This is a genomic window from Bacillus cereus group sp. MYBKT14-1, from assembly GCF_051915185.1.
Taxonomy (GTDB): domain Bacteria; phylum Bacillota; class Bacilli; order Bacillales; family Bacillaceae_G; genus Bacillus_A; species Bacillus_A cereus.
On record NZ_JBQAEF010000002.1, the window covers coordinates 1 to 675,067 of the forward strand.

Sequence of the window (675,067 nt, forward strand, 5' to 3'; positions counted from 1 at the left end):
CCGTTCAAATAACGTAGAACGATTTGTATTTTTTCATCAGCTGTAAATTTAGCCATAGAAAAACTGCACCTCCAATTGTTAGACTGTGTCTAACAATTGGGGTGCAGTTCATAATGGTGCTCTTTTTTATTTTTTGTAACAACTTACACTCATCTTACATACATTATCTTGAATCCTTACTTGTTAAACCATTTAATTGTTCATGACTCACAAACATCAACAATATATAAATGGTGTACTGATTCATAGAAGAGTACTATATAATGGTGCTCTTCTTTATTTTTTTATAACGATTTATACTCATCTTACATACATTATCTTGAATCCTTACTTGTTAAACCATTTAATTGTTCATGACTCACAAACATTAACAATATATGAATGGTGTACTGATTCATAAAAGAGTACCCTATAATGAACTGCACCTCCAATTGTTAGACTGTGTCTAACAATTGGAGGTGCAGTTTTTCTATGGCTAAATTTACAGCTGATGAAAAAATACAAATCGTTCTACGTTATTTGAACGGAAATGAAAGTTATCGAGAAATGGGTAGATCGCTCGGTATAAGTGACACAATCATTTTGAATTGGGTAAACCAATATAAACAGAATGATCTGGAAGCTTTTCTAAAACGATGTACAAATTACACACAACAATTTAAACTAGACGTACTAAACTTTATGATTGAAAACGGTATGTCCTTATTTGAGACGGCAGCTATCTTTAATATTCCTGCCCCTTCAACGATTTCTGTTTGGAAAAAACAGCTCGAAACACAAGGAATTGATGCCTGCAGTGACCCCTGTCAAGTAGACAGGATTTAAAAAGCGCAACTAAGTAACCTGAGTTCTATATTTATATGGACTCAGATTATTTAATTTCTTTTGAAATCTTTGATGCCTAATTGATTCATCAATCTTTGTATGCGCTTATGCTTCAAATGAAGGTTATAGGTGACTTTCAGTCACACTTGCACTCCTCTATATCCATAAATCCCTCTTAGTTTTTTATGACACTTCAATATCTTTTTCTTGGTTTTAGCGTCCTCTAGTTGTTTTTCAGAAGGCACTAAGTGCCGCTTTGTCCGCTTATATACCCACTTCTAGTTACACCAGCGATGGCACATAATAGGCTAATCGTATACCCCTTTTCTAACATCTCAAGTATAGCTTCAAACTTTCTCGTTTTGGATATAGCTTACATACCTCCTTTTACATCCCTAAGAGCTTTTTTAACATTTCATTCTCGGCTTCTAATCGTTTAATCTTAGCTTCTGGATCTTTTGGTTTTGTTCTTCCTATACCTGGCCCTTTCGCTTTTCCACGTTTTTCTTCTAGTCCTTTGATACCTTCAGCTTCAAAGTATTTCACCCAACGACTTACAACCGAGTGATGAATACCTAATTCTTTCGCAATGTTTTTATAGCTCATGCCTTCTTTTAAGTATAAATCTATAGCTTTTTTCTTAAATTCTACATCGTAAGTGACTCTAATTTTCCCCATAAAAAAATCCCCTCCATAGTAAACAGGTTAATGCGCTTTCTTTTTCCTGTCTACTATAAGGGGATCATATCAAGATCTCGTCCTCTTTTTGTTTTAGATATGCTCACCATGATCAATATAAGTATCGCCGTATTCGTATGCCGGCGCAGGTGGTCTACCGTGATCAAAATCGGCCACATTAGAAATATAATCTGGTCTTTGTGGTGCAGGTGGTCTACCATGATCAGCTTGTGATGTAAAAGATTCTGTAAAACTTCCAATAGTTAAAACAGCAGCAAAACTAAAAAATCCCATTAGTAATTTTTTCATTTTAACGCACTTCCCTTCTGAAGTAATTCTTTAGCATCATAAGATATATTAAAATATTGGCTTGCTTTCTCATGATTCCCTTCTTGATAAAGTTTTTTCGCTAAAATTCCAGAGTACACTTCAATAAAACTAAAATGAACAAAATCCCAATAATTCTTTTTAACAACCCCCTCCATATATGGTTAATATATCCAAGTATACTATGTTGTTATATGTTTGTGTATAAAATTCGGAATTTTTGTAAAAAAAGAGTGTTTAATGCGGAAAAATAAAAGAAATAGCGTTTATGTTGATTGCTTTAGTGGTAATCATTGTAATAGGATTTGATATTAGGAATCTAGATGATCAAAAAGACATTCTCATGTTTGTTATCTATACTATTCCTATAATGCTATTACTGCTGTATGCGAAAAAATTTAAATACATTAAACCAAATTTGTTTTTAACCTTAATTTTTTTAACTTTAGGATTATGGAGTTTATTAACATTCTATGTATTACATGATTTAGTAATATTGATATCAATAATTTTAGGAATGGGGATTACATTGTTAGTTATTTTTTTCTACAGAATAGCAAAAAATAGTTAAGTAACCTGTATTCTTAAATATAGTTAAAAAAAGAGCTCTTTCATGACTTGAAGAGTTCTTTTTAATATCAATAATATACACTGAATATTCAGTATATATTATATCAAGTTTTTAAAAATTTATATATCTAAAGGCGTGTTAAAATAAATGGAAATAATAAACATTGTCACTCTAAGAGGAGGTTGTTGTATGGAGGTTCAGGCACAAACAAATGAACAAATCATGCAAATGCTGAATGAATGGTACATTGAAATTCGCGCTAGACGCTTAAGAAATGCACATCTATTAAAAACTGAAATTGATAAAAAAATAAAAAATATGGAAGAAGATCAAAACTTACTTTTATACTACTCTCTATTAGATTTTCGTCATCAATATTTAGTTGATAGTTTAAGTATTGGAAAAGATAGTTTCAACAAAATCGAATCTTTTAATATTCCAACAGATGATTCTCTTATATACTACTATTACTTTTTTAAGGCGATGCATTCGACGATAGTCGGAAATTACAACTTAGCTAAAATTTACTATGATAAGGCTGAAATAAAACTAAGAGAAATACCAGATCAGTTAGAGCATGCGGAGTTTTATTTCAAACTCGCTACATTTAACTGTCACCATCAGCAGTATATACCTGCATTTCAACAAGTGTCCAAAGCAGAAGAAATCTTCTCTAAATATAACGGATACGAACTAAATATAGGATATTGCAATAACGTATCTGGTCTTATCTGTACACATTTAAATGAATTTGAAACAGCCGAGGAATTTTTTATGTCTGCAATGAATATATTTCAAAAACAAAAAGAAGAACAGGCTATCTTATATGTGCGTCACAATTTAGGGTTTATGTACGCAAACCAAAAGCTATCAGACTTAGCTATTCGTCACCTTTCAGAAGTCATTAAAGAATTACCAAATGATTATAAGGCTATATTGATTGCAGCATGTGAACATGAAAAAATTGGGGAAAAAGAAAAAGCATTAGAGTTGTTTGAGAAAGGCTTGAAAATTAGTACAGATCTGAAAAATGAAGAATATGAACATCACTTTAAAATTTCACAAGCAATAGCAAAAGGTGTATGTGCGGAAGAATTAGAAAAAATTGTATTAGCAGGTAATGTATATTTTGAACGAGAAAATATATATGAGTATGTAAAGGAATATAATGAAAAATTAGCACTAACATTCTATCGGGAAAATAATCATGTGAAGTCAAGTGAGTATTTTTATTTATGTTCTATAATGAAAGGAAAAAATCATTTAGGGGGGCAATAAAATGAAAAAAACAATTCTTTATTCGTTAGGAATATTAACTGCTTTTACCTTAATCTTAGGAAATGCAAATACCCCAAAAGAAACACAAGTATCCTCTGAAGAAGTTGTACAATACTCGCACGGTCATACAGGTGGTTAATTTAATTAGTTTAAAATATATACAAAAAGTGCCTACTCATGATAGAGTAGGCCTCTTTTACTTCACATAAACATAGGCTTCATTTGCAGTTACATAGTATGTTGTGCCTTTACTGTTGTGTACTTTGTATTGTGGTGAACCATTAACAGATACTTTAGCATCAATTGTAAATCCAAGTCCCTCATCTACAGTTCCTGCTACATCTTTATCAGACCAGGAAGCAGAATCATAGAAACGAAGATCATCCACTTTAGAAACAACACGTTTTCCTACTACAGAACTTGAAGTAGTAGTTTGTTCCCCTTGATATTTAATATAAGATGAGTTGTTATAAATCCATTGGTTACCGCCAAGATTTAACCAATCACCTTGTTTTCCCCATACTTGATATGATTCCCCTTTATTTAATTGACGGATAGTACCATGATTTGTTGAAGGTCCACTTCTTAGGTTTACGTTAAACCCATCAATGTAAGCTACTCCTGTTGCGCCTACAACGTTTTGAGATGGTTCTTGTGGTTTTGGTTTAACTGTAACTGTTGCGCCTTCATACGCCTTTTGTACGTCCGCTCTGAATTGTGATTCTGATACACCATGACTGCGAAGATAATTAATCGGATCTTCATGGTCAGTTCCGCCTAATTTGTAAGTAATATCTTTATGTGTCCATAAACCATTGCTTGGATGAATCCCTCTATCTTTTAAAATCTTAGCTAATAGTTTTACATAACGTTCGTAAGAAGATTTAAATTTATCTGGGTTGCTAGTTTCAGAAAGTTCTACGTGAACAAATCTTTTATTTGCAGCTGGTCCAGCACCATAAGCAACATATTTAGTATCAGCAATTTGGACTGTTTCGTTCCAATCTACAGCATAATGTACAAATGCATTTCTCCATGTTCTAGCTTCATAATTTCGAATGTTAATTGCTGGTGCTTCTGGTGTTGCAGTACTATGTGCAACAACGCCCTCATAAGCGCCCAAACCGTAGCGATATGCTTGTTTCGGTAAGTCTTGGATAATTAGTACTCTATCGGCAAATGAAGCCGTAGCAAACGAAAATAAGAGTAATAGAGTCATAAATAATGAGCTGAATAGTTTACTTGGTTTTTTCATTGTGTATTTTCCCCTTTTTGCCAAACAAAAAGAGCACCGTCTTTTGACAATGCTCTCCTTATGTAAGGCGTGTATTTTTTATTTGGTATTATGTTTTTCTTTTCGTGCATCACTTCTTTGGATTTTTGCTTGAATTTCGGATGCTACACTTTCTAATAACCATGCGGGAATCCATTTTTCCCAGCCAATTCGTGCACAGTTTGCTGCGAAACTATTAAAGATGTGGTAACTCAATCCACCGACTACCATGAAGAAAAAGAAATCAGGTAGTTTAAGAGCAATATCAAATAAATGTGCAAGTGCTGGTAATGATAAAAGCACCACGGTTCTCGTGATGCCCTCAATTCCATATTGTGATGAGTATGTTCCATCTAGCTTTGAAGCTTTACTACCCGTAATCCAGTCGAGCATGATAATCCAGCAATAGATCGATATCCAAATTAAGTTCGCTTTACCGTATAACAAATTAATTATTGTTCCTAATCCACCACCTATAGCACCACCTACTTTAAATTGAGTACTTGTAATAACATCGCTTATATTCAGTGCCTTGATGAGTTCGTGAATTCGTTCCAAGTTCTCACCTCCCTTCAAATTTTGACCAAAATAAAAAAGCCTACTGTTGTACGCTTAGAATTTACGTATTTAGTCTCTTCCAAGAATGCTCTAATGGTTCTTGACGAGGGTAGTTCACTTCTTGTTTTGAATCATTTTGGATAATCGATTTATCTCTGAAAATATATCCATTTCTGTTTACTGTTTTTCTATTTCCGGTTTGAATGATATTGTCGATTATTGTGCCCTTTCTCTGTAATGCTGACCTGTTCATCTTTTGTAAGTCTGAATCAAAAATAGAAGCTTTAAAAATATTAATTTTAATCACCTCATTCTATGCGAAATGCTAATGGAGCAGGTAATGATCCATAACTACTTTTTGCGTTTACATATTTAAACTTTTGTACCTTTTCGTTCACTTCCACCTCCAAGATATCTCCACTTACAATCCCTATATCGGCAGTAGAGTATATACCGCCAAGTTTTCCCCTAACTCCATAGTCCTTATGAGAAATGTAAAAAGGTAACATAATGAAATTATTATCAATATTGGGGTTTCTTAGAATAGGTATAGAGAGCCATATACTTCGATATGCAGCTACCTTTTGTGTCCAATTACTATTTTTAGGCCTACTAAAAGTTAGCCCTGTATTTGATTCGCTGGCACTAGAAAAGGCGCTTGAATACCAAGTTAATGCTCTTGTATAGGGTTCGTGTAACTCTTCAAGCATTAAATCTTCTAAAACACCGACATAGGATACTACTGGGTAACTACTTAGGCTACTTGGTGGAATTGTACAAATAATAATTTTTTCTTTATCAATGAATGTATATAATTCTATTGTAAGTAAAGGATCAACCTGTGGTCCGTCTCCAGCAGAAACACCAGAGTAACTACGGCGGCCGTTATACCAAGATACAGGGTATTGATAATCTTCGCTAATCCCTCTGCCTTTCGAACTATCATATCCAGTGCAAAATCTGAAAAATGAATCTGAATATAAAGTTTTCCTTATATCATAGTTAGACTTATCGGAACGATTTTCTACATCCCTCCCATCATATGGACTAAATTCTATGAAGATGTTTTTTTTACCGTCATTTCCGTCGGAGTACATCATGTAGATATCTTTTTCATTTTCTTTGTTAGCGTTTAACTGTTTCCACCCAACGCGCAACATTTCGTTAATAACAAGGTCGAATATATCTTTTTTTAATGGTGTGGATCTCTTGAATATATGTTCTGTCATAAAAGACACTCCTTTATTGTAAACTTACTGCTTTAATGATTATTGTAAATAAAGTTGGTTCATTTCCTTTGTTTTCAATAAAAACATGAGCAGCGCTTGTTGTATCTTTATCTTCGCAAGGGATTGCTAATATATCGTAAGTTTTCTTCTCTTGATTACTCTTATATATCTGTAGTCCATTTTGTTTCTTATCAAAAATTGAAATAATAGATTCAACATCTTTGTCGTTTGTTACATGAATAGTTCGAATATCAAATTTGTTGTATTCCATATTCATTGAAAGGTATTGAGTTTGTCCGTTTTGTACGAGTATTTGTTCAGATTTTTCGATAAGTACGGGCGATGAACTATCACCTACAGTTCCTTTGTAACGATTGATTTTCATTTCAGTACCCATGTAAACACCTCAATCATGTAGCAATTTAATGTTAAATAAAATAGGTTCAAACCCAATGTAGTTTAAATCTTTAGTTACCAGTACCCAAAACTCCCTAGAACTATTTGCGCTTAATGTATTTATTGAAATTTGTTTTACCCAAGCTAAGTTATCTAACGAAATATTTGCCCACGTATATCCCACCTTTTCCATGTATTGCTCAATAGAAATTTTGAGATTATGAACAGCTACAGAATTTTCATTTTGGACCATCATTTTAATGATTCTTTTTCCCTCAATCATATTTCCTAAATTAGTTGGATCAGTATCGTTTAATTCTTTAGAGTCCATTATGATTTTTAAAGGAGAACCCATATTATAGATGTCACCGCCATAAAATAAGGCTTTCTTTTCTGCTATAAGGCTATTTTGTTCATCGTAAACTTCAATGGTTCCTTGGAACTCTAAAGATGGTAGGTTTATATCTATACCGGTATTTAATTTGCCCACTTGATTAATAGATATTGTAGTGTCATTTTCATCTCTTAAAATTACCCTGTTATTTGGGAACAGTTGTCTTAACTTTAATTTGTGGCCACTCGTGATAATGATACGATCAATATCTAGCGGCTTGTATGGATCTGCGACACCTTTCTTTAATACAACACCGATTTTAGTCGCTTCTAATTTGTCGCTATCTGCATAATCAAAGGTAGCATCTACCTTGCTATAAAAGTCCCATTGTTCACCAGTAGAAGTAGCAAGCCATTCCCTGTGTTCTTTAGAACTATTAATAGAATGAGATTCAAGAAATTCTATTTTATTATCAGCGTTTTGATATATAATCAATCCGCCCTTATCCCCTTCAACATCGGGAGTATAATCAGCAATGACTTGTATCGCTATATCTCCTTGCGGTTTGTTGATTAGTAACATTACATCTTTATCTGCTGTATGATTCAATCTTATAAAGCCTTTTCTTACAGCAATACTAAAAGATTCGGACGGTGATATAATCCATTCCGGGTTTATGGAATCGAAATCCTCTATAAATATTTTCCCTGCTTCTTTTTTATATAAAGAGACTTTTCTCATAAAATCAATTAAGTATCCAGAACTATCAATATCAAAAGCGTTAAACCTATGGAATGATATATTGTTGTTTTCGATTTTAATAATACACTCACGGATTGCTTGTTCCGTGAATTGCTTTTCATATTTTAAAACATAATTTTCATCTGCTTTGCTATTTAAAGAGAAGTAATCTTTATTTCCGTCTATCGATATAGAAACTTGTCCAGGAAGATTAGAAACTTCCGCAATAACACGTAGCTGTTTACCAAAAAACTTGAATCGTATATATTGGCCATTTGTAATACCGGAGTAAAATCGGTCAGAGCTACTTAGGTCAAAATCTGTATCAAATAGTGAGAAATTTTGAGAATTACAGTCATATCTTCTCCACCCCAGTTCGGGTGTCTTTAACACTTGGCCAATGGTAGCCATTTCATCACCTTCTATCTTGTTTTCTTCCAATTAGAATTTGTCCACCAAGAAGAACGGCTATGACATAACCATAGTTTCGGTTTTTCTTTTTGAACTTTTCTATTTTCATCAACTTCAATGATTTCAGTAGGGTAAATATTATTAACAATAAAATCATCAAATTGTATGCACTCGGTATCAATGAATTTATTAATAATAAACAGTTCACTTTCGATGATTTCAGTATCAATTCCCAGAACTTTCTCCGCTGGTTCAAATTCCGCCACTGAACTTTCTATGCAAGTATCCCTGTTAAATCGCTCGAATTCTTCTATATCAGTTGCTACACTTACATCTCTATCAAATGTATCTAGTTCTAGTATTAAAGACTGCTTTGCAGGTGTGTCAGCTGCATCATAATCATTAGCGATTTGTGAATCTAATTCTAATACAGGTCTTTTAATATCTATTATTCCGGACACATCCGTAATGATATTTGGGGTGCAACGCTCCATATCAATGCTATCAACAATTTCAGAAGTTATAGTAACTTTGGAACGATCCATTATATCGGACAACACCGTCGTTGCTTGTAACTCACGTTTAACCCTTGCAAATAAATCATAATCGGGTAAATAAACAGGTAATCCCATACCTTCAAATAAATCCATTTCTTCATTTTTGGCTTCTAATTCGATAACACTTCTTTCTGCTGTAGAGGATTCTCCCTCTATAACATCAATTTGTTTGTTTTCTCGTGTACTCAATTCATCTGTTGTAATGTATGAAAGAATATTTTGTGATTTCCTATTAAACTCCCGTGATTCAATGGAATCTGCTATTACTTCTGGTACTACTTTGTGAGCATTAGTTCCATTGTCTAATATGGTATGGATCAGTTCTTTTTCACGAGTAGCATTATCAAATCCAATGATGTTTTCTGCGATAAGATCCCGAGTTAAAACAAAATCACCTGCAGTATTGACAACATCAATAGCAAGTTCACGGCCCTTATTATCCATCGATTCCAATACTTCGATAGAATTCCCAGTTAATTCATTTGTAACTCGAATTGATTGTGTTTCATCTTCAATTTCACTTTCGTGACATGAGTGAATTTTATTTGCCTGTTCATATCGTGCAGAGGATGCTATTACTTCATTTTGTGTTCTTTTTGAATCTTCTATATCAAAGGTTTCTAGTTCCAAAGATAAGTTTTTTCGTATAAATGTTTCGTCTGTTGGGACCGCTGCTATTATTTCTATATGTTCTCTTTCAGCTAATTCGAATGATATTGAACCTCCATCAACTTGAATAATATTTCTATCTGCAGTATCAAATTTTGTATAATCTGCTTTTAATTCTCTTTGGATTCTTGCAAATAAATCATAATCAGGTAAATAAACAGGTATTCCTAGATCGTTAAATAAATCATATTCTTCATAAGAAGCAACCACTTCATGAATACATCTATCCGCCATTTCTAAAGGATGTGTTGTTACTGCAGTTAACTCTTTAATTACAATCTCACCTGTGCCATTCTCAAATATATTAGACTGCAGTTCTTTTTCTTTTCGTTCTGCCAATATACTTTCGTAGAATTTTTCTCCATACAATACACGAGCTACTTTCACCCATTCGGGAAGTTCTTCTACTTCTGTAGCAAACTCACGAATTTTCTTATGAAGCAGCTCTTCTTCTATGACTTCATTCATTTCATATTCGTCTGTAGTTCTAGACATAATAGATTCATTTACGATTGTGATTTCATGCATATCAAATGGTTTATCTGCAAGTTCTTCTTTCACATGGCCCATATCAAAAATACGGCTGCGTTGCTGCGCTGACTCATCATCTGTAATATCTATTGCAAAGCATCTTGATTGTGTGAGGTTTTCCATTTCAGAAATATCTATATTAACGTTACGATCTATATGGAAAGCGTTTAATGTTGTAATGCTTGCATCAATTTCAATAATGTCCCTGGAAGCCCGGCTAATCACATCAGATAAAACACCTTTAATTCTGTTTACTTTTGTTGCGAATACACCTGCATTATCCTCTTTAACAGCCTTAAACCTTGAATTAGGCGGCATACTTACAGGAAACTCATGCACGTTTTCACCAAAAGGATTAGCAATTGAAATAGAAACACAATAAGTCTTTTCATAAGAAAGACTTGGACTAACAGAAACTATATGATTCTTTTCATTTATAAATAAAGAAGGGGCAGCAATCGAATAATTTTTCTCGTTCATCTTTTGCCTTCCCCCTTTCTTGTTTAAATATCTTCTTTATAGATTGCTAGGCCAATTGGATTGAAAGGCGAAAACTTACTTGTGAATGGAGAAACTGCTGTTGTTGGCAATGTGTAACGATATAATTGCGCCATTTGATAATTAGCTAGAATTTCACCGCCAGGGTATTCCTTAAAAGTTACAGTTTTATCTTCCGCATTATAATCGTAATCCGTTTTAGGAACTTCCTTACAATCCATGAATAGGTTCAATGTATTTTCTTTTGGTTTGTGCTCTAAATGGAATATCTTTTTAGTTCCATCGCCTTTACCAATTACTTCATCTGTTACAGTTTTTTCAATTTCAAGCTCATCTGCTTGTTGAATATTTTTTGGATGTACTGCGTATACATCGTCAAGTTTCCCTACATATCCATCATTAGGATGTACGATATAAATTTGTGATAAATGGTATTTACCGCTATACATAGAAGGATTAAATCTCCCTTGGCCACTATCGATATCGGCATTATGAGTTATAAAGGCAAGGTAATGCTGCTGATACATAGATCCAGTTAATGATTGAGACAAAACAGGCGTAAGATTTCCACCAGATGTATTTTCGCCATAATCCATATTTGCATTACCAATTTTCTTTGTAGAATTGCTGAATTCTTCCCCAGAACGGCAGCCACCCATAATAATTAAATTCTTTTGCGGTTTATTATCAAATGTATACATTCTTCCGATGTACAATGGAACAAATAATGCTCGTACAGGGCTTGGTGTTGGATCAATTCGCATAAACATTACAACACGATCTTTATGAGCGTTACCGTACATGTATACAACGGAATCACGTTTCCAGTCCTTTGTGAATCTTTGCTCCGGTGTCAAACTTAGTACTGTATAGGGAGAAGCGTTCACAAAATTGATAGATGTAAAAATTTCAGCCAGGACACTATTTGTGCTCTGTACGGTAAATTGCGTCTTAGCAGGTAGTATTTCTGTTACATCGCTACCGTTACTAGATTCTAGCAAACGTGTACCTGCAATCTTTATATTGTCTGCACTTGCAGGAGCAACTTTGAAAATAATTGTATCCCCTGTGAACGTATAGTTGTTTGCATCTAAAATTGTCCCGTTTTTGTATACTGCAAAACGGCTTTCATCAAAATCTGGGTATGGTAATTTAAAAGCTGTTTTTGTACCATTACCATTTCCTAAATCTGCATCTTGATCACTCATTTTCACTTCCTTCTCAATAAAGTATCGAGTATAAGTGAAGAAAATAATATCATTCGTTGGTTCATAGGCATCGTTAGCTAAACGATATTCCCCCGTAACTCTAGCTCCTTTTGCTACTGGTGTATTAAATTTAATTAATCCTGTTCTACCATCCACTGTATAAGTGTTTTTTTCTTGATAGATACTATTTATATAAACAGATAGGGAACTAGCAATGATTGGAGAAGTAGGAATAATGAAGTTTGTTTTCTTACCATCTCCTACTCCAAAATCCCCTAATCTTGATTCAGTGGCTACATATCTGGAATCTGCGAAATCAGAGTCTGCAGTATCGTATGCAACTGCAAAACCAAATCTTCTACGCTCCAAATCACTTCCAGTGGATTCGAATAATCGCACATCTATGAATTTGCTGGTTTCTCTTCGGATACGGAAAAATAGATCACGTTTCCATCCGTTATCTACAAATAACTTTTCTAATTCGGTAGGTAAGGTTTGTAAATTTACAATTTTATCGAACCACATTTATATTCATCCCCTATATTGTTTTCTCGAAAATACCTAATCCTGCTGGACGATATGCAGTAGCTGGCATCTTTGTAATTGGTGAAATTGCATCCACGGTAAAGAATCTGTAGATGTCGTGTGTATCTGGACATGTATTTTTTCTAACTTTTAATTTATCTCCATTTAGCAAACCTAACGGGGAGAGAAGTACAACGTACGGCATATAACCACGTACCCCTTCATCTGGATGTACAATATAAGCCCTAGATGTATGAACTCTACCACTATATAAAGATGGATTGAATTGATACTTATATTCGTCATTATCGTGGCTTTGCCATGCTGTAGGATATTGGCCACCATTAGCACCTTTCCGATCTGGCGGCATAATATTACTTGGTATATTCCACGCAATATAATGTGCTTGGTATCTTGCACCAAAACGGGAACGTTTAATAATTACATTATCAATGCCATTACCTGGCGACTTAGGATATTTCTTTGTGCGTGGCATATAGTTCGATACGTCCCTAAATAGCGTTTTACTTTCAAAATTAAAGCTGTGAGAAGAACTTTCTCCACCTTCATCGTAAGCAGTTCCAGCCCAAAGAGCATCTGCTATGGCGTCGTCATTTCCATAGCTTTCTAAGCGTCCCATGTATACTGGGGTTACAGGGACAGTATTATTTTCAAATGCTGGCGTTTTATCTGCTTGTATTAGTAGGACAACTCTATTTTTATCAACTTGTCCTGTAATACGAACTAAAGAATCTGGCCACCAATTTGTATCAGCATCTATATTTAGCAATTTAGGGTTTCTCAAAGTAGATTTAACCCAAGGAGACATCATTAAATCAGGCTTATCTGTATATTCATAAACGGTATATGTATAAGGTCTTCCGTTGTTTATTTCTGTTTTTTCTGTAGCTATCACTTCGGCCAATTCTACATCTAGAATGGATTGGAACTCTTTCTTGTCTTCTGCTCCCATAATAATTACACTATCCTCTTGATAGCTTGGAAGTTTTTCAATCATATATAAATACATACATGAACGATCTTTATATTGTGGGTTGTTTTCTAAGTATGTTTTAAATGCAGTTTTACCATCAGGCTTAGAAAAATCAATGTCTAATTGAGACTTTGCGGTCCACTTCCAAGCTTGAACAATTCCGTATAAACCACCATCGTTGTTTTTTAAAATTACATGCTTTGCAGCCCAATAATTATGAACAGGATCGTCTGATTTCGTAGCTTTATAAATAACCTTGTAAAAGCTGCTTACTTTCTTCCATCCATTTTCAATCATGGTGTTTATTAACTCCATATGGAATTCTGCTTCTGATACTATTTTTTCAATATATGCCATAGGTTTCACGCTCCTAATCTCTTAATAGTTGATAATTCAGTTTTACTACTTTGGATGTTCCGGTTATATTGTGGTATTCGAACTTTAATACAGCGTTAGCCGGAATAGGTCTAATAATAGAAAAATTGAATCCTTCTGGTACGTCTTTTACATAAACATTTTTAAATATTTGTTTTCCATCGATAAATAGATTCCAATAATCACGATCACTATAACTTGATGCAGCTATAGAAAATGCAATTAACTCTGTATCGAACGGTAGTGAGAATTCATCTTTTTTTACTGCATCATCTATTCCAATTCTTCTACCTTCTATATACGGTTCCGTTTTTGTAGGGAAATAAGGAGCGTCAAATCTACCGCCCGCCATATATGTAACAGCAAAACTCATGATATCCCTCCTTTATGATAAAAAATGCAATTCAAACCATACTGTTTTATCAAGGATTCCTTGGTTTTTAAATGAAAATTGAACCGTACTACCTGCTGCTAAAGGCTTATAAACCATAAAGGGCATGCCTTCGGGAATATCCTTGGTATATATGTTTTTACACATAGTTTTACCGTTTACAGTTAAGCTCCATTTATCATCTAATTCATATATAGATGCACTTACACTTATTGCATAAAGCTCCATATCTGCAGGTACAGTATATGTAGTTTCATTTGTTTGGAATGAAAAAGAATCCATAATGAATCCAGGTATGAATGGTTCTGTTTTAGTTGGATGAAAAGGCGGATCTAATCGACCGCCAGCTAAATAGGTTGTTTCAAACAAGAGTAATCACCCTTTTTCGTGTATTAAAAAATTCCCGTGCATCATTACGATACATCGGGAATTGGTAAATCAGACAGTATACCGCTGCCTTTATCCAGTAGACGCGGTTGTACACGCTGTAATTGTTTTTGCGCATTGTATATTAATTGAATTTCCATCTTCTTTCCTGTTATCTTGTGGGATAATATAACCTTGTCTAACATCCCTTGGTTATTAAAATCTAGATCGTAATGAAGATATTTATCTCCGTCAACTTGGGATAAACGAGCACCATCACGAATAAGTGTATAGCCTTCTGTCATACCTTCTTTAAATACATCGTTCGGGTCATTTCCAGGCATTGGTTTACCGCCGTTATATATTTGCCTGTCGATCAACCCTTTCATTAGATACATAATCGGATCATATAAATTCTTTTGCATTATCATAAGATCACCCCTAATTTACCCTTGTGACAGCCCAACTTTTCGCTGGACGTTTGATATAATACCCAGTTGATTCATCTATATTTACTCGTTTAAATGTTAAATCGGGTAAAGAACCATAATCGTATAAAATATTGTTTTGTGTATCTAATACTTGTATCCGTCCGGTAAGCCATTTTAAAGGAGTCCGTACCCCTTCGAAAACAATCATGTTTGCACCGTATTCGAGTGGTATATCAACGTATGTAGGATTATTACGTATAAAGTAATTTTCCTCTATTAACTTATCATTGCAATAAATATTTAATAAGTCACCATCTTCATAATCATAGTCCCAAAGTTTTAATCGTAATGTATCTACATTTACTGTAATACCAGTTATATCTGTATATGGAGCAGGTTCATACCCATAGTTAACAGTTAAATCTAAAGTTTGATAGAATCCATCATCTGCAGAAATCATTGTATTAATACCTTTGACAAAGTAATTCCACTGTTGACCAGAATCTCTATTGTAAACTGAAATAACATCGAATAATTGAATCCTTGGATCCCCAACAACTGCAACCGTTAACGTTCTGAACTTCTGGATTGCTTTTAAATGATATGCTGCAGCAACTGCTCTTCTTGCAAAGAACGTTGTCGCCCAAGGAACCTCCACCATTTCCTCCCGTAAATCACCTTGCGATACGTTTTTTAATAGAAACGAATTAAGAAATCCGTTTGCGTAATCTCCGCATTTAACAACAATACTGTTACTTATGTCCTGGTCAGTTAGCTGCATATCTAAAGAGATAAGATTTTCCCCTTCTCTAAAACTAAATTTTGCAGGTTCGTTAATTGCATAGTCCGGCATCTTCATAAATGTGCAACTTCCATCCGGTTCATGTTTTATATAATGGAATGTTGTATCTATAATATCGCGTACAATTTCATCCCACTTTTGAAATCTTTTACCGGTTGCTCCCTCAACAATCCAACTTTGATTGGTACCAGGAATGTTTACTCTGCTACCATGTAATGTAACTCCGGCTTTTTCAAAGAAGAATCTTACCACATCATAAACGTTACCGGTTGGTGCTACGATCTCATCTGATCCTGGTGTTGGGATAACGGATTTGTGTAAAACCTTTTTATATGATGTTGTGCAGGTGACGGATATTGTCCCACTTTCGGCATTTACCTTCACATCAGATACAAAACCATGTATATACGGTAAAGCTTCTTCACCGTATCCGATAGACACCTTAAATTCAGTCTGCGGATATAGCTGGTTTGTATTTGTTACTTCACTGTTATAAAACCATTCTTGAATAGAAGAGAACTTACCATACCAGTTGTCAGGAGCCATTTGACCGTATTCATTCGCAAAAGTAATAGTAAATGTACTAGCAAACTGATCTGCGTTCTCCTGTACTTCTAGTCCCATTACACGATGTTGTATTTGGACGTAAGTAGAAGAGTCTCTTTTTTTCATATAAACAATTAAATTAGGGGAGTTATTCCCTACCTGGAAATAGCTCCCCAACATTCTAATTAAAGAAATAGATCCTTCCCTCACATTCCATCAACTCCTACTCCTGCTTGTGACATAGATATTAATTTACATTTTGCTATAACTAAAGCTCCTTTTCTTATTGCATCTACTTCATTTGGTGGAATTATACCCCCGTAGGTACCATAATCCCCAGTAATAATATGAGGGCGATATATTTCCTTCATGAAATCACGCCAATAACTAATATCGTTGAATAAAACATTGAATTCTACTTCGCATCCTTTATTCCCGTTACTTTGGAAACGGGGATAACCATGCATAATATTATAGTTTTTTAATCCGTCTAATGATTTAGGCATTTTTGTTTGCTCAATCATTGCAATTGTAGGTATAGGTCCGTATGCATGATAATAAACATCACGCAAATAGGCTACGTCAGAAGAACCGTAACCGATTGTTGTAAATTCAATTGTTTGTGGCCCTGCACCAACAAAAACTTCTCTTGCTTCCCAGGCATAAGCACCTCTTGCTCTAAATTTTTCAATACCATTTACCCGAACAATAAAGTGTTTATCCGGTAACATACCATCAGAACCAATAGGAACTTGGGACATAAAAGAAAAGTTATATGTCCCAGGCCATGAAAAATTAATAGTATATTTAATTGTACTTACTAATTCTGTAGCATCCCATAAGAGGTGATATGAACCAGCTCTTCTATGCAATGTTTTTAATATACTCATACATTTCGCACCGCCATTCCCATTAGATCGTCAGCAACTACGTTTTGTAGCAGCTTTCTCATTTTTACAAAGTCGTCTGCAGATTGTAGTTTTTCAACAGAGACTTTAAATGTAGCATTTTGAATTGTTACGCCATTATCCGTTTTCTTTTCGACGTGGGTTTGTCCAGCAAATGGATGTGCAGTTTTACCGATTAGATCAGCAGAACGTGCGCCCATTTGTCCAATTTGATTAGATACATCGGTTACTAGTTTCATTGGTTTAGGTGGAACAACAGCTTTATTTAATAGTTCAGAAGCTTTGTCTACGGCAGGAATCATTTTTTCCATCCCTACACCAAGACCTTCTGTAATATAACCCCCGTATTCCATCATTAACCGAGATGGGCTTCGGATACCAAAGAACTTTAATACGGCTTTAGGTATTCCCGAAACAACTCCTTTAGCTTTTTTTATAAGCCAATCTGCCATGCCGGACATACCTTCACCAATACCTGCGATAATATCTTTTCCCCAACTAACTGCATCTTTTGCTACATTTTTTACTATAGAACCAACTTTACTGAATACATCCTTTACAGTATCTACAACCCCTGTAAATGCACCAGTGATTGCTTTCTTTATAGTTTTAAAATTACTAACAATAAATTCTTTTATACCGCCAACAACATCGGTTATTGTGTTATATAATTTGTTGAAATTAGTAATTACAAACCCAACAAATTCACGAACTGCATTAATGATTGTAAATTTTATAAAATTCCAAGCCGATTGAATCACATTTTTAATTGTGTTCATAACGCTAGAAATTGTATCTTTAATAGATTCCCAAGAAGATTTCACAAAATCTTTTAAGAACTTTAATACTGTAGTAAAGGTTGATTTAATTGCGTCCCAGGCTTTCTTTACAATTTCCTTAATCGTATTAAAAACACTGGATATTGTATTTTTCATTTTTTCGAATTCGGTTTTTACGTACTGCTTTATTATTGCTAAAGCCATAGAGAAAATTCTTTTAACAGCATTCCATCCAGTAGTAAAAATTTTCTTCCATGTGTTAACTGCCTTTTGGGCACTATTCTTAATGAATTTCCATGTGCCATCTACAATTTTTTTCAATCCATCTAATGCAAATTTGAAGATGAATTTAATAGCATTCCAACCGAATTCGATTATATTTTTCAACAAGTTAAAATACCATTTAACTATTTTGACATAGCCATCCCAAGCTTTTGTAAATATTTTACCTATGAATGACATTGCAGAACTGAATACCTTTTTCGTACCTTCCCAGAATCCAGAGAAGAACTTACCTAAACCATTCCATGCCTTTTTCGCACCTTTTACAGTTGCGTTCCAAGCCTTAGAGCAGACATCACCAATCCATTTAACAGCTTTTTTGGTGTATTTAACGATGTCATCCCAGTTTTTGTAAATCAGATATACTAATCCTACAATTGCTAGTATGGCAATCGTCCAGGGATTCATCAGTAAGGTCATCATGGATCTGCCCAACAGCGCTAGAGCTTTCCCGATTCCACCAAACATACCGATAAGTTTAGGGCCGACTTTAAGAATACCTGTAAATAATAATGGTACTTTAGTAAGTATTGGTACTAGGAATCTTAATGAACCAACAAATGCACCAACTCCACTTGTCATAAAGCCCATCATGGCGACTAATGGACCTAATACAGCGACCATACCTAAAATTGCTACAACACCAATTTGAATTGGCTTAGGCATAGAACTAAATGCTTTTGCAGCAACTTCTACCGCTTTAATAATTGGAGGAAGTGCAACTTCTGCAATATCTAAAATAGCTTGTCCTAATGGTTCTAAAGATGCCATTGTAGTACGCATTAACTTTTGCCAACGAACACCAAAAGCTTCTTGCTGCGTCTTCTGCATTTTTCCCATTGTGCCCTCGACATCGCCTAACGCTCCATTTGCATTATTAAGACCTAAGACAGCTTGAGCACCCATGTCTTCCCACTTTGTCAATTGTGTTATCGTAAAGGCTTTTTATCCTCTACTTCTTACAGTTCATTTCCTGTAAGTTCGGCATACGTTTTCACTAATAGGGGTCACCATATCAAAAAAAGAAAATTGTTTGTAGATTTTTGACATGTTGCTAAAATTAAAGTAGATCAAGTCGAAAAAAGCACTGATTTGAGTGTTTAAAATATCTTTAGATATTTACTTAACATCTTTAGAGGTGGAACATAATCCCCCATAATAGATGCCACAAGCTCGGCTATAATTCTCTCCTTTTGTTTATCTATTTCATCCTTAATTCTATCCATCTCATTTTGAACTAAATTAGGATTTGTTTGAGTACCAAAATCAGGAACTTGAAGCGGTTCATTAAACATTTGTTTATAATGAATATCTCCTGCAACCAGGTATTTTTCTTTAAAAGATTTGTCAGGATCTTCTTGCTTCATAACAAAAATCTCTATCTTGATATCAATCCAACTGAGATCAAAATCTAATATAACTCTGGGGTGGGTTTTTATTGGTAAGTCCTCAGGCAAACTCACTTTCTCTCTCAAATATGCTTCACAGAATTCTTCCGCTTTACCCAATATTTCTCTTTTAATTTTTTCTATATCTAATTGATCTTGTAACTCCTTAAATTTTTCTTTTAGCTCCTCAATCGCAGCAACATATTGCTGGCCTTGTTCAGTTATTACCTCTTTTCCTAATTGCTTAGCATCTTCAGTAAAACTTTGTAATACCTTGTCTACCTGGCCAGCGTCTAACGATTTAGCTCCATCTTTTACTGCATTCTGAATACCATCAACAGCACTTTTTACTTCTCCTGATATGCTATCTACTGGATCTTTAAATACGTCATCTAGACCATCTAAAATACCACCCATTGTGATTACACACTCCTTTGTTTTGCTTCTCTTTCTTTATAGTTAGCTCCAGAATGAGTAAATATACAACTCTAATAGAATGATCGATTATGACAACATGAATAGAACTAATTATTGATAGTTATAATTAATAAAATCGATTTAAAAGTTTTATTAATAAGACCTTTTTTTGTAAGGTCAGTTAATGGTAAATGGAACGGAGTGAGTATTAAGAAACACCTTTAAATATGTCCAATTTGTGTCTAAACGTACAATTTTCTTTTTTTGATATGGTTACCCCTAATAAGTGTCGCGGTCTCGTGGAAGGATTATATCTTTTCACCTTCTATGCTCTGCCCCTGGCTATACTTTGTATATCCTTCGGTTCAAATTAGGATTCGCACCCTCTTTGCTTTATACCGCGATTTTATTTCGGCACAATTTATAATCTACCGAATACAGCAACACCAAGTTGGTTTGCTTTTACTTTATCGTCCATCTTACCTAAATCACCTAAGACGGCATTAAACACATCTGCAGAAGTTCCTTTACCTTTGTTGAAGTTATCCCAGACTTTTTGTGTTTGGGGTGACATTTCAGCAAAGGCATCAGATACACCTTTAGAACCATCCTGTACCCGAATACCGAACTCTTTTACAAGGTCGTTAATGTAATCGAGATTATAACTACCATCACGAGTACCGTTTGCCATAATCGTAAACATCTCGTTAGCAGAGAAGCCGGCTTGTTTGTACAATGGTGCATATTCGGCCACATTATCAAACATTTCATTTGAATAGTTCAAACCTTCTTGTCCACCAGCAGCAAATAAATCAAATGCTTCTTTGGAAGAAATACCAAACTGATTCATTAACTGCCCTGCACCACGAGTTACTTCATTGATATCAGAATCAAATGTTTTACCCAATGTCATAGCACTTTTTGTAGCTTCTTCTAATTCTTCGTGAGGAACGTCTTTCATATTCTGATACACTTTTATAAGAGACTGATCCACTTCTTCAATACTTTGGCCAAATCCATCTTTCCAAGTTTCTTTTGCGATTTTACCAAGGTTTTCAGCACCTTTTTCAGTAAGACCTAAAGAAGATTGGATGTTTCTTTGAGAAGTATCGAAATCAGAAGCCACTTTTACAGCGGCAGCACCGATACCAGCTAAAGGTAAGGAAACGCCCGTTGTCATGTTTGTACCAACATCTTTCATTTTGTTACCTACATGACTAATTGATTCCCCTGCTTTTTGGAATTTATCATGCATTCCATTTGCAGTCTTTTGTACTCGATCTTCAAACTGTTGTAAATCTTTATAAGCGCCTTCTGCTTTAATACCAATCGTTCCGAACAGTTGGAACATTTCAGCTAACATTTACGCACCCCCTTTCACGGGGCCGATAACCATTTTATTCTGCATCTTCATCGTCTTCGTCTTCTTGGAAGTGGGCCATGATCTGCTCAACATGCGCTTCACATTCTTCTTTCGTCCATACTTCACCCATTTCATAAGATGATTCTTTATCGTCCTGGGTGTCAGTTAGTCCAAAAGCTTGAAGATAATCATTAAAAGTAGTACCTTCTTCAAGTTGACGAGTTTGAAAGCCAATGAACGCCATCTTCTTCCACTCATTTAGTTCTTCTTGCTGCTCTTCTCGTGCAATTAGAGAAAACAGGTCCATTAAACGCGAATACGGTATAGATAAGACATATTCATCTGTCCATCCATACCGCTTTTGGATCTTGTCGAAAGCACGTAACATGTTTTGTTCGGCTTCTTCTAAATATTCATCTGAATTTTCATTTACGCTTGAATCGGAGCTGCTGCTGGAATTACTGCTGATTGGCTCCATTTCTCGCTCTGAACTTTCACGAGTCCCTTGACCTGGTTGAAAAAAGTCATTAAGTCTTCACTTTCTAATAGGCCCTGTATAACAGCAACCATTGCTTCCGGAGGGAACTGTCTAAATTCTTCTGCTTTCACTTTTAATAAACTAGCAAAGAACTCTGTAAAATCATCTTCGCAAGCAGGGATCATCGTTAGAACACGGAAAGCAAATTCTAATCCTTTTTGTTGTTGCTTCTCTTTAAGTGCAGATAATTGCGCTTGTTTTTCTTCTTCTGGAAGAGATTCAGCAGCTTTAGTTAGTTCATCCATTTCTTGCTTATCCTTACCGAAGCCAGCAAAGTTAGCCATTGCACTGCGTCCAACCTTTGAGATAATTTTTGCAAATCGCCAAACGTCCGTTACATTTAATCGGCGCATTGCTACTTTTTCGCCTAGGATTGTAATTTCTGTACCGGTATTCATCATTTTTTCTAAAATAGAAGCCATTTTGTTCTCTCCTTTTAGCATTTAGCTCATTTTATGTAATAGAAAACCGACTACCATTTATGCGGTAGCCGGTGCTTTTTGTACTGTTGCTTTCTTTTTCTTTGGTAAATAGATTTCGTATGGTGGTGTAGTTGGTGCAGATTCACTGTAATGACCGATAAATTTACATTTCAAACCAACCGTTCCTTTACCGTCTTTTAGATCCACCTCAATAGAAGAAACAACCATTGCATTACGAATTACGAATATAACAGGTAATTCACTACCCGAAATCATACCAATGAGTGCAATATCATGATAGTTTGAATCAGGAATATCATTTGAAGGTTTCATAATATCGTAATCAGTTTCAGTTGTACTATCTACCGTCATCCCAGGTAAAGCTAACTGGAGGTTTTCTTTTGTAAACTCCACTAATGTAAGTTCTACATGCGGTTCATCTTTTAATAACCACTTACCACGCACCATTTTACCTAACACACCATCAATATCTGCATCATAATACTCACGATCAAAACCCACTTTAGTTCCGCCTGTAGTCGCTCCTACAAGTTCACCTAATTCTTTTACACTTTTAAACCCTTTGTACATGACACCAGGACCGATAACAAAATTATCAGTAGTCCCTTCACGAACACCATTAATTAATTTCCAACTCATTTGTCCTACCCCCTAATACAAGTCCGTTCGCATGGTTCGGACAAGAAATTTTACATTTATATGAATGATAGATGGGTCTTCATCTGGTACAGGGATACTACCTGCACGATGTATAGAAAGTATCCCATCATCTTTTAAACCGACTTCTCTATCTAGTAACTTCTCAATACGTGTAGCAATTGCATTTGCCTTATCATAATCCCCGTTATCACAATACACATCAAAATTAAGAATCATTCGGTCTATAATTTCAACGTCATCCGGATTATTTGCTTCAATTCTTATAACTGCATAAGGCATGTTCATATCATCTTGTGCGGTTTGGAATGTAAGAGCAGGGCCTTTGTCCTCGCCTTCACCATATTCTGATAGATTAGCTTTTATTATTTCATCGTTCTCTACAAGCATTCTAATAGCTGCAATAGCGTTAGACATGTATTACCCTCCCATCATTCTTTTAAGTTCTCTACGTTCTTTTTCAAACGCTTTTAATAGGAATGGACGGGCTTCCATATGACTTGTACCAGTTTCAAGCCATATTGCTTTTTTCAAATCGCTCCCTACTGCACCCAACACCTCTGATTGTGACCGTTTAACATTGTATTTAATCGAATTTAGCAAGTCACCGGTACGAACAGCAGGAGCTTCACCTGGTTTAGAAGCAGTATATTTACGACTCGTATGAGGTATTTTATATTGCTTACCGCTACGGCTACCTGTGAGGTTCTTCTTAACTTGATTTTGCAAATGAATAGATGCTGCTGTGACTTTTTCAACACACATAGCGTTAATATGCGTCTTTACTTGCTCCATATTGCTTGAGTACTCAATTTCTACTGAATTCGCCATATAGAATCATACCTTTTCGCAATAAATTTCAATGTGATGATTCATAAATGCAGGATTACGCGGCTCTCCTTTTACTTCAAATGTATAATCAACGCCCACATCTTCATTTTTGAAATGAATAAGATCATTGGGTTTAATTATGTAAGAAGCAGGTGCATATATCTTAAAGGTCGTATCAAAATTTTGTTTATCACGCTTAAATCTCTCATTATCAGCAGCAGAATTAGTAGTTACACGGCAAATCATCTTCTCATAAACGTCCACTGGTACTTCCGCATAGTTACCAGCGGATTGTTTCTTTTTCATTTTTCGTTTTACTACTACCTCATGAATATATAAATCATCCATTCCACCATCATCGAAATACATTTCGTTCATGTGGCCATCACCGGCTTAACTCTTGCTCTAAAGCCTTTTAAACCATTGAGTATCTTATTGTTTGTAACTGGTTCATCTAGCGTTTCTGGGCTAATCTGGTACGAATAATCTCCTATACTCTCCGATGTCTTCATACCTTTTCTTTGTATGTTAGCACGAACTACTGCAGAAACAACCAAATCAATAATACATTTCTTCATAAGTACCTGCAGATCATCATAATCTTGTATCTTATATTCGAATTCATATAACTGATTTTCAGATAAACCATAAACAATACGCCCATTTACAGTAATAGAATCGGTCATATCTTGTTTCGAACTAACATGAGTTACTTTTGCTATAGATTCAGCAGGAAAAGAAAGCCAGGCTAATTTACTTGTTTGGATAATTTCTTTCATTGGATTCTCCGGCTTAACTCTTAAATACTTCATAGCAATAACCGCATAGTAATCTATTAGTTCTTGAATTACTGTATCAGGCATCTTCTGTACATTTACGCGGTCTTTAATGTCCTGCATGGTAATATTCATTATGTTTCTTTCTCCTTCTTATCGACTTCTTTTACAAGTTCAAAATGTCCAGTACTTACAAGGTAATCAGCTTTTTCATTTGCAACTGTTTCTTCTTGGCCATTCTTAAACTTTTGTCCATAAGCGGTGTAAGTACCACCGTATCGCAGCGTAACTACTTTCATAATTAACACCCCTTTCACGAATGTAAACTATTACATGAAAGTTTACATTCGTATTGTTGGTTTTATTGGTTACATCTCGTTTTCCATTAAAAACAAGAAAATATTAAAAAAGTATACATTCAAAACCCCAATAACAAAGGGTTTATTTCCATAAAAAATACGCCTGGATATTAAGCTCCAAACGTATCCGGAATATTTGTTAGGATTGCTACTGCATCCATTTCTTGAATTACAGCATCGTCATCAAAGTGAATTACATAGAATCGTTTATCTTCCATGATTGCACTTTCACCCTCGGTTGTTTTACGGACACGAGTCTCGTATGTATTAACCGCAATAAAGTTTCGTGGATCAGCAAGCATGATTACATCATCGGTTAAAGATGGAACAGTAACAATGCCATATCCCATTGGTTTATTAACTTGGTCACCAGCTCCAAGTAATGCAGCATCACCAGCGCCTGTAGAACGGTTTGTTAAATACTCAATCCATTTCTCTCTACGGTTCGGTGACATAATCCAACGTAGATTGCTATTTTTATATTTATTTGGCATTGCACCAGATAAAGCAAAAATAGAACCTTTACCAAATCCATTCGCTGCTACCGCTTCGCCTGTACCAGTTACTAATTTAGCGTGGTCAACAATATGAGATTCTGACGATTTTTTAATTTTCTTTAACCAACCATCATTGATCGATAAGAACGGATCAGAAGATTCAGTGTCTCCATTCCAATGCAAGTCCTCTAAATCAATACCTAATTGAGTTGACATAAGAGTCATTACAGTATCCTCGAAACCTTCACCTTCAATGTTTTCACGAAGAGTTTCTTCTGTAATTTCCCAAGGTAAGCGCATAGCCTTTGTATGGTACTCAATTTTAGAAGTCTTAACACCAGCACGGTATTCATCATCTTTGTTTTCTGTTTTCTTACGCAGAATACGTCCGCCAATTGCAATTTTGTCTAACTCACCTTGCTTCGCTTTACGCATTTCTTTTCGGTGTAACTGCGAGAATGGTGTTGAATCAAATGCCATTCGGAAGAATTCCTTGCTCTGCTCGGGATTTAGTAATCCGCTAGAAAGGGAACCTGTTGAAATAGTTTTTTCGATTTTTGATAAACGTTTCATTAAATCTTGATTGTTCATTGTGCTCATATTAATAATTCCTCCTTATATTACAAGTTAAGATTTGCGAATACAGATTTTTTAATTGGTTGTTTTCCTGGTGTGAACTCTTCATCTGGATCTAAACCTTTACGGATAGAAGCAGCATTTTCGATATTTTCAAGCCGCTTTGTAATTGGTTCTAATGCTTTTTGAATAACTGCTGCAGCTTTTTCTTCCTCTGTTTGCTCTTCTGGCGTCGGTTCTACCTCTTCACCATTCACCTGTTTTTCAATCTTTTCTAACTTAGTAGCTAGTGGTTCTACTGCTTGTTTAACAATTTCTGCAATATCTTCTGCTTTCATTTCATCTTCCTCCTGTGGTGAAGCAGCTTCTTTTATTTCAGTAATTAAAGCTAATGCTTCATCTAATTTTGTATGATTCTTTTGGGATAATACTTTCCCCGCTTTTTTAATACTTTCTAAAACGATGCTTTCTGCTTGTACACTGCCTTCTGATTTCGCAATGGTATAACCACCTTTAATAGAAGAAAGTATGTCCTTCATATCATCAAGAGCAGCCGTCATTCGGTCGATATCGGGGTTACTTTCCCAAATCTCCCAATAGAACACATCTTCGAACAAATTAAAAACGGCACGTAAATCGCGGTTCTGTCTTTCGTCTAAAAAACGATCTTTTACTTCTCCTTTTTTAATATCGTGTTTTTCACCTTTGAAGAAACCGACCATTTTACGAATAATACCTTTCTCTTCATGAGTAAGATCATCTGCTTTCGTGATTTCTACACGTTCACCAAATCCACCCATTGAAAAGCCAGTTACATCACCCTTTTTAATTTCTTCCCAGGTGTCTGTATCATCAACACGAACAGTCATAAGCCATGTTCCTGCTTTTACTTCTTGTTCGCCTACTGTCATATCACTTTTAGCAATCCAGTTTTCAACAACCGTCCCTTTACCAGCAATTTCATCATGTTGTTTATCGATGTGTTGGTAATTTTCCATAAAGGTATATGCAGCCTTTTCAATTTCCTCTGCGGTCATTGTGTCCCCGTGTGAATCCTCTACATCCGGTTCGTATACCACGCCTGTAACCAGCTGCTTCTCTTCCTCTGTTTTAAGGATTGGAACTTGCTTTGATATATTTGGTTGTTTATCAGTTGCACTCTTCATAATGGCGAATTGACGACCATTTGCACCTTTTGTAACCAATGAAATATAACTAATCTCGGCGTTTTTTAGTTCGTATGCCATTGTTTTACCTCCTTCCCTATAAATATTGGGGTTCCACTGTCAAAACGCATGCAGCCAATTTAAAGCCGTATACGTTTTGACGATGAAACCCCAATCAAATAGGTGTATTTTATTACTCTTCTGAAATCATTGTGCAGCGACAATGCGGATGAGCCGGCGGACACATCTTTCCATTACTAAATAGATCATCAATATCTACCGTTTCCCCATGTAAACCACCACATTCTTTACAAACACGCTCATCATTTCCTGTAAGCCATGTTTTCTTGTTTCTATTTGCGCCCTTATAAGCAATTAAATTGCCGTAATTCATTGCATATGTAGTTTCTGTACGTGCAATCATCATTGCTCTGTAGTTACTTGCTTCTGACATTACATCTGCAATAGAAACACTTAATGCATCGACCCCCATTCCCTCACTAAGATTCTTTAACATTGTTTCTCTTAATCTATCTTTAGTAGTTTCATGGATTCCCTTTGCTAATTCAAAAGCGTAAGTAGCTACCCATTTTGCAGCAACGTCACCAATTGGATCTAATACCATCCAGGGTAAACCGTTAGAAGCTATAGTACTCTGTACAAACTCTGTTACATCATCCTGTAGTGTGTCCGTGACTTCATCGACAAACATTTGTCGTTCCTCATCCCAATCAACACTATCCAGAAATTCATCAACTTCTGCTTCTGTAATTACAAAATCAATCTCTTCATCTGCTTTATTAATACGAATTACGGGAAGCAGGTTTAAAAGCCGTTTTCCCTGCTCAGAAAAAAATCAGCTACCTTCTTTTGCATAGCTTTCTCTATTTCTTCATGCTTTTCCCTAAATGCATTAATAGCAATTAAGTTATCTTGCTCATTATCTGCAGCTTTTGCAATTGGTTCTATTTGAGAAACGGATGGACCACCTTCAAAGAATGTATCTCCATCTGCTACAGGTTCGTAACCTACTACTTTACGAGATTCATTCCTTGTTAATATACGTTTCTCATAACCATCTGCCGCATATTGCATATCAGCTTCACGATCATCTGTATCAATTTCGTTTAATTTGAAATACCAATCTAATCCACCGAGTATTTCAGAAAATACACGAAATAATTGATAGTTTAATCGATGTTCTAATATTCCTTGTCCAGGCTCAATAATAGAACGCTTGTACATCTCGTTCATTTCTTTAGCGGTTGTTTGTCCTAATGAGCCTGTCATAGCCCAGCCGATACGATAAGGCGGCACACGATGAGCCACACATATCTCCATTGCGCTATCCTGCTTATATAAACGAAAACTGCCTTCTTTTACATCTGGACTAACTTTTTCTAATCTAGCTTTTGCCCCTGGCGGTACGGGGACAACGGCCAATTTATGATGTTCTCCTTTTGTTTCTGCAGAGAAAAATGCTTTTAGTTCATTTTCCGTTCCATCATCTATTTCATCAACACCCTCAAGAAATAGCAAAGCATCCGGAATTGTCTTTCCTGTAAAGAAGTTAATATTGTAATCTCTCACCGCTTGAGAACCTACTATTGAGCCGATAGAACTAACATAATTAGGTATCCCATAATAAGAAGAACGCGAACCGAATTTACGAATAACAATTACTTCTCCAGCTTTTTCTGTTCCGCTTTCTGCAACATCCTCTGCATTTATCGCCCTACCATCAGCAAGACAGAAATCATCGGGATAATTGAACTTTTTAAACCATCGTTCTTTGTTATTTACAATTTGAGCAAATCGGACTTTATCCTTATGAGCACGAACCGTATGCGCCGGAATATGGTACAGTTCCGATGGTTCGTTTTTTTGATTCCGAACAACTTCGATAATCCCCCAGCCAACAGTTTCATAATCATCCCATACAGCTCTAAGAATTTCTGAGCTCGTCATTTCTGGATTACAATTCCGCATAAATTCTTTTAACCTTTTATATTGCTTCTGATTCGCTTCTTTCACTTCTTCAAAAGGAGCAAAATCGAAACCAACACCTGCAATATCATCGACTTTTGCGCTAATACAAGCAGAATGGATTGGATTACTTTCCTTTATTTCCAACAGCACCGACATATCATAAGGTGGTTTAACCAACCCTTTATCGCCATATATTTGCGCGAATGGATCTACAGTCATTTGCTTACTGTTGTCTTCCCTATTTTTTGGGTCATCTACTGCTTTATTAATACCAAATACTTTTACATTCTTAATGGTTTTCTTGTTGCTCATACCGTTTGTGTGTCCTCCTTTCTTCTATTAATAGAGATCAAAAGAAATAGCCGAACAATAAATGTCCGACTACACTCTTTTAACCTTACCGCCCATAACTACTTTCGGTTTATAGAAGGCTAGAACTATAGCATCTGCTCTATCGGGTGATTGCAATCCGCGTTTCTTCATTTCTTCTTTTCGCTCTAATGCAATCTTACCTCTACTTGTTATTCTGTATTTACGGCTAGAAAATTGAGAAATCATTTTTTCATCATTTGGAATCTCCATTGTAGGTTCTTCACCCTGTATAAATGCTTTCATATTCTCTTCAAGTAAATCTCTTACAACGGCCCAACCTTCTGTACCTGCATTATCATAATGCTCATCATCAAGCGGCTTCCCGTTATTCACAACCGGATATACTTTGAATGGTAATCGTTCAGATTTAATAACTTCTTTCAATCTGTCCGTAACACCACCACCAACACCACTATCATCGACTTTTATATCCACTCTTTTTAACTGCTTGTACTTTGCCATGTATTCCTTAGCTAATTTCAATACATGACCAGCAGTTTCCATAGTATCTTGTTTATAGTGGTTTAATAATTTAAAGACTTTATTTCCTATCCTTGGAACAATTACAGTTTCATCATCACCAAATCGCGCAACGTCAACACCTAAGTCAAGTGTTTCACCAGTTGGCTCCACTTTACAAGATGCTGCTTGCTCTACAATTTCTAACGGGATAAATGCATCTGCTTCTGCTTTAGGAAATTCACCAAGTACACGTACACGCCAAACATCTGAACCCTCACCATATTTCTTTTTCAATACTTCTATATTGTCTTTACTGGTTCGAGGGCTATCTAAGCTAGAGACTTTATGTATTTTATATAAATCTCTGTCACGATTATGAGAATCATAAAATACACCGCTTGTTCTTGTTGGGTTTCCGCATAAAAACAATTTATTTTCTGCGCCAGATAAAGTACCAAGTATAGCTTCCATAATAGGATCTGCTATACCAGAAGCTTCATCACATACAAATAACATATAGTCTTCGTGAAAACCTTGCATATTCTCCGGCTTTGTTGCCGTTCTAGCAGTAGCAAACCAACGTTCTTCACTACCAATCATGTATACTCGTGTTTTAGTCCATTTAAGTAGATTTTTAACTGCACTACCTTCTAACCACTTCGCTATTTCGGCCCAAAGTACAGTAAATAACTGTTCCTTTGTAGGAGCTGTACAAATAACTTTTGGATTCGGCCTACAGCAGAGGAACCAGATAACAACAACTGACTCAAGACCTGTTTTACCTACACCTTGGCCAGAACGCACTGAAACCTTTGGGCTTTGTGCCAAATCCATAAGAACTTTTCTCTGCCATTCATCCGGATAAAAATTCAGCATATCCTCGGCAAACGCAACCGGATCATCCCAATAAACATCGATAATCTCCATAAATTCACTAAAAGCCGTATTATCCATTAGCTTCAGCTTCCTTTTGTTTACGTCTGCGCTCCGCTATCTTCATAAGTGACTCTTTCCAGTCTTCAGTATTCTGATTAGTGTCACCATCAACTTTAATAGAAGCAATTTCTTTCTTGAGTTTCTCAATGCGTAGCTTTTGTTCCTCTGTATTAGCTAACCTATCATACTTTTCAATTAGAGTTACTAACGTTGACATAGCTTTCGATTGAGCATTTAAGAAACTAGCTTGCTTATCCCAGGCGAATTGAATTTCCCATTCTTCCTCGAATCCGCTTTCGGTAAGCTTTTTCTTTCGCAGTTCCTTTGTCATGTCCTCTTTATCCCTAACAAACATGATACGTTGAGCATGAATGATTTGAGTGTACTGCAGCATAATACTATCCCAAATGATTGATAATGAATCATTGTTAACTGCTTCTTTTAATTCTTCTTTCAGATCATATATTTCTTGCGGTAAATACTTTCTATATAAACCATGAGTAGCTGCATTACCATTACGTAGTGGAGCAGCGCCACCAGAATTACCAACAGCATTTTTATTACCCTTTTTGGCTCCACCACGATTGTTTACAGCGTTCTTATTACCCTTGGGTGCTCCTGGTTTCTTTTTGGAGTACTCCGTATCTTTCTTTGGAGTACTCCGTTCATTTTTATGGAGTACTCCATTTAATTTGTCTATCCATCCATCTTTGGATTTCCATCCGCCAACCGTTTTTTCACTTACAGTTTTTTCGGATGTAGACAACAATTCGGCAATTTTACGATTCGTAATATCACCATTATGTTCTTTAAATATTTCATACGCTTTGTTACGGTCTGGACTTCGTTGTCTGGCCATAATTACATAACACCTGCCCCCTTATCCAATTGTTTGCACTTCCTTTTCTAAACACTCAATGCATATATGAGCATTATCCGTATTTGCTTCACGGAGATATGTTTTATTAAAATGAGTAATAGTTAATGGCATTTTTAATGTCCACATGCACGGCTCATTACAAACAGAGCATGTAGGAACGTTTATAGTTTCTTCCTCCATTTACACCACCTCACGCTAATTGCTTTACAAAATAAAAAAGCAGCGTAATCGCTACTTTAAATTTTTCGTATTTTTTTCTTCTTCATTTATGTATCTATATAAAGTTGCCCTTGAAACATTGAACATCTTACAGACATCAACTTTAGGTAACCCTTGTTCAACCATTTTTAGCATACCCTCTATCTGTTCCGGAGTATGAGCACGTTTGCGACCACCTTGTTTTCCTCGTTCTTTTGCAGCAGCTACACCACTAACAACACGTTCATTAATAACCTCGCGTTCCATTTCAGCCATTGCACCAAATATATGAAATAAAAACCTTCCCATTGTTGTAGATGTATCAATACCATCTTTAATAGAAACAAAGTGAATTTCCTTATCATTAAATTCTTGCAATAAATTAACTAACTGGTGCATGGTTCTTCCTAAACGATCTAACTTGTAAACAACCAATGTATCACCTTTACGAAGTTTGCCAAGTAATAATTGAAGCTCTTTTCTGTCCTTTTTCGCTCCACTTTCTTTTTCTGTAACTATTTCTTCACAACCATAACGGTTTAATTCATCCAATTGCATATCTAAATTTTGTTTTTTAGTAGAAACCCTAGCATATCCGAATATCATGCACCATCATCCCTTGTTATTTGATATAAAAAGTGTATCAAATTCCTGTATCAAAATCAATTATTAATTGAGACATGGTTTTGAGACATTTGTTATACCATTTTTATAGGTTTTAAGGCCCATATATTCAGTGTCTCATAATGTTTTGTTTTTGAGACACTAGTTTTCGGACAAACGCAGTTGCAATCCACTTAAAATACCATTAATTAGTTCAGTTTCTTTTTCATTGGATTGAGTTAGCAATTTATCGATAACTTTCTGATCAGAATAAGCTAACAAAAATGAAGATATATAAGCTAATGCATTTACATATTCTGTAGCATCTTTACTACCATTATTTGCATGAGCAGTATATTGTACATTTGACAATACCATCACCCCTTACAATATTTGGGTTGTGTTGAGTTTGTTTCGTTTAATTGGGAGCATTCAAACCATACTCTAAATCTCTCATTATCTAAAATCCACGTATTGCCGACCTTTTTGGATTCAATAGCACCTGCTGCACATAGATTCTTTATATGACCAGGAGAAAGGCCGCTAATAAGATGAGCATCATTAACACCAATAACATTATCTAGCGCTGCATATGGTTTCAAATTAACATCTTCCCATTTAACACCATACATCCCTATACCCATTTCATTCATTTTTGTTTTATCTGTCATTCTCTCTAAATGATCCAATACAATAATATTAATTAATTCCCATGTAACTGCATCAGATAAAACTCGTGTCTTTAACTCTGCTGTTAAATCATTTAATAATTCTAATTCCATATGTATCACCTCATAATAAATGCAACACGTTTGCGCTTATCTTTCCTTAACAACAAACAAGACACCACCCAGATCACGGCAGCGCCTGCTCTAATTGCTATACACATGTTTGTTCTAAAAATAAAACATCCCTAATGGACACATCATAAGATTAGTAACCGTATTTTCTGTTCGTTAATTATTATGTTTATAGGCCTAGATTGTGCACATCTATATTCAGTGAGCGCATACCCTATTACATGAATACTACTTTAGGAGTGATTATATTATGAATCCTTTACCGATGAGGATTGTTGTAGCTCCAGCTTCTGCTTGGCAACATTTACCTCAATATCCTTCATATGGTCAATATGGTATGCAACCTGGGCACATTCCCTTTACTCCTACAATTCCGCCTTCTCCCGTAATATACCAATATCATTATAATTTCCCATCATTGTATTTCCAAGAGTTTCACGGTACATTTAACATCTAATATTGTTGTCAATTCATGTTATACCTAAAACAGTATTTAAATACGTTTAATGTGTAATTTCTATATAACAAAGAAAAAAGCAACCGTTACGGATGCTCTGATATCAATTATTTATTTGTATTTTAATTAAGGTAAATGAAGTTTTACCCTTCTTCCAATCACCTAATATTGCTGCACCAATCTTTTTATGCATTATTAAGTAACTGGAAGAAGAGCAAAAGCTCTCCTTAATAACGGTATCATTCAATCGTTACCATCTGCTGGTTTCGGATTTTATGCGCCATCATTACGAACCGTTTAGAATTAAAAAAACAACATAATGAGTTGTGTTTCCCGCCACTTCCCACAATACAAATATAACACGTTAATTACAAAATAACCGGCACATTTCCTGCCAAAAAGCGGTCACGACTCTGCCAACTTTTTCATAGTTCAAATTTTCCCACTGCATCTGTTAATTCCACTGATACACCGAATATACTTTTTTTCATTTCTGTCATTTTCTTTTTTATAATCCACTGTGGATAATTCAATTCTTCTAGAATATTTCTAAAATAAGTTGGATTTAGCTTTAACACATCAGGATTTCTTCCAGTATTCCTTTTATATCTAATTATTACTTCTAATAGTTCTTCATTTAACATGAATCACAATTACCTCCCACTTACATTTTATATTTATGTATATACACCATTCAATTCCTTGATACTACCACTTACCCATATCTTATATTGTGTGTAACTAATCCCTTCGCCGAATTACTTGATATCATTGACTTGATTAAACTTTTCCTTTTGAGTTACACAGTATAAAATTTATGAGTAACTGTATAGGGATACCACCGACATTTTAAAAACACACTAAGCAAAAAACTAGCCCGCACAAGAGAGGCTAGTTAACGTAAAATTCGTTATTGGTAGATAGTCTGTTTGTAAAAATAACTTTTTTATAGATAGTACAAATATTTAAGAGGAAATAAGGAAATTGACTTTCAGTGGATTTCAGAAGAGAAAGAGATGGAGGATTTACCTCGTTTTAAACATGTCTATCTAAATCACAGCAACAGTTATGTTTCTTCTTTGGAGCTGTTAGTTTGAAGAAAACATCAGGATTAATTTGACCATTTAGAACATTTCGATTATCACCCCAAGAGTGAAGTATACAACTTCCGGGACCTGCAATGATTTGATTGTAATCACCCATATAGCATCCGGAAGGTATTGGATCAGGGTTAGCAATCGTAATCGGCACTGGAGAAAATTCAGTACTTACCATCCTCTCTTCACTTAAACCATCAAAAAGAGAGAAGCTTTTCATAAATATTGCGAATGTTCCATCACCCACTCCACTGACTCTACCACGACGGTCATTAAAACGATTATACTGAATATGAGCTCCTTGACAATTGGCTGCTACTGATGGAAAAAACGAAAAGGTTAAACTTTTATGAGTAGAGATATTCACTTCATTCCATGTATTTCCTTCATCAGTGCTATATGCTAAAAGGACATCAATAAAACGCGTATTCCCAATAACTCTACCAGCATTCCATACAACATATAAAGTGCCATCTGGTCCAATAGCAGCTTGTGGGAATTCATTCGTACGAATCAGTCTTGTATTATCAACACGTATTGTTGGACGATTATCTCCAGCACAATTTGATATTTCATTTGCTGCTGCAAAGAAAGGTGTTGAAACTGGCACGTTGATCGGAAACGTATTGCCACCGTCAGTTGATTTAAGCATTCGAATCGTCCTGTTAGAATTATTTAAATTATTTCGAGGCTCCAATATTTGTTCATAAAAGACATAGATGACACCTCGATTATCTACGACTACAAAAGACCCACTGACAAAAGTATTGGGTGCCGGAGGAACAATAACTTGGTCTGTAATGATAGGTGTTAAGTTGACTCCTGTTGTATATTTTGAAAAGCGAATACTTCTTGGGTTAACAGTAAAATCAGTCCACGTAATATACAGTGCTTCATTCCCTGGATTATCAGCATCAGGTCCTACTGCAATCCATTCTTTATCTTGAGAGGCGGTATTAGGATTTGGATTTTGACCTCGTCCAACAACTTGAGGCAGATTCATTGTGATAGTTCCAGTAGGATTAACGGTTCCAGTTGAAACACTAATTACACCTTGCAGAGTTCCTGCTACAACTTCTCTCCCAACTTGACCATAATAGAAAACACCATTTCTATCTACAGCTATTACAGGATCACCGTCATTGAATCCTCCTGGATTTACAGGTACAGGACCACCATCAGTCCAGGTATCACCTAAATTATTAGAGAAAGCAAATCCTGAAAAGCTATGAGTCCCTGGTATCTCTGGCGGGGGTGTAGTGTTATTAGTATCATTAAATCCATAGAGTATAAAATCATTAAAACGCGCTAAGCTTGTTTCACTTTGAGTTATGCGTGGAAAATTAGCTACATCATTGGCTGGGTTATTAACTTGCCTCTCTATTTCTTTACGATTGCAACAACAGTCATCATGTTTCTTATGATCATCTTTCTTATTGTTGTTATGATCGGAACAACAATTTACATTTATTTCAATAGAATGATCATCGAATTCATTTTTGTAATACTTGTAGTATTTATCATCATCACACCTATCTTTGTAATACTTATCTTTATAGTGTTTATCTTTGTAGTATTTATCTTTGTAGTATTTATTATAGTCTTCCATATTTTAGCTCCTTTTCAATGTTATAATAAATACTATTAAGATTTTTATAGTATTGCTTGTATGATTATCCAATATTTCCTACAAAACTTTCAAAATGTATACGGTATTCAAGAAAGATTTACATAACCTATCATCCTATCATTGTCAGTAGCAATAAAAAGTGGGTTCTTACTCTCAGAAGAACTCCCTTTTTTTCTGTTTTATAACTCTATTCACCTTTAAATATATATTCCTATCCTGGCATGGTTTTTAGGGTTCGCGTTTGTTACTGCATTCACCGAAAACTGTATAAATTTTTTATACCATTAACGTGTTTTTTCAGAAACGCTGGCGATACCCTAGATTTAAAAGAGAAAATGCAAAGATTAGATTTTAAACCTAGTCATTGCTTTATCCATTGCATCTTGGTTTACACCTATATAACGTAAGGTGACCTTCTCTGACGAGTGGTTGAATATCTCCATGAGTAATGCTATGTTTTTCGTTTGCATGTACATATGGTACCCGTATGTCTTTCTCAGCGTATGCGTTCCTACTTCATCTAATCCAAACTCTCCCGCTGCACCACTTAATATCTTATATGCCATACTGCGACCTATTGGACGATTCCTACCTTGTCTACTTTGCAATGGGTACTCGTTATCTTCTCTTTCTTCAATAAACCATTTAAGTTCTCTTTTCAATGCTGCTGTAATTTGTATTCGTTTCTGTTTCCCTGTTTTCATTTCCCTCATTGATATATGACTACCTTTGACATCCCCGACCTTCAGTTTCAAAATATCTGAGATTCTAAGACCTGTATTAATGCCCATAATGAAGAGAATGTAATTACGTAAGCTCTTTTCCTTAAAATACTCTTTAAGCTGCTGTATTTGCTCCGGATCACGTATTGGTTGAACGAAATTCATTATTCATTACCTCCCGTTTCTTCTGTCTCGTAAACTTCTAATCCAAGTGCAAAAGCAAGTTTATAAAACGCCTTGGACTTCCAACGTCGATAAGTGCGCTCTGACATACCTATTTCGTTATAAACCATGTAATCACATACGTCCTCTTCTTCTAAATAGCGTTTATAAATAATCTCTCTCTGAATGCTTCCTGCACGTCCATTTCCTAATCGATTTAGAAATTGGTCAATACGTAATGATATTCTTTCAAGCCATTCTTCTCGTTTGCTTTGTTGAATATTTGCTATAGCAACATCTTCTAACGGTTTACCAACTGCATGTGTAGGGCCATGCTCACGCATTACATAAGAAGGAGTGACCTTCATTTCTTTACGCATCATCCCGAATTGTCTATGTATACGTACACTTTCCAACACACCTTCTAATTCCTCTTGTGTCGCTGTTCTATCAATTTTTGGTAAGAAAGATAATTGTTTAGTCATGAACAACCACTCCTTTTTATTTTTGAATTATTTTTGTCTGATTGCTCCACGTCTTCGTTCATAACAAGGTCTATGCATCCCCATTAAATCTTCAATTTCACGAGTGCTAAATTTCTCTTTTCGTTTTTTCTTTTTTGCTTGATTCGATTTCTTTTTCCATTCACGTAACTGGTCCTTTAACCCTTTCATTTCCTCATCTCCCTTTTCAAAATAAAAAGGACACCTATTCCTAAAACAGCTCAAATTGCTGCTTTAATGAATTGGTGTCCTCTAGTTTTCTAGCCGGACTATATTTTGTTTGCTTTACTTTAAAAGGATTATTTTGTTTAAATTCTCATATACACTTTTTAAATTCCTTAACATTGGAAATAGCTATATAATGAAAAAGACTACATTTTAGGAGTGCTCTAAATGTCCGATATAATTAAACTCTGTATTGTATTAATCGTTACCCTATTTTTAACATTTTCCATAATAGCGGAGTTTCAAAAGCCTCAAAAAGATATGTTTTGGTTCTCGATTGAAGTAATGTTTCTCCTTGCAGGTTTTTTGATACTAAAAGACTATATCGTCAAGCATATAACATAATCCGATGAATAAAACTCAATATTCCGTCGATACTATATACACCCCATTTCGAACCATGTTCCATTACCTGAGCAGTTAGCTTTTGCTAGCTGCTCTTTTATTGAATAAATTTCTAAAACATGTTAGACAATATAGATACACCACGGTTGAATACGAATGACCATTACGTTCTTCTTATTCACTATGCAGTTAGCTTTTGCTAACTGCTTTTTATTGCGTTCCAACTCTTGCTTCTTAAAGAATTCTTTAACCGCGTTTTCTCAATAAGTGCACATTATCCATCCCCCTTGAATAAATCTATAAACCTTGTCCATACTATAAATACACTTGAGTTCTGAACTTCCTTCTTAACGTTTTTTCAGAGAGCAGTTAGCTTTTGCTAGCTGCTCTTTTAATTACACATTTTTGTCTTAACACTCATATAATATTGAGAATTAAAAAATCATCTCATGTATAAAGGGAAAGTATTCTTTTTCATTATTTCACCCCTCTTTAAATAACACTGTTTGAATAAGGTTTTTAAAGAGGGAATATATTTAAAAATGTTGGTTACAATGTAAACAGGTTCGTGAATAGCCAATTTTACTAATACCCACTCTATGTCTATTACCTTGGGCCGAGCAATTAGCAAAAGCTAATTGCTCTTTTATATTGAGTTAATAATAAAATTTAGGTCTTATTCCTTTTCTACATCATATACTTTTAACCTAATCATCCAGCTCAAAGTGTTACCTCCTATCTTAAAGAGCACTGATGCATGGTGCTCTTTTTAGTTTCCTTATTTCTACAAAATGAAATTTTTATTAAGCTTTCCCCGCATAACATTTTCAATTTTGTTTATACTATAACTGTAACTTTTAAGTTACAAAGCATTGTGGTGATGCTCTTGTTGGACAACAAAGCAGTTAGCTTTTGCTAGCTGCTCTTTATTTGTAAAAAGGCACACAATTAACTGAATTCACATATAATATTCTGAGTTCCTTTCTTTATAAAATAGTCATTATAAAACCGGTCTCGTCACGAGGGCACTTTACTAAGTGCCCTTTTATATTCCAACTTAATACAATATGAAGTTTTTATTTGGTTTTCTTTCCTGCATAACATTTTTAAATCTGTTTATACTATATCTGTAACTTGTGGTTACAATTTGCGTATTCATGTGGAATAGTATTTACAGCAGGCAGTTAGCTACTTCAGCTAGCTGCTTTGTTGTGCAAAATAGCGTTTTTATGAAAAAGCTTGCTTGATTCTTGCATCAATAAAATTCCGATCATTATCCCATCTATAAGCTTCATAGCATTTAATTTCTTCTAATAAATACTCTAATTCCTCAACTCGACCAATCACCTTATCAAGCAATTGCATCATATCTAATTCATTCGTTATATCTTCTTGAAGTGCTTTCCATTTACTTCTTTGGCGCAAATGAATATTCCATGCTTGCTGCGGAGTGAATCCCATGCCCATTAATCCCTTCACATTCTCCGGTATTTCGAATTTACAACTAACATTAGTTTCTTGCGGGATTTCTACACTACATTTGCTTTCGATATTGAAATTAAACTCAACACCCTTTACTTCCGCCACTTTCATCGGCTTGCCATCTTTCTCAAAGAAAAAAATAGCATTTTTAATATCTGTAAGTGTATGATCCAGATTGTTTTATCCTTTCAAATAACAATTTTATCTAAATCCATTCACTAATCTTATACTTCCGCATACAATAATAGTGCCTTTCTATTTAATGTGAGTTCGACACTGTCGTTATAATGAGGTATAAGGAGCGCTCTCAATTAGCGCTCTTTAATTTTAAAATCTTTTCACATTTAAACTGGACAAGCATATATTATTGTATCTTCTCTTTTCTTTCATAGAATTTTACATTTGTTGAGACAACATCCCTCTTCGGGTGTTGTCTTTTTTCTTATGCATCAAATAAAGATTTTGTTTTCATCCGCACATCTCTAAAGAGCAGACATACAATATCTTGGGTGTTCTTTTTCAATATTAGTTTTGGTCATAGAGCACTTTTAAAAGTGCTCTTTTAATTTATTTAGATGTGTCACGTTTTACATACAATAAACATAAAATGCAATGAGCACACAAGACATAGTTTTTATATAATCGTGTACATTTTTTGTACGCAATTTTTTAATTAAATAAGAATTTTATTTAACTTTTATTCATTTTTTTGTTTATTTTGAATACATTACTATTAAATCAAGCAATGCAAAGGTTTCTCTAACCCAGTTCCCTTGTATTCCTTGAACGCCTTGTACACAGGACCTGTTATAACTAACAGGTTCTTTAATTTTTGTCATTATACAATAACTATTTTATTATGTTTCCTAACTTACAGTAATGTCCTTGAAAAACATTCATATATATTTATCGAATGCACTTTGAAATCCCTACAGTATCAAATACTTTTAAGAATTGACTGACCAATACTATTCGGCTAAATTTTACAAACTTATTAAAAATAATATAGATACACAAAAAAGCTACGTTTTATATGAGATAAAAAATTATCTTACACAAAGGAGTTTGATTATTTGTGAATTACCAAAATGATAACAACTCTAACATTCACAAACCTTGCACTTGTCCATCCCCCACGGCTAACAGTTTAAATGTTGTTCAAACTACCCCAACAATAGTTTCTGTAAATTCTGCGATTCCACTAGATACCGTGGTAAATTCTAATGGTACAGCAATCTCATTCACACCACCAACAACTGTTTTACTTGAAGGTGGAAGAACCTATTTGGCAATCTATGAAGTGCAAGTTATTATTCAACCAGGAGGTAATTCGGCAGGTATCACTATGTATCTGAATAATAATCCAATCATTGGCTCAGGTACTTCTCTTGGATATACTGCAGGATTCACTTCTGTATCAGCACCCGCAATTTTCACTACACCTTCAGGTATAACAAGTACTCTTACTGTTAATGTAGGACCATATTCTAATACATTAAATACGTTGGGCTTAACTCTTGCTGTTGTCGCATTAACATAATAAAATCTAATACTCTCTAAAATGATTTTCTTTGTCCTTTAACTGGGGTTTTTGAGTTAGCCTCTTGGAAATCAACATAAATACATATAGAAAAAGAACATTATTTGGATCGATAGTACTAGGTGACTCGGATGGCACAATTGCTGAGTCACCTATTTTCCTATAATAAAATAACACTTTTATGAAAATTTTATTGTCTAATTCCTCACTTGTCCATTTCGCTTTTCTCTATCCCTGCATTTACTATTAGTAATACTAACTATTCAGAGGTGAAAATATAATGGACGAGTTTCTATCTTCTGCTGCAATAAATCCTAATTTAGTTGGACCTACTTTACCACCTGTTCCACCATTGACACTACCTACTGGGCCTACTGGACCGTCTGGGTCTACTGGGCCTACTGGGCCTACTGGATCCACTGGACCGACTGGGCCGACTGGGTCTACTGGACCGACTGGGCCGACTGGGCCGACTGGGCCGACTGGGCCGACTGGGCCGACTGGGCCGACTGGGCCGACTGGAACACTTTCAGTAGCTTACGGAACTTTTTGGCAAACGGAATTCATTACAGTCCCTTTCGAATCCCCTTTTTCTTTTAATCAGGCTGACCCTATGGTAGGGGGAATTTCTCTGTTAAATCCAACCACAATTAATATCACACAAGCTGGAGATTATCGGATTTCTTTCATTTCCTCGATTAACTTGACTGTAGCCCTTTCATTCCCTTATTCGCCTACCATTTCTATATTATTAAATAACAGTCTGATTCCAAATTTCAAAGCTACTTTCGGTCTTTTAATACGAGATTCAGAGGATGTAGATTGCGCTCAACTCATTGGGGACACTATTTTATCAGTCCCAGCCAATTCAACACTTCAACTTATTAATAATAGCTTTCTAGGCGACACAGACATTCTTACATGCGATAATGGAATAAATGCTTTGGAATTAAACATTATCAAATTAAACTAGTGCAAGTACTCCTTTAAAACTAAGTGCTATTATGGCATCTAGTTTTCAGTTTCTAATGAAATTTTTGTACAAAGAATACACACAAAATCAAAAATAAATTCATAAAATATTTTATATTCTTTTCTTTTAAGAATGAATAGTCTTTACAGAGCACTTCCCGGAGTGCTCTTACATTTACATATCAAATAACGTTTTTAATTAATTACAAGAGCGGATTTTCTTATTTTGTACAAGCACTCTATTCTTTTTTTAATAAAATATAGAGATATCTCAAAGAAAGGAGAGCGACATAAGTATGGCTGATTATTTTTATAAAGATGGTAAAAAGTATTATAAAAAACAATCGTATACTCACCATCAAAAAGATAACTGTTTTATCGAAACCCATACAATAACTGGTTCGAATACAGCTTTAAATTTCAACGTACCGGCTAACACTACAAGAACTGCTTTTGAAGATTCCACCAATAACCACAATAAAACATTACTTGATTTTCGCATCCCTGGTACTTCTCAACCAATTGAAGTAACTATCCGAACAAGAAGTTCTCGTCTGCCGATTACTGTAACAATAGTTGCAGGTGAAACCAGGGTATTCCAAGTAGAGGATTTCCATAGCCTCACTCTCACAAATAATACTAATATCAATAGCAACATTTCTATATTTATTCAAAAAACATTTTGTATCTGCTGCAATAATCAAAATGATTCTCGTAACAAGTATTATAAAGAACAATCAAATTCTCACTATCAAAAAAATAACTGTTTTATCGAGACTCATACCGTAGCTGGTTCAGAAACTACACCAACCGAAAATGCACCTTTAACTATTATCGTACCCCCTGACACTTCAAGAAGAGTTTTTGAAGATTTCACTAATAATCACAATAAAACATTACTTCAAATATCTGTACCCGGAGATGCCTTCCCTATCGAAGTAACTATTCAAACAAGAAAATCTTCCACACCAATTATCGCGACTCTTGCTACAAATGAAACAAGAGTATTTCAAGTAGAAGATTTTCAAAGCCTTACTCTCACAAATAATACCGAATTCATTAATTTCATTGAAGTATTGATCAAAAAGACCTTTTGTATCTGCTGCAATGATAGGAATGATTCGTGCGATGAATATTATCGTGATTACGAATGTGAATGTTAGATTGACTCCCCAAAAGAATCCTTATAAAGGGTTCTTTTTCTTTTACCTTAGTATCATCTAATCATTCACATTTGTTCAACATTTCATCTCTTAACAAAATTCCGATTTAATTAATATCCTACAAAATAATACTTTCATTAAAAAATCATTTATATTTCATTTTACGAATAATCTTTTTTATATCGTACATACTATCTGCAAGCCGATTTCCCAAGGCTGTACTCTTTCCAAACGGAGCTCTCTCCTCCGTACCACTTGAGAACAGGCGGGTAACTTAATTAGTTGCCTGCCGTTTTTACGTATAACCGTAAAACTTCTTGTCCATACTTTTTAGAGAAAACATCTTATGCCATTTGGAGCAACCTCCAGCACATGATATTTGTACGGCCGTTCCTATAAAGGAGCGGTCTTATTTTATCTTTGCTTGCCCCTTTTCTATTCAAATAACGCTTTGGTTTAGTTTTCTTCTACAGGTTACATTGCTCCTAATTGAACTGACATAACTACATAATGTTGTTCATTACATTTTTTACAAAAGCCATGATAATGTTCATCATTAACGTTCCCTTTTGCACGTACCTCTGTACGGTTAAAAGAATCACAATGTTTGCAATACCACTTCACTATTATTGTTTCAATCACTTAAATCTCCCCTTTTTAATAAAATTCAAATTTGATTAAAGTAACTGTGTTTTTCGTTCTTCCATACGAATTACTTTTCCACTTTGATATACAAATGATTGTTCACCAAATCCACCTTGGGGTGGTTCTATTAGTTGGACCTGACCATTTTTAACAACATATATTCCGTTTATTTTCAAATCTATTTCAGCTGTCATTTCTTCAAGTTTTTCTTTAATAATTCCCACTAAGACCACTCCCGTATGTTATGATTATTTTGTCGAAGCAAGTCGGGAGCAATCTCGACTTTTTTATTTGCTTATAAATACTGCACAACATTCTCTGGAATAAATGATTGTTCTAATGATAAATAAAGTCGTATTGAAATCGGTTCTTTATTATCTCTCGCAGACTTGCAAAGCTCCTCCGCTTCTTCCCAATCGAACTGCTTATCTTCCACTCGCTTAAATCTCCAAATTCCAATTGTATATTCCTCAAATAATTCATACTGATCATTTGGCGCTGTTGTTGGTTTTAATTCGTCAGTAGCTCTTACTTGCTTTGGTACTTGAACAACTACATCCGTAAAACGAACTTTAGAATTTAATCGATGAATGTGTGCTTTCTCAGTATCGAATGCTACTACAGGCTCAACATCAAATATTGTTAACTGCTTTGGCATTACAATTCTCCTAAGCTTCTTTTTTATATTTAGCTAATACTTGTTCTAAACGTTTACGTTCACCCTCTAAATCCGTTTCATCATGCCTTACAGACTGAGATTGCACTTCTGTATCTTGTGTATGTAACCAATCAGGAACAATTTCTTTTCGAGCATTACTTCTCCCACCACGTGACTGGTATTTCTTACGGAATTGAGTTTGTGCAGCTTCAACATCAGTAATACTCTTATACCCCTTAGCATGCCAATCTCTTAAAATACCTTGTACATAAGACATATTAGGTGCATTCTTTTCTAGAGCTATTTTCATTGCTTTAATAACAAGCTGTGCATTCAAATCTTCAATCCACGCATTAATCCCTTCAGCCACAAATGGTTTAAGAACTCCAAAGTTTTGCTCATAAAATGCTATTGGATTTTCTTCTGCAACTTTTTTATCTCTTGAGCAGCTTGCTGCTTCTTCTTTTGTTTTTGTTTCTTCTTTTTCTTTTGTTTCTGTTTTTGTTTCTTCTTTTTCCTTCATAGGGTCTTCGAAGCCCCTTATAAGCCACTCAAAACGAGCTTGGAAGTATTCCTTAATACGAGGAATTTTAAAATCTTGCTGCTTCTCTAGCTCTAAGCAATTCTCATAAAAATCAATTAAGAAATCCTCATCCTTAATATTCTGGATTTCTTTCAATACACACTTTTCAATATTCATATTGGTAATAGCATTAAATTTAAGCCAATTAAGTAGCATGATCTCTTTTGTCTTTTTGTTATAGTTGATTTTTCCATACTCCGCAAAACGCCCTAACAGCTTCTCAACCGTTTCACGGTTATATCCTGTATCCATTTCTATCACTCGTAGTGGAAGCTCATAGATACCACTCTGAGAAGTTTTGCTATTAGTCATTAAGTATAAGTAGAAGTATTTCTCCTCCGGTGTAAGATCTAAAACGAAAGCATCTTGCCAATATGAAACTTGAACAGGTCTATAAACTGCCATATTATTCATCCTCCATTGTTTTACTTGATTTGCTTTGATATACTTAATCCAATTCTATTTTTAGAAAGACTCTCTATAAGAGTCTAAAATCTATCACTCTGCCAAGTGATAGATTTTTTATTTCCTTCGACTAACTACTGATGCATTGATTCCCTGCCCTTGAAGGTTTTTAACAACTACACGATAACTCTTTGATACATCGTGATCCTTTTTTTCATTACGAAGGCTCTTGAATTCTTTTGCGCATCTATTTAATTCTTTCTCCCAATGATTTGCTTCATCTAATGAACCAGCATTGAACATGTTATGAATACATGTCACCATGCAGTTATGTAACTCATTTGCAAAAGCAAAATCACCTGGTAGAACTAAGTCGAACAGACGATTACATTCTGCTTTCATAATTTGCTCCCCATTTTTAATAATTTGATACTGTACGCATCGTTATGACCAGAATGTAATGTATATTAAGCGGTTAGAGTTAACAAATCTTTCTGGTCATAACGACAAGCACAACAGCTTGTCGCACTAAATTGTTATATGCTATAATTTATCTACTGTCATGATTGGCTATCGCAGGCTACGCGGTGGCCTTTCCTTTTTTCTTTTTGTTTTTCAAAACAAATGCTGCTTCTATAATTCGAATTCTTATCTCCATTAATTTCTTCTCTTGTTTTAGGTCCCTAGCTTTCATATAGTCTCCACAAACTGCTGCAATTCGAATATCACCATATAAATTGGCTTCCTTACGAATTAGCGTTTTATATTGATTTAAAGTTGGACTTGCATAATCAATTGTCATAACTTAAACCTCCCCAATAAAATAATTAAATTAAGCTTTTATATACTTCCTAGCTCGTAATGATACTTTCCAGTACTTAAAGACTTCTTTCATTGAAATACCATATTGATCACATAGGACCGCTACGAGGCTCATCATTGAACCTGTAGCATCCAGGATTTCATGCATTACTTTTTTCAAATCCTCTTTCTCACTTTCAGACCAAGTTTGTGAAGGTTTAAACCAACATACCGTATCGAGTTGTTCCAAAGCTTCATTTGTTTCTTGATTGACCATGTACCTCATACTTGTAGGATGAAGCTCTATATGCTCTCCATTGAAGAACGGGATACTTACATCCCCTGTTGCTTCACTCCACATTTTAAAAAACAACTGCGGATCATTAATTCCTTCAGTAATGCATTTTCGTAAATCTTCTGGTAAGCGTCGTTGTTCAGTTTCATATTTTGCTAGTGACTCACGACTCACGGGGATTTCTAAGGAGAGTTTTTCTTGGGTGATTCCCTTTCGTTTGCGTGCCATAGCAACTTCTTTTCCTATGGACATCGTTTACTTCCCCCATTCGTACCTAAAGCAATATTTATTTGTGACAACTTACTATGGTAATTTACTATTAGACGGATTCTTTAAATGGATTGTAATAATCTGTATTGTTTTCTACCCAGTCAGTATGATTTTCCATCCACTTAAAAAGAAGGTGTGTAGGAATAAGGACCCCTGCTTCACGACATACTGGAAAATCAGAACGGTTTAATAACTCAGATGCTTTTGTACGTTTGATATGTAACAGTTCCATTAATTCCGTAATAGTTAAAAATGGTGGTAGTTCTTTCATTGGTTGAAGATGTTCGGTTGCTTTTTGTACTTCTTCTCGGATAATTCTGCGGAATGATTCAATGTCGAAGTTGATCATAAATATCACCTCTTTACGTAATTTTTTGTTCCTTTAAGGAACAATGTCCCCCAAAAAAAATTGTCCAATCAAAATTCAAACTTCCACCTATTTTTTTAGCTATTTCTACGGAAGGTGTTTTTGTTCCATTTTCAATATGAGTGTAATAACTTCTAGATATTTTGCATTTATTTGCAATATCTTCATGTGTGTAGCCTTTTACATATCTAAACTCTTTTAACCAATCTCTCAATATTATTACCTCCTTATTTCTTAAAAGAACATCTTAATAAGATTATAAGTTACTTTAAGGAACATTTCAATACATAAGTTACCGAAAGGAACAATTAATTAAGTTACTATTAGTAACACAAAAATTCGTTTATAATTAAAAGTAAGATTTAAATATAATGGTGGTGACTACTTTGAATACCTTTGGTACAAAACTTAAGTGTTTACGAGAAGAAAAAAAGAAAGAAAATGCTGAATGGACACAAACATATGTAGCTAATCAACTAGGTGTTGCTCGTACTACATATACTGCATATGAAAATGACACCAAACAACCACCTATGGAGACTGTATTGAAGATAGCCAATCTTTTTTCAGTTTCTACTGATTTTTTATTAGGCAGAGTATCTAATTGTAAGCAAACTAAATCATCTGACGTAGATACCATAATAGACGATCCAGAACTAGGTCTCTGGTTCAAAGATATTAAAGAAGCCTCTCCTGAGAAACGTGAGGAGTTAAAACGTTTTTGGAAATTCATAATGAATAATGAAAAAAATATGTAATAACAAGATACAGATATTATTTAGATGAGAGTGGTGAATATTTTGGAAGTTATTATTCCTTTTACAAGTTATAACAATGATGAAAAAGCAGTTGAGTTAGTAGACTATCTGAAAAACAAGTCAGATATTTTAGGCCTAAATGAGGCGACTTTATATTATAAATTCCCAGCGCTTAGAGAATTTGACGAAGAGTTGTTACATCCGGATTTTTTAATTGTAAGTCCCAATCATGGCATTATTATCATTCAAAAAGATGACATAACCTCACGTTTAGCAACTGAAGATTTTTTTGATGAAATATACGAAAAAACAGATTCTGTTTACAGCATACTGTTATCAAAACTTATAAAAATTTCAAATTTAAGAAAAAAAAGGACTAGAAATGAATTAAAAATTCCAATTTATACAATTGTTTATTTACCAAATTATACTGATACAATTTCTGAAGTAGATGAAGACAATAATTTTTGGACAAATAATCTTAATAAAATAGATCAAATTATATCATCACTTCCTACAATAGCAATTTCTCCTGCAGAGATTGGAGATATATTTTCTGTAATTGATGGAACAAGAGGAATGCCTAGACCAAATAAGAGGGAAATAAAGAAAGAAGATGAAGAAACTAAAGGAGGTATACTCAGTAATCTCGAGTTACAAATAGCGAAATTTGACAAACAACAAAAAGTTGCAGCTTTAACTATTGTAGATGGCCCCCAAAGGATAAGAGGAATGGCTGGATCAGGTAAAACAGTTGTTTTGGCTATGAAAGCTGCACTAATTCACATTGAAAATCCTGAAGCAAAAATTTTATATACTTTCTATACTAAAAGTTTATACGATCAAGTCAAACAATTAATTACGCGTTTCTATCGTATGAGTGAAGACCATGACCCTGATTGGGACAAAATTCATATTCAACACGCTTGGGGTGGAAAAAATCTTCCTGGTGTTTATTATAACGCCTGTATATCTAATAATACTAATCCACTCCCTTTGACAGATGCAAATGTACAAGCTGCTAAATTCAAAATGAAACCTTTTGAATTTGTGTGTTATGATCTATTATCTAGAACAAAGGCAAACCTTAAACCTGCATATGATTATTTACTTTTAGATGAAGGGCAAGATTTCCCTAGAACATTTTACTGGCTTTGCCGTAAACTAGTTAAAAATGACAGGCTAATTTGGGCATATGATGAATTACAAAACATTTTAAACATAGAAATACAGGAAACAATGCAATTATTTAATAATGAGTTTGGAGATGAAGGTATAAATTTAGAAGAACTAGCACAACATCACCCTCATCAAAATAACGATATTGTTCTACATAAAAGTTATCGAAATCCTAGAGAAATTCTTTTAATCTCACATGCCTTAGGATTTGGTGTCTATAACGATAAAATGGTGCAACGTTTAGAAGACAAAGATCATTGGATAGATTTAGGATATGACGTACAACTTGGTAATTGTCAGGAAGGCGAACAAACCATAATTCACCGCCCTGAACAGAATAGTCCTTCAATTATATCTAATCACTACAAAATGAATGAAATTATTACTACTTATGTTGCTGACAACTTTAATGAAGAAGTAGAATGGGTAACTAAATCCATTATTAATGATATTCAAAAAGACAAATTACTCCCAGAAGACGTAATGGTTATTTGTTTAGATGATAGAAATGCTCGAAGGTATTTTTCTATGCTAAGCAGTATCTTAGCTAAAGAAAATATTTATGTGAACAATGTTTTAGAATCTTACGGAGGAGATACTTTTATTCTCCCTAATAAAACCACCTTAACATCTGTATATAGAGCGAAAGGTAATGAAGCTGCAATGGTATATATTATAGGAGCAGATTCACTTATAAATGGTCGTTATGATATTGTTTCACGTAATAAAATATTTACAGCTTTTACAAGAGCCAAAGCTTGGATAAAATTCTCAGGCGTAGGTAAACATTTTGATTACATTATCAATGAAATTAATGTAGCTAAAGAAAAATTCCCTAATTTAGAATTTACTTATCCTGGTTCTGAAGAAATTAAAACGTTAAGGCGTGAATTAGCTAAAGAAAATGAGAAAAAAAATCGTGATCTTGCTGCCTTAATGGATACACTAGATGGAGGTGGTTTTGATCGAGAAACCGCTCTAAAACTACTACAAGGTGAAAATGAAAAATGAGTATAAATATCTCTAAAATATTTATAGGTTATGAAGAGGGAAAGAAGCTATTCAACATGACAAATATAGCGTTTCAAGAAGAACTATCCAAAGCATATTCTTTAAAAAAATCAGACTTATCCTCTACTTTTATTAAAGAATCATACAAGGGTACCGATTACAGAGAACTCTATAAAGTTGCAAGAGATAATCTAGATTACAACCTTCTCTTAGAGGATGGATCATTAATCCAACTCGGATACGCTAGTAACAAGCAAGAACAAATAGTAGATTTAAGATATGCATATTATGAATCACCTTCAGAAGTAGCTACTTATCAAGAGTTTTTAAAAGAAATGGGATTGAATCCTACGCAGATTGAAGAGTGCGGCTCTTCTTTCCTAGATGACTATCATCAATATATTAGTGAAGGAACATTAAAAAACCACGTAACTAATGTACGCTATGATTTTAGTATGACCCAATACGAAGAACTTGTTCATCCAGTCTCACATATCCATATTGGGCAAAATAACGAAATTAGAATACCGGTATCATTTATTATGACACCTAGTAATTTTATTGCATTTATATTAAGACACATATATTGGGAAAAATGGGTACAGGCTATACAATATGATGATAATTTTAAAAATCATTATTTAAAATCCTATAAGACTGAACCTAAATTAGCCACCGAATTACACACTATGGAAGAAAAATTCGATTTACATTTTTCTTGTAGCTAGTCAGATATAACAAAACACACGCTTGTGGCGTGTGTTTTGTTGCATTGCTAATAACATCAGTTACCTCTAACATTTACAGCAATTTTAAAATGTACTTATTCTGGTAAATACTCTTTATATTTTTGTTTTAAATAATTTAAACCTTGTTCATTACTTGTAACATTTAATTCAAGTTTCTTTTTCAGATGTTGATATTGACCTTTTGCTTCCTGGATCACTTGATTCCATTCCTTTACCCATACTTCTAGATTAACGGCACTTGATTCATATAGTAATCCCGGAGCTCTCCCCTGCTGATTTACTTTCTTCTTAGTAAAGGAATCAAACTTGGTCCCTAATAATATCAATTTCCATTTTGTTTTATTTTTATCAAAATGCTTGTTCTCTTCAATTGCATAAGCATACCTTTCTATTTGGCTTAATTCTTTTTCTGAAATTATACATGAAGGTCTTTTTAATTCTATTACTAAATTCTCATAATACCCAGGTTCACCTATAGGATATTGTCTTGCCAGTCCAATATCCGGGATATCATCTAACCCTTTGATCTTAGAAAAATCAATTTCTTCTATCAGGTCACTTCTACCTAGATGCTTAATATGTTGTTTTAGTACATTTTTTAAACTTATATCATCATAACTATATGTAAAATGTTCACCGAACAACCACAATTCATTCAACAAAATTTTATGTAACTGACTTCTCTCTTTAACTCTTTTTTGATAATTTTCACCAAATAGAATTTCTTCCAAGCCATGTAAGAAAGAGATTCTATTTGTTATTAAATTAGTTGTGTTAATAATTGATTCTAAACTAGTTTTTTCTAAAATATTAGCCAATTCATCTTGTTGTTCAACCGATAAATTTAGTACTTCAGATAAAATTGTTCTTAGACTTGAAGGGTTAGTCTCCAATGCTTCCCTAAGTAGTCTATATGTAATTTGCTTAGAGTTCTTATTTATTCTACTAAATTCAGGTAATACTTCATTTATCTTGTATGCAAATATATCAAAGACTTGCCTTGTAGCTTTTTCAACCTCATTTATAGCTTGACCCTGGTATGGATAAATTTTCTCCTTCTTTATTTTTTTTATTTCTTCAGATGCCTCTTCTGCTAATTTCCCTCTGTAAATTTCTTTTAACTGTTTGATAGATGATTCTTTTAACAAAAGAAAAGTTTCATCAAGTTCTCTGACACTTAATCTATCTTCTTCATGTAGTTTATCCAATATTTTACTAGAAAGATATGCTGTATGCGGAAAGACACCGGCACGTATGGTTGAAGGTTCTTCATCATAGGTATTTCCGTCCTCACCACAAAAGTAAAGGTTTTTAGAATTGCCGTTTTTCCATTCTATAACTCTTAAGTTACCTTTAACTATTCCCCCCTCTTCAGTTATTTCACAGATTTGATAATCATTTGTATTTTCAATAATATCTTCAGGATCAATCTTATAATTATCAATGATAATTTCAATATCCTTGTAGGCTAACAAGTAAGGTGCAAACGTTTGTGATAGCTCTTTATAAATTCCATATGAATCTGGTAATCCCTTATTACATTCATTGGTCAATTCTGTTATTTTAACGCTCACGCCTGTATTACTACCGAACGACTCAACAGACTCTGAAAGACTAAATATCTTTAGTTGATCTAAATCGCCATTAATATTAAATTCTAAATAGCGATTTCCCTTTTTAGATATACTTCTCCATTCTACTTTCTCCCCTAACACAAAAGCCCTATATCTCCCCTCCCCCTGCTTTCCGTGATATTTCCTTCCTTGAGGACTAAATCTCAATTTTGCTTTTTCAGATCCACCTAAATTTCCGAACGAAGTTTTTACATGGGAATCATTAATTCCCTGTCCATCATCAATTATAATAATAGACTCCATCCCCCCTAAATCATTTTTTTCTATAATTAATTCAACTTTTTTAGCATCTGCATCAAGAGAATTCCATATTAACTCCTCTAAAGCTTTGATTGGTTTAGTATTTAAAAGTTTAGCAAGATGGTCATTAGTTACTTCAACTTTTAGCATTTCAATTCCCATAAAATCAGCCCCCAAAATTGTTAAGTTATTTATTACTGTATTTTCCCTATTACACAGGTTTCTCTTACTAATAACAATAAATGATAAGTTTGATTATTCTCATACTCGGTTATATATCAATTAAACCCACTATCTATTAGCGGCCTCCATAATAAATCTTTATATAACCTTTATTTGGAACTTCTCTATAATTGTGAAATGACTTTTGTGCTCCTTTCTTTCTCCTCGGATACCCAATTTCCCCCAATATTTCTTCTATCCGTAATTCATGATGTGTGTATTTTTCGTTATTCATTTGGGCAAGTTGTACCTTCTTTTTAAGAGCTTGTAATTCTCTTTGCAATTCAGCTATTTCTGTAATTTGCTCGATCAATTTTTTACACTTTATCACAATTTCTTCTGACACTCTTACAATATTTTTTATTATTTTGTTTTTCTTTACTTTGTATAACTTTTTAACCATTACAACTGATTTTGAATTTAATCCCTCCGGTTGATCGACAAAGACGGTATTTATTTCATATTTTTCTCTAATCCGTATTTGATCCCTTTCAGGTTTCCCCTTGTTAACTCTTGCCATTTTTTCTCTATCTTGTGTATTAAATATATCTTCATCAGTTGCCTTTCTTAACTGAGCAAATAATAAAGTATCTGACTTTTCTTCTAAACAAAGAGCTGGTACTATCTTTTGACTTGAAATTTTAATTAAACAAATAGATCCTTTCATTACGTTTCCTTTCTCCTTTGTAAAAACCTAAGTTAATACATTATTTAATTTTATTTTTTATATTGAAATGTTCCATAATTTGTTTTTGTTTTATGCTTGTTTTCATTTCCACACTCTCTCAACCTACTTTACCATATATTTCATTCATCTATTACCGTATTCTAACATTTAATTTCTGACAAGTTGTTAAGTTACAAATCATTTATCTTAATTCTCTGATTTTTATCATAAAATATAAATGCTAATCCCCTTCCAAACATCTCTTTTTTATTATATTATAATAACAAGAACATGCGTTCTCATTTAATTTGAATGGAGTGAATTATTTTGTTTCAATCACAACCCTATTACACTACACAACTCGAAGACTATATCCAGCAATTGTACCAATCCCTATCTATTTTTGTTCCTGAACAGATTGATATGATTGAGATCGCGAAAAAATTAAGGATTTGGCTTTATTTCGCTCCATTTGGAAGTCATGCTATTAAAAGAAATGGAATTGCTAGCTTAATAATTGATAGTCGAAAAACAGAACGCGAGCATTGGGAAGATTTTTCTCATGAACTTTGCCATATACTTTTACACTCTGGCAACCAACTATCTATGCCTAAAATGTTTTTAAACTATCAAGAAGCTAAAGCAAATAATTTTGCACTACAGTTTTGTATTCCAACTTTTATGCTAAGAAGACTCCCTGTTACCCATTTAGAAACCTTATTTATTGCTGAAACGTTTAACGTCACACTTGAGTTCGCTAAAAAAAGGCTTCTGCACTATAAAAATCAATTACTCGCTAGTAAACTTCATCACACAATCTCCCAACATGCCACAACAATTCAGTAGCTATAAGGAGGGTTTTACTTATGAAAGGATACTTTCACAAACGTGGAGAAAAATGGGCATTTACAATAGACATTGGTATAGATTCAATGTCAGGAAAAAGAAAACAAAAAAGTAAAAGTGGATTTAGAACTAAAAAAGAAGCTCAACATGCCGCTGCTACAATGATTACCGAGATTGAGAAAGGAATATATTTTGATGACAAACAATTAACTGTTTTAGATGTATGGGAAAAGCTAAAGCCTCTTCGTAAAGCTGAATTAAAAATTACATCTTATGAAAAAGACATGAGCTTAGTTAGGCTCTATATCCTTCCCCCATTTGGTTATAAAAAAATTAAAAGTATTAAGCCCGTAATGATTCAAAGCTACTATGCTGAACTTAAGGAAAAAGGATTATCAAATGGTACAATCAGCAATATCCACCGTTGCCTAAGATGTATTTTCAAACACGCTGTAGAATGGGAAATCATACATGATAATATAATGAATAAGGTTAAAAAACCACGTGAAGAGCAAGGTGAGATGAAGACATGGTCCAGCGAAGAATGTAATCGATTCCTCCAGTATCTAAAAGAAAAAAATATTAAGTACCATATGTTCTTCTTACTTGCAATCTATACAGGTATGAGACGCGGAGAATTACTTGCACTAACATGGAAAGATATTGACTTTAATAATAAACGTATCCTGGTTAATAAATCGCTTGTAAAAACAGAAAAAGGACTTTTTAAAGCTGCTACAAAAACTAAGTCTTCAAATAGAAACATTAGTATCTCTTCTTTTGTTATAGGGAAGTTACAATCCTACTATTCCTTTAAAAAGAAAGAATTTTTCCGCTGGGGTATACACTTGGATGAAGAGGCCTATATTTTCACCGGCAATACGATACATTCGCCCTTACATATAGATGCCCCCCATCGCTTTTTAAATGATCACTATACAAAAGCTGGTGTTCCTCGAATTCGTATACACGACTTACGACATACTCACGCTACACTCATGCTTCAGGCTGGAGAACACCCTAAAATCGTACAAGATCGCTTAGGGCATTCTTCTATTCAAATGACTTTAGACAAGTATAGTCATATCACACAGAACATGCAGCAACAAGCAGCGGAAAACTTCGAGAGCATAATAAAATCTAATGAAAACACCTGATAACAAATGAAAAGATTTAATGTGAGCAAAATGTGAGCATCGAGGAAAACCAACACTTATAAACCTTGATATAATAAGGTTTTCCATACTATATCGTTGAATCTTGGGAAAAGAATGAGCAGTTTTAGGGTTGTTTATTTGATAAAATATAAAAAACACAAAAGTGCCAAACCCCTTATACCACAAGGGTTTTGGCACTTTTTAATATCTAAAACAAATTTTATTGAAATAATTATTTTTATAGATTTTCATACTTTTTTATATAGTACGTGAACATATACAGTACAAAAATACACCTTTGTATACACATTTTTAGAAACATCTTACGTTTATCAAACAATAACCAAAAGACGTACCTGCAACCTCATCATATAAATAATAGATATTAAAAAGAGGACACTATAAGCGCCCTCTTCCTTAGGTTTTAAATATGTTCTCCATGATCCATAAACACTTCAATTGCTTCGTTTTGTGGTATGTCTTTTGCATTAGTAAGACCAAAAGTAAAAACAGCGGATAACATCATCATTAATAAGATTGCTTTTTTCATTTTAGCGCCCTTCTTTCTATGCTCTTTTTGTCTGCATCTAAAGCGATGTGCAAATACTTGCTTGCTTTTCTATGATTTTCTGAACCATAGAATATTTCACCTAAAAGAGAAGCATATTCTTTTACCCAATCATATAATTCTTCTTTTTCAAAATACGAAATACCTTCTATAACCACATTTTCTAATTCTTCTTGCGGTACATAGTTATGTACTGCTTTTAAAATTCGGAAATGATGACGATAACATAAGTCGCTAATCTTATAGCCATTCTCAATATATTCATTAGCGATATGACTATAACCTAACTTAAAATGTTCTCTTGCTAAAAGAAACATAGTTTTAGCGTTATTTTCTAATGAATCCTCTAAGTGTTTAATTGCTAACTCTGGCATGTTTTGACTTGCGTATAAAAGTCCTAAATTATGCTTAACTCGTTTAATAAGAAGTTCATCATTAGATTTTTGGAAGGTACCTAGTGCTGAAAGTAAATATTCCTCTGCACTTTCGAATTCATTTAGTCGAATGTGTGCCATTCCTAAAGTATTTAAGCATGCTGCAGTTTTTAATTCATACCCTGGACTAATTGAAAATACTTCATTCGCCTTTGTAGCAAATTGAACTGCTAGGATCGGTTTTAATACGTGATAGTAATGGACTGCAAGCCAATAATTAAATTCAGCTTTTTCAATTTCATCATGCATGTACTCTAAAAACGTTTCAGCTTTTTCAAATTGCATTCTTGCTTCACTATGGTTTGCTTTATTAATAGCGTAAATTGCTTTAAATAAATGATGATAGTACTCTAAAAATGTTTCTGTAGACTCTGGTAAAGGCTCGATTTTGTCCAGAATATCTTTTGTACTATCCATATCCCGAATTAGCAGTTTATACCGTGCATTCAATAAAGCGTAGTAGACTAATATTGTTTGGTCTTCCTTAATATTATTGATTTTATTTGCAATATCTTCTTTTATTTTCTGAGACTGTAATACACGTTGTGAAATCATAGCTTGATACCAGTCGTTTAATAATTTTGTGATTTCTTCTTTAGAAATAATGTCAACACTCATCTACTTCTACCCCCTTTTGTTAAATGTTATCATGACATGCTTGTTTGCATAAATAAGTTTTTGAATATTCTAACTTGAAAAAATTATTTTTGAATATTCATGTTAACAAAATGGTCCCTTTTCAAACCCCAAAAAAGAACACACGCTTGTTTGTAGTGGAGTTAAAAAAACAAAAGTGAGGTATTACATCATGGAATATAACGGCTTTCCTGTAGTACGTGGAAGAGGTATGGTCAAATGGAATCCGTTTGCTTCAATACCGGAGCAATACGAGGAAATACATAGAATGTTTGAGGAACAATATAAAGTACCTAAACCTTTTTTAACACAAGATACTATGGAACGAATAGAAAGAGCGTTAATGCAATCTTTTCACGAGGAAGAAGAAATACATATCTCATACTATCGTGATGGAATGATGCAAGACATGTACATAAATGTATTACATATTGAACCGATGACGAAAACTATATATTGTACAGATGCTTTTGGTTTGAATACTAAGTTTAAGTTTGATGAATTGGTGAATATAAATTAAAAGAAGCCGCCCGACAGGACTGAAGTGCACCCCAATTGTTAGACACAGCCTAACAATTGGGGTGCACTTCACATATATAGGTGGCTTTTGTACGACAAAAAAAGAGCTCTGCTATACAGCAGAGCAAAAGAAAAATATATAACCCTATAAAAATAATACAAATTATTGATACTTTCAAAAGACGAAATTTAAATTTCCATCACAATAATACCTATGTTTAAGTATGAAACATTCTACCTTCCCTATAGCTATGAATATTCTTATTTTAGAATTCCATAGTATCCAAATAGCTCTTTGAGAAATACCTCAATACCGAACTTCTTCAAAGAATCTTTTCTTTATTCAAAGAGAAGTTCTAAAACTTTTTTCTTATCTTTGTCTCTTCCATAATGAATCAACCTATGACAGTTCGGACATATACTAACTATATTTCCAACAACATCTAAACTATTTTCAAAATCATGTTGCATTCTTAACGGTATTAGATGATGGGCCTCCATATAATTTTTTCGGCTGGCTTCCGATACAAATGTTTCATGTGTGTCATCTATTTCACATTTAAATTCTGCCTGTTTAATAGCTTGTTTAGCTTTTTTCGGATCACGAGGCCATACTTCCCTACCAGATTCCATTTTAGTTTTTTTCGATTTTCCGATTTCTCTTCTTCTGCAATCTTTACTTTACTAAAATCCGAATCAATATTAGTAAATCCTTGTGGTGTATGGTTCAATTTGTAGCCAAAGAAAGCTGCGAATTCGATTGCTTTAATGTTTACAGGTTTTAGGTCCTTAATAAAATAGATGTATTCCCAAGTTTCATCATTATCGTTTGTTTTCTAAATTTTTCTAGCCACATCTGGGTTATGAGTCTTAGCAAAAATTGTCCCGAAAAACTTAAATTCCCCTTTAGAATATGCTAAAATCCCGTCACCCTCTTTTAACTTTTCCCATCTATCAACATTTGAAGAACCAGGAGTTGCTCCCCACATACATACATTCTCATGTAATTCATTATCTTTAAGTTTAGTTACTGTATCGGCATCTAAATCTGCTAAACATGTAGAAATAGGATATGTTTTTTCAATAGTAGCTTCCAAATTTTTTATAGCACTATCATTACTTGCAGTAAAAAGATATAACATATTTAATTCCACCTTTTTTAAATTTCATTATATTTCTTTTTAGAATCTCGAGATTTCTCTACTGGATATTTTTTATTATTTTTTCTATTTTGTTTATAATAATCTCTTCTAAGTCAATATCCAATTGATCTGCCAACTCATCTTTCATGTCTTCTTTTTTTGTTTCTACAGCTTCCTCACTGCTTTTCCACTGAAAATTCTCCAACAACTCACTCGCCTCTAAAGAAAGAGAAATAGCTAAATCTTTAGGATTGTGGAACTGCTTCCAGTTCCTATCATCCCGAAATTTTAGGACTTTCTCTAAAATAGTTTGATTCATTTTTTGAATCCCCCAGTTACTTTTCATTGGTAAACTCTTCTATTTATCAGGTAAACTATCATAAAAACGTTCAATGGCCGCTACTAAAACTAAATCTTCTAAATGAGCAGTTTTAGGGTTGTTTATTTTTAAAAACATCAAAAATGCCAAATCCCTTATATCACAAAGGATTTGGCATTTTTAAGTATCTAGAACACACGCTAAATTTAAGGAGAAATTAACAGACATGAGTCCGGTATAATGCCGTGTCCACACCCAAGGATCGGTTACATAAAATAACGTATCTAACATGGGAAGTCTATTGGTCTTTTCCCCTTATAGTAACACTCTCTTCTACTAAGACCTTTTCTTTCTAGGGCCTACAATTAATTTAATCGCTGTTCTTTCTTCATTATTGATAGAAATCTCTTGAAATGCTGGTACGAAGGCTAAGTCAATACCACTTGGAGCGACGAACCCTCTTGCAATCGCAATTGCTTTAATCGCTTGATTTATAGCTCCAGCCCCAATCGCTTGAATTTCCACATTACCACTTGTTCTTAGTACACCCGCTATTGCACCCGCGACTGAATTTGGGCTTGATTTTGAAGATACCTTTAATATATTTTCCATGTAAGTTGCTCCCTCTATTATTTAATCTCTCTTTCGTTACAATTTTAAATATTTTAGCGTATCTTTAATTACTATTCACACCAAAAACAAACGATGCTTCATATGTACATTATTCTATATTTTCTGACTTCTTCCTGCTCAGCTACGCAAATAAAAAAATAAACTGAATAACCTAATATACATACAGTTAAATGCCATAACTTCACCAAATGATAACATCCATACAGCGAAAGATAATATTGCTGTTTTGTCAGACTAAATAAATATAGTAAATTGAAATTTTAATGAGTGGGGGTTTAATTCATCCCCCACCTAACTTCTTTGCTTTCGCTGAATTTTGAGATGGGAGTCTTACTGCTCGGAAAATAGCGGGATAAACGTTTCCTCGTTACTTCAATCTATTTAGAAATTCCATTTATTTTTCTATCAAATTATGAACCTTATCATCTTCAAAAGGTGTTACAGGTAATACCCAAATACTACATTTCATCATTTGACCACTTTATATTCCACATCTATCTCCTTTTATAGTACAAGCATACACGCCAATTATGATTCATCTTCATAAACTACTATGTTGTTTAAATTTATTAAGAATAGGAGGTAATATATTGGGTTCATACTATCATTCTTCAAACTCGTATAAAAAATGCTCATGCAAATCTTCTTCCAATTCAAATAAAAAATGTTCATGTGACCATTCACATAAACGCAGCTGTCCTGCATACGGAACTTTTTGACAAACTGAATTTATAACTGTTCCTTTTGGCGATCCTTTTCCATTTAATCACGTTGGACCTTTAGCAGGAGGCGTTTCCTTATTAAATCCTACTACTATACACTTTAGACAATTTGGTGATTATAGAGTTTCGTTCATTTCCAGTATTAATACTACTTTAAATCCTGTATTTCCACATATCCCAGTCATAACTATATTTTTAAATAACAATCCACTTGCTAATAGTCAAGGTGACTTCGCTATTCAAATGAATACTTCATCAAATAACGAATGTCTTCAACTCGTTGGCGAAACGATTGTTACAGTGCCTGCTAATTCAACTCTTCAACTTAGAAATAATAGTGGTTTTAATCATCAAAGTATTGTAACTTGTGACAATGGTATAAATTCAGTTGAATTAACAGTTACAAAACTAAGCTAAAATTATTTCTTCACATTCAGATGCTATTTCATCATCTTTTTTTATTGAATAATAGTTTTCTTCAACTTTTATTATCTTTCATCACGCAAAAAAAGTGCAGAATTCTTTCTAACACAAGATTTCTGCACTTTTATATTATGCTTATTTATTCTTCCTTATTTCTCTACATAAACCGACTTAACAATCGTACGATTATATGGTTTTCCTTCTTTATTCATCCCTTTTATATCCATCGTAACGTTATATACTCCCGGTTGTTTTATATCTTTCAAAGCACCTGTAAATGTATTCGTATTAACATTTTGTAATTCATTAAATTCAGAGACTAGCTTACCTTCTTTATTAACGACTCTTACTGTTATGGAAAGATCCCCTTTCATTTCAGGTGCTACAGGTGATTTTTTCAGTTTATACTCAGGTTTATTTACTTTAACTTTTGTAGGCATTTGAAGAACAAATGGCGCGCCATTATTGTAATCGCTTACAACTAAATATGCATCTTTCGACTGCTTCGCCATCATTTTGATTTTCCATTCGCCTACTTCCAATTTATCAAACTTAAATGTTCTAATTGTCGCCCCATTAAAGAAAGATTCGCCTTCACTAGTAGTTATAGCGCTATCTTTATTTGCATAGATTTTTCCTTTTGGAGATACCATTTGTACTTCAACATCAGAAGAAGCAGTTAGTACAGAAACTATTCCTTCAGCCTTTTTATCAACAGAAATACTTTGCTCTATCCACTGATTTTGTGGTAATTCGCCTCCTAAAATATTTTGATTTGAAGTTGTATTTAATTGTTCTAGATTTTCATTTGAACTAGTGCTGGATGCTACTAAAGCTGGTAATCCCACATTTGTCGTACGTAAATATGGTTCAATTCGTGCAAAAACAGCTGATCCTTTTCTTATATTGTCATGATCAAATCTGGAATCTGTAAATAAATGTGTACCGTACGATAGCTTGGCACTCCATTCATTTACTAGTCCATCATTTGAACCGTACGATGATAAATACAACCCACCCATAGATAATGCAGAAAATGTTGGCCCCCAGCTAGTTCCAGTAGCCGTATAGTAACGGTTTAATTTAGCTGCTGGGTTGTTATCTATTATTGAACGAAACTTTGCCATTTCACCTATTTGTAACGAGTACGTACCATCATCTTTTTGACCTAATATAGAAGCAAGCCACCCTGCCCACCAACTATATGACAAATCTGCTAAATTTGAGCCGTGATGCGGTGTAGCAAGTGTAATAACATTTCCAACAAATCGATTCGCACCATATTCAACTAATGCGGCTTGTGTATCAATACCACCTTTACTATGCGCTACAATATTAACTTTTTTACCGAAATGATTATATATTTCTTCCAGTTTTTGTGCTAACAATTTTCCGTTATCCCACTGACTAGCCGAACCTTTCCCCGCAGCATCATACAATTGTATAAACACTGTTTGATAGCCTGCTTTTAAAGCATAATCATACATATCATTTATATCATGATATACTGTCTTTCCATACCAACTATCAGCATTACCATTTCTTCCTTGTACAAAGAGAATTGGCGGTTTATTCTCATCATAATTAGCAGGTTTTTGGCCTAAAAACCATTCTCCAGGTGTGAATACTTCTGTATCAGGAAACCCCTTTCCAAGCTCTTTTACAACTTCTGCCTGTACATTTGTGCTAATCGTTGGAGCCATGATAAAAAATACAATTAGTAAGGCCACACATCTTCTCATCAGTCGCATATTACTCCCCCTATTTTTTTGAAAGAAGGTGTTCTTTATAATATTTTATATTTTCCCTTCCTTAATAATAGCTAATCTTTTATTTTAAAAAGATGTTAGCCCTATTTTTAGAAGGTTACTAGTTGTATACCCTCTTTCTTAACTCTCGTTATTCTCTTTGTTTCTACCTCTTCCTTTTGATAGAATACGACAAAAAAGTTTCTCAATAATTGTTTACTTAGCTACATCCAGATATTTTTTAAATCAATATTGTTTATATAAAGCATACAAATCTTGAAAAAATTTTAGTAAAAAAACATTTTATTACTAGTTAGTTATTTAAAAATATAATAAAGATCTGTACTTTTTTTTCATTAAATACAAACTAATTTTAAAGGAGCTTATATTATAAGACTTTCCTACGATTAAAAATTAAACTGAAATTTCAGAAAAAACAATCACATTTTCAGAAACATATATTATGATAATTTCCGCGCACTTGAATTAACTTTTTAGAAGTACTAACCTATCGGTGAGCAGAAGAAAATTCTGTAAAAAGAAAGGAGAATACTTTATGATGACCAATTTACAAAAGGAGTTTTTTAAACGCTTAAAAATTCCTGCAAAAGAAATAACATTTGATGATTTAGATGAAATTCTCTTAAAAATGGGAATGATTCTCCCCTATGAAAATCTTGATATTATGGCTGGTACTATTAAAAATATCTCAAAAGATAACTTAATAGAAAAGTTACTTATTCAAAAACGAGGTGGACTTTGTTATGAATTAAACTCCTTATTGTATTATTTTTTAATTGATTGTGGGTTTCAAGTATACAAAGTAGCCGGTACTGTTTATGATCTGTACGATAATAAATGGAAACCCGATGATGGTCATGTCATTATCATATTAAGTCATGAGGGTAAAGATTATGTTGTGGATGCAGGTTTTGCATCTCATCTCCCTTTACATCCAGTCCCTTTTAACGGAGAAGTCATCTCCTCTCAAACAGGAGAATATCGAATTCGTAAGCGAAATACTCGAAAAGGTACGCATATTTTAGAAATGAGAAAAGGAGCTAACGGAGAATCTACAAGTTTCTTACAATCTGAACCTTCAAATGAATGGAAAATAGGCTATGCTTTCACTGTAGATCCAATAGATGAGAAAAAAGTGAATAACATTCAAAAAGTGATTGTAGAGCATAAAGAATCTCCTTTTAATAAAGGGGCTATCACTTGTAAATTAACTACTTATGGTCACATATCATTAACAAATAAAAATTATACAGAAACCTTTAAAGGCACTAAAAATAAACGACCAATAGAATCTAAAGATTATGCTCGCATTCTTCGTGAATCTTTTGGAATAACGCAAGAGAAATATGTAGGAAAAACACTAGAAAGAGGTTAGTTGACTACAAGTATTTCATAATAAAGCAGATTCTATATTTAGAATCTGCTTTATTTTATATTTTGTTATAAATTAATTTAATTTTGTTGTTACCCTTTAATTTTCAATTATATATTCATCATCATATTTATCGTATTGTAACCCTTTCCCTATCTTTGATTCTGTAACTTGATCTCTTAAAAACGGTGCAGCATCCATTTTGCTAGTTGCAATTTCAATTCCATATTTTTTCGTTAAATAAGCTAACTCTAGTAAAAACCACTCTCTTCGCAATGTAACTGGAATATCAAATGTTTTTCTTTTCATATATAATAGCACCTCTTTTATTTTCATAACTTAAAAACATCACTGGATGCACTTATTAAAACTACCTTTCACCGCTAACATCCAATGAAACATTATAGTATATGCATGTCCATTTCAAACGTGCTATCACAAATATGATATTTAAGTTTACATAATTATATTATGTAATAGTAGAAAAGGAAGGCATGTCCCTTCCCCTTCTACTATAGAGATTTAAATTAAGAACATCTTGGTACACCTAAAGCTAAAAATAAACCTGCTACTCCCGCAGTAATCGGTACTTTTAACGTAATAACATCGTCTACCTTCGTTACTAAAAAGTAAGCATTACCTTCTTGTAATATACAAGTTACCAACAATTGAAATTCCATTCAAATCTCCTCCTTTCAATCGATATACTATAATTTATGAAATCTCTTTCAAAACGTAATAGGAAATATATCTATTTTTCCTTATATACAAAATAAATGTTTATAAGTCTAGTAAAAATATTAACTTTCTAAATTTATATAAAACGTGTAATATCCAATAAGTTCCTATATAATCAATAAGAAGAATCTTACAAATTGAGGTATGAAAATGACGATTTTAAGTAATATTGGTGCAGCTTTATTTTTTATTGCTTTTATTCTTTTAATCTTATGTATTATTTCATTCTTTAAGAAAAATGGAAAAGCAAAACAATATGGACGTCCTACCGTTATTCTTTTTATGATTTCTATTATATTAATAACGGCCAGTACAACAAAATCGGAACACCCCGTCGTCGAGTTTTTTTCTACTTTAAGTTTCATTCTATTTATATTCTTCCTTGTTCTAGCAATCTTATCTGTTATTAAGAAAACAGGTGTAGCGAAAAAACAATTTATTATTACAGCCGTATTATTTGTCATTTTTGTTGCGCTATCAGGTATTTCAGATTCTTCTTCTGAAAAAACGACAGCAACTAGTACAAAAATTGCTTCTAACAATGAAGAACAGAAAGATAGCGAAAAGAAAAAAGAGGCGGACGAAAAAACTCAAAAGCAAGAAGATGAGAAGCGTCTAGCCGATGAACAAGCTCGTAAGCAAGAGGATGAAAAACGCCAGGCTGATGAACAAGCTCGTAAACAACAAGAGGAACAAAAACGTCAGGCTGGTGAACAAGCCCGTAAGCAACAAGAAGAGCAAAAACGTCAGGCTGATGAACAAGCTCGTAAGCAACAAGAAGAGCAAAAAGCACAGCAAGCTCAAACACAACCTGCTTCAGGAAATACTAGTAGTGCATATTACAAAAATTGTGCCGCAGTTAGAGCTGCCGGGAAAGCTCCTCTATATAAAGGACAACCAGGTTATGACTCACATCTTGATCGTGATGGCGATGGAGTTGCATGTGAAAAATAGTAGTAAAAAAGAAGCTTCTAGTAAGCTTCTTTTTTATTATCAGAAACTATTATGACGAATTCCCTCTCCCTCTTCCTTTTATAAAACTCATTTGATTATCCTTAAAATTGACACATTATAAGTGATTTCAATCACCACATTGTTTTTCATTTATTGCTATTCTTAATTTAGATATTACATTCAAACTTTATGGAGGCATTCATATGGAACATACATTTACTGAAACTTCTATTGTCGGTGAGATTGTTACACAATTTCCAAAAGCTAGTAATCTTTTTAAATCATATAGAATAGACTTTTGTTGTGGTGGTAATAAACCACTTATTGATGCAATTGATGAAAGAAATTTATCAGCAACAGAAGTACTTACAGAATTAAATACGCTTTATCATAATACGAAACGATTAAATGAATCTGAAATTGATTGGAAAAATGCTTCTTATCGTGAATTGATTGATTATGTTATAAATAAGCATCATCGCTATTTAAATGAAGAATTACCACAGTTAAGTCCGTATGTGACGAAAGTATTACGCGTCCACGGAGCAAGTCAGCCTCACTTAGCTCAAATTCATAAGCTATTTCACGAATTAAAGATGGAATTAGAACAGCATTTAATTAAAGAAGAAACAGAAGATTTCCCATTAATTTTAGAATTTGAACAAAATCCAATTGACGAAAACTATGTGAAATTACGTAAAATAGTAGATGAGTTGGAAAATGAACATAACCACGCAGGCAACATTATTAAAGAACTTCGTAAAGTTACAAATGACTTTACTCCTCCAGAAGGAGCTTGCGGTACTTATCGACTTGTTTACCAACGTCTTGAAGCGCTAGAGTCTGATTTATTTGAGCACATTCATTTAGAAAATAATATTTTATTTCCACGTGCCATTACGAGAGCATAAATAAAGAGCAGGACATGAGTATACATACTTATGTCCTGCTCTTTCATTTGGTAAAGACTATACACATCCCTCTCGAATAAATCCGAATTTTAACAATTTGTGAATCATTATAAAAATGTGATAAACATCACATCTCTTCCTTTTTTGATTTTCTATAATAAAAACATAATCCTTTGTTCAACATTTCACAGAAAAAGGGGAAACGAAAATGAAAAAACGTTTAGTTATGATCGGAAATGGTATGGCTGGCATACGCTGTATGGAAGAAATATTAAAACATGATAGTGATTCATATGAGATTACTATTTTTGGAGATGAACCTCATCCAAACTACAACCGTATTATGCTCTCTCATGTTTTACAAGGCAAAACAAATATGCAAGATATCATTATGAATGAATACAGTTGGTATGAAGAAAACGAAATAACTTTGTATACAAATGAAAAAGTTCAAAGTATTAACCGAGAAGAAAAAATTATTATTACAGAAAAGAATCGTACTCTTACATATGACAAACTCATTATCGCAACAGGTTCTAGTGCTTTTATTTTGCCTGTAGAAGGTTCCACTCTCCCTGGTGTAACAGGATTTCGAACAATTGAAGATACACAATTTATGATTGATACCGCTAATGAAAAGAAAAAGGCTGTTGTCATTGGTGGTGGGTTACTTGGTTTAGAAGCCGCAAGAGGTCTTATTGACTTAGGGATGGACGTACATGTTGTTCATTTAATGCCAAACTTAATGGAGCAACAACTAGATACGAAAGCAGCTTCTCTTCTGCGCGAAGATTTAGAAGCGCAAGGCATGAAATTTCTAATGGAAAAGAAAACTGTAAAAATTCTTGGTACAGACCATGTTGAGGGCATTCAATTTGAAGATGGTGAAGTTGTAGATTGTGATTTAATCGTAATGGCTGTCGGAATACGCCCAAATACGCAAATAGCAAAAGATGCTGGTTTAATTGTAAATCGCGGTATTGTAGTCAATGACTATATGCTAACAAATGATGAGTCCATTTATGCAGTTGGAGAATGTGCAGAGCATGACGGTATCGCATATGGACTTGTTGCTCCTCTTTATGAACAAGGTGCGATACTAGCAAAACATATAACAAATTTACAAACTGATGGATATTCGGGCAGTATCGTCGGTACGCAATTAAAAGTTGCAGGTTGTGATTTATTCTCTGCTGGTCAAATTTATGAAGATGATCAAACGAAAGCAATATCAATCTTTGATGAATGTAAACGTTCCTATAAAAAAGTATTAATTCGTGATAATAAAGTCGTCGGTATCGTTTTATATGGTGACACAGCTGACGGTACACGTCTCTTTAGCATGTTAAAGAAGGAAGAAGATATACAAGAATATACACCAGCTTCCCTTCTTCACAAAGCTGGTGAAGAAAGTGAATTTGACGTTGCTACAATGAGTGCGGATGACACGATTTGTGGATGTAATGGTGTTACGAAAGGTTCAATCGTTCACGCCATTTTAGAACAAGAGTTAACGACTTTTGAAGAAGTTAAAGGCTGTACGAAAGCCGCAGGTTCTTGTGGTAAATGTCGTCCACTTGTGGAACAAGTTTTATCTCATACACTTGGAGATGCTTTTGATGCCTCAGCGCAATCTGCCGGTATGTGTGGATGTACACCTTTATCCCGTGATGAAGTCGTAGCAGCCATTCACGAGAAAGGCTTAAAATCTCCAAAAGAAGTACGAAATGTTCTTGGTTTTGCACATGAAGACGGCTGTTCGAAATGCCGCCCTGCTTTAAACTACTATTTACGTATGGCGATTCCAGAAGAATATGAAGATGATAAATCGTCCCGTTTCGTTAATGAAAGAATGAATGGTAACATCCAGCACGATGGTACATTCTCTGTTATTCCACGTATGTACGGAGGCGTTACAACAGCTGATGATTTAATGAAAATTGCTGAAGTTGCGAAAAAGTACGATGTTCCTCTTGTGAAAATTACAGGTGCAAGCCGAATCGGCTTATATGGTGTTAAGAAACAAGATTTACCTAACATATGGGCTGACTTACATATGACTTCGGGATATGCATATTCAAAATCGCTTCGTAATGTAAAATCATGTGTTGGTTCTCGCTTCTGCCGTTTCGGTACGAAAGATTCATTAGGACTTGGTATGCTCCTTGAACAATCATTAGAAATGGTAGATACACCTCATAAAATGAAGATGGGTGTAACGGGCTGTCCGCGTAACTGTGCGGAAGTACTGACGAAAGATTTTGGCGTTGTTTGTGTCGAAAATGGATACCAACTTTATATTGGCGGAAATGGTGGTACAGAAGTACGTGAAGCTGATTTTGTAATGATTGTCCCTACTGAAGATGATGTCCTTCGCATCGCTGCAGCTTACATGCAATATTATCGTGAAACTGGTATTTACGGAGAGCGTACCGCCTACTGGACAGAACGTTTAGGCTTCGATCACATAAAAGAAATACTACAAGATGCAAGTATGGTTACTACGTTAAATGAACGTTTCCAAACAGCTCGTAGAACATATACGGAAGCATGGGGACAAGCACTAGAAACGAAATCATTAAAAGCGATGTATGAAGTAGAAACTGTGAAATAAGGAGCTGTGATCTAAATGATACACACGAAAGAAAAAATAAAAGTTATGCGTGCGGAAGATCTTGCTATTCAAATCGGTAAAGAAGTGCAAATGAAAGGTATGTCTATCGCCCTATTCCGCCTTTCAAATGGCGATATTCGAGCTGTAGAAAATCGTTGTCCTCATAAAAACGGACCGTTAGCAGAAGGGATTGTGTCTGGAGAATTCGTCTTTTGTCCACTGCATGATTGGAAAATCTCACTACTAACAGGTGAAGTTCAAAAACCTGATGACGGCTGTATTCAAACATACGAAGTAGAAGTTATTGACGGTGACATTTATTTATACATGTAATTTTCGAAAGGAAGCCTCCTCTGGCTTCCTTTTAAATAAAAATTGATGAGGTGCAATTATGAACGGATATGTATATTTAGTTGGTGCAGGGCCAGGTGATGAAGGGCTTATTACAAAAAAAGCGATAGAGTGTTTAAAACATGCAGATATTGTTTTATATGACCGTTTACTAAACCCTTTCTTTCTTAGCTATACAAAACAAACATGTGAACTTATGTATTGCGGAAAAATGCCAAAGAATCATATTATGCGACAAGAAATAATTAACGCACACCTTCTTCAATTTGCGAAAGAGGGCAAAATTGTTGTCCGATTAAAAGGCGGAGATCCATCTATTTTTGGCCGTGTTGGTGAAGAAGCAGAAACTTTAGCAGCAGCAAATATTCCATATGAAATTGTACCAGGCATTACATCTAGCATCGCCGCTAGTAGCTATGCAGGTATTCCCCTCACCCACCGTGACTACAGTAATAGTGTCACTTTATTAACCGGACATGCAAAAAGTCCCTTAACCGATCATGGAAAATATAATTCATCTCACAATAGCGACACGATTGCCTACTACATGGGTATAAAAAACTTACCTACAATTTGTGAAAACTTACTACAAGCAGGAAAAAAAGAAGATACGCCAGTAGCAGTCATTGAATGGGGTACAACTGGTAAACAGCGCGTTGTCACAGGGACACTGTCTACCATTGTTTCTATTGTCAAAAACGAAAATATTTCTAATCCTTCTATGACAATTGTTGGTGATGTTGTTACTTTGCGGAATCAAATCTCTTGGAAAGAACGTAAACCATTGCACGGCAAGAAAGTTTTATTTGCAGCTGCAACAAATAAAAAAAGCGCAATAAAGCAAAAGTTACAAGAGTCCGGTGCAGAAATATATCAAATTCCAACTTTCAAAAAGAAAGAATACACAGTAACCTCTGAACAAATCAATAAGATTTTTAACGTTGATCGTCTTGTATTTTGTTCCGCTGACAGTGTAGACATCTTAATGCAATCATGCAGTAAATATCATAAAGATATTCGTTCCTTACAGGCAGAACTTCAGTATATGAACCTTTCTATTCAAGAAAAGCTCATGCAATATGGATTGTTCAGTAAACCTGCGCAATTTTCTTCGAATTCAACGATTTATTTAGGACGAAACATTAACCGAATTGCTGTTATTCAAGAAAAAATTGGTGCTGGTTCCTATATGATGACTCATGAGTACACAATTGATCATCGCTTCGATGAAATTCATTCACGTATTCTTTCTGAATTCTCATGGGATAGCATTGTATTTGAAGGTCGTGCTTCTATTGATACGTTTCTAGCAGAAATAAAACGCCTTGGCTTTATCAATATTCTTACTCTCCCATTCTCGTATACCGACGTTCCAACTTTACACTATGCAAATAAAGTTGGGTTTCATAACGTAGATCATCAATTACAAGAAACTCTTATGAAGAAAGACATGGTGAGACAATGAAAGGAATTGTATATGTTGGACATGGAAGCCGGCTACAAGAAGGTAATGAACAATTCATTCAATTTATTCAATCTGTTATGAAAGAGCGAAACGAAAGAATTCAAAAAATAGCTTTTCTAGAACTAACGACACCTACTATTTCGGATGCAGTTACAGAAACGATAATAGAGGGAGTAACTGAAATAATGATTGTACCTGTTTTATTATTTGCAGCAGCTCACTATAAACGTGATATTCCTTTTGAAATAGAGCAACTACAAAAGAAATATCCACAAATAACATTTTCAGTTGTACCTCCTTTTAGTACACATCCACATATGGTGGAACTTGTAGTGAAAAGAATACGTGAAACTATGCCAATGCAAGGTAGTAGTGTTTTACTCGTAGGGAGAGGTAGTAGTGATTTTCAGCCAATACATGAGTTACAACAAATCGGAGCAGCTGTCGAACAAAAACTCAGTCTACCAGTATCATGCTCCTTTTTAACGAAAGGAACGCCCTCTTTTACTGCTGAGCTAAAGACTATAACATCAACTGCATCCCATGTATATGTCATGCCCTACCTTCTCTTTACCGGATTATTGCTTCAAAAAATTAAGTTGTATACAAAAAAATACGATCACGTGACGACTTGTAATTGCCTACAGTTTGATACATATATGAAATTAACATTGTTAGAACGAATGGAGGAATGCATATATGTATAACATGTACCCCCTTATGTTTAATCTGCAAAATAAAGTGGTCGTTATCATTGGTGGAGGTAAAATTGCATATCGAAAAGCGTCTGGATTAAAAGATACAGGCGCTTTCGTCACCGTTATTAGCCCCGAGATTTGCGAGGAAATGAAAGAACTTCCTTATATTACTTGGAAGCAAAAAACTTTTAGTAATGATGATATTAAAGATGCTCATCTAATTTATGCAGCTACAAATCAACATGCTGTAAATATGATGGTCAAACAGGCCGCTCATGATTTCCAGTGGGTTAACGTTGTAAGTGATGGTACAGCATCATCGTTTCACACACCTGGCGTTATACGAAATGATGAATATGTTGTCACTATTTCGACTTCAGGTAAGGACCCATCGTTTACGAAGCGTATGAAACAGGAATTAACTTCTGTCCTTCCTAAACTTATAAAAAGACTTTCTCGTACTCATAAAATGTAATCTATCACTTAGCTAAAATAGGAATTAACTGTGAACAAACGTTTTTTAGAGGCGTTTGTTCTTTTTGCTTTAGTTTCGTTTTTTAGGATCAGACAAACAATTGGACAAGAATCTGTGAAGAAAAATAACGGCAACAATTACGGACAAAAAAGCAGTTGCTTGAGAGCAACTGCTTCAATACAGGTTTTATATTGGATATTCATTCAACCAAATTAGCGCTTGTTCATAATCATCAAAAAATCTCACAGATTCTTTCGTATTAGATTGTTGTAAATAATCCATTATCTCCCCCTCTTCAAGGAGAAATGCAATTGCCTTACTGTTATTCAAAATGATTTCATTGAAGAACTTCTCTTTCCATACTTTTTGAACAGAAAAATGATTTGGCGTGTATCCTTTTCTATCCACCAACAATTTGTATTTCCGCCCTTCAGAAATGAATTGCTGACAAACCTGCTCAAAACCATTAAACCATTCATACACATCATCTGTTTTTATATTGCCAACTAGATGGGTAACAATTATATCTCCTGAAACTGTTGTGCTGATATTCTGTTTACTCAACTTGGAATCCCCCTTAGTTACAATTTTGCGGAAAAACCGCATAAAATCAATAAAGAAAAATTTCTTACTTGACACTCCCACCCCACCGCTATCAAACTAAGCTCATGTAACGTCAATTATAAGCGAAATTGTGTCTTTTTTCGCTAAGCTACTTGATTATCAGACATGGTACAATTGTAAACGATACCCAATATATCATAGACTGTTTTCTTCTCATATCTATGGGATTTCCGCCATCATTTACCGCCTCAAATCTATTCGTTTTAACACGTATATTCAAAACAAAATATATGACAAATAAATAACGACAGTTACTGTAATAATGCTGAAAAGTGTTGAAAATAAAACGATTTGTGCATGTAATTCAGGCTCTATTTGATATTCCATAGCAATGGTTGATGTATTTCTTGAAGTAGGAAAAGAACTTGCAATAAATAATGATTGTGCAACAATACCATCGATGTTTAGTATGTATATTACGGCAAGTGCTAATAATGGTCCCATCAGTAACCTTCCAATTAAAGCCCATGTTATGACTCGATGGAAAAAATTAAGCTTAATGTTGGATAATTGTGCCCCTAGCAATATGAGTGCTATTGCAACAAAACCATTCGCAAGCTGACTAAGAGGAATAAAGATAGAATTAGGTATTTGAATTGTAAAAGATTGAAAGAAAACCCCTAATACGAGTGCATGAAATACAGGCAGTCTTAGAAATGATTGAATAATACCTCCGATTGTTTTTGTTGCTGATAGTAAGTTATATATCCCATATGAATAAGTTAAAAGATTCTGGAAAATAACAATGAAAATTTGAATGGAAACCCCCACTGGATTGTGACTGAAAATCAATTGACTTACTGGTAACCCATAATTACCGGAATTCATTAACGAAATGCTATTTTTTAGAGCTGCACTTTCTCCTTTTTCTAACTTTAATATTTTTGAAATGAAATGACTTACTATGATCAGACTCAGACTATAAAGCATTAAATAGTATATTATCTGGAGCAACAAACCTGTTTCTATACGAATATCATATATATTCACAAATACAGCCGCTGGCATTAAGCAATAAGTAATAAGTGTAGATAGCTGCTTTAAGTTAAATTGGAACTTTCTTTGTAAGATTGCACCAATTAGCATCAATATTAATATCGGTAATATTACGTCTAATATAATAAATACAAACATTTAAAACCTCATTCTAAATATATTTTAGTTGGATTAAACGCTTTACTAAATGTGGACACATTTCATTCATCGGAAAACACCCTTAGTTCTCAATAATCAGAAAACTGAAATCGATAATATGAAAATGCTCATCAAAAATTCTTATTTCATTTCCCTCCCCTCTCTTTTCTTTAACATATCAAATATAACTCATAAAGAAAATTATGGATTATTTATACAAATTCATAATTTTATCTTATTGAACTAAACTGTATTCTTTAGTGTAGTACTTTTTTCACAATATCCGTTAGCCTTACCAAAAAATTTGGCCCTAAAAAAATCTGATACTGCAGTTACTATGCGAAGAATACTTACATCAATCCCATACTTGTCGCTTAAACCACCTAACACACCTGATACTTGTTTATCTTGAGTGGACTTATATTTTTTTCATCTAAACATCCCGATTCAATTAAATATTTGCATTCTAAAAATGAGTTCGATCTTTAGAATAGATTTAAGATTTCCTTCACTAATCTACCCTTTAAATGAATAACTTTTGACTTCTATATTTTAAAATAAAATTCCATAAGCCTTCTGTTTTTCATTTTAAAAACACATTCTTATAGAAAACAAGCGTTTATTGAGATATCAATAAAAACATGTTGAAGCCTATTACTAAAAGAACCATCCCAATATACTTTGGGATGGTTCTTTTTCCTTATTAATGATTCTTTAACATCACTAACAATTTCTCTTGGCTATACATCCATACTGTAATGATTAAACAAGCAAGTGCGACTTCTGATAGCGCCATAAATCCAATTGCATAATGACCTGTTAATTGGAATAGTAATGTTAAAATTAGCGGTGGGAAGAATCCTCCTAGTCCACCTAAAGCTGATACGAGACCATTTACAATACCAGCTTGTTCTGAGAAATACATTGGAACGAGTTTGAAGATTGTACCATTACCAATCCCTGCACAAAATGCTACTAGTAAGCAACCAAATGTATACACGTTCATACTTGGCATAAACGATAAAATAATACCTGAAAGTGTTAAACCGATAAATACGAAGATTAATATTTTAAATGGATTAAACTTATCACCGAGCCAACCACCAATCGGGCGCATAATTGTTGCGAGTACGATGAATCCGGCTGTCCGCATACCTGCATCTACTTTCTCTAATCCGAAGTGAGATACTAGAAAGTTTGGTAAGTATACTGTAAATGCGACAAATGATCCGAATGTTAAAAAGTAAAAGATACATAAAAACCAAAGTTTCTCATTTTTATATACACCTTTTATTTGTTCCATTAGTGGTGTATTCACTTTTTTCTCCTTACGATCACCTAATAAAAAGTTCATAAGTGCAAACGCTGCAAGTAAAACTAAATAACATTGTACTGTCGTTCTCCAGCCAACTGAAGTTGCAATGACAGGTGCTAAAAACGAAGTAATTGCTGTTCCGGCGTTACCGACACCGTAAATACCATTTACAAAACCGTGACTCTCTTTCGGAAAGTATTTTGGTAAAGAAGTTACTCCTACAGAGAATACAGCACCACCGATTCCTACAAATAATCCACCAATAATTAAATCCATCATAGAATTGGCAACACTAATATAAAAAACAGGAAATAATAATAGAATAAAACTAATAAAGAATAATTTTCTTGCTCCGAAACGATTCGTCCAATAACCAATTGGAATACGAAGAATAGAGCCTAAAATAACAGGTACTGCTGTGACCATAGAAATTTGTCCCGCAGTTAATGGAATATCCGCTTTAATATAAGGCATTAATGATGATAAAATGACCCATACCATAAAACCGATAATTAGATTAGAAGTTTGTAAACTTAATTGAAAATTAGGACTTTTCATCCTGTTCCCTCCTATGTATGCATAGTTAAATTCATTCTCTCCAGCCCAATCACGTCCTAACATGATTAGGCTGAAAAGAATCAACCACCACTTACTGGCGGAATCATTGCTACGACATCACCAATTTGGATGATGTCATCCTCATTTGCGTATTCTTCATTTATCGCGACCATAATCTCGTTTGAAATTGCTATGTTGTATTTCTTAGTGAGGACTTCCTTTAATTCCGCAACCGTAATATTTTCATAGTCTATATGCAAAGCCGGTTTACTTGCTCCTTCTTGCAAATGTGCAAATAATAGTACTTCAATCATATTCTCATCTCCTTTCCAGGCTGGCCATTACCATATGCTGTTTTCTCTAACTGATCACCTATCCATGACTCACCATCTTCCCAAAACTCTTTCTTCCAAATTGGAACAATTTGTTTAATACGCTCCATAATATATTCGTTCGCCTCATAGGCAGCTTTCCGGTGTGGTGTAGAAACAGCAACGACAACAGCAAGATCAGAAATTTGTAATGTACCAATGCGATGTGTAATAGCGACATATATCCCCGGCCAATTCTCTCCTACTTCAGTGCCAATTCTCTCAAGCTGTTTCTCCGCCATTGTCTTATAAGCTACATACTCTAAACAAAGTGTACGTCGACCTTTCGTAAATTCTCTAACAGTACCAATAAAAGTAGTAACCGCACCACACTCACGACGAATTACTTTGTTTGTAACTTCTTCAATTGAAATAGGTGTATCAATTACTTCATAATACGTATGTGTCATTTTGCACCTCTTATCTTTATATAAGTTAGCAACCTATTTTTCTATTACTTGTATGATCGAAGCGGCTCTTCCCACGGCCACTCACTTCCGTTGTTTGATTCTAATAACAGTACCGAAACAGTAATTCCAGCTTTAAATCCTCTCGTTCCCCCTGGCAAAACGATAAATGCATTCGCTTCTGCAAGTGAAGAAATTGCGCTAGATTTATCTAAACCAACTGGTGTAACTTGTAATTGCCCATCTACAATTTCCACTTTCCCTCTTACAAAACGAGTAAATGGGTTTGCTTTCGGAAAGTCTTTTTGTAAAATTGCCTCTGCACGATATATGTGCGAATCTTCCCTATGCAAGTATTTTCCAATCACTGGTCTAACATATAATTCACAACCGACATAACAAGCAGAAGGATTACCAGATAGACCAAATAGTAATTTTCCTTCTACCTCAGCTACAGTTGTCACACTTCCTGGTCGCATCGCTATTTTGTCAAAAAGTACATTAGCTCGTAATCTCTCATAGATGGCAGGTAAATAGTCATAGTCTCCTACTGAAACACCACCAGTTGTAATTAATATATCAACTTCTTTTATCGCCTTTTTTACAGTGTTATAACACGTCTCAAAATCGTCAGCGAATTGTCCATAATACCGTACAACTCCGCCTGCTCGTTCAATTTGCGCAGCTATCATATAGGAGTTACTATTTCGAATCTTCCCTGTCTTTAATTGTTCATGTACTTCAAGCAGTTCACTTCCTGTCGTTACAATTCCAATAACCGGCTGTTTTACAACGCGTACGGTACTATAACCAAACGTAGCAAGAAGTGCTGCTACTCCAGGATTAATAACAGTCCCTTTTTTCACCAGAATGCTATTTTGTTTTACATCTTCTCCTTTAAAAGAAATGTTATCCCCAGCAACAAAGGAGCGTTTCAATTTCATATAAGTCTTTTCGTTTTCTTCAAATCCTTCCGTTAGCTCTAACATAACTACTGTATTACACCCCGCAGGAATTGCCGCACCTGTCATAATACGGACAGCTTGAAATGCTTTCACATCTTCTGTAAAAACAAAACCTGCTCCAATTTCACCAATCACTTCAAACAGAATGGGATTACTGCTACTTGCTTCTTTCGTATCTTCTGCTCGAATCGCAAACCCGTCGTACGGAGAGCGATCAAAATGCGGGACATCATGATCTGCAATAACATCTTTTCCAAGCGTTCTACCGTAGCTTTCTATAAGAGAAACCTCTTCTATTTCACCCTGATAAGCATATTCCATTACTCGTGCAACTGCTTCTGCCACTGGAATTGGATTACGTTTTAATAACATTCTTTTTCACCTCGTTTTTGGAAAGTGAAACTCACTTTCTATTCAGCCTATATATTTTGCGTATAATCGTTTTGCTATTTTCACGTCATTTGTTCCATGAATAAATGCCCTACCGTCTGTAAATAAAACGAAACGATATTCATCAATTAGAAATGATAGCAAGTACGGCGTTTTTTGGACATGTACACTTTTATGTAATCGTTTTTCAATTTCCTCTAAATGAAGAACACGTTTTATCCCTAGACGGATTTGAACCGTATTCCGTCCACATAGCACTTCCGTTTTCATCTGTGCATCAAATGTTAAACTTGGATACGTTCGTGATTTCCCACAAGATGGACATGTATTTTTCTTCTGCCTATTCACTTTCAATGAGAGATACTGATTGTTCCAAATATCAAATGATAACATTGTTCCTCGCAGCGCCTCGAAATCACCCACCAATATTTTCATTGCTTCTGTCACTTGGTGAGCAACGACCATTTGTACAGCTGGCTGAATAATCCCCGCTGTATCACATGTTGCACCGCCCATAGGATGATCCATTAAGCAGCGAAAACATGGTGTTTTTCCTGGAAGAATTGTGTACGTTACACCATAACTTCCAATGCATCCACCATATATCCAAGGTATATTTTCTTTTTGTGAAATATCATTTATAAGTAGACGCGTATCAAAGTTGTCAGTCGCATCCAATATGAGATCCACTTCTTTCGTTAACTCTTCCATTTCTTGCATTGTGACGTCCGTTACAACTGGTACAATTTCCACATCAGAATTAATCTTTCTTACATGTTCTGCCGCTGCAATTGCTTTCGGTTTACACTGGTGTGCATCTTCTTCTGTATATAACTGTTGCCGTTGTAAATTACTCCATTCAACGTAGTCACGATCAGCAATTGTCAATTTCCCAATTCCCATTCTAACAAGAGCCTCTGCATTTGCAGCTCCTAGTGCACCCGCACCGATTAGGAGCACATGCTTTTCTCTTATTTTTCTTTGTCCCATTTCACCAATTCCAGAAAACAACACTTGTCTTGAATAACGCTCTTGCATAAGAAATCCTCCTTTCACTATCCACCAATGTAAGACATTTCAACTTTTGGACGTTTACTTGCACTCTCAACCGTTCTTTCATCTGAATATCGATCTGTTCTATATCGCCATGTATGTTGTAAAATTTTTAATAGTGAGGCATCAGAAATATTTTCTCGAAGAAGCGTTCGCAAATCCGTTCCTTTTTCTCCAAATAGGCACGTAAAAAACTTACCATCTGCCGAAATACGTGCTCTCGTACAAGAAGAACAAAATGACTCAGAAACAGAAGTAATAAATCCCACTTCTGCATTACTCCCTACATATCGATACAATTTCGCAACCTCTCCAAAGTAACGAGGCTGAGCGGGCTCAATTGGATATACACGATTAATTTTCTCTATTAATTGTTCCTTCGTAACGACTTGCTCAAAGTTCCATCCGTTCGTACTGCCTACATCCATAAACTCAATGAAACGTAACTGTATTTCTTGTTCTTTAAAATAACGAACCATAGGAAGAATTTGACTATCATTCATCCCTTTTTTTACGACCATATTTACCTTTACTTCTAATCCAGCTTCCTTCGCTGCTTCAATTCCTTTCAGTACAGGTTTCGTACTTACATTTCTTCCATTAATTTTTTGGAAGACATGATCCTCTGTTGCATCTAAACTAATATTCACACGCTTTAATCCTGCTTCTTTTAGCGCCTTAGCTTGTTTTGCTAAATGAATTCCGTTTGTTGTGAGTCCAATATCTTGTAAGCCTTCTAGATTTGTAAGTCTTGCAATTAACGTCGATAAGTCTTTACGCAATAAAGGTTCACCGCCAGTAAGCCTAATTTTATTAACTCCCATACTTATAAATAATCTCGCTAACCTTTCTATTTCATCGAACGTTAATAAAAGCTCTTCCTTTAAAAAAGCGTAATCAGGTCCGAACACTTCAGCAGGCATACAGTATGTACACCTAAAATTACAACGATCAATAACTGAAATACGTAAATCTTGAAGTGGCCGCTTTAAAGAATCTTTTATGTTCTCGTGCATCTCTATCCCTTCTTTTCTGCTGCAATCCTTAGTAAGCTTTCATTTTTTTATTTGCCTTTATTATAAAAAAGAAGCTACATATTCAATGTGACTTTTCTCACATCACTTTCCCCATTCAAAAACTTTTCACAAATCCGTTCGTATTTTGTTCACATCTTCAGGCCATACTCTTTACGGTCATTGAAATTTTACATTATTTTTAAAATAGCTCTTGCATTTTCATCATATTTACACTCAAAATAGGAAATGTATTGCTTATAAGAAGAAAGGTGATTGCTGTGGCAAACAGTATGACATTATCTCAAGATTTAAAAGAATTACTTGCATCTGTTGAATATAAAATGCAAATTAAAAAAGGTAGTTTTATTTTTCAGGAAGGTATGGAGGCAACCGAACTCTATATCATCCACTCAGGAAAAGTACAAATTAGTAAACTTAGTGCTGACGGACAAGAACTAACACTTCGAATTTGTTCGGCATACGACATTATTGGAGAATTAACATTGTTCACGGATAATGCGAAGTATTTATTAAATTCAAAATGCCTTGAAGATGTTGAAGTAGGCGTTATAAAGCGTGAAGCGTTAGAAAAAGAATTACTCCAAAAACCAGCTCTTGTATTTGAATTTATGAAATGGATTAGTGAACATTTAAGAAGAATGCAAACGAAGTTCCGAGATTTAGTATTACATGGCAAAAAAGGTGCCCTATATTCTACCCTCATACGAATGACAAATAGTTATGGTGTTTTAAAGGAAAATGGGATTCTCATCGATTTACCATTAACGAATCAAGAACTTGCTAATTTCTGTGCAACTTCACGTGAAAGTGTAAATCGAATGTTAAATGAATTAAAAAAGCAAGGTACAATTTCTATTCATAAAGGAAAGATTACAATACACGATTTACAATTTTTAAAATGTGAAATTGCTTGTGAAGATTGTTCTGCTTCTGTTTGTAGTATTGATTAGCGTCTTATTTAGATACTTATACCTACAAAGAAAGCCGAGGTCTCCAATTAGATCTCGGCTTTCTTTATAAATTACGAAACATATAAAACTAAATTATTTTTTCAGCTCATTAGGAATACGTCTTCTGTAAATTACATAGCTACGGCTTATATACTTAATCGGGGCACTAAATACGTGTACCAGTCTAGTAAATGGCCATACTGCGAAAAGCCCCATTCCCGCAAGAATATGAATTTTAAACCATACTGGTACTTCCATCATATATTCAACTTTCGGTTGGAAAATAAAGAGACTTCGGAACCAAGGGCCAATTGTTGTACGATAATCAAATCCTTTTGAATCGATATTTAAAAATGTTGAAGAAAGTCCTGCTAGCATTACGATAAGTAATAAAATAAGCGCAATATAATCTCCCTTTGTACTCGTTGCAATGATACGTTTTACAGTTAAGCGGCGGTACGTTAATATAATTAAACCGATGATAGAAGCAACACCTGCCGGAAGCCCAAAACTAATTGCTACTACATGATACATATGCTCAGAAATACCTATTGAACGGTATACAGCTTCTGGAATTAAAATCCCCATAACATGACCGCCAATTACGAACATAATCCCAAAGTGAAATAATAGACTTCCGATTCGGAGCATTTTCTTTTCTAATAGTTCACTAGATTTTGATGTCCATCCAAATTGATCATAGTTGTATCTAAAAATATGTCCACCGATAAAGATTGCAAAAATGCTATAGGGAAACAATACCCATAGAAATTGATCCATCATTTTGACAACTCTCCTTTCTAATTTGTCTGTACACCCCATGTATCGATAGCGAGTAAAACAGCCGCAAGAATTGGTTCATACATACTGTCTGCTTCTTTTAATTGAACTTGTAACGCTTGTATGTTTTCCTTGTATTTACTCATAATTGGTTCACTGTCTTGCTCATTTGCATTTGCAAAAAACTCAAGCAATAGCGGTAAATAATCAGGTAATTCTTTATCTGTTACTTCAAAACCTGATTTTTTATAATGCTGCTTTAACTCTAGTAATTCAATCCCTCTTTCTCTTTGTTCACCAGTGTTCATATACGTTAAATACATATTCGTCTTTTTACCAAAATCAAATGTATATACGTAACCATCAATGAGTTGATCGTTCGTTTTATTTAGCGCTTGTTTTATAAATGCTGTAAGTGAAGCTTTAACATCGTCCTGTTCAATCGCTTCCATCTCTTCTTGTAATTCAGTTAAAGTTTCTCTCCACCCGATTTCTGGGTAGGAGAGAAGAAATGAAGAACATGAAAAAGCAGTTTGTAAACTTTGTTTCATATTTTTCCGCCCCCATTATTTAAGAAATTGTCATACAAGAGCCTGGACCACCTGCGAATGATAAACCACAGCTTCCTTGTTCACTATATAAATCTGCAACTTGTTCTCTGTGAGATGTCGGGATAACAAAACGATCTTTATATTTTGCGATAGCAAGAAGACGATACATATCTTCTACATCCTGTTTCGTTAAGCCAAGTTCTTTTAGTACAGCTTCATTTGGTTCTTTATTAATTTGCATTGCTCTCATATGCGTTCGCATAACAGCCATTTTTTTCAATGTAAGACGAATATGTGATTCATCTCCTGCAGTGAGTAAATTCGCTAAATATTGAATTGGAATACGCATATTATCAATAGCAGGGAAAATCTCTTCTGCTTGCCAGTTACTACCTTTTCCCTCCACCATATTCATAATTGGGCTAAGCGGCGGGATATACCAAACCATTGGCATTGTACGATACTCTGGGTGAAGAGGTAGAGCAATTTTCCAATCAATAATCATTTTATAGATTGGTGACTCTTGTGCCGCTTTAATCCATTCTTCAGGAATGCCTTGTTTTTTCGCTTCAGCTGCCACTTCTGGATCATTTGGATCTAGGAAAACAGTAAGCTGAGATTCATATAAATCTTTTTCGTCTTCAACAGACGCTGCTTCTTTTACTTTATCAGCGTCATATAGCATTACCCCAATATATCTGATACGTCCTACACATGTTTCCGAACAAATTGTTGGCATACCAGCCTCAATACGTGGGAAACACATTGTACATTTTTCAGCTTTATTCGTTTGCCAGTTAAAATACACTTTTTTATATGGACAAGATGATACGCAGAATCTCCAAGCACGACATGCATTTTGATCCACAAGTACAATCCCGTCTTCTTCACGTTTATACATTGCACCAGATGGACAAGATGATACGCACGATGGATTCATACAATGTTCGCATATGCGTGGTAAATACATCATAAAGACGTTTTCAAAATCTGTTTTAATTTCTTCTTCCATTTTCTTTACGTTCGGATCTTGTAATCCTGTTATATGTCCGCCTGCTAAATCGTCCTCCCAGTTTGGACCCCATTCAATTTTGTCGATAAATTCGCCTGTAATTGCTGATTTCGGACGAGCAACTGGTTGATGCTTACGCTGTGGGCTATTTGTTAATGTTTCATAATCATAATTCCAAGGTTCAAAGTAATCATCAATTGTTGGTTGATCTGGATTGTGGAAAATGTTCATAAGACGTTTCATTTTCGAACCAGATTTCAGCTGAATTTCACCATTTTTCAATTCCCAGCCGCCTTTATATTTATCCTGATCTTCCCATTGTTTCGGATAACCAATTCCAGGTTTTGTTTCTACGTTATTAAAGTACATATATTCAGCACCTGGACGATTTGTCCAGGTGTTTTTGCACGTTACGCTACAAGTATGGCAGCCGATGCATTTATCTAGGTTCATTACCATTCCGACTTGTGCTTTAATCTTCAAGCCAATCTACCTCCTTCAGTTTGCGAATTACAACGTTTAAATCGCGCTGGTTCCCAGTCGGACCATAATAGTTAAATCCATAGCTTAATTGGCCATATCCACCAATCATATGTGTTGGTTTAACATGAATACGGGTTGGACTATTATGCGTTCCCCCACGGGTGCTTGTTAATTTCGTACCAGGCACGTTAATGTGACGATCTTGCGCATGGTGCATAAATGCCATTCCTCTCGGTATACGATGCGTTACAACAGCACGCGCTACAACAACACCGTTACGATTAAAGCACTCAATCCAATCATTATCTGCAACACCCGCTTCAGCAGCGTCCTCTTTATTCATCCAAACAGTTGGACCACCTCTAAATAGCGTTAACATCGGTAATGAATCGAAGTACATACTATGAATCGACCACTTATTATGCGGTGTTAAATAGTTTAGTGTAATCTCTTTCCCTTCTACTTCAGGGCGTGACTTACGGAACGGTTTATGTTGCAGAATTGGTTTAAATGTTGCCATCGTTTCACCAAATTCTTTCATCATGTCATGGTCTAAGTAGAAAGATTGTCGACCAGTTATCGTTCTCCAAGGGATAAGACGTTCCACATTTGTTGTAAACGGTGAGTAACGGCGTCCACCTTTTTCAGAACCTGTAAAGGCTGGAGAAGTAATTACTGTTTTTGGCTGCGCTGTAATTTGTTCAAATGTGAAGCATTCTTCTTCACGTTCTTCTGCTAAATCACGTAATTTTAGATCTGTTTGTTTTTCAAGTGCTTCCCATGCTTTTACTGCCATATGACCGTTTGTTGTAGAAGATAGTGTTAATACCGCTTCAGCAGCATTGATTGCTTCTTTGATGTCTGGGCAACCTTTCGCGATAGAATCCGTTCGAACAACTCCTAATTTGCTCTTTAATTGCTCATATTCTTTTTCCGCAGACCAAGAGATCCCTTTCGTACCAATCGGTTGTTTTCCGGCATTTGGTCCAAGCGCAGTCATTTTGTCATAAATCGTTTTATAATCTCTTTCGACAACATGAATTTGTGGCATCGTTTTACCCGGGATTGGTTCACATTCACCTTTACTCCAATCTTTAATCTTGCCAAGTGGTTGCGCTAATTCTTGCGGTGTATCATGAAGAAGTGGTGTTGCAACAACTTCTTTCATTGGTTCAAGATCAATTTTCTTCGCTAAATCTGACACAGCTTTAGAAAGTGAAGTGAAAATATCCCAGTCAGAGCGTGCTTCCCACGGTGAACCGATTGCTGGATTAAAAGGATGCACAAATGGATGCATATCTGTACTACTTAAATCATGTTTTTCGTACCAAGTTGAAGCTGGTAAGACGATATCAGAATACAGTGCTGTTCCAGCCATACGGAAATCTAAATTAATGAGTAAATCAAGCTTCCCTTCTGGTGCTTCTTCATGCCACTTAATTTCTTCTGGTCGTAATGAATCACTATCGTCATTCATTAATCCGTTTGTTGTACCTAGTAAATGTTTTAAGAAATATTCGTGCCCTTTACCGGAACTTGAAATTAAGTTCGCACGCCATACGAATAAGTTGCGCGGGAAGTTATTTTTGTTATCTGGATCTTCAATCGCAAATTTCAGTTCTTTTTCTTTTAATTTTTGTGCAACATATTTTCCGATTTCTTCTTGCGTTGTTGCCCCAGCAGCAACAGCTTCTTTATATAATTCAATTCCATTTTTCTCGAATGTTGGATAAGAAGGTAACCAGCCGAGTCGTGCTGCTAATACATTGTAATCACCGTGATGTTGATAACGTGAGTTACCTTCAATTGGTGATGCTAAATGTCCAACAGGTGTATCTTCATAGCGCCATTGATCTGTTACGAAATAGAAGAAAGATGTACCATTTTGTAATTTTGGTGGCCCTTGCCAATCTTTTGCCATCGCGATTGTTTGCCATCCTTCTGCAGGTCGTAACTTTTCTTGGCCAACATAATGCGCCCATCCCCCGCCATTTACTCCTTGTGCCCCAACGAGAAGAACAAGATTTAAAACTGCGCGATAAATCGTATCAGAATTAAACCAATGGTTAATACCAGCTCCGACAATAATCATTGAGCGACCGTTCGTATCAACAGCATTTTTTGCGAACTCACGAGCGATTTGAATAATAAGCTCACGTTTTACTCCTGTCATTTTCTCTTGCCATGCAGGTGTAAACGGTACATCATCATTGAAGTCTTTCGGCTCTTGTCCGCCAAGCCCTCGGTTCACACCATAATTTGCTAACGTTAAGTCGTATACAGTTGTAACAAACACTTCGCCTTCTTCTGTCATAACCTTTTTCACTGGAATTGTACGTTCTAGTACTTTGTTTCCATCATCAGAGAAGTACGGAATTTGTACAGTTCCAATCGATTCTTCCATTCCAAGTAAAGAAAGACGTGGATCAATCTTTTCACCTGTTTCTTCATCTTCTAAACGCAAGTTCCATTTCTTTTCGTTATCCCAACGTGAGCCCATTGTGCCATGAGGTGTTGCAAAATCATTCGTGTTCTCGTTCCAAAGAACAGGTTTCCATTCTCCTAACTTCGTTTCGCGTCCAATATCAGCAGCGTTTAAGAAACGATCAGCAACGAATTGATCTCCTTTTTGTTTCAATGTGACAAAGAAAGGAAAATCAGTATATTGCTTCGCATACTTTGTGAAATATTCCACTTGATTATCTACGTAAAATTCTTGTAAGATCACATGCCCCATTGCCATCGCAAGTGCACCATCTGTACCTTGTTTCACACTAATCCAATCATCTGCAAACTTTGTAGATTCAGCGAAGTCAGGACTGACAGAAACGACTTTCGTTCCTTTATATCGAACCTCTGCTAAAAAGTGAGCATCTGGTGTTCTCGTCATCGGTACATTTGAACCCCATGTCATAATGTAACCAGAGTTATACCAGTCACTACTTTCTGGTACATCTGTTTGATCGCCCCAAATTTGCGGAGAAGCTGGTGGTAAATCTGCGTACCAATCATAGAAACTAAGCATTGGTCCACCCATAAGTTGCATAAAGCGGCTGCCTGCAGCATGACTTAACATCGACATAGCTGGAATTGGTGAAAAACCAACATTTCGGTCTGGACCGTATTTCATTACTGTATATAATAATGAAGCTGAAACGAGTTGTAACACTTCATCCCAATTCACACGAATGAATCCCCCTTTACCACGTGCCTGCTTATACTTTCGTGCTTTTTCAGGGTTTTCCACAATGCTTTTCCAAGCATCTAATGGTGACTCATTATTTTGTAATTCCTCTTGCCACATACTCCATAGAACACCACGTACATACGGATATTTCACACGAAGTGGACTATAAATGTACCAAGAAAAACTTGCTCCACGTGGGCATCCTCGCGGTTCAAAATCTGGCATATCAGGACCTGTCGTTGGATAGTTAAGCTCTTGCCCTTCCCACGTCACAATTCCATCTTTCACATATATATTCCAGCTACATGAACCAGTACAGTTCACGCCGTGTGTAGAACGAATTACTTTATCATGCTGCCAACGCTTTCTGTACACATTTTCCCATTCGCGATCTTCATATGTTTCTTGTGTATGATTATCGTTATAACGATCTATTGGTGAAAAATATTTTAAACGTCTCATTAGTGCTGAAGTTTTTTTCTTCATACTGTTCACTCCTTTAATACGTCTCTCTTACATACCCTTACTATAAGAGAGGTTGTAAAATACAGATGTGACATTTCGCACAGTTCAAGAGATTGTCAAAAATTCAGTAGAAAATAAGTTTGTGAGAAAATCTTGTGTTCCGTTGTGAAGATTATGGTTAATCTTAATTATTAGGAGAATGGTATTTTGAGGTATGGACTATTTTGCAAAAGAAAAAGAGTTTTGATATTATTTCAAAACTGCCATAAGGAAAAGAGTATAAATTGTATGTAAAAATATTTTTCCCAATGTTATTATTTTATATCGAGTCTTATTTTACATAAAACTACAAATCATTATTTACTGTATTGCCCTTAGTTACGGAAACAATTATACTAGATGTAATCGAAATAAATAATCTGAATATTCTCAGAATTTAAGGTAGAAGTTTTACTATCTACATATAGAATTAGAAATATGTCCACTAAATTGATTAGAAAACGATAATAACATTAGGAGGATTACGATGCCCCAGCTTGATTCATTACATCCCACTGTAGAAAAAATAATCAATAATATTGAAAAAATAATGGTCGGAAAACGAAAAGAAACAATCTTAGCTTTGACAGCTCTCTTAGCTGAAGGTCATGTGCTATTAGAAGATGTTCCTGGTGTCGGGAAAACAATGCTAGTACGTGCTCTTTCTAAATCCATTGATGCTGATTATAAGCGAATTCAATTTACACCTGATTTATTGCCGTCAGATGTAACAGGAGTTTCTATTTATAATCCGAAAGAGCTCCAATTTGAGTTCAAGCCTGGACCAATTATGGGGAATTTTGTACTTGCTGATGAAATTAATCGTACATCTCCAAAGACACAATCTGCTTTACTTGAATGTATGGAAGAAGGCAATATTACAATAGATGGCATTACAAGACCTTTACCAAAACCGTTCTTTGTCATGGCTACACAAAATCCGGTCGAATATGAAGGAACATATTCTCTACCAGAAGCTCAGCTCGATCGTTTCTTATTGAAACTAAAAATGGGATATCCTACACCAGAGGAAGAATTTGAAATTTTAAACCGGATGGAAAAAACAAATCCACTCTCTCAATTACAGACCACTACTACAATAGAAGAATTAATTTATTTACAACAAAGCGTACGGGTAGTAAGTATGGACAAAGCAATTAAGCATTACATTGTAAAGCTTGTTAATCAGACTCGTACGTACAGTTCTATACAGTTAGGTGCAAGTCCACGTGGCTCGATTGCTTTAATGAAAGCTTCACAAGCTTATGCATTTATCCATGGCAGGAATTATGTTATTCCAGACGATGTTAAATTTTTAGCTCCTTACGTTTTAGCACATAGACTCATTCTAAAAATGGAAGCAAAATTTGAAGGAATAACTGGCGAACAAGTTATCGCAAAAATCGTTGCACGAACTACCGTGCCTACTCAAAGGACGATGAATCCTTGATGAAACGAATGCTGCGAGCGCTATATCACGTTATGAAGTTATTGCTACTCCCTTTATGTCTAGTCTTAACATTTGTGTACGCTATGCTTCAAGGAGGGTTTGTCAGTTGGTTTTTGTTTTACAGCATAATTCCCATTGCTCTTTATTCGCTACTACTCCCCTTCTACGCTTTACGGGACGCTGAAGTAAAGCGAATAACAAACCAAAATGGATATGTAGTAGGAGAACAATTTGTAAGCACGATTACAATAAAAAGAAAATTTCCTTTTCCCTTACTTTATTTAGTTATAGAAGATGAACTGCCACCACAATTTATAAGTTGTAAACAAACAAAGATGAATAAGGTAGTACTCTTCCCAGGATTGAAACGAAATATTTCGTTTCAATATGTTATTGACACAATCCCTAGAGGCGAGCACACTTTTTCAAGCGTTCGTGTCAAAACTGGCGATTTATTCGGCATGATAGAGAAAGAAGTAACTTTTTCAGTTCCAGATACATTTTTAGTCTATCCCCAGTATGTAGATATAGCATATCGACAATTGGAAAATCATTTCGAACAAGGAGCGCTTTCAGCAAATATAAATTCAGCAAAAGACTCTACAATCTCTGTCGGTGTCAGAGACTATAAACCTGGTGATCGCTTTTCATGGATTGATTGGAAAGCAACTGCACGAACAAACAATATTATGACAAAAGAGTTTGAACAACAGCGCAGCCATAATGTCATGATATTCATAGACAGAACCGAGTCTCCTCTATTCGAATCAGTCGTCACATTTACTGCCTCTATCGTAAGGGCTGTCTTGAAACAAAATTCACCAGCATCATTCGTGTCTATCGGAAAAGAACAAACTATTTTCCCTTTAGACAATGGAGATACGCAGTTACAACAAATCCTTTGTCATTTAGCAAAAGTGCAAGCAGACAGTGTATTCCCGCTCTCCCAGAGTGTAGACATGGAACTAAGAAAAATTTATGAGCCCGTCACGGTTATACTCGTGACCAGTAATCTTTCTCCCGATATTCAAAAGGCGGCTGATTGTGCTGCTATAAGAAATAGAAAATGTATGGTTTTTGTCGTGAAAGAAAAAGCGAATCAACTTTCACACCGAGAAATCAGTATAATAGAAACTCTAAAAAAACGACAAATATTTGTAAACACGGTTTATGAAAACCGGTATACAAACGTGTTTTTTGAGGTGAGCAAATGATAACATTACAAACAAAATACAAGTGGGATACGAACAGATTCTTTATGCATGCATGTGTATTTCTTCTTTTACTAGAATGGCTAAGACCCCTTATAGGTATTACAAATGTAGGTAGATTAGATATTTTCGTAACATTTATAGGAATTTGCTTCGCTCTCTCTTTTTTTCAAACGAGGTGGCAGATTCCAATAAAAATTGTCACAGTCCTATTTATCATTCATTCCCTATATTATAAAAATGCTTTTATAAATCCATCTTGGCTAACAACATTCTTTTCTGATATGTCTCGAAATTCCTCCCTATTTTTCCAAGGGAATTTACTAGATATTTCTCCAGTTTTTCCGACGGTTTTATTTTTTCTCTCATTTTGGTTTTTGAGTTCTTTCACTTCATTTTGGATTATTCATAAAAAACGTGGGTTTCTATTTCTTGTATTGACTATTATTTATATCGCAACTTTTCATAACTTACATTTATACAATGCAAACTACGCTATTATTCGAACTGTTGTCATCGGATTTTTTATGCTTAGTCTTCTTCAAGTAGAACGAATAAAAGAGCGTGAACACTTACAAAATTATGCTAGGGAAATCTCAAAATTACTTAGACCACTTACAATATTTATTGTGTTATTAGCAACCATCGCATACTTTGCTCCAAAATTTGGCCCTCAATGGCCAAACCCAATGGATTTTTTAAAATTCAACACATCTGAAGCAAGTAAAGAACAAAAAGTTTCTACAATTGGGTATGGTTTAGATGACTCGCGATTAGGTGGTCCTTTTAAGGCGGATCCTACAATTGTTTTCACAGCACGAACGCAAAACAAACACTATTGGAGAGTAGAAACAAAAGATTTCTATACAGGAAAAGGCTGGGAAATTTCTGAAAATCCGAAAAAGATTTCTTTTAAAAATAAAAACGACGTCGTAAGCTGGTACGAACAAAATACAAAAACGGAAACGACTGAGGCAACAATTACCATGCAAAAAAGTTACCCTCACCTTACCTATCCAGCAGGATTAGTATCAGTTGAGGCTTCTTCTGATGTATCATACAGTGTTGACCCGTTTTCAGAAAAAATTTATACAATGAATGAAGACTCTTCTACTACTTTACATTCGTATAAAGTAACATATGAGATCCCTGAGTTTTCCATAGAAAACTTGAAAGCTGTAAAAACAAATGAAGGTCAAGAAACAAACCCTTATTTTATGACAAAGTACACACAACTTCCCGAGTCATTACCACAGCGCGTAAAAGACTTGGCTGTCAATCTTACAAATGATAAAGACAACCGATATGATAAAGTATTAGCTATTGAAAATTACTTCACAGACAACTCTTTTACATACGAATCAACGAATGTCTTATTCCCTGCCAAAAGCCAAGATTATGTAGATCAATTCCTTTTCGATACAAAAAGCGGCTACTGTAATAATTTTTCGACGTCTATGATTGTACTACTTCGTTCTGCAGGGATTCCTGCTCGCTGGGTAAAAGGCTATACAGAAGGAACTCTTGACAATACACTTGCCTCTGCAGAAGGTGAGGATATTTATACAATCACGAACGATAACGCACACTCTTGGGTCGAAGTATATTTCCCAGGATACGGATGGATTCCATTCGAACCGACAAAAGGATTTACTAATCCCTATAATTTTATAAATAATACGCCTGCTCCTATTTCACAAAATAGCGAAGCAAATAATTCTAATAACGAGCAAATACAACAACGAAATAATGAAGCAAAACTTAAAAGTTTAATAGAAAATACAGAAGAAGCTTCTACTAAAAAGGTCACAAATTCTAAAACTAGTTTTTCTTGGTGGTACGTATTCCTCTCTACGATACTAATTAGTATTATAGGATACATTCTCTTCACCACTAGAATGAAATGGATGACATTTCTTATTATTCATTTCTATAAATACCGAAAAAATGATGCTGTTTATCAAAAAGCTTACGGTGCACTTTTAAAACAATTTGCGAGAATTGGCATACCACGGAGTGAAAGTCAAACATTCCGAGAATACGCTCTCCATATCGATACACTTTACAACTCGGCCGATATGCAACAACTTACTGCCAGTTATGAGAACGCTATGTATAAACAGGAGCAGGCTGCAGAAGAATGGAAGAAATCTGTACACTTATGGGAAGTGCTTATGAAAAAAGCAGCTTCTCTACCTAAATCAGATGGCTTTGATACAGTTATTTAATCTTGAAAATGTGAGTTTATTAAAAAACGTCTCAAAGAACTACATTGTTCTTTGAGACGTTTTTTAATAAAGTGAAACTCCTAATTATTCACCAAGCACCTTCTCAATCTCAACTTCTAAATCTACCGGCTTCGTCTGCGGCGCAAAACGCCCTACTACTTTCCCGTCTTTTCCGATTAAAAACTTCGTAAAATTCCATTTCACTGCTTTCATACCGAGTAAACCTGGTGCTTGTTCTGTCATGTATGTATATAAAGGATGAGCCTTATCACCTTTCACATCCACCTTTGCAAACATCGGGAAGTTTACACCGTAGTTTAATTCACAAAAACTAGTAATGTCCGCTTCTGTACCTGGTTCTTGTCCCCCGAATTGGTTACAAGGAAATCCGAGTATTTCGAGTCCTTGGTCTTTATATTTATCATATACCTCTTGTAATCCTTTATATTGTGGTGTGAAACCACATTTGCTAGCTACATTGACAATAAGAAGTGCTTTTCCTTTGTAATCTTTTAACGATTTTTCTTCACCTGTAATTGTTTTAGCTGAAAAATCATAAACTGTCATTGTCTTTGCCCCTCTCTTCACTATCATTCTATGTTTATACTATACTACATTCGTGAATATACAGCTCTTATTACGTACTTATAAGTTATAATGATAGCGCTTTATTTCTGTTCGAAAATTCGACACAAACTACTAGACTTTTATGATGGAAAGTTTTACAATTGAAATGTGAACAAAATGTGACAGTTTATATTCCATTATAAAAGAAAAGGATGGTGTTCATTATGAAAACTGCACAACATGAAACGATTTCAAATCGCGAGTTTTATTTCGTACTATATATGATGTTATTGTATGTTACTGGCTGGGTAATCGATGTAAATGGTTTATTCTTAAGCTCCTACTTTAATTTAGCAGGAGAGATTATGCTTCCATTAGTAGGCGGGATTGTTGGACTGTTCATTATGTCTATTAATAAACAACAAACGAAATAATAATATTACAAAAAGGCAGAAGACGAGCTTCGTTTTCTGCCTTTTTTCTATTTTAGCGTATAATAAAAACATGCAGTATATAAGGAGTGGTAACTATGAAAAAAGTAGAGCAATTATCTTCTCACCTATATCTTATTGATGATTTCGATTTACAGCATAATGAACGAACAGGTACGTACGTTTTATTAGGTGACGATATTACTTTAATTGAAACTTGTGCAGCCCCTTCTCTTCCGTATATTTTAGACGGCTTACAACAATTACATATTGATTTAAACGATGTTAAAAACATTATCGTTACACATGTGCATTTAGATCACGCTGGCGCAGCTGGTTTAATGATGGAAAAGTGCCCAAATGCTACGTTATATGTGCATTCTCGTGGTGCTCGTCATATGATTGATCCAACAAAACTCATTTTAGGTGCAAAAGCTGTCTACAAAGAAGATTTTGATAAACTCTTTGATCCAATTCTTCCAATTGAAGAAGAACGTGTTCATATTGTACAACATGGTGATACGTTAAAAATTGCAAAAGACCGCATCCTTACATTTTATGATACACCAGGACATGCGAAGCACCATATTAGCATTCACGATTCATTAACAAACGGGATTTTTACTGGCGATACAATTGGAATTTATTATAGAGAACTCGCAGACCTTGGTGTAGAACTATATCTACCATCAACGTCCCCTTCACAATTTCAACCAGATGCGATGATTGCTTCTAAAAATCACATTCAAAGTATGGATGTAGATACTATTTATTTCGGGCATTATGGTGCATCATCCAATGTTACAGAAGTATATAACCAACTGGAATATTGGTTACCTATTTTCGTTCATACTGGTAAGGAAGTCTTTGAAAAGTATAATGATTTCGATGAAGCGACTAAAGCTTTACAAACTTTGTTAATGGATAAAATCTCTTCTCATCTTACAAAGTTAAACGTTCCATCAGATCATTCCGTTTATAATATTTTACATCTAGATATAGAAATTAGCGCAATGGGCATTATTGATTATTTCACGAAGCAAAAAAAAGCAAACTCCACTATTAACTAACAGTAAAAGAAGAGATATACAACAGTAGTTATTGTATATCTCTTCTTTTTTTGAATATATTTTGAGTAAAGGATGGTGGAATATAATGCAAAAATTGATGCTATACCTCTGCTTCACATTATTTATCGTCTTATTATTATTTGTAGGAGTAAAAATTCAATTTTATTTAGATACAGATGCACAAGTGAACTTTAACGTTTATCCAAGATTATTCTACTTTACACTCTTCCCTCTTATAGTTGGCATTTTATTACGATTCCTTCAATCTATTAATCGCGAAACGCGTAAACAAAACTGGAGCTTTCAACCGGATAAATTTATTGCTATTACAGTGCCTACACTATTCATTTCCTTTTCCCCAGCACTACTCTTTTCACCACTTGCCGAATACCTACCTTATTTAGTTAATATTATTCTAATAAATACAACTTTTGTTACGATTATTAGTTTAATAGCTGGTTATTCCCTTTTAGATTGTTTTATACAAAAGGATCATGCAACGATGAAAAAATATAATTGAATACTTTATTTAATCGTGCAAGTCAAGGATTGTACTGCCTTGGCTTGTTTTTAGAATACTTATATTCCTGTATAATACAGTTATCGAATGAAATTCGGAGGAATGATACAATGTTTTTTCAATTTTTTCTACTAGCAGTCATTATGTCTTTTATTAGTGGTCGACTAATTGGTACAAAACTAAATCTTGTCAAACAAGCAAGTGCAGCCACTTTAGGTGTTTCACTTACATCAGCTCTGTATTGGTTTTTATATTTACGCTATCAAGATGAATCTGTTGTCGGTGTTGATAGATATTTTTGGCTAGGAAGCTCATTAATTGTATCGATGCTATGTTACCTAGTTTTTGAATTATTTGATCCTATTAGGCGTGGCGAAATGGATGACGTAGTAACGGAAAGCCGAAATCCTATTTCAAAATTCTTCGCTAAAATTGGTAGACAAAAAAGATATATGCGTGTCTCTTCTATTGCAATAAAACACGGAATGGGTAAATATTTAGCTTTAAAGCGCTCGCCAGAAGCAGATCGTAAGCTCGCCACTTCCCTTCGAAATACACTAGAAGAATGCGGCGGTGTATTCATTAAATTCGGACAAGTTTTATCAACTCGCTCTGATTTATTACCACCTGCTTTTATTCACGAGTTATCAAACCTTCAGGAAAATGTAACGCGTTTATCACAAAAACAAGTTGAAGAAATATTGAAAAAGGAACTACATATACCAAAAGATGAAATTTTCAGCTCCTTTGAAATGGAACCGTTAGCTGCCGCCTCTATTGGCCAAGTACATAAAGCGAAGTTGAAAGAAAACGACCAGGATGTCGTCGTTAAACTACTACGTCCTAATATTTCTGAGACAATTAAACGTGACTTAGATATTTTAATTCACTTTTCTTTATGGATTTCCAACAAATCAACTTGGGCTAAAAATATCGGATTTCTTGATTTAGCACATGGCTTCTCTATCGCAATGAAAGAAGAAATTGATTTCAAAATTGAGGCTCGTAACTTCGAACAAGTGTCTGATTCACTAAAAAATAGCGAAACGAAAGTAAAAATACCGAAAGTATATCAAGAATACAGCAATTCAAAAATACTTGTGCTTGAATTTTTAGATGGAGTAAGCGTTAAAAGTGGGTCAGCATTATTAAATGAATTACAAATTGATACGAAAAAAGTACAACGGCAACTCTTTGATTGTATTTTAGAGCAAATTTTCTTTAAAGGTATTTTCCATGCAGACCCTCATCCAGGTAATGTGTATATTCTTCGTGATGGCACTCCTGCATTACTTGATTTCGGTTCTGTTGGACGATTAGGAACACTACAACAAGATGCATTCAAGCGACTACTTATCGGCTTTGAGCGCAAAAATTCATATGTCTTGCTTGATGGATTGCTTCAATTAGTTGAAAAGAAACCAAATGTTGATAAAGAAGGATTAGAACAATCTATCAGTCAATTATTAATCCAAAGTACGTATGGTTCTACAAATGGTTCTGAAGAATTCATTCAGGGGCTATTTCAAATAATCGCTGAGTTTGAATTAGCATTTTATCCAATGGTTGCAGGGGCTTTCCGCTCTCTAATTACGCTAGAAGGAACGATGTTGCAACTAAATCCTGAATTCAATTTAATGGACGAAGCGAAGCGCTTTGCGAAAGATCATGCAGCTAGCTTCATGCCGGTTAACAATTATTCTAGTTTAAAAGAAGCTGCAACAAACGAATTACTCGCTATGTTACCTGCCATGCGACGCATTCCTAGAAAACTAGATGATTTAAGTTCAAAACTAGAAAACGGAGAATTATCCATAAAGGTCGGCTTTTTCTCTGACGAAACAAATGCATCGTTCATTACTACTTTTATCTCACAATTCCTCATTGCATTTATTGGAACTGCATTTGGTGGGATTTCGGTAGGCGTATTGCATTTAGCAAACAATGCGGAAGAGCCAAATGATCAATTTTTAAGTGTCGTTGGTTACGGTGGTTTATTTATAAGTGCGATATTACTTGTAAGAGTAGCTATTCATGCGGTAAGGAAATTTAAGTAATAATAAAATGAGTATGAAATCACGTAGATTTTATACTCGTTTTTTATTGTGAAAATATTCAATATGCACTAGGAAATTTATGTTAAACTAAAGAAAATCGTGCACTATGTCAAAATACATTTCAATCAAGGGAGAATTATTATGTATAGATTTTTTGGATTCTCGTGTCTAATGTTTCTCGCAAGCATATTTTCTTTCTTTATTCTAAGAGGGCCTAATGCAAATTTAACTTTAATTATTTCGATACTAGATATTCTCTCATTACTCGGCATTATTTTTGCGATAGCATCAAAAAATTGGTTATTCGGAATAGTTGGTACTGCATTAAATGGTGTAATACTAGTATTGGTATATTTCTTATTGCTAGCAAAAGGAATAGGTGGTTAATATATTTCCATTTCAATAAGAAAAGCTCAGAGCTTAGGCTATGAGCTTTTCTACTTATCTCACCTTTTCATCTACATACTCCATAAACTGCTCCGCTTTAATAAATCTTTCTTTGTACGCCTCAGGCACTTCTTCTACCGTTATCCCTCCACTCGATTTCGTTTTTACTAATACGGTTTGATGTGACATTAATGCCTCCATATATTGTTCATACTCTTCAGGAGTTAGTACTTCTTTACTAGATTTATGGCCATTTAATTTATCAAAATACGGATGAAGCTCCATTACTACCTTTTTCAATTCCTCTTTTTTAGCTGGTGATAATTGATCATAATCTATATTACCGTTCGAATCTCCGTACACAAGCTTTGCATTAGTTAATTTTTTCAGTTCTTTTGTAAACTCTTCATATTCCTTCGAACCCATTTCATCTTTCGCTTCTGATAATTTTGCATTAAAACGCATGTACGCCTCTAATGTCATCGTACCGGCATGTTTTTTTAAATTCTCGAAAGATCCGTATATACCATCCGCCATAATAGATTGATACGCAAAACCAGTCGTCGGAATTAAAAAAGCCGCTGCAAGCACTCCGGCAATCAGGCGTTTCTTCACCTTACTTCCCCCGCGATTCATTTTGATTTGAACAATTACTTTTTCTTTTAACTCCGGCGGGGCAACAATTCCCTTCGCTTCTTCTCGTATAGATTCTCTAACTCTACAATCTAAACTCATTTCACATTCCCTACCTCTCCTAAAAAAATTTCTTCTACTTGCTCTTTTTGACGTAGTTTCTTTAATGCCGCATGAATTCTAGATTTCACAGTACCAATTGGAATATGTAATATTTGTGCTACTTCTTCTTGTGAATAATCGTGTAAGTATCTTAAGATAATAACTTGTTTCAATTTATACGGTAATTTATGAATAAGTTCAATTAGTTTTTTGTTTGATATTTTACTTACAACATCGTTAGAAAAATCAATTTGCACTGGCTTTCTTTGCTCTTCTGCTTTTTTTATAATTCTTAGTCGCATCCACCTCTTTCTTCTATAAGAATGAATTTGTTTAATCGCAAGCCCAATTAACCAAGGGCGAAATGGCTTCCCGCTATCATATTTACGAAGCGATTCATATAGCTGTATGTATACTTCCTGAACGACATCATCTACATCCGTTTTATCTTCAATTAAAAAATGTGCTGTTTTATATACTTCTTGAATCGTTACATCATACAATTCGCTATACGCTTCTTTATTGCCTGATAAAGTTAATTGAATTAAATGTGCGTAATCTATTTCACCCTTCATATTCCAGCCCTCCTTTGTCTTACACTATATATTGGCAGGTAATTCATATTTCGTTCGATTTTTCCGAAAAAGTTTTTTATATAAATTAATATAATGATCCACTGAGTTCATAAGCTTCACTTATAACCACACATAACTATTATATAATTTTCCAATTTCTGATAAAGATTTAAAATAATTTATATAGTCAAATTTAGGAGGACATATAATGAAAGCTATCGTTGTAACGTCGTTCGGTGGTCCTGAAGTGATGAAATATACAGATTTTGATATACCGGCTATTTCAGAAGATCAAGTTTTAATTCGCGTAGTTGCTACTAGTGTAAATTTCGCTGATATTAAATCACGTTATGGTAAAAAAGGAAATAAAGCACTACCTTTTATTCCAGGTATAGATGCCACTGGTATTGTAGAACGTGTCGGTTCTCATGTGAAAAATATTCACCCTGGACAACGTGTCATTGCTTTTCCTCAAAATGGATCTTACGCAGAATACGTTGTTGCAAATGAAAATCTTACTTTCGTATTACCCCATGAAGTTGACTTTCAAACTGCAGCCGCTTGTCCAATCGTATCTTTTACAAGCTATAATTTACTCGCAAATGTTGCAAGGCTTCAACAAGGTGAATCTGTACTCATTCATGCAGCTGCTGGCGGAATTGGCACTACTGCTATTCAACTTGCTAAACTATTAGAGGCTGGAACAGTTATAGGCACTGTCGGAAGTGAAGCAAAAAAAGAAATTGCTTTAGATGCTGGAGCTGATTATGTAATTTGTCATCAAACTGAAGATTTTGTAGAGAAAGTCAATGAACTGACAAACGGAGAAGGAGTGAATATTATTTTGGACTCTATTTCTGGAACTGTTTCTGAAAGAAGTTTAAACTGCCTTGCTTTTTACGGTCGCCTCGTTCATTTCGGTAATGCTAGCGGTGAAATTGGTAACTTTCAAACGAAAGATTTACATGCAAGTTGCCGCTCTATACTCGGTTTTAGCTTTGGAACCACACGAAAAAAGCGTCCTGAACTGCTCCAAGAAACTGCAAATGAAGTTTTCCGTTATTTGCGTGACGGACGTTTACAAATTAAGGCTACGAAATCTTTTCCACTTCAAGATGCAGGGAAAGCACATGAATGGGTCGAAAGTAGAAAAAGTACAGGAAAAGTAATACTAACTGTTCAGTCCTCTTCCTGAAATGAATACTGGAAACAGAGGTGGCATTCATGGGATCACGAATTATGCATGTTATTATCGCTAACGGTATTGCTGAGAAACTATCTATTCACGATAAGACTTCTTTCTTACTTGGAGCTGTAGCCCCTGATGCTGTTCATTCAAAAAAAGAAAAAGGAACCTCACATTTTTATGCCGGTACAACGAAGAACTATACGAGAAGAATAGATTATGATTCATTTTTTCATAAATATGAATCACATATAGATTCCCCATTTATTTTAGGCTATTATACCCATCTCATTGCCGATGATAATTGGCTAAGTGGATTTTTTCTACCTTGGCTAAAAAATAGAATAGAGAATGACGAAACTATCGCACCCCTGTACTATAACGATTTTAAATTGTTAAATGCAAAGTTGCTTCATCATTACGATCAAGAACAACAGCTTTTCTCTCTTCTCAATCAAGAGGCCCACATTGTGGATATTGAAGAGGTTTCTAAAGAAAACGTTTTAGCTTTTCGAAAGTATCTTTTTGGAGATATGTTGTATCCAAAGCAACATTTGCATGAAGACTTACAGGTATTTACGTTTGACCAAATCGTTGGCTATATTGAGACAGCGATTGAAAAAGGAGTATTTTTTATTAAACAACTCTCTAATGAAAAATCCACTTCAAAAATTTAATCCCCCTCAAATATATTTGAGGGGGATTTTCACATAGCAATATTATTATTGGTTCTTCTCCATAACCGCAAAATAATTCCCTTCGCTATCAGCAAAGTTAAACACTTTACCAGAAGGCATAGTTACCATTTCTCCAACAGTAACATTTTTGTTTGTTAAATCTGTATATAATTGATCAAGATTTTCTGAGAAGAACATTAAGGACGGTGTACCAAGATTCAATTCTGGGCTCATTTTAGAAATAACTTCTTTATTATGTAATATAATGCTCGTTTCTGCACCGCTTTTCGGAGCGATTTCAATCCATCTCATTCCTTGCTTATTATCTTCCTCTGCAACTACATGAAACCCTACCTTTTCCGTCCAAAAATTTACTGCCTCATCTTGATTATTTACATATAACATAATTTGTCCTACTTTATGGATCATTACATTTCCCCCTAATGGTTTTTATATTCTATGTAGCTTTCTACAAATACTATCGTTATTCCTTTTGAGTTGGTATGTACTTCTTTGCAAAATTTATCGACTGACTCATCCCATCCAGTTCATCAAAATAATCATTTCTTTCAATCATGTTATATCCGTCGAATCCAATTTTATCTAATACTTTGAAGAATATATCGAAATCTACTTCACCATTCCCTGCTGCGACTTCAATATACTTACTTGAACGATCACTTTTCACTTCTTTACAATCTTTAATATGAGTTTGTACTATATAATCTTTTAGTAGTAACAAACCTTCTCCCGGATTTTCATTTACATCACTTATTAAATTTGCTGGGTCAAAGTTAACAGCTAGTCCTTTCGAGTTTGCAGTTTCTAAAAATCGTTTTAATACTATTGCTTTTTCAGATCCCGTCTCAATGGCGAAGAATCCTCCAAATCTGAACGCTAAGTCCCCTATTTCATTACAAACACGTAGCATTTTATCATAGTAGGCACTTTTTTCATCATCTGGAACTTTTCCAATATGAGCTGTTATGATCTTTGCCCCAAGCCCCAAACCTCTGTCAGTAATATATTTAAACTGATCTATTGCACTCTCAGCTTCTATTCCCATAATTCCATTTTCTCCAAAACTAATTGCTAATGATGGAATCTTTATTCCATTAAAAGATAAGCTTTTCTTTAAAGCATTCCATTCTACCATTGAGATATTAGCTAAGTTAAAGTTTTTATTCATAGCATATAATTGAATATATTCTAAATCCCATTCCCTTGCTTTTTGTATTCCTTCGTTTACTTCAATATGTTTCGTATTTAAAAACATTCCTAATTTCCTATCCATATGTGTACCTTCTTTTTATTATTTCGTGTCAGTTTAATATTCGACTTTTTTCATATTATTTCCTCGTATAAACCAAATAAATAAACTACCCTTTTTTCGATACTCCCAGTAGAAGCATATATATGATAGGCACATTAAAAACACTAATACAATTCCCATTATCGCTTGTTTACAAACAAAAAAGACGTAACTACAAATAGTTACGCCTTCCCTATCATTTATCTAGGCTTTTTCTTCCCAGTAAATGCTGGTTTCTTTTTCTTTGGTGCTTTCGGTTTCGTTTCTACAAATGATCCCTTGAACATTTCTTGCTTCGTAAATACGATGCCTAGTTTTTTCGCAAATTGTAGTAATTTACGCTCTTCTTGTGGTGTTACAAGAGACACGACAGTTCCTTCTTTACCCATACGTCCAGTACGTCCTGAGCGGTGAATATATTGGTCTACTGTGTCTGGTAACTCTAAATGAATTACGTGTGTTAAATCGTCAATATCGATACCGCGTGCTGCAATATCAGTAGCAAGTAGAATTTCTACTTTCCCTCCGCGGAAAGCACGCATTGTCGCTTCACGCTCTTGTTTACTTGCTTCTGCATGAAGAGCTGCTGCTTTCATTTTACGGAATTTCAATTTCTCAGTAATTTCATCTAAACGGAATGGGTCGTTTAAAAACGCAACTGCTTTTACATCGCCCATATGCATAATTCTTCTTACGTAATCATTTTTTTCGCGTCGCTCACAAATGATATACGTATGCTCAACTAAGCTTTTTGATTCTGCACGTGTTACACGTACTAATTGTGGTTCCACTGCTAAATCACGTGCCGCATCTTCTGCCGCTTTTGTCATTGTCGCCGAGAAGAATACTAATTGACGATCGCGCATCGTTGATTTAATTACATCTTGCACTGCGCCCATCATTTTTTGCTTTACAATTTGATCAAACTCATCAAATACAATTGTTTTTACTTCATGCATTTTTAGCTTTTTCATACGAATTAATTCTAAAATACGGCCTGGTGAACCGACAATTACTCTTGGGTGTTTCTTTAATTTTTCAACTTGGCGCTTAATATCTGCACCACCAATTAAAGATGCACCTGAAATTTCAGTTCCTGCTGTAAACTTTTGAACCTCTTCATGAATTTGCATTACAAGTTCACGTGTTGGCGCTAAAACAACAACTTGTGGCTGTTTTACTTCAGGATTAATTTTATGTAAAAGGGGTAATAAGTACGCTAATGTTTTTCCTGTTCCAGTTGGAGATTCAGCTATAACGTCTTGTCCTTCTAAAATAGTTGGAATCGCTTGTTTTTGAATTTCAGTTAACTCTTTAAAACCAGCCTTCTCCCAAGCTTGTTGTAAAAATGGTTGCATATCTTTTATCATTTGTTTTTCTCCTTTATCTCTATTTTTGAAGAAAATGCTGTATTGTTCGCACCGTTTCTATCATGTGTGAAATAACAGCTATTAAATCATCAACATGGTCTTCTGTAATCGCTTTTTGAAATAGAACCTCTACCTTATTATGATATGAAATCGCTTGCTTATTATATTCGTATGAAACTTTCTGCATAATCATTCTTTCTTTTCCCCATATAGAACGCATTAATGTTTCAATTTCTTCACATTTTACTTCTGGTTGTTCTAACGGGAATGAAAATGCTAGCTTCATCTCACAACCTGGTGTAAACTGAGGCACTTCTAGTATTTCACCAGACAAGTTCTTTGCATCCACAGATAATGAAAATGTTGCTTCTACTAATGGTTCAAACGGTTCTGTTAATTGAAATGAGATATGATATATACGACTTAATGAAGCAAGATCCATCATATCTTTTCGATCTGTTACAAGAATATCTCCATGTAGATCAAAATCATACACAGCACCTTCTACGATTACTTTTAAATTGTCAAAAGCAGTTGGATCAAACATAATTTCCTCCAAAAAACAGGCGCCTTTCGATGGAAAGGCGCCACTTGATGTATATATAGTTTACAGATAAACGAGATGAATTACAACCTTTTAGAATAAACCTACTGCTTTTCCATCTTCATTTACATCCATTTGAAGTGCTGCTGGCTGTTTTGGAAGACCTGGCATTGTTAACATTGTACCTGTTAACGCAACGATAAAGCCTGCACCGATCGATGGTTTTAGCTCACGAATTGTAACGATAAAGTCAGATGGACGACCTAATTTTGTTGCATCGTCAGAAAGAGAGTATTGTGTTTTCGCCATACAAACTGGTAGATTACTCCAACCTTCTCCTTCATATTGAGCTAATTGCTTACGTGCTTTCGGAGCAAATTCAATATCTTTTGCGCCATATACTTTTTGAGCAATTGTACGAATTTTTTCTTCTAATGGTAATTCTAATTCATAAAGTGGTGCGTAGTTGTTTTCACCTTTTTCGATTTCTTTTAGTACTTTTTCAGCAAGGTCAACTCCGCCTTGGCCACCTTTCTCCCAAACTTCTGTTAAGGATACTGCATAGCCACGCTCATTACACCACTCTTGTAAGTATGTAACTTCTGCATCTGTATCTGTAATGAATTTATTAATTGCAATTACGAAAGGCACACCGAAGCTTTGAATTGTTTCAACATGCTTCTGTAAGTTTTCCATACCTTTTGCTAATGCATCTACATTTTCTTCTTTTAATTGATCTTTTGCAACGCCGCCATGCATTTTAAGCGCACGAATCGTCGCAACAATAACAACTGCTTCTGGTTTAATGCCAGCTGCACGAGCTTTAATATCTAAAAACTTCTCAGCGCCTAAATCAGCACCGAATCCAGCTTCTGTAATAACATAATCACCTAATTTTGCTGCCATTGTCGTAGCGATAACACTGTTACAACCGTGAGCAATATTCGCAAATGGTCCGCCATGAATAATAGCTGGTGTATTTTCTAACGTTTGTACTAAGTTCGGTTTTAATGCGTCTTTTAATAATAGTGTCAAAGCACCTTCTACACCTAAGTCTTTAACCGTTACAGGTTGATTTGCAAAGTTATAAGCAACTACGATGCGAGATAGACGCGCTTTTAAGTCTTGAATATCTGTTGCAAGGCAGAACACGGCCATAATTTCAGATGCTACTGTAATGTCAAAACCGTCTTCACGTGGTACACCTTGTACAGGTCCACCAAGACCAATTACTACGTTACGAAGGGCACGATCATTTAAGTCAACACAGCGTTTCCAAACGATTTTACGTGTATCAATTCCAAGTGTGTTTCCTTGTTGGATATGATTATCAATAAACGCTGCTAATGCGTTATTGGCAGTTGTGATCGCATGGATATCTCCAGTAAAGTGAAGGTTAATGTCTTCCATTGGTACGACTTGTGAAAAACCGCCACCTGCTGCTCCGCCTTTTAATCCCATCGTTGGTCCAAGAGATGGTTCGCGAAGTGCAATTACTGTTTTCTTACCAATTTTGTTAAAAGCTTGACCTAAACCAACTGTTACTGTTGATTTACCTTCTCCAGCTGGAGTTGGGTTAATCGCTGTTACTAAAACAACTTTACCGTCTTCCTCATCTTGTAAGCGCTTAAAAATATCAAGAGATAACTTACCTTTATAATGCCCGTATGGCTCTAATTCATCTTCTAAAATATTTAAATCAGCTGCAATTTCTTGAATCTTCTTCATACTCGCTTCTTGTGCGATTTCAATATCGGATTTCACTGTTGTAGTAGTTGTCATATACCCTAGTCCCCCTTTAATTGGTTCTGATGATATTGTATCAGTTTTTTGTATTTTCTGCACTTATTTACCTCCTAAAAATTCTTTCATTTCTTTATACGTTTTTTAACATAAATACCCATAAGAATGTTAACGATTGTTGTAACTCTGTAGGTAGTTGACCTAACATCTTCTCATTTACTCCGCGCTTATATACGCCGATGCCATCTACAACTTTAAAACCTTGTTCTTTCGCTAACTGTTCAAATTCCCAAGGCATCATCGTATTACAAACAACGTCTTTTCCATACAAGCGAGGATAACTGTTCTCTCGTGGCTTTGCTGTCGGTCCTAAAATTGCAATACATGCATATCCATCTTTCTTTAACACACGCTTTATTTCATTTAACGCTCGTAATGGCTCTTCCGTCCATTCTAAAGAATTAATTGCCATAATTGATTCAAATTGCTCATTTTCAAATGGTAATGCAGAAAGATCTCCTTTTATAAAAGATAAATTCGGTCCTTCTCCGCGCTCCTTACCTTTTTGAATCATCACTTCCGATAAATCTACTCCCACTGCTTTATAGCCTGCGCGACTTAATTTATATGTACCGTACCCATCACCACAACCAACATCGAGCACTTGTGCTTCTTTCTTCACGTATTGTTCAAAAAACGGAATAATTGTACTTCTGCTACCACTGTCCCACATCTCTTGACTATTTTGATTCCAAAACTCTGCGCTACTATCCCATTTCTTTTCTGCTGATTCATGCCAATTAAATTTCGTCATACATTCCCCTACCTTCACGCTTTATCACTCATTTCATTCTACATCATTTTCCAAAATTCCTGTTTTATCTTCATAAGGAGATATACATGCTAATGAAGGAATCTTTATTCTCCAATTTTTGCTTTACTTGGGTTTAACTCATACTCATGTTCTTCTCTTTATGAAAGATACTATAGGTACACCCAATTGAAAGAGAGGGATGTACATGCGAAGAAAGAGAAATCATCATTTTAAAAGTGGTGAAAAAAACGAAGAGTATGCAGCTGAAATATCACCAGCTGGCATTCCAATTAGACATAAGCGTAAAGAAATTGCAAATGAGATAGAAGGTACAAATACCGGTGCAATGGTAGGCTATGTCGCTTTATTTCTTTCGTTATTCTCCATTGCTTTTTATCCAGTTACGCTCGGCTCCCTAGCAATTTTAGTTGGCCTATTAGCTGTCAATTTCGGAGCAAGAACACTTGGATATACAGCCATTGGTTTTGGTAGTTTTTCTGTTTTATTCACTTTATTTTATCCGCTTGCTTTGTCAGCGTTTTAAAAAAACACACCAAGTCATACTTGGTGTGTTCATTCATGATACAACATAATATGGCCGCATCCACAACAATGTTTCGCTGTAATTTCTTGAAACACTGGATAATTTTCTTCATCTCGATGCTCAATAAATACTTTTTCAAATCGATACATGTTTGGTGCATATGCCCAATCTTGTTTCGTACGTGCATATAACGTTGAGGAAAAAAACTCCTCACCGCCGCAAACGATACATGTGTTCTTCATCGCTATCCCTCCTATGCTTGTCTTACTTCATCTATATGAACATAAGCATAAAAAAAAGACCTTCTATTACTAGAAAGTCTTCTCTGAAACAAAAAGAAATGTACCAAACATTCCTACTCCGCTATATTCTTTTGAAACACCAGCTTCTGTTTTAAATGTTTGCTTTACAGTCATAAAGAATACACCATTTCGTGCATCTGTACTTTCAAATTGTAGTTTTTCTTTTTTACCATCTACATTTTGCGTGCATTCAAAACTACTCTCATTACAATTCAACGCATACTTATCCTGTACATACACTTTAAAATCCGATTCTTTCGGACAAGTTATAAGTAATATTGCCACGAGAATAATACTTATAATACCCACAATTGTATAATATTTCTTCATTTGTACTCCTTTCAAATGACAAGAAAACTTGACTTCATACGCCAAGTTTTCTTAGTCAACAACCCATTGCCACTCTTGTTCTTTCTTATCAAAAATGAGCCAACCTGTTTCTGTTGCTTCCTCTTTCAATTCATCGATATTATCTAACACCTCATCCGTACTTTCATACGAACCAACTACATATACCGGAATTTCAAGACCTCTTCTTGACTCAATCTTCCCTGCTAGATCTATGTAAAGACCATCTTCCATGAGTGGAATCAGTCCCATAATCAATTCTTTTGAAATCGCTGGGAAAATTTTTGATTTTTGGAAGAAAGAAAAACGTTTCTTACCGAAAGCACCGAGTTTATACGGAATGACTTTACTTAACATTCCTACAAAATCAGCAATTCTACGATAATACACTTTGTTGTACCATCCGTCATCATGTGAAAAATAAACAAATCTATTTTTCAACAGCGGAAAGAATGTTCTTGCAAGTGGTTCTTTTTTGTGAGCCAAATATAATAATTCTGCAATTTCTTTCGGCTCTAATTCATCTAAATCGCTTGCATCATCAAAATCTACCCAACAAAATTCATCAAATTCATCAATCTCTGCTTGAATTAACTTATGTATATTTTCTTCCTCAACATATTCAAATAAAGTATGATAATGAAAATCCGTCCATTCAAAGTTGTGCTTCAAAAGCAACACTTGATGAAGCGGTGAAGGGATGTTACTCGCAAACTCTTTAAACGTAATTCCTGATGTAATAAAACAATGACCTCGACGATTACCATTAATATATATCATATTCTTTACTTGGTCAGATCCTCCAGACAAAGCACCTAGCCACCTTCGTTTTATATGTTTCAATTCTATAGCATATTTTAACATGAAAAATTTTAGAAACATAGAAAAAACTTCAAAAACTATTTACAATTTCATGTGTTTTATTACATAGTGATTACAAGAAAAAACGCCTGCTCATAAGCAGGCGTTTTTAAAGGATTTCATCAGGGTTTTGAGGATGATGATTTCCCTCTTTCTTTTCTTCTTTTTGGAACATCGATTGAATTTTATCAATTGTTTGTGGAGCTAATTCAATCATTTTTTCTGCTAAATGTGTCGCATTTTGTAGATGCAGAATATTTACTCCATCTTTATTCACCACAAGAAATGCTACTGGTGTAATCGAAACACCACCCGCGCTACCGCCACCAAATGCAGGGTTACCGTTCGCTCTTTGTCCATCATTCGTTTGGAAATCAGAACCTCCTGCTCCAAAACCGAACGCTACTTTAGAAACAGTTAACACCACACCACCGTCAGCCGTTTGAACAGGCTCTCCAACAATCGTATTTACATCGACCATTTCTTTTAAATTTTCCATTGCTGCTTTCATTAACCCTTGAATTGGATGATCCACCGTTCATAACCTCCTTTGTCATATCTTTCCTAGTTTTTCCGAAAGTTTGTGAACTAAACATAAAATTTTATATTGATTTCAAAAAACTTAAGTTGTAATATTTAGAAAAATAAAAAAAGAGGTCGATTCGTTATGATGCGAAAATTAACAAAGAAAGATCATGAACAAGTATTCGCTTACCTAAAAGAAGAAGCAGCCCTTAACTTGTTTATTATTGGAGATATTGAAGCTTTCAGTTATGACACAGATTTTCAAGAACTATGGGGCGTATTTAAAGAGAATGGAACATTAAAATCAATTCTACTCCGATTCCACGATTCATTTATACCCTATAGTAAAGAAGAATTTATTACCACTGATTATGAGGCACTTCTTTCCACATATAAGCCGCTTAAACTCTCTGGTAAGTCAACTATTGTAGAAAATTTTGAAACTGCTCCAAGTCTACAATTAGGCGTCAAAAATGAAATGTATTTTTGTGAATGTCTAAATGACAACAACTTACCTAGCACACCAATTCATGAAACAATTAAACTTGCCTCACTAGATGATGTAGAGCGAATTATGCAATTGCGAGGTAACATTGCTGAATTTCCAGTTGTTAATGAATCAGAGAAAATATTAAGACAAGCTCTCAAAACAAATACAGGACGCACATATTATATTGAAAAAGACGGTGCTATCATCGCATCCGCCTCTACTTCCGCTGAAAATTCATTATCCGCTATGGTAGTTGGTGTATGTACACACCCGAATTATCGCGGAAATGGTTACGCTTCACTCATATTACAAAAAATGATCCAAGACTTTACGAAAGAAGGCCGAACACTTTGTTTATTTTATAACAATCCAGCTGCTGGACGAATTTATAAACGACTAGGATTTAAAGACATTGGAATGTGGACGATGTATCGATAATAAGGGGACTCTATAAGCGGAAATAGTTGTAACCTAGCAGTAAAAGCAGATTATACAAAAACTTTACACCGTTATTATGAAAATGGAAAAACTACTTGCGGAGCAATACTCTAACTAAAACATGTTATGTATTCAAACTAAATTCAGACAGATTAACGGCCCCAATTATTGCATTTACTCCAGTAATCGGGGCGTTTATCCTCAAATTCTTTCCACTATATTTATGAAACATTTATTCCACTTATATCGCTATTATCATTACGTGCAAATGCTCTCCTTAACATTACTGCTTCTTATTATACTGTGCTTTAAAATCAATATATTCCTGTTTCGCATCTTGGTTATTGCCTTGGTGACTATCAAAAGATGTATGTATTTGTGATATGTATTTTACTAACTTGCCTTCATCATTTCTTTTCTTATAATTTATTACAATACTTACTTCCAATATCTGCTTTGAACCATTTTTAGAATCAATATGCAATGCGATTGATCCACCACCATATTCATCATATTGTATTTTCAACTTATCATTAATAATATTTTGAAACTCTGATTCAGTTAGTGTATATCCAACAGTACTAGGCTGACCAAACTTTTTTATATCACCTCCTGGCTTCATCTTTAGTTTCCCTATCCCTTTTAAACGATCTACAATTAAGTTCACGTATGAAACATCCAGACTTGAATCCGTACTTTGTACCTGTCCATTCTCATAACTAATATTTGTACTATAATTAACTTCTTCTTTATAATTTTTATTATCTACTTCCGAGGTAATTTCTTGTATTGTATTTCCATATAAACTTTTATCTTTCGTATTATATATGCCTTTCGAAGTTTGATAGATTGTTTTACTGTGCTCTCCATCTTCCTTTTGCTCATATGTACTATATATACCTCTTTGTTTCACATACGCATATCCATCATCACTAGCGGACATTACCTTTTTCATGTCACCTTCATCCAAAGCTTTGACAAATGGCTCATACTCTATCTTCGTCTCCCCAAAACCACATCCACTTAATAAACTTGATACTATTAACAGAACTATCATCATCCTAGCTTTCTTCTTTAACTTCATACTGACACCCCGTTGATTTCTCTAGGCATTTTTAGGTTCATTACATTCCCATTTTGATAGTAATATAGTTCACCTTTACTTACCGGTATTTATTAACTCATACAGATTATGTTGAAGATACTTTAATTTTTAATAGCATCGATTTTTATACAATCCTTAATTGTTTATATATTCCGTTCGAATTTTCAGAAAGCAAGACTTATTTTATTTCTTTGGCTTGCTTTTTTTCCTTTTCTTCATAAAGCTTTAGTCTTTTCTGACGTTCCCTTTCATGTTCCTCCCATGAAATATAAAATGATGGAAATTTAAATCTACAATAGGCTAATAATTGGAACTCTGCTGCGCCTACGGCTACCGCGTACATGATTAAAGTTCCTCCCGCATACAATCCAAAAATCTTCAGTGTATAATCATTATGCACATAAATTAAAATGAGAAGAGTTAACACATAAATTACAGCACACTTAATTGCAATCCTCTTTGTTTTACTAAAAAATGAAGGGGATTCTTCTCCCGTATTAAATGCCCCTTTACTTGCCTGTCTAAAAGTATCAATAGTCGCTAAAATATGTAATATGACTGCACCTAAAAATAATAACCCAACATACATTAATGTAATTTGATCAATTGAATAATTTGACATTCCCGGGATTATCAACATTGTAAATGTAATAGTACCTAGCTGAAACGCATATAACAGTACCACAAGTGTTTGTAGTTTCTGAAATTTAAATGGCATCTTAGGAAACAGATAAATAATTAAAAAAATTACTTGAAGACTATAAAGCACTAACTCAAGGCTAACAATTATTTTATCAAAGAGAGTCGGGTAATAACTCCAACCAAACCTTATTAACCCTCCAATAAGAAAAAACATTATTAATGAAATAAAAAACATCGTTCCAAACATAAACCCTGTAGCCCAATCGGGGCTTAAGCGATTGTTGCAAGTACTTTTAAATTCATTTAAATCTTCTTCTTTTATATTCCACACCCTGACATTTCACCTTCTATACAGTTTAAATAATTTTCATTCACTAAAATTCTATTACATTCTTAATATTTTTAAGTACATAGATTTTTGTACAACTAAATCCAGATAATCTTTTAGGTATATCATTACCATATTAATTACCATAATCATCTAACCAGAATGCCTTTTGATGGTTCAAGTAGTGTTCTTTTTCCTCAAAAGTTCCAAATATTCTTCTTTCGATTAAGTATAACCGTTTTCATGTCACCTTCATCCAATGCCTTTATTAGACTCTCATACTCTATTTTGATTTACCAGAACTATACGCGCTCAGTAAAACATAACTGTTATCACAATAACTATTTTTTACTACCCCTTTACTCATATCTTCACAACATTTATCGTTCTCAAAATTCAATTAAAATATATTATTTTTGATTTATATACTCTTTTTCATAATTTACATATTCTTTTTTGGAACTTTGATTATTATCTTCCCTGGTATGATAATATGTTGAAATCTCTTGATTGCATTTTATAAGCTTATCTTCTTTTTTTTCTTCATAATTTACCGATATTGTTATTTGTGTTATTCTCATTTGATTTTCTTTTGTATCATTAGGCGTATTAAACTCAATCATCAATATTGCAGAATCAAATTTATCATATTTTAAATTTAACTTATCATTCATTATGCTTTTAAACTGTAATTCAGTTAAATCATAGCTTATTATGCTCGGTTCACTAGATCTTTTTTTATCTTCACTCGGTTTCAATTTACTAAGTTCATTTAATCCTCTAAACATTAATTTTACATATGAAACATTCATAGCTTGATCCTGGGCTACTGAACGGGATTTTTCATTTTTTAAATTTGTACTATAGACCGTTTCTTTTTTGTAATTTTGATTACTACCAACGTTTTTATCATTTTTTATATCAGTAACAACCTTTTGAGTTGTTTTCCCATATAAGTCGTCTTCTTTCACATTATATACTCCATGGGTTGTTTGATATATTATCCTGCTATGTTCACCATCTTCTTTTTCTTCATAAGTACTTTCGCTAGTCTCTTCTTTCACATATGCATATCCATCATCACTCGCAGACATAACCGTTTTCATATCCCCTTCATCCAATGCCTTTACTAATCTCTCATACTCTATTTTTGTTTCCCCGAAACTGCACGCACTTAGTAAAAACGTTACTGTCATTACAATAACTATTTTTTTAACTAACCTTTTACTCATGCCATAATTACACCTTTCCCCTTATTTTATACATTACTTATTATTCAAATATTGTTTTTCATACTCCTCATATCGGGTTTTAGAAGCTTTATCGTTATCTTCTTTACTATTTAAATAGATTGCTATTTTTTGATCATGCCTTATTAATCGGCCTTCTTTATTCTTTTTTTCATATCCCATTGTGATGCTTATTGTAGTGAATTCCATTGGATTTTCTTTTGAATCTTTCGCCGAACTAAATTCCATTAATAATATTGCTTCATCAAATTTATCGTAGTCCGCCTTTAACTTATCATTAATTATTTCTTGAAATTCCGATTCGGTTAAGTAATATGTTACCTTGGATGACTCACTAAATCTTTTTTTATCTTTTTTGGGTCTTAAACTATCTATTCCCTTTAATCTATTAAATATAAATCGAACATTCGAAACATCCAAATTTTGATCTGGACTTTTTGATTGATTATCTTCATATTTAATACTAGTTCTATATACAATCTCTTCTTTTTTTTGCTCACTATTTAATGAACTAGCAATTTCTTGCAAAGTTGTTCCATAGAACTTTTTTTCTTTAATATTGTATACTCCTCCTGTTGTTTGATATACAACGCTAATGCGATTATCATTTTCCGCCCAAAACGTGCTATCCCTAACCTCTTCTTTCACATAAGCATACCCATCATCACTCGCAGACATAACCGTCTTCATATCACCTTCATCCAATGCCTTTACTAATCTCTCATACTCTATATTCGTCTCCCCAAAACCACATCCACTTAATAAATTTGCTATTATTGACAGAACTATCATCATCTTGGCTTTCTTCTTTAACTTCATACTGACACCCCGTTGATTTCTCTAGACATTTTTAAGTTCATTATGTTCCTTTTTGGAAAGTAATACATCTCACCTTTACTTACTGATATTTACTTACTCGTACAGATTATATTGAAGATGCTTTAATTTTTAATAGCATTGATTTATATACAATCCTCAATTGCTTATATATTCTATTCGAATTTTCAGAAACCAAAACTTATTTTATTTCTTTCGCTTTCTTTTCCTCCCTCTCTTTATAACGCTTTAAGAATTCCTGACGTTCCCTTTCATGCTCCTCCCACGAAATATAAAATGATGGAAATTTAAATCTACAATAGGCTAATAATTGGAACTCTGCTGCACCTATGGCTACTGTGTACATTACAAGGGTTCCTGCCATATACCCCACTAAAACCCCTGTTTCATAATTATTATGAAAATAAATTAAAATAAGAAGGGTTAGTACATATATCGTAATACCAATCATTGTATTGTTTTTTATTTTACTAAAAAATGAAGTTGCTCTTTCATCCATACTAAATGCTCCACTCTCTGCTTGTTTAAAGGTATCAATCGTTGTCACCAGATGAACAAAAACTGCTCCTAGGAATAATAAACCCACATACAATAATGTAATTTGATCAATTGAATAATTTGAAATTTCTGGAAGTGTAAATAATGTGAATCCTATAGTTCCTAGCTGAAATGCAAATAATAATATCACAAATGCTTGCAACTTTTGATATTTGAAACGAGCTTTTGGAATTAGATATAGAATGAAAAAGATTACTTGCAAACCATATAACACTAATTCAATACTAACAATTATTTTGTCAAAGAGAGTTGGATAGTAACCCCAGCCAATCTTAATTAATGCTACCAAAATAAAAAGCATGAATAATGAACTATAAACTATTCCTCCAAACATAAACACCATAGAATCTTCTGGGCTTAAGCGATTTCTACATGTTATTTTAAATTCATCTAAATCTTTTTCTTTTATATTCCACATATAATTACACCATCTTTTCTAAAATCATGTAATAACTCTATTTTTGTAGACAAACTGAGAGTAAATAAATGTTTTTGGTATTTCATATTAAACTAACCTTTTTTACTTTTTTTAACAAACACAAAATACAGCGATAGCATTAGTATTAAGCCTATTCCACAAACCAATACACCTCCATATTCTTTCTGGTATAAAAAAATAAACATAATCCGACAATAATAGGTGCTATTACACTTTCAAATAAACCTTTTTCTTTTTTTACAGCTTTAGAATCTTTATTCAAGATATTACATTCCTCCCTTTACTAGTTAATTTATGAATAATGTATTCATTCTATCTTCAATATAAGTTTACGAGTATCATTTATAACTTTCTTTTCAGTTTTTATTTCGCTTTTGTTCTTTCTCTCTTATTCTTTTTCTATTTGCTATAAATTCTTGGCGTTCCTTTTCATGTTGTTCCCACGTAATATTAAATGATGGAAATTTAAAGCGACAATACACCAATAGGACGAATTCTGCTGATACTACAGCGAATATATATAATATTATTGTTTGTGTCACATAAATTGCCATTTCATCAAATGTATAATTAAGGTTTAAAAAAATTAATACAAGTAGAACTATTACACCGATCGTTATTCCAATCAATAAATATAATTTCGTGTTAGTAAAAAATGAGACAGCCGGTCCTTCTAATTTATATCCTCCATGCTTTGCTTTTCTAAAAACATCGATCGTTGCTACAATGTGGGTACAGATTGCTCCTAATAGTATTAAACCGATATAAACCAATGTTTTATTGTCACATGGAAAATCATATATTCCTTCAACAACCATAACTATGAAAGGTAATGTCGCTAACTGAAAAGCATAAAATACAGTTACGATTGTTTGTAGTTTCTGTAATTTAAAAGCAATCTTTTTAGACATGAATAATATTAAAAAAACGAACTCCAAAACATACAACTTAACCTCAGTTTGTACAACTATCTTTTCAAAAGGAGTTAGAGAAATCTTATCACCGTTCAGCAAAACACCTAAAAACATGATGAGCATTGGTATAGAAGTATATACAAAAACTCCCCCATAAAAGATTCTTATATAATCCGGACTTAATCGGTTTTTATTTGTAATTTGAAAAAAACCTAAATCTTCTTCCTTTATTTTAAGCATTCATCTTTCCCCATTTCGACGCAAAACTTATTTTATTTCTTTAGTTTTCTTTTTTTCCTTCTCTTCATAAAGCTTTAGTCTTTTCTGACGCTCTCTTTCATGTTCCTCCCACGAAATATAAAATGATGGAAATTTAAATCTGCAATAGGCTAATAATTGGAACTCTGCTGCACCTATGGCTACCGCGTACATTACAAGAGTTCCTGCTATATACCCTACTAATATCTCTGTTTCATAATCATTATGAAAATAAATTAAAATAAGAAGGATTAGTGCATATACCGTAACACCAATCATTACGTTGTTTTTTGTTTTACTAAAAAATGAAGCTGCCCTTTCATCCATACTAAATGCTCCACTCTCTGCTTGTTTAAAGGTATCAATTGTGGTCACCAGATGAACAAAAACTGCTCCTAGAAACAATAAACCCACATACAATAATGTAATTTGATCAATCGAATAATTTGAAATTGCTGGAAGTATAAACAATGTGAATCCTATAGTTCCCAGCTGAAATGTACATAATAATATCACAAGCGCTTGCAACTTTTGACATTTAAAACGAACTTTTGGAAATAGATATAGAATTAAAAAGATTACTTGCAAGGTATATAAAACTAATTCAATACAAACAATTATTTTGTCAAAGAGATTTGGATAATAACCCCAGCCAAATTTAACTAATGCTCCAAAAATAAAAAGCATGAATAATGAACTATAAACAGTTGCGCCAAGTATAAACACCATGGAGCGTTCTGGACTTAAACGATTTCTACATGTTATTTTAAATTCATCTAAATCTTTTTCTTTTATATTCCACATTCAGTTTTTCACCTTCTATACAGTTTAAATAATTTTCATTCACTAAATTCCCATTACATTCGTAACTTTTTTAAGTATCTTCATCTTTTGTATAACTAAATTTAGATAATCTTGTATGTATATCATCACTACATTAATTGCCGTACATAATCCGAATGCTTTTGATAGTACAAATAGCCTTCTTTCTCCTCAAAAGCTCTAAATATTCTTCTCTCTTTCACTTAACCATATCCCTCATACTCTATTTTTGTTTCTCTGAAATTGCACTCACTTAGTAAAAACGTTACTGTTATCACAATTGTATCTTCAGAAAGTTGATAACCTCCCATCGACAATATGCTAGGAGGTTATTACAGTTATTTAAAATTTGATTTTTATTTTAATGGATTCGATTTTTGCAAATAATAATGTTATTTAATTTGAGAGAAGCGAATACTAAAAACATACTGCTTAATAACTCGTAATTAAGTCTTTCCCCTCATATCTAGGGTCTTTCTCAACTTTACCATCTTTTGTTTTGATGACTTTTAGTCTACCTAACCACTCTGCTCCGTTATATGTCTCTTCACTTACCCATACATTATGCTTTTTACCATCTACCTCAACTACTAATGTGGGGTGTGTAAACATGAATTCCTTCTCTACATGCCTACCTACAATTTCTGCATTTAATGATGTACCTTCTTCAACTAATTTACTATTTTGATACCCTTCGATAATAGGTAATCCAATAAATACAAAAAATATCAGTCCAAATACGATTACTTTCTTCTTTGTACTCCATTTATTCTTTTCTTTCAATTCTTTCTGTCTCGCTTCTCTTTCTTCGCGTTCATCCAAACTCTCATTTAAAGCATCTTCCCATGCCTTAATTTCCGCTTCGATTTCTGCTTCAGCTCTTGCTAGTTTTTGTAATTGTTCATCGGTTGCTACCATCTCATATGAGTTATCTCCAACCAAACGAATTTCAGTACCATTTTCTTTTACTTTTCGCAAGTCTTTTTCTGTACAATTAAACTCTCGAATGATTTCCCCTTGTGTGTTTACCAATCTAACGTAAATGTTTTTTTCTCCTTCTTCTTAAACATCTGCACTCCCCCTTATTTGTTTCCTATCATAGATAACCCTATTGCAATTAAGAGAAAGAAAACGATAATAAGGAAAGTCTTCCCTTTGCTTACTTGTGTTGTAGAACCTTCCAAGACAGCCCATATAAAAATTGGGAATTCACATAATCTTGCTTCGCTTTCCTCTTTAACTTCATACTGTCACCAGTTACTCTAGGCATTTTTAGTTTCATTACGTTCCCTTATTGTTTCTATCATAAATCCTAAAGCATCCTCAGGACTCCAACGATGTTTACATATCATCTAGAATTTATCTGAATCTTCTTTTACATTCCGCATTCAAGTGTCCCACCTTTAACTACATTCATTTAAATCATGTAGATTAAATATAAAAACCTTCTCATTTTAATGAAAAGAGAAGGTTTTCTTGCTGTTATACATTCATGCCATATTCAAAACTTTCCCTCTTGAAATAACGTATTATAGTTAATCTTTTTAATTTTATTTTCACTATTAATTTAGGCATTTTTACTTTTCTTAAAAAACACCACATATGCAAATAATGACGAGATTAAGAGAAATACACCTGCCCCTATACCCTCATATATTTTAAAATAAACAGCAGCAATTATCACAAATATTGACATTATTATTATTAGAATCATTGTATATTTCACTATAAATTCTAACGCTTTATAGATAGATACTATTGTCCTTTCAAAAAAACTTTTCTCTGTTTCCGAAATATTCCGATTTTTATCCAAAATAACACCTTTCCCTCTTTCCAAATTGACTTTCGAATAAATTTTCCCTTTCAAAATAAGAACAAAGCGAACTGCAGAACGTAACTACTCCCCATACAGATTGACCCAACTGAAAAATCTCATGTCGAACTATTCAATCAATTGCATATAGATTTTAGAATAAAAAAACCTCCTCATTCTAACGAGAAGAGAAGGTTTTATTTATGTTATTTCCCCAAACCCTATTCAAAACTATCTCTTTTATGATATTTCATGATGTTTCCATATGTTAAAAGTCACAAGCTTAAAATATTATTCTTCATTAAATACAGCAATCTTCACTTCAACATACTGTAAAGACTCATCACCGCTAAACACATGATAAATTGGCGAGGCTAAATTCAGGTTATTATCCTCCATATACTGAAGCATTTCACCATATACCTGCTCTGTTAATTTTTCATAATCTCCCGTATATCGTTTCATGAGCATCTCATCAACATAATAATAGCTCCTAAATTGAAGTGTTTCTGATGTTGGAATTTTATCTTCATTTACTGGCATGAATAATTCAACGTACATATTTTCATCAGATGGTATATTTTTCAAAGCATAAAACATCGGACCTTTTACTGTTAAATTCGCTGTTGCAATTTCTGACATAAAATGTTCAATTGCTTCTTCCATATCTTCGTAATGAAAATAGTACTCTTTCGAAACAACATTTGTATATGCAATACTTTGTCCTTCAATTATCATTTTATTGTTTCACCTACTTCTATAATAGGAGCATAAATATCTAGCCACATGTCACCGTATACGTCTAAACATACGTGATAAAAACCGTTATCTAATTTAATATGATGCTGTTCTGCAAACTCATGTATTAAATTATAAGCCTCCTCAATATCACCATCTTCATCAGTAAATCGAACACTTAATGCCTCTTCAATAATTAATCCATCAACGTATTCATATGCAGAATTCTCTCCTAATTTAACACGCTCATTTACTGGAACAGAATACGTATATTCACCGTACTCTGGTTCATTTTCCAATGGCTGATATTTAAAAAGAACGGGACCTACTGCATATATTCCATTATGAACAACTTGATTTCTCAGTGCGATAGCAGGTAATAACCAATCTTCTTTTTTTACAATTTGAGTAATACTAATTAAATTTAAAAGTGATAATGCTTTATATTGAATTTTCATAATAACTACTCCTTTTACTATACTTTCTCTTGGCTATATTTTTTATGTTTCTTCAAATGTCACTTACGCTCTCCTTCATATTCCTTCCACATTATAGTAAATGACGAACATTTAAATCTACTATACTCATTTCCTTTACGCCTTACGTTTTGATTTACCTTTTTTATTTTTCTTTTGATATCTTGGAGACTCTCTTTTATGTTGCTCCCACGATATGTTAAATGAAGGGAATTTAAATCTGCAATACGCTAATAGCTGAAATTCAGCTGCACCGATGGCTATCGTATACATTAAAACAGTACCTACCACATACATAACTAAAAAATCAATCGTATAATCATGTTGAAAACACAACAAAATAAGAAGTATTAATACGTATATTGTAGCTCCCTTTATCACATTTCCTTTTGTTTTAGTAAAAAACGAACTGGACCTTTCATCGCTACTAAACGCTCCTTCACTTGCCTGTTTAAATGTATCAATCGTTGACACAATATGAACAATAACTGCCCCTAAAAATAATAGCCCTGTATATATCCTACCATTTGAATTATCAGCCATTTCAGAAACAATCGAAACTGCAAATAATATTGTTCCGAGTTGAAACGCATAAAGTAATATGACTAGTGTTTGTAATTTTTGAAGTTTAAAACACGCTTTCGGAAATAGAAATATAATTAAAAATATAATTTGAATACTAAATAACACAATTTCGGTCTTAACAATTGTTCTATCAAAAAAATTGTTATAGTAATCCAAACCTCCTACAAGAATAACAAACATAAATATCGAAATATAAAATATTGTTCCAAGCATAAATCCCACAGCACTTTCAGGGCTTAAACGTTGTCTACATGTCATTCTAAATTTATCTAATTCTTCCTCTTTTATATTCCACATCATCCTATATGCACCTCTCGTGTAGTCTAATTACCAAAATACAGTTTTAAGTTTTTCTGTTACCTTTCCAGTTACATTTTTAATTCCTTTTTTAGTAATATCAATGATATTGTCCTTACCACCAAGTGCTTTCCATTTGTAATTCAGTCCCGCCGTAGCAACCACTGCAACACCAGCCCCAACCACAGTACCAAGCGGCGGAAGGAAAAACGATCCTGCTACAGCACCAGCTGCCATCGCTCCAGCATTTGCTCCAATATCTACAGCTGAATCTGTTGCTATATCTACTACATCTTTTAACTGCCAACCATCTTTTCTATCATCTACACCTTGCTTAGCGTCTACAACATTACCTCCAACTGACACAACCGCTCCAAAAATACCTGCTCCTTTCAATATCCCCCCTGCTTTACCCAGGCCTTTAAACGATTCTTTCCATTTCATAGGGTTAATATCCTTTAAGCCGTCTGCCCAAGCGGCTTTAAATGAACTCAGTCCTTTTTTCCCAATCGCGGTAGGCAATCCTTGGTTCACCCGATCCATCCGAAAATCTGCGTAATTTTGAAACTCTGGTAATTTATAAATATTTCTGCGTGCCTTTTTTATTTGTTCCTTTGTTGTTTTCAAACCCTCGAATTTAAATTCTAATTTATCCTTTAAATATTTGAATAAAACGTCATCTTTATTATCCATTTTAAGTATTCTTTCTGCTAAAACCATATCTTCTTTCTTAAGAGTCGATAATGTATATGCCCCTTTACCTTTTCGGCCTTTAGGATCAAAAAGGACTTCCAAACCCAATTTCTTTGTAACATAATGCATACGTATGTAGGCATTTAAAGTAGCCTTAGCTCCCTTGTTCCCAATATCAAACTTAGTCATGCCATCTGCCAATCCCTTAATGATATTTCCAATTGATGTGTCAGCTAATAACTTCCCTATTGAAGCGATAGACAAATTCCCATTATTCACTTTTATTTGTTTCATTCCCTCATCTATCTTACGCATTAATTCATCAAACTCTTGCAGGTCACTTTGCTTACTATTATAAGTCTCTAATTTTTCTAATGTATCACTGATTTCTTTTTGGCTTTTTACAGCGCCTTCAGTGATGCTTGATGATGATGGATATTGAATTGCGACGATGTCACTAATCGTACCTACTGTTTTTTTCGCCTCTTCATTAGAGTGGCTAAATCCCTCACTATATCCATTAACTTTTTTCTTTACATCATCCAAATAACTTCCATGAATTTTTGCATCTGCATCACTGTCAACCTCATTGTTAAACTCCTCTATTGCTTTTTGAAATTGACTTTTTAACATTTCCGTTGTAACTGTAAATCCAGTGATAACAGCTCCATGAACTGTAGATAAATGATTCTTAATAGTATCAGCAGCTTTCCCTTGAAAAGAGTTAATTTGTGTAAAGTCCTCTATTTTTTGCTGCAATGTTTCCAAATGTTGATTTAACTCTTCAGCACTTGAATTAAACCGCTCTTGCAGTTCTTTTACTTCTTGTAACTCTATGATTTTGCTCATATTTTCCCCCTCCTATCCCTTTACATAGCACGGTGAGCTGAACTGTCTTTCAAATCTTTTCCAAGCTTTTCATCTTGCTGAACCATTTCTTGTCCTGTTTGCTGAATTCTACTAATATCCTTTTGTAGTATTTGTTCATATTGCTGCACTTTTTTTGATAACTTTTCAATCGCTTCACAATATTTTTTCAGTTTACTTAAATTCGTACGATGTAACTGCATACCATTAAATTTAGTCTTACCTAAATCACTAGCACCACTTTTCAAATCACTTACTTTCGCATCAAATACCCCTTTATTTAATTTAATTTCCCCCATTTATCATTTCCCCGCCTTCTGTACTTCTACTTGAATACTAGCGTCAACCATTGAAACACTTCTACTTAAAGAAAGAATACTAGACTCACATGTAGCGATTTCTCTTTCAAGCCGCCGTATAGCTTGATCAATGTCTTCTTGCACTCTCCCTAGTTCTCCGATAAACTTCCCTAAATTCGAAATGACTTGTTGTTCATACGTTTCTTTAAAAGTAGTTGCTCTTTGCCCTTTCCAACTACTCTCGTTTATTTCTAAAGACTTAAACTGCTCTTGATTTTGTTTAATTGCTTCAAGATTATTTACAAATTTCCCCTTAGCAGTTATTAGCCTTCGTAGTTTCATTTGTAATTCAGCCAATTGCCCTTGTTGATGACTTATACTACTTAATAAACCAGATTTTTGACTATTTAATTCCTCTATCTCCATGCAAATCCCCCCTTAAATAGTTGGCACTTTAATTCTAGTAGCAAAACGATTTTCAACAAAATACCCTTCAAATGGGTTTAACTTTGTACTACTTAAATCTTTATTAGATACATCGAAGACCATTTGGCCTGATGATTTTCTAAGTAAAATAACATGAGATTGCGTTTTTATTGTTTTTGAAACTAAGTCGTATCGACTGTCAATTGAATCGACATCACAGCCAATTATGAAGTGGATGCCCATAAATGCACCATTTGTTATTAATTCCGCTAAACTATATATATCGCTTTCTTCTAAATTACTTAAAATATCATTTACATCTGCAATTACGATTACAATCGGCTTAAATTTCTTAATAAATTCTGCCGGGTTCACTGTTTCACTTGATGCTTCCTGCTCCTCTTTAAACGCCGCTTCTCTCGATTTATAAGCGTTTGTAACTTGTTTAATCGTTTTCTCAATTCCTGTTTTTTCAGCTACATATAAAGCAGCGCTCTCTCTATAGTTTGAGAAATTTCGTGTTCTTGTATCAATTAAACCTAGGTCAAAGTGTCCACTGTCTGCTAACTGTTGAAGGAATTGATGAACTACATTTTCAACTTCATCTTTCTTAATTCCCCCTACAACAATATTAGACGCTTCCGTTAAATCTAATTCGAGAGGCGTAACGTTTTCTGTCTCTACACCAAATGTTAGTTTGCCTGCTTCAATAATTTTTCTTGTTTCTGGCCATGCAATAAATTCCTTGTATTCCAGAACTTCAGGTACCATAGGAATTGCTTTCGGTCTTTCTCCATCCCAGAAGGAATCCATCTCTTTTCCTTCAGCTTGTATATTTTCAATTCGAGTAAGGACATCTTCTCCATTTGTCGGTAAAGCTGTTTGGAAGATTGTTGGTTCGTCAATTTTAACTAAACCACGGCCTGCTAATTCTTCAATTTTTAACTCTGTTCTTCCTACAATAGCTCTAGATTCTGCCTCATCTATCATATATAGAGCAATTTGTAGTTTAATATTTGTATTTACTTGTACTCTCAATGCATTTTGACGTGTAGCCGTAAGCATTAAATGAATTCCTACCGCTGCCCCTTCACGTACAATTTGTGCAACAATGCGTTCAAAGTCTTCGACAAATCCAGCTTCTCTAACAGCATCATAGTTATCTAACGTAATTAATATTGTTGGTAATACTTCTTTACTAGCTCTCTCATACATTTCAAGACTCGCAACGCCATATTTACTTAGCAATTGCTTTCTATCTTTTAATAGGTCTTCTATGCGACGAAGAAATTTCTCGCATTTTTCAACTTGATCTAATGTAATGAGGTCTGCCACATGCGGTAATGATTTTAATGGCATTAAACCGTTCGTTCCGAAGTCTAATAAATACACATGCAAATGCTCCGGACTATGCTGACGAGCTACATCCATAATGACTGATTGTAAGAATGTTGATTTTCCGTAGCCTGGACTTGAGAAGACCGCTACGTGTCCGTCTTTACTAATATCTAGTGTTAATGGTGTTTGTGATTGTAATTCAGGCTGATCTAGTAGACCAACTGTTGCTTGTAATGGTTTCTTTTCTTTCGTCCATGCTTCTTTGAACTGAATAGCATGAAAGTCTTGTAAATATACGCTTTCTGGAAGTGGTGGTAACCACGGTCTTGCTAACGCTTCAATTTCATTTATTTCTGCGTAATCGTGAATGTAGTCAATAACAGCATCCAGTTCAGATGGTACGCTTATTACTTCTTTACTGCTACCAAGGCCACTTAAATCTTCACTTAATATTTCATATTGTCCTAGATCATTTATTGCATAGATTGTTGCGTCTAAATGTTCTTTATCCTCTTTGTTTTCTACATAGTCTGCTCCGCTCCAGGCTGATTGGAATAGTTCATAAATTTCATTATTCCCAACTTGTAAGTAAGCACGTCCTGGTAATGTAATTTCAGCAGCATCTGGTGTTTTTAAAATTTCATTACTATCTGACGTATTTTGAACTTTTAATGCTAATTTGAATTTCGAGTTACTCCAAATTTGATCATCTACAACACCACTCGGTTTTTGCGTAGCTAATATTAAATGGATTCCGAGCGAACGACCGATACGCGCTGTTGAAACTAACTCTTTCATAAATTCTGGTTGTTCTGACTTCAGTTCCGCGAATTCATCACTAATTAAAAATAGATGCGGCATCGGCTCACTTACTAAGCCTTCTTTATACAGTTTTTGATACTGATTAATATGGTTTACATCATTTTCACCAAATAATCGTTGTCTTTTCTGTAATTCAGCTTTAATTGATGCGAGCGCTCTCATACTTTGTGCTCCATCTAAGTTCGTAATTGTTCCTAATAAATGCGGTAAGTTTTTGAATAAATTCGCCATTCCGCCGCCTTTATAGTCAATTAGTAAAAAGGCTACTTCGTACGGGTGGAAATTGACTGCTAGAGATAAAATATACGATTGTATAATTTCCGATTTACCTGAACCTGTTGTACCTGCTATTAATCCGTGTGGTCCGTGTGCTTTTTCGTGTAAGTTTAAGTTTACGATATCTTCTTTACCACGTAATCCAAGTGGTACAGCTAAAGATTTATGCGCTGCATTTTTCTCCCAACGACTTGTGATATTCAGTTCTTTTACTTTTTCAACGCCGTACATTTCTAAAAATGTTACGCTTTCTGGAATACTATTTTTTAAGTTTTGCAAATGATTTAATGGTGCTAATGCCCGTGAAATATCTTCTAAATTGAATCCTTTTGGCACATGATTTAGTTTAAATTGACGGTTAACAAGTTCTCCTTGCTCTAAGATGATGTTCCCTTGTTTTGCATCTCTTATATCTATTACCGTTTTCACATGCTCCGGTAAACTTTGCATAACATCTTGTACAAATACAAGTGATACACCTAATTGACTCGGATCATCATTAAAGAATTCCATAACAACATGGTCTAATATTAGTTTTTCATCTGTAATGAGAACGACATAGTGCGGTGCAAAGTACATTTTTTCATTAGTAGAACTTTTTTCATCTAGTTTTAATTTTCGTTCTTTCAATATTTGATACAAACTATTTAACACTTGATCACGGCTACGATCATGGTATACAAATCCACGTACATTTATATCGCGAACACTTCCATGAGGTAACCAGCGCATCCAATCCCATTTTTCTTTTTCTTCTTCCGGAAAAATAGTAATAAACTGCAAGTCATAATAACTATGGAATAAAGCCGTTTGTGCAACTAATAATTGTAATTGCTCTAACACTAAAGAGCGTTGACCAATATAACCGACTGGTCCATTCATTAAATCTGTTACAACTGGTACATCTTCCAACGATAGATAACGCTGTCTTAGTTCACGTGCTATATCAATTAATTCATCTTTCGTTTGACTAAATTCTTCTTCATTAAATTGAATTTCAAAACTCGTATTAGCTTGTCCTGTTCCAACGCTAAATGTTAAGAAATCATGATGTAACATTGTTTTTTCATAAATTCGAGGATTTACTTGAACTGCCATATTACGTATTACTTCTACATTTGGATTGTGATAATGTAATGCGTGACGCTGTTTTTCACTTTCTGCATGTAAATCTTTCGTTTTTTGTTTTATATACTCTCTATAGCTTTTATCTCGTTCAACAATATCGACTTTATATTGCTTTAAATTTTTTATATACGATGTGACAGAAACAATGATTGTTACTAATGTCATCGCAATCGATGCGATAATAAACATTCCATATTTCATGAAAATAGCAAGTAATACGGTTACGACAATCATTACAAGTGAAGGTGCAATGATTCTTGCTAAATGCTCCGTTGGTTTTGATGGCATACTTGAAGGCTTTGCAATTGTCATTTTCTCTTCTGGTTCACGGTAAATAATACGTGGTGAACGATGATAGTCTGGATAACCACTTTGATAATTCGTTTCTGATTCTACTAAAATAGGTAACGCAGATTTCACTTTATCTTCTGAAGAAAGTACTTGAATGTCTTCACTACCAATCTCCAATAAAATACCATCAAAATATAATACGTCTCCTGATTCCAACATAACGCTATCTTTTAACTTCGTATAATTATGAAATACATCCCCGCCATACACGTTCACTTTAAAAGAATCGTACAACGTTTCGCGAGATAGCATTAAATCTACACTAGTCCCGGTAATAGAAATATCATCGTAATCGTTTTGACTCACTGTAAGAGAATGTTTCGTTCCAATATCAAACACTTTAGTTGTGCCAACAATAGATATAAAGATTTTCAAGCTCACATCTCTTGTTTTCCCAATCTCAATTTCCTTATTGAATTCTATTAATTGATCCTGTACCATCCAAGCATTTACTTCATTATTCCACTTTAACTCTACTTCTTGTTCTAAACTTGGATTCGTAATATCATTTGTCCACTCTTTTCCAATCGACACTATTGATTGCTCATTTGGATGTAATGTGCACTTATATATTTTGTCTCCATAAGTCAATACTAATAGTTGCTCCATCCGTGTTCACTGCTCCTTTTCAACTGTCTCATCAAGTGCTTACTCTTTTTTCTCCGTGTCCGACAAATTTTTATCGCTTGATGAATTGCCATATTTCTTTTTATATTCATCTAATTGTTGCTCATATGTTTTTAACTTTTGATCACGTTCTTCCCCTGATAAATCTGGATTATTTTTCAGTGATTCAATTTGTTTAACAAGGCCGTACATAATAAGCTGAGGATCATCAAGTGTCTTAGCTAAATCTAATGATTTATCAAAATTACCTTTTCCGTTATACATCCAATACAGCAAATACTTTTCATCACTTTTCAAACTAATGTTTTTCATAATCGATTTCTTTTGAGCTTCACCTAGTTTTTCAGCTGTAATGTATGCAAATGCTAACTCATATTTAGATGCAATCGGTAATGATTCAAACTCCTCTTCATTCAATTGCGTAATGACTTTGTCATAATCAGTTGCTATGAAACTTGCATTTGCTTCTAACAATTTATTTTGATAAGGAAATTTTATAAAAGTGAAATATATTAAAGGAGCAGCTAAAATAACTGTCGCCGCTATGAAGGAAAAAGCTAAGTATTTAAATGATTTATAGCTTTTTTTAGGTACTAACTGCATATTTTTTTCTGTTTTTGTTTGTTCCTTCTCAAAGCTGTCATCAAGAAACTGCAGTAATGCATCTAAGCTTTCCATTTGAGCAACGGTCTGTTCAAATGTTGTTTCTTTTGCATCTTTTAGTAACCCAGCATACAAATCATCAAAGTTATGTTTTTGGGAGAATAAAGCAATAATTAGACACTTATATTGTGTTAAAAATTGCTCTTCTAATAATGGGGTTGGCGGAACAATATCTCGAATTCCTCTATGTATAATACTTGGTATTAAATTAGCATTAAAAACTATATTGTCTGGATGTAAAAAGAACGTGATTCGTTTATTTAAATATTTACGAAACTGCGCAACATTCCGAAGTAGTCTTAATTTCTCATTTCTTCCAAAACGGCTAAGATCGTCCCACTTATATAATTTTTTATCTACTTGATATAGAAACGTAAACATATCATCCGTTTCTTCTATTGTTAATGGTACAAATTCAGATGATTCGCCCGTAATTATATCGAATTGACGGAAGTCTTTTATACGTGTTTGAGATTTGGTCATCTCCAATTTCCAATTTTCTTTTTCTATTTGAAATTGATAGTTCATTGCATCAATTTGAATTATTTTTTCCGTCATGTTTATCCTCTTCTCCTTTTCTTTATAACCCGTAATAACTTATTTTCAAATAACTAAAAGTAAAAAATATTCTTTATAAAACTTGCAAAATATCTCCATCTGTTATTTGGTGATCAATTAAACGATCATTATCTGTTAAAACAATTGACTTATTTTTCACTTTAATTACAAAATGTGAACCTTCATGATTATCAATCTTTAGCGTATCTAATAAGTTTTTTAATAAATATTTAATAGATTGATGATTCGGAATACGCAAATCATATGTATTTCCATTCCATTTACTAAAATCTACTGTCACATTGATATGTGTTTGTATTGCCATCACTTTACCTCCAACTTTTACGAAGAACCGTATAAATACCGATGCAAATAAGTAGAATGCCGCCGCCAAATAATAATATTATTGTTATACTAATTGGCTCTTCATTCATTGTTTCATTACTCGCTACTTCATCTGCACTTTTTCTGACAATGTATTCACTGCTAAACAAACTATTTTTCGTATCTTTAACACTATTATTCTCTTTTGGTTTTGTAAAAAGAGAATCTCGCAAAGCTTCCATATCTTTTTGTTCTTTCTTTTTCTTTTTCTCAATTTCTTCTTCTATATCTTTGTTAAATAACTCAATCGATGCTTTATCTAATTCTGTTTCCTTATGTTCCTTTTTATTTTTTTCTTGGTCGCTTTCTTCAAGTCGATCCACTTTAAACTTAATCTTCCCATCATCACCAAGATAACTGTCAGCCGCGCTCCTTATCGGTAGCGCGACAAACAGTAAAAGGATAGAGAGAAATGATAACTTAGCCACTATGCTCCATTGTTTGATCATTTACTTCTTTTTCCTCCCATTTCTTATGCCATACAAATAGATTACTAACCAATCCAATAATGGCAATTACAAACAATACGACAAAAATAACTTTCCCAGTATCTTTACCACTAATAAAATCATTTAGAAAACTTTCTATATACTGAAGCGGTGAGAATTGACGTATCTTTCCGACAGAGGACATTTGATCTACTTTACTTCCAACTGCCTCAGTTAAAAATAGGTACATGCTTAAAAATACTAATAGTATAAACATACCTACCATTTTTATTTGTCGTAATAAGTAGGTTGAGACCAATACAAACGCCATCATAATAAATGTGATGAACGCAATCCATAGTAAACTTTGATCCTGACCGAACTTTAAAAGACGCCCAGAAATGATACCTATACTAATCCCTTCCACAATTGATATACCGAAAGCTACTACTGTAGTTGGTACATTCATATCAATTAATGAGAATTTCTCTTCAAAATGATCTGATTGCATTCGTTTCTTTTCTTGATTCGCAATTGCGTATGCTGTAAATAATGCAACAATGAAACAAGTTAATACAATTAAGTAAGGTGTAAAAGCATTACCTGCTACAATTACTCCATCATTTTGCTTTTGAACTGGACTAGCTAAAAAGTCATATAGCATTTCATTTTGACGATCTCCAATACGGCTATTCGCTAAAATTTTCGTAAAGTTTTTGGAGAATGATTTATCATCTTCCATTTTCTTCGTAAAGTCGTTTAATAATAAATCAGCTTTTGAAACAATTGTCGTTCCGCTGTCTTGAATTTCTTTTGCTTGTCCATTGATTTGATCAAATGTTTTATATACATCGTCTGAAGTTGCTAAACTATGTTTCGAACTTTCGACCAATGACTGACTTTGCATCATTAATGATTTAATACCAGAATCTAACGATAAAACAGCTGTTTGCTCACCAGCATGATTTGTTGTTAATACTTGCTGCTCTTCAACTAGTTTTAAGCTATTCTCACGCCATTTCGCTAAACCTTTTAAATACTCTCCTAAATTTTCATTCATACTAGTTGCTTGTTGCGTCGTTCCATTTAATTTCTCCGCTAGTAGCATAGAATTTTGATCCGCACTAGTAATAGATTGTTGATAAGAGTTTATTTTTTGTTTTAAACCTGACATATCTTGCTTTATTTCTGTAGTAATACTTGATGAAACAAGATTTGAAATTAAATCAATTAAGCTTTGTTTATTTAATACGTAGTACAAAGATTGGTCCGTCGCAATTGCATCTAAACTTCCCTCTTCTAACTTAGGACCTACATCTTTCGTTCTTAAATCAATCCCATAATACATTTCGTAAAGGCTCATTAAACCTTGATAACTTTCGACTGTATCTACTGCTTCTTTTATTAATAAACTAGATATATTTTTTGTTAATACTTCTGCTTTTTGATGTACAACTTGATTCGTTGTACTTTCAATAGTTTTTGAATTGCTACCGTTATCTGTCCCAGTGTCTGGCTTCTCTCCTGTGTCAGGTTTTCCTCCCGTGTCTGGATTTCCTCCTGTATCAGGTTTCCCTCCTGTGTCTGGATTTCCTCCTGTGTCTGGATTTCCTCCTGTATCAGGTTTTCCTCCTGTGTCTGGATTTCCTCCTGTATCAGGTTTTCCTCCTGTATCAGGTTTTCCTCCTGTGTCTGGATTTCCTCCTGTATCAGGTTTTCCTCCTGTATCAGGTTTTCCTCCTGTATCAGGTTTTCCTCCTGTATCAGGTTTTCCTCCTGTATCAGGTTTTCCTCCTGTATCAGGTTTTCCTCCCGTATCAGGTTTTCCTCCTGTGTCTGGATTCCCTCCCGTATCAGGTTTTCCTCCTGTGTCTGGATTCCCTCCCGTATCAGGTTTTCCTCCTGCATCAGGATTTACACTGTCACCATTATTACTCTGTTCTGTTTTTTGAATAATAGGCGTTTTAGCATTGTGTACTAACGGCATTATGCCATACTGTGATTTATGAACCACATTTTCCACCTTGCTATTTTCAGTTTGTGTTCCTTTATCCTCTTTATTAGGTTCTTCTTTTTCAGGACTAGTTTCTTTTTTATGAGTCCCGCTCAATTCCCACTGCCATGTTACAGGAGAGAAAACATCTATATTGATGTTTGGATCTTTTAACTTCACATCCAAGCTAATCTTTATATCCCCTTCATTACGAGGAGCTATTGTAATTTCTCCTGCTTCGCTTTGAAGAAAGTCACTTGTACGATCCACATCATCAATATGTAAGAATCCTGTACTTCCATCTAGTTTAAATTCTTCTGGAATCTTTATCTTCAAAATTTGCGGAGATTCCATTTTAATTACTTTCGCAGTATCACTAAATGTAATTCCCTCTGTATAAAGTCTATCCTTTACTTCTTTAATTGCGTTTCCTAAAGATATTTTATTTACAGGATCATAATAAAAATTATTTTCTTTATTATATTTTTGTGTAAATTGAATTACATTTTGCAGTTGTAATTTCGTTGTATCTGGCAAATCACTTTGACCGATTTCTTCCATGTTTAAACTAGGTAATTTCGCAATTAAATTCTCGATTTGTTTCTTTATTCGAGCATCTGGTTGTTTCATTAATGTATTTATGAAGATTTCTTGCTTTCCATCATTCGACATTGATTGCTTTAACTTCTTAATTACCGTCTCTTGAATATCACTTTCTAACTTCCCTGCAAGTTCTGTATCATATTCAGACACTTGTTTTTTTACATCTGCTAAATATTTTTGAATCGCTGCAGCATCAGTTAAAATATTCGGTTCTTTCTCTGAAAACGTAAATTGATTTGAAATAATTTTATTAGCGGATTCCAATGCACTTAATTGCTTTAAAGCATCGCCTGTATTCATATCATTCATATATTGATTGAATTGATTTGTGAAATTATTCGCTAACAAATTGTTATCAGTTTGCATTTTTTGAAAGTTATTAAAACCATCTAAGTACGTACTGTTTGATTTATTCCCTTCATCTAACGCTTGACCGAAACCTTTTAAAACATCCTGAAATCCTTTGAAACTATTAACAGAAACACCTGTATAATCTTGTACTGTTTTAAATTGATTTGTGTAATTTGCTAACGGACTATGTATATCTTTTTTATACATAGTTGTTTGAACGTTTCCTTTTTCAATTATTTTACCTATATTATCTTGTGCACCTTGTAGCTTACCGATAATACTCGCAAAATAAACGTCGATTATTTGCTTATTGAAATCTTCTAAAATAACAGAAGCTGTATTTTCTGCCTCAGCTTTCAAATCCTTATTCCCAGTTGCATTTACTTTGTAGTTTAAAGTTAATTTCTCCGGAATCTCTGAATCAATCGCAACTGCTTTCCTAGAAAAATCATTTGGAATAACAATCATCATATTGTAATTATTATTTTTCAATCCATTTTCTGCTACCCCGCGACTAACTACGTACCATTCTTGTTTCGTATTTTTATTTACATTTTTAACAAATTGATCTCCAAACGCTATTTTATTGCCCTCAAATACAGTGCCCTGATCTTCATTTACCAACGCAACTGTCATTTTTGGTGTAGTATTCTCATTAGCTTTCTTAACATTTTGATTTAATGCTAAATAGGAGACCCCTGTTGATAGTACAAGAGCTAAAATAATAAACAACAAGATGCTCCATTTGAAATTTTTCACTACTTATCACTCCTGCGACTGCGAGTCTATCTAATGAAAGACTTCGTATCTTACTCTAGTTTTAAAGTAATTTAGCCATACAACGTATGGTTGCATGGCTAAATTATATATTTCTTTTTATCTGTCTTATTGTAGACCGAAATTACGAGAAAGATCTTCGTCATGTCTAGCAACAGCTTCTGCAGTTTTATTAAGCTGCATATTGATTTCTTGTAATAGCTGTGCGAAGTTTTGTACTTTTGGCTTTAATTGATTGAACTGTTGGTCAAAACCTTCGAAAGCACGACCTTCCCATTCTCCTCTTAATTCATTTTGTAAGTTTTGTAGTTGACGTAAAATGTCCTCAATTTGATTTGCACCTTGTCCATATCGAGTCGCTTTCGATTTAAGCTCCTCTGGTGACATACGAATTTGTCCTGCCATTATTAAATCCCCCTTAAAATTAAAAAATAGTAAAATTAACCAATAATCAATTCTACAAATTGATTATATCAATAATTTAAAAATTTCTAAACAAAAAAATGATATTTTTCCAAAATTTATCTTTTACTATAATAACGATATATTGTATAATACTAATTTATCTGTTTTTAAGCATACTCTATAAATCTACTAAAAAATAAAGGAAAACCATCTATTTTATATATTTATAAGGACTTATTCACTTTAAATTTCAGCGATAAAGTAGCCACTAAATCATTATTTTCTCCCATTGAGACTATAATACTCACTTCAAAGTCATAATTACCTGCCTTTCAACAAACCCAAACTCTTCGTACATCTCTTTTGCAAAATTCCCAGCAAATACATTCAACCGAATTTCTGAATACTTCTCCTTTAATTCCTTAATACCAGCTTCCATCAGTTCTCGCGATAATCCTCTCCCGCGATATTCTGGGAAAACGTACAATTCATATATAAATCCAAGTTTTTCACGAGAAAAATAGTCTGTATTTTCCCCTATTAATATCCATCCCATTACTTTATTTTCTTCTTTAATAATTAAATAGTATGCTCCTTTTTCTACAATCGGCTTTGTAATCTCAATTGCTTTCTCGGTACTTAATTGACAATTCCCTCTCGTCCCTTCAAAAAGCGATTGAGCCGCATATTTTAATATTTCATTGGTCTCTTCTTGATTCGCCTTAATTATCATTTTTCACAACTCCCCTTGAATAATAGGCATTACTATCGCTTGTTCAAGATTCTCCGCTTCCATAACAATTGCCGTTAATCCGTGTTCTGTACTTGTTTCATGGAGCTCTCCCTTTTCCCAAAACACAGCTTGTCCCGCCTCTATCTTTATCTTTTCTTTATTTACTCCACATACATATCCTGTCCCGTCCACAATAAGAAGCAGTTGAGATACAACTGCTTCTTGATAAAGTGAAACTTTAATCAGTGGGGGTTTTATTCATCCCCCACTGATTATTAGTTGAACCAATCGGGCTTTTACGGGCATTTGATCCCCCACCTAGCTTGTTTGCTTTCGCTGAATTTTGAGGCAGGGTTCTTACTGCCCGTTAATGCGGGATAACCGATGATTCCATTCTCGTGTAAATGCATAGCACCGATATGTATATTTCCTTGATGGTTTAATATTTTTGACATGATGAAATTAGATTGAAATACTGATAGGTGTTTTCCTACTTTTTCACTAAAATCAAAAATTTTTATTACTAGTCCTCCTTATACGTATAAAACCATCCTTACTGTCTGCATCATATGTCCTTCAAAGTCTTCTTCAAATTGCTCTAATTCCGCAAAACCTTTCGCTTCATAAAAGCGTTTTCCTTTTTCATTTGCTGCTTCTACATGTATGTACAATTTCCGTATCCCATTTAATGCTTTAATTCCTTTTTGTAATAAAGCACTTCCGATCCCTTTTCCTTGCTGATCTGGTAACAAATAAATCGCACCTAATTCCGCTTCATTTTGTAGTCTAACAGGTGAAAAGTTCGCAAACCCTATTACTTCTCCTTCTTCTTCCGCAACGAATAAATGCGTATTTTTAAGACGATATTTCATTTTTTCATCAGAATATGCCTCGTCTAAAAAACTGTCTTGAATTTCTCTTGGAATAATGCCTTCATATGTATCATGCCAAGCTATTTTTGCTACTGATTGTACAGCATGAATATCTTCTTGCTTCATTTCTCTAATTATATATGTCATCTCGATGTCTCCATTCTCTTTAAATTATATTCTGCTAATATACTAGAAGAAATGGCAGAACCATTTTCATAATTCACCTTAATTAATTTTAATTTCTCAATTGAAGCTGTTACAAAATCAAATTTCTCATAAATATATTTCATTACACTTAAAAACTGCTTTGTCTGTAATCTATTTGCAATTGTACAATGCGGTACCCATTTTCCCGGTACGTAATATGAATTTGGGTTGTCATGAAAAGTTTTAAAATAATCATGATAAGAATGATGAAGTTTTAACAATTCATTGGTAACAGTCGGCGCTAGAAAGACCGTTCCATTAGTAGGAAAAATTCCAACAGAAGGAAAAGTTACTACATCCATATTTTCTTGAATAGCTATAAACTCCTCTAGTTTCTCCGTATACAAATGAACATCTAACTCATTATAATCAGCTAACGTAATATGAGGTTCTACTCCAGCTAGTTGATTTGTTCCGATTACATTTGTTAATTCATTTTGCAGTTCTGTAATTTTATGAGTAAACACACGATCAAATGTAGCAATAATAGCGTACAATCTTTCTCACCCCTTCGTTACACATAGCGCTTCCCATTCTTCACGAATCATGCCCATTCGAATAGAATCATAGTATGTTCCGTTATAATAACGACACTTTCGCATTCTACCTTCTAAGCTCATTCCTATTTTCTCCGCTACTTTCATCATTCGTTCATTACCAGACCAAGTCGTGAGCCCTACTCTACCAATTTCCATCTTTTCAAATAATAAATCTCGATATAACGTTAACGCTTCTGTACCGTAGCCACCATTCCAGTAAGTTGGATTATAAATAACAATTCCCATCTCCAACCAACGCGTCGGTTTATGCTCCCAATAAAATCCGACCGTCCCTATAATTTGACCGTTATTTTCTATAATTAAATTTGACAGTGGTTCTTCTTGCAAACGAGTTTGCATCTTCTCTTTATAGGAAGAGTATTCTTGCATTGAGAACGGGAAATATGGCGCATCCCATTTCTTCCATTCTGGGCTTTCTTCTTTAAATATGATATTCCATAATGTTTTTATATCCGATTCTTCTATTGTACGAATTGTAACTTTCTTCCCCTTTAATACAACGTTTTGCATAATTCCCTCCTGCATTCCTCTTTATTTCATATATAATTATAATATTTTTTCAGAAAAATCAAAACTAATATCATTTATTATATTGTATAATTTTGTTATTAGATACCAATTATTGATTTAGAAAGCTGGTGATTCAGTGAAGAATCGATTTAGTATTGCTTTATTTCTCACTATTGTTACGACAAATATTATTCTACATTTCTTCTTACCATCAAATATTGTTACGAAATGGGACTTTAATGGAACGCCTACATCAACAATGGATAAAAGCACTTTTGTAATCGTAAATATAATTATATGTTCCTTCTTATTCTTTGTATTTTTAGCTTTATCTAAAGCAGCGAGTAACCAGAAATTTCTCCATTGGATCGGTAACACAATGTTACTATTCTTATTTTTTGTCGATATTGTCATCGCCCTCATCGCTCTTGGCTTTTCACTTCCTCTTGATCATTTCATATTTTTAGCATTAGGGCTTTTATTTATATTAATAGGTTATTTCAGTTCCAAAATTGATACGACTAAATCAACCGTTTCATTAGAATGGAATGATAAGCACCTTGAAAAAAGAGCTTCAAATATTAGTAGTATTTCAATGATGTTAGCAGGTATTTTTTTAGCGATACTTCCTTTTATCGTTTCTGCTCCCTATAGAGGTTATGCTATACTAGCAATTCTTTTAGGAATGACGTTTATCATTCTGCCGAGTACGATTTATTTACTTATTAAAGACAGCAAGCAATCTACTCCTTTAAAAAAATAGGAGGTTATATCCCTCCTATTTCAGCTTAATGCTTTATTTTTCACTTTTTCTATCTCAACTAAAATCCCTTTCTCTATCCAACCCTCTACGCCATCTTTTTTAATTAAATCATATCCTGAACAGCTACCATCAATGAGAGAAACGATATCTCCCTTCCTAACGCTTATTTGCGCACAAGAAATATCGGTTTTCACTGTATATTCACTTGACTCAAGTTGTTTCATATATTCATTTTTTACAGTGAGTAAATTATTCGTTTCCTTTTGTTTACATACGGTGTAGTCTTGCATCTTCTCGATAGGCTCTATGTAATAATACGGATATGTCACTCCGCCCTGCATTTCTGAATTCGCATTAAAATCCGCTATTACTTCATACTCTGGAAAATAGTCTACATATGTATAAAAAAACGTATCGCCCGTTTGTTTCCTCTGAATAATAAATGCATTTAATTGTCCTGCTTCTTTAATTGCATTTCCTCCATCAATTGCAATAATTTTTTTCTCCTTATCAATAACTGGATTGTTAGACGGTGCTTCTTCAGAATAGTTCACGACAGGCCAATGACCAACTATTACATACTTATTTGCTTTATGTGATTTATTAAAAAACTGTGGCATTGCTATCGCATTTTTGCGCTCTGTTTCTTTCCAATCTACTCTATCTTCTAGACCGGCATGCACAAAAATATAATCTTCTGTTTCAATCGCTGTTGGCAACTCTGTTAGCCAATATAGTTCTTGTGAAAATTCACTTAACAATGCTTCTTTCACTTCACGAATTGAAGTGCCCTCATGAACTGAAAAACCTAATTGCTCTAGCCATTCATTAAAAATCGAGTGCTTTCTCATACATAAATAATTAATAAGATCAGGATTTTCATTTAGAAGAGCATCAACTAAAACTTCACAATTCCCTTCAACAACGTGAACCTTTGAATTGTTCTTTACAAGATTCATAACGTAGTTTACTACGCCTACGCTATCTCGTCCTTTCTCGCAAAGATCTCCATTAATAATTAAATAATCTTCATCTTTAAAGTTAACTTTATGTAGTGCTTCTTTTAAAAGATTTAATTCTCCATGAATATCAGATATGACGATAACTCTAGCATCATTAGGGATTGATAGTTTCTTTATTTTTTTCAAGTATAAGCGCTCCAATCATTCTCTTTATTAAATTAAAACAATTCGACAAAATACACTATATAACCTTTTCAAATACATATACCATAACTTACAACCTATTTACGGTTTAATAATAACTTAAAAAATAAGAAGAAGCTGTTCCCAAATTTTGCGGGACAACTTCTTCTTATTTTTTATAATTCTTTATGAAAAGAATAACTCACCTTATCATACCCTTCTCTTTCATAAAAACGATGAGCATCAATTCTTGAAAATGCTGACGTGAGGACGATAGACTCACATTCGTTTTCCTTTCCCCAGTTCTCTATATACGAAAGTAATACTTTCCCATGTCTTTTTGAACGATGTGCTTCTGCTGTTACAAGGTCATATACGAAAACGTGTTTCTTATTATAAAAGTTCGTACAAATTGCTACACCTGCAAGGCTAACAACTTCATCATCCTCATTACGCAGCGAAAATAGTTTATAATTTTCTTCTTTCATATTTCGAAATAAAGAGCTTGTTTCCTCTTTTGAAAGTTTCGTTCTTAATTGCTGTAAAACAGGTAATACTTCATGTAATTGCTCTTCTGTTACTACTTCTTTAACATTCATTTTTAACTCTCCCTTAACTATTTAAATAATTTTCTAAATGTTATATCATTATTATAGAAAGAAACTGCCCTTTACTTAAGTGGCAGTTTAAGTGTTTTTTATAAGGCCAGTTTTAAAGGAGAGTTTTATATGGATTTTACTATCCCATTGCAATTACAAAATAACACACCTATTTACTTGCAAATTTACGAATATATAAAAGCTGAAATTATACAAGGGACTATTTCTGTTGGCACACGTCTACCCTCACACAGAAATTTAGCATCACAACTTAATATTAGCCGCATTACTGTTGAATCAGCTTATCAACAGTTATTAGCTGAAGGTTATGCAGAAAGTAAACCGAAACGTGGTATTTTTGTAGCAAATTTCGATATTGACGTTATCCCAAATAAAAAACGAAATGCAGCAAAGAAGACGAACAATTTGATAGAAGAAAAATTTGAATATGATTGTAGCCAAGGGCTTATTGATCAAAATGCATTTCCGATTACAAATTGGAAACGAGCATTACAAGAATCCATACTTACATACGAAAATGCACTATTTGCCAAAGAAGATCCTCAAGGTGAATTCGCTCTTCGAGAGCATATATCAACATATTTATATCATTCTCGCGGTGTACATTCTTCACCTGATCAAATTGTGATTGGCGCCGGAACACAGCCACTTCTCTGGCTACTACTTCAACTGCTTGGCCCTACAAAAGAATACGGCATTGAAAACCCTGGATTTCACCGTATACACGCAATTATTAAAAGCTGTGATAGACAAATTCATCCCATACCATTGGATGAAAAAGGGATTGATATTTCTAGTTTATACAATACAAATTCCAATGTCGCATACGTTACACCATCACACCAATTTCCACTCGGGATTATTATGCCTTTATCTAGAAGATTAGAATTGTTAAAGTGGGCTAATGATTGCAATGGATACATTATTGAAGATGACTATGACGGAGAGTTTCGCTACGCTGGTAAGCCAATTCCTTCTTTACAAAGTCTTGATTCAAATGAACGCGTTATTTATATGGGGACTTTCTCAAAATCTTTTTTACCTTCTTTACGAATGGGATATGTTGTTTTACCACCACACCTTTTAAAGATATATCAAGAACTGCATGGAATTTTCAAACAAACAGTCGCTACAATACAACAACTTGCTTTTGCTAACTTTATACAAAACAAGAATTGGGAACGTCACCTTAATCGGAGTCGTACACTATATAAAAGAAAACATCATGCGTTAGTAAAATCCATTACGAAAGAAATGGGGGCTAATGTTCAAATTCTTGGCGAACAGTCCGGACTTCATATTGTTTTATGTGTAAATAACAGTATGAATGAAAATGAACTGATTGAATCCGCTAAAAAACAAAGCGTTAAATTATACCCACTTTCTCCATATGATTTCGTGAATGATTTACGTAAGGAATCATACGTATTACTCGGCTTTGGTAGTATTCCGGAAAATAAAATTGAAACGTTGGCTATATTATTGAAAGACGCTTGGTTCCCTAGTTGCAAGGAAACTTGTTAACAGTGGGTTTAACTTGTAACATGTTAACAATTCAACAAAATAAAAAAGAAGGCTGTTCCAAAATAACTTTTTGGACAGCCTTCTTCTAGTTATTCACCTGACCTAGCTTTCCTTCCCGGACGTTTCACACCAGTCGTTTCTGTTGAATAGGAAGCTTCAATTATAGCCGTTGGATCTACAGAGAGAACGAGATCTTTCATTTTCGGATAAATGAATCGGTTTGTAATGCAATAAATGATTCTCTTATGCTCCCCTAAAAAACCACCTTCTCCATGTAGATACGTAACAGATAGTTGCAATTCTTTCATAAGTAAATCGCCTATTTCTTTATTCTTACCAGAAATAATCATAACGCTCTTACCTTGATTAATACCGTCTAGTATAAAATCAATCATCTTCGTAACAATATAGAAAATTGCTAACGAGAACATCGCTTGTTCGATTGAAAATAAAATAGCAACAAAAATGAAAATAACTGCATTTACTGCAAGTAAAAATGTACTAATCGGTACATTAAAGTGTTTATTCATCCAAACTGCTAACATTTCCGAACCGTCAATCGCTCCACCCATTTTAACAACAATCCCAACACCAATTCCAAACAGTACTCCACCATAAAGTACAATTAATAACTCAGAAGTCGTAATTGCTGGAAATGGTTTTAAATAAATTAATCCGAGTGTTGTAACTACATTCGCATAAGATGTACGGATAAAAAATTTCTTTCCCATTACTTTTGCAGTAAATAATAAAATTGGGATATTAATTCCTAAGAACACACCATAAAGCGGCAATCCTGCGACTTTATTTGCCATAATAGCAATAGCCGTTACCCCGCCATCTACTAATCCATTAGGTGCTAAAATAAGCTCTAATGAACCTGCTACTATAATTGAGCCAATTGTTAATAATACGTATTCAAATACTTTCTTCATTCATTACCCCCAAAACTTATATATTTTCTTAGTATTATTTTAACGTAATTTTACTACTAATTCAAAGGTATCAATTTATATACAGAAAAGTTTCTCCTTTATCGCTATTTTTATGTAACACATGTAACACGTAATACTAAAAACACACTTACAAATTAAAAGTAAGTGTGTTTTTAACATCTATTTAATCTTTACGTACGGCTTCATTTTTAATTTAAATATTTCCTCAACTGCCCTTTGATATCCACCAGCATTTCTAAGCGATTCTCCCACTTTACGACTATTTTCCTTAAACGTCACATCATCCATTACTTTCTTTACAGTCTCACGTAACAATTCAGAAGTTAACTCGTTACGATTAAGTGTTATGCCTGCCCCTACTTCAGTCAATCGTTTTGCAACGAATGGCTGATCTCCTGTTACCGGAATTACAACTAATGGAACACCGTAATATAACGCTTCACTCGAACTATTCATACCACCATGTGTCACGAATACATCAGCATGCTGTAAAACTTCTAATTGCGGGACATAATTATACAATTTAAAGTTTTTCGGGATATTTTTAAATTGACTTATATTTATCTTCTTGCCAACGACTAATACGACTGTCGCATCTACATCTTTAAACGCTTCAAAACATTTTTCATACAAAGCAGGTTGTTCATTAAAAACTGTTCCCATAGAAATGAAAATCACTTTTTCATTTTTTAAATCTTCGGTAGGAAAACTCCCCACTTCTTTTCGAGTAGCAATTGATGGACCTACAAATTTATACGATTCATCAAATACATCTGAACGCGGCTGATATTCTTTTGAAGTATATACAATCGTAATATCACCAGGATGGTTCATAATATCATACATACTATTACATTTCATTCCATACTGCTTATTCCATCTTTCCATTCCCGCTAAACAAGATTGATATAATGGATCCATTTCATCTACTTGTCTCGATTCTTGCCCATCATGAAAATTAATGTACTGATTAACAGCAAACGTTGTACAGGATGAAACGCTTGGTAATTGTAACATATTCGCTATAATACGTCCTACTGGAAAATGATTATCATATATTAAATAATCATATTTTTCCTCTTTTGTTTCTTCTACAATTTGAGTAACAATACGCTCTGATGCTTCAATCATATGAGATAGCATCGTCAAAGGGCTCCCACCTTCATTTACTCGTTCCATAATATTAATTTGAGAGAGAAAATTCTCAAACACTCGGAATTCCGCACCTGTTGCTTCAACCTTCTTTCTATAATCTTCAATACAATAAGAAACAACTGTTTCCCCTCGCTGAATTAACTCACTTACAACAGCTAAAGTCGGATTAATATGACCTTCCCCAGGAAAATTTATTACGAGTACATTTGCCATAACATTCTCTCCTATCCAATTAATATAATAAAATTAACAATTAATTATATTAATTAATTTAAGTCTATTATAAATGAATGCATTCTACTTCTTCATGCTTTTCTCTTCATTTTATTATTGAGAAATATTTTCTATAGTCTACATTATTGTGATTCACAATCTTATAAATGAATGCTTAATTTTACTTTTACTCTTCATAGATTTAAAGATACGAGTCTTACATTCAAGTATTACCACTATTATTTTTAGACAATTCATACAAAAATAGAGAAATATAATATTTTTAATGAGTTTTCACTATAAATGTAAGTATGCTGTCTATCTTTTTATCTTTATCCTCATAACACATCATCTGTTATATAATGAATTTATGGAATTTACAGAAAAAGGAGTCTTTTCATGTTACAACAACTATTCAATTCACCTATTCTATCCGTTCAAGCCTTGCACCCAGGTTATGAAGATCATGCAAGTGATGTTTTTCTCGTTCAAACAGAAGATACAGAAGTTATCGTTCGTGCTTCTAAAATGAATGAAGAACCAAATAATGATTTTTGGTGGGGATGTAAAAATCTATTTGGAATTGATCCAAGGAACGTCCATCATTTAGAAACTGTACATACATTGCTGCAAGAACATACGAATCTTCCTATCCCAACAATATTAGAAAAACATGTTTTAAATAGCCGTGAATTTGTGGTGGTCGAAAAGTTAGTAGGTAACACAGTTCAATCTTTTATCGAGCAACCAGATTCTATTTTATTCAGCCTAGGAAAAGGACTTGCAGAAATACATAAATTTAAAGCCGATTTCATAGGAAATCCGTCAGGCACGTTCCAAGTTCCACTAGATGAATTCCAATCACATATTTTAAACGTGAGTAAAGAGCTTGTGAATATGTTTTATTCCGATGATGAAAGCATAAAAAATGCATTCCCTACCTTTGAATCACAACTTTCTTCCCTGTCCGTACCAAAGGAATCTACACTCGTCTTAATTGATATGGATCCTACTCAATTTTTATCTGACGGTACAACTATTACGGGTTTAGTAGATAGTGAAGCTTACGCTGTTGCTCCGCGAGAACTTGATTTTATCGGACTAGAATATGTACTTACCGAAAAAGAAGCACATGCCTTTAAAAGTGGTTACGAAACAATTATGTCTATTCCTCACTTAGAAGAATATAGACAGCCTTATCGTTATTTATACCGACTGTTATCTGTGCAAGGTAATGTGGAGTTAAAGAAATGGTTAAGTCACCCATCCTATTTTTAAATACGAATGAGAGGGAGTATACAATGGATATTCAGAAAAAGCGTTCTGTAACAGAAAGTGAAATACAGCAAATGAAGGATTTGGCTTATATTTGTGGGCAACAAGACAATCTTGATTACTCTTCAGATTTACATATCAACTTTTTAAAAAATCGAAATGAAGATTATATAAACGATTTTCTTCTTTATAACGGTACTCAATTAATTGGCGCTTTAAATATGTATGATTTCGAAAGACCAACAAAGCTTGAACTAATAGGCTTTGTACATCCTCATTTTAGAAAACAACGTTTCGGAACTATCCTTTTACAAACTGCAATGAAAGAAATACAAAATAGAGAGACAGATGAAGCTCTTCTTATTATTAATGGGGATTCTATTTCTGGGAATGAATTTGTAAAACATATGAAGTTACCATATTTATATAGTGAATATAGTATGGAGTGCAAAACAAACGAAATTCAAAAAACAACAGATAATAATATACAGCTTACTCTTGCAACTTCAGAATCACTTCTTGATCTTATTAAAATTTCTAGTAAAGCTTTTGGTGATTCAGTAGAAAATACGACTGCATGGTTACAAAAAATGATGAATTCATCTTCCCATCAAGTTTACAGTGCCCTTATTGCTGAAAAAGTGATAGGAACAATTACAGTTTCTAAACAAGAGCAATCTACTACACTATCAGGATTCGCCGTTCATCCTTCTTATCAAGGTAAAGGATACGGAAAAGATATTCTTTGTAATATAGTACATACCCTTATTCCAGAAGGAGTTTCAACAATTGAATTAGACGTCGAAACGAAAAATATCCACGCTTTAAAACTATATACACAATGTGGTTTTGAAATTAAAACGAGGCATGACTATTATAATTTAATGAATTTTTAGGTGAATACATATGTTAAAAAAACAATTTATTCTAATTATGATATTTTAGCAGACATCTATAATAAACATTGGGGACATTTTGTTGAATCCTCCTATCCAGCCTCGTTTTACAAGATGCTCTTCCCTACTCTCGTATATTAGATCTTTGTTGCGGGACTGGTCATCTCTGCCGGTGATAGTTTAATTTAGTTGAACTAAAAAGTGTGTTTCGCAAAGTTTACTCCGTATTACATAACGAGGGTATATTCGCATTTGATATGAATAAAAAAAATAAAAAAAACTGAATCGAAATGATTCAGTTTTTTCTTAATATATTTACAACTGCAGTTGTTTCGTCATTTTCTTTATAGACACGCGGAATTCTTCTATCTAGCATACATGTAACTTCATAGTTTATTGTACCTAACATATCCGCTATTTCTTCTACTGCGATATTTTCTTCACCTTGTTTACCGTAGAATACTACTTCGTCTCCTACTTGTACTGGCATCGCTTTTGAAACATCCAACATTAACTGATCCATACAAACACGGCCAATAACAGGTACTCGAACCCCGTTAATTAACGCATAGCCTTTATTAGATAATTGACGATTATAACCATCAGCATAACCAATTGGTACAGTCGCAATCCATTCTTCACCAGTTGTTACATACGTATTCCCATAACTTACACCACGATTCTTCTTCGCATGTTTAATATGAGCTACTTTTGATTTTAACGACAACGCAGGCTGTAAAGAAACGACTGAATGATCCACTTCTTTTGACGGATACATACCGTACACTCCTATTCCAACGCGTACCATATTTTGAAATGTGTTACTTAATTCCATTGATCCCGCACTATTTGAACTATGAATATATGGTATTTGAATTCCTAATTCTTTCGCTGTATTAACAGCTTTTTCAAATAAACTTGTTTGCATATTCGTATATGATTTATCGATTTCATCTGCCGTAGAGTAATGCGTAAATATCCCTACTACCTCTACATACTCCATACGGTTTAATTCTTCTAAAAATGGTTTAACTTCTTCTTCTTGTAAACCGATACGACTCATTCCTGTATCAATTTTCACTTGAATTTGTACTTTCTTTTGAAGACGGTTTGCAATTTCATTTATACCATGTAAATCTTCTACTCTATAAACAGTCATCATAACGTCATATTGAATTACATCTTCTACAGCCGCTACTGGTGTGTATCCTAAAATTAAAATCGGCACAGTAATTCCTGCTTCTCTTAATTCTATTGCTTCATCTACAAATGCAACTGCAAGTTGATGTATTCCTGCTTCAATTGCAGCTTTGGCAACTTCAACTGCCCCATGGCCATACCCATTCGCTTTTACAGCAGCCATCATCTTAATTTCTTCATCATTTACATGTTTTTTAAATTCTTTTACATTATGTTTTACAGCATTTAAGTCAATTTCTACAATTGTATCTCTTCCATATTTCAAACTCATTGGTCTAACTCCTAACTCAATAATTGCATTCCATTCTATTTCACGTTTCATATGACCTTTTACAATATAATACTTTTCATTATGCTAGTCAAACTACTAGAATTTTCGGAATTTTGAGTATGATATAATATCCTCAAGAAACTATTATATACGGAGACGAGGAGAATTACAATGTTTGTTCAATCTGCATTGCATCAACTAAAAGTTGCTATTGATACTTCTATTGATATGCTTAACCAATATAGTGAAAACGATTTAAAAATACAACCGATTCACTCAAAACGATCATTATTTGAAATGTGTGCACATCTTTCTCTTATTTGTCATGCTGATTTACTCATTTTAAATGGTATTCCAGAAAAAGAATTACATACCTTTTATATAGAACGTACCCCCGTAACAGTTGCTCACATGCAACAAACGATGATTGAAGGTTACAACCTTCTCTCTAAAACATTTCTTTCCTACTCCCAAATAGAATTAGCAGAAGTTATGACTGCCTATTGGGGTATTTCTTATTCGCGCTTTGAATGGTTACTTGAAATCGTTGCACACTTTTATCATCATCGTGGACAAATTCATATTTTATTATGCGAGCATATGAAAGATCCTCGCATTCCTTTATTTGAGTGATTTTCCACTCATTCATTAATTATAAATAGAGAAGCTACAAAACCAATAAAAAGTATCATTCCTAATTTTCCCTCCTAATTGACCTACAAGAGAAACTAAGGACGGAACGGATATAGCAATACCTATTACAAAACAGACACTCATCATTACAAGTAGAGATAGATACGAAACAAAGCCCATTGAACTTAGACTAAAAATAGCAATCAACAATCCTCCTTGAAGAACTTTCCTTACTTCAAACCTCTTTGTTAAACGACCTGCAAGTGGTGACAGCAACATACCAAACAGCCCTGTTAAGCGAAAATAAAGGATTTGTTCTGCAGTTAAATTGTAAGTAGGAGAGCTCAAATAATTCCCTAAAACAGTATACATATTAACAAAAGCCATTAATAAAACAGGATTTTTCACACTGACTAACTATTAGTTTTAAATAATGCGCAACTTCTTTAAGGCATAAGAAATTCCGCCTTCACTCGCCTTCGTTGTAACGAAATCAGCCCTTCTCTTCAACTCCTCTCCACCATTTCCCATCGCAACTCCTAATCCTACATACTGCAACATCTCAATATCATTTCCACCATCGCCAAAAGCAATGGCTTCTAATTTACTAATGTTTAAATGTTCCAATACTTTTTGAATTGCAGTTAGCTTCGATACTTTACTATCTTCCAATACATTTATAACGTAACCATGAAAACGCTCAAACGTAAGTGCTGGATATCTTTCAATGAATTTTTGAGCTTCTGTATCATCAGCATACAGACATATGCAATACATCTCATCTGATAAGTTTCTAACTTTGTCAGGATACTGCTCTAAATTTAAGGTTTCATTTAACGCTCGCATGACACGTTCATCTTTGGAAGCAATATTATTCATTGCAAATTCTTCTGTAAAGTAAGAAACACTGTGACCATGTAATTCAGCAAAATTTGAAATATCATGAACAATTTCGCTTGAAAGTACTGATTTATGTATAACTTCTTTCCCACATTTTATATGTGCACCATTTGCTGAAATAAACGTATTTATACCTAGTTCCTTAAATTGTGAGCATAAACTATATGGTCTTCCAGTTGTAACAACTACGTGAATTCCTTTATCTATTAATCTTTGTACCGCTTCTTTTGTACTTTCGTGCATGCTTCTATCAATCTCACTTAATAACGTACCGTCAACATCGAAAAATACAACTTTGTACATAAGTCTTTACATCCCGTCCAAATGATTCGTATCATTAATGAAATGCACCGTTTTTTGTTCACCCTCAATTTCAATTAAACTTATTCCCGTATCTCCCATTTTGAAATAGTAGTCCATTGAAATTGGCATTTTGAAAAATGCACGTAATAGACTATTAATTACGCCTCCATGGGCAACAATTGCAATTCGGTCATATGTATTCTCTGTCAAGATTTTAGAAAAGATTCCTTCTATTCTCATTCGAAACTCAATAAACGATTCCCCGTTTTCAAAACGATCATGAAGAAACTTTGGCTCTGGATATTTCTTTGCTTCTTCAAATGATAAGCCTGCTTGCACTCCATTATTAAACTCCATTAATTCCTCTTCTAATTGAATTGGACAACCAATTGCTTCTGCTAATGTTTCACCCGTTTCACGAGCGCGTTTTAATGTGCTTGCCCAAATGAAATCTGGTGCAAAATCTTTTTTCACTTTCTGTACAAGTCTTTGTACTTGTTGTCTCCCTTTGTCAGTTAACTCAAAATCAGCTCGACCTTCATGCACATGTAAAATATCAGCTTCTGATTCTCCGTGGCGTATTAGTAGTATTTGCATGTTTCTCTCTCCCTTTATTTAACATTCATAAAATTCCATTATATCACATTTTAAGATTCCAAAATAAAAAAGGAACGGTCTCCCGTCCCTCATCCATTCACTTTTTCCGCATCATTCCAATAATATTTACTAAACGCTTCTGTTAACACATCAATTGTGTTATATAATTCATCTAACGTATTATCAACACCACCAACTTCAATTAACATCGCATTTTTCGATAAATCTTGGTTATAAACGCCATTTCCATCTTTTTTATACTTTGGAAAAATCCCTCTACTTAATCCGTAATAGTTTTCATCTAAATAACTATTGATCGCTCTTGCAATTTTTTCATTTTCAGCACGGCCTTCATTTTCCATCCCAATTATAAAATATAATCTTGCATACGATTTTCCGTTAATTACTTTTGTTGTTACTTTCTTACGCTGATCGTCACGGTGTATATCAATCGGAAACGCAATTTTATTATTTTGTGCTAATGCTTCTTTTACATATTCATGAGACGCTTTATATGACTGATACCATACCCACTTTTTACTCGCTAATAAATCACCCATATTCGTTTTATCATGAACTACCGGAATTCCTTGTCCTTCAAGTTGCTCTTTCATACGTTTCCCTAGTAAAGACACATTTACATCTGGGCTAGATGGATCAGTTGCCCCTGGTAATAATGGAAAGAAGGATTCCCAGCTATGTGTATGATAAATATATACTGCACTTTCACCTTTTTTCGCTCCGTTCTTTTTCTGAACCGGATTATTCTTTTCCGCTTCTGTAACTTTATCTTTTGCTATTTCCCGTTCTTTCGTTACTTCTTCAATCGGTACACTAGATTCATTTGGGATATTTGTCAAGTTTGTCCCTTCCCCAGCTACGATAATATTAGAATAATACTTTGACATACCAGGTACTTCTTTACCGACGAATGTTCTTAAATCTTTAATTTTCAAATCTGTCGCGATAGAGAACATTAAATTCCCAACTGACTCTCTTTTATTCTTCTTAAAATAATCAAATCCGTAATAGCGATTCTCACTTTCTATCATTTGAACAAAACCTTGCATCGATACTTTTCCAAACCATTGATTTGCATAAGTCGATTTCATTGTATGTAAAAATGACGTCAAAATCGACGCTATCATAATTACTATTAGCGCATATAAAAGGAGTAACGAAATCAGCTTCTTCCCATGTATTCGAGTTGCATAATTTTTCACTGCATCACCTTCTTTATACATGGATATGTACAAGCTTTTCAGAATATACGCACAAAAAAAGAGAAATGGTATACCATTTCTCTTCCTCACTTTTATTGTTCTTTTCCTGTATCATTTGAAGGTAGTTTCTTCGCTTGTTTTTCTTTAAATATTTCTCCAATTGCCCCAAGAGTACCAAGTGTTTCAATTGCATTAGACGGAATAAAGACTTTATTTGCTGGTCCTTTTGCAACTTCAGCTAATGACTCAAATGATTTGTAAGCAAGTATACGCTCATCCAAATTCGCTTCACGAAGCAATTCAATACGATTTTGTTCTGCTTTTGCAATTTCTTCAATTGCTCGTGCTTCCCCTTGTGCTTCTAATTCTTTTGCTTCTTTTATACCTTCAGCTTCGCGAATACGTGCTTCTTTATCCCCTTCAGCCATCAAGATTTTACTTTGCTTTTCTCCTTCAGCGCGAAGGACTTTATCTTGTTTTGCTGCTTCAGCTTCTAAAATAATCGCACGTTTATTACGCTCAGCCTTCATTTGTTTTTCCATTGATGCTTGCACATCTTTTGGCGGGTTAATATCAACAACTTCGACACGTTCAATACGTACGCCCCATTTTTCTGTTGCTTCATCAAGCGCTAAGCGGATTTCTGTTGAAATTTTTTCACGACCAGATAACGTTTCATCCAGTTCCATTTTACCGATGATTTGACGCATCGTTGCTGAAGTAATATTACGAACACCATATTCATAGTTTGAAATACCATATGTCGCAAGTTCTGGTTCAACAATTTGATAGAAAATAATTGTATCAATTTCTACTTGAACATTATCTTTCGTAATTACCTTTTGCGGTGGTACATTCGTTTGTTGAATGCGTAAGTCATGATATACACGAACACGATCTACAATTGGTATTAAAATATTTAACCCTGGGTGCATTATACGTTGAAACTTACCAAATCTTTCAACAACCCCAACTTTTTGCTGAGGAATAATTTTAATTGTTAATGCGATAAATGTAACTACAATTAGTGCGAATATAATCGTTAACGTTAATGCTACCATATTTATTCACTCTCCTTTTTCACTTGTAATATAGTACTATGCCTCTTTATAACAACGACTTTTTCTCCAGCATCAATTGAAGAATCTGCAATAGCTGTCCAAGTATCTCCATCCACCTTCACAATACCATTCGCTTCATTTGTAATCGCTTGCATAACAATCCCTCTTTTACCAACAAGCATATCTACTGTATCAGTAAAACCTTTTGCTTCTCGAAAGTTTTTTGAAATTCTTTTCGTAAAGAATGTCAAAGTTAAACTTACAATTGCACCAACAGTAACTTGTAACAGTAGTGCATCAGGAGCAAACAAAGCAATAAGACCTCCGACAACAGCTCCAATTCCAAGCCAAAGCATGTAAAACGTAATCGACAACATTTCCGCGATAAATAAAATACCAGCTATTATAAACCAAATTACCCAAGCAGCCATATGCAACCCTCACTTTCTTTCTCATTTTCTATATGTATATGAAGAAAAGAATGGTTTATCCGCCCTTTCTTACACTTGGGCGTTTGCTACAAGCTATTGTACATATTCACTGTTACAATGATCATTAATATAATACTATATCAATATATTCTTCATTATACATGAAAATCCCTTTCAAAAAGTGACAAAAAATTAAATTCTTTAAAAATTTTAATTTTTAAATTACAATTATTACAATTACTAAATACTATTTTTTATAGAGGTGATATTCTTATTGAGAAACCTGTCACTAATCTACTATTTAGGTTCCAAAATATGCATTACTCTCGCTGACATCGTATATGTAATGATTATTACAACTCATATTTATATAGCAACTAAATCAGCTACTATTACTGCTCTTTTTCCATTATTACAAGTTATCACAAATCTAATTGCTAACATCTCTGCACCACTTATGATAAATCGTTTTCCATCTTATACGCTGTTATATACGCTCCAATGGTTGAAAACAGTCTTTTTACTATTATTAATGATTTTGTTCCCGGTCTTATCCACAAACATTATAACTCTATTAACTTTTATTTTTGTCATTTCATTATGTAGCGGGTGGAGTGCTCCATTATTATACGGTATTCTTCCGCGCCTTACACCGAAAGAAAAATTAGTAAAAGTAAATAGTATCTTTTCCTTTTCAACACAAATTGTGCAAGCCGTTGCTTATTCATTTACGAGTATTGTCGTTCTTCTCATTGGCGCTACTTCTACACTCATGATTAATAACATTTTAATGATTTTCGGATGCATTGCATTACATTTTTCATTACGTTCCATACATACTGAAAGAATAGCAGATTCCCCCTCTTCCAAAAGTACTGTTTTATTGGAAGGGTGGAAACTCCTATTTCAAAATCCTTCCCTCCGTACCGTTACATATATGGACTTAATTGAAACTTTCGCAGGGACAATATGGATTGGTGCTATTACGATGGCATACGTTACGACTATCCTTCATAAAGGCGAAGAATGGTGGGGATATATTAATACAAGTTATTATGTTGGCACGTTAATTGGTGGTCTATTAGCATGGAAAATGAGTTCCTATATTCAAAACAATTTAATACGATCTATGTCGATTGGCTCTCTTATATTTAGCATTCTTACATTTTTATATGGTATGACAAGCAGCGGATTTATTGCGCTTTTTCTATGTGTTCTAATGGGACCATGTTATCAAATTAGAGATATTTCCCAAACGACTGTTTTACAATCAAGTGTCGCCCCTGCTTTATTATCAAAAATGTATACCGCACATGGCGCACTTCTTTCAACAGCCTCTGGACTATCTATGCTTAGCGTTGGCATTATTACTGATATGTTCGGTGTTCGTACAATTTATATCATCGCTTCTATTCTTATTCTATGTTCCGCTTGTTTATCTTTTAGTTTATTAAAATATCATAAGACAGAGCAGAACGATATTTCACTTTAATCACTAAAACAAAAAGGACAGGGATTCCTGTCCTCTTTGTTTATTCTATTCATGATAAGTTGGGGATTTTTCTATGCTTTGTCGCTTGTTCAAAAGCATAAGCTAATTTAATTAATATCCCTTCACTAAAGGCAGTGCTTGCAATGGTAATTCCAAAAGGTCTCCCGCTTTCCATATACCCTGCTGGTATTGCTATAGACGGATAACCCGCTTTCGCACATATAGTAGAACCTATATAGGAAGGAAACAGTATCGCATCAAGATTATATTTTTCCAATGCAAAATCAATGCCTTGTTCTTGAGAAAAATATATATCTTCTAATCTCGCATTTAAATACTCTGGATTTCGTAACGTATTAGGAAAATCTTTTCTTCCCTCTAACTTAGTTTGTCCATATTTTAAAGCTCTTTCTGCTATGTTTTTATTAAACTCCATTAACTCCGAAATAGAATGTACCGGGATAGTAGAAGGTAATTTAGTAAGATAGTTATCTAAACTATGCTTCAGCTCATAAAGCGGAACTCCCCAGCTCCATTCTCTATGAAAAGAAGGAATATCAATATTTTCTACTACTGTCGCTCCTTCATTACGTAATACTTGGATCGTTTCCTTAAACAAGATTTCATCATACTCACCATTTTCGTAATAATCTTTTGGTGCATCGTTAAACACACCAATCTTCGCTCCATTTAAACCATTTGCATCAAGGTAAGATGTATAATTCCGATATGCCCTACCGTCACTTTTGTGAGTAACTACATCTTTCTCATCCACTCCAGTTAAACTCCCTAGCAAAATAGTAGCATCGGTTACCGTTCTAGCAAATGGTCCAGCTGTATCTTGCGAATAAGTAAATGGAATAATTCCTCTACGACTAATTAAACCGACAGTCGGTTTAATACCTACTACAGAATTTTGAACAGCGGGGCTCAAAATAGAAGCATCGGTTTCTGTCCCAACAGATACTACTGTAAAGTTAGCAGCAACTGCTATCGCAGATCCTGTACTAGATCCGCCAACAAACATATGGTCCTTGCCCGTTCCATATGGATTGATTGTTTGACCACCTCTTGCACTATATCCAGCCCACATTTCAAAAGACATTGCATTTGCTAATTCTGTCATATTCGTTTTTCCTATTATCACTGCCCCTGCTTCTCGCAGTTTAGTAACGAGAAATGCATCTTCACTGCTTATATTTTGTTCTAGAGCTATTGTACCTGCACTTGTATGCATGAAGTCATTCGTTTCAATATTATCCTTAAGCAAAACAGGTATTCCATGCAATGGTCCCCTTACGCCGTTTGTCTTTCTTTCATAATCTAACGCTTCTGCAATAAAAATAGCATCTGGATTGATTTCTAAAATTGAATTGATTTTCGGCCCGTCTTGATCATACTTTGCGATTCTATAGAGATAATACATCACTAGCTCTTTTGAAGTTAGCTTTCCAGATTCCATTTCATTTTGAATATCTTGAATTGTTAATTCCTTTTTTAAGATTGAATTAAACTGAATTTCCATTTATATTCTCCCTTATATGAACTTTTTTAACATATACCCCTTACTTTTTCAATTTTTCATCTCAACACATCCTAAATTAATATCCCTTTAAAGAAATTCAATATCCTTATTTAAACACCTTTAATTTCCCGAAAAATAAAAAAAAGTCTGAAACGGATTAACCTTCGCTTCAGACTCTTACATTACTGTGCGTATACTTCATCTAATAAATGTAAAAACTCACCTTGTTTCCCAGCTAATTCAGGGCATTTTGCAATATCAACCCATTCATAGCAAAATACTAATCCTTTATCTTCCTCACCAGCACTTACAATATGTTCCCAAGTATCCTTTACATCTGTTAGTAAAGTTACATGAAAAAAGTGGCGTTTTTCATACTCCTGCTTTTCTTTCATATGTATAATGTAATCTGCTAAAAACCGCTCTATGCATAAATGACGCAATCCGGATTCTTCCTGTACTTCACGCAATATAGCAGCTTCTAACGTTTCACCTTCATCAACCGTCCCCCCTGGCACTTGAATACCAGCTTCATGTATATCACGATGTTTAAAAACAAGTAATTGCATAACCCCCTCTTTTTCTCTTGTAATATATGCATGTACTTTTTTCTTATATAACATCGTCATTGTACATCTCTCCCCTCAATTGTTCACTCTGTTACTTCTTCAAGCGTCAGTTGATTATCATACAAATATGTAGCTTGTGGATTTCCCACATACCTTACGTGCCATGGTTCATACCGATAGCCCGTAATCGTTTCTTTCGCTTTTGTGTATCGAACCACAAAACCAAATTTATGGGCATTTTCAGAAAGCCACTGACCTTCTTTCGTTTCCCCAAAAACTGTCTCTAACTGAAATTTAGCAGATTGAGACGTAATATCCATAGCTAGTCCAGTTTGATGCTCACTTGTGCCAGGAACCGCGCTAGACATTGCTGTTTTTGCTTCCCCGTCTTGTTTTTTATACATCGTATTTAATGCTTTTTGTCGATCAAAAGATCTAAATCCAGAAACTGCAAAAAGAAAAATACGCTCGTTGTCAGCCTGCTGAAACATATCCTCAAGCGCCCTCGCTGCCTCTTTTCTCATCTTTTTCTTTTCTTGATCACCTTCACTAGAGTAGCGCACTTTCGGAATAACTAAATCTGGCGGTCTATACCCATCTGGTAAACGCCTACTTTTATTTACAAGTACAAGCATTGAATTCGGATTATTAATTACCGCAATATCCCCATCCATATTAGCAATCGTTTCTTTCGCTTTCGGAAATATGCTATTTACACTTACTTCCCGCGCCTGCTTATCCTTATACATTTTATAATTGATTCCTGCTACTCCAATAATAATTATTGCAGCTACAATACCAAGTAGTGCCCATCTTTTTTTCATATAACGACCTCTTATTTTAATAATTTGGCCATTTCATACTCATCGATGCCCTTTCCATCGATAATAAGAGCAGCTTTTTTGACACCTTCTTTCTCAAATCCAGCTTTTTTATATAGTGCCTGAGCTCTTGTATTGTGGGCCATTACTGTTAATTCTAAACGCCATACATCATGTAATTTTGCCCACTTCTCAACCTCTTTAAACAATCTCGTCCCAATACCTCGCCCGTTATACTCTTGCAAAATACCAATTACAATGGTTGCCACATGCCTCTTTCTTTGAATGTTATTTCCATTCACTAATATAAAACCTACTATCCTCTCATCTTCAACTGCTACAAATATTGTTGCATATTCATTTTCTATAAAGCGATGGATCATTTTTTCTTGTTGCTCAGCTGTAGTTTTTCTTTCTCCTGGTTCATATAACATAAACTTCGTTTCTTCATCTAATTGCTTACTTAATTGCAAAAATGATGATGTATCTTCTATTTCGATCTCCCTAATCACTTCAATCACCCTACCAGTTTCATAATAAAAAGTTTTCCTTATAAAAAGATTTTCTCTACTTTCCTGAAAATCCCTTTGTAAATCTCCTACTATAAATTGACAAATTTCGATATTACTATAACAACGACAAATTATGTCTATTCTGTGACATCTCATCATTACAAAGAAAAAACGCAAGCATTACACTTACGTTTTTCCAAGATTGAAGTGAGCTAATAATTATCGATAGATGTCCTGGCTAATTCACGTTTCACTTTATCCATTCACTTTTTCTGCCTGCCAAAAATATTCACCAAATGCTTTAGCAAGTGCATCAATTGATCGATTCAATTCTTCCTCCGTATTATCTACACCGCCAACTTCTATTAATATCGCTTGTCCTGATAGGTCTTGATTATAGATTCCATTTCCTGTCTGGAACCCTTTTTGAATGACCCCACGGCTCACTCCTGGATATTTCTTATTAATCGCCTCATGTAAAGCTGTCGCTAATTGTAAGTTTTTTTCATAGTTTTTATTTCCTTTTCCTACTACAAATGCAAGCTTTGCATATGATTTATCTCCAATTGTTTTTGTCGTTACATTCTTTCGGGCACTATCACGATGCAAATCAAAAAAGTATTGAAGATCTTTATTTCCAGCCATAGCTTGCTGCACAATTTCTCGTGACATTTTATACGAACTATTACTGTTTAAACCTTTACTTATTAACTTTTGACCAACATCACTCTTATCGTTAGTAGCTCCAATCCCTTCACCTTCTAGTTGTTCACGGAAACGATCTCCTAATATAGAAATATTCGACACAGAACTCGTTGCTTTATTCGGATTCGGGTCATTCGTTAAGTTAAGTAAAGGTAAATAAGATTCCCAGCTATGTGTATGATAAATAAACGCAACTTGTCTCTTCCCAGTCGTTTGGGACGGCTGTTTTTTCTCTTTATTCGTATCTTGTTTAGGTGCTTGTCCAGTTCCACTAGTCCGTTCCTTCACTACTTCTTCAAGAGGAACACTCGACTCTATCGGTAAGTTAGAATAATTTGTACCCTCACCCGCAATAACAATTTCTGTATCGTACTTACCAAATCCCGGGAGCTCTTTCCCGACAAAACTGCGTACATCATTAAAGCGAATATTTGTAGCCATAGAAAAGAGAAAAGAAGAAATTGAAAAATCTTGATTCAAATTTCGATACTCCTGTGTAAAATAATGATTCTCTTTTCCAAGTACATACATGTAACCATTCATCGATAACTCATTTAACCAATTATATAAATACGTTGACTTTGTCTCTTTCATAGAGGTTACCATCAGACTAATAAGAAAAAAAGTCGCTAGCACTGTAGTAATAACAAATAAAACTAACTTACGCATATTTGTAAACTTCATAAAAAAAAAGCCCCGATTCATACTATCACCTCTCTATTTCAAGTTATGTACAAGCCCTAGAGAATAGACCGTTAAAATTTCGGCTATATTGTTAATGAGGTGAAATGAATTGAAGCTATTAATAGGAATATTACCAATCGCTCTATCATTCATTTTTTATTTGTCCGCTAAGCAACCAAAAATCTCTATTGTGCTACATATTTCTGCGTACTTGGCACTATATGTACTTGGTACAATTATTTCCATTAATATATACGATGTTTTAATACAAGATTTAGTTTTCATGACGAGCATTCATGGAATTTTACTGAATCCATTTTTCCTTATTGCAGGAGCGTATATAGGAACATACACTTTGTACCTACTTTTTTCTCACATTATTATGAAAATAAAAAATGGAGCGTAACGAAATGCAACCACCATTTATCTGTCATACATGCAAAAAAAGAATTGTGAGAAAGAAAGACCTTATTACAGCCACATGGTACTTCCGCTTTTATTTATTTCACAGTGATTGTTTTAAACGACAGCAAGTGTTTATCTCACGATTTCTCCCTGTGAATACACTTTTCAATTTCTTTCTTATTATATATGGACTTATTTTTGGCAGTATTCTTATGATTACAGAACCATCTATTATTTGGCTGACTTTCTTTTTTCCCATTTTTTATCGGTTTCTTTCTTATTATTATGTTGAACGTTTTTTCTCTACATAACGCGCAGACTGACCTCTCGGAATACTTAAACATTCCCACTCATTTTCTTTTAACATCTTCCCAATGTAAATAATCTGACCAATATGCAATGCATAATGAGAAATTTGCCTTTCAATTGCTTGCATGACAGTATGTACTTCACCGCGAATGTATACCGTCTTCAATAAGTGTTCCGGCGTTAAAGTATTCATCGTATTAAAAACATATTTCCATCCTTCTTGCCAAGCTATAAGGGCTTCTTCTTTTGAATGATAGCATCCTTCAAATTCACCATCTCGATTACGATCTGTTTTTTCACCATCAGACGTTAAAAAATCCGTCCATCTAGAACGCATATTACCGTGCAGATGCTTAATAATAATCGCTATACTATTTGTTTCTTCATGAGAAGACCATTGTATTTGTTCATATGATAATTGAGAAAGTGCCAGTTCTCCTTGTTTCTTTATTGCTTTAAAGTTCGAAATCGCACATTGTAAATATTCTCGTCCGATATCCATATTAGTTCCTACCTTCACCCTAGCTAATTTTCGTTCCATTTGGCAATTCCATATTAGGCTGAAGCAACACAACATCATCAGCTTCAGGAACGCCGCCAAGCACAAGCACTTCTGATTTGAATCCAGCTACACGCTTTGGTGGAAAGTTTACAACAGCAACGATTTGTTGACCGATTAACTCTTCTGGCCTATACCTTTTCGTAATTTGAGCACTTGACTGCTTTATCCCGATTTCTCCAAAATCTATTGCTAGTTTAATCGCTGGTACTCTCGCTTCTTTAAATTCCTCTGCATGTATTACAGTTCCAATTCTCAAATCCAAATTTAAAAAATCTTCAAAATTAGCCATTTATCATTCCTCCCAAGTTATTACTTAGACAAAATACAAAAATCCCCTTCAAAAAAAGAAAGGTGCCTAAGCACCTTTCTTTTGTAATTCACTTGGTTCATTTGATTTATAGAAGAAGAAACCGAGAATCCCGCCAATACATGATGGAATTAACCATCCGATTCCTTCGTTATATAACGGTAACATTTGTAGTACATTAGAAATCGCGTCAATTTTAATTTTCGCACTTTCTAAACCGTTAAAGAAACTAATTAACAATGCACCTAAAATAGCTCCAATATAAATTGTATTACGCTTCCCAATCCACTTATGGAAATACGAAAGTACGATTAATACAATTGCAACTGGATAAATGATCATTAACACAGGTAATGTTACTGCGATTAATTGTGTTAAACCTAGGTTAGATACAATTAAACTAAATACACATACCATTGTTACAATCGTTTTATGCGAAAATTTCGGGAATAAGTTTGTAAAGAAACCTGCACACGCAGATGTTAACCCAACAGAAGTTGTTAAACAAGCGAGTATAATAACAAGCCCTAATAAAATTTTACCACTCGTCCCATATAGCTCATTTACAACATTCGTTAAAATAAGGCCACCGTTTTCTGAGATACCAAGCGATGTACTTGTTGAACCAAGATAAGCAAGTGATAAATAAATTAACGTTAAACCAAGTACAGCAATAATACCTGATACTACTGTTATTTTTGCAATTTGACTACTCTCTTTTATCCCTTTAGAGCGGATAACTTGTACAACGACAATTCCGAATATGAGCGCGCTAATTGCATCCATCGTTAAATATCCTTGAATAAATCCACCAAAGAAAGCATTTTCTTTGTAAGCAGCTAGCGGCGCAGCTGGCTCTCCAATTGGATCAATAATTGCCTTTCCGACAATAACAGCAACAATTAATACTAATAATGGTGTAAGAAACTTTCCGAACCAATCCACTAATTTAGATGGATTTAATGATAAATACCACGTTATTCCGAAGAAAACTATCGTGAAAAGAAATAGCATGTACCACTCTGAAACCATTGCCTCTGATAAAAACGGCTTCATACCCATTTCAAACGAAACAGCTCCAGTACGAGGAATCGCGAAAAATGGTCCAATTGCTAAATAACTAATCAATGGGAAAATAAACGCAAATATAGGGTGGACTCTAGAAGATAGCGCTTTCAAGTCCCCCTCTACAAACGCGACAGCTGTTACAGCTAGTAGGGGTAATCCGACTCCCGTTACAAGGAATCCTATTGTAGCAATCCAAACATTCTCTCCTGCTTGTTGACCTAAAACTGGCGGAAAAATTAAATTTCCTGCTCCTAAAAATAATGCAAATAGCATTAAACCAATTGCTACCGTATCACCTGGCCTTAAACGTCCCTTCATGCTCTTCATTTGCATAGCACTTTTTCATTGTTTATCTCTATATTTTACAATATGCTATGCATCCTCCTCTCTGCTCAAGATGATAAAATATGCCCCTTACAAAGCAGTGTCTTTCTCCATAATTTCTCCATTCCCCTTATTTTTACTCTAATCATTAATACAATTATTATTTTGAATTTTGATTTTTTTGAATTTTTAAATCATTAGAGTGTTATTACGTGGAGTGTAGATGTCAGACCTCTTTGTTTTTATCACACATATAGTAACATATTTAGTTGCAAAATAAAAACATATTTTCAAATTGATTTTTTTGAAAATCGAAATTATCTACATTTTTTATTCTCTTACACAAATATTGTTACAATCTCACCTATTATTCGATTGTTATTTTCAAATAACTTTATACACGTAACATACAAAAGCCATCTAATATATAATTAGATGGCTTTTGTATGTTACTCTATCGTTTCAACTTCACGTGGATTTTTCATCTCTTCCACATACACAACTCTAAATCCGTGATCTTCTAAATCTTTCAATAATGTCTCTAATTCACCGTCGTTAAACTCTTCTCCTAATGTAAACATAATTCTACGAACTAATAAGGCATCATTATCAAAAGTCATCAAACTTTGAATACCAGTGTATTTCTTTAAAACTGTCGATAATTTTTGGATTGCTCCATTATAGTCTTGCGTTCCAATCATGACAGAGTATTTACTAGAGTGAACGCCCCATGCATCCTCTAATAACTCAAAAACTTTTTTATGCGTTAAAATTCCAAGGAAAACCCCTTTTTCATCAACTACTGATAAATAAGGCAATTTTTTTATTGTAAAAAATACTTTAAAGAAAGATGAATCTTCTCTCACAAATCCTTCTTTATCGTTTAATAATTGTATTACACTCTCATCAAGTGATCCTTTATATTCTAAAATATCTACTTTATATATATTCCCTAAAAATTTCTCTTTTTTTTCATCTAAAACTGGTACACAGCGATACCCCGTTTTATTTAAATGCTCTAACGCTTCCCCAATCGTAATCGAACTTGAGCACAGTAAAACTTCCCTTTTCGGCACGTAATTCCCTTTAATCCTCATAAAAAGCCTCCTTATGTTAAAATACTTTCTGTGCCATAACTATATTATATTTTCAGAAAAAAATAAATAATTTATTTTATTTTTCTGAAAATTATTCATTTTCTTGTCATAATTTATTCATGAATCCTTCACTTGTATATTTTTGCTATCAAATCTTCTCTCTGAATTACTAAATGAAAAATATATTGTAACTTCTTTCAAAAAAAGCTAAAATAAGAATAAGAATTTTCTGAATATTCTAAGAGTAGGTGGTTATATGTCCTTATTACGCTCACATATATGTAAATTTATAATTGGTGTTATTGTTATTTTTGCCATAAGTCCTATTCCAGCTCTTTTTATTACACACAATTACTCTTATCAAAATGGATTTATTAGCATTTTTCAAAACTTCGCACAGCTTTCTTCTATATCAATTCCAAAGGTTGATTGGATGCATGAATCTATCTTTTTCTCAGCAAACCAAATGATACATACTTCTAATCATTCAACACCATTATTCCCTTACATATGGGAAATATATTTTATATCGATTGTTCGTTTTACTTTTACCCTTGCGATCGGATTTTTCATAAGTTTGGGTATCGGCCATTTATTTTTCAAAGTACCTAACTCGTTTAAAAAGTTTACTACTGTATTGAAATGGATACCTTACTCTTTTTGCACTGTAGTATTACAATGTTCAGTCTTATTACTACTTCTATACATCGCACAATTTATAAACCTTCCTTACTACTCATCATTTATCATCGTATGTAGTACTTCCATGATTATCGTTATGCAAGCAGTAAAAAAATGGATTCCTTTCTTAAAAAACACAAATGAATATGAAATAAAACATGATTCTTTTCTTGTAGACACATTGTTTTTAGCGCTTACTTCAAATCATAAATCAATTTTAGGTTCCATTATTCTTTCATTCGTTTTTATGGAATGCGTTTTTCATGCAAATGGCCTGTTACAATTTATCGTTCAATTTGGCGGAAATTCACCCATAATTGTTACAATCGGCTTATTACTACTCTATATCCCATATAGCATACTTTCTTTCCTTCAAACACTATGGACCACAAACTACTCCAAGCAACAGTCATACACTTTAACGAGAAGTGTTCCAAAACCTTAATTTAAAATAACCCTCTATAATCTAAAAGTAGGGGGTTATTCCTTTTGTATAGCGGACAAAATAACAGCAAATTCAAAAACTATTACAGAAACATACCAATATTTACCCTTTTCCTTTGACTATTCTTTTCATTTGGATTTATTATAAAAGTATAACATAATTGCAGGAGGTGACATCTTTATTCCAAACCTTGGAATGGAGAACACGCTTGGACATATTAAATATTTTTCTCATCTTTGTACTTATTCTTATTTCTGGCTTTTTCGTTGCATCAGAATTCGCTGTTGTAAAAGTACGAAAAAGTCGAATTGACCAACTTGCAAATGAAGGTAATAAACAAGCTTTAGCTGCAAGAAGCGTCCTATCTAATTTAGATGTTTATTTATCAGCTTGTCAGCTCGGAATTACAATCACTTCTTTAGGGCTTGGTTGGCTTGGTGAACCGACTGTGGAACATATACTACGACCGCTCTTTGAAAAAATTAATATTACTGGAACAATGGCTAACACTTTATCTTTTGTTATTGCTTTTAGTGTTATTACATTTTTCCACGTTGTATTAGGTGAATTAGTTCCAAAGTCTTTCGCAATTCAAAAAGCAGAAGCAATCACACTCAAATTTGCAAGACCGCTTATTTTATTTGATAAAATTATGTATCCATTCATTTGGCTACTCAATAGTACAGCTATATTTTTCACAAAACTACTCGGATTAGAACCTGCGAAGGAAAGTGAACTTGCTCATTCTGAAGAGGAATTGCGACTCATTTTAGGTGAAAGTTTTAAAAGCGGTGAAATAAACCAAACCGAATATAAATATGTAAATAACATTTTTGAATTTGATGATCGAGTTGCGAAAGAAATTATGGTTCCTCGTACCGAAATGATTTGCTTGTCTACTGAAAATACGTTAGAAGAAAATATGGATATCGTCGCTACTGAAAAATATACACGCTATCCAATCATTGAAAAAGATAAAGATGATATCATCGGGATGATCAATACGAAAGAAGTATTCCATGATCAAACGAAAGGTATTTATAAACCACTTGAATCTTATATACATCCTGTTCTAACTGTATTTGAAACAGTTCCAATTCGTAAAACGTTAGTCCACCTTCAAAAAAATCGCGTTCAGATGGCAATCGTTATGGATGAATATGGTGGTACTGCCGGACTTTTAACGATGGAAGATATTCTTGAAGAAATCATTGGAGAAATTCAAGATGAATTCGATGCTGATGAATCACCTATGATTGAAAAGCGTACACCTAAGCTTACTGTTTTAGATGGAAAAGTGCTTATTTCTGAAGTAAATGATATGTTTGGCCTACATATTGATGATAGTGATTTAGATACAATCGGAGGATGGCTTCTCTCTCAAGCAGTTGACTTAAATATTGAAGCTGGCTATTCCATTGAATATGCTGGTTTTCAATTTAAAGTATTAGAACTTGATGGACATCAAGTCAAAAAAGTTGCTGTACATAAACTAGATATTAAAAAGGAGCTATAAAGTGACTGTTTTATTAACAATTTGTATCATTGCCTGTTTCGTTGTTTCATTTCTCGCCTTTATTTATCCAATTATCCCTGGCATACTAGCTGTTTGGGCTGGATATTTGATTTACCATTTCGGTATAAATGGAAGCGAATTAACAACTTCTTTTTGGATTATTCAAGTCATTTTCACTCTTTTCATTTTCGTTGCTGATTTTATTGCAAATGGATATTTCTTAAAAAAATACGGTAGTTCTAAATGGGGCGAACGTGTCGGAATGATTTCTATCATTGTCGGCTCGTTCTTCTTCCCGCCATTCGGACTTATTATCATACCGTTTTTATCAGTATTTATAACAGAACTAGTACATAAAAAAGCGCCAAAAGATGCCTTTCTAGTTGGAGTCGCTACTGTAGTTGGTTTTTTAAGCAGTACAGTAGCGAAAGCAATTCTCCAAATCATTATGATTATCATCTTCTTGTGTTATATCATCTTTTAACCATCCCGACTTCGGGATGGTTTTTTAATATGCAATACCTACTCGACTATTTTCATATATGTTTTTCTTACATAGATCCCATGCAAAGTGTGCTGTATCACCCACTGTAATTTTTGATCCACCTTCTGGCAATATATCTTTTTCAGTTCGATATACCTCTGTCGCCTCACCATCTATTAAATGTGTCGGACAAACAACTGTCCAACATAAATCATTACTATTACTTAGTACTTTATATGCAGCCAAATGATCTTCCGCTGCCGTTGTCGTTTTCCTTTTTGATTCCGGTGATTGAAAACGATATAAATTTAGATCTGTTCTTGCTTGTAAAATACCAGCTGTTCCTATTGTTATGATTCTACGAATCCCTTCTTCTTCCATTTTCTTTATAATTTGTGGCATACTCTTCGCTAATGTTCCATTTTGATCCGTTCCAAGTGCACTAATTACTATATCGCTTCCTTCTATCGCTTTCTTTATATCATTTTCGTTCAATACATTCCCTTCTATCACTCTTAACCTTTCATGTTGTATTTCTATTCTATTTAAATCACGCGCTAATGCAGTCACTTCAGCTGAATCCTTTAATGCTAAATTAATTATGTTTGAACCTACTCGTCCTGTTGCTCCCAATATACATACTTTCATTTGTTTTCCCCCTCTTTCATTCTCTTTCTATTTTTCAATAATCTCAGTCAATTTACAACAAAAAGCTTCCTCATATATAAGAGGAAGCTTTATTATTACTTTATTTCTTTTCTTTAGAATCAGTAGACTTCTCGGTTCCGCTTGTTTCTTTATCCTTTTTGTCCTCTTGTTGTGTTGTTGTGTCGTCTTCTTTCTTCTTGTCCTCACCTTTACTACAACCTACCATTAATAAAGAACTTGCAAGTGCCATAGCAGTTAATGATTTAACCCATTTGTTCATTTGCGTTTCCTCCTTGTGATAGAATATGTACAACCTCATATTACTCTCTATTTTTAAAGGAGAGATTGAAAAACAGTAAATATACGGTAAATTTTTGTAAATTTTCCGATAACAAAACCTAATTTTAATTTATATATTTCATTTCCAATCGATACACAATAAAACTAGTTTTTTTCTCTCAATGGACGTAAAAAAACTAAGGCGCATACCATTTCGCCTTAGTTTCTCATGCAAACTTTTCATTTTCATATAGATGTGTAATCTTATATTCCTTCTTCATAACATATTGCCACACACTATAAGCGTAACGGTTCATTTTCAAGAAACAATTTTCCAAAAATGAGCGAAACTCTGGATTAGCAACTTCCACTGCAACTTGAGCAAACTTTAACGCTAACCGTTTTAAATACGAAATATAACAAGTTGCAATATAAATATCTCCTGTATATTTACTATCGGTTTCCTTTTCCATTTCATGAAAATGAAATGCAATCGGTTCACAAGTTATATGCTGTACATTCTCTCCTTCTTGAAAATTCACTTGTTCATTATAAGCTTGCAACATATATGGTAAGTGATGCTGTAATAGCTCCTTTAATTCTCCGTCTCTTACTTCTCCTGTATACTCCCCAACCTTATTTATAAGCATATAACTATACCTCATTAATTCTTTCATACAATCCATGAAAGTGCCTCCCTTCTTTTTGTCTATATGCTATAAATATGATGCTATAACATTTGCTATTCTTGCTAAAAACCAATCCCATTTACTTATTTTCTCAAAATCTTCTTCCGAAAATCTTTTTGATTTATGAAAGTCTTCTTTTAATCGGTTCCATACGTCCGCTGTTACTCCCTTATCATAGATAATACAATTAGACTCCGTATTTAAATAAAAACTTCTATTATCAAAGTTTGCGGTACCAATATCAACAATTTCCCCATCAATGATTGTTACTTTCCCATGAAAAAAACCATTCTGATATTGATAAATCTCCGCTCCAGCATGTAACATATCTTTCAAATATGGATAGGCAGCTTGTTTTAACAATACGGCATCACTTTTAAATGGCACGAGAATTTTTACATTAACACCACGATTTAATGCAGCTTTTAACTCTTTCACCATTTCTTTACTTGGTACAAAATATGGTGTAGCGATAATTAAAGACTTTTTAGACTTTTTTAAAAGTGCCCCATACTTTTCCCATAAGCCTTTTCCATTTGAAAATAAATATTGATATTTCACATTCCCTAATGTAGGTATACTTTCATGTATAGGCATTTTTTCTCCTGTATCTTCTTTCCAATCTTCGGCGAACTTTCTTTCCATATCCGCTGCACCCTCACCATGGATGCGCACGTGATAATCACGCCATGGCCCAAACTTTGGATTTTGTCCAAGGTACTCCTTTCCGATATTAAAGCCACCGACGTATGATACCTTTCCATCTATCGTAACAATACGTCTATGATTCCGTTGATGCAAAGAATAGAACAAATTTTTCAGCTTCGGTTTTTTACTAAATGTAAACTTCACACCGTTTTCCTTTAATCGGCTAATTACCTTTTTCTTCAGCTTATATCCACCTATCCGATCGACTGACAATTTCACTTCTACTCCGCTAGATGCTTTTTTCTCTAATAACTGTAAAAACTCTTGGCTTATTTCATCTTTTCCTACAATATAAAAATGGATATATATATACTTTTCTGCATCGTTTATATCCTCAAATAATTTTCTATATAACTCTTCACCGTTCGTATATAATTGAAATTCACCTAATCGAACTTGTCCTAATTCATATTCACTAGCCATTTCCTTCCCCATTTCCACATCGATGTTCATCCAAATGAATACACCTATTAAACAAAGGGTTATAGCGAAAAAGTGCTTCATGGATAAATTCCTTTCTCCACTTACTGTTATTTCTATATCTTCCCTTTTTTATTACATTATCATTCAAGAAAATATGTCATTGCATGATATATGTCCATATCAAACAATAGCTCATTTGCATATTGTATGTTGTATCTTAAAATAAAAGGAGGAAATAACAATGGGCTTCGCACATGGTAATGGATTTGCGCTATTAGTCGTATTATTTATCCTCTTAATCATCGTCGGTGCTGCTTGCTTCTGCTAAGTAGCTACTGTCATATGATATGTGGATGAAAAAACTATAAAAGCGGACACCTATTTTTAGGTGTCCGCTTTTCATTTTAAAACCATTTCCGACTGCTATAGTAACTTAAATAGCTAAATATTCATCTCAAAAGGTTAACAATGTGGCTACTTTCTTACTCTCTGCCTTACGTATATGACGCTGTTCTGCACGTAACACAGCAATACGATGTAATTCTTTCTCTTCTTCTGTTTCAGGGATAACACGCGGTACTGGAACTGGATTATTTTCCTTACTAAGTGCCACAAAAGTAACGAATGACGTTGCCGCTATACGCTTCTCACCTGAAATTAAATCTTCAGCTACTACCTTCACAAACACTTCCATCGAAGTTCTTCCCGTCCAAATTACGAAAGATTCATAACTAACACAATCTGAAGAACGAACAGGATGTAAGAAATCGACCCAGTCCATAGATGCTGTGACACATTCCTTTCTCGAATGTCTGGATGCTGAAATAGAAGCAACCATATCCATCTCCGCTAATATCTTCCCACCAAATAGCGTGTTATGATCATTTAAATCTGTTGGGAATACTCGGCTCGTTTTGAACACCCTTGACTCATTGGCTGTTTTCCCCTTTACTTCTGTCATTGTTATCACCCCTTTAATGATTTATCCCTAATATTTCAATAATCACTATACTAAATGAACTACACGTTTAATATTAACAACATTCAGAACTTTTAGTCCACAAAAAAGAACCGATTTTATCAATCGGCTCCTCTAAATACATATTGTTCTTTCGGCTGTTCAACTTTATTCCATTTTGTTACTTCTAATACAGGAATATTCGCATGAAACGGCTGATAAAACTCAGTAGTTATCTCTCCTTCTACTTGAATCCAGTCATCATTTTTCCACTCTACGCCTTCTGGCTTTTTCACTAACATACCATACACACCAGAATCTGCTACGCAATGTATAATACCGAAACGGAATAAGAAGTATTGTTCTTTTTTAGAAGAATCATCCCTAAAAACAAACCCTTTAAAAGATAATTTTTTCCCAGTAAACTCGCCAGGATAATTATAAATTGTTTCCATACCCTTTAGGAAGTCTTCATCTTTCAAATTAATATTGTCTTTCGTAACAAACTCTTTCTTCCCTTTTTCCATTACACCACGGTATCCTTCTTTCCCGTAATAAATGCTCGTATCAGGTCTTAGAAATTGTCTTGTCATAAATGGATCCTTACTTTCTGCTTGTGCAACAGGAAAGTGAAATCCTTTCGCTTTAACAATATCCGAATCTAACGTCGCAATTGGGAAAAATAACCCTGAGATAATTGGAAAACAAAATAATGAGTATGAAAATGCTTTTTTCCACCATGTATTCTCATCTTTTGAATGATCATGCCCGCAATGGCTATGGTCACAACTACAATCATTTTTCTCTTTTTCCTTTTGGTGCTCTTTTTGGAAAACGACGATAATTTGTACAATCGTTAAGAAACCTAAAATAATTGCCGCTGTTGTTGATAAATAGGCATACTTCATATTGATATACTTCGTAATGTTACCGGAAATATGAAGCTGCGCAATTAATATTGTAAAACCTAATAATATATATGCTCGAAACATAACCTACCACCCCATCGCATAAATGAGTAGTGAGCTTGCATAAACAACAAGAGTAACTGTAACTATAACAACAATTACAAATTTAGTTTTAAATGTCGCAAGCATCATAAACATATTTTTAATATCCACCATCGGTCCGTAAACGAGGAACGCGACAAGTGAAGCTGTTGAAAACGTACTTTGGAACGAAGAAGCGATAAATGCATCTGCCTCTGAACAAAGTGATAATATATAAGCAAGTCCCATCATAACAGCTGATGAAGAAAACGGACCTTGTCCAATAGCAAGAAGTGTTGAAGTTTGTACAAACGTTTGTACCGCTGCTGCAATTAACGCACCTAGTACTAAATATTTTCCCATTGAGAAGAATTCCTCAACAGCGTGTGTACATACATCCCACATTTTTTTACGCAGTGGACGCTTATTATTCACTTCTGGGAAGTGATCATCTCTTAATTGATGTTCTTTAAACATAAAGGATAATATAATTCCAACGATAATGGCTACGATAATCGCTACAATAGAACGATACCATACCATGTGCATACTACTCCCAAAGGCAACATAAGTAGCAAATAATACAACTGGATTAATAATAGGTCCAGTTAACATAAATGCAATCCCTGCGTATGGTGGAACGCCTTTTCCAATTAATCGTCTTACAATCGGAACAATTCCACATTCACAACCTGGAAACAACATGCCTAAAAAAGTAGCTAATAAAACAGACAGAAATCGGTTCTTCGGCATCCATTTTGCCACCATATCTTCTGTCACGAACATTTGAATGAATCCTGAAATAAATACACCAATGAGCACGAAAGGAAGTGCTTCGATCAATATGGAGATAAAAATTGTATTCATTTGCAGGAATGCTTTCGGTAATTGAAACAATTCCATGATGTATTTCCTCCAACTTTTCATTAACAATATGTAATTTTAACCCCATTTCATTAATTGAACAAGGTTTATATGGCATACATACCCTTTATATACATTACATTGTACAAGTTATATTCTATTCAAAATTTGAGATTTCATAGCAAAAAAGCTGCTCTAGCGTAGTTATATAACTATGCTAGAGCAGCTTTCTTATCGTTAAAAGTAACGTTTCTTCCAAAAAACAAAAGCTAACGTGAAAGATAGTGTTACACATATGATGAGTACAATTACAAAACCGTGTGCTTCCCCTTCAAACGGAACCTTTACGTTCATTCCAAAGAAACTAGAAACCATAGTCGGTAAAGATAAAATGATGGTAATTGACGTTAACAGTTTCATAACACTATTTAAATTATTTGATATAACGGAGCTAAAAGTATTCATCATTCCACTTAAAATGTGACTATATATTTCCGCCATTTCAATAGCCTGTTTATTTTCAATTAATACATCTTCTAATAAATCTTGATCGTCTTCATACATTTTTAAAAATGTACTATTACGCATTAACTTTTGAATTACAATTTTATTAGCCTTTAATGACGTTGTAAAGTATACTAAACTTTTCTCAAGGCCTAACAATGTGAAAATCTCTTTATTTTTCATTGACTGATTTAATTGATGCTCTAAATCAATTGTTTTTCGATTTATTTGCTTTAAGTATCTTAAATAATAAGTAGAAATCGTATATAAGAGCTGAAGTGCAAAGCGCGTCTTCTTAAACGTATAAAATTCTTTAATACGTTGATTAATAAAACGTTCAAAAATTGGATTCTCTTCTAAGCAGATTGTAACAAAACAATCCGGCATCACAATCATACCTATTGGAATCGTGTCATAAATCGAATTTCCTTCTTCGTCATGTCTAACTGTCGGAATATCCACGATAATTAAAGTATTATTGTCTTCCTTTTCAATACGAGAGCGTTCTTCATCATCCAAAGGGTCTTTAATGAAATCTAAGTCTACATTTAAAGTTTGTACTAGATATTGAATTTCTTCTTCTGTTGGATGAAGTACATTAATCCAGCACCCCTTTTGCATTTCCTCAATCTCTTGTAGTTTTCCGTTTCGGTCTGTTAAATATATATTTAACATACTATCACCCCGATTCTTTTTACATGTAGGAATCTACCTCTCTTAAATCACAGTTTTTAAACCGCCATTCTCAGCATATGAAACATACGTTTAAATTTCAATAGAAAAATTATTTTGAAAACGTTTTTATAGGAAAAATATTATAAAGTGAAACTTTAATCAGTAGGTGGCTTTATCCCCCGCTGATTATTAGCCCTCACAAATCGGGCTTTTACGGGTAGCCCGCCCCCCAACCAAACTTCTTTTCTTTCGCTGTATTTTGAGGTGAGGGTCTCAATGCCCGTTAAAGCGGGCTAAACATAGAAAAAGACAGAGTGCTCTCTGCCTTAAAAGCTTATGTTGCCTTTATAACATATTTAGAAAGCATCCACAAGTTAAACCCGACTGAAATCGTATAGCCCGCGTATGTTGAAATGATAAAACTTACATAATCGAAATACGGAAGCAATACAATATTTAAAACTATCTTTACAATAATTCCAATCACTAGTCCTAGCACCGTCTTCTGCTGTTGATTGATTCCTTGTAGCATAGCAGCCGTTACTGTAAAAAGAGAAAATAGTATGCAAGCAGGAGCATAATACTGTAAAATGATTCTCCCCATCTCTGGATCATTTCCAGCACCGAATAAAAGAGTATATACAGGTTTGGCTAACACCATCATTCCAATTGCCGCCGGTACCGTAATCGCTACTACTAATACATTTGTTCTCGTAAAATGTTTGTACAATAGCTTCGTATTTCCTGCTGTGTAAGCTTTCGTCATCTCTGGTACGAGAGACATACTAAAAGCTGTCGCAACGGATACCGGGATAAGCACAACCATTTGAACAAGACCAATTATCGCATTAATTTTTTCCGCTTCTCCTTGCATATATCCTATTTGTATAAGTAGTTTATTAATTGTAAATGTATCAATCGTCTGATACAACGGAATTGCTAAGCCCACCACAACAAAAGGAATAGAATATGTAAAGAGCTCCTTATACAATGAGAAAAAAGATTTCGTTGTTTGTGGTATACTTTCCATCTCTTTTTTCTTTAAGTGCCTTCTCCTTCTTATATAATACGCACTTAAAGCAGTTAATCCACCTACAGCTCCCATAAATGCACCGAACGTTGAAATACCAACCGCTAGCGAAACAGAAGCTTTTAAAACATATAAAACAACAAAGCTTCCTATTAAAATGGTTAAAACCCGAAAAAATTGCTCTACAACTACACTTAATGCAGAAGGCCCCATCGATTGGAATCCTTGAAAGAAGCCCCTTAATAAACTCATTACTGGCACAAGTATTAACGCAAAACTTACAATTCGAATATTAGTAGTAACCGCTCCTACACTATTCCCCGTTTGATCATTCCCATCGATGACAAGTTTAGCTAAATGCGGAGCTAGCATATATAACGTAAAACACGAAATGACTCCCATTATAAACATAAACACGATTCCACTTTTCAACACTCTCTTAACCGTATGATAATCATTCAGTTGATCATATTTTGATACCATCTTTGAAACAGCTAGCGGTAATCCCATTGTTGCTATACTGAGCATGATGGTATAAGGACGATATGCATATGTGTATAGAACGTAACCACTCGTACCGACCATCGCTGTAAATGGTATAACATATATAAACCCTAACATTTTTGATATCATCGTTGCCATCGTTAAAAATATCGTTCCACGTATAAACGGTGACCCTTTCATCACATTCCTCCGCTACGCTTTATTATTACACATTATGGACAACTCCTTTTCTTTAGAACCGAAACAAACAAAAAAAGCCAATGAAAAATCATTGACTTTAACGCGCTGCTTTTTTCTTTTTGAAATATTTTAAACCAAAGTATAGAGCAATAAAAAGAACAGCTCCTATAATTATGTAATGTGTGTAATCAGATGCATACTCTTTAATTTGTCGCCAATTCCCACCAAGTTTTTCACCTAAGTATATAAATAGAATTGACCATGGAATGATCGCTACAACCGTATAAAGTGTAAATAGTTTTAATGGCATCTTAGCTAGTCCTGCTGGAATAGAGATCGCATGACGTACTACTGGGATAAAGCGCGCAGAAAATATTACGCCTGCTCCATAACGCTTAAACCAACCTTCCGCTATGTCTAAATGATGTTTATTAATAAGTAGATATTTCCCATATTTCTCTACAACCGGACGCCCTCCGTAGTATCCAAGCCAGTATAAAAAGATTTGCGCTAAAGTACCACCAATCGTTCCGGCGATAACTGCACCCACAAAACTAATTTTACCATTCGCTACTAAAAAGCCAGCATACGAAAGTACAATTTCACTCGGGATTACTTCAATCATTAAAGCAAGAGCTACTCCAAAGTAACCTAAGCTTGCAAAAAATTGCAATAACTGATCTATTATGTTTGCTAACATGTTCTTTTTTATCTCCTTTTTTCTTCACATACCATCCCATTATTACATAAAGGCTGCAATCTGCCAATATCTTCATTTTAACAATATGTACAATTCAAGCAGGATTAATCTATTAATTTCTCTTTCTGCGGGTCTTTCATGTAGGCAAACATCTCTTTAATTTGGCCTTCTGTATTTCTAGCAATTGATAAATTAGGCAATTCATTTTCATCAAAAAACTCCACCTCTTCTGTTTCAATGCTAGTTTTCTTTTCTCCACCAATAATCTCGCATCCAATGAAAATCTTATATACATGCGTCGCCGATGGAGAGGGTTGATGTTTTTCTTTATCAAATATAGCTAGTAACTTAAAATGATCTACCTCATAACCAGTCTCTTCGAAAACCTCTTTTGCTACAACTTCGGTTGGCGTATAACCGACATCAGCCCATCCACCTGGCAATGCCCATTTCCCATCGCTTTTTTCTTTCACAAATAATAACTTTTCATTTTGAAAAACAACCGCTCTTATATCAACTTTAGGTGTTTGATAGCCTGTCTCACTTGCAAATAATTTCTCTACGACTTCCCAATCTGTTTTCGTGTAATGTGACATCATTGAAATAGAAATATCTCGTAATTGCTGGAAACGCTCAATATCATACACATCCTTAGAATACGTTAAACCCGCTTGAGCTATAGATTGTATTTGTTTTACCCAATCAATCCATTTAATCGTCATATATCCGCATCCCCATTCTCTATCAAATATATTACTTCATTTTTATTGATACATCTTTATTATACAAAAAAAAGAGATTGATAACGTTTCAATCTCTTTCAAAATTAATCTAATTCATGTAAGTGGTCTTGTATATACTTTCTTCTTTTATTTATATATTCATAAATCATATCAGCCTCTTGATCAAATGTTTCTAATTTTTCTTTCATGTATGGATCTTGTAGTAAATATGGGCGAATCAATTCACACAACCCTTCTACTTTCGGCCTCATAAACGAAACTGTGAATTGATTTTCTAATATTTCTTCTAAAATACTTCGATACTGCTTTCTAAATGCAGGTATGTCTAGCAATCTTGCACTTAACGTATTATACCCTTGAATGCGAATATATTCATGATTAAGTGGTCTCCCTTGTACATCTCGCCCCCAAGTCGCATCATAATCCCACGGTATAACTTCAAATAAATTTGTTTCATCGTTATGATATAGTGCATAGTTATGAACGAAACCATCAAAGTTTTGCGTAAAAATAACTCCTGCTAACCATCGTAAATATTTATCTACATGTAGAAACTTCCCAATCTCTTTTTCATAGGCTTCCCTCGTCAAAGTATTCGCTTGAAATACAAATTCACTCAGTTGTTCTTCACTATTTTTATTCGAATATTTAAATTCATAACCCGCAAAGAGCTCTGTCTTAACATCTTTATCCCGTTCACTCATCAATGAAAAATTCGCATCATCATCTATCGCATAATAAATAGAACCACTCGGTAATCCTCTATTTTTCAAAAAATTTTCATCAACCGATTCTAACTGTAAATACACACCTTGAATTTGACCATTAATTTTTATAAATACATGTTGTGATTTTGGCGAAAGTACACCAATATCATGAAAAAAATCTAAAGATAATTTATTTCGTATGAGAGACGGATCCATAAACTCCGAATTCAAATGAAACTCTTTCGCACCTTGAAATTTTTTAGGCTTATAAAACATAACATGATAAGACTTTTTCTCAAATTCGCGAATATGAGCTCCTCGGTATACGATATCAATATCATACTTCTTTTTTCCATAAGTTAATTTTGCTGGCACTGGACTATCTGACCAAATGTCCTTTTTCAATTCCACTAAGTACATTGGATGAACAAAAAAATCATATGAAGGCAGCATGTTTTCTCATCCCTTCTCAGTTCTCTTCATTCAATGTATGCGCCTTGTCTTGTCCATACATCCGCAATCATCTATTTATATAAAATTACACTCTTGTCCTGTTCAGAAAGATGCCTACATACATATCATGTTAAGGAAAAAGAATACCTTTTCACTTTAATACATGATAAGGAGGATTTCTATGAAACGTGATATTAGAAAAGCTGTTGAAGAAATCAAAAGTGCTGGGATGGAGGATTTCTTACACCAAGATCCAAGTACTTTTGAATGCGATGATGATTGCTCTTCAAAAGTTGAATGTAGCGATGATTGTAATTGCCCAAGAACAAGATGTACTCGTGTGAAACATTGTACATTTGTTACAAAATGTACTCATGTAAAAAAATGGACATTTGTTACGAAATGTACTCGCGTACGCGTTCAAAAATGGACGTTTGTTACGAAAGTAACACGTAGAAAAGAATGCGTTTTAGTTACAAAACGTACGCGTAGAAAACATTGTACATTCGTTACAAAATGTGTGCGCTTTGAAAAGAAATTTTACTGGACTAAACGATGTTACTGTAAAAAATGCGAGTTCTTCCCTAACGGACACGGTGGCTCTTGCGATGATTCATGTGATCATGGTAAAGACTGTCACGATAGCGGACACAAATGGAATAATTGCAAAGGCGGCGGACATAAATTCCCATCTTGCAAAAATAAGAAATTCGATCATTTCTGGTATAAAAAACGTAACTGCTAGTTTTTACACCACCAAAAAAAGGCCGTTTTGCGGCCTTTTTTACATTTATTGAAAGTGACTTATATCTGCAAATTGCTTCACTTTACCATTACCCTCTTCAAATTCTATTATGCTCAAACTGGCACCATGCATAAATGGATCATCCCACACATTTTCTATTTCAATTCCCGCGAAATGCCCCACAAGTAATTTTGCTGCTGCTGCATGAGAAACAATCAATATGTTTTGTCCTTTATGCTTCTCTAAAAGAAGCTGCATCCCTTCAATTACTCTTTCATAAACGGCCTCAAAATTTTCGCCTGATGTTGACTGAAAAAGATGTGGCTCATTCCAAAATAGATGTACTTCTTCTGGAAATTGCTTTTCTATATCCGCAATTGTTTGTCCTTCCCATATACCCATGTTGATTTCATAGAAATGCTCATCCGCTATAATAGGTATATCACGTTCCCCCTTTATTAACTCTGCCGTATGAAGTGTTCTTTCGCTCGGACTACTATAGATCGCATGGATTGGTAAATCTTTCATTCGATTCCCTAATTGTTTCGCCTGAACTATACCATTTTCAGTTAAAGCAGAATTTTTCCGTCCCTGCATTCGCTTCGCTACATTCCACTCTGTTTCACCATGCCTTGTTACATATATAGTTGTTTTCATTTCTTACTCCCCCTCACCATGTTGGTCGTATTTCCCACGGTTCAACTCTCCCTACAATCCACTCCGCTCGTTTACTTTCAATCCCTTTTATAACTCCATCAGCTATCTCTTCATGCGTAAGCCATCTTCCATATGTATCTTCTAAAATAAAACCTAAAATAATTCTATGATACATACATCGCGTACTCCCTATTTTTTGTGCAGGCATACGTGATGCTTTACTACCTAAAATATGAAATAAACTATATGTTTTAGACGACAAATCTAGTTCTTTACAAATATTTGATAGTGTATGCTTTACACTTGTGTGTACCCATGCAACAACTAATGTGATCGGACCATTTTTCTTAATTGTACTTTTAATAGCTAGCTTTACATCTTCATCATTATGATAATCTAACGAAAGGCATGTAATATTTTCTGGTGCAGAACTCATCCGCTTAACATTTTCTAATTTCACTTCATCTCGCCCGATAATAGAAACATAAAATCCTTTCTCACAAAACCACATAGAAACTTTCTTTAGCATTCCTGTTCCACCAATTACAAGTGCATGCAAATGCTATCCCTCCCTAATAAAATGTCATATGAGGTTTCTCATCTCTATAATAATTTAAACGGTCTTGCAGTGTCCCTGAGTGAAACTCAAATTTATGACCGTCAGGATCAACAAAGTATATAGATTCGCAATCTCTGACATCACGTTCTCTTCCTTTTAAAATATGAACATCATTTTCTTCTAATCGCTGTATTAGACATTTAAAGTCTTCTTGTTCAACAGAAAATGCAATGTGCGTATAAGATTGATGAATCTCATTTCTCGAAATATGCGTCTCTTCATTAAGCGCTATCCATACTCCACATATGTTAAAATAAGCCAATTTTCTTCCTTTAACTAATAATTCTCCTTCTAATACCTTTTCATAAAACATAATAGAGTTTTCTAAATTAGATACCGAAAAACAAATATGATTGATTCCCCTTAACAACTATAATTCCTCCTTATACAAATAAAAGATGAGCGAAAATTCACTCATCTTTTATTATACTATTTTTTTGTAATATATGCCCATTTATAACTGAAGTCCCCGCCAAACGTATGGTTAGCAATACCTTTTACAAACGGCTTCTCTAAATAAGCTGTACTTTGTTGGTAAGTAGGAGAAATTGCTGCGTCTTGACCAATTAAGATTTTTTCAGCTTCCGCAAGTGCATTCCAGCGTGCTTTATCATCTTTTAATAGCTCTCCTTTTGATTTCGCTACTAAATCATCATACTTCGGATTAGAATAATCCATTTCATTAAATGAGCTTCCAGTAACAAACATATCAATATAAGTCATTGGATCCGGATAATCAGGGCTCCATGCAGATAATGAGAATTCGTATTGGAATTTCTTTTCTAAATCTAGCTTCTGCTTGTATGGTTGCTGTTTCAAATTTACTTTAATACCAGGCAAGTTTTTCTCTAGTTCTTCCTTAATAAAGTCGCCTACTTTTTTACGGCTACCGTTATCATCGTTTAGTAATTCAACCGTAATTGTATCTTGACCAAGCTCTTTCTTCGCTTCTTCCCATAATTTTTTTGCTTTCTCTGCATTATCTTTACTATCACGGAAGTTTTTATTTACAGAGCGGAAATCTTTTCCATCCGGACCTGTCGTGAATTTTTCAGGTACTAAGAAATATGCTGGCAATGAACCGTCATTTAAAATGACATCAGCAATTCCTTTTTTATCGTATGCTAAATCAATCGCTTCACGTACTTTTTGGTTTTTAAATGTTGCATTTTTTTGGTTAAAACGCAAGAAATATATGCGTGGATCTAACTTCGTTTTAAATTCATCTGGCTTATTCTTTTTATATTTATCAACAAATTCAGAAGTTAAAATAACTCGATCTGCTTGATCACTATCATATAAATTTACTCCCGTGCTTGTTTCCTTCACAATACTTACATTAATTTCGTCTAATTTTACAGTATCTTTATCCCAATAATTAGGATTTTTCTTCAACTGATAATTTTGTTCATGTTTCCATTGACTCATTGTAAATGGTCCATTATATAATAATTTATCTGCTTCTAATCCGTATTTATCTCCTTGCTCTTTCACATATTTTTCATTTAATGGGAAAAATGTAGGGAACGACGTAAGCTCAAGAAAATAAGGTGCTGGTTGCTCTAATTCTACTACCAACGTTTTATCATCCTTCGCTTTAACACCCAATTGATCTGCTGGTAATTCACCTTTATTTACTTTCTGTGCATTTTTCACATCAAATAAAATGAATGCATATTCTGCCGCTAATGCTTTATCTAATGTACGTTGCCATGCATATACAAAATCTTGTGCTCGAACTGGATCACCATTTGACCATTTCGCATCACGTAATTCAAATGTATATGTCTTTTTATCTTCACTAATCTTCACATCTTTTGCCATACCTGGTGTTGGTTTATTATCTTTATCTAGACGATATAAACCTTCCATTGCATTTACAAATACACGGAAAGATACAGAATCTGTTGATTTAGATGTATCCATTGAAGGAATTTCAGCTGTTTCTAGCAAATTTAAAACTTGTTTATCGGCCATTCCCTTATTCGATTCTTTCTTCGTTGTCGAAGCCTTCTCACCATTCCCACATCCTGCAACCAATACACTCGTCGTTAACGCAAGTGCAGCAATTGTTGTTGTCTTTCTCTTCATTCTTCCTTCCCCCAATCTATATGTATAAGTTAAATCCTATATAATATATTTCATTATACAAAAGATTCTGATTATTTTAAATATTTATTTTAACAAACATAGAAAAAAGCGATCGGAAATTTCTTTCCAGCCGCTTTCTTGAATAGCATTTACTTGTAATCCATCCTCTATATCAAATGGATTTTGAACTTTAAATATTTCTTCCATCAGCTTCAAAAACTCTTCTTCAGTTTTAGATTCACCATTAATCATAAGTGAGTATGGTTCCACTTCACCTAATTTATAATCGACAACAAATTGAATCTTCACCTTTTGTCTTGGCATTCCGGTGTTATATCCTTGGAATTCTACTAATTCTAACCCTTCCGTTCCACGATAATATATCCAACCTGAATTTTGAAAATAATTTTCGAAAGATTCACCTATTGAAAAGAAAGGATATTCATAAAGCGAGCTTGTACGAACCTTTTGAATAACGTCTCGATCAGTCGGAAAAAAGAAATGGCTAAAAAATATGCTAGCAACTGCTAAAATAGTAACAATTGTCGCTCCCATTTTGCTCGTTCCGCCGCTATCATTGATTAGATAGTTTTCAACTGATTTATCTTTTATTTCTCTTGCTTTTATTCGGTATATACGTCTTTCCGCAAATTGATAGTATAATCCATTTGCAAAAATCCCCATTCCAAACAGAATAAAAATGAGTAATAAAAACGTAAGAGGCACCATATTAATGATTGGCAACGCTACATTAAATCCCATATAATACGAAAACGCATCACACGCTACTAATAACAACATAAATAAAGCAGCTGGTACATAATACTTACGATATCCTAGCCAGCCTATATTGAAGACAGCAGCCCAACCATTCCAGCTCCACCTAGCAATCCGCTTATTCTCAAGATCCCATTTCCTTTTGTAATACGGATATTGTCTCCCTACATATACTTCCAGTTCTTTATCTATTAACGAGCTACCTTCCTCTTGTTCATTATCCAAGTTTCGCTGACAACTTGCACAATTTAACTGTTCCTCCTCGCAAGGTTGCCCACAATTTATACATTTCAAAACAATCCCTCTTCCCATCCATACGTCATTTCAAAATACCTTCGTGTTTTAATAACCACTCTTTCCTCCATAAACCACCAGCATATCCAACAAGCTTTCCACTCTTTCCTATTACACGGTGACATGGAACAATTATTGAAATTGGATTCCGACTATTTGCCCCTCCTATTGCCCGTACAGCTTTTATATTTCCAACTTTCTCTGCAATATCTAAATATGAAGCACTTACGCCGTATGGAATAGTATAAAGTGCATCCCATACATTTTTTTGAAATGCTGTTCCCTCCGCAGACAGCGGGACCGTAAACTCTTTTCTTTTCCCTTTAAAATATTCATCTAACTCATTTATACATTGTTCTATCATTTCATTTTTATTTTCTTCTTGTCGTTCATCAACAAATATAACAGACGTAATTCCTTCTTGATTCGCTGTAATTTCAAGCAAACCTACTTCGCTTTCATAATAAGCCTGGTACATATGCCATCCTCCAATTCAGTTCATATTAGTCATTGTAACACGAATATACAAAATTTTTCGTATAAGCGTTTTATTAGAGAAACAAAAAAGAGAATGGTAAAATATAAGAAAATTCAATCAAGGAGGCTATTTGATGAATTCCAAGCTTTTTTCACCTTATACAATTAAGAACGTTACACTAAAAAATCGTATCGTTATGTCGCCTATGTGTATGTATTCATCGGGGAATGAGGATGGCCGCGTTACGAATTTTCATCTCATTCATTATGGAACTCGCGCTGCTGGCCAAGTAGGTTTAGTTATGGTTGAAGCAACTGCGGTGTTAGCTGAAGGACGAATTTCTAACAAAGACTTAGGTATTTGGGATGACAACCTAATTGAAGGCTTACATAAAACGACTACTTTTATACATGATAACGGCGCAAAAGCTGCCATTCAACTCGCTCACGCCGGAAGAAAAGCAGAATTAGAAACAGATGCGTTAGCTCCTTCAGCCATTCCATTTAATGAAACAATGAAAATGCCAATAGAAATGAGCAAACACCAAATTAAAAATACTGTATTAGCTTTTCAGCAAGCTGCAGTACGATCAAAACAAGCTGGATTTGATGTTATTGAAATACATGGCGCTCACGGTTACCTTATCAATGAATTCCTATCACCACTTACTAATAAACGGACGGATGAATACGGCGGCTCACCTGAAAACCGCTATCGTTTCTTACGCGAAATCATTGACTCGATAAATGAAGTTTGGAACGGACCGTTATTTGTCCGTATTTCAGCAAATGATTATCATCCTGAAGGGTTAACAGTTCAAGATTATGTTCAGTATACAAAATGGATGAAAGAACAGGGAATAGATTTAATCGATTGTAGTTCTGGTGCAGTTGTACCAGCACATATTGATGTGTATCCTGGTTACCAAGTACAATACGCCAAACATATTAAAGAGCATGCTAACATTGCAACTGGTGCAGTTGGATTAATTACGACTGGAGTACAAGCAGAGCAAATTTTAAACAATAACGAAGCAGATTTAATTTTTATCGGACGTGAGTTACTTCGCAATCCGTACTTCCCGAGAATAGCGGCAAATGAACTTGGCTTTGAATTGCAAGAACCTCACCAATATAAGCGAGCACCAGGAAAAATTCATACGAATAAATAAAACCGAGAAGTCATTCTTCTCGGTTTTATTTATTCTATCGTTGTAATTTCATTTGAATTATAAGTATGGATACCCGATTCTTCTCGCAGCGCGGTTATATACATCCCTTTCGCCACATCTTTAGCTGAAATTGGTTTATATTTTTTGAAAGCCCCTTTAAAGATAAACGGAATAATACGAGATAATTTTTCAGCCATTCGTTCGCCGAAACGAAATTCTTGTCGATTTCCTACTAATAATGATGGTCTAAAAATGTGAATACCACCGATCACTAACTTTTGCAATTCTTCTTCCATTTTTCCTTTCACTTGTGAATAAAAGAAAAATGATTTAGGATTCGCTCCCATTGAGGACACGACAAGGAAATTTTGTACCCCTTGTTTTTCAGCTAAACACGCAGCTCGTAACGTATATTCATAATCTACTTTTTTAAAATTTGCTTTTGTTTTTGCTTTTTTTATTGTTGTTCCTAAGCAACTAAAAACATCATCCACAGCAAAGAACTCTTTATATTCCTCTAATACCGAAAAATCAACTTGTTTCTGCTGTAACTTCTCATGTTGCAATTGCATTGGCTCTCTTACAAAAATAGTAACCGAATCGTAGTAATCTGATTCAAGTAATAGACGCGTTATCTCTTGTCCAACTAAACCACTTGCACCAAGTATTAACGCTGTTCGCTTATTCATATATGCATATACCTCTTATTTTACTTTTCTCTCCTTCAGTAAAATACAACCTTTAGGAGTTTCCTGCTCTTATTTTACCACAAGTAAAACACTATGCGTACGCATAGTGCTTTACTCACTCTTTTTTCTCATCTCTCTCTTGTAATTTCGTTATTGTTGTAGCGTCCCCTAAATTACTTATTAATCTTCTTAAAAAAATTAATACGAAAGATAATGGCAATACTACCGCTAATATTAATAAAATAGCTTCCATTAAGTAACCCAAGCACTCATCCCCCTCTTTACCTCCTTTTCAATATATGAAAACAGCGTTGTCACATATGCATGCATTTGCAAAAATAATACACCTATATTTGACAACTTTATAACAAAAACAAATCGTAATGATTATTATTTATTGCAACTTTATTAAAGATGTATTATACTAAGTTCGCAAACTAAAACGTAATTATTCCGTTTTGTATTAAAATGATATTTTTCTTCTATAATTGGGGAAAATATATCCGTAAAAAAGAAAAGAGGAGAACTTCATGCCTAAAAGATTGACTATATTTTCATTCTTACTTATTTTTACCTTAATTTTCGCTGGCTGCTCAAATAAAAAAGAAAGTAATGCCAAGAAAGATGGAAAGCTAACAGTTTATACAACGATTTTCCCACTTGCTGATTTCGCAAAGAAAATTGGTGGCGACTATGTAAATGTTGAAGCAATTTACCCACCTGGTGCAGATTCACATACATTTGAACCAAGTCAAAAACAAACAGTACAAGTTGCAAAAGCCGATTTATTTGTTTATAACGGCGCTGAATTAGAACCATTTGCTGAAAAAATGGAAAAAACATTACAAAAAGAAAATGTTAAAATTGTAAATGCATCTAAAGGTATTGAGCTTCGTGCTTCTACTGAAGAAGAGCATCATGATCATGGAGATGGCCATAAAGAAGATGAACATCATCATGATAAAGACCCGCATGTTTGGTTAGATCCTACTCTAGCAATGAAACAGGCAGAAAAAATTAAAAATGCACTTGTAGAATTACAACCTGAACATAAACAAGAATTCGAAAAAAACTTTGCAGCACTTCAAACTAAATTTACTGATTTAGACGATGGATTTAAGGCAGCTGTAGCGAACGCAAAAACGAAAGAAATTTTAGTTTCTCATGCTGCCTATGGTTACTGGGAACAACGATACGGCCTAAAACAAATTCCTATCGCTGGAATTTCAGCTTCTGATGAACCATCTCAAAAGCAGCTTGCTGACATTACAAAAACAGTAAAAGAACATAATCTAAAATATATTTTATTTGAAACATTCTCGACTCCAAAAGTAGCTTCTGTAATTCAAAAAGAAACAGGTACAAAAGTTTTACGCTTAAATCACTTAGCTACTATTTCTGAAGATGATGCAAAAAATAATAAAGATTACTTCACTTTAATGGAAGAAAACGTAAATACATTGAAAGAAGCAACAAACTAATCCATTATATTTTCTAGGCAGCTGAATCTGTTATTCAGCTGCCTTTTTATGTATTTATCCTTGACTTGACCAAAATAACAAGTAAAATTATCCATATTAGCTTGAAAGCTATATTAATTTAGAAGGTGAGTTGGAATTATGAATCTTCACATTTGTGAAGTAACAGCAAAAAATTGGCGTTCAGTAGTTGCTTTAGACGTCGCAAAAGATCAGCAACAATTTATTGAAAGTAACGCGTTTTCTTTAGCAGAATCATTATATGAAGGAAACGGAACGTCAGTAGGTTTATATGATGGCGAAACACTTGTAGGATACGCAATGTATGGATGGTATTCAGTAAAACATAAAAGTGTATGGCTCGATCGCTTTATGATTGACCAACAATATCAAGGAAAAGGATACGCAAAACGTTTCCTTCGCTTACTCATTCAATTCTTACAAGAAAAATTTGAATGTAAAATAATTTACTTAAGTTTACATCCAGACAACAAACTTGCAATGGGACTGTATGAATCATTTGGTTTCCGCTTAAATGGGGATATTGATGATGAAGGTCCAGTTGTAGGTGTTGTAATGGAGTTACTAATAGACGAAAATACAAGCCTGTGAAAACAGGCTTTTTATTATACAGTTATCAATTTTTAGTTTCTTTCCCTTATTTAATTCTGTTTTACAATCTAATAGAGTGCTCATAAAAAATAAGCCTACAATTTACGCAGACTTATTTCACACACTCCTCGAAATGTTCTTGGAACCACTCTTTATTAATATCTCTTCCGATAAAAACTACTTCACTTACTCGCTCTTCTCCCTCTTGCCACTCTCTATCGTACGAAGCAGCAAATAACGTATGTACACCTTGGAAAACGATACGTTTATCTACTCCATCTATCGATAAAATTCCTTTGTAACGATATAAATATTCCCCTAGCTCTTGAACGACAGCTGACATCCACTCATTAAGCTTTTGTAAATCCAGCGGACGTTCTTCACGTAATACAAATGATTTCACACCTTCTAAGTGGTTATGTTCTTTATGAGGGTAAATTTGCAACTTATCTTTCGTTTTAAACGTTTGGATTTGTAATAAAGATGGTATATCTACCTCACAGTTAGTCGCCTCAATTAACTTTGCAGTCGGGTTAATTCCTTGAATTTCATGCAAGAGATTTTCTTTCTCATTCTCTTCAATTAAATCTAATTTATTTACTAAAACGACATCAGCAAACGCAATTTGCTCTTTTGCTTCTAATCCTTTTTCAAAATGTTTATGTATATGATAACTATCTACTACCGTTACAACACCGTTAATTTGGTAAGCAGATTGAATGACTGGATCTAAAAAGAATGTTTGAATAATCGGGCCTGGATTTGCAAGGCCAGTCGTTTCAATTACTAAACCATCAAAATCCATTTTCCCTTCCGCTTTTACGTCCAGTAACTGTTTTAAAGCAACGAGTAAATCTTCACGTACAGTACAGCATAAACAGCCATTTGTCATTTCCATAATTTCTTCTTCCACATTCATAATCAACTGATTATCAATGCCAATTTGCCCTATTTCATTTACAATCACCGCTAATTTCTTACCGTGATTTTCTGATAAAATACGATTTAATAATGTCGTTTTCCCAGATCCAAGAAAACCAGTTAATATTGTTACTGGAATCATTTCGTACATCTCCTTCTAGCTATATGTTTCTACATTATAACATATAGAGAAAATCGTTTTTGTAGCAAAACATATTTATTGTTTGTACGCCCCTCTAACTATATAATAATATGTAGTAAGAAAGCCTTTTCAAAATAATAATCATTCATCAAGGGGGTACTTATAATGGAGCGAGTTCAAATGGCTGAAACGCTAGAATTTTCTCGTATTATTCAAGGATTTTGGCGTTTAGCAGAATGGAATATGACAAAACAAGAATTACTTTCTTTCATTGAAGATTGTATGGATATGGGAATTACTACTTTTGATCACGCTGATATTTACGGCGGATATACGTGTGAAGGGTTATTTGGCGAAGCTTTACAATTAAAGCCTTCCTTACGAGAAAACATGCAAATTATTACAAAGTGTGGAATCGCTCCCCCATCACCGAAATTTCCAGAACGATATGTTGCTCACTACAATACTAGTACAGAGCATATTATGCAAAGTGTAGAAGCATCACTTAACAACTTACATACAGATTATATTGACGTATTACTTATTCATCGTCCCGACCCTTTTATGGATCCAAATGAAGTGGCAAAAGCCTTTTCACAATTAAAACAAGAAGGAAAAGTTCGTCACTTCGGTGTATCTAACTTCTTACCTTCACAATTTAATATGTTAAGTTCGTACTTAGATTTTCCACTTATTACGAACCAAATTGAAGTTTCTGCATTGCAGCTTGAGCATTTTGAAAAAGGAACAATTGACTTATGCCAAGAAAAACGAATCAATCCAATGATTTGGTCACCTCTTGCTGGTGGTGAGATCTTTACTGGTCAATCAGAACGTGCTGTACGTGTACGCGAAACTGTGCAAAAAGTTGCTACTGAGCTAGGTGTTTCTAATATCGATACGGTTATGTATGCTTGGTTACTTGCTCATCCAGCTAATATGATGCCAATCGTTGGCTCAGGTAAATTAGATCGCGTAAAAACAGCTGCTCTTGCTACAAACGTTAACTTAGATCGTCAACAATGGTTTACAATTTTCGAAAGCTCTAATGGGCATCCTGTACCATAATGCATAAAAAGAAGAGCTGTTTTCTTACAGCTCTTCTTTTTCATATGTATTTCTAGTCATGGCAAATACACACATATCCCTTAATCCGTTTCCATCTACCGCAACACTCGCACTTTCTAACGTACCTTCTAACTTAAAGCCTAATTTCTCAGGTATCGCTCTACTCTTCTTATTTAAAGAATCACAACGAATTTCTACACGGTTTGCTTTCAATTCAGAAAAAGCGTAATCCGTTATACCTTTCGCAGCCTCTACCATATAGCCTTTTCCGCTAAACCTTGTATCAATCCAATATCCGATTTCAAATTGAGGTATATCCCAATTAATACGATGTAATCCGGCTGAAGCAATAAATTCACCTGTTTCTTTCGAAAATACTAGTAATCTTAAATCCTCACGTTGCAAAAATTGAATATGTGATTTTCTAATACTTTCTTCTATTTCTTGCTCTGTTTGCTCTTTTTGTGCAAACACCATCCAAGGTTTCAGTTCTTGTATTGAAGCCTGAATTGCATCATATACAACTTTACCATCTCCTGGTTTCGGCATTCGAATAAAAAGCCTGTCAGTATAAAATTCAGAAGGAAAATCGAATAATAACGGATTCACTGTAAACACTCCCCATAATTCTTTTATATATAATAATATCCATCTCAATTTATATAGTAAAGAATTTTCTGAATTAAAAACCTTTTACTCATTCACTTCCGCCGCTACACGAATTCCAGATTCAATCGCACCTTGAATCCATCCGTGATATAGCGTTGTATGATCTCCAGCGAAGAATATTCTCCCCTCTGGTTTGACAATCGCTGGTTGCAGCTCAGATTCTTGACCTGCTTGAAAAAGTGCAAATCCTCCAAGCGCATACGGATCCAATGTCCAGCTTTTTGATATTCCAGATATAAACTCATCATACACTTGACCACCTAATATTGTTGCTAAGTTGTGTAATGCGTAATAAATACGATCACCTTTCGATAAACCATCCCATAACAATGCGTCATAAGACCATGTATAGCTACCTAACATCATAGCCGGTCCTTTCTCACCAATTCCATAACTTGGATAATAGGCATAACGAATTGGCAAATCTGTTATAATTCTGCCACCTAATTGTCCTTGTTCTTCCCAAAATCGGCTTTTAAATTGAATTCCTATTTTCGTCGCAGGCATATAATGTAATTCACGAATTGCTTTCCATTTTTCATGAGATATAGAATCAAACGGATCTACTTCTACAAAACGCATTGTCGAAAACGGAATGGTAACAATAACTAAATCTCCTGTAATACTGCTATATTCAAAAGTTTCCTCGTTCCGATAGAAAGCTGTCACACCATTATCGTGTTGATGTAACTTCATTAATTTTTGATTATATATAATATTTTCTTCTAATTGCGGTAAAAATGACTTTGGTAATCTATCATTCCCGCCCACAATTTCACAAAATCCGCTCTCCTCTTGCATAATGTATAGAAAGCGTAAAGTCTCTACAAACGACCGTTCTAAAAAACCTTCTAGATCTAATAGAACACCGATCATCTCAATTGTTACTGGCGAAAAGTAAGTATTATACTGATAAGGATGATACTTCAAAAATTGTCCTGTGGAATATCTCCCAAAATCCTTTACTACAACGTCCCAATTTTTTTCTGGGTTCTTTTTTATAAAATTTATAATGGGCTGTACCGCTAACAATAATAATTCCTCTGACGTTTTTCCAACTTCATTCATTTCCACAGGATATCTTAGAATACTTGGATCTTTTTCATATTGTTTTAACGTCGTTTTCCGTCCATTTACGTATATAATATCCGTCTCATTCCTATTAATAAAAGGTCTCACCTGTAGCCCAAATTTTCTTATATATGTCATCGTTAATGTATGCGAATATGGAATCCTCATTGCTCCAACATCTAAATATAATCCGGTATCTTCCATTCTAACCGTTTCTATACGGCCACCTACCCGGTTATTTGCTTCAAAAATTTTCACATCATGTCCTGCAGCCTTTAATAAAGAAGCTGAAACTAACCCAGCCATACCAGCTCCCACTACAATAATTTGTTTTGGGCTTATCGTCTTCTTCAATCCTTTATCTATAACTTTTAACGCTTCATCCATTTCAGTGTTATACATTATATCTTTCTGCACAATTCCACCCCTTACTTCATCAAATGGACGTTAGTGGTTTAATGCATTTTATTCATACATCCCCATAAACATAACATCATTGCAATTTGAATATTCACTAAAAGTACATAAGAGACAGATCTCACATTTCTTTATACTTCGTATAATATAGCAACTGCAAAGAAGGAGTGGTTAAAAATGAAACATACTTATGACTACCATGCTACAAAAAAACATTTAGAATTAAAGAAACAAAACTTATGTAAAAAACTTAACAATATGACACTATCTGAAAAAGAACGTGAACAACTAAAACGTGAAATTGACAACTATGAATATATTTTAAATCTAGTCGAAATGAATCATTATGAACGCGGATTTTCTCGTTAAAAGCGGAAATAAGATTATCCGCTTTTCATTTTGAGCATTTCACTACGCATTTTTCATAAGTAAATATATAATAGGATGTACATTAAGATTGAGAGGTATATTCTATGATCAAGTTAAGTGTATTAGACCAATCACCTATTTCAGATGGTAGCACAGCAGCCCAAGCTTTTTCACATACAGTTACGCTTGCACAAGAAGTTGAAAAACTCGGATTCACACGTTTTTGGGTATCCGAACATCATAATTCCGTAAGCTTAGCTGGTTCAAGTCCAGAAATACTTATTTCTCATATTGCCGCGAAAACGGACCGTATTAGAGTCGGTTCAGGTGGTGTTATGTTACCGCATTATAGCCCATATAAAGTCGCTGAGAATTTCCGTGTTCTAGAAGCACTGTATCCGAACCGCATCGATCTCGGTGTTGGTAGAGCTCCTGGTGGTATGCCAATAGCAACTCGCGCACTTCAAGAAGGGAAAATGGTCTCACTTGATCAATATCCAGAACAAATTGCAGATGTTGCAATGTACTTACATGATCAAGTACCAGAAAACCATCACTATGCAAACTTAAAAGCCACTCCAGTTATCCCAACGTCTCCTGAAATGTGGATGCTCGGTTCTAGCGGAGAGAGCGCTAAAATTGCTGCAAACAACGGAGCTTCTTTCGCATTTGCGCAATTTATTAATGGCTTCGGAGGCCCTGAAGTTATGAGGGCTTACCAAGAACAATATCAGCCTTCATTTTTAGGAGATAAGCCTAATTCAATCGTTGCCATTTTTGTTATATGCGGAGAAACAAATGAAGAAGCGGAAAAAATTGCTTCTAGTTTAGATTTATCAATCTTATTATTAGAGCAAGGAAAACGAACTACTGGTACACCTTCTATTGAAACTGCTCAAAATTATTCATACAGCGCTTATGATTTATTCCGTATAAAAGAAAATCGTCAACGTATGATTGTTGGTGATCCGTCTTCTGTAAAAGAAAAAATAATAAACTTAAGCAAAGCATACAATACTGACGAATTTATGATTGTCACGATTACTCATCAATTTGAACATAAATTAAAGTCTTATCGCTTATTAGCAAATGCTTTTAATTTATAATTCTAAAAAGAGATGCATCACATATGATGCATCTCTTTTTCTTACTACTTATTGTTTTCATTTCCTATATATTCAATAGCTTCTTTTAATAGCTCTTCAAAGTTAATAGGATAATCATGATCTAAGTCAGGCACAACTTTATACTTATGTTCTATATTCTTCTCTCTTAATAGTTGTACAAATTGCTGCGTGGATTCGAAACAATCTTCATCTTGATCCCCGCATACTATATATCCTTTTATATGTTTATCCTGCAGCACTCTTAGCAACTCATCCCATTCTTCAATCTCGGGAAGCCATGGTGCCATAAAAACAAAACCATCAACCTCTATATCTTTTTGCAAAATCGTATATAAAGCTACTCTTGCCCCTGCAGAAAAACCACCAATGATTACATTTTCTACTGTATGGTTTTCTATAAACTTATTGTAATGCCCTTTTAATTCTTCTTTCCCTCTCTCTATATCATCCCAAACAAATCCATCTAAAAACTGAATTTGTGAAGACTGTGGTAAAGCTAACGTGTAATCTTGTTTCAAAACTGATTTCCAATATGGCTCTACTATTTGAATATTTTCTTGGTCACCGTGCAATGTAAGTAGTAGATTTCCTTCTTTCTTGCTGTATATATATTTCACATCTGGTCTTTCCTTTTTATGTGCTAATTCTTCTCTTTCTTTACATAATTGCACCATTGTATGAAATTCTTCAAATTTATGTAGTGATTTTAAATCTTCGTCGGAAATTAAATACTCATTTCCATACCAGAATCCCTTTTCTATAATGGCCTCTCTCATTAAATGTAATGCTTCTTTTTCAAGTCCCGATGCACTTGCGAGTGCATACTTAAAATTATATATTTGCGCCTCATTCCCTATTACACCTGTAGCGTTTTCCATTATATAATTGTACGCTTCAAAACTTCCTTTATTTGCATAACAACGTAACGTTTCATTTAATAATTGAATGTAAGTCATGCTATTTTTCATGTACCAATTCCCCCGAAACCTTTTATAATATTTTTTGCGAATCTTTATACCACTTTGTATAACCCACGCTAACAATACCTTATTCTCAAAAAGATGCTTAATAGTTACTCTTCCCTGTCCAATACATTTAGTATAAATAATAATAGACTGAAAAATCAATATTTTAAAAAACAAAAAAAGACAACAATATATGTATTGTTGTTTTCATTACATCTACCCGCTCTTTTGTTTTTTTCTATCTGGTTTACTTGAAACTAAATAATGTTTTTCTGAAATATATAAGTCTCTTTTTAAGCTACGATTTAAGTAAGGTCCTAGCTTCATTCCGCATATGAGGCGATCTTCGCTACCTTCAACAATTGGGAACATTTCTTTTTCTGTTACGTATTGATCTACTGCTTTTTGTACGACATCAATTTCTTTCACTAGGCTTAAATTTTCTGCTGTATGTTCAAATACCTCAAGCGTTTCCTTCGTTATGAGAAAATCATTTGTTGGAAATGCAGGTAAATACGGTTTTAACAAATCATAATTTACTGTATAATCTTCATTTACTAATACTGTATAAACGATATTAGCATTCGTTTCTAAAAACTGAGCCATCGCTTGTTCTAATTCATCTTTCGTAATTTCCCGCTCTTCTTTTCCAGTTCTGAAAAAGCGAAACATCGCATCGCCTCCTTTTTACTATATTATAGCATAAAAGAAAACTGAAAAATCATAAAAAAACCCATTGAAATAATTTTTCAATGGGTTTCTATTATATTTATCGTTATTTTAAGAATGCACTTAGCATCCATACATGCTGTTCTAATGTTGTATGAATTGCTAACAGCATGTCAGCTGATGTTTCATCACCAGCTTCACCTGCAACTTCCATACCTTCTTTTAATTCTTGAATAAGTGCAGAATAATCATTCACTAATGTTTGCACCATTTCTTCTGCAGATTCTTTGCTTGTCCCTTCGCTGACACTAGATGTTGCGAGATATTCTTTCATTGTCGCTAATGGTTTACCTTCTAAAGCTAAAATACGTTCTGCTAACTCATCAATATACGTTCCAGCCTCATTATAAAACTCTTCAAATTTCTCATGTAATGTAAAGAAGTGTGGCCCTGTCACATACCAGTGATAATTATGTAGTTTAACATATAACACATTCCAGTTTGCTACCTGCTTGTTTAATACTTCAACAACATTTGTTTTCGTACTCATACAATCACTCCTCTTATCATTTTGTAATGTTTATCTTTTAATAACCTAATTACATTTTACCATACATTCCCTTTCCTTTCGAACAATTGGCTTATATGTAACAAAGTTTTAACACCTTTAATGCTTCCCTAATATCATTAAATTCATGTATTTTTTCAAACACTTCATACGTCTAATTGTCCAAGCTCATACATATGCATAATAGTACATCAAGCTCATCATAGTAGAAAGAGGGATAACATGGACAATCAACAATGGCAAGTAGCAAAGAAAGTAGCCGCTACTTATATCGGAACTGTCGTTGGAGCTGGATTTGCTACTGGACGAGAAATTGTTGAATTTTTCACAGTGAATGGATTATACGGGACAATTGGCATATGTGTAAGTGGATTTTTTTTTATTTGGCTTGGCACAAAGATGATGTTACTTTCATCACAAATCGGGGCATTTTCAGCGCAAGAATTTAACAAATATTTATTTGGGGATGTATTTGGGAATGTTGTAAACACATTATTATTACTCGTTTTATTCGGCGTAACGAGCGTTATGTTATCAGGGGCTGGTGCAGTATTTGAAGAGCAACTTCGCTTACCAAGACAACTCGGTATTCTTATTACAGTTATCGCTTGTCTCATTATAAGTAGCCGCGGATTACAAGGTGTTTTTGAAGTAAATACACTTGTCGTACCTATTATGATGATTTTTATTATCGGACTTGCTATTACAACCTTTTTTCACGGTACACCTTCCATTAATAACACTATTCCTGCAGAGAGCTGGAATATGAAATGGATTACTAGCCCTATTACATATGTCGCCTTAAATCTTTCTCTCGCCCAAAGTGTTCTCGTCCCATTAGCCAGTGAAGTAAAAGATCGAAAAGCCATTTTTTGGGGTGGGATTTTAGGTGGTGCTGGACTTTCTTTAATTTTATTATGCAGCCATTTAGCAATCTTATCAGTCGATCAATTTTATCAATATAACATCCCAATGGCTGAAGTCATAAGAAGATTTAATGCAACTTTTCACTTCTTCTTTGTTCTCATTATTTTCGGTGAAGTTTTCACAACTTTAGTTGGTAATGTGTTCGGTATGACAAAACAGATGCAATCTATTACTGGGTGGAAAAATCACAATATTATTTTCTTCATTTTACTAATTAGTTATTGCTTTAGTTACATCGGTTACAGTGACTTACTTCACATTCTATATCCTATCATTGGATGGGTAAGTATTGTTATACTTCCAATCATTGCGTTTAAACAACTTCAAAAAACATAAAAAAGCATCCATGTTATTGGATGCTTTTTTATGTTCATTCACAATCATCACATACTTCCCAGTACGGCCCCATTTCTAATGCTAAATATGGCTTTAACTGCAACCGAATCATTCGACTAGGCATGCGCTCTAAAACAAATTGAATACCTTCTTCATCTTCGTCTAATTCAACTTTTGAAATCGCAATTCTTTGCATAGTCGTAATGGGAATTCCATCTTTATATAAAGTGATTTTCACCTCATCGTATTCATTAAAATATAATTCGACACTCATTTGATTTTTCAGTATTTCATCAACAATTTTAAATGTATTATTTTGTTCTTGGATTATATATTTCCATCCGCCTCTATCTTCTTTCGGAGCTGTTTGAAATAATGTCTCCAAATCCTCGTATAGCATAAGATAACCCCTCTCTTACTAAAAAACGATGAGTATTTTATATACCCTTTATCTCTATCACTATCCATAGCTATTGTACCATATATCACCGTTCTTACCGTATTCATTTGCTTTATACATACTTATAAAATAACTAATTCTATCTCCATTATTATGTATATTACCTCATTACTCCATACACTCTTACAAGTTCAAATAACGTCAGACTTTAATCCATGCAAATATTGTCTACTCTCTGCTTTTATTAGCTCACAGCATTCACACTTTTATATATAGTAAGACTACCACAAATAAAAAAGGAGAGTGACTTATACCACTCCCCTTAAAAGAACTTCCCTATAGCTGCTAAAACTAATACGATTATTAAAATTGCAAATAATAATGAGACAATGAAACTAAAAATAGGTAACGCTTTCTTTTCATTCTTCTTAAATAGTAACTTTAAACTAAGAAAAATATTTACTGGTACAAGTATAAAATAAAAATATTTAACAATTTGCACCGAGCTATTCGAAAGTGTTTTTAATATAAACACTTCAATTAGAAAAACAATAAAAAATGAAATACTTAGCCAAAATGAGACGTAACTAAGCCAAGAATGTCTTTTTGTCCCCCAGTATACTCCCATAATACACTCCTTTTATTTGTATTCTATACGTTAATAATTATACACAAAGCTAACAAATACCTCTATTTTTCGACAAATATTATACGAAATACCATTTTAAACGTCATAAAGGAAGTTTACATCTCCATTTGATTTTACACAATAAAACAGACTCCCCTCTATTGGCATAATGCTACTAGAGGTAGTCTATTCTCTATTAGACTTTAAATCTGTCAATTAGTCCTTGCAACTCTTCAGCCATTTGAGATAACGTGCCTGCTGCAGATCCAATTTCCTCCATCGAAGCTAGCTGTTCTTCAGCTGAAGCCGCAACATTTTGTGTGCTTGTCGCATTATTTTGTGCTGTCATTGCAATTTGTCCTACCGAAATAGATACTTCATTTGCCCCTTTTGACATTCCATTAGCCGTTTCAACCATCGTCTTAATTTGATTAGCTATTTCATTTGTAGATTGTAAGATTTCAGCAAAGTTTTGCTTCGTTTCATTTGCGATAACAAGTCCAGATTGAACTTCCTCATTTACATGATTCATAGATTTGACTGTCTTACCCATATCATCTTGTATTTCACATATTAATTTACTAATTTCACTAGAAGATACGCTAGACTGCTCTGCCAATTTACGCACTTCATCTGCAACAATTGCGAAACCTCTTCCATGCTCACCGGCTCTTGCGGCTTCAATCGCCGCATTTAGAGCTAGAAGGTTTGTTTGATCTGCAATATTTTGAATTACTTCTAAAATATCACCAATTTGTTTTGATTTATTATTTAGTAATTGTATAACTGCATCTGATTGTGAAACCGATTCTGCAATAGACTGCATCTGGTTTACTGTTCTTCCTACTAGTTTCCCACCATCTTCTGCTTTTTCACGAGTATGTGCAGAAGCCGTATTAATAGATGATGAACTATTTGCTACATGTTGAATTCCTTCCGTTACATCAAACAGTAACATAGCGCCATTTTCTACGCTTGTTGTTTGCGTCGTTGCCCCACTTGATATTTCATCCATTGCGATTGTGATTTGCTCAGTCGCTTCACTTGCTTGCCTTACACTTGCAGTTAGCTCTTCTGATGCCGCTGCAACATGCCCAGCTGAATCGTTAATTCTTCCAATTAACGTCCGTAACGAATTCGTCATCTCATTAAAGCCTTTAGCAAGTTGGCCGATTTCATCATTAGAATGAATTTCAATTGTTTGCGTTAAATCCCCTTCGCTTATTTCTTTAGAGGTAACAACTAATCTCTTTAAAGGCTTCGTAATTGAAAGTGTCACAAAATAAATAAGTGCCCCGCCTACTACTAATGAGATAAGCATAACAATTAACATATTATAAAATACAGGTTGAGCAGCTTCAATTACTTCAGTTGCGTACATCGTCCCACCAATTTTCCAACCTGTTTTTACGTTTGTAGCAAATACCATATTCTTTTCACTACCACCATAAGAATATGTAAAAGCACCATGATTATCTTCATAAATTTTCTTTGCCCAAGAATCAGCTGCTTTATCCCCTGATTTTTCTTGTGGATGAGCAATGATTTTTTGCTTTCCATCTAAAATGAAGGCATATCCTTTTTTACCAATATTGATTAACTTTGTTGTTTTTAATAAATTGTCTAAACTTAAATCTAGCGCAACAACCCCATTTTTATCTTCTGTTTGTTTCGCAATCGTTACGACAATATGTCCATTTCCTTTTGCCTTATATGGCTCGCTAACAACAATACCACCTTGTTTTGCCACTGCATCTTTATACCAAGGTCGTGTTGTTGGATCATAATCTGCTGCCATTTGTATATTTGGTTCCTGTACAAATTTCTTATCATTACTGGCAACATACACTTGTTCAACATCTATATTCAAATTGATATACTGAGATAATGTCTTTCTTAGCTCATCCTGATTATCCCCTTGATACATATTCGCTTGAATTACTCGTGCAAAGTTATTCACATCGTTAAATTTTGCTTCAATCATTTGATTGATTAAATTATCTAATATTTTTATATTATCGTTAGCACTACTCGTAATTTGTGATTCAAAATTCTTTTTAGCAGTTTGATAAGACATGCCCCCGATTATAGAAACGGCTGCAATTAAAATTACAAAGAATGAAATTAATAGCTTTTTTGCTACTTTCATATCACGAAACAAATTTAATAGTTTACCCATTATGAACCTCCTAATTTTAAAATTCAAAAGTTAAATTGAGTTAATTATGAATATTTCCCATTCCTTAATTATTATTTTCATAACCTATTATGGTGAATACTTTGTAAAGTTTAAACAATTAATTTCTCTTTGTCTATATATACGAATAATATTATTATAAAATTTACAAATAGAAAAAACCAAAGGGGCCCCTTTGGTTTTTACATTTTTTTATGTTGTTTAGAAATTTTCTTCCATTTATCACGCTCTGCTCTGGCAAGGATTGCATCTTGTTTCCTCATAAAATACGCCAGTTCTCTTTGTAATTTTTTATAGCTTTTCAAACGATCTATCGTAATAAGTCCGTTTTCAATTGCACTATACACCGCGCATCCTGGTTCATTCTCATGCTTACAATCACGGAAACGACATGTTGTCGTAAGTTCTTCAATATCAGAGAATGCTGTTTGAATCGCTTCGCTTCCTTCCCAAAGTTGCAATTCCCTCATGCCAGGCGTATCAATCACGAGAGCGCCACTAGGCAATTGGAATAATTCTCGATGCGTTGTCGTATGCCTCCCCCTACTATCCTCTTCACGTATATCTCCCGTTTTTGCTACATCAATTCCTATTAGAGCATTTAACAAAGTTGACTTTCCTACCCCTGATGATCCAACTAAAGCAATTGTTTTCCCTGAAGAAACGAATTGTTTCAACGAATCTATACCTGTATGCTCTAAACTATCAACAACGAAAATAGGAACACCAATTGCTATAGCTTCCGTTTCTACAATTTTCTCTTCCACATCATTACATATACTACTCTTTGTTAAAACAATAACTGGCATAGCGCCACTTTCATACGCTAATAATAAATAACGTTCCATCCTTCTAACATTAAAATCATGATTAAGTGCATTCACTAAAAATAAATAATCTACATTTGCTGCTATAATCTGTTCTTCTGTTCTTGTTCCAGCCTCTTGTCTTGAGAAAGAGCTTCTTCGCTGGAAAATACGATGAATAATCGCTTTCTTTTCATCTTCTATTTTCTTTATATACACCCAATCACCAACTGCTGGATAATCGCCTTTCGTAACTGCTTCATGCCGAAACTTCCCAGACAGTTCTGCCATATACTCACCATCATTACAAATAATTCGATATATATGCTTATGCTCGAGTAAAATTCGTCCTACTTCAAAGTTCTCAACAGCTTGTTCCTCAAAAAAAGAATCCCAGCCGAACGATTCTAAAATATTTTGATTCAAATTGATATCCTCCCTAGTGTAAGCTAAGCGGAAGGATCGTGCGCTCACTTATATAGTCTCGCCCTTTCCATCCACCTTTGTATTTGGTTTATTATTCATATAAGTTATTTTCGCCATAATACATCACCCCGTTCTTCTTTTAATTACTCTCATTATATGGAATTCTCCTATAAAAAGCTACATTATTTAACATAATTTTCAAACAACTTTCTTTTGAACATTCTAATTTGTCCTCGGTGACTAATTTCATCTTCTAGCACATGATACCAAAGATAGTGCTGGTTATATATTACACCGTTAGGCCACTTTCTTTCTGACATGAGCCACTCATCACTTTGTTCACTTAAATACTTCAGAGATTCTTCTCGAACACTTTGTAGAAGTTGTACATAATACTGTACTTCATGACCACGGATCGCTCTACCCGCTTCCCCTAAATACAGTGCATCTTCCCATATTTCTAATTCTTCTTTTGTAAAGTCACGATTTTGAAATGAAATAAGCTGATGAACTTTTTCAATAGCTGCTATATGCTTTAATAAGGCACCAATTGAATTTCCGCTGCTCTGCATAATTAAGTCTAATTGCTCAACTGATAAATTTTTTACTTCGCCTAATGTTACAGCTCTCGTATGCTCAAGCATGCTTACTAATTCCCCTATATTTTTTGTATAACCATCTACACTTCTTATTCGATAATCTATCTTCATATCACGCACCCCTTTCTGCATTCATATTATTGTAAAAATGATTCATATAATAGACTGAAACCTTTCGAAATTTTCTGTTATAATTAAATTGAATACAAAATATACCCAAACAAACTTTCTCAATATGCTTATATGAAATATTAAAAGGAATCAATATAAAATAATCGAATCTTATTCACTAAAAGGAGTGGATTCGATGGAAATGTATCAATGGCTAACTGCTATACTCGTTGGTGGCATTACCGGCTTCGTTTCCCATCTAATCAATAACCAAGGTAAGTTATTGCTTCCACGCCGTTTGAAAACATTTTTTCATTTTGGATTTTTAACTGACATTTTTACTGGTAGCCTAGCCGCACTTCTTGGGCTCGTTTTATTCGATGTCACCGCAATAAAAGAAATTATAAAAGTATCCATTGTAACTGCTATTTCCGGTCAAACTTTCTTACTACATCAAGCTCTTGGTGGCGAACAGGCTAAAAATACGCAAATTGGGAAAGCTGATGAGAAGATTCAAGAAATTGACAAATTATTGCGACGTTAGTGTATACTTTCTTTTAAAATTATTGTTATAATGAGAAATAAATATTTTCTATTGCGTCGTTTGTCAGGAGAAAGGGTGTTTCGTATGACAAAAAAGAAAATAGAAGATTTCTTAACAAACTCCGAAAAAGAGGAACTGCTAGAAAACTATAAATGTTTACGAGAAGCCCGCACAAAAAGCGAAGCTAACTATTTTGGTGAAGCAGTAAACCATCTATTAAATAAAGCAAAACAACGAATTATTAAAGATGCAGGTATACATGATGAAAATGCTGCAACTGTTCAATCAAAGAGAAAAGCACTGTTTTAGCTACATTAGCTAAAACAGTGCTTTTTATTTAGAATTTTTTTTCTTTCCATGCTATATTCTCTCTGCCTTTATCTTTCCATTTTTACAGTTTCAAAAGTCATCTAGACCTAAAGATCAACCTAATAATATTAGCCCACGCAAACCATTTTAATAATAGATAAAATAATTGAACTAGTAATGCTACAAACTAAATAAGTTTATTAAATCGCTTCTTTTAAATCTGAATGCGGATTTGGTCCGTATTGATTGTCATTTTCTTCACTTTCAATGATAAAAAATACAAGTAAAACAACGCTACCAAACGGTACAAAATTTAATAGTTGCCACCATCCCGTTTTCCCAATATCATGTAATCGTCGTGCACCAACCGAAAAACTTGGTATAATCATTACTAACATAAATAGCAACGCAATAATAGCAACTAACACCTCTGAAAATGATGATAAAAATAACAGTAGCCAAAAAATTACGATATTGGATAAACTAAAAATCCAGTACTCTTTTCGCGTAGCTCTACCACTAAAATTCCCATAATTCTTTAGAGCTTTCAAATACCATTGCATTTAAACCTCTCCCTTTTATCCCCAATAAAATTAAAATATGTAATTATTAACAGATAAGTAGAAATATAACACAACATTTATGTAAAATCCATATCCCCATCTAAATTGCCCTCTATTTAAATAGTTTTTTCCTTCGGCATTTTTCACATTACTTTCACATCTATTTCACAAATATAAGTAGTCCGATATGCTAAACTAAGTATATCCTTTTCCAAGGAACTATATGCCGATATATAAATCCCTATCTTTATAGGGATTTTTATTTTTTGATTCCTCATAACTTTGTTACAATCCATTTCTTCTACTATTTCTATACTTTTAGTAACTACTTTAATTAAAAGCACATTCATGTATTCACACTCTTATTAATTCTGATTTGCGAAATATTTATACAAGCTTTATGATGCAATTCCTGTTTCACTACTTTCAGTAAGTTTTTCACTTTTTCTAAACAAAAATAAAGCTCCTATATATAGTAAAGCAGTAAAACTACCTATAAGTATAAAATTGTGAGATACTGCAAATAACATTCCTGCTATTGCCGCACCAATCATTTGACCAATATACATAGAAGCATTTGCAAGCGCGGCTCCTGTTCCTCTTGCTGCACTAGATATGTTTTGTAAGTGCCTCATCATTAATACAAACAAAATTCCTGTCCAAAAAAACAAAGCAAAGAACGATAACTCCACCAATACAATGTTCTTTACATGTGGAAGTAATACATATAGCACTGCTGTAAATATAATTCCACCATAGAAAGAAAGGTTATAACCAATTTTATTTACGATTCTAGGACCAAAAATATTACCAGTTAAATTTCCTAACCCTAATACGAGCATAGCTGTACCTACTTCATGAACTTGTAAGCCAAATTGAATGGAAAGCCATACACCAAAAAATGAAAATGCAGCAAAATTTCCGGTTTGAAAAACAAAGTATGCAAAATAAGAAAGTGAAACCTTTGAATCTGTAAGTAATTGTTTATAACGCTGTAAAATCGCTTTTTTATTTCCACCTATATGAACCGACTGGATTTCTGGTAATACAACATAAATAAGAATGACAAGTAGTGCTGATAATATACCAATGAAATAGAATGGGATTGTATAATGTATCGTTGCTAAATAAGCTCCCAGTGGCAGCCCTAAAATTTGAGAGATTGATAACCCTGCTGTTGCAACCCCAATTGCTTTCACAATTTGCTTCTTCTCTATAAGGAGCGGAATAGATGCCCACACTTGTGGAGATACAAAAGCTGCACTTACACCTGCTAAAAATCTAAATGTTAGCATCCATAAAAAACTCGGTGCAATTCCACACAAAAACGTACTTACTGCAAAAAAACTCATACCTAGTACCATCACTTTTTTTCTGTTTAATCCATCTGATATAGGACCAGCAATAAGCGCAAATCCAGCATACCCTAAAGCATACGAACTCACCATCCATCCTGACAACTCAGTTGAAACATGATACACCTGTTGCAATGTCGGCAACAGTGGTGAAATTAAGAAAGTATCTGTACCGATCATAAACATTATCATAAAAAATACAGCTAGTACTCTGTTCATTTAGACCTTCTCCTTATATAAACAGAGGGTACTCTCCCTCTGTTTAACTAATCTTCTAAAATAGATTGGATTTCTTTCATGACTCTTTCATTCAATGCAACGTCTACCGCTTTCACACTTTCTCTTACCTGCTCTGCCCGCTTTCCACCAGGTATAACAGTATCAATTCCTTCTTTATTTAATAACCATGCTAACGCTAAATGAGACACTTCAATATCATTTTCTTTAGCTAGCCCTTTTAACTTATTCACTTTCTTAAAATTACTCTTATATGTATTTTCTTCAAATAGATTTACATTTTGACGCCAATCGACTTCATTTAATTTGAAATCTTCTGTATATTTTCCGCCTAATATTCCAAAAGCAAGAGGCCCATATGGAATAAATGAAATACCCGCTTCTATACAATACGGCAACAGTTCTTCCTCAGCTGTACGTTCTAACATATTGTATGGAGATTGTACAACATCTATATGACCATGTTGATTCGCCTCTTTTAATTGTTCTATGTTTACGTTCGATATTCCAATTGAACGAATTTTCCCTTCTTCTTTTAAATGAGTAAGCTCTCCGATTGAATCTATGTAACTTGTTTCAGGATTTGTAAAGTGTAAATAATATAAATCAATATATTCAGTCTGTAATCTTCTTAAGCTATTTTCCACAGCATTCCTTAAATAACTTGGTTCATTGTTAATATAAGTTTCTCCATTTAACAACGGTTGAATTCCACCTTTTGTAGCAAGTATAAACTCATGACGTTTTCCCTTTAATACTTCTCCTACTAATTCCTCTGATCTACCAAAACCATATGAATCTGCTGTATCAAAAAATGTAATCCCTTGCTGAATAGCTTCTTCTACTAATCGCTTTCCTTCTTCTTCATTCACATCAGCATATAAATTATGTCCCCCTACTGCATTTGTACCTAAACCCAACTTTGAAATATTTAATCCTGCCTTTTGCAATTTTGTATACTTCATTTTTTCTCCCCCTATATTTCTATTGTTCGAATATATTCGAACAATAGAAATATACCACTTTATATGTTATAGTGCAAATATCTTAACTTATACAAGTAGGTGAAATATGCGTACACTCTATCATCCAAATCGAGAAGAAATTCAATTTTCTTCTGTCTTATATGCACTTAGCGATCAAATTCGTTTACAAATTGTAAATATGTTACTAGAGAAAAGTGAACAATCTTGTGGTGCTTTAAACATCCCTATTGCGAAATCAACTTTATCTCACCATTTCAAAGTTTTACGTGAGTCAGGTGTTATGTACACGCGCCTTGAAGGAACACAACGTTTCATTTCAATTCGTGAAGAAGATTTAAATGCTAGATTCCCAGGTTTATTACAAGTTGTATTACATGCGACAGAGCCATATTAAAAAAACATCTCATATTCATATGAGATGTTTTTTTAATATGGCTATTCTTTTAATAAATCTAATAATCCATTCCCTTCGGATGTACGTTCATACCCTAAAGGTACAGTTCTTTTAATAAGTTGTGCATATATTTCCGGCTCTGATAACTTTCGACCGTATTCTTTCTCACACTGTTTAATGAGCAAGGCAAGCGCTCCAGCAACATGCGGCGTCGCCATGGAAGTTCCACTTAACACTGCATATTTCCCATCTGGATACGTAGATAATATTTCATCACCTGGCGCTACTAAATCAATTTCTTGATTTGAATTACTAAAACATGTGATTTTCCGTTCTAAATTGACAGCGCCGACTTCAATTACTTCCGAGTAAGCACCTGGGTAATCTAGTTCCTCTGTATTATCATTACAATCTCCATTATTCCCAGCAGCACATACGACGAGAACATCCTGCTTTACCGCATTTTGAATTGCTTCATGTAATTCTGGAACATCTTGCGGACCACCAAGTGACATTGAAATAATTCTCACTTTCTCTTGATTCGGCCCTCTCCAATTTACAGCATAATGAATTGCCTCAATAATTTGCTCGTAACTTCCAGAACCATCTCCCGCTAAAACTTTTAATACTAACATTTTAGCAAGTGGTGCAACTCCTAATACACCGACACCATTTTCAGTTGCTGCAATCGTCCCCGCGACATGAGTACCATGTCCGTTATTATCAAGATACACATTTGGATCAGCTTCATAATCTTTTGTGAAATTTCTTCCGCCGATAATACGATCTTTTAAATCTATATGATTAGTATCACACCCTGTATCTAATACGGCAACGACTACATCTTGCCCCTTCACACTCTTTCCCCATACTTGCGGAGCGTGAATCAGTTGTACACCTGGTGGAATTTCATTTACTTGTTCTACAACCTTATTTACGGTAAATGGAATCAATTGTATACCTTTTTGTTTATTCACTGTACTACTCATCGTAATCCCTCCTGAAAATGTATTATTTTCATTTCAGACCACTTTTGAATACGTGTAAATGTAACATTCGTTTTATTCTTTTTGTTTTCCTTCTTTTCAAATATTTCTCAACATCATTTACTAACTCTATACTACTTTTGTATTTCCCCTATGATTTATAGGAAATAACAGCCTGGGTCATTCAACTAATAACCAAAATAAAAGGACCAATTAATGGTCCTCTTACAGTCTTTTAAAAGAATGATATGTAATTTGAAAAATAATATAAATTAAGACTAAACCTCACTCTTGTTTAAAAACTTTTCTATTTCTTTTACTAAATATTCCGCTCCCTCTATCCCAACAGTAATATTTCCATTTGCTAATGATATGTTCTGCTCTGAAACATCACCTGTGATTTGGCAAGCATTGTAAGGTTGATATTTTTGTAAAATGATTTTATCTGCTTCTACAAAAATTTCAAGCGGTGATTTGATTTGTATTCCCAATACATCGCGTAATTCTTTAGGGATAACAATTCGTCCTAATTCGTCTACTTTTCGAATAACTCCTGTTGCTTTCATATTTCTCCCCCCTTTCTCTCTATTAATTTTTTTCACCTCGCTTTTTCCATTTTATCACTTTTTGGCAATACTTGCCTCTTTTTAGAAAATTTTGTACTCGAGTTAAAAAAACACATTTAATGCATACGTAATCTCTCTTTCAATTGTTTTACATAACGGGATCTTATAAGTAAGAAGTATACAACTTGAATACCTATGAAAATACTTAATACAACTGTATTTTCTTTAAACAATGAGTACTCAAACATTTGCCCTAACGCCGTTAAGGCTACTGCCCCATGTAATGTTGCAACACCAATTGGAACGAAGAATAAAAGCGCCAATCGAATTGTAACTACCTTCGATAATTCCCTACTCGTCAATCCAACTTTTCGAATCATTTCGAACAAGCGAACATCATCCTCCAAATCGGAGAATAAACGGAAGTAAAGGAAACTTCCTGCGCAAACGAAAAATACTATACCAATAAAGAAACCTACAAATAAAATCGGTCCTGCAATTTGTAAACTTTGGTTTCGTTCGTACTCTTCCGCACTAAACGTTGACTGTTCTTGATACGGTTTAATTTGATGAGTAAGCTCTTTACCAATTTCAATCTCATCTTTCGTTCTTTCAGTTTTATACATATAATCTTTTGTCTCTATAAATCCATCTTGTAATGAATCATATTGATTATTAGAGATTACATAAACATTTCCTCTTAATATTTTCCCCAATGAAGATGAAGTAACTTTTTTCACCTTTAAACTTTCATTCATATTGGGTAAAGTAATTTCTTTTCTTTCTTTCATCGCTGGCCCTGGTATATCAGCTGACAAAAATACAACCTCTTTATTTGCTACAGTATTAAATGGTTCTCCTGTTAACTTTGCATATTCCTTATAATCTGATTCTTTTATAAAAGTGGCGCTTCTTAACGACTGTTCCTCCGTTTTCTTTGTCGAAATATTAGTTTTTGAAGCTGCTATATTATGTTTCTTTAATCCTTTGTCAATCATTTGTATATGTTGTGATTCGTTACTATTCCCTTGCTTAGAATGGTAATGAAACGCAATTGGTCTCTCCATTATCCCTTTCGTCATGGATGCGAAGCCGACTAATGTCCCTATTGCGGAAAATGCTACAGTAGAAATAATGGTTACAATAAAGAACATTCTTGCGTTATCTCTCATGCGATACGCTAAATCTGATAACGTAATAATATTAGTCTGTGTCCAATAGAAACGTTTACTTTTTTTACATAATCGAATAATAAAGACACTCAGCTGCTTGTACAACAAATACGTCCCAATAATAACTACCGTTGTAACAGGAATCATCATAATAAATACCATTGCGCCATGCGATAGAAGAGCTCCTACATAGCCAGCACTAAGCAATACTACTGCTAATATTGAAGAAATGATTGATGCTTTCGGTTCCGGTTTCGCCTCTGCTGATCCTCTAAACAACTTCATAATCTTATTTTTACGAATCATTCCTGCACTAAACAATGATATGATCATAAATAAAATAAAAAACATAATACCCGTTACAACAATTGCTTTCATCGGTATGTAATAGGATAAGGAGATATCTAGTTTCAATATCATCGGAGCGACAAATAGTAATACCCCTGAAAATAACATACCTGAAAGAATACCAAAAATAATTGCCCCTATTCCAATCATAATATTTTCAAAAAAGATAAGACGCTTTAATTGATATTTCGTCATACCTAGCATCATTAAAATTCCTAGTTCACGCTTTCTCGTTTTTAAAAACATTCCCATCGAATATAAAATAAAGAAGAATGTAAATAAGTAAATAATAGACTGTGCAAAAGACATACTTACGAATACGTACTGACCCAATTCTCCTGCACTTAATGCCGGATGAAACGCAAAAAATGAATACACAAAAAAGGCCATAATAGCAAATGCACTACTCAAAAAATAGGCTGAGTATGTCCGTCTATTTCGCGTTACATTCCGATATGCGAGTTCTCTAATGTTCATATTACTTCTCCGCCCTTCTTTCTACTAACTATGTTTTTATATTAGTAAAGTACGGAAATACCTTCCATCGATTCAAATGACAAAAACCTTACAGTTTTGAAAGGTTTAAAAAAATTGCTTATACGTAGTACTTTATTTATAATGACTACATTCATATTCATACACACATCCTATTGTATATTCGTTAGTTTTGCGAAATAATAAAGGATAGAAGTATGTACCATTATACATATAAACTTATTTACCGCTTTAATATGAATAGGAGGAAAACATAATGACATTACAAGAACAGATTATGAAAGCATTACATGTTCAGCCTGTAATTGATCCAAAAGTTGAAATTCGTAAACGAGTTGATTTCTTAAAGGATTATGTAAAGAAAACAGGCGCAAAAGGATTTGTACTTGGTATTAGCGGCGGCCAAGACTCTACATTAGCAGGACGCTTAGCACAACTTGCAGTTGAAGAAATTCGTAACGAAGGTGGTAAAGTAACGTTTATCGCCGTGCGTCTTCCTTATAAAGTACAAAAAGATGAAGATGATGCACAATTAGCATTACAATTCATTCAAGCAGATCAATCTGTTGCATTTGATATTGCTTCAACTGTTGATGCTTTTTCAAATCAATATGAAAACTTATTGGGTGAGTCATTAACAGATTTCAATAAAGGTAACGTGAAAGCACGTATCCGTATGGTTACTCAATATGCAATTGGTGGACAAAAAGGGTTACTTGTTATCGGAACAGATCACGCTGCAGAAGCTGTAACAGGGTTCTTTACAAAATTCGGAGATGGTGGTGCAGATTTATTACCATTAACGGGATTAACGAAGCGCCAAGGACGTGCATTATTACAAGAGTTAGGTGCAGACGAGCGACTTTACTTAAAAATGCCAACAGCTGATTTATTAGATGAAAAACCAGGTCAAGCTGACGAAACAGAGTTAGGTATTACTTATGATCAATTAGATGATTATTTAGAAGGTAAAGCAGTTCCAGCTGACGTTGCAGAGAAAATTGAAAAACGTTACACAGTGAGTGAGCATAAAAGACAAGTACCAGCGTCAATGTTTGATGATTGGTGGAAATAAATAAAACATAAAAAAGAAGCTAATCTTCATTTAGCTTCTTTTTTATATGTTAACGATATACCCCTACTCTTTTCTCCAATAAATCTTGCAAGCAATCTTCATGTTGTTTACAAAATAACGGTGGCATGTCGTCTAACGGGAAAAACTTCAAATCCAACGTTTCATCACCATCTACTTTTTTGTCACCTCCAACTATTGAGAATGAAAAGAACATCACAATTGACTGGGCCTTGTCTCCATTTGGATATGATTGAAAATATTTTGTATACACTCCAATAAGCTCATTTATTTCTACATCATACCCGGTTTCTTCTTTTATTTCCCGGATTGCAGTTTCCGCAGCTGATTCTCCTATCTCCATTGCACCACCTGGAAATCCCCAAGCGTTAAAGTCTCCTCTTTTTTGCAGTAATACTTCTCCATCTTTATTAAATACACAACCACCGGCAAAGTTTAAGAAAACATAATCATGTCCTACTTTTTCACGTAATTCTTTTATATAATTCGCCATTCTCTTTCCCCTTTTCATACTTCTTCTATCGCTATTTTTTATCTTTTTCAAGCAATTCAATGATTCGATCTAGCTTCTGGTTCATATTAATCACGTGGTGTTTCTTTGCAACGCTGCTTTGTAATACTCTTCTAATAAACAAAGTAAATGATATGAAAAACAAAACGATAAGTCCGATTACTAAACAAGTATATATCAATGTGAAAATATTACTTTCGAACAAGTTCATTCAGCATTCACATCCTCTCCTTTTTATTTTATCACATAATTCCCAATATTTTAAAGTGATCAACAAATATAAAAAGAGCATCTTTTACAGATGCTCTTTCTCATTGCTTAATACGTAAATGTAATTGTCGCCAATGAATAACCAGCCAATGCACTATAAGGCGCTACTTGATAAGACACACGCTTTGCACCTTTTGGCCAATTTATTTCATTTAATACTTTCTTTATATCTTGCATCGTCCCATCCATGGACTGCTTATATCGTACTTCTACTTTTTCTGGTTTGGCTGCAAACTGTTGCTGCAACTTTTGCTTAAATTCATTATAATTTTCTGCTCCGTATTCTGCAGATAAGTATTGTAAATTTGTTTCTTTTAACATCTGCTCATATACGACAGTCTTTGAGCTACCAGCTTTTATTTTATTTGTTAATTCACCAAAATAACTTGTAGTTGCCGCTGGATATTTGCTACGATCCCATTCATGATCTTTACTTAACTGTTCGTCAGACATATTAAAATATGAGTAAGTTACACGCCCTGCTTTATCTGGTACTGGATCATCAAATGTAGTATCTAGGTGATACCATTTGTTTTCAATGTTCACTAAATTCCACGCGTGAGCTTGTCCATTTCCTGTGCCTGTTACAATATGATTTTGAATACCTGCCTCTTTTAACAACTCATACGTTAATAATGTATATCCTTGGCAAACGGCAGAACGATTCGCTAATGCTTCATATGCTGTATACGCTTGATAAGACGTATCATAAGACACATGCTTAACAACGTAATCGTGAATAGCTTTTACTTTCTCATGCTCATCCATCCCTGGTTTTACAATTGATCCAACAATTGATTTCGCCTGAGCTTTTACATATTGAGTTTGTTCTTTTGATTCACGGTATTTTACTTGCAGTGTAAACGTATAGTCCCCTGGCATTCCTTTAATAGAATATCTAGTAGACGCTACATTATATTTTACATACTCATCAGCATCTACAATTTTATTAAACTCACCATACAATTGATCCATAATATTTCTAGCATTTCTATCTTTTGTTTTATATGTGATTGTAATATTTTCTTCTCGATTATCAATCTGTTTTTTTAATTCTTTTCTGAAATCATCTAATAACTTTACATCTGATTGCGCTGTCACTGTAGTCGGATTTGTAGCTGCATAAGATACAGATGATGCTTGTAAGCCTCCCATTACTATAGTTGAACAAAGTGCGGCAGCTGTCACATACTTACTTGTCTTTCCCATCTTGTCACTCCTTATATTCTATAACTATACGAAAAGGTATCGTATAGTTTCAGAGTATACAATACTTTTTCGTATAGGTCATATGAGATTATGCATATTAACTAATTCACATAAAAAGGTTGTTCTTTTTAAAAGAACAACCTTTTTTCATTAGCATGTTTGTAATACACAGCATGTATTTTCAAAACGTTGATTTTTCAAATCTTCATTACTAATACAGAAATATAGCATCCCTAATTCTCCCCAAACCATATTACAATTTTTATGATCTGAATCAATTTGGAATAAAAGAGTCATTTGCTGCGGGTCTACTCCCATATATTCTCCTGTCTCATATAACACTTCTTCTTGTACAGAGAATGGCTCACCAAACATTTGATGGTTATCGTAGTTATCTGGAATTAGCTCTTCAAGTAATTGCAAGAAACGATCTGAATCAGCCTCATCTTCAATGAAAAGTTCTGGTAATTTGTATGTCAGTTCAAAAGTAATTGCACACTGGTTATATTTCGCTTGTATTTCATTTTCTCTTCGTAATTGCTCTACAGGAACATCATAATAAAGTACACGCCCAGCTTCTGTTATATTCACATTTTCTTCAAAATAATTTTCAATGCAAAAGAAATACAGCATGCCCGTCTTAGGAAGATTGTGATCCATACCAACGTTTTGTAAATCACTTAAGTTAAATTGCGCGATAAATTGTAGTGGATTTCCTTTATGCTTTGGATATTCAAATAAAGCTGGTAGATCAGGAACTCCTCCCATTTTCGAACTACCTATCGCAACAGTTCCCTGCTGCTTTGGCACAACTTTTATACAAGGAAATACAGTATTAATAAGTTCTTCTTTCAAGTGTGTTAGTTCATATTTATCAATTAATACTTCAATTTTTTTATTCATAAATTCTCCTTACATTTACATACTTATTTATATCATAGTACAAAGATTATACTTCATTCTTTACAAAATCAACAAGCCTCCCAAAAACGGGCTTATCCTTCGTACGCGAACAAGTTTAAAAAAGCATACTATACATTGTTCCTACAAACACGATAATTCTTTAGTTCTTCCAGTACATTTTCCCCTCGTTCATTTTTAAATATAAGGAGGCATTCCACATGGGTTACGGATATAGTTGCTGTGGTTACGGATACGGTGGCGGCGGTTGTGGTTACGGAGGTTTCGCTTTATTAATTGTTTTATTTATCCTTCTAATCATCATCGGAGCTAGCTGTTGGGGCGGCTTTGTAGGCTGCTAGTAAACTAAAAACTATTGTAAAAAAGCACGTACAATACGTGCTTTTTTGCCATTTCTAAATCTTTCATTCGAAAGGAAGTATGTTTAATGAAGATTGATGGTGTTTTTGAAGGAGGCGGTGTGCGCGGTATTGCGCATGTCGGGGCAATTTGCGCGTTAGCCGAAAAAGGTTATGAATGGGAACGTGTAGCTGGTACATCGGCTGGTTCGATTATTGCAGCGCTCCTAGCGGCAGGATATTCTTGTTCAGAGTTAAAAACGATTATAACTGATATTGATTATAATAAATTTACGAAAAGAACTTTTATTGATAGAATTCCTTTTATCGGCAAGGGACTCAGTGCATGGACTACTCTAGGTATATACTCTAATGTATTTATAGAAGAATGGATTGAAGAATTACTTCGAAAAAAAGGTGTTCATTTATTTACTGATTTACCGGATCTAAACAAACTCAAAATCATCGCCTCTGATATTAGTAATGGTAAAATGGTTGTCTTTCCTGACGACTTACCAAACTACGGATTTTTAAATTATCGCTTCTCTATCGCTAAAGCGGTAAGAATGAGTAGTACAATCCCCTTCTTCTTTGAACCGGTAAAATGGAGAACTCCAAAATGGAAACAGCCTTGTTATATGGTTGATGGAGGAATTCTAAGTAATTATCCAATTTGGATCTTCGATTCACCTACCGCTCCTCGCTGGCCGACTTTCGGATTTCATTTTGTAAAAGATGAGATTCAAGCTGATCCTGCTCACTATAACGAGCCTATTTCCATGTTCAAAGGACTATTTAAAACAATGATGCAAGCTCATGATTTACGTCATTTAGATAAGGAATCAAAAGCAAGAACCATTACAATTCCAACAGGAACGATTACAAGTACTAATTTTGAACTGACAAAGGAAGAAAAAGAATGGCTTTACAATTCTGGTTATAACTCTGCTAATAAATTTTTACAAGCTTGGAACTTTAGGCAATATATCGATGAATATAGAAAAGGAAATCAAGACCGAAAGACAAATCGATTTTTTCGTCAACTTGACTCATAATATTATTACTTTGCGTATAAATACGAGAACGTTTAACAACTTAATAATAAATAAGCCTAGTAATTTCTTATATTACTAGACTTATTTATTATTATATAATCTCGTACATTGTTTAAGGATACGTTAACCCTTCGGCTTCCTCTGCAGTAATAACTATGTAACGATTTCCCGTTCTTAATCCTAACAGTTCTGCTTTTTCAATCGCTTCTTGCTTCGTCTCTGCATAAGCAGCTAAATATTTTTCTCCATTGATCATTTGGCAAATTACATATTGTTTCATTACTTTCTCCTCTTACTTTTTCATTAGTTGTGCAAGTTTTTTTATACCTATTTCAATTTCTTCTAACGTTGCGTATGAATACGATAGGCGCAAAAATTGATTTGCACTTCTATCATATAAAGTACCTGGGTTTAATAAAACCTTTTCTTGCAGAGCTTTATCAAATAAACTGCGATATGAAATGGGTACTTTTATATGTACCCATATATAAAATCCCCCTGTTGGTTCATGCCAAGTTGCTATTTCACGAAGATATTTATCTAACATTAGTAACATAAAATCTCTTCGTTTTTTCAATTCACTTCTTACAAAGCGCAAATGCTCATCATATAGACCATTTGTAAACCACTCTGCTGCAATTTGCTGGGATATAGTGCTTGAACCATAATCTGTTTGCATTTTTATGTCTGACAATCTTTGAATTACTGGCTCAGGTCCAACAATCCATCCAATTCTTAATCCTGGACTAATTACTTTGGACATGCTTCCAATATGTAGTACGATTCCATTTTTATCATAGGCTTTTAAAGGTTTCGAACAAGGTGCATCAAACCATAAGTCTTGATACACTGCGTCCTCTATAATAGGTAATCCAATTTCATTACATATTTCTATCACTTCTATTCGTTTCTTCGCATTCATACTAAAGTTCGTTGGATTATGAAAAGACGGGATTGTATATAAAATAGATGCATTAAATTGCTTCTTATATTTTGTAATATATGATGTATTTAAACCGTTCTCATCCATTGGTATTCCAATGAAACGCATTCCTGCGGATTGAAAAACATTAAGCGAGTATAAATAGGATGGTTTTTCTAATAAGATGGATGCCCCTTTTGGAAGAAGCCCCATAGAGATAAGTTGCAACGCTTGAATTGCTCCTGAAACAATTAATATAGAGTCAGGAGATACACATATACCATGCCCCTTTAAGTATTCGGAAATCTTTTCCCTTAAATAAAAATTTCCTTTCGGCTCTTCATACCCAAGCTTCACATTTGACTTTAAAAGCTTATTCATAATTTCTTTCATCTTTTTCTCAGGTAAGAGACTCAGCGCGAGCTCACCTGTTCCTAATCGAATTACATGTGGATAAAATTCAGCTTGATTAATCTCCTGAATAGCTGGGAGATTCGGATAATGAAGTCCTGTTTCTACATAAGACTGCCAATTAGGCGGGGGTGCGTAAGTTGAAGCATTCTCATTATTATTTACAACAATTGTTCCTTTCCTGCCATTCCCTTCAATGTATCCCTTTGCAACTAGTTCATCAAAAGCCATTACAATTGTGCTTCGATTCACACCAAATGTATGTGCCAAATCTCTTTGTGAAGGTAATTTCGTTCCAACGGTCCATTCTCCATTAACGATCCTTTCTTTTATATACGTTTCTATTTGTTTATAAAGAGGAGTCGCTAGAGACATATTCGGTTTCCAAACGAATCTTTCCATTATATCACCTTATATTCTTTTTGGTTGGTAACCTCCCCCAACCATATGGATGGATACAAATTTTCATTTCTTCTATACAATATACACTATCATAATGAATTAAAATAGGAGGTAATATGATGAGTGAAGCAATTATTCATGGTATCATTCTTGCATTTGGACTTATCATTCCATTAGGTGTACAAAATGTTTTTGTCTTTAACCAAGGTGCGAGCCAACCAAACATTTGGAGGGCAGCCCCCGTAATATTAACTGCCTCTATATGTGATACGTTACTCATATTGATTGCAGTGCAAGGTGTCTCCCTTGTACTCCTTACTTTTTCTTGGCTAACTAACTCGTTATATATAGTTGGATTTTTCTTTCTCCTATATATGGGCATTGTTATTTGGAGAAGTAACCCTTCCAACGATGTAAAACAAGAAAAAAGTATGCCCTTAAAAAAGCAAATCCTTTTCGCAGCATCCGTTTCGTTATTAAATCCACATGCTATTTTAGACACAATCGGTGTAATTGGAACAAATTCTATTCAATACATAGGAAGTGAAAAATGGGCTTTCACACTTGCAACTATTATCGTTTCTTGGATTTGGTTTATAAGCTTAGCGTTAGCGGGGAAATTTCTAAAAAGACTAGACTCAACCGGAAAGACAATTTTATTATTAAATAAATTTTCTGGTCTCATCATATGGGGTGTCGCGCTTTATATGTTAAAACAAGTTATTTATTCTTAATGAACGAAAGAGAATTGCATGTTACTCAAAACATCATGCAATTCTCTTACAAATTATGAAGTAGGCTCTGGTTTCTGTTTTACCGTCTTTGCATCCTTTGCTGGTTTAATCCAAATGATTGCTATGACAGCACCAATGGCAGCGAAAATACTTGTCAAATAAAACACTTCATGGTCCGCCCCTTTCATGAAAAAAGAATATAAAGGTGGTCCAGCTGCTACACCGATAAATCGCATTGAACTATAAAATGACGTAACCGTTCCCCTTTGCTCCTTTTCAATTCCTTGTGTAATGAGGGCATCTAAACATGGGAGTGCCATACCAATCCCTATCCCCATAATAACGAGACAAAGAAGTAGTAAATAAATCCCTTTTATAAATAAAGGAATGATGACTGATGCAGCTGCCATTAAAAAACCAATATAAATACACTTCTTCATAACATTTTGATTATCTCCAATTTTTTTACCGGCCATATAGGAACTAAGTGACAGTACAAGTAACGGGATAGCAAGCACACACCCTTTCCATATACCATGAATGTCATACTTTGATTCCAGTATAGTCGACAAATAAAAGAGAATTCCGAATAAAATAAGCATAATAATTGCACCTAATACAAAAATGGCAATTAACCATCTTCCTTTTTCTCGAAACGTAGACAGAATAGATTTTATAAACTCTTTAAGTGGTGGTACTTCTCCTTCTTGTTTCTTTGCCTTTACTAGAACAAGTAACAAAACAATTGATACGACACATAAAACTGGAATCGCCCAAAATGGTAAGAACCATACAATGGCAGCAAGAGCAGATCCTAAAATAGGGCTCAGCACTTTTCCAAATGTATTGGATGTCTCAATGATTCCCAAACCTGTACTAACTTGTTTTTCATCTTTGTATAAATCACCAACACACGGTATAACAACCGGCATTGCACCAGCAGCACCAATACCTTGAATCGCTCTACCGATTAGTATCCAAATGTAGGGATTATCAACTTTCCATGATACCCAACCAGTTATCGCTCCTCCTATAGCCGCAATCAGCAAACTCGGAACCATTACCATCTTTCGTCCCCATCTATCTGATAAATAACCAGCAATCGGTATAAGTAAAATGGCTACGATAGAGTAAATTGTAATAATCATGGATACTTGAAACGATGAAATATGTAATTTCTTTTCAATTGTCGGCAAGATTGGAATGAGCATTGAATTCCCTAATGTCATGACAAGTGGAACTGATGCAAGCGCAATTAAACAACAGTTTTCTTTTTTTAACATGTTGATTTCGGAACCTTTCATCATATATTTCTTACCATATAATAGCCCTGCTGGAACATAATTTTCATTCCACCAGGGCTATTACATCTTTAATACTTCCCATTCACAACAAAAGAAATTGGGTAAAATATAGTATTACTTCTATTCTTTGAATTCTGTTCACTATATATCCATACCAATTAATTGAAAAAAAAAGAAAGGAAGAATCCTTCCTTTCTCCTATAACCTTATGCATTTAGCGAGTATATCCGCCACCAAGCTGTTGTTCTGCCATCGCTACTAGGCGTTTTGTGATTTCACCGCCTACAGAACCGTTTGCACGTGAAGAAGTATCAGCTCCAAGTTGTACACCGAACTCTTGTGCAATTTCATACTTCATTTGATCTAAAGCTGCTTGTGCTCCATGTGATGCTAATTGATTAGAATTACGATTTCTAGCCATTACCAATCACCTCCTTATTTATATATAAATTGTGTTAAATTCAAATTAAAATACATGGAAATTTTTGGTTATTTTTTACCATAAAAAAAGAGCCTCTAAACGAGACTCTCACATCATTTCACATTACGAAGTTACTACTTCTAATTTTCTATTTATTAATACTTTCATTTCTTCTTTTAATATCTCTTTTGAATTATGTCCAAACCATTCTAAGGAAGCAAAAAGATCCGTATTTCTCACTTCCTGAATAATCTCATCATAATTTACAATACCTTCAAATAACGGAACCATACCTATACGACTTCCTGCTGCAGCATATACATTATTAGGTTCAAACACATGCAAATAATCCGCTGAAGATATATTCTTAAAATGGTAATGTAGTGTCCACGGCTTTAATCGATGGAAACTGTCTATTGGATCTGCGCCAGACTCCCATATATGAAGAAAATCAAGATTTATTTTTAAATTCGGATGGTTTACTTCTTCTAATAACTCTATAGTAGAAGGCAATGTGTCCGTTAGTGTATTGGGATGTGTTTCTAACAGCACATACATATTGTTCTGAGCAAACACATCACAAATCTTACGTATTCGCTTCACATACTCTTTTCTCTCTTGTTCCGAGAAGTCCTTGCTCCCTTTTTGCCCAGCAAACGTGCGAATTTTATTCGTATTAAACCAATTAGCTAGTACTACAAGTTGTTCACTTTTCTCTATCGTTTTTTCAAAATCTGCTGATAATGATATATCTAAGTAATCACTTATCATCGTAATTTCTAAGTTTTTATCCTTTAGAAAATTCAATTCTCGTTCTGTCGTTTCACGTTCTTGCATGTACAAATTTTGTGCATGCGTCCCCCATAATTCAATTCCTTCAAAACCGTTTTCATATGCAAATTGAACAATATCAGTAAATGAAATTAATTGATGACGAAATGAAATGGTACATAGCGAATATTTCATAGTATTAAACTCCCCTATCTTAAATTCAGTTAGCTTATTAAAGAGTTGCGACAGATTGATTTGTTTTCATACCTTTCCATGATAGAAACTGTCTCTCTAATTCCTTCTTAATTTGCAGTTCAATCGCATTCATTTCATCCAGTTTTTCAATAATCGATACTAGCATACCTTTATTATTCGTCATTGCCATTTTAATTGCACGATACTGTACATTTGTAAATCCTTGTACAATATCCTCTACCCGATCACACCAATAATCAAATTCTTGCTCCGAATATTGCAACGTTTCACGGAAGTATGCAAAGGCATGCTCATAACTATATTTACGAATTGCAAGTACTGGTATTTGTTTTACTGCTGCTACAAGTCCAGAAAGCGCATATCCTTCTTCCTCATTTGCCATTTTTACAATTAAATTTTTCAGTTCCATAGTCAGTTCATTGTCGTTCTTTTTGAATGTTTCTGTGAAATAACTAGCTACTGTTTCTTGCGTTGGCTCCCCAATTCCTTCTATATCAATGAAATAACCTCCACCAAATGGGTTATCTTGAATAGAGTGAAGTACTTTTTCTCTTTCCATATTTCCTTCCCAACGAAAATCAGGATCTAGCATGAACCACTCTTCTTCTTTCTCTGTTTTTGATATCATTAAATAATGTGGAAACGGTTTTTGATGAAATTTATTTTCCCTCTCTGGTAATAGAGACATATCAACCATTACAATGACATAACGATTTTCCGGCTTGTTTTCTACTAATTCTAAAAACGTTTCTACATTGCTATCTTTATCTTTTGCATGATCATACCATTCGTTTACTTTAATACCGTACAATTTTTCAAACCAAAGTAAATAATGATCATGGTTAATGTTTTCAGAGTGATATGAAATAATTCCTCCTTGTGTTATATCAAAATCTCCATCCCATAGTCCAAAATAAAATGGACGAAAATCAATGTCGCTACGCCTTTTTATAATTTCACAAAAACAACTCACTAAACAGTGCACTTTAATTGAAGTCATACTCTCATCCACTTTCCTAAAGGTTAGTTATTCACATTTACTTCCTGTAACGGCTCTAACTCTTCCATAAAATCAAGCAAAGATCCTACAGTAAGAAATGCCTTTGGGTCTACCTCATCCTCTGGAACGCATAGCTTTACATCCATTTCTATGTATACAATAAGCTGTAACATCATGACCGAATCTATATATAAATCTTGATTTAAGCGCATCGTTTCTTCTAAATGCGTTACATTTTTCAGTTCCATTTTTTCTATCATAATTTTTAACACGGCAGTCTTTAACGCTTCCCGTCTCATTTTGTAACCTCTCCCATCTCTAGTAACTTTCTACTTACTTTTCCAGTTTTATTTTTAGGAATTTCATTTACACTTTCAATTTCATGCGGAACTTTATAAGAAGGTAAGTGCTGAATACACCATTCTCTTATTTTCACTGGATCAACATGAGAGATCACTTTCGCTTTAACTATTTCGCCCATCACAGGATGTTTCCCCCGATATACAATTGCCTCTTGCACACCTTCCAATCGAAGCATCGTTTCTTCTACCTCTATAGGAAAGACTTTTAATCCTGAGACATTAATTACATCGTCCATACGCCCCATAAAATGAATGCCACGCTCAGATTTATACCCTAAATCCTTCGTGAAAATTTCCTTATCATTCATTTTCACGACGATTTCTTCCGGTGCATTTTCATCTGAACCTATGCTTATACTTGCATGAGGTAGAGGGTTTCCTAAATCTAAATGGCTTTTCATATCATGACATATACTAATACAACCTGCTTCAGAACAACCGTATTGCTGCATCATATATGTTGTCATTTTTTTTAGTTTATAAAATAGTGCTTCTGGCAAAGGCGATCCTGATGTCATAATTTTATGAAACTGGAACGTTCCTAATGGAAAACTCCCCATAATGTGTAACATAAGTGGTACTGCATATATAATATGTTTTTCTGTATTGCGAACTATATTTAATGCGAATTTAGGATTTTTGTTCGTAATGATTACAGGCTTGCTCCCCCTCGTAATTGCTGATAACGTACCACATATTAGTCCGTATGAATGTGAAACAGGAGCCATAACGATTGGCACTTCATCTACTTCACAGTTTAAAGCTTCATTATAGGCAGTAATTTCTGTATCAACTTCCGTCCATGCTCTACGAATCAGTTTCGGTTCTCCCGTAGTTCCCGAACTATATTGCAATAAAGAAGGCTCTTCTAGTAAAAAGTTCCCTACTTCTAATTTTGTAAAATCGCCATATTCTCCATATAAAATCCCTACACAATTGGCACGCTTTGCCATTTCAATAGCCGTTTCTTTTGGCGTATCTTCATGTATAAGTAATACTGATGATTTCTTTTCTTTTAAGAAAAACACAAGCGTAATAATATCGAATGGATCTTTCAGACAAAGTGCAAATCTATTTCCTTCTGCTTTTTGAAATTGTTCCATTTCCTCATAAACTTGTAATCTCAATTCAAAATCACTTTTGCTATACTCTTGTTTATTAACGATTAGCATAATTTCCCCCTGTAACAGCTGATTTTTGTTTCATAAGTTGTCTTACTCTATACAATGGATTTGGAACTTCATGAACAAGCGATTCCACATCCATATATAATCGACGTTTCGTTAATTGTTCAGCATAGAATGTAGGTGCATATAATTGAATATTTTCAAATCTACCTTTCAAATGTGGATATATTCTTAAATGATTTTCAATTTCTTCAACAACCATCATCCAAAAATGTTCTTCTTTCAATCCATACTCATCCGCAAGTACGAATGCTAATTCTCCTAAATTAAACAGAAATAGTGCATCTAACACCATCTCTTGCAAACATTCAATGCGATCCATTTCAAAGAAATCATTCATTTTTCCATTCGCATATGTTTTATGCATTTTAGTAAAGTCGGGACATTTGTCAACTTCTTTCAAATATGGACGATAAAACTCAAGCCCTTCATGAAAATCCTTTAACGCAATACGAACAGGCACCCCTTCTTTATGGACTAGAATCATATTTTGTCCATGTGATTCCAGTGCGATGCCATGCTCTACAACAAGATGTATAACTGGTATTATCGCTTTTTGAATAAGTAATTGTAGCCAATCCTTCATTCCATATTTATTCAACCACGCATCAATAATTGGTGTACCATCTTTCTCTTTAGCGTATAAACCATTAAAAGGAATTGCATCCTCTTGTGCATCTAAATACTTGTGAACGCTTTCGCGCCAAATACATCCTAATGAACCATATATAGCTTTCTTATTCGTGTCATACGTTACACTTGAAAACTCACTTAACAAGATTAAACGTGCTTCATCGATTAAATAGGCGTCATTACTTACAACATCATTTAACCAATTTGATATTACTGGTGCACTTACAACAGAGTATGGTTTCAGCGTACGAAGTGTTGAAGTGTTGAGTAAATTCATCGATAATTTAACGTACGGTTTCTTTGGACTCGTAATATTTCTTAACGTTCTCATTGACTGTTGCGCGCAATAATCGTCCTCTGATGTTCCTAAATAAATAATAAATTTACCCTGTATATGATCCGCATAATTTGAAATGATGAAATTCTCCCACTGCCATGGGTGAACAGGTATAAACACGTACTGTTTTGGATTACATCCCTTATTACGAATTCGTTCCATAAACTCTTCTAATTTACGATCGCCAATCTCCTCTTTTAAAATGTTGTTATACATCACTTCATTCTCATAACCTACAGTCGCATAATTCTTATGTGCTGCAATCCATATGAGTTTTATTGGCTGCATAAATTCATAACCATATTGAAAATTGTCACGATATTGAAATCCAACACGTGCTTTATAACTAGGATGATATGGATGGCCATCTATTAATTGGCTTTCAAACTCATCGTAAGATTTTTGAGTATATTCTCTCTTATTATTTCTTTCATATTGTGCAATCGTGTCTTTAAATATTGTTTGTTCTAATTCGTGCATAAAAGAATCTAATTTAGCTTGTTCTACACTAGTAACCCGAAAAACTTCTTCTAGAAATTGCGAGACAGACTGTATTTCTTGCTGTTCATCTTGGACTCTTACTATTAATGAGTCTAATGAAATACGTCCAAATGTCATCCGTTCCCTGCCATAGCATTTGTACGTGACACTTTTGTCTTCTTCATCAAGTCCTTGTATTATAAAAAGAATTTGTTCTTCTTTTTCTATGCGAACCGGTGTAATAATCCCCTCATAAATTAACGATTCTACTAATTGACGTAGCACTCTTCTTCGTACTGAAATGTAATCTTCTGATTCGAGCGCCTTCAATACTTTCGTATGATACATGTCCACTCTCATAAAACCCTCCACCTTATGACAAAATACCATTATTTGTATTACGTGAAATTTTAACGCTATTTATGAACGAACAGCCACTTCTCTAACGAGCGGATTATGTACTTGCACATAAATTGCTTGCTCTAATGGATTACTTAACTCATCGACATCGAAAAATCTCGTTAGTAAATTTGCTTTACACGCTAACTTATCTTCGTCCAATAATTCTCTTAAAAATGTTGAAGGTTCCCGGTTATACGGAAGGAATGATTCAAGTACAGACCTTAATTCCGAGAGAAGAATTTCCTCCTTAATTAATCCTGCTGTGCCAAAACCATTAATGAGGCCAAACATATGATTGAAAATTAAGTAGTAACGAAATCTCTCATCCACAATATAGTCGTCATATAAATTTCCAGTACGTTCTCCAATACCAGCTAATTCATTATTAAGCTTTTCTTTCATTGAATTACAGAAATAAAATCCTTGATTATCACGGAAATAATATTTGACCGGATAACCATCTTTTAGCTGAACAACGCTATTTTGCTGATGAGCTTCTAATGCAACACCATACTGTAAATACATCCATACCATTGGCTTTAAAGAAATATTCATATATCGTCTAAACCACTCTAAGCTTACTTCTTCACAGCTTTTACTTTCTAAATCTGCTAGGCGATGAATAATATTCGATAACCGCGTATGCTCCCCAGGTATAGCGTCTTGAACTAGCCCAGCAATTAATGTTGCGTCGTTTGCATGTTCACTATAAAAAGGATTCTCACGAATAATCACTTCAAATCCAGATTCTTGTGTTCCATAATTTAATGTAATAAAGGCTGGATCACAAATAAAATCAAATCCTGGAAATCTTTCTCGTACTTCACCAATAGCCGTATTTAACATTTCCTTCCCTTCAAGACCACTCTCAAGTTCTTTCAGTTTATTAATACGCATTGAATTCGTTACTTTCACCGGAAATGAAAACTTAAGCATATACTTCGAATTGGGATGATATAGCGTCCTTAGTGATGATGTTGCCATATAATACTTACCTACAGGACCAATATACTCAAGCAATTCTTGAACTATCCAATCTTGTACGTAAGCTTGATGCAAGAGCCATTCTGCCTGAAGCGGATGAATTGGAATTAATGCATATTGATCTTCCTTACAGTACTTCGTTATAAATTCTTTACTAACCATCTCATCATTACTTAATTCTTCTTTTATAATCATTGTTGTAGAATCTGATAATAATGATTTTTCATTTACTATACTTTTATGTGCCCGAAAATAATGAAGCTGACATTCTCCTTTTAATTCTGGAGAATACATTGCACTTTTCCAATCCAATATCCCCTGTCTACTCTTTGGTGTAGGATGAGTTAAATGCCCAAATAATAAAGACTGCTCCGCTTCTATAAAAGTTGTATGGAAACCGTATAATGCGGATGTATCTTCTATTCTCTCCTTTGTAAATTCCTCAATATTTTGACAACTACGAATGACTCGAAGCATAAGTTCCGCAGGATTCGTTCCTTCTCCGTAGTTGATAGACATCTCTTTTATTAAAAATGTAATAACTGTAACATAATCTGCTGTAATAACAGAATTACTATCTCCAATTTGATAATAAAATTGTTCTCCAAACAAATGGCGATCTGTTGATGATTTATATATAACTTCTCCATACAAAGTAACGTTCTGTGCCGATAGCCGACAACATAAATATGTGGGGACTGTATCTCTATTCAACGTATTACTGAAGATACTCTTCATTCTTTCATCCTCTGTAATCCATTCTCCACTCCCTGTTTCTCTTAAATAACAGTTTAAAAAGCTTTGTAATGTTGCATGTTCTGCGATTTGTTTCGCATGCTGCATACTGGTCCTCCTCTTTATATTAAAGCTATCGAAATTTTATATAATAAACGATAATTGAATGTCGTTATCAATTATGATTCTAATTGATAATGATATTCAATTCAAGAGTATATTTCAGAATTTTTTTATCTGATTTAATTTTTCTTGTTTTCTCTCTTTTCTTTAATCTAGTTAAAAATACACGAAAAAAATACTCATTTTCAAACTACATACTTACTATTTTTCATTAGTAATCTATCCAAAATGGTTAAACAAAAGAGGTATACCTTAATTGGTATACCTCTTTCAAACATAAAGTTTACATAATAATATTATTTAAGCAAATCTATATAACTGTTTGTATAACAAATTCAAATCTCTCCAACAATACGCTGTTTCTTCTACCCTTACTCTCTCTAAAAATTTTGTATCAATTTTTTCTGGGTTAAATTTTTCATAAAACTTTTTAGAAGGATTATTCGTAACAACCCAAACTAAAAGTGATTGCATATCATTCTTTACACATTCTGATAGTAACGCTTGAAATAACTTTTGTCCTATTTTCATTCCTTGATACTCTTGTAAAAGGTAGATTGCATATAATTCTCCATCACAATTATATGTATCAGTTCTTTCTATCCCCCCATCGATGAATCCAACTATTTCTCCATTTAAATTCTCTGCTACAAATCTAAATTGATGATTACCTTCTTTTTGAAAAATATCTTCCCATTGTTTTTCTCGTTTCTCATATGCTATATTATCTAGAATTTCGTCAGCAAATATCCCTTTATACGTTGTTTTCCAACTATCAACATGCACCTTTGCTATACCTTGTATATCATCCTTTATTGCTCTTCTAATATGTATTCCCATCATTTCTCCCTCCTTGTTACTCATCATTATATCAATTTCATTCCTTAAGAATCCAAATAAAAAAGAGTGAATTCATTCACTCTTTTTTATCACAATTATCTACTTTCCACTTCAACTGAAACTACTCGATCTATCTCTTTCAGGGAACTATATAACTCTGTTGTATATAAATCTTCTGGAGCTAAAATAACCATCTCTAGTTGCTGAAATGCTCCACTATCTATATCTTTAATTTTCACGCGTTTCACATGCATGCCTAAATTTTTAATTTGCTTAAATATACCATCTAACTCATGATGCTCTTTAACAGTAATTTTTATAGATAAATCCTTTTGTCTTAATGAATACGGTCCTGCAATTTTCACAAGTTGCGGAAGTACATTAATCGCTAAAATAATTAAAACCATCGCAACTGTCGCTTGTAAATAAAATCCCGCACCAATTGCGATCCCTAAAGCTGAAGCAGCCCACACCATAGAAGCTGTTGTTAATCCAGAAATAACGTCATTACTTCTTCGTAAAATGACACCCGCGCCAAGAAAACCAATTCCACTAACAATTTGAGCGGCCAGTCGCATCGGATCCATATTTGTATGTCCTGGAACAGAATATACATGTACAGATTCAATTGAAACCATCGTAATTAAACAACTTGCTACAGAAATAACCATACTTGTTTTCACACCAAGTGGTTTATTCTTTAGCTGCCTATCTATCCCGATGAATAATCCTAAAAAGAGTGCTAAACCTAATTTGAGTAAAAATTCATATGACATATTCCCATTCTCCTTACTTTACAATGTTTCCCTTAGAATAACTCACTATAACTCTTTTATGATATCAATTCCAGTCTTTTCTATTCATTTAACGTAAAAAACCGAAAAAACATTTATAACGATGTTTCTCCGGCTTTTTATTACACTTTAGATTCCTCTTTATTTCTGATCTTTAATCTTAATTTCTGCATCTTTGTAGAATGCTAATTTACTGTCATTATACTCTTTTGTAAATTTGTTAAACTGCTCTTTCGACTTTTGTGCTTCCACATTTAATTCATTAACAGTTTTAACTTTTTCACCGATTTCTTTTAATTTCGTTTCTTTTACTTTTAATTTTTCATACAGTTCTTTTTCAGTCGCTAACACTTTCGTGTAATTTTCATTCATCTTTTGGAATGCATCATAACGATTCTTATACGACTCTTCTACTGCTTTTGCTTGTTTTTGTAACTTCTTATCTTCAATCTTCTCTATATTACTTTGAACAGACTTCGTTTCCTTCTGTGCTTTTTCTAGCATTTCTTTCTCACTTTTCAATACTTTTTCACGATCGTCTACATTTGCAGTAGCTTGCTCTATTTTCTTCACAACTGCTTCATTATGTTCTTTACCTTCTTGCAAAATTTGAGCATATAATTCTTGCCCTTGTTTCTCTAATTGCTCTAATTTTTTTGCTTCATCCACTAAAGATTTTTCTTGTGTTGCTGCTGTTTCAAAAGCTGTATATAGATTTTCTTCTGGCTTTTCACCGAAACAACCTGTTAAAAGTCCTACTGATAATGCTCCAACTACTGCTACTTTTCCATACTTCAACGTTCATTCCTCCATTACATACGGTTATCATGCCAGAAGTTCACTGGGAAGTGACTCTCTTCATGATAAGCTTCAAACTCATAACCTTTTTCTTTTAGTCCCTTTAAAATTGCTGGCACAGCAGCAACTGATTGCGGGTGAATATCATGCATTAAAATTACTTCTTGTGGTTTTGTTGCGTTTGTTAATACGTTTTGAGCAATTTGTGCTGCAGCTGCATCAACTGGCATTTTATTGTATCTCCAATCTAATGAATCAATTGTCCAATCCCATACTTTAAATCCGCCTTCTACCACTTTATTTCGAAGACCTTCATTCAATCCAGGCATCGAACCATATGGAGGACGTGTTAATTTAGGTGATTTCCCAATAATATTAGCGATTAAACCTTGATCTTCTTTCATCTCATTTACATACTCGCCATTTTTATATAACTTTGCGAAATTATGTGTCATACTATGCATGCCTACATAATGACCCTCAGCATTTTCACGTTTCACTAAATCAGGAAATTCTTTTACATTCGCTCCAATTAAAAAGAACGTCGCCTTCGCATCATGTTGTTTTAGCGTATTTAATAATTCAGCCGTATATTTCCCTGGTCCATCGTCAAATGTAAGATAAGCAACTTTTCTTTCTTTTCCATTAAAACGACTTGGTGCCGTTTTATTCATTTCAACTTTCGGCTGTTCACTTGCAAGCTGCACTACATTTTCTTGTTTCGCAACAGCTTTTGCTGGTGAAGTAATTGATTGAAACATGTAATACCCAATAGCTACTGCGGCAATCGCTATTAAAACGACTACTATTTGTTTAATTTTTAAAGCTTTTTCCATTCTATCGAATTCCTCTCCCTATTAATCTTATATATAAATCGCCCAATATAATTATACATCTATTTATTTTTATTTCACCATATAAATAGATTTTATTTGTATTATAATGGGAGTTTTATCAAAATTGTTGTTCCTATTCCTTCTTTGCTTGTAACACTAAGCGCACCGCCATGAAGCTCCACCATTTTTTTAACGATAGCTAAACCAATACCTGCACCTGCAGCATGATTATTAATTTGGTAAAATGATTGCTCAATATATGGTAAATGTTCTTTAGCAATTCCAATCCCTTCGTCTCTTACCTTAATCACTGCTTGTTCTTCTATTTTAGTCGCTTCAATGTGTATTGTACTTTTTTTATGTGAATACTTAATTGCATTTTGAACAATATTCAAGAAAACTTGCTTTAGCCTATTTCGATCTCCCATCAATTCAATTCGGTCTATAGTAGTAATAAATTGAATTTCCTTCTCTTCCGATTTAGGAGTTAATTGCCAAATCGTCTCCTCTAGTATATCGTACAATTGCACCTTTTGTTTATATAAATTAAAATGATTTGATTGTAATCTTGAAAAATCTAACAATTCTTCTACTAAATGAATCAACCTATCTGTCTCACCTGAAATAATGCCCATACCTTGCTTTATTTCTTCTTCTGTTAAATGATCTACTGTTTTTAACGTCTCACTCCAACCTTTAATTCCTGTTAAAGGCGTTCGTATTTCGTGCGAAATAGAAGCAATGAATTCATTTTTCATCTGCTCAGCCTTATCTATTTTATAGGCCATATAATTTAAACTATGTGCCAAGTCACCTAATTCTCCAGGATAATCTTCTTTAATTTTTTGCTTTAATGTGCCTTCTGCAATTTGTGAAGAGGCTTGAATAATGGATTCAATTGGCTCAACAAATGAATTTGCCAAACGTCTACTAATTAAGAAGACGACTCCCGAAATAACAATACCTACAGAAATAGTAAACGTAATAATTTCAATAATCTTTTTATTTACATTTGTTAAAACAGTCGTATATTTTAAAACACCAATAGTTTGTCCTTGATGTATAAGTGGGCTTAGCACCTCTAGTTGTTTTTTATTACCTTTCTTAGTAACTTGATTATACATTTCACCTTCTAATAATGATTGTGGAATATTGACTTTACCTTCTATCTTTTCACCACTTGAAGATTGTATAACCGAGCCGTGACGATCAATTAACTGTAATTCTGTTCCTTCTAATTGAAAGCTACTAATTATGTCACCACTATATTCTTGTAACCGAATAAAGTATAGTGAATTGTATTCTGAAAAAAAACGTGTACTCGTTTTCGCATGAGACTCTATATATTGCACAATACCATTATAATAGTATCGATAAATTGAGACTGAAAATACAACTTCAAATAATACAAGCATAAGTGTAATGACCGTCATAAAATATAAAGTCACTTTCCGTTTCATCTTATACTTTCCTTCCACACATATCCTTTTCCCCACACCGTAAGAATAAATTCAGGTTCTGATGGATTACATTCTATCTTTTGACGTAACCGTCTCATATTTACATCTACCACTTTCGTCTCACCTACATAATTGGTTCCCCAAATCATATTTAAAATTTCATCACGCGAAACTGGCTTTGAAGCCTGATTCATTAAATACTGTAATATCATATACTCTGTAGGTGTTAAATCGACTAATTGTCCATCTTTATACAATCTTTCTTCTATAATATTTAACGAAAATGGACCTGACGTAACAATATTCGTTTTTTCTTCATGTACTTCTATTCTTCTTAATAAAGACTGTATACGTGCAGTTAATACTACTGGACTAAACGGTTTTGCAATATAATCATCTGCACCTATTCCTAGTCCTTGCACCTTATCTTCATCTTGTACACGTGCGGTTAACATAATAATACCCATTTTTTTATTTTCTTTCCTGATAGCCTTACAAACTTCTAAACCATTAATCCCCGGTAACATTACATCCAGCAGTGCTATATCAACAGTTTGTTCACTCAAAATTTGTAACGCTTCTTCTCCAGTAGTAGCTTCTATTACATAAAATCCAGCACGTTTTAAATTCAAAACAATAAAGCTACGGATTGTTAATTCATCTTCTAAAACTAAAATTTTTGACATAATTCTCACCTCCTACTCTTGTTGATAATCCGCTAGCGGTTTTATATATGCTTTCACTTTTTCAAATTTTGATTGCTTCGGTACTGCATATACGTGAGAAGCCGTTTTAATTGCTGCGCTGTAGCCTTTTATATTGAACCATTCTTTCCGCTTAAAAATATGAACTTCAAGCCATATTTCATTTGTTCTTGTATCCAAAAACTTTTGAGAATTTGATTCTTTTTGCTGATCTGGTATTGTAATTTTCCCTATTAACTCTTTAGGGATTTTCACATAATACCCTTTTTCTATATCTATATATCGTTCTTCAATTGGTTTAATTCCAGATTCACTCCACTGTATGTAACGTTCGAAAAGCGGACTATCACCATGTGATTTATCTTCCCAACCTTTTGGGCGTACAGTACGAACAAATTCAATAATGCCGTCTTCATTAACATCTTTACTTTCTACAACATATTCATTAAATAAATCTTCTTTCCCATCTATAGGTAATACTTCATAATGATCCTGATCAAATTTTGCTACATAAGTTATACCTGAATGAGCCCCTGTTCCCGCATCGATTACAACTGCCTTTAATGATTTAGAAATACGACCCATTTGTATTCTTTGAATACTATTTATATACGGATCAAATGTAACCTCTGACAATACCTTAAACTTTTCCATGAACTGAACCTTCAACTGTTCATCTTTCATATGCGAAACAAGGCTTATGTCTTTAAAACCATTTTTGTTTAAATCATCTATAAATAACTTTGTATACTTCTGTCTATAAAATTCCTTTATATCGTCACTCTCATCGGAAAAAACATACATTGTGTTTTCTAATAAATCACGATTGGTAGTTATTCCTATCAATAGTTCCCTTTCCCCACTCCCTGTGAAATCTCCTACCTCAACAATATCTACTTCTTCCCCATCAAATGTATAGGTTGACTTCATATTCCATCCATTATTTTTCTTCTCATATACGGCTAAATATATATGATAATCTTCATTAGGTATTTTATATACGATGACAGCTTCTTTTTTATTATCTCGCTCGAAATTCATTGACCATGTCGTCTGTTTATCTCTATTAGACATTGGAGTAAGTAAGCGATAATTAACAGGTAAATCTTTATCAATTTGTTCCTTTAATTCATTAATCCATTTTTCATTTGTAGGAGCTTCCATTAGACTTGTTGGAGCTTCAGACATTTTACATCCAGTCAATATAAAGATAATTCCCATCATGCTTAACCATTTCTGCATATGATATCTTTCCTTACCACAAATTTTGAATATGTCCTTTTACTTTTTTACCTATCCATTATACTCATACATATGAGTATAATTTTTCTAAACTAAAAAATCGTTACAGAAAAGTTACAAATACATTCCAAAAAAAAAGATTGGCAAAAGCCAATCTTTTTTTATTATTCATTTCGGACTGATTTTGGCGTTACACCTAAATGATCATTTAATTTTTTTGAAATATCTTTTACATTTTTTTCATTTGGAATGTAATAATAAATACCACCGATACGTTTATCTGTGCCTTCTATTTGCAATTTTTCCATTTCCAAATTAGATCCTGCCATATTTTTTGTAATGGCAAGCATATCGTCAAATGTTAAGTTCGTTTTCATATTTTTATCAACCGCATCTAGTAAAGAGCCCATTTTGCTAATTGATTGAACAGACATCGCTTTTTTGGCAATTGCTTCTATTACAAGTTGCTGTCTCTGTCCACGCATTGCGTCACTATCAATTTTACGCGTTCTTGCAAGTGCAAGTGCTTGTTCTCCATTTAAATGTTGGTAACCTTTTTCTAAATGGATCATACCAGCTTGGTCTTTACTATCTTGTTCAGTGAAAGTAACTGGTACATCAATATCAATACCACCAATTGAATCGACAATTTGTACGAATGATTCAAAGTTAAACTTCACATAATAATCAACAGGGACATTTAAGAATCTTTCCACCGTATCGCGTGTGCTTTCTACGCCACCAAATACGTGAGCATGAGTAATTTTATCTAATTTTTTTCTAGTTGGAATATAAACACGTGAATCACGTGGAATACTTACTAGCTTAACAGACTTATCATCTTTATTAATTGTTGCTAATAAAAGTGCATCTGTTCGAACTGCTTCGCCATATTGGCTTTTTCTCATTTCACTTCCATCTACACCCATGATTAATATTGAAATATTATCCTTTAAAGGTTCAACTTCTTTATCACGCTTTGATGACTTTTCAATTTTCGCATACGCATCATTTACAACAGCTTTTGCTTTATTATATATAAACGAACCATATCCTACTCCTCCAAAAATAAGTAGGAAAAATGGAATTAATATGAACCATTTTATTGACTTTCTTTTAGAACGCTTTTTATTACTTCTCGTATTTTGTTCTAATTCAGAGCTCATACCCATTCGCCTCTCTTTCTCTTTACCAAGTATAATGTAAGTCTATTTATCTTCATATTGAATTTCCTTTCATTAACCTTACAATTTTGTAAGGTTACTACTAAAACCCAATATGTATTCCATTTCACATTATACTCTCGTACTTATTTTTGGCAAGTCACTATTTACCAATTTCAAAAATTTAGCACTTCGCAACATGCAAATTTATAAATTCATTAACTCTTTCATTTTAAATTAGGATATCTTTTTCCAGATAAACGATATGAATAAAGAGTCCAGCTAATGATAAAACCTCTATGAATACAGTATATTTCACGTTATTATTTCTCAAACGGCGTATACATGCTTTTCTTCCCCTGATTATCAATAAAAGCCGACTTTGCTTTTATTTTCGTTTTTTCTACTTCCATGTCTTCATTTGAGAAGTTCACAATGATTTTAATATTTTTTCCATAAGAAACAGATTGTACTAGCTTATCTTCTGACAAATACGCAAAATTCGTCATCTCTTCTTTTACTGCTTTTTCATGAACTTCATTCCAAACTTTTAGATGCTCTGTAATTTCTTTTTTATGCTTATTCCACTCTACTTCATCTAAATGGTACAACGGAGGAACATTATACAATAATTCAGACAGCATTCGATTTCCAACTTCATCTTTTACCTTTAAACTTCCCCATTCCCAATGGTGCGTTGTAATAACGGAATCATTGTATACTAATTTATATAATGGTATCGAATATACTGGGTTTAAATACACTTGTTTATATTCTTCTTTCAATGGTACTTGTTTTGCATATTTTTCGGGAACATTTTGATTTGGTGACCAATATCCACCGACATAATACGGACTTGTTTTATTTTTCCGCATATCTTCATCGTCCCATTTAATAACAGGTGTTTCAATTCCGTGTGCAAATGCAATCGTACTACTAGCAAAATCATTTCCACCTTCAGAACCAACGACCATACCCTTTTCTTGCGCAATGTAGTCCATTCGTTTTAAACGTGCTTTTAAATCTTGCTCTTGTGTCGTTATATGTTTCGCTGAATAGTCATCGTAAATTTCACCTGTCGCATCACAATCAATAAACCATGAATTATATTTAGGACCATTTTGTAATATATCATTCATGCGTTCCTTTACACTAGGCAGCGATAAAGTCGGGTTTAACTTGCGACCTCTGCCTAAAAAGCCTTGCACCTTTTCTCCGTTTTTCTTCGTTACAGTAGCCTCTTCATATAATGATGGGTCATTAAAGGATGCTGTGTTCCAATTTTTATCACTTTTTTCGTGAATGGAATGATATGAATCATACGGACCAACTAAATACCCCATTTCCTTCGCTTTTGTCACGAAATTAGGTTGCATAAATCCTTGTTCCCAGTTCGGCAGACCAATCCACGCTTTTTCTATTCCTACCTCTTTCATTTCCTTTAGTATGTCCGTTCCATCTGCATTACCCCATTTACTTACCTCTTCAACCGCATCACCAAGTAGCGACTTTAATAAATGCTTATTTAAGCTATACAATTCTGTGTTCGTTAAGTGACCTACACCTTTCTTTAATAGCACACTAGCTTCCTGATCAACGTTTTGAAAAATATCCTCTTTATAAAATTCCTTCATGGATAATACTTCGTTTATATAACGTAAAATAACATTTTTTTGATACTTATCAATGAAATCTTGTTTACTTACTTGATCTAATACATTCAGTTCCCCAGGCTCTGAACTATTCTTTTGAATAAGTTCTTTTATATGACTAAACAGCGGGCTATTTATTTGCTCCCTTAGTTTTGGCCAATTTATATTATTTTCTGATAGACCATTTTGATTCCAAAAATAAAAATGCGCCGCTCCATATAACTTTTCGATTTCTTTATTTTTTCTAGCCTTTTCTTGTAATGTTTTAAATTCACCTTTTCGAACAATATCATCCTTATACAGTTTAGCAATGCTTACCGCATCATTATTTGTCACATATAATTGAAATCCATATGTTTTATTTTTATTTATGCTCGGAAATTCATGTGTAAAATCAAATCCTATTTTCGGATCCGAATGAAACTTCAATTCATTATTAAACATATTGTTTGCAATATATACAATTGAATATTTCGAACCATTTAATGCGAAAAACTTCATAGAAAATGATTCAGCAAATGAATATGCATCATCCTTTAAAAACTTCTTCCAATTCTCATCATTGCTCGGAATTTGCTTACCCTCCCATAACGGAAGTGTATAATTTTCAGCTTCTACTTTCGGCCATGTAAAGCTTTCTGCACCAGTCGATTCCACTTCAATGTTTAAGTGGTCTTTTTTCTTTTCTACTTTTATTTTCACTTTTTGATCTGGATATTCCCACGATGTACGATCCTTTTCTTTTTTTACATTCGATACCTTCATTTTCGGTAGGGGTTGTGATGCCTGTTCCTTTACCCCCTCATGTTCTACAGTTAATGTGAATGTTTCTGGATTTACATCATAAGTAAAATCTTTATACGTCGATTTCTTTATTTTAGACTCTTGTACAGCATTACTACCTTTTACGTCACAACCGACTAAAGTCGAAAATGGCATAGTTGTTAGAAGACATATCGCTATCATTTTTTTCATCCTCTGCACCTCCACCAATGAATATACAGGTGGTTTGTTACAGGAATGTGGCAAAAAATAATAGAGCTAGCATTTTGCTAGCTCTATTTAGAGTATTAAAAGTTGATATGAACAACTATAATTCGCTTAGAAGATATGTAATACAGTAACTGCATTTTTTCTCAACAATTATGAAACTAAACAAATTAAAATTTTAACAAGCATTCTTCAACTGAAAAAATAAGTGTATACAATGTATCCTAAAAGTAGTACTAAAATGATTATTCCTGTACCTTTCCAATTCATACCGCCTGTTATATCAACTGGACTACCCGTTTCCGCTCTATTGAGTCCGTCACGTAAAGAACCCATAGGATTACTTTTTAATTCACTTTGTCTCATACGCTCTCTTTTTTCTTCTGGTGACTCTTTATTCATTTAATCACCTCCAAAATGAATGCACTCTTTACTTACATTATTCAAAATCAACATTTGTTTTATATTTTTTTCCGAAAAAACCTAATTTAAAATAGGTTTGCAACGTAAAGAAAGCTAGCCATGCCAGCTTTCTTTACGATCCAATATGCTCTTCCTTATTTACAATAATACCTTTATGGTCGATTTCAAGCTCACATACTTTCATATCTGTAAATACTCTCGCTAATTGCTCAGCGATTTCTTGACGTTTCTCATATGGCGTTAATATAAAAATAGATGGTCCCGCACCGCTAAGTGCTGTACCGTACGCACCAAATTCTTTTGCGCATTTACGAATAGATGGTAATAACGGTACGAGTTCTAAACGATATGGCTCGTGAAAATGGTCTCTCTCCATCATTTCACCTACAACTTCCCACCGCTTTTGACATAATGCAGCTACTAATACGTTACTTATCGCACTAGCTTTAACTGCCTCATGAAACGGAAACATCTTTGGTAATACAGATCGACTTTCATCTGTATTTAATTCTTCATTCGGAATAAGAGAAATTACCCCTAACTCCTTGCTCTCAATTCTTACGACGGAAATATCCTTTCCATCAAGTGCTCCGATTACAGTTCCACCTAATATAGAAGCAGCAACATTATCAGGATGTCCTTCAAAATTTGTAGCAATTTGAACTTTTTGATCAGCAGTTAAGTTCAAATTGCCTAGTTGATTCGCAAGTTCTATCCCAGCTACAATCGCTGATGCACTACTTCCTAGCCCTCTTGTTAATGGGATATTACTAGTAACTTCTATTATATGGGGTGATATAGAAGGACAGACTTTACATGCCGTGCTAACGATTAAATTTTTATCGTCTGTCGGAATTGATTCTTCAAAGGAATGGATTACTTGCCATTTATCAGCTTTTTCTTTAACCACCACATCTAAATACAATGACAAAGCTATTCCAACTGAATCAAATCCAGGACCAACATTTGCCGTACTAGCAGGGACACGAACACTTAATGGTATCACGACATAATCACCCCTTTAATATGATCTTTAATCTGTTCTATATCATTTGACAAACTTGCGATGTCTAGTTGATTTGAAGAAATAGCGATATCAGGATCCTTCAAACCATTTCCAGTTAATACTGCAACAACTGTTTCTCCCTTTTTGATTTTTCCAGATTTAACATGTTTAATTACGCCAGCTAATGAAGCATTTGATCCCGGTTCAGCGAAAACTCCTTCAGTTTTTGCCAATAACCTATACGCATGTAAAATTTCTTCATCTGATACCATATCTATTTCACCACAAGACTGCTCGGCAGCCTCTACTGCATACGACCAACTTGCTGGGTTACCAATGCGAATTGCTGTTGCAATTGTTTCAGGCTCTTCAATTACATGCCCTTTTACAATTGCCGCTGCTCCTTCTGCTTCAAAGCCATGAATTCTTGGCTTCTTATAACCTTTTTCTTTCTCATATTCACAGAAGCCTTTCCAATATGCTGTAATATTCCCTGCGTTCCCAACAGGGATAGCTAGAACATCTGGTGCATTTTGCAATTGGTCACAAATTTCAAATGCTGCCGTTTTTTGTCCTTCAATTCGATAAGGATTCACTGAATTTACTAATGTAATCGGCTCTTCTGCAGCAATATTTCTTACAGCCTTAAGTGCATCATCGAAATTCCCTTCTATTGAAATAATTTCAGCTCCATAAGCGACCGCTTGCGCTAATTTTCCATGCGCAATCTTTCCTTCAGGGATTACGATTATACATTTCATCCCAAGACGTGCCGCATATGCTGCAGCTGATGCTGATGTATTACCTGTTGATGCACAAATGATTGCTTCTGAACCTTCTTCTTTCGCCTTAGCAACTGCCATCACCATACCACGATCTTTAAAAGAACCTGTCGGATTCGCTCCTTCGTACTTACCATATAGCTGAATCCCTAATTGCTTTGATATATTTAATAACGGAATAAGAGGTGTATTTCCTTCCATTAAACTGACATCAGGTGTGTTTTCATTCACCGGTAAATAAGAAGCATATTGTTTCAATAGTCCTTTATACATATTGTTTTTCCTCCTCAATAATGTAGTAACTGTTTATTTCACTTGCGACAGCTTCTATCGCTCCTAAAACTCGTTCGAATTGATACTTGGAAGTTCGATGTGTCACAACAACAACTTCTGCCAGTTCACGGTTTAAAGGTAATTGAATAACTTCTTTTAAACTTACAGAGTAATTAACGAAACATTCTGTTATTTTTTGCAACATCCCAGGCTCATCTCGTAATGAAATACGCAAGAAATATTTCGAAACTACTTCTTCATCACCTTGTAATTCATAAGGAACTGGTTCTTTTAACGCACTTTTATTTTTCGGCACTTGATTCATATTTTTAACGATGGAAATAATATCACTTACTACAGCAGAACCAGTTGGCAACTTTCCAGCTCCAGGTCCGTAAAACATTACTTCTCCTACCGCTTGACCGTGAACATATACTGCATTAAATTCATTATTCACATTTGATAATGGATGCTGGCTCGGTAAAAGCGTCGGTTCTACACTTAAATGAATGGCTGATCCTTGTTTTTCTGCTTTCCCAATTAACTTCATAGTAAATCCTAACTTTTCAGCCATTTGTAAATCTTCTTTTTCGACATTTCGAATCCCTCTTACTTGCACATCATCTAATGAAACATTCATCGAAAAACCTAAGTTTGCAAGAATTGCTACCTTTCTCGCCGCATCTAGTCCATCTACATCTGCTGTCGGATCCGATTCTGCAAAACCTAATTTTTGCGCTTCCTGTAAAGCCTCTTCATAAGACCATCTATTTTGACTCATTTTTGTTAACATATAATTTGTTGTACCATTTACAATTCCCATTATTTTTTCAATTTGATCTGATGCTAGCCCGTCAGTTAGTCCTCTTAACACTGGAATACCGCCTGCTACGCTCGCTTCATAACATAAATCACAATCATTATTGTTCGCCAGTTGAAGAAGCTCTGCACCGTATACAGCCATTAAATCTTTATTTGCTGTCACGACATGTTTCTTATTTCGTAAAGCCTTAACAATATGCTGCTTCGCTTCTTCAATTCCGCCCATTACCTCTACTACAATATCAATATTCGAATCATTTAGAACTTCATCTGCATGACTTGTTACTGCAATCCCGTCAATACAAACATCGCGTTCTTTTTCCAAATCACGTACAACGACTGTTTTCACTTTCACTTCGTATCCTGTATCAAGAGCGATTTTTTTATAATGTTCTTTCAAAATATGAACAACACCACTTCCGACCGTACCTAAACCTAATACCCCAACATTTATAACGTTATTCATCTTCTAATCTCCTCCTACAATTTTATTATTTATCTCTATCAATCACCTTGCTCTGCTTTTTAATCATGCAGGTGGTGGTTATTTCCGTACGTACAAATCGTTCCATGTTACTGCACCTCCTTTCAAAGTAAAAAAACACACCCATCCCTAGGAAAGGGACGAATGTGTTTTCGTGGTTCCACCCTTGTTCCAATCTAGACGTATTTCTCCCTAGATTGCTCAAGTTCAGATAACGGCTGATACCGTCAATAATTACTAGATTACTCGTTCACTATTGAAGTTCAAAGGTGGTAAAATCATTTCTCGTGTTAGGAAGCTCACACCCTTGACTTCCCTCTCTGTAAACCGTAAAAATGATTTCGTGTCCTTATCATTACTTTTTCGTTCATGTTTATTTGTTAACTCATTATACTCGCATAAAAAACAAAATCAATACTATTTTTTAATTATTTTAAATTTTCAATCTCTAAATCCGTAAAAAAACACACTCATCCCTAGGAAAGGGACGAATGTGTTTTCGTGGTTCCACCCTTGTTCCAATCTAGACGTATTTCTCCCTAGATTGCTCAAGTTCAGATAACGGCTGATACCGTCAATAATTACTAGATTACTCGTTCACTATTGAAGTTCAAAGGTGGTAAAATCATTTCTCGTGTTAGGAAGCTCACACCCTTGACTTCCCTCTCTGTAAACCGTAAAAATGATTTCGTGTCCTTATCATTACTTTTTCGTTCATGTCTATTTGTTAACTTATTATAGTTATCAACTTTTTAAAAAGCAAGCCTATTTTTACTAACTATTTTCAAGAATTTTTTTTATTATATTTCACAATAGCATTATGCAACTGCCACTCAATTTACCTATTTTGTCATTTCTCCAGTTTATAAATCAACGGTTCATATATAAAGTGAAACTTTAATCAGTGGGGATTTTGTTCATCCCCACTGATTATTAGCCTTCACCAATCGGGCTTTTACGGGCAGTTGATCCCCACCTGACTTCTTTGTTTTCGCTGAATTTTGAGGTAGGGGTCTTACCGCCCGTTAATGCGGGATAAATCCCCCATTCTAAAACCCGTACACATCCGCTCTACAAAGCTATATCAATAAAATTTTTAATACAATCTTTTTGTATAACTTTCTTCTAAAGAACGTGCAACATCTTCTTCTGAAGTATTCACTTTCGCATGCTCCAGCAACATTTTTGCTGCTGATGGTAACTCTTTTTTATTTAACCAAGATTCTGGATCCCACATCTTAGAACGAATAAACGCTTTTGCACAATGAATATAACACTCTTCTATTTCAACAACAATTCCAAGCAACGGATTGCGTCCATTCGCCTGCATTTCTTTCAAAATTTCTTCGTCGTTTGTAATATACGCTCGGCCATTTATTCTGAGTGTCTCCCCAAGACCTGGAATAAAAAAGATTAGTCCTACACGTGGATTTGAAATAATATTCAAAATGGAGTCTATACGACGATTTCCTGGTCTTTCTGGAATGATAATAATATTATTATTGAGTACGTATACAAATCCAGGTGCATCTCCTCGCGGCGAGGCGTCACACTCCCCCAACTGATTTCCAGTGGATAATACTAGAAAAGGAGATTTAGAAAGAAAATCTATGCAATGGTGGTCTAATGATGAAATGACTTTTTTCAACGCTCGCTCACTTGGTTGCCCCAATATTTTCCGTAACTCTTCCTCTGTTGAAATAATTGATTTTATTTCCGTACGCTCTATCCCCACTTATAACCACTCCTTTTTCTTTATTTTTCCAAAATTCAATACAAATATTGTATAATAAAATTTGAGGAAAGGGGAATTAAAATGACAGAGTGGTTAACAATATTTGATCCTGAAAGAAATACACTTGGGAAGAAATTACGTGATGAAGTGCATCGTGACGGCGATTGGCACGAAACATTTCATTGCTGGTTTGTAGAAAAAGATACTGAAGATATGTTTTTATATTTCCAATTACGCTCTAAAAATAAAAAAGAAGCTCCATGTATATGGGATATTACTTCAGCTGGACATATTATGCATGATGAAGATGTACAAATTGGTGGTCTTCGTGAAATTGAGGAAGAATTAGGGCTTTCCTTTCAAACTAATGATTTAACATACAAGGGAATCTTTAAAATAGATTATGAAATTTCAAATCTTACTGATCGCGAGTTTTGTCATATGTATTTTCACAACGTCATCAATCCACTTCCATTCGCACCAGGTGAAGAAGTAGACGATGTGATGAAAGTACATGCAACTTCTTTTCTACAACTATTAAAAGGAGAGATTTCATCTTTAACGACTATTTCAGTCTTAAACAATACACCGATTACGATAACATTTGAAGATATTTATCCGTATGATCTTGCATACTATGAATTTGTTATAGAGCAAGGAAAAGAATTATTAAAAAATAATAGTTTATAAATAAAATAGGACTCCTAGCATAATATTGCGTAGAGTCCTATTTTTTATTATTGTTCAAGGATTTTTAATCTACTCTCTACTTGTATAAATAAACGAATGATTAATAACAGCATAACCACTATAATCGCTATTATTGTATGTGGATATCTAAACAGTATACTAATAACACTTCCAATTAACATCATGATAAATCCGTTTTGCTTCATCACTTCTGCACTATACCTGTTACCCGCATCCCATAATTCCTTATTTTTCATAGATCGTTTCGTACGATAACCATATGCCGCATTAATATCGGTCGGTGGATTTTTTTGAAGAATAATTGCCGCAAGTATAAAAATAATACCAATCAATATGCTTATTCCTATGTTTACTAGTGCATCAATCAATTATATCCCCCCTAACTTACACTTTCATTATACGACATAACCCTTATTTTCCTAATTTATAACACATTCACTTTCTTTCTTTTGATGTCTGGAACATACTTGGAAGTGTTACAAAACGTGCCCCTTTCGTTTTTAACTGCGGAATGATTTTGTCTAGTGCATCAACAGATCCTTGTAAATGCCCACCTGGAGTAGAATGCTGCAGTATGACACTACCTGGAAATGAATTCCCTAACACATTATTTGTAATCGTATCGGCACTTACACCTTTCCAATCAACTGTATCAACACTCCACTGTACAATCATAAAATTTTGCTCAGTTGCCCAATTCAATTGATTTTCAAGTATTTCACCATACGGTGGACGTATAAATTTAGGCGCATAGCCGGCTAAACGTTTTAATATTTCTTCCGTTTTTATAATTTGATTACGGTACTCAGCGTCATTTACTTTCGCTAAATTCGGATGACTGTACGTATGATTACCAATTACATGCCCTTCATTTGCAATACGCTTTACTACATTCGGAAATTTTTCTGCGTTTTCACCAAGTAAGAAAAAAGTAGCTTTTACATTATGTTGTTTTAACTTATCTAATATTTTTGGCGTGAATTCTGAATCTGGTCCATCATCAAATGTAAGAGCTACTTCCGCTTTATTATACGGTCCTGAAAATGCGTACGCATATTTTTCAACCCATGTAAATGGTGTCCACGATCCACGATCATCTGCTTTCATTTGTACTTCATAGCTTTGAGGGATATATGCGTATGGCAATGCGCTTATATAATCTCCATAATAAAATGAGTTATATGGCATATAAGCATACGAAACATCTCGTTCTAGTCCCCATTGATATGGAGCAAACATTTCTGGCGAATAAAAATAATACATGATAAAAAACCTCCCTAAATTTTCATATGTGATTCATCTGCACTTTGTTAGAGAAATTGTTATTCATAAACAAAAATAAGACTGTCCTTAATTAGGACAGTCTTACTGCTTACTATTATTAATAAATCGATGTACTATCTTTTGGCAAAGCTTTCACATGTTTTAAATAGTTCGTCACTTTATCATCATCATCTTGCGGATATTGATATTCATATTTGTTAGCGATTTCGTTCGCCACTTCCCTAAATAAATTACCCATAACAAAGAATGACTCCCATATGTTTTCATATTCTGCATTAGAAAATGTTCTTTTAAATTGCACCCACATATCTTTTTCAATATATTGCTCGAAATGCTTTCCAAACTTCCCTGTATTAACTGTAAAGTCTGTTTTCATACCAATATGCCATTCTAGCATTACGATGAACATATCTCGCACTGGTCCTTCAAGCATTCCTTTTGCATAAGAAAGTTCCTCTCGCCATAACCCTTTTGCGATATTCGTACTACACCACCAAAATTCATTACAACAATCCAAAAACTCTTTTTCTGTAGGCTTTTTTATTAAGTAATCCTTATCGCTTGCTGGCGGGAATTCTTCCAGACAATTATCTTTATCAAGAAGCAGTTTACTTAAACTATCTTGTCCAACGAACTTTTTTATTAACTCAACTGGAACTAGCGTTAAATCAATCCGATTCCCATCCATGAACTGCATTAAATATGGAAACTTCCCGTCTTCATCTGGTGGAACTAACGACATTTCTTCTGGCATTTGTACAATCATTATTTCTCCAAATCTATGAATCCAATTATGATTAGACGTAAAAGATTGTATATCATTTACAACATACTTAATATCATAGTCTTGAAAACAATCTCTTTTCACATTTGGATTTACACGCGATCCATTCATGATGACAGCTCGAATTCTTTCATCCTCTATTGCTGTATTTATAATTAAATCTAACATTTCTTTTTCAGTTCTCATCTACTTATAGCCTCCAATTTTTTAATATACAATATAGTGTTATGTATATTGGAGGTCCACGAGCTAGTCTCGTTATACACGATACACGTTATAATTTTTGAAACTTCTTTTTCATTCCTTTTCCCTCCTTACATCACTCTTTTACAACTGCCATTCCTTTCAATTTACCAATGCTTTCTACCATTCACTTTTAATTATACCGAAAATTCTGCCTTGAATACAAAAAATAAAGAAGGGACATCTACCCCTTATAGAATAGATATCCCTTCTTTTAAAGTTAAATTTAATTCCTATGGATTAGTAGACCAAAGCCCAGCAGATTTAATAAATGTACGTTTATTTAATTTCAGCTGCGCTACGATGAATTCTGCAATATCTTCTGCTTGCATTACTTTATCAGGGTTTCCATCAGTTAATCCTAAATCTACAGCCATATCAGTTGCTACTGTACTTGGAGTTAAAGCTGTTACACGAATGTTATGTTTGCGAACTTCCATCGCTAACGATTCTGTTAAGCCAAGGACACCAAATTTAGAAGCACTATATGCACTTGTTACAGGTGCGCCTTTTTGTCCTGCTGTAGATGAAATGTTAATGATATCACCAGATTGTTGTTCAATCATGCTCGGTAAAGCTGCACGAGTTGCATAGTATACACCCATTAAGTTTACTTGAATGATTTTTTCCCAATCAGCAACGTCTAGTTCTAAAAACTTACCGAATTTAGAAATACCAGCGTTATTAATTAAAATATCGATAGATCCTAAACCATTTTTTAACGTTTCAATCGCAGTTGTTACTTCTTCGTATGAAGAAACATCAGCAGTTGCAATAACAGCTTTTACACCTTCTGCTTCTACTTCTTTCGCTACAGCTTTTAAGTTTTCTTCTGAACGAGCTAATAAGCCTACATTTACGCCTTCTTTCGCTAATGCGATTGCTACAGCGCGACCAATCCCTCTACCTGCTCCTGTAATTAAAGCATTTTTACCTTGTAATAATTCTGCCAAGTATAACACTCCTTAATCATCTCAGTTATGTATTATATTAAAATTGTATCTATGTTTATGTAAAAAGGCAATGATGCACTTTCATGTGCGTAGGTTACTTGTAGGTAACTATAGAAAGGTTTTATTTATAAGTTTCATTTTTTTACCATTATTCATGTAAAATAAAAACAAATCCAGCATAGGGGAGTGTATGAGTATGAAAAGAAAAAAATGGTTCTTGTTACTAACTGCAGTCGGACTATGTATCATATTGTTTGCACTGTACTTTATATTTGGTAACCCACTAAATTATAAAGTAATAGAAAAAGATACTAGCCATTATCTCCATACTAAAAAAGGTTATAAGCAAAAAGAAATACAAAACATAATCGGAAAATATACTCCCCTTTATAATATTGGCTATTATGCAACAGTAGTATATAAAGACGAACCATATTTCACCTACTCTTATACATACGATGATAATAAAAAAATAATACAAGACAACGGTATTTTAGGAAGACACACTGAGTCATTTGAACATCTTAATTTAAACTGGTCGTTGTTTGACCAGTTAGTAGATGGTATTCATACAAACTTGCAAGGAAGAGATTTAAGAGAAAAGAAAGATTATTCTATACGACACGTTCAATTCATTGATATAGATGACGATAAAAACGGTGCGGAAGCATACGTTGACTTTAAGAAAGATAAAGAATCCGATTACTCATATCGTATGAATAGCGAAGGAAAAGCTTATCAATATAATTGCAGTAACGGTAAATGCATTTTTAAAGAGAAATAGTGTTAGAAGGAGAACCTTCTAACACTATTTCTCTTCATGATTCGGCATACGCACTATAAATTCAGTACCTTTTCCTTCCTCACTCTCCACTTTTATCTCTCCTTGATGAAGGTCGAGTACTTTCTTTACAATAGCTAAACCTAAGCCACTTCCCCCATAGGCACGATTTCGTGAAGAATCCGCTTTATAAAAACGCTCAAAAATATGTTGTTTCTGTTCTTCTGATATACCAATTCCTGAATCACGGATACGCACTTCCACTACTGTCTCATGTTCCTTTAACTGAATAGTAATCGTACCACCGCTTGGAGTAAATTTAATACTATTATGAATTAAATTAATCCACACTTGACTCATACTTTCTTGGTCAGCAATAACATATACTTTTTCTAAATCTAGTTCTAACTCAATTTCTTTTTCAGCCCAGAGTGGTTCACTATTTAACACAATTTGCTTTAATTGTTGATCTAATCGATAGCTCACTCTTTCTGGTGTATACTCTTCTGATTCTAAAAGAGTTAGCTTTAGTAAATTTTGACTTAGTTTAGATAATCTCGTTGTTTCAGTTTCAATAATGGTAAGATAATGCTTTCTTTTTTCCTTAGAAAGATTATCGTCTTGTAGTGCTCTAGCAAATCCTTTTATAGAAGTTAACGGTGACTGTATTTCATGAGAAACATTCGATACAAACTCTTGTCTCATTTTCTCCATCGTATTCAGTTCATCTGTCATATCATTTATACTTTTTACGAGCACGCCAATTTCACCATCATACTTTTCTTCATTTCGTATTTTTACGGAGAAGTCTCCTTTTGCAATTTTTTGTATCGGTTCAATAATAGTCCAAATCATCGCCTCTCGTTTTGGTCTCATTAATATTCCAATCAATGTCCAAATAAGAATAATAAAGACAAAACCGACCATATCACTAATTAGAAAGGCAACAAACGGCGATACGTTTACGTCAAAAGCATTCAATATACTAGTTGCTACATAAAATGCGATAGACCAAATGATAGTAAGAAAAGAAAAGAGCGCTAATACCGCCCCAAATACTTTCAGCATCTTCAACTTACTCATTCGTTTTCTTTTTCTCATTTACTTACCTCTAAGCGATACCCTAATCCTCTTATTGTTTTAATACTAAATTTCGACTGCTCTTCTTGAAACTTCTCACGTAACCGATTAATATGAACGTCTAGTGTACGTTCATTTCCTTCAAAATCATATCCCCATATTTCTTCAATTAATTGCTCTCTCGAACAAGTTCTTCCCGATTTAGACCCTAAAGTAAAGAGCAGCTCAAATTCTTTTAACGGTAACGTAACCGTTTGTTCTCCAGATGTAACTTCGAATGTTTTACGATTTAATAATACATCTCCAACTTGAATCGATTGCGAAACAGTAATTTGGTAACGTTTCAATAATGCCTTTACTCTCACTACTAGTTCTATAGGATCAAATGGTTTTACAAGATAATCATCTGTCCCAAGGTGAAATCCTTTTACTTTTTGTGATGTTTCCCCTTTGGCAGTTAGCATCAGAACCGGGATATCATAGTATTTTCTTAATTCAAAACATACATCAAATCCATCCATATTTGGCATCATGATATCAAGAATAACCATATCGACTTTTACGTCATCCATTTTCTGAAGTGCATCTACTCCATCAATTGCCTCATATGTTTGAAAACCTTCTCGTTCTAAAAATACAGAAACGAGTTCTCTAATGTGTGGATCGTCGTCTACTATTAAAATTTTAGGTATCAAAGGAACCATTTCCTTTCTACTTAGCATCTAATATATTTTTTAAAAATGAATCATCAGTGGAGTAAAATCCCACTGATGATTCATTTTATAATGCACCCTCTTTAATTTTCAATTGCTGCGTTGCAAACTCACGATACATATCATGCGTCTGTAATAATTCATCATGCGTACCACTACCTGTAAGATTCCCTTTTTCAATAAAGATAATTTTATCTGCATCTACAACAGTAGAAAGTCTATGTGCAATCACTAATGTTGTTCTGCCTTTCATTAAGTTATTTAATGCTTTTTGAACGACAGACTCAGATTTACTATCTAAGCTTGAAGTTGCCTCATCGAGCATAAGAATTTGCGGATTTCGAAGTAACGCTCGGGCAATAGCAATTCGCTGTCTTTGTCCCCCAGAAAGCTTCACACCGCGTTCTCCAACTTCTGTTGCATAACCGTTTGGTAAGTCATGAATAAACGCATCAACATATGCCATTGCAGCTACTTTTTCAATTTCTTCATCCGTTACTTCGCCCTCGACACCATAACAAATATTATCACGAATCGTTCCATCAATTAACGGACTATCTTGTGATACGTAACCGATTTGACGTCGCCATGACTCTAATGAATAACTCGTAATTGATTCTTCCCCTAATTTAATGGCGCCACTAGTTGGCTCATAAAAACGTTCCAATAATGAGAATAACGTTGTTTTCCCACTACCACTTGGTCCTACAATTGCTGTCACTTTTCCAGATTCAATTGTGAAATCAATATTTTTCAAAACTTGCTCTTCTTCGTTATACTCAAAATGTACATTTTCAAGAACAATCGGTTGCTTAGCATTTGTCACTTTCACACCAGTTTCATGATCTTCTACTTCATATTCTAAAATCGTACTAATTCTTTCCGTCGCACCAATTGCCTTTTGGAATTGTGTAAAGAACATAGATAATTGACTCATCGGCATTACAATTTGAACTAAATACAAAATAAACGCTACAAGTTCACCAGTTGTTAATGCACCGCTAGAAACTCGCATCCCGCCATATCCTACGATAATAACAAGTAGTGCCATTAAAACAAACGACATAACTGGCGAAATTAATGCTTGCACTTTTCCTTCTTTCAAACCAAATTGTAATAACTTTTGTATACCTGTATTACCCGTTTCATATTCTCTTTTTTCTGTATTTGAAGATTTCACTAAACGAATTTCTGATAACACTTGCGTTAACACACTTGTAAAAGATGCCGTTTCATCTTGAAGCGCTTTTGAAATCTTATACATTTTTCGTCCAAGTGGAACTAAAATTAACACAGACAACGGAATAACCGTTAAAAGTAACGCAGTCATTTTCCAATCTAAAACAAATAATACAATTAACGATCCAACAATTGAAATACCGCCTGTTAATAAGTTTGACAAATGCTCAGAAATTAACGTTTTCACTACACCTGTATCATTCGTCATACGGCTAATTGTATCACCTGTTCTATTTTGATCGTAATAAGATACCGGCAAGATAAGTACCTTTTTCCACAAACGTTCTCTTAGTCCCGCTACAATCTTCTGCCCAATATAATTTAGTAAATATATAGACAACCCTGCCGCAATAGTTTGCATTACAAAGAAAGCAACTAATCCAACAATTTGTCCTGCACTAATTGAAGAAAGCGAAAAATTATCTACTAATCCTTTTGTAAGCATAGGAATAAATAAACTCGCTCCCGTAGAAAGCAAACTCATTAATAACGCAAAAACTAAAATTCCTTTCGGAGGATTTGTATCTTGAATAAGGCGTAAAAACTGCCTCCAACTCCCTTTTTTCTTCATTTCATTTCTAACTTCCATTCCTGTTCATCTCCTCGTGGTAAACCAAACTGTTCTTTCTAAAATTAGAATACGATACAAATGTAAACTGAATGTAAACACACTTTTTCTATTTTTACAAAATATACATAAAAACTCATCTTTACAACAGATATAAATATCTGATATTATTACCTGGTACTTAATATTATTCTATGTAAATTATAGATAAATAATTTACAACACGATATAAATCTCCAGTTAGTGAAAGGAGTATCCTTTTTGCAAACAAATATACATTCTGAAAAGGAAACAATTATTTTTATTCATGGATTAGTTGGCAATCGTCGCGCCTTCAAAAAGGAGCAAAAACGTTTTTCTTCCTCCTACAACATTATAACTTATGACTTATTAGGTCACGGTGATGATAAAGGAAAAGCAATCGACTTTTCATTACAGCGCCTCGTAGATCAATTATTAAACTTATATGAGCAAGAAGATATTAAAAAAGCACATATTTGTGCGCTAAGTTACGGCTGTTACATCTCTACAATTTTTGCACAAATGCATCCAGAAAAAGTATTAAGTATTTGTCATATTGGAGGACATTACAATAACCCTTCTCGTTTATATAATGTATTTCAAAATTTTTGGGAGAAGCGAGGAGATGAATACTCTAAATGGCTCTCTCAATACGCAAATACTATTTTTCCAAGCGGTATACTAAAAGCAAATCCGTTCGCAGTCATTTCAAGAAATATTTACTACCGTTTCGGATTACAATTACATTCATCCATAATTGCCCAGTCATTACGACATAGGTTAGAATTCGATTTAAAATCTAAATTAAAATCACTTCCTCACCCTATACTATGGGTAATGGGAGAGCATGATCATCTCTATAAATCTTGTCTATTTGATTTGAAATCTATTTTGCCTAACGTTCTATATAAGGAAATACCGTTAGCGGGACATGCAGCGAACTTATTTCGCCCTAACTATTTCCATGACTTATATGATCGATTTTTAAATGGAAAGTTAAAATAAAAACTATTAAACTTCCAATTTATTTAACTATAAAAAGGCTTCCCAAGTTTCCTTGGAAAGCCTTTTCTCTATACGAAAAGTATATAAAACTACTTTTTCTTAGTATGCTTTTGTGTAACCTAATAGGTGCTTGCTCCAGTAAGAGTTACTTACAGAACTAATACGTACACCAGTTGCATCTGTTTCTGCACTAATGAACTGACCGTTTCCTAAGTAAACACCCATGTGAGAAGGACCTGATTTATAAGTATTTTGGAAGTATACTAAATCACCTGGTTGTGGATTGCTAGTTTTTGTTTTAGAGCTCCAGTATCCAGCAACTGTTTGACGAGCTCCTTTATGACCAGTTTGATTTAATACGTAGTGAATGAATCCACTGCAGTCAAAACCAGCAGGTGTTGTACCAGCAGTTCTGTATGGTGAACCATTTAAAGATCTAGCGAATCCAGCGATTGAAGATGTATCTCCACCTGTTGTTGGTTTTTGTACGTCTTTACCTGGTTGTTGAACGTTATTTGTAACATTATTGTTATTTGTAACGTTGTTTACTCCGCCTTTTACAAACTTAACGAAGTCTGCACTTACGTAACCTGTGCGGCCGTTATGGTTAATTTTGTACCAACCATTTTCAGCACCAGTAACGTTTAATACTTTACCATTTGTTACTCCACCGATTACAGCGTTGTATGTAGCTGGGCCTGTACGTACTTTTAAAGCACCAGTGTTAACAACATAAGAACCACCAGTTTGAACTGTTGTAGTATTGTTGTTTGTAGTTGGTTGTTGTGTTTCGTTAGATACAGCAGAACCACCTTTTGTTACGAAGTCTTTGCTTACGTATCCAGTTCCACCATTGAAGTTGATTTTAAACCAATCTTGTACTTCACCTACAACTTGTAATGTTTTACCTTTGTTTACAGAACCTAATACTGTATGAGATGTACTTGGGCCTGTACGTACGTTAAGTGAAGAAACGTTTACTGTGTAAGTACCTGTTCCTTGTTGAACAGTCGTTCCTGTTTTGCCACCAGTTGTTACGAAGTCACCACTTACATAACCTGTTTGACCATTTACGTTTACTTTGAACCAACCATTTTCTTGTCCAACTACTTGTAGCACTTGGCCTGATTTTACTTTAGAAATAACGTTATGTCCTGTACCAGCACCTGAACGAACATTTAATACATCAGCAGTTACTGTGTATTTTAATTCAGAAGTTGTTTCTACAGTTTTTGTTTCAGTTACAGTCGTTTGAGTTTGAGTTTGAGTTTGTCCATTAATTTCTTTTAGCGCTTCATTTGAAACTTGTGCATGAGCAGAATCCATTCCTGGAACTGCAACGCCAGCTACAGAAGCTGCTGCTAAACCTGCAATTACTTTTTTCATAAGTTGTCTTTACTTCCTTTCCCTACTATCCTCTTAAAAAAAACTAAAACTTTAATACTTTACAATATTATCAAAGTAAAATATTCATCCAGTTCCATTTTTTAGCAAGAGTTTTATTTTTCACACGTAGTTCATTTTAAATGAACAAAGTGAAATCCGTGTGAACTTCATGTGAACTTTATCATTAAACACAGTGTTTTTGCAATGGTTTTTTCAAATTTCTTATATATCGCATAAAAATTCGACATTCCATTTAATATTTTAATATAAAATATCCCTTTTCTATCTATTATAAAAAATTCTATTAACCTAATACAAACTCAAGTATGTATTTCCTTATAAAGCTCCTTACATAAAGTATACTTTCATCATGACAAAAATCACTCTATTTATCAATAGTATAATATTTTTAGAAAACTAAATTTCTATACTATCTACAATTTTGAAATAATTTGACGAATTGTAAGATTTATTTCACAAAAGCCATTTCTCCTTTAAAGAAAACACACACTATATCAACTGTTCTCTTTTTCTTATAATGGAATTTATAGGATATTTATAGTATTATATACATATCTTAATAAACAAGAATTTTAGCGAATTGATTAAAGTTTCATTCCCTTATAAAATGAAACTTTAATCAGGAAGGGTTTTATACATCCTCCGCTAATTATTAACCCTCACCACTCGGGCTGCCCATTAATGCGGAGTTTTATTGGAATAAAAAGAGGAGGCATATTTGTGAGAAATATAATAGATGATCCAATACAAAAAAACATAGAGCTATACTATGCTTTTATTCAATTCGTTTCAATGATAACATTACAAAAAGTATCAGCTATTGAAACACGTAAAAACGAATTAAAAAATCAGATGAAAAATGCCGGACAAAAAAACCCTTATTACGTATAAAAAAAGGTGAACAGGTTATATTCCTGTTCACCTTTTTAAATTATTTATAAATTTTCACACGGTCCTCTAGCGGTTGGAATTCTTTTTCACCAGCATGTACTACCGGTTTACCAAATGGCATTTGCGCAATAAGTTTCCAATTCTCTGGAACATCCCACTCTTTTCTCACTTCTTCATCAATTAGCGGATTGTAATGCTGTAACGTAGCACCAAACCCTTCAATTTCTAAAGCTGTCCAAATTGCAAATTGTAACATTCCTGATGATTGCTGAGACCAAGTTGGGAAATTATCTTTATATAATGCAAAGTTAGCTTGAAGGCTTTCCACTACTTCACTGTCTTCAAAATATAAAACCGTTCCATAACCACTTTTAAATGCATTCATTTTTTCTTCAGTAGGTGCAAAGTTATTTTCAGGTACAATTTTTCGTAACGTTTCTTTCGTAATATCCCATAATTTATCATGTTGTTCTCCTAATAAAACAACAACGCGAGCACTTTGAGAATTAAAAGCTGAAGGTGTATGTTTTACAGCATGATAAATCACTTCTTGAATTTTCTCATCAGAAACTACTTGCTCTTTACTAATTGCATAAATAGATCTTCTGTCTTCAATTGCTGAGTAAAAATCTTTTGCCATCATAATTCCCTCCAATTTTCAATTGAGGCTATTTCATATGTATATATCATATTACGCCCCTCAAACTTATTATTAATAAGCTTATAACTTTATAATATCACAGCAACAAATAAACTCAAATGTTAACACTTGTATTTAGACTCTTTTTCCTTTTTAAAATGAAAATAAAAAGACTGCTCGTTGTTATCTAAAATTAGTAACAACGAACAGTCTTACTTATGTAGCGATCTAGATTCGTATTTTACTTACTTAATTAACTAATCCAAATGCATACGACATTAACTTATTCGTCTCTGTAAAACGTTTTGTTTTACTTGATGTCCCCATGACCACTGTAATAATTCGATTATCACCTTGCTTTGCAGTCCCCGTAAAACAGTATCCTGCACTATCTGTAAATCCAGTCTTTAGTCCGTCCATTCCTTCTATATATAAACTTTTATTATTTTTATTTAACATGTCGTTTGTGCTTATAACATTAATATTATTAAATGCTAGCTGACTTTGACGTAAGTGAGTCACTTCTAATATTTCCGGATAATCTTTTATAAGATGATACGCCAATTGTGCTACATCACCAGCCGTCATTTTTGTTTCACTTCCATCTGGCTCTTGTAATCCAGACGCATTTGCAAATTTAGCATGTTCCGACATTTTTAACTGTTTCGCTTTTGCATCCATAAGCTGAACGAAATCTTTCTCCGATTTTGCCATATGTTCTGCTAAAGCCACAGCCGAATTATTAGCTGACTCAATCATTAATGCATGATATAAATCTTTAACAGTTAATGTGTCATTAACTTGTACTGGGATTCTCGCTCCTTCTGTTTGTGCCGCCTTCGCACTCATTTTTACTGGATCTTCCCAGCGAACTTTCCCGTTATGTATACTCTCTAGTAAGAGATACGCTGTCATCATCTTAGACATACTAGCCGGTGCAAAAGCTTCATTTTCATTATATTGATAAATAATATCTCCATCACTCGCATCGATAATCATAGCTGCTTTTGCGTTAATTTCTGGTGGGATGTACTTTGGCGGGACTACTTTTTCAGTAAATCCTGCTTTAGGTAGTTCTGCCACTTGCAAAGGTTGTCCCTCTACATTCGCTATGCTCTTTTGATTTCCTTGGAATAAGAACCAACATATCCCTAAAATAATAACTAATAGGACTGTCATCCTTCCCCATTTTAACCGATTCATTTCAAAACTCCTTTAGCAAACCTTTTATACACTCACATTTAACCTTAACAACAATTCCTTTATATAGTCAAGGTAAAAGGTATATTTATTCATATACAGCAATGATTATTTTAATTTATTTATGTTAAACTTACAATATTAAAACGTAAGAATATTTAATAATAAAATCTCGTAAATAAAGCGAAACTTTAATCAGCCCTCCCAATCGGGCTACCCGTCAAATAGCGAGATAAACTATTTAATAGAAGGGATTCATACAAATGCTACTTCCAAAAACATTAAAATACGGAGACACAGTTGGGATCTACTCCCCTTCTTCACCAGTAACCTACACTTCTCCAAAAAGATTTGAACGAGCAAAATCTTACTTACAACAGAAAGGGTTTCATATATTAGAAGGTTCATTAACAGGTCGATATGATTTTTATCGTTCTGGTAGTATACAAGAGCGTGCTGAGGAGCTAAATGTCTTAATAAGAAATCCTAATATTTCTTGTATTATGTCAACAATTGGTGGGATGAATTCAAATTCAATATTACCTTATATTGATTATGATGCTTTTCTAAAGAACCCTAAAATAATGATTGGGTATTCAGATGCAACTGCTTTATTACTAGCAATTTACGCCAAAACAGGAATCCCTACATTTTATGGACCAGCTCTCGTCCCTTCCTTTGGCGAATTTGAACCTTTTGTTGATTGCACATACAAATATTTTGCTGAAACTTTACTACATGATCATTCTCTTCCTTATCATATAAAACAACCATTATTTTGGTCAGATGAATTTATTAATTGGGAAGAAAAGACGAAGGAGAAAGAACTTCGACCAAACGATTGGATTTCAGTAATTGATGGAAAAGCTACTGGGCGTATTATTGGCGGGAATTTAAACACGATACAAGGAATTTGGGGTAGCCCCTATATGCCACATATTCAAGAAGGCGACATTCTCTTCATTGAGGACAGTTCAAAAGATGCAGCTACTATTGAAAGAAGCTTTTCATTACTTAAAATTAACGGTGTATTCGATAAAATTTCAGGTATCATTCTTGGAAAACATGAGCAATTTGATGATTGTGGTACAAATCGAAAACCTTTTGAAATACTATTAGAAGTACTTCAAAATCAAAGAATTCCTTTTCTAGCTGACTTCGATTGTTGTCATACACATCCAATGATTACCATGCCTATCGGTGTTCAAGTAGAGTTGGATGCAACAAATAAAACGATACATATTGTAGAACCTTGGAATAAATGAATGCATAGCTTCTATTGTTTTACAATAAAAGCCATGATACTATATAATTTGGAATGTGAAAGATTAAACAAAATATGTTCCAATATCTAACACTAGAAAAATTAGGTATAAATATATATTTATATGCAAAAGAGAGTGAATAAATGAAACCAACTATTAAAAATTACGTATTTTTACATGTAGCTTTTTTGATATATTCTATCATTATGGTTTACATGAAATGGGCAGCTAAATTCCCCATTGCTTCCATCTCATTTTTTGTTGCTTATTTCGGATTAGTTATACTTTTATTCGGATATGCAATTTTATGGCAACAAGTAATTAAACATTTCGAAATTTCAAAAGCATATTCACATCGCGGGATTATTATACTGTGGTCAATGCTTTGGTCAGTATTTCTATTTGGAGATACGATTCAGTGGAATCATTTACTTGGTGCAGCTATTATTATTGTCGGAATTGTGGTGGTGACAAAAGATGAATAGTTATATGTTATTATTTATTTTCGGGATAATTTTAGCTAATTACTCACAAATATTATTAAAAAAAGCTACTTTGCAACAATACGATTCTAGAATAAAAGAATATGTGAATCCTTATGTTATTATCGGCTACTCTTTATTTGTAATTAACGCCGGATTAAATGTTATCGCCATGAAGGGTATGGCATTAAAACAAGCATCAGCATTAGAATCCTTAAGTTATATCATCATATTAATTTTCGGTTGGTATTTCCTAGGAGAAAAAATAACGAAACGTAAACTCATCGGCAACATTATTATTATCGTTGGTGTAATCGTTTATTGTATCCAATAGTAAAAAGCTCCGTTTATCACAAACGGAGCTTTTTACTATTGACCTAAATTTTGCACTTTATCTTTCAAATCTCGAACTTGATCTACCGTCTGCATAAGCTCAGAGTTTTTAAATTGCTCTACATCCACTTTTCCTTCTTCTATCTTTGTCATCGCCGTATCAATTAACGTATTTAACTTTTCGTTATATCCGACGATTTGTTGATGAATATCCTTTGCTACATCAGGTGGCGTTAATTCATTGAATGCGGGTATATCTTGTTTAATTTCACTAAGCTTCGTTTCTAATTCTTTTCGAGCCTCGCTATCATTAACGGCCTTTTCTGCTAATGCTGGTGCATCATTTGCAAATGCACTTATTTCATTTACATAATCTGTCGCCTTTTGAGCATAATCTATGGAGTTCTTTCCTTCCTCCACTATTGAACATCCCATTAAACCAATTGAAACTATAAATACTAATAAAATTGATTTTATTTTCATTTTAGACTCCCTTCGTCTTTATCATTGTCTGTAATTTTCTCTATACATAACTTCTAGCTAAATTGTTTATAACCTTTTTCAAATAGCTATTTATCCTCTTACATGCCCTATTATCGTTACAACATCTATTTCTATATGTACGCTTATAATATCTTCAATTATATCCATATATCCTTGTCCTATAGCTGTTCCATAGTGTAATGTAAGCCCCTTCTTTTCATACACTGACTTTGGCACTGAAAAAATAAATCTCCTCAAGTTTCTTTCATCAGCTGGTTCCATTATTAAAACAATCCCATCCTCATCAAACATATACGCTCGCCCTCCAACTTTACATTCACTATGGCTCAGTATTGCCTTGGTCAGCAAAATTTAAAACACAATAAGTTAAGATACTCTCTGCTCTATCATAAAGTGAAACTTTAATTAGCCCTCACCAGTCGAATCTTTATCGGCAAATAGCGGGATAAAGTGAAAGTTTAATCAGTGAGGATTTTGTTCATCCCCCACTGGCTATCAGCCCGATTCCCACCTAACTTCTTTACTTCCGCTGAATTTTGAGGTAGGGTCTTACTGCCCGGCAAATAGCGAGATAAAAATAAAAAACATTCATTCTTTTTTGTTAAGAATGAATGCTTTTTAAAAAATCAATTTCTAACTCTAGCATCTTTTTTTGACGAGGTTTTACTTTCCTTACGGGAATTCCAGCGTAAATATACCAATCATCTAAACTCTCTTTTACCATACTCATCGCGCCGACTGCCGTACCTTCTCCTACAATTACATTTGGAAAAATAATAGAATCGGCACCAATAATCACATGTTTTTTTAAAATAACTTTTTCTGCTTTCACATTCCTATATTGATTCGGGACGGTTGGCCCCATTAATGTATTTCCACTGAAATCATCAAGTACTGCATATACGATTGTTTTAGCTGAGATGTTTGCAAAATCATGCATTTCAATCCCAACTTCCCCTCCATATAACGCTGTATACGCTGATATGTGCGAATAACTTCCAATTGTGATTTTACCACTTAAAATGCAAAAATCATCAATTCTTACATGATTGCCAACTGATATAGCACTTGGATTATATATACTTGCTTTTTTACTAACCAATACATTTTTCCCAACAGATAAAAATCCAACTTTCTTTAGTTCTTCTTGACTATAAAAACTATTCATCTACCGACACCACCTTCTGCTCTAAACAAATTACAATTTGCTCTACTAGTTCTTTCGTCATTCCTTCCCATAAAGGTAAACTTACGATTCGTCTTGCTATTTTATTCGTCTTTGTTAAATCTGTAGACTTATAGTTTTTAAAAAGAACTTGTTGGTGGCAAGATGGTGAAAAATATAATCTAGCTTCTATTTTCTGTTTTTTCAGTTCTTCTATTACTTGTATGTTGCGAACTTCTTCTGGACAAATGATAGGCATAAATTGGTGAATAACCGCTTCTGTCTTTTGGACTTTCCACCCTTTTTTCATTAACCCAGTATTTTGTAACAACTGTTTATACCATTCAGAAATACGGCTGCGTTCTTTTAATTTTTGATCCCACTTTTTTATAGTCGCTATCCCAATAGCTGCTGCGTATTCAGACATTTTACAATTAAACCCCATCATCGTACATTCACGATTTTTATCAAATCCGAAATTCCCCATTCTTTTAATACGTTGTATATCTTCTTCGTTTTTACTATATATGAGCCCTCCTTCACCAATTCCGAACGGCTTTGTTGCATGAAAGCTATATACGATCATTCCACTAAAATCTTGACCGTAATGCATCCCTCCATTCATTAAACCAAATCCCGGCGCCGCATCTACGACAACCGGAATCCCCTTCTTCTCTAATTCTTCATATTTTTCTAAGTTCATCCATGATCCAAAAGTGGCGTACGGGACAACAATCGCAACCTCTTCTTTTAATTCTTCTATCTTATCCAAAAGTACGGTTTTATCCATATACCAATCATCTATTGAAATATCAATAAAGTAAGGTTCCAGTCCACACCAAATAGCGGCTAAGGCAGTCGCAGGGAATGTAAAACTAGGCATGAGAGCATACTTTCCCTTTCTTCTTTTCTTTAGTTGAATAGCCGCCATTAACCCTAACGTTGCGTTTGCTACTGTTGTAACAGCTCCCCTGTTTTGAAAAAATGACGACATAATTGTTTCCTCAAAACGTTGATTTATAGGTCCATAATTCGTATATATGTGAGATGTATCAATTTCCTTCAATTCGTCCAAATACTCACTTACAGGTACAGTTGAAGCACGTAAAAAAGGAATATTCTCCATATCTATCTATTCCTTCCTATCATTTTCGGACAATATAGAGCATATCTGTTTCAGATAATCCAAATTTCCTAGCACTTTTCATTCCTTGTTTTTCCGCTATGTTATATAATTCTACCTTAAATCCTGCATTCATTAATCGTTGAATAAATCCCGATTGATTGTAAATTCTCACATGATCTTCTTGACCAAAAGCTAATTTCCTCAATTGTGGTGTTACAATTAATTCATTCTCTATAATAAAATCTACATTCATTACGATCGGTACTTGAATAATTCCCCATCCATTTGGCTTTAACACTCTATATAACTCTCGCATTGCTTTGTCATCATCAGGAACGTGTTCTAACACATGGCTACATAATATTACATCAAAAGTATTACTATCATATGTAATCCTTGTAACATCAATTTCCTTCATTAATGGATCCTTTGGTTCTAAGTCACCACATACATACGTAATATTTTTATACTCGTTAAACCAATCTCTTAACTTCGCTTCAGGTGCAATATGAAGCATTGTATAGTTTCTATTTAACAAGTCCGTTTCCGTTTCAATGTACGCACGATACAATCTTTCACGATCCATCGAATTGCAAACTGGACATATCCCTGTATCTTTATTCCACATCTCAAATTTATATTTCGGAAAATCATAATGCGCTGGCCAAGGTGAAAATTTTTCAAATTGTTGATTGCAATATTGACAATAACAAGATTCTTTCTCAAACATATGAGCAACTAACTTGTTTAACCCTTTTTTTATCTTTTCATTATAAATTTGATCTAGTTCGCCATTTCTTACTGCATCCTTAACTATAAATCCCGCATTTTCTAAACAATAAGATAAACTCTCTTTATACTCACTTTCGGAGCTTAAAAATCCACTATTATATGCATCTATAATTAATTCAATCCACTCTTCAATTGTCATTAAAATAAAATGCATTTGTTTTTGATTTTGTCCACTATGTTGTCTAAAATAACTAAGAGGTTCATGTATATAAACTACTTTTCCTTTCCTCATCATATCTAGCCAAGTTGCAATATCGTTAATAGCAGAATACGCCTTTCCTTTAAAATACCCAAACTTCCCGTCAAACAATTCCCGATTAAACAAAACAGTTGTCGGCTCACCAACTACATTTTTCAAATTTTTCAACATATAATTCCCTAATTCTTTTCCTTCAAAAAGCGTAGTTTCTTTCGCGATTTTCATATTTAATATTGAAGGTGGTAATATCTCTCCATTCTCATCAATCAGTTCACGATATGACGTCACAAATGAAATATTTTCTAACGTCAAAAAGTATTTCATCATTCTCTCGATCTTTTCATGATGAAATAAATCATCATCTAATAAAAAGTTTATATAGTCCCCATTCGCAAGTTCTACACACTTATTAAAGTTTTCGGCAACTAACGGCGTTTCATTTTTAACATATGTAATACACTCATATTCACGTAAATACGGTTGAATCATAGCATTGACTTCATTATTTGTACTGTCGTCAGAAATAACAATTTCAATATTTTCATATGTTTGATTTAGAGCGCTGTTGAGTGCCAATTCCAAGTAATAAGGTCTATTGTACGCAGGAATAAGTATGCTTACTTTCGGTAAAGGAGAATTATTATTTATATGTTGTTTTTTCTTTTCTATGTTTATTTTCTTTTCTTTAATTTTTTGATAATAGTCTAATGTATATAATATCGATGATGGAACTATCCTTCTTGCGTAATCTAGAAAATTAGTTATCGCTTTGTCTAACTCTTTTTCGGTGGATAAGAAACCATATTGTTCTCCTGCTATAATACTATGTGAAAAATCTTCTAATCCATCCATCATTTTATTAGATTCATTTAACTGTTGATCTGGATGTAATCGAAAGTAACTAAGTGTCTCTGCTATATATACTGCTTTTCCTTTACTTAATAAAAATAACCATGAAGCTATATCTACGTTACATAAATACCGCCTCTTATCAAAAATCCCATATGGTTCTTGTAAATCATTTTTACGAAATAAAACTGTTGTCGGTTCTCCAATATAATTTTTTTGATCCACAATTACCTTATTTCCTAATTCTGTTCCCTCTATAATGGTATCCTCTTCAAATAAACGGACAGTCGAATAAATATGTCGCAGTTCTTTCCCTTTATCATCAATGACTTGACGATGAGATGTTACAAGCTTAATTTCATTATCTAAATCATTGAAAAAATACTTCATCATTTTTTCAATTTTATTCACATGAAATACATCATCATCCATTAAAAAATTTATATACTCACCGTTCGCTTCATTAAATAACATTAACGCATTTTCAAATTGTCCGAGAGTTGACCTATTTTTTATATAAATAATATTTGAATGATCACATAAGTATTTTTGTAACAATTTTTCTGTTTCATCATTCGTGCTGTCATCTCCAACTATAATTTCTATATTAGGGTACGTTTGTTCTAACACACTACATAACGCCTTTTCAAAGTAACTAGGACGATTATACGTAGGAATTAATACACTTACCAACGGAAGTTGCTCTACCATTTCTTCAGTTCTTTCAATACGAGTTCTCATTTTAACTCTCTCACCTCTTCGCATATTATTTATATACGCGACACAAAAATCACATTACTTTAACTGTATGGAGCCTATATACTTTTATGCAAACAGGAAACAAAATATCATACTTTTCGTTCCTGAATAAACATATTTAATAATGCGGACATTTTATTTGCACCTTTTTTATTCATATGATCACTATCATAAAAATCATCGTCACAAAATAATGGCGAATCAAATAGATCTATAATTTGAAAAGAATATTGAGTTTGAAAATCATTTATAACTTTATAAAAATCTTCTTTTAATTTCTTACTACTACAATTGAAATAATGCGAAGTAACAGGGAACACAACAATTAATGGCTTTATATCGTTTTTTAACAGTAATTCTAAATATTTCTTAAAAATCATTTTATTTTCAACTAAAGTATGAGGATACGCCAATTTAGCATGTGAAGCTGCTCTTATTTTCCCGTGTTCTTCAAAAGGAATATGAAGAGAAGTAGTATTCCATTCAGCATTTATCCAAGGCAGCGTCAATGATTCATCTTTTAGTTCGTCTAATAAAATATATTCAAAATGCAAATTAAAAATAGAAAGAAGTGGTTTCGGAGTATTTAGATGTGAGAATCCATCAGTGGGTAGAGGAGAATGAACTACAGTATGATGACCATCTTGAAACAATGGATAATATACTTTGTGAATTCTATATGATTCAGATGATAACGACATATCAAAGTAAAACGAGAAATAGGCTATTCCTATTAAACAATATTGAAATGAATGATTGTTTGATAAAAGTTGTGACGCTATTAAATAATCATAGTATAGATCTTGCGATGGAAGTGTTAATTTTATTGACTTTTTTGAGAGAAGCTCCGTACTTATGCCACAATGTGGATAAGACAAACCGGTAGCAAACAATTCATACGTCGGATCACTCTTTGTTTTTTTCATAGAAATGTATAAAGACATAAGATCTGGATTTATTTGATAGATAGAAATTAATTTATCCTTCCATTCATACATGTATTTTGTTAAATTAATAATTTTTGAACTTTGCACGCCCCTATTTATCAAGTCATTTGTAAGTTTTTCTGCGTCCCCTCTCCAAATGACTATATATTGAAAAGAACTTTCTATACGAACAACATCTGAAACGTCTACAACATGAACTATTGTTTTACATTTATTTTTGTCTAACGTATTTCGAATCCTCTCCCCTGATAACTCATCACTTAAAACAATGATTTTATATTGCTCCTTCATGTACATCCCCTCCATTATATGTATAATATGAAATTCATTTTTAATTCGTAACAATCATATACACCTGCAATCTAACAAAAAAAATAGCTCCACCATTAGGCGTAGCTATTTTTACAATTATTGCTTATTCAAATCATATTCCTTTATCTAACTCATAAAGTTTACGATACTTTTCATTTTCTTTCAGAAGTTGTTTATGACTACCTTGCATGACAATTTGGCCACGATCAAGGAATATAACTTCGTCTACATGTTCTATTCCTACAAGATGGTGCGTAATCCAAATAACCGTCTTTTCTTCCGTTGCAGAAAACATTGTTTCGATTAAAGACAATTCTGTTTTTGGATCTAAACCGATAGTCGGTTCATCAAGTACAATAATTGGTGTTTCTTGCATAAGAGTTCTAGCAAAAGCAACCCTTTGTCTTTCCCCACCAGAAAACCGCTTTCCCATTTCATGCATTTTTGTTTGTAATCCGTCTGGAAGAGAAGTAACATGTGAAGCTAATTGTGCTTTCTCTAAAGCTTTCCATATCTCTTCATCCGTCGCCTCCGGTTTGCCAATTCGTACATTATTTCCAATTGTCGTATCAAACAAATGCGGCTTTTGATTTAATACAGAAATATATTTAGATAAAAGATTCGTATGAGCTCGTTCACCATTCAATACAACTTGGCCATTTACTGGGCTTAACGCCCCTGTTAACAATTTTAGTAAAGTAGATTTCCCTGTCCCACTTCTCCCTAAAATAGCAATTTTCTTCCCTGCTTTTATTTGTAATGATACATCTTTTAATACAATCTCATTACTATCTGGATAACTATACGATACGTGATTCAGTTCAATATCTACATGTTTTGGTTCAATATAATCTTTCTCTTCATGCAAATCCGTTTCATCATGTAAAACACTATCACTTTCTACGCCATTAAGACGATGGGTAGATTCTACGTACGACGGTATTCGATCGATGGCATCTGCAATAGGAATAAGCGCGTTTGTTACAGATAAAGTCATTAATACGAAAGCTGCGATAACTGTAGGAGCAATTTGTTCACTTGCCGCTTCATTCCCAGTCCATATGATCATCGAAATAACTACAATACCTACTACTAATTGAATGATACTGTCCCGAATATGATACCAGCGTTTCACTCTCTTTTCGATTTTTAACAACTGATCATTTTGTTTTACATACTCATTAATAAATTCATCTTTACGACCACTTGCTTGCCAATCAGATAATCCAAAAACAGCATCTGTCAGTTGTTGATACAAACGGTTTCTTCCTTGCTTTAAAGTAACATGATGTTTCTTCATCAAAAGTAATGATACAAACGGAAGAAGAAAAACGATAATAGCCAACATACAACCTACAATAAGTGCAAAAACAAAATCAAATGCACCGATAACAAGTACGAAGATACTATAAACAACTAGCGCTAATATGCTAGGAAATATTGTACGTAAATATAGGTTTTGCAAATGCTCTATATCTTCGGATAACACTCCTAACATATCACCCGTTTGAAATCGAGAACGGAAAAATAACGCCTGTGGTTCTACTATTCTATATAGCCTCGTTCTCATTTTTTCTAATATACGTAGTACGACATCATGTCCGACTAGGCGCTCTATATAATGAAATACAGCTTGCCCTATACTAAACGCTCTTGTTGCAACAATAGGAACATATACAGCCATTACATTTTCTGGTCTAAGAGCAGATTTTGAGATCAAATAACCTGAAATAAAAAGTAACATCGCTCCTGAACTAACTCCAAGAAGACCAAGGAAAATAGTTAAAGTCATTCTACCTTTATTTTGTTTTATATAAGGTTTAACCCAGTTACTCATTTCTCTCCCCTCTCTTCCCTATGAAAATGTAATGTCTCATTCTCTAAAAGTTCTTCATACGTCCCACTTTCTTTCATTTCCCCTTTATTTAGAATAAGAATATGGTCCATTTGTTTCATCCAATGTAGACGGTGAGTTGCTAAAAATACTAACTTTCCATTAAATAGACGTAACATCGCTTGCTTTATTTCAAATTCGGTTTCAATATCAAGATGTGCCGTAGGCTCATCTAATAAAATGATTGGTTTTTTACTTAAAAGCGCACGCGCCATAGCAACACGCTGTTCTTGTCCGCCACTTAGCATACGTCCACCTTCTCCAATTCTTTCGTGTATCCCATTTGGAAGTGATGTAACGAGTGAACGAAGGCCGACTTCATTAATAACTCTTTCAACTTCTTCATCTGTTGCATTTGTTTCATAAAAACGAATGTTATCCTTTAATGAAAGCGGAAAAATATAAGGTTGCTGCGGAATATAAGCAATATTTTTTTGCCAATCTTCACGAGTAGATCCATCAACTTCTACACCATTTACTAACATCTTTCCACTCGAAGGAGATAAAAAACCTGCTAATACGTCGATTAACGTCGATTTCCCTGCACCACTTTCACCAATAACACCAATAGCACCGTTACCTTCCCAAGTAAAATTAATTCCTTCTAATATAGCCTTTTCAGATTCAGTATTATTAACTTTGATATCTTGTAATTTCAAGCTACTAGAGGCATTCCATACTATATCTTCATTTAAATCTTTCTTTTGTATTCCTTTTTGTTGTTGCAAAATCTCTTCTATTTGCTCCATCGCAATTTGTCCATCTAATGTCGCATGATAATTTGCTCCCACTTGTTTAATCGGCAGAAAATATTCCGGAGCTAAAATCAAAATTGTAAGGGCTGGTAATAGTATAATCGTTCCATCTATTAAACGTATCCCTAATCCAACTGCCACAAACGCAATTGATAAACTCGTAAAGAAATCTAATGCAAAAGAAGAAAGAAAAGCAACTCGCAAAGTACGCATCGTTGCTTTTCTATATCTTTTACTTACTTTTTCAATCTTTCCTTCGTGCTGTTCACTTTTCCCTAAATACTTTAATGTTTCTAAACCTTTTAACGTATCTACAAAATGATTCGAAAGTACACGATATATCTCATACTGACTATCTGCCATTTTTTGCGCTGCTAATCCGAGAAGAATCATAAATATGATCACGATAGGAATCGTTACAACTAAAATGATTCCAGACTCAATATCTAGCGTAAAAACATATAGTACAATTAGACCTGGAACGATACTACTTCTAATCATTTTAGGAATCGTTAATTCAATATATGTTTTAAATTTCTCAATCCCCTCAATTGATAAGGTAACCAGATGACCAGTTCCAACAGTTTGAACATACCTTGGACCTAATGTGAAATATGCCTCTATCAATTGTTTTCTTAGTAACGACCCTGTTTTTTCAGCAAAACGTTCCACTAATATTTGTGATGTTCGAACTACTATGTTACGCGCTGCAAACGCGATACCAAAATAAACAACTTCACTTAATATTGTTTGTACTGTCTCTCCATGAAATAAAAACGTAATAGCTCGTGCTAAAAAGATTGTTTGCGCAATAATACTAAAAGCTTCTAAAATACTAATAATCGTTAACGCTACATATAAAATACGGCTACCGGGATAAGACGGAAGTCCTCTTTTTCTTTTCATTAGTACTCCAAATCGTTGTCTGACTTAACAGGTTGTCTAAATACATAATAACTCCATATTTGACTTCCGATAACGAAAGGCAAAATAGCAATCGCAAAGTAAGTCATAAGTTTTAATGCATAAGCTCCTGATGCTGCGTTGTAAATTGTCAAATCATTCATTGCTCCTAAAGAGCTAATCATAACACGTGGGAACATACCGATAAATACACTCGCACTTAGTAAAATGATCGTTAAACTCGTCATAAAGAAAGCCCAACCATCTCTTCTTCTTTTATTTAATAAAGTGGACACTAATAGTGCTACAAAAGCTCCGATTGGTACCATAATCCATTCTGTTCCATGAGCAGTGAAAATGTCGGTTTTCCATAACCCCACACCAGCAAAAACAAGAAGTGTAATTAATGAAAATGGTGCAATTTTTATTGCAGCAATTCGTGCACGTTCTCTCAATTTACCAGTTGTACGTATCGTAAGAAATTGTAATCCGTGAACAATACATAGTAGGAGAAACATTACTCCTCCAAGTAACGCAAATGGATGAAGTAATTGCAAGAATCCACCTACAACATTTTTACTCTCATCAATAGGTACACCTACCATAAAGTTTGCAATCGCAACTCCCCAAAGGATAGGAGGTAACATACTTCCAATAAACATCCCCCAATCCCATGCACTCTTCCATTTATGATTATCTATTTTCGCACGAAATTTAAAGGAAACACCTCTTAAAATTAAAGCAAGAAGCATAAATACAAATGGAATATAAAAACCACTAAATAAAGTTGCATACCAGTGCGGAAATGCCGCAAACATGGCTCCACCAGCACAAACAAGCCATACTTCATTCGCGTGCCAGAACGGTCCTATTGTATTTAAGTAAACTCGTTTTTCAAAATCATTCTTTCCTAAAAACCTCGAAACCATTCCTACACCAAAATCGAAACCTTCCAGTACAAAGAATCCAACAAACAAGATTGCAATAACTAAAAACCACAACTCATTAAGAGATAACATACTCTTCCTCCTTATCAAATGGATCATGGCTTTGATAATCCTTTTTCGTTTTCTTATTCGTGTGGCCCTTAATGGTACGAACGAATAAGTACACACAAATTCCACCCATAATTAAATACATTGATGTGAATGAAATAAGTGAGAATAATACTTCACCGAATGTTACATTTGGTGATACAGCATCTTCTGTTTTCATTACACCAAATACTACCCAAGGTTGACGACCCATTTCAGTCATAATCCACCCTACTGTATTACCGATGAACGGAAGAGAAATTGCATACACCATTAATTTTAAATACCACGTTTTTTCAGCTAAACGATCTTTTCTTGATAAGAACCATCCGTAAGCTCCTAGAAGAAGCATGAATGTTCCACTCATTACCATCGCTCTAAAACTCCAAAACATTGTATGCACTGGAGGAATATAATCTCCAGGTCCATATTTTTCCTCATATTGTTTTTGAATTTGATTCATCCCTTCAACTTGACCGCTAAACTTATCATACGATAATAGACTTAGCATATAAGGGATTTGAATTTCAAACGAATTTTCTTTCTTCTCTGTATCAATTTTCGAAAATACTGTAAATGGTGCTGGATCCTCACTTGTATTCCATAGCGCTTCAGCTGCCGCCATCTTCATTGGATGTGTCTTAATTAATTGTTGCGCTTGTGCATGACCAAAGAATAATACAAGCGCCGTTGTAATTGTTCCAACAATGATAGAAATTTGGAAAGATTTTTTAAATACTACAGTTTCTTGTCCTTTTGTAATTTTCCATGCACTTACACCAGCAATAAAGAATGCACCTGTTGCAATTGCCGCTGTAATTGTATGCGGGAATTGTACCCATAGTTGTGGGTTTTGAATAATGGCTAAGAAATCATTCATTTGCGCACGACCATCAGCTGCCATTTCATACCCGACAGGTGACTGCATAAATGCACTTGCAGTTAAAATCCAGAATGCTGATAACATCGTTCCAATTGAAAGGAGCCAAATACACATTAAGTGAATTCGCTTCGGTAATTTGTCCTCACCGAATACCCATAAACCTAGGAATGTAGACTCAATGAAAAATGCCAGTAATCCTTCAATTGCAAGCGAGGGACCAAATACATCACCTACAAAACGTGAATACGTTGACCAGTTCATACCAAACTGAAATTCTTGTAAAATACCTGTTACTACACCTACTGCAAAGTTAATAAGGAATAATTGCGTCCAAAACTTTGCCATCTTCTTATATACCTCTTGCCCTTTTACCACATACAACGTTTGCATGATTGCAATAATAAAAGCTAAACCAATTGACAGCGGAACAAAAAAGTAATGGAAAATCGTTGTTGATGCGAACTGTATTCGTGCCAATTCGAGCGTTTCCATACTAAAATCACTTCCTTCATAGTTTTTATAATAAAAGTTAATTGAGCAATCTTATCAAACTCAATTATTAAGAAATACGAAAAGACAAAAACATTTTGTATGTATTGTCGAAAAATATGAAGTTTCAGTTTTTCAAACTATTGTAATGCTATTTTTTACCTTTTCACTATTTCTGTAGTGTTTTATTCGTTAATCGAATTGTATAATATACCTGCATAGTAAATTCAGGTTATTTTTGACGTATTATTGACATCATTTTGTCTGAAATATGTCTTTTGTCATTTTTTTGAATCAGATTTTTCTCATTAGCAAAATGTGTTTTTTCAATATACTTCTTACTTTTATATCTATAAAACAATCGTTTTTTCTTCATACGCTTGACTTTTACTCGGAAAAATGTCCTCGAAAGCACCCACGATAAATGCTTATTTTTTGTCAAGAGAAAAATGTATTTTCAAAATTCAAACTCGAAATAATGTTATTCAAAAATAGAAAACAACTTCCCTCTTCCTCGACTAAAAGTTCATTTTTTTGTCATTTTTCCAGAACAAATAAAAAAACTGAGAGTCGATTAAACTCTCAGTTTTTTTATTTATTTTGCTGTATGTTTTCTAACGGCTGGTAAAATTTCAGTAGCAATTAATTCAATATTTTTCACAATTTTATCAAATGGTACACCGCCAAAATCAATTTGTGCCATAAAGCGTTGTTGGCCAAACAATTCATATTGGTAAAGCATTTTCTCAATGATTTGTTGTGGGCTACCAACCATTAAAGCATCACGGTAATCTATTGCATTTGTAAATTGCTGTTTCGGATACCCATCACCGCGCAGTGTAAGCATACCAGCATTAATGTGAGGGTAATATTCACTAAGTGCATCTTGTGAATTTTTTGCCGTATAAAATAAACTCGTTGTCGCAACTGGTAAACTAGCTGGATCAAATCCGCTTTGCTGAGCAGCCTCGCGGTAAGCATCTACTGACACTTTAAAGTTAATTGCTGGACCACCAAGTGTTGTTATCATCATTGGCACACCTGCACGTCCTGCTTTAATTGCACTAGCTGGTGGACCTCCAACTGCACGCCAAATTGGTAAGTTATTATTTTTTGCTCTTGGAATCACCGATGCATGTGCGAGTGGTGCTCTAAACTGTCCATTCCATGTTACATGTTCCTCGTTATTAATTTTTAATAAAAGATCCATCTTCTCTTCGAATAATTCTTCATAATCATTCACGTCATAACCAAGTAAACTATATCCTCCAATACGAGATCCACGACCAGCCACAATTTCTGCACGTCCATTAGAAATCAAGTCAATTGTAGCAAAATCCTCATATACTCGTACCGGATCAGATGTACTTATTATCGTTGCTGAACTTGCAATTTTTATATTTTTCGTAGCTTGTGCAATAGCTCCTAAAATAACTGTATGAGCTTGTGTTGTAAAATGTGTTTGATGACTTTCACCGACAGCAAACACATCAAGTCCTGCCTCATCTGCTAACTTAGCTGTTTCAATTAGTTCGTGAATTCTTTTCTCTGGCGTAATTTTGTCCCCATTATGTGGATTTAAAACATGATCACCAATTGAATATAATCCAAACTCAATTCCTTTTCTTGTATCTATACGGTATTTTTCCATAGTTACTCTCCCCTTTAATAAAGTAGTATTAGTTTTTTTCTAAAAACGTTGGTAAGTCAAGTTTATCTCCGTATTACCTACACCATCACTTGATTAGTCAATTGATGGTGTAAAAAAAATTACTCTTGCGGTAATTCTTTTTTTTCACTATGCTTATGAACTTTCGTCATCAGCTCATATAATATTTTCTGCTCTTCTTCATTTAATACATCATCAAAAAACGAAGATTGAAATGCAAGTTGCTCTGGCAATGCTCTCTCTAAAGCCGCTTCTCCTTGCTCTGTAAGACTAATTGTTTTCGTTTTCCAATCTTGTTTTCGTACAATATATCCTTCTTTTTCAAGACGAGTTAACATTCGAGAAATGCCACCTTGTGTAACAGTTACCTTTTCAGCTAACTCCATTTGTGTTAGTGGTTGATACGTACGTATTTGCAAAAGCACATCAAATTGAGCTGTCGTTAAATCAAAACGTTTTAAAAACTCATTTGACAATTGATTACTTTGGTTCGTAAATCGTATTAAACGTAACCATATTAATGATCCTATCGTATTATCACGCATGTTTGATCACTTCCTATCGTGAATCTCACTATCACTTTACCACTCAAGTGATAGTAATGCAAGAGAAAATCACATTTTTTATATAACTCAACTTACTTTTACTTAACTAAAGGCATCACTCGTGTAGTATTAGGTCTACTTGCCATTCTCTACATCTTCATAAAAAAAGGATTAAGCTCCAACGCCAATCCTTATCATGCATTTATTTTTTGTTTTCAAAACAGTATGTTTGAAATTCACACCATCTAATCTATTATTTTCTTTTATCGTAGCGTAAATTCATTTAAGCATACCGTCTTCATGTAAAACCTGTATAAGTTTGCATAAAAAACCCTTGTTTACACCAATTGGGCTTTTACAGGATATATCATTTAAGTTCTACCTTTACTTCCTCTTTAGACATAACATCAGGTCTATAAATTAATTCAAGATTAGAATCACCTTTTTTCGCTTCAAACGTTATGGCTCCTGTTATCTTACCGTTTGGATCTACATCTTTAATTTTAAAAACGTTTTTATTACTAGTTGAAAATGTATGGTCCACGATACTTCCATCTCCTCTTTCAAGGTAAAAATCTAATGGATTAATTCTAACTTTTTGATTACCAATATTCTCTACTGTAACATGAACAATAACAAACTCATTACCTTTTTCCAGCTTATCATATTCTGCCACTTGTGCTATTTGTACTTTATGGACTGTTAATTTTTGATTTCTAATTTGAGTAGTTTTTTCAACATTATATTCTCTTGTATCTTCATTCTTCGTATTTTCTTTTTTGGCACTACTTTGCTCTTCCTTCTTATTATTTGATACAGTTTTAGCTACTTCTTTCTTCTCATCACATGCCGATAAACTGAAAGCTAACGTCCCTGCTAAAGTGACTGTTGCGATTTTTTTAAACATAAATTCCCTTCCCCCAATGTAAAAATGATAAAAATCCCCAAAAACTATATATTATACTAACAGATAAATGAACAGCATATTGTCGTTATGTGTCGAATGTAATAAGGCTATGTATAAGTATGAAGTCTTACTTTGCTTCATCTCTCAACTGTTCGACATATGATAAAATTTTAACAATAAGACATCCACCTTACTTACGAACTCTTTATTCCCATAACTATGTGTATCATAAATTTTTAAATAAGAAAAAATTAAAATAAAATGATAAAATTAAACAAATCACTAATGTAAAGGTGGGCAGAACATGCATATTTCTAAACAATTTATAAAACCATTCCCTGAATATGAAGACATATTTTATGATGATTTGGAACAACATAAAAAGCACTTTTTACCCATTTGTTCTATAAACTTACAATGTATTGAACCGGAATTGGACGAATGGGTACATATTGTGTCAGCAAAAGAAATCCATGATGGTTGCGTGGGTGATTTCACCAAACCATTTCACACAAATTTTACGAAAGCAGATACATTAGGATTCGATGTCATTAATGGAAAATATAAATTTGAAGCGGATTGGAATTATTTCGAAATCGAACAAAATAATTCTGACATAATAGAACAAGCCTATGAGAGTAATAAAAGAGATTATCAAATCCGTAAAGAGTATTTTCAACGTAATCAAAAAATTTATCCTTATTCTAGCTTAGGAAAAGAAATAACATCTGTAGAAGTATTAGAACAAGAGTTTGTTGAAAAACAAACAAATGGCTGGGGATTAAATTATCCTGTGGTAAATGGTATCCTAGATGATGTTCGTTTTATGACAGAAGAAGGTGAAGAATTATTAGAAGACTGCGATAACGAAGACGAAATTTTTGACTTTACGAATCTTCTATATGTACCAAAAGATGAATATGGACATCCCTTTACATATGTTGGATTTGTTACAGGATATTATTTTCAAGCTTATGGTGCCGATCGTATTTACTTATTCTTTAATAAAGAATTAAGAACAGCAGTAATTTGTTTTGAATATACATAAGATAATTAAGAAAAGTCCATTTTGAACATTATTACTTGAATCAAAATGGATTTTTTATAAATAATTTATTTCTATTTCAATTCCGCATCTACTGTGAAATGTGTAAAACCTCATATAATGTAATATCCTCTATCTCTTCAATTTCAGGCTTTACTTCATAAAATTCAAACTGACTATATCCCCACTTATCTGGGTTATACACTATTACATTCCCTTTACAATTTTCTGTATTCTGGACATTCTTATTAAAAAAGTTAAATTGAGTTTCAATCAATGAATTCTTTTGAGAAATACTCCCCACGTATTCAACAACATACTTACATTTCTTAAAATCATCACTTAGATTAACAACTAATGGAGCACCTATATGTATTTGTTGCCAACCAAACGATTGTAAAATATTATCGTAATACCCTTCAAAGATAAATTTATTCATCCCTTCATGCCCATTCCAAATATATAAAGGTGCATAGCAGTTATAAAAATTCCCGTCTTTCTCCGTTTCCGTAATTAAATAAGCTTTAAAATTTAGTGCTTGGAAACCATCAGTTTTATAACCATTATCCTTTACCCTTTTCTTAATAATTTCCATGTCATAATCCTTTGGCAAAATGACCTTATATTGCATTCCAATCATGTTTATCACTCGCTTTCAATCTTATATACATTATGATAAATCGATAAGTAGCTAACGTAAAATAGGTATAAATTATGTTTGGTATCATTTATAATGATAGTGCATAAGGGGCTGAGATATATGGAAATAAATGATCTTATTATATTCAAAACTGTAGCCAGTGAGGGTTCTATTAGTAAAGCTGCTAAAGAGTTAGGTTATGTTCAACCGAACGTAACTGAAAGAATCAAAAAATTAGAACAAGAATTAGAAACACCCTTACTACATAGAGATAACAAAGGCGTTTCCTTATTACCTTCTGGTGACATTTTATTAGATTACACGAATCAAATATTAACTCTATTAGAAGAAGCGAAAGATAAAATTCAAACAAGTGGGTCTTCTTATATAATCGCGACGTCACAATCGATTTTGACTAATTATTTAAGTAAGCGTATTAAAGAAAATTTCATGAATTATCAAATATATGTAGAAAATAGTAGTCATTTGCCAAAATTACTGCAGCAACAAAAAGTTGATATGGTCATCACTTATGAGGATGATTCTGGTGCAGGTTTTAAAAAAGTATTTACTACTTCAATTTCTATAGGCTTACTAAAAGATCAAGAAAAATGTATCATTGACTATTCAAAGGAACTCTTCTTCGTTAGCAATGACAAAAAGTGCCCTTTTAGAAATAAGACGATACAATTTCTAAAAGAAAATAATTTATCTCAGCGTCAACTTCAACAATTAGATTCTTATTCGCTTATGGAAGAGTTTATTCAGGACGGAAAAGGGATAGCCTTTTTGCCGATTAAAAATGATAAATTGGTACCAATTGAAGATGTTCCAGTTGAGAAATTAGCTGTTCATTTTTTTACAAATCAAAACTCTTTCAAACAAATCCCTGATGAACTATTCGGTTAATAAAAAATCCCTCCTTTATGAATCTAAAAGAGGGATTTTCATATTCTATACAATTGATTTTTCACACATTTTGCTCCACTTCTGCACTTTTCTCCTTCTTATTCCGCTTCATATTCTTCAGTCCCTTAACCGTGCCAACTAATCCTTTCGGGAAAACTAGCAATACGATAATGTACAATAAACCAAGAATAATCGTCCATCGTTCAAAGATCGGATACTCTGTAGCTAGTTCTGATAAATAATATTTTAGAGATTCAATAATTCCAGCTCCTGCAATTGCTCCAATTAACGTTCCAACCCCACCAATCATCGTCATCAATAATGCATTTAATGTCATTTCAATTGAAAATACAGTCGTATTAACAAAACGCAATGTGATAACAAATAAACCACCGCTAATCGCAGCTACTACTCCTGCAACAATGCTAGCAATAATTTTATAATGAAGCACTTTATATCCTAGTGCTTCAACACGTTGCTCATTTTGGGAAATTGCCTTTAATACTTTTCCAATAGAAGATTTGGTGAAAAGACGTAACAGAACAAAAATGATAAGTAAACATATAAGTGTTACATAATAAAACGTAAAACGATCACGGAATACGTCTGGTACACCAAATGTAAAACCATCTCCTCCGTGAGTAAGCCCACGCCATTTTTCAGCAAGTACAAAAAATAACTGTGAAATAGCAAGTGTTAACATTGCATAAAAATGACTTTTCAATCGTAAAGAAAGCAAACCAATTATATAACTAACGATTGCTGAAACGATAATTGCAGCTACTATTCCAATTAAAAAGTTCGTTATTGATACGCCTTGTCGATCAAATAAAAGCGCTACCCCATATGCTCCTATCCCAAAGAACATACAATGACCGAACGATACAATTCCTGTATACCCAAGTAATACATCAAAACTCATTGCAAAAATAGCAAAGATGAAGATTTGAGTGAACAAAATTAACAGGCTCCGTGAATCATTTACGAACGGAAATACACTTAAACAAATGAGCATACATACTCCGAAGTATACTTTAATTCGGTCCGATGTGTTGTTCACCATTTCACCCCTTTTCACCAACAAGTCCAGTTGGCTTCACTATTAAGAAAAATAGTAACATTAACATATTAATTGCAAGTGATAAATCTGGTATAAAATACGCTGTAAAAGCACCAGCTAATCCGACAATTAAAGAAGCAATAGCTGAACCTTGAACGCTTCCTAATCCACCGATAATTACTACTATAAAAGCTAAAATTGCATACTGCATGCCCATCTCGGCGAAAATAACGCCCGAATACGGTGCTAATAAGAATCCTCCCAAAGCTGCCATCCCTGCCCCTAATAAAAAGACGAAAGAAAATATCGCTTTTACATTAATACCAAGCGCTTGAACCATTTCTTTATCCATTACACCTGCACGGATCATAAGACCTATCTTCGTCTTTTTGAGTAATAGTAGTAGTGCAATGTAAATAATTATCCCAATCAAAATAACAAATAGACGATATTTAATTAATATAATACCTCCGAATGTAAAACTTCCTTGTAACCATAACGGTAATTTTGCACTAATAGGGTTTGGCCCCCAAAATATTTTAATACACTCACTAAGAACGAGCATTCCTCCAAGCGTAACGAGCAGCTGTCGAACATGATTTCCATATACCGGCCTAATAAGAAACCTTTCTAAAATAAATCCTAGGAACATTCCCATGGCTACTGCTCCAACTAAAGCTAATATATAACTTCCTGTCACATTAAATAACCAAACACCTGTAAATGCTCCCCATGCAAATAAACCACCGTGTGCAAAGTTTAAAACGCTCATTAAACCGAAAATAAGTGAAAGACCTGATGCTAACAAAAAAATGAGCATCCCTGTTGAAATCCCATTTACAAATAAATTGATTAACACATCCATCCTTTTCACCTCGGATTCATGTTAAGAGATTCCTAAATATTTATGACACATTTCCTTATCCTTTTTTAATTCATTCATAAAACCGTTATGAACAATTCGTCCGTTATCCATAATGTAAAAATAATCGCCAATTTGACTGGCCATCATAAAATTTTGCTCAACAAGTAAAACTGTTGTTTTCTCTTTCATCTTCAAAATAGCTACCATTAATTTCTCCACCATTATCGGGGATAGCCCTTTGCTCGGTTCATCAATAAGTAATAATCCATCACTATTAATAAACGCTCTTGAAATAGCCAACATTTGCTTTTGCCCTCCGCTCAAGAGCCCACTTTTCTTATTCCAAAACTGCTTTAAATCCGGAAATAGTTCCAGCATCCACTCTATTTTCCCTTCTACTTCCTCACCTTTTCCCCTAGCAAGAGCGAAAGTTTCTTCTACTGTCAAATCATGAAAAATACCTTGATTTTCTGGTACATACCCTATTCCTTTCCTTGAAATTAAATGTGTAGGTAATCCACTCACTTTTGCACTATCATAATAAATTTCACCATCTGCAATGCGGTGAAACCCCATCACTGAACGTAATGTCGTTGTTTTCCCTGCCCCATTTCTACCAAACAGTACAGTAATCGTCCCTTTCTCAACAGCAAGAGATACTCCTTGCAAAATATGAAACTGATCTAAATACGTTTCTATATTATTCACTTGTAATAGTGCCACTATATAATCCCCCTAAATAAGCACTTTGTACACGCTCATCTTTCATAATTTCTTCTGGCAATCCTTCAGCCAATAACTCTCCATGAAATAAAACGATAAGATGATCTGACAAACCTAGTATCATATCCATTTTGTGTTCGATAAGTACAATTGTGCTCTCTGGATGTTTCTTAATATTTTCAATCACTTGTAATATAGCAGGGACTTCCTCAACCGAAATACCTGCCGTCGGCTCATCAAGTAATAACACATCCGTTTTTAAAGCTAATAACATCGCAAGTTCTAGCTTCCTTTTCTCTCCATGTGCCAAATCTTTCGCTAATACGTTCTCTTTTTCATGAAGTAATACTGTTTTTAAGAAACGTCTCGCCTCTCCAACTTGTTGCTTTAATTTTACTGAACTCGGGAAAAAACTATAGTAATCTTGTACGAATGATTGAACACTTAAACGGACATTTTCAAGTACCGTTAATTCTGGGAATATGTTTGTAAGCTGAAAAGAGCGACCGATTCCTAAGCGTGTTCGATCTGAAATCGATAGTTTTGTAATATCTTGCCCTTTAAAATACACTTCACCTGTTGTGGGTGAAATCTGTCCACTTAGTAAATTAAATAACGTTGTCTTCCCCGCACCATTTGGCCCAATAATAGAAATGAGCTTTCCTTTTTGGACAGTTAAATTTACATCTTTAATAACTTGATGTTCACCAAAAGATACACTAAGATTTTTCGTCTCTAGCAAATGTGTCACGAAATCCCTCCCTTTAAAGCCGTGAGTATGAAAGAAATATGTATAAAGAGGGTCCCCCCTCTTTATACAAAAACAACAGAAAATTCAGTCTATTTATTTTGAACTGGTGGTTCTGTTTCTTTCATCGTTAATTCTCGCTCTAACACTGGCACCGGATAATCAACACCGTCTTGCTTTTTCAATGTGATAGAATACAGTGTCTGCATCGCTTGGTGGTCCTTCTCTCTAAACTTCATCTTTCCTTTCGGTGTATCAAATTCCATTCCTTCCATTTTCTTAATCAAGGTATCTACATCTGTATCACCTTTTGTTTTCTTTAAGGCTTCTACAATAGAAATTGCTGCTGACATTCCTCCTGCTGTAAACAAATCTGGCACTGCACCATTAAAACGTTTTTTATGCTCTTCAACTAGCCAATCATTCACTTTATTTTTTGGAAGTGTGTGATAATATACAGAAAAACCTTGCATACCTACTAATGCATCCATTGTTTTTAATGCTGGTATATCTGGCGCACCTGTAGAAATTTTAATACCTTGCGCTTCCACATTCATATCTTTCAACTGTTTCCAAGGTGAATTTGCCCCTGCCCAAACGATAAATAAATAATCTGGTTTTGAACTAATGATATTTTGAATATTCGCTGTAAAATCTGTTGAATTTGTATCCGCGTATTGCTCATTCACAATGTTCGCACCTAATTTTTTCGCACCCGCTTTAAATGCAGCAATCCCTTCACGACCAAAAGCATTATCTGGGGCAAATGTTGCAATCTTTACATCTTTTTTCGCAATTGCTGCTGCTCCTGCAATCGCATCTTGTGAGGAACTTCTTCCAGTTCTAAAAATATATTTATTCCAGTTCTTCCCGGTAATACTATCCGCAACTGCCGGTTCTACAACCATAATCTTTTCATATTCTTCAGCCAGTGGTAAAACCGCTAACGTATCACTTGAACTAGACGATCCAACTAAAAAATCAACTTTCTCTTCTTCTAATAACTTCGTAGCTTTTTTAACTGCTACATCCGCTTTCGTTTCTGTATCTTCTACAACAAACTTAATCTTTTTCCCATCTACTTTCCCAGTTCCACCAGTTGCATAATCTAACCCTAATTCAAATCCGTTCACTGTTTGTTTTCCATACGATTCTAGCGGTCCTGTTAAAGAAGCAAGGACTCCTACCTTAATCGTTTTTTCATCCTCTGTACTTGTTTTCTTTCCTGAACAAGCTGCCGTTATTAATAACGAACCTAAAACACAACCAGTAAACATTGTTTTTAGCCACTTACGTTTTTTCATCGACATTGTGATCCTCCCCATACTTTACTTTCTGATAGAATCAAACACGCCAAAATCCCCTGTCCGTAATCATGACTAACTAATTCGATAGATAATGGAAAACTCTTGTAGTACCCTCTACATTCGGCACAAATATATAATCACCTTCCTATGTAATGGAAACGGACATACAATCAATATATATTCTGCAATCCAATTGAAAATACTGTTTCATTTCAGTAATGACCATACAAAAAGACTAACTTATTTTTAAGTTAGTCTTTTCCCCTTAATTAGAGTTAAGTTCTACTTTCTCTAACCCTTCAGCCAATTGTTTCTTATCTAGTCCTTCTCCTATTACTACTAAGTTTGTCGGGAAACCGAAGTCTTGTTCTAATAAAGTTGGTACTCCGAACGAATATTGGAATAGGTGAGGGTATTTATCTCCATGGAATTTCACAAAACCTTTCACTCGATAAATACTATCTGGTAAATTCGAAAGCCATTCATATAATTTGTCTTGATCAATCGGTTTCGTAAATTGATATGTCATTGTTTGTATATGTAAATGCTGTTTGACATGTAGTGTCTCGTGTTCCTCATCATTTGGAAATTCTGCTTCTTCTATATCTTTTAAAGATATATTACAATACTTTGTCTTATACATTTTCGCATGATCATTTATTGCCTTTACTTCTTCAAATACTGTATTCTTATCTTCATCTGTTAGTAAATCTGCTTTATTAACAAGAATGTGACTACCAAATTTCAGTTGCTCATGCAATAGCTGTTGTACATTTGCACTTAATATACTTCGATTTAACCACCTTACTGCATCTAAAACGACTACAATTGATTTCACTTCCAGAAAAGGAGCTAAAATTGGCGAGACACACGCGTCTAACACTTCAATTGGATGCGCAACACCTGTCGTTTCTATATAAATTACATCTGGTCTTTCTTGTTGGTATAACGAATGTAATTGTATTTCAAGCTCTTCTTTTAACGTACAACAAATACATCCTTTAAGAAGTTCTCTTAAAACATTCTCTTTTCCAATAATATCTGTATCTACTGAGTATTCACCAATTTCATTCATTAATACTGCAACTTTTCTATTCTTCTTTTTCTCTGCTAACAATAAATTTTGTAATAATGTTGATTTTCCACTACCTAAAAAACCACCTAATATATGAATCTCCACTTTATTCATTCAACCGACCATCCATTTCTTTACTTCAAATGTATTCAAAGCGTAATAATTACGATTTATATTTATCATTTTATTAAAAGAATGACCATTTGTAAATATAAGAGATTCACTGTTCATTTACTTCATATGCAACTCTAACTCCAGACTCAATTGCCCCTTGCATCCATCCATGTGTTAATGTCGTATGCTCTCCTGCAAAATGTACTTTTCCAGATGGTGGTGTAATATACGGAAATAACTCGAGCTCTTGGCCTGGTTCGAAAGCTGTAAATGCACCGCAAGAATACGGATTTTTACTCCAGCTAAAAGATGTTCCAGTGACAAACTCACTATAGACGATGTCACCGTATATTTCCGCTAAATTTTTTAATGCGTACCGAATACGATCTCTTTGCGGGAGACTATCCCATGTTAACGCCTCATCTGCCCACGTATAACTTGCTATAACGATAGCTGGTCCTGGAGTATGAATGCCATAACTCGGATAGTATGTAAACCGTATCGGTAAATCAGTAATAGATTTACCGCCACACTGTCCCGCTTTCTCCCAAAATCTACTTTTAAACTCTATTGCAATTTTAGTTGCAGCAATATAATTTAATTCACGAATTGCTCTTTTTTTAAAATAAGAGAATAAATAGTATGGCTGAACTTCTACAAATCTTAACGCTGAAAATGGAATTGTAATAATAGCAAAATCACTTGTTATTGTAAATTGCTCTAACGTTTGTTCATGATTTCCTTGTAACATTACTTTATTATCTTCTTGTATAATTTTATCAACCTTATACGGCATTAAAATATGTTCCCTTAATTGTGGTAAGAATGCATTCGATAACTTATCCATTCCACCAGTTATTTCATAATATTTCGTTGTTGAAGTAAAGAAAATCATTTCACGTAATACTTCAATTAAGGACATTCCCATATAAGCTTCCATATCAAGAAGTACCCCAATCATATCTATCGCACCATCTGAATAATACTCCATTAAAAATGAACCAAGCGAATACGTTTTATACTTTTTTTCAACGATAAGCCAGTTTTTATCAGGATCCTTCTTAATGTAATTTAGTATTGGTTCTAATACTTCAATCATTAGCTCTTCTGCCGTTTTTCCTCTTTCTTTATCCAAAACCGGATATTCAAGTACACTTGGATCATTTTCAAACACATTCAATCTCGTTTGAATGTTATTCGTATAAATGATATCTGCAAAAGTTTTATTTATAAAAAGGTTTAAAGGTAGTTTAAATTTATGAATATACGCTAAGGTTAACTTATGGGTGTCAGGGATTCTCATCGGTCCCGCATTAAAATATAAACCCACACTAAATGGTTCCCGAATCGTATACACTCTGCCACCTATTCTGTTATTTGCTTCTATAATCGTTACTTCGTGCCCAGCCTCTTTTAATAAAGAACCTGCAACTAATCCAGAAATCCCTGCACCTGCAATCGTAATCCGTTTTGGGTTATTCTTTTTAACAAGCCCTGCATGAATAATATGAAGCATTTCTTCCATTGCTAATGGATTCCCCATGCCATTTCCCCTTTTACAAAGGATTTTACTGAATTATATTCGGTTCACTGAATTCCTATGTTTTGTTCGCGGATTTGCACGGATACATTTTCAAATACTTGAATATCTTTTATAAAATGTAATAAACTAGATATGACTCTATAGAAGTAAGACGTATTATCTTACATAATAAAATCAATGAAATTGCGAGGAATTTTGAAATGAAAAAAGGTATTAACCGTGTTGTATTAGTAGGAACAGGAGCAGTTGGATGTAGTTATGCTTACTGCATGATTAACCAGGCTGTAGCTGAAGAATTTGTTTTAGTCGATGTAAATGAGGCAAAAGCTGAAGGGGAAGCAATGGACTTAAGTCATGCTGTTCCATTCGCACCAGCTCCAACTAGAGTATGGAAAGGCAGCTACGAAGATTGTAAAGATGCTGACCTTGTAGTTATTACAGCTGGATTACCACAAAAACCAGGCGAAACACGTTTAGATTTAGTTGAGAAAAACGCTAAAATCTTCAAACAAATCGTTCGCAGTATTATGGATAGCGGATTTGATGGCATCTTCTTAATCGCAACAAACCCTGTAGATATTTTAACTTACGTAACTTGGAAAGAATCTGGTTTACCGAAAGAACGTGTAATCGGTTCTGGTACAACGCTTGATTCTGCTCGTTTCCGCTATATGTTAGGTGAGTACTTCGATATTGGTCCACACAACATTCACGCTTATATTATCGGAGAACACGGCGATACTGAACTTCCAGTTTGGAGCCATGTTTCCGTTGGTATCCAAAAACTACAAACACTGCTTGAAAAAGACAACACGTATAATCAAGAAGATTTAGACAAAATTTTCATAAACGTCCGTGATGCAGCTTACCATATTATTGAGCGTAAAGGCGCAACTTATTATGGTATCGGTATGTCACTTCTACGTGTTACAAAAGCAATTTTAAACGACGAAAATAGTGTATTAACTGTATCAGCTTACTTAGAAGGTCAATACGGTCAAAAAGATGTTTATATCGGGGTACCTGCTGTTTTAAATCGCGGCGGTGTTCGTGAAATTTTAGAGGTTGAATTAAGTGAAGATGAAGAATTAAAATTCGACCACTCTGTTCAAGTATTGAAAGAAACAATGGCTCCGGTTCTTTAATTAAGATAAAAAGCAATCCAATTTATTTTGGATTGCTTTTTATTTTCATTATCTCCTATGACTTTTTAGTGATTTTCTATCATTTCTTATTTTTTAGTCGCATCCTCATTATTTATATCAAGTACATCTAATAAAAAGATAAAGATTGGTATCCCGATAATAAGCCCCCATATTCCAAGGAAATGCTCTGAGAAGATAAGAATCATAAATGTGTAGAATATTGGTAAATTTGTTTTTGCAGACATAAACTTCGGATTTAAAAAATAACTTTCAAGAGCATGGATTACTGTTATGAATACGAGTATGTATACTACGTACATAACTCCGCCTACGTTGTAAGCAATGATACAAAGTGGAAACAAAGAAATAATCACACCTGCAACAGGAATCAACCCTAGTAAGAAAATCATAACAGCTAATACAAGTAGCTGTGGAAATCCTAAAACGATTAATGCAATGACAGTAAGAATACAATTTACAACGGCAATTAAAAACTGAGCCTCAATTACTTTGCCAAACGATCTTGCAAATCTTTCACCAAAATATGCAATTTCTTCATAAAAGATTTTTAACTTACTATCTTTAAACTTTGATGTAAATGTAATAATACGCTCTTTTTCTAATAAGAAAAATAAGCTTAAAATTAGAGATAATAATATTTGTAAACTTACCTTCCCTATATTTGCTATTGATTGATATATGACGTCTACACCTTGTTCTATATATTTTGATACTTCCATCCCATTAATTGTCGAAAGTGCATATTTAACGATTTCATTATCAGGTGGATTTTGAAAAAACAGTTTAAATTGATAAATTAATTGTGAAATTTGTATCGTCAGCACAGGTAAATATTTATATAATGTTGTGCCTATAAAGGAAACTAGTATTATATATAAACATGCAATAACAATTTTCCGGTTTACTTTCAATTTTCTTGAAATAAAACGTTGAAATCGATCCATTAAAAACGTCAGTATAAACGTAATTAATATTAAATTAATCATACTTTTTAATGCGTATAATACAAGCGCTACTATTATTAAAACGAGAAACCGTTGAAACCCTCTACTTCGAAAAAAACTCTTTACTTCATTCATTAAGAATTAACCTCCCCCTTCAATGGATGGAAATTGAATATATTACATTTTATGAACTCCTATAGACAATCTTTCTTACTAATTGAGAAGAATCCTTTTTTTCTTTTCATATTGTTAGATTCGTTTAACTGGAATCCACCAACATAATTTCGGTGGCAGTTATTTTTCATATAATCTTTTATAAACTAGGTGATTTTCTATTTTTGGACTGCTGTTCATACGCATATCCAATATTGAAAAGCTCTTTTTCACCAAACTGTTTCCCTACAAACACTACACCGATTGGTTCTCCATTTTTATCATATCCAGCAGGAACCGCTAATTCCGGATAACCAGCTACAGCTGATAGAAGGACTTCATCGTTATTAATCATAACTAGAGCATCCAAACCTTTTTCTACTAAATACCTATCTAGCTCTTTTCTTGCATTTTCTTGACTCGTTTGCACTACGTTTTCAAACTCTTCTTTCGTTATAGCAGATTTTTCAGACCCTTCAATTAATGTTTGTCCGTATTTTATTCGTCTTTTACTATCCTTTTTATTAAACGCTATAATCTCTTCTAACGATTTTACCGGTACATTCTTTTGCTGTGAAAGATAGTCGTTTACATTATGCTTGAACTCATATTCTAATGTTTGCAAATTATCTACACCCTCAGCACTTAACTGGATATTATCAGTTAATATCGCACCTGCATCTTGAAGGTCTTTTCTAATTTTTTCTACTACTACTTTTCTATTTTCATCTTGTTGGTCTACAGAAAAAAGAAGCCCTATCTTTTTCCCTTTTAATCCATCTATTGATAAATCCTTTGTATAATCAATTCTTTCTTTATCTTTCATTTTTTCTGTCATAACATCTTTTTCGTCATAACCTATCATTGCATTAAATAACGTTGCTACATCTTTTACTGTTCTTGCCATAGGTCCTGCTGTATCAAGAGTTTCAGCTAATGGAATAATTCCTGTTCTACTTACCATACCTAAAGATGGACGTAACCCAACTACTGATTGCTGCGCCGCTGGTGCAACAATCGATCCCGTCGTTTCTGTTCCAATTGCAAGCGGCGCAAAATCTGCTGCAACTACTGTAGCAGATCCTGAACTTGATCCTGAAGTATCGAATGTAATCGGACCGTACGGGTTTAAATTTTGTCCTTTCTTCCCGCTATACCCGCTTGGCATTGTAAAAGATAAATAGTTCGCCCACTCAGACATATTCGCTTTTCCTAAAACAAATGCTCCTTCTTCTTTCAACTGCTTCACAATTGTTGCGTCTTGATCTGCAATCCAATCTTTTAATACATAAGTTCCTGCACTAGTCGGCATCACTTTTTCCGTCTGTACATTATCTTTTACAACGACAGGAATACCATATAAATTCGAATTTTTGTTTCTACCCCGCTCTTGATCTAACTTTCTTGCTTCTTCCATCGCATTAGGATTTATCTCTGTAACAGAATTTAATGTTATTCCATTTTGATCATGTTCTTGTATTCTAAAGAGATAAATACTCGTTAATTCTTCATATGACAACTTTCCATCATCAATCATTTTTTGAAGCTCATCTACAGTCGCATTTACGACTTCTCTTTCTTTTATCTTTACATTTCCTATATTGATTCCTTTAAGCTGATTATGTATCGGTTGTAGCACTCTTTCTTTATCATATACAATACGCTCAGGTTCCTTTGGAAAATAATTTTTATACACGTAATATCCGCCGGCACACGCTAATAAGACAATGCCTCCAGTGATAGACAGCGTTACCTTTACCCATTTCTTCATGTTGCTTCCTCCACTCTATAAGATGCTTAGCTATACAAAAAAGAGAGTTACCTTTTACTTAACTCTCTCCAATCAAAATGCTAAATGAAAAAATGAAAGATTTCAATCTAATTACTTCTTTTTTTGCATTTGCTTTGCTAACATTTCTTTCACTTGATTATACGTTAACCCTGAATTTTTATTTAAACGCTTTACTTCCTCAACATCAGTACCTACCACTGTATATTTTTTCTCATCATTCATTTTTCTAATTCCCTTCTCACCGTATTATTTCTTATATTTCTTCCCTAAATGCGCATAAATTAACACCACTACAAAAAAGGAAGCTGTTTTTAAGCACAGCTTCCTTCTCGTTACATATTGTATTTCTTAATAAAACTTCACTACATCTTCAGTAGGCAAGAACGTTCTTTCTGCTGGTTGTTCGTTTGATTCACCAAATGGCATTTGACCTACTAAGCTCCACTCTGCCGGAATGTTCCAAGTTTCTTTCACTTCAGCATCTACGATTGGGTTGTAATGTTGTAATGACGCCCCAATTCCTTCAGCAGATAATAGCATCCACACAGTATGTTGTAACATCGCATTTCCTTGATGAGACCAGAATGGGAACTGATCTTTGTATAATGGGGCATTTTCTTGCATTTTTTCTACAGTTGCTTGATCTTCAAAGAATAGAACTGTTCCTACACCTGCATGGAAGCCTTTTAGTCTTTCTACAGTCGCTTCAAAGTTTTCTGCTGGTACGCGTGCTCTTAGTGTTTCTTTAACGATATCCCAAAACTTTTCATGCTCTCCATCCATTAATACAACCATACGACCACTTTGCATATTGAAAGATGTTGGTGCGTGTAAAGCTGTTTTTAACACTTCTTCAATTCTTTCTTTCGTAATTGCATCGTTTTTTGTTACTTTACGAATTGAACGGCGGTTCACGATTGCTTCTTTTAAGTTTGTTGTAGTTGCTGACATTTTAATTCCTCCAAATGTTTGTTTTATAATTTATTTTGTTATTTCATAACAAGCGAATTAGCAATATCCATCGGTATTACATTGCATACCTTCAAATGAATTTGTTTTATCCTTTTCAATTTCTTTATCAATGACCCTTTCTAGTGTTTCTTTACTAGCAAGCCCTTGAATGACTTCATCTCCAATCATGACAGTTGGAACAGCCATAATATTCGCTTCATCATATGCGTGTTGAATTGCTTCTTGATGCTTTTCTTTATATTTACGAGTTACTAAAGCATCTTTAAATTCCGCCTCAGGAAGTCCTACTTCTACCGCTAATTTTGTTAACACATCAATATCTTCAATGTTTTGCTCTTCTTGGAAAAATGCTGTGAATACGCGGTGATGATACTCATTACCTAGTCCACGTTCTTTCGCAAATTGACATCCTTCAAAAGCTAAATGTGTATATGGATGTGGTGAAACACGTGGCAAGCGCATATCAATTCCAAACTTCTTCGCTGTCGGAAGAATGAAAGCATCCCATGAACCTAATTTTTCTGGTTCATTCCATGGATCTATTTTTGAATATGGACTTGGACGTAATTCAAATGGCATCCATTCAATCTCTACATCTTTCTCTTTCGCTACCTCATCTAATGGACCTTTTGCTAAAAAACAAAACGGACATATAAAATCTGAGTATACTTTCATTTTTACAGTCATAACTTTTACACCTTACCTTATCGTTGTAATCAAATCAGTTACATTAATGATAAAAAAATATAAATATTATTTAAGCATTCATTTTTTCTTGCAAAGTTTCAAACAACTGCCCCATCGTAATATTTCTCAAAACTTCTTCCATCGCGGATTGTGCTTGAATTAAAATAATTTCTAACACCGCTTGAATATTCGCCCCAATTGGACAATCTGGATTCGGTTGCTCGTGAATATGAAATAGCTTGTCTTCTTCGACTACGTTCACTGCATGATACACATCTAACAATGTGATTTCATGTAAATCCTTTAGTAATCCCGCGCCACCCGGTCCACGATTTACGTAAACAAAGCCAGCTTGTTTCAAGTACGACATGATTTTACGAATGACTACTGGATTTGTATTGACACTCTCAGCCATATAGTCTGAAGTACAAAGTGAAGATGGATTGTTTTTCAAAATAGATAAAATATGAACAGCTATGGAAAAGCGGCTACTAATTTTCATCGTAATCACCACCTCGATGTAATCATTATAGTTACAACTAAAAAATAAGTCAATCCTTTTCATAGATTTTTTATAAGCAAATTAAAAAGTGCCCCATTATGATATATGAGACACCCCTTTTTATTCTGCAAATAGCGCTTGAAATTCTTCAATAAATAGCTGTACAGCGATTGAAGAATCCTTTAATGAAGGAACAGCTAAAGCAATTTCTCTCCATACTTGCGGCTCCAATTCTCTCGTTTGCACATTCTGTGGTAAATTCGTTAAAGATAATTCAGCTAATATTGCAATGCCTAATCCTTCTTGAATCATATTTAAAGCTGTAGTAACGGTAGAAATTACATACTCAGCCCGAAGTGGTACGTTGGCTTGTTTAAACATATCAATGATGGGTGGTTCGTATCCGCCCTTACATAATATGATCGGTTCATTCTCCAAATCACGAATTGTAATAGAGTCCTTCTTACAAAGAGGATGATCCTCTCTTAAGATAGCAACCATTTTTCCCTTCGTTAACGGGACAATCTCCATCTCTTTATTAGGCAAAATAACAATTCCTATATCAACAACCCTCGATATTAACCAATCTTCAACTTCTTTAATTGTTCCTTCACAAAGAACGACCTCTAAGCTCGGATACTTCTCCTTAAAATGGTTTATCATTTTCGGTAAGAAATGTGCAGAAGCACTCGGAAAACTCCCAATTCGAATCGTCCCCACTTCGTGTCCTTTCTCCATCGCAACTTCTTGTTCAATCTTCTCTACACCGTTCAAAATCTCTCTAATATGTACAAGAATTCTGTTTCCTACATCCGTAACGAGTAATCCTTGTCGTTTATCACGTATAAGAATCGTAACTCCTAACTCTGACTCAATACTTGAAATTGCATGACTTACAGCTGGCTGCGTCATATTTAACACCCTGGCAGCCTTCGTAAAACTACCTAACTCAATAGTTTTTATTAATACTTGCAGTTGTGTAATAGTCATAACTAATCACTTATACTCCTTATAAAAAAGATTCATTTTATTTATTACATTCGATATCATATCATAGTGAAATGAATAACAACAAGGAGGTCTTACCGTGACACAGCTTTCTCGAACTAAGACGGCCATAATCCTTACCTTTCTCGTTTTCATGTGGGGAATCAATTGGCCTTTATCTAAGTTTGCCCTGCATTATACACCACCCGTTTTATTTGCAGGCGTTCGAACTTTAATTGGAGGATTCATTTTACTCCTTTTCGCTCTACCCAAATATAAAGAATTACATTTAAAAGAAACGTGGCATTTATACGTTATTTCTTCTTTACTTAACATCATTATATTTTACGGGTTACAAACTGTTGGTCTTCAATATATGCCTGCTGGGTTATTTTCCGCCATTGTATTTCTACAACCAGTTTTACTCGGTATTTTCTCGTGGATATGGCTTGAAGAATCAATGTACGGCTTGAAAATTTTCGGGCTTGTTCTCGGATTTATTGGTGTAGGTGTTATTAGCTCAAGCAGTTTAACAGGACATATTTCTGTTATTGGAATCCTTCTCGCGTTAGGATGCGCTATTGGCTGGGCACTTGGCACAGTATTCATTAAGAAGACTGGTCACCGTGTGAATGCCATTTGGATGGTAACAATTCAGCTTCTTATCGGTGGTCTTTGTTTAATCGGATTTGGCTCAGAATTTGAAAGTTGGTCTAGTATTGCTTGGAGTATGCCATTTGTTAGTGTACTACTCTTTATTTCATTCTTTGTTATTGCAATGGGGTGGCTTGCATACTTCACACTCGTTGGAGCTGGTGAAGCGAGTAAAGTAGGGGCTTATACATTCCTTATTCCCCTTATCGCTATTATTGTAAGTTCAATCTTCTTACATGAAGCCATTACAATGAGCTTATTTATTGGCCTATTATTTATTGTTGTGAGCATTTGTTTTGTAAATATAAAGCCGAAAACACTTGCTGTAAGGCAGCAGGTTGAAGTGAAATAAATATGAGAAAGAGCCTACTATTTGTAGGCTCTTTTTTATATCTTATTTTTTACGACGCACTACAAAAACACACGCACCTACCGAAGATACAATTGCCAAAATAGATAAAACAATTGCTATCAACTGCATATTACTAGTACCTTCATTCTTTTCTACATTAGATACTTCACCATGTTCTCCTGTTAATGACGTACCTTTTGCAATTGTAGTAAGTGAATGCGGTTTTTCAGCTTTCTCATCGCCTGTCCATTCAACAATTTCTCCGTCTTTATATTGTTGATATGCATCCCAAGCTATTTTTTGTTCTTTATCCGGATTTTTAGCGACGAAAGTAAATCGCTGGAACTGACCGGGTAAAATCCCTTCTCCTATTGCTTCCCATACTACAGTTTTCACTTTTCCGGCATTATCTTTCTGCTCTTCCATTTTCCACCCTGGCACTGGTTCATACTGTTGGAATTCCACACCAGACGGTATTTTCAGTGTAACTTTTGTTGTTGCTATATTCTTTTCAACTGGTACTTTTATCGTGTAAATCTCCCAAGAACCGATGTCAGAAGTTGCTGGCTTCACAGTAACGTGCGCACTAACAGGTAACGAAAACATTCCCATTGTAATTGCTGTTGCGATCATTGTTGTTCCTAATTTTTTTATACGTTCCATTTTCAATTAGCTCCTTTTTATCTATACCTACTCTTTATCCCGCTATTCGCCGGGTAGCCCAATTGATGAGGGCTGCTTAAAGTTTCACTTTATCTGCCACCTACAATAAATTTATAATCCGTATCGAAGCTATCAAGCGATTTCGTTAATCCATGTACTTGTATATTCCAGTTTCCTGTCATGTTAATATACATACCTTCTGCTTCATATTCTCCCGGTGAAACTGCCGAAACTTTAAATGATCCTTTTCCCATATTCATATCTAACGATTGAGTCGTTAATATAATTTGTTCCATATCAGTAACGGGTTGTCCGTTCTCATCCTTTAAAGTAATATGGAATATATTTTGTCCTACTCTATTAGGACTTACATTTAGCGTCATTTCATATCCATTATCTAATTGTTTACTCTCTGTAAAAGGTCCAGTAGGAGGCATCGGTGGTGTTTGTACGTTTGTCATAAAAGCTACGATGACGAAAATGATAATTCCAATGATAAACTCTACTTTCACCGTAGCACCTAATCCTTGCTCCGCTCTCATTTTCCCTTTCACATAATGAATAATTCCCAATATCCCCATGAAAACGAATAAAAGTATCTTTGCTAGTAAAGCTAATCCATACTTCGTATCAAATAACGAGTGGATTGTTGGAATAAAAAATGTACTGTTAAAAAGACCTGTTATTAAAATCACAATGACAGCGCATGTTGCCCACGGTGAAAAACGCTTAATCATATCCCAATACATATTCCATTTGTTATCCTCTTTACGTAACAGAAGAATAATAGACGATAAACCACCAATCCATAATGAAGCTGCGAATAAATGTAAAAAATCCATAACAACAGCAATATCTTTAAACTTTAAACCATATGCGTGACTATTAAATGCTTTCATAACAAGTATTCCAATAAACAGCACTATTGGAATACTCCATACTTTAAAAGACGATAGCTTCTCACGCCTCATCGCAAAATACGTAACGATTATAAGCGAACTAATGAGAACCATTTGAGTAATCCAAACATAACTAAAAACAGAAAGCTGTAACGTTTCTTTTAATAGTAAAGGATTGAATGCTTCTAGCCATGAAACATCAGCATTTATTTTCGCTTGCAGTGGTAGATTGAATAACAAGCTAGTAAATATCCCTAATAAGGAAATCCATATTATGTTCTTACTCCTTAATCGAACCGAGGTTGCATTCCCTTTATACATAATAAGATTAAAGAATAGCACTCCTATAAATAGTGAGAAACTTGTATATAAAATTCCACGTTCCATGATCATATCAATTTGCGGAACATATCCCATCTCTTCTACTTGTATATCATCTGCTCCAGCTTCCGCTAATCCAATACGGAATGGAATAACTCCTTGAATGGGATGTCCATCAGCTGAAATAGCTTTCCACTGAATAGAGTAGAGACCATTTTTAAGATTCTCTTTCAATCCAGCTTCTAATAGCTTTTTATTTTTTTTATCAATATGAGCATCTTTTAAATCGACCCTTTTACCTGATGTATCTCTCACGTACAATGTATTAAAACTTGAGATTTGTATGTCCTCATCGAACTCGATTTTCACAACAGACGGTGCTTTCTTCAATGTTTCATTTTCAGTAGGGTTTGATTTCACAACGTATGCATGAGCAGATGCACTTTTCGGTATCAATATGATAAGCACACATGCAATTAATAACAATGTCCCTAACCTTTTCATTACTTTCACACTCATTTCACTTCTTTCTTCCTCATTGCTCTATTTTCATTACTTTAACTTCCAAAGTTTGATTCTTGGGCAAAATATTAACCTGATTAAATATAAATTTCTATAAAGTATAACTCTTTATTTCTCTTCCACCTCTAAACTTCCAATATAATAGTAACTATTATGATAGATACAACTTACATTTTTAAAGCCGATTGTTATTATATCATAAAATATATTTATATAAGTTATCAAAGAAGAAAAGTTATCGTGAATCATTTGTGAAGAAAATGTGAAATACATAAATAAAAAGGTATTACGTTATTACGTAACACCTTTAAAAAAATATCCCTCTTCTATTTCTCTTCCGGATAATCACAATACTCGATAATCGTTCCTTCTGTATCCGCTGGGTTAAGATAAATTAACCTTCTACCGTGCTTATTAATGCGCAGTGTATGCTCTAACGTTCGAATTCCTTGTTCTTTCAATTCCTCTAAAGCTACATCTAAATCATCTACTCGATACGCAACGTGATGAACACCTTTACCTTTTTGTTTAATAAAACGGGCAATTGGAGATGTCGTATTATTCGTCGGTGCAAGTAATTCAATTCTATCTCCATCCACTTCAAGAATGGCTACTTCACTTTCTACACCTGTTGCCTCACTTACGTAACGATCTATTAATTCTCCTGATAGAACCTGTTCATAAAAACGTATCGTACTATCTATATCTCGAACTGCGATGCCGATATGATCAATTGTTTTTTTCATTTTATTTCCCCTACTACTTTATTTTTTCTATCCTTATCAATAGTAACAAAAAAAGTTATAGAAACAAGTTCTATAACTTTTTTATTTAACCTATTTTCTTATTCGCACTAGCTGGTTGAACTTGATTTTTTGCTTTTACAACGCTAATGCCATATCCGATAAATCCACCGATAATTGCTGGGAAGATCCAGCCTAATCCTACTTCCTGCATCGGAAGGAATTTAGTGAACACTTGGCTTACTACTTCAATGTTAACTCCAGCTGCACTTAATCCATCGAATAAGCTGATGATAAATGTTACGATTAAGCTCACTTGATAAACTTCAGCTCTTCCTTTGAATAATGAATGGAAGAATGTTAAGAAAATCAATACGATTGCTAGTGGATAAATTGCTGTTAATACTGGAACAGAAACTGCGATTAACTGTGTTAATCCTACATTTGCAACAATTGCACTAAATACACATAGCGTGATTGCAATTGCTTTGTAAGGAACATTTGGGAATAACTTATGGAAGAATGAAGAACATGCTGATACAAGTCCCACACTAGTTGTTAAACAAGCTACTGTAATCATTAATCCTAATAATACTCCGCCATATGATCCGAAATAGTAGTTAGAAACTTTCGCTAATACTTCTCCGCCGTTCTCTAAATGTCCAAGCTTTGCAACACTTGAAGCACCCATATAAGAAAGTGCTGTATAGATAATTGCTAAAATAGATGCTGCAATAATTGTCGCTTTTGCACAAACGACCATAATTTGTGTTTTCGTTTTCGCACCTTTTTCTTTAATAGCATTGATAATGATAATCCCGAATACGAATGATGCAAGCGTATCCATCGTTAAGTATCCTTCTTGGAATCCTTTAAAGAATGCATGTGATGTATAAGCTTCCACTGGTGCTTGCATATCTCCAATCGGATGTATAAAAGCAACGATTACTAAAATACCGATGAAAGTCAACTTAATTGGTGTTAAGATTTTTCCAACAATATCGACAATTTTCGCGGGATTTAGCGAAAAAAAACAAGTGATACTAAAGAATATAATTGTGAAAAGAATTAAAGGTGTAGAACCTACTCCTTCTGGCATAAACGGTTTAAGGCCAATTTCATAAGAAACATTTCCTGTTCTCGGTATTGCAAATAACGGACCAATCGCTAAGTATAAAACTGTTGTAAACACAATCCCAAACACTGGGTGAGCACGACTAGCTAACGACTGCAAATCATCTTTACCTGAAAAACCAAATGCTAGCACACCTAGTAATGGTAATCCAACACCAGTTACTAAAAATCCAGCGTTAGCAATCCATACATTCTCTCCTGCTGATTGACCAAGCATCGCTGGGAAAATTAAATTTCCCGCTCCAAAAAATAGTGCAAATAACATTAATCCAATAACTACTATGAACGAAAACGGTACTTTATTCGCCATAATATAACCCCCATTCAAGTTTCCTTATCTCATTTTCCAATTTTAACTAATTGAATTTTCTGAATATTTAATTTAATTATCAACTATTCTTGAACTCATTATAATTTGCTATATAATATTTTGCAATACTATTTTCGAACTTTTCTTTTATTTTATAAATATACATTTTTTAACATGAAAAATAGACTAAAAAACCAACATGGTCATCCATGTTGGTTTTTCCATTTACTATCATGAATTAAAATTTTGCTGCTACTTTTTTAACGTTTTCTAGACCTTCTTCAACAATTTGTTGTGAACGATCTGGATATTGATTGTGTCCTTCAATTACAACTGTCTCTGGATTTGTAATTCCCCAGAATCCAAGTACCGTTGTTACGTAATTAACTGCCATTTCCATAGGAGCCATTTGCTCTGAAGAGTAATCTGAACCACGAGCACCTAACACAACTACTTTTTTACCACCAACTAAACCTTCTGGGCCATTTGCTGTATATTTAAACGTTTTTCCAGCTTGAGATAAGTATGAAATATATGTGATTAATGGCGCTGGTACTGTAAAGTTCCATAATGGGAATGCAAATACAACCTTATCAGCTTCTAAAAACTGATTTAAATATTGATCTACTGTAGCAACTGCCTTCTCTTCTTCAGCAGTTAACTCCATGCCTTGGCTACGTTTATATCCACCTGAAATCGCGATATTTCCGTAATAAGGAAGATCTAATGCAAATAAATCTAATTCCGTAATTTCTGTATTTGGATTTGCTTCTTTATAAGTACTTACAAATGTTTCATACATTTTTGAACTAACTGCTTGCTCCGCTGGACGATCGTTTGCTTTTACAAATAATACTTTTGACATTGTTTTATTCTCCTCTACTTTTGTATTTTCTTCTTTTTTACCAAATAACGAGCTAAATAATCCCATTTTTTTCACCTAAACTTTCTTATCATATTCATTATTCATCATCACAAAAATTCTTATTCTAATAAAAAGTTCCAATAGATACCTTAAGTAAAGATACAAAAAACTTTTTGTTATTTAATTACCTTATGTAAGTGATTGTAATATAGTCACTTACTTTAGTCAAGTAACTTTTAATAAAAAAATAAATCTCAAATTAAAAACATTTACTAAAATACAATTGAACACCAAATACGACTTTATTACTTGTATAATAAAATTAGAGAGGAAAATTCATATTTAGAAAGGATTTATTCATGAGCACTATAGAAAAGATTCAAACTTTTATTATTCTTTTTGCTGTTACATGCGGCATCGTACTCGGACAATTTAATTTCATACATATGTATTCAGACAAATTTATTGTTCCCTTCTTATTTTTCATGCTATATGGATTATTCCTCAGCATCCCATTAAAAGAAATAAAAAACGGATTTCACAATTTAAAATTTGCTGGAACAAGTCTTACTATTAACTTCTTATGGACACCTTTACTCGCTTGGGGGTTAGGAGCACTATTTCTTTCCGATCATCCAGCACTTTGGGTTGGATTTATAATGTTAATGGTTACTCCATGTACAGATTGGTACTTAATCTTTACTGAAATAGCGAAAGGTAATGTAGCACTTTCTACTGCAATTTTACCTGTAAATTTAATTTTGCAAGTACTGCTCCTTCCCATTTATTTATTTTTATTTGCTGGTGTCATGAAAACTGTAGCGATTTCTGTTTTAGTAGAAAGTATTGTTATCGTAATCGCCTTACCATTTATACTTGCACACGCTACAAAGTTCATTATGAATAAAATGAAAAAAGCTGAAACTCTCGAGAATAAACTCATTCCGTTTTTCAGCTCTGCTCAAATTGTATTTTTAAGTTTAGCAATAGTAGCGATGTTTGCATCACAAGGTAAATATTTACTGCAAAATATGAATGTCGTTTTATTATTACTCGTTCCTGTTCTATTGTTCTTCATCATTAATTTCTTACTAGGACAATTTATCGGGCGCATCATGCATTTATCTTACAAAGATACAGTAAGTCTAAGCTTAACAACGTTAGCAAGAAACTCACCTGTTGCACTCGCTATCGCTGTAACAGCTTTTCCAGACGAGCCTCTTATCGCACTTGCACTCGTTATTGGACCATTGATTGAGTTACCGGTACTAGCTTGTGTGTCACAAGTTTTGTTGCTTATTAAGAAAAAACGGCAATATGCATAATAAAAAACGTCCCATTTTGGGACGTTTTTTATTATGGAAAGATTACATACAACACTTACTTCTTATTTATCAATACAAATGAAATTACCGAAACTACAAACGTAATAATACCAATTATAAATTGATCGGCTCTAAAAATTTTATATGTTATAGAGAATTAACTTTTCGTTACATTAACAGATCCTTTCTAATTAAAAATGATAGGAAACGTAAATATAACGAAAGCTGCCCAAAGTCCGTATATTGGCAAATACTTCGTAACGGCATCTTGGATAGCTTTTGGTCCTGATTTATTTTGCAAGAAACGCATATAGGAAAACATAATCCAAATTAAATTTGCCCAGACCAGTATGTTTACACCTAAAACAGCAAGTCTATTAGGTGTAATCCCGTAAGAAGAAAGTCTGAATACTATGGCTGACAATGCGACAGTGTCAATAATAAGCGCCAGAACAATTAAGGAAAAATTTATATAATCTGAAATGTTCTTTTTCTCGTCCGAGTCACTCTCAACGATAGAAAATATAGTAACAGCCAATACGCCAAGCAGTATTCCGTTGAAGGCCATTAGGAAATTGCGATCCAAGAATGGATTTTTCCCGATCCAAATTACCGTTATAAGATAGATAAGCAACGTGATCAGGACGAGAGGACTAAAAATTTTAGATATGTATGGTGTAATATTTTTAGCAAGCTTAAGATTCATTGATACTAAGTATGCAGTCACAATAGCGAGAGCCGCTGCTCCAAATAAAACAACATTACTAAAATAGAATTCTCCTATATCTAAGTCAACAAAGCTAAATAAACGCATGGTGAATACCGCAAGTATCATTCCGCTCACTGCCATGCTCCCGTAGAGAAGACAATATTCTAAATTAAATTTAATATAGGCTAATCTTGTACTGCCTTTTGAATATTCATTTCCTGTAAATGCAAGCCCTACTAAGACCCATAAAAATATAGGAAGATGTAAATACGCAAGTATGGTACTGTCTTTATAATTTACTGGCAGCGTATTAAGATAATACCCGGAAATTAGGAACAACGCTGCAAGGGAATAAATAATACTTTTTTTCGGAGTATTATTGTAAACAAAATAAGCAGCAATAAAGGGAATTACACCAAAAGCCAAGTTAATTGGAGCAATTGCTTCCTGCTCAACAAAGTGGAAAATGATCCTGGTGCTTATGCCGGCCAGAATAGCTAAAAGGCCCATGAATAAGAAACCTTTTTGAAACAAAGATGTTTTTTCTTTATTTACTTTCTCCTTGAAATGCAACCTTTCATACCAAGCACCTAGAACTTGAGAATCAGGGTTTTGGTCCCATGCTTGTGAGAATGCTTTTTTAAAAGCTTTCGGATCTTTTCTATACATCTTCTCCAACTCATGGGGGTTATCCATATTTTTAACAATCAAATTGTTAATGTTCATAGTTATACCTCCTCTAATTTTAAAAATAAGGTTGTTACCTTTTAACAAAAGCACCTCACTCATTTATTATGATTTTGATTTTAATACAAATTTTATCGTTTTACAATAAAAAATTATTATTTAAAGGATTTTTTTTATCGTTAAATTTTATATAAAAGAAAAACAAAAGAGCATGACAGTTTTATGTCATGCTCTTTTAACAAATTAATTCTCAAATACAAAATTAATCTTATTATCTTTCCACTCTAATTTCGCATCAAACGTTTTCTCGCCCTTTTTAAAGCCTTTAATTAAATCAGTCTTTTCACCTTTTAAGAGCTTTGTCATATTCTTTTGCGAAATTGTTTTACTTAATATCTTCTTTGAAATGGTGAAATCACATTGCGTTGTATTATAGTTAGAACAACCGTAAAACGTTGACTTATCAATTACATCGCCATCACATTTTTTACAGCTACCAACCTTTTTACCCGTTGTAAATTTCGATCCTTTTCGTTCAATCGATTCAACATGTAGTCCAGTGAAATCCCACTTCTCAGACATTTCCACTGCATCTTCAATAATTTTAGCTGATAGCTTTTTCGTCTGTTCCATAAATGTAGCTGGTGAAGCTGTACCTTCACCAATTTCCGCAAGACGTTGTTCCCATTTCGCAGTCATTTCTGGTGAAGCTAGTATTTTATCACCAATTGCGGTAATTAATACTTTTCCTTTATCAGTCGCATACACTTGGTTTTTCTTTACATCTATATACTTACGGTCTTTCAGCATCGTAATAATACCTGCGCGAGTCGCTTCCGTACCTAAACCTTCTGTTTTCTTTAATACTTTCTCCAGCTCTTCATTCTCTAAATACTTACCAGCTGTTTTCATTAACGTAATAAGTTGTCCTTCTGTATAGCGCTTCGGTGGCTGTGTTTTTCCTTCTTTCACTTTCACCTTTACAACTTTTCCTTCTTCGCCTTCAGCTACAATTGGAAGAATGGTTTCGTCATCTTTATCGTCTTGGAAAATAACTTTACGCCAACCTTCTTGAATTTGCTGTTTTCCTTTTGAAATGAATTCAGCACGTTCATCTACAAGCGTTACAATCGTTGTATAGTCAAAGATTGCAACTTCATAATGAGCTGCAATAAGCCTTCTTACGATCATATCGTATATTTTCTTTTCATCACCTGATAGTCTGCTTGGGTTTGTAACTTGCTCTGTCGGAATAATTGCGTAGTGATCTGTTACTTTCTTTTCATTTACATAACGCTTGTTATTCATAATGGATTCAACCGGAGCCGGTAATAAGCCTTTATATTCATCAAACTGACTTAACTTCTGTAAAATATCAGGGAACGTCGCTGCTTCTCCTTGTGTAACATAGTTAGAATCTGAACGTGGATAAGAAACAATCCCTTTTTGATAGAGTGCTTGCGTTATATCAAGCGTCTTTTTCGGTGAAAACTTAAAGGCTTTATTTGCCGTTGCTTGCAGTGATGATAAGTTAAATAAAAGTGGCGGCTGAAACTCTTTACGCTCCGTTTTCATTTCCTTCACAACAGCCGGTTTTCCTTGGCAAAATGCCGCAATTTTATTCGCCATATCAGGGTCTTTTAAGCGGGATTCATTATCCTTTTCCCATTTTCCGTCATATTTCTTTCCTTCTATATTAAAGGTTGCAAACACTTCCCAGAAAGGCTCTGACTTAAAGTTTTCAATTTCTTTCTCTCGCTTTACAATCAATGCTAACGTTGGTGTCTGGACACGACCAGCAGAAAATACATCATTCATTCCTTTTTTCTTTAGCAAAATACTAAAGACACGTGATGCATTCATACCAACAACCCAGTCAGCACAAGATCTTGTGTATGCTTCGTAATACGTATTAATTGTATCTGATTCATCAAGTAGATTTTTAAACCCTTGGTAAATAGCTTGCTTCGTTAAAGACGAAATCCATAGACGCTTCATCGGCTTTTGCACGTTACAAAGATTAATAATATTTCGTACGATCAGTTCCCCTTCACGCCCAGCATCGCCTGCGTGAATAATTTCTGTTACCTGTGGATTATGTAACAGCTGTTTCACAACGTTAAACTGTTTATACTTCGACTTTGTTACTTCAAATTGAAAACGCTCTGGAATCATCGGTAACGTATTAAGTGACCATTTTTTCCACTCTGCGTGATAATGCTCTGGATTACATAACTGCGTCAAATGACCAATTGCCCATGTACAGTACGCTCCATTTGGAAATAACTCATTCGCTTCTACCTCTAAATATCCATCTTTCCGGCGATATTTAAACTGTGAAACAAGAGCCAACCCTTGATCTGGTTTCTCGGCAATAATTAATTTCATTTTATAACTCCCTATCTGTATTCCAGTGTTACTTTCATTGTCTATATGTTTAGAAGCGATGATAAAACAACAATCTTATTTATCATTCGCGGTTTGTCTCGCAAATGGGAGACCTATAATATTATACGCTTATTCTTTATGGCTTCACAATAGAAACTCATAATATAACAATTTCTTTCACATGCTTATAATTAAAAAAGACGCCCTAAAAAATCAAGCGTTCCTTTGCTTACATCTATGAAATTGTGCAGATAATATGCAAATATTAATAAGCATAAGTACCCTCCATATAAACATATGATGAAATGAACGATAGGACAAGGAGGTATCATAATGTTTGCTTATACGTTAACTACCTTAACACTTTGCTGTACTTCGATTCTTATTACATCCTATATTTCTAAACGTAAGGGTACCCTAATGGAGTATATGGTATTTATTATGTCTTTTAGTATGAGTATCGGTTTAAGTATTGTTTTTTACTTAGGCATTCTCTTTAAGGAGGAATTACTATATTCTACTTTGCTTGCTATTTCAATTAGTGGTTTTATCGGCTTTTTAATCGGTCTACGTTTTCACCTATATACCGCTTTAGAAGGAATGTTCTCTGGATTAATGGCAAGTATGATGGGAGCAATGATTACAGAAATGTTAAACGCTCAACAAGCTCATAGTATATTGTTCATTAGCCTTTTACTTACTATAACGATTACTATGTCCTGTGTGATTCAATTATTATCGGAGAACTTTTCTACTTTTATCCAACAGCGTTTTTTGTCATTACTTTCAATTAGTGTAGTAATTATCGTTGCCGTATTCGCGACATTCCCAGATCATACTCCCTCACCTACATCCGGGCATGATCAACACATACATTAGTACTTGCAACAAAAATGAATAAGCAGCTATCCATAGGATAACTGCTTAATATTACTCTGGCTTATTAGGAATGTTTCGGTTTGGAACATAATCCGATTTGTAATCTGTATATTTTACTTCTGTTACCATCCCAGCTGAAGCATGGTGTAAATCATGACAGTGGAACATCCAATCGCCCGGATTATCTGCTACAAAGGCTACTTCATATTCTTCTCCCGGTTTTAAGTTCAATGTATCTTTCACAATTGGAGAACCTTCTATCGGTTTTCCATCTTTACTCAATAACTGGAAGAAGTGACCATGTAAATGCATTGGATGATCGTCCATTTTAGAACCATTTACTAATTTTACTTTTACTAAATCACCCTTTTTTACTTGAATTGGGTCAATATCTGGAAATACCTTTCCGTTAATTGTATATACCATTTCATTTCCATTCATTTGCGTATTTAAGTCCATATTATATGTGGCAGTATACTGCTGATTTAACGTGAAACTACCTAATTTTTTAGCACCATATTTCGTCATATCTAATTTCGGTAATTTTTCTTTTTCATCTGCTTTATCTTTCATCTCTTTGCTGCCATCATATTCAATAACAGCTTTCATTCCTTTTGCACCTTTATTTTCTGAATGGTCTTCAACATACCATTTCCCCGAATTGTTAGCAGTAAATTCAATATCATAACGTTCACCCGGTGCGATTGAAATTACTTTATCCTTTATAACTTTTGGATCGTTTATTGGTTGACCATCTGTCGCAATTACTTTTATATCATGGCCATGAACATGTATATCATGTGATAGATAACCAGCATTGACGAGTCTAAGACGAACGTTATCTCCCTTATTCACTTTTAATGGCGCTACTAAATCACCGCTTTTTCCATTGATTGTGAATAAATCGTACATACTCATATCATGACCTTCCATCTTCATATTTCCATGGTCCATTCCTGCCATATTGCCAGAGTCTTTTTGATCACTGCCCATGTCCATACCAGAATGAGCCATGCCGTTCTTATCATCATTCTTTTCCTCATTTTCATTACCTTTAGATTTATTACCTATTTGCCCTTTTGTCATTTCTTTTAACTGCTTATTCATTTCTTCTTTATCTGTAACCCATTCATCCAACATTAATGTGTAATCTTTATCATATTTTTCCTTTGTATCTTCTACAATGAGCGCTCCATACAAACCTCTATCTAATTGATTTACAGAATCTTGATGCGAGTGATACCAGTACGTTCCTGGTACGTTCGCTTCAAATTCGTAAGTGAAACTTTTTCCTGGTTCAACTGCATCTTGTGTCACACCTGGAATTCCATCCATGTTATTTGGGACAGGATATCCATGCCAATGAATAGATACTGGTGCAGATAATTCATTTTTTAATGTCACTTTCACCTTTTCACCTTTTTTCACCCGAATTTCTGGACCAGGAGATGAGCCATTAAATGTCCAGACTGGAACAACAACACCGTTACTTAATTTTTGCTTTTCTTCTTTCGCTATTAAAGTAACTTCTGGTCCTTTTTCAACCTTCAATGGTGTTATAGCTGTTTCAGTCTGTAGTGTTTTTTTATCATTCATATTTTTATGATTATTTGTTGTATTTGTCGTCACAGAACAGGCAGCAATTAAAAATATTGCAGAGACTGTAATGACTGCTAATACAAATCGCTTCATGGAAAATCCCCCCTTTTTCTTTTTCAAAATCATTATAGAAGTTGATTTTCAAGAAAATAAGGAGATGTAATTAGATCTTACGTAAGCTAATTGGAAGATTACTAAAAGCGGAGACATTACAAGAGGCGAATATTTTAGAAATACAAAATATTTTCCTTGTAGCGACTATATTAGCCGTTCTCGTATTTGTTTTGACGTTATTTCTTAAGAAACAATAACACTGCTATTATTAAATAAGAAAAATGTAGCTAAAATGCTCTTCACAAAAGAACTTACATTTTTGTATAATAAGAACTAATGTTCCTTACAAGAAGACAATAGACTCAAATTACACAAATATATCAAATAGAAGAGGATTGATATACGATGAAAATTGATAGACCAAAAATTTCACCAGAGTTATCTTCAAAGAATTTTCAAGATATTTTTTATGAAGAAGATCCAACATTAGAAGTGTGTGAAATTATAGACTCCACTTTCGAAAATGAATGTGTAGATAGAGTGCGATTGTATGATGCAGTGATAAAGAATTGTAAATTCACTAATACAGACTTTAGCAATATTGATATTACAGATGTTTGTTTTGAAAACTGTGATTTATCAAATGTTAATTTAAGCAATTCTTCTGTTCACAGAGTCGAATTTAAAAATAGTAAATTAATCGGAGTAAATTTCACAGAATCTAGCTTAGGAAATGTTAAATTTGAGAATTCAATTTTGAATTTAGCAGCATTTGGAAATTCTAAACTAGAAAAAATTATATTTAATGAAACTTCATTAAATAATGCAGATTTTTTTGACTGTAAACTTAAAAAAGTTGAATTCCAATTATGTAGTCTTGATGAAGCTAATTTTGATCAGACATCACTGAAGGGGATAGATATTAGTTCTTCTACCTTTGATACACTTACAGTTTCAGTGAACGATTTAAGAGGATGTAAAGTATCAACATATCAAGCTGTTCAGTTTGCTACTTTATTAGGATTAATAATTAAAGATTAGTATTTCGAAGAAAAGAACCCTATCCCGAATCATGGATTTTTTAATTGTCCACGATTCGAGATAAAGTTCAAATAAATTAGTGATGACTCTTTTATTATTTAACTACAGCTTGGTTTCCTTTTACATGTTCATTATTTACACTCATAAATTCTTCAATTTCTTCAACTTCTCTAATGATATCTTTTGACAAGTTTTCATACCCGTCTTTCGTTACAAGAATGTCATCTTCAATACGAATTCCAATTGATTCTCCTTCAATATAAAGACCAGGTTCAATTGTTATAACCATACCTTCTTCTAACATTCTATCTTTATATGTTCCTACATCATGTGTATCTAAACCAAGGAAATGGCTGACACCATGATAATAGTATTTTGATAACTCTTCATCTTCTTGAATTAAACCAATTGCTTTACACTCTTCTGCCAGTACCTTTTTTGTATGCTCATTTAATGCAGCGAACTTTAATCCTGGCTTAATAAGCGCTGTTGTTTCTTTTAATGCTTTTAATACAATATTATAAATTTGTTTTTGACGACTAGAGAATGTTCCATTTGCCGGGAATGTATAACTAATATCAGCGTTATAGTAGTCTTTTTGAGCACCTAAATCTAGTAATACTAAGTCACCATTTTGAATTTGTGCATCATTATCTTCATAATGAAGAACTGTAGCATTTTTCCCACTCGCCAAAATTGTATTGAACGCATGGTGCTTAATGCCAGATGATTTCAGTGTAAAATCAAATTGAGCTTCTAATTCATACTCCATCATGCCTGCTTTTGCATTTTTTAACACATTGTAAATACCATCTTTCGTTACAGCAATCGCTTCTTTAATAATTTCAATTTCTTCCTCTGTTTTAAACACTCGTAATTCACAAATGTTCGGATATACATTACCAATTGTTACGTGTGGGTATTTTTCTCTTACATGTTTAGCAAATGCTAATGTTTTTGTCTCCGTACCATTCCAATCACGACGTTCTATATCTAAATATAGATGCTTCGCATTTTCTGTAAAAAGTATATTTGACATTGTCTTTTCAAAGCTATCTAAATATACAACTTTCTTTATACCTGAAATTCCCTCTGCTTCTTCGCTAGAAACTGTCTTCCCAACCCATTTTTCCATTACTGGATCTGATTTTTCAATGAAAAGTGTCTCTTCTACACTATTCCCAAACTTTTTCAGCATAAAAATAACATTTGGTTCATCGATTCCCGTTAAGTAGTAAAAATTACGATTCGGTACAAATTTATAATGTGCATCAGCTGACATATGCGGTGCTTGTCCCGCAAATAAAACCGTAATAGATCCCTCTGGTAATGTGTTTGCTAATCGTTCTCTATTTTGAGAAAAAAATGTTGATTTCATAATAATCCCCCTAGTGTTCTATGTATGCTTGTGAAACTAATCATCAATACAATTCATTCTATTATTGTTATAATTTTTCGTCAATTTTTAACTAAATTTTAGATATTATTGACACAAACAACTAAATAAGTTACAATAACTATAAATTAGTAAGTTACTAATTTAATTTAAAACAAGAGGTGAACAAAATGCAAAACATTTTATTCCGTATTAATGAATTATCAAAAAAAGAAAGAACATCTGGATTAACAGTTGATGAAAAACAAGAACAACAAATGTTGCGTCAAAACTATACACAAACATTTCGTGGAAGCTTAGATTCCATTTTATTAAACACAAAAATTGTTGATCAAAATGGTCTTAACGTTACACCAGCCGCATTACAAGATGCTCAAATACGTTTAAAATTAAGCAAATGAGTTCCACGCTAAAGAATTTTAATAAAACATAAACAGAGCTGGATTTCCTATATAGAAATTCCAGCTCTGTTTATTGTCTTTTCTAATTTAGTAAACGAGCGATACATCGCAATTCTCCACGACACAATCATCGCAAATGCAAGTAAGAAAAACATTCCGCTTAACTCTGCCAAATCAATCGATTGGCTTAAATATGACTTTAATGCCACGCGTACAGCTAATAAGCCTACTAAAATAAATATGAATGCTTTTGACGGTTTCATAAATATATGTTCGCCTTTTATTTCGAACTTAGTTGTTTTAATAAGAAAAATAGAGAAAATAAGCCCTATACTAATTGCCTCGACTATTTCTAACGATGTTAATCGAAACTCTGGTAAAAAGTACATCATTGCGCCTGTACTCATAAAAATTGGCGGCAATATAATTTTCTTTTTCGTTACCGGCTTTTTCGCTGCTTTAAAACGTAGAAACATTACCCCAACAGCCATACAAACTGCTACGACACTTGATAAAAGTGCTATCATACTTTCCACTCCTATCTATTTAAATGACTTTTTTAACAAAATCATAAACCAATAAGTAACTACATGCCACATTATAGAATTTCTTCATTATATTCCTCCTGCTGTAAACTTTCCATATTCGCTGCAATCATTTTACGCAAAGTTTATGAACGGAATATGAACAAAAAAGCCATTCTGCAATTAATAATTGCAAAATGGCTTTTTAACTTATTTTAAATCGTCAATTGTGAAAGCACCTGGAAGTAATTGCTCAACAGTCACTTCTTTTTCATCACCTTTTACATTCGTTAGTAATACAGGCATTTTCGGATCACAGAATTCAGCAATTACTTGTCTACACGCACCACATGGTGAAATAGGTCCATCAGTTTCTCCTGTAATAACTAAATAACTAAAATCGCGCTCCCCTTCTGATACCGCTTTAAATATTGCTGTTCTTTCTGCACAGTTACATAAACCATAAGAAGCATTTTCTATATTACAACCAGTATAGATTTTCCCTTCTTTCGTAACTAACGCTGCGCCAACAGGAAATTTAGAATACGGAATATACGCTTTCGATAACATCTTGTTTGCTTCTTCAATATATTTTTTCTTATCCATATTATTTCCCCCTCAAAGTAAATGAAATGATGATTAGTCAGTAATAACTGTATGAACTAATTTAGGAGCCACTGCTGTTTCAGCGATAGAGATGTTCTCATAAATTTTTGCTTTTACATCTTCTACATTTTCACGGTTTGCGTAGATTGTTACGAAAGGCTCGCCTTCTTTTACTGCATCGCCAACTTTTTTACGTAACATTAATCCTACTGCTAAATCGATTTCATCTTCCTTCGTTGCACGACCTGCACCAAGTAACATAGCTGCAATGCCAATCTCATCTGCAACAATGTTAGAAATAACACCTGAAGTTTTTGCAGGTACATCAATTACATACTTCGCTTGTGGCATTTTTTCTGGATTGTCTACAATTGAGCTATCTCCGCCTTGATTGCTTAAGAACTCTTTAAACTTCTCAGTTGCTTTTCCGTTCTTCATCACTTCAATTAGCATTTCACGAGCTTCTTCTAACGTATTTGCTTTTTTCGCAAGTACGACCATTTGACTTCCTAATACGAGTACTAATTCTGTTAAATCTTCTGGACCTTCACCTTTTAACGTATCAATCGCTTCTTTCACTTCTAGAGCATTACCAATCGCAAATCCAAGAGGTTGTGACATATCTGAAATAACTGCCATTGTTTGACGTCCTACGTTATTTCCGATACGTACCATTGCATGTGCTAATTCTTTTGCATCTTCTTCTGTTTTCATAAATGCACCAGCACCTGTTTTTACATCAAGTACGATTGCGTCAGCACCAGCTGCAATTTTTTTACTCATAATTGAACTTGCGATTAAAGGAATTGAGTTAACAGTTCCTGTTACGTCGCGTAATGCATAAATCTTTTTATCTGCAGGTGTTAAGTTTCCTGTTTGTCCAATAACAGCTACTTTGTCACGGTTTACAATATCAATGAATTGTTCTTTCGTAATTTCAACGTGGAATCCTTCTACCGCTTCTAATTTATCAATTGTTCCGCCTGTATGTCCTAAACCACGACCAGACATTTTTGCTACTGGTACATCTAAAGCAGCTACTAACGGTCCTAATACTAATGTTGTTGTATCACCAACACCGCCAGTTGAATGTTTGTCTACTTTAATTCCTTCAATTGCTGATAAGTCGATCGTTTCTCCAGACTCAACCATCGCCATCGTTAAATCTGCACGTTCGCGATCTGTCATATCTTTAAAGAAGATTGCCATTGCAAGCGCACTCACTTGATAATCAGGAATACTTCCGTCTGTATATCCATTAATAAAGAATTTGATTTCTTCAGTCGTTAATTCTTTGCCGTCACGTTTTTTTGCAATAATATCTACCATTCTCATTACAATCACCATTCCTTTTTATATTATATAAATCTATTAAAATAATAAGCCAACGATTGTTGCTGATAAGAAACTTACTAATGTTGCACCGAATAGTAATTTCAAACCAAATCTTGCGACTACATTCCCTTGCTTTTCATTTAAGCTCTTAACTGCCCCTGCAATAATCCCAATTGAAGAGAAGTTTGCAAATGAAACTAAGAATACAGAGATAATCGCTGTCGTTCTATCTGAGAAATTAAAGTTTCCTTGTGCTAAATCTGTCATAGCGACAAATTCATTTGATACTAATTTTGTTGCCATAATATTTCCGGCATTAACTGCTTCATGCCAAGGTACACCCATAATAAATGCAAATGGTGCAAATGCATAACCAAGAATTTCTTGGAATGAAATACCGATTACACCTTTAAATACTGCATTAATGAATGCGATAAGAGCAACGAAACCGACTAACATAGCTGCTACTGTAATCGCAACTTTAAATCCATCAATAATGTATTCCCCTAATACTTCAAAGAAGGTCTTCTTCTCTTCTTCTTGTACTTCTAACATATCTTCTTCCTCAGTAACTTCATATGGGTTAATGATAGAAGCAATGATGAAACCACCGAATAAGTTAAGCACTAAAGCGGTTACAACATATTGTGGTTTTAATAACACCATATATGATCCAACGATAGACATAGAAACTGTAGACATTGCTGATGCACATAATGTATACATTCTTTTCTCTGGCAATAACCCTAGTTGTTTCTTAACTGAAATAAATACTTCAGATTGTCCTAAAATCGCAGATGCAACAGCGTTATATGATTCTAGTTTCCCCATTCCATTTACTTTACTTAATGCTAGACCGATAGATTTCACAATAATAGGTAATACTTTAATATGTTGCAAAATACCTATTAAGGCTGATATAAATACGATTGGCATTAATACACTTAAAAAGAACGAAAACTCTTTTTGATTTACTAATCCACCAAATACGAAATTCACACCGTCAGCGGCATATTTTAATAGCTCTCCAAAACCATCTGCTATTCCGCTAATTAATATATTCCCTACACTTGTATTTAATAATAGAAACCCCAAAATGAATTGTAATATAACCATCGTTATGATTGGACGATATTTGACTTTCTTTCTATCATTACTAGCAAGCCAAGCGATACCTAAAATCAATACGAGGCCAAAAACACCGATTAAGTATTTCATAAGCCGTTTCCTCCCATTCGTATCCGCTTACATTTTTTCAATTATTAAAGCAATAGATATACTTTAAACGTATATCTATTGCTTTAATCTTTTATCGATTAGTAGTTATCTGTAGCACCTTTTGCATCATTTAATACGATTGCAACACTAGCACTTGCTCCAACGCGAGAAGCTCCAGCAGCTACCATTTTGTCTGCATCTTCACGTGTACGAACACCGCCAGATGCTTTTACACCAACGTTTGGTCCTACTGTTTTACGCATTAATGCGATATCTTCAGCAGTTGCTCCGCCAGTTGAGAATCCAGTTGAAGTTTTTACGAAATCAGCACCAGCTTTTACTGATAATTCACAAGCACGTACTTTCTCTTCATCTGTTAATAGGCAAGTTTCAATGATTACTTTTACAAGAGCTTTTCCTTTTGCTGCTTGTACTACTTCATAAATGTCTTTTTCAACAAGTTCGTTGTCGCCATCTTTCAAAGCGCCTACGTTGATTACCATATCAACTTCAGTTGCACCTTTTGCGATAGCATCTTTTGTTTCAAATGCTTTTGTTTCAGTAGTGCTTGCTCCTAATGGGAAACCGATTACAGTACAAACGTCTACATCATGTCCAGCTAGTTCATCAGCCGCTAATTTTACCCATGTTGGGTTAATACAAACAGAAGCGAATTTATATTTCTTTGCTTCTTCGATTACTTTCATAACATCTTCTTTAGTAGTATTAGCTTTTAAAATTGTATGGTCAATTAACTTTGCAATGTTCATTATCTTCACTCCTCATATCTTTTAACAACTTCATTCTAACTCTTAGTTGAACAAATGTAAATACACTTTTGAAATTTTGTTCATTCTTTTTTAAAAAGCATTTTCTTGTAGTAAATAAAGCGCATTCTAACAAAGAACAGTTCATATATAATCAAATTTTCTATGTTAACAATGGTAGTATGTATCTCCATATCCATAATTATTTTTAAAAAGGCAAATTGTGTTCAAAAAAGACTCCTATCATTCATACATAACAAAATAAAAGGAGTTCTCAATATGTTAATTTTGAGAACTCCTTTTATTTCTAACCTTTTTGATAATGTAACAGTTCTTTTGCTGTATGCTGATCGATAATTAATACATTTGCATACCCGCCACGTAACGCACCATCAATTGCTTTTATTTTTCTATTACCACCTGCAACTAAAATAGAGCGTTTCTTTAATTTCAGTTCCTCTAACTCAATTCCAATGGTACGCTTATTGATTTCTTCACTACTAATATTTCCGTCACCATCAAAGAAACGTGAACAAATGTCACCGACCGATTGTTTTTTGAGTAAATTTGTTTCATCCTTATCGAAATAACCTAATCGGAATAATAGCGCTTCGTCTCGCACTGTTCCTACAGTGAAAATTGCAATATTCGCTTGTTTTCCCATTTCGATAATGTGATGAATATGTCGATCCTGCTCCACTAATTCTTTTGTCACTGCATTATCAAATATAACCGGAAGAGGTAGATTTCTTGGCGTCGTTTGAAAAGCATCTGCAAATAAAGCTATCGTCTCATTCGCATATGTATTTACACTTGAATGACTAATACCACCTTTTAGCTGGACAACCTCTACCCCTTTTACATGTTGCGGTACGATTTTTCTAGCGATTTCATACATAGTCATGCCCCAGCTTACACCAACAATATCACCGTTTTTAACCGTCTTTTCCATATACTCAGCAGCATATTTACTTATATACTCTGTAATCGTTGCATATTCCGGCACTGGAGAAAATACCACATGTGCCTCTAACAAGTTGTACTTTTCTTTCAGTAAATTCCCGACGTTATCTAAATCAGCAAATGGATCAGCGATGCTAATTTGAACAAACCCTTTTTCTTTCGCGTACTTTAACAATCTAGAAATCGTCGGTCTTGAAATATTTAATTTATTAGCAATTTCTTGCTGACTATAATCTGATTGATAATATAATCTTGCAACTTCAACGCTTAATTGTTGTTTATCTTTTTCCATAGTAACTCATTACAAATCCCTTCCTGTATTTCCCTTTCGTTACAAGCATTATACAGCTTTATGCAAAAAAATTCGACTACCGAATTTTATCTAACTGAACTTCTATTCCACTTATTATATACAATGAAACCTTATTGTGTAGATTTACAAACCCAATATAGAAACACTTAAAACATATAAATCGGTTTATATGTAATTCTTTATTGCTTTTCCTGTAGTAACGATAACAAAGCCGTTCAATAAGAAACATGAAACATCGTCTAAAAGCTATTCAAATACCCCTCATAAACAAAAGATACTGTTCATAAGGGGTATGTATTCAATTTAAGTTTATAAAAATCGGATGGAAACACTGCAAGTTCTCACTTATTTAGAATAAGAGAAAAGATGATGTTTTATTTGTTCAATAAAATAATGATGGTGTATATTATCGTTAGATACGCGACTTGCCATAATAGCTCCCTCCATTGAAGATGCAAGAAAAGAAGCGAGCGATATAATATCTATATCTTCTTTAAGTTCTTGTTTCTCTATTCCTTCTTTTATGAGAGAAGCCATTAACATTACTGTATCATCATAACCTTTTGCTGCTGCTTTTTGTAATTCTGGAAATACTCCAGTACTTTCAATTGCGCTATTAAGTAATGGACAGCCTCCAGCAATAGGAGGATTATTAGCTGCATCTTGATATACAAGGAAAATTGCAAGGATTTTATCGATTGCTGTCTTTTTATTTTCCATTGCTTTATGAAAATGACTCCACATAATCTCACCACTTTTGTCATAGGCAGCAAGGACAATTTCTTCTTTACTTTTGAATCTACGATAAATAGATCCTTTAGGTAGTTCAGTAGCTGTCATTATATCCTGTATGGATGTGCGAGTTATCCCATTAGTATTAAATAAATATAAAGATGTTTCAATAATTTTTTCTTTAATCTTATCAACTTTAGTCATACTTTGTAATCCTCCTAATAAAAACGAGCTTAATATTCCAGGTGATATTTACCATCTATTTTCTTGAATTTTTTTGTAAGTATAAATAAGTTTGGAACAAAAATATATTATCCATCCCTATATTATGTGAACCTCAAACAATACAGTTTGAAAAGAGGTAATCAAATTGTATTATCTATATCATTCAAATAAATTTTCTGTCAAAATTAACATGTCCAATTATTTAATTCAGTCCTGTTATACAACTAATTTCACCTACAATTGTAGAAGGTGTAAAAATATATAGTTAATTTTAACGTATAGACTATGATTATTATATATAATTTTTATTAATATGTTTAGCTAAAGTGTTTGAACTACTCCCACTTTCACTTCGTATATTAGGATATCTCCCGCAGTCCTTGCAGTTAAAAGCCTTATCACTTCATTCTATAAAAAGCTAATTGTCAAAAATTAATGAGTACTGAAATTTGCTTGTAAATAAGCAACTGAGATATAAATATATTTGTTATTTACCATTTTTATTTTATTAATAATTTATAAAAGGGGTTTAAAAAACTAGAAACTTATAGTATCATTAGTTTCCGAACCGAACGGTCCGGTTCGGTATTAAATAAATATATTTTAGAAGGAGAACCTAATGCAGCAAGAAAAATCAAAGATTCTAAGTAACTTAATTATGGAGGTAATAAAGTGAACTTTATAAAAATGAATAAAAAAGAAATTATTATGCTAATAGTTTATACAATGTTTGCACTACTCCAAATTGGCTTGTTCATATTATTTGGCCTATCACTTTTAACTAACAGTAATTTAGTTGAATCAGAATTTGCTCTTAGTGCCATCGGTTTGACTGTACCTGCTATTGTAGGAATAATTTTCTTTAGGAAAGAAATTATTGAAAGTTTTACTTATTTTAAAGAGAAAACAATTTTGAAAATAGTAAGCATTCCTATGGTGGTTTTACTTATGGTAATTGTGGAAAATTCTATTATGCATTTTCTAAACATAGGTCAGCCAGAGAACCAAGAACAGGTCCTTACAAGGGGCGCAGAGGTGCCTATTATATTCACATTACTTCTATTTGGGATTATAGGGCCAATAATTGAAGAAATCATATTTCGTCATATATTAGTGAATCGTTTTTCGGAATATGTTGGTACTGCTATTGCATCCATCGTTTCGATTATAATTTTTGCAGGTCTTCATTCAAATCAACTTTCGGATCTTGCTATATATTTACCTGGTACGGTGATGCTTACTGCGGCTTATCTTATTTCTAATAGATCCCTTGCATATGTTATAGCGATACATATGTTAAACAATTTTATTCCTTTTATTTAATTGCATATGTCATAACAAGACATATGTAATTGAAGGTTTTGATGCAAAAATACTCTATGTTTCTATCGAGTATTTTTGGTACCAGAACCACTTTTTCTAAAGCATAAGAAATCTTATCAAAACTACAACTTATTAGGAGAGTATCGGTTATGATTGTAACAACAACGTCTGGAATTCAAGGTAAAGAAATTATTGAGTATATTGATATTGTAAATGGTGAAGCTATTATGGGTGCAAACATTGTCCGCGATTTATTCGCTTCAGTTCGTGATGTTGTCGGTGGCCGTGCTGGTGCTTATGAAAGTAAGCTAAAAGACGCTCGTGATATTGCAATGGACGAAATGAAAGAACTTGCAAAACAAAAAGGTGCGAACGCTATCGTTGGTATTGACGTAGATTACGAAGTTGTACGTGATGGAATGTTAATGGTTGCTGTCAGTGGTACAGCTGTACGTATATAAGTAAATAAAAAAACGGTTCCTCCCTTGGAATTTATACTTTGAGGAGGGGCCTGGTTCTGTTGCAGATTTTAAAGAATAAAAAGAGATGTTGATAAAGCATTATACGTCGAAAAAACACAGTTTGAGTGTAAACTGTGTTTTTTTATATAGAAGCCTCATCCCATCACTATCAAGCTAAAATTTTGTGTTAACTTGTAAAAAATGTACATTTTTTACTTTGGGGTAATTTTGAATCCTTAAGCTTATGGGCATGTGCTGGTACCCTCTAATACTGTACAAATTTTTTATAAATGGTTGTAAGGTTCTACGTTTTTGACCATTCTGTACAACGATAACTTTGGTTTATTGATTTCACCTGTAATCTGGTAGCCTATCCTCTGATACAATTTAATGGCAAGTTGGTTCTCTTTCTTTACCGTCAGAGAGCATTTGGCAAAGCCTTGCAGCGAAGCTTGTTCCTCAGCAAACTCAATTAATCTGGTACCTATCCCTAGTCCTCGACTTTCGGGCAGTAAGGCAATTGTTCCGATGTGAAACTCGTCATCTTCTCCCTCCTTCAAGGTAAACATGGAATAAAGCATTTTGATATTCAGAATGTTATAAACAACAAAACCCAGCTTCCGGAACGAAAGCAGCTGTTTAAAAGTGGGCCAGGCAAGACGATTTAAAACGGGTATGGGATAGCAAGTAATCATCCCTAAAGTTTTCCCGTCCATTTGAGCTTCATAGGCGTATTGATGACTAAAACGGTTGTTCTCCTGCCGCCATAGCTTACAAAATGTCCAATCGACTGTGTTCTTCTCCTCAGATCCTGCAAGTGGAAACGCCATGTATTCCAATGCCATTACATTTAGCTGGGCGCCGACCATGGATTGATGAACAGCCTTTACAATAGAGATTTTATTCATTATCCTATTGCTCCTTTTCACTTTCTATATTATTAATATTAATTATCATGGATTTGAATCAGTTCACTTCCCTCTCAATTCATCCTTAGCTTTGAAACCATAATAAAATGTATTTAAAACAAGCTCTGCAGCAGATTTTTTAGCCACATTTCCTTCATGTACCTGTTCCCAGGTATGGAAAAGCAGAGCATAAAGCGTATTCAAAATCCATTCACTGCTAACTGTTTGCTGAAAGTAACCTCTTTGTTGTAGCAATTCAATAACGCGTCTTAAGGGTTCCCTCAGCTTCTCTTCTGCTTCACCTAATTCTTTGTTGTTAAATACAGATGCATCATGACCTAGAAAATAGATTTTGTCACCTAAAGGGATTAACGCTTCAATGAGTTCCGGGATATAGTTTTCGCTTCTTTCCTCATCCAGTGGAATCTGGTTTACAGTATCACTTACCAGTTGTATAGCCCGATGGCCCAAGAACAGCATCAATTTCTCCCTGCTTTCGACGTAGCGATGGAGTGTAGCAATTCCAATTCCCGCATATTCCGCAATTTCATTCATCGAAGCAGTAGGATTTTCAACAAGCAATATAGTAGCTGAATCAAGAATTGCATTAAATCTCGCTTCCTTCAACGCTGACAAGTCTTTCTTCATCGTCAATCTCTCCCTTTTTCTGTATAAAGTCGTCATTTTTGATAGATAAATATATCATTTGATATTATAATAAACAATCTCAAATAAAGTGTCCAGCTGCTGAATGTAGCTTTTCAAAAAGAATTATATTCCTGAAACTGATAGTACTTTGAATGTTTCATTTTTAGCATTTCATTATTTAGATAACGATGAAGAAATTAAATTCTTTAATGTAATAAATACAAGAGCCAAAGGAAATGGTACGAGTTACTTTCTGCATAAAGTTATCGGTTTATTTTAAAATTCACTTCTGGGTATTTGGTTATCAGCCTTTTAAGGGTTGAGCCGTCATCCTTCTGTTTTACATACTGGTCAAAAAATGCCAGGCTGAATTCGTTAATAATACGATGAACTTCCTTTGGATTTTCACCTGGGCTCTGCAACAGAGGTGAGAACAAATGTAAATCGGTAAAGCTTGTATGATCCGTATGAGGAATGACTATTGACATACCACCGCCAGCTAACCCACGTCCGTATCGCTCCCTCACTTCAAAGGGATCTGCTTCATCAGGCTCTTCTGCATTCATGAGCAGAAATGGTTTTCCAATGCCACTTTCAGGCAAGATTTCACCATACAATGTACCATCCATATTGATAGCTGCTTTGACACGAGAATCTTTTGCAAGTATTTGTGCTGCGGTAGCTCCACCGTAAGAGTGGCCAAACATTCCAATTCGCGAGGTATCCAGTCTTCCTGTAAAGAAACCGGTCTCATCGTTTTCGTTAAGTTTCTCTATCTGATTAAGGACAAAGCTGACATCTTCCTCCCATAATTTTATGTGACTATCTCCTTCATCAGTTAAATTGATGGGCTGTACGTAAGCAGTTCGACCACCTGGAAAGACGGTAGCTGCAGCATCAAAGGTATGATCGATACTTAGAACAATATATCCTTGACTAGCCAACTCCTCAACTTGAAACGTGTTTTGATTACGAAAACCATTAAAACCATGAGAGAAGAGTAATATGGGATAGTGATTCTCTGAGTCTGAGAGTTGTAAATCCATAAACGAATGAGACTTTACCAATTCCATGTGGCTGAATGCAAATGCAGGAATAGACAATGTTTTTTCCAATCCCTTGGAGAGCTCATTTATGTTACGAATATAAGGTTCTGGATCCCCCTTGCTTTTTTCAGCTGCAGGATACCAAATTTGCACCATCAGTTCGCGCCGATCGTTTGGGTTTTTTGAATATGGTTCATTTCTCTGATGATCAACCCAATGATATAGCTTCGTACCGACCCTATGTGGACCAGTTGGTTCTTCAAATGAAAATACTGGCATAAGTAAGGGTAGCGCAACTGCTACAGACAAATAGATACATAGTAACGAAGTCTTAACTATGAATATACCCGAACTTCTAAAGCCCTTTTTCCGCCCAGCTAATAAATAGCATAAAATTAAGATAACTGGGGATACATATGCCGGAATCATCTGCCACCTAAAACCTTCTGCCAATAACTGAACTGTAACCATTACAACGGCAATCAAAGTAGCTAATTTAGACCACTTTTTCGTTTCTCTGCCTATTAACAGTATCCAACTCAATAGACTAAAATTCACTACTATCAAAACAACTTCCCAGAAATTCATTGGCCTATCTCCTTTGCATGCATTTTACTTCTAATTAAAGAGGTAGTTTTCAGCCTAAGCAAAAGCAGATGAAACACCTATATAGTTGCACCAATTATGCTTAGTAACCGTTTCATCCACTCTACTCCTTTATTCAAATTAAAAACTTAAAATGCCCAGCTACCTTTACGAAAAATTGGTTCTACAGTTCCATCTGGTAGAATACCGTCAATGTCCATCTCACTGCTGCCAATCATAAAGTCCTCATGTGTTACTGAAATATTTGCCCCTAACGTTTCAAGCTGATCGTTTTCTAAATCTCTTCCACCCTCTAAGCAAGTTGGATAAGCTTTACCAATCGCTAAATGGTTCGATGCATTTTCATCAAACAATGTATTAAAATATAAAATTCCCGATGCTGAAATTGGTGATTCATGTGGTACAAGTGCTACTTCACCTAAATAGCAAGAGCCTTCATCCACATTAATAAGCTCTTGTAATAAATCATGTCCTACCTGTGCTTCAGCTTTAACAATTTTTCCTTCTTCAAATGTCAGTTTAAAGCCATCGATAATATTCCCTTGATAAACTAATGGTTTTGTATTGCTTACATAGCCATTTACACCTTGTTTCATCGGTAACGTATAAACCTCTTCTGTCGGCATATTAGCCATAAAGATAGTATCATCAGGAGTTTTACCACCTCCAGTAACCCATTTATGCTGTGGTGCTAATGCAATTGTTAAATCAGTACCTGGCGCTGTATAGTGAAGCTTCATATATTTTTTATCGTTCAGTAGGATCGCACGAGATTCTAAATTTGTTACATGTTCACGCCATTTTTCAATAGCACTGCCGTCACCAATACGAACAGCTTTAAAAATAGCCTCCCATAATGCTGGTACTTGATCCTCAGTTGCTAAACCTGGGAACACCTTCGATGCCCACTTTGGTGAAGGAACTGCTACCATCGACCAAGCTATTGAATCCTTCATTACGGCGTTGCGATTGTTTCTCAGAGCAGCTCCTGCTACCTTTTGATAGGTAGCTAGACGATCAGATGAAATACCTGTAAATTTATCAGGATCTGTAGCATCTATCATTAATAGTGCTCCTTTACATTCGATCAGCTCATCATTCATTTTGACTATCCACTCTGGGAAGCGATTAAATTCTTCATCTGAGGCATAATCAAAGTAAGCACGTTCCATTTCTTCATCCGAAAAATTAACATGAACACGCCCTGCCCCAGCCTTATAAGCCTCTTTCACAACTATACGGGCGAAATCCAATGCATCCACTGATGTATTGACTAATAAGTATTGCCCTGGTTGAATATTGACACCGATTTTCACCGTAAGTTCTGCATATGCTTGTAATTTTTCTTCAAAAGTCATATTATTTACCTCGCTTTTATTAAATTGGTTTTGAATTCCCCTCACTAACTTACTTTCATACCATACTTTCTGAACAGGTTTTCTCAGAATTTCCATTTTCTATTTTTTACATTTTTTTATCAGGACATGATAACAACTAATGGATTTTTTCTACTACTCATATATTTAATTTCTAAACTTTGATTCAATTAATATTGATTTGTTTTTCAAAAAATCTAATCGAAGGGTATCAAACACTACATAAAGTTATAGAGTTCTTTATTGTGAAAACTCACTCAGTTCTTCCCAATCTTTTCAATGCTGCTGTACCTAAAGACTTACCATCAATGGGGCGTTTAACATTCTCAATCACTCCTTTATCTTTACAAAAGCATTTTTGATAGATAAACATATCATTTGACATAAGATTAAATCATTTTAAATGAATTATCAAGCTATAAAATTTAATTTTAAAAAAATTCGGTAAAAAACCATATAAAAATAGATTCTATCAAAGGGAGCGATAACGAGAAGATTTTTATACACACATGGATAAAACACATGACAAACTTATATATAATTGCAAGTTCAACTCTCACAAAAAACAGGATAAAAAAATAAACAGCAGAACTAGTCCACTGTTTACTTCGCCACGCCTTCATGTAATTTTTCTGTATAATCCTTTACATCTTTCCAGCTATCTTTCGCTGTATGTAAATCTTCTTTTATAAACGTAAACTCTTCCGGACTAATTCCTTTTACGTTTTGTAGTAAATTATTATATTTTGCACCTACTGTATACCATTGATTTGATATGTTTTGTAGTGCTGTAATTGCTGCATCAATTGTTTCTGTCATGTTTGTTGTTTTATTTTTTACATCAGTCAAAATTAAGACTTCTGCTTGCGCTCCTGAAATTCTATCTTTTAAATTAGCGATTTCTCTTTCTGCATTTGCGATATCTTTTTTCGCAACCGCGATCATTGGCCCGCCAGCAAGACATGTTATTAGCGCTACGCAAAGTACGCCACCAGCAATGACCATATCATTACTCTTTTTAATTGAATCGTTATATGTATTTATTTGTTGCTCTAAAGCTGGAATACCAGCATTCGTACTTGCCAATATCGCTGTTAACTGATTTGTATCCTCTTTGAAACTATTTGTATCTTTCGCCATTCTATCGCGAAAAGCTTTCAAATTCCCTAATAATCCATCTACCTCATTTTGATTCTTTACAATATCCGCATACAACTTTTCTAAATCCGCTTTTAATTTTCCGCTATCCTTTTGATCAATCGCTATTAACATGTCATTATAATACGATTGAAAAGTATTATTGTAATTAATAATATTTTGATCCGTTTTCATAATTTGAGGCTTCATATTATTTAACCAATATGCTGCATTAACTTTGGCATCTCTTTGATGCTGAATCATATTCCCTTTAAATTCACTATTAATCGAACTTATTTTACTTAAATCCGTCTCTTGTTGATTTTGAATTAATTTTGCATATGAATCCATTGCAAATATACTTGATGTTGTTTGTGCCATTACTTCTTGGAATCCAGCTGGTCCAAGAGAATAGTTTTTCACATTTTCTTGTAGCACCTTTACATTTTGTTCTGCTGCAAAAGGATGTAAAGGAAATGCGTTACTCGTTGCCACCCCAGCAATCATTACCGCTAAAAGACATTTTTTATAAAATCGTTTCTGCATATTTTTCACCTATTCTCTTTATAAGGATATCAAAAGCTCCTGCTCACAACTGAACAGGAGCTTCAAATCATTCATCAACACTTAACGCTCTAACGATTCGTATTCGATTATGCTTTTTTCGTATCTACTACTTTAATATCTTCAGCATAAATCTTTTCTGCATAGTCTTTAATGTTTTTCCAGCTATCTTTCGCAATGTTTAAATCTTCTTTAATGAAAACTAGGTCGTTTGGACTAATAGAATCTACATTTTGAAGTAAAGAATTGTATTTTGATCCCATTGTGTACCATTGGTTTGAAATATTTTGTAACGCTGTAATTGCAGTATCAATTGTATTTGTTAAATACTCTGTTTGTGTTTTAATGTTCGTTAATCCTGCTACTTCTAATTGCGCAGTTGTAACTTGTCCTGTTATCTTTTGAATTTCTGCTTGTGCATTATCAAGCTCTTTCTTCGCTAATACGATTCCAGCTGTACCACCGCCTACAGCTGCTGCACCACCTGCAATTAATGCTACTCCTAGCGGTGTTCCTGCGCCCGTAGCAATAACTACTGCACCACCGATAATTGCAATTGGTCCTAGAGCTGTCGCAACAGATGAACCGATAATAATTGCATTATATTTACTAATTGCTTCATTGTACGTTGTAATTTGATTTTGCAGAAGCGGAATCCCTGCATCTTGACTAGCTAATATAGATGTAATTTGATTTGCATCACCCTTGAAGTTTTGCGTATCCGAAGTCATTTTATTTCGGAATTTCTTCAAGTCTTCTACTAACTGATCCACTTGTGCTTTATTTTCATTAATACTACTTGATAATCTAGTTAAGCCTTTCGTAAGAGTCGCTTTATCCTTTGCATCAACTGCAGCAACTAAAGTATCATAATAGTTTTGGAATTTCGTATTGTAGTTAATGATGTTTTGATTCGTTGAAATAAGCTGTGGCTTTAATACATCTAACCATTGCTTCGCATTTCCTCTAGCTGTATCTTGATGCTGAATCACCTTTCCTTTTAAAGCTGCATCAACAGTCGATACATTTCCAAAGTTAACATTACCTTGTTTAATAATTGTTAAAGCATACAGATCCATTACTAAAGCATTTGAACCTGTTCTTTCCATTGCATCTTTCAAGCCTTCTGGTCCTAATGAATATTCTTCATAGTCATTATAAGCTTTTGCTACCGCATGAACTGGAGCTTGTTTCACTGTACTTTCAGCTGCATACGTATGAGCCGGCATAATATTTCCTGCTGCAAATACTGCCATCAGTGCTGATAGAGCCATTACTTTATAAGGTTTTTTTGTCATTTTTCTTCTCTCCCTATATCGCTAATTATTTTTCTGTTTAATGTACTTCAACGTTTGTAACGTAATCTTCAAATTGATTTGTTTGCTTATTCATTTCATCACTTACTTTTTTAATTTGATTGAAATGTTTTTGAAGTAAACTACTGTCTGTATACGTGCCTTCTTCAACATTCGTTTGAATTTGGATCATATTATTATTTAAAACTTTCCAATCCGTTAATAACGTTTCTAAAGTTGTAATTTGACGATCAATTAATTCTGTAAAGCTATTTACTTGATCTTCAACGAATGTAATTTGAGTCGCCTCTGCTTCAGTTTGTGATAACTTTTGAATAAGTGGTAATAACTCTTTTTGCTTTTGTTGAATGCGAAGAGCTGCTTCTCTCGTTTGACTATCTGCAGCATTTACAATTTCATTACTTAAAGTACCGATAGAAACAAAATCAATTGTTTTCGTTTGTGCAGTTTGATTTGTGATTGTAAATACTTGTTTACCGATATTAATAGAACCTTTAATGATTTCTTGAGGTCTATTCAAAATAGTAGTTAGTTCAGCTTGAATTTCTCCTTGAATTCTTTTAATATCTTCTCTTAATTTCACAATATCTCCACTTGATCCTTGTAGTGTTTTTATTGCTTCATCGGCTTTAATTGATAAGTTGTTACTATCTTTGTCTAATACTGTTTTAAATCGATTTAACTCTAATAAATCTTGCTCCATACTCTCTTGGATGCTCTGTACTTGCAATTGTAATTTTCCATATGCACTCATAAAATCTGCTTTTGCTTGCTGATCTTCATTTACGTTTCCTGCTAGTTCATAGAGCTTACTATAATAGCTATTAAATCTAGTGCTGTATCTCATCATCTCTTGATTTAAGTCAATTAGCTTCGGATTATATTCATCAATCCACTCTCGTACATTCGCCTTTGCAAACTTTTGATGATTCGTTAAGCTACTCATCGCATTTACCTTAATGTCTGGCTGTTGCAAAATAATTAATCCGTATGCTTGAATAAGCGGTGATTGTGATCCTAACATTCTAATTGAATTGGATAATGTATTTGGAGCAATTACATTTTGCGCATATACTGTTTTCACTTCCGTTTGCCCCTCCTTAGCGTAAGCGCTTACAGGAATGAAGCAACTCGTAGATACTGCTGTAACCAATAACCCTGTAATTAAAGTCTTTTTCACTTTAACTCCTCCTATGTATTAGCAACTATTACTATCGCATTTTATTATTCTATTTTCTTGCCCATAATTTGAGATGGTTAAAATAGAGAACGTTCTCACCGTGATCTATGTATGAACCATCTCTCCCAACTGTTATTGCTACAGTACTTACTTATTGTTGTAAAACTTTTCGTATGTGTTTAGTATGAATAATATTGTATAAATTTTCTATTTCATCGAAATTCCCACATTCACACAGTGAATATATTACATAAAAATATTATTCATTTTAAACTAAACAACATACGTAAATATGAAATTTCGTTTTGTTTTCATATAAGTTTTGTACTGTAAGGTCATTTAAACACAGCTGTTTATATAACGTAAAGAAGTATTTTCATTCCCTTTATTTTCAAGCTTTCATGTCCTTATTTCAAAATATAATCCGATTCACTTTATCGATTGAAATATCTACATATCACAACAGAAAACACTACTTGCAAACAACCGGCAAAATTATATTGATATAATTTTTAACCCCGTATGCAATTATGCATAGCATATACACAAAAAGGATAGCTTCATTTTCATGAAACTATCCTTAAAAAATCTTCTTATTTTTTCAAATGATATGGAACTGTCGTAATAACAACATTTCTTTTATAAAGTAAATACGCACGTATGAGTAAACTGGATTGATTATGAAGAATGTTATGCCAACCTTTTTTCGGAATAAACTGTGGTATAACGACCGTAACGCGGTAATTCGATTCACTTGCCTTATATTGCACTGTATCAATGAACTTCGTTAGCGGCTGAATAATACTTCTATAATGAGAATGTAATGTAACAAGCCTTACTTCAGGTTGCCACTTCTTCCATTTCTCTTCAAATTTCTTTTCTTCTTCTCTGTCAAAAGCAACATATACAGCGATAACTTGATCTGCCGAAAGAGACTTCGCATAGTTCAATGAATTTTCTACTACATGCGTCATACCTGCTACAGGAACGACAATTACATTCCCCTCAATTGGAATAAGAGGCTCGCAAGTTTTTAAACTTAATTGATCACCCACTGCATCATAATGCTTCTTAATTCGATGGAATAAGAAGATAATAACTGGTAAGAAAATAAGAATCGACCAAACTTGTGCAAATTTAGTTAAAAAGAACATGCTCATTACGATAAAACTAATAACTGCACCAATTAAATTAACCGTTAATCTTAAAGCCCACCCTTCAGGCTTTTCGCGAAGCCATTTTAATACCATTCCTGTTTGAGAAAGTGTAAATGGAATAAATACACCTACTGCATATAACGGAATTAAATGTTCTGTTTGTCCTTGGAAAGCTACAATTAAAATAATCGAAGCAACTCCAAGTATAATAATACCGTTTGAGTAACCTAGACGGTCTCCTCTAATCGTAAACATTCTCGGTATGAATTTATCTTTTGCAAGGTTAACCGCTAATAAAGGAAATGCAGAATAACCTGTATTAGCAGCAAGAATTAATATTAAAGCTGTTGTACCTTGTATGAAATAGTACATGAAATTACGTCCAAATGTTTGTTCAGCAATTTGAGAAACAACTGTTACTTCTTTACTCGGCGTCACTCCGTAATAATAAGCTAAAAATACAATTCCTGAAAATAACACAGCAAGTAATGCACCCATTGCAAGCAATGTTTTTGCAGCATTGTTTGGCGCAGGATCTTTAAAGTTCGGAATTGCGTTTGAAATTGCTTCAACACCTGTTAAAGCAGAACTACCTGATGCAAATGCTCTTAACAGTAAAAACAAACTAATACCCGCAACCGGCGTTCCGATCGGCGTGTGTAAAGTTGGTGAAACGTGACCAGTCAAAATATTATATATGCCTACACCAATTAATATAAATAGGGCTAAAACAAATAAATAAACAGGATATGCTAAAACAGAAGCTGATTCCGTTACTCCTCTTAAATTTAAGATCGTAATAAATATAACAAATATAATCGCAATGATTACATTATGTGCATGTAAACTAGGAAAAGCAGATGTTAGCGCATCTGTACCTGCAGATACACTTACCGCAACAGTTAAAATATAGTCGACTAATAAAGATCCTCCAGCAATTAAGCCTGGATTCATCCCTAAATTTTCTTTTGATACAACATACGCTCCCCCGCGATGCGGATAAGCAAAAATAATTTGACGATAAGATAAAATAAGGGCTGTCAATAATACTAATACCCCAACAGCGATCGGAATGGAATACCAATAAGCGATCGCTCCCACACCTGCTAAAGCAATTAAAATTTGTTCTGGACCGTAAGCAACTGATGACAATGCGTCAGAAGATAAAATAGCTAAAGCTTTCGTTTTATTAAGCTTTTGTTCTCCAAGCTCTGTTGATTTTAACGGTCTTCCAATTAAAAATCTTTTAATAGATGAAACCAATGCTGTCCACTCTCCAATAATTTTGTACGAACTTTTCTGCTTGTTACAGCCAGTAAACGATTTCTTCAGAAAACAAAAAATGTCTACAAGCCATAGCGAAATAGACTTGTAGACATTATTTTTTTTGTCGCACAAGCTCCACCTTCCTTCTCAATATAACGCTTACGAGGTTAGCTGTCGGATTCGGGCCTATGAGTAGCCCTACCTTTTTCAAGGATTCACCCCATCGGATTATGTACTAATCCGTAAAAACGGGTCCCCCGTACCATGCGGTTTCAGCGATTTAGAAAATTGAAACTGTGGATTATAATACTCCTTTATTTTCAAAAAGTAAACAAAAATTTTTAATAAGAAAAAAATTAAAATGATTGCGCATAATCCGCTGAGAAATATACATAATGAATATTAAAAATCCGCAAAGGAGACCCATATGTCTAAAGAAAAGAAGCCTATTTTTTCCGATTCATATTTAGATGCAGTAGCAAATGAAATTAATCAGTTATATGGTAAACGTGAACAGGAAATAAATTTGACAGATAGAACGAAAAGAAATAAATAATTTGTCATACAAAAAAATAAAAAAGATAGCAATACACTTATATATTGCTATCTTTTTTATTTTTTCATACATCTAATTCTATTACGGATTTGTTAAAGGTCATCTCTTCATACACCTTTAAATTTTGATATATAGATTCTAATAATGGTGCCGCTATAGAAAATTTCTCTGCTACATCCAGTAAATATCCTTGCAAGTGCTTCCCTTCAATAAACGAACCCTTTTCCATATCACGTTGCATTGATGACTTCATATCATACGAAATTTTATCAATCGTTTTCATATGTTCCTGGGCAATATTAGCCTTTACTGGAGCTCCTAATACTCTCATGATTTGTACAGATTCCTCAAACACATTACGGATAAAATCACGGCCGCCTTCACTTTCACGGATTGGTCCAATTGGTGCACGCATTAACGTTGTCACACCTGACATTACAGTAATAAATAAATATTTATGCCACATATCTTGCGTAATATTTTCACTTAAAACAAAACTAGATTTCGTACCTGAAAATGCTTTAGAAATATGCTTTACTCTCTCTGAATTTTGAGACTTAATTTCTCCAAACACAAGTCTGTTGGCAGCGCTGGTTTGTACAATTTCTCCTTGATCGTTTAACGTCGTCTCGATAAAGCATAAACCGCCAATTACTTTTTCTTCGCCGAATTCTTTTTGTAATAGCGATAAATGAGCGATACCATTTAACAATGGAATGATTACAGTATTTTCGCCAACAAACGGCTTCAAATCTTGAATTGCCTCGTTTAAGTGATACGCTTTTGTTGAAAATAAAATAACATCAAATGGAGAAGTTCGCTCTTCTTTCGTTATTAATTTCGGTCGGAAGGAAAAATCCCCGTTAACACTTCGGATTACAAGTCCTCTTTCCTCTAATTGTTTTTTCCGTTTACTACGAACAAGAAACGTGACATCTTCTCCCTTCTCGACTAATCTGCCACCAAAAAATCCTCCGACTCCACCAGCGCCTAATACTAAAATCCGCATACAGCATCCCCCTTTTCAAAATACAATTTTATAACTTTTAGTATACATAACATTATACATGTTCCCTGCTAAATAAGCTGAATTTTCACTCTCAATTGAGTATAAAAGAGTGGTTATTTTCAAATAAATTTGGGCATGTTGTTTCTATAGCATATATGGAAAGGACACAATGTAGATGGAGGCAATACAATCAATTGAGGAAAAAGGTGTAGCAACAGCTATATTTCAATTTATATTCCCGTTTTCGTTTAAAGCTGGATATGAACAAGAGATGTTCCCTTTCTTACAAAAAAACGATTTTCGTCCTTTTCGGCTCGATCATCTCGATGATGAAAATACATATTATGGGGAGTTTAAAGTTTCACATCAAAATATGGAAGCATACTATCTTTCATTTACAAATAAAATTCTCTTTCCTCACTCAGAGCATCAAAAGGGCTTGCAACGTTATTCAAAGGACCTTAACTTAACTGGACATTTAACAACAAACCTTATTTCAATTCCATTCAAGATACACTCTATTGATGTCACACTTTGTCCTTATGAACTTGGCTTCTTAACAATTCGAACAGAAGTAAACACTGCTCCAAACATGACTTTATCTGAAGCAATCGAATTCGCTGCTCGCTTCCGTGTACTTGAAACTAAAAATGATACAAATGAGACTATTTGTATTGAATGTAACGGAAAAAAGTATTCCCAAGTTGAAAAATTCATTTTTGGTTATGTATTTCATGGTGTAACTGATTTCTTTGAAAAGAAGAGATTAAGAAGTTCATACTTTCAAACCTTCCCTTTCTTCGAAGACCAAAGAATGTACGTCCAAACTTTATTGTCACTAAAAGAAGGTATGGAGCTTAATAAAGTGGATGTTTATCGTACTTCTAGTCTTTCCGGATTAACAAGTGATGGTAAGCCATATGTGAGCGCAAATAACCTTCCTTACATTCATGACTATTTAAAAAAACACGCTTACCAGAGATGGGCTCCAAATCGTTATTTCATAATGGAAGAACATATTTTTACATGTGTAACAAATGAAGGAGAACGCGAAATCGCTAAACTTGCTAGTCAAATGTACGGGGAATTTTATTACGCTTTATTATTAAACCTATTCCATAAAATTGTTTTATTAAAAATGGCGAACGCCTATGCTGAGCTAAATATTGAACAAGATACTAATGAAATAGAGAAATTAATTTATTCGATCAATTCGTTCACTGCTAATTATTTTTCTTTAGAATTAGTATCCCAATCACAGAGTGAAGATATTTTCTTCCGCTTAAGAAAACTTTTTAATATTGAGGTTCTATACTCGAACGCGAAACAAAATCTTGATAGTTTGTTTAAATATCAAGAAAATGTCGCCTCTAAAAAAGATAGCCTTTTATTATTAATTTTAACGCTCTACTCTGTAGTGGGCCAAATGTTAGGGTTTACTATGATTGACCTTTTAAGAAACACCGATTCAAACAAAATATCGTCACCTCTTGAATTTTTCGCTCTATTAATTGCGATTAGCGGCATTGTCATTTCACTTATTTTAGGAGCCCAAAGTTTATACCAATGGGGTCTACAACATAAACGAAGAAAAGCTTGGGTAAAACAAACGGTACTTTCTGCCGTTAAAGAGAAAGAAGATAAAAATTAAAAAAGATTATTTTCAAATTCTTAGCCCGCTGCAGTAAGTGAATTTTTATCAGCGATTTTCCCATTATATCGGCGCAACTCGAAATATATCAGCAATTTTTTTAATATATCGACTTACCGACAAAAACCGACAAATAACAGGACCGGATAATAAAAAAAGGGTGCTCCAAAATTAAACTTGGAGTACCCCTTTTATTATACGAATTCAGTTTACTTCCCTGCTTCGATTTGCTCTAATGCAGCAGCTACTTGCTCTTCCGTTAATTCATGCTGTATTACGTAGCGGTTACGTGGACTTACACGACATTCATGAGAACATGCACGTAAATATTTCGCTTCGTTTTCTTCAGAACATAAAATTTTCTTATTACATTCTGGATTTGAACAGTTTACATAGCGCTCACAAGGTTCACCTGTAAAGTGGTCTTTACCAACGATAACATGTTCTTTTTGGTTTACTGGTACAGCAATACGCTCATCGAACACGTAACATTGTCCATCCCAAAGCTCACCTTGTACCTCTGGGTCTTTTCCGTACGTTACAATTCCGCCGTGAAGCTGACTTACATCTTCATAGCCTTCACGAACTAACCAACCAGAAAACTTCTCACAACGAATTCCGCCTGTACAATAAGTTAAAATCTTTTTACCTTCAAGTACTTCTTTATTTTCACGAATCCAATCTGGTAATTCACGGAATGATTCGATATCAGGTTTAATCGCACCTTTGAAGTGACCTAAATCAAACTCATAATCATTTCGTGCATCAATGATAACTGTATCTTCTTGTTTCATTGCTTCATAAAAATCTTTTGGCTCTAAATACTTCCCAGTTATTTCGTGTGGGTTAATGTCATCTTCTAGACGAAGTGTAACTAACTCTGGACGAGGACGCACGTGCATTTTCTTGAATGCATGACCATCAGCTTCATCTATTTTAAATACGATACCGTCAAAACGTGGATCATTGTTCATTGCTTCCATGTATTTCTCTGTTTGTTCTACAGTTCCAGAACAAGTTCCGTTAATACCTTCTTTCGCCACAAGAATTCTTCCTTTTAATTCAAGTGAATTACAAAATTCTAAATGCTCTGCCGCGAATTCTTCTGGGTTTTCAATTGTTGTGTACATGTAATATAGTAATACTCTGTATGGTTTTGTAGTTGCCAATGTATTTCTACCACCTATCTAATTTTTAAAATCATGTATAAGTTAACGTTCATATCAAAACATATATAATAAGAAAATGAATCCCATTTTCTTTTCTTTATACTATTTTCTATCAGTTAACAAAAATAAAAAACAAGATTACACATCAAAACACTATGGTTATGTTGTAATCCCAATATATTATATATCATACAAATGCAATTCCATCAATTAATATGCTGGATTATCGGCTTTATGTTCACATAAATTTCAAAATTGACCCTTTAATTTATTATGTTTCCCCACGTCATCACACCATAAACTCCCAATTTATTTTACGTTATCACACCATCCATTGCATAAAGGCATATAATTTGCATTAAGGAAACTTTCGTGTTCAAATGAAATTATCACATAACATATCTAAATGTATTGAAATAATGAGTAAGAATAAATACAATAATTTCATCAAGTTAACATTTTAAAGGGGAAAACTACTATGAATAAAGATATAACAAAAGATGAACATCTCCCTTCTGAAAGTACAACCGTACAATCAGCTCACTTAGCTTTAAGTGGAGAAACAAAAGGCTGGAAAAGACTGTTACCATTTTTAGGACCCGCTTTTATAGCGTCCGTTGCTTATATTGATCCTGGCAACTTTGCTACAAATATCGCAGCTGGTTCACAATATGGATATTTACTATTATGGGTTATACTCGCTTCTAACTTAATGGCTGTATTAATCCAAACTTTATCAGCTAAATTAGGAATTGCTACAGGAAACAATTTACCCGAAATAGCTCGTGAAAACTTTCCAAAGCCTGTGTCTATCGGTTTATGGATACAAGGTGAACTAGTTATTATGGCTACAGATTTAGCGGAATTTATTGGAGCTGCATTAGGACTTTACTTACTATTTGGAATCCCGATGCTACCTGCCGCTTTAATTACAGCAGCCGGATCATTTATTATTCTTGAGTTTCAACGTAGAGGATTTCGTCCACTAGAAGCTATTATTACAGGAATGATTTTCATTGTAGTAATTGCTTTTGGGATTCAAGTTTTTTATGCAAAACCAGAATTAAGTCCCCTTCTTTCAGGACTATTTATTCCAAAATTCCAAGGTGTAGACAGTATATTACTTGCAGCAGGGATTTTAGGTGCGACAGTTATGCCGCATGCAATATACTTGCATTCTGCATTAACACAACGCCGCGTGGTCGGAACAAATGATGAACAAAAGAAAAAGATTTTTCGTTTCGAATTTATCGATATTATTATTGCAATGGTTATTGCTGGAGCAATTAATGCAAGTATGTTAATTGTTGCTGCTGCACTATTCTTTAAAAACGGCTTGCACGTTGAAGATTTAGATGTTGCTTACACTCAATTTACCAACTTAGTAGGTCCTATATCAGCTGCTTTGTTTGGAATTGGGCTCTTATCAGCAGGACTATCTAGCTCTTCTGTCGGTACAATGTCGGGTGATATTATTATGCAAGGTTTCATTCGCATGCATATTCCGTTATACTTACGCCGATTTATTACAATGATTCCACCATTAGTTATTATCGCTTTAGGTGTAAATCCAACTTACGCTCTAGTCATGAGCCAAGTCGTCTTATCATTCGGTATTGCATTTGCACTAGTGCCACTTATTATGTTTACAAGTAACAAAAAGATTATGGGTGCACTCGTTAACCACCGTATAACAACATTTATCGCTTGGATAATTGCAGCACTCGTTATCGTTTTAAATATCTTCTTACTGTATCAAACATTTGTAGGGTAATGAAAAAAGGGTATTCCAATTTTAATTTGGAGTACCCTTTTTGGATGAAATGATTTTCTTCTAGTTACCACTTGTGTATATCCCTCTTTCCGGCATCATGACACCATTTTCAGTTCGAAAGTAAAGTGGCAATCCTTCCGCAAAAAACATACTTACCTTGGACGGATCTTGCCTTTGATGATGAATATGTAAATGCGGCTCACTTGAACTTCCTGAGTTACCGACTTGAGCAAGAAATTCTCCTTCATTTACATGTTGTCCTTCTCTCACATTAATTGATCCTTTCTTTAAATGGGCAAGAATTAAAAATGTGCCCGTTTCATCTAGTCGTAAATAAATATGATTCCCAGCCATTGACTGAAAATTATCCGATCCCGGAACTAAATCTTGTTCATTATTATTAATTGATACAACCGTCCCAGAAGCTGGTGCCATTACTTTCGCTCCATATATTCCGTAATCCTCTAACTTACTACTTTTCACTTCAGCAGGTGGAATGAGAATATCATATGCCCACCTTTCATTTGGTTTTATAACGTGATAGTTCATTTCTAACCGATCACCACCCCAACCTATTAATGCTCGCTCATTCAAAGGAAAACGAACTACTGCTTTAGGACTCATCGATTGTATATCTGCTGGATAAGCAATTCTACCTATATTAGCAAACCAACCGACAGGCCAAGCTCCAATGATAGAAAACAGAATGATTAAAAATAGCGTTCTATCTATCCGCTTTCTAAAAATGCCTTTCCAAAAAAATATTATTACTGATCCTACCAAGAGGAAAACTGAAATAAAACTAAAAGCCTGTATACTCCACCAAACAAAAACTGATGTAACACCATTAGCTACATAAACTAAGATCCAACTTATAATTAAAAAAGAAACTATAATTACTAATAAAAATGCCTTCCACATGTCGCGTCCCTACTCTCATATCCTTTTTCTCAATGATACAAAGTAAAAATTACGACATATAAAAGAAATACTTACGACTTTCTTACTTTTTTATACTGCGGTAATTTCACAGTAAAAACTGTTTCTTTATCGTTACTACGTACAGTGATATCCCCTTGATGGAGATCGGCTATACTTTTTGAAATTGCAAGTCCTATTCCTTTCCCGCCCGTATGAGAACTACGTGATTTTCCACTACGATAAAATTTCTCAAAAACGTAAGGAAGGTCCTCTTTCGGAATGCATTGTCCAAAATTTTTAATTTCTACTTCAACATTCATTGTTTTATTGGAAATTTCAATTGCAATTTCCTTTCCATCTTTTCCATACATAATACTATTACCTATTACATTTTCAAATAGTCTCACTATAAGTGCTACATCAACTTCTACATGTAGCACTTCATCACCTTTAATATAAAAGCTCATATTAGCATCATCTAATTGTGGTACAAAGTCAATCATGATTTGTTCAATTAATGCTTTCATATCTACTTCATCTTTATGTAATTCAATCTCTCTATAATTTATTTGACAGTATTCTAATAAATCATCTATTTGATGTTTTAATTCATAACTTTTTCGCTTTAATATACTTACATACTGTTCACATTCCTCTCCATTCGAATGAAGTTTATTTCCTAACAGGTCCGCATAACCGATTAAAGATGTTACTGGCGTTCGTAAATCATGAGAAATATTACTAATCATTTCATTTTTCATTTCCTGTGATTTTTTTTCATTCTCGATAGACTCTTTTAAGCTTTTCGCCATTCTATTAACATTTGCCGCTAGTTCACCAATCTCGTCATTTTTCAAAATAGGTATATGTATTTCAAAATTACCGTCACTTATTTCCTTCAGGTTCTTGTTAATTTGAGACAACCTTTTCATCAGTGTTTTTGTCATACATGCAAAGTATGTTGTAGTAAAAATCAAAAAAACTATAAAATATAAAAATGAATATTTTTCCTCTAAAACATTAACCTGACTATATATATTTCCAACTAAAATTTGAAACACTATTATACTTACAGTCGCTAACAAGATGCTACATATGAATGCGATAAAAAACTTAGCTCTAATGCCTTGTAATGATTTAATCTTCAATTTTATATCCGACTCCCCAAACATTTTGTATAAACTTCGGTTCTTTTGGATTCTCTTCAATTTTATTTCTTAATCTTGCGATATGAACCATTACTGTATTATTACTTTCATAGGCTCTTTCGTTCCAAACGCTCTCATATATTTCTTCAATTGTGAACACACGATTCCTTGCAGCTGCCATTAAGTGTAAAATATCATATTCAGTTTTCGTAAGATTGATTCTTTCTCCATATAACATTACTGTTCTCGACACTTCATCTATTTCTAAACCTCTAATATTTATTTTCTTTTCCATTACTTGGGGAGCATTTTGATTGAAATATGTATACCTTCTTAATTGAGCTTTCACTCTTGCTATAAATTCAATTGTACTGAACGGCTTCACAATATAATCATCTGCCCCAGTACTAAATCCAATTACCTTATCTACATCCGATGATTTCGCGCTTAAAAACATAATTGGTAAACTATGTTTCTCTCTAATCCTTCTACAAAGTTCTATACCATCCATTTGAGGCATCATAATATCCAAAATAGCAAGTTGAATACTGTTATTATTTATTATTTCTAAAGCCTCTTCTCCGTTATGAGCACTAAAAACTTTAAAACCTTCTTGTTTTAAATTCACATTAATAAATTGAATAATATCTTTATCGTCATCTACAATTAATATCGAATTTTTTTCCATTTCCAAACCTCTTTTTTGAAATATATTCCACATCTAAGTTTATCATAAATCAAATCTACCCTTACACCTTGAATAATCTTTATTTTCAGATTAAATTATATAATAACAAATACATTCTATTTTCATGTGAAAAGGAGCGAAAATATGTTTCCTTTATTAAAAACTGAAAGACTCATTTTAAGAGAACTTACCGAAAAAGATGCACCACGTATACTACAATGCTTTTCTAATACTAATGTACTGCGCTATTATGGCCAAAAACCGTTACAAGATGTTGATCAAGTGAAACAAATCATTCATAACTTTAAGTTGAGCTACAATGCAAGAAGCGGTATAAAATGGGGAATCGAATTAAAAGACAAGAAAGAACTCATCGGTACCATTGGTTTTCACGATTGGTCTTCTGAGCATAAACGAGCCAATATAAGTTATGCCTTTTTGCCTGAACACTGGGGACAAGGATATGCGACTGAAGCTGTTTCTGAGGTTATATCATACGGTTTCCATACGATTCATTTAAAGCGGATCGGAGCAATTGTATTTCTTGAAAATGAAGCTTCCAATAAAGTACTATTAAAATTAGGCTTTGAAAAAGAAGGCGTTCTAAAAAATTATATGTATCAAGATGACATTCCCTATGATACGAATTTTTATTCTTTATTAAAATCGGTTTAGTAGAATACATGTGTAAAAAACTTGTTTCAGTACAACAGTTATAGGTAGCGAATTTTTAATGACGGATGCGAAGTACTATACATTATAAAACATTAAAAAAGGGCTGTGAGTAAGCTTTTACTCATAGCCCTTTTTTATGTTCTTTTTCTGTTTTCGCAATGCTTTTGGTACGTATACGCAGAAAGGCTCACTTTCCATATAATCCCCCGTCATTGCATATGCTCTAGAACGAGATCCCTCACAAACACCACACTTTCCCTTATACTTGTCAGGATTACGAAGATTTTGAAAAACAGGGGAGTTTCGATAGATTTCAGCTAGCGAATTTGTTCTAATATTCCCGGTTTTAATCGTCAATACCCCACTTGGATATGTTTCTCGGTATAAAGTTAAGAAATTAGGAATTTTTCATTACTCTAAAAATACGCTATTTAACTGAAGACTATTAAATTAAGTTTCTTAAAATTATATTTTTAAAGTCTTTCAACATCATTACCTCTTTTCTAAAACCATAAAGAACGTACTATCTGGTAGCGTAACAGCATTCCCAGACTCATCTGTAAACTCGATTTTCTCGCTAAGATGGTTTGTATATCCATCCTGCAAATAGTTCATAGCTTGAACGATATTTACTTTATCTCCAAAGATACCCTTTACGAAGTCCTTATAGTCGTTTGGCGTAAAAATTCCAAACTGCTCCTGCACTTCATGAACAAAGGAATCCTCACCCCAAGTATACGTATATAAGAACTCCATTGCATCATTAACAGGCATTTTGACTGTATTGTCTGCAAGTACCTCATACTGGATTATACGCCCCTTAAATTCTTGGACATACTGCTCTAAGAACTTCATTCCGCCTGCATCTTTAAAACGAATCACCCGCATTAACCTTTTATCTTCGGTCATGATGCCATCACGAATGATAATACGGCCTCCTGGCTTTAACACCTCATAAGCACTCTGCAGCCCCTTTTTAATTACTTCATGATTAAATTTCCTACCTTCATACTCGATATAAGAGAACAGCTCATGAAGGATAGAAGAATATACAATCGTATCAACCGATTCTTTTTCAAATGAGCTGCTTAAATTGATTGCATCCCCTTTAATGACGTTCCAAGAACGCCCCTCGTTCTGCTTCTTCTTTTTCAACGTATCAATCACGTTTTCGGAAATATCGATACCGTAGATTCGTTTATCCTCGGTCTCTTCTTCAATCATGTCTAGCATGACACCACCACCGGCTCCGACATCTACAATCGTATCTCCCTTTATATAATCAAGAATAATTCGTTTATCATCAGCCGAGCTATTCATATGCTCCAGATACACTTCTTCGTTATGGAATCTATCATATGCATCCTTTCGTAACCCGAAGAAATCAAACAGCAGCACATTTGCCCGAGCATGCATCATATCTATCTTTTCTGCCTCTACACAGAAGGTAATTAACGCCTCACCTACAGCAGAAAACCGAAACGACACATACGCAGTCTTCATATCTTCATCGACTTTAACCTGAAAAGAAACATGCGTTGTATTCGGTTTCTCGTTCTCACGGTACTCCCGTAGATACTTCTCAATAACTCGCTTACGATACACGTTGTCCTTTTTTTCGCCTTTGAAATCATAATGTAGCTGCTGCATCAATTTCTCGAAATGTATATGCTGAACTTTTCTAGTGCCTATCTCATTCTTTAACATAACAAAAACTGTCCAAATATCCTCAAAGCTAAGAGCATGCATAGAAGGTTCTACATACCACAAATCCTTATTAGATAGGAATGTTTGAACGTCACTCTTCTCGCTCCCCATAATTATATCTTTTTCAAATGCTGACTCCTTATGTTTTGGCGTGAGTCTATGTATACGAGAAGTAAATGGCTCCATATAACCATCAAACAGACCATCAATTGTAATCTTCACATCGTTCTTCACTTCACTCCACAAAGCTTTTGATACGCCCTCAATAATGCATTGGTTAAGATAGTATAGAATCTCCTTTAACCTAACGTCTCCGTATTCTTCTTTATATGTGTTAATTAAATCAACATGAGAGTCCAAACGAGCCTCCCCGCGTATATACTGCCCGATTAATCCATGTGTTCTAATTAAATCATGAATAAACAAATACTCAGTAGAGTTTAAGTTTGTCTCTACACGTTCAATAAACTGAATATCACTAAAGATATCAGCAGAACCCTCGTTATGTACCAATAGATTAATCCCTTTTTTCTTCCATTGCTCCCGCTGTTTTAAAGATCCTACCTTTGCAAGCTCACTATACGTTAGTACCTTTTCAATAATACGATATGCTTCTTCATCTAAAGACAGTCCATCCAACACTTGCAGCGTACGGTGTACATAGTACAACACCGCATCTGTTTTTAATGCACCAAGTACTTGTACATTCTCATAGTTTTGATGTATCTCCTCTGCCTCAATTAGATGCTTTAACCACGTAGGGATTGAAACAGAACTCCCTTCAATATATGTATTTAGAACTTCAATGCTTTTCAACTTATTTCCCCCCATATATAATCAATATCGGTAGTAAGATCTAGTACACCTTCTCCAAAAAGAGCATCACCTTATGTCCCTTCTCCTAAATACTACTACTTGCTTTTTACCATCTACATCTCTTTCGAATAAAAATGTATCAAACCCAGTCTTTTTATCGTGTAAAAGAGAGTTATAAATTCCGTTACTACCACGCCAAGGTTGTAACATATTTTTTGTTGATCTCTTATTTTAACTTCATTAGGAATTTCGGAAGATCACCTCTTAAATTGATAAACATATGTTGTGACAGAATCAACTGAAAATGGAAACGGCAAGCGGGTGCACTCCACTTACCGTTTTTTCATAGCTTAGTATGTATTTGAATTTCTTTTGCTTTCTCTTTTTCACCCTTCACGCGTACAATTAAATCATATGATCCGGATTTTGAAGCTTCAAAAGAAAGCAAACCTTCTTTTTGAGAAGTGATTTCTTCTTCATAAATAACCTTATCATCTTTTGTAACTTGTAATAAAATCGTACCTTCTTCAACAGCTGCTTCATAAGGGATTTCCACATTTCCTTTTTCAGCTTTAAGTGTTTGTACATCGTAATACCCTTGCAGAGAACCAATTTTTAAAGTCGTTTCGCCATTTTTTTGAACCTTTGTAACTTGTGTCGCTGTATTGCACGCGCTTAACAATACAACAAGAGTGAGAATCATAAATAAACGTAATGATTTCATAGAAATTCCCCTTTTTTTATAATACTCAAATAATTCCACACAAACACCTCTATCAAATCATCTTAATACCCCAAATTACCTTTTAAGTATACCAAGGACAAAATATATAACCTAATATTTTTTTATATAATTAAAAACAAACATAGTTACAGAAAGAAAATGCTTGTATGCTGATCTGTACTACATTCCCTTATTCCTTGTATGCTATATTTCTATTCTTCTCTTTACTTAAACAAACTGCTCAATATTATTTGTTGCAACTTCTTATGAATGTGTAACTACAATTTTGCACTTCTCTTCTTTATATGCTAGGAACACCACCAAAGGATTTCCCGGTCCTCTGTAAAAAAAACCTTACTTTTAAAAAGTAAGGTTTTTTGTATTTATTCATTAGCAATATAAGCATTCTTATAAGTATAAATACCACCAAATTGATGTTTTTCAATCCCTTTTACATAATCCTTTTGTACATACGCTGAGCCAATATGATAAAGCGGTGCCACAGCTGCATCTTCTAATAATACCTGCTCGGCTTCTCGCAACGCTTTCCATCGATTTTCCGTATCTAGTACAAAATCCGTTTTCGCTTTCTTTATTAATTCATCGTAACGAACATTAGAATAATTCATTTTATTATTCGGATTCCCTGTCGTAAATAACTCTAAATAACTAATTGGGTCTTTATAGTCAGGTCCCCAATTTGCCATAGTTATATCGTAATCACCTATTTGTTCTAACTGTAATTTTTGCTTAAATGGCTGTTGTTTAATTTGTATCGTTAACCCTTGCAAATTCTTCTCTAAATCACCTTTTATATATTCTGCCATACGTATTGCATTATCTTGTTCGAACGTTAAGAACTCTAGGTTTACTTGCTCTACTCCAAGTTCTTTTTTCGCTTCTTCCCAAACTTTTTTCGCAGTTTGTAAATCATATGAAGAAAGATCTCCGTTTTCTTTTCTAAAATCTTTACCAGTCACTTCATTTACATGACCAACTGGTACAAGCCCACTTGCAGGTTTTGCTCCGTTATTAATAAAGTGAGCAACGAAATCATCTTTATTTAACGCTAATGAAATAGATTGACGCACCTTTTTATTTGCTAACGCGTTATTTTTTTCATTAAAACGAAGCATAGCAATTCCAGGATCACTCGACATATGTAATTCCTTATTCCCTTTATATTTGTCTACAACTTGCGAATTAATAGGTACTCGATCTAAATCTCCAGCTTCATATAAATTTACAGCTGTCATTGTATCCTTTAGGATATGAAAGTTTATTTCATCTAATTTCACTTTCTTTCGATCCCAATATGTAGTATTTTTCTTTAATTGAAACTCTTGTTCATGCTTCCATTTTTCTAATACAAATGGACCGTTATATATGAGATTACTAGGTTCCAATGCATAATTGTTTCCTTGTTCGTTCAAAAATGATTCATGCTGTGGTAAGTATATAGGTAGTGCTAACAACTGTAAAAAATACGGAACTGGCTGTTCGAGTTCAACTTCTAACGTATAATTATTTATCGCTTTAACCCCAAGTGCATCAAGAGGCATTGTTCCCTTATTGATCTCTTTCGCATTTTTTACATAAAAGAGCATGGACGCATATTGAGAGGCTGTTTCAGGGTTAATTGCACGTTTCCAAGCAAATATAAAATCATTTGCTGTTACATTATCCCCATTTGACCATTTTGCATCTTTACGCAAGTCAAATGTATATTTCTTACCATCTTCACTTCTTTTAAACGATTTTGCTATGGCTGGAGTAGGCTGATCTTGATCGTTTAATACATATAACCCTTCAAATATATTCTGCATAATGTGTGCTGATGTACCATCCGTTGTTTTCGCAGTGTCCAGAGAAGGAATTTCTTCTGATACTGTTACATTTAACACTTGTTTTTTAACCTCTATGTCACTTTTATCCGCTTTATTATTACAAGCTGTTAATAATAAAGATGTAACAAGTGCCATTACCATTAAATGGCTCTTTTTTTGCTTCATGAGTTGTTCTCCTTAAATATAAAATATTATAAAGCGTAATATATTATAGCAGAAATACTAACAGAAAGATGCGACATTCTTTTGAATATTTATTCGTTCAAGAAAAAAAACTATCCTTTTAAAAGGATAGCTTTTTCAACTGCCACATAATTATCTATCTTTGCAGACCTCGTTTATAACGACGTGCTTCAAATATAATACGCTCTTCATCTAACGTTTTACATTCGCCATTCCAAACGACACGTTTTCCGTTAATAATTACATCGCTTATATCTTTTCCACTAGCAGCATATACAAGGTGTGATAACACTTCATCTGCTGGTTGTAAATGCGGCTTATTAGACGGGTCAATCGTAATAAAATCAGCACACTTACCAGCTTCTAGTAACCCGGTTTGTTTCATGCCGATTACTTCAGCAGCTCCTTTTGTCGCAAGTGTAAGAGCTGTTTCAACTGGTAAAGCTGTTGCATCTTGGTGAATACCTTTTTGTAATAAAGTCGCTATGCGCATTTCTTCAAACATGTCTAAATTATTGTTAGATGCAACACTATCTGTTGCAATTCCTACTTTTATACCTGCTTCTAGCATCGCTTTTACATTCGCTATACCAGAACCTAGTTTTAAATTACTATTTGGGTTATGTGCTACTCGAACATCATGTTCTGCTAAAAATGCACGCTCATCATCATTTAATACTACACCGTGTGCAATAACTGTTGGGCGTTTAAACAATCCGCAGCTCGCTGCATATTCTACTGGACGTTTTCCGTACTGTGCTTCAATATCACGTACTTCACGCTCTGTTTCAGAAAGGTGGATATGAACCATTGTTTGATTCTCTACTGCAATACGAGCACACTCTTCTAACAATTCTGTACTACATGTATATGGACTATGTGGTGCAACCATCGTAGTTAACATGCCACTTTCTTTATAATAACGCTTCACATATTTCTCAGCTTCTTCAATCGCTTTCTTTTCATCGTTTTTCGTTCCGAAGCTAAATAAAGTCCTTGAAACAGCAGCTCGCATCCCGCTCCTTGATACCGTTTCCATAATTGCGTCTTGATCTACTCCAATTGGATTAAACATGTCAGAGAATGATGTTGTACCACTTTTCACCATCTCAAGTAATCCTAATTCCGTACTAGCGACCGCAATTTGGGGAGTAAATTGACTTTCCAGTGGCCAAATTCTCGTCTCAAGCCATGGCTGTAATAACATATCATCTCCAATACCTCTTAGGAGACTCATTACAACGTGTGTATGTGTATTTACAAGCCCTGGTAAAACCCACTTTCCTTTCATGTCAATTACTTCATCTACTTCAAATTCATTAGCGAATTCTCCGCTCTTTACATCTATAATTTGATCATTTTCTACAATGATATATCCATTTTCTATCACTTCGTTTTGTTCATTCATCGTTACAATTGTAGCGTTTACATAAGTTGTTTTCAAAAGTATTTCCCCTTTCAACTCTATGAAGTTCCCTTTAATAAGTTACCACCATTATAGTAACTTATTAAAGATTAAGAGTCAAAAGATAATTTTAATTCTTTCGTTATTTTTCCCTTCAAAATGTTATATTGCTTTTCATTTGTATCTGCAAATGCTTCTTCCCGATTTGACTTTTCATCCATATAATTCAATTTCCCATTGAATTGAGTCTCTGTAAAATCAAATCTCTGCCCATCTATAAAGTTATAAAAGTGCCATACCTCTCTTACTTTTGTCTTTTTAATTTCTCCTCCGTATATGTCTTGAACGACAAGAGCTGTAACACCACATTGTCCCTTTGCTGGGTTTTCAATTGTCCACTTTGAACTCGTTTCAATCGACCACGATTTTATTAGTGCTTCATATATTCTTTTTTCCTTTACATCATCCATTCTAATCTTCCCCTACTATTAATAGTTTTACACATCATATTTCAAAAGAGGCAGTACACGCCCCTTAAAGACAGTTGATGGTGTCTCTCCTATTAACTGTGCTCCCATTTTCAAGTAATATCCTTTTGCATTCGGATCACTATCAATTGTAAAACTTTTTAATCCTAGTTCATTGGCTTTTTCTATTACATACTCCCAAAGCATTTTCCCGTAACCTTTTCCTTTGTAATCAGGATGAATGTACAAGAAATCGAGAGCTTTATCATTACGTAAAAATGAGAAAAAACCAATCTTCGCATTATCGTTTTCTAAAACATATAAAAAATTATTTTTTATGTATTCTTCTGTAATTGTTAAATCTTCCTTACAAGCAAGTATGAATTCTTCACTATAATCCCACGTTGCTTTTGATTGTAGTGCGAGTTCACTTAATTCATTTGCTTCACTTAATAACGCTTCTCTTATCTTCATGATTCTTTTTCCTCACCTTCGATATGTAAACTACTAAATTGATTCGGAAAGCACTTCAAAAAACCTTTTATTTTCATAAATTAGAGATTATTTTTATAAATCTTTATTATAACCAGTACAATTTTCAACAATTTTTTTAAAGAAAAAGAACGCCATCCCTAAAAGTTGGCGTTCTCTTTTTCTAAAATTTAATCTTCAAACCCACTCATTCATTTTACTATTTTGTACGATACAAACCTATACAGTTTCTACTACCGCTTCAAGCATTGTTCCATTTTTAGCATAGTTCGTATGCCAAGAAAAAGCTTTTTCTAAAATATGAGGAGTTTGTCCACCTCTTGTTTTTGCTTCTTCGTAATAAGCTCGTAGCTGTTCACGATACATTGGATGTGCGCAATTCTCAATAATAAGTTCCACTCTTTCTCTTGGCGCAAGTCCCCTTAAGTCGGCATACCCCTGTTCAGTGACGATAACATCTACATCATGTTCAGTATGGTCTACATGAGAAACGAAAGGAACAATACTTGAAATGTTACCACCTTTCGCAATCGATTTAGTAACAAAGATAGCTAAGCGTGCATTTCTTGCAAAATCACCAGACCCACCAATACCATTCATCATTTTTGTACCTAAAACGTGAGTAGAGTTAACATTTCCGTATATATCTAATTCTAATGCAGTATTAATTGAGATTAATCCAAGGCGACGAATGATTTCAGGATGATTGGAAATCTCTTGCGGACGCATCATTAATTTGTCACGATATTTTTCAAATTTAGAAAATACTTGTTGCATTTTCTCTTCAGAAAGCGTGATAGAACAACAAGAAGCAAAATTGACTTTTCCAGCATCCATAAGATCAAAAACTGCATCTTGTAAAACCTCGGAATATACTTCTAAATCTTCAAATTCTGAATCTAACATTCCATGCAATACGGCGTTAGCCACTGAACCAATTCCTGATTGTAACGGCGCTAAACGATTTGTTAATCGGCCTACTTTGACTTCTTCTCGAAGGAATTCTATTAAATGCTGTGCCATAATAACAGTTTCTTCATCCGGAGGAACAATTGTCGATGGCGAATCCAATTGATTCGTAAACACAATTCCCTTTACTTTTTCAGGATCAATTGGAATACCGATTGTTCCAATTCGGTCATCTGTTTTCACAAGCGGAATTGGAAGCCTCTCCCCTTGTTTACCTGGTTCATATAGATCATGTAGCCCCTCTAATTGCGCGGATTGAGCCATATTCATTTCAATAATAATAGACTTAGCATTTAAGGAAAACGCTAAGGAATTTCCAATTGAAGTGGTTGGAATAATCATTCCGTCCTCTGTAATCGCAACCGCTTCCAAAATAGCGAAATCTATATCCAGAACGTCAGCACGGAGTAACTCTGCTGTATGAGACAAGTGTTGATCCACAAATAAAAAGTCTCCGTTATTAATTCCTTTTCGCATAGTCGCGTCAGCTTGGAAAGGTAATCTTTTCCCTAAAATTCCTGCCTCAGCAAATAATTTGTCTACATCCGATCCTAAAGAAGCCCCAGTATAAACATTTACTTTAAAAGATTCATCATTCTTAACTCGGTTTACAAGCGCAAATGGGACTGCTTTTACATCACCTGCACGTGTAAACCCACTTAAGCCTAAAGTCATTCCACTTTGAATCCAGGAAGCTGCGTCTTCAGGTGTAACTACCCGATTTTTTAGACGTTGATCTCTGATTCTATCTAAATTGTTCTCCATATGTAATCCCTCTCTCATTGAATATTCATAATTATTTTACACATTAACACTATCAAAAAAGGGATTTTAGTATACAATGCCGAAAATTCAGACAGAACAGCAAATCTAGGTTCTAAAGCAGAAAAATTTAGAATCCTAGAAGTTTACGGAAATAACTAGCGTATGATTGACTAACTGGTACTCTCTCACCATTATCCATTGAAAGTAAAAAAGTAGAATGGGTATCAGGATAAATTGCTTTAATATGATTAACATTTACAATAAACGAACGGTGACATCTAATAAATGAATCTTTCGGAAGCAAGTATTCGAATTCTTGTAGAGAGTATTTATGTGTTCCTGATAACTCTTCTGAATTCACGTACGTCTTTTTATCTTTAGCCTCTAAATACATAACCTTTGAAAAAGGAACCGGAATCCAGCCGTCTGTTGTTTTTAAAGTAACGACTGACTTTCCATCCGTTAAAGCTGGATAAATTGCCGTTACGCACCCTTCAAGCTTTCCATTGTTTGAAAATGGTACAGCCATTCCATGATAAGGAATACCAAAAACATCCCGATTCATAAACTCAGAGGTTTTTTGATTCATCACCATCGCTTTATGAGCAATCGTTCCTTCCTTTATAGGATCCCCGACACTAATCTTTAAATCAATTCGTTTACTTGGCCGATAGTAAATATATTCTTTCGTATTCGAAACAGCAATTGAAATTTCATCTGAAAATAATTCCCCAACAACATCTAGTAATAAACCTAATGTTCTATCTTCCATTCTATTAACACCTCATTCACTATTATACTACTATTATGAACGAGCATCTGTTGCTTTATAAAAAGTTTGATTTTAAATTACTTTTAAAATTAGTTTTATTCACTATTACTTCGTTACTACAAAAAACCTCACTTCAGAAAAGTGAGGTTTCCTCTCATACAATATTTTTTTATTTTTTATTAAGTAAAGTGAATTTAAGAATTTATTGCCCCTATTTCTGTATAATAGATAATCCCAAACTACAAACAGTTTGGGATTATCTTTCTCATTTATTATGCGCATCTAACCACGAAATTAAATCTTTAAATACTTCATCCTTATTTACTTCATGAAACATTTCATGTCTACCATTTTCATATAAACGTAGTGTCACGTCTTTCACACCACATTTTTTATAGTTTTCATATACTTCTTTTACACCTTTCCCCATATCGCCAACAGGATCACGATCACCAGAGAATATATGTATTGGAAGATTCTTTGGCGTCTTCTTGTATTCTTCTAGTTTATTTACTTCTAATACACCAGAAAATAATTCTCGGTAAAAACTCGTCGTACAAATGAAACCACATAACGGATCCGCAATATATTTATCAACTTGATTATTATCTGAAGATAACCAATCAAAATTTGTACGATTAGGCTTAAAGTTCGAATTAAAGTTTCCGAATGATAAAAAGTTTAGCATCGGACTTTTCGTTTTTGCCCCACGCAATTTCATTTCGATTGTTGCTACTTTATGACCAATAGCTCCTAAAAGCCCTGGATTTCCACCTGTTCCTGAAATCAGAAATCCATCATATAATTCGCCTCTAAGTTGTACAGCACGTCTTGATAAAAAAGAACCCATACTATGTCCAAGTAAAAACAAAGGACTTGACTGCTCTTCTTTTATCTTTTCTGAAACAAAGATAACATCCGATACAACTTGATTCCACCCTATATTTGGTTCAAAATGACCATAGTCTTCTTCTTTTTTTACTGTTTTCCCATGTCCTTTATGATCATGCGCATAAACACCATACCCTGCTTCCAATAAAGCATCTACAAATTCTGTATACACCCCTGCATGCTCTGTCATGCCATGTGCAATTTGAATAATTCCTCTCGGATCTCCTTCTGGTAACCACTTACGCAAATAAATTTCCGATCCATCCAATGCCGTAACGAAACTTTCCTGTACATTCATTTCGTCAGCCCCCAACTCTATTATGTATAGCTTTAAGAAAATGAATATCCATTCACTTTTCTTATTTTATATTATATGTAATTGCTTTCATTATGACAAATGATGTATTTTTCAGACTTGCTTTTAAACTAATTTCTTGACGAATTCAAAATAAAATTATATAGTTACTTACATAAAGTAACTATATAATTTTTAGGAGGTTCCTACTATTATGATGCCATCATTATTTTTAGCACATGGTTCGCCTATGCTCGCTATTCAAGATACAGACTATACACGATTTTTAAAAACACTTGGAGAAACATATAAACCGAAAGCAATTGTTATTTTCACTGCTCATTGGGAAAGTGAAGTATTAACGATTTCCTCATCAGATAACGAGTATGAAACAATTTATGATTTTGGAGGTTTTCCCCCTGAGTTATACGAAATCAAATATCGTGCGAAAGGCTCTTCTCATATTGCATCTATTTTAGAAACAAAATTTAAGAACAAAGGTATTTCAGTCCATCATAATATGACGAGAGGTTTAGATCATGGTTCATGGACACTCCTGCACCGCATGTATCCAGAAGCAAATATTCCTGTCGTGCAAATATCAGTCAATCCATTCCTTTCTGCAAAAGAACAATTTGAAATTGGAGAAGCACTTAAAGGACTCGGACAAGAAGATATTTTAGTAATCGGGAGTGGCGTTACCGTTCATAATTTACGAGCACTGAAATGGAATCAAACTACACCTGAAAAATGGGCAATTGAATTTGATGATTGGATTATTAAACATATGCAGAATAACGATAAAGATGCATTGTTTAATTGGGAGAAAAATGCTCCTCATGCACAATTAGCAGTACCGAGAGCAGAACATTTTGTTCCTTTATTTATCGCTATGGGAAGTGGTGAAAATAGCGGTGAAGTCATTCACCGTAGTTACGAGCTTGGTACATTAAGTTATCTTTGTCTTCGATTTTAAAGAAAAGGATGAAGCACATGCTGCTTCATCCTTTTTCTTTTTCATTCACTTAGTTAACTAACTTCCAAATGTCGTTTCTCTGATACCTCTTCGTTCTTATTATGAAAATAAACCCAAATACACGCAATAAATAATAGTGAAGATGTAGAGAGGAAAACATATTGGAAACCTGCATGCGCTGCAATTTGTCCCCCGAGCACTGGACCAATCATATTTCCTAAAAACTGAAATGATTGATTATATCCAAATATTCGTCCCGTAACATGGGTTGGTGTATGTTGTTTTAGTAGAGTTTGTACGGAAGGTAATAATCCTGCTTGTGCGATACCTAATAAAAATCGAAGAATTAATAGTTGCCAAGCTGACGTTACAAATGCTTGCGGGATAAAAATAATTCCTGCAGCAAATAACGCTACAACTAACGTTTTTTGAGGACCGATATGATCTGATAATCTTCCTAGTCTTGGTGCTGCCAAAATAACTGCTAATCCTGTCGCTGACATAACTGCACCCGCAATTGTTTCAATATGTGCAGTATGAGGACCTACTAAATTTTTCACGTACAATGTAACAATTGGTTGAACTGACATATTAGCAAGTTGAATAATAAATGTTGTTACAAATAAACTAATAATTAAATGCTTCGCTGGGACCATCGTCCATACTTTTTTCGGCTGTGTTTTTTTTGCTTGAGCAGAGTGATTTTCTTCATGCAGGAAGAAAAAAACGATGAGAAAGGAAAGGAATAAAAAAGCTCCCGTAACAAGAAAGACATGACGCATTCCAATTAACTCAGACAAATAACCTCCAAGTAACGGGCCAAGTAACGAACCGCTCACACCACCAGTTGAAATTGTGGAAATCGCCCAACCTGAATGTTCTTTCGGAGTTTCTGCTGCAATAAATGTCATCGCTGTTGAAAGGAAACCAGATACTGCTCCCATTAAAAATCTTAGTGCGACTAGTTGATACACATCCGTTACAAACCCCATAAGCGTCATAATAATCGCCATACCGAGGCTAGCACGAATAAGCATCAATTTCCGTCCATGTATATCACCAAGCTTTCCCCATATTGGCGATACGATCGCACCCATTAAAAATGTTACACCAAATGCAAGTCCCGACCACTGTGCAATGCTTGAAGTGCCAGTTACTCCTAATTCCTCAATATAAAAAGATAAGAAAGGAATTACTAAACTCATACCGGCTGCAGTGGTAAAACAACCTAGCCAACAAATCATTAAATTCCGTTTCCAGCTGGCCATTTTCACACCTTCTTTCTTTAGATACCCATTCTACACCCTTTCTTGTAAAAAGTTTAGTAATTTGCTTTATATGCAAGATTTACTACAAAACCCGCTATTTTCCAGTAAAAATCACTACATCTCTACATCATTTTCATAATAAAACCAACTCCTCTATATGAAGTTGGTTACTTATTATCTATCGGTATTAAACGAGCATTACAATTTCTCTCGTAAAACTCAATGGGACCTGCTTGTCCAATAATCGCATATTCATATCCATCTTGCTTCATATTATATAAACAATGATGCAATAATTCTTTTCCTACACCTTTCACACGATTTTGTTTCGCTATGCCCATTGGACCAAACAAGCCTTTCTTTCCTCTCACTACATCGTAACAGGCGAAACCAACTATTACTTCCTCCTGCTGTGCAATATAGATAGGTAACTTTTCGTTATATGTCCGAAATCCATAATCAACCGACTGTAACCACCGTTCACCAAATTCATCCACTACAAATCGTGATAACTTATCAAAATCAGAAGGACTAACTCTTCTTACATGACAAAATAATGTATTATAAATAGATTTAAAACTATTTAAATCAACCGCTAAGTCTCTCGGTGCAGCTGTAATACGTAATATATCTTCTTGCATTTGTGTATGTATAAATCCACCAATATTTGTATCTACATGAAATAATGCATACATAACATGTCCTTCATTTACTACTACTTGCTGAAAGCGTTCCATACGTTTCTTCGCTATTTGTAAAATTTCTGTCGCCTTATAAGATAGTTTATATTGCCCTATTTTTTTATACTCTTGATTATGTAAATCGAATTGTTTTCGTAACGAAAGTTTTTCTAAAAAATCTGGACCGACTTTGTGAAACAAATACATAAATAACTCAGCGCAAACTCCTGTACCTTCTTTACACATACCTATAAACAGATGGACTGGGTGAATTATGTTATACTCACTCTCTTTTGCTGCAATCTCCAATATTTTATGCACACGTTTTGTAAATTGAAATTCCTCCATATGTGTTTCCATCCTCTACTAATTTACTAACAAACCATAACCATAAATAATTGAAACAATTACACCCACTACCAATATACCTGGAAGTAAATTTGCCACCTTGATTTTAATAATACTAAGCAAGTTCAATCCAATAGCAGATATCATAATGCCGCCCGTAGCCGTCATCTCCACTATAAATTGGTTCATTAATTCTTTCGGGACAAAACTATTAATTTGTGTTGCAAAAACTGCAATACCACCTTCATATAAAACAACTGGAATTGCCGAAAATACTACGCCAATTCCTAGAGTTGTCGTTAATATAATAGAAATAAATCCATCGATAATCGCCTTTGTAAATAAAATATCATGATTTCCGCGAATCCCACTGTCAAGTGCACCAAGTATCCCCATCGCGCCAATTGCAAAAATTAAAGTAGCTGTTACAAAACCTTCTGATATGCTACCTTTCCCTTTCGATCCAACTTTATTTTCTAGCCAATCCCCTAAATGTTTTAACTTTTCTTCTAATTGTAACCATTCTCCAATTACCGTACCAATCACTAAACTCAGTATGACAACAAGAAAGTTTTCACTTTTTAATGCCATTTGAAGCCCAAGCACAGTAACCGCTAAACCGATTGCGTGCATTATCGTCCCTTTCATACTTTCTGGAATCCTACTAAATAATTTACCAAGTAAAGTACCAAATATAATACAAATTCCATTTACAACTGCTCCTAATATAACCATTTCTCATTCTTCACCCTTCGAATTCTTTATTTCTATATTTTGGTTTATACATTGATTTACAGGTTATCTATATGTTAACTTAATATTGAGAATATTAACAAATGTTTTCCACTACATAACCCGCTATTTTTTGTAACTTTAATTACCTTTAATAGATTCAGTGTTAATTTAATTGCGGGATAATATTAAAAGGGAAGGTATATATGAAAACTTTACTAAAACGATTTTTGTTAATAGCCTTTTTCATTACACCGATTGTTTTATTAATCAATTACTCTTTTATTTCAAAAGCAAAAGACAAACCCGATTTGCAAAACAAATCTAGTAAAACCGCTTCAAAAAGCGAAAAGAAAATAGAAGACCAAGAAATCACACTCACCTTCTCTGGTGATACAATGTTTGATTGGCAATTACGTCCTATAATCGAAAAGAATGGGGCTGATTACCCATTCCAACATGTAAAAGAAGAAATAAAAAAAGCTGATATTTCTTTTGTGAATTTAGAGTCGGCATTTACAACGAAAGAAAAGAAAGCACCTGGGCAACTGTTTTGGATTAAAAGTGATCCATCTACACTACAAGCTATTAAAAACACTGGATATGACATCGTAAATATTGGGAATAACCACACACTTGATTATGGGCAAGATGGATTATTAGATACGATTTCTCACGTAGAAAAATTAAAGTTCCCTTACATTGGAGCCGGAAAAAATGCGAAAGATGCATATACAGCACGAGAAATGACCGTAAAAGGGAAAAAGTTTAAATTTCTTTCCTTCGTTCGATTTATGCCTGATTCTAATTGGGTAGCTGGTGAGAATAAACCTGGCGTTGCGAATGGCTATGATTTAAATCTTGTAACAAAAACAATTAAAGAACAAAAGAAAGATGCAGACTATTTAATCGTCTATATGCATTGGGGCGTTGAAAAATCAAATCGTCCGGTAGAATACCAAAAGCAATATGTACCTAAAATGGTTGAAGCAGGAGCTAACGCAATTGTCGGGAGCCATCCACATTGGTTACAAGGGTTTGAGTATTATAATAAAGTTCCTATCGCTTACTCATTAGGTAACTTTTTATTCCCGAGTTATGTGAATGGGAAAAGCGCTGAAACTGGCGTATTAACTTTAACTTTTAAAGGAAAGGATGTCCAAATGTCATTCAATCCTTATATCATTCGCAACAACCAAGTTTCCCCTGTAAATGAAGGAGAAAAGAAAAAAGCTCTTCAATATTTACAAACAATTTCAACTGATGTAGAAATTGATGATACAGGGAAAATAAAAAACAAACGAAACTAGACAGCTCAAGATCTATTTCTCTGTAATATACTTTACAGAATAGGTGATAAACATGCTGAAAGAGTTATTAGAAAATATAAACCTCTTAGAAAACATCTATAAAATGTCTATAGCAATCCTGCTTTTATGTTCCTTTTATTCTGTGAGACTATTTAAAAAAATAAAGCGAGAGAGAAATCTTACTCCTTTTGAATTTACAATGTATGTAATCATTCGTATTGCGATACTCTTTTGGTTAGCTAGCTTTATTCTTCTTGAATTTAATGAGTACCTAGTTTAACTATAAAAAAGATAGAACAAGCACTATATTCCCTCGCTTGTATCTATCTTTTTTATTTACATTCTAACTCTTTCCTTCTATTAAATAAGCAAATCAAACAAAACAGGGTTTTTATTAAGTTCCATAAATTGAATATTATTTTCTTTAAAGCGAGTAATTAATTGCTCATAATCTTCTTTATGTTTTAATTCTACGCCGACTAATGCTGGACCATTTTCTTTATTATGTTTCTTAATATACTCAAAGCGCGTAATGTCATCTTCTGGTCCTAATCCTTTATCAAGAAATTCTCTTAGCGCACCTGAACGCTGCGGAAATTCAATGATAAAGTAATGTTTCAGTCCTTCATAAATGAGCGAACGCTCTTTCATTTCTTGCATTCTATCAATATCATTATTTCCACCACTTAGCGTACATACAACTGTTTTACCTTTTATTTCATCTCTATATAAATCAAGCGCTGCAATAGAGAGTGCACCAGCCGGTTCAGCTACAATCGCATTTTTCTTATACAGTTCTAAAATCGTCGTACAAACTTTCCCCTCTGGTACTAAAATAATATCGTCAATTACATCTTTACAAGTTTCAAATGTTAACTTTCCTACTTTTTTAACAGCTGCCCCATCAACAAAGCTATCTATTTTCTCCAATGCTACATTTTCATTTTGAAGAAAAGCCTCTTTCATAGATGCAGCTCCCATTGGCTCTACACCAATAACCTTTGTAGTAGGACTAACACCTTTTACATATGTACCAACTCCTGATGCTAATCCACCACCACCGATTGCTGTAAAGATATAATCAACCGGTTTCTCCATATCATGCATAATTTCAACTGCCACTGTCCCTTGACCAGCAACTACATACGGATCATCAAACGGATGAACAAATGTCATTCTATTTTCTTCACAATAACACTGTGCTTCTTGGAAAGAGCTATCGAATGTATCACCAACTAATACAATCTCTGCGAAATCACCACCGAAAAATTGTACTTGTGATACTTTTTGTTTCGGTGTTGTTGTGGGCATAAATATTTTTGACGGAATCTTCAATAAATTACACGTATAAGCAACTCCTTGCGCATGATTACCAGCACTTGCACAAACAACACCGTTTTGTAACTTTTCTTTCGGTAAACTTTGAATCAAATTGTATGCACCACGAATTTTGAAAGAGCGAATTAATTGTAAGTCTTCTCGTTTTACATAAACGTCACAATCATATTTCTCAGATAAAACTGTATCACGTTGTAACGGTGTTTTAATAACGATATCTTTCATGCAATTATGGGCCATTAAGATATCTTCAATTTTCACTCTCTCCTTTACCTTTTGCACCATTATATATCATCCTTATCTCTTTTAAATTGGCTCAATCAAAATGTGGGATTTTCAGAACAGCCCCTGTATTCGCCGATGTTACCATTTGTGCATAACGTCCAAGCCAGCCAGTTTTCACTTTTGGTTCTGGTCGTTTCCATTCTTTTTTACGCTTATCTAATTCTTCATCACTCACTCTTACTTCTAGTAAGCGTTCTTCAACATCAATACATACAATATCCCCTTGTTCAAGAAGTGCAATCATCCCGCCCGCTGCTGCTTCTGGTGAAATATGTCCTACTGAAATTCCACGTGAAGCTCCAGAAAAACGTCCATCTGTTAATAATGCAACCTCAGCACCTAATCCCATTCCAGCAATTGCTGATGTTGGGGCTAACATTTCTGGCATACCAGGCCCACCTCTTGGTCCTTCATAACGAATGACAACTACATCTCCTTTTTTCACTTTCCCAAGCATAATGCCCGCAAGTGCCTCATCTTGTGAATTAAAAATAACGCAAGGCCCTTCAAAACGCTTTACCTCTGTTGCACCGCTTTTAATAACCGCTCCATCTTTAGCAAGATTTCCTTTTAATATACGTAAGCCCCCCTCTTCACTATGAGGGTTTTCGAGAGAGTGAATAACCTCCTTATCTTTAATCTCTGCCTCAGCGATATTTTCTCTTAATGTTTGCCCAGTAGCAGTTATTCGATCAAGATGAAGTACTCCTTCTTTCCGGCTCATCTCTTTCAAAATTGCACTAATCCCGCCCGCACGATCAATATCTTCCATATGCCAATTTGAGGCTGGACTTACTTTACATAAATGAGGTACACGTCTTGAAACTGCATCAATACGGTTCATATCATAATCTAGTCCTGCCTCTTGTGCGAGTGCTAGCGTATGTAATACTGTATTCGTTGATCCACCCATCGCCATATCAAGTGCAAAAGCATCGTCAATTGCTTCTTCTGTTACAATATCACGCGGCTTAATATCTCTTTCAATTAAAATTTTCAATTTCTCTGCTGCTTGTTTAATTAACTCTTCACGTCTTGGATCAATTGCTAAAATACTCCCGTTACCAGGAAGAGCTAAACCTAATACTTCACATAAACAATTCATAGAGTTCGCGGTAAACATACCCGAACAAGAGCCACAAGATGGACAGCCATGATCTTCAATATCTTTTAATTCTTCTTCTGAAATTTTCCCAGATTGATAAGCTCCTACTCCTTCAAAAACAGAACTCAGATCAACAACTTCTCCTTTAGATGTTTTTCCTGCTGCCATCGGGCCGCCTGAAACAAACACAGTCGGAATGTTAATACGTAGTGCAGCCATCATCATACCTGGTGTAATTTTGTCACAGTTTGGGATACAAATCATGCCGTCAAACCAGTGTGCATTTACAACCGTTTCTACTGAATCTGCAATTATTTCACGACTCGGAAGAGAATAACGCATACCGATATGTCCCATCGCAATACCATCGTCAACTCCAATTGTATTGAATTCGAATGGTACCATACCTGCCGCACGAACTGCCTCTTTTACAAGTTTCCCAAACTCGTTCAAGTGTTTATGTCCTGGAATAATTTCAATAAAAGAATTACAAATCGCTATGAAAGGTTTATCAAAATCTTCATCTTTCAAACCAGTTGCTTTTAATAAACTACGGTGCGGTGCTTTATCAAAACCTTTTTTAATCATGTCACTTCTCATCTTGTCAAATCCCCTCTTACATATTTTTCATTTATACTCTCTTACTCTATTTCTTTACTAATTCTTTCGGTGCATGAATCCAGCTCATCATTTCACGAAGCTCTGCTCCCACTTTTTCTAATTGATGATTTTGTTCTGCTTTTTTCATTGCGTTATACGTCGGACGCCCTGCTTGATTTTCTAAAATCCATTTCTTCGCAAATTCACCTTGCTGAATTTCTGTCAGAACACGCTTCATTTCCTTCTTCGTTTCATCTGTAACAATTCTCGATCCTGTTACATAATCTCCAAACTCTGCCGTATCTGAAATAGAATGGCGCATAGTCGTTAATCCACCTTCGTACATTAAGTCAACAATTAGCTTTAATTCATGCAAACATTCAAAGTATGCAATTTCAGGACGATATCCACCTTCCGTTAACGTTTCGAACCCGGCCTTCACAAGTGCAGTTACCCCGCCGCAAAGTACAGCTTGCTCACCGAATAAATCCGTTTCGGTTTCTTCTTGGAATGTCGTTTCAATTACCCCCGCACGTGTACACCCTACACCTTTTGCATACGCCAGTGCTACATGTAGCGCTGTTCCCGTCGCATCTTGATGCACTGCGACTAATGCTGGAACACCATTTCCTTCTTGAAATACACGGCGAACGAGATGACCTGGACTTTTTGGCGCGACCATCGCTACATCTACGTAACTTGGCGGATTAATTTGTCCGAAGTGAATGTTAAATCCATGTGAGAAAAGTAACATTTGTCCTTCACGGAGATTCTCTTCTACTTCTGATTTATATACATGTGCTTGCTGTTCATCTGGCAATAACATTTGTACAACTTGTGCGGTTCGAACCGCTTCTGAAACAGACATTACTTCAAACCCATCCGCTTTCGCTACTTCATACGACTTACCAGGACGAACACCAACTACAACCTCTACACCAGAATCACGTAAATTTTGTGCTTGCGCATGACCTTGTGATCCATAACCAACTACTGCAACAGTTTTTCCTTGTAATAACTCTACATTTGCATCTTTTTCATAATATGTTTTCATATTCCATACACTCCTTATAATTTATTTACTTGCAGAACATCAATTAATTTTTTCAACTGACTAACAAGTAATGTCGCTTCATTTTCAGTACAAACTGCTGTGAGTTTCATTTCAGAAACACCACTAGTATCTCTTTCTTTTAAATGTAAAGAAGAAATATAATAACCACGCCGAGCAAAAATCCCACTTATACGTAATAAGACGCTTGGCTCGTTATGAATAACGAGTGAAAAAGTATGACTCATTCTTCCCACCTCTTCATAATCATTTCGTTATTCCCTTTGTTTGGCGGAATCATCGGAAATACGTTTTCACCTTCTTCTACACAAAAATCAACTACGACAGGACCTTCATAAGCAAATGCTTCTAACATCACTTGTTTTGCCTCGGTTGAATTTGTTGCTCTTAATCCCTTTACTCCATAAGCTTCTGCTACTTTCACAAAATCTGGTGATCCAATTTTTGATTCTGATAAACGATTTTCATAAAACATTTCTTGCCATTGCCTTACCATCCCTAAAAATTTGTTATTTATGATAAATACTTTTACAGGGATGTTATTTTCAGCAATTGTTTGTAGTTCTTGAATGTTCATTTGAAAAGAAGCGTCACCTGCAATACAAATGACAAGTTCTTCTTTTTTAGCTAGCTGAGCACCAATTGCTGCTGGAAAACCAAACCCCATCGTTCCTAATCCTCCAGAGGTAAGGAACGTCCGAGGTTTTCTTGCTTTATAGAAGTGAGCAGCCCACATTTGATGCTGACCTACTTCTGTTGTGACAATCGCTTCACCATTCGTTAATTCACTTACTAAGTTGATCACATGCTGTGGTTTTAACTCAGATTCTTTTTGCTTATAAGAAAGTGGATATTCTTCTTTCCATGTCTTTACTTTCTGAAGCCATTCGTCTGTTTGTGTATAAATAGACATATGTAACAGCATGTGTAACGCTTTTTTTACATCACCAACAATCGGATGTTCTACAGTTACATTTTTATGAAACTCAGAAGAATCAATATCAATATGTACTTTTTTCGAGTTTGGAGAAAAAAGTTCTAATTTTCCTGTTACACGATCATCGAAGCGAACACCTAATGCAAGTAGTAAATCACATTCTGTTACCGCCATATTAGCAGCGTATGTCCCATGCATACCAAGCATCCCTAGAAACAATGAATCATCCGGTGGATATGCACCAAGTCCCATTAAAGTTGAAACGACTGGAATACGGTTCTCCCTTGCGAATTCGAAGAGTTCATCGGATCCACCTGAATGAATGACACCTCCTCCAATATAAAGAAGTGGACGCTTAGATTTTGAAATTGCTTTAGCCACCTCTCTAAGTTTCATGCTGTCTGGTACAAATTCTGGTTTGTACCCCGGAATATCAACTTCTTCATTAAAGAAACTGGTGACTTTTGCATTTTGAACATCTTTTGGAATATCAATTAATACTGGTCCCGGGCGCCCGCTTTTGGCGATGTAAAAAGCTTCTTGCACAATTCGTGATACATGATTCACATCACGAACCTGGTAATTATGCTTCGTAACAGGTACTGTAATTCCGACAACATCCGCTTCTTGAAATCCATCTTTACCAATTAAAGGCGTTGCAACTTGCCCGGTAATGACAACTAAAGGAATCGAATCCATATAAGCGTCTGCTAAGCCCGTAACTAAATTTGTCGCCCCTGGGCCAGAGGTAGCAAAGACTACCCCGACCTTTCCAGAAGCTCTCGCATATCCTTCAGCCGCATGAATGGCAGCTTGCTCATGACGAGTTAAAACATGTTTCAAACCACTTTCGTATAACGCATCGTATACTGGTAAAATCGCTCCGCCTGGATAGCCGAAAACGGTCGTTACACCCAATTTCTTCAAACATTGAATCACGTGCCCAGCGCCTGTCATTTCTTCATACTGTAACTTCTCATACGCTGTATACTGCTGCTTCATTTCCATTAACTCCTCTCCTTATTTATGCTAAGCTTTCCGTCAGCCCGGGAACACGTACTCCTCTTTCTCTCGTTAATTTTTTAAATTCTTCGGTCAATTGTTTCGTTACACTTCCTGGTTTCCCATCTCCAATTTCTCTGGAATCAACTTTTACAACTGGAATTAACTCCGCTGCTGTTCCTGTTAAAAATACTTCATCCGCTACATATACATCATGGCGAGTGAACGGTCTTTCCTCACACGGAATACTCAGTCGCTCACATAGCTCGATAACACTATTTCTCGTAATACCTTCTAATGCTCCTAAATAGGATGGCGGGGTTAAAACTTTTCCATCTTTCACAACGAAAACATTATCACCAGAACCTTCACAAACATATCCTTGTTGATTTAACATAAGAGCCTCTAACACTCCTGCTTGTGCTGCTTCAATTTTTACAAGTACGTTATTTAAATAATTCATTGACTTAATACGTGGATCTAACGCATCTGGCGTATTACGTCTTGATGCAACAGATACAACGCTTAGCCCATTATCATAAAATTCTTGTGGGAATAACTTTAATTGTTCTGCAACGATAATTACGCTCGGCTTCACACAACTTCTCGGATCGAGCCCTAAGTCACCTTTTCCTCTTGAGACAATTAAGCGAATGTAAGCATCAGTATATTCGTTTTTTTGGAGTGTATGTAAAACTGCTTCTTCCATTTCTTCTACCGTCATTGGAATTGTTAGTAAAATAGATTTCGCTGATTCATACAATCGTTTCACATGTTCTTTTAAACAAAATACATTTCCTCCGTAACTACGAATCCCTTCAAATACACCGTCTCCGTATAAAAAACCGTGATCATATACTGAAACAACTGCCTTTTCTTTTTCTACAAATTCCCCATTCATGTAAATGTACTGGTTTCCCATCTCACATCGCTCCTCTTTTTTTCTCTATTTTTTGCAATCTATTTCTACATCGATTGCTGAGATGAGTATTTTTAACAGAATATTCAGTATATAAACCTTAAAAATATACTCGTCTCAACAATCGATTACTTACATACTTGTAGCAATCCATTGCTGAGACGAGGGAATCGTGGTACCACTCAGCTTCCTTATACTTCTCACGAAATATAAGCTCTGCAAGTCCAATTAGACTTTTGTTTTTCTATCGGGAACAACCCCGCTACTTTTTACTAGTTTTCAAAAGTAGTGCTCCAAGGTGATTTTCAATGAGTGAATTGTTACCACCCTCACAGCCTCGGGGCAGCTCTCTGAAACAATCTTTATCATTTACTCTCCTCTTCTACGCATTCTCTTCTTCTATTTTTAAAAATAAAAACTCTCGCCTCAGCAATCAACTACTACAATTTAGTAGCTTTGATTGCTGAGGCGAGAGTTTCGCGTTACCACTCAGCTTCCTTATACTTCTCACGAAATATAAGCTTTGTAGGTCCAATCAGACCTCCGTCCTTTTACCGGAGACGATGCCGCCGCCCTCTACTCAGTTTCCCTTTCGCAAGCGATGCTCCGAGGTGATCTTCAATGATTCGATTGTTACTACCCTCACAGCCTTGGAGTAGCTCTCTGAAACGATCATAATCATCTACTTTCCTCTTCTTTGCATATACAACATATAAAGTTAGAAAATTCTTAATTAACTTTTATTTGTTACACGTATTATAGGACGTTGTTCTTTTCGTTGTCAATATGTTTTTTTCAAAAAAATCAAAATTCATTCTATTTATTTTTTCTCAAATCAAAATTGGAATGCATTACTTACATACACTCATATATTACTTAAGTATGTTTGCATTACTACATAAAGAAAAACTTATAAAGTTTATGAGGAGATGAGGAAACTATGTTAAAAGGGAAAGTAGCGTTAGTTACAGGAGCAAGCCGAGGAATTGGACGAGCGATCGCTAAACGTTTAGCAAATGACGGTGCATTGGTTGCTGTTCATTACGGTAGTCGAAAAGATGACGCTGAAGAAACTGTTCATGAAATTCGATCAGATGGTGGCCAAGCTTTTTCTATCGGCGCAAATCTAGAATCCTTACACGGTGTAGAAAACCTTTATAACGCTTTAGATACTGAATTACAAAAGCGCACTGGTGAAACACAATTTGATATTTTAATAAACAATGCTGGCATTGGTCCTGGTGCTTTTATTGAAGAAACGACTGAACAGTTTTTTGATAGAATGGTTTCAGTAAATGCAAAAGCTCCATTCTTTATCATTCAACTAGCACTACCACGTTTACGTGACAATAGCCGAATTATTAATATTTCATCCGCTGCCACCCGCATTTCTTTACCTGATTTTGTTGCATATAGTATGACGAAAGGCGCTATTAATACAATGACTTTTACGCTAGCAAAACAGCTTGGAGCACGAGGAATAACGGTGAATGCAATACTTCCAGGATTTATTAAAACAGATATGAATGCAGAACTCTTGAGCGACCCGATAATGAAGCAGTACGCTACTACTATTTCCGCTTTCAATCGCTTAGGTGAAGTAGAAGACATTGCCGATACTGCTGCATTCCTTGCTTCTCCAGACAGCCGCTGGGTTACTGGACAATTAATTGATGTGAGCGGAGGATCTTGTTTATAAAAAACATATATTTTCAAATCTTTTTTATTGCGCAATAAAACAATTTATATAATACTATATAAAACATATACATTTAGGAGGATTACAGCAATGTCCGAAAAAACATACGAACTCGCAACCTTCGCAGGCGGTTGCTTTTGGTGCATGGTAAAACCATTTGATGAACTTCCTGGTATTCATAAAGTACTTTCTGGCTATGCAGGAGGTCATGTAGAAAATCCAACATATGAACAAGTAAAAGCTGGAACATCTGGACATTTAGAAGTTGTTCAAATTACATTCGATCCTTCTATTTTTCCTTATCAGAAATTACTAGACTTATATTGGCCACAAATCGATCCAACTGACGATGGCGGACAATTTTTTGACCGTGGTCCATCTTATCGTACCGCTATTTTTTACCATAACGAAACACAAAAAGGGCTTGCTGAAAAATCAAAACAAGCTCTTGCAGAAAGCGGTATGTTTAAAGATCCAATCGTGACTGAAATTCGTCCTGCTGCACCTTTTTACGAAGCAGAGGAATACCATCAACATTTCTATAAAAAGAATCCAGAGAAATATGCTACTGAGCAAAAGGAATCTGGGCGTGAAGACTTTATAAAAGAAAATTGGCAAAAAAAATAATAAAAACGCATCGTGCTTTTTGAGTACGATGCGTTTTTATTTTTGATAAAAGTACCATACAATTAATAGAACAATTGCTGTTAGTGACCAAAGTACTATCTCGTTTTTCACTCTATTCTTTTTCTTAGTCATTTCATTCTCTCCTAATAACTATTAAACATATTCAATTTTTTCTTTGTTTAATTGTCCATCTTATATACGTGAATACATCCTTACAAATTCTAATAGCAAGACCACCAATAATTCCGATTGCAATGGAAATTACTAGCATCTGTCCAAAACTAAAAGAATTTGTGTACATTATGTAGAGAACGATACATATAAGTAAAACATCCGGTAAAGAAAGTAAAAACCTTTTAAGCATTCCTTTATCTCCTCTATACTTTTTAATTTATATCTTCTACTGTAATTTTGAAATAAAATTTGTTCAAAAATTCCATTTATACCCTCATTTTATGAAAAATAATAAGAATCCCTTTTCAAAAGAGATTCTTATTCAGCAGATTTAGGTTTAATTATTTTCTACATATCCTATTCCATAATTACTCCTAAAATAGAATAATATTACTAATGATTTATTGTAAATTGACTATTTGCCAGGCAACCGAATGTCGCGCCAGCTACCTACATCGCATTGGCCAAATTCATTATTACCTACCGCGATCACCGTGCCGTCTGATTTTAGTCCGACTGTATGTGCACAACCAGCCGCTATCGCTACAATATCTCTCCAATCACTTACGTTACATTGACCATACTCATTCCAACCCACTGCCACCACGGTACCGTTTGATTTTAGTCCGATTGTATGATTCGTACCAGCCGCTATTGCTACAATATCTCGCCAGCCACTTACATCACACTGGTTATGTTTATCATTCCCCACTGCTGTCACCGTACCGTCTCGTTTAAGACCAACAGTATGAAGATACCCAGCCTTGACCGATACAATACCTCGCCAGCTACTTACATTGCATTGACCATATCGATTATTCCCCACAGTCGTCAATGCGCCGTCCAATTTAAGACCGACTGTATGCCAGTCACCCGCTGTGACTGCCACAATACCTTGCCAACTGCTTACATTGCATTCTCCTTCTTTATTTCGGCCCACCGCTACTACCGTGCCATCCGATTTAAGGCCAACGGTACGACGCCACCCCGCCGCAACCTCTACAATATTATGCCAATCGTTTACATCACATTGTTCATGCTTATTCCAACCCACTGCTACCGCAGTACTGTCACATGTAAGACCGATTGTATGAGCATTACCCGTGTTCGTCGCCATATGAACATTGCCCACTGCGATTGCTTCAATATCGCGCCAATCACTTACATTACATTCCCCTTCTTTATTCCGGCCCACCGCTACTACCGTGCCATCCGATTTCAGGCCAACTGTATGACAACGCCCCGCCGCTATCATATCTTTGGGCCATCGCTTCACTTTTTCTTTCGATAAAAGGTAATCCATGTTTTACCTCCTTGCATATAAGCAACTGTATCATAATAGATATTTTTATCAAATTTCATTATAAATCTACATTTACAAAGAAAGCTTATTTTACTTCTTCAAAAAAACAAAAACCTCCAGTTTAAATACTAGAGGTTTTCTCGTTATTTTTTCAATCGCTCAATAAAATCATGTAATTTATCAAGTGACTTCATATTCTGATTGCAAGCTACACCATCTTTGCAAATGTAGTTTCCCTTTTTAACGAAAGTTCCTGGTACATCGCCTTTAATTTCAACTAAAAACATTCCTACTTCTTCATGTCCATGACATAACGAACAAATGCTTTTTTTATTTAAACTTTGGAACGTTCCTTGCAGACCAACAAATTTATTTTTATCATTTTTCGCTATAATAAATTTCCTGCTTGACCCCTTATCAATCCAGCTTAAATAAGATATTTCTTTCATATCCATTTCTTCCATATCAGGAAGTTTTAACTTTTTCGCTTTAGGAAATAATTTTTTTAATGTTTGTGCTGTAACTTCTTGAAACGGAATTACATACGGATTTATTTTCATTAAAAATGATTCTGCATCTTCTCTATTTTGAACTGTTAATACCGTATCAATTAACTCTTTCTGTTCATCCGTTAAATTCTCAAATACATGTATTATCTTTTCAATCGCAAGCGATTTTAACGCTTGAATTACACCTCTATCATTTGCCGTTGCATGCCCGTTTGCTAAAATATAAGCTTGTGATTTTATAAAATTATATTGATCACTTCTAATAAACGCTTCCATCTTTATCACTCCATACAAATTGTTGATCTAGTTTTATTGTATACAATGATTACGTTTTTTGATATGTAAAAGATAACTTAGAAACAAACATTACATATATCACTTATTCTCTACCGCTGCATTTTCTGACAAAAGAAGCCATCATCTGCTTTCCATTCCGCATATAATACGTCTTCAAATTTAGTAATTCCTTTTTGCTTTATTTGTTTATAAAGCCACCCTTCATCAAATCCTGCTTCCCTCAAATTATCCTTAACTACTTTCCCATCACTAATTAATGAAATTGGTAAGTATACAGGCTTATGTTTTAAACTTAAATCATTTATAGTAGGAGATTCGTATTTACTTTTTTTCAGAACGCTTATGTTTCCATTAGGTTCCAATATCATATATTCAACTTCTCGGATTGAAAATATATCTTTTTGTTGTCTTAACATTTGTTGTAATTGGTTAATATCCAAATGATTTGATTTTAATTGTTCTCTATCAATATGCCCATTACGAATGATAATAGAAGGGTATCCTTCAAAGAACTTTCTTGTCCTTCTAAATTTTTGTGTTATTGCTTCTATTGCGTAAATTAATATTACCCATACAAAAACAGCGTATAAAATAGACCATACTCTCACCTCAGGATCATATACAGTGTTTCCAACTAGTTCTCCGATTACAATCGCAGAAATAAAATCAAAAGGGGTTAGCTGTGATATTTGTGTTTTCCCTAATATTTTAGTAGCAATTAATAAAACAAAAAAACCAACAAAAAGTTCTATCGTTATTTGTCCAAGATGATTCATATGTGTTCACCTTTCTATAATATGAAATATAACGTTTTTATTCCTATTCACATTTCTATACAATACTATTGCGATTCATTTTTTCTATTATCATGCCCATTCACACGCTATATATCCAATACATACAAAGCAAAAAGAGTCTAGCTCAAAATAATATTTGAACTAGACTCTTTTATGCTCATTTAGAATACACAATCTTTTTAATCGTTTCCCCAGAAAGAAAATATTTTTCTGCAAGTTGATGAATAGCAATCCCACTTTTAAACGCTTCTTTAATTGCTTTATTTCTTTCATCTAGTTGTTTTCTTCCGCCAGATCGTGTACCCCATTTATAATGTTTCGTTTCTTGTTTCGGAATGTAAATTGTTTCACCTTGTATATACTTTTGAATTTCAGTAATTAAACTCTCTGGTAAAACAGCATTAGCTTTTACGTATTTCATTTCTGCTCGCCCCTTATTTTTTATGGTTCATTTCAATAAGGTGCAAAGCCAAATATAAAAAATGATACGAGCTCATATAGGCGATTGTATATTACTTGTCTACCTCACGCAAAGTATCGCCATTTCCATACTTGGCTTTGCATGAGACGTTGCAGTGTCTGGCAATTGAATTATAATCGCCATATAAACACCTCCTAATATACCTTTTGCATTTTATTATATGATAAATTCCTTCTCCTTGCATCCACACCCTTCTTAAAGCACGAAATTACTTAGTTTGATATAATACTTTTTAATTGAATTAAAAATCATTGTGAGGTTACATTATGAAGAAAAAAATTATCATTACAATCGTTACACTATTCTTTATTATCACGGCATTATTCGGAACATACAAATTGATGAACGCAAGAAGCTTTCAATTATTTGGAGATTTAACACAACGCGTAGAAACAAATGAAAAAGTGATTGCTTTAACTTTTGATGATGGCCCTACTAACAATGTAAAACAAATATTACCGCTACTAGATAAATACAACGCTAAAGCTACTTTCTTTTTAATTGGAAATGAATTAGAGCAAAATTTATCGTTAGGAGAAGCTATCGCGCAATCTGGGCACCAACTCGGAAACCATACATATTCTCATAATAGAATGGTTTTCAAAACACCTTCTTTTATTAAAGATGAAATAGAAAAAACGAATTCATTAATCCGCCAAACAGGATTTACAGACGAAATTGATTTTAGGCCCCCTAACGGTAAGAAGTTAATAGGGCTGCCATATTATTTAAATAAAAACAATATCGAAACAATCACATGGGATCTTGAGCCCGATACTTTTTATAAATCTGCGGCTGATAAAATTAAATACGTTAATAAAAATGTAAAACCAGGTTCTATCATTTTACTGCACTCTATGTATGATGAGTCAAATGAAAATTTACAAACGATTGAAGGTATTTTAGATTCTTTATCTAAGAAGGGCTATCAGTTCGTAACAGTAAATGAATTGCAAAAAAGAGCAAAATAAAAAGGTAGCGTATCTTTGTATGATACGCTACCTTTCTTTTTATATAATGCCAAGTACATTTAAGAATACGATAATAATCGCAATTGGTGCGATATAACGAAGTAAGAATAACCATAATACGAATAGTTTATAACCTTTATTTTTACTTACACCTAGCTCTTTCATTAATACATCTTTCTTCATTTTTAAAGGAACAAAGATAGAAACTAATAATACACCAAGTGGCATTAATACGTTACTTACTGCATAGTCCGCTAAATCAAAGACTGTCTTCCCGAAAATCTTCAGATCACTTAATATACCGAATGATAATGCTGATGGTACCCCAACAACGAAGATTAATAACCCTACGATTAAGGCCATTTTTTCACGTTTCCCTTTACCTTTTGATGTTAACGATGCAACACTAATTTCTAACATCGAAATTGCTGATGTAATCGTAGCGAAGAAGAATAGTAATAAGAAAACGATGAAGAATAATTTTCCGAATGCCATTTTACTGAAAATAGCTGGCAATACGATAAATAATAGTCCTGGTCCTTGAGATGGTTCCATCCCAAATGCGAACACAACTGGGAAAATTGCAAGTCCTGCAAGTAATGTAATAACAAGAGTTAAGGCTACGATAGAAAATGCTGAACGTGGTAAGCTTTCTTCTTTCGGTAAGTATGAGCTATACGTTACCATAACGGCTACCCCAACAGATAATGAGAAGAACGATTGCCCCATTGCGTATAAAATAACTTCTGATGTTACATGTGAGAAATCAGGTTGTAAGAAGAAACGAACGCCTTCTCCAGCACCATCTAACGTAAGTGCACGAACGATTAATACAAAGAATAAAACGAATAGTGCTGGCATGAAATATTTATTTACTTTTTCAACACCATTTTGTACACCTTTACTTACGATGAAAATAGTAATAAGGATGAATAATAGCTGTGATCCAACTGCTAAATATGGATTGGAAATGATTTCACCAAACGTAGCTTCGTATGCTCCATTTCCTTCCCATAGTCTACCTGTAATTGCATTCCATAAATATAATAAAATCCAGCCTCCTACAACACTGTAGAAAGAAAGTAATATGAAACATGTTACAATTCCTAATTTACCTAACCAAGGCCATAACGTTTTAGGAGCAATCTCTCTATATGCATCGACAGCCTCTTTTTGTGTACTTCTTCCAATAACAAATTCAGCTAATAATAGCGGTAAACCAATTAATAATGTGAAACCGATGAAAATTAGGAAGAACGCTCCGCCTCCTCCAATGCCGGCCATATATGGGAATTTCCAAATCGCCCCAAGACCAATTGCCGAACCTGCTGCAGCTAATACGAAACCTAATTTCGATGTCCATTGCTGTGAATTCATTTGTTAATCTCCTCTCTATCTCTTTTTCTTTGTTACAATTCGGTATTTATATTGTTCTATCAATACTCTTTTCTAATACGTTCACTTCCTCCCTAATAATAAAAAAACGCCCCTACGTAAATACGTAGGGACGACAAAATTATCGCGGTACCACCCTAGTTGTGAAGAACACTAAGAAACCACCTAAATAAAAACGCCCCTACGCAAAAACGTAGGGACGATAAAATATCGCGGTACCACCCTAGTTATGAGGCCACACCAAAGTTAGGACCTAAATAAAAAACGTCCCTACGTAAATACGTAGGGACGATAAATATCGCGGTACCACCCTAGTTGTGAAAAAATCTTCACCACTTTATTTGATAACGGTATAAACTACCGTCTTTCATTTCCTCAAAATATGAGATTTATGAAAGATGCTCCAGGACGAACTTCATGAATAATCTATATACTGATTCACACCAACCATCAGCTCTCTGAAATAGGGAGATATTCACTACTATACCCTTTCATTGCCCAAATATTATTTTCCGAATTGATTACTATCATTTTTATCACACATTAAAAATAGTGTCAACTTATATTTCGAATTTTTATGTATTACAATCTATTTAAAAATTCGAAATATAAGTTTTAGTTTAGAAAACAAGTAGCTTAGTACATAACGAATTCTAACAGGCAATAGAAAAAGAATTACGTATTATTGATACTTATTCAATAATACAAATCATCTAGAAACATAACCTGTCTCTCTGTATTCATTTTTTAAGAGTTTGATGGATACCAAGAAAATTTCGCATCACTATCCAGTGGTCTATTTTTCGTTTCTTCTTTAATTACACGAAACCATTCATTTAGAATTTGATTTTTGGGCAATTGAGCAGCAAGGCTATCTTCCCAAATTATATGTGAGAACCAGGCTTTCGTTTCCCATTCAAACTGCAATTGTGCGAACGAAATTATAGGGTGATCAGCTCCACGAAATTGCTCATTTACTGCATTTGAAACTTCTGGAGCTTGCGGTAACAACTCGTTCTGAATTCTATTTCTTATCGTCTCATTTTCTAGCTGATCCCAGAAATACAATTGCCCATTTATTTGATAAAAAATATCAAATGAAGCCTCACCTTTCTTCAAATTCAATAACACGAAGGCACGTTCCACATCATTGTCAGCCGCTTTTACAGCATTAACAATTATATTTTGTGCCATTGATACCCAGTAACTAGTCGCTTCCTCTACCGGTGATTCAACATACAATTCTTCACTTAATTCATGAAGAGTAGCTTCTTGCTCATTTACTTTTTCAACTTTTTTAAAAAACCTATTAAAAAACCCCATAACTTCCCCCTTATTACTATTTTCTATTTCACAAAATAAAAAATAGATTTTTCTTGCTCATCCACATTTACTCCTGGCGCGTATGTATGAACTTGTTGCAACACTTCTTCTATTAGCAACTCTAACTCCTGCACACTTTTTTCTGGATTCCCTATTAATGTGTCCGCCATACGTTCATATAATTTTTCAGGTTTAATAGTCATTCGTTCCACATTATTAGGCATCCATTTAAACGCTGGATGATGTACGTACATTTTATTCAAACCAAATAAAACACCGAATATGTTCCTTTGTACTTCGCAAATAACGTCATAAAGCATAAGCCAATCTTTCCGTTTTAAAAGCGCCTTTCGATTGTGCCAACGATTACTTAACCATAGATTTTCTGAAATCATCCGTTTTGCTAGTTCATCTGGATATGCCGCTACTTTTTCTTTTAATTCATTCACTTTCCCTTCTCCATACAAACTAACACCATCATGAATGGATGATACAATACATTGTTTTTCATAACTTATATCATATTGATCCACCACATCCGAAATCACTTTCTCTACTGTCTCTGTTAAAAAGTTACTAATCTCTAATTTAATTCCCTCTTTCGTTAAATACGTTTCCGACCATTCTTCTTCCTCATACGGATGATACGATAATATTTTCCCATCAATATGATAAATAGGGGTCCTACGATCCTCATCTTCCGGCGGTGTTGACCATAAAATATGTAATTCTATATCTGAATGTTCATCTTCAAGCTTTCTAGCTACTGAACCCGCTAAAATAATAGCTTCTACTTTCGGATTTTTCCTATAAATCTCTGACATCTCTATCGCTTTCTCTTTTAATCCCATTTCATTTCCCCCTAAAATTGCAGTAATCCCCTATATTTCATTTATCTATTTCGATATTACAGCTTGCATTACCTTTTCAAATTCCTACTTAATCATATTTCTATCCAATAGCGCTGAATAACTTCACCAGTACGAGAAGAAACTACTTCATTTTCTAACACACCTCCAACCTTTTGAATCGTTTTAGCAGAACCGATATTGGATTTATCGCAAGTTATTAATACTTTCTGCAATCCTAATTTTTGCGCTTCAGCTAATGCAAGTTGTAGTTGTTTCGTAGCGTAACCGTGGCGACGTTTATTCGGATGGACACTATATCCAATATGACCGCTTTCCCGTAATAATTCTGGATTTAATCTATGTCTAATATTCACAAAACCTATAAGTTCCCCTTTTTCAAAACTTAAAAACTGACTAGATGGCACTCGATTAGCTAGTAAATTTTCTCCTAGTTCTTGTTTACTCACTTTTTCAAACCATTCATCAAGAGAATCAAAGTTTTGTAAAGAACTACTTCCATGTGGTTGTTCCCCTGAGTGTAAAAACGCTTGTCTATACGCCGTAATATGCTCACTATATTCATGGATTGGTTTTAATAGTTTCATTGTTCTTCTCCCCCTCTTCATTCCATAAAACAAACACCTTAATAGCAGCTATTCACTATTAAGGTGTTTCTATCCTTTTTATTCAAATAACCCCATGCTTAAATAACGTTCACCTGTATCAGGCGCAATACATAAAACTTTTTTACCAATGCCTAGGCGTTTCGCTATCATGATTGCAGCGTAAACAGATGCTCCAGAAGATGGCCCAACTAATAATCCTTCTTGTCTAGCTAAGTTTCTCATTGTCGTTAAAGCCTCTTCATCTGCAATTTGAATAATTTCGTTATACACTTCTGTATTTAAGTTTTTCGGAATAAATCCTGGGCTTGTTCCTACTAGTTTATGAGGACCTGGTACACCACCGGATAAAACGGGAGATCCTTTCGGTTCCACTACTGCAATATATAAGTTTGGCAATTTCTCTTTTAACATTTCACCAGTCCCTGTAATCGTTCCGCCTGTTCCTGCCGTTGCAACAAAAGCATCAAGCTCTCCATCCATTTGTTCGTAAATTTCAAGTGCAGTCGTATAACGGTGAATATTCGGATTAGCTGGATTTTCAAATTGTTGCGGGATAAAACTATTAGGTATTTGTTTTTGCAGTTCTAACGCCTTCGCAATTGCTCCTGGCATTCTTTGTTCTGCTGGTGTTAAAACTACTTCTGCTCCGTATGCTTTCAATAAATTAATACGCTCTTTTGACATATTATCTGGCATAATTAAAATCGCTTTATACCCTTTAGCTGCTGCATTCATCGCTAAACCAATCCCTGTATTCCCGCTTGTCGGTTCAATAATTGTATCTCCTGGTTTGATGAGACCATTTTCTTCTGCAACGTGAAGTAAATTATAAGCAGCACGGTCTTTCACACTGCGCGATGGATTAAACATTTCTAGTTTCACATACACATCTGCTGCGTCTTCCGGAATAAATTTAGATAATCGGACGACAGGTGTATCTCCTATTAATTCCGTAACGTTTTCACACAATTTCATAGCGCATCCCCTATTCTATCGTTTTCTTATCACTTGGCAGTAACCATGAAGTGAGTCCAATTAATGGTAGACAACTACATAATAGCATAATAAATTGCAGGCTATATATATCTGCTAATTTCCCAAGAACTACAGCACCTAATGCTCCTAGTCCAAATGCAAGACCTACGATTAATCCTGACACCATTCCCACTTTTCCAGGCACAAGCTCTTGTGCATATACAACAATTACACTAAAACTACTTGAACTAATAAAACCGATACATAAAAATAACGGTACGACCCACACAAGTGAGACATGTGGTAATAACAGTGCAAGTGGCGCTGAACCTAACATTGAAAATACGATGATATTTTTCTTACCAAATCGATCTGCTAACGGTCCTCCGAAGAAAGTGCCTAACACACCAGCAATCATAAATGCGAATACGAAATACTGGGCATTTTTTATAGATAAACCGTAATGCTCTATTAAGTAAAATTGATAGAAATTCCCGATACCAGCACCGTACCAAGAGCGTACAAAAGTAAGAAAAACAAGAAGTATAATAACGAATTTAATGTGTGTACTTACAATTGCATTTTCCGCCTCAAGTGCAGCCCTCTTCTTCCTTCTTACAGCACCGGTTGCTAATTCATTTTTGTACCAATTCGATACGAAAATTAATAATACAATTCCTACTGCTGCAAATGCTGTAAAACCTAATGAACCAATTTGACCGAGTGGAACGAAAATTAGCGCTGTAAAAATAGGAGCTAAAGAATTCCCCGTGTTTCCCCCAACTTGATAAATTGCTTGCGCTAACCCTCGTTTTGCACCTGCCGCCATATACGCAACACGAGCGCCTTCTGGATGAAAGACCGCGGAACCTAAACCAATAAATAAAACAGAAATAATAACAATAATAAAGTTTGGTGCAAACGCGAGTCCAATCATTCCAAGCATACTTGAAAACATGCCGAGTGGTAATAAAAATGGTGACGGCTTCTTATCTGAATACATACCAAACACCGGTTGCATAATCGATGACGTCATATTTAATGCAAACGCAATCCACCCTACTTGCATATAGGATAAATTCATCGTTTTTTCCAAAATAGGAAACAACGCCGGCACAACTGCTTGCATCGAATCATTTAAAAAATGCCCAAAGCTAATCGCAAATAAAATTCGATATATTGTCGGTGTTTCTACAGTTTTTTTGTGTGAAACTGCCTGCATATGTGAATCTCCCCTTTCTGTACAAAATATATATTTATTACAGTAGGTGTAATAAATTCTGACTTTTGAAACATTTCTATTCTATACTGCTTTCATTTCTTTTTCCAGAAATATAACTTAACTCCCGTCATTGGCTTGCATCCTTGTAACTTTCAGCGGTAAAACAGTACAAAAAAAGACAACCCAATCACATACTGGGTTGCCTCTTACATTAAATTGTAAAATGCTTATACTTCTCGTAATCACTCGTCTTACATTCTATTTGTAATTTGGTACCTTCGTTTTCGTAACTCGTAGATAAAACGTGTGCATGATTATTGAAATACGAAACTACCTGTCCTTGATCATATGGAATTAACATTTCACACTTCGTATATTCTTTATAGATGTGTGAGCGAATCATTTCTACAAGTTCTTCAATTCCAACATGTTTCTTCGCTGATAAATAAACGCGATCTTCTTGCACTTTCGGAATTTCAACATCTACCATATCTGATTTATTATAAGCATAGATCGTTGGAATATTTTCTACTCCAATTTTCTTTAACGTTTCATTTGTAATATCAATTAATTGTTCATAATTTGGATTTGCGTAATCTACAACGTGAATAAGTAGGTCTGCTTCCGCTACTTCTTCTAACGTTGAACGGAACGCCTTCACAAGATGATGTGGTAATTTACTTACAAATCCAACTGTATCTGTTAATAAAAATGATTTATTATCTGGCAAATCAATATTTCGTACAGATGTTTCTAACGTCGCGAATAACATATCTTTTTCAAATACTTGTTTTTCTTCTGTACCATTATAAATTTCAAGCATTGCATTCATCGTCGTTGACTTTCCTGCATTCGTATAACCTACTAATGCTACAACAGGTATTTCATTTTTCTTACGCTGCTTTCGCTGCGTTTGACGCTGGGCAACGAGCGCTTCTAAATCTTTATTCAAAACTGAAATTTGTTCTTCAATTTTACGACGGTCTAACTCTAACTTCTTTTCACCGACACCTTTATTTTTCGTACCAACGCCGCCGCTCTGTCTCCCTAACGATTCACGAAGACCGATTAAACGAGGCATCATGTACTGAAGGTGTGCTACTTCTACTTGTAGCTGTGCTTCTTTCGTTTTCGCACGTTGCGCAAAAATATCTAAAATTAAAATGGTACGATCAATTACCTTACAATCTAAATCCTCTTCTAAATTTCGAATTTGTGAAGGAGATAATTCATCATTAAAGATAACCATATTCGCATCTATTTCTTGTACATACGCTGCAACTTCTTCAATCTTTCCTTTTCCGATATAATGCGATGGATTTACTCGTTGTAAATTTTGCGTTACTTGCCCAATTACCTCTACATCACAAGCTTCCGCAAGATTTGTTAACTCTTCCATTGAATATGCAAAATCATCTTCATTACCTACATTTACTCCAACTAAAACTGCTCTTTGTAATACTTCTTCCATATATTTATTCCTCCATTTCGATTACGTAAAATAAAAAACACAGGTCGCTGCCTGTGTTTTCGTAAACGGATAAGGGTTCACCAAAGAAATAGAAGAAAGCTATGCTTTCATCCTATTTTATAGTCAAAAAGTCCCCAGATTGTATACGTATCCACGGTAAGTGTTCACTTATACAATCCCATTCTATTTATAAAGGCAAAACAAAAAGAGGGCGTATTCGTCCCTCCCTCTTTTTCACATATAAGCTTAATAAAGGGTTCCTTTAAAATAGGCAGACCAATCCCGTTCACTCTGTACACAGACAGAGCCTTTGAGCGCTATTCAATTATTGGCACAAAGTATTGAGACGTAATCTGATTAAGATCAAAGGAAGCCCCTCCGTTCATTTTAAGTTACATAAAGTGTAGCATAAGTAATTCGCTTTCACAAGGTTTAACAACCTATATCACACGAAAGAAAATCTTTATATTTTTACTTTAATCGTCATTTTTTGCGAATTTTTCTCACAATAAAAATAACAAAAGCAATTATCAATTTTAGAAACTTCTCGTATATTATTTTTACAACACTCGCCAAATTCTTTCATAGTAAGTTAAGTATTATCGTTTTAATACAACAAAAATCTTTATTGACATTTTTATAACCTGATATTAGTATCAGGTTATAAAAATAAAAGTTAGGAGATGTTTCTATGCATTCTAAATCTCGTATTACTGCAATTGGTACTTATGTTCCAGATCAAATATTGTCTAATAACGATTTAGAAAAGATGGTCCATACGAATGATGAATGGATTGTACAAAGAACAGGAATGAGGGAAAGAAGAATCGCTAGCGAAGAAGAATACTCCTCAAACTTAGCCATTAAAGCAATTAAAAATTTATGTACAACATATAAGAAAAACTTAGAAGATGTCGACTGTATCATTGTCGCTACTACTACTGCTGATTACGTTTTCCCTAGTGTTGCTTGCCAAATACAACAATACTTCAACATACCTCATACACTAGCTTTTGATTTAAATGCAACTTGTGCTGGTTTTACATATGGACTACACGTCGGTAATAGCTTAATCACTTCTGGATCACATGAAAAAGTACTTGTCGTAGCGACAGAGACATTATCTAAAGTTACTGATTATAGCGATAGAACGACCTGTATTTTATTCGGTGATGGTGCTGGAGCTATTTTATTAGAAAGAGATGAAGACACCCCAAGCTTTATCGCTGCTCACATGGGAACAAACGGTGATGGCGGCATTCATCTATATAGAACAAACTTATCTACTACTATGAATGGCACACCACTGCAAACAAATGAAAAAATCGTTCAAAATGGAAGAGAAGTATATAAATGGGCAACACGTACAGTGCCAAAAGGCATAAAAGATTTAATACATACCGCAAATATGCAAGTAGATGATATAGACTGGTTCATACCCCACAGCGCTAACTTACGAATGATTGAATCTATTTGCGAAAAATCTCAAATTCCAATACAAAAAACATTAACGAGCATGGAATATATGGGGAATACCTCTTCAGTCACCATTCCACTCGCTTTAAATTTAGCTATAAAAGAAGGAAGGTTAAATAACGGAGACACACTTTTACTATACGGATTTGGTGGCGGACTTACGCATTTAGGACTTATTGTAGAGTGGAATTTAATTTAAGTGTATAAAAAGAGGTTCTAGCCAGTAACTAGAACCTCTTTTTCATTTAATTTCTTGCCCCTTTTCGAGACCATATCACAACAGGAATAAGTAATAACGCTAACACGCCTCCAGCCAATGACAATGTCGCATAACTTGAATTCGCTACTACCATACCTGACATTGCTCCACCAGAAGCTCCAGCTAGCGCAATAAAAACATCTATTTTCCCTTGTGTTTTAGCACGTGTAGACGGTGTTGTGGAATCAACGATTTGTGCTGTACCACTTATCAATCCGAGGTTCCATCCTAGCCCAAGTAAAGACAGAGCAACGATTAATAATAATAAAGAATCACTTGGCGCTATCGCCGCTATGACACCCGCTGCAAGTAAAATCACTCCACCAGCTATGCTCATTGTAGTTCGGCCAATTTTATCAATTAACATTCCTGTAACGAGAGATGGAAGATACATTGCACCTACATGAAAACCTATCACAAGTCCTACTGCACTTAAACCGTGACCGTGGTGTCCCATATGAACTGGCGTCATCGTCATAATCGCAACCATCACTATTTGCGTAAGTATCATTACGATTGCTCCAACTGTAATACCTCGTTTATTTTCTTTCGCTTCTTCTGTTATTGGTTGTCCTTTATATGTATGTTCCTGTTTATATCTTTCTATTATGTTAGCAATAATCAAAGGATCTGGACGAAGCATAACAAAAAGAACTAGACCCGCCAGTATAAATGCTGCTGCCGATAGTATGAACGGACCTGCAAGTTTAGGAACTCCAATTGAATGAGCAAAACTTCCCATTACCCCTACTAAATTTGGTCCTGCAACTGCACCGAAAGTCGTCATTACCATCGTAATACTAACAGCCGTTGCTCTCTGCTTCTTATCTGCTAAATCTGTACCTGCATAACGAGCTTGTAGATTCGTGGCTGTACCAGCACCATATATAAGTAAAGAAATAAGTAAAAGAATAATACTATTTGTTAAAGCTGCCATTACAACACCAATTGCTCCAAATCCACCTACTATAAACCCTGTTGCAAGACCTATCCGGCGTCCATATCGTTGCGAAAGCTTCCCTACTATGAAAGCTGCTAATGCCGATCCTAATGTAAACATAGCAGTTGGTAATCCTGCAAACGCATCTGTTCCAAGCATTTGCTGCGCAAGAAGTGCGCCCACTGTAATACCAGCAGCTAGTCCTGCACCGCCAAACATTTGTGAAATGCTGACGATTATTAACGTTCGTTTGTATAGTTTTTGTTGCTCTTCTTCTGTGTACACATGATTATCTATTAAAGCCCCTGCCTTATCTAGCAATTCCCCATCCTCCTTTTAAAATTAATCCCTCTTGTTAATGTACTATGTATAACGTTACATATTCAATGGCATTTTCCATTCCTTCCTTTCATTCTAAAAAACTTTCTAATCATACTCGACTTATCACATGCTATATTAAAAATACTACTATTCACAATATGCAAGGAGAAAACAATGAAAAAAACAGGCTAATAGCAGCCTGTTTTCCTTTACGCTTCTTCTACTATCCTTCCCTTTCTCTTTTTACTCAAAGCTTTCCCTTCCCAAAACAACAAACTTACGAAAGCACAAATTAAAATAATTGGCACACTTGCTTTATATAAATCTGTAAAGCTCATAGCCATCTGATTCTTGGCATAATGATTCACATCATTTGAAAATGTGAGTACCTCTTTCTTTATACTTTCCTCTTGTTTTTCAACTTCTTTTGTCACTTTCCTCATAACTTCTTCTCTTTTTACATCTCTATATTCTACTGGAACTTTTCTTAATATTTCATCCGTCTTGTCGCGAATCAATTCTTCCTTTTTCTCTTTACTTAATCCCATTGTCATTGCATTTTGTTTCTTATTTATATTCGACTCTAAACTTTGATTCTCTATTTTCTCTTTAGTCATTTGTAAAATTTCAGTTTGCTCAGTACTATTCACATGAATAGTACGCACCTTTTCTTCTGCATAACGATATACTTTTTCTTTATTTACAGTTAAATTGTGAGTTAAGTTAGAGACAAATATTGCGACTGCCAATACAATTCCAACTTGTCGTAACATTGATACAACACTTTGAGAAGCAGTTAACAATTCTCCTTCAAACGAAGACGCACTTAAAACTGTAATTGGCCCCACTACTAAACCATATCCAACACCTAATATCATACATGGAATAATAATTTCTATATTTGTTGAATGAACATCAATCATTTGTAACCAATAGTAGGAAAGCCCCATAACAAGAAATCCTGACAAAATAATAGTTACTTTTCCGAGTTTTTTAATTAAAGTTGCTGCAACTGGTGAGACAAAAAATATCATTGCTGAAATAGGTGTCACTAAAAAAGCCGCTTCAATTTCCGTTCGACCTTGTAGTTTCGTCAAGAACGTTGGAAGCAATACAGTAACTCCAATTAAAAATAAATTACTCAATATAACAACGATCGACGCTCCGACAAACATTCGATCTTGAAATAACTTTAAATTCACCATTGGGTTATGAATCTTTCGTTCTACTAAAATAAATAGAATAAGAGAAATAGTGCTAATTGCATAACAAGACAAAGCAATATTACTTTGCCATCCCCATGTATTACCTTTTACTAATATGAGAGTAAATAAAAAAATTGCTGTGCTACTTAATAGTAGTCCTATCCAATCTATTTTTGAGATAATACGTTCTTCATTTTTTATTTGTAGCATGATGCAACATAACACGATTCCTATTATACAAACCGGAACATTAACGAAGAACACCCATCTCCATCCTAAATTTTGCGTAATAATTCCACCTATTACTGGTCCCATAGCAGCTGACAATCCTTGTGTTACTCCTAAAATTGCAAGCGCAACATGCCTCTTAGCTAATGGCATAGCTGATACACCAATTACCATACTTGTTGGAAATAAAATCGCTGCCCCAATACTTTGTATAAAACGAGAAAAAATAAGAAAATCACCTGTATTAGCAAAAGCGCAAAGTACCGATCCACCACCAAAAATCACCAGACCCAGAATATACATCTTTGCTTTTCCAAAGATATCAGCTATCCGCCCTAACGGAATGGCAAGTACTGCAATCGTCATTGTATAAACATTTAATACCCAAGACATCTTTTCTAACGAAGTATTTACACTCGATTGTATTGCCGGTAAAGCTATATTCATAATTGTCGTATCAATCATACAAAGAAAGATACCTAGACACATTAAAAAGACAATCTTAATACCCTTTGATTGCTCCATCTTTATATACCCCTTTATTTATTGTGAACGCGTTTTTCATTCTTCTGTTTTATTGTTTTCTTTCGCCTCTAACTCTTTTAATTTTTTCTTCAAAGTCTCCACTTGTGCACTATACGATGCAATACCTACATCTAGTGAAATTTCTTCGACGAAAGTAATACCTACTCTCCACTTTTCATATTTCAATCGAAGATCTGCAATGTACGCTTCTTTTCTTTCAATTTCATCTTTAATCCATTTTTTTATTGTTACATCATCACTATAGTTACCAAAATACATTCTCATTAAAAAATCCGAACGTAAAACATCCTTCTCTACAGGCGTCTGCATGTATTGATAAAACTCTTCACGTCCTTCATCTGTAATAAAGTACATTTTCTTATTCGGTTTCCCCTCTTGCATGACAACCTCTTTTTTTATTTTCCCTTCATTCTCCAATTGTCGTAACGTTGGATAAATCATTCCAAAACTTCCATCAAAAAAATGAGTAAATACGTCTTCAAACACAATTTTAATATCGTACCCAGACAATTCCTTTTCCATTAATAAACCTAAAACAACATCTCTTCCCTTCAAAGTAAAACCCCCACACATTATATAATCAATAATCATATTAACAATATTAATATGATTATTGATTATATACCTTATTCTGTTAATTGTAAAATGTTTCTAAATAAAAAAGCCCCATAATTTGGTTTCACCAATTCACAGGGCCATTTTCTTTTTTACTCTTTCACACCTACATCTTGCAAACTTCAATATCCTCTTTCATTTCATAATAATAAGAAGGCAATTCTATACCATGTTCTAAGAAATAATCCTCAATGAATGAAATAATAATTTTTAACGTTTTCACACGAGCATACAATTTATCGTTACTTTCAATAATATGCCACTTCGCATTTGGCTTACTTGTTTTTTCAAACATGTCTTCCATCGCTTCAACATATTCATCCCATTTTTCACGATTACGCCAATCTTCATCTGTAATTTTCCATCTTTTCAAAGGATTTTTCTCTCTATCTTTAAATCTCTTTAACTGTTCCTCTTTACTTATATGGTAGAAGAACTTCCCCATTATGTAATGGTCATCTGTTAGTAGTTTTTCAAAATCATTAATCTCATCATATGCTCTCATCCACTCTTCCTTTGTAGCAAAACCTTCAACACGCTCAACTAACACACGACCGTACCATGAGCGATCAAAAATAGTAATTTGCCCGTACTGTGGAATTTTGCGCCAGAAACGTTGCAAATAATGGTAACGTTTTTCATGAGGTGCAGGCGCTCCAATTGGATCTACTTGGAACCCACGTGGGTCAAGATGTTCCGTCACCCGCTTAATTGCCCCACCTTTACCAGCCGCATCCCATCCTTCCATAACAAGCATAACCGCGATTTTTTCTTCTTTCAAAATTTGTTGTAATGCTAATAAGCGCCTTTGATATTTTTCGAGTTTCTTATTGTACTTAGATTTTGATTCAATTTTTTTCGTTAAGTCTACTTTAGCAAGATGTCCATTTTCCATAAAACAAATCCCCCTTGTTGTATGACAATGTTATTTTAACATATTTTTGGCAATTTTTTCATATCCTAAAAAGCTGTGTAGAAACATCTCTACACAGCTTCCCTCTCTAATTTCACATATACAAGCACATTTAACTACATTAAAATAAATAATTTATACGGAACTCTTAGTATATTCTTTTTATTAAAACATAAAAATAGCCCTTTTAAAAAGGGTAGCAATCTAAGTATAGAAAAAACAAATTTATTCTTTCTTACTACATACGTAATTATGCCAGCTATAAGAGTAGTGAATAATATATTAATTCACTACTCACAATACCCACTTTACATTATATGGTATATTTACTCGTAAAAAGAAGATAATAACAAGTAAATCCATTAAAGAATGGGAGCTCTTAAAAAATGAAACGAAAAATATTAACTCTCTTTACGCTTATATGTTTAGCACTACCAATGCAAGCTAGTGCTTACACATTTCAGTCACTACCGATTGCGTCAAAGTCTAAACAATGGTATGTCGAAATTGATAAATCTCATAACTCAAACAAGCAAGCAATCCAGCCGAAACAAGGTGTATTTGATACGTATAGTTTACTCGTAAAAAACATCGGTCATGATGTATCAAATGTATCTGTGGAAATACTTGATAACAATCCTACCTCTAAAGCTACCTTTAAACCTTCTACACCTAATGAAAACATTTCTAAAAGTCATACAAGCTTTGACTACATGGTATTCCCATTAGACTTTAATAGTCATAATTTTAAAGTTGTAATCACTTGGGAAGAAAAGAATTTCTCTTATAACGGCCATCCGGTAAATGAAGGTAAAAAAATGAAACAAACATTTGTATTTAATGAAGAATAAGTCCTAATTTCTTTAGGGCTTATTCTTCTTTTTTGAAACCTACTTGTATCGCTTCCGTCACTTCTTTTGTGATTTCTATTTTTGTTGCTTCCATACTAATTTTTTTGTGCCAAATGTGTATGGAAGGCTTTTCATTACAAAGATGTTTTATTAATACTAGTTGATTATATGCTAAGTTATTTTCTATATAGGTCTAGCCCTCTTTTCCCATATAATCAATTAAATCGACGAATACTCGGTACAGACAATGCTATTCCAATTGTTAAAATTACTAAACTAGCTAGTGTTATAATAGTTATCTCGCCACCTATGACAGTAGCTAACCAGCCTACAACTACGTATCCTAATGGCAATAAAGCAAAAGAACCCAACATATCAAGGCTTGCCACTCTTCCGAATGCTTCTTCTGGTACAAGCTCCTGTAAACTCGTTTCCCAAATGAGTCCAAATATCATCATGCCAAATCCTTCAATTGCCATTAAGAATATTAAAGCGGGTGCCCAAGAAATGAATGGCATAATTAATAAAGCAATGCCACTCATTAAAACACCTCCATAAGCCAGTAATCCTCTCTTATGCCACAGCTCTTTCCCACCAAATATTAATGCGGCAATTACAGCCCCACCACCAGAAAAGGCCATGCCAAGTCCATACACGTAAGCTTCAAAATGATGATGAACATTAAATAACCATGGAATTAATACGACGATAATACCGGCATAACAAATATTTATAAAAGAAAAAACTAAAATTGTAATCCACAGCCACGGATGACTTTTTAAAACTAAAACACCTTCCATAAACTCTTGTTTGTAATTAAGCTTACTCTTTTCAATGGGTTTTACTTTTTTAAACTTAATTTCTTTTAAAAATAATAAACATAAAAATGATAATAAGTACGTTGCTGCATCTAGTCCGAAACCTATCCCTGCAGATGCAACCGATACGATTAACCCACCAAGTGCTGGCCCAATTAATCGTATACCTTGATTACTCATTTGAGTGAGTGCGTTAGCTGCATTACGAATTTCAGGGACGAATACTTTCGCCCTTACAGCAGAATATGCTGGTTGGAATATCCCTTCCATAAGTCCGTATATGGCAACGAGAATATATAAAATCGTAATTGTTAATAAATCCATAAATATAAGCGATGCAAGTAATAGCATTAATATACAGCGGATTATATCCGTAAATAACATTAACCTAACCCGATCAATTCGGTCTACAATTAAACCCGCAAATGGTAAAGCAAGAATATTAGGTAGCATGTACATTGCCATCGTCATCCCCATTACAACTGTTGAACCAGTTAATGAATACACAGCAACTGGAAGTATGACCATAGTTATCGAACTACCTAAGGCCGAGAGTAATTGTCCAATCCATAAAAACTTAAAGTGCGTTGATACTTTAACTGGTAATAATAATTTTCCAATATAACCTAAACTTTTCTCCTTTTGTATTTCCCCTTGCATGTCTCTCCCCTCTTTTCAAATGACTATAGAATACATAATATATGACTGAAAATTTATAATATTATATTTCTAATTATATAAGAAACAATTATGTTATGGTAAAATTATCAAAAAAATATAAAGGAGAATACATCATTATGCCTCCAAATTCACATAACATCGAACATCAGATCTATACAATGTGTATGATCCAACGTAACAATGAAGTTTTACTCATAAAACGCCCCAACCATCGAGGTTTCCCTGGCTACATCGCTCCTGGCGGCAAAGTAGATTTCCCCGAAAGTATCGTTCAAGCCGCTATAAGAGAAGTAAAAGAAGAAACCGGATTACTTGTTTCGGATTTAATTTTTAAGGGATTAGATGAATATGTAAATCCGAAAGGGAATGTTCGATATATGGTATTTAACTATTGGACAGACTCATTTGAAGGTGAACTTCTTTTGAACCCTCCTGAGGGTGAATTATTATGGATACCAATCGATACAGCACTAAAGCTACCTATGCAAACTTGGTTTAAAGAAAGATTCCCATTATTTTTTGAAACAGGCACTTTTGAAATTCAACGTGTTTGGGATAATGAGCTAGATAAACAAGTTGCTATAAAAATTACACATACGTAAAAAAGCTTGGAATCTCTCCAAGCTTTTCTTACTTCTCCTCTACTTTCTGAATCTTATAATCAATTTCTAAAAACTTAACTCCAAATATCCACATTCTATGATTAGCTTCTAGTATGTGATCCGTGCGCTCTTTTATAATAAAAGTCTCTGCTAATGGTAAACGGATTGTTAAGAACCGAGTATGTAAATAAATCCCCTCATCTCCCTGACCATTTTCTCTTAACTTACTAGTAATGATTAAATCATGACTATCATTATATAGTTTCAAAATACCAGTCATATTCGAATAAGGTAAAGGTAAGGCGATATTCATATATGTCTCATTCTTATTTGTATGCTTTGAATAAAGAGCTACAAAAATAGATTCACCTGCTTCATTTTTCCTTATCCAAGCCCTTACATTCTCTCTTCCATCTTTCTCATCTATTACACTAATGATAGAGCCATGCATCGTTTCCCAATTGCCGCCCATCCCTAAATGTATTTGTTCCACACGCTTACTCATTTTCTCATAGCAAAGTGCGAACGGACGGAACCAACGAGCCCATTTAATATTCGATTGCAATTCATACTCTGCTGTATTTTCATAAAAATGAATCATACTTAAAGGAACCTTCGTCACATCAAATGCCTCACTATGAAAGTCATTTACTTTATCAACTAAACCGTTGTATTCCTTACTGTCTACTAAATTGCTGCTATATAAATAAGCCTCACCAATTACCACATTTCCTCTTAACTTACTCATTGGTTTCCCATAGTATTTATAATTCGGAACACTCTTTTCAATCACCCAGCCGATAAATGCCGGTAAAGCTACTCCAATTCCATTGACAACACCATGAATCCAAACCATTTGAGCAATTGTAATCGTCATTACATGCTTCAAATTTCCGTATGAATATATAAGTGAGAACATAATTGTAACCATGAGTGTACTAGACGAAACGATTAGAAGAATCTTTGCACTGATAGCATTAAATTTTGCTCTCCAAACGTAAAATCCATACCCATAAATTGCACATAAATATAGGAACACTGCAAAAAATTCAAATATTCTTGAGTATGTAATTCCTATTGCAACTGTCATAGGTGAAATCATGATGATAAACATAATAGCATCATACACTTTACTTCTCTTTTCTCTTTTTCTCCCTATTAAACCAGCTGATAATGGCAATAGAAACGCCGAATAATGAAAATGTGCAGCTGTGAGTAAAACAATGTCAGAGCTAAAATGCATAATTGAAAGTTTTGCTACTGAAGCAAAAAACCAAAAACCACCTAAAAACAAATAAATAAACGCACTATCTATGGCGATTTCTTCTAACGGCTTCCATCCTCTTTCTAGCAATCTACGTACACCAAATAACGCAACAATTCCTGTATATACAAACCAAACTAGCGCAAATACATTGTAATTTGTGACGAAAGCTAGCATTGCACAAATTGCTGCGATTGGATATAAAAACGATACGAATTTATAAAATAATAAATACGATCCATCTCTTTTTCTTTTATCAATAATACAAAGTGACATTGGTATAAATAATAAAACAGATAATAATATAATTGCTTCAACAGGATTTATATTCGACCACTCATATATTAGAAAAACAACATAACAAGCAAGCCCAAATATTATATTTTTCATATCGTTTATTTCCTTTCCACAAATGTTCCCTTATATGAAAAAAGCGAGCCAATTAACGGGTTTCGTACTTGTACATGAATTCTAAAACACTGTAGTGTTGCATCATAACTTTCAACAATTTTTGCTTCACCATACAAAAATTTTGGTAACGGCATTTTTCTTCCAAACATATAAAACCATTGTTTCTTTGAAGAAATATGCATTGCCCCTAACTCATCGATATGAAAATGCAGTGTAGAAACGAGTAAATGTGGTTCGCCAAAATAATCTACAATTTCATTTTTGTTTTCATCAAACTGCATAACTGCATTAAAATATCTTTTCTTATTATGGAAATAAAAAGTACGGTTCCACCTTACTAATTCTTGTCCATATTCATCTCGCTCAGCTATGTTTTGTATCGTAAATGGAATTCCCTCTCCTCGTTCCGAGAAAAACATTCGAAACTTCGATGCAATTTTCAATATAAATTTCACGAAAAAAGAGCCACCGTAAATTTCATCCATCTTTCCTTCCCCTGTAAAACTATTCTCTTCTGTAATCGCATAACGCTTCTGCAATTCAGGATGAAGATTTTTATAGGTATCCCCTAATAATCGTTCATACATATTAGCCATACACTTATCCCTTTCTCGCCCTCTTACAATTTTTCGCGCTTGGTAAATCGAAACTATTTATATAACCGACAATTGATAACCCCATTAGAAGAACATTTAATGTAATCGGATTAAACGGTCCTGTAAAGCTTGCGATATTCGTAAATCCTGCCGCTAACGTTAAAACTAGTAATACAATAATATGCAGTATAAATAATTTTCTTTTTGTTAGTGGCAACAGCCATACGACACCGAAAATTATTTCTAACACCCCAATTATTTTAAGTATACATACACTACTTTCATTTGAACCAATTAATACAGAAAGCATCTTTACTTCTTCTAAATGAGTAAACAGTAGTTTTGGCACTATCCCTTGATATATCCATACAAAAGCAAATAAAAAACATACGAGCCAATACGTCATTGTTCTTCTAATTAGTAATCTAGGATGAAGCCCCTTTTCTAACCATAATTTTAAGGCATCAAAACTCCAAGCGGTCGCCCAACCTAATAACGGACGAAAAATATAGGAATCTATTACATTTCCTATACGACCAAATCTTGTCTCATAATCATATTGTGTCTCAAAATGAATATATTCTTTATTGGGCGTATACTTCCAATAACCACGTCCTATTTGAATAAGAGATAATGTATTATCCGTCCAAAATTTTAAAGAGGAAATTCTTTCACCAGTCTCTTTTCTTATTTCACCTATTGATTCCCCTTCTCCAGCTATTTCAAGCCCAAATCCAATCTTTGTTTTATACAAAAACTTCTGTGGTTCTCCTTCTTTTTTCTCTAAATACGAAATTTCAGTAAAGCGAGCATCCCACTCTGTATGTATATCTGGTTCTTGCGTATATTCCCATAATTTTTCCATCGTCGTGTTCATTTTTGTCGCAACATAAATAGGCTGTTTCCTTTTCATTCTCCCCACCTCCTATGCACTATAAGTTTAATGTACATGCAATGAATTTATTTTGCTACATTTTTCACAAACTCCCTCAGAAAAAAGAAAGAATTTTTAAAATATGTATAAAACACTTGATTCCCCGAAAAATTTAAATTATTATAAAACAAATGTTACCAACAACTTCATAAATCAAACACTCTCGCCTAAAACGTGAGATAGAGGTTGCGATACTTATGAGTATTCTAATGGAGACACAGAGATGTCTATGAACTTAGATGAAAGGAAGTATTGCCGAAATTGATAAATTTCTCTGCATTTATCAATTGGGGCTGTTTTCGAATAGAAACAGAACTGTCATATGTACAGACGTGTACGTATGAAGAGCTATCTACAAAAAAGAGATATCATTTTTTATGATATTCCTTTTTTGGCGGTTTTTTTATTAGCTCCGTTTTCTGTTTCCCTTTTCCTGTAACAGCACCATCCTCACTTATTTGAGATGGTGTTTTTTGTTTGTCTTTCTGGTAACTACAGGAGTATTGGGATTTATATATTTCCTAATCTATTCTTAAAAATAGACGAAAGAAGGAATTTGTAATGGAAACAATTGTTCAAAAATTCGGTGGCACTTCTGTCGGAAGCGTCGAACGCATTCAACATGTAGCAAATTTAATTATTGAAGAATATGAACGAGGTCATAGCGTTGTCTCTGTCGTTTCAGCAATGGGAAAAAGCACGGATGAACTTGTCGCACTCGCTAACGCAATTACAGAAAATCCAAGTAAACGCGAAATGGATATGCTTCTATCGACAGGAGAGCAAGTAACTATTTCATTATTAACGATGGCACTACAAGCAAAAGGGTATAACGCGATTTCATTAACAGGATGGCAAGCTGGTATTACGACAGAATCTGTACATAGTAGTGCACGGATTACTGAAATTAATACAGATCGAATTCAGTCTTATCTTACTAAAGGCACGATTGTTATTGTAGCTGGTTTCCAAGGAGTCAGTGAAGATTTTGAAATTACAACGCTTGGACGAGGCGGTTCTGATACAACTGCTGTCGCATTAGCTGCTGCACTAAACGCAAAAAAATGTGATATTTACACAGATGTGACCGGCGTATATACGACGGATCCACGAGTTGTAAAAGATGCTTATAAATTAGATGAAATTTCTTATGACGAAATGTTAGAACTTGCAAACCTCGGTGCTGGTGTATTACACCCGCGCGCCGTTGAGTTTGCTAAAAATCATAACGTAGTTTTAGAAGTTCGCTCAAGTATGGAACAAGAAAACGGAACAATTGTAAAAGGAGAATGTAACATGGAACAACAATCAATCGTTAAAGGTATTGCATTTGAGGATAATATTACACGTGTCACAATTAAAGGACTAGAACAAGGCTCGCTTTCAACAGTTTTCTCTACATTAGCAGCAGCACACATTAATGTAGATATCATCATTCAAAGTATTACAAATGAAGGAACTGTACATCTCTCCTTCTCCATTCATTCGAATGATTTAAGAGAAACTTTAGAAGTTTTGGAACAAAATCAAGAAACTCTTCACTATGAATCTGTAGAACATGAAAATCACTTAGCAAAAGTATCAATCGTAGGATCTGGCATGGTATCTAACCCAGGTGTCGCTGCAAATATGTTCACTACTTTAAAAGAAGAAGATATTCATATTAAAATGGTAAGTACATCAGAAATTAAAGTGTCTGTCGTTATTGACCGCCTTCATTTAGTAACAGGCGTTGAGGCGCTGCATCAATCATTTATGGCGAAAATTGAGCCTTTCGTGCAAATGAGCTAATTTGATATGTTTAGTAACGCTTATAAAAAAAACATATTAATCTACTTCCTTCCTATTAAATAAAAAGCTATTCGTTAACAAGATGCTATATGATATATTAAAAAACACCTTGTCACATTTTCCTATACTGTGACAAGGTGTTTTTGACTGAAAGGAATTTGTAACTACTTAGTAGTATAATTATGAGGATAATTAAATAATAAACTTTTATACATAAGGAGATAAGACTATGGCAAAAAACAAATTACTACGAATGGACAATGTCAGCATCGTTGTAGAATCCCTTGATAACGCAATCTCTTTCTTTGAGGAGATTGGCTTGAATCTCGAAGATCGAGCAAATGTCGAAGGTGAATGGGCTGGTCGCGTAACTGGACTCGGTTCTCAGTGCGTAGAGATTGCTATGATGGTCACTCCAGATGGCCACAGCCGAATTGAACTTTCGCGATTTCTCACCCCTCCTACTATAGCAGATCACCGAACAGCTCCTGTAAACGCCCTCGGTTATCTACGCGTCATGTTCACTGTCGAGGATATTGACGAAATGGTATCGAGACTCACTAAGCATGGTGCAGAGCTCGTTGGCGAAGTAGTTCAGTACGAGAACTCGTATCGTCTCTGCTACATTCGTGGAGTCGAAGGAATTTTAATCGGTTTAGCAGAAGAACTCGGTAATAAATAAGTAATGTTTTATAAAAAAGAGGGAATAGCTCTATATTTAAGCTATTCCCTTACTTCTATTAAAACAGATGAATGTTTTCTTTCTTGCAAGCTTCACGTAAATCGTCAGGCCATACAGAAGATTGAACTTCACCGATATGTGCTTTACGTAAGAAGTACATGCACATTCTTGATTGTCCAATGCCACCGCCGATTGTTAATGGTAGTACGTCTTCTAGTATACCTTTATGGAAATCATACTCACGTTTGAAGTCTTCACCAGTTTTCGTTAACTGCTCATCAAGTGATTTACTATCAACACGAATTCCCATTGATGATAACTCAAATGAAGATTGTAGTACTGGGTGCCAGAATAAAATGTCACCGTTTAATTTCCAATCGTCATAATCAGCTGCGCGTCCGTCATGCTTTTCACCTGAACGAAGTGCATCACCAATTCCGATAATGAAGACTGCACCGTGTTCTTTTGCAATTGCATGTTCACGATCTTTCGGTGTTAATTCTGGATATTTATCTTCTAATTCTTGAGAAGTAACGAAAACAATTTCTTCCGGTAAATACTTTCCAAGGAACGGATATTTTTCAAATAAGTGATCTTCTAAATCTTTGAATATTCCATAAATTGTTTGTACTGTTTTTTGTAAGTATTCAACAGTACGCCATTCTTTTTGAACGATTTTTTCCCAATCCCATTGGTCAACATAAATGGAATGCGTTGCATCAAGTTCTTCATCACGACGAATCGCGTTCATGTTTGTATATAAACCTTCACCAGCTTCATATCCGTATTCATGTAATGCAAATCGTTTCCATTTCGCTAGTGAATGAACAATTTCTAATTCTTCTCCTGAATGTAACATATCAAATTCAATTGGACGTTCTACACCGTTTAGGTGATCGTTTAATCCTGATTTTTTCGTTACGAATAATGGTGCAGATACGCGGAATAGTTCAAGGCGTTTTGCTAATTGGTCCTCGAAAAATGTTTTAACTTCCTTAATTGCAATTTGAGTCTCTCTTACTGTCATTAATGATTGATACATGGTGGTTTCCTCCTAAAATGTTTGGATGTTGTGAAAAGAAGCCAACAAAAAAAGCCCTTCTTTCCCAAAAAACTGGGACGAAAGGCTTTGGTTCCGCGGTACCACCCAAATTAGCAACAGAGGTTGCTCACTTATACAATACGGAGATGAAATATCTCGATACTGTTCTTCTTGTAACGGCGAAGTTCCCGGCTAAGTCTACTTTCCTATAAAGGATTTCGGTTAGCAACTCCAGGAGGTTCTTCATAATAGGCTTCGTATCAGGCTCACACCACCCCTGACTCGCTTAAACTACGTCCTACTACTACTCGTCCTTTCATAGTCGTTTTGTTGTCACATCTCTGAAACATTTTATTAATGATTATTCTATACAAAAAATAAAGAAAGTCAACAAAAAGTTTTAAAATGTTTTTCAATTCTTTATTTTACGGCTTTATTGATTGTTGTTAATTTAACATCTTTACTTTTTCTGCCTCGTCAATCCCAAAAATGTTTCACTGACCGAAACTAACGTATACACAACAATTAATGTGATCGTTCGGAATATAGAATCTGCAGTATTTCTTATTATTTTCATTTTCTTTATAATTCCTTTCAGTTTACTTGCAAATTCATGTTATACTATAGCATTCAAGCAGTTTATTTTTACTTACAGCAATCATAGTCATTTATAAAGAGTATTTTCTAAATCATTGACTATTATCAAATAAGATTTTTATATAACGGAGTGATCATATGAGTAAAACGAAAGCAAAACCGAAAAAAGGTGTAGGACAAGGTACAGGAAGTAAAGGATGGAACCGTTGGCAATCAAGTGCAAAGAAAAAGGCAGCTGCCAAACCCTACAAAAGTAAAGGTACAAAGAAGTAATTTAAATAACATTTGATTTCTTTACTTTGCACAAAACAAAATATAATTATTACAACAAAAAGCTATGCTTTCACATGTGAAAGCATAGCTTTTTCATATTAAATCATTAAAATATCTCTTATTTCTTCCTCCGTAATGGATGCTAATTTTTCTTCTCCTGGCTCAATCACTTCAGCAATTAAATTTTTCTTACTTTCTTGCAGTTCATGCATTTTCTCCTCAATTGTTCCGTGGGCTACTAGCTTTATAACTTGTACTGTATTTTTTTGCCCCATTCGATACGCTCTATCAGCCGCTTGTTGTTCAACAGCTGGATTCCACCATAAATCATATAATATTACTGTATCTGCACCAGTTAAATTAAGTCCGGTACCACCAGCTTTTAAAGAAATGAGAAATAGATCTCCTTCTCCTTCGTTAAACCGATCGCACAGCTCTACACGTTCCTGCGCTGGTGTACTCCCGTCTAAATAAAAGTATGGAATTGCTTGTCGATTTAACTCACGACCAATAATGGAAAGCATCTTCGTAAATTGAGAAAAAATTAATATTCTCTTCCCTGTACTTCTACATTCCTCTAAAATCTCTAACAGTTGTTCAAATTTAGCTGAACTTCCTTTGTAATCATCAACAAATAAAGCAGGATGGCAACAAATTTGTCGCAATCTCGTTAAACCAGCTAAAATTCTAATTTTATTTTTACGTAACGTATCTTTGTCTAAATGCTTTAACGTTTCTTCCCTTAACTTCGCTAAATAAGCAGCATAAAGTCTCTTTTGATCCGGTAATAACTGCGATGATTGTAAGTGCTCTATTTTCTCTGGCAACTCATTTAATACGTCCCCTTTTAATCGTCTTAATACGAATGGTTTCACTCGCTTCGCTATATCTTCACGCCTTAAATCACCGAACTCTTTTCTTCCTGGTAATAATTCTGGGAAGACGACATGGAAGATAGACCATAGCTCTTCTAATGAATTTTCTACAGGTGTACCCGTTAGCCCAAAACGGTATTCAGCTTGAATTGTTTTCACAGCTCTTGCCGTTTGCGTTGTAGGGTTTTTAAACGCCTGCGCTTCATCAAGGAATAGTGTATGAAATGGTCTTGCATACAATCTTATATCTCTTCTCAGTAATGGATATGACGTAATTACAACATCAAATTCCGTTATATCTTTCAAAATTTTCCGGCGCTCTGCTTGAATTCCATCTGCAATAACTGCTCTAATATGCGGGGCGAATTTTTTCAATTCACTAAACCAATTATAAACAAGAGATGATGGTGAAACGACTAATATTGGCAGTTTCTTTTCTCGAATCTCAGTCAAAACAGAATCTATAAAAGCAATGCTTTGCAACGTTTTTCCAAGTCCCATATCATCTGCTAAAATACCGCCAAAACGGTAATGAGCAAGTGTTTTCATCCATTCGAACCCATATACTTGATACTTTCTCATTTCTGCATTTAAAGTATTTGGCACAGCAAACTTTAATTTTTTCGGGTTTTGAATGTTTTCTACTAACTCTTGAACAGAATCATCCAAACTTAAAACATTGCCTTCATGAAGTCCGTTCATCCATTTTACACTCCGAATAAGCGGAACATTTACCTCTTCTCCATGTAAAAATTCTTTCCGAATACCTGATTCTTTTATAAACTGATTAATTTCATTAAACTCTTTACTCTCTAGCGATAAAAACGAACCATTCGCCAATCGATAATATTTACGTTTCTCTTCAAGGGCCGCTAATACACCTTTAATTTCTGCTTCTGGTATTCCTTTTATATCAAAACGAAATGACAACCAATCAATTCTTTCTTTTCTTCTCACTCTAATAAGAGGAACTGCATCCCCTTTACTAATTCGCAATTTGATTGCTGTTGTCGCATAAATATCAACTAAACCTTTTAATGTTGGCACAACGTGATATAAAAAGTTATACTCAGCTTCTTCATTATGCATAAAGTAACCGCCTTCTGTTTTTGCAAAAGCACTTTCACTCATAATGTCTAAAATCTCTTTTTCCTTTTTCTCATCACGATTAAAAACAGACGGCTGTCCATCCTCTTCTAGCGGATTAATCATGACGTTCCCATAGTGAAATTCAAGACCTGCTAATAAGCGATTTTTCACGCGGTCTAAATACAATTTCGCTTTTAGCGAAGGTGTTTCAACACGATCCGATATTACTTCATCAATGTGTACAGTTCCGAGCTTCATTAATCCTGGTACAACTTTCGCGACGAAATGTTCCATCTTACTTTCTGGAATATAAAACTGATTACTATTTGAGCGACTCATCATCTTTTGTAATTCAATAAGTCGCATACAATCTTCAATGTGTAAGTGATATAATTTCCCATCGTAAAGTGCATTGTTATACATATCCATAACTTGTACACGATTTAAACCCTCTATATGAAGTGTAAATCCGCCATTATTTCCCTTCGTAAATTCAAAGTGTAACGGCAACAACCCTTTTGAAACTTGTAATCCCTGAAACAGTTGTTCATTTTGTTTCAGCTGTACATATTCAGCTTTAGAAAGTGAAAAGAGCATATCTTTCCATGAAGCTGGTGGTATAAATATCATACTTTCATCTTGTTTCGCATGTACTTCTAGCGTATCTTCATACATTTTTTCGTTATGATACATTTTAATGAGCTGCTGAATAATCGCATCCGTTTCTTGTTTAAAACTATGTACATCTGGTGTATATGTAAATTCATTTGAACAATGAAAAGACTCTCTTTTCTCCACCTTAGAAAGAAATTCTCTAATATGATTTATGAAATACACTTTGGCAAGTTTCAATTGGATTCCAAGAAGAGCCCCACCACTTCTCGTAGCAACTGGTGTACATATAAACTCAATATCTAATATTTCACGTGTATCAAAACGGTGTTGTTTACTTTTTGGCCTCAGTGGTTTGTCTGCAAACAGCTGAAACATACCACTTGTCAATTGATCATTTCTGCTACTAGTGGAGCTCATTCCACCTGTTTGTTGATTATAGTTTATTTGTATTAATACTGCTGCAACATGTTGACAGTACGTTTGAAAAGACGCTAATGAAGGACAACTACATTTTGCAACAACATCACCCTTTTTGGCTTTTGCTACTGTAACATGGAAATCCTCGTTCCCTTTTACTGTCGCCTCACAAATTTCTTTATTTTCATCGTAATGATCTATTATCACTTTATTTGATTTATAATAGGCTTCACCTCTTTTATATGAGGTCTCTCCGCACACTTCTTTAATAATCGATTTATTCAATGTGAAACTCATCGCTTTGACACTTCCTTAATATAAAACCATTTTCTCTTACTTAACATTTTACATGCTCCATGAGAAAATATAAAATGTTGATTTAACAAAAGAAGATGCTTATTTATAAGCATCTTCTTCACTCTATCTCCATCAACCTCTTCGCCTCAAAATACAACACTTGAATAAACTTCTTCGTATTAATTCGCGTATGACCAGAAGATGCGAGTTCATCTTTCGTCATTTCTGTCATCCGTTTTCTAACTACGGTAAAATCGAAAAATTTTGGAGCATAGCTTTCAAATTTTGGATTTGAAAAGTCTGTTAATCCTAAAGAAGCCAAATGATTTAACGACTGATAAATAGCTCGACGTACTCTTTGTTCAGACGCTTTTTTCTCTTTATCAATATCCGCCTCTAAAGCTAGATCCCCTAATTTCCTTATCGTAATATGATGAAAAATTTCTTTTAACGCAGGAAAGCCAAACTCAAATGTCTGTTCCTTTTCTTGACCATATAAATATTCCAGCATACTAAGTAAATCTTTACTTCCATTCTCTCCCGCAATACCGAGTTCTGATAGTAAAAAGCGTCCTAAATCCCCTATCTTTTTTCCTTCTTGCACTGGTTCAGTACGCAATTGCGGCTTTTCCCACTGAAACACGTTATTCAATGATTTTTGAATATCATGTATAGAACGCTCCAATCTAATACGCTCCATCACTTTGCGTACAACAGATACAACTTCGATTTTGTTTAATGGTTTTGTAATATAATATTCTACACCAAGTGTATATGCCTCACCTATAAGCTGCTTCGATTCCACTTGAGAAATCATAATGATTTTCCCCGTGAAAGTTGACGCAATGTGACGAACTGTTTCAATTCCGTCCCTCATCGGCATCAACAAATCAATAAATAAAATATCTACTTTTTTAAAATTTAGTTGATCCGCTTCAATAAAAGCTCCGTCATCCGCCTCACCAATTACTTCTCCAAGATCTCCATCTTCAATAATTTGCGAAAGCATCGAACGGAAAACTTCATCATCGTCTACGATATAATAAAACAAATCTATTCCCCTTCCTGCTTTAAACTATCCTCTGGTAAACAAACGATAAACTTACATCCTCTTTTATTTTCTCGGTCTTCTAATTTCACTTCTCCGCCTAGCTCTGTTACCATTTCATTTATGTAAGAAAGCCCAATACCAGTTGACGGTGTTCCCGTTTGATCATACTTGGAAGTAAATCCTGGCTTAAATACTAATTTCTTATACTTTTGTGTAATACCAGGCCCATCGTCAATTACTTCAAAAAATATATGCTGATTTCTTTTATATAGCTTAATAATAACGAAACCTTTATCTTCAATTGCTTCAACTGCATTTGCAACTAAGTTATTAAAAATTGATAGCACTGTATACACGTGGTATGCAGCATGCTCACCTTCTATATGTTTAGAAAAACGTATATCCTTTTCTAGCATTTCAGCATACTTCTCGTTTATTCTAACAATCATCTCTGCTAACTCATGTCCTTCTACATATTCAGCCACATTTTTATCTAATAACAGTTTAGATAATCCTGCAAATATCCTTTGATTATCCTTTTTTATTTCATGCACTTCCCCCGCTATTTTCAATGCTGTTTTACTACTTGAATCAGCGCTTACTTGTAAATTTCGATATAGTTGATATGCTTCTTGTGTAATTAACTCCGCATTTTGTAACGTCTTTTTCAAATGAACAGATTCCACATATAAATTAGAAAGATGCATTAACATATTTTCATTTTCTTTTCGAACTTGCGATTCTTTTAATTTCGTTTCATATAAATTCATCATATTTAAAAAACCAAGTGCAAAGAAACTACGAAAAATAGCAATAATAATAAGTTTATTCACTTCAGAAATCGTTATTGTTGTACCTAGTACTAACATGTGATAAAACGCAAGTTCTGACATACTTGCAACAATTTCAATTGAAATTCCAAGGCATCCAATAATGATTGGTTTCTGATGGAACTTATTTACCCTACAAAGCGAAAAAAAACTGCCATAAATAAAATAATAGAAGAACACAGGATAACGCAAATAAAATGATTCTGTCATATGAAATGAACCTTGCATGATCCAGTCAAGACATACTCGGAATAAGACTACAGATATACCAACTAGAATACCTGCAACTCCTGCTGGTACTCTTCTTAAAAATAATAATAAAAAGAAGAATAGCGGTGTACCGAAGCTAACTCGAAACGTATCATTAAAGGGATGAAAGTTCAGCTCCCCAGCAATCGGAACAACGACCATTAATATAATTAAAAGGGACATATCTTTCTTCCATAATTGATTCCAATTCAAAGGTGACACTTCCTATACTTTTTTTCAGTAGTAAAAGTGAAAGCCCGCTTATTGTTATAAACGGGCTTTTTTTCTATATTCTAACCTTTTCTACCGCTTTTATTTGGCGATACTCTGGCTTCCACATTGCTTCTCGCACTGCCATCTTGATATCGTTATCACTTAAGTTCACTCTTGCAACACCTTCTGCAACTGCAACTTTCGCTACTTCAATTGCAACCATTTCTGAGATATTACGTAATTCTTCGACCTCTGGTAAAATAGGTGCTCCTGGCTGACTTGTATCTACCATACTTGCAACTGCTTCAGCAGCCGCTGCGAACATTCCATCCGTCATGACGCTTGCTCGTACTACAATTGTTCCAAGACCAAGCCCTGGGAAAATAAGTGCATTATTTGATTGTCCAATCACATACGTTACACCGTTATATGTAACTGGTTCAAATGGACTTCCTGTTGCAACTAACGCTCTTCCTTCTGTCCACTCGATTAAATCTGCTGGTTTTGCTTCAGCAAGTGGCGTTGGATTCGACATTGGTAAAATGATTGGTCTTTCTACGTGAGAAGCCATTTCTTTAATAATCTCTTCTTTAAATGCACCTGCAACAGTAGATGTACCAATTAAAATTGTCGGTTTTACATGTTTCACAACTTCAGCAAGTCCGATCACATCATTTTCTTTCCACTCACTTACTTCTGCTTCTTTTCTTGCGTACGGAATTTGGAAATCAAGAAGATCTTCCATATTATCTGTAACTAACCCGTTACGATCAATACACCAGAAACGCTTATATGATTCTTCTTCAGATACGCCTACGCGGACCATCGCATCTCTAACTTGATCTGCGATACCGATTCCAGCCGTACCAGCACCAAATACAACAACGCGGTGTTCACTTAGCGGTACACCAGAAGCTTTCACTGCCGATAATACTGCCGCAAGTGAAACTGCACCTGTACCTTGAATATCATCATTAAATGTACAAACATCATGACGATATTTATCTAAAATTTTTCGTGCGTTACGAGAGCTAAAGTCTTCCCAATGTAAAAGTGCTTTCGGGAATTGTTTGTTTACCGCTTGTACAAACGTATCAATAAATTCATCGTAAGCTTCACCTGTTATACGAGGGTGACGATTTCCAATATAAAATGGATTGTTTAATAGCTCCTCACGGTTTGTACCTACATCTAAAATTACTGGTAATACACGACTAGGATCGATTCCAACTGCAGCAGTGTAAACAGCTAATTTTCCGATTGCGATGTTAATACCACCAACGCCCCAGTCACCAATTCCTAATATGCCTTCTCCATCTGTTACAACGACTAAATCAATGTTCTCAGCTGTTGCACCGATATTGGTAAATGCTTCTTCGATACCTGATGAATCGTTAATTGATAAATAAACGCCACGTGGTTTACGATATTCATGACTATATCTTTGAATTGCTACACCGACAGTTGGTGTATATACAATCGGTAACATTTCACGTAAATGATCTGTTAATATACGATAAAATAATACTTCATTTCGATCATGTAACGCAGTTAAGTATACATTCTTTAATAAATCATCCGGCTGAGAACTAAATTGTTCGTATGCTCGGCGTGCCTGTTCTTCTAACGTTAAAACCGCTGGCGGTAATAACCCTTTTAAACCTAACTCTTCTCTTTCATTTTGTGTGAAAGCTACCCCTTTATTTAAAAGTGGTGTTGATAATACTTCTGCTCCTCTTAATGTTGTTTCTAATGCACCATTAGAAGCTACTGTAAACTTGCTCATAACATCCCTACCTCTATTCATATATAGCATTTCTATATTGTAAACAAAAAAGAGGGGCTTGTCCCCCCTCTTCTTTTAATTTTTCTTTAAAAGAGTTGCTCCTGCAATCCCTGGGTGTGTCATTTCGAATGGATCTAGAATTAATTCTAAGTCTTCTTGTGACAGTACACCATTTTTCACACAAAGTTCTCGAACGGATTGCCCTGTCGCGATTGCTTCTTTCGCAACGCGAGCTGCTGCTTCATAACCGATATGAGGGTTCACGGCTGTAATAATTCCTACACTCTTCTCAACATACTCTTTTAAGCGATCTTCATTCGCTTCAATTCCTTTTAAGCAATTATCTGTAAAGGCACGGAAACCGTTATTCATAATGCTAATTGATTGAAGTAAGTTGAAAACAAGTACTGGTTCCATCACGTTTAATTCTAATTGTCCTGCTTCTGAAGCAAGGCAAATTGTATGGTCGTTACCAATGACTTGGAACGCAATTTGATTAATTACTTCTGGCATAACAGGATTTACTTTCCCTGGCATAATAGATGAACCTGGTTGACGAGCTGGTAGCATAATTTCCGCTAAACCAACGCGTGGACCTGATGCCATTAAGCGAAGGTCATTCGCAATTTTAGACATATTCATCATACATACTTTAAGTGCTGCTGATACTTCTGTGTATGCATCCGTATTTTGCGTTGCATCTACTAAGTCTTCTGCACCAACAAGTGGCAGTTCACTAATTGCAGCTAAATGTTTTACAACCGCTTCAATATATTCTGGATCTGCATTTAAGCCTGTACCAACTGCAGTTGCTCCCATGTTCACTTCATATAAGTGTTGACGTGATTGCTGAATTCGTTTCATATCACGTTCAAGTACACGAGAGTACGCTTTAAATTCTTGTCCAAGACGAATTGGCACAGCGTCTTGTAAATGCGTACGACCCATTTTAATCACATGATCGAACTGTTCTGCTTTTAATTCAAATACATCGTGCATATAACCCATCGTTTGTAATAAACCTTCTAATGCGTTTAATGTTGCGATATGAATCGCCGTTGGGAATGCATCGTTTGTTGATTGCGCCATGTTTACATGACTATTTGGACTAATATAATGATAGTCTCCCTTTTCCATTCCTAATAATTCAAGCGCACGATTGGCAATGACTTCATTTGCATTCATGTTCATTGAAGTACCTGCTCCGCCTTGGATTGGATCTACGATAAAATGATCATGCCATTTTCCATCGAGAATTTCTTGAGCAGCTTCTGCGATCGCGCCGCCCTTGTTCAATTCCAATCTTCCTACATCTGTATTCGCAAGCGCTGCAGCTTTTTTTACAATTGCGAACGCTCTAATTAAGCCTTCATGGATTTTGTATCCTGTAATCGGGAAGTTTTCAACTGCACGCATTGTTTGTACGCCGTAGTATGCATAGTTTGGTACTTCTTTTTCACCTAAAAAGTCTTTTTCAATTCGAACACCATTTTTAACTTCAGTTAATGTTGCCATGATTATTCACTCCTTAACGATTTCTTATGCTGCTTTTGTTTCTTTGACTGTTTCTACATATTGTTTTGCTTTCTCATTATCGAATTCGCCTTCCCACTTCGACATAACAATGGCCGCTAATGCATTTCCTAATACATTGACAGATGAGCGAATCATATCTAAAATGCGGTCAATTCCCGCAATTAACGCGATACCTTCTAGTGGTAACCCCATTGAACCTAACGTTGCTAATACAACAACGAACGATGCACCTGGAACTCCCGCCATACCTTTGGATGTTAACATGAGAACGAATAATAACGTTATTTGCTCTGTCAGTGACATGTGCACACCGTACATTTGTGCAACAAATAATGCCGCTAACGCTTGATAAATAGCCGATCCAGTCAAGTTAAATGTATAACCTGTCGGAATTACGAAAGAGGCAACTGCCTTTGGACAACCGAACTCTTCCATTTTTCTCATTATATTAGGTAAAACAGCTTCTGAACTTGCTGTCGTAAATGAAAGAATAAGTTCTTCTTTTAAAATTTTCATTAATGTAAAAATGTTTACGCCAACCATTCTTGCATTAATACCTAATACAATCACAACGAATAGTATAACAGTTACGTATACAGCTAGCACTAGTTTTCCTAAAGGAAGTAGTGTTGCTACACCAAATTTTGCAACCGTAACCGCAATTAATGCGAATACACCAAATGGTGCAAATTTCATCACTTGATTTGTAACCCAAAACATCGCTTCGAGTACACCTTCAAAGAAGTTAAAAACAGGCTTTCCTTTTTCTCCAATTGCTGCGACTCCTAAACCGAATAATACTGAGAAGAAAATAATCGGTAATAAGTCACCTTGTGCAATCGATTCAAATACGTTTTTCGGTACGATATGAACAATCGTCTCAGCGAATCCTTGCTTCTCTGTAGCATCTGCAGTTTGTTTATAAGAAGAAATATCACTTTGCTGTAAATTACTCATATCAACGCCAGTACCTGGTTGGAATATATTCGCTGCAAGTAATCCCATTAAAATAGCAATCGTCGTAATAATTTCGAAATAAAGAATTGTCTTACCGCCTAGTTTCCCAAGCTTTTTCATATCTCCTACACCAGCTACTGCAACAATTAATGCTGAAATAACAGTTGGTACTACAATCATCTTAATTAAGTGAATAAATATGTCCCCAATTGGTGTGATATAAGAAATCGCCGTTTTATTGCCATAAAAGACTGCCCCTACTACAATCCCTAAAACAAGCGCGACAAAAATTTGTGTTGCCAATCCGAATTTTTTCATTTATGTTCATCCCCTTCATGCGAACGCTTTCAATTTGAATTTATAAAAGCTACTCACACATCTTATAAGCGAACCTACAAAATCATACAAAAACCTACAAGTTCGTCACAAAAAATTCAAATATTTTTCTTCTTTTTTTCATTGACACCATTTTGTTAAAAAACGATAAAATAAACTTGATAAGCAATCAGATTATTGCGTATAATCAAAAAGATATATACTTACAACAAATCAAAATGAAAAGGAGTGGATGTTATGAAAAACTATACAAAGCAATTCGTTCTATCTTCTTCTTTTCTTTTTCATTTTCTTAAAAAGGAACAAAGGCATTCGCCTTTGTTCCTTTTTTTATCCTTTTCGGCAAGAAGACTCCCTCCGATTTGTGTTACGGGTGAAACTCAACAATTCAGGTGGAGATGAATTGCCGTCAGAAGGTAGGCTGAACTCTTTTGTTTCGCTCATAATAATTTTTTGAGTGCGAATGTTTGTTTTTTTGTCTTACGATATAATCTGCGTAGATAAGGAGAGGAGGGAATAGATTGTAAGACAACGAAATTGGATAATGCTTATCATTCAGCTACTTGAGTCAAAAGGAATTACGATGAAGAACATGTTCGCATGTTGTTTCATTTCGTTCCAAATATGGATTTGTTAAAAAATTTTTAATGAGTCCTCTAAGAAAGACGGTGAAAACAATAGCCAGAAAGAAAGCAGTGAAAGTATTACGTAAACAAAAGAAAAGAGAAATCATACAACGATTCACTCAAAAACAAAATATTGGGCGAGCTTGCTTGACTGCTAAAGAATTCCGCTTACTGCAACGCATGTCACATAGTTCAAAAGCATTGCGAAATGTTGGATTGTACACGATTAAACAAAGTTACTTGAATCATAATAAAATGGCTACTATAAGAGAAGTGGATACTGCCATGCAAGCCGATATGAATTACTGGGGCATTCAATCAAATTCGGTTCAAGCGATTCGTAGAGCCTTGTTTACAGAAGTGAAGAGCTTTTTTAAAGCGTTAGAACAGTGGAAGAAAAAAACTGAGCAGTTCACAGGGCGTCCTAAGTTTCCGAACTATTCTCGTTCCACTGACAAACGAATTATTGAAATCTATCAAGTGCCAAAAGTGGATGAGAACGGGTATTGGATGATTCCGATGAATGTTGCATTCAGAAAAAAATTCGGTTCTATTAAAATACGTATGCCAAAAAACTTAAGAAATAAAAACATCTCCTACATTGAGATTGTACCAAAGCAAAAAGGTCGGTTCTTTGAGGTGCATTATACATATGAAATGCACGTTTCTCAAATGAAGAAACCACCTACGACCACTAGTAACGCTTTGAGTTGCGATTTAGGTGTAGACAGATTGTTAAGTTGCGTAACCAATACAGGTGATGCCTTCTTAATGGATGGGAAAAAACTAAAATCCATAAATCAATACTTCAACAAAATGATATGTAATCTAGGGCAGAAAAATATGAACAATGGAATTTCAAAACGTATTGTAACGAATAAAATGGCCGCACTTTGGCATAAACGAGAAAGACAAATAAACGGTTATATTGCACAAACAGTAGGTCTGTTGTTCAAAAAAGTGAAAGAATTCGATATAGATACGATTGTTGTAGGGTATAACGCTGGTTGGAAACAAAACTCTCATATGGGGAAAAAGAATAATCAAAAGTTTGTTCAAATCCCATTTCAGAAATTGATTGCAGCGATTGAGAATAAATGTGTAAAAGAAGGCATTCGCTTTTTCAAACAAGAAGAAAGCTATACTTCAAAAGCTAGTTTTCTTGATAAGGATCCGGTTCCAGTTTGGTCTAAGGATGATAAGACGCAATATCGCTTTAGCGGCAAACGAATTACGCGTGGTCTGTATCAAAGTAAAGCAGGAACATGTATCCATGCTGATATTAATGGTGCGCTGAATACATTGAAAAAGTCAGGAGTTGTAGAATTGGATGGCAATCTCAAAGTGAAAACGCCGATTCTATTAGAAGTGCAAAAACGTAAGGCTATTGCTTTGTGCATAGCTTAGTGGGTGCGTCAACCATCCATGTGTACGCGACTTGTCGGGGCTTGTAGCACACGCCGGATTCATCTGAGTGGTGGCTTCTTCCATAAGGGAGAACTGCTCTTTTTCGAAAGGGTGATGCAAGTGGGAAAACAATCGTTCGTTGTCATTACCAACCAAAAACAGACTCGGGGTGTTACCATAAGGTAGCATGAATGCTAGAGCGTCAAACTGTCTAGCGATAGACGAAAAGACCTAGTGTTCGAACTCAAGCCCCCACTGAAAGGCTTTATCTCAGTGGGGGGAGTTGACTGCGATCTATATAGGGGGAATTGTTATGAGACCATATAAACGTGTCTTAATTAAATTAAGCGGCGGTGCACTTGCCGATCAAACCGGAAATAGCTTTAACTCCAAACGATTAGAACATATCGCAAACGAAATTTTATCCATCGTTGATTTAGGTATTGAGGTATCTATCGTCATTGGAGGCGGGAACATTTTTAGAGGTCATCTAGCGGAAGAATGGGGAATCGATCGTGTAGAAGCTGACAATATCGGGACGTTAGGTACAATCATTAACAGCTTAATGCTACGCGGCGTTTTAACAAGTAAAACAAATAAAGAAGTGCGCGTTATGACTTCCATCCCGTTTAATGCTGTAGCTGAACCATACATTCGCCTACGTGCAGTCCACCATTTAGATAACGGGTATATCGTTATTTTTGGAGGTGGTAACGGGCAACCATTCGTTACGACAGATTATCCAAGTGTTCAAAGGGCCATTGAAATGAATAGTGACGCAATATTAGTCGCAAAACAAGGAGTAGATGGCGTCTTTACTAGTGATCCAAAACATAATAAAGCAGCAAAAATGTACAGCAAACTAAACTATAATGATGTCGTTAGACAAAATATACAAGTCATGGATCAAGCGGCATTACTGCTTGCCCGGGACTACAATTTACCAGCACACGTCTTTAACTTTGATGAGCCTGGTGTCATGAAGAAAATATGTTTAGGCGAACATGTGGGGACGTTGATTAATGGTGATGTTACGATGCTGGTGCATGAAAAATAATGATTTCCCACCAAAAAAGGTGCCTTTTGTAGGCACCCTTTCCTAATTCATCATCACAAATAGAAGTCAACCAATCCCGCCACTTTCTCCTTACAACGCTCCCAAAAAGATAACTTCTCAAAAAACTCTTTCGTCATTTCTTTCGAATCATGAAAATCCTCTGCTAACGTCTTATTAACTTGTCCTACAATAGGACCACCATAAATATAAAAATTCATTTCATCATTTATATTGAAGCTACGCGAAGTAAAGTTTGTTGTACCAATAACGGTTAATTCATTATCAATAAGCATTAATTTACCATGGAACATTCCTTTTTTATACCCATATACAGTAATCCCATTATTAACAGCTTGACGTATGTATGGATACGCCGCTTCTTTTATAAGAGGTAGATCTGGTTTATATGACCAAAGTATTTTTACTGTAACACCACGCTTTTGTGCTGCGATTAAAGCATTCATGGATTCTTTATTTTTCGCTATAAAATACGGCGTTGCAATTACAATGGAGTGCTGAGCTTGTTTTATAAGATCTATATATTTTTCAGCGACGTGATGCCCATTATAACTAACCATAGTATGTAATGTATTCCCTTTACTAGCTTTATTCGTACTTCTCTTTATATCTTCTTTCGTATCTCGTTTCCAATCTAAAGCAAATTGTTCCTCTAAATCTTTTGCACCTTCTCCTTTTATCCGTACATGATAGTCTCTCCAGTACCCAAAGTGTTTATCTTTCCCTAAGTACTCATCCCCTATATTAAAACCACCTGTATAACCAATCTCTCCATCAATCGTTGTAATGCGGCGATGATTACGATGATGAAGGGAATAAAACCCGAATGGTAATTCCTGTTTTCTACTATATGTAAAATGCACACCATTTTTCTGTAATTCTTTTTTCATCTTTCTTTCAAATGATAAATCGTTAAGTAAATCGACAGATAAATATACGTTTACTCCTTCTCTTGCCTTTTCTTTTAATAAGTTCAAAAAAGTATGACTGCTTTTATCATCCGATAAAATAAAAAAATAAGTGTAAATAGATTGTTTCGCTTCTTTTATATCAGTAAATAACCGTTTATAAAATGACTTTCCTTCTACATATAATTGAAAATCACTATAATGAGGTGCATACTCTGTTGGCATGTTTTTCCCAGTTTCCATTTTCCTACCTAAATTAACATCAATATGCATACAAATTAAAATAAAAGCGAAAATAGCAATAATAATAGAAGTAATTCGTAATATTTTTTTAATCATTTTGATTTCCTTTCGCTCATTTTTCTTTCCATCCTTCTATTTTGGCATTCAAATCCAGATTTCATGCTTCATACAAAAAAGGATGTGACTTAACGTCACACCCTTTTCATATTAAACAAAGTTTCTCGCATCATTATTTCTTCCAAACTTATAAATAGCAATTAAGAAGAATGCTACCGCAAAGGCGAATAAGATTAAAATGTTTACATACAACTCTGAAAATGGAATTCCTTGCTGTAGTTTTGCTATCGTGTCTAGCAACCAACGCTGCGGAAGGAAATCAGCTACTTTTTGTACCGCTTTTGGCATAATGTCATATGGAAAATAACATCCGGCAAGTAAACAAGTTGGTACAATGACCAGATTTTGCATCGTATTTGCCGATGCTGAGTTTTTCGAAAAAGCGACAAGGACTAACGATATTCCAATCGCTATTAAAGCAAATAGCATGAGTACGCCAATCATCACTATGAAAGGCATATTGATATTCGTATGAAAAACATTCGTTAGGAATAGGGTTGTAATTAGAATTTGTACTGTTAGCATCATCATATTTACTCCGACATTAGATAATATAAATCTCTTCCCATCTATCGGCGTTGATAATAGTCTAAAGTACGTTCTATTCTCTTTTTCTTTTAAAATATGACCTGATAAGTTCGATGCTGAAAACAGCATAAACATAATAAGGTAACCCATCGTTTGATTTGTCATATCTTTATTTTTCGAAGTATCTTCTAGCGTCTCCGTTTTCATTTTAAATGAACTTTTTTGATACCCTGCGTACATATTGTCGAATGTACTTTGATCTGTTCCTGCTACTTTACTAATAGCTGCTATATTATCAATATAATTATATAAATATGATTTTATAAATGCTGTTACTTGATCACCTTTAATCGATGAAATTTCAATATGCTCTGGTTTCCCTTCTCGAACACTTTTTGAAAAACCAGAATGTAATGTAATAACTCCATCAAGTTTTTTGGAAGTGAGTTTATCTTCTACTTCAGACTCCTTAACCTTACTCACATTCACATGATTTAATCCTTCTAAAAACTTTATCGTATCATTTGCTATTGGCTCATTTTCTTTATTTACAATCCCGATATTTAACGTTCCTTGCCCTGCATTTCCGTATATCGAGAAGGAAATGAGCGTCCCTATTATCGGCAAGCTAATTATAATGAGTAAACTTTTTTTATTTTTCAAAAGCACAGATAACGTTTTTTGTATGAGCCATAAAATATCTTTCATACTATAGCCCCTCCCGTCTACGTAATGCAATAATTGTAATTAATAAAAAGAGTGCTGAAATCCCAAGATTTAAACATATTACTGGCAGTACCGCTCCTACATCGTTTGCATAAATAATTTTCATGACAGCTGTGTTTGCCCACGTTAATGGTGATAAGTTCGTAATGAAATTTTCTTCTACTACGAAGTATGCACCACCAAAAATAGAAGTTAACTGTATAACAACAAGAATAATTGCTCTCGATGATTCAGCTGTTTTCGTAATATACCCGATCCCTAAACCAAAGCTAATTGCTAGAAAGACTTGTGTTAATAAAATAATAAATATGATTCCAAGGTGGTCGCCCCAATTCGCTTGAAATACAAATTTACTAAATAACATGACAAGTAATACGCAAAGGGCGTTTGCTACTAAGCTACCAAGTACTTTTCCAATGAATATTTCAGCTTTACTTATAGGTGCAGCAATGAGACGATCTCCTGTTTTACGTATTCGTTCTCCTCGAATTAAAGAACTCGCTCCCATCGCAGCATATAGTGCAATCATCGTTGTCATTACAACCGCATAGTAATCCATAGAACCTGGTTTTTTCGCAGCTTGTAAAGATGTTTCTTTTATATAATCATTATGATTTCCGTTTGAAATAACCGTACTAACCTTAGTAGGATCTACTTTTGCAACTTCGACCGCTACATTGTACTTATCAACAAATGTTGTAAGCATTCCTTCCACAATACTTCCCTCAATACTACTTTTGTCACTCCCATAAAATTTTGCACCATCTTTATTTAACTCTACATAAACAGCATATTTATTTTGCTTCACTTCTTCTTTCCCATCTATACTGCCAGAAGCTTTTTTAAAATGAACACCTGATTTATCCACTTCTTTCGTAAATGCTTCAAATGATTGAGAAAACGTGTTACTCGCTTCATCTTTATATAGAACTTGTATATCTTTAATCGATTGACTATCGCTATTAAATGCATTACTTAAAGCTGTTCCTAACACAAGCATAAGCACAATCGGAAATGCTAACATAAAAACTAAAGTTCTTACGTCTCTGAAATCTCTTTTAATATGCATAATTGCAATATTGAAGATGTTCAATTGATGAACCTCCCTTTACCTTTTCTTCATTTACTTTTTATTTATCTCGTAAGTTTCTTCCCGTCAATGTAAGGAATACTGTTTCTAAGTTGGGAGCCTGCTCCTCTAATGAACGAATTTCAATATCATGATTGATACAGTGTTGAATAATTTTATTTAAATTATTTAATCCCGCATCAGAATTCACTTTAATTACGTTTTCTTCAATTTGAACTGCTTTCACACCGTTTATCTCTTTTAATTTTTCTACATCTAAATTCTCTACCGATTTCACTTCAATCCAAATATCTTTCGTGTCAGTAATAATTGCTTTTAACTGTTCTTTCGTACCTTCTGCAATTACTTTACCATGATCTACTATCGCTATTTTCGTACAAATCTCTTCTACCTCTTCCATGTAGTGACTCGTATAAATAATTGTACTTCCCATTTCATTTAATTTGCGTACTGACTGCAAAATGTAGTTTCTTGACTGTGGATCAATTCCAACTGTCGGCTCATCCATAATAATTAACTTCGGTCTATGAGCAATTGCACAAGCGATATTCAGTCTTCGCTTCATCCCACCAGAAAAGTTCTTCGGATAGCTTTTCTGTTTATCACTAAGTCCTACAAATTGAAGAGCTTCCTCTACCCTAGCTTTTAATTCGGCTCCTCGTAATCCGTACAATCCAGCAAAGAATTTCACATTTTCATAGGCCGTTAACTCTTCATAAATCGCAATATCTTGCGGAACAATACCGATATTCATTTTCGCAAATCGATTATGTTTCTTTATATTTTTTCCTAGTATGCTAATTTCACCTTCATTACTTCTTAACAACCCAGCGATCATATTTATCGTTGTACTTTTACCAGCACCATTTGATCCTAAAAAGCCAAATATTTCTCCTTCTTTAATAGATAAAGACATATTATCAACTGCGATGAAATCACCAAATTTTTTCGTTAAATTTTTAATTTCTAATGTATTCATCATTTTCACCCCTATTTCGATTTCTCTGCTTTTAGTATAAACAAAAAGAATGAACCTGCTCAGTGCAGAAGTTCATTCTTTTCACATGAGAATATTCACTTTTTTCATATGAGATGGTTCATCCTCGTACCATTCTCTTTATATTGGCAACAACATCGTTACTGAAAAACCACTTGTCCCATCTACAATAATTTTTCCGTTTACAGACGCCGTTCGCTCCTCCATCCCCATAATACCGAGACCTTTTTTAACAAGAGCTACCCCTTTTCCGTTATCCTTCACTTGCACCTTAACCATCTTGTTAAGTACATGAATATCTATAGAAATAACTGTCGCATCAGCATATTTCATTGCGTTTGTTAGTGCTTCTGTAACATTCTCACCGATAATTTTCCACTGAATGGGAGAAATCATATCTAAGTTCCCTTTGTATACAAAAGGAATATTCACATCATTCTTACCGGCAAATTCCTCTATGAATAATTTCATACGATGAATGCCAATTTGCTCAGTTGGAGGCTTCATATTTTTTAATGTAATGCGAATACTTTCAATTCCATCTTTTGAAATGTGAATTGCATTTTGTAATAACTCCGCAGATTTTTCTTTATCTATTTCCATTAACCTTTTTGCTGCTTCCATTTGAATAAGTGCACCCGTCATCGAGTGACCAATTTTATCATGAATTTCTTGCGATAACCGATTTCTCTCTTCTAGCTTAAATGTGTATTCAGATTGTCTTATGTACTCTTTATTTTCATGTAAGCTTTTCGTAAGTCGTTGCATATCTTTTCGCATCTTATCATTTTGCGATTCAAGCTTTACTACACGCGATATATATCGATCTGCAATAGTTAAAATGAGAAAAGAAAATGCAACAATTAATCCATAAGTCATTCGAATACTTTCATCTGCAATCGTAATTGGGAGCATCATAACAACAAAGCGTGGCCAATTCTTTTCTATGTAATGGAATGTAATTTCGTATAAGTTCAAAGGTAAAAACAAAATAAAAAATGGATGAACCCTCCATGTAAATAACATAATTATGCCAATTGACATACCGATTAATAATTTTTTATACGTATCTTTTTTAAATATAGAAATCATTACGTTTACAGAGAGGTAAATAAGTAAAGTAAATATAACCCAAGGTAAATTTACTACATTTGCGTAAATATAACTAAACACAATATATAAAAAGACAATTAATTTACTTACAGTTAGCCAAAATTCCATATCACTAATCTACTTTCCCTGTTAAGTAATAAATCGCAATTTGTGTGCGATGTTCAAGTCCAGTTTTCCCTAAAACTGACGTAATATAATTTGCAATTGTTCCTTCAGATATAAAAAGCTGTTTCGAAATTTCTTTATTCGAGAAACCTTTTGCAATTAATGCGATAATACTAAGCTCCCTTTCTGTGAAAAGGCTCTTATCAATTTTACATTCTTCCTCTTTACTTTCCATTAAATTAGACTTAATTTTATCGAGGACAACATCTTGCATAACAGTTTGACCGTTATATACTCCTTTTATCGCATCACGAATACGCTCCGGATCGTTATTTTTTAACAAATAACCTTTCGCTCCGTTTTTTACTGCATCCAAAATATATTCATCATCATCAAACGTCGTTAAAATAAGCGGTTTTGTTTTCGTCTCTTCACAAATGAACTTCGTCGCCTCTACCCCGTTCATGTTTGGCATACGAACATCTAAAAGAGCGATATCAACGTCGTTCTTTTGGCAATAGTCCACTGCTTCTTTCCCATCATTTACTGTATCTACCACTTCGAACTCTTCATATGTATTTAAAATAATTTTCATGCCTTCTCTAATAAAAGAATTATCATCTGCTATTAATATTTTTATTTTCATGCTTGTTAGTATGGACCTTCCCCTACTAACATTCACATCCTTTCTTCCCGTAACATTTCCCACTTGCTCATTATATACTCCTTTTTACCATTTTTTCACACCTTTTTTTCATATAGCCTCCTTTCTAAAAATATATTATTCTTTTTTTACAACATGTGTAGGGTGACTTATCATTCTTTACGTCTATATAATAGAATACGTCAAAAAGGAGGGAGAGACCGATTGAGGAAAAACTATTAATTGAAAAAGCACAGCAAGGAAGCGAACATGCTTTTCGTGTCCTTGTGCAAACATATCGTCACTATATTTTCCAAGTTATCTTTTCTATTTTAAGACATGAAGAAGATGCGAAAGATGTTACACAAGAAGTATTTGTAAAAATTCACGCCTCTCTCCCAAATTATCAATTTCGCGGATTAAAAACATGGATGACTCGTATTGCCACCAATCACGCTATTGATTATAAGAGAAAGAAAGCTAGAGAAAACGAAGAACTCTCCTTATGTAAAGAAACTGAGGAAAATATACAGTCCTTTCATAATATTGAGGCTTTATTATTGACGAAAGAGCAAAAATTACTCATTGCTCAAAAACTGAGAGAACTTCCCGAAAATTATCGTGACGTCGTTCTCTCACATTACTTAGAAGAAAAAAGCTATCAAGAAATTGCTTTACAGGAAAATATCGAAGTGAAAACAGTCGAAATGAAACTGTATCGGGCAAGAAAATGGATTAAAAAACATTGGAAGGAGGAAGAGTTTCTATGACACATTATTCAAAAGAAGATTGGCGCAATTATACTCTAGATTTTATAGAAAGCAATGAACGTGAATCTATGGAAGAACACCTTTATGAATGTGATCATTGTTTAGCACTTTATATGGAAAGTATCGATGAACAACAGGAAAACCTTCCAATGATAAATGATGATTCATTTACGAACGAAGTTATAACGCAAATTGATTTTGAAACGCTACAGCCTAACGAAAATATAAAAACAAACTCACTAAAGCGCACCATTATTCACTACATAATTGCGACTGCGGCTACAATTATTTTTATGGTAAGTGGTTTATTCCAATATATTTTTACAGCGACATCAAATTTCGAGAAATCTTCAAAACATAACGAGTCTTCTATCTCACAACAAATTGTAAACAAATCGGTAGACACACCAAAAAAGGACGGAGGTTCAAAGCATGAATAAAAACCCCTTTTTAGCACTTGTATTAGGGCTAATTCCTGGGCTTGGACATTTATATTTAAAAAAGCTAGGACGGTTTATTTTATATAGCGGAGGATCTTTATTTCTATTCTCCTTTGCAGTATTTTGTACCATAGTAGTAAGAGAACGTGATATTGCTTTTCTTTCTCTATTTTTACTAGCTGTTCTATGGGTAATTAACTTACTAGATTTAGTTATCACCATTATAAAACAAACAAAAAAACAAGAAGCTGGAGAATTGATAAATTCCTCTAAAGAGAGCGAACGATTTTATATCATTCTCCTATCTATCATCCCTGGACTTGGCCATTTCCAATTAGGACTTATGCAACGTGGCCTTACATTTTTAGTAGCTTGTACAGGAATCGGAAGTATGATTATTTTCGTTGCACTTTTAACATCTCAAGAAAGTTTCCTTATCTTTCTCATGACGTTACCTGTTTTATGGATTTATAATTTCTTCGATGTTGTTCAGCAGCTCCAGAAAAAAGAACGGGGTGAGCAATTAGTTGACCGTACTATTTTCGAAGATTTTGAAGAACATCGTGAACAAGGAAAGAAAAGTAAAACATTCGCTTCTATTTTAGCAATGTTCCCTGGAGCAGGACATATGTATTTAGGCTTACAGCGCCGTGGTCTTCAGCTTATGGCAGCCTTTTTACTTTCCATATATTTACTCGACTTATTAAGACTTTCAGCGTTTTTATTTTTAGTACCAATCATTTGGTTCTATAGCTTTTTTGACGCTTTACAGCAAACCACAAAATACGGAAAAGAACGAGTTCAAGACGAACCCATTATCGATTATTTTATAAATCATCAAAGATGGATCGGTATCGGATTAATTACACTCGGTGGTTATTATTTATTAAATCAAACAGTCCTTCCTATTTTGGACAATTATTTTGCAACTATATTTAATATTCATCTTAGTGAACTATATTATCGCTATTTCCAAACATCTATCGTTGCGCTCCTTTTAATTGGCGGCGGCTTTAAATTATTACTTGGAAATAAAGAAAACAAAGGTGGGACAAGCGAATGAGGACTTGGCGTGTTGGAACATTCTCAATGGGGCTTTCTATTATATCGTTAGGATGCTTTTTACTATTTTCAGTCATAAAAGGAATTCAAGTATTAGATACACTAACTGCATGGTGGCCAGTTTTACTTATCATACTTGGAGCCGAAGTTTTACTATACCTTCTATTTTCTAAGAAGGAACAATCATTTATTAAATATGATATTTTTAGTATTTTCTTTATCGGCGTTTTAGGAAGCGTTGGAATTGCTTTTTACTGTTTATTATCAACTGGATTACTAGAAGAAGTTCGTCACTCTATTAACACAACGAGGCAAACGAGTAATATTCCAGACGGACAATTTGATATACCTGAATCTATCAAAAAAATCGTAGTAGATGCAGGGCATCAGCCTCTAACGGTAGAGGGAAATAATACAAATCAAATTCATCTTTTGGGAACTTATGAAATGACGACGAAAGCAAATGAAAAACTCAATTTAAAACGAGATGATTTCCTTTCAGTTCAAACGGCTGGAGAAACGATGTATATCACTTTAAAATCATTACCTGTTCAGCATACGTTATTTAATTCAGCACCACAGGTGAAACCAACGCTTGTTCTTCCACAAAATAAAAATGTGGAAATCCGTGCTTCAAATAACGAACTATCTCTTTATCCAGGTCAATTACAAAATAATTGGTTTGTACAAGAAAGCTCGAGAGTGTCTGTCCATCTTGCAAAAGAGAGTGATGTATCTTTAACAGCAGTAACGAATCAAAAAGAAACACACGGAAGCTCACCTTGGGAACAAGTAGAAGATTTAACGAAAAACGAAAATACTTCTTCAGAAGAACATCCAGAATTAAACAACCAAGAACATTGGTATAAAAATTCGATTAAAACTGGAAATGGGACGTACAAGTTAAATATTGAGAAAGCTTATAATTTGAATATGAGTGTTATTGAAAAATAAAAAAACCTTCCGCAATTGCGGAAGGTTTTTCTCATATAATCGCTTTAATTCCTTCTAACACTAATCCAATCATAAATCCGCAAACAGCCCCGTTCACTCGGATCCACTGTAAATCTTTACCGACGTTATTTTCAATCATTTCGATTAACGTTTTATCATCTAACTTATCAAGGTTTTCTTGTACAAGCTTACCAATTTTCGAATGGTTCTTCTCAACAAGACTTACAACTTGTTTTTGTAACCAATCTTCTATTTTTTGAACTGTCTGTTCATCTTCTTTTATTTTATTCATTTGTTTTTGTAAAAATGGAATAACATATTTATCAGCAAATTCTTCATTATTTACAAAAGCAACTGCTCTTTGTTGTACTTGCTCTAGCATCTCTTTTATTTTGTCAGTAGCATTCCAATTCGCAATCCACTTTTCTTTCCAATTTTCTAATTCCTTTAATAAGGCTTCATTTTCTTTTACATTGATAATTTCTTGACGAATCTTCGCTAATATAAGTTGTCTTGTGCTATTATCAGCCTCTTGTAAGCTGTTAATATTACTAATGATAAACTTCTGCAAAATGCCGCCAATTTTATCTTCATCTACAATATTCATAAATGATTTCAAAGTAAACTGCAAGAATCCATCTACTTTTATATTTTCCATTGCCTTCATACCTAAGCTACCGAGCTGGTAACGAGCTTCATCTTGCGCTGTCCAATCTTTTACCTTCACTAATATGTAATCAAGTGTCTTTTCATCATATTCTTGCACAACTAATTGATCAACAAGCACTTGTAAAATGTTACTTGTATTAATTGTATGCAAATATGTTTTTAATTCTTTTTCAATAATAACAGCTAACTTTTCTGTATCTATTGTAACAATTGCTTTCTCTGCAATCGTTACAATCCCCTTTTTCACAGCATCAGACTGCATTTCTCTCTCAGCAATTTGCAGTACCATTTGTGCTAACTGCATCTCTTTTACTTTATTCGTAATACTTTCTTTCGTCAGCCATTCATTTTCTAACGTATTGATGAGCCCTTTCGTTACTCGTTTACGATTTTTAGGTAACAAAGCTGTATGCGGAATTGGTATTCCCATCGGGTGACGGAATAATGCTGTAACTGCGAACCAATCTGCAAGCCCGCCAACTAACCCAGCTTCAAATCCCCCTTGTATAATCTCTCCAGCTATCGTTCCTTGAAAAGGGATAGAAGCCGCAAAGCCGACACCCATAACCCCAAGTGAAATACCCGCTATATATTTAGTCTGTAATGACATCGTATACACATCCTCTTATTATGTAAAATAAAGCTTTTTGTTGTATTTATTCAATATTAGTTATCCTTTATATATACTATAAAGAACTATTGTGAAAATAACAAAGATTTTTATGTACATGAAAAAATGAGGCTACAACTAGCCTCATTTTTCTTATATCGTTAATTCCAAACCTTTCCTATAATATTCATCCATTATATCGTTTGGAACCATACTTCCACCCGTTCCCCACACAATATGAGTACCTTTTTTCACCTTCTCTGTTAACTGTAGCTTTTGTAAATACTCATCTTCTTTACATACTTTCACTGGCCCTATCATACCTGCTAGTGCAGAAGGCTCTAAATAAATATTCTCCGTATCAGCTAGCTCTTTTAACAATCTATATAACTCTTCATCGCTTACTGTGTAATTCCCACTCAAAAATGGTTCCATCGTTTTACCGACAAATCCAGATGGCCTTCCTACCGCAAGTCCATCCGCATCTGTTACATTATCAATTCCGATATCTTGAACGGAAATTTTGTCATGAAGGCCTGTCATTAAGCCGAGTAACATACAAGGAGAATGTGTTGGCTCTGCAAAGTAACAATGAACATTATCTTTATACAATAACTTTAAACCGAATGCTACTCCGCCAGGTCCTCCTCCTACTCCGCACGGAAGATAAACAAATAAAGGATGATTTTCATCTACTACAACCTCTAACTCTTCTAATTGCTTTTGTAATCGTGATGCTGCTACTGCGTATCCTAAAAATAAATCATGCGAGTTTTCATCGTCTACAAAATAACAGCTAGGATCCGCATCCGCTTGTCTTCTTCCTTCTTCTACTGCTTTGCTATAATCATCTTCATATTCAATAACGTTTACACCTTTACTTCTTAATAAATCTTTCTTCCATTCTTTTGCGTCTGCCGACATATGAACAGTTACATTAAAACCTAGATTCGCACTCATAATCCCTATGCTAAGTCCTAAATTCCCTGTAGAACCTACTGCAATTGAATATTTCGAGAAAAACTCTCTACATGTATCACTATCTAAAACGGAATAATTATCTTCTTCTGTTACCATTCCGTGCTGCAATGCTAGTTGCTCAGCATGTTTCAACACTTCATAAATACCGCCCCTAGCTTTAATTGATCCTGATATTGGAAGATGACTATCACATTTTAATAATAATTCTCCTAAAATAGGTTGCTCATATTTTCTCTCTAAAGCTTCTTTCATAGAAGGTATTTTCACTAAAGGTGATTCGATTATGCCGTTCGCCCCTTTCGTTTCAGGAAAAACTTTCGCAATATATGGTGCAAAACGCTTTAATCTCTCTTCCGCATCTTTTACATTCTCTTCATTAAGTGGTGAATCTTTTATTGCTGTTTCATACTTTTCTATGTTTGGATTTATCCAAAATACTTCTTCTGTTGCAATAAGCTTATTCACTAATGGATATTCTGCTTGTAATGCCCCTATTTCTTTCATTTTGTTTCCTCCTTATATCCTTGTAGCTCACCATACAATAAATTATAATTAAATTAATTTTAATATAGTTTAACACAAATAATCCTATTAAGTTAATTTTAATTTAATTTACTTAAATATAATTTAATAATCATTAAGGAGATTTTCATTATGGAAAATATAGATATTGGTAAAAAAATTGAAAAACAAAGAAAAGAAAAAGGTTTAACTAGTAAAGAACTAGCAAAGATGGCCGATATTACACCATCAATGTTAAGTCAAATTGAGCGCGGGTCCGCTAACCCTTCTATCCAAACATTAAAAGTGCTTGCTAAAGCTCTTGATGTGCCAACATTTAGCTTTTTACTTGAAGATACAAATACAGACGATTTAATTGTACGTTCCCATAAACGAAAGAAAATGATTATTGATAATTTATCATATGAAATGCTTTCACCTGATTTCACTGGAAATTTAGCAACAGCAATTATGACCGTCCCGCCTAATACAGCTTCATCAGAAAATGTGCTAGAACATAAAGGAGAAGAATTAGCATTTGTCTTAGATGGGAAAATCACATTATATTTAAATGAGGAAGAATACGTATTAGAAACTGGCGACAGTGTAAAAATACCTGCTTATTTAAAGCATAAATGGGTGAATCATTTTGAAAAAAACGCGATAGTCTTATTTTCTGTTACTCCGCCGATTTTTTAATATATCAATAAAAAAAGGATGATTCTTATAAAGTGAGGATTATCCTGTTTTTATTAAATAAGAAAGTGAAATTTTTGTTAAAAACTTAACAGTTGAACCCAATCCGAACAATCCTCCTAAAAACATATTTACAAGTAAAACTATCCCTCCCATTGATGCTAACGTATCATGAGTCAGATTCATCCCACCACTACCAGAGGCACTTGTAATATTCACATAAAAATAAGAAATATGTAAAAATTAATTAATTTTTCAGAATTTTGTTGAAAAATATGGTAAAATCACTCTTATACTTCTTCTATTTTGCTATTATAGAAATAATTAAATTAGGATACTTTTATCGAATGGGGGAATATATAATGAGTGTGTTATTAAAAGGGCATGAACAGATTGTCAACGAATTAAACATTTTATATCAAGTAATGGTAGCGGAGCAATTAATTGAAGCGAAACAATTAAAAGAAAAAATAGAGAAACAGATTAATAAAATTGAAGCTGATCAAACTCTATCGCTTTACTACTCCCTACTAAACTTTAAATATAAGGTCCTAACCGATTGGACAAACATTAAGTATGATACTTTTAGTCAAATTGTTCGTTTAGACAATCCAATAACTGAAGACTTTATTACTTATTATTATCACTTTTTTAAAGCTGAACATGCTACCATTATTGGAAATTATGATGAAGCAAAAAAAGAATACGAAAAAGCTGAATCCCTTTTAAAACATGTACCAGGCGAACTAGAAGAAGCTGAATATAAATATAAATTTGCTATATTTAATCACCATACAAACAAACCACTTACAGCAATCAATTATGCAAATCAAGCTAAAGAGATTTTCTCAAAATATCCACGTTATGAAATTAAAATAGCTCTATGCGAAAACATTTTAGGCTCATGTTCTGTTTATTTAAAACAATTCGAACAAGCCGAAGAGAACTATAATTCAGCAATCAATATTTTACAAAAGCTGAAAGACGATACACTAATCTTAAAAGTTCGAAATAACTTAGGTTGGCTCTACTCTTCTCAAAATCTATCAACCCTTGCTATTAGACATCTTACAATAGTTACAAACAAATTACCTAAACACCTAAAAGCCAATTTTCTACAAGCCAAAGAACATTTTAGTTTAAATGAAAAAGAACTTGCAAACGATTGGGTTCAAAAAGGCTTAGAAATTTGTAATGAATTAAATAATCAAGAATATAAACACCATTTCACTATCTTAAAAACACAACACACTGGTACTCTAGACGACTTAGAAAACGCAATCATTGCAGGCACTACATATTTTAACAGTAAAGAATTATACGATTATGTACAAGAATATTACGAATTATTAGCAGTAGAATTTCATAAAGTGAATAAAATAGAGAAATCTCAAAAATATTTTTTCAAAACTTACGAAGTAAAACAAAAATTATTAACTAAGGAGGCACTAAGATAATGAAAAAGATTAGTTTAGCTATTTTAACCTTTACATGCATACTTGCTTTTGGATTTAATAATTTTACTGAAAGTCAACAAGCAAAACAACTTCCAAAATGGGATACAGATAAACAAGAAACACATGCAGACCTATAGAAACCTAAAAACCCCTAATAAAGGGGTTTTTAGATTTCTACAATATAATGATTTAGCATATGATGAAGAAATATGCTTATAAAAGATAGCCATACAGATACTCTCTGTACATGGCTATCTTTTATTTTTTCGGCACCAACAAAATCCCTAAACTAATAATACAAAAGCTCATTATTTGCTCTGCTGATAGACCAAACAGAACCGAATTTTGTTCACTAACAAGCGAAATAATAATATGAGCAAACCCCTCAATAATTAGAAAAACACTTATATTCTTTCCATTTCCGAGCCTTTCATTTTTCATCCATAACAAGCCCATTATACAAAGAGCAAGGATGATCTCATATACGAAAATAGGATGATATAAAAATTTAGATTCATATATATTCATTCCCCATGGTAGTGTCGTTTGTACACCTACTTCATGATGGAATAGAAAATAAAAGATAATGCACACACACAATCCAAAAGGGAGTACATCAAGTAAAATACGAAGCAAAAATTGTTCCTTTTTACTTTTCCAAAAAATGTATACACTCGCAATTACGCATCCTACTACAATATGTTGCATACTTCCAATAGCTAATATTGCTTGCACCGGCGCCCCAAAAGCCCATACAGGATTTAAAATTGCTGGTGCAAACTTCCATACAAATACGATGATAAGAAAAGCATTTGTTACGGCATCCATCATTTTTTCATATGATACATTTTGATACTTCATCTTTCGTTTCATCAACATAAAACCAAATAGACTTCCAATTATAAGAGATATGGGTTGTAACCTCACAATCCACTCCATCGTCACCAAATCTCCTTTTAATTCTCAATCAATTTCTTAAATTTCTTTTCTAATTGATCTGGTGGTAATACACCTCGTACATGATCTACTATAATTCCATCTTTATTAACAAAAAATGTCGTCGGTAAAGAGAATACTTTATAATCTAGTCCAGCTACTCCGTCCATATCTAGTAGAACAGGAAACTCAAAACCATAACGATTAGCAAATGCGCTTGCTTCTTGTACTGGGTCACTAACAGTTGCATTCACCGCAAAAATTTCAACATCCTTTTTATATTTATCATACATATGAACTAAGTCAGGTGCCTCCATTTCACACGGCCCACACCATGATGCCCAAAAATTAATAATATACGGTTTTCCCTTGGCATCATTTAACGACTGTAACTTTCCGTCTAATCCTTTTAATGTGATGCTAGGTGCTTTAAAACCGACTTGTGGTAATACTTCTTTCTCCTGTAACTCTGCTTGTTTCGCTTTTCTTTCCTTCTCTTCTTTCTTTGAATTATAAAAGTTAACCCCCGCCCAAACGAGTGCCCCTACTAATATAATAGCAATTATTTTCTTCACTTTTCTTCCTCCTCATTTTTAAAAACCTGTAAATCCACCGAATAGACGAATAAAGAATGCTGTAATTTTCGTCATTTGATTTGTATACAATAAAATACCTGTTACAATCATCATTCCACCGCCAATTTTCATCATGACATTGGCATATGTAACAATCCATTTTACCTTCCCAATAAAGAATGCCATCACGAAAAATGGAACCGCAAACCCAAGAGTATACGCTGTAATATAAAGAAGCGCCCCTTCAGGATTCGTCGCGCCAAGCATGAGTACAGCTGAAAATATCGGTCCAACACATGGCGTCCAACCCGCTGCATATGTCATACCGACTAAAATCGAGCGAATATATCCAGTCGATTTACTTCTATACTGCACCTTTTTCTCTGCCATAAGCCACTTAGGCTGAAACAAGCCCGTCATAAATAGCCCCATTAAAACAATAAAAATCCCACCAATTTGTTGAATCAATTTTTGGTTAGATGAAAATGTTATTCCAATCCAGCTTACCGATAAACCTAACGCGTAAAATATAACCGAAAATCCGATCATAAAAAATACTGTATGTATAATCGCTGATTTTTGCATAATCCCACGATTTTCTTTTAAATCTTGGATAGACACACCTGTAATATAAGATAAATAAGATGGATATAGCGGTAAAGAGCACGGTGATATAAATGACAATACTCCCGCCCCAGCCACAAGCCAAATTGTTAAATCTGCTGCATTCATTTTATTCCCCCTTAAACACTACGATGAGTAGTGTTTATTCTTAAAAAAAGAGGCTATATGCACTCTCCGACAATAAGTACAACCGACATACAGAATAAACCTACTGTTACATATACCGAATTCGTATGTAACGGAATAGTAAGCTTAACAACCTTTTCATTTAACACTTGCTCGATTCGTAAATTTATTGCTGTTTTTGCAAATGAAGCTGTAACACATCGATTTTCCATTGTCTTTATTTTAATTAATTTTAATAACGCGCTACCTAACTCAAATGAAGATTCCATTTTTTGCATCGCATATTTATCAGCAGCTAGCTCCTGATACGTATGATATCGCTGTAACAACCCTTTTAATATCGGTATGTACATCATTCCTTCTGCTAATAGCGTAAAACAAAATAATTTTAGCGGATCCCAATTCTTTTGATGATATTCTTCATGGAAAATAATCGCATCAATTTCTTCATCTGAAAATGTTTGAAGCAACCCTTCCGACATGACAACTTTCGGACGAAATAGCCCAATTGTAAATGCCGCAACTTCCGTAGTCGGCAATATATATATTTGTTTTCTTTTTCGGACGAAAGGGATAAGTACTTTTTGTAATTTTTTACTATAGAAAAATTGTCGCCAAATTCTTTTGCACACGATTAATACAGTAAGTAGTAATAATCCAGCGATTATAATACGAATCAGCGATAATTCTTTCATATGTTTTTCTAACTGGAACAAGCAAAAATTTGAAAGAAGGAACATCTTATTTTGAAACAGAAATGGATATGTAACGTAATACACTAACATACTGAAAAAGAGGATACTAACAATTACTGCTAACAATACGATTTTACGCATTTGCCATTTCATTTCATTAATCCTCTCTTTTTAACTGACTCAATTTGTCTTCTAACTTTTTTATTAAAGTCGGATCAGCCTGCTCTAACTCATCTAACATATGATTTACAACTAAATCTCCAAATTCCCCCATCAATTCCTGTGTCATTTTCTTCGTTTGATTGGATAAGAATTCTTCTTTTGTTTGTACAGCACGATATATACCACTTCTTTTCACAGTCTGTTTTTCTAAGTGTAATTTCTCTACTAACCTGTTCATAACTGTCATAACAGTGTTAAAATTCACAGGTGATTCTTCACTTAATTTCTGCTGCACTTCTTTAATAGTAATACCATCGCTAGACCAAACAATCTCCATAATTTTCGCTTCAAGCGGTCCAAAGAAATGATTTAACCCGTGCTCATTTAACTTATAGTTTTGAGTAAACATTGTACAACTCCTTTCACACTACGAATTGTAGTATAAATTAAATGAAAGGTCAAACGTAAATGATATATATGAAAATTAACTACCCATAAATACATAGGCTATTCCATTCATTTTAAACCTAATTTTTCTCCAAATGTATCAAAAAGATACTGCTCTAATATTTGTACACTAAACTTCTCATTACGTCCAAGTGCAAATAATTCCCGATCTTTCGCTACGATAGTATCTAACGGAATAGCTACATTATCCACTATTTTTGTAATTTCAATTATATTACTTTTTACATTTACTTCTGTTTTAAATTCAACGTTTTCTAACACTATATGTGAACGTCTTCCTGATGCAAAAAAAGTAAAATTAGGATTTTTAACAACGCCAATTTCAGTCTCTAACGCATATAAATAGTGAAAAATTACATCTCTGTGTCCATCTTTTATTATTTTTTCATCCTTCTCATCGTCTAAGTATTCTTTCAGCTTCGTTGTAAATTCAAATCGAAAATCCACTTTTTTCACTCTCCTTCTTTGTATTTCATATTAAATAAATATATTGAAATAATTTTAACATATTGTAATACAACTTCCTATTAAAAGTAAAAACTGTTTTAAAAAATCGCTATTATTTCCGATACCCTTTTAAAATATAAGTATAAATTCAATATGAATCAATGCGTCATTATATCTATTTAAACATATTTTTTCCATATTTTGAAACATTAGTATGAAATATTATATATCAATGTATGGTTTCTAATGCATTGGTATATATAGTCAGTAGTTTCTTTACTATTCCGATATACTTAAGCTACATTTTCTAATTATTGATTACATTACGGAAGGAATGTAACTCTCTTCTATCGAATTTTTATATAACAAAAATAATTAGGTGGTGCTTTACTATGAAATTAGCTGTCATTGGTGGCGGTGATTTACAAGATTCAAATCACTTGCCTATTAATGAACGCCTTATAGAATTAACAAATAAACAGTACCCAAAAATATTGTTTATTCCAACGGCTAGTCATGATGATGAAAGCTATATAAAATTATTTTTAGACACTTTTGAAAAACAATTACATTGTGAAGTACAAATTTTACGTAGTACAACAGATTCACCTTCAAAGTATGAAATAGACGAGATGATTCATTCAGCCGATTTAATTTATTTAGGTGGCGGGAACTATATTCACATGCTTACGCAATGGAAAGAACATAGACTCGATGAAAAATTATTATTGGCTCTGCAGCAAGGAACACTTATTGCTGGTTATAGCGCTGGTGCTATGTGTTGGTTCACGTCTAGTATCCGATCAGATTATGAAGGTTCTGGTTATATAGAGAGTAACGGATGGGGTATTGTTAATAAAAGATTTTGTCCACATTATAATCAATTAAACAGAATGAACGCCTTCCATTCCTTTTTACAAAATCATCAAGGGAATATAGAAGGAATTGCACTGGAGGATAATTGCGCTTTATATATTACAGAGGAATCCTTTGAGATTATCGGTGAACCGGAAAAAGCGTGGGAGTTTTATATGAGTGATAAAACACTCATTAGACAACATTTTGATATAACTTTAAAAAGCTATTTATAAACCTGAACTTACGAAAAAATGTCCCTAAGTCTAATAACTTAGGGACATTTTTCTATTTAACTAACTAATCGTGTAATTCGTTTCTTTTGCCATGAAAGCTTATAATATGCATACTGTAATATTAAGCTGACAATAAATGCTGCTGGATACCCGATCCAAATGCCTTCTATTCCAAGACTTGTATGGTAAGAAAGATAATATGCTACGGGTACTTCTACAAGCCAAATTGAAACAACTCCAATAACAGTTGGCCAAAGTACTGTACCGCTCGCTCGCATTGTCGCACTAATAATTTGTGCATGACCGAAAATTAAATAACTCCATAATGTAATCATAACTAAGCTATGAGCAATTTCAATTGTAGTTTGACTCGTTAAAAATAGTGATAAAATGTCTCTTGAGAATACGTAAATAAGAGATATTAACACACCACCGATGACGTAGTTCATAATAATTCCGGCCTTCACAACTTTCTGTAATCGATCAAATTGATTCGCACCAATCGATTGTGCCGCAAAAATGGAAACTGTAATACCAAGGCTAACTGCTGGCATTTGTACATAACTTGCAACTTGATTCACAACGCCGTAAGCAGCTGTTGCATCCGAACCGTAACGATTTACAAATGCGATTACGGCAATTTCAGATAATGAAACTAATATCATATTAATACTCGCTGGAATACCGAGCCTTAGTAATAGCTTTAATAACTCCCCATCCATTCGAAGGTATTTTCTAACCGTTCCATCTAGTTGTAATGGGTGATTTTTCTTCTTTAAATACACAAGCATGACAATAAACGTAATAACTGTAGATATAACAGATGCATAGGCCGCTCCATACACATCTAATTTCGGAGCTCCTAACCATCCAAAAATAAGAATCGGTAATAAGATCATATTTAGCGCTGTACTTACAATTAAAAAGTAAAATGGCGTTTTAGAATCTCCTGTACCTCTCATAAATGTTGTATATGCGAAATATAAAAATAATACTGGCATCGATATAAATAAAATCCGTGCATAATGTACACTTATTTCAATAATATTTTCTGGCGTTCCCATTAGACGCATAATATCCATCGCAAAAATACTGCCTATTATCGCCAATACAACTCCAATAATAAAGGTAAACGTCAACGTCGTACCAACGATAGCTTTTAAACGATCTTCGTTTTTAACACCAAACGCCTGACCAATTAAAATAGAGCTTCCTGAACCGATACCAATTACAAATGAAACGAGCAAGAAAAATAATGGGAAGAATGCTGATATAGCCGCTAAATCATTAACTCCAAGCCATCTTCCTACTACTACCATACCAAATAATTGTCCAACTGATTGTAGTACATTACTTAATAATAACGGTACTAAAAACATCGACATCGATTTCCAAATCGGTTTACTCTCACTTTCCAACTTATGTGACTCCGCACCTTCTTTATTGTTATCTGCAGGTGGTTTCAAATTTCATTTCTCCTTTTATTAAACATCTATTTTCAATCTCTATCTCTTTGTATAGTTGTTATAATACTGTGCTTCTATTCATTTTCTTTTCGTATGATTATAACTTCACCCAATATTGACTTCCATCGGCTGTTCGATCTAAAAATCCATATTCGATTAAATATCTTCTTAAAGTTACAAAATCAGGGTATACATTTTCTATCACTGTATTTACTTCTTTTTCAGTATACTTTTTATTACTATCAAACTTCTTCACTAAATGGCGCAATATAATTAATTTACGCTTTTGTTTCTTCGGAAATTTAGAGAGAGGTCCATCTAATCCTTCTGTAAAATGAGCTTTTAATACTTCATCATTTTCTTCTTCCGTAATATTGTATCGATCATCCACCATCGTTGCTGTTCTATGAATTGGCACAAATTTCGTTTGTACTTTTGATTTTTCTTCTGATAATTCCATTAGCGCTAAAAATACTTTTGCTTGCTTCATTTTCTCTCGCAGTGTAAATCGATGATTACGAATTGTTGATGTACTTCCGCCATCCATCTCTTTTACAATTTCTTTATCATTCAGTCCCATATGGAAAAACTGAACCATTTTCTTTTGTAAATCCGTTAAACCAGTAAATTTCTTATCCATATTTAACAAATAATCAAACATAGACGTATGCTCATTTTGAATATGCAATTGGACGAACTTCTCTGCTTCATACAAAATTTGGTTATCTTGATAAATAACACCTTTAATAAATGTTTCACCACAAGCTAAGCAAATGTACTCCTCTTTTTCTTCATCAAACACATACCCTTTCTTTAATTCCTCTATTGACGCATCCCAAAACTTCTCTGAAATATCGCTCATACTAAACACTCCTTCAAAATGTTTATTTAAAACCAAACAAATCAATATATCGTTTATTATCACTTCATCATCTTATCACAACACAAACAAACATTTCAACGTTTCGTTTGCCCATTTCATAAACTTTTATAAAAACATCTAACAAAAGGGTTTAATACAACGAAAAGCGAATATGTTTATACAAATTCATTTTATAGGATGTGAAATAGAACATAAATATTCTTTAAGACCCTTAGTTTACCGTTAAACAAATTGCACAGAATACATATGCGATTAGTGAATATGGAACTGGTATTCACTCATTCCAAAACTTCAGTATTCAATTTTAACTACAAAAAAGATGTTTTCGTATAAGAAAACATCCTTTACTTTTTATATATTCTATTTACAGTCTCTACTAAAACCTTACTTGCTTGTACAAATGTATGCTTTCGATTTCTATCTTCAACAAATTTATTAGCACAACTACTCATAATGATCATACAACTAATTATGACTAACGCTATCTTTCTATTCTTGTAAGTCACTTTATGCCACTCCACTATTACAAAACTTCTTTTGAATTTATCCCATCAAGAAATTTTACATGAATAATAAAACGCGCGAATATGCAATTCTGCATATTCACACGTTTTATCACAATGTTATGATTTAATTTAGTTAAAGAACAAGTATACCGAGGTGACTAACTTGAAATTTAAAGCGAAAAAAAATCCATTCCACGTCATTTTCATTACATTATTTATAATTATTTTTTTCGTTTCGTTATTCTTCCAAAATGAAAATTCTATTTTTTTCACTCTCATGATGCTATTAAATATCGTGAATCTTTCTTCATTCTATTTCTCTCACTACAACATAACGGAATCATCTCTTGTTGTAAAACACGGTTTCATTTTTCATACTGAAATTCCATTTGAAGATATTCGTCACGTTAAATACTCTGGTAAAAAACTTCATTCAAAAAAATGGACTAGACAACAATTAGAAATCCATTACAATTTATTTGACTCAGTGACCACTTTCGTACCACTAGAAGAAGAAAAATTCATTTCACTCTTAAAAGAGAACTGCCCACAGATGAAAGTAATGAATACGCCTGCTAACAAATAATATATTTTGAAGCTTGTAGTATTGCAAGTAGATGAAACATAAAAATGAACATCAAAAAAGCCAAGATTCTATACTAAGAACCTTGGCTTTCTCTATTACTCTTTTGGAGCAATCATTTTCTTTGGATCTACAATTTCATCAAATTGCTCTTCTGTTAGTAGCCCAGATTGCAATGCTGCTTCTTTTAAAGTTAACCCTTCTTTATGAGCATGCTTCGCAATTTTCGCTGCATTTTCATATCCGATATGTGGGTTTAGCACTGTTACAAGCATTAGTGAACGATTCACATTTTCATTAATTACTTCTTCATCTGCTTCAATACCAACTGCACAATTGTCATTAAACGAAACAATTGCATCCGCTAATAAGTGAGCTGATTGTAAGAAGTTATAAGCAATAACAGGTTTAAATACATTTAACTCAAAGTTACCTTGGCTCGCAGCAAATCCGATTGTTGCATCATTCCCCATCACTTGCGCTACAACCATCGTTAATGCTTCACTTTGCGTTGGATTTACTTTCCCTGGCATAATAGAGCTTCCCGGTTCATTTGCTGGAATAATAATTTCTCCAAGACCACTACGTGGACCACTTGCAAGCCAACGTACATCGTTAGCGATTTTCATTAAATCCGCAGCTAATGCTTTTAATGCACCGTGAGTATATACAACTTCATCATGGCTCGTTAATGCATGGAACTTATTTGGTGCAGAAACAAATTGTTTACCTGTAAATTGACTAATTTCCTCTGATACCATCTCACCAAATTTAGGATGAGCATTGATACCTGTTCCAACCGCAGTTCCACCAATTGCTAACTCTTTCATATATGTATTGCTCTCTGCAATCATACGCTCTGTTTTTTCAAGCATACGGTGCCATCCGCTAATTTCTTGCCCTAAAGTTAACGGCGTTGCATCTTGTAAATGTGTACGACCAATTTTTATAATATGTTCAAATGCAGTTACTTTTTCTGCTAAAGTTTCTTTTAATTTCGTAATTGCTGGTAATACGTGATTTTCTACTGCGATTACACAAGCTACATGAAGCGCCGTTGGAAATGTATCATTTGAACTTTGTGACATGTTCACATCATCATTCGGATGAATATGTACGTCAGATCCCTTCTCTTTCAAAATTTGATTCCCACGATTTGCAATTACTTCATTCACATTCATGTTTGACTGTGTACCACTACCTGTTTGCCATACGACAAGCGGAAAATGTTCATTCCATTTCCCTGCAATCACTTCATCCGCAGCTTCTACAATTGCTTCTGCTTTTTCTTCTGATAGCTTTCCTAATTTTTGATTGCTAAGCGCTGCACTCTTCTTTAAAATTGCAAATGCTTTTACAATTTCAAGCGGCATTTGCTCTGTTCCAATTGGAAAGTTTTCTTTACTACGTTGTGTTTGTGCTGCCCATAATTTATCAGCTGGAACTTTTATTTCTCCTAATGTATCTCTTTCAATTCTGTACTCCATGTTTTCATCCCCTTGAAAATATAATACCTACATCTCTTATAATAACAGACTTTCTCTTAAATGATAAGAATTCTCACTCTTATATATAGATATTCTATATTTATTTTAAAAAATTCCTCTTGACCTAAACTTAAGTTTAGGCTGTATCCTTTCCATTGTAACCTACTATAACACTACTGGAGGAATTCAATATGAAAAAATATGCTTTTATAACAGGTGCAAATAAAGGAATTGGATATGAACTTGTTCGTCAATTAGCAGAAAAAGATTATCACGTATTTTTAGGTGCTCGTAATGAACAACTTGGACAACAAGCCGTAGAATCTTTAAATGTTTCAAACGTTTCCTATATTCAAGTAGATATTTCAAATTCACAATCCATTCAAGAAGCAATAAAGAAAATTTACGAAACGACTGACCACTTACATTTATTAATTAATAACGCAGGCATAGCGCTAGACTTCAATACACTACCTAGTGAATTAAATATTGAAACTTTACGCCAAGGATTTGAAGTTAATTTTTTTGGAACTTTCCAAATGATGCAAGCCTTTTTACCATTATTAAAGAATTCAAGCAACAGTAAAATAATAAATGTAACAACTGACATGGCCTCACTAACAATGTTTGCTAATGGTGAAACACATCCAATTAATACACTAGGATATAATTCTTCCAAAACAGCTATTAATGCTTTAACATTAGCTTTTAGTAAAGAATTTGCCACTAACGGTCCAGAAGTATTTGGGGTAACTCCTGGTTTTACAACTACGGATCTTAATGGAAATTCCCCCGGTGGCCATACAACCACTGAAAGTGCTAAAATTATTATTAAATATGCATTAAGTGAAACAAACTATAATGGTAAAATACTTAACAAAGATGGCATTATACCTTGGTAATAAAAGGATGAATGATATGTATTATACAATTGGGCAAGTCGCCAAAATGCAACATTTAACTATTTCTCAAATACGTTATTACGATAAACAAGGACTGTTTCCTTTTCTGCAAAGAAACGAAAAAGGAGATCGAGTTTTTGATGAAGAAGCACTGAAATATTTAGAGATGATTTTGTGTTTAAAAAACACCAGTATGCCAATTCAAAAAATAAAACAATTTATCGACTGGTCTATGGAAGGAGAATCTACCATCCTTCAAAGGTTAGAATTAATGAAACAACAGGAGACCAATGTCTTACAGCTCATGCAAGACACTGAAAAAAACTTAAAAAAGATACAACAAAAAATTGCTAAATATGAGAATGAAATAACTTCAGCAAATGCTATTAAAAAATAAAAAAATCACCTTCTACATATTGTAGAAGGTGATTTTTATTTTATGATGCTTGCTTTCCTTTATCTGCATCATCTACATACCAGATGAATTTGCCTGTATATCCGTAAATAACTGCTAAAATTAACGATACGAAGCTTAACCACATAAACGGAACGTATGAGAACGTTGCTACACCTAAAATACCAGCCATAAAAATACCATTATCAGACCATGGAACCATACCTGAAGTTAACGTTCCACCTACTTCTGAGTTACGCGCTAATACACGACGGTCTATTTTTAATTTATCATAGCTATCTTCCATAATTTTTGGTGTTAAAATTAGTGATACATACATCGCACAACCAAATATATTAGCTAAGAATGCCACGATTAATGTAGACAATGTTACATTACCTGCAGAATTTAATTTCTTCTCAAATTTTGATACGATTACTTTTAAAACACCTAGTTTTTCAAGTAATCCACCAAATCCTAAACCGAAAATAATAACGGCTACTGAGCCAAGCATGCCGTTAATTCCACCACGGTTTAATAACTTGTCAACAAACTCAACACCAGATTGAATTGAGAATCCGTTATAAGCTGTTCCAATCGCCTCTCCAAAGTTCATCCCTTGGAAAAGAGTTGCCCAAATTGCACCAATTAAAGCTCCCATTGCAATTGTTGGCATAGACGGTTTCTTCATCGCTAATAGAACGATAACAATGACCGCCGGAACAAGCATCCATATTTTAATATCAAATTGCTTTAATAAAGCTTCTTTTAAAAATTCTACTCGATTCAAATCTACATTATCGCCGCCATACATCCAACCAGCTACAGTAAACATAATACTAGTAATAATATAAGCCGGAACATCTAATACGAGCATAGCTCGAACGTGAGCAATAACATCTACTTTCGCCATAGAAGCTGCAAGAACTGTGCTATCAGAAAGTGGTGATAATTTATCGCCGAAATAAGCTCCTGAAAGAACTGCACCAGCAACAAGCGGAAGTGGTAAACCAAGTCCTTCACCAATCGCCATCATAGCAATACCTGCTGTTCCCACTGTTCCCCAAGACGTTCCTGTTGCGATAGAAGTTATAGAACAAATAATTAATGTTGCTAATAGGAATATGCTAGGGTGAATAAATTCTAATCCATAATAGATTAATGTTGGTACTACCCCACCAGCAATCCACGTTCCAATTAAAGCACCTACTGCAACTAAAATCAGTATTGCTTCTAATCCGTTAGAAATCCCTTTCGTAATTGCATCTTGCAATTCTTGATAACGAAATCCTAATCTTAATCCAAGCGCAATTACTAAAAACCATGAAATAAATAGCGCTAATTGAATTGGGAGATCAAAAATCGTTTGGAAGGAAAAGACAACAGCAAGAAATAGTAATAAAAGAACTATGATTTCTAGCATCGATGGTAATCTTACACTTTTCATTTTTTTCTCTCCTTACAAGTCGATAACATGACGTATGTCGTCTTACATGTATGTAATATACAATTAGCGAAGACAAAACAAAATTTTCATATTATTTCGATTTATTTTTCCAGTATAATATATTCACAACCCTTTCTATTGTAAAAGTAGATTACGTTTTTCGCAATGAAAAATATAAAAAATGTTGTATTTTTATTTATCCCGATATTTTCGGCCAATAAGACCTCCGCCTTAAAATTCAGTAAGTGCAAAGCACTTAGGTAAGAAATTAACTACTGTAAAATTCCGAATCGATATGAACATATTAAAGCTTCACTTTATTTACAAGGAACAATCCCATACTAACTTTTTTAATATTTGCTGCAACAAAACTTTTTACAACTATCTTAACTTTTTAATTCACACCATTATTTTCTACGCAAAAAATAGGGCACACATCCTTAAAATGATGTATGCCCTATCTTTATTTATACATATTTTGTATTTCTTCTTTATTTTTAAGTATTTCCTCAAACTTATCACTACAACCCTTCGGAAATAACACTCCCAGTCCATATGAATGCGCAAATTGAAAATGAGGGCACTTCGCTTTTACCTCATCCCAAAACTTATACACGCCGAAATCACCACTTCTAACTTCAATATCATGAAATAATACAATACCGTTTTTCGCGACTTTCGGTAGCCATGTATTATAATCGTGAGAAACAGCTTCATACGTATGATAGCCATCAATATGCAAAAGATTTATCGTTTCATCTTGAAACCGGTCTACAGCATCATCAAAAGTAGATCGAATTAAATTTCCTATATTAAGGTAGTTATCGCTCACTACTTTTTCTACTATTTGAAAAACCCCTTCTCCATATGGACCTGTATGCCCATCTCCAGCCCAAGTATCTACTGCAAAGCATTTAGTCGATAACCCTCCATCTTTTACTCCTTGACAAAAACTGAAGAAAGAAGCACCTAGATGTGTACCTAACTCAACTAAAGTTTCCGGTTTTTCAAATCGTACTAAGTCATATGCAAAATCTAAATGTCCACTCCACGCAGATTGTGACCGAATAATAGAACTAAATGTTTCAAATTCAAATGATGGTTTATGAGTAACCCAGTTCATCGCATAACTCCTTCTGCACATATTTTTAACAAACCAAATTACTCTTATCTTTATTTTTTTATTGCCATGATTATGATTCTATTTCATGAAAATATGAAGAATTTATTCTTTTCTATTGAGGTAAAGCATCATATACATATGGGTCAGTTGGCTTATTAATTTTCTCGATTTTGTTTACTTTTACAAGTGGAAAGACTGTTCCTTTATATGTCGTTTCATCTAATAATCCTGTTATTTTCACCCATGTTTCTTCTGGAATTTTTTCAATATTTTTCCCGGTAACAATCATCCCCCAGACTGATGCATCCGCAATACAACAAGTTATACCATATCGAGCCACTACTGCTTTATTACCCGTCACATCTTTATCCTTATATATAAACCCTAAGAATGTAATTTCTTTCCCTTTAAACCAATTGACATTTTGACCAATTACATTCATTGTTTGAACATAATCCTTATCCTTTACTTGTAGTTTACGCTGTCCTAACATACTTTTTACTACTTGCTCTTCCGTTTTATAAATCGTTGCTAAATTTGATGTTTCTTCTGGATCAACTGATACTTCTCGCCCATCAAACTTAACCTGTTTCCCCTCTTTTTCGTTCCTTTCTAGACTTCTCGCCTGTACACTTTGATTCATACCCCTTTTTCCTGCTAAACTTCCATCAATTGTTACACTTCCAAAGAGAAAAGCACTAACTATCGGAACGACAAATAAAACATATACAAAGAAACTTTTTATCCCTGATTTTGATGTTGTATGATGTTTACAACAATTACAATCATGCTGTTTTTCTCTTCCATCTCTCCAAACTTGTACAATACCAAAAATTAAAATTACTACAAAAGCTATATACGTAAATTTGATCATTTTTGGAGCGATAAAATTATAAATATTCCCTGTTACAAGTAGTTTAAATAAGAGCATTGCTAAACCAATTAAAATAATGCCACGAATATAGCAATGATATGCCTTCTGCTCCTCTTTCCCCATTCTTTCTCACCTCCTATAACATTATGATTTGCAGGATGGTATACACAGATACAATGACAATTCCCATCAAAAAGAATACAAATCTCTTTTGAAAATATGCAAATAGCATTAACGTATTTTTCATATCAAGCATAGGCCCAAACACAAGAAATGCGAGAAGTGCCTTTACCGAAAAAACATGTCCAAAAGATGCCGCTATAAAAGCATCGGCTGCAGAGCAAATTGATAAAACATAACCAAATCCCATCATAATAAAGGGGGCAATTACTTCGTTATGTGCTACTGCATCCAGTACATTCCGATCAAAAAACGTTTGAAATACACTTGCTAAAAAAGCACCAATCAATAAATACTTACCAGTATCAAAAAACTCATCTACAATATGATTCATAACATCTTTCCAACTCTTTTTATTGCTTGTTTGAACTGAAACCTCTACATCTTTTAAAACATTTCTTTCGCGATAGCAATAATACACAATTAGACCTATGAATAGAGCAACTAAAATTGTTATCCCAAAGCGTGCATATACAACGTAATCATTTTTTGGAAACGCATATACAGTAGATAAAAGAACAACTGGATTCATAATGGGTGCACTCAGTAAAATAACAATGCCTACATGAAGTGGTAACCCCTTTTGAATGAGCCTTCTTACAATTGGTATAATGACACATTCACACATTGGAAAAAGAACTCCCACAAATACTGCCGGAATCATTGCAACAATCGGAGATTTCGGCATTACTTTTTGAATCATATCTTCCGTCACAAACACTTGAATACATGAAGAAACAATTACCCCTAATAAAATAAAGGGTATTGCTTCAAAAATGATACTTAAAAATACTGTATTCACATTCAACCATTCCTGTGGCATATTTTTGTGCAAATTTGCTAGACTTGTAAAATCTACAAAAAATAATAAAAAGAGAAACATAGCGATAAGAGCTATGCCTACTAATTCTTTTGAAACTCTATTAAAGACCAAGCTTCTCGCCTCCATTTTATTTATATGTAAACATGTGCTTGTCCAAATGCTCCATACTACAGCACAAATTTTATAGTCTATTTCTATTCTTAAATCGTAATCATTATGATTTATTCTTGCTTTTTCTTTTCCTATCGTTTAACATAAAACGTAATCATTACGATTTAAAGGAGAGATCATTTCATGAAAAAAGTACCTATCACTGTATTAAGTGGTTTTTTAGGATCTGGAAAAACTACCTTACTACATCACATTTTGACTAATAAGAATAACTTAAAAGTAGCTGTCATCGTTAATGACATGAGCGAAGTAAACATTGATGCATCTCTTATAAAAAAGGGTGGTTTTTCACGTACGGAGGAAAAACTAGTAGAAGTTCAAAATGGCTGTATTTGTTGTACACTACGAGAAGATTTAATGATAGAAGTGAATCGTCTTGTTGAAAATGGTGATATTGACTATATTATTATTGAATCTTCTGGTATAAGTGAGCCTATTCCAGTTGCTCAAACATTTACTTATACAGACGAAGTTCTTAACATTGATTTAACGAAAAATTGTCGCCTCGATACGATGGTTACAGTTGTAGATGCAAACAGATTTTGGGATGATTTTGCAGATGGAGAAAGTTTATTAGACCGAAAACAAGCAATCGATGAGAATGATACCCGGGAAGTTATTGATTTATTAATAGATCAAATTGAGTTTGCAAACGTAATTATTCTTAATAAGATAGATTTGCTAGAAAAAGAAGATGTGATAGAGCTTCATCATTTACTAAAAAAATTAAATCCTAATGCAAAAGTTCTTGAATCTTCGTTTAGCAAAGTACCATTACAAGAAATTTTAAACACAAATCTATTTAATTATGAAGAAGCCAGTCAATCGGCCGGCTGGATACAAGAATTAAATAGTGACTATCATACACCGGAAACGGAAGAATACGGTATCAATTCCTTTGTTTACCGCCGCAAATATCCTTTCCATCCCGAGCGCCTTATGAATTGGCTAGAAAAATGGCCTTTAGATGTTGTAAGAGCGAAAGGATTCTTCTGGCTGGCATCTCGTAATAATATGATAGGGCTTCTATCTCAAGCAGGTTCCTCTATTACAATTCAAGGAGCCGGTGAATGGATAGCCGCATTACCTGAAACTGAAAGAAATCAAATGATTGCAGAAGAACCAGAAGTATTAAAAAACTGGGACGAGCGATATGGAGATCGAATAACTGAGCTCGTATTTATCGGTATTGATATGAATCGTTCTGTGATTGAACAATCATTAGATGATTGTCTATTAACAGAAAAGGAAATGGGACAAAAGTGGAATACATTTATTGATCCTATTCCGGCTTTTACTTATACTTCATAATAATTAATAAAAGGCTTCAGTAGAATGAAGCCTTTTTACTTTATAGCACTCTTATTTAATAGGTTTGCTTTAATTATAAATACAATTGTACCTAAAACAATTAATATAGCATATACGATACCAACTACATCCCCTATTTTTTCTAAGCCAAGCGGTAATATTATAGTAGCAACTCCAACTATATAAGAAAATGCTCCTGAAAGCTTCGCTAATTTATTTTTATCTCCAACAAACGTTTCTTCTTGATATCCTGCTAACAAAAACAACCTCTTTTTCACATGTATTTGATACCCTAAAAAAATGATAAGTAACCCAACAAATAAACAAACTAAAAATCCAGCTAACATATACTCCCCCTCCTCTACAATATTTTACTATACATAAAAAAAATAAAATTAGAAATTTCAGTTTATTAACGAGTTATTCTGTGATATATTGCATATTGTATTCAATTTATATTTTTAGAAAGGAGAATTTTAAATCATATGGATTCAAATCGATTAAAAGGAATTATAATGGTCATAATCGGTGCTTGTTTATGGGGCTTGTCTGGTACAGCTGCACAACAGCTTTTTCAATATGACAATGTTTCAACCGAATGGTTAGTTACGATCCGTTTACTTATATCTGGAATTATTTTGCTCATTATTTCCTCATTCGGAACGAGAAAAAAAGAGATATTTGGCATTTGGAAACAAAAATCTGATGCTATTAAAATGATTTTGTTTGGTCTATTCGGTATGCTTGCTGTACAGTATACGTATTTCGCTTCAATTAAAGAGGGAAATGCTGCCGTGGCAACATTATTACAATATTTAGCTCCTATATTCATCACTGTATACTTACTTTTCAAATGGAACGTTCGTCCATCAAAAATTGATTTCATTTCAATTACCCTTTCATTAGTAGGCACTTTTCTCTTACTAACAAACGGGTCTGTTCATAACTTGGCTGTTTCTACACCAGCTATTATTTGGGGTATTTTATCTGGATTATCTCTCGCTTTTTATAGTTTATATTCAAAGGAATTGTTAGAAAAATGGTCTTCCTCCGTTATCGTTGGATGGGGCATGATTATTGGGGGTATTGGTGTAACGATTGTACACTTTATTTCTACAAACGAATTCATTTTATTATCAACTATGAAATATGTAAAACTAAGTACCCTACCGCTCATCATATTTGTCGTCATTTTCGGGACACTTATTGCCTTTTATTTATACTTAGACAGCATACGATACCTGACTCCGAAAGAAACAACATTATTTGGTTGCACAGAACCACTCGCAGCTATTATTTCTTCTGTACTTATATTGCACGTGCCATTTCAATCTTTTCAGTTATTAGGCGCTTTTTGTGTCATTGTAATGGTGCTCATCTTAAGCCAAAAACCGGATGAAGGGAAACAAAAATTAAAGCTTGTTCATGCAAAAAAGGAAAATATACAATGAAAGGATTGAATTCACTATGCCTGTCCCTCAAAATTATAAAAAACCAGGAAGAATTTCAGCAAAATCACTCGTTTTAAATCAACTACAAAATTGGATTATTGAAGGTGTACTGAAGCCCAATGAAAAAATTAATGATGGGGAATTGGCTGAGGCACTAGGAGTAAGCAGAACACCTGTAAGGGAAGCACTTCAAATATTAGAGCTTTCTGGATTAGTGGAAATGGTACCAGGGCAAAAAACGAAAATTGCTCCTATTAAGTTAGACGACGTATCTATCATTTATGAAACGATGGCTGGTCTTCACTCTATTATAGGAAAGCAAGCTCTTCAAAACATTACAGACGCTGATATTCAAATACTTTCTGAAATAAATGATCATTTTCAACACTCTATAGAGAAAAAAAACGCAAAACAAGCTTTAAAATTAGATATACAATTCCACAATACAATTTCTTCTATTGCTAAAAACCAATATATTGAACCCTTTCTAGAAAATATGCAACTTCACGTTTTACGTCTTGAATATTTGTTTTTCCAAAACTTTGTTCCAGCAAGTCAATCTATTGAAGAACATCACTCTATCATTCAAGCATTGCAGAAGCAGGAAGAAAAACAAATGGAACAAATAATGATTCAAAACTGGCTCCGTCCCATGAAAGAAATACAAAAAATAATTTCTACGAAATAAAAAGAGAGCTGGTTACACAAAATCGTAACCAGCTCTCCTTTTACTAATCTATATAGCTACGCCTGAACATTTATATAATCTTCCATATCTTCGTACTCTTTTTCCAATTCCTCTAAAGACAGCTCGTATAATTGTCGGTCGCGAATCTTAAACACACCTGCTCCAATTAACTCATCAATTAAATGCCTCTTACGATTTTCAACAGCAAAACGGAGTTGACTACTCATCTTTTAAAAAACTCCTTTCTACGATCATTGAAAATGATAATCTTTATCAATTACCACTTTTGATTATAAAAGATGACTCTTTATAAGTAAAGTAATTTCATGAAATATTTACCTTGCAAAGTATTTGTGGCCACATTATATATATGTATGCCGTGCGAAAAATGTTATGACACTTTTTCTTATCCTTTTTCTTTCATACTTTGCAAGTTGTCTCATCGTGATGAAATTCACCATCTATTTCTACTTGAATGGTGACATGTTCTACATGAAACTTCTCCTTTAATACATACGTAGCCTCTTTTAATACACTTTGCGTTTCATTCCCTTTAATAATAAGATGACATGTTAATACTTGAAAATCTGATGTGACAGACCATATGTGCAAATCATGAACTTCTTTGACAATCGGAATATTTAATAACGTACTTTTTACCTCTTCAACATTTATGTGCTGTGGTGCACCTTCCATTAATATATGAACCGTATCACGTGTTACACGCCATCCACTAATAATGACTAAAATAGACACAAGAATACTAGCAATCGCATCTGCAGCAGTCCATCCGAAAAATTTAATAAGTAACGCAGCAATGATCGCTCCGACGGAACCCAATAGATCGCCTAGTACGTGTAGGAAAGCACTTCTTAAATTCAAATTACCTTTCACATCTCCGCCTCTCATTAATATCCAAGCTGATAAAATATTAATAAGCAGACCAAGGACTGCAATAATGAGCATCCCATTACTAGCAATCTCAACTGGTTCTTTAAAACGACGGATTGCTTCAATAAAAATGTATACCGAAATGACAATAAGAACGACACCGTTACATAATGCTGCTAACATTTCGACTCGCTTATACCCGTATGTTTTCGCAGTTGTTGCTGTTTTTTCTCCGAGTTTAAACGCAAGTAAACTTAAAGCTAAAGATACTGCATCACTTAGCATATGCCCCGCGTCAGATAGTAGTGCTAAGCTATTTGTTACAAATCCCCCAACAACTTCTGCAATCATAAAACTTGTTGTTAGTAGGAAGGCAATTAGTAACGCCTTTTTATTTTTTGAATGACCATGATCATGCGAATGTCCCATACTTATACTCCTTTAAGTACAATATCTGTATGTTAGTATGAAACAAACTCCCCGTGTTTATCCCGAATCGACTGATTGTAAACGCCCGCTTCCTCTGTATACACACTTCGCTATTTTTTAAACAATCCCTTTTTCTCAAATAAAACAAGACTACTTCTTTTTTATTTTCATATTGTTTACTAATGAAAGAATTTTTAAGGAGGTTACTTAAATGAAACGTTTATTTCTCTGTATGGAACGTGAACTTGTTGTAGTGAAAGAACACAATGATAACTATGAAACGACTTATCACTTACAAAATATGCAACCTACCTGTATCGCTGTTGATCCATTTCAAAAGAATCGTGTATATTGCGGAACATTTGGACGAGGTCTATGGTTAAGTGACGATAGTGGGGATTCATGGAGACCAATTGGAGATTCTTATCGTTACTTTGATTTCCCTAAAGAAGATGGTATTTTGCACTCCTCTATCACTTCCATAACAATAAGCTCAAATGAACAAGTTAACGGATATGGGGTCGTTTATGTCGGCACAGAACCGAGCGCTTTATTTCGCTCTGAAAATGGTGGTGAAACGTGGACTGAACTTAAAAATATGAAATCATTATTATCTTCTTATACATGGGCTTTCCCGCCTAGACCTTTTACCCATCACGTACGCTGGATTACAGTTGATCCAAACAACCCTAATACAATACACGTTTCAATCGAAGCTGGTGCTGTTATTCAAAGTAATGATAAAGGGCATACATGGATTGATAAAAAATTCGGTGCTCCTATCGATGCTCATCAATTACTTATGCACCCTGAAGCACCAAATCGCCTTTATGCATCATGTGGTGACGGATTTATGGGCGGACCTGATCGTGCTTATCTTGAGAGTTATAACAATGGAAACAGCTGGATCTCATGTAGTGCAGGACTTGAACATCATTATTTATACAGCATGGCTATTGATCCAGCTGATTGTGATACGATTCTCGTTTCTGCCGCGCCAAGTGCTGATCTCGCTCATCATCGTATCCCTTATGAGTCTTATATTTATCGAAAAACGAAAGATACTCCTTTCCAGCAAGTACAACAAGGACTACCATCTGCAATCGGTACAGTCATTTCGATGTTTGCTACAAACGAAGCCGAACCACATACGTTCTACACGTTAAATAACAATGGCGTCTTTCAATCCAATGATAGCGGCGAATCATGGGAACAACTAAACATTCCGTGGAAAGATGAATATAAAACGCAGCATCCGCATGCACTACTCGTTACTAGTTCTTAACGAAAAAGAGACTGCCTAAATGGTTTTAGGCAGTCTCTCTTTTATTTCTTTAAATCAATGACGATATCATCTAACACAATATCTTTACTCTTCGCTTCTTTTTTCGGCACTTCTATTTTCTTCTCTTTCCCATTCACATACTCTACTCCACCATGATTTTCAGGTGTATGTACTCGCAAGTGCACACGAGGTGTAACGATAAGCTTTGTTGCATTTTCGTTTAGTTTTTGGAAGGTGGCACTCCAATGGATATTGTAAGGATCGTTGCCACTTCCCCCATTTCCTTCACCCGAATAAATATTCCCTAAATCATCCTTAACCGTCAATTCAACATCTACACTATCCCATTCTTTCCTCGCGCCCTTAGAAACCTCTTGATTGTAATAAAGAATAAATGAAACTGGCGATATTGCGACCTTTTCCATATTTGCTTTTATACCTTCTTTTTCCGAACTCCCACCAATTGTTCTCTCTTTACTATCCACTGATTTTACAGTTAAGGCGAAATTCCAATTACCTTGTATTGATTTTTTCCTATCTGGCATCTCTATTCTCTCTATATTCCATCTAAAGTTTACTTTGTCCTTTTTATTGCTATCATGATGCGTCGTTGTTACCATACCTACATACTTTTTTTCATTAACTTTAGTCATTTTACCACTGCCTGAACTACCATGAGCGTCCATTATATCCAATCCCCCTAATATGATAGGATCCTCCCCTAAGTCCTGCTCACTTTCCAGTGAATACGTTATAGATAATGTTCTGCCATCAGAAATTACATCATTAATTGTAACCTTAACTCCACTACTCTCTCTCGTCATATTCAACTCAGTCGAAAATTCTTTATAATTTTCATATAACCCTGTTCTACCATTATCTAAAAATCGGAATATGTCCCCTACAATTGGCAATCCCCCCGCATATGTAGGAAATCCGATACCGAGTGTTGCAACTGATAATCCTACTAAAATAGATGCAGCAGCCACACCTTTTTTCCAACTTTTCATCTTTTTCTTCGTACGTATCGATTGTTTTACATTTCGTTTTACTTTTTCCTTTTCAATTTCAGAAGCCTCAATTTCTTCTAGTTCTTTTTCGTCTATATCAATATCATTTAATAGTTCATAAATGTCTTTCATATTGCACTACCTCCAAAACTAATATTCGTAGCATTTTGTTGTAGTTTCTTTTTCCCACGGTACACTCGATTATCAATTGCTGCCCGAGTTAATCCTAACTTGTCACCTATTTCCTCTGTCTTCATACCAAGTAAATATTTCATAATGAACACCTTTTGATCTAGCGGTTCTAATTGATTAATGAGCTTCAATAATTCTTCCCTATCTTCCATAACGATTAATTCGTCTTCTGCTGATTTTTCTGTACTGATATGAAACTCATCTGAAATGATTTCTACCGTTTTAGTCGATTTCCGGTAATAATCAATTGCTTTAAACTTTGCAATCGCTGCAATCCACTTTTTAAAATCACTCGGCTCTCCATGAAATTTATTTGCGTTATTCCAAATGGAAAGAAATATATCGTTTATACATTCCTCTACGAGTCCATCATTTTGAATGGGAAGTAGAACTTTATGCGTGATCCCCTTTATGAGTGGTAAGTATGTATCGACAACAAATTCTAACGCGTCTTCTTTTTGCCGCTGTAATCTTTTTATAAAATTTTTCTCATTTGATTTCATGTAGCGATTCCCCTTATTGTTTTGTAAAAGCTTTTACACCCTATATAACGTCTGAGAAAATTTTTTCTCTCATCTTTTTATTTTTTGTATGTAATGGAATACTTTCCCTTAGCCATTGTCTCACATAACTATGCGTTCAAAGAAAATTTTCTCAAGTCTGTAATTTAATTCATGTAGTACACTATTTATATAGTCACTTTTTAACTTAGTGTACATTTTATTTCGTTAATCTACTATTTTAATTTAGGAGATGAGATGTGTATGTGTGGAATTACAGGTTGGGTAGATTGGAAGGAAGACCTTTCAAATCAACATGTTATTTTAAAAAAGATGGCAAATAGTATTGAGCATCGTGGTCCAGATGCTGAAGGATTTTGGTTTTCACCTCATGCGGCCTTTGCACACCGGCGTTTAATTGTAATTGATCCAGAAGGCGGGACACAGCCGAAGACATTCCGTGCTGGTGATTATACGTATGCTCTTACCTATAATGGAGAAATTTATAATTTCCGTGAACTTAAAGAGCAGCTTCAAAAATGTGGGCATGCATTTGAAACCCATTCAGATACAGAAGTATTACTACATGCTTATTTAGAATGGAAAGAAGACTGCGTGCGATATTTAAACGGAATTTTCGCTTTTGCCTTATGGGATGATCAGAAGCAACAATTGTTTTTAGCACGAGATCATTTAGGTGTAAAACCACTCTTTTACACAGAAAGAAATGACAGTATTATTTTCGGCTCTGAAATTAAAGCATTATTAGCGCATCCATCTGTCCCTGCTGAACTTGATGCGGGTGGAATAAATGAAATATTTGGATTAGGCTTATTTCGCACTCCAGGATGTGGCGTCTTTAAACATATTCAAGAAGTACGTGCTGGACATTCTATAACATTTACACGTCATAAAAAAGTAGTTACGAAGTATTGGAATTTAGAAAGTAAGTTCCATACAGACTCTATAGAAGATACATCTTCGCATATTTTATCTATTTTACAAGATACAGTAAAAAGACAATTAATTGCCGATGTTCCTCTCGTTTGTATGTTATCAGGCGGATTAGACTCTAGCGGTATTACTGCACTTGCGGGTAAAGAATTTGCTGCGGAAAATAAAACACTTCATACGTATTCCGTTGACTTTGTAAATAGTGCAAAAGATTTCGAGCTGACATTTGCTCGCACTGGTTTAGACGCTCCTTGGGTAAAACGCGTTTCTGAACATGTCGGGACAGCGCATCATGATATTATTGTGAATGCTGAAGAATTAGCAAATCACTTATTCGTTCCCCTTCATGCGAAAGATTTACCGAGTGCTGGTGAAATGGAAACTTCACTATATTTACTATTTTGCGAAATGAAAAAAGATGCGACCGTAGCTTTATCCGGTGAATCGGCTGATGAAGTATTCGGTGGATACCCTTGGTTTCATCAAGAAGAATTACTATATGTAGATAAGTTTCCTTGGCTAACAAATTGGAAAAATACATCTCCTCTTCTACTAAATGAAGTAAGTAACCAATGTAATCTAGAAAACTATATTGATACACGATTCCAAGAAGCGATACTTGAAGTACCTACTCTTGAAGGGGAAAGTAAAAAATCCGCGAAACAACGCCAAATGTTTTATTTATTTTTAACACGATTCCTTCCTTTCTTACTTGACCGTAAAGATCGTATGAGTATGGCTGTTGGATTTGAAGTTCGTGTACCGTTTTGCGATTATAGATTAGTTGAATATTTATGGAATGTTCCTTTCAACATAAAAAGTATTGATAATATTGAAAAAGGCATTTTACGTAGAGCACTACAACCAGCTTTACCTGACGATGTACGTAATAGAAGAAAAAGCGCTTATCCAACTTCACAAGATCCACACTACTTACAAACAATCCGTAATTTAACACTTGATATGTGTAGCAATAAAAACAATCCTATTTTCTCACTTATTAACCATTCCATCTTACTTTCAATTGCTGATCAAAGTAATAAAGAGATTAACAATTTTGAAGCAAGAAGTGCCATGGAGTATATGCTACAAGTAAATGAATGGTTAAAAACATATCACATCCATATTGCTTAACAAAAAGGAGTTCAAGGATAAAAACCTTGAACTCCTTTTATATTAATTAGCACATTGTTTATTATCAGTATCAATAGACCATCCAATAATCGTGGCACAGTCTCTACCTTTCCACTGCAGTACATTTGTTAATACGGGCTCAATCTGCAAGCTATTTCCGTCGTGTAATATTTCTACTAAAGATTGATCATCATCAAACCTTCGTTTGTCACACTCTAAAATACCGTCCGTTGCCATTACAATGTGATTCATTCCTTTTTCTAATCCTCTTACACCTGACGTAAAGCAAGGTGTATTTGCTGCAAAAATATTTTTCCTGCCAATATATTCGTAATTCTTCCGTTTATTTAATCGTCCTTTTCCATTTTTCGTTTTCTCAGAATGGAATAAATACGCGAAACAATCACCAACTGATAACCAATATAAAAATTCGCCTTTTCGTAAACAAATTAAGCAAGCGAGTTCCTCATCATCTTGATCACACTTTTTAATAAATAACTCATCTGTAAATAACGCTAATAAGTACATATGTGTATGATGGAAAGCTAAATGTATTGGATATGAGAATAACTCTTTTAGTTTTTCTTTTCTTTCCGAAATCGCTTCTATTATATAATCTATATTTTTTGTTTTGTGATGTGTATCAAAAATCATAACAAATTCAAATTGTAATTCAGGATCCCACCAAGCCAGCACCGCATCTCCTCGTTCATATGCATCACTCTCTTGATTTCCCCCATATACGCCGACTGAAAGAGGACCACATTTTTCAACATGTATTTCATCTACATACATCTGTTCATGACTAATCCATTTGAATGTATTCACAGCTATCATCCTCTCTCTTGCTAAATGTATACCTTTACACATAGATTACCTTATATTTCAATAAAAATAAACTTTTTCAACATTTTTTATCCAAATAAAAGGGTTTTATTTCTGAAATCACGAATATATCTTACTATACGATATAAAAAGGAGATTTATTATTATGTACAACATTAATCAACATTGGGAGAGCATTTATTATCACTTACGATACGAATACGAGGACAACCTTTCCCACCAAGCAATTCGTATTTTACAAATCGTTTCTCGTGAGAAAGATATAACAATTGGAAAAGTCGCTACTGAGCTTAGTCTTTCTCATAACACAGCATCTGAACATATAAAACGCCTTATTCAAAAGGGTTTCATCGTTAAAGAGAGAAATAAAAAAGATGAAAGAGTGGTAAACCTTACATTAACAATTGAAGGAATTGAAGTATTAGAAAAACATACTTTACTAGATAAAGAAAAGATAAAAATATTAGAATCACAGTTATCAACAGAAGAACAACAATTAATTGAAAAAGCATTTTCCTTATTAGCGAAGGAGGCAAAATATGCATTTCCTCGTTAAAATAATCGTTTCGGCACTTATTATCGGCGTTATCACTGAAGTCGCTAAACATTACAGTACGATAGGTGGCTTTATTGCTGCCCTTCCTCTCGTGAGTTTACTTAGTTTATTTTGGATTTCATTCGAAGGCGGAAATAAACAAGAATTGAGTCAATTTGCTTTAGGGGTATTATATGGATTCCCCGCATCAGCACTACTATTATTTATTGTCTATATTGGTTTAAAAAATTCATTTACACTTAGTACATCTGTCCTACTTGGTATAGGTGTTTGGTGTATCGTTTTTGCTTGTCAAAAATTATTTCAAGCTTAGGAGGAATTAACATTCATAAATTTGTAGAAATAATGGGGCAAAATATAGAAGTACATATAAAAGGAGATGGTAAACAAACTGTAGTCATTCAAACCGGAATGACTTGCTCATTTTATGATTGGTTTCCTATTATAGAAAAGCTTTCAGAGCACTTTACAGTTGTTTCATACCATCGCCCAGGTTACGGAAAAAGTGATTTAGGCAATCAGCCGCGTACAATAAGGCAAGTTACAAAAGAGCTACATATGTTACTAAACAAACTAGCTATTCAAGAACCATTTATTCTAATCGGTCATTCCTATGGAGGATTATGTGCACAACATTTTGCGATGTTACATGAAGATAAGCTGCAAGCACTTATTTTAGTTGATTCTACTTCGATGAACTTACACCGTTTAGATGAACTTCATTTACCAATTTCTGATCAAACTGATTCTGATGATGTTTGGTTTCAAAAATATAATATGTATTCAAAAATGGATGTAGACACACTTTATAACGAACTAAAACCTATTCTCACCGATCAATCAAAACAGCAAATTGAATTCTCTACCTCGCCTTCATTATATAAAGCGACAGCTTCTGAACTATCGGAGTGGAAAAACTGTGCTCTCTCACTAAAAGAGCTATGTAAAACATTAGAAATACCATTAATCGTTATCGGTAGAGATCCTCAATATTCTATTACTCAATTGACTAATGGTGGCATGCCAAAAGAGGAAGCAACACAACTTGAAGCAATGTGGCAAGAACTAATTCACGAACAATTACACCTCTCAACTAACAGCCAATATATTCTTGCCGAACATGCTAGTCACGGTATAGAAAATGATCGACCAGATATTATTATTGAGGCGATTCATTTCTTACAAATAAAAAAAGGAAGCAACTAAAGCTGCTTCCTTACTTATCTATTCATAATCTTCTTCATCATCGATTTCTTCGTAATATGAACTTCCATTACTTACATATATAGGGCCATTCGCAACATCAATACGTAGTACCCACGCCCATGGCACAGCTAAACGTTTATGTATCGCTCGCCAAAAGCTCATTGATTTTCTTTCGTACTCCTGGAACTCCTGAAGTAACTCTTTGTAGGAGGAACCGTCTAACTGAATATTTGCTTCTAACAAACGAGAATGGGCATAGTACTGTAACTCTAGTTCAGCAGCAATTTCCATTTCTTCTTCCGTTGCCATACCAATGATTGTTCCATCTTCTGGTGCAATTTCATATACGTTTTGAACTTCAATAAGCCCTTCTTTCTCTTTCTCAAACATGTAAACAGCCTCCTTTAACATATATTTTTTATGTTACAAAGTCATACTTCTACAATAACTTCTCTCTTTCCTCTTTTTTTGATAAACTTTTACAAAATATTTAACCGATGACCTGTTTTCTCTATTCTTTCAGCAGAAATGAAACGATTTTTATCAAAATTTAATTTATACACATCAGGCATATGAAGTGTTTTCCAAAACTCCAAATCATATTTCGAATTAAAATAATTCATTAGTAATACCATAATATTTCCATGCGTACCTATTACAATATTCTTACCTTCATATTTTTTTAATATATTTTGTATACATATTACAGCGCGCCTTTGTGCGATATCATTCGATTCTCCACCTTCGTATGCAAAACTCCAATCTTCCCACACATTCTGCATAGCATCATTAAAATTTGATACCGGCTCTGTGCTCAATAATCTTTCACGCAAATCTTCTTCTGTTTGTATTGATAATTTATATGTATTCGCAATTCCTTGTACAGTTTGGATTGCTCTTTTGTACGGACTAGAAATAACAACATCAATATGTTTATCTTTTAATAAATGTGTTACATTTTCTGCATCACAGTGCCCTTTTTCAGATAAAGGTCGTTCCCGTTCTTCTTTTGTATATGTAGAATGGGCATGGCGAACGAAATATATTGTTGTCATTTTTCAACCTCCTTTCTTATTTTCAATTTATATTCAATAATAAGATTAGAAAATCCTGTATTACAAAAGAGCACTTTGCATAAGCGCTCTTTTGTTTACATAATAAAATTATTTCATTATAATTTATTTCTGAATTCCTCACTTATGACAATATCTCGAATAAAGTAATCCATATTACTTAGAAGTTTTTCAAATGCTTTTTCACTCAAATTGTTCATCATAAAGACAATCTCAATCTTATTCCCTTTTTTATCAGTACCATAGAAACTATTTGTTAATACAAATGCCGTAGAACCACCTTTCTGTCCAGCAAATTCGAATATACCCTCTCCTACGGTTCCTTTAAATATATTCTCAACCTCACCTTGCATTTGTGGTGTAAAATAATTTCTGCTATTTATCTTTTCCAATAAACTCATGTAATCCTTCGCATTTGCACCTATAAACCGATCTGACCAAATACGCTGAAAATCCATATCGGCTTTTAACGATATCTCGCGTTTTGTCCATTCTTTCTCGTCTTTCATCCATTCATGTATTTGCCATACATGCTTAACATATTCATCATTAGACATATTACGTAGCTTGTCCAATGCTTTATTTTGAGGAATATGCAGTTCTTTTTCAACATAGCCCCTCATATATAATGCCCCTGTATACGTTGGATAAAATTCATCGTGACTATTTAAGCCTAACTCTTTCAAACTTTCATTTATCCGCGCTGCTCCAAGCTTGTCCAATAAATATGATGCATTCGCATTCGAACTATAATGGATCATTCCTTTCACTACTTCTTCTAAAGAAGTTTGACCACCCTTCACTAACTCTTTATCTTTTACATCATCTAGCCATGCAGGGTGTGCACCACCATCAGTATTTTTCACATAGTATTTTTCTAATTCTTTCAATGAAATTTTCTCGTCTTTTCTTATTTTCCCTTCAGCTACTTGCTTAGCATATTCAATTGCTATAACGATTTTCGACATACTTGCTAGCGGTAATTTTTCTTTTTCATTTATTGATGTCAATGTTTCACCATTTCTTTTAACAATTAAAGAAGTTGTTTTATCATCCTTATGTTCTTTTATGTAATTTAGCACATAATTAGAGTCTTCTTTGGAATTGACATATTCCTTCACTGAAAAGAAAGCTATACAGCCTACTATAGTAATTCCAGCTATAATTCCAACAACTTTTAATCCCCTCATGATACTCCCCCTAAAATAAACATATTATATATTATACTAAATAAATTTCCCTTTTTAAGTAATAATTAGATTATTTATACAAAAATACTTCTTTTCTTAAACAACAAAAAAAACATGCCTTCATTAGGAAAGCACGTTTTGTGATATTCTTCACATTGTTTAGTTAAAAAATAAATGTTTACTTACCATGATGTAACATTAAATCACTAAGTTCTTCTTCAATGTGATTTAATTTCGCAACGCCTTCTTTCCATTTATGAATATAACGTGAAACCCCAACGAAAAACAAAACAATAATTGTGGAAAGAATAATACCATATACGATTGCTACAGTACTCATAGTTACACTTCCTTATAATTAGTAATGTGGTTATTAGTTATATTTTTATTATAAACCTTTTTCTTTTAAAATACTTCGATTTCAACTTTTTGTAACAAAATTGATTTTTCTAACATATCGTTCGTGAAAATGGCATATTTTTCACAAATTATACAAAACTTCACCATATGTACTATTACCATATGAGTTATATTATTAAATAGAATAAAGGGGATGATATACTATGACGACTTGGTTTATTGTAATGTTAGTTGTATTTGGAGCATTTAAAATTATCGTTTCTAGCCTTCCTAACACTGTTATTGAATCCATTATTAGCAAGTACGAAACACATCCACAACTTGAAGAAGAGAATGTGACTATTACAATTCACGGAAATAACGTAGAAGGCGAACAGAAATCAAAAATTATTCATGATTTTAACGAAGGTTTATTTTTAGATCGCTATTATGCACCACCACACAATGAGGGTACGCCTTTAATTATCCATGCAAAACGTGGTAAAAAAGATTTTACATTTTATATTTATAGTCATGAAGAGCATGTTGATGTTGTAAAACAATATAAAAAGAAGGTAATTGCTTATAGTTTACGCTCTAAAAACCTTCAAAATAGTGATATGTTCGTGTCAGCTGATTTAGCTTAATACTCATATATAAAAAGGAATCCATGGTATATGGATTCCTTTTTACTATTTACTGAAAAATAAGCTCTGTCTTCAAACTATCTTTCGGTAACAACCAGCCTTTTTTCTCTAAACTCGCCATTAATAATTCCCTTTGTTTTGTCGCAATACTTTTTTCATTTGTTTTAAATGACACTTCTATTACGAAGTCATCTTCTAATTTTCCTGTATTACTTAATGGCCAAATTTCAATATTTGCTTTTATGTTTTCAAACTCTCCTGTATATCGTTTCATTAATACAGGACCGTAAATACGGGAATTCTTTAACATCTCTTCTCCCCAATTTGTATATAACCATTTGTTCATTTTCCCTGGTAATTTTTCTATTAACATGTTTTGAGCAGCTTGTTTATTTGGTAAATCAAGTATTCCATATCCTTTAGCACTGTAACTTTTCTTATTTGAAATGCTTAATGTTTTCTTCTCAAATCCCCAATCTATTTCCGCCTCATAACTATCCGTATTACTATCGAATCCTTCTTTTTTAGCTACTTCTAGTGCATCTTGAATTACACCATTTGGAATAGGATATCTTTTTTTATATGTTAGTTCAAAATCTTTACTAAATTCTTTCTTTCGAATTCTAGCAAACCAACCTTCCTCGCTTAAACTTTTATTTGCAGTATCTAAAAATTGCACTTGTATTCTTTCATATTTTGTACCAGCCTGGAAATGTTTTAGTACCTCTTGCTTCATCTCTTTGTTATCACCTAATACTTGTTCTGGCTTCAATAATAACTTTACTTCAAAACTAGGTTTCATTGGACTAGCAGCAAATCCTTCCTTAACGTTATAAAGGAAACAACAAAAGAAAATGCTTACGAATACAAATACTTTTTTCATATACCTATCCCCTTTGCATTTTAAATGACTTCTATACGTTCCATTGCAAGTGAATATACATTTTCATATCCTGCTGAACTTAGCTTTTGTTGTAATCGATCCGTATCCTCTTTCAAAGCGTGCACTAGCACCGTATGTTCTGGTAATAATGTATTTAACATCTCTTTAACGTCTCTTATACTTTGGTGAACTTTATATGGAACTCGCTTCACCCTACATTCTTTACCTACATACTCTTTCATAACTTTTTCTGCAAAACTCCCTTTCGCAATATGCCCAGTAAAAATAACGGCATTTCGCTTTTCATTCCGAAGTTGTTCATAATATAACTGCGCTCGTTTCGTTTGCATATTCGCATCACTCATTACAACTATTCCGTAACTATTTTGCATACTAATGTCATTATCCATCACTATTATGTTTCTTTTTAAACTCTCCATAATCCATTTAAATTCTTCATTATTTTTTATCCAATCTTTATATACGAACATCTCTTCAAATCCAGCCAAAATTTTTTTATCTACTATAAGCGGAAATTCTTTATATCGTTCATATAAATACAATACTATATCTTGTGCCCTACCAAGTTGTGGCAGCGGTAATAATGCTATTCCTTTATTTTGCATAACTCGTTCAATTTCTGCACATAGATTGTCTAATCTTTCATTTTGCGAAACATCCTCTGTGTGATAAGCGGCATCTACAATTGCAACTTTTATATTGTGGCCCAATTTCTCAGGTAAATTAGCTCGTAGTATATTAGACTCTGCTGAATAGTCGCCTGAATAAAATACGTATGTATTACACATATCAACTAAAAACCAAACAGCTCCTAATACATGCCCACTATATCCCCATTGAAACCGCAATGTAGGAGTAATTTGTACCCATTCATTTGGATTGCTAATCTCATCAATACATACATAATTTAAATCTTTTATGTGTTGGTCGCTATAAGGTAAATTCCACCCTTGCATCACATTATAGTTTCTCCATTTTTCATAATATAACGGCAGTTGCTCCTTCGTATAACGAGTCGTCCAAATTTTTTTCTTATATCCATACTTCGCTAATAAAGGTAAACCCATCGTATGATCTTCATGAATATGTGATAAAAATACCGCATCTAAAAATGGAACAGCTTCTCTCTCTATTTTTGGATAACTATCCTCATAAGATCGATTAATACCACAATCAAATAATATTTTCGTCTCTTTATTTTTTACAAAATAGCAGGAGCGACCGTATTCTCCTGCTCCTCCCCATACTTCCACTCTCATCATACTCCCCCTTTTCGTTTTTGCTCCATATGTTGTAGCAGTAATAAGCATATTGTTGTAAGTCCAACAGAAACAACGGCCATCGCCATGCCTATAGATACTTCACCCTGTTCAAATTGAGCAAAAATAAACGTTGCTGACGTTTCTACTGATGGAGGTAATACGAGAAGTGATGCTACTAACTCTCTTATCGAAATTGTAAATGTCATCGCCCATCCAGTAAGAATGCCTGGGATAATAAGAGGCAATATTATTTTTCTAAAAATATAAATATAATTTCCAGAAAAAACACTTCCTGCCTGCATGAGAGAATCATCAATTTGTCCGAGTGATGATTTTACATATTGCACCGTGTAAGGTAAAAACAGCACAACATACGTTACGATAACCATAACTGGTGTATTGTAAATTGACATAGGCATATATGGTGAATTCCAAAATAGAATAAGACCTACAACCATAACGATTCCTGGTACCATATTCGGTAACATACCGCACATATCAAGCCATTTTTCAGAGGTTTTTTTCCCCTTTCGAATCATAAGTGCCAAAAAGACTCCAATCATTACCGCGATAATCGCTGTTACGAGTGAAAAAAGAAAACTATTCCATAAAGCCTCTAATCCCGGAGATCCCATTGTAAACAATGCCTCATAATGGCTTGTTGTAAAGTTATTTACATGTAAACCGCCGCCTCTTAATTTTGACAAAGAAGCAATAAGTATAGAAAAGTATGGAATTCCAATTGATACGATTAATAAACCAATTACATACATCCATGCTACAACGCGCGTAAATATAGACAAAGTATATCTTTTAGATTTCACACCTTTTCCACTAACTATTGCATATGAATACTTTCGATTCAATACATTTTGCATATACCAAATAAGCATACAAGCACTAAGTAATAAAGAAGATAATGCTGTTGCACTACTAAAATCAATTGGCCAACTCGAAATAAATTTATGGATTTCTGATGTTAACACGTGGAATCCTATTCTACGTCCGAATGTAGCCGGTGTTCCAAATTCAGCAATCGTCTTTACGAAAATGAGTAAAGCACCCATTACATAACTTGATACTAATAACGGCAATATTATTTTTCTTAAACGATAGAAAAAACTTCCGCCATGAACTGCTGCAGCTTCTTCTTTACTACTCCCAATCTGAAGTAACGTGTTTTTCAGCATGAAATAAAGGAATGGGAATAAATGCAGACTCATAATTAATACCATACCTCCTAAACTAAAAAACGTTGATGAAACTGTCTTTAGCATCGGGAAAAATTGTTCAAAATAGCCGTTAGGTTGCATGAACAAAATCCAGCCCATCGATCCAATATACGGCGGTGTCATAAATGGAATCATAAAAACAATATCTAACTTACTATACTTTCCTACATCTGTTTTGCTCATAATAAACGCCAATGGAAATGCAAATATTGTAGCTCCTATTACAACGAGTACACCTAGAAGCATCGAATTTAGAAAAATTCCCGCTAATCCACCACTCTGCATCACTTCAAAAGGCTTTAAAAAATTCCAACTGCTATTTTCATATACACTAGAAAATAAAATAAGAAAAAGGGGAATGACGATTAACATCGCCACAAGTAATAATGCTACCGTCATTCCAACTTGTCTTACTGATACGAATCGATTTACCATGGAATCACCATCTTATTGAAATACTTTCTTAAATTGTTTTCCTATTTCATCTTGCTCTTTCTCAACTGTTTTCCAATCAATATTTAATACTGGAATCTCTTCTACATTTGGTCTATTTTCAGCTTTTATATCTGTTCTACCAGGCAATAAATACGCTTTAGAAACTTGTTTTTGTACATCATCGGATAATAAATAATTAATAAACTCTTTTGCACCTTCAACATTTTTACTATCCTTCATAATCCCCGCTGCACGCGGACTAATAACTGTTCCGCTCTTTGGATATACGATATCAACAGGTTCACCCTTTGCTTTTGCGCTATACGTCATATAATCAACACCCGCAATGACCATATCTTTCGCACCTGTTACAACTGGGTCTAACGCTTCCTGATTTGCTCCTGCTACTGTAACTTCATTTTTCTTAAGCTGCTCAAATAAATTCCATCCATCTTGTCCATTCTTTTTCACGTATCCTGTTACAAAGTCTAAAGCTGAACCTGAAAGTGCTGGATCTGGAAGATTCACTTTCCCTTTCCATTCTCCTTTCGTTATATCGCTCCAATCTTCAGGCGCTGTCTTCACATTTTTTGTATTGTACACAATCCCTAATGCTGAAGCACTATACCCGAAATAATGTCCTTTATCATCTGACCATTCAGAACGCAGCTTATCAGCTTGTTTCGCTTCTTTATAAGCTAACGTTTGACCCTCTTTCTTTAATCCTTCCATCGCTGGTAATGATGCAAGTACGACTACATCAACGACTGGATTTTTCTTTTCAGCTTCCATTCTCGCTAAAATTTTACCAGTTGTCCCTTGAAACATTTCCACCTTTATACCAGTTTTCTTTTCAAAGTCTTTTTGAATTTTTTCTGCTAACCCTTTTGGCCCTGCACTATATACAACAATTTTCTTTTCAATCGTATTTTTACTTTTCGCATCTGCATTGCCTGTCTTTGAACTACACCCTGTTACTACAGCCGAAAATAATAAAGTACATACAAATAAAGACTTAAGCGAACTGAATTTCTTCATACGATTCTCCCCCTATATGATGAATACATTTTTTTGGCACATATAACGATACTGGTTTACCGATGCTTAGCTTACTATTGTGATAGGCTGTCCAGATGCCTAAAGTCCCCATATTTACTTTCACTTCATAACGTTCTCCTACATATGTAACATGCTGAATTTCACCTGTATACATTTCGCACACATCATTTTTTGTCCAACTCACATGCTCTGGACGAATCATTTTTTCACCCTCTACAAGCCAATTCGCCTTACCAACAAATTTGGCAACAAATTCATGAGACGGTTTCACATAAATATCTTCCGGTGTTCCTTTTTGTAATACTTCTCCTTGTTTCATGACAATAATTTGGTCTGACATTGACATTGCTTCTATTTGATCGTGAGTGACATACAGTGCAGTTAAACCAATGGAATGAACGATATCCATAAGCTCTATTCTCATTTCTTCTCGCAAAATTGCATCGAGTGCACTTAGCGGTTCATCAAACAAAATAAAATGAGGTTTTGTTACAATTGCTCTAGCGAATGCGACACGTTGTTGCTGTCCACCAGAAAGTTCGTGTGGATACCTTTTCTCCATACCTTGCAGGCGAACTCGCTTTATCGCATCTTCTACTTTTTCTCGCAATTGATTCGTTTGCTTTGTAGCTCTTAAACCAAATGCAACATTTTCAAAAACAGTCATGTGCGGCCATAAAGCAAAATCTTGAAATACCATACCGATATTCCGTTCATGAGGAGATGTCTTTATCTTTTTTGCAGCAGAATACATGCACTGGTCTCCAAAATATATTTCTCCTTTATCCGGTTCTTCAAGTCCTGCTATCATTCTAAGCAAAGTCGTTTTCCCACACCCCGAAGGTCCTAAAAGTGTAGTGAATTCCCCTTGTTTCATTACAATCTGCAACGGCTTTAACGCCTGTATTTTTCCAAATGTCTTTTCTAATCCACTAATTGTAATATCCATTGCTTCACCTCTCTCCCCTCATTCTTAACCTGCTTTCATTCTATATGGAAGATTTATACTCAATGTTAATGTACTGTAAAGATTAAATTAAAAAACTTCTAATAAACTATTTATTTCTATAGATTTTTTCTATAGTTAAAATAAAAAAGGCGGCAATTCATAATGAATCTCTTAAAATTAGAAATTGTAGTACTTATTAAGAAATACAAAAAGCTTACAATCGTTGCAGAAAAACTTGGCGTTAAACAACCAACTATTACATTTCATATAAAAAGCTTAGAAGAAGAACTCGGTGTGTCTTTATTTGAATTACGTTCTGGAAGGTATTTCTTAACAGAGGCTGGTGAGGCTTTGCACCATTATGCTTGTAAAATAGATGCGCTTATGAAAGAAGCTAGACGTGTCACGCAAGAGTTTAAAGATTTTCATAAAGGTGCTATAACAATCGGCGCTAGTTATGTACCAGCGACTTATCTTTTGCCAGAAGTCGTTCATCAATTTCAATGCGAATTTCCCAATATAAAAATAACGCTACTAGTGAAAACAGCCCCTGAAATTCGAATGATGCTACAAAATCACGAAATCGATCTTGGGATAATTTCCGCTGCTCCATTTGATGAACCACTTTTAAAACAAACGAATATAATGCCCGATACACTTGTTCTTGCCTTTTCCAAAGAACATCATTTTTCAAAGAAAGACAATGTATCGTTACAAAATATAGAAAAGGAACGCATACTATTGCATCGTAATCCATCTACAACGAGAGATTTACTTACACAATGGACGTTGGCGCACAACATTACATTCCAATCTGAAATTGAATTAGACTCATTAGAAACGATGAAACAAATTTTAAAATATGGTAATGGAATTGCCTTTATTTCTAAACTTGCTATCGAGCAAGAAATACAACGAAATGAGCTATGCTATATACCAATCCCTGAATTTGAATTTCAGCGTAATATTTATACGATTCATCATGAGGACAGATGGAATTCTAAAATCATTTCTTTTTTACTACAGAGCATCACTTCATTTGCAACAAAAAATTAAAAGGCTGTCGTTATGCACGACAGCCTTTTAAACTATAAATCTATTTATTTTTCTTTGCCTCAATTTTTGCTTGCGCCTCTTCAGCCTTATCTAATGCTTCTGATACTTTCTTCTCTTTTTCTTTCACTTCATCTATACTATCGACAGCTTTAATAAGTTTATCGATTCCTTCTTCTTCTACCTTTCTACGCTTTGCCACTCTTTCATTTACTTTCTCTTCCACATCTTTTGCTTTTTGAAGCATATTCTCTGCATTTGATGTTACAGCTTTTTCAAGTTCATCATCTTTTTTCTTTTGTAACACTTCATTTGCAATGTCTTTCGCTTCTAAATACTTACCGTCTTTTAATGCTGTTGCTCCGTGATCCATTCTCTCAGCAACTTCTTTATATGATTTCGCTTCATTTCCTGATTTCTCTTTTTCTGCTTTTTCGAACCACATTGTTGCATCACTATACTTTTCATCTTTCAATGATTGCATACCTGTTTCAATATATGTGTCATAATTGCTACATCCAGCCATTACGACTAATAGAAAAAGCATAACAAAACTTAATTTTTTCATGCTGTTGTCTCCTTTTCTTTGCCTGCTCACTATACTGTAACATACATGAAAAAGAGTTTCAAAAACTAAAATACTAATTCGGTCATTTTTATTTTATTAAGTCAAATTGCCTTTTAGACAGACACATCCACTTGCTTTTTCATTACATGCTTCTTTATTCCTACTAATACAACTAACAATAAACCTCCGCCTAATGTCATCATAACAATGCTAGTTGGCAACATATCTAATAATAATCCATACACAATCATACCGAGCGGTGCGATTGCAGTAGAAATTGTTTCAAGTAAGCCGAAAACGCGTCCTAAATAACTTGGATCTGTTGTCTTTTGCAAATGTACTTGCATCGGGATATTTACAACCATCATTGATATACCAGTTAACATCATAAAAGCGATATAGTAAATAAAACTTGCTACTTTCGGGATGGTGACTACTAATGGAAACACTGTACATAAACTCAAGCCCGCAAATAAAAGCAACCCAATATAAACAGAACGAAACGGATTGTTCACTTCTTTACGTACTGATAACGCAATTGCACCAATTAACATCCCAACTGCTAACATTCCCTCTACAACACCGAGTTGCTTCGAAGATAGATGCAAATTTTGAACAATAATATATGGAAGTGAAACGAAAAGTGCACTCGCAAAAAAGTTTACCCCTACTGCAATTTTCATTAAACCATATATTTCATGCTGTCTTTTTACATATGAAAACCCTTCTTTTATACTCGTCAAGAAATGCTCTTTACTTTCAGCCATTTCTTTTTTGTATAAATCAAATACGATAAATAATTGCACAACAACCGCTAAAAAGAATGTAATGCTATTTAACAAAAAGAACGACTGAATTGAAAAGAAACCAAATACAACTCCGCCAATAATCGGCCCTAAAATATTTGATAAAGAAGCTGCCGTCTGGTTCAAAGCACTCGCTTTTTGAATACGTCCTTCATCTACTAAACTTGGAATAGATGAAGTTAATGAAACAGAGTAAAAACTCGCACAAATTGATAATAATGCTGCTGAAACATAAATAAACAGAAGTGATGGCCCAAAAGTAGTTGCAAGGATAAACATAATAAACATTGTTAAACTACTTAACAAATCGGTACCGATGACAAGCCATTTTCGATTGACGCGGTCAGCTACAGCACCAGCAATCGGTCCACAGATTAGCCTTGGAATCGATCCGCAAATAAGCGTAGTTGCAAACCCCATTCCTGAACCCGTAGTCTTTAATACGTATAATCCCATTGCAAACGTATAAATACCGGCTCCTAGCAAAGACGTCATTTTCCCAATCATCATTAAAATAATATTTCTCGTTGCAATCTTCATTCTTGAATCATGTTGTCCTATACTTATATCCCCCATTTTTGACACTCTCCCCTTAAAAGTTAAATTGTGTTAAACTTATTATATAATTAACTTTCCAATTTTTACAACAAAAAGTTTAATGACATTTAACTTTCTAACTATAAAGGAGCAATTATATGGCTACTCTCGGTGAAAAAATTAAAACGTTACGAAAAGAAAAAAAGCTTACTCAAACTGATCTAGCAGGTTCAGAACTCACAAAAAGTATGCTAAGTCAAATTGAAAATGGAAAAGCTACACCTTCTATGAAAACACTACAATATATCGCTGACAAACTTGAATGTGAAACGAGTTTTTTATTAGAAGAAGATGATGTAGAAATTGTAGAACTCATTCAACAAACGGAGAAACTAATAAAAGCAAACAAGTACGATGAAGTATATGAGGTTTTACTACCGATCGTTCAAAAAGAGCTACCTCCCACTTTGAATACTGCTCGTTTATATAAACAGTTTGTAACAGCTGCGGCTAAAATGAAAGATTACAATATTGAATATTACGTTGAAAAGGCTACTTCTATTTTTGAGAAATATACGTTATACCGGGATAGTACGGAAACAAAATTAAAATTATCCTTTACGATATTCACACGTAAAAAATATGCTGAATGTTTACAACTTATAGCTAGTATCCGAAATGACTATGAAGAAAAACATTTAGAAATGGATCTCATTATACATATCGAATTATATTTATATGAAGCAATTATTTTTCTTGCATGTGGTGATTACGAACAATGTGAAAGTGTCATTTTAGATGCACTTGCATTTTCAAAAAAACATCAAGTGTATTATAAAACAGATGAATTTTATCGTATTTTATCTTATCAAAAAGTAATCACGGCTGATAAAGAACAATATTTACATTACATAAAAAAATCAGAGCAATTCGCCATTTTTACAGAAGATAATTTCTCTGCAGCGGTTATTGATCTTTTAAAAGCTTTCTACTACAACACAATTGCTAATGAATATACAATTGCATTAGAACATTTAGAACAATTTCGAGAAAAATTAAAAGATGAGCCAATTTTTCAAGATGATGGATCATATTATCTTGAAAAAGGAAAAGCTTTGTATGGTTTAAAACAATACGAAGAAGCTTTAAAAACATTGCAACGCGCTATCATACCAGATTATATAAACCATCCACTTGATCACGCACGGCTTACAACAGCTGGGGCATATCGCGCTCTTTGTTATGTGAAACTTAATGAAAAAAAAAGAGCTCTTGAAGAAGTAACAGAAGCATATGAAATCGTACAGGCCTATCCTGATTCCATCTTCACTTCATTTATTAAAGAAACATTACAAATAATACAAAAACTTTAAGAATGTCTCTAAATGGTATATTATTCCTCTTTTTTAGCAAAGATAATAATGATGGGAGGAATATAAATGAATATACAACGTGCAATAGAGCTTTCTGTGTCAGCGGAACAAGCCAATGTCAGTTTTCAAGGCATGCCTGTTATGATTCAACACGTCGATGAAAGCAATGAAACCGCCCGCATATATGAAGTAAAAAACCCAGAACGCGAATTAACTGTTCCAGTTAATAGCTTAGAGGAAATATAAGAAATGCCACTTCTCTTTTGAAGTGGCATTTTTCTTCTTTCAGATTACTTACTATAAATTTCTTCAACCCTTTATTTTACATGAGCTGAAAAAATAAGAATTTTCTACTTCTTTTCTTTTTGTGACCTGCTAAAATACAAACTATGGATTAATTATTCGTACTATACATTAAGGAGGAAAAATAATGGCATCTACTTTAGAAAAAAACAAGCCTTATTATGCAGTTATATTCACTTCTAATTTATCAAATAATACAACTGACTATAATACCGTTGCCGAAGAAATGGAGAAACTTGCAAAGCAACAACCTGGATTTTTAGGTGTAGAAAGTGCACGAGGTAATTCTGGACTCGGAATAACAATTTCTTATTGGGAATCACTTGATGCGATTGAAAATTGGAAGAAGAACACCTTACATAAAGAAGCGAAAAAAAGAGGTCGTGAGCAATGGTATGAAAACTTCCACCTGCGTATTTGTCTTGTTGAGAAAGAATTTAAGTTTCATAGAGGTACTTTATAACTATGAAGGAAAAATTAGCTCTCGTTATTGTTCATGAAATATATGGTGTGAACGACCATATGCATCACGTTACTCAGCACTTTACTTCATCTCATATAGACGTATTCTGTCCTAATCTTCTACACTTACAACATGCATTTCATTACAGTGATGAAGAAAAAGCATATGAACATTTTGTAAATCATATTGGATTTGATGATGGAAAAAAGCAAATTGAAGAATTCATTTCTCATCTTTCTAGTAGTTATACACATATTGGACTTATCGGCTTTAGTGTTGGAGCTACCATCTCATGGCTATGTAGTAACAATCCGAAAATAGATTTTATTATCGGATGTTACGGTTCTCGTATACGCGACTATGTTCACATAAAGCCTACATGCGCTACATTACTTATATTCCCAGAAAAAGAATCTAGTTTTTCAGTATCCTCTTTCATTTACACATTGCAGCAACAAAAGAATCCTTTATTAGAAATCAAACAACTACACGGTGAACATGGATTTCTAAATCCGTACACTGAAAAATATAACGGGCACTCTACAAAACAAGCATATAATGTAATAGATTCATTTCTTGTAAAAAACACTCTTATAAAGGAGATGTAAATGACACTTACATTACTCTTACTTATTTTCATATTCATTGCCTTTTTCTCAGTGCTAACTATTATTTTCGTAACCGTAAAAAAGGGGGAGTTTTCCAAACGGCCCTACTTACAATCTATTATCGTTTGCATTTTATTTTTTACAAATTGGATTTTATATTTATCAACTTTTTATGCGTTACTTCCCGAAAAGATTAGTGAGTTCCTATTCCTACCCATTTGGTTTTTCCTTTGTATATTAGGTTTTATCACTTTCTGGCGCGAATGGAGAAACAATCGTGTGTTCTCCATATGTATCGGTTTTCTTTCCTTTATTAGTTTTTTATTTGGGCTGTTTTTGTTAGTTCTTTCGGGGATGTAATAGAAGAAGGAAGAAAAGCCAACTTTCAACTTTTCTTCCTTCTATGTTTACCTTTAGTTTTCACTGTCACTGATTCACAAGGTGTATAATATATTTGAGGTGTCGCCTTATCAACAAACATCATAAACGTAACGAAACCGATAATAAAGAAAATAAACAACGTTAACAAAATTGCTCCTATCGTTAAAAGTATCATAACACCACCCCTATATTTTCATGTTATTACACCTTTCGCTATTATATGAGCGTAATCCTTTTTAGAAAAAGAAACGTAACAAAATAATCACAACCACTCCTGTTAATACTGTACCTAATAAACTACGAGTATATATGGCTACAAGAAATGTTGGAATTGCTGCGATCAGGTAATCCCATTGCACCGTCTCATGCATAAATAATACTTGTGCTAAAAGTGCTGCTAATATTGCAATTGGTATGTAATTTAACCATTTTAAACCCCAGTCTGGAATTTGTAGTTTGCTAAATACGAGTAGAGGTAAAATACGTGGCACGAGTGTAACAGCTCCTGCTGCTAGTAAAAGTAATAATACATCTAACCTCATTTCCATTTTTCAATCACCACTCCAATCGTCGCAGCTAGTAAGGTTGCGATAATAACCGCTATACTATCTGGCATAATTAAGTGTGAAACGTATGCAAGTATAATCGCTACAATTGCAACACTTAAATGAATTGCTAGCTTTGGTTTACTACTTATGAGCTGAAGTACAAATAATCCGATAAACATCGCTGGTAATGCATAATCCATCCCGTATGTATGTGGATCTGGTATCCACTCACCAAATAGCCCGCCAATGATAGTAGCAAGAATCCAGTTTAAATAAGCCGTTACATTTAGCCCAATCATCCATCTTTCGCCTAAATATCCTTTTTGCGCTGCATGCTGCACTGCAACGCCGAAAGTTTCATCTGTAATTTGAGAACCGATAATGACGTTTTTTAATAGAGGTAGTTTCGTAAAGTGCGGTGCGAGGGCAGCACTCATTAATAAATGGCGTAAATTAACAAAAAATACAGTAAAAATAATTGCGGAAGCAGGAGCACCGGCTGCATACATACCAGCTAATATAAATTGGGCAGAACCTGCATAAATTAAAGTGGACATAAATGCAATTTCAATGATAGAAAAACCTGCTGTTTTTGCAATTACACCAGCTGCTATACCGATGCTCAAATAACCAAATACAGTTGGTAAACAATCTTTTACTCCTTGCTGAAATGTATCATCGCTCTGCAAAGCTACATGTGCCTGAGCTTTACTCATCTCTATCATCCTCCATTCCTTCTAAAGTTCGTTTTCCTGTTACGACATGAACTAAATCTATATTTTCACGCCATAACGTATCTAACTTATCAGCTCCAAATTCCTTTGTGATTTCTTCAACCATAATATCGTGCCGCACATACTCTGTAGCAACGAGAACTAGCGCTGGGTCATACGTTGTAACGGCCCATGAAGTGCTATCATTTGAGAAGTTCGCAATTAATACTTCCTCTCCATCACGAGCAATAACAGTTAAATGACCACCCATTCTCTTTTCAACAACGTGGGGCGTCATATAATTATGGTGAAATGTCGCTCCTATTTTTGTTTCTGGAGCTCCAAATAAGATTGAGAATATATTCACGCCTTCCTCTTCCTTTTGATGAATGTATGGCTCAATTTCATGCACTTGATCTTCCCATACAGAAATCCATAACTCTTCCTTTGCCCTATTAATTATATTGCATATCTCTTTTAAAACACGATCATTTGAGCGAATATGCGAAATTACATCAATCTGTCTTTCTTGTTCTAAATGATTTAATTTCTGGTCTAAAAACTCAAAGGACTTTTCAAAGTCTTTTCGCATTCGATTCATTAATTCCGTAGCTGGTACTGGTACATATTTCACTGGTTCAGAAGGTACAATGTGCACCGCTCCTTTATCCATTAACTTACCGAGTACCTCGTAAATCATAGAACGAGGTACTCCTGTTTGTTTACTCACTTCATAGCCTGTTACTGGGGAATGTTTTAACAATCCAATATACGCTTTACATTCATACTGGGAAAATCCTAACTTTTGTAACTCCTTTATAATTTCATCCATCGGTAACCCCTCACAATCTAAATCGCCCTTACTTCAAAACGACGATTTTGCTTCCCTTTACTTTTTACTTTATCAATAACAAGTGTTCCTATTTCACTCGTATTTTTCACATGTGTGCCTCCACAAGCTTGTTCGTCTAAATTTTCAATTGTAACAATGCGGATTTCTTGGATGGTAGTTGGCAGGATATTTATTGCTGTTTTAATCATTCCTACAGCATTTTCTGCTTCTTCGCGGCTCATATAACGAGTGGAAATTTCTTTATTTTGCTTAATAAGTTTATTCACTTCCTCAACAATTTCTTCTACTTCCACGCTCGATAACTCTTGTAACTCATTAAAATCGATACGTGCTTTATCAGGATAAATTTGATTTCCGGTGCATAGAGCTCCATACTTTTCATAAACAACAGCTCCGATAAGATGCAGTAAAGAGTGATGACGCATTAAATTATGACGTCTTTCCCAATTTATCTCTAATTTAACTGGACCTAATTTTACTTGAGCTTCATCTTTTATATAGTGAACTATTTCTCCTTGCTCCTTCTTTACTTTTTCAACTTCAAATACAGACCCATCTTGTACAATGACACCCGTATCACATTCTTGCCCTCCACCAGTTGGATAAAAAACTGTTTCCTTTACAAATACTTTATTCCCTTCTACTTTTATCACTTCTGTTTCGCAACTCGTTTTGTATGCATCTTCTAAATATAATGCCGTTGTCATACTCTCACCTCTTTAGTAGTTATAGTTATACCTACTAATATAAAAAAGAAGCTCCTTAAAGTCAAATGATAATTCTGAAATTTACAATTAATAAAAGACTCCTTTATTAGGAGTCCACTATCTCAATATTTCATTCGCTTCTTTTTCATAAATTTTATCAAATGAAGTCATAACGCGCTGTGATGCTTGAATCATCTTTTGATCTGTCATAAGATCTGCCATCTCTTTCGTCATATCTACATTTGAATTTTCTAGCATATGATTTTTTACTATTCCTGTTCCGTTCGGTAAATTAGCAATGTTTCCTTCTGCTAGTGTAAAGCTTTTGTTTTCACGTTGCACGAGACGTGCATTCGTTTCTGCATCTACTGTTTTTGTTTGCAAACGAGCAATATTATTTTGTGTTACTTCATCATATAATGTACCATCTGCTTGTACAGCAACCTTTGCTCCTTCTGGAATACGAATACGCTCATTATTCTCTCCCATTACGAAAGCACCTGAAGATGTTTGTAAATATCGATCACTATTTAATGTGAAACTACCATCTCTCGTTAAAAACGTTTCATCATTTTTAGAAGTAACAAAAAATGATGTTGTACCGGCCGCGCCGTCATCTAAAAAGAAATCTGTAGCGCTATTTGTCATTTGTATATTTCCTTGTACTAAATTCACATGCGTTGCAGCTGGTACTACAGCGTAATCGACCGAACCGATATTTGTTACCGCCCCATCTCCGCGGCGATATGTGTCTTGTACATCAAATACTTTAGACGTCATATTTTCTGCTTTAAATCCTGTCGTTTGAGCATTTGCAACGTTATTCGAATGAACATTAATGCGCTGCATGTAATTCATCATGCCCATAGAACCTATATAAAGACCGTTCATATTCGTTTGAATAAGGCAAGCGCCTTATTCTTCACCTCTTTTCTACGATGTTTGTAACATTTGTTTTGCTAAATGTTCAGCTGTAGCGATATGTATATTTTTCTTTATGTCTTGGCCATCTGTCATTAATACAATAGGAGCTGATGATACTGCTGGAATTTTCAACAATTCGCCACTACTTGCTGTTTCATCAAATTTCGTAAACACAATACCATCTATATGAATATCTTTAAAGTTTGTAATAATTTCAATCATATCTTTACTTTTCATTGAAGCTGATAACGTTAAACAAATATAATCTGGTTCTACTTGTCCCATCGTTTCAATCATTTCTTCCACTGTTTCTGACGTACGATAATTTTTCCCTGCTGTATCAATTAAAATATAATCGACGCGTGCTTCTTCTTTAAAATACGTAAGCGCTCTTGTCATTGCAGCTTCATCACGTACAGCAATTACTTCCGATCCAATTGTCTTTACGTTATCTTGCAATTGCTGCACTGTCCCTATGCGCGAATGATCTGTCGTTATAAAACCAACTGTTTTGTTCTTACCGTGAAATTGCCATGCCATTTTCGCCAGTGTCGTCGTTTTACCAACGCCAGTTGGACCGATTAATGCAATTGTTTGTACTTCTTTTTCAAAGACGTTTTCCGTATTGAAATGAGATTTCATATCTTCCAATATGTACCTGATAACTTCTTCTTCCGTAATCATCGTTGCATTTTCAAACTTTATTTTTAACTTTTCAGCATATGCATGAATGAAATATTGTTCCACATCGTTTTGTTCTAGCATCCGAATTACTTTTTGAATAATAAACGGTACAGATTCTTGGTTTTCTTTCTTTGTAACCACTTCTTCTTTCTTTAGTGGAACGACTTGTTTCACAACTTTTTTCTTTTTCGTTACTTCCGTTTCTTTCGTCTGTTTCACCACAACAATTCCTTTTTCAAACAGCTTTAATAGTTTCTCTTTTTTTCTTGCCCATTCTTCACTATTTCCTGTTTGCATCGCCGCGTATGACATAGGAGTCGTTACATTTTCTAAATTGTGCAGTACTGATTGAATTCCATTCGCCTTCACAATTTGTTCTGAAGGATCATTCACAACATCCATTAACTGTTCATGAAATTGAGCTGTACCTTCATTCACTTCTTCCTGTTTTTCTTCTGGAAAAGCAACTAACATTTCATAATCCTTTTTCCAAAAAAACGGTATATTTCGTTTTACACTTTCATCGACAACGTAATAATAATCTGTACCATATTGGTCAAATAACTTTCGATACAATTCATTTTTCGAAGCTGCTTTTATTCGCATTAACGCTTCTTTCTTTTCTGTACTTTCCATTACTTCACCCCCTACTATTCAATATAGGCAATTTGATCCACAACAATTTCTGGTGCTAATTCGCTAATACAAAGTACTTGTGCTTCCACTTGATAACGTTCTAGCAGTCTTACAATCGCAAATCTAAAATCTTTTCTACGTGTTAATAACACTGGTTCTCTTCCCATTAAACGTGCTTGTTTAAAGACGCGCTGCACTTGCTCAACGACACGTGTTTCTAAATCTAAATCCCAGTTTAATAAGTAACCTTGATATGAATTATTCACAACATCCGCATCTAACTCGATTGAATCAGAGAAGAGCGCTGCATATATTTTTCCGTCTGGATTTTTCGCATTTTCACAAATAACTTTTGAAATACATTCACGAACAAATGATGTCACACCGTCAACGTGGTTTTGATAAATTTCTTTGCCGTCAATAATACCTTCAATAATTGTTGGTAAATCACGAATAGAAATACCTTCTTTTAGAAGTTGTTTAATAACATTTTGAACGAGTGATAAATCAATTTCTTTCTTCTTAATCTCTTCTAATAGAACGCCATTATCATTTTCAAGCGAATTAATTAAATCTTTTACATGTTGGCGCTGAATTAATTCGTGAAGATTACGTCTAACGACAACATCTAAATGTGTAATTAATATGCTAAGTGGCTCTAACACTTGATAGCCTTTCATTTGTGCATCTTGCACCATATGCTCTAAAATCCAATATCCATCTTCACCGAAAATTGGATCTTTCGCTGGCTCTGCATCTAAATCAGCCATTACGTTTGGCGTTTTCAATGCTAATAAATAACCTGATTTTAAAACACCCTCAGCCGCCTTCGCACCTTTAATACGAATAATGTAACGTCCGCGTGGTCTAAAACTCGTATTATCTTTAAAGTTAATTCCAGGAACATTAATACCGAGGTCAGTAATAATCGACTTCCTCATAAGAACAACTTTATCACGAGCTGTTTCCCCGTTAATTTTCTGCTTTACAAGTGCTGCTAAATCTAAACCGAGTTCTACTATAATTGGATATTTATCCGTAAATACTCCAAATGAATCTTCCACTTGTTGCAGTTGCTCATCTTCGCCTTGAATCATTTCTATTTCTTTTTGAAGCTCGTCTTCTTTTTCTTTCTTTATTCGATTTTTATTACGAATGCCCAAGAAGATAATCGTTCCGCCAACGAGTGCGAATGGTAGAAACGGTAGCGGAGTAAAAATACCCATTGCGATAAACAAACCACCGAGCGCATATACAACAACTTCATGTGCTAATAACTCTTTAAAGATTCCTTCCGTTACCGTATCCGGTGAACCATCAAATACACGCGTTACGATAATACCTGTTGAAATCGCAAGCATTAACGAACCGATTTGGTTTACGATTCCGTCACCGACAGTTAACTGTGTATAATGAAGAGCCGCATCTGCAAAGCTCATTCCTTGCTGCATCATTCCGACAATTAAACCGAAAATAATGTTTACGAATAAAATGACAATCCCGAAAATAACGTCCCCTTTAATGAACTTCCCGGCACCATCCATCGCTCCGTAAAACTCTGTTTCCATATTTAATTTTTTTCGTTTTGCTTGTGCATCTTTTTCTGAAATAATACGCTGGTTTAAATCAGCATCGATAGACATTTGTTTCCCTGGTAAAGAATCAAGTGTAAAACGAGCTGCTACTTCAGCTGTACGCGATGCACCGTTTGCAACGATAAACTGGAATATGATTAATACTGTAAAAATAACGATACCAATTAATAAGTTTCCGCCAATTACGAACTGGCCGAACTCTTCAATAACATGACCGGCATTTCCGTCTGTCAAAATCGCTCGCGTCGTCGAAACGTTAATCGATACGCGGAAAATCCCGATTAATAACAACATCGTCGGAAATGACTTTAATTCATCCCACTCGTTAATACTTGTCGCTCGCATATAAATAAGTACTGACATACTTAGTAGAAAAACGATAATGATATCAAGTATAAATGGTGGAAGTGGAATTAAGAGCGCCACTACGAATGACGCTGCTAAAAAGATAGAAAAATAGGTTCTTGCAGAATCTATCTTAAACAAAGAGATCTCCTCCAAACGCGCTATTATACTTCAAGTTCATTCGTCTGAATTAAATAGCGCATAACTTCAATTACAGCTACATATAAATCTTCTGGAATCGCCATATCTTCCTCGACTTGATAATATAAAGAACGAGCAAGCGGACGGTTTTCCACCATTGGTATTTCTTGTTCACGGGCAAGCGTTCGTATATATAACGCGAGCTCATCTTCCCCTTTTGCAACGACAATTGGTGCTGCATCAACGTGTTTATTGTAACGAAGTACGACCGAAATATGAGTCGGGTTGTTTACAATAAACGTTGCGCCATCCATCTTCTTCGCAATTGTTCCTTGCAAGATTGCATGCATAAAGTTTTTTCGTTTCCCTTTTACTTGCGGGTCCCCTTCATTATCTTTATGCTCTTGTTTCACTTCTTCTTTTTTCATCTTAATATCTTGTTCGTACTCCCATTTTTGATAAATAAAATCAATAATAGAAAGAACGATTAAAATAATTAAAATTGCTAAGAAAATAAATTTAATTTCCCTAATAATTTCAGTAAGTGATGCAGTCCAGTTAAATCCAATCATACTGACAATTTTCTCTAAATTCTTTTTAAAGAGAACGTAAGCGACGTAACCGATTAATCCCATATAAAATAGTGATTTCAAAATATCTACTAAACTTTTACGACTAAACAGTCTCGTAAAATAGTTTTTCGGATTAATACGTGACGCTTTCGGTTTAATGACTTTAGAAGAAAATAGGAAGCCGACTTGAATCATATAATTGAATAAATGAAAAGCGTATACGAGTATTAATATCGGAGCCGATACTTTCAGTAATAAAATCCCCATTAAATAAAAATACTCGGTTGAATCTGTATTTTTTCCAATTTGATCAAACAGCACCGCTACGGAATTTGCAATCTCATACCCTAGCCAATCTCCGAAGAAATAAACGACAACTGCTAATACGAGAATGGAAAATAAATTATTTAAATCTTTACTCCGGGCAATATTCCCTTCTTCACGCGATTTTTTACGCTTCTGCGGGGTGGCCTTTTCTGTTTTATTATCCTTTGCCATGCGCGTCCCCCTACTTCGTTAAGAAAAAGTTAAATAGTTTCGTATATTCTTCAAGTAATACATCCGTCATATTTTTAAACACATAACCGAGCATCGGTACACTCATCGCAATAAATAAAATACCACATGTAATTTTAATTACATATGCATTCATAAAAACGTTTAATTGCGGAGCGTTTTTTGCAATTAAAATTAGAACAAAGTTAATGATGAATAAACTTCCCATCAGCGGCAGAGCAATTTCAACCGCTGATGTGATCGCAAATAATAGCGTTGCGAGTAGACTATCTAAGAAACTAGTCGTCAACAATTTTGAAATCGCCTCTGTATATTGAAACGACTTTAAAATCGTGGCAACGAAATAATTAATGCCGCCAAGTGAAATAAAAATAATGAGAAAAAATATATCAAAAATTGTTGATAGTAAAGTAGACTGTGAGCCCGCATTTACATCAAACAAACTTGCTTGTGATAAACCGATATCAAAGTCTAAAATATGCCCAGCCATTTTCGGAATGTTCCACAGCATTTCTACAATTTTTGAAAGTGATAATCCAATTACAATTTGCGTTCCTGCATAAGCTGCAACGTCCCAAACTGTCTTGATGTGAGAGACATCCACTTGATCGGCCACTGTAATTGAAAGGGCAAGTCCAAATGTAACCTTTGCCATCGCCGGAATTGATCGACCTGAGAAAAACGGTAAAAAATATAAAAATGAAGTAATGCGACAAAACGCAAAAAACGTCGCCGCCCATAATTCCATATTCATTTCAGTTCACCTATCTTAGTACGAACGCAATAGCGATGGGATTTTATCAAATAAATCTAAAATAAGCATCGTTAACTCTTGGAACATCCACGGACCTAAAATGATAATAACGAGCACAATACTCGCCATTTTCGGTAAAAACGTCAGCGTTTGCTCTTGAATTTGCATCATTGCCATAATAACCGCGATAATAATAACGACAATCAGACTTACAACGGCAATCGGCATTAAAATCATAACCCCTTTATAAAAAAAGGTTTGGAAAATATCTATAATTGGTGACGTATTCATTTATATGACTCCTATCACATAGCATCAAGCGCTTCAGGCGACCGTCTTAAACATAATATCGACGATTTTTGTATATCCACCTAAATATACGAAAACGAGTATTTTAAACGGTAAACTTAAAATCATCGGCGGTACCATCATCATCCCGAGGTACATTAAAAGTGTACTAATAATCAAATCTATAAATACAAACGCTAAATAAATGAACATCCCTGTTAGTAAACCTTTTTGAATTTGCGTTAACGTAAAGGATGGTACGAGTGTAAATAAGGAAAGATCTTTCAAATCTTTCGGCAACTCTTCTCCGCGTACTTTCAGCATCATTTTCAAATCATGCTTATACGTATGCTTTGACATATATTCTTTCATAATAGGAGCTGTCGTTTCCGCAGCTTGACTTACTGTTATTTTCTCTTTCGTCATCGGATCCCACACATCGCTCTTCAGTTGCCCGAGTACAGGCTGCATCGTAAAGAGTGATAAAAATAATGCAAGTCCAACAAGCACTTGGTTTGGTGGTAAATTCATTACCCCAAGTCCTTGACGTGTAATCCCAAGAACGATCATAAAATAAGTAAAATGTGTAAATAATAGAACGATAGAAGAAGATAATGATAAAAGGGTAACGAGCGCAAATAGTTGTACACTTGAATTACTCGTAAACTCTTTTCCATTTTCGAAATTAATAAAACCGTTCGGGGCCGCATACGCTGGATTTACAAAAATAATTGAAAAAACGATAGAAAATACGAAAATAACGGCTAATAATGATAACTGTTTCTTTATTCTCATGATGGATCCTCTACTTTTTTCGTTTCAGTCTTCACCGCGTCTTCTAGTGCTTGTTGAAACTGTTTTCCTGTTCCGGTTAATTGCACAGACTGTACACCGTTATTACTAATAACAGTGAACACTTGCTTTCCGTCCACTTCAAATAAAAAGGCACTCGTTTGATGATTTAAATACACGCCGTCTTTTACTTGAATATGGCCATTTTCACCCTGCTTAAAAAACTGCTGTTTGCGCGTCTTTTTCGTCATATAATATGCACCGTAACCGAGCGCACCAAACAGTAAAACGACTTGAAATAAGGTCGTCATATACGACATATGACTCCTCCTCTACTCTTTATCTTGCATTTGACTTTGCGCTTTCATAAGCGCCGCTTGTTTCTTATCAGCTTCAATTTCAGAAATGATAATACCGAATTTCTCGTCCATTACAATTGCTTCACCGATGCCGACTTTCATATTACTTAAATACACATCTACTTTATGTCCTAAGTTTTTCTCTACTTCAAGAACATCGCCAACTTTTAACTGCTTTACATCACCGAGCGTAATAGATGACTTTCCAAGCTTTACACCAAGTTCAATCGAAATATCTGAAACAGTATCAATATGTGCTTTACCTGCTTCATTTCGCTTTCCTGCAAAATCTTCTAATCCCATTAATGACACAGGAGATACTTCATGCTTCATATAGATCCTCCTACTCTACAAAACTTTTAAATAGGAGCGCCTTACGCGTTCCATCTTTTCCAATAAAACAATTAAATTTATGCTTTCCATCTACATAACCAAGTAATTCATCCGAAACTTTCGTATGAAGCGGAATAATATCGCCTTCTTCAATTTGTTCAATCTCACTCATTGTCATTTTCTGCTCACCAATCGCAACGTGAACAGGTTTGTACACTTGATTTACTTTCACTTCCACTTCAGACGTATACTTCCTACGTTTATCCGAAGAATGTTCGACAATATTTTCAGACGTTAACTTATCCATAATTTCTTCAACAGATAAGAACGGAATCCCGATACGTACCGTCGTATTCCAAAAATCTGTTTTCATATTTACATTAAGTAATGAAATGATATCGCTCGCTGTCGTAATCTTTAATGCATTCGGATCTGTTTCCGTCGTTACAAATTTCGGTTCAATCGCAACAACACTTTCAAATGATTGCTCTAAATTTTTACAAAGAAGCAAGAATATATTATCAAGCGTTAAAAACTCAAACGCTGTTAACGGTCTGCGCATCGTAAAGTTACGCTTACTATCTCCGCCAAGCCAACATTCATGAATATAAATAACGAATGCTAAATCAATCTCAATAACAATTTCTCCAAGCTCTGGTAAACCGAGATCAATGACGCAATATAAATAATAATCTTTTGGCATTTTCTCCACATACTCACTCGTAAATGGAACTTGCTCAACTGTTGAGGGCTCTAGTTCAATTGGAATACGCATACGCGCTGATAACGTCTGTGACGTCTGTTTTCCAAACGTAGAAGCAATCGCTTGCAAACTACGTAAATGCTCAACACCGAACTTCTCTGGTCTATTAAAATCATACTCTTGAAATTTCTCTTGCTTTCCTGCTTCTTGTGCGAAAGCTGGCATTTCCTCGCCTTCATTTACCGCCTTCAGCAGGGCATCAATTTGCTCTTGGCTTAATTTTTCGCCACTCATGACAATCCCCTTCCCTACCTTTTCAATTCAACGATTTCAACGTACATTTTTCCATTCTTCGTCAAAATCTTTCCGGTTCCAATCTCTTCATTCTCAAGCATAAGACGCACCGTATTTTTCGTTGAATTTTCAAGACGATACAATGTACCTTTCGTAATATGAAGCAGATCTTCAATTTTCTTTTTCGTATTTCCGATTTCAAAATAAATTGTTAACGGAATATCATCTTGTAATTTCAAATCTAGCCAACTCCCATATCATGTTCACGAAAATTTCATGTTCTCTCTATATATGAAACTCCCTATTTTGAAACGTCGATATTTAATATTTTTTTAATATATCCTTGCGTTTCTTTAAATGGCGGTACGCCTCCGTACTTTCTCACATTCCCAGGACCAGCATTATAAGAAGCAAGCGCCAATACTAAGTCGCCGTTATTTTTCTTTAAATAACCGCTTAACTCTTTCACGCCACCTTCAATACTTTCAGCTGGTGAAAAGGGATTCTTCACACCCATCTCCTTTACATTCGCTGGCATAAGTTGCATAAGTCCCATCGCACCAGCATGTGACACCGTTTTCGGATTAAAATTAGACTCTACTTCAATCATTTTTTGAATTAACGTTTTTGGAATTCCATATGTACGACTTACACGATCAATAATATCCTCATACTTCCCTTCATTGGAAGAACGTATTTTTTGAATATTATACTTCTTCGTTAATCCCCACGTATCAGCAGCCTCATTTTTCGTTTCTGGGAAACGTCGTTCAAACTCTTTTTGCGCAACTTGCACTTCATCTGCTTTCTTCGTTTCACCCTTTTCTTCGGGCTTACTCGCTTCATCTACTTTATTAATAGTTTCTACCGGCTTATTAACAACCGCTTCTATTTTCGTAGATTGTACCGGCTGACTCATATCTTCTACTTTTGCCGGCTGCGTAGTTTCTTTCGTCTCCTTCGCAGGCTCACTCTGCAACTTCTCTTGAAAACGACTACTAACAAATGCTTGTGGACTACTTAGCTTTTGCTGAATTTGTCCTTTCTTATATGCAAGCACTTCTTTTACTATATTTCCAACTATCATAATATCACCTTTTCGGTAAACAAAGATAATCTAATATTAGAGTTTTTTTTTAAAGTTTGCAATAATCCTTTTGATAATATTGTAATAAAAAAATGAACAAATAGGAAATTATCATTTTTTTATATTCATTAATTACAATTATTCGTTGACACGATATATACCAAGGATTACAATTAATCTCGAAATTGATTTTTTTGCATATTTACGTTTAACAATTAACAGAAAAATCAATATAAAAAAATGGGGGTTTCTTAACATGAGAATTAATACAAACATTAACAGTATGCGTACGCAAGAGTACATGCGACAAAACCAAGACAAAATGAATACTGCGATGAATCGTTTATCTAGCGGTAAATCTATTAACAGTGCAGCTGACGATGCGGCTGGTTTAGCTATCGCTACTCGTATGCGTGCAAAAGAAGGCGGATTAAACGTCGGAGCTCGTAACACGCAAGACGCTATGTCTGCTTTACGTACTGGTGACGCTGCTTTAGGCTCAATTTCTAACATCTTACTTCGTATGCGTGATCTTGCTACACAAGCTGCTAGTGGTACGAATAACGTTAAAGACTCGGCTTCTTTAAACAAAGAGTACCAACAATTAGCAAAGGAAATTGACCATATTGCTGAAAAAACTAACTTTAACGGTAATTCATTCTTAAACCAAGCTGGTGGTGGTACAGATATTAAGATTCAACTTTCTGACGCTGCAAACGATACACTTGATATTACAGCTATTAATGCAAAGGCAGATACATTACTTGGAGCGGCTGTTGGAACTTTAACTGGTGCTGATACAGCAGCTGCTGTAACTGCAGCAACGACTGAAATGGGTAAAATTGATACTGCTATTCAAGCTGTCGCTGACGCCCGAGCAACTTTCGGTTCTCAATTAAACCGCTTAGACCATAACTTAAACAACGTAACTAGCCAAGCTACTAACATGGCTTCTGCTGCTTCTCAAATCGAAGACGCTGACATGGCAAAAGAAATGTCTGAAATGACTAAGTTCAAAATCTTGAACGAAGCTGGTATCAGCATGCTTTCTCAAGCTAACCAAACACCACAAATGGTTTCTAAATTATTACAATAAGCCATTTGATTATATAAATCTCTTTGTAATCAAAGAGATTTATATATAACTAAAAATTCAAGATAAAAAATGGAGGTTCTTTATATGAGAATTAATACAAACATTAACAGTATGCGTACGCAAGAGTACATGCGACAAAACCAAGACAAAATGAATACTGCGATGAATCGTTTATCTAGCGGTAAATCTATTAACAGTGCGGCTGACGATGCGGCTGGATTAGCTATCGCTACTCGTATGCGTGCGAAAGAAGGCGGATTAAACGTCGGAGCTCGTAACACGCAAGACGCTATGTCTGCTCTACGTACTGGTGACGCTGCTTTAGGCTCAATTTCTAACATCTTACTTCGTATGCGTGATCTTGCTACACAAGCTGCTAGTGGTACGAATAATCTTAAGGACTCAGCTTCTCTAAACAAAGAGTACAAACAATTAGCTGAAGAAATTGACCATATTGCTGAAAAAACTAACTTTAACGGTAATTCATTCTTAAACCAAGCTGGTGGTGGTACGAATATTAAGATTCAACTTTCTGACGCTGCAAATGATACACTTGATATTACAGCTATTAATGCAAAAGCAGCTACATTACTTGGAGCGGCCGTTGGAACTTTAACAGACGCTGCTGATCCAGCAGCTGCTATCACTGCAGCAACAGCAGAAATGGAAAAAATCGACACAGCTATCCAAGCTGTCGCTGATGCTCGAGCAACTTTCGGTTCTCAATTAAATCGCTTAGACCATAACTTAAACAACGTAACTAGCCAAGCTACTAACATGGCTTCTGCTGCTTCTCAAATTGAAGACGCTGACATGGCGAAAGAAATGTCTGAAATGACTAAGTTCAAAATCTTGAACGAAGCTGGTATCAGCATGCTTTCTCAAGCAAACCAAACTCCACAAATGGTTTCTAAATTATTACAATAAGCCATTTGAGTTAGTTTCCTGAATAAACCTCTCTGCTTGCAGAGAGGTTTATTTATTCTATATAGATAGATTAATTATAAAACTTTCTTTTTTATGTGGAAGAGAGTATCCGCGATGCTTAGAAGCGGTCAGTGCTTATCTTAATCCCCTCTTATGTTAAAATACAAACAGTAAATAAGCATAAGCCCCTCTATCCTTCCATAACTGTTTATTAGATTAAAAGATACCGATTCTATTAATCTATAAGGAGTGTCTATTATGCGTATTAGTACGAATGTTTTAAGTATGAATGCTAGGCAGTCGTTGTATGAGAATGAGACACGTATGAATGTGGCAATGGAGCATTTGGCGACCGGTAAGAAGTTGAATCATGCTTCTGATAATCCTGCTAATATTACAATTGTGACTCGTATGCATGCGAGAGCAAGTGGTATGCGCGTGACGATTCGTAATAATGAGGATGCAATATCGATGCTTCGCACGGCAGAAGCTGCTCTTCAAACTGTGATAAATATTTTGCAGCGTATGCGTGATTTAGCTGTTCAATCTGCGAACGGTACAAATTCAAATGCAAATCGTGATTTGCTGAATAAAGAGTTGCGCTTAGTATGGTTTCACAAGCAAATTAAATTCCGCAAATGGTTTCTAAACTACTACAATCGTAAAAATTCATCTTCCTTCTTTGGAACGATTCCATACAAAATAAAAGGGAAATACATATAAACTATGTATCTCCCTTTTATTTTGTACCCAAATTTTATTACTGTGTTACGGTCATAACTTGTCCGCTACGATCAACCATAATTTTCATTTTACCGTCCTGTGCATTATATAGCCCTAGTTTATGTAATTCCATTTTACAATCTTGTACGAAAGTTGGTAATTTACGTATTTGATCAATATCAGAACTTGTAATGAAATGAATTAAAAGCTGCGTCATACCTTTAATATCTTGTACAAGATCTTCTTTCTCTCGTTTTAGCCTTTCATTTTCTAGTTGTAACGACTGCAATTCATCTTCTAAGCTACGTGTATTCTTTGCTTCTCTAGAACGCCCTGCCGCCATACTAGAAAGCTTATAAATACCTTCCATAAACTGATGTAGTTCGTCTTCTTTCCTTTCACTACATTGATTAATTGTTTCAAAGTTATCAACGATACCAGATATAACTGTTACAAGATTTTTTTCATCCTCTTTATGCTGGATTTCTTCTTTTAATTCGTACTCGTTTTCTTGTTTTCTTGCAACGATTGTCTCTTTTACTGGTATATATTTTCGCTTTCGTCCCGGTTTTTGTTTTTCAATATTTTCAAACGGTATTTCACGTTTTTTCAATTTATAATACGTATTTTGCAATTGACTTTCCGTTTTAGGAAAAAGATTTAGTTCATTTTTACTTACGTATTTTGAAATATTTAAAATGTTTAAACCGTGACGCTGACAAAATTGATACACTTCATACAGTAGCTCTAGTTCAGACTTCAGCCATGTAATTGTTGATTTTTCATATGCTCGCATCCCGCCATTTTTTTCTATATCTATTTGGAATAATACCATTCTATTATGTAAATCAACTAATTCTTCATACTTTACTTGGAATTCTTTTTCTATTTTTTTAAATTCCACCTCTAGTTGCATATCGTTCATTTTATTATTTGACATGTTTTGTAAAAGACCTAATACATTAATTGCTGTGTGGTGATACATAATCTGTGCCACTCCCCCTCATCCTTTCACAATTCTCATCTGACTCCCATGTCTTTCAAGAAAATAGCAATTTTTACATATCCATATTATAACAGTTCGAAATTATCTGTCAAATAATAAACATACAAAAATGTATAGAAAGTATAAAAATTTGGAAAATATTTTTTAATTAATATGTAAAATTGCATATTAATTACATTTAATTATATTATATGGTATTTTACATGTTTTTTCACCGAAAAAATTTGCGTTACCACGAAAATATTACTAAAATAATCCAAAAAATACGTTCTCTTATATTTTCAAATCAAAAATCTTCAAATGAAGATTATACTTACATTCAGCGACAAACACCTCAGAAACCTTTTATTTTTCTGCCAGCTTAAAGTATAGAATACTAAAAAGGAACTAGCCAATGCTACACATGGCTAATTCCTTCCTCTCTCTAACAGAATAGAGTTATAAACCCAGTCTTCAAATCCTCAATCGAAGTCTCACTTCTTCTTACCTAAAACTACTTCATACCTCTGAACTCACATCGCATGAGACTCTATTAAGCACTGAAAACTTCCTTACATAAGTAGTTCCTCTATTCCTACTAAATAGAAAAATGTTATACACCAGCTCTTCTACTTACCTATAACCACTCCATATCTCTGGTCTCAACATCGCATAGGGCTCTATTAAGCGTTGATCGCTCAACACTTGGCTAGAGCTTCTATTCCGGCTAAATAGAAACTTTTAAAGTACTAACTTATCAACTAAACCAATTAGCTCTTGAATATCTGGCTTACTTACTTGAGCATTTGCTCCTACAGCTTCACCTTTATGGAATAATTCATTTGTAATTAATGAAGAGAAAATAATGACTGGTAAACGATTCATTACTTCACTATCCTTAACCACTTTCGTTAAATGATGTCCATCCATTTTTGGCATTTCAATATCCGTAATTAGTAAGTGAATATGTTCAAACATTTTTTCGCCTTGCTCTTTCGCTAATTTTTCAATTTGCGCTAACGCTTCTGCACCATTGCTGAAGAAGTTCATTTTCGTATATCCAGCTGATGATAATGTTTCTTCTAATATTTGACGAAGCATCGCTGAATCTTCTGCAATATAAATTACTTTTTCAGCTCGATCTGTTTTTTGTTCTAACCCTGCAATTGATTTATTGTCATAACCAGTGCCGCTAATTTCACATACAATTTTTTCATAATCCAATAATAAGATGATTTTGCCATCTAGTTTTACAATACCAGATGTCGTTTCTTCTAGTCCCATAGATAATGAAGCTGGTTCATCAATTTGTTCCCACGAAATACGTTGAATACGATGCACTTCATCAACGCGGAAAATAACTTTCATTTGGTTTAATTCTGAGATGATAAATTTCGTTTGATCAAGTGGCTTTGTTGACTTTAAATTAAGAGCCATTGCCAAGTTAATAACAGGTAAAATTTCACCACGTACTTGAACAACACCTTCAACTGCATGATGAGATTCTGGCACAGTTGTAACAGGGAATGGATTAATGATTTCACGTACTTTCATTACATTAATACTAAATAAGTTTTCACCAACAGTGTACGTAACAATCTCTAATTCATTTGTTCCGCTTTCTAATAAAATACTTTGTGCTTGTGACATAAAGGTGTCGCTCCCCTTCCATTAATTCCGTATATCTAATTATTAAGCTTTATAAAAGAGAAAAAGTCAACTACCTATATAAAAAACATAGATAGTCGAACGATTCATTTTATTAAAAAACAATTAATCTTGTATAAACGAAGCAAGTGCCTCTAATAACACTTCTTGTGCTCCTACAATTTCCGTCGGCATTGCTTCCCATTTTTTCGAAAGCTCCGTCTCTACTCTTATTCTCAGCTCTGAATTCATTTCTGCTAGCACATATTCTTTCGTTGCTATATCAACATCAAGTAGCGCGAGTGCATATAGTTCCGGGTCATTTATTTTTTCGAATAATCGTTTTAATACTACTGGTGCTATATGTTTTAATTTTTCAATATGAATTTCCTTATCCGAAAATAGTAACTCATATTGAATAAACGTAACATTTTCTTTAATCACTTTAAAATAACAATTATTTTTTTTATCATTCACAAAATAACCATTTGGATCTGCGATAATACTTTCTACTTTACGAATTAAATCTGGCAAACTATTCGCTGCCATTACAGTCCGCTGCTCAACCTCACTCGGCGAAATGAATGTAACGCGATACTTATTTTGCGCCATCCTCCTCACCTCTCCTTTTATAAAAATCTATCATCACAAACATATGAAATGAAACTAGCATACTCTCATTTCATTGCCCTATTGTCACAACTCACAGGCTATAAAAAAGTACTGGCTTGCTATAAAGAGATTATTGTTCAACCATTCCAGTAGATTTCTATAGTTCTCTTCTTACAGCTCCGAGCCACCTAAGCCTAAAAACATTTTTAAGCGCCTTTAAGCAACTCGATATTGTTGAACCAAAACGCAATTTGCTGATCTGTAATGCCTGATAATGTAACAAAAAACTCACGGCACTTCATCTCGTCCTTAAACAGTTGATACTTCCATGCGCCATCACTGCCAACACTGACGAAATAAAACTCATGAATACGACCAATAATCGCTTTCTTTTCAGCAAATGAATACGGGGGCACTTGCTTAATTTCAAATTGATCTGGTAAATATACATGCTCTTCTCGTTCCATTTTTAGCACTTGCTCAGCAAGTTCACGTTTATTCTCGAAAAATGGCAATTGTAAAATTCGTTCTTGTCTTGTCATACGAATAAAAACCCTTTCTACTACATTACGATCTTTCTTTATAATATATTATCGAATTAAGTTTACAACTTCATTTAATACTTCATCTGACACTTTAATTACTTTCGCATTTCCTTGGAATCCACGTTGATATAACATTAAATCAACGAATTCTACAGATAAATCTACGTTTGAACTTTCTTTTGCTGAACCCCTTACATTACCTGCACCATTCTCACCAGCAACACCTATCCCTGGAATCCCTGCTGATGGTGTGGCAATGTAATTGCCATTCCCAGTTTTCATTAATCCACCTGAATTAGGGAATGTAGCTACAGCTAGTTGTCCTACAACCTTCATACTACCATCCGAATATCTCATCATAACGAAACCACCGTCAGAAATTGAATAGTCATTTGCAATTGCAGCTGGACGCCCCGTTACTTCTGTTGTAGAAATAGTTTTCCCTGTCGGATAATTTGTTAAACCACTTAAGTCCAGTGTCAGTCCCTTACCAAAAGGAATTTTAACCGTTCCACCTTTAGTAATTTCACCAGTTACTGGATTTTTTTGTACAGCTTCATCTGTCTCCTTTAGATTTCCTAATGTATCAAATTTAAGATTTTTTTCGCCCGTCATGCCTTCAACCGGCTTAAACTCTTTTTCGTTTTTAGAATCATTTCTTACAGAAACTGTATACGTATATTCACCTGGCACAGGCTTTTCAACTTCTTTACCATCTACAGTCTCTTTTGTAGTCTTTTGTTTAATATTTACACGTAACGTTAACGAGTTCCCTTCCTCATCAAAAACTGTGAATTCGTGAGATAATGCATTTTGATTTCTAGGAAGGTTTCCACCTATTGTTGCTTTATCTGTTTGAATCCCACCAACAGCTGATCCCATTGGAATATGAATTGGACTTGGTCGTGAAGAAAAATCTATTTCTTGAGTTCCTGTTTTCACACCATACCCTAGCACATACTGACCACTTGTATTTGTAACATAGTTATCTTTCGATACACCGAAAGACCCTTTTCTCGTATACTCTACATTTCCGCTATTACGATCGCCAACTAAAAATAAACCATTTCCCTCTATGGCTGTCTCCATTTTATCACTAGTTAAAGTAATAGAACCATCACTAAAATCTGTAGATGTCCCACTAAACTTTACACCGTTACCAATACTCTTTGGATTCGTACCAGCATAAGCACCATCCCCACGTGAACCAACCGTATTATTATATAGCAGATCATCAAAAATAGCTTTTTGCTTTTTATATCCAACTGTTTGTGCATTTGCAATATTATTTGAAGTAACACTTAATGCATTTTGTGCTGCATTCATCCCTGTAATACTTGTATATAACGCTTTAATCATAACCTATATACACTCCTTTTATTAATTTTGCTTAACCTCTTCATTTTTTTCTATATCATCTTTCTTCTCATCTTCTGGATTTGCTTCTGCTATCGGTTTATCTGAAACCCTTTCTACAAAACGAAGTGAGACAACTTGATTATCAACAATAAGTTGTACATCGTTATTTTCGGCAAGTCGAACTGTTTCCACTTGACCAGTCACTTGCTCTCCCTTATTGTTTATACCTCTAACATACTTTCCTAAAAATTTCATCCCTCCATCAAGAGCTGTCGTATACATCGTTGATTGTAGTTTATCTACTGCTTTCGTCATATTTTGTACTTGCTCCATAAGCGATAGTTGAGCCGTTTGATTCATCATTTGGTTCATATCCATCGCATTAAACGGGTCTTGATGTTGAAAGCTTGCTAAAAAAAGTTTCAGGAAATCATCTTTATCCATAATACCGGGTGTTTTTTGATTACTTGCTGATAATCCGTTTGTTTGTTGCACTGGCGATTGTACACCATTAACAGATGCGTTTTTTGCTTGCGCTCCTGCTTGTAACGGAATATGATTTGTACTCGTTGTATTTAACCCAACTGTTGGCACGCTTTATTCCTCCAATAATCCCGCAAATTCTGTTGATTGTTGTTTTTCATGATTTGTATTTGCTAATTTCTGTTTTTGCCTTTGCTCTTGTTCTCGCTGTTCTTTACGATTTTCATCTTTATCTGAATAGCTAATTTGAATATTGATTTCTTTTTCTTTTAACTTTAATCTCAATTCATCAAAAATGATTTCAACACGTTTTTTCGCATCGTGTTTTTCCATTTCTACGTGAACGTCAATTTGATCTCCGTGTTTTTTCATAAACACTGTTAATGTACCAAGTTTTTCTGGATTTAACTGGAATAAAACACGTTCTTGTTTCACTACAAATTTTTGCAGCGCTTCTACTTGCGCTTCCATTTTCTTTCCTAAGTCAGGTAATGAAACTTTCTCAGCACCACTATTTGATTTCCCTACTTGTTCGGTACTCGTCGTTTTATTTAATAATTCTGCACCTGCAGAGCTCGAATCATTTAATGCATCAACTTCTGGCAACTCTACCTTTGCATCATCGCTCTCAAGTTTCGGAAGATCTACCTCTTTAGACTCTTCTTGTTCCTTTGCAATATTACAAGTTTCTGTTTCTACAACCTTCAATGCTTGCATCGTTTGCTCTGGCATCTTCATTTTGTCTAATACCATTTGCATTGTATCTTCTAAACATATAGCATTTTTGATATTCATATTTGAAAGAAGTTCTTGTAATTGTTGTAATTCAGCTGCAGGTAATTCATTAAGTTTAATATTGCCATATTCTTTATATAGCTCTTGTATTTTTTGTATGTATTGATATAACAATTCCGGCTGCACATGTAATTGCTCAATTGCAACCATTTGCTCAGATACAGCTAATAACAACTGTTCTGTCTCTTTTTTTTCTTCTTTCTTTACAATTGGTTCTTCTTTCGTTACCGATGGTTTAGAAAGGTTATATTCTTTTTTCTCTTCTTTTGGTGCTTCTTCTCGTTTCGTTTTCTCCGTTTTCGGCTGCTTTTTATTTTCGATTCTCATCGTACGATCGAATGAAGAATCTTCATTTTTCGATTGTACTTCTAGCCCTTTTTCTTTTTGCGGAGGTAAACTTTGTTGCACCGGTAATACAGACTGTATCACTACATTCACCTCATCCATTCATACACATTTTCAAATCCAGAAGCATTTTTTCTTCCAGCTTTTCTTGTGCTTTCGCAAGCTTTCTGCAATCTTCTTGATACATCTCATCAATGACACGTTCTTTTTCTTTTACTTGCTCTAAAAGGCTTTCATTTTTTTGAATAAAACCTTCTGTTTTTTTAATTTTTCGATTCCATTCTTCTATTCTTTCAGGTGAAAACGTATGTGAAGAAAGCATGCCAGCCATAATACGTTGCCCAGTTTGTACGACTTTACTACGCGATTTCACAACATATAAATCATATTCTTTTTTTTGTTCTATTTTTCTTTTTTCAGCTGTTAATTCATACACTTCTTTTAAAATATGCTCTTTTTCTTGATTTATTTGCAATTTTATTGTGTCGTACTGCTGTTTATCCACCTGTTTTCATAGCCCCTTCCTATTATAACGTTCTCTTTTTCTATTATATAGTTTTTTTCCAAAAAAATCTGTGAAATATTAAAAAACAAAAAAATAAGACCTCTTGGGCAGAGGCCTTATACTATATGGTGTATCGCTTCAACGATATCATCAAATGGGAAACTATCCGATCGGCCTTGCTTTAAAAATGTATTTATGCCTTCTACTTTATTTTTACATTCAAAAATATAAGCATTTTCTTCATTTTCTTGAATCGTTCCTAACTTAAAATACAATTCATTTTCTTTATAAATTGATAAAATCTTTCTCATTTCATTTGCAAGTTGCCAATGATGTGGTGAAACGATTTCTTCCATAATCCTACTTACTGAATCTAATACTGAAATTGCAGGATAATGACTAAGCGTTGCAAGCTCACGCTTTAATACGATATGTCCATCTAAAATACCACGTGCTAAATCTGGTACAGGACCATTTAAATCATCCCCATCAACAAGTACCGTATAAATACCTGTTATAGATCCCTTTTGTGTTTTTCCAGACCGCTCTAACAACTTCTTCATATAACTTTCCATTAACAGTGTTTTACCACCAATCGGTAACTCTTTAACAGCAATATCAACACTTCTTCGTGCATCGGCAAAACGAGTAACAGAGTCCATCATAAGTAATACGTTATTGCCTTGATCACGGAAGTATTCAGCAATAGACGTTGCGAGTTTCGCTGCACGAAGTTGCATAAGGTGACTTTCATCTGACGTCGCTACAACAACGACGCTTTTTCGCATCCCTTCCTCGCCTAACTCTTTTCGAATAAAGTCTTTTACTTCCCGGCCACGTTCTCCTACTAAACTAATAACGTTTATATCAGCTTTTGCATTTTTTGCTATCATTCCAAGTAAAGTTGATTTACCAACACCTGACCCAGCAAAAATACCAATCTTTTGACCGATACCAATTGTTAGCATAGAATCAATTGATTTTATTCCTGTTTCAAATACATCGGTAATCTCTTCACGTTCAAATGCATGTATAGGCGGTGCATCTAGTTTTATTTTCTGTAATGGAATGTTTTCAGCTTCCTCATTTAACACTTCACCATTTGCACTTAACACTTTTCCGAGCAAGTGATTACCACGTGGTACAACAACATCTTCTGAAACTAGTGTCACTGAATCTCCATAACATACTTTTTCTGTCTGTTCAAATGGAAGTAGCATATTATTTTCTTTTTCAATGGCAATCACTTCACATAAGACGTTATGTTCTCCAACGAAGCAAACATCTCCGATCTTCGCTTTCGGCCCTTTTGCTACGAAAAACTGTTCTTGTACACTATGAACTTTGCCTACTTTCGTATACAGCGGTGTTTCAATGAACTTATTCCATTTTTCGTTCTCATTCATTAACAGGCGGCTCATACATTTTGCTCCTCAAATAACTTCTCTTCTTCCCATTTCTGACGAAGTTTCGCAAATATAGGTGCAAATTTAAATTCAAAGAACTCTTTCTCTTCTTCCAGAACAAATTCACCAAACTGCAGGGAGAAATCATATTTCCATTCTACTAATTGTAGTAACCAATATTCTTTCGTATTCTCCTTCTCTTCTTGAATACGTTCAAACGTTTCTGGATGTACTGTAATGATTAATTTTTCAAACGAAGTTGGCAATGTTTGCACGATGCCAGTTAAAATAGGTAGCACATCAAGCAATCGTGAATCTACCGCTTGATTCACGATTTTTTCTGCTAAATGAAATGATTGATCCCATAATAACTCTGTCCATTCATATGCTATTTCTTGTTGTTCTTTTTGAAACTGCACACGCGCTGCTTCCATCTGTTCCATTTGTTCATGAATATGCATTTGAAATTGTTCTTTATCTTGTAATAACTGCTGACGCTCTCGTTCTAGCATTTGCTGCTCTTGCCTTAGCTGATTCATTTCCATATGTAATGATTCTTGCTGGGCGCGAAGCTCTGCATGATCTGCTTGTAATTCTTCCTCTTCTATTTGGACTGAAGCTGGTTTTGGAAATTGTAATTCATACGTTTCTTCAGAAAAAGAAACAGAATTCTTCGGAATTCTGTTTTTAAATAAGGACATCCTCTTCACCTCTTTGAACGATAATTCTTCCTTCTTTCTCTAGCTTTTTCACTGTACCAGTGATCGTTTGCTGCGCTTTTTCAGCATCCGTCATCTTAAGCGGTCCTAAGCCATCTAATTCTTCTAGAATCATCTCTTTACGGTTTGAAGACATACATGTAAATAATTTCTCTTTAATTTCTTCTTTTGCAATTTTAAGTGCTTTCGCAAGAACACCGTTATCTGTAATTTCTTCTAATACACGGCGAAGCGCAAGATCTTCAAGACCAAGTAAGTCTTCAAAGACAAACATATTTTCTTTAATTTTCTCAGATAACTCATAATCGACTTCATCCAGTTTTTGAAAGACTGTTTTTTCAACACCTCGTGAAACATTATTTAAAATGTTTACGATTGTTTTCAAGCCATCAGTTTTATTAATTGCACTAAATGCCATATTATTTAATTTCGTTTTTAACAACTCACCAATTTGATTAATTAATTCACCATCAACTTGTTCTAGTTTCGCAATACCCATTACCGTTTCTACTCGCTTATGATCTGGCAATCTCTCAATTAATTGAGACGCAAGTTGCGGTTTAATATAAGAAGCGATAATTGCAATTGTTTGTGGTGACTCATCATTAAGCACTGTAAGAAGTGGTTCTAAATCTGTAAGTGAATTTAAGAATTCAAATGGATTATCTTTGTTATACCAAAGGTCTTCCAATAATTTTTCCAGTTCGTCTTCTGGCATGTTTTTAAATATACGACGAATATACTCTTTATCTGGAGTGACTAAGTTCAATTCTTTTACATTTAGTTCATATAAGAACTCTCCTAGTACATTCTCTAACGTTTCTGGTTTATATACACGAAACTTCGCAATTTCACGAAGTAATACTTCTTTTTCCTCAGCTGTCATATATTCAATGACTTTTGCTGCCACCCCTTCGTCTAATGTACGAATGAGGATGGCAGCTTTTTCTTTGGAGGAGATTTCATCTAACATCGTTGTTCCTCCCTTACTGTCCGTTTAACCATTTTTTAATTACTTTTGCAGTACCTTCTACATGTTCTTTCGTAGCATCCTGCACTTGTTCATCTAACGTTGGTTCTTTCGGTTCTTCTGGTTCAGGTTTTGGCTCTGGCACTATTTTTTCTTCAGGAATTTCCAAGATACTTTCATTACTTGCAGCAATTTCATCTTCTGCTAAGTATTCTTCATATTCCTCTTCTTCTTTCTTTCTCTTACGTCTTGCTAATAAGAACCATACTAGACCACCGATTGCTAATAAGCCAGCTGTAATTCCACCGAATAACCACCAGTTCATACCACTTTTTTCTGGCTCTTTCTCTTTTTCAGCTTTCGGCTGATCGAACTGAACAGTTACAACGTTAACTTGACCATTTATAAAGTTACCGTTCGGATCAGCTTGAAGTCCTGCCGCTGTTCCAATTGCTTCTTTGAAAGTAGTCATATCAATTCTTCGTTTTACTAACGTATCATTATCTACCCATACAACAACATTTGTTTTCGTTAATTCTGGGTGTTTCTTAATTGTTTCAACTGTTTTATCTATTTCATAGTTTTCGATTTTGTTGCCATTTTTATTATCGTAGACAACTTTACCATTTTGATTATTGTTCGTACCGTAGTTTGGCACTTCACCGTTCGCTGTAATACCAGCACCTTGCTTCGTATCTGCCCCTTCTTGCGCAGTAGAGCTTTCCTCTTGCTCTTGTTTACTACGAAGTACACCTTTATCACCATACTTCTCTGACTGACGTGTAACTTCATCGTAGTTTACAGATACTTTCGTATTCACTTTATATTCATTCGGTTTAAACATCGTCATTAACGTTGCATCAATATCTTGCTTTAATTTACCTTCAAGTTGGTGCTGCATCTCTACTTCTTTCTCATAAGAAGAGGAACTACTAGAATGTGCTTCATCTGCTCCTTTTGAGATAACACCTTTTTTACTATCAATAACACTTACTTCTTCTGCTTTCACACCAGGAACCGCTGCACTAATCATTTGCTGTATACCTGCAACTTGATCAGCTGTTAACAATTGTCCACGTTTCACTCCAACCGTAATCGCCGCTGTTCCTTTCGCTTTTTCTTCATCAAAAATTGTCTCTTTTTCAGGCAATGTAATTTGAACATTTGCCGTTTCAACTGTCGCAAAGTTTCTTACAATATCTTGTTCCAATTGCTTCTTCGTACCGACAATTTGCTTCATTTTTTTATCTTGTTCACTTGAACCGAGAGAGCTTTCTAATAAAATTTCTTCACCGCTTTTCGAATTAAACGGTAAGCCCATCCCATTCATTTCTTTTCGAACCCATGGAGCATCATTCTTTTGCACACGAATTGAACCATCGGCCGCTAATTGGTAATCGACACCTAACTTCGATAATTCTGCTGTAATCTCTTGTTTATCTGCATCATTTAAATTTTGATATACAACAACATATTTATCTGGCAAGGTGAAATATAAAAGTGCTCCTGTTACAATCGCTAAAAGCGCAGCACCGATTACTAACTTATGCCACGTTTTTAACGATTGGATAACATTTTTCATCTTTTCCATTTAAACACACCCGTCCACTTTCCTAAATTTGCATATTAATTAGTGACTTATAATTTTCAATAAGATTATCACGTACGAGAGCAGCTGTTTTCATTTGAGACTCAGCTTTCTTTTGCTGAATTAAAACGTCATGTGTTTCTCCTACCCCTTTAGTTAGTAAATCATATACTGCTGTTTGTGCATTGTTTTGCGTTTGATTCATATCTTCCAATAAATCAATAAACTTTTTCTCCGGAGCTACCGATGTTTGAGAAGTTTTCGGTGCACCAATTGACTGAATTGCTCCAAATGGTTGTGTATGTAACATTGGTTGAATTTTCATATTACTATCTTCCCCCTTATCCTCGGCCGATTTCTAAATCTTTATCAAGCATTTTTTTATTCGCATTTAATACACTCGTATTCGCTTCATACATTTTTTGAGCAACCATTACATTCGTCATTTCAGCAGTTACATCAATATTTGGATAACGTACATATCCTTCTTCATTTGCGTGCGGATGCGTCGGATCATACACTAAATTTTCCGTTTTGTCTGCTTCAATACTTTTTATTTTTACTCCGTTAGTAGGAGCCCCATCTAGCATACTTGCAAAACTATTGTTTGATTCTAGCACCACACTACGACGCTCATATAAATCTGCCCCCGGAGCCGCCGTCGTATTTGCATTTACAATATTGTTAGAAGTAACTTCCATCCACTTTCTCGCTGTCGTTAGCCCTGAGCCACTTGCATTAATTGCCTGAAACATCCGTTGTCTCTCCTTCTACTTTTAACGTCCGCGTGCCGCTTGGTTAATTGCATATTGTGTATTAATTGCGTTAACTGAAATACCGTATAACTGATTTGCTTTCATTAAATCTAGCATTTCTGTCGTTACATCCACACTATTTCCGTCTTTATTCGTTTGCATTGATTTTGTTTGAATCTTTGCATATGTATTTTTCGTATTTACTGTCGGCAAGTGCATTTCATTCGTTTGATATAAATCTGGATTACTCTTTAAATCAGCCGCATTATTTTTATATAACGCACTACTTTTATTCATCTGCTCAGCAAATGTTACATCTTGTGCTTTATAGCCAGGTGTATTCGCATTTGCAATATTACTAGAAACCGTATTTCGTTTCGTCACTAAATAATTCATATAATGGCTTACATCACTCACTAAATCTGGCATATTCCACACCCTTCCTTTTCTAACGTAATGATCCACTGATAGAAGTTTCACTTCATTATTTATTTTCTTATATGCGTTTATTAAAATATTTACTATTATGTACCCTTACATATTTTATTCCATTTTTTCATTGTTGTCTTTAGAAAAATACAAAAATATAAAAAAGAATGCAAAAAAACTGTATACACATAGTAATCTATAGAACATTTCAATAGATAAACTACAAACTAAAGTCCATTTTTCTATTATTTAGATTACTATTATTGTTTCATCACAGTCATAAAATGAAACCTCAATCAGCGGAGTTCTTTATGTAAACGAAGGAATAGACCCCCTTTTAAAAGGGGAATCTGTTTCCAAACATTATTATTAATATTTACCGTAAAATGAATTAGCCTTCATTCGCCCATCATTTGCCATTATCATTTCTTCCAAAATCTTTTGCTTATCTCGAATGTGCTGTGCTGCCTTAATAATGAATGGGCTTACTTCTGCTGCAACTTGTGCACGTCTTTCTTCATCTAGTGTCATCATCCAGCGATTTAACATCTCACTCTTCTCAGCAAACTCTTCATCTGACACTTGTAATTCACCGATTTCATTAAAACAACTGACAAACGTTCGATAAATATCATTGTTCATTTTCAAGCGCTCCACGGTATCCATCTATTAAATCTTGTAACACTTGCACAATGGCATCAATGTCTTTTACTTCACGCGTGACTTTCATCGTTTGAATTTGAATGCTAATCCAATCATATAAACCAAATAAACTATCGTATAAATCTTTCGTAATATCAGGATTTAACTGGAGCTTCAACTCTTCAAATATACGTTCTAACTTTTCAAGAAGTTCATCACCATCTTGAAGTTTGAATGTATTTAAAAGTTCTTCCAATTTACGAAACTCAATGATGCATCTTTCATAAATAAATATTGTATTTTTAATTGGATTACTCGTCATAATATCATTTTGCATATAACGTTGCCATGCTTGCATACAATCACTTCCTCAGCTTTCATTAGTCATCACTTTTTGTTTTTGTCATTGCTTGAATTGTCTTCAACTGACTATCAAGCAATGCTAACTGACTTTCTAATTTTGCATATTTATCAATAATTGTTTTTTGTTTTTCCTTATTAACTGTATCAATATCTTGAATTTTTCTCTCTAAATCAGTTACTTGCTTTTCAATACTTTTAAAACGTTTCCCGATAATTCCTTCATCTCCAAATATCCCGTCTAACTTTTTCTCTGTATCATGACCTAGACCATTTAAGCCAAAGAAAAATTGTTTCGTAGATTCCGGATTCTCTTTAAAAGCTGTTTTTAATTTTTCTTCATCAAGAGTCATATTACCTTTTTTATCAATTTGAATTCCAAAAGAAAATAAATACTTATCATCTTGGGAAAATTTAAAAATACCTGTCATTGCATTATTGATAGCAAATGACACATTATTCCCTTGCATTACTCCATCTTCTCCAGCAAATAAATCTAAACTCTTAACAGCCTTATTATACTCGTCTTTCATTTTTTTTATTAAATCTATCGAATTTTTTATATCAGAATCTTCAATAGTTAATTTTATTGGTTCTGTAGTTTCCTTTTCTAAATTGATAGTTAATCCTGGAATTGTATCAATCTTATTTGTTTTACTAGTCCCTTTAATTCCATTTATTGTATACTCAGCATTTATTGCTCCTGTCACTTGATGTGCAACAACATTCGTTCCATCCGTATTTTTTGCAGAAGTAACTAGCCCTATATTTTGTAAAAAACCATTGGCACCATCCGTTAATTTCAGCTCCCCAGCTTCTCCTGCAGTAGTCGATGTGAAAAATAGTTGATCTCCTAATGTATATACTGACGCACCATAATTCCCATTATTTATCTTATTGACCAGATCTTTATACGTCATATCTTTCGAGATTTTAACTTCTTTTCCATTTATCTGAAATACATCATCTACTCCAAGTTTTAAATCTAAACTAAATTTTTGCTCCATACCTTCAGGAGTTTTTGAAGGAGTAAGTGGAGCTGTAGTTATTTGATGTCTTTCAGCTACCCGTTCTACTGTAATCGTGTATGTTCCGGGAATTGTAGCAGTGTCAGCTTGTGCTTTTATAAAACCATCTTTGGATAGAGTGGTTTTCTTTTCATCACCTTTAAATGCGTATAAATCTTTGAACACTTGTACAAGATTTCCAAATTCTTTTTTCATACTTGCATACACATTTTTTTCATTTGTTAATGTTTGTTTTTGTGTAGTATAAGGTGATTTTTTCATTTCCAATGCTTGTAACTCTAAATCTACTAACTTCTTTGTATCTATTATGTTATTTCCTAAATTCCATATTTGTTGTCTGCCACCATAATCAGATATTGTTCCTGCCATATTTTTCACTCCTTATCATTTACATGTAATCTAAAATACTCGTTTTACTCATTGTACTAACAGCTTTTAATGTCGCTTCGTACGTTGCGTTTATATAAGCTAAATCAGAAATTGCGACCGCTAAATCAACATCCTCAATTTCTTTACGGTTTTCTTGAAGTGCTACATTTTGCTCGCTTAAAATTGTTTTAAACGTCTCCATTGTGTTCATTGTTGAACCAACTTCAGTTGTACGGTTAATGATGCCATCTAAGTTTTGCTTATTTCCTTCTAATAACGGTTTTAGTGCTTTTTGGTCACCGTTTTGCATCGCTTCACTCATCTGTTTTAACGTTTTTATAACAGGGGATAATAATGCTTCACCGTTACGGAACGCTTTGAATTCATAACCGTCATTTAGTTTCCAGTTCACATCATTTTTTCCACCCTGGTACGTACCATCTTCTGTAAATGGCAGATTTTCTGCACTATCACCACCGAAAATATAACGACCTTGTTCTTTTGTATTCGCTAAATAGACGACCTGTTTTAAAATTTGATCAAGCTCTACACCAATAGCCTGCAATTCTTTTTCACTATTTGTACCATTTAACGCTTGTACTGTTAATTGGTCTGCTCTTGTTAAAGATTTCAAAACACCTTGTAAAGTATTTTCAGTTTGTGTTAATACATTTTTCGAATCCGCTATATCTTTCTGCATTTGCTCCATATTTGCCAATGAATGTTGAATCGCAAATGATTTACTTGCTGCAAGTGGATCTTCACTCATAAGAAGGTTCTTCTTCCCTGAGGTTACTTGATTTCGGTGGTATTGCTGTTGCACATTTAAATCCATCAACTGATTCTTTGCCCAGTTTGCATTTTGAAATGTAGATACTCTCATTTCTATCTCCTCCTTAAATATTTCCAATTACCAACTATACATGACTACTCCTTATCTAATAATCGAAAACAAACTATCAAACACTTCATTCATCGTAGTTATAGCTTTAGAATTCGCCACGAAGTATTTCTGGAAGGCCATTAAATTAACCATTTCTTCTTCCATATTTACGCCCTCGATGCTCATCTTTTCTTGCTGGATACCTTCTAATAAATCCTTATGAATATTTTGATATGCATTTACTGAACTTTTATCAGAGGCTACCCCAACTAAAAATTGATCTAAGGCTTGCTTATATGTAAGTCCATCCTTATAGCCTTTATCTGTAATAGCCGCAAGGTTGTTGGCAGTTTCAGCCGAAATTTTCATTTTTGAAATATCTTTTATAAAATCAGGATTCAATTCAAGTTTCTTCGCATCTTCTCCTACAAAAAGTTCTTTCTTCATAGTATTATTCACTTGTTTTTTTAACGAATTTACAAACTCATTCAGATTATCTTTATAATTTGTAATCTTTGCTTTCGTATCAATTGCCGATAAAATTGTTCCACCACTTAATGGGATATCTGTTCCAGATATTTGTACAGACATTGGCTTTTTATCCTTCTGTAATTGAAGTGGATATGTATCTTGACCATTTACAGTTAAAACACCATTCATCCTAACACTTGCAATATTAGGATTTGTAGCTTCATAAGATACTTCTATATCTGCATACTGAGACATTTCTGTCATAATACGATCACGTTCATCTAATAGTTGATTTGGTACTTGTGTACCAGCTTGTCCAATTTTCTTGTTCGCTTCTGCTAAACTAGCAGCAAGTCGATTAAATTCATTAACATGCGCTTCAATATCTTCTGTCGTCTGTGCTTCCACTGTATCTAAATTTTTCGCTAGACGACTTACTTGACTTGTGAACTTCCCCGTTTCAGCAATTAATGTATCGTAGTAATTTGATTGCTCCGGATTTTTTGCAACTTCACGAAAAGCATTGAAAAACCCATCCATTAAACTAGATAATGAATTTTTACCTGTCGTTCCTACCATAGACTCTACTCGCGACAAAGTAGAATTCATATATGCATAGTAAGAGAACTGTGACATTTGATCATTATATTGCTTTGTCTTCACTTCATCTGTAATACGATCAACACCTAATGTTTGTACACCATACCCTATTCTTTGTTCTGGTGCATACCCTTTACTCCCTCCAGCAGATCCGTAATTCACCATTTGACGAACATAACCCGGTGTATGAATGTTAGACAAGTTTTGTTTTGTTGTTTGTAACCCCATTTGAGCCGCTAACATGCCCGATAGCGGTGTATTATAATCAGATAATCTCATAAAGCTTCACTTCTCCTTTACAATAGTTCGTTCATAAAGATTTGCGAATTATTGTTTCGCTCTAAGTTATATTCAGAAACAGAATCCACAATACTTTCTGTAGTTTTTAATAGTACGTTTAAGTAATATTGATTTTTCAAAAGAATCATTTTTACATTCTCTTCTAATTCAGTTACGTTTTTTTGTAATTCTTCCATTTTTTCAATTTCTTCTTGAGAAAAATACGAAAATAACGCACTTACACGAAACGATTCAACTCCTTGTTCTTTACAGAACTGAACAACCATTTCTTCAAATGAGCTTGATAACCCTTTTAAACCATCAATGTACTGCAATTGCTCTACTTGCAACTTTTGAACTGCATTTACATTTTTATTTTTTAAATTCTCATATATTTGCTCTCCAAGCGCTTGAATATTTTCATACGCTTTTTGAATAATAACGAGTTTTTCATATAATTGTATGTACATATAGCTTCCTTCCTTTTACAAGACTAAATTCACAATTAAACCATGGATTTCTCCAATTTGATTTAACATTTCTAAATGTCCTGTTTTCGTGTTAATTAAATTCATCACATCTTCTAATTCATTCAATCCCATTTCTGCCTGTTTCACAATCGTCATTTTCTGTGAATATCCGTAACGTGGGTGACGAGACATGACATCTTTATACTGCAATACATTATCAACGTAGAAATTCAAAAATGATTTTACTGTATTTTTGTATTCCATTACATTATCAAGCGTTAATTCCATTTCAATTTTCTCTTTAATTTCTCCAATATTATCCACAAACGCTTCCATTTGTTCTAGTAATTTATCTTTTTTCGGATCTGCATGCAAATTATCCGAAAATGCAAGTCCTGTCCTGACATTTGCTTCTTTCGGCATTTGAGTAGCAGGCGGTATATGCGATAAAATTGGATTATGCGAGATAGAACGTAGCATATATATCACCTATTTATTTTTTATTTCTTCCTAAACTTAATCGTAAAATCCAGTTATTTATAATTATACTCTGAACAGTAATATTTTGCAGTTATTTTTTATAAAAGATATGTTACAATTTAGCATGAGGTGGCACAATTCTATGAATATTTTCCTTTGTGGTTCAAATCAATTAACAGCATTAGATCAAGAAGAAATTAAAAAATTTTTAAATGACTATGCTCACAAACATAAAATTTACATATTATGTTATAAATCTATTGAAAATGAGGTTCTTCGTTTTTTCGTTGAGAATGAAAGACTCGCTCAAAATTTATGCCTTTACACGCTGCAACCATTGCAAGCAATTACAGATGAATTTCAAGAAGTCGTTGATTACTTAAAAAAACACGGAGCCGAATATGTTGCTTTTGATCATCCTTCTGACTCCATTTACCGATCAGATTATATGTTTTTTGTTAAACAAATTATTGAAGACACTGATTTAGTTCTCTGTTTTTATAATGGGGACAAACATACATCTGTCATCCCTGTCGATGTTGCAAAAGAAGCAGGTATTGATGCTGTCATTTATGATTTACCAGGATTACATGAAAAGCAAATGAAAAAAAGCTTTGAACAAAAAATTCGTATGATGTAAAGGGGGAGGCACAATATCATTATTGTGCCCATTGTAAATATGATAATTGAACAAGATTATGATCATTTTATCGCGAGTTTTAAACAACAATTCAATATGGACATCGCTTCATATAAACAAGATAGAATGCGCCGTAGAATCGATGCTTTCATTTCGAGAAAAGGCTTCGAAAACTACACTAATTTTTTAAACAAATTACGCGCTGATCAAAATTTATTTTTAAATTTTATTGACTATATTACAATTAACGTTTCAGAGTTTTTTAGAAATAAAGAACGATGGCAAACTTTAGAGTCGAAAGCACTACCAAAATTACTCGAACAAAATAGCGGAAAATTAAAGGTATGGAGTGCCGCTTGCGCTGCTGGCGAAGAACCGTATACACTCTCTTTAATTTTATCGAAGCATCTTGCTCCATTTCGTTTTGAAATTCAAGCAACAGATCTTGATTTTCATATTTTAGAAACCGCAAAACGCGGTCAATATACAGAACGTTCGTTAAAGGAATTACCTAATGATTTGAAAGAACGTCATTTCACAAAAGAGAATGATCTATATTCATTGCATCAAAACATTAAACAAAACGTCTCGTTTAAACAACATGACCTTTTAATGCAGTCATTCGATACAAATTATGATTTGATTATTTGTCGCAATGTAATGATATATTTCACAGAAGAAGCAAGAGTAAAACTTTACGAAAAATTTAGTCGTTCTTTACGAAAAGGCGGTGTACTATTTGTTGGTAGTACGGAACAAATTTTAACACCCGAGCGTTACAATCTTCAGCGATTTGATACATTCTTCTACGAAAAAATATAAAAGAGGTCGTCACAATGGAGTGACGACCTTTTTACATAACTCGAATTAAAATAATACCGACAATCCATACAAAGAGAAAAAGAAGCGTCATAGACCATTTATGTTCTTGCATCGTTTGTTTCAATGCCTGTGATAATTGTGTCATGTTCATTTCCGCAAGCGCTCTCCATACACTTACATCCCGATCTTTAGCAATGCGGTCTGTAACGCTAATTAAAATTGTTTCGTTAGACAATTTCGTTATATAAGCAGTAATAACCGTTACCATCAAATTTATATTTCCTTCTGAAGAATCACTTTCCACTCTAGAGATAAGTGCACTCACATCTAGTAACGGAATATGTACTTTTCTACCAAATGATAGTTGTACTTCAGCGAAATCATATGTTCCATCTAACAAAGGAAGTTCTTTTATATGAGCCTGCTTAACAAGCCCTTGTAGGCTTCTAATTACTTGTTCAAATATTTTTTCTGTTTGCTTTCCTTCTCCAGATAACGTGTGTAACTTTTTAAAAAGTTGTAACACTGTATCCATCTCTTTAGAAAGCATTTCCTTCATAATCTTTCCATCACTTAAACTTGCAAGTAAAATACCTATTTCATTATTTTTCGAAATAATTTTAGACTGTCCAGTAAACACTAAATTGCTACGCTTTCGTTCTTTCTGGATCTCATGCTCCGAAATAGCTGCAGGCTGTTTTAATGGTTGTAACGCCTTATCTTCAATTGTCGTACGTTTAATCTCCATTTAAGCGCCTCCACTACTATGAAATAATTAGCCCCATTCTTTATTACTCTTTAAAACTAAAAACAGTACGAATAAACCTGACATGATAGTAAACACATCAGAAGCTTGCACTCCCTGTTCACCTTTTTCTTCTTTCTTGTCTTTCGGTTCTTCTTTTTGTTCTTTCTTTTTAGAGGCAACTTGTTTGTTATTTTTCTCTTTTTGGTCCTTCGCCTTATGTACTTCCTTGTTGTCTTCGAACGGCTCTTTTATAACGTAAGTAAATTCCTCTTTCTCTTCCAACGGTTCTTTTATAAACTTATTTACTTTCTCATCTCGCTTCGGAATTTGAACAACTGGCAAATTTTCTTCTAGAACCGGGTTTTTGACTTTGGAATCTTCTTGCTTCTCATTTTCTTTCTTATCTTCTAATTCATTTTCTAGTTTATTATCTAATTTATCTTCTTTCTCTTCTATCTTTTTATCATCTTCATTTTTTGGCACCAAAACAGAAATGGTATATTCACTTTCCTCAACAAGTTTATTACCTGCTGCATCTATTATCTCTACAAGTAATTCGTATGGCCCAGCCGGCAATGCTTCTGTTATTTCAAATACTTTTTGCCAATCCATATCATGCTTGTTGTAGTCTAATAAAAACGAAAGCTCTTTATTTTCTTTCCCTTTTAATGTAACGCGCAATTCTTTTACAACCGATTCTATATCTGATGCTTTTACTCGTATATGTATAGAATCTCCCTGTTTTCGTTCAACTAAGTTCTCTTTTACTTCATCAATAGTAACTTTCTGTAACTTTGGCAATTCTTTATCTATAGTTGGCGTTTCATTTTTAATACGAATGAGCGGGACTTTCACTTCATTTTTTATGAGCTCTTCTTTCTCATTCTCTTTGTAACTTTGAACGAGCTGAAGATTCCAATCACCTTGCAAATCAAAATCCCCTGCTTTATAGTTAGCAACCCAGCTCTTCGTTTCTTCATCATACTCAAAAGATAACATTCTTTCTTGCGCATATTGCTCCCCATTTTTTTGTAACTGCAATATCCCTTTCATACTTTGAATGTTTTTCCCATTTGGTTCTACAGCAATTCGCACCTCTTCGCCAACTTTAAGCTCCGGCTTATTTACTGTAATAATTCCCTGTTCTGTTTCTATCTTTCTTTCACTCAATTGTTTATTTACTACTTCTTGTTGTTCTGCTTCTTTTTGTTTCTCTTCATCTTGCTTCGTTTCCACTTGCTCTGACGATTCTTGAGATTCCTTATTTTCTTCTTGTACATTCACTTCATTTATTTTTTGATCTGACTCAATTTGTTCCTCAGCCTGACTTTGCAAGGGGAAGAACAAGCATACATGTATGCATAGCCAACTCATTAGAAAAAACTTTACGTTTTTCATCTACTAGTTCAAACTCCTATTTCAATGCCTTATAGTGATTTCGTCACTTTTACTCCGAAAAATCCATCTACATTTACAAGTTCACCATACGCCACTAATACATCATTTACATAAATACGAATTGGTTCATCAATATCCTCATCTAGCACAACTGCTTCATTTTCTTGTAAACTTAATATATCTTGAATCGTTTTCACTGTACTTCCAAATACAAATTTCACGTTCATTTCTACATTTTTTAGAATGGACGTGTCCATATATACTGGTTCCATTTGTTTTACTTCTTTAAATTCAATAGGTTGCACAACTGGTTCTACAATTTTTTCTTCTTCAATTTCTTCTGTGGCAATCTCTTCTTCTTCCACCATTGGATACAGAAGTCGCCTTACCATTTCTTTCGCTTCAGAAATTGGCAAAATTTGATACATTTTCGATTGAAGCAGATCACCAATTTCAAGATTGAACGTAATTTGAACGAGTTCGTCCACTTCCATTGACTCTCCCAAATACTCCATTTCTTCTTTTAACGTTACAAATTTAACATTTGGCGGCGTCATGTCCATTTTTTCTTGGAACATTTCTGACATCGCCGTAGCAGCATGACCCATCATTTGGTTCATAATTTCTTTAATACCGCTCAGTTCTAATTCAGTAAGCTCTTTTTCCGGATCAACTTCCCCTGTTCCCATCATCATTAAATCTACCATTGTTAAGGCGACATCTTTCGTAAATACGAATACATTCTCATTCTTTAGCCCTTCAACAAAGTCAACATTTAAAATAACAAATGGCACTGGTACTCCATCATAATGACGAACATTGATTGCTTCCACATTTGGTGTACTAATTGTAACTGGCTGATTTAAAAGCGTTGACAATACTGTTGAAGCGGAACCAATTGAAATATTTGCAATTTCACCAAGTACATCTTTCTCTTCTTGTGTTAAATGCTCTTTTTCAACTTGTTCTTCTACAATCTCAGTTTCCACTACTTCTGCTGGTTCGACTGTTTCTTCTACTTCACCAGATAATTGCATTAATTTATTTACCATTTGTTTCGCATGATCAACTGAAACAATTTGTACAAGTTTAGAGTTTACAAGATTATCTATCTTTAAATCAAACGACACTTTAACAATCGTATGATTCCCATCGATTTCAGAAATTTTCTCCATTTCTTCTGATAACTTTACAACTTTAATCGTCGGCGGAGACATATCTACTGTATCTTGGAAGAATTCCGACATAGATGTAGCTGCGAATCCCATCATTTGATTCATCGCTTCTTGTACAGCACTTAGCTCTAATTCGCCAAGTTCTTTTCCGTCCTCCACTTCACCTGTTCCCATCATCATTAAATCAGCAATGGATAATGCAACATCTTGCTTAAGGACAAGAAGGTTTTCCATATCTAATCCTTTTGTAAAATGAATGTTTAATACAACATGTGGAACTTCGACATCTCTTGAATCATATAAATCTACCAACTCTATGCGAGGAGCAGTAATGCTTACTTGCCTATTTAAAATTGTTGATAATACAGTCGAAGCTGAACCAAATGATATATTTGCAATTTCGCCAAGAATATCGCATTCTTGAGGCGTTAAATGCTCATTTTCTTTTTCTAGCACAATCGTGCTCGTATCCCCTTTTGTGTGTTGCTCAGGCATTTTCCCTGCCTCCTCATTTCTGTTTTTCTATCAAATAATATAAACTCTCATTTGATTTTAGCAAACTCATTAGTATAAAACGTTACTATGTATCCCATTATTAGATTCGTAGCAATTAGCCAAAAAGCTCCCCAATTGTATACAAGTGGGGAGCTTTCCTTCATTCCTATTATAAACCTTCTGGGTTTAAAATGAGGACCACTCGTCCATCACCGAGAATCGTCGCACCAGAGAAATAGTTAGAACTCTCTGCAAAGAAGTCACCTAATGACTTTAAGACTATTTCTCTTTGACCGATAATTGTGTTTACAATAAGTCCATAGCTGCGATGTGTATTACGAACAATTAACACAGGAACCATTTGACCATCATATGACGCAAACGCCTCATCTACTGTTTTTTCACCAAATACAGTACTTAAATGTTTCACTTCAATAATTTGATTACGATAATTTAACACATCTTTCCCTTGTAAGGATTGGATGTCTTCTCTCTTAATTCGAATTGCTTCAACGATATTTCCAAGAGGTAAAGCATAACGCTTATCATTCGTTTGAACAAGCATAGATTGAATAATAGACAACGTTAATGGAAGTTCAATTCTAAATGTACTTCCCTTTCCTTCCTCAGAATCAATAATTAAATGTCCACCTAAACTATGAATCGTATGTTTTACAACATCTAATCCGACACCGCGTCCAGAAAGATCTGATACAACTTCAGCTGTACTAAATCCTGGTTGGAAAATAAGATCAAACACTTCACGATCTGTTAATCTATTCGCATCTGCTTCAGTTACAACGCCATTTTTAATCGCTTTTTCTAATACTTTCCCTTTATTAATACCGTTTCCATCATCCGTAATTTGAATAACGACATGATTTCCACTATGAAAGGCTTCTAATTTAATCGTACCTGTCTCATTTTTACCTGCATCACGTCGTTTTTCAACAGTTTCAACACCGTGATCGATTGCATTTCGAATTAAATGAACGAGCGGATCACCGATTTCATCAATAACAATTTTATCTACTTCAGTATCTTCACCTGTAATTTGTAAATCGATTTTTTTCCCTAAATCTTTCGCTAACATACGTACCATACGCGGGAAACGATTGAACACAGTTTCAATCGGCACCATACGCATATTTAATAGTACATTTTGAATATCTTTTGAAATATCGCCTAATCGATTTAAATGTTCAATTAGCTCCTTGTTTTGAATCGTTTGAGCCAATTCATCAATGCGCCCACGTTCAATTACACTTTCTTCAAACATATTCATTAATCTTTCGATTTTCTCTAATTGAACACGAATTGAACGATTCTCCACTTTAGCATTTTTCGTTTTTGTAGTACTTTTAGCTGGCATAGCACTTGAAGGTTGATTCGTTGCCTCTATTGGTGATTCTACCTGCGTAGCCACAGCTGGTTGTAGCTTTTCTTCTACTTGCACAACTTCTTGTGTAACAACTTTTTTAGAAGCTACTTCCTTCGATATAGGTTCTCCTTGCTTTACTTCCACTTTCTCAATTTCAGAAACATGAAGTACTACTTGTTTCAACTCTTCTATACTACAATCCGTATCCATAAATACTGTAAATTCAAATCCGAAAGCATCTGCTTCAATTTCTTCAATACTCGGAGCTGTTTTTTGTATATTTCCTACATTTTGCAATGCTTCAATACACATAATGGCACGTACTGCTTTTAAAATTGCTTGCTGTTCAACTGTTATATGCACTTCATGCGAAACTGCATCATCGTTGTCTATATGATTTTGCTCTATATGTTCCGTAGGAGTTTCTACATCGCCGTTCAATAACGCTTCTAATTTCTGTTTAGTTGAGGCTACATCAATATTGCCCATTCCACCTTGTTGCACATCTGCAACCATCTTCTCCAAATTATCAATGCACTCAAAAATCACATCAATAATATCCGCATTTACAACTATATTTCCATGACGAATTTCATCTAACACATTTTCCATCTTATGCGTTAAATCAGCCATCTCCGTAAATTCCATACTCGCAGACATACCTTTGAATGTATGAGCGGAGCGGAATATTTCTCCTACAACATCCATATCAGCAGGATTTTGCTCTAACACTAGCACATTTTCATTTAGCGACTGTAAATGTTCTTCTGACTCTTCGAAAAATATATTTAATAGATCTGTTTGCATTTTTATCCCCTACCTGTCTAACAAACATTTCATTTATGTATAACAATTTAGTGTTTTACAATGAGAAAAAAGGGGGCCACACGTCGATCCGCTATCACTGTTTTGATTCCTTGTGGCACCCCTTCTATATTAACTATTTGCTACTTTTGTTAAAGCTTCAATTACACGATCGGCTTGGAATGGCTTTACAATAAAGTCTTTTGCCCCGCCCTTAATTGCATCTAATACCATACCTTGTTGTCCCATTGCAGAACAAATAACAACCTTTGCACTTGAATCAATTTTAATAATTTCTTTTAATGCTTCAAGCCCGTCCATTTCTGGCATAGTAATATCTAATGTTACAATATCAGGTTGAAGTTCTTTATACTTTTGAATCGCTTCTATCCCATTCTCTGCTTCGCCGATAACTTCAAATTCAGCATTACTTTTTAATAAGTTTTTAATCATCGTTCGCATAAACATCGCATCGTCTACTACTAAAATTTTATGTGCCATTCTTTTTAATTCTCTCCTTCTATGTATAAATATATCTTAATATTTCACCTTATCATTCTCACTCATTATACAAAATAAAATGATAAAATTTAATATTTTTTTAAAAGAATTTTCGTATTTTCATTATTTTATTATTAAAATAATAATATACTACTCTTTTATATAAATAACAACGCGACGGTTTTTTTCCCAGTTTTGCGGTGAATCATTTGGTACAATTGGCTTTGTGTCTGCATATCCTACCGCAGCTAGCCTTTTATCATCCACATTATACACTTCAATTAAATGGTGAATCATATTTGCCGCTCGTGCTGAAGATAACTCCCAATTAGAAGGGAATTTCTCGTTATGAATAGGTCTACTATCTGTATGTCCCTCTACAACAATTGGGTTAGGTACGGATTGAAAAAATCCAACTAATTGACTTATTATCCCTTTCGCTTCGGGCTTAACGTTTGCATCGCCTGTATCAAATATTAAATTATCTACTATAACGACGCTTACCCCTGTATCCTCTCGATATACATTCACTTGACTAATACCGTTATTATCTACATACGCTTTCAACTTCTTATATAATTCATCCATTCTCTTTTTTGAGATCATTTTTTCATCATTTTTTTCATGTGAAATATCTGGTATTGTATTTTCCATTACTTTTGCATCTACTTGCCCCGTATCACTAAACTTTTCAAGCATCTTTGACAATTTTACTGCATCTTGCTTTGATGTAGCAACTAGTAATACAAAGAAAGTTAATAATAACATCGTTAAATCTGTAAAAGTCGTCATCCAACGAGGCGATCCCTTTTGCGGTCCTTTACTCATCATACCACTCCTTGAAATATTAGGCTGCTCCTTTTACCTTTTTTACCTTTGTTTCGTATACGTATGTATCCAGTTTCAACTTTAATTTAGAAGGGATTTGTCCACGATACAATTCTGAAATTGCTTCTATTACAAACTTCTTCTCTGTATATAAATCTTCAATACCACGATATACTTTTTCCGCAAGAGGGATTGCAATCATATTCGCAAGTACAGACCCATATAATGTCGTTAACATCGCAACTGCCATCCCTGTACCAATTTGCGATGTATCTTGTAAGTTTTGGAGCATAATGATAAGACCAATTAAAGTCCCTATCATGCCCCAAGCTGGAGCAAAATCACCAATTTTATCTAATAATGCTGCTCCTTTTCTTAACTCATACACTTCCGTTTCAATATCTTTCAATAACACTTCTTTTAATTCATCTTCATCGTAACCGCTTAACATTAATCGAATTCCTTTTTGAATAAAAGGATTATCCACTTGCTCTCCATCTACCTCTAAAGAAAGTAAGCCGTGCTTTTTAGACTTTTTCGAAAAATCGACAAACAAATCCGTTAACTGTTCTAAATCTTCTTCTCTTCTATGTAAAACAGTAAAAATGCTTTTCGTATATTTTTTTATTTCTCCAAATCGATATGCCACAACAATTGTCGCTGTTGTTCCCCCTATGACAATTAAAATAGATGAAACATCTAAAAAGTTTTTGAAAGCTTTTATTCCACCGCCGCCAAGCATAATTGCCGCTATCACTATAATGAAACCTACTATAATGCCCACTGGGCTAGAAATATCAAACTTCCTTTTTCTTCTTTGTGGTCTAGCTAATACTTGATTTTTCTCTCCCATATTTCTGCCCTTTCCTTTCCATTTTTATATAACATTTTTTTATTTTAATAATACGTTTTCACATATAACATGTATTATACGCTTATCATCTGTTTATCGCAATATACTCATGAAATTGACACATTTCATTTCTATATTAGAATTATGGTATGAATAAGTGAGGAGGATCACGATGGAACACAACATTTTACAAGTCATTGCATTAGCAGAAAAACTAAAATATGAAATGCGACATAGCTGGCTTTCCAACGGACGTCAAGAAAGTGTTGCCGAACATACATGGCGCATGTCTCTAATGGCCATTTTAGTTGAACCTTATTTGGATCAAAAAGTAAATATTGAGAAATTACTTAAAATGGTTATTATTCACGATCTAGTCGAAGCCGAAGCTGGTGATATCCCTGCATTTGATACAATGAATAGTCATGACTTACAGCTACAAAAACAAAAAAATGAACTAGAAGCTATTTTAAATATTAAACAAACATTAACAGGTTCTCTCGGTGAGGAATTATATGACTTATGGATGGAGTTTGAAGCGAAAGAAACGTACGAAGCAAAAGTTGCTAATGCACTCGATAAACTTGAGGTGAAAATCCAGCATAACGAAGCTGATATTGATACGTGGCTACCAATTGAACATAAAATGACATTCCAAGTAGCAAAGCATACAAACTTTGATTCTTTCCTATCTAAATTACAAAAAATCATTGAACAAGATGGAGAAAAGAAGTTAATTGCTGCCGGCATTGATGTTGAGGCATGCAAGCAATAATGAAATAAGACACTCAACAAGAGTGTCTTATTTCATTATTGTTGATATAGCCTGCTTATAAATAAGCTGTTGTTTTCCATCCACTAAGATTAAAACTGTAAATTTATCTACTCCAACAACTTCTCCTATTATTCTAACGCCACTCTTTAAGAAAATTGTAACTGTACCTTTTTCTTCTTTTATTTGTTTATACAATTCTTCCTGTAAATGTTCCAATTACTGTCCTCTCCTTTCTGTGAAACATCTTAATATAAAAAACTATAAATTTTTTATTTATGCACTTTGTCTTTTATGTTCATAAACTTATTAATAAGTATATCTAAATCACGACTAAATAACAAAACTTTATCATGATCCAATCCGTGTCTCGCAACAAGTTGAATTAACTCTTTCTTTTTGTTTTCTATTTTATTTTTTAATTGTCCCATCTCCATCTCTATACTAAAACTCCCTTTTCCCATAATATTACTTGTAAAATTATAGTACATATTCTCTCATAAAAAAATAAGAAAATGGTTTTTTTTACAATTTTTTATTTTTTATGCCTAAATTATGAATTACGTAAAGGTTTATTTACAAATCACTAACATGCAATCCTAATGAATCTACAGGCATTTGTCTAATTATAAATGAGACTGGCTCGTTTTCTATACAAAAAACATACTGTATATAGTAGTCCATGAACCATATAGATTAACTTACTAAAAAGGAGGAAAACATATGAGTTATGGTGGAAGTTGCGCTGGTTTCGGCGGTGGATTTGCTTTGCTTATCGTACTATTCATCCTTCTAATCATCATCGGATGTAGCTGTTGGGGTGGCGGCGGATACGGATATTAATATATCCTACCCTTGACAAATGAACGAAAAACTATAAAAAAAACAGCTCATATTTGAGCTGTTTTTTTCATACTTTCGTATGAATTTATATCCCTCTTATTTGCGATTTCAACTAACAACATATTGTTTACTATGGAATAAGAAACATTTTTACTAAGGGGGGATTACAATGATTAGAGGTCTTTACGAAGCACATTTACCTGTCCGCAACTTAAAAGTATCAATACCTTTTTATGAATCACTAGGGCTAAAATTATATAAAAGAGGAGATAATATTGCTTTCTTTTGGATTAAAGAAAATGAGAGTTGGCTCGGCCTTTGGGAAGGCACAGAATACAAAGTGAATTATCACCCCTCTTTACGACATATCGCCTTTCAAGTAAGTTTACATGATTTAGAAAATGCGATTCATTGGCTAAATCAAAAAAGAATTTCAGCACGAAAAGACTTTGGAATGGAACCAATTGAACCGATTGTTTTTCCGGAATTAGCACATGCAGCCGTATACTTTAACGACCCTGATGGAAATAGTTTAGAATTGATTGCACAATTACCTGTTGGACTTCCTACAGCGGAAAAAGTGTATTTAAGTGAGTGGAAAGAACAAATTCAAACATCGTCATTACATAAGGAATAATCTATTTATGTCAGTTTCTTATTCCACACTTCTTAAAACAAATAAAAACTTCAATAAACTATTTTATGGGCAAACATTAAGTGTACTTGGGGATTGGTTCCATACGGTAGCTTTATTAACATTTGTCTACAGCATAACGGAATCGCCGTTTATGATCGCACTTACTTTTATAAGTAAAAGTTTACCACAGCTTCTTCTTAGTCCATTCATAGGCGGAATTGTAGATCGTTTCTCTAAAAAGAATATTATGATTTTCACCGATATTACACGGGGAATTCTAGTTCTTACATACTTACTCGCAGGCTATAAAATTGAGATTATTTTCATTGCTAATATATGTTTATCTGTACTTGCTTGTTTATTTGAACCAGCTAAACAAGCAACCTTAAAAAATATCGTACACCAAAATCATTTCGTAACTGCTAACTCTCTTTCTAGTACAATTACTGGTTTTATGTCTATTATAGGTGCTTCTTTGGGCGGGATACTTACACAATCTTTACATATTGAGTTCGCTTTTTTAGTAAATAGCCTATCATACTTTATTTCAGCCTATTTTATTTATAACATGAGTATTCCTGCTCATGATACTTGTAACAAGAACAAAGCATTTTTCACTGATATAAAAGGTGGTTATACATACATATTACAAACAAAAATCATTTTAACATTAATTCTTGTCGGCATTTCATGGGGCATTATTGGAGGCGCTTATCAACTACTTCTAACGATCTATGCCGAAAAAATTTTCCATACGAACATTGGGATTTTATATACGGTTCAAGGGGCTGGGCTTATGATAGGAAGCCTTCTCGTTAATCTTTATATATCCCATAATAAAGAAAAAATGAAAAAAGTATTCGGTTGGGCCTACTTATTACAAGGAATTTTCTTTCTCGGATTCATTCTATCCGATCAACTTATTATCGGTATCATTACTTTATTCTGTATGCGTATAGCAGGAGGAATCATCGTTCCACTTGATACGACATTACTTCAAACTTACACACACGAAAATATGATAGGTAAAGTTTTTTCATTCCATTATTCTATTTACGGATCTCTTATTCAGTTATCGATGTTTTTTACAGGAGGGCTGTTAGAAATTCTTTCTCCTCAAATGATTGGCAGTTTATTAGCTACATGCTGTATTTTTGTAAGTTTTATATGGATGTTCTTATTTTATCGCGGGGATCTCAGTGAATAATTTAATGATAATCAATACATTTGGATCCCATTCATTATTTGTTTCCCCATAATAAAATTGTTTCAAAATGTAAGTCGGATTTTTTAGTTAAAGAGCCTTATATGGCAATACTATTTGAGAAAAAACTAGATATTTATGTTAAAATACAAATGAGTTTGTGAAATATTGCACTTAAATAATAGACTTTAACTAGTTAAACTTGATTAAATAGGAGGGCTGTTTTGGGTATCACATTCATTTTCGTATGTATTATATTAGTGGCTTCTATTCTGCAAGCAAGTACAGGTTTTGGCTTTTCCATAATGGCAACCCCTTTCTTACTTATGTTATTTCTACCACAAGAAGCTATACAAATAAACATTATTTTATCTTTAATTATTTCCATTTCACTCATTTGGAAAATAAGAATGGACGTTGATTTTGTTCTACTGAAAAGGTTTATTTTTGGAAGTATAGTTGGTGTTCCTTTTGGCATTTTAATTTTCATTTCCGTTAACATAAACACTTTTAAATTAGCAGTTAGCATCCTACTCTTACTATTAACATTATTGCTAATATGCAACGTTAAGATTAGATCAACACAATCTAGAGATTTCATAGTTGGTGGATTATCTGGTCTTTTAACGACAAGTATCGGTATGCCCGGCCCACCCCTGTTACTTTATTTTACAGGAACTGATACTGAAAAAGAGAAGTTAAGAGCAACTACATTAGCTTTTTATTTGTTTATATATTTCATTAGTCTAGTAACCCAAATACTCTTTACTGGCACAAACAAAACCATTTGGGAATCAAGTCTTTATGCCATTCCAATTGTATTTTTAGGTTTGTTTATAGGTCAAATTATTTTCAAATGGCTTAATCAACGAATTTTTAAAATATTTACGTATATTCTTTTGAGCTGCACAGGTATATATCTTCTTATTGAAAGTTTGCATTTGTTATAAAAGGTGCTTTAGTTTGTGCCATAACAGATAGGTTTCAAATGAAGTATCGTTATATTTTTAAACATGATAACGATAAAAAGCGGCTATTATGCCGCTTTTTATTTTCAAATTAAATATTTTAAAACTAGAAGCCCACCTATCGCTATTACAAACATATTGAAAAAAATCAGCCAACTTTTTTCAATATCTTTATATCTCTCTTCTTTCACTCCACGTTGTTTTAGCTTCTCAATTACGTTTTTTAATTCTTGTTCATGCTCGGTACTTCCTAATTGTATATAGTTATTATCTATAGTAATTCCATATACATTCTTCATTTTTTTATGTCTCGAAACTGCTTGAATTGAGCTAATTAGCACATTGTACTCATTTATTTTTTTGAAATAACAATCTAACGATTTAATTCGTAATCTTGTATTCGTTAAAACAATGTAATAATAAAAAGTAGCACCTGTCGTGAATATATTCGGTATAACTTTAGAATTTACAAGACTTCCCTCTTCTACTAATATTTCACATTCGATTTTTTCTCCTTCTTGTAACTCTTTACGAACTAATTCTTCCAACATTTGCATCGTTAATTTCTTCAATAACTCCCCGTTTTTCACATAATACTTATCTATATTGATGGACTCATTTGCTTCTTTCTCTAAACGTGTAATTTCTTCCTCTGAATATTGGAGCTCATTTAACATCGATAATAATCTTTTATCCATATTACACACTCCCTTTCCACAGTTTTTGAAGTTTCCTCTTCCCACGAGAAATTCGATTGTATATATAATCCGCCGTTACTTTTAATTCTTTCGCAATATCGTCAATGGAATATCCATCAATATACCTCTTTAAAAAAATATATCGATCTTTCTTATTTAAATCTTGAACTATTTCCATAATCTCTTCTTCTTGTTCTATTTCATACCTATCATGTACACCTGTATCTATTTCTACGTCTTTATCGATTGTATTCTCTTTATATACTTTCTTTTTATATTCCAATGCCTTCAATTTAGTAATACCAATCATCCAAGATTTTAAGTTTCCCTTTTCTGTATCAAATTGGTCGATATTAAACCAAATGACAGTAAATACATCGTTATAACAATCATCCACATATTGTTTTTCAATAGGGGTACTTAATGATTTATGAATAATGTACAAAATTAATTTTCCATATTGATCAATCACTTCTTTCAAAGCATCTTGATCATGTTTTTTCATAGCTATAATTAAATCCTCTTCAGAATTGAAAATCATAAGCCTCTTCCTTCCTCAGTTCCCCTTTAGCAGCTGCTTTTACTTACTATTGGCATTTCATTCTCATTTTCTATCACTTTTGTAAAAAATTATTAATTTTTATTTCTATGTATATGATAACAAACAAAATACCTAAGTTCAGAAAGAATAAACAACTTTCTGGCCTTAGGTATTTCTCCTTCCCAAAAAGGCAAACCCGCATCACAGGTTTGCCTCTTTACTCACTTCTTATTTAATCCTTTTTCACTTAAGAACTCTTTCATATGCATTCTTTTTTCTTTAGACATAAACGAACTCATTGATTCCGTCCATGTTACGTTTTTCTTGTTTGATGATCTTTCTTTATAATACGCGCTCATCGTTTCATCATATTCATTTAATAATTCATCATATTTCTTTTCATCATATCCATTTTCATGAAGGATTGCTGCTACTGGTAAACGTGGTTTCACTCCATGATCTTCATCTGGTACGCCGACTGTCATTCCGAATACAGGATATACTTTATCAGGTAAATGAAGCAGTTCACTCACTTCTCTCGGATTATTACGAATACCACCAATATAACAAATACCGTATCCTAACGATTCTGCTGCTAGTGCTAAGTTTTGCGCAAAAAGCGAAGCATCTACCGTCGCAACGATAAAGTCTTCTACTCCCTCATGCTTTATCTCTGTACTATGTTTTTCACATGCAATTTCAAGTCGTTTTAAATCTGCACAACAAACAAAAAATGCTGCACAGTCCTTCACATGACGATTTCCGGATAGCTCTGCTAGTTTAGCCTTTAATTCCTGATCTGTTACATATATAACAGAATACGCCTGTACAAAATGTGATGAAGCTGCATGTTGCGCAGCGTGCACCATCTTTTCTACTACATCTTTCGGAATTGATTCTTCTTTATATTTACGAACTGAAACATGTTGCTCCATCTTATGTATGATCTCATTCATGAAAATCACTCCTTTTTTCTCTTCATAATGAAAAATTAACATATCTTTTTCAATTTTCACAACTTATAAGCACAAAAAGAGCAATTCTTTTTGAACTGCTCTTTTTTAAAACGTTTATCGATACGGTAAATGAAATTATACTTATCTTATTACGCCGTTTTCAAAACTTTAATACCTTTTACGATATTCCAAATGAAGTAGTAAATTCCTACAAGAATGAACACTGCATATGTGATCATCATTCCAATTCCAGCACCGTCAGATTGATTGAATCCTAAACCGAATATTCCTGATATCGCTAATCCTCCGAATAAAATTGCGTACGGGAAAATATGTGACCAAAATGCTTTTTTCGCGTGGTATTTCACTTCATCTTCCGCAACGAAGTACACGATAATTGGTAGTAAAAATGGTGCAAAAAAGATACTAAAGTAACATAGTGAAGATAGTATATTATTTCCTTTCATCCGACTCACCTCTAAATAGTTTTTGTTATCTTCATTATGTCAGGAATCCATTCTAGAAACTATCGCTTTACCTTTCATTAAGATGACATGTTTGTAAGATTTCCCTCAAAAAATCCCACCTGGACTTTCAGACGGGATTTTTTTCTCTATATTCGATTCATAAACCAATATTGCGTAATGGCTAAATACTCACGTATATTCGATGGAATGACAATTCGCTTTGGTGTTTCGGCCGGAAGACCTTCTAATTGTAACCCTTGCTTAGCTGCTATTTTTTTCGCTCTAAACATGTGGAAATCGTTTGTTACGATCATTCCTTTTTTCATATTGTCCGGAATTAAAGGTTTTGAGAATTTAATATTTTCATCAGTACTCGTTGACTTATCTTCCATTATAATGCGGTCTTCTGCAATTTTTAATTTCATTAATTCATTTTTCATTGCTAATGCTTCTGAAATATCTTCCCCTTTTCCTTTCCCTCCAGATACAATAGCGATTGCTTTCTCATGTGATTTCAAATACTCAGCTGCTTTATCAATACGATATTGCAATGAGTACGATGGTTTCGTTCCGTTTACTTTCGAGCCCAATACAATTATATAATCAGCTTCATAGGTCGCATTCATTTGCCCATGCTTATAAATGTTATATTGTAAAAATCCCACATAAACGGCGCAAACCATTATAATTCCTATCATATACTTAATTATTTTTTTCTTTTTCATATCCATATACTCCTATGTTCTTTGCTTCTTTCATGATAATATCCATTTATTTGTTTGTATACAGACAAATTCCAATTCAACCTAATTTATCCTCTAGAAAGTAATATTTATATTTCTTTCGGGAACAGTAAGTACAACTTTGCACGAAGGAGTGTCTCTATTGCTTCTCTTTTTATGTAACGTATCGTTCTTTTTTATTTTATTTTTACTATCACTTAAGATGCTCGGTAAATCAGCTTTAGCACAACTAACTCCTCATGATTTTGGTGCTATTATCTTTTTATCTTATTTAGCTTTTCAGGCCATACCAGTCTCTGGTGCTTTGCAAGCTTTTCTCGGTATGCTTGTAATTACATGTTTACATTTAATCCTTACAAAATTAAGCCTATTCAACAAACTAAATCGTTTTATTCTCGGGCACCCTATTATTTTAATTAAACATGGTGACATTATTTTTGAGAATTTACAAAAAAGTAGATATCCAATTGCTGAATTACTTTCTAACCTTCGCGTTGCAGGATATCCAAGTGTTCATGAAATTGAATACGCTATTTTAGAAGCGAACGGCGCTATTAGTATTTTACCAAAAAGAGAACTTGTACCATTAACTCCAAAAGATTTAAACATAGAAGTTAAGTATGCTGGATTACCAATTGCACTTATCGTCGATTCACAAATTCAATATGATAACTTAAAGTTAATACATAAAGATGAAAAATGGTTATATAAAGAATTAAAGGAAAAAGGAATTACAAATATTAAAAACGTTGCCTTTGCTTCTGTTCAAGAAACGGATGGATCTTTTGCGATTAGTTTAAAGGAATAAAAAAATCCCCTTAATTGCTTAAGGGGATTTTCTTCATCATATCGCTTCTTTCTCTCCTGCCATATTTAATGGAACAGGATGTTTCATACGATTCATCGTAAATACGATAATCGCTGTCATTACTTCTGCAACTGGCATAACGAGCCAAATTCCGTTTATCCCAAATAATTTCGGCATAATCCATAACAATGGAATAATAAATAGTAATCCTCTGCTCATTATAATAAGTACTGATTTCTTCGTTTGTCGCACTGATTGGAAGTACTCTCCATACACAATGTTATAACCTAAAAATACGTATTGGATAAAGAATAAGCTAATACCTGTTAAGGTTAACTCCAATAATTCTGGAGATTGGACATCAAATAAACCAATGATATATTTCCCGAAGAATAATCCGACAATTATCGCAATGCCTCCGAGGACAACTGCAATTTTCACAGCAAACTTCAATCCTTCACGAAGTCTCTCTGATAAATTTGCCCCATAATGGAAACTAGCAATTGGCTGTAATGCTCCTCCAACACCAAAGAATAATAGTAATGTCATTGCATGAATACTATTCACCATCGCATAGGAAGCTACTCCTACTTCTCCTACATATTGAACGAATGCGATATTAAAACCAATCGTTACGATTGCAACCGTACTTTCTGCTGTAAAACTTGGGAAACCAATCACCATAATTTGTTTGACAGTATCCCATTCAAAATGGAATTTCGTCCACTTTAAAATACTACTTTTTCTAAAGAAATGAGTTAATAATACAAGGAAACCAATCGCTGCCGAAAGAATAGTCGCTGAAGCAGCACCTGTTACGCCCCATCCAAAGATAAAAATAAAGATATAGTCAAACACTATATTTAATACAGCTGTTACAACAAGACCAGCCATTGCTAAATTAGGATTTCCATCATTTCGTATGAACGTACTTAAAATATTTTCTAAAACGTATATCATTCCAAATGTTAATAATACGTGTAAATAGTCTAACGCATATGGTAGAATTACTTCATTTGCACCAAATAAGTATGCTAAATCTTCTATTCTCCATAAGCAAATAGCTGCTAAAACACCTACGATAACAACTGCTACCGTCATGGATTGAGTAAAAATAGACCTTGCTCTCTCTCGTTTATTTTCACCTAATGCAATGGAGTATAACGTTGCCCCGCCCATTCCGATCCATAATGAAATAGAGAAGAAAATCGAAAATGCTGGAATAGCCACGTTCACTCCTGCTAAACCGTTCGCCCCAACTCCTCTACTAATCATGACCGCATCAATTACAATATTCACTGACATTAATACCATTCCAAGAACGGCTGGTATTAAATAAGAAATAAATAAGCTTTTTATCGGTTTTTCTCTTAATTTTTCTGTTGCTTCCATACTCTAATATGCTCCTTTTTTTCAACTCTCTTTTCTTAGTTTAAACCTTCAAGTAACTTGAAGGTCAAGAGAGAATTAAAAAACAGGTAACTGACTTATACTAATGAATGTAAATTTGTAATCAATTCAAAGGTTTTCATCTTATTTTTTCACTACAGGAATTTGAATTTCTGTTACTTGCTCCTCTGGATTTTCTGTTACAGACCAATCAATCAATCCAATCTCAATCGAATCTCCATGTACTTCGTAACCTGCTTTATCAATGTATGTAAGTAACTCCTTGTACGTTGCATCTGTTTCTTCATACGGTCCATGATGATAAGAGCAAGCATATAAACCTTCTTTAATTTCATCTGAAGTATGCACTTCATACGGCATATAATCCAAAAGAATAAATACACTGCTATATGCTTGAAACTCATTTTGCATTAATCCTTTTTTCGCAACAGTTACACCAATATCTCCAGAAAATAAACTATCATCCATTTGCCTCATATTTTTTTGTAACGAATGGATGTAGTACTCAAACATATCATCCGTCGTATTTGGAGCAACCGCAATTGCTGTAATTTTTCGCTGCGGAATCTCTTTAATTACCATTTGTTCAGCTTTTGCTTTTGTTGCTTTCTTAATTAAATGAATTCTATGCTCCATTTTCGCCAAAGCATACTCAATTTCTCTTTGTTTCTTCAGCATCATCTCTTGTTGTTTTTCCAGTAAATTGAGTGCGTATGCTGGATTTCTTTCATCAATATATTTCTTAATTTCCTTTAACGGAATATTTAACTGGCGTAAAAATTTAATCGTATCTAACAGTGAAAATTGATCGATTGTATAATAACGATAATTCGTTTGAGGATCCACAATGGACGGATGAAAAATTCCTTTTTCATCATAATACCTTAATGTAGATTCTGCGATATTATGCATTTTCGCCATTTCTCCAATTGTAAAACGTTTATTTAATAACATCTTTTATTTCCTTCCATTTCTATTTATTTCATTATATGTTCATTTTCTCTTCAAAACAAAAAAGAATTCCCATACGAGAATTCTTTTTTACTATTAAACCTCTATTATTATAGGAAGAATCATCGGTTTTCGTTTTGTATTTGTATATATATACTTCCCTAATGCTTCTCTTACCTCCCTTTTCAAAATACCCCAGCTATTCACATTCTCTTTCTTTAAATTATTAATCGTAATAACAGCTAATTTATTTAATTCTCTTAGAAATTCTTCTGAATCACGGACATAGACAAATCCACGAGAAATAATATCTGGACCTGAAATTATTTCTCCATCCACTTTATTAAAAGTAATAACTATAACGAGCATTCCATCTTCTGAAAGTTGTTTACGATCACGTAATAATGCATTTCCAACATCTCCAATTCCTAATCCATCTACATATATATTTCCTGCCTGTATTCTTCTAGATTGAATTGCCACTTCATTACTTATATCTACAACATCTCCATTACGTACAATAAAGATATTTTCCTTTTCAATACCAATTGATTCTGCTAACAAACTATGGTGATGTAGCATTCTAAACTCTCCATGAATTGGAATAAAATATTTTGGCTTCATTAATGTAAGCATTAACTTCAACTCTTCTTGATATGCATGACCTGATACATGCACTCCAGTAGAACTACCTGATCCGTAAATCACCTTTGCTCCTAATGCAAATAAATTATCGATAATTCGAGAAACGTTACGTTCATTTCCTGGGATAGGGGTCGCGGCTATAATAACCGTATCTTCTGGTAAAATATCCACTTGTCTATAGTTTCCACTAGCTAAACGCGCTAAAGCTGCCATTGGTTCTCCTTGACTTCCTGTACAAAGTATTGCAACCTGCTTTGGATCTAAACGATTTACCTCATTTGCTTCAATCAACATACCTTCTGGAATATATAAATAACCTTTCTCTAGAGCAACCTCTACTACATTTACCATACTTCTCCCTAGCAAAGCTAGTTTTCGATTTGTTTTTATACATGCTTCAACTATTTGCTGAACACGATTCACATTAGAAGCAAACGTAGAAATAATTACTTTTCTATTTGCTTTCATAAATATTTCCTCTATCCGTTCTCCTACTGACCTTTCTGATGGAGTAAAACCTGGGCGTTCTGCATTTGTGCTTTCAGATAATAAAGCTAGTACACCTTCACTTCCTATTTTAGCCATTTTATGAATGTCAGGATGTTGATTATTTACTGGTGTTAAATCAAATTTAAAATCACCTGTATGTACTACAGTACCTTCTGGTGTATGAAAAACAATACCGAGACAATCCGGAATACTGTGGTTCGTTTTAAAAAAAGTTGCCTTAATAGAACCACAATCAATTTCTGATTCTGAATGAATAACGATTAATTCCGTATCATTTTGAAGATTGTGTTCCTTTAATTTAATTTCAATTAAACCTAACGTTAACTTTGTTGCATAGATTGGTACATTTAGTTGTTTTAAAAAATATGGTATTCCACCAATATGGTCCTCATGCCCGTGTGTTACTATTAAACCGCGAATTTTTTCTTTATTTTCTTGCAAATATGTGACGTCTGGAATTATTAAATCAATCCCTAATAAACTTTCATCTGGAAATTTAGATCCACAATCAATGACGACAATATCATTTTCATATTGGATAGCATACATATTTTTTCCTATTTCATTTACTCCACCTAAAGCAACAATAGACAAGTTATTTTTTAATGCCTTCAAATTATAAATCCTCCCTTTCACAGTTATAGTTCGTAAAATAGTATGTAGACTTTATTATTTGTAATAGAAAAGGACTTCATACTATTTTATACATATAAAATTCACACACTACTCTTACACCTATATCCCAATAAGACAGCTTCTTCCTCAAAAAGCTCCCATTTTTTCATTGATTTTTTATAAAATCTATTATATATTAATTACAGGTTCAAATTACGAGTTCAAAAGAACTTGTAATCAGACCCTTTTGTTTAATGGGTTTTACATATTTTCATTAGGCAAATTCCGAGAAATCGTATGATAAAATTAAAAATGACGAGGAGAGGATCAGATGGAATTCGAATTTTTCTTTCAAATTGCACTTATTTTATTAAGTACAAAGCTTGCTGGTGATCTTAGTGTTAGATTAGGTCAACCTTCTGTACTAGGTAAATTAATTGTCGGTATCGTTATCGGTCCAGCTGTATTAGGTTGGATTGAAAATTCAGAGCTTCTAACTCAATTAAGTAATGTCGGGGTTATTCTTTTAATGTTTATGGCTGGACTTGAAACAGACTTAGAAGAATTAAACGCAAATCGTAATTCTTCTTTAGCAGTTGCACTCGGAGGTATCATTCTTCCATTCGTAGGTGGTTACGTTTCCGGTCTTGTGATGGGAATGGAACAAGGAAACGCTGTATTCTTAGGATTACTTCTATGTGCGACAAGTGTTAGTATTTCCGTACAAACACTTCGTGATTTAGGTAAAATGAAAACACGTGAAAGTACGACGATGCTTGGAGCCGCTGTATTTGATGACATTCTTGTTGTTATTTTATTAGCATTTGCAATGAGCTTCTTAGGCACAGATGATGTTAACTTAACAATGGTTATCTTGAAGAAAGTTGTATTCTTCGCTTCTATTATTTTAATCGGATGGAAAGGTGTTCCTGCGATTATGCGCTGGTTATCACCACTACGCGTATCTGAGTCTATCGTGAGCGCGGCTCTTATCATCTGTTTCTCATTCGCATATTTCGGCGAATTATTAGGAATTGCTGGTATTATCGGTGCTTTCGCTGCTGGTATTGCAATTTCTCAAACAAACTACAAACATGAAGTAGAAAAGAAAGTAGAACCAATTGCTTACGCTATGTTCGTTCCAGTATTCTTCGTTAGTATCGGTATGAATATTACATTTGACGGTATCGGTAATCAAATTTGGTTCATCTTAGCATTAACTGTTATCGCTGTATTAACGAAATTAATCGGCTGTGGATTCGGTGCACGAATGACTGGATTTGACGCTAAGTCTTCTGCAATTATCGGTGCTGGAATGGTTTCTCGTGGTGAAGTTGCACTTATCATCGCAGGAACAGGACTTTCTTCAGGTCTATTGGCACAAGATTACTTTACAGCAATTGTTATTGTCGTTATTTTAACTACAATGATTACACCACCAATGTTAAAATACACTTTTGGTGCAAAAGATAAAGCAATGAAAGCAAGTAAATAAGTTTACTATAATAAAAGGAGATTGCTATTTTATAAGATAGCAATCTCCTTTTTGTTTTATCTTTAAACAATCTCGTTCTTTTTTAACCATTTTTCAAAAATAGTTCGTGCTTCTTCATCATTGATATCATTACTAAATGAATACACCTTAATACCATAATCATCTATATATTCACCCAGTTTCATTTCCTCCACTTTCTTATAAAAATCGTCTGCCTCATAGTGCGGAAGATAAGCATCCCAAACTGGTTCATTTATTCTTTTGTACGCCGTCACTTCTAAATCATATCCGTCTTCATAATATCCGATGTGATAATGTTTGTTCGGATCATATTTATCCATTAAAAGTCCCCTCCTACTAAACAAAAGCGAGCTGTAATCTACAGCTCGCTTCATCCATTAAATGCGTTCCATCGCTGTCTTCAACGTTCCAACAACAAAAGCGATTTCTTCACTCGAAATAACAAGAGGCGGCGCTAATGTTAAAACGTTATTATATCCTGCTGTTGTCATACCGTTTCGTCCTATAATTAAGCCCTTTTCTTTACAAGCATTTACAACACTTGCAATTTTGTCGTTATCAATTGGCTCTTTCGTCTCTTTATCATTTACTAATTCAATTCCAACTAATAGACCTTTTCCTCTAATATTCCCAACAAGCGGATGTTCCCCAATTTCATCTTTTAGTTGCTCTAATAAAAGGGAACCCATTTGCGCAGATCGCTCGATTAAATTTTCATTTTCCATAATCTCTAAGTTTTTAAGTGCTAATGCACAAGCTGCTGGATTTCCACCAAATGTATTAATATGGCGGAAGAATTCATATTCTCCTTTACCTTTAAAAGCCTCATATATTTCTTTTTTCACAGCTGTTGCAGATAATGGTAAATATGCGCTCGTAATGCCCTTTGCCATTGTAATAATATCTGGCTTCACATCATAATTCATAAACCCAAATGCTTTTCCTGTACGACCGAAACCGCAAATTACTTCATCACTAATAAGCAAGGCACCGTGTTTTTGACACGTCTCATGAACAGCTTTCATATAGTCTTGTGGTGGCATTAATATGCCCCCGCCTGTAATAATTGGTTCCATAATAAAAGCGGCAATTGTTTCACTTAATTCCCACGTCATAACACGATCGACTTCTTTCACACATTCTACATCATAAATATGCTGCCCTTCAATCCCAGGCATACGGTAACAATCCGGTGGTGTTACGTGTAAAAAACCTGAAGCAAACGGTTCATATTGATATCTACGCTGCGCTTGTCCCGTCGCTGCCATTGTCGCCATTGTATTCCCATGATACCCACGATAACGTGACATAAATTTATAACGATGTGGTTCACCTTTTTGAGCATAGTATTGCCTTGCTATTTTAAAAGCTGTTTCGTTCGCTTCTGAACCACTATTTGAGAAGAAAATAACATACTCTCCCCCAAGCCACTCATTTAACTTTTCAGCAAGCTTTATAGCTGGCTCATGGGATTGTGACATTGGAAAGTATGATAATGTTTGTAATTGCTTATAAGCCGCTTCTGCGAGCTCCTTTCTTCCATATCCACTATTGACACACCAAAGGCCACTCATACCATCTAAATATCTTTTTCCTTGTATATCTTCAACCCAGCACCCTTCAGCTTTTGCCCCTACCATTGTACTATTTGGACTAAAGGGACGCATACCGTGCCAAACATATTGCTCATCTTTTGCTAATAATTCATCAGTTTGCTTCGTTTTCATCATTACTTCCACCTTCCATAACAACTTATTTTTCACAAAAGCTGCGCTGGTGCCATGATGACTTAAATTTCTCCCTGCTATTTTCATTCCACAAAATTAAGACAAATCCTACTTACAAATCAGTAATATTTACAAGAAAATGACAAAAGAAAAAAGAGCTTTTCTTATCTATCGAAAAGCTCCTCTTTTATTTAATGTGAAGACATATCACTAATACCGTGACCAGTATTAGATTTTACGAGAATTTCATCAAATTTCGCTGCATCTTCTTTCTTACTAGATAAAACAGTTCCTAAATATGCTGCAAGAAATCCGAGCGGAATTGAAATAATTCCTGGTGTCGTATATGGAAATATCGCTTCCCCAACAAAAATAGCTTTTCCAGCTACAGGATTCCAAACATTCGGACTCAACGCTACGAGAACAATAGCTGATACGAGACCCACAATCATACCAGAAATAGCACCCGTTGTATTAAAACGCTTCCAATATATTGTAAATAAAATCACTGGTAGATTTGCACTCGCTGCAACTGCAAATGCTAATGATACTAAAAATGCTACGTTTAATGTTTGGGCAAATAATGCAAGTATGATAGATAGTATCGCTACTCCAATAGATGCATAACGAGCCATAGATACTTGCTCTTTTTCCGTTGATTTCCCTCTGCGAATGATTTCATTATAAAAATCATGAGCGAATGCTGATGCTGCTGTTAATACAAGACCTGCCACTACAGCCAAAATCGTTGCAAAAGCAATTGCTGATACGAAAGCAAATAAGAAGTCTCCACCTAACGCTTTGGCTAATAAAGGTGCCGCCATATTACCAGCTGGGTTCGCTTTAATAATCGCTTCATTTCCTACAAACGCTGCCGCACCAAATCCTAAGAAAATCGTCATAATATAAAATGCACCAATTAACCACGTCGCATATACGACAGATTGACGTGCAGTTTTTGCATCACGTACTGTAAAAAAGCGGACAAGTATATGTGGTAATCCAGCTGTACCAAGTACTAGTCCTAAATTTAAAGAAAGTGTATCAAGACCATCCTTATACTTTACACCTGGATTTAAAAATGAATCTTTTAAAGGTGTAGCTGTTTTCATTTGAGCGAACATTTCAGTCACGCTGAAGTTGAATTTTGCGAAAACGATAACAGAAATAATAAACGTACCAGCCATAAGTAATACAGCCTTTACGATTTGTACCCAGCTCGTTGCTGTCATACCTCCAAAAATAACATACACCGTCATAAGTGTTCCAACGATTAATACAGATGTCGTATATTCAATCCCTAATAATAATTTAATAAGTGCACCCGCGCCAACTAATTGTGCAATCATATAAAAGATAGAAATCGTCATCGTATTAAGAGCTGCAACTCCGCGAACTTTTTTCGCATCAAAGCGTGCTGCAATCATATCCGCCAAAGTGTACTTTCCTAAATTTCTAAGCGGTTCTGCAACAAGATATAGTACAACTAGATAAGCAACTAAAAAACCGATACTATAAAAGAATCCATCAAACCCAGTTAATGCGATTGCTCCAGCTATACCGAGAAATGAAGCAGCAGACATGTAATCTCCAGCAATGGCCAGACCATTTTGCCAACCAGTTAATCCCCCTCCAGCCGTATAAAATTCACTCGCATTTTTCGTTTTTTTCGATGCAAAATAGGTTATGACGAGCGTACCAAGAACAATAATTAAAAATAGTGCAAATGCAGTAGTATTCAAGTTCAGCCCCTCCCTTTTTGCATATCTTGTAGAATTTTTCGGGAGATTTCATCAAATGATTCTGCTTTTTTGCTATAAATCATACATAGTGCCCATGTCATGATAAATTGGGAAAAAGCAAATACCCACGCCCATGTAACGTCTCCAAATGCAGGTGTATTAAGCACCTTTGAATACGATGTTAGAATAGGTAATGCGATAAAAAAACTAAAAAAGAAAATACTCATTGGAATGATAAACTTCTTTTTCGTATTTAATAACAATTGAAATTCTTCCGACTGAACGACCTCTGTATAATTCACCTCATTTTGCAACTTACGTGCTGACGTATCGTCTCGTTTCATTAACCGGTCCCCTCTCTTACTTGAAATACACTTCCCCCTTGTATACCTAAAGACTAAATTTTATAAATATTCAGAAACTTATTTTCATTTTAGACAATCCATACATTTCTGCAAAGATTTTTTGATAGACATTTTTCGGCATTTTCCCCTAAGTTTTTAATATAATTTTTCAAAATAAAGTGACACCTTACTTATTTTTTCCTCATTAAAACAAAAGCAGTGCTTAACGCACTACTTTTGTCTTTTTCTCCTTTTCTAAATTACGAGCCGTTTCGCTTAACTCAACGTCTTTTCCATCTTTAAGCGTTCCAAATATGAAATCGAATACTGGATTTGAAACACCAAACCAAAACTTTTCATTTTTATAATGGTGTAATATGTGCTGTTTTTTTAGCCATCTTCCAAACTTAGTGACGGGACGAATTGGCTTATGTGCAATATAATGTTTCCATTCATAAACGAGAAGCATACTAATCATTCCAATTCCGAATGAAAGTGTAATAGTAACACTTTTTGTTATAGCATATGATATAAGTAAATATATAGTAAAGCTCGGTATACTAAACCATACAGGCAAAAATAAAAGTTTTAAATCATCTGGATATACGTGATGGTCATAATGTAATCTTCTTAACATCTTTAATAAAAATATGTTTTTAGGTGGTTTTAAGTGAAATAAAAACCGGTGTGTCATATATTCGTTTAGCGTATAAAAAATAATCCCAAACAAACATGATAACAAACCGATCCATGTGAAAAATTGCATTTTTAAAATAATGATAAAAACAAATAAAATACTATACATAATAACGATATCATGTTGTAAAAAGAACTCTTTCCCCACTTTCTTCATCTTGTTTCCCCCTTTTCAAAAAAAACAGCCGCAACATATCGTTACGACTATTTCTTTTCTATTCTTATTCTATTCACTTTACAAATTTGCCTGCTGTTCTATTGTCGAGAAAAAATTGTTTGGTCCAAATATATTTTGCTTCGGAATAATATGTTCCACTGCAAACACTGTTACTTCTCCTCTTTGCACTTCTCCAATAATGAGCCCAAATATTTCATGATTTACTGCAAACGTCGGTTGCTTTGTTTGTAACAATCTTGCTGCATTATGAAATACCGTTTCATATAGTGGATTTCTATCAGTAATTTCTTTTCGGATTTTTGGCGCTAACGTAATTATAATTTCTTTTCCTTCAATAGTGGTTCGATACATAAAAATCTCCCCTTCAATCTTATGTGAACAACTGTAAAGCTTTGTATGCAAAATGTATAGAATAACATACTAAAATAATACCTGCTCCGGCTGTTATGTAGCTAAGCGCTTTTGGTTTTAATAAAGTTCTTCCAAAATGTACAGAAAAAGCAATATTTAAATTCCATAAAATAATACCAGCAATAATGCAAAGACTGTATAAAAAAGCTTCTTGTTTCGTTACCTTCGTAAGTAATGAGCTAAGTGTACTTCCGTATATACCAAACCAAAAAACAAGATTTAATGGATTGGATATCGCAATTAAAAATCCTGCCATAAACGATTGCTTAAGGCCACCTACCTCTTCTTTTTTATATTCCATATTCGAGTGGAAAATTCCTTGTTTTACACTTTGAAATCCTAAATAAAATAACAAGAAAAAACCCGTGCAATACATGAAGGCTTGTACATATGTATACATAAACACAGAAGATAAACCGAAATAAATGAGAAGCATAAATAAAACATCTGCAGTCATTCCGCCAATTCCAACAACCCAAGCGTGCCAAAACCCACGTTCAATTCCTCGTTTTAACATTTCAATATTAATTGGACCTACTGGCGCAGCCAATGATATACCTAATACGATTTGCTGTATAATTGCTCCAAACATCGCTCTATCCTTTCTACTCTCTTTACTACTAGTTAATGATGTAATTAAAAAAATAGACTAGCTTTCATAATAAAATACCCTTTTTTATCCAAAATATACAAAAGAGCCATCTAGGTGATGGCTCTTACTTTTCTATCTTATGAAGAAAAGGACATTTCCCTTTTATTAGCTCTACATCGTCTCCTATGAAATATTGTTTCCATTCGCGATGCTCTGGGTCACCATAATGACTAATGTTAGGATGTTTCGGCAATTGATCCCACTTTTCAACTCGCTCACGGACCATTTGTCTTGAATATGCTCCTTTAGGACGATCTCCCTCTAATCCATCAAAAATAGTGCGTGGCTGAAACCCAATAACGAGTGAATTCCCTAAATGTCTAGTTTTTCGTTTTTTATAAGCTGGCGCATTTCCAAATGCGAATATTGGCTCACCACCAAATGAAAATTCCCATAAATAATGGTCTGGATCTTCAGGAATTTGCTTTGGCCATGCTTGATTATCGTTTTCATGTAAATACTGTAACACTTTCCAAAAGGAATCACGGTAATATTCGAGTGATTGTTCTTCACATTCCGGTTCTACAAAAAGGAAAAAGCCTCTTCTTACAATCGGTCTCTCTTTCATTAACTCTAAAAAAGATAACATTGTATGCGGCAAATGACTCCAATCATTATGAGAAAGAAATGAATAACGAAGTTCATTCTTTTTCAAAGCTGTTAAACCGAAATAGCATGGAAAAGTTGGTTCTAACACGACACTTGAAAAAATCTCAAATTCTTTTGCAACCCAATCCGGTATGTCGGTTCTCGTTCTCATTCCTTCATTATCTAATAAGTAAGACTTATTCATTCTTTCACCTCATTATGTATAGCATTCAATTAAGAATATTACATACTCGGCCTGTCCTATACCTACTTAAAAATTTGACTGAAAAATTATTTAAAAATACAAAAAAATAAAATCGCTTACTTGACTAAATTCTCCCAATTCGTGTATATTTAAATTAATCATTTAGCAGAATATTCAAGAATATAGCATTTTTAGTTTATATTATTTTTTTAAAATGAATTTCACTAAATGAAAATAGTAAACGCTTTTAGGAGGAATTGTAACATGCAAGGAAAAGTAAAATGGTTTAACAACGAAAAAGGTTTTGGATTTATCGAAATGGAAGGCGCTGACGATGTATTCGTACATTTCTCTGCTATTCAAGGAGACGGCTACAAAGCTTTAGAAGAAGGTCAAGAAGTATCTTTCGACATTACTGAAGGTAACCGCGGACCTCAAGCTGCTAACGTAGTAAAACTTTAATCCAACATATAACAGGAGGTTACCTTACTTGGTAACCTCCTTTGTTATTCCTTTGTATATTTCCGTTTTACAGAGCAAAAACTATGTGAAATGCGCACTATACAAAGGAGGAATTATTAATGGGATCAGAAGTAAATGATTTTGAAGAAGTGAAATTCCGTGTAGAAACAGCACAAAAAATGGTAGGATCAGCAACAATTTCAATGGATCCAGATACATTAGAGCATGCTACTACTGCTGTAGAAGCAGCTCGCTCTCAGCTTGAAATTATGAAATCTGTTGCAACTGATTTAGATGAACCATTTTTAATGAATGAGGAAAAGAAATTAAATAAATGTGAGCATCAACTAAACGAAGCAAGACACTAAAAAACATCCAGAGAATTTTCTCTGGATGTTTTTCATGACAACTGGTCCCCATACTTTTTCAATGTTTCTCCAACTGTACATTGCCTTATACAAAATGAATGGGCATAATATTTACTATTTGTCTTTCGATTATGTTCTCGCAAAAAACAGCCTTCACAATACGTTTCTAATAAGTCATTTACCTCTGTAATGAGTTGCTTTTTATCCACCTTTGCACCTCTCTATTCAGTTATTTCTTTATGACTATCAATAACTGTTCCTTCCAATGCTTGCGTAGCTAATTGATGTGCTTCTTTATTTTGTTTTCTAGATATCGGCTCACATATAAGTTTTAATTTCATTTGCTTCGCCTTTTGTTCAATTTGATTTAAATAATGATTTAAATGTTCATCATAACAAGGCCATTCTCCGGCTAATTGCTGCAGTACCACTTGTGAGTCTCCGCGAAGTGTAACTGCTTCATACTTAATCCCTAGTTCCTCGAGTATATTCATACCGTATAATAATGATGCATATTCCGCTTCATTATTATCATATATACCTTCTATATATGCATTGCGGCGAATGCGGTAGTTTGTATTTGCTTTTTTATAATACACACATATACCAATGCCAGCTTCTTTCGTTTGCACATCATACCCACCATCAAAATAAACGAGTATTTCTTGGGGCTCTTCCTCTACTTGCTTACTTAACTTTTTCATCTCTTTTAATGACCATTCTGCGTCCATTTCATCATAAAATGAAAATTCTTTTACTCTTCCTGTTTTCTCAAAATCCTCTGCAAATTGAAGTACTTCTTCTATGTTCATATACCCTGTCGTTAATTCCGTCTGCAATCCGCGCTTCGTTTTATACAACCAATGAATTTTATATTTCATACTACATTCCCCTTATGTAAGACTTCTTATTTATCCGGCTAATTGAAGCCTCACTTTATTTTATTATATTTTATCAAGAGTCACAGTATTATATTCAATATGATTACATACAAAAAGAGCTATCCCTATAGGAATAGCTCTTTCATCTATTACATAAATCTTTCAAATTGTACTCGCTTATTAATCCAGTACATTACAGGCATACCGATCGCCATGACAACAAATTCACCAATTGCACAAGTTAACCAAGACAACATAAATGGTAAACCCAATGCAAGATGAAGTTCAATTGCAATCATAAACATTGTAATCGTAAAGATAACTGTATTAAAAATCATACGAGCCCAAACACCTTTAATAAACCGCATAGAAATAATCGTTGCAACTAATGCAAGAATAGATTGACCTACTCCAAATACTAAATCATAAGCGATCATAGGTGAGAAAAAGAGATTCGTTAAAAATACACCTAATACAATTCCGTAAATTGCTTTCTTGTTAAATACAACGAGATGATTAAACATCTCTGAAATACGAAACTGTACATTCGTAAAGCCAAATGGCTGAATAAGCATAGAAACAGCAATATATAATGCCGCTAAAATACCATTACCGACTAATGTTCTAATATTCATGACAAAATCTCCTTAGTTTTTTTACGTGGGATGGTTTCGAACCACGTTATTCGTTTTTTAAGCAACAAGATTATATTTTACGTGGTAGCCCCTCTTTCGTCAATAGATTCCTATCGTGAACTACCTTTTTTCTTTTAGACAACGTATAATAAAGCATATGAAAGATTTAGGAGGTTCACTTCATGACAGCAACAATTCAAAATAAAAAAGTGATCGTTTCCATTTCTGACAAAGGTGCAGAATTACAGAGCGTTCGCTTAAAAGAAGACAACATAGAATATTTATGGCAAGGTGATTCTACTTATTGGGGACGCCGTGCACCAATTTTGTTCCCAATTGTCGGTCGATTAGTAGATAATACATACTACGTAGACGGTAAACCATATTCATTAACACAACACGGTTTCGCTCGTGATCTTACTTTCTCCGTGAAAGAACAAAGCGAAACAAAGATCACTTATATCGTTACTAGTAATGAAGAAACATTAAAAAAATACCCATACGAATTCGAATTACTCGTTTCTTATGAGCTAGATGGACAAAGTGTTCATGTAACATATGAAGTAAACAATCCTACTTCTAAAGAAATGTTCTTCTCAATCGGAGCACATCCTGGATTCAACTTCCCTTTATTGGACGGTGAATCATTTACAGATTATTACTTATCGTTTAATGGTTCGGAACGCTTAGAAACAAGCGTATTAGAAGGACCTTATCTTTCAAACAAAAAGCAATTAATCGCTGAAAATACGACTGAATTGCCACTTACATATGATTTATTCAAAAATGATGCACTTATTTTTGAACATATGAATACGAATGAAATTTCGATTCGTTCTCATAAACATAATAAATTTGTAAAAGTGGAATTTGATGGATTCCCATTTGTTGGCGTATGGACACCAGGGGATAACGCACCTTTCTTATGTATTGAACCTTGGTATGGAATCGCTGATGAAGTAAATCCAGCAAAAGATTTCAAGGACAAAAAGGGAATTCAATCTTTACAAGCGAATGAAACATTTACATGTCGTTACAGCATCACAATCGGATAACTACTCTATCCCCTACTTCAAAAAAATATTTAAGTAGGGGATCATCTTATAATTTGGAGGTTTCTCATTTTGATTGAAGTATATATTGATGGTGCATCAAAAGGAAATCCTGGTCCTTCTGGTGCAGGAGTGTTTATTAAAGGCGTTCAGCCACCTATACAACTATCAGTACCACTTGGAACAATGTCCAATCATGAAGCAGAATACCGCGCTTTACTTCTAGCATTAAAATATTGCATCGAGCATAATTATAGCACTGTCTCTTTTCGTACAGATTCGCAGCTTGTTGAGCGGGCTGTTGAAAAGGAATACGCAAAAAATAAAATATTTGCACCTCTTTTAGATGAAGCACTGCAGTACATAAAAAACTTCGATCTCTTTTTTATTAAGTGGATTCCAAGTAGTCAAAATAAAGTAGCTGATGAATTAGCTAGAAAAGCTATCTTACAAAATTAACGGGGGTATGAGTGTGAAAAAAGAGTGGATTGCTCCTCTTGCTTTATTATTTGTCTCTTTTATTTGGGGAGCTACGTTTGTTGTCGTTCAAAACGCTATGTCTTTCGTTGGTCCATTTACGTTTAATGGTATTCGCTTTTTATTCGCTGGAATTATTTTATTATTCGTTCAAATTATTTTCTCACAGAAAACTTCAAAACAAGAATTAAAACATAGTAGTTTAGCTGGATTAATGGTTGGGTTCTTCTTATTTGTCGGCTATTTATTACAAACATTTGGCTTACTCTATACAACTTCTTCAAAAGCAGGTTTCTTAACTGGGCTAAGCATTGTTATGGTCCCAATCTTATCATTTATCTTTTTAAAACAAAAAGCCACCATTTTCATCATACTTGGTATTGCTGTAGCTACAACAGGTTTGTACTTATTAACAGCTGCTGATTCTTTCCAATTAAATATAGGAGATATACTTGTTCTTGGTTGTGCAGTCGCTTTCGCTGCCCATATTCTTATTAACGGCTTCTTTTCTAAAAAAATATCACCTTTATTATTAAGCACATCTCAAGTATTAGCTGTTGGTATATTTTCTTCTATTTGCGCTTTCTTGTTTGAAGATTGGAAAAAGTTATTTTCAGTATCACTATGGACGAATCAATCCTTTTTATTCGCACTCTTTCTAACTGCCCTGTTTGCAACATCTATTGCTTTTTTCATTCAAACATCGGCACAAAAACACACTTCTCCAACGAGAGTAGCAATTATTTTCGCAATGGAGCCCGTTTTTGCTGCATTAACAGGCGTTCTCGTTGCAAATGAACAACTTTCTATTTCTGCTATTATCGGATGTCTATGTATTTTTCTAGGCATGATTTTTGTTGAATTACCTTCCAAAACAAAAAAAGAAGCGCAGGCTGCGTGAAGTTACGCTTGTAACTTCCGCATAAAAGCCTTAGCGCTTTTTTTATCTGTAATTTCTTCCTCTTTCAATCGTTCTAATAACGCAACGAAATAACTACCATCAAACTGCAATTGATGTTTAATTGTCGCTTCTATTGCTGCGTTCACAATCCCATCAGACGCACCAGTATATCCTTGTCCAAACATAATAAACCCTTGTGCTTCCTCTGATAATTTAAATCCTTTCGTATGTAAGAATGAAAGATAATCTTCTACTGTTTGCATGTTATTCCCACCTACTCAAAAATTCTCCATCTCCTATCATACATGTTTTTACACGCTATGAGAATGAAATTTCTTTGACAACTTTGTAAATCAATCTTCTACTTCTCTTACAATGGAGGATTTTCTAACAATCTGAAGGAATATGTACAGTGGAACTTATTTCATATTAAAGGGGAGACACGATGAAACAAGCACTATTAATTATTGACGCTCAGCAAGAATTAATTGATGGAAATGAGCAAGAAAATGAAGTTTTTCGTAAAACCGAGCTATTATCTACACTAAATATAGCCCTGCAGAAAGCAATAGATTCAAATGCTCTTATTGTTTTCGTAAGAGATATCGATGTTGCTTCTGGTAGTGGCGAAGGATTTGAAGTACATAATCAAATTCAAGTACCCCAGTCTGCAATCTTTATTAATAAAGCAGCAACCAATTCATTCTACGGCACTTCTTTACTTGAACTTTTAAAAGAAGAAAACATTAATCATATTGTTATAGGCGGATGTAAAACAGAACATTGCATTGACACTGCAGTTAGAGCAGCAACTGTACAAGGATTTGACGTTACATTAATTAAAAACGGTCATTCAACAACTGATTCTAACGTATTGTCTGCAGAACAAATTATTGGTCATCACAATAAAACTTTACACGGTCATTATAACGTTGATCATTTTTCTATGGTGAGAGATATCGAGGAAGACCTCTTTCAGCCGACTCATGATCAATATCGTGATTAGCGAAAAAGAATCCTTCATTCAGAAGGATTCTTTTTCACCCAAAAATTTGTGCTGCAATGCTATATAACTCATTATTCCTTTTTAATAATTGACCGCTATTTTTCATCATAATTGGTGGTGTATTCACCTTTTTAAAACCAGCAATCTCTAATTCTTTCATGAAATCGTTCTTTCCTTCTGGTACATCCATTCTTAATCTCCCATTATGCCCTCTTGCTAAATTATGTACTATTCTCATTGCCATCGCATTATTTTTAGCAACGACTGGTCCTATTATTTTATTTTCTGGCGTTTGTATACTTATACCGTATCCTACTACATTTTCTTTCGTATCCTTTACAACGACACACTGCTCACTTTGCATAATTCTTTGTTTTAAAAAATCGTTTCGACTTGTCCCAAATGCATCTCTATCTATTTTTATTATTTTTTCTAAATCACACTCTTCATAATTCATCATATAACCTTCATTTTCTATACAATGATCCTTCGTATTGTACGAGTTACATATGTATTTAGAAACATAACTAACAGCCCTAAATCCTAATTTTTCATATAAGGGCTTCCCTTCATCCGTAGCAATAAGCATAAATGGAGTTTGAACTGATACGCTATTCATGCATGAATTTGTAATCCTCTTTCCAATTCCTCTTCCCTTATAATCTGGATGTACAATTACCATTCCGATAGATGCCAACGCCTCCCCATATAATATTATTGCTGCGCTAGCAATAAGTTCCTTTCTCTCATTCCATACGCCGTATACAATACCTGAGTTAAAAATTGTTTCAACTTCTTCTCTGTTATAATCCCAGCCAATATAAGATGATAATGCTACAATGTCGCCTATTTGTTCTTCCCTAAGACGCTCCACTCTAATTTCCAATTCAATCATACTCCATCCCCTTATCTAGACATTTAAATCATTATTACTAAATCAACTTGTACATGTTTCCCTTTATTTATCACACACATATGTTATTTTGACCAAGACTATATTGTAAATGAGGTGACAACATGCCCATTACGAATCGATTTTCTACCACCACTAACGGCGCACTGGCTATTACAGGTAATACTTTAGGGTTAAGTAAAATCAGTAATCAAAACCGTGCTGGTACAATCGGGGCAATTGGTGCATTCGCAACTACGAATACCGCTTTACAAGTTCCCACTTTTCCTGCTGGTACAACGTTAAACTATACACAAAATAGTTCTACCGCTATTTTAAATATCCCTGCTGGTAGTACGATTCTTTACGCAGAACTCGTTTGGGGTGGAAACTATTTATCTCGTGATCAAAACATTACGAGTGTATTAGGAAATCCAGTTTCTTTTACAACACCTGTTTCAACATACTCGATTACTCCTTCAGCTGTTACAGCTTCAAATCAAACATTCGTTTCAAACTCTATTACATTTGGCTTTTACACTCGTTCAGCAGACGTAACAACTCTTATTCAATCTGGAGGTGCTGGTTCCTATACTACAGGAGCGGTTCCTGGACTTGTAGATCCTATAGATGCTTCTAATGGAACAATTAATTCGGCTGGATGGACGCTTATCGTCGCTTATCAAAACGGGACATTGCCAGCAAGAAACTTAACCATTTATGTAGCTGGTAACCGTGTTTCTGCTGATACTGGTAGTGCAGATGTAGCTGTTTCTGGATTTTTAACACCTTCAGGAGGACCTGTAAGTGGACGATTATTTTTAAGTTCTATTGAAGGAGATGCAGATATAACAGGGGATCAAGCATTATTTGGACCAAATTTCAGTTCATTAAATGCTTTATCTGGGCCAAATAATGCTGTAAATAATTTCTTCGGTTCTCAAGTTAACAATGCTGCTGGAAATTTAGATACAACTGGAACATTTGGAACGCGAAATCAAAGTGCTTCTACAGGCACAAACATCTCCGCTGGAAGACAGGGCTGGGACATTACTTCCATTGATATTTCTCCTTATTTAACAAATTCTCAAGTGTCCGCCGCAATCCGTTTAACGACTAACGGAGACGCTTATATGTTGAATACAGTCGGTTTACAAATCAACATAAATTCACCTAATATTCAAGCAACGAAAAGCGTAAATAAAAGTGTTGCGGCAATTGGAGACGTTCTCACTTATACAGTTACTATCCCTAACACCGGACTTCTTCCTGCCAATAACGTTATTTTTACAGACATTCTCCCTAACGGTACTTCCTTTATACCTGGCACTGTAACAATAGATAATGTCCCACAAACGAACGCAAATCCGGCCGCTGGTATATCTCTCGGAACCATTAATAATGGTGCTTCTCGTACAGTAACTTTCCAAGCTACCGTCGTTTCTCTTCCAAGTCAAAATCCTATCTCTAACACTGCTAATATTACATTTCAATATACACCAATTGCCGGAGGAACAACCTTTAACGGTCTTGCAACAAGCAACTCTGCTGGAACACAAGTTAACCTTGCAGATATTAATGGCACAAAATCAGTTAACAAACTTTTTACAGATATTGGTGAAACGTTAACATACAGTATTGCCTTAGCTAATATAGGAAATATCGTTGCAACGAATGTGATATATACGGATCCGATTCCTAGCGGGACTACTTTCATTCCAGGAAGTGTAACTGTGAACGGAGTTACTCAAACTGGCGCAAATCCCGCTAATGGTATACCAATTGGTTCAATTGCCGCAAATTCCACTACTACTATTTCATTCCAAGTGCTCGTTCCTTCTATCCCTCAAACAAACCCAATATTAAATAGTGGAACAACAACATATCAATACATTCCTGTACCTAATCAACCTGCAGTAAGCGGGACTGATACGACGAATATCGTCTCCACTCAAGTGAATAATGCTACTGTAACAATGACGAAAGCAGTAGATAAAAATTTTGCAGATATTGGTGATACACTAACGTACACCGTTTCCTTTACAGGTATAGGTAATACGAATGCAAATAACGTTATTTTTACAGATGTCATTCCTACTGGTACAACTTTTGTTCTCAACAGTTTAACAATAGATGGCACGACACAAGTTGGAGCAAATCCCGCTACTGGTGTGAATATAGGATCTATTCCAACTGGTACAACAAAAAATGTTGCATTTCAAGTAGTTGTAAATACAATACCCGCGTCAAATGTCGTATCTAATAGTTCAAGCGCTTCTTATCAATATACCGTCAATCCTAGTCAATCACCCGTTACCAAAAACATTTCTTCTAATCTCGTTTCCACTCAAATTAACAATGCGAATGTAACATTAACAAAATCAACAAATAAACAATTTGCTACAATTGGCGAAACAATCAGTTATACAATTCTTATTACAAACAGTGGAAATACAGCTGCTACTAACGTGCAACTAACAGATCCACTTCCAAACGGAACGATATTGACTCCTGGTTCTGTAACACTAAACGGAGTTTTACAAAATGTAGATTCTCTCGTTGCTTTACCTATCGGCACAATTCCTGGTGGGGCTACTGTTACCCTTTCTTTCCAAGTAACAGTCATCAATATTACGACCCAAAATCCTATCATTAATAATGCTTTCGCCTCTTATCTATATACTGTAAATCCAAATTTGCCACCAACTTCAAAAACAGCAAATTCTAATTCTGTTACATCAACAATTAGACTAGCAAACCTTCAAGCTACTAAATCTGTAGATAAAACGTTCGCAGAAGTTGGCGATGTATTAACTTATACCTTCGCTCTTACAAACAATGGAAATGTTACGGCGAACAATGTATTACTATTCGATTCAATAGCAAACGGTACTTCCTTTGTATCGAACAGTGTTATAGTTAACGGCGTTACTCAGCCGGGCGCAACACCAGCTAGCATTAATATTGGTAGCATTAATGCTAATACTACGATTACAGCTTCATTCCAAGTAGTAATAACTAGCATTCCAAACCCAAATCCTATTTCAAATAGCGCTTCTATTTCTTATAACTTTATCGTTGATCCAAACGCTCCCCCTATAAGTAAGAACACAACTTCAACCACTACATTTACTCAAGTAAATGACGCAAATGTCATTTCAGCAAAAACAGTGGATCGAGCGTTCGCTACTGTTGGGGATGTATTAACTTATACCATTCTTTTAACAAATGCAGGAAGCGTTACTGCTGATAACCCAACTTTCGTAGATACAAATCCAGATGGCACTACCTTTATCCCAAACACTTTCCTTATTAATGGTGTACTCCAAAATAACGCAGATCCGAACATTGGTGTTCCATTGCCTTCCATTCCTGCTAACGGTGAAATTACTGTTTCTTACCAAGTAACTATCACCTCTTTACCAGCTCAAAATCCAACAATAAATTCATCTAGTACACAATATAGCTTTACTTTAAATCCGGACGATCCACCAACTATAGAAACATCTGTAAGTAATACCGTAAGTACACAAATTAATTTAGCAAATGTAGTGATTGTCAAAGAAGTAGATTTGACTATCGCCGATGTCCGGCAACCAATCACATATACAATTTCTTTAGCTAATCTTGGCAATACTACAGCAAATAATGTTATTGTTACTGATATAATCCCAAATGGCACCACTATCGTACCAAATAGTATTTTTATAGGTGGTGCTTTACAACTAGGTGCAGACCCTAGTACCGGTCTTCAAGTAGGCTCCATTCCTTCAGGTGGTTTTACAACGATTGTTTTTCAAATAAGTGCAAATGGGCTACCTTCACCAAACCCAATTCAAAACAGCGCTTCACTGCAATATAGCTTTATCGCTGATCCAAATTTACCTGCTCTCGTTAGAAACGCTGCTAGCAATATAGTAACTACACAAATTAATACTGCTAATATCGTTGCTACAAAACTAACGAGTACAAACTTCGCTGATGTCGGTGATGTCATACTATATGCAACCATTTTAACAAATAACGGGAATACCCCTGCTGCTAATGTAACGTTTACAGATATCATTCCAGCGGGTACCCTCTTCATTCCTAATACTGTAACGATTAATAATGTCCCTGTAGCCAATGCAAATCCTGCTAACGGCATTTCGATTGGTACGATAGGAGCGAATTCATCACGCACCGTTGCATTCCAAGTTTTTGTACCAACTATCCCTGCTGTAAACCCAATTACAAATCAATCAGACACAACATTCCAATATACGTATGATCCATCCAAACCTGCTGTGATGCAGATGGTTGCTTCTAACACTGTACAGACAACTATTAATAACGCCTCAATTGCTGCTACTAAATCGGCAGATAAACAGTTTGCTAACGTAAATGATATTATTACGTACACGACTACTTTAACGAATAACGGGAACACACTTGCATCAAATGTAATATTTACAGATGTAATTCCAAACGGAACATCGTTTATTCCTAATAGTGTTACTGTAAATGGGAATACACTGCCTAATGTCAATCCAGCAAGCGGAATTGCAATCGACCCAATAAATCCGAATGCAAATACAATCATCTCATTCCAAGTACAAGTAAATTCTATCCCGAATCCAAATCCAATCCCGAACCAAAGTAATACAACGTACCAGTATGTCGTAGATCCTAACTTACCTCCAGCATCCGCCAATACGTTAAGTAACGTAATAACAACTCAAATTAATAACGCTACTATTGTCGCTACTAAGTCTGTGAATACACCGACAGCTGCAATTGGTGATATTGTTACTTATACGATTGCAGTAACAAATACAGGTAATATCCCTGCTAGTGCAACTGTTTTAACAGATGGGCTTGGCGCAGGAGCTTCATTTATCCAAAACTCCGTAACGATCAATAATGTTCCACAACCAGGATTAGATCCATCACTTGGTGTTCACTTGGCAGATATTTCGCCAGGAGATACTGTATTCATTACTTTTCAAGCACTAATTTTAGCGATACCACCTAGTGGCACATTAACAAATAATGCTCTTGTAAATTATGAATATACCGTAAATCCAAACCAATCTCCTGCTGTTGGTAGCACTGTAACAAATACAACAGTTACACCAATTATTGACGCTACTTTAGTAATAAATAAAAGCGCCAGTACAACTTTTGCTACAATCGGTGATACAATTACATTCACTTCAGCTGTTACAAACAACGGAAATACTACTGCGAACAACATTATTTTTACTGATACAATTCCAAACGGTACTACCTTTATCCCAAATAGCTTTAAGATAAATGGTGTAACCGTTCCGAATGCAAATCCACAAAACGGTATCAATATTGATAACTTGAATTCAAATGCATCTGCTACACTCAGTTTTCAAGTAAACATTACAACACTTCCAAACCCTAATCCAATCCCGAATAAATCATCGCTTCAATATAGCTTTATTGTAGATATAAATGAACCGCCAGTTTCACGAACAGTTCAATCTAATAAAACCTTTACACAAGTAAATACTGCTTCTGTTATCGCAACAAAAACTGCAAGCAGTGCTTTTGCTGCTGTTGGAGATACAATTACGTATACAACTACCCTCACCAATAGCGGAAATACTGCCGCAAACACACCTGTTTTTATCGATATATTACCACCTGAACTTTCATTCGTTCCTGATAGCGTACAAATTAATACCATCCCACAACTTGGATTTAGACCAGATAGCGGGATTTCTTTAGACTCAATTCCAGTTGGAGGAACGACAACAATTAGCTTTCAAGCTATCGTTGGCTCAATACCAGTTACAAATCCAACTTTGAACCAGTCTAGCACGACATACTCGATCATTGTTGATCCTACCCAGCCGCCGGTGACAGAAACAGCTACAAGTAATCCAACTTTAGTTCAAATTAACGAAGCGATTATTCAAGCAACGAAAAGTGTGGATCGGCTATTTTCTGACATAGCACCTGGAAATTCATTTTTAACGTATACAGTTTTATTAGAAAATGTAGGAAACACAACTGCTACGAATATCATTTTTACAGATCCGATTCCAAATAACACAGTATTTATAGAAGATAGCGTTCGAGTAGGCGGAGTTTTATTACCTGGAGTAAATCCAGCTAACGGGATACCAATTGGAGATATTATTGCAGGAGATTTTATAAATGTTACCTTCCGTGTGCAAGTAGTTAGCATTCCAAATCCAATTTTCACAATTGGGCCAGGCGGACCAAACTCACCGGTTGTAAACGGCGCTTCTATTGATTATAAATTTATGACAGGACCTAATTTACCACTTGTTTCACGAAATACGACATCTAATTCTGTTTCGACACAAATAAATTCTGGGGAAATTGTGGCAATCAAATCTGTAGATAAAACTTTCGCAACGATTGGTGATACAATTTCTTATACAATTACATTAAGTAACCCTGGAAATGTCACTTCACAAAATATAATTTTCACGGATACTTTACCTGATGGGACGACATTCATATCTGGCACTCTTACAAACGATTCTGGTACACAGCAAATCGGAAATCCAGCTAACGGGATTCAGATTGGAAATATAAACCCAAATGGAACGGCCGTTATTACTCTCAACGTACTTGTTACAAACATTCCAAGTATAAATCCAATTTCTAATTTTAGTTCCACACAATTTGAACATGTAGTTGATCCTAGTCAACCTTCTGCGTTACAAACAACGATATCAAATACAGTTTCAACGACCATTAATAGTGTAATATTAACTACAACAAAAACTGTTGATAAATCTATTATTTCTATCGGTGATACCATTACGTATACAACGACTATTACGAATACAGGAAATACACCAGCTACAAATGTAACTTTTACGAGCACCATTCCAGCTAGTACTACATTTATACCAAATTCAGTCACAATAAATGGAATTCAGCAGCCTAGTGTGCAACCAGCACTTGGAGTAAACATACCAAATATCGCTCCTGGTGAAACAGTAACCGTTACTTTCCAAGTAAATGTTCTTTCTGTTCCCCCTTCAAGTTCAATTATGGGGAATGATACCATTTTATATTCTTATACTGTCGATCCAAACGGAACTCCTGTTACAACTTCTACTTCAACGAATATCGTTACAACCCCTGTATTAGATGCTATCATTACGATGGTGAAATCCGTCGATCAAACACTTGTAACGCTAGGTGATACCATTACCTATACGACCATTTTAACGAATAGTGGTAATACAAACGCTACAGATATTGCTTTCATTGACCTTATACCAGATGGAACAACGTTTATTACTGATAGCGTTACAATAGATGACATCACACAAATTGGACTCAATCCTAATACCGGTATAACGATTGGATCAATTGCTCCTAACAGCTCAATATCTATAGCATTTCAAGTTACCGTTACTTCTACACCAGCCCAAAATCCTATTGCCAATTCCGCTACTGCTTCTTACACATTTATCGCTGACCCAAATGCACCGATTGTTTCAAGGACCGTTACTTCAAACACAGTGTTCACTACGATTAATACAGCTACCATTCTTTCATTAAAACAAGTCGATAAGTCTTTTAGTCGTATCGGAGACACACTCACTTATACTGTCGCTTTAACAAACAATGGAAACTCATCCGCACAAAATGTTATATTCACAGATACCGTGCCAAGTGGAACTACATTTATTGCAAACACATTTTCTATTAATGGAGTTCCTCAAAGTGGGGCGGACCCATCAAACGGTGTGAATATTGGGACAATAACAGCCGGGACTACAGTAACAGTTTCGTTCCAAGTTACTGTAACATCATTACCAACCCAAAACCCAATTGTAAATTTCTCATCAACATCGTATCAATTAGTCTCACCGCCTGATGCAGAAACTTCAATTAGTAATCCTGTTTCAACCCAAATTAACGAAGCAATATTGTCTATGACGAAAAATGAAAGTGTATCCTTTGCAGATATCGGGCAAACTGCTTTTTATACTACTTCTATTACCAATGTAGGCAATACCGATGCAACTAATATTGTATTCACAGATGCATTACCGAGCGGACTCACATTTGTTCCTAACACATTAACTGTTGATGGTGTTCTACAACCTGACGCGAATCCAAATACAGGTGTATTACTTGCAACACTTCCACCAAATGAAATATATAGTATCGTCTTTCAAGTTACAGTAAACAATATTCCCCTTAGTAACCCAGCACCAAATACAGCATCAACGACGTATGAATTTACTGTTGATCCTGTTAATCCTCCCGTTTCAAGTGCAGCTACTTCCAACACTACACTCCTTCAAATAAACAACGCAACTATTATTAGCACCAAAACAGCAGATCTTACTTTTGCGGATGTTGGTAATACAATAACATTTACACTTAACCTTCCTAATACCGGAAATGTGACCGCAACTGATGTAACTATTATCGATATTCTTGATAGCAATTTAAGTTTCGTTCCAAATAGTTTCACAGCTAATGGGCAAACCATTCCAAACGCCGATTTATCAACTGGTGTAAATATTGGTTCCATTAATGGTGGTAATACGGCAATCGTTACATTCCAAGCAACTGTTATTACACTTCCAACACTTAATCCCATTTCTAACTCTGCTTCTACCACATATCATTATGTCGTTGATCCTAGCCAGCCACTTATTACAACTTCCAATCAATCTAATACAACGACAACACAAATTAATAGCGCTATCCTTACTGCACAAAAAAATTCAAATGTATCTACGGTAGATATCGGGCAGGATATTCCCTACACCGTTACAATTACAAATAGCGGAAATGTAAGTGCAACGAATGTTATTTTTACCGACCTTATTCCAGACGGAACTTCCTTTGAACCGAATAGCTTTACACTGAACGGAACTAGCATCCCAAATGCAGATATCATTACAGGCGTTCCAATCGGTGATATCGCGCCAAACGAAGCTGTCATCGTAGCATTTAACATTATCGCCAATGAAATTCCGCCTATAAATCCAATTACTAATCAAGCTAGCGTTAGCTTTCAACATATCGTTAATCCAGCTAATCCCCCAGTTTCAAAAAATATTATTTCTAACAACGTTACAACAAAAATTGAAAGTGCTATTTTAAATACTATTAAAATAGGAGATAAAACTTTTGCAACGATTGGTGATACGATTACGTATACAACGACTATTACGAACACAGGCAATATTCCTGCTAACAACGCTATATTCTCAGACCCTTTACCATCGTGGACACAATTTGTTGCAGGATCCGTTATTGTTGATGGCACTCCATTACCATCCGCTTCGATTATTAACGGTGTTGGCATAAATACAATCAATCCAAATCAAACTGTTACAATCATATTCCAAGTACAAATCGTAAGTAATCCAACAACGTTCACACCTGAACTCCAAAACTTAGGATTTGTTAACTTCCAATATAACGTAGGCAATGCATTACTGGCTCAACCTGGCAATGTGGAAACGAATGTCTTCGTTACTTCTATTAATACAGCAATACTTTCAGCTGTAAAAACTGCTAATACAGCCTTTGCAAATATTGGAGATACGATCACTTATACAGTTTTGATTCAAAATAGCGGCAATACAAACGCTACGAATGTAAATTTCTCAGACCCAGTTCCAGCAGGAACAACCTTTGTTGAAAATAGTTTTGCTGTAAATGGAAGTACCATTCCAGGTGCAAATCCAAATAACGGAGTGAATATCGGAACAATTAGCTCGGATAGTTCCTTAACCGTTACTTTCCAAGTCATAGTTACATCAACTCCACCTTCAAATCCGATTACAAACGTAGCATCTATTCAATACACATTCATCGTTGATCCGGCCTCTCCTCCTGTTACAGGCACGATAAATTCTAATAGCGCTTCAACACAAATTAATAACGCGACTGTTACAACTGTTTTACAAGCAAATCGTTCAATTGTGTCTATCAGGGATGTAATTACGTATACAGCAACATTAACGAATACTGGAAACTTCCCTGCAAACTCTGTATTACTCATTAACGGAGTTCCTGAAGGAGCATTATTTGTTCCAAATAGTGTTACGCTCAACGGGATTTCACTTCCAGATGCAAGTCCAACTCTCGGTATTCCCGTTGGTATTATCGCACCAGGTGATTCCGCTACTATTACGTTCCAATTTCTTGCAAGTTCTATTCCACCACAAGGAGCAATTATAAATCAAGCACTTACAAGTTACACGTATATTGTCGATCCAAGTCAACCTCCTGTTACAGCAACATCCTCGTCTAATACGGTTAATACAGCTGTTGTTGATGCATCATTATCCGTAATTAAAAGTACAGATTCTCTCGTACAATCTACTGACGGTACAATCACTTACACAGTAGTCGTTCAAAATAACGGAAATACTACTGCAAATACAGTTACTTTAACAGATTTGGTCCCCGAAGGAACTGCCTTTATTCCGAATAGCGTAACTATTAATAGCGTTTCCGTTCCAGATGCTAATCCTAACGTAGGAATACCATTAAACTCCATCACACCGTCAGAAATCGTCACTGTAACATTCCAGGTTATCGTCCAATCTATTCCAAGCGTAAACCCAATTTCTAATACAGCCCGTATTGACTATACTTTTATCGCCGATCCAACTGCTCCTATCATCTCTCGAACAATTACGTCTAATCCTGCTTTCACACAAATTTCGGATGCGACTATCCTTTCTTTAAAAGCAGTCAATGCACAGCAAGCAACAACAGGTGATATTTTGACTTACACAATAACACTAGAAAATACAGGAAATATTCCAGCTACTAATCTCATATTTTCAGATACGATCCCCCAAGATACTACATTCGTAGAAAATAGTTTTACACTTAACGGAACAACTATACTTGATGCCAATCCAAATGTAGGTGTTACTTTACCTACTTTAGCAGCAAACGCTACTCACCTTATTTCGTTCCAAATTCTTATTAACGATTCATTCTCCCAAGAATCGATTACAAATCAATCCAATACAACATATACAATCCAACCAGACTCAGGGCAACCGCCTATTACTGAAACATCTACTAGTAATATCGTTATTACAAATTTCGTGCAAGCACAATTGGCAATTACAAAAACATCCAATCCAACAACTGTAGATATCGGTGGAACTATACTTTATATTTCTGAAGTGAAAAATATCGGTAATGTTGACGCAATAAATATTAATTTCACAGATTCTATCCCTGCTGGGACTACATTCGTTCCCGATAGTGTCACAATTAATGGTGTCCTTCAGCCAGGTGTAAATCCTGAAAACGGAATACCGATTGGAACAATTCCAGCAAACAGTTCCAAAACGATACTATTTCAAGTGCAAACAAATAATCCACCGAATGAAACTGAAATTGTAAATCAATCTTCAGCAACTTATCAATATGTAAGTATTCCTACAGCCCCACCAGTAAATCGCTCTGCAAATTCTAACATTGTTACAACATCACTCCAAAATGCAAATATTATTTCTGTTAAAAGTGCGGATGTAAATTTCGTATCAATCGGGCAAATGATTACCTACACAAATACACTTCAAAATATAGGAACCGTTCCGGCTAACAATATCGTGTTCATTGATAACATTCCAGAAGGTACTATATTCATTGAAGATAGCTTAGCAATAAATAATGTAATTCAGCCTGGCGTGAATCCTGAAAACGGAGTAACTCTCGGCACGATACAACCAAATGAAACAGTCACTATTTCATTCCAAGTACAACTTACAAATATACCAGAGGGCAATACAGTCATTAATATTTCAGACACTTCGTACGAATACCAAATTGACCCTAGTTCTCCAATTATTCAGCGTAGATCGTTATCAAATGCAGTAAATACTGAAGTGCGAACGGCAAATGTTAGCGCAATTAAATCCGCTAACAGATCCCTTACACGTATCGGTCAAATCATCACATATACAGTCGCAGTTACAAACGCCGGTACAATACCTATTACAAATACTCTCCTACTTGACGCAATTGCTTCTGGCACCACATTCGTTCCAAATAGCATTCTTGTAGATGGTGTACCAAGACCTAACGAAAATCCAATTACCGGTATCAATCTTGATATAATTCTTCCAAATAATACGATTATTGTTACGTTCCAAGTAAGCGTAGTTTCTATACCGCCACAAAATAACATTAATAATATCGCCGTCATTCACTATGAGTATCGACCAGACCCAAGCACACCACCAATTTCAGAAACGACCTCTTCCAATGCTACAAACATACAATTTATTGATGCTATTCTTATTGCTACAAAATCTGCTAATACTGTATTAGCTACTATTGATGAAACCATTGAATATACAGTATTCATTCAAAATAATGGATCGGCTACAACTAACTCCATCTTTTTTACAGATACTATAGCAGATGGAACAGTATTTATTCCAGGAAGTGTAATAGTTAATAATACTGTACTTCCTGCAGCAGATCCGAATATCGGCTTTTCCATTCCTAATGTCGCAGCAGGTCAAATGGCTACAATAACATTCCAAGTTTCCGTTACGAATTTACCTACTGTAAATCCAACACCTAATACTGCAAACATTGTCTACGACTTTATTTTCAATCCTGACTTTGCACCAATTCAAAAATCTACTACTTCCAATACTACTTTCGTTCAAATTAATGATGCTGATATCGTTTCACTTAAAACCGTTGATTTAACCTCTGTAACGATTGGTGACATTTTAACTTATACAACAACTTTAACGAATACAGGGAATACGGATGCCACTGCTGTTGTATTTACAGACAATATACCTGATGGAACAACCTTTATTGACGGTAGCGTTTTAGTAAATAACATTCCTCAGCTTAACGCCAATCCAAGTGTAGGTATACTTGTAGGAACGATTGCTCCTAACATTTCTATCCCAGTCACATTTTCTGTTACCGTCGTAGCTCTTCCTGCTAGCGGTCATGTTCAAAATCAATCAACTTCTCGTTATACAATTAACGTGGAAGAACAAATATCGACTAGCAATATTACCTTCACTGAAGTTATTTCCGCTAATGTAATTGCGACAAAAACAACACCTATCCAATATGCTGACTTACAAACTATCATCCCTTATACAATTTCCATCATAAATAACGGAAATATACAAGTCGAAAACATTATTGTTACAGATATTATCCCAGCAAATACGAGCTTTATAGAGAATAGTGTTATCGTGAACGGCAACGCTCGGCCAAATGACAATCCTCTTAACGGTATACAAATTGATACCATTCCACCTAATACGACAGCAACTATTCTATTCCAAGTAAGGGTTACTTCGATTCCACAAACAAATCCAATCTCTAACACGAGTACAATTGAATATGAATACACGTTACCAGATCGACCACCTATTACCGAAACTATTATTTCATCAGCTGCCGCAACAGAAATTAATCACGCAAATTTGAATAGTAATAAAGCTGTTGACCTTGCATTTGCAACGGTTGGTGATACGTTAACATATACGATTACACTAAATCAAACCGGTAATGTTGCAGTAAATGATGTAATCATTCAAGATATTATTCCTCAAGGTACTACGTTTATAGAAAATAGCGTCATTGTAAACGGAGAAACTCTTCCAGGAGTGAATCCAGTAAGCGGCATACCAATTGGTACTATAACTATTGGTGAAGATGCTATCGTTTCATTCCAAGTAACTGTGACTTCTATTCCAACACCAAATGAACTAAACAACAACGCAATTACTACTTTTAACTATATAGTCAACCCAAATAACGTACCTGTTACAAATACGACTACAACAAACACCGTCACAACTACTGTCCAAAATGATAATGTCATTGCGATAAAAGCTGTTGATTTCACAAGTGCCTTACCCGGTCAAACTTTAACGTATACCATCACGATTACTAATAATGGTAATATCATTATCGAAGACCTTCTTTTAGTAGACACAGCACCAGCAGATACGACATTTGTTATTGGTAGTGTTACGATTAACGGAATCAATCAACCTAATGCGAATCCGGAAAATGGTATTACGTTAGGAAATCTTGCTCCAAATGAATCTGTTATTATTACATTCCAAGTGACAATTTCTTCTTCTACTCTTCAATCTACAATCAATAACGATGCTACTATTTCCTATACGCCTATTGTCGGTCCAATCCAACCACCTATTACGATTACAAAGCAAATAAATACAGTTACAAAGCAAACAAATACCGTTACAACGACAGTCGTTGATCCGATGGTTGACATTGAAAAAACAGCTGACAAATCTATTGTCGTTATAGGAGATATCATTACATTCACATTAGCGGTATTTAATCACTCCCCAATTCCGACAATCAGTACTTCTGTTATAGACAGCATTCCAGCTGGTACAACATTTATAGAAAACAGCATAACAATTAACGGTACTCCCGTTACAAATGTTCGTCCAGACACTGGTATTAATATCGGCTCTTTACCTGCAGATTCAGTAGCAACTATAACATTTCAAGTTCTCGTAACTTCTATTCCTTCAAACAGTACAATTATAAATTCTGCAACAGTTACCGCTGCCTTTCAATTGACACCACAGGATCCAATTATTACTTTCATTGTTAATTCAAATATTGTTCGTATACCAATTCAATTTATAACTGCAACAGTCACGAAAAATGCTTCCGTCAGCTCAGCTTATTTAAATCAATATTTTGATTACACGGTACGCATTACAAATACTTCCAAAATTTTACTCTCAAATATTTCTTTACAAGATACCATTCCAGCAGGTTTACAATTTATAAACGGCACTGTCTTTATTAACGGTGAACGCTCTCCACTAGCGAATCCGAATATCGGTTTCCTAGTTGCCACTAATTTGGAACCAAACGAAACAATTATCGTATTATTCACAGTACAAGTAATAAGTCCACCTGTTAATAATGAATTTAAAAATACGGCCAATATTTCGTTACAACTTCAAGTCTCGCCTACCGACCCACCAATTACAGTAACCGTTACAAGTAACGAAAACATCGTCACTTTTGTTCCAGAAAATCCAGATGAAACACTTCCAAATTTAAATTGCTTCTTTGACGGTGAACGCTTCATTCGCATTACTCCTCGAAATGTACGAAATTACCTTTGGACTTGGATTTGGTGGAAGTAATTGAAACAAAAAAGAGATTGTAGTTTGGTTGAAACCAAATTACAATCCCTTTTTCATTATCTATATCCCACTACGTTGTAACTCGTCCAAGGATATACAATTAAACAACATCTCAAGTTATCTTAGTCGTAATAAGTTGGCCAGCTTCATTAATAGTAACTTTCCATTTCACTCCACTAGCAGTCTTCATGATTATACCTTTACTTGCCTCTATTTCAATATCTCCAAACATTCTTCCACCAGTTGTCGCTAACCAAGCGTTCCCGTTTTCCATAGAAGACCTTGCAAAAATACGATTAATTCGAAAACGCTTATGATCTTGAGAATAACCACTTAATGTAATTCTAACTTTATATAACTGACTCGCCTTCATATTCGATATAATTGTATCGCCAACATTTAATGGAACATCCAACGCGATAACCCAACTTCCAGTTGCGCTTAATGCATATTCAATTTTAATTTTCTTTGGGCTCTCTCCCCACCCAAAATACATTCCAAAACAATTTAACATTTGTATTGGTTTTTTCGTAAAATCCAGTTCAATTACAACTGGATTACTATCTGGAACGTCAATATAGTTTACACTTTGTTCATCTATTAAATTAAAGCAATTTGCGAGATTCCCCCCGTAAGGCACTTTCCCACTTACTTGCTTAATCGTATACTTCTGCTGAGCATTTACTAAAATATCATCTTGATTCCCTATTAAATGTGGTTTATTTAACGTAATCGGTAACTGAATTCGAAGAGATTCTTCATAGGTAGACTTACAAACATTGTATTGTCCTTTATCTACAATAGTTGTAGAAAGTAAATTTGAAAAAAGGTAGTTACGATGCGAATTAGAAGAAAATTCAATGACAATCTGTTCACTACTCATCCGGTACGTATCCCAAATCATACAATCAAATGTATTATACGCACCTGAGCAACGAATTGCTTTTTTCGTTTGTTGTCTACATTGCACTTGAATATCATGAAACGTATTTCCTGAACTTTCATTTGGCAAATCACTATTTCCATCTACTTCAATCCCATACACACATCCATCAATAAATATTGATTGAAATACATTGGCGTTAATCCAGCAAGGTGTATTGATATCATCTATATACTCTGTTTTCAAATATATTGCAGTTTGAAAGTTTTTAATTTGAATAAATTTGACTTGAAAGAAACTAATATAATCCCATGCCTTTTGACAATAAAAATGTATAGCTTTTCCTTTATACGATGGAGTTGTATTTATTATATTTATATTTGATATAACAGATTGATTAGGTACTTCGATTTGTTGTGAACCAGAAACATAAATGACAGCCGATTGAAACAATGGATTTATAACTTGAATAGTACCACCAACTATCGAAGCGTTACTTTGTAGCTCAAATGCATTAAAATCCCCATCAATTTGCAGCGTTACGGTAGGATCTAACTCTAATCTTACGTTTGATTTAATAACAATCGGCTTTACAATTTTGTACGTATTTACCCCTGTAATTCTAACCGTCGAAATTCGATTCGCTACACAATAATCAATAGCTTGCTGAATTGCTAATGAGCTATCATTTCCCGAGTTTGGAACTGCGCCAAAACAATCAATGTGAACGCTACTTTCTGGCGCACAATCTTCTTGGGAAGAAATATATTCTGACAAAATAAATTCACTCCTCATATTACCTTTTTTCATATAATATGTGAGTTCTCTCTTAAAAGTTTCTATAATTAAAAAAACAAACGACCTACCCGGTCATTTGTTTAACTCATATATATTTTTCGTTTCTTCTATCATTTTAGCTAACGAGAAATACCTCACTGCTTTCTCTCGTGCTTTCAATCTAATATCCTTTACCCTTTGTTCATCCCCTTGTAGTTCTTCAAGTGCACTTGCGAATTCAGATTCGCAATATTCAGATATTAAAACACCTGATTCTCCATCTATTACCGCTTCATGTATTCCACCAACATCTATTGAAACAATTGGTGTCCCTGTAGCCATCGCTTCAATTACTACCATTGGAAACACTTCACGAAAAGATAATAAAAGTAAAGCATCCATATTCCCTATAAACTCATGCGGCTCTGAAATAGTCCCTAGCATCTTCACCCTTTGCTGTAATCCATATTTTTCTATTTCTTTCATAATCGATTCTTTCTCTGGTCCATCACCAGCAATATAAAACATAAAATCATTTCTCTTTTTCAACACATTTGCAATTTTGACAAATAGTTGATGGTTTTTCTCTTTGGATAATCTAGCTAATATCCCTATTTTATATGTAGATTCTTTCTTTTTCTGCTGGAATAAAAACTTTTCAATATCGACACCGTTATAAATTGTATTTATTTTTTCTTCTGCTACATGAATTGAAATTAAATTATTCTTCTCAAACTCACTTACTGTAATAATATTGTTCACATATTTATTCATGAAATAACGAAAAAGCGTTGGCATTTTCTTTTCTAATATCGTTACATTATGTTTCGTATAAACAATTTTCATCTTTTTTTTAATAAACTTTTGAATTAGAAAAGCATATAATACCATTCGCAAACTATTTGCATGAATAAGTTCTATCTTTCGTTTACAAATTTCGTTTCGTAAATAATAAATATTTCTCAAATGATTCCATCGACTAAGTAATATAAAATTTTCTTTTCTAGTAAGAGATTCATATAGTTCTCCATCACCTGCAGCTGTATAAATCTTAAAATCATCATAACGCAAATTACTTTCCAATTTACAAAAATAGCTCTCGGCTCCGCCAGTTATCAATTTATCTGTCATCAACAGTATATTCATAATTGCGTCTTCCCAACTACATTAATTTTATTTTTTTTATAAGCATGATAAGCATACTTACTAAAATAGTAAAAAATTTGCACCGAATTCAGTCGTTCTTGTTCCCTTAACAATTTCCAATACCGGAAAGCTGCTCTAATTTTATTTCTAGAAACAGAATTTGTAACAATTCTATATTTTGCTAACACTTGCTGTATCCCTTTTGCTTCATACCCTTCATGTAATAAGTTCAGCCATAACGCTGTATCTTCCGGCTGTATACTAGGCATTTCGACATATGGAATTTTTTCACGATCAATCATCACTGTTAAACAACCGATAATTGTATTTCCTACTAAATAATGATAGTCAACAGATTTTGGTGCACTCACTTCACGATTTAATTCATTACCGTTTTCATCAATTAAACTATACGACGCATATGAAAAAGCAATATTCATTTCTTCCATAAATAACAATTGTGTCTTCAATTTATGCGGCAACCATATATCATCGCTATCTAAAAAGGCAATGTACCTTCCTCTCGCCTCTTGGATCGCTAAATTTCGAGCTTTAGCAGCACCAACATTTTGTTTTAATGATAATAACCTAATACGTGAGTCTCCTTCTATTATATCTTTAATTTTTGTGGCAGATTGGTCGGTTGAACCGTCATCAACGATAAGCATTTCCCAGTTTTCATACGATTGATTCTGTACAGATAAAATTGTCTCACCTATAAATCGTATACTATTATAAGAAGGTGTTATTACAGAAACATAAGGCGGCTCGTTATGTGCTGATAGCCATTTTACCATCTATCTTTCCCCTTCCTTCATATATTGAAATATACTTCACAACAACTGCTAAAAATAAAAAGAATGCTTCGTTAATAATGAGTGACAATGACATCATCTGAAATATAAATGCAATCATAGTCAATAGAAGATATGGTTTTTCACGAAACAAAGTATGCTGCGCTAGCTTGAACATTAATATGAATAAAAACGCGCTATATAGAAGAAAACCAATTGTACCCGATTCAGACAAGATTTCTAAAAATGTATTGTGTACATATAATTTTTCATTAAATTGATACTCATAATAATTCGAAAAGTTAAAAGCACCGATTCCGATATATGGATTGGATAAATAATATTTAAAAGCAGCTTCCCATAATGTAAATCTACCACTTCCATTATCATGGGAAAAATCAGAAATTCGTTTATTTAATATGTCATCTAATTGCCCCCCCATTACACTATTCGATAAACTAAAAATAACTACACTAAACAATACTAAACTTATAATTATTTTTATTTTTTTAGCGAAACTAGACATACATATATATACAAAAACGACAAGCACAAGCGCTAGTATACCCCCCCTTGAAAAAGTTAATAAACTCGTCGTAACACATAAAATTAACCCTAGAATGTTAGTGATATTTTGTAAATTCGTCATATAGTACATAAAAAATATTGTATTATAGAAAATAAAGATGTTAGGATCATCTAGCAATCCAATTAACCGTGGATATCCTCTATCCACTAATAAACCAGCAAAAATTTCTCTCTCTTCTCCACCGTATAAACTAAAGTATTGTAAACCGATTATATAGAGTATTAGACTTACAACATTAAATACTACTCCTACATAAGCAATAGATGATTCAAGTACCACTATTTCAGTATTCCCCAATAAATTTCTCATTATAAAATAGCATCCTAAAACGAGTAGCACGCCAAAAATCATACGAATACTAGCATTTAAATACATAGAAAGAATTCCACTTAAACAATAAATGAAATAAAACAGTAAAAATATAACTTCATGAAAATATAATTTTTGAATATGAAAGTCTTTAATTGTTAAACAAAAATATATGACTAAAAAAATCATATATATCTTCAATGAAAATCCAATATATAAATTGTATTTACTTAGCATAACAAATAATATTAGAAGAATAATCCATCCCATCGATACTTTCATATTATTTTCCATAGGCTATATCCCCTGTTTCGTAATATAATCCTTTTTGCGTATTTTTCTTATAAAAGAAAGAAGAAGTTTTTTTAGCTCATAATCATATAGGAATATGACAGCTAGTACAATTAGTATATTAAGAACAAGCGCAATTAAATGATATGTATGCAATATATATTGCACTCCAATAAAGGTTACACCAAAATAAATTGTATACGGTATTACAATTTGGAATACAATTTTTTTCTTCACTACACTCACTGCTATATATCCCACTAAAGCGACTATTTCAAATAAAACCATAGCGTATGCTGCTCCTATCACTTCACCAAGACTACTAAAGCTATAAAGCATAACCCCACCTATCACCAATGCTACACACTGCACAACAGTTCTCTTATTTTGACATCCACTCGTCGTTAAACCGTCAGCAATGGCAATATTTAAACTTTGTAGCACAATAAGAAATGATAATATTTGGAGTGGCTCTACTGCATTGCTCCATTCTTCATGAAAAAATATAGAAATAAAGTATGGTGCTAAATGATATAAACCGATCGTCATACATATTCCTACAATCGCCATTGATTTAATTTGAAGTAAATTTAATTTCGTATGCTCTTCTATATTATTCTGGTTATAATGCTTAAAGAGCACTGGAAAAAATGCACCTGCAATTACCCCTGGTACTTGATATAAAGCTGCCGGCATCCGGTACGCCACTGCAAAAACACCTACCATACTTAATGGCAATGTATAGTTAAGCAAGATAGGTGCTAATTGTGGCGTACTCATTATTAAAAAACCGCTAATAATAAAGGGAGTTAATTGCCAAAATAACGCTTTATGAATTACGACTTTCATATTCATTTTCGTCTTTCTTCTCATGATATATATACTAAATAAACCACCGATCATATACCCAAAAGCATATAAACGAGCCGTTACATACACCGGTAACTCTCCGAAAATACAAAAACATGTAATTATAATGACAACTGATGCTGATACAACTTTTATGAGCGCTATATACTTCATACGTTCCGTCAGTTGAAAATAGGCAATCCCTATGTTTTGCCAAGTTAATCCTATTAACATGAAAAACATTACGTTTATCATCATATAAATTAAATTTTTATCCGCATACATATAATGAATAGCAATATAACCGATGATAGAAATAAAAATAAGTAGAATCATCCTTATTTTTATATACGATGATAAAATCTGCTCTAAATCTGCTCCATCCTTTGCCCCTTCTCGAAGAAACGTATTACTAAGTCCTAAGTCTGTAAAGAATAACATAACAAACGTCACTGCTATGGCAACACTAAACATCCCATAATGTTGTGCGTTAAAAAAGTTTGCTAAAACAATTAAACTGACGGCCTGAAGAAGGTTAGCTAAAATTGTACTATAAAATAGATGGATAATATTGTTTAGAATAGATCTATCCATACAAGTTCTCCTTTGCAAGTAACCTACTTACATATGTTGTTTGTTTACATATTTATCTTGCACCATTACCGTTCAATACAATTAAAACGGTTTTACATAAAATACGGATGTCCATCCGAAATGTTTTCATTTCAATATACTCCATGTCAAGCCTCAACTTTTCCTTTGGATCAAGATTATACCCTCCATTTATTTGTGCCCATCCTGTTAATCCTGGTTTTACTATTAAACGTTCCTTAAATTCTGGAATATACGCATCAAATTCATTATAAAAAAACTCTCTCTCTGGTCTAGGACCTACAAAAGACATATCTCCTCTTAAAATATTTAAAAGTTGTGGTAATTCATCAATTCTCGTTTTTCTTATAAACAATCCAACTTTTGTAATTCTTGAATCATGTTCTTTTGCCCATTGTGGGCCATTTATTTCAGCATCCTTTACCATTGATCTTAATTTAAATACATTAAACTTCTTCCCGTTTATACCTAAACGTTCTTGAAAGTAAATTGGAGCCCCTGATGTTTCTAAAGTAATCATAATACAAAAGAACAACATAATTGGTATCGTTAATAGTAACAATATGAGTGAAAATATAATATCAAACAAGCGTTTTACACTTCGATTCAATATGCTAGGCTTTTCTTGAGCCGGAATCGTATACAACTTGGCTTGATTGGTTTCACGAATCATGGATCGTTACCCCCACATTCAAGAATATAAAATTATACCTATTAATTCACATTCTTTCCTATTTATATCCGCTATTACTTTTTGCACTGTACGTAGTGAATCTTTTCGCTTTTTAACTGCTAAGACCACTCCATCGCATTTCTCTGCAATAATGTGCGTAGCAGGAAGATCAAATACTTCAGAAGAATAAAAAAAAATGTAATCAAAATCTTCTTTCCACTTAGCAATCGCATTATCAAATTCATCCATAGCAACTAAGGGCGTCCCTGTGTGTACTGTTTTTTTTGCAGGAATACAATATAAGTATTTAGACAAATTACTAGAAAAAGATTCATAATTGTAGGGGGAAGAGCTTATTATATCGTTTACTGTTATCATGTGATCACTTTGTAATAATACATGTAATTTAGGGTCAGAAAAATTCACATCAATAAGTAACACCTTTTTCCTCATTTCCGCAAACACTAGACCCATATTTACTATAAGCGAGGCAACAACCCCTCTGTCCTTCGTTGAACTAACTGTGAACAGTTGTTTCCCAGATTTTTTCAGCTCGTGATACACCGTATAAAACTGCTCTTTCATCAGATCATCATGCAAATCGGATGGCAGCTGTTTCTTTGTCCTAAACATCGACATGTTCACCTCGATATATAGATGATTGTTTATCAACCTCTGTAGGTTTCTTTTTTCTATTCGGTTTCATATTTATGTGACCAATAACAGAGACTGTTGTTATTTTCTCTAAATCTTGTTCCGTGTATATACGTTCATCAAAATAATCTTGAAATACAGCTAAACCTATCCCAACAAAAAAACTAACAATTAAAGAAATAGGAATGATCAGTTGAAATTTTGGAAACAATTTTTCAGCCTGTTCCTGTAACTCAGGATCCGTCAACACTTTCACACCTTGTACATTTGTGTACTGTTGAAAACTTTGTTGTGATTGCTCTGCCAATGTCTTTACAATGTCTTTCACGACTTTCGGATTGGAATCTTTTACTATAACAGTTACAATTTGTGAGTTGTCTGTATTCACCACCGAGATTTTTTGTGCTAATTCATAACTTGATTGCTCTAATTTCAAAGTTTTTTTGACTGTTGATATAATTAATGGGCTTTTTAAAATATCAACATACGATGTTACTAGTTGCTTATTTTCTTGTGTTTTATTTGTTGAATTTTCCTTATTAAACTCATCTAAATTCCCAACAAGAATTTGCGTTGAATATTGATATGACGGCTTTAAAACATACATAGAGATAAGAACTAAAGAAGCGGTTAAACAACACATCGTTAAAATAATCGTTACGAATCTTCTTTTCAATAATTGTTGAAAATCTTTTATACTCATTTCTTGCTTCAATTATTTCACCGCCCTTTTCTGAATAACATCCTGCAAGTCACTCTTTACAGATACCCCTCTCTTCTTTCTATCCACTTGTTTTGTTACATACTTTCCGACTCTGAATGCAAATTTTTCTACATATATATACGAAAGTATTGCAAGTATAAACGAAAAAACAAGTGAAAAAATTAAAATAATAGGCAACGGTAATATTTCATGGAGCATGTATATAAGGGAAAACAATGATATAATATGGTATAAATAAAGACTGTAAGAAATCTTCCCTAAATATAACAAGTATTTATTGCGTAGCAAGGACGACAAAGTTGATATTGACAAGCTTAATATGACAAATAGACTTGCACTTATCGCCACTACGTAGTCTCGAAATATAAAATTATTGAGCACTTTCATTTCTCCAATAAGTCCTTCATACATAAAAAGTAAAGTCGCAAATAAAAACCATGCAATTTTCGTGTTTTTAGTACAATTACTATAAAAAACTATTAATTTATTTTTATACTTCGCAATTAGTGCCCCTAGTAAAAACAGCACCGTATAATGCAACGTTAATGCATAGCTTGTTAATGTTAAGCCCGAGCGAAACAAAAATAATATTACGACAGAACATATACTAAAACTAAACAATAATAGTAATGAACACCTCAACGTTTTTCGTAAGCAAATCATCAAAATTAGCGGAAAAATTATTGATATTCGCATTTCATGGACAAGTGACCAAATCACACCGTTATATGCATCTGTATTATATTTCCCAACCAATAAAATATGTTGCGCTATTAAACTTGAAGAACTTTCAATCGTCCACGAGCGATTAAACCATTCACTTAAATAAGAAATACCATATCCCCTAATTGTAGTCTGGCATATAATAGCTATAATTAGTGCTACAATATAGGGAATGTATATTCTGCATATACGTTTTAAAAGGTATGATCCATAACTACTATAGGTTTTTTGAATAGATTCATACAAAACAAATCCGCTCAAAACAAAAAAGATAATAACAGATTCATTACCACTACTAAAAATTAGACGAGCAGGCGTTTCTTTTAATAGATACACAACAAATGGTTTATTATCTTCATAACTGTAATTTTGAAATGCTGAAAAAATCATTAAATGATGACCGATCATTACTATTAATGAAGAAATCCCTCTTATAGAATCCAATTCCTCGTATCTCTTCATCTTTTTACATCAACTCCTAATGAAATGATAATAATCATTTCAAAGCGACATCTTTATTCATATTCCTCTCCTTTCTTTTCATTCCAATTTTTCATATTAAAATGATTTTATAGTATAAATTTGAGTGTATTGTAACATTTTTTGTAATATTATGAATAGCGAATCTCAAAAATTGGTATATACCAATTTCAACCTCGAAAAATGAGTAATATTGATAGAAAAACACTATAAAAATATCTTGCAAATTTACATAAATTAAAGAGATGAATAGCGTTTTTTCAATATAAAATAAAAAAGATAGCCTGCATAGGCTATCTTTTTTATTTTATTTAATTACTAGCACCACTATATGCTACATGTCGTTTCTCAATTCTCTCTTCAATTTCTTTCATATTTTCTTTATTATTTAATAGTGATTGTTTATTTTCAATTAATAATTGTTTAAAAGATTTTCTCACTTTTTTTCTCATTTTCATTGTCCTCCTTGGGGGATGGTTTATATAAAAGATAAAGAATTATCTGTGTGTCCTTATAATAATTGATTGTTGTGAATTCTATTTGAACTTCATATGAAAATTCCGTTTATTTTCTGACAACTTTGTGAACACGAAAAAAAGACTCTCTAAAACTATGTTGAAATTAATTCACTTCATTATAAAAATTACTATTTTCATCAACTTTTATCATTATATCTTGTCGAAACATTTATATATTTAAAATTGAGTTCGACATAATTTTATTTACTATCATACTGTTTACAAAAACAAAAAGAAGGTGTCACCAAGTCAAAGTTCGACTTATGCAACATCCCTCTTTCCAAACTATTTATAGCATATTTATTAATATTTCAGGTCTTCCCCAATTCATTTCTTCACAAACAAATCTAAGTTTTTCTTCATCCATTGTGTGTAATCCCTCTTCTAGTAAACATGAAATTGGAACTTCACAGTGAATTTGTGCTAATTGCAACGAAATATTTAAGTTCTCTAAATCACTTTCAATCTTCGTACGCTGCGCTTTTGTTAATGATTCTACATTTTCTAGTACAGCGGATACTGTTCCGTGCTCTTGAATAAGCTTATACGCTGTTTTTTCACCGATACCTTTTACACCTGGATAATTATCACTTGTATCTCCCATGAAAGCTTTTGCATGGACGATTTGCCACGGCTCTACACCTTTTTCTTCCATGATTTTCTCCGGTGTGTAATATTCGTAATTTCCAATTCCTTTACGCAGAAGCATAACTGTAACGTTCTTATCAACAAGTTGAAGTAAATCTGTATCACCAGTTAAAATATAAACTTCAGCTTCATTGCAGTATTGTTTTGCAAGCGTACCGATACAATCGTCCGCTTCGTAGCCTTTCATACCGATAACTGGAATGGATAATTTCGCAGTCATTTCTTGCACTAAATCAAATTGAGGAATTAATTCTTCTGGTGGCGCTGCACGATTTGCTTTATAATTCGAGAACGATTCTGTTCTAAATGTCGTACTTCCCATATCCCAGCATGTAACGATATGTGTTGGTTCGATCGCTTGCGTAGCTGTTAACAAGTGTTTCATATAACCATGAATCCCGTTCGTAGGGGTTCCATCTTGTCGTTTCATAAATTGTCCGTAGACACTTGTTGCGTAAAAAGCACGAAATAATAGTGCCATACCATCAACTAATAATACTTTTTTCATAATTCCTCTCCTATTAAAAAAATAATAACCTCACGTTATCACGTAAGGTTATATAAATAGATTACCATTCTACGTTTTTGCTCAACTTTGTCTATTATACATTGTTTTTGTATATTTAGCACCATTAACACATTAAGACGTTCTACTACAACAAGTATGCAATATGCCTGAATACGTATTTTTTCCAGTAGAAACAACGATAGCTTTTGCATTTCCACTAACGATATGCGAACCTTTAAAACATACATTTTCAAGCTCAAGTGGATTATAATCTTTCATCCGTTTTAATGGAATAAATCGTTTACGTTCAAGGTGATAGCAGCTCTCAAACTTCTCTATATTCGCTTCGTTTCCCGTTAACACAGACTCATTCACTAATAAATCATCTGCATAAATAATACGTACATCAGCTGGCACAGCATCTCCAGCCGAAAGAAAAATCATATCTCCAGGTACAAGTTCTTGCACTGGTATCTCCATCATTTTCAGTTCACTATTTATCCCTGTACTACTAGAACATTCTACTCTAGATACAGTAATCGTTTCACGTTGTAATTCATCACACACACGTTGTTTTGAAAAACCTGGAATCATGCCACCAAGCTTCATCATGACTTCTGTAAGAAGTGCTCTTTTTGAAGTTAGTTCATTTCGGCCATATACTTGAATACGTTTTTGTGCCTCTTTCATTGATAGTCCGTCTCTTGTTGTTTTAAAATATGCAAATACAGATTTGACATCTCTTGTTGCAATTTCAATTAATAAATCTTTATTTTTTTGGAGCATTGTTTGTTCTTTTATTGATTTTTTACTTAGTTTATATGACGTGTTACCCACAGTTTTGTTTGCATATAACATATTATCGTCTCCTCCTTTACAACATAGGAAGAAACGCTTTGTTTCTCAATTTATCCACTTTACTGTGAAAGTGTCTCGCGCTTTATAAACGCTATATTGTGATAAATATAGAGGGAGGAACAAATCGTTTCCTGCCTACATCATATATTTTTGATTTGAAGTATATGGGTAACGGAACCGAGTCAGAATTTGACATGCTCCTCACCTCCTCGTTTAATTTTATAGTTTATACTATGAAATTACTCATAGCTTGGTAACAAAAAAGACCCCTACCCTTAAGAGAGTAGCGGCCATTACATACACAAATAAACGATTTCTAATATAATTAGAAATCTACGGACCTCTCCCTCACCGAGTTTTAGCACTGTATAGCATAGGTACATTACCAGCTACGTTAAGAAAAACCTTAATTCGATCATTCCTGTTGACCCATTGGCGTCTCTCGACATTTTTGGGCAGTAGCATTTCTCTATACAGGAGCCTCACCTAACAGAGACTTATTTTCATTACATTGAAAATGTTACTCTTATTTAAAATAGATGTCAACCGTAGCCTACAATTTTTTCAAAAGGTATGGCAAACTAACGTATATAAAGTGTAACTTTAATCAGTGGGGGTTTTGTTCATCCCCCACTGATTATTAGCCCTCACCAATCGGGCTTTTACGGAATAAAATAAAAAACTTTACGTTTAAACGTAAAGTTTTTAATAAGTTATACAACCAGCAATTACAATCCCAATTGAAAGCGATAAAAACATAAGAAAAAGACCGACTGCTTGATTATCTTCTTCGAGACTTTTGTTTATATTAAAGCGTGGTGTAAGCCACTCAGCTAAATAAAAGACGATAATTTGAGCCAAAATCCCAACTGCTCCCCACGAAATCATATCAAGAAGTGAAATTGAATTAGCTGCTGTCGAATATAAAACAACAGCTAACCCAAGTAATCGTCCTCCAAGCACATAGCTTACCGCCTTATTTCCTTGAGCCATTAACTTAAATTCCTTTACTTTCGTTGTCACTTCCATCAAGAACAGACCTATACATAAAAGGCCGAGTGTTACTACTAAATATAATAAAAAATTAATCATTTTTCCCCCTCCTTTTTATACCTACCGGTAAATAGTACGATTCATTTCCTGTAATCTTTTCTCCCGCACGAATACCGATACTACTCGCTTTTCCAGCAATTAAAAACGAACCAAACACATATGACAGTTTCTCGATCCCTTTTTCTGTTTCCAAGGATACGACTGGCAGTTCGATATACTTTTGAAATATCGGCAGTGACGCTTTATACGTTTGGTGTGCATTTTGAAGCATAATATTTTCGTCTTTATCGCGAATCGTAATTGTATCTCCTTCTCTCCCAAATGAAGGTTTTTGAACGAAAGAACCTTTTCCTAAAAATAAATCTGGTTCTAAATATGTAGGTAACATATATTCTTTAATCCACTGTTGTTCCTCATTTGTATAAAAGGCCTCTTCTTCTGCTAACCCCCAAATAAGACACTGAATTGATTTTGGCTGAAGTAAAAATGCTGACAAAGGATTTATTATAAAAAGCTTTCCGGCTTTTACAAGTTGTAACAGTTCCACACCTACCAAATCTCCTGTTTCAGGATCTTGATCCTCAATTAAATCTTCTATCGGATATGTTTGGCGATATAAAACATCAATCTTCGCCCCATCTTTATCGACTAGAGCATCCTTTGTAATTCTAAGTTCTGACATTGGCACTACTTTATTTTCAACATGGCATAGCTGACTTAAATACATAGTGGTATTCCAATCCTCGATATGTTCATGATGTGCTGTAAAAACAACATTTGGATTATCTAATCCCTTTGTCGCTTCCATTACTGCTTTCGTTACACCAGAAGATAGCAATCGTTCTTGATCCGAGTTTGGATCATCATAGCCTAGATTTCCACATACTTTCCCATTCATTTGAAAACATTCCACAATAAAAGTTGGTGTATCACTATTAAACTCAAGCATTTTGATTTTGTTATCCTCTGTTACAGCAAAATCAAATCGCGAAATTACAGATTCAGGATAGAGCCCTTTCATTCTAATGAAAGATAAACTCGCGGATGGAAAGCCAAGATCTAGAAGCTGTTCGTCACTTAAATTACGCAGCAGTCTAGCAGTCTTAAAAAATATTTTCCCCATTCGTTCAGTCGCTAAGTGTAATTGATCCAAAGTCTGATTTGTTATAGAAAAAACATGAAACAAACTATACTCACATTCATATAAATCCGACCAAAAATCCGGATATTTTAAATAAAATTCTTTTCGATCCCTTATGTATTGCGACATATTTTAGCCCCCAAATCCTCCCTTTGAACCGCTTCCAATTCCACCTTTAAATTCAGCAGACGATTGATACGATTTAAACGCCGATGAATTTTTAAAAGTGGATTTATTTTGATAGTATCGCCCACCATAGAAATAATGCCCACGATAACCTGAACTACTATCATCACACTGCCATACCCCAAGTTCATCATCCCAATCCCAATCAGAACAACTATTATCATTCGGTTTTGGGGGAAGATCTTGTGCGCAACCAAATAAAGTGCCAGTCATTAAAGACGTTACGACACCACCTACTAGCCATTTCGTTTTTGTCACCTTCGCACTCCCCTTTTTAAATTCTATTCCTATTATATAGGATAGCATGATAAAGTAGAAGAAAAAGGAAGAAGAGGGATTAAATGCGCTTAGAATATCGACTTAATGATGAAACGAAAGGGTATCCTGCTTTATGGAACTACGCCAATATTTCTAATTCTGAAATTATCGCACGCATGACTTGTGAATATTTTATTAAAGAGAAAAATACTTATGTTGTTACTGCAACTTCGGTTGATCCAGACGGAACAGCAGTTATTTATATTCAAAAAGAAGTTTTCGCAAATGACCCTTCAGACCCTACATACTCCTACATCGGTTTTGAAATTAGAGAACTAAGTGAAACGAGTTCAAGCATAGTAGATAGTCAAGATGTATGGAACTATGAAGAAATTTTACCATCTCTTCATTCAGATATTATATATATTCAGCGAGACGGCATGTCTATGGAATTCTCCTTAGATTCAAGAGAGATTGATGAAGACAGAAAGTGCTACATTTATTACGGAAACTTCACAGGTGAATCAAGATAATATTGATATATCTATGCAACAAAAAAACCTTACGTATAAAACGTAAGGTTTTTATATAGCCCCACATATGCCGTTCTCTCTAGATGTCCATAAACCTGCTCTCACAGGTGGATGCTCTCACAAATGTTTGTAACTTCCTTCTTAAAAAGATGGCATGTTAGCTACATTTAAATATTGAACTTCCATATTAAACTTATTGGTTTAAGACATGCATAAGCTACGTACACCGTAGGAATTTTATATAAGGTTAGTTGAAATAAGACCCCCGCACGTGCCGCTCCTCGTAAATGTCCAAAAACCCGCTACTCGCAGGTGGATGCCCTCACAGTTACCGTACATCTTCCTCCACAAGGAAGGCTTGATGATGGTCGCTAAATATTGAGCTTCCGTATAACTAACATCGGTTTTAGACATAAATAAGTTACGTACACCGCAGGATGTATTATTTACTTGTCGTTATATTATCACATTGTTTCCAATGTGTAAAATACAAAGTTTTTCGAGCAATCTCTTGCTTGTGACCTTATTTTAATACAAATTATTTTTGCATGCAAGTGATTAATCTTCTTCTTTTGCAATTTGATTTTCTGGATAAGAAATCCAATCACTCCAGCTACCTGCATACAATTTAACATTTTGGAATCCAGCTAATTTTAATGCAACGATATTTGGGCACGCTGTAACACCAGAACCACAATATACAATGGTTTCCTTATCTTTCGAAAGATTTTGGAAGCGTTCTTGTTGCCCAGCTCCATTCTTAAATTGTCCTGATTGCAACATTCCATCCTTCCAAAAATGGTTTACCGCTGTCGGAATATGACCTGCTTTATGATCGACAAGTTCCTCGACACCAGCATAACGCTTTGGCTCTCTAGAATCAATTAATGTAACATCCGCACCTGCACGGATATTCTCTCTGACCGTTTCCATCGTTACAAGCATATGATCTTGTATGTTTGTTTTGAATGTTTTTCGTATAACAACAGGAATTTCCGCTGTTGTCGGTAGTCCATTCTCTTTCCAAGCCGGGAAACCACCATCTAATATATATACTTTCTCATGTCCTACATAGTTACATAACCACCATAAACGAGCAGCATTTGCACCGGCTTGACTGTCATACGCAATTACTGTCGTATGCTCATCAATACCAGCCTCCGAAAGCTTGTCTGCAAACTCCTCAATATTTGGTAAAGGATGGCGGCCACCATGTTCTGCTATAGGACTTGATAAATCTAAATTCAAATCAAAATATAACGCATGAGGAATATGTCCTTCTTCATACTTTTCTCTACCCCAATTAGGATTCGCTAAATCAAAACGACAATCGATTATACGGACATTCTCATCTTCTATATGCTCACGTAACCATTCGACTGTAACTATCATCTTTAACGACCTTCTTTCTCTTTCAAACGACTTACATACTCCATAACCATTTCTTCTGTAACATATTTACGCTGCAAGGTAATACCATTTTTTGCAAGATCATTAATTTGCTTCGTTACAACATTAATGACATCAACCGAAAATTCTTTCCCGTTTGACGCAAGAGATACGGCAGCTTCAATAGCTGCTTCACGCTGTGCATCTAATTGTAAACATGCTTTTACACTTTCATTTTGTTTACGAGAATGTGCTGTAATTGCTTTATGTACTTCCATCTTCTCTTCCCCCTAAATAGTTATACGTTTTTATTCAATTCCATTGCAAGCCGGATCATATCACGACATACAATCCCATTTTCAATAATCTCTTCTTCATAATGCTTCGAAAAGTAATCAAAATCAATAGAAAAAATACGAAATCCACATTTTTGATATAAAGCAAGTTGTGAAACACTAGAATTGCCTGTACCAACTTCAAGTTTTGACATACCATATCCTTTAGCAGTTTCTACAGCATGCCTTAATAGCTTCTTCCCAATCCCTTTTCCTTGTAAATGCTCTGCAACCGCAATATTCATGATTTCCATCGTCTTTGGCCTTGTTTCCAAAAGAACATATACACCGATAACGCTCCCCCCCTGCTTAGCTACGTATGTTAATCCTCTTTGTACATATGTAGCTATTTGCAGTTCACTTGGATCAGCAAGTAGCAATAAAGACTTCGGTATAGCCTCTTTTGGAATACGTTCTATTACAACAGACATAAAAAATTCCCCCTTCTCTATTGTTCTAAACCCTCCTTGTCTACCATAAGTAATAGAAAGGAGGGATTCACCATGGACAACAATGAGAAAAAATGCAACGTCATCTCTATTGATGGAAAGAAGAAGAAAAGCGACACGTATTCCTATCCAAAATTAGTAGTTGAAAACAAAACATATGAATTTTCTTCATTCGTCTTATGCGGTGAAACACCAGATGGCAGACGACTCGTTCTTACTCATATGATTTCTACCGATGAATTTGCTGGATTTGTAAAATCTTTAGATACTGTACTGCAAAAGAAAATTGAACGAATCTTTTTCTCATAACGACTATATAACATAAATTTCTTTTTCAATCTCTACTAACTGCTTTTGCAATTGTTCTTTACTTTGTTCATATAGAGATACATCGATCGTTTCAGCCAATGCAAACAATATACTTTCATAATAGTTCATCACATCTTGCTGCATCACTTTTTGGAATAAGTTCCACTTCATATCCCACTCTTGCTTATAATGATGAACAAATAAATCTTTTTCACCAGCTACATAGTTTGATACGAACGGTTCTAATACAGATTTAGCGTCTTCTTGCATAAAAGCTTTGTCATTCTTTTCAAAAAAGCTTTTCTCATTTTTAAAATGTGCCAGTGCTTTTTTGAAATCTTTTATTTCAACTGAAGGGAACGGTTCTTTATGTGTAATATCTTTATATCCATACTCCACTGTTCCATTCATAGAAATTGATTCATTTTCTACTTTACAGTTCACTACAATTTCGTCCTTTGCACGCTTCATCGCTTCGTCTATCCATTTTTCAAGGCGTAATGATGTCGCACGCATTTCTTGCAATAAATCATGCTGAATAAATGCTACTAATTCCATAACACACTGTTGCAATTGTGTTTTCACATTTCCATCCGTTCGAAGTGACGCCGGATTAATAAATTCAGTAAACACATCGTTATAGCGTAGGAATAGACGCTGTTGCACGTAATAAAGCAACTCTTTCACTTCATTTTGCATCGCCTGTTCTTCAGCAAGTACACTATATGATGAAATGATATGAAGTAGTTGATCACGCTCTGCTTCATATTTTTTCGTTTGCTTCTCTTTCTCTTCATTCCCCTGCTTTGCACCTTTTATCATGTTTACTAAAAGCTGATTTGCCCCTTGCAACGCACCATATAGAGCATGCACAGAAACAAGCATTAAATCTCTCATCATAAAGGACGTAAATGATTCCTCAAACTTCGTAATCCCAGAGTTTTGTAAAATACCATACTTCTCTTTTTCAACATTCTTTCCTTGTTTCTCTTCAAGCGCACATAAACTTGAAATTGCAAATAAACGCGGATTTCTAATACCGTATTGCAGTAGCTGATCTGCGATATAACCTTTTACCATTTCAAGTTCTTCTTCAGACTCTGCTAAATCCGCCGCATTAATTAAGAAGAACATTTTATCAAGGGCAAAAGTATCCTTTACACGACCAAGCTGAATTAAAAATTCACGGTCAGCACGAGAGAATACATGATTATAATATGTTACAAATAAAATAGCATCTGCGTTTTTAATATACTGGAATGCAACATCCGTATGGCGAGCATTAATAGAATCCGCTCCAGGTGTGTCTACAAGCGCTACTCCCTGCCTTGTTAAAGCACAATCATAATAAAGTTCCATATACTCAACGAAGCATGATTTCTCTTCATTCGCTACATAATCAGAGAACTCTTCTAATGTAACTTGTACTTGTTCTCCTAAATAAGTAGAAACTGCATCATATCCTTTTTGTACCGCTCGTAAAAAGCTAAATGTTGTTTTTTGCTTCCCAGTTGGTGAAGGATATTTCATAACTTTATCAATTTGTGCTAACGCTTCATCTAACGTAGCAATCTCATAATGAAACAGCTTATAAACAGCTTTCATATCTTCTAATAACGCTTGCTTTGATTTAAACTGAACAATTACTGTTCCGTGTGGTTTTTCCTCTGTAACCGGCAAAATTTGATTAATCGTTGCCGTCGTCGGGTTTGGTGATACAGGAAGTACTTTCTCACCGAGTAAGGCATTGGCAAATGATGATTTTCCAGCACTAAATGCCCCGAATAACGCTACTGTAAATTGTTTTGTTTCCACACGTCTTCTTTTCTCTATTACCTCTTGCTGTACATGTTTCAGCGCTGGCAATGGCTCTAATATCGTTTCAGCTTTTTTCACTTTCTCTAATATCCGCTGAATATTTAAAGCCGCCGTTCCTTTCAGCTCTTCTTCATGAACCGCTACGTTATCGCTTACGATTTCCTGCTCTTGTAGTGTAAATTTCTCACTAACAATTTGCTTTTCCCTTTGCAATATCTCATCTATTTGCAGCCCTTCAGGCGTAGCAACATGATCGTGCCAAACATTTCGTAAATAGTCTTCATATGCCTCCAAATTGTTACTGTATTGTAATTGTGTTTCTTTCGCCGTTTGCAGCATCGTATATGTTTCAATCTCTTCTTCAATACGAGCAACTGCTTCTCTCACCTTTTGCTTTAAAACGACCGCACTTTTATCAAAAATTTGCTGCGCTTTTATAAAATAACGTTTCTTCAGTTCATTCGCTACATCCGCTGTATAAAGAAGTAAGTAATCACCTGTGAAACCTGCGCCTTGTTTAATTACTTCAGCCAACATTTCTGGTCCGAAAGCAATTTCTAACCCATATATGTCTTTCCCAATTTCCTCCGTGAACAATCCTTCTTCTTTTAAGAAGGCTACAATAAATTCCTTCACATGAAAATCAAGCTGCGTTTCAACAGTCTTTTGAAGGGCAGAATAAAACGCCTCTACACGTCTTTGTTTTTCTTGCTCCGTCTTTCCTTTCGAAAATAGCAAACCGACCTTAAATTTTGTTAATTTCGTTTCTAAATATGCATTTGCCAATTCTCTCATTTCAAACGGCATTAAATATGCGTTATCTAATATAGCTTGTAAACCTTTTATAAATTCATTTCTCACATAAGATTCTTTACTTGCCTCACGATTTTTCGCTTCCGTTAACTCTTCCTTCTTTTCAACTACCTCTGAAATAGAAAGTGGTGATGCTAACTCTTCCTCATATTTCAAGAGAGCTTTTTCATTTTCAGAAACAATAAACGAGAAATGTTCCCCCATTAAATATTCTGTTTCTCGCTCCATTCCAGTCCTTACATACTGCTCTTTTTCTTTCATAATAGAAGTAATTAACGCTTCTAAGCTTCTAATTTCATTATGTGGATGGTTCATCATTCGTAATGACGTATAATAAACACCATCTACTTCAATATCCCAGTTAGAGAATGATTGTTTTACACTATCTTTATAATTCTCAAACGATAATTCATTTTCTTTATGTTTATCTATTTGATTTACAACGAGATAAACCGTTTTATTACGTTGTTTCAATTCTTTAACAAATTGTAAATTCACTTCCGATTGGACGTGATTATAATCCATCATATAAAAAATCACATCTGCCAGATGAAGTGTCGACTCTGTCGCTAATTGATGGGCATCATCTGTTGAATCGATCCCTGGTGTATCAACTAACATAACCCCTTCAGGAATCGGCGCGTCGTTTCGATAAATATGAACACCAATTACTTCATCGCCGTCTTTACAAATTTGTTTTAATTCTTCTGCTGAATATGCACCGTCATATTCGTACTGCTCTCCAGATTTAACCGTTACAACAACACGATCCATTCCTTTTTCAATTTTGACAACGTTAGCGCTTGTCGGAATTGGACTTGTCGGTAACAACTGCGCTTTATATAGATGATTCATCATCGTTGATTTCCCTGCAGAGAAGTGACCGCAGAACGCTATCATAAGCTGTTCTTGTTTATATTTTTGAATTACCTCAAACAACTTTAAACTATTCTCTGCATCGCCGTGTTTTTGCCACTCTTCATAAAAACAAACAAGTTTTTTCATACCGTTTGTCTGTACTATGTTTGTCATCCCCTTGTTCCCCTTTATCCAAGATGTATATACTTTTCCCCGCTATTTGCGAGCTCATAACCAGTGAGAGTTACACCTACCCATTGATTACAGTTTCACTTTACTATCATACTAAATTTTCAGCATATTCTCATTAAAAATAAAAAATCCCTTTCATTCTTTTTACAAATGAAAGGGATTTTATGTCATATCACTCATTTTGCTGTTCCTACTCCATTTAAAACATACTTCGCAATAACTGCATATACAGCGACTGTACCTGCTACTAATGCATATACCATACTTACGCACCAACCTTTTTTTGATAATGATTATCACTTTTGAATACAGTTTATCATTAAAGAGAATCATTATCAACACTTTTCATAAAGAAAGCTCCTTATAAGAAGGAGCTTTACTGCCTGTTTTGAAAAAGGTTAAAACTTGTTGTGCACTCTTATTATATCTCATCCTACATAACTTAACAGTTTAAAAAAATGGAAATATCCCCTATCCCCTCCACCTTACATTTCGTATAATAAAAGGGAATTACTTAACAAGGAGGAAAAAAATGACACAAAATCTCACACAAGGCGAGAGGATACACTCCATTGATATTATTAGAGGAATAGCTGTACTAGGTATTTTTCTTGTGAATTGGCCTGTTATCGCCGGGGTTGACTCACGTGATCTTTCAGGAATTTACGAAGGGATAGACAGCTACATTCGCCTATTTTACGATATGTTTATTCAAACGAAATTTTATACAATTTTTTCGTTTTTATTCGGATTAGGTTTTTATATTTTTATGAGTCGTGCTGAAGCGAAAACAGATCATCCAAAAATTTTATTTGTTCGCCGCTTACTTATTTTATTATTATTCGGTTTCTTACATTACGTTCTTTTATGGGACGGAGACATTTTACATACTTATGCGATTGCTGGATTTTTCTTATTTTTATTTTATAAGAGAGAACCTCGTACTATTTTAATATGGGCTATCGTTTTATTGAGTATTTTTCAATTCATTATGCTAATGGCTGGTATTACGGTTGCATTGGTACCAAAGGAAGAGCTAGGTTTTTCCTTACCTATCATGCCATTAGAAGACTGGCTGTCACAAATACAAAATCGTTTCCATGCATTTTACGCTGATGGAATTGGATTAAATTTACTTATGCTCCCAGAAACAGTTGGGCTGTTTTTACTTGGTTTATACGCCGGCAAAAAGGATATTTTCCGCCGCGCGAAAGAGTTAGATCCAAAGCTTAAAAAATGGCAAATTATTATGTTCCTTTTTACATTACCAATGTGGTTCTTCATGGTTCGTTACTTCTTATCAAAACCATTTTATGAACCAATTTATATGCAGGTCTTTACAATGTTTAGCGGAAAAACGTTATTCATATTCTACATTTTCACACTAATGCGTTTATTACAAAAAGAAAAATGGCAAACGTTATTACGTCCATTCCAATACGTTGGACGAATGGCATTAACAAATTACATCTCGCATACAATTGTTACATTACTTGTATTTGGTCTATTTCTTAAAAATTATTATCCTGCTCCATTATGGGTTGGACCAATATTCTGCATTAGTTTCTACACGTTACAAATCTTTATTAGCCGCTGGTGGCTTTCACATTACCAATACGGGCCACTTGAGTACATTTGGCGTCTTGGTACTTACGGGAAAATGATGCCACTTAAAAAGAAAAGCAAGGTCTCATAACGAGACCTTGCTTTTTTACGCTTCTCTTACTGCATTTTGCATAGATACTGGCTCTTCTTCTACTTTCACTTTGCGCTGCGGCACCATATTAAATACGATATTTAAAAGTACTGCTGACGCACTTCCAAGTACAATTCCGTTATCTGTTAAAATACGAATGCTTTCTGGAAGTTGTGAAAATAATGTAGGAACGACTGTTACGCCAAGCCCAATTCCGACAGAACATGCAACGATTAATAAGTTTTCTTGTCTTCCGAAGTCAACGCTACTTAACATTTTAATACCATATGCCATAACCATACCGAACATCGCTAACATCGCACCGCCCAGTACTGATTTCGGAATAATTGTTGTAATAGCTGCGATTTTAGGAATGAAACCAAGTACGATTAACATACCACCGCAAGTATAAATAATAACGCGATTTCTTACTCCAGTTAATTGAACAAGTCCTACGTTTTGAGAGTATGTTGTATATGGGAACGCGTTGAAAATGCCACCTAACACCATCGCTAATCCTTCTGCGCGATAGCCTTTTGTTAATTCTTTTTCACCGATTTTTTTATTGCAAATATCAGATAATGCAAAGTATACACCCGTTGCTTCTACAATCCCTACACAAGCAACGAGAATCATCGTAATAATTGGTGTTAATTCAAATGTTGGTGTACCAAAGTAAAATGGTTGAATACCGTGGAACCAATCCGCCTCTCCAACCGCTTGCAAACTTACTTTCCCCATAAACGCTGCAACGATAGTACCGAACAATAGACCTAGTAAAATAGAGATTGAACGAATAAATCCATCAAAGAAACGATACATAATGATGATAAATAATAACACACCAAATGCTAATGCTAAATTTTCAAGACTACCGAAATCCTTACTTCCTACTCCTCCAGCCATATCATTAATTGCTGCTGGAACAAGTGTAACTCCAATTACAGTAACAACAGATCCTGTTACAACAGGTGGAAACAGTTTTACAAGTTTTCCAAATAATTTCGCAAAAATAACAACGAATAACCCAGCAGCAATAATTGCTCCATAAATTGAAGACACACCGTATTGTTTTCCAATCGCAATCATCGGTCCAACGGCTGTAAATGTACAACCAAGTACAACGGGAAGTCCTATACCGAAAAAGCGATTTGATAATGCTTGTAAAATTGTCGCAACGCCGCACATTAATAAATCAATTGAGACTAAATATGTTAACTCTTTTTGATTTAAACCAAGTCCACCGCCCACAATAAGCGGAACGATAATTGCTCCAGCATACATTGCAAGCATATGCTGCATACCAAGCGATGCAATTTTAAATGGATGCTGCTTCATCGTTTATTTCACCTCCGCAGTTTCTTGCTGTACAAATGTAACTGTGCCGTTATCAAGTGATGCAATTTCTGCTAGTGATTCAACACGAACGCCTTGTTCACGAAGCTTCTTTCCTCCATCTTGAAATGCTTTTTCAATAACAATTCCAATTCCTGCAATACTCGCTCCAGCTTGCTCTACTAAACTCATTAAACCTAAAGCAGCCTGACCGTTTGCTAAAAAGTCATCGATGATTAATACACGATCATTTTCATCGATATGATTTCGAGATAATGAAATTTCATTTGTTTCTTGTTTTGTAAATGAATATACGTTTGCAACGTACATATTATCTTGTAACGTTAACGATTTACGTTTTCGTGCAAAAATTACTTTTACACCAAGCTCTAATGCAGCCATAACTGCTGGTGCAATGCCTGAAGATTCAATCGTCACGATTTTTGTAATGTTCTCTTCTTTAAAACGTTTAGCAAATTCTTTTCCGATTTCTTGCATAAGTACTGGATCAATTTGATGATTTAAAAAAGCATCTACCTTTAATACGTCACCAGATAAAACCTTTCCTTCGTTCAAAATCTTTTCTTGTAATACTTTCATGTTTGTTCCCCCTCTTATGCAATAAAAAAACTCCAAAAGCCGCCACCACTCGTTACAAGTGAGAGACGCGCTTTTGGAGTTTCGCAAAAAAAGAATGCTAAACAAGCAATTATATTCGTCCTCACTCATAGTCAAAGTATTTACGGTACTTCGGTAGAAACTTGCAGGCCATATCCCCGCGATTATATGAGTGTAGCTAACTATTTATTTTATAGAAGGATTATAACGTACTTTTTATGCTTTGAAAAGCATTTATCGAAAAAACACGTACAAATTTTTAAAAACTACTATTTTTGTTCGAGTTTTGCAAACTCTTTCATTTCCAATTACAACTTCGTTAAAATGATTGGCCCATCTTTTGTAATCGCAATTGTATGCTCATATTGAGCTGATAATTTCCCGTCCATCGTTCGTGCAGTCCACCCATTTAAATCTACTTTAGAATATCGCATACCTATATTTACAATCGGTTCAATTGTAATTACCATTCCTTCTTGTAACTGAGGTCCTTGTCCTTGTTTCCCAAAATGAAAAATTGCTGGTTCTTCATGAATCTCTTTACCGATTCCATGTCCCGTAAAGTCTCTTGCAACAGAAAAACCTTCATTTGTTACATAACTTTCAATTGCATAGCCAATATCTCCTACATGATTACCAATTACCGCCTGGTCAATTCCTTTATACAAAGCATTCTCAGCTACTAACAACAACTTTTCTGCTTCATCAGAAACTTTTCCAACTCTATACGTCCAAGCAGAATCTGAAAGACCCCCATTTAAGTTTACTACCGTGTCAATTGTTACAATATCACCCTCAGTTAAAGGAACATCGGCCGGAAACGCATGACACATTTCATCGTTTACAGATGCACATATCGCATATGGATATCCGTTGTACCCTTTCTGCTCAGACGTTGCACCATGCTGTTCTAAATATGCTTCAACAAACGTATTAATTTCTTTTGTAGTAATACCTGGTTTCATCATCTTCGCAATTTCTCTATGACATGAAGCAAGTAATTTTCCAGATTCATGTATTAACTCTATTTCATTTTTCGTTTTAATTATACTCATGCTGTCTCTCCTTACTAAACTTGCTATTTACTATTAAACTTCAATCATACACATCCTCTTCCAAAATTTCAAAACTTCCAATTACAAAAAGTATGATTTATTTCTGCATAAAAAAACAGAAGGAGATTCTTCTTTTTTTTAATCATTTTTACATATATAATTCATTTTCAAAAACTCAAAACAACTACCATTTGTTTTCTGTATAAACGTTCCAACTACTTCAAATCCTGCCCTTTTATACACTTTAATCGCTCTCTCATTAAATATAGCTACTGATAGTGTTATATACTTGCATCCATATTTTTCTTTACTAAAAGCTAGTATAGCGTTTAAGAACTGTAAACCAAATCCGTTCCCAGTTATATTAGGTCTCATTCCAAGACCAATATCAACCGTTCCGTCATTTATTTTACAAACAGTAAAATAACCAATGAGAGTGCCATTTTCCTTCACAGAAAATGTATGATTCCCTCTACTTTCATCATGTAAAAATTCAGCTAAATCTTCTTCATCTGCCTCTATATCGTAAAAGGAATATTTCCCTTCATAATGCCAGTTTTATGCAATTTCTTCTGCTTCTTCTTGCGTCATTACTGTATATGTATAGTCCATTCTCCCATCCCCCTTTAAAAAAGAGCTGCAATTAAGCAGCTCTTTTTTTACAACTCATAAATCTCTTTATATTTCGCTTCTAAATAATCGGCTAAGTAGTTTGCATTTAAGCCTTCACCTGTTACATCTTCTAAAATTTCAAGCGGCTTTTTCGTTTTACCATATTGGTGAATATGTTCTGTTAACCATTCACGAATCGGTGTTACGTTTCCTTCTTCTAATAATGCATCAAAGTTCGGAATATCTTTTAACATTCTTTGCTTAAATTGCGCTGCATACATGTAACCAAGCGCATAAGATGGGAAGTATCCAAATGAGCCACCAGCCCAGTGAACATCTTGCAATACACCTTGTGCATCATTTTCCGGACGAATTCCTAAATATGCTTCCATCTTATCATTCCAAGCTGCTGGTAAGTCCTTCACTTGTAATGTACCATCAAATAATTCTTTCTCTAATTCATAACGCACCATAACATGAAGCGGGTATGTAAGCTCATCTGCTTCTATACGAATGAATGACGGCTTCGATTCGTTAATTGCATCATAAAATTCATCGACTGACATATCATCAAATTGACCATTGCTATACTCTTTTAATAAATCATAATTTTTCTTCCAGAATGATTTATTACGGCCGATAAAGTTCTCAAAGAATAATGATTGTGATTCGTGAATACCCATAGATGTACCACTGCAAAGTGGTGTACCTTCAAATTGTTCTGCAATATTTTGTTCATATACTGCATGACCACATTCATGAATCGTTCCAAAAACAGCCATACGAAAATCTTTTTCATCATAGCGTGTCGTAATACGAACATCCCCTCTATTTAATGTAATTTCGAAAGGATGCACTGTTTCATCAAGACGACCTGCTTCAAAGTCATAATTCAATTGCTTTAATAGTTCTAATGTAAAGTTCTTTTGTTTTTCTTTTGAAAACTGTTCCGATAAAGCACTTGTTTTTAATCCTTTTTTAGACTCAGAGATTTCTTTTACAAGCGGCACGATGCGCTCACGAAGTTGACCAAATACGTGATCTAAAACTTCTACTGTAATACCTGGCTCATACATGTCTAATAATGTATTATATTTATATGTTTCATAACCCCAATATGTAATAAATTTCTTTTTAAATTCAACAATTTTTTCTAAGTATGGGCGGAACATTTCGAAATCAGATTTTTCACGAGCTTCTTCCCACACACTCTCTGCTTTCGCTTCTAATTTCACATAAGCCTCATATTCAGCTTGTGGAATTTTTTTATTTCTATCATATTCTTTCCGACACTCTTCAACCATTTTCTTCGTTGTTTCAGAAAGTTTATCTTCACGTATTAAAGCTTCAAGTTCTGTTAAATAGTTTCCCATCTCATCTGAAGTCGACATAGCAAACACTTCTGACGAAAGCATACCAATTACTTCTGAACGCTGATCTACACCTTTTTTTGGTGCACCTGTTCTTAAATCCCAAAACATTAAACTTAATGCTTCTCCGTAATTCTGTATCTTCTTCACGTATGTTAAAAATTGTTTTTCTACCTCATATGTAGCAACTGTCATCGTATAAAAGCCTCCTTTTTCTACCTCAAATTTAATTCGACACAGAAACATAAATTCCTTTTATAATAGAAAAAAAGCTTGGCAAGCGCCAAGCTTTCTCCTTATAATTCTTTACCTTCTACTGGCAGTACATTTTTCACAGCTGCAACTACTTTCTCATCTTCTGAATCAGATAAGAAAATTGATATAGCACCTTTATCTTCACTTGTACGAATTAAACGCCCAATTCCTTGACGAAGTCGTAAAATCATATATGGTACATCTACATCCCAGAATGGATCATTTACGTGCTTACGTTTCGCTTCAAACACAGGATCGTTTGGAGGGAATGGTAAAGACCAAATAATAACGTGCGATAATGATGAACCAGGAATATCTAAACCTTCCCATAAATGAACCGCACAAAGTACAGTCTCTTCTTCATTTTGGAAACGAGAAACGAGCTGGCTAATTTCCTGATCTCCTTCATATAAGAACGGAACCGACATTTGCTCTTTACTTACATACTCTTTGAACGCTGCAAGCTCTTGCGTTGTACGGAATAATACAAGCGTACGTCCATTTGTTTTTTGTATATTTTCAAGTGTATATTGACACTTTCTTTCCCATTCATTTTCTTTCGTATATGATAGTAAGTTTACTGTCATTTGCTCTTCGTAATCAAACGGTGAAGCAACTGAGAATGACAAGTAATCTTTTACCCCTAGGCTATTAGCTGTGAAAGCGAATGAATCGTTGTTCGATAATGTCGCAGAAGAGAAAATATACGGTATTTTCTTCGAGAATACTTTCTCTTGTAACACTTCTTCAACTGCACGCGGCATAATAACTAACGTGAAGGCACCATCACCTTCTTCCCCCCAAGTAATTACATTTTTCTCGTGCATGAACAGACGAAGTGAATGTTCTAATACATCTAAATGCTCATCAACAATATTTAAATCATACGTGTTTACTGTATGCATTTCACTTTCGAATACTAATGCATCTCCAACTTCACCGATTTTTGCATAAAGTCGTTTCGCTTCAGCTGTTACTTTTTCTGTCACAGTAATTTCTAGACGATCAGAACCGGCAATTTCCTTTTTATTCTCTTGTAACACATCAAAGAATCGTTCAGTTTGCCAAATTGTTTCTTCTACTAAATGTGCAAACTCCTCACGAATATCATTTTGTAGCAATCTCGTTAATAGTTGCTCCATCATCGTTTGCTTTAAACGGTATGTTAAAGCTTTTTGAGCTGCATATTCTACAAGATGTCCTTCATCGAATACAACGCAGCTACTTTCTGGTAACAATGGAATTTGCCCTTCACGCTTACGAGCATCGTACGTCCAAATATGATCCATGTAGAAATCTTGAGAACAAATAATTAAATCTGCTGCTTTACGATAATGTTCACGAGAAAGAGTTTGTCCACAACGATGACGAGAATCACAAGTAAAGCAATCTTGGAAGTAATCCCAATTTACTTTTGACCATTCTTCGTCATTTAAAAGTGGAAATTCTTTTCTGTCACCATAGTGAGTAAAGTTTTGCATCGTACCATGATCGAATACAAACTGTGGTAACTCGTAATATACGTCTTCAATTACTTCTGGAGCTCGTCCACTCATAACATCTTCAAGTTTACGTAAGCATAAATAATTATCCATTGATTTTGCAAGCCTTACATCAACAGATAGCCCTAATGCTTCAGATAACTTAGCGATGTCCCCTTCTTCTTTCACAAGCTGCTCAATTAACGTTTCATCTGCACAAGCAATAATAGCTGGTTTCCCAGTATAACGCGCGTAACAAATTGCATATAGAAGATATACAATTGTTTTCCCTGTTCCTACACCAGCTTCTGCGAACATAACTTTCTTTTCTTGGAAAGCGCGTTCTAACTGAAACGCCATAAAAATTTGTTCATCACGCTCTTCAAATCCTTTTTCCGGAAGGATGTCGTAAAACACATCTCCAATCCACTCATTCAACTTATCATAAAAATTATCTTGTTTTCCTACTTCAAATGGTAATCTCTTCTCAGTAAACATCCTTAGCCTCCAACCAAAAAGTTTTTCTATAAAAAGATAATAGCAACTGCTACGCATATGTGTGCAGCCACTTTCCCCTGTTGCAATACATAGAAATTCACGAAAAAAAATTTTCCTTTCGAAAAAGGAAAATTTTCTTCTATATTAATGACTTTAAATACCGTTTATCAATCGCTGTTTCATGTGAAAGAGCTGACAAATATTCTTCTTGTGCTTTTTGTATTTCATCTACAATCGCACCTTGACTATCCACTTCTTTTCCGAGCTCATCATACGTACGGTGAATAGCTTTTTGAATCATTGATAATTGAAAATTATCCATATGACTTCCTCCTTTACGCATTACATAATAGCCAGTATATGCGCGCTAGAGGAGTTTTATACTATGAATTACGTGGTGGACGTTTTCCGAAGTATTGGTAGTAATCTGTACGGATAAATCCGTTAAACAGCTTACGCTTCTTCGACGCATCTTTTCCGTAACACTTCTCAAATGCTTCGTAGCTTGTTAATACATACGCTGACCATGTATCTAATGGGCGGAATACTTGTCCCATTTCTTTATACAGTTGTTCAACGAGTGCTTTTTCACTTAAACGTTCTCCGTATGGAGGATTCGTTACAACGTAGCCATAATCCTCTTTTGTTGTAAAATCTTTTACTTGCATTTGTTTAAATGTAATTAAATCGCCTAAGCCTACTTCTTCTGCGTTATCTTGAGCAACTCGAATCATACGATGATCAATATCTGATCCAATGATTTGTAATCGTTGATCATAGTTCGCTAAATCTTCAGCTTCTTGACGAGCTTCACGCCAGTTTTGTTTACCTACCCAGCCCCACTCGTCAGATGCGAAACCACGGTTAAATCCTGGTGCAATGTTTTGTCCAATTAATGCTGCTTCAATCGGAATTGTACCTGATCCACAGAATGGATCAACAAATGGACGATCTGGCTTCCAGTTTGTTAATTTAATTAAAGACGCAGCTAATGTTTCTTTTAACGGAGCTTCCCCTTGATCCATACGGTATCCACGTTTATGAAGCCCAACACCGCTCGCATCAATTGTTAATGTTGCAATATCCTTGAGCATTGCAATCTCGATACGGAATAACGGACCATCTTCTTCAAACCAAGTTGTACGTTTATATGTTGTTTTTAATTTTTCAACGACAGCTTTTTTAACGATACGTTGGCAATCCGAAACACTGAATAATTCAGATTTTAAAGATTTACCGATAACAGGGAATTCACCATTCTCTGGAATATAATCTCCCCAGTTTAATGCTTTCGTTTTTTCAAATAGCTCATCAAATGTCGTTGCTTTAAATTCGCCAACTTTAATTTTTACACGGTCCGCAGTACGTAACCATAAGTTCGTACGACAAATCGCCTTTTCATCTGCTTCAAATGTTACTTTGCTGTTTTCTACTTGACATTCATAACCAAGATCGCGAACTTCTCGGGCAACTAACGCTTCAATACCCATTGCCGCTGTTGCAATTAAAGTAACTTTTCCCATTTGCATTCACCTCTTATGTATATTCAAACAATAATTAATAGCAATTGGTCCTATTAATTATTACATTTTACGAAAAATTTTCTCATTAACCATTTTAACTCATACTTTATAACTTCATACAAATAAAAAGCCCTCCTCTAACAAAGGAGAGCTGAGTTATTTCATAGTTGGTTCATAACGTTCTGTAAGCCATGTTCTGTTCCTTTGTACTACAAACGGCCCACGCCTCGTACTCCGGTGGCAATCATCTATCTACAGGTTATAAAACCTGTCCTTTCCCGTCGTTCATTTCCTTGGAAAAGATTCCCCTACCATTATTTGGGTTTCTCGCTCGTGGGGTTTACCTCGTTCCACTCCTATCATTTCTTCAAGGACTTCGTCACTGTGGCACTTTAAAGGTAGTCAAACCATATCCGAAAGGACTTAGGTTTTTTCCCTGCCGTTAAACCAGCCTTACAGCCAGAATACCCTAGCTTATGAATTGGCTAGGCACGAACACTACAGCCATCTCAGGCCGTGCGAGCATGGACTTTCCTCTACAACGTTGGCGTTGCAGCGATTACCCAAACGTTATGACATCCATTAGTATAGTGGAAACAAAAAGATTTTGCAACGTTTTTTTCTATGTAAAATGCTTAAACCTTTTCCCACCTTACATCATTCGTATAACTTACTTCCAAATACAGCTTTTTCTAAGTTAGATAAGCGTTTTAAAATATCCGTATTCGTGTTGTTATAAACCGGTTGTGCAACTGGTGTTTGTACAGGTTGTTGTGGAACTTGCGTTACTGCTAGTTTTTGTTCCTCTAATTCACGCTTTAAACGAGCATTTTGTTGCTTTAATTGCTCAAACTCTTTGTGGAAAGCTTCATAGTCTTTAATGATCATATCAAGAAACTTGTCTACTTCTTCTTGCTGATAACCTCTCATACCTGTTTTAAATTCTTTTTCTAAAATATCTTTCGCTGTTAATTTAATTTTATCCGAAATCATTTTCTTCACCTCAAATTTTTACCAAAACTTTCATTAACTAAATTTTTTCAGAAACAATGCTTTTTGTCAATCATATATACGAGTACTATATTACATATTACTCTGCATTATTCCACTGTTCCTCTTCTATTATATCTTGTAAATCAGAAAAAAGAATGAAATAACTGTGATAATTTTCTATTTCCCCTTTTTTCTTTGCTGATTCTACAATATATTTGGGACTTCCTGGTTTTTCTTCATCGTATACCGCTAAAAGCGCATCACTTTTTTCAATAAAAAATTGATTTTTTAATTTAAATTGCTCTGGGCTTTCATACTTCCGTTTCGTGATACTATCAACATGGTCTGCTTGAGAAAGAATAAATTCGTAATATTCACGATTATCTTCTTTCCAATTTTCTTCTTGTTCTAAAAACGGAGTGAATACCGCTAATTTTAAATCAGGATATTCTACTTGCATTTCAAAAACAACTTCAGCAGCCCATAATTCTACACCTAATTGGCCGCTTATTATAACCCATTCTAAACCATCTTCTACAAAAGTGATTAATTTACGGTGTAATGCTTTCTTTATACACTCCACTCCTGGATGATCATTTTTAAATATTCCAAGTTCAAATGGCTTATATCCTGTTACTGCAATAACTTTCATATCAACACTCCAATTACAAAAAAAGAACTAGCATTTCGCTAGTTCTAACATATCATTTACTTTTTAAATATTCCACCAACGTTTGGTCCGATATTTGGACCTACTGGTGATACATTTGGTCCTGGTCCAAACGGTGATACATTCGGTCCTGGCCCAAATGGAGATATTTGATGACCGTGGTGGTGATGATGATGACCATGGCCACACGGTCCACATCCGCCACCGAATCCTGGGTCGATTGGGTCCACAACATTTACATTTGAATTTGTTTGCGGGAAGAAGTTTTGATTTTTAATTTGTTGATGATGTACATGTGTTGTATGTGTTGGGAAAATGTGTGGCACCACCGTTGTTGAAAAAGAGTGTGTTACGCATTGTTTCGTCGGATGAATGACAGGAGCAGTCGTACAAATAGGTCCTGTAGGCTTATGCCCTCCAAAGCAAGGATGACAATGATGCATAGTTTTTTCTCTCCTCTCTCGTAAAAAAAATCTGATTACACTTTACAGTATGAGAAAAAAGAGAAAGCCGTTTGTTATATATACCCATTTATTACAAGGAAATTTGTCTAGTCCTTTATTTCATTTACATTGTTTTTATAGACAATCCTTCAACATCACTTACCAAAAAAGCCTCCAACTTGCTTTACAATACCTGTCACTTGATTCATCGCATTCATCATTTGTCCAGCTGTATTCATCATTTTATTTACATCATAGTTACCATCTGATGTTTTAAATTGAGAAACAAAACTAGAAAACTGACTTGGCTGTTGTTGCTTTTGCTTACCCTGCGTCGGGTACGGTTGTTTTGGTGGATAAAACATCGCTTGTTGATTAGCATACGGCGATGGTGGTGGCATATAATATTGCGAATTCATATAAGGCTGCTGCTGTGGTTGATTCATGTATGGTTGCTGAGCTTGTGATTGTTGAGCTTGATTCACATAAGGTTGCTGCTGCTGTTGTGGTTGTTGAGCTTGATTCACATAAGGTTGCTGCTGTTGTGGTTGTTGAGCTTGATTCATAAAGGACACTTCAAACGGTTGATAATAATTTTGATTTCCATAATAAGGCTCGAAAGGATACATATTATACCGTAAATATGTATCCGTATTATATTGGTACATATTTTGCTGTGCATATGGATTCGTTTGCTGATATAAGTTAGGTTGTTGAAACATGCATTCTCTCCTCCTTCACATAAGTTTCTACATATATAATATGTACCTATAAAATAATATGTGTGATGGAGTATCTGTCTATTTTTGTCGGAAGTTTAAATTTTTAAAAAATTAAAAAAGAAAACCCTTCCATGCTATGATAATGAAGAAGAAGATTCTCATGGGGGAGGAATCAACATGGTATTAGGGGATTTAAAACAAGCGTTTTCTCAAAAAAAGGGGTATTGCACAGAGAATGCAAATGAATTATTAGACTTTGCGAGACATTGGTATCTCGAAGGAAAAATATGCATTTCAGATTATCGAACATTAATAAAAGAATTAGAAATAAACGGCGCAACAAAACCTACAACAATGACAGAAGCATAAAAATAACAAGAGGGCTCTCCCTCTTGTTATTTACATTGCTCAACTATATTTTGCAAAGTATACGAAATGGCTTGGTGTGTTTCAAAGAATCGTTTACCTTTACCTTTATTTACAAAGCATTGCAACACATTCGTTTGTAAATTATCATATACTTGATCAATTTGCTGTACATGTATATATTTTGGCTTTTCTTCTTTAATCCACTTATAAGCTAATTCTTTCCACTTCTTTAATTCCTCATCTACCCTATCTACAAACGGTTTCATATCCTTATAAAAGTCGTATTCGGTTAGTTCTCTCTTTTTTACATTCGCTTCATTATTATACTGCATGAGTTTTTCTGAAGACTGTATTAATGCTTCATTCTTCATTTCTTTCCCACCTTATTATGCACTCACTACGACGTTTTGAAATGTCTTTACCCAATTCCCTTTCTCTTCGTGATGCACTAATTTATTTTCCATATGTTCAATATGCATTTCTGTTATTTCTATCTTATTGCATATTTTTTCACTCGCATCCTTTAATGCATGATTCATTCTAATCCCTATATTCATTTCCAGCAAATCGAGAGAACTTAACATTTGATCCATTTTTTTCATTACATCTTCCTTCTGAACCATCGCCATATACAAAACGCCTCCTTCTTTGCTTTTCCTTTGTCATGTAATTTCGCCGAATGATTCACCACTCCTGCCCACATGACAAAACTAGTTGTTATTCGTCAAAGAAATCATTTCGTATGTCATTTATAGAAATGGTAACAATACAAAAAGGAGGTGTATTACAATGGCAAAGAACAAAAATGAAAAAAAGAAAAACCAAAACAAACAACAAAATAAACCCGAGACTGGCAATCCAAAGCTAGATGGTCCAAACTTCCCTGCTACATAAAGCGAGACTTTATTACGAACAGTTAAATTCCAAGTCACCCTTAATCTCCTACTAGCATTACGTTTTGAGATTAAAGTTGTAGCACACATAGCAGGATTGTTTCAAATTAAGAAGTCCCGTCTTCAAAATGGAAGACGGGACTTCTTTTTTATTATATCATGAACTCATCCATCCTTTTAGCAAAACGATTTGCGATAGATAGCCTATAGATTTGTTCTCTCTTTCTTCTATACCATTCTGTTATATTAACTTCCCCTTTAGGTTCTTCAGGTACAAATAGCACATTCATTTTCATATTTGCACAAAACCAATCTCTCATTTTTATTTCTTCATGTAAAATAACAGGATAAATATCTCTAAGTGTTGGCGTATAAGACTTTCGAGTTTCCTTTGCGTAAACTTCATAATCTTCTCTAGACCCAGTATGTGTAGTTTGCAATGCAAACTTATAAAACGAACCATTATAAATTGGATGAAACAATAACCATGCTAATTTTTTTCCTAGTTCTATACGCTGTTGTAACGTTTCAAATTGATAAACCGAAAATCCATACATTCTCCCTTCAATTGTTGGGAAGATAACTGCACTAATATGAAGTCTTTCTTGTACTTTAAAAAGTGCAGTATGGAATACATGTTTTTTAAAATATGTGTTCTCAATGACTGGTTTTTGAATTTTATTTTGTTCATTTATAATAAGCGCTGTCATAAGCCTATTCATATCTCTTCTTTCCCAGAAAAGTAACCATTCTTTTTCCATAAAAATTGATACGTTGAAATATTGTAACAAATGAAAGAGAGGTGCACGTCTCTTCTTACTTTCCTCATACAATAATAGCTGAGGAAATGCATCTAAAAAAATAATCCAATTAGCCTGTTCGTACAGAATAAATAAATGTTTTTTTACCGTTCTAGGTAAAACAGTAGCATAATATCTCCCTTCTAAATCAGTCATATTCCAGCCCGCATTTCTCGAAACCATACTCGCTAAAAAGGCCCACCTGATTTCACTATTTCTTAAATAATATTCTTGATAAGATTGTGTCCGAGAAATATTGTCCACATTAGCTATTTCTGTTTTCTTTTTAATATTGTGAATGATTGCTTTTTCTTCCTCTGTACAAAAATTTTTTTCTCGATTTTGTTTCATTTTCATATAATCATTCCATGTAAACATAAATAAGTCATCATACCTTTCATCAAAAAGGTCACATCTTTTTTCATTTTTTGATATAATCACCTTTGTAAGTAATTCTTAGCAAGTTGGGGGTGGACACACTATGACCATTCGTTACCCAAATGGAAAAAGGTATAATCAAGCTTCACAACCTCAAAAAACACCTATAAAAACACATACTTATAGTAATAGAGGTATGTCCCTTGAAGAGGAATTGAATGAAACAAATCAATATTACTTAACCCATAATATTGCATGTGTACATAAAAAGCCTACACCTCTTCAAATTGTAAAAGTAGATTACCCCGCTCGAAGTGCTGCAGTGGTAAAAGAAGCGTATTTTAAACAACCTTCTACAACAGATTACAACGGTGTATACAAAGGGAAATACATCGATTTTGAAGCAAAGGAAACAAAAAATAAAACTAGTTTCCCACTTCAAAACTTCCACCTTCATCAAATTGAACATATGAAGCAAGTGGTTGCTCATAATGGAATTGCATTTGTTATTATTAAATTTACACTTTTTGATGAATTTTATTTACTAGATGCAAAACATATTATTGCATTTTGGAATCGTCAAAATACTGGTGGACGCAAGTCAATTACGAAAGAAGAAATAGAAGAGCATGGATCCTTATTATCATGCGGTTATCACCCTCGGATTGACTATATCCGTGTACTAGACATGGTTTATTTTTCGTGATAGAGTCATCACTAAGGCTCTTTTTTCGACTTTTGGGGGAGAGAATGAAAGGTAGGAGAAAGTATAATGTCAGATAATTATCGTTCTCGTACAGAACGAAATCATGTGAAAAATCAAGAGAAAAAAACACATAAAGAAGAAAAACCAAAGAAAAAAGGCTCCTTTTTCAAGAAATTTCTTATAGGTTGTCTACTTCTTGGTATCGTTGGTCTTGTAGCCGGCGTTTCCGCTTTCTTTGTTATGGTAAAGGATGCTCCAAAATTAGACAAAGCCAAACTTGTTAATCCTTTATCAACAAAGTTTCTTGATAAAAACGGGAATTTCTTCTATGAATACGGTGCTGAAAAACGAACACACGTTACTTATGATCAAATTCCAAAAGTAGTTGAAAATGCATTCCTTGCAACTGAGGATTCGCGTTTCTATGATCATAATGGAATTGATTTTAAACGAACTACAAAAGCAGTTATGGAAAATGTCACTGGTGGTTTCGGTTCCCAAGGTGGTAGTACGATTACACAGCAAGTCGTTAAAAACTACTTTCTAACGATGGACAAAACTGCTAAAAGAAAAGTACAAGAATGGTACTTATCTTACAAATTAGAGCAACAATACTCTAAACATGAGATTTTAGAAATGTACTTAAATAAGATTAATTTAGGTAACCGTTCATACGGTATTGCGACAGCAGCGCAAAAATATTATGGTAAAGATTTAAAAGACTTGCAATTACATGAAGCTGCTATGCTCGCTGGTTTACCCCAAGGTCCAAACATTTATGATCCAACAAAAAAGGAAAATGTTGAACGAGCAACAAATCGTCGTAATGTCGTATTATCATTAATGAATCGACATGGTTATATAACAAAAGAAGAAATGAATAACGCCGTTAAGATCCCAGTAACTGAGGGCCTTCAACCGTCTTCAGAAGTAACTGAGATGAAGTATCAAGCATTTTTAGATGCGGTTGTAAAAGAAGTTGAAAAAGAATATCCTGATGTAAATATCGGTTCAGATGGTTTAACGATTCATACAACACTTGATCAAGATGCTCAAGATTACGCTGAAAAAATTATGGATGGTAATCTTATTAAGTATCCAAACGATCAATTCCAAGGATCATTCGTATTTATGGATACACAATCTGGAGAAGTTCGAGCAATTGGTGCTGGACGTAAAGAAAATAAGTCCACTTTCAAAGGTCATAATATGGCAACTGATTTAAAACGCCAAGTTGGTTCAACAATGAAACCAATTTTCGACTACGGTCCAGCGATTGAGAATCTTCAATGGTCTACTTACCATCAATTAAATGACTCTGAATATACTTATTCGGATGGCACAAAGATTAAAAATGCTACAGGGAGTTTTAAAGGTGACGTTTCACTTCGTGAAGCATTGAAGAAGTCATTAAACATCCCGGCTTTAAAGACAGCTCAAACAGTTGGACTTAATAAATCAAAAGAGTTTGCTGAAGGTTTAGGCATGACATTTGAAAATGGAGTACATGAATCTACTGCAATTGGTAGTAACGATAGTTCTCCATTAGCAGTAGCAGGTGCATATGCAACCTTCGGTAATAGTGGTAACTATAATAAACCACACTTCGTAAAAGAAGTAACCTTCCCGGACGGGAAAAAGAAAAGCTTTAAACCGAAAGAACAACGCGCTATGCAAGACTATACAGCTTACATGGTAACTGACGTTCTTCGTGACGTAGTAAAACCTGGTTCTGGTGGTACAGGACCAACAGCATATGTTTCAGGTGTTGACGTAGCGGGTAAAACTGGAACGCAAAACTTTGATGCAAAAGATTTAAAGAAATACGGCATTCCAGCTGATGCAAACAGGGATAGCTGGTTCGCTGGATATACACCACAATATACGATGGCTGTATGGACTGGTTACGTAAAGAATGGTCCAGAAAACTACATTAGTGATCGTTATACTAAAATTGCACAGCAAATGTTCCAAGTAATGATGAGCAAATTCGCTACAGATAAATCACGCTTTGAACGTCCTTCTTCTGTACAAGAAATAAACGGAGAATTATACGTAAAAGGTGCGAAAAAAGATGCAATTAAACAAATTAAAGTAGATGCCCCTAGTGGTCTGAATGTCACTTTTGATGGCGCTAGCACAGTTACACTAAACTGGTCTGGACCAGCAGAAGTTGATGCATATGCAGCCAGCTATAAAGCAACTGACGGTTCAAGTGGTAGCCTATCAATAAGTGGTACGACAGCTACTCTTGGTGGTATTAAACCAGGTGTTACTTACAGCTTCTCTGTAGTAGCGAAAAAAGGTACTGGCACAAGCCCAGCAGTTGGTGCATCCTTCACTGCGCCTGGCGGAACTCCAGATGCAAAAAAAGCTGAAGAAGAGGCTAAGAAAAAGGCCGATGAAGAAGCTAAGAAAAAAGCTGATGAGGAAGCCCAGAAAAAGGCTAATGAAGATAAAGTAAAACAAGACGAAGCTAAGAAAAAGGCTGAAGAAGAGGCTAAGAAACAACAAGAACAACAGCAAGAACAACAACGTAAACAGCAAGAAGAAGCTCAAAAGAAAGCTGATGAGGAAGCTAGAAGGAAAGCTGAAGAAGAAGCTAAGAAAAAAGCTGAAGAAGAAGCTAAGAAGAAAGCTGAAGAAGAGGCCAAGAAAAAAGCTGAAGAAGAGGCTAAGAAACAACAAGAACAGCAACACCAAAATCCCGGAGGAGATACACCTCACGCAGACGGTGCTGTTGTTACAACAGAGTCCTAATATACAAAAAAAGAAGTCCGTTTCTCTTAACGAGAAGCGGACTTCTTTTTTGTTATCATTTTCTTTACATACAGCTTTTCTATTTCGATATACAACTGCGCTAATTGAATATAAGAATGATAATTACTCGGTTTCTTTATAATGAATGAATATCTTTCCATAAAATTAACAGGTTGCACTTTTAATTTATTCGTATTTATTTGCATTTCATTCAAACTATGAACAGGTTGTTCATTTAGCCAATAGACAACCGATAACAAGTGAGCTGCAAAAAGAATCATTGGCCCCTCAGCCTCTTGCTTATTTCTATTTCGAAACAGTATAGCAATGTCTTCATGCTTATTTTTCCATACATTCAACATCACTGGAATGCTGTTTTCAATTTCCTTCCATGGCTCATACTGTCTTTCAATATCAAATATAAAGTAAGTATTTTGTATTATCTCTTCAAAAGAATTGTCTGTATGATACTTAATTAAATTTACACTTTCTTTAAAAAATGGTAAACAGTGAAATTCTTTCGGTATTTCTATAACTCGTTCCATCCTTTATTTCACCTTCATTCGCTTCTTTCCTTCACGACATACTTCTAACAGTCTGCATTCCTCACATTGCGGTCGTTGTGCTTTACAATGATAACGTCCAAAGAAAATCATACGATGATGTGTAACTCCCCACTCATCCATTGGTACTTTCTTCATTAATGTTTTTTCTACTTCTAACACAGAGTCTTTCCATCTACACATAGCTAATCGTTTACTCACTCGCTCCACATGTGTATCAACAGCAATTGCCGGAATTCCAAACGCTACGGAAACTACAACATTCGCTGTTTTCCTTCCTACACCTGGTAATTTCGTAAGTTCATCTCGATCGTTCGGTACTTCTCCATTATAGTCATCTAATAACATTCGGCATAATTTTTGAATGTTTTTTGCTTTATTTCTATACAATCCGATAGAGCGTATATCTTGTTGTAATTCTTCTAGAGAAACACTTAAATAATCTTCTGGTGTTTTATATTTTTGAAATAAATTTCTTGTCACTTTATTTACAAGTACATCCGTACATTGTGCAGATAACGCCACCGCGATTACAAGTTCAAATGGATTATCATGAACCAATTCACAATGTGCTTCTGGATACATATCCGCCATTGTGTCTAAACAATAACGGATTTGCGTTTTGTTAAGCATATTTTTCCTCCTATATTACTGCTCCAACCAATTATAAAAAGGCACTTTTCCAGTAAATTTCGTCTCTTGTTTTGTCATTTGTTGTGCCCTTTGTTGATTCGCTCTAAATTTTTGACCTTGATTTTGAGCCTGATCTACCGTTTTAATTCCATTCTTTTTCCACTCAAATAAAATACGATCAATATATCGGAAATTTAGTTTTCCACTCATTACAGCTTCTCTAAGAGCCGCTTGAATTAAATTTGGATGATGTTGATCTTGGTCCTCCCACATCCCTAACGTTTCACATTCGAACGGCGAAAGTGGTCTTCCAAATTCTTTTTCAAATACTGTATATAAATTTACTTGTAGCTGTTTTTTTTCTTTTTGCTCTTCCTCTATTGATTCATCCATTAAGAAATGTAATATTTTTTCCCATAACGGTTGTAAAGAATAACTTTCGCACATCATCGCTTCTGATCTTTGTCCACCTTCTAGTGATAAAAAACCTTTTTGAATCAACGTCTGAATTACTTCCATACATTTCATTTCCGTTATCGTCATCCGTTCAGAAATCTCTGAAGGAGTCGGAAACGAATTACCTGATTCTAAAAATGTGTGTACATGAAGTACAACCATAAATTCCGTCTCATTTAAACCTAATTTTTTATAATGCATCATAAGTAATTTTGGAATTGCAATGCTTCCCTGCTCAAACCACTGTAACATCATTTTCTTTTTCATCACCAAACACCTCGCTCTCTAGTATAACACACCTTTAGCTATTTCTTTTTGCCACAATCCGTCAAAAAAACCTCCCCATTAATAGGGAGGTTTTTTATATTACATGAATGAAATATAAAATTAAGCTTGCACTTTACTTTTCATAAATGTATGGATGCGCTCTAATGCTTTCTCTACTTGTTCAAGAGATGTCGCATATGATAAACGAACATTATTTGGAGCACCAAATCCTGTACCTGGTACAAGAGCCACTTTTTCCTCTTCTAATAGAGCTTTTGCCCAATCATCAACTGTTGCATATCCTGATAAAGCTACAGCTTCTTTTACGTTAGGGAATAAGTAAAATGCCCCTTGCGGTTTAATACAAGTAAAGCCAGGGATTTGAATTAATTTATCATAAATAATGTTTAATCTCTCTTCAAAGGCTTGACGCATTGTTTCCACAGGTTCTTGTGAGCCTGCATATGCCGCAATTGCGCCGTATTGAGCGATTGAAGTAGGGTTTGACGTACTATGACTCGCTAAATTCGTCATTGCTTTAATAAGCTGCTTATTTCCTGCAGCATATCCAATACGCCATCCTGTCATAGAATGAGATTTAGATACACCATTAATAATAAGTGTTTGTTCTTTTAATGCATTAGAAAGCTGGGCAATTGAAGTATATTCTACGCCACCATAAATTAATTTTTCATAAATTTCATCAGAAACGATTAAAATATCATGTTCTAAACATACTTCTCCAAGCTGTTGTAATTCTTCTTTGCTATAAATCATTCCTGTTGGATTGCTCGGTGAATTAATAATAACTGCTTTCGTTTTCTCTGTAATTGCCTCACGCAGCTGCTTTGCTGTAATTTTGTACTCATTGTCTTCTAAACCTTCTACATAAACCGGCTTACCGCCAGCAAGCTTTACTTGCTCTGGATAGCTTACCCAGTAAGGAGTTGGGATGATAACTTCATCTCCCTCATCAAGTAATACTTGGAATAATGTATATAATGCATGCTTTGCACCATTACATACAATAATTTCAGATGGATCATACGCAATACCTTGATCGCGAGTAAATTTCTTCACAATTTCTTGTTTTAACGATTGTAATCCACCTGTTGGTGTATACTTCGTATGCCCTTCTAACATCGCTTTATGTGCAGCATCCATAATATGCTCTGGTGTATTAAAGTCAGGTTCCCCTGCCCCTAATCCAATTACATCATGACCCTCTGCTTTTAATGCTTGTGCCTTTGCTGTAATTTCTAAAGTTGAAGACGGTGTTAAAGCAGCTACTCGCTTTGCTAATTTCATTTGTAGTTCCCCCTACATCTATTTTTCAATGCTATATCGTCTTAAAAATTTTCCATCTTTAAATTCAAGATAGTAATAACTATAACGATTGTCATCATCAATATATGTAACTTCCCATAGTGGTACATCATTTTCAAAGCCTAATTTCACTTTCATAATCTCTTTCGGCTTACTTTTTGATTCCTTACTTTCATTGCCGACTTGCTCTATTGTTCTTTGTATAGCCTCTTTTTCAGAAATACCTTCGCTCTTTTTCCTTACTACAGTATCCCCTTTTTTCTCAGGCACCCAAACGATAAGTTGTTCTCCCTTTTCATCTGTACCTTGCACGACTATATATGCAGATTTTCCGTTGTAATAATCAACAGATTTCACCTTTGTAAGCTTTGCTTTTTCTTTAGCAATTTCTACAAATTTCGACTCTTTTGGAATTTTCTTTCCCATCGCTTTATTATAAACATACGCCCCATATATTCCGCTAGCAACGATAACAATAATGATTGCAAAGATCCACTTTTTCATTGTATCACTACGTTCTGTAAATCGTAAATACAGCTGTTTCTTTATCTTTTTCGTCTAATGCTAGTCCGAACATGAGGTCCTGCTCTTTTAACGTACGATTTAAACTATCAACAATTTTATACAAATCCGACGAATATTTAATACGCGTCGTTGATAGTACTTCGATTTTCTTATCCATGAAAAAACTCCTCCGTTACACAAAAATTTCTAATTATAGAAGAACGCAATGCGGTTACAATAAGAGTACATTCTTTACAACCCCTGCTTCATCACCCATCTATTATAGCAGGACATGTACAGCAAAAAAAGGTTTCAAGTCGAAAACCAACACATTTTGTATACAAGAAGTAAGAAAAATAAAATTCCTCCTACCCACATTTTTTACGCCTGAAGTTTATAAGTACTTCAGGCGTATTTTTCTTCCATTTTTATTCATTTGATGGTTCTTCTAATTGTACTAACAATTCTTCTAATGGTCCTTCATAAAGAGGTACGTTAGGAATCGATTGTAGAAATCGTTTTCCATAGGAAGAACTCGTCAAACGACGATCTAACACTACTACCGTTCCTGTATCTGTATTCGTTCGAATTAAGCGGCCGAATCCTTGTTTGAAACGTAATATTGCTTGTGGGAGCGCTAATTTACCGAATACATCTTCACCTTGATTTTTTAGCCACTCACCTTTCGCTTCCATCATCGGCTGATGAGGAGGTGTAAATGGTAGACGGACTATAACAAGACAACTTAAGGCATCTCCAGGAATATCTATTCCTTCCCAGAAACTGCTCGTCCCTAATAAAATTGATTTGTCGAACTCTTGAAACTTTCGAATTAAGCGGCTTCGACTTCTATTATTCACACTTTGGGTGAGTAATAAATAACCCTCTAATTCATCATTATTTTTTAAATTCGCATACGCTTCTTTTAACATTTCATACGAAGTGAATAAAACGAGCATTCTGCCTTTTGTGGCTTTCGCTATCTTTGCAATATGTTCCGATATAGATTCAATATATCGCTCATTACTTACTTGCTTAATAAAAGGTACATCCGTTGACACCATTAATTTCATCTGTTCATCATAACGAAATGGCGACGGAACCTTTAAAGTATTTGGAGCGAAATCATGTAAACCAAGTTCCTCTTTTATATAATCAAACGTATCGTTAACTGTTAGTGTTGCGGATGTAAAAATAACACTCTTTTTTTCTGTTAAAAATTCATCAGCAAATCTTTCACCAATATGAACAGGCTGTGCATATAGAACTGTTGAATGAATCGTCCCTTTCGTTTCAGTCTCCATCCAAGTTACATACGAATTCTTTTCTAATACGAGTAACTGTAATGATTCTGCCATCTTTCTCAGCAACTCAATTAAATGCATAAATTCACCTGTTACAACATGCATCTCCCATTCTAACTTACTTTGCAATATATCCACTTGCTTCTCAAGAGCAGTTACTACCCTTCTTAATTCATATATAAAACGATTTGTTAATTCGACGATACTATCCCACAACTTACCTTTTTCTAGTTCTGCGTTATACCTATAGATGAGCGGCATATTATTCGTTCCTTGCTCTTGCTTTGTTTGTTTAAATATAAAAGTACGTAACATTTGGAAGAGTTCATCCGCATCAAACTTAAGTTCCTTCAAACTATAACTTATCATACGGAAAGTTGAACGAGATGCTTGCTCTGATTTTTTCATCATTTTATATACTTTGGAGAGTACATCTTCTGTTTCTAGTGTCCCAAGACGAGATATAACCAATTGAAAATACATACAAGAGAACTGTTCACCCAATGTTCTACTCGCGGCTTCTTCAATATGGTGAGCTTCATCAAAAATAATATGTTCGCATGAAGCAAACAACGGTTCTTCACTTGAAAAATCTTGAAATAATAACGCATGATTTGTAATAACGATATCTGCAAATAAAGCTTTATTCTTCGCTCGCTGGTAAAAACAACGACTAAACCAATTACTTTGCATACCGCCTGGACTATACGCATCGCTACAAATACGATTCCAAAGTAACTTTCCGCCCTCAGGAATATTTAATTCGTCTCGATCACCTGTTTCAGTTTGCAATAGCCAAACTAAAATCTTCGCCTTTGTAAGTGCCATATCATAATTTTTTTCTTCCTCTTGCAAAGCATACTCAAATTTATGTAAGCATAAATAATGCTTTCTTCCTTTTAGAAGAGCTACCTCAAATGAAAATGGCATTATTTTTTGTAATAACGGAATTTCTTTTTCTAATATTTGTTGTTGGAGTTGTACCGTTTGTGTACTTATAATGACAGGTTCTTCTTTTCTCTTTGCAAAATAAAGACTAGGAAGCAAATAAGCGAGAGTCTTTCCTGTTCCTGTACCGGCTTCAATTAGTGAAAAACGAGAATCTCTTAACGCCGTATATATCTCTTTCATCATCAGTTGTTGACTTTCTCTTCTTTCAAACTTTGGCATATGTGATTCCAATTTATCCATCGTTTTATTCAAGAAAGCATCAAACTTTGATGAACACGTTTCTCCAAGGTTTAAGGAATAGTTCCGCTTTTTCAGCGCAATATTTCGATGTATTTCATACTCCGCTATATCTTCTTTACCGTGCATTACTTTCTTTAAAATATTTTCAGAAAGCACATCAGCTATATCGCTTTGGAACACATCACTTAATTCATAAAGCGATTGCAACGTGACAAGTGGTAACTTTTCAATTTCATTTAAAAATTGTAAAAATAATTCCGCTGTTGCAAGAGCATCACTATCCGCACGATGTGGTTGATCGTGCTCTAGTTCATGCTTCTTAGCTAAATCACGTAATTTATAACTATCGGCTGTCGGCAAAAGAATTTGAGCCAATTCAACCGTGTCGATTTTCGGACAATGTATTTCTGTATATCCAGCTTGCCTTAATTCTTCATTTAAAAAATTCCAATCAAAGTGAACATTATGCGCAACGAAAGCCGCACCTTGTAATAGCTCAACAATCATCGGGGCTACATCTTGAAATAACGGGGCTTGTTTTACAAGACTTTCATCAATCCCTGTTAATTCTGTAATAAATGGTGGGATCTCTCTCTTTGGATTAACAAAAGACGAAAAAATCTCCAATATCTCTCCATCTTCTACTACAACAGCTGCAATTTGGGTAATTTTATCCTTCCCATCTTTCCAGGAGTTCCCTGTCGTCTCTAAATCAACAACGACATAACGCTTACTCATATATGTAACACCTCAATTTCTTACCTTTCAAACAACAATAATTTATATAATGTTACTATACCACGTTTTATCTCATCTTAATGAAAAGATGCACAAAAAAGCTATCTCCGCAATGGAGATAGCCTTTCTACTTATAATATCGTACCCGCTTTTTCAGCACCTAACATTTCAATAATTTGATTATTATCGTCTAGTACTGCAATTTTTGGTTCTTGTGTATGAATCTCTTCTTCCGTAACTAGCCCATAACAAATAATAATTACTTTGTCCCCTGGTTGTACAAGTCTTGCCGCAGCACCGTTTAAACAAACAACACCACTACCGCGTTCCCCTTTAATAACGTATGTCTCTAAGCGAGCACCATTATTATTATTTACAATTTGGACTTTTTCGTTTTCTACAATATTTACTGCATCCATTAAGTCTTCATCAATTGTAATACTACCTACATAATTTAAATTTGCCTCCGTTACAGTTGCACGATGTAACTTTGCTCTCATCATTGTGCGAAACATAGATGCTCCCCCTTATTTAACCGTTAATGTTATATTGTCAATTAATCTTACATTTTCAAACTTAACTGCAATAGCTAAAATGATTCTTCCTTCGACTTTCTCTACCATTGTTAATGACGGATATGCATATAAATCCGCATAATCTACAGTGCCTTTCGTATGCGTCTCAATATAATCTTTCACAAGATTTGTAATGATTTCCGGATTACGTTCACCTGCCTCAATTCTTTCTTTCGCTATACATAGGCTGCGGTATAAATGAAGAGCTTCTTCACGTTCATCTTGTGATAGGTACACGTTACGAGAACTTTTCGCTAAACCATCTTCTTCCCTTACAATATCAACTGGTACGATTGTAACTGGAATATTGAAATCAGTTACAAATCCTTCAATTACTGCAACTTGTTGAGCATCTTTCATACCGAAATAAGCACGCGTTGGCACCGTAATATTAAATAGTTTCATCAGTACAGTTGCAACACCAGCGAAATGACCAGGTCTTTGTTGACCGCATAATACGTCCGTGCGCTTCACAACTTCTACTGTTGTTGTTTGTTCTGCTGGATACATTTCTTCTACACTCGGATAAAATAAATAATCTACACCGTTTTCTTTTGCTACATTTTCATCTCTATCAATATCACGAGGGTATCGATCTAAATCTTCATTTGGGCCGAATTGTAGCGGGTTTACAAATACACTTAAAACTACAATTTTATTTTCTTCTCTTGCCTTACGTAATAAAGTAGCATGGCCTTCATGTAAATAACCCATTGTTGGAACAAAACCAATACTCTTTCCACTTGCACGAAGTTCGCTTGTAATTTGCTGCATCTCTTGCACTGTAGTTACGATTTTCATTATTGTTTTCCTCCGTATAACGCTAAGCATTCTTCCTCTTTCATTGTGAACGAATGTTTTTCTTCAGGAAATTGCCTTGTCTTTACTTCAGTAACATATTGTGAAATCCCACGCACAATCTCCTCTTGAACAGACGTATATTGCTTCACAAATTTCGGAACACGATTTACGCCGTATGAGATAAGATCATGATAAACAAGCACTTGTCCATCTACTTTTTGTCCTGCACCAATCCCAATTGTTGGTATTGTTAGTTGCTCTGAAATAAGTTCTGCTAACTGCATTGGTACACATTCTAACACAAGCGCTATTGCACCAGCTTCTTCACATTTCTTTGCATCTTCTATTAATTTTTTTGCACTCTCCGCATCTTTTCCTTGCACTTTATATCCACCCAACACTCCTACCGATTGAGGGGTTAAACCTAAATGCGCTACAACAGGAATTCCTGCGTTCGTCAAATATTGAATCGTCGATATAACTTCTCCAGCACCTTCTACCTTCAGTGCGTGTGCCCCGCTCTCTTGAACGATGCGACGTGCATTCACCATCGTTTCTTGTAATGATACGTGATACGACATAAATGGCATATCAGTTACAATAAACGTCTCTTTCGCTCCACGGCGTACAGCTTTCGTATGATGAATCATATCCTCTACTGTTACAGGTACTGTTGAATCGTATCCGAGTACAACCATTCCAAGAGAATCTCCAACTAGAATCATATCAACTTCAGCTTCTTCTGCTAATTTAGCAGATGGATAATCATACGCCGTTAGCATTGTAATCGGCTCACCTTGCTCTTTCATCTTCAAAAAATCTGTTTTTGTTTTCAAAAACTACTCCTCCTTTATGCAGGAGAGAGGAGATGGCCGAAATCATATAAAAAACCCCTCTGACCATAAAAGGGCAGAAGGGTTGTGTGTTAGTCGGCATTATTCATCCCTCTGTCCCAGTCCGTTATTGGATCAAGGCAGAATCCAAGTTATTATTTTTCGTATGACTTCGAATCATGGTGCAGTTCGCTCTGATACTGCCCACATTCGAACTAATTATAGCAAACTACAAAAAGGAATTACTACATTTTTTTGAAAAAATAATTTTTTATTCTTATTACGGTATATGAAATTTAACATGAGAGTATATATGCTATACAGTTTTTATGGAGAATTCTATCCTGAAAAGATACATGTTTTTTCAACGCATGCTAAAAAAGTCCAAGTTAATTTTTTCTGTAATCCATTTAACTGTATAGTATAACTCTTAAACTAATGATGCAGGTTAATTGAGGAAAGTACTTAACAAAGGAGAATTGCAGATGTCTATGAACAGGTGGTTATTTCGATTCAGCAGTTTGCTTGTAATGATTGTATGGTGGATGTCTTTAGGATCCTCCCATGTATTTGCCTCAGTTACTGTCGTAACACCCCCCACCGATTTAACGAAAGTGATTGAGGTTGAACTAAATGATGATTACTTTAATCCAAATGTTATCACGATTCCGCTTGCAGGATCAACAACATTACTATTGAAAAATAAAGGTAAAAACGAGCACACCTTTACAGTGAAAAAACTCGGCATTGACGTCGTAATCGAGTCAGGAAAAGAAAAGAATATTACCGTGAAACCTAAAAATACTGGTACATATGAATTAATATGTCGATACCATCTTCTTAAAGGAATGGCAGGCAAAGTAATCGTCAAATAACATGCCCTGCCAATTAGGCGGAAGATATTTTGAAATGAACTTTAAATATGAAAAAAATTTATTATCATGTTACAAATTCAACTCAAAACTATTGAAATAAAAAGAAGTTCCAAAAGAGGAACTTCTTTTACTTAATTTCAATATCTGCAGAATGAATATGATGTACTTTCCCCTCATGATCCTCCAGAAGTAATACACCATCCTCTGTGATTCCTTTTGCTAACCCCGTAATTGTCTCTCTCATCGTTCGAGCGGTAATTTCTTTCCCGATGCTCACAGCGTAACTTTCCCAAAGAATTTTAATGACAGAGAAACCATTTTGTAAATACTCTTCATATAATTTTTCTAGTTGTAAATAGATTTGTTGCATAAGTTCTGCACGAACAATCGGCTTACCTGATTCAATCGCTAATGAAGTAGCAATGTGCTGAATTTCTTCATCAAAATGTTCTTGCTTTTGATTCGCATTAATACCGATGCCCATAATGACAGCATTAATTTTATCAGGATCCGCTTGCATTTCTGTTAATATACCTACAGCCTTTTTACCTTGAATTAAAATATCATTTGGCCATTTTATTCCTACGTTTACACCCGTGCATTTTTCAATTGCCTGTGCAACACTAACGGCCGCTAACAAAGTAAGTTGCGGTGCATGATGAACTGGGATTGATGGGCGTAAAATAATACTCATCCAAATCCCTGTTCCTTTTGGTGAATGCCATTTTCTGCTTAAACGACCTCTTCCCGCTGTTTGTTCTTCTGCTACAACGACTGTTCCTTCTTCTGCACCTTCATAAGCAAGTTTTGCTGCAATGTGCTGCGTTGATTCAACAGTTTCTTCAAAATACACTGTTCTACCAATCCGCTTCGTTTGTAGCCCTAACTGAATTTCATTAGCGGTCACTTTGTCTGGCTTACTTGCAATTCGGTAACCTAATCGACGCACAGCTTCAAGTTCATATCCCTCACTCCGCAGATCCTCCATATGTTTCCACACAGCAGTTCTTGAACAACCAAGTTTATCACTAATTGTTTGGCCGGATACAAACTCGCCATCCGCTTCAGAAAAAACTTGCAATAACTGCTTTCTTATAGTAGATTGCATCCTTGTAGCCACTCCCTTATACGCTCTTTCTCATTAACTACGTTTCCTTGTACGATTGCTTCTTCGATTTTCTGAAGCATCTCAGCAACCCACGGACCAGGCTTTTTGTTTGCCCAGTTTAATAAATCATTACCAGTCACATTCATTTCTTGACGCTCCTGGATTGGCAATGCATGAAACATTGATTGTACTCGTTCAACAGATGTAGGGTCATAGCGTTCAATCATCGCTTCATATACTCTCTCTGCCATTTCAGCGATATGAATTCCCGTTTTATAAAGAAGGACTGTATCCCAATCCTTCTCCTTTCTAGTACGGATTGTCAATAAAACTGCAACAATATCTTTTATTTTTTTATTCGAAAACTTCCATTGACGTAAAAAGACAGATGGATGTTCTTCTCCGATACAATATAAGAAAAATGCCCACGCCTCAATATCCGTTTCGAAAGAATCCCATTTATACTGCGTAGCTTTTAACAGTCTCTCTTCTGACATTTGTAAATATGGCAAATGAGAAAATAGCTTCGTCTCTACTAATTCTTTGAGACCTTTCACACAATATGTACCAGTTAACAGTTTCTCAAACTCTACTGTAATACGCTCAATTGCTATATGTTCTAGCAATTGCCCATACGTTTCAATCGCTTGCTTCGTTTTCATTTCTAATGAAAAACCTAACGTGCTTACAAACCGAATACCACGCATCATTCGCAGGGCATCTTCTTGAAAACGATCCGCAGCATTTCCAACTGTCTCAATTTCTCTCTGTTGAATGGCTTCCTGTCCAGCAAATAAATCGACCATTTTGCCTTCTTCTGTCATAGCAATTGCATTCATCGTGAAATCACGACGTTTTAAATCCTCTTCTAATGAACGAACAAATTGAACACTACTAGGTCTTCGAAAATCTTCATATTCGCTTTCTGTTCGAAAAGTAGTTACCTCATAGGGCTCACCATTTTCTACAACAATTACAGTTCCATGCTCAAGACCAACAGGAACATTTCTTGGGAATATAGCCATCACTTCTTCTGGTAGAGCAGATGTCGCAATATCAATATCTCCAATCGGCCTATCGATAATAAGATCTCGTACGCTCCCACCAACAAAGTAAGCCTCATGTCCTTGTTGCTTTAATGTCTCAATAATAGAACTAGCTTTTTTAAATCTTTCCATTTTTGTCATCCCTTAGTACGTCATAGTAAATCGTTTCATATTGTGAAACAATTTTTTCTGAGCGAAATTGCTCATAAACACTTTCTCTTGCTCGTTCTCCCATATTACGGTGAAGTTCCTCGTCCTTTAATAGCTGAATAGCTTGATTTGCCACTCCTGTTGTATCGCCAACTTCACATAAATATCCTGTTTCCCCGTGTTGAATAACCTCTGGAATACCTCCAACCCGTGTTCCGATACAAGGTACACCACACGCCATTGCTTCTAATAAAACAAGACCAAAACTTTCCTTCTCTGATAGAAGCAACATTAAATCACTCATCGCAAGTAGTTCTGCAACATTATCTTGCTTCCCTAGGAATAAAACGCGATCTTCAATATGTAAATTCTTCACTATCTGTAAAATCGTACAGAATTCTGGTCCGTCTCCAACAAGAAGCAACTTCGCATCTACTTCTTTAACAATTTTAGCAAATGCCTGAACAACATCCTGCACACGTTTCACTTTACGGAAATTCGAAATATGAATAAGTACTTTTTCACTCTCACTTATACCATATTCTTTCTTTAATTGAGACATATTACGCTTGAAATATACACGTTCGTCTATAAAGTTATATACCGTTTGAATTTCTTTACTTGGTTTTACAAGCTCATGTGTTTCGTTAATTAATGAATGCGAGACAGCAGTAACAACATCCGATTGCTCAATACCAAAACGAATTAAATTATTTAACGAAGGGTCGGAACCTAACACAGTAATATCTGTTCCATGTAAGGTTGTAACAATTTTAATACGCTCTCCGATCATTTGTTTTGCTAAATATGCACAAATTGCATGTGGTATTGCGTAATGCACATGTAAAATGTCTAAGTTTTCTCTTTGTGCAACCTCGGCCATTTTACTTGCTAACGCTAAATCGTATGGTGGATATTGAAATACAGAGTATTGATTTACCGTCACTTCATGAAAATAAATGTTTGGATATACTTTATTTAACCGGAATGGTAAACCCGATGTAATAAAGTGAATTTCATGCCCACGTTCCGCCAATTGCTTTCCTAATTCTGTTCCAACAACTCCAGAACCACCTACAGAAGGATAACATGTAATACCTATTTTTAATTTCATTTACATCCCCCTAATAAATCAGCATGTAATAAAACCGGTTTCTTACTCATAAATCCCTCGGCATACAAGACTCCAACTTCTTTTCCAAACATCTTCTCACGAGCAATCACAGTTTCAACGTAACCTTCTGTTAACGGTGTCTTAACACCATCACTCCCTGTTGAAAACTGACTTTCATACGCTTCTAATGCTTCCACCTTTATAGAGAGGTACTCACTTATATCTATACAAAAATTCGGTTTATGAAAACCATTAATCATATAATTATAAAAAGACTCCACACGATGTGGTGAAAGTTCCGGCATATATTTACGGATTCCTGCTGAAAAAATAGCCTCTTCCACAAGCTTTGCACAATTTGCATGATCTGGATGGCGATCTTCATAGTACGGCGCAAAAACTAGTTTTGGTTTATATGTACGGATCACCTTGACAATTTCACGTATATACTCTTCTTTCATATACAAACCACGGTCTGGCATCGCTAAATTCAGCCTCGTTTTTACTCCCATTATACGAGCTGCGACCTTCGCTTCTTCTTTTCTCAACTCTATCGTTCCATTTGAAGAAAGATCAGCTTCTGTTAAATCACAAATACCTACTTCATACCCTTGCTTTGTATATTTAGCGATGGTACCAGCCATGCCGATTTCAACATCATCGGCATGAGCACCAAACGCTAATATATGTAATCCACTCATAATTGTTCCCCTCATTTTCTTAACTTACGATAATCTAAATCTCCTCGCTCTAATGCGTGCATTAACATTTCAGCACTTGCCATATTCGTTGCAAGTGGAATCGCATATACATCACATAAACGAAGTAATGCATTCACATCCGGTTCATGCGGCTGTGCTGTTAATGGATCGCGGAAGAAAATCACCATATCTAAATCGTTCTTTGCAATCATTGCACCAATTTCTTGATCTCCACCAAGAGGGCCAGATTGATATCTTGTTACAACTAATCCAGTCGCTTCCATAATGCGAAGCCCTGTCGTTCCTGTTGCAAATAATTCATGTTGTTCAAAAATTGGTTTATATGCGTATGCAAACGAAACCATATCATTTTTCTTTTTGTCATGTGCGATTAAGGCAATTTTCATCCGTTGTCTCCCCTTTAGTCGATAATATTTTCTAAACCGTACACAAGATGATCAAGGTTCATTACTGTCTCAATTGATAGTTTTACACCTGACATAAATGATGCACGATTGAATGAATCATGACGAACTGTTAACATTTGTCCATCTCCACCAAACATTACTTCTTGGTGTGCAATAAGCCCTGGCAAACGTACACTATGAATGTGAATACCGTCTACATTTGCACCTCGTGCACCTGCTAGTTGCTCTACTTCATTTGGATGACCTTGCTGCTTTGATTCACGATTTTGGCGAATTAACTCTACCGTTTTTACAGCTGTACCAGATGGTGCGTCTAATTTTTGATCATGATGTAATTCAATTACCTCAACATCTTGGAAATATTTCGCTGCCATTTGTGAGAATTTCATCATAAGAACTGCACCAATTGCAAAGTTTGGAGCAATAATTGTTCCTACTGCTTTTTCTTTTGCATTCTCTGTTAAACGTGTCAATTCTTCTTCTGTAAATCCAGTTGTACCAATAACCGAACGAAGTCCACGCTCAACTGCAAGTGTAACGTGTTGTTTCCCCACTTCTGGTGTTGTTAAATCTAACAACACATCTGCTTCTACTTCATCTAAACAAGTATGTAAATCAGCGTAAATCGGCGCATGTAATGCTGGCATGCCAGGTAAATCAGAAATCTTCTCACCACCATGCTTATAATCCACTGCTGCTACTAAATTAAAATGTTCCGTTCTTTCCATAAGAAGGACTGCTTCATGTCCCATACGTCCTCTTGGTCCGGCGATAATTACTTTAATTTCTTTCATTATTCTTTCTCTCCCTCATCAATACGTGTCCAGCGATCTTTATCACGTGTATTAAATTTATTCATTACAATGTTATGTGCTGTCTCTAAATCAATATTTAAACTATTTGCCATACAAATCATAACAAATAATACATCTCCAAGCTCTTCTTCAATACTTCTTTCTTTTTCAGTTGTTTTCTTCGGTTTCTCACCATAATAATGATTTACCTCTCTTGCAAGCTCTCCCATTTCTTCCGTTAAACGAGCCATCATTGCAAGCGGACTGAAATAACCTTCTTTAAACTGACCAATATATGCATCTACTTCTTTCTGCATATCTTTCATCGTTTTTGCTTCCATACTATTCACCTCTAATCCTTCCTCTTTCATGTTAGCCAATTCATCGCGATTTGACAAATATTATTCCCCGCCAAACACCTATTTGCGACCCATTTTTGGATAGACTATAATAAAGTGAAACTTCTTTTGCGATTTTTGCAAAAGATCAGCCCACACCAATCGGGTTCCTACGGCTGGTTTGCCCCTCTTCTTTGCTTCATCTCCTATCAGCCTTTAGAGCGGGATAAAGTGAAACTTTCTTTTGCACTTTTCACAAAAAATCAGCCCACATCAATCAGGTTCTTACTATTTTCACTAGCAACTAGAAATTACTTATTATTATGTTTTACCGTTTCAGCGGAGCAATGCAATCATTACATAATTAGGGGGATTTCTATATGACATCAAAATTGAAGATGCGAAATATTATTTTTATTTTAATTGGTTCCGCTATATTTTCTTTCGGTATTGTCAATATCAATATTGAAAACCACCTTGCAGAGGGTGGGTTTACTGGTATTACACTATTATTGTATTTTTTATTTAAGTTTGATCCTTCCTACTCAAACTTAATTTTAAATATCCCTATATTTTTTATTGGCTGGAGGTTACTTGGCAGAACGACATTTTTATATACATTAATTGGAACCTTTAGCGTATCTTTATTTCTATGGATTTTCCAGCGTTACGAAGTACTCAACTTACATTTAAACTTGCAAAATGATATGACACTCGCAGCTTTATTCGCCGGGGCATTTATCGGTATCGGCCTTGGAATAATATTTAAATATGGCGGGACTACTGGCGGTGTAGATATTATCGCACGACTAGCGCACAAATATGTTGGCTGGAGTATGGGGAAAACAATGTTTATGTTTGATGCTGTCGTTATCGTCGTCTCTATTCTTACCTATTTATCATACCGTGAGGGCATGTATACGCTAGTTGCTGTTTTTATCGGTGCTAAAGTCATTGATTTTATGCAAGAAGGAGCTTATGCTGCCAAAGGAGCGACTATTATCTCAGAGAAAAACGATGAAATTGCTGCCAAAATTTTATCTGAAATGGAGCGCGGAGCAACCTTTTTAAAAGCTGTTGGATCGTATACAAAAGTGGAACGTAATGTATTGTATTGCGTTGTTGCTAAAAATGAAATCGTGAAATTAAAGAATATCATTACTTCTGTAGATCCTCATGCTTTTGTCGCTGTAAGTGATGTACATGATGTAGTTGGTGAAGGGTTTACGTTAGATGAAAATAAAAACCCTTTACATAATTAAATATAACTAGAAAAGCGCCTTAGCTTTTCTAGTTTTTTATTACAAGTCTTTTAAGCTTCTCAAAATCCTCATGAATAAGCTCCAATAAACTCCGATTATAAAAAATGGAAGCTGGATGAAAAGTCGGAAAAACATGATATTCTTTCTCTGACCATGTAAACTCTGCACTTTGCATATCCTTTAATTTTTGAATGGGCTGTTTTAATAATTGCCCGTGTACATCTGTGATTTTTTTATTTTTTCCTGTTAAACGTTGAAGACCGATATTTCCAAGCTTGACGATAAGCTTCGGATGTATTTTCTCTAATTCATAATCTAACAAAGGCGCATGGGCAACTATTTCTCCCTGATTTGGCGTTCTATTATACTTTTTTTGTATGATTTCACCATTTCGTTCTTTTTTCTCTCGCCATTTATAAGGTCTACTCCGAACAGCGCTCGTAATATATACTTCTTCCCTTGTAACGTGGATACGCTCTAAAAAAACCATTAATTGTTTTCCCGCCCTCCCGCTAAACGGAATCCCATTATGAATTTCTGTTTCACCAGGTGCTTCTCCTAACAACATAAATTTGGGATTTTCAGGACCTTGTCCACTTAAAAAACCTTCTAGTTGATAAGGAGCACTACGCTCTTGTACTTGTTTTACTAAATGGTCTGGATATTTCATTTCCCCCACCACCTTTCCGCATTACTTCTATTATTTCTATTTGCAATACATTATATAATTCAATCCACACAACAAAAAAAGACTATCAAAATTGATAGTCTTTAGTCGTCGCTACGCTGCATACCAGTATACATTAATACGAGACGTAATAATTCAAATACCGCTACAGCTGCAGCTGCTACATATGTTAATGCTGCCGCATTTAATACTTTACGAGCTTGCCCATATTCATCTGTTGATACAATACCTAACGCTTCAATTTGTTGCATTGCGCGCTTTGACGCATCAAACTCAACTGGCAATGTAACGAGCTGGAACACAACACCTGCTGCCATTAAAATGATACCTAATAACAATAGTTTTGACATTGTCGCAAATATACCAATCATAATAAATACCCATGATATATTCGATCCAAAATTAGCCACAGGAACTAACGAATGACGAATACGCATAAAGTTATAATCTTGTGCATCTTGAATTGCGTGTCCTACTTCGTGTGCTGCAACTGCTGTACCAGCAACTGAATGTCCATAATAGTTATCTGTTGATAATCGAACCGTCTTAGCGGTTGGATCATAATGGTCTGATAAATGACCTGGTGTTTCTTCTACAGCTACGTTGTATAATCCATTTTCATCTAAAATTTTTCGAGCCACTTCCGCTCCTGTCATACCTGATGTTGAATAAACTTGTGAATACTTGCTATAGGCACTACGTACTCTTGACTGTGCATACAACGGTATGATCATTATGATCGCGAAGTAAATTAAATAAAACATCATGAACCTCCATTGAAGTTTTAATTATAGTACTTCTCATTCTATTTTCTTCTGCCACTATTGTCAATGAATAAACCTTACAATCCATATCTTTATTTATTGCATTATCTATTTTTAGAATGTACATTACTTTTTCTTTTTTCTCTCTCTCCTTTATACTTTCTCCATCCAACATAAGTTAATGTGAATAAAATAAGTCCCCCAGTAATTGTCATAAACCAAATGAGAGAGGGTGCAATTTCATCTTTTTTTACTGTTTGAAATATCTTTTGCAAATCCCCTTTAATAATCCCTAATTGCATTTGGCCGCCTTTCGTTTTTAACATAACGTTACGAAATTCATCTAAATAAGATAAATGAACATTTACACGCTGGACCTCGTTTTCTGGCAAAGCAATCATTAAGCTTGGATAAATAATATTGAATTCATTTAAAAACGTATTTAACGTTTGTTGAAACTGCCCAGCATCTTCTTTTTCCATCGCTTTTTCCATTTGAGAAAAGGCATCCATTACTTTCCTTTCTCTTTCCATCCAAAGTGGTTGATATTTCGATACTTGTGCATCAACAGCAAGTTGTAATGCCAGCACATTATCAATTTTAGCTTGCTTACCTAAACCTTCTTCAGAGAGCGATTGTTGCGCCTTATCGTAAGCTAAAGAAATAACTCTAACTTGATCTGGTGTTACTTCCTGCTTCTTTTCATTCCCCTTTATTAAAAACTGCTCCGAGAAATGTTGTAATACTTGTACCGCTTTTTCATCTTCATTACGCTTCACTAACTGTAACGAGTCGTCTAACAACCCTGTTAGCTCATTCCACTCTTCAGCATATATACGTAACGGAAACATTATAATTAGAAATGCTATCAATCCAATTAATGTTCTCTTCATCCCGGTCCCCCCTTAACTACTAGTACAAAATATGTTAATTTGGACAAGAATAGAACAGAACTAGACCGAAAAATATATTATCGTTTTACAAAGAAAAAAATTCTCTTTAAGCAGAGAATTTTTTCTGTGACATCCTTTTCTTTTTTACGAGATATCTATATAAGCTGTAACAAAGTATACTCCCACCTAAAATGAATAATAAAATAGCACACGCAGCATGCATAAAGAACTCTTCTGGTAACATTAATATAATTGGATCCTTTTCAGGATCAAAAACCCAATAATCATTACTAAATAAAAGTTTATGGAATAATACAAAACTCTTTTCAAAATTAATAGCAATTGGTAACATAAGCGCTATCGGAAAAATGATTGTTAAAATCGATCCGTGCAGTAAAAACTTTTCATTTTTCTTTTTTAATAAATAAATTCCGCCTATCACTGCAATCATAATTGTCGCATACATCACATATTGAATCTTTACTAAAATATTTTTAACATCTACAAAATGAATACGGCCATTTGTGGACATATCTAATGTGGGCAAATGTAATGCTCCGTCATAAAACGGGGATAAATATGTAATAAGCACATCGTAATTTCTCTTAATTTCATCCTTCGTCATATCCGCTAAATCAGGAATATTTAAAAAATCAATTTCAAAATAATACAACCATTTTCCATATACAACTGCCGTTGTTGCGAGTGCAAAAATAGAAAATGCTATGCTATATGAAACAACTAAAGTAATCAATCGATCCAATATTTTTGTACCACTCTTATTTTTCTCCATGTTCTCCCCCTAAATGTTCTAACCATCATAAAGAAAATTGTTTTCTTTGCTCACGTAAGCAACAATAATATGTAATACATAGTACAGCAATACTTAACCAAAACGTAAAATAACCAATTTCCTCTACAAACAAATGCATAATTCCATATCGCGGCATTTGCCAAAATAAATAATCAATTGCATCGTTATGCAACGTCCACACAGCTGCTACTATAAAATGCCATTTTTTTATACGATAGAATGGAGCATATAAAAATCCTTGTATTGCCATCGCGAAGTGCGAAAGCATTAACATGTAGCCCATAAGGCCTATAGGCCCTTTTACGTAAATCATAATCGCGTTTACAACAACAGCCCAAATACCATATTTTATTAAAGTTACAATCGCTAACGCTTCTATTAATCCCCAGTTTCTCTTTGCCAAAAAAGCAATTAAAACAAAGACAAAAAAGAGAGTCGCCATAGGACTATCTGGTACAAACGGCCAAAATATAGGTGACGTTTCTTTCAATTGATTTCCATACCATATAAATCCATAAATTGTACCTAATAAGTTAACAATTAATAAAAATAATAATACCGAGCGTTGTCTTAACATTGCATACAAGTACACCAATCCTTATGTCCAACACCTTTCAAGCAAAGTAATTCATTCACTAAATCCTACTCTATTATAACAAACTTCATCCAACTAAATAAAAAAGCTGACTACAAATTTTGTAGTCAGCTTTTTTATTATTTTTTATTATACTTTGCAACGAATTCCGAAAGCTTCTTCAGTTCCTCATCCGTACCTTTAAATACACCTTTAGGCATTGAACCTTTTCCCTCTTTCGCAATTTTAGCAATTTCTTCTGGCTTTAAAGTTAAGTTTTGCAGTGCCGGTGCTGCTGCCCCGCCTTGTAAATTGTCACCATGACATGTTAAACAAGTATTTTTTTGCATTAATTTATAGCCATCATCATTTTTATCAACTGGCGCTGTTTTTACAATTGCTCCTTGTTTTTTTGCAGCTTCCCAGTCGTGGTGTGCTACAGATTCCCAAGTTAAAAAGATAATCGATGCAATTGCTAAAAGCATAAAGCCAGTTGCCACAGGACGCTTCAATGGACGTCTTTCTGGACCTCGATCAAGAAATGGAGCTAACAGTAATGCTCCAAACGCAATCCCTGGCATAATAAATGCTCCAATTACAGTAAATGAACCGGAAGCATACGAATACTTTAATAACTGATACAAGAATAAGAAATACCAATCTGGAAGTGGTATATATCCAGCATCTGTTGGGTCCGCCATTCTCTCAAGCGGCGACGGATGCGCCACTGTTAAACATAAATAACCGATTAAAAAAACTGCACCAACCATCCATTCTTTTAACAAGAAGTTCGGCCAAAATGCTTCTGTTTTCCCTGGGTATTCAGAATAGTCTTTTGGAATATTTGGTTTCCGAGCTACTGGTACCCGAGAATCTCCTACAAACTTCATCCCTTTGCCGCGATGCATAATCTCCCTCCTTTAGTTCTTTCCCCTTTAATTTAGCAATCTCTTATAGTGGACCGGAAATACCTTGTTTGCGAATCATGATGAAGTGGAAGGCCATTAAACCTAGAAGTGCTGCTGGTAAGAAGAAGACGTGAATAGCAAAGAAGCGAGTTAATGTTTGAGCGCCAACAATTTCGGAATGACCAGCGAGTAATGTTTTAATATAAGGACCAATGAGCGGTGTTTGCTCTGCAATTTGAATCCCTACTTTTGTAGCAAATAAAGCTTTCATATCCCACGGTAATAAATATCCGGTAAAACCAAGACCTAACATAACAAAGAAAATAAGAACACCAACAATCCAGTTTAACTCACGGGGCTTTTTATACGCACCTTGGAAGAAAACTCTGAGTGTATGTAAAAACATCATTACAATTACGAGACTAGCACCCCAGTGGTGCATACCACGAACAATTTGCCCATAAGCAACTTCATTTTGTAAATAGTAAACTGATTCCCAAGCATTTTTAATATCAGGCACATAATACATCGTCAAAAACATTCCAGATAAAATTTGAATTACAGTAACGAAAAAGGTAAGTCCTCCAAAGCAATAGACGAATGCAGAAAAGTGATGTGCCGGGTTTACATGTTCAGGTACTTCATGATCAGCGATATCACGCCATATTGGTGTAATATCTAATCTTTCATCCACCCAATCATAAATTTTATTTAACATCTACTTTGCACCCCCTCTTGGCTTCGCTTTTCCTAGATACAGCGTTCCATCTTTCACTTTAGACTCGTACACATCAAGCGGAGCAAGGGGTGGCGTACCTTTAATGTTAATCCCATCTTTTGTATAACGACCCCCGTGACATGGGCAAAAGAATTGATTCGGATGTGCTTTGTCCGAATTCCAGTTAACTGTACATCCTAAATGTTTACATACTGGAGAGAACGCAACAATGTCTCCGCTTTCATCTTTATGAACCCAAGCTGATTTTGGTTCTTCAGACTTGTACCAACCATCAACCTGCTTCACTTTAAAATCGAAACGCTTCGGCTCTGTTGTAATATCCTTTACTTGCGCAACAGCAACCATATCCGTTCCCGCTTCTTTTCTTAACACCGGATCAAGCGCAAATCGCGTCATCGGCATTAAAATACCGGCAGCCATAAAGCCTCCTACCCCTGTGAGTGTGTAATTTAAAAATTGTCTTCTTGACACGCGATGTTCTTTCTCGCTCACGAAAATTTCCCCCCTCTATCAGAAATTGTCCCCTCGTGATAAATTATATAAAAAATAAAAACTAGGACACTATCATGATATAATACGCTCATGCACAGGTCAATATCATACTACTCATAATAATAAGAACTTTCTGTTTATTATGAATTTCCCCATTTCTCTTCCAACATCACCATTATATTTTTTATATGTGCATGAATAACTTCTCTTTTTGCTTGATCACTAAATTGTTCTAATGCTAATGAAGGAAACCAAAACAAATCTCCCTGTAACTCTTGCATATCCTCTTTCCATGAAAAATCACTTGTAACATAAGCAATATGCTTAAAACCTTCACTTCGTAAATGATTTGTCCATTCTTGCAAACGACCTTTTTCATTCTTTTGACTTTCTACCAAATACGTAAACGCAGGCAGTAAAAGCACTCTTCCCTTATACTCTCTTTCCAATTCCGTGCTCAACAATTCGATAAATTCACCTTGTTCTACAACCATTTTCATTTCTTTTGCTGCCGAAATTGATAACAGCGGTATTACTCCTGTATCAACATACTCTCTTGCTTGCTCAAACTGTTCCACATCTTTTACAATCCACTTCAAATTCCTTCCCTCCTTCACTTACAAATGACAGAACTTTCACTTTATATATATTAAACCATACTAAAAGGGGTAAAAAAAGAAAAACTACCCAATATAGGTAGTTTTTCTTGATGAAAGTCTGAAATTTGTAAAAATTTATTAATCCAAATAAATTCTATAAAGTTTTTAACTCTGCCGTTAATCTATGAAACGCTTCCTTATCTTGCTTATCTAACGCTTCATCAATTTGTTTCAAAAGGCGTTCTCTCCTAAACGAAAATACACTTTCTTCCAAAAACCTTTCTGCAAGTAAACGATCTTTTTCATTTACTTCAATATGCTTTGGTAGATATGGGTTTTCTTCTAATACAGCTACATAATTCGCATTTTGAAACGATGATTTAAAGTTGAGTTGAATATAAATATCCTCATCTCGATTTAAACGAATATCATGAAACGATTTTTCAGCATCTGTTGTCATAACATTTTGTTTAAAAAAGTGAAACGGTGTGTCTTTCACACAATTCGCTGACATCACTAAGCCACGCGGACAATATTTTGCATGCTCTACGAAGTGGACTTTATGCATCAATTGGTCGTGACTCATTAAATAATTCAGAATCCATACACATTCACGCTGTTTCAGTTGGTAATTATTCAAAAACCATTTTACAAAATCCTTCTTCTCGTTTACAGAAACAGGGGTATTCATAGCAATTAAGTCCCTCCTCTGTCTTTCTCTTTTCTTTTTAGATTCAAGAAGCGGCATTCAGTTTCCTTCCAACTTATGAAAAATCCTCTAAATTATATAACAACTCTTCAATATGAATTTGTGTCGGGTCTAGTTGTAATAACTGGGTAAATACTTCTTTCGCCTCTTTTCGTTTTCCTTCTTCCAATAAGAAATAACCGTACTCTTCTAAGAAGTCTGGATGATTCTTAAAAGAAGTATATGCACTTTCATAGTGTTTTAATGCATCCGAATACATTTCTAATTGTTTTTTTGCATACGCAAGATCCCAAAGTAGTTGTGTATCTGGTTCTCCACTATCAATAGCACGCTCTACAATTGCAATTAACTCTTCGTACTTTTCTTGTTCTTTTAAGATATATGCATATTTTAATGTTGCACCTAAATGCCCTGGATCTAACTCAAGCGCTTTTTGAAGAACTTCCTCTGCTTCTACTATTTTTCCTAATTTCGCCGCAATGTTCGCTAACTCTACATAAAATGGAACTGAAAGCTCATCTACTTTAATTCCTTCATGAAGCGTTTCATAGCTTTCTTGAAGCATTCCTTCTTTTTCATAGCTTTTCGCTAAATACATGTACAGTGATGCGTACTCAGGGTCTAATTCTTTTAATTCCTGCCAAGCACCAATTGCTCTCTGATATTCTTCACCTTGGTATAATGTGAAGGCATATCCAAATAATGAGTGAATATCTTTTTGTTCCTCTAGGCCTGCTTCATAATAAGAAATCGCTTCTTCCCAGTTTCCGATCGCGCTTAACGTTTCTGCGAGGCGAAGTGCGATCACAACACCACCCATTACTTTATGTTCCGCTAATAGCGATTCATAATAAGTAATTGCCTTTTGTTCTTCACCTTTACTACTATATAATTCTGCTAACCCAAACGTAATAACAGGTTCATCAGGCATCATTTCTTTCGCCTTTAATAGTTTTTGCTCTGCTACATCATCAAAACCTTGCATTTGGAATAAATCTGCAACAAGTAATAACGATTGAACATATAAATCGTCATTTTCTGGAATATCATGAAGCACTTCAATCGCTTCATCTTCTTTATCTAGATCAATATATAATTCTGCTAAAAATACAGTGAATTCACTTTCTTCTGGATACAGTAAACGTAAGTCTTCAGTAATTGCTAATGCCTCATCTGTAAATCCAAGTGTATGATAGTAACGAGCGATATCATACTTCTCTTCATCATTCGCAATTTTTAATTGTTCTTTTAATAATTGTAATCCTTTTTCTGCTTCACCATTTTCAATATATGAAACAGCTTGTTCAAACTTTTGCATAAACGTCTCCTTTAATTCTAAAAAATATTCTTTTCTGTTCATTTATCATAAGCAACTCACTGTTAGAACGCAACCTTTAGAATGAGCATGCTTCTTCTTATACTTCTTCCTACAGAGTAGTTAATTGTTCAAAAGGTTCGGATATGACACCGATACCTTATCATCATCTTCTATTGTACCGCTTTCTTTTATGACCGTGCAAATAACTTCTCTCACTAATTATCAAGCCATACAAACCGTGGTTTACAGAATAACTTAATTAGCAGTCTTCAACCTTTATTTTGAATGCGATAAAAAAGGCTCCTATAATAGGAGCCTTCACAATCTCTTAAGAATATGTTTCTTCTTTCTGTACTTGCTCATTTACAAGCTCTTTCAGTAACTCTATAATTTCATCATTTTCTTCCTTCAAACCGACAGTAATACGAATACCATCATCGATACCAAATGCAGCACCAGAACGAACGATATATCCTTTTTTCATTAATCGTTCGAAAGCTTCATTACCTGGTATACCGAGTTTTAAGAAAATGAAATTTGTTTGAGATGGATAATAGAATACGTTATATTCTTTACAAAATGCATAATACTGATTTAAACCTTCAGCATTCTTTTGCACACAATCTTGTAAAAAAGCTTGATCTTCTAATGCAGCGAGTGCTACAGATTGGGCTACAGTTGATGTATTGAATGGTAACCTAGCTACTTCTAGCTGTCCGATTAACTTCGCATCCCCAATCGCATATCCGATACGAAAAGCAGCTAAACCATATGCTTTTGAAAACGTGCGTAAAACCATAAGATTTTCATACTTTTCAAGAAGTGGTAATGTTTGCGGATAGTCTTCTGCTTCCGCGTATTCATAATATGCTTCGTCCATAATAACGAGAGCCGACTTAGGAACTGATTCTAAAAATGAAAGTAATTTTTGTTTCTCAACATATGTACCTGTTGGATTATTCGGATTACAAATCCATACAATTTTCGTTTTCTCATCTACTTGCTCTAGCATTGCATCTAAATCGTGAATACCATCTTTAAGTGATACTTCACGAACTTCTGCTCCTTCAATAACAGCATGGTGATGATATTGTGAAAACGTAGGATTCGCCATTACAACGTTTGTTCCTTCATGTAGTAACGCTCGGCTAATCATTTGAATGACTTCATCTAATCCACTACCAAATAGTAGTTGTTCTGCTTTTACACCTAAATGTTCCGCTATTTTTGTCCGAAGTTCAAAGGCATATCCATCTGGATAAAGGGCATATTGGCTCGCTAAAGAAGTTAATGCTTCTGTCACACGTGCTGAGCAACCGAATGGATTTTCGTTGGATGCTAATTTCACAATTTTTGATAAACCATATTCTCGTTTTACTTCTTCAATGTTTTTCCCAGGCACATACGCTCTCAAAGTTAACAATTGCTCTTTCACTCTCATTTTTCTTCCCCCAGTCATTTCATTCAATTTGATTACAATACGGTTATAGCCCCTTACTGTAATCTTTTGTCATAACCGTCACTATTACGAGAATACCTCTAAATGAGCACTTCACAGCACTTCGCTATCATTTTAAACCATATCTTTTTGAAATGCCTCTAACGCAATATGAACAGTCTCATCTGAAATAGATACGACATTCACTACCCCATATTCCTGCATAAGCACCATATGAATTGCTCCTGCATTTGCTTTCTTATCTTGTTTCATCAATTGAACGAGGCGCTCTACATTCAAATCTCCTGGCATTTTTGGATAGCCGTATTTCAAGAACCACTGCTTCATATCTTCATAAGCAAGATCAACCTTGTACACTTGCTCACTTAAAAATATGGCGAATAACATTCCAACCGCTACACCGTCACCGTGAGTAATATTTCCATACCCTAGCTCTTTTTCAAGAGCATGTCCTAACGTATGTCCAAAATTCAAATGAGCACGTACACCCTTCTCTGTTTCATCTTGTGACACAACATTTGCCTTTACAGGAATCGCCTTCGTTAATATATGGATTAACTTCTCATCATGAAGATCCGCTAATGTTTGCACTTCTTCTTTTAACCAATGGTATAGCTCCACATCACCGATAAGAGCATGCTTTATCACCTCTGCATAACCTGAACGCCACTCTTTTTCAGGAAGAGACTGTAAAAACGGTGTATGATATACAACTGCTTCTGGCTGATGGAATGCACCAATCATATTTTTACCTAACGGATGGTTAATCGCTACTTTCCCACCCACTGCGCTATCGTGCGCTAATAAAGTTGTCGGAACCTGCACAAAGCGAATACCACGCATAAACGATGCAGCAACAAAACCAGCTAAATCTCCAATCATTCCGCCTCCAAGTGCAAGAATTAAAGAATTTCTATCTAATTTATTTTCAAGAGCTGACGTATGAGCCGCATAGAAATTTTCGAAAGACTTCTCTTTTTCGCCACTTGGTACAACAAACGAAAACACGTGCTGCTCTACTTGTAATGCATCGATAACTGTCTGTAAATGTAGTGATGCAACAGCTTCATCTGAAATAATCATTACGTTAGATACCGCTGGCTGCATATTCTGAACGATCGTTGTTAAGTTTGACAACACTTCTTTACCAACATGTACATCATATTCTTTTGATTTCGTTTGAATATGTATGTTTCCCATTAAAATCCCCTCGCATATTCATTATGTTTCTCAATATTTTCACGAATTAGTTCCATACGATCTAATCCGAATTGTTCTATTAAAGCTGTTGCTAATTCCCAAGCCACAACCGCTTCTGCAACGACACTAGCTGCTGGCACTGCACAACTATCTGAACGTTCAATGCTCGCTGTAAAAGGCTCTTTCGTATCAATATCTACACTTTGAAGAGGTTTATAAAGTGTAGGTATCGGTTTCATCACACCGCGCACAACAATTGGCATTCCAGTCGTCATACCGCCTTCTAATCCACCTGCATTATTTGTTCTTCGTGTATATCCATGCTCCTCATTCCACAGAATTTCATCATGAACTTCACTTCCTGGTCTATGCGCTGCTTCAAAACCAATTCCAATCTCGACACCTTTAAAAGCATTAATACTCATAATTGCAGCTGCTAATTTCGCATCCAGTTTTCGATCATAATGCACGTAGCTACCTACTCCAATTGGCATCCCTTCCACAATTACTTCAACGATTCCACCAATTGAATCACCATTTGCTTTCGCATCATCAATCGCTTTCATCATTTGGTTACCAGCTTCGTCATCTAAGCAACGTACAGGAGATGCTTCGGTAATACTCTTTAATTCTTCAATTGAACTATACGTAATCTCCTTAGCTTGTACACCGCCAATTTCAATTACATGGCCCGCTACTTTAATACCAAGTTCTGCTAACACCTTTTTAGCAACCGCACCAGCAGCAACACGCACCGTCGTTTCGCGCGCTGACGAACGTTCCAGTACATTCCTCATATCTCTATGACCATATTTAATCGCACCATTTAAATCAGCATGCCCAGGCCTTGGTTTTGTCACTTTCCTTTTCATCTCTTTTTCTTCTTGCTCAGTTAAAGGCTCCGCCCCCATAATTTTTGTCCAGTGTGCAAAATCACGATTTTCAACAACAAGTGCAATAGGGGAACCTAATGTTTCTCCATGTCTAACACCACTTAAAATTTGCACTTGATCCGTTTCAATTTGCATGCGTCTACCGCGCCCATATCCCTTTTGCCTTCTAGCTAACTCTTCGTTTATATCATCTGCTACTAAAGACAATCCTGCCGGAACACCTTCTATAATCGTTGTAAGTTGTGGACCATGAGATTCACCAGCTGTAATATATCGCATACGTTATTCCTCTTTTCGTATATGTATTTATCTCACTATATTAACTTTTATCATTCTAAAAATATTAAAGAAATTATATCATAAATCGACCATTTTCTTATTCTATATTTCCGATAGTCCTAATTTAAATATCAACATATCATAACAGTTCAAACTTCGTAACTAACTGAAAATAAAAAAAGTGCAAGAAGAATACCCCTATTCTCCTTGCACTTTTTACTATTATCACAGTGATTAAAGCGTTTACAAATTATTTCAAAATAATTAGTAAATCCATTCATTCATTAATTTTGAGTAGTCAACTAATTCTTCTTCTTTAAAGAAAATAGCAATCTCGCGCTCTGCGCTTTCTAAAGAATCAGAACCATGGATAATATTTTTCGCAACAGTTACACCGAAATCTCCACGAATTGTTCCAGGAGCTGCTTCATGTGGTCTTGTTTTCCCCATCATGTTACGAGCTGTATCTACTACACCTTCACCTTGCCATACCATTGCGAATACAGGTCCAGATGTAATAAAGTCTACTAACTCACCAAAGAAAGGTTTTTCCTTATGCTCAGCGTAGTGTTGTCCAGCAATTTCTGGAGTGACTTGCATTAATTTTGCACCAACTAATTGAAAGCCTTTTTTCTCAAAACGAGCTACAATTTCCCCAATGAAGGCACGTTGTACACCGTCTGGTTTTACCATTAGAAATGTTTTTTCCATAAAAAATCTCTCCACTTCTGAATTATGTATGTAATTGTATATCCCCACACACATATTATCACCCTTATCACAATTGTGCAATAGTTTTGAAATAGAGAGATTATTTTATTTTTTAGAATAAACCTTAAAATTTTCGTTTTCCAATATACTTTGCAACATTTTGTAATGCGTACTTTGCTTTTCCACGTGGGAGTGGTTTTATTATTTCTAAAGCTTTATGTAAATAACGTTCACTAAACGCAAATGCTTGATCAATTGCTGTACTATTTTTTACAGCATCAATAATTTCTTGCATTTCACTTGCTGTTGAATTTTCATGTACAGATGTGATTTTCTGACGAAGTACGGGATCTTCCATCGCATATAAAGCAGGAAGTGTAATATTCCCTTGTAGTAAATCCCCACCAGCAGGTTTTCCAAGTTTCTCTTCTGTAGAAACGAAGTCTAAAATGTCATCAATAATTTGATAAGACATTCCTACAAAATACCCATACCAAAATAGACGATTTACCGTATCACGATTAGCACCAGCAGCAATCGCTCCCAATTGACAACTCGCGGCAATTAATAATGCTGTTTTTCGCTTTATTCTTCTTAAATACGTTCTTAAATTTTGGTCATAATTGTATTTATCTTTAATTTGTTCAATTTCACCTTTACAGACTTCTAAAATAGTATGTGATAACGCTTGATGTGCCTCTGGAATTTCGATATTGGTTATACATTCAAGAGACTTAGCAAACAGATAGTCCCCTGTATACATCGCAATACGATCTCCCCATTTCGCATTCACAGTCGCACTGCCGCGTCGTAAAAATGCAGCATCAATAACATCATCGTGAACAAGAGAAGCCATATGAATAAGTTCTAACGCAACAGCAACATGCTTAATCGCATCTAACTTATAATCTCCAAATTTCCCTGCAAGCAACACAAATACAGGACGAATTCGTTTCCCACCAGCTTCAATAAGCTGTAATGCTGCCTCTTCTACTAATGGCTGTTCAGAAGCGACTGTCTTTTTTAATTCTTTTTCTATCACATTAATATCCGATCGTAAAAAAGAGTACATAAGTTGTAACTTCATATTGTTCACCTTAACCTAAAACTTCTTTTTTCTATTTTGATTCTGGTTTAATTCCTAAATGCATTGCTGCTACCCCAAAAGTAAATGGTTTCACTTGCACACGTTCAAGTCCAGCTTGCTCAAACATTTGAGCCAATTCTTTCATCCCTGGGAACGTACTAGCAGATTCTTGAAGCCATGAATATTCTTTATAACTTTTCGCAAACATCTTTCCAAATAACGGCATGATATATTTAAAGTATAAAATATACCCTTGTCGAAAACCAATCATTGTTGGTTGAGATGTTTCTAAACAGATTACTTTTCCACCTGGTTTTACTACACGCGTCATTTCTTTTAATACGTGCATATAATCCGGTACGTTACGTAAACCAAACCCAATCGTCACATAATCAAACGTATTATCTTCAAACGGAAGTTCCATTGCATTCCCATGTAGAAGTTCTACTTGTTTTAATTGTAACGCCTCTACCTTTTGCTTACCAACAGATAACATATTTTCACTGAAGTCTAAGCCAACAACCTTTCCTTGCTCACCTACGGCTCCAGCTAGCGCAATTGTCCAATCTGCGGTTCCACAGCATACATCAAGCGCTTGACTGCCTGGTTGTACATCCATAATTCGCATCGTTTCTTTCCGCCACGCTTTATGTCTTTGAAAACTAATTACAGAATTCATCACATCGTATTTATCAGAAATCTTTTCAAATACGTCATGTACTCTTTCTTCTTTTGATTGTTGCATGCTCGTACCTTCTTCCAATGTAAAATTGCTTATGTCTTCTATTTATTCCTTAACACAGAATTTATTTCATTTATGTCTGTGTGATTTTCTAAAAATTGTTTTTCTTTCTTTCTCAATTCCTTCATCCAACCATTAATCACTACTTCTGCTTTATCCCCTAAAGCATCTTGCATAGCTTGAAAAACAGGTGAATGTTGCTTATCAGCATACAATTGAATTTCTTTTTGAAGGCGATTTCCACCTAATACGTATGTGATAAATGGCTTCCAATGTGATAACTGAAAATGATCACATGTTTTTTGAAGGAGCGCAGACTCAATCGTTACTATGCTTTTCATTATGTCATCCGTCGTTTCATGCGCTTTTTGGTATAACATAATTTTGTGTTCATTTATCTCTTTAATTCCTTCAGCAAGTGCACGAATTAAAACAATATCACGATTCATAGACAATAAATAATAATATAGTCCACTATAGTAATCGCCTGCAAGTACTGTTAATTGACGACATTTATGGAATTCAATCTCTTCCTCGCCTGCTTTATTTGATACCCTTTCATGCGTATCAAGCGCAATTTGTACAAGCATAATTGTTACTACGTAATGCTCAATTTGTTCTATATGTAAGTTTGCACTCTTTAAAGCACCATATAACAATGCTATCTTTTCTTCATCAATAAATGGTTCTTCAATATAGTTTATAAAATAAGGATGGCGTAATTTCTCCATCAATTTTTCTTTTATACCCGCATACCCTCCGTAGATGTCACACACAAAAAATCACCCTTGTTTTCTAATTCATAAAACTTATTATAACACATACACTCTATTTTCTATAACCAAAACTTGGCTACACCTACCATTCATGTAAGCAATCTTTCTAATCTCACTCTGTCTAGTTAAAACTATATCATTTATTTACTAAAAAAAAAAAGAAAAGCAGTTTCCCGCTTTTCTTTACTTCGTTTTAATAAACGATAAAATTTCACTGCGCGCTGCAGCATCATTTTCAAGCACACCACGCACTGCTGTCGTTACTGTTTTCGCACCTGGTTTTTTCACACCACGCATCGTCATACACATATGTTCTGCTTCTACTACTACCATTACACCATGAGGCTCTAGTACTTCCATAATAGAGTTCGCTACTGTTGATGTAATACGTTCTTGCAGTTGTGGGCGACGTGCAATTGTATCTACGGTACGAGCTAATTTACTTAACCCTGTTACCTTTCCACCTTGCGGAATATATGCAACGTGAGCAACTCCATAGAATGGTACTAAATGATGCTCACACATCGAATAAAATGGTATATCTTTTACTAGTACAAGCTCTTCGTGATCTTCTCCGAATACTTTATGCAAATGCTCTTTCGGATCTTCATGCATACCTGAGAACACTTCTGCGTACATTTTTGCAACACGCTTTGGTGTATCAAGTACTCCCTCACGATTTGGGTCATCCCCAATCGCCTCTAAAATAAGGCGTACTGCATGTTCAATTTGTTCTAAATTAACTTTTGCCATCCGCTAGCCCTCCCGAAAACCTAAAAGTGATACGAACACATTCTAGCATATTTATGTTTTTAAAAGCAAAAAGAAGAGTTCCCAAAAAGGAAACTCTTCTTCCCTGTTAATATGTAAGGATTATTTAACCGCATCTTTTAACGCTTTACCAGGTTTGAATGCAGGTACTTTACTTGCAGCGATTTCAATCTCCTCACCTGTTTGTGGGTTACGACCTTTACGAGCCGCACGCTCACGAACTTCGAAGTTACCGAATCCGATCAGTTGTACTTTATCACCTTGTTTTAAAGCTTCTAAGATAGAATCAAAAACAGCGTCTACTGCTTTTGTTGCGTCCTTTTTAGAAAGGGAACTTGCTTCTGCAACAGCATTGATTAAATCTGTCTTGTTCATGCCATTCACCTCCTCCCAAAGATAAGACTGTATAATGATCATAAAATGAGTCTTACTTTCATTTGTAGGCAATTTTTGCAAATTCTATACTACAAAGATGTAGATAAATCATTATCAACGCCTATATTATACGATTCTCCTTTATAATTCAATATTTTTAAGGAAATTGTTACTCTTAAAATGTGAAAATCTGATGAAACTTGACAATTTACAACAATGTATTAGATAATGACTGTTTATTTTTCTATTTTATAATCAAAAAAAACAAAAAATCCCTCTACAATGAGAGGGATTTTTTCTTATAGTATAATCGCAATTAATCCGCCAGATCCTTCATTAATAATTCTTTCTAGCGTTTCTTTTAATTTATATCTAGCATTTTCTGGCATTAAAGATAATTTCGCCTGAATTCCTTCTCGAACAATCGAGCTAAGTGAACGTCCAAATATATCAGAATTCCAAATTGATAACGGGTCATCTTCAAAATCTTGCATTAAATAACGAACTAATTCTTCACTTTGCTTTTCAGTACCAATAATCGGCTCAAACGTTGACTCTACATCTACTTTAATCATATGAATAGATGGCGCTACCGCTTTTAACTTCACACCAAACCTTGAACCGTGACGAATAATTTCTGGCTCATCTAAGCTCATATCCGCTAATGCAGGTGCTGCTACACCATATCCTGTTTGCTTAACCATACGCAGTGCATCCGCCACTTGATCGTACTCTATTTTCGCATGAGATAAATCGAGCATAAGCTTTAACAAATGATCTTTCCCTCGAATTTCTACTCCTACTACTTCTTTTAAAATCTGATCATATAATTCATCTGGCGCATATAAATCAATCTCCGCCACACCTTGCCCCATATCAATGCCAGCTAGGCTCGCTCGATCAATAAATTCATATTGACTAAACTGCCAAACAACGCGATCCACATCACGAAGACGTTTTATATCCTTCACAGTTTCTTGAACTGCTTCTTGATAACTTTGACGCAACCAATGCCCTTCATTTAGCACCATTACCCAACTCGGAAGGTTCACATTCACTTCTAATACAGGGAATTCAAATAGCGCTTCACGAAGTACATTATATACATCTGTTTCTCTTAAACTCTCCACACTCATTGCAATAACCGGGATATCATATTCTTCTGATAAACTTTGGCGTAATTGCTCTGTATCTGGATGATACGGCTGTACCGTATTAATTATCATAATGAAAGGTTTTCCTACTTCTTTCAACTCATTTACAACGCGTTCTTCTGCCTCTATATAATCTCTTCTTGGAATTTCACCAATTGTTCCATCTGTTGTAATTACAACACCAATTGTTGAATGTTCTTGAATTACTTTACGCGTGCCGATTTCTGCAGCTTCATGGAATGGAATAGGTTCTTCATACCAAGGGGTATTAATCATACGCGGGCCATTCTCATCTTCATAGCCCTTCGCTCCAGGAACCGTATATCCAACACAATCTACTAATCGAATATTCACTTCAAGTCCTTCATCTACTTCGATAGAAACCGCTTGGTTTGGAACAAACTTCGGTTCCGTCGTCATAATTGTACGACCAGCAGCACTTTGAGGCAATTCATCCTGCGCTCTTTGACGGTCAGACTCATTCTCAATATTTGGAATAACTACAAGTTCCATAAATTTTTTAATGAATGTTGATTTCCCTGTTCGAACAGCTCCTACAACTCCAAAATAAATATCACCGCCTGTTCGTTCTGCAATATCTTTAAAAATATCTACCTTTTCCAAGTGATTCCCTCCCTCAAAATTTTTGGGAATAATTCCGCGTTTATAGTCAACTAATACCTTCTCTAACGTTGCCTATAATATCTGATATAATATAATGGTATTCTAGAAGTTCGGACAATATATCATATAATTTTGTCCAATTTCATATGACTATTAAAAAATATCTTTTGTTTGCATCGTAAGTTGTATAACATAAAAAACCTTTCTTCTAGAACTTATTCACTAAAAGAAAGGTTCATGACTTATCATTTTAAAAAAATTGGTTCTCCGTCCTTTACTGTGTACGGTAAAGAATAAGCTGGTACAAACGGGGAACCTTTCGAAAGTATATTTCGAATATCTTCTCCCTCTGTAAACTGCCCTTCATTTTTTTTCAAAGCGTCATATAAGTCGATTCTATAATCAACAAAAACTTCTCCTTTTTCATTAATTACAAAAGGAAGTCCTTTACCAGAATATGGACTTGTCACTTGTGGCACATCTTTATATCCTAGTTTTTTGAAATCCAATTCATATACACCATCTGAAATTACTTTTTTAAAAGGTGGATATTGATGTTCATCACGATACATCCTAAGCTTTAAAGATAGTTCCTGAATTTGTTCAGCCATCCTAACATCAATTAACTTTACTGTCGGATTTGTTTCAACGTCTATTAATACGTATTGATATACTCCTCCACTTTCATACGCATTCCCTGGCGCTTCTTGTATGTAACGCGGGGCAATCTGTTGAAAATCGATTGGATACTTTTGATAAATAGGTGTACTCATATCCCTCGTCTTAATTGGCAATATCCCATCATTTTGCTCCTTAAATGTCACAACAGCTTTTTGAACAACCTGTAGCTGATCTTCATAAGGAACCGCATTTTGCTTCATATTTTCTTTCGGATACAGACACCCCGTTAAAAGGCTCATACAACAAAATATTAAAATAATATGGAATTTTTTCACTAGCATCACCTTTTCATACTAATCTAATTTGCTCCGTATGTAGTATTTTCGAGACCATTCCATTTACTGCTGTACAGGTCCACTAAATACAACAAGAAAAATAACAATTCCTGACACAATCATAAGGGTGTACGCTACTAACGCTGTAATCCCTTTCAAAAATTTATTCTTTATTCTATGTCTACTTAATAAAATAAAACTTACTGCAAAAAACATAAATCCAATTGCCCCTAAAGCCAACCACATTTTCATAAGCCCTTCTGACATATACACACCCCTTTTTATTAATCTATTTTTATACTATTTTAACAAATTAAAATCTTTAAACAAATACAAAAAGAACATTTTACTACAAATCGCGAGTATGTAACTTTAATCAATAGGTTTTCCAGCATTTCTCACCAATCTAGGCAAAAATAAAACCGAAGCGATTGTATCTCTCGCTTCGGTTGACCAAATATGCCCAAAAACAGCTCTATTCCCATTCTTTCATGGCTATCATATGCAATCTCCAAACTCTTTGTTTCTCATAATTTATTTTTTAAACATTTTGCTTAACGAACCAAAATCTGTTGGCATATTATTATTAATAATCGCTTTTACAATTTGATCCTCTTGCTCTTTCGGCACTTCACGTCCCGCCATAAGAGCCACTTGATGAATTAATTGACGAAGTACAGTTTCATCACGTAAATTCGCATTTTGCACGGATGATGCTAATTTAAAAATATCCTCTTTATTTACTTTCGCTTCCTTCTCAATATTATTAAAAATATTATTATCCATTCTTTTCACCCTCTCCTCAAGTTACTCTTCATCCTATGCAAAAATGAAAAAATGGTGAAAAGACCCAAAAAATAAAAAAGCGACAGAAGTACAAATGTACTTCTGTCGCTTTTCTTTACAGTAAATCAGGTATAGCTTCCACTTCATGTTTTCGAACACGTCCCATCAATGAGCCTACTGCATCTTTTACGTTATTCCCATTGAACAGCACGTCATATAAAGCAGCTGTAATCGGCATTTCAACTTCCATTTTCTCTGCCAATTCATGAGCAGCTTTCGTTGTTCTTACACCTTCCACAACCATACCCATGCTTTCTAACACTTCTTCTAAAGAGTGTCCTTTTCCAAGCATATTTCCAGCGCGCCAATTTCGGCTATGAACACTTGTACAAGTTACAATTAAGTCTCCCATACCAGTTAGACCAGCAAACGTTAACGGATTCCCGCCCATTTTTCTTCCTAAACGAGCAATCTCTGTTAAACCACGTGTCATCAATGCCGCCTTTGCATTATCACCTAATCCAAGACCATCAGTTATACCAGCAGCTAATGCGATAATATTTTTTAACGCACCACCAAGTTCAACTCCAACGATATCTGGATTTGTGTATACACGAAAATAACTATTCATAAATAAATCTTGTACTTCCTCAGCCGCTTCCATACGCTTTGCTGCAGACGTAACTGTTGTCGCTTGTCGTAAACCGACTTCTTCAGCATGACTCGGTCCAGACAGTACAACAACATCTTTAATTAAGTGCTCTGGAATTTCTTCCTCAATCACTTCCGAAATACGTTTTGACGTACCAGGTTCAATTCCTTTGCTCGCATGAATCCAAGTAATTGGTTCAGTAACAATTTCTTTCATCTCTTGTAATACATCTCTGTACGCTTTCGTTGGTACTACTAGCAGTACTGTATTTACATCTACTAATGCTTCTTCTAAAGAAGAGTAGGCTACGATTGTGCTTGGCAATGTAATGCCTGGGAGATATCGACTATTCTCATGTTTCGTATTAATTTCATCCATAAGTTCTGGGCGATTTCCCCAAATACGTACATCATGTCCATTGTCAGCTAATACCATCGCTAACGCTGTTCCCCAGCTACCTGCTCCTACTACTGTGATTTTTGTCATAAAATCACATCCTCTCCATTAGTCTCTTGCTCTAGCGATAATGTGAATCGGCGTTCCTACGAAGCCAAATGATTCACGTAAGCGATTCTTTAAGAAACGCTCATATGAGAAGTGCAATAATTCTGGATCGTTTACAAACACAACAAATGTCGGTGGTTTTACCGCAACTTGTGTTGCATAGAAAATTTTCAGACGGCTACCATTATGAGTTGGCGTCGGATTCATCGCTACCGCATCCATAATTACATCGTTTAATACGTTCGTTTGAATACGGATACTATGACTTTCATTTACCTCATCGATAACCGGTATTAATGTTTGTGTACGTTTTCTCGTTTTTGCAGATAAGAAAACAATTGGTGCGTATTCTAAGAATTGGAAATGAGCACGGATATTTTCTTCAAATGCTTTCATTGTTTTTTCGTCTTTTTTCACTGCATCCCATTTATTTACAACGATAACAACAGCTCGCCCTGAATCATGAGCATATCCAGCGATTTTTTTATCTTGCTCAATAATTCCTTCTTCACCATCTAAAACAACTAAAACAACGTCAGAACGTTCAATCGCTCTTAGCGCACGAAGTACACTATATTTTTCTGTACTTTCATACACTTTTCCTTTTTTACGCATACCAGCTGTATCAATAATTACATAATCTTTTCCATCTTTACTATATGGTGTATCGACAGCATCACGAGTTGTTCCTGCTACATTACTAACAATTACACGCTCTTGACCAAGAAGAGCATTTACAAGTGATGATTTCCCTACGTTTGGACGTCCAATTAAAGAGAAACGAATTGTGTCTTCATCATATCCGTCTTCTTCAATCTTTGGAAAATGTTGTGCAGCTTCGTCTAGTAAGTCACCTAACCCTAATCCGTGTGTACCTGAAATTGGGAATGGTTCGCCAAATCCTAATGCATAAAAGTCATAAATGTCACTGCGCATTTCCGGATTGTCTACTTTATTTACTGCAAGTACAACCGGTTTATTTGAACGATATAAAATTTTTGCAACTTCTTCATCAGCTGCTGTTACACCGTCACGACCGTTTGTCATAAAAATGATAACATCCGCTTCATCAATTGCTACTTCAGCTTGTTGACGAATTTGTGTCAAAAACGGCTCGTCTCCAATATCAATTCCGCCCGTATCAATAATGTTAAATTCATGATTTAACCATTCTCCAGCGCTATAAATACGATCGCGCGTTACACCTGGAATATCTTCTACGATTGAAACTCTTTCTCCAACAATTCTATTGAAAATAGTAGATTTCCCTACGTTCGGGCGACCTACTATCGCTATTACTGGTTTCGGCATATACTTTCATCCTTTCAACTTGCTTCTGTTTATTATGTAAAAAACCCTTCTTTGTGCAAGAAGGGATTTGCATTCCAGAATATTTCTCAACGTATCAAAACACCTCACATTATAACACACGTTGCTAATGTTTCACAATAATATATACATTCTCTTGTAAGCGATGTGCTATACCATCTAAAATTGCTTCTAAATTATTTGCAACAAATTCTAGTTCCTCCGTCGATTCGCAAACGAATAAAGGAGCACCACCTGCAAATTTTTCTGGAGTCGTTGTTATAACTGCCAGAATAACACTTTCTAACATCATCTCTTATCTCCCCTTCCTTTTGGGGCTTCCGATGACATATGGACAGCACTTTCTAACGTTGGTACATTTCCTATGACACCTATCGCTTTCTCTGCATCTTGATCTTGCGGCAGGACAAAAATCCCAACCCTGCCATCCTCTAAATCACGCTTTGCTAACGGTACAAGCGCTGGTGTACCAGAATCTCTATAAATCCCTAACGCTACTGAAACATCGTGTAAAATAGCTTGTCGTTGCCCTAAATTTGAGATTGTAACCATCGCATCAATTGATTTCGGCTTTAAAATAAAACCCATACCATATTTCATAATTTCTTCTTGTCTTGCTGGCAATCCAATATTCATAATGTAAATATTGTCAATATAAAGCCCTGCTCCTTCAAAACGAAGCGGAACGTGCTCAATTTCAACAAGATCATGTAGCCTTTTACCAGACATTAATTTTTTCGCGATAAAAAATGCGATTATAGCCATAATTACTCCTGCAATCCATGAACGGAATCCTATATACGCAAACGTCGTTGCAAACGACGTTAACATTGCCAAATAGTTGCGACTTTCAAAAACCAATGCAATTCCTTCAATGTATGTATTTCCACGCGGTACGAGCTCATACCCATCTAATTGTTGAAGCGTATTTCTTTCCATATTACGTACATCACGAAATTGTGTCGCTGCTAATGTAAGAAATGTAATGGCAGAAAAATCTTTTTTCAAAATAGACGGGATTGCAATCGCTCCTAAAGCAGCTGCAATTAACCCCATTGCAATATGAATAATTTTCCCATGTAGCCTCGTCGGATATTGCCGCGTATCCGTCCGAAGCATTAGCACCCTTGTAACTGTCCCCGCTATTACGCCGCATAAAATGGCTGGTGTATATTCAGTCATGTATTACCCTCGCCTTTCTTTTACGTGTTTTTCTCTTAAACCGTTCCATGTATACTGATGCTTTTGCAATCCAAAACAATATTGCCATGAATAATGTAGAAATGGCGACGATATCAAAAAATGCTAAACTACCGTAATCATATGGAAAATTCAATTTCCTAAAAATAAATGTCACTAGCAGCTCTCCTTGTAACATCCCTACATATAGAGAACATAATCGTAATATGCGATCCCCATGCAATAACACCGATGCATACACAAGAGCACTACTTAGCAGAAACACTCTATCCACCACAATCCAAATCGGATCATATATTTCTAACAGATGAAAACTTGTATATAACATTGCAATAATAAGTGCCGAAAGTAAGCTATACAATTTTTTCCAGAAGGAATATAGCGTGATCCCTATAAAAGAAATAATACAAAGTAAAAGAGCATTTACTGATACCACGAATGAGGCAATCGTTACATGTAACGGAGAGCAAATTATAAAAATCAGTATACAAGCGCCTAACTTCCACCGGATAGGGTCCTTTTTCATAAAAAAGGTTACAATGATCCACCCTATCCAAGCTACAAAATAAAAAGTACTTCCATCCATCAACTTCACCTCCTATGTTTTCCATTATGGGAACTTTTTATGAAAGTTAATCCGCTTTATTTACGCATAGTTTTTTCTTATAACAGCAACACTTTTAACAAGGAGGTGGTATTCATTATGGGTAAAGATCGCCAAGAACGAAAACTACGAGAATCACGCCGCGTTGAATCCGATCGTGATCAATCACTACAATATCCAGGTGCAACTGGACTTGATACACCAGAACAGGCTCGAAAACAAAACCAGCACTAATTAATACAAAAAGACGGTTTCTATATTGTACGAAACCGTCTTTTACATAATCAGTTTAATGATTTCTATTTATATCGAAATAATATTTCGCATACTATATCCTCCCATTACTTCTTTTTACCTTCACCTATTCCCATTAAAAATTAAGTTCTCTCCAGTAATTCGACAACACACCATCTACATTTTTCAACCCTTTTTCAATTACAATTTTTACGAAATGATATTTTTATATAATGCTAATTCCATTCTCCACTTTATATTACGAAAAAGAATAGAACAAAAAAAAATCAACCGAATGGTTGATTTTTTATCTCCTACTATAATGCGCAGTATCAATACCACGCTGCATTAACCAATGATATGTTTCACCCTTTACAACAAGAGGTACAGATTGCAACTCTTCTATCGTCTTCGCACCAAGAGCTGTCATTATAAATTTCAAATCTGTATGTAGAAGCTCAATTTCATCTACTAACTTCTCGATACCATCTTGCATTAAAATACGTAAAAAATAACCAGCAAACGCAGTTGTATTCGCCCCTAATGCGATTGCTTTCGCTACGTCAAGCGCTGTTTGTATACCCCCAGATGCAATAAAAGAGAGGTTATTATTTGTAGAGGTTGCTTCAATAATCGAGGTTGCTGTTTGTATGCCCCAGTTATTAAAATAAGAAAGCATTCGCTGTCTTCTTTCGTTTTCAACAGCAGCAAAATTCGTACCACCTTGCCCACCAATATCAATTGCTGTTACACCTACGTTCACTAACTGTTGCATTGTTTCCTTACTCATCCCAAATCCAACTTCTTTTACAATGATAGGAACTTTACTATTTAAAACAATTTTCTCAATGCGCTGAAGTACTCCAGTAAAATCACGGTCTCCTTCTGGCATCGTTAACTCTTGTATGACATTTAAATGAATTTGTAATGCATTCGCTTCAATCATATCAACGGCGCGCTCTGCCTGCTCGATAGTTGCCTCACTACCTAAATTAGCAAAGAAAATACCATTTGGGTTTACCTTTCTAATCACCTTATAAGAAGCAGCTTCACTTTCATCTTTTAACGCCGCCATTTGCGAACCTACAGCCATAGCAAGGTTATGATGTTTCGCTACATATGCTAATTGCTCATTAATATGTAACGTTTTCTCTCCTCCACCACCAGTCATCGCATTGATAAAAATCGGCGAACTTAGTGAAAGTTCGCCGATTTTTGTTTCACATGTTATTGTGTCATAATTTGAATTTGGCAAGCTTTGATGCACAAAATCAATATCATGAAAGCCATGCGTACGAGACTGACCAGTAGAAAGAGCGTATTCAATATGATCTAATTTACGTTTTGCCCTTACCACTTGTACCCCTCATTATTTCTTTAATTTTTTCAGTTGTTCACCAATAATATCACTTAATTGGAAAGTAGCAGAATCAGCATTTGGCTCATACTGACTATAATCTTCAGTTACATTATTTTCCTCAAGCGCTTCTTTTATACTTAAAGAAATACGTTTCTCTGCTACGTGAACTTCAAGTACTTTCACTTTTACTTCTTGTCCCATTTCCAATACTTCATTCGGATTTTTCACGTGACGATTTGCAATTTGAGATACGTGTACAAGCCCTTCAACGCCCGGTAAAATCTCAACGAATGCACCAAATGTAACAAGGCGTTTTACTACTCCCTCACGAATATCTCCAGCTTTTATTTCGCCAGCAACGTTTTCCCAAGGTCCTGGTTGAGCTGCTTTAATTGATAAAGAAATACGTTGTGTATCAGCATCAACAGATAACACCTTTACCTTAACCTTTTGACCTTGCTCTAACACTTCAGAAGGTTGCTCTACACGTTCGTGTGAAATTTGTGAAATGTGAACTAAACCGTCCACTCCACCAACGTTAACGAATGCGCCAAAGTCAGTTAATCGTTGTACTGTTCCTTCAACAACGTCCCCTTCTTTTAATGAAGAAATTGCTTCTTTTTTCTTAGAATCTAGTTCTAATTCTACTACCGCTTTATGCGAAAGGATTACACGATTTTTTTCACGGTCTAATTCAACAATTTTCACCGCTAATGTTTTACCTTTATAGTCAGTAAAGTCTTCTACATAATGTACTTCTACAAGTGAAGCTGGAATAAAACCGCGAACACCAAGGTCCACAACTAATCCGCCATTCACAATATCTTTTACAGTAACATCAAATACATGACCAGAAGTAAATTTCTCTTGTAGTTCTACCCATGCTTTTTCTGCATCAACAGCACGTTTAGATAAGACAAGATCATCTTCTTCTAATTTAATAATTTTCAACTCTAGTGTTTGATCTAATTCTACAACATCGCTTGCTTTTTCAATATGAACGTTAGCTAATTCACTAATTGGAATTACGCCATCTGTTTTGTATCCAACATTTACAAGCACTTGTTTCTCTTCAACCTTCGTTACAGAACCTGTAACAACGTCACCAACTTGTAATTCTTTTGAATCCATAACTTCTTCATTCATTTTCTCTACCATGGAAATACCTCCCTACAGAATTGACAAAGCATTTTTTATGTATATACGAAATGAAAACAAAGTTTTCATTTGCATGTTTAAGAATTTCTCATCACATACTCTTTTTCAATAACATTCACAAGAAAATATATTAAACCTATATAAATAGTATACAGCAAAACCAGCTTGAAAAAAGTATGTTTTGAAATATAATAGCGAATATATTCTGACAGTTTTATTCCTCTTTAACTAACTTCTTACAAATCAGCTCATTTGTCAAGGAAAGAGACTCACAATTCACGTATCCTTTACATTTCTATTTAAACAAAAAAAGAAAGAGGACTATCCCCTTTCTTTATTTCGCAAACACTCCAGAAACAATGCTCATAATTTTTTGGACAACTTCTTCAATTGATAAAGAAGTCGTATCTAATTCCAATGCATCATCAGCCTTTTTTAGTGGAGAAACTTCGCGTTCTGAATCTAATTTATCACGCTGAGCAATTTCTTCTTTTAGCTGCTCTAAATTAGATTCGAAACCTTTATTTAAATTTTCTAAATGTCTTCTTTCCGCTCTTTCTTCAACAGAAGCAAGCATAAAGATTTTCACTTCAGCATCCGGTAATACATGTGTACCAATATCACGGCCGTCCATTACAACGCCGCCTTTTTTCGCTAACTCTTGCTGACGACGTACCATTTCTTCACGAACAAGGCGATGTTTCGCTACAATAGATACTCGATTCGTCACATCAGGTGTACGAATTACTTCAGAAACATCTTGTCCATTTAAAAATACAAGCTGTGTATTTTCTCCTTGCTGAAACTCAATATTTACATTCTTTACAACTTCCATTAACTGCTCTTCATTTTCAATGTCTACTTTTTGTTCAAGGGCTGCATATGTAAGCGTACGGTACATTGCGCCTGTATCAATATAAACGTAAGAAAGTTCCTTCGCAACAACTTTTGCCACTGTACTTTTCCCAGCAGCTGCTGGACCATCTATAGCAATTGAAATTCGTTTATCCATTGTAACACCTCATTTTTTCACTTATAAAACAAAACGAAAAGCAGGTGTTCACCCTGCTTCTTCTCATTTGCTTCACGTCATTAAATCCTCAATTATTGTAGCATAATCCTTCATAGAAGAAAATGAAAACTACCTATTCACCTGCAAGATTTCCACTTTGTTTTTTACCATGACACCCTCATAATAAACAATTTTAGATAAATATTTCACTGATGACTTATGTATAAATAACAATTGCACAACAGAAAGACAAATGAATTGTATTATTAATATACGAATAAAAATTCTCTCCATCTTTTTCACCGGAATTCTTCCCTCCTATACTATATTTGCACATTTCGTTTCATGATTTTATACATCGTACATATAGCAGTTAATTTTATTGTCATTTTCGAGACATACTTTTATACATTTCCATTGTCGAATTTACTCAAAACATGTTATGTTCTAAATGTATTTTTTTACTTGAAAGGGGTATAAGCATTGAAAAGAATCCTAGTTTTACACACAGGTGGAACAATTGCAATGGAGGAAGATAAAGAAACTGGGGTCGTACAACCAGGTGAAAAAAATCCTCTTTTAAAATTCATTCCTGATTTAGAAGGCGATGTTGATTTAATCGTTGAAGATGTGTTCCACCTACCATCTCCTCATATGACACCGAGCGAAATGTTACAATTACAAGTCATCATTGATGAAAGAGTAAAACAAGACAACATTCATGGCGTAGTCATTACGCATGGCACGGATACATTAGAAGAAACAGCTTATTTCTTAGATTTAACAGTACAAGCAACTATTCCGATCGTAGTGACAGGTGCAATGCGCTCTAGCAATGAGTTAGGTGCTGATGGTCTATATAACTTCTTATCAGCTGTAAAAGTTGCTAGTTGTGATGAAGCTGCAGAAAAAGGTGTTTTAGTCGTATTAAACGACGAAATTCATTGCGCTACAAATGTAACGAAAACACATACAAGTAATGTTGCAACATTCCAAAGCCCACAATACGGACCAATTGGAATGGTAACAAAACGCGGCGTTGTCTTCCATCACGCTTTAGTACATCACGAAACATATACGATAAACAAAGTGTCTAAAAATGTAGTTGTTCTAAAAGCATATGCTGGCATGGATGATACATTATTAGCAGCAATCGAAAATCTTCCTGTAGACGGCATTGTTATCGAAGCTCTTGGACAAGGTAATCTCCCTCCAAGAACACTACCTAGTCTAGAAAGATTATTAAATAGAGGTATTCCTGTCGTATTAGTTTCTCGCTGTTTCAACGGTATCGTTCAAGACGTATATTCGTATGAAGGTGGCGGTAAACACTTAAAAGATATGGGCATTGTATTCACATACGGCTTAAATGCACAAAAAGCACGCATTAAATTACTTGTTGCATTAGAGAATACAAATTCTCATGAATCCATTCAAAATATGTTTATGCACGAATAAAAAGGAGCTGTCGAGGTTTTCCCGACAGCTCCTTTTTATTTTTCTCTTGATGCAATGGTTTGCGCAATCGCATCTCCATGAAATCTTCCGTTCTCGATAAATATTTCATTTGCATTATTTCCAGCAGCAATGACACCTGCAATGAAAATATTTTCAGCATTCGTTTCCATTCTATCCTCTGTATAAATTGGACGTCCTGTTTCTTCATCAATCTGAACACCCATCTTCGTTAAGAAGCTATGATCAGGATGATAACCAGTCATCGCAAATACAAAATCGTTTTTGATTGTAAGAGCTTCACCATCAACTGTAAACGTTAATGTATGCTCAGTAATTTCTTTCACATGAGCCCCAAAATGCATTTGAATTGTACCATTTCGTACTAAAGCCTCAAATTCCGGCAAAATCCAAGGCTTTATGCTTGGTGAATACTCACTTCCACGATACAGTACCGTTACACGTGCACCAGATTTAACAAGTTCTAACGCGGCATCTACACTCGAGTTTTTCCCACCTATAACTACTACATCTCGATCAAAATAAGGATGCCCCTCTTTAAAATAGTGAGCTACTTTCTTCAATTCCTCACCTGGAACATTCATATAATTTGGATTATCATAATATCCAGTTGCTACAACAATATATTTCGCTATATATATTTCCTTACTTCCGTCACGCTTTGTCGTCTCAACCTGAAAAGCTTCTCCATCTTTTTGAACTTTCTCCACTCGCTCAAAAGCATTTACACGTACAGATTTACGTCTTACTACTTCACGATAATACGCAAGCGCTTGATTTCGAACTGGCTTACGATTTTCTGTAATAAAAGCTACATCACCAATTTCTAATTTTTCACTAGAAGAGAAAAATGTTTGATGAGTTGGATAATTATAAATGGCATTTACAATGTTTCCTTTTTCAATTACTAACGGATTTATCCCTACCTTTTGCAACGAAATTGCAGCCGCTAATCCGCACGGACCGCCTCCGATTATAATAACTGTTTCTTTCTGCATACTCGTCCACTCCTAGTCTTCTACCAATACACTATTTATAAAAACAAGAAAAAACCTACTTACAGCAGTAGGCACCTATCTTTATTGTATTCATTTTTCATATATTTGTCATCTAAACGAAACGTACATCCGATAGACATCTGCTAAAAACTGCTGAAATTTAATACCTTGTTTCCCTAATACATTCTCAGGATCAATCTTTCTAGCTGGATCAAGCGTTTTATGTGACACGATATCTTTTTTCGGATTTAAGCCAAAGTTTTGGCATAAATACGCATGATACCATGTAAAACGATTATATGCTTCCCAAAAGTTAACATCACCACCATAACAAAGTTCCACTCCAATGGCCGCCTTATTCGCGTCATAGCCATATAAGTCATTATCCGTCGGCACACCATATCGAACATGATACGCAACTTCATTTATAGGAATAATCTCCAATATTGTTTTATCATCTATAAATGTATGCGCCGAAGCTTTCGGTTGTAATTCATTAAAGTAATCTCGATTCCCTATCGCATTGCTTCCAGGATTCCCCGTATCATGGCTTACAATAAATCTCACTTTAGTCAGAGGAATCCCCGGTCGTGAACTTCCATATCCAATATAGTTGCGCTCTATAGGAAACATCGCCATTGCTACCAACTCCCGCTCTAGAAGATTACCTTACTTCCTTATATATGTATTCGGTAGCAATGTCCTTATCGCATATTTCTTACGCGAAGAGAAAATCGAAAATATTTGAAGTGAACACCATAAACAACAAGATACTTACAGCCACTCCATAAAAACCGTAAAACCAAACACAATCTTCTTTCGTATCTAAACCGAAAAATTTATTTACCGATTGTAATAATGTGCCACGCTTGCTTTGTTTGTTTCGTAATACTTCCACTCGCTCTACAACATCTGCTGGCATCATAAATCTTTGGTCTACTGTCATTTTCATCATTTATCTCTCCTTAAAATCATTTCCGTTTTGTTTATCTAAGGAGAGTATAGCACGTTTGTTCGTATAGAACAAGCGTTCTTTTTATTTTTATTTTATTTTTCAGCAAGCCAAGTAAAAATCGAGATTACAACGGCAATAATCGGCCCTACTACAACCACACCAAATACCAAAAACAGTAGCCCTTCCCCGAACATCCGAACGGTACTTATTTTTCGAGCTTTCATCGTTCTTGCAAGTTCTCCCTCTAACCTCTTAACCTTCTCTTCTAATTGTTCTACTCGTTCCAGCATTTCATTCTCCATATACAACACCTCATTTAATACTTCAACAAAAAAACGTGATTCCCTCGAAAGGAAATCACGTTTTCTCAAGATATAATATTTTATACCCAACCTCTGAAGCGGCTTGCTTCAGCCATTTTACGAACACCAACCATGTACGCCGCTAAGCGCATGTTCACTTTACGAACTTGTGCTGTTTCATAAATAGAATCAAATGATCTTACCATTACTTTTTCTAAACGTTGTTCTACTTCTTCTTCAGTCCAGTAGTAACCTTGGTTGTTTTGTACCCACTCAAAGTAAGATACTGTTACACCACCAGCACTTGCTAACACGTCTGGAACAAGCAAAATTCCGCGATCTGTTAAAATTTTAGTCGCTTCTAATGTTGTTGGACCATTTGCAGCTTCAACAACGATTTTTGCTTTAATATCATTAGCATTTTCTTCTGTAATTTGGTTCTCAATTGCAGCTGGTACTAAAATATCGCAATCAAGTTCTAACAATTCTTTGTTTGAAATTGTATTGTTAAATAGCTTTGTTACTGTACCGAAGCTATCACGACGGTCTAATAAATAATCAATATCTAATCCGTTTGGATCATGTAACGCGCCGTAAGCATCTGAGATTGCAATAACTTTCGCACCTGCATCATGCATAAATTTAGCTAAGAAGCTACCAGCATTACCGAATCCTTGAACAACAACGCGTGCACCCTTAATATCAATACCACGTTTTTTAGCAGCTTCGCGAATACAAATTGTTACACCTTTCGCTGTTGCTGTTTCACGTCCATGTGATCCACCTAATACAAGCGGTTTACCTGTAATAAATCCTGGTGAATTAAATTCATCAATACGGCTATACTCATCCATCATCCACGCCATAATTTGAGAGTTTGTGAATACATCTGGAGCTGGAATATCTTTCGTCGGACCTACGATTTGGCTAATTGCTCGTACATAACCGCGGCTTAATCTTTCTAACTCACGGAATGACATTTCACGTGGATCACAGATAATTCCACCCTTACCTCCACCATATGGTAAATCAACAATACCACATTTTAAACTCATCCAGATTGAAAGTGCTTTCACTTCATTTTCTGTTACATTCGGATGGAAGCGAATTCCACCTTTCGTTGGACCAACAGCATCATTATGTTGCGCACGATATCCTGTAAATATTTTAACAGTCCCGTCATCCATACGAACTGGTATTTTCACTGTCATCATACGAATTGGTTCTTTTAATAATTCATATACTTCGTTTGGATAACCCAATTTTTCTAACGCTTCACTAATAACAATTTGTGTTGAATTCAATAGTTCAAAATGTTGTTCCCTTTGTTGTTGTGTTTTTGTTTGAGTTCCCTTTTCGGCTACCATAGTAAGTAAACCCCCTGTAATTTCACTTGTTTAGTAAACCTTCATTGCCTAGTATACACCCTTAAATTTGGAATGCAATAGAAAACGCTAACAAATATATACAAACTATTTTCTGTTGCAAGCGTTTTCACTATTATTATAGTCCTTTTATTACTTTTAGAAAAGTAAAATACTTAAATATTTAAATGTTTTTTATTTTCATCAACCACACTCCCATAAAACTGCATATTTTATTTTCAAAAAGTATGTTCGAGTATTTACAATCATCCCTTCCCTTCTCCAAATAAAAACAAAACCTCAGCTATGTTGTATTAGCTGAGGTTTTGTTTTTTCACAAAGTAATTGTGTATTTGTTCTATCGCGTTAACATCCATTAATTCTTTACCGTACTCCATGATGCGATAAATGGTTGCTGTAGACGGATTACCGTATTCCGCTAAAATAGCTATAAAATCCGCCTTTAACAATTGAATTTGTTCCTCTTCTTCCACCCAAAGATAGAAGCGCTCATCCCACGTATATAGCTTTCCGCCAGTTACACCAAGGTTATATAAGCGATTCGACAGGTTAATTACGTCATCTAGCGTAGCAAACTCATATAATATATGCTCACTTTCATCTAGAGTCACTTGCATTTCAATAAACTCGTCACGGAACTCATCATCTGTATCCATTTCTTGATTTTCTTTCGTTACAATTACAACCATCCCTTGTGCTTGTAGAGAAAACACTTCAACTGCAATCGGACCATCTGCTTCAAACCCTAATTCCTTATTTGCTTCTTGCATCATATCACGAAATAATTGCTGTACTTTCGGTGCATTTCTCCATAAATCTTCTTTCGTTAATCCTCGTTCAGATAAATCATCAAATGTTAGAAAAATTTTTATCTTATTGTAATTTAATCGTTCCAGCCTCATCTCATACCCTCCCTACGTAACCAATGCATCTAATTTTTATTATATGAAATAGAAAATAGATGGTTCTTTTCGAACAACTATTCCGACATTTTTAACCATCCATCCCATTCTTCTTTCGTATCACCAATTAAGATTGTTTCAATGTCCAACTGGTTTAGAACGCCTAGCTTTCCGATAAATCCAACAGAAAGAGATTCCCTTTTTTCTTGTAATAAATTTATAAAGTTCATCGTCTTTTTCATTTCTTGTTCGTCAGCAAAAGATATAAATACATATTTCGGCTGTATTTCCTCTACCGCTGATAACATACCATCTTCAGCTAAGCTTGTCCTAATATATATCGCCTCATATCCTTTTAAGCGTAAATAAGTTGAAAAAATAAATCCTTTCAATGCATCCTTTTCTAACACAATAACTTTGTGTAAAGAGGAAAACATTGAGGCATTGTGATACACCATCCCTAGACGCGTTTGTAAAAATGATAGTGCATATTGAAATTGCACCATTGAAATCTCATTATTATTTTTTGACGTTAATAATTTGTCTGTCACTCGAAGAACGATACTGGCAACAACCTTTTCTGTTGAATATATACTAAAAGCTTCGTTTAATAATGCAGCAATTGTAATTTCATCAAATTTTAACAAAGCTTGTAGCAAATCGTCCACTAAAACAACTTCTTTATCGAAATGTATCTCTTTTTGAACTGTACTCTGCAAACGATTCTCTTCTAATAACTGAACTGCTTGTCCAATCATCATACCGGAAGAAACTTTTTCCATTAACCATTTTAAAATTTGAATATGCTCTTCTGTATATAAGCGATGCCCAGCTTGATTCCGCTTTGGGGCAATAATTTGATATCGTCTTTCCCATGCACGAAGCGTACTCGGCTGAACTCCAATTATATTCGAAACGGCTTTTATATTATATTTCCCACTAAGAGTTGGCATCATTTCCCTCCGCACAATGTAATGATATGTGTTTGAGCAGGTGCTCGGAAACGAAGTGGTATCAATGTTGTTCCATACCCATTACTAACAAAGAGAATCGTATTCAAATGGTTATATACGCCACCTTTTAAATATTTTTTAGATGGGAATAATCGGATTTGTCCTCCATGCGTATGTCCACTTAACACAAGTGAAATCTGTTCATTTCCAGACATTTTTTTTATTATATCAGGGTTGTGACTAACTAGGATACGAAAACCCTCTTCTTTACAATCCGCCAATGCCAAATCTAGACGATCACGGTGCAATCCAACATCATCTATACCGAGCAAACAAATTTTCTCTCCTAATTCAGACTCAAATACCACTCTTGTATTATCTAAAACTTTTACGTTATTTTCTAATAATAACGCATCTAATTCATGATATTCTATCTCATAATCATTGTTTCCCCACACAAAATATACAGGACCTATCTCTCTTAACTTTTGAATATTCGCAGAGATTTTTGATAAAGAGACACCTTTCTCTGCTAAATCTCCTCCGATAATTACGAGATCTACTTTTCCTTTTACTTGTTCAATTAACAAATTCGAAATGACCCTTCTATGAATATCAGAAATAAAAAACACATTTACTTTTTGAAAACTTTTCGGAAATTCTTTAAATACTAAAGTATGTTCCAACACCGTATTACGCATCGCTTCTTTATACATCACAAAAAGTAATAAAATCCCCATGCCTATGAGAGTACTGAATAATATAATCCATATCATATTTTTGACTCCCTCCTCATAAAGATAATCCTAGGCTTTTATAACAAACTGTGATCGCTTAACTCGCTAGCTTTCTTGCTTTGTGGACTTATCTTTTATCGGAATTTTTAATTCTTGACCTGCACTCACTTCATCTTCCTGCAAGTTATTATACTTTTTAATTACTTCAACTCCATTTCCATCTGAAAAATATTGCTTCGCTATACTTTCTAAAGTTTCTCCCTCTTTCACAGTATGCGTTATTACTTTTTCAGAATGTTTCTGCGACTCAGATTTAGCTGAATCAAAGAAGATTACTTCAAACGCACTTTTTCCAGCATTATTACTATCACCCTTCACCTGAATATATTTATCCGTGTACCACAAAATACTAATCGGCAGAAGAATGAATAGAAATGTTAAAACCCGGACGAAAATGTGATTTATTTTAAACTTTTGTTTTTTCTCTTTATTTCTATGAATTTCACTACGCGGCGGTAAACTTTCTTTTTCTTCCACTCGCTCAACTTCTAATTCCTCTTCAAAATCAGGAATTCGTTTCCTCATGTTGTTCACCACCACCTTCCATTTATTTTCTTAATTGGAGTCCCATTATAAAATCAACAAGAAAGTGTGCAAAGATTGTTATAAACAAATTTCCTGTCCATTCAAATACATAACCAAAGACAAAACTAATGAAACAGACGAAACAAAATAAAAATGGCTTTGTTATATAACGAATATGTAACACTGCAAATACGAAGCTCGCAATTACAATTCCAAAATGAGTCTGTACTACACCTCTAAATAAAAATTCTTCTGCAAAACCAATCAAGAACGTAATAACGAGTAAGTGTAGAACGGACATTCCTCGAAACATCTTATCGTTAATACCACCATCATCAAACCATGACTCCGGAAACACTCGCATTGCAACATAATCTAATAACACAATACCAATCGCTAACAAACCACCTATAATAAGTATAGATACTGGTTCCCATTTCCATAAATTAAAGACTTCTTTTACATCTTGAAATAATATATATGCCAGTAAACAGCCAATACCGATAATAATTAACTGTGTTATATATAGATTCAGCCTTATTTCCTGCGGACTCATATCTTCAACATTATGCCTTTGAATGTTCATCATTCCTCCATCTTTTCTAGGCCGAAAAGCTTTTGTAACTCTGTTTCCCAATTATAGTCGAAATCCGATTGTTGCGCTCGTCTTTTTTTATAATCTTCTTTGGTAATACCGCAATAATCGCAGCAATTAATTAACTCTTGCTCTTTCCTATAACCGAACTGTTGCAGCACATATTCACGTCTACACCCTTTAACTTGTATCCATGACTTCATATTTTCTAGCTCACTATATTTATTACGCAACCTTATTTCTACTTCAGCTATTAATCGGTTCATGATTTCATCTGACAAACCTTCTAATAATAATCTTCGTTGTTGTATAATTCCAACCTGTTCGAGATGATAACGAACGAAACGCCAATATTGCTCATTAAATCTTGCTGCATTATAACAAATTTCTTCTACATCTTCTATTGGTAATTCCTTCGTTTGAAATATTCTTTCTTGTAGTAAAGAAAATAAAAATTTTATTTGTGACTTACTTGGCAATTCATCCTCAATGATTGAAATTGGCAAATCATGATCCAACGGACTACATAATAAAATAGCTATACTCGGTTCGCCATCTCTTCCAGCTCTTCCGATTTCTTGTAAGTAAGAGGCTATATTAGTTGGATAATGAAAATGAATAATATATCGCGTATTCGCCTTATTTACCCCCATACCAAATGCACTTGTGCATATTACAAGTTGCAATTGATCGTTCATAAACTGCTGTTGAATTAACATACGCTCTTCATGTTCCATACCACCATGATAAAAAGCTACACCAGTAACACCTTTCCCTCTCAAGTATTCCGTTAACCTTTCTGTCCACGCTCTACTTGAGCAATATACAATCCCCGGCCCTTGTAAATACATCACCTGCTCTAAAAGCGCCTCTTTCTTTTCTTCTATCGTCTCTACAAATTGCACATCCATTGCAATATTAGGACGATCAATAGAGTATACATGTTCCGCGGCACCCTTTAAATTTAAACTATCTGCGATATCCTGCAGTACCCCTTTTGTCGCTGTGGCTGTCAATGCTAATACTGTAGGAGAACCAATATTTTCAATAACTACATTTAGTTTTTTATAGTCCGGTCTAAAATCATAACCCCATTGAGAAATGCAATGAGCCTCATCAACAACAAATAATGAAATATGAATTTTCTTCAATTCCCTAATTAATAACTCCGACTGCAACATCTCTGGTGAAACAAAAATAAATTTATATGAAGATAATTTTTTCATCGCTTCTCTTTTTTCATTTAATGTCCGAAAACTATTAAATGCTATCACTCGGTTTTTCACAACATACTTTAATTGTGTCACTTGATCTTCCATTAAAGATAATAACGGTGATACAACAAGCACTGTTCCTTCTCGCATAAGCCCCGGAAACTGATAGCACATAGATTTCCCTCTTCCAGTCGGAAGCATTGCTATCACATCTTTTCCTTCTAATAAATCTGTAATTACTCCTTTTTGACCTGGACGAAATTCGGAATATCCAAACCACTTATATAAATATTCTTCAAGTTTCATTTACACCCTCCATCCGCGCTAATACAAGACGAACTTCAAAATAAGAGATATCTTCTCCAACCGCTTGTTTCAAAACACGTAACTTCCGCGTTTGCAATGCTTCAATTACTTTTATTACTTTGTCTATCTTTTCTTTTTCCATAAACATTTCAATAGAAAAATCTTTTTCTCGCAAAGCAATTTCAACAAAATGATCTTCTATCGTTGCAACCTTTAAATTCCGAATCGTCGCTATTTCTTCTAAAGAACGTCCTTGTCTCCAAAAATTATATGTTTTTTTCGTGGATAAACTAAATAATTCAGCTCTCTCATTTGGATAAGATATAATTTCAGCTAATAGTGGAAATTCATTTTCTTTATCACGAACTTCTTGTATAAAGAAATGTATTGTACCCCAAAATAAAAAATACACCCTGAATATATCTTGTTTCGTAATTTCTGCTAATTGTTGCAATGTACAACCAATGCGTTCATAACCCGTTAATCGATATGTTACAATCGTCGCTTCTATCGCATTACTCTTTTCTAAAAGATTATGTACTTCCGTCCATAGTTTTCTCGCCAACTCACTTCTCTTATATGGCCTTCCTGTTAGAAAACGTTTCACCCACATCATTATTTCTGTATCTTGCTGAATTGGAATAAACCTCGTATTATTCTGTTGTAAATTTGATATGGTTTGAATAATTAATGATAATCTTTTCCAAAATGTTTCACCTAATTCACCATAATGTAAACCATGCAAATGCGCCGGAAAAGCATAAACTTCCTCCCATTTATGTAACTGCATTTTACCCGTAGGTGTTAACACATATGTATTTTCATATATTTCTTGAATAAAATCCGCTTGCAACAACTTTGCAACTTCACCATCATAGTCATTTCTATTTAATGATTTATATATTCCGAACAAAAAAGAAATTCGGAACATATTTCCATCTTGTAAAGTTTGCGAAGAACGTTTGCCCTTTAGTAAATAATAAATAGAAGAAACGGTTCTTTCACCATTCAATTGTTTTAAACAATGCAACAAAGTATATTGTATTTGCATGACCGCTTCCACCTTCCAATCTTAACTTCATTCTTTTCAGTACAATTACACTATCTACTGTCGCTCATTAAACTTATCATATAAGAACTATATACTTGTATATATTCTATTGTATCAAACGAAATCATATTTACGTATTTTGAAAATCTTATGACATAATTCAAAAATAAGTTGACACTCTAATTGATAAGCATTATCATTATAATTTTATGTTGAAAAGTTTTACAAACCGTTTTACAATAAGGTTATAATTTTTATGGCGAGCTTTTCACATACATATTATCAGGAGGGAAAAAAGATGGCAAAATATACAATCGTTGATAAAGATACTTGTATTGCATGTGGTGCTTGTGGCGCTGCTGCACCAGACATTTATGACTATGATGATGAAGGTATTGCATTTGTAACATTAGATGATAACCAAGGTATCGTTGAAATTCCAGATGTATTAATTGAAGATATGATGGATGCATTCGAAGGCTGTCCAACTGACTCAATTAAAGTTGCTGACGAATCATTCGACGGAGACGCTTTAAAATTCGAATAGTCTTTTATTAACTTCAAAAAACGCCCCTCCTATTGATGAGGGGCGTTTTTTGTATCTAAATTTTATTTTCCTTAATAAAAAACCATTAGTAGTTTCACACTACTAATGGTTTTAGTATATATTATGCATTTTTCATTTTTGCAAACACCCATACTTTCAGGCGTGAGAATAATGCTACAAATACAATTGTTACAACAATCCCTTTAATTAAATTAAATGGTAAGATTGCCGTTACAACCGTTGTTTTTATAGCTTCGCTAGACATAGCTGGTGAATTTAAAAACCAAGTGTACGCCGGGAATATGATGATGTAGTTTAATACACTCATAATAAGTGCCATTGTAATTGTCCCTAGCATTAATCCTGTAGTTAAACTCTTCACAGTACGATACTTTCTAAATAAGAAAGCTGCTGGCCCAATAAATAAACATCCTGCAATAAAGTTTGCAATTTCTCCAACTGGTACTCCCGTTAAACTTCCTTGAATCCCGTAATGTAAAATGTTCTTTATCGCCTCTACAATCACTCCTGCTACTGGTCCAAAGATAATTGCCGCAATTAGAGCTGGTACATCACTAAAATCAATTTTCAAAAATGGCGGAAGCCCTGGGAACGGGAAATCCAACATCATTAGTAAATATGCAATACTACTTAGCATCGCTACACTCACCATCTGCACTACACTGTTTTTTTGTTTCATCTTTCTCTCTCCTTTTCCATCGATCATCTCATGGAAAGTGGAAAGGTTCTGCTATGCCTATTTTTTCATAGAACGAAAAAACCCTTTGTGTTTTACACAAAGGGAGAATTTAAGGCACATCAAACAGACGTTCAAATCCATATCTTTTTTGAACGCTTGAACCTCCATCTTCTCCCATCCAGACTATACTGTCGGCTTTGGAATCACACCAAATCCTGCCTTAACGGCTCGCGGGCTTAGAACAAAATCATAAATAGTTCATCACCGCCGGTCGGGATTTTCACCCTGCCCCGAAGATAGACCGATATTCTATTTTCCCCTTCATTATACAACAACCTCATAACATTGTGAACTAAAAAATTGTAACTTATTTAAAATTAGTTATTTATTTTTCGTAACAACAAATAAATTGCGAGATATTTTACAATACAATCCATATTTTTTATTATTCGGCATTTCTCTTTTGAATTACCTAGTCATATATAATTAAAAGTGATAAGATATTGAATTGTTAAGATAAGAACATTTTCTGAGTTATGGAGGAAATGTCATGAAAAAAGACAAGAGACATTCTATTCGAGAAGCAATGAAAAAAAACTTAAGAAAAGAATACTTTTACTTAAAAAAAGAATTACTTTTCTACTGCCCAATTGATTTAGGCACATTCTCAAACGAGACATACTATGCTACTTTCGATGAAGATGGCATCAGTATTTATCAGTATGATAAAAAAACAGAAAGTAAATTAAAATTGTGTGAACGTCATCCGTGGAAGAGTTGGAATAAAGTGAAGATTGATCACTATTTGACAACTTCTCAATTTATTTTTCAGGGTGAGCGAAATTGGATCTTATCTCTTTTTCAAAAAGGAAAAGAAGCTCAAAAAATTATTGAAGAGCATACATCTTTACAAACAGAAGTTGTTTCCCGCTCTTTCTTAAAAAAACTTCCTGGTTTTCGTTCTAATACACCACTGAATAAATACATCGGTAGTATTTGTTACACTGCACTTATTGCATTTTTATTAAAATGGATGATTCCATTTCAAGCACCACAAATCGCCCTGTATTCTATCTCGATTGGTTGTATGCTTCTTGGCCTACTTTGTTTGACAATCGGTTTAATTGAACCGACTATCGTACTGTTTCGAACAAAAGAGAAAACAAGAACAAAAGTTTTTTACTTATATAGCTATTTAGCTATTTCTGGATTTATATGTGTCTTTATTTTTTGGTAAAAGAAGCCGTCCCAAAATAAATTTTGGGACGGTTTTCTTTTAGATATAGATGCTCTGATTCACTCAATAGTTCTAGCAAAAGCGCCCATATAATTTCATTTACATTGAATCTTATTTAAGAAGAACATAAATTTGTTCAAAGTTTAATTTTTGAAGCGTTTCCTTTACTTAACATATAATTGTTGATTAGGATAAATTAGCTCTTGCTGCAATCCATTTTTTTCTTTAATTTCCTTAAGTGTCATACTAAATTTCCGTGCAATACTAACTAAAGTATCCCCTTTTTGTACGACATATAATGACGAAGAAACAACTTCATTTCTTTGTTCACTTAAAACAAGCAATGGGTTCATCGCATTCTTTTTCGCCATCGTCCATCTTCCTTGATGAAGTTCTAGATGTAAGTGCGCACCTCGCGATTCTCCCGTGTTCCCTACTTCTCCAATTTTTTCTCCTTTGGAAATATAATCTCCTTGATCCACATATCTCTTATTTAAATGTGCATATACAGCCTCATATTCGCCGTGTTTAATAAATACAACATTTCCATAACTACTTGAATAATAAGACCTCGTTACCTTACCATCTTGGATAGCTGCCACAGGCGTTCCAATCGGCGCAGCTACATCAATACCATAGTGTTTTCCATGCCTTGTCCCAAAATAATCACTTATCTGACCTTCAACAGGCCATGTCCATCGATTTTCTTCTGCATAAACATGTAATTGAGATACAAACAGTATACTCAATAACATGACACCGCATTTTAAAACTTTCATATACATCCTCCGTTTTCTAATTACCACCATACCTTCTCTATTTTGGTATATTACAGAAAAAAGTATACAAAAAAAGAAAGTGAATTACTCCACTTCCTTCTCTTTCTTATCACGAAAAACTAATGCACTACGGTTATACTCCACATCTTTCACTTGTAATCGGGCATTTATTACTCGAGCTATCGCAAACAAATAATCAGATAATCTATTTACATACTTTAATACAACTTCATTTATTTTCACTTCTTTTTGCAATGATACTATAGAGCGTTCTGCTCTCCTTACAACAGTACGTGCAATGTGAATAGTAGCCGCTGCCTCGCTACCACCTGGCAAAATAAAGCGTTCTAGTGGCGGGGCTTCTTCTATATATAAATCAATCTTTCTTTCTAAACTTTCAACCATCACAATTGTCACTTTATAAGGAATTTTTTGTTCCACTATTGCCAAGTCTCCTCCGCAATCAAATAGTTCATGTTGAATATTTTCAAGCTCATTGTAAATATCTATAAAAGCCCCGCCTTGAAGCTTAGTCATTACATATCCAATATGAGAATTTGCCTCGTCTATTGTTCCATACGCTTCCACACGGATATCATCTTTATCAACCCTGCCACCTATTACACTTGTCGTTCCTTTATCTCCTGTTTTTGTATATAATTTCATTTCTTCACAGCACCTCTCTTGTTATTCTTTATTCGAGCAACATAGAAAAAAGTTCTACCATTCTTTATTTAATTGAGTTTACAAAAAAATAAAAAACAGCAGAACTTTATTCATTATCAACTTTAAAAACGCATATCTAAATTATACGATGCGGTAAATATACAGAGAATGTAGTTCCTCCTCCAACAACACTTGATACAGAAATTTTACCATCATGGCCTTGAACAATATTTTTCGCAATCGCAAGCCCGAGTCCTGTTCCACCCTTTTTCCCACGTGTTCTTGCTTTATCAGCTTTATAGAAACGATCAAATAAAAATGGAATATCTTCTTCTGGAATGCCTGCACCCGAATCTTGTACTTCAAAAATAAGACCGTTATTTTTCGTATCAATTACAAGCGTTACATGTCCGCCTGCATTCGTATGACGTATTGCGTTATCAATTAAATTCGTCAATACTTGTTCCATACGATCTGCATCAAACGGGTATTGTTCAATTGGACCTTTGAAATCAACCGTTAAAGCGACCTCTTTATCCTTTGCAATCCCTTGGAATTTACGACCAATTTTTTCAACAAACGGATGTATATCCACTTCACCAATATGTAACTCTACATGACCGCTTTCCATACGAGCTAAATCTAACAATTCATTTACAAGTTTACCTAAACGAACAGATTCATCATAAATAATTTGAACAAACTCATCTATTTCCTCTTTCGTTTGCACAATATCATCTAAAATCGCTTCACTATACCCTTGCAGCATGACCATTGGTGTACGAAGTTCATGTGATACATTCGCAATAAAATCTTGACGCATCTTTTCAAGACGACGTTCTTCCGTCATATCTCGCAGCACTGCTACAGCTCCACGAATTTTCGTTTGATTGTAAAGCGGCGTCATAAGAACTACATAGTTTCCTTTTTGTAAATTAATTTCAACAACTTGTTGTTGTTCGCTTTCTACAACGAGATGGAATAATTCCACAAGTTCAGAAGGTAGTTTTTTACTGAGCTCTATCTCTTTTTCTTCTTGCCAAACTTGTAAGAAATGTTCGGCCGGCGGATTGATTACAACGACTTCACCTTCTTGATTTAACGTAATAACCCCATCTGCCATACTACTCAAAATACTTGCTAACTGCTCTTTTTCTTGTTGCAAGGCGTTCATATTAAACTTCAACTGTTTTCCCATTTGATTTAAGGCCGTTGCAAGCTCACCAATCTCATCCTGAGATACCATAGGAGCCTTTGCATCAAACTTCCCACGTGACACTTCAAAAGCAACCTCACGCATTTTACGAAGCGGTGCTGTAATCCGAGTAGATAAGAAGAACGCAAAGAAAGTTGTTAATATAATCGCAATTCCAGCCGATAAGAAAATAAAATCAGTTGTTCTTTCCATACCTTGTATCGGTACTTGTAAAGATTCATATACGAACACTGCACTTTGATTTTTTGATTGCACTGGTTTTCCGACGATCATAATATCATTTTCGGTGTTTTTATTCTTCCTACTATTAGACGCTTTTCTAATATTATTCTTAATTTCTTTTTTGTCTGTAAACACAGCCGCTAATTCTTTATCTTCTTTTAAGTCATCCATTGTAAGAGTGACTAACCCTTCTTGTTTCGGTGAAGAAGAGATTTCTTTACCATCTTCTACAATAATAATCCTTGAAAGTGGGTCAGAGAATTTGTAAGCGATATTCTCAATCGTTTTTACATCGGCACCTTCTTCAATTAACTCTGAAACACTTGTTGCAACTTTTTGAAGCCTAGCTTCACTCATATCAACATAATACGTTCTAAAAAACTGTGAAAGTAAAATCGCAACAAATCCAAGAACAAACGAAACGAGAAGTAATATGGTCATCCATAACTTCCCTACTACACTTCTCCAAAGCATCAGTCGTTCACAACCTCAAATTTGTAACCTACACCCCAAACAGTAACGATCATTTTCGCTGCATCTGGTGATTTTTTGCTTAACTTCTCACGTAAACGCTTTACATGTGTATCAACTGTACGTAAATCTCCGAAGAATTCATATTGCCATACTTCTTTTAACAGTTGCTCACGATCGAATACTTTATCAGGAGCTTTCGCTAAAAATAATAGTAACTCATATTCTTTCGGCGTTAAGTTTACTTCATTACCATCTGCAGTAACACGGTGTGCATCGTTATCAATTGTTAAGTGCGGGAATACAGTAACATCTTTTGTCGTTGTATCTTGTGTAAAGAATGTTGTTGGTACAGCACGACGTAATACCGCTTTCACACGTAGTACGACCTCACGTGGACTAAATGGCTTTACAATATAATCATCTGTTCCAACTTCAAATCCTTGTACTCTATTTACTTCTTCACCTTTTGCTGTCAGCATAATAATTGGTGTCGCTTTCTTCTCACGAACCCCTTTACATACTTCAATGCCATCTTTACCAGGCATCATAAGATCTAATAAGATTAAATCGTAATCATTTTGCAACGCCATTTCTAAAGCTGTATCACCATTATCTGCTTCTTCAATCGTATATTGTTCTCTTTCTAAGTACATTTTCAATAAACGACGAATACGATCCTCATCATCTACAATTAAAATTCTTGATTCATTTTCCATCTCTACCCGCTGCGCACTCTCACCTCAGCGGTTCACACCTACCCTTCTTTAACTATTATGTTGCGCTATTCTCGTTTATTTAAGCAATCTTCTAAATGTTTCACTTCCCATATTATGCTTCACAAGAATAATAAATTTTGTTCAATTTTTTTCCAAAACTATGTATTTTTTTTGAACAGCATATAATGTCCTCGACATCATTTTACAAAATCAACCGCTACTTTGTCATGTTTTTCTCAAAAAAGAAGAAAAGTTGACAAAAATAAAATAGGAAAGTGACATGCACTCCCCTATTTTATTTCTCTATGCATATGAATGTAAACCGGCAATAATTAAGTTTACTACAATAAAGTTAAACATAATGATTGCAAAACCAATTACTGCAAGCCAAGCTGACTTCTCTCCATGCCATCCTTTTGATAGGCGTAAATGTAATACTGCCGCATAAAAGAGCCAAGTGATAAGTGCCCAAACCTCTTTTGGATCCCAGCCCCAAAAACGTGTCCACGCTATTTGTGCCCAAATCATCGCAAAAATTAATGCACCTAATGTGAACACTGGGAATCCAATTGCAATAGATCGATATCCGATTTCATCTAGTAAATCACTATTCGTATTCTTTACTAACGGCTGAAGTGCCGCCGATACTCGCTTCCGTAAAACAAGTCTTAATACAATATACAGTAATGTTCCAACTAACACTGACCAAATAACAGTATTTAATTTTTTCGCATTTACAATCGCTGGAACTTCAACTGCCGGTTCTAATTTATTTTCTGTCAGTAACTTCCCTTCGTGCGGTCCAACTAAAGCCGGAAGATTGTATTTCATTTCCACTTGTTGTTCATTTTTATCAATCCATTGAAACTTCGCTTCATATTTCATACTAGAAAATACCGTTGTTACTCCAATAAATCCAACTGTACAAACAAGTGTAAATACTACCGTCTCTAGCCAAAATGTACGTTTACTTCTCGTCGATTGATCTACATTTTTCAATAAATACATAACACCTGTAATAAAACTAATCGCTAAAATGGCTTGTCCTGCTGCTGCCGTCGTCACGTGAATATGTAACCAATTACTTTTTAAAGATGGAATAAGCGGAGATATTTCCCTCGGAAACATACTTGCATAGGCAATTAATAAAAGCGCAACTGGTAATGCAAATAGTCCGATTATGCTTACACGGTACATAAAATACATGACAATAAATGCTCCTACAAGCATCATGCCGAAAAATGTACCGAATTCAAAAAAGTTACTAACTGGCGCATGTCCTGATGCAATCCACCTTGTAACAAAATATACTGTTTGTGCAATAAACCCTAAAATTGTAATCGTTATTCCTACATTTGCCCATTTATGACCCTTTTCTTTAATTGCTCCCCCGAAAAATAGAGTGGCAATTAAATATAAAATAAATGCGGTAAAGAGAAAGTTACTACTTATTTGCACCATATCGTTTCCCCACCTTAACTAATTTTTTTATCAATTACTTTATCATTTGGCTGTGGAATTGCTGTACCTTCTAGTACTCTTTCAATATCTTTCTTTAAACCGAACCAATTTTTATTTGTATGCCCTGCAATCCACCATTCATCATTAACACGTTGTATCCAAATACGGCGATGATTCCAATACATACCTTGAATGACACCAACCATAAATATAAATCCTCCAATGCCGAGAATCCAAAGCGTTAAATCTTTTCTTACAGTAAGTGCTGTTGCATTTTGCATTTCAACACCTGCAAACGACATTTTATATTTGTTGTTTCCATCTGGTTCTATATTTTGCTGAATACCAACAAAACTCACTTCACCATCTGGTGTTTCAGGTGTAAACATTTTAAATACAAATGCAGGATTGTTTGGTAATTTCGTTTTTGTATTTGGTTTTCCATTCTCATCAAAATAAAAATCAGGAAAATAGCTTAATAGTTCTAGAGAATAACCATTTCCTAAATCATATTTTTCCTTAGGATTCGTTAAATCTACTTTAATTGGTCCCCACTTTTGATTATTTTCTTTATTTTGCAAGTTAAAGGACATACTTTTAAATTCACTTTCTTTATAATCCACTTGATACACTGCAAATTGATCAAATTTCAGTGGTTCATTCACTCGAATTTCCGCTTCTTTTACTTTTTCTAATTTCGGTTTTTGTCCTGCTATATTTTCTCCTACTGCTTTATATAATACGGCATTCGTTTGGAAGTTTTTCGCAATCATTTTATCACCTACACGATCAATCGCTTCATCAAAAACTTCCTTGTCCTTACTTTTATCATAAACTTCTTTTATAAATTTCTCGTTTTTTAAGTAGTATTGTCCATCCGTCCCTGGTATTTCTTTCGTTTCACCGTCACGTAACCAAAGTGCTTCGTCTACGTACATACTCGGTAAAAAACGAAGCATCGCACCGAATAAAAAGATAATAAGACCGATATGATTTACATATGGACCCCAACGCGAGAAGCGTCCCTTTTCTGCTAAAACGTTTCCGTCTTCCACTTTCACGTTATAGTTTCTTTTCTTTAAATTCTCTTGCACTCTTTCCAGGTCACCTTCTTGCGGTGTACCAGTCCCATATAATCTCTGTCTCTTTAAAAAACTAGGATGTCTTTTTACGCCTTGCTTTTTTAAAGCTTTATAAAGTGGAATAACGCGGTCTAAACTACATATCACAAGTGAAATACCGATAGAAGCAATCAAAATCATATACCACCATGAACCGTATAAATTATTAAACCCTAATTGATAGTATAATTGTCCTAAAAATCCGTATTCTTGTTTATAATATTCAGCTGGTGCAATACCTGGAGTTATGTACATTTCTTGCGGAAATATAGTTCCTATCGCTGATGCAGCTAAAGTTATTACGATTAGCCATACACCTACTTTTACAGAAGAGAAAAAGCTCCAAATTTTATCGACTATCGTTTTTTTCTGCGTGAGAGATCTCCGTGCACTCCCCTCATAGCGCATATCCAATAGTTTTGCATTTTCATTGCTTTCAAATGGTTTCCCGCAAGCTTCACAAAAAACGGTTCCTATCGGATTAACATGTCCACATTCACATTTAATTTCTTTCAACACTCTCACCGCCCCTGTATCTATATGTACTATTGTATATTCTAACCTCAAGTTACCGCAATACTCAGAATTTTTAAACCAGAGGCACTATAAACACGCACCCCTTATGTAAAGGCTTTCTTTATTACGGAGTAATTTTCTTTAAATACCCTTCTAACTGTTCTTTCGTTTGTTCCCCTATAATTTGCTCCACTACTTTTCCATCTTTATCAATCAAAAAGCTTGTCGGTAAAGGACCTACTCCATATGTTCCTATAATCTTTTGTCCTTTATCAATGGCAACTGGGAATTTCAAACCATATTGGTTCACAAAGTTCTTTACTGCAATATCCGTTTCATCTGCATCTAACGCTATGATTTCAACGCCTTTTTCTTTATACTTTGGATATAATTCATTCATATAAGGCATTTCTTTTTCACAAGGTTTACACCACGTGCCCCAAAAGTTTAAAAATACACCTTTTCCCTTTAAATCTTTTAGTTCAATTTTCTTTCCTTCTAAATCCGTCACAATAAAGTTAGGTGCTTCTTTTCCGATTTGCATTTTCTCTTTATTAGCAAAGAATCCTTGATAAAGGGTAAATCCTACAGCACCACATAAAATGAGTAGAATAATAACGCGAAATAATAAGCGATTTTTCTTCATATTACCTCTCCTCTCCTCGGTAAATGTTATGTATTATCTTCTGTAAATGTTGTATTGAATAAATCACCAGCAGAGCACTCCACTGGTGAATTTTTAACTCTATAGCTTATCTTGGCTTTGTAGAAGCAAGCGCGCGTAATTGTTTCACCTCATGTGGTGTCAATTCTCTCGCATCACCAGGTCGCAGGCTTCCTACTTCTAAGAAAGCATAACGTTCACGTTTTAATTTCACTACTTTACAGTCTAACGCTTCAAACATACGACGTACTTGACGATTACGTCCTTCATGAATTGTTAATTGTACAATAGCCATCTCTTTACGCTTGTCCCAAGAAATAATTTTCACACGTGCTGGTGCTGTTTTACCGTCTTCTAACGTAACACCGCGTTCTAACATGCGAATTTTCTCACCTGTTAATGGCCCTTTTATTTTTGCAACATATGTTTTTTCAACTTTATATCTAGGATGCATTAATACGTTTGCGAAGTCCCCATCGTTTGTCATTAATAATACGCCAGACGTATCATAATCTAAGCGTCCGATTGGGAATAAACGTTGTGTAATTTCCGGGAAAAAGTCCGTTACAACACTTCTTCCTTTATCGTCTGATACACTTGAAATTACGCCAGTTGGTTTATATAGTAAAAAATAAACAGGTTCTTCTTTTTCAAGAGGGATATTATTTACTTCTACTTTATCTTGAGGAGTTACTTTTGTCCCTAACTCTTTCACTATTTTTCCATTAACTTTCACTTTTCCTTGCTGAATTAATTCCTCAGCCTTTCTTCTCGATGCAATACCTGCTTGCGCAATCACTTTTTGTAATCGTTCCATTTCTTTTTTTCACCTCGAATTTATCTTACCTTACATTAGAAAGACTTGGCAACCGCATACGCTTTACGGCTATTCGCTTCATCTTACTTAAACAACATAGCGATGATAATAAACATATAAAGGTCAAATCATGTTTTTACCCTTTATTATTGTCCATATTTTTCATATTTCTCACAATAAAAGTTCATCATTTTGTCAAAAATACCACATAAAAAAACCACTATTAAGCTACACCTTAATAGTGGTCGTATACGTATTATAAGCGAAATAGCGTAAAAAATGAATAGTATTACTGAAACAATAAAGAAACGAACACAATTGAGCATATAATCCCGATTAAATCTGCAAAAAGTCCTACTTTTAGTGCATCCCCCATTTTTCTAATCCCAACCGCTCCAAAATATACAGTTAAAATATAGAAAGTCGTATCTGTGCTCCCTTGCATCGTAGAAGCCAATCTCCCAATAAACGAATCTGGCCCATATGTTGCAATTAAATCGGTCGTAATACTTAAACCAGCAGAGCCTGAAATAGGGCGTATAAGTGCTAAGGGTACAATTTCTGCTGGAACATGGATCAAATCTAACATTGGCTTCATTACCGATATCATTGCATCTAACGCACCTGAAGACCGGAATATAGAAATAGACACAAGCATTCCAACCATAAACGGTAAGATGGAAATTGCAATTTGAATCCCTTCTTTTCCTCCCTCAACGAACGATTCATACGTCGGCACTTTCTTTATTGTGCCATATAAAAGGATAAAACCAATTACACAAGGGATTACCCATAAGGAAATTGTATTTACAATGCTCATTTTTTCCGCCCCTTTCTACTCCTTCTTCGGTAAAAATAGCGGTCAATCCAAATTGCCCCAATCATAGAAAGTACTTGTGCAATAAATGTTACCCCAACAATTTCAGTAGGATTCGCTGATTCATACGTCATTCGAATGGAAATGACTGTCGTAGGAATTAATGTAATAGCTGATGTATTTAATGCTAGAAACGTCACCATAGAACGGCTCGCCGAATCCTTTCCTCCATTTAACTCTTTCAGTTGTTCCATCGCTTTAATACCAAGAGGGGTCGCTGCATTACCTAGACCAAAAAAGTTTGCCATCATATTTGATAGAATAAATCCCATAGACGGATGATCCTTTGGTATTTCTGGAAACAACCTTTTTACTATCGGCATAAAAAGTGTAACTAATTTTTTTAACAATCCGGCTTCCTCTGCAATTTTCATTAAACCGAGCCAAAATACTAAAACACTAATAAGTCCTATACAAATCGTTACCGCATCTTTTGCTCCGTCAAATACAGCTTTATTCACTTCTTCCATCGTTCCATTTATCATGGCGTATACAATCCCAATGACAGCCATCGCTACCCATACGAGATTAACCATCGTTCCCAACACCTATCATGTAAGAAAAAATTTCTTTCACATTATTCCAGTAAAGTCCCGTTGTAGCTACTAACTTTCGTTTACTATAAAATAAATTCCGTTCTCCAACTTTTTCATTACCAACATAAATGTCTGTCTTCCCAACCTTTACTCCATCCGTAAGTTTTGTACTTTTATCGAGTTCAACTTTTAATACTACGTTCTTTTTTTCTTCTTCAGTTAACGGTACCGAAAAACTATTTTTCGTATAAACATGGTTGGCATACTTCTTTTCATTTATTTCAGCAATTGCTCCTTGTCCTAAAACTTTCGTTTGTTTGAAACGGTCAAAACCTTTATCAAACAAATTCATATGATCATCCCAATCACTAGAGGCACTCAAAGTTACGACAATTAAATCTAGTCCACCTTTTGATGCCGTTGTAACAAGCGTTCGCCCAGCTTTCTTCGTAAAACCTGTTTTTCCCCCTGTTGCAAATTCATAATAAGACGTTACCAGCTTATGTTTATTTTTCCACGGGTAATCCCAAGAATCTGATTTATATGTTTTGGTTCCAAAGATTTTCTTAAATGTCTCGTTTCCCATTGCATATTTCGTTAATAATGCCATATCGTAAGCCGACGAATAATGTGATCCATCTCCATCTAAGCCATGAGGGTTTGAGAAGTGCGTATCTTTCATTCCAATTTCTTTCGCTTTTTGATTCATTAAATATACGAATCCATCTATACTCCCACCCACACTTTCAGCAATTACTTGCGCTGCGTCATTACCAGATCTAAGCATGAGTCCATATACTAAATCTTCTAACTTCACTTTTTGTCCAGGCTTTAAATAGATTGCCGATCCTTCCACCCTCACCGCTTCATTACTAACTGATACCATTTCTTTCATCTTCCCTGATTCAGCAGCTAATAAGGCGGTCATAATTTTTGTTATACTAGCAATTTTTTGAGGCTCATGTTCTGCCTTTCCGTATAATACACGACCAGACTGTTGCTCCATTAATACAGCATTTCGAGCACTAACATTGCTGTTCATCTTTGCATATGTAGGAATCGGCATAACGCTTGCATACATCATAAGAAGCGTAATGATTACACAAATTCGTCTCATATTTCCCCCCACGTCCTTTTGGCACTTTTTGTACAAGTGTATGCTTGGCCTTTTAAAATATGAACGAAATCTTCCTTCTACTTCCATTAAAAAAGACGCAGAGAATTTGCGTCTAATATGGTGTCCATTCAATTTGTTTCGCAGTTTCAAACCTTTTTTCTACATCAGGCCAATTTACAACATTCCACCAGTTTTTAATATATTCATCTTTTCGATTTTGGTATTGCAAATAATACGCATGTTCCCAGACATCTAGTACAAGGAGCGGTATCGTATCCCATTGTGTAAATAATTGATGAAGTGTACTTTGCAAAATTTCTAACCTTCCAGACCGGGGTACCCAAACGAGAATTGCCCAGCCTGAACCTTCTACTTTAGAGGCTGCTTCTGTAAAATGTTTTTGGAAACGTAAAAAGCTCCCAAAATCTTGTTCAATTTGTTGTGAAAAAGTTCCTCTTGGACTTCCACCACCGTCTTTTTTCATGTTATTCCAAAATATCGTGTGTAAGTAATGACCTGACCCATGAAAAGCCGCTTCCCTTTCCCAATGCTTAATTAAATCAAATTTATTTGTTTTTCTCGCTTCTTCCATCATCTTCTCTGCTTTATTTAATCCTTCCACGTAACTCCGATGATGTTTATCATGATGTAACATCATAATTTCTTTAGAAATATACGGTTCTAACGCATTATATGGATAAGGTAATGGCGGGAGTGTATGTCCTCCAATTGGGACAGCTCGTTCACTATCCCCTCTTTCATATAATTCATATTCCTCTTCTTCTTGCATAAATACTTCCTGCAAGTGATGCTGAATATGTTCTACATCATCGCTTATTTCATACATAAACTCTGCATCTGTTTCATACTCATGCTCTTTCATACGCTCTAATAACGTCTGAATTTTATAAGCAAGCATATGGACATCATACACTTCCATTGCACGACTATCTAATACGTGAAGAACACTTTCACACCAATTTTCTACTTCATGAAAGTAATCTGTAAATACACCTTGCTGATTCATGTTGCACCTCCCTAATGCTATCCACTTAACTATATTCAATGAAAATCCCTTATATAACTGTACAAAAGGAAAAGAAGCTAAGTCACCTTAGCTTCTTTTCCTCAATCAATATTTGTGTAACATCTTTGTCTGATAATCCGTCTCATAATATTCTAGTTCTTCACGCATCAATTGAAATTTACCTTCTAAACTCTTCATCACTTGCTCTAAAGATGCAGGTGGTGTTTGTTGAAAAACGATAGAATTTTTCCCTGTATATGCACACCGACTATTTTCATACCAATGATCACTCTTCGGTGAAAAAAACTCTGCAATTACTTGATGGTAAATCTTATATAAAATTTTTTCAGCTGCTGTTTTTCGAAATGGCTGGCTATTCAACAAAACAAAACATGCATCCTGTCCTTCTTCGCAAAAAACGAGAAGTCGTCTCATTGATGCTAATAACCCTTTATAATATCGCTCATTCCCTGCTGGTGTTTCCTCTAATAAAGAAGGTAACGTATGATAATTTACATAATTGGTTATCAAATTAATAGCATCTTCTAAAAATATAGAAACTTGTTCTGTTTGATTTTCAACCATCAAATTAGACATTTTTTCTCTCTCCTTTGCCATTTCACGCTATTTCTACTCTTTTATTTTTATGTAATTCAGCCAATATTTCTTGTACTTTCGACACCGTTCCCTCATCAAAATATTGTTGAAATTCTTCCATATTATTTAAATACAAACGTTTTTGCGCACGAAGCTCCTTATCTTTCATTAAACAACATATCGCTACAATATCGCGCAAATATATGTTTTGTTCTTCTACTTTATACACTGGATTTCCTTCAAAAGGAGTAATTTCTTGTAAAACTTCTTCAAAATATCGAACGTATAAAACCGAAAAAGTTTTCTCTTTACCATTTAATATATATGTCACTTCAGATCTGTTAAAAAAATCTTCTGATGTATTAGGTTTCTCTTTTTCTAACTCATATCCTACGTAACCTTTTATAATCATATACTCCCCCCTCACCCTTCTTTCACCTTATTCTAACTTAATTTTCCGATAAACAAAATATTCTTTTAAATATACCTATATAAAAAATAGCTCCCCTATACAGGAAATTACCTTTTTATTTTTCTTGAAGTTTGTCATAATAATATTATTGTCTCAGTTTTCTTATACAAGGAGAGTTGTATTTATGTCGTTTTCATGGAAACGTTTCTTACAAATCGGGAAAATTATCTTCCCATTTGTTGTATTAACAATTGTATTCTTTCAAGCAAAAAAAGAATTAGCGGGCATTTCTTTTTTAGAAGCGATTGATACAATTAAAAACATTCCAACTGGAGGAGTCTTTTTAGCAATTACACTTGGTGCATTCGCTGTATCAACAATGTTCTTTTATGACTATGTTATGCTTCGTTACTTAAAAGCTGATATTCCTGTCCAAAAGATTTTCCGTATCTCGTGGATTGCTAATACTTTAAATGGATTTATCGGGTTTGGTGGTCTTGTTGGAGCCGGCGTACGCACAATGCTTTATCGTCCATATATAAAAGAAAATGGAAAACTTATTAAAAGTATCGCTTGGATGACAACTGCCTTTATTAATGGATTAGCCATTCTTTCATTTCTTGGTCTTATCGGAATATTAGACACGAGATTTATTTTGCATGAAAAACCATGGCTATGGCCTGTTCTTATCTTCTTCGCTCTTTTCGTCCCTATATATATCGGATTTTCTAAATTAAAAAATAGAAAAGCGACGCAAACAGAGGAACAAGAAGAAGAGGAGAAAAACCCAACTGTTTTATACTCATTAGTTTCATTAGTCGAATGGGTATCTGCTGGTATTGTTATGTACGTCATATTACTATTATTTGGCATTGAAATCGAATTCCAAAAGTTTTTAGGCGTATATGTTATTGCTGCTTTAGCTGGTGTCGTTAGTCTTGTTCCTGGTGGCCTTGGATCATTTGATCTTGTCTTCTTAACTGGGCTTGGGCAATACGGCATCGATACAGGTGTTTTACTCCCTGCTATGTTATTATATCGTCTCGTCTATTACATCTTGCCCTTCTGCCTTGGTCTCATTTTTGCAGCTTTTGAAATGACAGGAGTAGCCATTAAAAAGTTTGAAGATAAACCTTTTATTGCGCCTGCATTAGAGACAACTGGTGTTATATGGACTTTGCAGCGTGACTTTCTAGGAAAGTTAGGTTCTTGGGCATCTGCTGCTTTAACAGTATTTGCTGGCTTAATGGTTATTTTATCAACCATTCTACCGACAAGTATAAATCGGGCACACGCCTTACATATTCTAGCTCCAAAACATCTTATTCAATTTTCTTTTAGCTTATCGCTAACATTCGGTATTCTCCTCCTCATTCTTTCGCGGGGGATATATTACGGAACAAAACGTTCTTATTATATGACGATTGTATCTTTAATTGGAGCGGCTATTTTTAACACACTAAAAGGAATTGATGTTGAAGAAACTTTTATTTTATTAATCGTACTCGCTGTATTGTATATGCTTCGTAAAAGGTTTGTACGTGAGAAAATGGAAGTCTCACTTTCGGATATCGTAAAAGTTTTTATATTCCTACTTGTAACGTTATATTTATATAAAAACTTAGGTATTTTATTTGCAGGTGCAAAAGAAGCTTTCAAACCTGATTTTGTCGTTCGTAATATTACACAAGTAAAACGAAGTGCATTAGCAGCTGCCTTTTTTGTTCCTACTTTTTTACTAATTGGTTCACTCATTGCAAATCGTTATCGAAATGAATTTCCCGGGCAACCAGCTAATGATAAACGATTACAAAACTTCTTAGATGAACATGGTGGAAATGTACTTAGTCATTTAGGTTTTTTAGGAGATAAACAGTTCTTTTTCAGTAGTGATGGAAAAGCACTCATTCTCTTCTCAATAACTGGAAAACGACTTATTGTACTGGGTGATCCAATTGGGGACCCTTCCTCCTATCGTACTGTATTGCAAGAGTTTTTAGCTGAGGCTGATCGATTTGGATACATTTGTGTATTCTATCAAATTGAAAGTAAATGGATGAGTTTATACCACGATTTTGGTTATAACTTCTTTAAGCTTGGTGAAGAAGCTGTTGTTGATTTAAATACCTTTACAATAACAGGAAAGAAACGCGCTGGCATGCGAGCTACTTTCAACCGTTTTGAAAGAGAAGGCTATACATTCTCTATTCATGAGCCACCTTTCTCCGACGAATTATATGAAGAGTTAAGAAAAGTTTCAGATGCATGGCTTGGTGGAAAAAAAGAGAAAGGTTTTTCACTCGGATACTTCGATCGTGAATATATTAGTCGCGCTCCTATCGCAACATTATCTGATGCGGATGGAAAAATTATTGCATTCACAACATTCATGCCTGTATATCAAAACGGATCATTATCTGTCGATTTAATGCGATATTATCCAGATGCGCCTAGCGGCATTATGGACGCAATTTTCATCCACTTATTCCAGTGGGCAAAAGAAAATGAATACCACTCCTTTAATATCGGTATGGCACCACTTTCAAATGTTGGTTTATCCACACAGTCTTTCTGGTCTGAACGAGTGGCTGCTGCAATCTTTAATAACGTTCGTTATACGTATAGTTTCAGCGGATTACGACATTTTAAAGAAAAATATAAACCAGCATGGAGCGGTAAATATTTAGCATTTAGGAAGAATCATTCTTTACCAATTACAATGCTCTCTGTAACAAAATTAATAGGAAAAAGAAAAAACAGCTAAATTCTTAGCTGTTTTTTCTTTTTTGAACTTGTACAATAAATTCTTTTTCATACTTCTTACCATTTATATAGAAATTCCCCCACATTTTATACGTGCCCTCGGCAGGAAATGTAATTCGGTATTGTAATTGCTCATCCGTATCTACAGGCATAGCGTATAAAAAATTCTCCTTCGTTTCATCCACTATATAGAGTGACTCTACTTCTCCTCTCTCTGAATGCAATTTCAATTTTTCACCCTTTTTCGCTTGAAACTGAAATGTTAACGTAACTGGTTCATTCGGATGTAATGCGCCAAATAAAAGAGAAACTTCATACTCTCCTATTTTTTTTGTAAGTACACTGTCGATTGGAAATTTCACTTTTTTCTTATTGTTCTCCTCTTTCGTTCTACCAAAATTCTTCCTAGCGAATGACTCTACGGACTTATTTTTGTCTTCGTATAAAAATATTGTATATTCTTCGTCTTTCGCTATTTTGGAAGATAACTTATATGACCCGTTCCCTGCAAATGTGGGTTTAATTTGTTGTATGTTTTTTAACTGTCCATCTACAATCACTGCCCGCATTTGATCATTTACACCACGAATTTCATTATTCTTGTTGTTTAACAACTGAAATACAATATCTACTTTCTCATTTCCCTTTCCATTTGAAACATCCCACTTTACTTCCTGAACATCTCCTACAGTCTCTTCGTTTTCTTGATATTTTTTTATGTAAAATCCTCCTGCCACAATAAGTACTAACGCAATAAGCCCAATGACAAGATTTTTCAAAACATCACCTACCATTTTTATTGTCTCTATTCATACAAAACTTCTTAAGATATATATTCTAGATTATGATTTATGAAATCCTCCTATTTTGCACATATTACAAATAATAAAAAGATTTTAATTGAAAGGATTCGTAGTGTATAATGCAAATGATATTGATTTCTATCAATACATTATAAGGAGGACTTTTTTATGAGTGTACATATCGAAGCAAAACAAGGCGAAATCGCTGAATCTATTCTATTACCTGGTGATCCATTACGTGCAAAATATATCGCTGAAACATTTCTAGAGGACGTTACTTGCTATAATAATGTGCGTGGTATGTTAGGTTTCACTGGAACTTATAAAGGAAAACGTGTATCTGTTCAAGGTACAGGTATGGGTGTTCCTTCTATTTCTATTTATGTAAACGAATTAATCCAAAGCTACGGAGTTAAAAATTTAATTCGCGTTGGAACTTGCGGTGCAATTCAAAAAGATGTAAAAGTTCGTGATGTTATTATCGCAATGACGGCTTGTACTGATTCTAATATGAACCGTTTAACATTCCCAGGATTTGATTTTGCACCAGCTGCAAACTTTGACCTTTTAAAGAAAGCTTATGATGCTGGAACTGAAAAAGGATTACACGTTCGTGTCGGTAACGTTTTAACAGCAGATGTGTTTTATCGTGAAAGCATGGACATAGTTAAAAAACTTGGAGATTACGGTGTATTAGCAGTAGAAATGGAAACAACTGCTCTTTACACATTAGCAGCGAAATACGGTGTAAATGCATTATCTGTATTAACAGTTAGCGATCACATCTTCACTGGCGAAGAAACAACATCTGAAGAGCGTCAAACTACATTTAACGAAATGATTGAAATCGCTTTAGATGCAGCAATTCAACAATAATACACTAAAGAACTTGTCATACGTCTGGCGAGTTCTTTTTATGTGACTTTTTATAAATAACTACTTTATAAAGAGACAGATTTCTCCCCTCTACTTTCTTGTAACGTTTGTTATAATGAAGTGAAACTTTAATCAGTGGAGGTTTTTTCCATCCCCCACTGATTATTAGTTGAACCAATCGGATTTAACGGGATAAAGAAATCATTTACAGTATTTCTCATAAGAGGTGACGCAGTGAAAAACAGAAGTATTGTCTTTAAACTATTTTTATTAACATCCACTTTATTTACAATCATATTCCTACTTTTTTTCCTAGGACAATCTCTATTTTTAGAGAAATTTTATATTAATAAGAAAGTAAAAACAGTCCAAACTGCTTTTGAAAAATTCGTAGATAATTATGATAAAAGTGATAAAAGTTATGAGCAGGTTAGAAAACTAAAACAAGAATTTCATGATAAAACAAATGCCGATATGCAGTTTTTGGATTCTAACGGTATTATTAAAAGTGATAACAATTACTATATCGATGTATTTAATCCCAACAATAATAAACAGTATTCCATTCCACTCAACAATCTTTTAACACCAGAAGAATATAATAAATTCGAAAATTTAGGTTTAAAAAAAGATGTAATAATCAATGTTGATGGAGTCGTACAAGAGAATAATATAATCACACCACAAAAATTAGGAACGAATTATAATCAATGGCAGAACGAACATTTCTATTCGGATTTTCAGTCAATTAATGGTAACCCTTCTAAGAACAGACTTGCAAGCCGATACAAATCTACAACTCGAATCGTCTTTACAGGTGTTATAACTAAGTTACAGCTCCCATCCAAAGCGGAGGTTCGTCTTGCAAATGATATTGAAACATTACAAGCCGTTCAATATTTTGCAGATATGATTAGAGAGGGAACTTCTAACTCGAACCAATTAAGTACTTTCATATTAGATGGCGGAGAAAATATAAAAAATAGTATCTTTGTAAAACCGATTATAGAAAATGGAAGGATTACAGAATACGCTTTTGCGATAGCATCTTTGCAGCCTGTTAATGAAGCGATGCTCGTTTTAAAAGATTATTATGTCTATGCCTTAATCATCGTGTTTCTCGTAATTATTTTGTTATCCTTCTACTACTCAAAAATCATTGTTAAGCCATTAATTAAAATAAATCGTGTTACAAAAAAAATGGCTAATTTTGATTTCAGCGAGAAATTACCTGTTACAGCTGACGATGAAATTGGCGGGCTTTCTGGCAGTATCAATACATTATCTGTAAATTTAAAAGATCGAATCGATCGATTAAATGTTGCTAATACAAAGTTACAACAAGATATTGAACGTGAACGTCAATTAGAAAAAACAAGAAAAGAATTCATTTCTGGCGTATCACACGAATTAAAAACACCGCTAAGTGTAATTAGAAGTTTTGCAGAAGGAATTAAAGATGGTGTTAGTAAGGATACTTCGTATTATACTGATGTTATTTTAGAAGAAACAGAAAATATGAACAGGCTGATTGTTGAAATGTTAGAATTAGCAAAGTTGGAATCTGGTACTTACAAACTAGATATGACGACGTTCTCAATCGGTGAATTAACGCAACAAGTCTACACAAAATTATTATTTAGCATGGAAGAAAAACATTTACAAGTGAACATCGATGCAGACCCTTCTATACTTGTTAAAGCAAATCGCAGTCGCATTGAGCAAGTAGTTGTGAACTTACTAAGTAATGCAATCCGTTATACGCCAGAGGGAGAAAAAATACAAGTCTCCATTATAGAAGCAGAAGATACCGTAAAAGTCGAAATCGAGAATACAGGAAACCCTATCCCTGAAGAAAGTCTTGAAAAAATTTGGGATCGCTTCTATCGTCTAGATGCATCACGTAGCCGTCACACTGGAGGTACCGGTCTCGGATTATCTATTGTAAAAAACATTTTAGACCTCCATCATGCCGAATACGGTGTGTATAATACGACTAACAGTGTTGTATTCTATTTCAATTTACAAAAAGTAAAAGAAGTCAAATAATTTGTCTTAATTTCACTAGGAGTTCACATGAAATTCACACTCTCCCTTTATAGTAAGAAACAAGTTAATCCTTTCCTTTACACATATAAAAGAGGAGAGTGCGTGAAATGAAACAAGCAGGACAACCTATTCAAAATGAAAAACAATTAGAAACTATCAAAAATATACTTTTACAATCTTCGAAACGTGATGGCTTATTATTCGTATTAGCTGTAAATTCTGGCTTAAAAGTAAGTGAAATCTTACAATTAAAAGTTAGTGATGTAATCGATGAAAATGAAAATGTTCGCCATTCCATTTTATTTTACAATGAAAAAGTGAAGAAACATAAATGGTTTGCTGTAAATGAAGACTTACAGCACGCAATCGAAGACTACATGAAAGAACGTAAAACTTGGAAACGTAATGAACCATTGTTAAAATCTCAAAAAGGAACAAAATCTATTACGAGACAACATGCATGGTACATTTTAAACAAAGCTGCAAAAGAAGTTGGATTAGAAGGGATTAGCTCACATACACTTCGAAAAACTTGGGGTTATTGTGCATACAAATCAGGTGTTGATATTGCATTTTTACAACACTTCTTTGATCACAGTACTCCATCAAAAACTTTAAAGTATATCGGTATTGCTTAATAACTCTTATACATAAAAAAGGTTACCATTTGAAAATTTGGTAACCTTTTTTACATTTCGTATTCTCTTTTCTTGTCTCTCCTATACTGTAGTGGTACTCTAATAATAAGGGGGAGAAATTATGAACACACTTACAATTGAATTACCAAAAGAAACGGCTGAAAAACTTGATTTATTAAAACAAGCTTATGAAAAGAAAACAGGTGCTTCTATCTCTGAGAGCACTCTCGTTCAAACACTTATCTCAAAAGAATTTATCCAAGCGATAACTCCTTTTGATTTACAACAATTTGTCAATGGAAAAGAACAGCATTAATTGCTGTTCTTTTTTTATCTCTATTTAAAATATACAAAGTTTTTTATATATTTTTAGAAAAACCATTGACAATGATAATGATAACCATTATCATTTATTATGAAGCCAACAATTGATGAATCAACCAAACGCTCAGTAACATTGTTACCCCTCTTTTTCATATAGAAAGGCACTGTACATTCCCCCTGTTTGTACAGTGCCTTTCTTGTTTATTATCATTCAAAAAAATTTAATTGCTCCGGCTTCGGCTCACCATATGTAATGTTCATCATTTTCATAAGCTGTTTCGCATTATCTGCTGCATCCCCACCTGAATTGTTGTTAAACAGTACGTATATATCCTTTGTTTTCTTTTTTAATTGCTCTAATCGTTCAACCCATTCTTCCAGTTCTTTATTGTTGTAGCGATATAAACAGCGAACCGCTCTCCAGTTTTCCCCTTTATCAAGCCAACCATGAACATTTCGACCGTGAAAACGTATTAATGCCATGTCTGAATTCGTAACCTCTAACACGAGTGGCACAGAACCTATCCCAGCCTGTGGTTCATCACAAATTGTATGAATCCATTTCTCTTGTTCTAGAAACTGTAACGTCTTATCTCTCATTTCTGGATAAAACCATGTTTGATTTCGAAATTCTATTGCACATGGTAAACCTTCCATTTTTTCTTTCGTATATCGAAGAAAATCTACATTTTTCTTTTTACAATCAAACCATGGTGGATATTGAAATAAAATCGTTTTTAATTTACCAGCTTCAATTAAAGGAAGAATAGATTGTTTATATACATCAAACATCTCATCGAACGTAGAAAAAGGAATTTCACCTTTCATATGTCCTGTCATTCCTTGATATGCTTTTACGATAAAAGAAAAATCTTTCGGTGTTTCCATTGCCCATTTTGTATAGTTTCGTGCAGGTTGCATCGCATAAAATGAGCTATCCACTTCTACTATAGGAAAATACTCGCTGTATGTTCGTAATTTATTTCTATTTTCATAGGGATTTATGTATAAAGAATCATGATCTCCCCATCCTGTCACTCCAATAAACAGCACATATACCCCTCCCTTTTTAACTTCATCTTCTATTCACTTTCCAAACACTTTGCATCATGTAGCCTTTTCTTTAAGAGTATCCTTATAAAAATATGATATACTATATGGAAGAATTTTTAAAATGAGGGGTTATTTATTTATGCTTCCAAACGATGCTACTGTATCTCATGAAAAACGAATTGAAGAACTAGAAAATAAAGTACGTTTTTATGAAGAACTTGTGAATCAATTACCACATCATTTCACATACAAAAATCCACATATTGGTTTACGAATAAAGAAAACTAGAACAACCCATTCCATTCAAGAAATACCAAAAGAGAATAAAGAGGCTCATTTTCAACTTACTTGCGATTCATTATTTTTATTTGAACAACTCGAAAAACACTTTGTACATATTTTTGATGCCTTTTCACATCATGTAACCTTTGTCGATAATAAAGGGAATATTACTTTATGTAATCAAGTTGCTGCAGATGATTTCGGTGTAATACGAAATGATATTATCGGAAAACCGATTCAACAATTACTAAACTTGCCGGAAGAAAAAATTAAAGCGATTGAAACATTAAAAACGGGAACAGAAATATATAATGAAGAAGTTTTAGACAAAAACTATGGCATTATAAATAACCGAATTATTCGTGATTATAACGGGGAGATTTTTAGAGTTATTAGTGTCTTTCATTATTTAAATACAGAACGTGATGCAGAGAAGTTTTCGTTAGCAGGGCGAATCGCAGCTGGAATTGCACACGAAGTACGAAATCCTCTTACAACAGTACGAGGATACTTACAATTTTTACAAGAAAGTGTTTCTCCATCTAATAAAGAACTATTTAAAAATTTACTTATTCCTGAATTAGATCGAGCAAATAGTATCATTACAAAATTTTTATCTCTTTCAAAAACACGTGAATTTAAAAGAGAACCCTTTCCCATTAATACATTTTTACGTGAGTATATTCAACAGTTACTAGCTAGCGAAGTCTTTTTACATAACATTTCAATTGATTATAATTTTTCTACCGAATTAGATGATATATTAGTTCATATTGATCGTCATGAACTTGTGCAAGTTTTTTTAAACTTATTCCAGAACGCTGTCGATGCTCAAGGAGAAAAAAAACTTTCTATCCAAATCACTAGTTACCGCCTAGATAATTTTGTTCGTATTACTTTCACTGATAATGGGACTGGTATTCCACCAGCGATTCAAGACTATATCTTTGATCCATTCTTCTCAACAAAAGATTCCGGCACAGGTTTGGGCTTGTCAGTAACGAAAAAAATTATTCAAAATCATAGCGGTACATTAAAAATGACTAGTAATGAAGATGGTACTACTTTTACTATTTCAATTCCAATCTTACCTAAAACAGCCCTTGAAAGATTAAATCAATACAAATAAAATCCAATCCACGAACTGCATGTCAATTGTTAATTCTTCAACAATTGACATGCAGTTTTTTATGTTAAACTTTTCTTCTTTACATTATATAAAGCCTTCTATACCTTACTTACTTTTTGCTAAGTGGGCCAATTCCTTATTTTTTTTATAAATGGTAGTTTGTCCATTACGAATTTAGTATAAATTTCATTTTAATATATAGTAATGACTATTGATTCTATGAAAGAAAGGAATGAAAAGATGAACAATAAAAATAAAGGAAAAGTATTTTATGGTAACGATTGTTGCGAAGTAAGAGCTTGTAGTCATATTAACATCTCTAAGTCCGAACTTACAGAATTCGTTAGACTTCTTCAAGCTCTTGGCCAAGCTATTCAAGCTGTCTTTCAAAACCCTTCTCAAAATAATATAGATAACTTGATCGCTGCCCTAAATAACTTACAAAAATTCCTCAATTGCTTAGATTTATCCCCAGCACAAAAACAAATTGGAAATTCTATTATTGCTAATTTATTAACTATTTTAAGAACAACACCTTTCTCATGCGGAGCATTATACGTTGAGCTACAAAGCTTGCTTAATTATTTATTGTATATCGCTAAGTTATTCAAAGTAGATTGTTGTACGATTGACAAACTAGTTAGACTCATAACAGAGATCCAAACTATCCTAGTTCAATACGGATCAGGTTGCCTTGGAGGCAGAGGAGCAACAGGTGCTACGGGTGCTACTGGTGCTACTGGACCTCAAGGACCTCAAGGTGCTCAGGGACCAGCGGGCGCTCAAGGTGCTACTGGACCTCAAGGGCCTCAAGGTATTCAAGGACCAGCGGGTGCTACGGGTGCTACGGGTGCTACTGGCGCTACTGGCGCTACTGGCGCTACGGGTGCTCAAGGTGCTCAAGGACCAGCAGGTGCTACTGGACCTCAAGGGCCTCAAGGTATTCAAGGACCAGCGGGTGCTACTGGCGCTACGGGTGCTCAAGGACCAG

The 675,067-nt window shown here is 34.5% G+C and carries 689 protein-coding genes, 3 other RNA genes, 13 pseudogenes, 6 riboswitches and 5 other annotated features; of the genes and pseudogenes, 163 read left to right on the top strand and 542 right to left on the bottom strand.

Going from position 1 to position 675,067, the window contains the following annotated elements; translation table 11 throughout:
• Window positions 1-471: 471 nt before the first annotated feature.
• A pseudogene (locus ACTFO4_RS06490) lies at window positions 472-792 on the top strand (transposase); the annotation flags it as partial.
• Between the two features lie 420 nt (window positions 793-1,212).
• On the opposite strand, the gene ACTFO4_RS06495 reads toward ACTFO4_RS06490, so the two are convergent.
• From ACTFO4_RS06495 to ACTFO4_RS06505, 3 genes and pseudogenes are all read right to left on the bottom strand, one after another.
• On the bottom strand, window positions 1,213-1,503 hold the full coding sequence (locus ACTFO4_RS06495) for a transposase (RefSeq protein ID WP_061457133.1): 291 nt from the start codon (window positions 1,501-1,503) through the stop codon (window positions 1,213-1,215).
• A 93-nt stretch (window positions 1,504-1,596) separates the two neighbouring features.
• A complete protein-coding gene (locus tag ACTFO4_RS06500; protein ID WP_061457132.1) occupies window positions 1,597-1,812 on the bottom strand; it encodes a hypothetical protein in 216 nt (71 codons plus the stop codon).
• A pseudogene (locus tag ACTFO4_RS06505) lies at window positions 1,809-1,946 on the bottom strand (aspartate phosphatase); the annotation flags it as partial. The pseudogene ACTFO4_RS06505 and the gene ACTFO4_RS06500, both read right to left, overlap by 4 nt.
• A gap of 644 nt (window positions 1,947-2,590) precedes the next feature.
• On the opposite strand from ACTFO4_RS06505, the gene ACTFO4_RS06510 reads away from it, so the two are divergent.
• Window positions 2,591-3,679: a hypothetical protein gene (locus ACTFO4_RS06510; protein ID WP_061457129.1), complete on the top strand. Its 1,089-nt coding sequence runs from the start codon at window positions 2,591-2,593 to the stop codon at window positions 3,677-3,679.
• A gap of 1 nt (window position 3,680) precedes the next feature.
• Complete coding sequence (locus ACTFO4_RS06515; RefSeq protein ID WP_170879373.1) at window positions 3,681-3,818, top strand: hypothetical protein; 138 nt, start codon at window positions 3,681-3,683, stop codon at window positions 3,816-3,818.
• A 57-nt stretch (window positions 3,819-3,875) separates the two neighbouring features.
• Here the strand turns inward: ACTFO4_RS06515 and ACTFO4_RS06520 are convergent, their stop codons facing one another.
• The 34 genes and pseudogenes from ACTFO4_RS06520 to ACTFO4_RS06685 form a co-directional block, all read right to left on the bottom strand.
• Complete coding sequence (locus ACTFO4_RS06520) at window positions 3,876-4,934, bottom strand: N-acetylmuramoyl-L-alanine amidase (protein WP_061457128.1); 1,059 nt, start codon at window positions 4,932-4,934, stop codon at window positions 3,876-3,878.
• A gap of 78 nt (window positions 4,935-5,012) precedes the next feature.
• A complete protein-coding gene (locus ACTFO4_RS06525) occupies window positions 5,013-5,510 on the bottom strand; it encodes a phage holin family protein (protein ID WP_000439586.1) in 498 nt (165 codons plus the stop codon).
• A gap of 308 nt (window positions 5,511-5,818) precedes the next feature.
• On the bottom strand, window positions 5,819-6,739 hold the full coding sequence (locus tag ACTFO4_RS06530) for a hypothetical protein (RefSeq protein WP_440013597.1): 921 nt from the start codon (window positions 6,737-6,739) through the stop codon (window positions 5,819-5,821).
• 13 nt (window positions 6,740-6,752) lie between these two features.
• Window positions 6,753-7,136 carry a hypothetical protein gene (locus ACTFO4_RS06535; RefSeq protein WP_061457126.1) on the bottom strand — a complete coding sequence of 128 codons (384 nt, stop codon included), beginning with the start codon at window positions 7,134-7,136 and terminating at the stop codon, window positions 6,753-6,755.
• A gap of 9 nt (window positions 7,137-7,145) precedes the next feature.
• A complete protein-coding gene (locus tag ACTFO4_RS06540; RefSeq protein WP_235598831.1) occupies window positions 7,146-8,651 on the bottom strand; it encodes a cell adhesion protein in 1,506 nt (501 codons plus the stop codon).
• Window positions 8,633-10,858 carry a hypothetical protein gene (locus tag ACTFO4_RS06545; protein ID WP_061457125.1) on the bottom strand — a complete coding sequence of 742 codons (2,226 nt, stop codon included), beginning with the start codon at window positions 10,856-10,858 and terminating at the stop codon, window positions 8,633-8,635. The genes ACTFO4_RS06540 and ACTFO4_RS06545 overlap by 19 nt, the downstream gene beginning before the upstream one ends.
• Before the next feature lie 23 nt (window positions 10,859-10,881).
• A complete protein-coding gene (locus ACTFO4_RS06550) occupies window positions 10,882-12,609 on the bottom strand; it encodes a hypothetical protein (protein WP_061885289.1) in 1,728 nt (575 codons plus the stop codon).
• A gap of 13 nt (window positions 12,610-12,622) precedes the next feature.
• Complete coding sequence (locus ACTFO4_RS06555; protein WP_257116044.1) at window positions 12,623-13,960, bottom strand: hypothetical protein; 1,338 nt, start codon at window positions 13,958-13,960, stop codon at window positions 12,623-12,625.
• A 13-nt stretch (window positions 13,961-13,973) separates the two neighbouring features.
• Entirely contained in the window at window positions 13,974-14,351 is a 378-nt protein-coding gene (locus ACTFO4_RS06560; RefSeq protein WP_017673856.1) for a hypothetical protein, read from the bottom strand.
• Window positions 14,352-14,363: 12 nt separating this feature from the next.
• Window positions 14,364-14,738 (bottom strand): Low copy number virion structural protein, encoded by a 375-nt coding sequence (locus ACTFO4_RS06565; protein ID WP_257116043.1) that lies wholly within the window; start codon window positions 14,736-14,738, stop codon window positions 14,364-14,366.
• A gap of 44 nt (window positions 14,739-14,782) precedes the next feature.
• A complete protein-coding gene (locus ACTFO4_RS06570) occupies window positions 14,783-15,166 on the bottom strand; it encodes a hypothetical protein (RefSeq protein ID WP_021727719.1) in 384 nt (127 codons plus the stop codon).
• Between the two features lie 10 nt (window positions 15,167-15,176).
• The gene (locus tag ACTFO4_RS06575) at window positions 15,177-16,724 is read right to left on the bottom strand and encodes a hypothetical protein (protein ID WP_257116042.1); all 1,548 of its coding nucleotides are present in this window, start codon (window positions 16,722-16,724) and stop codon (window positions 15,177-15,179) included.
• Window positions 16,721-17,404 (bottom strand): hypothetical protein, encoded by a 684-nt coding sequence (locus ACTFO4_RS06580; protein ID WP_257116041.1) that lies wholly within the window; start codon window positions 17,402-17,404, stop codon window positions 16,721-16,723. The genes ACTFO4_RS06575 and ACTFO4_RS06580 overlap by 4 nt, the downstream gene beginning before the upstream one ends.
• Window positions 17,401-19,407, bottom strand: coding sequence for a phage tail protein (locus tag ACTFO4_RS06585; RefSeq protein WP_345893699.1), 2,007 nt, complete (start codon window positions 19,405-19,407; stop codon window positions 17,401-17,403). The genes ACTFO4_RS06580 and ACTFO4_RS06585 overlap by 4 nt, the downstream gene beginning before the upstream one ends.
• A 176-nt stretch (window positions 19,408-19,583) precedes the next feature.
• A complete protein-coding gene (locus ACTFO4_RS06590) occupies window positions 19,584-20,288 on the bottom strand; it encodes a hypothetical protein (protein ID WP_257116039.1) in 705 nt (234 codons plus the stop codon).
• Window positions 20,289-20,718: 430 nt separating this feature from the next.
• Window positions 20,719-21,651 (bottom strand): annotated as a pseudogene (locus ACTFO4_RS06595) (phage tail tape measure protein); the annotation flags it as partial.
• Window positions 21,652-21,685: 34 nt separating this feature from the next.
• Entirely contained in the window at window positions 21,686-22,129 is a 444-nt protein-coding gene (locus tag ACTFO4_RS06600; protein ID WP_257116037.1) for a hypothetical protein, read from the bottom strand.
• The gene (locus tag ACTFO4_RS06605) at window positions 22,081-22,611 is read right to left on the bottom strand and encodes a hypothetical protein (protein WP_000146557.1); all 531 of its coding nucleotides are present in this window, start codon (window positions 22,609-22,611) and stop codon (window positions 22,081-22,083) included. Before ACTFO4_RS06605 ends, ACTFO4_RS06600 begins: the two co-directional genes overlap by 49 nt.
• A 57-nt stretch (window positions 22,612-22,668) precedes the next feature.
• On the bottom strand, window positions 22,669-23,271 hold the full coding sequence (locus tag ACTFO4_RS06610) for a hypothetical protein (protein ID WP_000118571.1): 603 nt from the start codon (window positions 23,269-23,271) through the stop codon (window positions 22,669-22,671).
• A 12-nt stretch (window positions 23,272-23,283) separates the two neighbouring features.
• Window positions 23,284-23,706: a hypothetical protein gene (locus ACTFO4_RS06615; protein ID WP_000063397.1), complete on the bottom strand. Its 423-nt coding sequence runs from the start codon at window positions 23,704-23,706 to the stop codon at window positions 23,284-23,286.
• A gap of 3 nt (window positions 23,707-23,709) precedes the next feature.
• Window positions 23,710-24,120: an HK97-gp10 family putative phage morphogenesis protein gene (locus ACTFO4_RS06620; protein ID WP_000024034.1), complete on the bottom strand. Its 411-nt coding sequence runs from the start codon at window positions 24,118-24,120 to the stop codon at window positions 23,710-23,712.
• A 6-nt stretch (window positions 24,121-24,126) separates the two neighbouring features.
• Complete coding sequence (locus ACTFO4_RS06625) at window positions 24,127-24,498, bottom strand: hypothetical protein (protein WP_257116036.1); 372 nt, start codon at window positions 24,496-24,498, stop codon at window positions 24,127-24,129.
• Complete coding sequence (locus ACTFO4_RS06630) at window positions 24,495-25,031, bottom strand: hypothetical protein (protein WP_257116035.1); 537 nt, start codon at window positions 25,029-25,031, stop codon at window positions 24,495-24,497. The genes ACTFO4_RS06625 and ACTFO4_RS06630 overlap by 4 nt, the downstream gene beginning before the upstream one ends.
• Window positions 25,031-25,195 carry a YqbF domain-containing protein gene (locus ACTFO4_RS06635; RefSeq protein WP_000869888.1) on the bottom strand — a complete coding sequence of 55 codons (165 nt, stop codon included), beginning with the start codon at window positions 25,193-25,195 and terminating at the stop codon, window positions 25,031-25,033. Before ACTFO4_RS06635 ends, ACTFO4_RS06630 begins: the two co-directional genes overlap by 1 nt.
• A 170-nt stretch (window positions 25,196-25,365) precedes the next feature.
• Window positions 25,366-26,343, bottom strand: coding sequence for a phage major capsid protein (locus ACTFO4_RS06640; RefSeq protein WP_106825134.1), 978 nt, complete (start codon window positions 26,341-26,343; stop codon window positions 25,366-25,368).
• Between the two features lie 29 nt (window positions 26,344-26,372).
• Window positions 26,373-27,575: an XkdF-like putative serine protease domain-containing protein gene (locus ACTFO4_RS06645; protein ID WP_257116034.1), complete on the bottom strand. Its 1,203-nt coding sequence runs from the start codon at window positions 27,573-27,575 to the stop codon at window positions 26,373-26,375.
• Between the two features lie 112 nt (window positions 27,576-27,687).
• Window positions 27,688-28,206: a phage head morphogenesis protein gene (locus ACTFO4_RS06650; protein WP_257116033.1), complete on the bottom strand. Its 519-nt coding sequence runs from the start codon at window positions 28,204-28,206 to the stop codon at window positions 27,688-27,690.
• Between the two features lie 113 nt (window positions 28,207-28,319).
• The gene (locus ACTFO4_RS06655) at window positions 28,320-29,795 is read right to left on the bottom strand and encodes a phage portal protein (protein ID WP_257116032.1); all 1,476 of its coding nucleotides are present in this window, start codon (window positions 29,793-29,795) and stop codon (window positions 28,320-28,322) included.
• Window positions 29,796-29,864: 69 nt separating this feature from the next.
• Entirely contained in the window at window positions 29,865-31,271 is a 1,407-nt protein-coding gene (locus ACTFO4_RS06660; protein WP_078420677.1) for a DEAD/DEAH box helicase family protein, read from the bottom strand.
• A complete protein-coding gene (gene terS / locus ACTFO4_RS06665; protein WP_078420678.1) occupies window positions 31,264-32,112 on the bottom strand; it encodes a phage terminase small subunit in 849 nt (282 codons plus the stop codon). Before terS ends, ACTFO4_RS06660 begins: the two co-directional genes overlap by 8 nt.
• Window positions 32,113-32,133: 21 nt before the next feature.
• A complete protein-coding gene (locus ACTFO4_RS06670; RefSeq protein ID WP_257116031.1) occupies window positions 32,134-32,313 on the bottom strand; it encodes a hypothetical protein in 180 nt (59 codons plus the stop codon).
• Window positions 32,314-32,364: 51 nt separating this feature from the next.
• Entirely contained in the window at window positions 32,365-32,937 is a 573-nt protein-coding gene (locus tag ACTFO4_RS06675; RefSeq protein ID WP_000576168.1) for a recombinase family protein, read from the bottom strand.
• A gap of 159 nt (window positions 32,938-33,096) precedes the next feature.
• Window positions 33,097-33,312 (bottom strand): hypothetical protein, encoded by a 216-nt coding sequence (locus ACTFO4_RS06680; RefSeq protein WP_063536220.1) that lies wholly within the window; start codon window positions 33,310-33,312, stop codon window positions 33,097-33,099.
• Entirely contained in the window at window positions 33,312-33,716 is a 405-nt protein-coding gene (locus ACTFO4_RS06685; protein WP_063536219.1) for a hypothetical protein, read from the bottom strand. Before ACTFO4_RS06685 ends, ACTFO4_RS06680 begins: the two co-directional genes overlap by 1 nt.
• Before the next feature lie 268 nt (window positions 33,717-33,984).
• Here ACTFO4_RS06685 and ACTFO4_RS06690 point away from each other — a divergent pair, with 268 nt between their 5' ends.
• Complete coding sequence (locus tag ACTFO4_RS06690; protein ID WP_001068928.1) at window positions 33,985-34,191, top strand: hypothetical protein; 207 nt, start codon at window positions 33,985-33,987, stop codon at window positions 34,189-34,191.
• 425 nt (window positions 34,192-34,616) lie between these two features.
• On the opposite strand, the gene ACTFO4_RS06695 is transcribed toward ACTFO4_RS06690, so the two are convergent.
• From ACTFO4_RS06695 to ACTFO4_RS06720, 6 genes are all read right to left on the bottom strand, one after another.
• Window positions 34,617-34,835: a hypothetical protein gene (locus ACTFO4_RS06695; protein ID WP_000930975.1), complete on the bottom strand. Its 219-nt coding sequence runs from the start codon at window positions 34,833-34,835 to the stop codon at window positions 34,617-34,619.
• Window positions 34,836-35,226: 391 nt separating this feature from the next.
• Window positions 35,227-36,897 carry a sialidase family protein gene (locus tag ACTFO4_RS06700; protein ID WP_240440586.1) on the bottom strand — a complete coding sequence of 557 codons (1,671 nt, stop codon included), beginning with the start codon at window positions 36,895-36,897 and terminating at the stop codon, window positions 35,227-35,229.
• 365 nt (window positions 36,898-37,262) lie between these two features.
• Window positions 37,263-37,805, bottom strand: coding sequence for a site-specific integrase (locus ACTFO4_RS06705; RefSeq protein ID WP_119683276.1), 543 nt, complete (start codon window positions 37,803-37,805; stop codon window positions 37,263-37,265).
• Complete coding sequence (locus ACTFO4_RS06710) at window positions 37,805-38,287, bottom strand: ArpU family phage packaging/lysis transcriptional regulator (protein ID WP_119683275.1); 483 nt, start codon at window positions 38,285-38,287, stop codon at window positions 37,805-37,807. The genes ACTFO4_RS06705 and ACTFO4_RS06710 overlap by 1 nt, the downstream gene beginning before the upstream one ends.
• A 27-nt stretch (window positions 38,288-38,314) precedes the next feature.
• A complete protein-coding gene (locus ACTFO4_RS06715; RefSeq protein ID WP_162900585.1) occupies window positions 38,315-38,476 on the bottom strand; it encodes a hypothetical protein in 162 nt (53 codons plus the stop codon).
• Window positions 38,477-40,102: 1,626 nt separating this feature from the next.
• The gene (locus ACTFO4_RS06720) at window positions 40,103-40,468 is read right to left on the bottom strand and encodes a hypothetical protein (RefSeq protein WP_240440585.1); all 366 of its coding nucleotides are present in this window, start codon (window positions 40,466-40,468) and stop codon (window positions 40,103-40,105) included.
• Between the two features lie 964 nt (window positions 40,469-41,432).
• Between ACTFO4_RS06720 and ACTFO4_RS06725 the strand changes: the two genes are divergently transcribed.
• The 3 genes from ACTFO4_RS06725 (at window position 41,433) to ACTFO4_RS06735 (ending at window position 44,032) form a co-directional block, all read left to right on the top strand.
• Entirely contained in the window at window positions 41,433-41,897 is a 465-nt protein-coding gene (locus tag ACTFO4_RS06725) for a hypothetical protein (RefSeq protein ID WP_002163978.1), read from the top strand.
• Window positions 41,898-42,177: 280 nt separating this feature from the next.
• On the top strand, window positions 42,178-42,870 hold the full coding sequence (locus tag ACTFO4_RS06730; RefSeq protein ID WP_440013589.1) for an exosporium leader peptide-containing protein: 693 nt from the start codon (window positions 42,178-42,180) through the stop codon (window positions 42,868-42,870).
• 295 nt (window positions 42,871-43,165) lie between these two features.
• Window positions 43,166-44,032, top strand: coding sequence for an exosporium protein D (locus ACTFO4_RS06735; protein ID WP_119683271.1), 867 nt, complete (start codon window positions 43,166-43,168; stop codon window positions 44,030-44,032).
• A 474-nt stretch (window positions 44,033-44,506) separates the two neighbouring features.
• Here the strand turns inward: ACTFO4_RS06735 and ACTFO4_RS06740 are convergent, their stop codons facing one another.
• From ACTFO4_RS06740 to ACTFO4_RS06780, 9 genes are all read right to left on the bottom strand, one after another.
• Window positions 44,507-44,674 carry a hypothetical protein gene (locus tag ACTFO4_RS06740; RefSeq protein ID WP_162900584.1) on the bottom strand — a complete coding sequence of 56 codons (168 nt, stop codon included), beginning with the start codon at window positions 44,672-44,674 and terminating at the stop codon, window positions 44,507-44,509.
• A 35-nt stretch (window positions 44,675-44,709) separates the two neighbouring features.
• On the bottom strand, window positions 44,710-44,901 hold the full coding sequence (locus ACTFO4_RS06745; RefSeq protein ID WP_050821784.1) for a DUF3954 domain-containing protein: 192 nt from the start codon (window positions 44,899-44,901) through the stop codon (window positions 44,710-44,712).
• A 71-nt stretch (window positions 44,902-44,972) separates the two neighbouring features.
• Window positions 44,973-45,335, bottom strand: coding sequence for a cell division protein SepF (locus ACTFO4_RS06750; protein ID WP_119683270.1), 363 nt, complete (start codon window positions 45,333-45,335; stop codon window positions 44,973-44,975).
• Window positions 45,336-45,345: 10 nt separating this feature from the next.
• The gene (locus tag ACTFO4_RS06755; protein WP_119683269.1) at window positions 45,346-46,323 is read right to left on the bottom strand and encodes a DnaD domain-containing protein; all 978 of its coding nucleotides are present in this window, start codon (window positions 46,321-46,323) and stop codon (window positions 45,346-45,348) included.
• Window positions 46,324-46,440: 117 nt separating this feature from the next.
• A complete protein-coding gene (locus ACTFO4_RS06760) occupies window positions 46,441-46,725 on the bottom strand; it encodes a hypothetical protein (protein WP_119683268.1) in 285 nt (94 codons plus the stop codon).
• A 178-nt stretch (window positions 46,726-46,903) separates the two neighbouring features.
• Window positions 46,904-47,125: a hypothetical protein gene (locus ACTFO4_RS06765; RefSeq protein WP_000151152.1), complete on the bottom strand. Its 222-nt coding sequence runs from the start codon at window positions 47,123-47,125 to the stop codon at window positions 46,904-46,906.
• A gap of 30 nt (window positions 47,126-47,155) precedes the next feature.
• Window positions 47,156-47,671 carry a helix-turn-helix domain-containing protein gene (locus ACTFO4_RS06770; protein WP_119683267.1) on the bottom strand — a complete coding sequence of 172 codons (516 nt, stop codon included), beginning with the start codon at window positions 47,669-47,671 and terminating at the stop codon, window positions 47,156-47,158.
• Between the two features lie 67 nt (window positions 47,672-47,738).
• A complete protein-coding gene (locus ACTFO4_RS06775) occupies window positions 47,739-48,038 on the bottom strand; it encodes a helix-turn-helix domain-containing protein (RefSeq protein ID WP_119683266.1) in 300 nt (99 codons plus the stop codon).
• A gap of 13 nt (window positions 48,039-48,051) precedes the next feature.
• Complete coding sequence (locus ACTFO4_RS06780) at window positions 48,052-48,270, bottom strand: helix-turn-helix transcriptional regulator (RefSeq protein WP_001205815.1); 219 nt, start codon at window positions 48,268-48,270, stop codon at window positions 48,052-48,054.
• 172 nt (window positions 48,271-48,442) lie between these two features.
• On the opposite strand from ACTFO4_RS06780, the gene ACTFO4_RS06785 reads away from it, so the two are divergent.
• From ACTFO4_RS06785 to ACTFO4_RS06795, 3 genes are read left to right on the top strand one after another with little or no spacing between them, the layout of a single operon-like run.
• Window positions 48,443-48,814, top strand: coding sequence for a helix-turn-helix domain-containing protein (locus ACTFO4_RS06785; RefSeq protein ID WP_001091287.1), 372 nt, complete (start codon window positions 48,443-48,445; stop codon window positions 48,812-48,814).
• A gap of 42 nt (window positions 48,815-48,856) precedes the next feature.
• Window positions 48,857-51,004: a DEAD/DEAH box helicase gene (locus ACTFO4_RS06790; protein WP_000452011.1), complete on the top strand. Its 2,148-nt coding sequence runs from the start codon at window positions 48,857-48,859 to the stop codon at window positions 51,002-51,004.
• Window positions 51,001-51,732 (top strand): DUF2290 domain-containing protein, encoded by a 732-nt coding sequence (locus tag ACTFO4_RS06795; RefSeq protein ID WP_119683265.1) that lies wholly within the window; start codon window positions 51,001-51,003, stop codon window positions 51,730-51,732. Before ACTFO4_RS06790 ends, ACTFO4_RS06795 begins: the two co-directional genes overlap by 4 nt.
• Window positions 51,733-51,827: 95 nt before the next feature.
• Here ACTFO4_RS06795 and ACTFO4_RS06800 read toward each other — a convergent pair whose 3' ends face one another.
• On the bottom strand, window positions 51,828-53,789 hold the full coding sequence (locus ACTFO4_RS06800; protein WP_119683264.1) for an ATP-binding protein: 1,962 nt from the start codon (window positions 53,787-53,789) through the stop codon (window positions 51,828-51,830).
• A 136-nt stretch (window positions 53,790-53,925) separates the two neighbouring features.
• A complete protein-coding gene (locus ACTFO4_RS06805; protein WP_119683263.1) occupies window positions 53,926-54,516 on the bottom strand; it encodes a hypothetical protein in 591 nt (196 codons plus the stop codon).
• A 327-nt stretch (window positions 54,517-54,843) separates the two neighbouring features.
• Here ACTFO4_RS06805 and ACTFO4_RS06810 point away from each other — a divergent pair, with 327 nt between their 5' ends.
• Both ACTFO4_RS06810 and ACTFO4_RS06815 read left to right on the top strand, forming a co-directional pair.
• Window positions 54,844-55,362, top strand: coding sequence for an ImmA/IrrE family metallo-endopeptidase (locus ACTFO4_RS06810; RefSeq protein ID WP_000487841.1), 519 nt, complete (start codon window positions 54,844-54,846; stop codon window positions 55,360-55,362).
• A 20-nt stretch (window positions 55,363-55,382) separates the two neighbouring features.
• Entirely contained in the window at window positions 55,383-56,519 is a 1,137-nt protein-coding gene (locus ACTFO4_RS06815) for a site-specific integrase (protein ID WP_119683262.1), read from the top strand.
• Between the two features lie 424 nt (window positions 56,520-56,943).
• On the opposite strand, the gene ACTFO4_RS06820 is transcribed toward ACTFO4_RS06815, so the two are convergent.
• Window positions 56,944-57,069 carry an aspartate phosphatase gene (locus ACTFO4_RS06820; protein WP_000709201.1) on the bottom strand — a complete coding sequence of 42 codons (126 nt, stop codon included), beginning with the start codon at window positions 57,067-57,069 and terminating at the stop codon, window positions 56,944-56,946.
• Window positions 57,066-58,139, bottom strand: coding sequence for a tetratricopeptide repeat protein (locus ACTFO4_RS06825; protein ID WP_000109855.1), 1,074 nt, complete (start codon window positions 58,137-58,139; stop codon window positions 57,066-57,068). Before ACTFO4_RS06825 ends, ACTFO4_RS06820 begins: the two co-directional genes overlap by 4 nt.
• Window positions 58,140-58,329: 190 nt before the next feature.
• Here ACTFO4_RS06825 and ACTFO4_RS06830 point away from each other — a divergent pair, with 190 nt between their 5' ends.
• Window positions 58,330-58,677 carry a YolD-like family protein gene (locus ACTFO4_RS06830; RefSeq protein ID WP_000456181.1) on the top strand — a complete coding sequence of 116 codons (348 nt, stop codon included), beginning with the start codon at window positions 58,330-58,332 and terminating at the stop codon, window positions 58,675-58,677.
• A gap of 338 nt (window positions 58,678-59,015) precedes the next feature.
• On the opposite strand, the gene ACTFO4_RS06835 is transcribed toward ACTFO4_RS06830, so the two are convergent.
• The 4 genes from ACTFO4_RS06835 to ACTFO4_RS06850 all read right to left on the bottom strand — a co-directional run bounded on the left by ACTFO4_RS06835 (window position 59,016) and on the right by ACTFO4_RS06850 (window position 60,749).
• Window positions 59,016-59,309, bottom strand: coding sequence for an HNH endonuclease (locus ACTFO4_RS06835; RefSeq protein WP_002177968.1), 294 nt, complete (start codon window positions 59,307-59,309; stop codon window positions 59,016-59,018).
• 203 nt (window positions 59,310-59,512) lie between these two features.
• Complete coding sequence (locus ACTFO4_RS06840; protein WP_000966113.1) at window positions 59,513-59,818, bottom strand: hypothetical protein; 306 nt, start codon at window positions 59,816-59,818, stop codon at window positions 59,513-59,515.
• A gap of 58 nt (window positions 59,819-59,876) precedes the next feature.
• Window positions 59,877-60,164: a hypothetical protein gene (locus ACTFO4_RS06845; RefSeq protein WP_002025705.1), complete on the bottom strand. Its 288-nt coding sequence runs from the start codon at window positions 60,162-60,164 to the stop codon at window positions 59,877-59,879.
• Window positions 60,165-60,473: 309 nt separating this feature from the next.
• Window positions 60,474-60,749 (bottom strand): stage V sporulation protein S, encoded by a 276-nt coding sequence (locus ACTFO4_RS06850; RefSeq protein WP_000427801.1) that lies wholly within the window; start codon window positions 60,747-60,749, stop codon window positions 60,474-60,476.
• 611 nt (window positions 60,750-61,360) lie between these two features.
• Here ACTFO4_RS06850 and ACTFO4_RS06855 point away from each other — a divergent pair.
• Window positions 61,361-61,909: pseudogene (locus ACTFO4_RS06855) on the top strand (preprotein translocase).
• A 155-nt stretch (window positions 61,910-62,064) separates the two neighbouring features.
• On the opposite strand, the gene ACTFO4_RS06860 reads toward ACTFO4_RS06855, so the two are convergent.
• Window positions 62,065-63,666, bottom strand: a complete 1,602-nt coding sequence (locus ACTFO4_RS06860; protein WP_410987851.1) for an esterase/lipase family protein — start codon at window positions 63,664-63,666, stop codon at window positions 62,065-62,067.
• A gap of 553 nt (window positions 63,667-64,219) precedes the next feature.
• Between ACTFO4_RS06860 and ACTFO4_RS06865 the strand changes: the two genes are divergently transcribed.
• Window positions 64,220-65,059, top strand: coding sequence for an arylamine N-acetyltransferase family protein (locus ACTFO4_RS06865; protein ID WP_059303890.1), 840 nt, complete (start codon window positions 64,220-64,222; stop codon window positions 65,057-65,059).
• Window positions 65,060-65,155: 96 nt separating this feature from the next.
• On the opposite strand, the gene ACTFO4_RS06870 is transcribed toward ACTFO4_RS06865, so the two are convergent.
• Window positions 65,156-65,365 carry a hypothetical protein gene (locus tag ACTFO4_RS06870; protein ID WP_000824197.1) on the bottom strand — a complete coding sequence of 70 codons (210 nt, stop codon included), beginning with the start codon at window positions 65,363-65,365 and terminating at the stop codon, window positions 65,156-65,158.
• A 218-nt stretch (window positions 65,366-65,583) separates the two neighbouring features.
• Complete coding sequence (gene exsG, locus ACTFO4_RS06875) at window positions 65,584-65,736, bottom strand: exosporium protein ExsG (RefSeq protein WP_000395679.1); 153 nt, start codon at window positions 65,734-65,736, stop codon at window positions 65,584-65,586.
• A gap of 208 nt (window positions 65,737-65,944) precedes the next feature.
• Here exsG and ACTFO4_RS06880 point away from each other — a divergent pair, with 208 nt between their 5' ends.
• The 7 genes from ACTFO4_RS06880 (at window position 65,945) to ACTFO4_RS06910 (ending at window position 73,262) form a co-directional block, all read left to right on the top strand.
• The gene (locus ACTFO4_RS06880; RefSeq protein ID WP_375035730.1) at window positions 65,945-66,748 is read left to right on the top strand and encodes an excalibur calcium-binding domain-containing protein; all 804 of its coding nucleotides are present in this window, start codon (window positions 65,945-65,947) and stop codon (window positions 66,746-66,748) included.
• A gap of 203 nt (window positions 66,749-66,951) precedes the next feature.
• Complete coding sequence (gene ric, locus ACTFO4_RS06885) at window positions 66,952-67,659, top strand: iron-sulfur cluster repair di-iron protein (protein WP_017673375.1); 708 nt, start codon at window positions 66,952-66,954, stop codon at window positions 67,657-67,659.
• A gap of 208 nt (window positions 67,660-67,867) precedes the next feature.
• Window positions 67,868-70,273 (top strand): NADPH-nitrite reductase large subunit, encoded by a 2,406-nt coding sequence (gene nirB, locus ACTFO4_RS06890; RefSeq protein ID WP_017673376.1) that lies wholly within the window; start codon window positions 67,868-67,870, stop codon window positions 70,271-70,273.
• 15 nt (window positions 70,274-70,288) lie between these two features.
• Entirely contained in the window at window positions 70,289-70,606 is a 318-nt protein-coding gene (nirD, locus tag ACTFO4_RS06895; RefSeq protein WP_000581982.1) for a nitrite reductase small subunit NirD, read from the top strand.
• Between the two features lie 58 nt (window positions 70,607-70,664).
• Entirely contained in the window at window positions 70,665-72,089 is a 1,425-nt protein-coding gene (locus tag ACTFO4_RS06900; protein WP_440013581.1) for a uroporphyrin-III C-methyltransferase, read from the top strand.
• Window positions 72,086-72,796, top strand: coding sequence for a sirohydrochlorin chelatase (locus tag ACTFO4_RS06905; protein ID WP_017673378.1), 711 nt, complete (start codon window positions 72,086-72,088; stop codon window positions 72,794-72,796). Before ACTFO4_RS06900 ends, ACTFO4_RS06905 begins: the two co-directional genes overlap by 4 nt.
• Entirely contained in the window at window positions 72,789-73,262 is a 474-nt protein-coding gene (locus tag ACTFO4_RS06910) for a precorrin-2 dehydrogenase (protein WP_000282590.1), read from the top strand. The genes ACTFO4_RS06905 and ACTFO4_RS06910 overlap by 8 nt, the downstream gene beginning before the upstream one ends.
• 186 nt (window positions 73,263-73,448) lie before the next feature.
• Here the strand turns inward: ACTFO4_RS06910 and ACTFO4_RS06915 are convergent, their stop codons facing one another.
• The 9 genes and pseudogenes from ACTFO4_RS06915 to moaA form a co-directional block, all read right to left on the bottom strand.
• Window positions 73,449-73,868 carry an STAS/SEC14 domain-containing protein gene (locus ACTFO4_RS06915; protein WP_073339619.1) on the bottom strand — a complete coding sequence of 140 codons (420 nt, stop codon included), beginning with the start codon at window positions 73,866-73,868 and terminating at the stop codon, window positions 73,449-73,451.
• A gap of 234 nt (window positions 73,869-74,102) precedes the next feature.
• The gene (locus tag ACTFO4_RS06920; protein WP_017673380.1) at window positions 74,103-75,020 is read right to left on the bottom strand and encodes an AEC family transporter; all 918 of its coding nucleotides are present in this window, start codon (window positions 75,018-75,020) and stop codon (window positions 74,103-74,105) included.
• A gap of 300 nt (window positions 75,021-75,320) precedes the next feature.
• A pseudogene (locus ACTFO4_RS06925) lies at window positions 75,321-75,449 on the bottom strand (PspC domain-containing protein); the annotation flags it as partial.
• Between the two features lie 274 nt (window positions 75,450-75,723).
• Window positions 75,724-76,893: a nitrate transporter NarK gene (gene narK / locus ACTFO4_RS06930; RefSeq protein WP_000841841.1), complete on the bottom strand. Its 1,170-nt coding sequence runs from the start codon at window positions 76,891-76,893 to the stop codon at window positions 75,724-75,726.
• Window positions 76,894-76,973: 80 nt separating this feature from the next.
• Window positions 76,974-77,207 carry a molybdopterin converting factor subunit 1 gene (gene moaD, locus ACTFO4_RS06935; protein ID WP_000573692.1) on the bottom strand — a complete coding sequence of 78 codons (234 nt, stop codon included), beginning with the start codon at window positions 77,205-77,207 and terminating at the stop codon, window positions 76,974-76,976.
• Complete coding sequence (locus tag ACTFO4_RS06940; RefSeq protein ID WP_410987850.1) at window positions 77,204-77,674, bottom strand: molybdenum cofactor biosynthesis protein MoaE; 471 nt, start codon at window positions 77,672-77,674, stop codon at window positions 77,204-77,206. The genes moaD and ACTFO4_RS06940 overlap by 4 nt, the downstream gene beginning before the upstream one ends.
• A gap of 44 nt (window positions 77,675-77,718) precedes the next feature.
• Window positions 77,719-79,008: a molybdopterin molybdotransferase MoeA gene (locus tag ACTFO4_RS06945; protein WP_410987849.1), complete on the bottom strand. Its 1,290-nt coding sequence runs from the start codon at window positions 79,006-79,008 to the stop codon at window positions 77,719-77,721.
• A 42-nt stretch (window positions 79,009-79,050) separates the two neighbouring features.
• Window positions 79,051-80,064, bottom strand: a complete 1,014-nt coding sequence (locus ACTFO4_RS06950) for a molybdopterin-synthase adenylyltransferase MoeB (RefSeq protein ID WP_410987848.1) — start codon at window positions 80,062-80,064, stop codon at window positions 79,051-79,053.
• Window positions 80,065-80,081: 17 nt separating this feature from the next.
• Window positions 80,082-81,095, bottom strand: a complete 1,014-nt coding sequence (gene moaA / locus ACTFO4_RS06955; protein ID WP_242259486.1) for a GTP 3',8-cyclase MoaA — start codon at window positions 81,093-81,095, stop codon at window positions 80,082-80,084.
• A 278-nt stretch (window positions 81,096-81,373) separates the two neighbouring features.
• On the opposite strand from moaA, the gene ACTFO4_RS06960 reads away from it, so the two are divergent.
• A complete protein-coding gene (locus ACTFO4_RS06960; protein ID WP_000013859.1) occupies window positions 81,374-82,066 on the top strand; it encodes a Crp/Fnr family transcriptional regulator in 693 nt (230 codons plus the stop codon).
• A gap of 93 nt (window positions 82,067-82,159) precedes the next feature.
• Here ACTFO4_RS06960 and narI read toward each other — a convergent pair whose 3' ends face one another.
• The 4 genes from narI to ACTFO4_RS06980 are packed head-to-tail and all read right to left on the bottom strand — an operon-like array spanning window position 82,160 to window position 88,565.
• Window positions 82,160-82,849 carry a respiratory nitrate reductase subunit gamma gene (gene narI, locus ACTFO4_RS06965; protein WP_103622856.1) on the bottom strand — a complete coding sequence of 230 codons (690 nt, stop codon included), beginning with the start codon at window positions 82,847-82,849 and terminating at the stop codon, window positions 82,160-82,162.
• A gap of 17 nt (window positions 82,850-82,866) precedes the next feature.
• Window positions 82,867-83,397, bottom strand: coding sequence for a nitrate reductase molybdenum cofactor assembly chaperone (gene narJ, locus ACTFO4_RS06970; protein WP_063536185.1), 531 nt, complete (start codon window positions 83,395-83,397; stop codon window positions 82,867-82,869).
• A 19-nt stretch (window positions 83,398-83,416) separates the two neighbouring features.
• Complete coding sequence (gene narH / locus ACTFO4_RS06975; RefSeq protein ID WP_061457102.1) at window positions 83,417-84,892, bottom strand: nitrate reductase subunit beta; 1,476 nt, start codon at window positions 84,890-84,892, stop codon at window positions 83,417-83,419.
• On the bottom strand, window positions 84,882-88,565 hold the full coding sequence (locus ACTFO4_RS06980; RefSeq protein ID WP_242259485.1) for a nitrate reductase subunit alpha: 3,684 nt from the start codon (window positions 88,563-88,565) through the stop codon (window positions 84,882-84,884). Before ACTFO4_RS06980 ends, narH begins: the two co-directional genes overlap by 11 nt.
• A 505-nt stretch (window positions 88,566-89,070) precedes the next feature.
• On the opposite strand from ACTFO4_RS06980, the gene ACTFO4_RS06985 reads away from it, so the two are divergent.
• Genes ACTFO4_RS06985 through ACTFO4_RS06995 form a run of 3 tightly spaced genes read left to right on the top strand, consistent with a single transcriptional unit; the run spans window position 89,071 to window position 93,472 of the window.
• A complete protein-coding gene (locus ACTFO4_RS06985; RefSeq protein ID WP_242259484.1) occupies window positions 89,071-90,033 on the top strand; it encodes an AAA family ATPase in 963 nt (320 codons plus the stop codon).
• On the top strand, window positions 90,033-91,247 hold the full coding sequence (locus tag ACTFO4_RS06990; RefSeq protein WP_242259483.1) for a DUF58 domain-containing protein: 1,215 nt from the start codon (window positions 90,033-90,035) through the stop codon (window positions 91,245-91,247). The genes ACTFO4_RS06985 and ACTFO4_RS06990 overlap by 1 nt, the downstream gene beginning before the upstream one ends.
• Window positions 91,244-93,472, top strand: coding sequence for a transglutaminase TgpA family protein (locus tag ACTFO4_RS06995; protein ID WP_000631796.1), 2,229 nt, complete (start codon window positions 91,244-91,246; stop codon window positions 93,470-93,472). The genes ACTFO4_RS06990 and ACTFO4_RS06995 overlap by 4 nt, the downstream gene beginning before the upstream one ends.
• Window positions 93,473-93,556: 84 nt before the next feature.
• Here ACTFO4_RS06995 and bsaA read toward each other — a convergent pair whose 3' ends face one another.
• Complete coding sequence (gene bsaA / locus ACTFO4_RS07000) at window positions 93,557-94,039, bottom strand: glutathione peroxidase (protein ID WP_000219440.1); 483 nt, start codon at window positions 94,037-94,039, stop codon at window positions 93,557-93,559.
• Window positions 94,040-94,263: 224 nt separating this feature from the next.
• Between bsaA and ACTFO4_RS07005 the strand changes: the two genes are divergently transcribed.
• The 5 genes from ACTFO4_RS07005 (at window position 94,264) to ACTFO4_RS07025 (ending at window position 98,504) form a co-directional block, all read left to right on the top strand.
• On the top strand, window positions 94,264-94,473 hold the full coding sequence (locus tag ACTFO4_RS07005; protein WP_000844984.1) for a DUF3925 domain-containing protein: 210 nt from the start codon (window positions 94,264-94,266) through the stop codon (window positions 94,471-94,473).
• A gap of 95 nt (window positions 94,474-94,568) precedes the next feature.
• Complete coding sequence (locus tag ACTFO4_RS07010; protein ID WP_326234883.1) at window positions 94,569-95,540, top strand: MBL fold metallo-hydrolase; 972 nt, start codon at window positions 94,569-94,571, stop codon at window positions 95,538-95,540.
• An 85-nt stretch (window positions 95,541-95,625) separates the two neighbouring features.
• Window positions 95,626-96,060: a hypothetical protein gene (locus tag ACTFO4_RS07015; protein WP_332283423.1), complete on the top strand. Its 435-nt coding sequence runs from the start codon at window positions 95,626-95,628 to the stop codon at window positions 96,058-96,060.
• Between the two features lie 110 nt (window positions 96,061-96,170).
• A complete protein-coding gene (locus ACTFO4_RS07020; RefSeq protein ID WP_000466007.1) occupies window positions 96,171-98,117 on the top strand; it encodes an ABC1 kinase family protein in 1,947 nt (648 codons plus the stop codon).
• Window positions 98,118-98,258: 141 nt separating this feature from the next.
• Window positions 98,259-98,504, top strand: coding sequence for a hypothetical protein (locus ACTFO4_RS07025; RefSeq protein ID WP_000285540.1), 246 nt, complete (start codon window positions 98,259-98,261; stop codon window positions 98,502-98,504).
• A 54-nt stretch (window positions 98,505-98,558) separates the two neighbouring features.
• Here the strand turns inward: ACTFO4_RS07025 and ACTFO4_RS07030 are convergent, their stop codons facing one another.
• Together ACTFO4_RS07030 and ACTFO4_RS07035 are read right to left on the bottom strand one after the other, a co-directional pair.
• Window positions 98,559-99,239 carry a DUF3600 domain-containing protein gene (locus tag ACTFO4_RS07030; RefSeq protein WP_088352120.1) on the bottom strand — a complete coding sequence of 227 codons (681 nt, stop codon included), beginning with the start codon at window positions 99,237-99,239 and terminating at the stop codon, window positions 98,559-98,561.
• Complete coding sequence (locus tag ACTFO4_RS07035; protein ID WP_000675557.1) at window positions 99,236-99,814, bottom strand: sigma-70 family RNA polymerase sigma factor; 579 nt, start codon at window positions 99,812-99,814, stop codon at window positions 99,236-99,238. The genes ACTFO4_RS07030 and ACTFO4_RS07035 overlap by 4 nt, the downstream gene beginning before the upstream one ends.
• A 208-nt stretch (window positions 99,815-100,022) precedes the next feature.
• Between ACTFO4_RS07035 and ACTFO4_RS07040 the strand changes: the two genes are divergently transcribed.
• Window positions 100,023-101,009: a quinone oxidoreductase family protein gene (locus ACTFO4_RS07040; RefSeq protein ID WP_242259480.1), complete on the top strand. Its 987-nt coding sequence runs from the start codon at window positions 100,023-100,025 to the stop codon at window positions 101,007-101,009.
• A gap of 29 nt (window positions 101,010-101,038) precedes the next feature.
• Window positions 101,039-101,677, top strand: a complete 639-nt coding sequence (locus ACTFO4_RS07045; RefSeq protein ID WP_119683238.1) for a zinc dependent phospholipase C family protein — start codon at window positions 101,039-101,041, stop codon at window positions 101,675-101,677.
• Window positions 101,678-101,722: 45 nt separating this feature from the next.
• Here the strand turns inward: ACTFO4_RS07045 and ACTFO4_RS07050 are convergent, their stop codons facing one another.
• The 6 genes from ACTFO4_RS07050 to ACTFO4_RS07075 all read right to left on the bottom strand — a co-directional run bounded on the left by ACTFO4_RS07050 (window position 101,723) and on the right by ACTFO4_RS07075 (window position 107,460).
• Window positions 101,723-102,106 carry a VOC family protein gene (locus ACTFO4_RS07050; protein ID WP_000581467.1) on the bottom strand — a complete coding sequence of 128 codons (384 nt, stop codon included), beginning with the start codon at window positions 102,104-102,106 and terminating at the stop codon, window positions 101,723-101,725.
• A gap of 55 nt (window positions 102,107-102,161) precedes the next feature.
• Window positions 102,162-102,971, bottom strand: a complete 810-nt coding sequence (locus tag ACTFO4_RS07055; RefSeq protein ID WP_119683237.1) for a sugar phosphate isomerase/epimerase family protein — start codon at window positions 102,969-102,971, stop codon at window positions 102,162-102,164.
• 218 nt (window positions 102,972-103,189) lie between these two features.
• Window positions 103,190-104,359, bottom strand: coding sequence for a DEAD/DEAH box helicase (locus tag ACTFO4_RS07060; RefSeq protein ID WP_000588614.1), 1,170 nt, complete (start codon window positions 104,357-104,359; stop codon window positions 103,190-103,192).
• Between the two features lie 19 nt (window positions 104,360-104,378).
• Complete coding sequence (locus ACTFO4_RS07065) at window positions 104,379-104,906, bottom strand: hypothetical protein (RefSeq protein WP_000460219.1); 528 nt, start codon at window positions 104,904-104,906, stop codon at window positions 104,379-104,381.
• A gap of 90 nt (window positions 104,907-104,996) precedes the next feature.
• The gene (locus ACTFO4_RS07070; protein ID WP_013141915.1) at window positions 104,997-106,685 is read right to left on the bottom strand and encodes a formate--tetrahydrofolate ligase; all 1,689 of its coding nucleotides are present in this window, start codon (window positions 106,683-106,685) and stop codon (window positions 104,997-104,999) included.
• Between the two features lie 94 nt (window positions 106,686-106,779).
• Window positions 106,780-107,460, bottom strand: a complete 681-nt coding sequence (locus tag ACTFO4_RS07075) for a class I SAM-dependent methyltransferase (protein ID WP_000160044.1) — start codon at window positions 107,458-107,460, stop codon at window positions 106,780-106,782.
• Window positions 107,461-107,665: 205 nt separating this feature from the next.
• Between ACTFO4_RS07075 and ACTFO4_RS07080 the strand changes: the two genes are divergently transcribed.
• Complete coding sequence (locus tag ACTFO4_RS07080; protein ID WP_001253200.1) at window positions 107,666-108,004, top strand: hypothetical protein; 339 nt, start codon at window positions 107,666-107,668, stop codon at window positions 108,002-108,004.
• 29 nt (window positions 108,005-108,033) lie between these two features.
• Here ACTFO4_RS07080 and ACTFO4_RS07085 read toward each other — a convergent pair whose 3' ends face one another.
• The 4 genes from ACTFO4_RS07085 to ytfJ all read right to left on the bottom strand — a co-directional run bounded on the left by ACTFO4_RS07085 (window position 108,034) and on the right by ytfJ (window position 110,050).
• Window positions 108,034-108,246, bottom strand: a complete 213-nt coding sequence (locus tag ACTFO4_RS07085; protein WP_000798747.1) for a hypothetical protein — start codon at window positions 108,244-108,246, stop codon at window positions 108,034-108,036.
• 69 nt (window positions 108,247-108,315) lie between these two features.
• Complete coding sequence (locus ACTFO4_RS07090; protein ID WP_000761174.1) at window positions 108,316-108,636, bottom strand: hypothetical protein; 321 nt, start codon at window positions 108,634-108,636, stop codon at window positions 108,316-108,318.
• Between the two features lie 51 nt (window positions 108,637-108,687).
• Window positions 108,688-109,464, bottom strand: coding sequence for an oxalate:formate antiporter (locus tag ACTFO4_RS07095; protein ID WP_000014087.1), 777 nt, complete (start codon window positions 109,462-109,464; stop codon window positions 108,688-108,690).
• Window positions 109,465-109,624: 160 nt separating this feature from the next.
• Window positions 109,625-110,050, bottom strand: a complete 426-nt coding sequence (gene ytfJ, locus ACTFO4_RS07100) for a GerW family sporulation protein (RefSeq protein WP_000349991.1) — start codon at window positions 110,048-110,050, stop codon at window positions 109,625-109,627.
• A 132-nt stretch (window positions 110,051-110,182) separates the two neighbouring features.
• On the opposite strand from ytfJ, the gene ACTFO4_RS07105 reads away from it, so the two are divergent.
• Window positions 110,183-110,968 carry a GNAT family N-acetyltransferase gene (locus tag ACTFO4_RS07105; protein ID WP_440013574.1) on the top strand — a complete coding sequence of 262 codons (786 nt, stop codon included), beginning with the start codon at window positions 110,183-110,185 and terminating at the stop codon, window positions 110,966-110,968.
• Between the two features lie 283 nt (window positions 110,969-111,251).
• Here ACTFO4_RS07105 and ACTFO4_RS07110 read toward each other — a convergent pair whose 3' ends face one another.
• From ACTFO4_RS07110 to ACTFO4_RS07245, 28 genes and pseudogenes are all read right to left on the bottom strand, one after another.
• The gene (locus ACTFO4_RS07110; RefSeq protein ID WP_208328181.1) at window positions 111,252-112,052 is read right to left on the bottom strand and encodes a DUF3952 domain-containing protein; all 801 of its coding nucleotides are present in this window, start codon (window positions 112,050-112,052) and stop codon (window positions 111,252-111,254) included.
• A gap of 199 nt (window positions 112,053-112,251) precedes the next feature.
• Window positions 112,252-113,046: a hypothetical protein gene (locus ACTFO4_RS07115; protein WP_166695019.1), complete on the bottom strand. Its 795-nt coding sequence runs from the start codon at window positions 113,044-113,046 to the stop codon at window positions 112,252-112,254.
• 227 nt (window positions 113,047-113,273) lie between these two features.
• Window positions 113,274-113,367: pseudogene (locus tag ACTFO4_RS07120) on the bottom strand (DUF3952 domain-containing protein); the annotation flags it as partial.
• A gap of 86 nt (window positions 113,368-113,453) precedes the next feature.
• Entirely contained in the window at window positions 113,454-114,275 is an 822-nt protein-coding gene (locus ACTFO4_RS07125) for a DUF3952 domain-containing protein (protein WP_087948413.1), read from the bottom strand.
• Window positions 114,276-114,308: 33 nt separating this feature from the next.
• Window positions 114,309-115,112: a DUF3952 domain-containing protein gene (locus ACTFO4_RS07130; protein ID WP_000768460.1), complete on the bottom strand. Its 804-nt coding sequence runs from the start codon at window positions 115,110-115,112 to the stop codon at window positions 114,309-114,311.
• Window positions 115,113-115,311: 199 nt separating this feature from the next.
• Window positions 115,312-116,106, bottom strand: a complete 795-nt coding sequence (locus ACTFO4_RS07135; protein ID WP_440013572.1) for a hypothetical protein — start codon at window positions 116,104-116,106, stop codon at window positions 115,312-115,314.
• Between the two features lie 92 nt (window positions 116,107-116,198).
• Window positions 116,199-116,389, bottom strand: a pseudogene (locus ACTFO4_RS07140) (hypothetical protein).
• Window positions 116,390-116,483: 94 nt separating this feature from the next.
• A complete protein-coding gene (locus ACTFO4_RS07145) occupies window positions 116,484-117,281 on the bottom strand; it encodes a hypothetical protein (RefSeq protein WP_440013571.1) in 798 nt (265 codons plus the stop codon).
• 27 nt (window positions 117,282-117,308) lie between these two features.
• Entirely contained in the window at window positions 117,309-118,103 is a 795-nt protein-coding gene (locus ACTFO4_RS07150; protein ID WP_000267181.1) for a hypothetical protein, read from the bottom strand.
• A gap of 450 nt (window positions 118,104-118,553) precedes the next feature.
• Entirely contained in the window at window positions 118,554-119,099 is a 546-nt protein-coding gene (locus ACTFO4_RS07155; protein WP_050427193.1) for a hypothetical protein, read from the bottom strand.
• Window positions 119,100-119,688: 589 nt separating this feature from the next.
• Window positions 119,689-119,934, bottom strand: coding sequence for a hypothetical protein (locus ACTFO4_RS07160; protein WP_025921923.1), 246 nt, complete (start codon window positions 119,932-119,934; stop codon window positions 119,689-119,691).
• A 291-nt stretch (window positions 119,935-120,225) separates the two neighbouring features.
• Window positions 120,226-120,672, bottom strand: a complete 447-nt coding sequence (locus tag ACTFO4_RS07165; RefSeq protein WP_000582718.1) for a DUF5085 family protein — start codon at window positions 120,670-120,672, stop codon at window positions 120,226-120,228.
• Entirely contained in the window at window positions 120,669-121,130 is a 462-nt protein-coding gene (locus ACTFO4_RS07170; RefSeq protein WP_000701784.1) for a DUF5085 family protein, read from the bottom strand. Before ACTFO4_RS07170 ends, ACTFO4_RS07165 begins: the two co-directional genes overlap by 4 nt.
• 135 nt (window positions 121,131-121,265) lie before the next feature.
• Window positions 121,266-122,030, bottom strand: a complete 765-nt coding sequence (locus ACTFO4_RS07175) for a hypothetical protein (protein ID WP_025921922.1) — start codon at window positions 122,028-122,030, stop codon at window positions 121,266-121,268.
• A gap of 30 nt (window positions 122,031-122,060) precedes the next feature.
• Entirely contained in the window at window positions 122,061-123,572 is a 1,512-nt protein-coding gene (locus ACTFO4_RS07180) for a T7SS effector LXG polymorphic toxin (RefSeq protein ID WP_000034620.1), read from the bottom strand.
• A 20-nt stretch (window positions 123,573-123,592) separates the two neighbouring features.
• A complete protein-coding gene (locus ACTFO4_RS07185) occupies window positions 123,593-123,889 on the bottom strand; it encodes a TIGR04197 family type VII secretion effector (RefSeq protein WP_000503886.1) in 297 nt (98 codons plus the stop codon).
• A 3-nt stretch (window positions 123,890-123,892) separates the two neighbouring features.
• A complete protein-coding gene (locus tag ACTFO4_RS07190) occupies window positions 123,893-124,315 on the bottom strand; it encodes a YwqH-like family protein (protein ID WP_440013569.1) in 423 nt (140 codons plus the stop codon).
• 12 nt (window positions 124,316-124,327) lie between these two features.
• Window positions 124,328-128,839, bottom strand: coding sequence for a type VII secretion protein EssC (gene essC / locus ACTFO4_RS07195; RefSeq protein ID WP_000436734.1), 4,512 nt, complete (start codon window positions 128,837-128,839; stop codon window positions 124,328-124,330).
• 39 nt (window positions 128,840-128,878) lie between these two features.
• Window positions 128,879-130,078 carry a type VII secretion protein EssB gene (gene essB / locus ACTFO4_RS07200; protein WP_000136612.1) on the bottom strand — a complete coding sequence of 400 codons (1,200 nt, stop codon included), beginning with the start codon at window positions 130,076-130,078 and terminating at the stop codon, window positions 128,879-128,881.
• Between the two features lie 73 nt (window positions 130,079-130,151).
• Window positions 130,152-130,403: an EsaB/YukD family protein gene (locus ACTFO4_RS07205; RefSeq protein WP_001007571.1), complete on the bottom strand. Its 252-nt coding sequence runs from the start codon at window positions 130,401-130,403 to the stop codon at window positions 130,152-130,154.
• Between the two features lie 4 nt (window positions 130,404-130,407).
• Window positions 130,408-130,911, bottom strand: coding sequence for a type VII secretion protein EssA (gene essA / locus ACTFO4_RS07210; RefSeq protein WP_000595655.1), 504 nt, complete (start codon window positions 130,909-130,911; stop codon window positions 130,408-130,410).
• Window positions 130,883-134,596 carry a type VII secretion protein EsaA gene (gene esaA / locus ACTFO4_RS07215; RefSeq protein ID WP_440013567.1) on the bottom strand — a complete coding sequence of 1,238 codons (3,714 nt, stop codon included), beginning with the start codon at window positions 134,594-134,596 and terminating at the stop codon, window positions 130,883-130,885. The genes essA and esaA overlap by 29 nt, the downstream gene beginning before the upstream one ends.
• A 126-nt stretch (window positions 134,597-134,722) precedes the next feature.
• On the bottom strand, window positions 134,723-135,019 hold the full coding sequence (locus tag ACTFO4_RS07220; protein ID WP_000918601.1) for a WXG100 family type VII secretion target: 297 nt from the start codon (window positions 135,017-135,019) through the stop codon (window positions 134,723-134,725).
• Window positions 135,020-135,323: 304 nt separating this feature from the next.
• Window positions 135,324-135,752, bottom strand: coding sequence for a GNAT family N-acetyltransferase (locus ACTFO4_RS07225; RefSeq protein WP_000584253.1), 429 nt, complete (start codon window positions 135,750-135,752; stop codon window positions 135,324-135,326).
• Window positions 135,753-135,755: 3 nt separating this feature from the next.
• Window positions 135,756-136,273: pseudogene (locus tag ACTFO4_RS07230) on the bottom strand (cupin).
• 12 nt (window positions 136,274-136,285) lie between these two features.
• Window positions 136,286-136,771, bottom strand: a complete 486-nt coding sequence (locus ACTFO4_RS07235) for a GNAT family N-acetyltransferase (protein ID WP_000221048.1) — start codon at window positions 136,769-136,771, stop codon at window positions 136,286-136,288.
• Window positions 136,768-137,328 (bottom strand): 2'-5' RNA ligase family protein, encoded by a 561-nt coding sequence (locus ACTFO4_RS07240; protein WP_119683226.1) that lies wholly within the window; start codon window positions 137,326-137,328, stop codon window positions 136,768-136,770. The genes ACTFO4_RS07235 and ACTFO4_RS07240 overlap by 4 nt, the downstream gene beginning before the upstream one ends.
• Before the next feature lie 6 nt (window positions 137,329-137,334).
• Entirely contained in the window at window positions 137,335-137,901 is a 567-nt protein-coding gene (locus tag ACTFO4_RS07245; protein WP_001181857.1) for a GNAT family N-acetyltransferase, read from the bottom strand.
• Window positions 137,902-138,037: 136 nt separating this feature from the next.
• Here ACTFO4_RS07245 and ACTFO4_RS07250 point away from each other — a divergent pair, with 136 nt between their 5' ends.
• Complete coding sequence (locus ACTFO4_RS07250; protein ID WP_000797167.1) at window positions 138,038-138,664, top strand: DUF1648 domain-containing protein; 627 nt, start codon at window positions 138,038-138,040, stop codon at window positions 138,662-138,664.
• 20 nt (window positions 138,665-138,684) lie between these two features.
• Here ACTFO4_RS07250 and ACTFO4_RS07255 read toward each other — a convergent pair whose 3' ends face one another.
• Both ACTFO4_RS07255 and ACTFO4_RS07260 read right to left on the bottom strand, forming a co-directional pair.
• Window positions 138,685-139,812 (bottom strand): metallophosphoesterase, encoded by a 1,128-nt coding sequence (locus ACTFO4_RS07255; protein WP_119683225.1) that lies wholly within the window; start codon window positions 139,810-139,812, stop codon window positions 138,685-138,687.
• A 173-nt stretch (window positions 139,813-139,985) separates the two neighbouring features.
• A complete protein-coding gene (locus ACTFO4_RS07260; protein WP_001101116.1) occupies window positions 139,986-140,408 on the bottom strand; it encodes a GNAT family N-acetyltransferase in 423 nt (140 codons plus the stop codon).
• Window positions 140,409-140,537: 129 nt separating this feature from the next.
• On the opposite strand from ACTFO4_RS07260, the gene pdxR reads away from it, so the two are divergent.
• Window positions 140,538-141,953 carry a MocR-like pyridoxine biosynthesis transcription factor PdxR gene (gene pdxR / locus ACTFO4_RS07265; RefSeq protein WP_119683224.1) on the top strand — a complete coding sequence of 472 codons (1,416 nt, stop codon included), beginning with the start codon at window positions 140,538-140,540 and terminating at the stop codon, window positions 141,951-141,953.
• Window positions 141,954-142,042: 89 nt separating this feature from the next.
• On the opposite strand, the gene ACTFO4_RS07270 is transcribed toward pdxR, so the two are convergent.
• Together ACTFO4_RS07270 and ACTFO4_RS07275 are read right to left on the bottom strand one after the other, a co-directional pair.
• On the bottom strand, window positions 142,043-142,888 hold the full coding sequence (locus tag ACTFO4_RS07270; RefSeq protein ID WP_000755126.1) for a YitT family protein: 846 nt from the start codon (window positions 142,886-142,888) through the stop codon (window positions 142,043-142,045).
• Between the two features lie 180 nt (window positions 142,889-143,068).
• On the bottom strand, window positions 143,069-144,277 hold the full coding sequence (locus ACTFO4_RS07275; RefSeq protein ID WP_438882166.1) for a macrolide family glycosyltransferase: 1,209 nt from the start codon (window positions 144,275-144,277) through the stop codon (window positions 143,069-143,071).
• A 399-nt stretch (window positions 144,278-144,676) separates the two neighbouring features.
• On the opposite strand from ACTFO4_RS07275, the gene ACTFO4_RS07280 reads away from it, so the two are divergent.
• The 3 genes and pseudogenes from ACTFO4_RS07280 to ACTFO4_RS07290 all read left to right on the top strand — a co-directional run.
• Window positions 144,677-145,555, top strand: a complete 879-nt coding sequence (locus ACTFO4_RS07280; RefSeq protein ID WP_000941374.1) for a nitrate reductase — start codon at window positions 144,677-144,679, stop codon at window positions 145,553-145,555.
• 23 nt (window positions 145,556-145,578) lie between these two features.
• Window positions 145,579-146,448 (top strand): GNAT family N-acetyltransferase, encoded by an 870-nt coding sequence (locus ACTFO4_RS07285; protein ID WP_410987834.1) that lies wholly within the window; start codon window positions 145,579-145,581, stop codon window positions 146,446-146,448.
• A pseudogene (locus ACTFO4_RS07290) lies at window positions 146,449-146,711 on the top strand (class I SAM-dependent methyltransferase); the annotation flags it as partial.
• A gap of 32 nt (window positions 146,712-146,743) precedes the next feature.
• Here the strand turns inward: ACTFO4_RS07290 and alr are convergent.
• A complete protein-coding gene (gene alr / locus ACTFO4_RS07295) occupies window positions 146,744-147,919 on the bottom strand; it encodes an alanine racemase (protein WP_002182683.1) in 1,176 nt (391 codons plus the stop codon).
• A gap of 171 nt (window positions 147,920-148,090) precedes the next feature.
• On the opposite strand from alr, the gene ACTFO4_RS07300 reads away from it, so the two are divergent.
• A complete protein-coding gene (locus ACTFO4_RS07300; RefSeq protein WP_000497990.1) occupies window positions 148,091-148,552 on the top strand; it encodes a DinB family protein in 462 nt (153 codons plus the stop codon).
• Window positions 148,553-148,567: 15 nt separating this feature from the next.
• On the opposite strand, the gene ACTFO4_RS07305 is transcribed toward ACTFO4_RS07300, so the two are convergent.
• The 6 genes from ACTFO4_RS07305 to ACTFO4_RS07330 form a co-directional block, all read right to left on the bottom strand.
• Window positions 148,568-148,939, bottom strand: coding sequence for a multidrug transporter (locus tag ACTFO4_RS07305; protein ID WP_002183492.1), 372 nt, complete (start codon window positions 148,937-148,939; stop codon window positions 148,568-148,570).
• A 39-nt stretch (window positions 148,940-148,978) separates the two neighbouring features.
• The gene (locus ACTFO4_RS07310) at window positions 148,979-149,755 is read right to left on the bottom strand and encodes a Cof-type HAD-IIB family hydrolase (RefSeq protein WP_000278973.1); all 777 of its coding nucleotides are present in this window, start codon (window positions 149,753-149,755) and stop codon (window positions 148,979-148,981) included.
• 6 nt (window positions 149,756-149,761) lie between these two features.
• Window positions 149,762-150,352 carry a histidine phosphatase family protein gene (locus ACTFO4_RS07315; protein ID WP_001166435.1) on the bottom strand — a complete coding sequence of 197 codons (591 nt, stop codon included), beginning with the start codon at window positions 150,350-150,352 and terminating at the stop codon, window positions 149,762-149,764.
• An 89-nt stretch (window positions 150,353-150,441) separates the two neighbouring features.
• A complete protein-coding gene (gene spoIIP, locus ACTFO4_RS07320) occupies window positions 150,442-151,647 on the bottom strand; it encodes a stage II sporulation protein P (protein ID WP_326234910.1) in 1,206 nt (401 codons plus the stop codon).
• 20 nt (window positions 151,648-151,667) lie between these two features.
• On the bottom strand, window positions 151,668-152,636 hold the full coding sequence (locus ACTFO4_RS07325; RefSeq protein WP_000226252.1) for an SPFH domain-containing protein: 969 nt from the start codon (window positions 152,634-152,636) through the stop codon (window positions 151,668-151,670).
• Between the two features lie 2 nt (window positions 152,637-152,638).
• The gene (locus tag ACTFO4_RS07330) at window positions 152,639-153,067 is read right to left on the bottom strand and encodes an NfeD family protein (RefSeq protein ID WP_000741976.1); all 429 of its coding nucleotides are present in this window, start codon (window positions 153,065-153,067) and stop codon (window positions 152,639-152,641) included.
• A gap of 274 nt (window positions 153,068-153,341) precedes the next feature.
• Between ACTFO4_RS07330 and ACTFO4_RS07335 the strand changes: the two genes are divergently transcribed.
• Complete coding sequence (locus tag ACTFO4_RS07335) at window positions 153,342-154,559, top strand: MFS transporter (RefSeq protein WP_141540737.1); 1,218 nt, start codon at window positions 153,342-153,344, stop codon at window positions 154,557-154,559.
• A 49-nt stretch (window positions 154,560-154,608) separates the two neighbouring features.
• Here ACTFO4_RS07335 and ACTFO4_RS07340 read toward each other — a convergent pair whose 3' ends face one another.
• The 5 genes from ACTFO4_RS07340 to spoIIP (ACTFO4_RS07360) all read right to left on the bottom strand — a co-directional run bounded on the left by ACTFO4_RS07340 (window position 154,609) and on the right by spoIIP (ACTFO4_RS07360) (window position 159,396).
• Window positions 154,609-156,084, bottom strand: a complete 1,476-nt coding sequence (locus ACTFO4_RS07340; RefSeq protein WP_440013563.1) for an amidase family protein — start codon at window positions 156,082-156,084, stop codon at window positions 154,609-154,611.
• Window positions 156,085-156,266: 182 nt separating this feature from the next.
• Complete coding sequence (locus ACTFO4_RS07345) at window positions 156,267-156,713, bottom strand: NUDIX hydrolase (RefSeq protein WP_000178285.1); 447 nt, start codon at window positions 156,711-156,713, stop codon at window positions 156,267-156,269.
• A gap of 23 nt (window positions 156,714-156,736) precedes the next feature.
• Window positions 156,737-157,477 carry a M15 family metallopeptidase gene (locus tag ACTFO4_RS07350; RefSeq protein ID WP_000747647.1) on the bottom strand — a complete coding sequence of 247 codons (741 nt, stop codon included), beginning with the start codon at window positions 157,475-157,477 and terminating at the stop codon, window positions 156,737-156,739.
• 11 nt (window positions 157,478-157,488) lie between these two features.
• The gene (locus ACTFO4_RS07355; RefSeq protein WP_119683216.1) at window positions 157,489-157,986 is read right to left on the bottom strand and encodes a GNAT family N-acetyltransferase; all 498 of its coding nucleotides are present in this window, start codon (window positions 157,984-157,986) and stop codon (window positions 157,489-157,491) included.
• 255 nt (window positions 157,987-158,241) lie between these two features.
• Window positions 158,242-159,396: a stage II sporulation protein P gene (spoIIP, locus tag ACTFO4_RS07360; RefSeq protein ID WP_001079278.1), complete on the bottom strand. Its 1,155-nt coding sequence runs from the start codon at window positions 159,394-159,396 to the stop codon at window positions 158,242-158,244.
• An 88-nt stretch (window positions 159,397-159,484) separates the two neighbouring features.
• On the opposite strand from spoIIP (ACTFO4_RS07360), the gene ACTFO4_RS07365 reads away from it, so the two are divergent.
• Complete coding sequence (locus tag ACTFO4_RS07365) at window positions 159,485-159,781, top strand: hypothetical protein (protein WP_088322216.1); 297 nt, start codon at window positions 159,485-159,487, stop codon at window positions 159,779-159,781.
• Window positions 159,782-159,785: 4 nt separating this feature from the next.
• Entirely contained in the window at window positions 159,786-160,091 is a 306-nt protein-coding gene (locus ACTFO4_RS07370) for a hypothetical protein (protein ID WP_002164560.1), read from the top strand.
• Here ACTFO4_RS07370 and ACTFO4_RS07375 read toward each other — a convergent pair.
• From ACTFO4_RS07375 to cbpA, 4 genes are all read right to left on the bottom strand, one after another.
• Window positions 160,064-160,630 carry a DUF1572 domain-containing protein gene (locus tag ACTFO4_RS07375; protein ID WP_440013560.1) on the bottom strand — a complete coding sequence of 189 codons (567 nt, stop codon included), beginning with the start codon at window positions 160,628-160,630 and terminating at the stop codon, window positions 160,064-160,066. The genes ACTFO4_RS07370 and ACTFO4_RS07375 overlap by 28 nt on opposite strands.
• The gene (gene csaA, locus ACTFO4_RS07380; protein WP_001263014.1) at window positions 160,611-160,940 is read right to left on the bottom strand and encodes a chaperone CsaA; all 330 of its coding nucleotides are present in this window, start codon (window positions 160,938-160,940) and stop codon (window positions 160,611-160,613) included. The genes ACTFO4_RS07375 and csaA overlap by 20 nt, the downstream gene beginning before the upstream one ends.
• 66 nt (window positions 160,941-161,006) lie before the next feature.
• Complete coding sequence (gene brnQ4 / locus ACTFO4_RS07385; protein ID WP_440013608.1) at window positions 161,007-162,344, bottom strand: branched-chain amino acid transport system II carrier protein BrnQ4; 1,338 nt, start codon at window positions 162,342-162,344, stop codon at window positions 161,007-161,009.
• Window positions 162,345-162,799: 455 nt separating this feature from the next.
• Complete coding sequence (gene cbpA, locus ACTFO4_RS07390; protein ID WP_001220526.1) at window positions 162,800-163,447, bottom strand: cyclic di-AMP binding protein CbpA; 648 nt, start codon at window positions 163,445-163,447, stop codon at window positions 162,800-162,802.
• Window positions 163,448-163,703: 256 nt separating this feature from the next.
• On the opposite strand from cbpA, the gene ACTFO4_RS07395 reads away from it, so the two are divergent.
• The 3 genes from ACTFO4_RS07395 to ACTFO4_RS07405 all read left to right on the top strand — a co-directional run bounded on the left by ACTFO4_RS07395 (window position 163,704) and on the right by ACTFO4_RS07405 (window position 166,573).
• Window positions 163,704-164,573 carry a hypothetical protein gene (locus ACTFO4_RS07395; RefSeq protein ID WP_000055268.1) on the top strand — a complete coding sequence of 290 codons (870 nt, stop codon included), beginning with the start codon at window positions 163,704-163,706 and terminating at the stop codon, window positions 164,571-164,573.
• Window positions 164,574-164,781: 208 nt separating this feature from the next.
• Window positions 164,782-166,089, top strand: a complete 1,308-nt coding sequence (locus ACTFO4_RS07400) for a hemolysin family protein (RefSeq protein ID WP_000353738.1) — start codon at window positions 164,782-164,784, stop codon at window positions 166,087-166,089.
• A 1-nt stretch (window position 166,090) separates the two neighbouring features.
• Window positions 166,091-166,573 (top strand): DUF456 domain-containing protein, encoded by a 483-nt coding sequence (locus ACTFO4_RS07405; RefSeq protein WP_061457091.1) that lies wholly within the window; start codon window positions 166,091-166,093, stop codon window positions 166,571-166,573.
• Window positions 166,574-166,597: 24 nt separating this feature from the next.
• Here ACTFO4_RS07405 and ACTFO4_RS07410 read toward each other — a convergent pair whose 3' ends face one another.
• The 4 genes from ACTFO4_RS07410 to cls all read right to left on the bottom strand — a co-directional run bounded on the left by ACTFO4_RS07410 (window position 166,598) and on the right by cls (window position 169,401).
• A complete protein-coding gene (locus ACTFO4_RS07410; protein WP_088345885.1) occupies window positions 166,598-167,221 on the bottom strand; it encodes an NAD(P)-dependent oxidoreductase in 624 nt (207 codons plus the stop codon).
• 100 nt (window positions 167,222-167,321) lie between these two features.
• Window positions 167,322-167,501, bottom strand: a complete 180-nt coding sequence (locus tag ACTFO4_RS07415) for a hypothetical protein (protein WP_001045960.1) — start codon at window positions 167,499-167,501, stop codon at window positions 167,322-167,324.
• Between the two features lie 226 nt (window positions 167,502-167,727).
• Window positions 167,728-168,186: a spore coat protein gene (locus ACTFO4_RS07420; RefSeq protein WP_326264232.1), complete on the bottom strand. Its 459-nt coding sequence runs from the start codon at window positions 168,184-168,186 to the stop codon at window positions 167,728-167,730.
• A gap of 30 nt (window positions 168,187-168,216) precedes the next feature.
• Window positions 168,217-169,401 (bottom strand): cardiolipin synthase, encoded by a 1,185-nt coding sequence (cls, locus tag ACTFO4_RS07425; RefSeq protein ID WP_440013557.1) that lies wholly within the window; start codon window positions 169,399-169,401, stop codon window positions 168,217-168,219.
• A 160-nt stretch (window positions 169,402-169,561) separates the two neighbouring features.
• Here cls and ACTFO4_RS07430 point away from each other — a divergent pair, with 160 nt between their 5' ends.
• Window positions 169,562-169,648, top strand: a complete 87-nt coding sequence (locus ACTFO4_RS07430) for a YjcZ family sporulation protein (protein ID WP_000505094.1) — start codon at window positions 169,562-169,564, stop codon at window positions 169,646-169,648.
• Between the two features lie 126 nt (window positions 169,649-169,774).
• On the opposite strand, the gene ACTFO4_RS07435 is transcribed toward ACTFO4_RS07430, so the two are convergent.
• The 8 genes from ACTFO4_RS07435 to cotH form a co-directional block, all read right to left on the bottom strand.
• A complete protein-coding gene (locus tag ACTFO4_RS07435; protein ID WP_000141164.1) occupies window positions 169,775-170,281 on the bottom strand; it encodes an acyl-CoA thioesterase in 507 nt (168 codons plus the stop codon).
• A gap of 119 nt (window positions 170,282-170,400) precedes the next feature.
• Window positions 170,401-171,270 (bottom strand): TIGR03943 family putative permease subunit, encoded by an 870-nt coding sequence (locus tag ACTFO4_RS07440; RefSeq protein ID WP_440013555.1) that lies wholly within the window; start codon window positions 171,268-171,270, stop codon window positions 170,401-170,403.
• Between the two features lie 3 nt (window positions 171,271-171,273).
• On the bottom strand, window positions 171,274-172,170 hold the full coding sequence (locus ACTFO4_RS07445; RefSeq protein ID WP_000418716.1) for a permease: 897 nt from the start codon (window positions 172,168-172,170) through the stop codon (window positions 171,274-171,276).
• A 198-nt stretch (window positions 172,171-172,368) separates the two neighbouring features.
• Window positions 172,369-173,310: a magnesium transporter CorA family protein gene (locus ACTFO4_RS07450; RefSeq protein ID WP_000932389.1), complete on the bottom strand. Its 942-nt coding sequence runs from the start codon at window positions 173,308-173,310 to the stop codon at window positions 172,369-172,371.
• Between the two features lie 334 nt (window positions 173,311-173,644).
• Window positions 173,645-175,024 (bottom strand): putative polysaccharide biosynthesis protein, encoded by a 1,380-nt coding sequence (locus ACTFO4_RS07455; protein WP_017673193.1) that lies wholly within the window; start codon window positions 175,022-175,024, stop codon window positions 173,645-173,647.
• A gap of 97 nt (window positions 175,025-175,121) precedes the next feature.
• Window positions 175,122-175,724, bottom strand: a complete 603-nt coding sequence (locus tag ACTFO4_RS07460) for a DedA family protein (RefSeq protein WP_000880691.1) — start codon at window positions 175,722-175,724, stop codon at window positions 175,122-175,124.
• A 104-nt stretch (window positions 175,725-175,828) separates the two neighbouring features.
• A complete protein-coding gene (locus ACTFO4_RS07465) occupies window positions 175,829-176,446 on the bottom strand; it encodes an NUDIX hydrolase N-terminal domain-containing protein (protein ID WP_017673195.1) in 618 nt (205 codons plus the stop codon).
• Between the two features lie 104 nt (window positions 176,447-176,550).
• Window positions 176,551-177,627 (bottom strand): spore coat protein CotH, encoded by a 1,077-nt coding sequence (cotH, locus tag ACTFO4_RS07470; protein ID WP_098584069.1) that lies wholly within the window; start codon window positions 177,625-177,627, stop codon window positions 176,551-176,553.
• A 181-nt stretch (window positions 177,628-177,808) separates the two neighbouring features.
• Between cotH and exsB the strand changes: the two genes are divergently transcribed.
• Window positions 177,809-178,372: an exosporium protein ExsB gene (gene exsB, locus ACTFO4_RS07475; protein WP_017673196.1), complete on the top strand. Its 564-nt coding sequence runs from the start codon at window positions 177,809-177,811 to the stop codon at window positions 178,370-178,372.
• A 45-nt stretch (window positions 178,373-178,417) separates the two neighbouring features.
• On the opposite strand, the gene ACTFO4_RS07480 is transcribed toward exsB, so the two are convergent.
• The 6 genes from ACTFO4_RS07480 to ACTFO4_RS07505 form a co-directional block, all read right to left on the bottom strand.
• Window positions 178,418-179,029 carry a phosphoserine phosphatase 1 gene (locus ACTFO4_RS07480; RefSeq protein ID WP_017673197.1) on the bottom strand — a complete coding sequence of 204 codons (612 nt, stop codon included), beginning with the start codon at window positions 179,027-179,029 and terminating at the stop codon, window positions 178,418-178,420.
• A gap of 13 nt (window positions 179,030-179,042) precedes the next feature.
• On the bottom strand, window positions 179,043-179,588 hold the full coding sequence (locus ACTFO4_RS07485; protein WP_017673198.1) for a short-chain dehydrogenase: 546 nt from the start codon (window positions 179,586-179,588) through the stop codon (window positions 179,043-179,045).
• 13 nt (window positions 179,589-179,601) lie between these two features.
• Window positions 179,602-180,018 carry a FosBx1 family fosfomycin resistance bacillithiol transferase gene (gene fosB, locus ACTFO4_RS07490; protein ID WP_000943773.1) on the bottom strand — a complete coding sequence of 139 codons (417 nt, stop codon included), beginning with the start codon at window positions 180,016-180,018 and terminating at the stop codon, window positions 179,602-179,604.
• A gap of 59 nt (window positions 180,019-180,077) precedes the next feature.
• Entirely contained in the window at window positions 180,078-181,739 is a 1,662-nt protein-coding gene (locus ACTFO4_RS07495; RefSeq protein WP_000824276.1) for a peptide ABC transporter substrate-binding protein, read from the bottom strand.
• 84 nt (window positions 181,740-181,823) lie between these two features.
• Window positions 181,824-182,828, bottom strand: a complete 1,005-nt coding sequence (locus tag ACTFO4_RS07500) for a DUF2628 domain-containing protein (protein ID WP_078421001.1) — start codon at window positions 182,826-182,828, stop codon at window positions 181,824-181,826.
• 7 nt (window positions 182,829-182,835) lie between these two features.
• Window positions 182,836-183,288: a methylated-DNA--[protein]-cysteine S-methyltransferase gene (locus ACTFO4_RS07505; protein WP_000283912.1), complete on the bottom strand. Its 453-nt coding sequence runs from the start codon at window positions 183,286-183,288 to the stop codon at window positions 182,836-182,838.
• A gap of 133 nt (window positions 183,289-183,421) precedes the next feature.
• Between ACTFO4_RS07505 and namA the strand changes: the two genes are divergently transcribed.
• Window positions 183,422-184,459 (top strand): NADPH dehydrogenase NamA, encoded by a 1,038-nt coding sequence (namA, locus tag ACTFO4_RS07510; protein WP_017673200.1) that lies wholly within the window; start codon window positions 183,422-183,424, stop codon window positions 184,457-184,459.
• Window positions 184,460-184,488: 29 nt separating this feature from the next.
• Here the strand turns inward: namA and ACTFO4_RS07515 are convergent, their stop codons facing one another.
• Together ACTFO4_RS07515 and ACTFO4_RS07520 are read right to left on the bottom strand one after the other, a co-directional pair.
• The gene (locus ACTFO4_RS07515; RefSeq protein ID WP_001042736.1) at window positions 184,489-185,148 is read right to left on the bottom strand and encodes an oxidoreductase; all 660 of its coding nucleotides are present in this window, start codon (window positions 185,146-185,148) and stop codon (window positions 184,489-184,491) included.
• Window positions 185,149-185,263: 115 nt separating this feature from the next.
• Window positions 185,264-185,413 carry a hypothetical protein gene (locus ACTFO4_RS07520; protein WP_000540932.1) on the bottom strand — a complete coding sequence of 50 codons (150 nt, stop codon included), beginning with the start codon at window positions 185,411-185,413 and terminating at the stop codon, window positions 185,264-185,266.
• A 265-nt stretch (window positions 185,414-185,678) separates the two neighbouring features.
• On the opposite strand from ACTFO4_RS07520, the gene ACTFO4_RS07525 reads away from it, so the two are divergent.
• Entirely contained in the window at window positions 185,679-186,629 is a 951-nt protein-coding gene (locus ACTFO4_RS07525) for a metal ABC transporter substrate-binding protein (RefSeq protein ID WP_001126151.1), read from the top strand.
• Window positions 186,630-186,767: 138 nt separating this feature from the next.
• A complete protein-coding gene (locus ACTFO4_RS07530; RefSeq protein WP_001048677.1) occupies window positions 186,768-187,238 on the top strand; it encodes a GNAT family N-acetyltransferase in 471 nt (156 codons plus the stop codon).
• A 112-nt stretch (window positions 187,239-187,350) separates the two neighbouring features.
• On the opposite strand, the gene ACTFO4_RS07535 is transcribed toward ACTFO4_RS07530, so the two are convergent.
• Window positions 187,351-188,301, bottom strand: coding sequence for a CobW family GTP-binding protein (locus ACTFO4_RS07535; protein ID WP_000613421.1), 951 nt, complete (start codon window positions 188,299-188,301; stop codon window positions 187,351-187,353).
• Window positions 188,302-188,466: 165 nt separating this feature from the next.
• Between ACTFO4_RS07535 and ACTFO4_RS07540 the strand changes: the two genes are divergently transcribed.
• Window positions 188,467-189,369, top strand: coding sequence for an aldo/keto reductase (locus ACTFO4_RS07540; protein ID WP_000442799.1), 903 nt, complete (start codon window positions 188,467-188,469; stop codon window positions 189,367-189,369).
• Between the two features lie 24 nt (window positions 189,370-189,393).
• Here the strand turns inward: ACTFO4_RS07540 and ACTFO4_RS07545 are convergent, their stop codons facing one another.
• Window positions 189,394-189,978 carry a GNAT family N-acetyltransferase gene (locus ACTFO4_RS07545; RefSeq protein WP_016124471.1) on the bottom strand — a complete coding sequence of 195 codons (585 nt, stop codon included), beginning with the start codon at window positions 189,976-189,978 and terminating at the stop codon, window positions 189,394-189,396.
• Between the two features lie 84 nt (window positions 189,979-190,062).
• Window positions 190,063-191,526 (bottom strand): flavin monoamine oxidase family protein, encoded by a 1,464-nt coding sequence (locus tag ACTFO4_RS07550; protein ID WP_001168120.1) that lies wholly within the window; start codon window positions 191,524-191,526, stop codon window positions 190,063-190,065.
• Between the two features lie 177 nt (window positions 191,527-191,703).
• On the opposite strand from ACTFO4_RS07550, the gene ACTFO4_RS07555 reads away from it, so the two are divergent.
• Window positions 191,704-191,895, top strand: coding sequence for a DUF3896 family protein (locus ACTFO4_RS07555; protein ID WP_000683361.1), 192 nt, complete (start codon window positions 191,704-191,706; stop codon window positions 191,893-191,895).
• A 104-nt stretch (window positions 191,896-191,999) separates the two neighbouring features.
• Window positions 192,000-193,001: an LLM class flavin-dependent oxidoreductase gene (locus ACTFO4_RS07560; RefSeq protein WP_000594045.1), complete on the top strand. Its 1,002-nt coding sequence runs from the start codon at window positions 192,000-192,002 to the stop codon at window positions 192,999-193,001.
• Between the two features lie 44 nt (window positions 193,002-193,045).
• Here the strand turns inward: ACTFO4_RS07560 and ACTFO4_RS07565 are convergent, their stop codons facing one another.
• From ACTFO4_RS07565 to ACTFO4_RS07575, 3 genes are all read right to left on the bottom strand, one after another.
• Window positions 193,046-193,990, bottom strand: a complete 945-nt coding sequence (locus tag ACTFO4_RS07565; protein ID WP_017673202.1) for an alpha/beta hydrolase — start codon at window positions 193,988-193,990, stop codon at window positions 193,046-193,048.
• Between the two features lie 213 nt (window positions 193,991-194,203).
• Window positions 194,204-194,659 (bottom strand): DUF3939 domain-containing protein, encoded by a 456-nt coding sequence (locus tag ACTFO4_RS07570; protein WP_000488210.1) that lies wholly within the window; start codon window positions 194,657-194,659, stop codon window positions 194,204-194,206.
• A gap of 103 nt (window positions 194,660-194,762) precedes the next feature.
• A complete protein-coding gene (locus ACTFO4_RS07575) occupies window positions 194,763-195,206 on the bottom strand; it encodes a Dps family protein (RefSeq protein WP_000105199.1) in 444 nt (147 codons plus the stop codon).
• 240 nt (window positions 195,207-195,446) lie between these two features.
• Here ACTFO4_RS07575 and ACTFO4_RS07580 point away from each other — a divergent pair, with 240 nt between their 5' ends.
• On the top strand, window positions 195,447-196,487 hold the full coding sequence (locus ACTFO4_RS07580) for a YkvI family membrane protein (protein WP_000370207.1): 1,041 nt from the start codon (window positions 195,447-195,449) through the stop codon (window positions 196,485-196,487).
• Between the two features lie 34 nt (window positions 196,488-196,521).
• Here ACTFO4_RS07580 and ACTFO4_RS07585 read toward each other — a convergent pair whose 3' ends face one another.
• The 6 genes and pseudogenes from ACTFO4_RS07585 to ACTFO4_RS07610 all read right to left on the bottom strand — a co-directional run bounded on the left by ACTFO4_RS07585 (window position 196,522) and on the right by ACTFO4_RS07610 (window position 201,654).
• On the bottom strand, window positions 196,522-196,887 hold the full coding sequence (locus tag ACTFO4_RS07585; RefSeq protein WP_000965068.1) for a DUF3979 family protein: 366 nt from the start codon (window positions 196,885-196,887) through the stop codon (window positions 196,522-196,524).
• A 322-nt stretch (window positions 196,888-197,209) separates the two neighbouring features.
• Window positions 197,210-197,515, bottom strand: coding sequence for a hypothetical protein (locus ACTFO4_RS07590; protein WP_000539571.1), 306 nt, complete (start codon window positions 197,513-197,515; stop codon window positions 197,210-197,212).
• A 196-nt stretch (window positions 197,516-197,711) separates the two neighbouring features.
• Window positions 197,712-198,659 carry a methyl-accepting chemotaxis protein gene (locus ACTFO4_RS07595; RefSeq protein WP_406566133.1) on the bottom strand — a complete coding sequence of 316 codons (948 nt, stop codon included), beginning with the start codon at window positions 198,657-198,659 and terminating at the stop codon, window positions 197,712-197,714.
• Window positions 198,654-199,694 (bottom strand): annotated as a pseudogene (locus tag ACTFO4_RS07600) (HAMP domain-containing protein); the annotation flags it as partial. The pseudogene ACTFO4_RS07600 and the gene ACTFO4_RS07595, both read right to left, overlap by 6 nt.
• Before the next feature lie 200 nt (window positions 199,695-199,894).
• On the bottom strand, window positions 199,895-200,944 hold the full coding sequence (gene rsgA, locus ACTFO4_RS07605) for a ribosome small subunit-dependent GTPase A (protein WP_001073052.1): 1,050 nt from the start codon (window positions 200,942-200,944) through the stop codon (window positions 199,895-199,897).
• 182 nt (window positions 200,945-201,126) lie between these two features.
• Window positions 201,127-201,654, bottom strand: coding sequence for a DinB family protein (locus ACTFO4_RS07610; RefSeq protein ID WP_000687339.1), 528 nt, complete (start codon window positions 201,652-201,654; stop codon window positions 201,127-201,129).
• Between the two features lie 196 nt (window positions 201,655-201,850).
• Here ACTFO4_RS07610 and ACTFO4_RS07615 point away from each other — a divergent pair, with 196 nt between their 5' ends.
• Both ACTFO4_RS07615 and ACTFO4_RS07620 read left to right on the top strand, forming a co-directional pair.
• Complete coding sequence (locus ACTFO4_RS07615) at window positions 201,851-202,198, top strand: DUF4257 domain-containing protein (RefSeq protein ID WP_000426310.1); 348 nt, start codon at window positions 201,851-201,853, stop codon at window positions 202,196-202,198.
• Window positions 202,199-202,282: 84 nt separating this feature from the next.
• Window positions 202,283-202,507, top strand: coding sequence for a hypothetical protein (locus ACTFO4_RS07620; protein WP_000162602.1), 225 nt, complete (start codon window positions 202,283-202,285; stop codon window positions 202,505-202,507).
• 200 nt (window positions 202,508-202,707) lie between these two features.
• Here ACTFO4_RS07620 and ACTFO4_RS07625 read toward each other — a convergent pair whose 3' ends face one another.
• The 4 genes from ACTFO4_RS07625 to ACTFO4_RS07640 all read right to left on the bottom strand — a co-directional run bounded on the left by ACTFO4_RS07625 (window position 202,708) and on the right by ACTFO4_RS07640 (window position 205,627).
• Window positions 202,708-203,070 carry a DUF805 domain-containing protein gene (locus tag ACTFO4_RS07625; protein ID WP_001198796.1) on the bottom strand — a complete coding sequence of 121 codons (363 nt, stop codon included), beginning with the start codon at window positions 203,068-203,070 and terminating at the stop codon, window positions 202,708-202,710.
• Between the two features lie 143 nt (window positions 203,071-203,213).
• On the bottom strand, window positions 203,214-203,420 hold the full coding sequence (locus tag ACTFO4_RS07630; protein ID WP_001101738.1) for a hypothetical protein: 207 nt from the start codon (window positions 203,418-203,420) through the stop codon (window positions 203,214-203,216).
• 48 nt (window positions 203,421-203,468) lie between these two features.
• On the bottom strand, window positions 203,469-204,644 hold the full coding sequence (locus ACTFO4_RS07635) for an MFS transporter (protein WP_001082495.1): 1,176 nt from the start codon (window positions 204,642-204,644) through the stop codon (window positions 203,469-203,471).
• Window positions 204,645-204,691: 47 nt separating this feature from the next.
• Window positions 204,692-205,627 (bottom strand): aldo/keto reductase, encoded by a 936-nt coding sequence (locus ACTFO4_RS07640; RefSeq protein WP_000877965.1) that lies wholly within the window; start codon window positions 205,625-205,627, stop codon window positions 204,692-204,694.
• A 106-nt stretch (window positions 205,628-205,733) separates the two neighbouring features.
• Here ACTFO4_RS07640 and ACTFO4_RS07645 point away from each other — a divergent pair, with 106 nt between their 5' ends.
• Window positions 205,734-206,042: an ArsR/SmtB family transcription factor gene (locus ACTFO4_RS07645; protein WP_001259909.1), complete on the top strand. Its 309-nt coding sequence runs from the start codon at window positions 205,734-205,736 to the stop codon at window positions 206,040-206,042.
• Between the two features lie 41 nt (window positions 206,043-206,083).
• On the opposite strand, the gene ACTFO4_RS07650 is transcribed toward ACTFO4_RS07645, so the two are convergent.
• From ACTFO4_RS07650 to ACTFO4_RS07660, 3 genes are all read right to left on the bottom strand, one after another.
• The gene (locus tag ACTFO4_RS07650; protein WP_000099761.1) at window positions 206,084-207,031 is read right to left on the bottom strand and encodes a serine protease; all 948 of its coding nucleotides are present in this window, start codon (window positions 207,029-207,031) and stop codon (window positions 206,084-206,086) included.
• Window positions 207,032-207,306: 275 nt separating this feature from the next.
• The gene (locus ACTFO4_RS07655) at window positions 207,307-207,594 is read right to left on the bottom strand and encodes an AbrB/MazE/SpoVT family DNA-binding domain-containing protein (RefSeq protein WP_000648324.1); all 288 of its coding nucleotides are present in this window, start codon (window positions 207,592-207,594) and stop codon (window positions 207,307-207,309) included.
• 116 nt (window positions 207,595-207,710) lie between these two features.
• Window positions 207,711-209,591 carry an FtsX-like permease family protein gene (locus tag ACTFO4_RS07660; RefSeq protein WP_001025990.1) on the bottom strand — a complete coding sequence of 627 codons (1,881 nt, stop codon included), beginning with the start codon at window positions 209,589-209,591 and terminating at the stop codon, window positions 207,711-207,713.
• Window positions 209,592-209,865: 274 nt separating this feature from the next.
• On the opposite strand from ACTFO4_RS07660, the gene nadE reads away from it, so the two are divergent.
• The gene (gene nadE, locus ACTFO4_RS07665) at window positions 209,866-210,684 is read left to right on the top strand and encodes an ammonia-dependent NAD(+) synthetase (RefSeq protein WP_000174896.1); all 819 of its coding nucleotides are present in this window, start codon (window positions 209,866-209,868) and stop codon (window positions 210,682-210,684) included.
• A gap of 49 nt (window positions 210,685-210,733) precedes the next feature.
• Here nadE and ACTFO4_RS07670 read toward each other — a convergent pair whose 3' ends face one another.
• From ACTFO4_RS07670 to ACTFO4_RS07685, 4 genes are all read right to left on the bottom strand, one after another.
• Window positions 210,734-211,195 carry an NUDIX hydrolase gene (locus tag ACTFO4_RS07670; RefSeq protein WP_000024992.1) on the bottom strand — a complete coding sequence of 154 codons (462 nt, stop codon included), beginning with the start codon at window positions 211,193-211,195 and terminating at the stop codon, window positions 210,734-210,736.
• A gap of 31 nt (window positions 211,196-211,226) precedes the next feature.
• On the bottom strand, window positions 211,227-211,424 hold the full coding sequence (locus tag ACTFO4_RS07675; RefSeq protein WP_001048104.1) for a DUF4083 domain-containing protein: 198 nt from the start codon (window positions 211,422-211,424) through the stop codon (window positions 211,227-211,229).
• Between the two features lie 107 nt (window positions 211,425-211,531).
• Window positions 211,532-212,692, bottom strand: a complete 1,161-nt coding sequence (locus ACTFO4_RS07680; RefSeq protein WP_000520865.1) for a transglutaminase domain-containing protein — start codon at window positions 212,690-212,692, stop codon at window positions 211,532-211,534.
• A gap of 150 nt (window positions 212,693-212,842) precedes the next feature.
• Window positions 212,843-213,595: a YwqG family protein gene (locus ACTFO4_RS07685; protein WP_242259451.1), complete on the bottom strand. Its 753-nt coding sequence runs from the start codon at window positions 213,593-213,595 to the stop codon at window positions 212,843-212,845.
• A gap of 218 nt (window positions 213,596-213,813) precedes the next feature.
• Between ACTFO4_RS07685 and ACTFO4_RS07690 the strand changes: the two genes are divergently transcribed.
• Complete coding sequence (locus ACTFO4_RS07690) at window positions 213,814-213,954, top strand: YjcZ family sporulation protein (protein WP_000540419.1); 141 nt, start codon at window positions 213,814-213,816, stop codon at window positions 213,952-213,954.
• 86 nt (window positions 213,955-214,040) lie between these two features.
• Complete coding sequence (locus ACTFO4_RS07695; RefSeq protein WP_000686807.1) at window positions 214,041-215,006, top strand: patatin-like phospholipase family protein; 966 nt, start codon at window positions 214,041-214,043, stop codon at window positions 215,004-215,006.
• 112 nt (window positions 215,007-215,118) lie between these two features.
• Here the strand turns inward: ACTFO4_RS07695 and ACTFO4_RS07700 are convergent, their stop codons facing one another.
• Both ACTFO4_RS07700 and ACTFO4_RS07705 read right to left on the bottom strand, forming a co-directional pair.
• Window positions 215,119-215,286 (bottom strand): DUF3933 family protein, encoded by a 168-nt coding sequence (locus ACTFO4_RS07700; protein ID WP_000816389.1) that lies wholly within the window; start codon window positions 215,284-215,286, stop codon window positions 215,119-215,121.
• A gap of 12 nt (window positions 215,287-215,298) precedes the next feature.
• A complete protein-coding gene (locus ACTFO4_RS07705) occupies window positions 215,299-216,741 on the bottom strand; it encodes an aminotransferase-like domain-containing protein (protein WP_242259450.1) in 1,443 nt (480 codons plus the stop codon).
• A 119-nt stretch (window positions 216,742-216,860) separates the two neighbouring features.
• On the opposite strand from ACTFO4_RS07705, the gene ACTFO4_RS07710 reads away from it, so the two are divergent.
• Window positions 216,861-217,475, top strand: a complete 615-nt coding sequence (locus tag ACTFO4_RS07710; protein WP_242259449.1) for a LysE/ArgO family amino acid transporter — start codon at window positions 216,861-216,863, stop codon at window positions 217,473-217,475.
• Between the two features lie 53 nt (window positions 217,476-217,528).
• Here the strand turns inward: ACTFO4_RS07710 and ACTFO4_RS07715 are convergent, their stop codons facing one another.
• From ACTFO4_RS07715 to ACTFO4_RS07820, 22 genes are all read right to left on the bottom strand, one after another.
• Window positions 217,529-218,758 (bottom strand): MFS transporter, encoded by a 1,230-nt coding sequence (locus ACTFO4_RS07715; protein ID WP_002183485.1) that lies wholly within the window; start codon window positions 218,756-218,758, stop codon window positions 217,529-217,531.
• A 235-nt stretch (window positions 218,759-218,993) separates the two neighbouring features.
• Window positions 218,994-219,200 (bottom strand): alpha/beta-type small acid-soluble spore protein, encoded by a 207-nt coding sequence (locus tag ACTFO4_RS07720; RefSeq protein WP_000113545.1) that lies wholly within the window; start codon window positions 219,198-219,200, stop codon window positions 218,994-218,996.
• A gap of 123 nt (window positions 219,201-219,323) precedes the next feature.
• Window positions 219,324-220,166 carry a sugar phosphate isomerase/epimerase family protein gene (locus ACTFO4_RS07725; RefSeq protein WP_000877687.1) on the bottom strand — a complete coding sequence of 281 codons (843 nt, stop codon included), beginning with the start codon at window positions 220,164-220,166 and terminating at the stop codon, window positions 219,324-219,326.
• Window positions 220,167-220,203: 37 nt separating this feature from the next.
• Window positions 220,204-221,187 (bottom strand): DUF6005 family protein, encoded by a 984-nt coding sequence (locus ACTFO4_RS07730; RefSeq protein ID WP_000200729.1) that lies wholly within the window; start codon window positions 221,185-221,187, stop codon window positions 220,204-220,206.
• A 23-nt stretch (window positions 221,188-221,210) separates the two neighbouring features.
• Window positions 221,211-221,486 carry a petrobactin biosynthesis protein AsbD gene (gene asbD / locus ACTFO4_RS07735; protein WP_001250566.1) on the bottom strand — a complete coding sequence of 92 codons (276 nt, stop codon included), beginning with the start codon at window positions 221,484-221,486 and terminating at the stop codon, window positions 221,211-221,213.
• Window positions 221,483-222,721 carry an AMP-binding protein gene (locus ACTFO4_RS07740; protein ID WP_440013548.1) on the bottom strand — a complete coding sequence of 413 codons (1,239 nt, stop codon included), beginning with the start codon at window positions 222,719-222,721 and terminating at the stop codon, window positions 221,483-221,485. Before ACTFO4_RS07740 ends, asbD begins: the two co-directional genes overlap by 4 nt.
• Window positions 222,708-224,546 (bottom strand): IucA/IucC family protein, encoded by a 1,839-nt coding sequence (locus ACTFO4_RS07745; RefSeq protein ID WP_139365892.1) that lies wholly within the window; start codon window positions 224,544-224,546, stop codon window positions 222,708-222,710. Before ACTFO4_RS07745 ends, ACTFO4_RS07740 begins: the two co-directional genes overlap by 14 nt.
• Window positions 224,547-224,606: 60 nt before the next feature.
• Window positions 224,607-226,415 (bottom strand): IucA/IucC family protein, encoded by a 1,809-nt coding sequence (locus ACTFO4_RS07750; RefSeq protein ID WP_001163353.1) that lies wholly within the window; start codon window positions 226,413-226,415, stop codon window positions 224,607-224,609.
• A gap of 315 nt (window positions 226,416-226,730) precedes the next feature.
• Complete coding sequence (locus ACTFO4_RS07755) at window positions 226,731-227,297, bottom strand: GNAT family N-acetyltransferase (RefSeq protein ID WP_170879453.1); 567 nt, start codon at window positions 227,295-227,297, stop codon at window positions 226,731-226,733.
• Window positions 227,298-227,365: 68 nt separating this feature from the next.
• Window positions 227,366-228,046, bottom strand: coding sequence for an MgtC/SapB family protein (locus ACTFO4_RS07760; protein ID WP_000119510.1), 681 nt, complete (start codon window positions 228,044-228,046; stop codon window positions 227,366-227,368).
• 159 nt (window positions 228,047-228,205) lie between these two features.
• The gene (locus ACTFO4_RS07765; protein ID WP_000873570.1) at window positions 228,206-228,862 is read right to left on the bottom strand and encodes a YkyA family protein; all 657 of its coding nucleotides are present in this window, start codon (window positions 228,860-228,862) and stop codon (window positions 228,206-228,208) included.
• 14 nt (window positions 228,863-228,876) lie between these two features.
• Window positions 228,877-229,698 (bottom strand): peptidoglycan-N-acetylglucosamine deacetylase, encoded by an 822-nt coding sequence (locus tag ACTFO4_RS07770; RefSeq protein WP_000409484.1) that lies wholly within the window; start codon window positions 229,696-229,698, stop codon window positions 228,877-228,879.
• A 101-nt stretch (window positions 229,699-229,799) separates the two neighbouring features.
• Window positions 229,800-231,158, bottom strand: a complete 1,359-nt coding sequence (locus ACTFO4_RS07775; RefSeq protein ID WP_002183481.1) for a sensor histidine kinase — start codon at window positions 231,156-231,158, stop codon at window positions 229,800-229,802.
• The gene (locus ACTFO4_RS07780; RefSeq protein WP_000036074.1) at window positions 231,155-231,844 is read right to left on the bottom strand and encodes a response regulator transcription factor; all 690 of its coding nucleotides are present in this window, start codon (window positions 231,842-231,844) and stop codon (window positions 231,155-231,157) included. The genes ACTFO4_RS07775 and ACTFO4_RS07780 overlap by 4 nt, the downstream gene beginning before the upstream one ends.
• Window positions 231,845-231,856: 12 nt before the next feature.
• Complete coding sequence (locus ACTFO4_RS07785; protein ID WP_001174870.1) at window positions 231,857-233,104, bottom strand: hypothetical protein; 1,248 nt, start codon at window positions 233,102-233,104, stop codon at window positions 231,857-231,859.
• A 164-nt stretch (window positions 233,105-233,268) separates the two neighbouring features.
• Window positions 233,269-234,270 carry an LCP family protein gene (locus tag ACTFO4_RS07790; protein WP_002182662.1) on the bottom strand — a complete coding sequence of 334 codons (1,002 nt, stop codon included), beginning with the start codon at window positions 234,268-234,270 and terminating at the stop codon, window positions 233,269-233,271.
• A gap of 320 nt (window positions 234,271-234,590) precedes the next feature.
• Entirely contained in the window at window positions 234,591-236,894 is a 2,304-nt protein-coding gene (locus ACTFO4_RS07795; protein ID WP_438882151.1) for a glycoside hydrolase, read from the bottom strand.
• Between the two features lie 207 nt (window positions 236,895-237,101).
• Entirely contained in the window at window positions 237,102-237,311 is a 210-nt protein-coding gene (locus ACTFO4_RS07800; RefSeq protein ID WP_001031476.1) for a DUF6366 family protein, read from the bottom strand.
• 133 nt (window positions 237,312-237,444) lie between these two features.
• Entirely contained in the window at window positions 237,445-238,338 is an 894-nt protein-coding gene (gene thrB, locus ACTFO4_RS07805; RefSeq protein ID WP_000612682.1) for a homoserine kinase, read from the bottom strand.
• Entirely contained in the window at window positions 238,335-239,393 is a 1,059-nt protein-coding gene (gene thrC, locus ACTFO4_RS07810; RefSeq protein WP_000276434.1) for a threonine synthase, read from the bottom strand. The genes thrB and thrC overlap by 4 nt, the downstream gene beginning before the upstream one ends.
• The gene (locus tag ACTFO4_RS07815; RefSeq protein WP_440013543.1) at window positions 239,386-240,681 is read right to left on the bottom strand and encodes a homoserine dehydrogenase; all 1,296 of its coding nucleotides are present in this window, start codon (window positions 240,679-240,681) and stop codon (window positions 239,386-239,388) included. Before ACTFO4_RS07815 ends, thrC begins: the two co-directional genes overlap by 8 nt.
• 151 nt (window positions 240,682-240,832) lie before the next feature.
• Window positions 240,833-241,064: a binding site (T-box leader), on the bottom strand.
• A gap of 115 nt (window positions 241,065-241,179) precedes the next feature.
• Window positions 241,180-241,411 (bottom strand) — a binding site (T-box leader).
• Between the two features lie 384 nt (window positions 241,412-241,795).
• Window positions 241,796-242,434, bottom strand: a complete 639-nt coding sequence (locus ACTFO4_RS07820; RefSeq protein WP_438882150.1) for a pyridoxamine 5'-phosphate oxidase family protein — start codon at window positions 242,432-242,434, stop codon at window positions 241,796-241,798.
• Between the two features lie 81 nt (window positions 242,435-242,515).
• Between ACTFO4_RS07820 and ACTFO4_RS07825 the strand changes: the two genes are divergently transcribed.
• Window positions 242,516-243,124 carry an NUDIX hydrolase gene (locus tag ACTFO4_RS07825; protein WP_000141357.1) on the top strand — a complete coding sequence of 203 codons (609 nt, stop codon included), beginning with the start codon at window positions 242,516-242,518 and terminating at the stop codon, window positions 243,122-243,124.
• Between the two features lie 47 nt (window positions 243,125-243,171).
• Here ACTFO4_RS07825 and ACTFO4_RS07830 read toward each other — a convergent pair whose 3' ends face one another.
• The 4 genes from ACTFO4_RS07830 to ACTFO4_RS07845 form a co-directional block, all read right to left on the bottom strand.
• Entirely contained in the window at window positions 243,172-243,510 is a 339-nt protein-coding gene (locus tag ACTFO4_RS07830) for an SdpI family protein (protein WP_025118474.1), read from the bottom strand.
• A 70-nt stretch (window positions 243,511-243,580) separates the two neighbouring features.
• A complete protein-coding gene (locus tag ACTFO4_RS07835) occupies window positions 243,581-244,408 on the bottom strand; it encodes a peptidoglycan-N-acetylglucosamine deacetylase (protein WP_000291203.1) in 828 nt (275 codons plus the stop codon).
• 118 nt (window positions 244,409-244,526) lie between these two features.
• Complete coding sequence (locus ACTFO4_RS07840; RefSeq protein ID WP_438882148.1) at window positions 244,527-245,399, bottom strand: aminoglycoside 6-adenylyltransferase; 873 nt, start codon at window positions 245,397-245,399, stop codon at window positions 244,527-244,529.
• Between the two features lie 290 nt (window positions 245,400-245,689).
• Window positions 245,690-246,409 (bottom strand): 3-ketoacyl-ACP reductase, encoded by a 720-nt coding sequence (locus ACTFO4_RS07845; RefSeq protein WP_000818985.1) that lies wholly within the window; start codon window positions 246,407-246,409, stop codon window positions 245,690-245,692.
• Between the two features lie 196 nt (window positions 246,410-246,605).
• Between ACTFO4_RS07845 and ACTFO4_RS07850 the strand changes: the two genes are divergently transcribed.
• Window positions 246,606-247,193 carry a DUF3139 domain-containing protein gene (locus tag ACTFO4_RS07850; RefSeq protein ID WP_440013605.1) on the top strand — a complete coding sequence of 196 codons (588 nt, stop codon included), beginning with the start codon at window positions 246,606-246,608 and terminating at the stop codon, window positions 247,191-247,193.
• A gap of 24 nt (window positions 247,194-247,217) precedes the next feature.
• Here the strand turns inward: ACTFO4_RS07850 and hitS are convergent, their stop codons facing one another.
• From hitS to ACTFO4_RS07865, 3 genes are all read right to left on the bottom strand, one after another.
• The gene (gene hitS, locus ACTFO4_RS07855) at window positions 247,218-248,291 is read right to left on the bottom strand and encodes an envelope stress sensor histidine kinase HitS (protein ID WP_326235393.1); all 1,074 of its coding nucleotides are present in this window, start codon (window positions 248,289-248,291) and stop codon (window positions 247,218-247,220) included.
• Entirely contained in the window at window positions 248,288-248,965 is a 678-nt protein-coding gene (hitR, locus tag ACTFO4_RS07860) for an envelope stress response regulator transcription factor HitR (RefSeq protein ID WP_000612411.1), read from the bottom strand. The genes hitS and hitR overlap by 4 nt, the downstream gene beginning before the upstream one ends.
• A gap of 85 nt (window positions 248,966-249,050) precedes the next feature.
• Window positions 249,051-250,811: an ABC transporter ATP-binding protein gene (locus tag ACTFO4_RS07865; protein WP_000453882.1), complete on the bottom strand. Its 1,761-nt coding sequence runs from the start codon at window positions 250,809-250,811 to the stop codon at window positions 249,051-249,053.
• A 240-nt stretch (window positions 250,812-251,051) separates the two neighbouring features.
• Here ACTFO4_RS07865 and ACTFO4_RS07870 point away from each other — a divergent pair, with 240 nt between their 5' ends.
• Complete coding sequence (locus ACTFO4_RS07870) at window positions 251,052-251,816, top strand: alpha/beta fold hydrolase (protein WP_078421567.1); 765 nt, start codon at window positions 251,052-251,054, stop codon at window positions 251,814-251,816.
• Window positions 251,817-251,915: 99 nt separating this feature from the next.
• Here the strand turns inward: ACTFO4_RS07870 and entFM are convergent, their stop codons facing one another.
• Complete coding sequence (gene entFM / locus ACTFO4_RS07875) at window positions 251,916-253,202, bottom strand: enterotoxin EntFM (RefSeq protein ID WP_440013539.1); 1,287 nt, start codon at window positions 253,200-253,202, stop codon at window positions 251,916-251,918.
• Window positions 253,203-253,943: 741 nt separating this feature from the next.
• Here entFM and ACTFO4_RS07880 point away from each other — a divergent pair.
• On the top strand, window positions 253,944-254,114 hold the full coding sequence (locus ACTFO4_RS07880; RefSeq protein WP_001244279.1) for a hypothetical protein: 171 nt from the start codon (window positions 253,944-253,946) through the stop codon (window positions 254,112-254,114).
• Window positions 254,115-254,154: 40 nt separating this feature from the next.
• On the opposite strand, the gene ACTFO4_RS07885 is transcribed toward ACTFO4_RS07880, so the two are convergent.
• Together ACTFO4_RS07885 and ACTFO4_RS07890 are read right to left on the bottom strand one after the other, a co-directional pair.
• On the bottom strand, window positions 254,155-254,757 hold the full coding sequence (locus ACTFO4_RS07885) for a nitroreductase family protein (protein WP_001987122.1): 603 nt from the start codon (window positions 254,755-254,757) through the stop codon (window positions 254,155-254,157).
• A gap of 246 nt (window positions 254,758-255,003) precedes the next feature.
• On the bottom strand, window positions 255,004-255,957 hold the full coding sequence (locus ACTFO4_RS07890) for a D-alanyl-D-alanine carboxypeptidase family protein (protein WP_001080871.1): 954 nt from the start codon (window positions 255,955-255,957) through the stop codon (window positions 255,004-255,006).
• Between the two features lie 260 nt (window positions 255,958-256,217).
• On the opposite strand from ACTFO4_RS07890, the gene ACTFO4_RS07895 reads away from it, so the two are divergent.
• The 3 genes from ACTFO4_RS07895 (at window position 256,218) to ACTFO4_RS07905 (ending at window position 258,035) form a co-directional block, all read left to right on the top strand.
• Complete coding sequence (locus ACTFO4_RS07895; RefSeq protein WP_000926339.1) at window positions 256,218-257,219, top strand: S66 family peptidase; 1,002 nt, start codon at window positions 256,218-256,220, stop codon at window positions 257,217-257,219.
• 143 nt (window positions 257,220-257,362) lie between these two features.
• On the top strand, window positions 257,363-257,704 hold the full coding sequence (locus tag ACTFO4_RS07900) for an EamA family transporter (RefSeq protein ID WP_000805125.1): 342 nt from the start codon (window positions 257,363-257,365) through the stop codon (window positions 257,702-257,704).
• Entirely contained in the window at window positions 257,697-258,035 is a 339-nt protein-coding gene (locus ACTFO4_RS07905; protein ID WP_001089867.1) for an EamA family transporter, read from the top strand. The genes ACTFO4_RS07900 and ACTFO4_RS07905 overlap by 8 nt, the downstream gene beginning before the upstream one ends.
• A 35-nt stretch (window positions 258,036-258,070) precedes the next feature.
• On the opposite strand, the gene ACTFO4_RS07910 is transcribed toward ACTFO4_RS07905, so the two are convergent.
• The 13 genes from ACTFO4_RS07910 to ACTFO4_RS07970 all read right to left on the bottom strand — a co-directional run bounded on the left by ACTFO4_RS07910 (window position 258,071) and on the right by ACTFO4_RS07970 (window position 273,766).
• The gene (locus ACTFO4_RS07910; protein WP_000695202.1) at window positions 258,071-258,517 is read right to left on the bottom strand and encodes a DUF6376 family protein; all 447 of its coding nucleotides are present in this window, start codon (window positions 258,515-258,517) and stop codon (window positions 258,071-258,073) included.
• A 90-nt stretch (window positions 258,518-258,607) separates the two neighbouring features.
• Window positions 258,608-258,829 carry a hypothetical protein gene (locus ACTFO4_RS07915; protein WP_000459099.1) on the bottom strand — a complete coding sequence of 74 codons (222 nt, stop codon included), beginning with the start codon at window positions 258,827-258,829 and terminating at the stop codon, window positions 258,608-258,610.
• Window positions 258,830-259,139: 310 nt separating this feature from the next.
• Window positions 259,140-259,706 (bottom strand): acyltransferase, encoded by a 567-nt coding sequence (locus tag ACTFO4_RS07920; RefSeq protein ID WP_017674025.1) that lies wholly within the window; start codon window positions 259,704-259,706, stop codon window positions 259,140-259,142.
• Entirely contained in the window at window positions 259,699-260,829 is a 1,131-nt protein-coding gene (locus ACTFO4_RS07925; RefSeq protein ID WP_078421618.1) for a DegT/DnrJ/EryC1/StrS aminotransferase family protein, read from the bottom strand. The genes ACTFO4_RS07920 and ACTFO4_RS07925 overlap by 8 nt, the downstream gene beginning before the upstream one ends.
• Window positions 260,830-260,848: 19 nt before the next feature.
• On the bottom strand, window positions 260,849-263,410 hold the full coding sequence (locus ACTFO4_RS07930) for a glycosyltransferase (protein WP_440013535.1): 2,562 nt from the start codon (window positions 263,408-263,410) through the stop codon (window positions 260,849-260,851).
• Window positions 263,411-263,517: 107 nt separating this feature from the next.
• Window positions 263,518-264,666, bottom strand: a complete 1,149-nt coding sequence (locus ACTFO4_RS07935) for a hypothetical protein (protein WP_000664267.1) — start codon at window positions 264,664-264,666, stop codon at window positions 263,518-263,520.
• 133 nt (window positions 264,667-264,799) lie between these two features.
• A complete protein-coding gene (cydC, locus tag ACTFO4_RS07940) occupies window positions 264,800-266,524 on the bottom strand; it encodes a thiol reductant ABC exporter subunit CydC (RefSeq protein ID WP_440013533.1) in 1,725 nt (574 codons plus the stop codon).
• Window positions 266,521-268,242, bottom strand: coding sequence for a thiol reductant ABC exporter subunit CydD (gene cydD, locus ACTFO4_RS07945; RefSeq protein ID WP_000824039.1), 1,722 nt, complete (start codon window positions 268,240-268,242; stop codon window positions 266,521-266,523). Before cydD ends, cydC begins: the two co-directional genes overlap by 4 nt.
• Window positions 268,242-269,258 carry a cytochrome d ubiquinol oxidase subunit II gene (gene cydB, locus ACTFO4_RS07950; protein ID WP_000950083.1) on the bottom strand — a complete coding sequence of 339 codons (1,017 nt, stop codon included), beginning with the start codon at window positions 269,256-269,258 and terminating at the stop codon, window positions 268,242-268,244. The genes cydD and cydB overlap by 1 nt, the downstream gene beginning before the upstream one ends.
• On the bottom strand, window positions 269,245-270,648 hold the full coding sequence (cydA, locus tag ACTFO4_RS07955; protein WP_242244784.1) for a cytochrome ubiquinol oxidase subunit I: 1,404 nt from the start codon (window positions 270,646-270,648) through the stop codon (window positions 269,245-269,247). Before cydA ends, cydB begins: the two co-directional genes overlap by 14 nt.
• 592 nt (window positions 270,649-271,240) lie before the next feature.
• Complete coding sequence (locus ACTFO4_RS07960; RefSeq protein WP_017673429.1) at window positions 271,241-272,296, bottom strand: LLM class flavin-dependent oxidoreductase; 1,056 nt, start codon at window positions 272,294-272,296, stop codon at window positions 271,241-271,243.
• Window positions 272,297-272,415: 119 nt separating this feature from the next.
• Window positions 272,416-272,859 (bottom strand): MarR family winged helix-turn-helix transcriptional regulator, encoded by a 444-nt coding sequence (locus ACTFO4_RS07965; RefSeq protein WP_001205510.1) that lies wholly within the window; start codon window positions 272,857-272,859, stop codon window positions 272,416-272,418.
• A 367-nt stretch (window positions 272,860-273,226) separates the two neighbouring features.
• Window positions 273,227-273,766 (bottom strand): DUF4352 domain-containing protein, encoded by a 540-nt coding sequence (locus ACTFO4_RS07970; protein WP_000473156.1) that lies wholly within the window; start codon window positions 273,764-273,766, stop codon window positions 273,227-273,229.
• A gap of 304 nt (window positions 273,767-274,070) precedes the next feature.
• Here ACTFO4_RS07970 and ACTFO4_RS07975 point away from each other — a divergent pair, with 304 nt between their 5' ends.
• Window positions 274,071-274,814 (top strand): siderophore biosynthesis protein, encoded by a 744-nt coding sequence (locus ACTFO4_RS07975; protein WP_440013530.1) that lies wholly within the window; start codon window positions 274,071-274,073, stop codon window positions 274,812-274,814.
• Window positions 274,815-274,902: 88 nt separating this feature from the next.
• Here ACTFO4_RS07975 and ACTFO4_RS07980 read toward each other — a convergent pair whose 3' ends face one another.
• A complete protein-coding gene (locus ACTFO4_RS07980) occupies window positions 274,903-275,451 on the bottom strand; it encodes a DUF4865 family protein (protein ID WP_017673431.1) in 549 nt (182 codons plus the stop codon).
• 120 nt (window positions 275,452-275,571) lie between these two features.
• Here ACTFO4_RS07980 and ACTFO4_RS07985 point away from each other — a divergent pair, with 120 nt between their 5' ends.
• Entirely contained in the window at window positions 275,572-276,360 is a 789-nt protein-coding gene (locus ACTFO4_RS07985) for a LysR family transcriptional regulator (RefSeq protein ID WP_242259558.1), read from the top strand.
• A gap of 61 nt (window positions 276,361-276,421) precedes the next feature.
• On the opposite strand, the gene ACTFO4_RS07990 is transcribed toward ACTFO4_RS07985, so the two are convergent.
• From ACTFO4_RS07990 to ACTFO4_RS08020, 7 genes are all read right to left on the bottom strand, one after another.
• Window positions 276,422-277,375, bottom strand: coding sequence for a branched-chain amino acid ABC transporter permease (locus ACTFO4_RS07990; protein WP_002040965.1), 954 nt, complete (start codon window positions 277,373-277,375; stop codon window positions 276,422-276,424).
• A gap of 49 nt (window positions 277,376-277,424) precedes the next feature.
• Window positions 277,425-278,285 carry a branched-chain amino acid ABC transporter permease gene (locus tag ACTFO4_RS07995; RefSeq protein WP_000382805.1) on the bottom strand — a complete coding sequence of 287 codons (861 nt, stop codon included), beginning with the start codon at window positions 278,283-278,285 and terminating at the stop codon, window positions 277,425-277,427.
• Window positions 278,286-278,306: 21 nt separating this feature from the next.
• Complete coding sequence (locus ACTFO4_RS08000; protein WP_001196696.1) at window positions 278,307-279,008, bottom strand: ABC transporter ATP-binding protein; 702 nt, start codon at window positions 279,006-279,008, stop codon at window positions 278,307-278,309.
• Entirely contained in the window at window positions 278,986-279,759 is a 774-nt protein-coding gene (locus ACTFO4_RS08005) for an ABC transporter ATP-binding protein (protein ID WP_440013527.1), read from the bottom strand. Before ACTFO4_RS08005 ends, ACTFO4_RS08000 begins: the two co-directional genes overlap by 23 nt.
• Window positions 279,760-279,848: 89 nt before the next feature.
• Window positions 279,849-281,066: a substrate-binding domain-containing protein gene (locus ACTFO4_RS08010; RefSeq protein WP_000061996.1), complete on the bottom strand. Its 1,218-nt coding sequence runs from the start codon at window positions 281,064-281,066 to the stop codon at window positions 279,849-279,851.
• Window positions 281,067-281,328: 262 nt separating this feature from the next.
• A complete protein-coding gene (locus ACTFO4_RS08015; protein WP_440013525.1) occupies window positions 281,329-282,252 on the bottom strand; it encodes a CobW family GTP-binding protein in 924 nt (307 codons plus the stop codon).
• A gap of 106 nt (window positions 282,253-282,358) precedes the next feature.
• The gene (locus tag ACTFO4_RS08020; protein WP_000528002.1) at window positions 282,359-283,795 is read right to left on the bottom strand and encodes a flavin monoamine oxidase family protein; all 1,437 of its coding nucleotides are present in this window, start codon (window positions 283,793-283,795) and stop codon (window positions 282,359-282,361) included.
• Window positions 283,796-283,995: 200 nt separating this feature from the next.
• On the opposite strand from ACTFO4_RS08020, the gene ACTFO4_RS08025 reads away from it, so the two are divergent.
• Window positions 283,996-284,940 carry an L-lactate dehydrogenase gene (locus ACTFO4_RS08025; protein ID WP_000715321.1) on the top strand — a complete coding sequence of 315 codons (945 nt, stop codon included), beginning with the start codon at window positions 283,996-283,998 and terminating at the stop codon, window positions 284,938-284,940.
• An 86-nt stretch (window positions 284,941-285,026) separates the two neighbouring features.
• Here the strand turns inward: ACTFO4_RS08025 and ACTFO4_RS08030 are convergent, their stop codons facing one another.
• The 7 genes from ACTFO4_RS08030 to ACTFO4_RS08060 form a co-directional block, all read right to left on the bottom strand.
• Window positions 285,027-286,040: an AI-2E family transporter gene (locus ACTFO4_RS08030; RefSeq protein ID WP_001006597.1), complete on the bottom strand. Its 1,014-nt coding sequence runs from the start codon at window positions 286,038-286,040 to the stop codon at window positions 285,027-285,029.
• 178 nt (window positions 286,041-286,218) lie between these two features.
• Window positions 286,219-287,829 carry an amidase family protein gene (locus ACTFO4_RS08035; protein ID WP_440013524.1) on the bottom strand — a complete coding sequence of 537 codons (1,611 nt, stop codon included), beginning with the start codon at window positions 287,827-287,829 and terminating at the stop codon, window positions 286,219-286,221.
• Between the two features lie 111 nt (window positions 287,830-287,940).
• Window positions 287,941-288,072, bottom strand: coding sequence for a hypothetical protein (locus tag ACTFO4_RS08040; protein WP_000997344.1), 132 nt, complete (start codon window positions 288,070-288,072; stop codon window positions 287,941-287,943).
• A 126-nt stretch (window positions 288,073-288,198) separates the two neighbouring features.
• Complete coding sequence (locus tag ACTFO4_RS08045; RefSeq protein WP_001277023.1) at window positions 288,199-288,801, bottom strand: nitroreductase family protein; 603 nt, start codon at window positions 288,799-288,801, stop codon at window positions 288,199-288,201.
• Window positions 288,802-288,858: 57 nt separating this feature from the next.
• A complete protein-coding gene (locus tag ACTFO4_RS08050; protein WP_000216660.1) occupies window positions 288,859-289,509 on the bottom strand; it encodes a DsbA family oxidoreductase in 651 nt (216 codons plus the stop codon).
• A 70-nt stretch (window positions 289,510-289,579) separates the two neighbouring features.
• Window positions 289,580-290,011 carry an Rrf2 family transcriptional regulator gene (locus tag ACTFO4_RS08055; protein ID WP_000704073.1) on the bottom strand — a complete coding sequence of 144 codons (432 nt, stop codon included), beginning with the start codon at window positions 290,009-290,011 and terminating at the stop codon, window positions 289,580-289,582.
• Window positions 290,012-290,131: 120 nt separating this feature from the next.
• Entirely contained in the window at window positions 290,132-291,001 is an 870-nt protein-coding gene (locus tag ACTFO4_RS08060) for a LysR family transcriptional regulator (RefSeq protein ID WP_000156743.1), read from the bottom strand.
• A 97-nt stretch (window positions 291,002-291,098) separates the two neighbouring features.
• Here ACTFO4_RS08060 and ACTFO4_RS08065 point away from each other — a divergent pair, with 97 nt between their 5' ends.
• Window positions 291,099-292,004 (top strand): DMT family transporter, encoded by a 906-nt coding sequence (locus ACTFO4_RS08065; protein WP_000192812.1) that lies wholly within the window; start codon window positions 291,099-291,101, stop codon window positions 292,002-292,004.
• 42 nt (window positions 292,005-292,046) lie between these two features.
• Here ACTFO4_RS08065 and ACTFO4_RS08070 read toward each other — a convergent pair whose 3' ends face one another.
• From ACTFO4_RS08070 to ACTFO4_RS08090, 5 genes are all read right to left on the bottom strand, one after another.
• Window positions 292,047-292,667, bottom strand: coding sequence for a YcnI family copper-binding membrane protein (locus ACTFO4_RS08070; protein ID WP_440013521.1), 621 nt, complete (start codon window positions 292,665-292,667; stop codon window positions 292,047-292,049).
• Between the two features lie 89 nt (window positions 292,668-292,756).
• Entirely contained in the window at window positions 292,757-294,406 is a 1,650-nt protein-coding gene (locus ACTFO4_RS08075; protein ID WP_000114303.1) for a copper resistance CopC/CopD family protein, read from the bottom strand.
• Window positions 294,407-294,735: 329 nt separating this feature from the next.
• Window positions 294,736-295,155, bottom strand: a complete 420-nt coding sequence (locus ACTFO4_RS08080) for a VOC family protein (protein ID WP_000750856.1) — start codon at window positions 295,153-295,155, stop codon at window positions 294,736-294,738.
• Between the two features lie 85 nt (window positions 295,156-295,240).
• Window positions 295,241-296,596: a branched-chain amino acid transport system II carrier protein gene (gene brnQ / locus ACTFO4_RS08085; RefSeq protein ID WP_001284784.1), complete on the bottom strand. Its 1,356-nt coding sequence runs from the start codon at window positions 296,594-296,596 to the stop codon at window positions 295,241-295,243.
• A gap of 238 nt (window positions 296,597-296,834) precedes the next feature.
• Window positions 296,835-297,527, bottom strand: coding sequence for an FMN-dependent NADH-azoreductase (locus ACTFO4_RS08090; RefSeq protein ID WP_000522517.1), 693 nt, complete (start codon window positions 297,525-297,527; stop codon window positions 296,835-296,837).
• 293 nt (window positions 297,528-297,820) lie between these two features.
• On the opposite strand from ACTFO4_RS08090, the gene ACTFO4_RS08095 reads away from it, so the two are divergent.
• Entirely contained in the window at window positions 297,821-298,786 is a 966-nt protein-coding gene (locus ACTFO4_RS08095) for an arsenic resistance protein (RefSeq protein ID WP_078421606.1), read from the top strand.
• A 187-nt stretch (window positions 298,787-298,973) separates the two neighbouring features.
• On the opposite strand, the gene ACTFO4_RS08100 is transcribed toward ACTFO4_RS08095, so the two are convergent.
• Both ACTFO4_RS08100 and topB read right to left on the bottom strand, forming a co-directional pair.
• Entirely contained in the window at window positions 298,974-300,221 is a 1,248-nt protein-coding gene (locus tag ACTFO4_RS08100; RefSeq protein WP_078421605.1) for a DUF4153 domain-containing protein, read from the bottom strand.
• A gap of 204 nt (window positions 300,222-300,425) precedes the next feature.
• A complete protein-coding gene (gene topB, locus ACTFO4_RS08105) occupies window positions 300,426-302,570 on the bottom strand; it encodes a DNA topoisomerase III (protein WP_000766771.1) in 2,145 nt (714 codons plus the stop codon).
• A 333-nt stretch (window positions 302,571-302,903) separates the two neighbouring features.
• Between topB and ACTFO4_RS08110 the strand changes: the two genes are divergently transcribed.
• Entirely contained in the window at window positions 302,904-303,449 is a 546-nt protein-coding gene (locus tag ACTFO4_RS08110) for a hypothetical protein (protein WP_017673929.1), read from the top strand.
• Between the two features lie 51 nt (window positions 303,450-303,500).
• On the opposite strand, the gene ACTFO4_RS08115 is transcribed toward ACTFO4_RS08110, so the two are convergent.
• Window positions 303,501-305,141 (bottom strand): multicopper oxidase family protein, encoded by a 1,641-nt coding sequence (locus tag ACTFO4_RS08115; RefSeq protein WP_440013517.1) that lies wholly within the window; start codon window positions 305,139-305,141, stop codon window positions 303,501-303,503.
• Between the two features lie 366 nt (window positions 305,142-305,507).
• On the opposite strand from ACTFO4_RS08115, the gene ACTFO4_RS08120 reads away from it, so the two are divergent.
• Complete coding sequence (locus ACTFO4_RS08120) at window positions 305,508-306,143, top strand: pentapeptide repeat-containing protein (RefSeq protein ID WP_000687265.1); 636 nt, start codon at window positions 305,508-305,510, stop codon at window positions 306,141-306,143.
• 94 nt (window positions 306,144-306,237) lie between these two features.
• Here ACTFO4_RS08120 and ACTFO4_RS08125 read toward each other — a convergent pair whose 3' ends face one another.
• Window positions 306,238-307,521, bottom strand: coding sequence for an aminopeptidase P family protein (locus ACTFO4_RS08125; RefSeq protein ID WP_326235402.1), 1,284 nt, complete (start codon window positions 307,519-307,521; stop codon window positions 306,238-306,240).
• A 188-nt stretch (window positions 307,522-307,709) separates the two neighbouring features.
• On the opposite strand from ACTFO4_RS08125, the gene ACTFO4_RS08130 reads away from it, so the two are divergent.
• Window positions 307,710-307,940: a DUF896 domain-containing protein gene (locus ACTFO4_RS08130; RefSeq protein WP_001179621.1), complete on the top strand. Its 231-nt coding sequence runs from the start codon at window positions 307,710-307,712 to the stop codon at window positions 307,938-307,940.
• Window positions 307,941-307,987: 47 nt separating this feature from the next.
• Here the strand turns inward: ACTFO4_RS08130 and ACTFO4_RS08135 are convergent, their stop codons facing one another.
• The 7 genes from ACTFO4_RS08135 to ACTFO4_RS08165 form a co-directional block, all read right to left on the bottom strand.
• Window positions 307,988-308,467: a CcdC family protein gene (locus ACTFO4_RS08135; protein WP_000561074.1), complete on the bottom strand. Its 480-nt coding sequence runs from the start codon at window positions 308,465-308,467 to the stop codon at window positions 307,988-307,990.
• 207 nt (window positions 308,468-308,674) lie between these two features.
• Window positions 308,675-309,070 (bottom strand): cytidine deaminase, encoded by a 396-nt coding sequence (locus ACTFO4_RS08140; protein WP_000358533.1) that lies wholly within the window; start codon window positions 309,068-309,070, stop codon window positions 308,675-308,677.
• A gap of 33 nt (window positions 309,071-309,103) precedes the next feature.
• The gene (locus ACTFO4_RS08145; protein WP_001983022.1) at window positions 309,104-310,405 is read right to left on the bottom strand and encodes a pyrimidine-nucleoside phosphorylase; all 1,302 of its coding nucleotides are present in this window, start codon (window positions 310,403-310,405) and stop codon (window positions 309,104-309,106) included.
• A gap of 36 nt (window positions 310,406-310,441) precedes the next feature.
• On the bottom strand, window positions 310,442-311,623 hold the full coding sequence (locus ACTFO4_RS08150) for a NupC/NupG family nucleoside CNT transporter (protein WP_000876188.1): 1,182 nt from the start codon (window positions 311,621-311,623) through the stop codon (window positions 310,442-310,444).
• A gap of 98 nt (window positions 311,624-311,721) precedes the next feature.
• The gene (gene deoC, locus ACTFO4_RS08155) at window positions 311,722-312,393 is read right to left on the bottom strand and encodes a deoxyribose-phosphate aldolase (protein WP_017673935.1); all 672 of its coding nucleotides are present in this window, start codon (window positions 312,391-312,393) and stop codon (window positions 311,722-311,724) included.
• A gap of 304 nt (window positions 312,394-312,697) precedes the next feature.
• Window positions 312,698-313,645 (bottom strand): sugar-binding transcriptional regulator, encoded by a 948-nt coding sequence (locus ACTFO4_RS08160; protein ID WP_000409781.1) that lies wholly within the window; start codon window positions 313,643-313,645, stop codon window positions 312,698-312,700.
• Window positions 313,646-314,011: 366 nt separating this feature from the next.
• A complete protein-coding gene (locus tag ACTFO4_RS08165) occupies window positions 314,012-314,602 on the bottom strand; it encodes a TetR/AcrR family transcriptional regulator (protein WP_000169640.1) in 591 nt (196 codons plus the stop codon).
• A gap of 693 nt (window positions 314,603-315,295) precedes the next feature.
• Between ACTFO4_RS08165 and ACTFO4_RS08170 the strand changes: the two genes are divergently transcribed.
• Entirely contained in the window at window positions 315,296-315,946 is a 651-nt protein-coding gene (locus ACTFO4_RS08170; protein ID WP_001009308.1) for a CPBP family glutamic-type intramembrane protease, read from the top strand.
• A gap of 149 nt (window positions 315,947-316,095) precedes the next feature.
• On the top strand, window positions 316,096-316,407 hold the full coding sequence (locus tag ACTFO4_RS08175) for a heavy metal-binding domain-containing protein (protein WP_000637505.1): 312 nt from the start codon (window positions 316,096-316,098) through the stop codon (window positions 316,405-316,407).
• 284 nt (window positions 316,408-316,691) lie between these two features.
• Here the strand turns inward: ACTFO4_RS08175 and ACTFO4_RS08180 are convergent, their stop codons facing one another.
• The 8 genes from ACTFO4_RS08180 to ACTFO4_RS08215 form a co-directional block, all read right to left on the bottom strand.
• A complete protein-coding gene (locus ACTFO4_RS08180; RefSeq protein ID WP_001033856.1) occupies window positions 316,692-317,315 on the bottom strand; it encodes a GNAT family N-acetyltransferase in 624 nt (207 codons plus the stop codon).
• A 63-nt stretch (window positions 317,316-317,378) separates the two neighbouring features.
• Window positions 317,379-317,963: a TetR/AcrR family transcriptional regulator gene (locus ACTFO4_RS08185; RefSeq protein WP_000710981.1), complete on the bottom strand. Its 585-nt coding sequence runs from the start codon at window positions 317,961-317,963 to the stop codon at window positions 317,379-317,381.
• A 263-nt stretch (window positions 317,964-318,226) separates the two neighbouring features.
• The gene (locus ACTFO4_RS08190; protein WP_017657309.1) at window positions 318,227-319,597 is read right to left on the bottom strand and encodes an alpha/beta hydrolase family protein; all 1,371 of its coding nucleotides are present in this window, start codon (window positions 319,595-319,597) and stop codon (window positions 318,227-318,229) included.
• Window positions 319,598-319,743: 146 nt separating this feature from the next.
• Window positions 319,744-320,973, bottom strand: coding sequence for an aminopeptidase (locus tag ACTFO4_RS08195; protein WP_017673936.1), 1,230 nt, complete (start codon window positions 320,971-320,973; stop codon window positions 319,744-319,746).
• Between the two features lie 621 nt (window positions 320,974-321,594).
• The gene (gene nheC, locus ACTFO4_RS08200) at window positions 321,595-322,674 is read right to left on the bottom strand and encodes a non-hemolytic enterotoxin NHE subunit C (RefSeq protein WP_078421602.1); all 1,080 of its coding nucleotides are present in this window, start codon (window positions 322,672-322,674) and stop codon (window positions 321,595-321,597) included.
• A 107-nt stretch (window positions 322,675-322,781) separates the two neighbouring features.
• The gene (gene nheB, locus ACTFO4_RS08205; RefSeq protein WP_000162976.1) at window positions 322,782-323,990 is read right to left on the bottom strand and encodes a non-hemolytic enterotoxin NHE subunit B; all 1,209 of its coding nucleotides are present in this window, start codon (window positions 323,988-323,990) and stop codon (window positions 322,782-322,784) included.
• Between the two features lie 37 nt (window positions 323,991-324,027).
• Entirely contained in the window at window positions 324,028-325,188 is a 1,161-nt protein-coding gene (nheA, locus tag ACTFO4_RS08210) for a non-hemolytic enterotoxin NHE subunit A (RefSeq protein ID WP_000751828.1), read from the bottom strand.
• 593 nt (window positions 325,189-325,781) lie between these two features.
• Window positions 325,782-327,608, bottom strand: a complete 1,827-nt coding sequence (locus tag ACTFO4_RS08215) for an APC family permease (protein ID WP_440013603.1) — start codon at window positions 327,606-327,608, stop codon at window positions 325,782-325,784.
• 144 nt (window positions 327,609-327,752) lie between these two features.
• Window positions 327,753-327,899: riboswitch (cyclic di-AMP (ydaO/yuaA leader) on the bottom strand.
• 139 nt (window positions 327,900-328,038) lie between these two features.
• Between ACTFO4_RS08215 and ACTFO4_RS08220 the strand changes: the two genes are divergently transcribed.
• A complete protein-coding gene (locus ACTFO4_RS08220; protein ID WP_000031873.1) occupies window positions 328,039-328,167 on the top strand; it encodes a hypothetical protein in 129 nt (42 codons plus the stop codon).
• Window positions 328,168-328,231: 64 nt separating this feature from the next.
• Here the strand turns inward: ACTFO4_RS08220 and panE are convergent, their stop codons facing one another.
• The gene (gene panE, locus ACTFO4_RS08225; protein WP_001221912.1) at window positions 328,232-329,176 is read right to left on the bottom strand and encodes a 2-dehydropantoate 2-reductase; all 945 of its coding nucleotides are present in this window, start codon (window positions 329,174-329,176) and stop codon (window positions 328,232-328,234) included.
• Window positions 329,177-329,351: 175 nt separating this feature from the next.
• Here panE and ACTFO4_RS08230 point away from each other — a divergent pair, with 175 nt between their 5' ends.
• Complete coding sequence (locus ACTFO4_RS08230) at window positions 329,352-330,827, top strand: hypothetical protein (protein ID WP_224201337.1); 1,476 nt, start codon at window positions 329,352-329,354, stop codon at window positions 330,825-330,827.
• 209 nt (window positions 330,828-331,036) lie between these two features.
• Here ACTFO4_RS08230 and trhO read toward each other — a convergent pair whose 3' ends face one another.
• Window positions 331,037-331,996 (bottom strand): oxygen-dependent tRNA uridine(34) hydroxylase TrhO, encoded by a 960-nt coding sequence (gene trhO, locus ACTFO4_RS08235; protein ID WP_000246231.1) that lies wholly within the window; start codon window positions 331,994-331,996, stop codon window positions 331,037-331,039.
• Between the two features lie 478 nt (window positions 331,997-332,474).
• On the opposite strand from trhO, the gene ACTFO4_RS08240 reads away from it, so the two are divergent.
• Window positions 332,475-333,770, top strand: a complete 1,296-nt coding sequence (locus ACTFO4_RS08240; RefSeq protein WP_048656561.1) for an Nramp family divalent metal transporter — start codon at window positions 332,475-332,477, stop codon at window positions 333,768-333,770.
• 60 nt (window positions 333,771-333,830) lie between these two features.
• Here ACTFO4_RS08240 and ACTFO4_RS08245 read toward each other — a convergent pair whose 3' ends face one another.
• The 3 genes from ACTFO4_RS08245 to ACTFO4_RS08255 form a co-directional block, all read right to left on the bottom strand.
• Window positions 333,831-334,691 carry a M23 family metallopeptidase gene (locus ACTFO4_RS08245; protein WP_000265296.1) on the bottom strand — a complete coding sequence of 287 codons (861 nt, stop codon included), beginning with the start codon at window positions 334,689-334,691 and terminating at the stop codon, window positions 333,831-333,833.
• Window positions 334,692-334,762: 71 nt separating this feature from the next.
• Window positions 334,763-335,863, bottom strand: coding sequence for a HAMP domain-containing sensor histidine kinase (locus tag ACTFO4_RS08250; protein ID WP_224201336.1), 1,101 nt, complete (start codon window positions 335,861-335,863; stop codon window positions 334,763-334,765).
• Complete coding sequence (locus ACTFO4_RS08255) at window positions 335,829-336,527, bottom strand: response regulator transcription factor (protein WP_000414517.1); 699 nt, start codon at window positions 336,525-336,527, stop codon at window positions 335,829-335,831. Before ACTFO4_RS08255 ends, ACTFO4_RS08250 begins: the two co-directional genes overlap by 35 nt.
• A gap of 144 nt (window positions 336,528-336,671) precedes the next feature.
• Here ACTFO4_RS08255 and ACTFO4_RS08260 point away from each other — a divergent pair, with 144 nt between their 5' ends.
• Window positions 336,672-337,202, top strand: coding sequence for a GNAT family N-acetyltransferase (locus tag ACTFO4_RS08260; RefSeq protein ID WP_017673941.1), 531 nt, complete (start codon window positions 336,672-336,674; stop codon window positions 337,200-337,202).
• Window positions 337,203-337,319: 117 nt separating this feature from the next.
• Here ACTFO4_RS08260 and ACTFO4_RS08265 read toward each other — a convergent pair.
• The 10 genes and pseudogenes from ACTFO4_RS08265 to ACTFO4_RS08310 form a co-directional block, all read right to left on the bottom strand.
• Window positions 337,320-337,577, bottom strand: a pseudogene (locus ACTFO4_RS08265) (SPASM domain-containing protein); the annotation flags it as partial.
• Between the two features lie 117 nt (window positions 337,578-337,694).
• Window positions 337,695-339,740: a class I SAM-dependent methyltransferase gene (locus tag ACTFO4_RS08270; protein WP_440013512.1), complete on the bottom strand. Its 2,046-nt coding sequence runs from the start codon at window positions 339,738-339,740 to the stop codon at window positions 337,695-337,697.
• A 328-nt stretch (window positions 339,741-340,068) separates the two neighbouring features.
• Window positions 340,069-340,449 (bottom strand): BA_1872 family lipoprotein, encoded by a 381-nt coding sequence (locus ACTFO4_RS08275; RefSeq protein ID WP_000838922.1) that lies wholly within the window; start codon window positions 340,447-340,449, stop codon window positions 340,069-340,071.
• A 383-nt stretch (window positions 340,450-340,832) separates the two neighbouring features.
• Window positions 340,833-342,461, bottom strand: coding sequence for a peptide ABC transporter substrate-binding protein (locus tag ACTFO4_RS08280; RefSeq protein ID WP_326235405.1), 1,629 nt, complete (start codon window positions 342,459-342,461; stop codon window positions 340,833-340,835).
• Between the two features lie 154 nt (window positions 342,462-342,615).
• Window positions 342,616-343,941: a bifunctional S-methyl-5'-thioadenosine deaminase/S-adenosylhomocysteine deaminase gene (locus tag ACTFO4_RS08285; RefSeq protein WP_139365871.1), complete on the bottom strand. Its 1,326-nt coding sequence runs from the start codon at window positions 343,939-343,941 to the stop codon at window positions 342,616-342,618.
• A 53-nt stretch (window positions 343,942-343,994) separates the two neighbouring features.
• Window positions 343,995-344,354: a YunG family protein gene (locus tag ACTFO4_RS08290; protein ID WP_000342907.1), complete on the bottom strand. Its 360-nt coding sequence runs from the start codon at window positions 344,352-344,354 to the stop codon at window positions 343,995-343,997.
• 27 nt (window positions 344,355-344,381) lie between these two features.
• Complete coding sequence (locus ACTFO4_RS08295; RefSeq protein ID WP_440013509.1) at window positions 344,382-344,825, bottom strand: GNAT family N-acetyltransferase; 444 nt, start codon at window positions 344,823-344,825, stop codon at window positions 344,382-344,384.
• Window positions 344,826-345,062: 237 nt separating this feature from the next.
• Window positions 345,063-346,577 carry an acetyl-CoA hydrolase/transferase family protein gene (locus ACTFO4_RS08300; protein WP_440013507.1) on the bottom strand — a complete coding sequence of 505 codons (1,515 nt, stop codon included), beginning with the start codon at window positions 346,575-346,577 and terminating at the stop codon, window positions 345,063-345,065.
• Window positions 346,578-346,704: 127 nt separating this feature from the next.
• Window positions 346,705-347,349, bottom strand: coding sequence for a LytTR family DNA-binding domain-containing protein (locus tag ACTFO4_RS08305; RefSeq protein WP_000390210.1), 645 nt, complete (start codon window positions 347,347-347,349; stop codon window positions 346,705-346,707).
• 265 nt (window positions 347,350-347,614) lie between these two features.
• A complete protein-coding gene (locus tag ACTFO4_RS08310) occupies window positions 347,615-348,538 on the bottom strand; it encodes an alpha/beta fold hydrolase (RefSeq protein WP_061457034.1) in 924 nt (307 codons plus the stop codon).
• A 211-nt stretch (window positions 348,539-348,749) separates the two neighbouring features.
• On the opposite strand from ACTFO4_RS08310, the gene ACTFO4_RS08315 reads away from it, so the two are divergent.
• The gene (locus tag ACTFO4_RS08315) at window positions 348,750-349,511 is read left to right on the top strand and encodes a DODA-type extradiol aromatic ring-opening family dioxygenase (protein ID WP_000982899.1); all 762 of its coding nucleotides are present in this window, start codon (window positions 348,750-348,752) and stop codon (window positions 349,509-349,511) included.
• Window positions 349,512-349,564: 53 nt separating this feature from the next.
• Here the strand turns inward: ACTFO4_RS08315 and ACTFO4_RS08320 are convergent, their stop codons facing one another.
• From ACTFO4_RS08320 to ACTFO4_RS08330, 3 genes are all read right to left on the bottom strand, one after another.
• Window positions 349,565-350,779 carry a multidrug efflux MFS transporter gene (locus tag ACTFO4_RS08320; RefSeq protein ID WP_000179303.1) on the bottom strand — a complete coding sequence of 405 codons (1,215 nt, stop codon included), beginning with the start codon at window positions 350,777-350,779 and terminating at the stop codon, window positions 349,565-349,567.
• 167 nt (window positions 350,780-350,946) lie between these two features.
• On the bottom strand, window positions 350,947-351,807 hold the full coding sequence (locus tag ACTFO4_RS08325; protein ID WP_017673948.1) for a GNAT family N-acetyltransferase: 861 nt from the start codon (window positions 351,805-351,807) through the stop codon (window positions 350,947-350,949).
• 18 nt (window positions 351,808-351,825) lie between these two features.
• Window positions 351,826-352,542, bottom strand: coding sequence for a DUF554 domain-containing protein (locus tag ACTFO4_RS08330; protein ID WP_000236030.1), 717 nt, complete (start codon window positions 352,540-352,542; stop codon window positions 351,826-351,828).
• A 203-nt stretch (window positions 352,543-352,745) separates the two neighbouring features.
• On the opposite strand from ACTFO4_RS08330, the gene ACTFO4_RS08335 reads away from it, so the two are divergent.
• Together ACTFO4_RS08335 and ACTFO4_RS08340 are read left to right on the top strand one after the other, a co-directional pair.
• Window positions 352,746-353,849 carry a CapA family protein gene (locus ACTFO4_RS08335; protein ID WP_000854536.1) on the top strand — a complete coding sequence of 368 codons (1,104 nt, stop codon included), beginning with the start codon at window positions 352,746-352,748 and terminating at the stop codon, window positions 353,847-353,849.
• Window positions 353,850-353,901: 52 nt separating this feature from the next.
• A complete protein-coding gene (locus ACTFO4_RS08340) occupies window positions 353,902-354,129 on the top strand; it encodes a hypothetical protein (RefSeq protein WP_000910604.1) in 228 nt (75 codons plus the stop codon).
• An 80-nt stretch (window positions 354,130-354,209) separates the two neighbouring features.
• On the opposite strand, the gene ilvA is transcribed toward ACTFO4_RS08340, so the two are convergent.
• From ilvA to ilvE, 6 genes are read right to left on the bottom strand one after another with little or no spacing between them, the layout of a single operon-like run.
• On the bottom strand, window positions 354,210-355,472 hold the full coding sequence (gene ilvA / locus ACTFO4_RS08345) for a threonine ammonia-lyase IlvA (RefSeq protein ID WP_000250327.1): 1,263 nt from the start codon (window positions 355,470-355,472) through the stop codon (window positions 354,210-354,212).
• Window positions 355,473-355,503: 31 nt separating this feature from the next.
• Window positions 355,504-357,177 (bottom strand): dihydroxy-acid dehydratase, encoded by a 1,674-nt coding sequence (gene ilvD / locus ACTFO4_RS08350; RefSeq protein WP_001255813.1) that lies wholly within the window; start codon window positions 357,175-357,177, stop codon window positions 355,504-355,506.
• 46 nt (window positions 357,178-357,223) lie between these two features.
• A complete protein-coding gene (gene ilvC / locus ACTFO4_RS08355) occupies window positions 357,224-358,231 on the bottom strand; it encodes a ketol-acid reductoisomerase (protein WP_061457030.1) in 1,008 nt (335 codons plus the stop codon).
• 14 nt (window positions 358,232-358,245) lie between these two features.
• Window positions 358,246-358,476, bottom strand: coding sequence for an ACT domain-containing protein (locus ACTFO4_RS08360; protein WP_000019909.1), 231 nt, complete (start codon window positions 358,474-358,476; stop codon window positions 358,246-358,248).
• Window positions 358,473-360,188, bottom strand: a complete 1,716-nt coding sequence (ilvB, locus tag ACTFO4_RS08365; RefSeq protein WP_061457051.1) for an acetolactate synthase large subunit — start codon at window positions 360,186-360,188, stop codon at window positions 358,473-358,475. Before ilvB ends, ACTFO4_RS08360 begins: the two co-directional genes overlap by 4 nt.
• A gap of 22 nt (window positions 360,189-360,210) precedes the next feature.
• Entirely contained in the window at window positions 360,211-361,110 is a 900-nt protein-coding gene (ilvE, locus tag ACTFO4_RS08370; protein ID WP_061457029.1) for a branched-chain-amino-acid transaminase, read from the bottom strand.
• 151 nt (window positions 361,111-361,261) lie between these two features.
• Window positions 361,262-361,501 (bottom strand) — a binding site (T-box leader).
• 546 nt (window positions 361,502-362,047) lie between these two features.
• On the opposite strand from ilvE, the gene ACTFO4_RS08375 reads away from it, so the two are divergent.
• Together ACTFO4_RS08375 and msrA are read left to right on the top strand one after the other, a co-directional pair.
• Entirely contained in the window at window positions 362,048-362,806 is a 759-nt protein-coding gene (locus ACTFO4_RS08375; RefSeq protein WP_017673951.1) for an SDR family oxidoreductase, read from the top strand.
• Between the two features lie 90 nt (window positions 362,807-362,896).
• Window positions 362,897-363,433 carry a peptide-methionine (S)-S-oxide reductase MsrA gene (gene msrA, locus ACTFO4_RS08380; RefSeq protein ID WP_001291883.1) on the top strand — a complete coding sequence of 179 codons (537 nt, stop codon included), beginning with the start codon at window positions 362,897-362,899 and terminating at the stop codon, window positions 363,431-363,433.
• Window positions 363,434-363,596: 163 nt separating this feature from the next.
• Here the strand turns inward: msrA and ACTFO4_RS08385 are convergent, their stop codons facing one another.
• The 5 genes from ACTFO4_RS08385 to ACTFO4_RS08405 all read right to left on the bottom strand — a co-directional run bounded on the left by ACTFO4_RS08385 (window position 363,597) and on the right by ACTFO4_RS08405 (window position 366,934).
• On the bottom strand, window positions 363,597-363,797 hold the full coding sequence (locus ACTFO4_RS08385; protein WP_000919314.1) for a hypothetical protein: 201 nt from the start codon (window positions 363,795-363,797) through the stop codon (window positions 363,597-363,599).
• Window positions 363,798-364,022: 225 nt separating this feature from the next.
• Complete coding sequence (locus tag ACTFO4_RS08390; RefSeq protein ID WP_000385088.1) at window positions 364,023-364,910, bottom strand: RCC1 domain-containing protein; 888 nt, start codon at window positions 364,908-364,910, stop codon at window positions 364,023-364,025.
• Between the two features lie 143 nt (window positions 364,911-365,053).
• A complete protein-coding gene (locus ACTFO4_RS08395; protein WP_000387072.1) occupies window positions 365,054-365,695 on the bottom strand; it encodes a FusB/FusC family EF-G-binding protein in 642 nt (213 codons plus the stop codon).
• Between the two features lie 110 nt (window positions 365,696-365,805).
• Window positions 365,806-366,492 carry a DUF421 domain-containing protein gene (locus ACTFO4_RS08400; RefSeq protein ID WP_001015964.1) on the bottom strand — a complete coding sequence of 229 codons (687 nt, stop codon included), beginning with the start codon at window positions 366,490-366,492 and terminating at the stop codon, window positions 365,806-365,808.
• A 178-nt stretch (window positions 366,493-366,670) separates the two neighbouring features.
• A complete protein-coding gene (locus tag ACTFO4_RS08405) occupies window positions 366,671-366,934 on the bottom strand; it encodes a CD3324 family protein (RefSeq protein ID WP_000878326.1) in 264 nt (87 codons plus the stop codon).
• Window positions 366,935-367,260: 326 nt separating this feature from the next.
• On the opposite strand from ACTFO4_RS08405, the gene ACTFO4_RS08410 reads away from it, so the two are divergent.
• Complete coding sequence (locus ACTFO4_RS08410) at window positions 367,261-367,965, top strand: polysaccharide deacetylase family protein (protein ID WP_000726858.1); 705 nt, start codon at window positions 367,261-367,263, stop codon at window positions 367,963-367,965.
• Window positions 367,966-368,004: 39 nt separating this feature from the next.
• Here ACTFO4_RS08410 and ACTFO4_RS08415 read toward each other — a convergent pair whose 3' ends face one another.
• From ACTFO4_RS08415 to hflX, 7 genes are all read right to left on the bottom strand, one after another.
• The gene (locus ACTFO4_RS08415) at window positions 368,005-369,342 is read right to left on the bottom strand and encodes a sodium-dependent transporter (RefSeq protein ID WP_001088187.1); all 1,338 of its coding nucleotides are present in this window, start codon (window positions 369,340-369,342) and stop codon (window positions 368,005-368,007) included.
• A gap of 299 nt (window positions 369,343-369,641) precedes the next feature.
• Window positions 369,642-369,864: a binding site (T-box leader), on the bottom strand.
• A 243-nt stretch (window positions 369,865-370,107) separates the two neighbouring features.
• A complete protein-coding gene (locus ACTFO4_RS08420; protein ID WP_000505543.1) occupies window positions 370,108-370,683 on the bottom strand; it encodes a hypothetical protein in 576 nt (191 codons plus the stop codon).
• Between the two features lie 23 nt (window positions 370,684-370,706).
• Entirely contained in the window at window positions 370,707-371,534 is an 828-nt protein-coding gene (locus ACTFO4_RS08425; RefSeq protein WP_061457025.1) for a DUF4037 domain-containing protein, read from the bottom strand.
• A 92-nt stretch (window positions 371,535-371,626) separates the two neighbouring features.
• Window positions 371,627-372,139, bottom strand: coding sequence for a GNAT family N-acetyltransferase (locus ACTFO4_RS08430; RefSeq protein WP_000771270.1), 513 nt, complete (start codon window positions 372,137-372,139; stop codon window positions 371,627-371,629).
• A gap of 78 nt (window positions 372,140-372,217) precedes the next feature.
• A complete protein-coding gene (gene cysK, locus ACTFO4_RS08435; protein WP_440013500.1) occupies window positions 372,218-373,135 on the bottom strand; it encodes a cysteine synthase A in 918 nt (305 codons plus the stop codon).
• Between the two features lie 10 nt (window positions 373,136-373,145).
• Window positions 373,146-374,357 (bottom strand): MFS transporter, encoded by a 1,212-nt coding sequence (locus tag ACTFO4_RS08440; protein ID WP_001149399.1) that lies wholly within the window; start codon window positions 374,355-374,357, stop codon window positions 373,146-373,148.
• Window positions 374,358-374,568: 211 nt separating this feature from the next.
• Window positions 374,569-375,828 (bottom strand): GTPase HflX, encoded by a 1,260-nt coding sequence (gene hflX / locus ACTFO4_RS08445; RefSeq protein ID WP_000393284.1) that lies wholly within the window; start codon window positions 375,826-375,828, stop codon window positions 374,569-374,571.
• A 691-nt stretch (window positions 375,829-376,519) separates the two neighbouring features.
• Here hflX and ACTFO4_RS08450 point away from each other — a divergent pair.
• Entirely contained in the window at window positions 376,520-377,503 is a 984-nt protein-coding gene (locus ACTFO4_RS08450; protein WP_078421306.1) for a ketoacyl-ACP synthase III, read from the top strand.
• 46 nt (window positions 377,504-377,549) lie between these two features.
• On the opposite strand, the gene ACTFO4_RS08455 is transcribed toward ACTFO4_RS08450, so the two are convergent.
• The 4 genes from ACTFO4_RS08455 to ACTFO4_RS08470 form a co-directional block, all read right to left on the bottom strand.
• Complete coding sequence (locus tag ACTFO4_RS08455; protein ID WP_440013496.1) at window positions 377,550-378,824, bottom strand: MFS transporter; 1,275 nt, start codon at window positions 378,822-378,824, stop codon at window positions 377,550-377,552.
• A 209-nt stretch (window positions 378,825-379,033) separates the two neighbouring features.
• Window positions 379,034-380,782, bottom strand: coding sequence for an MFS transporter (locus ACTFO4_RS08460; RefSeq protein WP_440013493.1), 1,749 nt, complete (start codon window positions 380,780-380,782; stop codon window positions 379,034-379,036).
• 36 nt (window positions 380,783-380,818) lie between these two features.
• A complete protein-coding gene (locus ACTFO4_RS08465) occupies window positions 380,819-381,358 on the bottom strand; it encodes a PadR family transcriptional regulator (RefSeq protein ID WP_000678334.1) in 540 nt (179 codons plus the stop codon).
• 166 nt (window positions 381,359-381,524) lie between these two features.
• Window positions 381,525-382,313: a polyphosphate kinase 2 family protein gene (locus ACTFO4_RS08470; RefSeq protein WP_017673960.1), complete on the bottom strand. Its 789-nt coding sequence runs from the start codon at window positions 382,311-382,313 to the stop codon at window positions 381,525-381,527.
• Between the two features lie 404 nt (window positions 382,314-382,717).
• Between ACTFO4_RS08470 and ACTFO4_RS08475 the strand changes: the two genes are divergently transcribed.
• The gene (locus ACTFO4_RS08475) at window positions 382,718-383,182 is read left to right on the top strand and encodes a hypothetical protein (RefSeq protein WP_000823333.1); all 465 of its coding nucleotides are present in this window, start codon (window positions 382,718-382,720) and stop codon (window positions 383,180-383,182) included.
• Between the two features lie 215 nt (window positions 383,183-383,397).
• On the opposite strand, the gene ACTFO4_RS08480 is transcribed toward ACTFO4_RS08475, so the two are convergent.
• On the bottom strand, window positions 383,398-384,660 hold the full coding sequence (locus ACTFO4_RS08480; RefSeq protein ID WP_017673962.1) for an MFS transporter: 1,263 nt from the start codon (window positions 384,658-384,660) through the stop codon (window positions 383,398-383,400).
• A gap of 137 nt (window positions 384,661-384,797) precedes the next feature.
• Here ACTFO4_RS08480 and ACTFO4_RS08485 point away from each other — a divergent pair, with 137 nt between their 5' ends.
• Entirely contained in the window at window positions 384,798-385,283 is a 486-nt protein-coding gene (locus tag ACTFO4_RS08485) for an 8-oxo-dGTP diphosphatase (protein ID WP_017673963.1), read from the top strand.
• Between the two features lie 28 nt (window positions 385,284-385,311).
• On the opposite strand, the gene ACTFO4_RS08490 is transcribed toward ACTFO4_RS08485, so the two are convergent.
• The 3 genes from ACTFO4_RS08490 to ACTFO4_RS08500 are packed head-to-tail and all read right to left on the bottom strand — an operon-like array spanning window position 385,312 to window position 388,467.
• Window positions 385,312-386,937, bottom strand: a complete 1,626-nt coding sequence (locus tag ACTFO4_RS08490) for a YndJ family protein (protein ID WP_017673964.1) — start codon at window positions 386,935-386,937, stop codon at window positions 385,312-385,314.
• A 5-nt stretch (window positions 386,938-386,942) separates the two neighbouring features.
• Window positions 386,943-387,554: a DUF4166 domain-containing protein gene (locus ACTFO4_RS08495; protein WP_000002651.1), complete on the bottom strand. Its 612-nt coding sequence runs from the start codon at window positions 387,552-387,554 to the stop codon at window positions 386,943-386,945.
• A gap of 4 nt (window positions 387,555-387,558) precedes the next feature.
• On the bottom strand, window positions 387,559-388,467 hold the full coding sequence (locus ACTFO4_RS08500; protein ID WP_000823944.1) for a DoxX-like family protein: 909 nt from the start codon (window positions 388,465-388,467) through the stop codon (window positions 387,559-387,561).
• A gap of 193 nt (window positions 388,468-388,660) precedes the next feature.
• Window positions 388,661-388,847: riboswitch (Lysine riboswitch) on the top strand.
• A gap of 202 nt (window positions 388,848-389,049) precedes the next feature.
• On the opposite strand from ACTFO4_RS08500, the gene ACTFO4_RS08505 reads away from it, so the two are divergent.
• Both ACTFO4_RS08505 and ACTFO4_RS08510 read left to right on the top strand, forming a co-directional pair.
• Complete coding sequence (locus ACTFO4_RS08505; RefSeq protein WP_017673965.1) at window positions 389,050-390,279, top strand: aspartate kinase; 1,230 nt, start codon at window positions 389,050-389,052, stop codon at window positions 390,277-390,279.
• A gap of 229 nt (window positions 390,280-390,508) precedes the next feature.
• Complete coding sequence (locus ACTFO4_RS08510) at window positions 390,509-390,961, top strand: VOC family protein (RefSeq protein ID WP_017673966.1); 453 nt, start codon at window positions 390,509-390,511, stop codon at window positions 390,959-390,961.
• Between the two features lie 58 nt (window positions 390,962-391,019).
• Here ACTFO4_RS08510 and asnA read toward each other — a convergent pair whose 3' ends face one another.
• The gene (gene asnA / locus ACTFO4_RS08515; protein WP_000284917.1) at window positions 391,020-392,003 is read right to left on the bottom strand and encodes an aspartate--ammonia ligase; all 984 of its coding nucleotides are present in this window, start codon (window positions 392,001-392,003) and stop codon (window positions 391,020-391,022) included.
• 70 nt (window positions 392,004-392,073) lie between these two features.
• Window positions 392,074-392,332, bottom strand: a binding site (T-box leader).
• 406 nt (window positions 392,333-392,738) lie between these two features.
• Here asnA and ACTFO4_RS08520 point away from each other — a divergent pair.
• Entirely contained in the window at window positions 392,739-392,873 is a 135-nt protein-coding gene (locus tag ACTFO4_RS08520; protein WP_000047588.1) for a DUF3934 domain-containing protein, read from the top strand.
• Window positions 392,874-392,971: 98 nt separating this feature from the next.
• On the opposite strand, the gene ACTFO4_RS08525 is transcribed toward ACTFO4_RS08520, so the two are convergent.
• From ACTFO4_RS08525 to ACTFO4_RS08550, 6 genes are all read right to left on the bottom strand, one after another.
• Window positions 392,972-396,166 (bottom strand): SNF2 helicase associated domain-containing protein, encoded by a 3,195-nt coding sequence (locus ACTFO4_RS08525; protein ID WP_440013486.1) that lies wholly within the window; start codon window positions 396,164-396,166, stop codon window positions 392,972-392,974.
• Window positions 396,167-396,284: 118 nt separating this feature from the next.
• Window positions 396,285-397,217 (bottom strand): response regulator, encoded by a 933-nt coding sequence (locus tag ACTFO4_RS08530; RefSeq protein WP_440013485.1) that lies wholly within the window; start codon window positions 397,215-397,217, stop codon window positions 396,285-396,287.
• A 2-nt stretch (window positions 397,218-397,219) separates the two neighbouring features.
• On the bottom strand, window positions 397,220-398,518 hold the full coding sequence (locus ACTFO4_RS08535; RefSeq protein WP_002023846.1) for a sensor histidine kinase: 1,299 nt from the start codon (window positions 398,516-398,518) through the stop codon (window positions 397,220-397,222).
• A 64-nt stretch (window positions 398,519-398,582) separates the two neighbouring features.
• Window positions 398,583-400,295 carry an oxaloacetate-decarboxylating malate dehydrogenase gene (gene malS, locus ACTFO4_RS08540; protein WP_440013482.1) on the bottom strand — a complete coding sequence of 571 codons (1,713 nt, stop codon included), beginning with the start codon at window positions 400,293-400,295 and terminating at the stop codon, window positions 398,583-398,585.
• Between the two features lie 75 nt (window positions 400,296-400,370).
• Window positions 400,371-401,810: an aspartate ammonia-lyase gene (gene aspA / locus ACTFO4_RS08545; RefSeq protein ID WP_000224194.1), complete on the bottom strand. Its 1,440-nt coding sequence runs from the start codon at window positions 401,808-401,810 to the stop codon at window positions 400,371-400,373.
• Between the two features lie 24 nt (window positions 401,811-401,834).
• Window positions 401,835-403,106 carry a cation:dicarboxylate symporter family transporter gene (locus tag ACTFO4_RS08550; protein WP_440013480.1) on the bottom strand — a complete coding sequence of 424 codons (1,272 nt, stop codon included), beginning with the start codon at window positions 403,104-403,106 and terminating at the stop codon, window positions 401,835-401,837.
• Window positions 403,107-403,801: 695 nt separating this feature from the next.
• Between ACTFO4_RS08550 and ACTFO4_RS08555 the strand changes: the two genes are divergently transcribed.
• On the top strand, window positions 403,802-405,157 hold the full coding sequence (locus ACTFO4_RS08555) for an RNA-guided endonuclease TnpB family protein (protein WP_440013601.1): 1,356 nt from the start codon (window positions 403,802-403,804) through the stop codon (window positions 405,155-405,157).
• Between the two features lie 313 nt (window positions 405,158-405,470).
• Window positions 405,471-406,214, top strand: coding sequence for a UMP kinase (pyrH, locus tag ACTFO4_RS08560; protein WP_001248051.1), 744 nt, complete (start codon window positions 405,471-405,473; stop codon window positions 406,212-406,214).
• Between the two features lie 53 nt (window positions 406,215-406,267).
• Here the strand turns inward: pyrH and ACTFO4_RS08565 are convergent, their stop codons facing one another.
• The 6 genes from ACTFO4_RS08565 to ACTFO4_RS08590 all read right to left on the bottom strand — a co-directional run bounded on the left by ACTFO4_RS08565 (window position 406,268) and on the right by ACTFO4_RS08590 (window position 412,705).
• The gene (locus ACTFO4_RS08565) at window positions 406,268-407,479 is read right to left on the bottom strand and encodes a phospholipase D-like domain-containing protein (RefSeq protein WP_000591890.1); all 1,212 of its coding nucleotides are present in this window, start codon (window positions 407,477-407,479) and stop codon (window positions 406,268-406,270) included.
• Window positions 407,480-407,590: 111 nt separating this feature from the next.
• Window positions 407,591-408,736, bottom strand: a complete 1,146-nt coding sequence (locus ACTFO4_RS08570) for an ABC transporter permease (protein ID WP_440013476.1) — start codon at window positions 408,734-408,736, stop codon at window positions 407,591-407,593.
• A 1-nt stretch (window position 408,737) separates the two neighbouring features.
• Window positions 408,738-409,847: an ABC transporter permease gene (locus ACTFO4_RS08575; protein WP_440013474.1), complete on the bottom strand. Its 1,110-nt coding sequence runs from the start codon at window positions 409,845-409,847 to the stop codon at window positions 408,738-408,740.
• Between the two features lie 37 nt (window positions 409,848-409,884).
• Complete coding sequence (locus ACTFO4_RS08580) at window positions 409,885-410,823, bottom strand: ABC transporter ATP-binding protein (protein WP_001093818.1); 939 nt, start codon at window positions 410,821-410,823, stop codon at window positions 409,885-409,887.
• 138 nt (window positions 410,824-410,961) lie between these two features.
• Window positions 410,962-412,062, bottom strand: coding sequence for a sensor histidine kinase (locus ACTFO4_RS08585; RefSeq protein ID WP_440013471.1), 1,101 nt, complete (start codon window positions 412,060-412,062; stop codon window positions 410,962-410,964).
• 4 nt (window positions 412,063-412,066) lie between these two features.
• Window positions 412,067-412,705: a response regulator gene (locus tag ACTFO4_RS08590; protein WP_440013599.1), complete on the bottom strand. Its 639-nt coding sequence runs from the start codon at window positions 412,703-412,705 to the stop codon at window positions 412,067-412,069.
• Between the two features lie 284 nt (window positions 412,706-412,989).
• Between ACTFO4_RS08590 and ACTFO4_RS08595 the strand changes: the two genes are divergently transcribed.
• From ACTFO4_RS08595 to exsE, 4 genes are read left to right on the top strand one after another with little or no spacing between them, the layout of a single operon-like run.
• Entirely contained in the window at window positions 412,990-413,472 is a 483-nt protein-coding gene (locus ACTFO4_RS08595; RefSeq protein ID WP_440013468.1) for an RNA polymerase sigma factor, read from the top strand.
• Window positions 413,469-413,912: a hypothetical protein gene (locus ACTFO4_RS08600; RefSeq protein WP_017673971.1), complete on the top strand. Its 444-nt coding sequence runs from the start codon at window positions 413,469-413,471 to the stop codon at window positions 413,910-413,912. Before ACTFO4_RS08595 ends, ACTFO4_RS08600 begins: the two co-directional genes overlap by 4 nt.
• Window positions 413,905-414,975, top strand: a complete 1,071-nt coding sequence (locus tag ACTFO4_RS08605; RefSeq protein ID WP_061457016.1) for a hypothetical protein — start codon at window positions 413,905-413,907, stop codon at window positions 414,973-414,975. The genes ACTFO4_RS08600 and ACTFO4_RS08605 overlap by 8 nt, the downstream gene beginning before the upstream one ends.
• On the top strand, window positions 414,972-415,928 hold the full coding sequence (gene exsE, locus ACTFO4_RS08610; RefSeq protein ID WP_326234741.1) for an exosporium protein ExsE: 957 nt from the start codon (window positions 414,972-414,974) through the stop codon (window positions 415,926-415,928). Before ACTFO4_RS08605 ends, exsE begins: the two co-directional genes overlap by 4 nt.
• Window positions 415,929-415,959: 31 nt before the next feature.
• Here exsE and ACTFO4_RS08615 read toward each other — a convergent pair whose 3' ends face one another.
• Window positions 415,960-417,207: a DUF445 domain-containing protein gene (locus ACTFO4_RS08615; RefSeq protein ID WP_078421020.1), complete on the bottom strand. Its 1,248-nt coding sequence runs from the start codon at window positions 417,205-417,207 to the stop codon at window positions 415,960-415,962.
• A gap of 153 nt (window positions 417,208-417,360) precedes the next feature.
• Window positions 417,361-418,692: a D-serine ammonia-lyase gene (locus ACTFO4_RS08620; protein WP_000658538.1), complete on the bottom strand. Its 1,332-nt coding sequence runs from the start codon at window positions 418,690-418,692 to the stop codon at window positions 417,361-417,363.
• Window positions 418,693-418,842: 150 nt separating this feature from the next.
• Between ACTFO4_RS08620 and ACTFO4_RS08625 the strand changes: the two genes are divergently transcribed.
• Window positions 418,843-419,388 (top strand): helix-turn-helix domain-containing protein, encoded by a 546-nt coding sequence (locus ACTFO4_RS08625; RefSeq protein ID WP_000427637.1) that lies wholly within the window; start codon window positions 418,843-418,845, stop codon window positions 419,386-419,388.
• Between the two features lie 39 nt (window positions 419,389-419,427).
• On the opposite strand, the gene ACTFO4_RS08630 is transcribed toward ACTFO4_RS08625, so the two are convergent.
• Window positions 419,428-419,604: a hypothetical protein gene (locus ACTFO4_RS08630; protein ID WP_002040916.1), complete on the bottom strand. Its 177-nt coding sequence runs from the start codon at window positions 419,602-419,604 to the stop codon at window positions 419,428-419,430.
• Between the two features lie 143 nt (window positions 419,605-419,747).
• Here ACTFO4_RS08630 and ACTFO4_RS08635 point away from each other — a divergent pair, with 143 nt between their 5' ends.
• Window positions 419,748-420,842 carry a tetratricopeptide repeat protein gene (locus ACTFO4_RS08635; protein WP_440013462.1) on the top strand — a complete coding sequence of 365 codons (1,095 nt, stop codon included), beginning with the start codon at window positions 419,748-419,750 and terminating at the stop codon, window positions 420,840-420,842.
• Window positions 420,842-420,979 (top strand): hypothetical protein, encoded by a 138-nt coding sequence (locus ACTFO4_RS08640; protein WP_000724012.1) that lies wholly within the window; start codon window positions 420,842-420,844, stop codon window positions 420,977-420,979. Before ACTFO4_RS08635 ends, ACTFO4_RS08640 begins: the two co-directional genes overlap by 1 nt.
• A gap of 121 nt (window positions 420,980-421,100) precedes the next feature.
• On the opposite strand, the gene ACTFO4_RS08645 is transcribed toward ACTFO4_RS08640, so the two are convergent.
• From ACTFO4_RS08645 to ACTFO4_RS08670, 6 genes are all read right to left on the bottom strand, one after another.
• Window positions 421,101-421,781, bottom strand: a complete 681-nt coding sequence (locus ACTFO4_RS08645) for a prolipoprotein diacylglyceryl transferase family protein (RefSeq protein WP_000454847.1) — start codon at window positions 421,779-421,781, stop codon at window positions 421,101-421,103.
• Between the two features lie 17 nt (window positions 421,782-421,798).
• Entirely contained in the window at window positions 421,799-422,353 is a 555-nt protein-coding gene (locus tag ACTFO4_RS08650; RefSeq protein ID WP_000719879.1) for a TlpA family protein disulfide reductase, read from the bottom strand.
• 18 nt (window positions 422,354-422,371) lie between these two features.
• Window positions 422,372-423,085: a cytochrome c-type biogenesis protein CcdA gene (gene ccdA, locus ACTFO4_RS08655; RefSeq protein WP_000990443.1), complete on the bottom strand. Its 714-nt coding sequence runs from the start codon at window positions 423,083-423,085 to the stop codon at window positions 422,372-422,374.
• Between the two features lie 53 nt (window positions 423,086-423,138).
• Entirely contained in the window at window positions 423,139-423,951 is an 813-nt protein-coding gene (locus tag ACTFO4_RS08660; protein ID WP_000871939.1) for a M56 family metallopeptidase, read from the bottom strand.
• Window positions 423,952-423,955: 4 nt separating this feature from the next.
• Window positions 423,956-424,369 carry a BlaI/MecI/CopY family transcriptional regulator gene (locus ACTFO4_RS08665; protein WP_000495053.1) on the bottom strand — a complete coding sequence of 138 codons (414 nt, stop codon included), beginning with the start codon at window positions 424,367-424,369 and terminating at the stop codon, window positions 423,956-423,958.
• Window positions 424,370-424,476: 107 nt separating this feature from the next.
• Window positions 424,477-424,875, bottom strand: a complete 399-nt coding sequence (locus ACTFO4_RS08670) for a DUF3942 family protein (protein WP_000347525.1) — start codon at window positions 424,873-424,875, stop codon at window positions 424,477-424,479.
• A 392-nt stretch (window positions 424,876-425,267) separates the two neighbouring features.
• Here ACTFO4_RS08670 and ACTFO4_RS08675 point away from each other — a divergent pair, with 392 nt between their 5' ends.
• On the top strand, window positions 425,268-425,966 hold the full coding sequence (locus ACTFO4_RS08675; RefSeq protein WP_000762114.1) for a peptidase E: 699 nt from the start codon (window positions 425,268-425,270) through the stop codon (window positions 425,964-425,966).
• 56 nt (window positions 425,967-426,022) lie between these two features.
• Here ACTFO4_RS08675 and ACTFO4_RS08680 read toward each other — a convergent pair whose 3' ends face one another.
• A complete protein-coding gene (locus ACTFO4_RS08680; RefSeq protein ID WP_440013460.1) occupies window positions 426,023-427,432 on the bottom strand; it encodes an MATE family efflux transporter in 1,410 nt (469 codons plus the stop codon).
• Window positions 427,433-427,529: 97 nt separating this feature from the next.
• Window positions 427,530-428,294 carry a DUF2087 domain-containing protein gene (locus tag ACTFO4_RS08685; RefSeq protein WP_001280271.1) on the bottom strand — a complete coding sequence of 255 codons (765 nt, stop codon included), beginning with the start codon at window positions 428,292-428,294 and terminating at the stop codon, window positions 427,530-427,532.
• A 690-nt stretch (window positions 428,295-428,984) separates the two neighbouring features.
• Between ACTFO4_RS08685 and ACTFO4_RS08690 the strand changes: the two genes are divergently transcribed.
• Window positions 428,985-429,407, top strand: coding sequence for a PH domain-containing protein (locus ACTFO4_RS08690; RefSeq protein WP_000669069.1), 423 nt, complete (start codon window positions 428,985-428,987; stop codon window positions 429,405-429,407).
• 95 nt (window positions 429,408-429,502) lie between these two features.
• Here the strand turns inward: ACTFO4_RS08690 and fumC are convergent, their stop codons facing one another.
• On the bottom strand, window positions 429,503-430,891 hold the full coding sequence (fumC, locus tag ACTFO4_RS08695) for a class II fumarate hydratase (protein WP_440013458.1): 1,389 nt from the start codon (window positions 430,889-430,891) through the stop codon (window positions 429,503-429,505).
• A 191-nt stretch (window positions 430,892-431,082) separates the two neighbouring features.
• Between fumC and ACTFO4_RS08700 the strand changes: the two genes are divergently transcribed.
• Both ACTFO4_RS08700 and ACTFO4_RS08705 read left to right on the top strand, forming a co-directional pair.
• Window positions 431,083-431,793, top strand: a complete 711-nt coding sequence (locus ACTFO4_RS08700) for an SDR family NAD(P)-dependent oxidoreductase (RefSeq protein ID WP_025709158.1) — start codon at window positions 431,083-431,085, stop codon at window positions 431,791-431,793.
• Between the two features lie 16 nt (window positions 431,794-431,809).
• Window positions 431,810-432,190 carry a MerR family transcriptional regulator gene (locus ACTFO4_RS08705; protein ID WP_012593198.1) on the top strand — a complete coding sequence of 127 codons (381 nt, stop codon included), beginning with the start codon at window positions 431,810-431,812 and terminating at the stop codon, window positions 432,188-432,190.
• A gap of 40 nt (window positions 432,191-432,230) precedes the next feature.
• Here ACTFO4_RS08705 and nhaC read toward each other — a convergent pair whose 3' ends face one another.
• From nhaC to ACTFO4_RS08725, 4 genes are all read right to left on the bottom strand, one after another.
• Window positions 432,231-433,634 (bottom strand): Na+/H+ antiporter NhaC, encoded by a 1,404-nt coding sequence (nhaC, locus tag ACTFO4_RS08710; RefSeq protein ID WP_000843992.1) that lies wholly within the window; start codon window positions 433,632-433,634, stop codon window positions 432,231-432,233.
• Window positions 433,635-434,097: 463 nt separating this feature from the next.
• Complete coding sequence (locus ACTFO4_RS08715; RefSeq protein WP_017673979.1) at window positions 434,098-434,757, bottom strand: class I SAM-dependent methyltransferase; 660 nt, start codon at window positions 434,755-434,757, stop codon at window positions 434,098-434,100.
• Window positions 434,758-434,869: 112 nt separating this feature from the next.
• Complete coding sequence (locus tag ACTFO4_RS08720) at window positions 434,870-435,754, bottom strand: TIGR03943 family putative permease subunit (protein WP_017673980.1); 885 nt, start codon at window positions 435,752-435,754, stop codon at window positions 434,870-434,872.
• A gap of 13 nt (window positions 435,755-435,767) precedes the next feature.
• A complete protein-coding gene (locus ACTFO4_RS08725) occupies window positions 435,768-436,760 on the bottom strand; it encodes a permease (protein WP_172442979.1) in 993 nt (330 codons plus the stop codon).
• Window positions 436,761-436,928: 168 nt separating this feature from the next.
• On the opposite strand from ACTFO4_RS08725, the gene ACTFO4_RS08730 reads away from it, so the two are divergent.
• Window positions 436,929-438,116: a GTP-binding protein gene (locus ACTFO4_RS08730; protein ID WP_440013453.1), complete on the top strand. Its 1,188-nt coding sequence runs from the start codon at window positions 436,929-436,931 to the stop codon at window positions 438,114-438,116.
• A 35-nt stretch (window positions 438,117-438,151) separates the two neighbouring features.
• Here ACTFO4_RS08730 and ACTFO4_RS08735 read toward each other — a convergent pair whose 3' ends face one another.
• The gene (locus ACTFO4_RS08735; protein ID WP_000879373.1) at window positions 438,152-438,463 is read right to left on the bottom strand and encodes a DUF3784 domain-containing protein; all 312 of its coding nucleotides are present in this window, start codon (window positions 438,461-438,463) and stop codon (window positions 438,152-438,154) included.
• Between the two features lie 138 nt (window positions 438,464-438,601).
• Here ACTFO4_RS08735 and ACTFO4_RS08740 point away from each other — a divergent pair, with 138 nt between their 5' ends.
• Window positions 438,602-439,567, top strand: coding sequence for a DMT family transporter (locus ACTFO4_RS08740; protein WP_000378077.1), 966 nt, complete (start codon window positions 438,602-438,604; stop codon window positions 439,565-439,567).
• A 16-nt stretch (window positions 439,568-439,583) separates the two neighbouring features.
• Window positions 439,584-440,255 carry a GntR family transcriptional regulator gene (locus ACTFO4_RS08745; protein ID WP_440013449.1) on the top strand — a complete coding sequence of 224 codons (672 nt, stop codon included), beginning with the start codon at window positions 439,584-439,586 and terminating at the stop codon, window positions 440,253-440,255.
• Window positions 440,256-440,311: 56 nt separating this feature from the next.
• Here ACTFO4_RS08745 and fbpA read toward each other — a convergent pair whose 3' ends face one another.
• Window positions 440,312-440,482, bottom strand: coding sequence for a Fur-regulated basic protein FbpA (gene fbpA / locus ACTFO4_RS08750; protein ID WP_065212093.1), 171 nt, complete (start codon window positions 440,480-440,482; stop codon window positions 440,312-440,314).
• A 193-nt stretch (window positions 440,483-440,675) separates the two neighbouring features.
• Window positions 440,676-441,575, bottom strand: coding sequence for a cation diffusion facilitator family transporter (locus ACTFO4_RS08755; RefSeq protein WP_000510034.1), 900 nt, complete (start codon window positions 441,573-441,575; stop codon window positions 440,676-440,678).
• Window positions 441,576-441,786: 211 nt separating this feature from the next.
• On the opposite strand from ACTFO4_RS08755, the gene ACTFO4_RS08760 reads away from it, so the two are divergent.
• Window positions 441,787-442,860 (top strand): WD40/YVTN/BNR-like repeat-containing protein, encoded by a 1,074-nt coding sequence (locus tag ACTFO4_RS08760; RefSeq protein ID WP_098591905.1) that lies wholly within the window; start codon window positions 441,787-441,789, stop codon window positions 442,858-442,860.
• Between the two features lie 41 nt (window positions 442,861-442,901).
• On the opposite strand, the gene ACTFO4_RS08765 is transcribed toward ACTFO4_RS08760, so the two are convergent.
• Window positions 442,902-444,002, bottom strand: a complete 1,101-nt coding sequence (locus ACTFO4_RS08765) for a DUF4179 domain-containing protein (protein ID WP_098771273.1) — start codon at window positions 444,000-444,002, stop codon at window positions 442,902-442,904.
• Window positions 443,999-444,565: a sigma-70 family RNA polymerase sigma factor gene (locus ACTFO4_RS08770; protein WP_326234739.1), complete on the bottom strand. Its 567-nt coding sequence runs from the start codon at window positions 444,563-444,565 to the stop codon at window positions 443,999-444,001. Before ACTFO4_RS08770 ends, ACTFO4_RS08765 begins: the two co-directional genes overlap by 4 nt.
• 261 nt (window positions 444,566-444,826) lie before the next feature.
• Between ACTFO4_RS08770 and asnB the strand changes: the two genes are divergently transcribed.
• Complete coding sequence (gene asnB / locus ACTFO4_RS08775; protein WP_000333931.1) at window positions 444,827-446,650, top strand: asparagine synthase (glutamine-hydrolyzing); 1,824 nt, start codon at window positions 444,827-444,829, stop codon at window positions 446,648-446,650.
• Between the two features lie 42 nt (window positions 446,651-446,692).
• Here the strand turns inward: asnB and ACTFO4_RS08780 are convergent, their stop codons facing one another.
• Window positions 446,693-447,520, bottom strand: a complete 828-nt coding sequence (locus tag ACTFO4_RS08780) for a protein phosphatase 2C domain-containing protein (protein ID WP_002040904.1) — start codon at window positions 447,518-447,520, stop codon at window positions 446,693-446,695.
• 121 nt (window positions 447,521-447,641) lie between these two features.
• Here ACTFO4_RS08780 and ACTFO4_RS08785 point away from each other — a divergent pair, with 121 nt between their 5' ends.
• Genes ACTFO4_RS08785 through ACTFO4_RS08795 form a run of 3 tightly spaced genes read left to right on the top strand, consistent with a single transcriptional unit; the run spans window position 447,642 to window position 449,258 of the window.
• The gene (locus tag ACTFO4_RS08785; RefSeq protein ID WP_000282376.1) at window positions 447,642-448,052 is read left to right on the top strand and encodes a MarR family winged helix-turn-helix transcriptional regulator; all 411 of its coding nucleotides are present in this window, start codon (window positions 447,642-447,644) and stop codon (window positions 448,050-448,052) included.
• The gene (locus ACTFO4_RS08790; RefSeq protein ID WP_000545608.1) at window positions 448,036-448,365 is read left to right on the top strand and encodes a DUF3147 family protein; all 330 of its coding nucleotides are present in this window, start codon (window positions 448,036-448,038) and stop codon (window positions 448,363-448,365) included. The genes ACTFO4_RS08785 and ACTFO4_RS08790 overlap by 17 nt, the downstream gene beginning before the upstream one ends.
• Complete coding sequence (locus ACTFO4_RS08795; RefSeq protein ID WP_002179077.1) at window positions 448,326-449,258, top strand: alpha/beta fold hydrolase; 933 nt, start codon at window positions 448,326-448,328, stop codon at window positions 449,256-449,258. Before ACTFO4_RS08790 ends, ACTFO4_RS08795 begins: the two co-directional genes overlap by 40 nt.
• A gap of 18 nt (window positions 449,259-449,276) precedes the next feature.
• Here ACTFO4_RS08795 and ACTFO4_RS08800 read toward each other — a convergent pair whose 3' ends face one another.
• The 5 genes from ACTFO4_RS08800 to ACTFO4_RS08820 form a co-directional block, all read right to left on the bottom strand.
• Entirely contained in the window at window positions 449,277-449,648 is a 372-nt protein-coding gene (locus ACTFO4_RS08800) for a hypothetical protein (protein WP_000461779.1), read from the bottom strand.
• Between the two features lie 89 nt (window positions 449,649-449,737).
• On the bottom strand, window positions 449,738-450,313 hold the full coding sequence (locus ACTFO4_RS08805; protein WP_044306862.1) for a histidine phosphatase family protein: 576 nt from the start codon (window positions 450,311-450,313) through the stop codon (window positions 449,738-449,740).
• 116 nt (window positions 450,314-450,429) lie between these two features.
• Window positions 450,430-451,521, bottom strand: coding sequence for a serine hydrolase (locus ACTFO4_RS08810; RefSeq protein WP_001214672.1), 1,092 nt, complete (start codon window positions 451,519-451,521; stop codon window positions 450,430-450,432).
• A gap of 178 nt (window positions 451,522-451,699) precedes the next feature.
• Window positions 451,700-451,861 (bottom strand): hypothetical protein, encoded by a 162-nt coding sequence (locus tag ACTFO4_RS08815; protein ID WP_000108701.1) that lies wholly within the window; start codon window positions 451,859-451,861, stop codon window positions 451,700-451,702.
• Window positions 451,862-451,926: 65 nt separating this feature from the next.
• On the bottom strand, window positions 451,927-452,043 hold the full coding sequence (locus tag ACTFO4_RS08820) for a multidrug transporter MatE (protein ID WP_440013443.1): 117 nt from the start codon (window positions 452,041-452,043) through the stop codon (window positions 451,927-451,929).
• A gap of 41 nt (window positions 452,044-452,084) precedes the next feature.
• Here ACTFO4_RS08820 and ACTFO4_RS08825 point away from each other — a divergent pair, with 41 nt between their 5' ends.
• On the top strand, window positions 452,085-452,507 hold the full coding sequence (locus tag ACTFO4_RS08825) for a YfmQ family protein (RefSeq protein WP_440013442.1): 423 nt from the start codon (window positions 452,085-452,087) through the stop codon (window positions 452,505-452,507).
• A gap of 49 nt (window positions 452,508-452,556) precedes the next feature.
• On the opposite strand, the gene ACTFO4_RS08830 is transcribed toward ACTFO4_RS08825, so the two are convergent.
• From ACTFO4_RS08830 to ACTFO4_RS08850, 5 genes are read right to left on the bottom strand one after another with little or no spacing between them, the layout of a single operon-like run.
• Entirely contained in the window at window positions 452,557-453,390 is an 834-nt protein-coding gene (locus ACTFO4_RS08830; protein WP_440013439.1) for a hypothetical protein, read from the bottom strand.
• Between the two features lie 20 nt (window positions 453,391-453,410).
• The gene (locus ACTFO4_RS08835) at window positions 453,411-454,673 is read right to left on the bottom strand and encodes an MBL fold metallo-hydrolase (protein ID WP_440013436.1); all 1,263 of its coding nucleotides are present in this window, start codon (window positions 454,671-454,673) and stop codon (window positions 453,411-453,413) included.
• Window positions 454,670-456,340, bottom strand: a complete 1,671-nt coding sequence (locus tag ACTFO4_RS08840; RefSeq protein ID WP_440013435.1) for an ABC transporter permease — start codon at window positions 456,338-456,340, stop codon at window positions 454,670-454,672. The genes ACTFO4_RS08835 and ACTFO4_RS08840 overlap by 4 nt, the downstream gene beginning before the upstream one ends.
• Window positions 456,341-456,352: 12 nt before the next feature.
• On the bottom strand, window positions 456,353-457,378 hold the full coding sequence (locus tag ACTFO4_RS08845; protein ID WP_440013434.1) for an extracellular solute-binding protein: 1,026 nt from the start codon (window positions 457,376-457,378) through the stop codon (window positions 456,353-456,355).
• Window positions 457,356-458,348 carry an ABC transporter ATP-binding protein gene (locus ACTFO4_RS08850; protein ID WP_440013433.1) on the bottom strand — a complete coding sequence of 331 codons (993 nt, stop codon included), beginning with the start codon at window positions 458,346-458,348 and terminating at the stop codon, window positions 457,356-457,358. The genes ACTFO4_RS08845 and ACTFO4_RS08850 overlap by 23 nt, the downstream gene beginning before the upstream one ends.
• Window positions 458,349-458,510: 162 nt before the next feature.
• Between ACTFO4_RS08850 and ACTFO4_RS08855 the strand changes: the two genes are divergently transcribed.
• A complete protein-coding gene (locus ACTFO4_RS08855; RefSeq protein WP_001050611.1) occupies window positions 458,511-459,404 on the top strand; it encodes a LysR family transcriptional regulator in 894 nt (297 codons plus the stop codon).
• A gap of 40 nt (window positions 459,405-459,444) precedes the next feature.
• Here ACTFO4_RS08855 and ACTFO4_RS08860 read toward each other — a convergent pair whose 3' ends face one another.
• Together ACTFO4_RS08860 and ACTFO4_RS08865 are read right to left on the bottom strand one after the other, a co-directional pair.
• Window positions 459,445-459,969: a DUF4398 domain-containing protein gene (locus ACTFO4_RS08860; RefSeq protein ID WP_000736443.1), complete on the bottom strand. Its 525-nt coding sequence runs from the start codon at window positions 459,967-459,969 to the stop codon at window positions 459,445-459,447.
• Window positions 459,970-460,082: 113 nt separating this feature from the next.
• Window positions 460,083-461,351, bottom strand: a complete 1,269-nt coding sequence (locus ACTFO4_RS08865) for an MFS transporter (RefSeq protein WP_033696027.1) — start codon at window positions 461,349-461,351, stop codon at window positions 460,083-460,085.
• A gap of 119 nt (window positions 461,352-461,470) precedes the next feature.
• Here ACTFO4_RS08865 and ACTFO4_RS08870 point away from each other — a divergent pair, with 119 nt between their 5' ends.
• The 5 genes from ACTFO4_RS08870 (at window position 461,471) to ACTFO4_RS08890 (ending at window position 464,419) form a co-directional block, all read left to right on the top strand.
• Complete coding sequence (locus ACTFO4_RS08870) at window positions 461,471-462,685, top strand: transcriptional regulator (protein ID WP_000212385.1); 1,215 nt, start codon at window positions 461,471-461,473, stop codon at window positions 462,683-462,685.
• Between the two features lie 66 nt (window positions 462,686-462,751).
• The gene (locus ACTFO4_RS08875; protein ID WP_001025733.1) at window positions 462,752-462,931 is read left to right on the top strand and encodes an H-type small acid-soluble spore protein; all 180 of its coding nucleotides are present in this window, start codon (window positions 462,752-462,754) and stop codon (window positions 462,929-462,931) included.
• A gap of 184 nt (window positions 462,932-463,115) precedes the next feature.
• Window positions 463,116-463,451 carry an antibiotic biosynthesis monooxygenase family protein gene (locus ACTFO4_RS08880; protein ID WP_000168855.1) on the top strand — a complete coding sequence of 112 codons (336 nt, stop codon included), beginning with the start codon at window positions 463,116-463,118 and terminating at the stop codon, window positions 463,449-463,451.
• A 2-nt stretch (window positions 463,452-463,453) separates the two neighbouring features.
• Window positions 463,454-464,059, top strand: a complete 606-nt coding sequence (locus ACTFO4_RS08885) for a dienelactone hydrolase family protein (RefSeq protein ID WP_440013429.1) — start codon at window positions 463,454-463,456, stop codon at window positions 464,057-464,059.
• The gene (locus ACTFO4_RS08890) at window positions 464,060-464,419 is read left to right on the top strand and encodes a hypothetical protein (RefSeq protein WP_002164581.1); all 360 of its coding nucleotides are present in this window, start codon (window positions 464,060-464,062) and stop codon (window positions 464,417-464,419) included.
• A gap of 25 nt (window positions 464,420-464,444) precedes the next feature.
• Here the strand turns inward: ACTFO4_RS08890 and ACTFO4_RS08895 are convergent, their stop codons facing one another.
• The 17 genes from ACTFO4_RS08895 to ACTFO4_RS08975 form a co-directional block, all read right to left on the bottom strand.
• Window positions 464,445-464,615 carry a DUF3951 domain-containing protein gene (locus tag ACTFO4_RS08895; protein ID WP_000602244.1) on the bottom strand — a complete coding sequence of 57 codons (171 nt, stop codon included), beginning with the start codon at window positions 464,613-464,615 and terminating at the stop codon, window positions 464,445-464,447.
• Between the two features lie 61 nt (window positions 464,616-464,676).
• Window positions 464,677-464,988, bottom strand: coding sequence for an AzlD domain-containing protein (locus ACTFO4_RS08900; protein WP_000425946.1), 312 nt, complete (start codon window positions 464,986-464,988; stop codon window positions 464,677-464,679).
• Window positions 464,979-465,704: an AzlC family ABC transporter permease gene (locus ACTFO4_RS08905; protein WP_063246150.1), complete on the bottom strand. Its 726-nt coding sequence runs from the start codon at window positions 465,702-465,704 to the stop codon at window positions 464,979-464,981. The genes ACTFO4_RS08900 and ACTFO4_RS08905 overlap by 10 nt, the downstream gene beginning before the upstream one ends.
• On the bottom strand, window positions 465,697-466,533 hold the full coding sequence (locus ACTFO4_RS08910; RefSeq protein ID WP_075677448.1) for a TrmB family transcriptional regulator: 837 nt from the start codon (window positions 466,531-466,533) through the stop codon (window positions 465,697-465,699). Before ACTFO4_RS08910 ends, ACTFO4_RS08905 begins: the two co-directional genes overlap by 8 nt.
• Before the next feature lie 17 nt (window positions 466,534-466,550).
• A complete protein-coding gene (locus tag ACTFO4_RS08915) occupies window positions 466,551-467,261 on the bottom strand; it encodes an alanyl-tRNA editing protein (protein WP_440013427.1) in 711 nt (236 codons plus the stop codon).
• 117 nt (window positions 467,262-467,378) lie between these two features.
• Complete coding sequence (locus tag ACTFO4_RS08920; RefSeq protein WP_001013934.1) at window positions 467,379-468,152, bottom strand: flagellar basal-body rod protein FlgG; 774 nt, start codon at window positions 468,150-468,152, stop codon at window positions 467,379-467,381.
• Window positions 468,153-468,194: 42 nt separating this feature from the next.
• Window positions 468,195-469,505, bottom strand: coding sequence for a flagellar biosynthesis protein FlhF (gene flhF / locus ACTFO4_RS08925; RefSeq protein ID WP_000446167.1), 1,311 nt, complete (start codon window positions 469,503-469,505; stop codon window positions 468,195-468,197).
• Between the two features lie 14 nt (window positions 469,506-469,519).
• Complete coding sequence (gene flhA, locus ACTFO4_RS08930) at window positions 469,520-471,586, bottom strand: flagellar biosynthesis protein FlhA (protein WP_000472534.1); 2,067 nt, start codon at window positions 471,584-471,586, stop codon at window positions 469,520-469,522.
• A 23-nt stretch (window positions 471,587-471,609) separates the two neighbouring features.
• Entirely contained in the window at window positions 471,610-472,656 is a 1,047-nt protein-coding gene (gene flhB, locus ACTFO4_RS08935; RefSeq protein ID WP_001040112.1) for a flagellar type III secretion system protein FlhB, read from the bottom strand.
• Window positions 472,657-472,666: 10 nt separating this feature from the next.
• The gene (locus ACTFO4_RS08940; protein ID WP_001055697.1) at window positions 472,667-473,428 is read right to left on the bottom strand and encodes a flagellar biosynthetic protein FliR; all 762 of its coding nucleotides are present in this window, start codon (window positions 473,426-473,428) and stop codon (window positions 472,667-472,669) included.
• Between the two features lie 15 nt (window positions 473,429-473,443).
• The gene (locus tag ACTFO4_RS08945) at window positions 473,444-473,719 is read right to left on the bottom strand and encodes a flagellar biosynthetic protein FliQ (RefSeq protein ID WP_001098080.1); all 276 of its coding nucleotides are present in this window, start codon (window positions 473,717-473,719) and stop codon (window positions 473,444-473,446) included.
• Window positions 473,720-473,752: 33 nt separating this feature from the next.
• The gene (locus tag ACTFO4_RS08950; RefSeq protein WP_001220582.1) at window positions 473,753-474,511 is read right to left on the bottom strand and encodes a flagellar type III secretion system pore protein FliP; all 759 of its coding nucleotides are present in this window, start codon (window positions 474,509-474,511) and stop codon (window positions 473,753-473,755) included.
• Complete coding sequence (locus tag ACTFO4_RS08955) at window positions 474,508-474,828, bottom strand: hypothetical protein (RefSeq protein ID WP_000121174.1); 321 nt, start codon at window positions 474,826-474,828, stop codon at window positions 474,508-474,510. Before ACTFO4_RS08955 ends, ACTFO4_RS08950 begins: the two co-directional genes overlap by 4 nt.
• Before the next feature lie 12 nt (window positions 474,829-474,840).
• Window positions 474,841-475,200 carry a flagellar motor switch protein FliN gene (fliN, locus tag ACTFO4_RS08960; protein WP_000680010.1) on the bottom strand — a complete coding sequence of 120 codons (360 nt, stop codon included), beginning with the start codon at window positions 475,198-475,200 and terminating at the stop codon, window positions 474,841-474,843.
• Window positions 475,201-475,210: 10 nt separating this feature from the next.
• Window positions 475,211-476,197, bottom strand: coding sequence for a flagellar motor switch protein FliM (fliM, locus tag ACTFO4_RS08965; RefSeq protein WP_000012361.1), 987 nt, complete (start codon window positions 476,195-476,197; stop codon window positions 475,211-475,213).
• 14 nt (window positions 476,198-476,211) lie between these two features.
• Window positions 476,212-476,436, bottom strand: coding sequence for a flagellar motor switch protein FliN (locus tag ACTFO4_RS08970; RefSeq protein WP_000775712.1), 225 nt, complete (start codon window positions 476,434-476,436; stop codon window positions 476,212-476,214).
• 62 nt (window positions 476,437-476,498) lie between these two features.
• Window positions 476,499-477,284: a lytic transglycosylase domain-containing protein gene (locus tag ACTFO4_RS08975; protein WP_000635231.1), complete on the bottom strand. Its 786-nt coding sequence runs from the start codon at window positions 477,282-477,284 to the stop codon at window positions 476,499-476,501.
• Between the two features lie 256 nt (window positions 477,285-477,540).
• On the opposite strand from ACTFO4_RS08975, the gene ACTFO4_RS08980 reads away from it, so the two are divergent.
• From ACTFO4_RS08980 to ACTFO4_RS08990, 3 genes and pseudogenes are all read left to right on the top strand, one after another.
• Window positions 477,541-478,380 (top strand): flagellin N-terminal helical domain-containing protein, encoded by an 840-nt coding sequence (locus tag ACTFO4_RS08980; RefSeq protein ID WP_043939927.1) that lies wholly within the window; start codon window positions 477,541-477,543, stop codon window positions 478,378-478,380.
• 84 nt (window positions 478,381-478,464) lie between these two features.
• Window positions 478,465-479,307 carry a flagellin N-terminal helical domain-containing protein gene (locus ACTFO4_RS08985; RefSeq protein ID WP_045353001.1) on the top strand — a complete coding sequence of 281 codons (843 nt, stop codon included), beginning with the start codon at window positions 478,465-478,467 and terminating at the stop codon, window positions 479,305-479,307.
• 258 nt (window positions 479,308-479,565) lie between these two features.
• Window positions 479,566-479,910 (top strand): annotated as a pseudogene (locus ACTFO4_RS08990) (flagellin); the annotation flags it as partial.
• A 157-nt stretch (window positions 479,911-480,067) separates the two neighbouring features.
• On the opposite strand, the gene ACTFO4_RS08995 reads toward ACTFO4_RS08990, so the two are convergent.
• The 22 genes from ACTFO4_RS08995 to ACTFO4_RS09100 form a co-directional block, all read right to left on the bottom strand.
• A complete protein-coding gene (locus ACTFO4_RS08995) occupies window positions 480,068-481,015 on the bottom strand; it encodes a DNA-binding domain-containing protein (protein WP_000274687.1) in 948 nt (315 codons plus the stop codon).
• Window positions 481,016-481,756: 741 nt separating this feature from the next.
• Window positions 481,757-482,665 carry a chemotaxis protein gene (locus ACTFO4_RS09000; protein ID WP_000075943.1) on the bottom strand — a complete coding sequence of 303 codons (909 nt, stop codon included), beginning with the start codon at window positions 482,663-482,665 and terminating at the stop codon, window positions 481,757-481,759.
• A 123-nt stretch (window positions 482,666-482,788) separates the two neighbouring features.
• Window positions 482,789-483,274, bottom strand: coding sequence for a hypothetical protein (locus tag ACTFO4_RS09005; protein ID WP_000068301.1), 486 nt, complete (start codon window positions 483,272-483,274; stop codon window positions 482,789-482,791).
• A gap of 206 nt (window positions 483,275-483,480) precedes the next feature.
• Window positions 483,481-483,816 carry a DUF3964 family protein gene (locus tag ACTFO4_RS09010; protein ID WP_000198176.1) on the bottom strand — a complete coding sequence of 112 codons (336 nt, stop codon included), beginning with the start codon at window positions 483,814-483,816 and terminating at the stop codon, window positions 483,481-483,483.
• Between the two features lie 48 nt (window positions 483,817-483,864).
• Window positions 483,865-485,178: a flagellar hook protein FlgE gene (flgE, locus tag ACTFO4_RS09015; protein WP_000588310.1), complete on the bottom strand. Its 1,314-nt coding sequence runs from the start codon at window positions 485,176-485,178 to the stop codon at window positions 483,865-483,867.
• 21 nt (window positions 485,179-485,199) lie between these two features.
• Complete coding sequence (locus ACTFO4_RS09020) at window positions 485,200-485,772, bottom strand: flagellar hook assembly protein FlgD (RefSeq protein WP_001143457.1); 573 nt, start codon at window positions 485,770-485,772, stop codon at window positions 485,200-485,202.
• A gap of 3 nt (window positions 485,773-485,775) precedes the next feature.
• The gene (locus tag ACTFO4_RS09025) at window positions 485,776-486,885 is read right to left on the bottom strand and encodes a flagellar hook-length control protein FliK (RefSeq protein ID WP_000616450.1); all 1,110 of its coding nucleotides are present in this window, start codon (window positions 486,883-486,885) and stop codon (window positions 485,776-485,778) included.
• A gap of 10 nt (window positions 486,886-486,895) precedes the next feature.
• A complete protein-coding gene (locus ACTFO4_RS09030) occupies window positions 486,896-487,306 on the bottom strand; it encodes a hypothetical protein (protein ID WP_000360859.1) in 411 nt (136 codons plus the stop codon).
• 116 nt (window positions 487,307-487,422) lie between these two features.
• The gene (locus ACTFO4_RS09035) at window positions 487,423-488,727 is read right to left on the bottom strand and encodes a flagellar protein export ATPase FliI (RefSeq protein ID WP_000088690.1); all 1,305 of its coding nucleotides are present in this window, start codon (window positions 488,725-488,727) and stop codon (window positions 487,423-487,425) included.
• Window positions 488,724-489,413, bottom strand: a complete 690-nt coding sequence (locus ACTFO4_RS09040) for a FliH/SctL family protein (protein ID WP_000051695.1) — start codon at window positions 489,411-489,413, stop codon at window positions 488,724-488,726. Before ACTFO4_RS09040 ends, ACTFO4_RS09035 begins: the two co-directional genes overlap by 4 nt.
• Window positions 489,400-490,404, bottom strand: a complete 1,005-nt coding sequence (gene fliG, locus ACTFO4_RS09045) for a flagellar motor switch protein FliG (RefSeq protein ID WP_000883356.1) — start codon at window positions 490,402-490,404, stop codon at window positions 489,400-489,402. The genes ACTFO4_RS09040 and fliG overlap by 14 nt, the downstream gene beginning before the upstream one ends.
• 13 nt (window positions 490,405-490,417) lie before the next feature.
• Entirely contained in the window at window positions 490,418-491,992 is a 1,575-nt protein-coding gene (locus ACTFO4_RS09050; RefSeq protein WP_000413931.1) for a flagellar M-ring protein FliF C-terminal domain-containing protein, read from the bottom strand.
• A gap of 22 nt (window positions 491,993-492,014) precedes the next feature.
• Window positions 492,015-492,314, bottom strand: coding sequence for a flagellar hook-basal body complex protein FliE (gene fliE, locus ACTFO4_RS09055; protein WP_000701670.1), 300 nt, complete (start codon window positions 492,312-492,314; stop codon window positions 492,015-492,017).
• Window positions 492,315-492,330: 16 nt separating this feature from the next.
• Window positions 492,331-492,744: a flagellar basal body rod protein FlgC gene (gene flgC, locus ACTFO4_RS09060; protein ID WP_000484680.1), complete on the bottom strand. Its 414-nt coding sequence runs from the start codon at window positions 492,742-492,744 to the stop codon at window positions 492,331-492,333.
• A gap of 21 nt (window positions 492,745-492,765) precedes the next feature.
• A complete protein-coding gene (gene flgB, locus ACTFO4_RS09065) occupies window positions 492,766-493,224 on the bottom strand; it encodes a flagellar basal body rod protein FlgB (protein ID WP_372588481.1) in 459 nt (152 codons plus the stop codon).
• A gap of 318 nt (window positions 493,225-493,542) precedes the next feature.
• Window positions 493,543-493,815: a hypothetical protein gene (locus tag ACTFO4_RS09070; protein ID WP_001058084.1), complete on the bottom strand. Its 273-nt coding sequence runs from the start codon at window positions 493,813-493,815 to the stop codon at window positions 493,543-493,545.
• A complete protein-coding gene (locus ACTFO4_RS09075; protein ID WP_001149504.1) occupies window positions 493,805-494,173 on the bottom strand; it encodes a flagellar export chaperone FliS in 369 nt (122 codons plus the stop codon). Before ACTFO4_RS09075 ends, ACTFO4_RS09070 begins: the two co-directional genes overlap by 11 nt.
• A gap of 22 nt (window positions 494,174-494,195) precedes the next feature.
• The gene (locus ACTFO4_RS09080) at window positions 494,196-495,572 is read right to left on the bottom strand and encodes a flagellar hook-associated protein 2 (RefSeq protein WP_078420969.1); all 1,377 of its coding nucleotides are present in this window, start codon (window positions 495,570-495,572) and stop codon (window positions 494,196-494,198) included.
• Window positions 495,573-495,591: 19 nt separating this feature from the next.
• On the bottom strand, window positions 495,592-496,455 hold the full coding sequence (locus tag ACTFO4_RS09085) for a flagellar hook-associated protein 3 (RefSeq protein ID WP_001266412.1): 864 nt from the start codon (window positions 496,453-496,455) through the stop codon (window positions 495,592-495,594).
• A gap of 51 nt (window positions 496,456-496,506) precedes the next feature.
• On the bottom strand, window positions 496,507-497,805 hold the full coding sequence (gene flgK / locus ACTFO4_RS09090; RefSeq protein ID WP_001239702.1) for a flagellar hook-associated protein FlgK: 1,299 nt from the start codon (window positions 497,803-497,805) through the stop codon (window positions 496,507-496,509).
• 17 nt (window positions 497,806-497,822) lie between these two features.
• Window positions 497,823-498,275: a hypothetical protein gene (locus tag ACTFO4_RS09095; protein ID WP_000275878.1), complete on the bottom strand. Its 453-nt coding sequence runs from the start codon at window positions 498,273-498,275 to the stop codon at window positions 497,823-497,825.
• Window positions 498,276-498,290: 15 nt separating this feature from the next.
• Entirely contained in the window at window positions 498,291-498,755 is a 465-nt protein-coding gene (locus ACTFO4_RS09100) for a YaaR family protein (RefSeq protein ID WP_000946323.1), read from the bottom strand.
• Window positions 498,756-498,897: 142 nt separating this feature from the next.
• On the opposite strand from ACTFO4_RS09100, the gene ACTFO4_RS09105 reads away from it, so the two are divergent.
• Together ACTFO4_RS09105 and cheR are read left to right on the top strand one after the other, a co-directional pair.
• The gene (locus tag ACTFO4_RS09105; protein WP_001020092.1) at window positions 498,898-499,395 is read left to right on the top strand and encodes a hypothetical protein; all 498 of its coding nucleotides are present in this window, start codon (window positions 498,898-498,900) and stop codon (window positions 499,393-499,395) included.
• Between the two features lie 39 nt (window positions 499,396-499,434).
• Window positions 499,435-500,217: a protein-glutamate O-methyltransferase CheR gene (cheR, locus tag ACTFO4_RS09110; protein ID WP_000582876.1), complete on the top strand. Its 783-nt coding sequence runs from the start codon at window positions 499,435-499,437 to the stop codon at window positions 500,215-500,217.
• A 31-nt stretch (window positions 500,218-500,248) separates the two neighbouring features.
• On the opposite strand, the gene ACTFO4_RS09115 is transcribed toward cheR, so the two are convergent.
• From ACTFO4_RS09115 to ACTFO4_RS09145, 7 genes are all read right to left on the bottom strand, one after another.
• Window positions 500,249-500,965, bottom strand: a complete 717-nt coding sequence (locus ACTFO4_RS09115) for a hypothetical protein (protein ID WP_000403951.1) — start codon at window positions 500,963-500,965, stop codon at window positions 500,249-500,251.
• Between the two features lie 27 nt (window positions 500,966-500,992).
• Entirely contained in the window at window positions 500,993-502,363 is a 1,371-nt protein-coding gene (locus ACTFO4_RS09120) for a transglycosylase (protein ID WP_440013414.1), read from the bottom strand.
• A 29-nt stretch (window positions 502,364-502,392) separates the two neighbouring features.
• Window positions 502,393-504,033 carry a flagellar motor switch protein gene (locus ACTFO4_RS09125; RefSeq protein ID WP_078420966.1) on the bottom strand — a complete coding sequence of 547 codons (1,641 nt, stop codon included), beginning with the start codon at window positions 504,031-504,033 and terminating at the stop codon, window positions 502,393-502,395.
• Window positions 504,034-504,202: 169 nt separating this feature from the next.
• Window positions 504,203-506,221 carry a chemotaxis protein CheW gene (locus tag ACTFO4_RS09130; protein WP_440013413.1) on the bottom strand — a complete coding sequence of 673 codons (2,019 nt, stop codon included), beginning with the start codon at window positions 506,219-506,221 and terminating at the stop codon, window positions 504,203-504,205.
• Window positions 506,222-506,350: 129 nt separating this feature from the next.
• Window positions 506,351-506,719 carry a response regulator gene (locus ACTFO4_RS09135; protein ID WP_000940566.1) on the bottom strand — a complete coding sequence of 123 codons (369 nt, stop codon included), beginning with the start codon at window positions 506,717-506,719 and terminating at the stop codon, window positions 506,351-506,353.
• Between the two features lie 150 nt (window positions 506,720-506,869).
• Window positions 506,870-507,547, bottom strand: a complete 678-nt coding sequence (locus ACTFO4_RS09140) for an OmpA family protein (RefSeq protein ID WP_000033627.1) — start codon at window positions 507,545-507,547, stop codon at window positions 506,870-506,872.
• A gap of 19 nt (window positions 507,548-507,566) precedes the next feature.
• On the bottom strand, window positions 507,567-508,400 hold the full coding sequence (locus ACTFO4_RS09145) for a flagellar motor protein MotP (protein ID WP_000504191.1): 834 nt from the start codon (window positions 508,398-508,400) through the stop codon (window positions 507,567-507,569).
• A 172-nt stretch (window positions 508,401-508,572) separates the two neighbouring features.
• Here ACTFO4_RS09145 and ACTFO4_RS09150 point away from each other — a divergent pair, with 172 nt between their 5' ends.
• Entirely contained in the window at window positions 508,573-509,175 is a 603-nt protein-coding gene (locus ACTFO4_RS09150) for an HD domain-containing protein (protein ID WP_000400752.1), read from the top strand.
• A 27-nt stretch (window positions 509,176-509,202) separates the two neighbouring features.
• Here ACTFO4_RS09150 and hfq read toward each other — a convergent pair whose 3' ends face one another.
• Window positions 509,203-509,391, bottom strand: coding sequence for an RNA chaperone Hfq (hfq, locus tag ACTFO4_RS09155; protein ID WP_000400664.1), 189 nt, complete (start codon window positions 509,389-509,391; stop codon window positions 509,203-509,205).
• 53 nt (window positions 509,392-509,444) lie between these two features.
• Window positions 509,445-509,663, bottom strand: a complete 219-nt coding sequence (locus tag ACTFO4_RS09160) for an aspartyl-phosphate phosphatase Spo0E family protein (protein ID WP_000291688.1) — start codon at window positions 509,661-509,663, stop codon at window positions 509,445-509,447.
• Window positions 509,664-509,895: 232 nt separating this feature from the next.
• On the opposite strand from ACTFO4_RS09160, the gene ACTFO4_RS09165 reads away from it, so the two are divergent.
• The 4 genes from ACTFO4_RS09165 (at window position 509,896) to ACTFO4_RS09180 (ending at window position 512,806) form a co-directional block, all read left to right on the top strand.
• Window positions 509,896-510,015 (top strand): YjcZ family sporulation protein, encoded by a 120-nt coding sequence (locus ACTFO4_RS09165; protein WP_000120179.1) that lies wholly within the window; start codon window positions 509,896-509,898, stop codon window positions 510,013-510,015.
• A 169-nt stretch (window positions 510,016-510,184) separates the two neighbouring features.
• The gene (locus tag ACTFO4_RS09170) at window positions 510,185-510,652 is read left to right on the top strand and encodes a VOC family protein (RefSeq protein ID WP_017672979.1); all 468 of its coding nucleotides are present in this window, start codon (window positions 510,185-510,187) and stop codon (window positions 510,650-510,652) included.
• Between the two features lie 7 nt (window positions 510,653-510,659).
• Window positions 510,660-511,859, top strand: coding sequence for an MFS transporter (locus tag ACTFO4_RS09175; protein ID WP_017672980.1), 1,200 nt, complete (start codon window positions 510,660-510,662; stop codon window positions 511,857-511,859).
• A 221-nt stretch (window positions 511,860-512,080) separates the two neighbouring features.
• Entirely contained in the window at window positions 512,081-512,806 is a 726-nt protein-coding gene (locus tag ACTFO4_RS09180) for a sulfite exporter TauE/SafE family protein (protein ID WP_017672981.1), read from the top strand.
• A gap of 104 nt (window positions 512,807-512,910) precedes the next feature.
• Here the strand turns inward: ACTFO4_RS09180 and ACTFO4_RS09185 are convergent, their stop codons facing one another.
• The 5 genes from ACTFO4_RS09185 to ACTFO4_RS09205 all read right to left on the bottom strand — a co-directional run bounded on the left by ACTFO4_RS09185 (window position 512,911) and on the right by ACTFO4_RS09205 (window position 516,211).
• Window positions 512,911-513,522, bottom strand: coding sequence for a flagellar motor switch protein FliG (locus ACTFO4_RS09185; protein ID WP_103622780.1), 612 nt, complete (start codon window positions 513,520-513,522; stop codon window positions 512,911-512,913).
• A 1-nt stretch (window position 513,523) separates the two neighbouring features.
• Window positions 513,524-514,063, bottom strand: a complete 540-nt coding sequence (locus ACTFO4_RS09190) for a sigma-70 family RNA polymerase sigma factor (protein WP_017672982.1) — start codon at window positions 514,061-514,063, stop codon at window positions 513,524-513,526.
• Window positions 514,064-514,284: 221 nt separating this feature from the next.
• Window positions 514,285-515,019, bottom strand: coding sequence for an oxygen-insensitive NADPH nitroreductase (nfsA, locus tag ACTFO4_RS09195; protein ID WP_061456995.1), 735 nt, complete (start codon window positions 515,017-515,019; stop codon window positions 514,285-514,287).
• 149 nt (window positions 515,020-515,168) lie between these two features.
• Entirely contained in the window at window positions 515,169-515,486 is a 318-nt protein-coding gene (locus ACTFO4_RS09200) for a DUF4870 domain-containing protein (RefSeq protein WP_000678038.1), read from the bottom strand.
• 146 nt (window positions 515,487-515,632) lie between these two features.
• Window positions 515,633-516,211 carry a YdcF family protein gene (locus ACTFO4_RS09205; protein WP_000727396.1) on the bottom strand — a complete coding sequence of 193 codons (579 nt, stop codon included), beginning with the start codon at window positions 516,209-516,211 and terminating at the stop codon, window positions 515,633-515,635.
• A 160-nt stretch (window positions 516,212-516,371) separates the two neighbouring features.
• On the opposite strand from ACTFO4_RS09205, the gene ACTFO4_RS09210 reads away from it, so the two are divergent.
• Complete coding sequence (locus tag ACTFO4_RS09210; protein WP_000923927.1) at window positions 516,372-517,037, top strand: DUF421 domain-containing protein; 666 nt, start codon at window positions 516,372-516,374, stop codon at window positions 517,035-517,037.
• Window positions 517,038-517,073: 36 nt separating this feature from the next.
• On the opposite strand, the gene ACTFO4_RS09215 is transcribed toward ACTFO4_RS09210, so the two are convergent.
• From ACTFO4_RS09215 to ACTFO4_RS09225, 3 genes are all read right to left on the bottom strand, one after another.
• Window positions 517,074-518,429 (bottom strand): MATE family efflux transporter, encoded by a 1,356-nt coding sequence (locus ACTFO4_RS09215; protein ID WP_017672984.1) that lies wholly within the window; start codon window positions 518,427-518,429, stop codon window positions 517,074-517,076.
• 141 nt (window positions 518,430-518,570) lie between these two features.
• The gene (locus tag ACTFO4_RS09220) at window positions 518,571-519,401 is read right to left on the bottom strand and encodes a MerR family transcriptional regulator (protein ID WP_000925934.1); all 831 of its coding nucleotides are present in this window, start codon (window positions 519,399-519,401) and stop codon (window positions 518,571-518,573) included.
• A 93-nt stretch (window positions 519,402-519,494) separates the two neighbouring features.
• Window positions 519,495-521,168: a ribonuclease J gene (locus tag ACTFO4_RS09225; RefSeq protein ID WP_000645620.1), complete on the bottom strand. Its 1,674-nt coding sequence runs from the start codon at window positions 521,166-521,168 to the stop codon at window positions 519,495-519,497.
• A gap of 331 nt (window positions 521,169-521,499) precedes the next feature.
• On the opposite strand from ACTFO4_RS09225, the gene ACTFO4_RS09230 reads away from it, so the two are divergent.
• Window positions 521,500-522,663, top strand: coding sequence for a cation:proton antiporter (locus tag ACTFO4_RS09230; RefSeq protein WP_000393901.1), 1,164 nt, complete (start codon window positions 521,500-521,502; stop codon window positions 522,661-522,663).
• 62 nt (window positions 522,664-522,725) lie between these two features.
• Here the strand turns inward: ACTFO4_RS09230 and ACTFO4_RS09235 are convergent, their stop codons facing one another.
• The 8 genes from ACTFO4_RS09235 to ACTFO4_RS09270 form a co-directional block, all read right to left on the bottom strand.
• Window positions 522,726-523,004 (bottom strand): DUF3986 family protein, encoded by a 279-nt coding sequence (locus ACTFO4_RS09235; protein ID WP_000362149.1) that lies wholly within the window; start codon window positions 523,002-523,004, stop codon window positions 522,726-522,728.
• Window positions 523,005-523,061: 57 nt separating this feature from the next.
• Window positions 523,062-524,411 carry an aspartate aminotransferase family protein gene (locus tag ACTFO4_RS09240; RefSeq protein ID WP_000850965.1) on the bottom strand — a complete coding sequence of 450 codons (1,350 nt, stop codon included), beginning with the start codon at window positions 524,409-524,411 and terminating at the stop codon, window positions 523,062-523,064.
• 191 nt (window positions 524,412-524,602) lie between these two features.
• On the bottom strand, window positions 524,603-526,153 hold the full coding sequence (locus tag ACTFO4_RS09245) for a solute symporter family protein (protein ID WP_440013404.1): 1,551 nt from the start codon (window positions 526,151-526,153) through the stop codon (window positions 524,603-524,605).
• 2 nt (window positions 526,154-526,155) lie between these two features.
• Window positions 526,156-526,497 (bottom strand): DUF485 domain-containing protein, encoded by a 342-nt coding sequence (locus tag ACTFO4_RS09250; RefSeq protein WP_000817366.1) that lies wholly within the window; start codon window positions 526,495-526,497, stop codon window positions 526,156-526,158.
• Window positions 526,498-526,720: 223 nt separating this feature from the next.
• A complete protein-coding gene (locus ACTFO4_RS09255) occupies window positions 526,721-527,350 on the bottom strand; it encodes a sterol desaturase family protein (protein ID WP_017672987.1) in 630 nt (209 codons plus the stop codon).
• A gap of 78 nt (window positions 527,351-527,428) precedes the next feature.
• A complete protein-coding gene (locus tag ACTFO4_RS09260) occupies window positions 527,429-527,722 on the bottom strand; it encodes a hypothetical protein (protein WP_000286383.1) in 294 nt (97 codons plus the stop codon).
• 19 nt (window positions 527,723-527,741) lie between these two features.
• Window positions 527,742-528,374, bottom strand: coding sequence for a LysE family transporter (locus ACTFO4_RS09265; protein ID WP_017672988.1), 633 nt, complete (start codon window positions 528,372-528,374; stop codon window positions 527,742-527,744).
• 124 nt (window positions 528,375-528,498) lie between these two features.
• Window positions 528,499-529,227, bottom strand: coding sequence for a YqcI/YcgG family protein (locus ACTFO4_RS09270; RefSeq protein WP_001043771.1), 729 nt, complete (start codon window positions 529,225-529,227; stop codon window positions 528,499-528,501).
• Between the two features lie 264 nt (window positions 529,228-529,491).
• On the opposite strand from ACTFO4_RS09270, the gene cspB reads away from it, so the two are divergent.
• Window positions 529,492-529,689, top strand: a complete 198-nt coding sequence (gene cspB / locus ACTFO4_RS09275) for a cold shock-like protein CspB (protein ID WP_001161731.1) — start codon at window positions 529,492-529,494, stop codon at window positions 529,687-529,689.
• A gap of 119 nt (window positions 529,690-529,808) precedes the next feature.
• Entirely contained in the window at window positions 529,809-530,057 is a 249-nt protein-coding gene (locus ACTFO4_RS09280) for a DUF2564 family protein (RefSeq protein ID WP_000534392.1), read from the top strand.
• A 32-nt stretch (window positions 530,058-530,089) separates the two neighbouring features.
• Here ACTFO4_RS09280 and ACTFO4_RS09285 read toward each other — a convergent pair whose 3' ends face one another.
• From ACTFO4_RS09285 to ACTFO4_RS09295, 3 genes are all read right to left on the bottom strand, one after another.
• Complete coding sequence (locus ACTFO4_RS09285; RefSeq protein ID WP_002023738.1) at window positions 530,090-530,266, bottom strand: zinc-finger domain-containing protein; 177 nt, start codon at window positions 530,264-530,266, stop codon at window positions 530,090-530,092.
• Window positions 530,267-530,278: 12 nt separating this feature from the next.
• The gene (locus ACTFO4_RS09290) at window positions 530,279-530,938 is read right to left on the bottom strand and encodes a ribonuclease H family protein (RefSeq protein ID WP_440013400.1); all 660 of its coding nucleotides are present in this window, start codon (window positions 530,936-530,938) and stop codon (window positions 530,279-530,281) included.
• 149 nt (window positions 530,939-531,087) lie between these two features.
• The gene (locus tag ACTFO4_RS09295) at window positions 531,088-531,573 is read right to left on the bottom strand and encodes a QueT transporter family protein (RefSeq protein WP_001026474.1); all 486 of its coding nucleotides are present in this window, start codon (window positions 531,571-531,573) and stop codon (window positions 531,088-531,090) included.
• 6 nt (window positions 531,574-531,579) lie between these two features.
• Window positions 531,580-531,624, bottom strand: a riboswitch (PreQ1 riboswitch).
• 131 nt (window positions 531,625-531,755) lie between these two features.
• Here ACTFO4_RS09295 and ACTFO4_RS09300 point away from each other — a divergent pair.
• The 3 genes from ACTFO4_RS09300 to ACTFO4_RS09310 all read left to right on the top strand — a co-directional run bounded on the left by ACTFO4_RS09300 (window position 531,756) and on the right by ACTFO4_RS09310 (window position 534,003).
• Window positions 531,756-532,628, top strand: coding sequence for an aldose 1-epimerase family protein (locus tag ACTFO4_RS09300; protein ID WP_000127435.1), 873 nt, complete (start codon window positions 531,756-531,758; stop codon window positions 532,626-532,628).
• A gap of 69 nt (window positions 532,629-532,697) precedes the next feature.
• Window positions 532,698-533,084 (top strand): reverse transcriptase-like protein, encoded by a 387-nt coding sequence (locus ACTFO4_RS09305; protein WP_017672989.1) that lies wholly within the window; start codon window positions 532,698-532,700, stop codon window positions 533,082-533,084.
• Between the two features lie 13 nt (window positions 533,085-533,097).
• Window positions 533,098-534,003 (top strand): DMT family transporter, encoded by a 906-nt coding sequence (locus ACTFO4_RS09310; protein ID WP_000712607.1) that lies wholly within the window; start codon window positions 533,098-533,100, stop codon window positions 534,001-534,003.
• A 2-nt stretch (window positions 534,004-534,005) separates the two neighbouring features.
• Here the strand turns inward: ACTFO4_RS09310 and ACTFO4_RS09315 are convergent, their stop codons facing one another.
• Window positions 534,006-534,266: a DUF6123 family protein gene (locus ACTFO4_RS09315; protein ID WP_001195212.1), complete on the bottom strand. Its 261-nt coding sequence runs from the start codon at window positions 534,264-534,266 to the stop codon at window positions 534,006-534,008.
• Between the two features lie 182 nt (window positions 534,267-534,448).
• On the opposite strand from ACTFO4_RS09315, the gene ACTFO4_RS09320 reads away from it, so the two are divergent.
• Window positions 534,449-535,009 (top strand): cysteine hydrolase family protein, encoded by a 561-nt coding sequence (locus ACTFO4_RS09320; RefSeq protein ID WP_000806319.1) that lies wholly within the window; start codon window positions 534,449-534,451, stop codon window positions 535,007-535,009.
• 34 nt (window positions 535,010-535,043) lie between these two features.
• On the opposite strand, the gene ACTFO4_RS09325 is transcribed toward ACTFO4_RS09320, so the two are convergent.
• A complete protein-coding gene (locus ACTFO4_RS09325) occupies window positions 535,044-535,904 on the bottom strand; it encodes a GNAT family N-acetyltransferase (RefSeq protein WP_000571016.1) in 861 nt (286 codons plus the stop codon).
• A gap of 122 nt (window positions 535,905-536,026) precedes the next feature.
• On the opposite strand from ACTFO4_RS09325, the gene ACTFO4_RS09330 reads away from it, so the two are divergent.
• Window positions 536,027-551,080 carry a DUF7507 domain-containing protein gene (locus tag ACTFO4_RS09330; protein WP_440013395.1) on the top strand — a complete coding sequence of 5,018 codons (15,054 nt, stop codon included), beginning with the start codon at window positions 536,027-536,029 and terminating at the stop codon, window positions 551,078-551,080.
• 112 nt (window positions 551,081-551,192) lie between these two features.
• Here ACTFO4_RS09330 and ACTFO4_RS09335 read toward each other — a convergent pair whose 3' ends face one another.
• The 15 genes from ACTFO4_RS09335 to ACTFO4_RS09405 form a co-directional block, all read right to left on the bottom strand.
• Window positions 551,193-552,740 carry a hypothetical protein gene (locus ACTFO4_RS09335; protein ID WP_000006056.1) on the bottom strand — a complete coding sequence of 516 codons (1,548 nt, stop codon included), beginning with the start codon at window positions 552,738-552,740 and terminating at the stop codon, window positions 551,193-551,195.
• Between the two features lie 93 nt (window positions 552,741-552,833).
• Window positions 552,834-553,886 (bottom strand): glycosyltransferase family 4 protein, encoded by a 1,053-nt coding sequence (locus tag ACTFO4_RS09340; RefSeq protein ID WP_061456989.1) that lies wholly within the window; start codon window positions 553,884-553,886, stop codon window positions 552,834-552,836.
• Window positions 553,883-554,683: a glycosyltransferase family 2 protein gene (locus tag ACTFO4_RS09345; RefSeq protein ID WP_017672994.1), complete on the bottom strand. Its 801-nt coding sequence runs from the start codon at window positions 554,681-554,683 to the stop codon at window positions 553,883-553,885. Before ACTFO4_RS09345 ends, ACTFO4_RS09340 begins: the two co-directional genes overlap by 4 nt.
• On the bottom strand, window positions 554,658-555,872 hold the full coding sequence (locus tag ACTFO4_RS09350; protein ID WP_061456988.1) for an O-antigen ligase family protein: 1,215 nt from the start codon (window positions 555,870-555,872) through the stop codon (window positions 554,658-554,660). The genes ACTFO4_RS09345 and ACTFO4_RS09350 overlap by 26 nt, the downstream gene beginning before the upstream one ends.
• A 3-nt stretch (window positions 555,873-555,875) precedes the next feature.
• Window positions 555,876-557,312: an oligosaccharide flippase family protein gene (locus tag ACTFO4_RS09355; RefSeq protein WP_061456987.1), complete on the bottom strand. Its 1,437-nt coding sequence runs from the start codon at window positions 557,310-557,312 to the stop codon at window positions 555,876-555,878.
• Window positions 557,313-557,364: 52 nt separating this feature from the next.
• Window positions 557,365-558,003 carry a sugar transferase gene (locus ACTFO4_RS09360; RefSeq protein WP_000617653.1) on the bottom strand — a complete coding sequence of 213 codons (639 nt, stop codon included), beginning with the start codon at window positions 558,001-558,003 and terminating at the stop codon, window positions 557,365-557,367.
• Window positions 558,004-558,021: 18 nt separating this feature from the next.
• Complete coding sequence (locus ACTFO4_RS09365; RefSeq protein ID WP_061456986.1) at window positions 558,022-558,642, bottom strand: CpsD/CapB family tyrosine-protein kinase; 621 nt, start codon at window positions 558,640-558,642, stop codon at window positions 558,022-558,024.
• On the bottom strand, window positions 558,629-559,372 hold the full coding sequence (locus ACTFO4_RS09370) for a YveK family protein (RefSeq protein WP_440013392.1): 744 nt from the start codon (window positions 559,370-559,372) through the stop codon (window positions 558,629-558,631). The genes ACTFO4_RS09365 and ACTFO4_RS09370 overlap by 14 nt, the downstream gene beginning before the upstream one ends.
• A complete protein-coding gene (locus ACTFO4_RS09375) occupies window positions 559,373-560,566 on the bottom strand; it encodes an acyltransferase family protein (protein ID WP_061456984.1) in 1,194 nt (397 codons plus the stop codon). It lies immediately after the preceding gene.
• A 329-nt stretch (window positions 560,567-560,895) separates the two neighbouring features.
• Window positions 560,896-561,036 carry an FbpB family small basic protein gene (locus tag ACTFO4_RS09380; protein WP_001228048.1) on the bottom strand — a complete coding sequence of 47 codons (141 nt, stop codon included), beginning with the start codon at window positions 561,034-561,036 and terminating at the stop codon, window positions 560,896-560,898.
• A gap of 355 nt (window positions 561,037-561,391) precedes the next feature.
• A complete protein-coding gene (locus tag ACTFO4_RS09385) occupies window positions 561,392-562,258 on the bottom strand; it encodes a 5'-3' exonuclease (protein WP_000757069.1) in 867 nt (288 codons plus the stop codon).
• Window positions 562,259-562,390: 132 nt separating this feature from the next.
• Window positions 562,391-563,116 carry a P-type ATPase gene (locus ACTFO4_RS09390; RefSeq protein ID WP_061456983.1) on the bottom strand — a complete coding sequence of 242 codons (726 nt, stop codon included), beginning with the start codon at window positions 563,114-563,116 and terminating at the stop codon, window positions 562,391-562,393.
• A gap of 335 nt (window positions 563,117-563,451) precedes the next feature.
• Window positions 563,452-563,617, bottom strand: a riboswitch (M-box (ykoK) riboswitch).
• Window positions 563,618-563,821: 204 nt separating this feature from the next.
• Window positions 563,822-564,208 (bottom strand): DUF350 domain-containing protein, encoded by a 387-nt coding sequence (locus ACTFO4_RS09395; protein WP_000606869.1) that lies wholly within the window; start codon window positions 564,206-564,208, stop codon window positions 563,822-563,824.
• Complete coding sequence (locus ACTFO4_RS09400) at window positions 564,201-565,439, bottom strand: glutathionylspermidine synthase family protein (protein WP_000084933.1); 1,239 nt, start codon at window positions 565,437-565,439, stop codon at window positions 564,201-564,203. The genes ACTFO4_RS09395 and ACTFO4_RS09400 overlap by 8 nt, the downstream gene beginning before the upstream one ends.
• A 3-nt stretch (window positions 565,440-565,442) precedes the next feature.
• Window positions 565,443-565,754 carry a hypothetical protein gene (locus ACTFO4_RS09405; RefSeq protein WP_000169030.1) on the bottom strand — a complete coding sequence of 104 codons (312 nt, stop codon included), beginning with the start codon at window positions 565,752-565,754 and terminating at the stop codon, window positions 565,443-565,445.
• An 83-nt stretch (window positions 565,755-565,837) separates the two neighbouring features.
• Between ACTFO4_RS09405 and ACTFO4_RS09410 the strand changes: the two genes are divergently transcribed.
• The gene (locus tag ACTFO4_RS09410; protein ID WP_001235524.1) at window positions 565,838-566,287 is read left to right on the top strand and encodes a hypothetical protein; all 450 of its coding nucleotides are present in this window, start codon (window positions 565,838-565,840) and stop codon (window positions 566,285-566,287) included.
• Window positions 566,288-566,341: 54 nt separating this feature from the next.
• On the opposite strand, the gene ssrS (ACTFO4_RS09415) is transcribed toward ACTFO4_RS09410, so the two are convergent.
• The 5 genes from ssrS (ACTFO4_RS09415) to ACTFO4_RS09435 form a co-directional block, all read right to left on the bottom strand.
• A non-coding RNA gene (gene ssrS, locus ACTFO4_RS09415) (6S RNA) lies at window positions 566,342-566,525 on the bottom strand.
• 21 nt (window positions 566,526-566,546) lie between these two features.
• Window positions 566,547-566,729: non-coding RNA, 6S RNA (ssrS, locus tag ACTFO4_RS09420), on the bottom strand.
• A 116-nt stretch (window positions 566,730-566,845) separates the two neighbouring features.
• Complete coding sequence (locus ACTFO4_RS09425) at window positions 566,846-567,679, bottom strand: sulfurtransferase (RefSeq protein WP_017672999.1); 834 nt, start codon at window positions 567,677-567,679, stop codon at window positions 566,846-566,848.
• A gap of 2 nt (window positions 567,680-567,681) precedes the next feature.
• Complete coding sequence (locus tag ACTFO4_RS09430; RefSeq protein ID WP_000451814.1) at window positions 567,682-567,954, bottom strand: YpbS family protein; 273 nt, start codon at window positions 567,952-567,954, stop codon at window positions 567,682-567,684.
• 20 nt (window positions 567,955-567,974) lie between these two features.
• Complete coding sequence (locus ACTFO4_RS09435; RefSeq protein WP_017673000.1) at window positions 567,975-568,442, bottom strand: GNAT family N-acetyltransferase; 468 nt, start codon at window positions 568,440-568,442, stop codon at window positions 567,975-567,977.
• 72 nt (window positions 568,443-568,514) lie between these two features.
• On the opposite strand from ACTFO4_RS09435, the gene ACTFO4_RS09440 reads away from it, so the two are divergent.
• The gene (locus ACTFO4_RS09440) at window positions 568,515-568,769 is read left to right on the top strand and encodes a DUF3931 domain-containing protein (RefSeq protein ID WP_000369740.1); all 255 of its coding nucleotides are present in this window, start codon (window positions 568,515-568,517) and stop codon (window positions 568,767-568,769) included.
• A 3-nt stretch (window positions 568,770-568,772) separates the two neighbouring features.
• Here ACTFO4_RS09440 and ACTFO4_RS09445 read toward each other — a convergent pair whose 3' ends face one another.
• A complete protein-coding gene (locus ACTFO4_RS09445) occupies window positions 568,773-572,432 on the bottom strand; it encodes a dynamin family protein (RefSeq protein ID WP_440013388.1) in 3,660 nt (1,219 codons plus the stop codon).
• Between the two features lie 550 nt (window positions 572,433-572,982).
• On the opposite strand from ACTFO4_RS09445, the gene ACTFO4_RS09450 reads away from it, so the two are divergent.
• Window positions 572,983-574,146 (top strand): DUF418 domain-containing protein, encoded by a 1,164-nt coding sequence (locus ACTFO4_RS09450; RefSeq protein WP_000193190.1) that lies wholly within the window; start codon window positions 572,983-572,985, stop codon window positions 574,144-574,146.
• A 15-nt stretch (window positions 574,147-574,161) separates the two neighbouring features.
• Here the strand turns inward: ACTFO4_RS09450 and pbuX are convergent, their stop codons facing one another.
• The 13 genes and pseudogenes from pbuX to ACTFO4_RS09515 form a co-directional block, all read right to left on the bottom strand.
• Entirely contained in the window at window positions 574,162-575,484 is a 1,323-nt protein-coding gene (gene pbuX / locus ACTFO4_RS09455; RefSeq protein WP_000809224.1) for a xanthine permease PbuX, read from the bottom strand.
• A gap of 3 nt (window positions 575,485-575,487) precedes the next feature.
• Window positions 575,488-576,081 carry a xanthine phosphoribosyltransferase gene (locus tag ACTFO4_RS09460; RefSeq protein ID WP_000866483.1) on the bottom strand — a complete coding sequence of 198 codons (594 nt, stop codon included), beginning with the start codon at window positions 576,079-576,081 and terminating at the stop codon, window positions 575,488-575,490.
• A 108-nt stretch (window positions 576,082-576,189) separates the two neighbouring features.
• Window positions 576,190-576,291: riboswitch (purine riboswitch) on the bottom strand.
• Between the two features lie 116 nt (window positions 576,292-576,407).
• On the bottom strand, window positions 576,408-577,154 hold the full coding sequence (locus ACTFO4_RS09465) for a type I methionyl aminopeptidase (RefSeq protein WP_440013385.1): 747 nt from the start codon (window positions 577,152-577,154) through the stop codon (window positions 576,408-576,410).
• Window positions 577,155-577,292: 138 nt separating this feature from the next.
• Window positions 577,293-577,766 (bottom strand): annotated as a pseudogene (locus ACTFO4_RS09470) (GNAT family N-acetyltransferase).
• A 47-nt stretch (window positions 577,767-577,813) separates the two neighbouring features.
• Window positions 577,814-579,331 (bottom strand): carboxypeptidase, encoded by a 1,518-nt coding sequence (ypwA, locus tag ACTFO4_RS09475; protein ID WP_000215077.1) that lies wholly within the window; start codon window positions 579,329-579,331, stop codon window positions 577,814-577,816.
• Between the two features lie 101 nt (window positions 579,332-579,432).
• Window positions 579,433-581,370 carry an ATP-dependent DNA helicase gene (locus tag ACTFO4_RS09480; protein WP_017673005.1) on the bottom strand — a complete coding sequence of 646 codons (1,938 nt, stop codon included), beginning with the start codon at window positions 581,368-581,370 and terminating at the stop codon, window positions 579,433-579,435.
• A 139-nt stretch (window positions 581,371-581,509) separates the two neighbouring features.
• Window positions 581,510-581,692 (bottom strand): DUF3921 domain-containing protein, encoded by a 183-nt coding sequence (locus ACTFO4_RS09485; RefSeq protein WP_000368570.1) that lies wholly within the window; start codon window positions 581,690-581,692, stop codon window positions 581,510-581,512.
• Window positions 581,693-581,753: 61 nt separating this feature from the next.
• Complete coding sequence (locus tag ACTFO4_RS09490) at window positions 581,754-582,893, bottom strand: THUMP domain-containing class I SAM-dependent RNA methyltransferase (RefSeq protein WP_000521224.1); 1,140 nt, start codon at window positions 582,891-582,893, stop codon at window positions 581,754-581,756.
• Between the two features lie 180 nt (window positions 582,894-583,073).
• Window positions 583,074-583,464, bottom strand: an RNA gene (rnpB, locus tag ACTFO4_RS09495) — RNase P RNA component class B.
• 86 nt (window positions 583,465-583,550) lie between these two features.
• Window positions 583,551-583,886, bottom strand: a complete 336-nt coding sequence (gene gpsB, locus ACTFO4_RS09500) for a cell division regulator GpsB (RefSeq protein ID WP_000622431.1) — start codon at window positions 583,884-583,886, stop codon at window positions 583,551-583,553.
• Between the two features lie 97 nt (window positions 583,887-583,983).
• Window positions 583,984-584,538 (bottom strand): DUF1273 domain-containing protein, encoded by a 555-nt coding sequence (locus ACTFO4_RS09505; RefSeq protein WP_000862908.1) that lies wholly within the window; start codon window positions 584,536-584,538, stop codon window positions 583,984-583,986.
• A gap of 56 nt (window positions 584,539-584,594) precedes the next feature.
• Window positions 584,595-584,999, bottom strand: coding sequence for a CotD family spore coat protein (locus ACTFO4_RS09510; protein WP_000546271.1), 405 nt, complete (start codon window positions 584,997-584,999; stop codon window positions 584,595-584,597).
• Window positions 585,000-585,154: 155 nt separating this feature from the next.
• Window positions 585,155-585,721 (bottom strand): YppG family protein, encoded by a 567-nt coding sequence (locus ACTFO4_RS09515; RefSeq protein ID WP_000487608.1) that lies wholly within the window; start codon window positions 585,719-585,721, stop codon window positions 585,155-585,157.
• 177 nt (window positions 585,722-585,898) lie between these two features.
• Between ACTFO4_RS09515 and ACTFO4_RS09520 the strand changes: the two genes are divergently transcribed.
• Window positions 585,899-586,090: a YppF family protein gene (locus ACTFO4_RS09520; RefSeq protein WP_000242652.1), complete on the top strand. Its 192-nt coding sequence runs from the start codon at window positions 585,899-585,901 to the stop codon at window positions 586,088-586,090.
• A 26-nt stretch (window positions 586,091-586,116) separates the two neighbouring features.
• Here ACTFO4_RS09520 and ACTFO4_RS09525 read toward each other — a convergent pair whose 3' ends face one another.
• Both ACTFO4_RS09525 and ACTFO4_RS09530 read right to left on the bottom strand, forming a co-directional pair.
• Window positions 586,117-586,461 (bottom strand): YppE family protein, encoded by a 345-nt coding sequence (locus tag ACTFO4_RS09525; protein ID WP_017673007.1) that lies wholly within the window; start codon window positions 586,459-586,461, stop codon window positions 586,117-586,119.
• A 15-nt stretch (window positions 586,462-586,476) separates the two neighbouring features.
• Window positions 586,477-586,719, bottom strand: a complete 243-nt coding sequence (locus tag ACTFO4_RS09530; protein ID WP_001252036.1) for a hypothetical protein — start codon at window positions 586,717-586,719, stop codon at window positions 586,477-586,479.
• 85 nt (window positions 586,720-586,804) lie between these two features.
• Here ACTFO4_RS09530 and ACTFO4_RS09535 point away from each other — a divergent pair, with 85 nt between their 5' ends.
• Window positions 586,805-586,984: a hypothetical protein gene (locus ACTFO4_RS09535; protein ID WP_001987054.1), complete on the top strand. Its 180-nt coding sequence runs from the start codon at window positions 586,805-586,807 to the stop codon at window positions 586,982-586,984.
• Window positions 586,985-587,135: 151 nt separating this feature from the next.
• On the opposite strand, the gene ACTFO4_RS09540 is transcribed toward ACTFO4_RS09535, so the two are convergent.
• On the bottom strand, window positions 587,136-588,161 hold the full coding sequence (locus ACTFO4_RS09540; protein WP_000495658.1) for a DUF2515 domain-containing protein: 1,026 nt from the start codon (window positions 588,159-588,161) through the stop codon (window positions 587,136-587,138).
• Window positions 588,162-588,264: 103 nt separating this feature from the next.
• Between ACTFO4_RS09540 and recU the strand changes: the two genes are divergently transcribed.
• On the top strand, window positions 588,265-588,867 hold the full coding sequence (gene recU, locus ACTFO4_RS09545; RefSeq protein ID WP_000155598.1) for a Holliday junction resolvase RecU: 603 nt from the start codon (window positions 588,265-588,267) through the stop codon (window positions 588,865-588,867).
• Window positions 588,868-588,933: 66 nt separating this feature from the next.
• Window positions 588,934-591,627, top strand: coding sequence for a PBP1A family penicillin-binding protein (locus tag ACTFO4_RS09550; protein WP_001283091.1), 2,694 nt, complete (start codon window positions 588,934-588,936; stop codon window positions 591,625-591,627).
• 26 nt (window positions 591,628-591,653) lie between these two features.
• Here the strand turns inward: ACTFO4_RS09550 and ACTFO4_RS09555 are convergent, their stop codons facing one another.
• The 10 genes from ACTFO4_RS09555 to panB all read right to left on the bottom strand — a co-directional run bounded on the left by ACTFO4_RS09555 (window position 591,654) and on the right by panB (window position 600,821).
• Window positions 591,654-592,172 (bottom strand): YpoC family protein, encoded by a 519-nt coding sequence (locus ACTFO4_RS09555; RefSeq protein WP_000442652.1) that lies wholly within the window; start codon window positions 592,170-592,172, stop codon window positions 591,654-591,656.
• A gap of 3 nt (window positions 592,173-592,175) precedes the next feature.
• The gene (gene nth / locus ACTFO4_RS09560) at window positions 592,176-592,823 is read right to left on the bottom strand and encodes an endonuclease III (RefSeq protein WP_000933034.1); all 648 of its coding nucleotides are present in this window, start codon (window positions 592,821-592,823) and stop codon (window positions 592,176-592,178) included.
• A gap of 15 nt (window positions 592,824-592,838) precedes the next feature.
• Window positions 592,839-593,546 (bottom strand): DNA replication protein DnaD, encoded by a 708-nt coding sequence (dnaD, locus tag ACTFO4_RS09565; RefSeq protein ID WP_000728552.1) that lies wholly within the window; start codon window positions 593,544-593,546, stop codon window positions 592,839-592,841.
• Between the two features lie 120 nt (window positions 593,547-593,666).
• On the bottom strand, window positions 593,667-594,854 hold the full coding sequence (gene aspB / locus ACTFO4_RS09570; protein WP_000761571.1) for an aspartate transaminase AspB: 1,188 nt from the start codon (window positions 594,852-594,854) through the stop codon (window positions 593,667-593,669).
• Window positions 594,855-594,872: 18 nt separating this feature from the next.
• Window positions 594,873-595,376 (bottom strand): cell wall elongation regulator TseB-like domain-containing protein, encoded by a 504-nt coding sequence (locus ACTFO4_RS09575; RefSeq protein ID WP_000758739.1) that lies wholly within the window; start codon window positions 595,374-595,376, stop codon window positions 594,873-594,875.
• Window positions 595,377-595,383: 7 nt separating this feature from the next.
• Window positions 595,384-595,554: a YpmA family protein gene (locus ACTFO4_RS09580; RefSeq protein WP_000358352.1), complete on the bottom strand. Its 171-nt coding sequence runs from the start codon at window positions 595,552-595,554 to the stop codon at window positions 595,384-595,386.
• A 250-nt stretch (window positions 595,555-595,804) separates the two neighbouring features.
• A complete protein-coding gene (gene dinG, locus ACTFO4_RS09585; RefSeq protein WP_000044961.1) occupies window positions 595,805-598,609 on the bottom strand; it encodes an ATP-dependent DNA helicase DinG in 2,805 nt (934 codons plus the stop codon).
• Between the two features lie 131 nt (window positions 598,610-598,740).
• Window positions 598,741-599,124: an aspartate 1-decarboxylase gene (panD, locus tag ACTFO4_RS09590; protein WP_000490184.1), complete on the bottom strand. Its 384-nt coding sequence runs from the start codon at window positions 599,122-599,124 to the stop codon at window positions 598,741-598,743.
• 12 nt (window positions 599,125-599,136) lie between these two features.
• A complete protein-coding gene (gene panC, locus ACTFO4_RS09595) occupies window positions 599,137-599,985 on the bottom strand; it encodes a pantoate--beta-alanine ligase (protein ID WP_000707029.1) in 849 nt (282 codons plus the stop codon).
• Window positions 599,985-600,821: a 3-methyl-2-oxobutanoate hydroxymethyltransferase gene (gene panB / locus ACTFO4_RS09600; RefSeq protein ID WP_000851108.1), complete on the bottom strand. Its 837-nt coding sequence runs from the start codon at window positions 600,819-600,821 to the stop codon at window positions 599,985-599,987. The genes panC and panB overlap by 1 nt, the downstream gene beginning before the upstream one ends.
• Window positions 600,822-601,303: 482 nt before the next feature.
• Between panB and ACTFO4_RS09605 the strand changes: the two genes are divergently transcribed.
• Window positions 601,304-601,693: a cupredoxin domain-containing protein gene (locus tag ACTFO4_RS09605; protein ID WP_000062387.1), complete on the top strand. Its 390-nt coding sequence runs from the start codon at window positions 601,304-601,306 to the stop codon at window positions 601,691-601,693.
• A gap of 127 nt (window positions 601,694-601,820) precedes the next feature.
• On the opposite strand, the gene ACTFO4_RS09610 is transcribed toward ACTFO4_RS09605, so the two are convergent.
• From ACTFO4_RS09610 to ACTFO4_RS09640, 7 genes are read right to left on the bottom strand one after another with little or no spacing between them, the layout of a single operon-like run.
• Complete coding sequence (locus ACTFO4_RS09610) at window positions 601,821-602,801, bottom strand: biotin--[acetyl-CoA-carboxylase] ligase (protein WP_001192063.1); 981 nt, start codon at window positions 602,799-602,801, stop codon at window positions 601,821-601,823.
• A complete protein-coding gene (locus tag ACTFO4_RS09615) occupies window positions 602,786-603,979 on the bottom strand; it encodes a CCA tRNA nucleotidyltransferase (protein ID WP_440013378.1) in 1,194 nt (397 codons plus the stop codon). Before ACTFO4_RS09615 ends, ACTFO4_RS09610 begins: the two co-directional genes overlap by 16 nt.
• Window positions 603,966-605,111 (bottom strand): N-acetyl-alpha-D-glucosaminyl L-malate synthase BshA, encoded by a 1,146-nt coding sequence (gene bshA, locus ACTFO4_RS09620; protein ID WP_000768305.1) that lies wholly within the window; start codon window positions 605,109-605,111, stop codon window positions 603,966-603,968. Before bshA ends, ACTFO4_RS09615 begins: the two co-directional genes overlap by 14 nt.
• Window positions 605,108-605,812, bottom strand: a complete 705-nt coding sequence (gene bshB1 / locus ACTFO4_RS09625; protein WP_000015673.1) for a bacillithiol biosynthesis deacetylase BshB1 — start codon at window positions 605,810-605,812, stop codon at window positions 605,108-605,110. The genes bshA and bshB1 overlap by 4 nt, the downstream gene beginning before the upstream one ends.
• Before the next feature lie 11 nt (window positions 605,813-605,823).
• Window positions 605,824-606,219: a methylglyoxal synthase gene (gene mgsA / locus ACTFO4_RS09630; RefSeq protein ID WP_000684765.1), complete on the bottom strand. Its 396-nt coding sequence runs from the start codon at window positions 606,217-606,219 to the stop codon at window positions 605,824-605,826.
• A gap of 14 nt (window positions 606,220-606,233) precedes the next feature.
• On the bottom strand, window positions 606,234-607,034 hold the full coding sequence (gene dapB / locus ACTFO4_RS09635) for a dihydrodipicolinate reductase (RefSeq protein WP_000658813.1): 801 nt from the start codon (window positions 607,032-607,034) through the stop codon (window positions 606,234-606,236).
• Complete coding sequence (locus ACTFO4_RS09640) at window positions 607,034-607,375, bottom strand: nucleotide pyrophosphohydrolase (RefSeq protein WP_002108639.1); 342 nt, start codon at window positions 607,373-607,375, stop codon at window positions 607,034-607,036. The genes dapB and ACTFO4_RS09640 overlap by 1 nt, the downstream gene beginning before the upstream one ends.
• Window positions 607,376-607,752: 377 nt before the next feature.
• On the opposite strand from ACTFO4_RS09640, the gene ACTFO4_RS09645 reads away from it, so the two are divergent.
• Window positions 607,753-608,634, top strand: coding sequence for a YitT family protein (locus ACTFO4_RS09645; protein WP_000202121.1), 882 nt, complete (start codon window positions 607,753-607,755; stop codon window positions 608,632-608,634).
• A gap of 28 nt (window positions 608,635-608,662) precedes the next feature.
• Here ACTFO4_RS09645 and ACTFO4_RS09650 read toward each other — a convergent pair whose 3' ends face one another.
• The 29 genes from ACTFO4_RS09650 to ACTFO4_RS09790 form a co-directional block, all read right to left on the bottom strand.
• Entirely contained in the window at window positions 608,663-609,304 is a 642-nt protein-coding gene (locus tag ACTFO4_RS09650; RefSeq protein WP_440013375.1) for a uracil-DNA glycosylase, read from the bottom strand.
• 101 nt (window positions 609,305-609,405) lie between these two features.
• The gene (locus tag ACTFO4_RS09655) at window positions 609,406-610,089 is read right to left on the bottom strand and encodes a zinc metallopeptidase (RefSeq protein WP_011109966.1); all 684 of its coding nucleotides are present in this window, start codon (window positions 610,087-610,089) and stop codon (window positions 609,406-609,408) included.
• A gap of 101 nt (window positions 610,090-610,190) precedes the next feature.
• A complete protein-coding gene (gene ypjB, locus ACTFO4_RS09660; protein ID WP_061456977.1) occupies window positions 610,191-610,979 on the bottom strand; it encodes a sporulation protein YpjB in 789 nt (262 codons plus the stop codon).
• Between the two features lie 106 nt (window positions 610,980-611,085).
• Entirely contained in the window at window positions 611,086-611,772 is a 687-nt protein-coding gene (lit, locus tag ACTFO4_RS09665; protein ID WP_000414378.1) for a lipoprotein intramolecular transacylase Lit, read from the bottom strand.
• A gap of 25 nt (window positions 611,773-611,797) precedes the next feature.
• Window positions 611,798-612,388 carry a DUF1405 domain-containing protein gene (locus ACTFO4_RS09670; RefSeq protein WP_025709269.1) on the bottom strand — a complete coding sequence of 197 codons (591 nt, stop codon included), beginning with the start codon at window positions 612,386-612,388 and terminating at the stop codon, window positions 611,798-611,800.
• 119 nt (window positions 612,389-612,507) lie between these two features.
• A complete protein-coding gene (gene qcrC / locus ACTFO4_RS09675) occupies window positions 612,508-613,275 on the bottom strand; it encodes a menaquinol-cytochrome c reductase cytochrome b/c subunit (protein ID WP_000554603.1) in 768 nt (255 codons plus the stop codon).
• Between the two features lie 43 nt (window positions 613,276-613,318).
• Complete coding sequence (gene qcrB, locus ACTFO4_RS09680; RefSeq protein WP_000932700.1) at window positions 613,319-613,993, bottom strand: menaquinol-cytochrome c reductase cytochrome b subunit; 675 nt, start codon at window positions 613,991-613,993, stop codon at window positions 613,319-613,321.
• Window positions 613,994-614,506: a menaquinol-cytochrome c reductase iron-sulfur subunit gene (gene qcrA / locus ACTFO4_RS09685; RefSeq protein WP_001290418.1), complete on the bottom strand. Its 513-nt coding sequence runs from the start codon at window positions 614,504-614,506 to the stop codon at window positions 613,994-613,996.
• A 140-nt stretch (window positions 614,507-614,646) separates the two neighbouring features.
• Window positions 614,647-615,105, bottom strand: coding sequence for a YpiF family protein (locus ACTFO4_RS09690; protein ID WP_000871313.1), 459 nt, complete (start codon window positions 615,103-615,105; stop codon window positions 614,647-614,649).
• A 154-nt stretch (window positions 615,106-615,259) separates the two neighbouring features.
• Entirely contained in the window at window positions 615,260-615,796 is a 537-nt protein-coding gene (locus tag ACTFO4_RS09695) for a ReoY family proteolytic degradation factor (protein ID WP_001095925.1), read from the bottom strand.
• 73 nt (window positions 615,797-615,869) lie between these two features.
• Entirely contained in the window at window positions 615,870-617,132 is a 1,263-nt protein-coding gene (locus ACTFO4_RS09700) for a tetratricopeptide repeat protein (protein ID WP_001168671.1), read from the bottom strand.
• Window positions 617,133-617,460: 328 nt separating this feature from the next.
• Window positions 617,461-618,573: a histidinol-phosphate transaminase gene (gene hisC / locus ACTFO4_RS09705; RefSeq protein WP_001264019.1), complete on the bottom strand. Its 1,113-nt coding sequence runs from the start codon at window positions 618,571-618,573 to the stop codon at window positions 617,461-617,463.
• 132 nt (window positions 618,574-618,705) lie between these two features.
• Window positions 618,706-619,791: a 3-dehydroquinate synthase gene (aroB, locus tag ACTFO4_RS09710; protein WP_000526819.1), complete on the bottom strand. Its 1,086-nt coding sequence runs from the start codon at window positions 619,789-619,791 to the stop codon at window positions 618,706-618,708.
• Window positions 619,791-620,963 (bottom strand): chorismate synthase, encoded by a 1,173-nt coding sequence (gene aroC, locus ACTFO4_RS09715; protein ID WP_001269384.1) that lies wholly within the window; start codon window positions 620,961-620,963, stop codon window positions 619,791-619,793. The genes aroB and aroC overlap by 1 nt, the downstream gene beginning before the upstream one ends.
• A gap of 264 nt (window positions 620,964-621,227) precedes the next feature.
• The gene (gene ndk, locus ACTFO4_RS09720; RefSeq protein WP_000415883.1) at window positions 621,228-621,674 is read right to left on the bottom strand and encodes a nucleoside-diphosphate kinase; all 447 of its coding nucleotides are present in this window, start codon (window positions 621,672-621,674) and stop codon (window positions 621,228-621,230) included.
• Window positions 621,675-621,798: 124 nt separating this feature from the next.
• On the bottom strand, window positions 621,799-622,761 hold the full coding sequence (gene hepT, locus ACTFO4_RS09725) for a heptaprenyl diphosphate synthase component II (protein ID WP_000776077.1): 963 nt from the start codon (window positions 622,759-622,761) through the stop codon (window positions 621,799-621,801).
• 31 nt (window positions 622,762-622,792) lie between these two features.
• Window positions 622,793-623,506, bottom strand: a complete 714-nt coding sequence (gene menG, locus ACTFO4_RS09730; protein ID WP_001187674.1) for a 2-heptaprenyl-1,4-naphthoquinone methyltransferase — start codon at window positions 623,504-623,506, stop codon at window positions 622,793-622,795.
• A 38-nt stretch (window positions 623,507-623,544) separates the two neighbouring features.
• Window positions 623,545-624,279, bottom strand: a complete 735-nt coding sequence (locus ACTFO4_RS09735; protein WP_000332847.1) for a heptaprenyl diphosphate synthase component 1 — start codon at window positions 624,277-624,279, stop codon at window positions 623,545-623,547.
• 183 nt (window positions 624,280-624,462) lie between these two features.
• Entirely contained in the window at window positions 624,463-625,032 is a 570-nt protein-coding gene (gene folE, locus ACTFO4_RS09740) for a GTP cyclohydrolase I FolE (protein ID WP_001151482.1), read from the bottom strand.
• A 120-nt stretch (window positions 625,033-625,152) separates the two neighbouring features.
• A complete protein-coding gene (locus ACTFO4_RS09745) occupies window positions 625,153-625,425 on the bottom strand; it encodes an HU family DNA-binding protein (protein ID WP_001043860.1) in 273 nt (90 codons plus the stop codon).
• A 299-nt stretch (window positions 625,426-625,724) separates the two neighbouring features.
• On the bottom strand, window positions 625,725-627,203 hold the full coding sequence (gene spoIVA, locus ACTFO4_RS09750) for a stage IV sporulation protein A (protein ID WP_000416519.1): 1,479 nt from the start codon (window positions 627,201-627,203) through the stop codon (window positions 625,725-625,727).
• Window positions 627,204-627,448: 245 nt separating this feature from the next.
• A complete protein-coding gene (locus ACTFO4_RS09755) occupies window positions 627,449-628,159 on the bottom strand; it encodes a hypothetical protein (protein WP_000713407.1) in 711 nt (236 codons plus the stop codon).
• Between the two features lie 63 nt (window positions 628,160-628,222).
• Window positions 628,223-628,426, bottom strand: a complete 204-nt coding sequence (locus ACTFO4_RS09760) for a DUF2768 domain-containing protein (RefSeq protein WP_001289008.1) — start codon at window positions 628,424-628,426, stop codon at window positions 628,223-628,225.
• 267 nt (window positions 628,427-628,693) lie between these two features.
• Entirely contained in the window at window positions 628,694-628,945 is a 252-nt protein-coding gene (locus ACTFO4_RS09765) for a stage VI sporulation protein F (RefSeq protein WP_000369754.1), read from the bottom strand.
• 115 nt (window positions 628,946-629,060) lie between these two features.
• Window positions 629,061-630,083, bottom strand: a complete 1,023-nt coding sequence (locus ACTFO4_RS09770) for an NAD(P)H-dependent glycerol-3-phosphate dehydrogenase (RefSeq protein ID WP_000161763.1) — start codon at window positions 630,081-630,083, stop codon at window positions 629,061-629,063.
• Between the two features lie 18 nt (window positions 630,084-630,101).
• Entirely contained in the window at window positions 630,102-631,412 is a 1,311-nt protein-coding gene (gene der, locus ACTFO4_RS09775) for a ribosome biogenesis GTPase Der (RefSeq protein ID WP_001125893.1), read from the bottom strand.
• Between the two features lie 124 nt (window positions 631,413-631,536).
• Complete coding sequence (locus ACTFO4_RS09780; protein WP_000979059.1) at window positions 631,537-631,722, bottom strand: capping complex subunit for YIEGIA; 186 nt, start codon at window positions 631,720-631,722, stop codon at window positions 631,537-631,539.
• Entirely contained in the window at window positions 631,719-632,612 is an 894-nt protein-coding gene (locus ACTFO4_RS09785) for a YIEGIA family protein (RefSeq protein WP_000141596.1), read from the bottom strand. The genes ACTFO4_RS09780 and ACTFO4_RS09785 overlap by 4 nt, the downstream gene beginning before the upstream one ends.
• Entirely contained in the window at window positions 632,605-633,216 is a 612-nt protein-coding gene (locus ACTFO4_RS09790) for a YphA family membrane protein (protein WP_048655806.1), read from the bottom strand. Before ACTFO4_RS09790 ends, ACTFO4_RS09785 begins: the two co-directional genes overlap by 8 nt.
• Window positions 633,217-633,333: 117 nt before the next feature.
• On the opposite strand from ACTFO4_RS09790, the gene ACTFO4_RS09795 reads away from it, so the two are divergent.
• Complete coding sequence (locus ACTFO4_RS09795) at window positions 633,334-633,468, top strand: YpzI family protein (RefSeq protein ID WP_000513900.1); 135 nt, start codon at window positions 633,334-633,336, stop codon at window positions 633,466-633,468.
• A 307-nt stretch (window positions 633,469-633,775) separates the two neighbouring features.
• Here the strand turns inward: ACTFO4_RS09795 and ACTFO4_RS09800 are convergent, their stop codons facing one another.
• From ACTFO4_RS09800 to ACTFO4_RS09815, 4 genes are all read right to left on the bottom strand, one after another.
• On the bottom strand, window positions 633,776-634,825 hold the full coding sequence (locus tag ACTFO4_RS09800; RefSeq protein ID WP_000251036.1) for a type 2 isopentenyl-diphosphate Delta-isomerase: 1,050 nt from the start codon (window positions 634,823-634,825) through the stop codon (window positions 633,776-633,778).
• 12 nt (window positions 634,826-634,837) lie between these two features.
• Window positions 634,838-635,986 carry a 30S ribosomal protein S1 gene (rpsA, locus tag ACTFO4_RS09805; protein ID WP_000229559.1) on the bottom strand — a complete coding sequence of 383 codons (1,149 nt, stop codon included), beginning with the start codon at window positions 635,984-635,986 and terminating at the stop codon, window positions 634,838-634,840.
• A 334-nt stretch (window positions 635,987-636,320) separates the two neighbouring features.
• Window positions 636,321-636,998 carry a (d)CMP kinase gene (cmk, locus tag ACTFO4_RS09810; protein WP_061456975.1) on the bottom strand — a complete coding sequence of 226 codons (678 nt, stop codon included), beginning with the start codon at window positions 636,996-636,998 and terminating at the stop codon, window positions 636,321-636,323.
• Window positions 636,999-637,127: 129 nt separating this feature from the next.
• On the bottom strand, window positions 637,128-637,301 hold the full coding sequence (locus ACTFO4_RS09815) for a YpfB family protein (RefSeq protein ID WP_000738057.1): 174 nt from the start codon (window positions 637,299-637,301) through the stop codon (window positions 637,128-637,130).
• Window positions 637,302-637,481: 180 nt separating this feature from the next.
• Between ACTFO4_RS09815 and ansA the strand changes: the two genes are divergently transcribed.
• Window positions 637,482-638,456, top strand: coding sequence for an asparaginase (ansA, locus tag ACTFO4_RS09820; protein ID WP_000822010.1), 975 nt, complete (start codon window positions 637,482-637,484; stop codon window positions 638,454-638,456).
• A 35-nt stretch (window positions 638,457-638,491) separates the two neighbouring features.
• Here ansA and ACTFO4_RS09825 read toward each other — a convergent pair whose 3' ends face one another.
• The 12 genes from ACTFO4_RS09825 to ACTFO4_RS09880 form a co-directional block, all read right to left on the bottom strand.
• Window positions 638,492-639,472, bottom strand: a complete 981-nt coding sequence (locus ACTFO4_RS09825) for a YpdA family putative bacillithiol disulfide reductase (RefSeq protein WP_001168522.1) — start codon at window positions 639,470-639,472, stop codon at window positions 638,492-638,494.
• A 108-nt stretch (window positions 639,473-639,580) separates the two neighbouring features.
• On the bottom strand, window positions 639,581-640,111 hold the full coding sequence (locus ACTFO4_RS09830; protein WP_001240655.1) for a peptidoglycan recognition protein family protein: 531 nt from the start codon (window positions 640,109-640,111) through the stop codon (window positions 639,581-639,583).
• A gap of 79 nt (window positions 640,112-640,190) precedes the next feature.
• Window positions 640,191-640,427, bottom strand: coding sequence for a DUF3961 domain-containing protein (locus ACTFO4_RS09835; RefSeq protein WP_001983018.1), 237 nt, complete (start codon window positions 640,425-640,427; stop codon window positions 640,191-640,193).
• Window positions 640,428-640,519: 92 nt separating this feature from the next.
• The gene (locus ACTFO4_RS09840; RefSeq protein WP_000426763.1) at window positions 640,520-640,729 is read right to left on the bottom strand and encodes a hypothetical protein; all 210 of its coding nucleotides are present in this window, start codon (window positions 640,727-640,729) and stop codon (window positions 640,520-640,522) included.
• Between the two features lie 80 nt (window positions 640,730-640,809).
• Complete coding sequence (gene gudB / locus ACTFO4_RS09845) at window positions 640,810-642,096, bottom strand: NAD-specific glutamate dehydrogenase (protein WP_000225173.1); 1,287 nt, start codon at window positions 642,094-642,096, stop codon at window positions 640,810-640,812.
• A gap of 311 nt (window positions 642,097-642,407) precedes the next feature.
• Window positions 642,408-643,016, bottom strand: a complete 609-nt coding sequence (locus tag ACTFO4_RS09850; protein WP_001235402.1) for a genetic competence negative regulator — start codon at window positions 643,014-643,016, stop codon at window positions 642,408-642,410.
• A 77-nt stretch (window positions 643,017-643,093) separates the two neighbouring features.
• Complete coding sequence (locus tag ACTFO4_RS09855) at window positions 643,094-643,969, bottom strand: MerR family transcriptional regulator (protein WP_001142718.1); 876 nt, start codon at window positions 643,967-643,969, stop codon at window positions 643,094-643,096.
• A complete protein-coding gene (locus tag ACTFO4_RS09860) occupies window positions 643,969-644,745 on the bottom strand; it encodes a metallophosphoesterase (protein ID WP_000637793.1) in 777 nt (258 codons plus the stop codon). The genes ACTFO4_RS09855 and ACTFO4_RS09860 overlap by 1 nt, the downstream gene beginning before the upstream one ends.
• 66 nt (window positions 644,746-644,811) lie before the next feature.
• A complete protein-coding gene (locus tag ACTFO4_RS09865; protein WP_025709294.1) occupies window positions 644,812-645,291 on the bottom strand; it encodes a LysM peptidoglycan-binding domain-containing protein in 480 nt (159 codons plus the stop codon).
• A gap of 22 nt (window positions 645,292-645,313) precedes the next feature.
• Complete coding sequence (locus tag ACTFO4_RS09870) at window positions 645,314-645,877, bottom strand: CPBP family intramembrane glutamic endopeptidase (protein ID WP_001025780.1); 564 nt, start codon at window positions 645,875-645,877, stop codon at window positions 645,314-645,316.
• Complete coding sequence (gene recQ / locus ACTFO4_RS09875) at window positions 645,877-647,406, bottom strand: ATP-dependent DNA helicase RecQ (protein ID WP_000762973.1); 1,530 nt, start codon at window positions 647,404-647,406, stop codon at window positions 645,877-645,879. The genes ACTFO4_RS09870 and recQ overlap by 1 nt, the downstream gene beginning before the upstream one ends.
• Window positions 647,396-648,457, bottom strand: a complete 1,062-nt coding sequence (locus tag ACTFO4_RS09880) for a helix-turn-helix domain-containing protein (protein ID WP_440013370.1) — start codon at window positions 648,455-648,457, stop codon at window positions 647,396-647,398. The genes recQ and ACTFO4_RS09880 overlap by 11 nt, the downstream gene beginning before the upstream one ends.
• A gap of 298 nt (window positions 648,458-648,755) precedes the next feature.
• Here ACTFO4_RS09880 and ACTFO4_RS09885 point away from each other — a divergent pair, with 298 nt between their 5' ends.
• Window positions 648,756-649,004: a ferredoxin gene (locus ACTFO4_RS09885; protein WP_001151993.1), complete on the top strand. Its 249-nt coding sequence runs from the start codon at window positions 648,756-648,758 to the stop codon at window positions 649,002-649,004.
• Window positions 649,005-649,125: 121 nt separating this feature from the next.
• On the opposite strand, the gene ACTFO4_RS09890 is transcribed toward ACTFO4_RS09885, so the two are convergent.
• The gene (locus ACTFO4_RS09890) at window positions 649,126-649,704 is read right to left on the bottom strand and encodes an ECF transporter S component (RefSeq protein ID WP_000810855.1); all 579 of its coding nucleotides are present in this window, start codon (window positions 649,702-649,704) and stop codon (window positions 649,126-649,128) included.
• Between the two features lie 162 nt (window positions 649,705-649,866).
• A riboswitch (FMN riboswitch) is annotated at window positions 649,867-650,006 on the bottom strand.
• A gap of 248 nt (window positions 650,007-650,254) precedes the next feature.
• Between ACTFO4_RS09890 and ACTFO4_RS09895 the strand changes: the two genes are divergently transcribed.
• Entirely contained in the window at window positions 650,255-650,941 is a 687-nt protein-coding gene (locus ACTFO4_RS09895) for a hypothetical protein (protein ID WP_000710837.1), read from the top strand.
• 164 nt (window positions 650,942-651,105) lie between these two features.
• On the opposite strand, the gene ACTFO4_RS09900 is transcribed toward ACTFO4_RS09895, so the two are convergent.
• The 14 genes from ACTFO4_RS09900 to ACTFO4_RS09965 form a co-directional block, all read right to left on the bottom strand.
• Window positions 651,106-651,720, bottom strand: coding sequence for a peptidoglycan DD-metalloendopeptidase family protein (locus ACTFO4_RS09900; RefSeq protein ID WP_000866117.1), 615 nt, complete (start codon window positions 651,718-651,720; stop codon window positions 651,106-651,108).
• A gap of 84 nt (window positions 651,721-651,804) precedes the next feature.
• A complete protein-coding gene (locus tag ACTFO4_RS09905) occupies window positions 651,805-652,386 on the bottom strand; it encodes a cob(I)yrinic acid a,c-diamide adenosyltransferase (protein ID WP_061456973.1) in 582 nt (193 codons plus the stop codon).
• 136 nt (window positions 652,387-652,522) lie between these two features.
• Window positions 652,523-654,298 (bottom strand): sensor histidine kinase ResE, encoded by a 1,776-nt coding sequence (resE, locus tag ACTFO4_RS09910; protein WP_080446918.1) that lies wholly within the window; start codon window positions 654,296-654,298, stop codon window positions 652,523-652,525.
• On the bottom strand, window positions 654,298-655,014 hold the full coding sequence (resD, locus tag ACTFO4_RS09915) for a DNA-binding response regulator ResD (protein ID WP_000426861.1): 717 nt from the start codon (window positions 655,012-655,014) through the stop codon (window positions 654,298-654,300). The genes resE and resD overlap by 1 nt, the downstream gene beginning before the upstream one ends.
• 303 nt (window positions 655,015-655,317) lie before the next feature.
• Window positions 655,318-656,475 carry a cytochrome c biogenesis protein ResC gene (gene resC, locus ACTFO4_RS09920; RefSeq protein ID WP_000250083.1) on the bottom strand — a complete coding sequence of 386 codons (1,158 nt, stop codon included), beginning with the start codon at window positions 656,473-656,475 and terminating at the stop codon, window positions 655,318-655,320.
• A gap of 14 nt (window positions 656,476-656,489) precedes the next feature.
• Window positions 656,490-658,115 carry a cytochrome c biogenesis protein ResB gene (resB, locus tag ACTFO4_RS09925; RefSeq protein WP_088338548.1) on the bottom strand — a complete coding sequence of 542 codons (1,626 nt, stop codon included), beginning with the start codon at window positions 658,113-658,115 and terminating at the stop codon, window positions 656,490-656,492.
• A 121-nt stretch (window positions 658,116-658,236) separates the two neighbouring features.
• A complete protein-coding gene (gene resA, locus ACTFO4_RS09930; protein WP_000742192.1) occupies window positions 658,237-658,758 on the bottom strand; it encodes a thiol-disulfide oxidoreductase ResA in 522 nt (173 codons plus the stop codon).
• Window positions 658,759-658,864: 106 nt separating this feature from the next.
• Window positions 658,865-659,593: a 23S rRNA pseudouridine(2605) synthase RluB gene (gene rluB / locus ACTFO4_RS09935; RefSeq protein ID WP_000440556.1), complete on the bottom strand. Its 729-nt coding sequence runs from the start codon at window positions 659,591-659,593 to the stop codon at window positions 658,865-658,867.
• A 289-nt stretch (window positions 659,594-659,882) separates the two neighbouring features.
• The gene (gene spmB / locus ACTFO4_RS09940; RefSeq protein WP_000029514.1) at window positions 659,883-660,413 is read right to left on the bottom strand and encodes a spore maturation protein SpmB; all 531 of its coding nucleotides are present in this window, start codon (window positions 660,411-660,413) and stop codon (window positions 659,883-659,885) included.
• Window positions 660,410-661,006 (bottom strand): spore maturation protein SpmA, encoded by a 597-nt coding sequence (gene spmA / locus ACTFO4_RS09945; RefSeq protein WP_000247811.1) that lies wholly within the window; start codon window positions 661,004-661,006, stop codon window positions 660,410-660,412. The genes spmB and spmA overlap by 4 nt, the downstream gene beginning before the upstream one ends.
• Window positions 660,999-662,123, bottom strand: coding sequence for a D-alanyl-D-alanine carboxypeptidase DacB (gene dacB / locus ACTFO4_RS09950; RefSeq protein ID WP_001252638.1), 1,125 nt, complete (start codon window positions 662,121-662,123; stop codon window positions 660,999-661,001). The genes spmA and dacB overlap by 8 nt, the downstream gene beginning before the upstream one ends.
• 112 nt (window positions 662,124-662,235) lie before the next feature.
• A complete protein-coding gene (locus ACTFO4_RS09955; RefSeq protein WP_001075741.1) occupies window positions 662,236-663,150 on the bottom strand; it encodes a superoxide dismutase in 915 nt (304 codons plus the stop codon).
• Window positions 663,151-663,255: 105 nt separating this feature from the next.
• Window positions 663,256-663,747: a YpuI family protein gene (locus ACTFO4_RS09960; protein WP_061456971.1), complete on the bottom strand. Its 492-nt coding sequence runs from the start codon at window positions 663,745-663,747 to the stop codon at window positions 663,256-663,258.
• Between the two features lie 22 nt (window positions 663,748-663,769).
• Window positions 663,770-664,159 carry a hypothetical protein gene (locus ACTFO4_RS09965; protein WP_000584367.1) on the bottom strand — a complete coding sequence of 130 codons (390 nt, stop codon included), beginning with the start codon at window positions 664,157-664,159 and terminating at the stop codon, window positions 663,770-663,772.
• A gap of 184 nt (window positions 664,160-664,343) precedes the next feature.
• On the opposite strand from ACTFO4_RS09965, the gene mprF reads away from it, so the two are divergent.
• Window positions 664,344-666,923: a bifunctional lysylphosphatidylglycerol flippase/synthetase MprF gene (mprF, locus tag ACTFO4_RS09970; RefSeq protein ID WP_000010848.1), complete on the top strand. Its 2,580-nt coding sequence runs from the start codon at window positions 664,344-664,346 to the stop codon at window positions 666,921-666,923.
• 4 nt (window positions 666,924-666,927) lie between these two features.
• Here the strand turns inward: mprF and ACTFO4_RS09975 are convergent, their stop codons facing one another.
• Entirely contained in the window at window positions 666,928-667,716 is a 789-nt protein-coding gene (locus tag ACTFO4_RS09975; protein ID WP_000232610.1) for a hypothetical protein, read from the bottom strand.
• A 177-nt stretch (window positions 667,717-667,893) separates the two neighbouring features.
• On the opposite strand from ACTFO4_RS09975, the gene deoD reads away from it, so the two are divergent.
• From deoD to ACTFO4_RS09995, 4 genes are all read left to right on the top strand, one after another.
• On the top strand, window positions 667,894-668,601 hold the full coding sequence (gene deoD / locus ACTFO4_RS09980) for a purine-nucleoside phosphorylase (RefSeq protein ID WP_000110703.1): 708 nt from the start codon (window positions 667,894-667,896) through the stop codon (window positions 668,599-668,601).
• Between the two features lie 234 nt (window positions 668,602-668,835).
• The gene (locus ACTFO4_RS09985; protein ID WP_000797516.1) at window positions 668,836-670,650 is read left to right on the top strand and encodes a sensor histidine kinase; all 1,815 of its coding nucleotides are present in this window, start codon (window positions 668,836-668,838) and stop codon (window positions 670,648-670,650) included.
• 107 nt (window positions 670,651-670,757) lie between these two features.
• Window positions 670,758-671,288, top strand: coding sequence for a tyrosine-type recombinase/integrase (locus tag ACTFO4_RS09990; protein ID WP_000806236.1), 531 nt, complete (start codon window positions 670,758-670,760; stop codon window positions 671,286-671,288).
• Between the two features lie 121 nt (window positions 671,289-671,409).
• A complete protein-coding gene (locus ACTFO4_RS09995) occupies window positions 671,410-671,604 on the top strand; it encodes a DUF3924 domain-containing protein (protein WP_001094860.1) in 195 nt (64 codons plus the stop codon).
• Window positions 671,605-671,819: 215 nt separating this feature from the next.
• On the opposite strand, the gene ACTFO4_RS10000 is transcribed toward ACTFO4_RS09995, so the two are convergent.
• Window positions 671,820-672,665, bottom strand: coding sequence for a DUF72 domain-containing protein (locus tag ACTFO4_RS10000; protein ID WP_061456970.1), 846 nt, complete (start codon window positions 672,663-672,665; stop codon window positions 671,820-671,822).
• Between the two features lie 139 nt (window positions 672,666-672,804).
• Between ACTFO4_RS10000 and ACTFO4_RS10005 the strand changes: the two genes are divergently transcribed.
• Both ACTFO4_RS10005 and ACTFO4_RS10010 read left to right on the top strand, forming a co-directional pair.
• Window positions 672,805-674,076: an ATP-binding protein gene (locus ACTFO4_RS10005; protein WP_061456969.1), complete on the top strand. Its 1,272-nt coding sequence runs from the start codon at window positions 672,805-672,807 to the stop codon at window positions 674,074-674,076.
• A 240-nt stretch (window positions 674,077-674,316) separates the two neighbouring features.
• Window positions 674,317-675,067, top strand: a 751-nt coding sequence (locus ACTFO4_RS10010; RefSeq protein WP_440018852.1) for a collagen-like repeat preface domain-containing protein, incomplete at its 3' end; no start/stop codon positions are given.

Bases quoted from the DNA above. Each gene is read 5' to 3' on its own strand.
- ACTFO4_RS06495 (WP_061457133.1), bottom strand. From the start codon at position 1,503: ATGGGGAAAATTAGAGTCACTTACGATGTAGAATTTAAGAAAAAAGCT.
- ACTFO4_RS06500 (WP_061457132.1), bottom strand. From the start codon at position 1,812: ATGAAAAAATTACTAATGGGATTTTTTAGTTTTGCTGCTGTTTTAACT.
- ACTFO4_RS06510 (WP_061457129.1), top strand. From the start codon at position 2,591: ATGGAGGTTCAGGCACAAACAAATGAACAAATCATGCAAATGCTGAAT.
- ACTFO4_RS06515 (WP_170879373.1), top strand. From the start codon at position 3,681: ATGAAAAAAACAATTCTTTATTCGTTAGGAATATTAACTGCTTTTACC.
- ACTFO4_RS06520 (WP_061457128.1), bottom strand. From the start codon at position 4,934: ATGAAAAAACCAAGTAAACTATTCAGCTCATTATTTATGACTCTATTA.
- ACTFO4_RS06530 (WP_440013597.1), bottom strand. From the start codon at position 6,739: ATGACAGAACATATATTCAAGAGATCCACACCATTAAAAAAAGATATA.
- ACTFO4_RS06535 (WP_061457126.1), bottom strand. From the start codon at position 7,136: ATGGGTACTGAAATGAAAATCAATCGTTACAAAGGAACTGTAGGTGAT.
- ACTFO4_RS06545 (WP_061457125.1), bottom strand. From the start codon at position 10,858: ATGAACGAGAAAAATTATTCGATTGCTGCCCCTTCTTTATTTATAAAT.
- ACTFO4_RS06550 (WP_061885289.1), bottom strand. From the start codon at position 12,609: ATGTGGTTCGATAAAATTGTAAATTTACAAACCTTACCTACCGAATTA.
- ACTFO4_RS06555 (WP_257116044.1), bottom strand. From the start codon at position 13,960: ATGGCATATATTGAAAAAATAGTATCAGAAGCAGAATTCCATATGGAG.
- ACTFO4_RS06560 (WP_017673856.1), bottom strand. From the start codon at position 14,351: ATGAGTTTTGCTGTTACATATATGGCGGGCGGTAGATTTGACGCTCCT.
- ACTFO4_RS06570 (WP_021727719.1), bottom strand. From the start codon at position 15,166: ATGATAATGCAAAAGAATTTATATGATCCGATTATGTATCTAATGAAA.
- ACTFO4_RS06580 (WP_257116041.1), bottom strand. From the start codon at position 17,404: ATGAGTATATTAAAAACATTGCATAGAAGAGCTGGTTCATATCACCTC.
- ACTFO4_RS06590 (WP_257116039.1), bottom strand. From the start codon at position 20,288: ATGGGTGGTATTTTAGATGGTCTAGATGACGTATTTAAAGATCCAGTA.
- ACTFO4_RS06600 (WP_257116037.1), bottom strand. From the start codon at position 22,129: ATGGAGCCAATCAGCAGTAATTCCAGCAGCAGCTCCGATTCAAGCGTA.
- ACTFO4_RS06605 (WP_000146557.1), bottom strand. From the start codon at position 22,611: ATGGCTTCTATTTTAGAAAAAATGATGAATACCGGTACAGAAATTACA.
- ACTFO4_RS06610 (WP_000118571.1), bottom strand. From the start codon at position 23,271: ATGAGTTGGAAATTAATTAATGGTGTTCGTGAAGGGACTACTGATAAT.
- ACTFO4_RS06615 (WP_000063397.1), bottom strand. From the start codon at position 23,706: ATGTCTAACGCTATTGCAGCTATTAGAATGCTTGTAGAGAACGATGAA.
- ACTFO4_RS06620 (WP_000024034.1), bottom strand. From the start codon at position 24,120: ATGGCGAATTCAGTAGAAATTGAGTACTCAAGCAATATGGAGCAAGTA.
- ACTFO4_RS06625 (WP_257116036.1), bottom strand. From the start codon at position 24,498: ATGAACGAAATGTATTTCGATGATGGTGGAATGGATGATTTATATATT.
- ACTFO4_RS06630 (WP_257116035.1), bottom strand. From the start codon at position 25,031: ATGAATATTACCATGCAGGACATTAAAGACCGCGTAAATGTACAGAAG.
- ACTFO4_RS06635 (WP_000869888.1), bottom strand. From the start codon at position 25,195: ATGAAAGTAGTTACGCTGCGATACGGTGGTACTTACACCGCTTATGGA.
- ACTFO4_RS06640 (WP_106825134.1), bottom strand. From the start codon at position 26,343: ATGAACAATCAAGATTTAATGAAACGTTTATCAAAAATCGAAAAAACT.
- ACTFO4_RS06645 (WP_257116034.1), bottom strand. From the start codon at position 27,575: ATGGCATACGAACTAAAAAACGCCGAGATTAGTTATATTTCATTGGTT.
- ACTFO4_RS06650 (WP_257116033.1), bottom strand. From the start codon at position 28,206: ATGTTTGTCGATGAAGTCACGGACACACTACAGGATGATGTAACAGAG.
- ACTFO4_RS06655 (WP_257116032.1), bottom strand. From the start codon at position 29,795: ATGAGCAACAAGAAAACCATTAAGAATGTAAAAGTATTTGGTATTAAT.
- ACTFO4_RS06660 (WP_078420677.1), bottom strand. From the start codon at position 31,271: ATGGATAATACGGCTTTTAGTGAATTTATGGAGATTATCGATGTTTAT.
- terS (WP_078420678.1), bottom strand. From the start codon at position 32,112: ATGGCCAGACAACGAAGTCCAGACCGTAACAAAGCGTATGAAATATTT.
- ACTFO4_RS06670 (WP_257116031.1), bottom strand. From the start codon at position 32,313: ATGGAGGAAGAAACTATAAACGTTCCTACATGCTCTGTTTGTAATGAG.
- ACTFO4_RS06675 (WP_000576168.1), bottom strand. From the start codon at position 32,937: ATGATATTCGGATATGCTAGGGTTTCTACTAAAAAACAAAATTTAGAT.
- ACTFO4_RS06680 (WP_063536220.1), bottom strand. From the start codon at position 33,312: ATGGTATTGTCAAATGTACAATATACTGCTCATGCAAATAATGGTAGT.
- ACTFO4_RS06685 (WP_063536219.1), bottom strand. From the start codon at position 33,716: ATGGAATTAGAATTATTAAATGATTTAACAGCAGAGTTAAAGACACGA.
- ACTFO4_RS06690 (WP_001068928.1), top strand. From the start codon at position 33,985: ATGAATCCTTTACCGATGAGGATTGTTGTAGCTCCAGCTTCTGCTTGG.
- ACTFO4_RS06695 (WP_000930975.1), bottom strand. From the start codon at position 34,835: ATGTTAAATGAAGAACTATTAGAAGTAATAATTAGATATAAAAGGAAT.
- ACTFO4_RS06700 (WP_240440586.1), bottom strand. From the start codon at position 36,897: ATGGAAGACTATAATAAATACTACAAAGATAAATACTACAAAGATAAA.
- ACTFO4_RS06705 (WP_119683276.1), bottom strand. From the start codon at position 37,805: ATGAATTTCGTTCAACCAATACGTGATCCGGAGCAAATACAGCAGCTT.
- ACTFO4_RS06710 (WP_119683275.1), bottom strand. From the start codon at position 38,287: ATGACTAAACAATTATCTTTCTTACCAAAAATTGATAGAACAGCGACA.
- ACTFO4_RS06715 (WP_162900585.1), bottom strand. From the start codon at position 38,476: ATGAAAGGGTTAAAGGACCAGTTACGTGAATGGAAAAAGAAATCGAAT.
- ACTFO4_RS06720 (WP_240440585.1), bottom strand. From the start codon at position 40,468: ATGAAAGTGGCGGAAGTAAAGGGTGTTGAGTTTAATTTCAATATCGAA.
- ACTFO4_RS06730 (WP_440013589.1), top strand. From the start codon at position 42,178: ATGGACGAGTTTCTATCTTCTGCTGCAATAAATCCTAATTTAGTTGGA.
- ACTFO4_RS06735 (WP_119683271.1), top strand. From the start codon at position 43,166: ATGGCTGATTATTTTTATAAAGATGGTAAAAAGTATTATAAAAAACAA.
- ACTFO4_RS06750 (WP_119683270.1), bottom strand. From the start codon at position 45,335: ATGCCAAAGCAGTTAACAATATTTGATGTTGAGCCTGTAGTAGCATTC.
- ACTFO4_RS06755 (WP_119683269.1), bottom strand. From the start codon at position 46,323: ATGGCAGTTTATAGACCTGTTCAAGTTTCATATTGGCAAGATGCTTTC.
- ACTFO4_RS06760 (WP_119683268.1), bottom strand. From the start codon at position 46,725: ATGAAAGCAGAATGTAATCGTCTGTTCGACTTAGTTCTACCAGGTGAT.
- ACTFO4_RS06765 (WP_000151152.1), bottom strand. From the start codon at position 47,125: ATGACAATTGATTATGCAAGTCCAACTTTAAATCAATATAAAACGCTA.
- ACTFO4_RS06770 (WP_119683267.1), bottom strand. From the start codon at position 47,671: ATGTCCATAGGAAAAGAAGTTGCTATGGCACGCAAACGAAAGGGAATC.
- ACTFO4_RS06775 (WP_119683266.1), bottom strand. From the start codon at position 48,038: ATGATCAACTTCGACATTGAATCATTCCGCAGAATTATCCGAGAAGAA.
- ACTFO4_RS06795 (WP_119683265.1), top strand. From the start codon at position 51,001: ATGAGTATAAATATCTCTAAAATATTTATAGGTTATGAAGAGGGAAAG.
- ACTFO4_RS06800 (WP_119683264.1), bottom strand. From the start codon at position 53,789: ATGGGAATTGAAATGCTAAAAGTTGAAGTAACTAATGACCATCTTGCT.
- ACTFO4_RS06805 (WP_119683263.1), bottom strand. From the start codon at position 54,516: ATGAAAGGATCTATTTGTTTAATTAAAATTTCAAGTCAAAAGATAGTA.
- ACTFO4_RS06815 (WP_119683262.1), top strand. From the start codon at position 55,383: ATGAAAGGATACTTTCACAAACGTGGAGAAAAATGGGCATTTACAATA.
- ACTFO4_RS06820 (WP_000709201.1), bottom strand. From the start codon at position 57,069: ATGAAAAAAGCAATCTTATTAATGATGATGTTATCCGCTGTTTTTACT.
- ACTFO4_RS06825 (WP_000109855.1), bottom strand. From the start codon at position 58,139: ATGAGTGTTGACATTATTTCTAAAGAAGAAATCACAAAATTATTAAAC.
- ACTFO4_RS06830 (WP_000456181.1), top strand. From the start codon at position 58,330: ATGGAATATAACGGCTTTCCTGTAGTACGTGGAAGAGGTATGGTCAAA.
- ACTFO4_RS06835 (WP_002177968.1), bottom strand. From the start codon at position 59,309: ATGGAATCTGGTAGGGAAGTATGGCCTCGTGATCCGAAAAAAGCTAAA.
- ACTFO4_RS06840 (WP_000966113.1), bottom strand. From the start codon at position 59,818: ATGTTATATCTTTTTACTGCAAGTAATGATAGTGCTATAAAAAATTTG.
- ACTFO4_RS06845 (WP_002025705.1), bottom strand. From the start codon at position 60,164: ATGAAAAGTAACTGGGGGATTCAAAAAATGAATCAAACTATTTTAGAG.
- ACTFO4_RS06850 (WP_000427801.1), bottom strand. From the start codon at position 60,749: ATGGAAAATATATTAAAGGTATCTTCAAAATCAAGCCCAAATTCAGTC.
- ACTFO4_RS06860 (WP_410987851.1), bottom strand. From the start codon at position 63,666: ATGCGACTGATGAGAAGATGTGTGGCCTTACTAATTGTATTTTTTATC.
- ACTFO4_RS06865 (WP_059303890.1), top strand. From the start codon at position 64,220: ATGATGACCAATTTACAAAAGGAGTTTTTTAAACGCTTAAAAATTCCT.
- ACTFO4_RS06870 (WP_000824197.1), bottom strand. From the start codon at position 65,365: ATGAAAAGAAAAACATTTGATATTCCAGTTACATTGCGAAGAGAGTGG.
- exsG (WP_000395679.1), bottom strand. From the start codon at position 65,736: ATGGAATTTCAATTGTTGGTAACTTGTATATTACAAGAAGGTAATGCT.
- ACTFO4_RS06880 (WP_375035730.1), top strand. From the start codon at position 65,945: ATGACGATTTTAAGTAATATTGGTGCAGCTTTATTTTTTATTGCTTTT.
- ric (WP_017673375.1), top strand. From the start codon at position 66,952: ATGGAACATACATTTACTGAAACTTCTATTGTCGGTGAGATTGTTACA.
- nirB (WP_017673376.1), top strand. From the start codon at position 67,868: ATGAAAAAACGTTTAGTTATGATCGGAAATGGTATGGCTGGCATACGC.
- nirD (WP_000581982.1), top strand. From the start codon at position 70,289: ATGATACACACGAAAGAAAAAATAAAAGTTATGCGTGCGGAAGATCTT.
- ACTFO4_RS06900 (WP_440013581.1), top strand. From the start codon at position 70,665: ATGAACGGATATGTATATTTAGTTGGTGCAGGGCCAGGTGATGAAGGG.
- ACTFO4_RS06905 (WP_017673378.1), top strand. From the start codon at position 72,086: ATGAAAGGAATTGTATATGTTGGACATGGAAGCCGGCTACAAGAAGGT.
- ACTFO4_RS06910 (WP_000282590.1), top strand. From the start codon at position 72,789: ATGTATAACATGTACCCCCTTATGTTTAATCTGCAAAATAAAGTGGTC.
- ACTFO4_RS06915 (WP_073339619.1), bottom strand. From the start codon at position 73,868: ATGCGGTTTTTCCGCAAAATTGTAACTAAGGGGGATTCCAAGTTGAGT.
- ACTFO4_RS06920 (WP_017673380.1), bottom strand. From the start codon at position 75,020: ATGTTTGTATTTATTATATTAGACGTAATATTACCGATATTAATATTG.
- narK (WP_000841841.1), bottom strand. From the start codon at position 76,893: ATGAAAAGTCCTAATTTTCAATTAAGTTTACAAACTTCTAATCTAATT.
- moaD (WP_000573692.1), bottom strand. From the start codon at position 77,207: ATGATTGAAGTACTATTATTTGCACATTTGCAAGAAGGAGCAAGTAAA.
- ACTFO4_RS06940 (WP_410987850.1), bottom strand. From the start codon at position 77,674: ATGACACATACGTATTATGAAGTAATTGATACACCTATTTCAATTGAA.
- ACTFO4_RS06945 (WP_410987849.1), bottom strand. From the start codon at position 79,008: ATGTTATTAAAACGTAATCCAATTCCAGTGGCAGAAGCAGTTGCACGA.
- ACTFO4_RS06950 (WP_410987848.1), bottom strand. From the start codon at position 80,064: ATGCAAGAGCGTTATTCAAGACAAGTGTTGTTTTCTGGAATTGGTGAA.
- moaA (WP_242259486.1), bottom strand. From the start codon at position 81,095: ATGCACGAGAACATAAAAGATTCTTTAAAGCGGCCACTTCAAGATTTA.
- narI (WP_103622856.1), bottom strand. From the start codon at position 82,849: ATGATGGATCAATTTCTATGGGTATTGTTTCCCTATAGCATTTTTGCA.
- narJ (WP_063536185.1), bottom strand. From the start codon at position 83,397: ATGAAACAAAGTTTACAAACTGCTTTTTCATGTTCTTCATTTCTTCTC.
- ACTFO4_RS06980 (WP_242259485.1), bottom strand. From the start codon at position 88,565: ATGAAGAAAAAAACTTCAGCACTAATGAGACGTTTAAAATATTTTTCA.
- ACTFO4_RS06985 (WP_242259484.1), top strand. From the start codon at position 89,071: ATGCCCCAGCTTGATTCATTACATCCCACTGTAGAAAAAATAATCAAT.
- ACTFO4_RS06990 (WP_242259483.1), top strand. From the start codon at position 90,033: ATGAAACGAATGCTGCGAGCGCTATATCACGTTATGAAGTTATTGCTA.
- ACTFO4_RS06995 (WP_000631796.1), top strand. From the start codon at position 91,244: ATGATAACATTACAAACAAAATACAAGTGGGATACGAACAGATTCTTT.
- bsaA (WP_000219440.1), bottom strand. From the start codon at position 94,039: ATGACAGTTTATGATTTTTCAGCTAAAACAATTACAGGTGAAGAAAAA.
- ACTFO4_RS07005 (WP_000844984.1), top strand. From the start codon at position 94,264: ATGAAAACTGCACAACATGAAACGATTTCAAATCGCGAGTTTTATTTC.
- ACTFO4_RS07010 (WP_326234883.1), top strand. From the start codon at position 94,569: ATGAAAAAAGTAGAGCAATTATCTTCTCACCTATATCTTATTGATGAT.
- ACTFO4_RS07015 (WP_332283423.1), top strand. From the start codon at position 95,626: ATGCAAAAATTGATGCTATACCTCTGCTTCACATTATTTATCGTCTTA.
- ACTFO4_RS07020 (WP_000466007.1), top strand. From the start codon at position 96,171: ATGTTTTTTCAATTTTTTCTACTAGCAGTCATTATGTCTTTTATTAGT.
- ACTFO4_RS07025 (WP_000285540.1), top strand. From the start codon at position 98,259: ATGTATAGATTTTTTGGATTCTCGTGTCTAATGTTTCTCGCAAGCATA.
- ACTFO4_RS07030 (WP_088352120.1), bottom strand. From the start codon at position 99,239: ATGAGTTTAGATTGTAGAGTTAGAGAATCTATACGAGAAGAAGCGAAG.
- ACTFO4_RS07035 (WP_000675557.1), bottom strand. From the start codon at position 99,814: ATGAAGGGTGAAATAGATTACGCACATTTAATTCAATTAACTTTATCA.
- ACTFO4_RS07040 (WP_242259480.1), top strand. From the start codon at position 100,023: ATGAAAGCTATCGTTGTAACGTCGTTCGGTGGTCCTGAAGTGATGAAA.
- ACTFO4_RS07045 (WP_119683238.1), top strand. From the start codon at position 101,039: ATGGGATCACGAATTATGCATGTTATTATCGCTAACGGTATTGCTGAG.
- ACTFO4_RS07050 (WP_000581467.1), bottom strand. From the start codon at position 102,106: ATGATCCATAAAGTAGGACAAATTATGTTATATGTAAATAATCAAGAT.
- ACTFO4_RS07055 (WP_119683237.1), bottom strand. From the start codon at position 102,971: ATGGATAGGAAATTAGGAATGTTTTTAAATACGAAACATATTGAAGTA.
- ACTFO4_RS07060 (WP_000588614.1), bottom strand. From the start codon at position 104,359: ATGATAAAAGATATGCAACCATTTTTACAACAAGCTTGGGAGAAGGCT.
- ACTFO4_RS07065 (WP_000460219.1), bottom strand. From the start codon at position 104,906: ATGTTTGATCCAACTGCTTTTGACAATTTAAAAGTAATCGTAGAAGGT.
- ACTFO4_RS07070 (WP_013141915.1), bottom strand. From the start codon at position 106,685: ATGACAACTACTACAACAGTGAAATCCGATATTGAAATCGCACAAGAA.
- ACTFO4_RS07075 (WP_000160044.1), bottom strand. From the start codon at position 107,460: ATGACGAAATTTAATTGGCATGAATCAGCAGAAAAGAAATGGGATAGT.
- ACTFO4_RS07080 (WP_001253200.1), top strand. From the start codon at position 107,666: ATGCGAAGAAAGAGAAATCATCATTTTAAAAGTGGTGAAAAAAACGAA.
- ACTFO4_RS07085 (WP_000798747.1), bottom strand. From the start codon at position 108,246: ATGAAGAACACATGTATCGTTTGCGGCGGTGAGGAGTTTTTTTCCTCA.
- ACTFO4_RS07090 (WP_000761174.1), bottom strand. From the start codon at position 108,636: ATGAAGAAATATTATACAATTGTGGGTATTATAAGTATTATTCTCGTG.
- ACTFO4_RS07105 (WP_440013574.1), top strand. From the start codon at position 110,183: ATGATGCGAAAATTAACAAAGAAAGATCATGAACAAGTATTCGCTTAC.
- ACTFO4_RS07110 (WP_208328181.1), bottom strand. From the start codon at position 112,052: ATGAAGTTAAAGAAGAAAGCTAGGATGATGATAGTTCTGTTAATAGTA.
- ACTFO4_RS07125 (WP_087948413.1), bottom strand. From the start codon at position 114,275: ATGAGTAAAAGGTTAGTTAAAAAAATAGTTATTGTAATGACAGTAACG.
- ACTFO4_RS07130 (WP_000768460.1), bottom strand. From the start codon at position 115,112: ATGAAGTTAAAGAAGAAAGCCAAGATGATGATAGTTCTGTCAATAATA.
- ACTFO4_RS07135 (WP_440013572.1), bottom strand. From the start codon at position 116,106: ATGTGGAATATAAAAGAAAAAGATTTAGATGAATTTAAAATAACATGT.
- ACTFO4_RS07145 (WP_440013571.1), bottom strand. From the start codon at position 117,281: ATGCTTAAAATAAAGGAAGAAGATTTAGGTTTTTTTCAAATTACAAAT.
- ACTFO4_RS07150 (WP_000267181.1), bottom strand. From the start codon at position 118,103: ATGTGGAATATAAAAGAAAAAGATTTAGATGAATTTAAAATAACATGT.
- ACTFO4_RS07165 (WP_000582718.1), bottom strand. From the start codon at position 120,672: ATGATAATTGAAGGACAAAGTATTGCATATACAAATGTTGTTTCGAAA.
- ACTFO4_RS07170 (WP_000701784.1), bottom strand. From the start codon at position 121,130: ATGAAAATTCAATATAAAGCATTATCACTTTTAAATTTAATTAGTATT.
- ACTFO4_RS07175 (WP_025921922.1), bottom strand. From the start codon at position 122,030: ATGTGGAATATAAAAGAGGAAGAATTAGATAAATTTAGAATGACATGT.
- ACTFO4_RS07180 (WP_000034620.1), bottom strand. From the start codon at position 123,572: ATGAGCAAAATCATAGAGTTACAAGAAGTAAAAGAACTGCAAGAGCGG.
- ACTFO4_RS07185 (WP_000503886.1), bottom strand. From the start codon at position 123,889: ATGGGGGAAATTAAATTAAATAAAGGGGTATTTGATGCGAAAGTAAGT.
- ACTFO4_RS07190 (WP_440013569.1), bottom strand. From the start codon at position 124,315: ATGGAGATAGAGGAATTAAATAGTCAAAAATCTGGTTTATTAAGTAGT.
- essC (WP_000436734.1), bottom strand. From the start codon at position 128,839: ATGGAGCAACTATTAGTATTGACTTATGGAGACAAAATATATAAGTGC.
- essB (WP_000136612.1), bottom strand. From the start codon at position 130,078: ATGACGGAAAAAATAATTCAAATTGATGCAATGAACTATCAATTTCAA.
- ACTFO4_RS07205 (WP_001007571.1), bottom strand. From the start codon at position 130,403: ATGGCAATACAAACACATATCAATGTGACAGTAGATTTTAGTAAATGG.
- essA (WP_000595655.1), bottom strand. From the start codon at position 130,911: ATGATCAAACAATGGAGCATAGTGGCTAAGTTATCATTTCTCTCTATC.
- ACTFO4_RS07220 (WP_000918601.1), bottom strand. From the start codon at position 135,019: ATGGCAGGACAAATTCGTATGTCACCAGAGGAGCTTAAATCGAAAGCG.
- ACTFO4_RS07225 (WP_000584253.1), bottom strand. From the start codon at position 135,752: ATGATAATTAAGGCGAATCAAGAAGAGACCAATGAAATATTAAAATAT.
- ACTFO4_RS07235 (WP_000221048.1), bottom strand. From the start codon at position 136,771: ATGACATATATAATTAGAGAAATGAAGCAAGAAGATATTCATGCTGTA.
- ACTFO4_RS07245 (WP_001181857.1), bottom strand. From the start codon at position 137,901: ATGCAAAACGTTGTATTAAAGGGGAAGAAAGTTACAATTCGTACAATA.
- ACTFO4_RS07260 (WP_001101116.1), bottom strand. From the start codon at position 140,408: ATGAATGTTAAAGAAGTAGTAACAGAAGAGCAATTACATGAAGTATTA.
- pdxR (WP_119683224.1), top strand. From the start codon at position 140,538: ATGGATTTTACTATCCCATTGCAATTACAAAATAACACACCTATTTAC.
- ACTFO4_RS07270 (WP_000755126.1), bottom strand. From the start codon at position 142,888: ATGAAGAAAGTATTTGAATACGTATTATTAACAATTGGCTCAATTATA.
- ACTFO4_RS07275 (WP_438882166.1), bottom strand. From the start codon at position 144,277: ATGGCAAATGTACTCGTAATAAATTTTCCTGGGGAAGGTCATATTAAT.
- ACTFO4_RS07280 (WP_000941374.1), top strand. From the start codon at position 144,677: ATGTTACAACAACTATTCAATTCACCTATTCTATCCGTTCAAGCCTTG.
- ACTFO4_RS07285 (WP_410987834.1), top strand. From the start codon at position 145,579: ATGGATATTCAGAAAAAGCGTTCTGTAACAGAAAGTGAAATACAGCAA.
- alr (WP_002182683.1), bottom strand. From the start codon at position 147,919: ATGAGTTTGAAATATGGAAGAGATACAATTGTAGAAATTGACTTAAAT.
- ACTFO4_RS07300 (WP_000497990.1), top strand. From the start codon at position 148,091: ATGTTTGTTCAATCTGCATTGCATCAACTAAAAGTTGCTATTGATACT.
- ACTFO4_RS07305 (WP_002183492.1), bottom strand. From the start codon at position 148,939: ATGGCTTTTGTTAATATGTATACTGTTTTAGGGAATTATTTGAGCTCT.
- ACTFO4_RS07310 (WP_000278973.1), bottom strand. From the start codon at position 149,755: ATGTACAAAGTTGTATTTTTCGATGTTGACGGTACGTTATTAAGTGAG.
- ACTFO4_RS07315 (WP_001166435.1), bottom strand. From the start codon at position 150,352: ATGCAAATACTACTAATACGCCACGGAGAATCAGAAGCTGATATTTTA.
- ACTFO4_RS07325 (WP_000226252.1), bottom strand. From the start codon at position 152,636: ATGGTAGCATTAACGTTAACGATTATATTCGCACTAATTGTAGTTACA.
- ACTFO4_RS07330 (WP_000741976.1), bottom strand. From the start codon at position 153,067: ATGGCTGCTTGGGTAATTTGGTTTATAATAGCTGGTATTTTATTTATC.
- ACTFO4_RS07340 (WP_440013563.1), bottom strand. From the start codon at position 156,084: ATGGAAATTCAGTTTAATTCAATCTTAAAAAAGGAATTAACAATTCAA.
- ACTFO4_RS07345 (WP_000178285.1), bottom strand. From the start codon at position 156,713: ATGACGATGTTATATAAGAAAAAAGTACATGCATATATTACAAGAGAA.
- ACTFO4_RS07350 (WP_000747647.1), bottom strand. From the start codon at position 157,477: ATGAAAAAAAGATGGGCACTACTTGGTATTGTAGCTGCAATAATTATT.
- spoIIP (WP_001079278.1), bottom strand. From the start codon at position 159,396: ATGAATCGGGGCTTTTTTTTTATGAAGTTTACAAATATGCGTAAGTTA.
- ACTFO4_RS07370 (WP_002164560.1), top strand. From the start codon at position 159,786: ATGCAACCACCATTTATCTGTCATACATGCAAAAAAAGAATTGTGAGA.
- ACTFO4_RS07375 (WP_440013560.1), bottom strand. From the start codon at position 160,630: ATGGAACGAAAATTAGCTAGGGTGAAGGTAGGAACTAATATGGATATC.
- csaA (WP_001263014.1), bottom strand. From the start codon at position 160,940: ATGGCTAATTTTGAAGATTTTTTAAATTTGGATTTGAGAATTGGAACT.
- brnQ4 (WP_440013608.1), bottom strand. From the start codon at position 162,344: ATGAAGGGACGTTTAAGGCCAGGTGATACGGTAGCAATTGGTTTAATG.
- cbpA (WP_001220526.1), bottom strand. From the start codon at position 163,447: ATGAGGATTAAAGGGAATTACGTGCCGAAAAGGGAAGTTTTACTGTGC.
- ACTFO4_RS07395 (WP_000055268.1), top strand. From the start codon at position 163,704: ATGTCCTTATTACGCTCACATATATGTAAATTTATAATTGGTGTTATT.
- ACTFO4_RS07410 (WP_088345885.1), bottom strand. From the start codon at position 167,221: ATGAAAGTATGTATATTGGGAGCAACAGGACGAGTAGGTTCAAACATA.
- ACTFO4_RS07415 (WP_001045960.1), bottom strand. From the start codon at position 167,501: ATGAACAAATGGGTTAAATCATTAACTGCTATGGCACTTGCAAGTTCT.
- ACTFO4_RS07420 (WP_326264232.1), bottom strand. From the start codon at position 168,186: ATGGATTGTATGAAAGAATTAATGAGGTATAGTTATATGCTTATAAAT.
- cls (WP_440013557.1), bottom strand. From the start codon at position 169,401: ATGAAGCACTTTTTCGCTATAACCCTTTGTTTAATAGGTGTATTCATT.
- ACTFO4_RS07430 (WP_000505094.1), top strand. From the start codon at position 169,562: ATGGGCTTCGCACATGGTAATGGATTTGCGCTATTAGTCGTATTATTT.
- ACTFO4_RS07435 (WP_000141164.1), bottom strand. From the start codon at position 170,281: ATGACAGAAGTAAAGGGGAAAACAGCCAATGAGTCAAGGGTGTTCAAA.
- ACTFO4_RS07440 (WP_440013555.1), bottom strand. From the start codon at position 171,270: ATGTTTCGAGCATATATATTATTAGGTTTTACAATATTAATTGCGCAG.
- ACTFO4_RS07445 (WP_000418716.1), bottom strand. From the start codon at position 172,170: ATGGAATTGTTTCAATTACCGAAAGCATTCCTGCAAATGAATACAATT.
- ACTFO4_RS07450 (WP_000932389.1), bottom strand. From the start codon at position 173,310: ATGTTAAATATATATTTAACAGACCGAAACGGAAAACTACAAGAGATT.
- ACTFO4_RS07455 (WP_017673193.1), bottom strand. From the start codon at position 175,024: ATGAAAGGGTCACCGTTTATACGTGGAACGATATTTTTAACGATGGCA.
- ACTFO4_RS07460 (WP_000880691.1), bottom strand. From the start codon at position 175,724: ATGTTAGCAAACATAATAGATCAGTTATTGCAATTTTTTGCAAGCTTA.
- ACTFO4_RS07465 (WP_017673195.1), bottom strand. From the start codon at position 176,446: ATGACGATTAAATGGATTGATTGGGTAAAACAAATACAATCTATAGCT.
- cotH (WP_098584069.1), bottom strand. From the start codon at position 177,627: ATGCTGCCTTCATATGATTTTTTTGTTCATCCAATGTACTTAGTGGAA.
- exsB (WP_017673196.1), top strand. From the start codon at position 177,809: ATGAAACGTGATATTAGAAAAGCTGTTGAAGAAATCAAAAGTGCTGGG.
- ACTFO4_RS07480 (WP_017673197.1), bottom strand. From the start codon at position 179,029: ATGAAAACAACTATATATGTAACAAGGCATGGTGAAACAGAGTGGAAT.
- ACTFO4_RS07495 (WP_000824276.1), bottom strand. From the start codon at position 181,739: ATGAAGAGAAAGACAACAACAATTGCTGCACTTGCGTTAACGACGAGT.
- ACTFO4_RS07500 (WP_078421001.1), bottom strand. From the start codon at position 182,828: ATGGGAAGAGGGATTGTTTTGAAATGTATAAATTGTGGGCAACCTTGC.
- ACTFO4_RS07505 (WP_000283912.1), bottom strand. From the start codon at position 183,288: ATGTACCAGGCTTATTATGAAAGCGAAGTAGGTTTGCTTGAAATTACA.
- namA (WP_017673200.1), top strand. From the start codon at position 183,422: ATGAATTCCAAGCTTTTTTCACCTTATACAATTAAGAACGTTACACTA.
- ACTFO4_RS07515 (WP_001042736.1), bottom strand. From the start codon at position 185,148: ATGAATAAGCGAACAGCGTTAATACTTGGTGCAAGTGGTTTAGTTGGA.
- ACTFO4_RS07525 (WP_001126151.1), top strand. From the start codon at position 185,679: ATGCCTAAAAGATTGACTATATTTTCATTCTTACTTATTTTTACCTTA.
- ACTFO4_RS07530 (WP_001048677.1), top strand. From the start codon at position 186,768: ATGAATCTTCACATTTGTGAAGTAACAGCAAAAAATTGGCGTTCAGTA.
- ACTFO4_RS07535 (WP_000613421.1), bottom strand. From the start codon at position 188,301: ATGATTCCAGTAACAATATTAACTGGTTTTCTTGGATCTGGGAAAACG.
- ACTFO4_RS07540 (WP_000442799.1), top strand. From the start codon at position 188,467: ATGGAGCGAGTTCAAATGGCTGAAACGCTAGAATTTTCTCGTATTATT.
- ACTFO4_RS07555 (WP_000683361.1), top strand. From the start codon at position 191,704: ATGAAACATACTTATGACTACCATGCTACAAAAAAACATTTAGAATTA.
- ACTFO4_RS07560 (WP_000594045.1), top strand. From the start codon at position 192,000: ATGATCAAGTTAAGTGTATTAGACCAATCACCTATTTCAGATGGTAGC.
- ACTFO4_RS07565 (WP_017673202.1), bottom strand. From the start codon at position 193,990: ATGAAAAATAGCATGACTTACATTCAATTATTAAATGAAACGTTACGT.
- ACTFO4_RS07570 (WP_000488210.1), bottom strand. From the start codon at position 194,659: ATGTTTCGCTTTTTCAGAACTGGAAAAGAAGAGCGGGAAATTACGAAA.
- ACTFO4_RS07575 (WP_000105199.1), bottom strand. From the start codon at position 195,206: ATGAGTACGAAAACAAATGTTGTTGAAGTATTAAACAAGCAGGTAGCA.
- ACTFO4_RS07580 (WP_000370207.1), top strand. From the start codon at position 195,447: ATGGACAATCAACAATGGCAAGTAGCAAAGAAAGTAGCCGCTACTTAT.
- ACTFO4_RS07585 (WP_000965068.1), bottom strand. From the start codon at position 196,887: ATGCTATACGAGGATTTGGAGACATTATTTCAAACAGCTCCGAAAGAA.
- ACTFO4_RS07590 (WP_000539571.1), bottom strand. From the start codon at position 197,515: ATGGGAGTATACTGGGGGACAAAAAGACATTCTTGGCTTAGTTACGTC.
- ACTFO4_RS07595 (WP_406566133.1), bottom strand. From the start codon at position 198,659: ATGACGAATTCGTTACGGACGTTAATTGGAAGAATTAACGATTCAGCT.
- ACTFO4_RS07610 (WP_000687339.1), bottom strand. From the start codon at position 201,654: ATGAAGATAGATTATCGAATAAGAAGTGTAGATGGTTATACAAAAAAT.
- ACTFO4_RS07615 (WP_000426310.1), top strand. From the start codon at position 201,851: ATGGAAATGTATCAATGGCTAACTGCTATACTCGTTGGTGGCATTACC.
- ACTFO4_RS07620 (WP_000162602.1), top strand. From the start codon at position 202,283: ATGACAAAAAAGAAAATAGAAGATTTCTTAACAAACTCCGAAAAAGAG.
- ACTFO4_RS07625 (WP_001198796.1), bottom strand. From the start codon at position 203,070: ATGCAATGGTATTTGAAAGCTCTAAAGAATTATGGGAATTTTAGTGGT.
- ACTFO4_RS07630 (WP_001101738.1), bottom strand. From the start codon at position 203,420: ATGAATGTGCTTTTAATTAAAGTAGTTACTAAAAGTATAGAAATAGTA.
- ACTFO4_RS07635 (WP_001082495.1), bottom strand. From the start codon at position 204,644: ATGAACAGAGTACTAGCTGTATTTTTTATGATAATGTTTATGATCGGT.
- ACTFO4_RS07640 (WP_000877965.1), bottom strand. From the start codon at position 205,627: ATGAAGTATACAAAATTGCAAAAGGCAGGATTAAATATTTCAAAGTTG.
- ACTFO4_RS07645 (WP_001259909.1), top strand. From the start codon at position 205,734: ATGCGTACACTCTATCATCCAAATCGAGAAGAAATTCAATTTTCTTCT.
- ACTFO4_RS07650 (WP_000099761.1), bottom strand. From the start codon at position 207,031: ATGAGTAGTACAGTGAATAAACAAAAAGGTATACAATTGATTCCATTT.
- ACTFO4_RS07655 (WP_000648324.1), bottom strand. From the start codon at position 207,594: ATGAAAGCAACAGGAGTTATTCGAAAAGTAGACGAATTAGGACGAATT.
- ACTFO4_RS07660 (WP_001025990.1), bottom strand. From the start codon at position 209,591: ATGAACATTAGAGAACTCGCATATCGGAATGTAACGCGAAATAGACGG.
- nadE (WP_000174896.1), top strand. From the start codon at position 209,866: ATGACATTACAAGAACAGATTATGAAAGCATTACATGTTCAGCCTGTA.
- ACTFO4_RS07670 (WP_000024992.1), bottom strand. From the start codon at position 211,195: ATGGCGAATTATATAAAAGAATTACGTGAAAAAGTAGGACATGATTAT.
- ACTFO4_RS07675 (WP_001048104.1), bottom strand. From the start codon at position 211,424: ATGAACTTGTTCGAAAGTAATATTTTCACATTGATATATACTTGTTTA.
- ACTFO4_RS07680 (WP_000520865.1), bottom strand. From the start codon at position 212,692: ATGGGAAAGACAAGTAAGTATGTGACAGCTGCCGCACTTTGTTCAACT.
- ACTFO4_RS07685 (WP_242259451.1), bottom strand. From the start codon at position 213,595: ATGAATAAAAAAATTGAAGTATTAATTGATAAATATGAACTAACACAC.
- ACTFO4_RS07690 (WP_000540419.1), top strand. From the start codon at position 213,814: ATGGGTTACGGATATAGTTGCTGTGGTTACGGATACGGTGGCGGCGGT.
- ACTFO4_RS07695 (WP_000686807.1), top strand. From the start codon at position 214,041: ATGAAGATTGATGGTGTTTTTGAAGGAGGCGGTGTGCGCGGTATTGCG.
- ACTFO4_RS07700 (WP_000816389.1), bottom strand. From the start codon at position 215,286: ATGAAACAATATGTAATTTGCCAAATGATCAATGGAGAAAAATATTTA.
- ACTFO4_RS07705 (WP_242259450.1), bottom strand. From the start codon at position 216,741: ATGGAAAGATTCGTTTGGAAACCGAATATGTCTCTAGCGACTCCTCTT.
- ACTFO4_RS07710 (WP_242259449.1), top strand. From the start codon at position 216,861: ATGAGTGAAGCAATTATTCATGGTATCATTCTTGCATTTGGACTTATC.
- ACTFO4_RS07715 (WP_002183485.1), bottom strand. From the start codon at position 218,758: ATGTTAAAAAAAGAAAACTGTTGTTTAATTGCGCTTGCATCAGTTCCA.
- ACTFO4_RS07720 (WP_000113545.1), bottom strand. From the start codon at position 219,200: ATGGCTAGAAATCGTAATTCTAATCAATTAGCATCACATGGAGCACAA.
- ACTFO4_RS07725 (WP_000877687.1), bottom strand. From the start codon at position 220,166: ATGAAATATTCGCTATGTACCATTTCATTTCGTCATCAATTAATTTCA.
- ACTFO4_RS07730 (WP_000200729.1), bottom strand. From the start codon at position 221,187: ATGACTTCAATTAAAGTGCACTGTTTAGTGAGTTGTTTTTGTGAAATT.
- asbD (WP_001250566.1), bottom strand. From the start codon at position 221,486: ATGAGACGGGAAGCGTTAAAGACTGCCGTGTTAAAAATTATGATAGAA.
- ACTFO4_RS07740 (WP_440013548.1), bottom strand. From the start codon at position 222,721: ATGCTAATCGTTAATAAACAAGAGTATAGCAAAAGTGATTTTGAATTG.
- ACTFO4_RS07745 (WP_139365892.1), bottom strand. From the start codon at position 224,546: ATGAGAGTGGACATGTATCATACGAAAGTATTGAAGGCGCTCGAATCA.
- ACTFO4_RS07750 (WP_001163353.1), bottom strand. From the start codon at position 226,415: ATGCAGCATGCGAAACAAATCGCAGAACATGCAACATTACAAAGCTTT.
- ACTFO4_RS07755 (WP_170879453.1), bottom strand. From the start codon at position 227,297: ATGATGAGTAACAAGGAGGGAGAAATGATGGGAATACATATTAGAAGA.
- ACTFO4_RS07760 (WP_000119510.1), bottom strand. From the start codon at position 228,046: ATGTCATATGAATTTTTACTCAAATTAGGTTTAGCACTCTTTTTAGGA.
- ACTFO4_RS07770 (WP_000409484.1), bottom strand. From the start codon at position 229,698: ATGGAAAAAGCTTTAAAAATTAAACAAATAGTAGTCGTTTTAATAGCG.
- ACTFO4_RS07775 (WP_002183481.1), bottom strand. From the start codon at position 231,158: ATGAAACGGAAAGTGACTTTATATTTTATGACGGTCATTACACTTATG.
- ACTFO4_RS07780 (WP_000036074.1), bottom strand. From the start codon at position 231,844: ATGTCAAAAATTTTAGTTTTAGAAGATGAATTAACAATCCGTAGCTTT.
- ACTFO4_RS07785 (WP_001174870.1), bottom strand. From the start codon at position 233,104: ATGCAGAAATGGTTAAGCATGATGGGAATTATCTTTATATTGACTGGA.
- ACTFO4_RS07790 (WP_002182662.1), bottom strand. From the start codon at position 234,270: ATGAGCTCTGAATTAGAACAAAATACGAGAAGTAATAAAAAGCGTTCT.
- ACTFO4_RS07795 (WP_438882151.1), bottom strand. From the start codon at position 236,894: ATGAAAAAAATGATAGCGATATGTCTTCTAACAACTATGCCATTTTCG.
- ACTFO4_RS07800 (WP_001031476.1), bottom strand. From the start codon at position 237,311: ATGAATAAAGAGTCACCAGAAGAAAAAAGAGAGCGTATGAGACAAAGT.
- thrC (WP_000276434.1), bottom strand. From the start codon at position 239,393: ATGTATAAAGGACTATTGAAACAATATGCTTCTTATTTACCGGTGAAT.
- ACTFO4_RS07815 (WP_440013543.1), bottom strand. From the start codon at position 240,681: ATGAATAACGTTATAAATGTTGGGGTATTAGGTTTAGGTACGGTCGGA.
- ACTFO4_RS07825 (WP_000141357.1), top strand. From the start codon at position 242,516: ATGACAGAGTGGTTAACAATATTTGATCCTGAAAGAAATACACTTGGG.
- ACTFO4_RS07835 (WP_000291203.1), bottom strand. From the start codon at position 244,408: ATGTATTATTTTTATTCGCCAGAAATGTTTGCTCCATATCAATGGGGA.
- ACTFO4_RS07840 (WP_438882148.1), bottom strand. From the start codon at position 245,399: ATGAGAACTGAAAAAGAAATGTTAGATTTAATTATAAATACAGCAATA.
- ACTFO4_RS07850 (WP_440013605.1), top strand. From the start codon at position 246,606: ATGAAAAGAAAAAAATGGTTCTTGTTACTAACTGCAGTCGGACTATGT.
- hitS (WP_326235393.1), bottom strand. From the start codon at position 248,291: ATGAGAAAAAGAAAACGAATGAGTAAGTTGAAGATGCTGAAAGTATTT.
- ACTFO4_RS07865 (WP_000453882.1), bottom strand. From the start codon at position 250,811: ATGGAAGTTAGAAATGAAATGAAGAAAAAAGGGAGTTGGAGGCAGTTT.
- entFM (WP_440013539.1), bottom strand. From the start codon at position 253,202: ATGAAAAAAGTAATTGCAGGTTTAGCAGCAGCTTCTGTAGCTGGCGTT.
- ACTFO4_RS07885 (WP_001987122.1), bottom strand. From the start codon at position 254,757: ATGATGGCAAAAGATTTTTACTCAGCAATTGAAGACAGAAGATCTATT.
- ACTFO4_RS07890 (WP_001080871.1), bottom strand. From the start codon at position 255,957: ATGAATCGGTTAAAATGGGGAAGGATGACAGTCCTATTAGTTATTATT.
- ACTFO4_RS07895 (WP_000926339.1), top strand. From the start codon at position 256,218: ATGCTACTTCCAAAAACATTAAAATACGGAGACACAGTTGGGATCTAC.
- ACTFO4_RS07900 (WP_000805125.1), top strand. From the start codon at position 257,363: ATGAAACCAACTATTAAAAATTACGTATTTTTACATGTAGCTTTTTTG.
- ACTFO4_RS07905 (WP_001089867.1), top strand. From the start codon at position 257,697: ATGAATAGTTATATGTTATTATTTATTTTCGGGATAATTTTAGCTAAT.
- ACTFO4_RS07910 (WP_000695202.1), bottom strand. From the start codon at position 258,517: ATGAAAATAAAATCAATTTTATTAGTATTTATAGTTTCAATTGGTTTA.
- ACTFO4_RS07915 (WP_000459099.1), bottom strand. From the start codon at position 258,829: ATGTTTGATGAGGATGGGATTGTTTTAATAATGGAACCAGCTGATGAA.
- ACTFO4_RS07920 (WP_017674025.1), bottom strand. From the start codon at position 259,706: ATGAATAGTTTTTATAGTCAAGAAGAACTAAAGAAAGTTGGATTTTTA.
- ACTFO4_RS07925 (WP_078421618.1), bottom strand. From the start codon at position 260,829: ATGGAGAATATTCCTTTTTTACGTGCTTCAACTGTACCTGTAAGTGAG.
- ACTFO4_RS07930 (WP_440013535.1), bottom strand. From the start codon at position 263,410: ATGAGAACTCGTATTGAAAGAACTGAAGAAATGGTAGAGCAACTTCCG.
- ACTFO4_RS07935 (WP_000664267.1), bottom strand. From the start codon at position 264,666: ATGAAGGAGCAATATAAAATCATTGTTTTAAGTGATGAGTTATCAGGG.
- cydC (WP_440013533.1), bottom strand. From the start codon at position 266,524: ATGAGTAACTGGGTTAAACCTTATATAAAACAAAATAAAGGTAGAATG.
- cydD (WP_000824039.1), bottom strand. From the start codon at position 268,242: ATGAAAAGAAAAAGAGGACTTCCGTCTTATCCCGGTAGCCGTATTTTA.
- cydB (WP_000950083.1), bottom strand. From the start codon at position 269,258: ATGTTATCTCTTAATGAGTTGTGGTTTTTAGTTATTGCAATCTTGTTT.
- cydA (WP_242244784.1), bottom strand. From the start codon at position 270,648: ATGGAAACGCTCGAATTGGCACGAATACAGTTCGCATCAACAACGATT.
- ACTFO4_RS07960 (WP_017673429.1), bottom strand. From the start codon at position 272,296: ATGGAAAAATACCGTATAGATACAAGAAAAGGAATTGAGTTTGGATTA.
- ACTFO4_RS07965 (WP_001205510.1), bottom strand. From the start codon at position 272,859: ATGCGTGATAATACGATAGGATCATTAATATGGTTACGTTTAATACGA.
- ACTFO4_RS07970 (WP_000473156.1), bottom strand. From the start codon at position 273,766: ATGTTTAAAAAAATCGCAACAGTCACTTTAGCAGGGACGTTAGCTTTC.
- ACTFO4_RS07975 (WP_440013530.1), top strand. From the start codon at position 274,071: ATGCATATTTCTAAACAATTTATAAAACCATTCCCTGAATATGAAGAC.
- ACTFO4_RS07980 (WP_017673431.1), bottom strand. From the start codon at position 275,451: ATGATTGGAATGCAATATAAGGTCATTTTGCCAAAGGATTATGACATG.
- ACTFO4_RS07985 (WP_242259558.1), top strand. From the start codon at position 275,572: ATGGAAATAAATGATCTTATTATATTCAAAACTGTAGCCAGTGAGGGT.
- ACTFO4_RS07990 (WP_002040965.1), bottom strand. From the start codon at position 277,375: ATGCTCATTTGTTTAAGTGTATTTCCGTTCGTAAATGATTCACGGAGC.
- ACTFO4_RS07995 (WP_000382805.1), bottom strand. From the start codon at position 278,285: ATGGATGTGTTAATCAATTTATTTGTAAATGGGATTTCAACAGGGATG.
- ACTFO4_RS08010 (WP_000061996.1), bottom strand. From the start codon at position 281,066: ATGTCGATGAAAAAACGTAAGTGGCTAAAAACAATGTTTACTGGTTGT.
- ACTFO4_RS08015 (WP_440013525.1), bottom strand. From the start codon at position 282,252: ATGAATAAAGTGGAGATTCATATATTAGGTGGTTTTTTAGGTAGTGGA.
- ACTFO4_RS08020 (WP_000528002.1), bottom strand. From the start codon at position 283,795: ATGGGGAATCCATTAGCAATGGAAGAAATGCTTCATATTATTCATGCA.
- ACTFO4_RS08025 (WP_000715321.1), top strand. From the start codon at position 283,996: ATGAAAAAAGGTATTAACCGTGTTGTATTAGTAGGAACAGGAGCAGTT.
- ACTFO4_RS08030 (WP_001006597.1), bottom strand. From the start codon at position 286,040: ATGAATGAAGTAAAGAGTTTTTTTCGAAGTAGAGGGTTTCAACGGTTT.
- ACTFO4_RS08035 (WP_440013524.1), bottom strand. From the start codon at position 287,829: ATGAAGAAATGGGTAAAGGTAACGCTGTCTATCACTGGAGGCATTGTC.
- ACTFO4_RS08040 (WP_000997344.1), bottom strand. From the start codon at position 288,072: ATGAATGATGAGAAAAAATATACAGTGGTAGGTACTGATGTTGAGGAA.
- ACTFO4_RS08045 (WP_001277023.1), bottom strand. From the start codon at position 288,801: ATGTCAGCAACTACAACAAACTTAAAAGAAGCAATCGTGAACCGCCGT.
- ACTFO4_RS08050 (WP_000216660.1), bottom strand. From the start codon at position 289,509: ATGACTGTAAAAATGAAAGTATACTCAGATTTTATATGTCCGTTTTGT.
- ACTFO4_RS08055 (WP_000704073.1), bottom strand. From the start codon at position 290,011: ATGAAAATTAGTAGCCGCTTTTCCATAGCTGTTCATATTTTATCTATT.
- ACTFO4_RS08060 (WP_000156743.1), bottom strand. From the start codon at position 291,001: ATGACTATTACACAACTGCAAGTATTAATAAAAACTATTGAGTTAGGT.
- ACTFO4_RS08070 (WP_440013521.1), bottom strand. From the start codon at position 292,667: ATGGAACGTATAAAAAAATTAGGAACAACAATGATCGCAACAGCAATT.
- ACTFO4_RS08075 (WP_000114303.1), bottom strand. From the start codon at position 294,406: ATGAGTGTGAAAGTAATGAAAAGGTTAGGGACATTGTTATTAATTGCA.
- ACTFO4_RS08080 (WP_000750856.1), bottom strand. From the start codon at position 295,155: ATGAAAAAAACAATTGATCATATCGGCATCGCAGTTCGAGATATAGAT.
- brnQ (WP_001284784.1), bottom strand. From the start codon at position 296,596: ATGGCGAATAAAGTACCGTTTTCGTTCATAGTAGTTATTGGATTAATG.
- ACTFO4_RS08090 (WP_000522517.1), bottom strand. From the start codon at position 297,527: ATGGGATTATTTAGCTCGTTATTTGGTAAAAAAGAAGAAAATACAAAA.
- ACTFO4_RS08095 (WP_078421606.1), top strand. From the start codon at position 297,821: ATGAGCACTATAGAAAAGATTCAAACTTTTATTATTCTTTTTGCTGTT.
- ACTFO4_RS08100 (WP_078421605.1), bottom strand. From the start codon at position 300,221: ATGAACATTAACAATTTGATTGTTAAAAATATGGATAACCCCCATGAG.
- topB (WP_000766771.1), bottom strand. From the start codon at position 302,570: ATGAAATTAATTATTGCCGAGAAACCAGATCAAGGGTTGGCTCTTGTT.
- ACTFO4_RS08110 (WP_017673929.1), top strand. From the start codon at position 302,904: ATGTTTGCTTATACGTTAACTACCTTAACACTTTGCTGTACTTCGATT.
- ACTFO4_RS08115 (WP_440013517.1), bottom strand. From the start codon at position 305,141: ATGAAGCGATTTGTATTAGCAGTCATTACAGTCTCTGCAATATTTTTA.
- ACTFO4_RS08120 (WP_000687265.1), top strand. From the start codon at position 305,508: ATGAAAATTGATAGACCAAAAATTTCACCAGAGTTATCTTCAAAGAAT.
- ACTFO4_RS08125 (WP_326235402.1), bottom strand. From the start codon at position 307,521: ATGAAATCAACATTTTTTTCTCAAAATAGAGAACGATTAGCAAACACA.
- ACTFO4_RS08130 (WP_001179621.1), top strand. From the start codon at position 307,710: ATGCAAAACATTTTATTCCGTATTAATGAATTATCAAAAAAAGAAAGA.
- ACTFO4_RS08135 (WP_000561074.1), bottom strand. From the start codon at position 308,467: ATGATAGCACTTTTATCAAGTGTCGTAGCAGTTTGTATGGCTGTTGGG.
- ACTFO4_RS08140 (WP_000358533.1), bottom strand. From the start codon at position 309,070: ATGGATAAGAAAAAATATATTGAAGAAGCAAACAAGATGTTATCGAAA.
- ACTFO4_RS08145 (WP_001983022.1), bottom strand. From the start codon at position 310,405: ATGAGAATGGTAGATATTATTGCAAAAAAACGTGACGGCAAAGAATTA.
- ACTFO4_RS08150 (WP_000876188.1), bottom strand. From the start codon at position 311,623: ATGAAATACTTAATCGGTGTTTTTGGCCTCGTATTGATTTTAGGTATC.
- deoC (WP_017673935.1), bottom strand. From the start codon at position 312,393: ATGAACATTGCAAAGTTAATTGACCATACAATTTTAAAAGCTAATACT.
- ACTFO4_RS08160 (WP_000409781.1), bottom strand. From the start codon at position 313,645: ATGGAAAAAGATAAACAACAATTAAGCGTTGAAGTTGCAAGATTATAT.
- ACTFO4_RS08165 (WP_000169640.1), bottom strand. From the start codon at position 314,602: ATGACTAAAGTTGATAAGATTAAAGAAAAAATTATTGAAACATCTTTA.
- ACTFO4_RS08175 (WP_000637505.1), top strand. From the start codon at position 316,096: ATGATTGTAACAACAACGTCTGGAATTCAAGGTAAAGAAATTATTGAG.
- ACTFO4_RS08180 (WP_001033856.1), bottom strand. From the start codon at position 317,315: ATGAATAAAATCTCTATTGTAAAGGCTGTTCATCAATCCATGGTCGGC.
- ACTFO4_RS08185 (WP_000710981.1), bottom strand. From the start codon at position 317,963: ATGAAGAAAGACTTGTCAGCGTTGAAGGAAGCGAGATTTAATGCAATT.
- ACTFO4_RS08190 (WP_017657309.1), bottom strand. From the start codon at position 319,597: ATGAATTTCTGGGAAGTTGTTTTGATAGTAGTGAATTTTAGTCTATTG.
- ACTFO4_RS08195 (WP_017673936.1), bottom strand. From the start codon at position 320,973: ATGACTTTTGAAGAAAAATTACAAGCATATGCAGAACTTACGGTGAAA.
- nheC (WP_078421602.1), bottom strand. From the start codon at position 322,674: ATGCAGAAACGATTTTATAAAAAATGTCTTTTAGCGGTAATGATTGCT.
- nheB (WP_000162976.1), bottom strand. From the start codon at position 323,990: ATGACAAAAAAACCTTATAAAGTAATGGCTCTATCAGCACTGATGGCA.
- ACTFO4_RS08220 (WP_000031873.1), top strand. From the start codon at position 328,039: ATGTCTAAAGAAAAGAAGCCTATTTTTTCCGATTCATATTTAGATGCA.
- panE (WP_001221912.1), bottom strand. From the start codon at position 329,176: ATGCGGATTTTAGTATTAGGCGCTGGTGGAGTCGGAGGATTTTTTGGT.
- ACTFO4_RS08230 (WP_224201337.1), top strand. From the start codon at position 329,352: ATGGAGGCAATACAATCAATTGAGGAAAAAGGTGTAGCAACAGCTATA.
- ACTFO4_RS08240 (WP_048656561.1), top strand. From the start codon at position 332,475: ATGAATAAAGATATAACAAAAGATGAACATCTCCCTTCTGAAAGTACA.
- ACTFO4_RS08245 (WP_000265296.1), bottom strand. From the start codon at position 334,691: ATGTGGAAGGCATTTTTATTAGTAATTATAGTTTCTTTTTTAATTATA.
- ACTFO4_RS08250 (WP_224201336.1), bottom strand. From the start codon at position 335,863: ATGTTTGGGGAGTCGGATATAAAATTGAAGATTAAATCATTACAAGGC.
- ACTFO4_RS08255 (WP_000414517.1), bottom strand. From the start codon at position 336,527: ATGGAAAAAAATTCGATATTAATTGTAGATGACGATAAAGATATTATT.
- ACTFO4_RS08260 (WP_017673941.1), top strand. From the start codon at position 336,672: ATGTTTCCTTTATTAAAAACTGAAAGACTCATTTTAAGAGAACTTACC.
- ACTFO4_RS08270 (WP_440013512.1), bottom strand. From the start codon at position 339,740: ATGGGGGGAAATAAGTTGAAAAGCATTGAAGTTCTAAATACATATATT.
- ACTFO4_RS08275 (WP_000838922.1), bottom strand. From the start codon at position 340,449: ATGAAATCATTACGTTTATTTATGATTCTCACTCTTGTTGTATTGTTA.
- ACTFO4_RS08280 (WP_326235405.1), bottom strand. From the start codon at position 342,461: ATGAAGCAAAAAAAGAGCCATTTAATGGTAATGGCACTTGTTACATCT.
- ACTFO4_RS08290 (WP_000342907.1), bottom strand. From the start codon at position 344,354: ATGGATGATGTAAAGGAAAAAAGAATATATGAAGCACTAATAAAATCG.
- ACTFO4_RS08295 (WP_440013509.1), bottom strand. From the start codon at position 344,825: ATGAAGATAAGAGAAGCGTTATTAAGTGAAGCAAATGAATTAAGTGAA.
- ACTFO4_RS08300 (WP_440013507.1), bottom strand. From the start codon at position 346,577: ATGGAGAACAATTTAGATAGAATCAGAGATCAACGTCTAAAAAATCGG.
- ACTFO4_RS08305 (WP_000390210.1), bottom strand. From the start codon at position 347,349: ATGGAAGATAGAACATTAGGTTTATTACTAGATGTTGTTGGGGAATTA.
- ACTFO4_RS08310 (WP_061457034.1), bottom strand. From the start codon at position 348,538: ATGAATGTACAGGAAAGTTTCGTTACGGCATTGGATGGATCGGAAATT.
- ACTFO4_RS08315 (WP_000982899.1), top strand. From the start codon at position 348,750: ATGATGCCATCATTATTTTTAGCACATGGTTCGCCTATGCTCGCTATT.
- ACTFO4_RS08320 (WP_000179303.1), bottom strand. From the start codon at position 350,779: ATGGCCAGCTGGAAACGGAATTTAATGATTTGTTGGCTAGGTTGTTTT.
- ACTFO4_RS08325 (WP_017673948.1), bottom strand. From the start codon at position 351,807: ATGGAGGAATTTCAATTTACAAAACGTGTGCATAAAATATTGGAGATT.
- ACTFO4_RS08330 (WP_000236030.1), bottom strand. From the start codon at position 352,542: ATGGTTATATTAGGAGCAGTTGTAAATGGAATTTGTATTATATTTGGT.
- ACTFO4_RS08335 (WP_000854536.1), top strand. From the start codon at position 352,746: ATGAAAACTTTACTAAAACGATTTTTGTTAATAGCCTTTTTCATTACA.
- ACTFO4_RS08340 (WP_000910604.1), top strand. From the start codon at position 353,902: ATGCTGAAAGAGTTATTAGAAAATATAAACCTCTTAGAAAACATCTAT.
- ilvA (WP_000250327.1), bottom strand. From the start codon at position 355,472: ATGGTGCAAAAGGTAAAGGAGAGAGTGAAAATTGAAGATATCTTAATG.
- ilvD (WP_001255813.1), bottom strand. From the start codon at position 357,177: ATGAGAAGTGACATGATTAAAAAAGGTTTTGATAAAGCACCGCACCGT.
- ilvC (WP_061457030.1), bottom strand. From the start codon at position 358,231: ATGAAAACATATTATGAAAAAGATGCAAATGTAGAGTTATTACAAGGA.
- ACTFO4_RS08360 (WP_000019909.1), bottom strand. From the start codon at position 358,476: ATGAGTCATACTTTTTCACTCGTTATTCATAACGAGCCAAGCGTCTTA.
- ilvB (WP_061457051.1), bottom strand. From the start codon at position 360,188: ATGAAGCAGCAGTATACAGCGTATGAGAAGTTACAGTATGAAGAAATG.
- ilvE (WP_061457029.1), bottom strand. From the start codon at position 361,110: ATGGGAAACCAGTACATTTACATGAATGGGGAATTTGTAGAAAAAGAA.
- ACTFO4_RS08375 (WP_017673951.1), top strand. From the start codon at position 362,048: ATGTTAAAAGGGAAAGTAGCGTTAGTTACAGGAGCAAGCCGAGGAATT.
- msrA (WP_001291883.1), top strand. From the start codon at position 362,897: ATGTCCGAAAAAACATACGAACTCGCAACCTTCGCAGGCGGTTGCTTT.
- ACTFO4_RS08385 (WP_000919314.1), bottom strand. From the start codon at position 363,797: ATGCTTAAAAGGTTTTTACTTTCTTTACCGGATGTTTTACTTATATGT.
- ACTFO4_RS08390 (WP_000385088.1), bottom strand. From the start codon at position 364,910: ATGGATTACCTTTTATCGAAAGAAAAAGTGAAGCGATGGCCCAAAGAT.
- ACTFO4_RS08395 (WP_000387072.1), bottom strand. From the start codon at position 365,695: ATGGAAGCGTTTATTAGAAGTGATCAATATAATTTTATAAAATCACAA.
- ACTFO4_RS08400 (WP_001015964.1), bottom strand. From the start codon at position 366,492: ATGAATCATCTTGGACAAATAACGATAGAACTTTTTGTTGGTTTTTTT.
- ACTFO4_RS08405 (WP_000878326.1), bottom strand. From the start codon at position 366,934: ATGAAATACGTAAAAGCTAATGCTGTTTTACCAGAGAGTTTAATTACT.
- ACTFO4_RS08410 (WP_000726858.1), top strand. From the start codon at position 367,261: ATGAAGAAAAAAATTATCATTACAATCGTTACACTATTCTTTATTATC.
- ACTFO4_RS08415 (WP_001088187.1), bottom strand. From the start codon at position 369,342: ATGAATTCACAGCAATGGACATCGAAATTAGGTTTCGTATTAGCTGCA.
- ACTFO4_RS08420 (WP_000505543.1), bottom strand. From the start codon at position 370,683: ATGGGGTTTTTTAATAGGTTTTTTAAAAAAGTTGAAAAAGTAAATGAG.
- ACTFO4_RS08425 (WP_061457025.1), bottom strand. From the start codon at position 371,534: ATGGGATTAAAAGAGAAAGCGATAGAGATGTCAGAGATTTATAGGAAA.
- ACTFO4_RS08430 (WP_000771270.1), bottom strand. From the start codon at position 372,139: ATGAAACTATTAAAACCAATCCATGAATATAGTGAGCATATTACGGCG.
- cysK (WP_440013500.1), bottom strand. From the start codon at position 373,135: ATGAAATTGTGTGAAAACGTTACGGAATTAATAGGAGATACACCTGTC.
- ACTFO4_RS08440 (WP_001149399.1), bottom strand. From the start codon at position 374,357: ATGCAGGCAGTTTCACACAAAAAAACTGTAGAAACACCGACAATATAT.
- hflX (WP_000393284.1), bottom strand. From the start codon at position 375,828: ATGGAAGAAGTATTACAAAGAGCAGTTTTAGTTGGAGTAAATGTAGGT.
- ACTFO4_RS08450 (WP_078421306.1), top strand. From the start codon at position 376,520: ATGCATTCTAAATCTCGTATTACTGCAATTGGTACTTATGTTCCAGAT.
- ACTFO4_RS08460 (WP_440013493.1), bottom strand. From the start codon at position 380,782: ATGGAGCAATCAAAGGGTATTAAGATTGTCTTTTTAATGTGTCTAGGT.
- ACTFO4_RS08470 (WP_017673960.1), bottom strand. From the start codon at position 382,313: ATGGAAAATGGACATCTTGCTAAAGTAGACTTAACGAAAAAAATTGAA.
- ACTFO4_RS08475 (WP_000823333.1), top strand. From the start codon at position 382,718: ATGAAACGAAAAATATTAACTCTCTTTACGCTTATATGTTTAGCACTA.
- ACTFO4_RS08480 (WP_017673962.1), bottom strand. From the start codon at position 384,660: ATGCAAGGGGAAATACAAAAGGAGAAAAGTTTAGGTTATATTGGAAAA.
- ACTFO4_RS08485 (WP_017673963.1), top strand. From the start codon at position 384,798: ATGCCTCCAAATTCACATAACATCGAACATCAGATCTATACAATGTGT.
- ACTFO4_RS08490 (WP_017673964.1), bottom strand. From the start codon at position 386,937: ATGAAAAATATAATATTTGGGCTTGCTTGTTATGTTGTTTTTCTAATA.
- ACTFO4_RS08495 (WP_000002651.1), bottom strand. From the start codon at position 387,554: ATGGCTAATATGTATGAACGATTATTAGGGGATACCTATAAAAATCTT.
- ACTFO4_RS08500 (WP_000823944.1), bottom strand. From the start codon at position 388,467: ATGAAAAGGAAACAGCCTATTTATGTTGCGACAAAAATGAACACGACG.
- ACTFO4_RS08505 (WP_017673965.1), top strand. From the start codon at position 389,050: ATGGAAACAATTGTTCAAAAATTCGGTGGCACTTCTGTCGGAAGCGTC.
- ACTFO4_RS08510 (WP_017673966.1), top strand. From the start codon at position 390,509: ATGGCAAAAAACAAATTACTACGAATGGACAATGTCAGCATCGTTGTA.
- asnA (WP_000284917.1), bottom strand. From the start codon at position 392,003: ATGTATCAATCATTAATGACAGTAAGAGAGACTCAAATTGCAATTAAG.
- ACTFO4_RS08520 (WP_000047588.1), top strand. From the start codon at position 392,739: ATGAGTAAAACGAAAGCAAAACCGAAAAAAGGTGTAGGACAAGGTACA.
- ACTFO4_RS08525 (WP_440013486.1), bottom strand. From the start codon at position 396,166: ATGAGTTTCACATTGAATAAATCGATTATTAAAGAAGTGTGCGGAGAG.
- malS (WP_440013482.1), bottom strand. From the start codon at position 400,295: ATGAGCAAGTTTACAGTAGCTTCTAATGGTGCATTAGAAACAACATTA.
- aspA (WP_000224194.1), bottom strand. From the start codon at position 401,810: ATGGCAACATTAACTGAAGTTAAAAATGGTGTTCGAATTGAAAAAGAC.
- ACTFO4_RS08550 (WP_440013480.1), bottom strand. From the start codon at position 403,106: ATGAAAAAATTCGGATTGGCAACACAAATTTTTGTCGCGCTTGTTTTA.
- pyrH (WP_001248051.1), top strand. From the start codon at position 405,471: ATGAGACCATATAAACGTGTCTTAATTAAATTAAGCGGCGGTGCACTT.
- ACTFO4_RS08565 (WP_000591890.1), bottom strand. From the start codon at position 407,479: ATGATTAAAAAAATATTACGAATTACTTCTATTATTATTGCTATTTTC.
- ACTFO4_RS08570 (WP_440013476.1), bottom strand. From the start codon at position 408,736: ATGAAAGATATTTTATGGCTCATACAAAAAACGTTATCTGTGCTTTTG.
- ACTFO4_RS08580 (WP_001093818.1), bottom strand. From the start codon at position 410,823: ATGAATACATTAGAAATTAAAAATTTAACGAAAAAATTTGGTGATTTC.
- ACTFO4_RS08585 (WP_440013471.1), bottom strand. From the start codon at position 412,062: ATGGAATTTTGGCTAACTGTAAGTAAATTAATTGTCTTTTTATATATT.
- ACTFO4_RS08590 (WP_440013599.1), bottom strand. From the start codon at position 412,705: ATGAAAATAAAAATATTAATAGCAGATGATAATTCTTTTATTAGAGAA.
- ACTFO4_RS08600 (WP_017673971.1), top strand. From the start codon at position 413,469: ATGACACATTATTCAAAAGAAGATTGGCGCAATTATACTCTAGATTTT.
- ACTFO4_RS08605 (WP_061457016.1), top strand. From the start codon at position 413,905: ATGAATAAAAACCCCTTTTTAGCACTTGTATTAGGGCTAATTCCTGGG.
- exsE (WP_326234741.1), top strand. From the start codon at position 414,972: ATGAGGACTTGGCGTGTTGGAACATTCTCAATGGGGCTTTCTATTATA.
- ACTFO4_RS08615 (WP_078421020.1), bottom strand. From the start codon at position 417,207: ATGTCATTACAGACTAAATATATAGCGGGTATTTCACTTGGGGTTATG.
- ACTFO4_RS08620 (WP_000658538.1), bottom strand. From the start codon at position 418,692: ATGAAAGAAATAGGGGCATTACAAGCAGAATATCCATTAGTGAATAAG.
- ACTFO4_RS08625 (WP_000427637.1), top strand. From the start codon at position 418,843: ATGGAAAATATAGATATTGGTAAAAAAATTGAAAAACAAAGAAAAGAA.
- ACTFO4_RS08635 (WP_440013462.1), top strand. From the start codon at position 419,748: ATGAGTGTGTTATTAAAAGGGCATGAACAGATTGTCAACGAATTAAAC.
- ACTFO4_RS08640 (WP_000724012.1), top strand. From the start codon at position 420,842: ATGAAAAAGATTAGTTTAGCTATTTTAACCTTTACATGCATACTTGCT.
- ACTFO4_RS08645 (WP_000454847.1), bottom strand. From the start codon at position 421,781: ATGGAGTGGATTGTGAGGTTACAACCCATATCTCTTATAATTGGAAGT.
- ccdA (WP_000990443.1), bottom strand. From the start codon at position 423,085: ATGAATGCAGCAGATTTAACAATTTGGCTTGTGGCTGGGGCGGGAGTA.
- ACTFO4_RS08660 (WP_000871939.1), bottom strand. From the start codon at position 423,951: ATGAAATGGCAAATGCGTAAAATCGTATTGTTAGCAGTAATTGTTAGT.
- ACTFO4_RS08665 (WP_000495053.1), bottom strand. From the start codon at position 424,369: ATGTTTACTCAAAACTATAAGTTAAATGAGCACGGGTTAAATCATTTC.
- ACTFO4_RS08675 (WP_000762114.1), top strand. From the start codon at position 425,268: ATGAAATTAGCTGTCATTGGTGGCGGTGATTTACAAGATTCAAATCAC.
- ACTFO4_RS08685 (WP_001280271.1), bottom strand. From the start codon at position 428,294: ATGAGCGATATTTCAGAGAAGTTTTGGGATGCGTCAATAGAGGAATTA.
- fumC (WP_440013458.1), bottom strand. From the start codon at position 430,891: ATGGAGTACAGAATTGAAAGAGATACATTAGGAGAAATAAAAGTTCCA.
- ACTFO4_RS08700 (WP_025709158.1), top strand. From the start codon at position 431,083: ATGAAAAAATATGCTTTTATAACAGGTGCAAATAAAGGAATTGGATAT.
- ACTFO4_RS08705 (WP_012593198.1), top strand. From the start codon at position 431,810: ATGTATTATACAATTGGGCAAGTCGCCAAAATGCAACATTTAACTATT.
- nhaC (WP_000843992.1), bottom strand. From the start codon at position 433,634: ATGAAAAGTGTAAGATTACCATCGATGCTAGAAATCATAGTTCTTTTA.
- ACTFO4_RS08715 (WP_017673979.1), bottom strand. From the start codon at position 434,757: ATGAACTGGGTTACTCATAAACCATCATTTGAATTTGAAACATTTAGT.
- ACTFO4_RS08720 (WP_017673980.1), bottom strand. From the start codon at position 435,754: ATGGGGAAAGAGGAGCAGAAGGCATATCATTGCTATATTCGTGGCATT.
- ACTFO4_RS08725 (WP_172442979.1), bottom strand. From the start codon at position 436,760: ATGGAGGCGAGAAGCTTGGTCTTTAATAGAGTTTCAAAAGAATTAGTA.
- ACTFO4_RS08730 (WP_440013453.1), top strand. From the start codon at position 436,929: ATGAAAAAAGTACCTATCACTGTATTAAGTGGTTTTTTAGGATCTGGA.
- ACTFO4_RS08735 (WP_000879373.1), bottom strand. From the start codon at position 438,463: ATGTTAGCTGGATTTTTAGTTTGTTTATTTGTTGGGTTACTTATCATT.
- ACTFO4_RS08740 (WP_000378077.1), top strand. From the start codon at position 438,602: ATGGATTCAAATCGATTAAAAGGAATTATAATGGTCATAATCGGTGCT.
- ACTFO4_RS08745 (WP_440013449.1), top strand. From the start codon at position 439,584: ATGCCTGTCCCTCAAAATTATAAAAAACCAGGAAGAATTTCAGCAAAA.
- fbpA (WP_065212093.1), bottom strand. From the start codon at position 440,482: ATGAGTAGTCAACTCCGTTTTGCTGTTGAAAATCGTAAGAGGCATTTA.
- ACTFO4_RS08755 (WP_000510034.1), bottom strand. From the start codon at position 441,575: ATGGGACATTCGCATGATCATGGTCATTCAAAAAATAAAAAGGCGTTA.
- ACTFO4_RS08760 (WP_098591905.1), top strand. From the start codon at position 441,787: ATGAAACGTTTATTTCTCTGTATGGAACGTGAACTTGTTGTAGTGAAA.
- ACTFO4_RS08765 (WP_098771273.1), bottom strand. From the start codon at position 444,002: ATGAAAGACATTTATGAACTATTAAATGATATTGATATAGACGAAAAA.
- ACTFO4_RS08770 (WP_326234739.1), bottom strand. From the start codon at position 444,565: ATGAAATCAAATGAGAAAAATTTTATAAAAAGATTACAGCGGCAAAAA.
- asnB (WP_000333931.1), top strand. From the start codon at position 444,827: ATGTGTGGAATTACAGGTTGGGTAGATTGGAAGGAAGACCTTTCAAAT.
- ACTFO4_RS08780 (WP_002040904.1), bottom strand. From the start codon at position 447,520: ATGTGTAAAGGTATACATTTAGCAAGAGAGAGGATGATAGCTGTGAAT.
- ACTFO4_RS08785 (WP_000282376.1), top strand. From the start codon at position 447,642: ATGTACAACATTAATCAACATTGGGAGAGCATTTATTATCACTTACGA.
- ACTFO4_RS08790 (WP_000545608.1), top strand. From the start codon at position 448,036: ATGCATTTCCTCGTTAAAATAATCGTTTCGGCACTTATTATCGGCGTT.
- ACTFO4_RS08800 (WP_000461779.1), bottom strand. From the start codon at position 449,648: ATGTTTGAGAAAGAGAAAGAAGGGCTTATTGAAGTTCAAAACGTATAT.
- ACTFO4_RS08805 (WP_044306862.1), bottom strand. From the start codon at position 450,313: ATGACAACAATATATTTCGTTCGCCATGCCCATTCTACATATACAAAA.
- ACTFO4_RS08810 (WP_001214672.1), bottom strand. From the start codon at position 451,521: ATGAGGGGATTAAAAGTTGTTGGAATTATAGCTGGAATTACTATAGTA.
- ACTFO4_RS08815 (WP_000108701.1), bottom strand. From the start codon at position 451,861: ATGAGTACTGTAGCAATCGTATATGGTATTATTCTTTCCACAATTATT.
- ACTFO4_RS08820 (WP_440013443.1), bottom strand. From the start codon at position 452,043: ATGGTAATAGTACATATGGTGAAGTTTTGTATAATTTGTGAAAAATAT.
- ACTFO4_RS08825 (WP_440013442.1), top strand. From the start codon at position 452,085: ATGACGACTTGGTTTATTGTAATGTTAGTTGTATTTGGAGCATTTAAA.
- ACTFO4_RS08830 (WP_440013439.1), bottom strand. From the start codon at position 453,390: ATGAAAAAAGTATTTGTATTCGTAAGCATTTTCTTTTGTTGTTTCCTT.
- ACTFO4_RS08835 (WP_440013436.1), bottom strand. From the start codon at position 454,673: ATGATGAGAGTGGAAGTATGGGGAGGAGCAGGAGAATACGGTCGCTCC.
- ACTFO4_RS08840 (WP_440013435.1), bottom strand. From the start codon at position 456,340: ATGGTAAATCGATTCGTATCAGTAAGACAAGTTGGAATGACGGTAGCA.
- ACTFO4_RS08845 (WP_440013434.1), bottom strand. From the start codon at position 457,378: ATGAAGAAATTCAGTTCGCTTAAGTCTTTATTTGTATGTACTTTATTA.
- ACTFO4_RS08850 (WP_440013433.1), bottom strand. From the start codon at position 458,348: ATGGATATTACAATTAGTGGATTAGAAAAGACATTTGGAAAAATACAG.
- ACTFO4_RS08855 (WP_001050611.1), top strand. From the start codon at position 458,511: ATGAATCTCTTAAAATTAGAAATTGTAGTACTTATTAAGAAATACAAA.
- ACTFO4_RS08860 (WP_000736443.1), bottom strand. From the start codon at position 459,969: ATGAAAAAATTAAGTTTTGTTATGCTTTTTCTATTAGTCGTAATGGCT.
- ACTFO4_RS08865 (WP_033696027.1), bottom strand. From the start codon at position 461,351: ATGGGGGATATAAGTATAGGACAACATGATTCAAGAATGAAGATTGCA.
- ACTFO4_RS08870 (WP_000212385.1), top strand. From the start codon at position 461,471: ATGGCTACTCTCGGTGAAAAAATTAAAACGTTACGAAAAGAAAAAAAG.
- ACTFO4_RS08875 (WP_001025733.1), top strand. From the start codon at position 462,752: ATGAATATACAACGTGCAATAGAGCTTTCTGTGTCAGCGGAACAAGCC.
- ACTFO4_RS08880 (WP_000168855.1), top strand. From the start codon at position 463,116: ATGGCATCTACTTTAGAAAAAAACAAGCCTTATTATGCAGTTATATTC.
- ACTFO4_RS08885 (WP_440013429.1), top strand. From the start codon at position 463,454: ATGAAGGAAAAATTAGCTCTCGTTATTGTTCATGAAATATATGGTGTG.
- ACTFO4_RS08890 (WP_002164581.1), top strand. From the start codon at position 464,060: ATGACACTTACATTACTCTTACTTATTTTCATATTCATTGCCTTTTTC.
- ACTFO4_RS08895 (WP_000602244.1), bottom strand. From the start codon at position 464,615: ATGATACTTTTAACGATAGGAGCAATTTTGTTAACGTTGTTTATTTTC.
- ACTFO4_RS08900 (WP_000425946.1), bottom strand. From the start codon at position 464,988: ATGGAAATGAGGTTAGATGTATTATTACTTTTACTAGCAGCAGGAGCT.
- ACTFO4_RS08905 (WP_063246150.1), bottom strand. From the start codon at position 465,704: ATGAGTAAAGCTCAGGCACATGTAGCTTTGCAGAGCGATGATACATTT.
- ACTFO4_RS08910 (WP_075677448.1), bottom strand. From the start codon at position 466,533: ATGGATGAAATTATAAAGGAGTTACAAAAGTTAGGATTTTCCCAGTAT.
- ACTFO4_RS08915 (WP_440013427.1), bottom strand. From the start codon at position 467,261: ATGACAACGGCATTATATTTAGAAGATGCATACAAAACGAGTTGCGAA.
- ACTFO4_RS08920 (WP_001013934.1), bottom strand. From the start codon at position 468,152: ATGAACGGTCTTTATATAGGTTCTATGGGCATGATGAATTACATGCAG.
- flhF (WP_000446167.1), bottom strand. From the start codon at position 469,505: ATGGAAAGTACAGAAAAGAAAGAAGCGTTAATGCGAATAAAAGCAGCT.
- flhB (WP_001040112.1), bottom strand. From the start codon at position 472,656: ATGGCAAAGGATAATAAAACAGAAAAGGCCACCCCGCAGAAGCGTAAA.
- ACTFO4_RS08940 (WP_001055697.1), bottom strand. From the start codon at position 473,428: ATGAATATGGAATTATGGGCGGCGACGTTTTTTGCGTTTTGTCGCATT.
- ACTFO4_RS08945 (WP_001098080.1), bottom strand. From the start codon at position 473,719: ATGAATACGTCACCAATTATAGATATTTTCCAAACCTTTTTTTATAAA.
- ACTFO4_RS08950 (WP_001220582.1), bottom strand. From the start codon at position 474,511: ATGAGAATAAAGAAACAGTTATCATTATTAGCCGTTATTTTCGTATTT.
- ACTFO4_RS08955 (WP_000121174.1), bottom strand. From the start codon at position 474,828: ATGTCGTATATGACGACCTTATTTCAAGTCGTTTTACTGTTTGGTGCG.
- fliN (WP_000680010.1), bottom strand. From the start codon at position 475,200: ATGAAGCATGAAGTATCTCCTGTGTCATTAATGGGATTAGAAGATTTT.
- fliM (WP_000012361.1), bottom strand. From the start codon at position 476,197: ATGAGTGGCGAAAAATTAAGCCAAGAGCAAATTGATGCCCTGCTGAAG.
- ACTFO4_RS08975 (WP_000635231.1), bottom strand. From the start codon at position 477,284: ATGATAGTTGGAAATATAGTAAAAGAAGTGCTTGCATATAAGAAAGGA.
- ACTFO4_RS08980 (WP_043939927.1), top strand. From the start codon at position 477,541: ATGAGAATTAATACAAACATTAACAGTATGCGTACGCAAGAGTACATG.
- ACTFO4_RS08985 (WP_045353001.1), top strand. From the start codon at position 478,465: ATGAGAATTAATACAAACATTAACAGTATGCGTACGCAAGAGTACATG.
- ACTFO4_RS08995 (WP_000274687.1), bottom strand. From the start codon at position 481,015: ATGTATCACCACACAGCAATTAATGTATTAGGTCTTTTACAAAACATG.
- ACTFO4_RS09000 (WP_000075943.1), bottom strand. From the start codon at position 482,665: ATGTCACAAGCACAAAGTATTTTATTAGAAAGCGGAACAAATGAATTA.
- ACTFO4_RS09005 (WP_000068301.1), bottom strand. From the start codon at position 483,274: ATGGCGCAAAATAAGTATCGCGTTACATTCATTTCGCCGAGTGAGGTT.
- ACTFO4_RS09010 (WP_000198176.1), bottom strand. From the start codon at position 483,816: ATGACAAGACAAGAACGAATTTTACAATTGCCATTTTTCGAGAATAAA.
- flgE (WP_000588310.1), bottom strand. From the start codon at position 485,178: ATGATTAAAGCGTTATATACAAGTATTACAGGGATGAATGCAGCACAA.
- ACTFO4_RS09035 (WP_000088690.1), bottom strand. From the start codon at position 488,727: ATGAGCCGCCTGTTAATGAATGAGAACGAAAAATGGAATAAGTTCATT.
- ACTFO4_RS09040 (WP_000051695.1), bottom strand. From the start codon at position 489,413: ATGTCCTTATTTAAAAACAGAATTCCGAAGAATTCTGTTTCTTTTTCT.
- fliG (WP_000883356.1), bottom strand. From the start codon at position 490,404: ATGTTAGATGAAATCTCCTCCAAAGAAAAAGCTGCCATCCTCATTCGT.
- ACTFO4_RS09050 (WP_000413931.1), bottom strand. From the start codon at position 491,992: ATGGAAAAGATGAAAAATGTTATCCAATCGTTAAAAACGTGGCATAAG.
- fliE (WP_000701670.1), bottom strand. From the start codon at position 492,314: ATGAAAATTCAACCAATGTTACATACACAACCATTTGGAGCAATTCAG.
- flgC (WP_000484680.1), bottom strand. From the start codon at position 492,744: ATGTTTCAGGCAATTAATGCAAGTGGCTCAGGGCTAACGACAGCGAGA.
- ACTFO4_RS09070 (WP_001058084.1), bottom strand. From the start codon at position 493,815: ATGAACAATGATATTTATCGAACGTTTGTCAGTTGTTTTAATGAAATC.
- ACTFO4_RS09075 (WP_001149504.1), bottom strand. From the start codon at position 494,173: ATGCAAGCATGGCAACGTTATATGCAAAATGATATTATGACGAGTAAT.
- ACTFO4_RS09080 (WP_078420969.1), bottom strand. From the start codon at position 495,572: ATGGCAGGAACAATATCTGATTATGGTGGCAGACAACAAATATGGAAT.
- ACTFO4_RS09085 (WP_001266412.1), bottom strand. From the start codon at position 496,455: ATGAGAGTATCTACATTTCAAAATGCAAACTGGGCAAAGAATCAGTTG.
- flgK (WP_001239702.1), bottom strand. From the start codon at position 497,805: ATGAGATTATCTGATTATAATACACCGCTATCGGGCATGTTAGCGGCT.
- ACTFO4_RS09095 (WP_000275878.1), bottom strand. From the start codon at position 498,275: ATGTACATACAATTATATGAAAAACTCGTTATTATTCAAAAAGCGTAT.
- ACTFO4_RS09100 (WP_000946323.1), bottom strand. From the start codon at position 498,755: ATGCTACGTTCTATCTCGCATAATCCAATTTTATCGCATATACCGCCT.
- ACTFO4_RS09105 (WP_001020092.1), top strand. From the start codon at position 498,898: ATGAATATTTTCCTTTGTGGTTCAAATCAATTAACAGCATTAGATCAA.
- cheR (WP_000582876.1), top strand. From the start codon at position 499,435: ATGATAATTGAACAAGATTATGATCATTTTATCGCGAGTTTTAAACAA.
- ACTFO4_RS09115 (WP_000403951.1), bottom strand. From the start codon at position 500,965: ATGGAGATTAAACGTACGACAATTGAAGATAAGGCGTTACAACCATTA.
- ACTFO4_RS09120 (WP_440013414.1), bottom strand. From the start codon at position 502,363: ATGAAAAACGTAAAGTTTTTTCTAATGAGTTGGCTATGCATACATGTA.
- ACTFO4_RS09125 (WP_078420966.1), bottom strand. From the start codon at position 504,033: ATGCCTGAGCAACACACAAAAGGGGATACGAGCACGATTGTGCTAGAA.
- ACTFO4_RS09130 (WP_440013413.1), bottom strand. From the start codon at position 506,221: ATGCAAACAGATCTATTAAATATATTTTTCGAAGAGTCAGAAGAACAT.
- ACTFO4_RS09135 (WP_000940566.1), bottom strand. From the start codon at position 506,719: ATGGCACATAAAATTTTAGTAGTAGACGATGCGATGTTTATGCGAACG.
- ACTFO4_RS09140 (WP_000033627.1), bottom strand. From the start codon at position 507,547: ATGAGTAAAGGACCGCAAAAGGGATCGCCTCGTTGGATGACGACTTTT.
- ACTFO4_RS09145 (WP_000504191.1), bottom strand. From the start codon at position 508,400: ATGGGAGAGAAAAATCAAGTATTAGCTAGACCACAAAGAAGAAAAAGG.
- ACTFO4_RS09150 (WP_000400752.1), top strand. From the start codon at position 508,573: ATGGAACACAACATTTTACAAGTCATTGCATTAGCAGAAAAACTAAAA.
- ACTFO4_RS09160 (WP_000291688.1), bottom strand. From the start codon at position 509,663: ATGTACTATAATTTTACAAGTAATATTATGGGAAAAGGGAGTTTTAGT.
- ACTFO4_RS09165 (WP_000120179.1), top strand. From the start codon at position 509,896: ATGAGTTATGGTGGAAGTTGCGCTGGTTTCGGCGGTGGATTTGCTTTG.
- ACTFO4_RS09170 (WP_017672979.1), top strand. From the start codon at position 510,185: ATGATTAGAGGTCTTTACGAAGCACATTTACCTGTCCGCAACTTAAAA.
- ACTFO4_RS09175 (WP_017672980.1), top strand. From the start codon at position 510,660: ATGTCAGTTTCTTATTCCACACTTCTTAAAACAAATAAAAACTTCAAT.
- ACTFO4_RS09185 (WP_103622780.1), bottom strand. From the start codon at position 513,522: ATGGATAAAAGATTATTATCGATGTTAAATGAGCTCCAATATTCAGAG.
- ACTFO4_RS09190 (WP_017672982.1), bottom strand. From the start codon at position 514,063: ATGATTTTCAATTCTGAAGAGGATTTAATTATAGCTATGAAAAAACAT.
- nfsA (WP_061456995.1), bottom strand. From the start codon at position 515,019: ATGAATGAGATCATACATAAGATGGAGCAACATGTTTCAGTTCGTAAA.
- ACTFO4_RS09200 (WP_000678038.1), bottom strand. From the start codon at position 515,486: ATGAAAGGAAATAATATACTATCTTCACTATGTTACTTTAGTATCTTT.
- ACTFO4_RS09205 (WP_000727396.1), bottom strand. From the start codon at position 516,211: ATGAAAAAGAAAAAAATAATTAAGTATATGATAGGAATTATAATGGTT.
- ACTFO4_RS09215 (WP_017672984.1), bottom strand. From the start codon at position 518,429: ATGGAAGCAACAGAAAAATTAAGAGAAAAACCGATAAAAAGCTTATTT.
- ACTFO4_RS09220 (WP_000925934.1), bottom strand. From the start codon at position 519,401: ATGTTATTAAATAAACGTTTTACAATTGGAGAAATGGCGAAAATGCAT.
- ACTFO4_RS09230 (WP_000393901.1), top strand. From the start codon at position 521,500: ATGGAATTCGAATTTTTCTTTCAAATTGCACTTATTTTATTAAGTACA.
- ACTFO4_RS09235 (WP_000362149.1), bottom strand. From the start codon at position 523,004: ATGGATAAATATGATCCGAACAAACATTATCACATCGGATATTATGAA.
- ACTFO4_RS09240 (WP_000850965.1), bottom strand. From the start codon at position 524,411: ATGAAAACGAAGCAAACTGATGAATTATTAGCAAAAGATGAGCAATAT.
- ACTFO4_RS09250 (WP_000817366.1), bottom strand. From the start codon at position 526,497: ATGAAACGAGACGATACGTCAGCACGTAAGTTGCAAAATGAGGTGAAT.
- ACTFO4_RS09255 (WP_017672987.1), bottom strand. From the start codon at position 527,350: ATGAAGAAAGTGGGGAAAGAGTTCTTTTTACAACATGATATCGTTATT.
- ACTFO4_RS09260 (WP_000286383.1), bottom strand. From the start codon at position 527,722: ATGTATCGAACCACTATTGAAGGAAAAGAAATTATAATTACGTTAGCG.
- ACTFO4_RS09265 (WP_017672988.1), bottom strand. From the start codon at position 528,374: ATGTTTGGAGCAATTATACAGCAAATCGTATTAGGTATATCATTGGCT.
- ACTFO4_RS09270 (WP_001043771.1), bottom strand. From the start codon at position 529,227: ATGAATAAGTCTTACTTATTAGATAATGAAGGAATGAGAACGAGAACC.
- cspB (WP_001161731.1), top strand. From the start codon at position 529,492: ATGCAAGGAAAAGTAAAATGGTTTAACAACGAAAAAGGTTTTGGATTT.
- ACTFO4_RS09280 (WP_000534392.1), top strand. From the start codon at position 529,809: ATGGGATCAGAAGTAAATGATTTTGAAGAAGTGAAATTCCGTGTAGAA.
- ACTFO4_RS09290 (WP_440013400.1), bottom strand. From the start codon at position 530,938: ATGAAATATAAAATTCATTGGTTGTATAAAACGAAGCGCGGATTGCAG.
- ACTFO4_RS09295 (WP_001026474.1), bottom strand. From the start codon at position 531,573: ATGAATATTAGAACATTAGTCGGTAATGGTATTTTAGCGGCATTATAT.
- ACTFO4_RS09300 (WP_000127435.1), top strand. From the start codon at position 531,756: ATGACAGCAACAATTCAAAATAAAAAAGTGATCGTTTCCATTTCTGAC.
- ACTFO4_RS09315 (WP_001195212.1), bottom strand. From the start codon at position 534,266: ATGCAAACAGTAGAAGATTATCTTTCATTCTTACATACGAAAGGATTT.
- ACTFO4_RS09320 (WP_000806319.1), top strand. From the start codon at position 534,449: ATGAAACAAGCACTATTAATTATTGACGCTCAGCAAGAATTAATTGAT.
- ACTFO4_RS09325 (WP_000571016.1), bottom strand. From the start codon at position 535,904: ATGATTGAATTGGAAATTAGAGTGGAGCGTCTTAGGGAAGAACAAATA.
- ACTFO4_RS09330 (WP_440013395.1), top strand. From the start codon at position 536,027: ATGCCCATTACGAATCGATTTTCTACCACCACTAACGGCGCACTGGCT.
- ACTFO4_RS09340 (WP_061456989.1), bottom strand. From the start codon at position 553,886: ATGAATATACTGTTGATGACAGATAAATTGATAACTGGCGGAGCCGAG.
- ACTFO4_RS09345 (WP_017672994.1), bottom strand. From the start codon at position 554,683: ATGGTAAAATGGCTATCAGCACATAACGAGCCGCCTTATGTTTCTGTA.
- ACTFO4_RS09350 (WP_061456988.1), bottom strand. From the start codon at position 555,872: ATGGAAAATAATATGAAAGTATCGATGGGATGGATTATTCTTCTAATA.
- ACTFO4_RS09355 (WP_061456987.1), bottom strand. From the start codon at position 557,312: ATGGATAGATCTATTCTAAACAATATTATCCATCTATTTTATAGTACA.
- ACTFO4_RS09360 (WP_000617653.1), bottom strand. From the start codon at position 558,003: ATGATTCGTGAAACCAATCAAGCCAAGTTGTATACGATTCCGGCTCAA.
- ACTFO4_RS09365 (WP_061456986.1), bottom strand. From the start codon at position 558,642: ATGTCGATGTTTAGGACAAAGAAACAGCTGCCATCCGATTTGCATGAT.
- ACTFO4_RS09375 (WP_061456984.1), bottom strand. From the start codon at position 560,566: ATGAAGAGATACGAGGAATTGGATTCTATAAGAGGGATTTCTTCATTA.
- ACTFO4_RS09380 (WP_001228048.1), bottom strand. From the start codon at position 561,036: ATGAGAAAAAAAGTGAGAAAATCTTTTAAACAATTATTAATTGAAAAT.
- ACTFO4_RS09385 (WP_000757069.1), bottom strand. From the start codon at position 562,258: ATGAAAAAAGTATTATTAGTTGATGGTATGGCACTATTATTTCGTGCT.
- ACTFO4_RS09390 (WP_061456983.1), bottom strand. From the start codon at position 563,116: ATGTTATATGCAAACAAAACTGTGGGTAACACGTCATATAAACTAAGT.
- ACTFO4_RS09395 (WP_000606869.1), bottom strand. From the start codon at position 564,208: ATGATTAATTTTTTATTATATTTAGTAGTAACACTCGGCCTTTTATGT.
- ACTFO4_RS09400 (WP_000084933.1), bottom strand. From the start codon at position 565,439: ATGTCGCAATACATAAGGGATCGAAAAGAATTTTATTTAAAATATCCG.
- ACTFO4_RS09410 (WP_001235524.1), top strand. From the start codon at position 565,838: ATGCGCTTAGAATATCGACTTAATGATGAAACGAAAGGGTATCCTGCT.
- ACTFO4_RS09425 (WP_017672999.1), bottom strand. From the start codon at position 567,679: ATGATAGTTACAGTCGAATGGTTACGTGAGCATATAGAAGATGAGAAT.
- ACTFO4_RS09430 (WP_000451814.1), bottom strand. From the start codon at position 567,954: ATGGAAGTACATAAAGCAATTACAGCACATTCTCGTAAACAAAATGAA.
- ACTFO4_RS09435 (WP_017673000.1), bottom strand. From the start codon at position 568,442: ATGTCTGTTGTAATAGAACGTATTCCAAAAGAGGCTATACCGAAGTCT.
- ACTFO4_RS09440 (WP_000369740.1), top strand. From the start codon at position 568,515: ATGGACAACAATGAGAAAAAATGCAACGTCATCTCTATTGATGGAAAG.
- ACTFO4_RS09445 (WP_440013388.1), bottom strand. From the start codon at position 572,432: ATGACAAACATAGTACAGACAAACGGTATGAAAAAACTTGTTTGTTTT.
- ACTFO4_RS09450 (WP_000193190.1), top strand. From the start codon at position 572,983: ATGACACAAAATCTCACACAAGGCGAGAGGATACACTCCATTGATATT.
- pbuX (WP_000809224.1), bottom strand. From the start codon at position 575,484: ATGAAGCAGCATCCATTTAAAATTGCATCGCTTGGTATGCAGCATATG.
- ACTFO4_RS09460 (WP_000866483.1), bottom strand. From the start codon at position 576,081: ATGAAAGTATTACAAGAAAAGATTTTGAACGAAGGAAAGGTTTTATCT.
- ACTFO4_RS09465 (WP_440013385.1), bottom strand. From the start codon at position 577,154: ATGAGTATAATTAAAACGAAAAATGAAATAGAGTTAATACATGAATCT.
- ypwA (WP_000215077.1), bottom strand. From the start codon at position 579,331: ATGACAGTTGCTACATATGAGGTAGAAAAACAATTTTTAACATACGTG.
- ACTFO4_RS09480 (WP_017673005.1), bottom strand. From the start codon at position 581,370: ATGTTTACTGAGAAGAGATTACCATTTGAAGTAGGAAAACAAGATAAT.
- ACTFO4_RS09485 (WP_000368570.1), bottom strand. From the start codon at position 581,692: ATGGATAATTTTCAATTATCAATGATTCAAAAAGCTATTCACCGTACG.
- ACTFO4_RS09490 (WP_000521224.1), bottom strand. From the start codon at position 582,893: ATGGGAAAAGTTACTTTAATTGCAACAGCGGCAATGGGTATTGAAGCG.
- gpsB (WP_000622431.1), bottom strand. From the start codon at position 583,886: ATGATTTCGGATAAAATTAAATTAACAGCGAAAGATATTTTAGAAAAA.
- ACTFO4_RS09505 (WP_000862908.1), bottom strand. From the start codon at position 584,538: ATGAAAGTTATTGCAGTAACAGGATATAAGCCATTTGAACTTGGAATA.
- ACTFO4_RS09510 (WP_000546271.1), bottom strand. From the start codon at position 584,999: ATGCATCATTGTCATCCTTGCTTTGGAGGGCATAAGCCTACAGGACCT.
- ACTFO4_RS09515 (WP_000487608.1), bottom strand. From the start codon at position 585,721: ATGTTTCAACAACCTAACTTATATCAGCAAACGAATCCATATGCACAG.
- ACTFO4_RS09520 (WP_000242652.1), top strand. From the start codon at position 585,899: ATGGTATTAGGGGATTTAAAACAAGCGTTTTCTCAAAAAAAGGGGTAT.
- ACTFO4_RS09525 (WP_017673007.1), bottom strand. From the start codon at position 586,461: ATGAAGAATGAAGCATTAATACAGTCTTCAGAAAAACTCATGCAGTAT.
- ACTFO4_RS09530 (WP_001252036.1), bottom strand. From the start codon at position 586,719: ATGGCGATGGTTCAGAAGGAAGATGTAATGAAAAAAATGGATCAAATG.
- ACTFO4_RS09540 (WP_000495658.1), bottom strand. From the start codon at position 588,161: ATGTTTACATGGAATGATTATATGAAAATGAAACAAAATCGAGAAAAA.
- recU (WP_000155598.1), top strand. From the start codon at position 588,265: ATGACCATTCGTTACCCAAATGGAAAAAGGTATAATCAAGCTTCACAA.
- ACTFO4_RS09550 (WP_001283091.1), top strand. From the start codon at position 588,934: ATGTCAGATAATTATCGTTCTCGTACAGAACGAAATCATGTGAAAAAT.
- ACTFO4_RS09555 (WP_000442652.1), bottom strand. From the start codon at position 592,172: ATGGAACGAGTTATAGAAATACCGAAAGAATTTCACTGTTTACCATTT.
- nth (WP_000933034.1), bottom strand. From the start codon at position 592,823: ATGCTTAACAAAACGCAAATCCGTTATTGTTTAGACACAATGGCGGAT.
- dnaD (WP_000728552.1), bottom strand. From the start codon at position 593,546: ATGAAAAAGAAAATGATGTTACAGTGGTTTGAGCAGGGAAGCATTGCA.
- aspB (WP_000761571.1), bottom strand. From the start codon at position 594,854: ATGAAATTAGCAAAGCGAGTAGCTGCTTTAACACCGTCTTCAACTTTA.
- ACTFO4_RS09575 (WP_000758739.1), bottom strand. From the start codon at position 595,376: ATGAAAAAGTGGATCTTTGCAATCATTATTGTTATCGTTGCTAGCGGA.
- ACTFO4_RS09580 (WP_000358352.1), bottom strand. From the start codon at position 595,554: ATGGATAAGAAAATCGAAGTACTATCAACGACGCGTATTAAATATTCG.
- dinG (WP_000044961.1), bottom strand. From the start codon at position 598,609: ATGAGTAAGCGTTATGTCGTTGTTGATTTAGAGACGACAGGGAACTCC.
- panD (WP_000490184.1), bottom strand. From the start codon at position 599,124: ATGTTTCGCACAATGATGAGAGCAAAGTTACATCGTGCAACTGTAACG.
- panC (WP_000707029.1), bottom strand. From the start codon at position 599,985: ATGAAAATCGTAACTACAGTGCAAGAGATGCAGCAAATTACAAGCGAA.
- ACTFO4_RS09605 (WP_000062387.1), top strand. From the start codon at position 601,304: ATGTCTATGAACAGGTGGTTATTTCGATTCAGCAGTTTGCTTGTAATG.
- ACTFO4_RS09610 (WP_001192063.1), bottom strand. From the start codon at position 602,801: ATGCAATCTACTATAAGAAAGCAGTTATTGCAAGTTTTTTCTGAAGCG.
- ACTFO4_RS09615 (WP_440013378.1), bottom strand. From the start codon at position 603,979: ATGGAAAGATTTAAAAAAGCTAGTTCTATTATTGAGACATTAAAGCAA.
- bshA (WP_000768305.1), bottom strand. From the start codon at position 605,111: ATGAAATTAAAAATAGGTATTACATGTTATCCTTCTGTAGGTGGTTCT.
- bshB1 (WP_000015673.1), bottom strand. From the start codon at position 605,812: ATGAGTGGATTACATATATTAGCGTTTGGTGCTCATGCCGATGATGTT.
- mgsA (WP_000684765.1), bottom strand. From the start codon at position 606,219: ATGAAAATTGCCTTAATCGCACATGACAAAAAGAAAAATGATATGGTT.
- dapB (WP_000658813.1), bottom strand. From the start codon at position 607,034: ATGAAAGAAATTAAAGTAATTATCGCCGGACCAAGAGGACGTATGGGA.
- ACTFO4_RS09640 (WP_002108639.1), bottom strand. From the start codon at position 607,375: ATGGAAGCAAAAACGATGAAAGATATGCAGAAAGAAGTAGATGCATAT.
- ACTFO4_RS09645 (WP_000202121.1), top strand. From the start codon at position 607,753: ATGACATCAAAATTGAAGATGCGAAATATTATTTTTATTTTAATTGGT.
- ACTFO4_RS09650 (WP_440013375.1), bottom strand. From the start codon at position 609,304: ATGAAATATCCAGACCATTTAGTAAAACAAGTACAAGAGCGTAGTGCT.
- ACTFO4_RS09655 (WP_011109966.1), bottom strand. From the start codon at position 610,089: ATGATGTTTTATTTAATTTACTTCGCGATCATAATGATCATACCGTTG.
- ypjB (WP_061456977.1), bottom strand. From the start codon at position 610,979: ATGAAGAGAACATTAATTGGATTGATAGCATTTCTAATTATAATGTTT.
- lit (WP_000414378.1), bottom strand. From the start codon at position 611,772: ATGGAGAAAAATAAGAGTGGTACAAAAATATTGGATCGATTGATTACT.
- qcrC (WP_000554603.1), bottom strand. From the start codon at position 613,275: ATGCATCGCGGCAAAGGGATGAAGTTTGTAGGAGATTCTCGGGTACCA.
- qcrB (WP_000932700.1), bottom strand. From the start codon at position 613,993: ATGTTAAATAAAATTTATGATTGGGTGGATGAAAGATTAGATATTACA.
- ACTFO4_RS09695 (WP_001095925.1), bottom strand. From the start codon at position 615,796: ATGAATACCCCTGTTTCTGTAAACGAGAAGAAGGATTTTGTAAAATGG.
- ACTFO4_RS09700 (WP_001168671.1), bottom strand. From the start codon at position 617,132: ATGCAAAAGTTTGAACAAGCTGTTTCATATATTGAAAATGGTGAAGCA.
- hisC (WP_001264019.1), bottom strand. From the start codon at position 618,573: ATGAGAGTGAAAGAGCAATTGTTAACTTTGAGAGCGTATGTGCCTGGG.
- aroB (WP_000526819.1), bottom strand. From the start codon at position 619,791: ATGGGAAACATACATATTCAAACGAAATCAAAAGAATATGATGTACAT.
- aroC (WP_001269384.1), bottom strand. From the start codon at position 620,963: ATGCGATATATTACAGCTGGTGAATCTCATGGTCCACAACTTACAACG.
- ndk (WP_000415883.1), bottom strand. From the start codon at position 621,674: ATGGAAAAAACATTTCTAATGGTAAAACCAGACGGTGTACAACGTGCC.
- hepT (WP_000776077.1), bottom strand. From the start codon at position 622,761: ATGAAGTTACAACTTATGTACTCTTTTTTACGATCGGATATTAATGTG.
- menG (WP_001187674.1), bottom strand. From the start codon at position 623,506: ATGCAACAATCAAAAGAAGAAAGAGTACATGACGTATTTGAAAAGATT.
- folE (WP_001151482.1), bottom strand. From the start codon at position 625,032: ATGGCAAAAGTTAATTTAGAACAAATTGAACATGCAGTACGCCTTATT.
- ACTFO4_RS09745 (WP_001043860.1), bottom strand. From the start codon at position 625,425: ATGAACAAGACAGATTTAATCAATGCTGTTGCAGAAGCAAGTTCCCTT.
- ACTFO4_RS09760 (WP_001289008.1), bottom strand. From the start codon at position 628,426: ATGTCAGAAGGGCTTATGAAAATGTGGTTGGCTTTAGGGGCAATTGGA.
- ACTFO4_RS09765 (WP_000369754.1), bottom strand. From the start codon at position 628,945: ATGGATAATAATATTTTTAATAATATTGAGAAGGAAGCGAAAGTAAAT.
- ACTFO4_RS09770 (WP_000161763.1), bottom strand. From the start codon at position 630,083: ATGACAAAAATCACAGTAGTAGGAGCAGGTAGCTGGGGAACAGCGTTA.
- der (WP_001125893.1), bottom strand. From the start codon at position 631,412: ATGCCGAAACCAGTAATAGCGATAGTAGGTCGCCCGAACGTAGGGAAA.
- ACTFO4_RS09780 (WP_000979059.1), bottom strand. From the start codon at position 631,722: ATGATGTTAGAAAGTGTTATTCTGGCAGTTATAACAACGACTCCAGAA.
- ACTFO4_RS09785 (WP_000141596.1), bottom strand. From the start codon at position 632,612: ATGACTGAATATACACCAGCCATTTTATGCGGCGTAATAGCGGGGACA.
- ACTFO4_RS09790 (WP_048655806.1), bottom strand. From the start codon at position 633,216: ATGGATGGAAGTACTTTTTATTTTGTAGCTTGGATAGGGTGGATCATT.
- ACTFO4_RS09795 (WP_000513900.1), top strand. From the start codon at position 633,334: ATGGGTAAAGATCGCCAAGAACGAAAACTACGAGAATCACGCCGCGTT.
- rpsA (WP_000229559.1), bottom strand. From the start codon at position 635,986: ATGGTAGAGAAAATGAATGAAGAAGTTATGGATTCAAAAGAATTACAA.
- cmk (WP_061456975.1), bottom strand. From the start codon at position 636,998: ATGGATAAACGAATTTCAATTGCTATAGATGGTCCAGCAGCTGCTGGG.
- ACTFO4_RS09825 (WP_001168522.1), bottom strand. From the start codon at position 639,472: ATGCAGAAAGAAACAGTTATTATAATCGGAGGCGGTCCGTGCGGATTA.
- ACTFO4_RS09830 (WP_001240655.1), bottom strand. From the start codon at position 640,111: ATGGCGATGTTTCCTATAGAGCGCAACTATATTGGATATGGAAGTTCA.
- ACTFO4_RS09835 (WP_001983018.1), bottom strand. From the start codon at position 640,427: ATGATGAAAATGACAGTAGACCAAAGATTTATGATGCCAGCAGATGTT.
- ACTFO4_RS09840 (WP_000426763.1), bottom strand. From the start codon at position 640,729: ATGGAGAATGAAATGCTGGAACGAGTAGAACAATTAGAAGAGAAGGTT.
- gudB (WP_000225173.1), bottom strand. From the start codon at position 642,096: ATGGTAGCCGAAAAGGGAACTCAAACAAAAACACAACAACAAAGGGAA.
- ACTFO4_RS09850 (WP_001235402.1), bottom strand. From the start codon at position 643,016: ATGAGGCTGGAACGATTAAATTACAATAAGATAAAAATTTTTCTAACA.
- ACTFO4_RS09855 (WP_001142718.1), bottom strand. From the start codon at position 643,969: ATGCCAACTCTTAGTGGGAAATATAATATAAAAGCCGTTTCGAATATA.
- ACTFO4_RS09860 (WP_000637793.1), bottom strand. From the start codon at position 644,745: ATGATATGGATTATATTATTCAGTACTCTCATAGGCATGGGGATTTTA.
- ACTFO4_RS09865 (WP_025709294.1), bottom strand. From the start codon at position 645,291: ATGAGGAAACGAATTCCTGATTTTGAAGAGGAATTAGAAGTTGAGCGA.
- ACTFO4_RS09870 (WP_001025780.1), bottom strand. From the start codon at position 645,877: ATGAACATTCAAAGGCATAATGTTGAAGATATGAGTCCGCAGGAAATA.
- recQ (WP_000762973.1), bottom strand. From the start codon at position 647,406: ATGAAACTTGAAGAATATTTATATAAGTGGTTTGGATATTCCGAATTT.
- ACTFO4_RS09880 (WP_440013370.1), bottom strand. From the start codon at position 648,457: ATGCAAATACAATATACTTTGTTGCATTGTTTAAAACAATTGAATGGT.
- ACTFO4_RS09885 (WP_001151993.1), top strand. From the start codon at position 648,756: ATGGCAAAATATACAATCGTTGATAAAGATACTTGTATTGCATGTGGT.
- ACTFO4_RS09890 (WP_000810855.1), bottom strand. From the start codon at position 649,704: ATGAAACAAAAAAACAGTGTAGTGCAGATGGTGAGTGTAGCGATGCTA.
- ACTFO4_RS09895 (WP_000710837.1), top strand. From the start codon at position 650,255: ATGAAAAAAGACAAGAGACATTCTATTCGAGAAGCAATGAAAAAAAAC.
- ACTFO4_RS09900 (WP_000866117.1), bottom strand. From the start codon at position 651,720: ATGAAAGTTTTAAAATGCGGTGTCATGTTATTGAGTATACTGTTTGTA.
- ACTFO4_RS09905 (WP_061456973.1), bottom strand. From the start codon at position 652,386: ATGAAATTATATACAAAAACAGGAGATAAAGGAACGACAAGTGTAATA.
- resE (WP_080446918.1), bottom strand. From the start codon at position 654,298: ATGCTTTGGAGAAGTGTAGTAGGGAAGTTATGGATGACCATATTACTT.
- resD (WP_000426861.1), bottom strand. From the start codon at position 655,014: ATGGAAAATGAATCAAGAATTTTAATTGTAGATGATGAGGATCGTATT.
- resC (WP_000250083.1), bottom strand. From the start codon at position 656,475: ATGGTGCAAATAAGTAGTAACTTTCTCTTTACCGCATTTATTTTATAT.
- resA (WP_000742192.1), bottom strand. From the start codon at position 658,758: ATGAAGAAAAATCGCTTATTATTTCGCGTTATTATTCTACTCATTTTA.
- rluB (WP_000440556.1), bottom strand. From the start codon at position 659,593: ATGGAACGATTACAAAAAGTGATTGCGCAAGCAGGTATTGCATCGAGA.
- spmB (WP_000029514.1), bottom strand. From the start codon at position 660,413: ATGAGCATTGTAAATACAATTTCCTTATGGGTAATCCCTTGTGTAATT.
- spmA (WP_000247811.1), bottom strand. From the start codon at position 661,006: ATGGTTAATCTCGTATGGGTAGCGATGGCTGTCATTGGGATTGTATAC.
- dacB (WP_001252638.1), bottom strand. From the start codon at position 662,123: ATGAGACGAATTTGTGTAATCATTACGCTTCTTATGATGTATGCAAGC.
- ACTFO4_RS09955 (WP_001075741.1), bottom strand. From the start codon at position 663,150: ATGAATCAGCAAGGTGTATTTACAGATTACTTTCATGAAGTAGAAAAT.
- ACTFO4_RS09960 (WP_061456971.1), bottom strand. From the start codon at position 663,747: ATGTCTAATTTGATGGTTGAAAATCAAACAGAACAAGTTTCTATATTT.
- ACTFO4_RS09965 (WP_000584367.1), bottom strand. From the start codon at position 664,159: ATGATTATAAAAGGTTACGTAGGATATGAGTTAGAAAAAGAGAAACCT.
- mprF (WP_000010848.1), top strand. From the start codon at position 664,344: ATGTCGTTTTCATGGAAACGTTTCTTACAAATCGGGAAAATTATCTTC.
- ACTFO4_RS09975 (WP_000232610.1), bottom strand. From the start codon at position 667,716: ATGGTAGGTGATGTTTTGAAAAATCTTGTCATTGGGCTTATTGCGTTA.
- deoD (WP_000110703.1), top strand. From the start codon at position 667,894: ATGAGTGTACATATCGAAGCAAAACAAGGCGAAATCGCTGAATCTATT.
- ACTFO4_RS09990 (WP_000806236.1), top strand. From the start codon at position 670,758: ATGAAACAAGCAGGACAACCTATTCAAAATGAAAAACAATTAGAAACT.
- ACTFO4_RS09995 (WP_001094860.1), top strand. From the start codon at position 671,410: ATGAACACACTTACAATTGAATTACCAAAAGAAACGGCTGAAAAACTT.
- ACTFO4_RS10005 (WP_061456969.1), top strand. From the start codon at position 672,805: ATGCTTCCAAACGATGCTACTGTATCTCATGAAAAACGAATTGAAGAA.